Source organism: Burkholderia cepacia ATCC 25416, from assembly GCF_001411495.1.
Lineage (GTDB): Bacteria > Pseudomonadota > Gammaproteobacteria > Burkholderiales > Burkholderiaceae > Burkholderia > Burkholderia cepacia.
The window spans coordinates 1,822,548-2,736,524 of the sequence record NZ_CP012982.1 but is presented as its reverse complement, the minus strand read 5'-3'; the positions used below and the strand labels follow the sequence as shown (position 1 = coordinate 2,736,524).

Below are 913,977 nucleotides of genomic sequence, written 5' to 3'. Positions count from 1 at the left end.
AGCTCGCGCAGAACTGCGCGAAATCGGGCTGGTGCAGTTGCACGAAGCAGCGGCGGCCGCCGTAGTGCGCGTCCTGGATGTTGCGGATCACGCCGTAGCACTGGTCGTTCATCAGCACGATCATCACGTTCGCGTTTTCCTGCACGGCCGTCACGAGCTCGCCGACGTTGACCATCAGGCCGCCGTCGCCGACCAGGCAGACCGTCTTGGCCGCCGCGCCCGCGAGCGCCGCGCCGATGCCCATCTGGATGCCCTGGCCGATGCCGCCGCCGAGCGCATGCACACCCGAGCGCGGCTCGAAGATCTTCAGCAGGCGGTTGCCCCACGTGCTGTTCGAGATCGTCACGTCGCGCACCCAGTTGTAGTCGCGGCCGACCGCCCCCTGCAGCGTGTCGACCAGCTTCTTGTACGGCCCGAGGCCCTTCGACACGTCGGCCACCGCCTGCTCGCGGGCTGCCGCGAGATCGGCCGCGAACTGCGGATCGACCGACAGGCGGCCTTCGAGCCGGTCGGCCAGCTCGGCCAGCACGCGCTTCGAATCGCCATGCACGAACAGCTCGTTGCGATAGCCGCGGTTGTCGGCGAGTGCCTCGGCATCGACGCGGAACAGCGGCTGCGGCAGCGCGAGCTTGTACTTCAGCGTTTCGTTGCCGCGCAGGCGCGAACCGACGACGACGAGCGCGTCGCAAGTCTTGTAGAACGCTTCGACGGACGCGTGCACGTTGAACGCGCCGAGCGTCGCCGGGTGATCCTCCGGCAGCACGCCACGGCCCTGCACGCTCGTCACGACGCCGAAGCCGAGCTTCACGAGGCGCTCGACTTCCGCGCGTGCATGGCGCGCGCCGCCGCCGAGCCACAGCAGCGGGCGGCGCTTCGCCGCGAGGGCGTCGGCGAGCTTCGCGACGCGTGCGGAATCGTGCTCGCGCACCGTGACGTGCGCCGGTGCGAGATCTTCCGGCCATTCGATTTCAGCTGCCTGGATGTCGATCGGAATCTCGACCGACACCGGGCCCGTCGGCGCCGTCTGTGCGATGCGCACGGCTTCACGGATCGTCGGCAGCACGGTTTCGACGGTGCGCACGCGGAAGGCGGCCTTCGAGATCGAGTCCAGCATCGACAGTTGATCCGGCGCTTCGTGGATATACGCGAGATCCTGGTCGAGATACGGCGTCTCGATCTGCCCCGTGACGTGCAGCAGCGCGGTGCCTGCCGTCAGCGCCTCGACCATCGCGCCCGCCGCGTTGCCTGCCGCCGTCCCCGTGCTCGTGAACGCGACGCCGAGGCCGCCCGACACGCGGGCCAGGCCGTCTGCCATGTTCAATGCGCCGGCTTCGCCGCGTGCGCCGACGTACCGGATGTTGCCGCGCGAGTTGATCGCGTCGAGGATCGGCATGTTGTGGATCGAGATGACACCGAATGCGGTCTTCACGCCGCACTGCTCGAGAAAGGCGGCAATCAGCTCGCCAACCGTGGTTTTTTCAGACATGGCGTGCAAAGCCTCCAGAAACGTCGATATGGCTGCCCGTCGTGTAGGACGACAGATGCGTTGCGAGATAAAAAAGTGCCCAGGCTGCCTCGTCGGGCTTGCCGAAGCGGTTCAGCGGAATGTGCTTCGTGCGGGCGATCGCGCCCGTCCAGTCCTCCCAGCTTTCGCCGGCCTGCGCCTGCGCTTCGTAACGGCGGCGCCACTGGCCCGACTCGACGATGCCGATCAGGATCGAGTTCACGCGGATGCGCTGCGGCGCGAGTTCGTTCGCGAGCGACTTCACGAGGCTCAGCACGCCCGCGCGCGCCGACGACGTCGCGACCATGTGCGGCTCCGGCTGCAGTGCGAGCAGCGAGTTCACGCAGGTGATCGTCGGCGCCTGCGCATCGCGCAGCAGCGGCAGGAACGCGCGCGTCGGGCGGATGATGCTGAAATACTTCAGTTCGAGTTCGTCGCGCCACGCGTCGTCGGTCGTGTCCGCGAAGGTCGACACGCGACCCTGGCCGGCGTTGTTGACCAGCATGTCGGCGCGGCCGAAGCGCGCGGACACCGCTTGCGCGAACGCGGCGACGTCGTGCTCGTCGAGCACGTTGCAGCGGGCGGCGAGCAGTTGTGCGCCCGGGTATTGTTCGTTGAGCGTCGCCTCGGCGCGCGCCAGGCGCTCGCCGTCGCGGCCGCAAATCGCGACCGATGCGCCTGCCTGCAGGAACCGTTCGGCGGTCGCGAAGCCGATGCCGGACGAACCGCCCGTCACCACCGCCACCTGCCCGGTCAGATCGATCTGGATCATCGGAGTCCTAATGCTTTCATAAACGTGTGCTCGTCATCCGAGCGGTAATTGAGCCGCCGCGACAGTTCCGCCGCCGCGCGCTGCACCTTGTCGATCAGCCCGTCGGCGATCAGCGCCGCGTCGATCTCCGGCCGCGGCACCGTCACCGTGATGCACGCGACGATCTTCTGCGTCTCGTTGCGCACCGGCGCCGTGACCACCGAGATGCCGCGCTCGAACGACGAATTGCTGACGCCGTAGCCGCGCAGCGCATCCTCGCGGATCACTTCGTACAGTGCGTCGACCGTTTCCGGTGTCGCGTTCGTCATCCGGTTCAGCGTGCCTTCCGGATAGAGCGCATGCAGTTCCTTCAGCGACAGGTCGCCCATCAGCACGTGGCCGTGTGTCGTCGCATGCGCGGGCAAGCGCGTGCCGACGTTCACGCGGATCGAGCTGAACACCGGCGACTGGCTCTGCGCCTTCGCGACGAACACCACGTCGCGGCCGTCGCGGATCACGATGTGCGTCGTGAAGCCGGTGGCGTCGCGCAGGCTCTCGATCACGGGCAGGCCAAGATCGGTCAGCTCCAGCGAGCTCAGGTATTCGAAGCCGAGCCGCAGCACGGCGATGCCGAGCTTGTAGTTGCGATCCTTGTCCGCGCGCTCGAGGAAGCCGAGCGACTCGAGCGTCTGCAGCAGGCGGAACACCGTCGTGCGCGGAATGCCGAGCCGCTTCGACAGCTCGGGCGCGCCGAGCACGGGCTCGCGCGGCGAGAATTCGGCGAGGATCCGCAGCCCGCGTTCGAGGCCGGGCACCACGTAGCTGGCTTCGGCCTTGTCGTTTTCGGGTTCGGGTCGTTGCAGCGGTTCGTTCATGCCAGCCCCCGCTGTTGGTCGCACTGACGGCAGAACGAGTCGATCAGTGCGGAATAGACGGCCGGAGCCTCGACATAACCGGCATGCCCGGCTTGCGGAATCACCTGCAGCCCGACGTGCGCGGCCGCGGCGATCCGCTCGCACGCGGCGGGCGGCGTGATCGCGTCGTTCGCGCCGACGGCCACGGCCGTGCGACCGCGAAAGCCGGCGAGATCGGTCGCGAGATCGGCGTTCGCGAGCAGATGCGTGGCCTGCGCGTAACCGGCCGGCACGATGCGCGCCATGTTCCAGCGCACCCACGCACGTGCCTCCTCGTTCGCGAAACCGGACAGCATGTTGCCGCTGCGCTGCTCGGCGAGCCCGGCCGGGCCGAGTTCGGCGAGCATCGCGAGCCGTGCGTCGCGGCGCGATTCGCGCGTTTCGGCCGGTGCGCTGCCGTAGCCGCCCGCGGGCGACACCAGCAGCAGGCCGGCGATCCGCGCGGGCATCACGCGGGCGAGACCGCCCGCGACGATCGCGCCGAGCGAATGGCCGACCAGCACGCAGCGTTCGATGCCGAGTGCCTCGAGCCACGCGTTCAGCGAGGCCGCGTAATCGGCGGCGGCCGGCGACGCGCCGTGCACGGGCGTCGACACGCCGTAACCGGGCGCGTCCCACGCGAGCACGCGCCGCGATGCGCCGAGCGTGTCGAGCTGGCTGACCCACGATGCGGCGCCCGAGCCGATGCCGTGCAGCAGCACGACGGGCAGCGCACGGCCCGCATGCTGCGCGCCGGCCTCACGGTAACCGATCGTGCCCGCCGCGCCGGCCGCGCAACGCTGCTCGGGAAACTGCCCGAGCAGCGCGGCGAACGTCGCGGTGCGGTCGCGCTCACGTTTGTCGATGACACTCATTGCTTCACCCGTCCCGTCTCAGCGCTTGATCTTCGCGAGCGGCGAATCGGGCGGATACGTCGGCGTGACCGGCTTCGGCGAACCGAGCATCACGCACATCAGCGCATCTTCCTCGCCGATGTTGATTTCCGTGCGATACACGCCCGGCGGCACCGAGATCAGGTCGCGCTCGCCGAGGATCGCTTCCCACGTCTCGCCGTCGCGCTCGCAGATCACCTTCATCTTGCCGCGCAGCACGAAGAAGATCTCTTCCACGTCGATGTGGATGTGGCTCGGGCCGATGTTGCCGGCCGGGATGACCATCGTCGAGAACGTGAAGTTGCCGGCCGGCACCGTGTTGACGTCCTTCGCGACGCCCGTGCCGCCCGTGCCGACGTAGCGCATCTGCGCGCGGCGGTACTTCGGGTCGTAGTCGGCCTGGAACTTCAGTGCGTCCCAGTCGTAGCGCCGCGTCGCGTAGCGAGCAACGCGCCCTTCCATCCAGTCGTTGAAGCTTGCGCCTTCCGGCTGGTCCCACGACTTGCGTTCGAGATCGGCGTCCGCCATCGTCCTCTCCTTCATCAGAGTGAAAACTTCAATTCAATTCATTACGAAGCCGCCGTTCACCGGCAGCAATTGACCCGTCACGAAGCGCGCGCCGTCCGACAGCAGGAACAGCACGGGGCCCGTCACGTCGTCGGGCACCTGCGCGCGCGTCAGCGCGCGGCCCTGCATGTAGAACGCGTGGCGCTCGGCCGGCACGTAGGCCGTCGCCTCGACTTCCGTCAGCCCCGGCGCGATCGCGTTGACCGTCACGCCGTGCGCGCCGAACTCGCGCGCCTGCGCATGCGTCATCGCGATCACCGCGCCCTTGCTCGCGACGTACGCGAGCAGCTTCGGCGCGCCCCACAGCGCGGTGTCCGATGCGAGGTTCACGATCGCGCCGCGCCCCGACTGCGCGAGGTGCGGCAGCGCCGCATTGCTGACGAGCCACACGCCGCGCACGTTCACGTTCATCACCGCGTCCCAGGTCGACACGTCGAGCTCCGTCGACAATTTGCCGCCCGAGTTCGTGATTGCCGCGTTGTTGATCAGTGCGTCGATGCCGCCGAGCGCCGCCGCGCCCTGCGCGACGAACGCGTCGACGCTCGCCGGATCGGCCAGGTCGAGCGTGAAGAAAAACGCGGTGTGGCCGGCTTGCGTGAGCTGCGCGGCCAGCGCGCGGCCCTCTTCGGCGAGCACGTCGCCGAACGCGACCTGCGCACCCGCCGCAACCAGCGCCTTCACGAACGCCGCGCCCAGCCCGCGCGCGCCTCCCGTGACGAGCACGCGGCGCCCCGGCAGCGACACGACCGGAGCGAGCTCAGCCATTCGAGGGCTCCGCCGCGGCCTGCGCCGCGCGATGCGCGTCGAGCGCGGAAAGATGCTCCTGCGCACGCTGGCGCAGCATCCGGCGCACGCGCGTGATGCCGACGTCGTGCTGGTACAGGTATTCGTGATCGCGCGCGTGCGGCGCGAGGCTTTCGAGGACGTAGCGGTCCTGCTCGAGCACGTCCCAGTGCAGGCCCTCGAGGCGGTTGCGGTACATGAAGCGCCACACGTCGCGCTGCCAGCCGCTGACCTTGCGCGTGCGCCAGAAATAGACCTGGCAGTTGTCGCCGTCGACCGGCGTCGCGAAGCCGATGATCCCGAAGTTGCCGCCGGGGCCGAACTTCTGCTTGTACGGAATCGCGAGGCGCATCCACAGGCAACCGGTTTCGCCGAGCTCGACCCAGTCGAAGTTCACGTCGCGCTGGCCGATCTTCTCGAACATCAGGCCCGTTTCCGTCTTGCGCACGCGCATGTCGGCCTGCTTGTCGCCTTCGGCCATCGAGTGCGACGTCGCGTGCAGGTACGCGCCGTGCATCGGGTCCATCACGTTGTCGATCGCGTACTGGTAATTGCACTTCCAGTTCGACACGCACAGGAAGTGGCCGTATTCGTCGGCGACCAGTTCCTCGGGCAGGTTCAGCGGCGCCGGCTCGCCGTGCGCTTCGTCGCCGAACCACAGGAAGATCGCGCCGGCCTTCTCCTCGACCGGATACGACTTCACGCACTTCGTGCCTTCGAGCGGACAGTTCGACACGGCCGGCACGCGGTTGACCGTGCCGCCGCCGTCGACTTCGATGCCGTGATACCAGCACGCGATGCTGCCGCCGAGGTTCCAGCCGAGCGACAGGCGTGCGCCGCGGTGCGGGCAGCGATCTTCGAGTGCGTGAACCTTGCCCTCGTGATCGCGCCACAGCACGATCTGCTCGGACAGGCGCGTGAGGCCGACGGGTGCGTTCGACACCTGCCAGCTCGGTGCGACGGGATACCAGTAGTTCTTGATGCCGCGGTCGAGATAGTCACGGACCGGGTCGTGTTGGACTGCGTGTTGTACGGGGGACGTCATCAGTGTGCTCCGGATGCGGTTGTCGTCGGGTCGGCGGTCACGCGCTCGGCGCGGTCATTCCGCGAGCGAGGCCATTTCGGCGCGGAAGCGCTCGGCGGTCCACGCGGTGCCGTCCGGTGCGCGGAAGCCGATGCGGTTCAGGCCCGCGACGACATCGTCCAGCTCGGTCGCGCCGGCTTCGAACACGCGTTCGAGCGCATCGCCGAGGTCGTTTTCGTACTGGGTCGGGGCGGCCTTGCGGTTCTGCCAGACCTGGTTCTCGACCTGGCCGGGGATCTCGATCTGCCCCTTGCCCGCGACGTTGTTCGGCTGCGGCGCCACCCACGGCTTCAGGAAGGGATTGAAGTTGACGGTCGCTTCTTTCATCGGTTACTCCACCTTGATCTGGATTTCCTCGCCGGCAAGGCGCACCGCGTACTGCTTCAGCGCGCGCCCGCCCGGACCCTTCAGGCATTCGCCCGTCCTGATGTCGAACACGGCCTCGTGCAGCGGGCATTCGACCGTGCCTTCGTCGACGAACCCCTGCGTCAGCAGCGCGTACGCATGCGGGCACACGTTCTCGAGCGCATACACGTCGTCGCCGACGCGGTAGATCCCGATTTCGACGCCGTCGGTCCGCTTGAACTCGATCGGCGTGTCTTCCGACAGCGCGCCGGCGTGCCCGGCGCAAATCCATTGTTCAGACATCTCACACCCTTCCTTCTGATCGACTCTCGGTTTGTTCCGATTTGTTCCATACCCGGAACAGCAGTTTATGGATGGTGATTATAGGAGCGACTTTTCACGAGTAAAACAAAAAGCTGCACGCCCTAGGGAAAACACCGACCATCGGGTCGGCAGTCGCTTCCGCCTGCCTTGCCAAATGTAATTTTTTGTTGTGTAGCGGGCATTTACGGCCTTTTTTCGGGCGTCGTGCACCGCAACCGGGCAGCGGCATGGATTCCATCCGTCCCGAAAAAATTATTTTTGATACGGCGCTCGACGCCCCTATACTCCATTCCATCAGAGGCACGTTGTTCCTTGTATGGAACATAAAAAATGCCCGCTCGATGGCGAAGACGCGCAACGGCAGGCCGTTCCCGCGCAGGCCGCCACGGCACGTTTTCATCAGGTTGGAGATTCAGGAGATCAAATGGTCAAGCATGCGGTAGCAGCAACAGTGATCGGATTGGGCGCCGTGTCGGGCGCGTGGGCGCAGAGCAGCGTGGTGCTGTACGGCAGCATGGATGCGGGGGTCGCGTACGTGAACAACGTCGGCGGCCATGCGAAATGGGCGATGATCCAGGGCAATACGCAGCCCGACCGGTGGGGCCTGAAGGGCAAGGAAGACCTCGGCGACGGCCTGTCGGCGATCTTCCAGCTCGAAAACGGCTTCTATACGAACAACGGCCAGTTCGCGACCGCGAACACGATCTGGAACCGCGCGGCCTTCGTCGGCCTCAGTTCGGAACGCTACGGCACGCTGACGCTCGGCCGCCAGACGCCGCTGTCGTTCGACTATCTCGATCCGCTCAGCACGGCCTACCTCGCGATGAGCTGGTATGCGTTCCACCCCGGCAACATCGACGGGCTCGCCGCGACCGGCAACGTGCCGTACAACAACGCGGTCAAGTATCGTTCGCCGACCTTCGCGGGCTTCTCGGCCGCGGCGACGATGGCGCTCGGCAACACGACGAACTTCTCGACCGGCAAGTCGGTCGGCGTCGCGCTGAACTACGCGAACGGGCCGTTCAAGGCGTCGGCCGTGTACTCGAACGAGCACGACCGCTCGATCCTGATCGGCACGACCGGCATCACATCCTTCCAGGGGCAGAACACCGCGAACGGCTACATCGCGAACAAGGTCGAGAACATCGGCGCGGGCGCGTCCTACCAGTTCGGCGACTTCCTCGTGCATGGCCTGTACACGCGCACGAAAATGCAGTCGAACGGCTATTCGAACACGTTCCAGAGCTACGACGCGGGCGTGAACTATCGCAGCAGCGCGTTCAACACGATCGCGGGCGGCGCGGCAACCACGACGCTGGCCGGCCGCCGCTGGACGCAGGTCGAACTCGGCGACATCTATTCGCTGTCGAAGCGCACGCAACTCTATGCGAACGTGCTGTACGAGCACGGGTCGGGCGGCGCAAAGGCCGCGTTCTTCACGGCCGGCGTGTCGAGCACCGCGAACCAGGTGGTCGTGCTCACCGGGATCCACCACTCGTTCTGAACGGCGTCAGGCAGTCGGTGCCTGAAATGAAATGAGGGGCCCGCGGGCCCCTCGTTTTTTGATTGCGGTGCCGCGTGCGGCGGCCCGCCCGACAAGTCGGCGTCAGAACATCGCGACCTTGTGGCGCGCGTGCGCGAACGTCGGGTCGCTTTCGAGCGGACGATAGTTCAGGCGCTGGGACAGGTCGACCGCCGCGCCGCACACGGCTTCGACGAGCCGCTCCTTCTCGCCGGCCTCGCCGATCTCCGAGCGCGGCACCGTCGCGGTGATCGCCGCGACGATCGAGCCCGAATGATCGCGCACGGGCGCTGTGACCGCCGAAATGCCGCTCTCGAACGCCGCCTCGCTGACCGCATAACCGAGCCGCGCGTAATGGCGCACGCGCTCGTACAGTTCGTCGACGGTGCCCGGCGTGCGCTCGGTGAACTGCTCGAGCCGCTTTTCCGGATAGAGCTGGCGCAGTGCGTCGCGCGTCAGGTCGCCCATCAACACGTGGCCATGCACGGTCGCATGCGCGGGCAGGCGCGTGCCGACGTGCACCTTCACCGAACCGAACATCGACGCGTTGCTCTGCGCCTTCGCGACAAACACGACGTCGCGCTGGTCGCGGATCAGCAGATGCGTCGACAGCCCCGTCGTATCGCGCAGCCGCTCGAGCACGGGCGTGCCGAGATCGGTCAGTTCGAGCGAATTCAGGTATTCGAAGCCGAGCCGCAGCACGCCGACGCCGAGCCGGAAATAACGGTCGCCGTTCACGCGCTCGAGGAAACCGAGCGCTTCGAGCGTCTGCAGCAGGCGGAACGTAGTCGTGCGCGGAATGCCGATGCGCTTCGACAACTCGGGCGCGCCGAGCACGGGCTCGCGCGCGGAGAATTCGGCGAGGATCCGCAGCCCGCGTTCGAGCCCCGGCACCAGGTAGGACGATGCGCCGCCGGACGATTCGTCGTCGCCGGGCGCCGCGGATTCAGGCGCGTCGCTCATCGTTGTCTTGACCATGTGGACATGGACGGAAGGAAATCAATCACGAAACGGGTCATGGATCGTCGTGGACAGGCGGCCATGCGAGCCCGGCGCGCACGCGGGCTCGCACCCGCGTGAATCGCCGCGGCGCGGCATGCGCTTCCACGGCCCCACGAATAGTCATTCACGGTCGAGAGGATAGCAGCGATGGACAGCGCGGCGCCATGCGGAAATCGCCGGACGACGCGATGCCGGCCGTGGGCGCGGCGCGCGGCGGCCGATGCCGCGCCGCCTACAGGCGCGAGAGGTGAACCCGGATGTTCGCGCGGTCATACGTGAATCCGCCGGCCGCGTCCGGCTCGAGCACCCGCGCAAGGTCGACCGCGTACATCCAGCCGCTGCCCAGGCGACCCCCGTTGATCGCCCGGATCCGGCTGCCGCCGACGGCGATCGCGGCATGAAAAACGGTGCCGCCCCGCGAAAAGCCGACCGCGGTTCCGGCCGGAATGCCCGCGCGCCCGTCCCACTCGCCGCCGGTTTCGAAGTTGAAGCGGGTCCGCCAGTGCTGGCCGATCGTGTCGAGCAGCGCACCGGGCGCGATCATCGCGTCACTGCGCAGCAGATACCGGACATAGGCCGCGGCGTCATAGCAGACGCCGCCGGACACGTATTCGTTGATGTCGGCCATGCCGAACATCAGCGCCTGCGCGTGCTTCTGCCGTTCGGCGAAACCGGATTGGGCGACGTGCCCGCCTAACTGGCTCAGTTGCATGGGTGGCTCCTCGTGAAGAAGCAGGACGTCATCGTCCTGCCGACGCAATAACGTCATATGTTATTACGATATCCGGCCACGCCCGCATTCCGGCCCGGGCGTCACGGCATGCGGGCGGCCGATGCCGGCGCGGCAGCGGCCGCATCGGGATTCGGCGCGAGCCGCAGGCGCACGCGCAACGGCTGCAGCATGTCGGGCGGCGGCAGTTCCGCCAGCGGGCCGGCCGTGAGCAGTTGCCGCAGTGTCGCGTCTGCATCGGGATCGCCGAGCGACGCGAATTCGACACGCGTGACGGCGCCGTTCGGGCCGATCCACGCGCGCACGACGATCGGGGCAGCGGCGCGGCGGCGCTCGCGTTCAGCACGTGCGCCTCGAGATAGCAGTGCACCCGATCGCGCGCATCACGGCACCCAGCGCCACCGCGACGATCGCCAGCGCGATCAGCAACTCGATCAGCGTGAATCCCCGTTGCGGCGTCCGCGCCGTGCGCGATCCGCCGCGCGCATGGCGGTTGTAGTCGGTTCTGTCGTCGCACATGACCGGCATTCTTGTCGATGGATCGTCGTCCGGCGTCCGGCGTGCCGATCGCGGCACGCAGCCGCATCGCCGGCGCGACGGACGCCGTGCACGGACGTCAAGCGCCGCGTATGGCACACACGTGTCGAATGGTACGGACCATTTGGCGCGGGCAGCCCGGACGGACAGGCACCCGGGCGCGCCGCATCCGCTGTCGCGCGACGGGCACGGCACAACGCGGCCCGGCGGGCGGGCAAACGGATGGAAAACGGGAAGCGATAGAAAGAAACACCCGGCAGCGGGTGGTGAGCGGTGAAGGCGATCCTCGGGCGGGATCGCCGCGACGGCGTCAGGCCGTCACGGCGGCGTCATACTCGGCGCGGGCAAGCTGGCCGGCGGCATAAGCCTCGGCCTCGCCGCGAAAGCCTTCCCGGCTGAACGCAACGACTTTCACGCCGACGCCGGTCGCCCGCTTCACCGTCAGCGCCCATTGCCATCCGCCGTCTTGTTCAAAGACGTGCAGCGAGGGTTCGAAGGAAGGGTCGATTACGGTCACGCGTTTTACTCCTGCCCCCTTGCGCGCCGCATCGGCGCCGCTCGGGGCATGTCGAAAGGGTCGCGCCGGGATACGACGCGCTTCTGCCATTCGACAGTCTAGTCAAGGATTGTTGCGACGCACCATCAGAGGTTTCACTCATCTATCGGTACCGGGCGGTCGATCGAATCTACCTGAAACCCATATGGGATGGGGCTCAGCACCGTTTCGCGGCGCACGGCGCGACATTCGTGCGGCAACGTGCCGCACACGCGACCGCTTGCGTGTGTCGGTCGCCCGTGCCCCGCAAAGAAACGGGGCGCGAATCGCCCGGCGATCCGGCCACCTCGGCGACGAGGATCGTTACCGATCCGTACCACCCGGCATCACGCGCCGGAACGTCAGGTTCACGCGCTCGCCCTGCACGCCCGGCACCTTCGGCACGCGATGCTGCCATTCGGCCTGCGTGCGCCCGCGCATCACGAGCAGGCTGCCGTGCACGAGGCGATACGCATGCGTGACACCGGTCGCGCGATGGCGCAGGTCGAACACGCGCATCGCACCGAGGCTCACCGACGCGATCACCGGCGCATCGCCAAGCTCGGGCTCGTTGTCCGCGTGCCAGCCGAGGCTGTCCAGCCCGTTGCGGTAGCGGTTGAGCAGCACGCTGTTGAAACGCGCGCCGCACGTCGCTTCGACCGCGCGCTTCAGGTCGAACACGGCCGGCGTCCACGGCGCCGGCACGTTGCGGATCCCCGAATACACGTAGACGGCATCCGGCTCGCCCTGCCATGCGGTGAGCCGCGGCAACGGAATGCGTCCGCGCGGCGTGCGGATCGTGTCCTGACGCCACGCGACCTCGTCGATCAGCGCGGCCAGCGCGCGATCGGCATCGGGCGGCGTCAGCCAGTCCGGGTACCAGTCCACGTCGGGAGCGGGCGTGTCAGCAAAGAGATCGGGCGTCGACATGTCGGGAGGAACGGACGATGAGCGGAGCGAACGGTGCATGCCTGCATACTAGCCAACGGCATCGCACGCCGCCATGCGCTGTCATTCGCAGACGAGGCAGGCTGCCGCCCGCCCGGTTCCCGCCGACGACGGGCTTGCGCCGGCCCAGCGAATGGTTTCCCCCGGACGGGAACCGTGCGCTACCCGCCGCGCGTCAGCCGGATCAGCGTGATCTCGGACGGCACGCCGAAGCGGTTCGGCGGCCCCCAGTATCCGGTGCCGCGGCTCGTATAGAGCCACAGATCGCCGAAGCGGCTCAGCCCGCCGATCACCGGCTGCTGCAATCGCACGAACGGCGGCCACGGCAGGAACTGGCCGCCGTGCGTGTGCCCCGACAACTGCACGGTAAACCCGGCGCGGTTGGCCGCTTCTGCGCTGCGCGGCTGGTGCGCGAGCAGGATCTTCGTGGCCACCTCGCGAGGCGCACCCGCCAGCGCCTGCTCGGGATCGCTGCGATGGGCGGGATCGAAACCGCCCGCCGTGAAGTCGGTGACGCCCGCGAGCACCGCGTGCGCGCCGTCATGCTCGATCAGCACGTGCTCGTTGAGCAGCACCGTCAGCCCGATGCGCCGGAATTCGTCGATCCACGCGTGCGCGCCCGCGTAATACTCGTGGTTGCCAGTCACCAGGAAGCTGCCGTGCCGCGACTGCATGCGGCCGAGCGGCGCCGTGTGCTCGCGCAGGCGCTTGACCGAGCCGTCGACCACGTCGCCCGTCACGACGACGAGGTCGGCATCGAGCGCATTGACCGCGCGCACGATCCGTTCGACATAGGGCCGCTTGATCGTCGGCCCGACGTGGATGTCGGACAGTTGCACGATCGTCAGCCCGTCGAGCCCCGCCGGCAGCCCCTCGACCGGGATCGACACGCGCTTGACCGCCGCCGTGCGGCGCGCGCCGACGAACCCGACCACGGTAACGAACGCCGCGGCGGCCAGCACGCCGAGCGCCGTGCCGGTCGCCGCGCCAGGCCACGCGCCGGCGTGCCCGAGATGCCGCCATGCAAACACGCCGAGCAGCACGAATTCGCGGAGGAACGTCAGCAGGAGCAGCGACGAGAAGAAGCCCATCACGACCGATCCGGCCCAGCCGACCAGGGTCGCGGCCCAGCCTTCGTCGAAGCGGCGCGAGAACATGCCGACCGGAATCAGCACGACGAAGCTCGCCAGCACGAGCGCCGCGATCGTGCGCACGACCGGCGACGCGAACGCATCGGGAATGATCCGCATCCCGACGTAGAGATGGAACAGCACGCCGATTGCAATGAACCGGACAAAAAAACTTCGCATGGAACGTTCACCTTCGTTGCGATACGGCCTTGACGCTTCCGCGACGTGCGTTGCACGAGGCCGTGAGGCTCCGTTCCGCGCGCCGCGCCATGCGTACGATGGTACACAGATCGCGGCGGCGACGACCGGTCGCCGGATTTGGCGTCGATGCCGTCCGGCACGGCGTGCGACCGCGTCCTCATCGGCCCGCCAGGTCAGCCTGATTCCCGCGCGTCAGAACGACAATCGCCCGTTTCCGCACCGATTCCGCTCTCGCGACATCGCAAATTCAGCCACGCTCCGTTCGTCTGACGATCCTTTACAGTCCGTTAGCAACCCTACGCGAGCCCGCACTGGCAGAATCGCGACGACCCGGTCTGCGCTGCCCCCGGTTGCGGAAACGCGATGCCGGCCATGCGGACACGCCCCCTGAACCGCCACCGCCCCGCCATGGTGAGCAGGAAGGATGGCTGGCGATCCGCATCGCGCTGATTTATTATCGGCTCCGTATCCCGGAATCGTCGTCGCGGCGACGATCCACATTGCGCCGCGCCCGGCATCCACCCCCACCGTCGAGCTCGTCACATCATGAGAAAAACAACGCCGCGCGCGCCCTTGCGCGTCGCCGCCGTCCTTGCGCCAGCCCTGCCGCTCGCGGGCTGCGCATCGCGCGGCGCACCGTCGTACGTCCTGTTCGGCGCATATTTCCCGCTTTGGCTCGTCAGCGCGATCGTCGGCGTGATCGGTGCGATCGTCGCGCACCGCGTATTCGTCGCGACCGGCTGGGCGGCCACGGTGCCCTACCAGCTTGCCGTCTGCACCGCGATCGGGCTCGTGGTCGCCGTGATCGTGTGGCTCACCGGCACGGGGCCGTTCGCATGAAGGCCGCCGGCACCGCCCGCCCCTCCGTCAAAGGCCGCGTGATCGCACTGGCGATCGTCGCGCTCGGCATCGCCGCACTCGTATACGCGTACCACCGCACGACGGCCTACCCGTCCACCGACGACGCGTCGATCGACGCGGACGTCGTGCACGTCGCGTCGCCGGTCGGCGGCCGCATCGTGCAGCTCGCGGTGCATGAAAACCAGCGCGTCGCGAAGGGCGACCTGCTGTACGTGATCGATCCCGTGCCGTACCGGCTGACCGTTGCGCAGGCGCAGGCCGACCTCGAGCTCGCGCGCGCGTCGCTCGACACGCGCCGCCGTTCGCTGATCGGCGAGCGCTCGAACGCGGCCGTGGCCGCCGAGCAGGTCAAGCGCGCGACGCAGAACCACGATCTCGCGACGCGCGACGTGAACCGGCTCGCCCCGCTCGCCGCGCAGGGCTACGTCAGCGCGCAGCAGTTCGACCAGGCGAAGGTTCGCCAGCGCGACGCAGCCGTGTCGCTTACGCAGGCACAGGAACAGCAGCGCGCGTCCGCGCAGACGATCGGCGACGAAGCCGACGCGATCGCGACGCTGCATGCGCGCGAGGCCGCGCTGGCGCGCGCGCAGCATGCGCTCGAAGACACCGTCGTGCGCGCGCCGCACGACGGGCTCGTGACGGGCCTGACCGTTCTCGCCGGCGAAGCCCTTGCGCCGAACCAGTCGATCTTCACGCTGATCGACGCGCGCGAATGGTTCGCGGTCGGCAATTTCCGCGAGACGGCGCTGAGCCGCATCGCGGTCGGCGACTGCGCGACCGTGTATTCGATGATCGACCGCAGCCGCCCGCTGACGGGCAAGGTCGTCGGCATCGGCGCCGGCATCGCCGACAGCGCGCGCATCAACCTGCCGCGCTCGCTGCCGATCGTGCAGAACTCGGTGAACTGGGTGCACGTCGCGCAGCGCTTCCCGGTGCGCGTGAAGCTCGACGAACCCGACGGCACGCTCGTGCGCGTCGGCGCCAGCGCGATCGTCGAGGTCCGGCATGGCACTGCCTGCCGCTGAGGTTCGCTCGCCGGGCCCGCGCGAAGTCCTGCGGCTGCTCGCACCGTTTCCGGGACGCGCGTCGATTGCCGCGCGGGTCGCACTGATCTGCGCGCTGACCGCGTTCGTGACGGCCGCATACGGCACGCCCGAAGCCGCGCTGTCCGCGTACGTCGTGTTCTTCATGATCCGTGCCGACCGCGTGACGAGCGTCGTGCTCGCGGCCGCGCTGCTGCTGATCGTCACGATCGTGATCGGGCTCGTGCTTGGCATCGCGATCTTCAGCATCGACTATTCGATCCTGCGGGTCGCGTGCATGGCCGTGCTGTCGGTCGCGCTCCTGTACCTGACTTCCGCCAGCAAGCTGCGCCCGGTGGGCGCGATCCTCGCGATGATCGTCGGTTTCGGGCTCGACCAGCTCGGCCTCGCGCCGTTCGGTGAAGCCGCGACACGTGCGCTGCTGTACATCTGGCTGACGATCGCGATCCCGGCCGGTGTCGCGATCGTCGTCAACCTGCTGATCGCGCCGTCGCCGCGCAAGCTCGCGCACGCCCAGCTCGCGAAGCGCCTGCGGCTCGCCGCGCAGCGGCTGCGCGGCGACGATGCGGCGCGCGACGCATTCGATGCCAGCCTTCACGAAGGCGACAAGCAGCTGCTCACGTGGCTCAAGCTGTCGACGCTCGAAGGCTCGTCGTCCGCCGCCGACTTCGCGGCGTTGCGGCAGGCCGTGGCATCGAGCACCGCGCTGCTCGTCGGCGTCGCGCTGGCCGATCGCGAACCGGGCGCGCGCCTGCCCGACACGTACGCCACCCCGATCGCCGCGACGCTCGACGAGATGGCCGCCATCCTCGATCAGGGCGGCTACCCCGTCGACGTGACGCTCACGCTGCCGCCGGCCGACACATTGCCGCCGCTCGCGCGCGTCGCCGCCACGGATATCCATGCGGCGATCACGCGCTTCGCGGAACCGGTCGCAGCGGCCGAAGCCGCGACGGATGCACCGGCCGCCGCGGCCAACACGCCGGCGGCCGCGCCCGGAACGCCTGCCGCCGCGGAAGCCGCCGCACCGCGCGGCGGCTTCTTCCTGCCCGACGCGCGCACCAATCCCGACCACATCCGCTACGCGCTGAAAACGACCGCCGCGGCGATCTTCTGCTATCTGCTGTATTCGCAGCTCGACTGGTCGGGCATCCATACGTGCGTCGTCACCTGCTACATCGTGTCGCTCGGCTCGACGGCCGAGACGGTCGAGAAGCTCACGCTGCGGATTCTCGGCTGCATCGTCGGCGCGCTGCTCGGCACCGCCGCGCTCGTGTTCGTCGTGCCGTCGCTGTCGTCGGTCGGCCATCTGATGGCGCTGGTGTTCGCCGGTGGCTGGCTCGCCGCGTGGGTCGCATTCGGCTCGCCGCGCATCGCGTACGCGGGCTTCCAGATCGCGTTCGCGTTTTTCCTGTGCGTGATCCAGGGCGCCGGCCCCGGTTTCGACCTGACGATCGCGCGCGACCGCACGATCGGCATCCTGCTCGGCAACGTCGTCGTGTATCTCGTGTTCACGCGCATCTGGCCCGTCAGCATCGGCAAGCAGATCGACGCCGGGCTCGCCGCGCTGACGGACCAGTGGCGGCGCGTCGCGCAGGTCGCGCAGCCGGCCGAGCGGCGCGCGCTCGCGGCCGACGCGTTCGCCCGCCACGGCGCGATCGCGCAGGCGCTCGGGCTGGTTCACTACGAACCGTCGTGGGTGCGTCCGGCCGCCACGTGGCTCGCCACGCGGCGGCGCGCGCTCGCGGAACTCGGCGCGCTCGAAGGCCCGCTGTTCCTCCTCGCCGAACGCAAGCCTGGCGACGCGGCGATCGCCGCGCAGCTCGCGCGCGTGACCGACCCGCGCGACGACGAAGCCGCGCGTCATGCGGATTCGCCCGCACCGCCGGCCACCGCGCCGGGCCTTGCCCCTGCCGACCCTGCGCGCGACGCGCTGCTGAACCTGATCGACACGCGGCTCGCGCACATCGCCGACGCCGCCCGTCAAGCCACACCGAAGGAGCCTGCCCCCCATGCGCCTACCTGAACCGCCGGCCGCCTCGATCGCCGCCGCCGCCCTCGCGACCGCCGTCGCGCTGGCCGGCTGCGCGACGTCGTCGATCGATCTGGCGCCGGAGGCGTCCGACCGCCCATGGCAACCGCAAACGTCGGCTGCCGGCGACATCGTGCCGGGCCCGCCGCGCGCGTCCGCGCAAGGTTCGCACGACTACACGCTGCCCGCGTCGCCCGCGCTCGCGTCGGTCTCGCCGCCGGCTGCGCTCGATGCCGCGCACGCGTACACGCTGCCCGAACTGATCGATCTCGCCGAATCAGCGAACCCGCTGACCCGCATCGCCTGGAACGACGCGCGCAACGCGGCGCTCGCGGTCGGCCTGGCCAAGGCCGCCTACCTGCCGAGGTTGTCGGCGACGGCCATGGGCGCGTACCAGGCCAACCACGGCTCGACGTCGACAATCCTCGGCGACTCGTCGAGCGACACCACCGTTCACGGCACGATCTCGGCGCTGTCGCTGCAATGGCTGCTGTTCGATTTCGGCGGCCGCGCGGCGCGCGTCGAGGCGGCCGAGCAGGCGTCGATCGCGTCGAACGTCGCGTTCACGGCCGTGCATCAGCAGGTGATCCACGACGTGACCGTCGCGTACTACCGCTACGAAGCCGCGCGCTCGCGCGCCCTCAGCGCGCAGCAGGGTCTCGCGAACGCGGACGCGATCCTCGCGGCCTCCCGCGCGCGGCTCAAGCACGGCGTCGGCACGGTCGTCGAGCTCGCGCAGGCGACGCAGAACCGCGCGCAGGCAAACCTCGCGCTCGTGCAGGCGAACGGCGCGGAGAGCGACAGCTACCTCGCCCTCGTCTCCGCGCTCGGCATCTCGCCGCTGTCGAAGCCGACCATCGCCGCACTGCCGAAGCGGCCGCTGCCGCCCGCACTCGGCTCGTCGGTCGACGCGATCGTGTCGGACGCAATTGCGCGCCGCCCCGACCTGCAGGGCGCGTTCGCGCTTGAAAAAGCCAATCGCGCGAAGATCAAGGCCGCGGAAGCCGCGTTCATGCCGAAGATCTTCCTGTCCGCGTCGACGTCGTACGCGAGCGGGGGCACGTCCATCTCCGCGCTGCCCGCGATCGGCGACCAGTCACCGACCGTCAACCTGAACGGCAGCCGCTACGGCGGCGGCGTGTTCCTCGGCGTGACGATCCCGCTGTACGACGGCGGCATGCGCTCGGCCGTGCTGATGCAGGCGCGCAACGACGCGGAAAGCGCGTCCGCGCGACTCACGCGGACCAAGGAGGAAGCCGTCCGCCAGGTGGTCGCCGCGCAGAACGCGGTGCAGACGAGCCTTGCGTCGCACGACGCCGCGAAGGCGCTCGTCGATGCCGCGCAGACGAGCTACGACGCGGCGCTGACCGCGTACCGGAACGGCGTCGGTTCGGTCACCGATGCGACGATCGCGCAAAGCCAGTTGCTCGCCGCGCGCAACGCGGAGGTCGACAGCTATGCCGGTGCACTGTCCGCTGCCGCCGGGCTCGCGCTCGCGACGGGGACGATCGGCTCGGCGCAGTAGCACGACCGCCGCGAGGCGGTTGACGCATGCGCGCGCCGCCCACTAGAATGCCGCCCATTCTTCCTTCAGGAACCATCGTGGACAGTTGCAGCACTCCGTTGCGTGCGCCGCTTGCCGCCTGAACGCCTGTCCGACGCAGTTCTCCTGCCCGGCTCGCGTTCCGCGAGCCGCACGCCCACCGTTTCACACTGAATGACGCATTCGCGCGGTACAGTACCGCGCGATGACGGCTATCGTCGTGTCGCCTTCGGCCGTGCGCCGCAGCGACGCGGGACGGCACGCGCTCCTTGCACGGCAGGACAACCATGACTTTCGATTTCGCACTCCGCCTTTTCACCGCGTTCGCCTGCGGCGTCGCCATCGGCCTCGAGCGCCAGATGCGCCAGCGCACGGCCGGCCTGCGCACGATCACGCTCGTCGCGAGCGGCGCGTGCCTGTTCGTCACGCTCGGCGTGCTGACCGGCAACGGCGTCGCGGGCGTCACGCAGATCGCCGCATACGTCGTGTCGGGCGTCGGCTTTCTCGGCGGCGGCGTGATCATGCGCGACAAGGGCTCGATCCAGGGCATCAACACGGCCGCGACACTGTGGTGCTCGGCCGCCGTCGGCGTACTGGCCGGCTCCGGTCATTACGTGCCCGCGCTTGCTGGCACGGGCGTCGTACTCCTCACCAATACGGTGCTGCGCGGCGTCAGCCAGGCGATCAACGCAACCCCGGTGTCGAACGCCGATCTCGTGCGCGAATACCAGATCACCGTGATCTGCCTGACCGCCGACGAAGTGCACATCCGCACGCTGCTGTCGAACTCGATGTATGCGAAGCCGCTGTCGTTCCAGAGCCTCACGAGCGAGGACGTGCCCGACCAGCCGGACCGGCTGAAGGTGACCGCGACACTGAAGCTGCATCCGAAGGATCAGCAGAAGCTCGAGCAGATCGCGAGCCGGATGAGCATGGAGAAGAGCATTTCCAGCGTGAGCTGGACCGCGAAGGAAGCGGAGCCGATGATGGAGTGAGCGACGCTGGCGGCAGCGGCATGTCGCGCTGCCGCCCGCCCTCGTTCGAGGTCAGGGCGCCTCGATCAGTCCGGCCGAGATTGCCTTGACGACCGCCTGGACCTTGTTCGTCGCACCCAGCTTCTCGAGGATGTTGTTGACGTGGAAGTTGACCGTTCGCTCCGAGATGCTGAGGATCTGGCCGATTTCGCACGCGGTCTTGCCCTCGGCCGTCCAGCACAGCACCTCGCGCTCGCGCGCGGTCAGCGTGACGCCCGCCGCCGGCGACAGCTTCGGCACCATGAAGCGGCTCATCAGCGAATGCGACAGGTTCGCGAGCCAGTTCGTCTGCAGCGTCAGCATGTTGATTTCGGCCGGCGTCAGGCGGTCCGCATGGCGTGCGATGCTCAGCAGGCCGAACGCGCCGCGGGCCGCCCAGCTCGATTGCGCGACGCCCACCGACAGCCCGAAATCCCGCGCGTCCTGCCACAGCGGGCACGGTTCGATCTGGTCGACGTCCGGCCAGACGATCATGTTGGTGCTGAGCGCGCCGTCGCGAACCGTCGAATCGATCTCGATGTAGTTGTGCGCCTGATAGTGCGCCATCCAGCCGTCGGGATAGGTATCGAAGATGGCTACCGACGGCTTCGATACCGGCAGCGGCACGCGAATGCCATAACAGCAGTATTCGAATCCCAGCCGTTTGGAATAGGCGGCAATCCGCTGGAAGAGCTGCTGCTCGTCTTCCGCGGCACTGAATTGTTGATAGGCATCCTGCCAGCGCAGTTCCATTCATTCTCCGACAACGTCACGCTGTCATACTTGTCAGGTTCCAGCACCCGTTCGACGCTGATACATTCCGCGCATGACTTCACCTTTGCTGCACCCGGTCCCCGGCCCGTCCCCGGACGGCTACGTACGCCTGTCAGAAAGCGCACTGGCCGTGCTCGCGCTCGACCATGTCGCAAGCGGCCTCGACGCATCGCTGCGTGCGGAACTGCGCGACAGCGCAATCGACGCACGCCTCGCCGGTTATACCGAATGGCATCGCCCGGCCAGTGCCGGCGTCGCTTACGTGACGGTCGGCTGGGACTGGTACCTCGAACGCGCGACGGGCACGTTCGTGATCGCGGGCGGCGACGTCCACAGCAACGTGATGGCCGTCGACGCCACGGGTGCCGACATCGGCATGTTCCGCACGGCCGCCGCGCTTGCCGCGCGGCTCGCGTGCATCGACTGGCCCGCAGCGGTCGCGTCGGCCCTGCTCGGGCACAACGACGCCTATCATGCCGGTCCGACGCTCCAGTGACAACTGGCCCCGCATTCCTCTGACAATTTCCGCAGTGCTGGCGCTCTTTATAAGCAAAAGCGGCCCGGTTTTCAATCCCGTTGATCAAGAAACCGTTACCACGTCCTGATCGGCGTCATTCCACCGTCACCCTGTAAGAGTTACCAGTTACAGCCCCCTCGTGCGGCGCGATGTAATGCGCACATACAAAAGCACAAATCCGAGGACACCATGCGGACCTTCGTTCACGAGGAAGGGCGGTTGCCACACGAACTTGCAGCGGATCTCGGGCGCTATCGGCGCCGTGTGTTCGTCGAACAGCTCGGTTGGGCGCTCCCGTCGGCGAACGAAAGCTTCGAGCGCGACCAGTTCGATCGCGACGATACCGTCTACGTGTTCGCGCGAAACGCCGGCGGCGACATGTGCGGATGTGCGCGCCTGCTGCCGACGACGCGCCCGTATCTGCTGAAGTCGCTGTTCGCCGACCTGATCGCCGAAGACATGCCGCTGCCGCAATCGGCCGCAGTCTGGGAGCTGTCCCGGTTCGCGGCGACCGACGACGAAGGCGGGCCGGGCAACGCCGAATGGGCCGTGCGCCCGATGCTCGCGGCCGTCGTCGAGTGCGCGGCGCAGCTCGGCGCGCGGCAGTTGATCGGCGTGACGTTCGCGAGCATGGAGCGGTTGTTCCGCCGGATCGGCATACACGCGCACCGCGCAGGCCCGCCGAAGCAGGTAGATGGGCGTCTGGTGGTCGCGTGCTGGATCGACATCGATCCGCAAACGTTTGCCGCGCTAGGAATCGAGCCGGGGCAGGCCGCCCGGCAAGCCATCGCCGCCTGACCCGGAACGCGCGTTCCTGTCCGGGCGGCATCGTAACGAAGGAGAATCAACGTGGACCAGTCTCAGGTCTTTCGCGCGATGATGCCCGGGTTGACGAGCGCCGGCGGCGCCCGCATCGCGGTCGCCTACCCGTCGTTTCCACGGCCGCTGCCGCTCGTGCGGCTCGACCGGCGCGGCCTCGTGTTCCGTGCCGCCGGCACGGCGCCGCTGGTCTGCGGGCTGCCACGTGCGGCGACGTTGCTGGTCGCGGACGAACCGCTCTGCTCGCTGCGCCTCGTGATCCGCGACATCGCCCCGGCCGGCGAAGGCCGGCTTGACCTGACAATGCAGCCGTCCGGCGCCGCCGGTGACGAATTGCTGTGGCATGCGCTGCGCGATCGCGAGCCCTACCGCCGGCTTCAGCATCCGCTCGCCCCTGTCGACACGTCCATCGCCACCGACGGCGAATCGCACGCACCGGCCGGTGAAGCCGGGCCGCGTCCGTCGCGCAGCGCGGCCTTCCGGCTGCCGTGCCACAGCGACGCGCTGTTCTTTGCCGACTGGCTCGAATATCACTTCGACGAATTGCGCGCGCTGTCGCAACAGCACGGGCCACAACTGCAGCTCAACCAGCTCGAGCGACAGGTCGCCGACGACGAGGTCGGCGTGCGCTTCGTCTACGACATCGACGGGCATGCGACACGCCACGCGCTGACCGACTGCGCACGCGAGGCCTGTGCATGGATCGAGACGGAGATGCGGGACAAGTTCGCGTTGCCGGTCGCGCAGGAACGATTCAGCGCGTTTGCGGCGCACGCGCGGGCCGGCGGCATGTGAACGCGGCGCAACAGGAAGTTGTATCGATACAACTAGGGCTTGCCACGCCTCGGGTTTTCCCTTAAATTCACGTCTGTCTCCTCCATGTCTCCAAACATGGATTCAGCCCGCTCAATGTAGCGGGCTTTTTCTTGCCTGCTCGAATTGCGGGGCCATACCACCGCCCTCCTTCATCGATTGCCTGCCCGGGCATTCCGACGCGCCACAATCCGGATCGATTATCATCGGCGGGTCTGCCACGTTCCCCCGAGGCCATCTTGCACGCCCATCTGCGCATTGCCCGCCCGGTCAGCAACCTCGCCCGAACCGAGCGCATGTATCGCGACGCTCTCGACCTGTCCGTTCTCGCACGCTTTGAGGATCACGACGGCTTTTCCGGCGTGATGCTCGGACGCGACGGCCTCGACTATCACTTCGAATTCACGCACTGCCCCGACCATCCGATCGCGCCGTCGCCGACGCCGGAAGACCTGATCGTGTTCTACCTGCCCGATCGGCCGGAATGGGAAGCCGCCTGCGCGCGTGCCACGGCGCACGGCTTCATGCCCGTGACGTCGTTCAATCCGTACTGGGAAATATCCGGCCAGACCTTCGAGGATGCCGACGGCTACCGGATCGTGCTGCAGAACGGTACGTGGCGCTGACGAGCGAATCCGCGTGAGTCGTTACGCGCCGGCCAGGCCGGCCGCGCGCGGCATACACGACGTGCCGACGCAGCGCGTGCCCTTCCGGCAACGCAGGATGGTCGAAATCGCGCGCGGGCTGACGCTGCATGCCAAGCCGCTGCATCACGTGCTGCGATCGCAGGTTGGTGTCGGCGGTCCACGCGAGAATCTCGCCGAGCCCGATCCGCTCGAACCCGTCGGCCAACGCGGCGGCGGCCGCTTCGGCGACGTAGCCATGTCCCCATGCGTGGCGAGCCTGCCGCCACATGATCTCGACGCACGGCGCCATCGGGTGCGTTGCGCGCACCTCGTGCGACAAGCCGCACACCCCGATCAACATCCCGTCGGCGCGGCGCTCGACCGCCCACGGGCCGAAGCCGTACGCATCGAAATGCGCGTCGAAGCGCGCGATGACGTCGCTCGCCTCGTCAACGGACATCGGGCCGCGCGCGAGCCACGCGGTCACGTCCGGATCCGCATGCAGCGCCGACAGCGCGCCCGCATCCACCGGCTGCCAGCGACGCAGCGTCAGACGCGCGGTTTCGATTTTCGACGGCGTGGACATGGGGAACAGGATCGTTCAGGCGGCGTGACGCGAGTGTCGTCACCAACCCGAAGGCAGAGAGGACTAGGGGGAAATCGTGATCGTCGCGTCCGCCGGCGACGATCGCGGGAACTGATGACGAGAAACGGGCGCCGGCAGCGCCCGCGGCGATTACTCGTTCTCTTCGAAGTAATGCCCGAACTTCGTCTGCTTCGTGCGGATATAACGCTCGTTTTCCTCGCGCACGGGCACCGCAAGCGCCACGCGTTCGCAGACGGGAATGCCGTGCTTCGCGAGCGTGTCGAACTTCGCCGGGTTGTTGCTCATCAGCCGCACCGACGTCACGCCGAGGATCCGGAGGATCGCGGCGGCCGAGTCGTATTCGCGGGCGTCGTCGGGCAGGCCGAGGTCGAGGTTTGCCTCGACGGTGTCGCGCCCCTGCTCCTGCAGCGCGTACGCGCGAATCTTGTTGCTCAGGCCGATCCCGCGCCCTTCATGCCCGCGCAGATACAGCAGCACGCCGCGGTCTTCGGCCGCGATGTAGCGCAACGCGAGATCGAGTTGCTCGCCGCAGTCGCAGCGGTACGAGCCGAACACGTCGCCGGTCAGGCATTCGGAATGCAGCCGCGTCAGCACGGACTGCTCGCCGGCGACGTCACCCATCACGAGCGCGAGATGTTCGGCATCGCTGCCCGATACGCGGAAAGCGTACGACTTGAACGTACCGTAGCGTGTGGGCAGCGACGCTGTGGCGACGAGCGTCACGCACTCGTCGGCCTGGCCATTGCCCGGCGTGGGCAAACCTGAATCTGTCATAAGTAGTTGATTTCGTGGAGTTTATTCGGCCTATCGCGTAAGTTGTCGCGTAAGTACAACAAAGCAGACCTCTACCGCGAGAGTTTACCGCACTGGACCTTGGTGGGTACTTTGCCGAAGGAGGCCGCGCGCCACTTGCCTAACCTCGGACTCCACCGCGTGCGCGCTGCCTGCTTCACGACGGCGGCTGAGAGTTTGGATTTGCCCCTGTATCTCCGGACACGCGCCAGAACGAACTCATCAATGTTGCGAATCAGGTGTTCGACAGATGTCCGTAATGACGCCATCTGCGAAGACCCCGCCCTCCCACATCTGGATTTCTTTCCCGACTGCCAGAAGTGGGGCAACCAGGGCGAAGGACAGAAACTTTACCGGTACATCGTGTTCGTGACCAAGTTCGAGAGCTCGACCGTCCACCAACCAGCGGCAATCGAAGTATTGGCCGTCGATAACCAGCGGGCAACCGAAGTGCATGCCCGGATTTATGAACACCGGCCCATTTCGTCCCCCTTCGGCCGTGGTTCTGAGGCGGAGACGTAGTACCACATCAGGTTGCATCAGATTCCCTCCCGGGCCAAGGTTCGCCTGAACTCACGTGGAGAGCGATACCTCAACGCGCTATGCGGATGCTTCTCGTTGTAATGCTCGAACGCGATAGCGAGATTGCGCGCTGCGCTCGCGGGCTGGAACTCATTTCTTCCGCTTGTTCTTTGCTGCTCCCCATAGCATCAAGAAAATGACCAAGATGATCCACGCCCAAACAGGCAGGCTGTCCCACAGGTCAATGAGCGAATCCAACGGCCCACTATGTTCTCTCGGGACAAATGCCAATCGCTGGTCAGCCGCCAACGGCGAAACGGCGAAAGATAGTCCAGGTACAGCGCCCAGCAGCCCCGCAAGTAGTTTTCTCATCTTCGTAAGGTTTAGTAGTTGTCCCGTTATCTTACTTTCGTGCCGCCGGACTACGCCCCCGGCAACCTCTCGAACATCTTCCAACATCGCGTGTTCGATAGTCAGCATTCTCAGGCCCGTCAGCTTACCGTGGTGAAGTTACCAGGGTTGCATTCCACCGAGCACGCGCACGCCCACCAACTTCCAAGCCACCTCAGACGGTCCGGCACTATAATCGACAAACAACAACTTCCGGGGAGTCGTGATGGTTATTTTTCTGCTTTGGCTTGTATTTTCGGTTGCAGTCGGCATGCTTGCGGTCAAGCGAGGCCGATCCGGGTTGGGGTGGGGATTCGTTGCGTTAGTGTTTAGCCCGCTCATTGCCGTTATTTTTCTGTTGATCGCACGTGATCTATCACCACAAAACGGCATGCCCACGCCAGAAACACATGTCAAATGCCCTGACTGTCGTGAATTCGTTTTGCGTGATGCCCGTAAGTGCAAGCATTGCGGTTGCGCTCTAATTCCTCAACCGCTCGAAGACGCAGGCAACTAAATAAATCTTCGCGACTTGCAACCCTACTCAGAACTAGTACAAACCACGTTTAAATTCGTCACCACACATATACGGGGATTAAAATGAAAGGATTTTTGCTGTCAGTATTACGGATCGTTCTCGCTGTACTCGTGCTTGGCATTATCGGACTTGCAGCCATCAAATATTACTCGGACAGGAGTTCAGGAGTCACTCAACCCGAAATTGATGCAGCGCGCGGCCATGATCCTGTCGCAACTACACCAAATGCAAATCCCACTCCCGAGGACACCAAGCGCGCCGAAGAGGAATATTTGCAGCGAGCTGCGCAACAACCAGTCGTCCAAGTTAAACAAGTCGTAGCCGACTATGACGAAAATAAGCTCAACGCTGATGCAAAATACAAGGGAAAATCGATCCGTCTACAAGGTTTGATGGAAAGTGTTGATGGCTCAAACAGCATGATCCTGAAAACTTTCCCGACAAACTCGAAAAATGAAGATATCGATCCTGTAGGTGCGTTCAAAGAAGGAATGGACAATGAGTCGGCTCGCGTCAGCCTTTCGTTTCATGAAAGCGCAAGAGCAGCGCTCCCTACCCTGCGGCGCGGTCAGCGTCTCGATTTGCTGTGCACGGGCGACGGACAGGGAATTGGTTACCCTGATTTCAAGAACTGCATCTTTATCAGTATCGATAAAATTCTGACACCACAAGAGACTCAAGCAAAGAAATTCGCCGAGGATATGCGAGCAAGACAACTCGACGCAGAGGCCGCAGAGAAGGCACAGAAACAAGCTTATGCGGACAAGGTTGCAAAAGGCTTGATTGAGTGCACCGGAGAAGGTGACAGCCGAGTCTGCTACGACAAAACGGCCGCAAACTGATTCGAAGGCCGTCCCATCAGTCCTTCCGTTGTGAAAATAATCAGGCCCCGCCAGAGCAATCTGAGCGGGGTCTTTTATTTGTATGAAAAAAGCCCGCGCGAGCAGTGACGAACGCACGGGTCAACAAACCGCACAACCGAGGCTGGTATACGGGGACTACGGGGGTCCATTCTATATCACGATTCCTTTATCTCCGTCTTGACGCTCATTGCGATAAGACCAAGGAATTTGCTGTAGATCGCGGCGGACTCAGGCTTACGGGATTCCTGATTTGCGATATCGACAAGAAGCTGGCGCAGGGTAACCCGCATGTGCGCTTGTGCGTCGTAGTCGTGTTCGGCCGTCTTGAAGGGCGTAGCCAAATTGACTTGCAAGAGTGGACCCTTCTTATCGTGGAAGATTACATACGTTCCCACTTCGTCAGAATCGTTGAGGGTCACGGAATCTTGCTCAAGATTGGCGGGGTGCTCTCCATAAGGATTGATACCCCAAAACATCGGCTTAAGATGCTCGGCTTCGATTCCGACGATAGAATAAAAATCATAAATCACGGATACGCGCTCCATATAGGAAAAAGCCCGTCAAGCGTTGAGGCAGGACGGGCGAAAAGCCTATCTGATGATAAGGCAGGGAAATCGAGGCAAGAGGTACAGCGCTCTTAGTCTACAGTCGCGCCCTAATTTTCAATCGAACAAACAGGGATCGTTTTTCAGCCCTATTCGGCTTTTCACCTCTTATTCCAAAATCCGCAATAGCACTCGCCACTTATGACATTAAATTATATAAAGTCAGTGGGGTTTCCGTTCGCGATCCGCTCAATTTGATTTTGAGCCAGTAAATAGCTGGCAAGAGGAAATCTCACGATTCCTTCAATTTGATTATGCGAGCGCAAGCTCGAAGCCTGCATATGGAAATCCTCTGCGGGGCGTACTGTCCGCGTAGTAAAGCAATGGGCCGCACTTGGGGCCGCTGACAAGAAAACCGAGTAGATAAAGTGACCGTAGGCAGTAGGGCTGTAAGTATCCACGGTGGTGCAACTCCAATGGGGTGAGATTATTTCAACTCCCGTACATGCTTTATTGAGGCCGCGCGTAATGGATGGCCTATAGGGACACAGGAAGTAGTGCAACATAGCTGACAGTAAGTCGGTATCGCCTCACCGGCCTGTGTAAGAATCCATTGTCGAAAGACGGGTGAAGTCACATTCAGACAACTGTATGTGTAAAAGACAATCACCAAAGCTACTCTTATTCCAAGTCTACTCATAGAACCCGTATAGGGTCTTTGTTTTAGGATGAGGAAGGGAGTCGCTTTGGGGTGAAGTACCACACACACGACCACAGCGAGTGCAGACGCCTTTACAAGATAAGGAATACATACCCTATTACAAGACTGCCTTCTCACTTGTTCTCTATATCCTTTGGGTTTTGTTTTAACAATTGGTGTCGCGTAGCGAGCTACGGGCAAGCGTAGCGCAGGCTGTTTGCCTACATGCTCACCACGTTCAAGATTGCTTAACCCCATTGAATAACGACTTAATGCATTCCCCTCATTAACCATCCAGCCTATAGACTCCAAAATGAACAACGACCTAATCATATCCTTCGCAACCGCAGCGCGTGCAGCTTCGAAGGCGCAAACATCGGCCGAAGTCTTGAAGCATGTAGACGAATGCTATCGACTCCGTGACCATAGCCCCCTGGATGAATTCGAATATTTGTGCGATCACGTCATCGATAGTTTGATGGAACGTGCGCGAGACTTGGCAAAGAACGAAATACCTACCAACTAACCCCGCTTGGATTGATCCAGCGGGGTTTTTTGTTTTCTGAAGCACGTGATCCTTTCTAACAGGCCCAAGTAATGATCTGTAACAATAATCTTTGCCCCTCCCCCTCCTTTTCCGCTCCGAAAACGTCAATTTTAGGAGTGAGGCAGTAAATAACATACGTATGAAATTAATGTGCTGAAGCACGAAGGAAATTCCCATGACAGAAAAGAAGCCGCGTGGCCGACAAATTCACGTCGAAATGCCCGCAGATGAATATGACGCATTCAAGGCGCTCGCAAAGGAACAGGATTTGTCGCTACAGCAACTTGCCCGTCGATGCATTCGGGCATATATGGACGGTATGACCGCAGCCGCTGGAAACGTCAAGTTCGTGACGATTGACGGCGAATTGACCGCGCTCCGGTCGGAATTCAAAGCCACGGCAGACAAGGAACCGCAATGATTAAACGCCTCCACTCACACCCGGTAGGGAATTTTGTGCTGTCCGCGGCAATCGCCGCCGCCCTGTTCGCCTCGATCATTGCTTGCCTGCCGCGCTTCTAATGCAGGCTTAGATTCACAGAATCCCCAGATACTCTAGCGAGAAAATATTATGAACAACGGCCTAATGAATTTCGATCCGGCACAACCCGTCACCATGTCTAGCCGTGACATTGCGGACTTGGTTGGATCACGACACGACAACGTACGCGTAACCATCGAACGCCTAACCGAACGCGGCGTAATTGCTTTACCTGCAATGCAGGAAAAGGCTACCGGTGGCCGCCCCACTTTTGAATATATGTTTTCGGGCGAGCAAGGCAAGCGCGATAGTATCGTAGTGGTGGCACAACTATCGCCAGAATTTACCGCGCGCCTAGTGGATCGCTGGCAAGAACTGGAAACACAGGTAGCCACGCATGCTGTAAAACCTGCTTTCCTGATTCCGAAGACTTTAGGCGAAGCGCTCCGATTGGCCGCAGACCTTGAGGAACAGCGCGCGGCACTGGCGTTTGATAACGAGGCCAAAGCCAAGCTTATCGAACAGCAACAACCGCACGTCGAGCATTCACAAGCATTGCTGGCAACGGATGAGGTTTTGGACATGGCGACGATGGCCCAAAAGCTAACGCAGGCCGGTTACAACATCGGCCGGAATCGCTTGTTTGTTCTGCTGCGCGAAGACAAGATTTTGAAGGCGGACGGAACACCGTACCGCGACTATGCGCCGTGGTTCTATCTCGCTACGCGCGTGTACACGGACGAGAATGGCACAGAGCACGCCAGCCACACAGTGCGCGTAACGGCTCAGGGTGAGGCAGCACTGTTGCGCAAGTATGTGCCCAAGCGTACCGCATTCGTTGCCAAGGCGAATCCGCCAAAGCGTGGACTGTTCAAGCCGCGCGTCTCGACCGACGAGAGCCGCACCATTGCACATTGACGGCGCGCTCTATCGCTGAGCCACGCGCGGACTTACGCTTCAGCCCGCGCAAATTCAAGCGAAAAATATCCTGCACGCAACGACGCCTGCCAGAATTCGACAGGCGACGTTGAAGACGCTAATTTGGTAATGATATTTCTTGCCGCTTCGCTAGTGTGAAGTCCGAAATAGATAGCTGACAGATTCCCCGGAATCTCATGCTTCTCGCCTTTTTCTTCCGATCTCTCGGTTATACGGAGCATCCTCCATTCTTCTTCATACTTCCAATCCTCACTTTTGGTCAAGAAAACAGCATCCTTCATATCCATTAAAAGACTACCGGAATTTACATCTCCGACAGGATAACGGTTTACTCGATCAATCACCGGCTGTGATGCACTATAATTAATGGGGAAAAATCGCGTCTTGAAGGTTTCATCCGGAATATCATACTCAAGACAAACTCCCCTATGATTTTCGGCGTAATGAGCCCAAAGGAGCAGATTATCGTTACGCTTACTGAAGCAACAAACACGAAACGTCTGGATTAGTACATCCAGACTGCTATCGCTGGATTTATTGATGTACCTCCCCTCGAAAGGGTCATTCAGCTCAGAATACTTCGAGAACCACGCCCTCCTCTCCGCGATCTCGCCAAAAGTGTTCGTGTTAATTTGACGATATCTATAAAGCTTCATCACATGTCCTCGTCAGCGAACTATCGCTGAAATAACGCACGCATTTCATCGATCATCGGCTCAAACGTCAATCCGGCCATCTGACACAAATCGCTTTGTAGCCCACGCTCGTCAAAATCTTGCTTCCACTCCTGCATCAAAGCCTGACGCGTACGCGTGTCATAGAACAATCGCCCGGCAGGGGCCCAAAAGTGGCTCCCAACCTCGTCAAGTTCTCGTTCTGCATAGCCGAAAGCGAGGGCAAATTCCAACCGAGCAAAGACTTGATTGAACGCGTCACTCGTGCGCAATTCGCGTTTCGACAGTTGCTCAAGAATATCCCCCATCATTTCCGATGCCGGCACTCGCTTGTCAGCATAACGAGGCAGTTGCTTAAACACCCTATCATCGCTCAGCAGTAGTCCAATGTTCAATTCATCGCCAAGTACGGTCTTCTTTCTCCCGTTGTCCGACGTATCGCTTACCATCTGGCCCATTGTGCTAGGATTTTTCCCGACAAGAGCACCATGACAGAACGCGTACATGACTAGCGTTGCTGGAAGCGCAAGCATGTCAACCATGAAAGAGTCACCCGAGACCCCCTCTCGACGCGATGCTAACTCGCGCACGAACTCTACCCAAGGGCGCGTCTGCTGTTCATCACTCCACATACCGGCCGCATAGGCTAAAGGCAAAATCGGGTCCACGGCCGCACGCAGTTCCTCAAATCTTGCTGCAAACGCATCCGGCGAGAACGCAGGTGCGTACTTTCCGGCCTGATTCAAGCGGCCGATGATTCGGTTGAATTCGGCGGTTAGGAAGTCATGCAATCTAATCCTGTGCAGCGGATCGGGGAGATACTCTTTAAGCATCGCGACCGCGATATCCGTAGACAACGGGTGCGGCCGGTTCAGCGCCTCAATCGCCCTGACGCGTTGTTCGAGAGAATCAAAAAATTCGTCCGCCCCATTGATCGAAATGACGCGGCCGCCACGCCTTTCTATCAGCGCTTTCGCAGCCTTTCCGGGCTCCCCGCGCGTGGCCCAGTACATCGGGAAACGTCGCGAAGGCGCGCGATCTATGCCCGCTCTGAGCGCCACGTCCCAATCGGCTGACCAACCGCATGCCACCAACCCGAATTCGTCTACGATTTGATCTAAGAGGCGGTCAATCGCAGGTTCGTACTCTGACAGTTCCCCGAGCGTATTTCGGATGCGCGTATCGAGATAGTCGCCGTGAAGCTTAACGATTGTCACGTCAGCGTGTACAAGCGGCATGGCTCCCGCGACCTGATCAGCCGACGCAACGACGGTGGCGCTTACGCCTAGCTCGGACAAGGCTTGCTCAAGCAACTGATCGAAATTCGTGGTGAGCACGACTCTAACGTGTCCGCTCTGAATAAGGCGCGCAATCGCTCGATGGGCCGCAGTAGGAAGCTTCTCACCGCGCGCGCGCTCATCGCTGTTGGGCTCGATATACGGGCGGATCACTTGCTGCCTGAGCGTCGGCGTCGTAGCCAACTCATTTAGCAAGTCTGAATAGTCTGGCGCCTTTCCAAAGGTGTCCTGATACCAACTCTCAGGATTGTCGCCCGGATCGCTGCCGTGCGCTGCCGCGACCTTCCGTATCAGATCTAGCGTGATGTCCCAACCAGTCGGAATCTTTGCCGACCGCGACACACCAGAGCCAAGCAGCAGCGCAAACATACCCTTTCCGCTCTGCATCTCGAACGCAAGCGCACTAACTGAATCGAGCATATATCTCTTACCCCGTAGGTCGGTTTGGTCTTTGAATCGACGCGTGTTCAGAATGCCTTTATTCGCGTACGGTGGTCCGCGTACGCTGCACAACTATCATGCTCAAAATCTACGCCGCTGGCACTTCTTACGCCCATCATCTAGCTAATCAAGTAGCGATCGGTTTCGAAGCGTGTTCTCGTGAGCGTTACTGACCGCGCCCGTATTGATCACACGCAGGTACTCATCTTGATCTTTCAGAATTTCGTCTCTCAACAGTCCGCGCTCATGCATCGACACGTAGAGAGCAGCCGCGTACGCCTGACAATTTATCGAGCGCTCAGGGTTAAACGCAATGTCAGAGAATGCGCGATAATTCAAAACAATCTCAGCAAGTTCAGGTTGCCTGTGCAAGGCGTTGATATAAAGCCAGTCATAGAACGCAGTTCGGGGTTGGAGCGGCCAGTCCGTACCGTACCACTGAAATTTGATCAATCGACCAAACTGTGTAAGACGCGGATCGCGCTTCGCATCAATTGACTTTGCATTAAGAAGGTCTGTAAATGGACCTCCGCGCTCGAATACTTTACTAGCTTGATATGCACACTCAAGGCTGTATTGGCGACGCGGCGTCTTTATCATCAGATTGAATGCGCTCAACTTGACGCCGTAATCGTCCTTGGACTTGCTGGATATTTCTAACACTTTATCGACGTGCAGTCGTTCCTTCGCCACCTGATGAAGTGACTCGATTGACTTCTGAGCTTGGCTTTTCGCCATGCCGGGAAACCATTGGAACTCCAAAAGCTCCGTAGATACCAGCAACGGGCCACTTAGGGACGGGACGAATATTGGACGTGTAGCCATGTCTATGCTTGCTGTGCCGGCCAGTGGGAATAGTCGTGGCGGGCAGAATAGAACGTGTCGATCTTCCGCACTGCGAGGCCGGGATAGAGAGCCTCAATCTGCGCCTTCATCACAAGGTTTTGCACGGCAACGCCCATAATGTATGTCGCCGGAACGCCGTCCAGCATCAGTACCTCTGCTTGCGGATTGGTCGGAATGTAGTCTTTCAAATTCAGGGTTGCTCTGACTTTATCGTCATAGTCGTTGTACATGGCCTGAAACGCAGGTAACCCGGTTCGCTGTACGAGCGGGATAGAAGTAACCCGGCTGGACGCTGCGTTCGTGACACAGAAAGCGCACCGTAATTCCCAGAGTGCCTTGGGCTGAATGGCCACTACTACCCATTCCTCCTGCTGATGCTCACGCCTACAACGAAAGAACATTTTATAGTTAGGAAAACCTATGGACACACATACCGCATCCGTTCCATCGAGCCTGTGCTGATCGTTCACCGTACCGATAACATTCGTCCCATCCAAACTATTGCGGCATACCAGTCCGTGAGTCAGGATGGATTGAAGGTTGGATAATCTGGTGAAATGCAGCAAGTACGGGATTCCTCGTTCAGTTGCAAACTCTTGTATTGTTCGCGCTGCCATCATGGCCCCCGAGCATATTCGGTCTAAATTTTTCTCTTATAGACCTAATATACATCAGATGGGACGCGCGCTCGCTGAAGTCATCATTCGGCCGATGCGGCCACCGGCTCCGCTGTCATTTCGTCGGCCGGGTATAGCTGAAGCATGGCACGCGCGGCCTCGATGTTCGGCGTCGTTAGCCATTCCTCCCAATCGTCCGGCCGCAGGATCACCACTGACCGTTTCTCGTCGGCCGGTTTGTGCATCCGTGACATGAAGGGGTGCCCGTCCGCATTGACGGTTAGCATGGTCATGCCAATCAACGATCGTCCGTCTTGATCCTCGTAGTGCCGCCAAATGCCGGCCACGCAGTAAGGACGCCAATCAACCAGGCCGATTCAATGCCACACGTTCTTTCCAGTCTCGTAGCACGGTTCGTATATCCACTGTGCCGAGATCAAGCATCGCTGCCCCTCTCGCCATGCCTTCCCGTATAGACGTGACTCTCCCACCGATTCCGTCCGGGCGTTCATGGTGTCGAGCTTGCGCTTTTTCTTCCCCTTCTCGTCCAAACGCTCCGGCTGCATGAACTTAGGCCAGAAGCCAAACACGGCCTTGACGACGCCTAAACCGTCCCCGGACGCGTAGGCGATGGGTGCGGCGTAGTCCGGGTAGACGTGAAGCTCCCACGGATCGCGGCGATACAGGTCGCCAATACCAATCTTCAGCTCACTGATGCCGGGGTCTTCGCCCGGAGCCCTGTATTCGTGCACATGGCGCTCCCCGTTTCTTGGACCTGACCGACCCATAGTAGCGCGGAATATACTGTATATCCATACAGTCATTTGAGGTGAATCGTGGAACCGGTCTGGGAGCACCGCTGGCAGTACGTGGACTCGTACTACGGCGTAATCGACTGCAAATTCTGGATGACGGATGAGGAGGCCGAGCGGCACGCGTTCGGGAAGGAAGGGACAAGGCGTCTAGATGAGACGCGGAGGGATCGGCATTTGCAGCCAAAGTCTAGCGAGCAAGTGACCTGCCCCCGGTTTTAGTCCGAACTGCAGTTAGAGTCCGAGGTTAAAAACTGCTGCTTTGCATCGTGCGCCCGCGCGAACTGCACCGGCGTCAGATAGCCGAGTGAACTATGAGGCCGCTCGGTGTTGTACTCGATACGCCATTCCTCAATCAGCCGCTTGGCGTGGCGCATTGAGACGAACCAGTGCTCGTTCAGGCATTCGTCGCGGAACCGCCCGTTGAAGCTCTCGATATAGGCATTCTCCACCGGCTTGCCAGGCCGAATGAACGACAGCGTGACACCGGCTTCGTAGGCCCATGCATCCAGCACCTTACCAGCGAACTCCGGCCCGTTGTCGACCGTGATGGATGCGGGTAAGCCTCGCATCTCCTTGAGCCGCTCGAGCACTTGCTGCACTCGTAGGCCCGGCAGCGAAGTATCGACCTCGATGGCCAAGCACTCGCGCGTGTAGTCGTCGACCACGTTCAGGCATCGAAACCGCCGACCATAGGCCAGCCCGTCAGAAACGAAGTCCATCGACCAGCTCTGATTCGGGCCTGTTGCTAACGGCAGCGGCGTGCGCTCGACAGCCGCAATACGCTTGCGTCGCCGCTTGCGCACGCTCAGCCCCGCCTTGCTGTACAGGCGCCAGATGCGCTTGTGGTTGGCGAAGCAGCCATCCCGCTGCAACAGCACGTGAATCCGGCGATAGCCGTATCGGCGCTTCTGCGCGGCGATGGCCATCATCCGGCCAGTCAGCGCTTCGTCGTCAACTCGGCGGCGTGATTCGTAGTGGAACAGCGAGCGCGAAATCCCTACCAGCCCGCAGGCCCGGGTAACACCCATGGCACGTTCGGTCATCAATATCCGGACCGCTTCGCGCTTGGCCTGCGGGCTTGCTACTTTCGAGCCAGCAGGTCCTTCAACGCGGCGTTGTCGAGCATCGATTCGGCCAGCAGACGCTTGAGCTTGCTGTTCTCCTGCTCCAGTTCCTTCAGGCGCTGCGCTTCGGAGACCGTCATCCCGCCGAACTTCGCTTTCCAGTTGTAGTAGGTCGCTTCCGAGATGCCGTACTTGCGGCACAGCTCCGCCGGCTTCAGGCCAGCCTCGGCTTCCTTCAAGATGCCGATGATTTGCTCTTCGGTGAATCGCTTTTTCATTGCCGTCCCTCTCTGGAACGGACTCTACACCGTCACCGTACTAAACGCGGGGAGCAGGTCACAAGCACTCTCGTACGCATCGGCCCCCGCAGGAACAGACCCGTTGCCGGAGTTCGTGTCTCCGGATACGGGCACGTTGCGCGGTTGGTGGCAACACCCTGAACGGGTTGACGGTGCAGACGTACGCCGGATGGTCTTGGAAGTGAACCGTCCATTTCTTATGATGATCAGTGACGAACAGGTAAGCGTCCCTACCCCGGTCTTTCGCTTGCGCATCAAACAATTCACGAGCCCTTGTTGAAAGCGTTATCGTCCGAGATTTTGTTTTGCTCGGGCGCAGAATGAGCGTTCCCGAGTGCGGGTTGTAGTCTGAGACGCGAGCCTTAACGAGTTCTCCAGGCCGGCATCCAAGCAGCATGAGCGCGGTTGCGAATAGGCGCAAATCTTCTGGCATGCAGTTAAGTAGATGATTGCGCTGCTCGACGGTCAGGAAGCCATCGCGGCCCATATCGACCTTTTCGAAGTACTTCACGACCTTCCACTGCAAGTCACTATCAACCCACTTGTTGTCGCGTGCGAAGTTCAGCGCGGCTTTGAGGCTCTTTAGATTGCGGTTAGCAGAGTCGCGCGCCTTTCGAAGATCATCTTCACCTTCGGCACCTTTCGTTTGATTGCGGTGCCATCCTGTGACCTGTTTCGATTCCAACAGGGCAAGCATGGTCTTCCCTATCGGCTTGCCGTATACCAAGCGTTCGAATCGGTTGGACGCGTCGTAAGCGCTCCTTTTCCCCTTCCGGTTCTCCAAGTCCTCAACGTACTTCCGGCAGGCGTCCTCAACCGTAACTGGCGCTGTCGGATCGTCTGCCCGCTTTCCAGTACCTTTGACGACAGCATCGGCCCATTGCTCAACCGCCTTTCGAGCTTCGTCAAATTCGGCTTGCTCTTCGAGGGTTGTGTGGTGATATCGCTTATCGAGATACAGCCGTCCGACCCATGTTCCGGGGCCTAGCGTGGACGTTCTGTAGCCAAGGTGTAGACCGCGCCGAATGCTATGCCAATACGGTTCATTCTGATGCGCAAGCTTGGCGCGAGCAGTTCGTGACTGAATGCTTGGTTTTGGTGTTGCCACGGTTCCCCCGGATGATGAGCAATTGTCATCATCTTACCGTGTCGCGTAACTTCCGCGTAACTTTCATTTTTTTAGACCACTTACGCGAAAACCACGCACGGAGCCAAGGTCTGCAAATTTACCTTGCAAATCAAAGTCTTAAAAAGACGAAAAGCGGGATAGAAATGTTCCTATGAAACTTTCGATTTGCCCGGCGTGGGCGATTGTGGACGCGAAGACATCATGAATTCAATCGAAACGTTCAGGAATGTAGGAGTTGTGTGGATAGTGCGTGACGGGAGTTTACCGCTAATCTGGAATCGTCACGCGACTGCCGCCACCTGCGCGGCTATACTGGGCTCATCGGGTGACACGCATCACGCCCTGCCTGCCCTGCATCGACCTGCACACGGAGAAAGCGAATGAGCACGACTGTCGCGCAGATTCTCAAGGCCAAGCCGGATTCGGGCCGCACCATCTATACCGTCACGAAGACCGATCTCGTCTACGACGCCATCAAGCTGATGGCGGAAAAGGGCATCGGCGCGCTGCTGGTCGTGGACGGCGACGACATAGCGGGCATCGTCACCGAGCGCGATTACGCGCGCAAGGTCGTCCTGCAGGATCGCTCGTCGAAAGCCACCCGCGTCGAGGAAATCATGACGGCGAAGGTGCGCTACGTCGAACCGTCGCAATCCACCGACGAGTGCATGGCGCTGATGACCGAACACCGGATGCGCCACCTGCCCGTCCTCGACGGCGGCAAGCTGGTCGGCCTCATCTCGATCGGCGACCTCGTCAAGAGCGTGATTGCCGATCAGCAATTCACGATCAGCCAGCTCGAACACTATATCCACGGTACGCCTGCGGTTACGTCCGCCTGACCCGCCCCAGCAAAAAAGGCCCAAACGCGTGAGCGTCTGGGCGGAAAGCCGCCGGAATGCGGCGACGGAGGTTCTGCTCCTGCGGGCGAATGACGCGCGCAACTGGCGCGCGTCTCGTCGATTAAGCGGTGCGCTCGGGCAGACCCGGCGGTGTTCAGTTCCCGAAGTAGACCGAGTTCACGGGGTTCGGTGCTTCACGCGTCATGCGGCGGCCGGCTTGCCCGGCACCCGTTGCCACGGCACCGTAGCCGCTCGTATCGGCTTGCGCGAGCATCGGCTGGTTCGGTTGAATGCGTTGTTCGGCGGCCTGGATGTTGTCCGGATACTGCGAATCGCTCGCCAGCGGCTTGTAGCCGTTCTGTTCGAGTTGCACGAGCTCGGCCTTGACCTGGTCGCGGGTCAAACCCTGCTCGGACTGTGCAAACGATGCGATCGGGGCGGCAAGGACGGATGCGGCGATGGCTGCGTAGATGATCGACTTCATGATTTACCTCCGGAATATGTTCTCTTATGACGTCGCCTCGGCAGGACTGTCTGAAGCGATTGAATGCAGTGTAGTTCTCGCATCTCCAAGGGGAAACCCTTAGTTTGAACATACAGCGTTGCGATTTCGACAAAAATAGCCGACATTTTTCGGGCGATATCGCGACAACTTGCTTCATCAGCACAACAATCGCTGACGAACTGCCGACGGCCAGATCACATATTCCGAAGGTTGTGTTGTAGAATCGTAAGGTTTTATTCGTCAGTCGATCTTCCATCCACCATGTACGCGCTCACGCCCCTTTCGGTTTCGCCGTCCGGCCCGGCCGGCGTGCGTGCGCGCGCCGGTCATCCGGCGCATCCCCTCGCTCGACGCACGGCCCAAGCGCCGCTCGCCCCTGCCCGGCGCCTGATCTGACGGCTCGGCCTCCTCCCGGAGCCAGGTCAGACAGGCTCCGGGCGATCCTCATAGGCACGCCACGCCTGCCCCTGCCGATCATTTGGAGAACAGCCATGAAACAACGCCTTTACCAGTTGACCGAACTCGACGTTGCTCGCCTCGAGAAGCACGCCGAACACAACCCGCGCTTCCAGGCGATGCTCGATACGCTGCTCGAGCGCGCCGACATCGTCCAGCCCGATGCCATCAAGGCGAACGTCGTCACGATGAATTCGCAAATCACGCTGCTTGACGAAGCGTCCCAGGAACAGGCCACCTGGACGATTGTTTATCCGGATGCCGCCAATCTCGAACTGGGCCGCCTGAACGTCTTCTCGCCCGTCGGTATGGCACTGTTGGGCACCCAACGCGGCCAGATGGTCAAGGTGATGCAGCCGAGCGGCGCCGAAAAGCTGATGAAGGTCGCCGCGATCGTGTTCCAGCCGGAAGCCAACGGCGAATACACGCGCTGAGCCATCTGCGGCGGGTATCGCCCCGCAACGACGCACAACGCGAAAAGCGAGGCACACGCCTCGCTTTTTTGCATCCGGAGGATGCGAATCGCCGACACCTCGTTCCACAGACGAAAAAAAAGGCGCCCGAAGGCGCCTTTTTCGATACTGCGAAGCGGGTTACCCCGCCGTCACGCTTAGAAGCGGTGACGCAGACCAACCGTTGCTGCGGTTTGGTTGATCGACGAGCTCGAAGCCGTCGTGTTGTCGCCGTTGTAGATGCCCGTGCCGACGATGTTGTTGCCCTTCGCGCCACGCTGGTACACAGCTTGTGCGTAGACGTCGGTGCGCTTCGACAGAGCGTAGTCAGCTTGAACGCCGAACTGGTTCCAGTGCGAGCTGCCGTTGTTGACCTTCGCGTTCGTGTACGTGTAAGCAGCACCCAGGCCGAGAGCCGGCGTCAGGTTGTACTTTGCGTTGACTTCGTAGTTGTCAGCGCGCAGCGTGCCAACACCGTTAGCCTGGTTGTCGATACGCGATTGCGTCCATGCAGCACCGACTTGTGCCGGGCCGAATGCGTAACCAGCAGCAGCGCCGTACGTACGGACACGGCCTTGTGCGTTGATCGACGATGCGCCGCTCGTGTTCGTACCGTCACCCAGGTTCGCTTGCGAGTAAGCTGCTGCCAGCTTCAGGCCTTGGAACTGGTATGCAGCACCCGCGCTGTATGCACGGTTGTTGCCGAAGTTCGTGTTGTTCGAGAACGAGTACGTGCCGCCGAATTGCAGGCCAGCGTAGTTAGCGCTCGTGTACTTGATCGAGTTGTTCAGCGCGACGTCGCCGTTCGTGCTCAGACGATCGTTGTTGATCGGGTGCGCGAAGTACGTGCCGCCCCACGAGCCCGTTGCCGTCAGCGGCGCCAGGTAGTCTTGCGTTGCGTCGTATTGCTTACCCAGCGTAACCGTGCCGTACTGGCTCGACAGGCCAACGAAAGCCTGGCGGTTGAACATGCCGCCGTTGTTGCCCAGCTTGCCGTTACCGATGTTGAAACCGCTTTCCAACGTGAAGATTGCCTTCAGGCCGCCACCGAGGTCTTCCGAACCACGCAGACCGAAACGGCTTTGGTCAACGCCCGAGCCCATCGACCACAGCGACTTGCCGCCGACGTTGCTTTGGTAGGTGATGCCTGCGTCCAGCACGCCGTACAGCGTGACGCTGCTTTGCGCGTGAGCGACGGTTGCGAACGATGCTGCAGCTGCTGCAACGATCAGAGTCTTGTTCATTCGTGGAGCTCCCTTCTAAAAAGAGGCAGGTCTCGCGACCTTGTTCATAAACGGTCTGCAACCGCCCGGGAGCGCCATCGATCCTGCTGGCCGCGCCCGGATAGTTGCCCGTTTGGGAACCGTGAGTTTAGGGGTGTACCCTAGGGGAGCGATCCGCAAATAAAGAAATAAGCTTTTCCAGAACTAGAAATAATGAAAGTGGGGCCGAGTTATAAGTATTTGTTTTGACGTTTGTTTTTGACTTCTTGACGGGGGCTTTTTGGAGGCTTCCATCGCACCATTCTTTCATGTCATCGTCTTGACGGTTGCATAGAAACAACAAACGGATTCGGCACGGCACCCCGGAATCGGCAAATTTTACCCGATTCGATCTCGAATTTCTGGCTCCGAGCGCCTAAAACACATCCGTCAGCCGGTAAACAGGACGCGACGTTCGTGCAGCGCGGGCAACATCCATCGTCAGCCGCAGAAAAACAGCGAGACCGGCCTCCGCCCGCTGGCGGTTCGCCCGCCTGCCGTGACACACGGTAACAGCCTTGACCGTACGCGTAACCCGCCCGGCGGACTGGCAGGCTAATGTAAGGCAGCCTCGAATACTGAACAGGACACGCCATGAATCGACGCTCCGTGTTGCGCGCCATCGGATTGACCGCCGCCTTCGTCGGCACCGGCAGCTGGCTCCGTGCCGCTTCGGCCCAGCCCGTGCCGCCCCCGCCGCCCGGATATCGGCCGCCCGGCCCGAACCGCGCGCCCGGCAGGCCGCCCTATGCGGACCGCCCGGGCTTCGCGCCGCCGGCCGCGAGACACGATCGCCGCCCACCGCCGCCACGGCCGCACGGCTATATATGGACGGACGGTTACTGGCGCTGGCAGCGAGGCCGCTATATATGGGTGCCGGGCCGCTGGGTCGCACGGCGCCCCGGGCGTCGATGGGTGCCCGGCTACTGGCGCCGCCAGGGACAGGTGTGGCTCTACGTCGACGGCACGTGGCGATAGGCAGGCGCGCGGCACCCCGCATTCGGCCGATGGCAGCCCCGGAACCAGACGGCGCGACGAACCCGCGCCATTCAGCCTCGACATCATGATGCCCGGCAGGCGCCCCCGCGCGTCCTGCCCCACCTCGCCCCGACGCATGCGCCCAGGCGTCCATCGGATCAGGCACCCTCGGCCATCGATATGCCCGCCGGTCTGCGATGCGCCTTCCCGGTTCGGCCAGCCCCTGCCGCACCTCTCATGCGCTGTGCAGCGAAAGACCGCCATTGCAATCGCCCCGGCGCGTACTCCGCAAGCGGGGCACCGCCAGTGCATTCCCGCATTCGGGACGAACGGAGCACATTGAAACTTCGGCGATGCCTGCCGCCCCGTCGAGATCATTCGGATAACGAAATCACATGCGGCAATGCACATGCAATCGCGGCATGCCTCGTCGCATCGCACTCGATCCGCCGCACACCGTCCATCGACAAAACAGCGCGTACGCCCTGCTCAGCGCCCGCCGCCGTCCAGCTCCCGTGCACGGCGCCGCGCGGCGCAGATCGCGCGATGATGTTCGTCCGCCCACTGGATCATCGCCTGCATCGGCGTCAGGAACGAACGCCCGAGGTCGGTCAGCGCATATTCGACGCGCGGCGGCACTTCGGCGAACAGCGTGCGGCTGACGAAGCCGTCCTGTTCGAGCCGCTTGAGCGTGCGTGACAGCATCTGCTTCGACACATCGCCGATCGCGCGGGCGAGTTCGTTGAAACGCATCGTCCCGCCGGACAGCGCTTCGAGCACGAGCAGGCTCCACTGGTCGCCGATGCGGTCGAGCACATCGCGGATCGGGCAGGGCTGATCGAGTTCGACGGTTTCGTCGGCGGGCGGGAACGGCATGACGGGATTCTCTTTCAAGGGCAACGCATGGTCAGCGCGGTGTGACCTGTTCACACCGCGCTGACTTCTTGTGACGGGTTCGCGGCAACTGTACCATTCGAGCGGCCCGGCAGCCGCACGGATTCGGCAGTTCAACGAAGCATGACGACGACGCGCCCACTCCGTATCTCGACGATACGAACCGGGCGGCGAATCCCTCGCGTCGACAACGCCCGTGCATCCGCCACCCTGCCCCGTCGCCCGCCGATCGTCATGGCCGGCCCGACCCGCCGTCGCGCATCGCGCGCCAACCCACGCTTCGTCAGACAAGGAACCCGCTACATGTCATCGCTCCGCTCCCCCGTTCGCACCGTTGCCGCGCTCGTCCTGCTGGCCGCGTCGACGGCCGCGCTGGCCGCCGGCCCGGCCACGCGCAACCTGGCCGCCGAGGAAGCCAACCGCCAGCTCGTGCTGACGTTCTACGACCGCTTCTTCAACAAGCACGAAGCGGTCGAGGCCGCCGCCGTCGTCGCGGACGACTACAAACAGCACAACCCCCACGTACCGGACGGCAAGAAGCCGTTCGTGTCGTACTTCGTCGGCGCCTTCCAGAAGAACCCGGCGTCGCGCGCGCGCATCGTGCGCAGCGCAACCGACGGCGACCTCGTCTACCTGCACGTGCACGCGACCGAGCGCCCGGGCGACCGCGGCGAGGCCGTCGTCGACATCTTCCGCGTGAAGGACGGCAAGATCGTCGAACACTGGGACGTGATCCAGCCGGTACCCGAAACGTCCGCGAACGCGAACACGATGTTCTGACGCGCGGGGCCGCCACGCGGCGCGCAACGATGCGCGCCGCCCGTCGACGGACGATCGGCCGCCCGCCGGGCAAGCGCGAATGCCTCGCGGCGGCGAAGTCTCCTACAATCGAGCTTCGCCGCCGCGCCGGCCTCCGTCCCGCATGACCGCACCGCCGGCCGCCGCGCCGCCGGCTCGCCGTCGCACGCGAAACACGGCCGGCACGGGCGGCCGTTCGCGAAGACGGTGTCAACGATGAGCCCCGCCCATATTTCCCTCAGCAATGCCGGCGACCTGGTCGCCAGCCTCGGCAGTCCGCAGTTTCCCGCCCGGCTTTGGGCCTGGCTGCGCGAAACCGTCGATCCGCAGTCCCATTACAGCGTCGCGACGCGCTACCGGCGTGACGCGCCATCGCATTCGGTCGACAGCGTCGACGTGCTGTTCTTCGCGGGCGGCGACGATCCCGACGGCACACGCCACGCGCTCGATCTGTATACACAGGGCGACTGGCGCAACGACACGCTGCTCCCGCATATCGAGCGCACCACCGATTCGCAGCTCGTGTTCTCGTGCAACGAGGACGTCGACACGGCAACCGAATACGGCCGCCAGTTCGCGCTCGGCGAACTCGGCGAAGACTGCACGCTGCTCGGCAGCGAGCGCGACTATGTCTATGCGTTCTCGCTGTTCCGCCGGCGCGGCCAGCCGTCCTATACGCTGGCCGAACTGGCGCTGCTGCGGCAGCTTGGCGATTTCGTGCTGCCGCTGCTGATCCAGCACGCGCGGCTCGCCCGCCTGACGCCACGCTCGGACGACGGCGCGTTGCTGCAGCGCTTCGAACAGCGCCTGTCGGCCAGCGGCGCAACGCTGTCGCAGCGCGAACGGCTCGTGTGCCGCGCGGTGCTGCAAGGCCGGCCCGTCCCCCGGATCGCCGACACGCTCGCGCTCAAGCCGAGCAGCGTGCGCACCTATCTCGGGCGCGCGCTCGCGAAACTCGGCGTGGCGAACCGGGCCGGGCTGTTCGCGTGGTGCGTGACCGAGGAAGAACCACCGGCAGACCGCGGGCGCTAGACGACGCCTCCGCATCCCGGCCACACCCGCCGCCCCCGCCGGCTTTGTCGCAGGTTGTCCTAAAAACGATGACAGACAGCCGGCCGCCCCGCTCCTAGTATCTGACTCACCCGACGACGGGAACGCGTCGGATGCCACGGAGACACCGAATGCCGAATACCGGATGGACGCCGGCCCGCACGGCCGCGCGCGCGTCGCCCATCGATCTGCCGCTTCAGGCCCGGCGGCGCGATCGGCATGACGCCCCGGCCGCGGCCGGCCTTCACCGCGACGCATCGCGGCGCCTGCCGCGCAGCACCGTCACATAGACGCCTCCCAATCCCATTCAACCCGACCGGGTTCACGCGACCGGACGAGCCCCTCGGCCCGCCCGCCGGACACGTGCGCCCGTCGAACAGCCCCCATCCGGAGGAGACACATGCAATACGCCGACACCGCCTACCTGAACGGCCTGCTTTACACCGGCGACGCGCAGCGCCGCTTCGCGCAGGCGCTCGCCACCCGGGACGGCAAGATCGTCGCGGTCGGCCGCGACGACGATATCCGTCCACTCATCGGCCCCGCGACGCGCACCGTCGACCTGGCCGGCAGGCTGATGCTGCCGGGCCTCATCGACGGCCACGTGCACCCGCTCGAAGGCCACCAGATCCTCGGCGACTTCGATCTGTCCGGCATCAACGATCCCGACACGATCCTGCAGCGCATCCGCGCCTGCGCCGATGCGACGCCGAACGAGCCGTGGGTCTATCTCGGCGGCGCCAACCTGGCCGCATTCGGCGCGTATCCGACCCGCGAACTGCTCGACCGGATCGTGCCCGACCGGCCGCTGCTCGTGGTCGGCTTCGACGTGCACAGCGGCTGCCTCAACACGAAGGGCCTCGAAGCGGCCGGCATCCACGCCGACACGCCCGACCCGGCCGGCGGCGTTTACGAACGCGATGCGTCCGGCGCACCGAACGGCGTCGTGCACGAAGCGGCGTTCTATCGTGTCTGCCCGCTCATTCCGCAACTGAGCCCGGCCGGCTACCCGAAGTCGCTCGCGAAAGCGCACGCGATGGCGCACGGCTACGGCATCACCGGCTGGTTCGACGCACGCGTCGAGGAGGCCGAACTCAAGGCGTATGCCGACGCGCAGCGCGCGGGCACGCTGAAGGTGTACATGAGCGCGGGCCTCTATGCGAACCCGCGCCGCGATCCGCGCGAGCAGATCGAGCGCTTCGCCGCCTGGCGTCGCGCGTACGAATGCGACAACCTGCGCCTGCATACGGTGAAGATCTTCGTCGACGGCGTGCCCGAATCGAAAACCGCCGCGCTGCTCGAGCCGTACGCCGGCACCGACGACTGCGGCCTCGCGCTGTGGAGCCAGGACGCGCTGAACGAGATCTGCCTGCTCGCCGATTCCGCCGGCTTCGACCTGCACTTCCACACGCTCGCCGACCGCGCGGTGCGCATGACGCTCGACGCGCTCGAATATGTCCGGATCCGCAACGGCATGCGCGACCGCCGCGCGCAGCTCGCGCACCTGCAGCTCGTCGATCCGGCCGACATGAGCCGCTTCAACCGGCTCGGCGCGATCGCCAGCGTGCAGACGCTGTGGACGGCCGCGCGCGAAGAGCAGCAGCAGCTCTATCGCGACCTGCTCGGCGCCGAACGCACCGCGCGCAACTATCCGTTCCGCAGCCTGCGCAACGCCGGCGCGATGCTCGCGGCCGGCTCCGACTGGTCGGTCAGCACGATGGACCCGATGCAGATCATCCAGACAGGCGTCACGCACCTGCTGATCGACCAGCCCGACAGCCCGCCGTGGAATCCGCACGAACGCCTCGACCTGCTCACGATGCTCGAGGCCTATACGGTGAATACCGCGTATGCGCTGCGCTTCGACGACTGCACGGGTTCGCTCGAGGCGGGCAAGGACGCGAGCTTCGCGATCCTCGATCGCAATCCGTTCGCCCATCCCGTCGAGACGTTCGCGCAAACCCGCGCGATCGAGACGTGCTTCCGCGGCGAAGTCGTGTACGCCGCGCCGGGCTGGGCCGACTGAAGCACGAATCCGGCGGCCGTCAGGCGACGCCGAGCGCCAGCACCTGCTCGGTCGTCAGCACGTCGCCGAACGTGTCCGACAGCGCAGCCAGCGTCGCGCGATGGAGGTCGCGGTGCGATACCGTGCCGCCCTCCGCGATGTCGAGGTCGCGCGTCGCGCAGGCGTCGTCGACGACGATCACCGCGTAGCCGAGCGGCACCGCATCGCGTGCCGCGCCGGCCACGCAGGCGTGCGTCATCAGGCCCGTGACGATCAGCGTGTCGATACCGGCCGCCTTCAGGCGTGCATCGATGTCCGTCGTCGGGAACACGCTCACCGAGGTTTTCTTCACGACCGCGTGATGCGGCGCCGGCTGCAGGCTCGCATGAAAGCGGAAGCCGTCGCTGCCGTCCGCGAAGATCGGGCTGTCGGGCGAATCGACGTGCTGGACGTGAAACACCGGAATGCCCGCGCGATCGGCGAACGCGATCACGCGCTGCGCATTGCCCAACGCGCGCGGTCCCTCGGGAATCGGCAGCCGGCCGCTGAAGTATTCATTCTGGAAATCGATCACCAGCAGCGCGGTGCGGGCGGCGGCGATCGATGTCGGCGCGGTCGCGCCCGCCAGGGTACGGATGGTCGGATGTTGCATGGGTCGCTCTCTCGGTTGGCGTATCGAAGGAACGGCGCGCCGGGCCAGCCGGCGCCGCCGGACGCGGCCCGGACGTTCCCCGGCCGCGAGGCGCCAGTGTCGGGCCGCGCGGCCGTGCGCGACAGCCGCGCGCGGGACAACGTCCGACAGGATCGGGCCAACGTGCCTGCCGCCTACGACAGCGCGGCCGTTCGCGCACCCGGCTGCGTGCGGCCGTACGCGACCATCATCGCGAAGCTGAGCAGGAAGCCCGCGCCGCCGATCAGCAGCAGGCCGATCTCGCCGAACACCGGCAGCAGGTTCGTGAGCGCCCCCGTGACGACCCACGCGACGGCCATCACCGAGCCCGCGACGCCGAGTGCCCAGCCTTGCCGGTCCTCGCTGACCGCGTCGGAGAACGCCGTGTACATCGTCGTATAAGCGACCATGTCGAAGCAGCCGACGACCATCGCGAGCGCCCACAGCACCGGCTCGTGCGGAAACAGCGCGGACAGGACCTGGCCGACGCCCGCGACGAGGAGGCCCGTCTTCGCGATGTCGACCACACGCCATACGCGCAGCATCAGCCGCACGACGAACAGCAGGCCGAACACGAAACAAAGGCCGATCACGCCGCTGAACAGCCCGAGCCGCGCGCTCGTGTAGCCGAACTTCGCCTGCAGCAGCAGCATGATGGTCTGCAGGTAGAGCCCGTAGCCGACCTGCATCAGGAAGAACACCACCGACAGGAACGCGACGTTGCGCTGGCGTGCGGCCTCTCCGATGATGCGCAGCGGCAGCAGCGGATCGATACGCGTGTCGCCGCGCGGCACGGCCGAGTCGCGATACGACGCCCAGGTCCAGAACGCGCCGATCAGCGACAACCCGGCAACGAGCACGAACGGCGTGCCGTAGTCGAACAGCGGCGAAATCGTGCGGTCGGACGTGACGCCGCCGAGCACCGGGCCGACGATCACGCCCGCGCTGAACGCGAGCGACATGATGCTCATGTTGTACGCCTTGTTTTCCGGCGTGCTCAGGTCGGTGATCGCCGCCTGCGCGATGCCCTGGCAGCCGGCCATCAGCCCGGTGAGCCCGCGGCCGATCAACAGCAGCGCGACGCTCGCATGCCACGCACCGGCCGCCATCATCGCGTAGCCGGCCGCAAGGCCGGTCACGCACAGCAGCAGGATCTTGCGGCGGCCGTAGCGATCGGACAGTTCGCCCATCAGCGACGAGCCGAAGAACATGCACAACGGATAGATCCCGTAGCCGAGACCGAGGTAGAAATTGCGCGCGTGCGCGCCGGCGTCGGCCGGCAGGATGCCCGCGTGCGGATCGCTGAAGATCGCGGACATCATCGGATAGACGAGCCCGAATCCCATCGCGTCGAGCGCGATCGCGAGCAGACAGGGGCCGAGCAACTTGTAATCGAGCCGGGACATGGCGACCTTCCGGACAGAGTGGATGATCGCCCAAGCGTAACGACCGGACGGCGGCCGCGGTAGGCCGCCGCCCGCGATGCTGACCATCGGCAGAACCGGCACCCTGCCTGCCGCCCGCGCCGATGGGCCGCCGGCGTTGGCGCGGAGCGGCTGGCAGCGGCCGCTACCTGGCGCTTGACGCACCGGCATCGTCGCGACGACCCGCGCCCACCCGTCACGCCGGGACGAAGCGCGCCCAATCATCCGTTTGGATGGCACGCCGCGCGCGCTTTGTTGCGATCATGACCGCCATTCAATGCGCGGCACGCACACGGGCGTCCGCCACGGAGACGCCATGAACGACCCAGTCCTCGGCCCCATCGACCAGATCGGCTACGTGGTCGCCGATCTCGACCGCAGCATCGCGCGCTGGTGCGAACGCCACGACATCGCCCCGTGGACCGTATTCCGCAACGTACGCCTCGACGGCCATCATCTCGGCGAGCCGGTGTCGGTCACGATGGACGTCGGACTCGCGTATCGCGGCAATCTGCAGATCGAACTGATTCACGTGACGAACGACACGTCGTCACCGTTCCGCGATGTGCACGGGCAACCGCTCGTCGGGCTGCATCACGTCGCGTGGGTCGTCGACGATCTCGATGCGGCGATCGCACGGTTCACCGCACGCGGCTTGCGCGTCGTGTTCGAAGCGGGCAACCCGGCCACGCGCGTCGCGTATCTCGACGACCCCGACGACCCCGGCCTGCGCGTCGAATTCATCGAAGGCGCCGGCATACGCGACATGATCGCGCGCGGGATCGCCGAATCACACACCCGGGACGGCACCGATCCGGTTCGCATCATCGACGCGGCGGCCGCCTCCGCATGAGCGGCCCCGCGCATCCCCCCACACTCACGGGAGCAAGCAGCATGAAACGACTCGAAGGCAAGGTGGCGCTGATCACGGGTGCCGCCCGCGGCCAGGGCGAAGCGGAAGCGCGCCGGTTCGTCGCCGAAGGCGCACGCGTGGTGATCGCCGACGTGCTGGACGACGCCGGCCGGCGCGTCGCGGCCGAACTCGGCGACGCCGCCCGATTCCAGCATCTCGACGTGACGAGCGAGGCCGGCTGGCAGGCTGCCGTCGATGCAACGCTCGCGCATTTCGGCCGGCTCGACATCCTCGTGAACAACGCGGCCATCCTGAAGCTCGTGCCGATCGAAGCGTGTTCGCTCGACGACTATCGCAAGGTGATCGACGTGAACCAGGTCGGCTGCTGGCTCGGCATGAAATCGGCCGTGGCCGCGCTGAAGGAAGCCGGTGGCGGCTCGATCGTCAACGTGTCGTCGACGGCCGGGATGGAGGGCGTCGCGGGCGGCAGCGCGTACGTGTCCAGCAAGTTCGCGGTACGCGGAATGACGAAGGCCGCCGCACTCGAATTCGGCCGCTACGGCATTCGCGTGAACTCGGTGCACCCGGGAGGCATCGATACCGTGATGGCGCGCCCGCCCGAGTTCGCCGATTTCGATCCGTCGTCGATCTACAGCGGCCTGCCGATCGCGCGCATCGGCAAGCCCGAGGAAGTCGCCAGCCTCGTGCTGTTCCTCGCGTCCGACGAATCCGCGTACTGCACGGGGTCGGAATTCATCGTCGACGGCGGGATGCTCGCGGGCAGCACGTTTCACTGACACGCATCGAAGCTGGCGCGCGACTGCCAGCCCGGCAGGCGTTTTCGTTTGCGGCGGCGACACGTGGAAGTTGCGGCCGCCTCCTGTCGCGATCACACGCCCGGAAACGACGTGCCGCCGGCGGCTCTCCCGCGCGGCGGCATCGTCATTTGCACAGCGCTGCACCACGCGCCGCTCAATATCCCTTCGGCTGGATCGCCGGCGCACCGTTGCCGCGCGCCGCCTGCGTGCCGCCGCGCACGAAGCGGCGCCCGTGCGGGCCGTACACGCCGTCCGGTTCCGGGTACAGCGTCAGCAGAGCGAAATACATCATCCCGCCCATCACCAGCGACACCGGCACGCTCAGGTCGAGCCCGCCCGCGAGGTTGCCGAGCGGCCCGACGAACTGGCCCGGCAGGTTCACGAACGACAGCCCGACGAACGCGGCCGGCAGCCACGCACCCATCGCGCGCACGTTCCAGCCGTGCGTGAACCAGTAATGGCCGCCGCGCAGCCCGCGGTTGAACACCTGCAGGTCGTCGGCGAGATAGTGGCCGCGCCGCGTCACGTAGCCGATCACCATGATCGCCATCCACGGGCAACTGAAGGTATCGATCAGCGTCGAGAACGTCGCGACGCTTTCGACGAGGTTGAACCAGAAGCGGCCGACGAAGATGAACGCGATCGCGATCGTGCCGATCAGCAGCGTCGCACGCACGCGATTCAGGTGGCGCGGGAACATGCTCGACACGTCCAGGCCGGTACCGTACAGCGCGGTCGTGCCGGTCGACATCCCGCCGATGATCGCGATCAGGCACATCGGCAGCAGGAACCAGCGCGGCGAGATCGCGAGCAGGCCGCCGACGTAGTCGTTCGACGCAATGAATGCGGGCGCCTTCGCCGCGATGATCGTCGCGGTCGCGAGGCCGAAGAAGAACGGCACGAAGGTCGCGATCTGCGCGGCGAACACGGCGCCCATCACGCGATGCTTCGGCGTGTGCTGCGGGATGTAGCGGGCCCAGTCGCCGAGCGTCGACGCGAACGACACCGGGTTGCTCAGCGCAACCAGCACCGCGCCGACGAACGCGGCCCAGAAGCCCGCGCTGCCCTGCTGCACCGTGCCCGCGTAGTTCATGTCGAACAGGCCGGCGAACGCGAACAGGCCCGCGACGAACAGCACGCTCGCGGCCCACACGGCGATCTTGTTGACCCACAGCATGAAGCGGAAGCCGTAGATGCAGACGATCAGCACGAGCACCGCGAACACCATGTACGCCGCACCGAGCGTGAAGCCGTTGACCGGCACGCCGACCATGTTGTGCGCGCCGCCGACGAGCGCATCGCCCGAGCTCCACACCGCGAGCGAGAAGAACGCGATCGACGTGAGCAGCGCGAGGAACGAGCCGACGATCCGGCCGTGGATGCCGAAATGCGCGCCGGACGACACGGGGTCGCTCGTGCCGTTGCGCGGGCCGAACAGGCTCATCGGCGCGAGGATGCAGGTGCCGGCGAGCACGCCGAGCACGATCGCGCAGACACCCGCCTTGAACGACAGCCCGACCAGCACGGGAAAGCTGCCGAGCACCGATGTGGAAAACGTATTGCAACCGCCGAACAGCAACCTGAACAGATCGATCGGCCGTGCATAGCGCGATGCATCGGGAATGCGCTCGAAACCGAACGATTCGACCTGCGTAATCCTGCCTTCACTCATTTGTCTCCAGCTCCTCTCGTGCATCTGTACGGCCCGGGACTGCGGCGATACGACACATCGTCATCGATTCGCGGCCACTCTAAACCGGATTGCACGGCGCAAATATCACGCATTCGAGACGTTTACGACGAAGGAGAACAATGTTTCCCGGCAGGCCGGCGGCCGGCGCCCGCGCCATCCGTACGGCGCGGGCGATGCGACGTCAGTTCGCGCGTTCTGCCGCCGGTGCGCGGCATGCGATCAGGCCCCGCTGAACGGCTTGCCGCGCCTCGATACCGGCGAGCCAGCGCTCGACGTGCGGGTAGCCGGCGAGGTCGAGATCGAGCTCGGCCGCCGTGCGCAGCCACGGGAACGCGGCGATGTCGGCGATCGAGTACCGCGACGAAGCGAGATACGCCGATTCCGCCAATCGGCCGTTCACGACGCCATAGAGACGCCGCGCTTCGTTCCGGTAGCGCTCGAGCGCTTGCGCATTGACCGTCTTCGATGCATGCAGGAACCACCAGAGCTGGCCGAGCATCGGCCCGATCCCGCCGATCTGGAAGTGCAGCCATTGCTGCACCGCCGTGCGCTCGGCCAGCGTTTCCGGATGCAGAAAGCGCGTCTTCGCGGCGAGATAGCCGAGGATCGCACCGGATTCGAACACGGTCAGCCCGGTGTCGTGGTCGACGATGGCCGGGATCTTGCCGTTCGGGTTGATCGCGAGATAAGCCGGGCTGCGCTGCTCGCCGGCGGACAGGTCCACGTGCACGCGCTCGTGCGCGAGCCCGGCCTCCTCCAGGTAGATCGCGATCTTGTGCCCGTTCGGCGTGTCGGCCGTATAGAACGTGAGGGAATGCGTCGAAGTCATGTCGGTCCTTGTCTTACGGTTATCGTTGCAACTACAATCGTTGCAATTGCAATCCTATGCCGGAACCGACGCCCCGGCGACATGCCAATACCGGAAGGAGGGACATGCAGACTGCGCGATCCGGTCCGCCCATGCGGACGCCCGACACCCGCCGCGCCGCGGTGGCCTGCCTCGAAAGGCTGCTGACGCAGCGGCTCGCGCCGCGTGGCCGTGCGGTGTCGCCGCTCGGCGCGATGCGCGCGGCCGCCGATTGCCTCGAACGCGATGCGGCGACAGCGGAACACGTCTGGATCGTGCGAGCCGACACGCGTGCGCCGTTGGCAGACGCGGGGGCGCATCTCCGCATCAGCGCCTGGCCGCTGCGGTTTCTCGATGCGCGCAAGCGGTTCGAGCGGCCGCTGCTGTACCTGCTGCATGCCCGCGCGACCGACCGGCTGCGGCTGGCGTCGATCGAAACCGTCGACCGCGGGATCTTCGTGAACGATGCCGAAACGCTCGCGTCGTCCTGGCCGAAAGGCGTGACGCCCGACGTCCCGCACTGGCTGGCCGCGAACCCCGCGTGCACGCCATACGATCCGGCCTCGGGGCATGAGGCGATCGCGATCCTGCGCCACGCGCTGCGGGCGCTTTATGTCGCCGGCCAGCCGGGGTTCTGCTACCTCGCGAGCCACGACGACCCCGTGCCCGATGCGAAACCGCTGTCGGCCACCGCGGCCCGCGATGCGTTCAGCGGCATGGTGCGGGCCGGCCGGCGGGCGGCGGCCGGCGCGGCCGCCCGGATCCGGCTGTGCGGCGCGGGCAGCACGCTTGCACAGGTGCAGGAGGCGGCCGATCTGCTGCGCGACGAATGGCGCGTCGATTCGACGATCTGGAGCTGCCCGAGCTACACGCAGCTCGCCCGCGACGGTCACGCGGCCGACCGGTGGAACCTGCTGCACCCGCACGACGAGCCGCAGGTCGCGCATGTGCGCCGGTGCATCGGCGACAGCCGCACGCCGGTGCTCGCCGTGACGGGCTATGCGCGGCACGTCGCCGCGCAGATCGGCGCGTTCGTCCCGGCCCGCTTCGCGGCGCTCGGTGCGGACTCGGCGGGCCCGGACACCGGCGCACGCGCGCCGAATGCGCGCTGGATCGCCGCGGTCGCGCTTCGCCTGCTGGCCGACGACGGCCGCGTGCCTGCCGACTGGGCCGTGCAGGCGATGCGCCGCCACGCGAGCGGCTGACGCGCCGGCGGGCCGCCGCTACTTCGCGTCGGCTGCCGCCTCGCGCGCCGCGGCGGTCGCACGATCGAGCGCGGCGGCCATCGCCGCCTGCTCCTTGCCGCCGAACTGATCGAGGAAGAGTTCCGCGACCGTCGACTGGTACACCTTCCACATTTTCTTGCGCAGCGTGCGCCCCTTGTCGGTGATGCTCGCGTACGCGGCGCGGCCGTCGTCCGCCGAACGGGCGCGCGTGACGAGCCCTTCCTGCTCGAGCCGGTCGACCAGCCGCGTGAGGTTGTAACGCTCGATCGCGAGCACGTCGGCCAGCTCGTGCATCCGGCGCGTGCCGTCGGGCCCGCTCTCGAGCCCCCACAACGCGTCGTACCACGCATACGCCGGCAGGCCGGCAGCCGCGAGGCGGCGCTCGATTTCGCGAATCATCGTCCGGTGCGCGCGGACGAACGAGAACCACAGATCGGGTTCGGGTGCGCTCATGTCAGGTCGTTCCTCTCATTGAATTGCAGTTGCAATTAAATTTTACCTCGATAACAATTGCCCCATACGATTGCAATTGCAATTACCTGCCCGCCGATCGACGGGCGTCCCGTCGCGCGATGCGGCGCCACGACCGCCGCCCCGCGCAGCCTTATGCTTCTGGAGACATTGCATGACCGCACCTCTCGCGCTACCCGACATCGACCCGCAGGAAACCCGCGAATGGCTCGATGCGCTCGAATCCGTGATCGCGCTCGAGGGCCGCCCGCGCGCGCATTACCTGATCGACCGGCTTTCCGACCTCGACGCGGCGCGCCACGGCGACCTGCACGGCCGCGTGACGACCGCGTACGTGAACACGGTGCCGCGCGAACGGCAGCCGGCCTATCCGGGCGATCTCGCGCTCGAACGGCGCCTGAACGCGATGATCCGCTGGAACGCGATGGTGATGGTGCTGCGCGCCGGCCGGCATTCGAACGTCGGCGGGCACATCGCGACCTACCAGTCGGCCGCTGTGCTGTACGACGTCGGTTTCGATCACTTCTTCCGCGGCCGCACCGATACTTTCGACGGCGACATGGTCTACATCCAGGGCCATTCGGCGCCCGGCATCTATGGCCGCGCGTACCTGGAAGGCCGCATCACGGACGCGCAACTCGACAACTTCCGCCGCGAGACCGGCCGCGAAGCGGGACGCGACGGGCTGTCGTCGTATCCGCATCCGCGGCTGATGCCGGATTTCTGGCAATTCCCCACCGTGTCGATGGGGCTCGGGCCGCTCACGGCCGCGTATCAGGCGCGCTTCATGCGCTACCTCGAATATCGCGGGCTGAAAGCGCACCAGGGCCGCAAGGTCTGGGCATTTCTCGGCGACGGCGAAATGGACCAGCCCGAATCGCTCGCCGCGATCTCGCTCGCCGGGCGCGAACGGCTCGACAACCTGATCTTCGTCGTCAACTGCAACCTGCAGCGTCTCGACGGCCCGGTGCGCGGCAACGGCAAGGTCATCCAGGAACTCGAAGGCACGTTCCGCGCGGCGGGCTGGAACGTCGTGAAGGTGATCTGGGGCGGCGGCTGGGATCGCCTGCTCGAACGCGACACAACGGGCCTGCTGCGTCAGCGCATGATGGAATGCGTCGACGGCGACTACCAGACCTTCAAGTCGCAGAGCGGCGCGTACGTGCGCGAGCATTTCTTCGGCAAGTATCCCGAACTGCTCGAGCTCGTCGCCGACCTGTCCGACGACGACATCTGGAAACTCGCGCGCGGCGGCCACGATCCGGAAAAGGTGCATGCGGCCTATACGCAGGCGATGCATGCGGACGGGCGGCCGACCGTCGTCCTCGCGAAGACGGTCAAGGGCTACGGAATGGGCGAAGCCGGCGAAGGCCAGAACGTGAACCACCAGTTGAAGAAGATGAGCGCGGATGCCGTACGCGCGTTCCGCGACCGCTTCGCGCTGCCGGTCAGCGACGCGCAACTCGACGACCTGCCTTACCTGAAACCCGAACCCGGCAGCGCCGAGGCACGCTACTTCGCGGAACGCCGCGCCGCGCTCGGCGGCCACGTGCCCGCCCGCTTCAGCGACGTGGCGCCGCTGCCGGTGCCGCCGCTCGCCGCCTTCGACGCGCAGCTCAGGGACAGCGGCGAACGCGCGCTGTCCACGACGATGGCGTTCGTGCGCATCCTCGGCACGCTGCTGAAGGACCCGGCGCTCGGCAAGCTGGTCGTCCCGATCGTGCCGGACGAATCCCGCACGTTCGGGATGGAGGGGCTGTTCCGCCAGATCGGCATCCACTCGCATCTCGGCCAGCTCTACACGCCGCAGGACGCGGGCCAGCTCAGCTACTACCGGGAAGCGAAGGACGGGCAGATCCTGCAGGAAGGGATCAACGAATCGGGCGCGATCGCGTCGTGGATCGCGGCCGGTACCGCCTACAGCAACCACGGCCTGCCGGCGATCCCGTTCTACATCTTCTATTCGATGTTCGGGCTGCAGCGGGTCGGCGATCTCGCGTGGGCGGCCGGCGACGCGCGTACGCGCGGCTTCCTACTCGGCGCGACGTCGGGCCGCACGACGCTGATGGGCGAAGGGCTGCAGCACGACGACGGGCACAGCCACGTGCTGTCGTCGGTGATTCCGAACTGCGTGTCGTACGACCCGACCTACGCGTACGAACTCGCGGTGATCGTGCGCGACGGCCTGCGGCGGATGTTCGCGGAACAGGAGGACGTCTACTACTACATCACGCTGCTCAACGAGAACTACCCGCATCCGGCGCTGCCCGACGGCGCGGAGACCGGCATTCTCAAGGGCCTCTACCTGCTGCGCGAAGGCACGTCGCACGCGGCCGACGTGCCGCACGTGCAGTTGATGGGCAGCGGCGCGATCCTGCGGGAAGTGATCGCCGCGAGCGACCTGCTCGCGCAGGACTTCGGCGTGTCGAGCGACGTGTGGAGCGCGACGAGCCTGAACGAGCTGCGCCGCGACGGGCTGGCCGCCGAACGCTGGAACCTGCTGCATCCCGACGAGGCGCCGCGCGTGCCGTACGTGCAGCAATGCCTCGACGGCCGCACGGGGCCGGTGGTCGTCGCGACCGATTACATGAAGATCGTCGGCGACCAGATCCGTGCGTTCGTCGACGGCCGGCGCTTCGTGTCGCTCGGCACCGACGGCTTCGGCCGCTCGGATACGCGCGACGCGCTGCGCACGTTCTTCGAGGTCGACCGGCACTTCATCGTGGTCGCGGCGCTGAAGGCGCTCGCCGACGACGGCGCGATCCCGCGTGCGCGCGTCGGCGAAGCCATCCGGCGCTACGGCATCGACATCGACAAGATCGATCCGGCCAGCGTGTAGTCACGCGGCGCGCGGCAGGCAGGATTGCGCCGGCCTGCCGCGCCGCCTTGCCCGCGCTACTGCCCCGACTGCGCGAGCGGGCCTTGCAGCCCCTGCCCCGTTCCCGACGGCCAGCCGCCCGCAAGCGCCTTGTACAGCGCGACCGTCGACGCCGCACTGCGCATCCGCCCGTCGGCCGCCGCATCCTGCGCCTGCAGCAGCGTGCGTTGCGCGTCGAGCACTTCGTAGTAGTCGATCGCGCCCGCCGAAAAACGCGTCTGCGCCAGTTGCGCGGCACGCGCGCTGTCGGTCGCGGCCCGCACGAGATGGTCCGTCTCGTCACGCGTGCGTGCCGCACGCAGCAGCGCGTTCTCCGTTTCCTCCAGCGCCCCGAGCACGGTCTGCCGGTATTGCGCGAGCTGCCCGGCCGCTTCCGCATCGCTCGCGGCGATCCGTGCGCGCACGCGGCCGACGTCGAGGAACGACCAGTCGATGCCGAGCGCGATCAGGTTCGTATCGCTGCCCGCACGGAAGAACCCGTAGCTGCTCGTCGCGCTGCCGAGCAGGCCCGACAGCGTGAAGCGCGGAAACAGGTCGGCCGTCGCGACGCCGACGCGTGCAGTCGCCGCGTGCAGCCGCGCCTCGGCGGCCGCGACGTCGGGCCGGCGCCGCAGCAGGTCGCCCGGCGTGCCGGGATCGATGTCGGCGGCCAGCGCCGGCAGCGGCACGGGCGTGCCCGCCGACGCGGCGGCCTTCGGGAGATCGAAGCGGCCGATCAACGCATCCGGCGTCTGCCCGGTCAGCACCGCGAGCCGGTGCTCGTCGACGCCGATCGCCGCTTCGTACACGGCGATCCGCGACGTCGTCGATTCGTACTGCGCGCGCGCCCGCGCCGCATCGAGTTCGGAGCCGCGCCCCGCGCCGACGCGCGCATTGATCAGCGCGAGCGTCTGCTTCTGGTTGTCGGCGTTCTCGCGTGCGATCCGCAGCCGCTCCTGCGAGCCGCGCAAGTCGACGTACGTGCTCGCCACCTCGCCGGCGATCGCGACGCGCACCGCGCGCACGTCCGCCGCGCTGGCAGCCGTCTCCGCGCGCTGCGACTCGATCGAACGACGCACGCGGCCGAACAGGTCGAGTTCCCACGCCGCATTGATCCCGACGCTGGACGTCGGCGTATCGCGCTGGCTGCGCGGCGCCCCGAACGCCTGGTCCTTGATCATCAGCTGATGGCCGATCTTGCCGCTCGCGGTGATCGTCGGGTAGCGGTCGAACGTGGCCTGCGACAGCAGCGCATTCGATGCGTCGTAGCGCGACACGGCGACCTGGAGATCCTGGTTCGCCGCGAGCGCCGTGTCGATCAGCTGCGTCAGTTGCGGATCGCCGAAACCGCGCCAGAACGCGGCATCGGCATCGGCCGACACGTCGGGCGGCGTATCCGGCGTCTTGCCGGGCGGCAACGCGTCGCGCTGCGCCGCCGGATGCGCGTCGCGGGCAAACCGCTCGGCGGTGGCCGTATCGGGCCGCCTGAAATCGGGGCCGACCGCGCATGCGGCGAGCGTCACCGACATCGCGAGCGCGGAAAGACGGAAAGCGGCGCTCATCGGTTTTCTCCTTCGAGGGTGCCGTGGTGTTCGCTCCACACGGCCGGCGTGCCGCCCGCGAGCTTGCGGATCGCCACATAAAACACGGGCGTCAGGAACAGCCCGAACAGCGTGACGCCGAGCATCCCCGCGAACACGGTGATGCCGGTGGCGGCCCGCACTTCGCTGCCCGCGCCGCCGCCGATCAGGAGCGGCACCGAACCCGCGATGAACGCGACCGACGTCATCACGATCGGACGCAGCCGCAGCTTGCACGCTTCCAGCGCGGATTCGATCACGCCCTTGCCCTGGATTTCCAGCTCGCGCGCGAACTCGACGATCAGGATCGCGTTCTTGCACGCCAGCCCCATCAGCACGACGAGCCCGACCTGCACGAACACGTTGTTGTCGCCTCCCGACAGCCACACACCGAACAGCGCCGCACAGATGCACACGGGCACGATCAGGATCACCGCGAGCGGCAGCGTCCAGCTCTCGTACAGCGACGCGAGCACGAGGAACACGAGCATCACCGCGAGCGGGAACACGACGATCGCCGCGTTGCTCTGCGTGACCTGCTGGTAGCTGAGGTCGGTCCACTCGAGCACGATCCCCGGCGGCAGCACGTCCTTCGCGATCTGCTGCAGCTTCTCGATCGCCTGCGACGACGACATCACCTTCGGATCGGCGTCGCCGATCAGGTTGGCGGCCGGATAGCCGTTGTAGCGGACGACCGGGTCGGGCCCGTACGCGGGCGCCACCGTCACCATCGAGCCGATCGGCACCATCTCGCCCTTCGCGTTGCGCGTGCGCAGGTTCGCGATGTCGGCGGCCGTCTGCCGGTGGCCGGCGTCTGCCTGCGCCATCACGCGGTACACGCGGCCGAACAGGTTGAAGTCGTTCACGTACATCGAGCCGAGATAGACCTGCAGCGTGCTGAACAGGTCGGTCAGCGCGACGCCCTGCGCCTTCGCCTTCAGCCGGTCGACCTTCACCTCGAGCTGCGGGATGTTCGCCTGGTACGAGCTAACCGGGTAGCTCATCCCCGGCGTCTTCGCGACCGTGGCCTGGAACGCGGTGAGCGCGTTCTGCAATGCGCCGTAGCCGAGCCCGCCGCGATCCTCCAGGTACAGCGAATACCCCGAGCCGTTGCCGAGGCCCTGGATCGGCGGCGGCATCAGCGCATAGGTGATGCCGCCGCCGATGGTCGCGAAGCGTGCGTTCAGGTCCGCGTTGATCTGCGCGGCGCTGCGGTGGCGCTGGTCGAACGGCTTCAGGATCACGTACGAGTTCGTGATGTTCGGCGTGTTCACGCCCTGCAGCGCATTCAGCCCGGCAAACGCCGGCACCATCTCGACACCGTCGGTGCCGAGCGCGATCTTCGTCATCTGCTCGGTCACCTCGCTGGTCCGCGCCAGCGACGCGCCTTCCGGCAGCTTCGCGCCCGCGAACAGGTACAGCTTGTCCTGCACCGGGATGAAGCCGCCCGGCACCGCGTTGAGCAGCAGCGCGGTCGCCCCGAGCAACGCCGCATAGACCGCGAACACCACCCCGCGCCGCTTCAGCGTGCGCGAGACGACGCCGTGATAGCGATCCGAGCTGCGGTCGAAGAAGCGGTTGAACGGACGGAACAGCCAGCCGAACGCGCGGTCGAGCCCGCGCGTGAGCGCATCCTTCGGCGCGCCGTGCGGACGCAGCAGCTTCGCGGCGAGCGCGGGCGACAGCGTCAGCGAGTTGATCGCGGAGATCACCGTCGAGATCGCGATCGTCACCGCGAACTGCCGGTAGAACTGCCCCGTGACGCCCGACATGAACGCCATCGGCACGAACACCGCGCACAGCACGAGCGCGATCGCGACGATCGGCCCCGACACCTCGCGCATCGCCTGGTGCGCGGCGTCGCGCGGGCTCAAGCCCTGCGCGATGTTGCGCTCGACGTTCTCGACGACCACAATCGCATCGTCGACCACGATCCCGATCGCGAGCACGAGCCCGAACAGCGTCAGCGTGTTGATCGAATAACCGAGCAGATAGAGCCACGCGAACGTGCCGACCACCGAGACGGGCACCGCGACGAGCGGAATGATCGACGCGCGCCATGTCTGCAGGAACAGGATCACGACGAGCACGACCAGCACGACGGCCTCGATCAGCGTGTGCTGCACCGCGCGGATCGAATCGCGCACGAATACCGTCGGATCCCACACGGGACGGTACGCGACGCCGGGCGGGAAGCGCTTCGACAGTTCGTCGAACTTCGCATACACGGCCTTCGCGACTTCGAGCGCGTTCGCCCCCGGCGACAGGAAGATGCCGACCACGGCCGATTGTTTGTCGTTGAAGTACGAGCGCAGCGTGTAGTCGCCCGCGCCGAGCTCGACGCGCGCGACGTCGGACAGCTTCACGACCTGGCCGTCGTCGCCGTTGCGCAGCACGATGTCGCCGAACTCCTGCACCGTGCGCAGCCGGCCGCGCACGTTGATCGACAGGAGGAAGTCGTTTTTCTTCGGCGTCGGCTCCGCGCCGAGCTGGCCGGCCGACACCTGCACGTTCTGCTCGCGCACGGCAGCAATCACGTCGCTCGCGGTCAGCCCGCGCGACGCGAGCCGGTTCGGGTCGAGCCACAGCCGCATCGCGTAGTCGCCGGAGCCGGACAAGCCGACGTCGCCGACACCGGTCAGCCGCGACAGTTCGTCCTTCACGTGCAGCGTCAGGTAATTGCGCAGGTACAGCGAATCGCGGCTGTTGTCCGGCGAATAGAGGCTCACGTACATCAGCGGCGTCGGCGACTGCTTCTGCGTGGTCACGCCGTACTGGCGCACCTCGTCGGGCAGGCGCGACAGCGCCTGGCTCACGCGGTTCTGCACGCGCACGGCGGCCGTGTCGGGATCGACGCCCTGCAGGAACGTGACGACGACCTGCAGGCTGCCGTCCGACCCGGCGACCGACTTCATGTACATGATGCCTTCGACACCGTTGATCGCCTCTTCCAGCGGCTCGGCGACCGATTCGGCGATTTCCTTCGGGTTCGCGCCCGGGTACGTCGCACGCACGACGACGCTCGGCGGCACGACTTCCGGATATTCGCCGGCGGGCAGCATCGGAATCGAGATCAGGCCGATCGCGAAGATGACGATCGACAGCACGACCGCGAAGATCGGCCGGTCGATGAAGAATCGGGAGAAATCCATCGTATCGCTCCCGTCACTGCACGGCCGGCGCGCCGGCATCGGCGACGGCCTGCGTGCCGTTGCCCGATCCGCTGCTCGGCCCGCTGCCCGTGCCATCACCGGCACCGGCATCGGCGCGTACGGGCAGTGCCTTCGGCTTCACCTGCGCGCCCGGATAGTAGATCCGCTGCATGCCGTCGACGACCACGCGGTCGCCCGCCTGAAGCCCCTTCTCGATGATCCGCTCGCCGTCCAGCCCGCGGCCGATCGTCACGTCATGGCGCAGCGCCTTGTCGCCGGGGCCGATCACATACACATACTTGCGGTCCTGGTCGGTGAGCACGGCCTTGTCGTCGACGAGCAGCGCATCCTGGTCGCGGCCGCTGACGAGCTGCACGCGCGCATACAGGCCGGGCGTAAACGCATGGTCCGCATTCGCCAGCCGCACGCGCGCGCGGATCGTGCCCGTCTGCGGGTCGAGACGGTTGTCGAGGAAATCGACGGTGCCCGCATGCGGGAAGCCCGTCTCGTTCGCGAGGCCCACGCGAACCGGATCGGCACCGATCGCGCGATGCTTCGGGTCGGCACGCCGTGCGTTGTAGCGCAGGTAGCTCTGTTCGTCGCAGTCGAAATACACGTAGACGGGGTTCTGCGACACGACGGTCGTCAGCAGCGTGTCGTCCGCGCGCGCCAGGTTGCCGACGGTGGCGACCGCGCGGCCGACGCGGCCCGCGATCGGCGCGCGCACTTCGGTGAAGCCGAGATTGAGCTTCGCGTCGGCGACGGCCGCGTCGGCCGCCTGCAGGTCCGCCCGCGCCTGCTCGGCCGTGGCGCGCGCGTTGTCGAGTTCTTCCTGCGACGTCGCATGCGCATCGATCAGCGTCTGCACGCGCTTGAGCTGCACGTTCGCGAGGCTCGCGGCCGCGCGGGCCCGCTGCAGCTGCGCGTTCGCGCGATCGAGTGCGATCCGGTACGGGCGCGGGTCGATCTCGAACAGCAGCGCGCCCTGCGCGACCAGGTCGCCCTCCTTGTAGGCGACGCGCTGCAGATAGCCGCTCACGCGCGGCCGCAGTTCGACTGCGTCGACCGCTTCGACGCGTCCGTTGAATTCGTCCGCGAGGCGGATCGTGCGCGGCGCGATGGTGGCAACGCCGACTTCGGGAAGGGCCGGGGCCGACGATGCGCCTTTGCCGTCGTGACAGCCCGACAACGCCAGCAGCAGTGCACAGGCCGCGCCCAAAGGCGACGTCCTGCGTAGGGATAAGGAGAGCATGATGCCTCGCGACGGGTTAAACTGCCGCGTAGCATAAAAGTTGAAGTTAACTTCAAGTCAAGCTTTCCCGGAGGGGTGTCATGGGTATCCAGGAAATCCCGCAATGGCCGCTGATGTCGATCCGCGAAGTGGCCGCGCGCAGCGGCGTGCCGGCGTCGACATTGCGGTTCTACGAGACGCGCGGGCTCATCAAGTCGCACCGCAACGGCTCGAGCCATCGCCACTATTCGCGCGCGGTGCTGCGGCTGATCGCGTTCATCGTGTTCGCGCAGAAGATCGGCTATTCGCTCGACGAGATCGCCGAGCAGCTCGTCAGCCTGCCCGAGGACACCGCGCCGAGCAACAAGGATTGGCAGCGGCTGTCGCGCGGCTGGAAGCAACGCGTCGCGAGCCGGATCGAGGAGCTGCAGCGGCTCTACATCAACCTCGACGAATGCATCGGCTGCGGCTGCCTGTCGCTGAAGCGCTGCAAGCTGACGAACCCGGAAGACCGCGCGGGCCGCAACGGGCCCGGCGCGCGGCGCTGGCTCGGCGATACGCCGCCCAAGGATCTCGAATGACCGGCGGCCGGGCGTGGCGCGCGATGCCGTGCCCGGCCTCCGGTACGGATGGCGTCACCCGACGCGCCAGCCGCCGTTCACCGCGATCGTCGCGCCGGTGACGAACGACGCGCGCGGTCCGGCGAGCCACGCGACCGCGTCCGCGATGTCGTCCGGATGCCCGGCGCGGCCGGCCGGCGTCTGCTCGCGAATCGTCGCCGCGATGGCCGGCGCGACGCCGCCGTCGCCGAAGAAGCGTGTGTCGGCGATATAGCCTGGCGCGACCGTATTGACCGTCGCGCCGCGCGGCCCGAGTTCGCGCGCCAACGCAACGGTGAACCCTTCGACGCCGGCCTTCGCCGCCGCGTACGCCAGGCCGCCCGGCAGCAGGCTGCCGGCGCGCGCCGCGATCGAGCCGAGGTTGACGATCCGCGCGTCGCGCCCGGCCAGGTGCGGCAGCACGGCCAGGGTCGTCACGAACAGGCTTTTCAGGTTCGCGTCGAGCACGGCATCCCACACGATCTCGGCCTCGCCCGCCTCGGTGTCCGCGCTAACGCGGCCGGTCAGCCCCGCGTTGTTGACCAGCACGTCCACGCAAGGCCACTGCGCGACGATCGCGGCGACCGCCGCCTCAGCCTCGCGCCGCACGCTCAAATCACCGGCCTGCCCGATCGCCCCGGCGCCGAGACGCGCGACGGCCGCGTCCAGCCGCGCCGTGTCGCGCCCGACGATCGCGACGCGATACCCGTCCTCCACCAGCCGCCGTGCGATCGCGAAGCCGATCCCGCTCGACCCGCCCGTGACGATCGCCGTCCGTTGCCGTTCACTGCCCGTCATGTCCTGCCCTCCCGAATGTTGACGATTGCCGACAGTGCAAGTCTGGGCGTGGCGAGGTGATAGGTAAAATACGAATTCGATGATCCACTGATACACGAGAGGTATCGCATGGTCGATCTGCGCCAGTTCAGGCAATTCATCGCGGTTGCCGAGACGCTCAGCTTCCGGCGTGCGGCCGAGCGGCTGCACATGGCGCAGCCGCCGCTCAGCGCGGCGATCCGCAAGCTCGAGGACGAGCTGGGCGTCACGCTGCTCGAGCGCGACAACCGCGGCTCGACGCTCACGCCGGCCGGCGAGGCCTTCCTGCTCGAAGCGCGGCGCGCGCTCGAACAGGCCGAGCGCGCGGTGGCCGTGGCCCGCCGCGCGGGCGCGGGCCTCGGCGGCACGCTGCGGCTGCGCTTCGTCGACAGCACCGTCAACGCGCTGCTGCCGCTGATCCTGCGGGCGTTCCAGGAACGCCATCCAGGCGTCGATTTCCTGCTCGAGGAAGGCACGACCGCCGAGCAGGTGCTCGCGCTGCGCCACGACCGCACCGACATCGGCCTCGTCGTGCTGCCGGTGGCCGACGCGGGCGACGTGCGCGTCGAGCCGCTGCTGCGCGACCGGATGGTCGCGGCGCTGCCCGACGGTCACCGGCTCGCACGCCGCCGGCACATCGCGCTCGCCGACCTGGCGGACGACCCGTGGGTCATGTTCGCCGCGCACCACGGTCCCGGCATGCATGCGCTGATCGTGACCGCGTGCGCGCAGGCCGGCTTCGCGCCGCGCGTCGTCCAGCAGCCGCGCCAGATGCAGACGACGGCCGGGCTCGTCGCGGGCGGTATCGGCGTCGCGCTGATGCCGCGCCTGTTCGTGCCGATGCAACCGAAAGGCATTACGTTCTGCGAACTGAAGGGTGCGGGCAGCCCGCTCGCGTACGAGCTGGCGATCGCGTACCGGACGCCATCGCCGCTCGTCGATGCGCTGCGCGAGACCGCGCGAAACGCGGTGCGCGAACTGGGGCTGGTCGCCGCGACGTGAGTGTGCGCGTGGTGCGCGGCGCTCAGTCGCCGACGAGGTTGAACGCGGCGTCGGTCACGGCACGCCGGAACGCGTCCGGCTGCGTGGGCAGCGACGTGAACTCCAGCATGATGTGGCTGTACGACACCGTGTTGCCGATCGCGCTCGCGATCATGAAGAACAGCACGTTCGGATCGACCGCGCGAATCGCGCCGGCCTGCACGGCGTCCGCCAGCAGCGGGAACATCACGTCGTAATACGGACGGACGAGCCGCTCCTGCAGCCGGTCGAGCCGCCCGCCCACTTCGGTCGCCGCCGTCGAGAAGAACATGCCCATGTCGGGTTCGTCGAACTCATGGTCGACGCACAGCTCGAGTGCGCGCCGCACGCGTTCGCGATGCGACAGCGGCGACGTGCGCAACGCACGCAGCGCATCGAACATCGGCTCGGCGATCTCGACGATCTGCTCGACGACGGCCAGCCACAACGTTTCCTTCGTACCGAAATGATGGGCGATCAGCGCCGCGTCGATGCCCAGCTCGCGCGCGACCTCGCGCACGCTCGTCGCGTCGTAGCCCCGCTTCGCGAACGTACGGCGCGCGGCCCGCAATATCACGTCCGGTCCGACGGACGCCCCGGCCAGCGGCCGCCCTCGCATACGCCGCTTGCCCGGCGCGCGCTCAGTGACTTCAGCCACGTTTCCCTGCTCTCCTTGAATGATTCGAATGCGCCTGTTCCGGCCCCGCTTCAGCACCGCCGAAACCGCGTGATTTGCCCCGCTCCGTTGACACGCGAAGCCGGGAAGCGCTAGGATCATACCTTATTCATCACATGATGATTTATCCATGGCAACCCCTACACGTATCGTCATCGTCGGCGGCGGGATCGCCGGACTGCAGCTCGCCACGCGTCTGGGCGAGCGTCTCGGCCGGTCCGGGCGCGCACAGGTCACCGTCGTCGACCGCAGCCCGACCCACATCTGGAAACCGATGTTGCACACGATCGCGGCCGGTACGCGCGACGTGCAACAGCAGCAGGTGATCTTCCTCGCCCATGCCCGCGATCACGGTTACACGTACCAGCCCGGCGAACTGAAGGGGCTCGATCGCGCGCGACGCCGCGTGCAGCTCGGCGAGATCCGCTCGCAGGACGGCGAACTCGTGCTCGACGCCCGCGAACTCGAATACGACGTGCTGATCCTCGCGCTCGGCAGCCAGGCCAACGATTTCGGCACGCCGGGCGTACGCGAGCACTGCTATTTCATCGACAGCCAGCCGCAGGCCGAGACCTTCAACGAAGCGTTGCGGATGCGCGTATTTCGCAGCATCGCGCGCGACGAGCCGTTCCGCGTCGCGATCGTCGGTGCCGGCGCGACCGGCGTCGAGCTTGCCGCGGAGCTGAGCCGCCTGCTGGAAGTGGCACAAGCCTATGGCGACGAAACGGTACGCGACCGGCTGCAACTCACGCTGCTTGAAAGCGGTCCGCGCATCCTCGCCGCATTTCCGCCGAAGATTTCCGCATCGGCACAGCAACGGCTCGAACAGATCGGCTTTCACGTGCTGACGTCGACCCGCGTCACGTCGGCCGACGCGAACGGCTTTCACTACGGCGACGGTTCGTTTGCGGAAGCCGACCTGATGGTGTGGGCGGCCGGCGTGAAGGCGCCCGATTTCATGCAGGCGCTCGGCGGCCTCGACACGAATCGCGCGAACCAGATCGTCGTCGGCCCGACGCTGCAGGCGACGGGCGACGAACACGTGTTCGCGATCGGCGATTGCGCGAGCCTGTTGCCCGACGGCCAGGAACGGCCGCTGCCGCCCACCGCGCAGGTCGCGACGCAGCAGGCCGAGCATCTCGCGAAGCACCTGCCCGCGTGGCTCGACGGCAAGCCGATGCCGCCGTTCGCATTCCACGATTTCGGCGCGCTCGTGTCGATCAGCGACTACGACGCGTTCGGCACGCTCGGGCAGTTCGGGTTCTTTCGTGGCGGCTTCATCCAGGGGCGATTCGCGCAGTTCAGCCACCTGATGCTCTACCGGCGGCACCAGCAGGCGCTGCACGGCTTCTCCAAGGCGAGCCTGCTGTGGATCGCCGAACGGATCAACGGCTGCGCGCGGCCGCGCATCCGCCTGTCGTGATGCCGCGCGTTGCGGTGCCGCGTAACGTTTCGAGGAAAACTGACATGAACAACCGTATCGCCCCCTGGCTCATGACCGTCGCCGCGATCGGCAGCTTCGACATGCCGCCCGTCTCGTGGGGCACGCCGCGGCGGCGCAGCGTCACGCGCGACCGGCTGCCGTCGTGGGACGCGACGAGCAAGCCGGCCATCAGCGTACTCGAGCGGCCCACCGCCGACACCGTGATGATTTCATGGCGCGACGCATGCACCGGGCACTACGGTTATCAGAAGTGGCGGCTGTTCACCACGCGCAAGCGCGGCGTGTGCGCGCTGTCGGGACAGCCGATCGAGATCGGCGACAGCGTCTATGCGCCGCAATTGCTCGGCTCGACGCCGGGCAACGCCGCCGCGATGGTGCTGGCCGCGTGCATCGACGCGGCCCGCCCCGCCGAGGCGGCCTGAAGACCCGGGATACCGCTTCAGGCAGCGGTGACGCGATCCGCCTCGCGGGCCGCCTCGTTCATCCGTGCTTCGGCTTCCTCATCCAGCCGCGCCGCATTCGCTTCGGCTTCCGCTTCGGGCATCAACTCGCCTTCCCATTTCGCGACCACCGCGCTGGCGATCGAGTTGCCCACTGCATTCGTGGCCGAACGGCCCATGTCGAGGAACGTATCGACGCCGAGAATCAGCAGAAGCCCGGCTTCCGGGATGTTGAACTGGTGCAGCGTCGCGGCGATCACGACGAGCGACGCGCGCGGTACGCCGGCCATGCCTTTCGACGTCAGCATCAGGATCAGCAGCATCGTGACCTGCGTGCCGAGCGACAGGTGAATGCCGTACGCCTGCGCGATGAACAGCGACGCGAACGTGCAGTACATCATCGAGCCGTCGAGGTTGAACGAATACCCCATCGGCATCACGAAGCTCGAGATCTTGCGGCGCACGCCGAAACGGTCGAGCGCATCGAGGATCTTCGGATACGCGGCTTCCGAGCTCGCGGTCGCGAACGACAGCATGAACGCTTCCTTGATCAGCACCAGCAGCTTGAACACGCGGCGGCCGAGGAACAGCAGCCCGGCGATGACGAGCGTGCCCCACAGCAGGAACAGGCTCAGGTAGAAGTCGCCCATGAACACCGCGAACTTCAGCAGGATCGACAGGCCGTTGATCGCGACCGTCGACGCCATCGCCGCCAGCACCGCGAGCGGCGCGAGCTTCATCACATAGCCGGTAATCCTGAGCATCACGTGCGCGAGCTGGTCGATCGCCGCGACGAGGATCTTGCCGCGCTCGCCGAGCGACGCAAGCGCCACGCCGAAGAACATCGAGAACACGACGATCTGCAGGATCTCGTTGTTCGCCATCGCCTCGGCGATCGACTTCGGCACCATGTGGCCGACGAAATCCTTCAGCGTGAACTTGGACGTCGCCAGATGCGCGGACGCGCCGATATCCGGCAGCGGCAACCCGAGGTTCTCGCCGGGCCGCAGCAGGTTCGCCATCAACAGGCCGAGCAGCAGCGAGATCAGCGACGCGGTGACGAACCAGCCGAGCGCCTTCACGAACACGCGCCCCACCGACGACGCGTCGCCCATGTGCGCGATGCCGACGACGAGCGTCGAGAACACCAGCGGGCCGATCACCATCTTGATCAGCCGCAGGAACACGTCGGACACCAGCGAGATGTACCCGGCGATCTCCGCCGCGGACTGCTTGTCCGGCAGTTGCGTATAGATCATGTAGCCGATCAGGATGCCGGCCGCCATCGCGAGCAGGATCCAGCCTGCCGCGGACATTCGTTTGTTCATGATGGAATTCGATGCGCGGGAAGAAGTTGAAGGATGAAAGGCGCGCGTCCCGCGTCGTGCCAGGGAGCGTGCGTGGCGAGCCGGTCAGGCTCGCGGATGTCCGCGAACCGACGGACTGCCGCCGCAACGACGCTCGCGCAAGGGCGAGCGCCGGCGGCGGCGATTCAGCTCGATGCCGACGGGATCGGGTCAGTAGCCGATTGCCGATCCGGCCGGACGACGCGGGTCGTTGTAGCCGTAGATGAAGCCGACACGCACGTTGCCGGACACGGACGAATCGTTCCCGGAACTCTGGCGGTTCGCGGCTTCGGTGCCCGGCAGGCCGACCATGATCAGCTCGGCGGCGCCCCACGGCGTCTGCTCGACCATCTTGTAGCCCATGTTGCGCAGGATCGCGAGCGTGTCGGGCGACAGGCCGTAGGTCTCGTAATAGACCTCGTCAGGCAGCCACTGGTGATGGATGCGCGGCGCGGTGACGGCATCCTGCGGCGTCATCCCGTAGTCGATCACGTTCAGCACCGTCTGCAGCGTGATCGTGATGATGCGCGACCCGCCCGGCGAACCGACGACCATGAACACCTTGCCGTCCTTCTTCACGATGGTCGGTGCCATCGACGACAGCGGACGCTTGCCCGGCGCGATCGAGTTGCGCGTGCCCTGCACGAGACCGAACAGGTTCTGCGCGCCGACCTTCACGGTGAAATCGTCCATCTCGTCGTTCAGGAAGAAGCCCGTGCCCGGCGCGATGACCACGGCGCCGAAGCGGCCGTTGACCGTGTAGGTCGTCGACACCGCGTTGCCATCCTTGTCGACGATCGAATAGTGGGTCGTCTCCGGCTTCTCGTGCACGCCGACACCCGGCTGCACGTCCACCGACGGCGTCGCCGTATCGGCATGGATGCTCTTGCGGATCTGCGCCGCGTATTCCTTGCTCGTCAGCTTCGCGACCGGGTTGTCGACGAAGTTCGGATCGCCGAGCAGCGTGTTGCGATCCTCGTATGCGTGCCGCATCGCTTCGGTCATGTAGTGGACCGCCGCGGCCGAGTGGTAGCCGAGCTTGCGCAGGTCGTACCCTTCGAGGATGTTCAGCGTCTCGCACATCGTCACGCCGCCCGAGCTCGGCGGCGGCGCCGACACGAACTCGTAGCCGCGATACGTGCACGTCAGCGGCGCCATGTCCTGCGCGCGGTAGGACGCGAAATCGGCGGCCGTGATCACGCCGCCCGCGCGCCTGGCCGCGGCCTCGACGATCTTCGGGATCTCGCCGTGATAGAACGCATCGGGCCCCTGCTCCGCGATGCGCTCGAGCGTGCGGGCGAGGTCCTTCTGCACGAGGCGATCGCCCGGCTGCAGCGGCGTGCCGTCCGGGCGGAGGAAGATGCGCGCTGCTTCCGGGTCCTTCCTGAAGCGCGCGACCGTCGTGTCGAGGATGTCCGTATCGCCGCGCGTCAGCACGAAGCCGTCGCGCGCGAGCCGGATCGCCGGCTCCATCACCTGCCTGCGCGTCAGCTTGCCGTACTTGCGCTGCGCGAGATCGAGGCCCGCGACCGTGCCCGGCACGCCGACCGCGCGATAGCCGTACAGGCTGTCGTCGGGGATGACGTTGCCCTTCGCGTCGAGGTACATGTTCGCGGAAGCCGCGGCCGGTGCGGTCTCGCGGAAATTGATGAAGCGGTCGCGGCCGTCGGCCAGGTGAAGGGTCATGAAACCGCCGCCGCCGATATTGCCGCAGCACGAATTGGTCACGGCCTGCGCATAGCCGACCGCCACTGCCGCATCCACCGCGTTGCCGCCTTCCTTCAGGATGTCGACGCCGATCTGCGACGCGAAGTGCTGCGAGGACACGACCATGCCGTTCTTCGCTTCGACCGCCGGGTCCGACGCGGCGAACGCGCACACGCTCATTGCCGACAACAGGGTGAGTACTACGAGCCGCCTCATGACGGAATCCTCCAGACAAATAAACCGTGCCATGCCGGAATGCGACGCCGCATCGTCACGCATCGAAGCGTCGATTCGCGATGTAATGAACCGTACATTCCAGCGAGGCCGCGATCATAGCACTCGGTTTTTTACACCAAAACCTAGGGTTATCACTGAATGAAGAACGAATGCAGGCCGGATGTTTTCTTTATCAATGTATGTTTCATTACATTCATTGACGAGCCGGCCGACCGTGCGATGCGTCCCTCTAAATCCGGGTTACGGGCGGCCCGCCGCACGTCAATCGGCTAACATGCGTGGGTTCGCCGGCAGACGCACGTCTGCCGTTTGTCATTTGGATTGAGAGAGTCGGAGTGCCCGATGGGGACGAGCATCAGGGCGTTGCTGTTATCCCAGATGGATAGCTTCACGCCGTCGGAACAGAAGGTTGCGCAGGCGTTGCTGGATCGCTATCCCAGTCTCGGGCTGGGGCCCATCGCGCAATTCGCGAAGCAGGCCGACGTGAGCGACCCGACCGTGTTTCGCTTCGTCGTCAGGATCGGGTTTCCCAACTATTCGTCGTTCCAGCAGGCGCTGTATGGCGAAATCGACACCGCGATGAATTCGCCGCTCGCGCGGATGGACGCGTTTCACTCGGCTTCGGGGCTGCGCGACAGTCATGCGGCGATTTTCCAGCGGTTGTCGCAATCGCTGGCCACCACGATCGAAGGACTCGATGCGGCGGCGTTCGACGCCGCCGTGGCACTGCTGGCCGATCAGGACGTTCGCGTTTTCTGCGGCGGCGGGCGTTACACCGCGCCGCTCGCTTCGCTGTTTTCGTTCACGCTCGCGTATGCGCGGCCACGCGTCCAGTATGTCGAACCGAATGTGAACCTCGCGTCGGTCGCCCTGGCGGACATGGGGCCCGGCGACGTGCTCGTCATTTTCGATTTCCGCCGCTACCAGCGCGACAGCATCCGGTTCGCGCAAGCCGCACACCAGCTCGGCACGCGCGTGCTGCTGGTCACCGACGAATGGCATTCGCCGATCGGGGAATTCGCGGAGATCGTGCTGCGGATCCAGGGGCAGCCGTTCGCGATGCTGCAGACCAACGTGCCGGCGCTCGCGCTCGCCGAAGCGCTCGTGATCGGCGTGACGAACCGGTTGCCTGAGCTGGCAAGGCAGCGGATGGAAAGGATCGAATCGCTCAATACCGGCGGAATCGAGCAGCACGCCAACAGTCGCGATCTGCCCGAATGACGATCGCTCGCCATTCGGGCACGGACTTCAGCTCTCGACATCCTCGAGACTGAACACTTCCGTCTTGTCGTTATACGAAAAGACTTCGCCGTAACGCCCCCAGTCGATCACCGCGTCGAGCGTTTCCTCAGCGGCTTCATCGGACAGGAAATCCTCCAGCTCCTGCTCGAAGCGCACGCGCGGCGCGCGATGGCCCGGGCGCTCGTTCAGCACCTTCCTGATCCGTGCAGCCAGCGGCACGTGCTTCAGCAGGTGATCCGCGAACATCAGCTTGCGCTCCTGCGTGCCGAACTCCGCGAACACACGCGCCGGCGGCGTCAGGAACACGTCCCCTTCCCGCACGTCCGCGAAGCCGAGGTATTGCAGCACTTCGGCGATCGGGAACAGGTCGTCGACCTCGAGATGCAGCGTGCGCGCGATTTCCGGCATGTCCGCGCGGCCGTGGTACGGCGCCATCGCGAGCGTCTCGATCAGGCCGGCCATCAGGTTGGTCGACACGCGCGGCATCCAGCTGCCGAGCTCCAGCCCCTTCTTCGTCGCCTCGTTGGTCTGGCGCGCGGTCATCTTCGCGTAGATGTCGTCGACGAGCTTGCGGAAATCCGGGTCGAGCCGGTTGCGCGGATGCTTGAACGGCACCTTGATCTCGGCGATCACGCGGCCCGGGTTCGACGACAGCACGAGGATCCGGTCGCACATGAACACCGCTTCCTCGATGTTGTGCGTGACGATCAGCACTGACTTGATCGGCATGCGGCCTTGCGTCCACAGGTCGAGCAGGTCGGTACGCAGCGTCTCGGCGGTCAGCACGTCGAGCGCGGAGAACGGCTCGTCCATCAGCAGGATCGTCGGATCGACGACGAGTGCACGCGCAAAGCCGACGCGCTGGCGCATGCCGCCCGACAGCTCGCGCGGGTACGCGTTCTCGAAACCGTCGAGACCGATCAGGTCGATCGCGGCGAGCGCACGCTCGCGCCGCTCGCGCGCGCCGACGCCGAGCGCTTCCAGCCCGGCTTCCACGTTCTGCAGCACGGTGAGCCACGGGAACAGCGCGAAGGTCTGGAACACCATCGCGACGCCTTCGGCCGGGCCGCGCAGCGGCTTGCCGAGATAGGTCACCTCGCCGCCGGTCGGCTCGATCAGCCCGGCGATGATGCGCAGCAGCGTCGACTTGCCCGAGCCGGAACGGCCGAGCAGGCCGACGATCTCGCCTTCGCGCAGCGACAGGTTCGCATCGTCGAGCACGAGCAGCTCGCCCTGCGTCTTGTTGAAGCCGCGACAGACGTGGTCGACGCGCAGGATTTCTTCGCCGAGGCGCGGCGGCTGCAGCGGCTGGGACGTCTTGACGGGGGCGTTGATAACGTTCGAATTTTGCATCGCGCTTACTCTCAATCGAGACGGAGCCGGGATTCCGCATAGGCGTACATCGGACGCCACAGCAGACGGTTGAACAAGGTGACGAACAGGGACATCACGGCGATGCCCAGGATGATCTTCGGAAAATCGCCGGCGGCGGTAGTCTGCGCGATGTACGAGCCCAGGCCGTGCGCGACGACCTTCGTGTCGCCCCACTGCACGAACTCGGACACGATGCTCGCGTTCCACGCACCGCCCGACGCGGTGATCGCCCCCGTCACGTAGTACGGGAAGATCCCGGGCAGGATCGCCTGCCGCCACCACTGCCAGCCGCGGATGCGGAAATTCTTCGTCGCTTCCTTGTAGTCGTTCGGGTAGGACATCGCGCCGGCGATCACGTTGAAAAGGATGTACCACTGCGTGCCGAGCACGATCAGCGGCGACAGCCAGATGTCCGCATTCAGGTGGAAGCGGACAATCACGATCACGAACACCGGGAACAGCAGGTTGGCCGGGAACGCGGCGAGGAACTGCGCGAGCGGCTGGATCTTCTCGGCCAGCTTCGGGCGCAGCCCGATCAGCACGCCGAGCGGCACCCAGACCAGCGACGCGATCGCGATCAGCACCAGCACGCGCAACAGCGTGACGAGCCCGAGCCCGAGCACGTGGCCGACCTCGCCCATCGTCACGCCGGTCGCGACGAAGCTGACAACGCGCCACACGACGTACACCGTCAGCAGGATCACGAACGCGCCCCACACGATGTCGCCGATGCGCGACGAGCGGCCCGCCGATGCGCCGCGCGCACGCGTACCCTGCCGCGACGGCGCGCGCAGCGGAATCCGCGCGGCCTGCGACAGCAGCCAGCCGGCCGGCACGAGCAGCTGATGGATCAGGTGCGTGCGGCGCATCATGTCGAGCAGCCAGGATTGCGGCGCATCGCCCGACGCGGTGTTCTCCATCCGGAACTTGTCGGCCCAGGCGACGAGCGGGCGGAACAGGAACTGGTCATAAGCGAGGATCACGACCGACATCGCGACGATCACCCAGCCGACCGCACCGAGGTTCTTGTCCGAGATCGCCTGCGCGAGATACGCGCCGATGCCCGGCAGCGTGATCGTCTGGTTGCCGACGGTGATCGCCTCGGACGCGACGACGAAGAACCAGCCGCCCGACATCGACATCATCATGTTCCAGATCAGGCCCGGCATCGAGAACGGCACCTCGAGCTTCCAGAAGCGTTGCCACGGCGTCAGGTGAAAGCCGCGCGACACTTCGCTCAGGTCGCGCGGCACCGTACGCAGCGACTGATAGAAGCTGAACGTCATGTTCCAGGCCTGGCTCGTGAAGATCGCGAAGATCGCGGCCAGCTCGGCACCGAGCACGCGGCCCGGAAACAGTGCGAGGAAGAACGTGACGGTAAACGAGATGTAGCCGAGCACCGGCACCGACTGCAGGATGTCGAGGATCGGGATCAGCACCATGCCGACGCGGCGGCTCTTCGCGGCGAGCGTGCCGTAGACGAGCGTGAACGCGAGCGACGCGACCATCGCGGCGAGCATCCGCAGCGTGGTGCGCAGCGCGTATTCGGGCAGGTTCGACGGGTCGAGCGAGATCTTCTGCGTCTGCAGGGTGCCGATCGGCGCCATCGTCTGATGGAAGCCGACGATCGCCATCGCGAGCAGGCAGATGATCAGCGGAAACGCGATGGCATCCCAGCGGTTGGGGAGCACGCGCCACGCCGAAGCGTTCGCGGTGCGATTCGGATCGAAGAACCTGATATCCATCGGTAGCGTCTTGTGCTGAATTGAAAATCGACGGGACCGGCCACGCGCCGCGCAGCCGGAAGGCGCCCCCCCGGCGCGAATCAGAACAGCCCGTGCAGCGCCCGGTACGGCACGGCCGACAGCGCGATCGACGCGGGCAGCGTCAGCACCCGCGCGAGCATCAGGTTACGCACCGCATCCCGGCGCAGGCCCGGGCCGCTCGACACGAGCACGCCGAACAGGTTCCGGAGGCCCGACCGCACGACGGCGAGGTGCGGATCGAGCGGGTGCGTATGGATGGCGGTCGCGACCGCGTTCGCGGCGTCGTGGAAACCGTTGACGCACTCGAAGCCGAGCGCGACCAGCAGCGCGACAACCAGCAGCAGGAACGGGAGGATCGAGCTTTCCTTGACGGGGCCGAGATCGGCGCCCGGATGGATGCCGACGTAGACGATGCCGCAGGCAACGATCAGAAAAATCAGCGCGAGGCTGACGGCACGCGTGCGGTTGCCGACCGCACCGCTGGTTTCCGTTGCCGCGAGATTCGGCATGAAGGGGCTCCGGAGAGGTGACTCGGAGTGGCAGGCTATCGATCGGCCGTGACGCAAATGTGACGTGTCACTTACAGGACATTGACAGGTCATCTTTCCGGGACAGCGCATCGCCGCGCAAGCCGCGAACACGGGTGATCGACCGCGCAACGCGCGGGAATAAATCCGCCGCTTCGCCGGTATGGCACGCGAAGGCGCCGGTTTATTCCAGGACGATCCGGCCGTCCGGTTTCGTCACACGATTGCGAGGCTCCCATGTCTTCATCGACCCCCACCCGCCCGTCGCGCCGCAAGGCCCTGCAATGCATGGCCTTCGGCGGCCTCGGCACGCTGTTTACGCTGTCGGGCGGCATCCTGACGCCGTTCGACCTGGCGCTCGCGCAGACCGGCGACGCGCTCCCGGCCAACGCGGGCAAGCCGCTGTTCGTGCAGGTCAGCGACACGCACATCGGCTTCAACAAGGACGCGAATCCCGATGTATCGGCCACGCTCAAGCAGACGATCGACCTCGTCAACGGCATGCCCGCGATGCCCGCGCTGGCCATCCACACGGGCGACATCACGCACCTGTCCAAGGCCGAGGAGTTCGACCACGCGTCGCAGCTGCTGTCCGCGCTGCGCGTGCCGGAACTGCATACGGTGCCCGGCGAGCACGACGTCACCGACGGTTCGGGCGCCGAATATTTCAGCCGGTTCGGCAAGGCGTCCGACAACCGCGGCTATTACAGCTTCGATCACGCGGGCGTGCACTTCATCGGCCTCGTCAACGTGATGCACTTCAAGCCGAACGGGCTCGGCAGCTTCGGCGACGACCAACTCGCTTGGCTCGCGCAGGATCTCAAGGGCCGCTCGTCGAGCACGCCGATCGTCGTGTTCTCGCACATGCCGATGTGGACCATCTACGAGCCGTGGGGCTGGGGCACCGGCGACGCGCCGCAGACGATGGCGCTGCTGCGACGCTTCGGCTCGGTCACCGTGCTGAACGGACACATCCACCAGATCGTGTCGAAGGTCGAGGGCAACGTGACGTTCCACACCGCGCGCTCCACCGCGTTCCCGCAGCCGACGGCCGGCAACGGCCCGGGCCCCGTGCCGCTCACCGTGCCGCGCGACCGGCTGCCGTCGATGCTCGGCGTGACGACCGTCGAATTCGCGGGCCATCCGGTTGCGTCGTCGCTGCACGATGCGACGCTGGCCTGACGCACCGAACCGCAAGGAGACCGACATGACCCGCTTCAAGCACGCCAGCCTCGTCGCGGCGCTGATCCTGTGCGCCACCGCCCCGCTCGCCGCGTTCGCTCAGGGCCCGGGCGGCCCGCTCGTGACGATCCGCAATTTCATGTTTTCGCCGATGTCGACCACGATCAAGGCCGGCACGACGGTCACGTGGAAGAACCTCGACGGGGAGCCGCATACCGTCGTCAACGACGCCGGCATCTTTCACTCGTCGGCGCTCGACCAGGGCGACACGTACTCGTTCCGCTTCGACAAGCCGGGCGTCTACAAGGTGTTCTGCGGGATTCACCCGTACATGAAGGAGACCATCACGGTGGAATGACGCGGCGCACCACGACATGCGCGGACGAATGGCGGGCAGCGGCGCCTACAATGCCCGCATCCCATTCGCCCGCGTGGCCGACGGAGCCGCCCATGCCCAGGATCGACCTCAACGCCGTGCCCGAACGCCGCGGCAGCGGCTATCCGCGGCCGTTCGACGCGCCGTGCGCGCAGCGCATCCGCCAGCGCGTCGGCGACGCCGGCGGGTTGCGCGATTTCGGCGTCAACCTGATGCGCGTGCCGCCGGGCGGCTGGTCGGCGCAGCGCCACTGGCATTCCGACGAAGACGAATTCGTCTACGTGCTCGAAGGCGAACTCGTGATGATCGAGGACGACGGCGAAACCGTGCTGCGCGCGGGCGACTGCGCGGCGTTTCCGAAGAACTCGGGCAACGGCCATCACCTGGTCAACCGGTCGGACGCGGTTGCCGTCTATCTCGAAGTCGGCTCGCGTTCGCCGGACGACGTGATCACCTGCCCGGACATCGACATGATGAGCCCGAGCCGCGACGGCCGGTTCCTGCACAAGGACGGCACGCCTTACCCGGACGCGTGACGCGGGTCGCGGGTCGCGCGCGGATGCACCGCGAGGCACGCCGCGAGCGCGCCGGACGCCGGCTTCGCGACGCCGGCCACCGCGCCGAAGGCGCCGGAAGCGACCGGCGAAGCAGGCGCGAATCGCCATTGCGCGGCGCGCGATCTCCGCCGGCCATCGCCTACACTGAATCGAGCCATTCGGTTCCGACCCACCTTCACACGCAGCGAGGCGAGCCATGACCGCGAGCGAACCGGCACGCATGAACCTCCCCGGACAAGTCGTGCTCGTGCTCCAGGGCGGCGGCGCACTGGGCGCGTTCCAGCTCGGCGTCTTTCAGGCGATGGACGAAGCCGGGATCCGGCCCGACTGGGTGGTCGGCACGTCGATCGGTGCGATCAACGCGGCGCTGATCGCCGGGAATCCGCCGGAGCAGCGTTACGACAAGCTGTCGGCGTTCTGGCGGCGCGTGACCGAACGAACCCGTTTCGACGTCCCGCCGCTGGTGCCCGGCTGGGACCGGATGCTGGCCGAGCTGATGATCATCGGCGGCGGCATCGCGGGATTCTTCCAGCCCAATCCGGCCTCGTGGCTCGGGCCGATGGTGCGCCTCGGCGTCGATCGCGCGTCGTATTACCGGATCGCACCGCTGCGCGACACACTCGCGTCGCTGATCGACCCCGACCTGCTGAACGCGGGCCACCCGCGCCTGACCGTCAGCGCGGTCAATGCGTGCACCGGCACGATGCGCTATTTCGATTCGCGCGATACGCGGCTCGGGATCGAGCACATCATGAGCTCGGGCGCGCTGCCGCCCGCGTTTCCGGCGATACGGATCGACGGCGAGCCTTACTGGGACGGCGGCGTGTATTCGAACACGCCGGTCGAGGTCGTGCTCGACGACAATCCGCGCCGCAGCTCGATCATCTTCTCGGTACAGATGTGGAATCCGGCGGGCCCGGAGCCCGAGAGCATCTGGCAGGTGTCGGAGCGACAGAAGGACATCCAGTACGCGAGCCGCACCGACAGCCACATCGCGCGCCAGCAGCAGATTCACCGGCTGCGCCACGTGATCCGCGAACTGGCCCGCCACGTGCCGGAAGCCGAACGCGCGTCGCCGGCCGTGCGCCGGCTCGCCGCGTGGGGATGCGAAACCACGATGCACCTGGTCAAGCTCGCGGCGCCGCGCCTCGCCAGCGACAATCAGCTGAAGGACATCGATTTCACGCCGGCCGGCATCGCGGCCCGCCGGCAGGCCGGTTACGACGCCGCGCGGCGGGCGATCGCCGCACGTCCGTGGGAGCTGCCGACGGACCCGACGGAAGGGCTGACGGTATTCGACCCGGACGCGGCGCCGGGCGCCGGAACACCGGCATGACGCGCGGCGCCGCCATCGCGCGCCGGCAGCATGGCGAAATCACGCGCGATCGGCCTCCGATCGATCGTCGACGCGGCGGTTATCACACGAAGGCACGACGGCTTACGGCAATTCCGCGCGCACGGCCGGCGCGGTACCGGCGACGACCGGACACGATTGCGGCAGCGCCTGCCCGAACAGCACGGCGAGCCCGCAGGCGGACGTGAACATGCCGAGATTGTCGTGCCCGACGCCCGGCACCTCGACGACCTGCTGCGCGAGATCGTCCGGATGCCGCTTCTTCAGGTAGTCGAAATACGCGAGCCCGCGCGCGAGCCGGTACGGGCCTTGCGCCATCGCCGCGCACGAACGGTCGATGAAGTGCGTGTAAGGATTCGTGTCGGCCTGCCCGAGCAGGTATACGACATGACGCGCCGCGTAGCGCGTTTCGAGTGCGCGCACGTCCTGCGACGCGACATAGGGCGGCGCCGACTCCAGCCCGTATTTCCACTCGTTCGCGCGCGGGCAGGTACCGCCCGCGATCGCCTGGCCGTCCGGCCGTTCGTCGTCGAAATACAGGTAGCTCGACGGGTTCGCGACCACATAACGCACGGCGATGCCGGCCCGTACCAGCGCGTCGCCCTCGTGCCCGGCCACCGCATAGCGCTGCAGCAACTGCGCGCCGGCGGAATGGCCGATCACGACCACGCTCGACAACGCGGGATACAGGCTGCGGTCGGCGAAATGCGCGAGCAATGCGTCGAGCGCGGTGAACGAACTGATCGGCCCCGGCTGACGGGCCGCGTCGCCGCCCTTCCATCCTTCCTGCGTCCAGGCGAGCGTCTGCGCGGGCAACGAAAACGCCCGCGTATCGGCGCGCGTCAGGAACTGCGGTGCGACGACCATCGTGCCCTTGCCGGCCGCACCGGCCTTTTCGACGACCTCGCGCCCCGATGCGTAGTACGCGTCGGCATTGCGAAGCGTGCCGTGAATCACGACGAACACCCGCGTGACATCGGGCGCGGCCTGGTCGAGCGGACGATCGGCGTAGACGGGCAGCACCGCATTGCCCTGCGGCGTATCGACGGCCACGCGCTGGCCGGCGACGGCCTTGACCGGCGCCTCGAGGCGTTCGCGCTGCGTGAGCGTGGCGGCTTCGGCCGGACGCGCGCCGCCCGGCATGCCGACGGCGGCACAGGCTGCCGCGAGCGAAACGGCGCATGACAGCGTTCGGGCGGCCGGCAGCACGCCCGAGAACCGGAGGTTGGCGAAGGCGACGGAAATGAGTGACATGGCGACGGATCGAGTGGCGGATATGACTTTAACGGCGAGGGTCGCAAAATCCGTCGCCGGTGGCCGGGTAGTCGAACACCGGCACGCGCTGCGAATCGGGCAGCGTGCCGATATCCGCACCGGGCGCATGGTGTTGAGGATCGTAGCAGAGCGAATCGTCGACGACCCGCTCGCCGGCGCAGCGGTTGCGACCACCCTCGGCGGTGAACGTGTGCTCGACACCGCGATTCCCGCCTCCGCAACGGGCGCAACGCTACTCGCGGCGCGTCGGCGCGGGCGCCGCTCGGGGGCGCGTCAGCCCGATGCCGCGGACGAGTCGCGCCGCATCCGCTGCACGATCGCGTCCAGTTCGCCGATATGGTTGGCGACCGCCTGCTTGCCCGCACGTGCCCATCCGTCGAACGACGTCATCCCGCTCACCGCGCCGACGAACGCCACGCCGGCGCGCTCGGCCGCCTGCGCGTCCACCGCGTGGTCGCCCACGTAGATCGCCGAACGAGCCGGCAAGCCAAGCCGCGCCAACGCCAGCACGAGCCCTTCGGGATCGGGCTTGTGACGCTGCACGTCTTCCCCGCCGATCAGCACGTCGACGAGCGATTGCAACTGGTTCAGCGCAAGGATCGCCTCGATCCGGTAGCGAAACTTCGACGAAACGATCGCGACCGCGAGACCCTGCTCGCGCAGACGCGCGAGCAGGGGCGGCACCTCGGGATAGATGCGCGTGCCGCGCACCATGATCTCGTCGGCCCGCACCACGAAGTGACGCGCGAACGCGTCGGCCCGCGCCGGCTCGGTTTCGCCCGTCAGCGAGCGAAACATCTCGTGCAGCGGCAGCCCGATCACGGCCGCGATCTGCGCCGGTGTCGCGCCGGCGGCATCCAGCTGATGCAACGCGTACTCCGTGCACGCGACGATCGCGGCGGACGAATCCGCCAGCGTCAGATCGAAATCGAAGATGACGGCCCGAACAGACATGAAAGACTCCGCAAAAAATCGGCTCGTGCGCGATGGACGAACCGGCATGACGTTGCGATGCGCACGCGCGCGTCGATCGATCGGCGCGCCTGGCCGGATGGCTCGCGATCGGCCGCGTCGAACCCGTCCGGGTCGCGCCTCGCCGCGTAGCATCCCACAGGATGCGCAATGTGGTGCGTCGCCCGGGAAAATCCAGCGACGAGGCGCTGCTCGAGTTGCCGATGCTTGCGGCTACCCGCCCGCGATACGCGTGCTCGATACGCTCGCGCACGTCGATGCGACGCAGGGAAGGCACGAGATCGTCGACGTGCCCGACCGAGGGCCGGATGGCGCGTGGCGGGACGGCGGCTCCGCTCCGCGTCCTTCGCGGTCGTCTTGCTCTGTCCCCGCAATCGCCCTTCGCTATCAACCCTATTGCCGGCAATGCTTTCAAACATATCGTCAAGTTCCGATATAAGATTCGCCCATCGACGATACCTCGTTACCCGAGCGAAACGCCAAACCTGTCCATGCCGACCGAACTCGACATCGAAGCGATCCTGAAAGCGCTCTCGAACCCCGTGCGCCGGGAAATCCTCGCCTGGCTGAAAACGCCCGACGTGCATTTCCCGAACCAGACGCTGCCGTATGAACACGGCGTCTGCGCGGGCCAGATCGACGCGCGCTGCGGGCTGTCGCAATCGACCGTCTCAGCACACCTCGCGACGCTGCAGCGCGCGGGGCTCGTGACGTCGACGCGGATCGGCCAGTGGGCGTTTTTCCAGCGCAACGAGGCCGTCATCGACGCATTTCACGACGCATTGCGCCGCGAACTCTAGCCAACGGCCGAACCGGCCATGCGGGCCGCCGCCGCACATGACGCGACGGAGTTCCCGCCCTTAGTGAAGAGGTTATCTGCCATGCCAACGTTGTTCGACCCCGTTACCCTCGGCGACCTGACCCTGCCGAACCGCATCGTGATGGCGCCGCTCACCCGCGCCCGTGCGGGTACGACGCGCGTGCCGAATGCGCTGATGGCGCGCTATTACCGCGAGCGCGCATCGGCCGGCCTGATCATTACCGAAGCGACGTCGGTCACGCCGCAGGGCGTCGGTTATGCCGACACGCCCGGCATCTGGTCCGACGAACAGGTCGAAGGCTGGAAGCAGGTGACGCAGGCCGTGCACGCGGCCGGCGGGCGCATCGTGCTGCAGCTCTGGCACGTCGGCCGGATCTCCGACCCGGTGTTCCTGAACGGCGACCTGCCGGTCGCACCGAGCCCAATCGCCGCGGGTGGCCACGTGAGCCTCGTGCGTCCGCAGCGTCCGTACGTGACGCCGCGCGCACTCGAACTCGACGAGATCCCGGGCATCGTCGCCGCGTACCGCAAGGGTGCCGAGAATGCGAAGGCCGCCGGCTTCGATGGCGTCGAGATCCACGGCGCGAACGGCTACCTGCTCGACCAGTTCCTGCAGGACAGCACCAACCACCGCACCGATGCGTACGGCGGCCCGATCGAGAACCGCGCGCGCCTGCTGCTCGAAGTGGTCGACGCCGCGATCGACGTGTGGGGCGCCGGCCGCGTCGGCGTGCACCTCGCACCGCGCGGTGACGCGCACACGATGGGCGATTCCGATCCGGCGGCAACGTTCGGCTATGTCGCGCGCGAACTCGGCCGCCGCAAGATCGCGTTCATCTTCACGCGCGAATCGTATTCGGGCGACCACCTGAGCCCGCGCCTGAAGGAAGCGTTCGGCGGCCCGCTGATCGCCAACGAGCAGTTCACGCTCGACACCGCGCAAGCCGCGCTCGCCAGCGGCAACGCCGACGCAATCGCATGGGGCAAGCTGTTCATCGCGAACCCCGACCTGCCGCGCCGCCTCGAACTCGGCGCACCGCTCAACCAGCCGGTGCCGGAGACGTTCTACGCGGAAGGCGAAACGGGTTATACCGATTACCCGGCGCTGAGCGACGCGGCCTGATTGCGCGACAGCGCACGCGCGATGAACGGAGAGGCCCCGCCCGTCCGTTCGTCGCGCACGCCATCCCCAGGGCGGGCACGTCGCGTGTCCGCCCCTCCCGTTCATCGCCTGCCTTCCACGTCGGACGCTTCCGCGAACAGCGCCAGACCGGCCAGACTCGCGACGCTGCATCCCAGCACATACCACGCAGGCGCGTAAAAGCTGCCGGTCGCGCGCCACATCGCGCCGACGATCAGTTGCGCGAACCCGCCGAAAATCGTCACGCCGAGCGCATAGATCATCCCGAGCGACATCGCCCGCACCTCGGGCCGAAACGCATCGAGGATCATCACGAAGCCGGCGGGACTCGACAGCGTCATCAAGCCGATCAGCACGATCACGACCGCAACCGCGGTGCCCGCCGACGGCCACATCTTCATCGCGTAAAACGCTGGCAGCACGAGCACGGCTGAAGCGACGCACGTCACGCCCACCAGCCGCTTGCGACGACGCACGCGATCCGCGAGCCGCCCCGCGAGCGGCGAACCGAGCAGCAGCACTGCACCTGCCGCGCAGCCCGACAGCAGCGACACCGATGCCGGCATGCCGACGGTCAGCGTCAGGAACGACGGCAGGAAAAACACGATCGTATAGGTGGTCGACGTGCCGCCGATCACGAGCAGCGTGCCGGCCGCGACCTGCCGCCACGGAATGCGCGCACGCTCGCGCGGTGCGCCGGCGGCTGCGTGCGGCAGCGTATCGTCCAGATGGCGCCGCAGGTAAAAACCGACCGGGCCGATCAGCAGACCGAGCACGAACGGGACGCGCCACCCCCACGCGTGCAGCGCGTCGGGCGGCAGTGCGCGCGACAGCGTCAGCGCGACGAACGCGCCGACGAGCGTCGCACCGCCCTGGCTCGCCATCTGCCAGCTCACCCGCTCGCCGCGCCGGCCGGTGTCACCCGACTCCATCAGCAGGGTCGTCGCGGCCCCCACTTCGCCACCCGCCGAAAAGCCCTGCAGCAGACGCCCGATGACGATCAGCAGCGGCGCGGCGATGCCGATCTGCGCATAGGTCGGCGCGAAGCCGATGATCCCGGTGCCAAGCGCCATCAATGCGACCGTCAGCACGAGCGCGGGCTTGCGGCCGGCCCGGTCCGCATAGGCGCCGATCGCGACGCTGCCGAGCGGCCGTGCGACGAACCCGACACCGAACGTCGCGAGCGACAGCATCAGCGCGCCCACATCGCTCGACGCGGGAAAGAACAGCTTGCCGATCAATGCGGCGAAGAAACTGTAGACGGTGAAGTCGAAGAATTCGAGCCCGTTGCCGAGTGCGGCCGCAACGACCGTGCGGCGCGTTACGCGCGGCCCGGATTCGACCGGCGCAGCGGCCGTGCGATTCAGGGTATGCATCGAAAATTCCCGTTCAGAAGTTGTGATACATGCCGAGCGACAGTGTCACGGGTGTCGTCCCGGTGCGCGGTGTCGTTCCGCCCGGTTCGGTCGGCAGCGGATTGCCGTTCAGCAACACCGTCGAGATGCCGTAGTTGCGGATGAACCCCGCACGCGCATAAAGGCCCGTGCGTTTCGACAGCAGGTAGTCGTAGCCCAGCATCGCACCGAGTGCCGAATCCCTGGCCGGCTGGCCGGCCGCGTCGCGCACACCCGACGTATCGCGATAGACAACCGACGCGCGAATCGCATTGACGCCGAACGGCACGATCGCGCCGAGCGTGTAGACGCGCGCAATGCCGTCGCCGGCCAGCTTCGGCGCGTACTGGTTGAACGATGCGGACAGCACGATCCGCCCGGTGTCATAGACGGCGCCGAGCCCGTACAGGTCGTTGCGCACGGTGCTCGCCCCGTTGACGCCCCACACCTGGTTGTAGCTCGCGGCCAGATAGGTCGTGCCGTTGTACCACTGCAGCAGCGCGCCTTGCGCGGACGCCACGGGTGCCCGCCCGGCCACGTTGCTCGGCGCAAACATCAGCATCAGCGACGTGGTGCCCGCGACGATCGGCGTACGGTACGTGATGGCGTTGTCGACGCGCGCCGGCAATTGCGTCGCCCCCGGCCCGAGGTCCGAGTTGTAGCCGACGCCGCGGCTCGTCTGCACGGCTGCCGCGCCCAGCCACGTATAGACCGAGTTCGTGCCCACCGTGCCGAACACGTCGATGAACAGCGGCAGCGCCGTGCCGATCTGCTTGCCGAGACGCAACCGGCCGTAGCTGTCCGACGACAGGCCGACCCACGATTGCCTGTTGTACGTCGATTGCGCATCCTGCTGCGCGCCGCTGTTCGCGAGAAAACCGCTTTCGAGATTGAACTCGGCGCGCCAGCCGCCACCGAGGTTCTCGCGGCCGAAGAAGCCGAATTTGGAGGTCCACTCACCGCCGCTCTGCGTCTGCCACAGCGAACGGCCGCCGACCGTCTGGTAGTTGATCCCCATGTCGAGCGAACCATACAGCGCGACTCCCTCCGTCATCCTGCCGTTGTACTCGGGCACCGCCGCCAGCAACACGTCCTGATAGGGCACGGCGCGCGCGTTGCCGGCGCCGAACGCGAGACAGGCCGCGCCTAGTGCAAATCGCTTTTTCATTCGTCATCCTCATCGTCAAGTCAACCAAGATCCGGCCAGCGCGTCTCCTTTGCGCCTTCGTCAGTCCATCTTCAGGAAGCGTTCGGCAATCCCGGCGAAATAGGCTGCCCCCCAGCTCAGCGCGCTGTCGTTGAAGTCGTAATGCGGGTTGTGCACCGAACATCCGCCCCGGGAATCGACGCCATTGCCGACCAGCACGTAGCAACACGGTGCGCATTCGGTCATCCACGAGAAATCCTCGCTGCCCATCACGCCATCGGGCAACAGCGTGAGCGCGCCTTCGCCGGCCAGCGCCGCGATCGTCTCCACCGCGAGATCCGACGCCGCACGGTCGTTGTCCACGACACGCGAGATCGACCGGTATTCGATCTGCGCGGTTATCCCGAACGCCTGCGCCTGCGCGTCGACGATGCGGTGGATCCGCGCCTCGATTTCGTCGCGCGTAGCCGCGTCGAGCGCGCGCACGGACAACTGCAACGTCGCCGTTTCCGGGATCACGTTCGGGGCAGTGCCCGCATGGAACGTGCCGACGGTCACGACGGCCGGCTTCAGCGGATCGACGTTGCGGGAGACGATCGATTGCAGCGCGGTCACGATCTGCGCGCCCGCGACGATCGGGTCGCTCGCGAGCTGCGGCATCGCGCCATGCCCGCCTTTGCCCGTCACGGTGATCGTCACCGAATCGGACGACGCCATCATCGGCCCGTAGCGCAACGCGAAATGGCCGACCGGCACGCCCGGCGCGTTGTGCAGCGCATACACGCGTTCGCACGGGAAACGTTCGAACAGGCCGTCGTCGATCATCCGCTTTGCGCCGCCGAGCCCTTCCTCGGCCGGCTGGAAGATCACGTTGAGCGTGCCGTCGAAACGGCCCTGTTCGGCAAGATAGTGGGCGGCGGCGAGCAAGATCGCCGTGTGGCCGTCGTGACCGCATGCGTGCATCGTGCGCGCAACCGTGCTCGCATACGGCAGCCCCGTCGCCTCCTCGATCGGCAGCGCATCCATGTCGGCGCGCAGGCCGAGCGTGCGCACCGACGCGCCGCGCCGCAACTGGCCGACGACGCCGGTGCCTCCCACCCCCGTCGTCACGTCGTAGCCCCATGTGGCCAGTTGTTCGGCGACGAGCTGCGCGGTGCGGGTCTCGGCGAAACCGAGTTCGGGATGGGCGTGGATGTCGCGGCGGATCGCAACGAATCGGGACTCCGACTCGCGAATCGCCGCGAGTACGTGAGCAAGGTTCTGCGTCATGGATGGCTCCGTGGAATCGGCCGCCTCGCGACCGTCCCGGCCAAGCATAAAGACGCGTTTCGGGTCAAAAAACTCACGAATTTTGATGCGGATAACTTTTGGTAATATCTTCCGCATCATGAAAATCCATCAATTGCGCGCACTCGTCGCGGTCACGACGGCCGGCAGCATCAAGGCGGCGGCCAGGGCCCTGCACGTCACGCAGCCGGCCATCAGCAAGGCGATCCAGGAACTGGAAAACGAGTTCGGCGTGACGCTCCTCGAGCGCAAACCGTGGGGCGTGGTGCCGACGCCGGAAGGCGACGCACTGCTCGGGCGCGCCCAGGCCGTCGTGCGCGAGCTCGAACGGGCGAGCGAGGACATGGCGCACATGAAGGGGCTGCGTGACGGGCGGCTCGTGATCGGCTTCACGCCGATCGTCGCGGTGACGGGCTTTGCGGAAGCCTACGCCGCCTTCCGCCGCCACTGGCCGAACGTCGAATGCGAACTTCGGGAACTGACGTTCAACCTGCTCACGGAACAGTTGCGCAATCGCACGCTCGATCTCGCCTTCGTCGCCGTCACGGGCCCCATTGCCGAGTCGGTCGACATCAGGGCGATCCGCACGTTCGACACCGCGTTCGTCACCCGCGAGAACGGGCGCTTCGCGGGCGCGACATCGCTCGAGGCGCTGCGCGACGCGGAATGGATCCACGCCGACGCCAGCGACAACTTCCCCACCTATATCCGCGACCTGCATGAACACGCGGGCCTGCCCCCGCCGCGCTGTATCACGCGCTGCACGTCGTATGCGCTGTTCTACAGCCTGCTCATGACCAACGATGCGATTTTCTCGTGGACCCGGCTGTCGCTCGCGGAAACCGTGTTCGGCCAGAAGCTGACGCCGCTGCCATTGCCGATGTCGCCGCCACCGCTTCAGTTGTACCGGCTCACGCCGCCCGGCCTGCAACTGACGCGGCCCGCGTCCGATTTTCTGGCGCACGTGGAGGCCGCGTTCGCGTCGCTGCCGGTGACCGGAAGCCGGGCATTGCGCTGACACCCGGTCGCGCTGCCCGCACCGCAACTCGCCGCGACTGCGTCAGCCCGGGACGCGCATCCGCATGAACACGCGCTGCGTCTCGTCGAGCCCGAGCGCGACGTGGTGCGCGCGGATCGCCCGCAGCGTGTCGTCGAGCGTGGCGTCGTCGACGATGCTGAAACCCAGGCGCGCGTAATATGGCGCATTCCACGGCGCATCGCGAAACGTCGACAGCACGACATCCGCGATGCCTTCCTGCGCGGCGCGCGCGCTCACCTGTTCGATCAGGCGCGCGCCGATCCGCTGTCCGGCATGCGACGGCGCGACATCCAGTTCCTCCAGATACAACCGCTGTGCATCGAGCAGCCGGTAGAACGCGAACCCGACGCACGTGCCCTGCGCATCGACCGCGACAACCGCGCGGCCGTCGTCGATGCGCGCGAGCACGTCGGCCGCATCGGTCGGCTCGCCATCGGCGATGTCGGTCATGCCGATTTCGCGAAACCGCTGCGCGGCGGCGACTTCCACGGCGGCCATTGCGGCCGCGTCTTCCCGCGTGGCGGGGCGGATCAGAATCGATGCAGTCATGACGGCAATTCAGGCAGGCAGTCCGGAACGGCCGTCACTATAATCGAAACTTCATACGTTTCGAACGTCCCACCCACGAGGCCCGTCATGACGTTGTCCGCACTCGCCGTCGTCGCCGTCGCCCTGCTCGTCACCGCCGGCACACCGGGGCCGAGCGTCGCCGCGCTCGTCGCGCGCTCGGATTCGGCGCCTTCAACCGAAAAGTGTTCGCTTTCGTAGCGCTCGATCGGGATCCCTGGAATCTCCAGTTCGTCACCATCCGGCGAGCCAGGCACCGGATCGGTATCGACAAGCGCGGACACCGCCTTCAAAGCGGCATCGTAATCGGCCTCAGTCCGGATCTCGAATGAACGTTCATTGCGTTACGTGCCTATCCTGCGCCGCCTGACGTGCAGGACACGTTACTTCCGTGAGCGTGGGTCCTCCCCCAAGTCAAGCAAGCGCTTCCTCAAGCGTTGATTGTCGGCGAGCAATGCAACCAATGCGATGAGCGCCGCAACGGGGAAAAACCAGTTCCCCGAATAGTGAAGCAACGCCCACGCAACAGCAGCGACGACAACGGCCGCGGCGATCAATCCAATCCTGTCGGCAATCCTGCTCATGCGGCCACCCTCCCGATTGCGCGCGCACGGATCGCAAACGTCACGCTGTTTTGCGTGGGTCGAAGCACCTCCGGATACCGTTCGATCACGCGACAGACATCTTGCGGAACCGCCAGGCCACGACGGCCCGCCCAGATACGAACCCCGTCGACGGCGGCCATGTCATGCCTGCTGCACACCATCGATGCGTTCGCAGCAACGATCAAGCTGCCGATCGCTGCTCCGACGTAAAAGCTCGCGCCGAGTGCGGACGCGGCTGCCAGCAGTTCCAGTCCGGTCGTCGCTCCGATCAGTTCGCCGACGGTGGCAGTCGGGCCGAGCGTTTTGAGCGTACCGAGAATAGTTACGAGCGTGCCCGTTGCGGTTTGCTGCGCAGCGAACAAGCTTGCCGGTGCGGGTAACCCGAGGGCATCCATGTTGTCCCTGAATGCCGCGTAAAAAGTCTTGCATTGCGTCATGAGAAATCCCCGTGAAAGCGCGGTGATTCTAGCAATGACGACCCACGCTGACGCCCTCACCGGACTCATCCGGTCGCAACGCATCCTCATTCAGGCGGCTCAACGCCTCCACACCACGGCCGAGCGCAGCCCCGACGCATGTACGCTTGCATCGTCGAGTTCGTTACGAAGTGTCGCGAACGAACCCTGGACAATTTATCGTCATTCGCCTGCGCCGGTACGCAGACCGGTATCCGCTCGCCGATCGACACCGCTGTACACGACCGCCAATTTTCGTCAGGATACGGCGAGTCGCGATGGCGGCCCGCCTCGCGCACGCCCCGGGAATCTACATGCGAACCTGGCTTTCGGCTGTCCTCCTCTGCCTGGCCGCCACGCTCGCGCACGCGGCCGGCATCAAGTTCGTCCGGATTCCGGCCGACGCCGGCGGCCCCGCACTGAAGGCAGTCGTATGGACACCCTGCGCGGACGCCGCCCGGACGCTCACGATCGGGCCTTTCGAATTGAAAGGGCAACGCGACTGCCCGACCGTCGGCGACAAGCTGCCGCTCGTCGTGATCTCGCACGGTCACGCCGGCACGTACTTCGGCCATCACGACCTCGCCGAAACGCTCGCCGACGCCGGCTTCGTCGTCGCGGCGATCAATCATCCCGGCGACACGCATGCCGACATGAGCCACGCGGCCGACCTGCGGGAATTTGCCGAGCGTCCGGCGGACATCAAGCGCCTGATCGACTACATGCTGGCCAACGCGCCCGATGCCGCGCATGTCGATCCCGCGCGGATCGGCTTCTTCGGCTTCTCGCGCGGCGGTTATACGGGCCTCGTGCTGGCCGGCGCGAATCCGGATTTCGTGCATGCGCACGTGGCCTGCCCGGACCCGACCTGGCCGATCTGCAAGCAGATCCGCGACCACGACCTGCCGCGCCAACCGCTGACGCACGATCCGAGGATCAAGGCCTACGTGCTCGCCGACCCGCTCGACGAATTCCCGACCGCCGAAACGCTGAAGGACGTGCACGCGCCGATCCAGCTCTGGGCGTCCGAAGCGGGCGGCGACGGCGTGGAGCCGGATTCGGCCCCCGCGCTGGCCGGCCTGCTGCCGCGACGGCCGGAATTCCACGTCGTGCCGAATTCCGCGCACTTCGCATTTCTCGCGCCGTGCCCCGAACAACTGGCGCACGACTCGCCTGAAGTCTGCACCGATGCGAAGGGATTCGACCGCGCGGCATTCCACGCGATGCTCGATGCCAAGGCGCTCGCATTCTTCACCGCCCATCTTCGCTAACAGCGAAACGCCTTGCGCCACCCACCCGGCACCGGCGCGTGATCGTTGCACGCGATCAGCGCGCGCACCAGCGCCCAATCGTCGTCATCGCAGAAATCGAGCAGCATCGCGCCGCACGGGCCGCGCTGCTCGCGCAGCCGTGCGGCCAGCCGCGCATGAATGCCCTGCACCCTGCCGTCGCCGTGGGCAACGACCGACGGATTCGCGCCCATGCCGGTCCCGCTGCAGAAATTGATCGCCCAGCGGCCACTGTCCGGCGACGGCAGGTCCGTCAGCAGCGCGTCGATCGCACGCCACTTCCAGCCGATCGATGCCGCCACCGGCACGCGATATTCGTCCTGGATCACGAACGCGCCGTCGGGATGATCGATCGTGAACGTCGCGTTGTCGGGCCACGCGGTCAGGTCGATGCCGAGCGGCCGGCTGCTGCGAAAGCGCCGCAGCAGCACGATCGCGCCGCGCACGTCGCCGAGCGCGGGCAGCGTGCCGCCGGCATGCCAGCGCAGCCGCGGATGCCGCGCGCGATGCGCATCGAACGTCGCATCGAAACTGCGTGTGCACGCGTGCGCCGGCCATTCGTCCTTCACCGACATCACGATGCATTCGCGCGGATGTTCGTCGAGAAAACGCATGCAATCGGCCAGCACGTCGTCGAACGTCATGCCGAGCGCGATGCCGCCGTGATGAATGTCGAACGCGTCGCGCACGTGCCGGCAGCGGATGTCGAGCAGCCGCACGCCGTGCGCGAGCTGCGCATCGAGCGGCGCGCGTTGCGTGCGCACGAGCGCATCGTCGACCGTATACGCACAGGTGTCATGGCTGCCCGGTAGGGTCAGCGTATGCAGCGGCCGCGCGTCGTCGAGCGCCGACATCCAGTCGGCAGGCGGCGTGCACGTATCGTGGCTCGAAGGAATCATGAATCGATGAATGACAAGGAAAGAAAACCGTGGGTGACGGCGTCGGATGTCGCGGCGCGCGCCGGCGTATCGCGCTCCGCGGTGTCGCGTGCATTCTCGCCGACGGCGAGCATCGCACCGCAAACGCGTGAGCGCGTGATGATCGCCGCGCGCGCGCTCGGCTACCAGGTCAACCTGATCGCGCGCGACATGATCACGCAGCGCAGCAGCATGATCGGCGTCGTGACGGCCGGGTTCGAGAATCCGTTTCGCGCGCGGCTGCTGTCGGACCTGATGGCCGCCCTCGGGCAGCGCGCGCTCACGCCGCTCGTGACCAATGCGGAAGACCCGCGCCAGGTCCGGCAATCGCTCGAGCAACTGCTCAGCTACCGGATCGCGGGCCTCGTGATGACGTCCGCGTCGCCGCCGCTGTCGGTCGCGCAGCAGTATCTCGAACACCGGATCCCGGTCGTGATGATCAACCGCGACGCGAACCTGCCGGGCGCGGATATCGTCGTGAGCGACAACGCGGCGGGCGCCGCGCATGCCGCGCGAATGCTCGCGCAGGCGGGCGCGCGCCGGGTTGCGTTCGTCGGGCCGCGCAACGCGAGCTACAGTGCGAACGCGCGTGCCGCTGCGTTCGTCGAAGCGCTGCGTCGTCACGGCGATACCGATCGCGCTGCAAGCGTACGGATTCAAGACACGCCGTCCGACACATACGCATGCGGTGTCGAAGCGGCACGACATCTGCTGTCCGGCGACACCGTTCCGGACGGCGTGTTCTGCTCGTCCGACCTGCTCGCGTTGGGCTTGATCGACACCGCGCGCCAGCAGTTCGGGCTGCGCGTGCCGGAAGACTTGCGCGTCATCGGCTTCGACGACATTCCTGCCGCCGCATTCGACGGCTATGCGCTGACGACGCTCCGTCAGGATACGCAAGGCCTCGCGAACGCGGCCGTCGACATGCTCGCCGAGCGGATGCAGGCGTTCGCCGGCGCATCGCGCACGCGGGTCGTGCCGGTGACCTGCGTCGTTCGTCACAGCTGCGCCGGCCGTCCGGCGTAGCGACGTGCGGTGCGCACGCGCGCGCCAACGGGTTGCATGACAGGCGCGAGCGCGCAGCGGTGCCTGCCGCGCGGCGCACCGCCGCCCTGCATCGGCGTCACTTCAACCCGCCCGCGAACCCGCGCAGCAGGTAGCGCTGCACATAGCCGGCCACGGCCAGCGTGGGCAGCGACGCCATCAGCCCCGCGCTCATCAGGTCGCCCCAGTCGATCCCGTTCTCCGTCACGTAGCCGGCGATCGCGAGCGGCAGCGTGAAGCGGCTCGGCGTCGACACGAACAGCAGCGCGATCAGGAATTCGTTCCAAGCGGCGATGAACACGAAGATCGCGGTCGCGATCAGGCCCGGCGCGCACAGCGGCAGCACGATCTGCACCAGCCGTCGAGCCAGCCCCGCGCCGTCGATGCAGGCCGCTTCCTCGTATTCGATCGGCACGTCGCGCACGAACGCGAGCAGCATCCAGATCGCCATCGGCAGCGCATAGATCTGATACGCGAGCATCAGGCCGGGCGTCGAATCGAGCAGGTGCAGCCGTTTCGCGAGCGCGAACAGCGGCACCGCGATCGTGATCGGCGGCATCAGCTTCAACGCAAGCACGAGCATCAGGAACAGCAGGTCGAGCCGCGCCGGAAACCGCAGCCGCACGAGCGCGTACGCGGCCGGAAACGCGAGCGCCAGCGCGAAGAGCGTCGTGCCGAAGCCGACCAGCAGCGAATTGAAGAGCGGCGCGCCGATGCCGTTGGACCAAACCGATGCGAAATGCGCGAAGGTCGGCGCGGCCGGCCAGATCCGCATCGGATGATCGAGACGTTCGAGCGTCGGCATGAAGGCCGCGCCGGCCATCCACAGGCACGGCAGCAGCAACAGCGCGAGCGCGGCGATGCGCAGCGCCCAGGGCAATGCGCGGCCGAATGCGGCGCCCGTGCGCGCGCGCGAAATGCCTGCGGATTGCGCTGTCATGCGCGCCGCTTGCGAACCGTCTGCCATACATACCCCGAGACCAGCAGCGCGGACGCCGCGAGCATCAGCACCGACGCGGCGCTCGCCGGCCCGACGTTGAAGAAGCGGAAGCCCGTGTCGTAGATATAGGTCGACAGCGTCTGCGTCGCGTTGCCGGGGCCGCCGCCCGTCAGCGCATAGACCTTGTCGAACAGCTTGAACGTGTCGATCGAGCGCAGCAGCAGCGCGAGGCCGATCTGCGGCGCCGCGAGCGGCAGCGTGATGTCGCGCAGGCACTGCCACTCGCTCGCGCCGTCGGTGCGCGCGGCTTCGTACAGTTCCTGCGGGATCGACTGCAACCCGGCCAGCACGATCAGGAAGGCCATCGGCGTCCACTGCCACACGTCGACGAGCGCGAGCGACCACAACGCGAGATGCGGATCGGACAGCCAGCGCACGCCTTCGACGCCGAACGCCGCGAGGAGCGCGTTCAGGAAGCCGTCGAAGTTGAGCCAGTTGCGCCAGATCGCCGAGCACACGAGCGTGGACAGCATCATCGGCAGGATCGCGAGCGGCAGCGCGATGCGCCGCCCCGGAAACGCGCGCACGAACAGCAGCGCAAGACCGAAACCCAGCGCGACTTCGGCGAGCGACGCGACGATCGTGAAGCGCAGCGTGTTGCCGAAGCCGGCCGTGAACGCGTCGTCGCCGAGCACCGCGCGATAGTTCGCGAGCCCCGCGAATGCGCGGCGGCCGGCCGAGTAGTCGACGTGGCAGAACGAATCGATCAGCACCTGCACGACCGGATACAGCGCGAGCGCGGCGAGCACCAGCAGCGCGGGCCCGAGCAGTGCGACGAACGGCAGGCTGCGGCCAAAGGCTTTCATGCGCGGGTTCTGGACGACATCGCGAGGTGCGCCGTCACTTGCCGGCCGCGGCCGTCGCCTGCGCGATCTTCTGCTGCGCCTGGCGCAGCGCGGCGTCGGGTGCGGCCTGCCCCGTCAGCGCGAGTTGAAGCTGGTCGCCGAGAATGCTCTCGACCTGCTGCCAGTCCTTCACGCGCGGCCGCGCACGGCCGGCCTCGAGCGCCTTCAGCTGATCCGGATACCAGCGATACTGGCGCACCAGCGCCTGATCGTTGAACACGCTGCGGCGGGTCGGCGGAATGCCGATGCCGGCGAGGCGCGTCTGCGTGTCGCGGTTGGTCAGGTACGCGAGGAAGTCCTGCGCGAGCTTCGCGTGCGGCGCGTCCTTCGGAATGCCCATCTGCCAGATGCCGAGCATCGGCGCCGGGCCGGCAGTCTGCCCGGGCGGCGGCTGCAGCGCGATCTGCCCGACCACGCGCGACTGCTTCGGATCGTCGAGCGCCGGCACCCACGCCGGCCACACTTCGATCGATTGCGCGGCCGTGCCGCGCTGCAGCGCGTCGCGCACTTCCGCTGCGCCGTAGACATCGACGTCCTTCGGCGCGGACGCCTTCAGCGCGAGAAAGGTCTTCAGCGCGGCCTGCGCCTCGCGCGAATCGATCGTCACGTTGCCGGCTCGGTCGAACACGTCGCCGCCGTAGGCCCACAGGATCGGCAGGAAGCCTGTGACGACGGGATTGCCCTTGGTCCCGCGGAACACGACACCCGACACGCTCTTGTCCGCGCCGCCGACGGTCTGCGCGATCTTCAGCACGTCGTCCCAGTTGCGCGGCGGCTGCAGCTTGTATTTCGCGAGCAGGTCCTTGCGGTACGCGAACATCTCGACGTTGCCGACGATCGGCAGCGCATACAGCGCACCGGCCGCGTTGCGGCCGAGCGCGACGGCGGACGGCACGAGGTCGGCGTCCGCGAGCGATGCCGGCAGCGGCTTCAGCCAGCCGTTGCCGATGAATTCGGGCGCCCACGTGTCGTCCATCATCACGAGGTCGTACGCGCCGGTGCCTTCGCGCATCGACAGCTTGAGCTTCTGGTACAGGTTCGCGTTCGGCAGCTTGAGCAATTCGATCTCGGTGCCCGGGTGCAGCTTGTTGAAGCCGGCGACGGCGTCGGCCAGCCCCTTGCCGTAGATGTCGTCGCGGCCCGCGATGACGAGATCCGCCGCGAAGGCGTGCGAGGCGGCAAGGGACAGCGCAACGGCGGCGGACAGCGCGCGCAGGCGGCTCAGCAAGGTCATGAGGTCTCTCTCGTTCGGCGTGGTGGCGGGACGGCCAGGCGTTGCACACGTGTGCAACGCGGGCGACGCTTCTGGCCGCCTGAAGCGAACGCCATTGTTCACGCCGATCGTTAAGAATTTATGGCACGCGGCGGGAACGGCCGCCGCCGTGCCCGGCAGCCCCGCCCCGCCTGCCGCTCCGTGCCTCCGCCCCGGTCAGAAATTCACGCGGATCCCGGCCATCACCGCCAGTTGCCGGCTCGAGTTGCTGTTCGCGAGCACCGGAATCTGCGCGTAGTTCACCGCGTTGCCGTTCGCGTCGGTGCCGAGCCCCGTCCCGCTCGCGATCTGGCCGATCGCGACCGCGTACAGCGCCGTGCGCTTCGACAGGCTGTAGTTCGTGCCGACGTTCACCTGGTGGAACCGCGTCGTGCCGCGCCCGTCGGTATGCGCGGCGTTGAAGATGTACGCGATGCCGCCCTGCAGCGCCGGCGTGAACAGGTACGTGGCGTTCAGTTCGCCGATGTCGAACGTGAACGCCTGCGTGCGCGGCTGCGCGGCGGTCGAGAAGTAGCGGCTGTCGCCGAGGCGCGTATGCGTGTAGGTGAGCGCGATCGTCGCCGCACCGAACGTGACCGACCCGCCCGCACCGAACGCGCGCATCGAACCGGCATCCTGCAGCAGGCAGTACATCGCGCCCGGGTTGCTGCACGCGAAATCGCCGATATAGCCGCTCGCGCCGCCGAGCGCCGCGTCGAGCGGCTGGTGCAGGTCGAGGTAGCCGACCGAGAACGCCACCGGCGCGCGCGTGTACGTCGCGGCCACCGCATAGCCGCGCTTCGCGGAGAAATCGCCGGCCTGCCCGCCGAAGCTGAACGTGCCGCCGAACGTGAAGCCGTTGAAATCGGCGCTGGTGAACTTCACCGCGTTGTTGAAATTGAATGCGGCGTTCAGGTTGTCGACGTCGCCGAGGTGCGAGCCGTACGGTGTCGCCCAGTTGTTGCTCGACACATACGCGCCGAGCATGTCCGTGTACGAGTCGTATTGGCGGCCGAGGCCGAGCGTGCCGATCCCGTCCTGGCGCAGCCCGACCCACGCCTGCCGGCTGAACGCCGTGCCGCCCTGCAGCGCCTGCCCGTTCGCGGACAGAAACTGCTGCTCGAGCGTGAACACCGCGTCGAGCCCGCCGCCGAGCGGCTCGGCCCCCTGGAAACCGAAGCGCGACGGCACGAGGTTGCCGCCGCCCATCTGCCACGCATGGCCGCCGCCCGTGCTGCCGTCGGCGCGCGTGAACTGCTGGTTCGTCGAGTAGATGATGCCGGTGTCCACGGTGCCGTACAGCGTCACGCTGCCGGAGGTCTGCGCGTGTGCGTGCATGCACCCGAGCGTGGCCGCGGCCGCGGCCAGTCGTCTTCCGATTCTCATGTCCCGCCCCTCTGTTGTCATCGATACGCAGTGCAGATCGATGGGGTTGTCGATATGGGTGACAGGACTCTATCCAGCGAAAATTCAGGACCTCTATCGCAAATCGGCAAACCGTGGCGCGCATGGCCCGCGACGTTGCCCGGCGGCGCCGTCGCGGTGCGCGTGCGTCATTCGGGACGCATCGTCTGGGAAGGCAGCTCGCCGAACAGGTCGCGATACTCGCGCGCGAAATAACCGAGGTGCGTGAACCCCCAGCTCGCGGCGGCCTCGCCGACGCCGAGCTGCTGCACGGATGTCGTGCGCAGCATGCGGCGCACCGCGTTCAGCCGGATCGTGCGCAGATAGCCGACCGGCGTGACATCGGCCACGCGTTGAAAGCTCGTCTGCAGCGTGCGGCGGCTGCAACGCAGCGCGCGGCACAGTTCGAGCACGGTGACGGGTTCCTCGGGGCGGTCGCGCAGATGCTTCTCGCAACGGCTCACGATGTCGCTGTAGGTGGCGTGCGTGATGTCGCGGCGCTCGACGCCGATGCCCTGCTCGAGCGCGTCGAGGAACATGCCGAGCATCGCGTCGCGAAACATCTTGCGGGTGGCCGCGTATTCGAGGTGGCCGGGGTTGCGCTGCGCATCGTCGATCAACGACGACAGCCGCACACCGAGCGCGACGCCCTGCTCGTCGGACAGCCGCGTCACGTGGCGCAGCTTGCGCGCGCCGGATGCGCCGAATTCGGCTTCGCACAGCTCGTCGACCATGTCGGTCGCCGCGCTGATCCCGACGAGCCCCATCCCTTCCGGCGTGTGGAATTCGAAATCCTCGCCGGCGCGCAGCGCGAGCAGCGCATAGCCGTCGACGGGCTGGCCCTGGAACGTGCCCGCGAGCGGCACCGACAGCGGCACCGCGAGCGACGTGCGCCCGGCCGGCGCGAGCCCGGTTTGCGCGACGCGCCGGTTGGTCGTCTCGCGGAAGAAGTGGAAATCGTCGTACAGCACCTGCGTGACGGTGCCCTTGAAGCGGCCCGGCGTCATCTGGCGGTAGACCTGATGCCAGCCCGCGATCGCGAGCCCGTGATCGTGCACGTCTTCGTGTGAGCGTGACTGGAACAGCATCGGCATCTCCGGTAAAACCCCTAAACGCGGCCGCCGGGTTCCCCCGGCGCGCAACGCCACAGCTTACCCGTGCAAAATCCTGCGTAGTGCGGTTTCGAACGCAAGACAGGCCGCCGACAGCGCGGCGGCCTGCTCGCCCGTCAGGCGGACGTAGCGGCGGAACGACGGCATCCGGTTCACGACCTCGCTGCCGCCGAACGGCACGATCGCGAGCGTCCAGCGGCCGTCGCGCGCGTCGATCGCGCAGTCGGTCAGGTGCAGCGGCCGCAGCGCGTCGGCCAGCGACGGCTCGGCGACCAGCGCGGCCACCGTGTCGACGAATCCGGGGTCGCATCCCGGCTCGGCCACCGCGTCGATGCCCGTGCGGCGCAGCCAGCCGGTCTGCGTCACCCGCGCGCGGCCCTGCACGGCCGGGCCGCACGCGGTGGCCGCCACCTTCACGCTGACCGTATGCATCAGGAACTGGCGATCGACACGCTCGTCGATGCCCACGCGCACGCCGTTCGGCAACCGGGCCGTCAGACCGCCGCCCCCGTCGGCATCGCGCGCGGCGCCCAGATCGGCGAGCACGCGCGCGGCGATCGCGCCGGGCCGATGGCCGGGCGGCGGTGCACCGGGCGCCGCGCGCCAGCGGGCGAGCGCGGCCTTCACGACGCGACGTGCTCGTTGCGCAGCACTTCTTCCACCGGCACCGGCTTGAACGGATGACGGCGCTGCACGACGAGCGTCCAGAACAGCGCGTACAGCGCGGTGAGCCCGAGCATCGCGCCGAACGGCACGTAGATGTCGCGCGCGTTCATGCCCGGCGGCGTGATGTACCAGATCGCGAGCACGATGCCGACGCTCGACACGATCTGCGGCAGCGGGAACAGCGGCGAACGGTACGGGCGCGGCAGGTCCGGGCGGCGAATCCGCAGCATCACGACCGACGCGGTGACGAGCAGGTACGCGGTGCCCCACGCGCAGGTCGCCGCGAGCACGAGGTGCAGGATGCTGTCGAGATTGCCGTTGATCAGCCACGCGTGGAAGATCGGCACGATCGCCGCCGCGACGATGCCGACCACCGGCGTCTTGAAGCGCGGATGCAGGTACGCGAAGCAGCGCGGCAGCGCACCGTCGATCGCCATCCCGTACAGGATGCGCGGCAGCCCGGCCATCAGCGTGTTGATCGTCGCGGCGCCCGCGCACAGGAATGCGATGCCGAACCAGATGCGGCCGAAGGGCCCAAGCACCTGCAGCGCGAACGCGGGAATCGCGCCCGGCGTGTCGAGCAGGTGCGTGAGGCCGTCGGGGCTCACGGGCACGTTCGCGACCTGGCGGCGGATCGCCGCGCCGTACAGGAACATGCAGATCGCGACGCCGACGAGGCCGAGCGCCATCGCGCGCGGAATCGTCTTGCCCGGCGTCTTCATTTCCGGCGCGAGCGGCGTGACGAACTCGCAGCCGACGAACATGAACATCGCCATCCCGACGAGCGACAGCACGGCCGGCACCGACGTGCCGACTTCCGAGCCGCCGAACCAGCCGTCGAGATGCACGGCCGGCGCGGCCGCGAGCCCGAGGATGCCGAAGATCATCAGCGACAGCCACATGCCGGCCGTCAGCACGATCTCGAGCTTGCTGAACACCTTGATGCCGATGATGTTGGTGATCGCGAACGTGACCACGAGACCGACGCCGACGAGCCACGAGCTGTTGTGCTTCTCGAACGCGGCATTCAGCGATTCGAAATTGACGAGCGCCATGATGCCGCTCAGGATCGTTTCCGCCGTGCCGGCGAACACGTGCACGAGGAAATACGCGGAGATCGTGCCGGTGATCGCCCAGAAGCGGCCGAGCCCGCACGACAGGTAATCGTAAACCGAGCCGGCCGTCGGCAGCATCGCGGCGGCTTCCGAGAACGTGGTCGCCTGCGCCTGCATCATCACGAACGCGATGATCATCGCGACCGCGAACGCCCAGCCGCCCATCCCGAAGCCCGACGTCGCGGTGAGAATCACCGGGCTTGCCATGATGAGGCCGACGGCGCTCGCCAGCGCGGTCGGAAAGCCGACCGCACCCGCCTTCAGCGCCGTGCCGCCGCCTGCCTCGGCCGGCGTGCCGGCGGGCGCGCCGCCCGCGGCGCCGGTAATTCCTGACCATCCCGACATCTTCGTCTCCTTCCTGAACGGGCCCGAACCTGCGCTCCGGCAGCTATCGGGGCCCCATGCTTTACGGTCGGCCCGGGGCGGCGCTTCAGCGCTTCGATTCCCGGGCCCCCTGTCGATCACACCTTGATCCGATGTCGAAAAAATACGCAGGCAAAATAATCCGGTCATAGCGCAAATCGGCAAACCGGCGGCGGCCGCGCTGCCCGCCGCCGGTGTGCCGTCACGCGATCACGCCGTCACGCGAACGGCACGGCCTCGAAGCCCGCCGCGAGCGCGTCGACGATCCGGTCGAGCTGCTCGCGCTGGATCACGAGCGGCGGCGACAGGATGATCTTCGTGCCGACCGGGCGCACCAGCACGCCGTTCTCGCGCGCGACTTCCGCGACAGCATTCGCGTAGCCGGACAGCGGGTCGATCGGCTCGCGCGTGTCCTTGTTCGCGACGAGGTCGAGCGCGAGCATCAGCCCCTTGCCGCGCACCTCGCCGACCGCCGCGAAACGTTCCGCGAACGGCTGCAGCGCTTCGAGCAGATACGCGCCCTGCTTCGCCGCATTCGCCGGCAGGTCTTCCTTCACGACGATGTCGAGGCTCGCGATCGCGGCCGCGCATGCAACCGGGTGGCCCGCATACGTGTAGCCGTGCATGATCGCGCCGCCGAAATCGGCGTTCGCGGCGAACGCGTCCTCGATCCGCGCGTTCACGACCGTCGCGCCGAGCGGCACGTAGCCCGACGAGATCCCCTTCGCGAGACACATGATGTCCGGGCGCACGCCCCAGCCGCGGCTGCCGAACATGCTGCCGCTGCGGCCGAAGCCCGTCACGACTTCATCGGCGATCAGCAGGACGCCGTAACGGTCGCACACCTCGCGCACGAGCGGCCAGTAGTTGGCCGGCGGCACGATCACGCCGCCCGCGCCCTGGATCGGCTCCGCGATGAATGCGGCCACCGTGTCCGGGCTCTGGAACTGGATCTCGCGCTCCAGCATTTCCGCGCAGATCCGGCCGAGTTCTTCGGGGTCCTGCGTGAACGGGTTGCGATACAGCCACGGCGTCTCGACGTGGAAGCAGCCCGGCAGGTTCGGCTCGTAGTTGCGGCGGAACACCGTGTTGCCGTTCACCGACGCGCCGCCGAAGTGCGTGCCGTGATAACCCTGCTTCAGCGAGATGAACTTCGTGCGGTCGGCCTGGCCGCGCACCTTCCAGTACTGGCGCGCGATCTTCAGCGCGGTCTCGATCGAATCGGAGCCGCCCGAGCTGTACAGCACGCGGCGCATCCCTTCCGGTTCGAGCAGGTCGATCACCTTCTTCGACAGCTCTTCCGCGCGCGGATGCGAGATCCCGTCGAACAGCTGGAAGTATTCGAGCTCGTCGAGCTGGCGCACGATCGCGTCCTTCACTTCCTGGCGGTTGTGGCCGACGTTCACGTTCCACAGGCCCGCGACGCCGTCGACGAGCTTGCGCCCCTGTTCGTCGAACACGTAGCAGCCGTCGCCGCGCACGATGCGGATCGGCTTGCGCTGCTTCATCTCGTTCGGGTGCAGCATCGGGTGCCAGAATTTTGCTTCGTTGTAGCTCATTGCAGTCTCCACGGTCGGATCGTTTGAACCTGGGTCGTCCTGGTTCAGGGTTCGAGGTTGATGCCGCGCGTCAGTGCGCGATGCAGACGGACTTGGTTTCGGTGAAGCCTTCGATCGCGTACTGGCCGAACTCCCGGCCGATGCCCGATTGCTTGTAGCCGCCGAACGGCATCGACGGATCGAGCGGGATATGGCAGTTCACCCACACGGTGCCGGCCTCGATCTGCGGCACGAGGTTCATCACGCGCTTCAGGTCGTTGCTCCAGATGCTCGCGGCGAGGCCGTACGGCGACGCGTTCGCGAGACGCACCGCGTCGGCCGCGTCGTCGAACGGCACGACGACGATCACCGGGCCGAACACTTCGTCGCGCACGATCGCGCTGTCGGGATGCGGATCGGCGATCACGGCCGGCTTCACGTAGTAGCCGGGCAGGTCGTCGGCCGGCGTGCCGCCCGCGAGGAACGTCAGGCCCGCGCGGCGCGCGCCCTCGATGTGCTGGACGACCTTGTCGCGATGGTGCGCGGAGACCAGCGGGTTGATCTGCGCGGTCGTGTCGAGTCCCGCGCCGAGCTTCATCGACTGCGCGACGCCTGCCAGGCCGTCGGCAAGCTGCGCGAACTTGCTGCGGTGCACATAGATGCGCGACGCGGCCGCGCACACCTGCCCCTGGTTGAAGAACGCGCCGGCGGCGACGCCGTCGAGCGCCTGTGCGACGTCGACGTCGTCGAGCATCACGATCGGGTTCTTGCCGCCGAGCTCGAGCGAGAAGCGCGTCATGTTCTGCACGGCTGCCGCGCCGACCAGCTTGCCGGTCGCGGTCGAGCCCGTGAACGAGATCTTCGCGATCGACGGGTGGCTCGCGAGCGCGGCGCCGCATACGCGGCCGCCGGTGACGACGTTGAACACGCCGGGCGGCACGCCGGCTTCGCGTGCGAGCTCGGCCAGGCGCAGCGCGGTGAGCGGCGTTTCCGGCGACGGCTTCAGCACGATCGTGCAGCCGGCCGCGAGCGCGGGGATCAGCTTCCACACCGCGATCATCAGCGGGAAATTCCACGGCACGATCGCGGCGACCACGCCGACCGGCTCCTTGCGCGTATAGGCCGTATAACGCGCGCCGGGCGGAAACGGGATCGACACGTCGAGCGTCTGGCCGGTGATCTTGGTCGCCCAGCCGGCCATGTAGCGCACGTATTCGACGCTCGCGCCGACCTCGATCGCGCGCGACACGTGAATCGACTTGCCCTGGTTCAGCGTTTCGAGCTGCGCGAGCGATTCGGCGTCGGCCTCGATCAGGTCGGCGAGTTTCAGCAGGATGCGTTCGCGGTCGGCCGGACGCAGGCCGCTCCACACGCGGGTGTCGAACGCGTGCTTCGCGCTGGCGACCGCGCGGTCGACGTCGCGTTCGTCGGCGTCCGCGACCGTCGCGAGCCGCTCGCCCGTCGCGGGGTCGTACACGTCGAGTCGCGCGGCCGCGTGGGCGGGCTGCATTTCGCCGTCGATGAAGAGGCCGAAATCGCGCGCAACGAAAGTGCGCACGGTGTCGCTGACGGCGACGAAGGTCGTGGTGCTCATGGGCGTCTCGAGGATTGTCGTGGCTGGACCGCGTGCGTGTGAGGCACGCGGGCGTCGGACCACTGTATCGACGAGGGTTCCCGCCCGGTGAGCGCAAATTGGCAGCGCGTGGGGAGAAGGCGGCGGGGTCGAACCGCGCGGGAGGTCAGGCGCGGCGAGGCGAGGTGAAAAGCCGGTACGGGAACGGACTGAAAGGCTAGTTTCTGAAACCGTGCCCCATCGACGCCAGGAAATCGTATGCCTGGTAATCCAGCCAGTAAATGCCGAGTGCAAGCGGGATCAGGAAATACAGCGAGTCGTAAGTCCCGCTTCGCACGGTTCTGATGATGAAGATCGGTAGCGCAATGCTCAAGGCGATGACCACCAGCGAAGCGGCAATGATTGCGACGTCCATGTTCGCGGCCCTTTGATTGTTATCGAAGCGACGAGCGTACATGGTCAGCAGCGCTTGGCGTGGGAATTCACGAATCGGCGATCGCGAAGGTTCGAAGTCCGGGCCGCAATTATCCGATGAATTACAGGAACAGCGCCCCCACCAGTTCCGTGCGGTTCGACACGCCGAGCTTGCGGTACATGCGCATCAGGTGCGTCTTGACGGTCGGCTGGCCGAGCGCGAGATCGCGCGCGATCTCCTTGTTCGAGCGGCCGTCGCGCACGAGGCGCGCGATCTGCTCCTCGCGGTAGGTCAGCCGCTCCTCGCAGCCGATCCGGTGGATCCCGCGCCGCGCGCGCAGCAGCGGGCTCAGCGCGGCTTCGGCAACCGGCTGCAGCCGCGCGAGCGCATCGATCTCGCCGGGTGCGAACCGCCCGGCCGTGGCGTTACCGGCCGCGCTGCCGCGCGCGTCGCCGGCCCCGAAGCGCAACAGCGAGAACGCGCCGACCGTCCGGCCCGCGTCGCGCAGCCAGATCTCGACGACGTCGGCCACGTCGTGGCGCCGCAGGAAACGGGTCCAGTACGCGGACGCGTCGCGTCTTTCGTCAGGCAATTGCGACGCGAGCGTGACGACCGCGCGTTCGCCCGCCGCGCAACGCGACGGATGCAGCGGATCGAGCATCCGGTAGCGCGCGACATAGGTGCGATGCATCGATTCCGGCATCCCGAACAGCTCGAAATCGGCCGGCTCGCCGCTCTGGTCGAGCCGATAGAACACGATCGCGGACGGGCTCGCGAACGCGTCGAACGCATCCACGCACGCGCGCAGCGCGCGTGGCCAGTCGTCGGAGGCCGGATCGGCGGGAACGGTTGGGAGCGGCATGGTGGAATCGGCTGGCGGCGCGAACGTCTCGAAAATCGAAGTTCGGGCCAGCCTATCGGCGCCGAAAAGCGCCGGTGAGCACAAATCGGCAAATCGTCCCGGTTTGGCGGCGGCGGCTGGTGTGGCTGGTGCAACCGGGACGACACAGGCGCGCGACGACGCGCGCGCCGCGTGTCAGCGCGCGTTCGACGCGAACGTGTCGCAGGCGCTCAGCTCGCCCGATTCCATCCCGCGCCGCAGCCAGTACACGCGTTGGTCGCTGGTGCCGTGCGTGAAGCTCTCCGGCACGACGTAGCCCTGCCCTTGCTGCTGCAGCCGGTCGTCGCCGATCGCGGCGGCCGCCTTCAGCCCCTGCTCGAAATCGCCGGGTTCCATCAGCCGCTGGTTCGCGCGCTGCGCATTGTTCGCCCATACGCCGGCAAAGCAGTCGGCCTGCAGCTCCATCCGTACCGACAGCGCATTCGAGTGCGCCTGGCTCGCCCGCCGGCGCGCGGCGTCGACCTTGTCGGAAATGCCGAGCAGGTTCTGCACGTGATGGCCGACTTCGTGCGCGACCACGTAAGCCTGCGCGAAATCGCCACCCGCGCCGAAACGCCGGCGCAGCTCGTCGTAGAAGCCGAGATCGATATACACCTTGCGGTCGGCCGGGCAATAGAACGGCCCCATCGCCGTCTGGCCCGTGCCGCATGCTGTCGGGGTCGAGTTCGTGAACATCACGAGCGTCGGCGGCTGGTATTGCGCATGCAGCTGGGTATTGAACACGCCCGTCCACGTGCGCTCGATATTGCCGAGCACCTTGCGCGTGAACACCGCGCCCGGATCGTTCGCCGGCACGCCCTGCCGCTGCGTGGGCGCGGGCTGCGCCTGCTGCTGGCGGCCCTGCAGCGCCGATGCGCCTTCGAGCACCACGCGCGGGTCGATCCCGAAGAAATACGACGCGGCGAACGCGATCACGATCGTGCCGATGCCGATCGTCGCGCCCCGCCCACCGCCGAACCCGCCGGCACCACGGCGATCCTCGACGTTCGTGCTTTCCCTTTCGTCGTCCAGCCTCATTGCCGGCCCTCCCTGTTCCTGTCGATGGCCGGCGCGCGGGCGCGCAACCGGGCGATATGTTGTGTGGTCGCGGCACGATCGTTCGGCAGAGGCAACGCCTGCGCGCCGGGATCGCCGGCCCGCCGCTCCGCTCGCACGACGGAATCGGCCGGCCGATGCGCCGCGCGTCGATACGCGGCTCGCCCGCGCTATTCTGCCGGGCTTTCGTGACTTATCGCAAAAATGTGGAGGATAGTGCGATTCGGCGCCGGACATCGTCAGCCTTTGCAAAATGGCCCGCGCCCGCCTCCGGTCGCCCGCTCCGGAAGCCGCCCGCGTTCATCCTTTCGGCTGATACCGGCGCTCGCCGGCCCCGCCTAAAGTGACCGGAAACCACCCCTTTCCGGAGCACGACATGACACACCCGCCCCCCCGCACGATCGCGATCACAGGCGCCGGCACCGGCATCGGCGCCGCGTGCGCGCGCCGCTTCGCACGCGGCGGCGACCGCGTCGTGCTGATCGGGCGGCGCCAGGCGCCGCTCGACGCGCTGGCCGCCGAAACGGGCGGCCTCGCGCTTGCCGGCGATGCCGCGAGCGCCACCGACTGGGCCCGCTTCCTGCCGCACATCGCCGAACGCGTCGGCCGCGTCGATGCGCTCGTCGCCTGCGCAGGCGGCCACGGGCTCGGCCGCGCGGACGAAACCGACGACGCGCAGTGGCGCGACGCGATGCACGCGAACCTCGACACCGCGTTCGTGAGCGCGCGCGCGTGCCTGCCCGACCTGATCGCGCAGCGCGGCAGCATCGTGCTGGTCGCGTCGATCGCCGCGCTCGCGGCCGGGCCCGGCGTGTGCGGTTACACGGTCGGCAAGCATGCGCTGCTCGGGCTCGCGCGGTCGCTCGCGCGCGACTACGGGCCGCACGGCGTACGGGCGAACGCGGTGTGCCCCGGCTGGGTCCGCACGCCGATGGCCGATGCGGAGATGGAACCGCTGATGTCGGCGCACGGCGACACGCTCGACGGCGCGTATGCGCGCGTCAGCGCCGACGTGCCGCTGCGCCGCGCGGCCGACCCGGACGAGATCGCGGCCGTGTGCGCGTTCCTCGCGTCGCCGGACGCGTCGTTCGTGACCGGTGCGACGCTCGTCGCGGACGGCGGCGCGATGGTCGTCGACGTGCCGACGCTCGCATTCGACACGCTCTGATGCGCGCGGGCGCCCCGCCCGCGTCACCCTTCGTTGCACCGGGCGCGTCGTGCGGGCTTGCCGGCACGCCGCCGCCCGTCCGCCCCCATGATGCGCACCGCGCCGCCCGCTCGTTTCCCGGCGCCGAAAATCCGCTACCATCGACCGGTCCCGCCGCCCCGCCCGGCACCGCCTCACGTTTCGGACTTCGATGAACATCCGGTTTCTTGAAACCTTCGTCTGGCTCGCGAAGCTGGAAAATTTCCGGCTCACGGCCGAAAAACTCCACACGACGCAGGCCGCCGTGTCGAGCCGCATCGCGTCGCTCGAGGAAGCGTTCGACGTGCGCCTGTTCGACCGCAACACGCGCTCGGCCACGCTCACGCCCGCCGGGCGCCGCATGCTCGCGTACGCGGAGCGGATCGTGCGGCTCGACGGCGAAATGCGGCGCGACATCGACGCGGCGAGCGACGCGGGCCTGATCCGGATCGGCGTGATCGAATCGATCGTGCACAGCTGGTTTCCCGCGCTGATGGCGCAACTGCGCGAGCGCTATCCGCGCCTCGACGTCGAGATCACGAGCGACACGACGCTGCACCTGACCCGCCTGCTCAGCACCGACGGCGTCGACCTGATCCTGCAGACCGACCCGGTGCCGGGCCCCGACTTCACGAACCTGCCGCTGTGCGAATTCCCGGTGCGCTGGGCGGCCAGCCCGCGCCTCGGGCTCGGCGGCCAGCCGCTCGACGTCGCGCGCCTGGCCGAATTCCCGATCATCAGCTTCTCGCGCCACTCCGGGCCGCACGCGACGATCGAACGGCTGTTCGCGGCCGTCGAGCGGCCGGCCAGCATCAACTGCATCACGTCGGTCGCCGCGATGATCCGCCTCGTCGCCGACGGCTTCGGCGTGGCCGCGTTGCCGCCCGCGATCATCGGGCGCGAGCTGCACGAAGGTGCGCTGGAGCTGCTCGACGTCGAACCCGAATTCCCCGCGCTGCCGCTCGTCGCGTCGTATCGCAGCCAGGGCCTGCCGGTGGCCGCGCGTATCGCAGAACTGGCCAGCGAAGTCGCGCGCGCGATGCCGGCTGCCGCAAGCCACGCCAAGCCGGCGACGGTGACACCGACACCGACCACGGCCGATCGCGCGGACAACACACCCGCCCGCCCCGCGACGAAGTCAAAAGCCAAGACACCGGCGAAAGCGAAACGCACGACGCCATCCGCACCGCCCGCCACGTCCCCCGCCAAACGCCGCCCGCGCCGCTCATAAGAAAACCTGTTCACCGCGAATTTGTTTTCTTGTTGGACGGGCACGGCCCGTCTTCGGGACACTGCGGTTCCTGACACGCCCCCGTCACGAGGAACCCGCAATTACCCGCTTTTCCCTTCCGCACGGCCAGCTTTGCGTCTGGACGGATATCGACCCCGCGCACGAAGCCGATTTCAACGCGTGGTACGACCGCGAGCACATGCAGGAACGTGTCGCGATTCCGGGCTTCACGCATGCGCGGCGCTTTCGCGCGACCGATCGCGGCCCGCGCAAGTACCTCGCGCTGTACGTGACGGACGCGCTCGACGTGTTTCACGGCGACGCGTACCGGCGCGCGTTCACGCAGCAGACCGCATGGTCGCTCGCGAACTTCGAGCGCATGACGGGTACGCAGCGGCGCGTCGGCGAACTGACGATCGAGGCCGGCGACGGCGAAGGCGCGCATCTCGCGCTGTTCGTGCTGCCGCCGGATCGCATCGACGTGCCGCACCTGCGCGAACGCTTCGACGACGCGCTGCACGAACCGGGCATCCACGCCGCACGGCTCTTTCGCACCGCGCCCGACCTGTCCGCGCCGATCGGCGCCGATGCGGCCGCCCGCCCGGCGGCCGACGCACTCGTGCTGATCGAAGGCAGCGATGCGGCCGCGACGCGCCGCGTGGCCGCCACGCTCGCCGGGCACGACGACGTCCGCACCTTCGCGCTGCTGTGGCGTGCCGCCGCGCCGCTGCATGCGGCACGCGGCGACGTCGAAACCGACCCTGCTGCCGCCGCCGCGTTGCCGGCCTGACCGCCCGCGCCGGTCGCCCCGCATGCGCGCGGCACGCCCGCGCATCGGCCCGGCGCTCCATCCCGTTCCCCTCACGACATGCCCGACACCATGAGCACTCTCGCCCAGCCCGCCGCCCACGCGCCCCGCCGCGTCCGCAACAGCCGACTCGCGACCGCGAGCATGATCGGCACGTCACTCGAGTGGTACGACTTCACGATCTACAACACGCTCGCCGCGCTCGTCTTCAACCACCTGTTCTTCCCTTCGGTCGATCCGCTCGCCGGCACGATCCTCGCGTTCTCGACCTATGCGGTCGGCTACGTGTCGCGCCCGCTCGGCGGTTTCGTGTTCGGCAATCTCGGCGACCGCATCGGCCGCCGCGCGGTGCTGATGCTCACGCTCGTGCTGATGGGCGTGACGACCGCGCTGATGGGGGCGCTGCCGACTTATGCTCAGGCCGGCATCCTGAGCCCGATCCTGCTCGTCGCGCTGCGCTTCGTGCAGGGCGTCGCGCTCGGCGGCGAATGGGCCGGCGCGGTGCTGCTGTCGGTCGAGCACGGCGACCAGAAGCGGCGCGGGTTGTCCGCATCGTGGACGCAGATCGGCCCGTCGTTCGGCACGCTGCTCGGCACCGGCTGCATCGCGCTCGTGACGCTGTCGACCACGTCCGGGGACTTCCTGTCGTGGGGCTGGCGCGTGCCGTTCGCGGCCAGCGCGCTGCTCGTCGTGTTCGGTTTCTGGCTGCGCCGCGGCGTCGACGAAACGCCGCAGTTCGAACAGCTCGCCGAATCGCACGCGACCGCCGAGGTGCCGGTCGCGGACGTGCTGAAGTACCACTGGAAGCGCCTGCTGATCGCCGGCGGTTCGCGAATCGGTTCGGACGTGCTGTATGCGCTGATCGTCGTGTTCACGCTGACCTACGTGACGACCGTGCTGCACCTGTCGCGCCCCGTCGCCCTGACGGCCGTGATGATCGGCACGGCCTGCAACGCGCTCGCGGTGCCGTTCTTCGGCGCGCTGTCGGATCGCTTCGGCCGCCGGCCCGTCTATCTCGCCGGCGCGCTCGCCGGGATCGTGTGGGCGTTCGTGTTCTTCGCGATGCTCGATTCGGCGCGCCCGGGCGCGATCGTCGCGGCCGTCGCGATCGGCCTCGTGATCCACGCGGTGATGTACGGCCCGCAGGGCGCGTTCGTGACCGAGCAGTTCCCGACCCGCGTGCGCTATGCAGGCTCGTCGCTCGCGTACACGCTCGCCGGCATCGTCGGCGGCGGCTTCGCGCCGCTCGTGATCGCCACGCTGTTCCGGCAGACCGGCACGACGACGGCCGTGTCGCTGTACGTCGCCGCCGCGCTCGTCGTCACGTCGATCGCGCTCCTCGTCGCGCGCGAAACCGCGCACCGGCCGCTCGCGGATTGAGCATCGCCGCGAGTCGCTTCCTTCGGACTTCAAACGGAAACCCGCATGCAAACCCTGTCGTTCAACGTGATTTCCCGGCAACCCGCACCGGCCACCGTCGACGTCGAGATCGAGCGCGTCGTGATTGCCGGCTGGGCCGGCCGCGATCCGGCGGCGATCCGCGCGCATATCGACGAACTCGCGGCGCTCGGCGTTGCGCCGCCGTCGACCACGCCCTGCTTCTATCGCGTGTCGGCCGCGCTGCTCACGCAGGCGCCGTCGATCGGCGTGCTCGGCGCGCGCTCGGGCGGCGAGATCGAATGCGTGCTGGTCGACAGCCCGGCCGGCACGCTCGTGACCGTCGGCTCCGACCATACGGATCGCGAAGTCGAGGCCTACGGCGTCGCGGTGTCGAAGCAGGTGTGCGCGAAGCCGCTCGGTCGCGACGCGTGGCTTTATGCGGATGTTGCCGATCACTGGGATGCAATCGAGATGCGTGCGTGGCTGATCCCGCGCGATGGCGAGCGCACGGCCTACCAGCACGGCGCGGTCAGCGGCCTGCTCGCACCCGACGTGCTGTGGCATCGCTTCGACGACCGCCGCACGATGCCCGCGCGCTGCGCGATGTATGGCGGCACGGTCGCCGTGCATGGCGCGATCGCGGCGATGGGCGACGGCGATGCGTTCGAAATGGAACTGCACGATCCGGTGCTCGGGCGCAGCCTTCGGCACCGTTATGCGGTGGAGGTGCTGCCGGTCGTCGCGTGACGGGCCGGCGCTCCGTCGCCGCGCCCGCCCCGGCTAGTACGGCTGAAAGCAGCGATAGTCCGGGAAGTTGACCTGCGAGTTGTCGCAATACAGCACACCCACCAGGTTGGTGCACCCGCTCAACGCGAACATGATTGCCCCCGCGACCGACACTTTCCATCCGAAATGCAGCATTGCGCCCCCGGTTTCGCTTTATCGACGTTGCCGCCATGATGCTCACCGGATGCGCCCGGGTATGTGGAGAATTGTTGCCCCGCGGGTTCGTCGGTTCACCGGGACGCTTTCCCGTGCTCATACCCATGCCCGGGCAAAGCCCGCGGCCCGGGAAAGCGGACGACGTATCGCCGGCCCCGGCGCAAGCCGCGGCGCCGCCGCCGCCCGTCATGCCTTGAACGTGACCCACGGCTTCAACCGGACCGCGCTGCGAATGAGGCCGGCCTGCTCCTGCGCGTCGATCACGGGCCCGATCGGCTTGTAGGCTTCCGGCGCTTCCTCGATGCGGCGCTCGTCGCGCAGCGTCACACAGCGCCACGTGCCCGGCGCCTGCTCCGCGCGCATCCGCCGCACCGCCTGCCGGCGCACGCTGCGGCCGGCGCCGTGGCTGCACGACCACAGCCAGTCCGGATGGCCGAGCCCGGTCGCGAGAAACGACGCATCGCCCATCGATCCGGGAATCAGCGCGAGATCGCCGTCGCGGGCAGGGGTCGCCCCCTTGCGATGGATGTTCATCCCGTTTTCGCGCAGCACGACGTTGTGCGGCACGTCGACCACGAGAGCCGAGCGGGTCTCGCCGGTGAGCTCCGCCAGTTCCTTGCGAACCATCTCGGCAAGCACGACGCGGTTGAGCCACGCATAACGCGCGGCGGTGCCCATCGCGACGAGATAGTCGCGCGCCAGCTCGCCGGAAAGGCCGTACAGGCCGCTTTCCGGATGCCTGACGCCCGCCGGCCATGCCGCGCGCGCCCGGTCCATCCAGCGTCGCCCGACGTAGAAGCCGACATCGCGCGAACCGCTGTGGATCATCACGACGACGTCGTCCTTCGCGAGTCCCGCCCGGTAGGCCGCATGCCGGTCGAACACGGCGTCGACCACCTGCAGTTCGACGAAATGATTGCCCGAGCCCGGGGTGCCGAGGCAAGGGTCGCGGAATACCTCGCGCGACCCGACGTGCGCGTCGGGCGCGTATTTCGCGCTGCCGTCGAACCGGTCGAGGCCGATGCACGACGACAGTTCGTCGATGAGCCGGTCGCGGTCGACGTGCGCCCAGAGCCCCTGCGGCGCGACACGATCGACGAATGCCGCCGGGCCCGCGTCGAACAGCGCGCGGAAGGCATCGCTGCCGACCGGCACGTCGCGCCGGTCGGCGAGAATCGCGCGCGTCAGCCGCTCGACGAGCGCCGTCTCGAACGGCGCGAGCGCCGAGCGCTTGAGGCCCGTGGTAACGAGACGCATCCCGCAGTTGATATCGGTGCCGATCGCGGCGGGAATCACGAACGCGTCGTCGGTCGCGACGATCGAGCCGACGGGCGCGACCCCGCCCGGATGAAAGTCCGGCGTCGCGCAGGCCTTGCATACGCGCTGATGGCCATCCGGCGAACGGACGGCCGCGAACGCGAGCAACTGCTGGACGGCCTTCTCCTCGAGCGGGAGCGAAGCGGGCAACAGGACGGACGCCTGCGCCAGTTCATTGCGCAGGTGATAGATGCCGGCGTGATGGTCGACACGGATGCCTTGCCGTTGCAAGGCCTTTTTTAAGCGAGGAAAGGTAGACATCGCTGCTGAAAATGAAAAAGGTACGACGCGACCTCCGGCATTCCGGCGGTCGTGGGTACCTTCCTGCAGCAGCGTCGAGGAAGGGAGCGCGGATCATAGCAGAACGCGATTGCGTTCGCGCCCCCCCGTTGCTCACTTGAGACACCCGAGCCCCGCCAGCGTCGCCTCGATCGCGGTATCGAGCGGCGTGACCGGCTCGCGGCCGAGCACCGCGGTCACCCGCGTGTTGTCCAGCCGGATCGGCTCGCGCCACAGGTAGCGCATCTCGAGCAATTCGCGCAGCGTCGTGACGAACGGCGCCGCGACCCACACGAACCACCACGGGAACTTGCGCATCGTCGGACGCAGCCCGTGCCGCTGCGCGACGCGGCGCACGGCCTCCGCCATCTGCGTGCCGTCCGCGTCCCAGTGCCCGCCGAGGTGAAAGCGCGCGAACGGTTCGAGCGTGTCGCGCCGCTCGATCAGCTCGACCATCGTGCGCGCGGCATCCGGTACATACGACCACTGATGCCCGACGCCGTCCCGCCCCGGCACGCTGATGGCCGCAACCGGCTGCCCGGCCTTGACGAGCCCCGCCGCAAACCAGCTGTTGCCGGTGAGCTTCGGCCCGAAGAAATCGCCTGCGCGCACGATGATCGTGCGAACGCCATGCGCGGCCGCATCCTGCAGCCGGCGCTCCAGCTCGACGCGGATCGCGCCCTTGCGCGTCGACGGGTGCTGCGGCGCATCTTCGTGCAGCACCGGAAACGCGTCGGCGCCGTAGTTGTACACCGTGCCCGGCAGCACGACGGTGGCCTGCTCCGCCCGCGCCGCCGCGATCGTGTTGTCGATCATCGGCAGCACCTGCCCGGCCCAGTTCCGGTAGCCGGGCGGATTCACCGCATGCACGATCACGCTGCACCCGCGCGCGGCCCGGACGACCGTGTCGCGGTCCATCGCGTCGCCGCGCATCCATGCGATGCCGTCGCGCTCCACGGCCTCGGCGTCGAGCCCGCGCTTCAGCGCGCGCACCTGCCAGCCCGCATCGCGCAGCTGCCGCGCGACTTCCCCGCCAATCCCGCCGCTTGCGCCGAGCACGAGTGCCTGCCGTTGCGTCCCGCCTGCGTGGTTCGTCATTGCCGCTCTCCTTGAATGAACCGTCATGACACGCATTCTGGCGCGCCGGAGGCTATCAAGGAATTGCCGAACCCAATGGATCGGCTATACATTTATGCATGACCACCGATCTGAACTGGGAACGCTACCGCACCTTCCTGGCCGTGCTGACGGAAGGCTCGCTGTCCGGCGCGGCGCGGGCGCTCGGCATCACGCAGCCGACGGCCGGCCGCCACGTCGCGGCACTCGAAGCCGCGTTCGGCCAGACGCTGTTCACGCGCTCGCCGTCCGGCCTGCTGCCGACCGAGGCGGCGCTCGCGCTGCGCGGCCATGCGGAGGCGCTGCGCAGCGCGGCCGCCGCGTTCGAGCGGGCGGCCGCGAGCCACGGCGCCGGCGTGCGCGGCATCGTGCGGATCTCGGCCAGCGACGTGATCGCCGTCGAAGTGCTCCCGCCGGTTCTCGCGCAATTGCGGCGCAACCATCCGGGGCTCGTCATCGAGCTGGTGCCGACCGACCGCATCCAGGACGTGCTCAAGCGCGAGGCCGACATCGCGGTCCGGATGGCGCCGCCCGCGCAGGAGGCGCTCGTGGCGCGGCGCATCGGCGAAATCGATGTCGCGCTGTATGCGCGCGACGACTACCTGGCGCGCAACGGGGCGCCCGCGACGATCGACGAACTCGCGCATCACGCGCTGATCGGCTTCGACACGGTCACGCCGTTCATCCGCTCGGCGGGCCGCGGCATGCCGATGTGGAAGCGCGACGCGTTCTCGCTGCGCACCGACAGCAACCTGGCGCAGCTCGCGATGATCCGCGCCGGCTACGGGATCGGCTTCTGCCAGACCGGGCTCGCGAAACGCGACGCGCGGCTCGTGCGCGTGCTGCCGGACGGGCCCGCGATGCAGCTGGAAACCTGGGTCGTGATGCACGAGGACCTGCGCACGAGCCCGCGCTGCCGCGCGGTGTTCGATGCGCTGGCCGACGGGCTGCGTGCGTACGTGAACGGCGAACCGGCCGAATAGGCGATTGGACGGCTGGACGGCTGGGCGGCTGGACGGCTGGGCGGCTGGGCGGTTGAGCGGTTGAGCGGTTGAGCGGTTGAGCGGTTGAGCGGTTGAGCGGTTGAGCGGTTGAGCGGTTGAGCGATTCGCAGCAGCGAACGTGAAGCGAACGAATCGCCCGACCGGCGCTATTCGTAGCTTTTCCCGGCGAACAGGATATCCGCCATGCGCCGCCACGGATTGTCGGGCACGTCGTAGTAGCGCAGCCCTTCCTCCGATGCCTCGGCCCAGTCGACCATCGCATCCAGGTACTCGCCGATCGAGTGGTTCTCCCAGCCGAGCGCGGCGCGCGCATACGGTGACGCAGGCAGGTCGGCCTCGAGCTGCCGCTCCTTGTTCCAGTCGTGGCCGAGCACGCGCAGGAAGTGGATCAGCGAGCGTTCGTCGACCACGCGCTCCAGCGCATCCTGCAGCTTCGCGGCCATCTGGCGTTGCAGTTCGTCGTTCATTTTTTTCTCCTGGCGCGCCTCTCAGGTACGCGCCGCCGCGCATCGCGCGGCCCGGTTCCACGGTTCTACATCAGCAATTGCCGCGACAGCACCTCGCGCGCCTGCGTGACGGTTTCGCGTTCGCCCGGCATCGGCGGCGTCAGCGAAAACACCGCGTCGGGCAGCGGCGGCAGACGGTATTTCGCGCCGAGCCGCATCATGCCCTCGCCGATCGCCGACGCGCACAGACAGCCCACACCGAGCCCCGCCGCCAGCATCGACTGCAGCCCCGCGACCCCCGACGCGCTGTGCACGAGCCGGTACGGCGTATGCCGCTCGTCGAGCGCGCGCACCGCGACCTGATGCATCATGCAGTCGTCCGGCAGCAGCACGAGCGGCAACGGCTCGGGCAGTTGCTCGGCGAGTGCGGGCGACGCGACCCACGACAGCGGCTCGCGCCGCAGCACCCAGCGCGTATCGGCCGACGCCGGCCGGAACGGCCCGCTCGACAGGTTCATCACCACGCCGAGATCGACCTGCCCCCGCGCATGCGCCGCCTCGATGTCCGCGCTCTTCATCGCGCTGACGTGCAGGCTCAGTTGCGGGTAGCACTCCCGCAGCCTGGCGAGCAGGCCCGCGACTTCGTTCGTCCGGTAGTAATCGGTGATCGCGACGCGCAGCTCGCCCTTGATCGCCTGCCCGCGCACTTCGTCGAACGCGGCCTCGTTCAGCGCGACGATGCGCCGCGCGTGCTGCAGCAGCCGCGAGCCGGCCGGGGTCGGCTCGACGCCGCGCTTGCTGCGCACGAACAGCGGCACGCCGGCGCGCGATTCGAGCTTGCGCACCTGCTCGCTGACCGTCGACTGCGACAGGTGCAGCAGCGGCGCGGCGGCCGTCAGGCTGCCGGCATCCGCGACCGCCGCGAAAGTACGCAACTGATCCAGGTCGAAACCGCGCATCGCCCTTCTCCATCCATCGAATAACCCGATGGATGCTACCACCAATTCCCGCTTTTCCGATTCATTGCCACCACCCAGAATGGGGGTCAATCGCCCGCCCCCGGCCGAACCGGCGCCCCCGGCACCGCGTCCGGCCTGGATACGGCCCTCGTTTCTTCGGACTGGTTTCCATGACCCACGACACCCTTGCCCCCTGCGGCCCGGCCGGCACGGCCGCCGCGGCGACACCGCGCAGCCACCACGGCTGGGCGCTGGTGGTCCTGCTGGTTGGCGCGATTTTGCCGCCGCTCGACTACTTCATTGTGAATCTGGCGCTACCGGCCATCCGCGACGGCATCGGCGCACGCCCGGCCGAGCTGCAACTGGTCGTGTCGGCGTACGCGTGCGCGAACGCCGTCGTGCAGATCACCGGCGGCCGGCTCGGCGACCTGTACGGCCGCAAGCGCATGTTCATGATCGGGATGGCCGGCTTCGTCGTCGCGTCGACGCTGTGCGGGCTCGCCGGCAGCGGCGCGGTGCTGGTCGGCGGCCGCGTGCTGCAGGGCCTGTTCGCCGCGATCCTCGCGCCGCAGGTGCTCGCGACGATCCGCAGCGTGTTCAGCCCGCAGGAGCAGGTGCGCGTGATGGGCTTCTACGGTTTCGTGTTCGGCCTCGCGGCCGTGATCGGCCAGCTCGGCGGCGGTGCGCTGATCAGCCTGCATCCGTTCGGGCTCGGCTGGCGCGCGATCTTCCTCGTCAATCTGCCGATCGGCATCCTGGCGCTGATCGGCAGCTGGCGCTTCATCCCGGAAAGCCGGCCGCCGCGCGGCCGGCGCATCGACGTGCCCGGCATGGCCCTGCTGTCGCTGTTCCTGCTGATGCTCGTCTACCCGCTCACGCACGGGCGCGAGGCCGGCTGGCCGCTGTGGATGGTCGCGTGCCTCGTCGGCGCGCTGCCGATGCTCGGCGCGCTGCTGGCGGTCGAGGCGCGCCGTCTCGCGGGCGGCCACGATCCGCTGCTCGACGTGCGCCTGTTCCGGAACCCGGTCGTCGCACTCGGGCTCGTGCTGGCGTTCCTGTTCTATACGCTGAGCGCGTTCTTCCTGAGCTACGGGATCTATCTGCAGGGCTGCCTGAACTGGTCGCCGCTCGCATCGGGGCTCGCGATCCTGCCGCTCGGGCTCGGCTTCCTGTCGAGCCCGCTGCTGATGCCGCGGCTCGTCGGCCGGTTCGGCGGCTATCGCGTGCTCACGCTCGGTTTCGCGATGCTCGCGGCCGGCGTCGCGACGGCCGCCGCGCTTGCCGGTGCGGCCGCGCCGGGCCCCGGCTTCTACGTGGGGATCGCGGCGATCGGTGTCGGCCAGGGCCTCGTGCTGCCGTCGGTCGTGCGGATCGTGCTCGCGGAAGTCGATACCGCCCGCGCGGGCGTGGCATCCGGCATGGTCACCGCGATGCTGCAGATCGGCGCGGCCGTCGGCGCGGCGACGCTCGGCGGCGTGTTCTTCGCCCGGCTCGGCACGCATCCGGCCGCGCTCGATTATGTGCAGGGCTTCAGAACGTCGATGTTCGCGCTGACGGCCGTGCTGCTCGCGTGCATCGCGCTGTCGGCCATGCTCGGGCCGCTGCATCGGCGGCTGCATGCGGGCGCGTGACGCGGGATCGGCGCCCACTGCCGGCGCGGCTCGAGACGCGCGGCAAATGCGCACCGCTCGCCGGCATCGGGCTTGTCGTCATGGCTTGTGCTGCGCGTGCCGCGCTTCCCACTCCGCCAGTTCGACGCGATAGCGCGCCAGTGCTTCGTCGTACAGGTCGAAAACGCACGACGAACAACCGCTGTTGCAGCAGTCTTCCAGCTCGGGTTGTACGGGCGGGGTCGGACGCGGATCGTCGATGGACGGATCGGTGGGGGCAGGCGTGGGCACGGCGACAATCGAATGGCGGAAAAGCTCGAGTATAAGTGGATGCCGCCCGGCCTGTCGGCGGTGACACCCGGCACGCGCCGCGTCACATCCCCAGGATCGTCACCTGGTCGTGGCGAAGCCGAACGTCGCGTGTCCACGCGTCGACTTCCGCGATCACGCCGGCCAGCGCGGCGCAGCTTGCGTCGAGACGCGCGACGAAAGCCTGCCGCGATCCGCTGAAAATGAAACCGAGCCGGTCGAGCGCGTCGGTGCGCTGCGCGGCGTTGCCGAGCCTCCTGCCCGTGTCGGCCAGTTCGGCGACGATCGCAAGCCAGTCGGCCATGCCGACGGCGTTGAACGTGTAATGGTCGTAGTCGGGAATCTGCCGCGCGATTGCCGCCTCGAGCAGCCCGAACACTTCCTCGTCGAAGAACAGCGACCCGGCATTCCAGCAGGTGCGCGCATACGGCCCGCCCATGAGTTCGACGTACGCGGTGCCGTCGAGCGCCGCACGATCCTTGATGACGCGGATATCGTCCATGTGTGTCGTCGTGATCGCGAAACAACGCCCCATGCGTCGCCGCGCGTTCATCCATAATGGCGCGATTGTCGACGAAGCGCGCGGTGCTGTCGACGGCGCGCCTCCGTTGCGCGGCCGCTCGCCGCAAGCCGTGCAGCCGCCGCCTCACAGGAGCCGCGTGATGGCCGAAGCAGTGAATCCGCCGGAAGTCTGGGCGCCGTTCGGCGCGTTCTCGATGGCCGTGATCGAGGGCGACGGCCGGATCGTGCATCTGAAGGGGCAAGTGGCGCTCGACCGCGACGGCCAGGTGGTCGGCCACGGCGACATGCGCATGCAGCTACGGCAGACGCTCGACAACATTCGCGCCGTGCTCGCCGCGATGGGCGGGCAGATGCAGGACGTGATTTCGCTCGTCCACTACGCGACCGACATCGATGCCTTCATGCAGGCCGGCGACATCCGCAACACGTATTTCGCCGCGCCCTATCCGGTGACGACGACCGTCCAGGTCGAACGTCTCTACCATCCCGACCTGCTGATCGAGATCACCGCCGTCGCCGAAATTCCGCTCGCGCGTTTTCGCCGGCCCGCACCACGCGCGTGAAGCGCGGCTGTCTCGCGCCGGATGACGCGCCGGCCGTCGCATTGCCGACCGGCGCGCTCGCCACCCGCGTGCCTACTTCGCCTGCGCGCCCGGCTTCACGGCGCCCGCGGCCGCCTTGTCGACCAACGGTTGCCACGCGGCGCCGAGCGAATACCAGTCGACGCGGCGCGTGAGCGTCATGATGCCGGCGAGGATCGCGAACAGCAGCAGCGAACCGAGCATCAGCGCGTTGTCTTCCGACAGCAGCAGCCCGTAGAGCGCCGCATACAGCACCGCGAGCAGCGCCGAGAACACCGCGCCGCGCTTCACGCTGTGCAGCACGAACGACAGGTAGAAGCCGAGCAGCCCGATGCATGCGCCGCTCGCCGCGAGATACGCATACGCGAACGCGATGTGTTCGGAGAGGCTCAGCAGCAGCAGGAAGAACAACGCGAGCGACAGGCCGACCAGCGTGTACTGGATCGGGTGAATGCGCAGCCGCTTCACGAGCTCGTACATGAAGAAGCTCGCGAACGTGAGCATCACGAACAGCGCGCCGTACTTCGTTGCGCGTTCGGCCTGCAGATAGACGTTCACGGGTTCGATCATCGACACCGACGCCGTTTCGATCGCGCTGTCCCCGTTGCCGGTCGCGATCTGCTCGCGCGCCTTCGTGTTGAACGACGTCACGCGCCAGTTGCCGGTGAAGCCGCGCGCATCGACCGTGCGGTTGTTCGGCAGGAACGCGCCGTCGAAACTCGGATGCGGCCACGTCGACTTCAGCGAGAAATCGTTCTGATCGCCCACCGGCGCGAACGCGACGGACTCCGCGCCCCGCAGCGGCAGGTCGATGCTGAACGGCACGACCGCCCCCGCGCCTGCTTCGGCCAGCGCCGCGAGGTCGACGTTCGCGTGCACACCCTGGCGCAGGCTGTCCAGCCGCGTACCCTGCTCCACGTCGAAACGCGCGCCGCCGATGCGCAGGTCGGGTTGCGCGGTCAGCCCGCGAATGTCGCCGATGCCGATCGCGACATAGGCGTTGTCGACCTTGAAGCTCACGTGGCCGTCCGCCTGCGGCAGCTTCTTCAGGTCCGGCAACGCCAGCGTGCCGGTCAGCCGGCTCGTCAGTTCGTACACCAGCGCCTTGTGGATACCTCGATAGCGGACGCTGGTCGTCAGCGTGCCGTCGACGTTCAGCGTCTTCGGAAACACGAGCAGGCGCTTCGTCTCGCTTCTCAGGCTCGTCTTCGTCGCGCCGCCGGCGGGCGTCTCGTCGCGCACGCGCGTGACTTCCGTGTAAGGCACGACGAGCACCGGCCCCGACACCGTCTGCGGCCCCGCATAGCTCGACCAGATGCTCTGCAGCGCATCCATGCGATACGCGGAGCGTTCGTGCACGATGCTTTGCACCATCTGCAGCGGGATCAGGATCAGCAGCGCAAGCAACGCGGTGATCGCGAATTTGAACAACAGGACTCGATTCATGGCCGACAGGTACCGGAGTAAAAGGTACCGCCAGCATGCGCCGGCCCGGTGAAGGGCGATTGAAGCCGGTGTGAAGCGAATGTGGGCCGAATGTGGGGCGAACGTGAAGCGCGGTCAGGCCGACGACGGCAGCGTGAGCGTCGCGCACGCGCCGCCTTCGTCGCGGTTCGCGAGCGCGACCTGGCCGCGGTGCAGCATCGCGACTTCGCGGACGAAACACAGCCCGAGGCCCGTGCTGCGATCCTGCCCGTCGGGGCGCGGCAGCGAATAGAAGCGCTCGAACACGCGCGCCAGTGCGTAGTCGGGCACGCCGGGGCCGTCATCGGCGACGCGCACGATCGCGACGTGCGCCCTGCCCGCCGGCTGCCGTTCGAGCGCGATGCGGATCGTGCTGCCCCGCGGCGCGAAATCCAGCGCGTTGTCGAGCAGGTTGCCGAGCGCCTGGCGCAGCAGGAACGGATCGCCTTCGACGACCGCCGGGTCGGTCGCGTCGTTCGCGTCGATCGCCAGGTTCACGCCGCGCTGCCGCGCGCGCGGCTCGATATCGTCGACGAGCTGTTCGAGCACCGGCCGCAGCGCCACCGGTTCGCGCACCGACAGCCGCTGCTTCTGTTCGACTTCGGCGAGCGCGAGCAGCTTGCGGATCATCTGTTCGAGGCGGCCGGCCTGGCGGCGGATGTTCTCGGTGAAGCGCCGGCGGTTCGCAACCGGCATGTCTTCCTGCAGCAGTTCGGCTGCGCCGCTGATCGCCGCCAGCGGGCTTTTCATCTCGTGCGTGAGCGTGTGGATGTAGGTCTCGACGTACTGCCGGTCCTCGAGCCGCTGATGCATGCTTTCCACCGCGCGCCCGAGCTCGGCCAGCTCGCTCGCGCCCTGCAGCGGCATCTCGGCCCGCTCGCCCGCCGCAATCGCGCGCGCATAGCGCTGCAGGCGACGCAGCCCGATCACCAGCCACCAGGTGCACGCGACGCCGATCAGGATCGCGCCGCCCATCAGCAGCGCGCCGTACAGCATGATCTTGCGCTGGCTGCGCGCGATGAACGGCGCGACCGTCTGGTTCGGCTTCGCGATCGTCAGCACGCCGATGATCTCGTTGCCGCGCCGGATCGGTGCCGCCACGTGCATCACGGTGCTGCTGTCGTCGTTCGGATCGCTGCGCGTGCTGCGCGCGCCGTATTCGCCGCGCAGCGTCCGGTAGACGTCGTTCCAGCGCGAATAGTCCTGCCCGAGCGCGCGGCCGGTCGAGTCGTAGCGCACGATGCCGTGCGCGTCGGTGATGTAGAGGCGGTAGCCGATCACGTTCTTCTGCACGCCCCACACGTTCGCGCTGACCGGGCGTTCGTGAAGTTGCGCGAGCTGCCGCGCGAAAGCGCCGTCGGCGATATGGCCGCTGGCCATGTCGTCGGCGGCCAGCGTCGCGAGCACTTGCGCGGTATCGACGAGGGTGTCCTCCATCGCTTCGCGCACGCCGGGCTTCACCTCCTGCACGAACACGCGCAGCGTGATCAGCGCGGCCAGCCCGACGATCAGGAAAAAGCCGAAGAAGATACGCAGGCCGATATGCATGGGCGGTGCCGGTCGTTACGGTTGCAGCGAATAACCCATCCCGCGATGGGTGCGGATCGGGTCGCGCTCGGGGTCGATCGCGCGCAGCTTGGCGCGCAGCGTCTTGATGTGCGTGTCGACCGTGCGGTCGGCCGAATCGAAGGCCTCGTGCCACACGAGATCCATCAGCTGCTCGCGCGAATAGATGCGCCCGGGATGCCGGACCAGCAGCGCCAGCAGCCCGAATTCGTAGCGCGTGAGATCCAGTGCGTGGCCGAGCCACGACACGCGCGCGCCATCGGTATCGACCGTGAAGCCCGGCGCGGTCGTCGCGGCGGGTGCCGGCGCGGGCGCGGGTATCGATTCGGGGGCGGCCGCCCGGTGGAAACGCCGCAGGATCACGCGCACCCGGGCCGCCAGCTCGCGTGGCGAAAACGGCTTGACCACGTAATCGTCGGCACCGATCTCGAGCCCGACGATCCGGTCGATTTCGTCGTGCCGCGCCGTGAGGAAGATCACCGGCACGTCGGAGAACGTGCGCAGCCGCCGGCATACCTCGAAGCCGCTGAGGTCCGGCAGGCCGACGTCGAGCACGACGAGGTCGAAGCGCGCATCGCGCAGGCGGTCGAGCGCCGCCTGCCCGAGGGTGCAGTGGACGGTCTGCATGCCGTCGGTGCCGAGGGCGTAGACGATCGTGTCCGCGATCGCCACTTCATCTTCGACGATCAGGATATGGGGCTGATGCATGGTCTCGGGCTGGGCTCGCGTATGTCCGGTGCGCCATTGTACGCACGGCCGGCCGCCGCGCGAGCCCGAGCCCGAGCCCGTGCCCGCCGGACTACGCGACGCGGCCGGTCACCGGAATCGACGCGCCGGTGATCGCCTGCGCGTCGGCCGACAGCAGGAACCCGATCGTCGCCGCGATCTGTTCCGGCCGCACCCAGCGCGTGAAATCCGCGTCCGGCATGTCCGCGCGGTTCGGCGGCGTATCGATGATGCTCGGCAGGATCGCGTTCACCGTCACGCCACGGTCGAGCAGTTCGGCCGCCAGCGCCTCGGTGAGCCGCGCGACGCCGGCCTTCGCGGCCGCATAGGCGCCCATTCCCGCGCCGGCCTTGAACGCCGCGCCCGCGCCGATGTTGACGATGCGCCCGGCCGGGCTCGCCAGCAGGTGCGGCAGCGCGGCCTTCGATGCGTTCAGCGCGGTCTTCACGTTCAGTGCGTACATGCGGTCCCACGTCGCGGCGTCGCCGTCGGCGATCGTCTGCCACACGAACGCGCCCGCGATGTTCAGCAGCGCGTCGACCCGGCCGAATTCGCGCTGCACGGTATCGAGCGCCCGCGCGGCGGCCTGCGGATCGACCAGATCGATGCCGCCGATGCGCAGCGCGTCGGCCGGCACGCCGGGCAGTGCCTCTGCCGCCGGGGCCGCGCCGCGGCCGATCAGCGCGACGCGTGCGCCGCGCGCGCCGAGCCACGCGGCCGTCGCGATGCCCAGATGGCCGAATCCGCCGGTGATCGCGACTGCCTTGCCTTTGAAATCGTGTTCCATCGATGTTTTCTCCTGGATCGAGGGTTGCTTGATGATGCGTATTGCATGGGTCATGCCGGCCGCGGCACGCATGCGCGGCCGGCAATTCGACACAGCGTAGCGCGTTCACGCATCCGTGCGCACGGCGACGAGGCTGCGGCGGCGCAGTTCCTCCGTCGTTTCGCCCTGGTTGTCCGGGCGCCAGCCCGGCGGCAGCAGCACGAAGCGGATCGCCGTCCACACGTCGCGGGCCGTCGCGACGTCGCGGGCGAGGCTCGCCCAGTGTTCGAGTTCGACGACGAACGGATTGCGCGAACGGGTCGGCGTGACGAGGCCGAAACGGCACGGCTCGTCGGCGCGCTCGGCGACATAGGTGCCGAACAGCCGGTCGAACACGATCAGCACGCCGCCATAGTTCGCATCGAGATAGTCGAGGTTCGACGCATGGTGCACGCGGTGCGCGGCTGCGCATCGACCGCGACTACCGCCATGACCGCCGCGCCGGCGGCCCGCACGCAGGCCAGCGGTCGGCGCCGGCCTGCACGGCGTGTCCGAAGCGAAGCACGACACGGTGGCGTCCGATACGGATCGACTCGCGCGCTCGATCGCGAAACAGCTCGCCACGCAGAATGCGGCGAACGCGTGGCTGCCGACGGTGTCGGCGAGCTGACGCACCGCACGCCGCGTGCGCGGCCTGCGCGGCCCGGCGGGCGCGCACGCAGACGGCCGGGCATAATGCGCGAGGCCGCTGCTGCGGCACGCGCCGCGACCGTGCCGGGCCACCCGACGGCCGGCGCCATTTCCCACCCTGAACGAATTCCGAACCTCAACCCGTCAATGCCATGCAAGTACTCGTCGTAGGAACCGGCAAGCTGGCCAGCGAACTGCTCGGCGCGCACCGGCTCGACCCCGCAACCTGTCGCGTGATCGCGTGGTCGGACAGCACGCACAACGATGCGCAGCGTAGCGACGCCCGGCATGTCGACGCCCGCTCGATCGTCGTGCATGCCGGTTCCGGCCGCGAACTCCCTGACGTCATCGCGTTCTGCGAGGCCACCGCGTCGCCGCTCGTCGAGCTGTCCACCGGCTCCGTGCTCGAAACCGGCGCGTACGCTTTCCCGGTCGTGCTGTGTCCGAACACGAACATCCTGATGCTCAAGTTCATGAGCATGCTGGAAACCAGCGGTCACCTGTTTCACGACTGCCGGATCAGCCTGACGGAGTCGCACCAGGCCGGCAAGACGTCCGTCCCGGGCACGGCCGTCGGGATCGGCCAGTCGCTCGGCGTGCCGCCGGAAGACATCCGCTCCGTGCGCGACCCGGACGTGCAGCGCAGCGAATTCGCCGTCGCCGACGATCAGCTCGGCCGCCACGCGATTCACCGGATACGCATCGACGACGGTGCGTGCAGCCTGCAGTTCGAATCGCGCGTGGTGGGCGATACGCCCTACGCGGATGGCGTATCGCGCATCGTCGATGCCGTCCGGCAGCACGATCTCGAGCACCGCCGCTATTCGATCGTCGAGTTCATCCGCGACGGCTGGCTATAGTCGCGGCGGTACGCGGCGGGAGGCATGCGCGCGTCTCGCACGTCATTTCCACAATGCAAACAGGTTCGTCGCAAAATACCGTGGATGTCGCCGATCGCTTCGCCGGCGACATCCGGGCCACACATCCCGCCGCCCGGCAGCCGCGACGCGCAACCGTCGTTTCGCATCGGCCGGCAAGTTGTCGGCGGAGGTCCATTCGCCGAGACGGAGCGCAAACCGCTGCCGACGCCGGCGCGTGAATCGCCGCAGTCGACATCCCCCGAAAGGAGAGCACCCAATGACCCGCCCCGATTTCATCAAGCACTGGACCGAGCTCGAAGAACCGGAAGCGCATTGCTATCGCGGCGACACCGAGCCGATGGCGCTGGACGCACCGCTTTCCGCCGAACTCGGCGTCACCCGTATCGGCATTCATCACGTGAGGCTCCTGCCGGGTCGGCGGACGTCATATCCGCATGCCGAAAGCACCGAGCAGGAGTTTGTGTACGTGCTCGAGGGCAAGCCCGATGTCTGGATCGACGGCGTGCTGCACCCCGTTGCCGAGGGTGATTCCGTCGCGTTTCCGGCGGGCACCGGCATCTGTCACACCTTCATCAACAACACGAAGGACGAGGTCAGGCTGATGGTGATCGGCGAACGCCCGCGCGACGACAACCGCATCCGCTACCCGAAGAACGAGGCGTACGAGCTTACCCGCGCGGACCGCTGGGTGGACTGGCCCGCCAGGCCGCTCGGGGACCATGACGGCATGCCGGACTGACGCTCGCGAAGATGCCCCCGACGGAACATGCCGAGCCTGCTGCGTGAACGCGCGGCAGGCCGCCGGAGCCGCCCCGTTGCGCGGCGCGTTACCCGGCCAGCCGTCACTCGCCGCCCAGCACCGCCCCGCTCTCGGGCAACGTCGCACCGCCGTCGACGACGATCGTCTGCCCCGTGATGTACGCGGCATCGGCCGACGCGAGAAACAGCATCGCGTTCGCGACATCTTCCGGCTCGCCCATCCGCGCAAGCGGAATGTCGCGCGCGATCTGCGCGGCGACCGACGCATCGCCAAGATTGCCTGCCGCCGGCGTGCGGATCATTCCCGGTTCGACACCATTCACCGTCACGTTGTGGCGTGCGAGCTCCAGCGCCGCCGCGCGAATGAAGCCGTTCACACCGGCCTTCGACGCCGCGTAATGCGCGAGCCCCGGATATACGACGCGCGGCCCCGTCACCGACGACGTGACGAGCAGCCGCCCCGCCCCCGCGCGCCCGAAGGCCGGCAACGCGGCCTGTGCGAGCCAGAACAGCGCCGACAGGTTGACCGACAACGTCCGGTCGAGCGTCGGCTCGTCGATCTGCGTGAACGGCGTCAGCGGAAAATACGCGGCATTGTGGACGACGACATCGAGCCGGCCGCCATCGCGCTCGACTGCCGCGACCAGCGCGCCCAGTTCGTCGCGGCTGGCCGCGTCCACCCGATAGGCGCGCGCCTCGCCTCCCGCGCTCGCGAGCGCGTCGGCCTGCGCGGCGGCGGCCTCGCCGTTCAGGTCGGCGAGCGCGACGAACGCGTCGGATTCCGCGAAACGGCGCGCGATCGCCGCGCCGATCCCCTGCGCGGCGCCCGTGACGAGCACGACGCGCCCGCTGAAATCCGCCCGCAGGCGGCCGCTGCCCGGCACGGCATTCATCGCTGCGCCCCGCCGTCGAGCGGATGCACGGTGTCGTTCAGCACCTGCGCATGCGCGCCGATCGGGAAGTTCGACAGCGTGCCGAAATCGCCGCCCTGGTAGCCGAAGATCTTGCCGTCTGTCTTGCGCTGCGCGAGGTCGATCAGCACGACGCCGAGCGTCGGCACCACCTTTTCGCGCCACACGAACAGATACAGCTCCTCTGCAATCCTGAAGTAATGGCAGCGGTCGACATCGGCCAGCCCGCCTTCGACACCCTGCAGGCACTGCCACGCGTAGAAGTTCTCGTTCAGGTAGATGTGCTCGTAGCATTCGGTCGGGCTGTAGCGGTACATCGTCCGCTTGCCGATCAGCTCGCGCGTGGGCCCGTGCAGCGGCCCCGGCCGCGTATGGCCGGCGAGCGTGCCGTGCCGGAAACCGGCCTCGACGCCCGTCAGCGGCAGCCCGCGCGCAACCCGCGTGAATGCGTCGATACGCGTGTCGGCTTCGGTCGGCAGCGTGCCGACAACCGACGTCCATACACCGTTGTCGAGATCGATCACGAGACTGACCGACGTCGCGCGGGCGGCCGAATCGATGTAGTCGACGAAGTACAGCCCGTTGCGCAACCGCGTCACGCGGCACGGCTCGCGGCCGCCCGTGTCGGTCGCCACGTCGCGCCACTGCAGCGCGCCCGGCTCGAACATGTAGACCCGCCATGCCCCCGATGCGTCGCCGAGCGTCAGCGTATGCCCAGTGAGCGCATCGGAGGATGCGAGGATGTTCGCTTCCGGCGCGAAGCCGTCCGCGAGCGCGCCAACCTGAATGAATACCGGATCCTGTTGTTCCACCTGCCGTCTCCCGCGCAGCTTCAGGCCCGGCGGGCCGTGTACGCTGCTCATGTGCACATGGTGCGGGCTGCGCGCGATGCGCGGTATCGGCCAAAAGGATGAAGGGCGCGCGGCGCCGGAACGCGCTAAAGTGCACGAAATCCGCGCCGCGACCGGCGCGAGGAGCGCACATGCACCGCGTCACCCACTACCGACGGACCGGCGAAGGCATCGAGGCAATCAGCCTCGAATCCGACCGCGCGTTTCCGCGCCACGCGCACGACGAATTCGGGGTCGGCGTGATCGTCAGCGGCGCGCACCGGTCGTGGAGCGGCCGCGGGCAGGTCGACGCCCTGGCCGGCGACGCGATCATGGTCAACCCGGGCGAGATGCACGACGGTTCGCCGATCGAGGCCGGCACGGGCCGGCGCTGGCGGATGCTGTATCTCGCGCCCGCGCTGGTCGCGGGCATCGCGGCGGAAGAAGGCCTCGGCGGCATCGAACTGGCGCATCCGGCGGTGCGCGACGCGCGGCTCACGGCCGCCGTCGGCCGGCTGCATGCGCGCATCGTCGCGGGGGAATCCCGGCCGCTTGCCCGCGACGAGGCACTCGTGATGCTCGTCGCCGGGCTGCTCGCCCGGCACGCGAACCGCACGCTGCCGACGGCGGGCGTTGCACCGGCGATCCGCATCGCGCGGGAGCGGCTCGACGCGGCACCGGCCGCCCCCGTTTCGCTCGCCGAGCTGGCCGGCCTGAGCGGCGTGAGCCGCTTCCAGCTGCTGCGCGGGTTTGCCCGTGAACTCGGCATCACACCGCACGCCTACCTGATCCAGTCGCGTGCGCGGCTGGCACGCGCGCTGCTCGCCAGCGGCCTGCCGATCGCCGATGCCGCGGCCGAAGCCGGCTTTGCCGATCAGAGCCACCTGACGCGTGCGTTCGCACGCCAGTTCGGGATCACGCCTGGGAGGTTTACGCAGGCCGGTTGATGCCCTGCGTCCCCGCGCAACGCGATCGGTCGCAAGGCGATCGAAGGCGGGCCCCCACGTCGACGACGGCTGGCGCGGCTTGGGCTTGGGCTTGGGCTTGGGCTTGGGCTTGGGCTTCGACTTCGACTTCGACTTCGACTTCGACAGCAGTCTGCGCGAACGCACGCGCGCAACGCCCCACGCACGGCCCTCGACACTCCCGCGCCCGCTGCAATTTCGTTCAAGACGCGCGACTCCGCCATACGCGACGATGCGGCGCATGAAGACACGACTGATCGGCTATCTCTATCTCGCCGCCGCAATGGCGGGCGTCGGCAGCACCGTCATCGCGAGCCGTCTCGCGGCAGGCGGCCTGCCGCCGTTCACGGCCACCGCGCTGCGCTTCCTGATCGCGACACCGCTGCTGCTCGCGCTGATGCGCGCGCAGCGAATGCGCTGGCCACGCATTTCCACCCGCGACGCCGTGTTGCTCGTCATCCAGGCTGCGGCGGGCGGCGTCGGTTATACGGTGCTGCTGATCAGCGGCACAAAGCTGTCGTCGCCGCTCGACGCTGGCGTGATGCTCGGCACGCTGCCCGCGATGTCGACGCTGATCGCGGCCGTCGTGCTGCGCGAGCGGCAGACGCCGCGCGACTGGGCGGCCGCCGCGCTCGCCACGGCCGGCGTGCTGTTCGTCACGTTCGCCCCCGGCCACGCGCTGCCGTCGCTCCGGACGCTTGCCGGCGATGCACTGGTGCTGGCCGCCGTCGCATGCGAAGCCGTATTCATCCTGCTCAACCGGCGCCTTGCCGCGCCGCTGCCGCCGCTCGCGCTGTCCACCGCGATGTCGGGCCTCGGCTTCGTGCTCGCGCTCGTGCCGGCTGTATTCGAATGGCACGCGGTCGCAGACGGCTGGACTGTCGGCGCCGTGTCGGCAATCGCCTACTACGCGCTGGTGCCGACCGTGCTCGGCTACCTGTGCTGGTACGCGGGTTCGGCGCGCACCAGCGGAACCGAGGCCGCGCTGTTCACGGCGGTCGCGCCGGTCTCGGCCGTGCTGTTCGCGGTCGCGCTGTTCGGTGAAACGTTGAACGTCACGCGGGTCGCCGGCATCGCGCTCGTCGTCGCGGGCATGCTCGTCGGCGCGACGCGGCGGCGCGAGCGGCTCGCCGACACGCACGATGCCCGGCCAGCCAGCCCCGCGCGCGCGCCCGCTCAAACCGCCGCCGACTGACTGCGGTCATCGCGGGATTGCGGCAACGGCGGCCACTTCCTCCCGTCACATCGTCGTGGCCCGCGCCCCCGGCCACTGTAGGAATGTGTCCGCGTGCCGCAAATCGATTGCGCACCACCCCGCAAGATGCAATATTCGCGTGGCCGGCCCCTTTGACAACCATCGAACAACAATCCGACACGCAATGAACAGGAAGGAAGCCAAAACAAGAATCGCGGTGCTGCTCTCCGCGGGAACGAGGAAGGCCGACGCACTGGCCGAACTGTCCGGACAGGGGCTCAAGGATCGCGTGCTCGCGCGCCTGATCGCATCGCGCCCCGACCCCGAGCGCTGCCGCAAGAACAAGGTGCACGTCCGGATCCTGGTCGCGCTCGGTATCGCCCAGTTGGCGATCAGCCTCGTGCTCGCGTATTACTTCTTCGCAAGCGGCGCCGGCACCGGCCTCGTGGCCGTGTTCCTGACGTTGACCGTGCCGCTGTCGCTGCTGTTCATCTGGGGCTTCGCGACCCATCGCGTCGGCGCCTATCACGCGTTCATCCTGCTGTCGCTGCTGCAGTTGCCGAAGACCATCGCCGAGCTCGGACGCGATCCGTCGACCGCGCTGCCGAGTCTCGTGATCACCGCGTTGCTGGTGGGCTACGTCTGGTACGTGCGCAACCGGATGTTCCCCGACTACGGCTGGTTCACGCCGCGCAAGGTCGAAGGCCGCTACGCGTTCGTCGAACACGCGTGACGCCGCCGGCGTCGCCGACGTCGGCACGGGCCGAAAAAAAGCGCCGGGCCGCCCCGCAATCGCGGGACGGCCCGGCGCTTTCTGCATTCCGAAACCGGCCGGCTTACTTGGCCTTTTCAGCCGTATCGCTGATCGCCTGGCCACCCTTCGAAATATCCTGGCCCACACCGGCGACCGTGTTGCAACCGGCGAGCGCGGCGGTCACCACCAGCAGCATTGCAGCAATCGTACGCGTCATTCTCATTCTCCTTCGAATCAACAAGCCCGACGGGCGAATCGTATGCGGCGCGGTGCCCGGCAAGACGCCGGGCACGGGGCCTGACCTGATTATACGGAGACGGCCGCGACGCGCCACTACGAACCCGCCGCATGTCACATGGGCCACACAGCCGGTTCGCGCAGATTTTCCTTGACTTCAACGCGCCAGGAACTAATATACGCACCGCGTATATTTTCCGCCAGGAGCCGCCGATGACCGTTCCCCAGCAAGCCTTCCTCCGCGACGCGATGCGCCGCCTCAACATGACCCGCGAAGCGTTCGCCAATCGCATCGGCGTCAGCCGGCGCGCGCTGGACACCTGGCTGTTGCCCGACGATTCGCAGGAATCGCGCGGGATGCCCGAGATCGTCGAGCGCTTCGTGTCGGAAATCGTCGAGCGCTCGGCACCGGAAGGCGGCAGCTATACGCAAAGCGTAGATAACCAAGGGCTCGCCAAGCAGTTCTTTTTCGAAGGCAAGCCGCAGCTGCTGTCGGTCGACCAGTTCTCGCGGGAATCGGTCGAGGCGCTGTTTCGCGTGGCCGACGTGATGCAGCCGATCGCACGCCGCCACAAGATTTCGCGCGTCCTGGAAGGCGCCGTGCTCGGCAACCTGTTCTTCGAAGCCAGCACGCGTACGCGCGTGTCGTTCGGCGCCGCCTTCTGCCGGCTCGGCGGCTCGGTGTGCGACACGACGGGTTTCACGTTCTCGTCGATGGCCAAGGGTGAATCGATCTACGACACGAGCCGCGTGATGGCCGGCTACGTCGATGCACTCGTGATCCGCCACCCGGAGAAAGGCTCGGTGGCCGAGTTCGCGCGCGCGACCAACCTGCCCGTGATCAACGGCGGCGACGGCCCCGGCGAGCACCCGAGCCAGGCGCTGCTCGATCTCTATACGATCCAGCGCGAGTTCTCGCGGCTCGGCAAGATCGTCGACGGCGCGCACATCGCGCTGGTCGGCGACCTCAAGTACGGCCGCACCGTGCACTCGCTCGTCAAGCTGCTTGCGCTGTACCGCGGGCTGAAGTTCACGCTCGTGTCGCCGCCGACGCTCGAGATGCCGGCCTACATCGTCGACCAGATCGCGACGAACGGCCACGTGATCGAGCAGACGACCGACCTCGCGGCCGGGCTGCGCGGCGCGGACGTCGTCTACGCGACGCGAATCCAGAAGGAGCGCTTCACCGACGAGTCGTTCGAAGGCTACACGCCGGATTTCCAGATCAACCAGGCGCTCGTCGATACGGTGTGCAAGCCCGACACGCTGATCATGCACCCGCTGCCGCGCGACAGCCGGCCCGGCGCGAACGACCTGTCGGTCGACCTGAACCGCGACCCGCGCCTCGCGATCTTCCGCCAGACCGACAACGGCATTCCGGTGCGGATGGCGATCTTCGCGGTGCTGCTCGGCGTCGAGAACCTCGTCCAGCATTCGATGCGCGACGCGACGTGGCGCCCGCCGGCATACCTCGGGCCGGAGGACGCGGTGTTTCACGGCGTCGATTGAACCGCATCCGGGATCTCGCGCCCGCCTGCCGTCGTTTCAGGTCGGCGGCGCGCTCGCCTGAAGCAGAACGCGCCGCATCGCACGGCGCGTTTTTCAATTGCGGGGCAGCCTGCGCGGCCGGCAGCCGTGGGCTCGTTAGCGCGCCCACGGGTCGATTACGCGAATTCCCATTGCCTCGAACGGCGTGACATCGCGCGTGGCGACGATCAGGCCGTTCGCTTCGGCCGTGCCGGCGATAAAACCATCGGATGGTGCAATTGCGACACCTGCGGCACGAGCGCGTGCGCGAAGGCTCGCATACGCTTTGCTCGCAGCATCGTCGAATGGCAGGATTCGTCCGCGAAACAATGGCAGCACGCGCTGCTCGATGCTCTGATGCAGCCACTCTCGCCGGCGTCCTTCCGGCAATACAGCCACGCCCAATCGTATTTCCGCGAGACTGATCGCAGCCAGAAACAAGGTTTCGACATTCTGGGCATCGAGCCACTCGATCACGGCCGCGTTCGGCTCGCGTCGTAGCGGTTCGGAAATGACATTCGTATCAACAAGGATCATTCGAAGCTCATCGGATCGGCAGGCGTCTTGTCGCGCTGGGCGTCGAAATCGAATCCGCCGGCCTCCTGCCCGATTGCCGCCAGCATCGTTCCCAGCTTGAGCCGCCCGCCCGGAAGAACGGCCTGTTCGAGAATGTCGCGCACCTCGGCTTCGGTGCTGCGCCCATGTTGGGCCGCGCGAATGCGAAGTGCTCGATGCACTTCATCGGACAGATTTCGGACGGTGATCACCGGCATGGTGCGCCTCATCAAGATTGCTTTCAATGCAGTCATATTAGCATTTTGCTGTCATACCAAGTGAATCGCGCCACTGCGACTCTAACCGGCCCGACAAGCCCTTTCTATCTGGTCATTCGGCCAATCTCCCCCCTCAACGCCCCTGTCACATTCGTCAACAATTACCCAATAAACGAGAACAAGAACGCTTCTCATTCGCGATGAAATTACATAGAATGCCGCCTGAAAACAAATCGTAATAATTCCCGGCGGCGTGCACATTTCCGCAGCGCACCGCCCCGGGGCCACACCGCGAGGTCGAAGCGCACCATGAAGTCACGTCCCGACGAGCTGAAGCTCGGCAAATTCACCACCCTGTGCAGCGTGCTCGCCGCCAGCCCGGCATTCGCGGCGGACGGCACGCCGCCGCCCGCCCCGGCCGGCACCGAAGGCCATCTCGCGCCGATCGAGGTGCAGGGCAAGGCCGAGCACAGCTACAAGGCCGATTTCTCGGCTTCCGTGAAATTCACCGCGCCGCTCGTCGACACGCCGAAATCCGTCACCGTGATCCCGCAGGAGCTGATCCAGAACAGCGGCGCGTCGACGCTGACGGAAGCGCTGCGCACCGTGCCCGGCATCACGTTCGGCGCCGGCGAAGGCGGCAACCCGCTCGGCGACCGTCCGTTCATCCGCGGCTACGACACGCAGGGCAGCATGTTCGTCGACGGCATGCGCGACACGGGCGCCACGACGCGCGAGATCTTCAATACCGAGCGCATCGAGATCACCAAGGGTTCCGACGGCGCATACGGCGGCCGCGGCGGCGCGGGCGGCAGCATCAACCTGATCACGAAGGCCCCGCACCTCGGCACCACCGCCGCCGCGAGCGCGGGCCTCGGCACCGACCGCTATCGCCGCTTCACGGCCGACGGCAACTGGCAGTTCGCCGATCACGCCGCGTTCCGCCTGAACCTGATGAGCCACAACAACGACGTCGCCGGCCGCGACGCCGTCAACAACGAGCGCTGGGGCGTCGCGCCGTCGATCGCGTTCGGCCTCGGCACGCCGACGCGCGTTACCGCGAGCTACTACCACCTGTCGACCGACGACATGCCCGACGGCGGCATCCCGTATTTCTATACGGCGTCGAACAAACCGGCAAACGTCGGCACGATCTATCCGGCCCCCGTCGACCGCCACAACTTCTACGGGCTGATCGACCGCGACTTCCGCAAGACCACGTCGGACATCAGCACGATCAAGATCGAGCACGACATCACGTCGGCGCTGACGATCCGCAACACCACGCGTTACACGGAATCGACGCAGGACTACATCTGGACCCAGCCGGACGACAGCCAGGGCAACGTGGTGAACGGCAAGGTCTGGCGCCGCAACAACAACCGCGACAGCTCGATCAACAGCCTGGCGAACCTGACCGAGCTGTTCGGCGAGTTCCGCACCGGTCCGTTCAAGCACAGCTTCACGACCGGCATCGAGCTGACGCGCGAATGGGGCAAGCGCGATTCATACAAGGTCGCGACCGACACCGGCAAGGTCTGCCAGAACGGCATCGGCGCCGCATCGGGCTACAACTGCACGAGCCTATGGTCGCCGAACCCGAACGATCCGTGGGCCGGTTCGATCACGCGCAACAACGACTACGCGCATGCACGCACCACGACGAAGTCGATCTACGGCTTCGACACGATCGAGATCACGCCGCGCTGGCAGGTCAACGCCGGCGTGCGCGTCGACGACTACTCGACCCGCTTCACCGACACCAAGGCCAACGGCGGCAAAACCTATACGCGCGACGACACGCTCGTGAACTGGCAGGCCGGCCTCGTGTTCAAGCCCGCGCAGAACGGCAGCATCTACGCGTCGTACGCGACGTCGTCGACGCCGGCCGGCATGCTGCTCGGCGAAGGCAGCGAGACGCAATCGCTCACGCCGGGCCGCGGCGGCGTCGGCCCGAACGCCGACCAGATGGCGCCCGAGAAGAACCGCGGCATCGAGCTCGGCACCAAGTGGAACGTGCTGAACGACAAGCTGTCACTCACCGCCGCGCTGTTCCAGATCGATACGACGAACGCGCGCGTGACGCTGCCGAACAACCAGTACGCGATGGTCGGCAACAAGCGCGTGCAGGGCCTCGAGCTCGGCGTCGCCGGCCAGATCACGAAACAGTGGCAGGTGTTCGGCGGCTACACGTACATGAAGAGCGCGCTGCGCGACAACGGCAAGGACGCGGCGAACAACGGCAACCGCTTCCCGAACACGCCGAAGCACAGCCTCACGATGTGGTCGAACTACGACGTGACGCCGAAGTTCACGGTCGGCGGCGGCGCGTTCTACATGTCGGAAGTGTTCGGCGATCCCGCGAACCTGCGAGCGGTGCCGTCGTACTGGCGCTTCGATGCAATGGCGCAGTACCGGATCAACAAGAAGCTCGACCTGCAGCTGAACGTGAACAACCTGTTCAACCGCACCTACTTCGACCAGGCGTACCCGGCACACTACGCGTCGATCGCCCCGGGCCGCTCGGCGTTCGTCACGCTGAACGCGCGCTACTGATCGATGGAGGCCGTGTCGCTGAAGGCGCTCGCGTCGGTATCGCCGCGCGAGTTCGCCGACATCCTGGCCGGGCCGCCCGAGCGCGCCGCCGCGTGGGTCGCGGCGGCGGCCGACAACGGCATCGTCGATGCGCAGGCCGTCTACGGGCAGTATCTGCTCGACGGGCATGGCGTCGCGCGCGACCCGGCGGCCGCGTTCAACTGGTTCCGGCACGCGGCGCGGGCCGGCCACGCGATGGCGATGAACATGCTCGGCCGCTGTTACGAGTTCGGCTGGGGCACGGCCGCGTGCGCGCCGGTCGCGGTGTACTGGTACCGGCTCGCCGCTCAGGCGGGGCTCGACTGGGGCATGTACAACTACGCGACGGCGCTCGCGCTCGGCAACGGCGTCGACGAGAACCGCGCCGACGCACTCGACTGGTTCCGCCGCGCGGCCGCGCTCGGCCATGCGAAATCGATCAACCTGATCGGCGGCTTCTACGAGGACGGCTGGGTCGTACCGGCCGACCCCGACGCCGCGTTCGACCACTATCGCCGCGCCGCCGTCGCCGGCGACTTCCGCGGCCAGTTCAACTATGCGCGGCTGCTTGCCGAGCGCGGGCGCATCGACGAGGCGCTCGGCTGGCTCGCGCACGTGCCGACCACCGCTACCCCCGCGTTCGTCGCGAAGATGCGCGCGTATCTCGCGTCGTCGCCGATCGACGCATTTCGTGCGGCGGCAATGCAACTGGCGCCGCACGTCATGGAATCCGCAACATGATGCTTCATATCCCCGGCGTGTTGACCAAGGCGCAGGTCGCGCAATGCCGCGACCACCTCGACGCGGCCGAATGGGTCGACGGGAACGCGACGTCCGGCACACAGTCGGCGCTCGCGAAACGCAACCGGCAATTGCCGGAAGGCTCGCCTGCCGCGCGTGCGGTGGGCGACGCGATCCAGGACGCGCTCGCGCGCCACCCGCTGTTCTTTTCGGCAGCGCTGCCGCTCAAGGTGTTTCCGCCGCTGTTCAATCGCTACGAAGGCGGCGAGACGTTCGGCACGCACGTCGACAACGCGATCCGGCTGCTGCGCGGCACGGATTTCCGCGTGCGCAGCGACCTGTCGGCGACACTGTTTCTCGAGGAACCCGATGCGTACGACGGCGGCGAGCTGTGTGTCGAGGATACGTACGGCACCCATCGCGCGAAGCTGCCGGCAGGCGATCTCGTGCTGTATCCCGCGTCGAGCCTGCATCATGTGACGCCCGTCACGCGAGGCGAGCGCGTCGCGTCGTTCTTCTGGATCCAGAGCATGGTGCGCGACGACGGCGACCGCACGCTGCTGTTCCAGCTCGATACGCAGATTCAGGCGCTGTCCGCCGAGAAAGGCGCGAAGGACCCGATGGTCATTGCGTTGACGGGGATTTATCACAACCTGTTGAGGAAGTGGGCGGATGCGTAACGCGAACGGGTAATGCTGCCCCCCGGCGCTTGCGCTGCGTCAGACTCCATGACTAAAATGACCATCGTCAAATGACCATGCTCATATCATGATGCCGCACGCTCCCGTATCGAAATCCGAATTCAAGGCTCGCGCACTCGAGTACTTCCGGCTCGTCGAGGCGTCGGGCGAAAGCCTGATCGTCACCGATCACGGCAAGCCGACGCTCGAGATCCGGCCGTATCACGCACGCGAAGCTCAGCCGTTGGACATATTGCGCGGCTCGGTCATGCGCTATGACAATCCTCTCGATCCGATTGCGGAAGATGATTGGGAGGCGTCGCGGTGATCGTGCTGGATACACATGCATTGGTATGGTGGGTGGCGGGCGACCCGTCGCTCAGCAAGAAGGCGAGAAGCGCGATCGATCGCGCCCGCAGCGAAGGCGCGCTCGCCGCGTCCGCGATCTCCGCGTGGGAGATTGCGATGCTGGTGCGCAACGACCGCCTCGCACTGACGATGGATGTCGAAGCATGGCTCGCCACCGTCGCGCAAATCGACGGGATGCGCTTCGTGCCCGTCGACGCCGACATCGCCGCGAAATCCACCAACCTCCCCGGCACGTTCCACAAGGATCCGGCCGATCGCATGATCGTCGCGACCGCTCGACGGCTCGGCGCGCCGCTCGTCACGCGCGACGAAAAAATCCGCGCTTACGCGCACGTCAAGACGCTCTGGTGAGCGTCGCCTGCCCGCGGGCCGAACCGCCGCGCATCCTCCGCCGGACTCCGGCATATTGGCGAATCGTCTGACAAAAACGACCTCGGCCGGCCAGCCTCGGCGCCGGCTCATGGCCCGCAACCGTCATCGCGCCATTCCGTCCGCTATCGTGATATCGCTCTCCGATCCCGCTGTCCGGTCGATCGCCCTGCTGGAGTCGCACGAAGGGTTTGTCGATCTCGCCGGTTTTCATGACCGCATCGCCGTCGATCCCGGCCGCGACGACACCGCACACCCGAGCCGGCATTTCCTGAAAGTGCGCCACGGTGTGGCGCAACGGCTGATCGCCGCCGCGCATGCGCTGCCCGACGGCCTGCGCCTGTACGTCAAGGAAGGCTATCGTCCGCTGGCGCTGCAGCGCCACTATTTCACCCGGCATCTCGCGCACCTGCGCCGGACGCTGAACCCGCTGCCGGACGAAGACACATTGGTCGCGCTGACGAGCCACTACGTCGCGCCGCCGGAAGTCGCCGCCCATCCGACGGGCGCGGCCGTCGACCTGACACTGATCTCGACGGATGGCGTCGAGCTCGACATGGGCTGCGTGCTCGACGCAACCGACCAGGAATCGTCCGGCGCGTGCTATACGCACAACCCGTTCATCAGCCGGGCCGCCGCCCGCCACCGCCAGGTGCTGATCGCCGCGCTGACGGGCGCCGGCTTCACCAATTACCCGTCGGAATGGTGGCATTGGTCATTCGGCGACCGCTATTGGGCCGTCATGCACAACCAGTCGCACGCAATTTACGGTCCCGTCGAGGAAAGCATGCTCGACGAAGCCGCGCGCTGACGTTCTTTCCGACGAAACGAACCCGCCCCGGTAACATCCTCACTTGTCGATCCCTGCCCGCTCCCGCACAATCGCAGCACCTGCATCACTCTCCCCCGCGCCGATGTCCTATGCGTCACTCGCCACCGGCGTCCTCCTCGCCGGCGGCCTCGGTCAACGCTTCGACCCGAGCGGCCTGCACAGCAAGCTGCTCGCGCTGCTTCCCGACGGCACGCCGGTTGCGGTCGCGGCCGCCCGCCGTCTCGCGGCGGCCACGGCCGACGTGATCGCCGTCGTGCGTCCCGGTGCCGAAAAACTCGCGATGCTGCTGAACGAAGCCGGCTGCCATGTCGTCTACGCGCCCGACGCGGTGCGCGGCATGGGCGCGAGCCTCGCGGCCGGCGTACGCGCGACGCCCGACGCGAACGGCTGGCTCGTCGCGCTCGGCGACATGCCGTGGATCGCGGCGTCCACCTACGAAAGCGTCACACGCGCACTCGACGCCGACGACGCGTCGATCGTCGCACCCGCGCATCGCGGCGCGCGCGGCCATCCGGTCGGTTTCGCCGCGCACCACTTCGATGCGCTCGCCGCCCTCGACGGCGACACCGGCGCCCGCGCGCTGTTCGCCAGTGCACCGGTCAGGCTGCTCGACGTCGACGATCCGGGCATCGTGCGCGACGTCGATACGCCCGCGGATTTGCGCTGACGCCGATCCCGCCCCGCACGCGGAGCGGCGCATGGCCCGCTCCGGCGCAGCAGGTGTCGGCACGAAAACCGCGCCCGCGCGGATTGCCCCGACGAAAGGCGCCCCACCGCGACAATCCCGCTGCAAATGCACGGCCGATTGCCTATAACGGAGACGAGGCGCCCCCGCCGCGCCACCGCCGTCACGCACTGCGCGAGTTCTCCATGACCGATCACACGACCCCGACGCCCGAGCCACCTGCCGACCCGAACCGCGACCCGGAAGACGACCCGCTGTCGTCGCCGCCCGGCCATCACGACAACCCGCAGCAACCGGACGGACCGCCGAGCAAGGATCCGGTCTAGCCGCCCGGCGGCCGCGCCGGGCATTCGCCGTGCATTCGCCACGGGTTCCGGTCATGCGGCGCCCGAGTACGACGTTGCCTAACGCGCCGTGTAGCCGCCGTCGATCGGCAGCGACACGCCGCTGACCATCGATGCCGCATCGCTCAGCAGGAACAGGATCGGCTCGACGACCTCGTCCGGCTCCGCAAATCGCCCGAGCGGAATCGCGGCCAGCATCGGCGCACGCTTTTCCGGATCGCTCCACGCGAACTGCGCCATCGGCGTGAGGGTGACCGTCGGGTTCACACTGTTCACACGAATGCCGTGCGGCCCGAGTTCGATGCACAGCACGCGCGTGATCGCGTCCATCGCCGCCTTCGACGCGCAATAGCCCAGATGCGCGGGCAGGCCGACGAGCGCGGCCTGGCTCGATACGTTGACGATGCTGCCCCGCGCCTGCGCTGCGCCACGTCCGTCGCGCGCGATCATCTTCCGCCCGACGGCCCGTGCGACGAGCGCCGCGCCGCGCGCGTTGACCGCCATCACGCGATCGAAATGCGCGGCGCTCACGTCGAGCGCCGATTCGAGCGACGCGATCCCCGCGCAATTCACGAGGCCGTCGAACGCGTCGTGCGCGGCAAGCGCCGCGTCGATCGCGTGCTCGTCACCGCCAACGTCGACGCGCAACGTCTCGCACGCAACCTCGCCGGCCAGCGCGTCGAGCGCGGCCATGTCGCGCCCCGCCGCGACGACCTGCGCGCCCGCCCGCGCCAGCGCGACCGCGCACGCGCGCCCGATCCCGCTCGACGCGCCCGTGACGAGCACCCGCGAACCGCCGAAATCGAATCGACTTTTCATGATGGCGTGTGCAACCCGTGCATGATCGGTTCGAGCGCCGGATACAGCGCCGTATAGAGCGCAAAGCGCGCCGTATAGGCTGCCGCGCGTTCGGCATCGGGCCGCGCGCGCTCGACGAGCGTGACCCATCCGCCTTGTGCATCCTCGTGCGACACGAGCCCCACCCCGACTCCCGCGAGCAGGGCCGCCCCCATCGCGGCTTCGACGTCCTGCTCGATCGTCCACACCGGGAAGCCCGTCACGTCCGCGATGATCTGCATCCACAGCGCCGAATGCGCGGCCCCGCCCACGACGATCAGCCGGTCGTCGAGCGCGGCCGCGCCGAGTCGGCCGGCCTCGATGTTGTGCCGCAACGCGAACGCGACACCTTCGAGCACCGCGCGATACAGGTGCGCGCGCGTGTGCGCGAGACTCAGCCCGACGAATGCGCCGCTCGCCTTCGCGTCCCACACCGGGCTGCGTTCGCCCATCAGGTACGGCAGGAACAGCACGCCATCGGCGCGCGGCGGCACGCTTTCGGCCGCCTCCTCGAGCAACACGTGCGGATCGCCGTGCGGCAGCAGGCGTGCCGCATCGATCTCCGCGTGACAGAACTGGTCGCGAAACCATGCGACCGACGCGCCCGCCGTGATCGCGCCGCCGAACACGTACAGGTCGCGCTGCCCGTTGAACACGTGCGGCATGCTGACGAGCCCGTGCCGCGCATCGACATGCCGGCTCACGTAACCCCAGCACATGCTGGTGCCGATCATCGCGACATGCTGCCCCGTGCGCGTCGCGCCGGCCGCGAAGGTCGCGACGGCCGCATCGACACCGCCCGCGACGACTGGCGTGCCGGCCGGCAGCCCGAGCTGCTCCGTCCATTGCGACAGCAGGCCGCCGACGACGTCCGTCGATTCGACGAGCCGCTCGGGCATCATCGTCGCCGGGATGCCGAGCATGTCGAGCGCATCGTCGGACCATTCGCGGCGCGCGACGTCGTACACGCCGCCGATGTTGCCGGCCGAGCTGTGATCGACCGCGACCTCGCCGGTCAGCAGGTAGATCACGTAGGCGTTCGGCGGCAGGAAGTAGCGCACGTTCGCCCACACGTCCGGCCGCTGGTCGCGCAGCCACAGCATCTTCGTGAAGCCGTAATAGCTGTCGACGCCGTTGCCCGTGATCACGCGCAGCCGCTCGACGTTCACGTTCGCATTGATCCAGTCGACTTCCGCGGTCGCGCGCCGGTCCATCCAGATCAGGCACGGATGGACCGGCCGCATGTCGCTGTCGACCGGAATGCCCGAGCCGCCGTACAGGCTGCTCACGCACACCGCACGGATCGCGTCGGCCGGCACACCCTGCACGTGCGCATCGCTCACGCAGCCGGCGATGCATTCGAGCACGGCGTCGAACCACACCTGCGGCCATTGCTCGGCCCACAGCGGGCGCGGCGTATCGGGCTGGTAGCCGGCCGAGCGCCGCGCGACGATCGTGCCGTGCCGGTCGACGAGCAGCGCCTTGGTGCTCTGCGTGCCGATGTCCACGCCTATGACGTATTCCATGATGTCTCCGGTGAGGCGCTCGCCGGCCGTCAGCGGGCCGGCTTCAGCAGCACCTTGATCGATTCGGGCGATTTCGCGACGCGGATCGCGTCGTCCCACTCCTCGAGCGCGAAATCGTGCGTGACGATGCCTTTCGACGTGACGAGTCCGCGCGCGAGCAGGTCGATCGCGACCGGGTAGCAGTATGGCCCCAGGTGCGCGCCGCGCACGTCGAGCTCCTTGCGGTCGCCGATGATCGACCAGTCGACGGTCGCATCCTCGCCGAACACGCTGAATTCGACGAAGCGGCCGAGCTTGCGGATCAGGTCGAGCCCCTGGCTCACGCCGACCGGCGCGCCGGTCGTCTCGATGTAGACGTCGCAGCCGTAGCCGTCGGTGAGCGACCGGACGATCTCGCGTGCATCGTCGCGCGTCGGGTTGATCGTCACGTCGGCGCCGTACTGCCGCGCGAGTTCGAGCCGCTCGTCGATCAGGTCGATCACGACGAGTTTCTTCGGCGTCTTCAGGTGCGCGACCTGCGTCATCATCAGCCCGAGCGGGCCCGCTCCGGCGATCACGACCACATCGTCGAGCTGCAGGTCGCCGCGGTTCACCGTATGGATCGCGCACGACAGCGGCTCGATGATCGCGGCGTCTTCGAGCGACACGCCGAGCGGGATCTTGTGGACGATCGCGGTGGGAGGAATGCGCATGTATTCGGCCATCCCGCCGTCGGCCACCTCGCGCTGGAAGCCGAAGATGTTGTGCACTTCGCACATCCAGTACTGGCCCGACCGGCAATAACGGCACTTGCCGCACGGCACGATCTGCTCGGCGATCACGCGGTCGCCCACCGTCACGCCGAAGTGCTCGGCCGCGCCGTCGCCGAGCGCTTCAACGTGGCCGAAAAATTCGTGGCCGGGAATCACGGGCGCCTTGACCCACGGGTTCGGGCCGCCCCAGAACATCTTCGCGCCCGTATAGCACTTACAGTCGCTTGCGCAGATGCCGCACGCGGCGATGCGGATCACGAGTTCGTTCGTGCCGGGGCGCGGCTTCGCGACCTGTTCGACGCGGTAGTCCTCGGGGCCGTGGCAAACGACCGCGGTCATCCGCGGCGGGGCTTCGGGTGTCGTCATGAGTTGTCTCTTTCGTTGATGATTCGGATGTCTGATCGATCGCACGTTACCGCGACCGTTCGCGGCTGATGTAGATCGCGAGCAGGATGATTCCGCCCTTGATCACGTTCTGCACATACGGGTTCACGCCGATCATGTTCAGCCCGTTGTTGAGCACGCCGAGCAGCAGCGCACCGACAAGCGTGCCGAGGATCGCGCCGCGCCCGCCCGAGATCGACGTGCCGCCCATCACGACGGCCGCGATCGCGTCGAGTTCGAAGCCCACGCCCGCGTTCGGCTGCCCGCTCATCAGCCGGCCCGTCAGCACGATCGCGGCGAGCGCCGACGTGAGCCCGGCCAGCGTGTAGACGATCAGCTTCACGCGCGCCACGCGCACGCCGGTGAGCCGCGTCGCCTGCTCGTTGCCGCCGATCGCATACACGTAGCGGCCGAACGGCATGCGATCGAGCAGCAGCCACGCGATCGCGTAGACCACCAGCATGATCAGCACGGGCGCCTGGATGCCGAGCACCTTGCCGCTGCCGAAGAACGCAACCCAGTCGGGCAGCCCGTCGATCGGATAACCGCCCGTGTAGATCAGCGCGAGGCCGCGCGCGATGCCCATCGTCGCGAGCGTGACGATGATCGGCGGCATCCCCGCGAACGCGACGAACACGCCGTTCAGGAAGCCGAACCCGAAGCCGACCGCAATACCGATCGCGAGCGCGGCGACCGCGTTGACGCCCGCGACCATCAGCCCGGCCGCGAGCGTGCCCGACAGCGCCATCACCGAGCCGACCGACAGGTCGATCCCGCCCGTCAGGATCACGCAGGTCATGCCCACCGCGATGATCGCGTTGATCGACACCTGGCGCAGCACGTTTTCCAGGTTCGCGGCGGACAGGAAGCTCGGGCTCGCGATCATCATCGCGATGCACACGACGACGAGGCCGACGAGCGGATAGAACAGCGTCGAGCGCCGCAACTGCGCCCACATCGCGCGTGGCGGCGGCGCATCGCCGTTTCCGGCGTTGGCCGCGAGCGTCGTGGAAGGTGTGGAAGAAGAATCAGGCAGGTTCATGGGTCGCTCCTCGCGTGCCGGCCGTGGCATGGGTCATGACCGTGTCGGGATCGATCTCGTCGCCTTCGAGCGTCGCCTCGATGCGGCCCTGCCGGAACACGGCGACGCGATCGCACATGCCGACGATTTCCGGCAGCTCGGACGAGATCATGATGATGGCGTAGCCGCGCGCGGTGAGTTCGCGCATCAGCCCGTAGATTTCGGCTTTCGCGCCGACGTCGATGCCGCGCGTCGGCTCGTCGAAGATCAGCACCGACGTGTGATGGTTCAGCCAGCGCGCGATCACGACCTTCTGCTGGTTGCCGCCGGACAGCGTCGCGACCTCGGTATGGATCGACGGCGCCTTCACGCCGACACGCCGCATCACGTCGTGCGTCGCGCGCGCCTCGCCGCGGCGGTCGATCAGCCAGCGCATCGACCGGTACTTGCCGAGGTTGTTCAGCGAGATGTTGTCGCGAATCGAGAACGACGTGACGAGCCCTTCCGTCTTGCGGCTTTCCGGCAGGATGCCGATGCCCGCGCGCAATGCGTCGGCCGGATCGGCGAGCGTCGCCGCCGTGCCGCGCACGCGCACGTCCTTGCGATGCGCACGCGTCGCGCCGATCACCGCGAGCGCGGTTTCGGTGCGGCCCGAGCCGACCAGCCCGGCAAAGCCGAGAATCTCGCCCGCATGCAGCTCAAAGCGGTTCACGGGGCCGTCGCGCTCGATCTGCAGCGCATCGACCTCCAGTACCCGCGGCGCATCCGCGGCGCGCGCCGGCTTCGGCGGAAAACTGCTCTCGATCCGCCGCCCGACCATCATCCGCACCAGCTGCTCGACGTCGGTGCGCGCGACGTCGGTCGTCGCAACGTACTGGCCGTCGCGCAACACGGTGATGCGGTCGCACACCGCGAAGATTTCCTCGAGATGATGCGAGATGAAGATCATCGCGACGCCCTGCCGCTTCAGCTCGCGCATGATCGCGAACAGGTGCCCGGCCTCGGCCGGCGTGAGCGTGGCGGTCGGTTCGTCGAGGATCAGGATGCGCGCGTCGAGCGACAGCGCCTTGCCGATCTCGACGAACTGCTGCTGCGCGACCGACAGCGCACGGATCGGCGCATCGAGATCGATCGCGACACCGAGCCGCGCGAAGATGCCGGCCGCCGCGCGACGCATCCGCTTGCGGTCGCGTGCGCCCCAGCGATTGCGCAGCTCGCGGCCGAGGAACAGGTTGTCGACGGCATCGAGATGCGGGATCAGACTGAATTCCTGGAACACGATGCCGACACCCGCCGCGACCGCGTCGCGATAGTCCGCGAAACGACGCACCTCGCCGTCGATCTCGATCGTGCCGGTATCCGGCCGATGAATGCCGCACAGGATCTTCATCAGCGTCGACTTGCCCGCGCCGTTCTCGCCGAGCAGCGCGTGAATCTCGCCGCGTGCGATCTCGAGATGAATGCCGGACAGCGCCTTCACGCCCGGAAAGCTTTTCGCGATGTCGCTGAGCCGGAGTATCGTGTCCATCGGGTTCTCCGTACGAAAGGCGCCGGCCGTGCCGCCGCCCTTCGAGTCGCATTGCACGTCGTTCACCAGCTGAAGCCCTTCGCGTTGCCGCGGTCGACCACCTTCACGTCGACCGGGATCGCCTTCGGCACCGTCGCGCCCCACTTGCGCGCAATCGCGATGCCGAGCGCGATACGCACCTGGTCGGCCGGGAACTGCGCGGTCGTTTCGATGAACTTCGAATTCGGCTTCTGGATCGCGGCGATCGCCTCGGGCGCGCCGTCGACGCTCGTCAGCTTGATGTCCTTGCCCGAGCTCTCGATCGCGGCGAGCGCGCCCATCGCGCCGCCGTCGTTCACGCTGAAGACGCCCTTCAGCTTCGGGTGCGCGGAGATCAGGTTCTCGGTCACCGACAGCGCGGTCGCACGCTCCTGCTTGCCGTTCTGCGTGTCGACCAGCTTCACGTTCGGGTATTTCGCGAGGCCCGCCTTGCAACCGCGCACGCGTTCGAGAATCGGCACGACCGGAATGCCGTCGAGGATCGCCACCTCGCCGCTGCCGCCGATCGCTTTCGCGAGGTAGTCGCACGACATCACGCCCGCGTCGTAGTTCTTCGAGCCGACGAACGAATCGACCGGGCCGTTCGCGTTCGCATCGACGGCCACGACCACCGCGCCGGCCTTCTTCGCCTGCGTGATCGCCGACTGGATGCCGGTCGAATCGGTCGGGTTCACGAGCAGGATGTCGATCTTCTTCTGCAGCATGTCCTCGACGTCGCTCACCTGCTTGCTGACGTCGTGATGCGCGTCGGTGACGACGACCTGCGCGCCGATCGACGCGGCCGCGTCGTTCAGCGCCTTCTGCATCGTCACGAAATACGGGTTGTTGAGCTCCTGGAACGTCATGCCGATCCGCAGCGGTGCGGCCTGCACGGCGGCGGCGGGCAGCCAGGCCGCGGCGGCAAACGCGGCAACCGCCGCCAGACGGGCGGCGCGACGGGAGGATGAGGCGGGCGATGCAGGCGTCATGACGGTGTCTCCGGTTGTATAAGGCTTTTTCGTGGGTGAGCAAGCCCCTCGCGACGCGGGCGGCGCGATCGGCTGGGTGAAACGGCGTGGAAAACTCGGGCGGGCGGCGGCCCGGCGATCATCCGGGCTGCGGGGCGAGTTCGGGCGCGCCGGGCGTCACGACGCGCGGCGGCAGCGGATTGCCGGTGGGCGCCGCGTGCAGCGCCAGTTCGCGGCTGCGCGCGTTCAGGCGCTGCAGTGCGCGGAATTCGGACGGCGCCATCCCCTTCACCGCGCGGAACTGGCGGTTGAAGTTCGACACGTTGTTGAAGCCGGCCTGGAAGCAGATATCGGTGATGTTCGCGTCGTCGGCGAGCAGCAGCTGGCACGCGGATTCAATCCGCAGACGATTCACGTACTGGACGAACGGCATGCCCGTCTGGCGATGAAACGCGCGCGAAAACGCGCTGACGCTCTGCCCGGTCAGTTGCGCGAGATCGGATTCGCGCAGCTCGGACGCGAGGTTCTTGCCGATGTACGACAGCGCATGGCTGAGCCGCGTCGGCGTGACATCGGCCTGGTCGTACGCGGGGCTCGCGAGCAGCGTGCGTTCGGCCGCGCCGCACAGCCGTTCGAGGATCGTCATGAACAGCGCGATGCGGCGCATGCCGCGCGCGGCCAGCAGCTCGTCGAACAGCGGCGCGATCGCGGCGCTGGTCGCCGCGTCGAAGCCGACCCCGCGCCGCGCATCGTCGAGCAACGCCTGCGCGTCGCGGCATTCGGGAAACGCGTCCATGCAGCGGCGCACGAACGCCGGGTCGAACTGGATCACGAGATTGCGGCGTTCGACGGTTTCGCCTTCGGCCATGTCGCTGACCCAATTGTGCGGCAGGTTCGGGCCGAGCAGCACGAGATGGCCGGGGCCGAACGAACCGATGTGGTCGCCGACGAAATACTTGCCGCGCGTCGCGACGATCAGGTGCAGCTCGAATTCGGGATGGAAGTGCCAGCGGATCGTGCGATACGGATAACCGTGCGACCAGACCTTGAACGACTCGTCGCGTCGCACTTCGACCACTTCCAGATCGGGGTGCATCATGTGGGCGTCTCCATTCCCGTGTCTCGCCGGCCGGTTCGTTTTGCGCGTGCGCCGCGTATTTCACGCGGCGACGCGACCGGTCGCATGGGAAGCAATGTAGGTCGATCGAGCGCGCGGCTCCACCAACTTTACGCCTGATTTTCGATACTTTTTTGCCCATTCCGGCCGCAAATGGCGCCGGATGGCAAATTTGTGCAGTGCGGAACGGCCGGGCGGCCGCCCGCCCGGCGCTTACGCGGCCGCGTGCTCGCGCGCGGTACGCGCTTCGTACGCCTTCAGGTGGTTGTACGCGATCCGCAGCAGCGACAGCGCATCGGCCGCCTGCGGGTCGCGGCGCGCGAGCAGGTCGCCGATCACGTGATCGGCTTCGACGCGCGCATGGTTTTCGACGTCGCGCAGCATCGACGCGGTCAGCGGCGACGGCGTCAGCACCATCCGCTGCATCCGCTCGATGGCGGCCGGATCGGGCCGGTGGCCGTTGTGCTCGGCAATCGCACTGCATTCGCCGAGCATCGTCTCGAGCAGGCGGCGGCCGTCCGGCGCGGCGAGAATGTCGCCGACCGAGGCGCGGAACAGCGACGTGCTCGCGGCGAGCGTCGCGAGGAACACCCATTTTTCCCACATCCGCGCGGCCACGTCGTCACTGAGCGTCGCATCGAAACCCGCGCCGCCGAGCACCTCGGCCACCGCGCGCACACGCGGCGATTCGCCGCCCGCGAGTTCGCCGAACGTGACCCCGTGCGTGTCGTTGAGGTGCACGATGCGCTGCTCGCGATCGAGCGTCGCCGCGATCACGCACAGCCCGCCGAGCACCTGCGCGGCGCCGAACCGCTCGCGCAGCACGTCGAGATGGCGCATCCCGTTGAGCATGGGCAGGATCAGCGTCTGCGGGCCGACGAACGGCGCGAACGACTCAATCGCGTCGTCGAGGCTGTACGCCTTGCAGCTCAGCAGCACGAGGTCGAACGGCGCGACACCGGCACCCGCGTCGCCCGCGCGCACGGTCTGCACGTTCGCGAGCGTCAGGTCGCCGCGCGGGCTGCGGATCAGCAGCCCGTCGCGCGCCAGCGCGGCCGCGCGGCCGTCGCGCACCAGGAACGTCACGTCGCGCCCCGCCGCGGCCAGCCGGCCGCCGAAGTATCCGCCGACCGCGCCGGCCCCCACCACCAGAATTCGCATCGTTGCCTCCTTTCGGTTTCATTCGCCGCCGCGCCGCGCGCGGCGCGCATTCAAACGCCCCGACAGTATAGCGACGCCCGTTATGCATATGCATAGATGCCCTTGTCGGTGTCGACGGCATCGGCGCCGGCGCCGGCTCCTAGGGATAACCCGCCTACGGCAACGCACGTCGGACGCCGTCAAGATACTTATCCCGTCACGCCGCCCCGGCGAGCTTCCACGACTGACCGACCACACACCATGCGCAACCTTTCCCTGAATCAGAAACTCGCCTCGATGATCGTCATCCTCTGGCTCGGCCTGCTCGTGATCGCCGGGCTCGGGGCCTGGCAGACGCGCGCATCGATGATCGCGGACCGCCGCGACCAGCTCGCGTCGTTGGTCGCGCAGGCCGCGAGCGTGACCGATCATTACTACAAGCTGTCGCAGCAGAACGCGCTGCCGGAAGCCGACGCGAAGCAGAAGGCACTCGAGGCGATCGCCGCGATGCGTTCCGGCGCCGACGGCTACATCTCCGTCAACGACTCGAAGCCCGTGATCGTGATGCATCCGATCAAGGCCGACCTCAACGGCAAGGACGTGTCGAATTTCACCGACCCGAACGGCAAGCACCTGTTCGTCGAGATCGTGAAGGCCGGCAACCTCGAAGGCGGCAAGGGCTTCGTCGAGTATCTGTGGCCGAAGCCGGGCGCCGACAAGCCGCAGGAGAAAACCAGCGCCGTGCAGCGCTTCGCACCCTGGGACTGGTACATCGTGACCGGCATGTACATGAACGACGTGCGCACCGCCGTGCTCGAAAGCGTCGGCCGCTGGCTCGCGATGACGACCGTGCTCGGCGGGATCGCGACCGCCGTGATGGTGCTGGTGCTGAAAAGCGTGCGCGCGAACCTCGGCGGCGAGCTGGAAGTGGCACTCGACGCCGCGCAGCGCATCGCGCAGGGCGACCTGACCGCGCACGTCGCCGTGAAGCACGACGATCGCGGCAGCCTGCTGCACGCGCTGCACACGATGCAAGGCGGGCTGATCGACATGGTGTCGCGCGTGCGGATGGGTACCGAGAACATCAACGTCGGCGCAAGCGAGATCGCGTCGGGCAACACGGACCTGTCGCAGCGCACCGAGGAACAGGCGGCCGCGCTCGTGCAGACCGCGTCGAGCATGGACCAGATGACCGCGAACGTGAAGCAGAACGCGGACAGCGCCGCCCAGGCCGCGTCGCTCGCCGGCCAGGCCGCGCAGGTCGCGACGCGCGGCAGCGCGGTGGTCGACGACGTCGTGCGCACGATGAACGAGATCACCGACCGCTCGCACAAGATCGGCGACATCATCGGCGTGATCGACGGGATCGCGTTCCAGACCAACATCCTCGCGCTGAATGCGGCCGTCGAAGCCGCGCGCGCGGGCGAACAGGGCCGCGGCTTCGCGGTGGTCGCGGCCGAAGTGCGCTCGCTCGCGCAACGCTCGGCGACGGCGGCGAAGGAAATCAAGTCGCTGATCGTGTCGTCGAACGAGACCGTCGAGCAAGGCGCGGCGCTCGTCACGCACGCGGGCGAGACGATGGCCGAGATCGTGCAGTCGGTGCGGCGCGTGAACGAGATCCTCGACGAGATCAGCCATGCGTCGCGCGAACAGAGCGCCGGCATCGAGCAGGTCAATCGCGCGGTGGGCGAGATGGACCAGGTCACGCAGCAGAACGCGGCGCTCGTCGAAGAAGCGGCGGCCGCCGCGCATTCGCTGCGCGATCAGGCCGAGGCGCTGCGGGACGCCGTGACGCGGTTTGCGTTGCCGGCCTGACGGCGGCCGTCCGGCGCACGCGGGCTCACGCCGCGTCGCCGGGCCGCGGCGCGGCCGCACCGGTGCCGAGCCCCAGCCCCGCCGCCCGCCGGACCAGCTCGACGTCGTTGTTCACGCCGAGCTTCTTCATCGCGCTGATCTTCTGCGCACTGACCGTCTGCTTGCCCTTGCTCAGACGCTGCGCGATCGTCTTGATCGGCACCCCGGACAGATACAGGCGAATGACCTCGATTTCGCGCGCCGACAGCTTCACGGGCGCCTCGCCGCGCTCGCCGGCCGCATCGACCGCGCGCCTGACGAGCGGCGACAGGTAGTGCCCGCCGCTGTAGCTCGAATGAATGGCCGTGACGATATGGCCGACCTCGTCGAACTTGCTGACGACGCTCACGCCGCCGATCGCGAGGATCGACCCGACGATCAGCGGATTCTCGTTCGCGACCAGCACGACGACCCCGACGTTCGGACGCGTGCGCCGCAGCCAGTCGAGCAGCCCGAGGCCGTCCATCTGCGCGTCCCCGCGGATCGCATAGTCGACCAGCACGACATCGCAGTCGACGCCGCCGAGCGACGCGGCCAGCTCGGCCACATTCCGGCATACCGCGACGAGCTCGATCGCGCAGGCGCTGCCTGCGACCTGCTCGATGCCGGCCAGCGTCAACGGCCAGTCGTACGCGAAGACGATGCGAACGTTGAATTTCCTCATGCGTGGTTCCCGGTGGTTCATCGGCCGCGCGACGCGGAGCGCGCACGGCCGGTTTGGCGTTGATCGGACGTTCAGGCTATTTTTAGCCTGCACACCGATTCTATGAAGCCGCACGCGGACGGGATATCGGACGGTAACGGGATTGGTCGTCAGGGACGTAATACGAGTTTGATATTTGCGCCGGTTCGAGCGGCCGTCGCGGAGCGGCCGGCACCTCGGAACATCGGCCGGATGGCCGGCGTGGCGGGCCACACGGGCCATCCGGCCGGCCAGCAGGTAAAATCGACGCCTTTGCATGCCGCGCCGGGCCGCCGGCGGCGAGCGACGCGCCGATGCCGGCCGCGCGCCACCGCCCCGTGCCCGCGCCCGTACTCCGGTGGCCCCGCCCCGCTTTCCTCATGACCGAATCCGACCTGCAATCCGACGACACCTCCATCCACGAAGACGGCCTCTGGCGCGACAACGGCTGGACGGCCCGCATCATCAAGAACGAAGACGACGACGGCTGGGCCGTCGAAATGATCAAGGACGGCGAGTCCGAGCCCGCGCTCGTCGGGCCGTGGACCATGGGCCGCGACAAGAAGAACCCCAAGCCGATGGACGCGAACGCGTTCCGCACGCTCGTGAAGACCGCGAGCGAGGTGCTGATGCGCCACGAGCAGCAGCGGCGCGCGATGCTGCACAAGGAAGTGACGGTTCAGGGCGAGGACGGCCAGGATGTGTCGGTGACGCTCGACATCGTGCCGGACGAATTCGAGCCGTACGCGCAGCTCAAGGCATTCGATCCGTATGGCGAGCTGCTGGCCGAAGCCAAGGTGTCGGCCGGTTTCAAGCTCAACAAGGCCGGTGCCGAGCGCTGGGTCGCCTCGGGCTTCGAGCGGCCGGCCTCCTGATCGCGCGCGGCACGCCGCACCGCACGCTCAGGCGCCGGCGCCCTGCCGCGCGCGCTGCAGCCGGCGCGCCGCCAGCTTGCGCCGCACGAGCTGCTCGAACTGCCGCGTCGCGACCTGCGGATCGCGCGCGGCCAGCCCGAGCGCGTTGCGCGCGAGCTGGATCGGCGTCAGCACGAGGCCCCACGGCAGCCCCCACCAGCCGAACGCGGCCGACGCCAGCAACGCGACCGCCTGCTTCCTGCGGCCGCAACGCCGGCAGCACACGTGGCGCCGTGTCGCCCAGCGCGTGACGAACAGCAGCGACACGACGCGATGCGACGCATGGACATCGACCGGCCGGTCGTCGCGACGGCAGATCGGGCACGGCCCGTAACGCCAGTCGTGTACGTACTCCCAGACCTTCGCGTCGGGCACCCGCTCCGCCTCGACGACGATCGGATGCGCCCGGGCGCACGCCGGACGGCAATAGCGGCGGCCGTCGATCGACCGCCCGCCGACCAGGAACGTCCTGCCGCAGTGACTGCACTCTGCCACGGTAACCTCGGATAAGCGTGATGCGCCGCATGCCGGCCGCGCGCGCATCGCCGCGCGGCGGTCCGGACGGGCCGTTTCATGTCTTAACGGCCGACGTCGCGCGGTCTTGAGCGGCTGCGCGCCGCGGCGCGTCAGCCGTGCAGCCCGTGCGCGGTCATCAGCCGATACAGCGTCGCGCGCGAGATGCCCAGCTCGGCCGCCACATCGGCATGCTGGTGGCGGTGGCGCATCAGCGTTTCCTCGATCGCGCGCCGCTCGGCGCGCCGGCGCGTTTCGGCGAGCGTCGGCGGCTGCCGCGACGTGTACTGGTGCAGCTCGAGATCGGCGGCCGAGATCATCGGGCCGTTCGTCATCACGACCGCGAGCCGGATCCGGTTGATCAGCTCGCGCACGTTGCCCGGCCACGGATAGTTGTGGATCGCTTCGACCGCGCTCGGCATGAAGCCGCGAATCCGTTGCGCATTGTCGCCGCGATAGCGCCGCAGCACATGGTCGGCGAGCAGCATGATGTCGCGGCCGCGCACGCGCAGCGGCGGTTCGTCGATGCGCAGCACGCACAGGCGGTAGTACAGGTCGGCACGGAACCGCCCCGCCTGCATCGCGGCCTCGAGATCGACGTGGGTCGCCGACACGATCCGCACGTCCACCGGAATCGACGCGTGCCCGCCGAGGCGCTCGATCGTGCCTTCCTGCAGGAAACGCAGCAGGCTCGCCTGGCTCTCGAACGGCATGTCGCCGATTTCATCGAGAAACAGCGTACCGCCGTGCGCCGCCTCGATACGGCCGATCTTGCGCTGGTGCGCGCCCGTGAACGCGCCGCGCTCGTGGCCGAACAGTTCGGCCTGCAGCAGCGTCGACGGAATGGCCGCGCAGTTCACGGCGACGAACGGCGCGTCGGCGCGCGACGACTGCTGGTGAATCGCCGCCGCCGTCAGCTCCTTGCCGGTGCCGGACTCACCGGCGATGAAAACGGTCGCCTCCGTATTCGCGACCTTGCGGATCGTCGCGAACAGCCGGCGCATCGCGTCGCACGAGCCGATCATCGTGCCGCCGGGGGGCGCCGCATCGGCGTCCGGGCTGCCGTCCGCGAGCCTCAGCATCCCGTACGCATGGCCGACCAGATAGCCGATCGTCGTGTACGCAGTCGCGTTGCGCACGTAATCGAAACAGCAGTGGCGAATCAGGCGCGCGATCGAAATATCCCGCAGCCGCTCGTCGTCGGCGAACGCGAGCCAGCCGACGCGCGGGTCGCGCAGCAGCGCCTCGAACGACGTGACGTCGGGCGACGCGAAGCTGCCGAAATCGACGATGCCCGCATGCAGACGGTTCGCCCTGACGAGATTCAGTGCGTCCGCAACGGTTTTCGCGCGCCACACGTCCCAGCCGCGCGACGCGAGACAATCGACGAGCGCGGCGTCGTGCTGCTGCGACAGGTAGACGAGCGGCCGCGACGGCACGACATGGTTGCGCCGGACGGCAATGAACGGCGCCGTCCCCGCATCGCGTTCGAGATCCTGCGGGCCCGACACCCTGATCTGGCAGCAATGGTTCACGATGGCCTCGTCGCTTGGGTTGGTTGTCGAAACGGCCGTTGCCGGATCGCGTGGAGCGGGGCACCGTGGTCCCGCGACGCGGCGCCGGGCCGTTCTCGGATTGACGTTCGTTATCGGCAGAAAACGACGCGCTGCGTGTAGATCTGCGGCTCGACGACCGGCTTCGCGGCACCGTTGAGGTCGTCACGATAGGCCCGGTAGGTCTTGCCGTTCACCGTCACTTCCGTCGCCCGGGCCGTCTCGATCGAGCTGAGCCCGTTGCGCTGCCAGCCGCTCACCTGGTCCGCCGCCGTCACGCTCGCATCGCCTGCGATCTTCTGCGTGATCGCGCTGCCGTCGCTCCATGGCTGCGTCTGCATGTCCTCGGCATGCTGCATCGCGCCGACCGTCTTGCCGGTCGGCGTCGGCCCCCTCTGCGCCTCGAACGGCGCGCCACGGCCGTACACCGGCGATTGCCACGACGGCGCGTGACCCTCCTCCGGCATCATGTAGATCATCTGCGGATCGCCGATCATCATCATCGGCGCGCACGCCGTGTTGTCGGCGCGACCGAGCGTCGTCAGCGCCTGCGCGACGCTCGCGGCGTTTGCCGCGGTCTGCTCGCCCAGGATCACGAAGACCGCCGGGTTCTGAAATACCGCCTGTGCTGCGGCTTGTGCGCTGTACAACAACAGAGCGACCAAAAAGATCCTCATGATTGAGGCCTCCTTGCATCCTCGTCAGGCAAAAAGAGGTGTTGACCTCGGGGATGGGACCAACACCCGTCAAACAGGAAACGACCGCCGGGCATCGGGTCCGGACGGCTCCCGTGCGCCGCCATTCCGGCGCACGGGAGCCAGACCCGCGTGCTTACGACGACGTGCTCGTCGAGATGACGGCCGGAGCCGGCAAGACCGGTACAGCCGGGGCGGCCTGCTGGTCGACCGGAGCCGCCGGCAATCCTTGCGCCGGATCGGACAACGCCGGCATCTCGGCGGGCTGCGCGGCTGCCTGGTCCGGCACCTTCGCGTCGGCTGCCGGCATGTCGGCAGGCGCTGCGGCCGCGGCGGCGGCAGGCTGCGCGGGTTCCGGTGCGGGCGCTTCCGCGGCGACCGGAGCTGGTTCCGCGGCCTTCGCATCGGCTGCCGGTGCGGGCATCGCGGCCTCGGCTGCGGGCGCCGCAACGACGGCAGCGGCCGGCGTCGTATCCGCAGCCGGCGCGGCAGCGGCCTGCGCTGCGTTGTCGGTCGCGGCCGGCATCGGCTCCGGTGCCTTGTCGGCGACGGGCTGCACAGGCTCGGGGGCCTTGTCGGCGATTACCGGTGCGGGTTCGGGCGCCTTGTCGGCAACCGCCGGCGCGGGCTCCGGCGCCTTGTCGGCGACCGCCGGCGCGGGCTCCGGCGCCTTGTCGGCGACCGCCGGCGCGGGCTCCGGTGCCTTGTCGGCGACGGGCTGCACGGGTTCGGGGGCCTTCGTGTCGGCGACCGGCGCGGCAGGTACCGGCGATGCCTTGTCCGCAACGGCCGGCGCGGCGAGCACGGCGGCAGCCGGCACGGCGGCGATCGCGGCCGCCGGTACGACCGAGGCTGCGGGCGCGGCGGCGACAGCGGGTGCGGCAGCCACCGCAGGCGCTGCGGCGACGGCCGGTGCCGCGGCTGCAATGGCGGGTTTGGCAACGGCAGGGGCTGCGGCAGCAACAGCCGGCGCCGCCGTTGCCGGCGCGGCAGCAGCAACAGCCGGTGCGGCAACGGCCGGCGCGGCGACAACCGGCGCGATCGACGGCACGGGCACGGGTACCGGCACCGACACGGGCGCCGCCTGCACCGAGGTCGTCGCCACCGGGCGGGCCTGCGCCGGTGCCGGCGCGGCTGCGCCCAGCGGCGGCAAGCCCATGCGGTCACGCACGATCGGATCGCGATACTTCACGTCGTCGGCGACCGTCGCTTCCACGCTCGGCGCCACGTTCGAACGTGCGAGCGGCGTCGTCGTGCCCGGGCACAGATGCCCGGTCGCTTCCACCGCACGCCGGTTCGCGTCGCTCTGGCAGAGCAGCGCGAGCGCCACGTCTGTCAGGCCCATCGCACGGAATTCACGCGCATCGAGACGCCGCACGCAGGCCTGGTCGACCAGCGTCGTGCCGCCCGTCGCGCCGAACCCCGGAAACGACACGCCGACGCTCACCGATCCCATGCAGGTATCGGACAGCGTGGTCGTGAGGCCCGGCGCCTGGATCGCGGGGTTCGTCTTGATCGTCTGCGTGCCGGAATAATTGACGTTTTCCGACGACTGGGTGTTGTACGGGTTGGTGCCGGGCGCGCCGGACGACTGCAGCGACTGCGGCGTCACGTTCGTGCCGCCGCTCGTGCTGGACGGCATCGTCACGTTCACGTTCACGCTCGAATTGCCGCTGCTGCGAACCCCGCTGGAGCTGGTGGCGTTGCCGCCGCGCGAGCTCGTGGTGTTCGTGTTCATGCTCGAGCCGCCGCCCTGGCTGACTGCCGTCGACGACGTCGACGACTGCGCGCTCGAAGTCGAATCGGCGGTTTGCGCTTGGGCGCCGATCGTGGTCATCGCGAACATCGCAGCGCATGCCACCTTGATCCTGTTGCTGTTCATTTCACTCTCCGGACGAGGTTTTACCTCCCACCCAGGCAACCGTACTAATTCCCCTGATTCCCTTCAGCTTTGCCTGCTTCCCCGAACTGCTTCCAGCCGTTGCCCAGCTGGGACCACGAGCCGGCCGACATGCCCTGCCACTGCTGAGCGTCTGGTCCGCCGATGGCACTGCCCGAAGAAAGCGTTTGTTGTTCTGACGGTTTGGTTGTCTGGTCAGGGTTGTTTGACGTCTGCAAATTCGATTGCACGTCGTTGGCAATACGGTCAGCGCCATACGCCGTCAGAGACGCGAGCATCAGAGCGGCGGCAATCAGTTTCTGCTTCATGCCAACTCCTTACGTGACAACAATGTGGGCAAAAGAGACCAGCGTCGCTGGGAAACTGGTCCCCCCCACACCTGACTAATGACTGCTTCCGGTCGCACTTGAACTGGCGTTGCTTCCGCCCGATGCGGACGGCGAGCCGGCCGAACCGGTACTCCACACGGTCGACGAGTTGTAGTGATTCGAACCCGTGATCGCGCCTGACCCAGCACTGCCGGTCAGCCCAGCGGCACCCGCGTTGGCATTGCCCTGGTCGTTCGCGCTGCTGGCCGTGTAGTGGTTTGCGCCCAGCACGATCGTGGCACTCACCCCTCCCGACAGCGCATTCGCGTTCTCGTTCGTTTTGCTGTTTCCACCGTACGAGCCTGCGGCACCGATACCGCCGCCTGCCGCGAACGCGCCCCCGTTCGTGCCCGAACCGCTGGCCGTCGAGGTCGTGTTGTGGAAGGCGGATGCCGTGCCGGCGGAACCAGCGGGTGTCACCGTACTGCCCGCGTTCGCGCCCGCCGTCGAAGTCGAATTGCTGGTATAGCTGCCAGAGCCGACCAAAACCGAACCGGAAACACCCGCCGCAACGGACTGTGTCTGGTTGGTCGTGGAGGAACCCGCTGCCAATGCAGCCGACGATATGACGGTGAGCGCTGTCGCGAAAATGACTTTGGCTTTCATAGCAATTCCTTGCTGTGAGTAAGTTCGGCGGTGGCGGAGCCGGGTCTACCCCCATCGAGCGGAACCCGGCATCCGTACCGCCAGCCAATGACGAACGCTACGCGTCGCGGCTTAATAGTGGTGAACCGTCCAGCCGATCGAGCCGGCATTCGCGCCGCTGGTGCCACCTGCCTGTGCGCCACCGAAGCCGAAACCGCTAACCGACGACGATTGCGTGTGGTTCGTGTACGAGACCGAACCGCTGCCCGGGCCACCGGCAAGTGCGCCGGCTGCACCGAGTGCAGAGCCGGAATCGGTCGCGGTGAAATGGCCGAAGCCGGCAACGCCTGCCATCGTCGAACCGCCGCTCGACGAGCTGCTGCTCGACACCGTGCCGCTACCTGCGAACGCTGCACCCGAAACCGCCAGAACTGCTGCTGCAATCAGAAGCTTCTTCATGGTCGACTCCAAAACGGCGTGGACGGAGTGAGTCAGGAAGATCGCACGCCATCAACCTTCCTGACTTGAGCAATCCTCGAAATTAAGGATCACTATCAAATTAAGAAATCATGCTGCCTTTTCAATTTCTGTTTTTTGCGAATTTGGCCAGACGAAGCTTAGTCTCGTGTTTTTTGGTTATCCAAATTTTTTTGGTAGGTGTTTTCTATTATTTTTATGAACATTGGATTTATTAAAAAAACACAATCGGCCTGACAAGCCGGAAAGATGCAGACACATTTCCGGCCCGCGATATTCGATACCCCGCCGGTCGGCGTGCCGGCACGCGGCACTCCATTCCGGAATCGAAAATTCGCGAATACATTAACCACCGCAAAATGCAGCGACGTTGAAAATACACCTTTTATTCAGGCGACAACGGGCCTGCATTGCAGCCAGGTGGCATGTCGTCTCCCTAAGCTGTCGACGAAAGGTCTTCCGGATAATCCGGCCGACGGGCGTTCGATCTAATCCGGCCGGCGCCGGCATGGGCCAGGCGCGATCGAAGCGGCCCTGCACGGCCGAAGACGAATCGGCATCACGCTGTCCGGCACGAACAGCCTGATCCATCCCGATGAACCGAATGAAAGTGAGTGTCGCTGTCGCCCGACTGCCGTGCGGCGCGACAACCGCGCCAGCACGCGAAGCGCGCGGCGGGCAAGAAACCGGGACAGCGCAACCCGCGATGCTGGCACAGCGTCGCGAGCGTCACCCCGGCCTTTCCGACTACCCCACTGATGCGCAAAGTACGCGCCGATCAACCTACAGCTTATGGTCTTCATCGCCGTTTCCCCGACTGCTTATTGACGAGTTGGCCGCCCCACCTGTTCGTTGCTTCGTGTCGACCGCCCGCCGGTGCGTCCAGTACCGCAAGCAGCGTGCCACTCGTTATTCCACCGGAGATTGCGTACGGCAAGCGGCCGCCACGGCAGCCCGCATCGCCAGGAACGACATTTTTTGTTTCAGGAATGTATCGCAATGGCGGTTTGACGCCCTCGGCGCTTGTCGAGCGCCGCGACGCAACTGCCGGATTTGACGGACGAATCCGGCTCGCTGCCGTGCGTCTGATGGTCAGATGAACGAGTGTTTCAAACTTGAGAAGCACATGGCCGCGCAAGGCCGGCGGCGCCGGCATTTCCGCTTGCGAACCGTGGGGCGACACGCATATGGCCCCCTCGCGTGCCATCACAAACGAGAATCGATTCGCCCGATACCGGCCCCGGAGAGCCCGGCGCAGCAACCTTGTGCATGCCGTCGACACGCATTTCTCCCGATCACCGAAACGAATATGATTCATTCGTGAAAATACCGACAGGATCACACGCCGCTCAAGCGTCGAAATAACCGTAAAAATGACAAATCCCGCACCGGTGTAATAATTAAAACAAATGAAAACATGCGACCTCATCCGGACGCCGCACAAAATTTTTCACTTTCATTCCTTCACCTTTCATTTGCCGAATCTTCCGATTGGCCACACGCTCGAGAAACGTTTTCAATCCTTTATCCGCTCATTTCTCATTGATGAAACATTCCCGCCCAACACCTTCTTGACGAATCGAATCCCGCAAAAGCCTGATTTATCTCGTGTTTCGTCGTATCGAATCGCATCGATCCGGCAATCGGCCTGCGGGCTTTTCTGGCCCCACGATTCACGCATGAAACAGAAGCGCGCATATCACGCTGCAATCTCGCCGCCGCGCCCGTGCGCATCGTGTCGACATCGTTCATGGCATGCCGATTGCCTGATATCCGACTCTCACCGAGCGGCACGCCGTGGCACAAGATCACGAACGGCGGCCTGCTCGTCAATCAGCGTATCGGGGAAAAGGCGATGAAGATCACCACCGATCGATCGACGCTCGCGTCGTTCAAGCATCAACGGGGTAGTCAGCGAAACCGGAGCGCCTGTCGCGGCGCTTCGTCGACATCCGCACATGCGAACCGGCGCTTGCCGAAGCGACACCCGTGCAGCGGGATGGAACGCGTGCGCGCCGCCGTCGAACTGATCGACGTGTGGTTCCCCGAGCTGAACGACGAAGGTGAAAGCCATGAATGACAGGGTCACGCTCGAGACGCGCGCCGGGCAGCGTGTCCTCGTCACCGGCGGCGCCGGCTTTCTCGGCAGCTATGTATGCGAGCGCCTGGTCATGGAAGGCGCATCCGTCACGTGCATCGACAGCCTGCTGACGGGACGCAAGCTCAACGTCGCCGATCTGAAGGCGTCCGGCCGCTTCGAGTTCGTGAAGGGCGACGTCTCGCTCGGCCTGCCGCAACTGCAGGTGAACGAGATCTGGAATCTCGCGTGCGCGGCATCGCCGCCCACCTACCAGATCGATCCCGTCCACACGATGATGACGAACGTGCTCGGCATGCACCACTGCCTCGCGCTCGCGCGCAAGACGGGCGCGCGCGTGTTCCAGGCGTCGACCAGCGAGATTTACGGCGACCCGGCCGTGCATCCGCAGACGGAAACCTATCGCGGCAACGTGAACACGATCGGCCCGCGCGCGTGCTACGACGAAGGCAAGCGCGCGGCCGAGGCGCTGTGCTACGACTACTACCGCATGCACGGCATCGACGTGCGCGTCGCGCGCATCTTCAACACCTACGGCCCGCGGATGTCGCCGCGCGACGGCCGCGTCGTGTCGAACTTCATCGTCGGCGCGCTCAACGGCGCGCCGCTCGAAATCTACGGCGACGGCATGCAGACACGCTCGTTCTGCTTCGCGACCGATCTCGTCGACGGCTTCTTCTGCCTGATGAGTGCCGAGCGCAACATCGGCACGCCGGTCAACATCGGCAACCCCGGCGAATTCACGATGCTCGAACTCGCGGAGAAAGTGCTCGCGATGACGGGCTCGAAATCGGAGATCCTGTTCCGGCCGCTGCCGATCGACGATCCGCACCAGCGCAGGCCCGACATCTCGATCGCGGCGGCCGAGCTCGGCTGGCGGCCGGCCGTCGATCTCGACGAAGGGCTGCGCCGGACTGTCGACTATTTCAGCCGGGAACTGTGGCTCGAGCCGGTGCTGCGCATGACCGGGGCCACGGCATGAAGGTGCTCGTGACAGGCGGAGCGGGCTATATCGGCAGCCATACCTGCAAGGCGCTCGCGGCAGCGGGACACGAGCCGGTCGCCTACGACAATCTGTCGACCGGCCATCGCGACGCCGTTCGGTGGGGGCCGCTCGTCGCGGCCGACATTCTCGATCGCGACGCGCTGTCGAAGGCGTTCGCCGCGCATCGGCCCGACGTCGTGATCCATTTCGCCGCGCTCGCCTACGTCGGCGAATCGGTGCTCGCGCCCGAGCGCTATTACACGGTCAACGTCACGGGCACCTGCACGCTGCTGAGCGCGATGCGCGCGGCCGGCGTCGGACGGATCGTGATGTCGTCGTCGTGCGCGACGTACGGCATTCCGGACGTGCTGCCGATCTCGGAACGCACGCCGCAGCGGCCTATCAATCCGTACGGCTTCACCAAGTACGCGATGGAACGGATGGCCGCCGATTTCGAGCGCGCGTACGGAACCAGGTGGGTCGCGCTGCGCTACTTCAACGCGGCAGGCGCGGACCCTGACGGCATGATCGGCGAATGCCACGAACCGGAAACGCACGCGCTGCCGCTCGCGATCCGCGCGGCACTCGGCACGGGCGACGCGTTCCAGGTGATGGGCACCGACTACCCGACGCCCGACGGCTCGGCGATTCGCGACTACGTGCACGTGAGCGACCTCGCCGACGCGCACCTGCAGGCGACCGCCTATCTGTGCGGCGGCGGCCACAGCGTCGCATTGAATCTCGGCACCGGCAAAGGGACGTCGGTGCTCGACGCGCTGCGCGCCGTCGAAGCCGTGACGGGCCGCCGCGTGCCGACGGTGACGGCCGCGCGCCGCCCGGGCGACCCGCCCGAGCTGTACGCCGACGCCACGAAAGCCGCGCTCGTGCTCGGCTGGCGGCCGCGTTTCACCGCGATCGAACCGATGGTCGAACACGCCGCGGCCTGGTTTCAGAAAGCACTGCAAGTCGAATCCGGCAAGTGAGCAAGTTTCCTTGAACGCCACCCAGGGGAATCACCATGAATGTGCGGATCGCCATCGTTGGCACCGGTTACGTCGGGCTGGTGAGCGGCGCGTGCTTTGCGGATCTCGGGCATGACGTCGTCTGCATCGACAACAATCGCGGCAAGATCGACGCGCTGAACGAAGGCCGCATCCCGATCTACGAACCGGGCCTCGACGCACTCGTCGCACGCAACGTCGAACGCGGCACGCTGCGCTTCAGCAGCGACCTCGCGGCGAGCGTGCGCGATCGCGACGCGGTATTCATCGCGGTCGGCACGCCGACGCTGCCGGGCACCGACCAGGCAGACCTGCAGTACGTCGAGGCAGCCGCGCGCGAGATCGCGTCGAACCTGACCGGTTTCGCGGTCGTCGTCACGAAGTCGACGGTGCCGGTCGGCACCAACCGGGTCGTCAAGCAGATCGTCGAACGCCACGCGCCGGCAGGCGTCGACGCGGCGATCGCATCGAATCCGGAATTCCTGCGCGAAGGCTCAGCGATCGACGATTTCATGCATCCGGACCGCGTCGTGTTCGGCGCCGAGCATCCGCGCGCGATCGAGATCATGAAGGCCATCTACGCGCCCCTCGAAGCGACGGGCCACCTCGTGCTCGCGACCGAGATCGAAACGGCCGAACTCGTGAAATACGCGGCGAATGCGTTCCTCGCGGTGAAGATCAGCTACATCAACGAGATCTCGGACCTGTGCGAAGCGGTCGGCGCCGATGTCGAACTGGTCGCGAACGGAATGGGCCTCGACCGCCGCATCGGCGCATCGTTCCTGAAAGCCGGCCCCGGCTGGGGCGGCTCGTGCTTTCCGAAGGACACGCGCGCGCTGAAGGCGACGGCGTCCGAACACGCGGTACCGCTGCGCATCGTCAGCGCGGCGATCGAATCGAACGCGCTGCGCAAGGAGCAGATCCTGCGCCGCATCGAGAAGGCGTGCGGCGGCTCGATCAAGGACAAGCGCATCGCGGTGCTCGGCCTCACGTTCAAAGGTCAGACCGACGACGTGCGCGAAAGCCCGAGCATCGACGTGATCCAGCTGCTCGTCGGCGCGGGCGCGCATATCCGCGCGTACGACCCGGCGCGTCCGCACGAAGCGTCGCGGCTGCTGCCGCAGGTATTCATGGAGGGTTCCGCGATCGACGCGGTACGCAGCGCGGACGCCGTCGTCGTGATGACCGAATGGAAGGCGTTCGAGGCACTCGATCTCGCCGACCTCGCGGATCACATGGCCGACCCCGTGATGCTCGACATGCGCAACCTGTTCAGCGAACGGCTGGCCGTCGACAGCGGCTTTCGCCGCTACGAACGCGTGGGCCGCTCGTGCGGCGAGCGCACGCCGGCGGCCCCGGCACCGGAACCGGAACCGGAACAACAGCACGCCAGCGAGGACACCCGGCCGCAACGCGGCCTGCTTCAAGACTGATGATCCGACCTTGACGGGAGAGCACCATGAAGAAGCTGGTTGCGTCGCTTGCGGGCGGCTCCGTGCCGGATACCGCCGATACCGCCGAACCCGACACCGAAGCCGTTCGCACCGAATCGCAGCAGGCAGACGTCCCGCTCGTCGTCCCGTTGATGGACAGCGGGACCAGAATCGTCTTCCACATCCTCGCGCTGTGCTGGTTCGTCGCGCTGGGCATCTTCTGGCGCTGGTGGCTGCGCGACGAGCACTACGTCGACGCATTCCGCTTCGGCGTCAACTGCTTCGTGCTGTTCTGGACCACCTTCATTCCCGGCTACTTCATCTTCATCATCCGCTCGGCGGTCGTGCCGAACCCCGCGCTGCCGGTGCCGCGCGACTGGCGCGTCGCGATGGTCGTCACCAAGGCGCCGTCGGAGCCGTTCGACATCGTCCGCACGACGCTGCTCGCGATGCTCGACCAGACCTACCCGCACGATACGTGGCTCGCCGATGAAGACCCGTCGCCCGAGACGCTCGACTGGTGCCGCGAGCACGGCGTATTCGTGTCGACGCGGCGCGGCATCGCCGCGTACCACCGCGCGAGCTGGCCGCGCCGCACCAGATGCAAGGAAGGCAATCTCGCGTACTTCTACGACATGGTCGGCTACGACAACTACGATTTCGTGTCGCAGCTCGACGCCGACCACGTGCCGACCCGCACCTATCTCGAGGAGATGCTGCGGCCGTTCGTCGATCCGAAAGTGGGCTACGTGTCGGCACCGAGCATCTGCGACAGCAACGCGGCCGGGAGCTGGAGCGCGCGCGGGCGCGTGAACGTGGAGGGGCCGCTGCACGGCACGATGCAGGCCGGTTATGCGGGCGGCCTCGCGCCGCTGTGCATCGGCTCGCACTATGCGGTGCGCTGCCGTGCGCTGCGCGAGATCGGCGGGCTCGGGCCCGAGCTCGCCGAGGATCACTCGACCACGATGATCTTCAATTCGAAGGGCTGGCGCGGCATGCACGCGCTGAACGCGATCGCGAACGGCGAAGGGCCGCGCACGTTCGGCGACCTCGCCACGCAGGAGTTCCAGTGGTCCAAGAGCGTGATGATCATCATGCTGCGCTACACGCGCCATTACTTCATGGGGCTGCCGCTGAAGCTGAAGGCGCAGTTCCTGTTCTGCCAGCTGTGGTACCCGCTGTGCGCGCTCGCGATGGCCGGCGGCGTCGTGATTCCGGTCGTCGCGCTGCTCACCGGCCGCGTGTGGGCGCACGTCGACTACCTCACGTACCTCACCTACGCGCTGCCGCTGGCCGTGCTGCTCCTGTGCGTCGTGACGTGGGCCACGCATTCGACCCAGTCGTGCCGCCCGCTGAATACGAAGCTGCTGTCGTGGGAAGGGCTGTCGTTCGTGTTCGCGCGCTGGCCGTGGGTCGTGCTCGGCTGCGCGTCGGCGGTGTTCGACTTCGTGCGCGGCAAGGAATTTCCGTTCAAGGTCACGCCGAAGGGCGGCACGATCGAACAGGACGCGCCGCTGCGCGTGGTCGCGCCGTACCTGCTGATCTCGCTGTTCTGCAGCCTGCCCGTCGTCACGGTCGAGAACCCGCGCAATGCCGCGGGCTTCTATCTGTTCTCGACGCTGACGAGCATCCTGTATCTCGTGATCGCGGCCGTCGTCGCGGTGAATCACGGCAGGGAGCAAGGGCTCGAATGGTCGGCGTTCCGGCAGATGTTCTTCAGCCGCCTGCCCGTGCGCAACGCGCTGTTCGTGTTCGCGCTCGCGATGCTGCTCGCGGGCATCGGGCTGCGCGCGCCGAAAGGCTGGCAGGCGATGATGTGGCGCTCGGGCCTGCCGGCCGTGGTCGCGCCCGCGCCGGGCGAACCGGTGAAGCAGCCCGAACTCGGCGCATACGATCCCGACAACACGCTCGCGGCCGACCGGAATCTCGCGTTCGACCATGTGTTCGTGTCGTGGAATGCGCCCGACATCCGCGCGGAAATCGACGCTGCCTACCGGAACGCGCAGGCACGGAACCGCTCGCTGATGCTGACCGTCGAGCCCTGGGAGGCGGGCGACACGCGCCCAGGCGCGCTGCTCGCGGATATCGCGCTCGGGCGCTACGACACGCGGATCGCGGCCACCTGCTCGGCGCTCGCCGCGTTGAAGGGCCCCGTGTTCGTGCGCTGGGGCCACGAGATGGAGGCCGACACCGGGCGCTATCCGTGGGCCATCGGCGATGCGCCGGCCTACGTGGAGGCGTACCGGCGCGTCGTGACCACGTGCCGCACGATGACCGACCAGCTCCGCTACGTGTGGTCGCCGGCCGGCAACCGGAACCTCGACGACTATTTTCCGGGCCGCGGTTATGTGGACGCCGTCGGCCTGTCCGTGTTCGACTGCCCGCGCTGCGCGATCTGGCCGGCCGGCGGCCATGCGTCCGCCGCGAGCATCCTGCGGACCAAATACGAGCGGGTGACCGATTACGGGCTGCCGGTGATGATCACGGAGCTCGGCGTCGACGGGTCCGGTTCGCGCAAGCGCGAGGCACTCGACGAACTCCAGCGGTCGCTGTGGCGCTATCCGCTGCTGAAGGCGGTCGTGTATTTCAACGCGGTCGATACGCCGGGCGCGTGGCCGGCGCATTACGTGCCGGACTGGCGGATCGCGCCGACGTTCCTGCAGACGACGGTGGTCGCCCGATGAAATGACCGGCGACCGGCCGCGCGCCGGCTGCCGGCCGTCAGCCGAGCAGTTCCTTCTTCCGCAGCTGCACGACGTCGCGCATCGGCGGCGCGCCGAACAGCCGGCTGTATTCGCGGCTGAACTGCGACGCGCTTTCGTAGCCGACGACGGCCGCCACCGACCCGACATCGCCGCCCTGCCGCAGCAACAGCCGCCGCGCCTCGTGCAGCCGCAGCTGCTTCTGGTACTGAAGCGGGCTCAGCGTCGTCACGTGCTTGAAATGGTGGTGCAGCGACGACACGCTCATGTTGACTGCCTGCGCGAGCGACTCGACGCGCATCGGCTCCGCGAAGTGATCGCGGAGCCATTCGATCGCGCGCGCGATCCGGTGCGTCTGGCTGCCCGCGATCGCCATGTGCCGCAGCCGCGTGCCCTGCCCGCTCGTCATCAGCCGGTACAGCAGTTCCTTTTCGATCAGCGGCGCGACGACCGGAATGTCGGCCGGCGTATCGAGCAGCCGCGTCAGGCGCAGCGCGGCGTCGAGCAGCGGCGGCGTGAGCTCGGCGAGCGCGATCCCCTCGCCTTCGGGGCCCGCGTCGGGTTCGGGCAGCCGCATCTCGGCCGCGAGCTCGACGATGCGCTGCGGATCGAGCGTCAGCGACAGGCACAGGTAGGGCGCTTCCGGCGACGCGTGCGTCACGCGCGACAGGATCGGCAAGTCGATCGATGTAATCAGGCAATTCTGCGTGTCGTACTCGTAGGCCTGGCCGGCGACGATCACGCGCTTCGCGCCCTGCGCGGCGATCACGAGCGCGGCCCGCGACACGCCGCAGCCGAGATCGACCGGACGCGAGTGCCGGTGCAGCATCAGGCCCGGCACGGCCGTCGAATGCGAGCCGTCCGCCGGCGCGAAACGGCCGATCAGCGTCGCCAGCTCGCGCCGCCCGGATTCGCGCGACGTCACGATATCGGTCATGTCCATGACACTTCCTCGATAGATTTCCTCATGTCGCGGGAGCATAGCGAAACCGCCCGGAGCCTGCCGGGGATTTGCAGGATTGTTCAATAAATTTGCAGGATTGGGTAGACGCAAAAGCCGGTGCCTCGCGCACACTGCCCGCTAACCGGGCGCATGCCGGGTTTTCCCCACGGAGACAATCAAAATGCCTACCTCCTTTGTCCTGAACGGCAAGAACGTCACGCTCGACGCCGATCCGTCGATGCCCGTCCTCTGGGCGATTCGCGAACACGCGGGACTGACCGGCACGAAGTTCGGCTGCGGCATGGCGCAGTGCGGCGCGTGCACCGTGCATCTCGAAGGCCAGGCCGTCCGCTCGTGCGTGCTGCCGCTCGCCGGCATCGCGGGCAAGCACATCACGACGATCGAAGGACTGCAGAGCAAGCCCGCGCAGGCCGTGCAGGCCGCCTGGGTCAAGCTGCAGGTGCCGCAGTGCGGCTACTGCCAGTCCGGCCAGATCATGTCGGCCACCGCGCTGCTCGAACAGAACCCGAAGCCGACCGACGCGGACATCGACGCCGCGATGAACGGCAACCTGTGCCGCTGTGCGACCTACGCCCGCATCCGGGCGGCGATCCACGACGCGGCCGCGACGCTGGGAGCCTGACCATGACGATCGAACTCGACAACACTGGATCGGTGCGCCCGTCGCGCCGCACGTTCCTGAAGGCCGCGGGTGCCGCGGCCGCCGTCAGCCTGACCATCGGCTTCGAATGGGCCGGCCTCGGCCGCCGCGCGCTGGCCGCGACCGCGCCCGCCGCGGACTTCGCGCCGAATGCGTTCCTGCGCATCACGCCCGACGGCGCCGTCACGGTCATCGCGAAGCACGTCGAAATGGGCCAGGGTGCGTATACGGGCATCGCGACGATCGTCGCCGAGGAGCTCGACGCCGACTGGTCGACCGTGCGCGTCGAAAGCGCGCCGGCCGATGCGAAACGCTACGCGAACCTCGCGTTCGGCACGATGCAGGGCACGGGCGGCAGCTCGGCGATGGCGAACTCGTGGCAGCAACTGCGCGAAGCGGGCGGCAAGGCCCGCGCGATGCTGGTGTCGGCCGCGGCGGCCCGCTGGAAGGTTCCGGCCGGCGAGCTGACGACCGCCAACGGCATCGTCTCGCACGCGAAGAGCGGCAAGAAGGCCGCGTACGGCACGCTCGTCGCCGATGCGTCGAAGCTGCCGGTGCCGGACAAGGTCGCGCTGAAGCAGCCGGCCGATTTCAAGCTGATCGGCCAGAGGATTCCGCGCGTGGACGCGTCGCCGAAATCGAACGGCACCGCGCATTTCACGCTCGACACGACCTTCCCCGGCATGCGGGTCGCGCTGCTGCAGCGCCCGCCGCGCTTCGGCGCCACGGTGAAATCGTTCGACGCGACGGCCGCCAAGGCCGTGCCGGGTGTCGTGTCGGTCGTGCAGGTGCCGGGCGGCGTCGCGGTCGTCGGAACCGGCTTCTGGGCCGCGAAACAGGGTCGCGACGCGCTGAAGGTCGAATGGGACGAAGCGCACGCCGAAAAGCGCAGCTCGGACGAGATCATGCGCGAATACCGGCAGCTCGCCGACAAGCCGGGCACGTCGGCCCGCAAGGACGGCGACGCCGATGCGGCGATCGCGGGCGCCGCGCGCAAGATCGGCGCGACGTACGAATTCCCGTATCTCGCGCACGCGCCGATGGAGCCGCTCGACGCGGTCGTCAAGCTGACGGCGGACAGCTGCGAAATCTGGGCCGGCGACCAGTTCCAGACGGTCGACCAGGCCAACGCGGCCAGGACGGCCGGCCTGAAGCCCGAACAGGTGCAGATCCACACGCTGTACGCGGGCGGCAGCTTCGGCCGGCGCGCGAACGCGTGGTCCGACTACGTGGTCGAGGCCGTGTCGATCGCGAAGGCGCTCGGCGCTGACGGCAAGCCCGTCAAGCTGCAATGGACACGCGAGGACGACATCCAGGGCGGCTTCTACCGGCCGATGTACTTCCACAAGCTCGACGCGGGACTGACCGCGGACGGCAAGCTGGTCGGCTGGCGCCACCGGATCGTCGGCCAGTCGATTCTCGCCGGCACGCCGTTCGAAGCGTTCATGGTCAAGAACGGCATCGACGCCACCTCGGTCGAGGGCGCGGCGAACCTGCCGTACGCGGTGCCGAACGTGTCGGTCGAACTCACCACCACCAAGGTGGGCCTGCCCGTGCTGTGGTGGCGCGTGGTCGGCAGCTCGCACACCGCGTACGCCGTCGAGGCGTTCATCGACGAAGCCGCGCACACGGCGGGCAAGGATCCGTACGCATTCCGCCGCGACCTGCTCGCGAAGGAGCCTCGCATGCGCGCGGTGCTGGACCTGGCCGCGCAGAAGGCCGGCTGGGATCCGGCCAAGCCGCTGCCGAAGGGCCGCGGGCGCGGGATCGCCGTCGCCGAGGCGTTCAAGAGCTATGTCGCGCAGGTGGCCGAGGTGTCGGTCGACGCGGACGGCAAGGTGAAGGTCGAGCGCGTGGTGTGCGCGGTCGATTGCGGGATCGCGATCAATCCCGACATCGTCGCCGCGCAGATGGAGGGCGGCATCGGCTTCGGGCTCGGCGCGGTGATGCACAGCGCGATCACGCTGAAGGACGGCCAGGTCGAACAGCGCAACTTCGACGGCTACCACGTGCTGCGCATCGCGGAGATGCCGAAGGTCGAGGTGCATATCGTGCCGTCGGCCGAAGCGCCGACCGGGGTCGGTGAGCCGGGCGTCGCGCCGGTCGGGCCCGCGGTCGCGAACGCGATCTTCGCGGCAACGGGCAAGCGGCATTACGTGCTGCCGTTCGATTCGGCGGATAGCGCGAAGGCTTGACGGCGGGGCGACACGCCGGCCGCGGGGCGGAGACGCCCTGCGGCCGGCGTTTTTAATGCATCGCGGGAATGTCGTGCTGGTTCGAGCCGACGCCGCCCGACCTCGCGCGGCCCGTCGGCCCTCTTACTCCTGCTCGACTTCCGGCCAAAGCCTCGGAAACAGAAACCGGAGGCTGCTCAGCGGCAATCCGAACGAAAGTTCACCGCGATGCGAAGGCGAAGTCAGCAGAGCGCAGTCGCCAGCGGGGTATCGCGTACGGCAAGCAACCGCTGCGACGAATCGACAAGTTCGGCGGCCTGCTCAAGCAGCGGATCGTGTACGCGATCTTCGGGAAACAACGGCTCAAAGGTGGCGACGGTCGTCATGCTTCCGTGCAGGGTTTCATGTAGGGTTCGATGTCGGCAAGTGTGGCCACTTATGTCACTGATTTATATGGATTTCCCATCGAACCATGTAGGGTTCGATGTCGTGTTCCCATCCCCTGCTGCCGATCCGATCACGCGCATGTTGCCCCTGCGGCTCCCCCCGCGTTACGTCAGACGTAACGCCCGTAACGTCAGCCGCCGATGCTACGTAACAATCCTTCACCTTTGCTCGGACCCTTTCCCTACCCGCGGCACGCCACTCCTTGAAAATTCTTTTAAATTCAAGGCCACAGCGCCGTCCGCTCGGGTGCCGCCCCCTGTCGTGACGTGACGATCCCTTCCCTGGCCCGGAAGTTGCAGCACAGGACCCGCAAACACTCCTTTATGGACATGCGAGGGCCACCATGGATTGCAAATACCTGTACATCGACAACATAAAAATCAACTTCGTGCGCCGCACGATCGAAATCGACAACAAGATCGTCGACGTCACGCCGCGTGAATTCGACGTCGTCGAATTCCTGCTCGACAACATGAACAAGATCGTGCCGCGGCAGGCAATCCAGGAAGCCGTGTGGGGCCGTGAACTCGGCGTGTCGTCGCGCACGCTCGACACCCATATCTCGCGTATCCGCTCGAAGCTGCAACTCGATCACGACAAGAACCTGCGGATCATTCCGATCTATGCGGTCGGCTATCGCCTGGTGCTGTTCGGTGCGGCGATGACGCACGTCGAGCGCCACGAAGCCGCGCCGATCCTGCGCGCGGCACCGCAAGCCGTGATGGCCGCCGACTACGCCTGACGATTTACCCGCGCGCCGCATGCATGCGGCTCGCCTGCGAGCTCCCCCCACCGCGCTGCGCCGATCCGCAGCGCTTCGCGGCACGCCCGTCGGGCGCGGCCCGCACGCCGCCCGGCCCGCCAGCCAGTCGCGACCCGACCGCCGCCTCAGGGCGGCGGTCGCTTTTGGACGCCGGCGGCCGCACGACACCGCGCTTCGTCACGCTTCGTCGCGTCCACTCGGGCCGCCGCCGATGCCCGCGACTACGGAATCCGGCGTGACACACGACCATCGCCGTCCCTACAATCGACCAGGTAGCCGCGCGCCCTCCGCGCCGCCGGCCCCGGAACGAACGGAACGATCATGAAGATGCGCGATTCGCGAACCGCCGTCGCCCGCCTTTGCGCGTTGGCCGCGCTGGTCGCACTCGTGTGCACCGCGCCGCCCGTTGCGCACGCGGCGAACGACACCACGCTTCACGTCGCGTCGATGACGCCGGGCGATCCGAATGACGGCAGCGCCGGTCGCGACACGCGGCCCGCACGCCAGCGACGGATGGATGCCGCTGCGACCACCCCGCCCGATCGCGTGCGCCGGCAAGCTTCGCCGGCGGCCTCCGCCGATCCGCCTTCGTGCCATGCGCGGCCCGTGATGACGATGTGTCGCGGCCTGCACTCGAACGACGCGAAGCGGCGCTGCATGCGCTGCCTCGATCAGTAACGACGCGCCGCGCGCCGCCTCATGCGGCGCGTTGCGCCTCCAGCCACGCCTGGAACATCAGCACCGTCCACAGCTGGTGCTGCCAGTTCATCCGGCCGGTCACGTGCTGCCGCCACAGACGTTCGACCGCGTCCGCATCGAAATAGCCTTCCTCGCGCAACCGCGACGGCCGCAGCAGCGCCTCGGCCCAGTCGCGCAGCGCGCCGCGCAGCCAGTGATCGACGGGCGCGCAGAAGCCCTGCTTCGGCCGGTCGATCAGCGCGGACGGCACGTAGCGGTCGAGCAGCCGGCGCAGCAGCGCCTTCGATTGCCCTTCCGGCAAGCGCACGTGCGCCGGCACGCGCCACGCGAATTCGACGACGTGATGGTCGAGGAACGGCATGCGCGTTTCGAGGCTCACCGCCATCGCCGCGCGATCGACTTTCGCGAGGATGTCGGTCGGCAGGTACGTGAGCGTGTCGATCGCCATCGCCTGCTCGGCGAAGCTCAGGTGCGCGGGCCATGCGGATACGGTGTCGAGCGGCGTCGCCGGCTCCTGCCCCGACAGCGCGAGGCGCTCGGGATGATGCACCGACGACATCAGCAGCCGGTACAGCCCGATGCGGCTCTCGGCGGTCATCACATGGCCGAGCTTGTGCAGGCGATCGCCGATGCGCGCCGCCGATTCACGTGCATCCACGCCGCCCCACGCCCCCTGCGCGACGGCCGCAAGCTGATCCGCGTGATCGGGCCGCAACGCATGCAGCGCGGCGGCGATCCGCGCGCGCACGGCGCCCGGCACGCGATGCAGCTTGCGCCACAGGCGCGGCGTCAGGAAGTAGCGCGTGTAGCCGCCGAACAGCTCGTCGCCGCCGTCGCCGGACAGGCTCACCTTCACGTGCCGGCGCGTCAGCTCCGACACGAGAAAGGTCGGGATCTGCGATGCATCGGAAAACGGCTCGTCGTAGATCGACGGCAGCTTCGGCACGACGCCGAGCGCATGGTCGGCCGTGACGTAGAGCTCGGTATGGCGCGTGCCGAGATGGCGCGCGACGGCCTTCGCATAACCGGCCTCGTCGTAGCCGGCCTCATGGAAGCCGATCGTGAACGTATCGACCGGTGTCGACGATTGCGCCTGCATCAGCGCGACGATCGTCGATGAATCGATGCCGCCGGACAGGAACGCACCGAGCGGCACGTCGGCTTCCATCTGCCGCGCGACGGCCTGGCGCAGGACCACGTCGAGCTGGCCCACCGCGTCGTCGGCACTGCCCTCGAACGGCTCCGCGCGACCGTCCTCGATCACCTGTTCGAGCGTCCAGTACGCACGCAGGCGCGGCGTGTCGCGCGCATGCTCGAACTGGATATACGTGCCGGGCGGCAGCTTGTGGATGCCGCGATAGATCGTATGCGGCGCGGGCACGCTCGACTGGCGCAGGTACAGGCACAGCGCATCGCGATCGATCGCGCCGTCGAAGCCCGGATAGCCGCGCAGCGCCTTCAGTTCGGACGCGAACACGAGCGCGTCGCCGATCCGGCCGTAATAGAGCGGTTTTTCGCCGATCCGGTCACGCGCGAGCGTCAGCACCCGCGATGCCCGATTCCACAGCGCGAACGCAAACATGCCGGTCGCGCGCCGCAGCGTCGCGTCGACACCCCACGCGACGATCGCCGCGATCAGCACCTCGCTGTCGGAGTGGCCGCGCCACGCCGGTGCGCGCCCCGCGCGCTCGAGCTCCGCGCGCAGTTCGCGATGGTTGTAGATTTCGCCGTTGAAGACCATGACGTAGCGACCGCACGCGGATGCCATCGGCTGTCGGCCGTGTACCGACAGGTCGACGATCGCGAGCCGCCGGTGGCCGAGCGCGATGCCGGCCTCCGGGTCGACCCAGATCCCCTGCCCGTCCGGCCCGCGATGCGCAAGGCTCGCCGTCATGCGCGCGAGCGTGCCGCGCGCTGTCTCCTCATCGCAGGCGACGCTATTCAGAAAGCCGTCGATTCCGCACATTGATTTGTCTGCCCCTGTTGACCAGTTCCGTCACGCACGGCGCAACCTCGCGGCCCGCCATCCGGCGTGACGACCGGGCCATATTACGAAGAAATAAATCAGCAATAATTCATAGGTGAACTCGCCAATCACTCGAAAAAACCGCTGTCAAGTATCGTGTGCGCGGCGCGCCGGCGCGCGCGGCCGCAGCAGCCCGTCGGGCCGGCCACGCACGGGCCGGCCCGACGGTCATCGATCGCGGGGTAAAACGGGGACGAACGCGACGGACGCGCGGCGTCAGGACGGCAGCCGGCGGGCCGCCAGGTAGGCGAGCTGCGCGCGGTTCTGCACGTTGAAGAGTTTTTCGAGCGAGCGGATATGGTGGCCGACCTTGTGCAGCGATGTACGCAGCGCACTCGCGATCTCCTGGTCGGACAGACCGTGCACGAGGCGGTCGAGCACCTGTAGTTGCTCGTCGCCGAGCGCGAAGCCGCGCATGCGCGCGATGCGTGCCTCGAGGAACGGCAGCGCGACACGATGCACCGCGAGGCTGACCGACAGCGCGCCGCCGATCACGCGATCGTCGATCCATTCGGTGCCGTGCGTCTCCGACGTCACGTTCACCGCGACACGCAGGTCGAGGCGCGGCGCCGACAGGCCGAACAGCACGCCGCTGTTCATCGCGTGCGCACGCAGATGGCCGGCGAGCGCCAGCATCTTGCGGTCGCCGCTGCCCTGCGCGGCCGCCTCGATCTCGTCGAGCTGCCACGCGACCGGAAAACCGCTCTGCCGCACCTGCGCGAACCGCGGGTCGCTCTCGTAGAGCATGCCCTCGAAAAACGGCTGCATGAACGTCGCGGGAGCGAGGTCGCGAAGCAGGTGCGCGCACAGGATGCGCCGCCCGATCATTTCGAAAGCGCCGTAACCGAGCGTACTGAAACCGATTTGCCGCAAGCGCGCATGGCACTGCGCGAAATCGACCAAAGCCGGGTCGGTTTTACCGAATTCGATTTGCGCGCCGGTAAAAACGTAGTGCCCGATTGCCTGATATTCATTCGAATAAGCCGCGGCCGTTGCAATATCGGCCTGCGAAAACCATTCGACGCGTGGTGCGCCGTCAGCGTATGTCATGAGGAGCCCGCCCTTTCCCAATATGTGAACCTGCGCCCCGTCACGATCTGGTCTTGTCTCGATGGATTTTCTGGTCTTCGTTATTTGCGTGCGAATAGGAATCTTCCGCCGCCATTAGTATTACGGCATATTACGCGTACACAAGCGTTTTTGTACAATGCCCCCGCGCTGCGTCATGGATGACGATCCGCGCATATCACACCGATGCTCGATCGCACCGCCGCGACGGCCGTACACGATACGGCCGCCGTCAGGCGAGATGCGTCGATTCCGAGGGATGGCACATGTCCGACATTGCATTGCATGAAGAAGCGGTCGCCTCAACCTTTCCCCGCCCGTCGCACGGGCCCAGCGCGTGCCCCGACGCGCTGCGGGAGCGCCCCGTGCAGGTCGTCTGGTGCGACGACGTGAAACGCGGCGACGTCACGCAGCCGCACGCGCCGAAACTCGGCGTGGCCGATACGCTCGCGCACGCGCAGAGCACGGCCGAGCGCAGCCGGATCGTCGCAAGCCTGCTGCACCTGACGGGTTTCTCGACGTTCGCGTACTTCGCGCTCGAATTCGCGCACGAGCGGGTCGAAAGTCTCTACCTGCACGAAGCATTCACGCCGTCCACCTACCGCGGCGACTACGTGCGCCACCACCATCACGACGTCGATCCGCGCACGCTCGGCGCACGCGTGTGCAACATGCCGATCGTGTGGGACCTGCAGCAGTTGCGCCGCGAACACCGCGAGCGCGACGCCGGCCCGCGCGCGACGCCGGCCGCGCTCGACGGCTTCCTGCAGACGATGCAGGACGACGGGATGTGCAGCGGCATCATGTATTCGATGGCCGTGCCCGGCACTCGGCTGCATGCGTTCATGAGCTTCACCGCGCCGCGCCGCACGCGCGAATGGATCACGCCGGCGACGATCGAGCAGGCGCTGTCGATCGGGCTGTCGGTACACAAGTTCGCGTCGCCGCAGCTGATCTCGACATCGCGCGAGCGCGCGGTGAACGGGCTCACGCCGTTCGAGCAGGAACTGCTGCTCGGCATCGCCGAAGGCGCATCCGACAAGGAGATCGGCCGGCGCCTCGACACCAGCGCGCACAACGTCGACTATCACCTGCGCAAGCTGCGCAAGCGCTTCGGCGTCGCGAACCGGATCCAGCTCACGTACCTGACGTCGAAGCTCGAATTGATCTGACCGTCGCGCGGCGCGTGCGACGTGCCGCAAGCAAGCGCGTAAACGCACATGCCGGCCACGGAGGCCGGCATGTGCGGGCTGCGGCGCGGCGCCGCTTCCTGGCAGACGGCCTGCGTTACTTCAGCAGCGTCATCTGCACCACCTTGACGATCACGAGACCGACCGCGATCACGAGATAGCCGCGCAGCACGGCCATCCAGATTCGCGTCGCCAGCGTCATGTTCTGCGGCTCGAGCGTATCGAGCGGCGGCATGCGCCACGTGTCGCGCAACGTGCGATCGATCGCCGGTTCGATCACGCGCTTGTTGCGACGGATCAATACCGTCGCGATATAGCCCGTGATCGCGAGCACGGTGCCGCCGACCAGCACGTCGACGATCGCTTCGCCGCTGATATCCGGATACATCACCGACGCAGTGAGGATGATCGACAGCAGCACGAGCACCCAGATCACCGCACCGGTGAACACGTTGAGCTTCGTCGAGTTGACCCACGGGCCGAGCACCTGGCGGTCGTTGCACAGCACCAGCAGGAACACCGTCGCGCTCGGCAGCAGCACGCCCGCGAGCGTCTGCACCGCTTCGGTCAGCAGGCCGAGCGGGCTGCCCGGAATCAGCACCAACGTGGCCGCGGCCGCGACGATGCCGAAATACACGAGATAGAAACCCTTCGCATCGGACACGCCGCGATGCAGCGAGTGGCGGATCTTGAACACGTCGCCGATCGCATAGGCCGTCGACAGCGACACGGCCGCCGCGCCGATGATGCACGCGTCGAGCAGCGCCACCGCGAACAGCGTTGCGCTCGTGCGGCCGGCATACTTCTCGAGGCCCGCGATGATGCCGCCCGCGTCGGCGAAGTTGCCGGCTTCCGGATGCCCGTTGAACAGCGCGGCGCTGAAACCGATCATGGCGACCGCACCGATCAGCACGAACGCGATGCCGATCCACAGGTCGGCCTTTTCATACTTCATGAAGCGCGGCGTGATGCGCTTGTCGATCACGTAGCTCTGCTGGAAGAACAGCTGCCACGGCGCGACGGTCGTGCCGACGATGCCGATCACGAGCAGCATCACGTCCGACAGCTTCGCGTGCGCGGGCCAGTTCGGCACGAAGAAATCGCGCGTCATCTGCGCGACGGGCGGATGGATCGACACGAGCACCGGCACGAGCAGCAGGCTCAGCACGCACAGCCCGATCGCGAACCGCTCGAATCGCCTGAAATCCCCGGTACTCACCGCGGCCATGGTCAGCGCCGCGGCCACGCACACGCCCGCGACCTTCGGTAGCCCGAAGAAATCCAGCACGAACGTGATGCCGATGAACTCGGTGACGATGGTGAGCGCATTGAGCAGGAACAGGTCGATCACGCTGAACGCGCCCCAGAACTTGCCGAAGCGCTCGAAGATCAGCCGTGCGTGGCCGACACCCGTCACCGCGCCGAGGCGCAGCACCATTTCCTGGTTCACGTACAGCACGGGCACGAGCAGCAGCAGCGTCCACAGCAGCGTCGTGCCGTAGTTCTGGCCGGCCTGCGTGTAGGTGCCGAATGCGCCGGCGTCGTTGTCGCCCACCATCACGATGAGGCCCGGGCCGATGATCGCCAGCAGCGTGCGCAGGCGCGCCCACCACGAGCCGCGCGTGCCGGTGTCGTGATGCGCGATCGTACCGAGCGCACCGCGGATGTCGCCAAGGTGGGCCTCGTCGAGCACAGCGGCGCGTTCGACGGCGATCGGTGGAGAAACGTTGGATGGCGTGGACATGATGTGTTCCGTACGGCTAATGGTTATCTGGTGAGCGTGCGACCTTGGGATGCGCGCGGGGCGACCGCCCGATGGCGGCCGCGCGTGCGCATGCCGAGGCGCGCTCGGCGCTTCTTTCAGCGGATCAGCGATTTCAGCCGGTTCAACAGGCGGGAGAACACCCGCGGACGGGCGTCGAGCATCAGCATCGCGTCGTAGTGGTTGCGCGATTCCGTGACGTGCGGGAGATTCGACAGCAGAAGGCCGAAGTTCATGGTCTGGCTCCGTGCGGCGACGGCAAGCGTGCCGGCCGCGTGGTGGGCGCGGGGCCAGTCCGGCGCCTGAACGGCGTGTCAGGCTAGTCGGCCGGATTGTCCCTGCGACCCGGGTTCAAAAGGGTCTGTGCGTGCAACGGGCATAAGGGACAACTGTCACTGTCGTTCATGGCGGCTCCTGTGCGGTGTTCCGGAGAACACGGTTGACCGCCGTCAGACGTGCGGGCCGGCATTCGCGCGCCGGGGAAAGGCGTGCGCGAACGCGGCCGCCTGCCGGGCGGCGGTGAAACCGGGCGGCGCATGCGAAAACGCATCACGCTAACCGGCGCGAATCAGGGTGCACGTAGGAATTTGCTGCGGAATACTGCTGCGCGCACCGTTTGCCCGGGGGACAAACGGCGGCTTCGATGAGGCGCGGACGTCGGTCGCTCAGGCGGAAATTTCGTTCGAAGATCGACTACTGCAGGCGTCCAAGGCGGCGGCCCCAAGAGTGAAGATGCCGGATTCTATGGACGGCCCGAAAGTGAAGTCAACCCCGCCAAACCCCATTTCCCGAAATAAATTTCCGCCTTCTCGGCACTGAAAGAATTGCCCTTGAAACGACGTGCCGAAACCTTTCAGCGCGTCATGTCACGGTCACCATCCGATGTGTGCGAACAACGGCGCGGCACCGGGCCGTCGCCTCGTCGTGGCGGCCTCGCACCCTCGCGCTCCACGGCGATGCGTCCGCCACACACGGCGCCTTTCATGCGTTTTTTACTTGCACTGCAGCAAACGACGCGAATACAATCCGCCGCAATTCATCACAGGAGTCCCTCCGTGGACACATGCTCTAGTTGCAGTTCGACGCCGGTCCAGGCCGGCCAAGCCATCGCGAGATAGCAGCCAGACGCATGTCTTACGCCGCTAGCTCGCATTCGTCGGGTTAGCGCGCTTCCTTCCGGGCCGGCCATCGCCGGTTCGTCCGTTGCACGCTCCGTTACGTTCCACCCTCCGATCGCGGGCCGCGTCACGCGCCCGCGCTCGATCACGTCGTCCGGCCTTCGCCGGACCGGACGGAGGCAGCGTCATGTTTCTTCAATCGCTCGCGGTCAGGCTCAAGCGCATCGTGCATGTCGCATGCGACCGCTCGTTCGTTTCCGGCCTCTCGCCGCTCGCCCATGCGCTCGGCAACTGGCGCAGCTCGGCGCTCGCCCACGTGCCGGCAGCGCCCCGCCCGCTCGACTGCCTGCTGTTCGCCGTGATGGCGGCCGCGGTCGCGCTCGTCGCGCTGCTGTGCTCGGCCGCGCCGCGCCTCGGCTTCGCGCAAGTGTGGCGTATCGGCGGCTGGCTGCCGTAAATCTTCCGTCGCGCAGCCGTGCTGCGCGACAGTCCCGCCACGCTTCCCGCATCACGTTTTCGCTTCTTCAGCCTCACTAATCAAACCACCAACGGAGCCCACATGAAGAACCCTCTCGAACACGTTCCGCGCACGCTCCGCCTCGATGCGCTCGCCGCGCTGCTGCTGTCGCTCGCCGCCGCTCCCGCGTTCGCGCAATCTTCGCCGCCCGCCGCGGCCGAACCGGCGGCCGGCGCCGGCGACGCCGCCGCTCCCGCACAACAGGCCGCCGCGCCCACCGGTTTCGGGGAGCGCTCGAACCTGCTCGGCAACATGGGCGGCCTGCGCGACGTGCTGGGCGATCACGGCATCACGCTGAACCTGCAGGAGACCAGCGAGTACCTGTACAACACGTCGGGCGGCACGGGTCGCGGCGGCGCCTACCAGGGGCTCACGCAATTCGGCTTCGACGTCGACACCGGCAAGGCGGTCGGCCTGCCGGGCGGCACGTTCAACGTGTCGGCGCTGCAGATTCACGGCACCAACCTCACGCAGCGCTATCTGCAGACGCTGCAGACCGCGACCGGCATCGAGGCGAATTCGACCACGCGCCTGTGGGAGCTCTGGTACCAGCAGTCGCTGCTCGACGGCAAGGTCGACGTGAAGGTCGGCCAGCAGAGCGTCGACCAGGAATTCATGGTGAGCCAGAACGCGGCGGCCTTCATGAACGCCACGTTCGGCTGGCCCGTGCTGCCGTCGACCGATCTGCCGGCCGGCGGCCCCGCGTATCCGATGTCGTCGCTCGGCGTGCGGCTGCGCGTGAAGCCCGCCGATGCGTGGACCGCGATGGTCGGCGTGTTCGACGGCAACCCGGCCGGCCGCACCGACGGCGATGCGCAGGTGCTGAACGCGCACGGCACCAACTTCAACCTGCGCAGCGGCGCGTTCGTGATCGGCGAAGTGCAGTATGCGCTGAACGCGCCGCCCGCCGATCCGAAGGCGCCGCAGCCGGCCGGCCTGCCGGGCACGTACAAGCTCGGCTTCTGGTACCAGTCGCAGCATGCGAACGATCCGCGCTACGGCACCGACGGCCTGTCGCTCGCGAATCCGGCGAGCAACGGCATGCCGGCCACGCATCGCGGCAACTACAGTTTCTATGCGGTCGCGGACCAGATGGTGTGGCGGCCGTCGCCGGACAGCCCGCGCTCGGTGGGCGTGTTCGCGCGCGTGATGGGCGCGCCGGGCGATCGCAATACCGTCGATTTCGCCGCCAATGCAGGCGTGACGCTGAAGGCGCCGTTCAAGGGACGCGACAACGACGTCGCGGGTCTCGCGGTCGGCTACACGAAGATCGGCTCGCATGCGCGCGGCCTCGACGGCGACACCGGCGCATACACGACACCCGGCTATCCGGTACGCCGCGCGGAAACGGTCGTCGAGGCGACCTACCAGTACCAGGTCACGCCGTGGTGGCAATTGCAGGCCGACCTGCAGCACTTCTTCCGTCCGGGCGGCGGCATCCCGAACCCGAACGCGGCCGGTGCGCGCATCGGGGACGAAACGGTGGTCGGCGTGCGCACGACGATCGTGTTCTGACGCACGCCGGATGCAGACACGGGCCGGACGGCCGCTTACGCGACAGTCCGGCCCGTGCGTTCTCTCGCGGGGCAAGCGCGCGGCCCGTGCCGCGCGTCACTCGCCGTACAGCCCGAGCAGTTTCAGCGTGACGCCGTTGGTCCAGCCGAAGCCGTCCTGCAGCGGATATTCGCCGCCCCCGCCGCCGCCCGTGCCGGCGCCTTCGACCACGTATTTCTCGACGAGCTTGCCTTCGGTCGCATACACGTGCTTCACGTCGGACAGGAAACGCGTGCCGATGTCCTTCGCGAGCGCCGGTTCGCCGTAGCGCCGCAGCCCGTCGATCGCGATCCACTGCAACGGCGCCCAGCCGTTCGGCGCGTCCCACTGCTGCCCCGTGTTCTCGGTGGTCGTCGCGAGGCCGCCCGGCTGCAGCAGCGTCTTGCGCACCTCGCGCGCGGTCGCCTTCGCGCGCTCGGGCCACGCAACGCCCGCGAACAACGGATACAGCGCGGCGGCCGTCACGGCGTCGCGCGGCTTGCGCAACTGCCAGTCGTAGTCGCCGTAGTAGCCGCGACGGTTCCACAGATAGCGGTTGATCGCGGCCGCACGCCGCGCCGCGCGCCCGGAAAAATCGGTCACGCAGGCCACGTCGCGCGTGAGCGCGCAGCCCTTCACGATCGTCGTCTCGAGATGGAACATCAGGCTGTTCAGGTCGACCGGCACGATCGACGTCGTGCGGATCGTCGCGAGCGTCTTGCCGTCGCCGAACCAGCGCGAGCTGTAGTCCCAGCCGCTTTCGGCGCCCGCGCGCAGGTCGCGGTACACCTCGTTCGCCGGACGCCCCGGCGCCGACTTCGCGGTCGTCACGTCCTCGAGATACGACTCGTCGCGCGGCGTATCGCTCGCATCCCAGTAGCGGTTCAGCACCGCGCCGTCGGGCATCGCGACCACATTGCGCGCGGCCTGCCCGCGCGGCGTCGTGGTTTCGCCCTGCATCCAGTACGCGTACTCCTTGCGCAGTTCCGGCAGATATTTCTGGTAGACCTTGTCGCCTTCGGCCTGTGCGGCAAGCGTGACCATATAGGCGAAGAACGGCGGCTGCGAGCGGCTCGCGTAGTACGTGCGGTTGCCGTTCGGGATGTGCCCGATCGTGTCGATCAGATGGGCGAAGTTGTCGAGCATGTCGTCGACGAGATCCTCGCGGCCCGACACCTGCAGCCCGAGCATCGTGAAATAGGTATCCCAGTAGTAGCCTTCGCGGAAGCGGCCGCCCGGCACGACATACGGCTTCGGCAGCGGAATCAGCGAACTGTAGGGCGGCACCGTCGTGCTCGTGCGCGTGAGCTGCGGCCACAGCCAGTCGATGTGCTGGCGCAGCGTCTGGTTCGGCGGCGGCGTGACGCCGCCTTCCGGGGGCGGCGTGAAATGCTGGCCGACGAACGCCTTCAGCGAGAAGCCCGGCTGCGATTTCTGTTGCTGATACAACTGCACGATCGTCGCGGGATCGCTGTCGGGCGTCGCGTCGACGAAGGTCTTCTGGTCGGAATAGATCTGCGCGGTCTGCACCGCGACGAACAGGTCGCCGTAGAGCTGGCTCGGCGGCGGCAGCAGCGTGCCCGACGCGGGGCCGGCAACCGCGGCCGTCGCGGGCGCCGCCGACTGATCGACCGCCTGCGCGGCGGCCCGGTTCGCGTTGTCGGCCTGCGCGGCGCAGCCGGCAACGGCGAGATACGCGACGGCCAGTGCGGCGGCCCAGCGAAGACGCGGCGCGGGGCGCCCGAGCGGCGGTGAGCGATGAAGCGGAAAGCGGGTTGAGACGCGGGTTGGGATGCGCGTTGAGATGCGAGATGCAATCGATGCGGCACGACGTGACGTCATAACGTGTCCCCTCCTTTCGATGGTGAGTGGGTCGGCACGAGGTCTCGTTCGCGCGCGCGCTCGTCTCGATGGCCCTCGATCGATGCGCGTCGTTTTGTGTTGCGAGTGGGCCTGACTGTCGCACGAAACGTGCACATCAAGCAAGTTTCGATTCGCGCGGCTCGCGCAGGCATGCTCGGCGTTTGCGCAGTCGTTCTTTCCGCGCCGCCCGCTAAAAGAACGACTGTTGCACTATGCGGAACATCTGTTGTCATACGTGACTCAATGGTCACATTGTGGGCATAATGGCGTCTTTACCGCGCGCCCAGCCCATGTCGCCCGTCTTTCTAGCACCGCTCATCGTTGCCTGTGCGTTGTTCATGGAAAGCGTCGACGCGAACATCATCGTCACCGCCCTGCCCGCGATGGCGAGGGACTTCGGGCACAACCCCGTCACGTTGAACATCGCGATCACGGCCTACGTGGTCGGGCTCGGCGTGTTCATTCCGATCTGCGGCTGGCTGGCCGACCGCTTCAGCGCGCGCTCCGTGTTCCGCACCGCGATCGGCATCTTCGTCGTCGGCTCGCTGATGTGCGCGGCATCCAATTCCCTCGGCGTGCTCACGTTCGCGCGCTTCATCCAGGGCGTCGGCGGCGCGATGATGGTGCCCGTCGGCCGCATCATCATTTTCCGCGCCGTGCCGCGCTCGGATCTCGTGCGCGCGATGAACTACCTCGCGATTCCCGCGCTGTTCGGGCCCACGGTCGGGCCGCTCGTCGGCGGCTTCATCACGACCTACCTGCACTGGCGGATGATCTTCTTCATCAACGTGCCGATCGGCATCTACGGGATCTACCTCGCGAGCAAGCACATCGCGAACACGCACGAGCCCGACCCGGGCCCGCTCGACTGGTTCGGATTCCTGCTGTCGGCCAGCGGCGCCGCACTGCTGCTGATGGGCCTCACGCTGATCGACGGTGCACTCACGTCACGCTCGAACGCCCTCGCCATGTGCGTGACCGGCACCGTCCTGCTCGCGCTCTACGTGCCGTACGCGCGCCGCAAGGAACGCCCGGTGCTCGACCTCAGCTTCCTCAAGATCCCGACGTATCACGCGAGCGTCGTCGGCGGGTCGCTGTTCCGCATCGGCCTCGGCGCGGTGCCGTTCCTGCTGCCGCTCGCGCTGCAGGAAGGGCTCGGCATGAGCGCGTTCCATTCGGGGCTCATCACGTGCGCGTCCGCGTTCGGCGGCGCGATGAGCCGCTCGACGGCCACCCACACGCTGCGCCGCTTCGGCTTCCGCACGGTACTGATCTACAACGCGGCATTCGCGGGGCTCGCGATCGCCGCGTACGGCGTGTTCCATCCCGGCATGGCGACCTGGGCGATCTGGCTGATCGTGCTCGTCGGCGGCATCTTCCCCGCGCTGCAGTTCACGAGCCTGAACTCGATGATCTATGCGGACATCTCGCCGCGCGACGCGGGCCGCGCGACCAGCCTCGGCAGCGTCGTGCAGCAGATGTCGCTCGGTCTCGGCGTGACGGTGGCCGGCCTCGTGCTGCACGTTTCGCACTGGCTGCAGGGTCATCAGAAGATGGTGTGGTCGGATTTCTGGCCCGCGTTCGTCGTGGTCGGGCTGTGCTCGTTCGCATCGATTCCGATCACGCGGCGGCTGCCGCCCGGCGCCGGCGACGAAGTCGCGCGCGGCAAGCGGCAATAAGCAACCGACGGCCGACGCGGCGGAATCGTTTCCGCCGCAATCGAGCGCCCGCGTATTGCATCGCTTTTATTTTCCAATTCCACGATTTATTCAATCGTGCGAAACACACGAAAAGCGCTCGTTGAATCCGTGCGTCGAAATGGCATCGCGCCGAAAATCGACTGCCTATCGTCGCGCCCGGGATCTGCCGGCGCCGCGTAATGCCGGCGCGGTCGCTTGCATCGGCGCGCCCCGATATCGTGCATACGAATGACTTGAAAATCCGAAATTCATTGATCAATAATGATCGCTCGCATTGGCGCGAACATGATCTCCACGCCGGATTGCAGCAGTCGCCACGACGATCCCACCCGCTGTTTCACGTTTCGATCGCTTCCTCGCCTCGAAGGAGTCTCCATGACTCAAGAGCTGATTCTGCGCGCGCCGGAAACATTCGCCATCGACTCGCCCGCCGTATCGGATACGGCCCGGCCGCCATTGCCCACGCATCTCGCCGTCATTCTCGACGGCAACCGGCGCTGGGCGGACCGCCTCGGCCTGCCGGCCGCCGACGGCTATCGGGCCGGCGGGCGCAACGTGCATGCGCTGCTGTCGTGGTGCGAAGAGGCCGGGATCCCGTTCGTGACACTGTGGCCGCTGTCCACCGAAAATCTCCAGCGCGACGCCGCGGAATTGCGCGGCCTGCTCGCGGTGATCGCCGACGTCTTCGACGAGCTCGCCGCCAGCGGCCGCTGGCGGCTCCACGTGATCGGCGACCTGACGCAGTTGCCGCCCGCCACGGCCGACCGCATCGGCGCCGCGCAGCAACGCACGGCCCACGCGCACGGACTCGACGTGAACATCGCCGTCGCCTACAGCGGCCGCCTCGACCTGCTGCACGCCGTCCGCTCGCTGATCGCGGAACACGTCGCGGCCGGCACCGTCGATCAGTTGCTCGCGCAGCTCAGCCCGGAGTTGATCGCGAGCCGGCTCTACACGGCCGGCCAGCCGGAGCCGGACCTCGTGATCCGCACGTCGGGCGAGCAGCGCCTGTCGAATTTCATGCTGTGGCAAACCGCTTTCTCCGAGTTCTATTTCACGCCGACGTGCTGGCCCGATTTCGGACGCGACGATTTCGAACAGGCCATCGATGCGTACGGCAAGCGCGCGCGCCGGTTCGGCAAGTAGGCCGGACTGCCTTCACGACACCTGTTGCCACCCGCCATCCGCGAGGTACGCCATGTCCACCGTCGAAACCGTTGCCGCCGAAGCCGCCGCGCCCGCACTCGTGCTTCCGCACCTGTTCCACCCGTTCGACACGCCCGTGCATCCCGACGCCGACCGCGCCGAAGCCGACCTGCTCGCGTGGATGAACGGCCATGGCTTGCTCGACGATCCGCGCTGGGCCAACGGCATCCGTCACGGCAAGATCGGCGAATACTGCTCCCGCGTCTATGCGCACGCAACCTTCGACGGCCTGTGCACGACGACCCGCGCGTACGGCTGGATCTTCGCGATCGACGACGGCCTGTGCAGCCTGCACGGCGTCGCGCGCGCTCCGGGCGACCTCGGTGCACTCTACCTGTGGCTGTACGAAATGATCGCCGATCCGACCGGCCGCGATCCAGCGCCGCTGCGCGCCGCGCTGGCGGCGCGCCTGCCGCACATGGCCGCGTTCCTGCCCGCCCTGCAACGGGCGACGCAGGACGTGTGCGCGCGCATCGCGGCCGCGTCCACGCGCGTGCAGTACGCACGCTGGGTGGCAGGGATGATGACGTTCCTGTTCTCGACGCTGTGGGAAGCCGGCCGGTTCGCGACCGACGTCGTGCCCGGCGAGGCCGAGTATCTCTCCGGTCGCACCTACAACGGATGCGGCGAAGGCGCGTTCGCGCTGATCGACATCGCCGGGGGCTACGAAGCGCCCGCCGCGTTCTACGCCGACGAAGAAGTCGAGCGCCTGCGCAAGCTGTCCGGCCTGATCCTCTGCCTGTGCAACGACATCTTTTCGTATCCGAAGGAGGCGGGCGAATCGAGCAGCAATCTCGTCTGCGTCCTGATGCACGAACACGGGCTCGCGCCGCAAGCCGCGCTCGACGCGGCGGCGGACATCCACAACGGCTATCTCGCGCGCTATCTCGATCTGGAAAAAAAGGTGCGTACGCGCACCGACGATCGCGCGTCGCTGCGCCTGCTCGACGAGGCCCACTCGTATATTCGCGGCAACTACGACTGGCACTTCGGCTCGCCGCGTTACGGCGCGGCGAAGCACTACGACCTGTCCCGCGCGCTGCGGCCCGGAGAGACGAGCGCCGCGGCATGACCTGCGCGGCAACGGACGAAAACCGGAAAAAACAAAAAAATCAGCGGACATCCACACGGGGCCGGTGCACAGCCGCATGGATGTCCGCTCAGGGCTCCGGGTCTCCCGATGGGGGTTGAGAATCCCGGATTCGCTTCCTGCGTGCCATGGACATATGTGCGTCGGAAGCGGAATCGTTGCGCGCACATTTCGTCGCGCCATGGACTGCACTATAGGGAAACTTGCGAAACGTATCTGTCAACCATTGTCAGACACGTTGCATCGGCACGTCGCACGCGCGCGCCGCTTTCGCGCTAAAGTGGTTCCCGACCATCACTCCCGGCCGCCCCTCCGATGCTTACGCTCTCGCCCGCCGCCGCCCGCGCCCTGCATCTCGCCGCGCAGGGCCTGCTGACACCGCCCCGCCGCAAGGCGACCAAAGCCGACGTGCTCGACACGATCCGCCGGATGGCGCAGTTGCAGATCGACACCATCCACGTCGTCGCGCGCAGCCCGTATCTCGTGCTGTTCAGCCGTCTCGGCGATTTCTCGCCGCAGTGGCTCGACGAGCATCTCGCTGAGGCGCGCCTGTTCGAATACTGGTCGCACGAAGCGTGCTTCCTGCCGGTCGAGCAGTTCGGCCTGATGCGCTACAAGATGCTCGATCCGTCGGGGATGGGCTGGAAATATGCGGCCGAATGGCATGAACAGAATCGTCCCGAGATCGAGCGGCTGCTCGCGCGGATTCGCGAAGAAGGCCCGGTGAAGTCGGCGGATTTCGTCCGCGAGGATGGCGTGAAGGGCAACGGCTGGTGGGATCGCAAGCCCGAGAAGCGCCACCTGGAAGTGCTGTTCACGACGGGCGACCTGATGGTGTCGGAACGCCGCAATTTCCAGCGCGTGTACGACGTGCGCGAGCGCGTGCTGCCCGACTGGGACGACACGCGCGACCTGCCGCCGCGCGAAGCCGTGCTGCCCGCGCTGCTCGACTACACGTGCCGTGCACTCGGCGTCGTGCGCGCGGACTGGGTGGCCGACTACTACCGGCTGCCGCGCCGCTCGTACCGCGCGGAGCTCGAGCAGCTCGCCGACGCGGGCGACCTGATCCCGGTGGCGATCGACGACTGGAAGGAGCCGGCCTACGTGCATCGCTCGCTCGAAGCGTTGCTGCCGGCCGCCGAGGCCGACACGCTGCGCTCGACGGTCACGACGCTGCTGTCGCCGTTCGACCCGGTCGTATGGGACCGGCGGCGTGCATCGACGCTATTCGGTTTCGATTACACGATCGAATGCTATACGCCCGAGCACAAGCGGCGTTATGGCTATTTCTGCCTGCCGGTGCTGCATCGCGGCCGGCTGGTCGGGCGCGTCGACGCGAAGGCGCATCGCACGCTGCGCACGTTCGAACTGAAGGCCGTGCATGTCGAGCCGGGCGTGCGGTTCGGCACGGGGCTCGCCGCCGATGTCGCGAAGGCGGTGAAGAAACTCGCGGCATGGCACGGCACGCCGGAAGTCACGACCCGGCACGCACCGCCGGAACTGGTGAAGGCGCTGGCCGGCGACTGATACCCGCACATTCGGCTCGACATTCGGCTCGCGCAGCCGGCCCGCAAGGCCGGCTTACGCGGCCGGCCGAGGATCAGTCGCGCAGCTTGCGGAAACGCGGCATGCCGTCTTCGAGGTTGCCGTTGAACATCGCTTCCGGCCGCACCCACAGCCCGCGCGCATGCGGCCACAGGTGTTCGTACACGACCACCGACTCCTCGGTTTCGGAATGGCGGGCAACGCCGATGTAGCGATACAGCCCGCCCTTGTAGTGGCGATGCGTCGCGAGCTGTTCGGCTTCCTGTTCGGTCATGATGGGTTTCTCTTCGGCAAAAACGGAAAGCGCGTATTGTATGCGCTGCGCCGCGCGTCAGCGTTTCGCGTAGATGTCCGGGCGGCGGATCTCCATCACCCGCTCGGGGTTCGCGCACGGCCCGAAGCCGACCGGCCGATACAGCTCGTGCGCATCGGACGTCACGAGCATGATGCGGCGCAGGCCCTGCACCATCTCCTGCGCGAACACGTGGTCGATCAGCGCGCGGCCGTAGCCGTTGCCGCGTTCGGCCGGCAACACGAACACGTCGCACAGGTACGCGAACGTCGCGTGATCGGTCACGAGGCGCGCGAAGCCGACGAGCCGGTCGCCGATATACGCGCCGAAGCACAGGGAACCCTCGATCGCCTTCTCCACCACGTCGCGCGGAATACCCTGCGACCAGTACGCGTCGCGATGCAGGAAGTCGAAGATCGCGTCGACGTCGAGTTCGCGTTTGTCGGTGGAAAATCTCAGCGTGGCGGGGGTGGCAGCAGGCACGTCGGTCTCCGGTCGGGGTGGTGGAAAGCGAAGCGTCGACGATACCGCGCCGCGCAGCGAGGGACAAGGGACAAGGGACAGCACCGATCATCCGGACGACGCGAAGAATCTGCTCGACCCTCTCGTTTCGCCGCGGGCGCAACCAACCGTGCGGGCGACGGGCTCCGATTCGGTGACAATGTCGTCTGCCCGATAACCCGCCACGCCGCTTCATGCCCTACCGCCTCATCGCATTCGACTTCGACGGCACGCTCGCCGATTCGCTCGACAGTTTTCTCGCGGCGCTGTCGGAAGCGTCGCGCACGCACGGCTTTCGCGACGCCACGCCCGAGCTGCGCCCGGCGCTGCGCGGGATGTCGGCGCGCGACATCATTCGCGCGCTCGACGTGCCGATGTGGAAAGTGCCGCGCGTGACGATCGACATGCGTCGCCTGATGCGGCCGCGCGTCGCGCAAGTGGCGTTGTTCCCCGGCGTCAGCGAAACGTTCGACGCGCTCGCCGCGCGCGGCATCCGCATCGCGATCGCCACGTCGAACACCGAGGAGATCGTGCGCGACCGGCTCGGCCCGCACGCCAGCAGCCGCGTCGAACATTTCGCGTGCGGCATTCCGCTGTTCGGCAAGGCACGTCGCCTGCGCGCACTCGTTCACGAAGCCGGCCTGCGCAACGACGAAGTGCTGTACGTGGGCGATGAAATCCGCGACGCCGACGCGGCACGACGCGCGCGCATCGCATTCCAGGGGGTCGCGTGGGGCTACACCGCGCCGGACGCGTTGCAGGCACATTGCGCGACGCCGTTGCTGCCGCGTCTCGACGCATTGCTCGACCGCGTGTGACGCGTTCGCGCGCATCGCGAGCCGGCCAGCGTCGACGCTCGACGCGCACGTCACCGCGGCGTGACGATGACTGCCAGATGACACCCACGTGCATCCCGCACGCCGCATGCGCGCAAAAATTGCCGCCGCCACGCACGCGACAGGTACGCAATACCTGCCGACACGCATGCTCATCGATTCGTCTTACCAACCGTTACACAAACCACAGCGCGGTTGCACCTGCTACCGGATCGCCCTCCTAGAATCAGTCGGGCCGGGAAACACTTCGACCGGCGCCGCGGCAGAGCGGCGGTCGAATCCGGCCCGGGCGCGCCCGGTCTCTCGCACAGCGACGGATCACCCGATCCGTTTTTCAACCAGAGCCCCGATTGAAAGGAGGTCCCATGAACCGCTTTCCCCACGTCTCGCGCCTTGCTTTGTCTGCCGCTGGCCTGCTTCTCGTCGCCGTGACGGCGACCGCGCAAACCGCACAACCGGCACCGGCTGCACCGGCCGCACCGGCCGCCGCTGCGACGCGCATCCACGAAGCCGACCAGGCGTTCATCACCGACGGCACGAAAACGGTGTCGACGCAGCACGACGCGGCGCGCATCGCCGATTCGCGCACGTCGGACAGCCAGGTCAAGGCGTTCGCGCAACGCGTGTCGGCCGACGATGAAAAGATCATCCAGGCGATGCGCGCAGCCAGCCCGCGCGGCGTCGACGTACCCGCCAACGACCCCGACACGGCCGTGCTGAACAGCATCAAGACCCTGCGCGGCGCCGAGTTCGACAAGGCGTACATCGAGCAGGTCGCGCTCGCCGGCCAGCAGAAGGCCATCTCGGCCTTCCAGGCCGAAATCGCATCGGGCCGCGACACGAAGCTGAAGGAAGTCGCACGCCAGTCGCTGCCGATCCTGCAAAAGCATTACGCCGACGCGCAGAAGCTCGCGGAGCGCCACCACCTCGCATCGGCGCAGTAACGCGCCGCCGCGCCGCGCGTCGTGCGCGGCGCACGGCTTCTTCCCCTGCCGTCGCGTCGCCTCCCCTCCGGCGACGCGACGCACACCGGGCGTCATACGCGACAGGTTATGTCGCGAGCTTCGCCATCAACCGCGCCCTCACCTCCGGCCATTCGTCGTCGATGATGCTGAAGCGCACCGAATTGCGCTTGCGGCCATCCGGCATGATCCGTTCGTGCCGCACGATGCCTTCCTGCTTCGCACCGAGCCGCAGGATCGCCGCGCGCGATTTCTCGTTCAGCTCGTCGGTCGTGAACTGCACGCGCACGCATTGCAGCACGTCGAACGCATAACCCAGCAGCAACCATTTCGCTTCGGTGTTCGCACGCGTGCGCTGCGCCGATTCGCTCAGCCACGTATGGCCGATCTCGAGCTTGCGGTTCTTGCGATCGATCTTCCAGAAACGCGTGCTGCCGATCGCACGGCCGGACGCGCGATCGACGATCGTGAACGGCATCACCGTGCCGGCCGAACGCCCCTGCAATGCCGTGTCGATGTAAGCGTCGATCGTGTCCGGGCCCGGCACGACCGTGACCTTCAGGTTCCACAACCGGCCGTCCGCGGCAGCGTCCAGCAGCGCCTGCCGATCGGATCGTTCGAGCGGCCGCAGTTCGACGCGTTCGCCGGTGAGAATCGGTTGTTCGAGGGAAGCGGAAGCATCGGTCATGAGCGGTTCCGGAAAAGACGAAAAAACGGCGATGGCGGCGAAACGCCCATCATACGGCCGCGTCAGCCGAGGACTGCGGCCAACCGGCGGCGGATCGCCTTCGCCTCGCCGCGCAGCGCATCGGTGAACGCGTCGACGAGCAGGTTTTTCGGCCGGTGCTCGGGCACGATCACGCTGACGCGGTACGGAAACGACCGTGTGAGCGGCCGCACGTGCAGATCGCGCCCGACGAAATCGAGCGCGGTCAGCGGATTGACGATCGCGACGCCGAGCCCCTGCCGCACGAACGCACACACCGACACGGCCGACGGCGTGTCGACGACCGAGCGCGGCGCCACGCCGAGCTGCGCAAACGCCTCGTCGATCAGGATGCGATACGGATCGTTCAGCGACAGGCTCACGAACGGGCGATCGGCGAGATCCGGGAGATCGATCGCGTCCTGCGCGAGCAGCGGATGGCCGTCGGGCAGCACGCATACTTCGTCGACTTCGAGCAGCGGCGTGAGCACGGTGCCGGCCGGCGCGACGTCGTGCTCGGTCAGCCCGAGGTCGTAACGCTGCGCGGTCAGCCACTCTTCGAGCATCGGCGATTCCTGCGTTTCGACCGACAGGCTGACGCCCGCATGGGCGTCGCGAAACCGGCGCGCCGCGCCGGGGAGGATCGCGTGCGAGAACGCCGGCAGCGCGATCACCGACAGTTGACCGTCGCGAAACTCGCGCAGGCGCGCGGCCGTGGCCGCGACGCGTTCAAGCCCCACATATGCGAGCCGCACGTCGTCGAACAGCGTGAGCGCGGCCATCGTCGGCCGCAACCGGCCGTGCGCGCGCTCGAACAGCGCGAAGCCGACGACCTGCTCCATGCGCGCGAGCTCGCGGCTGATCGTCGGTTGCGACGTATAGAGCATCTCGGCCGCGCGCGTCGTGCTGCCGGTGACCATCAGCGCGCGAAAGACCTCGATATGGCGGTGCGTGAGCATGATTGTCTATATCAAATGTGAATCGAATTTCGATAAATAGGCATTTTACTGCATAGATAAACAGGCGCATCATTCACGTTATCCATTCATTCGACCCGCTTCATCCGCCATGTCCCTCGATTCCCGCCAGCTCGCGACGCTCGCGCAGCAATACGGCACCCCGCTGTGGGTGTACGACGCCGACGTCATCCGCGACCGCATCGCCCAACTGCGTCAGTTCGACGTGATCCGCTATGCGCAGAAGGCCAACTCGAACGTCCATATCCTGAAGCTGATGCGCGAGGAAGGCGCGTGCGTCGATGCCGTGTCGCTCGGCGAGATCGAGCGCAGCCTCGCGGCCGGGTTCAGCCCGGCCGGCGAGCCGGAAGGCGTCGTGTTCACGGCCGACCTGATCGACCGCCCGACGCTCGCGGCGGTGCTGAAGCACGGCGTGACCGTCAACGCCGGTTCGCTCGACATGCTCGCGCGCATCGGCGAGCATGCGCCCGGCCACCGCGTGTGGCTGCGCGTCAACCCCGGTTTCGGCCACGGCCACAGCAACAAGACCAACACCGGCGGCCCGCAGAGCAAGCACGGCATCTGGATCGACGACGTGCCGCGCGCGATCGAGATCGTGCGCCAGTACGGGCTGAAGCTGGTCGGCATCCACATGCATATCGGGTCGGGCGTCGACTACGGCCACCTGTCGCAGGTATGCGATGCGATGGTCGACCTCGTCACGTCGCTCGGCCATGACATCGACGCGATCTCGGCCGGCGGCGGCCTGTCGATCCCGTATCGCGACGGCGAGCCGCGCGTCGACGTCGGGCACTACTTCAGCCAGTGGGACGCCGCGCGCAAGCGGATCGAACGGCATCTCGGCCACCCGGTGCGCATCGAGATCGAACCGGGCCGCTTCCTCGTCGCCGAAGCCGGCACGCTCGTCACCGAAGTGCAGGCCGTCAACCGCCGGCCGAAGCACGATTTCGTGCTGATCGACGCGGGCTTCAACGACCTGATGCGCCCGTCGATGTACGGCAGCTACCACGCGGTGTCGGTGCACGCGCACGACGGCGCGCTGCCGGCCGGACGGCCGCTGGTCGACCTCGCGATCGCGGGGCCGCTGTGCGAGTCGGGCGACGTGTTCACGCAGGACGCGGGCGGCGTGGTCACGCACCGCAAGCTCGCGCAGCCGCAGATCGGCGACCTGCTGTTCCTGCACGACGCGGGCGCGTACGGCGCGTCGATGTCCTCGAACTACAACAGCCGGCCGCTCGCGCCGGAAGTGCTCGTCGATCGCGGCACGCCGCGGCTGATCCGCCGCCGGCAGACGATCGACGAATTGCTCGCCCTCGAAACGTTCGAGTAAGGCCGGCACGACGGAACGGGGTGCGCGGCCTGCGCATCTCGCCCCCTCACCTCACCGTCACGCGCACGTCGGCGCCCGCCGCACGCCACGCCTTCAGCAACGCCGCGCGCCGCCGCGGATAGCGCATGTCCAGCCGTTCGAGCGCGACGATGCGATCCGTCCGGAAATGCCGGAAATCGTTCCGGCCTTCGCACCACGCCGCCAGGATGCGCACGTCATTGAAATAGCCGAGCGCGAACGGCCACACGATCCGTTAGGGTCGACGACGACCACGAGGTGCGGCGCCTGTACGAAGCGTGGAAGGCGCTCGGCGTGACGTTCGAGCAGGCGCCGATGACGGCCGTGTTCGGCCTGACGTTCGTCGCGCTCGACCCGGACGGCCACCGCTTGCGCGTATGCACCCCGGACGATTGAGCGCGAACGGGCGCGACCTGCGGCGGGTCGCGCCCGTTCCCTCCACCACGCGCGCGCGTCAGCCCGCGCGCCGCACGGGTGCCACTTTCGAGAAGTATTTCGCGCCCGCCACGCAGCCGACCACGACGACCGTCACGACGACCATCGACGGCGGTACCGTCTCGTGCAGCAGCCCGGCCGCCAGCAGCAGGCCGAAGAACGGCTGCAGCAGCTGCAACTGGCCGACGCTCGCGATCCCGCCGAGCGCGAGCCCGCGATACCAGAACACGAAACCGATCAGCATGCTGAACAGCGACACGTACGCGAGCCCCCACAGCGCGGCGGCATCGACGCCGTCGAACGACGCGGGCGAGGTGAGCCACGTGAGCGGCAGCATCAGCGGCAGCGACAGCACGAGCGCCCACGAGATCACCTGCCACCCGCCGAGCTGGCGCGACAGGCGCGCGCCTTCCGCGTAGCCCAGCCCGCATGCGACGATCGAGGCCAGCATCAGCGCATCGCCGACCACCGACGCCTGGCCGCCGTTGCGCAACGCAAACGCAGCCACCGCACCGCTGCCGACGATCGAGAAGATCCAGAACGGCAGCCGCGGCCGCTCGCCGCCGCGCCACACGCCGAACAGCGCGGTCGCGAGCGGCAGCAGCCCGACGAACACGATCGCGTGCGCGGACGTCACATGCTTCAGCGCGAGCGCCGTCAGCAACGGAAAACCGACGACGACCCCGAGCGCGACAATGGCCAGCGACACGGCCTCGGCTCGCGTCGGCCGCCGCTGCTTCAGCACGACGAGCAGCAGCAGGCCGAGCGCGCCGGCGATCGTCGCGCGCGCGAACGTGAGGAACAACGGGTCGAGCCCCTGCACCGCGATACGCGTCGCGGGCAGCGAGCCACTGAAGATGATCACGCCCAGCAGGCCGCTGAGCCATCCGTTGGTCGTCTTTTGCACGGGAAATCCTGAACGGGGAAAGTGGATCACCGATGATCCGCCGCCCGTGAAAAGCGCGTAAGCTACAGCCCAATACAATTTCGACAAACTGTACTGGACAACCGTCCGTACAGTTCATTCTTCGCGATGAGCCATTCCGCCCCGCTTTCCGTTCCGCCCGCGCCGTCGCGCACGCGCGTGGAAACCGTGATGGACACCTTGCGCGCGCGGATCGCGAGCCGCGCGCTGATGCCCGGTGCGCGCGTACCGTCGATCCGGATGATGGCCGACGGGCTGGGCGTGTCGAAATCGACCGTCGTCGACGCATACGAGCGGCTCGCGAGCGAAGGCGTGCTCGTCGCGCGGCGCGGCTCGGGCTTCTACGTGTCGGGGCACGCGCCGCCGCTCGCGCTCGCCGATCTCGGCCCGCGTCTCGATCGCGAGCTCGATCCGCTGTGGCTGTCGCGCCAGTCGCTCGAGGCCGCGCCGACGACCGTGAAGCCCGGCTGCGGATGGCTGCCGCCGTCGTGGCTGCCGGACGAGAGCCTGCGCCGCGCGCTGCGCGCCGTGTCGCGCGACGAATCCGACGCGCTGACCGATTACGCGACGCCGCTCGGCCTGCCCGCGCTGCGCCAGCAGCTCGCCTGGCGGCTCGCGCAGCACGGCGTCCACGCGGAACCCGCACAGATCATGCTGACCGACGGCGGCACGCATGCGCTCGACCTCGTGTGCCGCCTGCTGCTGGAGCCTGGCGACACGGTCGTGCTCGACGATCCGTGCTACTTCAACTTCCAGGCGCTGCTGCGCGCGCATCGCGCGCGGATCGTCAGCGTGCCGTACACGCCGAACGGGCCCGATCTCGCGCGCTTCGAGCAGGTGCTGGCCGAGCACCGGCCGCGCCTGTACATCACCAACGCGGCACTGCACAACCCGACCGGCGCGACGCTCGCGCCGCCCGTCGCACACCGCCTGCTGACGCTCGCGGCCGAGCACGGCCTGCTGATCGTCGAGGACGACATCTTCGCGGATTTCGAGAGCACGCCCGCGCCGCGCCTCGCGGCCTTCGACGGGCTGTCGCGCGTCGTGTCGATCGGCAGCTTCTCGAAGACGCTGTCGGCCGCGGTCCGCTGCGGCTACGTCGCCGCGCGCCCGGAATGGATCGATGCGCTCGTCGACCTGAAGCTCGCGACGTCGTTCGGCCATGCGCAGATCGGCGCGAACGTCGTGCACCGGCTGCTCGTCGACGGCACGTACCGGCGCCATCTCGACAGCCTGCGCGCGCGTCTCGCGGATGCAATGGGCGAGACGATCCGGCGCCTCGCACGCGCGGGCCTCGGGATCTGGACGGAGCCGCGCGGCGGCCTGTTCGTGTGGGCGGAGTTGCCCGACGGGCTCGACGCCGCGCGTGTCGCACGCCATGCGCTCGATCACGATGTGGTGCTCGCGCCGGGCAACGTGTTCAGTGCGTCGCACGGCGCGACCTCGTTCATGCGCTTCAACGTGTCGCGCTGCAAGGGGCCGGCGGTGTTCGATGCGCTGGCGCGGGCGATGGAGGCGGTGCGGGCGGCGGAGCACACGGGTGCGCGGGACGATGCGGACGGGCGCGTGCTGACCGGCGAGCCGTGAGAACGGGCGGAAGCGCAAGCGGTAATCGAATGGTTCCGGCATCAGCGTTTTCCTTCACTTGCAGCGTCATCGTTCGCGCTCGCGGTAGATGAGTCGCAAAATCGTACTCATCCCATAGACGAGCGCGCTCCCGACAACCGATAGTTTTCCAACTTTTTTACCGGGATCTATCGAGCCAATGAACGGGATTCTGAATTCACACGATGCCGACGAAAACGAAGACGACGAATGGGTTTTCGTTGGAACCGCCTACACGAACACGACGCCAGGATCCGTTCATGTCGTCGACCTTGACCCGACACCGATCTGCGAGAACATGCCGAACAAGGCATTCCGGAAACTGATCGTGCGGTTGCGTGACGCGGCGATCTCGTTGATTCAGGATCGGATTCACGGTATTGCACATTGGGAGCAAAGAGAACAGGAACGCGTCCATACCTGGTTCGGGCGATCCGATGAGGAAATTCGACATCACCTACGGATCGGGTTGCCGAAGCTTCTGCGCGTCATGCAGGAATTAAAACCGGAAAATGTCATCCGCTGGGACGAGCAGAAACAGCGAAACATCACGTGTACCGTGTTTCCCGACAACGGAATCACCGATGCCGCCGTATGCAAACCCGATTCAGACAAGCGAATCATCGCAATCTATCCGCACTTCTGCACGCTTCCCGACGCTCGACTCTCTTCCAATTGCAAGTTGAAGGTCTTGATTCACGAGTGCACGCACTACGTCGATACCTTCGACTCGAATGACGAAATCTACGGATTCGGGACCGGCCTGAAATACTGGGCGCGGGATCATCGGGATCTGGCAATCAATAACGCCGACAGCCTCGCTTGCTATATTTCGTTCTTTGACGACAGGGTCTTGTGGTGAGGTCTCTCGCGCATCTGACGAGCATCGCGCTCGGGTTATGCCTGGCGTTTTCGCCGCCGCTCGCGGCATGTACCGTTTCCGAAGACATGCTGGACAGTGTCGCGCTCAACTCTTCCGCCATTCCGAATGAGGATCGAGTCAAGATAGCGGACATGGTTATCCGTGCCCGTCAGTGGCCTGATGCGGACATTCGCGGCATCATCTCTGCCGGCGCGTATATCGGTGAAAAGGACCCACAAGTGCTTGCGCTGCGTCGAGCGGCCAATCTGAGGGAATACCTCGTCCAGCTCGGCGTCAAGGACGAGAACATCTGGACAGACACGCACATGATCTCGAAACCGTATCCGAAAGACAGCGCCGGCTACGAGGGTTATCTTCAGATCGGACTGACCCTGGTTCCGCTGTGCACGGACGGATGTCGGCATCTTTGCGACGATCCTCGCATCACGCCGACATCCAGAGCCATTCGTTGATAACGATCTTCTTTCGACGAAGCCGCCATCGAACATCGCAGGTGGCGGGGTGACGCGAACGCCGCGCGTCACTCCTCCGCCTACCTCACACCTCCCCTGCGTGCGCCCTCGCCCGCACCTCGGCAAACGACGTATCGACGAGCAGCCGCCCCGTATCGAACACCGTCTCGAGCGCCTCTTCCCACTCGCCTTCCAGCATCCGGTCGTCCCACGCAACCGGTAGCGTCGTCGTCCGATACTCGCCGGTTCGATCATTGCGCAGCAGCGTGAGCCGCCCTTTCTTCGAGCGCTTGCCCTGATCGGTGACCGGATCCTTGCGAACGTCGTGCCACTCCCCGCCGCGCCGGATCGCCGAGCACTTCATCGCAAAGCGCTGTGTATCGCGGTTCACCTGTTGCAGCAGCGCGCCGCCCATGCCGAACACCACATTGCCGGCCGCGTAACCCGCGTCGTCGAGCGCGGAAAGGATCGCTTCGATCGACAGCTCGTCGACACCATCGCCCTGGATCACGCGCACGCGGTTCAGCACGCGCCGCCCCTTGCCGTTCACGGTCGAGCCGAACGACGCGTCCAGCGCACGCACGGTCTGCAGCACGATCTTCACGGGGTCGCCCGAATCGGGACGCACGACCAGCGTCGCGCCCGAATCGAGCACGGCCTGCCGAAGCTCGCCGCCCCACAGGTCGAGTGCGGCGAACAGATCGTAGGAGTCCGACACGACCGACACGATCGCGCCGGGAAAGCCGAAGCGCGCAATCATGTTCCGGTACGCGTCGGCCTCGCCTTCGCGCCCCCACGACGTGATCGTGCTGTGCTCCGCCGCCGGCACCGAGTACGCGGCCATCGGCTCGCGATAGAAGCGGTTCGCGGCCAGCACGCCGAGCACCGTGTCCGAGCCCATGAAGTTCACGAGGTGCGCCGCGCCGCCGATCGCGGCCGACTCCGCGCTCGACACGCCGCGCGCGCCGAAGTCGTGCAGCTTGAACGGCAGTTGCGCGAGGTCGTCGTCGGTCTTTTCGAGGAAGCGGCGGATCGTCTGCCGCAGGTGCCAGCTGCGCGTCGCGACCGTCACCGGATACCAGACGCGCAGCAGCATCGTCTCGAGATACGACGCGAGCCAGAACACCTGCGGGTCGTCGCATTCGACCGTCATCAGCACGTTGTGCACCGGCACGACCGAACCCTCCGGCACCGCCCGGATCTTCACCGGCAGATAACCGTCGTAGCGTTCGACGATATAACGCCAGCCTGCTTCGTTGAAGGGTTCGCCGTGCACCGTGAAGAAATCGCGCGCCTCGTCGATCATCGCGTGCGTGATCGGCTTGCACAGATATTCCTTCAGCAACATCTGCAGTCCGAAGAACACCGTGCGGTCGTAGCGGCCGCCACGCGATTCGACGTACGAGAACATCGCCTGCGCGTCGGGCGGATATTGCAGGAAGTGGGAAGCCTTGTACGAATCCGTGTTGAGGATCGGATTGGCAAGAACCGCGGCAAAGCCGCCGAGATCGTTTTGCATGGCTAGAGCTCCTCTAGGCCGTTGAAGTGCCGCCGCGTCTGTCGCGGCGGACCGGAATGCGGGGAATCAGCGGATCACAGCTTCCCCAGGAAGTGGTACGCGATGTCGAAGTGATCCTCGAACATCACGTTGCGCATCTGCGCGAATTCGTTCAGCGGCACCCAGCGCGCCTTGTCGGCGTCGTCGCTGCCCTTCACGCGCGGCAGCTCGCCGGTCGGGAAATTGAACAGGCACGCGTGCGTGATCGTGCGGCCGCGCAACGAGCGCGTCGGGTGATCGAACACCTGGCGATCCTTGATCGAGCCGCGCAGCACGGGCTCCGGCAGCTTCAGGCCGGTCTCCTCGCGCAGCTCGCGGATGCAGGCCGCGTCGAGCCGCTCGTCCTGGTTCACGAACCCGCCCGGCAGCGCCCACAGGCCGCGGCCGGGTTCGCTGCGGCGGCGCACCAGCAGGATATGGCCCGAGTGCACGACCACCGCGTCGACCGTCACGAACGTGACCGGATACGGGGCGGCCGCCCACGCCTTGCGATACGCGGCGATGAATTCGGCTTCCGACTTCAGCTGCGCGAATTCCGGCTGCGTGCGGAAACGCTCGAGCCAGCCGAACACGGGTTCCGGCACGGCCCACTGCACGAAGCTGTTGGTACGTTCGGCGAAATACTGGTCGCGGATCTCGGTGGCGGAAATGTCTTCCGTCGCGTCGACGTCGACGAGCTCCCATTGCGGGAACATCCGCAGGTAATACGATGTGGCGTCCTTCTCGTGACCGATCAGCCCGACCTTGCGCTGCGCGACGTCGCCGAGCGCGGACGCGACGGCGTCCTGCACCCAGCGCACCCAGTCGCCGTCGTTGTAGGTCGAATCCTGCAACGGCGCGATCGTCACGCGGTCGCGCTCGGACGCGTCGAGCAGCGAAGCCAGCATCTGGCGGCGCTCGTCGAACGAGAACGGATCCTTGATGGTGCGGGGCTTGTCGGTCGACCCGATCAGCACGCACACGCGCTCGGCCCGACTCAGTGCCGACTTCAGCACGTTCAGGTGACCACGATGCGGAGGCTGGAAACGACCAATGAAAACGAGCGCGTCGAAGCGCCGGTTCTGTTGCGTACTCATGAGGCTCCCTCAAGAGATTGAAACGCTTCGGGTCTTTCCCGAAGGGTTGGTGTGAATCCTAGGGGAAATCCCGGAGGGCGTCAATCGAGCCCTTGCTCGACTTGACGAAGTATGAAGAAATGCTCCGAATCGGCGGGTTACACTCGGTTCCATCCCAATCCGCGCCATTGCACCCGCCATCATGAGGATCTCAGTCAGCCGGACCGTCGGCGTCGATCGCAGGCGCCTCTTCACGTGGTCGCAGGATTACGCGCGGCGGCTCGTGTGGGACAGCTTCCTCACCGATGCCTATCTGCTCGACGGCATGACGGCCGACGTCGGCGTCGATGCGTTCTGCCGCAGCCAGTCGGGCGCGACGATGGTGTCGCGCTACATCTCGTACCGTCCGCCGCAGGTCGCGGCCGTCGAAATGGTCGACGGCCCGAAAGTGCTCGAACGCTTCAGCGGCAGCTGGAACTTCACCGAGCACACGCCCGGCACGACCGAGGTGAAATTCACGTACCACTTCCGCGCCCAGCCGGCCTGGCTGCGCTGGCTGCTCGAACCGCTGATCGGCGCGTTCTATCTCGTGCAGACGCGCCGGCGTCTCGATTCGTTCAAGCGCTGGGCCGAAGCGGAAGCGCTGCCGCACTGACCGGCGAGCGCGGGCCGCACGGCCCGGCGCGTCTGCCCCCCGCCTGCCGAACGCATTCGAACGCGCCGTCGCCTCACCGCCACGCGTTCGCCGCGCATTTGCCAGATTCGCCGAACCCGTGGAAACTACGGGCGGCCGTCACCCTGACGGCGCGCCCCGACCGAGAGAACGGGGCCCCCTCCCTGAAACGGCTTCGACACGAACATAATCCGATGAGCCTGATATCCCGATTCTTTGGCCGCAAGGAAGTACCCGAAAACCCCGTCGCGCTGGCCGCGGCACCCGACGTCGAGAATCCGCTGAGCGTGGCGGTCGTCTTCGACGGCCCGCTGCAGGTCGATATCGCCGCACTGACGGCCGCACTGCGCGCGTACCACCCGAGCATGAAGCAGGCGCGCGTCGAAACCGAGCCGACGCTCTCGCAGGTGTTCGGGCTCGCCGGCTGGGGCAACCACGTCGTCCGGCTCGTCGGCTTCGATGCGCCCTATCCGTCCGACGCGCTGGAAGCGTGCGTCGCGCCCGCCCACTACGGGCAGGACCTGAAACAGCAGGTGCGCGCGAGCCGCAGCCACGTGATCCTCTACTACGCGGGGCACGAAACGAATCCGCTCGACCAGTACGTCGCACTGGCGGCCGTCGCCGGCGCGCTGGCCGAACAGAACGGCCTCGCAGTGCTGAACGAGCACGCGCACACGTCGCTGCCCGCGGGCGTTTTCAACGCGAAGGAACTCGGCGACGAAAGCCTCGAAGTGCTGCGAAATATCCCGCTGAACCTGTTCTTCTGCGGCTTCGTGAAATACGAGGTCGAAGGCGTCCAGGGCGTATGGATGCGCACCTATGGCGCCGACGTGTTCGGCCTGCCGGATTTCGCCGCGCTCGCGGAAGGTCATCACGAAGGCGAGCGTTATTCGGGCATCTTCAACAGCGTGATGCATTACCTGCTGGAAAGCGGCGCCCGCATGCATGCGGGCGAAACGATGCAGGTCGGTGCGGAAACGTTCATGAAGCTGCGTGAGCCGCTCGAGCACGAGTACTACCTGCGGGGGCCCGCGCCGGTGCTGGTGGCCGAGCTGATCTCGGCGGACGAAATCAATCGCTGATTTCGCCTTGTCGTATCCCGCTGCATGGCGCACGGGTTCAACGCTTCGCGAACCGCGTGCGCCGTTGTGTCACCCGACGGCGGCATGACGGCCGCCGCTCGAACCCGTTGAGGAGTCGTCCGTGTTCGGCATCCGCCCTGGTCTCGCGCTGGCCGCCATCGGCCTCTCGTTGTCGGCCCATGCCGACGGCATCCAATGCGCACGTGCGACGACACGCACCGAGCACCTGATCTGCGCCGACAAGACGCTCGTCTCGGCCGACAGTGCGTTGTCGAACGCCTACTTCGACGCAGTCGGCATCGCCGCCGACCAGCAGGCCGTGATCCGGTCACAACGCGCGTGGCTCACGCAGCGCGATGCCTGCGCCGACGCCGCCTGCATCGCCACCGCGTACCGCGATCGCACGGCAGCGCTGAAGCAGGTGAAACACGCGGGCTGGAAGACCTACCACGACCCGGCGCTCGGCATCTCGTTCGAATACCTCGCGAACCGGCAGGTGAAAAAGCCGTGCCCGGAAGGCGGCAGCGACCATTGCATCGCGATCGTCGGCCGCAACATGACCTATAGCAGCAGGTTCATCTCGTTCGAGATCGTCGACGGCGCGCTGGAGCCGGTCGCGGAAAAGGAAGCGGGATTCGTGAAGCAGGATGACGGCAAATGGGTGACGTCGTACGGCCCCGGCATCCCGCAGGAAGTCGAGCGCATCTCCGGTCCCGGCTGGCACGGCATGAGCGCGACGATCATGTGCCGCATCAGCGATCCGAAAACCGGCTTTTACTCGGCAGCCGGCGAATGCTACTGGGCCGTGCTGAGCAACGGCAAGCGCTCGGCCGTCGCGGGGACGCAGGGCTTCGTCGGCACCGACGACGCGACGCTGCACAGTGTGTCGACGTTCCGGTTCGATCGTTAGCGGCCGGAGCGTCACGGTGTCCGGCCTCCCGCATACGACTCGCCGGGCAGCGATGCGTCATCTCGATGACGTCCCGGCGGCATGTCGCCAACGTCGGCCATGATGAAATCACCTTTTCCGCCCCGATTCGCGACGGCCGCGGCACCCGCCGCGCCGCCCGGATCATCTACGCACTAACGGGCGCCGTCGCGGCGCAACGGGAAAGTCTCCGCACCGGCGTCGCGGCGCAACGTCACCTCCATGCCGGTCAGCCATCCTGACGATTTCAGGATCGGGCGCGCCACCGCATACAACCGGTCGGCGCTGGCGCCGTACAGGTACAGATACCCGTCGTTGCCGTCGCGATGCAGCTCGGTCTCGCCCAGTTCGCCGGCCCCGGCCCGCTTCACCGCGCGATCCAGCCGTCGCTCCAGCGCACGAAGGCGCGCCGTATCCTTCTCGTCGTAATCGAAGTGCACCATCACGACCGGACTGGGCGCCTTCGGCTGCACATCGGCGGCAGCATGGCCGGCGAGCAGTGCCCAGCCGAGCAACGCGGAGAATCGGATGCTGTTTTGCATTTCGGCAACGAGAGTCGAACGACCGCTCACGTCGCCGCGCCGCCGCGCGCAACCTGCTGCCGGACTTGCGCCTGCGTGCCGAGCGCAGCGGCAATCGCATCGACCGCCTCGGCCGCACGCGCCGCACCGCACATGAACGCGTCGACGGCCGCGAAGCGATGCTCGGGCCACGTATGGATCGTGATGTGCGATTCGGCGAGCAGCACGACACCCGTCACACCGTGCTCGCCGCCGAAATGATGGAAATGCGCGCCGATCACGCGCGCGCCCGCCTGCCGCGCCGCTTCGGTGAGCAGCGTCTCGAGCCGTGCGGCGTCGCGCAGCAACGCCGCGTCGATGCCGGCCAGGTCGGCCAGCACGTGCGAACCGAACGTCTCGCGCGGCGGCGCGATCCCGTCGCGCGCGGTCATTTGTGCGACCCGTACGACGAGTAGCCGCTGCGGGCCGACGAACTGCCCCAGCCACCGCCGCCCGAACCGCTGCCGCCGATCGACGCGCAGCTGAACAGCGTGACGACGATCAGGCCGTAGACACCGTAGAGGATGTACCGGATCACGCGTTGCCCCCGTCCGACGCAAAACTCTTCCACAGCCATTCAGGCAGCCACAGCACCAGCAGGCCGACCAGCACGTAAACGGAGCGGCCGCTGAACGAGAACAGCGAGCCCATGTTCAGGATCGCGAGCAGCGCGCTGAACACGAGCGGCAGCGGCGCGAAACTGTGCGGGCCTTTCCGGCCGAACAGGCCGGTCGACGCGGTGGCACCCGTTGCCGCCGCGGCCGCGGCCGTCGCGAGCGCCGGCGTGCCGAAGCGTTCGGCGAGCGTGCTGCCCGACAGCGGCCGCGCGCGCGACCAGACGATCTCCGCATCGCTGCGCTCGCGCGTCAGCTTGTCCTTCTGCCAGCCATAGTCGATGATCGACGTGCGATCGCCGACCTGCACGCGCCAGTTGAACGCGCCGACCACATAGACGACCTCCGAGTCGTATTCCTCACGCAGGCGGTAGGTCTTGCCGCCGTCGGTCACGTCGGACTCGCTGCCGATCGTCGGCCACTGGTCGAGCACCTGCACACGCTCCCAGCGCCCTTCGCTCTGCACGAGCCACAGGAAACCGCGCTTCGGGTTCAGCAGCAGGTATTCGTCCCACGTCTCTTCGTCGCCCGGCACGCGGCAGCGCATCATCCCGATCACCGTGTACTTCACGCCGTCGAACGTGCCGATCGCGCCGAGCTCCAGCGCCCCCTTCACCGCTTCGAGCTTGCGCTGCGCCGCGAACACGGTCTGCTGCTCGGCCGTGCACTGCACGCCCGCATGGCAACTGCCGCACACGACGTAGTCGGCCACGTTCGGCGCATACGACAGCGGCGCGCCGCAGCTCGGGCACGCGAACGGCACCATCTCCGCACCGCGCTTCTCGCGCGTATCGTTGTCGGTATCGCGCAGCCCGGTGAACGCGAGCGCGTCGAACTCCAGCGCTTCGCCCGTATAGACGGCCGGACTCCCGCCGTTCGAATCGGCGTCGGAATAGTCGTATGTCGCGAATGCGTTGCCGGTCCGCAGGTCGACGACGCGCGCCTCCCAGCCGGCATCGACGCGGAACGGCAGCTCGCCGTCGCCGCCCGTGCAGCGCGCGGTACGCACGTCGGACACGAGAAACGCGCGGCCGCCGTGGTCGATCCGCATGCCCGGCTCCAGTGTGCCGAACGCGGGCCACGCGCCGCCGGACGCATCGTCGGGCTCGCGCACCGTCACCGCGTACTGGCCCGACGCATCCGACAGCCAGCCGAACGTGCCGTCGTCGAACACGACATACCATTCGCTCCACACGCCGGCGTCGTAGGTCATCTGGATGCGCCCGAGCACCGTGAACGTGCGCTTGCCGTAGCGCCCGGCCGTGCCGATCTGGATCGGCGACGCATCGTCGAGCACCGTGGCCAGTTCGCCGATCCGCTCGACGTCGGTCCCGCGCTTGAGCAGCGTGCTGCGGCAGAACGCGCAGACGGCCATCACCGCCGCCGCCGAGCGAAACTCGACCGGCGCGCCGCACTGGGGGCACGAGGTACTGAACATGCGCGACGCTTACCGGGTGAGCTTCGCGAGAATCTCGGCCTTCGCGCGCGAATATTCGTCTTCGGTCACGAGGCCCTTGTCGAACAGCGCCTTCAGCTGTTCGAGCCGCTGCACGTAGTCGGTGCCTTCCGCCGGCGCGGCCGCCACCGGCGCTGCAGTGGCCGCGGGCGGTGCGGCCGGCGCCGGTTGCGCGGCGCCCGCGATCTGTCCGGCCATCGCCTGCCCGATCGCCGCGCCCGCGGCGAGCCCCGCGCCGACGCCCGCGATGCCGCCCGGGTTCTGCGCGGCGAGCGGAATCGCCTGCGCGGTCTGGTATTGCGTGGCGCGCGCGAGATCGCCGGCCATCCGCGCGCCGATCCGCAGGTCGAGCGCCTTCTGCAGCTCGGCCGGCAGCGACACGCTCTCGACCGCGAACGCGTCGAGCGCGAGGCCGTAGCGCGTGAACACAGGCGCCAGCGCGTCGGCGACACGCTGCGACAACAGCGACTGGTTCGCGGCCATGTCGACGAACGGCACGTCGGCCGAGCCGAACGTCGTGCTCATCGCGGTCACGACGAGGTTGCGCAGTTGCTGTTCGACCTCGTCGACCGTGTACTGCGCGCGCGTGCCGCTGACCTCGCGATAGAACGCGGCCGCGTCGACGATCCGGTACGAGTAGATACCGAACGCGCGCACCTGCACGAAACCGAATTCGCGGTCGCGGATCGTCACCGGCTGCGCGGTACCCCAGCGGCGGCCGAGCTGCAGCCGCGTGCTGAAGAAATAGACGTCCGACTTGAAAGGCGACTGAAAGAGTTTGTCCCAGTTCTTCAGGTACGTGAGCACCGGCAGCGTATTCGTTTCCAGCGTGTACAGCCCCGGCTGGAACACGTCGGCCACCTTGCCTTCGTTGACGAAGATCGCGACCTGCGTTTCGCGCACGGTCAGCTTGCCGCCGTACTGGATTTCCTGGTCTTCCATCGGGTAGCGCCAGGCCAGCACGCCGTCGGTGTCTTCCGTCCATTGCAGGACGTCGATGAACTGCTTGCGGATAAACGATCCCAGACTCATGTCGGTCTCCTCGAAACGCGTGGCGCGTCAGGTCAGGCAGGCGGCATTGATGATGCCGACGACGAGCGACGCGGTGCCCATCAGGCCGCCCATCGCGACGTTGCGATCCTCGATCGCGTGATTCATGCCGGGCATCAGGCGCGTCAGCGCCGCATAGGTGATCAGCTGCACGACCATCGCGCCGACGGCCCAGATCACGACTTCGCCGAATGTGGAATTGTGCGCGATGCTGGACGCGAGCGTCAGGCAGAAGCCGATCAGCGCACCGCCGAACGACAGCGTCGCGGCCGCGTTGCCGTCGCGGATCAGCGCCAGTTCGTCGAACGGAGTGACCTTCAGGTACACTGCCGCGAACACAAGAAGCAGCACGAACGCCGACAGTAAATGAACCGCATAGAGATAGGCACTATTCATTCTTTCCCTCGGATTTTGTGCTCGGTTCGCCGCCCCGTCGCCGGCCGGCCCGCGCGGGGCCACCGGACAAAATTCCGCGCCAGTATATCCACATTGCCGAACACTGCACAACGGATGCGCCATGCTGCATAGGCGTGCGCTCGTCCTGTCGATTCTCGTGCTCGCGTCGTGCGGGCTCGGCTACGAACTGATCAGCAGCGCCTTGTCGAGCTACCTGCTCGGCGATTCGATCCTGCAGTTCTCGTCGGTGATCGGCAGCTACCTGTTCGCGATGGGGATCGGCTCGTGGCTCGCGAAGTTCGTCGAGGACGACGACGTGCTCGACCGCTTCGTCGATATCGAGTTGCTGGTCGGCCTGCTCGGCGGCGTGTCGGCCGCGCTGCTGTTCGCGGTGTTCGCCTGGCTCGCCGCGCCGTTCCGCGCGGCGCTTTACGCCCTGGTGCTCGCGCTCGGCCTGCTGATCGGGATGGAGATCCCGCTCGTGATGCGCGCGTTCCAGCAGCGTCGCCAGGCATTCCGCCATACCGTCAGCGAAGTGCTGACCTTCGACTATCTCGGCTCGCTCGCCGTGTCGCTGATCTTCCCGCTCGTGCTCGCGCCGCGCCTCGGCCTGCTGCGCACCAGCTTCCTGTTCGGGCTCCTGAACGCCTTCGTCGCGCTGTGGACGACGCACCTGTTCCGCGACGAGATCCGCAACGTGCGCGGCAAGCTGATGCGCGCGTCGCTCGTGATCGGGCTGCTCGTCGCCGGCTTCGTGCTGTCGGACCGCATCACGCACTGGGCCGAACACGGCGTGTACGGCGACGAGACGATCTATTCGGAAACGACACCGTACCAGCGCATCGTGCTCACGCAATGGCACGACGACATGCGGCTGTACCTGAACGGCAACCTGCAGTTCTCGTCGCGCGACGAGCATCGTTATCACGAGGCGCTGATCCACCCGACGATCGAGGCACTGCCGTGGGCGAAGCGCGTGCTCGTGCTCGGCGGCGGCGACGGGCTCGCGGTGCGTGAACTGCTGAAGCACCGCAACCTCGAACAGATCACGCTCGTCGATCTCGACCCCGCGATGACGAAGCTGTTCTCGACGTCCGCCCCGCTCGTCAAGCTGAACCAGGGCTCGCTGAAGGACCCGCGCGTGCACGTGATCAACGACGACGCGATACGCTGGCTCGAATCGAACGCCGACGTGTACGACGCGATCGTGGTCGACTTCCCCGACCCGACCAACTTCGGGCTCGGCCGGCTGTATTCGGTACCCGTGTTCCGGCTGCTCGCGCGCCACCTGTCGGAGAACGGCTATGCGGTGATCCAGTCGACGTCGCCGTATTTCGCGCCGCACGCGTACTGGACCATCATCGCGACGCTGCACGAAGCGGGGCTCAACACGTGGCCGTACCACTGCTACGTGCCGTCGTTCGGCGACTGGGGCTTCGTGATCGCCGGCAAGCGCCGCGATTTCACGGTCCCGACGCACTACTCGGTGCCCACCCGCTGGCTCGACGCGCAGACGGCCGCCGAGATGTTCCACTTCCCGGCCGACATGCCGTCGCTGCCGATGTCGCCGAACGAACTCAACGACCAGCCGCTCGTGCGCCGCTTCGACGACGACTGGAAGCACGTGCTGCGCTGATGGACCGCCGCACGTTCCTCGTCGCGTCGGCCGCCGCATCGCTCGCCGCCTGCGGGCGCACCGGCTGGATCGAGACGACGCCGCAGGTCGGCTACCCCGGCATGCGCGAAGGCCATGCGCTGCGCGACCATGCGACGCTGCCGCCGCCTTCCGGCACGATCGAAACCGACGTCGCGATCCTCGGCGCGGGTGCCGCCGGGCTGTCGTGCGCATGGCAGCTTGCGCGCGCAGGGCACACGCGCTTCACGGTGCTCGCGGGCCCCGAATTCGGCGGCAATGCCGCCGGCGGCCGCTTCGGCGATCTCGGTTATCCCAAGGGCGCGCACTACCTGCCGCTGCCGTCGCTCGAATCCGCGCACCTGCGCGACATGCTCGCCGATCTCGGTGTGATCGAATCCGCGCCGTTCTCCGCACGCCCTGTGTACGACGAACGCGCGCTCGTGCATGCGCCCGACGAACGGCTCTTCATCGCCGGCCAGTGGCAGGACGGCATCGTGCCGACCGCCGGCCTCGGCGCAGACGAACTCGCGCAACAGGCGAAGTTCTTCGCCTACACCGACGGGCTGCGCACCGCGCGCGGCGCCGACGGCCGCAAGGTGTTCTGCATCCCCATCGCCGAATCGTCGCGCGACCCGCGCTGGCGCGCGCTGGACCGGCGCTCGTTCCGCCAGTGGCTGCTCGACGAGGGCTACACGGCGAAGGCGTTGCACTGGTACCTGAACTACTGCTGCCGCGACGACTATGGCGCCGGGTACGAGCGCGTGTCCGCGTGGGCCGGCCTGCACTACTTCTCGTCGCGCGGCGGCCACGCGGGCGATGCGAGCGACGGCGCGGTGCTGACCTGGCCCGACGGGCTGCACACGATGGTGACGAAGCTGAGCGATTCGATCACCGCGCGCACCGGTTCCGGCGCGTGGTCGCGCGACGGCTTCGCGGTGCGCGCGACCGAACGCGCGGGCGGCGTCGACGTGCTGTGCGCGCGCGTCGGCAACGACGGTGCGCTGTCGACGTTCATGCTGAAGGCGCGGCGCGTCGTGAGCGCGATGCCGCTGTTCGTCGCGGCGCGCGTGTTTCCGCAGCTCGGCGCATACGGCTTCGACCCCGCGCGCGACCTGCCGCCGCGCGCGCCGTGGCTCGTGTCCAACTTCCTGCTCGACGGCATGCCGGCCGAGGAAGCGGGCGTGCCGCTCGCGTGGGACAACGTCGTGTACGACGGCGCGGCGCTCGGTTATGTCGTGTCGACGCACCAGCTGATCCGGATGTCGCCGCCGACGCGTTCGGTGTTCTCCGCCTATCAGGCGTTGAGTACGCAAACGCCGGACGACACGCGCCGCTGGCTTGCCCAGGCCAGGCCCGATGCGTTGCGCGAACAGGCGGCGATCGACCTGCAGGCCGTCTACGGACGCGAACTCTGGAAGCACGCGACGGCGCTCGAGATCACCGTGCGCGGTCATGCGATGGCGACGCCCGACGTCGGCTTCCTGAGCCGGCCGGGGCTGCTCGCGCTGCGCGAGGCCGACGGCCCCGTCGTGTTCGCGCATGCGGACCTGTCCGGGCTGTCGCTGTTCGAGGAAGCGTCGTACTGGGGCATGCTCGCCGCCCGGCGCGTGCTGGCCTGACCGCCGTCATCCGTCATTGCGGCGCCGCCGCCAGCCGCTATAATCGCGCGACATTCCGACTGCATTGAGCAGGCCGACGGTGCCGCGCCGTCCGACGCGCCGTATGCCCTCCTCGACAACAACAATGACGAACCGAACCATCCGACGCCTTCGCCCGTTCGTGCGCGCCGCCGCACGCGTGCTCGCCTGCACCGCGCTGCTCGGCGCGCCGCTGGCGCTGCATGCGGCCGACACCGCGGCCACCGCCGGCACCGCGCCCGCCTCCGGGCGCTACATCGTCGTCGACACCGGCCATACGCCCGCTCACCCGGGCTCCACCGGCGCAAGCGGCCGCGTCGAATACCTGTACAACCTCGACCTGTCCGCGGCGGTCGCCGAAAAACTCGCCGCGCATGGCGACCGCGTGCTGCGCACGTCGGCCGACGGCCGCGAGATCTCGCTCGACCAGCGCTCGACCCAGGCGCCCGACGCGAACCTGTTTGTGTCGATCCATCACGACTCGATGCAGCAGCAGTTCATCGACGCGGGCCGGCAGCGCGAATTCCGCGGCTTCTCGGTGTTCGTGTCGGAACGCAATCCGCACTATGCGGAAAGCCTGCGTTGCGCGAAGGTGATCGCCGAACGGCTGGTCGCGGCCGGCGAACGGCCGTCGCTGTATCACGCGCAGCCGATCCGCGGCGAGAACCGCCCGCTGATCGATCCGGCACTCGGCATTCACCGCTTCGACGATCTCGTCGTGCTGCGCACCGCGCCGATTCCGGCGGTGCTCGTCGAGGCCGGCGTGATCGTCAACCCGGACGAGGAAGCACGGCTTGCGCGTCGCGAAACGATCCAGAAGCTGTCCGCCGCGATCGCGGGCGGGATCGACGCGTGCACCGCACCTCAATAAACGATGCAATCGCCCATCGGGCCCAACGGTTTTCACCCAGTCAGGAGCATCACCATGAAAAAGAAGAATCTGCTCGCATCCTGCGCACTGCTCGCGCTTGCCGTTCCGTTCGCCGCGCACGCGGCCGGCTGCGGGAAGCCGCGCAGCGCGTTCGACCAGGTGTACTGCACCAGCACGCAGTTCTCTCAGTCCGATCGCGATCTGAACGACGAATACGGCCGCCTGCGCAAGCAACTGAGCGGCGACCAGCAGGCCGCGCTGAAGGCCGGCCAGCTCGCATGGCTGAAGCAACGCGATGCGCAGTGCAGCGAAACGCGCAACAACAGCTACCTCGTGGATATCCAGTGCGCGAACGACATGACGCAGTCGCGGCTGTCGTTCCTGCGCGAGCGTGAGCGCGAGTGCTCGAGCACGGGTTGCGTGACGTCCAGGCTCGGCGAGTAAGCTCGCCGGACGCGGTGTGCCGCCGTGCAGGTCGCGGCACGCCGCCTTCGAAAGACACGACGATGCGGCATGAATTCTCCGAAGTCCTCAACGACCTGATCGACTGTTTCCTCGTCGGCGATCTTCTGCTGCTGAAGCGCTACAAGGAAACACATCGGCTGCCGGACAACGTCGCGTCCGCGTTCACGACCGGCGACAGCGGCGACCACGCCGTGCTCGAAGGCGTCGTCATTCCGCTGGCCGGTATCGAGAACCATCCGTATACGGTCATCTTCACGCTGGACGACGACACGCCCGAACTGCTGAAGGCCGGAAGCCGCCTGCAGCATCGGCGCGGCGGATACGTGCTGCGCGTCGAACACCGTTCGGTGATGCTTTACACGTGGCGCATTCTCGAGCGCTTCAACAACGAATCGGTGAACGCGCTGCTTGCGCGTTATCGCGAACCGGGCCGGCCCGTGATCGACCTCGACAACGGCTGGTACGACGTCGAAATCCTCGGTGGCGAAGTGCCGCGCGACGGCTGGTACGAACCCGCGTTCGAGTTCGTGCTGAAGCGGACCGATACGCCCGGCGACGCGTCGCAAGTGGACCTCGGCTACCGTTTCGCGATCGACGGCAGCCTGGATCCGGCGGAATGAATCCCGCGCGCGGCAACGCGGCAAACGGCACACGATTCGACGAGGCACGCATGACACCGAACACGACGACGATCGACATCCGCACGGCCACCTCCGCCGACGCGCCGGCCATCGCCGGCATCCACGTCGCATCGTGGCAGGCGACCTACACGGACATCATGCCGGCGGCGTTCCTCGCCGGCCTGTCGGTCGAGAAGCGCACGGCCTCGTGGCGCTGTGCGTTCGACGCCGGGCGGCCGCACGTCGCACTCGCGGTGTCGGTCGCAGACAACACGCCGGCAGGCTGGATCGCCTATGGTCCGACACGCGACACCGACAAGGATCGTGCGTGGGGAGAAATCGAGGCGATCTATCTGCATCCGTCGTATTGCGGCCAGGGGATCGGCGCGGCACTGGTCGACCATGCATGCCGGTCGTTGCACGAGCTGGGCCATGCGTGGGTATCGCTGTGGGTCTTGCTCAAGAACCGTCGGGCCAGGGCGTTCTACGAACGCGAAGGCTTCGTCGCCGAAGACGACATCAAGACGTTCGAGATCGACGGGACGCCGATCGAGGAGGTGCGTTACTGGCGCGCGTTACCGAAGCGATCGTGTTGACGGTTTCGCCTCCTCCACCGCCAACCGCGCCTGCATCATCTGCAGCAACTCGCGAATCTTCGCGTTGACCGAATTCCGGCTCGCATAAGCGGCAAGCAGTTCCAGCGGCGCTGGCGCCATCTCCAGCGGCACGCGTACCAGCCGCCCCTCGGCCAGCTCGACCGCGCACGCGCGCTCGACGAGAATCGCGAAGCCGATTCCGTTCACCGCGGCCAACCCAGCCATCTCGCCGCTGTTGACGCGATACCGGCTCGCGACGGAAATCTTGTGAATCCTCCCGTCGCCGTCGGCGAACTGCCACGGCTGCCCTTTCAGCGTGCTCAACGTCGTGATGCACGGCAGTTGCCCGAGCTGTTCCGTCCGGGTCGGCAACCCGACCCGCGCGACGAGCGACGGCGCAGCCACGACGACGCTCGGCAAACTCACGAGCGGCCTGACGACGAATGCGCTGTCGTCCAGCCTCCCGCGATTGACGATGATCGACAGGTCGATATCGTCGCGCAGCGTCGACACGCCGGCGAGGCTCGTATCGCAGTCGATTTCGACGCGCGGGTGACGGCTCGCGAATTCCGCGACGATCGGCCCGAGCATGCGCGGCCCGATTTCGCCGGGCACGCAGAGCTTCAGCACGCCGCGCAGCTCCGTCTGCTGCGACGTCAGTTCGGATTCGGCCTGCGTCAGCGCGTCGAGCATCGGTCGCGCGCGCTCGTGCAGCAAACGCCCGGCCTCGGTCATGCGCAGGTGCCGCGTACTGCGCTCGAGCAGGCGCACGCCGAGCCTCGACTCCAGTTGCGCCACATGACGGCTCACGTTGGAACCCGGCATCTCGAGCACGCGCGCGGCGCCGGCGAAGCTGCCTTCGTCGACGACTGCCACGAACACACGCACCGCATTCAGATCCAGCTTGCTCCGCATCATTAGCCCATTTCAGGTATCAAAGCGTGCCGATTTTCACGGCTTATCCCGCTGGAGACCATAATTTACGATGCTCATCCCGTCAATGCGACGCCGATGCGCAACTCCGCGCCCCGGCGAGCACGCGTACGACACAAGGAAGGAGCACGATGGAAATCGCCATTCTGGGCGCCGGCGTTGCCGGCATGAGCACCGCACTCGCACTCGCCGGGCGCGGCCACCGGATCCGGTTGTACGAACGCCGGCCGTCGGAATCGACGATGGGCGCGGGCGTCGTGCTGTGGCCGAACGCCGGCTTCGTGCTCGAGCAACTCGGCCTGCTGCCGGACATCGTCGAGGTTGGCGGCCACCTGCACGCGATGCGGCGCATCGACCGGCACGGCACCGCGCTCAAGGCTACCGATATCCGCGAACTCGACCGCCGCATGGGTTTCCCGACGTATTCGATCCTGCGGCGCGACCTGCAGGCCGTGCTGGCACGGCACCTCGCCGCGCGCGGCATCGACGTCTGCTTCGGCCACGGGGCGACGGCCATCGAAACCGGAACGGACGGCCGCGCCGTCGTTCGCTTCGACAACGGAACGACGATCGCCCCCGATCTCGTGATCGGCGCCGACGGCCGCATGAACTCCGTCGCGCGACACTACGTGGTCGGTCACAACGCGCCCGTCTACCAGGGATTCGTCAACTGGATCGGTATCGCGCAAAGTGATGTGCCGCTGGTCGACGAGGTGTCGGTATTCGACTATTGGGGCGTGCGCGAGCGCTTCGGCATCGTCGCGCTGGACCGGCATCGGATGTATTGGGCGGCGGCATGGCCCGAAGCCGATCCGGGCGACGCGACGGAAAGCGATCCGGCGGCGATGCTGGAACGGCGCTTCGCTGCGTGGCCGGCACCCGTCGCGAACGCGATACGTGCGACACCGTCGGACGCGATCACGAAGATCCGCGTGCACGACCTCGATCCGGTCGACGTGTGGCATCGCGGCAACGTGCTGATGATCGGCGATGCCGCTCACGCCCCGCTACCGACGTCCGGACAAGGCGCTTGCCAGGCGCTCGAGGACGCGTGGCATCTCGCCCGTTGTCTCGACGAGCACGGAGCAGGCAACGACAGCGACCTCGATGCGGCGCTCTCGTCTTTCACGCTGCGGCGCCGCCCGAAAACAGCGGCGATCACCGGGCGTGCACGCGATTTCGCGCACCTGCTGTTCGGCGACGGCGTGGTCGAAAGCGCTCGACACCAGATCGATCCGGTCGCGGAAATCGAGGCCCTGACAAACGCGTGGGGCGCGCACCTGCCGATGGAGCAGATGCGCGGACGATAAGACGCGCGCGCGGCAGCGTCCGCTCACAAGAACCACCGATACTCCCGCGCGCCGATTTCATTGCGAAAATCCAGCTCCTCCTGCCGCTTGTTCTCGCAATACACCATCACGAACTCGCTGCCGAGCCCTTCGCGCACGGCCGGATGATCCTGCATCGCCGCGACGGCCGACAGCATCTCCTTCGGGAAATCGATCCCGCTGCCGCGATCCTCGTTGAGCGGCGCGATCGGCTCGATCCGTGCATCGAGCCCATGCTCCATCCCGGTGAGAATCGCGGCGAGCACCAGATACGGGTTCGCGTCCGCGCTCGCGAGCCGGTGCTCGATCCGCAGGTTGCGCGCATCCGACTCGGGAATCCGGATGCACGCATCGCGATCCTCGAAGCCCCAGCTCGCACGGCTCGCCGCATTCACCATCGATCCGTAGCGCCGGAACGCGTTGTGATTCGGCGCGAACACGGGCATGCAGTGCGGCAGCACCGCGAGGCATCCGGCCACCGCGTGCCGCAGCGGCCGCTGCCCGTCCGCCGCGAGCAGGTTGCGCCCTGTATCGTCGTAGAGGCTCACGTGCACGTGCATCCCGCTGCCCGGCGCATGCAGGTACGGCTTGCCCATGAAGCTCGCGCGATAGCCGTGCTTCAACGCGACGCCGCGCGTGCTGCGGCAGAACAGCGCCGACCAGTCGGCCGCGCGCAACGCATCGTCGGTGTGGCCGAAATTGATCTCGAACTGGCCGGGACCGAGTTCGGCCGTGATCACCGTCGCGTCGACACCCTGCTCGCACGCGGCCTCGACCATCTCGTGCAGCACGTCGGAGAAGCGCGACAGGCGCTCGATATGCATGTTCGGCTGATCGTCGCGATCGTCGCTCAGGCGGTCGCGCGGATATTGCGGCATCCCTTCCGCGAGCTGCGCGGCGAACAGGTAGAACTCGAGCTCGAATGCGACGACCGGCCGGATGCCGCGCGCCGCGAAACGCCGCAGCACGCGCGCGAGCACCTCGCGCGGCTCGAACTCGATCGGCGAATCAGTGCCGTCGGAGCTGATCAGCATTTGCGCGAGCGGCTGCCGCTCCCAGCGCACGGGCTTCAGCGTGCCGGGAATCAGCCGGCGCGGCGCGTCCGGGTCGCCGTCGTTGAAGCAGTAGTCGCCGATCTTGTAGAGGCCGCCCTGCGTGCCGAGCAGCACGCAATTCTGCGGCAGCTTCAGCAACGAGCCCGACGCGACCTTTTCGAGCGCGTCGATCGGGTAGCGCTTGCCGTAGAAATGCCCGGGCAGGTCGAGGCAGATCAGGTCGACATAACGGATCTCGGGGTGCGCCTGCCGGAATGCGCGGACTTCACCGACCAGCGCGGGAACGACGTCAGCCATGTCTCATCCTTTCCATGTCTTGTATGGCGGTGCCGCAGCGCGGCGAACCGGATTCACGCGCATGCATCACGTCGCATGCATCATCTCGATCAGTACTGCAAACAGGCTGCCTGGCGGGGCGGCCCGTCATGCCGCCCGCCCCGCCGACCACTCAGGTGAATACCCAGATCACGCGCGTCGGCGCGTCGGTCAGGTTGGCATAACGGAAGCGCTTGTGCGCGGGAAGCTGGAATGCGTCGTTCGGGCCGAGCGTGACAGGTGTGTCGTCGCCGTCGATCCAGATCGTCAGTTCTCCTTCGAGCACGAAACCGCCCTGCTCGTCGCTGTCGTCGACGGGCCGCTCGCCGCTGCTCGCGCCCGGCGCGAGATGGCTTTCGAGGATCGAGAAACGCGAGCGCATGTTCGGCGACACGAGGATGTCGGTAATGCCGGCCGCGTAATACACGGTGCGCCGCTCGTCGGGCCGCGTGACCCACGGCACGCTGCGCGGCTTGCTCAGGCTGTAGAAATAAGTGGTCGGCACGCCGAGCGCCTCGCCGATCGCGGTGAGATCCGCGACCGTCGGGCGCGACAGCCCGCGCTCGACCTGCGACAGAAAGCCGACCGAGCGGCCGATCCGTTCCGCGAGATCGTTGAGCGTGACCTTGCGATGCTTGCGCAGGTCGCGGATCAGGATCGCCAGGCTTTCTATCTCTTCCTGTTCGTTCATGGTGGGTTCCGGTGCAGTCAAACGGTATCGCGCAGACGGTACCAGGCCTTGCCGACCGCTTCCAGCGGCGCGGCGAGCCGGTCGCCGCCGGGGAAGCGCGGGTTGCGGATGCGCTGGTACTGCGCAAGCAGGCGTTCGTCGCCGAGCACGGCGTCGGCCACCGCGCGCGCGCCCGCGAGCGTCGGCAGCACGCCGTGCCCCGAGAAGCCCTGCAGCCAGAAACGCTGCCCGAGGCGGCCGATGTCCGGCGTGCGGCGCATGCTGATGTCGATATGGCCGCCCCACGCGTAATCGAGCGGCACGCCGGCCAGCTGCGGAAACACGCGTTCGAGGTGCGGGCGCGTGGCCGCCGCGATATCGGCCGGAATGCCGCCGAGATACGTGCAGCCGCCGCCGAACAGCAGCCGGTTGTCGGGGCTCAGCCGGAAATAGTCGGGCACGAACTGGTTGTCGATCACGCAGCTGTTCCGCGGCAGCAGCGAACGCGCGACGTCGGGCGCGAGCGGCGCGGTCGCGACCTGGTACGTGCCGACCGGCAGCAACCGGCGCGCGAGGTCGCGATCGAGCCGGTCGACATACGCGTTGCAGGCCAGCACGAGGACGTCCGCGCGTACTTCACCGCGCGCCGTGCGGACCACGTGGCCCCCGGCCGTTTCGCGGCAGTCGAGCACGCGGCTCTGCTCGAAGATGCGGCCGCCCGCGCGCTCGATCGTCCGGACGAGGCCGAGCGCGAGCTTCAGCGGGTTCAGGTGGCCGGCCTCTGGATCGTAGAGCGCCGCGAGATAGCGCGTGCCGCCGATCCATTCGGGCATGTCGGCCCGCTCGATCACGCGCAGCCGGTCGTAGCCCCAGCGCTCGGCCGCTTCGTCGCGGGCCTGCGCGAGCATCGCGACGCGACGCGGCCGCACCGCCGCCCACAGGCTGCCGGGCCGATAGTCGATGTCGAAACCATGCCGCCCGGGCAGTTCCCGCACCTCGGTCGCGGCCCAGCGCATGCTGTCCCACAGCAGGCGCGCGCCGTCGCGGCCGAGCGAATCCTCGAGCGGCTGCATGTCGCACGACCAGCCGAGCAGCGCCTGCCCGCCGTTGCGGCCCGACGCGGCCCACGCGACGCGGCTCGCTTCGAGCATGACGACCCGCTTGCCGGCGAGCGCAAGGCGCAGCGCCGTATGCAGCCCGCTGAACCCCGCGCCGACGACGAGCACGTCGGCGTCGATGCGCTCGTCCAGTTCCGGACGATGCGGGATCGGCTCCGGATACGTACCGGCGTAGTAGCTTGCGACGTGACGGTCGGACTGCACGAACATGCGGACTCCCGTGAAATTCTTGCCGAGAAATTTCATGAAAAACTAGCATGACAATTTCACGGGAGCAAGCGGGAGGGAAAATCGCCGATTGGTCTGACGAATCGAGGCCACGTTCTTTCGTGGTCGAATCCAGCGATTCGTCGGGATCGGGGCCTCGATCCGATCGATGCGCGGGTCACGTCAATCCCGGATAAACCGGTTCCCGCAGTCACAACGCCCCCAGCGCCCCCGGGCGATCAACCGCGGCACGCTTTCCCGGCAGCCGCATCGCGACCGCCGCGCGCACGCCAAATTTTTACGCTTGTAAAAATTTTGGCCAGAGAGAATGACGCGCTGAAAACAGAAACAGGAACAGAAACAGCCCGTCCGCTGCCCATGCACGGGCCTCCGCAACCGCCTTCAGCCCACAACCCGATCGCTCACGGAAGACGAGATGCCCACGAACCAGGATGCACGCCCGACAACCGGGTCGAACCACGGGGAATTCGCGCTGAGCGAAGTCCCGCTCGAGAAACGCACCGGCTTTCTATCGATCACGATGGTGCTGCTGAGCTTCACGTTCTTCACCGGGACGATGTTCGCCGGCGGCAAGATCGGCGTCGCCTTCGATGTCGTCAGCATGATCCAGATCGCCGTGATCGGTAACCTGCTGCTCGCCGTCTACGCGGCGTCGCTTGCGCTGATCGCCGCGCGCAGCGGCCTGAATGCGGTGCTGATGGGGCGCTTCTGCTTCGGCGAAGTCGGCAGCAAGCTGTCCGATTTCCTGCTCGGCTTCGCGGAACTCGGCTGGTACGCGTGGGGCACCGCGACGGTCGCCATCGTGCTGGTCAAGCTGCTGGGCTGGCCCGCGTCGGTGACCACGCCGTTGATGATCCTGTTCGGCTTCGGATTCTCGATCACGGCCATCATCGGCTATCGCGGCATGGACGTGCTGTCGCGCGTGTCCGTGCCGTTGATGTTCGTGCTGCTGATGACGTCGATGTGGATCGCCACCCGCGATATCGGCGGGTGGGCCGGCCTCAAGCACGTCGTGCCGACGCATCCGATGCAGTTCTCGGCCGCGGTGACGATGGTCATCGGCACCTTCGCGAGCGGCGCCACGCAGGCGACCAACTGGACGCGCCTCGCCCGCAGCGCGCGCAGCGCCGTGTCCGCCAGCATGATCGGGTTCTTCGCGGGCAACGGCCTGATGATCGTCGCGGGCGCGTACTGCGCGATCGTCTATCAGCAGGCCGACATCGTCGAGGTGATGATGCTGCAGGGCCTGTCGATCGCGGCGGTCGTGATGCTGTGCCTGAATCTCTGGACCATCCAGGGGCCGACGATGTACAACGTGGCCGCCGCCGGCTGCCACCTGCTGCGCACCGAACGGCGCCGCACGCTCGTCCTCGTGGGGGCGGCGATCGGCATCGTGCTCGCGGTCGGCGGGATGTACGAGCTGCTGATTCCGTTCCTCGTGCTGCTCGGCTCGATCATTCCGCCCGTCGGCGGCGTGATCATGGCGGACTACTGGTACCGCCATCGCGGCGCCTACCCGTCGCTTGCGACCGCCCGCCTGCCGCGCTTCAACCTGGTCGGCCTGGCCGCCTATGCGATCGGTGCGATACTCGCCTACACCTCGCTGTGGATCGCGCCGATCGTCGGCATCGCGGCGTCCGCCGCCGCGTACATCGTGCTGCTGCAGGTTGCCCGCGCGTTCTCGCGCGAGCCGTCCGTCCAGGGCGAATGATTCCGCTGCGCGCCCTTCCGGCCCCACTCGAACGACAGGAACCCACATGAAGATCATCAACGCCAGATTGCGCGGCCGTAGCGGCCTCTTCACGATCGACCTCGATGCGGACACGATTCGCGCGATCGACCTCCAGCCGTCGCCGCTGACGCCGCAAGGCAACGACGTCATCGATGCCGGCAGCAATCTCGTCATCCCGCCGCTGGTCGAGCCGCATATCCATCTCGATGCGACGCTGACCGCCGGCGAACCCGAATGGAACATGAGCGGCACGCTGTTCGAAGGCATCGAGCGATGGGGCCAGCGCAAGGCCACGATCACGCACGACGACACGAAAGCCCGCGCGCACACGACGATCGGGATGCTGCGCGACAACGGCATCCAGCACGTGCGCACGCACGTGGACGTCACCGATCCCACGCTCGCGGCGTTGAAGGCGATGGTCGAGGTCAGGGAGGAGGCGCGCGATCTCATCGACCTGCAGATCGTCGCGTTTCCGCAGGAAGGCATCGAGTCGTTCGACAACGGCCGCGCGTTGATGGAGCGCGCGATCGAGATGGGCGCCGACGTCGTCGGCGGCATTCCGCATTTCGAGAACACGCGCGACCAGGGCGTGAGCTCCATCAAGTTCCTGATGGATCTCGCGGAGCGCAAGGGCTGCCTCGTCGACGTCCATTGCGACGAAACCGACGATCCGCAATCGCGCTTCCTGGAAGTGCTCGCCGAGGAAGCGCGGATACGCGGGATGGGCAAGCGCGTCACCGCGAGCCACACGACCGCGATGGGCTCCTACGACAACGCTTATTGCTCGAAGCTGTTCCGGCTGCTGAAACGCTCGGAGATTCATTTCATTTCGTGTCCGACCGAAAGCATCCACCTGCAGGGGCGTTTCGACACCTACCCGAAACGGCGCGGCATCACGCGTGTGGCGGAGCTCGATCGCGCCGGCATCAACGTGTGCTTCGGACAGGATTCGATCAAGGACCCGTGGTACCCCGTCGGCAACGGCAACATCCTGCGCATTCTCGACGTGGGCCTGCACGTGTGCCACATGCTCGGATACGAAGACCTGCAGCGGTGCCTCGATTTCGTCACCGAGCACAGCGCGAACGCGATGTCCCTCGGCGACCGGTACGGCCTCGCCGTCGGGCGGCCGGCCAATCTGCTGATCCTCGACGCCGATAGCGACTACGAAGTGATTCGCAAGCAGGCCAGGGTGCGTACGTCGCTGCGCGGCGGGAAGGTCATCATGCAGCGCGCGCCGGAACACATCACCTATCCCGAAGCGAACGCGCGTTGAGCGGACGGCGGCTCCGGCCCGACATGCCGGTGGAGGATCGAGCGATGAACCCGTCCGCGCCGACCGCAGAACCGCCCGCCCGGCCACCCGGCCGGCGGGAAGCGCTGCGCGACACCCTCGAGGCGGCCATTCTCGCCGCCGCCGAGGAATCGTTTTCCACGTATGGATTCGAAGGGAGTTCCGTTGCGGCGATCGCGGCCGCCGCCGGCCTGTCGAAGCAGAACCTGATGTACTACTTCCCGACGAAGCTGGCGCTCTACAGACGCGTGCTGGACGACGTCCTGCGGGACTGGCTCGGCAGGATGCGGGAGTTCGCGGCGCCCGAGCGCGAGCCGGCGGAAGCGATGTCGGCCTATATCCGCGCCAAACTCGAATTTTCCCGGAACCGCCCGCATGGATCGCGGGTGTTCGCGCTGGAGATCATCGGCGGCGCGAAGACCTACGGAAAGGAGATCCGCAAGCAACTGATCCCGGTGCTGCGGGACGACATCCGGGTGCTCGAACGCTGGATCGACGAAGGCAAGGTCCGGCAGGTCGATGCCGAGCACCTGTTCTTCCTGATCTGGGCAGCGACGCAGTCGTATGCGGATTTCGCGTCGCAGATGCTGCTGGTGCTCGGCAAGCGCGCGCTGGGGAGCGACGATTTCGACGCGGCCTATCGCACGATCTCGGACCTGGTGCTCCGGGCGCTGATCACCGAAAACGGCAACGGCGGCCTGAGCGCCGCCGTTGCCGTTCGCGCACGGTAACCCGGCGCCATCGGAGGCCGCCGGGAACTGCCGGTCAGTCGTTGTGCTTGTGGTGCTTCTTTTTCTTGTGCTTGCCGCCGCGGTAGTAATCGTCGGAGCGCGAGTTGTTGCGCGACACGTGGCCGCCCAGCGCCGCCCCCGCGCCGCCGCCGACGGCCGCGCCCACGAGCCCGCCCGCCGTGCCGCCCATCGCGTGGCCCGCCGCGGTGCCCGCGCCGCCGCCCAGTGCGCCGCCGACGATGGCGCCCGTGCGTTCGCGCTTGTTCGACGTCACCGCGCCGCCTGCGCCGCCGCCCACGGCCCCGCCGATGATCGCGCCCGTGCTCCCGCCGACCGCGTTACCGACCGCCGCGCCCGCGACACCGCCGAGCGCGCCGCCCAGTGCGTTGTTCGTGTCACCTGCCACGGCAGGCGCCGAGACCGCCACCATCGCGCCGACCATCGCTGCCATTCCGGCCCATTTCTTCAGCATCTGTCTACCCTCGCCACTTTTCGAGATATCGATGCGCGAATTTAGCACCTTTCCGGTAAACCTATCGTAATGAAGCGTTAAATCCCGCTTTCCATGGCAGGGCAATCGCATGAAGGGGCGTTAACAATCAAGGAGTTACGCGCGGGGTTGTAAACCGAGGCGAATCAAGCGTTTACTACTATCTTTTGCGGAGGCATCGGATGGAGGAAACGCAAGCCTTGAGCATCGAAGACGCGTTCGGCGAGTTACGCGATCCGCGCAGCCGAACGCCTGCGCACGACCTGTCAGAGATGCTGGTGGTGGCGCTGTGCGCGATTCTCTCGGGAGCGGATAGCTGGGTAGCCATTCAGATCTGGGGTGAAGAGAAACTGGAGTGGCTACGCGGCTACGTGCCGCTGCGCAACGGCATCCCGTCCCACGACACGTTTGGACGGGTGTTCGCGGCCCTGAACCCACGTCAGTTCGAGGCGTGCTTCACGCGCTGGATGAGCGGTGCGTTTCCAACCTTGTCCGGCGAGGTCATCGCGATCGACGGCAAGACGGTGCGTGGCTCGCATCGCAATGGGGAGCGTGCCATCCACCTTGTTTCGGCCTTTGGAAGCGGCCTGGGCGTTGTACTGGGGCAGGTGCGCACGGCCGACAAGAGTAACGAGATCACGGCGATTCCGGAACTGCTCGATGCACTACTGCTCAAGGGTGCAATCGTAACGATCGACGCCATGGGCTGCCAGCAGGCGATTGCTCGCCAACTCGTCACGAGCGGAGCCGACTACGTGCTGGCGGTCAAGGAAAACCAGCCGACGCTGCTGGTGGAAGTTCGCACCACGCTCGAAGCCATCGACCGTCTTGCATCCGATGACCGATGGGACTGTTCGAGTGAATATCGGGAGGTCGAGAAGGACCACGGCCGGATCGAAACACGTCGTTGCCTGGTCAGTGATGTGATGAACACATGGCGCGCGGCCGCGCTCTGGCCGGGCATGCGCTCGATCGCTATGGTCGAGGCCACGCGTGAGATCGGCGAGACGGTGTCGGTCGAGCGCCGATATTACGTGAGCAGCCTGCCCGCCGATGCAACGCGCATTGCACACGCCGTACGCTCGCACTGGCGGATCGAGAACTCGATGCACTGGGTGCTCGACGTGGCGTTCGGCGAAGATCAATGCAGGGTGCGGGTCGAACATGCGGCGCAGAACTTTGCAATTCTGCGCCGCATTACGATGAACCTGCTGCGCAAGGACACGCAAACCAAGGCGGGCCTCAAGATCCGCCGGCTCAAGGCCGCCACCAGCGACAACTATCGCGCTCAACTCCTTGGCTGGTAAGCCCCTTCATGCGATTGCCCTGCTTTCCATGGCGATCTCCCACGCGAGCGGACATGCGTCGTCCGGGTGTCGCCGCCGGGATTGCAATCGGCGCGGCCGCCATCGACGGGCCGCGCAACAGCGCGTCGACACACCACGACCTGCACCGCATCGCGCAGAACGCCCGGCCTGCCTTCCTGCGTCCGCGATCCTGCATTACCATCGAGCGTCCGCCGCGCCTGCCCCGCCTCCGGCAAGCGGGCCTCCAGTCACCTCCCCGTTCGCGCACCCATGCTCGCTCTCGTCATCCTCGCCGGCCTGTGGGCCGGACTGCAGAACACCCTCGCGGGCGGCGGCTCGTTCGTCACACTGCCCGCGCTGATCGTGTCGGGCATGTCGCCGCTCTCGGCGAACATCACGTCGACGGTCGCGCTGTTTCCCGCTCAGGTCACGACCGGCTGGGCGAGCCGCAACATGGTGCGCGGCGTCGGCAAGCTGTCGTTTCGGGCGATGTTCGCGATCAGCGTGGTCGGCGGCGCGCTCGGCGGACTGCTGTTGCTGAAGACGCCTTCGTCGATCTTCTCGCGCCTCGTGCCGTGGCTCGTGCTGTTCGCGACGATCGTATTCGCGTGGGGCAGCTTCTTCCGCAAGCCGGGCGAAGGCACGGCCCACCTCGGCACCGTCCCGGCCGCGTTCTCGCAATTCATGATCGCGATCTACGGCGGCTACTTCGGCGGCGGGCTCGGCTTCCTGATGATGGCCGTGCTGACGATGGCCGGCCTGTCGCCGCGTCACGCGATGTCGACGAAGAACGCGCTCGCGGGCGTGATGAACGCATCGGCCGTCGTGCTGTTCCTGACGTCGCCGCACCTGCACTGGGGCAAGGCGCTCGCGCTCGGCGGCGGCGCGGTCGTCGGCGGGCTGCTCGGCACGTGGGCGCTGCATCGCGTGAACGAACGCGTGCTGCGGATCGGGATCGTCTGCATCGGCGCATTGCTGACCATCGGGTTGTTCGTCAAGCCGATCTGACACACGCACACGCTTGTCGCCGCCACGGCAATTGATGAGCAAACCGCAAGACGTCTTTCTCATATCTCGTTTGCGGTGACGGCGGTGTCCGCCCACAATCCGGGTTGCCGTCGTCATCGCCCTCTCGCGGGCACCGACCGGTACTTCGCGGCCGCCATTCCGACTCACCGCCGGCGGCCCGGCACATCGCGTCACACACGCTCCCCCGACATCGGCGCCCCTGCGGCGGCAGAACGTTGCCGCCGCTGCCCGATGCGTTCCCGGCCAACAATAACTAGAGGTAGGAGATGCAGGACAATTCTTTGAGGCAAAGCCTCAAGCAACGGCACATCACGATGATCGCGCTTGGCGGCGTGATCGGCGCAGGCCTGTTCGTCGGCTCCGGCGCGATCATCGCGACCGCCGGCCCCGCGGCGATCCTGTCGTACCTGATCGGCGGCGTGATCGTCACGCTCGTCATGTTCATGCTCGGCGAAATGGCGTCCCGCAATCCCGACAGCGGCTCGTTCTCCACCTACGCGAGCAGCTATCTCGGCGAATGGGCCGGCTTCGCGGTCGGCTGGCTGTACTGGTTCAAGTCGATGATGACGATCACCGTCGAGGCGATCCTGCTCGGTGCGATCCTCAATGATTTCCTGCCGTGGCTGCCCGTGTGGGCCGGCGCACTGTTCATGCTCGTGACGCTGATCGCGAGCAACGCGTACTCGGTGCGCTCGTTCGGCGAAGCGGAATACTGGCTGTCGTTCGCGAAGGTCGCGACGATCGTCGTGTTCATGGCGCTCGGCGCATCGATCCTGCTCGGCTTCCAGCCGCGCATTCCGGCGCCCGGGCTCGTGAACCTCACGGATCACGGCGGCTTCATGCCGAACGGCATTTCGCCCGTGCTTGCCGGCGTGATGGTCGTGATCTTCTCGCTCGGCGGCAGCGAAATCGCGGCCGTGGCCGCGGGCGAATCCGAGAACCCGGGCAAGAACGTGATCCGCGCGATCAAGAGCGTGATCGTGCGCGTGATGGTGTTCTACGTCGGCTCGGTGTCGATCCTGATCCTGTGCATGCCGTGGACGGACAAGGCCAACCTGAAATCGCCGTACGTGTCGCTGTTCGGCATGGCGGGCTTCACGGGCGCGGCCGTCGCGATGAAGATCGTGCTGTTCGTGTCGTTCATGTCGGTGATGAACTCGTTCCTGTTCTCGAACTCGCGCATGCTGTTCTCGCTCAGCCAGCGCGGGCACGCGCCCGCGATGTTCGGCCGTACCAACGCGAAAGGCGTGCCGATGAACGCGCTCGTGCTGTGCCTCGCGATCTGCGTGTCGATCCTCGGCGTTCACTTCGTGAGCGGCGGCGACCTGTTCCTGATGCTCGCGAAGAGCAGCGGCGCGTTCGTGATGATCGTGTGGATCTTCATCATCGTCGCGCACTTCGCGATGCGCCGGCAGACGAAGCACGAGCGACGCGACCCGGCGGCGTTCCGCGCGTGGTTCTATCCGGTGTCGAACTGGGTCGCGCTTCTGGCGCTCGTCGCCGTGCTCGGCTCGCAGGCATTCAACCCGGATTCGCGCTTCCAGTTCTGGTTCACGGTATCGACGGCGCTCGCGATCGTCGCGGCGTATTTCCTGCGCCGCAAGCCGGCGCAACTCGGCGAAACGGCCGGCGCGAAGCTGCGCTGACCGTTGCCCTCGGCGTGCGGCGCGCTGGCCGGCGCCGCTCGGCCAATCAGTTGCTCAACCGCTTGGCTTCTCGGCCGCTCAGCCGCTCAAGTGCCTGGCGGCTTAGCCGAACGGCCGCACGCCGATCAGCCAGCCGTGCAGGAACAGCGCGAAGACAGCCCAGACGACGAGCCCGGCCACGACCGCCACGACGTCGCCCGACAGCCTGCCCGCCGGATAACGAACGCCTTCGCGGCGATCGCGCGCGCGCCATACGACGAAATCGACGAGCGACCAGACGAAGAAGGCGCCGAACAGCACAACGGCGTGCAGCGTGCCGTTCGCGAGCAGGTGCGCGATCGCCCAGACCGCCACGCCGGCCACCATCGGATGGCCGACGAGCGTCTTGATTCGGTTGCCGGGCACGTAGGAGGCGGCGATCAGCACGAATGCGATCGCGGTCAGCATGCCGGTGAGGTGGCGCACACCGACCGGCGACACCCACAGCAGCGTCGCGCCCTGGCGCGCGATGCCGTAACCCCAGACGATCAGCACGAAGCCGACGATCGATGCGATCGCATAGGGGCCCTTCCAGCCTTTCTCGCCGATTCGCTCGATCGTCGCCGACCGCCAGCCGTCCGCGACGATCCGGATCGAGTGCACACCGAGGAAGATCGCTAAACCGAGAATCAGGACAAGCATCGGTTGTCTCCGTCTGGAATGATGAGTGGGGAAGCGTCCCGCGCGGCATACGATGCGCCGTTCGTTGGAGCCGGCGGCGAGGCCGGCGCGGGTCGCGCCAGTCACGGGTGCAACCCGCGCCGATCATAAACGCCGGGGCCGCCGTTGTGAAGCACGGGGGATGTGCGGTGCGGCAAGCCGCATGACTTTACGCACCTGCGCGGGCGCACCGCCTGGCACCCGTCATGCGCCGCGCGTCGCGCGAATCGCCCCGGCACGTTCGAGATCGAAAGAAAGGAAAGCGAAATTCGCGAAGATGTCGCTTCGCTCGACCGGCATCAGGTTTGCTTGCGCTTCGCCGGTGGTTTAGTTGCTGGTTTCGCCGTCGGTTTCGCTGTCGGTTTCGCTGTCGGTTTCGCTGTCGGTTTCGCTGTCGGTTTCGCTGCCGCCTTTGCCGCTGGCTTGGCCGCCGGTTTCGTTGCCCGCTTCACTGCCGGCTTTGCCGCAGACTTCTCCGCCGGCTTCGCTGCCGCTTTCGCCACCCGCTTCACCACCGGCGCCACTTCCGGCACCGGCTTCGCCGCCGCCCTCGCCTTTCGCTTCGGCGGCCCCGCCAGCAGCGCCGCGCGATACGCGCTGCGGCACCAGTCGAACAGCGCACCCGCATCCTCGAGCACGTCGGCCGGGGTTTCGTAGTAGCCCTCCAGCGCGACGGTACGCGTGGGCCTTGCATACGAGAACGGCCCCATCCCCGCCGCGACGAATGCCGGACGGTTCACGTCGTCGACACGCAGGAACAGCGACCCGCGCGACATGAAGCCGAACATCACGCCATCGAGCCGCATCGCCGCCCCGCTGAAGAACCGCGCGACCTCGACCTTGCCGAGCGGCGCGAGCTGATACGCGATCTCCTCGCCGTGCGCCTTCTCCGACTGCCAGCTCATGCACGCTCCGTGCAACGCTGCGTCCACGCGTCGAGCGCCGCGTCGTCGAAGCCGACCGCGGACGCGCTCTCGCGAATCTGCCGCCACGTCGCGCGGTCGACCGGAATGCCGCCGGCCCCGCGCGCCGCGCGGCTCGTCTCTTCCGGCTCGCCCGGCACCTGTACCGGCGCGTCACCGGCCTGCGGCGACGCCTTGGCCCATGCGACGAACGCATCGGCTTCACGCTCCGCATCGGCCGCATCGAATGCCTTCGGGTCGATCAGCACCGACAGCATCCCGTTGACGATCGCGCTCGTCTTCTGCAGCGTGTCGCCGTAGGTCGTATGCCCGCCGACGAGCGCACCGCCGAAAATCTCGCACATCGCCGCCAGCGCGTACCCCTTGTGCAGCCCGAACGGCAGCAGCGCACCGAACGGCTGCTCGTGCATCACGGCCGGATCGTCGGTCGGCTGGCCGCGATGGTCGATCAGCGACCCGGCCGGCACGCGCTTGCGCTGGTTGTGCGCGACGCGCGTCTTGCCGTACGCGATCGCGCTCGTCGCGAAATCGAGCAGCAGCGGCGGCCTGCCCACACGCGGATACGCGGCGCAGAACGGGTTCGTGCCGAAGCGCGGATCGGTGCCGTGCAGCGGCGCGACCAGCAGGTCGCCCGGCACGTTGACGAAATGGAACGACACGAGCCCCGCGCGCGCGCACTGCTCGGCCCAGTGCCCGATGCGGCCGAGATGATGCACGTCGCGCAACCCGATCGCGCAGATGCCCATGCGCCGCGCACGCTCGATCCCTTCGACCATCGCCTCGAACGCGATCACCTGGCCGAAGCCGCGCCCGCCGTCGATCGTCAGCACCGCGCCGCCGTCGCGGACGATTGACGCGTGCCCGTTCAACTGCAACTGCCCTTCCCGCCACGACGCGACGTAGTTCGGGATCATCCCGATCCCGTGCGAATCGTGGCCCGCGAGATTCGCGCCGACCAGATGATCGGCGACGAGCCGTGCCTCCCGCTCGCTGCTGCCGGCCCGTTCCCAGAGTGCCGCGACGAATGCATGCAGCGGTTCGGCGCGCATGCGCAGCGGTTCGGTATCGGGCGTCGGCAAGGCGGTCATCGGCAAGGTTCCGTCAGGTCGGGTCGGGCAGTCGTGGCGCTCAGCGCGCGGTCGCGATCACGTCCGCGACCGCCGCCGTCAGCTTCTTCGCGTACGGCACGTGCAGGAACTCGTTCGGGCCGTGCGCGTTCGACTTCGGCCCGAGCACGCCGCACACCATGAACTGGGCGGACGGGAAACCTTCCTGCAACACGTTCATCAGCGGGATCGTGCCGCCGAGGCCCATGTACGCGCAATCGGCGCCGAAGTGGCGGCGCGACGCGGCATCGAGCGACGACGCGAGCCACGGCGCGAGATCCGGAGCGCTCCAGCCCGTCGCGGCACCCGCGTCCGGCTTGAACGTGACCTTCGCGTTATACGGCGGGTCGAGTTCGAGCAGTTCCTTCAGTTGCTGCACGGCCTGCGCGGCGTCGACGAGCGGCGGCAGGCGCAGCGACAGCTTGAACGCAGTGCGCGGACGCAGCACGTTGCCCGCATCCGCGAGCGCCGGCATGCCGGCCGCGCCGGTCACCGACAGCGACGGGCGCCACGTCGAATTCAGCAGCGCCTCGCGCGGATCGGTCGTGGTCGGCAGCACCGGCTTGCCGTCCGCGCCGCAGGCCCACGGCAGCCCCTTCCACACGGCGTCGCCGAGGATGGCGGCGGCTGCGTCGGCTTCGCGCACGCGGCTGTCGGGAATCTCGCAATGGAACACGCCCGGCAGCAGGTTGCCGTTCTTCGCATCTTCCAGGCGCTCGAACAGCTGGCGCATCACGCGGAAGCTCGACGGCGCGATGCCGCCGAACACGCCCGAATGCACGCCTTCCTCGAGCACCTCGACCTGCAGGTCGCCGGACACCAGCCCGCGCAGCGACGTGGTGAGCCACATCTGGTCGTAGTTGCCGGCGCCCGAATCGAGGCACACGACGAGCGACACCTGGCCGAGCCGGTCGCGCAGCGCGTCGACGTACGGCAGCAGGTCGTAGCTGCCCGACTCCTCGCAGGTCTCGATCAGGCCGACGCAACGCGGCCGCTCGATGCCCTGCTCGTCGAGCGCGCCGAGCGCGGCGAGGCTCGCGTAGATCGCGTAACCGTCGTCCGCGCCGCCGCGGCCGTACAGCTTGCCGTTCTCGTACTTTGGCGTCCACGGGCCGAGGTCCGCGCGCCAGCCGTCAAACTCGGGCTGCTTGTCGAGGTGGCCGTACAGCAGGATCGTGTCGGTGCTGCCCGGGCGCGTGGCGGGCGATTCGAAGAAGATCACCGGCGTGCGGCCCGGCAGGCGCACGATCTCGAGCTTCAGGCCTTTCACGGGCTGTCGCTCGGCCCACTGCGCGGCATCGGTGACGACGCGCTCGAGATAACCGCGCTTCGCCCAGTCGGGATCGAATGCAGGGCTCTTCGCGGGGATCGCGATGTAGTCGGTCAGTGCGTGGAGGATTTCATCGTTCCACTTGCGCTCGATGAAGGTAACGAGCTTGTCATGGTCGAGGACGGGGGTAGTGTCGACGGAGGTCATGGTGGGGGGGTGCCTGGATCGGGCTGACGAAAACCCAGATGATACGCCGATGCTCCCGCGCCGGCGCCCCCTTCCCGGTCGCTCAGCGCGCCTGCGGAAACGCGTCGCGCAGCCCCGCCGCACATGCCAGCGCATCGCGCCACAGGCGCTGCGTCAACTCGCCTGCGTCCTCTTCACGCGCGAGCGCCGCGGCCTCGCCCGACCACAGCACCGAGAAGTCGTCGCGGCCCTGCCGCTCGAACGCGCCGCGCAGCGGATCGACCACGGCCGTCGCGAGCGGAAACGCCGGCGCGAGCGCGCTCATCGGCCCCTGTTCGCGCATGAAGCGCGTCAGCAGCCCGCGCGCGGGGCGGCCCGTGTACAGGTTGGTCAGGCGCGTGCCGTCGTCGCGCGCGGCGCGCACCGCCGCGCGATGCTGCGCCGAGCGGCCGGCCTGCGGCGTCAGCAGGTAACCGGTGCCGATCTGCACCGCGCGCGCGCCGAGCGCGAACGCGGCCGCGATGCCGCGCCCGTCGGCGATCGCGCCGGCGGCGATCACCGGCGCGCGCACCGCGTCGACGATCTGCGGCAGCAACGCGAACAGGCCCGGCTGCGCATGGATGTCGTCGGTCAGGAACATGCCGCGATGGCCGCCGGCCTCCGCGCCCTGCGCGACGATCGCGTCGACGCCGCGGGCATCCAGCCAGCGCGCTTCCTCGACGGTCGTCGCGGACGAGACGACCTGCGCGCCCGTGCGCCGCACGCGATCGAGCAGCGGATCGTCCGGGAGCCCGAAGTGAAAGCTCACGACGGCCGGCCGCAGCTCTTCGACGACCGCGCACATCGCATCGTCGAACGGCGCGCGTCCGGGGCCGCCCTTCACGTCGGCCGGATCGAGCCCGACTTCTGCGTAGTAGCCCGCGAGCGCCGCGCGCCAGCGCGCGTCGACCGCGGCATCGGGCGCCGGCGGCGTATGGCAGAAGAAGTTCACGTTGAACGGGGCGGGCGTGCGCGCCCGGATCGCCGCGATCTCGTCGCGCAATTGCTGCGGGCCCAGTGCCGCGCAGGCGAGCGAGCCGAGCCCGCCGGCTTCGCACACGGCGATCGCGAGCGGGCTCAGTGAACCGACCATCGGGGCCTGGATCAGCGGCAAACGGGAAGGCAGCGTCGTCATCGGAATCATCCTCGGGGAAGAAGCGGTGGTCGCGCGCGCCGGCGGCACGCATTTAATGCACCCGATAATAACCGACAAACTCAAACTCCGATTGCCACGCCATTTGCGTCACGAATTGATTTAACCGGTTAGTAAAAGCGATTATTCTTCGAAGCTTCCGCGGCACGATCCCACCCGTCCGGACCGGAATCGGCAAAAACGCGCTCCGGCCTTTCCACACGGGCCGCCGAACCCGAAGCCAAACACCGTTTCACCGGCTTCAATGACATTGATCAATATTCAAGTTATTAAATACAAGCGTTTACCCTTATTAATAATCGCCCCGAGCGATAACATGAACGCGTCAATTAAAACGACGAACCACACCGGAATCGTCGACCGGCGCCACACCGCGTTACCTCAACCGAAACACGCCTTCTCAAGGAGCGTCGCATGTCCGATGCCAGCTCGTCCTCCTCCCGCGCCGCCGCCACGCCGGACGCGGCTTCCGCGCCGAAAATCGGCGTCATTCCCGCCACGCTGATGGTCGCGGGCAACATGATGGGCTCCGGCGTCTTCATGCTGCCCGCGAACCTCGCCGCGACCGGCGGCATCGCGATCTTCGGCTGGCTGATCACCGTCGTCGGCGCCGTGTCGCTCGCGCTCGTGTTCGCGAAGCTCGCCGCGATCGACCCGGCCGCCGGCGGCCCGTACGCGTATGCGCGCAAGTCGTTCGGCCCGTACATGGGCTACCAGACCAACCTGATCTACTGGCTCGCGAACGTGCTCGGCAACGTCGGCCTCGCGGTCGCCGGCCTCGGCTACCTCACGCATTTCTTCCCGGTACTGAAGGACCCGCTCGTGTTCGCGCTCGCGCAGATCTTCGTGATCTGGCTGTTCACGTACGCGAACATCCTCGGGCCGAACGTCGTCGGCCGCGTGCAGTCGGTCACGACGGTCTTCGCGCTCGTGCCGATCCTCGGGATGGCCGTGTTCGGCTGGTTCTGGTTCAGCAAGGACGTGTATTTCGCCGGCTGGAACGTGTCGGGCACCAACAGCTTCAGCGCGATCGGCGCGACGCTGAACTTCACGCTGTGGGCGTTCATCGGCGTGGAAAGCGCGTCGGTGTCGGCCGGTGTCGTCGAGAACCCGTCGCGCAACGTGCCGATCGCGACCGTCGGCGGCGTGGTGCTCGCGGCCGTCTGCTACGTGCTCAGCTCGACCGTGATCATGGGGATGATCCCGAACAAGGCGCTGCTCGCATCGAGCGCGCCGTTCGCGGATGCCGCGCGCCTCGCGCTCGGCAATACGGCCGCGAACGCGGTCGCGCTGTGCGCGGCGCTCGGCTGCCTCGGCTCGCTCGCGGGCTGGACGCTGCTGGTCGGCCAGACCGCGAAGGCCGCGGCCGACGACGGCCTGTTCGCCAGCGTGTTCGCGCGCGTCAACTCGAAGAACGTGCCGTCGGCCGGCCTCGCGATCGTCGCGCTGATCATGTCGGTGCAGGTGCTCGCGACGATGTCGCCGAGCGCCAGCGAGCAGTTCGGCAAGATCGCGTCGATCGCCGTGATCATGACGCTGCTGCCGTACATCTATTCGTGCATCGCGATCAAGGTGCTCGGCTACGGCAAGATGCCGTCGCACCAGTTCACGTTCTACACGATCGTCGGCCTGATCGGCGCCGTCTACGCGCTGTGGGCGATGGTCGGCTCCGACGGCCAGCAGACGCGCTGGTCGCTGATCTTCGTCGTCGCGACGATCGTCTTCTACGAGCTGTCGATCAACCGCCAGCGCGAGATCGAGGAAACCCACGTGCATCCGGGCGGCCGCTCGCCGCGCTGGGTGCGCTATCTCGCGCTCGGTGTGACCATCGCCGCGCTCGCCGCGACCTTCTGGATTTCCGTGGGCCGTCACCAGGCCGACACCCTTCACGCGCGCTCGCCGGCCGTTGCCGCGAGCGCCCAGGCAACCCAGCAAACGGGGGAATGACACATGACCGCATCCTTGACCCAACCGGCCTTCCGCCGCCTCGGCATGAAGGCGCTGCTCGTGCAGCACGACATCGACGAACGCACGGCCACCGGGCGCGCCGCGACGGCGCTTGCCGAGGAGCTGCGCACCCGGCTCGTCGACGTCGTGATCGCGACGTCCGCCGACGATGCCTGCGCGGTCGTCGCCGCCGATCCGGCGATCCAGTGCCTGCTGCTCAACTGGGAACTCGGCAACGACGCCGGCCACGCGCCCGCGCAGGCCGTGCTCGACGCGATGCGCGCGCGCAACGCGACCGTGCCCGTGTTCCTGCTCGCGAGCCGTGCCAGCGCATCCGCGATTCCCGTCGACGCGATGCGCAAGGCCGACGACTTCATCTGGATGCTGGAGGACACCACCGCGTTCATCGGCGGGCGGATCGTCGCCGCGATCGAACGCTACCGCGAGACCGTGCTGCCGCCGATGTTCCGCGCGCTCGCGAAATTCTCGCGCGTGTACGAATACTCGTGGCACACACCCGGTCACACCGGCGGCACCGCGTTCCTGAAATCGCCGGTCGGCCGCGCGTACTTCGAATTCTTCGGCGAGGCGCTGTTCCGCTCGGACCTGTCGATCTCGGTCGGCGAACTCGGCTCGCTGCTCGACCACTCCGGCCCGATCGGCGAAAGCGAGCGCTACGCGGCACGCGTGTTCGGCGCGCACCGCACGTATCACGTGACGAACGGCTCGTCGATGTCGAACCGCGTGATCCTGATGGCGAGCGTCACGCGCAACCAGGTCGCGCTGTGCGACCGCAACTGCCACAAGTCGGCCGAGCACGCGATGACGATGTCCGGCGCGATTCCGACCTACCTGATTCCGTCGCGCAATCATTACGGGATCATCGGGCCGATCATGCCGGAACGGCTGACGGCCGCCGCCGTGCGGCTCGCGATCGACGCGAACCCGCTCGTGCGCGGCCGCGACGGCATCGACCCGACGCCCGTGCATGCGCTGATCACGAACTCGACGTACGACGGCCTCTGCTACAACGTCGCACGCGTCGAGGAACTGCTCGGGCAGAGCGTCGACCGATTGCACTTCGACGAGGCGTGGTACGGCTACGCGCGCTTCAACCCGATCTACCGCGACCGTCACGCGATGCACGGCGATCCGTCGCAGCACGACGCGAGCAAGCCGACGGTGTTCGCGACGCAATCGACGCACAAGCTGCTCGCCGCGCTGTCGCAGGCGTCGTTCATCCACGTCCGCGACGGCCGCAACCCGATCGAGCATGCGCGCTTCAACGAGGCGTACATGATGCATGCGTCGACGTCGCCGAACTACGCGATCATCGCGTCGAACGACGTGAGCGCCGCGATGATGGACGGCCCCGGCGGCGAGGCGCTGACGACCGACGCGATCCGCGAGGCCGTCGCGTTCCGCCAGATGCTTGCGCGCCTGCATGCGGAATGCGCGGAGAACAACGACTGGTTCTTCAACGGCTGGCAGCCGGACAACGTCGTCGATCGCAAGACGGGCCGCCGCGTGCGCTTCCACGAAGCGGACGAGACGCTGCTCGCCACCGACCCGTCGTGCTGGGTACTGCATCCGGGCGACACGTGGCACGGCTTCGGCGAAATCGAGGACGACTACTGCATGCTCGACCCGATCAAGGTGTCGATCGTCACGCCGGGCGTCGCATCGCACGGCGGGCTGATGCCGGTCGGCATTCCGGCATCGGTCGTCACCGCGTATCTCGACCGGCACGGGATCGTCGTCGAGAAGACGACCGACTTCACGATCCTGTTCCTGTTCTCGCTCGGCGTGACGAAGGGCAAGTGGGGCACGCTCGTCAACACGCTGCTCGATTTCAAGCGCGACTACGACGCGAACGCGCCGCTCGAACAGGTGCTGCCCGAACTCGTCGCGCGCTACCCGGAACGCTACGGCAAGCTCGGCCTGCGCGACCTGTGCGACCTGATGTTCAGCGCGATGAGCGACCTGAAGACGACCGAGATGATGTCGCGCGGCTTCTCGACGCTGCCGAAGCCCGATTACAGCCCGGCCGAGGCGTTCGAGCATCTCGTGCACAACGACATCGAGATGCTGGAGCTGTCGGAGATGGAAGGCCGCACCGTCGCGACGGGCGTCGTGCCCTATCCGCCCGGCATTCCGCTGCTGATGCCCGGCGAGAACGCGGGGCCGGCCGACGGCCCGCTGCTCGGCTACCTGAAGGCGCTCGAGCAGTACGACCTGCGCTTCCCGGGCTTCACGCACGACACGCACGGTGTCGAAGTCGAGGACGGCGTGTACCGGATCGCGTGCATCAAACAGAAGGCGCGCGACACCATTCCGCGGTGAGCCTGCACCGGCCGCGGTGGCACGCGGCCGTTCAGTACACGCGGCCGGTTGCTCCGGTCACTGGCCGCCTGCGCTGCACCGTCGTCGCCGGGTTGGAGGATGCATGCGCCGTATCGCGGCGCGATCGCGTCGGCTGCTCGCATCGGCGTCGGAATCGCCCGGCGTTCTTCCCGCGACCGACCGCAGCGTCGCGACGGTGTCAGCCCGCGTCCGGCTCGGGCACGCGTGCGGCGGCCTCGATGCGAAACAGCAGCCGGTTGTCGAGCACATCCCAGATGTCGACCTCGCCCTGCCCGCCCATCGGCAGGCCGACGAACACGGGGCGCCCGCCGATCCAGCCGGCCTGGCTCTTGAACCACTTGCGCTCGCACCAGCCGCCACGATGCAACGCGAGGCGCTTGCCGCTGTCGACGTCGAACTCGCGCAACACGAATTTCGCGTCGCGCGCCAGCACGCGCGTGCCGTCGTCCGAAAACGCGCATGGAAAGCCGTTGTCCGCACCGGGTATGTCGCAATCGGTCGCGCCATCCGTGCGCACCGTCAGCGCCGCGTCCCGCGCGAATGCACGGCGATGCCGGCTGGCGCTCACCGCGAACGGAGCGTCCTGGAAACGCTGGTCGGCCAGATCGTAATCGAGCACGTCGAGCGTGCCGTCGCCGGCGAGCGGCACGCGATAGAGCCGGTTGCGGATGCGCACCCACGCTTCGCGCGCGTCGGGCGACAGATGAACCCGTTCCGGATCGTCATAACGGCTGTCTGCCCGCCAGCACGCGTCCGCTGCACCGCTCGCGGCATCGACCCGGTAAAGTGCCGTGTTGTCCCAGTACGCGACAATCAGCGTCGACAACGACGCATCGGCCGACGCGCTCACCGGCACGTTGCGCAGTCGGTCCATGGCCGTCGCCTCCGTCTCGTCGGGCACGAACGGACGAGGCAGCGCAAACGACGCGACCACTTGCCGCTGCGCCAGATCCCAGATGTCGCAGAATCCGTCGCCGGCCACGACGAGTCGCGGTTCGCCCGCCTCGTCGCGCGACCATTCGATCACGCACGCCCGGCGGGCGGCGTCCGGCCCGGCGGGCGACGCGTGCCGGAACCCGTTCGCCGACACCGATTCGGGCGCCGGTCCGGCATCGGCCCGTGTTCCCGCTTCGGGCGCCACGTAGTCCGGCGGCACGTAGTCGGGCATCGGTGACCTGTCACGCGCGCGCCACGCAGCCAGCCATGCCTGATACACGTAGCGACGACTACCGTCCGTGCCGATATCGGGTTGCTCCAGATGAAAGGCGGCCGGATCGACGCCGGGCAGCGGCACGAGTTCGGCGCCGTTGCAATAGACGTAGGCCCGCGCACGGTCCCGTGCGAAATACTCGGACAGGAACGTGAGCGTCGCTCCGTCGACGCCGCGCCGATACGGCTGGTTGTAGTGCAGCAATCGCCCCTGCCCGTCGCGCAGAAAGCCGTGACCGACCGGTTCGGCCGTCGGGGCGTCGAACCTGGCCTTCACTTCCTTGCCGAAATAGAACAGCCGGTCCCCCTCCCGCAGATGGTCGTCGCCGACGACTTCGATTCGTGCGGGATCGATGCCGCGCTTGCGTACCAGCATGCACAGCACGCCATTGCGATCCTTCGCATAGGTATCGTTCAGGATCTCGAACGTCTTGCCGTCGACCTTCGCGGCCTCCGCATGGCCGCGCCATTGCTGCCGATAGCAATGGTCGCCGGCCTGATACCACGGCCCGCCAAGATGCCGCCACTGCGCAGGATCGCCCGGAAGCGGCCCTCCGCGAAGAAAGCCCTTGTGGTACTCCGAATACGAATAGAGCCGCGAGCGGTCCGCGATGAACGAATCGCCGAGCCACCGGACCGTCCCTGCATCCGGTTCGAGCAGCGGCAGGTCGTGCAGGTACACCTGATCGCCGACCACCCGGTATCCGCCGCCGAGTTCCCGCGTCGATACGTCCGCCACGGCCTGCCCGATCAGCGCATGCCACCAGTACCCCTGCAATTCGGGACGCGCGGCGAAGAACGGCGACCAGTTGCGTTCCCATTGCTCGCGCGGGCCGGGATCATCCGCATGGCCGTAACGGTAGGGACGCGCGCGATCGGTCGCCTGATCCTGCGCCACTTCATCCGCGCTGACAAAGCTCGCCGCATCGGCGCCTTCCAGTGCCCGCCCGCCGTACCAGACGCGCTGTGCGTCGACCAGATACGCGCCGACCCGACGCAGCGTCGCGGGATCCGCGCCGCGCATGCGCTTGCCGTAGTGATACAGGTAACGGTCGTCATGCCCCCATGATTCGCTCAGCAGCCGAAAGCGCGCAGGCGACGCGCCGGCAAGTTTCCGGTTCTGAAAATAGACATGGTTCGCGTCGACGGCATGCGACTCGTCCAGCAGGCGAAACGTCGCGGCGTCGACGTCGAGCACGGTGAAGCGCAACCACGTGAAAGTGCACGCATAGGCACGCACGCCGTCCGTCGCCAGATACCGGGACAACGGCCGGAAGCTGTCGATCGCGATGCCTTCGATGAGGTTGCCGGCGCGGTCCCGCAGCGGGCCATCGTGGCAATAGACGTGCGCGTCGTCGCGCATGAAGCCGAATCCGAGGTTCTCTCTGAGAGTCATGTTGTTGGTTTGTTGCGCTTTCGTCCGGAATGCCCCGGTCAGGCGGTGCGCCGCCGGGTACGAAAGCCACCGCGCAACAGCGCGGCGCTCAAGCGTCCTGCGATCTTACGCCACGATCCATCCCGCGCCGGTACGCGGCCGGGCTCGTCGCCGCGACGCGCCGGAAATGCCGCCGCAGCGACTCCTCTGAACCGAACCCCGCACGCGCCGCCACCTGCGCGAGCGACAGCGCGGGATGCGCTTCGAGCATGTCCTTCGCCACGTTCACGCGTTCGCGGATCAGCCATGCGAGCGGCGACATCCCCGTCGCGTCCGCGAACTGCCGCTGCAGCGTGCGCGTGCTCATCGCGGCCTGCGCGGCGAGCGACGCGAGCGTGTGCGGCTCGGCCGCGTGCGCGCGCATCCAGTCGATCAGCTTCGCGAGCCGGTCGGTACCGCCCGGCGCGACCGGGCGCGGCACGAACTGCGCCTGGCCGCCGTCGCGATGCGGCGGCAGCACGAGGCGCTGCGCGACCCGGTTCGCGATCGCGCCGCCGTGATCGCGGCGCACGAGATGCAGCAGCATGTCGAGCCCCGCCGCCGATCCGGCCGACGTGACGACCTGCCCTTCGTCGACGTAAAGCGCATCGGGATTCACGCGCAGCGCGGGATAACGCGCCTGCAGTTTCTCCGCATAGCGCCAGTGGGTCGTCACCGTGAGGCCGTCGAGCACGCCGGCCGCGGCCAGCACGAACACGCCCGAGCAGATCGAGCAAAGCCGCGCGCCACGGCGATGCGCGGCCCGCAGCTTTTTCAGCAACGGTTCCGGCGGCGGTTCGTCCGGATCGCGCCAGCCGGGAATCACGATGGTATCGGCGCGATCGAGCATCGCGAGCCGATACGGCGCGGCGACCGTGATGCCGCCCGCCGCGCGCACGGGCCCCGGCTCGCTCGCGCAGACCGCGAAGCGATACCAGTCGACCCCGAGCTCGGGGCGTTCGAGCGCGAACAGTTCGACCACGCAGCCGAATTCGAAGGTGCAGAGGCGATCGTAGGCGAGCGCGACGACGAGATGATTGTGCATGGCGCGATGTTACCGGAACTTGTCGATCGCGCCACTGCCGCGACGGTCGCCGAACCGCGATACTGCCCTTCATTCCACTGCGTTCCGCTCAACCTTCAGGAGAACTCGACCATGTCCTACGTCACCGACGTCCCCGCTGCCGACAGCCCCGCCGCCCTCGCGCATTTCGAGGCGTCGCTGCGCTTCGAGACCGATTGCTGGGACGTGCACGACGCGCTCGCATCGGGTGCGCCCGATTTCGTGCTGCTCGACGTGCGCGGCCCCGACCAGTTCGCCGCCGGCCACGTGCCCGGCGCGCGCAACCTGCCGCACCGCAAGATCATCGAGAGCAAGCTCGCCGGCTATCCGGCCGGCACGCTGTTCGTCGTCTACTGCGCGGGCCCGCACTGCAACGGCGCCGCGCGCGCGGCGATCCGGCTCGCGCACCTCGGCCGGCCGGTCAAGCTGATGATCGGCGGCGTGACGGGCTGGCGCGACGAAGGTTTCGCGCTGAGCAACGAAATGCAGCCGGCGGACACCGAAGCCGGCTGATCATCATTAAAACCGCAACAATCAATTGTCTGAGCGCGGCCTGCACGCGAACGAAAAAAGCGCGACAATCGGCTCCATTGCAGTTCGGATGGAGCAGCAACATGCAGAACGCAGTCCTGATTCAAGTGGCCGGTTCGGTGGCCGCGATCGCGATCTATTTTCTGCCGGCGGTCATTGCCGACCGGCGTGGCCGGCACGACAAGCTGACGGTCGCGATGTTCAACGCGCTGTTCGGGTGGACCGGCATCGGCTGGCTGATGACGCTGTACTGGGCCTGCCAGCCGAACCCCCGCACCGATGTCGCGCAGACGATCCTCGCCAAGCGTCGCGGCATCAGCATGCGGACCTTTTCAACCGGTCTCGTCGAACGCGTGCAGCGCCGTGTCGCCGCCCAGGAGCAATGGGCGGAAAAGCAAGGCTGCCGTTAAGTCCCTCTTTCCCGATCACCCTGCCGCGTCGAACTTCGGCATCCTGACGTTGGTCGACGCGCGGTAATGCCACGCCAGCCCGTCGTGCCGCGGCCCGCCGCCCGCACGCAGCCACGCCCCGAACGCCCCCGCTGTCACCGCCCGTGCGATCCGCTCGCCCGGGCAGCCATGCGGCCCCGTGCCGAAACCGAAATTCGGCCCGGCCGCGCGGCCGGGCATCAACCGGTGCGGATCGCGATGCACGGCCGGGTCGCGATTCGCCGCGGCGAGCACGACGAGGATCGCGTCGCCGGCTTCGACGGTCACGCCTTCGATCGTCGTGCGCGATGCGACGAAGCGGCGCGTGTTCTGCACCGGTGAATCGAAGCGCCCGACTTCGGCAACGACCGCGTCGAGCGCGGCATCGTCCGGCACGACGCGCGCGGCGCCCGCGCCCGCTTCTAAGCCCGCTTCCAAGCCCGATTCCGCGCCCCCGTTCCACGCCACCAGCGCATTGCCGAGCCAGGCGGCGGTCGCCTCGCACGTCTGCGACAGCAGCCCGACGAGGTTCGCGACCAGCGCGCCGCTTGCCTGCCAGCCCGCCGCACGGGCAGCCTGCTGCACGGCGGCGACGAGCGTGCCGTCGTGCGCACGCGTCTGCGCGACGTGCACCGTCATCCGGTCGAGCAACTGTCGCGCGGCGTCGCTCGCGCGGGCCAGCGCCTCGGCATCGGACAGCGGCGACAGCGCCGCGACGAAGTCGACCACCAGCGCCGCGATCGCGTCGAGCTGCGTCTCGTCGAAGCCCAGCAGATCCGCGACCGCGCAGACGGGCACCGTCATGCACCACGTGTTCAGCGCGCCGGCATCGCCCGGCGGCGGCAGGCGCCGCGCGGCGAGCTGCATGGCACGGTCGCGCAGCGCAGCCGCGTCGATCGACGCGAACGCCGCGCGCAGCGCCTGCTTCGGCACGTCGTGCCGCAACGCGCCGTCGTTCATGCGCACCAGCTCGCCGAACAGCGCGCCGGCCGTCGTGCCGCGCAACGCGGGCGGCACGGGCGCGTCCAGCGGGCGTACGCGGCAGGCCGGATGGCCGAGCACGGCCGTCACGGCGGCCGCGCGGCTCGCGACCCACAGGCCGAGCGTGGCGTCGAACGCGAGCGGCGGCCCGTCGACGAGCGCCGCATAGTAGGGATAGGGATCGCGGTGCGTAACCGCTGCGATGGGATCGGTCGGGTTCATGCAGACAGTATCGACGCAGTGCACCGCCGCATGTTTCGGGCCGGCGTGAAATGTCGCGGCGCGGGCGCCGCGTGCGGCCGCCTCGCGATGTCAGGTGAATGTCAGGCAGCCGACCGGTAGCGATGCGACTGCATGCGCATGCGGACACGCCCGGCCGAAATCGCGCGCGGCTCCGGCACCACGGTGTCGTGAGGGAACATTTCCTGCCGGAATTCGCCGTGTTCGTCGAACCACTGGCAGATCAGCCAGTCGCCGTCGTCGAATACGACCGGCCCGGCATAGGTCACGGTCATGCGCGGCCCGCCCGTCTTCAGCGTCACGACATCGCCGACGCGAAACCTGACGCGTTGATTTTCTCGGATCGTCATCGCTCTCTCAGCATTTTTATATATCGATATTCCCGGCAGCCCACCAACTGTTCATTCGAACGTGCCGCAGATTATCAATCAAAAAACCGGCCGGCAACTCCCCTTTTCAAAAATGTCATGATCGGGAAAATGCAACAATGCGCGCCATCGACGCGCCCGGCGGATGCCCGGCCGCCCGATCCGGCGCGGCTTGCGCGCCGGACCCGGTCGAACGGGCGAAATGCGGAGAATAGACGATGTATTTTTCGTCGTCACCGACGTTTAATTCTGACGTGAAATCGATTGATTATTATCAATCAACTTTTCGATTGGGAACGATCCCACGATTTATTTACACTCATTCACCGAACAAAACCGGTGAATTATCCGGCGACGCAAACCAGCGGTTGATATCGCGCCCGGGAACGGCCGCTTGCGTGAACGTAAACGTGCCGTCCTGCGCCATCTCCTTCGCGGCGCGCAGGAACGCGCCGAGCGCGGCCCGCGCCAGTGCGCCGCCGACACTCACGCGCTTCACGCCGAGCGCCGCCAGTGCGTCGACGCTCAGCAATCCGCCCTGCAGCCCCATCACGACGTTCACGGGTGCGCCGACCGCCCGCGTCACCGCCGCGATGTCGTCCGCATCGGTGATGCCCGGCGCATACAGCACGTCGGCGCCCGCGTCGCGATAGGCGACGAGCCGCGCGATCGTGTCGGCGAGGTCGTGGCGGCCGTGCAGGTAGTTTTCGCAGCGCGCGGTCAGCGTGAACGGAAACGGCAGCGCACGCGCCGCGTCGACGGCCGCCGCGATGCGCTCGACCGCCGCTTCGTGCGCATAGATCGGCGCGTCGGCGCGGCCCGTCGCATCCTCGATCGACCCGCCGACCGCGCCGGCCTCGGCCGCGAGCCGGATCGTCTCGGCCACCGTGTCGGGCGCATCGCCGAAGCCGTTCTCGAGGTCGGCGCTCACGGGCAGGCCACCCGCGGCGGCGATCTCGGCGATGTGATCGAGCATCTCGTCGCGGTCGATCGCATAGTCGGGCCGGCCTTTCGAAAAGGCGTAGCCGGCGCTCGTGGTCGCGAGCGCCTCGAAGCCGGCCATCGCGAGCAGGCGCGCGGTGCCGGCGTCCCACGGGTTCGGGATGATGAAGGCGCCGGCACGTGCATGCAGGGCGCGGAAGGCTTCGGCTTGGCGGACTTGAAGATCGGAACGGGTCATCGCGGGCTCCAGGAGAAAGTTGACGGCCGAGCTTACGCCGATCGTGCACGCGACGTTTCAGAGTTCACCGAAATGTCGTCGCGCGACAGGAAAAAACCGATGCGCCGACTGCGCGCCGGAAGCCGGAAGCCGGAAGCCGGAAGCCGGAAGCCGGAAGTCGGGAGTCGGGAGTCGGGAGTCGGCAATCGGCAACCCGCAACGAGCGGGCCGACACCGACGCCCATCCGTTGCCAACCGATAGCCGCTTACCTTGCCGCCGGTGGCCCGCCGTCGATGCCGAGCAACACGTCGGTGACGGCTTCGGAGAAACGCATCGCGCGACCGTCGATCAGTACGCCGTCCGGATTCGACGGGTCCGGCGCGGCTTGCGGCACACCGTGCGCGAGCAGCACCCGCGCGCAAGCCTCCCAGTCGGCGGCGCCGACATGCTCCGGTTCGTTGACGGATGCCCAGGACAATGTGCCGAGCGCGTCGCTGCCGAACCCGTGCATGTCACGCCAGCTCGCGCCGTGCTCGAGGAGGAACGCCAGCAAGCCCGCATCGCCGCGAAACACCGCATGATTCAGCGCGCTCGCGTCCCAGTCGCCGCCCCGCGCCGCGATCGGCCAGCCCAGTTCGACCATGACCTTCACCGCGTCGCCCGATCCCCACGCGGCGGCATCCGGCAGCAGCCGCAGCCGCTCGCCGGGCAGCGCGCCCGGCAGTTCGGGATGCCGTGCCTGGATGCGTCGCGCATCGTCGGCGTCGGCGCGCGCGCAGGCCGCCACGAATGCGTCCTCGGCGTCGAGCGCCTCTTCCGCGCCCGCCGCACGCAACAACGCGGCGACCTCGGACAGTCCGGTCTGCATCGCCAGCCGGTACGCACTGACGCCCGCCGGGGTCCGCGCGCGGGGATCGGCGCCGGCCGCCAGCAGTGCGGCGACGTGGCGCGCCGAGCAGCGCACGCCGATCGCCCGCAACAACGGTGCGCCCCAGGTCTGCGCCAGCCCCTCGCCGGGCGGCTCGTTCGGGTCGCCGCCATGCTCGAGCAGCAGTTCGAGCGCGTCCGCATCGCGCATGTCGAATGCGCGACGCAACGCATTGGTCCCGCCCACCCGCGCGCCGTGTTCGAGCAGCAGGCGCGTACAGGCCGGATTTTCCACCGAGTGATAGAGCGATTCGCCGTCGTTCGGGTCGGCGCCGGCTTCCAGCAGCATCGCGGTCAGAACCGGATCGCGATTGACGCCCGCGGCACCGTACAGCGCCGACAGCGGCCCCGCTTCGTCGGGCGCCGCGAGCGACGCCGGCGGTAACCGGTTGCCGATCCGCTGGTTCGGATCGGCCCCGGCATCGAGCAGATGACGCACGCAGGCACGCAGCCGGACGGCGAACCCGGGAATCTGCCCGAGCCGAGAATGCGTGACGGCAACCAGCGGCGGCAGCTTCAACACGCCGCCGGCGCGCGCGATCCATCCGGGATCGGCGGCCAGCGCCGCCTTCACGGCATCGAGGTCGCCGGCCGCGCACGCGACGGTCGGATCGCTTGCAACGAGATCGGGCCGGTCGAGCAGCAGTTGCGCGGCGACACGCGGCCGGGCCGCATCGAAACCGCCCGTCACGTCGGCGCCGTACGCCAGGTCGAGCCAGCGCCGGATCAACGCCGACCGCTGCTGCCCGGCGAGCGCATGCGTTTCGACGAACGCGCCGAGATCGGCCCATGACGCGAAACCGTACTCGCGCGCAATGCACGACTGCGCATCGTGCAGCCGGAGCCCGAGCGCGAGCGCTTCGTCGTGCGTGCGGTTGGCGGCGGCGGGGAGAAAGCGGACAAAGCGCGCGACGGCGTCGGCGTCACCCTGCCGGTACAGGCGCAACAATGCCTTGGCCTGCTTTTTCAGATGATCGGGATTGGCCCCGGGAGGCAGCTTTTTCATGCGAATCCTCGTGCAGTCATGGCCGAAGGTCCGCAATACCGCCAGCACAAAGGACAGGAGGAAGACTGGATTTGCTGCGACAGGTGGGTTCAACCCTTTCCGCGGACCCGGAAGCGACCTGCATCGCTGGCCGCTATCCTAGGCGACGGCCGGCGACCGCGTCAACCGGGCCGCTCCATGCGGCGATGCTCAGCCCGCAAGCCGCTTCGTCAGGAAAATGCGCGTGTGCCCGGCCGGATAATCCGGCAGTTCGCCGAAGCGGACATAGCCGCGTTTCTCGTAGAACGGCCGCGCCTGGAAGTCGAACGTGTCGAGCCACGCGCCGTGGCATCCGCGCGCGACAGCTTCCGCCTCGGCCAGATCCATGATGCGCGTGCCCGCACCCTGGCCGCGCGCGGCCTCGGGCACCACGAGCAGGTCGACATGCAGCCAGCCGTACGCCGTGCTGCCCCACAAGCCGCCGACCACCGTGCCTTCGGCGTCGGTCACGACCACGGCCAGCGCACGAAAGTCGTTCGGGCCCGCCTGGCTTTCGTTGAATCGGATGAGCGGCGCGACGATCTGCTTGCGAACGTTCACGTCGCCCGCGTCGGTCACCTCGTATGTGAACGTCATCGGTCGAGTCCGGTTGAATCGGAAATGAAGAAGGTTGAACCCGCACGCACCGCGTCAGACGACGTAAGCGCCCTTCGCGTGCAGCTCCGCTTCCGTGCGCTCGAGCGCGGCGATCGCATCGCTGCCTTCGAGCGCCAGCAACTGCGCGACCAGCGCTTCGGCCATCGCGTGCGCGGCCACCAGCGACGGGAAAAACGACGGGCTGTCGTGCGTGAAGATCAGTTGTGCGTCCGCGTGCAGCGCGATCGGCGACACCGCGCTGTCGGTGATCGCGACTATCCGGCTGCCCTGCGCCTTCGCGGCCTGCGCGACGCGCGTCGCTTCCGCCGAATACGGCGCGAAGCTGACGACGACGGTCACGCTCTGCTTCGCGATCGTCCGCAGCTCCATTTCGAGCGACCCGGCGACGCCGTTGAGCAGCGACACGGTCGGGCGGAACAGCCGGTAGCCGTACACGAAGCCGAATGCAACCGGGTAGCACGAGCGAAACCCCGCGACATGCACGTGCGACGCCTTGCGGATGAGTTTCGCGGCATCGGCGAGCGCGTGCTCGTTCTGCGCGGCGGTGGCCGACAGGTTGTGTTGTTGCGCGGCGAGCAGGTCGTGCGCGAGCGACGCCTTCGCATCGGGCCGCACGAGCGAGCGCGCCCGCTGCGTGAGCGGCTCGGGGCGCGTGCGCACGCGCGCGACACACAGGTCGCGCAGTTCGTTCCAGCCGGGGAAGCCGAATTGCTGCGCGAGCCGCACGAGCGACGCGGGCTGCACCTGCGCGCGCTGTGCGACCTTGCGCATCGACGACGTGGCGACTTCGTCGGGATGATCGAGCAGGAAGGCCGCGCCCGCCTGGAATTGCGGGCTCAGCTCGGAAAATTGCGCCCGGATCCGGGACGCGAGTTCGTCGAAATTGGCGGCCATCTTGGTGTGAGCGGGAACCGGTCGTCCATGGTATCACCGGCCCCGTATACACCGGTGCACCGGTCAGCGCAGCACTTCGACGTGATCGGCGTCGACCTTCACGCTGCCCGACCATTTGCGCTCGAATTCGCCGGTCACCTTCACTTCGTTCCGGTCGCTGACGGGCTGGCCGGCCGCCCACAGCTTGTGGTCGATCTCGACGCGGATCGTGCCCGTCGCATCGGCGAATTCGTAATCCTCGCCGCCGACATGCTTGACGATGCGCCCCTGCAACTGCACGTGCTGGTCGTCCTTGCCGTTCGCGAGCAGTTCCTTCACGGTCGTCGTGGTCAGCGTGGACGGCCCGGTATATTCCGCATAAACGGCGGCGGGCAGCACGGCGAGCGCAACCGCCAGGATTCTCGTCAGGTGTTTCATGATCTTGGTCCTCTTCTTCGATGTGACGCCGCGCTCCGTTGAACGCGACGGCGCCAGATTACGGACCGTAAGATTAAGCAAACCTGAAGGTCGCGCCGCGGCGGCACGGTGCCGCACCGGCCGGCGCGCGCAAGCCCGCCGCGCGCCGCCCGCGCGCCCGTGTTTAAGCTCCCGCTAAGGCCCGCGCGCTTATCATGGGAACCCCGGGCGCCATGGCGCCCCGTTGAAGAGATACGAATCCATGCGCGTACTGCTCGTCGAGGACGATCCGCTGATCGGCAGCGGGCTCGAACAGGGCCTCAAACAGGAAGGCTTCGCGGTCGACTGGGTGAAGGACGGCGACGCCGCGTCGCTCGCGTTGCGCGCGACCGGCTACGGCCTGCTGCTGCTCGATCTCGGGCTGCCGAACCGCGACGGCCTGTCGGTGCTCGCCGCGCTGCGCCGCCGCGACGAAAACCTGCCCGCGATCATCATCACCGCGCGCGACGGCGTGCCCGACCGCATCGCGGGCCTCGACAGCGGCGCGGACGACTATCTCGTCAAGCCGTTCGAACTCGACGAACTGCTCGCCCGCATCCGCGCGGTCAACCGCCGCCACGCGGGCCGCGCGCAGACGACCCTCGCGATCGGCCCGCTGCGGCTCGACCCCGTCAAGCACCTCGTCTGGCTCGGCGACGACGAAGTCACGCTGTCGCCGAAGGAGTTCGTGCTGCTGCACGAGCTGATGCGCGACCCGGGCGCGGTGATTTCGCGCGAGCAGTTCGAGGAGCGGCTGTACAGCTGGGGCGAGGAAATCGAGAGCAACGCCGTGCAGGTGCACATCCACAACCTGCGCAAGAAGCTCGGCCACGACATGATCCGCACGGTGCGCGGCGTCGGCTACCGGATCGGTGACGGCGCATGACGCGCATGCAACACGCGATCGCGCGCTGGCGCAACGCGTCGCTGCGGCGGCGCCTGCTGACGTGGCTGCTTCCGGCCGCGTGCGTGATCGGCCTCGTCGCGAGTGCCGGCACCTACTGGGGCGCGCTGCGCGAGCTCGACGACCTGCTCGACGACCAGATGCGCAGCATGTCGAAGCAGATCGTCGTCGGCCCGAACGGCGAGCTGTCGTTCAGCAACCGCGCCAACGGCAAGCACGGTTTCGAGGCGAGCGATCCCGACGCCGTGCTGCTGCAGGTCTGGCGCAACGGCAAGCTCGTGTATTCGACCGACCGCGATTCGACCCTGCCGCCGCCCGAGCAGAAAGGCATCGCGAGCGTCGACGTCGGCGGCCAGCCGTGGCGCACCTACGTGACCGAACGCGGCGGCACGACGATCCGGCTCGCGCAGGCACGCCATGCGCGCTGGGAAGCGATCGCGGGCATCGCCGTGCACCTGCTGTGGCCCGTGTTCTCGATGCTGCCGCTGCTCGCGATCGGCCTGTGGTTCGGCATCGGCGCGGGGTTGCGGCCGCTGCGCACGATCGCATCCGGCCTCAAACGCAGGAATGCGAACAATCTCGAGCCGGTCGACGTCGGCGCGATGCCGAACGAAGTCCGTCCGCTCGCCGAAGCGATCAACGACCTGCTCGCGCGCCTGGACCGCTCGTTCACGCTGCAACGGCACTTCATCGCCGATGCCGCGCACGAATTGCGCACGCCGATCATGGGGCTGTCGATCCAGTCGCAGCTGCTGCGGCGCGCGTCGACCGCCGAGGAACGCGAGCACATCCTCGCGCAGATCCATGCCGGCACGACGCGGCTCGGCCACCTCGCCGAACAGCTGCTGACGCTCGCGCGCCTCGAACCCGATGCGCAGGCGGCCGCCTCAGCGTCGGCGCCCGTCGATCTCGCCGCGCTGTGCCGGTCGGTGGTATCGGACCGCACGCGCGTCGCCGACGCGCACCGGATCGATCTCGGCGCGATCGTGTCGACGCCCGTGATGACGTCGGGCAATGCCGACACGCTGCGCGTGCTGCTGAACAACCTCGTCGACAACGCGATCCGCTATGCGGGCGACGGCGCGCGTGTCGACGTGTCCGCGCGGCTCGACGGCACGACGCCCGTGCTCGAAGTCGCCGACGACGGCCCCGGGATCCCGGAAGCCGAACGCACCGACGTGTGGGAGCGTTTCTATCGCGGCGAGGGCGCGCAGGCCGTCACGTCGTCGGGCAGCGGGCTCGGGCTGTCGATCGTCAAGCGGATCGCCGAACAGCATCGCGCGACGGTCGCACTCGGCACGACACGCGGCGGGCGCGGGCTGACCGTCACGGTGCGCTTTCCGCTGCCGGCCTGACGCCGCGCCACGTGCGACGTGCGACGTGCCACGCGCGGCTTTTCCACAGATTGTGTTGGCAAGCGTGTGGACAACCGTCCATTAACGACACCAAGCCATTGATCGGAAAGGGTTTGTCGGAGCTGCGCGGCAAATGCGCCATGCGGTCGTGTACAGGCACGTCCACGCCGCCACCGTAGCCTCGACCGCGCGTCATGCGCCGCCCCTCCTTCGTCTCATTTCTCGACGACGATCCGTTCGACTCGCAGGCCGGTCGAGATTTCGAGGATGCTTGCGCGCTTCGACCCGTAGCAATACAGAGGGGCCCTTCGGATGGGCGTCCGGCTTGGGTCGGGTTCGGCCCTCTTCGTGCACGACGACGGTACCGCCGGATGGATGAGGCGCCGACGTGTTCGCCCATGTAATGGAGCCGGCCGTACTGCGCGATCCGCGAATCGATCGCAGCGTTTCGCGCGGCCTTCACGCATCCCGGGTTCGCCGTCAGGCTGTCGGCCTGTCCGCCGTCCGCCGTCGCGAGCCCGCGCCTGTTCCAGAAAGTCGGCGTGGCCGGCATCTGCACTGCGTGAGCGCCCGCACGCATCGCGGCAACGCGTGGCATTCGCGGGTGTCCCGCGCGTCGCGCGCGCACCCGGACTTCTCCACAGAAAATGTTGGCAAGCTTGTGGATATCCTGCGCACCGCAACGCTAAACCCTTGATCCGATGGACTTTGGCACGCGTGATGCAGACGCGGCCCCGGTGACGGCCACCGCTTCGCCGCACTTCGCATCACGACGCCACGACGATGCACGTCGCAGCCGGCGCACACGTGCCGGCCATGCGCTGCGCCACTTACCCACAGATTTTGTTGGCAAGCTTGTGGATATCCTGCGCACGCGTGCGCTAACCCGTTGATCGGCTTACGGTTCGTGCGCCGCGTCACGGTTTCGGCAGCATGTGGCCCGGACATGCGTGAATGCGCACGACCCCGCGCGACAGACGCGCCGCCACCGTACACCACCCTCGCCTTGACGCTCGCGCCCGCCACGCGTCAAGATCACGCGAGCCGCACGCGGCCGTGCATCGCCGGCTTCGCGCGACGGTTCGACGGGCCGGCCGTTCCGCCCGACACTTCACTCCGAGGAAGGCCATGGAACACTTCACCGCGTGGCAGCTGGTCGTCTCACTCGTGCTCGTCGCCGTCGTCGTTTATCCGTACGTCCGCATCGTCCGGCGCACCGGGCATTCGGGCTGGTGGATCCTGACGATGTTCGTCCCGATCCTGAACTTCGTCATGTTGTGGGTGTTCGCGTTCGTGCGCTGGCCCACGGTCGACGATCGGCAGCCCTGACCGTCGCCCGCGCGGCTGCCGGGCTTGTCCACAGATTGTGTTGGCAAGCATGTGGATAGCCTGCGCATACCGCGACCAAGCGCTTGATCCGAAAGACTTTGTCCGCGCCGCCTCAAATGCGGCACGCGGCCGGCAAAGTGCCGCTCGCACGTCGTCGCGCCACGTGACGGGCCGCCTTCCGCGCAGGCGAACCGGCTTGTCCACAGATTGTGTTGGCAAGCGTGTGGATAGCCTGCGCATACCGCGACCAAGCGCTTGATCCGAAAGGCTTTGTCCGCGCCGCCTCAAATGCGGCACGGTGGCCCGCGCCACGCCGTGCGCGGCCGCGCACGGGCTTGTCCACAATTTTTGTTGGCAAGCATGTGGATATCCTGAGCATGCGTGACCTAAGTCGTTGATCGCACAACGTTTGATCGCGTGGGTCACGGCTGCGGCACGGCCCGCCTGCGCATCGCGTCACGCGCACCGCACCGCCCGCGTCAACCGAAGGCCTGAACCACGATGCGCGCGACCGACGCGATCACGTCGTCCTTCGAGCGCGCATCGGCACGCGTCTGCGTGTAGTACACGGCCACCGCGATCGGCACACGCGACGGCGACCATACGACACCCGCGTCGTTGGTCGTCCCGTAGTCGCCGGTGCCCGTCTTGTCACCGACCGTCCACCCGGCCGGCACGCCCGCGCGGAGCCGCTTGTCGCCCACCTTGTTGCCACGCATCCACGCAACGAGCTGCGCACGCTGCGCGGCCGGCAGCGCATCGCCGACCATCAGCACGCGCATGCTCGCGGCCATCGCGGCCGGTGTCGTCGTGTCGCGCAGGTCGCCCGGCAGCGCGGTATTCAGTTCGGTCTCCCATCGATCGAGCCTGAACGTGTCGTCGCCGATCGAGCGCGCGTAGGCCGTCACCGCCGACGGGCCGCCGAGCAGCTTCATCAGCAGGTTCGCGGCCGAGTTGTCGCTGTACTGGATCGCGGCCTCGCACAACGCGGCGACCGTCATGCCCTCGCCGACATGCTTCTCCGACACCGGCGAATAGTTGACGAGATCGGCCCGGGTATACGTCACGCGCTGTTGCAGCAACGCCGGCCGCCCGACGCTCTGCGCAAGCACCGCCGCACTCAGCATCGCCTTGAACGTGCTGCAGAACGGGAAGCGTTCGTCCGCGCGATGCTCGATGATCCGGCCGCTCGCCGTGTCGATTGCGCACACGCCGAGGCGGCCGCCCACGCTGCTTTCGAGCTCGGCTAGCATCTGCCCGGCGGCGGCAGGCGCCACGGCCGCCGCCGCGGCCGCGGCCGCGGCGCTTGCCTCGTCCGGCGCGGCAGCCTGCCGTGACGCGCACGCGGTGACGGTGAGAACGAGCGGCGCCGTCGCGGCGGCCAGCAACAGGGTTCGACGTTTCGATGAGTAGGTCATGTCGGTGGTCTCGTGATGGAATGGAGGCGAATCGATAGTGAAAACGGCCGGCCGCCGAGACAGCACTATCGTGACTTTACGGTTGCCTGACAAGCAACGATAATTGAGCGCTGACAAAAGAAAATCTTATGACCAAGCTCCGCCCTCATCTTCCACTCAATGCCCTGCGCGCGTTCGAATCGTCGGCGCGCCACCTGAACTTCACGCGCGCCGGCCTCGAGCTGAGCGTGACCCAGGCCGCGGTCAGCCAGCAGGTACGTTCGCTCGAGGAGCGGCTCGGCTGCACGCTGTTCACGCGGCTGCCGCGCGGCCTCGGGCTAACCGACGAGGGGCGCGCGCTGCTGCCCGTGCTGAGCGACGCGTTCAGCCGCATCGAGACGGTGCTCAAGCAGTTCGACGGCGGGCGCTTCCACGAGGTGCTGTCGCTCGGCGTCGTCGGCACCTTTGCCATAGGCTGGCTAATGCCACGGTTGAAGCAGTTCGGCGATACGCACCCGTTCGTCGAGCTGCGGCTGCGGACCAACAACAACGTCGTCGATCTCGCCGCCGAGGGTCTCGACTTCGCGATCCGCTTCGGGGAAGGCAGCTGGCCGGCGACGCGCAACGAGCACCTGCTCGACGCGCCGCTCACCGCGCTGTGCGCGCCGGACATCGCGCGACGCCTCGCGCAACCGGCCGATCTCGCGAACGAAACGCTGCTGCGCTCGTACCGCATCGACGAATGGCTCGGCTGGTTCGACGCCGCGCAGCTCGCGCCGTGGGCGGTCAACGGGCCCGTGTTCGATTCGTCGCGGCTGATGGTCGAGGCCGCGATGCAGGGCGCGGGCGTCGCGCTCGCGCCGGCATGCATGTTCGTACGCGAACTGCAGCTCGGCCTGCTCGCACGGCCGTTCGACGTCGACGTGCGCGCCGGCGGCTACTGGCTCACCTCGCTGAAGTCGAAGCCGCTCACGCCGGCAATGACGCTCTTTCGAGACTGGATCGTGGCCGAAGCAGCCGCCGCGGCGCAGGCCGAATGACACGGCCCCGCTTGTCCACAGAAAGTGTTGGCAAGGATGTGGATATCCTGGGTACCCAGGGCCTAAGCCGTTGATCGCGCACGAATTAGCGTGCGGACGCAGACATCGGGCAGCCCGTGTGCACGGGCTTCGCGAGCGGGCCCCTCGGAGGCCCGATCCTCAACTGTCGCGACGCAATCGATTGCGAGTTATCCACAGAATATGTTGGCAAGCCTGTGGATATCCCGCCGATGCGGCGCGTAACACGCTGATACAAAAGGGGATTCGATACAAGGACCTTGCGCGGTCAACCGTGTGGCACCGCACGCGCTTTCGTACGGCATGCGCCGCACCTCCGGCCCGGGGCCGGACGGTTCTCCACAGATTGTGTTGGCAAGCTTGTGGATATCCTGCGCATCGGCCACCTAACTCATTGAGCGCACGGGGTTTTGTGCTTCGTCTGCAGAATCGGGCAGCGCCGGCGCAGCCCTTTCGGCCAACGCCGGCGCCATCCTCGCATCAATGCCGGTCAAGCCCGCCGCGCAGTTCGCTCGCCTTGTCGCGCAGCGCCTCGTAACCCGAGCGCGCATGCTCGGGCAGGTCGGGATCGCCGATCAGCGCGCCGAGCGTTTCGATCAGGCTGAACAGAATGCCTTTCGCCGCGCCGACCGCGATGCTCTGCGATTCGATCGACTTGTGCAGGTGGTCGACCGCCGCTTCCAGATTCTCGAGCTTGTGCTCGCCGTCGTCGGGCCGGTTGTCGGTCGTCATCGTCTACCTCCGCCATCGTTCAAGGGTCATGTCACGATTCTATGCCGCGTCGCGCGAACGTGGCGCGACATCGCGCAACGTTCGCGCAGCACCGCGCTACAGCACCGCGACCACCTTCACGCGGCCCGGCTGCTCCGCCGACGCGACGACCTGGCCGTCGACGCGGCGGAACGTGAGCGACACGGTTTCGTCACCGACGCGCAACGCGTCGATCCGCAGCCAGTCGACGCCTTCCGGCAGCATCGGGCGCTCGACGCGCACCTCGTGACGCGACGCGTCGATGCTCACGCCGAGGCAGGCCTGCAGCATCATGAACGGCGCGCCCGCCGCCCACGCTTGCGGCAGGCAGGCCACCGGATACGCGGTCGGCGGTTCGCCGCGCCGGCGCGGAAACCCGCAGAACAGCTCGGGCAGGCGCATCTCGAAACTCACCGCCGCCTCGAACAGCGCGCGCAGCAGGTTCACCGCGGCCGTCTTGTCGCCGTAGCGCGCGAGGCCGCGCGCGATCAGCGCATTGTCGTGCGGCCACACCGAGCCGTTGTGATACGCCATCGGGTTGAAGCGCGGCTGGCCGGCGGCCAGCGTGCGGATGCCCCAGCCGGTCTGGAACAGCGCCGAGCCGAGCACGCCGGCAACCGCCGCGCCGCGCTCGGCGTCGGGCAGCCCGAACGCGAGCAGGTGGCCCGCGTTCGATGCGAACACGCGGCACAGGTCGCCATGACCGTCGAGCGCGATGCCGTAGAAATCGCCTTCCGGCATCCAGAACAGCGCGTCGACCTGCTCGCGCAGCGCCTTCGCACGCAACGCATAACGCGTGGCGTCGGCCGCGTGGCCGCGCCGGTACGAGCACATCGACATCGCATCGAGCGCCGCGCATGCATAGGCCTGCACTTCGACGAGCGCGATCGGCCCGTCCGGAAAGCGGCCGTCCGCATGGAACACCGAATCGTGGCTGTCCTTCCAGCCCTGGTTCGCGAGGCCGCGCTCCGACGTGCGCTGGTAATCGAGCAGTCCGTAAGGATTACGGTCGCACTTGTCGATCACCCATTGCGCGGCGCGCTCGAGCGCGGGCCACAGTTCGTCGATCAGCGCATCGTCGCCGGTGCGTTCGACATACGCGCCTGCGAGCACGATGAACAGCGGCGTCGTATCGACACCGCCGTAGTACAGCGCGAACGGCACCTCGCCCGTCGCGGCCATCTCGCTGCGGCGGAACTCGTGCATGATCTTGCCGGGCTCCGCATCGCGGAACGCGGAAGTCTCGCGCGCCTGGTGCTCGGCCAGGAACCGCAGCACGCCGCGCGCGAGCGACGGCTGCAGCCAGAGCATCTGCAACGACGTGATGACCGCGTCGCGGCCGAACGGCGTCGAGAACCACGGAATGCCCGCATACGGGTACGGCCCCGTGTCGAGCTGCGTCGTGAGCAGCCCGAGATCCGCGAGCGAACGGTCGAGCCACGCGTCGAACAGCGGATTGCCGGTGTTCACGCGCGCCATCGATTCGCGCCGCGCGCGCATTTCGCGGTGCACGCCGACGAGCGCGGTGCGCAGCGCGACGCGGCCGCATCCCGGCCCTTCCTCGTGCGCCGGGCCGAGCGTCGCATCGACGGTCAGGTAGATCGACACGCATGCCTGCGCGGCGATCGTCAACGTGTAGTCGGCACGATCGACCGACAGCGCGTCGGGCGCCGGCGAGAAATGCACGGTCACGTTGCGCTCGACGCTGTCGAGGCCGTCGTAGCGCAGGCGCACCGCGCCCGCGTCGACGCGCGGCGCCACCACGGTGCCGCGCTTCGGGCGCTGCGTGCCGCGCACCTCGAACATGTCCTTGAAATCGGCCGCGAACGACAGCGACAGCGGCACCTCGGCCTCGCTCGAGCCGTAGTTCGTCAGCGTCAGCGCTTCGTAAAGCACGTCGCCCGCGAGCACGCGTATCCGCTCGATGTGGATCACGCCCTCGGGCGTTTCGTGGCCGCCGAGCGGCGGCAGCGGGCGGTTCGTCAGGTGGGCGGTGAACGACGCGTTGTCGGCGCTCGTCGCGCCCGACAGCAGCGACGGCGCGCGGCCGCCGAACGTCAAGCGCCACTTCGACAGCACGCGCATGTCGTCGACGAACAGGCCGTCGTCATGACCGCCGATGTCGCCGAGCGCGTCGCTGACCACGAACGCGTTGCCGGATTTCAGCACGTACTGGTTGTTGCGCGCCAGCGCCTGCGGATCGGCTTCGGGCGCGATGAATGCGGGGCCCGACGCGGGGGTCGGGGCAGTTGGCGCAACCTGCGGCGCCTGGGTCGTCGTGGCTTCGGCGTGATTCGGCATCGATGCTCCTGTGTCGAGCGCGACGCGCGTGGCGCGCCGCGTGGTTCGCACAGGATAGGACAGAACGGGGAACGTGCGCAGCGACGCAAAGAGCGCGACGCCATGCGACGACGTTGCCGTCGCCGCCTGGCGTCGCTTACAGGCACATCAAATGCGGATCAGAATTTCCACAGTATGTTGCCGAGGATCGCGTTGTCGCGCACGCCGCTGCCGTACTGGCCGCTGTACGTGAGGCCGAGCGTCAGGCGCTTCGTGATGTTCGCGTCGATGCCGGCCTCGAGCACGGCGCTGTCGCGGGCAATCGGCACGCCCGACACCTGGAACGACGTGCCGCCGTTCGCGAACGTGAACGCCGACGACGGCCGCACGTTGCCGAACGCATGCCGCCAGCCGACCGTCCCGCGCGCGGTGAACGTGCCGCTCCCGATCGAGCCGAGCTGCGACGCCGCGCGCAAGCCGAGCGTCGAGAAGCCGACGTGGGTCGTCTCGCCGCCGGCGCGCAGTGCGGCCGCGCCCCCCGTTTCCGTATAACCGTCGGTATGCAGGTTCACATACGCGAGGCCCGCGAACGGTTCGATCGCCACGGGCCCGACCGGCAGCGCGTAGCCGACTTCGCCGAACACCTGCGCCGAATTCGCGTCGTAGCCGGCCGAATCGTGATCGGAGAAGCCCGCGAAGCCCGGATTGCGGTCGCTGTTGATCCGGTACCACGTGTACGACGCGCCGCCGCGCACGCCGAGCGCACCGTACTGCGCGCCGCCGTACAGCGACAGGTAGTAGCTGTTCACCGACGCCGACGAACTCTGGGCGTTGTCGAGCGAGCTGTGCGTAACACCTGCGGCCAGACCCGCACGCCACTTGTCGTTGAGCGCCATGTCGGCACCGGCGATGAAGCCCGTCATGCTGCGGTTGATCGTCGACGCGTTGCCGTCGCCGGTGAGCCGGCTGCGGCCGCCGAACGCCTGCCCCCAGACCACCGGTTGATAAGGCGTGCCGCCGTAGCAGCCCTCGCGCGAACCGATCCGGCGTTCCGGCGGCAGCGTCGCGTCGACCGCGCCGGCCGTGTTGTCGCCGCACAGCGCGGCGCCGCCCGACGACAGCGCGGCGAGCGGGCCCGATCCGGGCGCGAGGCCCTGGCGGACGCGATCGGTCACCGCGTCGCGCACGTAGCGGCTGTCGAGCAGCAGCATGCTCTTCAGGCTCGCCTGCAGTTCGCCGTCGAGCAGCCCGTATGCGCGGCGCGCGGTCGGCACGTCGGTCGTCAGGACTGCGTCGTACAGCGGGTTGCCGGCGCCGAGCCCGCCGAGCGCGGCCGCGACCGCGCGCTGGTTGGGCGTCGTCGCGACGTCGGGCAGCGACGTGCCGTTCTGGACCAGTCGCAGGTACACGTGATTCGGGTCGTAGCTGAGCGTCGGCATCAGGAACGCATAGTTCGCATTCACCTGGCTGAACGCGCCCTGCACGCCCGATGCCGCGGTCACGATCGTATAGGTCGTGCTCGGCTGGTAGCCGCTCTGGTTCGCGAGCACCTGCACGGTGCCGCCGTTCAGCGTCGCCGTGCCGCCTGCCGCAAGGCTGCCGCTTTGCTGCGGCGAAGCCGCGACCTGGAACGTCGAGCCCGGCTGGAACGTGACGTTGCCGCCCACGTTCAGCGCCGCGCCCGGCTGCGACGCGGCCGCCGTCGCGCCGCCCTGCACCACGAGGCCGCCGATCGTGCCGGTGCCCGTGACCGTCGCGCCGTTCTGCACGGTGACGGTCGACTGGCCGAGCGACCCGTTGACGGCGAGCGTGCCCGCGCTGACCGTGGTCGGCCCGCTCAAGGTGCTGGTGCCCGTCAACGTCAGTTGCCCGCTGCCGGCCTGCGTCAGCGAGCCCGCACCGGACAGCACGCTCGCAATCGTCACGTTGCCGGATTGATTGACGATCAGCGCGCCGTTGTCGACGACATTGCCGGCGATGCTGCCCGACGTGCCGCCGTTGCCGAGTTGCAGCGTGCCGCCGGCCGCGATCGTGGTGCCGCCCGTGTAGGTGTTCGCGCCCGTCAGCGTCTGCACACCGGTGCCGGCGATCGTCACGCCGCCCGCACCGCCGATCGTCCCGCCGAACGTGCCGTTGCCGCTGCCGTTCAACGTCAGCGCATTGGCGCCGAGATTGATCGTCGCGCCGGTCGCACCGTTCAACGTGCCGATCGTCTGCGCGCCCGTCGCGGCGCTTACGTCGAACGTCGCCCCCGTGCCCGCGAGATTCACCGCGCCCGCCGACGCGAGGCTGCCGCCCGCACCCAGCGCCAGCGTGCTGCCGCCGTTGATCGTCGTGCCGCCCGTGTAGGTGTTCGCGCCCGTCAGCGTCTGCGTGCCGCTACCGGCAACCGTCACGCCGCCCGTGCCGCCGATCGTCCCGCCGAACGTGTTGTTGCCGCTGCCGTTCAGCGTCAGCGCATTCGTGCCGAGGTTCACGTTCGTGCCGCCCGCGCCGGCCAGCGCACCGATCGTCTGTGCGCCCGTCGCGGCGCTTACGTCGAACGTCGCACCCGTGCCCGCGAGATTCACCGCGCCCGCCGACGCGAGGCTGCCGCCCGCACCCAATGCCAGCGTGCTGCCGCCGTTGATCGTCGTGCCGCCCGTGTACGTATTCGCGCCGGTCAGCGTCTGCGTGCCGGCGCCCGCAAACGTCACGTTGCCCGTGCCGCCGATCGTCCCGCCGAACGTGTTGTTGCCGCTGCCGTTCAGCGTCAGCGCATTCGCGCCGAGGTTCACGTTCGTGCCGGTACCACCGCTCAGCACGCCGAGCGTCTGCGCGCCCGTCGCGCCGCCGAGGTTGAGCGTCGCGCCCGTGCCGGCGAGGTTCACCGCGCTGCCCGACGCGAGGCTGCCGCCCGCATCCAGCGCCAGCGTGCTGCCGCCGTTGATCGTCGTGCCGCCCGTGTACGTATTCGCACCCGTCAGCGTTTGCGTGCCGGCACCCGCGAACGTCACGCTGCCCGTGCCGCCGATCGCCCCGCCGAATGTCCCGCCGCTTCCGTTCAACGTCAGTGCGTTGCCGCCGAGGTTCACGTTCGTGCCGGTACCGCCGCTCAGCGCACCAAACGTCTGTGCCCCCGATGCGCCGCTCACGTCGAACGTCGCACCCGTGCCGGCGAGATTCACCGCGCTGCCCGAAGCCAGGCTGCCGCCCGCGCCGAGCGCCAGCGTGCTGCCGCCGTTGATCGTCGTGCCGCCTGTGTAGGTGTTCACGCCGGTCAGCGTCTGCGTGCCGGCGCCCGCGAACGTCACGTTGCCCGTGCCGCCGATCGTCCCGCCGAACGTGTTGTTGCCGCTGCCGTTCAGCGTCAGGCCATTCGCACCGAGGTTCACGTTCGTGCCGGTACCGCCGCTCAGCACGCCGAGCGTCTGCGCGCCCGATGCGCCGCCGAGGTTGAGCGTCGCGCCCGTGCCGGCGAGGTTCACCGCGCTGCCCGAGGCCAGGCTGCCGTTCGCACCCAGCGCGAGTGTGCTGCCGCCGTTGATCGTCGTGCCGCCCGTGTACGTATTCGCGCCGGTCAGCGTTTGCGTGCCGGTACCCGCGTACGTCACGCTGCCCGTGCCGCCGATCACGCCGCCGAACGTGCCGCTGGCCGTCCCGCTCAGCGTCAGCCCGTTCGCGCCAAGATCGACGTTCGTATTCGCCGCGCCGTTCAATGCACCGATCGTTTGCGAGCCCGATGCGCCGCTCAGGTTGAACGTCGCGCCTGCGCCGGCAAGGTTCACGGCACCGCCCGACGCCAGGCTGCCGTTCGCGCCGAGCGCCAGCGTGCTGCCGCCGTTGATCGTCGTGCCGCCCGTGTAGGTGTTCGCGCCGGTCAGCGTTTGCGTGCCGGTACCTGCGTACGTCACGCTGCCCGTGCCGCCGATCACGCCGCCGAACGTGCCGCTGGCCGTCCCGCTCAGCGTCAGCCCGTTCGCGCCAAGATCCACGTTCGTATTCGCCGCGCCGTTCAACGCGCCGATCGTTTGCGAGCCCGATGCGCCGCTCAGGTTGAACGTCGCGCCTGCGCCGGCCAGGTTCACGGCACCGCCCGACGCCAGGCTGCCGTTCGCGCCGAGCGCGAGTGTGCTGCCGGCGTTGATCGTCGTGCCACCGGTGTAGGTGTTCGCGCCGGTCAGCGTTTGCGTGCCGGTACCCGCGTACGTCACGCCGCCCGTGCCGCCGATCACGCCGCCGAAGGTGCCGCTGGCCGTCCCGCTCAGCGTCAGCCCGTTCGCGCCAAGATCCACGTTCGTATTCGCCGCGCCGTTCAACGCGCCGATCGTTTGCGCACCCGATGCGCCGCTCAGGTTGAACGTCGCGCCTGCGCCGGCAAGGTTCACGGCACCGCCCGAGGCCAGGCTGCCGTTCGCACCCAGCGCGAGTGTGCTGCCGGCGTCGATCGTCGTGCCACCGGTGTAGGTGTTCGCGCCGGTCAGCGTTTGCGTGCCCGTGCCCGCGTACGTCACGCTGCCCGTGCCGCCGATCACGCCGCCGAACGTGCCGCTGGCCGTCCCGCTCAGCGTCAGCCCGTTCGCGCCAAGATCGACGTTCGTATTCGCCGCGCCGTTCAACGCGCCGATCGTTTGAGAGCCCGACGCGCCGCTCAGGTCGAACGTCGCGCCTGCGCCGGCCAGGTTCACGGCACCGCTCGACGCCAGGCTGCCGTTCGCGCCGAGCGCCAGCGTGCTGCCGCCGTTGATCGTCGTGCCGCCCGTGTAGGTATTCGCACCCGTCAGCGTTTGCGTGCCGGCACCCGCGAACGTCACGCTGCCCGTGCCGCCGATCGTCCCGCCGAACGCGTGGTTGCCGTTGCCGCTCAGCGTCAGCCCGTTCGCGCCGAGGTTCACGTTCGTGCTCGCCACACCGGTCAGCGCGCCGATCGTCTGCGCACCCGACGCGCCGCTCAGGTTGAACGTCGCGCCCGCACCGGCGAGGTCCACCGTACCGGTCGACGCCAGGCTGCCGTTCGCGCCGAGCGCCAGCGTGCTGCCGGCGTCGATCGTCGTGCCGCCCGTGTAGGTGTTCGTGCCGGACAGCGTTTGCGTGCCCGTGCCGGCCACGGTCAGGCCGCCGGTACCGCCAATCGTGCCGCCGAAATTGCCGCTGGCGGTCCCGCTCAGCGTCAGGCCGTTCGCGCCGAGGTTCACGGCCGAGCCGGCCACGCCGCTCAGTGCGCCGATCGTCTGCGCGCCCGTCGCACCGCTCACGTCGAACGTCGCCCCCACGCCGGCCACGTTCACCGCGCCCGTCGCCGCGAGGCTGCCGCCCGCGCCGAGCGCCAGCGTGCCGGCGTTGATCGTCGTGCCGCCCGTGTAGGTGTTCGCGGCCGTCAACGTCGTCGTCGCCGCACCGTCCTTCACGAGACCGCCCGCGCCGGCGATGCCGCCGTTCAGCGTAAGCGCGTTGCTGCCACCGAGCGTAAGCGTCGAACCGTTGCCAAGATTGACCGCGTTGTTGACCGACAGGCTCGTGGTCGTGTCGAGCGTCGCCGCGCCGCCGACGTTCAGCGCGCCGGAACCGAGCGCCCCGCCGTTGCCGAGCACGAGGCCGCCGCTGTTCAGGTTCGTGCCGCCCGTATAGACGTTCGCGCCCGTCAGCGTCTGCGTGCCGGTGCCGGCCAGCGTCAGGCTGCCCGCGCCGCCGATCACGCCGCTGAAGGTGCCGCTGGCCGTCCCGCCCAGCGTCAGCCCGTTGCCGCCCATGTTGACGTTCGTCCCGGCCACGCCCGACAGCGCGCCGATCGTCTGCGCGCTCGTCGCAGCGCTCAGGTCGAGCGCCGCGCCCGCGTTGGCCAGGTTCACCGCGCCGGTCGCCGCCAGGCTGCCGCCCGCGCCCACCGCGAGCGTGCCGGCATTGATCGTCGTGCCGCCGGTGTAGGTGTTCGTCCCCGTCAGCGTCGTGGTCGCCGCGCCGTTCTTCACGAGACCGCCCGCGCCGGCGATGCCGCCGTTCAGCGTGAGCGCGTTGCTGCCGCCGAGCGTCAGCGTCGAACCGTTGCCAAGATCGACCGCGTTGTTGACCGACAGGCTCGTGTTCGTGTCGAGCGTCGCCGCGCCTGCGACGTTCAGCGTGCCCGTGCCGAGCGCCGCATTGTTGCCGAGCACGACACTGCTGCCGCCGTTCAGGTTCGTGCCGCCCGAGTAGGTGCTCGCGCCGTTCAGCGTCTGCGTGCCGGTGCCGGCCAGCGTCAGGCTGCCCGTGCCGCCGATCGCGCCGCCGAAGGTGCCGCTGGCCGTCCCGCCCAGCGTCAGCCCGTTGCCGCCCATGTTGACGTTCGTCCCGGCCACGCCCGACAGCGCGCCGATCGACTGGGCGCCGGTCGCGCCGCTCAGGTCGAGCGCCGCGCCCGCGCCGGCCAGGTTCACCGCGCCGGTCGACGCCAGGCTGCCGCCGCCGCTGATCGCCAGCGTGCCCGCGTTGATCGTCGTGCCGCCCGTGTAGGTGTTCGCGGCCGTCAACGTCGTGGTCGCCGCGCCGTCCTTCACGAGGGCGCCCGCGCCGGAAATGCCGCCGCTCAGCGTGAGCGCATGGCTGCCGCCCAGTGTCAGCGTCGAACTGTTGGCGAGGTTGACGGCGTTGTTGACCGACAGGTTCGCGCTCGTATCGAGCGTCGCCGCGCCGCCGACGGTCAACGCGCCCGTGCCGAGTGCCGAGTTGTTGCCGAGCACCAGGCCGCCCGCATTCAGCGTCGTGCCGCCGGCGTAGTTGTTCGCGCCGGACAGCGTCACGGTCGCCGCGCCGTTCTTCACGAGACCGCCGCCGCCCGAGACCGTGCCGCTCAGGCCGACATCGGCGCTGCCGACGAGCGTGAGCGTCGTGCCGGTGGCGACGTTGACATTGTTCGCGAGCGATACGTTGGCGATCGCATCGAGCGACGACGAGCCGTTGACGTTCACCGCGCCGATGCCGAGCGCCGTATTGCTGCCGACCGCGAGGTTGCCGCCGTTCAGGTTCGTGCCGCCCGTGTACACGTTCGTGCCCGTCAGCGTTTGCGTGCCGCTGCCGGAGAGCGTGATGCCGCCCGCGCCGCCGATCGAGCCGGCGTACGTCGCATTGACGGTGCCGTTCAGCGTCAGCGAATTGCCGCCGAGGTTGACGCTGGTACCGGCCGAGCCCGCCAGCGCGCCGATCGCCTGCGTGCCCGATGCGCTGCTCACGTCGAACGTCGCGCCGGCGCCGGTCAGGTTCACCGTGCCGGTCGAGGCCAGGCTGCCGCCCGCGCCCACCGCGAGCGTGCCGCTGTTGATCGTCGTGTCGCCGGTGTAGGTGTTCGCGCCCGTCAGCGTCAGCGTCGCCGCGCCGTTCTTCACGATGCCGCCGTTGCCGTTGATGGTGCCGGCCAGCCCGAGATTGTTGCTGCCGCCGACCGTCAGCGTGGTGCCGTTGGCGAGATTGACGTTGTTGGCGAGCGTCGTGTTCGTACTCGAGTCGAGCGAGGCCGGGCCGTTGACGTTCAGCGCACCGCTGCCGAGCGCCCCGTTGTTGCCGACGACGATGCCGCCGCCGTTCAGGTTCGTGCCGCCCGTGTAGCTGTTCGCACCGGTCAACGTCAGCGTGGCGCCGTCGTTCTTCGTCAGCGCGCCGCCGCCCGTCACCGCGCCCGACAGCGTGAGCCCGGTCGCGCCCTGCACCGTCAGCCCGCCCGCGCCGAGCGTCACGGTGTTGCCGACGTTGAGCCCGGCGGTACCCGCCTGCAGCGCGCCGCCGTTGGCCGTGACGTTACCGGTGCCGAGCGACGCGTTGTTGCCGATGATCGCGACGCCGCCCGACAGCGTCGTGTCCTGCGCGGTCGACGCGCCGTTGATCGTCCAGTTGCCGGCCTGGACGTCGACGTGATTGAAGTTGACGTAGTTGTTGACCGCGATCGTGCCGTTCGCGCTGGTGCCCTGCTTCAGGTTGAGCGTGTTGTCGCCGCCCGCGCCGCCGTCGACCGTGCCCGTCGCCGCCACGTTGATCGTGTTCGGGCCGATCGTGATGTTGAACCCGCCGCCGGTGCCGCCCGCCGTATTGACCGACGAGCCCGTCACGGCATTGAACGTGTTGGTGCTGTTCGCGCCCATCGACACGCCGCCGTTGATCGTGCCCGAGTTGGTAAACGTATTGCCCTGGCCGGGCGTGCCGTTCGAGCCGAGCGACACGCGACCGTTGATCGTCCCGCTGTTCGTCATGTTGACCGTGGCGCCGCCGTACGCGGCCACCACGGGCGCGTCCGCGCCGACGAGGGTTGCGCCGACCAGCGGGTTCGAGCCGATCGTGCCGGTGTTGTTGATCGTCGACGTACCGCCCGTGCCGTTCTGGACCGACAGCGCCATGCCCGTCACGCCGCTGATCGCCACGCCGGTCGTGCCGTTCATCGTGCCGTTGTTGGTGACGCTGGTGCCGAGGCTCGCCGATGCATTGCCGATCACCGCACCGCTCGACAGCACGCCGAGCCCGGAACCGAGCGCGGACGGGTCGATCGTGCCGTTGTTGGTCAGTATGGTGTTGTTGCCGGTCAGCGACATCGCGGTGCCGCCGACGCCGAGCAGCACGCCGACGCTCGCACCGGGATTGACGGTGGCGTGGATGTTGTTCGCGCTGTTCGCATAGCTCGGCGCAAGCGGATTGGCGACCCCGGAGCAGGTTACCGTCGTGCCTGCCGTGCTGCAGGTCGCCTGGGCGGGCACGATACCGGCGCCGGACAACGCCAGGAAAACGCCCGTCGGCAACAGCAATCTCGGAAACGGTTCGCCGGCTTTTTTCGAACGCGCAAGATTCATGCTTTCCCTCGTTATTGGAATTGGTATTACCGTGAAATCGAACGGCCGCCAGCATAAAATCGCGGACAAAAGCGTCCGCCCCGGCTGTCGCGATGCGACGTCGGTTAATTCATGGACGAATCTTTAATTGGCCCGGGAAGGCAGGCGTGAAACTAGCCGAATGACATGTCGATGGCCCCTGTTTTTCTGCAGCGATTTTCTGGTTGATTTGATCACCGCCCTGCTTTTGTCAGACAAGGCTATATCAAAAAAACAGGCTTTTCCAGTCGATCTTTTCCCCATTTGATCGAGGTCCGGCGGGCGCGCATTTTTTACTTATCGGAGCGCGTCTGGCAGGTAAATCCGTATTCCTTTTGTCAATTTCCTGGATATTTATTTACAGCAGCGAAAATGACGCATCCGTGAAAACACCGATATCCACGCGATTATCGCGGCCAGATTTTTTTGCAATGCAATATCTACATGCCCGGAAAGGATCGATGCACGATAATCCACTCGCCGTCATTCATCAGACGAAACATCCGGCACTTCCAGGGTTACGTCGATGTTCGTCACGCGTCGACCGGAAGACCCGCACCGCGTGACGAAAACAGCCGTATCAGATAAAGCATCGGCCGGAACGAGACGGGCCGCGCATCGGGGTTCACCCACAACCGCACCGCATACACCGCGTAGGCCGGCACTTCGCGCCAGCTCGAATAGATGTCGCGCAACTGGAAACGGGCCGGATACGCGGCGGAGATGTTCGCCCGCGCGATGCCGACGCGCTCGAACGCGAGGCGCGCCCGCGCGAGGTGATAGAACTGGCTGACGATCAGCACGCGCGACACACGGTGCGCCTGCAGGTAAGCGAGCGTGTGCTGCGCCGTCGCGAGCGTGTTGTCGCCCTGGTCGTCCACCGCGATCCGGTCGGCCGGCACGCCGCGCGCCACCAGATAGTCGCGCATCGCGGTCGCCTCGTTCAGCCCGGGGCCGTCGATCGCGCCGCTGACCAGGAACGCCGGGCACTGCCCCGTGCGGTAGCAGCGCACGCCGACATCGAGCCTGGCCGCGAGTACGGGCTTCGGCGCGCCGGTCGCGTCGAGCGCATTGCCGAAGATCACGGCAACATCGGCCGGCTCGCTCGGCATCCGCAGCCCGTGCGCGACGAGCGCAACGGCTGCGACGATCCACAGGCAGGCAACGATGGCCAGCAGGCGGCCCGTTCGGGCGAAGAAGCCCCGTTTGGTGCGGTTTTTCAAGGTTTTCGGTCTCTCAGGTCGTCGGGCTCGTCGGGCTCGTCGGGCATTTCGGCTTGCCCGGCCCCGCGCGGGCGCGTAACGCTAGCACGGTGCGCGTTCGGGTGTCCACGCGGCGGACCGATGCAGGACGATGGCCGGCCTTCCGGCAAGTCGACCGGAGCAGCGTGCCCGGCGAGGCGGGCAGGCAATTGGAAAGAGAAAACCTGCGGAGATTTACGGAGATAGAAAGAATGTGAATGACCGTGCCGCGATGCACGGCCCGGCCCGAATCAGTCGACCGGGCACATCGCGAGCCGCCCCATCGCCTCGCCGGCGCCGCGCACCGCGCAGGTGGCCGGCTCGTCGGCGATCCGGGCGACGAGGCCCGTCTCGTCGTACAGCAGGCGCTCGAGATCCGCGAGCAGCGCGCCGCCGCCCGTCAGCACCACGCCGCGATTCGCGATATCGGTCACGAGCTCGGCCGGCGCATTCTCCAGCACCGACTTCACCGCGCCGATCACCTGCTTGAGCGGCGCGACCAGCGCGTCCGCCACGTCGTGGTTGGACAGCTCGATCGAGCGCGGCAGGCCGTCGCCGACGCTGCGCCCGACCGCGCGCGTCGACCTGCGCGGCACCGCGCTGGTGGCCGAGCCGATCGACTGCTTCACGTGCTCGGCCGTCTGCTCGCCGAGCAGCACGCCATACAGGTTGCGGACATGATTGACGATCGCCGCGTCGAACTGGTTGCCGCCGACGCGGATCGCCTCGCGGTAGACGATGCCGCCGAGCGCGATCACCGCGACTTCCGTCGTCCCGCCGCCGATGTCGACGACCATCGAGCCGACCGGCTCGGTCACCGGCAGGCCCGCGCCGAGCCCGGCCGCCAGCGATTCCTCGATCAGTTCGACCTCCGATACACCTGCCGCGAACGCGGCCTCGCGGAGCGCGCGGCGCTCGACGGCCGTCGCATCGGACGGCACGCACAGCGTGACCTCGACGCGGCGGCCGAAACGCGACCGCGTGCGCGACATGTCGATGAAGCTGCGGATCATCTGCTCGGCCGCATGCGCGTCGGCGATCACGCCGTGCCGCATCGGCCGCACGGCTTCGAGATGCCCCGGTTCGCGGCCGAGCAGCGCCTTCGCGAGCTCGCCGACGGCCTCGAGCGTCGGCCGCGCGTCGGTCGCACCGGCCTTGCGGAAGCAGACGACCGACGGCTGGTTCAGCACCACGCCGCGTTCGTGCGTATAAATCCGCGTACTTGCCGTTCCAGGGTCGATCGCAACGGGTTGCGCAAACAACTTTCCGAACAGCGGTGTCGACATATCAAACCTTTGTAATCGAACGGACGCGGGGCAGCCGCGCCGCATTTCCGTGGCGCGGCCATGCCGCTCCATCACGGACTTAGCGGCAAATCGTTCCGATACTTTAGGCAATTCCGATGATTTTTTCGCGACGCAATTGTCAAATGTGCCGTTCCGGACACATCCGGCTACGCCACAGCCTCTCGCATTGCGTCTGTAAAACACGGTAATCTCTCGGTCTTGCCTGCTCCCGGCAGGCCTCAGACGCCCGATCACGCCAGGTATTTCCACCATGACAGCGACCGTTTCCTTCCGCTGGGCGCGGGTGCGCCCGCTTTGCACGACGCTCGTCGCCTTCTGGTGCTGCACGGTCGCCGCGCAACCGCTGCCGGCCCCCGAATCCGCCGCCGCCCCGGCCACCGCCGCCAGCGCGCCGGCTGCCACGCCCGCCGCATCCGGGCACACCTGCGACGCCGACGGCGGCCCGGCCGGCCGCCCGTCGATCGGCCTCGTGCTGTCCGGCGGCGGCGCGCGCGGCTACGCACACCTCGGGGTCCTGAAGGTGCTGGAGGACAACCGCATCCCGATCGACTGCATCGCGGGCACCAGCATGGGTGCCGTGGTCGGCGGGCTGTATGCGAGCGGCATGGCCGCCGGCGAGATGCAGAAGCGGCTGTCGGAGGTCAACCTCGCTGACATCGCGTTCGACGTGACGGATCGCGCGGACCTGCCGCAAACCAGCCGGGAGGACGAACGCCTGTACATCAACGGGCTGACGCTCGGCTTCGGCAAGAAAGGCGTGAAGGCGCCGGTCGGCCTCGTGCAGGGCAACCGGCTGCAGGCGCTGCTCGCGAACTGGACGGCCGCCGTGCCGACCAACCAACCGTTCGACCGCCTGCCGATCCCGTACCGCGCGGTCGCGACCGACCTGCAGACGGGCCAGATGGTCGTGCTCGACCACGGCTCGCTGCCGCTCGCGATCCGCGCGAGCATGGCCATGCCGGGCCTGTTCGCGCCGGCCGAGATCAACGGGCGCGCGCTGGTGGACGGCGGGCTCGTCAGCAACCTGCCCGTCGACACCGCGCGGCAGATGGGCGCGAACGTCGTGATCGCGGTCGACATCGGCTCGCAACTGCGCCCGCTCGACGCGCTCGCGTCGCCCGCCGATGTGATGCAGCAGATGGTCGGCATCCTGATCCGCCAGAACGTGACCGCCCAGCGCAAGCAGCTCGACGCGCAGGACGTGCTGCTCACGCCGGATCTCGGCTCGCTCGCGTTCACCGATTTCCAGAACGCGAAGCAGGCGATCGCCGCCGGCGCGGCCGCCGCGACCGCGGCGCTGCCGAAGCTGCAGCGCTTCGCGCTCACGCCGGAACAATATGCGGCATACCGCTCCGCGCACGCGCAACCGCTGCCGCCGCCGATCCGGATCACGCGCATCGAGATCAAGACCTCCGGCGGCGTGCCGAAGCGGGTCGTCAGCAACGCGCTGCACGTGAAGCCCGGCGACACGTACGATCCGAACACCGTCAGCCAGGATCTGCTCGGCCTCACGACGGGCGGCAACTTCGAGAGCGTCACGCAGCAGATCGTGAGCCACGGTGACGAGAACGTGCTCGAGATCGACGCCCGCGAGAAATACTGGGGGCCGAATTTCCTGCTGTTCGGGCTCGGCATGTCGAGCAGCTCGACCGACGAGGGCGGCTTCCGCCTGCACGTCGGCTACCGGCGCCCGTGGCTCACCGAATCGGGACTCGAATTCCGCGCGGACACGACGATCGGCAGCGACCTGCAATCGGCGCGCGTCGAACTCCGCCAGCCGCTGTCGATGGCCTACGGCGTCTATCTGTCGCCCTACGCGGAATACCAGCGCCGCTACGCGAACCTGTACGACGACTCCGGCGACGTGAAGATCACGCAGTACCTGATGCAGACCGCGCGCGCCGGGCTCGATTTCGGCCTGCCGATCGCGCGGCTCGGCGATTTCCGGATCGGCGTCGGGTACGTGACCGGGCACGGCTCGCCGACCTACAACCTGCCGTTCGACGACGGCAGCGGTCGGACGCTGCTGTGGCCGAGCTTCACGTCGCAGGCGCTGATCGCGCGCGCGCGGCTCGTCATCGACCAGCTCGACGATCCGCTGTTCCCGCGCAAGGGCTATTTCACCGAGTTCCGCATCGAGCGCTCGCTGGTGTCGCGCAACGGGGGCTCGGCGAGCGAATTCGACGACGGCATCAACAACGCGCCCTACACCGAGATCTACGGCAAGGCGATGGTGGCGCAGCAGTTCGGCAGCCACAGCGTCAGCGCGACGATCGAAGGCGGCAAGAGCATCGGCGGCACCAACCTGATCAACGCGTTCAACTTCACGCTCGGCGGCTTCCAGCATCTGTCCGCGTATGCGGCCGACCAGCTGAACGGCAACGAGCTCGCGTATGCGCAGGTGACCTACATGAACCAGCTGATGACGTTCAACGCATCGCCGATCAAGGCGCTGTCGGTGGGCGCCAGCGCGGAAGTCGGCAACGTCTGGTCGAGCGGGCAGCAGATCGGCGGCGGCGCGCTCAAGCAGAGCTATACGTTCTTCACGAGCCTGTCGACCGCGTTCGGGCCGGTCTATCTCGGCGTGGCGCTCGCGCCCGGCGGCCGGCGCAACTTCTACCTGCAGCTCGGCCGCACGTACTGAGCGTGCGCGGGTGCCGCTTCGGCGGCATCCGCCACGCCTTCGCGCGACACGCCCGGATCAGAACGCCGCGGCCATCGCGACCGCCCGGGCCTGCGCCCGTTCGATGCTGTCGCTCGCCCGCGCCCCCCACGTGTGTTCGACGGTCAGGCTCCGGACCTCGCTCACGCCGATGAACCTCAACCAGAATTCGATGTAGTCGGCCTGATGCCGGAACCCGGGATTGTCGGCACCCGCGCCCGTCTCCCGGCTCTGTCCGCGAACATGGATGACCAGTGCGCGCGGAATGTCCAGCAGCGGGGCGTAGGCCTTGCCGTCGAACGTGAACAGCATGTTCCGCTGGCTGACGAGATCGATCAGCTGCTTGAGCTTGTACGGATAGCCGAAATTCCACATCGGCACGCCCACGACGATCCGGTCCGCTTCCTGAAAGCGCTTCACCAGCGCCTGGATGCGCCGCCAGACCGACTGTTCCGCGTCGTCCATCGGCGCGTTGGCGACGCCTTTGTACTTCGCGCCGATCGCGTCGCTGTCGAAGTCCGGCAAGTCTTCTTCCCAGACATTCAGCGTATCGACGTCGATCGACGCGCCCGTTTCCCGGAACGCATCGACAAAGGCATTGGCGACCGCGATCGACGCCGACCTCGCGCCGCGGGGAGATGACACGATATTCAAAAGCCGCATGACGTATGACCCTGACAGGAATGCATGAACAACGGAGCGGCCATCGTGGCTGCTCCGGCTTCACGGCTGCGTCGCGGGCCGCCCGCCTCCGCTGACACGGATCGGCCCGTCCACACAGTTGCAATTGCAATCGTAATGCAAAGCGCGCACGCGCGGCAAACGAATCGTCATGGGGTGGCGGTGCGGGCGGACATCGGGACGGGAAAGGAACGGCGGGACAAGCCGGCGACGCGCTCGAATCCGGCGCGCGCGGCTGTCGTGGGGTCGTGGGGTCGTGGGGTCGTGCGGGGTTGCTGTCGAGGCCCGGAGGCCCGGGACTCGTGTTGCGGATCGTCAGACCGGCCAGCTGATCTCGAAGCGTGCGCCGCCGAGTTCCACCGGGTCGACGACCGCGATCCGGCCGTTGTGCGCGTGGAGCACCTGCCGCGTGATCGACAGGCCGAGGCCATAGCCGCCGGTGCGGCGGTCGAGGCGCACGAACGCGTCGAAGATCCGCTCGCGCTCGCTCTCCGGCACGCCGGGGCCGTCGTCCTCGACGAAGATCCCGATGTTGCCGTGCACGAGCGAGATCCCGACGACGATCCGCGATTTCGCGTACTTGCTCGCGTTGCGCAGCAGGTTACGCATCGCGTACGACATCAGCCGCCGGTCCATCTTCACCCGCAGGTCCGACGCAATCGCGATGCGCGACTCGATCGCGCGTTCCGGATACAGCAGCTGCGCGTCGCTGACCTGGTGTTCGAACCACGCGACGGGAGCCGTCATCTCGAGGTTCGACTGCAGCGAACTGTATTCGAGCCGCGCGAACGTCAGGCTCATGTCGATCAGTTCCTCGAGCTCGGTCACGTCCTGCGCGATGCTCTCGAGCGCGCTCTGGTATTCGGCCGCGGAACCCGGCTCGCGCAGCATTTCGAGCGCGAAACGCACGCGTGCGAGCGGCGTGCGCAGCTCGTGCGAGATGCCGTTCGTGAGGTCGCGCTGCGCGGCGATCAGGCGTTCCATCCGCATCGCGAGCGCATTCAGCGTCCGCGCGAGCGGGCCGATGATCACGCTGTGCGATTCGCGCGCGCGCGTGTTGAAGCGCCCGCCCGTGAAGTCGATCGCGCGCTCGCGCACCATCACGAGATCCGACCACACCGGCCGCATCCACCGGTACGCCGCGAGCGCGGGTGCGGCGAACACGAACACGAGCACGATCCAGATGTCGCCGGGCAGCGAATCGAACGCATGCCACACGACCTGCGGCGACAATTCGACGCACAGCGCGAGCGCCGGCACGAGCGCGGTCAGCAGCACGAGGCCGAGCAGATGCAGGTAGGTGCGCACGTAAAGGCGCGACCAGCTCGGAATGCGGTCGGCGCGCGTATCGGTCCACGCGCGGCGGAAATGCAGCCAGCGCCATTTGACGTAGCGCAGCGTCGGCAGCGGCGGTGCATCGGGGTGCGAACGGGTTCGTCGGATCATCTCGGCTCCCGGCCGGCAGGGGGAATGCCCGCGCGGAACGTGACGGCGTCGCCCGAAGGCCGCGTCATTCCCACGCGTGCTTGCTGAATTGATAACCCTTGCTGCGGATCGTCTTGATCCGCTGCGGGTTGCTCGCGTCGTCGCGCAGCTTGCGGCGCAGCTTCGAGATGCGCCCGTCGATCGTGCGGTCGAGGCCGTCGAACTCGACGCCGCGCAACTGCAGCATCAGGTCGTCGCGGCTGACGACTTCGCCCGCATGGCACACGAGCGCCCACAGCAGGTCGAATTCGGCCGACGTCAGGTCGGGCGTGCTGCCGTCGGGCAGCACGACGGAGCGGTCGGTGCGGTCGATCGAGAACTTGCCGAACGCGTAGCGTTCGGGCTGCGGCGCGCTGCTCTCGGGCGCGCGCGCGGGCGCACGGCGCAGCTGGGCCTTGATCCGCGCGAGCAGGATGCGCGGCTCGACCGGCTTGTGCACGTAGTCGTCCGCGCCGAATTCCAGGCCGAGCAGCTCGTCGAACGGCTCGTCGCGGGCCGTCACCATGATGATCACGCCGTCGTACTGCTTGCGCGCCTCCCGGCAGATTTCGAAGCCGTCCTTGCCCGGCAGGTTCACGTCGAGAATGACGAGATCGGGACGAATGGACAGGATCGCCGGCACCGCGGCGTCACCATGCAGCACAGTATCGACTTCATAGTCGTTCTTGCGCAGGTAGCCGGCGATCAGCGTGGACAGGCGGGTGTCGTCTTCGACGAGCAGGATGCGAAAAGACATGGGCAGCGGTCGGTTCATCGGGAAAGCCGCGGCGGCGCCGGCCGGTGCCGGACGCCGGCCATTGGCCGAAACGTACCGCATGATACTGCGCCAGCCGATTGCCTGTTTAGAGGTCTTGAAAATAAGGGAGCGATATCGGCCGAGCTTGACGAATCGGCGCCGGGACGGTTCCATACGGGCTCGCCTGAATCCGGGCCATGCCCTGCCCGCCTGACTTGATGAATTACCAAACGATCCTCGAACGCATCCACACCGAACTCGCCCCCTGGATTGGCCAGGGACGGGTCGCCGATTACATTCCCGAGCTCGCGAAAGTGCCCGCCGACAAGTTCGGGATGGCCGTCGTCACACTCGACGGAAACGTTTGCACGGTCGGCGACGCGCACGAGCGCTTCTCGATCCAGAGCATCTCGAAGCTGTTTGCGTGCACGCTCGCGTTCCAGCTGCTGGGCGACGACCTGTGGGAACGGGTCGGCCGCGAGCCGTCCGGCAACGCGTTCAACTCGCTGGTCCAGCTCGAGAGCGAGCGCGGCAAGCCGCGCAACCCGTTCATCAATGCGGGGGCGCTGGTCGTCACCGACGTGCTGTGCCGCCGCTTCGTGAAGGCCGAGACGGCGCTCGTCGAATTCGTGCGGCGGTTGATCGGCGCGAACGACATCGACTACGATTCGCGCGTCGCGCAGTCGGAACTGCAGCACGCGGAGCGCAACCGCGCGATGGCGCACTTCATGGCGAGCTTCGGCAACATGCAGATGCCGCCCGACACGGTGATCGATGCGTATTGCCGACAGTGCGCGATCACGATGAACTGTGTCGAGCTGGCAAGCGCCGCGCTGTTTCTCGCGAATGGTGGGGTCGCGCCGGTGACCGGCGAGCGGATCGTGGATTCGAGTTCCGCCAAGCGGCTGTCGGCGTTGATGCTGACCTGTGGCACTTACGATGCGGCGGGGGATTTTGTGTATCGCGTCGGGTTGCCGGCGAAGAGTGGTGTCGGTGGCGGGATCGTTGCGGTGCTGCCTGGGGAGATGGCGGTTTGTGTGTGGGCGCCGGGGCTCGATGCTAATGGGAACTCGTTGGCGGGGACTTTAGCTTTGGAGTGGTTGACGACCTATTCGGGGCGGTCGATTTTTTGAGGTGTCGAAGTCAAGCGTGCCTCATGTGGCGCGACGGCGGCTGGTGAGTTCCGGCACACTCAATGGCGAATTCGTCGTTCGGCAGCGATCGACCCGGAGCGGCCCGCCCCATTCTCGGTTGCGGACAGTCACGCCGGCATTTGCGGAGAAACGTGTGGATTGAGCTCTATGAGCTCACGGGCTAACCTGGCAGTAATCACAACGCCGCAGCCCGGACAAACGCTATCGTCGGTCTGTTCACCGCAACATGGACAAAACCATCGCCCCACATAGGACCAGGATGGTTGACCGGACGTTCCGCCAGTCCTGAGTGCTTCGAGCTGCGTTCGAACGGAGCGGCTAAAAAGTGCGCCCGTCGATGCACATTGAAGCTCTCCTCCCGCAGCTATGACGAGTTCGGCAGCGCAATAGGGGCAATGCATCAGCGGTGAGGTCGAAGTCATGACTGGATTGCCCACAATCTTGGACGAGACATCAAAGGTCCGCAACTGGTCGATTGCTGACGCCTCAAAGCCCCCGGTCTGGGGTGTCTTTGAGGCGGCGGATCTCATCGTTTGGTGATTCTCGTTTTGGTTACTGGCACGATTCGTCCGCTGACCATACGGCCAGTTCATAACCATCGGGGTCAATAAAGTGGAAGCGCCGGCCGCCAGGGAACGAGAAAGCCTGACGGTTGATGGTGGCGCCCGTCGCCTCGATCCTTCGCTGAATTTCAGCCAGATCATCAGCGTAGAGGATGACTAGCGGGCCGCCTGGCCGGACAGGCTCGGAGGTATCCGGAATTTCGTGTGTGAGGCAGGTTAAAACTCAGATTCCGATACTAAAGCGCTCTGGGTAAAGCAGCGCGAACTGGGTCATCGCGCTCTTCCAATCGTGCCGGGAGCCGGTCCACTTGGCAACGACGTTGCGCAGTGCCAGCCAGATCAGCTTCAGCGCGGCCTCGTCCGACGGGAAGTGGCCGCGTGCCTTGATGATCTTGCGAAGCTGCATGTGCAGCGACTCAATGGCGTTCGTGGTGTAAATGATCTTCCGTATGTCCGGCGCGAACGCGTAGAAGGGAATCACCTGCTCCCAGGCTCGCCGCCAGAGTGCGGCAATTGGCGGGTATTTCGTGCCCCACGGTCCAGCGTCGAACGCGTCCAGCGCCACGGCGGCCGCCTCGGCCGTCGGTGCTCGGTAGATCTCCTTGAGCGCGGCGGCAGCCGACTTGCGATCTTTCCAGCTCGCAAAGTCCAGCGAGTTACGGATCAGATGCACGATGCATGTCTGAACCGTCGTTTCCGGGAACACGGTGTTGATCGCTTCCGGGAAGCCCTTCAGGCCGTCAACCACGGCGATCAGGATGTCCTGCACGCCACGCAGTTTCAGGTCGTTGACGACCCGCAGCCAGAACTTAGCGCCCTCGGTCTGCTCGATCCAGAGGCCGAGCACGTCACGTGTGCCGTCGCGGCGCACGCCGAGCGCCAAGTAGATCGCCTTGTTGCGGACCACGCCTTCGTCGCGAATCTTGACGCGCAAGGCGTCAAAGAACACGACCGGATACATCGGCTCGAGCGGCCGCTGCTGCCATTCACGCACTTCGTCGATCACCGCATCGGTCACTGTACTGATGAAGTCCGGCGATACCTCGATGCCGTACATCTCCAGCAGGAACCCCTGAATCTCCCGCACGCTCATGCCGCGCGCGTACATCGCGATGATCTTGTCGTCGAAGCCGGTAAAACGTCGCTCGCCCTTGGCAATGAGCACCGGATCGAACGTCCCTTCGCGGTCACGCGGAATCTCGACGTCGAGCAGGTCGTCGTCGGTCGTGATGCGCTTGCGACTGGTGCCGTTGCGGTGGTTCGTGCTGTCCGACGGCTTGGCCTCGCCCTTCTCGTAGCCGAGATGGTGGGTCAGTTCGCCGCCCAGCGCCCGCTCGAAGATCGCCTTCTTGAGTGCGGCAAGCTGCTCGTTGATCGTCGCCCGGTCCAGCGTTCCGGGCACCAGTTGCTTGATCAGTTCCGGGTCCAGGTTCAAGCCCTTGCCCGGTTCGATCGTCACTTCTTCCTTGCGTTTGCGTGGCATAAAAGTGGCTCCTTGGTCGCCAGTTTATGCCTCGCACACAAAGTTTCGGATAGGCTCATCTGGCGGTCTTTCCCTCGAATGCTCATCAGTACCCGTTCCCTTGGTTGTTTGCCGATAGGCAACTATATGCACCGTAGCCGCCCGTAACAACATGGAATGGTACTGGCGCTGAAATGCCCCTACGAAAATCGCATCGGCAACCACCCCGATTTTCCGGTACAAATCGGGGACGCTGAAATTCCCCGCGAGCTATCGGAGACCCTCGTTCATGACTCGGCAAAACGCACCGGAAATCGCCACAACGGCAACCCGCACGAACCCCGGCGTCACCCCGGCCGCCCCGATTCCCGCCATCGTGCCGTCAAGCACCGCGCTGCTCGTCATGCATTACCAGACCGACATCCTCGGCCTCTTCCCGTCGGTCGCGCCCGGTTTGCTCGCCAATACGCGCCGACTCTGCGACGCGGCGCGGGCAAGCGGCATCGGCGTCTGGTTCGCGAACATCCGGTTCAGCCCCGGCTATCCGGAAGTCAGCCCGCGCAACAAGAACGGCCAGGGCATCAAGCAGCTCGGCCGCTTCATCGACGACGGCCCATGCCCGGAGTTGGGTCGGCAGGCCGACGAGCCGCTGATCGTCGCGCACCGTGCCAGCGTGTTCTTCGGTACCGATCTGCAAGCGCGCCTGGTCGAGCAAGGCGTCGATTCGCTGATCATGGTCGGCATCGCGTCGACGGGCGTGATGCTGTCGTCGATCGCCCACGCGAGCGACGCGGACTTCCGCCTCTACACGGTCAAGGATTGCTGCTACGACCCGGACCCGGTGGTTCACGAGCACCTGTTCGCCACCGCCTTCGAATCGCGCACGACGGTGCTGTCGCTCGAGGACGCGTTGCGGCTGCTCGCATAAGCGCACGCACACGCGCGAGCGTGACGGGCCAACGTCATCACCCGAGTCGACCTGCAGGGTGACGGCTACCAGGCCCGGCTGCCGTGGTCGAGCGTCCCGCCGAACCCGTAACGGGCGACGGCGTGCGCGATGCCGCGCGCGCCGCCCCCTTCGTCGTTACTTCGCGATATACACACCCGACGTCGGGCACGTGCCCTGCGTATTGCCGTCGGTTACGAGCGACGCGGCGCTCGGGAACTGCGCGGTCGCATTGGTCTTCACCGCGATCCACGCTTCAGTGAAATAGCTGACGCCATTCGTCTTCGTGCACTTCAGCGACACCGCGCTGCGCGTGTTGCTGCCGAACGCGCCTTCGAATGCGGACAGCAACTGGTTGCGCGTGACCGTCTTGCCCGCGTTCGCCTGCAGGAACGCGTTGAACGACGTATTGCCGAGCCGGCTGATCATGCCGGACGCCTGATTCCAGTAGGCATCGGGCGTCGCCGAGTTCGAGCAGGTGCCGTGCTTGAACCATTCGTGCTTGTCGAGGCACGACGCGACGCCCGGCATGTAGGTCGACAGCGTGTTGCGGGTCGCGCTGCTGATCGGGTAGGCGTCCATGCTGCACCACTGGTGCGCGTTGTCGAGGTCGATGTCGTTCTGCGGCACGCCGCAGTAGAACGGCTGGTTGCCGTCATAGCGGTTCGGCCACAGGCCATGCAGCGACAGGCTCGTCGCCGCATACGAGCCGGCGAGGTTCGTGCATTCCGGCGTGTCGTGCGACGCGCAGAAGCCGGGCTCCCACGATGCGGCGAGCAACAGGTAGTCGTAGCTGGTCTGCGCGGCGGCGTGCAGCGACACGGAAGCAACGGCGAGTGCGGCAGCGGCGCGGGCGAGCGTCTTGAGCATGGCGTGTTTCCTCGGAAAAGGCATGCGGTCGCGGGATGCGCCGCACGGTTGTCGAATGTCCGACCGCGATTGTCGCCGTCGCAACATGGCACGAATGTGAAGGTGGACGAAAGAATGCGCGGGTCGCCGCCGAGCCGGTTACAACCGGTACCGGTACCAGCGGTTGCCTTCCGCCGCAAGCGACGCCGGCGTACCGTGTCGCCACCCTCATCCTGCAACGGAGCATCGCCATGGTGACCGCGACACGGCTCGGCAAGCCACATTGCGTCGAGATCGGCAACGGGCGCAGCGTCGTGCGCTCGGACACGCACAAGGACGGCCAGGGCGGCGACGCCGGCATGCGGCCGCACGAACTGCTCGAAAGCGCGCTCGCGGCCTGCGTCTGCATGTCGATCGACCTGGCCGCACGACGCGCGGGCGTGACGCTGCCCGCATGCACGGCGGACGTCACCGTCGATCGCCTCGACCATGAAACGGGCTTCGACATCGCACTGCGCTTCGCTGCGCCGCTGTCGCACGCGCAGCAGACACTCGTGCGCGACGCGGTGCGGGCTTCTCCGGTCGCGCGGACGCTCGGCAAGCCGATACGGGTCAGGCCGGCCACGATCGCGAGCGGCTGACCGTCACGGCACGCCGGACACGGCACGATCGACGCCCGCACGTCGATGGCCACGCGACAAACATCGGTGGCGAACAGGCACTCACGACCCGGTGCCGAGCTGTGTGCACGCGCGGGCGGACGCTTCGGGGCCTTCGAGCGCGAGGATCTGCCACACGCCGATGCTGACGCGCTGGCGCGCCGCCGTCGACGCATCGGCCAGCAACGCCTCGACGCGCGGTGCCGCATCCGGCGCCTGCTGCTTCAACGCCGCATGATGCCGCGCACGCGATGCCGGTTCGGATTCGTACACGTCGCACAGGCGCACCATGCCGGCGAGACCGGCGACGTCGTCGTCCTTGTCGATCGCGCGCGGCTCGACAGGCGCGAGCCCCTTGCGCTCCGCCGCCGGCAGCTTGTTGCGCGCGCCTTCGTCGATCGACGCGGCGGATGCCGGCGGCAGGCCGCCGATCGCCGCGACGATCCGGCTGCCCGCGGCGATCATGTCGCCCTGGCACACGATCTTCTCCGCGGCCGCGACGTTCGAGCAGAACGACACCGAGGTGCGGTACACGTCGTCGCTCATGCGTGGCACTTCGTTCACGCTCGCCTGCGCGAAGCCGGCGCTCGTCAGCGCCAGCGCGGCGGGAATCAGGATGCGGAATGCGCTCGTCTTGTTCATTGTTGTTCGTATCTGTGGGTTCTTGTGGCGGGCAACATCGCCGGGCCGTGCGGTGGCGGCCTCAGCGACGCCGGGCCCTCGTCCGGCGGCACGCGGTCACTTCAACGACGCGGCCTCCGATCCGCCCGGCGACAGCGCCGCATTGTCCTGCTCGCGCCACGTGCGGCGCGAAGCCATGATCGCCTTCACGGCCGAGCGCGCGACCTTCCACCACGCGAACGGCCGCGGGTCGGCAAGCATGCTGAGCGCGCGCGCATAGTCGAGCGTGAGCCCGGGCGTCCATGCCATCGTCACCGCGCGCTTGCGGATCTGCGCGGCAACCCACAGCTCGGGCGTGAGCAGCAACCGCACGAACGCGCCCCATCCGGCGCGCGCGCCCTTCAGCCGCCACACCGCGCCGTCGAGCGCGGCTTCGAGTGCGTTCGACACGGTGCTCGAGCAGTTGCGGTGCGTGAGGTTGTACGTCACGTTCTGCCGGTACGACGACCAGAACGCGTCCAGCTTCGCCGGATCGTAGTTGCGGATCCGCACGCGCACGGTCGACGGGCACCATGCCTTCGACTCGGTCGCGTAGTCGGGCTGGAACAGGCCCGGCACGTCGTTTTCGCGGGTTGCACGCAGGATGCGCGTGAATTCATCCGGAGAACGATCGATTTCGACGCCCGGATACAGGCTGATATAGATGCCCTCCGGCGATTCCAGCGCCGCGTGCCCGGTCGAGATCACGCCGTTGACGTCCACCGCCGCGATATAGCGGTCGATCACGGGGTAGCGTTGCGCTTCGGCTTTCGACGTACCGGTCGGCGTCCACACGTGCACGGTGAGCGCATGCTCGCCGTCGGCCGGCGGGCCGTCCCATTCGGATTGGGCGAAATGCGGCAGGTCGCGCGCATCGTCGAGGTCCGGCGCGAGTGCCGGCGCCGGCGAGGTCGCGAACGCCGGATTGCGCGTCAGTCGCCGCACGCGTGCGGCGAGGCTCAGCATGTGCATCCCGCCGAATATCAGCAGCAGGCCGAGGCAGTACGGCACGGTGCCCACATAGTGGGTCGGGTACGGCTGGTAGAAGAAGATCGCCAGCAGGATCTCGACGACGCCCCACGCGAAGGCGACGTTCCAGCGGCGATAGCGCACCATCCACGCGGCGGTGCACTGCAGCAGCCCGTCGACGAGGAACAGCGTGCCGAAGATCATCGACAGCAGGAAATGGCCGTGGTGATGCCCCGCGAACACGAGCCCGGCGGCCACCACGACCGCGATCCCCTTCACGTAGCGCAGGACGCGCTGCCCGCCGACGCCGCTGCCGGCCACCGCGAGCGTCGCGAGCCCCTCGATCAGGAACAGCCACGCGAAGATCTGGATCGGAAAATGCAGCGCGCCGTCGAGCGCGTCGACGAAGATCACGACACCCGCGACAACCCACACCCAGCCGAGTGCGGTCAGCCCGCGCCAGCGGGTGCGCAAGTATTCGATGCCCAACAGCAGTAAGACCAGTCGTACCATCGCGCCCTCTCGTGATTTTTTTGGGACACACGCTGGCCACGCGGGTCCTGTCGTTTCGACCGCGCATCGAGCGACGCACAGGCCGAAAAGCGGTCATTCGTGCCGGCGCGTCATGCCTCGACATGACCGTTGACGGCCGGTACGCCTCCGCACTGGCCGAATAATAAGATATGGCGGAGGCGGTTGAAAGCGCGACGAAAACGTTGGCGGCGGGTCTGGAGAGCGCAGCATGCCGCTGGACAGGGCCGGATTGCGAGCGCTGCCCAGGCAGATTTCCCGTTCGACAACGCGCGGCGGATAAGCCAGAATCCGGCTTCCGAGGGCGTCAAAATGCCGAACCGCGCAAGACGGGACAAGACAATGACCATATCGATCGCACGCCGACGGTGGCTCGCCGCCGCATTCGCCGCGGGCTGCGTCGCGCTGCCGGGCTGTCACAAGCCGCAGACGCAAGCCGAGCGGCCGCCATCCGAAGATCAGCTGTTCAAGTCGGGGCTGGTGCGGGACGAGCCGTACGACGAAGCGGTATCGGGCTTCATGACCACCGCAGACCATACGAAGCTGGTCGTGCTGGGCCGCCCCGTGCACTTCGTCCTCGATCTGCCGGACACGCTGCGGTCGGCCTTGTCGTCCCGCTACCGGACATCGCTGCGTTGGTCGTTCACCGGATTCCAGGCGATCGGCGGCCATGTCAAAGGCCATTACCGTGTCGTGCTGCCGGATGGCGCTTCGACAATCGATCGGCTGGCAGCGGTCGCGCACGGGTACGTCGCCGTGCGGGACGGTTTCGCGCTCGAAGGCAATATCGCCGGAATGCGTTATTCCACCCAGGGTTTCGACATACCGCCGAAGGTCGCCGCCCAGTTGCTCGACCGGCCGTACACGATCCCTGCCCGGCATGTGACAACGGCACTGGCGGGCCTGAATCTCACGATGCAACCCACGCCGATCACGGCCACTGCCGATGGCGATCTCGTCGTTGGCGGCGCAACGCTGGTGCCGGTCGAACTCGTCGTGCTTCAGGCACCACGGGAATGACGATTCCATCCATCGCAGCCGCAACGCGACGCACATACCGAACGGAGTACCGCCATGTCTGCCTCACCGCTACACGCACCACCACTCGGCCCGCAACTCAAGCGCTGGCGAGCGCTGCACCGCGTGAAGCAGAGCCACGCGGCGGAGCTGTTCGGCGTGGCGCAATCGACGATCTCGCGCTGGGAAGCCGGCCTGCAACAGATGTCGCCCGGCGAACGCGCGGCGGCCGAACGGCTGCTCGCCGCGCGCCTCGATTCCGCGGGCGATCACGCGCTTGCGCGGCTCGTCGCGGGCAGCGCGGGCCGCATGCATCTCGTGTGCGACCTCACGCACCGGCTACTTGCCTGTTCGCCCGCGCGTGCAGCCGAATTCTCGCAACCGCTGTCGATGCTGCTCGGCACGTCGCTGTGGCGCTATGCGACGCCGGAAATCGTCCGCATGGAAGCCGCGCTCGATACGCTCGGCTGGCATGATCGCGCGGGGCCGCCGAGCGTCGAATTCGATACCGGCGCGAATGCGTCGCGCGTCGTGCCGATCCGCGGCAGCCTGTGCCGGTGGACACGGATGACGTTGTCGGACGGGGCGGCCGCGCGGCTCGTGGAAACGCTGTAATACGACCCCGCGCATATTTCATGCGTGGACGAACCGTGCGTGGCCGCCTTACGCTTGACGGCTCATCGCACGGACACCGACCATGAACCCCGATACGATCCACGCGCGGCTCGCGTTCCTGCGCGAAGCCGAACGCCTGAAGGATGTGCTGCGCAGCGGCCACACGTCGGCCGGGCGCGCGGAAAGCACCGCCGAGCATAGCTGGCGGCTGTGCCTGATGGCGCTCGTATTCGCCGATGCGCTGCCCGGCATCGACACGCTGAAGCTGCTGAAGCTGTGTGTCGTCCACGATCTCGGTGAGGCGCTGCACGGCGACATCCCCGCGATCGAGCAGGCCGCGCACCCCGACAAGAGCGCGCACGAACGCGACGACCTGCTGACGCTGACCGCGCCGCTCGATCCGGCACGGCGCGACGAAATCGTCGCACTGTGGGATGAATACGAAGCGGCCGCGTCGCCGGAAGCGCGCGCGGCGAAAGCGTTCGACAAGCTGGAGACGATCCTGCAGCACACCCAGGGCAGCAACCCGCCCGATTTCGACTACGCGTTCAATCTCGGCTACGGCCGCCGCTATACCGACGCCGCACCGCTGTTCAGCGCGATCCGCGACATCGTCGACGCCGACACGCAACGCCGGATCGACGCGGGTGGGCAGCACGAGTAAGCTCGCGGAACCGGGCGCGCGGCACCGCGCACCCTGCCCGCACGAGGCCCTACGCATGACGCAGAACATCTACGACGACCCGGCCTTCTTCGAAGGCTACAGCCGCCTGAACCGCTCGATCCACGGACTCGACGGTGCCCCCGAATGGCCCGCGCTGCGCGCGCTGCTGCCCGACCTGCACGGTCGCCGCGTGCTCGACCTCGGCTGCGGCTACGGCTGGTTCAGCCGCTGGGCCGCCGGCCAGGGCGCGGCAAGCGTACTCGGCATCGACGTGTCCGAGCGCATGCTCGAACGTGCGGCATCGAACGCCGCGCATCCGGCAATCACGTACCGTCGCGCCGACCTCGAAACGCTCGCGCTGCCGGATGCCGCGTTCGATCTCGCGTACAGCGCGCTCGCGTTCCATTACATCGCAGACCTCGATACCTTGTTCCGCACGCTCCATCGCGCGCTCGTGCCGGGCGGGCGGCTCGTGTTCTCGATCGAGCATCCGGTCTATACGGCGCCGCGCCGGCCCGGTTTCGTCGTCGACGCGCAGGGCAACCGCTCGTGGCCGCTCGACGGCTATCAGCGCGAAGGCGAACGCGTGACCGACTGGCTCGCGCCGGGCGTCGTCAAGCAGCACCGCACGCTCGGCACGCTCGTGAACCTGCTGATAGGCAGCGGCTTCACGCTCACGCACCTGGACGAATGGGGGCCGACGCAGGAACAGGTCGATGCCCTGCCCGCGCTCGACGAGGAACGCGACCGGCCGATGATGGCCCTCGTCGCCGCACGGCGATAACGCACGCCGCAACACGCGCACGAGCTTTCGCCCGCCGCGCTGACAGATTGCAACAATGTCGCCGCCCGGCCTCCGTTCCTGCACGGCGTCCGTACAATTCAGCACAATTTCCACACGATTTGTCGTGAATTCCTCGCTTACCATGAGCGGCTGATTCGACCCGCCACGGCCGCGCGAGGTGTACGCGAAAGCCCGCGGGCAACCCGCCCGCCAGGCGACGCCGGCCGGATCGTCCCGACCGGCCGCACGCAACGCCGGCACCGCTTCATCCTCGCCGCACGCTCATGACTCAGAAGACCCATCGCCGCCGGCGCATCGTGCTGGCCACCGTTGCCATCGTCGCGATCGCCACCGGTGTCACGCTGAAGGCGTGCGCACCCGACAAGCATCCGCAATACCTGTCCGCGCCCGTCTCGCGCGGCGACCTCGAAAACGCGGTGCTGGCCACCGGTGCGCTGCAGGCATTCAGGCAGGTCGACGTCGGCGCACAAGTCTCGGGGCAGTTGAAGTCGCTGAAGGTCAAGCTCGGCGACAAAGTCACGAAGGGCCAGTGGCTCGCCGAGATCGACCCCGTGCTCTCGGAAAACGCGCTGCGGCAGGCACGCGCCAGCGAAGAAAGCCTGCGCGCGCAGCAGCAATCGACCGCCGCGCAACTCACGCAGGCGGAACTCGCGTTCCGGCGCCAGCAGGCCATGCTGCCCGACGACGCGACGTCGCGCGAGTCGTTCGAAGCCGCGCGCGCGACGCTCGACGTACAGCGCGCGACGCTCGCGTCGCTCGCCGCGCAGATCCGCTCGGCCCGCATCCAGATCGAGACCGCGCAGGCCAACCTCGGCTACACGCGCATCGTCGCGCCAATCGACGGCCAGGTCGTCGCGATCGTCACGCAGGAAGGCCAGACGGTGATCGCGCAACAGCAGGCGCCGGTGATCCTGAAGCTCGCGGATCTCGACACGATGACCGTGAAGGCGCAGGTGTCGGAAGCCGACGTGATCCGCGTGAACGCCGGCCAGACCGCGTATTTCACGATCCTGGGCGAACCGGACAGGCGCCACTACGGCAAGCTGCGCGCGATCGAGCCGGCGCCGCAGAACTACGCCGAGACGCAAAGCGCACTCGGCGGCGGCGCGGGCGGCGGCGCGAAACCGAATTCGGCAGTGTTCTACAACGCGTTGTTCGAGGTGCCGAATCCCGAGCACCGGCTGCGCATCTCGATGACCGCGCAGGTCAACATCGTGCTCGGCAACGCGCGCAACGCGCTCAGCATTCCGGCCGCCGCGCTCGGCGAGAAGCGCAAGGACGGCACCTACGCGGTGCGCGTGCTGCGCGCCGACGGCAGCACGGAAACGCGCAACGTCCGCATCGGCATCAACAACAACGTGCGCGTCGAAGTGCTGGCCGGCCTGAAGGACGGCGAACGCGTCGTGATCGGCGAGGCGTCCGCAGACGACCACGCGCCGCTGGCGGACGTGGTGTGACGATGAGCCAGCCCCTGCTGAAACTCTCCGCCGTCACACGACGCTTTCCGGCCGGCGACAAGGACGTCGTCGTGCTGAACAACGTCAACCTGTCGATCCACGCGGGCGAGATCGTCGCGATCGTCGGCGCGTCGGGCTCCGGGAAGTCGACGCTGATGAACATCCTCGGCTGCCTCGACCACCCGAGCGAAGGCACCTACACGGTCGGCGGTCGCGACACGCACATGCTCGACAGCGACGAGCTCGCCCAACTGCGCCGCGAGCACTTCGGCTTCGTGTTCCAGCGCTATCACCTGCTGCCGCACGTCGATGCCGCCGCGAACCTCGAAATGCCCGCGATCTATGCCGGCACGCCGCGCGCGGAGCGGCACGCGCGCGCACGCGAGCTGCTCGCGCGCCTCGGGCTCGCGGATCGCGCGCACCATCGCCCCGGGCAACTGTCCGGCGGCCAGCAGCAGCGCGTGAGCATCGCGCGCGCGCTGATGAACGGCGGCCAGGTGATCCTCGCCGACGAACCGACCGGCGCGCTCGACACGAAAAGCGGCCAGGACGTGATCCGCATCCTGCACGAGCTGAACGCGCTCGGCCATACGATCGTCATCGTCACGCACGACAAGGCCGTCGCGCGCCATGCGCGGCGCATCATCGAGATCAGCGACGGCGCGATCGTCGCCGACCGGCCGAACCGCCACCATGCGGAAGCCCTCGCGGAAGCAGCCGCGGGCGCGGATGCGGCGGAAGCGAGCGAAGCGGCCACCGGCACACCATCCGCCCGCGATCGTCGCGACATGCCGTCGCCGCCCGCGGCAGTCGCCCCCGATCCGCAGGCCGATGCCGCCCCCCGCGCGCGCCGCTTCGCGGCCGGCTCCGGGCGCTTCGCCGAGGCCTGCCGGATGGCGTGGATCGCACTCGTGTCGCACCGGCTGCGCACGCTGCTGACGATGCTCGGCATCATCATCGGCATCACGTCGGTCGTGTCGATCGTCGCGATCGGCGAAGGCGCGAAGCGCTACATGCTCGACGAGATCGGCAGCATCGGCACGAACACGATCAACATCTACCCGGGCACCGACTGGGGCGACAGCCGCGCCGATGCGATCCAGACGCTCGTGCCCGCCGATGTCGCCGCGCTCGCCGAGCAGCCGTACGTCGACAGCGCGACGCCCGAAACGTCGCGCACGCTGCTGCTGCGCTACCGCAATGTCGACGTGAACGCGCTCGTGAGCGGCGTCGGCGACCGCTTCTTCCAGGCGCGCGGGATGCGCTTCGCGCTCGGTGTCGCATTCGACGAGGACGCGGTGCGCCGCCAGGTGCAGGTGGCCGTGATCGACCAGAACACGCGCCGCAAGCTGTTCGGCGCGACGCGCAACCCGATCGGCGAAGTGATCCTGGTCGACAACGTGCCGTGCGTCGTGATCGGCGTGACGGCGGACAAGAAAAGCGCGTTCGGCAGCATGAAGAGCCTGAACGTGTGGGTGCCGTACACGACCGCGAGCGGGCGTCTCTTCGGGCAGCGTTATCTCGACAGCATCACCGTGCGCGTGCGCGACGGGCAGCCGAGCGCCGCCGCCGAAAAGAGCCTCGAAACGCTGATGAAGCAGCGCCACGGCCGCAAGGACTTCTTCACGTACAACATGGACAGCGTCGTGAAGACCGTCGAGAAGACCGGCCAGTCGCTGACGCTGCTGCTGTCGCTGATCGCCGTGATCTCGCTCGTCGTCGGCGGAATCGGCGTGATGAACATCATGCTGGTGTCGGTGACCGAGCGCACGCGCGAAATCGGCATCCGGATGGCGGTCGGCGCGCGCCAGTCCGACATCCTGCAGCAGTTTCTCGTCGAGGCCGTGCTGGTCTGCCTGCTCGGCGGCACGATCGGCATCGCGCTGTCGTTCGGGCTCGGCGCGCTGTTCTCGATGTTCGTCGCGCAGTGGAAGATGGTGTTCTCGGCCGGCGCAATCGTGACCGCGTTCGTCTGCTCGACGCTCACCGGTGTGATATTCGGCTTCATGCCCGCGCGCAACGCATCGCGGCTCGATCCGATCGATGCGCTCGCGCGCGACTGACGCAAGGCCCGCCATGACGCATTCCTCACCGCTTCAGCGCCTCGGCGCATTCGCATGCGCGGCCGCGCTGCTCGCCGGCTGCGCGGGCGCGCGCCATGATCCGCTGCCCGCCGTCGCGATGCCCGCGAACTGGTCGGCGCCGGTTTCCGCCGACGCACCGGCCACGACGCGCGACTGGTGGCGCAGCTTCGGCGATCCGCAACTCGACGCGCTGATCGACGACGCGCTCCGCGCCAACAACGACCTCGCGATCGCGGCGATCCGCGTGTACCGCGCGCAACTGCAGGCCGGGCTCACGAATACGAACCTGACGCCCAACGTGACGCTCGGCGCGAGCGGCGCCGTGTCGCGCACGCTCGATACGCACCAGATGCGCCGGTCGAGCAACGCGAACGCTTCGCTCAGCTATGAAATCGACCTGTGGGGCCGGCTGGCCGCGCTGCGCGACGCCGCGCGCTGGGAAGCCGACGCGACGGCCGCCGATCTCGAAGCCGCGCGGCTGTCGCTGATCGGCACGACCGCGTCGCTGTACTGGCGGATCGGCTTTCTGAACCGGCAGATCGCGCTCGGCGACGCGAACATCGCGTATGCGGTCCGCACGCTCGCGGTCGTCCGGTCACGGCACACGGCCGGCGCCGTGTCGGGGCTCGACCTTGCGCAGGCCGAACAAAGCCTCGCCACGCAACGCGCCGCGCAGACACGCCTGATCCAGCAGCGTACCGAGAACCGTCACGCCCTCGCGATCCTGTTCGACCGGCCACCGCAGCAACGTGCGGCCGAACCGCCGGCGCTGCCGGACGCGCCGCCGCCGGAAGTGGCGGCCGGCCTGCCGGCCAGCCTGCTCGGCCGGCGCCCCGACTTGCGCGCGGCGGAATTCAGGCTGCGCGAATCGCTCGCGCAGGTCGACGCGACACGTACCAGCTTCTACCCGACCTTCACGCTGACCGGCGCGGCCGGCACGTCGAGCACGAGCCTCGAGCGCGTGCTCGCGAATCCGGTCGGCACGCTCGGGCTCGGCCTGGCCCTGCCGTTCATCCAGTGGAACACGATGCAGCTGCAGATCAAGGTGTCGAAGACGCAGTACGAGGAGGCCGTCGTCGGGTTCCGGCAGAAGCTCTACACGGCACTCGCGGAAGTCGAGAACGCGCTGTCGGCGCGCGTCCAGCTCGAACGCGAGGCCGAACAGCGCGCGCTGTCGCTGGCGCAGGCGCAGCGCGCCGAGCGGCTTGCCGCCGCGCAATTCGCGGCCGGCGCGACCGCCGTGCAACCGTGGCTCGACCAGCAGCAGCGGCTGCGCGATGCGCAAAGCGCCGACGAACAGACGCGGCTGGACCGGCTCAACAACCAGATGACGCTGTACCGCGCGCTCGGCGGCGGGATGTCCTGACCGGCCCGCGCACCGGGCCGGTCGCCCCCGCCCCGCCGGCCATGCGCGGCGTCATTCGCACACGGCCGCCCCGCGCCGCGCCGGCGCGAACGCCACCGCACTCGCCGTCGCGAGCATGGCCACGCCGGCCGCGCCGTACACCATCACCCAGCCGAACCCGTGCACGAGCGCCGCATGCAACACCGCGCCGGTCGGGTCGGCCTGCGCGAGCGCCGGTGCGATCGCGTGCAGCCCGTCGGTTCGCCCGGAAGCAATCTCCTGCGCGAGCCGGCGCAGCGCCCCGTCGCCGATCGTGCCCGCGACACCGCCCTTCAGGCTCGCGACGATCCCCGCGACCAGCACGAAGCCCATGGCCGCGATATTCAGTGCGAGCGAGATCATCCGCGCGCTCATGTCGATGCCCGACGCCATCCCGGCCCGCGCGCTCGGCACCGCGCCCGTCGTCGTGTTGGTCACCGGCGTGTTCGTGAGCCCGAGCCCGATGCCGGCGATCACGCAGCCGGGCAGCATCGTCACCCAGCTCGCGTGGTCGGCCGCGCTGCCGATCCGCATCAGCGCAAAACCGGCGGCAATCGTGAACAAGCCGCCCGGGATCACGACGCCCGGCCCGTAGCGCAGCGCGAGCCGCTCGCCGAACGGCGGCGCGACCAGCGTCGGCAGCGTGTACGCGAGCAACGCGAGGCCGGCCGTCACGCTGTCGTAGCCGAGCGCGACCTGGAACCAGATCGGCAGGTAGATCATGAACGGCCAGAAGCTGAAGTTCATCCCCATCGAGCCGAAGATCGCGCCGGTGAACGCGCGGATCCGGAACACCGAGAAGTCGAACATCGGCCGCGCGCTCGCGCGTTCCGCGAGGAAGAAGCCGGCCACCGCCAGCACGGTCGCGCCGAGCACGCCGAGGCCGGCGGCGCTCGTCAGCCCGAGTTCCGCGCTTTGGGTGATGTAGAAGGCCAGGCCGAGCACCGCGAGCGACAGCGTGACGATCCCCGCCACGTCGAGGCTGCCCGCGTGCGGATCGCGCGACTCCTGCACCGCGCCGCCGATCAGCACGAGCGCGACGGCCGCGAGCGGTGCATGGACGAGGAACACCCACGGCCAGCTCGCCAGCGCGACGATCGCGCCGCCGACGATCGGCCCGAAACCGAGCCCGATGCCGAACACGATCCCCCAGATCCCGAACGCGCGGCCGCGCTCGCGACCCTCGCGGAACTGGTGCGACAGCACCGCAATCTGGCAGATCAGCATCGCGCCGCCGCTGGCGCCCTGCAGCAGCCGGCCCGCGACGAGCACCGGCACGTTCGGCGCGAGCCCGCACAGCAGCGACGTCGCGCCGAACAGCACGGTGCCGATCACGTACACGCGCTTGCGGCCGAACCGGTCGGCGAGCGTGCCGGCCGCCATCAGCACGGTCGTACACGCGATCGTGTACGCGTTCATGATCCACTGCATGCCGTTGAAATCGCCATGCAGCACGTGTTCGAGCGTCGGCAGGATCACCGGCACGCTCGAGATTTCGAGGCCGAACATCAGCGACGTGAGACAGACGGCCGCGAGCGCGACCGCATTCCTGCGGGAGTCGGATAGCGTCATGCGTATTGCGCGGCGGCCCGGCAACGGGCCGCGCGCCTCCAGATGAGAAGGATGGGTCGCGCGCGGCCGGCAACGCACGCTGAACCGGAATCGGTACTATAGTGAGAATTCCGATCCCCATTGACGCAGGCATTTCTCCAGACTGGGGAATCACAGGACTCAATCACCCCTCCCTCCGATGACCGACAGACTCGACGGCGTGACGACCTTCGTCCAGGTAGTGGAATCGGGCAGCTTCGCGCTCGCGGCGGAGCGGCTCGACATGACGCGTTCGGCCGTCGGCAAGGCGGTCGCGCGGCTCGAGAAGCGGCTCGGTGCGCGGCTGCTGCAGCGCACGACGCGCAGCCAGAGCCTGACCGACGACGGCCAGGCGTACTACGACCGCTGCGTGCGCGCGCTGGCGGAACTGGAAGCGGCGGAGGCCGACCTCGACTGCGGCCGCAACGAGCCGCGCGGCAAGCTCCGCCTGAGCGTGCCGCTCGCGTTCGGGCACCACTGCGTGACGCCCGTCGTGCTCGATCTCGCACGCACCTACCCGGATCTGCGGATCGACGTGTCGATCACCGACCGTTTCGTCGATCTCGTCGAGGAAGGCATCGACCTCGCGGTGCGGATCGGCACGCTCGCGGACAGCACGAGCCTCGCGGTGCGGCGGCTCGGCACGCAATACGGGAGCCTCGGCGCGGCGCCGTCGTATCTCGCCCGCCACGGGATGCCGAAGACGCTCGACGACCTGAAGCATCACCGGACGATCGCGTATTCACGCTCGGGCGTGGTTCAACCGTGGGACTTGCGCGCGCCGGACGGCTCGACGGTACGTATCGACATGCCGCACCAGCTCAGTTTCGACGACGTGCAGGCGATCGCGGCGGCCGGCGCATCGGGGTTCGGGATCGCCTGGCTGCCGAGCTGGCTGCTCGATCACTACGTGAAGCGCGGCGAGATGACGGTCGTGCTCGACCGCTGCTTCGTCTGCGAAGGCGACATCCACGCGATCTGGCCGAAGACGCGCTACCTGCCGCGCAAGACGCGCTGCGTGATCGACGCGTTCGCGCAGGCGATTCCGCCGATGATCGAGCGGTGAAATGACACGCGCGCCGCGCGGCAGCCTGTGCCCGCACGGCGCGCCGGCTACGCGCTCACGCCACGCCGAGATCGGCGAGCGGATGCGCGAACAGCTTCCACGGCGACGTGAGGAAATGCCGCACGCGTTCGGCGCGCAGCTCGACGAGCGACGCCGGCGCCCAGCGCGGCTTGCGATCCTTGTCGACGAGATGCGCGCGTACGCCTTCGCAGAAGTCGCCTTCCTCGATCGCGCGCGCGACGATGCCGAGCTCCATCCGGAACGATTCGGCCAGCGTCATCTGGCGGCCGCGCAGCAGCGCCTCGCGCGTCACGTACAGCATCGTCGGCGAATGGCCCGTGAGCGCATCGAGCGTCGCCTGCAGCCATTGACGGTGCTCGCGCGACAGTTCCTCGCGCGCGAGATCCTGCGTCAGCGTCGCGACGATCCGCTCGACGGTCGAGCGCTTGTCGAAGTGACGCACGATCCACGGCATCTGGCCGTCGAGCGCCGCATGCGGCACGACGTTGCACGGCGGCTCGAACACCTTGCGCAGCAGCGGCAACGCATCGCCTTCCCACTTGACGCTTTCGATGCGCGTCTCGAACGTGTCGAGCCACGCGGACGGCACGCACAGATCCGCGAGCTTCGCGGTCAGCGCGTCGGCACCGGACAGCATCGCGCCGGTCAGCCCGACGTACAGCTCGAGTTCCGCCGGCATGCGCGACAGGAAATGCGTCGCGCCGACATCGGGCACGAGGCCGATGCGCGTTTCCGGCATCGCGACCTTGCTGCGCTCGGTCGCGACGCGCAACGCGGCGCCCTGCGCCAGGCCCATGCCGCCGCCCATCGTCACGCCGTCCATCAGCGCGACCACCGGCTTCGGGAACGTATGGATCGTGTAGTCGAGCCGGTATTCGTCGACGAAGAACGGCAGCCAGGTTTCGCGCTGCGCGACCATCCTGTATAGCGCGCGCACGTCGCCGCCCGCGCAGAAGCCCTTCTCGCCCGCCCCGCGCAGCACGACCGCGACGATCTGGTCGTCGTGGCGGCAGCGTTCGAGCATCGCGGCCAGCTCGCCGATCATCGCGTACGACAGCGCGTTGAGCGCGGCCGGCCGGTTCAGCGTGATCAGCGCCACGCGATTCACCACGCGGAACAGCACCTCGGGGGCATGCTCCGCGAACGCGTCGTGATTCGTGACCGGCGTGCTCATCGTTGCCCCTCCCCGTCGGTGTGCCACTGCGGCGCGCGCTTGCCGAGGAACGCGGCCACGCCTTCGCGCGGATCGCTGGTATCGAACAGGTCGACGAAGCGTTCGCGCTCGACCGCGAGCGCCGCACCGCGCGGCACGCCGCGGCGCGCGAGGCCGATCAGCTCCTTGCTGTACGCGACCGCGTGCGGGCTCTGCCGCGCGACGTTGCGCGCCAGCGCCAGCGCCGCATCGCGCGACGCGCCCGACTCCACGACGTCCTCGACGAGGCCGATGCGCAGCGCGGTGGCCGCGTCGACACGCGCGCCGGTCAGGATGATCTTCTTCGCCCAGCCTTCACCGACGAGCCAGGGCAGCGTCTGCGTGCCGAGCCCGCACGGCAGCAGGCCGACCGACGGCTCGGGCAGCGCCATCTGCGCATGGGTCTCGGCGATCCGCAGGTCGCATGCGAGCGCGCATTCGAGGCCGCCGCCCATCGCGTAGCCGTTGATCGCCGCGATCGTCACGACACGCGCGTCGTGCAGCGCCTCGAACGCCGCGCCGAAGCGCGACGCCATCGCGCGCGCGACCGCGCGGTCGCCGTCGGCGAACGTGTTGAGGTCGGCGCCCGCGCTGAAGAACTTCGGGCCGTCGCCCGTGATCACCAGCGCGCGCACGCGCGGGTTCGCATTCAGTTCGGCGACGGTGTCCTGCAGTTGCCGCAGCCCGTCGGCGGTAAAGGCGTTCGCGGGCGGACGCTTGAGCGTCGCGCACGCGATCGCGCCGTCGTCGACGTAGTCCAGTTCGATCATGACGCGTCCTTCTTGCTGGCCGGTTGGTACAGGCGGATCACCGCCGAGAAATCGAGCTGGCCGTCGCCACGGCTGCTCATCGTCTGGTACAGCTGCTGCGCGAGCGCGCCGAGATAGACGGGCTGGCGCGCCTGCTTCGCGGCGTCGTTCGCGAGGCCGAGATCCTTCAGCATCAGGTCGGTGCCGAAGCCGCCCGAGTAACCGCGCGACGACGGCGCGGTCTCGATCACGCCCGGATACGGGTTGTAGGTGTCCGAACTCCAGCAGCGGCCCGTCGACGTGTTGACGATGCCGGCCAGCACCTTCGGGTCGATGCCGAGCGCGACGCCGAGCGACATCGCCTCCGACACCGCCGCCATCGAGATGCCGAGCACGAGGTTGTTGCAGACCTTCGCGACCTGCCCCATGCCCGTCGCACCGCAGTGAACGATGTTCTTGCCCATGCCCGCGAGGACGGGCTTCACGCGCTCGAAATCCGCGTCGCTGCCGCCGACCATGAAGGTCAGCGTGCCGGCCGCCGCGCCGCCGGTGCCGCCCGACACGGGCGCGTCGACGAACGCGCCGCCGTGCTCGCGCACGAGCGCGCCGAACGCCTGTGCGCTCGCCGGGTCGATCGTGCTCGAATCGATCACGGTCGCGCCCGCGCCGAGGCCGGCGAGCACGCCGTTCTCGCCGGACAGCACCGAGCGCACGTGCGGCGCGGCCGGCAGCATCGTGATGACGAACGTCGCGCCCGAGGCGGCATCGCGCGGCGACGCGGCCACCTGTGCGCCGGCATCCTGCAGTGCGCGCAAGGCGTCGGCGCTCAGGTCGAACGCGTGCACTTCGTGGCCGGCTTTCAGCAGGTTCAGCGCCATCGGCGCGCCCATGTGGCCGAGGCCGATAAATCCGATTTTCATGTTGTCCTCCACGGCTCAATGCAGCCGGATCGTCGTATTCACCGGGCCGGCCGTCGTGTCGTCGTCGAACCAGCGCGCGGTGACCGTCTTGGTCTGCGTGTAGAACTGCACGACCTGCTTGCCGTACGGGCCGAGATCGCCGAGCTTCGAGCCGCGCGAGCCGGTGAAGCTGAAGAACGGCACGGGCACCGGGATCGGGATGTTGATGCCGACCTGGCCGATGTCGATCTCGCTCTGGAACTTGCGCGCGGCCGCACCGCTTTGCGTGAACAGGCCCACGCCGTTGCCGAACGGGTTTGCGTTGACGAGCGCGATCGCGTCGTCGAGCGAGTCGGCTTCGAGCACGACGAGCACCGGGCCGAAGATTTCGTGCGTGTAGATCGACATGTCGGTCTTTACGCCCGAGAAGATCGTCGGGCCGATGAAGTTGCCGCTTTCGTAGCCGGCCACCTTCACGTCACGACCGTCCAGCTCGAGCTTCGCGCCTTCGTTCACGCCCGCTTCGATCAGCGACAGGATGCGCGCCTTCGCGGCTTTCGACACGACCGGGCCGACGTCGGTGCCGGCTTCCGCGCCCGCATTCACCTTCAAGAGCTTCGCCTTCGCGACGAGATCGGGCAGCCAGTCGCGCGCTTCGCCAACCAGCACCGCGACCGACGTCGCCATGCAGCGCTGCCCCGCCGCGCCGAAGCCGGCGCCGACGAGCGCATTGATCGTCTGCTCGCGGTTCGCATCGGGCAGCACGACCGCATGGTTCTTCGCGCCCATCATCGACTGCACGCGCTTGCCGTGCGCGCTGCCGAGGTTGTACACGTGCGTGCCGACGGTGGTCGAGCCGACGAACGAGATCGCCTTCACGAGCGGATGCGTGCAGATCGCGTCGACGACTTCCTTGCCGCCGTGCACGACGTTCAGTACCCCTTTCGGTACGCCAGCCTCGATCGCGAGCTCGACGAGCTCCATCGTCGACATCGGGTCCTGCTCGGACGGCTTCAGCACGAACGTGTTGCCGCAGACGATCGCCATCGGGAACATCCACAGCGGAATCATCGCGGGGAAGTTGAACGGCGTGATGCCCGCGCACACGCCGAGCGGCTGGCGCAGCGTATAGGTATCGACGCCGCCCGCCACATTCTCCGCGAATTCGCCGAGCTGCAGCGAACCGATCGAGCAGGCATGCTCGACGACTTCGAGGCCGCGGAAGATGTCGCCTTCGGCATCGGGGATCGTCTTGCCCTGCTCGGCCGTCAGCGTCTTCGCGATGCGCTGCTGGTTCGTGCGCACCAGATCCTGGAACTTCAGCATGATGCGCATGCGCGCGGCGATCGGCGTGTTCTTCCACGTCGCATACGCGGCGTGCGCGGCCTGCACGGCCGCGTCGACTTCCGCGACGGTCGCGAACGGCACGCGCGCGAGCACCTGCTGCGTCGCCGGGTTGACGATGTCGCGCCACTCTTTCGTGGCGGACTCGACGAAAGCGCCGTCGATCAGCAGCTTGACCGTCGGCACGTCTTGCCCCGTTTGGGGCGTCGGATTCGCGTTCATCGATCCCTTCTCCTTGCAGAGGGCCGCGAAGCGCGATATCGCCGCGCGGCCGGTTCAATTCGGCTGCGGGCGGCGGCCGCGACAGGCGGCGCGCGGCCCGCGGTCACGTCATTTCAGTTCGGCAGCAAAATCTTCTTCCCAGTATTCGCCGGGCATGCGCGCGGTCGCGTCGTCGCCGCGCTCGATCTCGCGCCGGCGCAGCTCGACGCGGCGGATCTTCCCCGAGATCGTCTTCGGCAGATCGGCGAACTGCAGGCGGCGGATGCGCTTGTACGGCGCGAGCTTCTCGCGCGAGAAACGGAAGATCTCCAGCGCGAGCGCGGGGCTTTCCTCGTAGCCCTGCCGCAGCGTGATGAAGGTCTTCGGCACCGACAGCCGCACGGGGTCGGGGCTCGGCACGACGGCCGCCTCGGCGATCGCCGGATGCTCGATCAGCACGCTTTCCAGCTCGAACGGGCTCAGCCGGTAGTCGGACGACTTGAACACGTCGTCCGCGCGGCCGATGTAGACGTAATAACCGTCGTCGCCGCGCATCGCGATGTCCGACGTGCGGTAGTGGCCGTCGCGCATCGCGTAGGCGGTTGCATCGGGGTTGTTCGCATAGCCTTTCATCAGGCCCACCGGGCGCGTGACGTCGGCGCCGATCGGCAGCGCGACCTCGCCTTCGGTCACGGGCGCGCCGTCCGGGTCGAGCAGCGTAATGCGATAGCCGGGCAGCGGCCGGCCCATCGAGCCCGCGACCACCGGCTGGCCCGGCGAGTTGCCGATCAGGCAGGTCGTCTCGGTCTGGCCGTAACCGTCGCGAATCGCGATGCCCCACGCCTTCTTCACGCGCTCGATGATCTCGGGATTCAGCGGCTCGCCCGCGCCGACGATCTCGCGCAGCTTCACGTCGAACGACGCGAGCGGCTGCTGCACGAGCATGCGCCACACGGTCGGCGGCGCGCACAGCGTCGTCACCTGGTATTTGACGAGCGCATCGAGCACCACCTTCGGCTCGAAGCGCGCGTAGTTGAATGCGAACACGCAGGCCTGCGCGTTCCACGGCGCGAAGAAGCAGCTCCACGCGTGTTTCGCCCAGCCCGGCGAGCTGATGTTCCAGTGGATGTCGCCCGGCTGCAGGCCGACCCAGTACATCGTCGACAGGTGCCCGACCGGATAGGTGCGGTGCGTATGCTCGACGAGTTTCGGCTTCGACGTCGTGCCCGACGTGAAGTAGAGCAGCATCGGATCGTTCGCGTGCGTGACGGCGTCCGGCTCGAATGCGGCGCTCGCCGCATAGCCGTCGTTCATCGCGAGCCAGCCCGCGCGCGGTGCGCCGGCTACGATCTTCTGCGCGAGGCCGAGGTCGGGCTGGTCGAATTTCGCTGTTTCGTTCTCGTCGACGATCGCGTATTTCGCGCCGCCGATCTGCACGCGGTCGCGCACGTCGTCGGGCGACAGTTGCGTGGTGGCGGGCAGGACGATCGCGCCCAGCTTCATCGCGGCGAGCATCGCGTCCCACAGCTCGACACGGTTCGGCAGCATCAGCAGGATGCGATCGCCGCGGACGACGCCGATCGAGCGCAGCCAGTTCGCGATCCGCGACGAACGCTCGGACATCTGCGCGAACGAATACGGATCGCCCGTTCCGGTGGCCGCGTCGACGATCCACAGCGCGGGCTGGTCGTTGCCGCGCGCCATCGGGTCGAAGTAGTCGAGCGCCCAGTTGAACGCGTCGAGCACCGGCCATTCGAAATCGCGGTACGCGGTTTCGTAGTCGGTGCGATGGCGCAGCAGAAAGTCGCGTGCGTTCAGGAATGCCTGTACCGTCATCGTTTTGTCTCCTGTCGACGAGAGTTAGCGCTTTAGCGCTTACTCTCGTCCCATGCCTCGTGCGGTCGACGAGAGTTAGCGCTTTAGCGCTTGCTCTCGTCCCATGCCTTGCGCGGTCGACGAGAGTCGACGCTTCAACACTTACCCTCGTCCCATGCCTCGCGGTAAACCGGCAACATGGCTGCAGCGCATGCCCGGTCTCCTCTGTCGCGGTGCACGGTCACGTCGTTGCGTGCCGCGTTCACCGCACTGCCCTCGTGCCCTGCGCGATGCTTCCTTTCGACGCGGAATGTCGCGGCTCAAAGCTGCCGCGCGATCACCATCCGCTGCACTTCGCTGGTGCCTTCGTAAATCTGCGTGATGCGCGCGTCACGATAGTGGCGCTCGACTTCGTAATCGACCAGGTAGCCGTAGCCGCCGTGGATCTGGATCGCGTCTGAACACACGCGCTCGGCCATCTCCGACGCGAACAGCTTCGCCTGCGACGCTTCCGACAGGCACGGCAAGCCGGCCGTGCGCAGCTTCGCCGCGTGATGCACGAGCAGGCGCGCGGCGTTGATCTGCACGGCCATGTCGGCGAGCTTCTGCTGGATCGCCTGATGCTCGGCGATCGGCTTGCCGAACTGCACGCGCTCGCCCGCATAACGACGCGCCTTGTCGAACGCGGCGCGCGCGATGCCGAGTGCCTGCGCGGCGATGCCGATGCGGCCGCCCTCGAGATTCGACAAAGCGATCTTCAACCCTTCGCCGCGATTGCCGAGCAGGTTTTCTTCCGGAATCGCGCAGTTCTCGAACGTGATCGGGCACGTATCCGATGCACGGATGCCCATCTTCTTCTCGGGCTTGCCGACGATGAAGCCCGGCGTGTCGGTCGGCACCAGGAACGCGGAAATGCCGCGCTTGCCGGCTTCCGGGTCCGTCATGGCAAAAACGATCGCCACCCCGGCGCGCTGGCCGTTGGTCACGAACTGCTTCGCGCCGTTCAGCACCCATTTGCCGTCGCGCAGTTCCGCACGCGTGCGCAGGTTGTTCGCCTCGGAGCCGGCCTGCGGCTCGGTCAGGCAGAATGCGCCGATCACGCGGCCCGCCGCCATGTCGGCCAGCCAGCGATCCTTCTGCGCGGGCGTGCCGAAACCGAGGATCGGCCCGCAGCCGACCGAGTTGTGCACGCTCATCATCGTCGCGCACGCGGCGTCGCCGGCGGCGACTTCCTCCATCGCCAGCGCGTAGGCCACGTAGTCCGTATACGAGCCGCCCAGCTCCTGCGGCACGATCATCCCGAGCAGGCCGAGTTCGCCGAGCTGCGCGACGATGGCGTCGGGCAGGTGCGCATCGTGGTCCCACTGCGCCGCGTTCGGCGCCAGCATCTCGGTGGCAAAGGCGCGTGCGGCGTCGCGGATCATCCGCTGGTCTTCGGTGTAAAGCTCGTCCATGGTGCTGCTGTCTCCCGCGGCCGCCGGGCGCGACCGTCCTTGCGTTTCGATGCAACAAGTGTAGGCAAGCACGCGCGACTGTTCGATGCTCGCGCCGCTCATTTACACTGAGCGTTTTTGCCACACCGGCGGCACGGATGAAGCAGGAAGACAAGGGAACCGTCGCGATCAGCCTCGTCGCTTACAGCGTCGCGCTCGCGGCCCGGCGCGGCGTCGCGGCCGAACCGTTGCTCGCGCAGGCCGGCATCGCCCCGGCGCTGCTCGGGCAACCGCGCGCACGCGTGTCCGCGCAGCAATACGGCGCGCTGTGGAACGCGATCGCGCGCACGCTCGACGACGAGTTTTTCGGGCAGGATCGCCACCCGATGCGCAGCGGCAGTTTCATCGCGATGAGCCAGGCGGCGCTGACCGCGCGCGACGGCCTGCACGCGATGGCGCGCGCGGTGAATTTCATGCACTGCGTGCTCGACGACCTGCACGCCGAACTCGACGCGAACCCGCAGCGCGTGCGGTTGCGCTTCGTGCACCGCAACAACGGTGCGACGCCGGCGATGTTCACGTATGCGACCTATTTCATCATCGTCTACGGGCTGACCTGCTGGCTGATCGGGCGGCGCATCCCGCTGCTGCATGCGAGCTTCCGCTGCGACACGCCGCCCGCCGACCATGAATATCCGTCGATGTTCTGCGACGACATGCGTTTCAACGAACCCGATTCGTATGTCGATTTCGATCCCGAATTCGCGACGCTGCCGGTCGTGCAGAACGCGAAGTCGCTGAAGACGTTCCTGCGCAACGCGCCGGCGAGCTTCATCGTCAAGTACCGCAACCCGAACGCGCTCGCGCAGCGCGTGCGCGCGGTGCTGCGCGGGATGCCGCCCGCCGCGTGGCCCGGTGCGGGCGGGATGGCCGCGCGGCTGCACGTGGCCGAGGCCACGCTGCGCCGCAAGCTGCACCAGGAAGGCCACGCGTACCAGTCGATCAAGGACACGCTGCGGCGCGACCTCGCGTTCGAGGCGCTGGCCGACCCCGCGCGCACGATCGCCGACGTCGCGGCTGCAACCGGTTTCGCGGAACCGAGCGCGTTCTACCGCGCATTCCGCAAATGGAGCGGACGCAGCCCGGCCGACTATCGCGACGAAGTGCTCGCGCGCGGCGGCGGCGCGAGCTGAGGCCGGCCGGCACGGCGCTCGCTTCGCGCTTTCCGCCGAAACCGCCTAATCTTTAAGCATCGGGCCCACGCCCTTTCCGCAAGCCGGATGGCGCACGGCCACGCGCCGCCCGGACGCCCCGATGCACGTTCACCGTCACGGGCCGTCGCCGGTGCCTGCCACGCCCGGCGGCCACCCTCGTCACCCGCTGTCCGCGCGGGTCGCGCGCGCCGCGCTGTTCGCGGCGCTGCTCGTCGTGTGTGACGCGGTCGCCGCGGTCGCCGCGCCGCCGTCCGCCGACACACCCGCCGCACCCGCCGCCCGCCCGGTCATCGTGATCCCGATCAACGGTGCGATCGGGCCCGCCAGCGCCGATTTCATCGTGCGCTCGCTCGACCGTGCGGCACGCCAGCACGCGCCGCTCGCGATCCTGCAGCTCGACACGCCCGGCGGCCTCGACACGTCGATGCGGCAGATCATCAAGGCCATCCTCGGCTCGCCCGTGCCGGTCGCCGCGTTCGTCGCGCCGGGCGGCGCGCGGGCCGCCAGCGCGGGCACCTACATCGTCTATGCCAGCCACTTCGCGGCGATGGCGCCCGGCACCAATCTCGGCGCGGCGTCGCCGGTGCAGTTCGGCATCGGCGGCGCCGCGCCGCCGGGTGCGAACCCCGCCGCACCGCGCCCGCCGGCCGGAACCCCGGGTGCGTCAGGGGCATCCGGTGCGTCCGAGGCCGCCACGCAGGCCGCATTGCCGACCGACACGCAATCGACCGAGATCCGCAAGGCGATGCAGGACGCGTCCGCCTACATCCGCGGCCTCGCGCAGCTGCGCGGGCGCAATGCCGAATGGGGCGAGCGCGCGGTGCGCGAAGCCGTCAGCCTGTCGGCCAGCGAGGCGCGCGCGCAGCACGTCGTCGACCTGATCGCGCAAGATCCGGCCGACCTCGCGCGCCAGCTCGACGGCCATACCGCAACGACCACCGCCGGCACGGTGAAGCTCGCGACCACGCACGCGCCGCTCGTCATCGTCGAACCCGACTGGCGCAGCCGCTTCCTCGCGATCATCGCCGATCCGAACGTCGCGCTGATCCTGCTGACGATCGGCATCTACGGCCTCTTCTTCGAGTTCGCGAACCCCGGCTTCGTGCTGCCGGGCGTCGCCGGCACGATCTGCCTGCTGGTCGGGCTGTTCGCGATGCAGTTGCTGCCGATCAGCTATGCGGGCCTCGGCCTCGTGCTGCTCGGCCTCGGCTGCCTGGTCGCCGAGGCGTTCCTGCCGACCTTCGGCGTGCTCGGTTTCGGCGGGATCGTGTCGTTCACGATCGGCGCGCTGATGCTGATCGACACCGACGTGCCCGGCTACGGGATTCCGTGGCCCGTGATCGCGAGCCTGGCGCTCGGCGGCGGGCTGCTCGTCGCGGGCGTGTCGAGCGTCGCGCTGCGCGCGCGGCGGCGCCCGGTCGTGACGGGTGCCGAGGCGATGGTCGGCAGCATCGGCGAGGTGCTCGACGACGGCCTGCGCGCCGACCAGCCGCACGGCGCAGCCGGCACCGCTCCATCGGCCGCGGGCTGGGCGCGCGTGCATGGCGAGCGCTGGCGCGTCGCGAGCAGCGTGCCGCTCGCAGCCGGCTGCCGCGTACGCGTCACCGGCCGCCAGGGGCTGATGCTCACCGTCGCGCCGCTGTACGACGTGCCGGCGCAGGAACAACAACATCAAGGTGAACCAACATGATCGGCTACACATTCGGCTTCAGCAGCGTCCTGATCGTCTTCGCCGTGGTGCTCGTTGCGTCGTCGATCCGCATCTTCCGCGAGTACGAGCGCGGCGTCGTGTTCATGCTCGGCCGGTTCTGGAAAGTGAAGGGGCCGGGGCTCGTGCTGATCATCCCGATCGTTCAGCAAGTCGTGCGGATCGACCTGCGCACCGTCGTGTTCGACGTGCCGCCGCAGGACGTGATCACGCGCGACAACGTGTCGGTGAAGGTCAATGCGGTCGTGTATTTCCGCGTCGTCGATCCGGAGAAGGCCGTGATCCAGGTCGCGCGCTTCTTCGACGCGACGAGCCAGCTCTCGCAGACGACGCTGCGTTCGGTGCTCGGCAAGCACGAGCTCGATGCGCTGCTGGCCGAGCGCGAACAGCTGAACGCCGACATCCAGAAGACGCTCGATGCGCAGACCGATGCATGGGGGATCAAGGTATCGACCGTCGAGATCAAGCACGTCGACCTGAACGAGACGATGATCCGCGCGATCGCGCGACAGGCCGAAGCCGAACGCGAGCGGCGAGCGAAGGTGATTCATGCGGAAGGCGAACTGCAGGCATCGGAGAAGCTGCTGCAGGCCGCGCAGCGGCTCGCACTGCAGCCGCAGGCGATGCAGCTGCGCTACCTGCAGACGCTGACGACGATCGCGGCGGACAAGAATTCGACGATCGTGTTTCCGCTGCCGATCGATCTGCTGGGGGCGTTGCTGGATCGGTTGGGCGGGAAGCGGGAGGAGTGAGACAGACATTCGGATCCTCGCCGGATACTCACCGGATTCGCCGGACGAGGGGCAACAGGCATCGATACCGACCGGCGCCCCCTATCAGCCGAATGGTATGGAAGATGGCCGCTCGCGGTCCGATGGCGTATACAACGAGATCCGCATGCATGGCAGTACGGATCAACGATGGGCAAGACTCGGACAAGGAAAACGGCATCGGCGACGCCAACCAGGGCCTATGGCAAGGTGGCCCTCAGCGCCGAGGAAACGCTGCATCGACTGTGGCAACGCGGACTGCGCATCGACGATCGCCCGGCGAACTTGCGAATGCTCCGGTCGATCGGCCATTTCCGGTTGCTGGTCTACATGCGGCGGTTCCAGAACCCCACGACCAAGCGATTCTGGCCTCGAACCCGATTCTCCGACATCGTTGAACTCTACGCATTCGATCGACGTCTGCGCTCGATCACGATGGACGCGGTCGAGCGCATCGAGGTTGCGCTGCGCGCCGCACTCAGCAATCCCCTCGCAATCGACTACGGCAGCCACTGGTACGTCGAGAGGGACCGTTTCGTCGACCTGCGCCACTACGCGCGCATTCTGGATCAGATCGCCCGGGAGTGCGAAACCCGGAAAGGCTCGGCATTGACTCACTACTATCGAACCTATGCCAGCCCCGACCTGCCGCCGATCTGGCTGGTCTGCGAGCGGCTGAGCCTGGGCGCGTTGTCCCGAATCTTCAGTGCGCTCTCGATGCGCGACCGCAAGGTCGCCGGACGCCATGCGTGGCCGGACATCCCTGATACCGTGCTCACCAGCTGGCTTCAATCGCTCACCGACCTGCGCAATGCGTGTGCGCACCACGCCCGGCTTTGGGGAATGAAGCTGACGGTATCGCCTCCCGCCAAGCCAGCCGGGCGAACGCTCGCACGGTATGCCCCGGAAATGACCCGGCCGGAGACGTTCTACGCCCGCGCAACGATGATGAAGGCCCTGCTCGACCCACTCGGTCATGGGACCGAATGGCGCGAAGCCTTGCGAGCGACGTTGACGGGGTGTGAGCACGTGGACGCGGCGGCCCATCTCGGCTTCACGGCCGATTGGCATTCGACGCCGGCGTGGCGGTGAGTTCAGGACGGATGCAACCGAACACGCGGCAGGATGCCCGTCACGCTCCGCTTTCGACGCGCTGCATTTTGACATTCGTTCGATACTTCGCTAGCATTGCCGATGAAAACGCTGGGGACGCCTCTCGACGATGCGCAACACTTCAGACGGCAAAAGGACGCGCAAGCGTCCTTTTTTTATTGTCCGCCTCCTCCGTTGCGAGCTCGATCCGCTTCCCTCTCCGGATTCGGTGCCACTCCCGCACCCGATCGATCGTCCGGCGCCCGGTCCGGCGCTTCTCCTTCATTTTCGTGTTTCCGCTGCCGATCGATCTGCTGGGGGCGTTGCTGGATCGGCTGGGTACGCCGCGCGAGCGCTGAGACGCGCGAGTTCCGGCCCGCGCGACGCGCCGCCGTCGATCCCGCCGGATACCGGGCCGCCACGGCCCGGCAGCAGGCACCCGTCAGGCGAGCAGCTTGCGCTCGCTCTTGCCGTACTTGATTGACTTCTCGTCGGGAATCATCAGGCCCGTGTGCTCGTCGCGGCCCTGCAGCAGGAAGCGCGCATCCGGCTGGCCGATCTGCCCGGCCGCGAGCTTGCTGTCCGCGCCGATCTCGCCCTTCTTCATCCGGTTGACGATCACGCCGGCCGCGGTGTCCTTGAAGTCGCGCAGCATCCACGCGTCGCCGTCGCTGTCGCCGAACACCAGCAGCGGGCCGTAGCCCTTCTTCGATACGAGCACGTTACGGATGCCCACCGTCTTGCCGGGCCCCCAGTTGAAATGCCAGCCGGCCGGATAGGTGCTCGTGTACTTGCCGTCCTGCATGTCGAGGCGCAGGCCGATCACGTTCTCCGGCGGCACGCCGTAGCCGTAGTTCGGATTGCCGGCGAACACGCGCACCACATCGTCGAGCGATGCGGTGCTCACGTACACGTCGATGCCGTTCGCGCGCAGCGTGTGCATCACCGCGCGGATTTCCTCATGGATGCGAATGCCGTGGAAATGCGTATCGGCCACGACGCCGGCCTTGCCCGGCAGCGTCTTCGGGCTTTCGTAGCGAACCTTGCGCAGCGCGTCGCCGATCCCGTAGTTGTCCGACGCTTCCGCCATCGCCTGCAGCTCGGCGGTCGTCATGTTCTTGTAGAAATAGATGATCCACTTGTAGCCGACTTCGAGCGGATGCGTATCGCAGATCGCGTCGTACATGAAGTACAGCTTCGCGCGGAAATCCTTGAACTGGTCGGTCTCGCGAATCTCGTCGAGGCTCTTGCTGCCGCCGAAACCCTTGTAGTTCGCGTAGAGCCAGCGGTAGTCGGATTCGACGTCGGCGGCGAGATCCTCCATCGTCACCGGCTTGCCGTCGACGGTCGTGTAGTCCTTCATGAACGCGCCCTTCGGCACGTCCTTCCACATCACGCCGACGAATTCGTCCGGTGTCAGCTTGTATTGCAGATGGTTGATCTGGTACATCAGCAACGCCTCTTCGCAGTCGTTCATGATGCACGTGTTGTCCCAGTCGAACACCGCGTACGGGCGGCGCTTTTCGTCGTAGCGCGCGCTCGCGACGCCATGCTGGTCGAGCACCGCCTGCAGGCGCGCGGCGTTGAACGGCGACCAGCGGCCCGGGTCCAGCGCGTCCGGCGCGGTGGCGCTCTTTGCGTAGGCGGTGCCGGCCTTGAGCATCAGCGACGTCGCAGCGGTCGCCGCGGCAAGGGTGTTCATGAACTGGCGGCGTTGCATGGTCTCTCCGTGGAAATGTCGAATCGGTTCCGTTCACTGCCCCGTGCGGCGCACTGGCGGGTCATCGCCACCGCGAAGCCGGGACGGCTTCGAATCGGGGGCGAATGATGTGTCGAAATTATTTCGGCAATTTGACAGCGTCACGCCGCGACACGACGGCGAGTTGATCCGGCGCGACATGCCGGGCATCACGAAACGATCGAACACGGCCGTCCGGGCCGGCGACGCACCCGCTTGCGGCATCGTCCGGAAACCTAGAGGCTCCCCTCCATTTCCCCCTGCCATTAGGACAAATCCTCACGTCCCGGCACGCGGAACCGTCTATGATCGTTACATTGTTCAATGACACATTAAATGCTGACTGAATAACCCGTGACGGCGACGTCGGCGGACGGATTCCGGATCAGCGCCCCCTTGGAGACGCATCATGGCCGACCACTCGCTGCCGGAAGTCCACCTCGACGAGCTGCCGCAATTCCGCGCGGTCCAGCAGCTTGCCTACCGCTGTGTCGAGACCGTCGGCGCGATGCTCTACCCCGGCATCACCGAAAAGGAAGCCGCGCGCCTCCTGACCGAATGGCTGCAGGACAACGGCGTTCACGACTGGCTGCACAAGCCGTTCGCGTGGTTCGGCGACCGCACCGCCTTCCAGGGCTTCTCGGGCCTCAAGCACATGGGCGGCTTCAATCTCGCGTTCTTCCCGAGCAACCGGCAGCTCGAAACCGACATGCCGGTGATCCTCGACGTCGCGCCGGTGCTCGACGGCATCGTGGCCGACGTCGGCTACGCGCACTGCCTCGGCCAGAACCCGATCCTCGAGCAGCTGCAGGACGACCTGATGGACCATCGCGACCTGATCGTGCGGCTCGTGAAGGCGCGCCGGCCGATGGCCGAGGTCGCGCAGGAAGTCGACGCACTGTGCCGCCGCCAGGGCGTCGAGCCGCGCCACAAGGCCTATCCGTTCAAGGTGCTCGCGCATCGCGTCGCGAAGATCCACAAGCTGTCGAAGCCGCGCTTCGTCGCGCGCTTCGGGCTGAACGCGACGCGCAACCTGCTGCTCGACCAGGGGCGCGCGGCGAAACAGCAAGGCTGGTCGCCGCTGTGGTCGATCGACCGCCGCTCCGAGCATGCACCCGTGCCGGGCCTGTGGGCCGTCGAGCCGCATCTCGGCTTCGCCGGCGTCGGCGCGAAATTCGAAGAGCTGCTCGTGATCACCGAAGACGACGCGTACTGGCTCGACGACGACCTGCCGCACGTGCGCCGCTGGCAGCGCCGCCTGGCCGAGCGTGCGCAGGCCGTCGCGACCGTGCCGGCCGCCGCCTGACGCGAACCCGACTTTATCCCCACTCCCTGAACGACGGACTCACGATGCAGCCTCTTTCCGACGAAGCGCCGCTGGCCCTGTTCGAATCGGTTCATGGCGAAACGGCGGTCGCCTCCGGCGACCTGACGCTCGCGGTCAGGACCTGGGGCGACCCGGCCCGCTCGCCGGTCGTGCTCGTGCACGGTTATCCCGACGACAGCAGCGTCTGGCAGCACGTCGCGCCGCTGCTTGCGCGCAAGCACTACGTGATCGCATACGACGTGCGCGGCGCGGGCCTGTCCGGCGTGCCGCAGCGCACGGCCGACTACCACCTCGCGAAGCTGACCGACGATTTCGTCGCGGTGATCGACGCGCTCTGCCCCGGTCGCGCCGTACATCTGGTCGCGCACGACTGGGGCTCGATCCAGGGCTGGGAATTCGTCACCGATCCGCGCCTTTCCGGCCGCATCGCGTCATACACGTCGTGCTCGGGGCCGTGCCTCGACCATGTCGGCTTCTGGCTGCGCGAACGCGTGCTGCACCCGACGCCCGCGTCGCTCGCCAAGCTCGGCGGCCAGCTCGTGCGCTCGTGGTACGTGTACCTGTTCCACCTGCCGTTCATCCCGGAGCTCGGCTGGCGGCTGTGGCTTGGCCGCGCGTGGCCGCGCCTGCTGCGCCGGCTCGAGAAAACGCCCGTCGCGCCGCGTCCGACGCAAGCCGACGACGGCGCGCGCGGCGTGCGCCTCTATCGCGCGAACTTCATCCGCTGCCTGTTCGCGCCGCGCGAACGCCATGCGCATGCACCGGTGCAGACGATCGTGCCGCTCGGCGACAAGTACGTGAGCCCCGCGCTGTCCGAGAACCTGTCGCGCTGGGTGCCGCAGTACTACCGCCGTGAGGTCGCGGCCGGCCACTGGCTGCCGCTCGCCGATCCGGCGCGCTTCGCGGATCTGGCCGGGCAACTGATCGACGCGGTCGAATCGGGCAACCAGCCGCCCGCGCTCGCGAACGCGCGCCGCCGTGCAACGAGCGGCCGCTTCAGCGGCAAGGTCGCGGTGGTCACCGGCGCGGGCAGCGGCATCGGCCGCTGCGCGGCGCTCGCGTTCGCGCGCGAAGGCGCGACGATCGTCGCGTGCGACATCGATCTCGCGAGCGCCGAACGCACCGCGCTGCTGATCGGGCTGACCGGCGCGCAGGCCCACGCGAAACGCGTCGACGTCGGGTCCGCCGACGAAATGGAAGCGCTGGCGACGTGGGTCGGCGACGAACTCGGCGGCGCCGACGTGGTGATCAACAACGCCGGCATCGGCATGGCCGGCGGCATCCTCGACACGAGCACGCGGCACTGGGAGCGCATCCTGCACGTGAACCTGTGGGGCGTGATCCACGGCTCGCGGCTGTTCGCGCAGCAGATGGCCGCGCGCGGCACCGGCGGGCACATCGTCAACACCGCGTCGGCCGCCGCGTTCGGGCCGTCGCGCGACCTGCCCGCGTATGCGACGACGAAGGCCGCCGTGCTGATGCTCAGCGAATGCATGCGCGCGGAGCTCGCGGAAAAGGGCATCGGCGTGACGGCCGTGTGCCCCGGCTTCGCGGAGACCGGAATCATGGCGTCGACGCAATACGCGGGCGCCAATGCACAGGACGAAGCGCGGCTGCGCAAGCGCGCGACGAAGCTGTACCAGATGCGCGGCCTGAAACCCGAAACCGTCGCGCAGGCGATGGTCGACGGCGTGCTGCGCAACCGTCCCGTCGTCGCCGTCGGCGGCGAGGCGCATGCCATGCGTTTCGTCGGCCGCTTCATGCCGTGGCTCGGCCGGATGATCGCCCGCGTCAGCATGGCATCGCATTGACGGCGCACGACGCCGCACAGGGAGACAAAGATGACCGATACCGCCGACTATCACAAGATCAAGGCCCGGCACGTGAAGTTCGACTTCAGCGACACGCCGGTCACCTGGGTGCCGAACGACCCGGGCAGCACGCACATCATCAACACGCTGAACCTGCTGTTCCCGGAAGGCGAGCTGTGGTTCTGCCGCGTGTACAACAAGGCCTTGCCGCTGATCACCGACGCGCGCCTGCGCGACGAGGCCGAAGGCTTCCTGCGGCAGGAGGCCGTGCACTCGCGTTCGCACGGCGGCGTGCTGAAGCACTACTACGACCGGCACGGGATCGACACGAAGCCGTTCACGCAGAAGCTCAACCGGCTGTTCACGCGCGTGCTCGGCGAACAGCCGCTCGGGCTGAAGATCGGCCACACGCGTTTCTGGCTGCGGCAGCAGCTCGCGGTGATCGCGTCGCTCGAGCATTTCTTCGGCTATCTCGGCAACTGGGTGCTCAACGCGCACGGGCTCGACGAGGGGAAAGCCGACCCGACGATGGTCGACCTGCTGCGCTGGCACGGCGCGGAAGAGGTCGAGCACCGCACGGTCGCATTCGACATCTACCGGCACATGGGCGGCACCTATCCGGAGCGCTGCGTGCACATGGCGTTCGTAATCCTGCTGCTGCTCTACTACATCACGACGGGCGCGAAGTTCATGTACCGGCGCGACCCGGACGCCGGCCGCTACCCGGGTTTCGTGCTCGCGTGGTGGCAAGGTTCGCGGCGCGGGCACCTGCCGTCGTTCTGGAAGGTGATCGGCGCGGCGCTGCGCTATTTCAAGCCCGGCTATACGCCGCATCACGAAGGCTCGACCGAACAGGCGCTCGCCTACCTCGCCCGCTCGCCGGCCGCACAGGCGGCTGCGCACGGCGGCAACTGGGGCACGACGAAGGGCGCCTGACCGGGTTTCTTGCCGGCTCCACGGGCGGCGCCCGCCGAAATGCGTACAATCGCGGCTTCAATTTCCCGGAGGTGCCGCGATGGCCATGAAGAAAACCGATCTCGAAAAGAACAAGGCGCTCAAGCTGACGCACGCGATGAAGCAGTCGAGCTCCGCGCGTTTCGGCAAGGGTGCCGAAGAAGCCGTCAAGCTCGACCGCCGCGCGCAGCGCAAGCTCGACCAGGAACAGGGCCTCGTGCCGTTCGCATGCAAGCTCAACGCCGAACTCGTCGAACAGCTGAAGGCGCGCGCGGCCACGCACCCGGAAGGGATGACGGGCCTGCTGTCCGAGCTGCTCGTGAACGGCCTCGCGCAACGCGACGCGTAACCGTCACGCATCTCGAAATTTCCGTTGACATTGATGCGCTGCCACGACACACTCGTTCGCATGCTTATGCTCAAGCCCGCCGCCATCGCGCATGAAAACCGAGTGAACGCCCATCCGTGGCGATCACTGGAGGCGCTTGTGCGTTAGCATCGAGATTCAGTTGCGCATGTCACAAGGCCTCGCCGGAAACGGATGGGGCCTTTTTGTTTTGGTGCGCGTCATCCCGCCCGGCTCAACGGATGGAGATGACGATGGACCAAGCAAGCCGGCTGGTTGTCTGCCCCGATCGGTGCCGCACCGATGCGATCGCGTTGCCGCGGGTCGTGATCCAGTTCACGGTCGCGCCGCGCAAGACGCTGGCGTGGCGCGCGCAAAACGATGCCGAGATTCGCGTGCACGACGCGACGCTGTGGGTCACGCGGCTGGGCAGCGTCGACGATTACTGGATACGAACCGGCGACGTGCTGCGCGTGCGGCGCGGCGATCGTATCTGGATGAGCACCGACGACACCCGTCCGGCCGAGGCATCGATCACGACCGCGTACGCGACGGGACACTGTGCATGGCTCGCGCGTGCGCTTGTACGAATGCGCAGCCTGTTGCGTGAACGATGTCGAAGTCGCTCATGACGAACGCGTCGCGACGCATGCGATCGGGGTACGCTGCCACTCGCGCGCAGCCGCCGACGCATCCCCTGCACTATCTCGAAAATTGTCGTTGACAACGCCGTTCCACGAAGACAAACTCGTTCGCATGCCTACGTACACGCTCGTCTCCACCTCGATTCATCGATCGATGAACATTCGAAAGAATGGTTCACGGGAGGCGCTTGTGCGTTAGCAATCGGGCAGTACCGCATGTCACACAAGGCCTCGCCGGAAACGGATGAGGCCTTTTTGTTCTGGTGCGCGTCATCCATCCGGCTCAATCACTGGAGAAGACGATGGACCAGGCAAGCCCGCTGTTTGACCGTCCCGATCGGCGCCACGCCGGCACGATCGCGTTACCGACTGTCGTGATCCGTTTCGCGGTCGCGCCGCGCACGACGATGACCTGGCGTGCGCCGCGGGACGCGGAGCTCCGCACGCATGGCGCGGCGCTGTGGGTCACGCGCCCGCCGAGCGTCGACGATTGCTGGGTGCAGCCCGGCGACGTGCTGCGCATCGCACGCGGCGAACGCATCTGGCTCGGCACCGTTGCCGACCGGCCGGCCGAAGCGACGCTCACGACCGCGTACGTGCGTCGCGGCGAGCGCTTCAGGCGCACGCTCGCGCAAGTGCAACGTTTGCTCTTCGGGATAGCGGGAAGGAGTGGATGAGCGACGTGCCGTCAGGCACGCGAGACGCGGAACGGCCGCGACCGAAAACAGACGCACCCGCGGCATGAGGCGCCGCGGGTGCGCATCGAATGACGCGACACGCCGGTGCGTGCCGCGCGCGATCGCGCGCCGCGATGCAGCTGGTGCATCAGGTGCTGGCGGCGAGACGCGGGCCCGTGCTGCGGGGAGTGGAATCGAGGTCGGGGCGTTGCGCTGCCTGCGAGGTCACCCACGGATCGATGCCCTGCTTCTGCACCTCCTCGAGGAATGACACACGTGTGCGCCAGTAATCCGCTTGTAATTTCGCGTCGATGACGCGCTGTTCGGCAGCGAACAGTTCCATGCGCGCCGTCACGAGCATCGACGCAGCGGTTTTTTCCGGCGTGGGGGCGTGTCGCATCGCCCAACGGCTGATCCAGTTCAACATGCTGACCTCCGTGATTACGGACGAACCCGCATCGGGCAATCGCAATCGGCCGTGCCTGCCCGAACGCGCAACGGCCTTGACCGCACTTCACCGCCCGGCCTGCACGGACTGCGACTCCCCCGCGTCGGCAATTACCGGCCGGCGTGTGCATGCGCGGTGTATCTATCCTAGAAAGACTTGCCGGTTTATGCGATGGGGTCTTGCAATCTTTTACACAGAAACCACAGTCGCCCCCGCATCACGAAATGACAGTTGCGGGCGGGACGGCTTCGGCGCACGATAGCCCGATATCGGCAACCGCCTGGACTGAAGAATGGCCGCTGCACGCCGCTGCCGGGCTTCCGCACCGGCCGCGCACGTGCTGCCTGCCCCACGTTCGTGCAGCATGCGGGCGCTCCGTTTCAGCCGGATGTCATCCCGCACCCGCCACGCGCGCCACACCGCGCGACGCTTTGTGCGTCCGCTTGCACGTCCGGTTTGCACTCGCTTCGCACGTTGTTGCGCGCGCATCGGCCGGCTCCGTTCGCTTGCCTCGCCTCCTTGCCTTGCTCCCGTTTCCGCCATTTCTTCCGGTTCGTTCCACCCGAACCGGTAAAATGCGCGCCTTCGCCGCGCGGCCGGGCTGCCAGACCGTTCGCGCGCAGGCAGCCGACCGATCTTGCGATCGTGCCCCCAACTATATCGTCCAAGCTATCCGCGCTATTACAATCCGCCGATAGCCGGGCAATAGTGGCTGGTTACATTAAGCCCGCCGTCCGCTGCCCGTACAACAATTCGGCACAACAAGCAACACGACAACCCGACCGGAGAAACGCCTTCATGGAATCCATCAAGCGGTATTTCGGCTTCGCTGAAGCCGGCACCGACTTCCGCACCGAAATACTCGCGGGCGTCACCACGTTCCTGACGATGGCCTACATCATCTTCGTCAACCCCGCGATCCTCGGCGACGCCGGCATGCCGAAGGAATCCGTGTTCGTCGCGACCTGCCTCGTCGCGGCGCTGGCATCGATCATCATGGGGCTGTACGCGAACTACCCGATCGCATGCGCGCCCGGCATGGGCCTGAACGCGTATTTCGCGTACACGGTCGTCAAGGGGATGGGCTTCACGTGGCAGGCCGCGCTGGGCGCGGTGTTCATCTCCGGCTGCCTGTTCCTGCTCGTCACGCTGTTCCGCGTGCGCGAGGCGATCGTCAACGGCATTCCGAAATCGCTGCGGATCTCGATCACCGCGGGTATCGGCCTGTTCCTCGGCATCATCTCGCTGAAGACGTCGGGCGTGATCGTCGGCAACCCGGCCACGCTCGTCACGCTCGGCGACCTGCACAAGCCCACGACGATCCTCGCGATCATCGGCTTCTTCACGATCGTCACGCTCGACCACCTGCGCGTGCGCGGCGCGATCCTGATCGGCATCATCGGCGTGACGATCCTGTCGTTCTTCTTCGGCGGCAACCAGTTCCACGGCGTGTTCTCCGCGCCGCCGTCGATCGATGCGACGCTGTTCAAGCTCGACATCGGCGCCGCGCTGTCGACCGGCATCATCAACGTGATCCTCGTGTTCTTCCTCGTCGAGCTGTTCGATGCGACCGGCACGCTGATGGGCGTCGCGAACCGCGCGGGCCTGCTCGTCGAAGGCAAGATGAACCGCCTGAACAAGGCGCTGCTCGCCGACAGCACGGCGATCGTCGCGGGCTCGGTGCTCGGCACGTCGTCGACCACCGCGTATATCGAAAGCGCATCGGGCGTGCAGGCCGGCGGCCGCACGGGCGTGACGGCCATCACCGTCGCGGTGCTGTTCCTCGCGTGCCTGTTCATCGCACCGCTCGCCGGCGTCGTGCCGGCGTATGCGACGGCACCGGCACTGCTGTACGTGTCGTGCCTGATGCTGCGCGAGATGGTCGAGGTGCCGTGGGACGATGCAACGGAAGCCGTGCCGGCCGCGCTCACCGCGCTGCTGATGCCGTTCACGTACTCGATCGCGAACGGCGTCGCGTTCGGCTTCATCGCTTACGGCGGCCTCAAGCTGCTGACGGGCCAGGCCCGCTCGGTCAAGCCGATCGTGTGGATCATCGCGGCCGTGTTCCTGTTCCGCTTCTTCTATCTCGGCAGCGAGTGACGGTCGCGCTTCGGCGCGATGCACGACGAACGAACGCCACCTTCGGGTGGCGTTTTCGTTGGGCGAGTCGCGCGGGCCCGCCCGCGCGCATCACGGCGTCGCGACGCCCTTGAGTTCCTCGTCGTACAGCCGCTGCGCCAGCGGCGGATCCAGCGTCTTGACGCGGCGGTACAACTGCATCGCGTCATCGACCCGCCCGGTACGGCGATAGGCGACCGCCAGGTTGGCGATCACGTGTGCGTCGTCGGGATACGCGCGGTTCATGCCCTCGAAGATCCCGACCGCCGCATCGGGCCGGTTGCTGCGGATCGCCGCGATGCCCGTTGCCTCGAGCGCCAGCCGGTTCGCCGGATCGAGTTTCAACGCCTGATTCGAATGATTTTCTCTGCGATCCTGACGAATCGATATGCCGGGTCGTGCCGGCACACTAGCAGCCGGCCGCGCGCGGCAGCAATCCGGTGCGGCCCGCATACGAAAATGCCGCCCGGGCCCGCCGAACGGCATCGCATGAAAGGCAACGTCTTCGCGTGCGCGGCGTGCAGCGACGCGCGCAGCAGGACGGGCGTCGTGTCGTCAGCGCCAGTTGGCCTCGTAGAAGCGGACGTAACCGCTGCGCAGCGTCACGCATTGCGCGCGCGTCTCCGACAGCAGGCGCCGTGCAGCGGCCTCGATACGGTCGCGGTGCTGGTCGAATGCACCGACCATGTCCTCGAAGCGCGGCGAAGCCGCACCGAAGTGGTCTTCCAGCGCCTCGGCGGTGATCTGACATTGAACGCGCTCGCCATTCACCAACGCCGTGAACGCAAGCATCAGGTCGCGCCCCGAATACTCGGGCTTCTCGTTCGTGAAATGGATTTGCATGGGACCCGCCTCGACCGGTAGAAAACGAATGACCGCGTCCGTCGTCCGCCACCGGCCGGACGAAATGTACGCGGGCTCGCCGGCGGGGCACGGCCCGCGGGTAATGGCGCGGGTAATGCATGCCGGTTGCTTTCCACTTTAGACGGTTTCGCGCGGGAGACAAAATTTACGGCGTGCGTCGTTCCGACGCGCATTTCATCTGATCAGCGCGGCATCCGGCACCGTTTCGGAAACCGGCGTCAGTGAGGGTCGTTTGGCCAGACGTTGAGCGCGATTGCGGCCGTCGTGGCGCCGACCGCAATCGCGGCCGCCCCGTATCGCACCGCATCGGTCAGATCGAACAGCAGCCCGTGGATCGCCACGGCAATGCCGCCCAGCATGATGAATGTGGCGATGGCCGCCAGCACGACTCTCAGTTCCGTCCGAACCATGATGCGTCTCCCGAACGGATGCATGTCACGTCGCATGCATGTTGCAATGCGGAACACGGCGCGTGCGTGCTCCGTTTCAATCATTGCAGGCGGGCATTTAAAAGCAAGTGGATTTTATACGCGGTCGCACATCGCACGCGGCGCTTGTATGATGATGTGTGCCCGGATGGCCGGCGTTCGCGCGTCGATGGTGCGCCGCACGCGCAGGCGGGAACCGGTAGAGGAATCCGGCGAGCACGTGTGTGCCGGATCGACCGGATTCGAGGAGCGTGGGGCTCGGGTGGCGCTGGAGTGGTAACCCGGGTCGACCGTGAAGCAGGGGGCTCGAGTGCTAACTTGGGTCGACTGCGAAGCATGGGGTCCGAGTAAGCGCTAAAAGGCCTACTCGGGTCGCCCGCGAAGCACGGGACCCGAGTAACCGCTAAAGCGCCAACTCGGGCCGACCGCGAAGCATGGGACCCGAGTAACCGCTAAAGCGCCAACTCGGGCCGACCGCGAAGCATGGGACCAGAGTAAACGCTAAAGCGCCAACTCGGGTCGACCGCGAAGCATGGGACCAGAGTAAGCGCTAAAGCGCTAACTCTGGTCGACAGGAGACAAGTCATGCCGCAACCTTTCGTGCTGCCCGCCACCGCGGGTCGCACCGACCTGCTCGCGCAGGCGCATGCGCGTTCGACCGCGGTCGGCCTGCGCGCGCACGAACGTCCCGATTTCTCGCCGCTGTCGCGCATTGCGCTGCGCGAACTGCTCGACACGAATCACGCGCTGTTCTCGCACGCCCGCCCGGTCATGGAGAACCTCCACGCGCAAATCGCCGACACGCAAAGCCTCGTGCTGCTGACCGACGCGGACGGCGTCATCCTGCACAGCATCGGCGACGCGGACTTCATCGAAAAAGCCAACCGCGTCGCGCTGTGCACGGGCGTTTCGTGGGCGGAAGGCGCACGCGGCACCAACGCGATCGGCACCGCACTCGCATCGGGCCAGGCCGTCGCCGTGCACGGCGACGAACACTTCCTGCGCGCCAACCACATCCTCACCTGCTCGTGCGCGCCGATCTTCGACCCGTTCGGCCGCACGCTCGGCACGCTCGACGTCAGCGGCGATCCGCGCGGATCGAGCCCGCACACGCTCGCGCTCGTGCGGATGTCCGCGCAACTGATCGAGAACCACCTGTTCGCGAACCAGTGCGCGGAAGCCCTGCGGCTGCGCTTTCATGCGCACGAGGAATGCGTCGATTCGCTGTTCGCCGGGCTCGTCGCCTTCGGCCCCGACGGCGGACTGATCGCCGCGAACCGCAGCGCACAATTCCAGCTCGGCGCGTCGTTCGACGCACTGCAACATCAGGCCAGCGACGCGCTGTTCGGCATGCGCTTCAGCCAGCTCGCGCAGCAGGCGGCACGCGCACCCGGTGCGATGTTCCGCCTCACGCTGTCGACCGGCGTACGCGTGCTGGCGCGCTGCGAATTCGCGGAAGCGCACAAGACCGCCGTTGCCGTCACGCCGCCCGCACCCGCCGCACGCGTGCGCACAGCGGACCCCGATGCGATCACGTTCGCGACGCTCGACACGGGCGACGCACGCATGGCCGCCGTGCTCGAACGCGTCGCGAAGATCCGCGGGCGCGACCTGCCGCTGTTGATCCTCGGCCAGACCGGCACCGGCAAGGAATGGCTCGCCCGCGCACTGCACCAGGCATCGCCTCGCGCGGACGGCCCGTTCGTCGCGGTCAACTGCGCGGCGCTGCCCGATTCGCTGATCGAGGCCGAGCTGTTCGGCTATGAGGACGGCGCGTTCACCGGCGCGCGCAAGCGCGGCAGCCCCGGCAAGATCGTGCAGGCCGATGGCGGCACGCTGTTTCTCGACGAAATCGGCGACATGCCGCTCGCGCAGCAGGTCCGGCTGATGCGCGTGCTGCAGGAACGCGCGGTGATGCCGCTCGGCGGCGCGCGCGCGGTGCCCGTCGACGTGCGCGTGGTCTGCGCGACCCATCGCGACCTGCGCGCGATGATCGCGGAAGGCACGTTCCGCGAAGACCTGTTCTACCGGATCAACGGGCTCGCGGTCACGTTGCCGGCGCTCGCCGCACGCACCGACCTGCCCGCGCTCGTCGAGCGGATTCTCGCGCGGCTTGCACGCAGCGAACCGATGCCGCGCCGCATCGCGGCCGACGTGCTCGACGCGTTCACGCGCCACCGCTGGCCCGGCAACCTGCGCCAGATGACCAACGTGCTGCGCACGGCCGGCATGCTGGCCGAGGACGAAGACGAAATCACGCTCACCCATTTGCCCGACGATTTCTGGCTCGACTGCGACGACGCGCCGGCGGCGCCGTCATCCGCGGCACCGGCTGCGTCGGCCGGCCCGCACGAAGGCACGACGCTGCAACACCATCAGGCCGCGGTGATCGATGCCGTGCTGGCACGGCATGGCGGCAACGTGTCGGCGGCCGCGCGCGAGCTCGGCCTCGCCCGCAATACCGTGTACCGGCACCTGCGCCGGCATTGACGCCGGCGGCCGGCCGACGCCGGCCGTCAGCCCGTTCGGGTATGCTTGGCGCGTTGCCGCCGAATCGCCGCCCGCCTTCGCCATGACCCATCCGGAACACCCTCCCCTCGTGCGCATCGAGCCGCTCGGCGCGACCTTCGATGCGCCCGATTCGCTCACGCTGCTCGAAGCCGCCGCGTTCGCGCGCGTGTCGCTGCCGCGTTCGTGCCGCAACGGCACATGCCGAAGCTGCCTTTGCCGGATCGTCAGCGGCAGCGTACGCTACACGATCGAATGGCCGGGGCTGAGCCGCGAGGAAAAGGCCGACGGCTATACGCTGCCGTGCGTGGCCGTCGCGACGTCGGACCTCGTGCTCGACGTGCCCGACGCGGTCATGCTCGACTAGACGCGGCCCGCGGTCGCGCGTGCCGTCCGGCAAAGGTTGATCCTGTGTGGAGAACGTCATGACCCAGCAAACCGATCGCATCGAAAAACAGGCCCTGCTCAACGCATCGCCCGACCGCGTGTGGGAAGCCGTCAGCAATTCCGGCGAATTCGGCCAGTGGTTCGGCGTCTCGTTCGACGGGCCGTTCGCGGCCGGGCAGCCGCTGTTCGGCCGCATCACGCCGACCCGCGTCGACGACGACGTCGCCAAGGCGCAAGAGCCCTATGCGGGCACTGTGTTCGAAATCGTCGTCGATCGCGTCGAGCCGAAGCAACTGTTCTCCTTTCGCTGGCATCCGTTCGCGATCGACCCGAATGTCGATTACACATCCGAGCCGATGACGCTCGTCACGTTCACGCTCGCGGCGCAGGCCGGCGGCACGCTGCTCACGGTCACCGAAACGGGCTTCGATCAGTTGATCGAAACGCGCCGCGCGAAGGCGCGCGAGATGAACGATCAGGGCTGGGCCGCGCAGATGACCCTGATCGCGAAATACCTGGCCAGGCACGCGTAGCGCGCTGCACCGCCGCACCGCTGTGCCGACATGCGATTCGACGTGCGTGGCATAATCCGCTCCATCGTCGCCCCTACGCCGCCGCGCATCGCATGCTGAGTCGTCGTCTCCGGAAGATCGGCAGTCTGATCGGGATGCTCGCCATCCTGATGACGGCGCTCGCACCGACGATCTCGCAGGCCCTGACGACGCAGCAGCGCGTCGATACGCTGCTGGCCGGCTACTGCACTGCCGCGCCGGCCACCGGCGAGCGCGCCGCCGATGCGTCGCGAAAGAGCCTGCAAGCCCACCTCCAGGCATGCGGCTATTGCAGCCTGCTCGCCCATACGCCCGCGCTGCCCGCGCCCGAACTGACGTTCGCGGCCAACGTGCACGTCATTCAGCATCGCGAAGCGACCCGCTTCGAAAGCCTGCGCCGCGCGCTGCCGCTCACGGCCGCGCAACCGCGCGCCCCTCCGTTCACGTCCTGATTCGTCGTCAACGCCCGTGATGCCGTAACGCATCGCGCGGCTCGCGCACGCCGCCGGCGTGCGCGACGTGTCACGTTTCGAAGGACGATCATGACTCACCGTGTTGCGCGCGGCGTCGTACCGTGCGTGCGGCCGCTTGCTGCCGGTGCGTACCGTCGCGCCGGCGTCGGCCGCCATCGGTGCTGCTGCGATGGTGCGCGTGCATCCGTCCGTCGAATCCGTGTTGCTTCATCCGATTCGCCACTCGCACACTCAACCATGAAAACCGCCACTTTCATTCGCGGCACGCTCGCCGCACTCGGCTTCGTCGCGATCCAGGCCGCCCACGCACACGCACTCCCGAAGACGCAGGAACCGGCCGCCGGCGCCACGCTCTCAACCGCGCCGCATGCGGTCTCGATCGGTTTCAGCGAGGCGCTCGAGCCCGCTTTCAGCTCGATCGCCGTGACCGACAGCCACGGGCAGTCGGTCGCCGATGGGAAATCGTCCGTCGACGCCGGCAACCGGAAACGCATGCACGTCGCGCTGGCCAGCCTGACCGCCGGCACGTACACGGTCGCGTGGATCGCGGTCGCCAGCGATGGCCATCGCACGCAAGGCCACTACGCGTTCACGCTGAAATGACGTTCGCGATGCGCATCGGCGTTTCGTGCCGAGCGCGTCGCCGCCGATACCCGCCGCATCCCCCCATCAGGAGAACCAACCATGAAACGCCCGATTCCGACCGGCCTGCTGTTCGCACTGCTCGCGCTGCAGGCTCCCGCCACGTTCGCCGCGCCGGCCGTACAGGCAGAAAACTGCTGGATCCGTGCGATGCCGGCGACCGTGCCGTCGTCCGGCTACTTCACGCTGAAGAACGACGGCGACGCGCCCGTCACGCTGACGGGCCTCGACACGCCCGCATACGGAATGGCGATGCTGCATGAAACGCAAACGAACGGCAGCACCGCGAAGATGGTTCACGTCGACGCCGTCGAAGTGCCCGCGCACGGCACGGTGACCTTCAAGCCGAAGAGCTATCACGTGATGCTGGAGCAGCCGCGCCAGACCGTCGCGCCCGGCGCGAAGGTGCCGTTCCGGCTGCGTTTCGCGGACGGCTCGACGGTATCCGTGACCTGCGACGCCAAGGCGCCGACCTACGCCGGCCAGTAACGCCGCCCGCCCCCGATCGAAGGAGACGCACATGAAACACCGCCTGCCGGTGGCCGACCTGATCGTCCGATACCGGACGCCGCTGAACGTCGCCGTGCTGATCGTCTGCGGGATATGGGCCGGATGGATCGCGTGGATGACGCGGCCCGCCGCGATCGATACGCCGCCGTCGATCCCCGCGTACTGCATGCGCGACGCACGCTGACGCGCCGCGACGGCACGGTTCCGGGCAAGCCCGGGCCATTTATTGGCGTGGCATCATCGCGTCATCCCGCCCGCCGGAACCGCCTCTCGGAGCGCCGCATGTCCTTTCAGACCTGGATGCTGTTTGCCGCAGCCTATCTCGCCACGACGCTGTCGCCGGGCCCCAACGTGCTGCTCGTCATCCGCAACACGGTGCGCTACGGCACGCATGGCACGGCCGCGACGATCGCGGGCAATCTCGTCGCGCAGGGCGTGGTCGTGGTGCTCGTCGCACTCGGCGTCGGCGCGGTGCTCGCCGCGATGCCGCCGCTGTTCGTCGCGATGAAGGTGGCCGGCGCCGCGTACCTGATGGTCCTGGGTGTCAGGCAACTGCGCGGCGAGCGCAAGGCCGGCGCGTCGACCGGCGCGACGGAGGTCGCCGCGCCCGACTGCGGGAAGCTGTTCCGCGAAGCGCTGTTCGTGTCGGGCAGCAACCCGAAGACGATGATCTTCCTGTCGGCGTTCATGCCGCAGTTCATCGTGCACGACCGCCCGCTCGCGCTGCAGTTCGTCGTGATGTACGCGACGATCGCGTGCACCGTCGTGGTCGTTCATAGCGTCTATTCGGCCGGCGTGCGCCGGCTCCATCGCGGCTTCGGCATGAGCCGCGCGGTGCTTACGCTCAAGCGCGCCAGCGGGCTGCTGTTCGTCGGGCTCGGGATCAAGCTGCTGACTGCGCGGCAGGCGTAAGCGCTCGTATTGCCGAGACCGAACTTGCCGCGCCGTCCCGTCAGCGTGTTTGCGCAGCCAGCGCGGCGGTGATCTCCACGAACGACGGCCGCGCGTCGACATCCTCGTTCAAACAGGCTGCCGCCAGTGCGTCGAGCGTGGGCCGGCCGGCCCACGCCTGCTGCCCGCATCGATCGAGCAACTCGCCGAGCAGGTAACCGAACGCGCGCACCTCGAGCCGTTCGAACCGCGCACCACGCATGCGGTCGCTCACGTCGTAGAACGACGCCGCGCCGAAATCGCCGAGCAACGCGCCACCGGCGCCGTCGTGCAGGATGTTGTGTGCATACAGGTCGCCGTGCATGATGCCGCGTTCGTGCAGATGGCCCGCGACCGACGCGATGCCGTGCGCGATCCGCAGCGCCGCGGCAGGCTCGAATCCCGTGCTGTCGGCATACACGTCGCGCGTGCAGGTCGCGAAGCTCGGCGGCCCCGCGAGATTCGTCAGCGCGGGATCGACGAGTTCCATCACGAGGCCGTGCGTGCCGTCCGGGTGCCCGCGCACCTTGCCGATCACCGGGATCATGTTCGGGTGGCGGCCGGCATGCAGGCATGCGGCCATTTCGCAATCGGGCAGGCCGTCGCTCGTCACCGCGCCCTTGAACAGCTTGACGGCGACCGCGCGCGGCGCACGGTTATCCGCCGTCCATTGCGCGCGGTAAATCACGCCCGATGCGCCTTCACCGAGCTTCTGCCCGCATGCGAGCGATGCCCAATCGACGTCCGCGACATCCGGCTCCGCCGACGCCGCGGCTTCCGGTGCCGCACCGAACGGATTGCCGGCGGCAGCAAGCCACGCGAGCCGCGGCATCCGCAGCAGCCAGTCCGGCAGTTCGTCCAGGCGATTCGCCGACAGGCGCACCAGTTCGAGCGCGCGGCAGGCGGCCAGCCCGGCCGGCAGCGTGCGCAGCCGGTTGCCGGCGAGCATCAGCTTCTGCAAGCGCGAACAATCGCCGATATCGGCGGGCAACTCGTCGATTGCGTTGTCGGTGAGGATCAGCCAGCGCAATGCGCGCGGCAGCGATCCGCGCGGCACGGTTTGAATCCGGTTCGCCTTGAAGCCGATCATGTCGAGCTGTTCGCACGCGCCGAGCACGTTGGGGAACGCGGTGAAGCGGTTGCCGGACGCGAACAGGATGCGCAGGCGATGCAGGCGCGGCAGGTCGTCCGGCAGCGCGGTGAGCGCATTGCCGGTCAGGTCGAGCACTTCGAGCGTGTCGGCAAGATCGAAAATCTCGCGCGGAAAGGCCGTCAACCCGCATGCGAGCTTGAGTTGCCGTGTGCCGGCCAGTTGCCCGGCCTGCAGTTGTTCGAGGGTATGTGTCACGCGGAGAAAACGGGTTGCGGTTGCGGCGGCCATCGGGTCGATCGCCCGAATTCTACCGGGATCGCTTTCGCGCATCCGCCCATCGTGTCACACCCTCTTCACAAACGCGAAATGTGACGCTACAATTGCGCCCCTTGCAGTGCAATGCAGTGCCGACGTGGTGAAATTGGTAGACACGCTATCTTGAGGGGGTAGTGGCGAAAGCTGTGCGAGTTCGAGTCTCGCCGTCGGCACCAGAAGCGGTTTTACCGCGCTTCGAGTTCAGCAGTCCCCGCCTTGCGTCGGTTCCGACGATCCAGCCGCCTCGCAACGAGGTTTTCGTCGTGGTTCCTTCCTCATCGCCCGCCTGGCGCGGCATGTGCCAATTGCCGGCCGACAAGACCTGTCGGAGCATGGCCCACATCGATAACCGCACGTTCCCCTTTCCAGCTTGAAGTCCATTCGATCGGACGCTGTCGGGAACGCTGTGCGTCACTCTTTACTGACGGCCCGGCCCCACTCCGTGATCCGAGAGAAGCAAACGACCGATGTCCGGTCGACTTCAATGCGGCATTCATGTCGTTCCGCTTACCGATGACGCGGCCGCCGACCCTGCAATCCGATTCCACCGGCCACGCGTCAGGACAAGTTGAAGACCTGACTGCAAGGCAGCTTTGCTCCGCTATCGATCGTCAGATTGAAGTACGGTTTGCGATCGAGATGCTTTTCGTCCGCATCGGGATCGGGGATATTTCGAAATCGCTCGAAAACGAGCGTCTTGCCGTTCCGCAACCGTATCGACATGAACTTCATCGATTGATCGAATGCCGGCGTTCCCCATGACGAATCAATCGGCTTCCCCTCGCCAGCGGAGAGATAGACCGACAGGGTATTGCCCCACTCCTGGCGGGGCACCACCTTTATCTGATCGGCATCCGCCTGAGGCACGCCCACATTGACGGAAAGTTTCTTCCCTCCCTTTGCCGTGCAAACGAACTCCTGATTACCGCCGAACCGCTGCTGAAACGCGACGAACGGATCGGCGTTGCCTTGATCGGCCAGAACTGTCGCCCCCCAGCAAGAAAGCACTGCGCCAGAAATCAAAAACCAGGCATTCCATTTCATTTGATCCAGACTCCCGTTACCTTTCTACCCTTTCCGATCAACGTGGGTTTCTCGCCCTTGCGCATCACCCTGCTATTCGGACTGATGTAATCACTCGCGAAAAGCGGTCCGGGCAGTACGACCTCGGCGTGACCATGAGTCGATTCATCGGTCGTATCGTAGACGATCACGGCCCCCTCGGGGGCATCATAGGGGCTGGCGATGTGCAAGCAGGCAACCCTCTTCTGCGTGGTGCAGCGAATGAATAGCGAATTCCTCACCGACAAGCTCCCCAACCGGTCACGACGATCATCGATTGAAAATTCCAGAATCCATCCTTCATTTTCATCTCGCGATCAACACCGACAGATTGCAGACGGCAGCGCACGACAATTAACAAAAGTACTTCTTCGTCGATATTGAAGTCATTCAAATGCGAAGGCCAACATCCCGTCGAATACAACATCATCGCTCTTCAAGCATGTTCGAAAAACGCGACGGCACATGGCTTCGCGGTTTTTGTTTCCACGGCCCTCACGCCGCCCCATCCTCTCCCGCCAGCATCAGAAAATTCCGGACCACCGCCGACGATTCATCGCATCGTGACGCAATGGCGAGCCGCGCCCGCAACGCATCCCCCGCCAACGGCCGATAGACGACTCCGGCAACCTGCACCTGCGTAATCGCCTTCGGCACGACCGACACGCCGAGCCCGGCCGCAACCAGCGTCACCGCGGACGCCATTTGCGGCGCAGGCTGCGCCATGCGCGGCTCGAACCCGGCGGCATTGCATGCGGCGACGATATGGTCGAACAGCGCGCCGCCGGCCTCCCTCGGCACCTGCACGAACGACTCGTCAGCCAGTTCCACCAGATCGATCCGCCGCCGCTGCGCCAGCCGGTGCGCAACGGGCAGCGCGACGAACATCGGTTCGTCGTCCCAGTCGAGCATCCGCAACGTCGCGGCGGCCCGGCGTGCCGGCCGCACGATCGCGACGTCGAGGTGCCCGGCCTCCAGCGCCTCCAGCAGCATCCGCGACGCGGCCTCCTGCAACGTCAGCTCGGCATCCGGAAACGCTTCCCGAAAGCGCCGGATCAGGTCCGACACTTTCGAATTGAACGCCGCCGTCCCGGTGAAACCCACGCGCAGATGCCCGGTTTCCCCGCGCGCGGCCCGCCTTGCCGCGCGCACCGCACGCTCGGCGGCGTCGAGCACGCGGCGCGCTTCCTGCGCGAAGACCTCGCCCGCCAGCGTCAGCTCGGCGCCGCGCGCGGTCCGCCTGAACAGTTCCACATCGAGCTCGCTTTCGAGCGCCTTGATCTGCTGGCTCAACGGCGGCTGCCCGATGCCGAGCGCCTCGGCAGCCTTGGTGAAATTCGACGCGGCCGCCACGGCCAGAAAATAACGGAGATGCCGGAGTTCCATTCGTACGTGCTCTCACGGTGTGCCGGGTGGGTTCACCAGCCAGTGGTTAAACATATCGCTTCGGTTACTTTCATATATTGGACATATACATGACCGTGCGCAAGAATTCAGGCGTTCCTTCGCACATCGAGCGCAGTCATGTCCTCCCCTTCGCTTTCCCGTGCCCTGCCCGGCGCGCAACAGGCCACGCCCGATGCGTTGCCCGCCGGCGTTTCCCCGCGCTCGGCCGCCTACAAGCGCATCGCGCTGGCCCTCTTCCTTGCCGGTTTTTCCACGTTCTCGCTGCTGTACTGCGTCCAGCCGCTGCTTCCCGCGTTCGCACGCGAGTTCGGGCTCGGTGCGGCCTCGAGTTCGCTCTCGCTGTCGCTGTCGACCGGGATGCTCGCGATCTCCATTCTGTGCGCCGGCGCGCTGTCCGAACGCGTCGGGCGGCGCGGGCTGATGTTCGCGTCGATGACGCTCGCTGCGCTCTTCAACGTGCTCGCCGCGCTATCGCCCGACTGGAACCTGCTGCTGGTCTGGCGCGCGCTGGAAGGTTTCGCGCTGGGCGGCGTCCCGGCTGTCGCGATGGCGTATCTCGCCGAGGAAATCGCGTCGGAAGGGCTCGGTTTCTCGATGGGGCTCTATGTCGGCGGAACCGCGTTCGGCGGCATGGTCGGACGGATCGGCATGAGCATGCTGGAAGAGCACTTCTCGTGGCGCACGGCGATGCTGACGATCGGTGTCGTCGACCTGATCGCGGCGGCCGCGTTCGTGATGCTGCTGCCGCCGTCGCGGCGCTTCGTGAAGCGCACCGACCTGACGCTGCGCCATCACGTCCGGCTGTGGGGCGAGCAACTGCGTCACGCGCGGCTCCCGTTCGTGTTCGCGATCGGCTTCCTGGTGATGGGCGCGTTCGTGACGATCTACAACTATGCGGGCTTCCGGCTCACCGCGGCCCCGTTCAACCTGAGTGCGACCGCGTGCGGGCTGATCTTCGGCGCCTACCTGTTCGGGATGGTGTCGTCATCGAGCGCCGGCGCGCTCGCCGACCGTCTCGGACGCGCACCTGTGCTCGTCAGCGGCGTGCTCGTGTTCGCGGCGGGCCTCGTGCTGACGCTGTCGCATTCGCTCGCCGCGATCGTCGTCGGCATCGTGCTCGTCACGATCGGCTTCTTCATTGCCCACTCGGTCGCGAGCGGCTGGGTGGGCTATCTCGCGGGGGCCGCGAAGGGGCACGCCGCGTCGCTGTACCTGCTTGCGTACTATCTCGGGTCGAGCGTGCTCGGGTCGATCGGCGGCACGTTCTGGCAACACGGCGCGTGGACGGGCGTCGCCGCTTACGTCGCGGTGCTGCTCGTGCTCGGGCTGCTGGCTGCGCGCCGGCTGGCACGGGCGTAGTGGGTACGTAATGGGCACATCACGGGTGCGGCGCGGGTCGCGCGCGATCCGGTCCCCCGTGGCCTGCTTCAAGTACGCCACGCATCGGGATAGTCGCGCATCGATCAGGATGCCGGCCCATTCTGCCGCTTCACCGCGTTGTTGCTCACACGCGAGCAATGCCCAAACGACGTCCGCAACACCCCGATCGGCCGGCGCTACCGCTTCCGGCACCGCGCCGAACGGCTTGCCGGCGACTGCGGCAAGCCCGGCAGGTCGTCTGGCTGCACGGTGCACGCACTGCCGGTCGGGTCGAGTACTTCGAGCGAATCGGAAAGATCGAACATGAGCCGGAGCGCGCCCCGGACGGTTCAAGGACCCTGCTCCTCTCCGAGGGGAACAGGGTTCTTCGTCACATCTCGGGAGACAGACGCAAGCGGTTCGCCAGGTCTGCTACGGCGAACCGGAATCGATACGAGTCGGGCTTCCCGGTCCTTCCGATTTTCCAGCTTCCGTCCTGCGCCACGGCCGCCTTGCATACGACAGTCTCCGGGTCGGGAATGGTCCATGCCGACAGGTCAGCCCTCCAAAGCTGCGGCGTCAATGTCCACGTTGAGCCGATCGGCGTCACATGACCGACTGCCGTGCCAAGTAACGGCACGAACCCCTTCAGAGTCATGTCACCACCCGGCTCTCCCGACGCCAGCAAGAAGCCGGTGACTTCTGTGGTGGACGTCTCCTCGCGGTAGGATACCGGGATCACGAACGATGTTTCGGTATCGCCAGTTACGCCCGGAATCACCGACACGATGCAACCATTGAGCGCGTACCATGGCTCCGACAATTTGGTCGAGAGCTTGCGGAAATCGCCGCCCAAATTCGCATCCCCGGCCGTGGCAGGTGACGCCGGTCCGATAGGACGAACTGCCACGATTTGCCCGACGCTGTCTTCAAGCGCAGCCATCGGCACTTCTTCCTGCCAGAGCTTCGGGGAATACGCGAAAGCCTGAACATCATCGCCGGTCGCGACTGGCGGCGAGATCTGGACGAGTACATCGAGCGCCGCCCGCAATGCCGCGCCGTATTCGCCGACAAAACGCCGGTAGGACGTACTGAAATCCAGGCTGTCGTATGTCTTCATGACGGCGGTGTCGTACGCAGCGCCTGCCGGCATGAAAATCGTCAATCCTTTCGCCAGCGACCGGTTGCTTCCCGCCCGCTTGACGACGACGGCCTGATTCAGCGCTTTTTCGACCTCACTGCTCGCGACAGTCGGCCTCGGCAGCGCCGCAAGCTCGAGCGCCCTTGAAAACTGCACCAGATCGACCATATCGGTGACTCTCGTCCAGTCGGTATCGAACGAACGCGCGTTGACGCGTGCACGTGCGATGTCCTCCACGCTGTTTCCGTTGGCATAGAGATCGCGGCCCAGTGCGTCAGCCACGCCGATGACACTGTCCAGCGCCCCCAGGTCGACGAGCGAAACCGTGAAATCCGGATTGTCTCCCGCGCGCAAGCCGGCATAGCTGTTGACGATCAGCGTTCCCAGGTCTCGGGCATTCATACCAGGCTGTGCGACGAGACCGCCCAATACGCTGGCGTAATCCCACCCGCCGAATTCAAGATCCTCGGATGCGACCAGATAGTCCGCATACGGGCGAAACGCGGCGGCAACCTCGACACTGGCCATCAGGCATGCGTCGAATCCGACCAGATCGAAGCGCTTTCCCGTGGCCACGGTCGCGCGCTGAAACGCCTGGGTCATGTCCCGCAACGACAAACGCGGGAGGTCCCCCGCATCGCGCTCGGCCTTCGTCGTCGTCCGATAACCAAAGCCGCCATTCGGGCCGCCCCCGTGATCGCCCAGAATGACCGCGACCCGCTTCGCCGGATACTGCCGGATACCCCATTCGAGAAAATCGCTCAGCGTGGCCGATGCCGCCATGTCCTGCCCTCCGAGGTCGGCCAGCCTGGTTCGCCGCCCCTGCGAGAGCTGCCAACGTTGAGTCCGAGTCCAGTCGACGTCCTTCTGCACCTGGTCTCCGCCGCCGGTCGTAACCAGGATATTCACGTTCGTACCGGCCGTGGCCTTGGTCATCGTGTCAAGATCGGATTGAAGGTCCGATGTCAAATCCGAACCGACAAGATAAACGAGCACCGTACGCTCGGCCGTCGCCGTTATCGAATCGTCTCCCGATCCGCAAGCGCTCATCAATCCGGCCAGCGCGAAACCCGCGAGCAGCCGTCCGATCCGCCTCCACGTCATGCACCAGCGCTTTCCCATTGTTTTCTCCTGAAATGTACTCATCCGTTGTCCTTCGCATCACGCCTCGCCCCCTCACACCTGACCGACGAGCGAAGCAACGATTCCGATCAGTTCCGCGACGAGCAACATCAACGCGCCGATCACCAGTATCGCGAGCCAACAACCGCGGCGTCCGCTGCGCGTCGTCATCTGCGCTCCGGCAAATTCGACCCGGCACTTGGCCACTCACCGTTCACCGCGCGATAAACGACGAGTGCCTCGCGCGTATCGCCGGGGCGCGCGCCATGCCAGAACGGCGCCCATGACGCCCCTGGATCCGGCACCGCACCGCGCATGCCTTGTACGACGAGCCAGCGGCACGCGCGCGCACGCGGCTCGTCCATCGGTACGTAGCGGAGTCCGGCGAAGTAATCGAGCATCGGCGCCTCGGATTCGCCGAGCCCCGGGCTCGCGATGCAATCGCCCGCGCGCCACTCGCGTGCAAGCTGGATCTTCAGGTCGTCGAACACCGACCGATAACTTTTCGCTACGTCGAGCCAGGGCAGCAACAGCGTGTAGACAAGGCCCCAGGCGAGCACCACGCCGCTGGCCCACGACAACGCACCACGCCACGGGCCCGCTCCGCGCAGCAACAGCAACGCGGCGAGCCAGCCGACGCTCAGCGCGAACGCCGCGCAGATCGCCGCGGGTTGCAGAGGAATCGTCCAGTCAAGCGGCAGCCAGCCCCCCAACCACCTGAAGATGTCGCGCGGCAGCGTGTCGTGCGTCATCGCAAGCCAGACGCACCACACCAGCACCGCACATGCACCGAACAGGCCGCGACTCGCGTAATCCCACGCGACATGCACGCGAGCCGGCATACGCTCGACGCTGCGCGCGGCGATGAGCGACAGCGGCCCGATAAACGGCAGGATGTAGAGTTGCCGCGACGTCGCGGCAAAGTGGAGCACGATCAGCCCGATCGCGGCGAATGCGACCGGCAGCGCGATCGACGGATTGCGCCAGCCGCGCAACACACCACCGGCGATCGCCACGACCGCGAGCGGACCAACCGGAAACCCGACCGTCAGCAATGCACGCCAGATGAACAGCGCGAACGCGACCGCGACCCAGTCGTACAGCGGCGGCTTCTCGAGAAACGGCGTACCGGTGTTGGCCGGCACAATCCAGTCGCCCGAATCGAGCATGTGCCGAATGATCCCGAACGTGTAGGCCTCGTCCTGTTTCCACGGGTCATGGCCAATGATGCCCGGCGCCAGATACGCGATTCCCAGCGCGACGAACAGCAGCACGCGCACTATCGGCCGCGCGATCCAATCCGCGTCGAATCCGGACGGTGTGCCGCACCCTGCATGCAGCAGGCCCGCACGGCAAAGCCGTCCGGCGTTTGCGGCGGATCTGTCGCGCATCACCGGAAGAACCTCCCGAGAAAGCGCGCGACGCCACGCCCGCCCGGCACGGCAATACGCGGCAGCAGAAACGGATCGGTACGCGCATCAGCACGTCCGCGCACGGTCGTCGTCGCGTTCTGGAAGCCGGCTTCGATGACAAGTCGCCGCACGTTCGCGTCGAGCGCACCATACGGATAACAAAACGACACGATCGGGCATCCGGCCGCATCCTCGAGTTGCGCCTTCGAATGCGCGATCTGCCGCCACGCAGCCGGTGAAGGCACGTCGGACAGCACAACATGATCGACGGTATGCGCGCCGACCTCGTGCCCGTGCGCGTGCCATTCGCGCAGCGCGCCGAGATCCATCAACGCGCCCTCGGCCGTCGCGAGCCTGCGATCCCAATCATTGCTGCCACCCAGCCTGCCCGACACGAAGTAGCAGGTCGCGGTAAAGCCGAGCGCATCGAGCACGGGCAGCGCATGCTCGGCCACGTTGCGAAATCCGTCGTCGAACGTGATGGCAAACAGCTTCTCGCGCCGCGCCTGCGGCAGCCGCCGCTGCAAGTCGGTGACCGACATGCCGCGATAGCCCAGCGCCTTCAGCACACGCATCTGGCGCCGAAACGCGCGCGGATCGACGCTCAGGCCGCGCAATACGTCCGAATGCGGCGGCAACGGGCGAATCTGGTGATACATCAGAATCGGGACGCACGCGGCGCGTTCTGCCGACGGCCGCTCCTGCGGCGTGACCGGTGGCTGCGTCGGAACACCGGTCATGCAGACACCACCGTCCCGCGGATCGACGCGCGGTAAACCGAACTCGTTTCGTCGATGAACCGCGCGAAACTGAACTCGCGTTCGCTCCTTGCGCGCGCGGCGCGCCCCATCTCGGGAACACGTTCGGGATGTTCGGCAATCTCGCGCAGGACGGCGGCGATCGCTTCGGGCGATCGCGGCGGAACGATCCAGCCGTCGATCCGGTCGTCGACGTTCTCCGGCAAGCCGCCGACATCGGTCACGATCACGGCACGGCCCATCGACATCGCTTCGCGGCACGCAAACGACAGGCTTTCGTGATATGACAGCACGAACGATGCGTCGCAGGTCGCGAGGATGTCATGCGTCCGATCCGTCGGACCGACGAATGCGACGTTCGCGGCCACGCCGCAATGCGCGACGAATTCGCGCTGCTCCTTCGACGGCCAGTCGCCTGCAAGCAGCACGCGAAACTTCGCGCGCAACGCATCCGGCAATTGCGCAAGCGCGCTGACCAAATCGCTCCACCCCTTGTGCGGCCCGGTGCCGGCGACGCTGCCGAGCACAATGGCGTCCGCACCGGCTTCGCCGAAATACCCGATTCGCCGACGCCGGATCTCGGCCTGCCCGCCCGTATGCGGCGGCAACTGCACGCCATGCTTGATTACCGTGATGTCGCCGTACGGTGACTGCCGCTCGAGCATCAGCCGGACGTAGTCACTGACGGCGATCGTCGTGTCCGTCGCGAACCGCGCCCGCAAAAAATTACCGATGCTGCCGGCCGCATAGGTGTTGTGTTTCGTAAAAACGACCGATGGTCGCGTGCGACAGCCCACGAGTGCGAGCATGACCTGCCGGTGATCGGCCGAGCCGTTGACGTGGATGATGTCGAACGCGGATTGCTGGATCAGGCGCCGCAGCCGCACCAACTCGGGGAGAAATGTGCGCCAACACGGCTTGAACTGCATGTCGACGATGCGCACGCCCGGTAGCGTATCGACCATGCGTGACAGGCGACTGCCGGCCGGCGATGCGACCGCGACGCGATACCGACGGCCCAGACCGGCCGCAAGGTGATAGATATAGGTGTCATGCCCACCACCATTTCCGCCATGAAAGTTGGTATAGAGAATTTTCATCGCTTGTATTCTTCAGACGGTGTCACGCACGTGCGCCCGCATTTATCGACAGGCATGCCCCTCTGTCACGCGGATGCAAGAACCGGTTTCACCCAGTTGCGCCGCGTAACGCCGCACGATTCGCAATCGAATAATTCAGGATTTCCCGAAGGAAACGTGTCCGATATAAACCGCATCGGTCACACGATTGTATTGACTCTGTAAGATTATTTATTCCGGAATATCGACGGAATTTCTCTAAAAAATAAGCATCCGGGTGTAAGGTGTTCAGGCCTTCATTTTTTTCATTTCTGCCCGGTCACCTTGTTTCACCACACGCAGGTTCCGTATGCATAGTCGGCGTAACCGGTCGTATACCCCGTATACAACGCGGCAGCTTATCGAGCGACCGGCTTTTCCCTACGATGTCGGCCGGAAACCGCATTGCTCCCGACATTGATTGACCCCCATTAATACTCAATCAAGAAAAAACATTCGAACTGGCCATCATGATGAGTGAATCGCCAATCCAAACGCATCGCTTTCACAGTAATGACCCGGATGAGGTTTCCGATTTTCTCGTGGCGACCTATACGGAGAACCGCTTTCGTGCATGTCACGCCAGCAATCGGGACGTCACTGTCAGTGGCCAGCAATGGAACGGGCTCGCGGTTTACGATGGCAATTTCGAAATACCGTTTCATTTTCAGTCGGGCGGCCCCCGCCCCAACTATCTCTTCTCGTCGTGCATCAACGGCGGATCGACTTACTCGAGCGGGAATTCGGTCGCGCAATGCGCCATCGGCGATGTGATGCCTGTTTCGTCCGCGAGCGACGCAACGTGCCTGTCACGACCCGAGGGGCTGCACCACATTGCCGTGATCCTCGATGTCACCGAGGTCAACGAGTTTGTCGGACACTGGCTCGGCCACCCGCTCGACGAACTCATCCAGTTCGACCTGTCGCCGCTGGCCAAAGATCTCGCCACGCAATGGAACGCGTCCGCGGATTGCCTGCGTCGAATGATGCTGATGTCGCCATCCCCTGATATCGCGATACGCTCGCTGTACGAGCACATGCTCAAGCTCGTCGTGACCGGCCACAAGAACAACTACAGCGACGTCGTCCTGAGCGATCGCCACGCGCCGGAACACCTCGCGCGTACCGCGGTTGCGACGATCGAAGCCGACCCGACACGCTGGGCAACGCTCAGTACGGTTGCCTATGCGCTGGGATGTGCCACGAACACGCTGGAAAACGGCATCCGGCGCCTGACCGGCAAACATTCGAGGGACATCATCCTCGACGCACGTCTTCGCGCCGTTCACCGCGCGCTGGCCGTCGATATCGGCACCGGTTTTGTCGGCGTGCTGCGTGCATACGGCTTTGCGCCGTCGTTGCGCTTCGTTCGCCTGTACCACCGGCGATTCGGAGAGCCACCGAGCGCAACGTACCGTCGAAATCCGAGCGCTCAGGACGTCAGTCGAAACATCCGCGAGCGTCCGGACATCCTCTATGAAACGTCCATCAATCGCTGGATCGATGCCTCGCTCGGCAAATCGATCAGCCTTGCCGACATCGCCCGATACACCGGCCTGAGCGAGCACGCGACAATCGCGGCGTTCAAGGAGCGATTCTCACGTACACCGATGCAGTACGTGATCGAACGCCGCCTGGAACGCGCACGCTGGCTGCTGTGCCATACGTCGACGAGCATCCTGTCGATCGCGCTCGATTGCGGGTTCGGCAGCCAGAGCTATCTGACGACGCAGATCAAGCGGTACTACGGCGTCACGCCGCGTCAACTTCGACTGTCGGGTCACGTACCGGCAGGCGACGACGACAGCCGATAAATCGCATCGCACCGCCGTCACGGCACCACGTCATTCGAACATCGCGAGTCGCGCGCATTTCGGCGGAATCCTTATGTTTTTTCCCAGGCGTGGCCGGAGCGCAATCCGTATGCCGCATCATTGCGCGGTGCCCGCGTCCTGCGCACGCCATGCACGTCGCTGTTGCGACAGCCGGCTTGCGGCAACCCCTGCTGCCTTCCACCACGCGAACGGACGCGGATCGGCCAGCATGCTCAGTGCACGCGCATAGTCGAGCGCGAGGCCCGGCGTCCACGCCATCGTCACCGCACGCTTGCGAATCTGCGCGGCAACCCACAGTTCGGGCGTGACGAGCACTCGCAGAAAACTGCCCCACCCCGTACTGCCGCCGTGCAGTCGGCCCACCGCACCGTCGATCGCCGCCTCGAGCGCATAGGCAACGGTGCTCGAGCAGTTACGGTGAGTGAGGTTGTACGTCGTATCGATCCGGTAACGCTCCCAGAACGCGCGCAACTTCGCCGGATCGTAATTGCGGATCCGCACGCGTATCGTGGAAGGACACCACGCGCGCGACTCCGTTGCATAGTCCGGTTGAAACGTGCCGGGCACGTCGTTTTCGCGCGTTGCGCGCAGGATACGGCCGAACTCCGATGGCGAACGGTCGATTTCGGCGGCGGGATACAGGCTGATGTAGATTCCCTCGGGCGACTCGAGCGCCGCATGCCCGGTCGAAATGTTGCCGTTGACGTCGACCGCGGCGATGTAGCGGTCGACCACCGGATGATGCTGTGCCGGCGCCTTCGACGAACCCGTCGGCGTCCACACATGCACGGTCAGCGCACGCTCGTGATCGGCCGGCGGGCCGTCCCATTCGGTTCGATCGAACGGGCTCGTGCGTGCCTCCGATGCGACGTCGGGAAACAATGCAGACCAGCGTGACACGCTGAATGCCGGATTGCGTTCGAGACGCCGCACGCGGGCCGCCAGCGCCAGCATGTTCGTGCCGCCGAAGATCAGGAACAGGCCAAGGCAGTACGGCAACGTGCCCACGTAGTGGGTCGGGTACGGTTGAAAGAAAAACACGGCGATCAGGATCTCCACTGCCCCCCAACCGAGTGCGATCCTCCAGCGACGATACCGGACGATCCACGCGGATACGCACTGCAGTGCCCCGTCGACCAGGAACAACGCGCCGAAAATCATCGACAGGATCAGGTTGCCGTGATGGTGTCCGGCAAAGATCAGCATCGACGCGGCCACGACCGCGACTCCCTTCACGTAGCGCAATGCGCGTTGCCCGCCGACGCCGGTCCATGCGACGGCCAGCGTCGCCCCCCCTTCGAGCAGGCACAACCACGCAAAGAGCGTGACCGGAAAGTGCATTGCGCCGTCGAGCGCATCGACGAACACGACGAGCCCCGCGATGACCCATACGATGCCGATCCAGACAATTCCTTTCGCGCGCTTGCGAAGATAGTCCACGCCCAGCAACAGCATGACCAGTCTCACCATGTTCCGCTCCCTCGTCGTCGCCGGCCGGTGGCCAGGCATGGGTTCATTTGTTCCGTGCGAGCGGTAGCGATGCGCGGATCGCCGCCGAGAAATCGCCATCGATCATCGCGCCGGGAGCGCGCTGAATCAGGCTTGCCGACTTCAGCGCATCGAACGGTATGGAATCGTCGAGCAGGCCGAGCTCATGTCCGTATCGGTCCGCATAACCACTCAGCAACACCTTCCAGCTGTATCCGACGTCAGGGGCAACCGATCTGACGTGGTGCAAAATATTCGTCGTGCAATTGTTGAGCAACGTGTTGTAGAACTCCGGATGGCGTTCGAGCGCATGTACGCGCCGCAGGTAATCCTCAAACAATGCACGTGCGGTCTCGGACGCGACGCGCGCACGGAACAAGTACACGCGTTCCCGGCGCACATCGGTGCGAACGCCGATCAAATCCCGCTCGTCGGCAACGACGTATACGAGGTCGTACAGCGGCAAGAAACCCTTGTACGGCGAGTAGCGCTGCCCGTGCCGCCGGCGCGTCTCGATCGAGATCGCGATATAACGGCCGCCGCTCAGGCCGAAACTCAGGAACGCGTGGGCAATCGCTTCGTTGGTCCAGCGCGACACGACAAGGTCGACCGTCATCACCGATTCGAGCGCGAACGTTGCGTCGTAGTACGCCGGCATGCAGTCGTCGCGTGTGCGATATCTGAAGTTCCGCACATCGCGTACGGTGACCTGCGCCCCACCCCATTCGATCCGGGCGGCACGCGCGTACTCCGGCGCCCACACGGCCGGCGCGCGCGCAACGCGCAGCAGCGACGACAGCGGACTCATTCCCGTTCCGTCACGGCAACCGGCCGCGGTAACCCGCCGCCGCTCCCGGAAAACGCCACATGAGTGCGCAGGCCCACTGAAAACGGCACGAATGGGCGGAAAGTCGTCGTCGAACCAGTCATGTCAATACGATCGATATACGGTCGCCCCCATCCTTCCCGATAGCCGAAACCGCGCCTCGCCTTGAACGACTCATCCGCACATCACGATGTGGCGTTCGATTCAGCCCTCAATGATCGATACCCAGGCGGCCCATTTTATGCCGTCACCCGACGAAGGAATTTCGTTAAATATTCTCGATTTTTTGAAAAATTCCGATCGATCGCGGCTGAACAATCAGGCCGTGCGCCACGAGCATGACGAAGTTTCGCCGGGGAGACTCCCGGCGTCTCCTGCAGTACGACAAGCCGTTCCCCCGTCACTCCGACGACAATTCCACTGCCCCGACAGAATCGGATCATTCATGCACAAGGCCATTCGTGGATGTCAAACGGCGCGACGCTCGGCGGAACATTGCATCGAGACCGACGAGGCCTCCGGATTTCGAGCCTCCCGCGATATCGTTGATGAGTTGGCTCACGACATCGCGTGGCTCTTCCTCAACGGCAGGTTCGACCTTGCCGTCAGCTTCGCATTTCTGAAGCGACTGGTTCGACTGGCAAACCTTGATCTATCGCTTTTTGCGTGGGACATATTTGATGCCTTTGCATGCGGCGCATATCGCACCGATGCGTATCCGTCCGACCTTGATCCTGCCGTTCATCACACGCTACCGCGACTGCGAGCAATCCTGAGTATGCGTCGCGGCACCTTTTCCGCGATTTATATCGATTCCAGTTCAAAACGCAGTGCGGTGCAAAGGGGGGAGAAACCCAGGCGAATACCCGGACCAGACGATCATCCCCAGCGAACGAATCACGTTCTCACGGATGCCGATGGAATCGGCGGCCCACACGTTGGCCTCTCGACGTGCCCCGTGCAGCCTGCCGGCTCTCGGTGACGGAGCATTCCCGGCCTGCACCGGAAACACATTCCGGCACCCGCCGCCGTCACTCCGCTACTGCACATACTGCTCGTTACCCGTCAGCCCGATCTTCGTCGCGCCTACGCGTTGCGCCGACGCCAGTACCGCGGCGTCACGCCAGCGCATCATCCCCCTTCACCGCATACGCCGACTCGCGCCGCTTCAGCCGCATCGCGATCAGCGCCGCGAGCACCGCCAGCGCGGCGCCCGTGAGAAACCCGCCCGTATAACCGACCTTCGCGGTGAGCGACAGAATCGTCGACGACGCGATCAGCTCGCCGAGGTCGCGCGTACTCTGCACGGCCGTGACGTCGGTGCCGGCCTGGTCGCTGCCGCCCGCGAAGCGCATGCCGGCCGTCATGATCGACACCGACGTGATCCCGGTCGCCAGCGAACCGAGTACCGTGCACAGCCATGCCCACGACGGCGACACCGGCAGCCACCCGCCCGCCTGCGCGAACCACAGCAGCGCGGCCGCGCCCGCACAGCTCACGCCGGCCGTGAACGCACGCCACAACCCGAGCCGCCTCACGAGCCACGCACCGCCGCCGCAACCGAGCACGACCGTCACGATGCCGCCGGCCATGCCGAGCTTGCCGATCGCGTCGAGCGTCCAGCCCGCGTCGTTGAGGAACAGCTTCGACAGGCCGAAACCCGATACGGCCGTCATCGCCGACAGCAGCGCAAGCGACAGCAGCGACCACGAGCGCGGCCGCTTCGCGAAACGGACGAGGCTCGCATCATGCTCGGGCTTCGCGCGCGCACGATCCGCATCGCGCGGCAACACCCACAGCACGCAAACCAGGCTCGCGAGCGGCACGGCCGCCAGCGCGAGAAACGCGGCCCGCTGGCCGAACAGGCCGATCAGCGTCAACGTGCCGGCGCCGCCGCCGAAGAAGCCGATCATCACGCCCGCGATCTGGATCGCGTTGATCTTCGCGAGCGTGTCGCCGCTGAAGTGCTCGGCGGCCATCCCGTCGTTCGCGATGTCCTGGGTCGCGCTCGCAAGCGACGCGACGGCCAGCAGGCCGACCGCCCATCCGGCCGTCGCGACCGTCATCCCGATCTGCGCGAGGCTGCCGAGGCAGAGCACCACGAGCGTCTGCATCGGCAGCATCCAGCTGCGCCGCCGGCCGATGCGCGGCGACCAGCGGTTGTCGACGACGGGCGCCCACAGGAACTTCACGACCCACGGCAAACCGACGAGCGGCAGGAACGCCAGTGCATGAAGCGGTGCGCCGTCGTGGCGCAGCAGGGTCGGCATCGCATCCATCGCGATGCCGATCGGGATTCCCTGTGACAGGTAAAGCAGCGTGATCGTGATGACCAGGCGGCGATGTTCGAGCAGATCGCGCATCGAAGTCTCCAGTTGCATGAAATTAAAAAGGTTCGGCGCCGGCCGGCACACGCGCGGGCCGTATCGCATCGAGGCGCGGACGGCGCGCGGCACGCAGCAGCAATGCACCGAACGCGACGAGGGCCGCGTCGATCGGCCAGTACACGGGTTCGCCCGCGCCGAGCAGCGCGATCGCGCAATGCGTCGCCCCTGCCAGCCCGTAAGCGGCGCCGGCCGCACGCATCAGCGTGCGCAGCCAGGCCGCGCGATCGGCAACGCAGGCCGCGAGCGCGAGCGCGCCACCCCACACGGCCCAGAACAGCATCGCGAGCACATGGTCGACGTGCACGCCGGCGGGCAACGCACGCCCCGCGAGCAGCAGGACGCCGCCCGCCAGCACCAGCCCGCCGCAGGCGCCGACGGCGACCGCGGCCAGCACGTTCGCCGAGCGGTCGTGCTGCGCCCGCCGCCGCTCGATCCACAGATGCAGCCCCGTCGCGCAGAGCGCGCACGCCGCGAGTCCCATCAGGAAATGCAGCACGCGCAGCACGCCGCCCATCGCACCGACCCAGCCGTATTGCGCGAAATGCAGCGGCTGCACCGCGATGAACGCGCGCAACCAGAAGCCTCGGCCGCGCGACGTGGCGTCCGCGAGCCATTGCCCGTCCACCGCGCGATACAGGTGGCGCTCGAACAGCGCCGTGCTCGGCAGGCCGGCGGTCGTCCCGGCAATCTCGACACGCGCGTTCACGTCGCCCCACCGATGCAACACGACGGCTTCGCGCCGGAAATCCGGCGTGCGCGCCGCATCGCGCCGCAGCAGCGCCTCGAGATCGGGCGCGCGTTGCCACGCGCCGCCGGCGGCAGTCGGCGGCGGCCCGCCGAGCAGCTCGGCGAACGCGCGCTGCGGCTGCCCCGGATACGCTACGCCCGCAAGCGACACCGTGCCGAGCGCGCCCAGCCCCGACAACGCGCCGGTGAACGCGAACAGCACGAGCCACGGCGAGCCCCACAGGCCGATCCACGCGTGCAGGTCGAACAGCGCGGCGCGCAACCCGCTGCCGCGCCGGATGCGCGCGGCAGCAGGCCAGCGCCGGTGATGCACGACCAGGCCCGCGACGATGAGCACGAGCAGCACGATCCCCCACAGGCTGACGAAGATCCGCCCGGGAAAGCCCGCGAACAGCGTCTTGTGCAGCGTGACGAGCAACGCCGCGCGTCCGCCGTCGGCCAGCCGCTCGCCCGTCGCCGGGTCGAGCGCCAGCGTGCAGGCCTGGCGCGCGTCGCAGAAACGGATCGCCGGATCGTCCGGTTGCGGCAGCACGATGCGCGCATCGCGCAACGGCACGCCGAGCGCCGCCGCGCGCGCGACGAGCGTATCGAGCGGCAGCGCCGGCCGCGCGACGGCGACCGGCGGCGCGCGCCACCAGCCCTGCATCGAATCGGTCGCGAGACTCCACGTGCCGCTGAACAGCACGACGAACAGCACCACGCCGAACAGCGCACCGGCGCCGCGATGCAGCGCGCGCCAGCGCGAACGCGATGAAGCGTCCATGTCAGCGCCCTCCCCAGAACATCGCGCACGGCACGAGCACCGCGAGCCACAGGCAGGCGCGCCACGCGGCCTGCCGCCGCCCGGGCGCGACGAGCACCCACAGCAGCGCGGCGACACCCGCGGCCAGCGACAGCAGCACCGCCGCGTAGAGCCGGTTCAGGCCGTCGGCCGGGTAATGACGGGCCAGCGTGACCGCCAGCGCGACCGCGCCCGGCAGCACGCCTGCGATCGCGAGCGCCGCCCGCGTCCCCCAGCCGCCCGCCATCAGAACTGCCCGCGCACGGTCAGCATCACGTTGCGCGGTTCCCCGTAGCGGTTGTTCCAGCCCGGCTGGCTCAGGCTCAGGTAGTACTTGCGGTCGAACAGGTTGTTCACGTTGACGGCCGCGCTCCAGTGCTTGTCGTAGCGATAGCCGAGCCGCACGCTGGCGAGCGCGTAGCCGCCCTGGCTCATCGTGACGCCGTTCGCCTGCGCCGAGTAATTGCTCTGCACCTGCACGCCGCCGCCGACGCTCCAGCGCCGTTCCTGCCACGGCAGGTCGTAGTTGGTCCACAGCCGGAACAGGTGGCGCGGGTTCAGCAGCGGCGCGAACGTGCCCGCGTTCGCGAGGTTGTCCGCATAGCGCATCGTGTCGTACGTATAGCTCGCCCACACGCTCCACCACGGCGTGATGCGGCCGTTCGCCTCGAACTCGAAGCCCTGGCTGCGCACGCTGCCGCCGTTCACGTAGTAGCAGTTCGGCCCGGCACATGGATGCGCGAGATCGACCTGCGGATTGTTGTCGAGATCGATGCGGAACGCCGCGAGCGACACGTTCAGCTTGCCGCCCGCCAGTTCGCCCTTCACGCCCGTCTCGTAGGTGCGCCCCTTCACCGGCGTCAAGATGCCGCCGCCCCACATCGACTTGGTTTGCGGCTGAAACACTTCCGCATAGCTCGCGTACCACGACCAGTCGCGCGCGAAATCCCAGATCAGCCCGCCGTACGGTGTGAACTGGTGGCCTGTGTTGTAGTGCGCGCCGAGGCTGTCCTGGTTCCACCAGCTCATCCGGCCGCCGAGCACGAGCGTGACGGGTTCCGCGAGCTTGATGCGGCCGAGGCCGTACACGCCCTTCTGCGACACGTCGTTCTGCTGCGACTGCTGGTACGGGCCGACGCCCGGCTCGGGCATGCTGCTCGGGTTCCAGCGGTAGACGTTCACCGGCATGCCGGCCACGTTGCCGAGCAGCTGCGCCGACATCTGCCCGCTGCTGCTGTTCGCGTAGGTCACGCCGAACAGCAGGTCGTGCGTCAGCCCGAACGCATGCACCGGGCCCTGCACGTTCGCATCGATGCTGCGGCTGTAGCTGCTGAACCGGTACGCGCCGCCCGTCAGCGCGCCGCCCGCACCGGTCGCCGGATCGATCGCGCCGTACGAGCCCGCGTATTTCAGGTCGGAGCGCACGCTCTGGTATTCGCCGCTGACCTTCGCCTTCCAGCCGGCGCCGAGCTTCTGCTCGACCGACGCGAACGCGCGCGTCGTGTCCCAGTCGAAGTGGCCCCACGCGGTGTCGAGGAACGTCGAGCGCGACAGGCCGAGGCTCGACCCGTCGCGCGCCATCGGCACGCCGGACATGTCGGGCACCGAGCGCGTCGTCTGGTACTGCGCGCCGAACGTGAGCAGCGTGTCGCGCGTCACGTCGACTTCCGTGATGCCGTAGATCGAGCGCGTGTCCTGTTTCGCGTGGTCGTAGAAGAAATGACGATCCTCGTATGCGGCGACGAGCCGGCTGCGCACGGTGCCGGCCGCATTGAGCGGGCCGCCGATGTCGGCTTCCGCGCGGTAGCGGTCCCAGCTGCCGACGCTCACGCTCGCGTTCGCGGAGAACTGGTACTGTGGCCGCTTGCGCACGAGGTTGACCGTCGCGGCCGGGTTGCCCGAGCCGTGCAGCAGGCCGTTCGCGCCGCGCAGGATCTCCACGCGTTCGTACACGGAGATGTCCTGCGGCGCGCTCGCCATGTCGCCGATCACCACCGGCACGCCGTCGAATTCGAACGAATCGACCTTGAAGCCGCGCACGAAATACGCGGTGGTGAGCAGCACGTACGGCTGCACGGTCACGCCCGCCGATTGCTGCATCACCTCGTCGAGCGAATACAGGTTCTGCTGGTCGATCCGTTCGCGCGTCGTCACGCTGACCGACTGCGGAATCTCCCGCAACGCCAGCGGCATCTTGCCGACCGTCGCCACGGCCGGATCGTCGGCCACGCCGCGCGACCCGGTCACGGAAATCGCCTTCAGCTCGCCCGCGGCAGGCTTCACGGCGGTCGTTTCCTCCTTCCGGACTTCCGCGCCGGCCGCCGGCGCCGCATCGGCGAACGCCGCCGCCGGATGCGCGGCGATCAGCAGGCCGAGATACAGCGACGGGCGCCAGCGCCCTCGCCCCGAACGGGCGACGCGCGCGCCCTTCGTCATCGATCTCCCAGGTTCCAGCACCTCGTACCGCATTCACGCCCCCGTATTTGATAATCATTCTCATTATCAAATAGAACCGGCAAGCCATTTTTCGATCGAGGGGCTTTTCCTATCGATTCCGGGCACGCCGGCCCGCATTGTTCACGTCAGTGTTCGGATTCGGCCGGCCGGGCTTCCGCGATCGTTTCGGCCGGTGCGAGGCCGTCGGGCAGCTGCCCGGCACGGGCGAAAGTCGCGTACCACGCGTCCGCCTGGACAAGCTGCGCGTGCGTGCCGGTCGCCCGTACGCGGCCCGCATCGAGCACGACGATCGTGTCGGCGGCCGCCGCGAGCGCCGGCTGGTGCGTGACGACGATGCGCGTGCGCTGCCCGCGCAGCGCGACGAGGCTGTCGCGCACGCGCCGCGCACTCGATTCGTCGAGGCTCGCGGTCGGCTCGTCGAACATCAGCACCGGCGCACGCGACAGCAGCGCGCGCGCCAGGCACGCCCGCTGGCGCTGCCCGCCCGACAGCAACTGGCCGCCCGGCCCCACGTCGGATTCGAGCCCGTCCGGCAAGCGCTCGGCGTCGTGCAGCAGGCCGACCGCGTCGAGCGCGTCGCGCAGTTCGGCATCGGTCGCATCCGGGCGGCCCATCCGCACGTTCCACGCGAGGCTGCCGCGAAACAGCCCGTTGTCCTGGAACACGAGGTTGCGCGTCGCCGCGAGCGTCGCCTCGCTCAGGTGCCGCACATCGGCGCGGCCGAGCAGCACGCGCCCGGCGCCCGGATCGTCGAGCCGCGCGAGCAGGCCGAGCAGCGTGCTCTTGCCGGCGCCCGTGGGGCCGACGATCGCGACGAAGCCGCCCGCCGGGCAATGCAGGTCGACGCCGTCCAGCAGCGTCGCGCCGGCGGGCGAACGGTAGCCGACGCGCACCGCGTCGACACTCGCGTCGTGTACCGGCGTGCCGCGGTCGGGGCTGTCGAAACGCGGCGCATGCAGCACCGCGAGCACGGTGTCGAGCGCGCGCCAGGCGCCGCGCAGCGCCTGGTCGAGCTGCGTGAGCTGCGCGAGCGGTTCGATGAAACGCACGAGCAGCACGAGCACCGCCACGGCCGTCGCGGCATCGAGCCGGCCCGCCGAGACGGCCCATGCGCCGCCGGCCAGCATCGCGACGAACACGCCCTGCACCGCGCCCGCGAAGCCGAGTTCGATCGGCAGCGAGCGGCGCATCAGCGCGCGCGTGCGGCGATGCTGCGCGTCGAACGCGTGCATCAGCGCCGCGCGCGCGTCGCCTTCCCGGCCCGCGAAGCGCAGCAGCCCCTGATGCGCGGCGAAGGTCTGAAGCTGCACGGCCATGTCGCGATCGCCGGACGCGCGCGCCTGCTCGAACGCAAGGGTGCGCGTGCCGCCGCGCTCGAGCAGTGCGAACAGCAACACGGCGGCTGCCGCGAGGCACAGCGCGATGCGCCAGTCGATCCACGCGAGCCCGGCGACGACCGCAAGCGGCGTCACGACCGCGCCGATCAGCGGCCCGAGCAGGTGCGCCGGAATCCCCATCGCCTGCATGACCGGCCCGCGCAGCAGCCCGGCCGGATGACTGTCGCGCACGGTCTGCCACGACGCGATACGCGGCAGGTGCCGCACGAGGCGTTCGACGAGACCGGCCGCGAGCGCGCCGCCCGCGCGATAGCCGCCGCGCTGCGCGACGTACAGCACGAATGCATGGCACAACGTCAGCGCACCGAGCACGATCGTCCAGTGCAACACGGCCCCCTGCGCGCCAGCGAACCACGCGCGGATCAACGGCACGAGCAGCAATCCGCAAGCGCCGTCGAGCAACGCGGCCGCCACCGCCCAGCCAACCCCGCGCCACAGCGCGCGGCGTGTGCCGGATGGCAGGCACTGCAAACGTTTGAGCGATTTCACCATCATGCGGCCTCCCCGTCCGCGGCACCGCGTTCGCGCCACAGCCGCGCATACAGCCCGCACGCGGCCAGCAGCGCCGCATGCGTGCCGCGCTCGACGATGCGGCCGCGATCCATCACGAGAATCTGGTCCGCCTGCCGGATCGCGTCGAGATCGTGGCTGACGATCACGCGCGTGCGCGCGTCGCCGCGCAGCGCATTGCGCAATGCACGCGCGGTTTGTGGATCGAGTGCCGACGCCGGTTCGTCGAGCAGCAACAGCGGCGCCGTCGACAGCAGCGCACGCGCAATCGCCAGCCGCTGCAGTTCGCCGCCGGACAGCCGCACGTCGCGCCCGCACACGCAACCGTAGCCGCCCGGCAACGCGTCGATCCGTTCGTCGAGACAGGCCGCGCGCGCGGCCGCGCGAATCGCGTCGTGATCGGCATCGGGCCGGTAAAGCGCGATGTTCGCGGCGATCGACACGTCGAGCGCGGCGGCCTGCTGGAACACCATCGCCACCTGCTCGCGCCGCGTGTCCGGCGCGAGCAGCCGCAGGTCGGCGCCGCCGAGCCGCACCGTGCCGCGGTCGGGATCCATGAAGCGCGCGAGCAGCATCAGCAGCGTGCTCTTGCCCGCACCCGACGGCCCGACGATCGCGGTGGTCGTGCCCGCCGCGACCGCCGCGTCGATGTCGCGCAGGATCGGCGTGCCGTCGATGTCGACGCTCACGCCGCGCAGCTCGATCGACGCATCGCGCGGCACCTGCGCCGCGCCATCGGCCGGCTCGGGCAGGCCCGGCTGCGCGAGCAACGCATCGAGGCGCGCAGCGGCCGCGCGCGCCTCACGCAACGCGTCGGCACCGTGGCCGAGCGCCCGCACCGGCGCGGCAACCGCCCAGATCAGCAGCGCGAACGCACACAGTTCGCCGACCGGCAGGCGGCCGGCCGTGAGCCACGTCGCGCCGAACACGACCCACGCGAGCAGGAACGGCGTGCCGAGCAGCACCTGCGTGCAGGCACCGGGCCCGCCGACGCGGCCGACCCACGCCGAAAACGCCTGGTCGAAGCGCCCGGTCGACGCGAGCACGGCCGCCTCGATGCCGGCGCCCGGATACTGCCGCACGAGCGCCGGGTTCTGCGCGAGCTGCGCGTAATCGCCCATCAGCTGTTCGAGTGCCGCGTTGCGCGCCGCGACGGCCGGTACGAACCGCGCCGAGCGCATCCAGCGGAACAGCGCGGCGCCCGCGACGAGCGGGACCAGCGCAAAGGCGAGCAGCCCGGGATTCAGGTAAAGCAGGCACGCCAGCGCCGCGCACGGCACGACGACGAGTTGCGTGACGTCGGCCGGCGCGTGCGCGACGAGCTGGTGCAGCGCGCGCACGTCCTGGTCGACGTGACGCGCGACGCGGTCGCTGCCTGCTCGCGCGAACCAGCCGAGCGGCAAGCGTTGCAGATGATCGGCGAGCCGCCTGCGCAAGCGGTCGGCGAGATCGGCGTCGACACGGTGGGTCAGGTGCAGCGCGACCGTCTGGCCGCCCAGCCAGCACACGCCGGCCACCACGGCCGCGACGAGCCAGCCGCGCGCCGTCGCGTCGAGCTGTGCCGTCGCGCGCCATGCGTCGGCGATACGGCCGAGCGCGAGCCACGGCACGAGCGACGCGACACCCGCCAGCGCCTGCAGCACGACCGCCGCCGCAAGCGGCGCCGCGAACGGCCGCAACATCGAAAGCAACGGCCCCTTCATGCGGCACGCTCCAGCAGCATGCCGAGCGTGGCCGCGCACGCGTCGCCCGGCGGCTGCTCCGGAAAACCGAGCTGCATCGTCAGTTGCTGCCAGACGCGCGTCACGTCGATGCTGCGCTGGTTGCACGCGTGCAACCCTTCGCCCGACACGAGCCGGTCGACCGCGCGCACGGCCGCCTGCGGCCAGCTGCGGGCATGAATCGCGCCCCACGTATCGCGCGCATCGTCGCAGATCTGGATGCTCGGCATGTCGTCGCCCGCCGCGTCGCCGAAAATCGGGAACAGCCCGTCGTCGTCCGTCGCCGGTTCGCGCAGCGCGGGCGCCCACCACAGCGGGCCATGCGGCGACGCGAGCGTCCACGTGCCGGCGTCCGTCGTCAGCGTGATGCTGAACAGCATGCTCATCCGGCCGTCGTCGGCCGCCGCCATCTCGTTGTGCACGCGCAGCGAGACCGGCGTTTCGGCGAGCACCATCGCGCATTCGCGCATCGACGACAGTGCCGGCCCGACCGGCTCGACCGACCACGGGCCTACACCCTGCAGCGCGGCGGCGAGCACGTCGAGCGCCGCGTAACTGGCCTGCACCGAGCACACGACATCCGCATGCACGGGCGCACTCGTTTCACGCAACCGTCGCGCGACGGCGATGAAGCGGGAGACGACCGGCAGGTTCGGATAGAAACTGTTGAGCAGGCAGCGCCGGCCATGACGCGACGCGGTGCGCAGCACGCGGTCCCATTCGTCGGGCAGCAGCGGATGCTCGATCACGACGTCGATCCCGCGCTCGAGCAGCCGGCACGCGAGCGCGGCCCCGTCGGCGCCGCGCGCCGCGCCGCCGACCGCGACGCACGCAGCGCGCACGTCGTCGGGCAACGCTTCCGGACGGTCGAACACGGGCGCACCGACGCGCGCGGCCAGCGCAGCGGTACGCGCGCTGCCTTGCCCCAGGATGCCTGCGACGCGATACGTGCCGGACGCGGCGAGGCCCGCCGCATAGAACTGGCCGAAGCGGGAGCCGGCCACGACGACCGGCAGCGGATGAGCCTTCATTGCGCCTCCTTCAGGCGGGTGTCGACGAACGCGGCGTTCAGGCAGTCGAAATGACCGCCGGGGATGTCGACGGACGTGATGCCGCCGAGCGCCTGCGCCGTCCAGTATTCGGTGAGCGCCGCGCGCTGTTGCGGAATCAGCGGGTTGCAGCGCTCCGGCACGAACAGCCGCAGCGCACCCGCGTACGGCGCGTCGCCCGCCCAGTGGCTCGCCTGCACCGAATGCATGAAGAGCCGGTACAGCCGTTCGCGCTCGTCGAGCAGCGGGTGCGCGACCTCGTCCTGCATCGACAATCCGGCGGCCGCGCGCAGCACGCGGCGGCGCAACGTGTCGAGCGGCTCGCAGCGGTCGCCGAAAATCTCCAGCTGGGCCTGCAGGCTGCCGGGCGCGAGACGCGCGGGGTCGGCCTTCAATGCGTCGGCGAGTGCGTCGGCCAGCACGTACGTTTCCGGAAACCCGAGCGCGTCGAGCGGCAGCCCGAGCGTCGCCGCGAAGTTGAACAGCACGAGCCGCTCGTCTTCGATCAGGTACGGAATCCGGTAGCTCGACACGATGTCGAGCGTGCGCACCTCGACGCCGAGCTGCACCAGCGACTTCGCCATTTCGAGCGCGACCAGCCCGCCCGAGCAGTAGCCGAGCACGTCGACCTCGCGCACGCCGGTGCGCCACAGCGCATCCGCATAACGCCGGCCGAGCGTCGCGTTCAGGTGGCGCGCCGGCAGGTCGAGATAGTCCTGCGCGTCGCGCACCGCGAAGCCGAGCACCGGGCCGAGCCGCGCGAGCGCCGGCATGACCGGACGATACGCATGCACGGTGCCGAGCCCTTCATGCACGATCACGCGCGGCACGCCGTCGCCGGGTGCGAGCGTGATCGGCCGCACGCCGGCACGCACGCGCGGCGCCGGCGCATGGACGACCGCCGAAACGTGCGCGCTGCGCGGAGCGGCCGGCGCAACCGGCGATGCGCTGCCCGACGGCCGCGCATCCGCGTCGCGCAGGCATTGCGCGAACGCGGCGGGCGTCGGTTGCGCGAGCACCCAGCGCAGCAACCGGTCGAACGGATGCGCGTGCGCGAGCGGTTCCTCGCCGCGCAGCCGCGACACGAGTTGCGCGATCAGCAGCGAATCGCCGCCCGCGGCGAAGAAGTCCTGATCGGGCGTGACGTTGCGCGTATCGAGCACGGCTTCCCACAAGCCGATCAGCCGCGCCAGCAGCGGATCGGCGGCGGCCTGCGCGTGAGCCGGCCGGGCGGCCGCCGGCTCCGGTTCGCGGATGTCGGCGATGCCGGCCAGCGTGCGGCGATCGATCTTGCCGTTCGCGGTCACGGGCAGGCGGTCGAGCACGCGCAATTGCGACGGCACCATGTAGCCCGGCACGCGCTCCGCGACGCATGCCAGCAGCGCGTCCGGCGCGATGCGCGCCGCACCGCGCTTCACGTGCGCGAGCAGGATGTCGTAGCCGAGTGCGTCGAGCGGCGTGCCGGGTGCCACGCAACCGAGCGCGCGATCGCCGCCCGCCTCTTGCAGCCATTCGAGCCACTGCGCGCGCGGCACGAACAGACGCGCCGATTCGACGCGCGCGTCGTGCGGCGTTTCCATCATCAACCCCTGGCTGATGCTGATCTCCGGATGCTCGGTCGTCAGTTCCTGGATCACCCACCACGCATCGGCCGCCGACAGCGCGCGCAATCCGGCAACCAGCGCGACCGTGTCGCGTGCATTGTTCAGCGCGCCGGAGCTGATCGTGATGTCGATCGAATGCGGCGCAATACCCTGCGCGTCGAGCGCCGCGTTCATGTCGAACCGCTCGAACCGCATCCACGGATACGCGGCGAAGCGCTCGCGTGCCGCCGCGAGGAAATAGCTCGACACGTCGCTGAACAGGTAGTCGATCCGCACGCCCGCTTCGACCAGCGGCGCGAGCGCGTCGACGATCGCCCGCGTCGCCGCGGCCGTGCCCGCGCCGATCTCGAGGATGCGCCACGGGCGCTGCGGCTCGCGCGCGACGATCGCACGCACCGCCTGTGCCATTCCGTCGTGCAGGGCCCGCGCATGTTCGCCGTCGCTGTACATCGCGTCGGCGATATGCGATGCGCCTTCCGGGAACATCAGGCCGGCGGGCGACACGGTGCCGTCCACCTGTACGTCGATGCATCCCGCGCTGTCGCGGAAGTAGTCGACGAGGACGGCCGGCCACAGATCGGGCGACGCATCCTGCGCAAACGCGTCCCAGCAGGCATGCGCATCGGCATGGCCGGCATCGGGCCGCCTGCGCCAGCCGCCTTCGGCATCCGCGTGCAGCACGCCATGCCGGTCGAGCATCGCGAGCCAGTGACGCAGCAGATGCTGTCGCGCCGCCGGCACGCGCAACCGTTCGCACAACGTCGCGAAGTCCGTCGCCTGCTCCTCGGTCAGCGCCCCTGCCGGCACGATCCACGCTGCCAGCGATGCAACGCAGGCCGCTTCGAGTCGGGCAACCGACCGCGCCACGTCCGCGTGCGCGGGCCAGCGCGCGGCATCGAACGCCGTGCGCACGTGCGCCGCGATCTCGTGCAGCGCGTCGTCCTGCTGCGGCGGCTCCGCGCCGTGCAGCGACACGAAGCTCGCGAGCCGGCGCTCCGTGCCGTCGCCGAGCACGATCGTCGCGGCCGCGCCGACGAGCGGATGCGCGGTCAGCGCCGCATCGATCTCGGCCAGCTCGATCCGGTAGCCGCGGATCTTCACCTGATCGTCCTGCCGCCCGAGGAATTCGAGCGAACCGTCGGCGCGCACGCGGCCGAGATCGCCGGTGCGGTAGAGTCGCCGCCCGTCGCCATGACGGATGAAGCGTTCCGCCGTTCGCACGGGATCGTTCGCGTAACCCGTCGCCAGCCCGACACCGCCGATATGGATCTCGCCGCGCACGCCCGGCGGGCATGACCGGCCGAGCGCGTCGAGCACCTCCATCGTCTGCCCGGTCAGCGCGCGGCCGTAAGGAATGCTGGCCAGCTGCGTGTCCGCCGGACGGATCGGATGCTCGATCGACCAGATCGATGCCTCGGTCGCGCCGCCGAGGCTGAACAGCGCGCTGTCGGGCCAGCGCCGCCACCAGCGGGTGGGCAGCGTCACCGGAATCCAGTCGCCCGACCACAGGACGCGGCGCGGGCCCGGCACATCGAGCGCCGGTTCGCCTTCGACGTAATCGATCAGCATCTGCCCTTGCGCGGGAACCGAATTCCACAGCGTCACGCGATGGCGCGCCATCAGCGCGGCCCAATGCGACGGATCGTTGCCGCGCGCCGGATCGGGCAGCACGATGCACGCGCCGCGTGCGGTCGCGCCGAAGAAGTCGTAGACGGACAGGTCGAAGCTCAACTCGGCCAGGCCGAGCACCACGTCGCCGTCGCCGACTTCATGGCGCGCGCTGATGTCGGCCAGCGTGTTGCAGACGGCCGCGTGGCTCAGCATCACGCCCTTGGGCTCGCCGGTGGAGCCCGACGTATAGATCACGTACGCGAGTGCGTCGCCGGGAATGTCGCGCGCGGCGCGCGGCGGCCATTGCGGATCGACCGGCACTGCATCGACATCGATGCGCACGCACCCGTCGTGTTCGAACTCGAGCGCCTGCACGCTGACAACCGCACGCACCCGCGCATTGCGCAGGATCGCCTGTTGCCGCAGCGCCGGCTGGCGGCTGTCGACCGGCACGTACGCGGCGCCCGCCTGGACGATCGCGAGCACGGCCACGAGCTGGTGCGCGCATTTCGGCATCAGCACCGCGACGGTATCGCCCGCGGCGACGCCGGCCTGTTCGAGCGCCGACCGCAGCGCCGCCGCGTGCTGCGCGACGTCGCGATACGTGCGCGCCCCCTGCGCATCGATCACCACCGGCGCGTCGGGCGTACGCAACGCCTGCGCGGCGAAGCCGGCCGCGATGTGCGTATCCGCATCCGGATGGATCCCGGCGGCGGGCGCAGCGGACGGCAGCACGATGTCGCCCGCGCGCGACCACCACGCCGCGTCGGCGGCGAGCCGGCCCAGCAGGGCGACGTACGCGTCGAACATCGCCGCGGGCATCCCGTCCGGAAACAGGTCGTCGCGCACGTCCCAGCCGATTTCCAGGCCGCCGAACTGATCGGTCACCTGGCAGTCGAGCCACACCTGCGGCGTCTGGCTGATCATGTAGCGCGGCGGCTCGGCGCGGGCCGCGTGCTCGCCGAGCAGCCGGCCGACACTGCCGATGCCGCTCGTGAACACCACCGGCATCAGCGCCGCATCCTTGCCGCGCCGTCGCGCGAGTTCGCGCATCACGTCGACACCGGTAAACGCACGATGGTCGAGGTCGTCGAACATCCGCGCGCCGATCGTGCGGGCGCGCTCGACAAAATCGCGCCCGTGCGTCACGTCGACCGCGAGCAGGCTCAGCGCGGTGAAATCGCCGAGCACCGCGTCGATGCGCGGATGCACGGGCGGCCGGTTCAGCACCGTCAGGTTCAGGCAGAACGCGGGCGACTGGCTCCAGCGGCCGACGACTTCGGCGAACGCGGCCAGCGCGACACTCGCCGCGCTCAAGCCGAAGCGGCTCGCGTGGCCGCTCAGCGCGGCCCATTGCGCACGATCGAGCCGCGCATGCCGGTGCGTGAAGCGCGGCCGTGCGCCGGACGGCATCGCGGGCACCACCGGCAGATCGGGGCGCGGCGGCAGATCGTCGATGCGCGCAAGCCACCACGCCTTGTCGCGCGCATGTTCCGCGCGCGTGCCGGCATGGGCTTCATTGACGACGTAGTCGCGGAACGTCGCGTCGAGCGCCTCGGGCTGCCACTGCGGGTCGTCGTAGCGGCGCCGCCATTCGGCGAGCAGCAATTGCAGGCTCGCGTAGTCGATCAGCGTGAAATCGACCGACAGGTGCAGCACCGCACCGTCCGGCCCGAGGCTCACTTCCGGCTGCAGCACCGGCCAGCGGTCGAGCGCGTGCACCGCATGGTCGAGACGCTCGCGCACGCGCTTCACGTGCGCGTCGAACGCGTTCGCGTCGGCATCGCGCAGGTCGTGCACTGTGAGCGGCTGCCACGGCACGTCGGGCAGCACGCGTTGCCATGCGTTGTCCTCGACGATCGCGCGCAGCATCGGATGCCGCGCGACGCACGCGTTCCACGCCGCCTCGAAGCGCACGCAGTCGAGATTCGCGGGCTCGCCATATTCGACGTACAGATGGCACGCATTGCCGCCGAACTCGAACGATTCGTGGCGGCCGAGCACGTACGCGGCCTGCACCGGCGTCAGTGCGAACCGCTCGTGCCGGCGCACCGGATCGCAGCGCCATGCGCCGTCCTGCAGGAAGCGGACGAACGCGTCGCGTTCGGCCTTGATGCGCGCGGCGAGGTCCGCATCGAGCGCACCGGCCGGCGCGCGATAGCGCAACTGGCCGCCGTCGTCGCACCACAGTTCGATCCGGCGTTCGCGGCAAAGATCGAGCACGTCATCGAAGCTCACAGCACGCCCTCCTCGATCGTCGCAACCGGCGTGTCGCCGTCGGCCTGCGAGGCTTGCAGGGCCGGCGCGGCCGGTGCGGCCTCGTCGAGCTGCGCGGCGAGACCCGCGAGCGTCGGCTGCCGGTAGAACGCCGCCATCCCGACCCGCACGCCGAGCCGCTCGCGCAGTTGCGCGAGCAGGCGCGTCGCGAGCAGGCTGTCGCCGCCGAGCGCGAAGAACGTCGCGTCGCGCGCGTTCGCCGGGCGGCCGAGCGCGTGCTCCCAGCATGCGAGCAGCGTCGCCTGCCGTTCGTCGGCCGGCACGAATGCATCGTGGGCGGCAGGTGCGTCGCCGAGCGCGCGCGCGAGCGCCTCGCCCACCGCCCGCCGGTCGATCTTGCCGTTCGCGTTGAGCGGCCAGCGCGCGATGCACCACAGCGCATCGGGGCGCATCGCGTCGGGCAAGCGGTCGCGCAGCCAGTCGGCCAGCGCCGCTTGCGCGGCCGGTTCGCCGGTACGGCGCGCGTCGATGCACGCGAATGCGTTCGAACGCCAGCTTCGGGAGTCGAGCGCAAAACCGCACGCATGCGCGGCGGCGGCGATCGCATCGGGCGTGAACGGCCGCGGCAACGACGCATCACCCGCCACGCTCGCGACGAGTTCACGCAACGGCGAGTCGCGCAGCACGTCGGCGAACAGCAGGCGGCCATCCTGCGCCAGCAACGCTGCCGCGATCCGGAACGTATCGCGCGGATCGTCGCGCAGATGCGCGGCCGCGAAACTGATCACGCAATCGAATTCGCCGAGATGCCGCGCGGGCAACAAGCCGTCCTGCATCGCCTGAAGCGCGGGCCTCGTAAGGGTGAAGCGTGCCTGTGCGGTGTGCAGCAGCCCCGGCGACACGTCAAACAGCGTCACATCGAAACGTGGATCGTCGAGCACACCGAGGCCCGCTTCGAACCATTGCCCGGCGCGGGCGTCGACCACCGCGACCCGCAGCAGCCCCGTGCGTGCAGCGGCCTGTGCCTCCAGCGCGCCGGCAAACTCGCGCAGCGCGCGCGCGCCGTCCGGCAAACGCGTCGCGAACGCAAGCGGTGCCACGCATGGGTCCAGCGGCACGCGCTGCGCGGCGGTATCCGGATCGGCTGCGAGCGCGCGCAGCGACGCCGTCAGATCGTCGAGATCGGTTGCATACCAGTCGAGCCGATCGAGCGCACCGTCGATGGAGATCGACGCATCGCTTTTCGCGTGCCGGTGCGCACGCAACGACGGCGGCAAGCCCGCGCCGCCATCGAGCAGCCGATCGGCGACGGCGCGCGCAACGGCCGCTTCCGCCTCAACCGTATCGGCCAGGTCGGCCTCCGCGAGCGACGACGGCGCTGCATCGGCAACGCAAGCGGCACCGCAATCGGCCGGCACGAACGCGGCGACGATGCGCGCAACTTCGCCATTCACGACGCTCGCGCACGCACCGTCGATCTGCGGATGCGCGGCCAGCGCGGCCTCGATCTCGCCCAGTTCGATCCGGTGCCCGCGCACCTTCACCTGGCGATCCTCGCGCCCCAGGAATTCGAGCGTGCCGTCGGGCCAGTAGCGGCCACGGTCGCCCGTGCGGTACCAGCGGCCCGACGCGTGCTGCACGAAGCGCTGCGCGGTCAGCTCGGGATCGTTGCGGTAGCCGCGCGCGAGACTGTCGCCGCCGATCAGCAGTTCGCCCGGCACGTAATCCGGCACATCGCGGCCGTCGGTATCGACGACGCGATAGGCCTGCCCCGGCAACGGCCGGCCATACGGAATCGAACGCCAGTGCGGCGGCACGTCGCGCACCGTCTGCACGTTCGACCAGATGCCGGCCTCGGTCGCGCCGCCGAGCGCATGGAACGCACATGCGTCGCCGCATCGTTCGCGCAGGCGCGCCGGCAGGTCGAGCGCGATCCAGTCGCCGGACAGCAGCGCCGCGCGCACGCTGCGGCATGCGTCGGCCGCGGCGGGCACCGCCAGCGCCATTTCGAGCAGCGCGGGCGCCGAATTCCACAGCGTCACGCGATGCTGCGCGATCAGGTCGATCCAGCGCGCCGCGTCGCGCGCGTCGTCCTGGGTCGGCAGCACGAGCTCGGCGCCGGCACCGAGCACGCCGAACAGGTCGTACACCGACAGGTCGAAATCGAGCGCCGATACCGCGAGCAGCCGGTCTTGCGCACGCACGCCGAGTAGTGCATCGATTGCGTCGATCGTGTTGAGCGCCGCCGCGTGCGTCATCTCGACACCCTTCGGCACGCCCGTCGAACCGGACGTGTAGATCACGTACGCGGTGGCCTGCGGCGCCACCGCGAGCGGCGCGGCCAGCGGCGCATGTTTCATCAGCGATGCAACATCGAAGCGCGGCAGCGGCGCATCCGCGTGCGCCGTATCGCCGATCGCGGCCTTCACGCCGGCCGCGCGTTCGATCAGTGCCTTGCGCGCGGCCGGCTGCGCAATGTCGAGCGGCACGTAACACGCGCCGGCGGCCAGTACGCCGAACACCGCGGCCACCTGTTCCGGCCCGCGCGGCAGACTGATCTCGACGGCATCGCCGTGACCGATGCCGGCGGCACGCAGGCCACCCGCGATCGCCAGCGCCTGCGCGGCCAGTTCGCCGCGCGTCACCACGCGCTCGGCGCACCGCAATGCGACGGCCGCCGGCTCGCGCGCGGCCGATGCAAAGAAGTCGGCATGCAGCGTGCGCGGCCGCGCGGGAGCGGGCACCGCGTTGAGCGCATCGCGCACGCGTCGCTGCGCGGACGGCAGTTCGACCGCGATCGGCAGCCGCCAGTCGCGATCGCACAGCGCCTGCACGAGCGCGACATACGCGCCGAACATCGCATCGACCATCCCGTCGGGAAACAGGCCGTCGACGCTGTCCCATGCGAGCAACGCGCCGTCCGGCACGCGATAGAGCTGGTGATCGAGCCACACCTGCGGCGTCTGCGAAATCATGTCGTGCAGATCGCCGAACACGCGCGCGAATGCGTCGGGCACGAACGGCGCGTCGCCGAGATTGCACGAGAACACGACGGGCGCCGCGCGCGGCGCGCCCTGCCTGCGTGCATCGCGCAGCACGTCGAGCGCCGGATACGCAGCCTGCGCGATCGCGCCGTGCAGCCGCTGCTGGAACGCGCGTACCGTGTCGGCCGCGCTCGCGTCGGCGCGCATGTCGCATTCGACGAGCAGCAGCGTCGTGAAATCGGCGATCACGCGGCCGAGATCGGGCGCATCGCCGTGCCGGTCGAACAGCGGCACGTTGAGCAGGAACGCCTGCCGGCCGCTCCAGCGCGCGAGCACCGCGGCGAACGCCGCACCGAACACCGACGACAGCGTGACGCCATGCTGCGCGGCCCGCGCCTGCAGGCGCGTCAGTTCGGCCGTGCTCAGCGTATGCGTGACGCGGCTGAAACGCGGCGCGCGGATCGTTTCCGGCGCACGGGCGAGCGGCAGCGCCGGCCCTTCCGGCAGTGTCGCGAGCCGCGCCTGCCATGCATCGCGCGCCGCGGCCCGCGCATCGCGCGTATCGGCCGCGCGACGCGCGAGCCAGGTCGGAAACCACGTCGACGGCGCGTCGGGCAACGCCGACGGCTCGGCATACGCGGCACCGATCTCCTGCATCAGCAGCCGCACGCTGTCCACGTCGGCCGCGAGCAGGTCCACGCTCAGCCACACGCGATCCTCGCCGCCGGGCATCTGCGCGAGGCCCATCATGAAGACCTGCGCGTGCTCGACGTCGAGACATTCGTGCGACCGGAACGCGCGCAGCGACACCCATTCGGTTTCCGCTTCGGCGGGCGTCCGGTCGCGCCAGTCCGCATGCGCGAACACCGGCGCCTCGGGTGCCGCGACGATCTGCTGGCGGCCGCCGGCAAAGCGCGCACGCAGCATCGGATGGCGTTCGCGCACGAGTCGGCACGCCGCATCGAGACGAACGGGATCGATCGCGCGGCTGCGAAACTCGAGGAATGCGTGGCAGCTCACGTTGCCGAGCACTTCACCGTCGCCGCGGCCAAGCCAGTACGCCTGCTGCACCGCGGACAAGTCGAACGGCGCATGCACGTCGACATCGACCGCCTCGGCGGCCTCGGCGGCTTCGACGTCGGGCGCCGCGGATGCGCCGCGCGGCGCATTCGCGAGCAGCTCGGCCCACGCGCCGAGCGTCGGCGTACGCGCGAGCGCGTCGAACGTCAGCGCGTAGCCGAGCCGGTTCACGCGCGTCTGCAGATACATCAGCCGGATCGAATCGAGGCCGCAGCTCAGCAGGTCCTCGTCATCGTCGAGCGACGCGATTTCGTCGACGGGCTCGTCGAGCAGCGCCGCGATCATCGCGACGAGCTGCGAGCGAAAGGCAATGGGAGAAAAACAGGAAGGATCGGAATGATCGATGGTTGAATCGACAGCGGTCTGGCTCATGGGCACGCCTTGTATGGGTCGTTCGATGGCGGATCCGCGCGGCGGCGGCCACCCGTGAATGAGAATCTATCTCATTCACGCCCATGAGCCCGGTCGATTGCTTTAGGCGGCCGGTCAGTTGTTTTAGATTGCCGCGCTCTCCAGTTCGGCATCGTCGATCGCGTTCGACGATGCGCGAATGTCGCTCGGCGAAATGCCGTAGCGCTTGCGGAACGCGATCGAGAAATGCGCGGGGCTGTAGCCGACGCGGTACGCCACGGTCGACACGTTCGCGTCCTCCGCGCACAGCATCGCGTGCGCGGTCCGCAGCCGGTATTCCTGCAGGTACGCATACACGCTCGTGCCGAACACCTTGCGGAAGCCGGCCGTCAGCTTGCGCGAATTCATCCCCACCCGGCCCGCGAGCGCATCGAGCGTCGGCGGCTGCTGGAGCTCGCGCGTGAGGATGTCGCTCGCCGCGTACACGCGCTCGACGTCCGACGACGTGACGCGCACGTCGGCCGGCGCGAACTGCCGCTGCGTCGCCAGCAGCTGCGCGCTCAGCGCGGTCAGCTCGAACGCCTTGGCCTTCAGGTAGTACTCGCGCACCGCGCCCTCGAACGGGCACGTCGCGATCTGTACCGCGAGCGCCTGCAGCGCCTTCGATGCCGGGCAACTGACGATGCGCGGATCGCCGCCCGTCGGCGCGAGCATCTTCTCCGGCAACAGGCTCAGGTTGCGGTCGAGCGCATCGAGGCCGAGCTGCACGATCGTGTAGCGCAGCGGCACGTCGCGGTCGTAGATCTGGTGCGTCGTGAATTCGCCGTCGTTGGCGATCACGCACAGGCCCGGCCCCTTGATGCACTGCTCGGGCTGGCCCGGCACGCGGCAGCGCAACTGCCCGCTCTGCACGAGGACGAGCTTCAGCCCTTTTTCGAGCGGCTCCTCGTACCAGTCGCGGCTGTCCGAGCACAGCGTGCCGCTCATGAGTTTCATGCCCGCGTCGATGTGCACCACGCCCGGATGATTGCCGGGCACGAGCACCGGCGGGTGACGTCGTGACGAAGCGAAGGAGGTCGAGCTCATCGGAGGTCCGTTGGTTAGGCGGCACGCGCGGCCCGGCACGCGCCGGCGGCAACCGGCCGATTCTCCGGCCGGGCCGGGCGGGCGCCGCGCGACAGGCGCCCGATCGAATGAAATTGCCGCGATATCGAAAGAAACGACGTTATCGCGGCACTTGTTACAAATGATAATACCTCTCATTTACATTTTTTGACAACTTGCCGGAACCCAAGGTCAGCGCATGCACTCTTCCCTTCCCTCCGTGGCGCCGGCCATCCCGGCCGACGCGCCCGACTGGCCCGACGACTTCGCGCACCGCTATCGCGACGCCGGCTACTGGCAGGACACGACGTTCTTCGAGGCGCTCGACGCGCAAGCGCAGCGCGCGCCCGACGCGCTCGCGGTCGTTGACGGCACCTGCCGGCTCGGCTATCGCGACCTGCTGGCACGCATCCGCCAGCTTGCGGGCGGCCTCGCGCGCCTGGGCCTGGCGCGCGGCGACGCGGTCGTCGTCCATCTGCCGAACGGCGCACGCTTCATCGAAACCTGCTTCGCGCTGTTCCAGCTCGGGGTGCGGCCGGTGCTCGCGCTGCCTGCCCAACGGCACTACGAGATCGGCGCGTTCTGCCGCTTCGCCGGCGCGCGCGCGTATCTGTGCGCGGCACACCTCGGCGAGTTCGACTGCCGGCCGCTCGCGGCCGCGTTGCAGGCCGACTGCCCGACGCTCGAGCACGTCGTGATGGACGGCGACGATCACGCGTTCACACCATTCGACGCGCTGTACGACGCGCCGCCGCTGCGCGAATGCGCGGCACGCGCCGACGACATCGCATGCTTCCAGCTGTCGGGCGGCACGACCGGCACGCCGAAGCTGATCCCGCGCCGCCATCGCGAATACCTGTACAACGTGCGTGCGTGCAGCGTCGCGAGCGGATTCGACGCCGGCACCGTCTATCTCGCCGCGCTGCCGATGGCGCACAACTTCACGCTGTGCTGCCCCGGCACAATCGGTGCGCTGCTCGCGGGCGGCCGCGTGGTCGCGACCGGGCGGCCCGAGCCCGAACAGAGCTTCGCGCTGATCGCGCAGGAACGCGTCACGCATACCGCGCTCGTGCCGCCGCTCGCGCTGCTGTGGCTCGACGAACAGCCGCAACGCCGGGCCGACCTGTCGAGCCTGCGCGTGCTGCAGGTCGGCGGCGCGCGGTTGATGGACCACGCGGCCGCGCGCGTGACGCCCGTGCTCGGCTGCCGGCTGCAACAGGTGTTCGGGATGGCCGAAGGGCTCATCTGCTGCACGCGGCTCGACGATTCGCCCGAACGGATCGCGCATACGCAGGGCCGACCCGTGTCGGACGGCGACGAAGTGCGCATCGTCGACGACGCCGGAGAACCGGTCGCACCCGGCGAGATCGGCGAGTTGCAGGTGCGCGGCCCGTACACGATACGCGGCTACTACCGGCTCGCCGAGCACAATGCAGCCGCGTTCACGGCCGACGGCTTCTATCGCAGCGGCGACCGCGTGCGGCGCACCGCCGACGGCGACCTCGTCGTCGAAGGCCGCGACAAGGACCAGATCAATCGCGGCGGCGAGAAGGTCTCCGCCGAGGAAGTGGAGAACCTGCTGCTCGCGCACCCACAGGTGCATGACGCGGCGGTGGTCGCGATGCCCGACCCGCTGCTCGGCGAGCGCACGTGCGCATTCGTCGTCGCACGCGCACCCGCGCCGTCCAGGCTGGTGCTGAAACGCTACCTGCGCGACTGCGGGCTCGCCGCCTTCAAGATTCCCGATCGCATCGAGTTCATGCCGCGCTTCCCGGAAACCGGCATCGGCAAGACCAGCAAGAAATCGCTGCGCGACCTGCTGCGCCGCCAGTTGCAGGCGGCGGCCGCATGAGCGCGCGACCGACCGGTTCGAACTGGATCCGCGAGCTGCGCCTGTCGCCGTGCCCGCGCGCGCAGCTCGTGTGTTTCCCGCATGCAGGCGGCACCGCGAATTTCTTTCGCAACTGGAGCCGCGCGCTGCCATGGGACGTCGACCTGCTCGCGCTGCAGTATCCGGGCCGCGAGGAACGCTTCGGCGAACCGTGCCTGACGACGATCGACGCCCTCGCCGGCCCCGCCGCCGACGCGCTGCAACGCTATGCGCACGCGCCGCTCGTGCTGTTCGGGCACAGCCTCGGCGCGGCGCTCGCGTACGAGGTGGCGGCGCGGCTCGAGGCACGCGGCGCGGCCCCGCTTTACCTGGCCGTATCCGCGTTGCCGCCGCCGCATCGTCAGCGCCTGTCCGATCTGCACCTGCAATCCGACGACGCGCTCGTGGCCGATGTCGCGCGGCTGTCCGGCGAGCACGCCGCGCTGCTCGCCGATCCGGAGATGCGCGCGATCTACCTGCCGATGATCCGCCACGACTACCGTGCGATCGAGACGTATCGCCGCGACCGGCCGCCGCGGCTCGACACGCCGCTCGGCGTGATGCTGCCGCTGGCCGATTCCGAGCTCGACGACGACGAAGCGCGCGCGTGGCAGGACGTCGCGTCGCGCCCGATCCGCATCGAGACGTTCAGCGGCGACCACTTCTACCTGCGGCACCAGTACCCGGCGCTGATCGCGCATCTGGTCGAACGGATCGACCAATCCCTTCGTTACGGAAAGGAGTACACATGAAAACACCGGACGCCTGCACGGGGCTGCCCGACATTCGCGAAGCCATCGATCGCCTGGACGCCGACATCATCGACGCGCTCGGCCGGCGCATGCAATACGTGAAGGCCGCATCGCGCTTCAAGCCCGACGAAGCGAGCATCGCCGCGCCGGAACGCGTGGCCGCGATGCTGCCCGACCGGCGCCGCTGGGCCGAACAGGCGGGCCTCGACGGCGACTACGTCGAGACGCTGTTCGCCGGCCTGATCGCGTGGTACATCGCGCAGCAGACGCAGCATTGGCGCCGGCAACGGGGGCTCGCATGAACGCCGGCCTCCCGCTGCTGCACGACACGTTCGCCCGTGCGGCCCGCCGCGCCGCCGACACCGGCACGCCGACGCTCGCGTCGGTGTCGGTGCCGGTGCGGCCGCTCGACTTCTTCGACCTGATCGCCGCGTGGGACGACGGGGCCACGCCGTGGTTCTTCCACGAAGCCGGCGATGCATCCGTCACGCTGTTCGGCTGGGACAGCGCGCTCGAACTGACCGCCACCGGCGACACGCGCTTCGCGCAGATCGATGCGCGCTGGCGCACGCTCGTTCGCGATGCCGTGACGGCCGGCCCGCAGCCGCCGCGCGCCGTCGGCGGCTTCCGGTTCGATCCGCGCGGCGCGCGCAGCGCGCACTGGGCGCCGTTTCCCGACGCCAGCATGACGGTGGCGACGCTGCTGATCGTGCGCGAAGGCGACGCGCACTGGGCCGTCTGCCAGCACGTCGTCGCCGCGCACGACGATCCTGCCGCGCTCGCGCATGCGTGTCTCGCGCGCATCGAGTCGCTCGGCACGCTCGCGGCCGCCCGCGACGACGCTGCACCGCATCTGCTGCACACGCAGGCGCTGCAGGCGAGCGAATGGCAGCACGAAGTCCGGCGCGCGGTGGACGCGATCCACGGCGGCGCGTTCGGCAAGGTCGTGCTCGCGCGCGACGTGCTCGAACAATACGCGCGGCCCATTGCCATCGCGCCGCTGCTGCGCCGGCTGCGCACGCGCGACGCGCACGCGCACCTGTTCGCGGTCCGCCGTGAAGGCGCCTGCTTCGTCGGCGCCACGCCGGAACGGCTCGCGCGTGTCGCGGCCGGCGACGTGCGCACGCATGCGCTGGCCGGGACGATCCGGCGCGGCACCACGCCCGACGACGATCGCGCACTCGGCGCGGCCCTGATGGCTTCCGCCAAGGAGCGGCTCGAACACGCGCTCGTCGTCGACGCGATCCGCGCCGCGCTCACGCCGCTGTCGCGCGCGCTCGACGTGCCCGGGGAACCGTCGCTGCACCGGCTGCCGAGGCTGCAGCACCTGAGCACGCCGATCCGCGCGACGCTGAAGGCGGACGCGACGCTCTTGCAGGTCATCGCGGCGCTGCACCCGACGCCGGCGGTGGCCGGCCATCCACGCGACGCGGCGCTCGACCACATCCGCGCGCATGAAGGATTCGATCGCGGCTGGTATGCGGCGCCCGTCGGCTGGATCGACGCGCACGGCAACGGCGACTTCATCGTCGCGCTGCGCTCCGCGCTGGTCGACGGCGGGGCCTGCCGGCTGTTCGCGGGCTGCGGCATCGTCGCCGATTCCGAGCCGGTCAACGAATATCAGGAAACCGAACTCAAGCTGTCGGGCATGCAGGCGGCGATCCGCGTGCGTGATGTGGAGGCGGGGGTGGAGGCGGCACCGGATGCGCATGACCCGGCACGGGTGTCGGCTTCGTCGACGGTCGAGTGACGCCGCGGCGCGGCGGCCGCGCGCATCACAACAGCGGCAGCGTGAGCCGGATATGTTCGGCGAACGCCGCCGTCAGATGCGACGGCCGCTTGCGATCGAACCTCAGCGTAATGCCCACGGCAGGCAACGGCGGCAGGCGCGGATCGCCGGTGACGATCGCCAGGTCGGCCGGTACCGCCGTCTGCGTCATCACCGCGAACGCCTGCCCCGAACGCACCAGCGCGATCAGCCCCGCGAGACTGCTGCTCGCGTAGGCGACGCGGTAGTGACGGCCGGCGCGCTCCAGCGCCTCGCAGGCCGCGATGTGGTCGAGCGTGTCGCGATCGGACAAAGCAAGCGGCAGCGGATCGAAATGCCCGGGTTCCAGCCCCGGATAGCCGATCCAGACCAGTTGCTCGCGGCGAATGATGTCGTCGTTCGCGCCGTCGTCCGGCAATGAAATCATCGCCAGGTCGACCGCACGTTTCTCCAGCTGTTCGACGAGCCGCGGCGTCGGCCCGCACACGACCTCGACGATCGCCTGCGGATGCTGGCTCGAAAACTGCCGCAGCAGCGACGGCAGCCACACCTCCGCGTAATCGTCCGGGCACCCGAAGCGGATCGTCCCCGACAACCCCGTGCCGCACAGGTCGGCCATCGCCTCGTCGTGCAGCCTCAGGATGCGCTGCGCATGCACGAGCAGCCGCTCACCCGGATGGGTCAGCACCACGCCGCGCCCGGTGCGCTGGAACAGCGGCTGGTCGACGGCCTCCTCGAGCCGCTTCATCTGCTGGCTGAGCGCGGACTGGGTGCGGCCGACACGCGCGGCCGCGCGGCTGAGCGCACGCACCTCCGCGATCACGACGAACGAGCGCAGCAGGTCGATTTCAAGCGAAAGCCCCAAGGTATTAGCTCCTTTTCTACCTTGCATAAGAACTATTCGTTTCCATCAAACCAGACGCACGCCTAGACTGCAAGCGCCCCCTGCCCTTTTGCCCGGAGATGCCCGATGTCCCTGAACGACGACCCGACCTTCTGGCGCAACGCCAGGCAGCACCTGGTCCGCTACGGCGGCACGTTCGAGCCGATGATCATCGAGCGCGCGAAAGGCAGCTTCGTCTACGACGCCGACGGCCGCGCGATCCTCGATTTCACGTCGGGGCAGATGAGCGCGGTGCTCGGCCACAGCCATCCGGAGATCGTCTCCGTGATCGGCGAATACGCGGGCAAGCTCGACCATCTGTTCAGCGGGATGCTGTCGCGGCCGGTCGTCGACCTCGCGACGCGCCTCGCCGACATCACGCCCGACGGGCTCGATCGCGCGCTGCTGCTCAGCACCGGCGCGGAATCGAACGAAGCGGCGATCCGGATGGCGAAGCTCGTCACCGGCAAGTACGAGATCGTCGGCTTCGCGCAGTCGTGGCACGGGATGACGGGCGCCGCCGCATCGGCCACGTACAGCGCCGGCCGCAAGGGCGTCGGCCCGGCCGCCGTCGGCTCGTTCGCGATTCCCGCACCGTTCACCTACCGGCCGCGCTTCGAGCGCAACGGCACGTACGACTATCTCGCCGAACTCGACTACGCGTTCGACCTGATCGACCGCCAGTCGAGCGGCAACCTCGCCGCGTTCATCGCGGAGCCGATCCTCAGTTCGGGCGGGATCATCGAGCTGCCGGAAGGCTATATGGCGGCGCTCCAGCGCAAGTGCGAGGAACGCGGGATGCTGCTGATCCTCGACGAAGCGCAGACGGGCGTCGGGCGCACCGGCACGATGTTCGCGTGCCAGCGCGACGGCGTGACGCCCGACATCCTGACGCTGTCGAAGACGCTCGGCGCGGGGCTGCCGCTCGCGGCGATCGTGACGTCCGCGGCGATCGAGGAACGCGCGCACGAACTCGGCTACCTGTTCTACACGACGCACGTGTCGGACCCGCTGCCGGCGGCCGTCGGCCTGCGCGTGCTGGACGTGGTGCAGCGCGACGGGCTCGTCGCTCGAGCGAACGTGATGGGCGACCGGCTCAGGCGCGGTCTGCTCGACCTGATGGAGCGTTTCGACTGCATCGGCGACGTGCGCGGACGCGGGCTGCTGCTCGGTGTCGAGATCGTCAAGGATCGCCGGACGAAGGAACCGGCGGACGGGCTCGGCGCGAAGATCACGCGCGAATGCATGAACCTCGGGCTCAGCATGAACATCGTGCAGTTGCCAGGCATGGGCGGCGTGTTCCGGATCGCGCCGCCGCTGACCGTCAGCGAGGAAGAGATCGATCTCGGCCTGGCGCTGCTGGGGCAGGCGATCGAACGGGCGTTGTGACGGTGGGGGACGGTGCCCTGCTTCGCTGATGCACGTTCCGTCGCGCCGGTTCGACGGCCTGGCGCGACGGAAACATGATCCGGATTCCGGATCGATCAACACGCCGCGGCGTCCACGCCGGTCACGCGTGACGAACAAGCCGTGACGCGTCGCTCAGGTACCCGTCGACGTGTACTTGCGCACCCCGAACCGCCACGCGACGAAGCACGCGCCCAGGAATACGAACGCAACAGCCGGCGCGAGCGGCAGGAACCAGCGCGGTGCGCCGAGCGGGTCGGGCTTGCCGAGGATCGCCAGCACCGGGAAATATGCGATGCACGCGATCGGCACGACGAAGGTCAGGAAATGGCGGAGCCAGCCCGCGTAGAGGCTGATCGGAAACTGCGCGGCCTGAACGCCGCCGTACGTGACGACATTGACGACTTCCAGGCTTTCGACGGTCCAGAACGCGAGCGTCGCCTGCAACACCATCAGCCCGAAGAACAACGCGACGCCGCCGGCGATCGTCCACACGGCCAACGCGATCGCCACGGCATTCCAGTCGAAGTCGAGCGCGCGCGTCGCGACGACCAGCACGACGATGCCCTGCAGCAACCTCCCGATCACGCGCAACCGGAAGTCATGGCCGATCAGTTGCAACGTGGCCGTGCGTGGGCGCAGCAGCAGGCGGTCGAAGTCGCCCGTCCGGATGAAGTCGCTGCCGAATACATCGAACCCGCGGCTGATGAAATCGGCAATCGCGAAGCTGACGCTGACCATCCCGAAGAACATGCAGATGTCGCCGAAGCGCCAGCCCTGCACGTCGCCGAACCGGTCGAACAGCGCCCAGATGCCGGCCAGTTCGATGATGGTCGTCAGGAACGTGCCCGCGCAGAGCATCAGGCTCGATGCCGGATACTGAAGTTGCGCACGAATCGATGTCACGAAATAGCGGAACAGCAGGCGAGCGGTATTCATCGGCTCAGCCTCCCTGCAGGTGAAGCCGCGCCATCACGCGGCCCATCGCGATACGCCCCAGCGCGACGAAGGCGGCGATCCAGAACGCCTGCAGTGCGAGCCCGGCCCAGGCTGCGTCCCCGCTCAGCGTACCGACGTAGATCCGCGACGGGATGTCGAGCATTCCGGCGAACGGCTGGGCGATCATCAGCGGTTGCAGCCAGTCCGGAAACAGGCCGAGCGGAATCAGGTTGCCCGAGAACAGGATCACGAACGCGGGCGCGAGCGTGTTGATCCCGCGATCGGTCAGTGTCGCGGCGATACACAGGTTGAGCAGCATCACGAAGGCGGCGGCGAGCCCGATCATCAGCAGCACGGACACGATGAACAGCACGGCCCGCGCGGCGTCCGCCGGCGGCTGCCATGCCCATTCGCCGAAACCGGCGAGCGGCAGTGCGATCGCCGCCGCGACGAACATCAGCACGACGCGCGGCAGCGCCCGCGCGCTCATCCACGCCATCGCCCGCACGTACCACCACGTATACGTATCGACCGGGCGCAACCGGTCATAACTGACCGCGCCGGTCCGCACCGCCGCCGCGACATCGGGGTCGCCCGCCCAGGGCAGCAGCGCGAACAGCGCCTGCGCGATCCACGTGTAGGTAATCACCTGCTCGAGCGTCATCGACGCCTGCGCGTGCGTCGCGTGACGATAGAACGCCGCGTAGATCATCACCTTGAGCGCGCCCCACCAGCATTGCGTCATGAAGCCCGCGAGGGCGGCCGCGCGATACTGGAGCAGCGTCTTGAAGCGTGCCGAGAAGGCCGCGGCGTACGGGCGCAGGACGTCCATCGGCTTACGCTTCCGTCGCGCCATGCAGGCGATAGAAGCGTGCGATGACCTCCTCGATCGCCGGCTGCTCGACGCGGATGTCATCGACCGCATGCTCGGCCGCGATGCGCGCGACAAGCGCGGGCGCACCGATGACGCCAGGATCGAACGCGAGCTCGACCGTGCGCCCCTCGCGTCGCAGCAACTGCGCACCGGCGATGTCGAGCTCTGGGGCCTCCTCCGCGAAATCGACCAGGATGCGGCGGTCGGACAGCACGCCGGCGCGCAGTGCATCGAACGGCTGGTCAGCGAGTACGCGGCCATGCCCGATGACGATCACACGCTCCGCGAGCGCCTCGATGTCGTGCATGTCGTGTGTCGTCAGCAACACAGTCACGCCACGCTCGCGGTTCAGCGTCTTGACGAATTCGCGCACCGCGAGCTTCGACGGTGCATCGAGGCCGATGGTCGGTTCGTCGAGAAACAGGATCGGCGGTTCATGCAGCAGCGCCGCGGCAATTTCGGCGCGCATCCGTTGCCCGAGCGACAACTGGCGCACCGGCTGGTGGAGCAGGCTTTCGAGGCGCAGCATCGCGACGAGCGCGTCGCGCGTACGGCGATATGCGCCGGGATCGACGCGATAGATATCGCGCAGCAGGTCGAAGCCGTCGATGACGGGCAGGTCCCACCACAGCTGACTGCGTTGCCCGAACACCGCGCCGATGCGCGCAACGTGCGCGATGCGGTCGTCGAACGGCACACGGCCGTCGATGATCACCTTGCCGGAAGTCGGCCGCAGGATGCCGGACAGGATCTTGATGGTGGTCGACTTGCCGGCCCCGTTGGGTCCGATGAAACCAAGCAGCTCACCACGCCGCAGGCTGAAGCTGACGTCCTTGAGCGCTTCGACTTCGCGCCAGCGGCGGCGCAGAAGGCCGAGCATGCCGGGCTGCCGCTCCGCGATTCGGTAGGTCTTCGCCAGGCCTTCGACGACGATCTGGGACATGCCATCCTCGCTGGTTCGTTGCCGCCCGCTGCCGTGGAGTAAACGGCGCCGGCGCGGAAAGCGCGCGATCTTATCATGGGGCGGGCCGAGGGATCGACAGCATACAGCCGCGTGGCCGACCGGCCCGACAGCTCGCAGCCCGCGACATGCGTACACTAGCGGGCGGGCAACGATGACCAGCGAGGCGAGCCATGACGACAGCGATGCAACCTGCCGACGCACCCGACCACTGGCTCGTCGCTCGGCGCGATGCAGACACCGGCATCGAAAGCCTGCATGCGCATTTCAGCGGCCATGCATACGATGCGCACGATCACGACGACATGCTGGTCGGCTTCACCGAACAGGGCGTGCAGCAATTCCAGTGCCACCGGTCGGTGCATACAAGCGTGCCGGGCCGCGCGATCCTGATCGAGCCGGGCGCGCTGCACGATGGCCACGCGCCCGAAGCGGGCGGCTTCACGTATGGAATGCTGTACCTCCCGCAGGCATGGGTCGAGCGAGCGGCACGCCGGCTGGATCTGCCGGGCCTCGGCGGCGTCGAAGCCGCGTTCGGCCACACGCTGGTCGACGATCGCGGCCTCGTCGACACGATCCGGCAGGCGTTCGTCGCGCTCCACGGCAACGAGGGCAAGCTCGCACGCGATCAGGCGCTCGACCGCCTGCTGACGCGGCTGGGCGGCGAATTGCGCGCCCCGCTCGCGAGCGGCGGCAATGCCGTCGCGCCCGCGATTGCCCGCGCGCGCGATCTGCTGCATGCGCGCATGAGCGACGATATCGGCCTCGACGCACTCGTCGATTTCACCGGAATCGACCGGTTCCGGCTGACGCGGCTGTTCCAGCGCGCGTACGGCACGTCGCCGCACGCGTACCTGGTGCGCCTGCGGCTACGCGCCGCGCGCCGCCTGCTGGCCGTCGGCCGCACGCCCGCACAGGTCGCGGCCGACGTCGGCTTCGCCGACCAGAGCCACCTCGGCCGCTGGTTCCGCCGCGCATACCGGATCACGCCGGCTGCGTACCGGCAAATGTGCACAAACGTTCCAGACTGATCCCACGCGGCATCCGATCATGTGCGCTTCAACGAGGAGCAATCATGTTCGATACCAAGGTGGCGCTGATCGTGCGCGACGATCTCGCGGCGTGGCAGAAACTCAATGTCGTCGCGTTTCTCGCGACGGGCGTCGCGGCTGAAGCGCCCGAAGCGCTCGGCGAGCCTTACGAGGATGCGGCGGGACGCCGCTACGGCCGCATGCTGGGCCAGCCGATGCTGGTGTTCGCGGCCGATTTGGACGGCCTGCAGGCCGCGCACCGGCAGGCGCTGTCGCGCGAACTCACGATCGTGCCCTACGTCCACGCGATGTTTTCGACCGGACACGACGCGGCCAACCGCGAAGTCTTTCGTGCCGGCGATGCGGAGCATCCCGACCTCGTCGGGCTGGCGTTGCGCGGGCCGAAGAAAGCGGTCGACAAGGCCGTGAAGGGGCTGGCATTGCATACGTGATGCATCGGCGTTTCGAGTTGGCGATTCGACACGGTAACGGCTACTGCGCGGCCAGCAACTCCGGCTTGTTCCCGTCGATCCACGCCTTTACGTCAATCAGGAGCGCCGTCGCACTATCGAAACACTCGCGAACCGCTGACGCCTGAACCACATCCCCGGAGTAATCGGACAGGTTGCGCTGCTTGCGCAGCGCGTCCAGTACGATCATGCGCTCGACCGGCAAACCGATTGTCTGTGGAAGCGTCTGGATCGCCGTCTGGTGGTGCCCCGGCCGGCTCGTCAACGTACGAAAACCGTTCGCGTGCAACGCCAGCATCGCGAGTTGCATGATCGCCTTGTACGCCGCATCAAAGCGGTTTTCGTTACTCAATGCCGCGATTTGCGCATCCGCCAGATTTCGTTCCGCCGCAGCCAGCAGGCGCGTCGCTTGTTCCCGGTCCGGCCGGATTGCATCAAGACTAACGCCGAGCAAGTTCTGCAAGGTCATGGTCGCTACCAATCAAGAAAATCTTGGGTTTTCCAAGCACGTCCCGTAAAAATGCGTCCTGCCCGGCGACGCCCTCACGAAACTCGTCCGCCGACAGCACCTTGGGATTGATGTCCCGCCCCAACGTAGCCTGCGCATCGTAGAACAGCCGGACCACCGTTGCAAAGCCGACCGAGCCGATCACCATCACATCGACGTCACTGTCCGCCGTCTCCTGGCCGCGCGCGACGGAACCGAACACGAACGCCACACGGATTTCCTCGGCGCAGGGCAACAGCGCTTCGGATAGCACATCAGCCATACCCGAGGTCTTTCGCATGATCGAAGCCAGTTCCTCGTAGATCGGACAACTTCGATTGGCACGATAGAGCACCTGATTGCCCTGCCGATCCCGGCTCAGGATGCCGGCTTCGGCCAGCTTGCTCAGTTCCTTGTGCAGCGTACCGGGCGTCGTGCCCGTCAAACGGGCGATTTCGCGGACGTGCAACGCCTGATCGGGCCGCAACAGGAGCAGGCCCAGCGCGCGGCGACGATAGTCACCAAACAGGGTCGAGGCAATGGATCGTAGCATGATTGACTACGATTGTAGCTCAATTGGCTACAAGGCATAGTCCGAGTTGCCGATTGTGTGCCGATCCAGGCCGATTACCGAAATGTAGCCAATTTGACTACGATCGGAGCGAAATTGGCTACATCCATCCCGCGATCAGCATGCAATCCATCACGTCAAAGTGCTACCGGACACGACGCGGCCAACCGCGAAGTCTTTCGTGCCGGCGATGCGGAACATCCCGACCTCGTCGGGCTGGCGTTGCGCGGGCCGAAAAAGGCGGTCGACAAGGCCGTGAAGGGGTTGGCTTTGCACACGTGAACCCCAGCCGCCCCCGCATCCCGTATCAACGATGCGCGAGCACGTTGACGAGCTTGCCGAACGGATCGCGCACGTAAAACCGCCGCACGCCCCAAGGCTCGTCAGCCGGGCCGTATTCGACGGGAATCCCGGCGGCATGCACGCGTGCGAGCGCTTCGTCGACGTCGTCGACCTCGATCGACAGATCGGGCGTCGGCGTACCCGCCCCGCCCTGCGATGCGAAGCTGATCTGCACGTCCATCTGCTCGGCATTGCCATAGGTTGCGATCCAGCCGTGATCCATCAGCAAGTCGAGGCCGAAGATCCGCTGGTAGAAGCGCTTTGCGTCGTCGATTGATCGTGTGTCGATATTGGCGACGATCCGTTTGACCTTCATCGGATTCCTTCACAGGTCGTGACAGTACCGCGACGCTACACCGGAATCGCGTGCAGAACCAGCGCATCAGCGCCCGGCCGCTTCCATCCCGGCACCCCGGGCCCGGGTGGCCCGCTCGTCTGGCTTGCCGGCCAGCCACACACCGATCGCGACGACCACGATGCCGAGATAGGTCGACATCGCGATGCTGTCGCCGAACATCCACGCGGCCCAGGCCAGCGTCACCGGCGGTTCGAGATAAACGAGGTGCCACGCGCGTCGCGGGCATGCGCTTGAGCAGCGCCCACAGCGACAGGTAGGCCATGAAGGTCGAGAAAACCGTCAGCCACACGACGGACACCCACACGTCCGGCTGGGTCGGCACGTGCAGATCGCCCGTGACGATCCCGCTCGCCGCGAACAGCACCAGGCTCACGCAGCCTTGCACGAACAGCGGCAGGCACAACCCGTCCCCGTTGCTGCGCGCGACCGTCAGCGCGCGGCGCCGCTGGTAGATCGTCGCGATCGACAGCCCCGACGCGGACACCAGCGGCAGCAGGTACATGACGAGCCCGACCGATCCGGCCGGCAGCGCATATTGCCCGCCGATCACGATGCCCACGCCGACGAACCCGACGACGAGGCCGGCCCACTGGCGTGCCCCGCTGCGCTCGCTGCCTTCCAGCGCCGTCATCGCCGCCGTGATGAGCGGCTGCAACGCGGCGACGATCGCGGCGATGCCAGGCGGCAGGCCGTGCTGGATCGCGACGTATACGCAGGCCAGATAGAGAAACTGCGACAGGAAGCCGATCACCGCGTGATAGCGGAGCTTCTCCCACGTCAGGCGCCCGAGCTGCCGGTTGAGAACGACCGCGAGGCACAGCGTGACGAGCAGGAACCGCCAGAACAGCAGGTTGAACGCGCCGGCCGTCTCCGCGCCGAGCTTGGCGCCGATGAAGCCGGAACTCCACGACAACACGAAAACGAGCTGAAGCAGGAATAGCTGCATGGGGCGACGGCTCTCGGAAGGTTGCCGGGGACAGGCGCGGGTTCTTGATCGACGTGAATCATTCCCCGGATACGTGCAACGCCCGACCGGCTGCCTGCCGTTGTCTGCCGGTTGGCCTGTCGGTTGACCCGAGAATAGGCAGGCCCAATAATTCCGTCAATCGACATTACCTGAATCACTGATTCGGAATTTCAAAATCATGCCCCGTACCCTGGACGTCGACCTGCTGCGTACCTTCCACGCCGTCGCGAAGCTGGGCCGCTTCAAGGATGCGGCCGCCCAAGTGAATCGCAGCCCGTCGTCGGTCACCGCGCAGATCCAGAAGCTCGAGGAAATGGTCGCGCAGCGCCTGTTCACGCGAAACAACCAGGCGGTCGAACTCACGCAGTTCGGCCACAAGCTGCTGAGCGACACCACGGAGTTTCTGCTGAGCCACGACCGGCTCGTCGAATCGCTATCGCCGCAGATGCTGACCGGCAAGTTGCGGCTCGGCATTCCCGATTCGTACGCCGCGCACTTCATGGCGGAATTCCTGCCCCGCTTCGCGGCCGATCGGCCGTTGCTCGAGCTGACGGTCGAAGCACGTTCCAGCGACGAGCTGCTCTCGCTGTTCTCCCGCGGCCAGCTGGACATCACGATCGCCGTCGTGCCGAAAGCGCCGCCGCACGGCGAGCTGCTCGGCAAGACACATCCGGTGTGGGTGGCCGCGCGGACCTTCAAGTTCAATCCCGACGCGCCGCTGCCGATCGCCGTGCAATTGCAGGGCTGCCCGTACCGCGACACCGCGCTGAGCGCGCTGAAGAAGGCGAAGATCGCGCACCGGTTGCTGCTCGAGAGCGCCAGTTCGCCGGCGGTCGAAGCCTGTATCGCCAACGGCCTCGCGGTCGGCCTCATCGAACACGAGCGCGTGTCCGGCAACCTGACGAGCCACGTCGCCGGGATCGTGCTGCCCGACCTCCCGCCGCACCTGATCGCCATCCTGACCGACGACCGCAATCGCGCCGCGCTGCATCTGCGCGACGTACTGAAAAGCACGTTCAGGATCGGACCGTGAAGACAAGGCCGGAAGCGGCCTTGCATGAGAAAGCGAAGACAAAAACGCCGCCGGCCCGTTGCAGGCCGGCGGCTTTCCGGCGTCAACCGCCGAGGTACGCCTGCTTGATCCGGTCGTTCGCGAGCAGGTTCGCACCCGTATCCGCGAGCACCACGCGCCCCGTTTCGAGCACGTAGCCGCGATCGGCCACGCCGAGCGCCTTGTTCGCGTTCTGCTCGACGAGGAACACCGTGACGCCTTCGTCGCGGATCGTCCGGATGATGTCGAAGATCTGCGCGATCACGAGCGGCGCGAGGCCGAGCGTCGGCTCGTCGAGCAGCAGCAGGCGCGGCTTGCTCATCAGCGCGCGGCCGATCGCCAGCATCTGCTGCTCGCCGCCCGACATCGTGCCGGCCCGCTGCGTCGCGCGCTCCTTCAGGCGCGGAAACAGCTTGAACACGTGCTCGATGCCGTCGTCGATCTCATGACGGCTCGCGAAGAAACCGCCCATCTTCAGGTTCTCGAGCACCGTCAGGCTCGGAAACACGCGCCGCCCTTCCGGCGAGATCGCCATCCCCTGCCGCATGATCTGGTGCGTCGACATCGCCGTGATGTCGTTGCCCTCGAACAGCACGCGGCCCGACGATGCGCGCGGCGTGCCGCACACGGTCATCATCAGCGTCGTCTTGCCGGCGCCGTTGCTGCCGATCAGCGTGACGATCTCGCCCTTGTTCACCTCGATCGACACGCCCGCGAGCGCCTCGACCGCGCCGTAGTGCGTATGGACCTGTTCCAGCTTCAGCATCACTCTTCCCCCAGATACGCCTTGATCACGCGCGGGTCGTTGCGGACCGCTTCCGGCGTGCCGATCACGATCGGCCGGCCGTGCTCCATCACGAGGATGCGGTCGGACACGCCCATCACGAGGCTCATGTCGTGTTCGATCAGCAGCACCGACACGCCGAACTCGCGGCGCAGCTTGTCGATCAGGTGCTGCAGTTCGACCTTCTCCTGCGGGTTGAGGCCGGCCGCCGGCTCGTCGAGCATCAGCAGGCGCGGCTCGGTGATCATGCAGCGCGCAATCTCCAGGCGTCGCTGGTGCCCGTACGACAGCGTGCCGGCCGGCCGGTTGGCGACCGACGTCAGCCCCATCCGGTCGAGCCACACCGCCGCGCGCTCGAGCGCTTCCTTCTCGGCACGGCGATACGCGGGCGTCGAGAACAGGCCCGGCAGCAACCCCGCCTTCACCTTGCGGTGCTGCGCGACGAGCAGGTTCTCGACGACGGTCAGCGACTTGAACAGGCGGATGTTCTGGAACGTCCGCACGAGGCCCTTCAACGCGATCTTGTGGCTCGGCAGCCCCGCGATTGCATGGCCGTCGAGCACGACATCGCCGCCGGTCGGCTTGTAGAAGCCGCCGACGCAGTTGAACACCGTGGTCTTGCCCGCGCCGTTCGGCCCGATGATCGCGAACACTTCATCGCGGCGCACGTCGAAATCGATCCCGTCCACCGCGAGCAACCCGCCGAAGCGCATCTGCAGCCCGGCGACCTTCAACAGTTCTGCATGTGCGCTCATTGCGGCAGCTCCACGTGGGGACGGCTCGCGGGCAGCAGGCCCTGCGGACGCCACATCATCATCAACACCATCACCAGACCGAAGATCAGCATCCGGTACTCGGCGAAGCCGCGCGCGACTTCCGGCAGCACGGTCAGCAGAATCGCCGCGAGAATCACGCCGAGCTGCGAGCCCATCCCGCCGAGCACGACGATCGCGAGGATCAGCGCCGATTCGATGAAGGTGAACGATTCAGGATTCACGAGGCCCTGGCGCGCCGCGAAGAACGCGCCGCCGATGCCCGCGAACGCCGCGCCGAGCGTGAACGCCGACAGCTTGATGCGCGTCGGGTTCAGGCCCAGCGAACGGCACGCGATCTCGTCGTCGCGCAGCGCTTCCCACGCACGGCCCATCGGCATGCGGATCAGGCGACTCGTGACGAACAGCGTGAAGCCGACCAGCACGAGCGCGAGCAGGTACAGGAAGATCACCACGTGGTCGCCGCTGTATTCCAGCCCGATCAGTTCGTGGAACGTCTTCGCACCCTCGACGCTCGCGCTACGCGCCATCTCGTAGCCGAACACGGTCGGCTTCGGGATGCCCGAGATGCCGTCCGGGCCGCCCGTGAGGCTCGTCAGGTTGTTCGCGAGCAGGCGGATGATTTCGCCGAAGCCGAGCGTGACGATCGCGAGATAGTCGCCGCGCAGCCGCAGCACCGGGAAGCCGAGCAGGAAGCCGAACGTCGCGGCCGCGATCGCGGCGAGCGGCAGGCACTCCCAGAACGACAGCCCGAAGTACTGGTTCAGCATCGCGTACGTGTAGCCGCCGACCGCGTAGAACCCGACGTAGCCGAGATCCAGCAGCCCCGCGAAACCGACCACGATGTTCAGCCCGAGGCCGAGGATCACGTAGATCAGCGCGAGCGTCGCGACGTCCACCGCGCCGCGCGAGCCGAAGAACGGCCACACGAGCCCGACCGCGAGCAGCACCCATACGACCGCGCGCTGCTGCCGCGCGCCCATCGCGGGCATCGCCGGCAGCTTCACCGCCGATTTCGCGCGCACGAGCCACGGCTTGAACAGCTGGAACAGGAACACGGCCGCGACCGCGATCCACACCGGCCGCCAGTGCGGCGTAAGCACCACCTGATAGCCGTCGAGCTTCAGTTGCAGCCCGAGCACCGGAATCGTGAGGATCGCCGTCAGGAACGCGGCGGCCACGGCATTTTTCAGCGCCTGGCCGATCGAAGCGTCGGCGGCCGGGCGGCGAACGGAAATGACTGTACTCATCTGCGTCTCCCTCAAACCTTTTCGATGTCCGACTTGCCGAGCAGGCCGGTCGGGCGGAAGAGCAGGATCAGCACGAGCAGGCCGAACGCAACGACGTCCTTGTACTCGGCCGGCATGTAGCCTGCGGCGAAGGTTTCAGCGAGGCCCAGCAGCACACCGCCGAGCATCGCGCCCGGGATGCTGCCGATCCCGCCGAGCACCGCGGCCGTGAACGCCTTGATACCCGCGACGAAGCCGATATACGGGTTCAGCTTGCCGATCGTCAGCCCGATCAGCACGCCGCCGACGGCCGCCAGCATCGCGCCGAGCACGAACGTGAACGAGATCACGCGGTTCGTGTCGATGCCGAGCAGGTTCGCCATCTTCATGTCCTCGGCGCATGCGCGGCACGCCCGGCCCATCCGCGAATGCGAGATGAACAGCGTGAGCGCGATCATCAGCACGACCGTCACGCAGACGATCAGCAGGCGCGCATACGGGATCGTCACGTCGAAGTCGCCGCCGAGATGGATGTCGAATGCACCGGAGATCAGCACCGGCACCGACACGTCGCGCGCGCCCTGGCCGATCTGCACGTAGTTCTGCAGGAAGATCGACATGCCGATCGCGGAGATCAGCGGCACGAGGCGCGGGCCGCCGCGCAGCGGACGATACGCGACGCGCTCGACCGCGAAACCGTACAGCCCGGTGACGATCACCGACACGATCAGTGCGGCGCCGAGCACGAGCGGCAGCGGATAACCGGCGGAGATGCCGATGGCCGTGAGGGTGACGAGGCCCACGTACGCGCCGATCATGTAGATCTCGCCGTGGGCGAAGTTGATCATGCCGATGATGCCGTAGACCATCGAATAGCCGATGGCGATCAACGCATAGATCGCACCCAGCGTCAGGCCGTTGACCAGCTGCTGGGCGAATTGCGGAAAGAAGTCAGTCATGTGCGGGAAGCTCCCGTTGGCGCTGTGTCGCGTACCGCGCCGGATCACGGCATTCGGCCGCGCGCAACGCACGGTGTCGTCTCGGGCCGCCTGCCGGCCGCGCACTGGGGACACGCGCGGCGCGAATGCACACCCGCCCCGTCCGGGTTTCGGACAGGGCGGATGCGTGGGCGGGTACTCCGTATTACTTGGCGGCGGTCTTCGTCGCGTCCTTGTGCCACGTGTACACGACGAACTTGAACGCCTTCAGGTCGCCCTGCGCGTCATACGCGACCTTGCCGATCGGCGTGTCGAACGTCGTCTTGTGCATGTACGCGGCGACCTTGGTCGGGTCGGTCGTCTTCGCGCCCGCGATCGCGTCGGCGATGATCTTCACCGCGGCGTACGACGGCATCTGGAACGGGCCGTTCGGATCGCGCTTCTTGTCCGCGAACGCCTTCACGAGCGCCGCGTTGGCCGGATCGGCCGAGAAGTCGGCCGGCAGCGTGACGAGCATGCCTTCCGAGGCCGGGCCGGCGATTGCCGTCACGTCCTTGTTGCCCACGCCTTCAGGCCCCATGAACGTGGCCTTCACGCCCTGCTCGCGCGCCTGGCGCAGCAGCAGGCCCATTTCCGGGTGGTAGCCGCCGAAGTAGACGAAATCGACGCCTTGCGACTTCAGCTTCGTGATGATCGCCGAGTAGTCCGAATCGCCGGCGTTGATGCCTTCGAACAGCACGACCGGGATCTTCGCGGCTTCGAGGTCCTTCTTCACCGACGACGCGATGCCCTGGCCGTACGACTGCTTGTCGTGCAGCACCGCGACCTTCTTCGGCTTCACGTTGTTGATGATGAAGTGCGCGGCGGCCGGGCCTTGCTGGTCGTCACGGCCGATCGTGCGGAAGATGAAGTGACGCTTCTTGCCTTCCGTCAGCTGCGGTGCGGTGGCCGACGGCGTGACCATCACGATGCCTTCGTTCTCGTAGATGTCGGAGGCCGGGATCGTCGACCCCGAGCACACGTGGCCGATCACGTACTTGATCTTCTGGCTGACGATCTTGTTGGCGACGGCGACGGCCTGCTTCGGTTCGCATGCGTCGTCCATCATCACGACTTCGAACTTGTTGCCGCCCGCACCGCCTGCTGCGTTGACCTGCTCGATCGCGGTCAGCGCGCCGGCCTTCACCATGTCGCCGTATTGGGCGACCGAGCCGCTCATCGGACCAGCGATGGCGATCTTCACGGTTTCCGCTTGCGCGGTGGCCGCGCCGGCGGCGAACAGCACGGCGGCGACGGAAATGGACGTAAGACGGGACAGCGTCATCTGGGAGCTCCTCGATGTTGTTTAGTCATACGGGCAAAGGCGGCATGACTTGCGCAATCGAACAGCACCCGGGGCGAGGACATGGGACACGCCCGAGACACATAGAAGACGGAACTCCAGCGGAATGTTGCGTAGCGGGGCCCGGCTCTTGCAGTCCCCGAAGGGGACGTCTGGTTCGGAAAGACATCGTGATGCGTCTTGCATTGCGCAAGCGTTTCGCCTGCCCCGCTTGCCAAACCGCTTGATCGGAGGGATGGTCCGACAGCCGTTGGCAAGGCAGTCGAAATTATATGGGCGTTTTTAAATCGTCTGTCAAAAATGCCGGTCTACCGAGGGAAAACACGTAGAGCGGTTGTGACAGTCGGTAGCAATGACGGCGCAACCTCGGGGCGCTGGGGCGGGGGCTGGGAGTGCAATCTGGTTGCTATTGGCGGAGGATTTTCGGCGCTGTGCCTTGTCGGGATTGGGATCGGGTGATAGGCGATTTTTCGTGGGGTGTGGTGGGGCCGTAAAGGGTCGCATCGTCGCTCTTCAATCGACTGATGATTGGTTTGGCGAGCACCATTGCAGTGCGTTGGGTGGAGGCGCTCAAGCCTTCTGTTTGCCGACGGTTTTCGTTAATTGGAAAGGTAATTGTTAATGGTGTGAAATAATACGAATTCGCCTCTGCAATCCAGCCAGCCTTCCTGCGAGACGCGTCCACCGCGCCTCGCAGTCGCTTCAGGGCCACTTCAACGCCCGCCCGTCGCCCAGCCGCCAGCCAGTGATCTGCCGTTTTTTTCATTGCACATCACCTGATTGGGATCGCTCATGAATCATCCGTTTCGCCTTTCCTCCGCCGCCGCGATCGCGTGCGCGCTCTCCGTTTCCACCGCCCATGCGTCCGGCCGCGATACGCTGACCGATCGGTCGGCCGGTGCCAATGTCTTTCGTTCCGAACGGCGCGCCGCCATTCGCGATGATGGACATACGGCACGCATGAACCGCCGCCGCTCGCAGTACGCCGCGCCAGTGGAACGTAGTCCGTTCGATACGCCGGATACGCGGCCGTTGCGTGTAACGGGCGATGCGCTTGTGGCAGCGCCGCCTTCGTCGGAACATGAACCCGAGTTGGTGTTGCCCGCGAATCGGGTCGCACTCGGGGCGGGTGGGAGCGACAGTTTTGGCCGCGCGGTGCCTGGATACGAGCAGCGTGAGCAGAACTGGAATGAATACCTGCGGGCGAATGGCTCACGGCCGGCGGGTAGTGGCGGATCGTATGCGGCGCAGCGGCCGTACGACGCGCCGCGCGGGCCGCATGGTGCGCCGAATCCGTTCGATCCATCCGTGCCGCAGCCGGAGACGCGGACGTTCTATGACAATGGAGCGGGGACGCATTGCACGGCTACCGGCGGTGCGGGGACGTCGCGGTCTTCTTGCAATATCGCTTGGTGATCCGCTCGTCGCGGGTGGCTTAGGTTGCCCTGCCCGGCGCGCTGCGCGAGTTCGCGCAGCGCGACCGCATCTTGCGGCGTTGCCTTTTACAACTGCGTGATGATCAGCCTGCCGGGCTCAATATCGATTCGCGCCTTTCGGCCCGGGACAAAACACGCATCGCCGATCAGCCACATTCCACCAATCTTCATGTACGGAAAGATCTTCTCCGGCTTGAGGTCGGTTTTCGGCGTACCCCACATTTCCTGAATCGTGACGAAACGTTCCGTCTTTGGTGGTCGTGCTTTATGATTCGGCTTAGCCATGGACAACTCCTGTTCAGTTGGCTGTGGTTAGCGGGTCGTGAGTGTTGGTAGCACTTGCGGCCCGCGCTCGTTTACTGCGTTGCTTTTGATGGTTCGGATTCCTCCTTTGTTGGTATTCGGTGAATACAGTGCCTTGATAGGGAGTCGGCGCGTGTGGCACAGCCATTCACACGCACGGCGTGCACGCAATCATCATCAGTTGGACATTGCCTATTAGACCATCACCGACGCGTATTGAGCTGCACGTTAGCCATTGGGATAGGCACGCGACTTGGTCAGTCCTCGGTTTACTGCGCGCTTCGAAGCCAATGGGGAGCAAATCAACGCAAGCGCGATCCGTCCCTGACACGACTGATCAGAACGTGACGATTTGAAACGGTTCGGCCTTGGCCACGCGCCACGTATAGCCGCTACCGGTACGGCGGTGAGCCTGCGCTTCCCCTAACGCGAACGCGCATAGCGGTTGCCGTGGTCGTTACGATGGCATCCGCATTAGACATTCGCGCAGGCGCTTAATCAACTCCGGGTTGTCAGTGCAATCGATGGGGCTGATGTTGTCGAGTGCCGGGACGTTCGAACTTATCCACTTCTGGGCCGACGTCGGGCCGGCAACCCAGTAGATCGTGTAAGCAAGATCAAGGTGCCCATTTAGAGCCTTAGCGAGATCTCGGACTTCCGGAAAATCCTTGAATTTCGCAAAGAGATCGGAGAAATTTTTCCAGACATCGTCGCCAGCATAGTACTGTTCGAGCCGAATCAACAGAGCACCCCCAAAAAGAAGCTAGATCGCCATCCTCATGATCATGCGCCAACGGCACGAGCACTACACCGTCACAATTCTGGCTGGCTCAGCCTCCCGTATGTGAGTGCATGTGTAGTTGCTCTCGATGTCTTGGACCTCGGTAGATACCAGTCGTCCACCCGTACCGTAGCGATAAGAAAGCTCCATACTCGGTGTGCCAGTCGCCGCGCGGTACGGAATCTTCTTCGGCAACAGCGCGCAATTATTGCGGTAAACAGTTGGCCGCTGTCGCGCGTGTAGTCGTCCACCGCATCCTTCGGGTGTGTGATTCGGAATCAGTCGAATCGCTTACGATCCGCGCCAATCAGGAAACGCGCTCACGGTAGCTTTCGCACCGGCTTATTCGTGGACGCTTTTTGCCAGGCGAGCAATATTCCCGCCTCTCCGCAAGCGTTGTTGACTTCGGGCAAAGCAGTCGCATCGACCGACCAAATCCACATGCCATTTGAAATGCTTTCCAACGATCCTCGAGAAGAATCAGATCCGATCCATTCTTTCAACGAAAGATCGTTGACGCGAATCTCCAGATGTTCTTCATTGAGAACATTCAGGGGATAAACCATCCTGAGTTTTGCTCCTTCGTAGCTCGCCGACCCTGGCGACCTATTAGGAAGCTCCCTGGTGAAAAGAGATGTATTTTCAAAAGGAAAAATTCCAACCAGATTAACACCAGTCGAATATTTGAACGCAATCGACGAATTTTCCGCATCGTAAGCGATCGCGTATTTAAATCTCACATTAATGGCCGCATGCTTTATAAATTTCACCATTTCTTTACTGACCTCGCCAATTGACCTCCCTATCTGGACATCGACAAATGATAGCCCCTCAAATTCCGGAGCATTGTGGCCAAATGAAATAACTGGGACGCCACCATTTTCCTCGTCGCTATATACCTGAAATTCAACGACCTCTCCAGTTGCAATCCTGCTCCTTAATTCAGCGATAGACGTTTCATGATCATCAACAAATCTCTCTCCGTTCCGGACAACGAATTCCAGAAAAACCGCCTTAGTTGCTTCTCCACCAAATTGACGAAACAGGCTTTCAGCCATTGACAGAGCGGACTCGACCTGAGTCGAATCGGTTCCATAAATTACGATTCCAGCGCTCATCTCTTCTCAGACTCCTGATATTGAGGCGAGAACAATTTCCGTTCGCGTCTTAGTTGGAAAATTCCGGCTCTTGAGGCTCCGGCGCATCTGACCCAGTAGATCCGAGGAAGAATCGAATCCGAATTAGCTGTCGCACTTCCCCGCTACGGTTTGTCTTTCACCCATCCGCAAGGATCATCTCGAAGATACATCACTTTCCGGTACACTATGCGCCAAGTTCGTTCATCTCGAATTTGTCCACCACCTGCAAGTAGACCCTTGCGCCGAAGGCATCGTCTGGAAGCGGATCAAAAATGAGGTCCTTTGTATACGCAGCCCCCTGAAGCGCCGGACACAGTCACCCACGTACAATAACGGGTATCCAAGAGTTCGCAAGCCCTTTTTACTTCGATCTCCCCGTTTTGAACTATATCGCCAAGTCTACTCCCGAAAAACAAACGTCCCGACGAAGCGCACGTGGGAGGCAGGACGCACGCTTTCCGCGCTCACATACTGAAAGTTATAAAGTAGGATCAGGCCATTATCATCAGCACTGCGCATAGCTTCGAGCTGATGAATCAACACGTCGGCAAAACTATCGATCCAAGAAAATCCCACAAGATTCTCTCGAAGGCTTAGATCCGGTTGCAGCATGTCCGCCTCGCGGAAGTCATCGTCAAACCAATCAATTCCGGTATCGTCTCGAAACTGATTGGAAGAGTCACCGTTTTCGTCGCAGGTGTTCTCGATGTAGTCCGTAAGATCATCACCGTCAGTGAACTTCCCGATCCAGACTGATACTTTGTTAGCTTTTTCCATTTCTTCTTACTCCATCGGCGGCCGAAGACCTGCGGGAAGGTTGTCGATGCCATTACTCAAAACGCTTATCCTCGAACATCTTAAGCCGGTTGTGCTCGACGTACCCGCCCGGATGATCACTCGACACCAGGTTAGCCGCCGCATCCCAGCGAAACACTTCCGACGGCAATCCCGGCCCCGCCGCCTGTTCAACGCGACCAGTCGGGTCATACCGATAGTTCGTCGTGCCATAACGCTGATCGCGCATTTGGATCACATCGCCCGCTGCATCGTAAGCAGATCATCGGCCGCATGACCACGCTGCACAGCGTGCCGCGCACGACGGCCTACCGCGTCATATCCGAAATGACTGGTCAGCTTGCCCTACGTTCGCAGCACCTCGCGATGCAGATCATCGCGTTCCATGTCGGCGACCGCAGCACCGTCAACGCGAATCTGGTGTACATGTCCCGACCCATAATGCAGCCAGTCGATCGTGCGCTCGCCGGAGATCGTGGTGCTGACGCGATTGCCGAGTTCATCATAGGTATGCGCGAGCCAGCCGTTCAGGTTGACCGGGTTCGTCAGCGACTGGTCACTGGCCGTCAGCGCATACAGTTCGCCAGACACAACCCGGATCGCCCATCCATATAGCTACTCGCAACGCTCTCAGGCATTTTCCTTTGCCCTGAGCCGCGCAATCGCATCGCCCGCGAACGTGTTCCGGAATTTCAAGAATCGCACGTGCTCTCTTTTTTCAATTACTCCGAGCACGCAAGTCATTTGGACGATTTAGCTACGAAATAGGCGAGCGCGTTGTTAGTTAGATAGTTCCCGTTGGAATCGCCTCGTCGCAAGTCGTCTTGTCCCCGACCCGCGCAGCAGGTTGATCGTTGATATAAACGCTCCCCGACCGATCGGCAATCATCTGCGACCCAGGATGGTCGGTACACGCGACGGTATCGAGATCGCCCGGCTTCGCCGCCCGCGCCGCCGGTTTGTTGTTGACGTACACGTTCCCCGATCCGCTCGCGGTCTTGCCTTTGATCACGGGCGGCACCATTGAATTCGCCAGTGACGCGGCCGGCGTAGTCCGATGGGAAAGCGATCAAACACGGAAGGCAGAATCAATACCTTGGTCCGTTTCTTCTCGCGATCCGCACCGGCCCCGTCTAGTTCCCGCTAACTGGACACCTATTCCATCCTGCAGCAATTCCGAATCTTGCCCGTCGTGCGGTTGCAGCGCGCCGGTCGTCACCCACAGGGTCACGCCGGTGCGTGTGTTTTACGGAGGCCACGGCATAGCTGGACATAGGGAACTGCCCCGCGTGCATATCAAAACTGAAGATCCACCTTTACTGCGCGAGGCGCATTCGCCGGCGGATCTTCCGGCGTTAGCCGGCTAACAAACTCCTGCAATGTGTCGGTGATTTTCGTCAAGCCCGTACCTCGTGGCGGCAAGCCCGGGCCCACCTCGCTCTCATGATCCCAGAACTCAACCGATCGAACACCTGATGGGTGAATTCTGAGGCAGACTTGATTTCCACCAGGCGCTTCTCCGATTGGAATCCAATCAGCCGGAATACGGCCCTTATACGTCTCAACCCTCTCGAGTATCGTCGATCCATATTTGCTCGACAGTCCGTAGAGAAGCTCTAAAGAATCGGTACCGTCCTGTGCTGCCCACGGTGACGGTTCATCAGAACGAAACTTGATGAGCGAATTGAATTCGATGTCACCGCCAAAATGCAACAACAGGTTTCTATTGTCGTCCGGAAGAGGGCCAACTTCGGCCTCAACGGAAGCTAAAAGTCGCATCTTCGTTTCCGACGACAACTTGTTAGGAGTTGCTCCGAGTTGCGAAAGTTTGTCTAGCATCGCGCCTTCCTCATATCTGCCGCAGATCCCGTGTGCGGGACATTTCCATGTAGATCAGATGGAATGAACTGAATTTCCGTCGTACTCAAATGATGGGGCGTAAGTCCCTTCTCTTTTAAGAGATTCTTGGCAGCATTCGCACTAATTCATTTGATACGACCAAGCTCAGTATAGACCGTTGGAAAATCAGCCCGCGTACCGTTAAGAACGTCTTTCTCGAAGGTTAACTTACCCTTCGACCACGCCGATGCCCACAAGGAATCGTGATGCCCGCACTTACCGACAATTCAATTTTTCGTTACCTTTCAACACAATCCTCTTTCAGAAACGCTATGCCCAATCCAAGCGGAGACTGCCGCTTATCTCAGAACAGCTCGAAATAACTATCTCGCTCGACATAGCACCATCTAAAAAGTCAAGTTCTAAATTCGTCATTCTCACGATAATAATTTACTTCATCAACAAACCATTCAATAGCCTCACCCCTATCATCCCTATTCTTTCTAATGTAATTCAACTGATTTACCAGCATCCAGCATCTCAAGTCATAATTTTCAACCGACTTTGGCATCTCCATATCCTCTGCATCCAAATAAATCTCATCATCATCCAGATCTTGAATGTAATCCCATGGAATATAGAAAAACCTCGTACCTTTCGGATTATCTCTCCACGAATCCAAGTTCGCATAAATCCAATTCTTCCCCGGCAAAGGCTGTACATTTTCAATCAGCTCAAGAAGAGAATTGTAAGTTTTCATGGTTACCGCACAAATTTCCGACCTCTAGCTTTGGACATCTAGCTCCGCCCGGAAAAGCCATCGCCAGGCGGCCCTTCGGCTATCCCCGAGGATCGTAGAAGTCATCTTTTTCGCGGTAGTAATTGATAGCATGAATAATATCGAGAACAGATGCCTCCGGATTTCTTCTCCGCTCGAAATCAACTATATCTCGAAATGTCTCTGTATCGAAAAGCTGCCGCACCCCTTTGTCATTTGCAATTTTCGGCAAATGAGTTCCCGGAACAACGTCTTCGAGCTCGTCATCCCCTTCGAGAAAGATAATTTCCGTATGCAACGGATCAACAGTCCAATCAGATTGGTTAATAAAAATAGCCGAGTCCCAATTGAGCCCCCCCAGCTCTCCAAGAAATTCTTGAATAGAATTATAGATTTTCATACGTATCTCCAAATTAACGACAGCCTGTTCCGCCACCCCATGTATTTCGACCACCAACACCATTCGCGTGATAGTCGAGATGACGCGAGGCATGATCCGCTCGGTCAACCAATTGCAAAAGCCCGCCCACTTGACCGTGGTGATGCCAAGTTGTACCGCTAAATGCTCTTCCTCTAAACGTACCGAGTCTCGTTGGGGCAACGTATTCAGAAATTCCGGGATACCTTGCCTCGAGTGCTGAAGCGAGCACCGGGTCATTCTTGATCGCGTAGTGAAGCTGTCTGTTCCCTTCGCTGAAGTGCTCTGCATCAGTCAAGCGATACATATCTTTCGGTAGCCGAGCTTCGAAGTGAACGTCGTACACCCCTGGGTCGTAACTTGCCAGCCCGAACGGATCAATCCACCCGACGGGGTTCGGCGCGTACTGATAGAAGTTCAATCCACCCAACAACCCAATCGGATCTGGATTAATGAAGCGACCGATGTCAGGATCATAGAATCGAAACGTGTTGTAGTGTAAGCCGGTTTCTCGATCCAAATACTGCCCTTGAAAACGCAGGTTCTGCGGCCGCGGCACATGGGCAGACGTCCGCGCCGCCCCTTGTGCAACTCCCCACGTCGGGGTCGGCCGCTGTGCTACGTGCGCAACCCACTCCTCCTGCACCGCATTGCCCCAAACCTTGTAGCGCGCCTGCCAAACCAGCTCGCCGCCTGCGTCAGTCAACTCCTCCGGCAACCCCGAAACGTCGTTGTGGAAATAGTAAACCGCATCCCTCGCATCAGCATCGTTAGCCGCCGGCTTGCCCTGATCGATTCGCGCAAGCGGCACATAGCTATTAGCCTCATACAAATACGTCAGCGCTTCCTCGCCCTGACGGTCGTGATACGTCTCCTGCACAAGCCGCATGCCATCCCACAGGAAATCCGTACTCGCGTAACTGCCGTTGAGCTTCCGAATCCGCCGACCAAACGCGTCGTATTCAAAATGCGTCGTCGAGATTCCAAGCCGGTCCTTCGGCACGACGGTCTTCAACTGGTTCCAATCGTCGTACTCAAGAATCAGTTCCTTGGCAGGCCCATGACCACTCACCTTGCGAACAAGCCGCCCATACGCGTCATACTCGAAGCGCTTGTCCTCGAACATCTTGAGCCGGTTGTGCTCGACGTACCCGCCCGGATGATCGCTCGACACCAGGTTAGCTGCCGCATCCCAGCGAAACACTTCCGACGGCAATCCCGGCCCCGCCGCCTGTTCAATGCGACCCGTCGGGTCATACCGATAGTTCGTCGTCCCATAACGCTGATCGCGCTTCTGGATCACATCGCCCGCTGCATCGTATTGCCACTGCTTCGCAAGCAGGTCATCAGCCGCATGGCCCCGCTGCGCAGCGTGCCGCGCACGACGGCCTACCGCGTCGTATCCGAAATGACTGGTCAGCTTGCCCTGCGTTCGCAGCACCTCGCGATGCAGATCATCGCGTTCCATGTCGGCGACTGCAGCACCGTCAACGCGAATCTGGTGCACATGTCCCGACCCGTAATGCAGCCAGTCGATCGTGCGCTCACCGGAGATCGTGGTGCTGACGCGATTGCCGAGTTCATCATAGGTATGCGCGAGCCAGCCGGTCGGCGTGTATTCCTCGACGACCTCACCGCGTGCGTCGTATTTCAAGCTGACCCGATTCTTCAGCGACGGGCCGCGAGCAGCCAGCGTGTACAACTCGGCGGATGTGATTCGGCTCGCCTTGTCGTACAGATATTCACACCGCTCATGCGCAGCTTGCTTCGCCGTCAGTCGACCGATCGCGTCGCGCTCGTATCGCGTCTCGATCTGTCCATCCCGGACACTCGTGCCTTGGCCGCACACGTCATATTCGTACGTACGCTTGTGACCATCGAGGCCGATCTGTGCAGAAACCAGATCGCGACGGTCATACTGGAAGCGATACGTCTCACGATTCTCGTTGGTCAAACTCGCGAGCCGGAACGCATCGTCGTACCCGAATCGCACGACACGATCAGCCGCATCCGTGCGTGCTATCAGCAATCCGCGCGGATTAAGTTCATAGCGCGTGCTGCGCTGGTTCGCATCGACAACTTCAACGAGCCGCCCGGCCGCATCGTATCGAAACATCTGGCGCGCGCCGTCAGCCGTTCCGATCCCCGTGACACGCCCCATCGCATCCGTTTCATAGACGGTGGACTGGCCCATCGCGTCGGTCACGCGCGCAAGCGTACCTCGCGCATCGTATGCAAACCGCGTGATCTTCCCGGAACAATCGGTGTACGAGGTCAACTGCGCGCGGCCGTTCCATTCGAGGAACTTGTAACCACCCCGCGCATCGCGTTATAAGAAATATCAAGCGACCAGAAATCATCAGGATCAGCGAGAGCGCGAAAAACCCAACCCCCTACGATCTCATGTCGCTTATGCGCACAGCTAACTATAATACTCCCTCAGAATAGTCTCATCAAATGACCTATTTCCAGAAATCCTCCTCCCCAGCAAGTAATCAACATCAAGCTCACTTAATTCGATACCATTTTTTTTTGCCGAAAAAATGACAGTCAGAAACGGGTAAGAATAGTAGCCCGGGTTCTCCATTACATCCCGAATCAATTCAATCTTACCTTCCACCACATTTATGACCCTCGGCAAATAAATACTTGCCACCTTTTCGCATATCCACCGACATGTCGACTCAACTTCCATCTCGTTCCGCGGCAAATCAACCGCACCACCGAGATTCGGAGAAAATGACTTTACCACCTCCATGGATGTATTCATCGCAAGCACCAACCCCGTCGGTATCTTCGGTTTGTACGGAGGATTAATTTTTTTAAAAAAATCCTGAAGATCAGGGGAATCGGCGGCGGCAGAAAGAATGTAGCCGTTTGCATTTTTCAGAAATCTAAATCCAATGCGTCCATTACCCACACCCTCTCGACCGACGAGAACCTCACCCCTTGATACCTTGACACCACTCTCACACAATTTTTCTTTGAGAGCTTCTTGCAATCTTTTTTCAAATATCTTCTTTAATTCCGCACTCATCTTGCACGCCTCAGTATTTCAGCACATGGAATGTTGCATCGTACGAAGTACCGCGCACCCCAAGCACCTCGCCTATATCTTTATTGCCAGTCGCGATCTCGAACTGCCCGGCTTTTCCCGCTGACGGAGTAATTACCCCACCACCAATACCGTCGACGGTATTCGATGGGCTCGCCATGTCAAATACACCAGATGCGCTTTGATTCTTCGTCAGACGTCCTGATCCGTGTTTGGCTTCGAAAACGTGATAGTTCCCATGACTGTCCGTCGCAACGAAGTCGGCCCGAATTCGCTTGCCATTCACCTTCATCGTCACCTCTTCGGCAACAACTTTGAAACCGTTTCGCTCCAAGTCGTACATCGATTTTTCGCGACCGCGCTTTCCGCTCCATTGGCTCAAGCAAGTCAGACCCCATGGATCAATCCAAGCCAACGGATTCGGCCCATATCGATACTGATTCAACCCGCCCGCCAACCCGATCGGATCCGGATTGATGAATCGCCCGATGTCCGGATCGTAGAACCGGAAGGTGTTGTAGTGCAACCCGGTCTCGCGGTCCAGATACTGCCCCTGGAAACGCAGGTTCTGTGGTCGCGGTACGTGTGTTGGCGTTGGCGCGACCACCGACACTTCGCCCCAGGTGGCTGTCGACCGCTGCGGCTCCCGCGCAACCCACTCCTCCTGCACCGCATTGCCCCACACCTTATAGCGCGCCTGCCAAACCAGATCTCCACCTGCGTCGGTTAACTCCTCGGGCAACCCCGAAACATCGTTGTGGAAATAGTAAACCGCATCCCTCGCATCGGCATCGTTAGCCGCCTGCTTGCCCTGATCGATCCGCGCAAGCGGCACATAGCTATTAGCCTCATACAAATACGTCAGCGCTTCCTCACCCTGGCGGTCGTGATACGTCTCCTGCACGAGCCGCATGCCATCCCACAGGAAATCCGTACTCGCGTAACTGCCATTGAGCTTCCGGACCCGCCGGCCGAACGCGTCGTACTCGAAATGCGTCGTCGAGATTCCAAGCCGGTCCTTCGTCACGACGGTCTTCAACTGGTTCCAATCGTCGTATTCAAGAACCAGTTCCTTGGCAGGCCCATGACCACTCACCTTGCGAACCAGCCGACCATAAACGTCATACTCGAAGCGCTTGTCCTCGAACATCTTGAGCCGGTTGTGCTCGACGTACCCGCCCGGATGATCACTCGACACCAGGTTAGCCGCCGCATCCCAGCGAAACACTTCCGACGGCAATCCCGGCCCCGCCGCCTGTTCAATGCGACCCGTCGGGTCATACCGATAGTTCGTCGTCCCATAACGCTGATCGCGCTTCTGGATCACATCGCCCGCTGCATCGTATTGCCACTGCTTCGCAAGCAGGTCATCAGCCGCATGGCCCCGCTGCGCAGCGTGCCGCGCACGACGGCCTACCGCGTCGTATCCGAAATGACTGGTCAGCTTGCCCTGCGTTCGCAGCACCTCGCGATGCAGATCATCGCGTTCCATGTCGGCGACTGCAGCACCGTCAACGCGAATCTGGTGCACATGTCCCGACCCGTAATGCAGCCAGTCGATCGTGCGCTCACCGGAGATCGTGGTGCTGACGCGATTGCCGAGTTCATCATAGGTATGCGCGAGCCAGCCGGTCGGCGTGTATTCCTCGACGACCTCACCGCGTGCGTCGTATTTCAAGCTGACCCGATTCTTCAGCGACGGGCCGCGAGCAGCCAGCGTGTACAACTCGGCGGATGTGATTCGGCTCGCCTTGTCGTACAGATATTCACACCGCTCATGCGCAGCTTGCTTCGCCGTCAGTCGACCGATCGCGTCGCGCTCGTATCGCGTCTCGATCTGTCCATCCCGGACACTCGTGCCTTGGCCGCACACGTCATATTCGTACGTACGCTTGTGACCATCGAGGCCGATCTGTGCAGAAACCAGATCGCGACGGTCATACTGGAAGCGATACGTCTCACGATTCTCGTTGGTCAAACTCGCGAGCCGGAACGCATCGTCGTACCCGAATCGCACGACACGATCAGCCGCATCCGTGCGTGCTATCAGCAATCCGCGCGGATTAAGTTCATAGCGCGTGCTGCGCTGGTTCGCATCGACAACTTCAACGAGCCGCCCGGCCGCATCGTATCGAAACATCTGCCGCGCACCGTCGGCCGTCCCGATCCCCGTGACCCTCCCCATTGCATCCGTTTCATAGACGGTGGACTGGCCCATCGCGTCGGTCACGCGCGCAAGCGTACCTCGCGCATCGTATGCAAACCGCGTGATCTTCCCGGAACAATCGGTGTACGAGGTCAACTGCGCGCGGCCGTTCCATTCGAGGAACTTGTAACCGCCCCGCGCATCGCGAATCGTGTGTACCAACCCGCGTTCATCCCGGTGATACTCGGTCGCGAAGCCCGCCGGATCGCGCATCATCGTCAGGTTGCCGCGATCGTCGTAGCGGTAGATCCAGCGCGAGTTGGCCGGATCGGTTTCCGCGACGGGCAGGTCGTAGTGTCCATTCCACTCGGTGCGCTCAACCTGACCGAGTGCGTCTATGCGCTGGGTCTGCCGCCCGCGCTCGTCATATTCGAAGCGGGTCGTGTTCCCTGCCGGATCGGTCGTACTGACCAACTGCCGCTTCGCGTTCCACTCCAACCGCCACACATGGCCTTCGGCATCCGTATGACTCGTCGGCTGCTGATCCTCGTTCCACGTCCACTGCGTCACGCGGCCGATCTGGTCGGTAATCGTCACCGTGCGCCCGGCGAGGTCCGCATTGAACGTATACGCTTCGCCGTCGTTGGTCCAGTGGCGCACGACACGTGCACCGCGCCCAACACCCTCCCATGCATAGAAACACTGCAAGCCGCCGCGCAACGTGTGCTGAACCATCAGTCCACGCTCGTACGCGAAACGTCGCGCGATATAGCCGCTGCGGTCGGTAACGGCAACCAGCTCGCCAGCATCGTTGTACGCGTAACGCACCAGCGTGTCGGGTTGCTCACCGTCCACGCCACGCGTCAGCTCGATCGCGGCGATGCGTCGAGGGTGCGACTTGTCGTAGGCGAACGCCACGACGCGCCCAGCGCTGTCATGCAGTCGTGCCGGCCGCACGACCTCACCGGCCGCTTCCTGCTCCACCTCGATCCAGTTACCGTTGCGATCCTCGAGACGCCACAGCTTGAGCGTCTCGTCACCCGCATCGCTCCGGGCACGACCGAAATCGCAATACACACCATCGACCGTCTCGACCACATAGTGGCCACCCGCGGTGCAGATCAGGTAAATGCCTTCCGGCACGCTGAAGTGGCTCTCACCCGGCGACACAGCCGGGAACACGATATCGCGCCCCTGCTCGTCCCAGTAAGTGATCGACTCAACCTCGCCATGCGCACGCGCGAGCCGCAGTTCGACGCTGATCGGCACGCTCCATCCCGCCCCGAACAGGCTGTCGGCACGATCATCGAGGCTGCTATAGAAACGCTGCCACACGATCGGCAACGGCCCGGGCAGTACGAAGTCTGTATCGTCCGTGCCGTCGAGAACCTTGCTGCCGGTAATGACGTTGACCGGATGCCCTGCCGACGGCCTCGCCAGGCTACCCAGCCAGGTACCGAACGCACCCGCCGCAAAATTCACCGCAAGACACGGCACCTTGCTCTTCAGGAACTGCCCCCAGCTCATCTTCCCGCGCCCGCAAACCGCGAGCGCAATACCCAGCGCCGCCCCCAGCCATCCGAGCCGGGTTGCCGACTTCACGTCCCTCACCCGCTGCGTGCCGCCGCCGATGAAAACGTTGTCCGAACCTTCGGCAATCGTCCCGTCGCAAGTGGTCTTGTCCCCGACCCGCGCGGCCGGTTGATCGTTGATGTAAACACTCCCCGACCCATCGGCAATCATCTGCGGCCCAGGATGATCGGTACACGCAACGGTATCGAGATCGCCCGGCTTCGCCGCCCGCGCCGCCTTCTTGTTGTTGACGTAAACGTTCCCCGATCCGCTCGCGATCTTGCCCTTGATCTCGGGCGGCACCATCGAATTGGCCAGCGCCTTCGCGCCGTCGTCGATGGCCTCGTTCATCCCGCTCGCTTCCATCAGCGCGCCCGAGCCAACGGCCACGCCGACGCCGATCGCGATGACGAGCGGCGTCGCCAGCCCGGCCGTGCCGATCTCGAGCGCGGCGAGGCCGGCGAATATCAGCCCCTCCATCGCCTCCGCCACCAATGCCCCGACGATGGCACCGCCGACCACCGACCCGACCGTACCGACCAGTTCACCCAGAAACGACGTGTGCTGGATCGGATCTTCGAAGCGAGCGGCCGCGAAGTTTTCCGCGCTCACGACGCGTCACCCGGCCCGAGCAGGGTCGGTCGCGCCGCGCGCGGCTGGAAACTGGCCAGCATGCGGTCGGCGATCGCCTGCTGCTCGTCGGTCAGCGGCGCCGCGCTGGTCAACGTCATCACAAGCACGCGGCCGGCGTCGTCCGACGGAAACATGGTCTGCACCTGATGCCAGAGCCGGCCGTCCCGTTCGTGCGTGGAGTCGATCTGGACGCCCGCACGACCCGCCACCGTCACGGGCCGGCGTGTTTTCTCGGTCAGCATCCTGGCATCGCGCGACGCCACTTCCCATTCGCGCGCGACGAACGCGTCGAGATTCTCCCCGTCACGCAAGCGCCCGCGAGCGATCACGAGATTGAGGCCGCCGGGGCCGGCGTTCATCATCAGGATGTTAACCGTACGGTCGAGCGCCGCGTCCGGCAGTTCGAAAGTGCCTTCGTGAATTGCGTAGTGCATGGCTGGTTTCGTTCGTTTTATTTGTTGAGATCGATGCGCTTGCCGTTGACCATCACGCCGTCGTCGGTCATCAGGATCACGGAGCCCTTGTGTTCGAGGCGAATGCCTTCCGGCGCAAGCGAGATCGAGCTGTCCATCACCTTCAGCAGGATGCCTCGCTCGGCCATGTAAACCTGCGTGCCGCCGCCCCCGTCCTTGGCCGGCGTCGTCACCTCGACGGTGGTCGCGGTCGTGCTGCGCTTCTCGGCGATCGTCTCGGTCAGGTTGCCCTGCGGAATCTGCTTCTCTTCGCTGCCGGTGGCCACCAGCACGGTACGCATCGGCCCCAGCACCTTGTGTGTCTCGTTGTTCTCGACGACGGTGTTCATGTCCTTCTGCGCGTGCATGAAGAATTCCTGCATGCCGTTCGTGTCGGTCATGCGGATCTCGTTCGACCCCTGCCCCTTGTGCGTCTGGCTCTTGATCCCCATCGTCTGGCCCGCCGCGCCGTGATACGGGTTGCCCTGCTCGCCGTTGAACACGCGGCCGACGATCACCGGGTTGTCCGGATCGCCCTGGTTGAACGCGACGAGCACCTCCTGCTTGATCCGCGGAATCGCGGCCGCACCCCAGCCGTCGCCGGCCCACGGTTGCGACACGCGCACCCACATCGAATCGGAGCCGTCCTTCTTGCCGCGCCGGTCCCACGGAAAATGCACCTTCACCGCGCTGCCGTTGGTGTAGATTTCCTCGCCCTTCGGCCCGACGACGATCGCCGACTGCGTGCCGTGAATCACCGGCTTCGGCGTGCTGCGCGGCGCGCGATACGGCACCTTCTTCGGCAGCAGCGCGAAGCTGTTGCGGTACGGCAGCTTCGCGCTGTGCTGCGTGTAATCGTTCACCGCCTCGTGACGCACGTGCAGGATCACGTATTCCTGGTTGTTCTCGAGCACCGGATGATTCGCCACGGTGACCGCGCCCGCCGTGGTCATGCGCCACGCGTAGCCGCCGCCGGTATAGCGGTGGGCCTGCGCCTCCTCGGCCTCCATCGCAAAACGGGCGTAACGGTTGCCGTCATCGCCGTGGTCGTACAGCGACTGGTGCTCGAACCGCTCGGTCGCGTCGAGCCGCGCATGCTTGAGGTTCTGCGGCCCGGCCTCCACCAGCATCAGCGGCGACGACGGGTTCTGGTGGTTGAAGTCGCGGAACGTGACCTTGCCGACGCCGAAGCGCCGGCCTTCGTGCAACTGGTCGATCCCGCTGTCCTCGCTCGCCTCGGTGGCCGCGAACGGCACCGTGGCGAGCCCGTCGATCGGGCGGAACAGCAGGTTCGAATCGCCGATCACCAGGAAGTGCTTGTCCTTCTCGTAGCGGTGCGTCCAGACGAGCCCCTCCTGCTCCATCAGCCGCGCGCAGAAGTTGTAGTAGCTCTCCTGGTACATCACGACATACTCGAGCGGCTTCTGGCTCGTCCGGATATCGAACACGAAGTCGGAAAACCCGTGCTCCTGGAAAATCTCGGTGAGGATGTCCTGCGCGGTCTTGTTCTGGAAGATCCGGCAGTCGGTCGAGCGCGTCAGGAACCAGAACCACGGCACCGCCGTCAGGTGATACTGCGTGACGTTCCCTGGGTTGCCCGCGCGGTCGAACGACGCCACGTAGCCGTCGAAGTAGCGGTCGTTATCGCCGGTACCCGATGCGACGACGCGCTCGAGCGTCGACAGGCGCGCCTGCTGGTCGAACCGGATCTTGACCTGCTGGCCGATCAGGTCTTCCGGGCGCAGGTCGTGGCGATGGGACAGCAGGTCGAGGTGGATCTCGGGCAACCGGTTCACGTGCTCGTCGACGACGGCGGCGCTGACCAGCAGCACATCCGGGCCGAGCGGCGTATCGAGCGTCACGTAGCGGTTGAGCTGGGTCAGGCGCGCGGGGTTGGCGGCGCCGTTGATCGCCTCGGCGATCGCGCCGGGCGTCTTGTCCATCAGCGAGAAGCCGGTCTGCGCGAGCTGCATCGCGCGCTGGACGGTGTCGACGTGGCCGGCCAGCCCCGCGAGCGGCCCGAGGCTGCCGGCAACACTCGACGCAACCGGGCCGGCCAGGCCGCCGAGCGCGCTCAACGAGCCCAGCCCGCCGCCGCCGCCCAAACCATTGGGAATACCCCCGTTCGGAGCGAAACTCATTCTTGTTCCTTGCGTATGATCTCAGGTTCCGTAGGCCGGCTGGCCGGCCCGAAGCCCCGATAATGTAGGACAAATTCCGACAGCGCGGAAGCCACTCGCAAACGTTTACGCTCGCGCCCCGAAAATCGGGAAACCAGGCTGGCAGTGGGATTCCGGGGCAGGATCGCCCTCGGCGCACCCATGGCGAGGAAGTATTCAAGGAGCCGGCGGGGGGCGATTTCGTCCGGGCAGGTGAAAGCCCCGGCTCGAATGCGTCGAGCAGCGCCATCCGGTCGTCGAAGACTGCTTCACCCGGTAATGCGCCACGTCAGCATGTCAGGGGCGTGACGATCGGCTGCTCGCGGGGAGCGAACACCCGGCATTCCGCGGCACGCGCCGCGTCGCCCCGCCGAAACGAAGCCTCATCGCGGCGAAACCACGATCGCTGCCCGCCGGTTCTGCGCGCGGCCCGCCGGTGTCCGGTTGTCGCCCACCGGGTCGAGCTTCCCTTTCCCGACGACCGCGATGCGCTTCGGGTCCAGCCCGAGATCGACGAGCTCGATCGCCACCACCTCGGCACGCCGACGCGACAACTCGACGTCGTAGTCGTCCACGCCCTCTTCGTCCGTATAACCGTAGACCCGCACCCCGTTGATCCCGGCCGAATGGAGCGTGCGCCCGATCCGCTCGACGATCCGCCGCACATCGGGCTTGAGGTTGTAGCGATCGAAATCGAACAGGATCGGCCCGGTCGAGCCGAATTCGAAACCCTGCTGGGTTTCCTGGAAACCGGCCGACTTCAGCGCCGTGACCTGCGTCTGCGTCAGCCCGCGATGAAGCGGCGGCGTCTTGCAGCCGCCCAGCAGCATGCACAGCAGCAGCGCGCCCCAGACGCACGTACGCCCGATGCCCACAGGAAACGAGTGGTTCATTTCGCATCCCCTTCGAGTGCGCCCGCGCCGGGCGCGCTTGTTGTCATCCGCGGCTGCGGCCTCGCCCGCAGCGCGAAGCAATCGATCAAACCGGTCCCGCGACACCTTCGGCCAGCTGCCACGAGCCTGGCCGGGCGCGCTTGGCCCGGTACATCGCTGCATCCGCCGCGCGCAGCAAACCGCTCGCGTCCGATGCGTGGTCGGGATACAGCGCTACGCCGGCACTCATCATGGTGGCCACCATGCGGCCGTCGGACAGCTCGATCGACGGCGCCATGCCGGACAATATCTCGTCGGCGATCCGGCACACGCTGCCCGCTTCGGGCACCGCCGCCAGCATCACCGCGAATTCGTCGCCGCCGAGGCGGGCGACCAGATCGGTCTCGCGCACCTGCGTGCGAAGCCGCGACGCGACGCCGATCAGCACCGCGTCGCCGACATCGTGACCGAGACAATCGTTGACCTCCTTGAAGCGGTCGCAGTCGAGATACAGGATCGCGACCCGCTGGCCCGTCGCATTCGCTTCGCCGAGCGCGCGCGTCAGGCGCGATTCGAACTGCACGCGATTGGGCAGCCCGGTGAGCGCATCGTGCGTCGCCTTGTGTTCGAGCGACGCGTTTTCGTCGCGCAGCGTGTTCTGCCAGTCTTCGAATTCGTCGAGCAGCGCATTGAAGTCGTCGCCGAGCTCGTTCAGTTCCGCGATCGCCGCCGGCTCGACGCGCCGCGCGAATGCCCGCTCGCGCCGCACCGCGTGCGCGACGCCGGCGAGCGCACGCAGCGGTGCGACGATGTTGCGCAGCAGGCGTTTCGAGCTCACATACGCGCCGAACACGCTGACGGCCAGGCAACCGAGAATGCCGCCGACGCCGCCGAGCAGGAAGCCGAAGAACTGGTGCCCGCGGCCGCGCACGACGACTTGCCCGACGACGATGCCGTCATGCACGACCGGCACCGCCACGGGCCCGGGCAGCGCGACGTCGGCCACGATGCGCTCGAGCCGCGCGATCCCGTTACCGGCTGGCAACTGCCACATCGCGAACGGCTGGCCGTTGCTGTCGGTGACGACGACCTGCGCGACGTCTTCCTCGCTCGCGATCATCCCGATCGCCTCGTTCGCCGCGACGCGATCGCCGAACACGAGCGCCGCCTCGACCGTATAACCGAGCGAGCGGGCCAGCAGGTTCAGGTTGTTGCCGGCATACGCACGCAACGCGATCACGGCGACGACAATCAACGACACGGCCGCCATCGCGACGGCGACGAACGCGAGGCGCAGGTGCGCGCGGCGCAGCACGCTTTGCAGCGTGGGGCGCGACATGCGCGAAGGGGGCAGGTGGAGCAAGGGCCGCATCATGGCGCCCCCGGCCGTCGTGCGAGATTCAGCACGTTCGGATGCACGCGCACGCCGCTGCGCGCCACCGCATCGAGATTGATGTCGAACGACACGCGATCGCCGTCGACATTGAGACAGAACATGCCGCCCGCGGTGCAGGACGGATCGTGCTCCGCGATCGTCAGGACCGGATGGCCGACCAGCGCGCTCCTGACGCGCGTTCTCTCGTCGTTGTTCAAGGTGCCGAGATACACGACGTCGCACGCGATGCCGAGCGACGGATCGTCGAAGCGGACGTGCTGCACGTCGAGCAGCGTCGAGCCGGCCTGCAGCGTATCGGTCAGGCCGCGCGCGTAGTCGGGGCGGCCGGTGACGCACAGGTGCAGACGAACGGGCATGGTCGGCCAGCGCGTGAAGCTGACGATGCCGAGCACGACCTGACGCACGGCGGAGTCGTGTGACAAAACGGCGTGATCGGGTGTCGCCGCGGAATCGGCAGGGCTTGTGGCGGCGGCGATGTGCATGGTGTCGGACGGACCGTCCGCGTCGGCGGGAACCCCCGCGAGCACGGCCGGCGCCGCCCCCAGAACGCAAACGATTGCGAGAAGTGCGTGGCGCAGTGAAGCGGTACGGCCGGGCCGGCCCGTCTTCCGCGCGGCGATCGCCGCCGCGCACGTTGGCGTCGTTGCCGTCGCAAAACCGGCAGCCGCCGCGCACACTTTCGCATCCATGATGGCAACATCCGCTGGCGTCGCTCCGGCGCTGCCTCCCGCCTCCCTCCGTGCGCGAGCAGGCACCGTATCACGCGCACGATTGCTTCATCTTAGGTAAAAATCCGCGTGATCCACCAGTGGGAAACACCCGCTGGGAAGCGGGGGCAAGCACGCTGAATGCGGCTTGCTCGCGACGCTGCGCGTGACTGCGAACATCGTCTTCGATTCAGTGTCAGCACCGAAGCATTGATCGGCGGATTGGCGCACCGGTTGCATTGTGGATTGCCTCGGTACGAACAGATCGGCCGCAACGGGATGTCTTGCGATGCGCCGTTCGCAATGGCGTAGCGAGCACGCGACGCACGCGGCCGGGCATTCCCTCGAACGCGGGCCGTCGCATCCGGTGACGGCCCGCTGCCGAGAAAGCCACTGACGTAGAATGGCCGGCACCGTCGATTCTTCCGACGAAACTGCACGTCATCTCACCTCGCTGATTCCAATGAACCTCATCGCCAGGATTTTCGGCGCGCGGCCACCGTCCACGGCGCCCTCGCACACGGTCTACTTGCAGCAAGGCCAGGCGATGCCGCTCGCCGACGCGCTGCAGAAGATCGCCGCGAGCCGCGACGTCGCGCTGCTCACGCAGGCGATCGGTCATTACTCGGGCTATGTTCGCGAAGCGGCGATCGCCCGCGCGGTCGAGCTTGGCGACAGCGCGCTGCTCGAACCGATTGCCGCACGCATCAACGACTGGGTGCCCGAAGTGCGGCGCGCCGCGACGAACGCACTCGTCACACTGCTCGCGACCGTGCCGCCCAGGTACTTCGCCGCACTGCTTCCGTCGTTGCGCCAGCTCACATCGGCCACGCGCGAAGATCACGGTCCATGGCTGCACGCATTCGAACAGCGGCTGGTGCAGACAGGCGGCGTCGATACGATCGTCGACGCGATGCACGCCCCGGACTTCCGGCTTCGACGCATCGCTTGCCTCGTGGCATTCGATCACCGGATCCTGCCGGCTGCCGAACTGGTCACGCACGGCCTGACCTCCGGCGACATCGTGCTCGCCCGACGGGCGGTGGCGATGCTCGACGACGTGCCGGCAAGCGATCGCATGCGCTGCATCGATCTCGCGGCCGACTCCCCGTTCGGCCCGGTTCGCCGCGCCGCACTCGCTTACATGATCGACCAAGGCATCGACGACGGCACCGAGGCATTCCTGTGGCGGTCAACGCTCGATTCGCAAAGCAGCTTGCGCGCCGCGGCGGCCCGGTTGCTCACCGAACTCGGCCGGAATGTCGCGGACCGCTGCGTTGCGCTGCTCGATACGGGCACGTTGTCCGGTACCCGGGTTCGCGCGGCGCTGTCGTTGCTCGCCGAACTGCGCGCGCCCGCCGCGATAGCGACGATGGAGCGGTTCTCGACGGATGCGCGCAGCCCGGTTCGTGCGCACGCACTCGTGCTGCTGGCTCGGCTGTCGCCATCGATCCGGGACGAGGTGGCCACGCGCGCGCTGCTGGACCCCGCCCGCAGGATTCGCAAAACCGCGGTGCGCCTGTGCGAGCAAGGTGCATTCGTCTCGCTCGCGCAAATCGAACAGGTGCTCGAGCGATACGGCGATCGCCATGCCGCACGTGCGATCTGCTCACGGGATCAGTGGGACAGTCTCGTGTGCATCGTGCTGATTGCCGCGCGCAATGAGCAACCGGACGATCCGGACGATGCGCTGGCGCGCGACCTGCAAACGTGGCTGCGCAATCCCGTCTCGATGTGGACGCGCCCCGGCGCGGCACAGCGCGCGATGCTCGACACGCCGCAAGCAACACGCCTGCTGGCGACGGTTGCACGCGATCATCGCGAGGAGCTGCGCACCCGGCTCCTGGAACACGGAATCGAGATCTGACGCGCGAGCGGCCGACAACTCGCAGCCCGCAACACGCCCCGCGCCGTCGCGAGTATGCTTGCAGTTCGAACGAATTCCCGTTCGGGCGAAACAACCGCCACGATCTCGCGCTCGCCCGGCTAACCGTCACTCACCACCACAGATGGACTTCGACGTCATCGTTCTCGGCGCCGGCATCGTCGGCGTCTCCGTCGCACTGCACCTGCAGGATCGCGGACGCAAGGTCGCCCTCGTCGATCGCGGCGCGCCCGGCGAAGGCACGAGCTTCGGCAACGCGGGGCTGATCGAGCGCTCGTCGGTCGAGCCGTATCCGTTCCCGCGCAGCCCGTTCACGCTGATGCGCTACGCGCTGAACCGCTCGACCGATCTCTACTGGCACAGCGCGTCGCTGCCCGCGTTCGCGCCTTGGCTCGCGCGTTTCTGGTGGGAATCGGCGCCGCTGCGCCACGCGGCGGCTTCACGCGACATGCTGCCGCTGATCGAACGCTGCATCGTCGAGCACGACGCGCTGATCGCACGGGCCGGTGCCGGCGAACTGATCCGCGCGAACGGCTGGCTGGAAGCGTTCCGCACGCCCGCCGCATTCGAACGCGGCGTGGCCGAGGCCGGCCTTACCGCGCGCCGCCACGGGCTCGGCATCACGCCGCTCGATGCCGCCGCGCTGCTCGCGCACGAACCGAGCCTCGCACCCGGTTTCTGCGGCGCGTTGCACTGGCTCGATCCGAAAAGCGTCGTCGATCCGGCCGCGCTCGTCAAAGCGTATGCGCATCTGTTCGTGCAAGGCGGCGGCACGCTGCTGACCGGCGACGCCGCGAGCCTCGACGCACTCTCGCCCGGCTGGCAAGTGAACACGCAGGACGGCACGGCCGCCGCTCCGGCTGTCGTCGTCGCGCTCGGCCCGTGGTCCGACACGGTGTTCGGCAAGTTCGGCTACAAGATCCCGCTGCGCGAGAAGCGCGGCTATCACATGCATTACGCGCCGTCCGCGCGCGGCGTGCCGTCGGCGCCGATCGTCGATCGCGAATACGGCTACGTGATTGCACCGATGAAGCGCGGGCTGCGGCTGACGACCGGCGTCGAGATCGCGCGCCGCCGCGTGCCGCCGACCGGCGTGCAGCTCGAACGGGCGGAACGCGTCGCGCGCCCCCTGTTCGGTTTCGGCGAGCGGCTCGACCCGCAACCGTGGCTCGGCTTCCGGCCGTGCACGCCCGACATGCGCCCGGTGGTCGGCCCCGCGCCCGCGCATCGCGGGCTGTGGTTCGCGTTCGGGCACAACCATCACGGGCTGACGCTCGGCCCCGTCACGGGCCGCCTGCTGGCCGAGATGATGACGGGCGAAGCGCCGTTCACCGATCCGGCGCCGTATCGCGCGGATCGCTTCTGACCGCGCAGCGCATCGACGCGCGCTCAGTCGAGCGCGCGCCCGAAGATGCGGATCACTTCGTCGAGGTGCTCGGCCATCGCGCGGCGCGCGGCGTCCGGGTCGCGCGCGCGGATCGCATCGAGGATCGCGCGGTGCTCCAGTTCCGATCGGTGCGGCATGTCGTTCGGCATGTACAGCGACTGCAGCCGCTGGAACATCAGGTCGTACTTGTGCGCGAGCAGTTGCTTGATCATCAGCGCATACGCGGCGTTGTCGCTCGCTTCCGCGATGCGGATATGAAACAGCCGGTCGCCCGGATGCGTGAGCGAACCGCTGCGGTTGTCTTCCTGATTGCGCAGGAACGCCTCGTGGATGCCTTCGATCTGCTCGTCGGAGCCATGCTTCGCGGCAAGTGACGCGGCTTCCGGCTCGATCAGCCGGCGCGCCTGCAACAGCGCGAACGGCGGGATTTCGGTATCGAGATCGAGTGCGATGCCGAGTTCGGGATCGATCTCGATGACCGTGAACGGCGCGGCCTTCGCTGCCAGGTCAGGCGCGGGTTCGGGTGCGGCGGCCGTTTCGGGGTGGCGCACCTTCACGCCGTCGCCGACGCGCACGCTGACGAGCCCGCTCACTTCGAGCGCGATCAGCGCTTCACGCACCGACGTGCGCGACACGCCGAACTGTTCGGCCAGTTCGCGCTCGGGCGGCAGGTAACTGCCCGGCGGAAAATCGCCGGACTCGATCATCGCACTGAGCTTGTCGGCGATCTGCTGGTACAGGCGGCGGTTCTGGATCGGCTGGATGGACATACGTTGATGCTGGTGATCGGTTGCATTGCAGACGGCCCGGCGAAGCGCACGGGCCGTTCGCGCCTATTTTATATGCCGCGCTTCGCGTCGCCCGGCACCGCGTAACAACGCGCCGCCGTCCCGCCCCACAGCGCGCTGCGCTCGGCCGCCGACAGCCGCGATTCGGCCCAGCGCTCGACGATCGATGCGACTTCGTCATACGACGCGGCCAGCAGGCACACCGGCCAGTCCGAACCGAACATCAGCCGCTGCGGGCCGAACGCGTCGAGCGCCGCGTCGAGGCACTGCTCGATATGCCGGACGTCCTTCCCGCGCAGGCCGCGCTTCCAGTCCGCTTCCGTCACGAGCCCCGACAGCTTGCACGCGACGTGCGGCAGCGCGCCCAGCTCGCGCAACGCGGCGCGCCAGCGCGCGAGCGCCGATTCGTCGCGCTCGAATTCGGCGAGCGCGGGCTTGCCGGCGTGATCGAGCACGAGCCAGTGCGCATCGTGCCGCGCGCAGAACGCCTGCACGTCCGGCAACTGGCGCTCGAACACGAGCACGTCGTACACGTAACCGTTCGCCTGCAGCCACGCGATGCCGCGGTTGAAACCGGGATCGGCGACGAACGCGCCGGCGTCGGCTTCGTCCTGCACCTGGTGCCGGAAGCCGCGCAGCTTCGGGCTGCGCCATTCGGCGACGCGCTCGGCAAGCTGCGGCGCGGCGAGATCCTCCCAGCCGACCACCGCCGCGATGTGCGCGTCGTCGCGGGCGAGATCGAGCAGGAACGCGGTCTCGTCGCGCCCGGCGCGCGCCTGCACCGCGATCGATGCGCCGAGCGCCTGCGCATGCATCAGCGGCCGCAACGCGTCGGGCAGGTAGTCGTGCGCGAGCACCTCCATGCCGGGGCCGATCCACGGATAGTCGGCCGCGCGATAACGCCAGAAGTGCTGATGGGAATCGATACGCACTGCGCCCATGGTGTCCTCGTGTTCTGCTCCGGCCGCCCGCGCCGCCGCACACGCTACGCGCCGCGCGCGGCGGCGCCGTGGCACGGCGTTCAGTCGTACAGCACCGCCGCGATCTTCGGATCGTCGATATTGGTCTTGTCGTACCAGTAGAAACCGGTATCGATGACCTTCGGCAGCTTCTCGCCCTTGATCGCCTTCACGGCCGCCTCGACCGTCTTGTAGCCGATCCCGATCGGGTTCTGCGTGATCGCGCCGGCCATCAGCCCGCTGCGGATCGCGTCCTTCTGCTGCTTGCCCGAATCGTAGCCGACGATCACGACCTTGCGCTTCATTTCACGCACGCCGTTGACCACGCCGATCGCCGAGCCTTCGTTGGTGCCGAACAGCCCCTTGAGCTTCGGGTACCCCTGCAGGATCGACTTCGTCACCTCGGTCGACTTCAGCTGGTCGCCTTCGCCGTACTGCACGGTCACGACCTGCACCTTCGGGTGCGCCGCTTTCATCCGCTCGAGAAAACCGTCGCGGCGGTCGATGCCGGTGCGGCTCGTCTGGTCGTGCGCGACCACCGCCACTTCGCCCTCGTCGCCGATCAGCGCGGCGAGCTTGTCGGCGGCCAGCGCGGCGGCGGCCTTGTTGTTGGTCGCGGCCGTCGTCACCGGGATGTCGCTGTCGACGCCCGAGTCGAATGCGATCACCGGAATCTTCTCGGCCTGCGCCTTCTTCAGGAGCGGCAGCGCGGCCTTGCTGTCGAGTGCCGCGAAGCCGAGCGCGGCCGGCTTCTTCGCGATCGCGGCCGACAGCATGTCGATCTGCTTGTCGACCATCGCCTCGGTTTCGGGCCCTTCGAACGTCACCTTCACCTTGTAGTCCTTCGCGGCCTGCGTCGCGCCCGATTTCACGGCCTGCCAGAACTGATGCTGGAAGCCCTTCGAGATCAGCGGGATGTAGGCTTCCTGCGCGTGCGCACCGGCCGTGACGCCGACGGCGAACGTCAGCCCGACGATCGCGTTCAACACCTTGCTCCTGATCACTTCGCGTCTCCTTTTTTCGTATCGACTGGAACGACTGGAACGCCGGCCGGAACCGGCGGTGAAGCACATGCCTGCGTACATACGTGCGTCAGCGGCGCCGCCGGCGCAGGATGTCGACGTAGACGGCCAGGATGATGATCACGCCCGTCACGACCGTCTGCCATTCCTGCGCGACCGACATGATGCGCAGGCCGTTGGTCAGCACGCTCATGATGAACGCGCCGATGATGGTGCCGACGATGCTGCCCGCGCCGCCCGACAGCGACGTGCCGCCGATCACGACGGCCGCGATCGCATCGAGCTCGTAGCCCTGCCCGAGCGCCGGCTGCGCGGAGTTCAGCCGCGACGCGATCAGCAGCCCGGCGATCCCGCACACCGCGCCGCTGAACGTGTAGACGGCGATCTTCCACGCGTCGACGTTCACGCCGGACAGCCGCAGCGCCTCCTCGTTGCTGCCGAGCGCGAACGTGTAACGGCCGAAGATCGTGCGGTTCAGCACGATCGATGCGCCGATCGCGACGAGGAACAGGATCAGCACCGCATTCGGGATCGGCAGCGCCGGAATCAGGTTGCCGATCAGCGAATCCTGCGCGATCGACGTGAAGCCCGGCGTGTCGTTGAAGTAGATCGGCCGCGTGCCCGAGATCACCAGCGACAGCCCCTTGAGCAGCATCATCATGCCAAGCGTCGCGATGAACGGCGGCACCTTCATCTTCGCGATCACGAAGCCCGATACGCAACCCGACAGCGCGCCGAAAAACAGCGCGGCCAGGATCCCGAGCGGCAGCGGCATGCCCCACTTCGTCAGCACGACGCCGGCCATCACCGCGCAGAACGTCATCAGCGTGCCGACCGACAGGTCGATGCCCGACGTGATGATCACGTAGGTGCACGCGACCGCCAGCACGCCGTTCACGGCGGTGGCCTGCAGGATCGTGACGAGGTTGTCGACTTCGAGGAAGTTCGGCGACGCGAAGCTGAAGAACACGATCAGCAGCACGAGGCTCGCGAACGCGAGCAGCTTCTGGCGCGCGGCGGGGTTGAAGAAGCGCGACTTCAGGCTCGATGCGCCGGCAGGCGTATCGGCGGACGCAAGGGGCGGAACGGGATGCGTATCGTTGGACATGATCGGATAGGCGTATGGATCGGCGTCTGAATCAGGACAACACGGTCGACTCGCGCTGCGTCGCGAGCTGCATGATCTTTTCCTGCGTGGCGTCGGCCGCGCGCAGTTCGCCGGTCACGCGCCCCTCGCACATCACGAGAATCCGGTGGCTCATGCGCAGCACTTCGGGCAGTTCCGACGAGATCATCACGATCGCCTTGCCGTCGGCGGCCAGCGCGTCGAGCAGCTTGTAGATCTCGCTCTTCGCGCCGACGTCGATGCCGCGCGTCGGCTCGTCGAAGAACAGGATGTCGCAGTCGCGCAGCAGCCACTTCGCGATCACGATCTTCTGCTGGTTGCCGCCCGACAAAAGGCGCGCGGGCTGCGCGACCGACGGCGTGCGGATCGCGAGCTGCCGCACATACGCGTGTGCGGTGTCGCGCATCGCGCGCGCGTCGAGAAACACGCCACGGCGCACGAAACGGCGCATGCTCGACATGGCGATGTTGTTCTGCACGTCCATCCCGACCGCGAGCCCGAAGTGCTTGCGATCCTCGGACAGATAGCCGATGCCGTGCTTCACCGCATCGGCCGGCGTGCGGATCGTCACGGTCTTGCCGTGCACGCGGATCTCGCCCGCGTCGATCGGGTCGGCGCCGAACACCGCGCGCGCGACCTCGGTGCGGCCCGCGCCCATCAGCCCCGCGAAGCCGAGGATCTCGCCGCGCCGCAGCGTGAAGCCGACGTCGCGGATCGCGCGGCCGCGCGACAGCCCGCGCACTTCGAGCGCGACGTCGTTCGCGGACGTATCGGGCGGCGTGCGGAATTCCGTCGCGAGCTGGCGGCCGACCATCATCGCGATGATCGCGTCCATCGACGTATCCGCCATCGGCACGGTCGCGACGTACTTGCCGTCGCGCATCACGGTCACGCGATCGGCGATCTGGCGCAGCTCGTCCATCTTGTGCGAGATATAAACGATGCCGACGCCGTTCGCACGCAGGTCGCGGATGATACGAAACAGCTCGGCGATCTCCGCGTTGTTGAGCGCGGCGGTCGGCTCGTCCATGATCAGCACGCGCGAGTCGAACGACAGCGCCTTCGCGATCTCGACCATCTGCTGCTTCGCAACCGTCAGCCGGCCGACCGGCGTGCGCGGGTCGAGATCGAGCCGCATCCGCCGGAAGATCGCGGCGGCATCGCGATTCAGCGTGTCTTCGTCGACGAACACGCCGAAGCGGCCGCGCGGCTCGCGGCCGATGAAGATGTTCTGCGCGACGCTCAGGTGGTTCATCAGGTTCAGTTCCTGATGGATGATGCCGATCCCGAGCGCCTGCGCGGCGCGCGGATCGGCGATCTCCACCGCGCGGCCGTCCATCCGGATCTCGCCGTCGTCGCGCTGGTACACGCCCGCGAGGATCTTCATCAACGTCGACTTGCCGGCGCCGTTCTCGCCCATCAGCGCATGCACTTCGCCGGCCCGCAGGTCGAAACGGCAATCGTCGAGCGCCTGCACGCCCGGGAAGCGCTTGCCGATGCCGGTCAATGCGATCAGCGGCGGCGCGGCAGTCAGGTTCGGGTCGGGTTGCATGGAGCGCTGCCCTCAGCTGATCGCGCGGTCGAGATGCGTATAACCGCCGTCGACGAACAGCCACTGGCCCGTCGTGTGCGATGCGCGTGCCGACAGCAGGAATACGGCCGTGTCGGCGATCTCGTCGGCCGTCGTGAAGCGTTTGCCGAGCGGCACCTTGCCCGCGATACCCGCCAGCTTCGCGTCGGGGTCGTCGAAACCGGCGAGCCAGTTGCGGTAAAGCGGCGTCATCACCTCGGCCGGAATCACCGCGTTCACGCGCACGCCGTCGTCGCGCAACGCGACGGCCCATTCGCGTGTCAGCGCGAGTTGCGCGCCCTTCGACGCGCAATAGCCGCTCGTGTTGCCCTGGCCGGTCACGGCCGTCTTCGACGAGAGGTTGACGATCGCGCCGCGCGTCGCCTTCAGGTGCGGCACGCAGTAGTGCGCCATCACGTAGTAATGGATCAGGTTGCGCTCGAGCGACGCGACGAACGCATCGCGACCGGCATCGAGCCCGACGCCATCGTTGACGCCCGCGTTGTTGACGAGGCCGTCGAGACGACCGAAGCGCGCGACGGTCTGCGCAACCGCGTCGCGGCACTGTGCGTCGTCCTGCAACTCGACCGACATGCACGCGGCCTGCGGCTGCTTCTGCACGAGTACGCGCCAGAACGCATCGTCCGGCGCGTGGCGCGCGAACACCACCGGAATCGCGCCTTCTTCGGCAAGCCGCATCGAGATCGCGGCACCGATGCCCGACGCGCCGCCGGTCACGATCACGACCTTGTGTTGCAGATTCAGATCCACTTCGCGTCTCCGTCGTTCATGTTGTCGGCACGCTCAACGCGTGTCAGCCCCGGAACCGGTATTGCTCCAGCGATTCGGGTTTCATCTCGATCGAAAAACCGGGTGCCGTCGGCGGCATGTAGGCCGCGCCGCGCACGATGCACGGTTCGACGAAATGCTCGTGCAGGTGATCGACGTACTCCGTTACGCGCCCTTCCTTCGTGCCGGAAATGCACACGTAGTCGATCATCGACAGATGCTGTACGTATTCGCACAACCCGACGCCGCCCGCATGCGGGCAGACGGGCAGCCCGTACTTCGCGGCCATCAGCATCACCGCGAGAATCTCGTTCACGCCGCCGAGCCGGCACGCATCGATCTGCACGACGTCGATCGCACCGCGCGCGATGAACTGCTTGAACAGGACGCGGTTCTGGCACATCTCGCCGGTCGCGACCTGCACGGGTGCGATCGCTTCGCGGATCGTGCGATGCCCTTCGACATCGTCGGGGCTCGTCGGCTCCTCGATGAACCATGGCCGCGCGAACGCCAGCTCGCGCACCCAGTCGATCGCCTCGTCCACTTCCCACACCTGGTTCGCGTCGATCATCAGCTTGCGGTCCGGGCCGATCACTTCGCGCGCGATCGTCACGCGGCGGATATCGTCCTCCAGGTTCGCGCCGACTTTCAGCTTCACGTGGTCGAACCCGGCTTCGACGGCTTCGCGGCACAGCCGCCGCAGCTTGTCGTCGCTGTAGCCGAGCCAGCCGGCCGACGTCGTGTAGCACGGGTAGCCGTCGCGCTCGAGAATCGCGATCCGTTCGGCCTTGCCCGGCGCCTGCCTGCGCAGCAGGTCGAGCGCTTCGTCCGGCTTCAGGCAGTCCGTCAGGTAGCGGAAGTCGATCGCGCGCACCAGTTCCTCGGGGCTCAGGTCGGCAACGAGCCGCCAAAGCGGCTTGCGTTCGGCTTTCGCCCACAGGTCCCACACCGCGTTGACGACGGCCCCCGTCGCCAGATGAATCGCCCCCTTGTCGGGGCCGATCCAGCGCAACTGGCTGTCCGACGTGACGTGCCGCCAGAAGCGGCCCATGTCCGCGCGAATCCAGTCGAGGTCGAGGCCGACGACGAGGTGACGCATCGCGTCGATCGCCGCGCAGCAGATCTCGTTGCCGCGCCCGATGGTGAACGTGAGGCCGTGACCTTCGAGCCCGTCGCGGTCGGTTTCGAGCACGACGTACGCGGCCGAATAATCGGGGTCCGGGTTCATCGCATCGGAGCCGTCGAGCTGGCGCGAGGTCGGGAAGCGCACGTCGAGGACGCGCATCGATCGAATGATAGGCATGACGAATCGTCCGCGAAAGGGAATCAGGCCTGCACGGTGCGCTGGCGTTGCTCGCCGAGCCCGTCGATACCGAGCGTGATCACCTGCCCGGCGCGCAGATAGACGGGCGGCTTCTGCCCGAGGCCGACACCCGGCGGCGTGCCGGTCGAGATCACGTCGCCCGGCTGCAGGCTCATGAAGCGGCTCAGGTAGCTGATCAGGTGCGGCACGCGGAACACCATCGTCGCGGTCGTGCCGTTCTGGTAGCGATGGCCGTCGACGTCGAGCCACAGCCGCAGCGCATGCGGATCGGGCACTTCGTCGGCCGTCACGAGCCACGGGCCGAGCGGCCCGAACGTGTCGTTGCCCTTGCCCTTGTCCCACGTGCCGCCGCGTTCGAGCTGGAATTCACGCTCCGACACGTCGTTCACGACGCAGTAGCCCGCCACGTGCGACAGCGCGTCGGCTTCCGCGATATAACGACCGCCCTGGCCGATCACCACGCCGAGTTCGACCTCCCAGTCGGTCTTCTCCGAGCCGCGCGGAATCTCGACGTCGTCGTTCGGCCCCGAGATCGCGCTCGTCCACTTGCCGAACACGACGGGCTCCTTCGGCACCTCCATCCCCGATTCGGCCGCGTGGTCGGAATAGTTGAGCCCGATGCAGATGAACTTGCCGACGCGGCCGACGCACGCGCCGAGCCGCGGCGTGCCTTCGACCCGTGGCAGCGACGACGGCGGAATGTCGCGCAACCGCGCGAGCGAGGCCGGCGCCAGCGCATCGCCGGCGAGATCGTCGATCACGCCCGACAGGTCGCGGATGTGGCCTTGCGCATCGAGCAGGCCCGGTTTTTCATGGTGCTTGTCGCCAAATCTCAGCAGTTTCATATCGTCTTGAACGGAAATGGAAAGTGAACGGGGAAAGGCGAGGTCAGTTCGACCAGCCGCCGTCGATCAGGTGGATCGCGCCGGTCGTGAACGACGCTTCGTCGGACGCGAGGTACAGCGCGAGCGCGGCCACTTCGTCCGCGGTGCCGATGCGGCCGATCGGCTGGCGTGCGACGAACGCCTGGCGCACCTCATCGGCCGACACGTCGCGCATGCGCGCCTGGTCGGCGATCCGCTGCTCCAGCGACGGCGATTCGATCGTGCCCGGGCAGATCGCGTTGCAGCGGATGCCGCGCTCGACGAAATCGGCGGCCACCGCCTTGGTCAGGCCGATCACGGCCGCCTTGGTCGTGCCGTAGACGAAGCGGTTCGGCACGCCCTTCACGCTCGACGCGGCCGACGCCATGTTGATGATCGACGCGCCGCCCGCTTCGAGCATCGCGGGCAGCAGCGCGCGAATCAGGCGGTACATCGACGTGACGTTCAGGTTCAGCGAGAACGCCCATGCGTCGTCGTCGCAGTCGAGGATCGAGCCGTGGTGGACATAGCCCGCGCAGTTGAACAGCACGTCGAACGCGCGCTCGTTCGCGGCAAGCGCCGCGACGTCCTGCGCATCGGTGACGTCGAGCCGCCGCGTGGCCAGCCGGCTGCCCGCGCGTTCGGCGTCGGCCTCGAGCCGCACGAGCGCGGCTTCGTTGACGTCGGTCGCCAGCACGTCGGCGCCCTCGCTCGCGAACCGCAGCGCGGTCGCGCGGCCGATACCCTGCCCGGCCGCCGTCACCAGCGCGCGTTTGCCCTGCAATCTCATGAGCGACTCTCCCGAAAAAAACCGGCCACCCGTCGGCCGATTGGCACAAAGGACCAAAGGTCCAACCAATCATAGGAGTCGACTTCGCGTTTGTCACGAAATCGGGATTCAGTATTTACCCGGGCGTGGAAATCGGGCGGTCGAGCAAGAATTCGGCATTCGATGGCCCGCAGGAGCCTGTCCCGAGATCCGCGCGCACCCAATACCGGCGGGCCGTCCAGCCGTTTATCCACACGCGCCCGGCGCGGCGCCGCGCCAAACTGGCGAAAAAGTCATGTTCGCGTCAGGGTCTCAACGGGATGCACGCGCCATCATGACGTACCGGACTGCGCTACCGGTCCATCGCCACCCCGCCCGCGTTCGATCCCTGCGGGCACCTCCGTCCCCCGGCGATGGGCTCCGTGACTGGGCGAGCAGACACGGCGCGCAGGCCGATTTCCCGCCCCGGACTTCATGTCCGGGGCGTTTTTGTCTGTGGTTTTCCCAAGAAAATAAGCGTGGATTGTTTCTAAATCGGCAAAAGGTAATTTGAGCCAGACAGGATGTTTTTTCCGGTCACAGACGCTTACATTTAGCGCACCACTCATGGAAACCGCTACGGATTCGCCATCGGGTAGTGACATCCACTGCCACGGACGAACCGCACGAGCTTTAGGAAACGGCAAAATGAAGGCCTCCAAATCCCTGCCTGTGCTCGATCCCGCCGACGTCCACGTCGAAATCCTCGAACGTTCCGATACGCTGCTCGTCGTCCGCTGGGTCGAGCCCGGCCGCTGTCACTACGGTGAACAGCGCTGGCGCCGCCGCTTCGCGCAACGCACCGGCACGTGCGCGCTGTCGCGCCAGGTCATCCAGCGCGGCGACGAAGTCTTCCGCCCGGCCGAACGCCCGGCGCCCGCGAACGCGGCGGCGATGATCTCCGCCGCCGAAGTGCTCGCGCTGGCCGGCGGCAGGTAAATCCTGCCGGCCGCGCATCGCGGCACGCGGTGCCGCACGACGATGCGCGAGCCCTAGAAGCGCCGGTCTAATTCCCCTGCTTGCCTGCCACGACCACGCGCACTATCGTTACACCACTCGATGTAACGATTACGTGCCGCGGCCACCCGGTCGCGCCGATGGAGGCAGACATGCATGCATGGAGCGCGCGCCACGTCCCGGCGCAGGGCGGCAAGGTCGCGGTCGTGACCGGTGCCAACAGCGGGCTCGGCTGGCAACTCGCGGAAACGCTGGCCGCGAAAGGCGCGACCGTCGTGATGGGTTGCCGCGACGCGGCCCGCGCCGCGCAGGCCGCCGATGCGATCCGCCGGCTCCATCCCGATGCCCGCGTCGAAGCCGACGCGCTCGACCTCGCCGATCTCGCCTCGATCGCACGCTTCGCGGCCGATGTGGCCGAACGCCATGGCCGCGTCGATATCCTCTGCAACAACGCCGGCGTGATGTTCCTGCCGCTGCGCCATACGTGCGACGGCTTCGAGATGCAGTTCGGCACCAACCACCTCGGCCATTTCGCGCTGACCGGCCATCTGCTGCCCGCGCTGCGCGCCGCGCGCCGGCCGCGGGTCGTGACGATGTCGAGCGGCCTCAACCGCGGCGGCCGGATCCGCGTCGACGACCTGCGCGCCGAGCACCGCTACAACCGTTATCTCGCCTATTGCGACAGCAAGCTCGCGAACCTCGTGTTCGCGATCGAACTTCAGCGCCGTTTCGAGCGCGCGGCGTTCGCCGGGATCAGCGTGGCCGCACACCCGGGCTACGCGGCAACCAACCTGCAGTTCGCGGGCCCGGCGATGGACAGCTCGCCCGCGCGCGCCGCGCTGATGCGGGCCGCGAACCGTTATCTCGCGCAGCCGGCCGACCAGGGGGCGCTGCCCGCGATTCATGCGGCGACCGCGCCCGATCTCGCGGGCGGCGCGTATATCGGGCCGTCCGGCTGGTTCGAGTCGCGCGGGCTGCCGGCGCCCGCGAGCGTGCCACGCGCGGCCCGCGACGCGGGATCGGCGGCGTTGCTGTGGGAGGCCTCGGAAGCCGCGACGGGCGTGCGCTTCCTCAGCTCGGGCGCGCCGGCCGGACGTTCGCCGGGCCGGCCGTTCGACACGGCGGCCGAGGCGCGCTGAAAGGCGTGTCGGCCTCCGCAACATTCTTCATACTTGTTGCACCAACCGATAAGAAAGCCCGTTGAAAGCCTGAGTCGGCGCGCCACTGTTACTGCCCAGGAAACAATCTATCGTCAAAATCAGCGTTTACCCTGAACCTTCCGATGACTAAGATTCGATCAATCGCTTAAGACATGGTGTCAAGAGCGAACTCAATAAAACACCGGAGGTCATCATGAAATCGCTCGTTTCCGCAGTCGTTGCCGCTGCCGCCCTGTCCGCTTCGTTCGGCGCATTCGCCCAAAGCACCGTGACCCGCGCGCAAGTGAAGAACGAACTGGTTCAGCTCGAAAAAGCCGGCTACAAGCCGGGCCTGTCGAGCCCGTACTACCCGAACGACATCCAGAGCGCCGAAGCGCGTGTTCATGGTGCCGACACCAGCGGCTACGGCGCGCAACCGGCTCCGGCCGTCCACTCGGGCGCCCCGGCCGCAACGTCGTCGAACGCTCGCGACTCGATCTTCTTCGGCCAGTAAGCCGATGCGCCCCGACGGGCGCCGCGCGCAGCGCGATGAAGAAACATCAGGACGAGCCCCCTTGCGGGGCTCGTCCATTTTTATGAAACGCATACCTCCGCCGCCCGGCAGCGGGTGGCTTCGCCCGGGCGCCTCGCGTCCGGGCGCTTTTTCATCCCGCGCGGCAGGTGTGCAGGCAGGATGAAGCCGCGCTTGCCCGTCAGTGCGGTGCAGCCGCGGCGGGCGCCGAACGCGACAGCACGCGCCACCGCGACAGCAATTCGTCGCGATCGACGTAGCAGCCCTGCAGATGCCGGCGGCCGGTCGACGGATCGAACTCGGTGCGCGCATGCAGCACGCGCCGGTTGTCGAACGCCCACATGTCGCCCGCCCGCAGCCGGCGCTGCACGCGAAAGCGCGGCTCGCGCGCAAGCGCGAGGAACCGCCGGTACGCGCGATAGACGGCCGCGACCGAGCCGGCCGGCGCATCGAGCGGCCCGCGCAGGAAGTTCGCGACGCGCACCTCGGTCACGTTGCCGCGTGCATCGAGCCCGATCACCGGCGCCGAGCAGCGATAGTCGCTGTTCGCACTCTTGTTCCAGAACTCGAACGGCGTCGACGCGAGTTGCTCGAAATCGGCCGGATGCTCGCGCCGCAGCGCATCCGCCAGCGCGAAGCCGTCGAGGAACACGCTGTCGCCGCCGGTCGCATCGTTCGCCAGGCAATGCAGGAACTGCACGCCCGGCTGCAGCTCGCGGGTCGGCAGATCGGTATGCGGCGGCAGGTTCAGCGACGTATACGCATTGCTGTCCGGGCGCGGCTTCGATTCGACGTCGAACAGCACACCGAAATTGCTCTCGCGGATCAGGCCGATGCGGCGCGCGATCTCGTCGACGCGGCCGCGCTCGGCCGGCACGCCTTCGACAAGCGTCAGCCCGGTGCGCTGCAACGCGGCGAGCCATGCGAGCAATGCGCCGTCGTCCTCCATCACGTCGCGCCACGCGAACACGCCGATGGCCGTCGCATCGTCGCCGGCCCACACGTGCCGCCCGTGCGCGGCCTGGCGCTCGGCGCGCGACGCGTCGTCGTACGCATGCGCGCGCAACCATCCCGGCGACCACGCGCTGCGATGTCCGTCGTTCCACTCGACATGCAGCGCGCCGTCGGCTTCGATGTGCACCGCGCGCGCGGCGAGATCCTCGCGCGCGTCGGCGATCTCGAATACCTGTTCACGCGTAACGGCATGCACGCATGCGGAGCACGCGCAGTTGTCGCGCAGCCAGTCGAAATGAAACGGCGATCGTCGCGTGTCGCTCCATTCGACGTCCACCGCTGAGTCGCCAATCGCGACCGCCGCAATGGTCGCGTCGACCGAAAACGTCCGCCAGTCCTCGATACGGTGTTGCGCTGCCTGCATCGTTGCCTCCCGGAAACGCCCGCTACGCGTGTGGTGCGAGCAGAAACCCGCCGACCGTCCGGTGCATCCGCGCCGCCTGCGGGCTCGTTCCGAGCGCGCGCCAGCAGCCGTGCACCAGCCCCTCTCCCATCCAGTAGTGCGCGGCACCGCCGGCCGCGCGAATCCGTTCGACGTACACGCGCGCATCGTCGCGCAGCGGATCGTGTTCGGCGCCGATCGCGAGGACGGGCGGCAGGCCGTCGAAACGCGCAGCCGCGAGCGGCACCGACGCGCGCAACAGCGGATTGCCGTCTCCCAGCGCATCGGACAGGCCGCCGTTCCAGTACAGCGCGCGATAGCGATGGACGTCGTCGAGCGTCAGCATCGGTGCGTGCGCTTCCGTTTCGCGCGCGGGCGGTTGCGGTTCGAACCCGAGCATCGGATAGACGAGCGCGATGCCGTCGACACCGCCTTCGCCCGCATCGCGCAACGCGGTGGCCACGGCCGCCGCGAGCATGCCGCCCGCGCTGTCGCCCGCGAGCGTCAGCGGAGGCGCGCACGGCCCGAACGGCCAGCGCGCGTCGCGTGCGGCGCGCGTGACGGCCAGGCAATCTTCGAGCGCGGCCGGCGCGCGATGCTCGGGCGCCAGCCGGTAATCGACCGCGATCACGTCGAGCCCCGTATCGGCCGCCAGTTGCGCGGTGATCAGCGCATGACTGTCGAGCGAGCCGACGACGAAGCCGCCGCCATGAAAGAACAGCACCGTGCCGCGCGGCGCACCCTGCGCGGACGTGTAGCGCCGCAGCGCGATCGCGCGGCCGTCGGGCGCCTGCCAGACGGCGTCCTGCTGCACGATGCCGGCCGGCGGCGCGGCCGGCGTCCACTCGGCCGCGAAGCGGTCGTAGAGGCGGCGCTGCTCGGCCGGCGAACGTTCGGCCGCGTCGGCCGGATACCACGCGTCGACGGCAGCGACGAACGCCGCGATTTCCGGTTCGAGCATCGTGTGCGCTCCGCGCTTGAAGGTTCGCGCCCGCTATCGGCGCGGCGGCAACGCGATCACGCGGCCCGCATACGCGGGTGCCGCGCAATCGCGCTGCAATGCATGCAGCCCGGCCACGCGTGCGGCCACGTCGTCGTCGAACGGCGCCGATTTCGCGCCGTCGCGCGTATCGACGTGCAGCAGCATCTGCTCGCTCGCCGATACCGCATCCTCATGCCCGTCCGCGAACAGCTCGAGATACAGGTGCAGCCGCTTCGCGTCATGCGCCAGCACGCGCGCATCGACACGCACCTGAGTGCCCTCCTTGATCTCGTGCAGGTAGTTCACGTGCGCTTCGAGCGTGTAGACCGAGCGGCCCCGCTCGCGACGCGCGGCGTCGTCGAGGCCGATGCGATCCAGCAGCGCATCGGTCGCGAAGCTGAAAATCAGCAGGTAGAACGCATCGCGCAGGTGGCCGTTGTAGTCGACCCATTCGGGCCGCACCACGTCGCGGTATATCGTCAGCGGGGTATCGCCGGTCATCGCCTTCAGTCCTTTAGTCCCTTAGTCCTCGAATCGCATCCCGTGCCGCGCCTTCACCGCGGCGATCGACTTCAGCACCTCGGTGATGCACTCGTCGCGATAGCGCTCGAGTTCCTTGATGCTGCGCGTGCCCTGCTGTTCGGTCGTGCCTTCGACGACGCTGTCGATCAGCGTATCGGTGAGCGTGGGCGCGACCAGCTTCGTCCACGGCAGTTCGAGCGCGGGGCCGAACTGCTGCATGAAGTGTCGCATGCCCGCATCGCCGCCGGCGAGCGTGTAGGTCAGGAAGGTGCCCATGAACGACCAGCGGATGCCCGCGCCGAAGCGGATCGCGTCGTCGATCTCGCCGGTCGTCGCGACGCCTTCGTTGACGAGGTGCAGCGCCTCGCGCCACAACGCTTCGAGCAGCCGGTCCGCGATGAAGCCCGGCACTTCCTTTCGCACGTGCAACGGCCGCATGCCGAGCTTGCGATAGATCTCCATCGCGCCTTCGACCGCTTCCGGCGACGTGCGCGCGCCGCCGAGCACCTCGACGAGCGGCAGCAGGTAGACGGGATTGAACGGGTGGCCGACCACGCAGCGCTCCGGATGCGTCGCCCGCGCGTAGAAATCCGTCGGAAGCAGCCCGGACGTCGACGACGCGATGATCGCGTCGGGTTTCGCCGCGCGGCTGATCTGCTCGTGCAGTTCGAGCTTCAGCGCCTCGCGCTCGGGCGCGCTTTCCTGGATGAAATCGGCATCGGCGACGCACGCTTCGATCGTCTCCACGAAACGCAGCCGCGCGGGATCGGCGCCGGGCGCGAGGCCGACGCGCTCGAGCGCGGGCCACGCATTCGCGACGTTCGCGCGCAGCCGTTCCTCCGCGCCCGGCGCGGGGTCCCAGACGACCACGTCGAGACCGTGCGCGAGCGCGCGGGAAATCCATCCGCTGCCGATCACGCCGGTGCCGATGGCGGCGAACGTCTTGATGTCGGTCTTCACAGCCATGTCAACGCATCCTTCAAATCAGGGGGAATCGGTGGGCGGCCGCGCTGGGCGTGCCGCCGCGTCATGTCGGTCAGTCGGCGCAACCGCTCACGCGAACTCGGCGACCGCTCGGCGTTCGAGCAGACGCTCGCCCCGTGCGGGCAAGCCGAGCTTGCGGCGGCCTTCGGCCGGCGTCAGCACCCGGCCGCCGAGCCGTTCGACGATCTCTCGCGCGCGCTCGACGAGCGTGCCGTTGGTCGCGTGCACGCCGCGATCGAGCCAGATGTTGTCTTCGAGGCCGACGCGCACGTGGCCGCCGAGCAGCATCGCCTGCGCGACCATCGGCATCTGCATGCGGCCGATCCCGAAGCCCGCCCAGTGCGCACCCGGCGGCAGGTTGTCGACCATCGCCTTCATCGTGCCCGTATCGGCCGGCGCGCCCCATGGAATGCCGAGGCACAGCTGGAACAGCGGCGGATCGTCGAGCAGCCCTTCCTTCAGCAACTGCTTCGCGAACCACAGATGGCCCGTGTCGAAGATTTCCAGCTCCGGCTTCACGCCGAGTTCCTGGATGCGCTTCGCGCCGGCGCGCAATTGCGCGGGCGTCGACACGTAGATGTAGTCGCCGTCGCCGAAATTCAGCGTGCCGCAGTCGAGCGTGCAGATTTCGGGCAGCAGCTCCTCGACATGCGCGAGGCGCGTGAGGCCGCCGACCAGGTCGGTGCCCTTGCCGAAACGCATCGGGTCCTCGCCCGGGCCGATCTCGAGATCGCCGCCCATGCCGGCCGTCAGGTTGATGATCACGTCGACGTCGGCCGAGCGGATGCGGTCGACCACTTCGCGGTACAGGTTCGGGTCGCGGCTGCCGCGCCCCGTCTGCGGATCGCGCACGTGGCAGTGCGCAACGGTCGCGCCGGCCTTCGCGGCCTCGATCGCGGCGGCCGCGATCTCCTTCGGCGTGACCGGAATCGCCGGATGCTTGCCGACCGTATCGCCCGCGCCGGTGACGGCGCAGGTGATGATGACTTCATGGTTCATGCTGGTTGCCTCGCTTGACTCGGGTTGTGTCGCATTGCGGGTGTTTCGTCAGGGCGCGCGGGCCGTCACAGGCCGAGATACGCCTTCACGGCCGGCAGCCCGTCCTTGCCGTCGAACGTCTTGACGCCCGCGAGCCACGGATCGAGCACCTGCGGGTTCTTCTTCAGGTACGCCTTCGCGGCTTCGGCCGGCTTCGTCTTGTTCATCACCGACTGCATCAGCTGGTTCTCGAGCTGCGTCGAGAAGCGCAGGTTCGTGACGAGCTTGCCCGCGTTCGGGCAGCGCGCGATGAAGTCGGGCGCTGTCAGCGTGTACACGCGCGCTTCGCCGTAGTTCGGCCCGAACGCCGCGTCGCCGCCGGACAGGTAGTTCATGTTGAGCTGGATGTTCATCGGATGCGGTTCCCAGCCGAGGAACACGACCCACTTCTTTTCGCGGATCGCGCGCTCGACCGTCACCAGCATCCCGGCCTCGCTCGATTCGACGAGCTTGAAGCCGCCGAGCCCGTACTGGTTCGTGTCGATCATCTTCTGGATCGTCGCGTTCGCGCTGCTGCCCGGCTCGATCCCGTAGATCTTGCCGTCGAGTTCCGCACGGTGCTTCGCGATGTCCTCGAAGGTCTTCAGGCCGGCCTGGTATTCATAGCTCGGCACCGCGAGCGTCGCCTTCGCGCCGGACAGGTTCGGCGGTTCGACGACGTTGATCGACTTGCTGTCGAGGAACGGCTGGAGCTGCTTCTGCTGCACGGGCCACCAGTAGCCGAGCGACACGTCGAGCTGCTTGCTCTTCAGGCCGGCGAACGAGATCGGCACCGACGCGATCGTCGTGGTCGGCTTGTAGCCGAGCGCCTCGAACACGGTCGACGCGAGCGCCGTGGTCGACGTGATGTCGGTCCAGCCGATATCCGCGAAACGCACGGTGCGGCAGGTCGCGGCATCCGTTTCGGCCCATGCCTCATGCGTGAACGCGCCGGTCGCCAGCACGGCCGCGGCAAGCGCGGCAATCTTCGTCGACTTCATGGTTCGGTTCCTCCCTGTTGGACTCGTGGCAGCCGGTGCGCGGGGTGTGCGCCGACCTGCATCGTGGGAGTAAAAGTAACGAGCCATATTGGTCGCGAGAAGACCGGCGGCGACCTGTTCTTGACTGTTTGCGACTATGAGTGGAAACCACTAGGTTTCTTGAGAAGCTTGTTGGACGGGGTTCTTGCGCGTATTGCGGGGGAATTCAGCTTGTCCACATGCGGCGCGCCGCTTGGGGCTCCGCCAGGACGAAACGGAGCACCGGTGCGGCTTCTGGCACGGCACGCGCACGCCGCACCGACGAACGGGTGTCATGGACGCATGTGAAGCTGGCCCGGCCTCCAGCAGCCGAAAGCGCGTTTCGTATTGCGGAATTCACGCCGATTTCCCGCGCCGCCGCGTTTTCGCCGCTTGAAAACTTGTTTTGCATCGCAAAAACAGCAACGTAACCCATTGAAAAACAACAAAAAATAATGTCTTATGTCTTATATAAGACATCACCAAAAGCTCAACGAGCGGCGTTACTATTTATCCCATGCAGTTCGCTGCGACAGACGTAGCGGGCACGCTCAACCAGTTACTCAAACGCGCTTTGCTCCCAGGAGATTGACATGGCCCAGTATCAAGACGACATCAAGGCAGTTGCCGGTTTGAAGGAAAACCACGGCAGCGCGTGGAATGCGATCAGCCCCGAGTACGCCGCCCGCATGCGTGCCCAGAACAAGTTCAAGACGGGCCTGGACATCGCCAAGTACACCGCGAAGATCATGCGTGCCGACATGGCCGCCTACGACGCCGACCCGTCCAAGTACACGCAGTCGCTGGGTTGCTGGCACGGCTTCATCGGCCAGCAGAAGATGATCTCCATCAAGAAGCACTTCAACAGCACCGAACGCCGCTACCTGTACCTGTCCGGCTGGATGGTCGCGGCGCTGCGCTCCGAGTTCGGCCCGCTGCCGGACCAGTCGATGCACGAAAAGACCTCGGTCAGCGCGCTGATTCGCGAGCTCTACACGTTCCTGCGCCAGGCCGACGCCCGTGAACTGGGCGGCCTGTTCCGCGAACTCGATGCCGCCAAGGACGCCGCCGCGAAGGCCGCGATCCAGGACAAGATCGACAACCACGTCACGCACGTCGTGCCGATCATCGCCGACATCGACGCCGGTTTCGGCAACGCGGAAGCCACGTACCTGCTGGCCAAGCAGTTCATCGAAGCGGGCGCATGCTGTATCCAGATCGAAAACCAGGTGTCCGACGAGAAGCAGTGCGGCCACCAGGACGGCAAGGTCACCGTGCCGCACGAGGACTTCCTGGCCAAGATCCGCGCGATCCGCTACGCGTTCCTGGAACTGGGCGTGGACGACGGCATCATCGTGGCCCGTACCGACTCGCTGGGCGCCGGCCTGACCAAGCAGATCGCCGTGACCAACACGCCGGGCGACCTGGGCGACCAGTACAACGCGTTCCTTGACTGCGAAGAACTGTCGGCCGACCAGCTGGGCAACGGTGACGTGGTCATCAAGCGCGACGGCAAGCTGCTGCGTCCGAAGCGCCTGCCGAGCAACCTGTTCCAGTTCCGCGCCGGCACGGGCGAAGCGCGCTGCGTGCTCGACTGCATCACGTCGCTGCAGAACGGCGCCGACCTGCTGTGGATCGAAACCGAAAAACCGCATATCGCGCAGATCGGCGGCATGGTCAGCGAGATCCGCAAGGTCATCCCGAACGCGAAGCTGGTGTACAACAACAGCCCGTCGTTCAACTGGACGCTGAACTTCCGTCAGCAGGCGTACGACGCGATGAAGGCGGCAGGCAAGGACGTGTCGGCATACGACCGTGCGCAGCTGATGAGCGTGGAGTACGACGAGACGGAACTGGCCACGCTGGCCGACGAGAAGATCCGCACGTTCCAGGCGGACGCATCGCGCGAAGCAGGTATCTTCCACCACCTGATCACGCTGCCGACATACCACACCGCCGCGCTGTCGACCGACAACCTGGCCAAGGAATACTTCGGCGACCAGGGCATGCTGGGCTACGTGGCCGGCGTGCAGCGCAAGGAAATCCGTCAGGGCATCGCCTGCGTGAAGCACCAGAACATGTCCGGCTCGGACATCGGCGACGACCACAAGGAATACTTCAGCGGCGAAGCAGCGCTGAAGGCGGCAGGCAAGGACAACACGATGAACCAGTTCTGATCGTCGCCATACCGGAAGCACGACGCCAGCCCGTTTCGACGGGTTGGCGTTTTTTTTATCCGGCGGGATGACGCACGGGGCGCCCGTCAGGCATCGTCCCGCGCGCTTCCCGCTGCGATCACGCGCACGAACGCGTCCGCCAGCGCCGTCGGCTCGACCGGCAGCACCAGCGCGCACGCCGATTTTGCGTCGTCATCCGAGATCGGCACGAAGACGACTCCGTCGATACCGAGGCTCGCCATCCGTTCCGGCACGATCGCCACGCCCTGCCCGGCCGCGACGAGATTCAGCATCGACGTCTTCGGCGACACGATCCGGGCGGTCGCGGGCACGAATCCCCGTTTCAGGCAAAGGTCGATCACGACGCGCGCCAGCCCGCCCCGCTCCCGATGCACGGCCGATACGAACGGCTCGCGCCGCAGCCGCGAGATCGCGGTGCGCCGGCGGCCCGCCAGCGGGTGATCGGCCGCCACCGCCACGCACAAGCGCTCGGCCGCGAGCTCGACGAAACGGACGCGCGGATCGCGGCGCAGCACCGGCACACGAACGATCCCGATATCGGCGTTGCCGTTCGCGATCTCCAGTACCTGATCCTCGGACGACGCGCGGTCGAGATCGATCCGCGCACCCGGGCACGCGCCCATGAAACGCTCGAGCACCGGCATCAGGCTGCCGACGGGAACGGTGCTCGAATGCAGGAGCCGCAATACGCCCGCTTCACCGCGCGACAACCGTGCGCCCTCCTCGGCCGCGGCAGCCAGGGTCGCCGGAATCGACGCGACGCGATCGCGATAGATCGCGCCGGCCGCCGTGAGCCGCACGCCCCTCGGCTCCCGGTCGAACAGCGGGAACCCCAGTTCGTCTTCCAGTTGACCGATCTGCCGGCTCAGCGCCGACTGCGCGACATGGAGCGCGCTCGCGGCCGGCGTGAAGCCGCCGAGATCGGCCACGGTCAGGAAGTACTGAATTTGCCTCAGGGATGACATGCCGAAACGAGATGGATAAGCGCCCGATTTGATATTTGCGTTATACCGTCGCGCTTCCCAGAATGGAAGCCTGCCGTGCCGGAACCGCCGTCGCGGCCACATCGCCGGAGCCGCCCTCTTCGTGACTACTCTCCTGTCGTATCTGCTGGCCGTCGCCGCCGGCATCAGCGTGGCGTTGCAACAGGTGCTCAACGCCAACCTCCGCGCGCAGCTCGGCTCGCCGTGGTGGGCCGGGTCGGTCAGCTACCTCGTCGGCCTGGCCGCGATGCTCGCCGTCGCGCTCCTGTCCCCGCATCCTCGCCTGAGCGGCACCGTCGCCGATGCGGGGTCGTGGTTCAGCTGGACCGGCGGATTCTTCGGCGCGGTGTTCGTCGGCATCGCGATCCTGATGGTGCCGCGACTGGGCGCCGCGACGACGCTCGCGCTGATCGTCGTCGGGCAGATGACCGGCGCGCTCGTGTTCGACCATTTCGGTGTGCTCGGCATCCAGCAGCATTCGGCCAGCCCGATCCGCCTGGCCGGCGCGGCGTGTCTCATTCTCGGCTTGGTGCTGGTTCGTGCGTGATGCGTTCGTGGCGTTCGTGGCGTTCGCGCGTGCGCTCGGATGTCGTGCTTCGACCCGGCCGGCTGGCCTTGCGCACCGCCTGGCGCCGCATCGAGCGGATGCCTCAGGTCGAGCGCGCCTGCGCCGAACGGGATCGGTGCGTGACTGCAGCCCGCCGCCGGCGCCCGGCCGCGATGCCGCGATCCGGATGGGCCCGCCTGCGGCATGCGCGCGCGGCCGACATGGCGGCAACGCACGCACCCGCCGCTACGCTCATGCGTAGTTCATCATCACCGACTTGCTTTCCGTGTACTGGTCGATCACCGCGCGACCGAGTTCGCGGCCGAAACCCGACTGCTTCATCCCGCCGAACGGCATCGCGTTGTCGAGCAGCGAGTGGCAGTTGACCCACACCGTGCCGGCGGCGATGCGCGGGATCAGCTTGTGAATCGCGGAAAGGTCGTTCGACCAGATGCTCGCGCCGAGGCCGTACGGCGTGTCGTTGGCGAGCTGCACGGCCGTGTCGACGTCGTCGAACGGCATCGCGACGAGCACCGGCCCGAAGATCTCCTCGCGCACGACGCGCATCGCCTGCGTCGTATCGACCAGCACGGTCGGCTCGACGAAGAAGCCCGGGCCCTCGATCGCTCGGCCGCCCGCCGCGGCGCGCGCGCCCTCGCCGAATCCCGAATCGATATAACCGCACACGCGCTCGCGCTGCTTCGCCGAGACGAGCGGGCCGATCTGCGTCGACGGATCCATCCCCGGGCCGATCTTCAGGCTCGCGGCGATCTTCGCGACGCGCCCGATCACGTCGTCGAACACCTTCGCGTGGATGTACGCGCGCGACCCGGCCGTGCACACCTGCCCCTGGTTGAAGAAGATCGCGTTCGCCACACCGAGTGCGGCCTTGTCCGGATCGACGTCGGGCAGCACGATCACCGGCGACTTGCCGCCGAGTTCCAGCGACATCCGCGTCATGTTGTCGAGCGCCGCGTGGCCGATCGTCTTGCCCGTCTGCGTCGAGCCCGTGAACGCGATCTTGTCGATGCGCGGATCGCGCGACAGCGCGGCGCCGGCCGTATGACCGTAACCAGTGACGATATTGACGACGCCGTCCGGGAAACCGGCCGCCTGGATCAGCTCGCCCAGGCGCAACGCACTCAGCGGCGTATCTTCCGCGGGTTTCAACACCACGGTGCAGCCCGTGGCCAGCGCGGGCGCGAGCTTCCACGCCGCCATCAGCAGCGGGAAATTCCACGGAATGATCGCGCCGACCACACCGACCGGCTCCTTGCGCGTGTAGGTGAAGATCTCGCTGTCGGGCATGTACGGCATGCCTGCGTCGATCACGCTGCCTTCGATCTTCGTCGCCCAACCAGCCATGTAGCGGAAGCACTGCGCGGCCATCGCGACATCGAGCCCCTGCGCCACCATCACGGGCTTGCCGTTGTCGAGCGACTCGATCTCGGCCAGCTCGCGCGCATTCGCTTCGATCAGGTCGGCGAGCGCCAGCAGCAGATGCTCGCGGTCGGTGGTCTTCGCGGTACGCCACGGCCCCGCATCGAATGCGCGCCGCGCGGCCGCGACGGCCCGTTGCACATCGTGCTCGTCCGCTTCGGGCACACGCGCGAGCACGGTGCCGTCGGCCGGATTCACGACGTCGAGCCGGCGGCCCGACGCAGCGTCGCTCCACTCGGCGCCGATCAGCATCTTCTTCGGCTTCGCGAGAAACGCGCGCGTGGCGTCGAGCAGCGGAAAGTTCTGGTTTGTCTCCATCTTCGTTCTTCCTCGATTTCCTGAATGGGTCGGTCAGTAGCGATCCACGACGCCGTCGACCCCGCGTGCCTGCAACGCGCGAACGAGGCCGGCGCGCACGGTCGCGACGTCGGAATAGGCAGGACGGCGGTGCGCGGCGACTTCGACGGCCGTATAGGGCTTGAAGTCGCGCGGCAGCGCGTCGCGGTTCATGGTCGTGAGTACCCAGTTGAGCACGTCGGCCAGGTCCTGGTCCGACAGTGCCGAGTTCGATGCGCCGGGCACGCGCATCACGTACTCGCGCCCGGCCGGCAGATGCGTGAAATAGCCGAGCGAGTTCGCGAGCGGCGGCACCTTGCCGGCGATACCGCCGCCCGTGGCCGTGTGGCAGCCCATGCAGTTGAGCACCCAGTGCTGCCGCGCGAGCGCCGCGTCGGCCGTGCCTTCCGCATGCGCAGGTGCCGCGATCAGGCCGACGACCGCCCCGGCAAGCATCAGCAGCGACGACAGGTGGCGCGACAGGTTGCCGAACCACGATGCCGACGCGCGCCGCGCGCGCGGCGCGACGTCGCAAACACGGGATGCACGGGCAACCTTCACAGGCCGAGCCCCTTAATGACGACTTCGCGTTGCGCATGAACGGCCGTGCCGTCCATCGCCTTCGCGCGCGCCGCGCGGATGTCGGCCGCCGTGAACGGCTTCGCATCGCCGTGCTGCGCGTTGAGATCGAACACGACGTAGTTGAGCACGTGCGCGATGTCGTCGTCGCTCGCGCTCGCAAACGACGGCATCTTGAAGTTGTAACGCTTGTCGCGCACCTTGATCTCGCCGAACATCCCGTGCAGCAGTGTCGCGACCAGCTGCGCACGCCCCGCCTCGGCCGTCGCATACTTGCCCGGATACTCGGTCAGCGGCGGCGCGAGGCCGTCCTGCCCTTTCCCGCCCGCCTGATGGCACACCGCGCACTGCGCGTCGAACAGGCTCTTGCCGGCCGGGTAATGCACGGCTTCCTGCGCGCGGGCGGCGCCTGGCAACGCGAAGGCCGCCACGGCCGTCATGCACGCGACTGCGATCTTTCCTGCTTGCGTCACTTTCATTGCTTCGCTGCCCCCAACAGAACCGAAACCGAACAGTGGTAATTCGAATTGCCGTTCGCCATGCACCAGTTGATGTCGTTGTTCAGCGACAGCTTGTACAGCGGCTTCTCGCGCTCGTTGCGGTTGCAGAAGCACTTGCCGCACGACGTCTTGCCGCAGCAATCGTTGTAAGACACGATGTAGTCCGAACCGTCGTGCGGATTGCGGCAGGTGCCGATCCACGTGATCGGCGAAGGCGTCGTGCCCGGCGGGCAACTGCTCGACGTGCCGCCGCAACAACTGCACAGCCAGCCGTCGATCGCGCAGTATTTCCAGTAGTCGCAGCTCATCGGGTCGTCGCTCGCCCCCGAGGCGGCGGCACCGGATGCGCCCGACGCCGCCTCGGCCGCATACGCGGTGCGATCGACGGGCAGCAGCGGCAGCATCGCCGATCCCACCAGCACCTTGCCGAGCTTCGCCATCGCGCTGCGCCGCGAACTGTGCTGCGCGACGCCGCGCGCCGACCGCTCGAACCATGAATCAAACAGGCCCATGTCGTTGTTCTCCCTTGACGTTGAAAGAGGGTCGGCCGGTCATGCGTGCTGCGCGTGCGCGTCGTGGCTGTGATCGCCGTGCACGAACTGCTGCAGCGATGCGACGCCGCGCTCCTTCGCTTCGAACAGGCTCTCGAGATGCTCGCGCGTATTGACGAGGCCCTTTGCACGCACCGTGCCGGATTCGTCGAGCAGCACCGCATACGGCAGCTTGCCGATCTGGTACGCGAGGCCGAGCTCCTGCGACAGCACGTACGGGAAGCGCCCGAGGTCGTGCTTGCGCGCGAAGCGCGTGTGTTCGTCGATATCGCCGTCGCTCGCGAGCACGATGTTCACCGGCGTCGATTCGCTCGCCTGCAGCGACGGCAGCAGCGGCAGCAGCTTCTTGCAGACGGGGCACGTCGGCGACAGGAAGAACAGCAGCGTCGCCTTGCCCGACGCATCGATGCCGCCGACCTTCACCTGCGAGCCACGAATGTCGGTCAGCTCGAACGCCGGCGCGATCGCGCCGACCGCCGGCCCCTTGTCGATCATCAATGCACCGGCCGGCATGATGCGTTCGTACAGGATGCCGATCTGGCGCACGAGCGCGAGACAGATCGCGCCGAGCGCGAGGACGGCCACCCACAGCAGGGCGGTGGAAACGGTGAGAGCGGTTTGCATCATGAATTCCTCAGATGGGAAAGGCGCGGTCCGTTGGCGAGCAGCACGTCGACGGTGAGCAGCGCGCAGACGATCAGCAGCACGGAGAAGAACAGCGTCAGGTAGTCGAACCACACGACCGCGCGCGCGCCCGGCTCGACGAGCGCGGTCGCGGCCAGCGCGGCGAGCAGCAGCGCGCGACCGACGTGCAGCCAGCCGATGCCGCGCGGCGCATCTGCTCGCGCGGCCGCGAAGCCGGAACAGCCGCAGTCGATGTCGGTGTGGCCGCGCAGGAGATTGATCGCGATCGCCGCCGCGAAGGCGACGAGCAGCGCGATCAGGCCGATCGCGCCGGCCATGCGCGTATCGGGAAACAGCAGTGCCGCCGCGCCGACGGCTTCCGCGAGCGGAATCGCGAACGCGACGGGCGCGGTCAGCGCGCCGGGCAGCAGCCGGTAGCCGGCGAGTGCCCGGCTGAACGCGGCGGGCCGGCGCATCTTCGCGAAGGCGCCGAGCAGCACGACGACGGCAGCGCCGGCCTGCGCGCTGGTGGCAAGTACGGGATCGAGCGTCATCGCGGCCTCACGGGTTGACGAGCAGCGACGACGTATTGCCGATCTGCTTCTCGACGTGCTGCAGCTTGCCCGTGCGCGCATCCATCACGACGAGGTCGGAGGTCGCCGTCAGCCCGTAGAACAGCGGCTTGTCGTCCTCGCTGACCTGGATCGACACGAGGGGATCGATCTTCTGCTGCGCGAGATCCCAGCGCGCGACACGCTGCTTCGACTTCAGGTCGAACACCCACACCTGCGTGCCGGGGTCCTTGTGCGAGCCGTCGGTACCCTTGTGCATCAGCACGTAGTAGCGGTTCTGCTTCGCCTGCACGGCCGTCTGCTGCATGCCGCCCGGGCGCCAGCCTTCGGCGCGCTCGGCGTCCGTCAGCAGCGGCCACGGCTTGCCGAACACGGGCTTGTCGCCGCTGAAATCCGCGCTGCGCACGTTGCCGCCGTAGGTCGTAAACAGATAGTCGCCCTTGTGGCGCGACGCGTTCACGAACGCCGGATCCTTGTCGACGTCGATGAACGCATCCGACATCGTGCGCTTCGTTTCCTTGCCGTTCGCGTCGAGCGTGACGGTCAGCGCCTTGCCGCTTTCACACAGCGCCGTGAAGCGGTCGTTGCCCGACGGATACGCGAGCACGCAGGCCGCCGTGTCGATCTCCGACAGCACCTTCTTCGAGACCGCGTCGATCACCGTCACCGATGCGGCCGGCGTGATGTTCGCGACGTACAGCCACTTGCCGTCCGCGCTGAACGCGGTGTTGTACGGCGACGGCACGTGCTGCGCATGCTTCGCCGGAATCACGATCTCGCCCGCATGATCGAGCGTCGTGTTGTCGGTGATCTCGACGACGTCGGTGCGCGTGCCGTGCGAGCCGCGCGAGAAGTACGTCGTCGCGACGAAGCTCGTCTTGCGGTCCGGCGAGATCGCGAGGCCCGGGCCGAAGCCGCCGTCGATCTGGCCGAGCAGTTTCTTCGCATCGGCGTCGTACACGTAGATGCGTCCGTCGGTCATCGACGGCATCGAGATGTCGACGATATAGACCTCGTGCGGATGCCAGAGCGGCATCTTCTGCACGACCAGTTCTTCCGGCTTTTCCGTCGCATTCGCGCCGCCGGCCCATGCCGCCGCGAACGCCAGCGTCGCCGCGAGCACCGCGGTTCGTCGCCTTGTCCTCATGTCGCCTCCAGTTGGGGAATCACGTAACGTGGGGCGACTGTAGTTCGACAATAAATCCGGTCAGCACCCGGACCGGCATCGCGTGCGTGCCGATTCGGGATATTGGAAAACCGCCTGAAAGGCACACCGGCCGAAGGCTTCCGACCCTCTGGCAGATGCGCCCGGAATAGCGCTGCCCCTTATTGCGCCGACCGCGTGGTCGGTTTAATCTTGCGCGGTCCTGATCGACGCACCCGGAGGCGCTGTGTTCGTGTTTCACGAGAGGTTCGACAACGCGGACCGGCATGCCGAGGCGCTGCGCGGCTGGAACCAGCGCTACGACCAGATCGGCTCCGGCGCGTATCGCAGCGCGGTCAAGCATGCGGTGCTGGACAGCGTGCAGCTGTTCCAGGAAGCCGCCAACGTTCGCATCATCCAGCGCGGAAGATTGCCGCACGACCAGACGGTGTTCGGCATGCCGCTCACCGGCTCGGGTGCGTTCGCATTCGGCGGTGCACGCATCGAACGCGGCACGATGGTGCTGGCGCGCGGCGGCACCCCGTTCGAGCTGCACTCGCCCGACGACATGTCGCTGATCGGTGTCGTCGCCAACGGCGAACTGATGCAGCAGATCGAGGATGCGGCCGACGTCCGCCTCGACGAAGCCACGTTGCGGCGCGGCGTCGTCGACATGCCCACCGCGGTGCTGATGCGCGCGAGCGTGCAGATCGCGACGCACCTCGAGCGTGTATTGTCGGCACCCGATACCTTCCGCGACGCACGCGCGCAGCGCGAACTGTGCGGCGCTATCGGCAACGTGCTCGTCGATCTCCTCACGTACCGGATTCCCGAGCCGTCGAACCGTCTCACGCATGCATGCCGCGCCGACATCGTGCGCCGCGTGCACGACTACGTGATCGACCATCCCGAAGCACCGGTCGACGTGCTGAGCCTGTGCACGCAATTGCGCGTGAGCCGGCGCACGATGCAGAACAGTTTCCAGTCGGTCGTGCAGACCAGCCCGTTGCATTACGTGCGATCGCTGCGCCTGTCGCAAGTGAGGCGGATGCTGCTCGACACGCGGCAGGCCGACCTGCCGATCAGCGACGCGGCCGCACGCTGGGGCTTCATCCACCTCGGGCATTTCGCGAACGCCTACAAGGCGCAGTTCGGCGAGTTGCCGTCGACCACCGCGCGCCGTTCCGCGCGCGGCGCAAAAACGCGCTGAGGCCGCGCAAAACCCGCGATAATCTCCGGCTGACCGTTCGCCGCCCCGCGCGACACGCGACGACCACCGGATTCCATTGCCTGCCCCGATGCCCGAGGATTTCCACTTCCTGCTGCTGCCTGGCTTTTCCGCGCTCGGCTTCATGTCCGCGGTCGAACCGCTGCGCGTCGCGAACCGCTTTCGCACGGAGCTCTATCGCTGGCACGTGATCAGCGCCGACGGCGCGCCCGTCGCCGCGAGCAACGGCATTCCGGTCGCCGCCGAAGCCGCGTGCGCGGAGGTCGAAACGGTCGATACGGTGTTCGTCGTCGCCGGCTTCGATCCGCTCGTGTGCTACACGCGCGCGATCGGCGACTGGCTGCGCCGCCAGCACCGTCATGGTGCAACGCTCGGCGGCATCGACACGGGCAGCTTCGTGCTCGCGGAAGCCGGGCTGTTCGACGCATCGCAGACGCTCACGCTGCACTGGGAAGCGCTGGCCGCGTTCCGGGAACGCTACCCCGGCCTGAACGCGACGCAGGAGCTGTTCGAGATCGACGACCGGCGCATCACGTGCGCGGGCGGCACCGCGTCGATCGACATGATGCTCGACCTGATCGGGCGGCGGCACGGTGCCGATCTCGCGGCGGCGATCTCCGAGCAGTTCGTGGTCAGCCGGATCCGGCAGCGCTCGGACAGCCAGCGGCTCGAGATCGCCGCGCGCTACGGCGTGCACAACCGCAAGCTGATCCAGGTGATCGGCACGATGCAGCGGCACATGGAAAACCCGCTCGGCTCCGATGCGCTCGCGCAGGAGGTGTCGATCACGCGGCGCCAGCTCGAACGGCTGTTCAGCGCGACGCTGAACGACACGCCGACGCATTTCTACCTGAACCTGCGGCTCGACCGCGCGCGTGAACTGCTGCAGCAGACCGACATGAGCATCACGTCGGTGTGCGTCGCGTGCGGGTTCGAATCGCCGTCGCATTTCTCGCGCACGTATCGCGCGCGATTCGGCCTGAGCCCGCGCAGCGACCGCCGCGCGACGCGCTGATCGTCACAGGTTTCAAGCACAATCCAGCACGGAATTGCGCGTTTCGGCAACGTTTCCCGCCGCTCGCTGAACAATGCCGGCGATTGATCGACGGACTGAAGAGGTCATCGAAAATAAACTGGAATGTCGTTGAAAATATTCTGTAACATACCAAAAAAAGTTAGATAGGCAGCCTAACGACATGTATGCCGCATCTCGGCAGGCTGCCACCGATATCGATTCGATCCGAGGGGTATGACATGACGATGCTCGATTCGCCGTCGCCGCACCTGCCTGCCGTTCGATTCTTCGCTCGCCGCTTCGCGCGCGCCTCCTCCCGCGTTTCACCCGCTGCTCCCGCCGGTTTCTTTTCGACCTGACATTTAGGTTTCCTTAGTCAGTCGACGCTCCCAACACCGCTTCGCCGCACCGGCTCCATCGAGCCGGCGCGCGGGCCGTGTCGTGCCTGCGCGCCACGAACGCGCGGGCGTGTCCAACCGTTGAGATGAGGATCACGTATGCAGACATCACGCAAAGCACTGCCGCTCGCCCTGGGTCTCGCGCTCGGTTTCGGCATCGTCGGCGGCACCGCAGCCGATACGAAAGTCTCGAATCCGCAGGCAACGAGCCTGCGCGAAAGCCTGACACGCGGCGTCGCGCCGCCGGCCGCCAGGTCGGATACGGCCGCCGGACAGTTCCGCGCGGACGGCGTCGCCGTCACGCTGTACAACCCCGCCTATCGCGCGAAGAAGGCCGCCGCGACGCCCGCCGCCACCGCGCGCGACTTCGTCGCGTCGCAGGCCGCACAACTCGGGCTCGACGCGACCGCGCTCGCGAGCCTCGTCGTCACGTCGGAGCGCAGCGACGCCGAGTTCACCGTCGTGCGCCTGCAGCAGCAGGCAGCCGGATTGCCCGTGTACGGCAGCGAAATCGCGGTGACGGTCGCGAAGGACGGCCGCATCCTGTACGTCGCGAGCAACACGATCAACGGCGTGGTCGCGAAGTCGGGCAAGGCGCAGGCCGTCGACCAGCAGCAGGCGCTCGACCGCGCACGCGCGTATCTCGGCGTGAGCGGCTTCACGAACCAGGATGCGCAGCTCGTCGCCTTCGTCGACAAGGCCGGCACGCATACCGCGTGGAAAGTGCGCGGCCGCCCGAACGACGGCCCGAAAGGCGACTGGGAACTGCTGATCGACTCGGGCAGCGGCGAAGTGCTGCGCGCCGAGGACAAGGCGTTCTACGCGACCGACGGCACGGGCTTCGTGTTCCGGCCCGACCCGCTGTCGCCGACCAAAAGCAGCTACGGCAGCACGGGCTACAAGGACAGCAACGACGTCGATTCGTCGCAACTCACCGCCGCGCGCGTGCGCGTGACGCTGAAGGATCTCGCGCAGTCGGGTGCGCGTTATTCATTGTCGGGCCCGTATGCGGCATGCGTCGATTTCGACGCGCCGCGCGACAACGCGTGCCCCGTGCAATCGACCCCCGCATTCGAATTCACGCGCGGCAACCTGTATTTCGAGGCGGTGAACGTGTACTACCACATCGACACGTTCCTGCGTTACGTGAACCAGACGCTCGGCATCAAGGCGCTGCCGTACCAGTACACGGGCGGCGTGCAGTACGACCCGCACGGCGAATCGGGCGACGACAACTCGTCGTATTCGTCGAGCAGCGGCCGGCTGACCTTCGGGCAAGGCGGCGTCGACGACGCGGAGGATGCGGACGTCGTGATCCACGAACTCGGCCACGGCATCCACGACTGGGTGACGAACGGCGGCCTGTCGCAGCAGGAAGGGTTGTCGGAAGGCACCGGCGACTATCTCGCCGCCGCGTACAGCCGCGACTTCAACCAGTGGAGCCCGTCGGATGCGCAGTACCACTGGGTCTACAACTGGGACGGCCACAACGAGTTCTGGGGCGGCCGCGTGACCAACTGGAATGTCGGGCGCACCTATGCGCAGGCACGCGGCGCGGAGATCCATACGGCCGGCCAGTACTGGGCCTCGTGCAACCTCGTCGCACGCGACGCGATCGGTGCGCAGGCGATGGACAAGGCGTTCCTGAAGGGGTTGTCGATGACCAACGGCTCGACCAACCAGAAGGCCGCCGCGCAGGCGGTGCTGACGGCCGCGTCCGCGCTCGGCTACAGCAGCGCGCAGCTGACCGCGATCGGCAATGCGTACAACCAGAGTTGCACGTACGGCGTGACCGTACCGAAGAAGTCGTAATCCCGCAGCAGGCGGGGGCGCATCGCACGACCTGTGACGCGCTCCCTTCATCGACATCGCCATCCTCACGAGATCGAACATGCCTACTCTGAAACTCACCCGCCTGAGCGCCGCGCTGGGCGCCATGCTGCTGACCGCCGCCGCGCACGCGACGCCGGTATGGATCACGCTCGGCGACGCGGCGTTCCGCCGGTTGCAACGCATCGACGCAAGCGCCACCGCGCAATACAGCACGACCCTCGACGCCGGCAAGGCGGCCGACGGCGCGGCGCGCCGCGAGACCGTACACGTCGTCGAAATCGACGATTCGCGGCTCGGCGAGCTGGCCCACGCCGTCCACCATACGCGCGGCCACGGGCCCGGCTATGTCGTGCACGACTCGTTCGACGACGCGCGCCAGGCACTGCAGCCGTTGCCGACGCCGCTCGCGAAGCAGGCCGCGGCTTCCACGTACAAGGTTTCGAACGCGCCGCAGATCGGCACGTGGATCCAGCAGCTGCAGGCCAGCAACATCGTCGGCACGATCACGTCGCTGTCCGGCTTCACGAACCGCTACTACACGACGTCGCACGGCGTCGCCGCGTCGGACTGGCTCGCGCTGCAGTGGAAGCAGCTGGCCGGTTCGCGCGCCGACATCACCGTCGAGCAGTTCGCGCATACGGGCTTTCCGCAGAAATCCGTGATCCTGACGATCCGCGGCAGCGATCCGGCCGCGGGCACCGTCGTGCTGGGCGGCCACCTCGATTCGACGGTCGGGCGCACGACGGAAAACACGCGCTCGCCCGGCGCGGACGACGATGCGTCGGGCATCGCCAGCCTCACCGAAGCGCTGCGCGTGCTGCTGGCGAACAACTACCGGCCGAAGCGGACGATCAAGTTCGTCGGGTACGCGGCCGAGGAAGCCGGCCTGCTCGGCTCGAAGGCGATCGCGAAGCAGTTTCGTGCGCAAAACGCGAACGTGGTCGGCGTGCTGCAGCTCGACATGACGAACTACAAGGGCGACCCGAAGGATATCTACCTGATCACCGACTACACGAACGCGTCGCAGAACACCTACCTGACGAATCTGGCGAAGACCTACCTGCCGGAACTCGCGATCGGCACGTCGCAGTGCGGGTATGCGTGCTCGGATCATGCGTCGTGGAATGCGCAAGGGTATCCGGCGTCGTTCCCGTTCGAGGCCGATCAGAACGACAGTCCGTATATCCATACCGTGAACGACACGCTGGAGAATTCGGATCGGCAGGCGAACCATGCATTGAAGTTCGGCAAGCTCGCGCTGGCCTACGCGGTCGATCTCGGCGGCAACGGCAGTGCGACCGTGACGCCCTGACGGCGTGCGGCCGGGCTGTTCGTCCGGAAATGACGGAAGCGTGTGCTCGCGGTTTGCATACGCTTCCGTCGCGAAGCGTTCTCCGCGGTCGCGGCGCTGACCCGTCGTCGAGCCGGGTACGCCACCTCGTCCGGATAGAATCCCCGTTCGACCACTTCGCTACACGCTTCCCGCCATGACCGATTTCTCCCGCTCCATCGACGATCTGTCGCCCGCCCGGGTCACGACCGCGTTCGACCTGCCCGGCCACACGACCGTTCGCTCGCTCGGCGTCGCCCAGGGCATCGTCGTGCGCTCGCGCTCGATCGTCGGTTCGTTCGGCGCATCGCTGCAGACGATCTTCGGCGGCAACATCACGCTCTACACGTCGCTGTGCGAAAAAGCCCGCCAGCAGGCCTTCGACAAGATGCTCGCCGACGCCCGCAAGCTCGGCGCGAACGCAATCGTCGCGATGCGCTACGACTCGACCGAGATCGGCTCGGGTGTCACGGAAGTCCTCTGCTACGGCACAGCCGTGCGCGTGACGCAGGACGCGTGACGTCCGTCACGCGTCGCGCTCGAGCGACTTCATGGTCGTGAGCTGCGGGAACAGCCGCATCCACGTGAGTGCAACGGCGATCGTCGCCGCGCCGCCGACGACGATCGCGGCCGGCGCGCCCCACCATGCGGCCGTCACACCCGATTCGAATTCGCCGAGTTGATTCGACGTGCCGATGAACAGCGAGTTGACGGCACTGACACGGCCGAGCATGTCGTCGGGCGTGCGCAGTTGCACGAGCGACAGGCGCACGACGACGCTCACCACGTCCGATGCGCCGAGCGCCGCCAGCGCGACGAGCGACAACACGAAATTCCTCGACAGCCCGAACACGATCGTCGCGATGCCGAATGCGATCACGCCGCCGAACATCGCACGGCCGGGCCGGCCCTTGAGCGGAAAGCGCGCGAGCCACAGCGTGCCCGCGAGCGCGCCGACCGCCGGCGCCGCGCGCAACGCGCCGAGCCCCCATGGCCCGACCTGCAGGATGTCGCGCGCATAGATCGGCAGCAGCGCGGTCGCGCCGCCGAACAGCACCGCGAACAGGTCGAGCGACAGCGCGCCGAGGATCGCCGGTTCGCGCCGGATGAATGCGATGCCTGAAAACACCGAACGGAGCGTCACCGGTTCGCGCGCGGGCGGCGCGCTGCGCAGCGGAATCGTGCCGCTCAAGACCGCCGCGACCGCGAACGCGACGACGCTCGTGCCGAACGCGACGGGCGCGCCGACGCCATACAGCAGCCCGCCGAACGCGGGCCCGAGAATCTGCGCGGCCTGGTTCGCCGAGGTCGACAACGCGGTCGCGCGCGGCAGATCGCTGCGCGGCACGACGGCCGGCAGCAGCGACGACACCGACGGCGACTCGAACGCGCGGGCCGTGCCGACGATCGCCGCGAGCGCATACACGGCCGGCGCGGCCAGCCACCCTTGCGCGGCACCGAGCAGGAACACGCCGGCGGCCAGTGCCTCGACGGCCTGGCAGATCGTCGCGATGCGCCGGCGGTCGTAGCGGTCGGCCACCTGCCCGACGACGAGCGTCAGCGCGAACATCGGCACGAACTGCGCGAGGCCCACGAGACCGAGTGCGAACGCGCTGTGCGTGAGCGCGTAGACGTACCACCCGATTGCAACCGACAGGATCTGGAAAGCCAGGGAAGACATCACGCGCGTGCCCCAGAAGCGCTGGAACGGTGCGTGACGGAACAGGTTGACGGGCAACGGGGATAAAGGACTGGGATCGGGCACGGAGTCGGTCATCGAGGTCTCGACGGTCGGCGCGGCACGCCGGCACCGTTCGGGAAAGCGACTGCGCACGCCGATGCATGCGCGCGACAACGGTACGGACGCGGCGAAATCGCGATGATATGCCAAGCGCGCAAAACGGGCCGGGGACGCGGCCCGCAACATCGCGCGGACTCGGGGAGCGACGCATCCGGCGGCCGCGTCGATCGCGGCCGCCGGATGGCGGCTCGGGCACGGGATCTTCCGATGCAGGCGGCCGCGGGCTTCAGCGGGGCGGAACGCCCTCGTCGGTCGCGCCGCCGGCGATGCCGAACAGGCGTTGACCTTCCGGAGTGTCCTCGACTCGCCAACCCTGCGCGCTCAACGCTTCCCGTATCCAGTCGGCCTGCACCCAGTCCTTGTCCGCTCTCGCGCGCTCGCGTTCGGCAAGCAACCCGCGAACGTGCTCCGGAATGTCAGGCGCAACCGGCCGCCATGCGCGCAGACCGAGGCCCAGCACGGCGTCGAAGCTGTCCACGGTCGCTTTCAGCGTCGCGGGTGGCAGGTTGCTCCTGACCAGATCCCAGAGCACCGCGAGCGCCCTGGGCAGATTCAGGTCCTCGTTCACTTCCGCGTCGAATCGCGCGGCGAAATCCGCATCGACGCGCCCTCCGTCCGGCCATCCGGCATACAGGTGCCGAAGCCGGTTCAGCGCGGTGTGCGCGGCGTCGAGCGACGCCCACGTGAAATGCAGCTTGCTCCGGTAATGGGCCGTCAGGCACAGGTAACGGTACGCGAGCGGGTCGATATTCCGGCTCTGCAAGGTCTGCAGACGAACGAAATCGCCGCTCGACTTCGACATCTTCGTATCGGCGTCGAGCGTCAGGAAGTGCCCGTGCATCCAGTAATTCGCGAGGTTCGTGCCGTGGGCCGCCCGCGTCTGCGCGATCTCGTTGCTGTGGTGCACGGCGATGTGATCCTCGCCGCCGCAATGGATATCGAACAACGTCCCGAGATACTTCGCCGACATCGCCGAGCATTCGATATGCCAGCCCGGAAAGCCGCGCCCCCACGGGCTGTCCCATTCCATCTGCCGCTTGACGCCGGCCGGGCTGAACTTCCACAGCGCAAAATCCGTGATGCTCCGCTTGTCGCCCAGCGCGACCCGCTTGCCCGCCTGCAACCCCGCGCGGTCTAGCCGCGCGAGATAACCGTAGTCATCCTGCCGACTGGTGTCGAAGTAGAGGCCGTCGTCCGTGCGATAGACGTAGCCGCCCCGGTCGAGCGTATCGATGAACGCGATCTGTTCGGCGATGTGATCCGTGGCGCGGCACCAGACCGTCGGCTTGAGCAGGTGGAGCGCGCGCCAGTCCCGCACGAAAGCGTCGGTGTAGCGCCGGGCGATGGCCCACGCCGATTCACCGGTCCGGCGGCTGCCCTTTTCCATCTTGTCTTCGCCTTCGTCCGCATCCGAAGTCAGGTGGCCGACGTCGGTGATGTTGACGACGTGCCGCACCTCGTATCCGTTGCGCACCAGTACGCGGCGCAGCAGATCCTCGAACACGTAGGTTCTCAGGTTGCCGATGTGGGCGTCGTCGTAGACCGTGGGGCCGCAGCAATACATGCCGACCTGCCCGGCCCGGATTGGCGTGAACGGGCGTACGGTACGCGACCAGGTGTCATACAGCGCAAGCGGCATCGAGTTTCTCCGTCCGAAGGTGTCGGCCCAAAAAACAAAAAGGCCGCCTGTCTTGCATCACAGGCGGCCGGAAGGCGATTGCTTGAATGTTCAGCGAGTTCGCTGGACGCAACTTCCCCCTGGCATGTTCTGACAACATGCGCGGAGCAGCGACGAGAGGAAATGGGCGCGATCAAGCATGGGGACGATGCTAGCGTCTATAGACGGCACCGGTCAATACCGTCGGGCAGTCGCCCGGCAGCGGGCCGTGACCGGACGGCTCTCGTGCCCGCTCACCCCAGTCGGGCAAAAAAAAAGCGCGAACCTCGGTTCGCGCCAAAGAGAGACCTCGCTGAAGACGTCACAACCTCACACCACCCCGATCAGAACGAATGCCGCATCCCGATCCGCACGTCGGCCTGCGTCTGCGTCGTCGACGGCGTGAAGCTGTAGCCGACCACCGCATCGACGCCTTGCGACGCGCGCAGGTAATCGCCGGAGATATACACGTCGGTACGCTTCGACAGCAGGTAATGCAGGCCCGCCGTGCCCTGGTTCCAGTGATGGCCTTCGAAGCGCGTGTGCTGGTAACCCGCGATCAGGCTCAGCGCCGGCGTGAACTGGTACAGGCCGCCGCCTTCATACACCTGCATGTGCGACGACTGGCCGAAACCCTTGATCGTCGTGTACGAGAAGTTGGCGTCGAGCGTCAGCTTGCCGATCGTGTAGCTCGAGCCAATGCCGAACGTGCCCTGGCTGTCGACGTTCATCGGCGTGTTCGCGAACAGGTCGGTGCGTGCGCCGGTCGCCGGATCGACGGTGACGGTCTGCTGGCCGAGGAACGTGTGCGTGCCGATCATCGCGTACGGGTCGAACGCATAGATGCCGTTCGGGTTGTTCAGGCGCGTGTACGCGGCGCCGATCGAGAAGTCGCCCTTCGTGAAGCTCGCGCCCGCGCTCCATGCGCTGTTGCGGTGGAAGTTGCCGGCGACGTTGCCGAACGAGTACATCGCGCCGAACTTGAAGCCGCTGAGGTCGTTCGACAGGAACTTCACCGAATTCGGCAGGCGGTCGCCGTTGAAGCGGTCGAAGTCGCCCTGGTGGATCGCATAACCGCTGCCCCACGCGGAGATGTTGTAGATCGACACGAGTTCGTTCGTGATGTCGAGCTGGTTGCCGAACGACAGCGTGCCCCAGTCGTTCTGCAGGCCGACATACGCCTGCCGGCCGAATTCGGCGCCGCCGAAGCCGAGCTGCCCGGTGCCGAGGCGGAAGCCGCTCTCGAGGGTGAACACGGCCTTCAGGCCGCCGCCGAGGTCTTCCGTGCCCTTCAGGCCGAAACGGTTTCCGTACGCGACGCCGTCGTCGAACTTGACCACGTGCGAGCCGCCCGTGTTGTTCACGTACGTGATGCCCGCGTCGAGAATCCCGTACAGCGTCACACTGCTCTGCGCATGCCCGATGGCAGGCACGCAGGCCGCGCATGCAAGCGCGGCGGCTACGGCAACTTTGGTGTGCTTCATTGTCGACCACCCTCCCTGAACCGTTCGATGGAAAGAATCTCGTCCCGGCGCGTACCGCGATGCGCCGGTGGATTCGAATTCGGTACGCCCGCTGGCTTCGGCATTTCGTTTTCCGCAATAACGCAGCCATTGGCGAAAAATACAAACCCATATTTCGCGTCACCCGTCTGAAGGCGACACCAAATGGTCACGATGCGACCCGCTCGGGAAAACACGTAGACGGGCGGCGCGGTCGAAACCGGCCGCCCGGAAGGAGGGAATCAGTGCCCGTCGAGGGCCGCGCGCACCGCCGGCAGGCCCGGAGCGCCGGCCGCCGTCGTCACGCCGTCCAGCCAGCCGGCAACCAGCGCCGGGTCGGATTTCAGCGCACGCTGCGCCGCGAGCGCGGGCGACGTCTTGTGGTCGAGCATGTCGGCGATCATCCGGTTCTCGACGTCGACGGAGAACGTCATCTGCCGGAACAGCCGCGCCAGGTTCGCGCACTGGCCGGCGAACCCGGCGCGCGTGACCGTATTGACCGTCGCGCCGCCGTAGTTCGGGCCGAAATACGCATCGCCGCCCGACAGGTAGGTCAGGTGGAACTTCGTGTTCATCAGATGCGGCTCCCAGGCCAGGAACACGATCCACCGCTTGTCGCGCACCGCGCGCTCGACCTGCGTGAGCATGCCCGTCTCGCTCGATTCGACGAGCGACCAGTTCGCGGACCCGAGCGCATGGTCGGACAGCAGCCGCTTGATGTTCTGGTTCGCGGGCGCGCCGGGCTCGATCCCGTAGATCTTGCCGCCGAAGCGGTCGGCGTAGCGCGCGAGATCGGCGAACGTATGCACGCCGGCGGCGGCCACGTAGTCGGGCACCGCGAGCGTGAACTTCGCGCCACTCAGGTTCGCGTGCAGCACGTCGATCGACTTCTCGTCGACGAACGGCTTCACGAGCGGCGCCTGCGCGGGCATCCAGTTGCCGAGGAACACGTCGACCTGCCCTTTCTTGAGCCCCTGGTACGTGATCGGCACCGACAGGTTCGCCACGTCCTGCCGATAGCCGAGCGCCTTCAGCACGACGCCCGCCATCGCGTTCGTCGCATCGATGTCGGTCCAGCCGGGCGCCGCCATCTTCACGTCGCCGCACGTCTGCGGGTCGGCCGCGTGCGCGGCCTGCGTCGTCATCACGCAGGCGGCCGCGGCCAGCGCCGCGCCGATCCGGATTGCTGCATTGCATTGCCGTTCCATCGTCCGCTTCCTCCGTCGTTCGTCAGTGATCGCGATGCGGGGCACTCAGCGCCCGATGCGCGGAAAGCGCGCCATCGCCTCGAGCGTGTCGAGTTCGATGTGATTGCGCATGTAGCGCTGGCTCGCGTCGGTGAACGGCTGCCAGTCCCACGCGTGAATGCGGCCCTGCGTCGTCGCCGCGTAATGGAAGCGCCGGCGCCGCTGGCTCGCGCGCACCTGCCGGTCCAGTTCGGGCAGGTTCCAGCGCTGCGCGGCTTGCGCACGGAACGCGGCCAGCACGTCCGCGGCTTCCGGCGTGCCGGCGAGGTTCGTCAGCTCGCGCGGGTCGTCGCCGAGGTGATAGAGCTGGTCGGGATCGGCCGGGCAATGCACGTACTTCCAGTCGCCGCTGCGGATCATCACGACCGGCGCGACCGCACCTTCCGCCAGGTATTCGCCGAGCGCAACTTCGTGCGCCGGCGTGCCGTTCAGGTGCGGCACGAGGCTTGCACCGTCGACGGGGTCCGGCCAGCCGCCGGCGGGGGCGGCGCCGGCCAGGTCGACGAGCGTCGGCAGCAGGTCGACGTGCGACACCGGCCCGCGCACGCGCGCGGCGCCGAAGCGGCCCGGCGCATGCACGATCAGCGGGACGCGGCAACCACCCTCGAAGAACGTCATCTTGTACCAGAGCCCGCGTTCGCCGAGCATGTCGCCGTGGTCGGACGTGACGATCACGATCGTGTCGTCGGCGAATCCGCACTGTTCGAGCGCGGCCAGCACGCTGCCGAACTGCGTGTCGACGTACGAGGTTGCGCCGTAGTACGCGCGACGTGCGGCGCGGATCTGCTCGTCGGTGGGCGGCGTGCGGTCGTTCTCGCAGACGAAGCGCAGCCGCTGCGAATGCGGGTCGCTTTCCGCCGCGTCGAGGCGCACGGCCGGCAGGTCGATCTCGTCGTCGCGATAGAGATCCCAGTATTCGCGCGTGATCGCATACGGGTCGTGCGGATGGGTCAGCGACACGACCATGCAGAACGGCCGCGCATCGTGCCCGGCCGCCCGCTCGCGCGCGACGTCGTACAACTTCTGCTTCGCGGCGAACGTGACCTCGTCGTCGAAATCGAGCTGGTTGGTACGCACGCACGGGCCCGCGTCGAGTACCGAACTCATGTTGTGATACCAGCTCGGCCGCTCCGCCGGGCTGTCCCAGTCGGGCACCCAGCCGAAATCGGCCGGATAGATGTCGGTCGTGAGCCGCTCCTCGAAGCCGTGCAGCTGGTCGGGCCCGCAGAAGTGCATCTTGCCGGACAGCATCGTCCGGTAGCCGCCCGCGCGCAGATAGTGCGCGAACGTCAGCGTTTGCGCCGGCAATTCGGCGGCGTTATCGTAGGCGCCGATCCCCGACGGCAGCTTGCCGGTCAGCAGCGAAAAACGCGACGGCGCGCACAGCGGGCTCGCGCAGTAGGCGGCGTCGAACACCACGCCTTGCGCGGCGAGACGGTCCAGCGTCGGCGTGCGCGCGACGCGATTGCCGTAGGCCGGCAGCGCGAACGGCGTGAGCTGGTCGGCCATCAGGATCAGGATGTTGGGTGTCGGGTTCGTCATCGGCAGTCGTGGGGAAAACGGTGTTCGAATGGAACGGCGCGCCGCTCGCGCAGCGAGACGTCCGGCATGACGGAAGCGGCCCGACGAAAGTGCCGCGCGGGCAGGCCGCGCTGGCTAGAATCGCGGAATGTGTTGCGTGCCACCCGTGGAGCGGAATGTGAAGCGGGCCGTGAAGCAGCCTTTGAAGCAGCCCGTGAAGCACGTGTGCCGCACCGTCCGATGCACTATCGCCCGCCCGAATTCGCGCGGGAAGGCGTCCGGCCCTTATGGGGCCATTAGAGGGACTTATGTCGAAATCCGAACCGTTACCGTCGATGCAGGCGCTGCGCGCGTTCGAATCGGCGGCCCGGCTCGCGAGCTTCACGGCCGCCGCGCGCGAGCTCGGCTCCACCCAGCCGGCCGTGAGCCAGCAGGTGTTCCAGCTCGAGGCCGAACTGGGCGTGCCGCTGTTCGAGCGCAGCCCGCGCGGCGTCACGCTGACGGCCGACGGCGAGTGCCTGTACGAAGCGGTGCGGCTGAGCCTCGACACGCTGCGCGGCGCCACCGCGACACTGCGGGCGCGCCGCGAGCACGGCGCGCTCACGATCGTCACCGACTTCGGCTTCGCCACCTACTGGTTGATGCCGCGCCTGGCCGGGCTGAAGCGCGTGATGCCGGATGTCGACGTGCGGGTCGTCACGTCGCAGGATTACGACGCGCAGCGCGACCACGGCGACATCGCGATCCTGTTCGGCGACGGCCACTGGCCCTCGTGCACGGCCGCGCGGCTCTTTCCGGAATCGGTCACGCCCGTGTGCTCGCCCGCGTTCCGCGACGCGCACCCGCACGTCGCCCGGGCCGACCACCTGCTCGCGTTGCCGCTGCTGCACGTGCAGCCGACGCGCCCCGAGCGCTGGCTGTCGTGGTCCGGCTGGTTCGACGCGCACGGCCTCGACACGGCAGCCGCCGCGCGCGGCGTGACCTTCAACAGCTATGCGCTCGTGATCCATGCGGCGCTGCTCGGCGAAGGCGTTGCGCTCGGCTGGGCGCCGCTCGTCGACGAACTCGTCGCGTCCGGGCAGCTCGTGAAGCTCCTCGACGCGCCGGTCGTCACGTCGCGCGGCTACTTCCTCGTACGGCCGCCGCAGCGGCCCGAGCCGGACGCGACCCACGTATTCCGGCGCTGGCTGCTCGACGCGTGCGCACCGGCCTGAACGGCCTTCCGGCCGACCTCCGGCTACGGGCCTGACGCGCGCCTGACGCCCGCTGGACCGGCCGCAGCCGCCCCGCCCGGCGCCTCCCCCGGCGCCTGCCTGAGGCCCAGCCGCCGCCCGGCCGCGCTGGCGTGCCGATACCAGCCACACGGCGGGTTGGTTCTATCCGCGCCCGAATCGTCCTGATTTACTTGAGCCTCCCGCTACCCGCGTAGCGTGGCGCCCCGTCGCGCCGCCGCGCGGGTTGCGTTCCATGACATCCGAGGAATCTCATGACCGCCGACTCACGCCCCGATCAATTCGTCCTGACGCTGTCGTGCCCGAGCGCGGCCGGCCAGGTCGCCGCCGTCGTCGGCTTTCTCGAGCGCCATCGCTGCTACGTCGATGCGCTGAACGTGTTCGACGACGATCTCAGCAATCACTTCTTCGTGCGCTGCGTGTTTCATCCGACCGATGAAACGCTGCAGATCGACGCGCTGCGCCAGGAATTCGGGCCGATCGCGACCGCGCTCGGCGGCGGCGAAGGCGACACGCAATGGGCGATTCACGACGTGAATGCGCGGCCGAAGGTGCTGATCATGGTGTCGAAGCTCGAGCACTGCCTCGCGGACCTGCTGTTCCGCTGGCGGATGGGCGAGCTGAAGATGGATATCGTCGGCATCGTGTCGAACCATCCCGACTTCGAGCCGCTCGCCGCGCAACACGGCCTGCCGTTCCGCCATTTCCGGATCACCGCCGATACGAAGGCGCAGCAGGAAGCGCAATGGCTCGACTTCTTCGAGTCGAGCGGCGCCGAACTCGTGATCCTCGCGCGCTACATGCAGGTGCTGTCGCAGGAGACGAGCGCGAAACTCGCGAACCGCGCGATCAACATCCATCATTCGTTCCTGCCCGGTTTCAAGGGCGCGAAGCCGTATCACCAGGCGCATGCGCGCGGCGTGAAGCTGATCGGCGCGACCGCGCACTTCGTCACCGACGATCTCGACGAAGGCCCGATCATCGAGCAGGTCGTCGAGCGCGTCGATCATGCGCTGCGTCCGGAGCAGTTGCTCGCGGTGGGGCGCGACGTCGAATGCATCACGCTCGCGCGTGCGGTGAAGGCGTTCATCGAGCGCAGGGTATTCCTGAACGGCGACCGGACGGTGGTGTTTTCGTAAGCGGGCGGGCCTCGCCGTCCGTCATGCGGAAGCCGAAGGCACGCGCGCACGCGTCGTGCCGATTCGTCGCGCCCGGTGTCGCAGATAGAGGTTGTTGAGGATCAGCGCCACACCCGTCAGCGCGGCGCCCAGGATATGCGCGCGGTTGGGCACGATGCCCGTGACCGCGGATACGATGAATGCCGTGATGGGCACGATGTCCATGAACAGCACGCCGTTCATCGGCCCCAGGTTCCGGTTGCCCGTCATCCACAGCAGGATCGCGCCAAAGCCGGCCACCGGCAATGGTGCCGGCCCTGAACGACAAAAGCCCGACCGGTTGCAAGCCGGTCGGGCTTCGTTGCATGCCGCAAGCTCGATCGCGCCACCCGTGTGCGGTTTCCGGGCGGCGCGCACTGTTACACGGCCTGACGCGTCACTTCACCCACGCAAAGTAATACGACAACCAGATCGTGAGCCCCGCCCCGACCAGCGCCGCATACGGCATCAGGTTCAGCCACATCGCGCGCTTCGGCACCTCGAGTTCCATGTCGCGCTGCATCTGCGTGGGGAACCGGCCGCGATCCTGCCAGTAATGGCGGAACAGGAATACCGGCACGATCAGCAGCATCGCGATCAGCCCGTTGCGCAGCGTGCCTTCGCCCTGCAGGTTCGCGCCCGCGCCGACATAGACGAGGTTCGCGTAGCCGCAGATCGAGCCGGCGACGAGCAGCCACGTCGGGCAGCGGAACGGTCGATCCCAGTTGCCGCGATCCATCCGGTGGATCCAGCCCGACTGAAGATTCAGGAATACGAACAGCATGTAGCAGACATTCGAGATCGACAGCACCGTCATGTAGTCCGACATCATCAGCAACACGAGGTTGAAGCCGAGATCGGTCCACATCGCGCGCGTGGGCGAGCCGTGCTCGTTCACGTGCGACAGGTACTTCGGCAGCCAGCCGTCGACCGATGCCTGGTACAGCGTGCGCGACGAGCCCATCATCGACGTCATCACGATCAGCAGGATCGACAGCATCAGCATCACGACGACCGCATTCGCGACCCACGCGCCGCCGCCGACGATCTTCGCCATCGCGGCCGCGACGCCGGTGCCGTCGCCGATCGACGGATCGAGCATCGCCTGCGTGCCGAGCGCCCCCTGGAACGCCATCGGCACGAGCGTCATCACGACGAGGCACAGCGCGCCCGACCAGAAGATCGCCTTGGCGGTATCGCGGCGCGGGTCGCGGAATTCGCGCGTGTAGCAGACGGCCGTCTCGAAGCCGTACGACGCCCAGCCGGCCATGAACATCGCGCCGAGCGCCATCGTGACGCCCTGCCCGTTCCACGAGCCGAACGTCGCGGTCGTGAGATTACCGTGTGCGTCGTGACCGAGCGGCAGCAGCGGAAGCAGGTTCGACATCGGCACGTCGCCCGTGACGAACGGCACGATGCCGACGATCAACAGCGGCGTGAGCGACGCGATGCCGAGAATGCGCTGCGTGCGCGCCGCCTTCGATGCACCGCTGTGTTGAAGCTTGAACGTGATGAGAAGCAGGATCGTCGCGATGATGAACGTCGCATTGATCCGCAGGGACAGACCCGGCTTGATGAACCCGAGATCCGCAACCTTGAGCTGCCAGTGCAGCACCGCCGCGTTGGCGGGAAAGAGACTCGTGAGCGCATAGCTCGCCGCGAGGCCGCAGCCGAGCGCGAGCATCGGCGACCATGCGAGCCAGTTGCACCACACGGAAACCGGGGCAATCAGCTTGCTGTAACGGACCCAGCCGATCGCGCCATATACGGACGCGCCGCCCGATTTATGGGGAAATAGCCCCGATATTTCCGCATAAGTCGCGCTCTGAATCAGCCCCATCGTGATCGCGGCGATCCAGATCGCCCACGCGGGCTGGCCGATCGTCGCGCATACGCCGCCGATCGTGAACAGCACGCCTGCCGGCACGCCGCTCGTTACCCAAAAAGCGTCTTTCCAAGTCAGGCCACGATGCAGCGTGTGGCCCGTCGAATCATGTGAGATGGTTGCCTCAACATCACTGGTGCTGTTCGCACGCAGTCCTGCCTGACTCATCCAATTCCTCCTGTGATGACTCCGCACAAGGGCCGTAGTGTAACAACTTACCGGCTTTTTTGCAGAACCAAAAAAATAATTCCGGGATATGATCGCATCGCAGTGCAATTATTTCGCTATCCTGCTGATCAATCCCGGACTGTCTCTTCGTCTATTTATTGCGGCGAATCGTCGCGGCTTACTGCACGCCTTCCGTCCACGAATTCACGCGATCCGCATGCGCTGCAATCCATGCATCGGCAGCCGCTTCCGGCTTCGAGCCGTTCTGGATCGCGAGCATCACGCTGTCGATCTCGCCCGGCTTCCACTGGAATTTTTTCAGGAACGCGACGACCGGCTTGGCCTTCGTTTCGAGCTGCGGGTTCACGACACTGTCGACGTGCTCCGCGCCGCCGAACACCTTCTTCGGATCCTCGAGGAAGCGCAGCTTCCACTTCGCGAACATCCAGTGCGGCGCCCAGCCGGTCACGATCACCGGCTTGTTCGCGCCGACCGAGCGCGACAGCTCGGCCGTCATCGCGCTGCCCGAGCTCGGCATCAGCGTGTAGTTCAGGCCGTAGTTCTTGATCGCTTCGTCGGTCTTGCGCATCACGCCCGCGCCCGCATCGATGCCGACGATCCGGCCGCCGAAGCTGCCTTTTTCGGCATTCAGGTCGTCGATGCTCTTCGCCTTCACGTAGTCGGGGACGATCAGGCCGATCTTCGCGTCGGGAAAGTTCGCGCCGAGGTCGACGACCTTGGTCTTGTACTCGCCCCAGTAGGAACCGTGCGTGACGGGCAGCCACGCGGACAGCGTCGCGTCGAGATCGCCGCGCGCGACGCCTTGCCACATGATCCCGGCAGCGACCGGCACGAGCTTCACCTCATAACCGAGTTTCTTCTCGATCACACGCGCCGCGACGTTCGACGTCGCAACGCTGTCGTCCCAGCCTTCGACGTAACCGATCTTCAGCGTGGGCTTCGTATCGGCGAGCGCCGATGCGCTCAGCGCCACCATCGCCGACAGTGCGCCGGTCCACATCAGTTTTCCGAACAGCTTCATGGTCGATCTCCTTGAAATGCGCACCGTGCGCGTTGTCTCTCTAGGTTCTTCAACCACAAATCCGCGGTATCGTTGTTTTCCGACGGATGCTTGTCCGGACGCGACGCGCCCGGACAGCCGATGGCGAGTTTCGACTACTTGTCGATCACGAGATCCGACAGCGGCTTGCTGCAGCACAGCAGCACCATCCCCTGGTCGATCTCGCGCTGGCGGATGCCGCCGTTGTGCTTCATTTCAACCTGCCCCGACACGAGCTTCACCTTGCAGGTGCCGCACATGCCCTGCGTGCACGACGCCGGCAGCCGCACGCCGGACTGGCGCGCCGCATCCAGCACGTGCTGCTCCGAGCCGCATGAAATCTCGCGATTGCTCTTTGCGAAGCTGACCGTGTACTGCTTCGTATCGGTGTCGGCGCCTTCGGCCGGCGGGGCGAGATCGGCGAGCAGCTCGTCGCTTGCGGTCTGCGCGAGCGTTTCGAACGAGAAGCTCTCTTCGTGATACTGCTTGCGATCGAAACCGGCTTCGTCGAGCAGGTCGCGCACGGCCTTCATGTACGGCGCGGGGCCGCACGTGAAGATCTCGCGCTCCATGAAATCCGGTGCGATCAGCTTCAGCAGCGGCAGCGTCAGGAAGCCCGTGACGCCCGGCCAGTTGGTGCGCGCGCCGACGCGCTCGACGACGAACGACGTGCGGAAATTCGTGTGGTTCGACGCGATCAGGTCGAGCTCGCGCGCGAAGATGATGTCGTCCGGCGTGCGTGCGCTGTGCACGAACAGGATGTCGCGATCCTCGGCGAGATCGTGGTGCGCGCGGCTCATCGACATCAGCGGCGTGACGCCCGAGCCCGCCGACAGGAACAGGTACTTGCGCGCCGGATGTCGTGCGCACGTGAATTCGCCGGCCGGGCCGAGCACGCGCACCGGTGCGCCCGGCTGCAGGTTGTCGTGCAGCCAGTTCGACACCTTGCCGCCCGGCACGCGCTTCACCGTGATCGACACCGTGTGCGGCCGCGCGGGCGACGACGAGATCGTGTAGCAGCGGTTGATCGTTTCGCCGTCGATATCGAGCTCGAGCGTGAGGAACTGCCCGGGCTCGAACGAGAACGAGCGGCCCTGCGGCGAACGGAAGAAGAAACTCTTCACGTCGTGCGTTTCCTGCCGCACGTGGCAACACACCAGCGTTTCCTCGACGTCGCTCGTCCAGCGCTCGGGAAGGGCGTTCCAGAACGCCGGGCGTGTGACCCGGCTGTCCACCGGCTCGAAATTGGCCGCATCTCGCATCATCTGTAACTCCGCTTCAGTGCTGGGTACTACGCGCCGGTTTTTTCGGCGAGCCGGCCGATGTACCAGGCCGAGAATTTTTCGACGAGACCTTCCGTGAACGGCGAATACGGGCCCGGCTCGTACGCGCTGCTGGTCGCGCCGCGCTGCGAGAACTCGACGAGCGTACGATCCTGGTCGTTCGTGGCGTTCCACACGGCCGTGAGGTTCTTCACGTCGTAGTCGATGCCTTCCTTCGCGTCCTTGTGCACGAGCCACTTCGTGCGCACGAGCGTCTTGCCGGCCGACAGCGGGATCACCGAGAACGTCACGATGTGATCGCTCATGAAGTGGTGCCACGAGTTCGGCTGCGTCCAGAACGACAGCCCACCGAGGTCGGCCTTGTCGAAGCCGCCGAGCAGCTTCTTCGACGCGACCTTCGCATCGAGCGTCTGCGATTCGCCGTGGCGATCGAGCGGCAGGCGCTGCGTGCGGAAACCCGTCACGTCGAGCAGCTTCTCGATCTCGGCGGACGGCAGGCCCATCTCGGCCCACTCCTTGCCGCGCCGCACGCAGGTTTCCGCAAACGCATCCATGCCTTCCGCGTTGGCGTCGGAACGCTGGTAGCCGAAACCGTATTCGTACAGCGAGATGGTGAGCTCCGGATGGTTCGCGACGCAGTGATAGCACTCGCGGTTGTTCTCCATCGTGAGCTTCCAGTTGCCTTCCTCGATGATGTCGATCTGCGCGGCGATCTTCGTGTTCGGCAGGTCGTGCGGCAGCAGGTACGGCTCCATCTCGGCGCGCAGCTGCGCGAAATCGACCGGCGGCTCTTCGGCGAGGCAGATGAAGATCAGGCCGGCGAGGTTCTCGACGTGGACCGACTTCAGGCTGTGCTTGCAGCGGTCGAACTTCTCGCCCATGTGCTCGGCGAACATCAGCTGGCCCGTCAGGTTGTAGGTCCAGCTGTGGTACGGGCACACGATGTTGCCGACCGAGCCCTTGTCCTCGTTGCACAGGCGCGCGCCGCGGTGACGGCACACGTTGTGGAACGCGCGGATCGCCATGTCGTCGTCACGCACGATCAGGATCGAATCGCTGCCCAGTTCCACGGTCACGTAGTCGCCCGGCTCGGGAATGTCCGGCTCGACCGCCACCTGGATCCAGTGCTGGCGGAAAATCGCCTCCATGTCGAGCGCGAAGATGTCCTCGCTCGTGTAGAACGGCGCTTCGAGGCTATAACCTTCCTTGCGCCGCTCGATCAATGCACGAATGTCTGCCGATACTTTCATCGTTTGCTCCGGATTCCTTGCATCCCTGGGTTCTTGCCGACAGGCATCAAAATCAGTAGTCGATGAGCTGATGCTCGCGCAAATACGCGAGGATCACTTGTGCTTTTTCGACCGAACTCCCTTCATTTACGACGTTGCCGCCACGGCTTTCGGTCGTCGTCGCGGACAGCATCCGGGCATGCCCGGAGCGCTTCTCGGCGGCGACCAGCTTTACGGGTTTACGCTCGACCGGGCCGACCGTCCACGCGGCCGCGTCGGCGTCCGCGCCGGGCGCCGCGAGCGCGGGCCGGATCGCCCCGGCGCGCAGCCGCGCATACGCATAGCGCGGCTCGGCATTTGCGAGCGGGTGGACGGCGACGACGGCCGGCAGCGCCGTGTCCACGCGGCGCCGCAGCCCTTTCGGCAAAAATTGCCGGACCGCCGCACGGCCGCCTTCGACCGTCACGTCGACGGCCGAGCCGACCAGCGGATAGCCGAGCGCCGCGGCGATGCGATACGGCAGCATGCCGGTGTCGTACGCGCCCTCGGCGCGCGTGCCGGTCAGCACGAGGTTGTAGCCGTCGATACGCGCGGCGAGCGCGTGGACGGCATCGTCGCCGTCGCGGCAGGCCAGCACCTCGACCTCCCGTGCGCCGAGCGCGAGATATTCGGCAAGCGCCGCGTTCGCGGGATCGCCAGCATGGATCACGTCGAGCTTCGCGCGATGCCGCTCCGCGAGCTGGCGGCCGGTTTCAAGCGCGGCCGCGTCGTTGCGGCTGTAGCGCGCGACACCGCTGACCGGATGACGGCCGACGGACACGAGCACCGCGATGCGTTGCAAGGGGCGGGGGGCGTTCATGCGGCGACTCCTTCCGGTTCACGGGTGCCGACCGCGGCCGGCGATTCTCCACGCGCGGCGCGCGCGGCCTGCACCTGCTCGATCAGCGCGGCGATCGTCGCCTGCGCATCGCCCACCACCGTCAGGTTCGCGCGTTTCGCGATCGGCGCGCTGCCGTCGAGGTTCACCGCGATCACGTGGCGGCAGTCCTTGATCCCCTGCAGGTGCTGCACCGCGCCCGAGATGCCGAACGCGATGTACACGCTCGCCTCGACCGTCTTGCCGGTCGCGCCGACCTGCTTGTCACGCGTGAAGTGACCGTTGTCGACCGCGACGCGGCTCGCGCCGATCGCCGCACCGAACACGCCGGCCAGCCGCTCGAACGCGCCGATGTCGGATACGCCGTTGCCGGCCGACACGATGAAATCGGCTTCCTCGAGCGCGACCTGGGCCGCGTCGATTTCATCGAGGCCGAGATCGCGATACGGCTGCGCGGCGTCATGGGCCGAGTGGATGAAGTCGGCGGCGAGACGCTCGCCCGCGCCGACGAACGGCAGCTTCGCGTCGACCGCGTTCTGCGCGAGCAGGATCACGTCGGGCAGCGCACGGGTGGCAAAGGCGCGCCCGGCCTGCGCATACGCGCCGACATGCTTCGCGTCGATCTCGACGACATGGGTCGCGACGCTCGCGCCGGCGGCCGCCGCGTAGCGCCGGCCGAGATCGCCGTCGCCCGTCGCGTTGTCGGGCACGAACACGTGTTTCGCCGCGAGCGCGGCCACACAGGCCTGCAATGCTTGCAGTTCGCTTTCGGGATCGAACGTGCGGCGATCGAAGCCGGTCAACTCGAGCAGCTTGTCGACGCCCAGTTCGGCCACGTCGTCCTTCAGTTCGCCGAACGCGAGCAGCGCGACTTCGGTCTGCGCATCGGCGAGCAATGCGGCGGCGGCGATCGCCTGCCGCGAATGATCGTCGAGCGCGCCGCGCTCACCGTGCGCCACCACCAGCATCACGTGCTTCGGGTCCTGTACCGCACGGCGCGGCTTCGCGGCCGCTGCGCCGTGACCGTGCGCCGACCAGTGCGCGGCGCTCGCATCGGCGCTGCCTTCCTCGCCGAGCGTGATGCGCTTCAGGCCCGCGGCCGTGATGATGAACGGCCGGCGCGGATCGATTCGTTTGATCGTGTTCATCGATTCACTCCAGCGAGGCGGCGACGAGTTCGGCCACGTCGAGCACGTCGGGGCGCGGGCCCACGACGCCTTCGAGCATCGCCGTGCAGTTCGGGCATGCAACCGCGACCACGTCTGCGCCGATCGTGCGCGCGTCGGCGATGCGGATGTCGGGAATGCGCTGCTTGCCGGGGATGTCGGTCAGCGGCGCACCGCCGCCACCGCCGCAGCAGCGGCCGCGCATGCCGTTGCGCTCCATCTCGACGACCTGGATGCCGATCGTCTTCAGCAGCTTGCGCGGCGCTTCCGTCTCGCCGTTGTAGCGGCCGAGGTAGCACGGGTCGTGATACGTGGTGCGCTTCTCGCTCAATGCTTCGACGGCCTTCGGCGCGATCTTGCCGCTGTCGGCCAGTTCGGCGAGATACGTCGTGTGATGCTTGACCGTCACGCGCAGCCCGAGCGCGCGGTATTCGTTGCGCAGGCTGTGCATCACGTGCGGGTCGGCCGTCACGATCTGCTTGTACGACAGCGTGCCGAGCGTGCCGATCAGGCGCTTCGCCATCTGCTGGAACGTCGCTTCGTCGCCGAGGCGGCGTGCGACGTCGCCCGTATCGGTTTCGGTCGAGCCGAGCACCGCGTAGTCGACGCCCGCCTTGTTCAGCACCTTGACGAACGCGCGCAGCGTGCGCTGGTAGCGCATGTCGAACGCGCCCTCACCCGCGACGAACAGCACGTCGACCGGCTTGCCGGGCTGCGCGACGGGCGCGCTCAGGTCGACCGACCAGTCGTAGCGCGCGGCCGTGTCGTAGCCGCCCATCGTGCCCGTCTCGCGCAGGTTCGCGAGCACTTCCTGGCCCTTGCCGGGCACCGTGCCGTGCACCAGCGTGCGGTTGCGGCGCATGTCGACGATCGCGTCGACGTGTTCGATCAGCATCGGGCATTCCTGCACGCATGCGCGGCAGGTCGTACACGACCACAGCGTCTGCTCTTCGATCAGGCCGGACACGATCGGGCCGTTCGGCTCGCCGCGATGCTGGCCGACCGCGAGGCCCGGCGAAGGACTGCCCGCGTATGCCGCATCGGTGCCGCCCGCCATCCCGACGACGAGATCCTGGATCAGCTTCTTCGGGTTCAGCGGCTGGCCCGACGCGAATGCGGGGCACGCGGCTTCGCACTTGCCGCACTGCACGCACGCGTCGAAGCTCAGCAGCTGGTTCCAGCGGAATTCGACCGGCTTCTCGACGCCGTACTCCTGATGCTCGATGTCCGGCAGCTTCAGCGCGGTCGGCGGCGTGGCCGTGCCGTTGCCCGTGAACGATTCACGGGTGGCCGCGAAGCGCTCCTGGCGCGGGTGGAAGGCAAGGTGCAGCAGGCCGGCGATCGCATGCTTCATCGGGCCGCCCTTCGCGGCGCCGACCGTCATCGTGAACGCGCCGACGCCGATCAGCAGCGCGCAGAGCACCGCGAACGCGCCCGACATCGCACCGGTCGGCACCAGCATGAACAGCACGAGGCCGAGCGCGAACGAGCCGAGCAGCCAGGGCAGCGTATTCCACGGGCCTTTCGACAACCGTGCGGGCACGTCCTTCGCCGCGCGCCGGCGCCACACGAACACCGCACCGACCAGCATCGCGAGCGCCGCAAGGAAGATCAGCTTGTCGAGCCACGGCGAGTAGATCGCGAGGCCATAGTTGATGAACACCAGCGCGAGCGCGCCGATCGCGCCGCCGGCCGTCGCGACGTGGGTCTTCGCGATGTACGGATCGCGGGCGACCACGTGGTGCAGGTCGACGAAATAACGCTTCGGGATCGCGAACAGGTTCGCGACACCGAATGCGCCGGGCGCCGTGGCGCGGCCGAGCCGCCAGTAGGACGAACGCTTCGCGACCGCGAACGCGAGCCCCGCCACCGACAGCCACAACAGGGCGGTAATGAGGAAGGACGGGTTCATCTTTTAGAAATCCTTCACGAGACGCAGCGAGTCGTAGATCGCACCGTGGACGTTGTGCATCGAGATGCAGTCGCCGACACGGAACAGCAGGAAACGGCCGTTGCCGAGTTCTTCCGACAGGCACGGCTGCGGCTCGGCCGCGAACAGCGTGTGCGGATCGATCTGGCCGCGGTTCACCGATTCCGGCTTGAGCTTCCAGTACAGCTCGTCGTTCGGCGACGAACCGTTCTCGATCACCACCTGGTCGACGGCGCGCTCTTCGAGTTCTTCCGTGTACTCGTTGCGCAGCACGGCGATCAGCTTGCCGTCCTCTTCATAGACGCGATCGAGCATCGTGTTCGGCGTCGGGATCACACCGAACGCATACAGGCGGCGATAGAAGATCGGGAACGTCGTACCGCCGCAATCGTCGGCGACCTTCACGTCCGGCGTCACGACCTCGACCTTCGAGCCGCGGCTCGCCATGAAGTCGGCCACGCCCGCGCCGGCATGCGTGCTCACGCCGTCGAACAGCAGCACGTTCTGCTTCGGCTCGACCTTGCCGGTCAGGATGTCCCACGAGCTGACGGCGAGGCCCTCGGCCACGCCCCAGCCCGGCACCTGCCACGTGAAGCTCGACCCGCCCGTCGCGAGCACGACGATGTCCGGCTTCTCGGCCATGATCATCTTCTCGTCGGCGGCCACGCCGAGGCGGCGATCGACGCCGAGGCGCTTCGTTTCCATGTCGAACCAGCGGATGATCCCCGACATCTGTTCGCGCTGCGGCGCCTTCGCGGCGATCATCACCTGGCCGCCCACTTCGGCGTTCTTCTCGAACAGCACCACGTCGTGGCCGCGCAGCTTCGCGACACGCGCCGCCTCGAGGCCCGCCGGGCCCGCGCCGACCACCACGACCTTGCGCTTCGGGCCGCGCGACTTCTCGATGATGTGCGGCATCGTCGCTTCGCGCGACGTCGCGGCGTTTTGAATACACAGCACGTCGAGGCCGTTGTACTGGCGGTCGATGCAGTAGTTCGCGCCGACGCACTGCTTGATTTCGTCTTCGCGGCCGTCGCGGATCTTGATCACCATGTGCGGATCGGCGATCTGCGCGCGCGTCATGCCGACCAGGTCGATCATGCCGGTCGCGAGCAGGCGCTCGGCCTGGCCCGCGTCGCGGATGCTCTGCGCATGCATCACCGGAATCTTCACGACCGACTTGATGCCGGCCGCGAGGTGCACGAACGGCTCCGGCGGCAGTGCCATCGGCGGCATGCAGTTGGCGATCGTGTTGTGCGTATCGCCGCCCGAGCCGACCACGCTCAGGTAGTCGATCAGGCCCGTCTCCGACATCGCCTGCGCGATTTCCTTCAGCGCTTCGTGATCGAGGCCGTCCTCGTGGAATTCGTCGCCGCACATGCGCAGGCCGACGCAGAAATCCTTGCCGACCGCCTCGCGCACGGCCGTCAGCACTTCGATGCCGAAGCGCAAGCGGTTTTCCAGGCTGCCGCCCCATTCGTCGGTGCGGTGGTTCGAACGCTTGCTCCAGAACTGGTCGATCAGGTGCTGGTGGGCGGCCGAGATTTCGATGCCGTCCATGCCGGCCGCCTTCACGCGCTTCGCGGCCGCCGCGAAATCGCCGATGATGCGGCGGATTTCCTCGATCTCGATGATCTTCGCGTTACCGCGGTGCACGGGTTCGCGCACGCCCGACGGCGACATCAGGTGCGGCCAGTGCTCGCCGTGGAACGACGAGCGGCGGCCCATGTGCGTCGCCTGGATCATGATCTTCGCGCCGTGCTTGTGCATCGTGTCGGCAAGACGCGTGAGCGGATCGATGATCTTGTCGGTCGACAGGTTCACCGATTTCCACCAGCCCTGCGGGCTGTCGATCGACACCGGGCTCGACCCGCCGCAGATCGCGAGGCCGACGCCACCCTTCGCCTTCTCTTCGTAGTAGCGGATATAGCGGTCGCCCGGCAGGCCGCCCGGCTCGGCATACACCTCCGCATGCGCGGTGCTGACGATCCGGTTGCGCAGCGTCAGCTGGTTCAGCTGCATGGGTTTGAACAGGTGGGGATAACGCATCGCTGGCGACCTCTGGCGTTCGAATGTCTCGTGTTGCGGGTGTTGTTCTGTAGCGTTGAATCAGTGCGCGATCGGCGACACTTCGAAGATGCAGTGGTCGTGATGCTCGGCCGCGCACTGCACTTCCTTCGATTGCGCACGCGGTGCGCCCTTGCCTTCCGGCGTCGTGTCGTTGACCCAGTCCATCGCGCCGGCGAACCAGCCCGCGAACATGTAGCAGAGCTTGCCTTCCTTGCCCGGCTGCTGGAGCACGAACGACGAGTGGCGCAGCTCGATCTTCGCGCGCGCGCCGGCCGGATCGGCCTCGATGATCGAGAACAGGCCCCAGCCGCGCTGCGACAGGCGCTTCAGGTAGTGCTCGAACACGGCCATGCCGGTCAGGCCGTGCAGCTTCGCTTCCTTGTCGCACCAGTGGTAAGCGGACTTGTAGCCGGCCTTGTAGAGGATCTCGGCATACGCTTCGACGCCGAGCGCTTCCTCGACCGCGACGTGGTTGTTCGTGAAGAAGTGACGCGGCACGTACAGCATCGGCAGCGCGTCGGTGGTCCAGACGCCGGTATCGGGATCGACGTTGATCGGCAGTTGCGGTTGCATCGTGGTGACTCCGTGAGGAAATGGGTCGCGCGGCTCAATGCGCGGGCGCGACATCGTCCGCGTGCCCGCGCGGCTTGCGCGGGCACGTCCCGATTTTTGTTGTTGAATCGCTGCGGGTGAGGCGGTCCGGCGTTCGCGGCGCTTACGCGCCCCACACGTCCTTGAACACGCGCACCCAGTTCTCGCCCATGATCTTGCGGATGCGCGACTCCTTCCAGCCGTGGCGTTCCATCGCGGCAGTCAGGTTCGGGAATTCGCCGATCGTGCGGATGCCGTCGGGGTTGATCACCTTGCCGAAGTTCGTCAGCTGGCGATAACGGCCCTTGTCATGCGTCAGCATGTCGAAGAATTCCTTCGCGTAGTCCTGCGTGAAATCCGTGCCGATGCCGACCGCGTCCTCGCCGATCAGGTTCACGACGTAGTCGATCGCCTCGATGTAGTCGTCGATGTTCGCCTCGATCCCGCGCTTCAGGAACGGCGCGAACATCGTCACGCCGACGAAGCCGCCCGCGTCGGCGATCTCCTTCAGCTGTTCGTCGCTCTTGTTGCGCGGATGCTCCTTCAGGCCCGACGGCAGGCAGTGCGAATAGCACACCGGCTTCTTCGAGAAGGCGATCGCTTCCGACGACGTGTTGCCGCCCACATGCGACAGGTCGACCATGATGCCGACGCGGTTCATCTCGGTGATCACTTCGCGGCCGAAGTCCGACAGGCCGCCGTCACGCTCGTAGCAGCCGGTGCCGACCAGGTTCTGCGTGTTGTAGCAGAGCTGCACGACGCGCACGCCCATGTCGGCGAACGCCTCGATGTAGCCGATGTTGTCCTCGAACGCATGCGCGTTCTGGAAGCCGAGGATCACGCCGGTCTTGTCTTCCTTCTTCGCGCGGAAGATGTCTTCCGTCGTGCGCACCAGCGTCAGCAGCTCGCTGTTGTCGCGGATCTTCTTCTTCATCACGCCGATGTTGTCGACGGTCTTCGTGAAGTTCTCCCAGACCGACACCGTGCAGTTCGCGGCCGTGATGCCGCCGCGGCGCATGTCTTCGAACACCGGCTTCTCGAACTTCGAGATGTTCAGACCGTCGATGATGATGCTGTCTTGATGCAGCGTGCCCATGAGTGGCTCCAGTATTGTCGGGTCGGTCGGATCAGTAGATCGGGAAGCGTTCGCACAACGCGAAGATCTCGCGGCGCACGCGCTGTTCGGTGGCGTGGTCGCCTTCCGGGTTCGCGCGCAGCGCGTCGAACACTTCCAGGATCAGGCGGCCCACCTCGCGGAACTCCGCGACGCCGAAGCCGCGCGTCGTGCCGGCCGGCGTGCCGAGGCGGATGCCCGACGTGACGGTCGGCTTCTCGGTGTCGAACGGAATGCCGTTCTTGTTGCAGGTGATGCCCGCGCGCTCCAGCGCCTGTTCGACCGGCGCACCCTTCAGGCCCTTCGGGCGCAGGTCGACCAGCAGCAGGTGGTTGTCGGTGCCGCCGGTGACGAGATCGACGCCGCCCGCCTTCAGCACTTCGCCGAGCGCCTGGGCGTTCGCGAGCACGTTGTCGATGTAGGTCTTGAAGTCCGCATGCAGCACTTCGCCGAACGCCACCGCCTTGCCGGCGATCACGTGCATCAGCGGGCCGCCCTGCAGGCCGGGGAACACGGCCGAGTTGATCTTCTTCGCGATGTCCTCGTCGTTGGTCAGCACGAAGCCGCCGCGCGGGCCGCGCAGCGTCTTGTGGGTGGTCGACGTGACGACGTGCGCATGCTCGACCGGGTTCGCGTGGCGGCCCGCGGCGATCACGCCGGCGATGTGCGCCATGTCGACCATCAGCTTCGCGCCGACGCTGTCGGCGATCGCGCGGAAGCGCGCGAAGTCGAGCGCGCGCGGGTATGCCGAGAAGCCGGCGATGATCAGGTTCGGCTTGTGTTCGTGTGCGAGCGCTTCGACCTGGTCGTAGTCGATCAGCATCGTGTCGCGGTTCACGCCGTACTGGACCGCGTTGAACCACTTGCCCGACAGCGCCGGCTTCGCGCCGTGCGTCAGGTGGCCGCCGGCATCCAGCGACATGCCGAGCACCGTGTCACCCGGCTTGGCCAGCGCGAGCATGACCGAACCGTTCGCCTGCGCGCCCGAGTGCGGCTGCACGTTCGCATAACCGGCATTGAAGATCTTCTTGACGCGCTCGATCGCCAGCGCCTCGACTTCGTCCGCGAACTCGCAGCCACCGTAGTAGCGCTTGCCGGGATAGCCTTCCGCGTACTTGTTGGTCAGCACCGAGCCCTGCGCCTCGAGCACGGCACGCGACACGATGTTTTCCGACGCGATCAGCTCGACCTGCGACTGCTGACGCTCGAGTTCCTTCAGGATGGCGCTGCGCACCGGCGCGTCGCGCTCGGCAAGGGACTGCGAGAAGAAAGGCTGGGTGTTCGACATAGTGCGTCCGTGACGAAGAATAAGGGGCTGAAACCGAAGCTCAAGGCCCGCCCTGCCTGGGTTTCCCGCTCGTCCCGTACAAGGCTGCCGACGGCTCTATTCTTGTCGTTCGGATTTTCGGCGGATTGATGAATTTAGACGCGTTCTTTGCCTTTTCCGCCATCCGCGTCCGTTTTATACAAGTGACCGGTCGTGCTTTTTCGGATGACCAAGCAAATCGCCGTCGGCGGTTCACCTGTGAACAGGCACGCCGGCGGTGCGATTGCCGCCCGGTCGGGGTGCACTGCCTCACGAATACGGTGCAGTGCAGCATGCGGCTTTCAGCCATACAACGTATGGAGCTAGGGTTTAGCCGTATGGCACGCTTGTTGCGCTGGCTCACACAATACCGCAGCCCGATCCGTGCCCCGGGCCTATAGCTATTAGAGATTTCAGGAAGCTCCCCATGTCCCCCGACCGCACAGCGTCGCTGTCCCACTTCGCGTTCATGCCGTTACCGAATTTCACGATGATCGCGTTCACCAATGCGATCGAGGTGCTTCGGATGGCGAACTACCTGAGCGGCCAGCCGCTCTACCGCTGGTCGGTCATCAGCCCGGAAGGCGGCCCGGTCACCGCGAGCAACGGCCTGACGGTCGATACGGGACCGGCCGAATGCGTGGGGCAGCCCGACATCGTGTTCGTGTGCGGCGGCGTCGACGTGCAACGCGCGACCACGCCCGCTCATCTGTCGACGCTGCGCCGCTTCGCACGCGCGGGCATCCCGCTCGGCAGCCTGTGCACGGGCACCTATGCGCTCGCGAAGTCGGGGCTGCTCGCGGGCTACGCATGCGCGATCCACTGGGAGAACATGTCGGCGCTGAAGGAGGAGTTTCCGGATACGCGCTTCCTGAAGGAACTGTTCGTGATCGACCGCGACCGCATCACGTGCACGGGCGGCGTCGCGCCGCTCGACATGATGCTGAACCTGATCGCCGCGCGCGTGGGCACCGCGCGCGTCACGCAGATCGCCGAGCAGTTCATCGTCGAACACGTGCGCGACACGAGCGCGCAGCAACGCATGCCGCTCGTCGCGCGCCTCGGCTCGGCGAACAAGTCGCTGTTCGAAGTGATCTCGCTGATGGAGAACAACATCGAGGAGCCGCTGTCGCGCGAGGAGCTCGCGCGGCTCGCGAACATGTCGCAGCGGCAACTGCAGCGCCTGTTCCGCGAACACCTCGGCATGACGCCGACGCACTACTACCTGACGCTGCGGCTGCGCCGCGCGCGCGAACTGCTGCTGCAGACCGACATGTCGATCATGCACATCACGATGGCGTGCGGGTTCCAGTCGGCGTGCCATTTCAGCAAGAGCTATCGCGACGCGTTCGGCGTCGCGCCGACAAGGGAGCGCCGCAAGCAGGTCGCGCCGCTCGCGCAAGGCGCGGCGAGCGCCGGCCCCGCCTTCCCGGCGCATGTGCTGCATGCGTGAGCGTCGCTATGATCGACGCATGAAAAAAACGGCCTCGAAGGCCGTTTTTTCTTTTGCGCTTACGATCCCCACACCTGCATTTCGTAGAGCGAGTATCCCCACTGCGTCGCGCGCTTCGTGCCGAGCATCCGCACGTAACGACCGCTGCCGTTGAGATTCGGCAGCGTGACGTGGGTATATGAACCGCCGTTGCTCGTCGAATAGATCGTCGTCCAGTTGGCGTTGTCGTTCGACGTCTGGATCTGATAAGCGAGCGCGCCCGCATCCCAGTACAGATCGACGTGATCGATGCGCTTCACCGCGCCGAGATCCACGGAGATCCATTGCGAACCGACACCGGCGCCTTCCGGCGAATCCCAGCGCGTGCCCGTGGTGTTGCCGTCGAACGCCTTGTCCGGCGTGAGCGACGCGTTGTAGCTCGCCGACGCAGCGGCCGGATGCCCCTGCGACAGCAGCACCGGCTGCGCGGCGGCCGGGCCGCCGTAATAGCTCGCCCCGAGCTTGGCCTTCGTCGTGTCGGCATTCACGCCGAATGGCGACAGGCTCCAGCGCTGGCCGGTCGTCACGTCACCGACGTAGAGCTGATAACCGCCCGCCGTCGTCGACGAGAAGAACACGTAGTTCGTGCCGTTCACCGGTGCCGGATCCGAGTTGTTGCTCACGCAGTCGTTGATCGGCAACGCGTTCGGCGTCGACGCCGGGTCCGCGGTCTTCGTATAGATCTGGTCGGCCTGGCCGCTGTCTTTCCAGCGCGCGTAGAACACCATGCCGTCCGCACGCACGATCGGGTAGTACGTCTGCAGCCCGGCCGGATTGTCGAACGTCGCGGTCGCGCCGGTCGCGAGCGTGCGCTTCATCAGCCCCATGTTCGCGCCGGTGCCCGTCGCGTAGTACACGGCGCTCGAATCGGGCGCGAGATACGGCATCGAATACTCGGCGCCGGCCGGCGCGTTCGTCAGGCTCACGACCGACGTAAACACCGGGCCCGCGCTCGTGTACGACAGCGTCGCCTGCTTGACGTCGCCGTTCTGCTTGAACACGAGCGTCTTGCCGTCGGCGCTGAACTTCGGATCCTCGTTGCGCGTGGCGCCCGTGCTGTTCGTCAGGTTGACGGGCGGCGTACCGGCGCCGAGTTGCAGCATGAACACGTTCCATGCGCCGTTGCTGATGCCCATGAACGCGAGCCACTTGCCGTCGGGGCTGAACACGCCGTTCATCGGATCGGTGATACCCCACGTGCTCTTGCTCAGTTGCGTCAGCGTATGGGCCGAGAAGTCGTAGAGGAACAGCTGGCTCGTGCCGTCGCCGTACTTCACGTAGCTGTGGTAGACGAGCTTGCCGGTCAGTGCGGCGGGGAACGTCGCGTTCGGCTGGGCGGCGGGATTGCTGATGCAGGCGGCCGTTGCGATGCCGCTCGACAGGTTGAGGGCGATGCCGGCCACGAGGCCGGCGACGAGAGTCTTCAATTTCACGCTGAATGATTCCGGGCAAGGTTGTGACGCCGCAGAAAAGGTCCCGCGCAGGATGTGCGCGGGCCTGGAATCCGCCGTCGGGCAGCGTCGATTCCGGTCGGTCGGACATCGGGAACGCAGATTGCTCGAGAGCATGCCGGCTTGTCAGACGAAAGAAAAGAATCAGAGCCCGGCAAAAACATGCGGATCAGCAATTGGGGGCGCGCTTGCACGCGACGGGTGCCGTGCTACTCTTTTTTCGGCAAGGCCCCGATCGGGCGGAGGGCTGGCATGAAGCGATACGCTGTGCTCGCACGAACGATCGCCGACGCAATCCACCGCGGCGACCTGCCGCCCGGTGCGCGCATCCCCACCGTGCGCATGGCCTGCCGCGTGTATGGCGTGAGCCCGTCCACCGTGTTTCGCGCGTACTACGCGCTCGAAGGCGAGGGTCTGATCGTCGCGCGGGCCCGATCCGGTTATTTCGTTGCGAACCTCGAAGACAAGCGCGTGCGGTTCGCCCACGATCCGCCGCGCAAGCCGGCCGCCGAACCAACCGGCGACGACGATGTGCTGTTCCGCCTGCTCGACTCGCTCAAACGCGACGAGATCGTTCCGCTCGGCTCGGCCTTCGCCAGTTATTCCCTGTTTCCGATGAGCAGCCTGTGGCGCGCGATGGCGTCGGCGGCCCGCAACATGGATCGCACGGCGCTACTGTCCGGCTTGCCGCCCGGCTACGACACGCTGCGCCGCCAGATCGCGCTGCGCTACCTGAACGCAGGCGCGGCGTTGCCGATGGACGAGATCGTCATCACGACCGGCGCGCTCGACGCGCTGACGCTCAGCCTGCAGGCACTGACCCGCCCGGGCGATATCGTCGCGATCGAGCGACCGGCATTCCACGCGGCCCTCGAGGCCGTGCAGCGCCTGCACCTGAAGGCCGTCGAGATTCCGGTCGATCCGCGCACCGGCCTCGATCTCGATGCGCTCGAAACGGCGCTCGATACGCATCCGGTGCGGGCATGCTGGTTCATGACGTCGTTCCACAACCCGACCGGCGCGACGCTGACCGACGAGCGCAAGCGCGAGCTGATCGACCTGCTCACCGCGCGCGGCGTGCCGCTGATCGAGGATGACGTCTATGGCGAGCTGCATTTCGGAACGGCACCCACGCGCCCGGCCAAACTGTATGACGACAGCGGGCTCGTCCTGCATTGCGGTTCGTTCTCGAAATGCCTCGCGCCCGGGTTCCGGATCGGCTGGGTCGCGGCCGGACGCTACGTGCGGCAGATCCGTCAGGCAAGAGGCGCGAGCGCGCCGGCGGCCGACGTGCCCGCGCAGATGGCGATTTCGAACTACCTGCGCGACGGTGCGTACGACCGCTTCCTGCGCAAGCTGCGCCGCAATCTCGCCGCGCACCAGGCGCAGATGCTGGCGGCCGTGCAGACGTATTTCCCGGACGGCACCGAAGTGTTCGCGCCGCACGGCGGGTATTTCCTGTGGATCGAACTGCCGCCGCGCGTCGATGCGATGCACCTGTTCGACGATGCGATGGAAAACGGCGTCAGCATCGCGCCGGGGCCGATCTTTTCCGCAACCGGCGGATTCCGCCGCTATCTTCGGCTCAATTACGGCCGGCCGTGGACACCGGCCGTCGAGCACGCGATGGAGACCATCGGGACGCTCGCGGCCCGGCAGCGGCAGGACGGTTAGCACGAAACGTGCACGTCGCGATGCTCCTTTTTGCGCATTGCGTTTCACACGCAGGCGACCAAGAATGAAGCGGAAGGTAACCGCGGAAGAACGTGCTCCGCTCACCCGACGTCACGGAGAATCCCATGAGCACCGCATGTGCACGACCGTCGACGATGCACGCGCCGCCGGATTCCGGCACGGGCCGATCGGTTGCCTTGCAGGAAAGCATCATGTCGACCGGCGAACGTTCGCCTCGTTGACGGCGCCTGCCCGCTTCCGGCGATGCGAGTCCTGCCCAATCGGACGTTCCGCGCACGCGACGACTGGCGCGCGATCCTGAACGCGCGAGCCGACGCGCGGCGCACTGCCGGCTGCCGCTGCAGGGAATGCGGCTTCGTGGCCTTCCGCGCGCTCGAGCACTGCCCCGTTTGCGGCCAGTGGAACTGGCCGTTCGATCCGGTTCGCCGCACGCCGGACGACGCGCACACCATGCACGCGGTGCAGCGCTTCGATACGTGGTCGTCGCGCGTCGCGCGGACGCTTCGCAACGCGGCGTTCCGGCGGCCGCGCGCATCGAGCGCGCCGATCCTGAGCATCCTGACGCTCGTGCTGCTGGTCGGCGGCTACGTGATGGTCGACCGGACGTGCAATGCCGATCCGGTCTGTCGCGGCTCGAACATATCGGGCGCGACGGCGAGCGATGCGGGTGCGTACGTGCCGAACGATCCCGTGCTGCCGGTCCTGCCGGCGCCCGCCTATCCGTTTCATTCGACTGATGGAACCCAGGCGGCGGCCGCGCGACAGCGCAGCCCGAATGTCGGCGAAGCCGCCGGACAGACCACAGTCGCGCGCGCCGCGCCGGCCATCCGTGCACCCGATCGGCCGCGTGCCGCCACCACGGTTCGGGTCGCCGACCTGAAAGCCGGTCGCAATGCCGCGCATCGCGCCCGCACATTCCACCGAGTGAGCGCGCATACCGCACACACCGCGCGGGCGCGACGCACCACCACCGCCAGCAATACGCAACTCGCCCAGCTCTATCGCGGCCACTGAGCGCGCACGCGCCGTCCGTGCGCGCGCTTGCGTCGATTCATTTTTCTAAACCGCCCCTCGCAAAACCTCGTTTGCGCCGCGACGCATGCGTGACGTTCAATGGGTCATTCGCCCGCGCCGGCGCGTATCGCGTTCCGGCTACTCACCCGATCCACCGAACGGAGTCGTCGATGAATGCACTACAGCTCGTGACCCTTGCTGCCATCTGGGGCGCGTCCTTCCTGTTCATGCGCATGGGTGCACCGGAATTCGGCGTGGTCCCGCTGATCGCGCTGCGCGTCGCGATCGCGGCCGTGCTGTTGTCGCCGGTGCTGCGCAACGCGCAGGCGCGACAGGAATTCCGCTCGCACGTCGTGCCGCTGTTCGTCGTCGGCATCACGAACTCGGCGCTGCCGTTCTGCCTGCTGACCTACGCGGCGCTGTTCGTGACGGCCGGCACCGATTCGATCCTGAATGCGACGACACCGTTGTGGACCGCGATCGTCGCATTCGCATGGCTGCGTATACCGCTGACGAAACCCCAGGCGATCGGCCTCGCGCTGGGCTTTGCCGGTGTCGTCGTGCTCGCCGGCTCCGCGGTCGGCGCCGGCACGCCCGGCGCACCGCGCGCGATCGCCGCCGCGATGCTCGCGACGCTGTCGTACGGGTTCGCCGCGCATTACTCGAAGCGCAAGCTGGCGAATGTCAGGCCGTTCGTGTCGGCGTTCGGCAGCCAGTTGTTCGCGGCGGTCGCGCTCGTGCCGCTCGCGCTGCCGATGTGGCCGCACGGCCCCGTTCACGCGTCCGCGTGGATCGCGGTGGTGCTGCTCGGCGCGATCTGCACGGCCGTCGCCTACCTGCTGTATTTCGGGCTGATCCGCAATGCGGGCGCGCAATATGCGGCGTCGGTCACGTTCCTGATCCCGATCTTCGGTGTCGTATGGGGCGCGATCTTCCTGCACGAGACGATCACCGTGCAGACGGTCGCCGGGTGCGCGATCATCCTGCTCGGCACCGCGCTCGCGACCGGCAAGCTCAAGGGGTTCGCGGCCGCCGCCGTGCGCGGGTCACGCCAGTAGATCGCGCGTGCCGTCGTCGCCACCGCCGATCTCGCTCGTGAGCCAGTCGCGGAACGCGGCGATCTTCCACTCGTGCCGGCGCGCTTCGCTGCACACGACGTAATAGGACAGTTCGGTCGGCCAGGGCCGCGCGAGCACGCGCACCAGCCGGCCGGCCGCGACTTCGTCCCGCGCGTAGATGTCGCGCACCAGCGCCATGCCCTGCCCGGCGACCGCCGCCTTGATCAGCAGCGCATCCTCGCTGAAGCTCGCGCCGCGCGGCGCACGGGCATCCTCGATTCCCTGCGCGCGCAGCCACAGCGCCCAGTCGGCGCGGTCCGCGTCCTGCAGCAGCGGATACGACAGGCAGTCGGCCGGCGTGGCGATCGGGCGCGCGGGATCGAGCAGTCGCGGGCTGCAGACGGGCCACAGCTCAGGTGTCCAGATGCGGAACGATGCATGCCCGGGATAATGGCCCAACCCGTGCCGGATCGCGACGTCGACATAGTCGCGACGCAGGTCGACCAGTTGCGCGCGTGTTTCGACGGTGATTTCGATTTCGGGGTATGCGGCATTGAACGCGCCGAGGCGCTGCACGAGCCACGTGTTCGCGAAGGAGGCGGTGGTCGTCACGGCGAGGCGGACGATGCGCCGATTGGCACCGTGCACGTTCGCCCACGCGGCCTCGATCTCGTTGAAGCCGCCGGCGAGCTGATCGAACAGCGCGCGACCCGTGCCGGTCAGCTCGAGCTCGCGGCCGGTGCGCTCGAACAGGCGCACGGCAAGGCGATCCTCGAGATTGCGGACGTGCTGGCTGACGGCGCCCGGCGAAATGCAGAGCTGGTCGGCCGCCTGCTTCATGCTGGCGCAGCGCGCCACTTCGACGAACGTGTGCAACGCGGCGAGGGGAAGTGACTTGGCCATTCGTGGATTCGGCGCCGGGCGGCCGCGATGGAGTCGGGAACGGGCGACGATTATCGCAGCAATTCCGTGCGGCCGGGATCGGCGGTGCGCAGGCGTTCCGGCCCGCGCGATACCTGCGCGCGGCCTGCTCTTCCCCGTGCTTCCTCGGCAAAAACGGGCGACCCGTTTCCGGTGCCGCCCGTTTCGCGTGACGCGCTGCGCGCGTCGAACGCTAGCGCATCACGCCGCCAGCAACCCGTGCGGGTCGATGACGAATTTGCGCGGCGCGCCGCCGTCGAACTTCTTGTAGCCTTCCGGCGCCTGGTCGAGCGAAATCACTTCGACGTTGACGATCTTCGCGATCGGCAGACGGTCGAACAGGATCGCCTGCATCAGGTTGCGGTTGTACTTCAGCACCGGCGTCTGGCCCGTGAAGAACGAGTGCGACTTCGCCCAGCCGAGGCCGAAGCGGATGCTCAGGCTGCCGTGCTGCGCGGCCTTGTCCTTCGCGCCCGGATCGTCCGTCACGTACAGGCCCGGGATGCCGATCGCACCGGCCGGCCGCGTGATTTCCATCAGCGAGTTCAGCACCGTGGCCGGTGCCTCTTCCGCGTGGCCCGACGAGCCGTGGCCGTGCGCCTCGAAGCCGACGCAGTCGACCGCGCAGTCGATCTCGGGGACACCGAGAATCTGCTCGATCTGCTCGCCGAGCGACGCGTCCTTCGACAGGTCGACCGTCTCGAAACCCATCGCCTTCGCGTGCGCGAGGCGTTCCGCGTTCATGTCGCCGACGATCGTCACGGCCGCGCCGAGCAGGCGTGCCGATGCGGCCGCCGCCATCCCGACCGGGCCCGCGCCCGCGATATAGACCGTCGAGCCCGGCTTCACGCCCGCGCTCACAGCGCCGTGATAGCCGGTCGGCAGAATGTCGGACAGGCAGGTCAGGTCGCGGATCTTCGCCATCGCCTGGTCGCGGTCGGGGAATTTCAACAGGTTGAAATCGGCATACGGCACGAGCACGTACTCGGCCTGGCCGCCGATCCAGCCGCCCATGTCGACGTAGCCATAGGCGCCGCCGGCACGCGACGGATTCACGTTCAGGCACACGCCCGTATGCGTGTCCTTGCACATCGCGCAGCGGCCGCAAGCGACGTTGAACGGCACCGACACGAGATCGCCGAGCTTCAGTGTCTCGACGTCGCGGCCGATCTCGACCACCTCGCCCGTGATTTCGTGACCGAGCACGAGGCCGACCGGCGCGGTCGTGCGGCCGCGCACCATGTGCTGGTCGGAACCGCAGATGTTCGTGCTGACCACTTTCAGGATCACACCGTGGCCGATCGCGCGGCCGCTCGGATCGACCATCTTCGGATAATCGATTTTCTGGACTTCGACCTGGCCCGGTCCAAGATAGACGACACCTCGATTGCTGCTCATCGTATTGTCTCCATGTCTCGTTGGTGGCGCCGCGGCGCGCCGGCGCCATCCGGCGCACGCGCAACGTGCTGTTCGAGAGTAGTCCCGGAGGCAGGGGCGCCGATGTCTCAAACGCGACACGCGTTTGAACGGCGCCGACATCGATGGCGGAAATGCGAAAGTCGGGCGGGAAACGATGGAAAGGTTTCGCGGACGGCGTGACGCGCGGGGGCGGGCCGGTCGTCGCGATCGGCCGCCCCTCTCCCGGGCAGGCGCTACCCGCCCTGATTCTCGCGAATGATCGCGGCCGCCGCCGCTTCCGCGTCGCTCGCCACCCCGTCGTGCACGCGCGTGCTGACGGCCGGCGTCGGCGGCTCGCTGTCGAGCGCGTGGCCGTTGCGGTCGTGCGTGTCGACCGTTGCGCGCATCGACAGCCCGACGCGCAGCGGATGCGCGGCGAGATCGCGCGGCTCGAGCGCAATGACGACCGGCACGCGCTGCACGACCTTGATCCAGTTGCCGGCCGCGTTCTGCGACGGCAGCATCGAGAACGCGCTGCCCGTCCCCGCCGAGAAGCCCTGCACACGGCCGCGATAGGTCACGCGCGAGCCGTAGAGATCCGACACGACCTCGACCGGCTGCCCGATGCGCATGTGGCGGATCTGCCCTTCCTTGAAATTCGCCTCGATCCACAGCCGGTTGAGCTGCACGATCGACATCAGCGGCACGCCGGGCCCGACCTGCTGGCCGACCTGCACCGAACGCTGCCCGATCGTGCCGTCGACGGGCGCGACGATCGTCGTGCGCTTCAGGTTCCGGTACGCGAGCTTGAACTGCGCGGCCGCCTGCACGACGGCCGGGTTTTCGTCGACGGGCAGCCTGGTGCCGAGCGCGCGCGCCGCGTCGAGCTGCGCCTGCGCGGCCGCGAGATTCGCCTGCGCACCGGCGACCGCCGCCCGTGCACGCGCGAGTTCCTCGGGTGCGACGATCTCGACCGATGCGCCGGAGCGCGCGGCAAACGCGCGCTGCGCGAGCGACAGGTCGGCGCGCCGTGCGTTTACGGCCTCGACGTACATCGTGTTCGAGATCTTCGCGTTCGCGACCTGCCGCACGGCCTGTGCGAGCTGCGCCTTCGCCTGCGCGAACGCGACGGACGCCTCGGTGTCGTCGAGCTTCACGAGCGTCTGGCCGGCGCGCACGGCCTGCGTATCGGCGACCACGACGTCGGTCACCGATCCCGGGATCTGCGCGGCGACCTGGACGATGCTGCCGGCCACGTACGCGTCGTCGGTGTCTTCGTAATAGCGATCGCTCAGCAACCAGTATGCGATCCATGCAAGCGCGGCCACCAGCACGATCGCGAAGAACACGATGAAGCGCTTGCGGCGCGCGTCGAGTGCAGGATCGTTCAGTGCGGCCGGCGGCGCGGCGGTATGTAGGTTGTCGTGGTGCATCAGTCGCTTTGCGTGACGATCAGACGATCGTGCTGGAACAGGGGGATCGGCGGCATGACCGACAGGCTCGGCGCCGGAGTCGCGGCCGCCGTGCGCGCGGGAACGGGGGTGCCGCGAGGCGTCGCGCCGACGGCCGGCGTGCGTGCCGCGTCGTCGCGTCGTGCGGCCCCGGTATCCGATGCAGCGACGACCTGCGGGACGGACACGCTCCGCGCACGCGCATCGGCGGACGGCCCCGCCACCGATGTGCTCGCGTTCGCGGCGGATGCGGTCGTGGCGGTCGCAGCCGCCATCGCGGGCGCGGCGGGTGCGACGGTCGACGCACCTCGCTTCGCCGCCCCGCTACGCGCCCGATGCGCGGCCGGCGCCTGCGCGACCGTCGCGCCCGCATCGAATCCGCCGCCCAACGCACCGACCAGCCCGACACGCAGCGTGCGCTGCCGGCCGAGCAGCGCGATCAACTGCGCGCGCTCGTCGATCAGCGTGAGATCCGCGACATCCACGTCCTTCTGCATCAGCACGCCGCGCCGGTGGCGGTCGGTCGCGATCTGCACGATCTTTTGCGCGGCCGCGACCGCATCCTGCTGCTGCGCGACGAGCGTCTGCGATGTCTGCAGCGACGTGACGAGCTGCGCGACCTGCCCGAGCGCGTCGTCGACGGTCTTGTTGTACAGCCCGATCGCCACGTCGGCCTGCGCGACGTCCGCACCGAGCTTCGCCTTCAGCCGGCCGCGATCGAAGACCGGCAGCGAGATCGCCGGGCCGACGGAACCGGCGAGCGCGTCGCGCGAGAACAGCGACGCGGGCGTCAGCGCGAACACGCCGCCGAGCGCGACGAGGTTCACGTCCGGATAGAACTGCGCACGCGTCGAATCGGCATTCGCGAACGCGGCTTCGACGCGCAACCGCGCGGCGACGATGTCGGGCCGGCGGCCGAGGAGACCGGCCGGCAGCCGCGCGGGCAGCGCGCCGCCGGCAAATGCGCCGACGCGCGGCCGCTGCAGCGCGAGCCCGCGCTCCGGGCCGCGGCCCGACAGCACGCCGAGCTGCAGTTGCGCGAGCTTGATCTGCTCGTCGTTCTGCGCGATCTGCGCGAGCAGCTTGCTGCGCTTGATCGCGGCATCGCTCGCGTCGTATGCGTTGTCGAGCCCGCGCGCGGTGCGCTCGCGCAGCACGGTCGTCACGCGCTGGCTCACCTTCAGCTTCTGCTGCAGCAGTTCCTGCATCGCATAGGCCTGGTCGAGCTGGCAGTACACGGTGACGATCGCGACCGCCAGCGTGAGCCGCACCTGCTCGGCCTCGACCCGCGCCGCTTCACGCAGCGACATCAGGCTCTTCGTCGCCGCGCGGTTCTTGCCCCACAGGTCGAGCTGGTAGTTGAGCCCGACGAACACCGACGACGGCGATACGTTCGGGTCGCCGAAGATCTCGACCGGCACGCGATAGCCGCCGACCGACACGTTGGCGACGTCGTCGCCCGGCTTCGGCATCCGCGCGCGGCTGACCGTTGCGCCGGCCGTGCCCGTCAGCCCCGTCAACGAATCGAACTGCTGAAGCTGCGCCTGCGCGATCCGCAGCCGCGCCTGCGCAACCTGCAGGTCGGGGTTGTTCTGCGATGCCTCGGCGACCAGCGCGTCGAGCTGCGGATCCTGCAACTGCTTCACCCAGTCGGGCGCGGGCCACGCGCCGTTCACGCCGGGGCCGGCCGTCTGCGCGAGCGCATCGTCGGCCGGCGCGTGCAACGACAGCGACGGCAGGAAGCCCGTCGGCACGCATCCGCCCAGTGCCAGCGACATCGCCGCGGCAACGATCACCGTGCCGCCCTTCATGCGATGCGCCCAACCCGCTGCTTGTTTCACACGCCGCATCTCGCTCCTCATCCCTGCTGAATGCGCCGCTCGACGCGCCGCGCCCGCTCGGCCAGCCGCGGCCGCGTGCGCTCGAGCGGGCCGAGCCGGCCGAACAGGCCGTCCGCGATGCCGAACAGGATGCCGGCGAGCTTCGCGCGCTTGTCGCGTTCGACGAGCGCGATCTGCGCGACCTGCCACACGGTCAGCAGGTTCGGCACGATCGCCACCGGAAAGCGCAGCCCGTACTGCATCCCGAGCTGCACCGCATTGCGTGCGCTGTAGTAGCGCCGTTGCCACGAGTGATTCATCGACGTCATTTCGAACGGGCCGATCGCGTGACGCTGCTTCGCGCCGATCCGGTGCGGCAGCACCAGCGACGGCACGACATAGAGCGGCACGTTGCGCGCCAGTGCGCGAAAGCTGTACTCGGTGTCGACATGATCGATGAACAGCGTCTCGTCGAAGCGGCCGAGCACGTCGAACGCATCGCGCGACACGACGCAGCCCGACGAGATCAGGAACGCGCAACGCTGCAGCGGCGCGCCCGGCTCGATGCGCAAGCGGCGCAGCCCGATCCCGTTGGTCGAGAGTTCGGGCAGGAAACTGCGCGCGTTCTCGTCGAAAATGCGCGGGCCGGCCAGGAACGCGCGCCCCGCGAGCCCGGCGCAGACGTCGCGCATCGCGGGGAAATACGCGGCGGGCACGGACGAATCCTGGTCGAACAGCGCGACGGCATCGACGCGGTCGCGAAACAGCGTCGCGAGGCCCGCGTTGTACGCGCCGGCAATGCCGCCGCGATTGCCGTGATGCAGCAGCGCGATGCCCTCGCGCGCGCACAGCTCGCGGGCCCGCGCATCGGGCTGCGGCGTGTTGTCGACGACGAGCAGCGCATCGCACGCGTGCCGCCAGGTGCCGAGCGCGTCGAGCTGCGCGTCGCTCGGGTGATACAGGATCACGAGTGCGCCGAGTGTCGTCATGTTCCTCTCCTCAATGCCCGAACGACGCGGCCGCGCCACGCTTCGGCCGCGTCAGCCACATCATCGCCGCGAGTGCGAGACACGTCATGCTCGCCATCCAGAACATGTCGTTGGTCGCCATCATGTAGGCCTGCTGCATCACGACCTGGTGCAGCGTCGTCAGCTCGCGTACGCCGTCCACGCCCATCGCGTTCAGCGTGTGCACGAAGCGCTGCGTGTTCGCCGATGCGTGCGTGACGGATTGCGACACGACGTCGTAGTGATAGGTCGCGCGGTTGTCCCACAGCGTCACGCTCATCGCGGTGCCGAACGCGGCCGACAGCGTGCGCAGGAAGTTCGACAGGCTCGACGCGGCGGCGAGCCTGTCGTCCGGAATGCGCGACAGCGTCGCGGCCGTCAGCGGAATGAAGAAGCACGGCAGCCCGATCCCCTGGATCAGCCCCGGCGCGGCGATCTGCGCGAACGTCATCTTCAGCGTGAAATGCGCATCCCACGCGAGCACGGCCGCGAACACGAGGAAGCCGAAGGTCGCGAGCACGCGCGCGTCGAAGCGGTGCGCGTGGATCCCGACGAGAATCGAGAACACCAGCGCGAGCACGCCGAGCGACGCCGTCGCGAGCCCCGCGTGAAACGCGTTGTAGCCCATCACGGCCTGCATCCACAGCGGAAACACGACGCCGACCACCGAGAAGCTCATCATCCCGAGCGAGATGATCAGCACGCAGAACGAGAACGTGCGATCGCGGAACAGGCTCAGGTCGACGACGGGATGCGCCTCGCCCGCCTCCCAGATCAGCAGCGACACGATCGCGAGCCCCGCGACCACCGCCAGCGTGACGATCAGCGGCGAACCGAACCAGCCGCGATCATGGCCGAGATCGAGCATCGCCTGCAGCGAGCCGACGCCGATCACGAGCAGCACGATGCCCGGCACGTCGATCGGGCCGGCCGTGCCGCGTTGCGCGTCGGGGCGCAGCATCGCGGTGCAGACCGCGAACGAGAACAGCCCGATCGGCAGGTTGATCAGGAAGATCCACGGCCACGAGAAGTTGTCGACAATCCAGCCGCCGACCACCGGCCCGAAGATCGGCGCGAGCAGCACCGTCATCGCCCACAGTGCGAGCGCGATCGTGCGCTTGTCCGGCGGGAACGTGCGCAGCAGGATCGTCTGCGACAGCGGCACCATCGGCCCCGAGCACAGCCCCTGCAGCGCGCGGCAGATCACGAGCACGTGCAGGTCGCGCGCGAGCCCGCACAGCAGCGACGTCAGCGTGAACAGCAGCACCGCGCCGACGAACAACCGCAATTCGCCGACGCGGCGCGCGAGCCAGCCCGTCAGCGGCACCGCGATCGCGGCCGCGACCGAATACGAACTGATCACCCACGTGCCCTGGCTGTTCGATACGCCGAGACTGCCGGAGATCGCCGGCACCGCGACGTTCGTCACGGTCGAGTCGAGCACCTCGATGAAGGTCGCGAGCGACAGCGCGAACGTCAGCAGCGCGAGCCGGATGCCGCGCACCGGTTGCGCGGCCGGTTCCGACGCCGGGGCCGGCGCATCGAACGCAGACGCCGCGACGGGCCCGTCGTGAAGCGGCGACGCGGTGCTCATGCGCCGGCCACCGCGGCTTCGGGCCGTGCGGCTGGCCGCCCGCGCGGCGGCGCGAACCGTTCGATGAAATCGGCGGCGGCGTCGCAGCCGTCCCGCTCGGCCGCCAGCCGTGCGCGTGTACGCGCCGCGTGCGCCGCAAACGCGGGCTCGCCGAGCACGCGCGCGAGCGCCGCGCCGAGCCGCGCACCGTCGATCGGGCCGTCGGCCCGCACGCCGCAGCCGCTCGCGGCAACCCGTTGCGCGTTGTCGAACTGGTCGTGCGCGAACGGCGTGACGACCTGCGCGATCCCGGCTTCGAACGCGAGCGCCGCCGTGCCGATCCCGCCGTGATGCACGAGCGCGCGGCAGCGCGGCAGCAGCGTGCGCATCGGCACGAAGCGGCGCACGAGCAAACAGTCGCCGTCCGGCGCCGCATCGTGCGGCGTCAGCAGGATCCCGCGCGCGCCGGTCGCGCGCAGCGCGTCCGCCACCGCGCGCGCGTAGGCCGCGTGATCGACGCGTGTCGAACCGGCCGTGAACACGACCGGGGGTTCGCCGGCCGCGAGAAACGCATCGAGTGCCACATCGTCGTCGGGAGTCGCAATATCGTTGAACAACGGAAAACCGCTTTGCAGATGATTCGACGGCCAGTCCGGCTGCGGCGGCGCGAACCAGCCGGGAAACAGGCACAGCACGCCGTCGGTGGAATGCAGCCAGCGGCCCAGCACGCGCCGCGCGGGCGCGAGCCCGAGATCGCGGCGCACCGCGTTGAGCGCGGGGCCGCATGTGCGATCGAGCACCTGGCGCTCGATCAGCGTCATCAGCGCCGCCTTCACGGGCAGCGGCCAACGCGCGGGAATCGTCAGGCGCGGGTGGGTCGGCGGCGCATGCGCGGACAGCAGCGTCGACGGCGACACCTGCACCGACACGTACGGCGTGCCGTGCAGCTCCTGCATGAAGCGCGCGGAGAACGCCCACAGCGTGCCGACGAGCACCGTGTCGCCGTCGGCCAGCGCACGCAGCGCGTCGTAGTGCGGGCGCAGCGTCGGTGCGATCACCTGCCACAGCGTGCGAAACGACGTGCGCGAATCCCACAGCGCGGGGTTCGCCATCGCGGCCTCGTATTCGGCCGCGGTGCCGATCGGCACGAATTCGAACCCGCAATGGCGCACGGCCGCCTCGAACGGCGCGTGCGTGCAGAACACGACGTCGTGGCCGCGCGCCGCGAGCGTGCGCGCGACGCCGAGCAGCGGATGCACGTCGCCCGCCGAGCCGATCGCGGTCACGATCATCTTCGCCATCGCGCGCCTCGCGGGGATCAGTAGAAGCCGGGAATCAGCGCCGCGACCTCGCGGCGGTACTGCGTGTATGCCGGCCCGAAATACCCGGTCAGCCAGCTTTCCTCGACGCGCACCTTGTACGCGAGCGACGCGAACACGAGCAGCACGCCGATCGCGCCGCGCCATTCGCCGCCGATCAGCGCGGCGCCGACGAGCGCGATCAGGCAGCCCGTATAGATCGGGTGACGCACGAGCGCGTATGGCCCGGTGCGCACGAGTTCATGGTCTTCCTTCAGCGTGACCGACACGCTCCAGTTCGTGCCGAGATGCAGCCGCGCCCACACCGAGAACAGCAGGCCCGCGACCAGCACCGCGAGCCCGCACTGCGCCTGCAGTCCGAAACGCTGCCAGTCGGGCACGAGCGCCTGCCACGACGGATCGGGCAGGATGATCAGCGCGCCGCCGACGATCAGCGGAATCGACTGCAGCGTGCGCGAGCGCGACGCTTCCTTGCGCACGGTCGCCTTCACGCCTTGCGAAGTGGCGATCCAGTAGGCGAGCCACGCGGCCCACGGAACGACGATGGCGATGGTCTGAACGATATTCACGGCTGGCCTGCCTCGTTGGGATGGGAATTCGGATGCGCGCTGCGTACCGGACGCACGGCGCGCGGCGTCACGACGACAACGCGTGCATCGGCGCGGGCACGCACGCCTGCGCGGCGGCGAGCGCGATGCCGGCGGCGAGCGACGACTCGCCGCAGAAAAAGTCGAGCAGCGCCGCACGCGTGTATTCGCGCTGCGCGCGGCCTTCGATGTCGAGGAAGTGGCCGGCGTCCGGCACCGTCGCGAACCGCGCGCGCGGCACGTGCGCGCCGAGCTGGCGCACGTCGGCGGGCGTCGTGTATTCGTCACGCTCGCCGTTCAGGAACAGGAGCTCGCAGCCGATGTTCGAGAACTCGCTGAGGTAGCGCTCGGGCTGCAGCGACAGGATCTGGTCGACGTGGAACGCGACCTGGTCCTGCTCGTCGCGCGGCAGGCGCGTGAGATAGCGGTAGTTGTACAGCTTCATGATGCGCGGCAGGTAGCGGCCGACGGTGTCGTTCAGCAACTGCGCGGCCTTCAGGTTCTCGCCGGCCGCGATGTGGTCGCGGGCGCGCGTCACGTAGTCGACCATCGCGTCGTTCAGGAACGGCGAGAACGAGCAGATCGCCGCGCGCCGCACGCTCGGGCAGCCGCGTGCGAGCGCGAACAGCGACGCCACGCCGCCCCACGACACCGACACGAGGTAGGCCGGCGCGAAACGCTCGACCAGGTACTGCAGGATCGCGGCTTCGTCGTCTTTCGTCAGGATGAAGCAGCCCGGGTTGTGCTGGCGCGACTGCCCCGCGTACGGCAGGTCGAAGCAGATCGTGTTCATCCGCTCGCCGAGATACTGGACGGTCTGCCCGAACGACGCGGTCGTCGCGAGCGCGCCGTTGACGAGCATCGCCGTGTCGAACGCCGGGTCGAACACGTTCCGTTCGACGTAGACCTTCAGACCATTCGGTAGCGGGACCACGTGTTTTTCGGTCAGCATCGTCGTTCTCCGGTGGATGCGGCGTCTCGACGTCGCGGCATGCTGCAGGTGCGCAATGGCTGCGCCGGTTTTCGCGCTCAATCCGAATCGCGCGATTGGCCAATGCACCGCGGCAATACCGGCTGCATCGATTCATTCCTCGTAGTGCGGCGCCATACTAATACGGACAATATTACTGACTCAAGTCATTCCAACGATACCCTCTACTCTGTCAGGAAATACCGCCGCTTCAAATTATTCCGCCATTTTTTATGGTAAGCGGAATCCTTTCGAGGGTGATCGCAATCGTTTGCGGAGCGCCGTTCGAATCCCTCATTATCATGCGATATTCATTTAAATTCAATAGCTTGAACCGTTTTATTCGCCTATTTAAAACGAATTTTCATGAATGAAACGTGACGTCGTTTCTTCGACCGCCTTCCATATTTCACCGAATATCACATAGCTCAATATTCTTTCATTCCGTAATCGCTTCGACACCCGTAACGATTAACCGGATTGATCGCCGACTTCAGAAAGCGTTTTAAACAAACTTCTGTTTTCTTAACCATCTTTCGATTATTTTTCCGCACCTGCACAACGCACGGCCGACTGCCCTTTCGTCTGCCCGGCACCCGCCGTCACCGTCAGACCCCGATTTTTTGTTGATTGAACGATCAATAAAAAACCGCTAAGCTCTCGACTTCCATGGACGGCCCGTCCGGGCGAAGGGAGTCGCGATGCCGAAAGTCGGAATGCGGGAGATTCGCCGCGCACAGTTGATCGACGCCACGCTGCGTTCGATCGACGAAGCGGGCCTGCCCGGCACGACGCTCGCGTCCGTCGCGCAGCGCGCGAACATCTCGACGGGCATCGTCAGCCACTACTTCGGCGACAAGGACGGCCTGCTCGAAGCGACGATGCGGCACGTGCTGCGCGACCTGTGGTCGGCCACCACGCGCCGCCGCGTGGCGGCACGCAAGGACCCGCGCTCGCGGCTGCGCGCGATCGTCGCCGCGAACTTCGACGACACACAGGTGAGCGCGCCCGTCATGAAGACGTGGCTCGCGTTCTGGTCGCAGAGCATGCACGACCCGATGCTCAAGCGCCTGCAGCACGTCAACACGCGGCGCCTCCATTCGAACCTGTGCGCGGAATTCGCGAAGGCGTTGCCCCGCACGCAGGCGCGCGAGGCCGCCGGCGGCCTCGCCGCGCTGATCGACGGCCTGTGGCTGCGCGGCGCACTCGCCGGCGGCCCGATCGACACCCGGGCTGCATTGAAGCTCGCCCACGATTACATCGACCTGCTGCTCGCGTCCGACTGACGCGCGACGCAGTCGCCCTCAAGGAGATCCTCATGTCCGTATTCGGTTTGCAGCGCCTCTACATCGGTGGCGGTTACGTCGACGCCACGAGCGGCAAGACTTTCGACACCTTCGATCCCGCCACCGGCGAACTGCTCGCGCAGGTGCAGCAGGCCAGCGCGGCCGACGTCGATCGCGCGGTTGCATCCGCGCAGGAAGGCCAGCGTGAATGGGCCGCGATGACCGCGATGCAGCGCTCGCGCATCCTGCGCCGCGCGGTCGACCTGCTGCGCGAGCGCAACGACGAACTCGCGGCGCTGGAAACGCGCGACACGGGCAAGCCGATCGCCGAGACGCTCGCGGTCGACATCGTCACCGGCGCGGACGTGATCGAGTACTACGCGGGCCTCGCCACCGCGATCGAAGGGCTGCAGGTGCCGCTGCGCGCCGAATCGTTCGTCTACACGCGGCGCGAGCCGCTCGGCGTGTGCGCGGGCATCGGCGCATGGAACTACCCGATCCAGATCGCGTGCTGGAAGACGGCGCCCGCGCTCGCGGCCGGCAACGCGATGGTGTTCAAGCCGAGCGAAGTCACGCCGCTCACCGCGCTGAAGCTTGCGGAAATCTACACGGAAGCCGGCGTGCCGGCCGGCGTGTTCAACGTCGTGCAGGGCGACGGCTCGGTCGGCGCGCTGCTGACGGGCCATCCGGACATCGCGAAGGTGTCGTTCACCGGCGGCGTCGAGACGGGCAAGAAGGTGATGTCGCTCGCCGGCGCATCGTCGCTGAAGGAAGTGACGATGGAACTCGGCGGCAAGTCACCGCTGATCGTGTTCGACGATGCGGATCTCGACCGCGCGGCCGACATCGCGGTCACCGCCAACTTCTTCAGCTCGGGCCAGGTCTGCACGAACGGCACGCGCGTGTTCGTGCACCGTTCGGTCAAGGACGCGTTCACGCAGAAGGTGCTCGAACGCGTGAAGCGCATCCGCGTGGGCAAGCCGACCGACGCCGACACCAACTTCGGCCCGCTCGTATCGGCCGCGCAGCTCGACAAGGTGCTCGGCTTCATCGAAAGCGGCAAGGCCGAAGGCGCGAAGCTGCTCGCGGGCGGCACGCGCCTGACAGACGGCCACTTCGGCGGCGGCCAGTACGTCGCGCCGACCGTGTTCGGCGATTGCCGCGACGACATGAAGATCGTCCGCGAGGAAATCTTCGGGCCGGTGATGAGCATCCTCGATTTCGAATCGGAAGACGAAGTGATCGCCCGCGCGAACGATACGCACTACGGGCTCGCAGCCGGCGTGGTGACGGAGAACCTGTCGCGCGCGCACCGCACGATCCATCGCCTCGAAGCCGGCATCTGCTGGATCAACACGTGGGGCGAATCGCCGGCCGAGATGCCGGTTGGCGGATACAAGCAATCCGGTGTCGGACGCGAGAACGGCATCACGACGCTCGAGCACTACACTCGAATCAAGTCGGTGCAGGTCGAGCTCGGCCGCTACAACCCGGTGTTTTAAGGATCACGAAAGGAGATTGACCGTCATGACGACACGCGAATACGACTACATCATCTGCGGCGCGGGTTCCGCGGGCAACGTGCTCGCAACGCGCCTGACGGAAGATCCGGACGTGACGGTGCTGCTGCTCGAAGCGGGCGGCCCCGACTACCGCTTCGACTTCCGCACGCAGATGCCGGCGGCACTCGCCTATCCGCTGCAGGGCCGCCGCTACAACTGGGCGTACGAAACCGACCCCGAGCCGCACATGGACAACCGCCGGATGGAATGCGGGCGCGGCAAGGGGCTCGGCGGCTCGTCGCTGATCAACGGGATGTGCTACATCCGCGGCAACGCGCTCGACTACGACAACTGGTCGACGCACAAGGGTCTCGAGAACTGGACGTATCTCGACTGCCTGCCGTACTTCAAGAAAGCCGAGACGCGCGACGTCGGCCCGAACGACTATCACGGCGGCAGCGGCCCCGTGTCGGTCACGACCAGCAAGCCGGGCGTGAACCCGCTGTTCGAGGCGATGGTCGACGCGGGTGTGCAGGCCGGCTATCCGCGCACCGACGACCTGAACGGCTATCAGCAGGAAGGCTTCGGCCCGATGGACCGCACCGTCACGCCAAAGGGCCGCCGGGCGAGCACCGCGCGCGGTTACCTCGACCAGGCGCGTGCACGGCCGAACCTCGAGATCGTCACGCATGCGCTCGCCGATCGCATCCTGTTCGACGGCAAGCGCGCATCGGGCGTCACGTACCTGCGCGGCAACGAACGTGCGACCGCGCACGCGCGCCGCGAAGTGCTCGTGTGCAGCGGCGCGATCGCGTCCCCGCAACTGCTGCAGCGCTCGGGCGTCGGCCCCGGCGCGTGGCTGAAGGAGCTCGACATTCCCGTCGTGCTCGACCTGCCCGGCGTCGGCCAGAACCTGCAGGATCACCTGGAGATGTACATCCAGTACGAGTGCAAGGAACCCGTCTCCCTGTACCCGGCGCTGAAGTGGTGGAACCAGCCGAAGATCGGCCTTGAATGGATGCTGAACGGTACGGGCCTCGGCGCGAGCAACCACTTCGAGGCGGGCGGCTTCATCCGCACGCGCGACGACGACCTGTGGCCGAACATCCAGTACCACTTCCTGCCGGTGGCGATCAACTACAACGGCTCGAACGCGATCGAGATGCACGGCTTCCAGGCGCACGTGGGCTCGATGCGCTCGCCGAGCCGCGGCCGCGTGAAGCTGCGCTCGCGCGATCCGAACCAGCATCCGAGCATCCTGTTCAACTACATGGCCGAAGCGCTCGACTGGCGCGAGTTCCGCGATGCGATCCGCGCGACGCGTGAAATCATGCGGCAGCCCGCGCTCGACCGCTATCGCGGCCGCGAGCTGAACCCGGGCGCCGATTGCAAGACCGACAAGGAACTCGACGCGTTCGTGCGGGCCCGCGCGGAAACCGCGTTCCATCCGTCGTGCTCGTGCAAGATGGGTTACGACGATATGGCGGTGGTCGATGAAGAAGGCCGCGTGCACGGGCTGGAAGGGCTGCGTGTGGTCGATGCGTCGATCATGCCGATCATCACGACCGGTAACCTCAATGCGCCGACGATCATGATCGCGGAGAAAATCGCGGACAAGATTCGTGGCAAGCAACCGCTCGCGCGTGTGGACGTGCCCTACTTCGTCGCGAATGGGGCGATGGCGCGGAATGTCGCGAAGGCCGTGCGGCAGCCGGAGACGGTTTGACGGGGCACGACGCCGATACAAGGCATGACCGGGATTCGCATGACGTCTGCTCTATCCCGGTCTGCATTCTCTGTGACGCGCATGTTCACGGTTAACGGTGATTGCGGATGCCTCATGCGGGGTAGGCATCCGATTCAGCACTCGGTCCTCGGAATGCTTCCCGCTTCTCGCTCCGAGCAATGAAATCCGTTGTGTTGGACGCCGAATTGCGGTGGCCCCTATCGCGACACGACTGACACCGAGATCGGACGCCCTTTGGCATCGACCAGTTCGTAGCCGCGATCACCGGCATAGCGGTAGAACACGTCCGTGCGCGATTTGACAGGCGTCGTGTCGAAGCCGCTCAAATCCGCATCCGGGGCACACAAGCGCTCCACCTCCTCGGGCCACCTGTAGGCGGCCTTCTTGCGTGTCACCCACCAGTCGATCAGCGGTCCGGTCGCACACCAGTAGAGCAAGCGTACAAAGGGGCGACTGACATACAGGTCCCACCAATCCGGGTTGGGCGTGCTCACCGGAAAGCCGCTCGGTTTGTGTACGCCGCCGAGTCTTCGCAGATGATCATCGGGTTGAATCGCCTCAAGGCCGTGCTCCATGTAGCGACGGATGAACTCGAGGCGATCCAGATTGGCCCAAAAGGTCGTGCCATCACCCGAAGCAAAGTCACCACCCAAACCAAACGGCTCGCTGTAGCACTTTCGAATAAAATTTTCGGATACCTTGCCGAATTCCAGACGCGGCTGCGGGAAATAAAGCTGAAGGCGAAAGCGGCCGTTCAATGTCTGGCCGATTTTAGTGATCGGTCGAACATCGCGCCATCGAAGATGCAGTATCTGGTGACCCGACGGTACGTGTACAAGTTGCGCTTGGCGATTAAATCGAGGCGATGGCGATATCGCACCCATCGCCGCAAGCCGGAAGATAAATCCATAGAAAAATAGAAAAATCAGGTATGTTCCGCTTACTTGAAATAAATCAACCAGATTATTTCTTTGAGGATCGCCCCATGAAGACGACAAAGAATATAGAAATGCAGAAAGCGTAAGATTGTGAGCCAATGCAAAAAAATACATAATCAGCAAGCACTGTCCGCGCAAAAAATCTGGCTCGATATAGCGCTCGTTGAACATGTGTGGATCTGACACGTCGTCACTGAAACACACTCTGGGCGGCCACATCGCGATCGTGATACTCGGCAAACCGATATGGTCGCTTTTGGTACGGAGCGCCTCGATTTGTTTTTCGAAACTCGCTGCATCCGGCGGCTGCAGGCTGGGATCGTCCTGAGTTGTAGTCATAGGTAGTTACTTTCACGCAGCACGTAATTTGGTTCGGTGAAGCCGTTCGGCCAGTACTCGACCTCCGTCTTGCCGATCAATACGTCGTTCGACAACGTGATGACGCCAACACCGTCTTGCTCAACCACCAGCTCCGGATCCACGTAGATAGCAACATGACCCTCCGCGCCGTGAGCCTGCGTCAGCTTGTATTTGCTGATCTGTGGTTTCCACCCCGGGAGATTGATTGTAATGCGGCGCAGCTCCCCTAATCCCGGGATAGTCAACGTACCGATGGTGTTGAGCACCTGGATATCCGTCGTGATGGTTGGCTTGAGGAATAACGTATAAAACGCCTGTAGTTCCTCGGCATCGCTCTTATACGGTACAAGTGGCGTACGGTCGAAATAACCGTTGTTACGTCGATTGCCCCAGGTACTGCGGGCGATCCAATCTGTCACCACCTGTTCGGCGGCAACGCGATCATGAGCAGCGCGAGCAATTGAGTAGAGACCATCCAGTCCGAGCAATATCCAGCCTAACGTCCCGGCTCCCATCCTCGCGACACCATATGGAACTCGCGCAACAAGGACGTCTTTGCGCGCGAGTCCGACCAGCCATTCGGGATTTAAACTACTAAGAACATATAACCCCCCCAGACCGGCTGCTGTCCCGGCAATCGCACCGCTGACCGCGTTCCAGCCGGCCGCTGCGCCACGCTCAGCGTACGTACCGAAGCCCCCATCCTTCACTGCGAGCACAAGTGCCGCAATTGCAGCCGTTCCAATAGCCCAGAGCTCCAACTTACTGGCCGATGCCTTCAACGTCCCCGCCTTCGCTTCCTGGCCGGCTTCGCTGGCAAGGTTTGACAGCCGATTTCGATACACCTGCGCCATGAACAAACCGCTGGAACCGACACCCAGCACCTTACCGCCGACGTCTAATGCATTCGCCAAGGTCAATCCATCCTCTTTACCCAATGCGTTGAAAGTCATGGTCGCGTTATAGGTGGACACCATAACAGCGAGGCCACCGAGGCCCACGCGCGTATTGTGGGCACGCCGAAGCTTGGCGGGCGCTTCTGCCATGTCATTCAGCACTTGCTGCACGTCGTACATCTTGTACAGCGTGAGCATCTCATTGGCCTTTTGAGCGACGGTCCTGGGCCGGAAGCCGTTTCCGCCCTCGATCCCCAATTGGTCCCGCACCCAAGTACCCGCGTCCTTCAGCTTGACCGGTACCGCCCCTGCCAATTGACCTTCCAGCGCTTCGAACGCGGGGCGATACACGCTCGTCCAGAACTGCGCCGGGCTGCGCAGTTTGCTCCTGGCAACCAACGCGCCGATCATGACGCTCAACTGCTGTGACGCGGTATCCGCCGGAATCGACTTCAACAGGGTCTGCGCACGCTCGATGACCGTGTCGTTGATGAGGCCGCCAGCCACGGCACCACTGTTGCTCCAGTCCACCCAATCGCCGATTTGCGGATGGCCAAGGACGAGGTCGTGCAGCAAACCCGTCAAGCCGTCCGTCGTCACGCATTCCTTTAGGTACGCTTCGCCCTTCGGATGGTGGACCAGACCTGTCAATGTGCAGGCACCGACCAGGCGCCTGTCGATAAAGTTCTCGATGTCCTTGTTCTCGTAAAGCGTCAGCAGCGTGGTATAGGCGGGCTTGACTGACTGAAATGCCTCCCACAAATCCAACGCAGCCACATCCACCGCTTTCTGAAGAATGGCCAACCGTTTCGGATGCTCCTTGATGAACGCGTCGTAGGCCTGATGGTCGGCGAAGCGCATACGACTGGCATAGCCGGCCTTGCCGCGCTGATAAGGATAATCGGCGTGCGTCCTGACGCCCCCTATCGTCACGCTCGTCACGGCCTCCTGGATAGCACGCTGTCGAGCCGCGTCGGCCAGCGACTCGATCATTCCCCAGACACGGAGCTTGCGTGCAGCCTCCGTCACGTAAGGTTCTTGATCCTGAAGCGCAGCGCCCACCAACTGATTGAGATCCATCAACATGCCGACTGGATCAGGCAGTGCCACCGCGAACAGGTCTATGTCCTTCTGAGGAAGCGCGGCAACCCGCATGGCATCCGCGACAGCTTGCCCCGTCGCCTTCTTCGGCAAGCTTGCGCTCCAGGGATAGACCTGCCCGGAAAGCTCCGGTAGCGCCTGCGGAAGGTGATCAACTGCGAAGCAGTGGGCTTGCTTGCCGCCTAGCGGGTTGATCTTGCGCATCAGCAAATCCCGACGCGCTGAATCACGCTCCATTTCGCACAACGCGCGATGACTGAGCACGCTGTCGCTCACCATCAGCCACACCGGGCCGCTTGCCTGCTCCTTGGGAATGAGCACATAGGGTCGGTCGGCGCCGCCATCGATTCGCGCATGGCGCCCCGGGAATTCGTTCCGATAGTCCTTCTCTGTCCACCACAGGGCGGTGAAGCGTCCGTTTTCAGTCACGCTGTATTGCCGCGTCCACATACGCCCGTGCTTGAGGTAACGAACATAGAGGTAGCATCCCGGCCGCAACATGCGAAGCCCCTGCTGCTTTCCTGCCGAAAGTACCGGGTATGGACTGCTCAACCCGGTGCTCGCATGACACGGGGCGTCCGCCACGCCATATCGCAACGGATAGACAGGGATACCGTGCTCGCACGGCGGCGGCGAGATGGCTTTGCCGACTTGCTTTTCGCTGGGGTGATTCGGGCCTAACGCCTTGTCGTACCTCGTTGCCATCATCATTTCCTTACGCCGTCGGAGCGAGTGTCTTGAGCCGCGCTTCGGCTGCGAACAGCCGCTGCTTCCCATCCACCTGCCGCTGGATCAAGATGTCACGCAACGCGGCATCCTTGGCAAACAGTTCATGCGAATACCGGAAGCGCAGTTCCATGTAATGGCGCACGTCGCGCTCCGTGGTGAGCGCCAGTTGGTCGGTCGCTTCGTTGGCAAAGTGGACCAGATGCCGCCATAGCACCGGTTCATTGTCCGGATGGTCATAGGCAGGAAAGCATTGACGGAACGCGCGGGCGCAGTCGCGCATGAACCACGCAAGGCTGGCCTGATCGAGGGCGATCTCGTCGTACAACGTCAACGTGACGGGCCCTTCGGGCACTGATGTCGGGCGATCGGTAGCCGGTACATCGGCAAACAGCCACTCACCCGTCCGCTCGTCGCCCGCATACCAGATGAAGCTTTTGATGGGGTCGAACAGCTCGGACAGGCGATGCGCCGGCAACCCTTCGCAAAGTTCTTCGAGGGGTCGCCCGGCATGCAGGCCGATGCTGATCGGAAAGCCGTCGGATGTCTCCAGCAAACGCAATCGCTGGAGGTGGAAAACCAAGGCGTCTTCTTCGTCGGGACCCAGCAAGATAAATCCGGCCTGCTGGCGTAGCCAGCATTCGACGGCCTGTGCATGGAGCGGTTCGTCAAGGGGAACCAGCAGCGGCCCCTGTCGGTAGCCCGGAACACCATACTCCCAGGCGGTATCGCGCCAGACCCAGCGATACTGGAACCGCCGAGTCACGGCCTGGACTTCCTCTTCGAGCAAATCGCTGTGAGTACCGCTCAGGCAAAGCCACGGACGTGGCCCCTGCGTCAGCGACGTCCAGTTTGTATGTGGCAGTGCTTCCACCACCCGGCGAGACCAATGCTGTAGTTCAAGCTTTGTGATCATCAGGTTTCCCCCTTGCCTGTCCCGCTATAGCGAATAGCGTTGGCACCTGTTGGGCGGGGATCAAAAGTACCGGGCAATCGCCTTAACGTCTATCGGACGAATCTGAAATTCATCGAGCGATTTTCACAAGCACTGCATACCATTGAACAAGCCTGCAGCAAGGTATTTACATCGGGAAATAAGCCAGGATGAAGTGAATCGATGCGCGAATCGACGATCGATATCTTTGACAAGGTTTGCAACCACTCGCGCGCGCGCGAACGTGCCTCACTTCGTCGCGAATGGGGCGATGGCGCGGAATGTCGCGAAGGCCGTGCGGCAACCGGAGACGGTTTGACGACGGCGGCGGTGTTGCCCGGCCGCCCAAAAAGAAACGCCGCCGACGGTTCCCGTCGGCGGCGTTTTTCCTTTCCGGCTCAGCCGCTATTGACCTCCTGCCGCAACCGCTCGACATCCACGCGCTTCAGGTAGTTCGTGATGTTCTGCCAGATCGGATGGAACCCGTAGCCGCCATGCTGCAGTTCGTCGAGCGCCTGCTCGCGCGTCCAGCCCTGGTACACCATCCGGTACAACGCCGACACGAGGCCGGTACGATCGGCGCCGTGCTGGCAGTGGATCAGCACCGGGCCGTCCTGGTCGGCCGTACGCAGCGCCTTCAGCGCCGCGACCATGTCTTCGTCGCGGATGTCCCAGGTGTTGATCCGGATGCGCTGCATCTTGATCTGCGTGCCGGCCAGGATGCTGTCGTCCGCGTGAAACGAACGGAAGCTGATGACCTTGCGAATGCCGAGCTTCTGCAGTTCCGGCACATCCGCGCGCGACAGCTGCGCACTGCGGTACAGCGTCGGCGTGATCCGATGCAGGTTGTTCACATGCGCATCGGTCACACCCTGCGCCCATTTGATCGGCCTCGGCCGGGCGGACACCTCGGAGGCCGGGTCCGCATGGGCCAGCTGCACGAGCCCGGCGAGCGTGACGGAAAGCACGGCAATGAAGGCGAGTTTCATGTCGGGTCGGGGATCAGTAGAACGCGCGCTTGCGCTCGCGGGAAAGAATGAACAGCACGATCGCGGCGGCGCTCATCGTCCAGTAGTCGGTCGGTGCCACGCCGAACCAATGGATATGCCACGGCACGTTGGCCGGATTGAAGCGGGTGAGACCGTAGGCCGGATTCAGCACGAACCACAGGAAATCCTCGGTCAGCCAGAACACCATGATGCACGCGACGATCCGCGCTTCGATGCGCCACGACCACCGTCCGTTGAACACGGCCGGCCAGTGAAAGAACAGCGCGACGAACGGGAACACCCACGCGTGGTAGCCGGTCATCGGCCGCCCGCCCCAGAAGATGTCGAGCAGCCAGTGATGCTCGATGCGCCACGTCGGCAGGTTGGCCGCCCAGCCCGCGCTGCCTTCGATCTGGATCTCCACGTTCGCGAAGAAATACGCGAGCAACACGACCCATGCAACGACAAACAGCGTATGGCGCGTCGGCACGAAGCGCACGACGCTCATGCGGCGGGCTCCAGGCCCAGCACGCGATCGAGCACGAAGCGGCCGGCGAGCGGCCGGCCGAGCGGCGTGAGGCGGCGGCGCATGTCGGCGAGACGCTCCGGCGCCTGCAGCAGCGCGCGGATCCGGTAGACGAGCGCGTCATCGTCGATCGCCTTCAGCGCGACACCCTGTTCGAGCAGGAAATCCGCATTGCGCTCTTCCTGGCCCGGAATCGGCGAGTTGACGATCATCGGCAACTGCATCGCGAGACATTCGGACGTCGTCAGGCCGCCCGGCTTCGTGATGACGAGGTCGGCGCAGGCCATCAGGCGCTCGACCTGCTGCGTGAAGCCCTGCGGAAACAACCGGCCCGGATGTTGCGCGGCCAGTTCCTGCAACGATGCCAGCATCGCCTGGTTCTTGCCGGCCAGCGCGATCAGCTGGAAGTCGGCATCCATCCCGAGCAGGCGCGCCGCCAGCACGTCGAGCCCGCCGAGGCCCGCGCCGCCGGACATCATCAGGAAGGTCGGGCGCGCGGGATCGAGGCCGTACTCGGCCGCGCAGGCCGCGCGATCGAGCGGCTGGCCGAACGCCGGCATGATCGGGATGCCGCTGACGTGCACCGTTTCAGGCGCCATGCCGCGGGCATGCATGCGCCACGCGATCTCGTCGTTGGCCGCGAAATAACCGCGCATGTTCGGCACGACCCACATGCTGTGCAGGTCGAAATCGGTGACCTGCACCCACACCGGCGTGTCGACGCGCTCCTTGCGGATCTCGCGCGACAGCAGCTCGGCCGGCAGGAAGTGCGTGCAGATGATCGCGTCCGGGCGCTGGCGTTCGATCTCCGCGAGCAGCGGCCGGCAATTGAGCCGCTCGATCGCACGCCGGATCTTCTGCGACGGGGCGGCGGGATCGACTTCGTCCGTCTTCTGGTACAGGTAGCCCCACAGCGCCGGCTGGCTGCTGACGAGCTTGATGTAGAGATCGGTGTACAGCTTGCGGAAGCCGGTGGACACGAAATCCATCACGTCCAGGTGGGTGGCTTCGATGCCGGCGGGATGGTGGTCGGCGAATGCGCGGATCGCTTCGGCCGCTCGGGTATGGCCGGCGCCGGCGCTGACGCTCAGGAGGAGGATTTTCTTGTTTTGCTTTGACATCTGACTGACCGTTTCGATGAAGGTGGTCGGAACGCGGGTTCGCGGCAGCGCTCTCACACTGCGGCTGTTTGCGTCCGGCTTACAGCAAGCTTGGCAGATCTTCGGCGACGCGGGCGGGCAGTGACGTCGAAGCGGTCGCCGGCATCGTTTGCGGAATCATACTGCGTTCGGGCGATGGCGCCGGAATCGGGGCGCGCAGGCGGGATGGATGGCGTGGTGTGCGGTGTGCGGTGTGCGGTGTGCGGTGTGCGGTGTGCGGTGTGCGGTGTGCGGTGTGCGGTGTGCGGTGTGCGGCCAGTGTGGACTGGTGACGGCATGACGGCTCGGCGCGCTGCCGCCCGATGCCCGTTCGCGTGAGCGAACGGGGTCCGGCATGGCGCGCGAATCAGGATGCGCGTACGCGAATCGTTTGGCATCCTTGCGGATTACTTCGAAAGAGGCTTCGGAAAAGCTGGCGCGTCAGCCGGCCTTGCCCCCTTGCTCGTGGAATCAGGGCGCTACACCGGCACGCTTGCGCATCCGCTTCCCGCGGACGATCGGATTCCATCGAGATGTCAGGCTCATTGCGCCACGCAGGTGATCGAACGCGACGTCCTCCTTCGGCCCGAAGCGGCTGACCGCCGGCCACGCGAGCACGTGATCGAGGCACGCCTGCCACTCGTCGCCATGAAAACGGCGACCGATTTCCCGCACGGCGTCAGGCGCTGCGATCGCGATACCCGCCAGCAGGTAATAAGCCCAAAAGCTGCCCGCGCCGACGAGTCGATCCAGCCTGCACACGGACAACGCCGCGAGCACCCCGTCCACCGACGCCAGATCAGCGCGATGCGTGCGGATCGCCCGCGCAACGAGGTTGTGCTGACCGCCATACGCGGCGATGGAGGTCCCGTTGCCGGCAGCGAGCACGGCCGAGAACGTCACGAGCGCAGCCATCTCGTCGATGCGCGATGCATCGTCGCGTGGCCCGCATACACGCAGCACGATCGCGTCGATGACGGCGCCCGGCAGGGTCGACGTTTCTCCGCTCGCCGCCGCGATGACGGCGAGCCTGTCTCTCAGATTCTTCGCAGGCAGCGTGTCGCCCTGCGCGCCCGTCTCATGTGCGGTGCATGCGCCGGCATCCCCCCCGCTGCATTCGAGACCGCCGGCAATCCGCCCGAGTGCGGCCCAGCCGACATCGGGATCGTCGAATGCGCATGCATCGATCACGCCGTGTGCGGTGTCGAACGCGGCACGCGACCCGGGGCAGCAGCGTTCGGCTTCGGCGAGTTGCCGTATCGAAGGCACATGCGAGCATGCGCCGCGCGGGTCGGTCAGGTCGCATTCGCAGGCGCCGCCGTCCGATGCGATCCACGGCGCGAGCCCGTGAAGCACGGCCGTTGCGCCACGCGACAGATTCGCGCCTGTTCGCATCCGTATCGCCTGCGACGCGGCGACGGTCTTGTCGCCACCATCAGCCGCCATCGCTACGCAAGCGGCAGCGTCGAGATATTCGATCAGGTACTGCAGCCACGCGGCCGTGCGCAGCCGGTCAGGCGTGGCGCCGCGGGCATCGCCATACTTTGCTGGATCGGTAAGCATGGGTCTTCCGGGATAGTTCTGGCTAATTTGGAATAGTGGTAATTCAGTCGAATCGGATGGCGCGGTACGCCGTACCGACCCTGCAACGCCACACGCATCGGATCGCGATACGTGCGGCCAGCCTGTCGTCACGCTGATACGGAAGACGGCTCGAGCGCATCGACGAAGCGGCAACCCGCGCACATCCCGCACGGCCTTCGTGCAAGGCGAGTTCCCCGCATCAATGCCCGACGCTTACTGCACGTGGAACTTCGGCGACGTCGCGAGCCAGCCGTTCACCGTGCAATCCGGCGTCAGCACGGCGTTGTTGAGCGTCACGCGCGAGTCCGGATCACTCCACGCCGTCGTGACCTTGCTCGGTCCACAAGTACCGAGTACCCGCATGTCCAGCTTCACGTTGTTGATCGACACTTGCGTCGTGCTGTCCACGTTTCCCGTCCATGGCGCCGCACTGCTCGCGCTACCGGTGAACAACACGCACAATGTGCCGCCGGTGAACTGGGTCGACGTGATGTTGACGATGCCGGTCGGCGTGACGGTGCCGTTGACCGTCGTCGTACAGTTGATCGGACTGAACGCGCCCTTCTGGAGCGATGTGAGCCCCGACGCGGAAAACGGTTCGCCGTTCGGATTCATCGGCTGGCCGTCCACGCGTGAAACGGTCACTGCAAAAGCAGGCGCGGCCGAACCCGCGGTGAATGCCACTGCAGCAACAAGCGACGCAATTTGACGAATGTTCATCTGTACGGCCTCTCTCTTGATATATGGCGGCCTTACACGAGAAACGCGGCCGCTCTGTCGAATGAATCCGGCCGTCGCGCCGATGCGCACGACGGCACGAACCCTTCGAATTCGCAAATACCCGCCGCACCTGTCGCACGACCCTCGCGCGCGGCGGGTACCCGCTTCGATCCGCGACGCTTACTGCACGTGGAACTTCGGCGACGTCAGCACCGTGCCGCCCACCGTGCAATCCGGCGTCAGCGTGGCGTTATTGAACGTCAGCGAAGAGTTCGTATCGCTCCACGTCGTGACAACCTTGCTCGGCCCGCAGGTGCCGAGCAGCGTGACGTTCACCTTCACGTTGTTGATCGACAATTGCGTCGTGCTGTCGGCCTGCCCCGTCCACGGCGACGTGCTGCTCGCGCTGCCGTTGATCAGCGAGCATGTCGCGCCGCCCGAGAACGTCGTCGACGTGATGTTGACGATGCCGGTCGACGTGATCGTGCCGTTGAACGTCGCGGTACAGCCTGCGCTGATCGCGCCCTTGCTGAGGTTCGTGAGCCCGGTCGCCGAGAACGGCTCTCCATTCGGGTTCATCGGCTGACCATCAGCCCGCGAAACGGTGACTGCGAAAGCAGGCGCGGCGGAAACCGCGGTGAAAGCCACTGCAGCAACAAGCGATACGATTTTGCGAATGCTCATTTGAACTGCCCCCTCTCTTCACAAATGGCGGCACGCCGCCAGGAACGCGACCGCCCGGCCGAATCGTTCCGGCCCGACGGTCGCAGGAAGCCGCCGGTGCGCGTCATGCGCGCCGGACGGCTCAGAACTTGTAGGAAATCCCGACGAACGTGATCAGCGGATCCGCCTTCAACCGTGTGCGCGTGGTCGCGAGCGTCGAACCGTCCGCCGCCTTGATCACGAGCGACGAGTAGGTCTTCAGCGGCATGTACGTCAGCGTCGCCGTCAGCCCCCAGTGCTTGTCGATCGCGTAGCTCGCGCCCACGTTGTAGACCGGCGTGAACGACGACGACGCCTTGCCCTCGACCGACGTCGGCCCTGGCTTGCCGGCGCCCGCCGCGAGCACGCTGCCGAGGTTTTCGTTGATGTCCTTCGCGAAGTTGCCGTTCAGTTCGATGTTGCTGAACCAGCTGTAGGCCACGCCGATCCCGACAAACGGGCGGAACTTCGCCGTCGGCGAATTGAAGTAGTACTGCAGAATGATCGTCGGGCTCCACTGCCTTGCGTTCTTCACGGCCGGCTGGTTGGCCGGGTTGTCCATGTTGACGCTGCCCAGCGCGCCGGACGGGCCCGGCGGCTTGATCGTGCCGTGCCCGGTCAGCGTGAACTCCGGCGGCACGCCGAGCACCGACGTCACCGCGATGTGGTCGGTGAAGAAGTGCGTGAGCGTCAGGCCGACCGTATCGGCGTTGTTGACAGTCAGGCTCGTGCCGGGCGACGTGAACGACCCGGGCAGGCGCAGCGGCCCGTTGATCGGCATGCCGGCGAGATTCGTCGTGAGCCCGTTGGTCGAATCCTGCGGCATGATGTGCAACCAGCCCAGCGTCGCGACGTTGTCGCCCGCCTGCTGGGCCGATGCGAGCGTCGATATGCCTGCGACGACACCCGCGACAATCAGCTTCTTCATGAAGTCTCCTTCTCATTCTGTCCGGGCGCCGCGCGCTTTCGCGCGGCGCCGCCGTGTCTCCATCCGGGCTTGCGTCACTGCACGAAGGCGCCGACCGTGAAGTACGGATTGCTCGTATCGTTCATGTCGAGGAACCCGAACACGCCGCCGGTGAACACGAACTTGCCGGTCGCCGGCCCCGATGCCGCATCCGCATGCACGGTCGTGACGACACCCGGCACCTTCTGCGTGAAATCGAGGTTCAGTGCACGCGTGAGCGCGGCCTGCGACGCGTTGAACGGATCGAGCAGCGTGGCCTGCGCGCCGACGAGCGCGGTCGCGCGGTAGTTGAACGCGCTGTCGACACCCGTGTACTCGCCGTTCTGCGAGCCTTGCGTGATCGCCGTCTGCGGGCTCAGGAACGAGATGCCCGATTCGTCGTCCGCGCTCGGCGAGCCCTGCGTCAGGTCCGCATTCGCCGCGCCGGTGCGGATGAAGATCGGCACGAGCTGGTTGCGCAGCTTGCCGACGATCAGGATTCCCTTGCCGGCCTTCGCGGGATCGACCGCCGCGAGCGTCGGCGGAATCTGCGGCAGGTAGTTGAGCGACTGGAACGCCGGCGCATCCGGACGCAGCGTGAACGGCTGGTTCACGGTCGCGCTCGACGCGAGCGGCTGCCCGCCGTTCTTCTTGCCGAAGTTGTCGGTCTCGACGTAGCTGCCGTCCGCGTTGATCGTCACCTGCTGGTCGAGCGCCACCGGCTGGAAGCTTTGCGACGGCACCTGGTGGTAGCCGAGCTGGTTGTACTTGCCGGCGATCTTCGTCAGGTCGGTTTCCAGCGACGAGAAGCTGATGAACGGGTAGTACGGGAACGTCGTCTTCGGGATCTTGCCGACGCCGATCACGCCGTCGAACTGGATCGTCGCGCCGGGGATCGCGCCGCCCAGCACGCCTTCGCCGAGGAACAGCCGCGCGGGGCGGCTCGGGTCGAGGCTCGCGTTCTGCATCCGGAACGTGCACTGGTTCAGCTTGACCGTCGGCAGGCCCGTCTCGTCGGCCAGCGTGCCGTCGACCACGTTCGCCGGTGCCGTGTCGCGCGTCGGCTGCACGGTGCCCGTGGTGGCCGGCACCGGCGACGCGAGATAGGTCATCCGGTACGTCATCTTCGTCGTGTCGAGCTGCACCTTCACGAGCTCGCCCGACCCCGACCCACCGATGAACACGGTGTTGTAGTCGATCGTCTGCGGGCACAGCCGGACCACCGGCGCGGGCGGCGGGTCGCCGTCTCCGCCGCACGCGGCCAGCACGGGCGCGAGCGACGCCGCGGCCATCCATTGCTTCAAGTTCATAGGAATCCTCTTGAAATTCGATTCGCCGGCGGCGACGCATGCGCCGCCGGTGTTACGTGTTCAATACAGGGTTACTGGACGAACGCGCCGACCGTGAAGAACGGGTTGACCTGGCTGTTGTTGACGACCATCGCGTAGACATTGCCGGCCGTCACGAGCCAGCCCGTGTCGCCCTTCTTGAAGATCGCCACGTTGCCGCTCGCGCCCTTCGCGTTGAAGTCCTGCGTGGCCGTGACCTTGATCTTGCCGGGCGTCGCCTGCGTGTAGTCGAGCCCGAACTGCGAGGTCACCCCCGACGTCTGCGGATCGATGAACGCCGCGGTACTGCCCTGGAACAGCGTGGACGTATAGTTCGCGGCCATCGTCGAGACGGCCGTGCCGTCATCGCAACTGCCTGCTACCGAATAGAAGGTGTTATTGGTGAAGACGCCGGGCAGGTCTGGGTGCGGCATGTTCGGGTTGAAGCTCGGCCCCGGCGACGTCACCTTGTTCGCCTGACCGCTGGATGTCACAACGCCGCATGCGGATGCGCTGGTCGCACCGATATATCCCCCCTTCAGGGAGTTCGCGGCAATCGCTTTCGTCGACGCCAGCATCGAGATGCCGACTTCGGCATCGGCGACCGATGCGAACAGATTGACCGTATCGACGTGCGTATAGCCGACACGAATCACGATCGGCACAAGTACGCCGTTCAGCCTGCCGACGATCATGATGCCTTTCGCCTGACTCGGTGCAATGATCAGCGTCGAGCCCTGCCCCGCGATCGGATACCCCTGCCCCACCGGATTGCTCACGAATACATTGTCTGCCGATCCGTCCGCGTTCTTGCGCTGCGCCCACGGCGTCCCGGTCGTCTGACACGAGTAGTCGCTGCCCTGCGTGATAGAACACGAACCGTCCGCATTGAACGTCTGATTCCAGTTGACGACGTCGGGCTCCCAGCCGACCGGCCCGGTCGGGCTCTGACCATCACCGCCGATCGGCGACAGATGGATGCCGACCTCGTTGTAGTTGCCCGCCACTTTCGTGAAGTCGGTTTCGGTGTCGGTGAAGCCGATGAACGGATAGAAATCGAAGGTGCGCGACGGTACGACGCCGAGCGTGATGCCCGGGAGCAGCGGGATACCGGCGAACGCAATCGTCGCCCCCGGAATCCCGCCGCCCACCACGCCATTGCCGACGAACAGCATCGGCGGATCAGCACGGTTGATCGTCACCGAATACGCGCCGTCGCTCGTCGCGCCGCTGTCGAGCACGAACGCACAGCGGTTCTGCTCGGCGGTCGGGAGCGTGGTCGGATGATGGAACGCGCCGCTGATCGTCAGGCCTGCGCGCGTATTGTTGACCTGCCCCGCCGACGTCGGCACCGACGATTCGATGAACTGCATCTGGTAGGTCATCTTCGTCGTGTCGAACTTCACCTTCACGTACTCGCCGCTGCCTGCGCCACCCGTGTACGTCGTCGTGTAGTCGAGCGCGTCCGGGCACAGCTTCGCGACGACGGGCGGCGTCGTGACGGAACCGCTCGGCCCGCACGCGCTCCCCGAGCACTGCGGCACGTTGATCGGCCCCGGATCGTCACCGCCGCCGCAACCGGCGACGAACGGCAAAGCGATGACCGCGCACGACAGGATCGCTTTCCGCCATTCAGGAATGCAAATCATCAACCCCTCCTTTTCAGGTACGACAAGTCTCGTCCGGACAGGCTGCATGGCCCGCCGGTTGGTATCGCGCCGCCGCACGAACGCGCGGCGCATGACGGTGTGCGCAAGGCTGCCGCGATGCCGGTCAGGCAAATGCGGCACGCGGCGCGGCGGCAGACAAGCGCTCTCCCGCGGCGCCGTCATGCGGCACGGCGCCGTGAGAACAATCGAAACGGGATGTGGTTCGCCGCTACACGGCGATATGACAACGCAGGTACGCGACCTGCATCGCGCCTGCGTTCAGCGAAAAAACGGGAAACGGCAGTCCGACTGGCCCCGCGGATAGGCGTCTCATCAATTGGTCTCCATCCGTACGCTTGATTCGTTATCGTGATGCGTCGTTTGACGAGACTATGATCGGACGATTCCTACAAGTAAATGGATGCAGAGTTCCAAACGGCCGAAACCGCGCAATCGCAGTGCATGCCGGGGATTTGACAGATTTTCAAACAGCCTTCAATTTATTTGCTCAGACAAATACATGACCCGTATAACACGCGTTTGAATAACCGCGGCCGATCCGCGCTCTGCCTTGCCTGCCGGCCCTCGACGATCCGCCTGCATGCTGCAGCGCAACCTCACACATCGACGATCGCGAGCGTGCCGTGGCTGCCCGGCAGCACCGCGTGAGACGTGCCGGCAAGCGCCAGGTACATTTGCCCGGCCTCGACGACGACCGTCTCGCCCCCGACCTCGAGCATCATCCGGCCGTCGAGCACCAGCAGCCCCTCGTTGTAGTCGTGCACTTCCGCTTCGTAAGCCTGCGCATCCATGCGCAGCACCTTGATCCTGGCCGGCCCGACCTCGCCGACGATCGTGGATTTCCACGCGACGGCCTGCGCGGCCGCCACGGATTTGAAATCGATCAAAGACATGCGCTCCGCTCCGTAAACGATGAAAGGAACGCATTATCGCGAGCGCGGCGCGCGCCGTCCCGGTACGGCGCGTCGGCCTTCGGGCGGCACAGTCGGCCGGACGGCCGCGCCGCCGCCGGACGGACACGCGATCGCATCCCCGTTCGCATAAAACGGCACGCATTGTTCAAACACCGCAAATAAAACACCGCGTTATTGGGCGATGCGCCGTCAATTCACGCCAATCCAGCACCGGCAACGCTCGCCCTTTCCACGAGAATGCATTTCCATCTGTCGATTGCTAATATGGCGATCCCGCGATCCTGCGATCCCGCACCACAACGCCGTTCGACATGACGCCCGTTCGCCATGCCGTCCCCGGTCCCGGCCGCTTCGCAGCGGCGGCGGCGCCGGGCACGCGCGGCGCACACCGTTGCGCCGGCCGGCCGTGCCATCCGTGAGCATGCAACCGATCCTTTCCGTCTCCGACCTCTCCAAGACTTACGCGTCCGGCTTCCAGGCGCTGAAGCACGTGACCCTCGACATCCGCCCCGGCGAGATCTTCGCGTTGCTCGGGCCGAACGGCGCCGGCAAGACGACGCTGATCGGCTCGATCTGCGGCATCGTCACGCCGACCTCAGGCCGCGTGACGGTCGGCGGCCACGACATCCGCGATCACTACCGCGCGGCCCGCGAAATGATCGGCCTCGTGCCGCAGGAGCTGACGACCGACGCGTTCGAAACCGTCTGGGCGACCGTGTCGTTCAGCCGCGGCCTGTTCGGCAAGGCGCCCGATCCCGCACATATCGAGAAGACGCTGAGGGCGCTGTCGCTGTGGGACAAGCGCGACAACAAGCTGATGACGCTGTCGGGCGGCATGAAGCGCCGCGTGATGATCGCGAAGGCGCTGTCGCACGAGCCGCGCATCCTGTTCCTCGACGAGCCGACGGCCGGCGTCGACGTCGAGCTGCGCCGCGACATGTGGAAGCTCGTCGATTCGCTGCGCGAAAGCGGCGTGACGATCCTGCTGACCACGCACTACATCGAGGAAGCCGAGGAAATGGCCGACCGGATCGGCATCATCCTGGGCGGCGAGCTCGTGCTCGTCGAGGAGAAGCGCGAGCTGATGCGCAAGCTCGGCAAGAAGCAGCTCACCGTGCAGCTCGAGCACCCGCTCGCGGACGTGCCGCCCGCGCTCGCGCCGTTCGGCCTCGAACGCGCGGACGACGGCGCAGCGCTCGTCTACACGTACGACTCGCAGCGCGACGATGCGAGCATCGCGACGCTGATCAACGCGCTCGGTTCGGCCGGCATCGGCTTTCGCGACCTGCATACGACGCAGAGCTCGCTCGAGGACATTTTCGTCAGCCTGATCGACAACCGCCGCAACGGCGTGCAGCAAGGAGCCTGACGCATGAACCTGCATGGAATCCGCGCGATCTACCGCGCCGAAATGGCCCGCACGCGCCGCACGCTGATGCAGAGCATCATCGCGCCGGTGATCTCGACGTCGCTGTATTTCGTCGTGTTCGGCTCCGCGATCGGCTCGCGCATCAGCGACGTGAACGGCATCGGCTACGGCTCGTTCATCGTGCCGGGGCTCGTGATGCTGTCGCTGCTGTCGCAGAGCATCTCGAACGCGTCGTTCGGCATCTACTTCCCGCGCTTCACGGGCACGATCTACGAGATCCTCTCCGCGCCCGTGTCGTACTGGGAGATCGTGATCGCGTATGTGGGCGCGGCCGCGTCGAAGTCGATCCTGCTCGGCGTGATCATCCTCGCCACGGCCGGCCTGTTCGTGCCGCTGCACATCCTGCATCCGTTCTGGATGGTGCTGTTCCTCGTGCTGACGGCGGTCACGTTCAGCCTGTTCGGCTTCGTGATCGGCATCTGGGCCGACAGCTTCGAGAAGCTGCAGCTCGTGCCGCTCCTGATCATCACGCCGCTCACGTTCCTCGGCGGCAGCTTCTACTCGGTCGACATGCTGCCGCCCGCGTGGCGCGTCATCACGCTGTTCAACCCGATCGTCTACCTGGTCAGCGGCTTCCGCTGGTCGTTCTACGGACTCGCCGACGTGCACGTGTGGATCAGCCTCGCCGCGACCGGGCTGTTCCTCGTGATCCTGCTGGCGATCGTCGCGTGGATGTTCCGCACCGGCTACAAGCTGAAGAACTGATACGGCATGTGCCGCCGCCGATGACGCATTTGGGCAAGCAGGCGGCGCTTTTCCTCTGATGCGGCATTTTGTGGTCGCGTCTACTGAAGACGAAGCATCGGGGCCGCGAAGCACGCGCTTCGCGGCCCCTTTTCATTTCAGAGGACGCCATGCCCGCCGCCACCGCTCCCGCCTCCGCCGCCGCCCGGCTCGAACGCCTGCCGTTCTCCGGCTATCACAAGCGGATCTTCTTCATCATCGCGATCGCGTTCTTCTTCGACTCGGTCGACCTCGGCACGATGACGTTCGTGCTCGGCTCGATCCGCAAGGAATTCGGCCTGTCGACGGCGGCCGCCGGCCTCGTCGCGAGCGCGAGCTTCTTCGGGATGGTGCTCGGCGCGGCCGTCGCCGGCCTGCTCGCCGACCGCTTCGGCCGCCGGCCGGTATTCCAGTGGAGCATGGTCCTGTGGGGCGCGGCCTCCTACCTGTGCTCGACCGCGCAGAGCGTCGACGCGCTGATCGTCTACCGCGTGCTGCTCGGGATCGGGATGGGGATGGAATTCCCGGTCGCGCAAACATTGCTGTCCGAATTCGTGCCGACCGAGAAGCGCGGCCGCCTGATCGCGCTGATGGACGGCTTCTGGCCGCTCGGCTTCATCACGGCCGGCATCGTCGCGTATTTCGTGCTGCCGCAGTTCGGCTGGCGCACGGTGTTCGCGCTGCTCGCGATTCCCGCCGTGTTCGTGCTCGTCGTGCGCCGGATCGTGCCCGAATCGCCGCGCTGGCTCGAGCATGCGGGCCGGCACGCGGAAGCCGACACGGTGATGCACACGATCGAGGCGAAGGTGATGCGCTCGGCCGGCGTCACGACGCTGCCGCCGCCGTCGCGGCTTGCGGAACCGGTCGTGGCACGCGGCCACGGCGCGCTGCGCGAGATCTGGAGCGGCGTGTATCGTCGCCGCACGGTGATGGTGTGGCTGCTGTGGTTCTTCGCGCTGCTCGGCTTCTACGGCCTCACGTCGTGGCTCGGCGCGCTGCTGCAGCAGGCCGGCTTCGAGGTCACGAAATCGGTGTTCTACACGGTGCTGATCTCGCTCGGCGGCGTGCCGGGCTTCCTGTGCGCCGCGTGGCTCGTCGAACGCTGGGGGCGCAAGCCGACCTGCATCGCGTCGCTGATCGGCGGCGGTGCGATGGCATACGCATACGGCCAGAGCGCGCTGTACGGCGGCAGCACGACGCTGCTGATCGTCACCGGCCTCGCAATGCAGTTCTTCCTGTTCGGGATGTGGGCCGCGCTGTACACGTACACGCCCGAACTGTACGGCACCGGTGCGCGCGCCACGGGGTCGGGCTTCGCATCGGCGATCGGGCGCGTCGGCTCGCTGATCGGGCCTTATGTGGTCGGCGTCGTGCTGCCGGTGTTCGGCCAGGGCGGCGTGTTCACGCTCGGCGCGCTGTCGTTCGTCGCGGCGGCCATTGCAGTGTGGACGCTCGGCATCGAGACGAAGGGGCTCGCGCTGGAACAGCTCGCGGCAGGCGACGAAGCGGGCGGCGGCGGCCAGTATGCGGCAGCGGCCGACAAGATGTCCTGAGCGCCGCATCGACGACCCGGGCGTGCTTTCCGGCCGGCATGGCGTTCAGCGCCGTGCCGGCTGCTGCGTGAACTGACAGGATTCGCGCCTGGAGCGGCGCTGCTAGACTGCGTCGAGGCACCGTGTCGCGCGCCCCTGGTGCATCGCGGCGCGCGCGATCGGGGTGCCCCGCCCCGTTACTATCTTCCCGTCCCAATAATGGGGCTTTGGCCAGCCAGGCCCGGTATGATTCCCGCCCCCAGTCGCAGTCATGATCCGGGGGGTGTTGTCGCCGGGTCTGGTGGGTGGCTGGTGATCGCTGATAGGGGTTTGGCCGGAATATTCCGACGCCGTCCGTAACGTGGATGCCGAGACTTGCCACCGTTGTTGCAGGCCAATCCGTTCACTTTGCACAAACTGCGATGCAAGACACTCAACAGCATGACGCCGTCGATGTTTTCGTCGGCGTTGACGTCGGTAAGGGCCAGCATCACGCTGTTGCACTCGATCGAAATGGCAAGCGTCTGTACAACAAAGCGCTGCCCAACGATGAGGCCAAGCTGCGCGCCCTCATCGCCGAACTCAAGACTCATGGTCGACTCCTGTTCGTCGTCGATCAGCCTTCCACCATCGGAGCGCTGCCAGTGGCCGTCGCTCGCGCTGAAGGCGTGCTCGTCGCCTATCTGCCGGGACTGGCCATGCGCCGCATCGCCGATCTGCACGCAGGTGAAGCCAAGACCGATGCCCGCGATGCCGCGATCATTGCCGAAGCCGCCCGCTCGATGCCGCATACGCTGCGCTCGCTTCGATTGGCTGACGAGCAACTCGCCGAGCTCACCATGCTGTGCGGCTTCGACGATGATCTCGCCGCTCAGGTCACTCAAACCAGCAACCGCATTCGCGGCCTGCTTACCCAGATCCATCCAGCGCTCGAGCGCGTTCTCGGACCGCGCCTCGACCATCCGGCGGTGCTCGATCTGCTTGAGCGCTACCCGTCGCCCGCCGCGCTTGCCTCAACCAGCGAGAAGACGCTCGCCAACCGCCTGACTAAGCTCGCGCCGCGCATGGGCAAGAGCTTGGCGGCCGAGATCGTTCAGGCTCTGAGCGAACAAGCCGTGACCGTGCCCGGCACGCAAGCTGCCACCATCGTCATGCCTCGTTTGGCCCAGCAGCTTGCGGCCTTGCGTAAGCAGCGCGACGAGGTCGCTGCCGAAGTGGAACAGCTGGTGCTTGCTCACCCTCTTTGGCCGGTCCTGACCAGCATGCCGGGAGTCGGCGTCAGGACCGCTGCCAGACTCCTGACCGAAGTCGCCCATAAAGCCTTCGCCTCCGCCGCGCATCTGGCGGCCTACGCAGGCCTCGCGCCGGTCACCCGGCGCTCAGGATCGTCGATCCGTGGCGAGCACCCATCTAGACGGGGCAACAAGGTGCTCAAGCGCGCCTTGTTCCTATCCGCCTTCGCGGCCTTACGAGACCCAGTCTCACGGGCCTATTACTCCCGCAAGATCCAGCAGGGCAAGCGCCACAACCAAGCGCTCATCGCGCTGGCGCGGCGACGCTGCGACGTCCTGTTCGCCATGCTGCGTGACGGAACCATTTACCAACCCAAGTCAGCCCCTAACGCTTGACGAACAACATAGGGGCACCCTCCCCTTCACGACACCCCCGTGCAAACGCACTAGCCGATCAGGTGAATTTGCGCGATGCCCGTGCACGTTCGACCCGGTACGCTGGTTCTGCATCGGCGCTCATGCGCTGCCATCCGAACCGCAGAGGAGAAGCACGATGAAGCTGCATCAGACACCCGATCCGACGCGGCCCGAACCGCCTCCGGACAACCCGCCCGAACCGCCGCCCGGTACCGATCCGCCGGTTCCGCTGCCGCCCGACGTGCCGCGCCCGGACATGCCGCCGCGCGAGCCCGGCTACGACACGCCGATCGCCGGGTAATGGAGTAACGCGGGAGTAACGCGCGGCACGATCCGTGCTCGACGATCGGTCCACTCACCCTATCAATCGAAGGAGAACATCAATGAACAAAATCTCGCACCTTTCGACACTGCTCGCCGTCAGCGCGGCTTTCCTGCTCGGCGCCGCGCCGCTCACGAACGCGGTTGCGCAGGACGCATCCACCGACAACGGCATGAAGACCGAATCGAACCAGCCCGTCACCGACACATGGATCACGACCAAGGTGAAGGGCGAGCTGGCCGCCACCGACGGCCTGAAGAGCGTCGACATCAGCGTGAAGACCGTCGACGGCGTCGTCACGCTGACCGGCGTGCTGCCGACGAAGATCGCCGTGAAGAAAGCGATCGCCGTGTCGCGCGCGGTCAAGGGCGTGAAGCACGTCGACGCATCCGGCCTGAAGGCGAAGGCCTGACCTCCCGGCGCGGCACGCCGCCGCGCTTTTTATCCCTGCACGACAAGGAGCACACGATGAACGAGGACAAGATCAAGGGCCAGTGGAAGCAGCTCACCGGCAAGCTGAAGGCCAAGTGGGGCAAGCTGACCGACGACGATCTGGCCGTCGCGGACGGCAATCGCGAGTATCTCGCCGGGAAGATCCAGGAACGGTACGGGATCGCCCGCGACGCGGCCGAGAAGCAGTTGAAGGAATTCGACCGCGAGCTGTGACGCGACAGCACATTCATGCAACCGCCGCGGCGCCGACGGCGTCGCGGCCACCAGGACCTACGACATGGGCAAATACCTGATCGCCTGGCTGCTCGGCGTGCCGGTCGGGCTGCTGGTGCTGTTCTTTCTGATCACGCACGTATTCTGACGGCACGGGGCGCGGCATGGGCCGGCCGCTTTGCCGCTTTCCACTTTCCACTTTCCCCAACCACATCGATGACCGTGGCACCGCGTTCCGGCATTCGCCCGATCGCGCGTATTGCGTTGCATCGCGGGCCGCCGCCCAACGCAAATCGGGCAGGACGCCCTTGCGCCCTGCCCGATCGGCTCACTTCATCCGAAAGCGGCGTACCCCGCTTTCGCTTCCTTACTTCGCCGCGTTCGCCGTCATCTTGAAGATGCCCTGCGCGTTGCCCGCATCGAAACGCAGGTCGGTCACCCAGCGGCGCGCCGCCTGGTCGAACGTGCGCTTGCGCGTGATGAACTCGTAGAACGAGCCCGGCACGTTGCGCTTCACCGTGCCGCCGTCGCGCGTGCGGAACTCGCGCTCGACGGTGTCGGCACGATACGCGGTCTGGAACACGCGGCCCGAGCGCGAGCGCTCGACTTCCGGCTTCATCGGCCGGCCCTTCGCCTTCTCGTCGTCGGACAGCTTGAACACGTCGGCCACGCGATCGGTCGCATGGTTGAACGCATTGCCTTCGGTCGCGATCCACGCCATTTCCGCCGATTCCATCAGCAGCGTTTCGTAGTCGAGTTCGTTCGGCACATCGTGCTGGCGCGCGAACGCACCGACGATCTCCGGCAGCAGCGCGTGCGCGGCGTCGAGCGACAGCCAGCCTTCGCGCTCGACTTCCCACAGCAGCGCGACGGCCGCCGGCGACAGCGGATCGCGCGACGAGCTGACGACGTTCGTCACGGCCTGCTGGAATTCCTTCGAGAAACGTTCCGGATGCAGTTCGCTGACGAAGAACTGCGCGATTTCGTCCGGCGCGTCTTCATGCGCATACGCGCGGCCCGTCATGCCGAGCTTGTCGAGCGGGTAACGGCCGTTCAGGCGGAAGCCGAGCGGACGCAGGATGCGCGTGAACGCGGCCTCGCCCGGCGGCAGCGCGCCCGTGTGCGGCCAGCGCACCGTGCGCAGCGCACCGTGGTCGAAATAGACCGAGCCGCCGCTTTCGATCGCGTCGGCCGTGTACGCGCGGCCGTTCGCCGAACGCTCGAGCAGCCCTTCGAACAGCGCCATGTTCATCGCCTGCGCGATTTCCGCGCGCGTCACGACGCCGTCCTCCCATTCTTCGAGGATGGCCGGCATGTTCAGGGTCGAGAACAGGGCGTCGGTCTTCGCCTGTCCCAGCAGCTTCGTCAGCAAGCTCTCGATATTCGGATTGCGCATCAGGATTCTCGTCTCGGGGGACCGCCGGCAAACGTGCCGGCAACTCGTCGGCCGGCTGCCCAGCGGGCGCCTGACCTTGCGTGGGGAGCATTATTCAAAGGGTTGCAGCCGGGCGTAAAGCGAGATTAAATTGATACGTGATGAGTTTTTGGAATTATCAGCCGTTCCTCGGCCCCGCCTTCCGCCCGACGCCGCGCGGGCCTGACCGTCAGACGAATCGAACATCATGCGCAAATTCAAGATCCCCAACATGGGCGCGCTCGTGGCTTTCGAAGCCGCCGCCCGCCACGAGAGCTTCACGCACGCGGCCAAGGAGTTGTTCCTGACCGAAAGCGCGGTGTCTCGGCAGATCGCGACGCTGGAAGCCAGCCTCGGCGTGCGGCTGTTCGCACGCGTGAAGCAGCGCGTCGTGCTGACGCGCGCCGGCAAGCTCTACGGCACGCAGGTGCGCCGCGCGCTGGAGGCGCTCGACCGCGACACGCTGTCGATCATCGCGCACGGCAGCGGCGGCGGCTACCTGGAGCTGGCGGTGCTGCCGACCTTCGCGTCGCACTGGCTGATCCCGCGCATCAAGAGCTTCTACGACCGCACGCCCGACGTGCGCGTGAACATGGGCAGCCGCACCGACCTGTTCTCGTTCGAGGACACGCACTTCGAGGCCGCGATCCACTACGGCAAGCCGACCTGGCCCGGTACGTCGTCCGACTACCTGTTCGGCGAGGAAGTCGTGCCGATCTGCTCGCCCGCGCTGCTCGACCGGCCCGTCGAGCGCGTCGAGGATCTGCTCGCCTACCCGCTGCTGCACTCGACGACACGCCCCGGCGCGTGGGCGCAGTGGTTCGAGACACACGGCGTCGAGGACATCCGCACGATGCAGGGCGTGCGCTACGAGCTGCACACGATGCTGATCAGCGCGGCCGCGGCCGGGCTCGGCGTCGCGCTCGTGCCGAAATTCTTCGTCGAGGAACAGTTGCAGCAGCTCGGCCTGGTCGTGCCGTGCGACGCGGCGACGGTCGGCGATTCGGCGTACTACCTCGTGTATCCGACCGAGTTCAGCCACAGCAAGCCGCTGGAGCTGTTTCGCGGCTGGCTGCTCGAGCAGGCGAGCGCGTATGCGGCGCCGGAGCGCGTGGAGGAGGATGCCGATCTGGAGGATGACGAGGACGTCGAGTAACGCCGCGGTGGCGTCAGCGTGCGGCGGCGTTGCAGGCATGCCGCGCCGGCACGCTGGCCTTGACGACTTTCACCAGCCGCGCGCTATCGGGCGTTTCCAGCCCCGGGCACGCGGTATACAGATCGCGGATCACGAGCGTCGCGCGCCCGTCGAGCAGGCAAACGCCATGCGGCTGCGCGGCGGGCAGCCGCAGCCCGCGCCGCGCAACGTCCTGGTTCGTGAAAACGATCATGCCCGCACGTTGCGAGCGGTCGGGCAAGCGCATCGCCGACGCATCGTCGTCCTCGAACCACACGTCCGGCCCGATCGCTTCATCGTCGTAATCGACCGCGTAACGCCCCGACAGCGTGATCGTCCGGTCGACATGCACGGCATGGCATTCCGGCTCGGCATCGGCCAGGATCGGCTGCTCGCCCGCCGCGGCCGGGCCGCACGCCAGCAACAATACGGCGCACAACGTGCGGGCGCGGCCGGTCAGGTTCGATAAGTCAAGCGCTTGGCGGATCATGGGGAGCGAAAGGCGGGCCATCGTGACGACGACCCGCATTGTCGCGCAACGCCCGCGTGATGCGCGTGACGAGCGTCACATATGCCACTTCACCGTCGCGGTGAGCGTGCGCGGGTCGCCGGGCATGTTGTACAGGTCCGCATTGCCGTGCGCGGCAATGAAGTAGCGACGATCGAACAGGTTGTCGAGCGTGAGCGTCACGTCGACCTTCTTGCTGCGATAGCCGGCGCCGAGATTGAACGTGGTGAACGACGGCAGCGTGACGAGATCGCTCGCCGACGTATAACGCGCCGACTGGAACTGCATGCCGGCCGCCGCATAGAAGCCGTACGACAGCTCGCGCTTGATCCACAGGTTCGCGCTGTGGCGCGGCATCAGCCCGGGCGTGTTGCTCGCCACCGTGACGCCCGCTGCCGTCGATTGCGCCGAGCCGTCGACCGTCCCGTTCAGGTACGCGTAACCCGCATATACCGACCACTTCGGCGCGATCTCGCCGGTGAAGCCCAGCTCCATCCCGTGCACGTGCTGCGTGCCGATCGGCAGCGCGTAGCCGGGATTGTTCGGGTCGCCGATCTGCTGGTTGGTCTGGCGCATGTCGAACAGCGCGACGCTCGCCGTCGCCTTGCCGCCGAGGTCGAAGCGCGAGCCGACTTCATACGCGGTGGTCTTCTGCGGCGCGAGCGCGGCGCCGTTCGCGAACGCGCCGGCACTGATCAGCGTATCGGCGAGCGGCGAGAACGACTGGCTGAACGACCCGTACAGCGTCAGCCAGTCGAGCGGTTCGTAGATCAGGCCGACGCGCGGGCTCCACGCGTGATCGGTACGGTCGAGGTTGACGTTCGACGACGTGTAGTCGTGGCGGATCTGGTTCAGGTAGTCGAAACGCAGCCCCGCGAGCACCTTCCAGTGCTCGGTCAGCGAGATCAGGTCCTGCGCATAGACGCCCGCGAGCCCGATGACGGTCGACGCGTTCGTCTTCGCCCGCGCGCCGGTCGGCACGCCGGGCAGGATCACCTGCTGCGGATTGAACAGATCGTAGGTCGCGACCTTCGACACGCTGTAGATCGTGTCGAACTTCTGCTGCTGCGACAGCTCGAGCCCGTACAGCAGCTCGTGGCGCATGCCGAACAGCGAGGTCTTCTGCGTGAGCTCGAACAGGCCGTCGATGCCGTGGTCGGTGCGCTGGCGCGTCGACTGGTCGAGCGTCACGACCGGGTGCGCGGCAATCTTGATCGGCTCGTACGTCACGTAGTTCTTGCGTTCGAGCGAGAAGTCGTACGCGCGGATCGCGCCGTGAAACGACAGCGAATCGCTGAAGCGGTGATCGAGCGACACCGTCGCGCTCTTCGCGGAGATGTCGTTGTACGAGCTGTTCGCCGCGTCCGCCGAGCCGTAATACGTGTTGATCGGCACGTCGACCGGCCGGCCGCGATACGCGGGCAGGCCCTGGTCGGACGTGCGGCGGTCGTGCAGGTAGTCGAATTCGACGTTCAGCACCGTGTCGCGTTCGAGCTTGAACTGCGCGGACGGCGCGATCGCCTGGCGGTTGAGCTGGAACTGGTCGCGGAAACTGTTCGAGTTCTCGGCCGCGCCGGTCATGCGAAAACGCGCCGCATCGTTCGCGTTCCAGCCGAGGTCGAATTCGCCGCGCCGCTCGCCGCGCGTGCCGAGCGTCACGCCCACGTCGCGCACCGGGTTCGCTTCCGGCCGCTTCAGCACGCGATTCACGATGCCGCCCGCCGAGCCGCGCCCGTACAGCACGGCCGCCGGCCCCTTCAGCACCTCGACGCGATCGACGTTCGACAGGTCGCGGTAGTACAGCGCATCGTCGCGGATGCCGTCGACGTACTGGTCCGTGATGCTGTTGAAGCCGCGGATCGTGATCTGGTCGCGCTGCCCGTCGCCGACCGAAAAACCGATGCCCGGCACGTTGCGCAGCGCATCCTGCATCGACGTCGCGTTCTGGTCCTCGATCACTGCGTGCGGAACGACGTTCACCGTCTGCGGCACGTCCATCAGCGACATGTCGGTCTTGGTCGCCGCGCGCGAGTGGCCGCCGTCGTACGACGCATGCTCGGCAGCCGCATTGACGGAGATCGCGGGCAGCGTCGCCGCGGTGTCGCTCGCCTGCGCGAACGAGGTGCGTGCGCCGGCCAGCGACGTGGCGATCAGAAGCGCATGGCAGGCGCTCTTGTTGAGTTTCATCGTGAACGTAGGGGCTGAAGGAAAAACGGCGAACGAAAACGCATCCGGCCGACGCGCGCATCACGCGGCGAATCGACCGACGAAGCGTTCCGTGAAGGAGACGATGCGCGGGGGATCTCCCCGTCGCATCCGCCGGCCGACGCACAGCCGGCGCGGGTGGCTGCCGGCCGGCGGAACCGGCTCGAAACGAGCCGCGACGTTCTGTCGCGACTTGTAACGGAGCGAAATATTAAACGAGAATGATTCGTGTTTTTAGTAATTTTTCGACGTGTCGCCTGCCCGCAACGTGCATGCGCCCGGCGCTCCGTATTCCTGACGAATACCTTTCCGTTTCGAGCTTTTGTGCGGCCCGAGCGTAATTGAAACGAAAGAATTTCATCTCCCCCATCGGGCGATGAAGGGCCGGTGGCCAGGCGGGATTCGGGATTTGACGACGAAGAGACTGGAGAGGATCACGAAGCATCCGTCGAAGCAGACGGCATGCATTCGAAGTCCGGTGCGCGCCGGACCGGGCAACCCCGACCCGGCGCTCCGGGCAGCCGACCTCGCATCGGCAGTGCGGCGGATTTTCTTCTGTTCTTCACTCCGTGTGCTCTCAGGTTCACTTCATTTTTTTCTTCGCCGCGCCGAGCCATTATCCGCGCAATCCGGCCACAGGGAAACGTTTGCGGGTGCCTGTGGCGTCTTATACCAAGCATTCGGCAACAGTCTTTCCGGATGCTTTCAAGGCATGCGGCACGATTCGGCAAATCTTGCATTCATGCCGGCGTTCCTTTTTAATGGAACTGGTTCCATTCGCTGATTCGGCCATGTTTCCCCGTGACGCTTCGTCGTGCGCGCGTCATCATGCCGATTCAGGATCGAGGATCGCTCAGCTCAGGATTCGCATCGCCCGTCCTTCCCGGACACCCCGTCAAACGAGACCGTCATGCCCGATTCCGCTTCCCTGCAACAGCTGTTTCCCGCCTTTCAGGACATCCCCGCCGAGTACCGGCTCGCTTCGCCGATCCACCAGCGCGTGTCGCTCGTCGACGGCGAATTGCGCCCGTGGGACGGCGCGACCAAGACCGTGCTGTCGCCCGTGTGCGTGCGACAGGCGGACGGCAGCGTCGAGCAGGTCGAGATCGGCAGCTATCCCGTGATGGGCGAGCCGGAAAGCGACGCGGCGCTCGACGCCGCGGTGCGCGCGTACGACTCGGGCCGCGGCGAGTGGCCGACGATGAAGGTCGAGCAGCGCATCGCGTGCATGCAGGACTTCATCAAGCGGATGGTCGCGCAGCGCGAACTGGTGGTGAACCTGATCATGTGGGAGATCGGCAAGAGCCTCGCCGATTCGCAGAAGGAGTTCGACCGCACCGTCACGTACATGACGCAGACGATCGACGCGCTGAAGGAGCTCGACAACGCGAACTCGCGCTTCGTGATCGCGGAAGGCACGATCGGCCAGATCCGCCGCACGCCGCTCGGCGTCGTGCTGTGCATGGGCCCGTACAACTATCCGCTGAACGAGACGTTCGCGACGCTGATCCCCGCGCTGCTGATGGGCAACACCGTGGTGTTCAAGCCGCCGCAATACGGCACGCTGCTGTTCGAGCCGCTGCTCGAGGCGTTCCGCGACGCGTTCCCGAAGGGCGTGATCAACACGATCTACGCGCCGGGCGCGGTGGTCGTGCCGCACATGCTCGCGTCGGGCAAGATCAACGTGCTCGCGCTGATCGGCTCGAGCAAGGTGGCCGACCACCTGAAGAAGCAGCACCCGAAGTCGCACCGCCTGCGCGCGATCCTCGGCCTCGACGCGAAGAACGCGGCGATCGTGCTGCCCGACGCCGATCTCGACCTCACCGTGAAGGAGTGCCTGCTCGGCGCGCTGTCGTTCAACGGCCAGCGCTGCACCGCGCTGAAGATGCTGCTCGTGCACCGCTCGATCGTCGACGAATTCCTGAAGCGCTTCACCGCCGCGCTCGAGCAGCTGAAGATCGGCATGCCGTGGGAGAAGGGTGTCAGCATCACGCCGCTGCCCGGCATGCATCGCACGGCCTACATGACGGACGCGATCGACGACGCGAAGGCGAAGGGCGCACAGGTCGTCAACCATTCGGGCGGCGAGTTCAGCAAGACGCTGTTCTATCCGGCCGTCGTGTACCCGGTGTCGGAAGGGATGAAACTGTACCGCGAGGAACAGTTCGGGCCGATCATTCCGGTCGCGCCGTTCGACGACGTCGAGACCGCGCTCGACTACGTGACGACGTCGGATCACGGCCAGCAGGTCAGCATCTTCGGCTCCGATCCGGTGCAGATCGGCGCGCTCGTCGATCCGCTCGTGAACCAGGTGTGCCGCGTGAACCTCAACTGCCAGTGCCAGCGCGGGCCCGACGTGTTCCCGTTCGCGGGCCGCAAGGATTCGGCGGAAGGCACGCTGTCGGTGAGCGACGCGCTGCGCGCGTTCTCGATCCGCTCGATGGTCGCGGCAAAGCAGACCGACAGCAGCAAGCAGTTGCTCGATTCGATCGTGTCGGATCACACGTCGAAGTTCATCAACACGGGCTTCATTTTCTGAGTACGGCGGCCGCGCGGCACGGCTCGCTCACTCGCGAGCCGCTTGCGCCGGCCGTGCGCCCGCATGGCCGCCGCATGCACTACACGTTCGACACCAGCAGCCGAATCCCCGCCACGCCGAACACGACGGCGAGACACGCTTCCATCGCGCGCCGGCCGCGCACGTACAGCCGGCGCGCGCCGTTCATCGAGAACACGAGCGCATAACCGCCGAATACCAGGCACCCGATCACGAGGCAGCCCGGCACGACGGCGCCGTGCGACGCGCCCGCACCATTCGACGACAGCGCGACGATCGACACCCACACGAGGATCGCCTTCGGATTGGTCAGGTGCAGCATTGCGCCGCGTACGTAGAAACGCGACAGCCGTTGCTCGCCCGCTGCGTTCAGCGACGTCGCCGCGTTGCCCGACCATGCCGTGCGCCCCGACTTGAATGCCAGCCACATCAGGTACAACCCGCCGAAGATCTTGATCTCGACCAGCAGCTTCGACCACGCCAGCAGCGCGGCCGACACGCCGAGTGCCGCCACCGTCGCCCAGACCATCGACCCTGAAATCACGCCGAGCGCAAACGCGAGCGCCGCCTTGCGGCCCTGGTTCGCGGCGACCGACATGATCGCGAGATTGCTCGGCCCGGGGCTGGCCGTCCCGATGAAATAGGCCGTGTAGGCCAACAGCAGGTTGGCCGAGAAAAAAGCGTGGACGCTCATGTCGAACCTCGCAGGGATGATCAGCGCATTGTTGGCAAACGCGCGCCGTCTGCCCATGGACAATTGGCCGGCAATTCGCTGGGCCAGTTGGACAGGTCGTGCAGCCGGCTCGCCGTGGGCGAATCCGTCTCGGTTTTGAAACACCCGTCACATTCGCCGCCGGTTTTCGCCGGCCGCGGCGGCCATCCCGCAGCGCCGCCTCCGGCCGGCCGAACGCCTGACAGGCGCAGGCGGCAGGCGCGCGGCGGCCCGTTTCGTCGGCCCGCCATGGAACGCGCGACGCAATTTATCCCCGCGTTACGTTACATCCGTGAAGCATTTCGCTTCGCCGGACCGCCCCGCGCACCCGACATGCATCGCGCCGCGCAGGTAGATGGCCTCCTCGATCGCCGCCACGATCCAGTACCGGCGGGACTCGCCGCCCTGCATCGCACCGTCGCTCGACATTGCTCCACAATCGCCCCGCCGAGCTGGTACGGAACCTGCGTTCCATTCGGGCGAGACAGCCGCGCCGGTCATCGCGCGGACACAAACCCACCCTCGGGCGCGTCCAGCGGATACGCCCGAACGATTCGCGCAAGCAACGAGGCCCTTCATGGATGCGCTGCCCAATTCGTCCGACACGTCGTTCCAGCTCTTTCTCGCGAAACTGCTCGAACAGCCGTTGCCCGACTGGACCGAAAAACAGCAGATGGAACTCGAGATGGCGCGCTCGCTGTCGACCGAAATGGTCCACCTCGCCGAGGACATGCGCGGCCGCACGCCCGATCTCGCGCGCTGCCTCGTGCTGCTCCGCTACGCGAAGGTGCTCGACTTCATGCTGACGTCGCTCGCCGCGCATCGCGACATTCATCCGCAGACGCTGCGCACGCTGTTCCGCCTCGCGAACCTGAAAGTCGACGATGCGTATCCGGCCTGAGCCGGCACGACGCAGCGGCTGCCGCCGGCGGCAAGCACGGCCACGGCGGCCATTCCCGATCCGCGCGCATGCCCGATAATCTCGCCGCATGAGCATCAGGAACCGGACATCCCGGCTGGCCGGCGCGCTCGGCGTGTTCGTGAAACGCTACGGGCGCAAGGCTCAAAAGCATCTCGCCCCGAACGATCGCCGCTACGATCGCCGCTACGATCGCGACGTCGAGCGGGCGATGCGGCGCATGTCGCCCGCCGACCTGTCCGATCTGCTCGCCGGCGATGACGACACCGCGAACGACACCCGGGCCGGTTTCGCCGACGCGAGACGCACGCCGTGAACGCCGCCGACTTCGACCGGATCTGGCCGGCCATCTGCGACACCCCGGCCTGGTCCGTGACGAAAGGCCAGGGCAGCTTTCTCACGTTCGAATTCGGGCAGCCCGCGCTGCATGTCAGGGAGCCGCTCGCCGGCTCGCCCGGCCTGTCCGCGGCATCCCGGGACAGGCTCGCGTCGCGGCACGTGACGGTCGCCGGCAGCGGGCATCTGTGGATCTGCTACTGCCACTGGTCGATCGCGCTCGACGGCCTCGAACTCGCGCACAGCGAATCCCGCTCCGGCGACATCGCCGCCGCCGCGCAACGTCTCGACGGACAGATCCTGCAATCGGTCGCGCCGCACGCCCAGCCGGGTTCGTGGGCGTTCGACTTCGACCTCGGCGGCAAGCTGACGACCTGGCCATACGGCGACGACCCGGCCGACGAACAGTGGCATCTCTACGACCGGCGCTCGGGCAACGTGCTCACCGCCCGCGCGGACGGTACCTGGTCGTATGGCCCGGCGAACGCGCCGCCGGAAAGCGGATCGCCCGGTTCCGGATAGCCACCGCGCGCGCCGCCTCCTCTTCCGGCAGCACGCCGGGCTGATGCCGTGCATCAGCGTGACGAGCGGCCCCGCACCGCAAACGGAGGTACAATCGCGCGCCATGAACGCACTTCGCCGCTTCCTGCTCCGGCCAGGCGTCGCGCGACAGCTTCTGTGGGGGTTCCTCCTCGTGACGCTGCTGTCCCGCGCGCTGATGTCGGGCGCCGTGATGCTCGATCCGGACGGTCCGGATGCGGGCTCGGTGGTGCTGTGTTCGGGCCGCGGCCCGCTGATCGTCGACGTGGCCGCGCTGGCTGCCCGTTTCGATGCCGGCGCGCCGATCACGCCGGCCAACGATGCGCTCGCGCTCGCCGATGCGCTCAAGCATGACGCGCACGCCGACAACCCGGCTTCTGCCGGAGGCGGCGACAGCCTGTGCGCATTCGGCGCCGCGCTGTTCACGGCGCTCGCGTCGTTCGTGCTGCTGGTGCTGCTGTTTCCGGCCGCCGTACCGCGGCGCTTCCGGATTCACGTCGCCTCTCTTCCGTTCGTGCGATCGATCTTCGACGATCGCCCGCCTTCCCGCGCGCCTCCCCTGTTCTGCTGACGGTTCCGCCTCGCGGCCCGCGCACATCGATATGCACGGGCCTGCACGCCGTTCGTCTCATACGACCTGATTCAAGCGTTCATCCGCCTGCCCGCACCGCGCGGGCGACGCCGTCATGCGCACCGTCCGCGCATGGCGCCGCGCCGCCCGCTCCGTCGCTGCGTGCCGGCGGGCGCTACGCACGTTGACGTCCGCCGGCACGCGCCGGCGTGGCCGCTCAACGAACACGAGGAGCTGACACCATGTCGACCACCGTCGAGCGGGCCCTCTCGCCCGCCCATTCCGCCCACGCGGGTTACCGGACGCTCTGGCGCTGGCACTTCTATGCCGGCCTGTTCGTCATGCCTTTCCTGGTGATCCTCGCGATCACGGGCACGCTGTATTGCTTCCAGCCGCAGATCGAGCCGCTGCTGTATCCGCACCGGCTCGTCGTCGAGCCGCGTGCCACGCCGCGCCTCGATCCCGACGCGCTGCTCGCGCGCGCGCGCACCGCGATGCCGGCCGGCGCGACGCCGGTTTCCGTCCAGGTCTCGACCGCGCCGGACCGCAGCGCGGAATACGTGTTCCGGCTGCGCGACGGCAGCCGCGAGAGCGTGTACGTGAACCCGTACGACGGTAGCGTGCTCGGCACGCTGAGCGTCGAGAACCGCTTCATGCAGATCGACCGGATGCTGCATCGCAAGCTGCTGCTCGGCAAGACGGGCGAACTGCTGATGGAGCTCGCCGCGTGCTGGACCTTCGTGATGATCGGCACCGGTATCGCGCTGTGGTGGCCGCGCGGCACGGCGCGCGTCGGGCGCGCATTGCGGCCCGACCTGTTGCTGCGCGGCCGGCCGCTGTGGAAAAACCTCCACGCGACGGCCGGCATCTGGCTCGCGGCCGGCACGGTGGCGTTCATCCTGACGGGGCTACCGTGGTCGGGTTCGTGGGGCAAGAACTTCAAGGCGCTGGCCGCGACCGTGAACCTCGGCGCGCCGGACGGCGCATGGGGCGGCGCGTCGGTGCGCTCGACGCGCCCGGGTGCCGCTGCGGCGCTCGAGCGTGCGCCTGCGCAGGCCGCCGCGCCGTCCGGCCATCACCACGAATCCGGCGAGTCGATGCCGGGGATGGTGATGGACGACCTGCCCTTGCCGCAAACGCCCTGGGCGGTCGGCAACGTGCCCGTCCCGCATTCGCCGTCGGCGCCAACCCCGGCCCCGCTGCCGCTGGCCCGCGCGATCGCGATCGTCACGGGCCTCGGCCTGACGAGCGGCTACACGCTCGCGCTGCCGTCCGGCGCGGACGGCGTGTTCACCGCGTCGTACTTCCCCGACGACCCGCAGGCCGAGCGGACGATCTACCTCGACCAGTACAGCGGCGCCGTGTTGAAAGACATCCGCTACGACGACTACGGCGCGGTATCGCGCGCCGTGTCGTATGGCACGTCGCTGCACATGGGCCGCTACTTCGGGCTCGCGAACCAGATCGTCTGCGCTGTGTTGTCGCTCGGGCTGGCCGCGATGGCCGTCACGGGCACCGTGATGTGGTGGAAACGGCGCCCGGCCGGCAAGCTGGGCGCGCCGTCGCGCGAACGCGGCACGCCGCCGATGCGCGGCTGGATCGCGGGGCTCGTGCTGCTCGGCGTCGTCTTTCCGCTGATGGGGGCGACAATCGTCGCGGTCTGGTTGATCGATCGTCTGCTGTTCGGCCGTGCGGCACGCGCGGCAGCCTGATTCGTCGCGCGCCGGCGCACGCTGCGCGCCGACGCGGCAAGCCCGGGCCACGGCGTGGCTCGGGCTGTTCGCGCTCGTGCTCGCGCTCGTCGCGCCGCTGATCTCGCAACTGCGCGCAAGCGCATCCGAATCCGTTGGCGGCTTGCCGGCCGCGCCGATCTGCTCGGCAACCGGCAATACGCTCGTGACGCACGCGGAACCGCATGCACCCGCCGATGCGCACTTCGACCGCTGCGGTTATTGCGGCCTGCTCGCCGGCCATCTGCCGTTGCAGTACGCGGTGTTCCTGTCCGCCGCCCTGGCCGTGCGGCATGCGCCACCCGCGCCGCCGATCCCCGCCGGCCGCGCCCCGTCGAAGCGCTACGCGCTCGCCGCCCGCGGGCCGCCCTCCTCCCGCGCCTGACGCACCTCGCGACCGCGTCGCCGCACATCGCGCGGCGCCGTCCGCTTCGCCTGCCCGCCCTGCCGGTGTCCGATGCCGAGCCCGCGCGCGTGACCACGCGCGGCGGCCGGCGCCGCGCATGGCGCGCATCGTGTCCGTTCCATCATCGTCACCCAAACCATACGTACAACGACATGTTTCCCTTGACCCGTATTGCCGTCGCGCTGTCCGGCGCGATCTCCGTGCTCTCCGCGTCAGCCGCATGCGCACAAGGCGCCGCGCCGACCGACGCGCCGACCGCATCGACGCTGCCCGCGATCAACGTCAACGCGACTCGCGCGGCGGACTCGCTGACGTCGAAACCAACCGTCGACCTGAAGCGCACGCTCGACCAGACGGTCGGCTCGGTGGGCTTCGTCGATGCCGACAGCTACCAGAACACCTACGCCTTCACGCTGCGCGACGTGCTGAAGGATGTGCCCGGCGTGTTCGTCGAGAACCGCTACGGCCAGGAGTTGCGCCTGTCGATCCGCGGCTCGGGGATTGCCCGCTCGTATCACACGCGCGGCCTCGAGATCCTGCAGGACGGCATCCCGACCAACCTCGCGGACGGCAGCGGTGACTACTACCAGATCGATCCGCTCGCGCTGCAGGCGGTGCAGGTCTACAAGGGCGGCAACGGCCTCGCGTACGGCGCGTCGACCCTCGGCGGCGCGATCGACTTCGTCACGCCGACCGCCCACACCGCCGACGCGCCGAACATCGTGCGCGTGGAAGGCGGCAGCTACGGCACGGTGCGCACGAGCGCGCAGATCTCGCGCGTGATCGGCCCGCTCGACTTCCTCGCGAACTTCAGCGTCAATCATTCGGACGGTTATCGCGACCACTCGAAGGGGCAATACGAGCAGTTCAATGCGAACGTCGGCTACCGGTTCAGCCCGGCCGTCGAAACGCGCTTCTACGTCGGCGTGTACGTCGTCGACCAGCTGCTGCCGGGCACGCTGTCGCTGTCCGACGCGCTGAACAATCCGACCAGGGCAGCGCCGAACGCGATATCGGGTGATCAGGCGCGCAACACGCGCACCGAGCGGATCGCCAACCGCACGACGGTGAAGCTCGATTCGGGCGAACTGCAATTCGACACGTGGGCGATTCACAAGAGCCTCTATCACCCGATCTTCCAGGCGCTCGACCAGGACGGCTGGACCTACGGTTTCGCGCCGCGCTACACCGGCCGCCTGACGCTCGGCGGGATGCGCAACGACCTGATCGTCGGCGCGCGCTTCTTCGGCGGCCGCACGCAGGCGAACCAGTACGTGAACGTCAACGGCAACAAGGGCGCGCAGACGCTCGACTCGACGCAGACGGCGTTCAACTATGAAGCGTACGTCGAGAACCGGCTGTTCTTCATGCCGACCGTCGCGCTGATGACCGGCGTGAAGGCGCTGCATTCGGTGCGCGAGTACATCGACAACGGCGGGCTGCCGCGCGACCCGAACTACCGGTCGACGAACGCGAGCTACAGCGGTGTCAATCCGAAGCTCGGGCTGCTGTGGCAGCCGGACGCGAACACCCAGGCCTACGTCGACATCACGCGCAGCCAGGACGTGCCCGACTTCACCGACCTCACGCAGACCTTCTCGAACACGACGCGCTTCACGCCGCTCGCGGCGCAGCACGCATGGACGATCGAGTTCGGCACGCGCGGCTCGCGCGAGCGCGTGAGCTGGGACGTGACCGCCTATCGCTCGCTCGTGCGCGACCAGTTGCTGCAGTACACGACGAACCCGGACGTGCCGGCGGCGACGTTCAATGCGAACAGGACGGTGCTGCAGGGGATCGAGGCCGGTGCGTCGGTCGAACTGTTGCGCAACGTCACCGGCCGCGGCGCGGGCGACAAGGTCACGCTGTCCGGCATCTGGAACCTGAACGACTTCCGCTTCAAGAACGACCCGCAGTACGGCAACAACCGGATCGCGGGCGTGCCGCTGAACGTGCTGCGCGCGACGCTGGGGTACGCGCGCCCGAGCGGCTTCCACATCGCGGCCACGCTCGACTGGGTGCCGTCGGGCGCGTGGGCCGACGATGCGAACACGTTGCGCGTGCCGAGCTACGCGCTGCTCGGGCTGCAGGCCGGCTACGACTTCCGCAACGGACTGTCGCTGTTCGTCGACGCGCGCAACCTGACCAACAAGCGCTACGTCAGCGACATCAGCACCGTCGCGGATGCGCGCACCGCGAACACCGCGATTTTCTATCCGGGCGAAGGACGCAGCGTGTTCGCCGGCATGCGGTACGCGTTCTGATGCGCCGCCTGCGGCATGGCTCGTTACACAGATTCAAAGGAAACCGAAACATGAAGTTCAGTTCGATGCTGCCCGCCGCCTTGCTCGCGGCCTTCGCGCCGGCCGGGCAGGCCCAGGAAAGCAACGCCGCGAACGCCGGCGCCACGCTTGCGCCGATTCGCGTCAACGCACAGAAGGCAACGCCGCTCACGCAACCGCTCGATACCGGCAGCCGTCTCGGCCTGTCGTCGCTCGAAACGCCCGCGAGCGTCGAACAGATCGATCGCAAGACGCTCGACACGCGCGGCGACAGTTCGATCATCGACGCCGTGAGCCGCGCCGCCGGCATCAGCGCATCGCCGCATCCCGGCAACGGCGGCTCGGAGCTCGGCGCGCGCGGCTTCGTCGGCGCGTCGTCGGTCACGCAGCTCTATGACGGCGTGCGCCCGTACGGCGCGATCGGCGTCACCTTTCCGTTCGATACGTGGTCGGTCGACCATATCGACGTGCTGCGCGGCCCGGCTTCGGTGATCTACGGCGAAGGGGCGATCGGCGGTGTCGTCAACATCGTCCCGAAGAAGCCGACGCGCGGCCCGATCCGCAACGAGCTGCAGGCGGGCGGCGGCACCGAGGGCACGGCGCGGGTCGCGTTCGGCAGCGGCGGCGCGATCAACGAGAAGCTGTCGTACCGCTTCGACATCAGCGGCAACCGTTCGTCGAACTGGGTGGACCGCGGCAACTCCCGCAACCTGTCGATCTCCGGTGCGCTGCGCTACGACGTGACGTCCGACCTGTACGTGACGGCGTCATATGCGCAGGGCTTCCAGCATCCGATGCAGTATTTCGGCGTGCCGCTCGTCAACGGCGCGCGCGATCGCGCGCTCGACAAGAAGAACTACAACGTCGGCGACAGCGACATCGCGTTCCGTGACAGCTGGGCGACGGTATCGGCGAACTGGCAGCCGAGCGACAGCCTGAACGTGACGACCACGCTGTACCGGATGAAGAGCAACCGTCACTGGAAGGATGCGGAGTACTACACGTACCTGCCGTCGACCGCGCAGGTCCGGCGCAGCAGCTACACGGAAATCTTCCACGACCAGGAGCAGTACGGGAACGTGACGGCGGCCACCGTGACCACCGCGCTGCTCGGCATGCGCAACACGTTCTCGACGGGTGTCGAGTTCAATCACACGACGTTCCAGCACGACAACAACGCGCCCTATTCGGGCACGTCGACGGTCGACCCGTTCAGCTTCGATCCGGGCAGCTTCATCAACACGGCCGGCACCTATCCGAAGTACCGCAGCCAGGCGAACCAGTACGCGCTGTTCGCCGAGAACCGGCTGGCAATCACGCCGCGCTGGTCGGTGATCGGCGGGCTGCGCTACGACCACGCGAGCGTGAATCGCGACGATCTCGTGAACGGCGGCGCGTTCACGAAGGTGTTCGCGAACACGGGCTGGCGCATCGGCACCGTGTACGACGTGCAGCCCGGCCTCGCCGTGTACGGCCAGTATTCGGTCGCGGCCGACCCGATCAGCTCGCTGCTGTCGCTGAATGCGTCGAAGGCGAACTTCACGCTCGCGACCGGCCGGCAGATCGAAATCGGCGTGAAGCAGTCGTTCCTGGACGGCAAGGCGGAATGGACGCTCGCGGCATACCGGATCGTCAAGAGCAATCTGCTGACGGCCGATCCGCTGAACCCAAACCAGTCGATCCAGGTCGGCCGGCAGTCGTCGCGCGGGCTCGAGGCGACGGTCGGCGCGGAGATCGCGAAGGACTGGCGCGTCGACGCGAACGTGTCGATCCTGCGCGCGAAATACGACGACTTCCAGCAAACGTCCGGCGGCGCGACGGTCTCGCGCGCGGGCAACGTGCCGGTGTCGGTGCCGCAGCGGCTCGCGAACCTGTGGGTGAGCTGGCGCTTCGCGCCGGACTGGACGGGCATCGCGGGCGTCAAGTACGTCGGAAAGCGCTTCGCCGATACCGCGAACCAGCTCGTGATGCCGTCGTACACCACGGTCGACCTCGGCCTCGCGTGGAAGCCGCGCAAGGACACGACGATCACGGCGCGCGCGTACAACGTGTTCAATCGCCGCTTCGTGCAGTCCGCGTACTACAACGAGACGCAGTACCTGCTCGGCAACGACCGGCGGCTCGAAGTGCTGGCGAACTACCGGTTCTGACGCGGCGCGCGTGCCGCCGGCACAGGCACGGCGGCGCACATCACCGCGTGCCTGCCGCGCGCCCCGCCATCCACTTGCGGTAGCGCCGCGTCTGGCACTGCGCGGCCAGTTGCTGCCTGACCAGCGCGCGCAGCGGCGACACCTGCGGATGCGTGCGCCGGCCTTCGCTGAGCCGCGTCAGCTGGAACTTGACGACGGCCATGTTGGCCAGCGCACCCAGTGCCTTGTTCTTCCACCGGATCGGCTGCAGCACCGGCGCGCTGTCCTTGCCGGCCCGCCAGTCGCGCGGCAGGTTCGGGTCGATCGACAGCGCGGTCGCGATGCCGACCATCGCCACGCCGCTGTCCACCACCTGCTCGGCCACCGCGCGGCGCCGGATGCCGCCCGTGACCATCAGCGGCATCTGCGCGACCGCCGTGATGTCGCGCGCGAATTCGAGGAAATACGCTTCGCGGGCCAGCGTGCGCCCGTCGCGCGCCTCGCCCTGCATCGCCGGCACTTCATAGCTGCCGCCCGACAGTTCGACGAGATCGACGCCCAGCGGATTCAGCAGTTCGACCACGCGCTTCGCATCGTCGGCGCTGAAGCCGCCGCGCTAGAAATCGGCCGAGTTCAGCTTGACCGCGACCGCAAATTCCGGCGACACCGTCGCACGCACGTCCCGCACGATATCGAGCAGCAGGCGTGCGCGATTCTCGATGCTGCCGCCCCACCGGTCCTGCCGGCGATTCGTCAGCGGCGACAGGAACTGGCTCAGCAGATAGCCGTGCGCCGCGTGAATCTCCACGCCGGTGAAGCCGCTCTGCTGCGCAAGCTGCGCGGCGCGCACGAAGCGCCGCTGCACATCGTCGATATCGGCTTGCGTCATCTCCTTCGGCACCGGGAACTGCTTCGACAGCGCACCGAGCTCGAGCGGTATGGCCGACGGCGCGAGCGTCGTCTGGCCGAGCGCCGCCTGCATCTGGCGCCCCGGGTGATTGATCTGCATCCATACGTGCGCGCCGCCCGAGCGCGCCACCTCCGCCCAGCGACGGAAGCGGCCGAGATGCGCGTCGCTCTCGAGCACGACCCCGTTCGGCCCCGTCATCGCGCGGCCGTCCACCATCACGTTGCCGGTCAGGATCAGGCCGACCCCGCCGTCGGCCCACGCCTGGTACAGGCGCAGCAATGCGTCGGATGGCGCGTGGTTCGCATCGGCCATGTTCTCTTCCATCGCGGCCTTGGCCAGACGGTTCGGAATCACCGCCCCGTTGGGCAGTGTCAGCGGCGTAAACAGGTTCATGGAGGGCACCCTCGATTGACGATGCCCAACGATAACTTTAAAGTCAACTTCAAGGTCAAGCCCCCTCGGAGCACCGCATGAAAATCGGCGAACTGGCACGCGCCAGCGGCATCGCGGCGTCGCGCATCCGCTTCTACGAAGCGAGCGGCCTGCTCGAACCGGCCCGACGCCAGGCAAACGGTTATCGGGAATACGGGTCGGAAGCGTTGACGCGGCTCGCGATCATCGACCGCGCGCAGCGCGCGGGTTTTGCGCTCGACGAAATCCGCGCGCTGCTGCCGCCCGATCTCGGCGCGTGGCCGCGCGACGAACTGCTCGTCGCGCTGCGCCACAAGGTCGACGAAATCGTGCTGCTCGAACAGCGTCTCGCGCAGAACCGGCAACATCTAGAGACACTGATCGACGAGATCGAGAACAAGCCGGCGGGCGAGGATTGCGCGGGCACCGCGCAACGGATGCTCGATCGGCTGTGCGCGCAGGCCGACGCACCGCCGGCGCCCGCGCCCGCGCCGGTCCCGAGGCCGACGCGCAAGCGCGCATGACCGGTTACACTGCGCCCCCCGACGAACAATCAACCCGCGCTGCGGCGAGACGAGTCGGCGCGTGTGCGCCGGCTTTCGCGGCGCGACCTCCAGACCCGATCCGCATGACGATCTCCCGCATCACAGGATTCCTCGTCGCCGCGCTGCTGACGTTCGGCATCGGCGGCACCTACGCCGCGACGTGCGGCGACACGCCTTCTTCGATCCGTTGCCCGGATACACCCGACCTTCCGGACGACATCGTCGCGCAGCTTCCCGCCGGCTACGAAGCGCTGGATGCCGCGTCGGGCCGCCTGACCGACAGCCCCCGCATCGGCTATGTGGTCGTCGCGCACCAGCCCGACGATTCGATGCGCAACGCATCGCTGCGTCCGCTGATGATCTTCCTGCCGGGCACGGACGGGCACTACCGGCTCGCGGCGCGCAACGACACCGTGATCATGAAAGCCAACGAAGGCGGGATGGGCGACCCGTATCTCGATGGCGTCGCCGAGAACGCGCTCACGATCGAACCCCGCACCTTCACGGTCGAACAGGGCGTATTCGCGGGGCCGAGCCACTGGCGCGACCGCGTGACGTTTCGCTACGACGCCGCGCACCGCACGTGGGTGTTCCATCGCGAAGTCATGCGGAACTGGCGGCTCAACGACGACCCGAACGGCGATGCGCTGAAAGCCGACCCGGTGCGCGTCACGCGCGCCAATGCGGCGAAAGCCGTCACGTTCGAAGCGTGGCGGCCGGGTTACTGGTGCGATTCGGCCGAGCGGCGCGGAACCGATCCGGCTTGCAGCAAGCAGCATTGACGAATGCGTAGCTGTACGAATGACGCTGCGTGCGTGCTTGCTTGCGGGCAAGCGATATACGTAGATGCTGCCGCACCCCACGGGCGGCGTGTCTACCGGCACGCGCCATCGTGAGCGGCCGTGCGGATTTCCTTACGTCGCAGGTAATCGACGCGCGCCGCCCGCGCCGCGATCATGGCTCCATCGACTCACCTCACGCCACGGAGCCCGCCATGACCGCCTACGCCATCGCCCACCTGCACGACGTCGAGATGTGCGACGACATCGTCGAGTACCTCGAACGCATCGACGGCACGCTCGCGCCGTATGACGGCCATTTCGTGATTCACGGCGCGCGGCCGGAGATACGCGAAGGCGTGTGGCGCGGCGACCTGGTCGCGATCGCGTTCCCCGATCTCGCCACCGCGCGTGCATGGTACGAATCGGATGCGTACCGGCAGATCCAGCCGCTGCGCGCACGTCACGCGAGCGGCCCGTTGATCCTGATCGACGGCGTCGACGCGCGGCACCGTGCGACCGACATCCTGCGCTGAGCCGCGGCAGCAGCGACGCCGGCGGCGCTTACGCCGCGTTGCGCTCCATCGGCTCGCCGACGACGAACCCGCCGCCCTGGAACCGCTGCGCGGGATCGTCGTAGTCGGCGGTCGGCGCCGCCACCGGGAACAACCCGGCGAACTGCTCCGAACTGTCGCGCGGGCGGAAGCCGAGGAAGCCGGCCTTCGTGTTGTCCCACCACTTCACCGGGTTGTCCGACGCGCCGTACACGATCGCATGCCCGACGCGGTTCGTCAGCAGCGAGCAGCGCACGAGCTCGATGAAGTCGCGATAGCTGAGGAACGTCACCAGCATGCGCGGATTCTTCGGTACTTCGAACGACGAGCCGATCCGCAGGCATACCGTCTCGATCCCGAAGCGGTCGAAGTAATAGCGCGACAGCGATTCGCCGAAGCACTTCGTCACGCCATACAGGCTGTCGGGGCGCAGCGGCGAATCGGCATCGAGCACTTCCGTGACCGGATGGAAACCGATCGCATGGTTCGAGCTCGCGAACACGACGCGCTTCACGCCATGCTTGCGCGCGGCTTCGTACAGGTTGTACGTGCCGGTGATGTTCGCACCGACGAGATCGTCGAACGGTGCATCGACCGAAATGCCGCCGAGATGGACGATCGCGTCCACGCCGTCGACGAGCTGCATCACGGCCGGGCGATCGGCCAGATCGACGACGCGGGTTTCTTCATGCGCGGCCGCGTCGCCGAGCGTCGCGATGTCGCTGACGCGCACGACGTCGGCCCAGTCGGCGAGCGCGCCGCGCAACTGGCGGCCGAGGTTGCCGGCCGCGCCCGTCAGCAGCAGGCGCCCGAACGGTTTGCGCGCGCCGGTGGATGAGGCGTTCATCGAATCTCCTTGAATCTGACCTGAAATCTGACTGGATCGGAAAACGTTTTCCAACTATACGCGGGAGCGCAGCAGAACGTCAATGGCCGAACCCGCTCGCAGCCATCCGCACTTTCCCGATATCGGCGCGTGGCCGCACGGCCCCGTTTTCTGCCACAATCCGGCGTTATCGAACGAAAACGTTACCCTCCGCATGAAAAAAGTTTCCCCGACGATCCGCGACGTGGCGGCGGAAGCCGGCGTGTCGGTCGCGACGGTATCGAAGTACGTGAACGGCACGCAGCGCTTTTCGCCGACCGTCGAAGCCCGGCTCAAGGAGGCGATCGACCGGCTCGGCTACCGTTCGAACCCGCTCGCGCGCTCGATGATCACCGGCCGCACGCGCACCATCGGCCTCGTGATCCTCGACATCAGCAACCCGCACTTCACGAACGTGGTGAAGGGGGCCAACCGCGTCGCGCTGCAGCACGACTACACGCTGCTGCTCGTCGATACCGAGGAGAGCCAGGCACGCGAACGCTCGCTGATCGAGGCGCTCGCGCAGCGCGTCGACGGGCTGATCGTCAGCACGCGGATGCCCGACGACGAAGCCGGCTGGATGCTCGACCTCAACAAGCCGCTCGTGCTGCTGCGCCGCAGCCCCGGCCTGCCGATTCCGAGCGTCGGCATCGACAACCGGCTGTCGACCTACATGCTCGCGCGCCATCTGCTCAATCTCGGCCACACGCGCATCGCGTATCTCGGCTTCGGCACCGCGCGCGTGAACGACGAGCGGATCCAGGGCGCGCGCGACTGCCTCGCCGAAGCCGGGCTCACGCTCGACGTGCACGATGCGCATGCGCCGACCGCCGAGGCCGGCGAGCGTGCGTGTTCGCGCGTGATGCTCGGGCCGCAGCGTCCGCAAGCCGTGATCTGCTACAACGACCTGATCGCGCTCGGCTTCATGAAGGAAGCCGCGTCGCTCGGCTTCCGGCTGCCGCAGGACGTGTCGGTCGCGGGCATCGACAACGTGCCGTACGGCGAATACGCGGCGCCCGCGCTGACGACCGTCGACATCCAGAGCGAGAACATGGGCGAGCTCGCGATGCAGAAGCTGATCGACGCGCTCGCGGGGCGCACCGACGCGAGTTATTCGACGTTCGAGCCGCGGCTGATCATGCGCGCGTCGACGGCCGCGGCCGGTTGAGTGCCCTGCCCAGCGCCTCCAAAGGAAAACGCGCCGCCCAAGGGCGGCGCGTTCGTTTGCGGACATGCGATGACGTGACTACGCGATCACCCCGTCACGCGTCGAGTTGCGCCGGCTTCATCTTCGGCGTGAGCATGTGCATCACGGCCAGCGCGAGCAGGTAGGCCGACGCACCGATCGCGAACAGCACCCAGTAGTGGCCCGTGCGCTGCAGCACCTGGCCGATCACTTCCGAGAACAGCACACCGCCGATCGAACCGGCCATCCCGCCGATCCCGACCACCGATGCAACCGCGCGGCGCGGAAACAGGTCGGACGCCGTCGTGAACAGGTTCGCCGACCAGCCCTGGTGCGCGGCGGCGGCGAGGCCGACGATCAGCACCGCGACCCACAGGCTCTGCACCTGCGACACGAACGCGATCGGCAGCACGCAGCACGCGCAGATCAGCATCGCCGTCTTGCGCGCGCGGTTCACGCTCCAGCCCGCGCGCAGCAGCATCGACGACAGCCAGCCGCCGCCGATGCTGCCGACCGTCGTCAACGCATAGATGCAGACGAGCGGCAGGCCGATGTGCTGCATGTCCATCCCGCGCGATTCGTTGAGCCACTTCGGCAGCCAGAACAGGTAGAACCACCACACCGGGTCGGTCAGGAACTTGCCGATCAGGAACGCCCACGTTTCGCGCTTGCGGATCAGTTCGCCCCAGCGCGGCGCGCCGGCGTTCGCGTTCGCCGCGTCGAGCGCTTCCGCTTCGTCGCGCGGCTCGTCGTATTCCGCGGCGAGCGCGCGCGTATCGGCCTGGCGATAGAGCACGAGCCACAACGCGAGCCACACGATGCCGATCGCGCCGATGATCACGAACGCCGCACGCCAGCCGTAGGCCACCGCGATGGCCGGGATGATCGCCGGCGCGAACACCGCGCCGATGTTCGCGCCCGAGTTGAAGATGCCGGTGGCGAGCGCACGTTCGCGGCGCGGAAACCATTCGGCCGTCGTCTTGATCGCGGCCGGAAAGTTGCCGCCCTCGCCGATCCCGAGCAGCGCACGCACGAACGCGAAGCCCATGACCGAGCCGACCGCCGCGTGCAGCATTGCGGCGATGCTCCACACCAGCATCGCGACCGCGTACGAGACGCGCGTGCCGAGCCAGTCGACGATCCGCCCGAAGCCGAGCAGGCCGAGGGCATAGAACGCGGAAAACGCCATCACGATGCGGCCGTACTGCACCTGGGTCCAGCCGATGTCGTGCTGGAGCATCGGTGCGAGCAGGCCGAGGATCTGCCGGTCCATGTAGTTGATCACGGTCGCGAAAAACAGCAGCGCACAGACGGTCCAGCGGTAGCGGCTGGCGGCCGCGCGCACGGCGCCGACGACGGCAGATTGCATGAATGTCTCCGATGCGCGGCCGCGCCCGTCGCGCCGCACGGTATTCGTTGACCGGCGACCGGCGCCGGGGCGGACGGCGGCGCGCTGTCGCGCACGGCCGAATCCGCCGATCAATATGGAAAACGTTTTTCAAAGGATAGGTCGTCAGCCGGCGCCCTGTCAGTCGGGGATTTCGATGAGTCATCTCAAATTGGTCGCGGCAAAAGAGACGACTGTTTTGCAATGTGGCATTAACCGTTTTCCGGGATTTTCCCGCGATCGGGGTGAGCGCACGGTCACGGATGCACATGTCCGAATCCGGCCAGGATCGGGGCCGGGATGGTTTACAGTCGCCCCATGCGCGTCGATTCCCCTCGCCTGCCGCGACGCCGCGCAGCACAACCCCAACCGTGAGCCACATGAAACGCCCTGCCATCGCTTTTGCTCTCGTCGCCGGATGCCTGGCGGGCTGCGCCACGCACGATCTCGCCCCCGCGTCGGGCGAAGCAAGTGCCGAACCGCCGCGCCGCATGCGGCGCGCCGGGCGCCGTGGCGCGCGTATGCCGCACGTGCCCCTTCACGGAGAGATGTTGCGATGACTCCCGCTCACCTGATTCCGAGCCCGCTGGGCGACATCGCGGTACGTATCGAGGACGATGCGCTGACGGGCCTCTACTTCGTCGGCCAGAAATACTTCCCGTCGGTTGCGATCGTGACCGGAGCGGACGCGCTCGCGACGCCACCGATCGCGCGCAAGGTCGCGGAAGAAATCGCCGAGTATTTCACCGGCACGCGCGAAACGTTCTCGGTGCCGATTCAACTGCGCGGCACCGCGTTTCAGCGACGTGTATGGAAGGAACTGCTCGCGATTCCGTTCGGCGAACTCGTGACGTATGGCGACATCACCGAGCGCGTCGGGTTGCCGATGAGCGGCGCGCGCGCCGTAGGCGGCGCGGTCGGGCGGAACCCGGTGTCGATCATGGTGCCGTGCCATCGCGTGGTCGGCGCATCGGGCAGCCTGACCGGTTATGCGGGCGGGATCGACCGCAAGCGTGCGCTGCTGTCGCTCGAAGGCGCGGGGTTCGAGCGCGGCGCCCGCCATCCGGCGCAGCAGGCGCTCGCGTTCTGAGTAAGGGCGGCCAGCCGCGTCACGCGCTCAGCACGGGCCGGCGCGCTTCACGCTTCGCATACGCGCCGGGCGTCACGCGGAATTTCGCCTGGAACAGCGCGATGAACGACGACGTCGAGTCGTAGCCCAGTTGCGCGGCCACCGCGCCGATCGGCTCGCCCGCCTCGAGCAGCGGCAGCGACGCCAGCAGCCGCACCGCCTGCCGCCATTCGGTGAACGACAGCCCCGTGTCCTGCCGGAACAGCCGCGACAGCGTCCGTCGCGTCGCGCCGACCTGATGCCCCCATTCGTCGAGATTGCGCGTATCGCCCGGATACGCATGCAACGCACGCGCGATTTTCAGCAGACGCGGATCGCGCGGCAGCGGCACCGTCAGCGGCGCCGCCCGCATCCGTGCGATCCGGTCGGCGATCAGGCAGACGAGCGCGCCGTCCGGCCCCGTCTCGTCGTAGTTCACCGGCAATTCGGCCGTGGCGATCACCAGCTCGCGCAGCAGCGGCGTCATGCAGAGGATCGCGCCATCGTCGTGCACGTCGTCGCGCGCGATCGCCGCATCGAGATACAGGCTGTGGAACGCGACACAATCGCGCGTCGACACCGCATGCGGCACGTGCGGCGGTATCCACATCGCATAGTGCGGCGGCAACAGCTGCCGGCCCGACGGCGTCGACACCTCGAGCACGCCGCTCGTCGCATACATCAGCTGCGCCCACGGATGACTGTGCGCGTCGACGCTCGCGTTGCCGGGAATCTCGAACGCACGCACATACAGCGGCCTCGGCAGGCGTGCCATCGGCGGCACCGCGTAAGGGTCACCCGATTGTCCCGCCAGCAACATAAGACGTCCTCCGAAGGTCATTGCACGAACGAGCGCGATGCTACCGTGGCGACTCTTCTTTCACACGGCTTCAGCCCATGAGCGCTCATACCCGCACCACCCGCAAGACCGTCACCGCGATCCGTTCGACCAAGGGCGTCGGCAACCTCGTCTCGCTGACCGCCTACTCCGCGCCGATGGCGAAACTCGTCGACGAAGTGGCCGACGTGATCATCGTCGGCGACTCCGTCGGCATGGTGCTGTACGGGATGCCCGATACGCTGCGCGTCACGCTCGACATGATGATTGCACATGGCGCGGCCGTCGTACGCGGCGCCGCGCAGGCGTGCGTCGTCGTCGACCTGCCGTTCTCGACTTATCAGGAATCGCCGGCGCAAGCGTATCGCTCCGCCGCGCGCCTGCTCGCCGAAACCGGTGCGCAGGCCGTGAAGCTCGAGGGCGGCAGCGAGATGGCCGACACGATCCGCTTCCTGACCGAGCGCGGCATCCCGGTGATGGCGCACGTCGGCCTCATGCCGCAGCAGGCCAACGCAACGGGCGGCTTCCGCGCGCAGGGGATGGACCCGCGCTCGGCCGCGCAGGTGTTCGACGCCGCGTGCTCGGCCGAACGGGCCGGCGCGTTCGGCGTCGTCATCGAAGGCACCGCCGAAGCGCTCGCACGCCACCTGACCGAAACGCTGACGATCCCGACGATCGGCATCGGCGCATCGCCGGCGTGCGACGGGCAGGTGCTCGTGACCGAGGACATGATCGGCGCTTTCGATGCGTACACGCCGCGCTTCGTGAAGCGTTACGCCGATGCGAACGCCGTGATGCGCGACGCGATCCGCCAGTACGCGCACGACGTGCGGCAGCACGTGTTTCCGGAGCCCGCGCATTGCTTCGGGTATGGCAAGCCGCTGCAACTGATCGAAACGGCCGGCGCGGCCGCGTAATCGCATCGCCGGCGCATCGCGAACCGTGCGATCGCTTCACGCGCGCTTGCGCATCGCATGTGTGACCCGCGCGTTCGCCTCGAATTTCGCGCGATGCGTCGAGAAGAACGTCCGCACGTTGCGGACGTTCGATGCGCCGGTGAACAGCCGGCGCGCGAATTCGTCGTATTCGGCGACGTCGGCCAGATCGGCCACCACGACGAAATCGGGCCCCGGCGACACGCGGTAGCACTGCGTGACGGCCGGCTCCGCGCATACGTACGCTTCGAACGCGTCGTAGTCTTCCGCCGTCTGCCGGTCGAGACTGATCTCGATCAGCGCGGTGACGGCCGTGCCGATCGCCACCGGGTCGAGCACCGCGACCTGCCGGCGGATCACGCCCGCCTCCGTCAGCCGCCGCACGCGGCGCATGCAGGTGGGCGGCGACGACAGCGCGCGCTCGGCGAGTTGCAGGTTCGACACCGACGCGTCGTCCTGCAGGATCGCGAGAATGCGCAGGTCGAGATCGTCGAGGGTGATGCCGGCCATCGGCGGCTCCTTCCCGTCTGGGTGTGAAATTTAATTTCAACATGATAGATGATCAACCATCCATTTCATTTGTTCTTGCATTTTGAAATTTAATTCCACCAGACGCCCTCTACCATCGCTCTCACTGATCCAGACAGGACATTTACGGAGCGCGATATGTGTGGAATTGTCGGGGCGGTCGCCCAGCGGGACATCCTGCCGAACCTGGTCGACGGCCTGAAGCGGCTCGAATACCGCGGTTACGATTCATGCGGCGTGGTGGTCTACCGCGACCGGGCGCTGGCGCGCGCCCGCAGCGTCGACCGCGTCGCGAACCTGCAGCGCGAGATCGCCGGGCAAGCGCTGTCGGGCTACACCGGCATCGCGCACACGCGCTGGGCCACGCATGGCGCGCCCGTCACGCTCAACGCGCATCCTCACTTTTCGCCGAGCGACGCGAACGCGCGCATCGCGCTGTCGCATAACGGGATCATCGAGAACTGCGATCAACTGCGCGCCGAACTGCAGGCGCAAGGCTACGTGTTCGCGAGCCAGACCGACAGCGAGGCGATCGCGCACCTGGTCGACCACCTGTATGACGGCGATCTGTTCGATGCGGTACGGCGCGCGGTCGCGCGACTGCGCGGCAGCTATGCGATCGCGGTGATGTGCCGCGACGAGCCGCACCGGATCGTCGGCGCACGCGACGGGATGCCGCTCGTCGTCGGCGTCGGTGAGGGCGAGAATTTTCTGGCGTCCGACGCGATTGCGCTGTCGGGGATCACCGATCGGATCGCGTACCTCGAGAACGGCGACGTTGCCGATATCCAGCTGCATCGCTACTGGATCGTCGATGCCGCCGGCCAGCGCGTCGAGCGCGCGGTGCAGCGGGTCGCCGCGCATAGCGGCGCGGCCGATCTCGGGTCGTATCGCTACTACATGCAGAAGGAGATCTTCGAGCAGCCGCAGGCGGTGGCCGATACGCTGCTCGATGTGTCTTCGATCATGCCGGAGCTGTTCGGCGATGGTGCGTGGCGGGTTTTCAACGACGTCGATTCGGTGTTGTTGCTCGCATGTGGCGGGAGTTATCACGCGGCGCTCACGGCGAAGTACTGGATCGAGAGCATCGCGAAGCTGCCGGCCAGCGTGGAAATTGCGAGCGAGTTTCGCTATCGCGACAATGTGCCGAACCCGCGCACGCTCGTCGTCGCGGTGTCGCAAAGCGGCGAGACGGCCGACGTGCTCGGCGCCGTGCATGTCGCGAAGCAAAGCGGAATGATGCATACGCTCGCGATCTGCAACGTTGCGACGAGCGCGTTGATGCGGGAATGCGCGCTGCAGTTCGTCACGCGCGCGGGGGTCGAGATCGGGGTGGCTTCGACGAAGGCTTTTACGACGCAGCTCGTCGCGCTGTTTCTGCTCACGCTATCGCTTGCGCAAATGCGTGGGCGGTTGAGCGACGACGCGGAGAAGGAACATCTGCGGGCGCTGCGGCATCTGCCCGATGCAATGTCGAAAGTGCTCGCGCTGGAACCGCAGATCATGGCGTGGTCGGAACTGCTCGCAAGGCGTGACAACATGCTGTTTCTCGGGCGCGGGATGCATTATCCGATCGCGCTCGAGGGCGCGCTGAAGATGAAGGAGATTTCTTATATTCATGCGGAGGCTTATCCGGCCGGGGAGCTGAAGCATGGGCCGCTGGCGCTCGTCAGCAACGAGATGCCGGTGATTGCGGTGGCGCCGAACGACATGCTGCTCGAGAAACTCAGGTCGAACATGCATGAGGTCAGTGCGCGAAACGGCCGGCTTTTTGTGTTCGCGGATGTGGACTGCGGGTTGGTGCCGGGCGACGGGATCGAGGTCATTCGGCTCAACGAATACTACGGGCCGCTTTCGCCGATTCTGCATACGGTGCCGATGCAACTGCTGGCGTATCACGCGGCGTTGGCGCGGGGGACGGATATCGATAAGCCGAGGAATCTGGCTAAGTCGGTGACGGTGGAGTGAGGTGGGCCGGGTGTGCTGAGGTGCTGTTCGCAGAAAATGAAACTGTTCCGTGGGGTCTCATAGAAGCGTTCCGTGGACGGGGGGCGAGCTGCCCCGAAGCATTGCCAGACCTGTCCGGAACGCTTTTGATGCGGTACACGACGGTCGATTCCACGATGGCGCAGCACCATACGCGATTGAAGCACCACCGGCCCTTGCAAGCAGTTTCTCATCCGGTTCTCCCGCACCTCGGGAGGCGCGCCGGTTTGAACGACACCGAACCGGAACAGCAGGTCGGGTAGCGCTCGCTACAGCACTGACCGCTGCCACTTGTCCTTAAAATTGACGAATTCCTTTTTTCTCACCCTCCACTCGCCCGCGTCGTTCTTCATGGTGATTCGGAATATCGCCAACATCCCGACGGTTTGACGAATGATGAAAACCACCTCTCCGTCGGCGGATTCCACGCCATCTTCAACGTCAGTTTCAGGGTCGTATGTCGGCGGATCCGAGCAACCCAAGTCAATCAGACGACCTTGGTTTGTCTTATCCCGCAATGTCCATCTCTCGAAAATACCCGAAAGCGCCTTCCGAGCACAATCATCGACTTCCGATACGTCGAGCCCACTCTCCAGGGCACTGCGCTTCTGCTTATAAAAACCCTTTTCCCAATGATTCATTTCCAACATGAATGATCTCAATGCCGTTCGCGCCCGCACAAAATCATCATCCATCATCTTCAATCTCTCATGATTGAGAATATCGCCCACAATCAGCCAAGGAGTCGGCAGCAGGCCCGTCGATATCTTACCGTCCTGGGTCAGCGTGCCTTTGAGTCGGTCGCATGCATGTGGAGTGGCACGCGCGCAACGAGCAACAGGCGGCTCGACTTCGCTCCGCACAAGTCTCTCGGAAATGTTCAATGAATTGGCACTGGCCGCGCGGCGATCAAAGGGCGGCCGTGGGAAAAAATACCGGTGGCGTCCAATGTGCACGCGACGCAGAGCGCTTTCATTTGGCACCAACATCAGCCGAGCGGCGACAACGATCATGCATCGCCTGACGGCCACCCTCCGGTCAATTCCCGGAGGCGGCCGAACCGGCACGAACGAAATGATGTTCCATCCTCGTGCGCAGCACGCCATCGAGCGCGGCAAGTCGATCGCGCAGCCGAACCGCTTGCCCTTCCGTCATTTCCCCGAGAACGATCTTCTGCTCGAGAACGTCGCCACAGCGGGCGATGGCCCACCGGTCGACCGTGGCGGTTTCGCCTTCGAGTACGGCAGCCGCTGTCGACACGATGCCCGGATTCAATCCCGAAACGAGATGAACCGTATGCGTGAGCGTGAAACCGGGAAGGAGGTGCGACCAGTCTTCACAGACGGTCTGGCGGGAAGCAGCGGTATCCTGGCGCATGATTGCTCCGGTTGAGTGGTTATCGAACCGGTGCCAGCCATGCTGCTCCCGTTTCGTTGCCGTAAATCGGCCGCATCGCCTCAAGGGCGTCCACCTTGCCCGGGAGGGCAGGTTGGCGTCGGATAATCCGACTCTGGATGCTTGGTTTCTCTCGTTCGACATTCCGAACGATGGTTCATTATACCGAAAAGCGGGTGTCGGGCAAGAAGTGTCGGAGAACCGCACTACAGCCTGACGGCATCATTGATCCGGCCCTTGTACTGGGACTTTCAAGCTCGCAGATCGCCAGCCGATGCAGGAGAATCCGTCTCTTCACGGCGGTGGAACTGAAGCACGGCCGCTGACGCTAGTGAGATACGAGATCCCGGTCATTGCAGTCGCGCCGAATGACCTGCTACTCGAAAAGCTCCAATCGAACCGGAACCAAAGAAAGCAATGCGCGTTGAAAACGCGAAGCAGTCAAATCACACACCTTGCAGCGCCGAGCAAAGCATTCGATATCTGCGCAGCACCTCGGAGACAAGGTTACTTTCTTTGACCGCATCTTTCTCCACCCTGCGAACATGAGCGTTCTGTCGGCCGCCCGACAACTCGGGAAATTTCTCGCGAATCGCCACCCGTGCCCGCTCTGCGGTATCCGGCTTGAGATACGATTCCCAATAGACGACCATCACGCGGTAAAGATTCTCGTCGGCGCTCAGCTCCTTCTCATCGTCCATCATCAATTCAGGCGGAATGTAACGCACGCGAATGAAAAATGGCCACCAGCGGACATCATTCTCATCGGCATGTGTGTATGGATACCACGCTTTGTCGAATATCTGAATCCATGCGTCACCCTCTTCGTACTCAAACTTTACCGACGGCAGTTCCTCGGCCAGGTCAGACCGGAGGAACGCGAGGTTCTTAAGATGCGTCAAGCGAGCTACCAACTCCGGGTAATGCTGGGTGAATAGCCAGATGTCACTTGAAGGATCACCAGGTGTCACCCCTTGGGTCTTGCTCAGCTTCGTCATCCGGGCTTCGGCGAGCGGTGTCAGCAACGACCGGTAGTGTCGGGTCAATCGCGCAAGAATGGTGTCAACATCCTTCTCGGCTTGCGACTCGTAGTCTGACTGTCGCTGGCAGTAAGAAATCAGCAGGTTCGCGGTTTGATTGCCACGACGCATCTGCGACTCAGCGCGGCTCGCGCCGGCCTCTAGCCAGGTGTAATCGAGGTATACCCAGTATTTTTTCATCTCGCTCAGCTTCAGTTGCCTCGAACGCCCCCGGTCTAGTGCGATGAGCGCGACGTGGAAGTTTTTGAAACCCGGATGACTGGCGACGAGTTGCTGCACCGACCGACGATATCGCTTGAGTTGCTCGTTCCCATGCTGAGCCTTGTACTTGTTCTCGACGACGATGACAAATCGGTTCACTGGATCAACAATGAAGAAATCGAGATGATTTCCGTTTGTGATGCGATATTCGCGCAACAGCAGAATCGAATGGAAACCCGTTATATTGATGCGCGCGGGTGCCCAGTGCGAAAAGAAGTCGGTATTAGGCCCGTCCTCCGCATAACAGTTGGTCCATGCTGCCGTCAGGAAGTCCTTGAACAAGGCGTCGCCTTGCCCGTGCCCCTCACGTGGGTTGAGCAACCACTGCAGTATCTGCGAATGCTGAGTTTCTTGCGGCTCGATAATGTCGAAGATATCGTTGGCCCGCTTGAGCGCTTCGATTGCGAGACCGAGATCCGGGTCACTAACGAATTGCTGAAAAAGGTCGACATCGTAGGCCGCAACTTGCGCCGGTCTTCTTCTGGTCACCATAACGCCCCGTACTGTTTCATCGATTTTGTCTGGAGCCGCCATTTCGACCTGGATCAGCAACATCGAAGCGATGACAGGAATCCTGTTCTCTTACCACGCATCGTGCCGCGAACCCGGCCTCGCCTCCAGAGTTGATTAGAAATGCGACGCTGGCACACACCGTCGCCTCATTCTCCACTGCAAACCACCAATCTGACGCCGCCGGCACGTGCCAGCGCCGCGAGCAGTCGCGACGTCAAAGCATCGATACGCGCGACGACATCCGATATCGCCTCAGTCTCGCCGCTTCGGGGGGACAGGCAGCAATGTCACATGTAAAACGGCCATGCCTTGGGGCGGATCCGCTTCGTCGAATCGCCGATCGGAATCATCCGGCGGGCCATCCCAAGCGCCACCGATTCTGCGGCCGGAATAATACGGAGGCAGCTTCCAAACATGGTCCACGAGAAAACGTGCCCGCTGGTTGATATTGAGGAAGTCCACATTGAAATATCCAATCTGCCGACAATACTCATGCAGCCGCTCCTCGACCGCCTCAACACACCGCACATATCCCGACTGCATCATCGAACAGATTTCCCGTCGCGCGCCCTGGGTCATCACCGCCCCCGCCTGCCCCTGCTTCTCGTTCGCGACTGCAGCCAGGTTGCTTGGCATTCCAATTTTGCTCGTATCGACGTTACCTATTTTCCGCTTCTCGGCATACGAAACGAGTACTGAGATCATCTCGTCCCACCCCAGCTTCTGCGGATTGGCACCTGCCTTCGATGGATCGATGCAACGCTTCCTCTGCATCCACCCCGGCGGCAGCCGATAACTAAATGCCCTGCCTACATCGGCGTGCTGCAAGACAAATTCTGCAATTGCCGATGCGAACGAGCCTGCGCATGCACTGCCTACATCAGGCTCAAACCATTTCCACAGGTCGTCGTGACGGTCTCCTTGAGACGCCTCCGTCTTGACGAGCAGATACTTTCCATGACGCTTTTTCGAATGGTGGTCGTTTGGCGGAATGATGTCGTACTCGCCCATCGCCTTACCGCCGGAAGATGTCGTTGCCCCCTTCTTCTTTCCAGGCTTTCCAGACATCTTGAAAGGCGGCCAATCTTGATAAAGTTTCAGCTGCGCCGGCTCGTTGTCGGGTACCGAAGCGGTCTGACCAAAGCGCTTCGCCTGAAAGAGAATTGCTCGCTTCGTCGTGGGCGCGGCACCTGCAATTGCAAGAACCAGCAACAGGTCGCCCAGTTCCGCCGCATCACCATTGAAGTTCGCTTGCGGATAGTGATCGATCCATCCGCCCATCGCGAACGCACTCCACCCATCCATCTCGTCCGAAATCGCGTTTTCGAGACCGGAGACGAACGTATCGGTTATCAACGTCTTTACCCGCCGAGGTTCCGACTCCCCGCCGGGAAAGACTTTGTGATGCTGTTCCAGCAGCACGCCGATACTCGCTTCAAGATTGGATTTGACGGTATTCGCGTTTTTCCACATGGGTACGATTCCAGAACGGAAAGCACGAAGACTTGCCGCTCGACTTGAGCCTTGTCACAAGGTATTGCTGTTGTACGTGTCTATTGCGTCTCGACGTCCGGCACCGACCAATAAGGTCCGGATTGGTGACAAGTCCAGGATGGAGCCTGCTGCGCCAAGCGGTTCGCGCTCCCCCTCGTCGTCCAGTTTCTGCATCGCTCCATCCTTGTCGATGACACGGCGGCTACATACTGTCGCGAGAAGAAAAAGCGACAAAGAACGCCGCACGCCCTTTGTCGTCAGAAGCAGGCTTGACATCGCTCTATCGAGACAGCGACTTCGCCTTTCTAGTCTTGAAATGCGTTGGATGGCCGGGAACCGCGCAGGTCCTCGATCTTGGCCTCCAGCTCGTCTCGCCGGTAGTCGCCTTCCGGGAGTTTTTGCAGTTCCGTTTCCAGCTCGGCAACCCTATAGTCGACGTCACGAATCTTCTCGTGACGCTCTCGCACCTGCCGGGCATTGGCAGTGAACGTTTCGGTACGCTCGATCTGCTCCGACGACATGGTGTCGCGATTCTTTTCGAGGTGTTCTTCTGCCCGCTTCCCGACTGCGGAAACCATGCCGGGAGCAACCTCGGTGACCGCGAATTTGCCAACGTTGAACAGCCCCTTCCCGAGCAGCTTAAGACCTGCAGCTGCACGATCCCCGCCGCTTCGATAGCTGCCAGTCAGATCCTTCCAGTCGTCGCCCAAACCAAAATACTTGCCCACATCCGTCTCCCGTTAGCGAACTTCGATCAGGTTGAATTCGTAACCACTGGAAAATTTGCTCGGGTTCTGGCTGCGGGCTTTGCCTTCCGCCTGCTTCACGGCCATGAAATCCGACTCCGCTTTGACCGATGCGGTGTGTCGGCTGTAGTTCGATCCTTTGCGCAATTCGTAAGATACGGTGTAGTTTTTCATTACAGCTTCCTTTAATCGAGTGACCTGACAAGATGCTGCGATACATAAAAGACTATCGGCAAATGGCGCGTCGACTTTAGCGAAGAGCCGGCAAATTCAGAATTTCGCCCAGGCAATGAAATCATCCAATGCCACGAAGCCATCGCGAATCGTAGTTTTCCAGCCGCGAACTGCCGGTAAGCCATCGCGGCAAGCCGCGCCCCAGTCGTGCGCCCTCGGAATAGAGCACGGCAACAGACGAACGGATCGCAATGCAACACCGGGCAGTCGAGCAACGTTAATGCGCCATCGAGACAAGTAATGTCCCGATCGAACGTAAAATTTGATTCTTCTTTAGCATTGGCGACATCGCATATGGTCGCATTGCCGACACGCGAAAAAATGATCCAAAGCCACAACCGAGGGACCAGTGACAACATCGCTTGACGAAGCCATTCTGCGTATCCTGCCGACTCACAGGGACGCAACGGACTGGATTTCCACGTCCGAGGTTCGACGACAACTCGAAGAACGAGGACATCGCACGAAGTATCCGAAGAAAGTCTTGCGGGAACTGATGAGGCTCGAGAAAAACAAAATGGTGCTCTCGATCTCCAGCGGGCGTGAACTGCTTTGGCAGCGAAAGCCCTGGCTGCAAGGCACGCGTGACAGCCCCAGTCTCATGAGCGCGGCCGAGGCTGTCGCCTTCCACATCCTTCAGCGGTTCGCCGGAACCAAGCTCCCCGCCGCGGTGACCAGGGATCTCGAACCGCTCTTCGCCGCCGCCGACGTGCGACTCTCACAGGAGAAGGTCGACAACCGCTTATACCAGGCGTGGCCCGACAAGGTCGACTCGGTTGACGGCAACTTCACGCTCATTCGTCCCAATCTACGCGAAGACATCTTTCAGGTCATCGCAACCGCAACGTTCTTCGAGCGCGAAGTGGTCGTCAGATATCGTCCGGCCGGAAAGGCCGATACGGACGACTTGAAGCCGAAAATCCTGTGGCCGCTTGCGCTGGTCGAGTCTGCGGGTGCGATGTACATGGTGGCGCAGGATCCTGCATTCGAACCGCGCAAGGACAAGCCGCGAATCCAGTGGCTTCGAAGCCTTTTCCGGCTCGATCGGATCATTTCGGCAGGCGAATCCGGAAAAACGTTCAACTATCCTGATGATTTCCATCTCCGGACCTACATCGATGGCGAGCAGGCGTTCAATTTCATGACCGAGCCGCCCATTCATCTCAGTATCGCCTTCGATGGCAACGCCGGAAACCACCTCAAGGAAACACCGATGGCAAGGGACCAGGAACTGGAAATCCTCCCGGACGGAAGGTTGAAAGCGACGGGCACCGTCGTTCCAAGCCTGAAACTGCGTTGGTGGCTGCGTTCCTTCGGTGCGAATGCCGAAATTCTCTCGCCCGCATCGCTGCGCAACGAGTTTGCGGACGAATACACCAGACTTGCAGCCCGATACGGCGCAGCCGGAAAGACACCGGTACCCCCTGCGATGGATTCGTGACCTCGGCAGACATACTGCAATCGAATGGAGGGTCGGCAAAACCGCCCCTCCATCGTTGAATCCACCTTCGTACGACCAGCTGGATTCGACGTCAGTACGTTTTGATGCGCTTGACCTTCGGAAGCGAGGGTATCACATGCGACCCGATCTCCGGGATGGGCGGCATCGACGGCATCGTTTCCGACGCAGCCGACGACCCGACGACGTCGAGTGTTCCGCCGTTCCTGATGGTGTAACGCGCCTTTTCCCGAATGTAAGCCACCTGAACGACACAAGGGACGAACACGCGATACGCCGGTGCCGCCAGGGCCATCGCGCTGTAAACCAGCGAGAACGGAACAACGACAGTCGCGGCGGCTGCCAGGGCGCCGGACGCCAGCATGGCCGCCCCCACGCCGGCCCCGCCCGCGACCGCAAGCCCTCTGCCGAGAACAGACGATGCCGTCGACTCGGCGACAAAGGCCGCCACCCTCATCCGGATCTCGCCATGGGCGGGCGCTTCACGCAGCGCAGCGGCAATCTCTGCCCGCCCCGATTCGGTCAACCCGCTCAAGCCGATATGCGACAAGGTCGCCTGGCGCTTGTCGTCGGGCATGGCATCGAGCGCATTCAGGAACAACTTTCGAAGAATCTGGGTCTCCACGGATGGCGCAGACTCCCAGCCCTCCACGTCGACCTTCAAGTGTTTCGCCGCATCAATAACCAGCCCCTGATACGCAGCACCTTCTCCTCCACGCAACGCGTTGGCAAAACTGTTGCCCCCGAACAACCGGATCTCCCTTGCGATATCGTTGCGATCACTGTGTCCAAATACACCCGACGTGCTACATGCCGTCAATTGCTTGAGCCTCGTATCCGATAAGGAACTCCGCCCTTTCCCCTTGTCGGTCAGGTGCTCGACCAGAATGACGAGATCGTCGTCATCCGCGACTTGAAGAAGTGCACTCAGACTCCACCACTTCTCTTCGAACTCGTAGTCCAAATTTTTTCTCCGTTTATGTTGCCGCTACTACCACGAACAGTCTCGTTGACCGGATCCAGAATGCCGATCGCATCAAGGTCCTTCAAGCGTATTCGACACTCGCGGCATACGTGTGACACATCAGAATGCCAGGCCCTCATCCTTGAACATTTCGACTATCGCCGCGACCAGTGCCGCAATCAGAAAGCAAACGAAGGTTGCCGCCAGCGCCGTGCCAAGCAGGGTTCCCAGAATCTCGAGGCATCCATTGAGCACTGACATCAGCGCCAGCCAGAAAATCGCCATGTTGAACGTTCCTTGGTTGTGTTCGACAGTGCCTATCGCCCTGTCATGAAAGCATCGAGATCGGCGTCACTTTTGATGAGAAGCGAATCGCTCACGCCATGCGCCCGCGCAAGCGCCAGACTCGACTCACGCAGATGCGTGTTAGTCGCAAGATCGAACGCTACCACCGTCAGATCTCCCAGCCGGTCGAACGCTTCATCGAGGAAGGCAAGAACCTTTCGTACCTCGGCATCGAGCGCAGAGACGATACGCTTCATACGCTCGGCGAGCCGGTCGGTCACTTCGCGCGCCTTTTTCCCGACGAAGTTCGATATGAACTTGCCCGCGATGGAACCCACGACGGCACCAAGAACCGGCACCGGAATCAATGCCTGACCGGCCGCCGTGCACAACCCGACGATGGCCGCATCGCTGCATACGAACATTCCGTTGTCGATCAGCGCGTCAAGTGAAATTCTTCCTGCGTGATAGTCGGCGACCAGTGACGCCATGCCCTTGGCGGCGCTGACAAAAGCACCGGCAAACGGCGCGGACATCTCGGCACAGTTCGTGAGCGCGTATATCGCCCCGCCGGCAATGGCACCGCCCGCGGCGCCCTTTGCCGTGGACAGTCCGACTTCCGTCCAGTCTTCGGCAGTGAAATCCCCGGCAAAGATGTTCTTTCCGTCCCGGTACTTCTGCCACAGCTTCGTGGTCAATGTCACTGCCGCCCCAACAGCCGCCGCACCACCCGCAGCCTTCAAGCCCTCGGCAACCGAAGGCTCGTGTTCGATGCGAATCTGGTCCTTGAGTGCCTCGTTCTGTTGCTTGAGATCCTGTTCGTGCCCGTTCACCGTCTCGTCGACCTTGCCGAGCTGGACTTCGCCGTATGTCGATACCGACGGCTGTACGGCCTCCGAAAACGGCTTGCCGCTCACAAGTTCGATCTGTGCGACCTTCTCGTGAATCGCCCGGATCGTCTTGTCGCTCAGATCGCCGGTGTTGCCGTTCAGAACCTCGAGAATCTGGGCATGCTGGTCCTTCGGGATGTGATAAACGCCGTCGGTCGCGAAGCTCTTGTATTTGTCCATGTGTTCGAGCACATGCGTCAACCCCTTGCTCGAGCCGTTGATGAACTTCGACTGAAAGTCGACGCCGTCGATCCGGTAGTCCATCGGTGCGGTCCGCCCCACGCCGTCGAAGGTCGCACCGGGCGTGACCTGAGCCAGGAAGTCTCGTGCCCTGCGAACAGCGACTTCGACTTGCTCGGCGACTTCCCCGTGCTTCGTATCCATACGGCCCAGGATCTTCCCGGGTTCCCCGATGAACTCGCGCAACGTATTCATGGCCCCCATCGCGCTGTCAAACGCCCGATCCTGCGCCGCTTGTAGCGCGGCTTCCGCAGCCAAACGCGCACTGTTGACGGCATCGACCACGACGCCCGCAGCCTGGTCGGTCAGGCTCGATGTCCGAAAGGAAGTTGAGGACCCGAGCAAAGCATCGCTTCCACCGAGGTCAGCAGATGATTTGATTGTCATTTTCGGCTCACGGCGCCTTCGCCAGGATCGTTTTATTCAGCAACGCAGACAGCGCACGCACGTGATTGATGAGGGCACCGAGAGCGTCCTTGTTTGCTGCCGAAAACTGTGCATAGTCGGTCGGCGCGGTTTGCCTCAACTGGGCGAGCAAGGAATTCATGCCGGCCGAGTGGTTCTGCGTCAGCGTCTTGAGGCCGTCGATCTCGCTCGCGGCCAGGCGAAGCGATGCGATACCCTTTTCGATCGGAATTCGTCGCTGGTGTGCCTCTTCCGCGACCTTCGCATTGGCGCGCCACATGAAGACGCCACCGCCGACGACCGCGGCACCGGCAAGCGTCCATCCGACCGGACCGGCCAACGCCAGCAACGCCCCGCCGGCGGACATCCCGCCGCCGCCCGCCGCCAGCGCGCCACCGCCCAGCCACGCCAGTGCGGCGTTGGTCGCAGCAGCACCGGAGAGCGATGCGATTGCGGTACCCGTCGAGGCGGTACCGAACGTGGTCGCAATGGCCATCGCCGCAGTAGGCGCGAGCAAGGCGGTCGATGCGCCGGCAGCCACGCCGACGCCGGTCGCCGCGCCGCCGGTCACGTTGATGTCGTGCATTTGGCGGTCGACCTCGGTCACCACACCTTCGAACGTCCGGTACTCGACCTTGTATTCGGCGAACGCGCGGTCGAACTCTTTCGGCGTCGACGCGAGGCCGTTGACGTACGCTTCGACCTCACCGATCAGCAATTCGCTGCTCTCGCGCCGCAAGTTGTAGAGATCCGTTGCGAGCGTCTGCACGACACCCTGACGCTTGTCATATTCCTTGGCTGCTGCCTCGAGTTGGCTCCGTGCGGTTGAGGCCGCCTCTCTGTTAAGCATGAAACGCTCCAGTTTGTCTTGTTGTTTCAACACCGAACCAGCAGGTCCGGATTCGCGCCGGACCGCTGTCGCGGTACAGGTCATCCACATCTCGCGCTTCGAGCCGAGAAATACCCCATCGACTTAACGACGCGATAGCCGCCCGACTTTAGGGGCACGGCCGGCTATTTGATTCATGCATCTGGCTCGATGGTGGTACGCGTTCGGGACAGTTCATGTCCCGAACCGGCATTTCCGAGCATGCTGTACGTCAAGCGAACGTCGAGCAGGTGTACCGAGGACGAGCAGGACAAGAACAGTCACGCCGATTGGCGATATATGGGCTGGTCAAAAGATGGGCGACGCAATCACAGACGCTTTCGAACATGCGGATACCTTCAGCAAAGCCTAAGGGACAGGATTTGTCCCAAGCGTCCTTCACCATTGCACGCAATCACTGGAGACCCCATGAATTCAGATATAAAAATCACGGTCGTCGTTTCCTCTGGTGCACTGTTCGATTTCGGATCAGAGAACCTCGTGTTTCGTGAAGAAGGCCTGTCGGCCTACCGAGCGCTGCAGGCCGCAAAACTCGATGTTCCGGCCGCCCCCGGCGCCGTGCTTCCGTTGATACGAAAGCTCCTCTCGTTCAATCGCAACAGCAGCCGCGTCGTCGAGGTCGCCATCCTGTCGCGCAACGATCCCGTCACCGGCCTGCGGGTGTTCACGTCCGTCCGCCACCATGGGCTGGACATTCACCGTGCCATCTTCACCGGCGGGGCACCGCCCCACCGATATCTCGCGCCGCTCAACGCAAGCCTGTTCCTGTCGACGCATGCCCGGGATGTCAAAGACGCGATGGCTGTGGGGATCCCTTCCGCTTTTGTCTATCCAGCGCCGGGCACTTCCGGATACATGAACGACGATGAGTTGCGCATCGCCTTCGATGGCGATGCCATCCTTTTCAGCGACGAAGCAGAGCGTGTGTTCAGGCAGCATTGGTTGCAGGCATTCAACGACCACGAAACGCGTCACGCGCGCACGCCCCTTCCCCCTGGTCCGCTCAAGCCGTTCCTCGCTGGGCTACGAGCGCTTCACGATTCGCACTTGTCCGCAATCAAGGTACGTACGGCTTTGGTGACGGCACGTAGCGCCCCGGCACATGAACGCGCAATCCGCACGTTGATGGCGTGGGGTATCACTGTCGACGAAGCCCTGTTCCTGGGAGGCAGGAGCAAATCCGGCTTCCTCGCCGAATTCGAGCCGGACATGTTCTTTGACGACCACGTATGCAATTGCGAATCAGCTGCGCACCTGGTTGCGACCGGGCACGTGCCGTACGGCATCAACAACGAATCCGGCTGGACTATTCATTGAGTACGCGAACTTCCAGATGAACCAAGAACTCGAGAGCCGTTTGACGGCAACCTATCCGACCATCTATCAGGCGCTGGTGCCCCGGTACTCCGGCAGTTGTCGATTCGAGTGTGATGACGGCTGGTATTCCATCCTCGACCAACTCTCGTGCAGGCTTGAAGCGGAGGCGCGCAAATCGCTGTTGCTTGTGCTTGACGTAAGGGAAAGGCTTGGCAGCTTGCGATTTCGTGTTCGAGGAAATGTGTCTGGCGAGGTGGACAGCTGGCTGGCTTCCGCCGCGCGGATGAGCCAGCAAACGTGCGAACGTTGCGGTCATCCGGCAGCACTACGCGGGCACACGGACGGCCGGGTCCGCACGCTTTGCCCAAAGTGTGCGGCGTCGATGAACTATCCGCTTGTGTAATGCGGCACGTCGTTCAGCTCAGCATGTGCCGGTTCGTCGCCGGCACGTGCCTTAAATGATGCGGCGTGAGTTTAATGAAGGCGCGTGATATTTATTTCACTACTGCTCATCTTATTGGAATTCGGCCGTTAAAGTTAGATAATCCATCGACTGCTCCTTCAGCTAACAGGTAACCATATGGCGTTGTTTGAAATCGCAGGCGACGGCCTGCATCCTATCCCTCTCGGCACTTTCGGAAACCTCGGACTTCGGGAAAGAAGCGATATCCAAAGAGCGGTGCGCGCGCATATTGAAGCCATCACTCCCGGCGTGCGGACGAAAGTTATCGCAGAAGAGTTCGGTGATTGGGCCGGCGCGAATCGCCGCATTGACTTGCTGTGCGTGGACGAGGATGCAAATTTGGTTGTCGTTGAGTTGAAACGCGACGACGGTGCCCATATGGATCTTCAAGCGTTGCGATACGCCGCAATGATTTCGACGATGCGATTCGAGCAGGCAGTCGCTGCTCATCGGAAGTACCTGGCTGACAACGGTTCGAGTGAAGACCCAGAGCAAGCGCTTCGAGAATTTCTGGAGGTTGATGAAGGTCCAATCGTCTTCACCGATACCGTGCGCATTGTGCTGGCATCGGCCAATTTTTCTTCCGAGCTGACGACGGCTGTCCTCTGGTTGAACAAGCAGGGCAACCTGGACATCCGATGCGTCCAGATGCGCCCGCACGCCGTCGATGCTCGCATTTTGCTGGACATCCAGCAGGTCATCCCCCTTCCGCAGACTGCTCAATATACCGTCGCGCTACGCGAAAAATCTATCGAGCAAGACAGCGTACGGACCACGACTCGGGACACGACTCGATACGATGTGACGATCGGCGATACGCTCTATCCCAATCTGCCTAAGCGCCGACTGATGCTTGCACTCGTACGCGAGGCCATACGGCAAGGGCACTCGCCTGACGAGATTCGTGAAGCAATCACCTGGCGAAAGCGTGACCTCTTCCTGTCAGCGCCGGGTCAGGCAGATGAAGCGACGTTCCAAGCATTATTTCCAGGAAAGAAGCTCCGATATTTCTTTGGCCCCGATGAAATGTTCTCCCTCAATGGGATGACCTATGTGCTTTCTCGAGCTTGGGCGGACCGCACACTTGAAGCTGCCGAGAAGGTCAGGCAGCTTCTGCGAAATCAGGAAGAAGTTTCTTGGGAACCTGCGTCTTCAGCGGCAGAAGAAGAGGAGGAAACCTACGATGGATACGTTATCAGACGGTTAGCGAGCGGCGTCATTCAACTCGAACGGGATGGCCAGATTGTGTCTCCGGCAAGCCCAGTTCTACGCAAGCTCGCTCAACAGCTGGATATCTCAACGCAATATGACAGCGGGACCGAGGCGAACACTCAACAACTCGGAAAGCGAATCATCGCCGTCCTTCAGTCAACGTGATTTTCCAATCGCGCGCCAGCAAGTTGCGCTGCCGGCGAGGTCTTGATCCGCAAGCGCATGTTCACCTGGCTAGCTAAGCAGTTCACGCTGAAGCAAGCAAATGTCTTCGTACGGAGATGGACATCTGCCGCTTCTGCGCGTGAACCTGCCAGGCCGCCGCTCACTCAATACGAAGCGAGCTGCTGGGCAGTCTTGACCACGTCCCTTCGTCGGGAGAGCTCCGCGTAGGGCGCGCCATCCATATACAGGTGATTACTGAAATCCTTAACTGAATCAGGATCGACAGTGAGCACTACACGAGTAGTTTTCGCATTCTGGATGGCCAGCGTTTTCCATGCCGTGTCTCCGGATACAAAGCCGATCACGAATTTTCGATCGGCGGTTGCACCGGGGTTCAGACCATGTTCATAGATATCGACCGGATCACTCTCCGCTACCGGGTCTTTTCCGTCGTCTACGTAAAGTTCGGCGTGCCACCTCAGTGAACTGACCGGCAAGTTGCCGCCATTGTGGACAGTCGCTGTAATCGTCGGTTGCAAGCCAAAGAAGTCCTTGCCAAGGGAAAAGGCTGCACCCGTGACCTTGATGGCCTTGATTTGAGCAAGTGCGGCATCGTAACGGGGCAACTCAACCTCGAGTTGCTTGATTCGAGCTGGATACGTTTCATTGACTTCCTTTGCTTCGGCTCGAATGATTTCACGAGGCGTGCTGTCCGGATACCGTTGGCGAACGGCATCGACCGTGAGGTCCTGCACCGCCCAATCGAAGGCCTGCTTGTCCTTGTCGGACATGTCTTTCGCCGCGACGTCAAGCGAGGCGCGATAAGTATCCGCATTCGTGGTATCCAGTTTTTTGTCAATGCCACTCCCACATGCCGCGAGCATGAGCGTAAGAGGGAGTACAAGTGCCGCACGTGGTCCAAGTGTTTTCAGCATTTTTTTATCTCGTTCTACTACGTCGTTGTACCCCTGGCCTGAACGCGCGTCACGTATGCGGCCGGGGCGCTCTCTACCCCGTCACTCACGCGATATACCTGTTCTTGATCCGGATATCCCGCCCCTTGAACGGCCCCGTATCGTGCTCATGCAGATGCACGACCACCTGCTTCGGATCGAACAGCCTCGACACCTCGCGGAAATCCTGATTCACGCGCTTCATGCCTTCGACCATCTCGCCATGCAGCGCCGCATCGTCGAGCGGCATCGGCGCACTGCCCAACGCCCGTTCGAGATGGAGGTGCAGGAAACTCGTCAACTGCGCATCCTCGGTCGTCGCGAGCTGGAACGTGCTGATCGCGTCATGAAGCACCGGCGAAGCGGACAGAACCTGCTCGATGTCGGACGGGAACACTTTCGCGCCATAGAACGGCACGCTCGAATCGTTGCGGCCGTACACGAACAGGAACGGGAAATGGCTGGTCCGCGCGGCAAAATCCTGCAGGCGCATGCCATGCGCCGACAGACGCCTGTTCAGCTCGCGGAATCGATACGTCCCACCCGAATCGCGAATGTTGTACCGGATCTTCGGCGCCGCGCCCGACTGCCGCCCGATGGTCACCAGCAGTTCGCCATCGTCATTCGTTTCGATCACGTAATCGAGCGCGTTGTACTGGAAGATCATCGGCGGCGTATCGCGGCCGAACAGCTCGCGGCACAGCTCGGGCCGCGTGAGCAACGCACGCCGCAGGCCGATCGTCGTCGGCGTCTCGACGCCGATGTTGATCTCGAGGTCCGACGCGCCATACGACGAGATCACCGTGCTCGCCTTGCGCAGCAGATGGTCGCGCAACGCTTCCGACAACCCTTCCCCGCCGACGATGAAATCGATGTGGTACGCGCTCAGGTCGAGATCGCATTCGTCGACCACCGAGCGGATGAACGGCGGGTAGCCGAATATCAGGTACTGGTATTTCGGTCCGAACAGCTTCAGCGTGTTGATCAGCTTGGCCTTGTCGGGGCCGATCGACTTCATGATGCCGACGTCGACCAGCGACATCGACACGTTCATGCCGGTCGCCCACGGCCCGAGCGCAAAGCAGTTCAGCAGCATCTTGCCGGAGTCGCGGAACACCAGCTGATAGTTCAGTTGCAGGATGCGCTTGACGTCGCTGCGTTCGGCCGCGCTGCGCACCCAGTTGTTCGGCTGCCCCGTCGACCCCGACGATTCGTCGATGACGACACCCGACTTCGGAATGGCGCCACCGTAGCAGCGCTGCTCGATCGAATAGCGCTTGATGTAATTCTCCTTGGTCATGGCGGGCAGGTCCGCCAGCCGCCATTTGCCGCCGGCCTTGTAGCCTTCGGCCTTCAGGAACTCGATGTAGGCCGGGCACGACGTGCTCGCCTTGAGGAACGCGACGCGGGCGCGCATGCGGCCGACATAAGCCAGATAGGGCTGAAAAATCGGCGCGTTGAGGAACACATAGAGACGTCCGTCGACGCTGATCACGCGGCGAAGGAACCAGAGCGTCCAGAGAACGGCTTCGAGAAAGAGGCGAATGAGCGTGTTCATGCGGATTGCGGCGAATGGGATGGAACCGGCGCATCGACGAGGATGTCGGCAAGCGCCCTGCGCTGGCTTTGCGGCGGCGTACGCGAGTAGCCGACCTTGAACACGAGCCATGCGCGGTCGACCCCGGCATGCGTGCTGAACCACGCGGCAGCGTCGGGGTTCGTGACCAGGTTGCCGTACGGATGCAGGTACAGACCGAGGCTCGTCAGCGCCAGCCAGAAGCGCAGCAAGAAGCGGCCCGACTCGATCGCCTTCTCCGGATTGAAGAAATCGCCGCTCAACACGCCGATCGCCGGCACATGGCCAAGCTGCGACCGGTACCGGCGCTTGAAATAGAAGCGCGTCGGCTTGAACATCAGGATCTTCGACAGACGCGCGGACATCCAGAACTCGGCGCGCGACAGGTTCATGCAGCGCCAGTCGAGACCGTCGCGATGTCGGGCAGTCGAACGTTCCGTGAACCGAAACCAGGCCGTGATTTCATCGTGGTAATCCGCGACGTTCATGTCATGGAACACGGCGTCGATGTTCGCCGCGATGATCGGCTCGATCAGTTCCGCACCCGACAGGTGCGTATATCGATGCCCCCATTCGTCGGCCAGCGCAGCCAGTTGCGTGACGGCGGCATCCGGCACCGGTGTCGGATCCATCGAAATGCGCGACGTGCGGCGCGCCAGCATCAGCGCGGACGGATCGTCGCGCGGCGCATCCGCGTTGGTGTTGGCGACGAGCCGCAGCGCAGCGAACGGAATCAGCCCCGGCGGCGTCGGCCGGGACAGGATGGCCGCGAATTCCTGCACCGGGCGATGCAGTTGCCATTCGACGCACAAGCCATGCGGTGCCGCGAGCAGATCGATCGCGTCGATGAACATGCCCATCGCGGACAACAGGAACGCGCCGGTCGTGTCTTCTTTCGGCAGCGTGCGCGTGCCGTCGATGAACAGCTCGGCGCAATCGTCCGAGATCAGTTGCACCCGCCACGGCTGAACGTTGTGCGGCGACGGTGCGTGTCGGGCCACGGACAGGATCGTGTGCCAGACAGTAAAGGTTTCAGCGGGAATCCCCGGCATTTCTCGTGGCTTCCTTGTTGTTGTGCGGCTGATTGCCGTTGTGGCGCGAGAACCGGCCCCTCTCAAGACCGGGTGAAGCTGTGCGCATCTTACATGAGGGCCGAGGCAGCCTCACGGATGCCCGGACGGCAGATCGACTGCGACGCAACCGTCCGCGCCCCGAAGCATCGTCCGCCGTCACATGCGGAGCTTCGTGGCCGGTCGAAGCCCCGTTCGAGAACCCCGCTACTTCGACAAGTGCAGCTTCTTCGACACGACGATGCCGCTCGACTCACTCACCAGCGAGATGTCATGGATATCCATGTGCAGCGTGGAGATCCTCGTCGTGATGTCGGTCGGCTCGTCGATACTCGGATCGACATGCTCGGTTTGTTCCGTCAGGTAAGGCCGAACCAGCCGCCCGGAGAAAACGAGTGCGAATTCGCCGCTCGCTCGTGCGTGCTCGGCGGGCGATAGCCGCATGCGGCTACGAATCGCGGTCTTTTTGCCTTGGCCGGAATCGAGTTCGATGATGTCGACGTGCTGGATGTACCCTTTCGCCTTCGCTTCGGGTGCAATCACGAGCCCGCGCCCTCGCGGCCCCGTCGTGACTTTTCTGAGCAGGATGCCCGTCCGGTCGTTGCGCTCTGCGTCGAACAGGTCGACGTCCAGCGTCAACAGGTGCCGGCGTGACGAGTACCTCAGCCCGTACCGCACCGGTACCACGAACGTCACGTCACGATCCAGATCGACGGACGCCAGGTCGGGATTCGGGCCACGCCGGTCGACCGCGCTGGAGACCAGGCCGCGAACCCGGTCGCGCAACGAAGGGGAGAGGGTAGTGATGTGCAGCTTCTTCAGTGCATCCCGGATTGCAACCGGGTCGTCGCCGGCAATCGGTCGTGCCGGCGACGTGTCGGGATGGACAGCCGACGCGATGCGCGCCGTGCCGTCCGCGGCCTCCGCCGCTGCATGCGCCGCGACCGGCGCCAGCATCATCGCCAGGGCGACGATGCACGCGTAGTTCGAGCGACCCAATGTGAATTTCCGGTAAAACACGACGAACTCCTGATTTTCAACGACGAGCACTATAGGGTGGAATGATCGGCAACGCACCCGCCGTTTGATATTCACGGACGGCCGGCGCGCCCATCATAGGTTCGTCGTCGGCACGGCGGCAGGTCAACGGACACACTACCGTGTTGCCCGGGCGACAACAACCGGCGGGAAACGCGCAGCGCCCCCGTCAGGAATCCGCACACTCATCCCCGCCCGTCCTCGCGCCGATACTCCGCCGGCGCCTTCCCCACCAGCTTCCGGAAGTCGCGCGTGAAGTGCGCCTGATCGAAATACCCCAACGCCTGGGCCAGCTCCGCGAGATCGACCGCCTCGCCGCCCGCGAGCTTGTCCGCGGCTTCGTGCAGGCGATAACGACAGATCACCCATTTGGGCGTCACCCCGACATGGCTGGAAAAGAGCTGCTGCAACGTGCGTTCGCTCAACCCCCCACGCTCGGCCAGGTCGCGCACCTGGGTGAGCCCGATGTCCTGCTGCAGCATCTGCAAGATGGCATGAATACGCTCGACCTGCGGATCGGGCGGCGGCAGCACCCGCAACAGCAGCGCCTCGGCCGCCGCCACCATCCCGGCATCGTCCCCAGCGCCGAGCACGGCCGCTTCGGCTTCCGCATCGCCGCAGCCGAACAGCGTCGACACCGGCAGCACCTTGTCGGTCGTCAGATGCACCGGTTTGCCGAAAAACGCCCGGAACGCGCCCGGCCGGAACCGCAAGCCGATCACCCTGCCGGCGCCCGCGAGCGTCGTCTCGAACGCCCCCGACACCACACCGAAGATCCCCGTCTGCCGCCGGTCGAACACCACATTCACGCACGGATACGGCAGTGTGCGCTGCACGTAAGGCGGCTGGCCGCGCAGATCCCATTCGACGATCCAGTGGTGATCCAGCACGCCGGCCAGTTCGGCTCGCGGGTGATAACGATTGAGACGGAAGCGCTGATTGATCGCCTTCGGGCCGACCACGCCCTTGGGCGTGTCGGTCACGTTACGCAGGTCGGCCATGGTCGGGAACCGGTGAGGTGAAGGCGCAATGATGCACCGCCGCAGCGGGTTTTTCCAAGACGAGGGTGCGCAACCGTCCTACATTCGAATCCCTGCCGACGAACGCACCCACCGGAGCCCGCCATGCCGCAAGACCGTCACCTGACCCTGTTCCACTCTCCGCGCAGCCGCTCGGCCGGCGTGCGGATGCTGCTCGAGGAACTGAGCGCCGACCATGAACTGCACGCGTTCGATCTCTCCACCGGAAAACACCGCGACGCCGAATACCTGCGCATCAATCCGCTGGGCAAGGTTCCCGCGCTGCGTCACGGCGACGTGATCGTCACCGAGCAGGCGGCCGTCTACCTGTATGCGGCGGAACTGTATCCGGAAGCCGGCCTGTCGCCGGCGCCGGGCGATTCGCTGCGCGGCCCCTATCTGCGCTGGATGACGTTCTATGGTTCGTGTTTCGAGCCGGCCCTCGTCGACCGATCGATGAATCGCCCGCCCGCGGCCTACTCGACGTCGCCCTATGGCGACTTCGATACCGTCGTCGACACGATCGATGCGCAACTGGCGAAGGGACCTTACCTGCTGGGCGAGCGCTTTACCGCGGTCGACGTGCTGTGGGGCTCGGCGCTGAACTGGACCACGATGTTCAAGCTGGTGCCCGAGACGCCGCGCATTCGCGCCTACATCGACCGCGTGCTTGCGCGCCCGGCCATCCAGCGCGCGCAGGCGGCAGATGCCGCGCTGGCGGCGGAACAGGACAAGGCCAAAGAGGCGGCCGCAGCGGCAGGGTAATCCGTTGGCGGGCCGACCTTGGCCCCGGATCCGCCCGCCGCCCCGTCAAAACACCGTATGCAGCCCCACCCGCGCCACTGTCTGGTTCGCCGAACCTGAAGCCCCGTTCGGATCCAGCACGCCATTGACCTGCGCATTCGCGCCGCTGTTCGCGCGTTGGTAGTCGGCCGACACATAAACCATCGTCCGCTTCGAAAACAGGTACTGAAGCGCCACACTGACCTGATGCGCGTGGTTGTCGTTCACCGCTTCGTTGCCCTTCATGTACATGTACTTCGCGCCCAGCACGACATCCGGCCTGATGTGCCACAGCCCGCCGGTCTCCGCCATCCACACGCCGGCATCGTTGAACGCGTTGTGCACGGTCGTCACCAGCGCACTCGCGGTCACGGCACCGAAGTCGTAATGCATCCCGACACCCCAGTTGCGCACGCTGGTGGACGGCACGCCGGGCGCGGGACCGTACTTCTCGTTCGTGTAGGCCGCACCGACCCCGAACGCCCCCACCTCGTAGTTCACCCCGGCGCTGACCGCATTGTCCGCGCCGACCGAGCCGGCCACCCCGCCGAACGCGTACATCACGCCGCCGGAAAAACCCGCGACCGTCGGCGAACTGTACTTGACGGAATTCGCGATTGGCTTGCTGCCTGCCGTGCGATCCCAATCGAACGCACCGGTCGGATTGCCCGGCAGCGCGAGACGCTGGAACGGGCCGTTGCGAAAGCCGTACAGCCCCGAGATGTCCCGCGCGATCGCATTGCCCTTCGAAAAGAGCGAATCCACCATGAAGTCGTACTGGTTGCCCAGCGTGATGCGGCCGAACCGGTTGCTTTCGAGGCCCATATACGCGTTGCGGCCGAAAATCCCCGTCCCGACGATGCTGCCGTTCGCCATCGAGAACTGGTTCACGAGCGCGAACGTCGCGCGATACCCGCCACCGAGGTCTTCAGTCCCGCGAAAGCCGAAGAGATTGGGCGCGAATATGCCGTCGTCGAACTTGACGTTCTTCCCGCCGCCCTCGTTGCTGACATAAGAAATGCCTGCATCGATCAGACCGAACATCGTCACGCTGCTCTGTGCCCATACGCCGTGCGCCACGGCAAGCATCACCACTGCTCCAAACCTGAGTTTCATGTCGTCTCCGTCTTTTTTATGAAAATGCGAGGCCGCCACCCGCTACGTGGCAGGTGCTCGCTCGGTGCTTCAAAGGAAATTGCGTTCATTCAGGCGGAATCGAACAACGCCTGAACCATGATTAGCTCGACTGATTGATCAATTCGATGACCGCCGCATCGACCCGCCCCGCTCGTACTCGTCGAAGCGCCCGAATCAAGCGCCCAGATGGACGATCCACGCGGTGGAATCCACCTCGACCGTCACGGCCTCCAGCGCCGAACCCGAGCAAGGCCCGTCGATACACACGCCATCGTCGAACCGGAACAGCGCGCTGTGATGGGCGCACATCAACACCTGCGACCGGTAACAGGAAACGCTGCCCGGGACGAAATCGAGCGGCACCGAGAAGTGCGGGCAGCGATTCACGTACGCCCACACCTGCCCGCCGCGTCTCACGACGATCACGGGACGTCCGATGCAGGCCTCGTCGACGACCCGCGCGCCGCCGTCGGGCACATCGGAAAAACGGCAGAGTTGTCGGGCTTCCATGTCTCACACCCTCTGCTCGGGATTGCCGAGGCTCCAGTCCCACGGCCGCACTTCGACGTGCGAAAACAGCCCTTCCTTCACGTACGGATCGTTGCCGACGAACTGCATCACCGCGTGAATGTCGTCCGCCTCCACGACGAGCAGCGTGCCGTTCATCGCGTCGCCGTGCGGGTCCAGCGTCGGCCCGCCGAGCCGCACGACCACGCCGTGCTGGTCGGCCGAGCGCAGGTAGGTTCGATGAATCGGCCGCATGCGGTCGCGCACGTCGCGCATGCCCGGCTGGTCCGTCGCAAACACCGCAAAAAATCGCGCCATGTCGATCAACTCCGGTCGAGGACGAACGCGCGAAGAGGCCGTACGAGGCACCGCACGCGCAGGCGCGCGCCTGGCGTGCCGTCGAAGCCTGCGGCAACCTGCCCGGTCACCCCGGCATCGCCGTCATGGTGGTCATCGCTCATGTCTGTCTCCGTTGACGCACGAGCCGCTCACCGCGGCGCGCGTCCTTCCCATGCGTGCTGAAGCAGCGCGCGAATCGCCGCGCGTTCGATCGGCCGCGGGTTCGCATACGGATTGCGACAGGCGAGGTCGGCCGCTTCGTCGAGACCGCTCTCCGGCATCCCGAGGTCGACGAGCGCCGGTGCGATGCCGAGCCGCGCATTCAGCGCGAACAGCAGCGGGCCGGCTTCGGCTGCATCGTTCCCGCCCAATGCGCGCGCCACGCGGCGCAGCGCATCGGGCGCGGCGGCATGGTTGTAGTGCGCGGTATGCGGCAGCATCGCCGCGTGCGTCTGCGCGTGCGGCAGGTTGAAGGTGCCGCCGAGCGTGTGGCACAGCTTGTGGTGCAGCGCCATGCCGACGGCGCCCAGGCAGGTTCCGGCGAGCCACGCGCCGTACAACGCGCGGCTGCGCATCGCGCGATGTTCCGGATCGCGCACGATCACGGGCAACGCGTCACCGAGCGCGCGGATCGACTCTTCCGCCATCAGGCTGATCACCGGGTTCGCGTCTTCCGCATAGAGCGCCTCGACGGCGTGCGCCATCGCATTGATGCCCGACGCCGCGGAAATGTCCGGCGGCAGCGACACCGTCAGCGACGGGTCGTAGAGCACCGTACGCGGCAGCACGCGCGCGTCGCGCCCGGTGCGCTTCAGCCGGCCTTCCGTGAGCCCGAAGATCGGCGTCATTTCCGAACCGGCGTACGTCGTCGGCACGGCCAGGATCGGCAACACCGACTCGAGCGCAATGGCCTTGCCGAGCCCGATCGTCGAGCCGCCGCCGATCGCGACGCAGCAGTCCGCGTCCAGCTCGCCGGCCATCTCGCGGGCGGCATGCGCGACCTCGACCGGCACGTGCATGACCGCCTGCGCACAGATGCCGGCCGCACGCTCGCCCAGGATCGCCTCCACGCGCTCGGCGAGCGGCCGCTGCTCGGGCGTGGACAAGACAAGCGCGCGGCGGGCACCGAGCGTCGACAGCTCGTCCGGCAGCCTCGCGAGTGCACCCCATTCGAACACCACGCGGGAAGGCGTGCCCTGATAGACGAAGCGATCCATGGAAAACCTCAGCGCTTGAAGTGCGGCGGCACGTTGCCGTCGACGTTGACCCACACCGATCGCGCTTCCGTGTAGTCGTGCATGGCCTCGAAGCCCATCTCGCGGCCATAACCCGACTTGCCGACGCCGCCGAACGGGCTGCCCGGGTTGACGCGCTTGTAGCAGTTGATCCAGCACATGCCTGCGTTGATCCGCGATGCCATCCGGTGCGCGCGCGAGAGGTCCTTCGTCCAGAGGCCGCTGCCCAGCCCGTATTCCGTCGCGTTGGCGATGGCCAGCGCTTCGTCGTCGCTGCCGAAGCGCAGCACCGTGACGAACGGGCCGAACACTTCCTCCTGCGCGACGCGATCGGCCGCGCTCCTCGCTTCGATGACCGTCGGGCGCACGTAGTAGCCGCCGGCGAGCGCCGGGTCCTGCGGCGCGCTGCCGCCGGTGAGCACGCGACCGCCCTGCTCGCGCGCGACGTCGACGTACGACAGCACGCGATCGAGGTGCTGCTTCGAGGTCAGCGGCCCCATCTCGGTATCGGCGTCGAGCGGGTTGCCGATGCGGATCGACGACGCGAGCGCGACGAATCGCTCGAGGAATTCATCCGCGATGCGTTCGTGCAGCACGAGACGCGAACCGGCGATGCACGCCTGCCCCTGGTTGTGGAAAATCGCCCATGCGGCGCCGTTGATGGCCGCGTCGAGGTCGGCATCGTCGAAGACGAGGTTGGCGCCCTTGCCGCCCAGTTCGAGCTGCACGCGCTTCAGGTTGCCCTGCGACGCTTCGACGATCCGGCGGCCGGTGGCCGTCGACCCCGTGAACGCGATCTTGCCGACCCCCGGATGTTCGGCGAGCCGCTGGCCGGCCGTATGCCCGTAGCCGGGGACGATATTGACGACACCGGCGGGGAACCCGACCTCGGCCATCAGCTCGACGATGCGCAACGTCGACAGCGGCGTGATTTCCGACGGCTTGAGCACGACGGTGTTGCCGGCGGCGAGAGCCGGGCCCATCTTCCAGCTCGTGAACATCAGCGGAAAATTCCACGGCACGATCTGGCCGACCACGCCGATCGGCGCGCGCTGCACGTAGTTCAGGAAGCCGGTTTCGACCGGAATCACCGAGCCTTGCAGCTTGTCGGCCATGCCGCCGAAGTAGCGGAAGCAGGCCGCCGTGCGCGGCACGTCGAGCGCACGCGAATCGCGGATCGGGTGGCCGGTGTCCAGCGATTCGAGCCGCGCCAGTTCGTCGGCGTTGGCCTCGATTGCGTCGGCGAGGCGCAGCAGCAACCGGCCGCGTTCGGCGGCCGGCAGGGCCGACCATTTGGGAAACGCGCGCGCGGCGGCTTCGACGGCGAGATCGACATCCGCCGCGTCGGCTGCCGCGATCTTCGTGATGACGGAGCCGTCGTGCGGGTTCAGCACGTCGATCGTGCCGCGGTCGACGGCGTCAACGAAACGCCCGTCGATGAAGAGTTGGGTTTGCATGAATCGTCCTCGGTACAGGGCTGAAGCGGAAGCGGCTGCGTTGCTCAGAACGCGATCGGATACGGCGCGAGCTCGCCGCTCTCGTAGCGTTGCGGCAGGTCCGGCGTCGCGTTTTCCCAGACGAGCAGCATCGACCGCTTCGTCGAATAGCCTTGATGCCGGATGTCGGCGGGCATCGCGCAGATGTCGCCGGCGCGCATCGTGACGCGTGCGCGCGGTGCGCCGGTGTTTTTGTCGCCGATGTCCCACACGATTTCGTCGGACAGTTGCAGGAACCATTCGACGCGGTCGTTGCCATGGAACACCGGCAGGATGAATTCCTCGGTGGTCGGGCAGAACAGGCTGCGCCCGCAGACCGACGTGACCGACGGATTCCACGTGACGTCCGAGCGCGACAGGTACTTGAACAGGTTGAACGCGTGCAGTTCGCCTTCGAAGCCCGGCTCGACATGCACTTCCGGTTCGTCCTGCGCGACGTCGAGGAACGCGCGGTTGACCGGCAGGTCGTCGCGCAGCGGCGAGTCGCCCTCGAGGCCCGGCATGCGGCGCGTCGCGATGCGCGTGCGCTCGATCGCCGCGCCGTTGTCGCCGTGCTTGCGCCCGAACGCCGTGCCCGTTTCCTCGGGCGCCGCGAACGGATCGAAGCCTTCGTTCGTCCAGTCGTGCAGCATCGCCTTGAAGGTCGCCATGATCGTGGGCGTTTCGAAGGTCTCGGTGTAGTCGACGCCGGCATCCTTCAGGATGCCGTTGAACGTGCCCGCATACACGTCCACCTTGCCGTAGTGATTGCGCGTGCCGAACACGTGGTCGAAATTCACCCAGCCGTAGAAGAAGCCCCACGCCACGTCGCGCATCATCGCGCGCAGGAACGCGTCCGCCGGCAGCGCATGCGTGCGGGTCCGGCCTTTCGCGGGCCAGCTGATCTTCACGAAGTATTCGTCGCGCTGGAACGCGAATTCGCCGAGCTGGAAGCGGCGGTAGCCGGTGACGGCATCGGCTTCGGTCGATCGCACCAGATCGGCGGCAAAGCCCGTGGAAAGGTCGAGGGTGTCGAGGGTGGCCATAACGTGTCTCCTGGGAATGTCGAATGAGGTCGGACGAATCAGTGCAGGCAGATTTCGGCCCACTTCTCCACGGACAGCTCGCCAAGGACGGTCTGCACCAGCGCGACGCCCGGCCGGCTCGCGGTGAAGCGGTATGCACAACCGGCCGGCAGCAGCGCCTGATGGCCCTTGCGCAGCACGACATACCCCATCTTGCGGCCGGCCGGCTGGGCGCCGGCGCTCACGGTGCCGCGTCCCGACTTCGGCGGCGAATCGAGCTTGATGAAGTCGATCCGGACTTCGCCGTCCATCTGGATCACGAACTCGTCGTGCGGGCACGCGAACCACGGCGACTGGCCGTCGGTCCGCAGCACTTCGATCACGTATTCGAGGTTCTTGCCGGCGACGACCTTTTCATACGGCGCCGATTTCGATGCGACCTCGAACACGTTCGAGAACGCGTAGTGCCGGGCGCTGCCGCTGGTGATTTCGATCTCGCCCTTCCGGTAATGGTCGAGCGAGCCAAAGACGGTGTGGAATGCCGTGTCGGTCATTGCTGTCTCCTGAGTTGAACTGCTTGTTGGATTCAACTCTAGGGGCAACGCACAGCAGCAACAAGGCAACGGACGGCGATTACGGCATTTGCGTTTCGCGAATAATCCGCGCGGTTCAACGCACCCAGCCGCGCTCCAGGAGGGGACGATCCCACGGGGATTCGTCGCCGATATGGTCCGCGAGGAATTCGACCAGCGCCTTCACCTTCAGCGCCTGTCGCTGCGTCGCGGGATAAACGGCGGCAAAGCTCAGCGGCGCGAGCTGATAGTCGGTCAGGATCGGTACCAGGCGGCCCGCGACGAGCGCATCGCTCGCCACGAGCGTGGGCAGGCAGACGACGCCGCCGCCGGTCAGCGCGTACTCGCGCAGCAGGTGCACGGAGTTCGAGCGGATCATGCCCGGCAGCTCCATTTCGACGACCTCGTCGCCGCGCGTCATCGTCCAGCGGTTGCGCGACGGGTAGCCGGAATACAGCGCGGTCGTGTGCTGCAGCAGGTCGCGCGGATGTTGTGGCGCACCATGCGCGGCGAGGTAGGCGGGCGACGCGCAAAAGAGGCGCCTGACGGTGAACAGCCGCCGTTCGATCAGCGACTCGGAGATCGGCGGAAAGATCTGGAACGCGATGTCGAACCCTTCTTCGACGGGGTCGACCACACGGTCGTTGACGATGACGTCGATCTGGATGCCCGGGTAGCGCCGGTTGAATTCCATCAGCGGCGCGCCGAAATGATCGAGGGCGAAACCGGGCAGCATCTGGATGCGCAGCCGCCCGGTGGGCGTGGCGCGCAGCTCGCGCATCTGGTCCGTCAGTTCGTTGACGCGCCCCACGACCTCCGCGCACTCGCGATAAAACGCCTCGCCCACTTCCGACAGGCGCACGTGGCGGGTGCTGCGATGGAACAGCGGCGCGTTGACGAACTTCTCGAGCTGCTGGATGCGGTTCGTCACGACCGAGCTGGTCACGCCGAGCTGCCGCGCCGCCTCGGCGAAGCTGCTCGCCTCCGCCACCCTGACGAATGCCTCGATGCTCAGAAACCGGTCCATGCCGCGCCCTTTTTCGACAGCGAAACCGGCAGTCTACCCGTGCGGATATCGGGCTGTGTCATGCGGGAGGCGTCACTGTGTCACCCAATCGATGTCAATCGCCGGCGGCGCCGCCCGCCGCATGCACCGCCCTGCCTTGCCCTGCCCGCGCGGGCCTTACCGCGATTGCTCGCCGGCCGCCAGTTCCGGCTGCACGGCTACGCGGCGCTGCAGCACGGCCGGCGCGGTTTCCTTCAGCAGCAGGCTGACCAGGATGCCCAGCACGACCGCACACATCGGCAGCCACAGAATGTTCTGGATGCCAAAGTGTGCGGCGACATAGCCGCCCAGCGCCGGCGCGATGCCGCCGCCGAAGATCTCGCCGACGCCCACCACCACGCCGATCGACGTCGACACGAGCCCGACGGGCGCGGCCTCCGTCGCCACCGGCCCGGACAGCAGCGACACCAGGCCGAGCGTGAAGAACGACGCGACGAACAGCACTCCGAACAACGCGAACGGCTGCGGGCCGAGGCCGCGGAACAGATAGAGCATCACGGCCGTCCCCGCGAAACCGACGATGCTCGCGAGACGGCGGCCGACCAGGTCGGACAGGCCCGGCAACCCGAACTGCCCGAGAAAGCCGCCGAAGCCGATCGCCGACACGACGAGGCCCATCTTCTGCGTGCCGAGTGCCAGGTAGTCGGTCAGGTACAGCGGCAGCAGCGCACCGAGCACGAATACGCCCGTCATCGCGCAGCACAGCGCGGCCATCGCCACGAGAATGTTGCGGCTCCTGAGCACATGGCCGAGCGATGCCGGTGCATGCTCCGACGCGACGGCCGGCGTGACCTTCGGCTCGCGGATGACGAAGAACATGATCGCGCCGAGGATCAGGCCGGGAATGGCGACGAGCGCAAACACCCAGCGCCACGACACGAAACCGAGCAGCTGCGTCGCGATGATCGGCGACAGCGCGAGCCCGAACAGCGCGAAGCCGCTTTGCTGCAGGCCGAGGTTCAGCCCGCGCCGCCGCGGATGCGATGCGTCGGCAGTCGCGGCAAAGCTCGTCGGGCAGAACGAGCCCTCCGCGACACCCATCAGGCCGCGAATCGCCATCAGCCCGAGCAGCCCGCCCGCGAGCCCCGAGAAGCCCGACAGCAGCGAGAACGCGATGATGGCCGGAATCAGCACCTTCCTGCGGCCGACCTTGTCGGAGATGCCGCCCATCAGCGCCGCGAAGATGCCCCACGACAGGCCGAGCACGCCGATGCAGTTGCCGACGTCCTGCGCGTTCAGGTTGAGGTCCTTCATGATCGAAGGGAACAGCGGCGCGATCAGCCAGCGGTCGAGGCCGACCAGCCCGAAGCCGAGCGCCAGCAGCGTGACCGCCTTCCACTCATAGGAGGTATCCCACTCGTTTGCTTTCATTTCCGTCTCCGTGGACACAGGTTCGCCTGCGCGCGACGGAGCGCCTGCGCATCAGCCAGGTCCGATGGTTTTTGTGTGCGATGTGAATCGCCGGGAAGCGCCGGCTGCCGTTCCGGTTCGACATATCGAATCCGGCCAGCCGACGGCACAACGATAGGTGCAACGCCGGGGATCGGGTATCGAACGCGCGGCGAACGCGACATTCGCGATATGCAAATAATCGGCGGCGGTGGGCGGAAGTGACGGTGGGAAGGCGGGGAGAGATCGGTCGTGGGGGTGAAGTGACGCGCGATTGTGCGTCTCGGGGGAAATCCCTCATGGACATCCGGGCGACCGGGGACTGGCCCGTTCACGCCCGGCATGCACCCGATCCGGCGAGGCCGGGCGATACGTGCGGACAACGTATTTCGTATGACAAAAGATGCGTTTTCGATCTTCGATCGTGGTGGACTTTGACTCGCGCTCCGAAATCTTCGCGCTTATGCAGTTGGCCATGGCGAGCCGTGACGGAAACGGCCTTCCACACTATCAAACTGAAAACGGCAAAACTGCTGTCAAGCAGGCACGCATACCGAGTGCACGAGCGCGATCGCACGCACATCGATTTTTATATTTCAAATCCGCCTTATCTATATTCGAATTAGGACAAGTCGAATTTCGAATTGCCAACATCCAATCCGGCTCGGCATAGTTGCCTGCAACCTCCGCGTCCGAACCGTCCAGAAAGGGATAGCGACAAATACCACCCCTGACGAACTGATATAAGACTTTTCCAACCAAAACAAAATACCCAACCGAATCAGAAAAATGTCGAACACCGTTTCAGAGCTAATTGATTTCCATCTCAAAATACCAATAAACCTTTAAAACCCCCATTGTTTGATATTCTGCGCACCGAAATCACGATCACCACTGCTTTACCGCACTGAAAGTCAGACTCAAAGAATACGAAGCCAGAAAAGCAACGAGATTGCCGTTATGTCGATAGCAACAGCATTACGAAACTTTGCGTCCGGTCTGGTCGACTGGAACAACCGGCCCGTCGCCCTGCATTTCGGGCAGGCGCAACACGCGGTCGGCCATCTGCTGGCGCTTCATCGCGCCGATATTCGCGAAGGATTGATGTCGGGAATCGACGGGCAACTGACCTGCATATCCACCCACGCCCATCTGGCGCCCACGCTGTTTCTCGGCCTGCCGGTGTCGGTCCGGCTGACGACCGACCGGGGCGACGTGCGGGCGATCAATGCGATCGTGCACGACGTGCAGGCCGGTCAATCCGACGGCGAGTTGACCGTGTATCAGCTGCGCATCTGCGATGCGCTGTCGTTGATGGACCGCCGCATCAATTCCCGGGTATTCCGGTCGCGAAACATCATCGACATCCTCGGCACGCTGCTGAACGAATGGCGGCAACGCAGCCCCGCACTCGCGCGCGCGTTCGATTTCGACCTGTCGGGATTGCGAGCCGAACGTTATCCGGCACGCGAACTGACGCGGCAGGTCAACGAGTCGGACGCCCGTTTCGTGCGCCGGCTGTTGCGACGCGAAGGCATCACCGTCTTTGCAAAGGCGTGGGCGGTCGGCAATGCGCGCGGCACGGCCGACGAGCGGCCGATCCACACGCTCGTGTTCTGCGACGACCCGCTGCGATTGCCGGAATCGCCTGCCGGCACCGTGCGCCTTCATCCGCGCGATTCGGGAACCGCGCAACGCGATACGGTGACGTTGTTTGCGCATCATCAGCGCCTGTCCCCCGGCAAAGCCGGCCGTCTGTCGTGGGACTACAAGAAGGCGCGCATGGACGATTCCGCGATCGCGACGAGCATCGATCAGGGCGACGCCGGCAACGACCTGGCCCGGCTGCTGACCGATGTCGCGATCGACATTCCGCACGTCGGCGACTCGTGGAACGATCACGACCGCATCACGCATGACCGGATACTCGCCCACCAGTTCGCGGCGGAGCGCTACGACGGTATCGGCCACGTTCGCGACATGCCGGTCGGCTGCTGGTTCACGCTGACCGGCGACCCCGAACTCGACATGAAGCCGGCCGAGCAGCGGCAGTTCGTCGTGACGTCGGTACGGCACGACATCCGGAACAATCTTCCCAAAGACCTGGCCGGCCGCGTGATCGCGCTGTACGCAGCCAGCCGGAACCTCGCGCAAGCCGCCCCACCCTCGCCGGCCGAAACGTCGGAACAGGCAGATACGCGCTACGAGAACCATTTCACGTGCGTGCGTCGCGGCGTGCCGCTCACGCCGTCCTACGATCCGACAATCGACCTCCCGCCGGCTCACCTGCTGACCGGCACGATCGTCGGCACGCAGGGCGAGGAAGTATTCTGCGACGCGGCCGGCCGCGTGCGCGTACGGATTCATGGCTTCGATCCCGCCGATCACGAACACGCACAAGGCGCCGGAACGAACGGGGCGGCCGGCGACAGCGCACCGATACGCGTCGGCGCGAGTCTGGCGGGCGGAAACTTCGGCACGCTCTTTCTGCCCCGCGTCGGGATGGAAGTCTTGCTGGGCTGCCTGTCGGGCGATCCGGACCGCCTGGTCATCATCGGCGTGCTGAGCAACGGCGCGAACCCGCCTGCGACGTTCACGCATACCGGTGCGCTGCCCGGCAACCGTTACGTGTCCGGGATCAAGACGAAGGAAATCAAGGGCGCTCGGTACAACCAGCTTCGCCTGGACGATACGCCGTCGCAGATATCCGCGCAGTTGGCGAGCGAGCATGCGCATACCCAGTTGAACCTGGGTTATCTGACGCAGCCCCGCAAGGATGGACACGGTGCCGATCGGGGCGAAGGCGCGGAGTTGCGCACCGATGCCGCGGCGGCCTTGCGCGCGGCCCAGGGCATCCTGTTCTCGACCTATGCGCGCACATGCGCGACCGGTGGTCAGCTCGATCGTGACGAACTGATTCAGTTGCTCGACCAGTGCATGATGCTGTTCAACTCGCTCGGCGACTATGCCGGCCAGCACGGCGGACGAGCCGCGGATACCGCCGGGCAGGAGAAGATCGTCGATGCGTTCCGTCACTGGAAGCCCGACCTTGCGGATGCCGGTTCCGCCGGCGACACGTCCGCCTTGATGGCGTTCGGCGCACAGGCAGGATCGCTGCACGTCACGCCCAGAACGCATGTCATGTATGCGGGCGAGAACATCGACCAGATTGCCCAGCGGCACGTGCAGGTCGCGAGCGGTGAGCGCATCAACCTGCATGGCGGCCATGGCGTCGCGATGTTCGCGCACAGCGGCGGCGTGTCGGCCATCGCGAATCGCGGGAAGGTGACGATCCAGTCGCAGGACGACGACACGCAGGTGGATTCCGCGAAGAACATCCAGTTGACCGCGGCCGGCGGCAAGCTCGCCGGCATGGCGAACGATCAGGTCGTGTTCGTCACGTCGGGCGGTGCGTACCTGAAGCTGAACGGCGGCGACATCGAACTCGGGTGCCCCGGCACGTTCACCGTGAAGTCGGCCGGCCATGCGTGGGGCGGCCCGGCCAGCATGAGCACCGACATGCCGACGTTCGACCACGCCCCGCTCGGCCGTGTGCCGAAACTCGTTCGCGCGACCGACGGCGATGCGGTGGCGGGGTTCGACGGGCACATGCAGCGGGCATCCGAAGCGCTGTCGAACCTGACCACCGACGCGGCCGGCGAGCTGCCCGCAGTGCATGGCCACCAGTTCGAAACGCTGTCGGTGCAGTTCATCAAGAAGAACGGCTAAGACCATGACCGATTCGATTCTCGACCATCGGCCAGTAGCGGGCGCGCGCGCCGACGCGCCCGACACGACGACCGACGCACCCGCCACCGCTGCATCGCACTCCGAATTGCCCCCTGTCGTCGTCGGCAGAGCCGAGGGGCCGATGCTGTTCGACAACGACAAGCGGCTCATCTGCGTCAAGCAACTGCCGTTGCCCGGCGTCGTCATCTTCGTCCACGGCGTCAACTCCGAGGGCGAATGGTACAAGGCGTCCGAAGAGGGATTGTGCAAGGGCCTGAATCGTCGGCTGGGACGCCTGGACGACCAGATGACGTATCACGGAGTCGACGCCGGGCAGTTGACGCCTGCGAAGTACACCGAGAGCGTGACGCCGGAGGGGTTTCTGAATCCGGACTTGCTGCCGGACAATTACGTCATCCCCGATCCGTCGTTCTCACCCGTCATCCATTTTCGGTGGGGCTACCGCGCGACACTGGAAGAACTGAAGGAATACGGCGACAAGATCTTTCTCAACGAGAAGGATTATTGGGGAGGCGGCCCGTTCACCAATGGCTGTTCGAGCTTGCCCGATCTCTGGCACGACGGCCTCGACGACCGAGCCGTGGGGTGGATAACCGTGCAGGGCATCAACCCGACCAACCGGCCGCTGTATCGCGCGCCGCCGCGTGCCTATGGCGTGCTTGCCGCGTTGCGGCTTGCCAAACTGATCGAGTCGATCCGGAAGATGCGCGCCGACGTGCCGATCACCGTCGTGTGTCACAGCCAGGGGAATATCGTCGGCCTCACGGGCGCGTTCTTCGGTGACGCGTTTCCGGAAGTGGAAGATCCGTGGGGCCGCAAGGGACGCTGCGTCGCGGATGCCTACGTGCTGGCGAATGCCCCGTACAGCCTGGCGAACAGCGAAGGCCCGCACAAATCCGACACGTTCATGGATACCTGGTCGCAACGTGCGACGAAGGATGCCGAGGGCAAGCGCGGCCGGCAGACCTACGCAGCGCGCACTCAGACGCTCCGCACTTTCTTGTCGATGATTGGCGATCGCGCTGCCCATGAACCGTCGCCAGACACGGTCGACGCCGACATGGCGAACAACCGGGTATCGCCGACGAGCAACAAGTCGTATACCGCACTGGCCGACCGTGCGCGCCACGGCCTGAACGGATCGACATATGGGCGCGTCACCGCGTATTGCTGTCCGCACGATCAGGTGATTTCGGCGATCACCGTGCAGGGTATCGGCTGGCGCGGCATCGACAGGCACGAACTGACGGATATCGGCGTACACGGCGTCCTGACACAGCGCGTGTTTGCGTCCGGCTTCGATGTCGGTGTGCAGAAGCGCTATCGCTATTGGGAAGACGACTGGCGGTACGGCAAGAAAGGCACGAAGAGGGGCTTCTGGTATCCGCCCTCGCCGCCGGCGAAATTCAATCTGATCGGTGCGCTCAAGGGGAATGAGTCGGTGTGGGGAATGGCGGCAACGCTGTTCTCGGCGCCGATCATGTTCCTTGCGACCACGGTCAGTTCGGCAATGAACATGTTTCGCGTGAACGCCGATCCGCCGAAGGGCTGGGAGGTATTGGCGGACGCACCGGCCCTGGACGAGACGTTTCCGCCGCAGGCGTTGAGGTTCGACAAGCCGATTCTGACCGAGGACGGCGAAGCAACGAGCGCCTTCAACGAAGACAACGATCCGCCATCCGCATGGCGCGATGCCGGCAAGATCGATGCGGCCAAACGGGCCGACGATCCTTACGACCAGTACAAGGCGAAGAACAAGGACGGTGACGCGCACGGTACGGCCGCGAGTGAAGCCGGGCAACGTTACGAAGACCGCGCCCTGATGCGGATGGAAGCGCGCCGCACGTTGAACACGGAGTGGCTCGACAGCGACGGTCACGTCATCGGTGAAGATGGCAAAAGCGCTCTACCGGATGGCTACAAAGAGTGGCGAGACAAGCAGATCGTGGACTGGCTCGATCGCGGTACGACGAACAGCCCGACGAACCACTCGACGACGATGACCAACCCGGAGCATGCGGAAAAAGCGCTTGCGTATGACGTCGCGATTGGTCCGTGTTACCTGACGCCAAAACAGATGAGAGCTCTGCGCATTGAGGCAGATTGGCGGATGGGGAATGGTATTCCACTCGACAATCTGAACAAAAAATACTTCGACTATTTTGAGTCCGGGCAACTCGACCGAATGACAATGCATGAGTGGGTGCATGCCAATGATTGCGAAGGCAATATGCCCGGCAAAATCGTAGACGAGCGCGAGGGCCAGCTCTATCTGAAGGTTGGAGGGCCGCTATGAAAGCTTTGATCGCCACTCGATCCCGACGCATCACCATCGCCTTTATGGTCTGGTTAATCGCGATCCCGCTGATGGCCACGCTAATGGCACATGTAGAACAACCGGACCCGGCACACTTGAAAATGGGAGATTGGATGAAACGATTCGTAGCTGTGCCCGGCTTGCTGGCGCTCATGATGTTTCTATTCACCACGGCCATGGCACGGCCGGCCCAAGCCGAGACGCACCCCATTCCCCCCACTCTGGAAGCCGCCCGTACAGACGATCCGGCCAGGAACCCCGTTGCGCAAGTCGTCGGCATGATTTGGTTGAATCCATTGCAACGGATGGACTATCCGACAGAGTGGCAACTGTTGTGGGCGCAAGGGCTTGTTACGCCCAACAAGAACGACGATATGGTGCGGACCAAGCCTGAAAAATTCTCTTCGCTTCGGTCAATTGGCGCACTGGTCTACGGCAACGAAGGGGAAGAGACGTTCAAAGGCTTCTATGCCAAGTACATTGATAAATCCATACTGCTGCTTCGAACGCGCTATGGGATGAATTCAAAGTACTTCTACACAGTGGGCCCCAAGAATCAGAAGGACTGGCGCGAACTCGCCGGCATACGCGTTGAAATTGCCATTCCTACTCGTCTCGACGCAACGTTCGCTCGGTCGCGCCTGGTCGATCGAATGATGACATTCTATGAAATCGGCCCGCCTTCCCCCAAAACTCTGTGGAGCCGCGACACGCCCCCTGACGTGCAGATCACGCAAGGCGGTGCAAACGCCGGCTTCACATCACTGAACAACGCGCTGGACTATCTGCAAGCGAACCCCGACAAGAGCGTGTGGGTAATGAATTGGGACGCGCCTAATTTCCCACCCACCGACGCCCAGATCAACGAAAACCTCGTCGTGCTGTTCCTCGCCGGTCCAACCTTCAACACCGAGCGCGAACCACTCGCGTGGATCGGCAAGGCAGCGACCGGCAACACCGCCGAGTTTTCGCAGAAGGCCGGCACGACACGAACGGTGCAAGCGTGGAAGGCAACCATCGATCAGGCAGCACGCAACGCCGGGATTGCCGTTCCGGATATCAAGTACATCGTTCACGACGCCGGCGCAGGTAGCGACGCCGCATCGGCGCGACTTGTCGGCCTATCGCAGACACTCACCGAAATCCTGCCCGAATACGATCACAAGAATCAGGCGTTCAACACCGTGGCCTTGCTCGGCGACATGGGAACCGGCAGCGCCTTGACCGACGTTGCGCTGGCGATCGGCCGGATCAATCACTACGGCGGCAACGCGCTCGTCGCAGGCACGACCGACCCGAAACACCCCGCGGCCGTCGTGGTCATTCCGCCGGCCAATCTCACGCCGATCGATCCGAACGAGGACTGGTTCCGTGCGCGTGGCGGGAACAACGCTTACCTGCCGTGGTGGGGGCGCCGTCACGACACCAACTACGGGATGCAGGGCTATTCATGGTGATGCATGCCGACGCGCGGCGCGTTGAGCACGAACGCGCCCGCCACACCAAATCACACTGGGAATGGGTTATATGCGAGGAATCATTCGAGTAGGCGACCTGCACACTCACGGCGGCCGGGTCGAATCCGGGGCGGCGACGAGCAAGGTGATGGGACGCGCGGTCGCCCGCGTCGGCGATGCATGTTCGTGCCCGCTTCACGGCGCCTGCGTGATTGCGGAAGGAGACATGGCATTCGATGTCGAAGGCCGCCCCGCCGCATTCCACAATCACAAGACGTCCTGCGGCGCGGCATTGATTTCTACCCTGCAAACTTCCGGGCGCATCTGAATGGCACAGATTCGACGCATGACAGCCGAACAGTTTCAGTTGTTGAGGCTGCACGATACCCGGATCAAGCCGGTGAACCGGTGGGCCTTGTTTGAAATCTTCGTCAGGGGCCGGTCGCAGCGCAAGCTCGCCGCCGAACTCGGCATCACCAATTCCGCCATGTCGCAGCTGGTCCGGAGAGCGTGGCAGCGATATCTGGCATTGCCGGGCAACGACACGCGCCTGACCACACTGACGATCACGATCCCTGCCAGGTACGAAAGCGCCTTGCATGCATGGGTGCGCGACACTCACCGACGGGCCACGCCACTCGATCCGCTGTGACCACCCGGTCGAGCCGGGGGAAACGCCGCGCCCCCTTCCACGTTTCGCAGACGTCGCGGGACATCGTTTCCCCCGCAACCCAGAGACGGGGCCATCTCGCGCGGCGCCATTGATCAAGAAACAAATTCCCCCAATCGCCACAAAAACAAAACCACATTCCACGTTAGCCCCAAACACCGACCCATTTTGGATCCTTTTTCCCTTCTGTCCCCCGTATCATTTCTCCCATTCTGAAAGAACAGAGCAAGAGACGGACATGAGCGAACCCACCACGCTGCACTACCTCGACTACGCAGCCACGACGCCCGCCGATCCCCGCGTGATCGAAGCGATGACGGCCTGCCTCGGCTTCGACGGCATCTTCGGCAATCCCGCATCGAGCTCGCACGCCGCCGGCCGGCTGGCGAAAGACAAGGTCGAGCAGGCCCGCGCGCAAGTCGCCGCGTTGATCGGCGCGGATGCCGACGAGATCGTCTGGACGTCGGGCGCCACCGAATCGAACAACCTCGCGCTGAAGGGTTACGCGGAAAACGCGACCGACAAGCGCCACCTGATCACGAGCCGCATCGAGCACAAGGCCATCCTCGACACGATGGCGAACCTGTCGAAGCACGGCATGTCGGTCACGTTCGTCGCGCCCACGCGCGACGGCGAGATCACCGCCGACGCGGTCGCTGCCGCCATCGGCCCCGATACGGGCCTCGTGTCGCTGATGCTGGTGAACAACGAGCTCGGCACGCTGACCGATATCGCCGCCATCTCCCGCATCGTGCACGCCGCCGGCGCGCTGCTCCACGTCGACGCCGCACAGGCGCTCGGCAAGACGCCGATCGACGTGCGCACGCTCGGCATCGACATGCTGTCGATGTCCGCGCACAAGGTGTACGGCCCGAAGGGTATCGGCGCGCTGTTCGTGCGCTGCGACATCGCCAACCGGATCGCCCCGCAAATCCACGGCGGCGGCCACGAGCGCGGCCTGCGCTCAGGGACGCTCGCGACGCATCAGATCGTAGGCATGGGCGTTGCATGTGAACTGGCCGCGGAAAAGCTCGACGGCGAAGCCGCGCGGATCGCGGCGCTCGGCGCGCGCCTGACGAACGCGCTGGCCGCGCTCGGCGACGTCACGCAGAACGCGGCCACGGCACGCCGCATCCCGCACACGCTGAGCCTGACGGTGAATGCGCCCGGCTTCTTCCCGTTCATGCTCGACGAAGCGCTCGCCGTGTCGTCGACCTCCGCGTGCAACTCGGCCAGCGGCGCACCGTCGCACGTGCTGACCGCGATCGGCCTCGACGCGGAGACGGCGGGCCGCACCGTGCGCGTGAGCTTCGGCCGTTTTACGACGGAGCAGGACGTCGATTTCGCGATCGCCTGTTTCCGCCGCGCGATCGAGCAGTGTCGTGCGACGGCCGCGAACGGGTTTTCCGCTTCGCGGCAGATCACGCCGGCCGACCTGAAGGCGATCCGCAACGCCGGCTTCCGCTCGGTGATCTGCAACCGTCCCGACGGCGAAGGCGTCGACCAGCCGGCATTCGACGAGATCGCCGCGGCGGCTCGCGAACTGGGCCTCGACGCGCGCTACCTGCCGGTCGAGCGCGACCGCATCGGCGAGGCGGACATCGACGCATTCGGCGCGCTGGTCGATACGCTGCCGAAACCGGTGCTCGCATACTGCGGAAGCGGCAACCGGGCCGGCATGCTGTGGAATCGCCTGTCGGCACGACGCACGGCCTGAGGCGGCACACTACCGTCGTTACACCGCAACGTCCGCGTTCACGCACGAAGCCGACGCTTCGCTGCCTGAACGCGCGGTGACGCCGGCCTACTCGGCCTCACGTCCCTTCATCGCCGTCCATCGGCGTATAGATCGCCAGCTTCAGCGCGGGATCGTCGTTCGCCTGGAACGTCGCGTACTCGTAGCGCTGCGCGCCGCGTTGCGCGTGGACGAGCACCTTCTCGCCCGACACGCCGCTGCGCACGTCGTGCTCATCCCACCATTGCGCGAACTCGACGCTGCCGGCGCGCAAGCGTTCCACCAGTGCGACGAATGCCGGCTCGCTCGCGTAGAGATCGTGGTTCGCGCGAAACAGTGCGATCATCCGGCGCGCCTCGTCGGCCCAGCTCGCGGCGAAGAGCGCACGCGCGTGCGGCTCGACGAACATGTAGACAAGGATGTTGCGATCGGCTTCCGCCAGCCGGTCGAAGCCGAGCAGTTCGGCCGCGGCGGCATTCCACGCGAGGATGTCCCAGCGCCGCCCGGTCACGTATGCAGGCTGCTGAAGATAGGCAACGAGCCGCGCGATCGCGGGCGGCACACGCTCCGGCACGAACGCACGCGCCTCGTCGCGCCGTGCGAGCGTGCGCAGATGGGCAGCCTCGGCCTTGTCCAGCCGCAATGCGCGTGCCAGCGCGTCGAGCGTCGCATCCGACGGGCTGACGTCGCGCCCCTGCTCGAGCCGCACGTACCAGTCGACGCCGATGCCGGCCAGTTCCGCCACTTCCTCGCGCCGCAGGCCGGGCGTGCGCCGGCGCGGGCCGCCGTGCAGGCCGACGGCATCCGGCCGCAGCTTCTTGCGCCGCGAGCGCAGGAAATCGCCGAACGGGGTTCGCGTGGTGACGGTCATCGGGTTCGCTCCGTGCAGGGTGGTATTGGCCGATCCTGGGCTCGCGCCGGGCCTTGTTGCGGATTCTAAGCCTGCCAGAATCGGCGCGTCCCCCACCCTCGGGAACCCTCATGAAAGCTGCGATCCTGAAGTCACTCGGCCTGCCGCTCGCCGTCGAGACGATGCCCGACCCCGTGCTCGGCACCGGCGAGGTCATCGTGGATGTCGTCGCGACACCGGTTCTGCCCTACGCGCGGGAAGTGTTCAGCGGCGAGCGCCGCTATCCGATCGCGCTGCCGATCGTCCCCGGCTGCGGCGCGATCGGCCGGGTCCGGCAAACCGGCCCCGATGCGACGCAGTTGCAACCGGGCGACTGGGTGTTCTGCGATCCGACCGTGCGCTCGCGCGACGATGCGCGGATGCCCGACATCGTTTTGCAGGGCTGGAGCGCGCGCGGCGAAGGCGGCAAGCAGTTGCAGCGCTACTTTCACGACGGCCCGTTCGCCGAGCGGCTGCGCGTGCCGACCGAGAACGCGGTGCGCATCGGCGATATCGCATCGGCCGATGCCGCGCGCTGGTGCGCGCTCAATACGCTGCTCGTGCCGTACGGCGGGCTGCTCGCGTCCGACCTGCGCGCGGGCGAGATCCTGCTCGTCAGCGGCGCGACCGGCCACTTCGGCAGCGCAAGCATCGCGGTGGCGCTGGCCATGGGCGCGCGGTGCGTGGTCGCGCCCGGCCGCAATGCGCGCGTACTGGCCGACCTCGAGCGCCGCTTCGGCGATCGCGTGCGCACGGTCGAGCTGACCGGCGACGAAGCCGCGGATCGCGCCCGCATGCAGCAGGCGGCACCGGGGCCGATCGACTGCGTGATCGACCTGATGCCGCCTGCGGTGCCGGCGACGACGGTGCGTGCCGCCGTGATGGCCGTGCGCCCCTACGGGCGCGTGGTGCTGATGGGCGGCGTCGGCATGCTCGGCGGGGCGGGGCTCGAGCTGCCGTATCCGTGGATCATGCGCAACGACATCACGCTGCGCGGCAAGTGGATGTACCCGACAGAAGCGGTGACGCTGATGGCGGGGCTCGTCCACGGCGGGCTGCTCGACCTCGGGCATTTCGACGTGACGACGTTCGCGCTCGACGACGCGAACGATGCGGTCGCACATGCTGCCGCGAACGGCGGGCCGTTCAGGGTGACGGTGATCGCGCCCTAGCCTCCGCATCGCGATCGTGGCGGCGCGCGATGCGATGCGACGCGATGAAAGGCGGGCGCGAAGCACTGCGCGAGTCTCCGCTGGCAAAGGCCGGGCGCCGGCGAATTCCGGCACAATGCCCGTCGTGTCCGTCACCCGAAACCCGCATGCCCTGCCCGTCAAACTCCCGCGCGCGGAAGCGCGCCGACGCCCCTTCCTCCAACAGCCCCTGCAACCGGCAGCATGCCGGCCGGGCCGCCGCGCTGCTGCTTGCCGTGAGCCTCACCGCGTGCGACGCGACGCCCGTCCCTGACCGGCTCTCGGACCTCGACGCGACCTACGCGATGCAGGAGCGGTTCGGCCTCGGCGACGTCATGGTGTTTCTCGGGTCCTGCATCGGCGCCAAAAACCCGACTTATCCGGGCCAGGCCGCCTGCACCGCTGTCATCTACTCGAACGGCCACGGGTCGGAAACGCAGGCCGATTTCCACTGGAACGGGAAGAAATGGGTGGCCGAGCCCACCAAGTCGCAGGATCTCCTGCCTTACCCCGATCCCAAGCTCGCAGAGTGGGTGAAGTAAGCGCGCGCGACGCGCCGCTACTTCGGATACTCCAGTTGCAGTGCGACCCAGCCCGATGTCGCGTCACCGTAGCGTGCCGCGATGTCTGCGAGCACACCCGGAAGCACCGATTCGCCACGCCGTCCGGCCGGCATCGCCACGCGCGCGTGCCCGGCAGTCGCCGGCTGCGCCAGCAACCGCAGCCCGTGCCTCGACTCGATCACGCGCGCGCCCGCCGTCGCGACGACGTCGCTGCGCCAGGTCCGCGCCCACGCATCGGCCGTCAGCGCAACCGGAAGCTCGTCGAACCCGTCTTCGACCGGAAGATCGAACGTCTCGTGCCGCCAGAACGCGAGGCGGTTCGTCAATGCGACCGCCACCGCCGGCGCGGTCAACACGAACCGGCTGCCGTCATGAACGTCGCTCCATGCCTGCGCGCCGACGCGCCGCGCGGTCTCGCGCGCCGCGGCCGGCCCCGCCAGCGCACTCACCAATGCCAGCGAAGCGGGAATCGACGCCGACACGCCGGTCGTCGTCATGACGTCGCCGTCCATCACATAGCGGCGATCGTCGACCCAGGTCGTCCCGGTAAAGCGGCGACGCAGGCGGTCGCGCGAATACCAGTGCGACGTCGCCGTGCGATGCTGGAGCAGGCCCGCGTTCGCGAGGACTTCCGCGCCATCGCAGATCGCCACCATCGTCGCGCCGCCGACGGCCTGCTTGCGCAACCACGCCAGCACCGCCGGCCGGTCGGCACCGTGCAGCGCGGGGACGATCACGACATCCGCCCCGGCTGGAACGGTCGCGTCGAACCGGTCGAATGTGGTGTCGGCCAGCATGCGCAACGCGGGCATCAGTTCGACCTCGCCTTCGTCGGCCGATACGGCGACGACATCGGCCGCACCGGACGTCTTCAGAATCGCGTACGGAACGATGAAATCGGTCGTCTCCGTTCCTGCATTGTCCGCGACGATCGCCACGAGCGGCCGCACGCGGCCCGCCTTCGGCGCGCCGACCGTGAGCGCTCGCGCGACCGGCGGTGCGTCCTCCGCCCTCACCGGTGCCGGCCACCCCGCCGCACACGCGCCCAGCACCGCGCACACGAGCAGCACTGCCCCGCCTGTCTTCCCTGACCGCATCGTCCACCCGTATCCGTCGATTGCACGTCCGGAAAATTACAAGGATCATGCTCGCGGTCACAAGGACAACTCCACCGCACTTTCCGCCATGTCCCAGTCAACCTGTTCGGCACGCGACATCGTTGTCGTCGGCTTCGAAGGCGTCCAGTCGCTCGACATCACGGGCCCGATGGAAGTGTTCGCGGTCGCGAACCGTCATCTTCCCGACCATGCGCTGCCGTACCGGCTCACGCTCGCGTCGCAATACGGCGACGACATCGTCACGCACGCGGGCCTGCGCCTCGCCGGCACGGCCCCGCTGGCGGCACTGCCGGGACAGATCGACACGATCGTCGTCGCCGGCGGCAATGAAGCGGCACTGCGACACGCCGCGTCGGAAGCCGGCGTGCTGCCGTGGCTGCGCACGCGAATCGCGGACACGCGGCGAATCGCGAGCATCTGCACGGGTGCGTTCGTGCTCGCCGCGGGCGGATGGCTGGACGGCAAGCGCGCGACCACGCACTGGAACCAGTGTGCGACGCTGCAGGCGCTGTGCCCCGACGCGCGAATCGAACCGGACGCGATCTACGTGAGCGATCCGCCGTTTCATACGTCGGCCGGCGTGACGGCCGGCATCGATCTGTGTCTTGCACTCGTCGAGGCGGACTGCGGCGCGCCGACCGCGCTCGCGGTCGCGCGCGAACTCGTGCTGTTCGTGCACCGTCCCGGCGGGCAGGCGCAGTTCAGCGTCGGGCTCGATATCCAGGCCAACGCGACGCCGCGCATGCGGACGCTGCTCACCGGGATCGCCGACGATCCGACCGGCGATCTCGGCGTCGCCGCGCTGGCCGCACGGATGCACATGAGCGAACGCTCGTTTGCGCGCAACTTCCTCAAGGAAACCGGACGATCGCCCGCGCAGTTCGTCCTTGCGGCACGCGTCGAGCGCGCGAAGGCGTTGCTGGAGCGGGCCGACTGGCCGCTCGAGCGGATCGCCGAGCGGTCGGGATTCGGCAGCGTCGACGCGTTGCAGCGCGCATTCGCGAAGCAGGTCGGCGTCTCGCCGCGCGACTATCGCGCACGCTTCGGCGTGAAGCGCGACCGGCAGCGGATCGCGTAGGCCGGCGCACCGCGCAATACGCGTTCCAGGATACGTTGAACCTGAACCCCATCGCGTCCCTGCGGGCCGTGCGCCTGAATCACGCACGCCGCGAGCTTCGGCTCGGCGATTCCGTGACGTCCGCGGCCACCAAATGGGGCTCCCGGCACCTGAGCAGTTTCGCGCAGGACTATCGCGCGATGTCCGGCGAGTTGCCGTCGGCCACCGCGAAGCGCTACGCGCGCCACGCAACCTGAACGCTTGTCACCTTCCGGCGGCCGGTGCGAACGATTCCGCACCGGCCGCCGCCCTGCCGGCTACGTCACTCGTCCTGCTGATCCTGCTGCGCCTGCACCTGCCGCTGCCGGATGAACTGCCGCACATCGCTCATCGTCACGCGGCCGGTGTGCTTCGCATCGATCTCGTCGAAGTGCTTCGACACGAAGCCCAGGCCGCTGCTCTGCGCCTGCGCCTTCGTCACGGCCGCGCCGTTGCTCAGCACCGTATTGGCGCCGAGCCGCGCATCGACACGCTGCTGCGCCTGCTGCTGCAACGTCGCGCCGGTCGACGGCAGCACCGGCGCCGCCCGCGTGGCAGGAAAGAACGGACCGTCGACACCGTGCCCGCCGTGCGGCAGCTTCACCGGCGCCACCGACTGCGGCGGCAACGCGTGGGCACTGCTCATCACGGCACCGAGGACGATCAACGGGGACATACGCCGCATCAAATTGATTAGGGACATGATCACTCGCATTCAATGGATGAATAGAGGGTTCCTTTGACAAGGAGTCCGTCGCTCAAGGGGCCGCCGCCAGCGTCGTCGCGGCCGTCGCGCCCGGGACGCTGCCGGTCGGCACGCCCGGCGGGTTTTCATCCGGCCACGGCGGCGGCAGCGTGTGCAGCGTCAGTGCCGTCGGAATCCGCGCGCCCTTGTAGAACGTCTTCAGGTCCCGCTTCATCTGCGGACGGGCGACGTCGTCCAGGTAGATCATGTGGCCGCCCTGGAAGAAGTTCACCTGCAGCTTCGGATTCAGGCCCTTCACCGTCTGCAGCCGCGCGAGCTGCTTCTCGGTGTTGAAGAACGGCGTCGCGAGATCGTGGAAACCGTTCTCCGCGAGCACGCGCAGCTTCGGGTTGAGCTGCAGCGCACCGAGCAGATCGGGGATCGTGTCGGGCATCGGCTGGCCGTCGTGCGAGAAGTCCCAGACGCCGATGATGTTGTCGTTCAGCGGCAGGTACGTCGCGTTCGGCGCGGTATAGCCGAGGTAATCCGGCATCTGCGTCGCAAGCGCGTTCGTGAACGGCTGCGAAATCAGGATGTCGGACGGGTCGCCGTCGTTCTGCAGCCGCGGATCGGAGTTCGGCAACGACACGCGTCCGTCATACCGGCCGATCGTCGTCCCGGGCAGCAGGCTCGTGCCGAACGGATTCGCGTTGAAGTAGCCGCGCAGCGCCTGTTGCGTGAGGCTCGACGGAATCGACCACAGCTTGAGCGTCGCGTCGCTCGGGAACACCGGCGTGCCGAGCGCATCCGGAATGCCGAGCTGGCTCAACACCCACGACTGCGAATACTTCTGCAGCTGGTTGTAGATCAGCGTCGTGAACAGTTCCGTCTGCAGTGCGTACAGATCCTGGTTCACCGGTGCCGGCGAAACCTGGTTGAAGTACGCCGCGACCGCCGCATAACCGGGCAGGTAACCGGCCACGGTATCGGTTTCGAGCAGCAGCCCCTCCGTCGACTGCGTGATCGCCACGGCTTCCACCGCATCCGCGAAGTAGTTCAGGATCGCCGACTGCAGCACGATACCCGTCAGGTGCACGCCGGCCGATTCGAGCGCCAGCGCGAGCATGTCGGTACGCGGCGTGCCGTACGATTCGCCGTACAGGTAGATCGGCGACGTGCTGCGGCCGTTGACGTTCAGGTAGCGCTGGATGAAGTCGCGCATGATGTTCACGTCCGCGTCGGAACTCCAGTATTTCTGGTTGGTGTTCGGCAACACGGCTTCCGACAGCCCGGTGCCGGGCGGGTCGATGAACACGAGGTCGGTGGTGTCGATCAGGCTGTCGGCGTTGTCGACGAGCGGATAGTTCGGCCAGTTGCTGCCGAACCCCGGATCGGGCGTGGCCACGCGGGTCGGCGCGAACGAGCCGAGACGCAGCCAGATCGACGACGAGCCGGGGCCGCCGTTATAGACGAACGTGACAGGGCGCGGCTTGCCGTTCGTGCTCGGCGCGGTGTACGCGACATACGACATCGACGCTTCCGCATTGCCGTTCGCGTCCTGCGCGGTCAGGTGGCCGGTGGTCGTCGTGTAGTTGACGGTCGTGCCGCCGTTTTTCCACTGGTAATGCATGACGGCCGCTTTCTCGGACACCTGGGCGGGCGCGAGGCCATCGCCCGCGTTCAACGAATAGGCGACCTGGTCGACGTAAGGCTGGTTGGCCGCCGGTGTCTGGCTGCTGGCCGCTTGCGCGCTGGCCTGCTGACTGGCCGTTGTCTGCGCGAGACTCGATGCGCCGACGGACGACGAGTCGTCGCCGCCGCACGCCGAGAGCGCGAGTGTCATCGCGGTCAATGCGCCTAGCCCGGCCATCCGGCCGCGACGGGCACGGCGGCTGCCGGTACTGCTCCTGTCTGGTTTCATCTCGTTCCTTGTGGCTGGTTCGGATACCGCTTCACAAAGGCCGCCCTCACTGGCGAGACGCGCAGCAACACCCGCCACTCGCGCAAAGGCGGTTGGGATCGGACTGCTTCAAGAGACTGAACGTGATACAGACACAGCAAACTGCTGGCGAGAATCGTGCTTGAACCGCCCCCTGCAGTTTGGACTTCTTTTCTGATTACCGAAATTTACGACATCGACAAAATAGGCGGTGCTGCGCCGCGTTGTCAAAGATCATTCCGATATTAAAAATCCCGCAATGATGCGAAGGGCCGCCAGTGTCTGGCATTTGAAAGAAAACGGGATTATTCGTGCAAGGTGCGTCTTGTCGGCAATGCCGCGCCGAATATTTTACTTTTTCGCGAACAACGACGAAGCCTTTACTGCATTGATGCAGCACGCTCAATACCTTCAGATCGACAGGATTTTTCTTTCATTTTTATTATCGCCAATCGATTAATTCATTGCGGCGAAATGCAGGCTTGATTCGAAGATTCGATTCACTTCAATCATTCTTCAATCCGGGGCTTATGCCTCCCTGCCATCCATAAAATACCGATTTCGCGGCATTGCATCGGTTCCAGTGGAATTATTTACCCGATATCCGGCCGGGTTTGTCGATGCGCGAGCGGCGTGCGATTCATCCGCCGCCGCCCGCGCGACGACGTGCGCACGTGCCGCACGTCGTCCATCGCGAAGCCGGTTCAACCCGCGCTCAATGCCCGCCGCCCGGCAGCGCGATATCGATCAGCACCGGGTCGTGATCCGACGAACGATACGCATCCGGCGCGTAGAACGTCTTCTGCTGCTCCGCCGATTTGTAGGCGAGCGTGTACTGCAGCGCGAGCGGTTCGTCCGCGTTGATGTGCCATTCGTGCACGGCCTTCACGTGCGACGCGAGCGGCAGTGTCGCGAGCGCGTGATCGAGATAACCGGCTTCGCCGTTGTACACGTAGCTGTACGCATTCGCGCCGATCCAGCGCGCGACGAGATTGCGGTAGCCGCGCGATTCGAGCGTGCGGATCGGGTCTTCATACGTGTAGCTGTTGAAATCGCCGATCAGCAGCACGCCCTGGCCCGCGACGCCCGTCGGGTTGCCGGCGAGCCAGTCGGCCACCTTCGCCGCCGCGCGCGTGCGCGTCGGGTTCCAGCAACCCTGGCCGTCACCCTGGTCGAGATCGTCGTTCGTGGCGTCCGGGCAGTTCTTCGACTTCAGGTGGTTGACCGCGACCGTCAGCGACTGCTTGTTGCCGCCGACCAGCCGGAACGACTGCGCGAGCGGCTGGCGGTTCTTGTCGTCGATCGCGAGCGTGGCCGCGCGGCCGACCGGCTCGACCTTGCGGCTGTCGTAGATCAGCGCGACCGCGATCGCATCGCCGCCGAGGCGCGACACGCCCGGATCGACCACGCGCCAGTGGTTGCCGAGCTTCGCCGCGAGCTGGCGCACCGCGCTCAGTTCGCCGTAGCCGTTGTTCTGGATTTCCATCAGGCCGATCACGTCGGCGTCGATCGCCTTCAGCGCGCTGACGATCTTCGCTTCCTGGCGCTGGAATTCCTGGAAGTTCTTCGCGCCGCGGTTGTTCGGATCGTCGAAGCCGCCGCCGAGACCGTTGCCGTTGAAGTAGTTGAGGACGTTGAACGACGCGACGCGCAGGTTCAATTTCGGATCGCGCGCGGGTGCGTTGGTGCGCGGGTTCGTGCGCGCGTCGAATGCCGGCACGGCCGCGCCGGGCAGCGGCTGCACGCGCCATGCGCCGTAACGCACTTCGAGCACGCCTTCGACGTCGCGCACCGTGTAGCCCGCACGCAGCGTGTTCGCGGCCGACAGGCCCGGCGCCGGATACGGCACGGTCGCGGGGTTCTGCTTGTTCGAGCCGTCGTCGAGGACGAGACGGTTGCGTGCGTTCGCATCGATCTGCGTCTGTGCCTGCGCGGGCGGCACGACGCTCGTCGGCGTGCGCAGGCGACCGTTGCTGAGCATCACGCTGCCGTAACGGCCGAGTTCGTAGTTGTCGGTGACATTCAGTGTCTGCGGCAGGCGCACCAGCATCCCTTCATACGCGGCGAACGCGTTCGGGCTGTCGACCGGCAGCGTGAGCGTCGCGGGCGTGACGGCCTGGCCGTTCGCGCACACCGCGATCGCACCCGACTGCGTGAGCTGCGTCTGCCCGTACTTCTCCTCGACCTTGCCCGTCACGTGCACGAGGTCGCCGGCCTTCGCGCGCACTTTCGGCGCATAGACGAACAGGCCCTCGGACACGCCCGGCTGGTTGCGGCGCTGCGCGTCGGCCTGCTGGACGAAGAAGCCGCCGAAGCCGTCCGTGCCGCCGAAATCGGCGGTGACGACGGCTTCGATCGACACGTTCTGGCCGGCGAGCGGCGACGGTGCGCCCGGCCCCTGGATCTCGGCGATCGGCGTCGTGCTGCCGCCGCAGTTCGGGCTGACGGGCGCGGCGGTGGCGGCGAAAACCGGCGCGGCGAGCGTCGGGAGCAGCAATAGCGGGGTGAAGAGGCGGATTGTCGAGCGCATGACGAGGAATCCCGGTTGTGAGGGTGGCGAAAGCTTAGCGGCGCTCAATGACGGTTTTTGGTAATCGAAAGACAGGCTGATGTAATTGTCGTCATCACGCTGCGATCGCCACCGATCGCACGTTCGGGCCTGAAAACGCGGGGAAATCGTCCGGCAATAAATTCGTCGCGCTCGCGACGATTCCCCCGCGTGCCTTCGCGCATGGTCCGCCGCGCTAAACCGTCCCCGGCAACGCGCTCGACACGAGCACGGCCGCCACCATCAGCACGCCGCCGAGCACGACCGCCTCGATCCGCAGCACCGCACCGAATTGCCGCAGCGAAACAGCCGGCATCGCGGCGGCCGGGTCGTTCAGCGCGGCCAACAGCTTCGGCATCCCGAAGAAGCGGTTGTGTCCGCCGAGCGCCGCGGCGATCAGCACCAGCGCGAGCTTCAGCAGCAGGATCTGCCCGTACGTCGACGCGAGCAGGTTGGCGGGCGTATCGACGCCGCGCCAGCCGTTGTACGCGCCGGTCGCGAACAGCACGATCAGCGCATATGTCGACGCATCGGACAGCGACTGCACGAACGATGCGCCCGTCGTGCGTTCGCTCGCGGGCAGGCCGATGAGCCACGGCATCACGCCGAATGCCGTCACGAGCACGAGCCCGACCCACGCGCTGATCGCCAGCAGATGCAGCCAGTCGATCCACACCGGCACGCTGAACAGCCCCGCGTCGACCGGATGCCCGCCGTTGCTGCGCGCGAGCGCGACACAGGCGAGCGCGGCCCAGATCGCGAACGGAAAGCGCGAATCGTGCGCTCGCCTGACGAACGACAGCAGCACGACGACGAGCATGAATATGGCGCCGGCCAGCCACGCATGACCGAACCCCGTGCCCGCGAGCATCGCGCGGACGGCCGGTCCGGCGTCGAGCATCGACACGTCGCTCATCAGCGCGCAGTGCGCCCAGAACGCGGTGATGCTGGCAAGCAGCGACACGACGGACGCGATGCGCAGCGTCGCGACGAGCCGCCGCCCGATGCCGTGCTGCCACGTCGACGCGCCGCGCGCGAGCCAGTGGCTGCCGAGCAGCGCGCCGACGACGACGGCGAACCCGGCATTCTGGATCGCCACCGACACGAGCCGCAGGAGACCGACGAAGCCGTCGTTCACCCTTTCACCTTGAACGTATAGGCGCCCTTGGTGCGATGCGCATCGGCCGTCATCGCGACCCACTGCACCGTGTACGCGCCCGGCGCGAGCTTCGGCATCGCAATGGTCATCACGCGCGGGTTCGACGCATCGACCTTCGCCTTTTCCTGCGTGACGGCGTTGCCGTTCGCGTCCGACACCTTCACCGAACTGAACGTCGGTTCGAGGTCTTCGTTGAAGGTGAGCCGCAACGTGTCGGGCGCCGTGTCGACCGTGCTGCCCGTCGCCGGTGCGGCGCTTTCCAGCTTGCCGTGCGCCGATGCGGCGACCGGCGCGGCCGCGACGATCGTGCCGGCCACGGCGAAGGCGGCCAGCCGCCTGAGAGTCGTGATCTTCATGTTCATGCCTCGCGTCACGGCTTCTTCAGCTCGACGACGGTCAGCGCGCCGCCCACGTCCTCGGCGACGAAGTCGATCTTGTCGCCCACCTTCACCTGCGACAGCATCGCCGGGTCCTTCACCTTGAACACCATCGTCATCGCGTCCATCCCGAGGTTCTCGAGCGGGCCGTGCTTGATCGTCAGCTTGGCCGCAGCCGTGTCGACCTTGCGGATTTCGCCGTGCGACATGCTCCGCTTTGCCGCGGCTTCCTGCTTCGCGCCACCGCTCATGTCCATGCCGGCCATGTCGCCCGCCGCGTACGACGCGGCGGAAAACGCCAGCGCCCAACCCGTTGCCATCAAAACCAGTCCCTGCTTCATCGTGTCGACTCCCGTGTGAGTGAATGGAAACCGGCGGCCGCATCGGTACGGCCGCCGCATGCTGCTGCTCAACCGTCCGGCAGTTCGCCGGTGTACTCGTACGCGACGGTGCCCTTCGGATGCCTGAACCAGCCCGGATCGCGATAGTCGTTGCGGCCGAGGCCCTGCCGCACCTTGCAGACCGTGAACATGCCGCCCATCTCCAGCGGCCCGAACGGGCCCGTGCCCGTCATCATCGGCAGCGTGTTGTCGGGCAGCGGCATCTCCATGCCGCCCATCGCGCCGCCCGTGCTGCCCATCGCCATGTAGTCGGGCACGAGCTTGCCGATGCGCTGCGCGAGATCCTTTTGCGGCACGCCGATCAAATTCGGCACCTGGTGGCCCATCGCATTCATCGTGTGATGCGACTTGTGGCAGTGGAATGCCCAGTCGCCCGGGCGATCGGCGGTGAACTCGATCGCGCGCATCTGGCCCACCGCGACATCGGCCGTCACTTCCGGCCAGCGCGCCGCCGGCGGAATCCAGCCGCCGTCGGTGCCCGCGACTTCGAAGCTGTAGCCGTGCAGGTGGATCGGATGGTTCGTCATCGTCAGGTTGCCGAAACGAATCCGCACGCGGTCGCCCGCACGCACCGGCAGCGGATCGATGCCCGGGAACACGCGCGAATTGAACGTCCACATGTTGAAGTCCGTCATCTCGTTCACGCGCGGCGTGTAGCTGCCCGGATCGATGTCGTACGCGGCGAGCAGGAACACGAAGTCGCGATCGACCGGCATCGTGCCGCGATCCTTCGGGTGCACGATGAACATGCCCATCATCCCCATCGCCATCTGCACCATCTCGTCGGCGTGCGGGTGATACATGAACGTGCCGTGCGCCTCGAGCTGGAACTCGTAGACGAAGGTCTTGCCGGGCGGGATATGCGGCTGCGTGAGGCCGCCGACGCCGTCCATCCCGTTCGGCAGCCGCAGCCCGTGCCAGTGGATCGTCGTGTGCTCGGGCAGCCGGTTGGTCACGAAGATGCGCACCTTGTCGCCTTCGACGGCCTCGATCGTCGGCCCGGGCGACTGGCCGTTGTAGCCCCACAGGTTCGCGTTCATGCCGGGCGCCATCTCGCGCACGACGGGCTCGGCCGTCAGGTGGAACTCCTTCCAGCCGTTCTTCATCCGCCACGGCAGCGTCCAGCCGTTCAGCGTCGCGACGGGCGTGTACGGCCGGCCGTTCGGCGGCACGAGCGGCGGCTGCGTGCCGGTTTTCGCCATCGTGGGCGCTTCCGGCAACGACGCGGCGCCGGCCTTGCTGACCATCGCCGAACCGAGCAGCGCGGCGCCCGAGTGGCTGAGAAATTGTCGACGGGACACCATGTCAATGACCTTCAGGATGCGTTTGCGTCGCGGGCGCCGATTGCGCCGCGGAGGTGGAAGCCGGCTGCGGCGCAGCGTCGGCGATTGAAGCGGATTCCGGCCGGGCAGATGGCGTCGCATGCGGCACGTCGCCCGGCGTCGGCAGCCGCCCCCCGACGGCCATCTGCAGATCGGTTTCGGCGAGCCAGTAGTCCTTCAGCGCATCGATGTAGCCGTTCACCGCGCCGACCTGTTCGCGTGCATCGGCCAGCAACTCGAACACGCTCGCGAGCATCCCGTTGTAGCGCAGCAGCAGCTCGTCCGAGATCGTCTTGCGCAGCGGCACGACTTCGTCGCGATAGTGGGTGGCGACGTCATAGCTCGTCATGTAGGCCGCATACGACTCGCGCACTTCGGAACGCGCGTCGATGGCCGTTTTCGCGAGCCGGTTCGCCGACTGCATGTAGACGGCCTCCGCCCGCGCGACCTTCGCGCCGCCCCAGTCGAACAGCGGAATCTCGACGCTGATCTCGAAGCCGTGCTCGTGCCCCTTGCCGGTCTCGTAGTCGTTCACGTAGCCGAGATCCACCGCATTGACGAAGCGCGTGGCCTTGCTCAGTCCGAGCGACGACGCGACACCCTGCGTCTGCAGCTTCGCGGCCTGGATGTCGAGGCGGTTGCGCATCGCGAAGCGTTCGAGATCGGGCAGGTTCGGCCGCGCTTTCGGCAGGTCGGGCAAGCGCTCGGGCAGCGCGTATTGCGTGCGTTCGCCCCACAGCCCCATCGCGCGCGTGAGCTTCTCGCGCGCGGCCACGGCCTGCTGGCGCGCCTTCGCGTGCTGCGCGACCGCATCGGCGTGGAACGCCTGCTCCCGCGCGTAATCGAGCCGGCTGAAGTTGCCGGCCTGCCGCATGCGCTGCGCCAGTTCGGCGGCCGCACTCGCGGCATCGCGCACCTGCCCTGCATAGTTCGCGGCCTGTTCGGCCGCGACGGCCTCGACATACGCGCGGCGCGCGTCGGCGGCCACCTTCAGCATCGCGTCGGCGGTTTCGAGCTTGGTCTGCTCGAAGCGGCGGCGTTCGATGTTCGTCGCAAGCGGCAGGGTCAGCAGCGCGAACACGTTCGCCGAGAACGTGCGGCCGAGGGTCAGCTCGCCGTCGCCCGCGCGTGTGCGGCTGAACGCGAAACGCGGGTTCGGCAGCCGGCCGGCCTGGACGAGATCGGCCTCCGACAGCCCCAGTTCCGCGTACGACGCCTGCAGGCCGCGGTTGTTCAGCAGCGCGACCTGCACCGCATCGTCGATCGACAGCGGCTTGGCGAGCAGTTCCTTCGTGCGCGTGTCGACGGCTTCACGGTCGGCGTCGGTCCTGACCACGACCGCGTCCTTGCCGATGCGCTCCGACGCGACGGACGACACCGCGTCGAAACCGCCGTCCTTCGAAAATGTCGTGCAGCCTGCGAGGAAGGCCAGCACGGCCGCGGCCGCGCCGATCCTCGGCGAGATCGACAGCCTCGTCATCGCGCGGCCTCCTCGTGCATCGAACGGGGAGCGCCGCCAGCCGCACGACCGGTCGTGCGCCCCTTCGCGGGCCGTTCCGTCACGTCGCGGTTCAGCTGTTTCCAGCCCGGGCCTTCGTCGTCCCGATACGGCCGGTAGCCGTCGAATGCGGACGTCACGGTGACGTCCGGCACCGCTACGGCGGCGTCCGCCGGATCGGGCAGCGGGGTTTGCGCAGGCGCGAGCGACGGCACGATGGCCGCCGCACCAAGCAGCGCCGCAGTAATCAATCGCATGAATGGGTCTCGTCGTGAGTCGTCCGGCGGACGGGATGCCGTCGCCGGAGCGGATTGCGGAGCACGGCCGGTCGGGGCCGCGGGCGGGGTCTAGACGAGAAGCCGACGCGGCGGCCTCTCGATGCCGCCGGTCAGGAACGACACGACCCCGGCCGCGGGCGGTGGCGAGACGATCGCCACGCGAACGCCGGCCGCGGCGGGGACGGCGGGCGCGCCCGACATGCCGGCGCCGACGCAGCAGGACACGCACGCGGAACACGCCGGCGCATGCCGGGCGTGGCTGTCGGCGTCGTGATGACCGTCCTGCGCGGCCGGCATTGTGTGCGACGCCGCTTCCATCGGCGCGACGGCAGCGCGTTCGCACTGCATCGAAACAGTCGCGAACGACTGAATCGGCAGGCTCAGCGCCAGCAGCACGACAAGGAGGAATTTGCGCCAGTACGACATGGATGCGGAATCAGGCAGGCAACGACCGGATGGGCCGGCGCGGCGCCGTGACAGCGCGTGCCGGGGGACAAGACGGCCGCAGCTTATCGCCGTCGCGGTGACGACGACATGGCCGAAACATGACCGGATTTTCATGAAACGCGGGCGACGCGCCGCAAGCGCTTCATGACAATTCCGTCATCCGGCGGTCATTCTCCGCGCACGCTCGGCGCCCTATGCTCACGCGTTACACTGACCGGCTGGAATCATGGACAGCCTGCCTCACCATGCGGATACTGATAGTCGAAGACGAACCCAAGATGGCGTCGTACCTCCGGAAAGGGCTGATGGAGGCGAGTTACACGGTCGACATCGCGGAAACCGGCAAGGACGGGCTGTTCCTTGCGCTGCACGAGGATTTCGATCTCGTCGTGCTCGACGTGATGCTGCCGGAAATGGATGGCTTCGAGGTGCTCCGGCGCCTGCGCGCGCAGAAGCAGACGCCCGTGCTGCTGCTCACGGCGCGCGAGGCGATCGAGGACAAGGTCGCCGGGCTCGAGCTGGGTGCCGACGACTACCTGCTCAAGCCGTTCGCGTATGCCGAGTTTCTCGCGCGCATCCGCTCGCTGCTGCGACGCGCGCCGCGCAACGTGCGCGACATCCTGCATGTCGCCGATCTCGAAGTCGACCTGATCCGCCGCCGCGTGCGGCGCGCCGACACCCGCATCGACCTGACCGCGCAGGAATTCGCGCTGCTGCAGCTGCTCGCCGAACGCGAAGGCGAAGTGCTGACGCGCACCTTCATCACGTCGCAGATCTGGGACATGAATTTCGACAGCGACACGAACGTCGTCGATGCCGCGATCAAGCGCCTGCGCGCGAAGATCGACAACGCCCATGAGAAGAAGCTGATCCACACGATCCGCGGGATGGGCTACGTGCTCGAGGATCGTTCGTGACGCGCAGCAGCCCGGCCTCGTATTCGCTGCTGCGGCGCCTGACGCTGGCGTTCGCCGTCGTCGCCGCGCTCGTGTTCGCGCTGACCGGCGCGTACCTGTATCGCTCGCTGTCCGCCGAGCTGACGCGGCGCGACGACATCGAGATTTCCGGCAAGCTCAACCAGTTCCTGCAGCTTGCGCACGCGAGCGGCTCGGCTGCCGCGCTGCGCGCCGATCCGGCCGTGTTTCATGAAGTGCTGCTGTCGCATCCGGGCGTCTATCTCGGCATCTACGACGCGCGGAACCGCGCGCTCGTCGAGCATTCCGACGAAGCCGGCCACACGCTGGCGTCGGTGATCGCCGCGCCTCATCCGGCCAGCGCAGCGGGCACCCCGTTCACGTGCGCGCCGCCCGGCATCGGCACGTCGCGCTGCGTGTATGCGCGCGCCACGCTGCCGTCCGGCGATGCGATCCAGGTTGCGCTTGCACGCACGGCGACCGATCGCCAGTCGTTGCTCGAAAGCTATCGCGTCGACATCTGGCTCGCGGCGGCCGCGGGCGCGCTGCTGGTCGGCGCGCTCGGTTACGCGGTCGCGTCGCGCGGCCTGCGCCCGGTCGAGAGCCTCGGCCGGCAGACGTCACGTATCGAGGCGCACAACCTGAACGCGCGGCTCGACGCGCGGGGCGGCCCGGTCGAGCTGCGTGAGCTCGCGACGTCGGTCAACCGGATGCTCGACCGCCTCGAACGCGCGTTCGTGCGGCTCTCCCAGTTCTCGTCCGATCTCGCGCACGACATGCGCACGCCGCTCGCCAACGTGATCAGTTCGTCGCAGGTCACGCTGTCGCGCGCGCGCACGACCGAGGAATACGAAGCGCTGATCGATTCGAACATCGAGGAATGCGAACGGCTGCAGCGGATGATCGAGAACATGCTGTTTCTCGCGCGCACCGACAATGCGCGCCAGCATCTGAAGACCGCCGAACTTGACGCGGGCGGCGAGTTGCGCCGGCTCGCGTCGTATTTCCAGGCGCTTGCCGATGAAGCCGGCGTAAGCATCGACGTGCAAGGCGAAGCGACCGTCGCCGCCGATGCGACGCTGTTCCGGCGCGCTGTCAGCAATCTCGCGTCGAACGCGCTCGAACACGCGCAAGCCGGGTCGACGATCGAGCTGGCGGTGTCCACGCAAGGCGGGTATGCGGTCGTCGAAGTCACCAATCGCGGCGCCGCGATTCCGCCCGAACAGGTCGAACGGATCTTCGAGCGCTTCTACCGCATCGATTCGTCGCGGCACGGCGCGGCGCGCAACGCGGGCCTCGGGCTCGCGATCGTGAAATCGATCATGGAGCTGCATCGCGGCAAGGTCGAGGTCGCAAGCCGTGACGGGCGCACGACGTTTGCGCTGCATTTTCCGCGCGGCGTCGAGGGGTAAGGCGTTTCCCGCGCGTGTCGCGTCGGCATGACGGCCGGCGCGACACCAGGCGAAGCACGACGACGACGCCCCTTCACTCTCCCGGTTCGCGCCGGATTTTCGCCTGGCGGCGATTGCGATCGTTCAGTATCTGGTGCCGGCGATGGTCGGTCAGCTTCTTCCAGCCACGCGCCTCGTCGCGCGTGCGCAGGCAGCCGACACAAAAGCCCGTCCGGCCGTCGAACGCGCACAGCTCGATACACGGTGATTTCACGGCCACGGTCAGGCTGCCTTCGCAGGCGTCATCACTTCGACGGTCACGTGCGACACGCCGTCGAAACCCTCGATCAGCGCATGGTAGAAACGCGCGTCGCGCACCGTCTCGACGGTCTCGACCGACACGATCGCACTCATGTGGCCCGGGCCGACACGCCACACGTGAAGATCGTTGACCTTGTCGCCCAGCGCCTCGATCGCATCACGTATGCGCGCCGCCAGTTTGCGATCCACGTTGACGTCGAGCAGGATGCCGCCGGTATCGCGCATCAGCCCGTACGACCAGTTCGTGATCACGAGCGCGCCGACAATGCCCGCGACGGGGTCCATCCAGACCCAGCCGAATGCACGTGCGAGCAGCAGGCCGACGATGGCCAGCACCGACACGGCCGCGTCGGCGATCACGTGAACGTAGGCCGACCGGATGTTGTGGTCGCGATGGGCTGCCGTGTGCGAACCGTGACCGTGATGCGCATGATGGTCATCGTCGTGATCATGGTCGTGGTCGTGCCCATGATGATGACCGTGCCCATGACCATGCCCGTGGTGATGGCCGCCGCTCAGCAGCCACACGCTGGCGAGGTTCACCGCGAGCCCCAGCACGGCAATCGGAATCGCTTCGCCGAAATGAATGGGTACGGGCGCCAGCAGACGCGCAACGGCCTCGTAGCCGATCAGGATCGCGATCATCGCGAGCACGATCGCGCTCGTGAAGCCGGCCAGATCGCCCAGCTTGCCGGTGCCGAACACGAAGCGCGGATCGTCGGCATGCTTGCGCGCATAGGTATAGGCCAGCGCGGCGATCAGCATCGCGCCCGCGTGCGTCGACATGTGCAACCCGTCGGCGACGAGCGCGAGCGACCCGAACAGCGTGCCGCCGACGATCTCGGCCACCATCATTGCCGAGCACAGGCCGATGACCATCCACGTCCTGCGTTCGTTCTGCTCGTGCGCCGCACCGAGGAAGATATGGTCGTGCCCCGCGCCGAACGCGTCATCCCGAAAAGCGTTCATGTCCTGCCTCGATTACTTGAAATAGCTGTGCACCACGTCGATCAACTGCTCGGTCGCGCTGCCTTCGTGTGCGTCAGGTTCGTGCGCATCGACCAGATGCTCGCGAATGTGGTCTTCCAGCACGACGGCCAGCAGCCCGTTCATCGCGCCGCGACAACTCGTGATCAATTGCAGGACCTCGTTGCAGCCGCGCTCCTCCCCGAGCGCGCGCTCGATGGCCTCGACCTGGCCCTTGATCCGGCGCACGCGGTTCAGCAGCTTCTGTTTTTCACGAACGGTATGGCTCATCGACGACGGGCTCCTGAATAGGGAGGGGGAGTATATATCCGGAAGGGTTCCCGTATAGGGGAGAGGGGTATATTTTTTCGGGATGAAGGCTTGTCGAAAGGTATCCGCTCGGCTAGATGCGAAGCGTCAAGGCTGTTTCTCGGCGCGGGAAGTCTGGTCGTCGGCGCATCGACGCCGATGGCACCATGAGCACGATGATTGCCGGCACGTGCCGCCGTTCAGTATCTTGTGCCGGCGACGATCGGTCCGCCTCTTCCAGTCACGCACCTCGTCGCGCGTCCGCAGCCAGCCCACGCAGAATCCGATACGGCCGGCGAACACACACGGCTCGACGCACGGCGATTTCACGGCCACGATCAGGCCGCCTTCGCAGGCGCAATCACTTCGGCGATCACATGGGAAACATCGTCGAATCGCACGTCACGCGCTGCATCGGCAGTCTCGACCGACACGAGCGGGCATACGTGGCTCGGGCCGTCGCGTGGACTGCGACGGGTTTCAGCACCCGGATCAGCGCAGCGAAATCGGAATTCTCGCCGCGACCCAATCTATCGTGGTCGGCGGCATCGAGATCGTCCGCGTGCTGTCGTACGCATCCGATGCGTCGAAGTAGATCAGCTTGCCGTCGTGGATCTCGATTGGATCGTTTCCAGGCCGGCCGCCCCAGAAGACGAAAAACAGCCGGGTAGCAAGTGTCGATCCGTGCTCATCGGCCACGACGATTTTGATCTGTTCGTTTTGGTCAGCAAAGAGGACGTCGCCGCGGTGGCCACTTCCGCAGATGTTGACGATATAGGTTGTGCCATCGACCTGCTTGATGCCGCCGTTCAGTTTCGCGTTGTAGTTGTATCGCTGGCAGTCGGTTTCGTCGGTCGTGATCCCGCGAACGCTGACGAGATAGAAGATTGCCAGGAAGCCCAGCGTGACGATCGCCAGTCCTGCGCGCATCGTTCTGCTGAAATGGCCGATATTTCTGACAAGCCGGTAGAAGTAGAGCACGAAGATGATCGACGTGATGGCGAAGATCGTGCTCTTCGCATGCTTGAGCGAGAAAAGCACGATCGCATTCCTGACGTCCACTGGCAAAAACATCCATGCAATGGCGACAACCAGGCATGTGACGACAACGGTCGAAACCGCTTTGAGAATGACGGCGGTCGCCTTCATTGCTCGGCCGGGACGGTTCTGCATACGGTGTCGAATTTCAGAATGATCGGTTTGTCCAGCTTGATGAGTTTAGGGCGACTGTAGACCATGAAGTCGCCACCACGATTATGCGCCGACCTCCAGTCGCGGTACGTCTTGTTATGAACTGGCCAGTAGACATCCTTCGCCAGGAACTTCCGAAAAAGACTGGTGCGTTTGTCGATCGGCTTGTTGACCTCCTCGCCCGCGGGGAGATACCGCCATTCTTCAATAGTCGAGTTCCCGACGTTCAAGTTGCTGCTTTTGAAAAAAACGTTGACCGCCGCGGCATAGGACAGAACCATCCTGTTCCTGTTCCTGTTCCAGTGGCCGAGGTATTGGCTCTTGGAAAGCGAATCGTCGTTGAACGAATAGCTGTCTTTGATGTAGACATAGACGTGGGTAATCCGCGCGACAGGCTCGAGACAGAAGACCCTGTTCTCGCCTTCGTATTGATAAAAGCGTTCGCCGGTAACGGCCGCCTTCCCTACGGCAGCGTAGAAATTGAAGTTCGCCAGGGCGCCGGTCAAATCCGTCATCGCGGTACCGTCGAGCGTGTCGAGGGATGATACTGGCTGGTACTGAAATCCCCAGGCGATATGAAACTGGAGCGGAGCAGTCAGAAACGGGGAGGTGTCGATAACAATACCTGCCGCGCTCACTTGTCCGGCCGAAAAACTCCGCTCGACCACGGGCGCCAGGACTTTCGTTACTGCGCGTGCGGCATTCGGCGTGTAAATCGCTTGCCGGACAAGCTGATTGAATCGTTCCGTTGCACCGCGAAATTTCAGAGCCCAATCCAGGGAAACCGTCGTGTCATCGAGCGGCTGTACAGAGTTGAGGTCGTTGTTATAGACATGTCTTGGGCTCGCAAACCATTTCCGCGCCAGCTTGGCCGAAATTGGCCAGCCCATCTTGTCCATCGCTTTGGGGATGTCCTGCAGATCGAACTCGGGCAATTTGTCGGCCTGCTCCGCGTCCCGAGGCTTGTCGTTCGGCTGCGGTTTGGCAGGCGGTTCGGTGGGCGCTGGCGCAGGGGTGGACGTGTGATGCGGCTTGACCGGTGCAGGTGCCTTGGGCGGCGATGGCGGCTCGTTCGGCGCACGCCTGTCGAACGAGATTTTTTGCTGCGTGTCGATGGGAATGCATCCGACCACTCCAGCGTGACATTTCCAACGTTTGCCGGAATAGAAGACTCCGGATTCCAGCTGGTAATACGGGACTTTTTTGACGTCGGGCATAGCGCTTGAATGATGATTCGCGAGAGAACCGGTCTCAGCGTAATCAAAACCCCGGCATTTCCAACGTCGATAACGAAGACAACTTGTCAGATCCAGCCGAACCTACGTAGGACATAGCGGTACGGGCAGTCTTCCGGCGGCACGACTGTTACAGAAGGTTTCGTCGCCACACGGCTCAACATCTCGTCCTCGAGTTCCGCAGCCCCCTCGTCTGCCAATAAGGCGACCGTGTCAGCCTCCACGGGGGGCCGGACGCGTGGAGTGAAGAGATTCGCGTCGACGGGCCGCAGTGGTATGTGTCCCGCATCCCGCCACGAACGTCCTCGACGAAATCGCACCCCGATCACACGAAGATGGTCACCAACCGCCCATCGATACCGCCGCAGATGTCGGTCCATGCCAGTCGCTCCGGCATGGTTAGTCTGCCGGCCCTCAAAGGGCATTTGCAGCACGTCACCGACGAGATGCGCGTGTACTGCAGCGACGGGTTCTGCCGGACGGTCAACCTCGTCTTTGACAACGAGCACTTTCGCCTCTTTTGTGACCACTTCCGTCGGCCCCACGATCGACACATCACATCGGCCAGATCATTGCGTGCCCAGTCATTCAGCGTCTCCCCATACCCACCGACCCGACAATGCCGTACGAAATGAAGGCTTGTCGAAAGCAACCCGCTCGGCTAGACTGCCCTTCGTCTTTGGGGAGTAGCCTGCTTTCCGTCTCCGGAAAGCGAACGCGTCAACACACTCGGCCTGCGGCCGTGGCGCGTTCAGCCTGATCGGCCTGGCGAGACCATCGGCACATCGCGTCGTTCCTGGTCGGACGTCGGCGGATGTGCCATGGTTCGTCAACGTCCGACCACGGAGTCCCCATGTTCCCCGCCGCCCTCTCCCCGCGTTTCGCCGCCGTCCCCGTCCGCACGCATGCCTGCGGAGGTGCCGCATGACGTTCATGTTCGTCGAACTGGCGGTCATGCTGATCGTCATCCTCGTCGCCGCCGAGGTCTTCACCAATGCGCTCGAACATCTCGGCGAACGCCTGAAGATTTCCGAAGGCGTCACCGGGTCGCTGTTCGCCGCCGTCGGCACCGCGCTGCCCGAAACGATGGTGCCGCTGCTCGCGCTCGCCGGCGGCACGGCGAACCCGGCCGTGAACGAGGAGATCGGTGTCGGCGCGATTCTCGGCGCGCCGCTGATGCTCGCCACGCTCACCACGTTCCTGATGACGCTCGCGGTGATCCGCTCGCGCGGGCCGCGCGGCACGATCGCGCCCGAACGGACGGGTTTCGTGCGCGACCTGAACTACTTTCTCGCCGCGTTCTCGCTGGCCACCGCCGCGATGTTCGTCCCGCATCACAACAGCGCCGTGCGCGCGCTGCTCGCCGCGATGCTGGTCGGGATCTACGTGATGTATGTCGTGATGACGTTCCGTGCGTCGAACCAGCTCGTCGATGCCGGGCATGGCACCGAGGCGCCGCACAAGATGTTCCTGTCGCGCCTGGGCGTGCCGACCAATCTTGCGACCATCGCGCTGCAGCTGCTCATCGGCGTCGCGCTGCTGGTCGGCGGGGCGAAGGGTTTCATTCACGGCGTGGAAGGCGTGTCGCACGTGCTCGGCGTATCGGCCCTGCTGCTGTCGCTGATCATCGTGCCGATCGCGACGGAGCTGCCCGAGAAGGTCAACAGCGTGCTGTGGATCCGCCGCGGGAAGGACACGCTCGCGTTCGGCAACATCACCGGCGCGATGGTGTTCCAGGGCACGCTGCTGCCGGCGATCGGCATCATGCTGACGCCGTGGGAGCCGCGCCTCGAAGTGCTGACCGGTGTGATCGTCACGCTCGCGGCGGCCGCATGGCTGCGCGTCAATGCGCGCACGCGCGGGCTCGCGATCTGGGCGTTGCTGGCGAACGGCGCGGGTTACGCAGCCTATCTGTTCCTGACACTGGCCCGGTAACCCGGCTCACCCGGCACGGGCACGCTGCCCCGGTGCGAACGATGCACCGGGGCAGCGTGCCCGCGAGCGGTTCAGATGCGCGTCTGGTTCACACGCTGCGACAGCTGTTCGGCGCTTTCCTTGCGCTCGCTGTACCGGTCCGTCAGGTACGCGCCGACGTCGCGCGTGAGCAGCGTGAACTTGACCAGTTCCTCCATGACGTCGACGACCCGGTCGAAATACGCGGACGGCTTCATCCTGTCGTCGTCGCCGAACTCCATGAACGCCTTCGCGACGGACGACTGGTTCGGAATGGTCAGCATGCGCATCCAGCGCCCGAGCACCCGCATCTGGTTGACCGCGTTGAACGATTGCGATCCGCCGCTGACCTGCATGACCGCCAGCGTCTTGCCCTGCGTCGGCCGTACCGCGCCGACCGACAGCGGAATCCAGTCGATCTGCGCTTTCATCACGCCGGTCATCGCGCCGTGCCGCTCGGGGGAGCACCACACCATGCCCTCCGACCATTGCACGAGCTCGCGCAACTCCGCCACCTTCGGGTGATGCTCGGGTGCATCGTCGGGCAACGGCAAGCCGGACGGATTGAAGATCCTGGCATCGGCGCCCATGGCCGTCAGCAGCCGCGCCGCCTCCTCGACCAGCAGCCGGCTGAACGAACGCGCACGCAACGAACCGTAGAGCAGCACGATGCGTGGCGGATGCGTCGACGGGCGCGCGGGTTGCAGCTGGCTCGCATCCGGCACGCGAAACAGCGCGGCGTCGAGTTGCGGCAGATCGTTCAGGCGGTCAGACACGCTTGCCCTCCGCATCGATCACGATTTCGCCGTCTTCCTTCGCAAACGGCCCGTTCTGCGGATCGGGCAGGATGTCGAGCACCCGTTCGGACGGGCGGCACAGCCGCGTGCCGAGCGGGGTGACGACGATCGGGCGATTGATCAGGAGCGGATGCGCGACCATGAAGCCGATCAGATCGTCGTCGCTCCATTTCGGATTGTCGAGATCGAGCGCGTCATACGGTGTGCCCTTGCGACGCAGCACGTCGCGGACGGGGATACCCATTGCCGCAATCAGCGCGCGCAACTCTTCTTGCCCCGGCGGCGTGTCGAGGTACAGCACGACACGCGGTTCGACGCCGCTGTTGCGTATCATCGCCAGCGTATTGCGCGACGTGCCGCAATCGGGGTTGTGATAGATCGTGATGTCGGTCATTTCCGGAATCCTGAATGGTTTCACGCGCGCTCGTACCAGCCCTTCGAACGGTTGACGACGCGCACGACGAGCAGCATGACCGGCACCTCGATGAGCACGCCGACGACGGTCGCGAGCGCCGCGCCCGAGTGGAAGCCGAACAGGCTGATGGCAGCCGCCACGGCCAGCTCGAAAAAGTTGGACGCGCCGATCAGCGCCGACGGGCACGCGATGCTGTGTTTCTCGCCGACGACGCGATTGAGCCCATAGGCGAGCGCTGCGTTGAAGAACACCTGGATCAGGATCGGCACCGCGAGCAGCGCGATCACCAGCGGCTGCTTCAGGATCGCCTCGCCCTGGAACGCGAACAGCAGCACCAGCGTGGCCAGCAGCGCGGCCATGGACCAGGGGCCGATCTTCGCCATCGCGCGGTCGAACGCCGCCTGCCCCCTGGCGAGCAACAGCCTGCGCCACGCTTGCGCGAGGATCACCGGGATGACGATATAGAGCACGACCGACGTGAGCAGCGTCGCCCATGGCACCGTGATGGCGGACATCCCCAGCAGCAGGCCGACGAGCGGCGCGAAAGCGATCACCATGATGCTGTCGTTCAGCGCGACCTGCGACAGCGTGAACAACGGATCGCCGCCGGTCAGCCGGCTCCACACGAACACCATCGCCGTGCACGGCGCGGCGGCCAGCAGGATCAGGCCGGCGATATAACTGTCGATCTGGTCGGCCGGCAGCATCGGCGCGAACAGTTGCCGGATGAACAGCCAGCCGAGCAAGGCCATCGAAAACGGCTTGACGAGCCAGTTCACGACGAGCGTGACGCCGATCCCCCGCACGTGCTGGCGAACCTCATGCAACGCGCCGAAGTCGACCTTGACGAGCATCGGCACGATCATCACCCAGATCAACAACCCGACGGGCAGGTTGACCTGAGCGTATTCCAGGCGGCCGATGCGCTGAAAGAGCCCCGGCAGTGCCAGGCCCAGCGCGATGCCGAGCACGATGCACAGCGCCACCCAGACGGTCAGGTAGCGCTCGAATGATCCGATGGCGGGCCTGGCCGCCGCGGCTTGCGACGGGGCCGCGTTCGAGCCGCTCACGTGCGATCCCCGCAGCAGGCCGGCGCCGCCGTCACGCCGCACGCAGCGCCGGCGCAGCAGTTTTCGGTCAGGAACCCGATGAGGCCGCTCATCGATTCGAAGTTCGCCGCGTAATAGATGAACCGGCCGTCCTGACGCGCGGTGACCAGCTCCGCATGCGACAAATCCTTCAGATGAAACGACAGGCTCGATGGCGACAGCCCGATCTGCTGGGCGATCGCACCGGCCGGCAGCCCTTGCGGCCCGGCGACGACCAGCGCGCGAAAGATGGCCAGGCGCGCTTCATGAGCAAGCGCGCCCAGGGCGCGCACGACGAGATTGGAGTCCATGGCGCGAAGGATAGCGTCTTCATTTCCATATTTCAAGAATTGTTGAAATAAAGATGCCGAGCCCCTGCCGAACGGCATAACCGGGCTGCACCCGACCCGCCGCGCATCGCCGAACGCCGCCGCGCGAGCCGCATCCGGCCCGACATGCGCGGCGCCGGTGCGGCCGCCGCCCCGGTTCACGGGCGGGCGAGGCACCGGCGCGCCGTCAGGTCAGGACGCCTTCACGAGCTTGACGATCGTCAGCGTGCCGTCGACCTTCTCGATCCGCACCTTGACCTTGTCGCCCGCATGCGCGTGCTCGAGCATCGCCGCGTCCTTCGCCTTGAACGCCATCGTCATCGGGGGCATCCCGACGTTGTCGAGCGCGCCGTGCTTCAGCGTGATCCGGCCGCTCGCGGCATCGACCTTCTTCACTTCGGCATCGGTCAGCGCGGCGTTCGACTCGGCCGCGCTGCCCGACGACATCTTCATGCCCGGCATGTCCATGCCGGCCATGTCGCCGGCGGCGAAGGCCGGCGCGGTGAAAGCGCCGGTCGCGAGAACGGCTGCGGTGGTGGTGACAGTGATCCACTTCTTCATCGTGATTCTCCGGTTGGGATGGATGGCACGTTCGTGCCGTGAGGTACTGCATCGGAATGCCGCACGCGGCCCGTGCTTCGCGCATGACGGCGCTGAAGCAGGAGCCAGGCGGCGGGAATGACGAACATCGACAGCAGCGGCGCCGTGACCATGCCGCCGACCATCGGCGCGGCGATGCGCTGCATCACTTCGGAACCGGCGCCGTGGCCGACCATGATCGGCACGAGGCCGGCGAGCACGACGGCGACCGTCATCGCCTTCGGCCGCACGCGCAGCACCGCGCCTTCGCGGATCGCGTCGAGCAGCAGCGCGTCGGTCAGCGGTTCGCCGGCATCGAGCCGGCGCTGCAGCGCGCCCTTCAGGTACAGCAGCATCACGACGCCGAATTCGGCGGCCACGCCTGCGAGCGCGATGAAACCCACCGACGTCGCGACGGACACCGCATGGCCGAGCGCCCACACGAGCCAGAAGCCGCCGACCAGCGCGAACGGCACCGTCGACATCAGCAGCAGCGCATCGGCCGCCGAGCCGAACGTGAGAAACAGCAGCACGAAGATCACCACGAGCGTGACCGGCACGACGGTGCGCAGCCTGGCCGCCGCGCGTTCGAGATACTCGAACTGCCCCGACCACGCGATCGAATAGCCGGGCGGCAACGCGACCTGTTGCGCGACGGCCTGCTGCATCGCGCGCACGGCGCTCTGCAGATCGGTGCCGCGGATGTCGACGTACACGTAGCCGGACAGTCGCGCGTTCTCGCTGCGGATCATCGGCGGCCCGTCGGCGATCGCGATGCGCGCGACGTCGCCGAGGCGGATCTGCGCGCCGCGCGCGGTAACGACCGGCAGTTGTCGCAGGTTCTCGACCGAATCGCGGATCTCGCGCGGGTAGCGGAGGTTGATCGGAAAGCGCTCGCGCCCCGCGATCACTTCGCCGACGTCGTCGCCGCCGACTGCCGACGACACGACCGACTGGATGTCGGCCACCGACAATCCGTAGCGCGCGGCGGCAAGCCGGTCGATATCGACGTCGATGTAACGGCCGCCGTTCAGCCGTTCCGCAAGCGCGGACGTCACGCCCGGCACGCGCTTCACCGCGGCCTCGACCTGCTTCGCGATCGCGTCGATCCCGGCCAGGTCCGGCCCGGAAATCTTCACGCCGACCGGCGTCTTGATGCCGGTGGACAGCATGTCGAGCCGGTTGCGGATCGGCGGCACCCACACGTTCGACAGGCCCGGCACCTTCACCACGCGGTCGAGTTCGTCGACGAGCTTCTCCGGCGTCATGCCGGGCCGCCATGCGCTGCGCGGCTTGAAGCGGATCGTCGTTTCGAACATCTCGAGCGGCGCGGGATCGGTCGCGGTATCGGCGCGGCCCGACTTGCCGAACACCGTGTCGACCTCGGGCACGGTCTTGATCAGCCGGTCGGTCTGCTGCAGCAGCTCGCTCGCCTTGTCGGCGGAGAGGCCCGGCAGCGCGGTCGGCATGTACAGCAGGTCGCCTTCGTCGAGCGGCGGCATGAATTCGCCGCCGAGCCGCGACAACGGTACGGCCGTCAGTCCGAGCGCGACGACCGCGACGCCGATCGCGACCCACGGCCGCCGGAGCGTCGCTTCGAGCAGCGGCCGGTACACGCGGATCAGCACGCGGTTGATCGGGTTCGCGTGCTCGTGCGGAATGCGGCCGCGCACGAGATAACCCATCAGCACCGGCACCAGCGTCACCGACAGCCCGGCAGCGGCGGCGATCGTGTAGGTCTTCGTGAACGCCAGCGGCGCGAACAGCTTGCCTTCCTGCCCTTCCAGCGAAAACACCGGGATGAACGACAACGTGATGATCAGCAGCGAGAAGAACAGCGCGGGCCCGACCTCGGCGGCCGACGTTGCGACGAGCTCCCATCGTCGCGCGGCCGTGACCGGTTCGCCGGGATGCGCGTGGTCGTACGCCTCGAGATGCTTGTGCGCGTTCTCGATCATCACGATCGCCGCGTCGATCATCGCGCCGATCGCGATCGCGATCCCGCCGAGCGACATCAGGTTCGCGTTGACGCCCTGGTAGCGCATCACGATGAACGCGGCCAGCACGCCGAGCGGCAGCGACAGGATCGCGACGAACGCGCTGCGAAGATGGAACAGGAACACCGCGCAGACGATGCAGACGATGACGAATTCCTCGATCAGCTTGTCCTTCAGGTTGCCCACCGCGCGCTCGATCAGTTGCGAGCGATCGTAGGTCGTGACGATCTCGACGCCGGGCGGCAGCGAGCGCTTCAGGTCGGCCAGCTTCGCCTTCACCGCGTCGATCGTCGTGAGCGCGTTCTTGCCCGAGCGCATCACGACGACGCCGCCCGTCACCTCGCCCTGCCCGTTCAGCTCGGCGATCCCGCGCCGCATCGCGGGGCCGACCTGGATGCGCCCGACGTCGCCGAGCAGCACGGGCGTGCCGGCGTCGTTCGTGCGCAGCACCACGTGCCGGAAATCGTCGAGCGTGCGCAGGTAGCCGGTCGAGCGCACCATGTACTCCGACTCGGCCAGCTCGACGACCGAGCCGCCGGACGCCTGATTCGCGTTGCCGAGCGCGTTCGCGATTTCCGCCTGCGTGATGCCGTACGCGCGCAGCCTGTCCGGATCGAGCACGACCTGGTACTGCTGCACCATGCCGCCGATGCTCGCGACTTCCGAGACGTCCGGCACGGCCTTCAGCTCGAACTTCAGGAACCAGTCGTTGAGCGCGCGCAGTTGCCCGGGATCGTGACGGCCGGTGCGATCGACGAGCGCGTACTCGTACACCCAGCCGACGCCGGTCGCATCCGGCCCGAGCGACACGGTCGCGCCGGCCGGCAGCCGGCTCTGCACCTGGCTCAGGTATTCGAGCACGCGCGAGCGCGCCCAGTACGGATCGGTGCGGTCGTCGAACAGCACGTAGACGAACGCGTCGCCGAACGACGAGTACGCGCGGACGGTTTTCGCACCGGGCACGCCGAGCAGCGTGGTCGTCAACGGATAGGTCACCTGGTCCTCGACGATCTGCGGCGCCTTGCCCGGATACGACGCCTTCACGATCACCTGCGTGTCCGACAGATCGGGCAACGCGTCGAGCGGCGTCTGCCCGACGGAGTGGACGCCCCATGCGGCGATCAGCACGGTGGCGAGCAGCACGAGGAAGCGGTTGTGGACCGACCAGCGAATGATGCGCGCGATCATCGTTCGCCTCCCTGCGGTTCGACCTTCGTCAGGCGATAACCGTCGTCGGTCTGCATGAACGCGAAACGCACCGTCTGGCCCGGCTTCACGCCAGGGAACGCGGCGGCCGACGGCTTGCCGAACGTCATCGTCATCGCGCCCCAGCCGAGCGCGGGCACGGGCTGATGCGAGAACGTGATGTCGTCGGCCGTGACCTGTTCGACCTTGCCGGTGGTTTCGTAGATCGGGGCCGCTGCATTCGGCGCCGGCTCGGAAGTCGTCGCCGCCCCGCTTGCGCCGGTGTCGCTTCGCAGCCGCGGCAGCACGCTCTTCAGGCTCGCCTCCGAATCGATCAGGAACTGCCCCGACGCAACGACCGTATCGCCTTCGTTCAACCCGTCGAGCACTTCCGTGTCGCCGCCGATGTCGTTGCCGGTCGTCACCTGCACCGGCTGGAGCCGGCCGTCGCCGTTCTTCACGATGACGATCGTGCGCTTGCCGGTCGCGATCACCGCTTCGGACGGCACGAGCAGGCGCGACACGCTCGCCTTCCCGGCAACCCGCACGCGCATCAGCATGCCGGGCGTGAGCTTCAGCGCGGCGTTGTCGATCTCCACGCGCGCCTGCAGCGTGCGGCTGCTCGTGCTGATGCCGGGCAGCACTTCGCGGATGCGGCCGGTGAAACGCTGCGCCGGGTCGCCCGCGAACGTCGCATCGACCGGCATCCCCGGCTGCACGTTCAGCGCGAGCGCTTCCGGCACCTCGACGATGAGCCACAGCGTCGACAGCCCCGCAATCTTCGCCAGCGTCTGTCCGGGCGCGACCATCGCGCCGTCCCGCACGTTCAGCTCGCTGACGACGCCGGTTTCCGGCGCGGTCAGCACGACGTGCGTCTGCGCGCGGCCGGTGCGATCGAGGCTCGCGATCATGCCGTCGGGAATCGACAGCGCCCGCATCCGCGCGCGCGATGCATCGAGCAGGCTGCCGTCCATCCCGCCGCGCTTGAGTGCGAGGTATTCCTCCTGCGGCGCGAGCCAGTCGGGCACGAACAGCGACGCCACCGGCGCGCCCTTCGCGATGCGCTGCATCGGTGCACGCGCATAGAGGCGATCGATGTAGCCGGTGACGCGCGACTGGACGACCTCCGCGCGCGATTCGTCGAACTGCGTGGTGCCCACCGCATCGAATCCGGCCGCCGTCTGCTGGCGTCGGACCGTCGCATAACGGATGCCGAGATTCTGCTGCAGGCCCGGATCGATCCGGATACCGGACGCGCCGCCGCCCTCGTCCGCATAGACGGGCTGCAACTGCATGTCCATGAATGGCGACTTGCCCGGTTTGTCGAAGTGCTGGTTCGGCACCATCGGGTCGTGCCAGTACAGCACCTTGCGGCCCGTATTCGGGTCGGTCTTGCCGGCAGGTGCGGCGCCGGGCGCTACGGACGATGCGGCCGATGCGCCGCCCGCCGCATGGCGCATGCCTGCGACGTAACCGGCACCGAGCAGCGCCGCGGCGGCAAACGTCAACAGCACCGCGCGCGCCAGGGATGGCTTCTTCATGAGGTTCTCCTTCACTGCGCGGCGGCCATCGTCGACGGCACGACCTGATATTCGAGCTGCGCCCAGGTCTGCGACACGTCGCGCCTGAGATCGAGCATCTGCAACTGCGCGTCGAGTTGCGCGCGCCGCGCGGCGAACGTGTCGGCGAGTGAACCCGTGCCCGCCCGGTAGGCGGCATCGGCCAGCTGCACGCGCTGATCGGCGGCGGGCAACAGCGACGTACTCAGGTTCGCGATGCGTTCGCGGCCGCTCGCGAGCGTTTCGGACTGCGTGCGGATATCGGCCTGCACCTGGCGCAACGTGTCCTCGTACATCAGGCGCGCTTTCGTCGCCAGTTCGGCCTTCTCGGCGACATCACGGTTCTGGCGGTTCCTGCGATTGAGCGGCAACGGAATCGTGACGCCGACGGACACCATGTTCGAATACGCGCCGCCGCGCTGCTGGTACGCAACCTCCCACGTCCAGTTCGGGCGGCGTTCGCTGTTCGCGACGGCGGTATCGGCTTCGGCGACGGCGATATCGTCGGCGGCCGTGATCAGCGCCGGCTGCGATACGCGCAGTTCGTCCGGCGGCAACGACGACACGAACGATTCCGGCGCGGGCGGCGTGCCCGTGACGTCCGACGCCGGCACGGCGGTCCAGCGCGACAACGCGATGAGCGCGGTCTGGTAGACCTGCCGCGCTTTCAGCCATTGATCCTGCGTCTGCGCGAGCATGGCCCGCGCCTGGACGACATCGGCCGCACTCGCCTTCGCGCCGCGATACGACGCCTTCGTCGCGTCGAGTTCATGGTTCATGTGATCGAGCAATGCCTGCTGCAGCGCGAGCGCCTGCTTCGCGTAGACGGCGTTCAGCCACGCCGTTGCGGTTTGCTGGCGTACGCTCGCGAGCTGCGCGAGATAGCCGGCGCGCTCGCGTCCGACCTGCTCGTTGGCCAGTGCCGAGCGCAGGCGCCGCTTGTCGCCGGACACCCACTCCTGCTCGATGCCGATGCGGCGCATCGTCATGAAGTCCTGGCCGACGGTGAAGCGCTGGCCGCCATTGACCGGCAGGTTGTCGATGCCGGCCTTGAGCATCGGGTCGGGCAGCTGGCCGGCCTTCACGGCCGCCTCCGAGCTGGCGCGCACCGAAGCCTGGGCGGCCTGCATCGACGCGGAATGATCGGTGGCGGACTGCAGCGCGGCGTCCAGCGTAAAAGGCGGTTGCTGCGCGTGAGCCGCGCCCGCAACCAGCAGCGCCGCCCAAAGCATGGGCGCGCGCCGGCGCGCACGCCGCGCAAGCGGCGTGCCGGGATGGAATGACATGGTTTAACCCCAACGGCGGAACCCCATGGGGATTCCACGTCCTGCGCACAGGACGAACCTCACCGCGAATGCGGCGAACCTATCGGATCGGGATCAGCTGATGCGTGGAGGGCGCCACAACCCGTTCGGATCGCGGACCGGGAGAATTTGCGCGTAGTGGAAGGCAACGATGCTGGCGAACGCAGCGGGACGACTGACTTCGGCGCGAGCGGCCGGATGATAGAGACTGCCGAACTGGCATTGCGCCGTCAGCTTGCAGGACAGGCCCTTCGCTTTCGCGTGGGCCTTGCCGGTGGACGACGACTGCATCGAATCGCAACCCGGCATGTCGGCGGACATGCCGGCGTCCATGTCCGTCGACATCGACATGCCCTGCTGCATCATCGGGCATTCCCCGGCCAGGCCGCTGGCTGCCAGCCCGCTGATGGGCAGCACCGCGCAGAGCAGCAGCAGGATGACGGTCCGGAGGAATTTCATGCGGGCGATTATAGCGCGGGGTTTTGCTGTGTGGCGGCGCATCGATACGGCGGAACGACGCGCCGCAGCCGCACCCATCGCGCCCACCGCACGCTACCGCGCCAACGCGTCGGCCTCCAGCACGGCGCGCACCGCCGGCCGCGCACGCACCCGCTCGTACCACGCACGCAGATGCGCATACCGGGTCAGGTCGATATCCGCGTTGTACACCGACCGCATCCAGTCGGCCTTGCCCCAGCCGGTCAGCGCGAACAGGTAGGCATCGGCAACGGTGAACGTGTCGCCGGTCAGGAATGCCTTGCCGTCGAGCTGGCGGTCGATCCATGCAAAGCGGCTGTCGAGCTTCGTTCTCGCCGGATCGACGTATTTCCCCGCCTGCACCGCGTACAGCAGCGGAATGAACCCCTTGTGGATCTCGGTGCCGAGAAAATTGAGCCATTCCATCAGCCGGTAGCGCGCGAGCGTGCCGTACGCAGGCGCGAGCGCGGCTTCCGGGCGCAGATCCGCGAGATACTGCGCGATCACCGGGCCTTCGCGCAGCAGCGTGCCGTCGTCGAGTTCGAGCAGCGGCACGTAACCGAGTTCGGTCACATCGTAGTAATTGCGCCCGTCTTCAATGACGTGCTTGCGTGCGTCGACCTTGATGACCTCCGCGTCGATGCCGCCTTCGCGCAGCACGATGCAGATGGCCTGCGAACAGCTTCCGGGAGCGTGATAGAGCTTCATGCGTTTCCTTCGTGGGTTGTCCATGTATCGATTCGCCGCGACGCGGGCGCTAATATCTCGCATCGGCGCATCGCCGGGAAGACGGCAGTCGTTTGTGCCGTAGTCACAAAAAATTTACCGACCAGGATTCAGCACGATGAAAACGAGTGCGACCGGATGTTCCGTTGAAGAAGCGATGCGCCTGCTCGGCGGCCGCTGGCGGCTGCTGCTGGTGTCGTATCTGCTCGACGGGCCGCGACGCTTCAGCGACCTGCGCCGCGACATGCCCGGCATCTCGCAGCGCATGCTGACGCTCGACTTGCGCGCACTCGAAGACGCCGGGCTCGTGCGGCGCACCGTCTATCCGGAAGTGCCGGTGCGGGTCGAGTACGACCTGACCGCCGACGGCGATCGGCTGCGGCCCGTCGTCGAGGTCATGCGCGAATTCGGGCTGTGGCTGAAGGCGCGCGATGCCGCTGCGTCGTGCGACACCGGCGCGACGCCCGGCGCGGCGGCAGCGATCGGAACGGCCCTTCATTCGAACCGATAACCCCTACCACCCTTACGCAGGAACCCGTTCATGGAACTTCACGCCACCGTCGGCGCGGCGACGTCCGATCTCGACGACGACGAAAGCTTCGCCAACATCTACTGTCACGACGCCGAGCAGGACTATTGCTTCGCGCTGTCGCGCTTTCCGGACGACACGCTGATCGAAGTGATGGTGCGCGACCAGATCACCTCGCGCGTCAAGGATCTGTCGGTGAGGCTGACGGGCGACACGATCGACATCGAGATCGAACCCGGCATCGCCGCGCGACTCGACGGCCAGACGCGCTACGTGATCCATCTCGCGCCCGGCCAGTACGATCCGGTCACGCTGCGCGCCGCGCTGAAGGAGATCTTCGCGGGGAAGAGCGGGTTTCAGGACGACAGCACGCGCGGTTAACGGCTTAACCGCACCGTCATCGTCGCCTTCGCGAGGACCTGGTAGTGAGCGGTATAGCCGACGACCGCAGGCGTCGCGTCACGCTCGACCGGCAGCTTCGCCACCTTGAGCGCGGTCAGCGTAATGACGTAGCGATGGGTGTCGCCCTGCGGCGGGCACGGGCCCAGATAGCCGACATGGCCGGTGTCGTTCTTCATCGGGACGGCACCCGCCGGCAGTCCGGCAACGTCATTGCCCGAACCGGGCGCGATGCCATGCGCCGACGCCGGTATGTCGGCAACGACCCAGTGCCAGAAGCCGGAGCCCGTCGGGGCGTCGGCATCGAACATCGTCAGCAGGTAGCTTTGCGTGCCTTCCGGAGCACCGCTCCACCGTATGGATGGCGAAATGTTCTGACCGTGACAGCCGAAGCTGTCCGATACCTGCGCGCGACCAAACGCGCCGCCGGCAAGCTCCGCGCTTTCGATCGAGAAATCGCCCGCCCGTGCCGTACCGGCAGCGAGCATCGCAACGCAAAGGGCGAAACCGGGCTTGAATATCGTCATCGTCACCTCACCAGCAAGCAGGAATGGAACGGACATTCTTGCAATCGCGCCGGCCCCGAACAAGGCAAGCAAACGTACCGGTATCGCGACTACCCGGCAACGTCCTGCCATGCCGGCCCCACTCGCGGAAAGCGCCGGATGCCGGTACATTGGCGGCAAACGGAAGTCCGGGCTGACCGCTTCCATCCTCATTCACGCCCTTCACGCCTGATCCGACCATGACGCGCCCTTCACGACTCCGTTCGCTGCTCCACGGCTCCATGCTGTTCGTTGCCTGCGCATCGATCGCGCCCGCCGCGCAGGCGGCCAAACCGCTGCTCACGTTCAAGGTCGACGACACCGTCACGGCCCGCGTCGAACGGGCGGACAGCGAGCACATTACCGTGCGCTTCCTGCCGAGCGGCAAGACGCAGACGCTCGACGTGACCGCCGCCGACGAGGAAGGCCGCTATCACCTCGCATCGGACGACTACAACTTCGACGGCCACCGCGATCTCGCGATGCACGCGACGCTCGGCATGGTGAACGATGGCTACGGCATCTACCTGTACGACGCCGCGCGCCAGCAGTTCGAGCCATTGCGGATGCCCGCGAGCGACATGCCGCACGGCAATTGCGACGGGCTGGTCAACGTCCAGGCGAAGCCGAAGGAGCGCACGCTGTACAGCTCGTGCCGCGGCGGCCCGATCTGGTACACCGATGCGTATCGCTTCGACGGCAGCGGCAGGATGTACCTGTACCAGTCGAGCGAAGCGATACCGGACGAGCTGCGCGACCTGCTCGACACCGACAACGGCCCGTCGTCGATGCTGTTGACCTACGACGCGCAAGGCAAGCGCGTCGCGCGCCGCCCCGACGCCTATGGCGGCGGCGCCGTCACGTTCAAGGTGCGCCCGGCTCGCCTGTCGCTGCACGATGCGATGACCGATGCGCCCACGCGTCGCTATGTCGTCGCGGGCGACACGGTGGAGGTGACCGACGCGAGCGCCGATTTCCAGTGGCTGAAGGTGCGGTATCGCAACCCGCATGCGGGGGCGGTGCAGGGCTGGGTCAGTGCGAAGGAGGCGATGGGCAACTGATGCAAGCGGCGGCCTATTCGCCACGCTTTCCCATATATTGAACGCAGAACATCCCATTAATAGGGATACCTGCCCAAATGTTGACGCGCTTCCCGCCGCGGCTCTAACGTTCGCCCCAACGCCATTCGATTCGGTCGCCCCGCTCGCGGGCGACGGCCGGGCACCGAACACAGGAGACAACCGTGGCCCAATCCGCGTCACGCACCCACTCGAACCCGCCGGATCAATTGCCCGCCCACGCCGGCATCGCATCCGGTTCAACCGTCCGCGCGGCCGCCGCGCAGGCAGCGCCGCCCAGCCGCAAGCGCCTGCTGATCCTCGCGCTGCTGTTCGTCACGGTCGTGATCAACTATCTCGACCGCAGCAACCTGTCGATCGCCGCGCCCGCGCTGTTCAAGGAACTGAACATCGATCCCGTGCGCGCGGGCCTCGTGTTTTCCGCGTTCGGCTGGACCTATGCGCTGATGCAAGTGCCGGGCGGCTGGCTCGTCGACAAGGTGTCGCCGCGCGTACTGTATGCCGGCGCGCTCGCGCTGTGGTCGGCCGCGACGTTGCTGCTCGGCTTCGCCGGTTCGTTCGTCGGGCTGGTCGTGCTGCGTCTCGCGGTAGGCGCGCTCGAAGCGCCGGCCTACCCGATCAACAACCGCGTGGTGACGACGTGGTTCCCGACCCGCGAGCGCGCGAGCGCGATCGGCGGCTACACGTCGGGCCAGTTCGTCGGCCTCGCGTTCCTCACGCCGGTGCTCGCGTGGCTGCAGGTGCATCTGGGCTGGCACATGGTGTTCGTCGCGACCGGCCTCGCCGGCATCGCATGGGCCGCGATCTGGTATGCGGTGTATCGCGAGCCGCGCGCGTTTCGCGGCGTCAACGCGGCCGAGATCGCGCTGATCCGCGACGGCGGCGGCCTCGTCGATCTCGAAGACCGCATCGCGGCGCGCACCGAGCGCGCACCGTCGACGTGGCGCGACCTCGGCGTCGTGCTCGGCCGGCGCAAGCTGTGGGGCATCTATCTCGGCCAGTTCGCACTGAACTCGACGCTGTGGTTCTTCCTCACGTGGTTCCCGACCTACCTCGTCAAGTATCGCGGAATGGACTTCATCAAGTCGGGCTTTCTCGCGTCGCTGCCGTTCCTCGCCGCGTTCGTCGGCGTGCTGTGCTCCGGCGTGCTGTCGGACTGGCTGATGCGTCGCGGCGCGTCACAGGGTTTCGCGCGCAAGCTGCCGATCATCTCGGGGCTGCTGATCTCGACCTGCATCATCGGCGCGAACTACGTCGCGTCGACCGGCTGGGTGATCGCGTTCATGACGATCGCGTTCTTCGGCAACGGCTTCGCGTCGATCACGTGGTCGCTCGTGTCGGGGCTCGCGCCCGCGCGGCTGATCGGCCTCACGGGCGGCGTGTTCAACCTGATCGGCAACCTGTCCGCGATCGCGACACCGATCGTGATCGGGCTGCTCGTGAACGGCGCGGACTTCTCGCGCGCGATCACCTACATCGCCGCGATGGCACTCGCGGGCAGCCTGTCATACGGTTTGCTCGTCGGCAAGGTCGAACGCATCGACGCATGAGCTTCGCGAGGGCGGCACACGCGTGCCGCCCTGCCTCGCCGCCGCCCGCGTGCCGCGTCAGAACCGCTGAAACCCGTCGCGCGCGAGATCGTGCGGATTGCCCGCCGCGTAGTCGAGTGCGCACGCGTCGGTATCGATGCCGACGGTCAGCAGCGTCTCCCAGCGCTCGGTGTCGGGCATCGACGGATCGGCGTGGAAGCACACGACGGCCTGATCGCCGGCCGCACCGCACATTGCCGCCGCGCGCTCGCGCACATCGGCGCTCGTCATCCCGTTCACGACTTCGTTCAGGTGCGCGAAGCGTTCGCGCGTGGTCGAGCTGTCGGGCATGCACTCGCCGCCGCTCAGCGCGCGATCGAGGAAGTGGTTCGTATGCAGCAGCCATCCGTCCGGACGCGGCACCACCACGCCGATTCCCGACGGGCTCAGCTCGATGCTCGCCGCGCGCGGGTTCGCGTCATGCCGCGTGAACACGGTCAGCACCGTGGACGCGCTCACGCGCGCGGACCGGGCGAGCTCGATCGCCTCCTGCACCGTCGTCGCATCCTCGAGCAGGCGCCGCGCGATCGCGTGCACGGGCACACCGGCGCTGTCGTTGTCGCTCGCGTGATGCAGGATGTTGAAGTGCAGCCCGAGCCCCGCGCTGTTCACGCCGAGCTTCGCGAGCATCCCGAACTCGGAGAACAGCTTGACGGTGCGGCCATGCGGCGTCGCGAACCGCATCAGCAGCCCCTGCGGCGCGAGGCTGTCGTGCCAGTCCCACGTCTGCAGCGTGCGCGGCGCGTGCGGGCCGGCCGGCGCGTAGACGGTCGTCGAGCACTCGCCTTCGGCCGACGCGGGCGCGGTCGCGAGAATCTCGGTGCGCGCGTTCAGGCACGCGAGCTGCCAGCGCGGCAGGTCGACGCCGTCGGCGATCGCCTCGACTTCGGCGGCCAGGCGCGGGCACCACGCACCGAGCGCGGCCAGGCTCGCTTCGCCGATCTCCCGCGCGCGCTGCGGCTCGATGCCGAGCTTCGGGAAGAACGCGAGGTAAAGCGCGACTGTCTCGCGAATCTCGGCGGCGAAACGCGCGCCGATCAGGCGGCCGCGCTCGTGCGGATCGGTGAGGTCGGTCACGAAGGTGTGCAGCTTCAAGGTCAAATCTCCTGGGTTGAATGCGTTCCGGGCAAGCGCGGCCCGGAACGTGATGCATGGCGCAGCCGGTCGGCCGGCATTTGCACCGGCCGGAACGGCGAGACCAGTCGGAACGGTCAGAACGAATAGATGAACTGCATCCCGGCCAGGTCGTTGCTGCGCGCGTACGTGCCGTTGCTCTTCAGGAACACCGGATGGTTCGCCGCGTCGTGGCGATACTCGAGCTTCACGGTGATCTGCTGCGTCGGATAGAACAGCAGGTCGGCCGTGATCGCGTAACGCTGCGCGCCCTTGCACTCGGTGCCGTTCGTCGACGAACCCTGGAAGCACGCCGGATCGATGCCGAAGCCGCTCGACCCGTTCACCGACGGATTGCCGCCCGCGAGCCCGTACTGGATGTTCGTGCCGCCGCCGCCGTTCGACGTGTTGTTCAGGTAGTCGAAGCGCAGCGTCGCGCCCATGCGGCCGACCCATGCCTGCGTCCACTTCGTATGGCCGAGCAGCGACATCCCGTACCAGCGTGCGGTGCCGCCGTTCCACGCACCCTTCTGCAGCTCGCCGTAATCGACCTGCGCGTTGACCTGCGTCTTGTCGTGCGTATAGGTCACGTCGGCTTCCACGTACTTGTAGAGGCCGGTCGGCGAGGAGCCGTTGCACTGGTAGCCGTAACCGCCCGCCGTCGCGCACGGCGAGAACAGCGACTGCCGGCCCAGCATCCCGGAAATGCCGAAGTCGAAGGCGGTCGACGTCGCGTTGTCGAAGCGCGCGGTGATCGTCGGCGTCCAGTTGGTCTTGGTCGTGTTGTTCGCCGCGTTCGCGATCGCGCCGGCGGTGCGCAACACCTCGTTGCCGATCACGACCTGCCAGAAGCGCGTCATCGCCGCGTTGGAGCCCTTCAGGCCGACGCCGATCAGGTTGCCCGGTTCGCTGAAGTCGTACAGCAGCCCGTGCGTGAGCGTCAGCATCTGGGTCGACGGCTGCACCTCGTAGCCGGCGAGGCTCGGCATCATCCCGATCTCGAAAGTGCGCGTCGTGCTGAGCGGCACGGTCACCACGGCCTGCGTGACGATGTTGTTGCCGACGCCGCCGTGCGAATTGCTGAACACGTTGCCGAAGCCGCGGTTCGGCTGGATCACGACCTCCGCCGACGGCGCCATCGGGCCGACGCCGAAGGTCTTCTTGATGTCGAGGTAGACGTCGCCGATCGTGCTGTTGAAGTAGTCGTACGCGCCCGGATCGTGGTTCAGGAACTGGAACCCGGACGTGCGCTGCGCGCGGTTGAACAGGTACACGGGATCGACGTAGCCGGTGATGCTCAGGCCCGCGAGCGGGCCGGTCGTCGCGGCTTCCTGCAGCGAGTCGACCTTCAGCGACGCGTTCGCGATCTGCTCGCGCATCTGCTGCAGGTCGTCGTTCGTGAACGCCGGTGCGGAATCGGCGGCCGGCGCGGCGGCGGCGGCCGTGTTGATCGAACCGATCCTTGCGCCGCTCGATGTTGCGGTGGCTGCGGTGGCTGCGGTGGCGGCCGTCGCAGCGCCGGGCGCCTGCGCGGCCAGCATGCTTGCGCGCAGCGCGTTCACCTGCTGCTGCAGCGCGGTGACCTGCGCCTGCAGCGCCTTCATCCTGCTCGCATCGGTCGCCTGCGGCGTGTGCGCGAATGCCGTGGCCGCGTCGAACGCGAGCAGGCACAGCGCCGTCATGTGTTTGAGTTTCATGTTCTGGGTGGTCGTCGGGACGAGCGCGCCCCCGCCCTCCGCGATCAGCGGCGGGGCGCGCGAAAGGTGTGCGGGAATCGGAGAAGCGGCGGCCGGCTTACTCGGTCTTCAGCTTCGTCCAGAGACGGTTCTGCAGACGCATCAGCTCAGGCGGAACCGGCTTGCTGAGGCTCAGCTTGCGGATCACGTCGGCGGGCGGGAACACGGCCGGATCGCTGGTCACTTCGGCGCGCACGAGGCGCTTCGACGACGGCACGGCCGACGGGTACGACGTGTCGTTGGTCAGGTTCGCGCTCTCCTTCTCCGACAGCACGAAGTTGACGAACTTCAGCGCGGCGTCCGGGTGCGGTGCATCCTTCGGCACGGCCATCATGTCGAACCACATCGCGCTGCCCTCGGTCGGGATCACGTACTTGATGTGATACGGCTTCTTCGCGGCAGCGGCCGCGATCCGCGCGGAGTTCACGTCGCCCGACCAGCCGAGCGCGAGGCAGATGTCGCCGCCCGCGAGATCGTTGATGTAGCTGCTCGAATTGAACTGCGTGATGTACGGGCGCACCGACTTCAGCAGCTCGTACGCGGCCTGGTAGTCGGCCGGGTTCGTCGTGTTCGGGTCCTTCTTCAGGTAGACGAACGCCATCCCGAACGCATCGACCGGCGAATCGAGCACCGACACGCCGCAGTGCTTCAGCTTCTGCGCATACTTCGGATCGAACAGCAGCGCCCAGCTGTCGAGCGGCGCGTCGTTGCCGAGCGCGGCCTTCACCTTCTCGACGTTCATCCCGAGCCCGTCGGTGCCCCAGGTCCACGGAATGCCGTACTGGTTGCCCGGATCGTCCTTCGCGAGCGCCTTCAGGATTTCCGGATCGAGCAGCCCGTAGTTCGGCACCTGGCTCTTGTCGATCTTGCGGAAGATGCCGGCCTGCAGCTGCCGCGCCCAGAAGATGTCGGACGGCACGACGACGTCGTAACCCGACGTGCCCGACAGCAGCTTCGCCTGCAACGTCTCGTTCGAATCGAACTCCTGGTAGACGACCTTGATGCCGGTCGCCTTCTCGAAGTTCGCGATCGTCGCCTTGCCGATCGAGTTGCCCCAGTTGTACACGTTGACGACGTCCGCCGCGCGCGCAACCGGCGCGCCGGCCCACAGCACGCCGCCCAGCGCGAGCGCCGCGCATGCCGTTCCCAGATGCCTGCTCCAATCCCCTGCCATGGTTTCCTCCGTCGATATCATGATCCGCTCGCAATGAACGGTGTGTGCTTCGGTCCGGAAAATTGTAGCCAGAGGAAATTGGCCGGTCTGCCCTGCCAATAGGGGGACACGCCGCACAATCGGCGCATCCGCTTCCGGCCGGATGCGCCGAGCCGCGAAAACGAAAGCATCCCGAAAGATTCCGTCGCCGCTTCGTCAGCCGGGATGCTCGTTCAGGACGCCTGCACACCCGTGCGTGCGCCGAAATCGTCGTCCACGTGCGTGATGCGGCCGCCCATCATCGTCAGCCCGACGTCGATGCGGCCGATGTCGTACTGGCCGACCTCGAACAGGTCGTTCTCGAGCACGACGAGATCCGCGCGCTTGCCGGGCGTCAGCGAGCCGACCTCGTGCTCCATCCCGAGCTGGTACGCGCCGTGGATCGTGTACGCGGCGATCAGTTGCGGAATGCTCAGGCGCTCGGCGATGTCCGGAAACACCGGCGCATCGGGCTCGCCCGCGAGCTGGCGCGTATGGCCCGACTCGATGTGTTCGAGCGGCTTGTGCTGGCAGCGACACTGGCAAGCGAGGCCGTCCATGCCGATCGACACCGTCACGCCTTCGTCGAGGAACGTGCGGAACTTGTACATGCTGCTCCAGCGCTCGTGGCCGTAGTGGTCGCGCAGCTGCTCGGTGTACGCGTCGACCACGCCCCATTGCAGCTGCGTGTTCGCCATCACGCCCGCGCGGCGAAAGCGCGGGATGTCGTCCGGATGCGTGAGGAACGCGTGCGTGATCACGTGGCGGCGATCGCGCGGCGGGTTCGTGCGGTTCACCGCGTCGAAACCGTCGAGCGCCATCCGCACGGCCGCATCGCCGACGCAATGGACCATCACGTTCGCATTCGCGCGATCGGCCTCGACCAGATAGCGGTTGAACGTGTCGGCCGGCATCGTCGGCGCGCCGCAGGTGTCCGGGCGGTCCGCGTACGGTTCGAGCAGGTACGCGGTGTGGTTCGCCTCGGTGCCGTCGAGAAACAGCTTCAATGCGCGCGCCTTCACGAGCGGCGAATCGTACTGCTCGCGATACCGGACGAGCGTGCCGACCGGGTCGTCGATCTCGCCGATCACCGCGACGCTGCCGACCACCCGCAGCTTCAGGTCGCCCGCGCGCTCCATCGTCTGCAGCGTCTCGTACAGCAGCGACTGGTCGCCGCTCGCGTCGAAGAAGCCCGCGTCGAACACGGTCGTCACGCCGGCCGCGCACAGCTTCTTCTGCCACGGCGGGATCGATTTCAGGTACAGGTCGATGCCGGTCGGCAGCAGGCCGGCCGCGCTGATCCGCTGCATCAGCAACGAATACGCGGCGCCGTCGACGATCAGGCCGGTCGGCTCGCCGGTCGCCGCGTCCTTCTCGAACCAGCTCGCGCCTTCCTGCACGGGCGGCGTCGACGCGTCGATGCCGGCGATCTCCAGCGCCTTCGAGTTCACCCACATCGTATGGAAATCGGTCGACAGCAGGCACACGGGGCGATCCGCGCAGATCGCGTCGAGCGTCTCCTTGCGCAGCAGCGCCGGCGGAATCGTCACCTGCACCCAGCCCATCCCGGTGATCGCCGGCTCGTCCGGATGCGATTCGACGTACGCGCGCAGCGCGCCGAGCACCTTCTGCGGATCCTCGTCGTTCACGAACGCCTGGAACGCGAACGCGGTCGTCTCGAAGTGCCAGTGCGATTCGACGAAGCCCGGCAGCACGAGCCGGCCGGCCGCGTCGACGACCTTCGTCCGCGCGCCGACGTACGCCTGCACGGCCGCCGTGTCGCCGACATGGACGATCCGGCCGTCGCGCACGGCGACGGCCTGCGCCCAGGGCTTGTGCGGATCGACGGTATAGACCTTCGCGTTGGTCAGAACGAAATCCGCCGGCGTCGTGGCGGCGTGCGTCGGTTGCATCTGCATGGCCTGTCCTTTCTGGTCATCAGGTTTTCGAAGTGCTTTCACTATAGGCAGACGATTCGCGCCGGTATGCCCCCCCGCCGCCGGGGCTTGGACGAATTCCGGCCGCCGCACGTTCGGTCTTGTCGTCGTTTTGGGGACAACGCACGAAATCCGTGGGGGTGATCCGGTGAATTCCCGGCTGACGCGTGCACGGCGTTCGCGTAACGTCGCGCTGTCTCCCGACCGCCTTCGTCCGACCATGCGACTTCTCCAGCCCGACCCTGCCGCCCGCGGCCACTATCTGATCGGCGTGCGTCCCGACTCACTCGGCGCGACGCTGCGCGCGGTCGGCACGCCGGATTTCGTCGGCGCGGTCACGGAGTTCGTCAACGACAGCATCGACGCCGACGCCGTGCACCTCGAGCGCTGGCGCGCCGACACGGGCAGCACGTCGGGTTTCGTCGTCGAATGGCTCGGCAGCGGCAGCCTGCGCTTCGCGGCCGATACGCTGCGCGTGATGGACATCTACTACCAGGACTACTGCCAGGCCGATCCGCTGGTCGCGCCGCTGCGCGGCAAACCCGGCACGCTGCTCGTGCAGCGCCATGTCGACGGCATCGCGCAGGGCGAGTTCCGCCGCCGGATCTTCGACGAGCCCGGCATCGGGCAGGAATGCCTGCTCGTGCACGGCAACGCGCACCTGCAATACGCGCTCGGGCTCGCGCGCACGGTCGGGCGCGCCGCGTTCACCACGGACGAGCTGTTTCACTTCCGGCAGATGGTCGACCTGCTGTTCCCGATGTTCGAGCTGCATGCGCACACCTGTGCGGCGCGGCGCGTGGCGGCGGTGTCGGTGAATGCCGCGTCGCAGGCGAGTTTCGACGCGCGCCTCGAACGGCAGGATGTGCAGCTGTCGCGCCGCGAGCACGAGATCTGCCGGCTGATGCTGTGCGGGCGCTCGGTGCCCGAGGCCGCGCAGCAGCTCGACGTGAAGCTGTCGACGGCCGAGTCGTACGTGAAGCGCGCGTTCGCGAAGCTCGGCGTGCGCACGCGCCGCGAGCTGTTCGACTGGGTACTCGTCGACTGCTGAACGCGCGGCCTGGATTTACGCGGCCAGCGCGGCCGCCTTGATGTTGAAGGCGCGCAGCAGGTCCTCGCAGAACGCGTCGACGATCGGCTTGTCGCTCGTGCTGCGCTTCATCGCGAGATGCAGCGGCACGTCGAAGCTGAACGTCGCGCGGCCGACGGCCTTCACGAGCCCGCGCTGCTCGAACGGCTCCGCGTAGTGCGCGGGCAGGTAGCCGAGATGGCCGCCCGACAGGATCAGGATCGTCGCGGCCTCGATGCTGTCCGCGCTCGCGGTCACGCGCCGCTCGGGCAGCGGATACTGCTCCTCCGGCACCGGATAGGTGCGCCACACCCAGTCGTGCAGTTGCAGGTCGTCCGCCGTCACGGGCCGCGACGCATGGAACAGCGGATGCCCGCGCCCGCAGTAGATCACCTGCTGCTCGGTGAACAGCGGCGTGTAGAGCAGCCCGGGCACGCGATGCCAGAAATACCCGATCGCGAGATCGAGCTGGTTGTTGACGAGGCTTTCCTCGAGTTCCTGCGGCGACGCGACCTTCATCGCGAACGTGACGGCCTGGTCACGCTTGCGGAATGCGCCGATCGCATCGGCCAGGCGCGCGTTCTCGACGAGCGGCGCCTGGCCGATCAGGCCGATCGACAACGTGCCGACCAGCTTGCGGTCGATGTCGCGCACACGCGCGACGAATTCGGAGGTCGCCGCGACGAGCGTGCGTGCGGTGGCCGCGAAGCGTTCGCCCTTCGACGTCAGGCGAAAGCCGCCGCGCCCGCGATCGCAGAGCTTGAAGCCGACGCGCGCTTCGAGCGCCGACAGTTGCGTGCTGATGGTCGACTGCCGCACGCCGAGCGACGCCTCGGCGGCCGTGATGCCGCGTGCGTCGACGACGGCCAGAAAGACCCGGATGAGCCGGAGATCGAGATCGGAAGTATTCGAGAACATGCCTGAAGCCGCTGCGCGTGTGCGCGTTGCCCGGCCGGCACGACGCGCATCGCGCGCCACGCCCGCCGCCTTCGCCGATGAACCGGACCGGACGCGCGCCGCCATCGGCAGCGGCGCGCGTCGAAACCGTCATTCAGGTGCCACCGCGAGCGCGCGTTCCATGCCGAACACGGCCGGCCGCAGCCGCCGGTAGCACAGGAACGCCACCGCGCACAGCACGATCGCCGCGATCAGCGCCGACTGCGTGCCTGCGCGCTCGATCAGCGAGCCGCCCGCGACCGAGCCGATGCCGTAGCCGAGCGCGACGCAGCCCGGCGACAGCGCGGCCGACTTGCCGACCAGGTCGTACTGCGGAATCGTCGCGTAGATCAGCAGCGCGCCGCCGGTCCAGCAGCCGATGAACACGACCGCGCCGAGCGTGAACGTCATGGCCGATGCCGGCATCGCGAGCAGCACGGCCGCGACCGCGCAGCCGCCGAGGTTGACGAGCGCCCAGCGGCGCAGGCCCGCGCCCGCGCCGAGCTTCGGCATCGCCGCGCAGATCACGAGGCTCGCGATGTTCGCGATGCCGAGCACGAGCGACACCGACCTGCCGCTCAGGCCCGCCGCGGTGCCGATCTTCTCGAGGAAGGTCCACACGACGCCGACGCCGCCGTACAGCGCGAGCTGCGCGCACAGCACGAGCATCGCGCCCCGGCGGTCGATGCGGCCGGCGACGCCGGCCGGTGCCGGGGCGGCCAGCGTCTCGCCCCGGCGAAACAGCGGCGTCGCGAGCACGAATACGCCGAGCACGCATGCGACGAAACCGAACACGCCGTGCGCGCCCCATGCGTCGCTCAGCATCGGGAAGATGTAGGCCAGCAGCACCATGCTCCACGTCACCTGCCCCATCAGCATGATCCCGAGATTGCGTTCCGGCGCGCGCGAGTACGACAGGTAGCGCAGCGCGATGCCGTTCAGGCCGCCCGAGCCGACGCCCGCGATGAACTGCAACGCGGAATACGCGACGAGCCCGTGCGTCGCGAGCGTGCCGAGGTTCGCGCCGGCCGCGAGCGTCACCGCGCCCGCGAGCACCCACCGCACCGGCTGGCGGCCGAGCACGAACGCGACGAGCAGCGTGCCCGTCGATTCGCCGAGCACCTCGATGAAGCTCGACAGCCCGAGCGCCGCTTCGCCGAAGCCCCAATGGCGTTCGACCTGCCCGACGATCGCGGGCAGGCCGAGGAAGACCGTCGGCCCGAGGATGCCGAGCAGCAGCATCACGACGACGAACGGCGCGCTTTCCTGTCGCGCTTCGTCCTGCAGGTTCACTACGTTCATTCGGTGTCTCTCTCCGTGTCCGCGGCGCGGACCGTCTCCTCGAGGGAGTCGGGTATGGCGGCGGCCCGGCCCGGGCCGCCGTGTCGCTTACATCGGGAAGCCCATCGCCTTGATGCCGCTGATCCACGCGCGCTTCCAGCCGCCTTCCGCATCCGCGCCGTCGAACGCATGGAACGTGATCTTCGCGGCGACCCAGCGCATCGGCTCGGGCGGGATGTAGCTCGGGCTCTGGTTCGCGATGTCGAGCTTGCGCTCGGGGCTGTCGCGATCGAACAGGATGTTCAGCCCCATGAACGCGCCGAACCGGCTCGCCGCGACGCCGAAACCCGTATAGCCGGCGACGAACACGGCCTTGTCGCCGAGATAGCGCTTCGCGAACACCGAGCCGCGCGAGCAATAGTCGATCGGGCCGCCCCACGCATGCGAGAAGCGCACGTCGCTCAATTGCGGGAAGGTGCGGTAGAACGCTTCCGCGAGCCGGTAATACGTCTCGCGCCGGCCGTCCTGATGCGGTTCCGGATCGCCGTCGAAGTGATAGCTCACCAGGCCGCCGAAGATGATGTTGTTGTTCTTCGTCAGGCGGAAATAGTTGAGCTGCGTGCGCGTGTCGTACACGCCCTGGCGATTCTTCCAGCCGATCCGCGCGAGCTGCTCGTCGGTGAGCGGCTCGGTGGCGAGCACGTGGTCGCGCACCTGCATCACGCGGCGGTTGATGTCGGGAATCCCGACCTTCGCGGTGCCGCTGCCGAACACGACGCGCGGCGCGCGCACGCTGCCCTTCGGCGTCTTCACGAACACGGTGCTGCCTTCGTCGGTCACGGTCACGAGCGGCGTGTGCTCGTACAGCTTCACGCCGAGCGACAGCGCCGCGCGCTTCAGCCCCCACGCGAGCTTCGCCGGATGCACGATGCCGCTGCGGTTACGCGACCACAGCGCGCCCGCGAACAGCGGTGAATTCAGTTGTTCGAGCGTTTCGTCGCGGTTCAGCAGCACGACGTTGTGGCCGTACTCGCGATGCAGGTCGTAATCGCCCTTCAGGTGCGCGATGTGCTCGGGATCGACCGCGACCGTCATCTCGCCGTTCCACTCGATGTCGGCGTCGATGTCGTAACGCTTCAGCGTTTCCTCGAAGCCGTCGAGGTTGTGATGGCCGAACGCCTCGAGCTGCGCGATGTCGTTCGGGAACACGCGCACCGCATTCGGCAGCCCGTGCATCACCGACGTCGAGATGATCCCGCCCGCGCGGCCCGATGCGCCGTGCGCGACCTTGCCGGCCTCGATCAGCACCACGTTCAGGTGCGGCATCTGTTCCTTCGCCTGCACGGCCGACCACAGCCCCGTGAAGCCGCCGCCGACGATCAGCAGGTCGGCGCTCACGTCGCCGACGAGTTCCGGCTCGGTGGCCGGCGCGGCCGGGTTGTCGAGCCAGTACGGGAACAGCTTCGTATTCGCGAGCGCCGCCTCGACGCCCAATGCGACCGGCGCGCCACGCAATGCGTGCGCCTGCGCCGGTGCAGTCTCTCTTGCCTTGACTTCCATTTCCATGATCCCTGCCATCACACGCGGAAACGAAACCGCCGCCGGGCGCGCGTCACACGGACGACGACACCACGGCGGCGGCTTCGGCCATCACGACTTCTCGAGCAGCACGTAGAACTTCTTCGCGTCCTCGATCGTCTCCCAGCGGCCCGCGAAGCCGGCCGGCAGCAGGTAGCCCTGGCCCGGCGTGAATTCCTTGCGGTTGCCTTCGACGTCGGTCAGCGCGATCCGGCCCTCGACGAGCCACACCGCTTCGTCGGCCGCGGTTTCCGGAAACTCCACCGAGCCGACCTTGCCTTCCCACCAGCCGATGAGGTAGTTGCCGCTCTTGCCTTCCGCCGCGCGCCAGTCGCTTTCGTCCATCCCGAAGTCGAGCTTCGTGAATTCGCCGATGCCTGCGCCGAGCGGCAGGATGTCCTTGATCAGTTTGGTCATCAGAATCTTTCGTCTCTTGATTGAAAAAAACAGAGACAAAGTTACTCATTTACACTGCCCCGGTATGCCCCCCTCCGGGGGGGACAAGCGGTGTTTTCCGGGGCCGGTCAGGTCGCAAGGACACCTGCCGGGATTTCCCCCTAATGACGTTTTGCGTGGCCGACGCTACAATCCGCCGGCTTTTCACCGGGGAACCGCATGCTGCTCAACGTGAACCCCTTCCACCGCGACAACGACCGCTTCAACGTGTCGTTCAAGGCGCTGGGCGAGCTGATCGAGACGGTCGGCACGCCGCACTTCGTGCCGCGCCTCACGCAATTGCTCAATGAAGTGGTGCCGCTCGACGTCGCGCACGTCGAACGCTCGCGCGTCGACGGCTCGATGCCCACCGGCTACCGATGCGAATGGATCGGCAGCAGCGGCATCGGCGCGGCGAGCGCCGACGTCTCCGACGTGATGACGCTCTACTACGAGCGTTTTCTCGACAGCGACCCGCTGTTCGCGGGGCTGCGCGGCAAGACGGGCACGATGCTCGTCGTGCGCGACATCGCGGCGATCCCGCCCGGCGAATTCCGCCAGCGGCTGTTCGACGACGTGCAGATCGGCCACGAATGCGTGCTCGCACGCGGCACGCGTTATTCGCAGCATTCGATCGCGCTGGAGCGCGGCCGCGACCGGCCGCCGTTCACGCTCGCCGAGATGAACCGCTTTCGCAGCATCAGCGACGTGCTGTTCCCGCTGCTCGAACTTCATGCGTCGACCACGGCCGCGCGGCGCATTGCGCACCCGACGCCCGAAGTCCACCCGCTCGCGCAGTTCGACGCGCGCCTCGCGGCCGACGGCGTGAAGCTGTCGAAGCGCGAATACGAAACCTGCAAGCACCTGCTTTCCGGCAAGACCGTGCCGGAAACGGCGGAGATCCTCGGCGTGCGCGTTGCGTCGGCCGAGTCGTACGTGAAGCGCGCGTTCGCGAAGCTCGGCGTGCGCACGAAGCGCGAACTCGCCGCATGGGGCTCGGCGACCACCGCGTTCCCTTCCTCCGGCCCGCACGACGGCGCCGCGCCGCCGGCCCTCTCGCGCCGGCCTGATCCGGCCTGACCTGGCCGCGCGGCCGCGTTCGGTTGCGCCGCGTCGATGCGGCGGCGCCACTTGCATCGAGCCCCGTCGATGTAAACGTTGCGACTTCAAAATCTTCGCGCGGGCGTTCTCCTCTACCATCGGCCGATCGCTTTACCTCAGATAAAGGAGACGGCCCCATGCCCCGCGAACTCAATCAACCGATGGGCGGCAACGAGATGCCGCGCTTCGGCGGCATCGCCACGATGATGCGCCTGCCGCAAGCCGAGACGACCGACGGCCTCGACGTGTGCTTCGTCGGCGTGCCGCTCGACCTCGGCACGTCGAACCGCTCGGGCTCGCGCTTCGGCCCGCGCCAGATCCGCACCGAATCCGTGCTGCTGCGCCCGTACAACATGGCCACCCGCGCCGCACCGTTCGATTCGCTGCAGGTGGCCGACATCGGCGACGTCGCGACCAACCCGTACGACCTGAAGGACTCGGTGCGCCGCATCGAAGAGGCATACGACGAGATCGTCGCGAACGGCTGCCGGCCGATCACGCTCGGCGGCGACCACACGATCGCGTGGCCGATCCTGCGCGCGCTGCACAAGAAGTACGGCAAGGTCGCCGTCGTCCACGTCGACGCGCACGCGGACGTGAACGACACGATGTTCGGCGAGAAGATCGCGCACGGCACGCCGTTCCGCCGCGCGGTGGAGGACGGGCTGCTGCAATGCGACAAGGTCACGCAGATCGGCCTGCGCGGCACCGGCTACCACGCGGACGATTTCGACTGGTGCCGCCAGCAGGGCTTCACCGTCGTGCAGGCGGAGGAATGCTGGAACCAGTCGCTCGCGCCGCTGATGGCGCAGGTGCGCGAACGCGTCGGCGACACGCCGGTGTATCTCAGCTTCGACATCGACGGCCTCGACCCGTCGTTCGCGCCCGGCACCGGCACGCCGGAAATCGGCGGCCTCACCGTGCAGCAGGGCCTGGAAATCATCCGCGGGATGAAGGGCCTGAACATCGTCGGCGCGGATCTCGTCGAAGTCGCGCCGCCGTACGATCCGACCGGCACCACCGCGCTCACCGGCGCGAACCTCGCGTTCGAGATGCTCTGCGTGATGCCGGGCGTCGCCTACCGCTAACCCGACCGACCTCGACAGGATGAACCTCATGTCTACCGCCGAGCTTTCCCCTTCCGCCGCGACGTTCGTGCTGCCCGCCGCGCGCATCGCCGGGCAGTCCGTCCACACGCATTCCGACAAGGCGGGCGCACCGATCTTCAACGCGTCGACCGGCGACGCGATCGGCTGGCAGGAATTCGCGACGGCCGCGCACGTCGACGCCGCGGTGCGTGCCGCGCGCGACGCATTCGCCGGCTGGCGCGACACGCCGCCGGCCGAACGCGGCCGGATGCTCGCGACGATCGCCGAGCGCGTCGAGGCATCGCGCGACCGCCTGGCGGCGCTGCAGATGCAGGTGAGCGGCAAGCCGCCGTTCGAGGCCGAGGCCGATGTCGGCGACGTCGCCGCCACGTTCGCGTACTACGCGAAGCTGTGCGAAGACCCGGCACTGTTCGCGGCCGAACCGGTCGCGCTGCCGAGCGACGCCGTCACGGCCGAACGCTTTTACGACGCGGTCGGCGTCGCGGCGCTCGTCATGCCGTGGAACTTCCCGATGGTCACGACCGCGTGGAAGCTCGCGCCCGCGCTCGCGGCCGGCTGCGCGGTCGTGCTGAAGCCGTCCGAACTCACGTCGCCGACCGAGCACGCGCTGCTCGAGATCGTCGAGCAAGCGGGGCTGCCGGCCGGCGTCGTCAACGTCGTGAACGGCGGCGCCGAGGTCGGCGCGGCGCTGACCGCGCATCCGCTGATCGACAAGATTTCGTTTACCGGCAGCACGGCGGCCGGCCGCAAGGTCATGCAGGCCGCGGCCGTCGACATGAAGCGCGTGACGCTCGAACTCGGCGGCAAGTCGTCGCTGATCGTGCGCGACGACGCCGATCTCGACGTCGCGGTGTCGCTCGCGGTTGCGGGCGCGTTCACGAACGCGGGCCAGATGTGCTCGGCCACCGCGCGCATCCTCGTGCACGACAGCGTGTACCGCAGCTTCATGGCCGCGTTCGAGACGGCCGTGCGTGCGCTCGTCGTCGCGCCGCCCGCCGCGGAACAGGTCGCGATGGGGCCGCTGATCTCGGCCGCGCAACGCACGCGCGTCGAAGCGATGCTCCAGCACGGTATCGAGGCGGGCGCACGCGTCGCCTTCAGCGGCCGGGTGACGGATGCCGGCGGTGCGGGCTTCTTCATGGCGCCCGTCGTGATCGCCGAGCCCGCCGCCGACAACCCGCTGTGGACCGACGAAGTATTCGGCCCCGTCGCGTGCGTGAAATCGTTCCGCACCGACGACGAAGCGATTGCGCTCGCGAACGACACGCGCTACGGGCTCGTCGCGACCGTCGTGACGCGCGATGCCGGCATCGCGAAGCAGTTCCAGCAGCGCGTGCGCGCGGGGCTCGTGTGGATCAACGCACCGCAGCTGATCTATCCGCACGTGTGCTGGGGCGGGTTCGGGCTCAGCGGAATCGGCCGCGAACTCGGCGTCGCGGGGCTGCGCAGCTATCAGGAACTGCGCCACGCGATGCGCGCGATCGACTGACCAGTGCGGCCGTTCAGGCCGTTGGCGGCACCGTGTCTCGTGCACGGTGCCGCTTTTTTTTGGTTCTTCGGGGATTTTCGGGGAGAGCGCCGGGGTGTTCGGCGTGCGCCGCTCACGGGATTTCACGGCGCGTGAGCAACCCTCAGTGCGACAGCTCGGCGGCATGGTCGTGCTCGCGAAGCTGGCCGGGAATCGCGCACTGCGCGAGCCCGCCCGCGTCGATCCACGCACGCGTGCGTTCCGCGGCCTTGTCGATCAGCTGCGCACACTGCGAGTAATCGTATGACGACACGTCGAGCGGACAGAGCGGCGGCACGACATGGATTTGCGCGCGTGCCCCGTACAACTCCAGATCGCGCACCAGTTGCCGCGCGATCACGAGCGTCAGCGCGTGCGTCGCATGCGCGATCGCGCTGCGCGGCGGTACGCGCAACGCGCACGCGAACCCGGCCGGCAGCACGACGATCCGCTTGACGCCGAGCGCGACCGCGACGGAGATCGGCGTATTGTTCGCAACGCCGCCGTCGACGAGTTCCACGCCGCCGATGCTGACCGACGGAAACACGCCGGGAATCGCCGCGCTGGCCTGCACGGCATCCACGACCGGGCCGGCGGACAGCACGACTTCCTGGCCGTTCAGCACGTCGGTCGCGACGATGTGGAGCGGCAACGCGGCCTGCTCGATCCGCCGGTACGGCAGGTTCCTTTCCAGCAGCAGGCGCAGCGCATCGGCCTCGACCAGATGCGGCCGGTTGCGCAGCAGCATCGCGACGAGGCTGCGCATCGAGAACGGCATGATGTCCTGGCGGCGGATCCGGCACCACAGCGCGGCGAGCATCGCGACGCCGTCCGCATCGGGCCGGCCGGCGAAATAGGCGGCGTTGATCGCGCCCGCCGACGCGCCGACGACGCAATCGGGCCGTTCGCCGCTCGCGACCAGCTCGCGGAGCATGCCGACCTCGATCGCGCCGAGACTGCCGCCGCCGGCGAACACGAAGGCGGTCGAGGAAGTGGGATCGGACGTCACGGTGCGCCCTCCTGCGGTTGGCTGCGACGGTGCTTTCTCCATGATGGATCGTGCGGCGCCCCGGATGTCCTGATGAAAACCCTGCCGGCGCGCGAACCCGCGCCGGCAGGCGATGCACCGTGCGCCGCGTTCCCCGGACTTCCGCGCGGCGCCTTCCGTCGCGACGGGTGTGTCATTCGCCGCCGTGTTCCGGGCCGCATCCAGACGGAAATTCACGCGAAGGCGCGCAATTTTTGACTTCGATCAAGCAAATCGCGCCTACCGCCGCCCGCAAACGTATGCCACGCGTGAATCGTGCGCGCTACGTGGAATCACGGGTTCAGTCGCCCCGGCGACCGCCGTTATTGCATCAACACCCGCCGACCGGCATCGCGTTGCGATACATCGGGACGGCCGCCGGAATCGCATTCGACACGCAACGATCCGGCGCCGTCGCGGGCATGGAGCGGGATGGCCGGACGTCCCCCCCGCTTTTCGACAACAGATGCGGCAGCGCGAGTCGCGCAAGAGGTAATCATGTTTGTAGCCATCGGGTGGATCGTCGTGATCGGATCGGTGATCGGCAGTTTTGTCGGCGTGGGCGGCCATTTGCCGGCCTTGCTGCAACCGTTCGAACTGCTGTGCATTTTGGGCGCCGCGCTGGGTGCGTTCGTCGTCAGCAATCCGGTCGCGACGCTGAAGAAGACGATCAAGAGCCTGCCGACCTGTTTCAAGGGCGGCGGCTATACGAAACAGCAATATGTCGAACTGATCGCGCTGCTGTACGAGCTGCTGCAGAAGGCGCGCAAGGACGGCATGATGGCGCTCGAGGCCGACGTCGACGCACCCGAACAAAGCCCGCTGTTCCAGAAGTATTCGCACGTGCTCGAAGACCATCACCTGCTCGACTTCATCGTCGATTATCTGCGGATGATGTCGGGCGGCAACGTGAACGCGCTGGAGATGCAGGACCTGATGGACGAAGAACTGCATACGCACCATGCGGAAGCGTCCGTCGCGGCCAACGCGATCCAGAAGATGGCGGACGGCCTGCCGGCGTTCGGCATCGTCGCGGCGGTGATGGGTGTCGTGCATACGATGGGCTCGGTCGGCGCGCCGCCCGCCGTGCTCGGCAAGATGATCGCCGGCGCGCTCGTCGGCACCTTCCTCGGCATCCTGCTCGCGTACGGCTTCGTCGGCCCGCTCGCGGATCTGCTCAATGCGAAGGGCCGCGCCGCGGCCAAGCCGTTCCAGTGCGTGAAGGCCGTGCTGCTCGCGTCGATGAGCGGCTACGCGCCGGCGGTGGCGGTGGAGTTCGGCCGCAAGGTGCTGTTCACGGCCGATCGCCCGAGCTTCAAGGAGCTCGACGAGGCCGTCCGCGCGACGAAGTCGCCCAGGCCCGCATAACGGAGGCGCCATGGCCGACCATCGCTCCAACCCGTCGAAACAGTCCGCATCGGCACCGCTCGTCGTCGTGCGCCGCAAGAAGGGCGAGGACCACGACGCCCACCACGGCGGCGCCTGGAAAATCGCCTACGCCGATTTCGTCACGGCGATGATGGCGTTCTTCCTGCTGATGTGGCTGCTCGGCTCGGTGTCCAAGTACGACAAGCAGGGGATCGAGGATTATTTCAACACGCCGCTGTCGACGCTCCTGTCCGGCGGGAAAGACGCACAGGCGCCGCGCCCGAGCATCGTGCAGGGTGGCGGCCGCGACCTGTCGGACCCGGCGCCGGCCATCGACGCGAAAGCGCAACCGGTGCCGGCCAGCTCGCCCGCGGCCGCTGCCGACATCGTCGATACGCAAAAGCTCGAGCGCCTGAAGGCGAAGCTGACCGCGGCGATTGCACAAAGCCCGTCATTGCGCGCGTACCAGGACCAGATCCGGATCGCGATCACTCACGAGGGCTTGCGCATCGAGATCGTCGATTCGCTCAAGCGCCCGATGTTCGCGTCGGGCAGTTCGCAACCCGAAGGGTATGCCACCGCGATCCTCACCCAGATCGGCACGGCACTCGACGATGTCGACAACCGCGTGTCGATTGCCGGCCATACCGATTCGACGCCGTATCGCGACGGCCCCACGGGTTATTCGAACTGGGAGCTCTCCAGCGATCGCGCGAACGCCGCGCGGCGCGCGCTGGTCGCGGGCGGATTGCGGGAGGAAAAGCTGCTCCAGGTGCGCGGGCTCGCGGATGTCCTGCCGCTCGACCGGAACGTCGCGGACGAGCCGACCAATCGCCGCATCAGCATCCTCGTGATGAACAATGCCGCCGAGCAGGCGTTCTTTCGGGACGGCGGCAGGACGACCGTGGACGAATCGGCCGGCGCCCGGGCCGCCGTGCTGCCGGCGGCGCTCACGCGGCCGCATTAGGCGCGGGCGTATTCACGAACGCGGGGCGGATGTGCCCGATGGGGGCCGGGCGCTGCGCGCAGCCCTTGTGCGACAGCGTGGTTCTCGGCGTCGCGGTCGCGTTCGGAACGGTCGGGCGCGACATCGACTGACTCGGGCGGTTGTTCGGGCGGTTGTTCGGGCGGTTGTTCGGGCGGTTGTTGCGGCCGTTGCTCGGGCTGTTGCTCGGGCTGTTGCGAAGGCCGTTGCGAAGGCCGTTGCGAAGGCCGTTGCGAAGGCCATTGCGAGGGCCGTTACCAAGGCCGCTGACGGCACCATGTCTCGTGCACGGTGCCGTTTTTTTCGCGCATTCGATATGTTCCGTAGAATATATCGAAACCAGCACTTCCGGAGATTCGCCATGCCCCGCACGCCGACGGATCGCGCCCCGCAGCGCACCGCACGGGAACAGCCGCTCGCGCACAAGATCAGCGCGCTCAGGCCGCTGTCGAGCGACGCACGTGCGCAGCAGGTCACGGATGTCGTCGACGCGTTCCGGCGCCTGCGCGGCAGCGTCGTGCGCTTCATCCGGATGTTCTCGGCTGCGCACGCTGAAAACGCGCAGGACGATGCGCTGTCCGCGATGGGCTTTCGTGAACTGCTGTCCACGCTCGAAGACGACGCACGCACTGCCCGCTTCACGCGCCTGCCCGAACTCGAACGGGCGATCGGCCAGGCGCGCCGCCTCGAACGCACACGCGACGACGTGTTCTCGGATTCGTTCAGCAACGACCCGGCAGCGATGCGCGACGCGGTCGCCGCGCTGGAGCGCGTCGACGTGCTGTTCGTCGGGCTGTGCGTCGAGTACGTGATGGAGCGGCACGCGCCGGCATCGCGCCTCGTTTCACCGTCCGCCCCGGCATCGCCCTCCGCCGCCCTGCTGCTCACCGACCGACCGCGCGCACTCTGCTGACCGCACCACGCCGCATTACCCGGTGATTTCCCCCGAATTTCGTTCGTTATATCCCGTGGTATATTTCGCGAATCTTTCGCGCATCCGTCTCCGGCCCGACCATGCCGGACAGAGGTCAACATGCACGTTCCGCCCTTTCGCCTTGCCCGCACGGCCGATCTCTCGTCGCCCGGCGGTAATCTGCCCGCGGCAACCGGCACGCGGGTCGACGCATGCTGCGCGCCGTCGCGCGCGCAACTGACCGAGCTGAAGCGCCGCACGCGCCTGTCGGAGCTCGACGCGAACCTGCACTGCTCGATCATCGGCACCTGCCTGACCACGCACGAGCTGCGCAGGCTCGTGCCGAAATACACCGACCTCGACCGCCAGCACGCGACCGACCTCGACATCCATCACGCCGCCGTCGAGCTCGCGATCGACGGCACGGCCGGCGCCAAGGCATTGCACAAGGCGCTCGACGAGCGTTACGCCGGCGCGATCCGCGCATTCGACAGCGCACAGGATGCGGATGACCTCCTTGCGCGCTGGAAGGATGCGCTGAAGAGCGGCGACATCCCGCCCGCCTACTGGGCGCTGATGACGCATCCACGCACGACGATGGCCGTGCGCCAGGCCGCGTTCGGCGACCTGCACATGCTGTCGCACCTGGTCGGCGCGGCCAATCGCGCCGATATCCGGCGGCTGGTCGCGCTGGAGGAGGAGAATGCGGCGCTGCACGCGAAGATCGACCGGCAGCAGGCGCGCCTGCAAGAAATGAGCGCGCAGCGCGACGCGGCGGTGCAGGAGCGGGATGCCCTCGTTGCGCGCCGGAACGCACAGCCGCCGGCGGCTGAAAGCGCATCGCGCGACGAAGTCCACGAACTGCGCGAGGCACTGGCCGCGCGCGATGAACGACTCGCGCTGCATACGAGCCGCCGCGAGGCGGCCGAGCAGCGGATCGCCGCGGAACAGGCGAGCGCACGCGCGATGCGCGCACGACTCGACGACCTGATGGCGATGGTGAAAACGCTGCGCGCCGAAGCGAGCGCGATCGAACAGGCGGTGCAGGCGTCGGCGGACGATCCCGCCGAACACGCGGCCGATCCGCTGTCGATCCTGCGGGGCACACGTCTGGTCTATGTCGGCGGGCGCCCGGGCTCGAACCGTGCGATCAGGCGGATCGTCGAAACGGCAGGCGGTGACGTGACGCTGCATGACGGCGGTATCGAGGATCGCAAGGGCCTGCTGGCCGCCGCGCTACCGGGCGCGCACATGGTCGTGTTCCCGGTCGACTGCATCGACCACGATTCGATGAACCTGCTCAAGCGCATCTGCGAACGCCACCACGTCGCGTACTACCCGCTGCGGACGGCCAGCGTCGCCAGCTTCGTCGAACTGATCGGGCGGCTCGATGCACAGGCACGCGACGTCATGGCGCCGGATGCCGCCGCCGGCGGCACGCCGCGCTTCTGCCTGCGGCACGGCTAGACCTGATTCGCTTCGACGCGCTCCTTCTGCCCTTCAGCGGGTCGGTGCAAGCGCGTCGTCGGCGTCAACGGGCCCCGCGCTTCAGCGCCGCACCATTTTCGTGAGCGCGGCGATTTCGTCGGCACACGCCGCGTAGGCGCGCGCCTCGATCCCGCGATAGAGGCGGATGATCTCCTCGCCGACCGGCGTGAGCACGCTGCCGCCACCGCTCTGCCCGCCATGCTCGGACACCGTCGCCGGCGATTTCAGCGAGCGGTTCAGCTCGTCCATCAGCAGCCACGCACGCCGGTACGACATCTTCAGGCTGCGCGCCGCCGCCGAAATCGAACCGTGTTCGTGCACGGCTTCGAGCAGCGCGACCTTGCCCGGGCCGAGCGCGATCGTGTCGGCCTGCTGGATACGCATCCTGAATCGCACTTCAGGCTTGGGGTGTGCCGGTGTCTTCATGTTGTGCTGCCCTTTGAACGATGCGGGCAAGCATACACGATGGCCGATGCGACGCATGCCGGCCGCCCGCGCCGGTTCAGACCTCGAGCACGCGGGCGACGATGCCGGCCAGCCGCTTCACGTGGCGCGGCGCAGGCAGGAGGTCGGCGCCCGAGAACAGCAGCGGCGCGCCGTCGTCGATCGACAGCAGCGCGTCGCCGCATTCGAACGCGACGATCACGTGTTCGCCGACCGGCGTGTTGAACAGTTCGTGCCAGGAAAACGTGACCGCGTAGCCGTCGTGCGCATGCGCGATGAACACCATGCGCTTGAAGTCGCCCGGCGTGTCGTTGCGCAGCCCGGCCGCGTCGAGCAGGTCCTTCAGCCGTGCGCCGCGATACGGCGCGACCGAGCGGATGAAGCGATTCGTCGTGAAGCAGCGCAGGTCGAACGGCTCGGCCGTCGCGCTCGCGTGCCGGCGCAGATCGTCGAGCGTCACCGTCATCGGCCGCACGAATGCGCCCGTCAGCGCGATCGAGCCTGCCGCCGCCGGCTGCACGTGTTGCGCCTGTTGCACCTGCTGCGCCGAAAGCGCCGCCGTCCCTGCCCTCTCCATCGCCCGCCTCCATGACGGCCTGCCGGTGGGCAGGCCTGCGTCGTATCGGCGGATATATTACGCCGGGAAAAAACCGGCCGGCGGAATGCGCGCCGCATGGGCGGCATAACGCCGGCCGATCGTGCCCGGCGCTACGACAGCACGATGTTCTTGATGACCTTCTTCAGGCTCTTGAAGCTGTCGACCGATTCCGCCTTCGCGTCCGTCACCAGTGCGCCGATCCGCGCCGGCTCGCAGAAGCTGATCCGGCTGTTCGTGCCGAGCTTGCTGAAATCGGCCAGGATCGCGACGTCCGCCGCGTTGCTCACCATCGCGCGCGCCACTTCGGTTTCCATCCGGTCGTAATTGGTCGCGCCGCGCACGGCATCGACCCCGACCGGCGACAGCAGCGCGAGGTCGGCGCGATAGCGGAAGATCTCGGCGACCGTGCCGTCGCCGACGGTCGCGGCCGCACGGGTGCCGATCATCCCGCCGAGCAGGATCGTCTCGTTCCTCGCCTGCCCCGGGTCGCTCGACCGCATTTTCAGCGCGACGTCGATCGAGTTCGTGACGATCGTGAGGCCCGACAGCTTCGCCAGTTCCTCGGCCAGCAGTGTCGTGGTCGTGCCCGCGTCGATGAACAGCGTCTGCGAGCCCGTGACCAGCCTGGCCGCCGCGCGCGCGATCGCCAGCTTCGCCTTCACGTGGGTCTGCGCGCGTTCGGCGATCGGCGCTTCGTCGCCCACCTGCACCGCGCCGCCGTGCACGCGCTTCAGCTCACCGAGCGCTTCGAGATCGACGAGATCGCGACGCACGGTTTCCCGCGACACGTTCAGGTCGGCCATGATCCGGTCGGTGGAAACCCGCTGCATCTTCGATAACAGAAGCCGGATCCTCTGGTATCGCTCTTCTTGCCACATGGAATGTCCTCGGAATGAACGTCAATGTTATTCGAACGGCGAACTACGCAGCGCTCTCCTCCAGTTTTTTGATGCCGACGAGGGTCTGCAGGGATTGACGCACCGCCTGGCACTCGCTGCTCGTCATCTTTGAAAACACCACGTGGATGCGGTCGTCGTCCGGCGCGGCGTCGTCCTGTTCGATGATGAACCGGACGATGCGCGCCTGATCGATGCCGGGCATCGCCTGCAGCGACGTCAGTTTCACGGCGCCGCGGCTCGCGAGGATACGCACGCCCCAGCGCTGCCGCGTCGCGAACAAGCGCTTCTCGATCGGCTTCAGGCCGGCCAGGATCGCGAGCACGATCGCCGTCGCGGCAATCGCTGCCACATACATGCCGCCGCCCACGGCCAGCCCGACCGCCGCCACGACCCACAGGCTCGCCGCGGTCGTCAGGCCGCGGATGATCTCGCCGCGCAGCATGATCGAACCGGCGCCGAGGAAGCCGATGCCCGATACCACCTGCGCGGCGACGCGCGACGGGTCCAGCGACACGTTCTTCGCGTTCTGGACATCCGCGAAGCCGAACGCCGACACGACCATCACGAGCGCGGCGCCCACCGCCACCAGCATATGGGTGCGCAATCCGGCCGCCCACGACAGGCGCTCGCGCTCGATGCCGACGAGGCTGCCGAGCAATGCCGCCAGCAACAGGCGGGACACGATTTCCAGCTGACTGATCATTCGAAGTCTCCTTGCTTTGCCTGGTCCATCCGATGAGGCGCGGCCCGCATGGGGCCGCCGTCCGGTTCTTCCTGCCTGCCCCGCCCGTTGCCGCACCCGGCACCCGGCGAGTTGTATTTTTGTGCGATCTTGCGATTTTGTGCGTTCTAATATACGGTACGAAAAACTGCAAAGCCAGACCCAAGTTCGTTTGTTTCATCCGATCGGCACGATCAATCGTCAGACCATTCAGGCAACACGATCCGGAACACTTGCTTAGGAGACCAACATGATGAAGAAGGCATGGATGCTGGCCGCAACCCTGCTGGCGGCGCTGGCGACGGCCCCCGCTCACGCATCGGAAGGCGACGTCTGCAAAAAGGTGACGCTCGGCGACGTCGGCTGGAGCGACATCGCGGCCACCACCGGCGTCGCGATGATGCTGCTCGACGGGCTCGGTTACGAGGCGACCAAGACGATCGCGTCGCCGCCGATCGTGCTGGCCGGCGTGAAGAAGGCGCAGATCGACGCGTTCCTCGGGTACTGGGATCCGAGCATGACGCCGACGGTGAAGCCGTTCGTGGACGCCGGCGCCGTCCACCAGTTGCCGGAGCCCAACCTGGTCGGCGCGCGCTATACGCTGGCCGTGCCGCAATACACATCCGACAAGGGGCTCAAGCGCTTCGCCGATATCGCCAGGTTCCGCGACCAGCTCGACGGCAAGATCTACGGGATCGGCGCCGGCAACAACGGCAACGCGCTGATCCAGCGAATGATCGACAAGAACGAGTTCGGGCTCGGCGGCTTCAAGCTGGTCGAATCGAGCGAGGCCGGCATGCTCGTGCAAGTGACGCGCGCCGTGCAGGAGCACCGGATGATCGTGTTCCTCGCGTGGGAGCCGCATCCGATGAACATCGACTACCGGATCACCTATCTCGACGGCGGCGACACCGTGTTCGGCCCGAACTACGGCTCGGCGAAGGTCTACACGCTCGTCACGCCCGGCTATCTCGAACGCTGCCCGAACGTCGGCCGGCTGCTGACCAACCTGAAGTTCACGACCGACGAAGAAAACCAGCTGATGGTGCCGATCATGAATCACGCGGACCCGGTCGCGGTGGCCAGGGAATGGGCGAAGAAGCATCCGGGCGTGCTGTCGAAGTGGCTCGACGGCGTGACGACCATCGACGGAAAGAATGCGAAGGATGCGATCGAGAAGCTGATCGGCGCATGAGCCTGCAAGACAAGGAACCCGGCATGTACAAGAATCTCGCGCTGTTCGATCTCGACCACACGCTGCTGCCGCTCGACAGCGACCAGGCCTGGGCCCGCTTCATCTCGCGGGTCGGCTGGCGCGAGGACGACGCGCACGCCGCGCTGATCGACGAGCACTACGGTCATTACGCGGCCGGCACGCTCGACATGAACGCGTATCTCGCCGTGACGCTCGCGCCGCTCACCCGCTATCCGCGCAAGGTGCTCGAGCGCTGGCATGCGCGGTTCATGGACGAAGTGATCCGTCCGTCGATCACGCCGCAGGCGCGCGAGCTGGTCGGGCGGCATCGCGAAAACGGCGATCTCTGCTGCATCGTGACGGCGACCAACGTCTTCGTCACGCGGCCGATCGCGGCCGAATTCGGCATCGAGCACCTGCTCGGCATCGAACTCGATACCGACGACGGCACGCCGGACGGCGCGTTTACCGGGCGCAGCACCGGCGTGCCGAGCTTCCGCGAAGGAAAGATCGTGCGCACGACCGCGTGGCTGGAATCGCTCGGCTACGCGCCGTCGGATTTCGAGCGCACCTACTTCTACAGCGACTCGATCAACGACGTGCCGCTGCTGGATTACGTCACGCATCCGGTCGCCACCAATCCCGATTCGAGGCTTTTGCAGGTGGCAGGCACGCGCGGGTGGCCTGTCATGAAGTTGTTCTGATTCGGGCGATATTCTCTGCTGTCCATTTTCATGTCGGGAGGGGTAATGAAATACGGAACACGCAGCAACGGCCTCGATCATTCAGGAATCCGATTCGAGTCGAGTCGAAAGCATGTCGTCAGGTCGCGTCGATCGGAAAGCCGCTTTCCGCACTGGCGCGGCGTTTTCATGATCGCGCTGCTGTGCACGCTGGCCGCTTGCGGCGATGGCGACTCGGGCACCGCGGCCAACGTGGCGGCCGCGCGCGCGGCCGCACCGGGTTCGGCATCCACGCCCGTCCTGCACTGCGCGAGCGCGTGCCACTGACCGACGCTGGCCCCGGGGCCAGCCATCCACGACAGAGAGCGATCATGCAAAACAAACCCACGACACGACGTCAGTTCCTCGCCGATGCGTTGAAGCTCGCCGGCGCGACCGCGATCACGGGCATGCTGCCCGAAAGCATCGCGCGCGCCCAGGCCATTCCGGCAGCCACCGTCACCGGCACGATCCAGGACGTGAAGCACGTCGTGATCCTGATGCAGGAAAACCGTTCGTTCGACCACTACCTCGGCACGCTGGGCGGTGCGCGCGGCTTCGGCGATCCTCGGCCGGTCGTGATTTCGAGCGGGTATCCGGTGTGGCGCCAGCCCTGGCTGACGTCCTACGTGTTTCCGTTCAACCCGTCCCCGCCCTCCGGCACGGCCAACGGCGACACCTACTACGGCGACCTGGACCACAGCTGGAGCGGCACGCACAGTGCCTGGAACAACGGCCGCTACGACAACTGGGCCGACGCGAAGACCAGCGGCACGATGTACTACTTCACGCAGAAGGACATTCCGTTCTACTACGCGCTGGCGAGCGCGTTCACGGTGTGCGACGCGTACCACTGCTCGATGCTCGGCCCGACGGACCCGAACCGCCTGTATCTGTGGACCGGATGCTGCGGCAACGTCGCCGGTTACTCGCCGTACACGACGAACACGATGACAGGCACCGGCTGGACCACGATGCCGGAGCGCCTGAACACGGCTGGCGTGACGTGGAAGTTCTACCAGGACAAGGGCAACGGCCTGGATGCCGCACATGGCTACGGCGAATACAACGGCTCCAAAAGCGATCTCTGGTGGAACGGCAATTACGGCGACAACGTCATCCTGAACTTCAAGCAATACCAGAACCTCGGTGCAGGCGATCCGCTCGCGCCGGCGCTCAACGGCACGCAGATCGACCCGTCAGGCGGCGGCAAGGAATACGATACGAACCTCTTCAGTCAGCTGCGGGCCGACGTCGCCAACGGCACGCTGCCGCAGGTATCGTGGATCGCCGCGCCCTACGCATACTGCGAGCACCCGTCGTGGGCCGCGAGCGGCGGCGAATGGTACGTCAGCAGCGTCCTCGATGCGCTGACGTCGAATCCGGCGGTGTGGGCCAGCACGGTGCTGCTCGTCATGTACGACGAGAACGACGGGCTGTTCGATCACATGCCGCCGGCCGTCCCGGCCAGTTCCGCCGCCGGCACCGGCCGCTCCACGGTCTCGACGTCCGCCGAATTCGTCTCCGGCAGCGGCGCCGCATCGGACGGCTCGGCGAGCGGCGACGTGCCGATCGGGCTCGGCCCGCGCGTGCCGATGTTCGTGATCTCGCCATGGTCGAAGGGCGGCAAGGTCAATTCGCAGGTCTTCGATCACACATCGGTGATCCGCTTTCTGGAAGCGCGCTTCGGGCTACAGGAAACCAACATCACGCCGTGGCGACGCACGGTCTGCGGCGACCTGACGTCGGCCTTCGATTTCTCGAACGCCGACCGGACGATTCCCGCGATCCAGCCGCCGGCAAGCAACATGAACCCGAACGGCCCGGCCGTCCCGATCCCCTACCCGACCACCACCGCGGTGCCGGCGCAGACGGCCGGCCGCAGCACCGCCTGCCGCCTGCCCTACGAGTTCTTCGTGCAAGGCAAGGTCAATCGCGCCGGCAATGCGCTGTCGCTGACGATGACCAACACCGGCACCGCCGGCGTCCACCTGCAGGCGTGGGTCGACGGCACGAACACGATCCCCCGGCACTACACGATCGCGGCCGGCGCGGGCCAGTGCGCGAACCTGTCGGATTCGCTCGCGCTGAATGCCGGTGGCAGCTACGACTATTCCGTCTACGGACCGAACGGCTTCCTGCAGACGTTCCGCGGCAGCATCGGTTCGTCCGGCAACACGGGATCGACCGCCGAAGTCAGCCTGTGCTACGACGTGGCCAACGGCAACGTGCAGATCACGCTCGACAACTCCGCCGGCTCGGCCGCGACGACGTTCCAGCTCACCGACAACGCGTACGGCATGAACACGCGGCAGTCGGTCACCGTCGCCGCCGGCGCGACGCAAGCCGTCACGTGGTACGGCGACGGCGGCTGGTACGACGCCAGCATCCGCGACGCGAACGATCCGAATTTCCTGCGCCGGGTAGCCGGCTGCGTGCAGATACAATCCGGCACCCTGCTCACGGATTCGGCGATCGGCAATACCGGCAAGAAATTCGTCGCGTCGCTCGCGTCGCAGGGCTCGACGTTCGGCACGCTGCGGTTCGACTACGTTGCGCCGCCGTGGAGCCACAGCCCGAAGAACTGGGTGGGCATCTTCGCGCATGGCGCGCAGCCGACCAAGGGCAGCTACAAGTCGTGGGCGTACCTGCCGAAGAGCACCGGCTCGCTGCTGTTCTCGTCCACGGCCAACAGCACGCTGGCGTCGGGGCAGTACGACGCGTGGTATCTGTTCGACGACGGCTACACGCCGCTCGCGGGGCCCGTCACGATCAACATCTGACGGTGGCCTGACCGTGCCGTGCCGGCCCCCTGCACGGGGCCGCCACGCATTCGGGCGCGACGAGCCGCGTTGCACCCGAATGCGTTTCCCGTCGCCCTGCCCGCGCGACGGGCACTACACGAGCAGATTCTCGTAGAACGCGCCGAACGGCCGCGTCGGGTGCGCGATCCGGATTTCGAGGATCCACAGCCCGGCCGCCGGCGCCGCAGCGAAATCTCCGAGATTGCCGGCCTGGCAGATCAACCGGTGCAGGGTCGCGCTTCGTCGCGCCCGACAGCAAAAACGGGCGCTCCGATGGAGCGCCCGCTCGCGGGTGAGGTCGATCAGAACTTGTGACGCAGGCCGATCCGCGTGACGAACTGCGTGTTCGCGCCCGCGTTGCCGATGAACGAACCCGACGAGCCGATCTCCGCCTGCACCGGCACCGCGCGGCCATTGATCGTATTGCTGCCCGACGCCTTCTGGTAGGCCGCGCTGACGTACACGTCCGTGCGCTTCGACAGCGCATAGTCGACCGCGGCGTTGACCTGATGCCACTTGCCGTCGAAGCGGCCGTCGAGCTTCGAGAACGTATAGCCGAGGCCGCCGCTCAGGGCCGGCGTGAACGCATAGCGGCCGCCGATTTCGTAGTTGTTCAGCGTCGGCGATTCGCCCGACAGCGGCACGAACTTCGTATGCGTCCAGTTCGCCCACACGAGGGCCGCCGCGATCGCATAACGCGCGCCGACGCCGACCGTCTCGAGATCGCGCAGCCCCTGCGTGTTGACGTTCGCGATGCTGACGCCGAACGCGGGCGTCGCGCCGTTCGGGAAGCGGATGTTCGTGTACGCGGCGCCGATGCCGAACGGCCCCTGCGCATAGTTCGCGCCGAAGCTGTATGCGCTCGACGAACCCTGCGAACCGTTCGTGCCGGCCGTGGTCGGCGTGCCCGCGAACCGCGTCGAGTTCGAGAAGCCGTACATCGCGCCGAACGTGAGGCCCGCAAAGTTCGCGCTCTGGAACTTCACGGCGTTGTTGATGCGGCTCGACGTCAGCTGGTCGAGATCGTTGATGTGATACGCGTAGTTGCCGGCCGGCGTCTGGCTGCCCATCGCGTAGTTCGCGCCGATGTAGTCGGTCGAGAACGAATACTGGCGGCCGAACGTCAGCGAGCCGATCCCGTTCTTCGACAGCCCGACGAACGCCTGCCGGCCGAACAGCGCACCGCCCTGGCCGATCGAGCCGTCACCGCTGCTGAAGCCGTTTTCCAGCACGAACAGCGCCTTCAGCCCGCCGCCGAGATCCTCGGTCCCGCGAATGCCCCAGCGGCTGCCCGACGCGACGCCGTCACCATACTTGACGAGCTTGCCGTGGCCGCCCGACGTCGCGACCTTGTTCGAATACGTGATACCCGCATCGATCAGCCCGTAGAGCGTGACGCTGCTTTGCGCGTGCGCGGCGGTGCCGAACATCCCGAGTGCGGCTGCGGCCGCGATGGTCTTATTCATGTTCACTTCCTGTTGTTGTCGACGCGCGCCTGCGTCGCAGCGTGACGCGCGGCGTGTTGACGAATCACCGACTGATTGACGAACGCGAGCCACCGGATCGCCGCGCGCACATACACCTCATGCACATGCACGATGCTTCGTTTCGGTACCGGTATGGGCTTGCTGATGTGGCATGCCGCGGGGCGGCCGCCTGTGTTGCAGCGCCTGCGCGCGTGCGCACCGAGTGCGCATGCCGCGACGACGCGTTGCTCCGGCGATGCAGGTCAGAATCTCTTCCGGCTTTCGTGGAGCGGGTGGACGACGTGGCGCCTGACGACGCCACGACCTTCGATATATTTTTCTGAATATATCGAGTTGTCACGAAACGGTAAACAATTATTCGGGTTCCTGTCGTCTTTCCTCCACAGGCGACCGACGGTCACCCGGATCGAAGTCGCGACGCACGACGGCCCGCATCGCGTCGATGCCGGCGACGGCCTCATGCCGAAATCCAGCATAATCAGGCGGTTGAAAGAGCGCCCTCGCCGGTGCGCGTACCCCGCACACGTTTGCGTCGCCATCCGGTTCACGGTTTGCCCGCGTTTCGCCGTCACGGGAGGAGCCAGTCTGTGCCGGTCTCGCGCACGGCGAACTGTGCGGGCGCAAAAATCCGCGGCACGCACACACTCGATGCGGCGCACCTCACGATGCCGGCGATCGCATCACCGACGACACCACGCCATCCCGCAGAAGACAGGACACCGACACATGGACCGAGCCGAACACATCAGCATCGAACAGACGAGCGCGCTTCCCGCCGACGAACTGGATCGATGCGACTTCTCGTTCGACATCGCGTGGGAATTGAACGCGCCGTATCAGGACTTGCTCGATCTGCGCGCGCTGCCGGCGCGCCGCAAGCACTACGGCTTCGATCCGGCCGGCTGGGCAGACGAGGCGACCGGCAAAACGGCGCTCTTTCGCGCGACGGCCGGCGGCCGGCTCGCCGGGTTCGTGGCGATCAGCCAGAGCTGGAACGGGATGGCCGAGATCGCGGAGCTGGCCGTCGACCGCCGCAGCCGACGGCAAGGCATCGGACAGTTGCTGCTCGCGGCCGCCGAATCCTGGGCGCGCAGCCACGGGTTCGGCTTCATGCGGCTGGAAACGCAGTCGAACAACATCGCCGCGTGCAGTACCTATTCCCGCTCGGGCTTCGTGCTGGGCGGCCACGATCGCCTGCTGTACGCGGACGACGAGAACGACGGTGAAGTCGCGCTGTTCTGGTACAAGGACCTGCGCGACGGGCAGACCGCACGGATCCGCACGGTCGACCCGGAATCGATGCGGCCGGCGCGCTGACGCACCGCCGAACGCGCGTCATCGCCGCATCTCACGCGCATCACATCCGGATCATGCCCGCGTCGCCACGATGAACAGACGCGGGAACGGCAGCAGCACGGTGCCGTCGGCAAGCGCCGGATAGCCGCCCGGGCCCGCGATCGCGTCGCGATACCGCGCGAGAAACGCCGCGCGCTCGCCGTCGTCGAGCGCCGCGAGGAACGGCCGCAGCGCGCTGCCCTTGAACCATTCGACGACCGCATCGGCACCGCCGCGCAGCGGGTGGTAGTAGGTCGTGCGCCACACGTCCACGCGCGAGCACAGCGGCGACAGCAGCGCGTGGTAATAACGCGCATCGAACCGCTCGGTGCGCGCCGCGCCTTTCAGCTTGTCCGCCCACGGCCCGGCCGCGGCGACCTCGCGCATCAGCCGATGCGCGGGTTCGTCGAGGTTGTCGGGCATCTGCACCGCCAGATGGCCGCCCGGCGCGAGCCGGCCGACGAGTGCGGGAAACAGCGTGTCGTGCGCGGGCACCCATTGCAGCACCGCATTCGCGAGAATCAGGTCGTAGCCGCCGGGATCGGCCCACGTGGAAATATCCACGACGTCGAAACGCAGGTCCGGCAGGCGCTTGCGCGCGGCGTCGATCATGTCCGCCGACGCATCGATTCCGTGGACCGTTGCGTCCGGCGCACGCGCGATCAGCGCCTCCGTCGAATTGCCGGGCCCGCAGCCGATGTCGATCGCGGTATGGATCGGCGTGTTCGGCACAGCGGCGAGCAGATCGCGGATCGGCCGCGTGCGTTCGTCCTCGAATTGCACGTACTGGGCCGCGTATCGATCGAGTGGGGTCGTCATGTCGTTCTCCTCGTGGTCGGCGTGGACGGCCGTGCCGCTGCCGGCGTGCGCGGTGCGGGGGGCCGTCGATGCGAAGCATTCTGCGGTCGTCGTGAAGTTCAGTAAAATGAATTTAATATCGTGATTGATTCAAAATTCTGATGAAGATCGATACGCTCGGTGTTCAGGCTTTCGTCGCGATCGCCGACGGCGGCAGCTTCCGGCAGGCGGCCGATACGCTGCACGTCACGCAGACGGCCATCACGCAGCGGCTGCGCAAGCTCGAAACCTTTCTCGGCGTCGCGCTCGTCGAGCGCACCACGCGCCGCACCACCCTCACCGAAATCGGCCGGCGCTTCCTGCCGCAAGCGCGCCGGCTGCTGAACGAGCTGTCCGACGCGCTCACCGAAATTCGCGAAACCGGCCTGAGCCAGCGCGGCGACGTCACGATCGCGTGCGTGCCGACGGTCGGCGTGCAATACCTGCCTCGCATCCTGCGCGCATTCTCCGCGCACCGCCCGCACGATCGCGTGAAGATCCTCGATCACGCGTCGGCGTCGGTCCTGCAGGCCGTGCTGCATCGCGAGGCCGAGTTCGGCATCGGCATCGCCGGCGACCAGCATCCCGAACTGGTCAACGTCCCGCTGACGAGCGACCCGTATGTACTCGTGTGCCGCGACGATCATCCGCTCGCGAAGCGGCGGCGCATTCGCTGGGCCGCCCTGCAACCGCATCCGCTGATCTTCGCCGGCGAAGTGAGCGGCAATCGCGGGCTGCTCGACGGCGCGCTGAAGACGAGCGGCGTGTCGCTGCATTCGTTCTACGAAGTACAGCGCAGCTCGACGGCGCTCGGGCTCGTCGCGGAAGGGCTCGGCGCGGCGGTGGTGCCGAAGCTCGCGATCCAGAAGAATGCGTACCCGATGATCCGCACGATCGAACTCGTCGAGCCCGTGGTGTCGCGCACGCTCGTGCTCGTCACGCGCCGGAGCGCGCAACTGTCGCCGGCCGCCCGTGCGTTGTACGACATGATCGTCGAACAGGCGACACCCTCTCGATAGTGACAGTCGCGCGTCACGAAGGCCATGCCTTCGGGTAGTATCGCGTCACGCGGTCGCGACGAACGGTGCCTACCCGGCGCCGCACGCGTCATGCCGCCGCTGCAACGGCCGTTCCTCACCACCCCTGCACGGAGCACCGCATGGCCTATCGCAACTACCACAAGCGCAAGATTGCAGACCGGGAACTCCATCCCGAAACCCAGATGATGTCGTACGGCTACGATCCGTTCCTGTCGGAAGGATCGGTGAAGCCGCCCGTGTTCCTCACGTCGACGTTCGCGTTCCGCACGGCCGAGGACGGCGCCGAATTCTTCGACGTCGTGGCCGGGCGCAAGCCTTCGCCCGAAGGCGAAGGCGCGGGCCTCGTCTACAGCCGTTTCAATCACCCGAACCTGGAGATCGTCGAGGATCGCCTCGCGCTGCTCGACGATTCCGAAGCCGCCGTCGTGACGTCGAGCGGCATGTCGGCAATCGCCGCGATCCTGCTGACGTTCCTGCGGCCGGGCGACTGCGTCGTCCAGTCCGTGCCGCTGTACGGCGGCACCGAAACGCTGATCTCGAAGTTCCTGCCCGAGTGGGGCATCCGCTCCGAAGTGATCGCCGACGGGCTGTCCACCAGCGCGATCCGCGCCGCGCTCGAAGCGGCCGCGCAAAAGGGCAACGTGCGGATGTGCTACATCGAGACGCCCGCCAACCCGACCAACGCGCTGTTCGACCTCGACGGGCTGCGCAGCGAAATCGATGCGTTCGAAGCGCGGCACGGCTACCGCCCGCTGTCGGTCTGCGACAACACGCTGCTCGGGCCGCTGTATCAGAAGCCGTCGCGGCAAGGCATAGACCTGAGCGTGTACTCGCTGACGAAATACATCGGCGGGCATAGCGACCTCGTCGCCGGCGGCGTGACCGGCACCCGCGACCTGATCACGAAGATCCGCTCGGTCCGCAGCACGCTCGGCTCGCAGCTCGACCCGCATTCGTCATGGATGATCACGCGCTCGATGGAAACGCTCGTACTGCGCATGCAGCAGGCCGCACGCAGCGGCAGCGCCGTCGCCCGCTGGCTCGCCGGCAATCCGCATCGGCCGGTGCGCGTGCTGCATCCCGAGCTCATCGACGATCCGGCCTACCAGGCCGTCTACCGGCGCCAGTGCAGCGGGCCCGGCTCGACGTTCGCGTTCATCCTCGACGGCGGCCGCGAGCAGGCGTTCAGGTTCATCAACCACCTGACGCTCTTCAAGTCCGCGGTCAGTCTCGGCGGCACGGAATCGCTGATCTGCCATCCGGCATCGACGACACATTCGGGCGTGCCGGCCGAAGCGCGCGCAGCGGCCGGTGTGTCGGAAGGGCTGATTCGCGTGTCGGTCGGGCTCGAACATCCGGACGACCTGATCGCCGACCTGTCGTACGCGCTGGAGCATTGCTGACGCGGATGGCGTGTGCTCCGTGCCGCCGGCACGGGGCACGCTGCCGACGCCCGGATGCCGACGTTCGAGCTCCGTCGTCGTGCTTGCTCGAGGATCAACACGATGAACACCACGCGGCATTCGTACCGGATCGCCGATCTGCAAGGCGTGCCGATCGCGACCATGACGATCGTGCAGGAAATCGACAAACTGGACGCGTTGCCCGATCGCTGCTGCACGGGCCGCGTGTCCGTCGAATTCGAATACCGGGAGTCGCCATTCGGATCGTCCACCCGGGTCAGGAAATTCCCGTTCAGCGAACGGTGGCTTCCGCTCGACGACTCGTCGTTCAAGATGCACATCGGCGACTTCATGCTTCCGCCGGAATTGTGCTGCCGGGGCATCGGCACGCTGTGCTGGTCGGAGATCCATCGAACGCTTCCCCTTCCGCCGGGCTTCTCGCTCCTGCTCGCCGGCAGTCTCAGCGACAAGGACGCAACGATGACCGGCCACATTCTCGGGAAGACGCAAACGATCGACAACATCGAACGCCGGAACGCATTCTGGCGCCGCATGCTGGATCCGGCCCATCAGACGTTCGTATCCGACGCGAACGGCGACGGATATTTCAGAGGCCGGTTCGTCGATCCGGCCACTCACGCCAGCTATACGCCCAAGGCGATCGCCACGAGAATCTGAGCGCGCGACGCACGACGGACGAACCGGTTCAAAGCACCTTCACCATGAACACGCGCGACGTGCCTTCCGGTTCGCACGGCACTTCGCCGAATGCTTCGTAACCCTGCTTCCGGTAGAAATCCGGCGCCTGGAACGAGATCGTGTAGAGCACCGCCCGCGCGCATCCGCGTCGTTTCGCTTCCGCTTCGGCCTCGCGCAGCAGCCGGCTGCCGAACCCGCCGCCGCGCAGCGATTCGGGCAGGTAGAACAGATCGATGAAGAAGAGACCGAGCGACGTGCGCCCCGTCAGGCCGCCCACGATCTCGCCCGTCGCGGGATCGGTCACGTACACGTCGAGCGTGGCCGCGTCGGCGCGCCCCGTCATCGCGTGATTGAATTCGCCGAGCTTGCGGCTGATGAAATCGTGTGCGGCCGGCTGCTCGATGTCGGTCAGTCGCAGGGTAACGTCGGGAAGGGCTGTCATCGGGAGAACGCGTGCGTGAAAGGGCCGCCGGGTGTATCGCACCGTCAGCGGGCGTCGCACGACTATAGCGCGTCGCCCGCTGCGTGGCGACCGCGCCGCTCGCGCGCGATATCGCGTGCGATGTGGCATTCCCACGCGTCGTTCGGCCACATCGGGAACCCGAAACCCGGCGCCGAAGGCACCGTTGCGAATCGCGGCGGCTGCGCCGCCTTGGACGTGGCATCGCCACAGTCACCGTAACCGACCCGCTCGGTCATGAGCGTGCACACCGCGCACGATCGCCCCGTTTCCCTCCCCGCGAGCAAGCGACCCACGCAAACGGCGGGCCCGTCATGCGCCCGCCGTCGCTTTCGTCATGCCGTCACACCATCATGCCCGCGCTCACGCCACCGCGAACGCCGCCTTCATGTCGGCCACGCGGCGCCGTTCGCGCGCGATCATCATCCGGTTCACGACGATCACGCCGATCGTCACCGCCGTGATGAACAGCGTCGCCAGCGCGTTCATCTCCGGGTTCAGCCCCAGCCGCACGCGCGAGAACACCACCAGCGGCAACGTCGTCGACCCCGGCCCCGACAGGAACGCCGACAGCACCAGGTCGTCGATCGACAGCGTGAACGACAGCAGCCACCCCGACAGCAGCGCCTGCGAGATCAGCGGCAGCGTCACCACGAAGAACACCTTCAGCGGCGTTGCGCCCAGATCGAGCGCCGCCTCCTCCAGCGACTTGTTCATCTCCTTCACGCGCGACTGCACGATGATCGCCACGTACGACACGCACAGCATCACGTGGCCGATCCAGATCGTCACCATCCCGCGCCCCTTCGGCCAGCCGAACATCTGCTCCAGCGCAACGAACAGCAACAACAGCGAGATGCCCTGGATCACTTCCGGAATCACCAGCGGCGCGTTGATCATCCCCGTGTACAGCGTGAAGCCCTTGAAGCGGCCGAAGCGCGCGAGCACGAAACCCGCCCACGTGCCGATCACGACCGACGCGGTGGCCGTCAAGAGGCCGATCTTCAGCGACAGCCACGCGGCGGTCAGCAGCTCGTCGTCGTCCAGCAGCGCGCTGTACCACTTCAGCGAGAAGCCCGACCACACGGTCACCAGCTTCGACTCGTTGAACGAGTACACCACCAGGCTGATGATCGGGATGTACAGGAACAGGAAGCCGAAGGCGAGGACGCCTGTCGACAGCGGTTTGCTCGGCTTGATCATTTCGCGTCCTCCAGTTCCTTGACCTGGTAGTACTGGAACAGCGCCATCGGCACCAGCAGCAGCATCACCATCGCGACCGTCACCGCGGACGCCATCGGCCAGTCCATGTTGTTGAAGAATTCATCCCACATCACGCGCCCGATCATCAGCGTGTCGGCGCCGCCCAGCAGTTCCGGAATCACGTACTCGCCCACCGCCGGGATGAACACCAGCAGGCTGCCGGCGATGATCCCGTTCTTCGACAGCGGCAGCGTGATGCGCGTGAACGCGACCCACGGCTTCGCACCGAGGTCGTATGCGGCCTCGAGCAGCGTGAGGTCCATCTTCACGAGGTGCGCGTACAGCGGCATCACCATGAACGGCAGGTACGAATAGACCATCCCGATGTAGACGCCCGCGTCGCTGTGATAGAGGCGCAGCGGCGTGTGGATGATGCCCAGCGCGATCAGCGTGTGGTTCAGGAGGCCGTCGTCCTTCAGGATCCCGATCCACGCGTACACGCGGATCAGGAACGACGTCCAGAACGGCAGCATCACGGCCATCATCAGCACGTTGCGGCGGTTCGGTTCCGAGCGCGCGATGTAGTACGCCATCGGATAGCCGATCAGCAGGCACAGCACGGTCGACACGGCGGCCATCTTCAGCGAGCTGAGGTAGGTCGCGATGTACAGGTCGTCCTGCAGCAGGAACGCGTAGTGCGACAGCTGCAGCGCGAAGTGCACGACGCCATCCTTGATCTCGACGAGCGACGTGTACGGCGGGATGCCCATCACCTGGTCGGCGAAGCTGATCTTCAGCACCAGCACGAACGGCAGCGCGAAGAAGATCGCGAGCCACACGAACGGCACGCCGATCGCGACGCTGCGGCCCGACGGCAGGAAGCGCGACAGCATCGAGAAACGGCCCGGGCGCGATCTGCCGGCGCCGGTGCTCGCGGCGCCGGCAGACACCGGCGCGGACGGAGTGGAAGCGGAGGTTCTCATCGTGGCGTCCTCACTGCGTCAGCACGACGCCGCTGGCCGGCGACCACGACACGAACACGTCGTCGTTCCACGCCGGCGCGTTGTCGTTCATCAGGTGCGAGCTCGACAGGTTCGACACCACCGTCTTGCCGCTCGGCAGGCGCACGTGGTACAGCGAGTAGCTGCCCATGTACGCGATGTCGGTCACGACGCCGCGCGCCCAGTTGTGTTTCGAGCCCGGTTTCTCGCGCGACACGTGCACGCGCTCCGGACGCACCGAGATGCCGACCGGCATGCCGAGCGGGCCCGTCACGCCGTGGCTCACGTACATGCGCGCTTCGAGGTCGTCGCTTTCGACGAAGATGTGGTCGGGTTCGTCCTCGACCACGCGTCCTTCGAAGAGGTTGGTCGAGCCGATGAATTCGGCCGAGAAACGGCTGTTCGGGTATTCGTAGACTTCGCCGGGCGAGCCGATCTGCACGATCTTGCCTTCGCTCATCACCGCGAGGCGGCTCGCCATCGTCATCGCTTCTTCCTGGTCGTGCGTGACCATCACGCAGGTCACGTCGACCTTCTCGATGATGTTCACGAGTTCGAGCTGGGTCTTCTGGCGGATCTTCTTGTCGAGCGCCGACATCGGCTCGTCGAGCAGCAGCAGCTTCGGGCGCTTGACCAGCGAGCGGGCCAGCGCGACGCGCTGCTGCTGGCCGCCGGAGAGCTGATGCGGCTTGCGCTTCGCGTACTTGCTCATCTGCACGAGCGCGAGTGCATCGGCCACGCGCTCCCGGATCTCGTTCTTCGGTGTGCCTTCCTGCTTCAGGCCGAACGCGACGTTCGATTCGACCGTCATGTGCGGGAACAGCGCGTACGACTGGAACATCATGTTGACCGGGCGGCGGTACGGCGGCAGCGACGCGAGGTCCTCGCCGTCGACGAAGATCTTGCCGGAGGTGGCCGTCTCGAGCCCGGCGAGCATGCGCAGCAGCGTCGACTTGCCGCAGCCCGAGCTGCCGAGCAACGCGAACAGCTCGTTCTTCGCGATCGTCAGGTTCACGTTGTCGACGGCCGTGCTGTCGCCGAATTTCTTCACGACGTTTTCGATGCGCACGAACGTGTCGTTCGGCTTGAGCATGTTCGTCGTCGGTCGATGCATCGCATCAGGTGTACTGAATGAATCCCGTTTCATGATGGTCCGTTTCAAGCAGGTAAGCGAATCTCAGGCGTCACGCGCGACCGGCGGCAGTCGGGCGGTGCTGGCGGAGAGGGATCGAGCGATTCCTCGTCCGGAACGAATGGCGCAACGAAACAGGCAGGGAAAACGCACGGCGATCGATGGCGATCAGTCGCGAACGACCGCGGCCACCGCGCTGGCTGTCATGAAGATTTCATCGGTTTTCATCGGGCTTTCCGCACGTTTTCGTCGTCTCCAGTGCGAATTTTTAAACCCGTCAAAAACCTTTTGGATCGCGGATTTCCGTTCCGGACATTGAACGGGATCGATGTTTGGGAAGGTGGGAAAACGGGGGCACGACCCGCCTCGCGCGGCAGCGCGGGCGCCCCGGCGGCACGGACGCCGCCGGATGACACGGAAGACGAAACGGAGGGTGGGGAAAACGAGCAGCCGGGCGGCTGCAACGCGCGGCCTGGGCGCCGCGCAGGTCACGTCACTTCGCGTTCAGTTCCTTCCAGCGCCGGTACACGTCGATCGCGCCGCCGTGCTTCTGCTGCACCATCGGCAGCCGGCGCGCCTCGATCGGCTTCGCATATTCGGCATAGAACGTGTCGAGCTCGAAATACTTGCGGTCGTCGCGGTAGAACGGCGCGTAGTCCTCGCGCGTCGTGATGTAGATCACGCGTTTCGGGCTGCAGTAGTACAGCGCGCCGAGGCACATCGGGCACGGGCTCGCGAGAATGTAGATCTCGCAGTCGGTCAGGTGCTCGGTGCCGAGCTTGCGGCAAGCGTCGCGCACCGCGAGGATCTCGGCGTGCGCGGTCGGGTCGCTGGTTTGCGCGACGAGGTTCGGGCTCTCCGCGACGATCTCGCCGTCGCGGACGATCACCGTCGCGAACGGACGGCCGCCCTCTTCCACGTTCTTCATCGCAAGATCGATCGTGCGTTTCACAAAATCCATGGCTGCGTCCTGGTTGAAACGGCATGGCGGGAACGTGCGCCGGCCGGTGGCCGATGCACGTCGGGCGAGAGCCTGCACGGCACCGCTGCCGCGGCGCCGCGCCGGCGTCAGAACGGCTTGGTCGGCAGGTACTTGCCGTCGAGCGTGATCACCGCACGCGAACCGCCCTCGGGATCGTCGACCTTTTTCACGTCGAGCCGGAAATTGATCGCGCTGATGATGCCGTCGCCGAACTTCTCGTGTACGAGTGCCTTCAGCGTCGTGCCGTACACCTGCAGCATTTCGTAGAAGCGGTAAATCGTCGGGTCGGTCGGCACGCGATCGTCGATGCTGCCGCGCAGCGGGATCGTCTGCAGCAGCAGCACCGCGTCGTCGTCGAGGCCGAGCTTGTCGGCGACATTGCGCGCCGCATCGGCCGGCAGCGCATGCTGGCCGAGCAGCGCGGCCGTCACGAACGCTTCGCTCAGGCCCGTGCCTTCGGTGAGCTGCGCGAACGACAGGTTCTTGCGCGCCTTCGCGAGAACGACGGTCTCCGCGAGCGCGTGGCGGGCGGTCTGGCTGTGCTGGGACTGGATCATGGCAATTCCTCGTGGGTAGGTTGGAGCGATTCACGCCGCGACGGGAAGCGTCGCGGGCGTGGCGCGGACCTCGGGATGGTCCGCCAGGGAGACGAACCGGCCGGTCGCGCCGTCATGGGCGTCGATGCAGCCCGATTCGATGTCGTAGACCCAGCCGTGCAGCGCGAGCCGCCCTTCTTCGAGCGCGAGCCGCACGGCGGGGTGCGTCTTCAGGTTCGCCAGTTGCGCGACGACGTTCTCGCGCACCATCGAGTCGATCCGCTCGCGTTCGCTGCGATGCGTGCGCGCCTCGTTCACGACGCGCGCCGAATCGGCATAACGCAGCCAGTGGCCGACGGCCGGCATGTGGTCCATGCACTGGCAGGTGGCAATCGCGGTCATCGCGCCGCAATCGGAATGGCCGCAGATCACGACGTCGGTCACGCGCAGCGCGGCCACCGCGTATTCGACGGACGCCGACACGCCGCCCGGCTCGGGGCCGTACGACGGCACGATGTTGCCGGCATTGCGGATCACGAACAGGTCGCCCGGTTCGCGCTGCGTGACGAGTTCGGGCACGAGCCGGCTGTCCGAGCACGAGATGAACAGCGCGCGCGGATGCTGGCTGCGCGCGAGATCGCGGAACAGCGTGGCGCGCGCCGGATACGCGTCGCGCTGGAACTTCAGGAAGCCTTCGATGATGTCCTTCATCGCGTGTTCTCCGGTGCGGATGGAATCGATGAAGGGTAGGTTACGCCGGACTTCCAATAAGGTAAAAGACTGATTTATGATCTACCGGATAAGCAGGACTTATAGGAACCACCATGCTGCTGCGCCATATCCATTACTTCCTCGCCGTCGCCGAGCATCGCAGCTTCACGCGCGCGGCCGCCGCGCTGCATGTGTCGCAGCCCGCGCTGTCCCAGCAGATCCGCCAGCTCGAGGAAACGCTCGGCGCGCAGCTGTTCGACCGCACCGGGCGCGTGACGCGGCTGACCGACGCCGGCGACGTGTATTTCCGCTATGCGCGGCAGGCGCTGCACGATCTCGCGGAAGGCCGGCGCGCCATTCACGACGTGCAGGATCTCAGCCGCGGCTCACTGCGGATCGCGGTCACGCCGACCTTCACGAGCTATCTCGTCGGGCCGCTGGTCGAGGCGTTTCACGGCCGCTATCCGGATGTGTCGCTGTCGGTGCGCGAGATGTCGCAGGAACGCATCGAGGCGCTGCTCGTCGACGACGAGCTCGATGTCGGCATCGCGTTCGACGAAGTGCAGACGGCGGATCTCGAAGCGCAACCGCTGCTGGTCGAAACGCTCGCGCTCGTCGTGAGCCGCCGCCATGCGCTCGCCGGAAAACGCAAGGCCGGCCTGCGCGCGCTGCACGACGCGTCGCTCGTGCTGCTCACGGCCGAATTCGCGACACGCGTGCAGATCGACCGCTATTTCCGCGAGCACGACGTGCGGCCGCGCGTGTCGATGGAAGCGAATTCGCTGGGGGCCGTGATCGAGATCGTGCGCCGCACGAACCTCGCGACGCTGCTGCCCGCGACGATCGCGAGCGGCCACGACGATCTCGCCGCCGTCGCGCTCGAACCGGCCGTCCTGCGGCGTACGGCCGTGCTGCTGCAACGCAAGGGGGCATACCGGAGCGCGGCCGCGCGCGCGTTCGTCGAACTGGCGCTGGCGCATGGGGCGGGGCCTGTCGGGCGCGCGCGATGACCTCGGCCGCCGGGGTGCACGGCACGCGCCCTGGCGCTATCGGCAACGGATCGTGCCGCCGAACCGACTCACAGGAACACCGGCATGCCGAACCTGCTACGCCGCCTGACACTCAACCCGGTCGCCATCGCGGCATTGCTGGCGGGCGCGGCCTGGTGGATCCACGCACAGACGCGCGCCGACGGCCCGTATCGCGTCGTGGGGTTCAACTACACCGATCGTGGTGTCTACAGTTTCGTGGTGGATGGCTTCGGCGCGGGCAGCGTGCACGCGCGCCAGTTCGGCGGCGGGGGCGGCACGATGTGCTGCATGAGCGTGCCGCGCGGCAAGAAGACCTGGCACGTCAGGATCACGTACGATCTGACGCCTGAAGAAGACGCCCGGAACCAGGCGCCCGACATCGTCGAAACCGACGTCGCCGTGCCGGCTTTGCCGAACCGGCGCGACGGTTATATCGAGTTTCATTTTCTACCCGGCCGCAAGATCGACGCCCGATGGGTGGCGTACCCGACGATGCCGCGCATGCGCGCCGCCGGGTGATCGGGAAGGGACTGCGCAGCCCACCCGCCCGGCGCTGCGTCAGTTGTAACCGAGAATCGCCACCGCCGCGACGTCCGGCCGATCGATCGTATTCCCGACGAGCGACGTCATCGGCTCCTGCAGCACGGCCTGATACGACGTCACGCGCGCGGCCTCCGGCACGCCCGCGTCATCCGGTGCCGGTTCGTCGAACGCGGCATCGAAGCCGCTGTAAAACCCCGGTTGCTTCTGCGAAAAAGTCATCTCCACTCCTTTACCTGATCAAGTTTTCGATGTTCTAGCCGACCTGCTTCAACGCCGCCGCATGCCCCGCCGCGCCGTCATGCGCACTGTCATGCGCCGCCTCCGATCGCGCCAGCTGCGCGCGCGTGCGCCGCGTGATGTGAATCACCGCGAACACGACCGGCGCGATCAGCAGGCCTTCCGCCAGTTCGGGGTCGACCGGCAGGTTCATCACGTGCAGCGCTTTGAACGCCGCCGTTGCGAGCGACAGCACGTAGTACGAAATGGCGGCCACCGACAGCCCCTCGACCGCGTGCTGCAGATGCAGCTGGTTGCGCGCGGTGCGCTCCATGCCCGCCAGCAGGCGCGTCACGTCCTTTTCCTGCGCGAGGTTCACGCGCGTGCGCAGCAGGTCGACCGCTCGCGCGATCCGCGCGGCGATCTGCTCGTGGCGCGCCCATACGCTGCGACAGGTTTCCATCGCCGGCGCGAAACGCCGCTCCATGAATTCGGCGATCGTCGGCATCCCTTCGATGCGTTCCTCGCGCAACTCGTGGATGCGCGCCAGCACGAGCTTCTCGTACGCCCGCGACGCGCTGAAGCGCGCGCCCGATCCCGACAGCGACTCGACCCGTACCGCCAGATGCGTGAGCTTGACGAGCAGCGCGGTATCGTCGCCGTCGGCGCCGCTCGCGTCCATCCGCTGCATCAGTGCATGGAGCGCCGCGTGGATCTCGTCGAGCTCGCGGCTCATCCGGCGCGCGACGGGCAGCGCCAGCAGGGCCATCATCCGGTACGTCTCGATTTCATGCAGGCGCTGCAGCAGGCGGCCGCCCTGCTCCTCGCGGAAATCCTCGTCGACGACGAGAAAGCGCATGAAACCGTCGTCGCGCACATGCCAGTCGCAGAACACCTTGCCGCCGCCGAGCACGTTACTGCCGACGAGCGCGGGCCCGTCGATCCAGCGGCGCAGGTCGCCGCAGACGAGCCGCGCGGCGTCGCCCGTGAGCAGCTCCATGCGCACCGCGACGAAGCGGATGCCGGCAAGCCGCGCGAACCACGCGGCCGGAATGCCCTCGATCGCGAGATCGTCGAAATAACCGGTGTCGCGGCGCGGCGCGACGAACGTGAAGGTCGAGAATTCGGTGTGGCGCTCCCACTTCAGGTGCCAGCCGCTCGGCGACTGCACCGCGTAGTGCGTCGCGCCTTCGTGCGGCGCGGCGATGCCGGTATCGCGGCACAGCGCGTGCAGCAGCGTTTCGTGGATGTCGGGCTGGCCGTCCGCGTAGATCGCGTAATGCGTGAGCGACACGGCTTCGGCGAGCCGCAGGAACGGCCGGGCATGCAATTCCGCGGCCAGCGCCGCGCGCAACGGATGGTCCATCATCGATACACCACGCTTCCCTGTTCAGTCCCGCACACCGGATCGTCCGGCCCGAACGCCGCGCCGCCCCCGGGCGAAACGTCAGCGTGATCGCACTATGGCAGACACACAGCAACAATAAAAACGCATAATGCTGATCGTTACGTTCAGTTTTCCTGATACCCATGAAGATGCTCGATCACGACGTGCTGGCCACCGTCGTCGCCGTCGCGGAGACCGGCAACATGACCCGCGCGGCCGAGGCCGTGAACCGTTCGCAGTCGGCCGTGAGCATGCAGATCAAGAGCCTGGAAGACGCGATCGGGCGGCCGCTGTTCGTGCGCAAGCCGCGCAGCATCGTGCTGACGCGCGAAGGCGAGGTGCTGCTGGGATTCGCCAGACGAATGCTGGCGCTGCGCGACGAGGCCTGGGCGGCCGTGGTGCGGCCGGAAGTGACCGGCAAGGTCGTGATCGGCGTGCCGGACGACTATGCGTCGTCGCTGCTGCCGTCGGTGCTGAAGAAGTTCTCGGCGACCTACCCGAAGGTCGAGATCCAGGTGATGGGGCTGCCGAGCAGCGCGCTCGCGCCGCTGATCAAGGAAGGCACCGTCGATCTCGTCTGCGGCACGCGCATCAAGGGGCTGTCCGGCGACTTCATCCGCCACGAGCCGATGGCGTGGGCCGCGATGACGAACGGGCCGCGCGTATGGGAAGAGCGGCCGCTGCCGATCGCGGTGTTCATGCCGGGCAGCGTCGCGCGCGAGAACGCGATCCGCAGCCTCGAACGCGCGAAGGTGCCGTACCGCACCTCGTATGAAAGCCCGAGCCTGCTCGGGCTGCTCAGCATGGTCGAGGCCGGCCTCGCGGTCGCGCCGCTCGCGCGCTGCGCGATTCCCGCGCAACTGTCGATGCTCGGCCGCGCGCACGGGCTGCCCGACCTGCCGCCGCTCGAACTGATTCTCGCGCGCAGCACGAAATCGAAGCGGCCGCCGTGCGACTTTCTCGCGGAACAGTTGATGGAAGACCTGCAGCGTCAGACCGGGCAGACCGGCGACGCGTGATCAGCGCATCGCGCCGAACCCGGCCGCGCCCAGTGCCGCGTTGACGTTCGCGGCCACCTGATCGACGAGCGCTTCCAGCGTATCGCCGCATACCTGCGTGTGTTCCGGTGCGACATGCTCCGCGCGTTGCCAGCCCCACTGCGCGCCCGACGCGACCGACAGCGTCGCGCCGAAGCGGTTGCCGTGGCGGCGGCCGAAGGTGCTCACGCGCCGCCCGGCCATGTAGTCCTGTTCGGGCAGACAGAGCCGGATCTCGACCGCGACCTGGTCGCGATCGTTGACGCGCGCGGCCGGGCTGACCGTCGCGGCGAACACCTTGCCGATCCGCCAGGTCACGTCGCGCTCCCACGCCGCGAGCGGACCGCCGGCCGCGTCGACCCGCTCGGTGTCCACCGACCACTGATGCCGGTCGGGCACGACGATCGCCTGATGCAACAGCATTTCGGCCACGCGCACCGTCGTCACGAGCTGACGCGCGAGTTGCTGGCCCGACGGCAACGACGCCGTCCGTACCCGGCCGTTTGCCGGCTGCACGACAGGTACTGCTTCCAATAGATCCATGACTCCTCCGCATGCATGATCGGCGCCGTGCACGCAGCATCGCGCGCCTGTCCGCCGCCTGAGGGCGGACAGCACGGCGACCGGGCGGCGGATCGGACAAGCCATCAAGGAACGAACCACAATCCACGAGCAACAGCCGTTCCCAACTTCACCGTGCCTTCGGCCCGACGCGCAACCGGCGCGCGACCGGCCCGATCACCGCATCGGCCTGCTGCGCGATCAGCATGTGCAGCGTGAAATCCAGGTCTTCCGGCGCGATGTCGAAGCGCACGTGCACCACGTCGCGCACGGCGCGCGCGCTGACGACGTACACGCCGAGCGGGGAATGCAGCAGCGCCGCGAGCCGCGCATGCGCGTGTTCTCCGGAGTCGGCCGTCAGCGTGACGGGCAACTGCAGGCGCGGGCGCGGCGGCGGGAACGGAATGACGTTGTCGGGTGCGCCGGCGCGCAACTGGCGGCCGGCGACATCGAAGGCGGGAACGGGATGAATGAAGGTCATGGAGCGGACGGAGGCCGTCTCGGCTGTTCGACACGTCCCCAGCTTAGAAGAGACCGCATAAACGTCGTGCAAAAAAACGGGCCGCCCGTGCAAAAAACGGCACGGGGGACACAACACGTCAACGACCAGCAGCATGGCGGCCGGCCGTGCGGTCGCGATGCGCGCGACGCGACCGCCCGCCACCCGCCGCGGTTCGCGCCAATCACGCCGTGCGCCGGCCGCCGCGCTACGCGAACGCTTCGAGCGACGCGCGCCGCCGCTCGTCGACCATCGATTCGATCAGCGACACCAGATCGTCGGTGAGCGGATCGCAGATGCCCGGCGAGCGATGCAGTTCGAGATCGGCCGCCGGCAGCAGCGGCAGCCCGTCCGTCTCGTCGAGCACGCGCCAGTTCTCGGGCAGCGTGCAGCGGTCGATCATCGTCACGGCCGCGCCGTGGTTCACCGCGATCTTGATGCCGGTCGGGCTCTGGCTCGTATAGACGACGTGATACGGCCGCCCGGCCGTCGCGAGCGCCTGCAGCCCGCGCTGCCGGTAGCAGCACGTCTCCGGAAACAGCGCGAGCGGCACCGACGCCTGCGGGCCGAGCACGAAATCGCGGTGCGCGGCCCACACGACATCGTGCCGGCCGAGCAGCCGCCCGCCCGCGTTCGGCCCGTGCCGCACGACGAGCGCGACGTCGAGCTCGCCGGCCTGCAGCCGTTCGAGCAGTTCGAGCGACGTGCGGCAATGCACGTGAAAGCGCGCACCCGGCCGCATCGCATAGAACGACTTCAGCAGGTCGGGCAGCCACAGCTCCGCGTAGTCCTCCGGCAGCCCGAAGCGCACGACGCCGCGATCGCTGCTCGCCTGCTTCAGCGCGAGGATCGCGTCGTTCTGCACCTGGATGATGCGGCGCGCATGGATCAGGAAATTCTCGCCGTCGCGTGACAGTTCGAGCCGTCGGCTGTTGCGCATGAACAGGTGCGTATCGAGCCGCTCCTCGAGCGTGCGGATGCGCAGGCTGATCGTCGACTGCGTGCGATGCAGTTGCCGGGCCGCCGCGGTGAAGCCGCCGCTCTCGACCACGGCGACGAATGCCCGGATCAGTTCCGGATCGAGCGAACTGAGCTTCGACCAATCGGGCCTTTGAATGGCAGCCATCGGAATTACTCGCTTTCGAAAAAAGAAGGGAAGACGAAAGATAGGGCTCGGAGTACGCCGATTGTTGTCCGGATGCGCCCGGCCCTCCAACCCCTGCCCGGGTATGACAAACCCGGAGCCGGTTCACGAACGAGCACCCGCCAGTTCCGCCCCGCCCGCCGTCACGACACCGGCCGAGGCCCGCCCGGCGGGCGTCCGCGTGACGGGCCCAGGGCTTTCCCGGAGACGACGAAAACTCATAGCCCGATCAGAAAACATCGATTCACCGGCCGTGCCGCGGCCCACCACAATCGCCTCACACCCAACCTCATCGACGAGACATCGCAATGACCGCATCCCAACCCAGGCAGCTTTACATCGGCGAAGGCTTCGAAGGCCCCGGCGTCAACCTCGCGCACATCAACGTGCTGGTCGGCCCGCGCAACGGCCCCGCGGGCCAGGCGTTCGCCACGGCCCTCGCGACGCCGTCGGCCGGCCATGCGCCGTTCGTCGTGATCGCGCAGCCGGGCGTGCCGACCAAGCCGCTCACGCTGTACGTCAACAAGGCGCAGATCGCCGGCGATTTCCACGGCAACGCCACGTGGGGCGCGTCGCAGGCCGGCATCGCGAAGGCCGTCGCCGAAGCGCTCGAGAACGGCACGCTGCCGCCCGAAGCGGAGAACGACTGGGTCGTCGTGTCGGCGAACTGGGTGAACCCGCAGACCGACGATCTCGATGCCGTGTTCGAGAACAACTATCGCGCGTGCCGCACCGCGATCGTCGCCGCGATGGAAGGGCTACCGCATCGCGACGCGGTATTCGCCGCCGCGCGCGACGTGTCGAACCCGTTCTACACCCCGAAGAAAAACTGAAGACGACAAGCGGCCGACACAAGGCCGCACCTGGAGGAAGCATGGAATACGTCCGCCTCGGCCAGTCCGGCCTGACGGTGTCCCGCCTGTGTCTCGGCACGATGAACATGGGCACCCCCGACTGGAAACCCTGGATCTTCGACGAAGCGCAGAGCGAGCCGATCGTGCGCCGCGCGCTCGACGCCGGCGTGAACTTCATCGATCTCGCCGATTTCTATTCGACGGGCGTCGGCGAGGAAGTGGTCGGCCGCATCCTGAAGCGCAACGCGCGCCGCGAGGAGCTCGTCGTGACGACCAAGGTCGGCTACGACATGGGCAGCTACCCGAACGCGGGCGGCCATTCGCGCAAGCACGTGCTCGACGGCATCGACGCTTCGCTGAAGCGGCTCGGGATGGATTACGTCGACATCTTCATGCTGCACTTCTTCGACGTGAACACGCCCGTCGAGGAAACGATGAGCGCGCTGCACGACATCGTGCGCGCGGGCAAGGCGCGTTATATCGGCGTATCGACGATGTACACGTGGCAGTTCGCGAAAATCATGCAGGCCTGCGAACGAAACGGCTGGGACAAGCCGGTCAACATGCAGCTGCAGCTGAACCTCGCGTATCGCGAGGAGGAGCGCGAGATGGTGCCGTACTGCATCGACCAGGGCGTCGGCGTGTCGGTGTTCAGCCCGCTCGCGCGCGGCCTGCTGACCTGCGAGCCGCAATCGACGCGCAACCAGACCGACTTCTTCACCGCGCAGATGTACGGCGATGCCGCATCGCTCGCGATCGCGGAATCGGTCGCGAAGGTCGCGAAGCGACGCGGCGTGCCGCCCGCGCAGATTGCGCAGGCGTGGGTGCTGAGCCGCCCCGGCGTCGCGAGCATGCTGGTCGGCGCGGATTCCGTCGCACAGTTCGACAGCGCACTCGGCGCGCTCGAGACACAGCTCACCGAAGAGGAATTGCACGAACTGGAGCGCAACTACACGCCGTGCGACCTGATCAACGACTACACGGCCGGCAAGCGCATCGCGCGCGCGTCGCGTCCGGCGCAGGGCAGTTTCGCGACGGACTGAGGCACTGAAGGAACGACACACGATGAACGAATTTCTGAGGACCGGCCATTACATCGGCGGCGAATGGCACGAACCGCATGGCGCGAGCGATGCGACCTATCCGGTGCTGAACCCCGCGACCGGCGAAACGATCGCGAAAGTCGCGAAAGGCGGCGCCGACGACACGCAGCGCGCCATCGACGCAGCCGCGCACGCGTTCCCCGCGTGGCGCGCACTGACCGCGAAGGAGCGCGGCGCACGCGTGAAGCGCTGGGGCGAGCTGATGCTCGAACATCGCGATGCGCTCGCCGGGCTGCTGACGCGCGAGCAAGGCAAGCCGCTCGCGGAAGCGCGCGGCGAAGTCGCGTACGCGGCGAGCTTTCTCGAATGGTTCGCGGAAGAAGCGAAGCGCATGTACGGCGACGTGATCCCGAGCCCGAAGCCGGATGCGCAGATCGTCGTCACGCGCGAGCCGGTCGGCGTCGTCGCGGCGATCACGCCGTGGAATTTCCCGCTCGCGATGATCACGCGCAAGGCCGGCCCCGCGCTCGCGGCCGGCTGCACGATGGTGCTGAAGCCGTCGGAGGAAACGCCGCTGTCGGCGTTCGCGCTCGCGGTGCTCGCCGAGCGCGCGGGCGTGCCGGCCGGCGTGTTCAACGTCGTGTCGGGCGACGCGGTCGCGATCGGCGAAACGCTGACGAGTTCGCCCGTCGTGCGCAAGCTGTCGTTCACGGGCTCGACGCGGGTCGGCAAGCTGCTCGCGAAGCAGTCGGCCGACACGCTGAAGAAGCTGTCGCTCGAACTCGGCGGCAACGCGCCGTTCATCGTGTTCGACGATGCCGATCTCGATGCGGCGGTCGCGGGCGCGATCGCGTCGAAGTTCCGCAACACGGGCCAGACCTGCGTGTGCGTGAACCGCTTTCTCGTGCAGGACGGCGTGTACGACGCATTCACGCGCAAGCTCGCGGACGCCGTGCGCACGCTGCGCGTCGGCAACGCGCTCGCGGGTGAGGTCGACCAGGGGCCGCTGATCAACGAGGCGGCGCTCGGCAAGGTCGAGCGGCACGTGGCCGATGCGGTCGCGAAGGGCGCGCACACGCTCACCGGCGGCAAGCGTCATGAGCTCGGCGGCACGTTCTACGAGCCGACCGTGCTGGCCGGCATGACGGCCGACATGCTGATCGCCGAAGAGGAAACCTTCGGCCCCGTCGCCGGCTGCTTCCGCTTCGCGACCGAGGAAGAGGCCGTCGCCGCGGCCAACGATACGCCGTTCGGGCTGTCCGCGTACTTCTATACGCGCGATCTCGGCCGCGCGTGGCGCGTGTCGGGTGCGCTGGAAAGCGGAATGGTCGGCGTCAACGACGGGATCATCTCGACCGAAGTCGCGCCGTTCGGCGGCGTCAAGCAATCGGGGCTCGGCCGCGAGGGCTCGAAGTACGGCCTCGACGAATACGTGGAACTCAAGTACACGCTGATGGCCGGCCTCGGCCGCTGACCGCTCCCCGCGGTCGACCCGCGCCGCGCGCCGCCCGGCCGCGCGGCGCCTTGCACGGCGCTCGCGGCGCAGCGCCGCCTGCGCGCGCCGCCGCGCGCCAGATAACGATCCAGGAGGCAGCTTGACCCAAGCCAACGTTCAATCCGGCACCGCGCGCGCGTTGCCGCTGTCGCGTGGCGCCGATGCGCCGCACCGCCCCGTCACGCTCGACGACGTGCCGCTCAACCGTTTCCACGTGAAGATCGCCGGCCTGACGTTCGGCGCACATTTCACCGAAGGCTACACGCTCGGCACGATCGGCTACGCACTCGCCGCGCTCGGCAGGCAGATGCCGATCGACGCGTTCTGGATGGGGATGATCGGCAGCTCGGCGCTGATCGGCATCTTCCTCGGCAGCCTCGTGTTCGGCTGGCTGTCCGACCGGATGGGCCGCCAGAAGATTTTCCTGACGAGCTTCGTGATCATCACGGCGGCCGCGTTCGCGCAGTTCTTCGTCACGTCGCCGCTCGAACTGTGCGTACTGCGCGTGCTGATCGGCTTCGGGATGGGCGGCGATTTCACCGTCGGCCACGCGATCCTCGCCGAATTCTCGCCGCGCAAGCATCGCGGCACGCTGCTCGGCTCGTTCAGCGTGATCTGGACGATCGGCTATGTCGCCGCGAACGTGCTCGGCCTCGCATACGGCGACGCCACGCCCGACGCATGGCGCTGGCTGCTCGCATCGGCTGCTTTGCCTGCGCTGATCGTGCTGGTCCTGCGGATCGGTACACCCGAATCGCCGCGCTGGCTGCTCGGCAAGGGCCGCGTGCAGGAAGCACGCGCGATCGTCGCGAAACATTTCGGGCCGCACGTGATGCTCGACGGTTCGGCCGAACCGCAGGCGAATGCCGGCTTCGCGCGGCTGTTCCAGCGTGACCTGATCCGCCGCACGATTTTCAACTGTGCGTTCTTCGTGTGCCTCGTGATTCCGTATTTCGCGATCTACACGTTCCTGCCGACGATCCTGAAGACGATCGGCCTCGCCGAAGGCTTCGGTGCGGACCTGCTGCTGAACGCGTTCCTCGTGCTGGGCGCGCTGATCGGCATAGGGCTGACGATCCGGCTGTCGCGACGCGGCTTCCTGATCGGCTCGTTCGCGGTGACGTGTGCGTCGCTCGTCGCGCTCGCGGTGCTGCCGTCGGCGGCGGCCGCCGCGATGATCGTCGCGTTCGCGATCTTCACGCTGACGATGTCGGCGTTCAGCAATCTCGTCGGCGTGTTCCCGCCCGAGTGCTTCCCGACCGAAGTCCGCGCGAGCGGCGTGGGCCTCGCGATCGCGTGCAGCCGGCTCGGTTCGGCGATCGGCACGTTCCTGCTGCCTGCCGGCATCGCGACGCTCGGCTTTCACGCGACGATGTTCGCGCTCGCGGGCGTGCTGCTGGTGGGGATGATCGTGTCGATCGCGTGGGCGCCGGAGACGAAGCATCTGACGCTGGAGGAGGCGTCGGGGCATTGACGACGGAGGCGGGTGGCGTGCCCGCCTGCTTCGTCACGCTCGGTGCTTTCGCTTCGACTCGCCGCCGATACGTACCGGCGGTGCCGATCGCGATTCGAACGAACCCGGCCGTGGCCGGGTTCGCGCATTCCGGACGCGATGCGGTGCGCGCGTTCGTTCAGAACAGAATCGACGCGTAGTCCCGCGCGCCGTGCAAGATGTGAAGAATGTCGATCCGCGCCGGCGGATCACCGACGACCCGATAGAAGATCTGGTAGTTGCCGTACACGCGGTGCCGCACGCCGTGACGCTCGAAGCGCGGCACCAGCGGAAACGCCAGCGGCATCGCGGCCAGACTCATGCACTTGTCGCGAATCTCCCGCACGAACGTCACGGCGCGTTGCGGGTTGTCGCGTGCGATGTCATCGGCGACCGCTTCGAGTTCGTCAATCGCAAAATCGGACAGGCGCACGATCAGGCCTGCCGATCCGCCCGCGCCCGATACTTCGCCTCGAGACGGTCGAAGACTTCCGCCGCCTCGGCGCCGCGTCCTGCTTCCGCATCGGCCAGGCTGCGCGCGATCACCGCGTCCAGCGCATTCAGTTGCGCCTCGCGATCCTGGATCAGGCGCACGCCTTCGCGCAGCACTTCGCTCTTGGATCCGTAGCGCCCCGATTCGACCAGCTTCGCGACGTAAGCCTCCAGTTGCTGGCCCAGTTCCGCACTGATCATGTCGACCTCCCGACCGGATTGAATTCGATCCGCCGAGCGTACCTTGGTTATCAACTATTATCAATAAGACACGCTCCGGACGGAACGGCGCGAACACTTTCACGGCCGATCGGGTGAATGGACGAAACGGGATTCAGGCAGGCCGCGGCGGTGCCGGCATTCACCCGGGTTTCGCCTTCACTCGTGTAGCCTTGCCGAACGCCCACCATGCGAACACCGATCATGATTGAAGACATCGTCACGCCACAACCCGGCCTGAAGGTCTACCCGTCGGACACCGACGTCTTTGCCGAGGCCGATGCCGCACTCGCGCGCCATCTGCATCCGCTCGTGTCGATCGACCTGTCGACGGTCGATCCGTCGTGGCAGGGCTGGATCCACCTGCTCAGCCCGGTCGAACCTTATGACGGGCTCGTCGGGCAGGACACGGCCGCGTACCACAACGACTATCTTCGCGCGAACTGGATCGGGTTCCGGCTCGACGACGACAACCGCTACACGCTGCTCGGCGACCGGCGCTACTTCTATCTGGAAAACCCGCCCGACCCGCGTGACGCAGGCTATCGCAAGGAACTGGAGGCGCATTACGCCGAACAACAGGCCAGCATCGAAACCGCACGCAAGCGGTTCGCCGAATACGGCGTGCTCTACTCGTCGAACCAGTACGCGCCGGCCGAGCGCGATTTCAGCCAGGAAAAGCCGTGCAATCTCGTCGACCAGCTTGGCGGATCGGTCGGCTGGGGCAACTGGTCGGGCACCTCGGATTTCCCGGTCGACGACAGCGATCCGGACGACATCCGGCCGATCGGCCCCGACGGGGCGCGCTTTCGCTTCGTTGCCGGCGTGACTGGATGGGAATATCGCGCGGCGGGCGCCGACTGGATTCTCCTGTTTTACGAACCGGTCAGCCGCGTGGCGCTGCTGACGTTCGACTGGTCGTAAGGCGGGCGGGACGGCAGGCGTTCCGCCTCGTGGTTGGCCGTTCGGCGGACTCGGCGCGGCGGATTCGCGGCGATAGGCTGGGGGTTTCCGATTTTCGACCGCAACCATGCACGCCCGCCTTGTCGACCTCAGTCATGTCCTGCCGTACGAGACGACGTACTTCGACGACCGGCTCGCGGTCGAACGAAACGGCCTCGATATTTCCGCGTTGCTGGGTGTGGACGGTCACGTTCCCGACGCGTTGCTGGTTTCGTTGTGCGGCGCGCCCACCGGATCGGAGATTCAAGCCTATCTCGACAGCAGAGGCTGGTTGACGCTCTCGGTCACGAACACCACCTGGATCCGATCCGAAAACCGCGTATCGGTGCGTCGAGAATCGGACACATCCCTACTTGAACTCAAGACGATCGATCTCGTCGACAACGCAATCGCGGGACTCGGCGCGGCGATGCTGTGGCGCATCGTCAGGGCATCTGATACGTTGGGCATCAGCCGAATCATTGCATTCGCAGCGGGGGGCCGGAAGGCCGCGCCCAAACCGGGCGGGCGCCGGCTACTCGGATACTACGCATGGCCACGGTTCGGTTTCGACGCGCCCATTCCCGACAAGTGCAGCGATGAAGCAGCGTTGTTCCAGTATTTCCAGGGGCGCCCGGCCGGTCTTGCCGACGGATCGCTCCGGTCGCTGCGTGCGCTCTATGCCACACGATTCGGGCGAGATTTCTGGCGTGTGGCGGGATCACATCGCTGGATGTCATTCGACGTCGCACCGCACGGCACATCGGCGCAGGCGCTGCAAAGATACCTGATCGAAAAGGGGATTTACGAATGAACGCAAAGCACACGCCCATTGCCGGATTCCGGATCGCGCGCGCCATGGCAAAGCGGGGCCGGCCGGCGAACCGGCATCGCCTTGCTCTCGTCTCCGAAGCCAGGCAACTCCTCGATACGCTCGTCGCAAACGAACTCCATCGAAGCCTGGCGCGCGTCATGCGCCAGTCCGTCACCGGGCATGACATACGACCGGCCGACATGCCGGCATCCCCGCCTCGACGCGCCGTCTTCAACGTCGGGCGTATCGATCTCTCCAAGTGCCAGTTGCCAGTCGAATCGATCGCCGAAATCGAAGCCAGCGGCCGCCGAGAGACACTCATGCACTTCGGACACGACCCCGACGCGTAGCCGGCAACGACGGGAAGAAGCCGTCTGGCTCGGCTCGACATCGAGCGTACAGGTCTCCCGTTGGTAACGATCTTTAACGGACACCAAAGTTGGAAGCGGTGTGCGACCGGCGCGGACCGATCCGATTTTTCCCACATTCCGATCAGCCGCGTCCCACAGTCGCCCCCTACCCCTTCCGCCCCACCTGCTCCCTCACCCACGCGGCAAACGCAAGCACGTGCTCGACCGCGACACTCTCCGGCTCGACATCGAGCCAATAGCCGAACGGCCCGATCGGCTGCACCGGCGACAGCCGCACGAGGCTGCCTTCGGCGATCTCCTCCTCGATCATGTTCAGGTCGACCACCGCGAGCCCCGCCCCCTTGCGCGCTGCGCGGATCGCCTGTTCGAGCGTGGAAAACTCGATGCCGTCGCCGATCCGCGCCACCGGCACGCCCGCCTGCTCGCACCAGTCGGCCCACAGCGTCAGGCGCTTGCCTTCGTGCAGCACATGCAGCGACGGCAACCGGCCGAGCAGCACGTCGAGCGCATCGCCGCGATAACGCGGCGCACCGACGAGCGCATGCCGCTCCATCATCAGCAGCTCCGACTGCATCCCCGTGCGCGCCGCGCGCCCGAAGCGGATGTGGCAATGGCAATCGTCGGCCGGCTCGGTGCGGATCGACAGCTCGACGTCGGGCAGCGTCTCCGCGAGCGTGCCGAGCCGCGGCGAAAACCACTGCGTCGCGAACGTCGGCGGCAGCGACACCGTCAGGCGCCGCTTCGCACCCGGCCGCGTGGCGACGACTTCGTCGACGCCGCGCTCGATCGTGTCGAACGCCTGCCCGATGAACGGCAGCAAGCGCTCGCCGGCCTCGGTCAGGCGCACGCCCTTGTGATCGCGCTCGAACAGCCGCGCGCCGAGCGCTTCCTCGAGCAGCCGGATCTGCCGGCTCACCGCCCCCTGGGTCACGCACAGCGAAACCGCCGCACGGTTGAAGCTCAGGTGACGCGCGGTCTCCTCGAAAAATCGCAGCGCGATCAACGATGGCAGGCGTCGCATGATGTGTGTCCCTTTCGTTCGTATCGTTCGTATCGTTCACGTCGTTCGTGCTGTTGCCGGCCGTCACCGCCGTCCATCCTGCGGGCCGCCTGATCGCAACCCTGCGCGCCAGCCGCCGCGCCGTAAAAACCCCGAGGACCCGCACTCTCCTTCGCCTCCATTCATCGTCCCCGCGCCCGCGCCGCCCGCCTACAATAAGCATCCCGCACCAAACACGACACCGCCCCGTGAGACGCAAGATGCCGGCGCTGAACGCGCTGAAAGCCTTCGAGATGGCCGGCCGCACCGGCAGCTTCACGCGCGCGGCCGAACTGCTCAACGTAACGCAGAGCGCGGTGAGCCGCCAGGTTCGCCAGCTCGAAGGCCAGCTCGGCGAAACCCTGCTCGAGCGGCGCCATCACCAGCTCGAACTGACGGCGGCCGGCCGCGTGCTGCTGCGCGCGCTGCAGCAATCGTTCGACAAGATCGAGCTGACCGTACGCAGCCTGCAGGAAAAAACCCATCTGAACCGCCTGCGCGCGAACGTGCCGCCCACCTTCGCCGCGCGCTGGCTGATGCCGCGGCTCGGCCGGCTGCGCGACGCGCATCCCGAATTCGAGCTGAGCCTCACGACCCGCATTCACGACAGTCTCGGCGAATCGCGCGTGCTCGACTGCGCGATCCGGTTCGGCGACGGCGAATGGGACGGCTTCGACAACGCACCGCTGATGCAGGAGCAGCATATCGCCGTCTGCGCACCGGCGCTGTATGCGCGGCTGCGACAGGACGGCGCGCCGATCGACCTGAACCGCTTCACGCTGCTGCACGTGCTCGCCACCGACGACCAGCGCTACCTGACCTGGCAGCACTGGCTGAAGGCCGCCGGCATCGCCGACGTCGACACGCGCGGCGGCTACGAATTCGACCTGCTCGACCACGCGATCCGCGCGGCGATCGACGGCCTCGGGATCACGATCGCCGATCGCCACATGGTCGCGCGCGAGCTGGCGACCGGGCAACTGATGCAGGTGCTCAACGTGCACGTCGACGGCCATCAGTCGTACTGGTTCGTCACGCGGCCCGAACAGACGAACCTGCCGCACATCGTCCAGTTCCGCGACTGGCTGCAGCAGGAAGTGTGGCTCGCGAAGCGCCACCTCGAACCGTCGTCGCCGCTTCCGCAAGTGCCGCTGGCCTAGCAGCCCCCCCGCCCCGACCGACCGCGAGCGCCGTCGACCGGCACGCGCGGGCGACACCTTACCGGTTTCCACGCCCGTCCGCACTCTGCCCCGTCTGAAAATGCGGCCCGGCCACCGCCCGCCCCGCGTCCGTTCCCCCGGCTCGCGCCACGGCAGCCTTGCCGGACGGGCGATTCCGGCCGACAGTCCGAGTAACGTGCGTTTTTCTCATGCCCGGCACGAAAATAAGTCGTTTGTCGTGCGCTAAACGCATGAAGAGAATGGCCTCTGTCCCGTGCCGCGCGTGTCGCCACCCGAAGCGATCCGCCTGCATTCATCGGAGGAGTCACTTCATGCGCACCGAACGCAATTACGTGAACGGCCGTTTCGTCGCCCCGGAAAGCGACGCGTTCATCGTCGTCCACAATCCCGCCACCGAAGCGCCGTTCGCGCGCGTGCCGGCCACGACGCCGGCCGACGCACTCGCCGCCGTCGACGCCGCGGCCGCCGCGCAGAAGGCGTGGCGCAAGCTGCCGAGCGCAGAGCGCGCCGCGTACCTGCACCGCTTCGCCGACGCGCTGACCGCGCGTGCGCCCGAGATCGGCGCGGCGCTCGCGCAGGAATCCGGCAAGAGCGTCGAGGACGCGTCGAACGAAGCCGTCTACGCGGGCCAGATCACGCGCTATCACGCCGAGTGGGCACGCCGGATCGAGGGCGAGATCATCCCGAGCGACACGCCCGACGAGAACCTGTTCCTGCAGCGCGAGCCGATCGGCGTCGTCGCGTGCCTGATCCCGTTCAACTATCCCGTCTACACGCTGCTGCGCAAGGTCGCGCCCGCGCTGATCGCCGGCAACACCGTGGTCGTGCGGCCGAGCAACCACACGCCGGTATCCGCGTTCGAGATCGCGAAGGCGGCCGACGATGCGGGCTTCCCGCCGGGCGTCGTCAACATTCTGACGATGGATCACGCGACGGCCGAAGCGCTGTGCACGCACCCGGCAGTCGGGATGATCACGCTGACCGGCAGCGTGAACGCGGGCCGCAAGGTGCTCGATTACTGCAAGGCGAACATCGCGAAGCCGTCGCTCGAACTCGGCGGCAAGACGCCCGCGATCATCGAGCCCGACGCCGATCTCGAACGCGCGGCCGCCGCGCTCGTCGCGTCGAAGACGACCCATTGCGGCCAGCTCTGCACGGCGATCGAGCGCGTGTATGTACACGACAGCGTGCACGACCGTTTCGTCGCACTGCTGAAGGAGAAGATGGCGGCCGTGCGCATCGGCGACCGGGCGGAAGACGCCACCCGTATGGGCCCGCTCGTCAGCGGATCGGCACGCGCGCACATCCACGGGATGGTCGAACGTGCGATCGCGGCAGGCGCGACGCTCGAAACCGGCGGCGCGATCCCCGACGGCCCCGGCTTCTTCTACCCGGCCACGCTGCTCACCGGCGTGCGGCAGGACATGGAGATCGTGCAGGAGGAGACCTTCGGCCCGATCATGCCGGTGCTGCGCTACGCGACGATCGACGAAGCGATCGCGCAGGCGAACGACCACCAGTTCGGCCTGTCGTCGGTGCTCTACACCGAGCGCTACCGCACCGCGATGACCGTCGCGAACGCGATCGAAGCCGGCGAGCTGTACGTGAACCGCACGCCGGCCGATCCGTACCAGGGCTTCCATGCCGGCTGGAAACGTTCGGGCCTCGGCGGCGACGACGGCAAGCACGGGATGCTCGAATTCACGCAGACGCGCCTCGTCGTCATGAAGTACTGACACCGCGATACCCACGCACCGTTTCCGGCGCGCGCACCAACGCACCACGCCGCGCGCCGCCCCTGCCCCGACCAGACCATAAAAAAACTGCAGGCGTCCGCCTCGAGGACGCCTGATGGAGGAAGACATCATGCCGACCCAACCGTCGACGCCCGCCGCGTCGCTCGCGTTGCACGACGACGCTCACGCGTCGCAGCACTCCCGCGCGCAACGTTACCTGCAACTGCTGCTGCTCGTGATTGCCGCGGGCGCGATCTATCCGATGCTGTATCTGCGGCAGGTGTACCAGCCGACGATGCTGCAGTTCTTCCATATCGACGACGTGCAGCTCGGCTACCTGTACTCGTCGCTCGGCACGATCTTCCTCGTCAGCTACCTGCCGAGCGGCTGGCTCGCCGACCGCCTGTCGCCGCGCTGGCTGATCTGCTTCTCGCTGCTCGCGACGGGCGCGCTCGGGCTCGCCTACGCGACCGGGCCGTCGTTCGACACGCTCGTGCTGATCTTCGGCGGCTGGGGGCTGACCACCGGCCTCACGTTCTGGGCCGCCGTGATCAAGCGCGTGAACATGATCGCGGGCCCCGACGAACAGGGCCGCTTCTTCGGGCTGCTCGACGGCGGCCGCGGGCTCGTCGAGGCGCTGCTCGCGACGATCGCGATCACGCTGTTCGCCTACGTGACGCAGGCGCACGGCGGCACCGACGCGGCCGGCTTCGGGCTCGTCGTGCACCTGTACGCATTCTTCTGCATCGCGCTCGGCGTGCTGCTCGCGCTGGTGAAGGATCCGGCGGGCACGAGCGACCGTGCGGCCGCCGCGCAGCGCCGCACCGGCAGCGACCGCCGGGGCAACGTGCTGACCGACCTGAAGACGCTCGCGGCGATCCCCGAGCTGTGGCTCGTCGCCGCGATCGTGTTCTGCGGCTACCAGGTGTTCTGGGCGACCTACAGCTTCTCGGCCTATCTGCACGAAGGCAATTTCGGGCTCAGCGCGACGGCGGCCGGCTTCATCACGACGCTCAAGCTGTGGATGCGCCCGATCGGCGGCATCGGCGGCGGCTTCCTCGGCGACCGCGTATCGAAGGTGTCGGTGCTGTTCTGGGCGCTGGTGCTCGCCGCGCTGTCGCTCGTCGGCCTGATCGCCGCGCCCGCGCACAGCCCGCAGGCGATGCTGGTCGTGCTCGTGCTGTTCATCGGCATCCTCACCTACGCGATCCGCGGCCTGTACTGGTCGCTGCTCGACGACTGCAAGGTGCCGACGCATTGCGCCGGCCTCGCGATCGGCCTGATCTCGGTGCTCGGCTATTCGCCCGACGTGTTCGTGCCGCTGATCAACGGCTACGTGACGCAGACCTTCCCGGGCGCGCACGGCTACCAGCTCTATTTCGGCTATATCGCGGCCATCGCGCTCTGCGGCGCGGGCGCGGCCGCCTTCCTCAAATACCGTCTCACCCGCATTCACCGAATCCAGGAGTCCGCATGAAGATCGTTTCGCTCGAAACCCATATCGTCGCCGTGCCGCCGCCGCATGTCGGCGGGATGTACTGGATCTTCGTGAAGCTGAAGACCGACGACGGTATCGAAGGCGTCGGCGAGATCTATTCGGCGACGTTCGGCCCGAAGGCGATGGCCCCGATCATCGACGACGTGTTCGAACGCCACCTGCTGAACCGCGACCCGCATCACGTCGAACGGCTGTTCCGCCAGGCCTATTCGAGCGGCTTCACGCAGCGACCGGACCTCACGATGATGGGCGTCGTCAGCGGCCTCGAAATGGCGTGCTGGGACATCGTCGGCAAGGCCGCCGGCAAGCCCGTGTACGAACTGCTCGGCGGGCAGATCCACGAGCGGCTGCGCTCGTACACGTACCTGTACCCGAAGAACGCGAAGGGCGAATACGACTACGACGATCCCGATCTCGCGGCCGAATGCGCGGCCGAGAACGTGAAGCTCGGCTTCACCGCCGTGAAGTTCGACCCGGCCGGCCCGTACACGGCCTACTCGGGCCACCAGCTGTCGCTGGACGTGCTCGACCGCTGCGAGACGTTCTGCCGCAAGGTGCGCGAAGCCGTCGGCAGCAAGGCCGACCTGCTGTTCGGCACGCACGGGCAGATGGTGCCGTCGTCGGCGATCCGGCTCGCGAAGCGGCTCGAGAAGTACGACCCGCTGTGGTTCGAGGAGCCGGTTCCCCCCGGCCAGGAAGAAGCGATCGCGCAGGTCGCGAAGCACACGTCGATCCCGATCGCGACCGGCGAGCGCCTGACCACCAAGTACGAGTTCCACAAGCTGCTGCAGGCGGGCGGCGCGTCGATCCTGCAGCTGAACGTCGCGCGCGTGGGCGGCCTGCTCGAAGCGAAGAAGATCGCGACGCTCGCCGAAGTGCACTACGCGCAGGTCGCACCGCACCTGTACAACGGGCCGGTGGGCGCCGCCGCGAGCATCCAGCTCGCGACCTGCACGCCGAACTTCCTGATCCAGGAAAGCATCATGACGTGGGGCGGTTTCCATGCCGAAGTCGTGAAGACGCCGATCCGCTGGGAGGACGGCTACATCATCCCGTCCAACGAGCCGGGCCTCGGCATCGAGCTCGACATGGACGTCGTGCGGCGCCACACGCCCTACACGGGCGAACGGCTGCACCTGCAGATGGGCGAACACCCCGTCGACGTGAAGGATCTCGCCCCCGCGAAGGGCTGAGCGCAAAGGACAGACATGAGCTACGACTACATCATCGTCGGCGCGGGCTCGGCCGGCTGCATCCTCGCGAACCGCCTGAGCGAATCGGGCCGGCACTCGGTGCTGCTGCTCGAGGCGGGCGAACGCGACGCGTCGTTCTGGTTCAAGGTGCCGGTCGGCTTCACGAAGACCTACTACAACCGCCGCTACAACTGGATGTACTACAGCGAGCCCGAGGCGCAGCTCGCCGATCGCAAGCTGTACTGCCCGCGCGGCAAGGTGGTCGGCGGGTCGGGCTCGATCAACGCGATGGTCTACGTGCGCGGCCAGCGCAGCGACTACGACGACTGGGCGGCCGCCGGCAATCCGGGCTGGGCGTACGACGACGTGCTGCCGTACTTCCGCAAGCTCGAAACCCACGCGGCCGGCACGACCGATCCGCAGCATCACGGCGCGACGGGGCCGATTCACATCACGTCGATGAAGGCCGACGTGCATCCGATCGTCCACGAATTCCTGAAGGGCTGCGGCGAACTGAACCTGCCGCGCACCGACGACTTCAACGGCGCGCAGTTCGAAGGCGCGGGCATCTACGACCTGAACACGAAGAACGGCGAACGCTGCTCCAGCAGCTTCGCGTACCTGCGTCCCGCGCTGGGCCGCGCGAACCTCACGCTGCGCGCTGGCGTGCTCGTGCGGCGCGTGACCTTCGACGGCACGCGCGCCACCGGTGTGGTCGTCTCAGGCGCGCACGGCGACGAAACGCTCGTCGCCGCGCGCGAGGTGATCCTCGCGGCCGGCGCGGTCGATACGCCGAAGCTGCTGCAGCTGTCGGGCGTCGGCGATCCGGCGCTGCTCGCGCGCCGGCGCGTGCCGCTCGTGCATGCGCTGCCGGCCGTCGGCCGCAACCTGCAGGACCACCTGTGCGTGAGCTTCTACTTCAAGGCGAACCGGCCGACGCTGAACGACGAGATGGGCACGCTGCTCGGCAAGATGAAGATCGGGCTGCGTTACCTGCTGACGAAGCGCGGGCCGCTCGCGATGAGCGTGAACCAGGCCGGCGGCTTCTTCCGCGGCACGGACGATGCGCAGGAACCGAACCTCCAGCTCTACTTCAACCCGCTGTCGTACCGGATTCCGAAGAGCGACCGCGCGAGCATCAAGCCCGAGCCTTATTCGGGCTTCCTGATCGCGTTCAACCCGTGCCGGCCGACGAGCCGCGGCACGATCGAGATCGCGTCGAACCGCGCGGAAGATGCCGCGAAGATCCACGTCAACGCGCTCACCACGCGGAAGGATCTCGACGAAGCCGTGCAGGGCAGCAAGGTGATCCGTGCGCTGATGCGCGCGCCGGCGCTGAAGTCGATGACCGTCGAGGAAATCTCGCCGGGGCCGCAGGTCGATTCCGACGAAGCGATGCTGCGGTATTTCCGCGAGCAGTCGGGTTCGATCTACCACCTGTGCGGCTCGTGCGCGATGGGGCCGGACGCGGCGACGTCGGTGGTCGATGCGTCGCTGCGCGTGCACGGGCTGCAGGCGCTGCGGATCGTCGATGCGTCGGTGTTCCCGAACATCACGTCGGGCAACATCAACGCGCCGACGATGATGGTCGCGGAAAAGGGCGCGGATCTGATCCTGGCGGATGCGGGACACGGCGAAGCGTCTGCCGTGAGCGCAAGCGAACGGGAAACGGTCACGCATTGAGGCGGCTGCGTTTTCGCCGATTGCCGTTCCGGCAATCGGCTTCACGACGCAACTCGATGCAACGCGATGCAACGTCAGCGCCGCGACTATGCGCAATAGGACAACACGATCAACGGGTCCCCCCCTTCCTTCGTTGCTCGCCAATTGATGAACGCGCTGCACTCGACGAGTGCGGCGAAAATCTCCGGATTGCGCTCCTTCAACGCTCCCGCATCGTCGATCCGCAGCGACACGATGCCGTGCTCGTAGCAATAGTCGCTCATGCAATCATTCCATGCATTCATGTTCCGGCCGTAGTAACCCGGAAATCCGAATTCGCTCGCGAAGTAGTCGTGAAACTTCGCCCAATCGCCAAGCGCTTTTCCGTCCACACTGAATCGATTCATCGAGTCCTCTCGTTCACCGTAAAACCACTGCCGCCGTTCGTTATTCACGCCCCCAAGGCCGGCTCGCCAGCATCGAACAGGTCACACCCGCCCGGGCCGATCCCGCAGATCGCCGACACATCGCAGCGTGCCGCATCCCGTCCTTCGATTCACATTCAATCCCCCGCATCGCCCGACATCGCCACCTCGTCGAACACCCGCACGATGTGATCGATCATCGCGCTCATCCGCGCGGTATGCCGCAGATCCTTGTGCGTGACCATCCAGACTTCATAGGGCCGCGCCGACGTGCGCGCCGGCCACACGCGCACCAGCCCGTCGCGCTCCGCGATCGGCACCGGGAGTTCGGCGAGCCCGAGCCCGGCGCGCGCGGCCGCGCGCAGCATGAGATTCGAATTCAGCCCCGACACGATCCGCCCCGCGCGCACCGGCTCGCCGACCACCGTCAGCGGGTTGCGCGCATTCAGGTGCGGCAGGAAGCACACGAGGTCGTGCCCTTCGAAGCCGGTGCCGGGCGTCGGCTCGCCATGCCGCGCGAGATAGTCCTCTGACGCGTACAACGCCGTCGGCCATGCCGCGAGCCGGCGCATGAGCAGATCGGGATTGTCGGGCTTGATCGTGCGGATCGCGATGTCCGCCTCGCGCTTGGCCAGGTTCTCCACCTGCGTCGACGTGTTGAGCAGCACGCGCACGTCCGGATGCTCGTCGTGCAGGTTGCGCATCGCGCGCATCACGAATTCGAGCCCGATCGTATCGGTCGTCGTCACGCGCACGTCACCCGCGAGGCGCCGGTCGACGCCCTGGGTCTGCCGCACCAGATCGATCGCCGACTGTTCCATCTTCTCCACGTTGCGCAGCGCCACCTCGCCCACCGCGGTCGGCACGTACCCGGCCGACGTGCGCAGGAACAGCGTCGCCCCGAGCGCGCGCTCGAGCGCCGCGAGCCGCCTGCCGACCGTCGCCTGGTCGAGCCCGACCGCCCGCGCGGCGCCGCGCAGGCTGCGTTCGCGGTGGATCGCGAGAAAAATCCGTGCGTCGTCCCAGTTCAAGCGCCTTCTCCCGGTGTGATGCAAATTTGCATCTGTGGTCGTGAAAATCGCTGCGCGAATTCATCAAGGCCCAAGCCTATACTTTTTTCACCGATCACTCACCTGTCTTTCCGAGGCAAACATGTCCGAAACGCTCTCCCCCGTTCCCGCCGACATGGCGGCAGTCGAAATCACCCGCCCCGGCGGCCCCGATGTCCTCGCTACCGCACGTCGCCCCGTGCCGCGGCCGAAAGCCGACGAAGTGCTGATCCGGGTTCACGCCGCCGGCGTGAACGGCCCGGACGTGCTGCAACGCAAGGGGCTCTACAACCCGCCGCCTGGCGCATCCGACATCCCGGGCCTGGAAATCGCGGGCGAAGTCGTCGCGACCGGCGAAGCCGTGCGCGACTTCGCGCCGGGCGACCGGGTCAGCGCGCTGGTGACGGGCGGCGGTTATGCGGAATACGCGGTCGCCCATCACCTCACGACGATGAAGCTGCCGCCCGGCCTCGACATGATCGAAGCCGCGGCGATGCCGGAAACGTTCCTGACGGTCTGGCTGAACCTGGTCCAGCGCGGGCGGCTGCAGGCGGGCGAATCGGTGCTGATCCACGGCGGCGCGTCGGGCATCGGCACCACAGCGACGATGATCGCCAAGGCGATGGGCGCGTCGACCGTCATCACGACGGTCGGCTCGGAAGCGCATCGCGCCGCGAGCCTGCGGCTCGGCGCGGATCACGCGGTGCACTACCAGGAACAAGATTTCGTGGCCGAAGTCGACAGGATCACCGCCGGCAAGGGCGTGGACGTGATCCTCGACATCATCGCGGGCGACTACGTCGCGCGCAATTACCGGGCCGCAGCGATGAACGGGCGGATCCTGCAGGTCAGCGCGCTCGCCGGGCCGGCGAAGGAACTCGACGTGTGGCCGATGATGACCAAGCGCCTCACGCACATCGGCTCGACGCTGCGCTCGCGCACACCGGAGGAGAAAGGCGCACTCATCGCCGAACTCGAACGGCAACTGTGGCCGCACGTCGCGGCGGGCACGGTCAAGCCGCAGGTGTTCCGCACCTTCACGCTCGACGACGCGCGCGGCGCACACGTGCTGATCGACTCGGGCGAGCACGTCGGCAAGATCGTGCTGACGACGGCCGCGCACCGCGCGGCCTGACCGGGCAAGACGCGTCAGTTCACGCTCGTGCGCTTCTCGACGAACCGCTTCACGTAATCGTCCGCCGGACGCGACAGGATGTCGTCCGGCGTGCCGACCTGCACGAGCGCGCCGTCACGCAGGATCGCGATCCGGTCGCCGATGCGCAGCGCCTCGTCGAGATCGTGCGTGATGAACACGATCGTCTTCGCAAGCGTCGCCTGCAGTTCGAGCAGCTGATCCTGCATCTCGGTGCGGATCAGCGGATCGAGCGCGGAGAACGCCTCGTCCATCAGCAGCACGTCGGTATCGGCCGCCAGCGCGCGCGCCAGCCCGACACGCTGCCGCATCCCGCCCGACAGCTCGTCCGGGTAATGATCGCCGTAACCGTCGAGCCCGACCTTCGTCAGCCAGTTGCGCGCGGCGTCAGCCGCGTCGTGCCGCTTCTCGCCGCGCGTGCGCAGCGCATACGCGGCGTTGTCGAGCACGGTCTGGTGCGGCAGCAGCCCGAAGTTCTGGAACACCATGCTGACCTTGTAGCGGCGCAACTCGCGCAGCCCGTGCGCGTCGAGCTTGATCACGTCGCTGCCGTCGATCACGATCTCGCCGGCCGTCGGCTCGATCAGCCGGTTGAAGTGCCGCACGAGCGTCGACTTCCCGGAGCCCGACAGCCCCATGATCACGAAGATCTCGCCCGACTCGATGCCGAGGCTCACGTCGTTGAGCCCGACGTTGCAGCCCGTTTCGGCCAGCACGTCGGCCTTGCGCCTGCCCGAGCGCAGCAGGTCGAGCACGCGCGCATGCGCGGCCTGCGGCCCGAACAGCTTGTACACGTGTTTGACGTCGATGGTCGCCATGTCTGCCTCCGTTTCTATGCCCGCGACGATTGCGTCGCCTGATTCGAATCGACGCCCGCCGGCTGCGCCTTGCGCGGCAGCCGGTACGGCACGCGCGACGCGCCCTTCTGCCGGCGCTGCTGCGCGAGCCGGCGGCGTGCACGCCGCTCCTGGCCGAAGCCCTGGCTGATCCGGTCGATCACGATCGCGAGGATCACGATCGCGAGGCCGGCCTGCGTGCCCTTGCCGACGTCGAGCGTCTGGATGCCCGCGAGCACGTCCTCGCCGAGCCCGCGCGAGCCGATCATCGACGCGATCACGACCATCGACAGCGCCATCATCGTCGTCTGGTTGATGCCGGCCATGATGCTCGGCCGCGCGAGCGGCAACTGCACGTTGACGAGCAACTGCCAGCGCGTCGTGCCGAACGCACGCGCGGCCTCCGTCACGTCCGGATCGACCTGGCGGATGCCGAGATCGGTCAGGCGGATCAGCGGCGGCAGCGCATAGATGATCGTCGCGAGAATCGCGGGCACCTTGCCGAGCCCGAACAGCATCAGCACCGGGATCAGGTACACGAAGCTCGGCAGCGTCTGCATCACGTCGAGCACGGGCAGCAGCATCCGCCGCAGCCACGCGCTGCGCGATGCGAGGATGCCGGCCGGCACGCCGATCGCGACCGACAGCACCGTCGCGACGAGCATCAGCGCGAGCGTCTGCATCAGCTTGTCCCACAGGCCGAAGCAGCCGATCGCGTAGAGCAGCAGCATGAAGAGCGCGCCGAGGCCGATGCGGCGCGTCGCATTCCACGCGATCGCGCCGACGACCAGCAGCACGAGCCACGGCGGCGCCACGCGCAGCGCGCCTTCGAGCGGCACGAGCAGGTAGCGCAGCACGAGCACGCTGAAGTGATGGAAGCTGTCGCCGTATTGCGCGACGAAAGTCTCGAGCGCGCCGTTCACCCAGTCGGCGATCGACAGGTGCAGAAAGAAGCCGTTCATGTTGATTCTCCGTCGCGCCGCGAAGGCGCGTGACGGCGGCGGCGGGCGCGGGCCCGCCGCCGCGCGCAGGTTACGCGCCCTTCAGGCTGCCGGCGATCTTCTGCGCGACGTCGGCCGGCACCCATTGCTTCCACATGTCCTGGCGAGTCTTCAGGAACTGCGTGGCCATCGCCGCGCCGTCGATCTTCTTCGTGGTCATCTCGAGGATCGTCTGGTTCAGGAAGTCCATCGGGAAACGCACCTTGCCGAATACGCCGACGAGATCGGGATTCGCGTCGGCGAACGGCTTCGACACGCCGACCGTCAGCCGCGACACCATGTACGACGACGCGCACTGGTGCGTGCTGCTCTCGTCGCGCAGCGTCTTCCAGCATGCCTCGTTATAGGCCGGCATCTTCAGCGCGGTGAATTTGTACTTCGCCATCAGCGCGGCCGGGCCCCAGTAATAGAACACGATCGGCGCGCCGCGCTGGTACGCGGACGCGATCGCCGCGTCGAGCGCCGCGCCGGTGCCCGGATGGAAGTTCGTGTACGACTGGTCGAGCTTCAGCACCTTCAGCAGACGCGTGTTCACACGCTCGCAGTCCCAGCCCGTCGGGCAGTTCAGGAAGCGGCCCTTGTCCGGCTCCTCCTCGTCGGCGAACACCTGCCTGAACTTCGGCAGATCGTCGACCGACACGAGCCCGGGCGCGACCGGCTTGATGTTGCGCGCCGGATCGCCCTTCACCACGTAGTCGGGCACGAACCAGCCTTCGGTCGTGCCGCCCGGCAGCGTGTCGCCGATCAGCTTCACGGCGCCCGACGAGACAGCCTTCGCGGTGATCTCGCTGCGGCCCGTCCACTGCTCGGCCCAGATCTGCAGGTCGTTGCGCGCGAGCGCCGTTTCGGTGGCGGCCGTGCTGCCCGGCACGACGTCCGTCTTGCAGCCGTAGCCCTTCTCCATGATCTGCCGCAGCACTTCGGTCGCGAACGACCCGCTCTCCCACGTGATGCCCGCGAAATGGACCGTCTTGCCGTCGGCGCACGCGCCGCCGGCCGCGTGGGCCGCGGGCGCGGACAGGATCGCCGCGGCGGCGAGAAGGACCGTTTTCAGTCGTCGAATCTGCATGGTGGGTCGTCTCCAAATCGAATCTGTTGTTTGTGCGTCGCGGCATGCGCGGCGACCGGCGAATCGTGCATCCGGCCACGTCCGGTCAGCCTGCATGTTTCAGCCGCCAATATGTTTAGGGAAACGAGTAATTCCGATCATGGCTATCGGCAGCGCCAATCGATCTTCGGGCGCCCCGCCAGGCCCGCCCGGCGGGCCTCCCGGCCGATCTCCCGCACCTGCGCACGGCCCCGGCCAGGCTGCGTCGCGCCCCCGTCCGGCGAGGGCGCGACCGGCGTTGGCGCGCGCCGCCGCGCACACGGTTTCGACTATCGAAACGGCCGGCCGCGACCCCATCGGCGAACCCGATCCCATCCATCGAAATTACTCGCTTCCGGTTCCTCTTCGGCTTGGGAAGAATGCGCGGTGTCATCGGAGGAGACACGACCCGGCACAGCCGGTCGCCGGCGCCGCCGCGCATCGCGCGTTTCCGGCGCCGCGCGCGCTGCGCCGGAAACGCCCCGGATGACGGGGCGCACCTCGCCGGTCGCGCCCACGACAACCGATACAAGAAGCTGGATATCCCGGAGATCTCTCAATGAAAAAGACCCTGACGGCGCTCGCCGTAACGGCAACCTTCGCCGCCCCCGTGTTCGCGCAAAGCAGCGTCACGCTGTACGGCGTGATCGACGAAGGCCTGAACTACACGAACAACGTCGGCACCGGCCACGTCTACGAGATGGCAAGCGGCTACGCGCAGGGCAGCCGCTGGGGCCTGAAGGGCAGCGAGGACCTGGGCGGCGGCATGAAGGCGATCTTCCAGCTCGAAAACGGCTTCGACGTGAACTCCGGCCGGCTCAACCAGGGCGGCCGCATGTTCGGCCGCCAGGCGTATGTCGGCCTGAGCCAGACGCAGTACGGCACGCTGACGTTCGGCCGCCAGTACGACTCCGTCGTCGACTATCTCGCGCCGACCACGGCCAACGGCAACTGGGGCGGCTACCTGCTCGCGCACCCGTTCGACAACGACAACACCGACAACTCGTTCCGCCTCGACAACACGGTGAAGTACGCGAGCCCGAACTTCGGCGGCTTCCAGTTCGGCGGCGCATACAGCTTCAGCAACAGCACGAACTTCTCGGACAACCGCGCGTACAGCTTCGGCGCGCAATACCAGAACAACGGCCTGCTGATCGGCGCCGCCTACCTGCAGGCGAACCACCCGGGCAACGGCTCGGCCGGCGCGATCACCGCGAACGACGCGAGCTACATCGCGGAGCGCATGCGCGTGTTCGGCGCGGGCATCAACTACACGTTCGGGCCCGCGACGCTCGGCTTCGCGTACACGAACTCGAACTACAAGAACCCGACCGGCAACGGCTACCTCGGCACGCCGGGCGCGATCATCGCACCGGGCGCGACGGTCAGCGCGATCAAGTACCAGAACTTCGAGGTCAACGGTTCGTACCAGATCACGCCGGCGTTCATGGTCGGCGCGCAGTACGTGCTGTCGCTCGAGAAGTACGACGCGTCGACCGGCGACGCGAAACCGAAGATCCACTCGGTCGGGCTGATGGCCGACTACAACCTGTCGAAGCGCACCGACGTGTACGTGCAGGCCGCGTACCAGCACATCGCCGGCGACAAGACGAACTCGATCCTCGACAACGCGTTCATCCCCGGCACCGACGCGCCGTCGTCGACGTCGAACCAGGTGGCCGTGCGTCTCGCGCTGCGCCACAAGTTCTGACGCAACCCGGTTCTCCGTTCTTCACCCGACACCCGCGCCGGTCGGCCCGAGGTGTCTTCGCCCGCCCGCACGCGCCAGCCTGCCGGCGGGTTTTTTCATTGTTCCTCGCCGATTTGCGGCGCGCGTGCGACAGCGGCCATCGCGTCGGACCGGACCCGCGCGTTCGACGGCCTCACGAAAATCCACGAAAATCGCTTCCGGCCTTTCATGTCCGCTGGTGCCCGTCTCGGTCCTGCGCACGCGCCGATACGTTCGCAGGGGTCGCGGTATCCGTCCGGCAGCGCACGTTTCGCCACGTTCGGGTCGATCACCGATAAGCCCCGCGCGGGATGAAGGGCGTTCGCGGTGGCGCATTGCTCACAATAGTTTGCAATTCCGCGTCAAGCCGGTCGATATGATCTGCCTGTCACCGTCGGGGCAGCATCGGCATCAACCATCCCGCGGCCGCGAGCCGCAACGAGCCCGAACGGCTCGACGACCACAACGCATCGGGGGCGACGACAATGGAGCGCAATGAAAACCAACAATCGCACGGCGCCGCAGGCTTCTGGCGACGAACCGCCGCCTTTTCGATCGATTCATTCATTCTCGGACTGATCGGGCTGGCAATCGCGATCCTGTTCTTCGATGCCCTTTCGACGATCGGCGATTGGGGAAGGCTGATCGGCTTCCTGATCGGTTCCATTTACTTTGGCCTGCTCGAAGGCGGAAATCGGCACCAGTCGTTCGGCAAGCGGCTAATGAAGATCCGTGTTGCCGATAGCGCCGCGCCTGGCGCATCCGGTCCCGGGTACTGTCGCGCCTGGGCACGGTACGCGCTGATCGCCGTTCCGCTGATACTCGGCGGCATCGGCTTTATCGACCTGCCCGCGCTTCACGATCCGGGCATGCAATGGCTCGCCACCGCAAACAGCGCAATCATGTTCTTCTGGGGCATGGCATTGCTGTATCTGCTCGTTTTCAACAGGCCGAGCCGCCAATCCATACAAGATCTGCTCACCGCCAGCAGGGTCGTGCGTGTCGCGGTGCCCGTCGAGGATACCGCTCCGGTTGGCCGGAGGCACTGGGCAATCCTGGCCGGCGTTGCCGTGCTTCTGTTCGTCGGCAGTCGTTTTGCGGTAACGCGGCTGATCGATGACGATCGCATGGACGACGTCCGTCAGATCCAGCGTGCGACATCCACCGTTCCGGGCGTGATCCAGAGCGGCGTCTGGATCGGCAACATGCGTGCGGTCGGCCCGGCTGGCCAGACGTCGAAAGCGGTCGCCACCATCACCGTGCTCTCGAGCACGCCGACGCTGCTGAACAGGGCCGGGGCGACCGCGGTTGCACACGCAGCGCTTTCCGCATCGACCTGGCTGCGGCAGCAGGATCTCGTCAACGTGGTGAGCGTCCGCGCGGTCAATCTTGGCATAGCGACGTGGCGAAACCAGTTTTTCATGGGTCGCTCGCCGGCCGACTGGGCCGCAACCGCCAGCAACGGGGTGACGTGATGAAGCCGGCGTTACCGCATCCAGCTCGATTGCGCCATGCCCGTCCGCAGGACGAAAGCAGGCGGGCGCGAAGCGGGAGCGACGGTGCCAACGCCAGCGCACGCGGCCAGTGATTGCGGCGATCGCAGCCCATGCGGGGCAATCGTCGGGAGCCGACAAGCCGTATCATGGCGCCAGTTGAACATGATTGAACGCACATCCACACACAACGGAACATCCTGAATGAGTGACATCGGCATCGACCTGCCGATCTGGGTCATCCCGGTCCTTTACGGCGCCATCTACTGGCCGGCGACGCTCTTTTTCGGATCCCTCTGCCTGTATGTCGGCGTGACTCGCCTGCGCGGCATCGGTCGTATTGCCTTCATCGTCATCGCGCTCCCGCTCATCGCCGTTGCGTGCCTCGGGATCTATTACGCCCTTGCCGGATATTGAGCAACGGCGCATTGCCCCGCGACTGCTCGATATCCGCGGATATCCGGGTTCGATCGTGTCATCCCGTGTCATGAAGCGCCTGCCGCCCGTCAATCGTGACAGGTCGACAGCCGGCGATCCGTCGATACACTGTGTGCCGCCCCATCCGAAGGAGTGTCACTTGAAGCACTGTCGCCGCGCGCTGTTCACCCTCGCCGCCGGCCTTCTGGCCAGCGCGACTTCCCATGCCCGCCCGGTCTGCACCGTCGTCGCCGACGCCGCCACCGGCCAGGTGCTCGTGCAGCAAGGCGACTGCGCGACCCGCGTCACGCCCGCGTCGACGTTCAAGATCGCCATCAGCCTGATGGGCTTCGATGCGGGCGTCCTGAAGGACGCGCACACACCGACGCTCGATTTCCACACCGGCTACCCCGACTGGGGCGGCGCGCCGTGGCGCGAGCCGACCGATCCGGCGCGCTGGATGAAGCTGTCGGTGTTCTGGTACTCGCAGCAGGTCACCCAGGCGCTCGGGCAGGCGCGCTTCCAGCAGTACACGACCGCGTTCGGCTACGGCAACGCGGACGCCACCAGTCAGGTGGGTGAACTGAACGGCGTGATGGGCGCATGGGTCAACGCGTCGCTGCGCATCTCGCCGCTCGAACAGGTCGGCTTCATGCGCAAGATCGCGAACCGGACGCTGCCCGTCAGCGCGCACGCGTACGACATGACCGAGCGCATCACGCTGATCGACACGCAGCCCGGCGGCTGGATCGTGCACGGCAAGACGGGCACCGGGTCGCCGGGGCGCAAGTACGACGCGTCGCATGCGTACGGCTGGTTCGTCGGCTGGGCGGCCAAAGGGCCGCGCACGCTCGCGTTCGCGTACCTGATACAGGACGACGAGCGGCAGACGCCGAACGCCGGCCTGCGCGCACGCGACACGTTCCTGGCGACGCTGCCCGCCCTCGCCGAACCGGGCAGGCCGCAATGAGCGCCGGCCCGCGCAACGCGCGCATCGACCTGCTGCGCGGCGTGTCGATCGTGCTCGTCCTGCTGCATCACTTCAACATCCCCTACTCGCTGCGTGAAACATCGCTCGCGCGCGTATTCGGCTGGGAAACGGTGCATGCGGTGGTGCGCAACGGCAACTACGGCGTGACGATGTTCTTCGCGATCTCGGGCTACCTGATCACGTCGAATGCGCGGCGCCGCTGGGGCAACCTCGGCGCGGTCGACGTGCGCGCGTTCTACGTGTCGCGCATCGCGCGCATCGTCCCGTGCCTGCTCCTGCTGCTCGCGCTCGTCAACGGCCTCGCGGCGGCCGGCGTGCCGATCTTCCGGAACCACGCGCCGGAGGGCGTCGCCGTGTCGTTCTGGCTCGTGAATCTCGCGTCGCTGACGTTCTGGATGAACGTGCTGATCGGCGCATACGGGTGGGTCAACTACGCGCTCGGCGTGCTGTGGTCGCTGTCGGTCGAAGAGGTGTTCTACCTGTCGTTTCCGCTGCTGTGCATCGCGCTGCGCCGCGATGCGCGGCTGGTCGCGTTCTGGGTGGCCGTCGCCGCGATCGGGCCCGTGTACCGCTTCACGCACGCCGGCGACGAAGGCGGGTTCCTCTATGCGTACTTCGCGTCGTTCGACGGGATCGCGATCGGCTGCTGCACCGCGTTGCTGGCCGAGCGCAAAAGCTGGCAGCGACTCGCCGCGCCGCTCGTGCAGGGGCTCGTCGCGGCGGCGATGGCCGCGCTGTATCTGGCCTGGCCGATCGCGGAAAGCCACGTCGCCGGCGTCACCGCGATGGCGCTCGGCACGGCCGTGCTGCTGATCGGCGCGCACGTCAACGGCACGCGCGCGCAGGGCCGCCTGCTCGCGCCGTTGCGCCGGGCCGGCACCCTGAGCTACGAGCTGTACCTGTTTCACCTGATCGTGCTCGGCGGGCTGCGCACGTTCTGGCCGCCGTCGGCCACGCATGGCGACACCCGGCTGCTGTTGCTGATCGCGTATCTGGCGTTGTCGGCGGTGCTGAGCGCGGCGATCGCGCGCGGCTATGCGACACCGCTCGACCGCTTCATCAAGCGGGTCGCGTCGCGGCCGTCAACGCGCGTGCCGGACGGCGCGCGGTTCTAGCGGATCGTCGGCCGCCCCTGCCGGGTGACACGACTTCGGAAAGAGAAGAAAGCGGCCAGCACCCGGCCGTATCGCGATGGCGATACCGCCCGGCCTGACCGCAAACCCCGCGTACGCATCGCACGATCGACCGAAGCCGTCGGGTAATCGGTAGCGTGTCGCCGCCCGCCGGTCAATCCAGATAGTCGGCGTATTCCTTGCGCGCGTAGCGGGCGAGCGTCGTCCACGGCGGCGCCTCGCGCCGCGCGGCCGGCGCCGGTGTCAACGTCAGCTTGCGCACGACGCGGCCGTCGGCACTCCGGTATTCGACCGACAGCGGCGCCTGCAGCGTCTCGCTCCACAGGATCCGGTTCACGCCGCGCGCGCCGGGCGTATCGACCGCCTGCTCGTACCAGAGGGTGCCGGGCGCGTCGCCGCGCTTCGCGACCGCGAGCCGCTTCAGCTGCGACGGCGGCGTGACGTAGTACGCGTTGTCCCACGAGCCGTCGAAGCCCGTGGTTTCGTACTCGGCCGGCGGCACGCTGACGACCGTCCGGTTCGCCGCATCGACATACTCGATGCGGGCCGTCTTGCCGTCGTAAGTCACATGCCGTGCAGCCGCCTGGAAGTTGAAATGCCTGTGGCCCGCGTGGGCGGCCGCCGGCTGCACGCCGGCGCGGCGGCCCGGGCCTGCATCGTGGTCATGATCGTGATCGTCGCCCTGACCGCCGCCGGCCGCCGCGGCGGGCAGCACGCGTTCGACCCACACGTGCCCGTCGCGCCGCACCATCCGTTCGCGATACAGCGTCGTGCGCGTCACGCCGTCGGCCGTCACCGTGCGGCTCTCGTGCAGCAGCACGGCGTCGAGATCGGGCGCGGCACACGCCGGCAGTGCAATCATCCCGCAGGCGAGCGCACAGAGGATCCGGCGTTTCATCGTGCGTTCCTGTTCATCGTGCCATCACCCGCCTCAGAAACCGAACGCCGAGCGCACGAGACCGAACACCTTCGTGTTGTCGATCGTGCCCTTGAACGCCTTCGCATCGGCGCCGTCCGCGAACAGCATCACGTCGCCGCCGCCGTGCGTTTCCGAACCCGCGCTGCCCATCCGCACGCCGACTTCCTGCAGATACGCATCGTTCGTCGCGGTGGCCGAATCGACCGACGCGCGCACGTTCGGCCGGTTCGCGCCGTTGCCGAACACCAGCGTCGTGTAGGTATTGCCGTCGGCGTCCTTGCTCGGCTGGCCGTCGCGATAGTTGCGGCTGATGTCGAGAATCGGGTTGCCGCGCTTCGAATAGCCGTTGATCGTCATCGTGTGGTCGTGGTCGGCCGTCACGACGATCAGCGTGTTCGACAGGTCGACCTTCGACAGCGCGACGCGGATCGCTTCGTCGAATGCCGCCGTATCCTCGAGCGCGCGCTTCGCGTTGGTGCCGTGCAGCGCGTGATCGATCCGGCCGCCTTCGACCATCAGGAAATAGCCGTTCGAATGCTTCGACAGCACGTCGATCGCCTTCGACGTCATCTCGGCAAGGCTCGGCTGCGACGGCCCTTCGCCCTTGCCCGCGACGCGGTCCAGTTCGTACTCGAGATGGCTCGTCGAACTGAACAAGCCGACCAGCTTGCCGTTGCCGGCCTGCGCGAGCTGATCCTTCGTCGCGACGACCGTGTAGCCCTTCGCCTTCATCTCGTTGAGCAAGTTGCGCCCGTCCGCGCGGCCGCGCCTGTTGGCCACCGGATCGAACGGCGTCCAGTGGTTGCGGCCGCCGCCCATCAGCACGTCGACGCCGTCACCGAGCGCCGCGTTGTAGCCCGCGCCGCCCGGCGCCGCCTGCGCGGCGATATCGTATTGCGCGTCGCGATGGCAGATGTGCGAATAGGTCGCGGCAGGCGTCGCGTGCGTGAGCTCGGTCGTCGTGATCGCGCCGACCGCCTTGCCGCGCGCCTTCGCCAGCTCCAGCAGCGTCGCGACCGGCTGGCCGTTGCCCGGCGCGCAGTTGTTGACCGTCTTGTTGCCGTTCGCGTCGTTGCCCGGTGCAACCGCGCGCGTGTCGGACGACATCGACAGCACTTCGTTGTTCATCTTCACGCCGGTCATGTACGCGGCCATCGACGGCGCGCTGTCGGTCGTCTGCGCGTCGTTCGAGAAGGTCTTGATGCGCGCGGTGCGCGCCAGCTTCTCCATCGTCAGTTGTCCCGACTCACCGACCTTGTAGATCCGGCTCGCCGTCACGGTCGTCGGCCCCATGCCGTCGCCGAGAAAGAAAATCACGTTCTTCGCCTGGCCGGCGGCCTGCGCCGCGCCGCATGCGAAACCCGCGACGGCCAGCGCCGCCGCGATGCACTTGATGGTCGACATCCTGTATTCCCCTGTACCCGTATGGTCGGCGCTCACAGCTGCACCGCGTTGCGCACCAGCTCGAAGACCTTGTTGTTCTCGATCACGCCGTGGAACGCATCCGCGCCGCGGCCGATCGCACCGAGGAACACATCGGTGCCGCCGTGCGTCTCGTTGCCCTTGTCCATTCGCACGACCGCCTCCTGGCGATAGTCGTCGGCGCCCGTCACCGCGTCGGTGAGCGCGGTGCCCGCGCGGCTGCCCTGCACGCGGTTCTCGCCGTTGCCGAAGCCGATGATCGTGTACGGCGCGCCGTCCGCGTCCTTCGCGACCGCGCCCGTCTGGTAGTTGCGCAGCACGCCCAGCACGCCGGCCTTGCCCGCCTCGGTCTTGCCGGTGCGCGCCGCATAACCGTTCAGCACCAGCGTGTGGTCGTGGTCGGCCGTGACGACGATCAGCGTGTTCTTCAGGTCGGGATCGGTCTTGCGCACCTTGTCGAGCGTGGCCTTGATCGCGTTGTCGAACGCGACCGTGTCCTGCAGCGCGCGCTTCGCATTGGTGTCGTGCAGCGCGTGGTCGATCCGGCCGCCTTCGACCATCAGGAAATAACCGTTCGGATTCTTCTGCAGCACGTCGAGCGCGCGCGTCGCCATGTCGGTGAGGCTCGGCTCCTTCGTCGCGCCGCGATCGAGGTCGTAGCTCATGTGGCTCGACGAGAACAGGCCGACCAGCTTGCCGCTCTTCGTCGCATCGGCGGCCAGCAGGTCGTCGCGGTTCTGCGCGAACGCATAGCCCTTCGCCTTCAGCTCGTTGACGAGGTTGCGGCCGTCGGTGCGCTTGCCGCCGCCGTCCTTCGGCACGAAGAATTGCGTGCCGCCGCCGAGCACGACGTCGACGCCGTCGCCCAGCGCGCCGTTGTAGCCCGCGCCGCCCGGCACGAGCTGCGCCGCGATGTCGTTCTCGGCGTCGCGATGGCACACGTGCGCATACGTCGCAGCGGGCGTGGCGTGCGTGACGCGCGTGGTCGTCACGACGCCGGTGGCCAGCCCCTTCGCCTTCGCGATCTCCAGCAGCGTCGTCGCCGATTTGCCGTTGTTCGCGCCGCAATTGCCGGTCAGGCTCGCGCTCGGCTCGATCGCCTTCGTGTCGGGCGACATCGAGATCACTTCGTTGTTGGTCTTCACGCCGGTCATGTACGCCGACATCGACGGCGCGCTGTCCGTCACCTGCGCATCGTTCGAATAGGTCTTCACGAACGCGGTTTCCGGCAGCGTATCGATCGTGAGCGCGCCGTCTTCACCGACGCCGTAGATGCGAGCAGCCGTCAGCGTCGTCATCCCCATGCCGTCGCCGAGGAAGAAGATCACGTTGCGCGCGGCCGTCTGAACGGGCGGCTGGGTGGGCGACGTGCTGGTCGGGCCGTCGTCGCTGCCGCATCCGGCGAGCGCAAAGGCGCCCGCGCACAGCAGCGCCGCCGTTTTGATTCGATTCATGGTGCCGGTTCTCCCCGCCGTTGATGCTTTCGAAATGAAAGGCGATGGTAGGAACCGGATGTGACGTCAATGTGAATGGAAACTGGAAGGTAGCGAATGAATGATGAAAGGAAGCAGCGAGGCGCCACCGCCGGGCGCCGCGCGTGCTGCGGCGTCATTCCGCGTGTTCGGCGGCAATGTTGCGCACGGTCACGATGCGCGCAGGCGGAATGTTCGCCCAGACGATCCGGCTGCCGCGGGCGACAAATGCCGGATCGCCCAGCGGATGCCGCCCGGGCGGCCGCAGGTCGTACGTGAACTGGATCATCACGCCGTCGGCCGACAGCACGCGATGGCACTGGCCGACGATCGCCGTCACGTCCTGGCGCGGCAGCGTGCGCAGCGGCAGGCACGACACGATCGCGTCGACGCGCGCGTCGGGCGGCAGCAGGCGTTCGAGCTGCCGCGCGTCGCCCGACACGATCGAGATGCCCGGAAAACGTCGCCGCAGATGCTGGACGAACGCCGGCGAACGCTCGACCACGACGAGCCGCCGCGGCGCGACGCCGCGTTCGAGCAAGGCCGCGGTGATCGCGCCGGTGCCGCCGCCGAGCTCGACGACCAGCCCGTCACCGTCCGGCACCGCGTCGGCCATCTCGCGCGCCAGCTGCCGCGAACTCGGGCACAACGCGCCCACCGCGGCCGGACGGCCGACCCACTCGCGCACGAACAGTGCCGAGACACGCCACGCGTTCGGCCAGATCATCGGCAGCCCTTGAACGATTGCGCCGTCGGCAACGACGCGCCGAAGACTTCATGAAACAGGGCTACGGCGACACGGGGCTTCGGCATGCGCATCCTCCTGGACGAATCGATCCGTCGCGGGAAGCGCGACGATCAAATCGATTCTAGGAAACGCAAACTTAAGGCGACGTGAAGATTGACCCTGATTCCCCTGATCAATTCGTACCGGATCAACCGCCGACGCCCGCCCCGTGCGCGGCGCGTCTCACCGCAGGTTGGTTCTCGCCAGCTCGACGATCTCGTCGCCGCGCCCGCTGAGGATCGCGCGCAGCATGAACAGGCTGAAGCCCTTCGCATGCGCGAGTTCGATCTTCGGCGGCATCGCGAGCTCGTACTTCGACGTGACGACGTCGACGACGGCCGGCCCGTCATGCGCGAACGCCGTGCGCAGCGCTTCCTCGACGTTCTCCGAGTGCTCGACCCGCACGCTGAAGATGCCCGCACCCTTCGCGATCGCCGCGAAATCGGTCGGGCTCAGGTCGACGTTCGTATCCAGATAGCCGGCCGCCTTCAGCTCCATCGACACGAAGCCGAGCAGGCTGTTGTTGTACACGACGATCTTGACCGGCAGCTTGAGCTGGCGTGCGGTGAGCAGGTCGCCGAGCAGCATCGACAGCCCGCCGTCGCCGGACAGCGACACCACCTGCCGCCCCGGATGCGCGCCCTGCGCACCGAGCGCCTGCGGCATCGCATTCGCCATCGAGCCGTGATTGAACGAACCATGCAGTTGCCGCTTGCCGTTCATCGTCAGGTAGCGCGCGGCCCACAACGTCGGCGTGCCGACGTCGGCCGTGAAGATCGCGTCCTCCGCTGCGACTTCGTCGACGATCTTCGTCAGGTATTGCGGATGAATCGCGCGGCCTGGCGGCTCGGCCACCGCGAGATCGTCGAGCCCCTTGCGCGCGGTCGCGTAGTGCTTCAGCGCATTCTCGAGGAAACGCCGCTGCGTCTTGCGCGTCAGGCGCGGCAGCAGCGCCGCGATCGTTTCCTTCACGGTGCCGACGAGACCCAGCGCGAGCGGTGCGCGATGGCCGAGCTGCGAGCCTTTCCAGTCGATCTGCACGACCTTCGCGTTCGACGGATAGAACGGCCGGTACGGGAAATCCGTGCCGAGCATCAGCAGCGTGTCGCACGATTCCATCGCGTGATAGCCCGAGCTGAAGCCGATCAGCCCCGTCATCCCGACGTCGAACGGGTTGTCCCATTCGACGAACTGCTTGCCGCGCAGCGCATGCACGACCGGCGCGCCGAGCGTGTCGGCCAGCGCGACCACCTCGTCGTGCGCGCCCTGCGTGCCGCTGCCGCACAGCAGCGTGACCGCGTCGGACGCGTTGAGCAGCGCCGCGAGCCGATCGAGATCGGCGTCGGCCGGCAGGATCGACGGCGGCGCCGATTCGCTCCAGGCCGGCGCTTCGTCCGGGCCGTCGCCCAGCGCGATGTCGCCCGGCAGCACGATCACCGCGACGCCGCGCTCGTCGATCGCGGTGCGCATCGCGCGCGCGAGCACGCGCGGGAACTGCGATGCGTTCGTCACGAGTTCCGCGAAGTGGCTGCACTCGCGGAACAGCTCCTGCGGATGCGTTTCCTGGAAGTAGCCGAGGCCGATCTCGGTCGACGGGATGTGCGCGGCGATCGCGAGTACCGGCTGATGATTGCGGTGGCAGTCGTAGAGGCCGTTGATCAGGTGCAGGTTGCCGGGGCCGCAACTGCCCGCGCACACCGCGAGCCGCCCGGTCGACGCGGCATCCGCGCCGGCCGCGAACGCGGCGCTTTCCTCGTGCCGCGTATGCATCCAGCGGATCGAGCCGATCTGGCTCAAGCTGAACGACAGGCCGTTCAGGCTGTCGCCCGTCACGCCCCAGATACGCTCGACGCCCGCTGCCGCCAGCGTCTTCGCCAGGTATTCCGCCATCGTCTGTCTAGCCATCATGCCCTCGCTCGTTGATCGGTCGTCACACGATTGATCCGACAACGGCAGCCGCCGTTGCCGCTGACGGGACGAGCATACGCGATCGTGCCGCGCGGCGTCGTGACGATGCAAGCGCCCTGCACGCCGCTGCGGCAGCGATCCGTCGCGCCGCACGCGGCGCCTTTCGACGGTGTCGGGCAATCGTCGGCGCTTTGTCATGGTTCCGATTGCAGTCGGAAACCGCGCAGGGGCGCCTGCGGCTCCCCGCTCAGCTCCAGTCGGATGCCGCCTCGTCCGGATCGACGAGCGTCAGTCCGGACGCCGGCAACGGCAGCGCGGTCTTGTAGCGCACCTGCTTCAGCGCGAAGCTCGACCGGATGTTCGATACGCCGGGGATCGTCGTCAGGCGCTCGATGATGAAACGCTCGAGCGTGCGCATGTCGGGCATCACGACGCGCAGCAGGTAGTCGGCGTCGCCCGACATCAGGTAGCACTCCATCACCTCGGGCCGCTGCGAGATCGCTTCCTCGAAGCGCTGCAGCGCGTCCTCGACCTGCTTCTCGAGGCTGACCTGGATGAACACGTTGATCCGCAGCCCGAGCGGCTCGGGGTCGAGCAGCGTGACCTGCTGCCGGAACAGCCCGAGCTTCTCCAGCGCGCGCACGCGGTTGAAGCACGGCGTGGCCGACAGGTTCACCGCACGCGCGAGTTCCGCGTTCGTGATCCGCGCGTTCTGCTGCAGCTGGTTCAGGATGCCGATGTCGATGCGGTCGAGCCGCCGCGGGTTTGAACTCATGGTCGAAATATTCCGGAAGAGTGGCCACAACCGGAATATTTACACTATCGGCGAGCGAAATCCCAATGAAATCAGACGCATATTTTGCGGATCGGCGGGTAGCATGATCCGACCGATTGCCACTGATGCGCGCCGCTCCGAACCGGCGCGCGGGAGACCTGCGATGACGGACCTGTCGAACGGTATCGATGCCACGCGGCGCGCGGGCGCCGCTCACGCCGACGCCGACCCTGAAGAAACCGCCGAATGGCTGGAGGCGCTCGACGCCGTCGTCGCGCACGTCGGCAAGGAGCGCGCCCAATACCTGCTCGGCCGGCTCGCCGCGCATGCGCACACCCGCGGGCTCGCGGCGCCGCGCGGCCCGGTCACGCCGTACGTGAACACGATCGCCGCGCACGAGCAGCCGCCCTATCCGGGCGACGCCGATCTCGAGGAACGGCTGTCCGCGGCACTGCGCTGGAACGCGCTCGCGATGGTCGTGCGCGCGAACCGGGCGTACGGCGAGCTCGGCGGCCACATCGCGAGCTACGCGTCGGCATCCGACCTGTTCGAAGTCGGCTTCAACCACTTCTTCCGCGCGGCACCGGCCGGCGCGGGCCATGAAAGCGGCCCCGGCGGCGATCTCGTGTACTTCCAGCCGCATTCGTCGCCGGGCGTCTATGCACGTGCGTATCTCGAAGGCTTTCTCGGCGAAGACCATCTCACGCACTATCGCCGTGAAATCGCCGGGCCCGGGCTGTGTTCGTATCCGCACCCGTGGCTGATGCCCGACTTCTGGCAGTTCCCGACCGGCTCGATGGGCATCGGCCCGATCAACGCGATCTACCAGGCGCGCTTCATGCGCTACCTGCAGCATCGCGGGCTCGCGAACACCGCCGGCCGCACCGTGTGGGGCTTCTTCGGCGACGGCGAGATGGACGAGCCCGAATCGCTCGGCGCGCTGTCGCTCGCCGCCCGCGAGGGGCTCGACAACCTCGTGTTCGTGATCAACTGCAACCTGCAGCGGCTCGACGGCCCGGTGCGCGGCAACGGCCGCGTGATCGACGAACTCGAGGCGCTGTTCGCCGGCGCCGGCTGGAACACGATCAAGGTGCTGTGGGGTTCCGACTGGGATCCGCTGTTCGCACGCGATCACGCGGGCGCACTCGCGCGCGCGTTCGCCGATACCGTCGACGGCCAGTTCCAGACCTTCTCCGCGAACGACGGCGCGTACAACCGCGCGCGCTTCTTCAGCCGCGACCCGGCGCTCGAGGCGCTTGCCGCGCAGCTCACCGACGCCGAAATCGACCGCCTGCGCCGCGGCGGCCACGATGCACGCAAGCTGCACGCCGCATATGCGCGCGCGCTCGCCCATCGCGGCCAGCCGACCGTGATCCTCGCGAAGACGATGAAGGGTTACGGGATGGGTGCGGCCGGCCAGGGCCGGATGACGACCCACCAGCAGAAGAAACTCGACGTCGACGACCTGAAGGCGTTCCGCGACCGCTTCCGGTTGCCGCTGTCGGACGGCGACGTCGAGCAGTTGAAGTTTTACAAACCAGCGGAAGACAGCCCGGAAATGCGTTACCTGCATGCCCGCCGGGCTGCCCTGGGAGGCTATCTGCCCAGAAGGCGGATGGCGGCATCGAAGGGGCTGACCGTCCCTTCGATGCCGGCCTGGGGGGCGTTCGCGCTGGAAGCGGCCGGCCGCGAGATGTCGACGACGATGGCACTCGTGCGCATGCTTGCCGCGTTGATCAAGGATCGCGAGCTCGGCCCGCGCATCGTGCCGATCGTGGCCGACGAAGCACGCACGTTCGGCATGGCGAGCCTGTTCCGGCAGGTCGGCATCTACTCGCCGCTCGGCCAGCGCTACGAACCCGAGGATCTCGGCTCGATGCTCTACTACCGCGAGGACACGCGCGGGCAGATTCTCGAGGAAGGGATTTCGGAAGCCGGCGCGGTGTCGTCGTGGATCGCCGCGGCGACGTCGTACAGCGTGCACGACCTGCCGATGCTGCCGTTCTACATCTACTACTCGATGTTCGGTTTCCAGCGCATCGGCGACCTGATCTGGGCGGCTGCCGACCAGCGCTCGCGCGGCTTCCTCGTCGGCGCGACGTCGGGCCGCACGACGCTCGGCGGCGAGGGCCTGCAGCACCAGGACGGCAGCAGCCATCTCGCGGCGTCGACGATTCCGAACTGCCGCGCGTACGACCCGGCGTTCGCGTACGAAGTCGCGACGATCGTCGATGCCGGCATGCGCGAGATGGTCGAGCAGCAGCGCGACGTGTTCTATTACGTGACCGTCATGAACGAGAACTACGCGCAGCCGTCGATGCCCGGCGACGATCCGGCCGCGCGTCGCGAAGGCATCCTGAAGGGCATGCACCGGCTGCCGGCCGAGTCGAACGCGACCGCGCGCGTGCAGTTGCTCGGCGCGGGTGCGATTCTCGGCGAAGTGCTCGCCGCGCAGCGGATGCTGAAGGACGACTGGGGGATCGATGCGGCCGTCTGGAGCGTCACGAGCTTCAGCGAATTGCAGCGCGACGGGATGGAAGCCGAACGGCTGTCACGGCTCGGCGACGGCCCGGCATCGTCGTATGTCACGCGGATGCTCGAAGGCACGCACGGCCCGGTGGTCGCCGCGACCGACTACGTGCGCGCGGTGCCCGAGCTGATCCGCGCCTACGTGCCGCGCCGCTACGTGACGCTCGGCACCGACGGGTTCGGGCGCAGCGACACGCGCGATGCGCTGCGCGCGTTCTTCGAGGTCGATCGCGCGAGCATCGTGCTCGCCGCGCTGAAGGCGCTGGCCGATGACGGGGAACTCGATGCGGCGGTCGTGCGAGACGCACGCGAGCGTCTCGGCAAGACCTCGCCTCCAGGCGTCGCGCCGTGGCAGCGCTGACCGAGTGACGCGACCGGGCTGCAGCCGACGACGATTCGTCAACCAAAGCAATTCTTTGGTCAACCAAACGGGCGGGGATCCAGCACGAACGCTTCTTTGCCGATCACTTTCACACTTGAAGCAAAATCCGCATGCAGCGGGTTCAGCAGCAAGTTGAAATCGGTCGGGCAAACGTGTGGTTGCTGCCATGGCGACTCCCAAATGGGTTGATTCACATTCCCATTTGATACTCCCAATCGGGAGTTTTCAATCGACCAAACGGCATATCCGTCACCAACGAGAATCGACGGCGCTCCGCGCTACACCGGCAACGCGTGCGTCGACAGAATCTCCTTGAGCACCATGAACGAGCGCACCTGCCGCACGCCGGGCAGGTACAGCAACTGCTCGGCATGCAACCGGTTGAAGCTCTCGTTGTCGCGCGTGCGGACCAGCATGAAGTAGTCGAATTCGCCCGTCACGACGTGGCACTCGACACACCCCGACACTTTCTGCGCGGCCTTCTCGAATTCGGCGAACGCCTCCGGTGTCGAGCGATCCAGCACGAAGCCGATCACGACCAGCATCCCGGCACCCAGCGGCTTCGGGTCGAGCAACGCGACGATGCCGCGAATCAATCCCATCTCCTTCAACCGCTCGACGCGCCGCAGACATGCCGGCGCGCTCAGCTTCACCTTCGCGGCAAGGCTCACGTTCGAAATCGACGCATCCTGCTGCAACTGCCGCAGGATCGCCCGGTCGATGCGATCGAGCGCCGGCGCGGCGTCGGCCGGGGATGTGCTACCGCGATCTAATTTCATTGCGCCTCCCATCCGTTTTGAGAATCAAAATTGTCTCTACCATCAATATCTCATCGATAACGTAGGTCGTCACCATTTATTTCGCAAGCTCATTTCGCACCGTCCTGCCTATCATTTTTCCATCGGGACACGGCGTGCGAGCAGCACCCGACCGATCCGGTTTCCTGCCCACCTTCCCTCGGAGCTTGTCGATGAACCTGCAACGTTTCCCCCGTTATCCGCTCACGTTCGGCCCGACCCCGATCCAGCCGCTCAAGCGCCTGAGCGCGCATCTCGGCGGCAAGGTCGAGCTGTATGCGAAGCGCGAGGACTGCAACAGCGGCCTCGCATTCGGCGGCAACAAGACGCGCAAGCTCGAATACCTCGTGCCCGACGCGCTCGCGCAAGGTGCCGACACGCTCGTGTCGATCGGCGGCGTGCAGTCGAACCAGACGCGCCAGGTCGCGGCCGTCGCCGCGCATCTCGGGATGAAGTGCGTGCTCGTGCAGGAGCACTGGGTCAACTATGAAGACCCCGTGTACGACCGCGTCGGCAACATCCAGCTGTCGCGGATGATGGGTGCCGACGTGCGGCTCGTCGCCGACGGTTTCGACATCGGCATTCGCCGCAGCTGGGAAGAAGCGATGGAGAGCGTGCGGCAGTCGGGCGGCAAGCCGTATCCGATACCGGCCGGGTGTTCCGAGCATCCGCTCGGCGGGCTCGGGTTCGTGGGCTTCGCGGAAGAAGTGCGGGAACAGGAAGCGCAGCTCGGCTTCAAGTTCGATTACATCGTGGTCTGCTCGGTCACGGGCAGCACGCAGGCGGGGATGGTCGTCGGCTTCGCGGCCGACGGACGCGCGGATCGCGTGATCGGCATCGACGCGTCGGCGACGCCCGAGCGCACACACGAGCAGATCACGCGGATCGCACGGCACACGGCCGAGCTGGTCGGGCTGGGGCGCGATATCGAAACGAAGGACGTGGTGCTCGACACGCGCTATGCCGGGCCGGAATACGGACTCCCGAACGATGGCACGCTGGAGGCGATTCGTCTGTGTGCGCGGCTGGAAGGCATGCTGACCGATCCCGTCTATGAAGGGAAATCGATGCACGGGATGATCGACAAGGTGCAGCGCGGGGAATTCGAGCCGGGGTCGAAGGTGCTGTATGCGCACCTTGGCGGAGTGCCGGCGTTGAGTGCTTATGCGGAGATCTTCCGCAACGGCTGATGGGTATCCGAAGTCGATCCCGCGCGCGATGGGCCAATTCCACGCAATGATGCAGCCGCCTCCGGCATCCGCCGGCGGCGCACTCATGCCGGATAACCGGTTGTCGAGCGCCGTGCCGTTCTGCGCGGCGGCGTGCGGTGCCCGCGTGTCGCCTCGCTTGCGGCACGGCGGCGTGTCGGCGCGGCGGCCTGGGACCATCGCCGCGCCCATCATGGCGTTCGCGCGTCAGTCCATGAATACGATCGCCCGGCGAGCGCGTACCTCTCGACGATCCAGTGCGCACGACTGCGCAGCGTTCGCGGTCGTCGGCCGTCCACGTCGCAAGCCTCTCCCGCCGTCGCGCCGGCAAGCACGGCGTCGTTCCGTTCAGTCGCCGGGCAATCTCGACAGCGCAGCCTCCACCTCCTCGCGCATCGCCGGCCATTCCGGCTTGAGCGCATCGACACCGCCCGCGGCCAGCGCACGCTCGCCTCTCGCGCACGCATCGCTCGCGTCTGCGTCGCCGGCCAGCGCGAAGCCGCCTCGCATCGAATGCAGCTCGCCCTTGAGGCAATCGTCGTCGCCGCGCAGCAATGCGGCGTCGATCGTCGCCAGCGAGCGCAGCGTCGCGGCACGCAATTGTTCGCACATCTCTTCCGTCATCAACGACACCTGCCGGTCGTCGCGATCGACCGCGTGCAACGCCGTCGCGCCGCGCCCCCCGTGGCGCCGCAACACCGCATCGAGCGCATCGATCGACAGCGGCTTGAGCACGACCTCCGCGACGCCAACCTGTGCGCACCGCCGACGGTCCTCTTCGGTCGCGTGCGCGGTCATCGCGATCACGGGTACCGTCGCCCCCTGCTCGCGCAGGAAGTTCGCCAGCGCGAAGCCGTCGAGTTCGGGCATGCCTAGATCGGTCAGCACGACATCGAACGACTGCGAAAAGTACGCACGCATCGCCTCGACGCCGTTCGTGACGATCGTCGCATCGTAGCTCAGCGCATCGAGCTGATCCCGCAACAACACGCGGCTCGCCGGGTGATCTTCCGCGACGAGCACGCGCAGCGGCACACCGCCGTCCGGGCGCGTCGGCCACGCTGGCGTCGTGGCGGGTTCGTCGTCGAACGCAACGCGCCATCCGGACGGCGCCCTCGCCAACAGCAGCGATGCGGTGAAGGTCGTCCCCGCACCCGGTTGGCTGTCGACCGTCAGCGCACCGCTCATCAGGCGCGCGAGACGTCCGCAAAGCGGCAGCCCCAGCCCCGTGCCGCCGAAGCGCCGGTAAATCGACGGATCGGTCTGCACGTACACATCGAACAGCGCCGGTAGCGCTTCCGCAGGAATGCCGATGCCCGTGTCGCGCACCGAGATTTCGACGCCGTGCTGCCGGCCGGAAGCGACGGCCGGCAGCGCGTCGATCGTCACGCTGCCATGCTCGGTGAACTTGATCGCATTACTGACAAGGTTCGACACGATCTGGCGCAGGCGGGTCGGATCGCCGACGTAACCGTCGGCCAGCCCCGGCGCGACACGGCATTCGAGTACGAGCCGTTTCGCTTCGGCGAGCGGACGAAAGATCGCCGCGACGTCGAGCAGCACGGCTCGAAGGTCGAACGGCACGGCTTCCAGCACCATCTGGTTGGATTCGGCCTTCGACAGGTCGAGCACGTCGTTGATCACGCGCAGCAGTGCGTCGGACGACGACATGACCGTCTGCAGCCGACGCTGTTCGGTCGATGGCAATGCCGCACGCGCCATCAATTCGAGATTGCCGACGATCGCGTTCAGCGGCGTGCGAATCTCGTGGCTCATCGTCGCCAGGAAGGTCGACTTCGCCTTGTTCGCGTCGTCCGCGGCTTCGCGTGCCTCGCGCAGCTTGTCCTCGGCCTGCTTGCGCGCGGTGATGTCGGTCAGCGTACAGAGCAGTACATCGACGCCGCGATAGCGGGTACGGACGATGTGCGCCGCAAGGTAGGCCGCCCCGCCATCGGCGCGGTCGACCGACAACTCGTGCGTGACGACGCGCGGCTTCCGACCGCCCGCGATACTGTCGCGGTATGCCTGCCAGATGCGCTTGCCGAGCGACGGCGCCATGCCGGTGCCGCCATAAGCCTGTGCGGCCTCGTTGCGCGCCATCGTGTCGCCGTTGGCCAGCGCCAGCAGCATGATGCCGGCCGGCGCCGTGCGAATCAGCGTGCGGTTCAGCGCCTCGCTTTCGATCAGCCGGATCGCGCGGCGGTTGGCAGGGCGCAGCGCGCGCCGGTCGAACATGACGATCGCGAACCACACCGTCCCGATCGCGAGCAACGCGAGACCGGTTGCGATACCCAGGCGGACGGCCACGTCGTCGAACAGGCCGCGCCACGAATACGTCGCGGTCAGCACCTCGCGGAACCCCGGCATGCGGTCGCCGATGACGATACTCGTGCCGACACGGTGTGCGGCGGCCCGCTCGCCACCGATCGCGCGCGCATAATCGAGCGCGCGGGCGGTCAGCGCGGGGGCAGCCTGCCGGCCGGTCAGGACATTCGTGTTCGAATCGACCAGTGCATAGTCATGGCCGGAGGACGAGGCGCGCAGGATGTCGTCGATCTCCGGCCGCGCGACAACGACAAACCATGCGACCGGCTTGCCCTGGCTGTCCCGCACCGCCTGCGCGAACCGCAGCACGGACCGCCCGAGCAGCGGATCCTGCCGCCGGTCCAGAAAAATCTGCCGATTGCCGGGCGCGGCAGCCGCCGATACATACTCGGCCGGCGGCTGCAACTGCCGGATCAACGCCTTCACGTCGAAACCGGCCGGCAGCGCGAGCGTCGCCTTCACCAGCGGATACCCGGCCACGATGACGAAGCCGCCGTCCGGATCGATCAGATATCCGCCCATGCCCGGGCCGCCGGGCTGCCTCGGCGGCATGACACCCGTCTTCTCGACCGGCTCGAGAAACGCCGCAAGAAACGGCGCGTAGGCCCCCCTGGCCGGGGCGACGGATCGGCCGCGAACGCGGCCACCGCCACGCGTCCCGTGTGTCCGAGAACGGCCAGCCTGCCGCGATCGTCGGCAAACCGCTTGAGTGCATCGGACGGCGCGGTCGGCAAGTGCCGGGCCATCAACTCGAGGTTTTCGACATAGCGATTCTGGAGCGCCCTGACCACCTCCATCTCCGCGAGCAGGTCGGCCTTGCGTAGCAGGAACTCGGAACGGTCACGCGCAACCGACTCCTGCAGGTCGAGCTGCGCGACCAGTGCCGCGCAGACCAGCACGAACACCGTGATCGCCACACCGCTTCCGTACAGCAACCATTGCTGCTGGCGTCGCACGCGCCCCGGTTCGAACGGCTTGCGGCCCGCGGCCGCGGCATGCGCGATCAGCGTTTTCAGTTTGGTGGGCATAGGTGTCGTCGAAGTCGTCTCGGCACCGGCACCGCGTCATGCGTTGTCCGGGTCACTCGGTACTGTCCGCCGGGCGCCGTTCATGCACCGGCCTCGGGCAAGTCGGGCAGATGGCCCTCGCTCGCATAGCGAATCAGATCGGCATCGCGAACGATACCGAGCTTCTTCATCGCGCTCGATTTCCGCGAACTGATCGTCTGCTTGCTGCGATGAAGCTGGACGGCGATCTCGCCGACCGTCAGGCCGGCCCCGTAAAGCCGCACGACTTCGATCTCGCGGGCGGTCAGCGTGCGGACACCCGCCGACGGCTGGCAATCCTCCAGCAGCTTCTTGACGAACGGAGACAGATAATTGGCACCGACGAAAGCCGCATGCACCGCGCCGACCAGATGCGAAATCGCATCGGACTTGCTCAGGATGCACCCGACACCCTGCTTCTGGATCGCGAGCAGCACGCTCGGGTTGTCGATCATCGTGATCGTCACGAGGCGAAGTGCCGGGTAGCGACGCTGGAGGAAGGACAGCAGTGAAAGACCGTCGCCATACTTGCCGCCGGGCATGACGTAGTCGACGACGAGCACGTCGCTTTGCTGCTCGTCGAGCATCGCCACGAGATCGGTCGAATTCGAGACAGTGCCGAGCAGCTTGATCGTGCTGCTGCCCGCGAGCGCCTGCGACATTCCGAGTGCGGACGAAGGATGATCGTCCGCCACCATCACTCGCACAAAAAATTCATCCATTTATCTTCTTCTCCCGATACACGCGGCCTGACGTGCCATGTTGTGCGACGCGCCGGGACTTGAATCGATCCCGCAACACGGTCGCGTCACGGCGTTCGGCGAACCCGGCGGTGTGCAGCGAAATTTTAAGATAATAGACGGGTTCCGCGGCGGCTCTGCGCTCCGGCGTGGCGGCCTGTACCCGCCACGATCCGACGCACATGCCATCACGCACGCAGACGCGCCCGGCGTGACGTTACGGGCCGAACCGTCGAGAGTCCGCCGCCCATGCACGTCCGATCGGCGGCGCCCCCACGCCGTCGATCCATCCCGTCCCGCAAGGCGGCCGAAGCCGCGCCCTAATGCTTGACCGCGGTTTTGTCCTGCTCACCAGACCTGTCATCCGCGACGTGCTGCCACTCGGTGATGGCCCGCCGCTTCTGCGACGGCGACATCATCATGAATTCGTTCAGCTTCGTCAGGAAATCCCGTCGGGATTTCTCCGGCAACGTCGCGAATCCAAGCAGCAGCCCGAACACCTTTCCCATATAGCGCACTGCCTTACCCTTCCTTCTTCAGTCGAATTCACGCGGCATCGAAGCAATGCGGCGTATCTGCCTTCCCTGTTCTGACGCAGGCGATCTACGTCGCCGATGCGCCGCCATTTCTAGCGTCCCGGCCAGTGTGCCGCCGCAGCGGCCATTACGCCCGAAGCAAGCCGCCCGTCCGCCGCGCCCGCGGGCAACACGATCCCGCGCCGCCGCGCGATGCGTACGAGGCCGCGGCGCAGGTCGGCCAGCGTTACCGGCTTGGTCAACACGCACGCGACGTTCGATGCCGCGTAGCGCCGGGCATCGTCGGGCACCAGATGCGATGCCACGACGATCATGTCGCACGGCAAGGCGCGCGCATGAACGGCTTCCGCCAGTTCCCGGGCCGACATGTCGGGCAGGTCGGCGCCGAGCAGCAGCACGTCCCACGTGCCGTTCGCGAGCGTGTCGAGCGCCGCGCCGCCGGACGACACGCACCGGACCGTGCAACCGAGCACATCCAGCTGCTCGCGGAAAATCGACCCGTTGACCGCCGCATCGTCGGCCACCAGCACACGCGGCACACGCGCACTGGAGGCCGGCAACAACGGCTGCCAGAAATCGGTCGCGCGCCCCGGCCCGCGCGGCGACTCGGCGGTAGCGACTCGCGCCTGCGCGATTGCCATGCACAGCCCGTTCAGCGAATAACTCGACACGCGGATCGTCCGGCCCGCGACATCCGGCTGCAGCGGGCCGTCCGGCGTAGCCAGCACGACCGGCGTCTCCCCACCAAGACTGTCGAGCTCTTCGCGCCGCCATTGGTCGGAATCGCCGAAGAGCACGATCGCGTGTGCACGCGCGAGGCACCCGGCGGCAATCCCGATCGGACTCGGATGCATCGCGACGTCGAAACCCCATGCCCGCAGATGGGGAAATGCAAACGCACGCCACGCGTCCTCCGGCGACACGACGATCAGCGTCTGGCCGGCGCCCGTGCCGGCCGGGGATTTCGGCGCAATGCCCGCGCGCAGCGGCAAGCGCACGGTAAACAGGCTGCCGACACGCGGCGCGCTGTCGACCGAAATCGTGCCGCCCATCGCCGCGACCAGCCGATCGCACAGCGCGAGCCCGAGCCCCGTGCCGCCGTAGCGCCGCGTGATCGATGCGTCGACCTGCGAGAACGGCTTGAACAGCCTGTTCTGCTGCGCGAAGTCGATCCCGATGCCGGTATCCTCGATGCCGATCGCGATCTCGGGCGCACCACGCGCACTCCGCCCGACCGCCACGCGCGCGACGATACGCCCGTCGCTCGTGAACTTGATCGCGTTGCTCAACAGGTTGCCGACCACCTGTGCGAGCCGCGTCGGATCACCACGCATCCGCTGCGCGCCGCTCGCATCGATATCGGCGAACAGCGGCAACCCTTTTGCCTTTGCGACCGGTGCGAAGGCCGCGAGCTCGCGTTCGATCACCGCGATCACGTCGAACTCGATCGACTCGACCGACATCGCGCCAGCTTCGATCTTCGAGAAATCGAGCACGTCGCTGACGATCGCGAGCAGCCCTTCGGCCGACGCGCGCAACGTCCGCACGCGGCTCTGCTGCGATGCGTCGAGCGCCGTGCGCTCGAGCAGCTCGAGGTTGCCGAGGATCACGTTGAGCGGCGTGCGGATCTCATGGCTCGTCGCGGCGAGAAACGACGACTTGGCCGCATTCGCCGAATCGGCCGCGCGCACGGCTTCCTCGAGCTGACGAACGAGGCGGCGCTGCGCGCTCGTGTCGGCGAACGTCGCAATCAGCACGTCCTCGCCCTGATAACGTGCGCTGTGCGCGATGACCTCCAGGTGCAGCGGCGCATCGCCGCGTGCATCGAGCATGAGTTCGGTCGTCATCGTCCGGCCTGCCCCGCCGTTCGCGACGAACGCGTCGTACTTCTCGAGTACCTGCGCGGACAGCGCATGGTGATCGCCTTCATGCGGCAGCAGCATCTGCGTGAGTGCGTCGCTCGCGAGCATCACGCGCCGGTCGGACAGCGACACGAGGCCGATGCCGACCGGCGCCATCGCGATCACGCTGCGGCACAGCGCCTCGCTGTCGAACACGCGGGCCGAGCGTGCATACACAGGCACAAGCACGCGCCGGTGAAAGCGCACGAGCAGCAACCACATCACGACGATCGCAACGAGGGTCGACGCCGCGAGCGCGCCGGCCTGCACGCCGATGCCGGCCACCACGTCGCCCCACGACAGCGCATAGGCGATCGTCCAGCCGGTTGCCGCGAGCTTGCTGCTGAACACGATCGCGCCGTCGCGAAAGAGCGGCTCGGCGGACACGGCGCCACGATGCGCGACATCGAGGTTCAACAAGCGCTCGGTGAGTGCGTTCGTGCGTTCGACGTCGGGATCGATCGCGATCAGCCGGTTGTCCGCCGACGTGACGAAGAACGTGCCGGCCAGGGCCCGCCCGGGCAGCCATGACAGCAGGTATTCGGGTGCGTATTCGGTGACCAGCACCGCGAACGGCTGGCCGGCGGCGCGCGCCTCGGCGGCAACGCGGATGCGCACCTGCCCGGTGACGGGGTTGACGTAGGGCGGCAGCCAGCGGACATTCGGCCGACCGTCGTTCGGGGCCGGCGGCGAGCCGTCGAAATCGACGCGCAACGCATCGAGCACGTGCGCCGGCCGACGCCAGCGCGGGATTGTCGCGCGTCAGGTGCGGCACGAGGCCGAAGACGCCCGTGCGCGTGCTGTAGTGGTAACCCTCGAGCGTGCGCCCGCGATTGAGCGAACTCGCCGCGCAGATGCGCGACAGCAGGAACGACAACGCGAGATAGCGCGCGACCTCGTCGCGCTGCGCCGTTTGCCCCGGCACGCCGACCACGAGCGACGGATACGGCTTGATCGCGAGCTGCTGGCCGTCGGCGAAGAACGTGTGCACGACGTCGGCCGGCGCCGCGCCGATCTCTCGCCAGATGAGTTGCGTATTCGTGACGCCGTTGCGGAACGACGTCTCGGCCACCTGTATCTCGTCCGAGGCTTCCTCGACACCGTTCAGGAAATTGCGCCGCTCGCCGTCCAGATAGCCGTAGACGATCGACGTGATCCCGAGCCCGCAGGCGATCAGGATCAGGATCGTGACGACGATGCCGCCCCCGAACATCGAAATGCTCTGGTAGCGGCGAATGGACTGAAGCGTGCTGTATGGCATGACTCGGCGTGACGGAGCCCTGAGCGCGGACCTGTGGCAGATCCCCTGCGGATGGACGTCACGATGGAAACAATCGGGATAGCGATGTCCCGATCATGCCAAACGACACTGCGAAAATCAGGCGTGCATTATCCTTTTAGTAAACGTCCTATTTTTTTGAATGATTGTTTTGAACTTGAACGAAACTCGACGGCAGAATCGCGTGTCGCGCACCTGTCCGTCCGGATAGGTTGCTTCATCGAATCGCCGCAGGCACGCCCGAAATGAAATACCGCCGGCAAGCCGGCGGCAAAAGATGCGTCAACGAATCTCGCGACGCACCGAGGCACCCGATTCGACCCGCGCGGAACGACCCGGCAGGATCGCCCGCGCACCGCCGTTGTGCCGGCAGCGCCCGCTCAGTTCTGCGTGAGCGGATTGAGCGTCGTGCACAGGAAGCCCGTGCAGTTCGTCGGCTTGAAATAGAACGATGCCGTCACGATCGGCGGCGTGGTGCCGAGCGCGATATCGCTCAGGTAAGCGGAGCCTTGCGCACCGAAACCGTTCGCCTGCTGCACGAAGCTCGCGCCGGTCGACTGGATCGCGGCCGACTGGTAGGTGAAGGTCGGCGATTGCGTCTGGTCTTTCACGTAGACCCACGAGATCGTGCTGCCGAACAGCATCCCGCCCTTCGCGCGATAACCCTTCGCGCCTTCGCTGTTGGCCTGCGCGATGAAGTCGCTGACGTTCGTCGTCGGCGTGAGGGCGTCGTACGTGTAGGTCGCGCCCGACGCATTGTTCTTCATGTACACGTTCGCCTGTACCGAGCCGATCACCATCGGACCCAGGAACCAGTAGCCCGACTGGCCCTGGCCGTTCGCCTGCGTGAGGAACGCGTTCGGGTCGGCAGGCAGGCCGGTCGTCGTGTACGTGTAGGTGGCCGACGAACCGCCATCCTTGCGATACAGGTAGCCGTACATGAGCGGCCCTTCGTAGCGATAGCCGTTCGTGCCCTGCGTGTTGGCCTGGTTGAGGAACGTCGTCCAGTCGCCCGGCGTGGATTGCAACTGGTACGTGTAGGTCTGCGCGGTGCCGTCGTTCACGAAGATCGAGCGCGAACCGCCGCTGGATGCGTTGTAGTAATAGTCGCCCAGATAGCGGTAGCCCTTTGCGCCTTCACTGTTGAGGAGCGTCAGGAAACTCGCCTGATCCGCCGCGGTCGGCTGCGCGTCGTAGCGCCACGTCATCGTGCCGCCGCCCGAACCGCCCGAGCCACCGCTGCCGCCGTTGCCGCCGCTTCCACTACCGCCTGTGCCACCAGTGCCACCAGTGCCGCCGTTGTTGCTCGTCCCCGATCCGCCGGACGCGGCGGGCGAGGAATTGTCGTCGCCGCCGCAAGCGGTCAGCGCCAGACAGGTCAATGCGATCAATGCAGCGGCTTTCATCGGGGTCACCTCGAAGCAAAAAAGATGAGCGAAGCCGGTACGCGCGGAATCACACCACGCGTACGGACAGTCTCGAATCGGAAATCGGCCCGCGGCGCGCCGCGGGCCGGTCAACGTCAGTTGACCTGCAGCTGGCCGCCGCGGCCGAGGCCGCCCTTGACGTCCTGCGCCTTGTAGCTGCGCAGTGCGACGACCATCTTGTTGTACGCGTCGATGAACGCGACGACCGTCGCCTTGCCTTCCGGCGTCGACGAGAAGCCCGCGAGCGCACCGCCCACGCCGCCGCCGAAGCCGCCCAGCGCGGCACCGTAGTTGGTCGCCGTCGAGCTGCCTTCCGATGCCGCGATCTGCACGGCCGAGCGCACGTCGAACAGCGTCAGCGTGACGACCGATGCCTTCGTCTGCAGGTGGCCGGCCACAGCCGCCACCGCGCTGTTGCCGATCAGCCCGCCGATCATGCTGCCGATGCCGCCGATCGGCGAATCGTTGATGACGATCTGCGGTTCCATGTAGTAGTCGGCCGCGACACGCTGGCCCTTCTGCTGCTTCGAGCCCGCGCGGTATTCGCCCGAGTTGCGCTGCAACTGCGTGATGCGCGACAGGCGCGCGTCGCTCTTCTGGTTGCCGATCGACGTGATCACGAAGCAGTTCGACTGCTGGACGGCCAGGCGCAGCAGCGGGTCGATCGTCGTCATCTTGGTCGCGCTGCCGAACGGGCCCCACCAGTCGGCATTGCGGCCGTCGTCGACCGCGATCGTGCCGAGCGGCGACGCGCAGCGCTGCAGCCCCGTATCGGCGCCGGCGCTCGTGCCGCCCGCGGCGGCACCGGTCACGCCCGCGTTCTGACCGCCGGGCGTCACCATGCCGCCGCAGCCCGCCACGGACGCGCAAAGCGCTGCGACCAGCGCACCTTGAGTGAGACGTTGGGAAAGGTTGGTCTTCATGTCGTTGTCGATCGATTAGAGTCGTTGTTCGGCTTATGTGTTCGTGCGAACTTCGATAAGCCCCCCGGCTGGCGCGCGATGGTGGTCTCCCCGCTGCTGCCCCCGTTGCTTCAGGCCCGGTCAGTAGTACCAGTACGTCTGCTGCCAGACGCCGTAGTACGGATAGCCCGAGTACCAGTAGCCGTAATAGACGTCACGCCACTGCGTGCGCCATTTCCAGTCTTCTTCGTCTTCCTTCTTGGCCTTGCGTGCAAGGTCGAGCAGCTTCTTCGACTCCTTGTCGCCGCGGCCGGCCGCGATCGACAGCCACTTCTCCGCTTCGCGCGCGTCGGAGCCCATTTCCTCGAGGCCGAACAGGTAGAAACTGCCGAGCGCCTTCTGCGCCTGCAGGTCACCGCGCTCGGCGGCCTCGCGCATCCACTTGAGGGCCTGGTAGCTGTCCTGGCGCACGCCGTCGCCGCGGAAGTAGCGCAGGCCGAGGTCGTACGCGGCCTTCGGCTGGGTCTTCGCGGTTTGCTTCAGCGCGGCGATGCGCGGATCTTCCCGGTCTTCCGAATCGTCCTTTTTCTGATAGGAGACCTGATCTTTCGGGCGGTAAGAACAACCCGTGTCGTCGCAGATCCGCACCGTGTTGCCGGTGACGGACGGATCCTGCGCGCACGCGGCCAACAGCAACAGCAGCCCCGGTGCGAGTAGACGGCGGAACATTGGTACTTTCCTCAAGTTTTATTGGCGCCGCAATTCTTCGAGCCTTTCACCCCCGTGAGCTCGCACCCGGCGGCGCGCGGCGCAACGGATACAATCCGTCGACGCCGACACGCACCCCAAGGCTCTCTCAGGTTCTCTCTTCGAATCGTTCAGTCACCGCTTCATCGTTGTCGCTTTTCGTTGTACCGGCTCCCGCCGGCTGCGATCTCCAAACATGACGCGACAAACAAAGGTGACGTGGTGAGCAATAATAATGGAGAAAAACAGCATGTCAAGGTGATTCGCTTTTTCAAAGTTTGCGTGTCACGTCAGTTTTGATATGCTCTCCCTCGCCAAAACCCCTGGAGACCCCATCGAGATGTCCAACAGCGAGCAGGCCAACGTCGATCTGATCACCGCCAACAAGGTGCGCGACCTACTGAACCGGAACGGCATTCCGCCGCGAAGTCACAACACGACGATCGCGAACGTGCTCGGCCTCAGCTTCTCTGTCGTCACCCGCAAGATGAAGGGCCTGATCCCGTGGAACCTGTCGCAGTTGCAGGACATCGCGACGCATTTCGGCGTGCCGCCCGCGATCCTGCTCGACGACAAGGGCACGCAGCCGGCCGCCGCCGAGATGATCGACGCGACGCTCGTGATCGAGTCACGGCGCTTTCGCTGCCGCGCCGCGATCTCGACCAAGGCCAGCAGCCAGATCGAGACGGACTTCGTCGCGCTGCAATGGCAGGGCGAGTGGCTCATCACCGAGCGTCAGCACGCGCGCGAGGGCCGCACGTATCCGGTCGACGTGATCGAGCTGCGCTCGTCCCAGCCGAACGTGTATGCGGCGCGGATCGCCGTGGTCGACGATTCGCAGGACGTCGCCGAAACCGTATGTGAATATTTCATCGAAAAAGGCGTGAACGCGATTCCGTACTTCGACGGCGCATCGTTCCGCAAGGCACTCGAGGTAGAGGATTTCGACGGTTACATCCTCGACTGGATGCTCGGCGACCAGACCGCCGCCGAGCTCGTGCGCGGCATCCGCTCGAGCGAGAACAGCGGCGCGCCGATCTTCCTGCTGACCGGCAAGATCTCGACCGGTGAAGCCAGCGAAGACGAAATCGCGCACATCGTGTCGCACTACAACGCGCGCTGCGAGGAAAAGCCGGTGCGCCTGCCGATCCTGTTCGCCGAAGTGGCGCGCGAACTGAAGATCACGCTGCCGGCCGCAGCCGCCGCGAACTGAGACCGGAAACACAAGCCACGACACCACGCGACAAGACCGAGGGAATGACATGCGAATTCCGACCATCTGGACCAAGAGCCTGCTGACGGCCTGCCTGCTCGGCATGGCCGCCGCGGCGTGGGCCGCCTCGTCGTTCACGTTCACCGTCGACGGCAAGATCGACAGGCACAACCAGCCGGGCAAGACGGCCTACGTCTTCTCCGAGCAGGCGCTGATGGCGCTGCCCCAGCACACGATCGTCACGTCGACGAGCTGGACGCCGAAGGCGACCTTCACCGGCCCGCGCCTGTCCGACATCCTGAAGACCGTCGGCGCGCACGGCACGCAGATCGAGTTCCGCTGCATCGACGAGTACACGTTCACGATTCCCGTGTCCGACGCCGACCGCTACGGCGTGATCCTCGCGCGGACGATGAACGGCAAGGTGCTCGACAACGACAACTATGGCCCGCTGTGGATCATGTACCCGCGCGACCAGTATCCCGACGAACTGAAGACGCCGCTCGGCGAAGCCAAGTTCGCGTGGCAGATCATCGGCCTGACGGTGAAATGAAACGCGGGCGATGGAAAAATAGAAAAATCATCCTGGTCCTCGGCTCGCTGTGGATCATGGGGTTCGCCGCGTGGGCGTTCCTGCTGTGGGACCTCCTCGCCACCTCGGTCAACGAGGGCGTACTCGAAGGGCCGCGCGAAGGCGTGTTCTGGACCGCCGCGCAATACCGGAACGTCTATACGCGGTTCGACCGGCAACTGATCCTCTACGCGACGCACGAGGACGACGACTTCAATCACGTCCAGATGCAGCTCGACAGCCTGTCGGTGTCGTTCGGCTTTCTGCAGCGGCCGTCGGAAGTGTCCCAATACTGGCTGCGCATCCCGCGCGCGCGCAACGAGATCGACGCGCTCGGCGAATTCATGACGCGCCTGAAGCGCGACATACCGCCGTTGCGCGATTCGCCGAAGCGCGCACGGCAGGTGATCGACGACGTGAACGCGTACTGGCCGAAGGTCAACGGCCTCGCGAACTATTTCCGCGCGATCGAGATGGCGCAGCGCGACTTCACGTTCCATCAGCTGAAGGAAAAGCAGCGCGCGATTCTGATCCTCGGCATCGTGCTCGGCGTGATCCTCTGCGCGCTGTTCCTGCTGCTGTTCTATACGATGCGCACGCGTGACGACCTGCTCGAACGGCAGGACGCGGCGCTCGACGCGGAACGCAAGGCGTCCGATCGCGCGTTCGAAATGATCGAGGCGAAGAACGCCTTCCTCGGGATGGTCAGCCACGAGTTGCGCACGCCGCTGCAGGCGATCTGCGGATCGGTCGAGATCCTCCTCGCGCGCCCGCAGTCGGACGCGAACCTGAAGACGATCCGGCGGCTGCAGAATTCCGCGCTGTCCCTCGAAGCGCTCGTCAAGGACCTGACCGACTACATCAAGCTGCGCTCGACGAAGCGCCTCGCCGAGCGGGAAACCGTCGGCATCGCGTCGCTGCTCGCCGAGGTGCTCGACCCGCTGCGCGAGAAGATCGCGGCCAGGCGGATCACGGTCGCGCAGCGAGTCGAGCCGCACGAGCTTGCGATCCGTTCCGATCGCAAGCTGCTGCGTCAGGTGCTGTCGAACCTGATCGAGAACTCGGTCAAGTACACGCTCGGCGGCTCGATCGACGTGTCGATCACGCTCGCCGACGCGCCGGCCGGCCAGCAATTGAAGATCGTCGTGCGCGACACGGGCGCCGGCATCGCGAAACAGCACCTGTCGAAGATCTTCGAGCCGTTCTATCGCGCGAACGACGCGGTCGGGCTGCATGTGGACGGAATCGGCATGGGGCTCGCCGTCGTGCGCGAAATCGTGACGACGCTGCGCGGGCATGTGGACGTGCGCAGCACGGTGGGCGAAGGCAGCGAGTTCGTCGTGACGCTGCCGGCCGAAGTGCCCGGCATCGACACCGCCGGCAATGCGGCCGGCGACGCGCCCGCGCTGCCGCACGCGGCCGCGTACCGCGACCGGCGCGCGCTGGTGGTCGACGACGACGACAACGCACGCGAAACGCTCGGCGCGATGCTGTCGGCGCTCGGCATCGACGTCGATCTGTGCAGCACCGGGCAGGAAGGCGTCGCGCGCTTCGGTGCGAGCCGCTACGACATCGTCGTGCTCGATCTCGAGCTTCCGGACCTGAGCGGTTTCGACGTCGCACGGCGCATGCGCGCGGTAGCGCAACCCGACGACGACGGCCGGCATCCGGCGATCCTCGGCGTCAGTGCATATGAATCGGCTGCGCTGGGCGAAAACAAGCGGGTATTCGACGCATTCCTGCCGAAGCCCGTCCACCTGCGCGAACTCGGCGCGCTCGTCGACAAACTGCTCGCGTAAGCCCGCGATGCCGTGTGCGCACCGGCACCGCATTGCGAGCCGCGCGCAACGTCACCCGTCGAGACTCATTCGCCGATCAGATGCAGCACGATGTCGCGCCGGTGCGCGGCGCGGCGATGCTCGAACAGGTAGATGCCCTGCCACGTGCCGAGCACCATGCGCCCGTGCTCGACCGGGATCGACAGCTGTACCTGCGTGAGCGCCGTGCGCAGATGCGCGGGCATGTCGTCGGGCCCTTCGGTGTCGTGCTCGTAGCGCGTGGCGTCCTCCGGTGCGAGCGTCGCGAAGTAGCGTTCGAGATCGCGCTGCACCGATGGATCCGCATTCTCCTGGATCAGCAGCGACGCCGACGTATGGCGGCAGAACACCGTGAGCAGGCCGGTGCGGATCGCCTGCTGGTCGACGAATGCGCGCACCTGCGGCGTGAATTCGACGAGGCCGCTGCCGCGCGTGTCGACGCCGATGTGCGTGAGGGCCTGTTGCATCTCGGCGACCTCAGGCGAGCGCGGCGAAGCCGTCGGCTTCGATCTGCTTCGCGTCGGCCGGGCGCACGACGCGCGCGACCTCGACACCGTCGCGCAGGAAGACGAGTGTCGGCCACAGCTTCACGCCGAACGAGCGGCCGAGCGGGCGGCCCGGGCCATCCTCGATCTTCAGGTGCCGCACCGCAGGATGCGCGGAGAACGACGCAGTGATCGCGGGCTGCGCGCCTGCGCAGATCCCGCACCAGTTCGCGCCGAATTCGATGACGGTTGCGCCGCCCAGTGCGTCGACTTCCGCGCGCGTCGGTGCATTGGCGGTGTAGCGTTGCTCGGTATCCATCAGGCCCTCGTGTGCGTTGGCGGAACGTGGCCGCGCCCGCGTGCGTGGTGCGGCGGTCGCGGCCTGCGATTTCCTACTCTAGCGGAAAAGCGCGCGTGATGCCGGCCTGCCCATTGCGGCGCCCACGCCGCCTGCGCCCCCTCCGGAATGACACGACAAGATTCGGAGCGCCGCGCCGCCGCGACAGAATCAGCATGCGGACTGATTCGTCACCGAGGGCACCCGCCATGAATGCGCCGCATTGCGTCACCGAACCGAACATCCTCTATTTCGGCACGCCCGTCGTGCTGGTCAGCACGCTGAACGAAAACGGCACGCCCAATCTCGCGCCGATCTCGTCCGCGTTCTGGCTCGGCTGGCGCGGCGTGATCGGCATCGCCGCCAGCTCGCAGACCACCCGCAACCTGCTGCGCACCGGCGAATGCGTGCTGAACCTGCCGTCGTCGGCGCAGGCGGACGCGGTCGACCGGATCGCGCGCATGACGGGCACGCATCCGGTGCCCGACGGCAAGCGCGCGAGAGGCTACGTATTCGAACCCGACAAGTTCGGCACGGCCGGGCTCATCGCAACCGCGTCGCAAACCGTCGCGCCGCCGCGCGCGCTCGAATGCCCGGTGCACATGGAAGCGGTCGTCGCGGCCGCGCACGGGATCGGCGACGAGGCGCCGGACCTGCGCGGCCACATCCGCGTGTTCGAGTTGCGCATCCAGCGCGTGCACGTGCATCCAGACCTGCTGATGGAAGGCCACGCGGACCGCATCGATCCGGACAAATGGTCGCCGCTGATCATGAGCTTCCAGAAGTTCTACGGGCTGGAGCCGCGGCAGGTGCATGCGTCGCGGCTCGCGGAGATTCCCGAGCGCGCGTATCGCAGCCCCGATATCGAGCGTTCGCGTGAAGCGGGCATGTTGACCGGCGCCGGAAGGTAACGAAGCGCCCGGCACAATGGCAGTAAACCCGGCGCGTCATCGTGTCTCCACCGGCGGTATCGATGCGGCTGCGCCGACCCCGCACCGCCTCGTACTGCCGGCCCTGTGCATCGCCGTGCCGATCGCGCGGATCGACGCCGCGAGCCTATCCCGCCTCGCGGCCCGCCATGCGTTCCATCCATTGCTCGAACGCGGACACCGCGGCATCGTCGGCACGATCGGCGTTCGTCACCAGCATGTAGTCGTCAGCACGCCATACGGGCGACGCGATCGGACACACGAGGCGCCCCTCGGCGAGATCGCGCCCAATCAGCGGCAGTGATGCCAGGGCCACGCCGAGCCCCTCGATGGCCGCGCCGAGCTGAAGATTCACATGATCGAATTCGACATGACGCGCGGCGCGCAGATCGGAAGCCCCCGCTTCCTGCAACCAGTGCGACCAGGCGGAGCGCGTCGTGGCCGAATGCAGCAGGGTGTGATGGCGCAGGTCGGCCACGCTCTGTATCGGATGCCGGCGCAGCAATGCGGGATTGCAGGCCGGCACGCGCAGGTCGGGCATCAACGGGCGCGATACGACGCCCGCGCCCTGCTCGGGACCGGAACGAACACCGATATCGAAAGCGTCGGCGACATAGCGCAACTTGCGCGATGTCGTCGACACCCTCACGTCGATGTCGGGATAGCGCGAATGGAAATCGGCGAGCCGCGGCAGCAGCCAGCACAGCGCAAAGCTCATCGGCACATTCACCCGCACGACGCCCGATATCCGGTGCTTGAACGTGTCGTGGCGCAGCCGCCCCACCGCGGTACCGAGGCGCTCGAACACGTGACTGACGTCGTTCAGCAACGCGGCCCCTTCGTCGGTCAGCACGACACCGCGCGGACGACGGTCGAACAACGGCAGGCCGAACCAGTCCTCCAGCAGCCGGATCTGCTTGCCTACGGCCCAGTGGGTGACATGCAGTTCCACCGCCGCCCCCGCGAAGCTGCCGTGCCGCGCGACCGCATCGAAAGCGCGCAGCGCATTGAGCGGAGGCAACTCGCCCCGATGCTTCGCCGTGTCCTGGTTGTCGTTCATGACGTGACTTTTTCTCTCCGTTGACGCGATTTTAGTTCAATTGAAATGGCCGCTGCGTCACCCATAAAATTGACACATCGAGCGTGAAAACGATGCCACGAGCGGCTTCCACCGACCGCTCGCACGGAGCAAATGACGATGCGCCTGCCGGTTTTTTCCCCTCCCGCGACGCGGGAGACTGCGCCACCCCGACGGCGCGTGCTGTGGCTGTCCTGCATTGCGCACGCAATGCACGATGGCTATACGGACATGATCTACGCGTTGCTACCCGTGTGGCAGTCGGAATTCGGGCTCGACTTTGCGGCCCTGGCGATCCTGCGCGGCATCTATGCCGGCACGATGGCGACGCTGCAGTTGTCTGCGGGGCGCCTCGCGCAACACCTGGGCAGCGGCACGACCCTCGCATTCGGCACACTGCTCGCCGCGCTCGGTTATGCGCTCGCGGGCCTGTCGGGTGGCCTGCTCGGTCTGGGCGTGGCGCTGGCGATTTCGGGCGGCGGATCCAGCACGCAGCATCCGATCGCATCGGGCGCCGTCTCCCGCCTCTACGGACGCGACGCGAGAGGCCCGCTGAGCATCTACAACTTTGCCGGCGATCTGGGGAAATCCGCACTGCCGGCCGCCATTTCGCTGCTCGTGACCATGATGCCGTGGCGTCACGCGCTATGGATCGTCGCCGGATTGGGCTGCGTCGTGGCCGCCGTCATCGCGCTCTGGTTTCCCGCCGTGCCGCGTGGCGCCGGCAAGACGGCGGCCAAAGAACAAGCGTCCGCTCAACGCAGCGGCACCGGGGGAAGCGGATTCCCCACGCTGTTTTCCATCGGCGTGCTCGATACGGCGGTACGCATGGGACTGCTGACATTTCTGCCTTTCCTGCTCAAGGCAAAAGGTGTCTCGCCGCAACTGCTGGGAACGGCGCTTGCACTCGTTTTCACAGGCGGTGCGGCCGGCAAATTCATGTGTGGCTGGCTGGGCGCGCGTCTGGGTATGGTCAGGACGGTGCTGCTCACGGAGGGTGGTACAGCCGTGTGCATCGTCGCGGTGATGTATCTCCCTTTGGCACTTGCCATGGTGCTGCTGCCGATTCTGGGTATGATGCTCAACGGCACTTCGTCGGTGCTGTACGGAACCGTTCCGGAGATGTCCGCACCCGAGCGCACCGAGCGCGCATTCGCGATTTTCTACACAGGGACGATCGCATCCGGCGCGATATCGCCCGTTCTCTACGGTTTCCTGGGCGACAGGATCGGTGTGCATGGCGCCACGTATGCGACCGCGCTGACCGCCCTCGCGATCTTTCCGCTCGCCCTCGCACTACGCCCGCATCTGGCGGATGACTGAACAGGATGAACACCATGACGAACGCTGACTCCCCGACCGTCGCACTCGTCGGTCCGGGCGCAATCGGAACGACCGTCGCCGCGGCCCTTCACGAAGCCGGCCGCACACCGGTGATCTGCGGCCGCTCGGCCCACGCGCAGCTGAAGCTGCGCTTTGACGGCGGCGAGATCGTCGTGCCCGGGCCCGTCCTGACCGATCCGCACGCGGTCAAGGAGCGGTTCGATCTCGTGTTCGTTGCGGTGAAGTCGACGCAGATAGCGAGCGCGGCACCCTGGGTCTCCGCGCTATGCGATGCGAATACCGTCGTCTGCGTGCTGCAAAACGGCGTCGAGCAAAAAGCCGCGTTCGCGCCGTACGCGGCCGGCGCCACGGTCGTGCCGTCGGTCGTCTGGTTTCCGGCGCAGCGCGAATCGGGCGCATCGGTGTGGCTGCGGGGCAAGCCTCGGCTCACGCTGCCCGATACGCCGGCGAGCAACGTGGTGGTCGCCGCGTTGCACGGCACGCGCTGCTCGCCGGAGGTCGCGGAGGATTTCATCTCGCTCGCGTGGCGCAAGCTTTTGCAGAACGCAGTAGCGGGACTGATGGTGCTGACCGGTCGCCGCGCCGGCATGTACGCGCGCAGCGACATCACCGAACTGTCGCTCGCCTACCTGCGGGAATGTCTCGAGGTCGCGCGGGCCGAAGGTGCGAAGCTGGGTGATGAAGTGCCGCAGGAAATCGTCGATGGACTGCATGGCTATCCGCCCGACTTGGGTACGTCCATCCTGGCCGACCGGCAGGGCAACCATCCGCTCGAATGGGACTGCCGGAACGGCGTCGTGCAGCGATACGGACGAGCGCACGGCATTCCGACGCCGATCAGCGATCTGGTCGTGCCGCTTCTCGCTGCCGCCAGCGATGGTCCGGGCTAGTCGCAAGGAAACCCAAGCGCATCCGATCGACGCGAGACTCCCCACCTGACCGGCCATGACATTCGGCCGCAGGTCACTGGCTCGCGCCGCACTGTTTCTCGTCAGCAGCGAAGGGCGCTTCGTCAACGGCACGAACCGAAATGCCGACGGCGGGATGCGCTGCGATGACCTCCCGCCACGACGCTCACTCCGCCGCTCGGTGATACATCGCAACGTAGCGAGCCCGTGCAATCACTTTTCCGTGCATCTGATATGCAACGAGGGCCGGGCTCGACGTGGCGTTCACGTCGATACCTGGAACCGAGAGCGCCGACGCCGTGACGACGTATCGGTGCGACTCTCCCTGAGGCGGGCAAGGCCCGCCGTATTTCGCCGCGCCGAAGTCGGTCAGCGTTTCGATGGCCCCCGCAGGCATCCGCTTCGGATCGCCGGAGGCGCCCTTTTCGATCGACGTGTCGGATGTCGGAATATTGACGACGCCCCAATGCATCCAGCCCAGTCCGCCCGTCGGGGCGTCGGGGTCGTGAATGGTCACGACGACGCTCTTCGTTCCGTGAGGAAGATGGGACCACGAAATGCGTGGCGAGACGTTTCCGCCGTGGCAGCCAAATCCGCCGTAGACCTGTTCGTTCTCGAACCGGCCATGGTTCAGGTCATCGACTTTGACGGAGAACGTTCCCGCGACGGCGATTGTCGGCACGATCGACAAGAGCATCGCGGAGCAGAGGGTCGATCGCGAAAGGAAATTGAATGTCATGGCGTGCTCCGTTGAAAAGGAGGGCGTTTCCGCGGCAGGCAAAAACGAGCCAGCCGAACGAAGCGCGCGGGTTGCCGGCTTCCTTGCGGCAGATACGCCGGGTTGAAACAAGAAACAAGCGTTGTACAACCGGCGTTGACGCAAATTGTAGATTTGGATTCCCAACGTCGGTAGCGTCGCCCACGCGTTCACCATGTTGTCTTGATAGCAACAATTGACGACGGGCATGTCTTGAGATTGCGATCGCGACCGTCACGCTGAAGTGGCGGCGGCACGAGAAGCAGGCATCGCAAACCGGCCGACTGCGTCTCGCGGAGCATTCGCGCGTGCCCGCAATCGGCCGCCGTGCGCGTCTACGGCCGGATGATCCGACTCCGTGCGAATCGCCCGGTTGCGTCGAAGAATGCAGCCCGGCGAATCAGATAACATACGGGCCGCCACCTTTCCACGATCAAACCGACGGAGCGTTTTCAGTGATTCAACCGACCCCTGTATTCAAGGACAACCTCGCGCAACTGCCGGCCATCGACGGTATCGCGCGCATCGATCTCGCCGGCGCGAACGGCGACGTGGTCGCCAGCATCGAGAATCAGCCCGGCAAGCAAGGTTCGCTCGCGGTGTACAACTACCTGAAGCAGGCCTTCGGTGTGCTCGACGCAAACGCAGCCGAGCACGGCCTCGCGGTGTTCGCGGAACACACCGCCGACGCACGCAACCGCCCCGGCGCGCACCCGAACGTCGATCGCCTGCTCGCGATCGTCGCCGGCGGCGAAGCGCTGCGCATCGACGTCGCCGCGAAGGGTTAAACGACAGGCGGGACAACGATGCCGACCATGAGTGCATGGCACGCTCATGCTTCTCTTCGATGGGCGCCAATGCATGGCGCATCATCGTCCCGCCCGCAAGACCGCAACAACCCGGTCATGCCTGATCGAGCGCAGGCAAGCGTCAGCCAAGACGCATCGCTTTCGTCGAGCACGCGCGGTCGCCAGCCTTCGTGCCGGCCCGACCTGATGAAGCGCATGCCCCTGCCCATGCCGTCACGCAAGCAACCGCATTCATGCGATCAATGACAGCGTCGCACGCAAGTCATCATTTTTTCGCTTCGTTGTCCTGATTTCAATACGACCTCGCACCGGTCGCCCACGCCGTCGCCAGCGAATCCCTTCGTCCATTAAGCGCCGGCGCCGAATTTTTGCGACGCATCGCAAATCGCCCTACCCGAAACCGCATGCCGCCCCGGCATCGCCGGCTACCGTCCCGCCCCTTGCCCATGCCGGCGCGCTTCTCCGCGCCCTGCTCCGACGACTGGATCAATCGAGGCCTGTTCGTTCGCGGCACACGCATCTCAAAAACCCGGTCTCATCGAATTCGTACGTGTACCAGTTGCGTACAAGGTCATTTAATACGCGTCCCATTTAAATCCCTTCCCCGGTTGACGAAAATTGATTCCGGTCGAGTTGATTCAGACGCGTCGCATTGATCAGGCCTCGTTCACGAATGCCTCAATGCGCTGCACGCGACCACCCGATAAGGCAGGCGGCGCTCCCTCCCCGCATCTCCCCTTCCCGTGAAACGGAAGCACTGACACCGCTCGGCACTCCCCTGCCGCGACGCATTGTGTCGTGCGAAGGGTGACGCACGCTCCATCAGACAAATACGGTAGTGAAGGATATATGCATACGGCACTCGAAGAGCGGCGCCCCGCAGCGCCGCAGGCAGTCGATGGGCTGCTCGCACGCATCGTCGACGTCACGCTGATTGCGGTCGGTGCTGCTGCGGCGGCCCGTTTTTTCCCCGGCGACGATGTCGATCCGTCCAGCTGCGTGGCGATCGTCGCCAGCACTGCGGCGTTCGCGACGGTCTTGTTCCCGGCGTTCGGCATGGCGCGCACACCGCACTGTCGCGCGAAATATCGCGTCGCCATCCTGACCTTTACGGCATGGCTAATCGCACTCGCGGGGTCGGCGATCGTCATGTTCGCGATGCACGGCGCGTTGCCCGTGCCGCTGAACGGGTTCCTGTTCTGGGCGGCGGTAAGCGGCATCGCACTCGTCGCGTTTCGGCTCATCGCATGCGCGACGCTCGAACGGATCGTCCACCAGGGCGAACGCGTCAGGCAAGTCGCGATCGTCGGCGGCGGCGCGCATTGCGCCGCAGTGCTCGAACGGATCGCGCAATCGCCGTCGGCGAGCTATCGCCCGGCAGCCGTGCTCGATCCGGATTGTTCGGCGCAAGGCAGCGCAATCGGCATCGATGTTTTTCAGACGCTGGATGCATTCGCCGCGCACGTGCGGGCGCAGGCGATCCCGGAAGTCTGGATCGCACTGCCGATCACCGAAACCGGTGCCGTCGTTCGCGTGCTCGATGCATTCCGGCACGACCTCGTGAACGTCCGCCTCGTGCCCGACGTCAGCCAGCTTGCGATGTTCGACGGCGAAATGGTCGACCTGGTCGGCGCGCCGGCGATCAACCTCGTCGCGTCTCCGCTGTCGCCTCGCGCGCTGGTTCAGAAAGCGATCTTCGATCGGCTGTTCGCGGCGGCAGTGCTGGTCGGTACGGCACCGCTGCTGCTCGCGATCGCGGCAGCCGTCCGGTTGTCTTCGCCTGGCCCCGTGCTGTTCCGTCAGCAACGCAAGGGCGCGGACGGCAAGGCGTTCTCGATCTACAAGTTCCGCACGATGCGGATTCATGCAGACGCGGACGGCGGCGTGCGGCAAGCGACGCCCAACGATCCGCGCGTGACCCGCATCGGTGCATTCCTGCGCCGCACGAGCCTCGACGAGATGCCGCAGTTCATCAACGTGCTGCGCGGCGAGATGTCCGTCGTCGGCCCGCGTCCGCATGCGCTCGAACACGACGACCTGTACCAGACGATCGTCGACGGCTACATCCATCGCTACCGCGTCAAGCCCGGCATTACCGGCTGGGCGCAGATCAACGGCCTGCGCGGCGAAACGGATCGCGTCGAGAAGATGCAGCGCCGCGTCGAAGCCGATCTTCATTACCTGCGCAACTGGTCGTTCGCACTCGATATGCGGATTGTCGTCGCGACGATCGCGTGCGGCTGGACACATCACAACGCGTACTGATCACGCATAGGGTGCCGCCGCGCGGCGCCCATTCCTGGAGAAAGCCATGCCTATGGAATCCGCCGCACGCGCGCGGACCGGAGCCGCGCGCCCGCGCGGCGCCCGCCTGTTGCCGATACTGTCGATCGCGACGCTCAGCGTCGCGCTGTCCGCCTGCGCGCTCGCCCCCGGCATGCGGATGGTCGAGCCGCTCCCGCCATCCGCGACGGATGCCCGGCCCGGCGGTGAAGCGCCGCATTACGAGATCCGGAAAATCGGCCCCGACCTGATTCGCCAACTGAAGGCGCAGGCGGCGCAGCAACTGGCCGCGCAAGTCGACCTGCTGACGACATCGCCGGGCGCGTACCGGATCGGCCCGGGCGACGTGCTGCAGATCACCGTATGGGATCACCCCGAGCTGGCGGCCGCGCAAGGCGCGGCGACGCCGAACGCGCCGCACGCCGCCGATCCCGTCACCGGCTTCGTCGTCGATCAGAACGGCGACCTGACGTTCCCGTTCGCCGGCCGGGTTCGCGTCGCGGGCCTCACCGCCGACGCCGCGCGAACGCGTGTCACCGATGCGCTCACGCGCGCCTACCGCAATCCGCAAGTCACGCTGCGCGTCGCGTCGTTCCGTTCGAAGCAGGTCTACATCGACGGCGAAGTGCGCGCGCCGGGCAACCAGCCCGTCAACGACGTGCCGATGACACTCTACGAAGCGCTCGGTCGCGCAGGCGGCCTGAATCCGGCCGCCGACCAGAGCCGGATGACACTCGTGCGCGATGGCGTGTCGCATCCGCTCGACCTGACGCAGTTGCTGCGCCAGGGCCGCAATCCGGCCGACATCGTGCTCGCCGCCGGCGATCTGCTGCATGTGCCGAGCCGCAGCGACTACGGCGTCTACGTAATGGGCGAGGTCAACAAGCCGTCGCTCGCGCTACCGCTGCGCGACGGCGGGCTCACGTTGTCCGACGCGCTGTCGCAGGCCGGCAGCGTGAATCCGAACACGGCCGACGCCGCGCAACTGTTCGTGATCCGCGGCTCGCAGACCGACAGCCCGCAGGTGTTCCACCTCGACGCGCGCTCGCCGGTGTCGATGGTCCTCGCGAACGAGTTCGAGCTGCAGCCGAAAGACATCGTCTATGTCGACGGCAACAGCCTCGTGCGCTTCAGCCGCGTGCTGAGCCTGCTGCTGCCCGGTGTCAACTCCAGCGCCATGGCCGCGGCGCTCGCCATCAAATGAGCGCGCTCGCCACCTTGCTCGTCGTGTGCGTCGGCAACATCTGCCGCAGCCCGATGGCGCAGGCGCTGTTCCGCGCGCGCCTGCCGGGTGTCGACGTGCAGTCGGCCGGCCTCGGCGCGCTCGTCGGGCATCCGGCCGAGCCTTTCGCCGTTGCGCTGATGCGCGAACGCGGCCTCGACATCGCCGCACATCGCGCGCGCCTGCTCACGCCGCCGCTCTGCGCGCAAGCCGACCTGATCGTGACGATGGAGCGCGACCAGAAGCGCGCGCTCGAGCGCCGCCATCCGTCGCTGCTGGGCCGCGTGTTCACGCTCGGCGAATTCTGCCCGGCACCGGGCCACGCACGTCCGGGCTTCGACGTGCCCGACCCGTATTGCGGCACGCGCCCGTTGTTCGAGCAGAGCCTTCAGCTCATCGAGCAAGGCGTCGACGACTGGTGCGCGCGCCTCGCGTCGGCCACGCAGCCCATCGCCTCGGCGGACGCCGCCTCCCCGCCGCCTGCCGCTTCCTCCCGATTTCCGGACTGAACCGATGATGCCAACCTCTCCCCCTCCGCGCATGCCCGAGCATGCCGACGAGATCACGCTGGCCGGCGTGATCGACACGTTCGTCTCCCATCGCTGGCTGATCGCGTGCGTCACCGCTGCATGCGTCGGCGCCGGCACGCTGTATGCATTCCTCACTCATCCGCAATACCAGGCCGACATCCTGCTGCAGATCGAGGACAGCGGCGACGCATCCGCCGCGAAGAGCCTGCTCGGCGACGTGTCGTCGCTGTTCGACGTCAAGTCGACGGCCGCGGCCGAAGCGCAGATCCTCGCGTCGCGGCTCGTCGTCACGCGCGCCGTCGACGATCTGCGCAGCTATATCGACGTGCGGCCGAAGCGCTTTCCGGTCGTCGGCGATTTCATCTCGCGTTTCAACCCGGACGTCGCGCGCCCCGGCGTGCTGGGCATCGGCGGTTATGCGTGGGGCAATGAGCACGCCGATCTCCCCCGCTTCGACGTGCCGAAACCGCTCGAAGGCGACCGTTTCGAACTGACGGTGCTCGACGGCGGACGCTACCGGCTCTCGGGGCCCGGCCTGTCCGCGCCGGTCGTCGGGCAGCACGGCCGGACGGAAACGTTCCGGACGGCAAACGGCCCGCTCGTCGTCGAGCTCGCCCGCGTCGACGCGCAACCCGGCACGCGTTTCACGGTCGTGCGCCAGTCGCGCGCGGAGACCATCGACACGCTGCGCCGCACGCTCGACGTTCAGGAGAAGGTCAAGCAGTCGGGCGTGATCGTCGCGACGCTGCGCGGCCCCGATCCGCAGCGCGTTCAGGCCACGCTGCAGGCCATCGCGAGCCACTACGTCCGACAACACATCGAGCGCCGGTCCGCCGATGCCGCGCAGTCGCTGGCGTTCCTCAACACTCAACCGCCGATCCTCAAGAAGCAGCTTCAGCAAGCCGAGCAGCGCTATACGGACATGCGCAACGCGCACGGCGCAGTCGACCTGACCGAGGAAGCGAAGCTGGTGCTGCAGCAGACTGCCGATGCAAAAACGCGCCTGCTGGAACTGCAGCAGAAGCGCGACGAGATGGCCACGCGTTTCGCACCCGGGCATCCCGACATGATCGCGATCGACGCGCAGATCGGCACGCTGCGACGCCAGCAGCAGGACGTCGAGCAGCACGTGAAGCGCCTGCCCGATCTCCAGCAGAACGCGTTGCGACTGATGCTCGACGTCAAGGTCGACACGGATCTGTATACCGCGCTGCTCGGCAACGCTCAGCAGCTCGAACTGGTGAAAGCGGGCCGGACCGGCAGCGTGCGGCTCGTCGACGCGCCGACCGTGCCCGACGAGCCCGTCCGCCCGAAGCGGACCATCGTGATCGGCGCGGCCGCGCTGTTCGGTCTCGTGCTGGGCGTCGGGCTCGCATTCGCGCGCGATTTCCTGTTCGGCGGCGTCGACAGCGCCGATGAAATCGAGCGCCACCTCGGCATCAACGTCTACGCGACGATTCCCGATTCGACGGAGCAGCGGCATGTCGCACGCCGGATGGCCGCCCACGCGCCGGGCCCGCATCTGCTGAGCGTGCGCGATCCGCACGACGCGGCGATCGAAAGCCTGCGCAGCCTGCGCACCGCGCTGCGCTACGCGATGCAGGGCGCACGCAACAACGTGCTGCTGCTGAGCGGCCCGGCACCGGGCGCGGGCAAGTCGTTCGTGTCCGCGAATTTCGCGGCCCTGCTCGCCGCGAACGGGGCACGCGTACTGCTCGTCGACGGCGATCTGCGCAAGGGGTATCTGCACGACTATTTCGGCGTCGCGCGCGAGCGCGGCTTCGCCGAGATCGTGTCGGGCGACCTCGCGCCGCACGACGCGATTCACGCGAACGTGGTGCCGAACCTCGATTTCGTCGCGACCGGCGCATTGCAGCCGAACCCCGATGCGTTGCTCGCCGACGAGCGGATCGCCGCGCTGCTCGGCGATTGGTCGGCGCGCTACGACGCGGTGGTCATCGATTCCGCACCGATTCTCGCGGTCGCGGATGCAGTCGTGCTCGGCCGGCATGCCGGCGCCGTGCTGCTGGTCGCCCGCGCCGGCGCAACGCGTCTCGCCGAACTGGGCGAAGCCGCGCGACAGCTCGCGCACAACGGCATCGCAACAGCCGGCGTGCTGCTCAACGGCGTTATCCCGCGCGCAGGCCGTTACGGCGGCCGCTACGGCGCCTACCGCTATACGCGATACGGCGACGCGCCGCGTCGCGACACCCATTCATCGCCGGCACGCCGCGCACTGCGCGCGCTGGCGGCACGGCTTCGCCAAGGAGGCTCGCGATGAGCGACACGATCGATCTCGGGCGCAACGCGCGCCCCGCCACGGACGCATCCCGAGAGCCCGCCCTCACCATGCCGCCCGGCCCCGCCGCGCGCACGGCCCACGGCCCGCATCCGCGCCTTCGCATCGCGCTGGTCGTCGAAGCAGCGGGCGGCGGCGTCGCCGTTCATCTCGCCGACCTGATCCGCGGCCTGAGCGCGCACGACGGCATCGAACTGCATCTGATCATTCCGCAAGGCCCGCGTTTCGACGCATCGATTCTCGACGCGAGCGTACTCGCACATTGCCGATCCGTTCACGCGGTGCCGATGCGGCGCGCGGTCGGCTGGCGCGACGCGATCGCCGTCGCCCGACTCTACCGGCATCTGCTGCGCATCGGCCCCGACATCGTGCACAGCCACAGTTCGAAGGCCGGCGCGATCGCGCGCCTGTGCATCGGCCCCTGGCGGCAGGTGTATACGCCGCACGCGGTGTATACGCTGAACCCGTCGCTGCGCGGCTGGCGCCGCCGCTTCTACGGCACGATCGAGCGCGTGCTCGGCTGCCTGCGCTCGAGCCGGATCGTCGCGGTCTCGCGCGACGAGGCGGCGCATCTGCACGACACGCTCGGTATTCCGGACCACCGCATCGACACGATCGTCAACGGCGTGACGCCGCCGCGGCTGATGCCGCGCGACGACGCGAGGCGCGCGCTCGGCCTGCCGAGCGATGCAGTGGTGGTCGGTTTCGTCGGCCGCCTCGAGCACCAGAAGGGCGTCGACCGGCTCGTGCGCATCGCGCGCGGCGTCCATCGACGGTGCGGCAACGCGGTGCAGTTCGTCGTGATCGGCCCCGGCGATTTCGATGCGGCAGCCGGCCCCGATGCCGACGACGTGCCGCCGAACCTGCGCGTCGTCGGCGCGGTGGAAGGCGCGAATCGCTACTTCTCCGCGTTCGACCTCTTTGCGCTGCCGAGCCGCTACGAAGGCTTTCCGTACGTCTGCCTCGAGGCACTGGCCGCGCGCGTGCCGACCGTCGCATCGAACGTGGCCGGTGCCGCCGAACTGATCCGCTCGCACGACATCGGCCTCGTGGTACCGAACGACGACGACACGACCGACTTCATGCACGCCGTCGTCACGCTCGCTGACGACACGGCGTTGCGGCGCGGCATGCGCGCGAATTGCGCGCACGCACTCGAACACTATTCCGCCGCCGCGATGGTCCAGCGCACGCTCGCGCTCTACCGCAACGTCGCTCACCAGGAACCGAAATGACCCCGACCACCCACATAGCACTGTTGCATGCGTATAGCGCGCGTAATTCCGGGGACGGCCTGCTGGTCGATCTGTCCGTCGGGTTGCTGCGCGAGGCATTCGGGGATGCAATCCGGATCTCGATCGTCGCGGCCGATCCGGCTTCGTTTCCCGCCTACGACGACGTCGCCGCGGCACCCGTGCTTGCCGACCACGGCACGAGGCGGGTGACGGGCGCGGCCCGCTTCGTGCTGCCGGTCCACGCGAACAGGAGGCTGCACGACTTGCAAGGCCTGCTCGATCGCGTCGATTTGATCGTCGGCGTCGGCGGCGGCTATCTGCGCGCGCTCAATTGCCTCGAGGCACTGAAGCTGGAAGCTGGCCATCTGCTGCAGATGCGCGCGGCGAAGGCCTCGGGCAAACCGGTCGTGTACCTGCCGCAAAGCATCGGCCCCGTGCGGCCGACGTGGCCCGTGGGCACGCACCTGCGCCACCTGCTCGCGTCGTTCGACACGGTATTCGTGCGGGACGACCGCTCGTCCGCGTTCCTTGCCGCCAATGCGAACACGCGCCGCGCGCCCGATCTCGCCGTGCTGGATTTCGAGCGCCGCAGCGACACGATCCTGCAGCGGGCCGCCCGCTCCGGCGACGGCGTGCGTCACGTCGCATTCGTGTTGCGGCGCCCGCCGGCATGGAGCCGCTCGCAGTGCGCGCGTTACGCCACGTCGATTGCACGGCTGATCGAGCGTGTCCGCCCGCACTGCCGCATCTCGTTCGCGGTGCAGAGCGCCTGCCGCGGCAACGACGACGCCGCGTACTACCGCGACATGGGCATCCAGGACGCGCTCGTGCCACTCAAAGCGCTGCTCGCGCACGATGCGCCCGACTGGGTCGTCTCGGTGCGCCTGCACGGCGCGCTGGAATCCGTGCTGCAAGGCGTGCCGGCGTTCCACGTCAGCTACGAGCGCAAGGGCTTCGGCGCGTATGCGGATCTGCATCTCGACGACTGGGTCGTCAACGGCGCGGCGTTCGACCCGGACGCCGTCGCCGACAAGATTCTCGCCACCGGCTCGGCAACCGCGTTCTGGCATTCGGCCCGCACAGGGCTCGACCGGATTCGCACAGCGCGCGAACACGTGGTCGACGCGTTGCGCGCGGCTCGATACGCGTGACGACCTGAAGGCTGCCAATGCTCATTCGACTCACCCTCAGATTCGCCGCACTCGGCCTCAAGTTCGGCCTGACGATCATCATCGCGCGCGCGCTCGGCTTCGATGCGTTCGCCGTCTACGGGCTCGCGGTCGCCGCATCCGTCGTCGCGTCGAAACTGCTCGGGCTCGGCTTCAGCACGGAACTCAACCGCCGGCTGAGCGCGAGCGACCCGCTGCCCGCGATCGGCGAGGCACACAGACTGGGCACCGCGTTCGCCGGGCTGTATCTGCTGATCTGCACGTCGCTCGCGATCGCATCGCTCGCCGGTTTTTCAGCCGGCGAATTCGGCGTGTCGACGCGCGTGCTGGGGTGCGTCCTGCTCGTTGCGCTCGCCGAGCACGCGGCATTCGAAACGAATACATGGATGTTTTCACTGCACCGCCCGCGCGTGGGCTCGTTGCTGCAGTTCGTCCGCACCGGCGGATGGGCCGCCATCGCGTGCGCCGGCCTGCTCGTCGGTGCGATACGCTCGATCGAAGCCGTATTCGCGCTGTGGTTCGCGTGCAATGCGTGCGTCGTGGCCGTATCGTGGCATCGCATCGGCGTGCTTGCGCGCCGGGCCGGCCACGCGGGGCGAATCGCACGCATGCCCGCGGCCCGCGACATGATCGAGGTCTGGCTGCGCGGCCTGCCGTTCTACGCGGCAGGCGGGCTGCTGTCGATCCTGCAGTACGTCGAGCGCTTCATCGCCAATGGCCACGCAAGTGCCGATGCGCTCGGCCGCTATGTTTTCGCGTGGTCGGTCGCCAACGCCGTGCAGGCGATTGCCTTGGCGACGGTCGTCGCCACGGCCGCGCCAGATTTCGTGCGTGTGCTCACGGACGACCCCGCCGACTTCCGTCGTCGGCTGCGCCGTGCGGTGGCGGCCAGCGCGGGGCTGGCGACATTGCTTTCCGTCGCGATCCTCGCCGTGCACGACGACCTGTTCCGGCTCGCGAACGAACGGGCCGGTGCGCACGAGGTCGTGTTGCTGGCGGTACTGCTCGCGTCGTTCGTGCTGCGCGCGGCTGCCGACGTGCTGTGGGCGGCCGCGATCGCGTTGCGGACCGGCGTCGCCGTCACGCTGTCGATGGCAGGCATCGCGCTGGTTTGCGTGCCGGCCGCGTGGTACCTGATCGCGCGTTTCGGCACGACCGGTGCGGCGCTCGCGCATCTGACGGCCAGCATCGCGATCGTCGCCGCGCTGGCGCCGATCGTCCTGCGCAGCGTGCGAATCCACGCGGCCGGCGCGATCCGGAGGAGCGTATCCGATGCTGCATAAGCTGATTGGCGCAGGGCCAACCCTCAGTCGCGGATTGACCCGCGCGATCGCGGCGCTGGCCGTGTTGCTTTACTGGATCGTCTATGCGAAGGCCGGCACGTTCCTCCCTGAATACGTGTTCCGCGACGCGGAGAAGATCCAGAGCCAGATCGGCGGATCGGGCAACTACGACGGGACCTCATTCGATGCCGTCGCGAAGTTCTACGCGATGCTGGGCGTCGGCGGCACCCACGCGTTCACCGCCACGGTCGGCGCGCTGTTCATCTGCCTGATGATCGCGCAGGGGCGCCGCGTCGGTTCGCTCGCGACGAGCCTCGTGCTGCTCGTGCCCTGCGTGTTCTTCAACCTGTTCGTCGCGAGCAAGGACACGCTCGTCGTGCTGATCGCGATCGTGCTGGCCAGGGTCGCGCAACGCCGCCCGGCGCTCGCCGCGATCGCGGCGGCCGTCGTGCTGTACAGCGCCTACGCGGCAATCGTGCGCAGCTATTTCGTGCTGATCCTCGGGGCCGCATTCGCCGTGCTGCTGTTCCGGCGAGGCTCATGGCGCCGCAGGACGCTGCTGGTGCTCGCCGCGCCGCTCGTGTTCGTGCTGCTGCCGTACGATGCGTATTACCTGCTGCTGCATCCGCGCGACATGGCCGCGGACTACCTCGCATACGGTTCGCCGTATGGCGCGCGCACCAGCTTCCACAACCCGGTCGCCCCGACTTCGTTTTTCGCGTTCTGCGTCGATTACCTGTATGCGACGCTGCGGCTGAATCTGCCGGTGCTGTTCTCACCCGGGCCGAAGGAAATCGCCATGCAGGGGTTTGTCTGGATCGCGCTGGCCGCCGTGTGGCGGCGCACGCCCGGCGACGGCCAGCTGGCCCGCGACGTGCTCGCGTCGCTCGTCGTCGGCCATGTCGCCGTGTCGATGCTGTTCGAGCCCGATCTCGGCAGTTACACACGCCATTTGTCGAGCGTGTCGCTGCTGTGTGCGATGCAGTTCGCCGGTTTCGCGCGCCAGGTACGCCGGCCGGATCGGTCGGCGTCCATGCCGGGCGCCGATGCCGGTGCCGGCGCCGCAAGCGGTGTCGAAGCGCACGTGCCTCCGTCCGCAATCTCGCCTTCGCGGCACGCAATCCGGGGGGACATGTGAGCGCGAACACACAGCGCCAGCCCATCTACCTGAACATCCAGTCCGCGCGGGCGCTCGCCGCGCTCGCGGTGGTCGCCTATCACTTGAACGTGCTGCCGTCCGGGCAAGCCGGTGTCGACGTCTTCTTCGTGATCAGCGGATTCATCATGTCGTGCGTCGCACCGTACGAGGGACGCGATTTCCTCGTCAAGCGCCTGATCCGGATCGTGCCGCTCTACTGGGTGACGACGCTCGGCATCCATGCGATCGCACTGCTGCGTCCTCACTGGCTGAACACGACGACGGCGGCGCCCGACTATCTCGTCAAGTCGCTGTTGTTCATCCCGTACGTAAAGGAAAACGGTCATTGGGGGCCGCTGAATCTCAACGGCTGGACGCTCGAGTACGAGATGCTGTTCTATCTCGTTGTCGCGGCCGCGCTCGGCTGCGTGCGCGCGCGTCATGCGACCGCATTTGCCGCGCTGACGCTTGCGTTGCTGTGCGCATGCGTGGCCGTTTTCGACCCACGCGGGGCGACCGTCGTCGGCCATCTCGGTCAACCGTTCGTGCTGGAATTCGGTCTGGGTGTCGTGGCGCACGGCGTGCTGCAAACCGGCATCGCGAAGCGGATCGCCGCGCCCGTATGGGCTGCCGTCGCCGTTGCCGCCATCGCGGCGATCCCGGTGCTGCAGATGCGCTACGGCACACCGGAAGGGTTTGCGCGAGTCGTGCTGTGGGGCGGCCCCGCGTTCGTGCTGATCGTCGCGCTGGTCGCGCTGGACAGGCGGAGTTGGACCAACCGGAACCGGATCATGGCCGCGCTCGGCGCCGCCAGCTATTCGATCTATCTGATCCATCCGTACGTGATCGGCATGGCCGGCAAGCTTGCCGGACTACGCGCCGATCCGCGCACGGCGGCAGGCCTTGGTGCCACGTGCGCGATCCTCGGCGTGGCTTGCGTCTGCGGTTACGTCTGTCACGTATGGATCGAACGACCGATGTTGAAGGCGCTGAACCGGAGATTCCGGCACGCACGCGGCGCGGCGGAATCGTCGACGTGATCGCAAGCGGGATTCGACAATGCCCGTCGCGGCGAGCCGCGCACCGAACACATCGCAGCTCGCCGACAGCGTCGCCGTCTCGCCGGCCGGCAGTTGCCGGACCAGCGCGCTGAAGCCGAGGTCGGCGACGATGCTGTCGGCCATCGCCTGCCGCTTCTCGCTCGATGCGTTGATCGCGGGCCTGACGTCAAGCCTGTACACGGTTTCGGTATCGACCGCATGCATCGACTTGACCGCGATCGTCTTCGCTTGCCCCTGCGCGAGACTCATGCGGAATGGATACGCATCGCGGCTTCCCGCGAATCCGTCCCCATGCCTGATTTCCATGTGTCGGAAATCGGCAGCAATTGAAGGTGCCGATTGCTGCAGCAGCACGGCCGGCCCGGTAAACGCAAGCGGTAGATCGGTGGAATACAACCGACCTGCCGCTAACGAATACCGTTCGATCAAAGACCGTCGGAGCCGGTCGTCTTCGTATCCGATGACGCGGAACTGCTGCGACAGGTCGGCTGCCCCGGGATCTCGACGATATGCCCTTGCAGCGGTCGCGGGACACCCGGGTAGACATTGAATTTTTCCACGGCGTGGCCGTCCACCTTGGCGTCTTTCACCGCATAACGCACGTTCCCGGTGGCCGTCAGGCGCGCACCGTATGCGTCGCACGTCACGGACAATTCCTCGCGTTCGTTTGCAGGCAACTGGCGGACAAGCGCGCTGAATCCCAGGCTGACGACAATGCTGCCGGAAGCTTTCTGCCGTTCTTCGGCCAACACCCGAATCACCGGCTTGACGTCCAAGCGGTACACCGTTTCCGTTTCAACTGGCTGCGTCGGCTTCAGTTTGATGGTCTTGGTCTGCCTTGGCGCGAGGGTCAACTTGAACGGGTACGCGTACAGCGACGGCTTTACCGCGGTTCCAACCTGCTCGAGTTCTTCTTCCTTCAATGGAACCCCGGGGTTGAGCAGGCGAGCCAGCGAAATCGTCACGTACTCCGGACGGTCGCCATTGTTGACGATCTGCACGGAAGTCGTGCCCTTGTCGACCTCGATCTCCTTCGGCATCACGTCGATCGCCGCGAAGGCCGAACCCGAGATGAACCCGGCGATCATGGCCGTAATCGGAAAACTGAATACTTGCAATTTCATAGGCATGTCTCGATGGATCGACAAGTTTCAGGAAGATGCCGCGTCTATCGTCTTGCGCCGCTTGTCTTTCGCGTACACGGCCCTTGTTAATGATGCGCGCAGCCAATCAGGGACGGAAAATGCACCGCCCGCACAATGGCGGGCGGCAATATGTTCCATCATCTCAGATGACGGGCATGGTCGTCTTCGTTATTTCGTCACGATCGGCTCGAAGATCAAAGACAACGTGCCTGTATAGGTGCCGGTCGTGCTCTTGAAATCGCCAGCCGGCGGATAGGCGGAGACTGCGAGATTGTAGTACCCCTCCGAATCGATATTGGGCGACGGCGGCGCCGGGTTCTCGAATTCGATACCCTGCCCAACGGTAAGCGGCTTGAGGTCGGCGCCTTCGACACCCATGTTGACCTTCGGCGTCTGGAATGCCTGGGTCGGCTTCGCCTGGTTCCTGATTTCCAGCGGCTGGTCCATGCGGACCCGGAATTTTCCGGCGGTCGAAATGACACGCAGTCGTGCCTGCACCTCGTAAGCCGTTTCCCAACCACCCAGTTGCTGCATCGTCAAGCCTTGTCCGAACCATCCGCCCTGGTCGTCCGTGATGATCAGATTATCCGCGCGAGTCACTTGGGCCGTAACTTTGCTCTGGCTCTTGCCATTGACCAAAATGATTTGCGCCGCAGCGAGTGCCGGCATGAAGGCCACCGCAACAAGCAGCCAACCGAAAATGCGTTTCTTCATCTCGCCCCCTAGGACTTGGTCACGATGGTGAATGACAGTACGTCGCTGTAGTCGCCCGTATCGGCGGTCGTGTCTACCGACGTCTTGAACGTCGGGACGAAACACGTGCGATTGCCATTGTTCAGCCTCACCGGGCTATTACTGCTGTTCGGCAACGGAAAGGTGGCGCTTCCGCTATCCAGCGTCACGCTGTAGGGAACCGCCTGTTTCGGCTTGCTGATGTTCTTGAGCAGGTAGCGATTGCCTGAAACACCATTCGCATTCGTTGCATTGATGACGAAATTTCGGGAACTGTCGACGCCGGTGTACGTGAAGCACAGTTGCTGTGCGGGCGTGGCGAGCGTTTTCACACCTTCACCCCGCGGCAGTTCGCCCAGATTCCAATCCGGCGCGGCCATATCGATGGTGATAGCGGGCGGCGGCGGTGGCGGCGGGACCGTCGGGTTCACCACCTTGCACGAACCCGTGCTCCCCATACCATTGAGATAAGCGGCACCGGTGATTTCGCCGATGTCATCGCCGTACGTATAATTACCGGCTCTAATAGCGACCCCAGGCCAATCCTTGATTGCCGAATTGTTGATATTAACCTCGACGTCGGCCGTGAACGCTTGTTTTGTGCCCCAATTCACTAACGTATTATCTCTGCCATTATGATACATCACATAACCCATGCCCTCGTATGATTTGCTACTTCTTACGCCATTGAGTGCCACGTACCTGGCCGCCGCACTGCTTGGATTCAATTTCCCGTTTCTATCGTATGTGTATATCAATATCCCCCGCGAATTGAATACCGTGTCGGGTGCGAGTGCACCCGAAGAAGTTTTCCCCAAATTCCCCGTGATCGTTCGATAGTTGATGGTCACGTTGATCGTGCTGGTTCCATCCCCATTGTTTCTCCACGAACATGCCCCATAGCTATTGGCAACGTTGGCAAGCTGAAGCTTGAAGATTTGCGCGGATGCGTCGAAGGGCAGCGCAGTAAAGCACAATGCGAACACATAACGTCGCCACTTTCTCAACATTCCGATATTGCTGATCAATTTTTTCATTTCGATAAATTGAAAGTTTAATTTCATCATCGCAACAGTCGGCTTGGGTGCCAGACACACCGTTCTTGACCATGTGACGATATATCTCCGTCGTCATGCAATGGACGCGGTAATGCCTGCATCGGCGCTCGTGTTCGAAGCAAGGGCGTATTCCGCCTTAACACGAGCGAGCTATTTCTCCTGTGCTGCGCGCTGGTAAATCACCACGCCATACCCGACATTGATGAACAACGGCGCCGGTGCGCCTTCGCTTTCCCCGGCATCGACAAGCACCCGCTCCTTCGGCCGAAACGTGATTCGCCATACCTGCGTGCGTGACGGCGTGCTCAGTTCCTTCAATCCCATTCGATACTTCTGCCCTGGCGCCAGTGTCAACCGACCGGGAAGCACGAACAGGCTCGGCTGCTTCACTTCGGCAACCGGGACTAGATGCTCCGGGGTGTCACCCGGATTGGTCAGCAAGTGCTGTTCGACATTCAGGTAAAGCGGTGTATCGCCGGTGTTCTCTACGTACAACTCGCTTGCCGGTATTCCCGGCTCCAGCGTCAGTTCAGTGCGGGACAATTTCAGAATTCCCGCCGCCATGCTGCTGGTGCAGCACAGCGCCGCAAGCATGCCCAGCGCCCAGCGCCGCTTGTGCGTCATCACGGGCATTCCAGCGTCATCGGCTTTTCGTCGATGCGCAACGACATCCGCTTGGTCGCAAAATGCTGCGGCGTACCGGGGAACAGTGCGATGGTCTGCGGGGCAGCCGATTGATCGACCTTCACATCGTTGAAAATCTGGCGAATATTGCCCGTGCTCTCGAGCGTCATCCCGCCACTCTCGCAGCGATGTGTCCAGCCCGACTGCTGCTTGCCCGGCGGCGGCATGTGCCGCACGAGCACGCCGTAACCGATCGCGACCGACATCGGCGCCGTAATCTTCTCTTTCGGCGCGTCATCAACCTTGAGTGACCGTACCGGCAGGATGTACAAGCGGTACAGCGCTTCCTGCTCCGGCTCCGCGAGCGACTTCAGGACGATTGCGCGCGTCTGGCCCGGGCCGAGCGTCAACTTGTCCGGGCTGGCCAGTACGCCGGGGTGCTCGAGATCGCCCAGCGCGACCTTGTTTTCCGGTGTCTTGCCCGGGTTCGTGACCTTCTGCACCGACACGTTCAGATAGAGCGGCGCATCGCCCATGTTTTTCACCGTCACCTTCTGCTCGTGCGCGTTGAACACCTTGGTCGTCGCGGGCATCACCATCAGCTCGCCTTCGGCATGGGCCGGTTGGATCGTCGCCAGCAGCAGCCCGCACAGCGCGGGAAGCATGGTTCGCAAATTCATGTTCATTTCGTTTCCTCTCCTGCATTCGTATCGGTCGTGAGCTCGCAGCTGTAATTGCTGCCCTTCGCTTCCTTCAGGTCGCAGCTATAACGGCGATCGTCGCGCTGCACGGTAACCATGCTCAGCATCTTCTTGCTGACGATCGAGAACAGTCCGTTCCGGTGGACCGTATCGCCGGTTTCCACCACTTTCCCGTCGATGGGCTTGCCGTCGGCGTCCGTCAGGAAGCCGCTGTAGATCATGTTGATGTCGACCCGCGCCTTCGCCGAATACACCTGCCCCGGATGCGCGCGGACGATGTTCGCCGGCACTTCGATGTTCATGTCGAGATCCTGGCTGTTGCTCAGCACGCGGGCGAACGCGACATCGTTGTATGCGTTCAGCGGCACCGCATAGGTGCTGTCGCCGGCAACCGGGGCGCCCTCGACGTTGAAGCCGTACTTCATGCCGTCGATCTTCGGCGTCTTCAGCAGCATCGCGCTGCCGCTCGGACTGTAGCGCCCGAACGCGACGCCGTCCTTGTTCGCCGCCACCATGCCGCGGTAGTTGAAGTCCACGTTGCTGCCCGCGCTGCTGTGGCCGAGGTTCAGCGACGCGTCGCCGCGCGTGCCGGACCGGCTGCCGTAGACATTGACGCCGTAGTCGTTGCCGACGCGGTTCGCATTCAATCCGATCGACGACGTGCCGAAGCTGTCCTGGAAATCCTTGCGGACATCGCCGCTCAACTGCGTCTGCCCGCCGGAATGCGCGGCGCTGAAGCTCGCCTGCACCTTGTCCAGCATCATGGTCATGTTGAAGTACACGCCATAACCGCCGTTGCCGCGCTGGAAGCCACCCTTCTGCACACCCAGCGCAAAGGTGCCCCACAACCCGTTCGGGCGATAGTTCCAGCGCACTTCCGCCTGATGGGCCGCACCGGAATTCGACTGCTGATAGTTGTAGCCGACGGTCGCCTTGCGGATGGTGCGGCTGTAAGACACGGCCGTGCTCGGCTGCCCCCGATAGAAGCGCGACACGTCGGTGTTCTGGTAACGGCTCACCATCAGGCTGCCGAGCGCTTCACTCGCCAGCGAAATGTTCGCGTAACCGCCGACGCCCCTCTCCCCGCTCAGCACGCCGAGCGTGGGCGCGACGTCGATGCCGGCGATTTGCGTCGGGCGCGTCACGTTCACTTCCGCGGCCCATTTCCCGTCGTGCCCCGCAAGCATCGACGCGTTCACATAGAACTGCTTCAGGTTTCGGCTCAGGCCGGCCTCGACCAGAAACCCGCCTTCGTCCATGTCCTTGCCGGCCGTCACATGCCACGAATTGCCGCCGCCCGTTGCCCCGAAGTTGAGGTTGTTGATTTCGCGGGTTTCGCGGGCAACCACGTTGCCGTTGCGGTCGACAAGGCGCACCTCCACCGAGTAGTAGCCGCCCGGAAGATCGGCGAAGCTGATCTCGTTGCGGCCGATCGCCGCCGGCCGCTTCATGATCAGGCGGCCGCTGCGGTAAAACTCGTAATTCCCTTCCGCGGTCGCATAGAGAATCAGCGACCCGGCATTGTTGTTGACCTGCAGGTGTGTCTGGCTGCCGACCGTCACGAACTGGTCGAAGCTCGGCGAAAGCAGCGTACTGACCGAACCCGACGCATAGTCGATGTTGTTCTGCTTGCCTGCCCGCACATACGTGTTGGCAAAGTTCTTCTGCAGGTAATACGACGACACGCCGCGCGTGCCGCCACTGCCGTAACGCGACGACGTCTGGTTCGCGTACCAGCTCACGTAGCCGAAGCTCTGCGACGGCAGGCCGACCCAGGTGTTGCCGTTGAAGTTCGCGGCCCGGTAGCCATCTGACGCGGCGCGCAAGTCCAGTGACTGATTGTTGACGATGCCCAGGCTCGTCTGCGGCGCGACATAATCTTCGCGCTTGCCGCGAATCGAAATCGACCGCTTCATCTTGTCGACGGTGACGTAGTAACCGTCGACCTCGACGTCGCAGCCCTTGCTGCAACGCTTGTAATCCAGTTTCGAAACGACGTTCGTTAAGGTGCGGATGTCCTCCGCAGGAACGCCGTTTTCCTCATATTTGCCCGCATCGAACGTGAGGGCGCCATCCGCTTGCGAATAGCCGATGAACCCCGGCAGCGTCCGTCCTTTGAACGTCGCTACATAATTCGCGCTGTCATCCATCTCGGCCGCGCTGAACCCTTCAGGTACTCCGTACGAGACCTTAAGCTCTGCAAATGAATGCGACGAAACAAAAAGGAACGCACCCAGCCACAGCTTGTTGAATTTGAAGGGAACTTGATCGGCGAACACGTTGTCTCTTATGGCGGATTTGAAAGGATGGACACGCGATTTATTCTTGAAACGGCGTAAAAAAAGAAGCCCCTGATGGGGCCTCTCATCAGCCCGCTTACCTGGCTTACGGAGCCGCAGACGAGACCGGCTCGAACACCATGACGAGATCGCCGCTGTAGCTGCCGTTGGTGGTCACGGTGCCGACTTGCGTGGGCGCATCGACGTTGATCTGCAGGTTGTGGATTTCGTCGAAGCCGCCGTTGCCCGCGGTCGTTTGCGTGATCTTCTGCTGCGCGCCGAACTTGACTTCGGCGTCGCCCGCCTGGCTGGTCAGTTGAACCTTGGCGTTCTTCATTTCGTAGTAGCCGCTCGACAGCTTCAGCGGCTGCGCCAGCGAAATGTTGAACTCGGGGTTCTTCGTCCACACGCGGACCGGCAGCGTCTTCGAGAACTTCGACTGCGTGTAGTCGCTGGCTTCGAGTTCTTCCGTGCTGTACCAGGTCGAACCATCCGGCTTCGACACGAAGATGCCGTCGTTGATCTGCGCGGTCAGCGTGATTTTCTTCGACACGGGTTCGGCTTGCGCCGTATGCGCCATGCCGAACAGTGCGCCGGTTACGCCCAGTGCCAGAACGAGTTTGCTGAGTTTCATCGAATGATCTCTATTTAAAAATTGCGTTTCAGGAATCGAATTGCGATGAATTAATCGAAATTCGATGTGTGGAAGATCAATTCCACTGACGCTATTTTCGATGACTCGTGGCGAGTGGGAAATGGGACGAATTCCAATCATCCGGCCAATCACCCTAGTACTCGTACGAAAACACGAAATCCATCTTTTTAAATCGTTGATTGTTAGATGAATTTGACAATTCGTGTCCGAGGTCACGCACAAAAGCCTGTGCTTCTGGCATTCACTGGGCCGCCTGTGGAGGCTTCGGGCCAATCACCTTGCGCCCGGACTGCCAAGTCCTTTTCAAACGACCCGCGTCTTGCCTGCATTCGTATGCCCGCCCCACACGCTCGAAATACGGCGGCACACATGCAACTGAAGTCGGATGCTGTCGGATAGCACCGCGGACTCCGCGTGGCCGTAGCGACGTACAACCTGTTCAAAGCAGATTCGACTATGAAGGCCGGCAATTCGAGCAGAAAATGTCAGCAATGCTCATTCAGCAGGCGTTGTCGACGCCGGCGCCGCCACACCGTGATGTCGGGTGATCGGTATCAATGCCCGACCCGACACCGCGCATCAAATATCGGAAGCCGGTTTGATTTGACCCACCCCGGCAGCGGAATACAGACAATTCACATTTCACATCTATTCGAATAAGACAAGACGACATTGCCTTGTTGTTCGTACGGAGGGGGCACTCATGTCCGCTCGCGGCCTGCGCCAGTGGCTCCCATCCGGCACACGCCCGGAATTTAACAATTCACCCAGATTTCCTGAACATCCTTGCCACCCCTTCGGGTTTAGTACTTGTCCCATTAGTAAGGATGGTGATTTAGTCGTTGTCCAATTTCCCGCCATGTCGAGCATCAGCAAAATACACATCGAAGCGCAACCATTGAGACTCATCTCAAGTTCACCCCAAGACGAATCTCATACGCGCTTTCATCAACACACTTAATCTCCGCCAGGAACTCAATCAATGAAAGTCTCGAAAATCTCCTACGCTCTTTCGATGCTCATGGCCGTGGCCGGTCTCGCCGCAGCTTCGGCAGCGCATGCATCGGACGGCACGATCAACTTCACGGGCTCCGTGGTCGCGTCGACCTGCAAGATCAACGAAGGTGTCAACGATCTGTCCGTCACGCTGCCGAAGGCATCGACCAACCAGCTCGCGGCCGAAGGCGCGACCGCGGGCCGTACACCGTTCAAGCTCACGCTGACCGGCTGCACGACTGACAAGGAAGAAGGCGGTACGACGATTCCGGCGCCGGTGAACAAGGTGTCGGTGGCGTTCGAACCTGGCCCGAACGTGAACCTCTCGACCGGCCGTCTGACGTTGACTGGTGCGGATGCGGCGAAAAACGTCGAAATCGGCATCCTGAACGACAAGTATCAGCCGATCAAGGTCGGTGCAGAAAGCTCGGCGCAGAACTCGCAAATCGTCGATATCGACACGACGGCCGGCACCGCGACGCTGCAGTATTCGGCTCAATACGTCGCAACCGGCGAAGCAACCGGCGGTTCGGCGAACTCGTTCGTCACCTACTCGCTGATCTATCCCTGAGCGCTCGGTTGATTGAGTGAGAGCCGGCCTCCGGATGAGGCTGGCTCGTCGGAGCAAATCTCCCGATTTCCTCCGACATTTATTCGGACTACACAATGTAAGGAGGATGACGATGAAACTTGCGGCCCCCTATCGCATGCTGGCCCTACTGATGACCGCCCTGTCCTGTATGAGCGCGCAGGCGAGCGTGACGCTTTCCGGCACACGTGTCGTATTTCCGGGCGCCGACAAGGAAGTCACGGTTCAACTGTCCAATGACGGCAAGGCGCCGGCCCTCGTTCAGGCGTGGATCGACACGGGTAACGAGCATGCCGCACCGGACCAGATCGACGTGCCGTTCGTGATGACGCCGACGATCTTCCGGCTCGAGGCCGGCAAAGGTCAAACCATCCGGATCATTCACTCGGGCGAAGCGCTGCCGGCCAACAAGGAGTCTCTGTTCTGGTTGAACGTGCTCGACGTCCCGCCGAAAGCGTCGGCCGACGACGACAGAAATCGCCTGATGATCGCGTTTCGCACACGCGTGAAGCTGATGTACCGGCCGGACGGGCTGCCGGGAAATGCGGCCGACGCACCACGTCAGCTCACATGGAAGATCGCAGCCGATCCCGATAACCGGTTGGTTCTGAAGGCAACCAATCCGACGCCATACGTCGTCAACCTCGGCGGCATCGCACTGCATACGAACGGCAAGACGCTGGACGCCGGCGTGGGCTACGTGCGTCCGGGCGAAACCGCTTCGTTCCCGGTCAAGGGTTCGACGAACTCGGACGCAACCGGCGGCACGGTCGTGTACAGCAGCTTCGACGACTGGGGCGGCAACCGATCCAACGAGGCCGCCGTGTCCCGATGAGGTAACGCGCGCGCTGCCGATTCAGCCACACCACTCGATCCGAGGCGAACACTCGAATAAACACTGACGGGAAAGATTAAATGATAGAGAAGCGGCAACCAAGCATGCAGGCGGATACAGAACCGAAGCTTAAGCCGGTCTGCGCGCTGCTTCTCACGATCATCGCGGGTTGGCAGACGCACGCATACGCGGCGCAAACCGATTCCGGGGAGTTGCAGATCGCACGGACGGAGTTCGCGCAGGTCGAGTTCGAGGGTGGTTTCCTGAACAACGGCAGCGGCGCGATCGACGTGTCGCGCTACGAGCGCCGCAACGTCGTGCGGGCCGGCATGTACAAACCCGACGTCTATGTCGACGGCGACTGGGTCGGCCGCATCGAATTGCAATTCAAGAACGTGCCGAACACGGTCGACGCGCAGCCGTGCTTCGACAAAGCGCAGTTCGAACTGATCGGCGTCGATTTGTCGAAGCTGCCCCAGGACGTGCGCGCGACACTTGACGAGGACGGCGCATGCCTGCGTATCGGTCAGGCCATTCAGGAAGCGTCGGTCAGCTACGACTTCAACGAGCAGCGGCTCGATCTGAGCATCCCGCAGATCTCGATGCGTCGGCAGGCACGCGGCTACGTGAGCCCCGACCAGTGGAGCGAGGGTATCCCGGTCGGCATGCTCGACTACAACGCGAGCGTATATCACGCGCGTACCGGCGGCCAAGGCGAAAGCACGCAGGGCTACGTCGGCGTCAACGGCGGCGTCAACGTCGGACGCTGGCACTTCCGTCATAACGGTTCGTTCAGCTGGGACGATCGCGGCCGCAGGAAGTATGAGAACTCGGCGACTTACCTGCAGCGTGACCTGACCGCGTGGTCGTCGCAGTTGATCGTCGGCGACGCGTACACGTCCGGCGATCTGTTCGACTCGACGTCGTTCCGCGGCGTGCGCCTGTATACCGACGACCGCATGCTGCCTGAGTCGCAGCGCGGCTATGCGCCGGTCGTGCGCGGCGTCGCAAACACCCACGCGAAGGTCACGGTCACGCAGAACGGCGCGACGCTGTACGAGACGACCGTCGCGCCGGGTGCGTTCGTGATCGACGACCTGTATCCGACGGGGTACGGCGGCGACCTGAAGGTCAACGTGACGGAAGCCGACGGCTCCGTGCATTCGTTTACCGTGCCGTACGCGGCGGTGCCGCTGTCGCTGCGCCCGGGCCAGAATCGCTACAGCTTCACGACGGGCGTCGTGCGCAACCTGCCGAACACCACGCCGTACTTCGCGCAGGCGACCTGGCAGCGCGGCGTCACGAACCTGCTGACGGGCTACGGCGGCGTGACGTTCGCGCAAGGCTACCTGTCCGCGATGGCCGGCGCGGTGCTGAACACGTCGTTGGGCGCGGTCGGCGTGGACGTCACGCATGCGACGACGTCGATTCCGGGGGAGCGCCGCTATTCGGGGCAAAGCTTCCGGATCAGCTACGCAAAGGCCGTCGCCGCGACCGGCACGAACGTCGCGATCGCCGCGTATCGCTATTCGACGAACGGCTTCTTCGCATTGAACGACGCGATGCAGGCGCGCGACCAGGCGCAGCTCGGCGCCGGGGCGGCGAGCGTGTCGCGGCAGCGCAACCGCGCGTCGCTGACGGTGAGCCAGTCGCTCGGCGCCCGCGGCGGCAGCCTGAACGCCACCGCATCGGCGTCGACCTACTGGAACCGCAGCGGGTCGGACGTCAACTTCACGGTCGGCTACAGCAACACGTTCCGCGACGTCGCGTACAGCGTGTCGGCGACGCGCCAGCGCGACGCATGGGGCAAGTCGAGCACGATGTACTACGCCAACCTGTCGATTCCGCTCGGCAAGACGCGGCCGATGACGCTCGCGACCAGCCTCAGCCGCGACACGCGCGGCTCGACGCAGGCGCAAACGAGCCTGTCGGGCGCGCTCGGCGTCGACAACAACGTGTCGTACGGCCTGAACGTGAACCACGGCAATTCGTCGGGCACGTCGCAGACCAACGGCGGCGCGAGCATCCAGTACCGCGGCCCGATCGCCGAATTGAGCGGCAGCGTCAGCGCAGGCGCCGACTATCAGCAGTTCTCCGCCGGCGCGCGCGGCGCGATCGTCGCTCATCGCGGCGGCGTCACGCTGTCGCAGCCGCTATCGGAAACCTTCGCGATCATCGAGGCGCCGAATGCCGAGGGTGCGCGCGTGACCAACACGTCGGGCGTGCGAATCGACCGGCGCGGCTATGCGGTCGTGCCATACCTGACGCCGTTTGCGATGAACGACATCGGTATCGATCCGAAAGGGCTGTCGACCGATGTCGAACTGAAGGAAACGAGCCAGCGCATCGCGCCGCTGGCGGGAGCGGTGCCGATGCTGACGTTCAAGACGGCTTACGGACGCTCAGCGGTCATCCGCGCGCGGCAGGCCGACGGTTCGCCGGTGCCGTTCGGCGCGACCGTGACCGATGCGGGCGGCAAGGACGTCGGCACGGTCGGCCAGGGCGGCAAGCTGCTCGCACGCGGGCTCGTGGATCAAGGTGAACTGAAGGTGCAGTGGGAAGCGGATCGCGGCAAGTCGGTGTGCGCGCTGTCGTACTCACTGCCGGTGCGCAAGCGCGCCGCGACCTACCAGTCGCTTCAGAGCCTTGAACTGCCGTGCGTGGCGAGCGAGGTCACCAGCTACGCGCCGGCCATGTCGAATCGTGTTGCGTCGGCGGGTCGGTGACGTTACGCAATATTCACTACGAAAACGGTCGAACGTCACGTGCGGCAAAGCCTGCGAAAGTTTCGAGATCGTTTGCGATTTAATGGGGCAGATTTATGAAAAGGATGAATACCGCGAGAAATGCGAACCTGCGTGCAGGCACGCTGCGCGCGTCGAATCGTTCCGCAATACGAAGAACGATGCAATGCCTGGCGCTGTGCACGATTGCATTTTCCGAATTCGCGTTTTCTGCTTGTGAATTGAGTGGTGCTGCCTATGGGCCTAGCCCCAGGCTCCCCGGGACGGTCAATGTGACCCAGGACGAAATTCCTTCGGGTCGCCAATTTCCGAATTCGACCAGCGATAGCGCCTGGGCTGCAAATATCGCCGGTTACACGTGGAGTTGTAAGTATGACGAATATGTCTTGACGCCGGCCACACCGGTCATTCCGAATGTGACGTACAAAACGAGCGAAGGAAAGGTCGCTGCCGTTTTCGAAACCGGCATACCCGGGATCGGCTTCGTAGTTGAAGTACAGGATTACAACGGCGGTGCTCCCCCCATGGCACCACTTGTAGATGGCGAACTCTCCGTACCACTTCCTTATGCGCGGGAAAAAGGCGCGATCATAGCAAAGGTGACATTCGTCTCGGCCGGTCCGCTCGCGACGGGAACCCACACATCCAAGTCGACAACGCTTTTCAACTACAGGCTGAAGTATCAAGGGGCGTTTCTTCCGGGAAGCAGCTCATCGTCACGGTTGTTCTCGACGAGCACTCAGGTGACGGCAAGGGCATGCAAAGTCATATCCGGCGCAACCAATTCGGTCACGTTGCCAACCCTGGTCGCGGCAAGCCTCAAGGCGACGGGTGACGTGGCATCTGCCCGATCGGCACCGTTCTCGGTCGGCCTGAACTGCGACGCGAACGTCAGTGTTCACGCGACATTGACCGATGCGACGAATCCCGCGAATACAGGCAGCACCCTCAGCCTCGATCGCAATTCGACGGCAGCGGGCGTAGGGATTCAAATACTCAAAAAGGGTGAAAGCACCCCGTTGAGCTTCGGACCGGATTCGTCCGCCAAGGGAAATACGAATCAATGGACGGTTGGCAAGTCGTCTGCGGCCAACACCAAAATTTCGGTGCCGCTCGAGGCCAGATACGTCAAGGTCGCGGAAACGATCAAGCCAGGCTCCGTGAGTGCACTCAGCACGATTACGTTTTCGTACCAGTAGCGATGAGTGGACGGCGCAGCACGCGCCGACCGCGAAGCGGCGGCGCATGAACCGATCACGATCGGGCAGCCGCCTCTCTGTTTGTGCGGTGGCCGCAGCAATGTCGAAGCAGCCATGCTCGGCACGATTACCATCGGTCACCAGCCAACGGCAAATACCCCAGACTATTTTCCCGGCTCGTCCGAACCCTGCCTGTCATCCGTCGACAGCCGTTCAAGCGCCAGCCGGACGGTATCCTCGGTCGAATCCCACACGCGTTTCAATGCTTCCTGACCGCCGTCCTGCATCTCGTGCTCGGCGCTAGCGAACGCACACATCGCCATGCCGTCGCACACCCCGCAGGAAATCCCCCGGGGACAGCGCATCCTCGACCCTTCGTCTGACGAACTACCAAACTACTCTGCACTCCCGATTTTCCGACTCATGAGTGGCCGGCCGCCCCGTGAACTTCCTTCTACGACCGCCCCGGCTACATCATCGATACCCGCCGAACCTCATGAATCAATTTTTCGCTGACGTTGTTTAACGAAAATTTCGTACGTGAACGACATTTTTTAGACCGTCATTAGGACTTATCCAATTCTTTCGAGCGCCTTACTCGGAAACAATGTCACCTGTTTCCTGCCGCTGCTATCGACGTGCGTCAGCAACGGCAACGACGACAGCAGTGCAACGGAAACGTCGGTGCGTCGTCTCTCGACGCAAGACCATTAATCACAGGTAATCACATGTCCAAAAAAGCACTTTCCATCCTGATGGCGACAGCGGGTCTCATCGCCGTTGCGTCGTCGGCCCACGCGGCGGACGGCACGATCACGATCACCGGCGAGATCACTGCCCAGACTTGCAACATCTCGGGCGACGGCGGCGGCAAGGATTTCACCGTCACGCTGCCCACCGTGTCGACGTCGTCGCTGTCCACGCCGGGCTCGACGGCCGGTCGCAAGCCGTTCCGCATCGCCCTGTCCAACTGCTCGCCGAACTCGGGCAATGCTTCGGTGTACTTCGAACCGGGCACGACGGTCAACGCGCAGACGGGCCAGCTGTTCAACTCCACGGGTGACGCGAAGAACGTCGAAGTCGGCCTGCTGAACAAGGACGGTTCGAACATCAAGCTCGGGGCAGCCCAGGCACTGCAGAACTCTCAGGTCGTGCCGATCTCCGGTGGCGCGGCAACTCTCGACTACTACGCGCAATACGTCGCAACCGGTGGCTCCGCCACGGCCGGTTCGGTAGGCACGTCGGTCATGTACTCGGTCTCGTATCAGTAATCCGGTCTCGCGACTGGCGGCCCGGGCTCGCGAAGCAACGCGGCGCACGGGCCGCGTCCGACCGACGGTATGTGATCTGTTTATCTACAAGGAGAAATCGGCGATGGAAATGCCAATGAACTGGCGCTCGAGCGTGGGCGCCGCGGCGCTGGTCGCGTCGCTGTCCGGTATTGGCGCAGCGGACGCGAGCGTGGTAATCAGCGGGACGCGCGTGATCTATCCGGAAAAGGAGCGCGAGGTCACGGTCAAGCTGACCAACGAGGGCGACAGGCCGTCACTCGTGCAGGCCTGGGTGGACGACGGCAACGCGAACGCGCTGCCCGACGAGTCGAAAGTGCCGTTCATGTTGACGCCGCCGTTGTTCCGCCTCGATCCGAAGAAAGGCCAGAGCCTGCGGCTGATCTACACAAAGGAGCCGCTCGCGCAGGACAAGGAAACGCTGTACTGGCTCAACGTGCTCGACGTTCCGCCGCAGGCGACCGACGAACCGGACGCCCCCAACTTGCTGCAGCTCGCCTTCCGTTCGCGCATCAAGCTGTTCTTCCGTCCTGTCGCGCTGCAAGGCGTGGCCGACGAGTCCGCGGAGAAGGTGACCTGGAACTTCGCGCCGAAGGCCGACGGTGGCTACGCGTTGCAAGCGAAGAACCCGACGCCCTACCACGTGACGTTCACGAAGCTGACCGTCAAGTCCGGCGGCGCAACGTGGACCAACGACAAGGGCGGCATGGTCAAGCCCGGCGCCACCGAGCAGTTCAACGTCGGCAACGTGCCGTCGCTACCTGCGGGGCCAATCGAGGTCGACTACACGTTCCTCAACGACTACGGCGCGGGCATCGAAGGCAAGTACGCGCCGAAGAAGGCGCACTGACGCCACCCGGCAGTCCCTGAATCAACCCAGTAGCTGACCGACGCGGCAATCGCATCGGCGCAGGCAATCCGTCGTTCGCATCATGCAGATGCGGCATTAACACATCGAATTCATGCGAACAGATCATCACAATCGAACACTGGAGGCTCCGGCGCGTTTCGCGCTCAAGCCGGGCTATCTGCTCGTCATGGCGACGCTCGGCAGCTGGGCTGCCGGCGCGCTGGCCGCACCGGCGGACCGGTTCGATGTCGCGCAGGTTCAGTTCAACGACACGCTGATGATGAAGCCTCGCGGGCAGCGGCTCGATCTCGACCGCTTCGCGAAAGGCAACCCGGTCCCGGCGGGCGACTATCTGGTCGACCTCTACGTCAACGGCGCATGGAGCGGCCGCTCGACGGTACGCTTCAGCGCGGAAGCGGGAGCGGCCGACGCGAAGCCGTGCTTCGATCGCACGCTCGTGGCGCGGCTCGGCCTCGACGACCAGGCGCTGACCGACACCGGGCGCGCCGAGCTGGTGCGCGTGCAAGCGGGCGAGTGCACCGACGTCGGCAAGCTGGTCGCCGACGCGGCGTATGAATTCGACATGTCCGAACTGCGCCTCAACGTGAGCCTTCCGCAAGCGGCGCTGCTGCGCAATCCGCGCGGCTACGTCAGTCCGGAACTGTGGGACGACGGCGTACCGAGCGCGACGCTCAAGTACAACGCGAACGCGTACCGCAACGCGTCGTCGGGTTACTCGAGCACGCAGGCCTACGCGGGGCTGAATGCGGGCGTCAACATCGGGAACTGGCATTTCCGGCACAACGGAACCTATACCGCGCAATCGCAGGGCGACAGCCGCTATCAAAGCCTCAATACGTATGTGCAGCGCGACCTGCCGGCCTGGCGCAGCCAGCTGAAGATCGGCGAGACGTACACCGACGGCACGCTGTTCAACAGCGTGGGCATGCGCGGCGTCGCGCTCGAGACCGATGACCGGATGCTGCCCGATTCGATGCGCGGCTATGCACCCGTGATTCGCGGCGTCGCAACGAGCAACGCACACGTCTCGGTAACGCAGAACGGCGCCGTGCTGTACGAAACGAACGTCGCGCCGGGGCCGTTCGAAATCAACGATCTGTACGCCACGGGCTACGGCGGCAACCTGCTCGTCACCGTCACCGAGGCCGACGGCAAAAAGCGCAGCTTCACGGTGCCGTATTCGGCGGTCGTGCAATCGCTGCGCCCCGGCGTCTCGCGTTTCGGCGTCGCGCTCGGCCAGTTGCGCGAGCCGCAACTCGATCGTCATCCGAATTTTGCGCAGGCCACGTATCAGCGCGGCATCAGCAACCTGATGACGGGTTACGTCGGCGCGATCGTCGCGGAAAACTATCTGGCCGGGTTGGTCGGCGCGGCCTTCAACACGCCGGTCGGCGCGCTCGCCGTCGACGTCACGCACGCCAGTGCACGCATCCCGGGCGTGTCGGCGACGAACGGCCAGAGTGTGCGCGTGAGCTACAGCAAATCCGTCGAGGCAACCGGCACGAACATCGCGGTCGCCGCCTATCGCTATTCGTCTCGCGGCTACTGGGAGCTGCGCGACGCGATGTACGCCCGTGAGCAGGCCGCGGCCGGAGCAGATCCGAACAACGCATACCGGCAACGCAACCAGGTTCAGTTGACGCTGAACCAGACGCTCGGCGAAGGACGCGGCAGCCTGTTCGCGGTGGGCTCGACGTCCAGCTACTGGAACCGCCAGGGCACGACGACGCAGTTCCAGATCGGCTACAACAACAGCCTGCGGATCGGCGGCGTCAACCTGAGCTACAACCTGTCCGTTTCGCGGCAGCGCGACGGCTACACGGGCCGCCTGAACAACCAGGTGTACGCCAACGTGACGGTTCCGCTCGGCCGGCGATCGTACGCGCCGACGCTGACCACGAGCGTCGCGCACGACAGCCGCGGAGGCGCAACCGGACAGATGTCGCTGACCGGCACCGTCGGGAAATCCAACGCGTTCTCGTATGGCATGAACGTCAACACCGGCGAAGGCGCAACGTCCGGCGGCGGCAACGCGCAGTATCGCAGCCCGTTCGCGACGCTCTCCGGCAGCGCGAGCGGCGGCAGCGGCTACTCGAGCGTGTCCGTCGGCGTGTCGGGTGCGGTCGTCGGCCATGCGGGCGGCGTCACGCTCGCCAACGACCTCGGCGAAACGGCCGCGATCATCGAGGCGAAGGATGCCATCGGCGCGCGCATCACGAACGGCACGGACGTCCGGATCGACGGGCGCGGCTATGCGGTGCTGCCGTACCTGACGCCGTACAAGATGAACACCGTCGAGCTCGACCCGAAGGGCATTCCGACCGATGTCGAAATGCTGTCGACCAGTCAGCAGATCGCACCGCGGGCGAATTCGGTGGTCAAGCTCAAGTTCGAGACGGTTACCGGTCGCCCCGTGCTGCTGACGATGCGCCAGCCGGATGGTGCACCGGTGCCGTTCGGGAGCACGGTGGTCGATGCGGAGGGCAAGACCGTCGGATTGTCCGGCCAGGGCGGCATGTTGTTCGCCCGCGGCCTCGGCGAAACCGGCGTGCTGACGGCGAAATGGGGCAATCGAGCAACCGAAGTCTGCTCGCTCAGCTACCGCTTGCCGACCAAACACGACAAGGCCGAAGTGTACGCGCGCGTCGACGCGATATGCGCGCGCACCGTGCCGGGGAATACGCGCCCGCAAGACGCCGTCGCAACGGAGGCGCGCGAGCATTTCACCGATTCAGATCAAACCGGCGCCGCGACGGTCCGCTCGAGCGATGACTCGCACCTGAGTGCCGCTTTTCACTGAGTCGAATTCAATCGAAATCACGATAAATGGAACATGAAAACATGAGATTCAAATATCTTTTTATTTCCATGATTTTCTTTGCAAGCTGGATTCATTCTAATCCCAGCCTCGCGCAAACCAATCTTTGCCGTTTCGGCAACGGAAATGTGAACGATTACCAGCGATTTTTCAGCTTCGGCAATGTGCTTGTCTCCCATGACACACCGAACGGTGCCGTTCTGGCGACCACGACGGTGGAACCGGTAATGGATTATGTCTGCGGAGCCAACCCGGGCCCGCCGGGAGGATACCAAACCTATTTCAACGGTGGCGGGTACAGCTCGAACATTCCCGGAGTGTTTTACCTTAAGATGAATATAGCAGGTCCCAACGCCGATAGCTCGCTGGGATTGCGCTTCAGCAATCTTGATACCGGAGAGATCATGATGGTGCCTTACGGCACCGCTCAGGATTGGGCCCCCGCGAATCCGACGACCAAGCCGATTGAAGGCCGATTTCGCGTCAAAGTCGAATTAATCAAGCTCAGCGACCATATATATAATGCGAAGCTACCGTGGGTAACCGTGGGCGCCTGGAACACAGGCATAGTAAGCCGTGGAAATCCACACTCCAGAGCCCAATATCAGTTTTACTGGCTGAACAACAACGGAAAACTGATCGTCATGCCGAACACCTGCACGGTCACCACGCCGTCGGTCAATGTGCCATTGCAGCCCGTCGCGGCAAGCAAACTCAATGCTGTTGGCGTGACAGCGGGGGATAAGGAATTCAATATCGGTTTGAACTGTAAATCCGGGTCGAAGGTTTACGTGACACTGACCGATTTGACCGATCAGAGCAATACCGGCAATCAATTGACCCTCACGCCCGATTCGTCGGCGAAAGGCGTGAAGCTTCGCATCCTGAGAAACGGGCAGCCCGTCAGTTACGGTCCGGATTCCATCGCCATTGGCAATACCAACCAATGGCTTGTCGGGCCGTCCGCGACAACGACCAGCATTCCGCTGTCCGCGCAATACATCGCGACCGGCCAGGTGTCCGGCGGAACGGTCAAGGGTGTCGCGACGTTCACGATGAGCTATCAGTAAATGATTCGGTAGCGCAGCGGTCGCAAGGCAATCGCGAACGACCGGTGTGCAACGGCGGTCATCGCTCGAACGATGGCCGAAACAGGCTTCTGTTTCGCAGTCCTGCAGGATTGCATCGGAAGATCATTGACGGACGAAGTCGGGTGTCGCCCGTACGGCCGGTCACGGCATGCGGACGGCTCGACGGCGGAGTCCGTTTTTACATCTCCTAGTACTAGAGGAATTGACATGAAACTCGCATTCTCCAGCATCGCCGCTCTCACCATCGCTGCCGCGGCAGCACTGCCGGCCGTATCGCACGCGGCAGACGGCACGATCACCATCAACGGCAAGATCGGCACGCAGACCTGCACGATCGACGGCAACGGCACCGGCAACAAGGACTTCACCGTCGCGCTGCCGAAGGTGTCGACGTCGGCGCTCGCATCGGGCGGGATGACGGCCGGCCGCACGCCGTTCAAGATCGGCCTGAAGAACTGCTCGCCGGCGACGGGTAATGTTTACACGCACTTCGAGCCGGGTACCACGGTCAACTCGACGACCGGTCAACTGATCAACGCAGCGGGGACGGCAAAGAACGTCGAAATCGGTCTGCTCAACGGCGACACGACCAACATCGGGGTCGGCAAGGCCGATGAAAACTCGAAGATCGTCGCACTGTCGAACGGCGCCGCGGAACTCCCTTACTACGCGCAGTACGTCGCGACGGGTGGTGCCGCAGGTCAGGGTACGGTGAACACGTCGGTGATGTACTCGATCATGTATCAGTAATCGACGTCCCCGGCGCGCCCCTCGCGCGCCGGGGTATCGCCGATGCGCGGGTTCGTCGTAGCCCGCGCGCTCGAAGTCGAACACACGCCAGAATAATTTTTTCGATTGCCCTTTTATCCGGGTGGAACGATGTGTGTTTCCACTATGTCCCGATGATCAATCAGGACGACAAGCCTTCACGCCGACCACTGCCACGCACCTCGACATTCCGTGTGGCTATCGCGAGGATTGGGCCATACCTGCACCGGTAGGAACGCATCTGCGTCTGCGCAGCGGCTATCGGGATGTTCATTTAGCGATGCGCAGCACGACGGCCGCCAGCCCAGAACCGGCGATCAATACTTCGGCCTATTTTCCCGACACACGCGAGCCCGCCTCGTCGTCCGTCGACAGCCGTTCGAGTGCCAACCGAACCGCCTCCACGGTCGAATCCCACACGCGCTTCAATGCTTCCGGACCACCGTCCCGCATCGCGTGTTCGGCGCGCGCGCATGCATCGCGCGCATCGACGTCGCCCGCCAGCGCAAAGCCACCGCGCATCGAATGCAGTTCGATCCGCAGCGTATCGGCGTCGCCGCTCGCGAGGGCGTCGTCGATCGCCGCGAGCGAATGCAGCGTCGCATCACGCAGCGTGCGCCGCACCTCGTCGGTCATCGTGGGCGCGACGGGCGCTTGCCCGCGGGCCGGCGCGGGCGATGCCGTATCGCGTCCCGCGTGCCTCCGCAACGCCGCATCGAGCGTCTCGATCGACAGCGGCTTGAGCACGACTTCCACCGCGCCAGCCTGTGCACAGCGCCGGCGATCCTCATCGGTCGCATGCGCAGTCATCGCGATCACGGGCACGCGCGCGCCCTGCTCGCGCAGGAAGTTCGCGAGCGCGAAGCCGTCGAGTTCCGGCATGCCGAGATCGGTCAGCACGACGTCGTACGGACGCTCGAAGAACGCGCGCATCGCCTCGATGCCGTTGGAAACGATCGTCGCGTCGTAGCCCAACGCGTCGAGCTGGTCGCGCAGCAACGCCCGGCTTGCCGGATGATCCTCGGCGACGAGTACTTTCAGCGGTTCTTCATCGTCGGCCACCGCGTCCGTTTCGGCCTCTTCGCCACCTTCGAATTCGGCCTCCGCTTCGTACCCGCGCGCAGTTTCCGCGAACGTCCCGGGTTCCGGCGCATCGTCTCGCCAGCCGGACGGCGCTTCGGGCAGCGGCAACGCCGCCACGAAAACCGTGCCTTCGCCAAGACGACTGTCGACGCTCAACTCGCCGCCCATCAGCGTCACGATGCGCCGGCACAGCGGCAGCCCTAGCCCCGTACCGCCAAAGCGCCGGTAGATCGACGCATCGGTCTGGATATAGACATCGAACAGGGTCGGCATGCTGTCTTCAGGAATGCCGATGCCCGTATCGCTGACGGCGATTTCGACGCCACGACCGGCCGGGCCCGACTGTGCAAGCCGCACGTCGATCGTCACGCCGCCGCGCTTCGTAAACTTGATCGCATTGCTGACGAGGTTCGAGACCAGTTGCCGCAGCCGTGTCGAGTCGCCCACGTAACCATCGGCGAGATCCGGGGCAATACGGCACGTCAGCGCCAGGTTTTTCGCATCCGCGAGCGGACGGAAGATCGCGGCCACGTCGTTCACGACACGATGCAGGTCGAACGGGATACTTTCGAGCGCCATCTGGTTCGACTCGGCCTTCGACAGGTCGAGCACGTCGTTGATCACGCGCAGCAGCGCATCGGACGACGACATGATCGTCCCCAGCCGGCGCCGAAGCGGCGCCGTCATCTGCGCGCGCTCCATCAGCTCCAGGTTGCCGATTATCGCGTTGAGCGGCGTGCGGATCTCGTGGCTCATCGTCGCGAGGAACGTCGACTTCGCCTTGTTCGCGAACTCGGCGGCTTCACGCGCCTCGCGCAGCTTCTCCTCCGCCTGCTTGCGGGCCGTGATGTCGAGCAGCGTGCACAGCAGCACGTCGATGCCGCGGTACTTGGTGCGCACGATGTGCGCGTCGAGATAGACGGTGCCGTGTCCCGCGCGCTCGACGGCCAGTTCCCGCGTCACGCGCGCACGCGCGTTGCCGGCGGGCGCACCGTCTCGGTACGCGCGCCACAGCCGCTTGCCGAGCGGCTCGCCCGACACGTCCCGCTCGTACGCGATCAGCGCGTCGTTGCGCACGATGGCTTCGCCGTCGACGAACGACAGCAGCACGAGCCCGGCCGGCGCCGTGCGGATCAGCGTCCGGTTGAGCGCCTCGCTTTCGATCAGGCGAATCGCTCGCCGATTCGCCGGACGCAGCGCCCGCCGGTCGAACATCACGATTGCGATCCACAGCAGCACGATCGCGAAGAGCGCGGGTGCGACCGTCAAGCTCGCGCGCAAGGCTATGTCGCTCAGAACGGCACGCCATGAGATGGTCGCCATCACCACCTCGTCCGATCTCGGTATCCGGTCACTGACGACGAAGTTCATACCGACGCGATGTGCGACCGCTCGCTCGCCGGCCTCGTGGCGCGCATGCTCGAGCGCACGGGCCACCATCGTACTGTCGGGTTGCCCGCCGAGCAGAAGGTTTCCGCCGGAATCGACGAGCGCGTATTCCCTGCCGGCGCCCGGCGAGCGCAGTATCCCCTCTATCAGCGGCAGGCTGTTGATGACGAACCAGACGACCGGCTTGCCGTTCGCGCCGCGCACCCATTGCACCATCCGCAGCACGGAGCGCCCGAGCACCGGATCGAATCGCCGGTCCAGCGCAATCGCGTTTCGACGAACGGCGGGCGCGGTCGATACAGCCGCATCCGCCGTCGATACGGCCGTATCGTTCCTCGTCGGCAGCAGTTGCTCGGCCAGTGCCCTCACATCGAAACCGGCTGGCAGTGCAAGCGCCCGCTTCACGAGCGGATGCCCTGCCGCCACGATGAAATCTCCGTTCGGATCGATCAGATAAGCGGAACCGCCCGGATCGGCCGGTTGCGGCGGCGGCAGGACGCCCGTCACCGCTACCCCCTCGAGATAGCGGACGAGGTAAGGCAAGTGACTGTTCGCCGATGCGGCCGGCGGGATATCGGCGAATGCGGCGATCGCAATTCGCCCTTTGCGCCCGACGAACGTCTGCTTGCCGTGCTTGCCGGCGAGCAACCCGGGCAGGCCCGGCGAATTTTCAGCGACGTTGGCCCACTGCAGCTCGATGTCCTCGACATAGCGATTCCGCAGCGCCCGCATGATCTCCACCTCGGCAACGAGTTCGGCCCTGCGCCCCGTGAACTCGACGCGGAAGCGCTCGAGCGACTCCTGCACGTCGAGCAGCAAAACCAGCGTCGCGCACACCAGAATGAACGCCGAGATCGCCGCGCCGCTGCCATACAGCAGAAACTGCTGCTGCCGCCGGACGCGCCCCGGCTCGAATGGCTTGCGAACAGCCACCGCGCCGTGCGAGAAAAGTCTTTTCAGCTTTGCGGGCATGTCGTGTCGATCTCGTTGCTCGTGGCCGGGCGTACCGAATCATTCACCGATGCGGGCGCATCGGCTCCCTGGAAAACAGGGTAGTCGTGTCGCGCGGCGTGCCTCCGCCCGCACGCAATGCGTCACTTCGGCGGCGTGCGCCCCGAAGCCGACCGGAGCGGCAGCCGGCCCTCGCACGTCACGTCGACGCGGAATCGTCGTCGGACGCGCCGGCGAGTTTTTGCTCATCGTTGTAACGGATCAGATCCGCGTCGCGAACGATCCCGAGTTTCTTCATTGCGCTCGACTTCTGCGAACTGATGGTTTGCTTGCTGCGATGGAGCTGCGCGGCGATCTCTCCCACCGTGTAGCCCGCGCCGAACAACCGGACAACCTCGATCTCGCGCGACGTCAGTGCGCGGGCAGTGGGCTCGGATTCGATGTCCTGCAGGAGCTGCTTGATGTACGGCGACATGTAGTTCGCACCGACATACGCGGCATGCACGGCGCCGATCAGGTGCGAGATCGCGTCCGACTTGCTGAGGATGCAGCTCACGCCCTGGCTGTGAATCGCGCGCAGCACGCTCGGATTGTCGATCATCGTGATCGTCACGATATGCAGCGCCGGATAGCGGCGCTGCAGGAACGACAGCAGCACGAGCCCGTCGCCGTACTTGCCGCCCGGCATCACGTAGTCGAGCACGAGCACGTCGCTCTGCTGCGCGTCGAGCGCCGCGACCAGGTCCGTCGAGTTCGAAACGGTGCCCACAAGCTTGATCGTGCTGTTGCCTTGCAGCGACTGCGACATGCCGAGCGCGGACGCCGGATGATCGTCGGCCACCATCACGCGCACAAAGAATTCGTCCATGTTCCTGTTTCCCCGAGGCTTTCAGTCACGCTTCCGGTCCCCGCCGCGACGGGGAGCATGCTCGCGCCATCGTGTCGATAGCTGGCCGTATACGGCGCACCGGACTAATAGTGACTCAATTTTAAGATAAATCCCGGTTCGCCCTGCAATATCTGTGCGGCCCACGCGGCGGACGATATGCGCCGACGCCCGTGATGCGCACGACGAGTCCGCACGGCCGCGCCATGCAGATTTGCCGAAGTTCAAGACGGCTCGGCGCCGTTACGGGATGCCGGCCGCGCTCTCTCGCAGCGCGGCCGTGCCGCTACACGGCGCGCTATCGCTGGCTCGAATCGCCGGGCAGGTCATGCGAGTTGCCATCCACCCTATTTTTCCACTCGGTCAGCACACGTCGCCGCTGAACCGGCGACATCAGCAGAAACTCGTTCATCATCGTCAGGAACTCCCGACGAGACTTCTCAGAGAGTGCGGCAAAATCGAGCAACAGTGCGAATATCTTCCCTACATGGCGCACAGCGTTCCCCTCCAGTATTGATTTGAAATCTGCCGCGCGACGTGCGTCGGCACCCTGCCTCTGTTGTTATCTCGAATACTCGTTGATGCGTTCGCTGCTGTTGGTTACTTGTCATGCAACACCGTTTCATGATTGGTTGAGCCCAATGGGCACGCGGCCGCGCATGGCTCCTGCGCCGGAGTCGCGGCACGCCGCTGCCGCGCATGCGCAAGCGCGCCGCGCAGGTGCCTGAGCGTCACGGGTTTCGTCAATACGCGTCGCACACCCGCTGTCGTGCAGCGGTGCATGCTTTCGGGCGTCAGATGAGACGTCACGACCAGTACGTCGCACGCGGGATCGACGCCGCGCGCCGCTTCCGCCAGTTGGTGCGCGCGCATGTCGGGCAGATCGTCGCCGATCAACAGCACGTCCCAGTCGTCGCCAGCCAGCAATTCGAGCGCCGCATGCCCCGATCCGACCTCGGTTGCCGTGCAGCCGAGCGCGCACAACTGTTCGCTGAAAATCGAGCCGTTGATGGTTTCGTCGTCGGCGACGAGCACGCGCAATGCACGACTGCCGCGCGCGGCCGCGTCGCACGACATTTCGGCCGTCGCCGAATCGCGTGCGGGCGAATCGTCACGCCGCGGGGCATCGCCCGATACGGCACCAATCCCGCTTTCGTCTCGCATCGGGCCGCCGAGCGCCAGCGCAGCGCGCAAGCCGCCGAGCGAATAACTCGATACGCGTACCGTGCCACCCGCGCGATACGGTTCGAGCGGGCCGTCGGGTATCGCGAGTATCAGCGGTGCGCAATCGCTCAGGCTGGCCAGATCCGCGTGCGACCATGTGTCGGAATCGCCGAACAGCACGACCGCGCCGCGTCGTGCGGTGCCGGCCGGCAGACTCGACGGGCTGTTGTACACGCTGACGTCGAATCCCCATGCGCGCAGATGCGGCAACGCAAAATCGCGCCACCCGGGATGTGCGGCGATCAGTGTCAGCCGGTGTGCGCGAGCCGTGCGCGGCCGGTCGAGTGCGACGACGTCCAGGCCGAGCGGCAGAAGCACCGTGAAACGGCTGCCGGCGCCCGGTCCGCTCGCCACTTCGATGCGGCCGCCCATCGCCGCGACGAGCCGGTCGCACAGCGCAAGCCCAAGCCCCGTGCCCCCGTAACGCCGTGTGATCGATGTGTCGACCTGCGAAAACGCGTTGAACAGCTTGCGTCGATGTTCAGCGGCGATGCCGATGCCGGTGTCCTCGACCTCGACCGACAGCTCCGGCGTGTCGTGCCTTTCGGCAACGACCGCGACGCGTACGGTCACGCGGCCGACATCGGTAAACTTGAGCGCGTTGCTCAGCAGGTTGCGGAGCACTTGCGCGAACCGGGTCGGATCGCCGCGCATCTGTTGCGTACTGCTCGCATGGATCTCGCAGAATAGCTGTACCCCCTTCGCCTTCGCGATCGTCGCGAACGCATTCAACTCGCGCTCGACCGTCGCGATCACGTCGAACTCGATCGATTCGACCGACATCGCACCGGCCTCGATCTTCGAGAAATCGAGAATGTCGCTGACGAGCGCGAGCAGGCTCGTCGCCGACGTGCGCAACGTGTGCACGCGATCATGCTGGGTCGCGTCGAGCGCCGAGCGCTCGAGCAGTTCAAGGTTGCCGAGAATCACGTTCAGCGGCGTACGGATCTCGTGGCTCATCGCCGCGAGGAACGACGATTTCGCGGCGTTGGCCGAATCGGCCGCGCGCACGGCCTCTTCCAGTTGCTGCACAAGCTGCCGCTTGGCGGTCATGTCGGCGACCGCGGCGATCAGCACGTCCGTTCCCTGATAGCGTGCGCCGCACGCAATGAATTCGAGGTGCAGATGCGCGGCTTCCACGCCCCCCACCAGGAGGTCGTCGTGCAGCACGCCGCCTGCGTCGCCGCGCGCCTGCCATGCGTCGGCCACCTGGCTCGACAGCGCATGATAGTCGCCGCCGATCCGCCCAACCATGTCCGTGAGCGCAGGGCTCGCGAGCATGAAACGCCCGTCGTCGCGCGCGATCAGCCCGAGCCCGATCGGCGCCATCTCGATCACGCTGCGGCACAGCGCTTCGCTGTCGAACACGCGCTGCGAACGCGTGTAAAGCGGCACGAACTCTCGCCGATGAAAGCGCAGCAGCAGCCCCCACATGACCATGAGCGCGAGCAATGTCGCGGCACCGAGCATACCGGCAGAATGCGCGACGCCGGCCGCGATGTCGGTCCACGACAGCGCATACGCAAGCGTCCAGCCCGTCGATTCGAGCTTGCCGTGAAACAACAGGAAGCCGTCGCGGAACACGGGTGCGCCCGACGACGACGCACCGTCCCGCCACGGGTTCAGCTTCAGCAGGCTTTCCACGCGATCGGCATCGTGCGCCGACGGATCCATCGTGACGAGCCGGCCATCGGCCGTCGTGATGTAGAACGCGCCTTCCGGGCGATAGTCGGCAAGCCAGGACAGCAGGTAATCGGGTGGATATTCGGTGACGAGCACCGCAAACGGTTTACCGTTGTCGCGCGCCTCGGCCGCAATCCGGATACGCGACTGCCCCGACACGGGATCGATGAACGGCGCCAGCCAGCGCACATGCGGGCGCGTATCGGCGATGCCAGGATACGGGCGCTCGAAATCGACGCGCAACGCGTCCAGCACGCGCGTACGGCTTTCCAGTGAAACCAGTGCCGGATCGTCGCGGTCCCGATGGGGAATCAGCGCGAGCAATCCCGTACGCGTGCTGTAGTGGTAGCCCTCCAGCGTACGCCCGCGATTGATCGAACTGGCCGCGCAGATGCGCGACAGCAGCACCGACAGCGACAGATAGCGCGCGACTTCGGCCCGGTTGCCGGTTTGCGCCGGCACACCGACGATGAGCGACGGATACGGCCGGGTCGCGATGCGTTGGTCGTTGGCGAAGAATTCGTCGACGACGGCCGCCGGCGCGTCGCTGGCCTCCTGCCAGATCAGTTGCGCGTTCGCGACGCCGTTGCGGAACGAGGTTTCGCTCACGTGGATTTCGTTGAGCGTCTGTTCCAGGCCGTTCAGGTAGTTGCGCCGCGCCCCCTCGACGTAACCCGAGACGATCGACGCCATCCCGAGACCGCAAGCGATCAGGACAAGGACGGTGACGACGATTCCGCCGCCGAACACCGAAATGCTCTGGTAGCGACGAAGGGATTGAAGCGGGCTCTGCGACATGGCGCGCGGCGACGATCGCGAACGCAACCGGAACGACGTCGTTCCGGCACCCGTGATCGTCTCGGAATACACCTGAAAAAAGAGGGATTTCCGATCATGCCAAAGGCCCGCGCGGGCGTCCTCATCGAATGAACCATTTCGTACACGTCACACAGAATGTCGAAATACTTTCGGACTTGACCGAACCTTGATGCCGCAAATATGAGTCGCTTGTTCCGCATTGCGTTGAATGCGTGTTCGGCGGATCAACCTCTCGGGCAACGCAATGTGTCGAAGTTTTTTAGAGATAACTCCGATCGCGCTGCCGCCATGACGCGTACTGCCGACGCGAATACCGACCGTTCCGACGATTCTGCGGGCGTGTCAGGCTCGCCGCCAAAAAGAAAAGGTTCTTCACGAAGCGACGTGAAGAACCTTTGAAAGACATCGTTTCGACGACGACCGGTCGGCTATGGCATGCATACCACCATCGCCGACCGGCCAACCCGCCCGGCACCTACGCCGAACGGGCGTCGAGTCGAAGCCGCGACAGCACGACGTGCCCGGGAGGCGAGCGGCACTGCAACGAACGCCGCCTCCCGGAACGGGACCGATCAGTTCCCGATTTAGCGGAGATTGAGGCCCACGAGCTGCACCGTCGCCGCGCTTCCGCTCACGCTATTGCCGCTCATCCAGCCGAAGTTGACACCGAACAGCCCACCGTAGAACTGGTCGTACCCGGCCGTGTAGGCAATACGGCTGCTCGAGCTCGAACGATCGACGTTGCCGAAGTTTTCGCCGGCCACGCCGCCCAGCCGTGCATAGCGCCCGCCGGACACTGAACCCGACGCCGACGACGACGCGATCTTGCCGTCGTTTGCGCCGACGAGACCGCCGACCGAACTGCCATCGCCGCCCTTCACCGAACCGGAAGCGTCGGATGCATCGATCGATGCGCCCATGAAGTTATGGCCGACCAGACCGCCGACGGCGCTATCGGCGCCCACGACGACGTCGCCCGACGCGCTGGACGACGACACGCGGCCCATGTTGAATCCGACCAGGCCGCCTGCCTTGCCCGTACCGGCTACGTTCACGGCCCCTCTTGCTTTAGAGCCCGCCACCGTGCCGGCATTCATGCCGACGAGACCGCCCGCGATGCCGCTATCGCCGACAGATACGTTGCCGTCGGCCGAGGAAGCGGCCACGGTGCCGAAGTTTTCGCCGACGAGACCACCCGCCTGGCCCCGCGCGCCGACCTTGACCGCTCCGTTGGCCGACGAACCGTCCACGTTGCCGAGGTTCGAGCCGACAAGGCCGCCGGCCTTCACGTCGTCGCTCCCGTTCACGTTGCCGTGTGCGCTCGATGCGATCACCTTGCCGAGGAAGTCGTTGCGGCCGACGAGGCCACCCAGATCGCTGTCGGCACCCGTCGAGACGTCGCCGTTCGCGGTGGATGCGCTGACGGTGCCCGCGTTATACCCCACGAGCCCGCCCGCCACCGCGGCGTTGCCGGCCTGAACGCTACCGTTCGCCGTCGACGCCAGGATCGTCGCGCGGTTGACGCCGACGAGCCCGCCGACGATGGCCGACTTGCCGGCAACGACATTGCCGCCCGCCGTCGACGCTGCGATCTTGCCGAGATTTTCCCCGACGAGGCCACCCGCCTTGGCGTTGTCGCCCACGGTCACGCTGCCCGTCGCGTCGGAGGCCTCGATCGATGCGGTGTTGTAGCCGACGAGGCCGCCCGCCGTCGCGTCATGGCCGGCCCGCACGCTCGCGGACGACGAAGAAGCGTTGATGCGCCCGGCCTTGTTCGCGCCGTCGTTGACACCGACGAGACCGCCGACACGCGCGCCGCGGGCCATGGCCGTAACGCTGCCTGCTGCCGTCGACGCCTTGATAACGCCACGGTTGAGACCGACCAGACCGCCCGTGTTGCCGGCCGACTGGCTGCCGATCTGTACGTTGGCGCTGCTGTTGCTGATGATCGCGTCGCCGCGATTCGGCCACAGGACGGTGATGTTTTCTCCGACCAGTCCGCCAACGGAGATCGCATCCTTGTCGCCTTCGACACGGCCGGAAACGGATGCGCGATCGATCGTGCCGCTCAGGTTGCTGCCGACCAGGCCACCGACCATCGTACGGCCGCTGCCGCTTACCAGGACGTCCTTCGCCTTCACGTTCGAGATCTCGCCCATGTTGTAGCCGGCCAATGCGCCGACGCTGACGGGCGAGCCGCTGGCCGGCGCAAATGCCCGTGCCGTGATTTTTTCAAGCGTGAGGTTGGCGATACGGCCGGTATTGGACGCGAACAGCCCGACGACCGCCACGCCGGGATTCGTGACCGACAGGTTGCGCACGGTATTGCCCAGACCGTCGAACGCGCCGCCGAAGCTCGCGCTGTTGCCGCCGAGGCTGCGGAATTGCGCGCCGTTGCCGTCGATCGCATTACCCAGCACGTAACGACCGTTCATGTTGCCGTCGACACCGCGCAGCCCAGCGAGATCGTGAATCACCCGATACGCTTCGCCGTTCGCCGAGAACGACGCATTGCGACCCGACAGCGTGACCACCGCATCGTCGTTCGTCAGCGTATGCCCGCTGCCCGAGTTCAGTGCGAGGCTCGCGTTTTCGCCCGTCAACGTCACCTTGTTGCCGAGCCGGATTTGTTTTGCCGCGTTCATCGTCACGCCCGCGTTCGCGCCGCTCGCCGTCAGCGACTGCTTCAGGTCGACGTTGCCCTTTTTCGACGTCAGCGCCAGCGCGTTGTCGCTCGCCCAGTTCACCGCGTCGCCCACCGTCAGGTCGCCCGACGTGTTGGTCAGCGCCACGTTCGTCGTGCCCAGGTTGCGCGACAACGTCTCACCGTCGATCACGACGTCGGCGTTGCCGCCTACCCCGGCGTTGGCCGCCTCGATCGTCCACAGTCCCGCCTTGCCCGACACCGCACGCGTATCCACCTGCACGTCGCGCGACACCACCACCCGCTCGCCGCGCGTCGTCACCGTGCCGCCCGTCGTCGATGCGTCCTGCGCGCTCGCGTCCAGCTTGCCCGCGACATGCACCTGGCCACCGTCCAGCGTGATCTTCCCGGCGCGGCTGCTCAGCCCCTTCGCCTCGATCGTGCCGCTGTTCTTCACCACCGAGCCCAGCAGGTCGCCTGCCGCGCGCGCCGTCATCAGCACTTCCCCGCCGTCCGCCTTCAGCAGCCCGCCGTTGTTCGCCTGCGCGTCCACCGCACCGCCTTCGACCTGCAGGTTCAGCAGCCCGCTGCCGTCGAAGTTCACGTTGAACGCATTGCCCGCGCCCAGCGCCACGCGGCCCATCTGCGCGCGGATCACGCCCGTGTTCGATACCCGTGCGCCCAGCAGCGCCACGCTGCCGCCTTCCGTCGCCGCGATCGTCCCCGCGTTCTCCACCGCTTGACCCGACGTGCCCGCGAACCGGTAGCGGCCCGCCATGAAATCAGCGTCCGACAGGTTCTGCGTCGACGCCACCAGGCCACCCACGTTCACCTGTGCGCCCGAGCCGAACATCACCCCGTTCGGGTTCACCAGGAACACGCGACCGTTCGCGTCGATCTGACCGTGAATCTGGCTGCCGTTCGCCCCGATCACCCGGTTCAGCGCGATCGACTGGTTCGTCGGCTGCTTGAACGACACCCGCTCGCCGCCGCCCACGCTGAAGTCCTGCCAGTTCGTGATCAGCTTGTCCGTGTGCTGGTTGATCGACATCGTCTTGTTGTCCGCCGACGTCGCGATGTCCGCTTGCCCCCCCGCGATCACGCCGCCCGTCGGCAGTGCGTACGCACCCGACGCTGCCGCCAGCCCCAGCAGCGACACGCCCGCCGCGAGCAGGCGCTTGCCGCCGCCCGACTTGCCGCGACGGCGCGCCGTTTCCCCGACTGCGCACCAGCCGCCCTGCACTTCATTCCACACCAATGAATAGGCCTTGTTCATTTTGGTATCCTCTTCAATTTATATTTACAACCCCGCCTTGCCAGACGGAACGATCACGCGTGCTCAGAAATACTGAGCGGCCTGAACCCATACGCTCGGCGCGCGGGTCGGCGAGCCGGTCGCCGCGCCGAGCGGCCACGCGGCCGTCAGCGTCACCTGGCGCTTCGCGCCATACCAGCTCGCGCCGACACCGCCGGCCTGCATGTGCTGCATGTTTCGTTCTCGCGTCCACGGGTGCTTGTCGCCCTGCACGCGCCCGGCATCGACGAACGTGCTGACCTGCCATCCCGGCGCGACGAGATAACGCAGCTCCGCGCTGGCCTGCCAGCCCTGGTCGCCGCTGCCGGCACCGAGCGCATACGCGCGCACGCCGTACGGGCCGCCGAGACTGAACTTCTCCGATTCGTCGAGATTGCGCGACGCGAGCTGCGCGCTGAACTGCGTGTACAACTCGAGCCTCCGCCCCAGCGCCTGCACGCGCAGCGCACTCACATTCAGCTTCGCAAAACTGCCGATCGACTTCTTCAGCGCATCCGCTTCGAACGGATCGTTGCTGCGCAGCCGCCCGACGCCGAACATCACCGAGAACCCGTTGCGGCCGCCGCCCAGCAAGCCGTCCTGACTGTTGCCGCTGACGCCGAAGGTCCACAGGCCGACGTTCTTGTCGCGCCGGATGTCGAATACGCCGTAGTCGTCGCGCAGGTTCTTGTTTTCGTACTGGATCTGCGCGGTGACGCTCAGGGTGCGCGCGCGCACGAGCGGCTGCGTGACGTACGCGGTCTGCACGCTCGCACGGCCTTGGGAATCGAGATCGGAAAACGCGCCGCCGAGCCGGTAGCGCAGCGACGAATACGCGACGCCGACCCGCGTCGACGCGGGCCCGACCGGTACCTGGTAGGCGGCACGGTAGTAGCGCTGCAGTTCGTTGCTGACGAGCCCGCGCAGGCTCAGGCGATCGCCGAGCCGCAGCGGTGAATTGACGTCGATACTGCCGCCGAGACGGTAGCGCCCGAGCGCCACGTCGCCGAAGTTGTCGAATTCGAGCGATCCGGACGCGAGCGGCCCTTTGTCGGCGTCGACGACGAGATCGGTGGTGCCGGGCGTTTCGCCCGGACGCAACGTGCCGCGCGCACCGACGCCAGCGAGATCGTCGAGCAGCAAAAGGCTGCGCTCGAGATCGGTCCCGCGTACGACATCGCCCGGATGCAGCGCCGAGAGCGGCTGGCGCAGCGCGGCACCGAGCACGCGCGAATGGTTCTGGATCGTGATGGCGCCGTAGCGCCCTTCGGTGATTTCGATACGCACGACGCCGTCATCGATGTCCTGGCGAGGCAGGTAGGCGCGTGCAAGCACGTAGCCATGGCGGCGATAGAAGGCTGTGATACGCCCGGCGGCGCGTTGCAGGTCGGCGAAACTCAACGTGCCGCCGGCCAGATCGGCGACGAGCGGCAGCAGTTTGTCGCTGCCGAACACGGTATTGCCGTCGAGCGCGAATGCGCGAACGAACACGAGCGGCCCCGACTCCGGCGCGCTCTCGGCGGCCTCTTCCGACGGCGGAACCGTAAGCTCTGGCGCGGATTCCGGCGGCAGATCCGGACGCGGCGTCTCGATGTCGCGCATCGCTCGCCCCGCGTCCGGCACTTGCGCAAGCGCCGGTTCGAACAGGCCCGCGGCACCGCCGCAGATCAGCGCCGCGCACAATGCGTGGCGGGCCCGCCGCGTCACGCTTGCGTCGCGCGGCACCGCATACGAACCGCCATCGAGCGATCGTGTCGCTTCGACGTTACCGATATCGACCCGACGGTGGTCGACGACTTGCATATGATCTACCCACATGGAACAGGTTCGGACCTTGCCGGCAAGGCACTTGCCAGCACTGACTCAAGGGCCGAATGCTACAGACAGACATTTCGCATGTATTTAGATCACGTACGAAAATTCGTGACTAAATTGTTAATTGCTGATGCAGTCGCACGAAGCGAGCGAATGGTCAAGACGGCTTCCGTTTTATCGAAAGGATGGAAGCCTGTCGGCCGTCGGCCAAATCATGGCGCGAGCACGGTTGACCGCCTGCAGCGGCACTCCTAAACTGGCATTCCTTTTTACGCCGCTCACGCAAAAGGGATTCCCATGATCGACCTCTCCACGCTCGCGCTGTTCTCCGGCGCGTGTCTCGCGCTGACCGCCACGCCGGGGCCCGACATGCTGCTGATCGCGTCCCGCAGCGTGAGCCAGGGCCGGCGTGCTGGCTTTGCGACGCTCGCCGGCATTCAGGCCGGCACTTACTGTCATGCACTCGCCGCCGCGCTCGGGCTGTCGCAGCTCTTTCTCGCGGTGCCGATCGCGTACGACATCGTGCGTTTCGCCGGCGCCGCGTATCTGCTCTATCTCGCGTGGAAGACGTTCCGTTCCGACGCAACCTCGCTGTCGCCTGTCGCGTCGCAGCGTCGCCACTCGACCACTACGATCTTCCGTCAGGGCCTGACGACGAACCTGCTGAATCCGAAGATGGCGCTGTTCGTGCTCGCGCTATTCCCGCAGTTCGTGCGGCCCGAGCATGGCTCGATCGCCGTGCAGATTCTCGTGCTCGCGACGGTGCTCAACCTGATCGGGCTCGTCGTGAACGGCGCGGTGATTCTCTCCGCGAGCCGGCTGAGCCGGCGGATCGGCGCGCGCCGCCGCGCGTCGAAGCTGCCGCAATACCTGCTCGGTACGGTGTTCGTGGGGCTCGCGGCAAGGCTCGCGGTGGCGGGGCGGAACTGATCTCGCTTCCTGCAGAAGCGCACGGGCAGGCCTGATATCCATTCGGACAACTAGCCGAATTCAGGCCACAGCCAAACAATCTGGCTCGCACATCAGCAACGAAGCACCGGAGAAACGCCTGAACGTTTCTCCGGTGCTTCCGTGCATTCGACGAGCCGCCCTCATGACAGACACGACGGCGCTCCTTCCTGCAAGGAAATAACAAATTTGTTACTATGCGAACCGTCGCGGATGAAATCCATTTCTTCAGCGAGCAAGTCGAGGCTGGCGTATTTGCGTTGCCGAAAACGCTGATCGCCAGATTCTTCGCACTCGCTGACCGCATGGAGCAGTACGGCCCGAATCCGGGCGAACCTCACACCAGGCCGATGGGCGACGGGTTGTACGAAATGCGGTTGAAGGGCCTGGAAGATATCGCACGTGTGTTTTACTGCGCGGTCGTCAACCGGCGGATCGTCATGCTTCACTGCTACGTGAAGAAGACGCAGAAAACGCCGCAGAAGGACCTGGAAACCGCGCGCCGCCGATTGAAGGAGATTCGAGATGGCAACCTATAAGGCACTGCGCGAGCGCGCGTTGGCCGATCCGACGGTATGCGCCGAGTACGACCGGCTGAACCGCGAGGAATTCGCGCTGCTCGACGCAATGCTGGCCGCCCGGCGAGCCGCCGGTCTTTCGCAAGCCGATGTGGCAGAGCGCATGGGCACGAAGGCGCCTGCCGTCACGCGGCTCGAACGTGCGCTCGCGACAGGCCAGCACTCGCCGTCGATTGATACGCTGCGCAAGTATGCGGCCGCATGCGGCAAGAAACTCGTGATCTCTTTCGCCTGAGTCGCACCAACGCACGGACGTGCATGAATCGGCCGTCGGTTCCTCGCGCGACTGATCGCCCAAGTGCCTTGCATCCCGCCTAATCCCCGCCCGCGCAAGCATCGTCGGTACGATCGCGCGTATCCACTACCACGCGCAGTTCCCGGCTGTCCATCAAGCTCGCCGGCGTCACCGTGCGGCGCTGCCACGGAATCCGCCCGAAGTACCAGACCTTCCAGAAACCGAGCGGATGATCGGGATTCCGGCGCAGCAGCGTGTCGAAGGTTTCGACATCGCCGAGCGTGATCCGCGTCGCGTCACGCACAACCTCCCGAACAAAACGCGAACAGAACTGCCGGCGCGACGCGAGATTGAAACCCGTGTCGTAGACCACGCCGACCCGGCGCATCGCCGCGTCGACGAGCCGGCGCCGCTGCGCGGCATCGAACGGCTGCTTCAGCCGCGCGATCACGCATGCGCCGCGATGGGAACGCGCAAGAAACCGCGACATCGTCGTGACGCGCGACAGCGGAAACGTGCTCTCGGCGACGAGCGGCTCGCCACCGCGCCGGCCGACGACGATCCCGACGTGATTCGTCCACGACCGTGTCGCGCTAGCGACCTCGAGAAACGGCCGCACCGTCACGCGGATGAACACGATGTCGCCGATCTCCGGCTCGACCGGCAACGGCATGTCATGAGGTTCGGGAGAACCGGTGGAGAAAAGACGCCGCCGGCCCGCACCGGGCGAGCGGATCATGAGCGGCTGGCAGCCGGTGTCGACAATCATATGGACCTCGCGAGAGTGAACATGGCGCGAGGATGTCAGCAGCTACCGCGCTCCGCATCCGCTTCTTGTGCGAGGGCGTGAATCCGTGCCGCCGGGTGGCGGATTTCGATACCGGCGTGAGGTGCGCGGCGTAAGGCGCGAAGCGTAAGGCGCGAAGCGTGAGGTGCGAGGCCGAGCCGTCAGCGCGTCGCGCCCAGTGCCACGCGCAGCCGTTCCATCAACTGCGTGTAATGCCGCAGCACGTCGTCCTTCGGCACGACATTCGCGGTCGCGAAACGCTCGGACCACGCCGGCTTCCATTCATACGCCCCGTGTACGCTCCGGTCGCCGTCCGGCGACTGGATCAGCGAGCGGATTCGCGCGTCGCGGCCCGGGCCCGTGTGCATGTCGAACAGCGCGTGGATATACGTGTGATACGCGTCGTACACATCCTCGTCGAACAGGTAGCGGTAGATATGAAACGTGCGGTCGAGCTCGCGCTTCGCGCGGATCACGTCGTCCGGCGAGATGTCCTTCCAGTAGCCGATCCACGTATAGAAGCACAGCAGCGCATTGAGCTGTGGCGCGACCGCGTCGTACAGCGCGAGGCGCTTCTCGATCAGCCGCTGGTTGGTCCACTGTACGAGTTCGAGTCGCTTCAGCCGACGCGCGACGAGCCAGCCGAGGCAGGCCACCGACAACGGCGTCAGCACGCCGAGCACGAGCTTGACGATTTCCAGCGAATTCCACGGATTGTTGAATGGCTGCATGAATGGCCCGACAAGAAGAAACGCATCCGCGCCGGCGCATGACCCGGCGCGCAGCGCCGCCTGCCCGATCGCATCGACATTGACCGTTAGTTGCTTGCGCATCGAACATCGCACGGCGGTGCGTGCGATACGTTCGAAGCGGCGTGACTCGCCAGATTACCCGGCGATTGTCACCGAGACCTGACCGTTCGTCGAGTCATCGCCTCGCACCCGTTCGGCGCTAGGTCGGCAGCGCCGACGTCAGCTTGACCTTCTGCATCGGAATGTCGGTCTTCACGCTCAGCACGCCGGGAATGCGCGTGAGGGTTTCCATCTGGAAGCGCCGATAGTCGTCGATGTCGGCCGCGACGACGCGCAGCAGGAAATCGCAGTCGCCCGCCATCAGGTGACATTCGACGACTTCCGGCATCTGCTGGACGGCATCGGCGAAACGGTTCACGGATTCCGCGTCCTGCCCCTTCAGCCACACGCGCGTGAAGATCGTCAGCCCCTTGCCGACCTTCGCGGGATTCAGCACGGCCACGTATTTCTCGATCACGCCCGCTTCCTCGAGAAGCCGCACGCGCCGCAGGCACGGCGACGGCGACAGCCCGACCTCGTGCGCGAGCTCCACGTTCTGCATGCGGCCGTCGCGCTGCAGCGCGCTCAGGATCCGCCGGTCGATGGCATCCAGTTTCATTTGGCATCCGATTCCAAAAAATTCGCAAATCACGCGTTCAATGCCAAATTCTCTGAAAGTTATGGCCACAACGCAACCCGATTCGAGTCAAAAAAGCAGACAATCCCTCCCCCCGAAGGAGGAGTAATGAGCAGTAGCGTTTCAACGTCGTCCGGGCTTCGCGACAAGCCCGCCTATGTCGCCGAGATGGGCCGCGGTTTGCGCGCGGCGCTGCCCGTCATGCTGGGTTTCGTGCCGTTCGCGCTGGTGCTCGGCGCGCAGGCCGCGCAGAAAGGGCTCAGCCTGTTCGAGGTGCCGATGATGACGGGCCTGAATTTCGGCGGCGGTTCCGAATTCGCGGCGATCCATCTGTGGACCTCGCCGCCGCATATCGCGCTGATCGTCGCGATGTCGTTCCTCGTGAATTCGCGCCACATCCTGATGGGCGCGGCGTTCGAGCCGTACATCCGGCGCCTGCCGCGCCGCCGCGCGTTCGTCGCGCTGTTCTTCATGTGCGACGAGAGCTGGGCGATGTCGCTCGCCGACGCGCGCTCGCGCTCGGCCACGCACATCAGCGTGCCCTATTACGCGGGCATCTGTATCGGGCTCTACCTGACGTGGATCTCGATGACCACGCTCGGCGCGGCGGTCGGCCCGACGATCGGCAACGTCGAGCAGTACGGCTTCGACATGGCGTTCACGGCCGTATTCCTGGTGCTGCTGCGCGGGATGTGGAAGGGAATGCGCGCGAGCCGTCCGTGGTTCGTGAGCCTCGTCGTCGCGGCGGCCACGCACCTGGCTGTGCCCGGCGCATGGTACGTCGCGGCCGGCGCATGCGCGGGGCTCGTCGCCGCGTTGCTGTGGGAGCCGCGCGATGCCTGAGCTTCCGGATTTCAGCACCGTCGCGACGATCGTGCTGATGGCGTCGACGACCTACCTGTCGCGCATCCTCGGCTACGTGCTGCTGCGCAACCGCACGCTCAGCCCGCGGATGGCATCGGTGATGGAGAACGTGCCCGGCTGCGTGCTGATCTCGGTGATCGCGCCAGCCTTCGTGTCGACGCGGCCGGCCGACCTGCTCGCGCTCGCGATCACGCTGCTCGCGGCGACGCGCCTGTCGATCCTGCCGACCGTCATCGTCGGCGTCGCGTCGGCGGGGCTGCTGCGGCATCTGATCGGATAGGGCCTGTTCCCGCTGATAGCGGGCTTGTGAACGTGCGTTGCCAGCCGTCCCCCAAGGGGACGAGCGACGACCGATCTCGCGCTCCGGCCGGCAACGCACATTCTCCTGTTTTGGAAATAATCATTCGCGGGGCTAGCCGCCGGAAGGGCCGATCGCCGCTTACGTGGCATCTCAACCGACGAACGGGCGCACAATGCGCCCGTTTTCATGTCCGCGCCGACGACGCAACACGACGATTCTCGCGCCGGGATGCTAGCCTTGTGGCTTGCGCCACGCCGCCCTTCCCTCTCATCGCCCATCTCCGTGAGGATCGTCCCAATGCAAGAAACCCGCCCGCTTTTCGACCGTGTCCTGCTGACCAACGACGACGGATTCGACGCCCCCGGCCTTGAAGTACTCGAACAGGTCGCCATGCAACTGGCGCGCGAAGTGTGGATCGTCGCGCCGGCGGAGGACCAGAGCGGCACGTCGCATTCGCTGAGCCTGCACGAACCGCTGCGCGTGCATCGCAAGGGCGAACGCCGCTTCGCGGTGCGCGGCACGCCCGGCGATTGCGTCGCGATCGCGGTCAGCCACCTGATGAAGGACGCGCGGCCCGACGTCGTGCTGTCCGGCGTGAACCGCGGTGCGAATCTCGGCACCGAAACGGTGTTTTCCGGCACGGTCGGCGCCGCGATGACGAGCATGCTGGTCGGCGTACCGGCCATCGCGCTGAGCCAGGCCTTCACCGATCGCAACGCGGTGCCATGGAACACCGCGCTCGCGCATGCGCCGGACGTCATTCGCCGGCTCGTCGCCGCCGGCTGGGACAGCGACGCGTGCCTCAACGTGAATTTCCCGGCACGGCCGGCCGACGACGTGCGCGGCCTGAAGTTGACGAACCAGGGGGCCGGTACGCTGCAGGGCGTCGAGATCGTGTCGGGCCGCGATCCGCGCGAGATCGACTATCACTGGCTGAAGCTGGCCCGCGCGCCGCGCGAAGACGACCCGGATTCGGAAACGGTCGCACTCGGCGAAGGGTATGTCGCCGTCACGCCGCTGAAGTTCGAGCGCACGCACGACCAGGCGCTCGCGCAACTGCGGTCGCGGCTCGGCTGATCCGCGTACGCGGGCAGGAAAGCGGTCGCGGCAATCGCGTGCATGATTCTTGCGCGCGGCTGTCCGGCCGCGACATTGCATCACGACATCACCGCATCACCGCATCACCGCATCACCGCATCGCCGCATCGCCGCATCACCGCATCACCGCATCACGTCAGGTTCATCCCCCCGTCGAGCATCACGATCTCGCCCGTCACGTAATCGGACGCGACGAGCATCGCGACCGTCTGCGCGATGTCATCCGGCGCCGCCGCCCGCCGCATCGGCGCGCGCTCGCGCCAGAGCTGCTGCGCCTCCGTCCAGTCGGCCGTGAGCGGCGTATCGACGAGCCCCGGCGCGACCGCATTGACGCGAATCGCCGGCGCGAGCGTGCGCGCGAGCAGCCGCGTCGTGTGATTGAGCGCCGCCTTCGCCGCCGCATAGGGAATCGACGCGCCCTTCGGCCGCACGCCCGCATGCGAACTGACGTTCACGACGCACCCGGCCCGCCCGTGCGACGCCGCCTCGCGCAGCGCAGCCTCCGCTTCGGCGACGAGCCGGAATGGCGCGATCACGTTGATCTCGTGCATCTCGCGCCACACGTCGGGCGTCGCCGCGGCAAGGTCGTCATGCGGAATCACGCGGCTGACGCCCGCATTGTTGACGAGGACGTCGAGCCGCCCGTGCACGGCCAGTGCGTCGCGGATCAGCCGCACGCGTTCGGCATCGTCGGCGAGATCGGCCTGCACGTAGGCCGCGCCGAGTTCGCGCGCCATTGCGCGCCCCACGTCCGCCGAACTGCGCGAATGCAGGATCACCGCATAACCGTCCGCCGCCAGGCGGCGCGCGATCGCCGCGCCGATTCCCGACGTCGATCCGGTGACGAGCGCGACCGGCCGATGCAGCCGCGACGCGCGCGGCTCGGCGACGGTTTCGGTTTCAGGTTCCGTTTCGGGAATCGGGGCAGAAATCGGCGGAAGCGGCGCGTCCATGTCGGGGAACCCTGTCAGTGGCGTTCCCGCATCATAAGCGCGACGGCGTCTCCCAGACGCGAAAGTCACCGCGGCCACCACGAGGATCGCTCCGGCGAAGCCGAATCGGCCGGCCATCCAGGCTGCCGGCAACGCGCCGATCGCACAGCCGAGATCGCATCAGGACCGATACACGCTCGGCGAGCGAGCGCGCCAGCCAGCCGGGCCTGGACGCATCGGACGCATCGGACGCATCGGCCGCATCGGACACGGCGGCAATCAGGCCCGGACAGACCATCGCCGTGCCGAGACCGGGCAACACGCTCGCCACGAGCCGCCAGCGCAACCGCCCCGTCAGCGCGGCCGGCGCACGCCTTGCCGCCCGCACCCGCATCCCGGCGACGATCAGCCCCTTGCTGCCCCAGCAGTCGCTCAGCGGCCCGGTGACGATCCGGCAACTGCCCCACACGGCCGGATAAGACGGCCGCAAAGATGCCGATCCGCTCGAAACCGGCGCCGCCGGATGAAGCCAATCGGCCCGCGTCGATGCGGGCCGCTTGCTGTTGCCTGCCGCTACTTCCCTGCCAACGTCAGCGAAGGTGCGAGCGCGCTGTTCGGATCCTGACCGTTCCACTGGCTGACCCAACCATCGTTCGGCGTCGCCCCCATCACGAAATCGAGCGTGCCGCCGGCCTTCATCTCGTCGTACGTGATGTACGGCCGATGCAGCGGCACGCCGTTCAGGCTCACCGACTGCACATAGCGATTGACCGACGACGGCGCGCCGCCGCCGGCCGTGTGCGCCGTCACGGTGAAGCGCCGCGACTTGCCGAACTTCAGCGCACCGCCGTCTCCGCCGCCCGATGCAACCGGGATGTCGATCGTCGCTTCCGCGAACAGCGGCGTGCCAAGGTAGAACACGCCGCCCACCGGATTCAGCGAATAGATGCCGAGCGCGGACAGCACGTACCACGCGGACAGCTGCCCGCAGTCGTCGTTGCCGGGAATGGCCGAATCGCGCACGCGGCGCGGGTCGGCCAGCGCGGCCTTCAGGCTGTCGCCGCTGAGCAGCGCGCGATCGCCGGCCGTCAACGTCAGCGAATACATGTCGTCCATCACCGTGCGCACGCGGTCCTGTGTCTTCGACGGCATGCCCGCGACGTCGTACAGGTACGGCAGATGGTTCGCCGGCTCGTTCCCGGCGAAGAACTGGCCGCTGCGGCCGGTCAGGTCCGGAAAGCCCTGGTTGCCGAGGAAGGTCAGCGGGTTCGCCGGATCGAACGTGCGATCGAGCTGCGCGATGAACTGGCTTTTCCCGCCGAGCAACGCAACGAGCCCCGGGAAGTCGTGGAAGATGTTCCACGTATCGATCCACGCATTCGATTCGGAGAAGTCCGTCTTCTCCGCCGCCGTCGGGTCGAAGCCCGCCACCCAGTTGCCCTGCGCATCCTTCGGCTGCGAGAACTTCCAGCCGTTGTTCAGCGTCGGGTTGAACACGTTCCGGTAATTCTGGCTGCGCTGCAGGTAGGGCCGGTAGTCGGCCGTGCTCTTGCCCGCCGCCTTGCCGACCGCGGCCGTCGCCCAGTCGTCGAACGCATAGTCCTGCGTCGTCGACACCGATGCGTTGTCGCCCGCGACCACGTAGCCGCGCTGGCGGTACTGGTCGAAACCGTGCGCGCTCGCGCCCTGCGTGGTCGTCAACGCGATCCAGATGTCGTCGATGCCCGCGCTCGTCAGGTGCTTCAGGTACGCATCGGCGATCAGCGGGATCGACGGGTGGCCGGCCATCGTGAAGGTTTCCGTTTGCGCGAGCGGCCACACCGGCAGCTCGCCCTTGCCGTTCTGCCTGAACTGCGTGAGCAGCGACTTGACCCAGCCGTCGACGCGCTCGGGCTGCACCAGCGTCATCAACGGCGACTCGGCACGGAAGGTGTCCCACAGCGAGAACGTCGACGAATAGTCGAAGCCCGGATTCGCGTGCTTGCTCGTCGTCGGCGGCGACGTCGTGCCGTCGTTGGTCGAATCGGTGCCGACGTAGCTGCCGTCCGCGTTGTTGTAGACGGTCGGCGCGAGCATCGTGCGATACAGCGACGTATAGAACATCGTCCGCTGGTCGGCGCTGCCGCCCTTGATCCTGATCCGTCCGAGCGCGTCGGCCCACACGCGTTCGGCCGCGCCGCGCACCTGATCGAACGACTTCGCGCCGACTTCCGCGGCGAGATTGGCCTGTGCATCCGCGATGCTCGACGGCGAGATGCCGACCTTCACCGTAACCGCGCCGCTGTCGTTACCGTCGGCGAACGTCAGGTAGGCCTTGAAGCCGTCGGCGCTGAACGCGACGTGTTTCGTATCGAACGGCTTCGAGAAACGCGCGACGAAATACGTCGGCTTGTTGTTCGCCCAGTTGTTCGTGATCTCCCAGCCGGCGATCGTCTGCGCGTCGATGACCCGGATCTTGCCGCTCGCGGTCGAGCCGCCGATCGGGTTATCGATGCTGACGATCATGCTGCGCTTCTGCGCAGCCGCGCTCGGGAAATACGTGTAGCGATGCACGCCCGCGTGCGCGGTAGCCGCCATCTCCGCGAGAATCTTCGCGCTCTTCACGTTCCACGGCGTGTTGCCGCTGCCGACCGGCGCCATCTTCACGCGGTAGTAGCCGGGGCTCGCGGTTTCGTCGTCGTGGCTGAACGACGCGTTGTAGGTGATCGACGCATCGGCGGCCACCTTGGCCAGCGTCGCGGTGTCGACCGGCGCCAGCGTCGGCAGGAACCGCACTTCGCCGCCCGAGCCGATGCCGGTGCCCGACAGGTGCGTGTGCGTGAAGCCGGTGATGAGCGGATCGTCGTACTGATAGCCGGACGTGCGATCCCAGTTCCACGGCAGCGTGTGCGCGCCGCCGGTCGTGTCCGGCCCGAGCTGCACCATGCCGAACGGCACGGTCGCGCCCGGGTACACGTGGCCGTGGCCGCGCACGCCGCTGCTCCAGTCCGCGTTGATGTCGAGGTTCGCGGTGCCGATCATCGGATCGACGCTGCGCAGCAGCGATCGCTTGCCCGCGCCGCCGTTCTCGCCCTGGTCGTTCTGATCGCCCTGGTCGTTCCGGTTGCCCTGCGCGTTCGACATCTGCGCGAGCACGCTCGCATCCGTCGAAGTCTGATCGCCCCCGCACCCCGACAACACGGCAAGGCACCCGATACCCACCACATGACGTAGCTTCATCCGTTCGTCCCTCCCTCTCTCTGCGTCGATCCTGTCGGCAAGAACCGCTCGTTGATCCTCTCGACCGTTACGGCGCGCCGGCCGCCTGCGGGAACGACGGCATCGCGGATGCGTCGGTGCCCCACGTCGCCGCGCTCGCGTCGGCCGTCATCGAATACGACAGCTTTCCGCCCTTCGCGATGTGCTCGAACGGCAGCCACGCGGTCGGGTAAGGTGCGCCGTTCAGCTTCAGCGACTTCACGTAGAACGACGCGACATCGCCCGAACCCGCGCCCGGCGCGACGATGTGCAGCAGGCGGTAGCTGCCGTCCTGCTGCCCGACGCGCACGACGATCTTCTCGAACTGCGGGCTCGACAGCGCGACGCCGCTCACGCCCGGCACGACCGGGTAGAGACCGAGCGCGGCCCACACGTACCAGCCCGAGATCGCGCCGAGATCGTCGTTGCCCGGCAGCCCGGCCGCACCGGTGCCGAACTCGTTCGCGAGCGACGCGTGCAGCACGCGCTGCGTATGCGACGGCGCGCCCGCCCATGCATAGACCCACGGCACGGCCATCGTCACTTCGTTGCCGACGTAGAAATACGGCTGCACGGTGCCGATGTTCAGGTGCGTGAAGAACGTGTCGAGCCGCTTGACGACCGGTGCGGCGCCGCCGGCCTGCGCGATCACGCCGCCGAGATCGTGCGGCACGTACCACGTGTATTGCTCCGAGTTGCCTTCCATGAAGCCGGTGCCGTCGGTGACCCACGCGCCCGCCGACGTCTTCGGCTCGATCGCGTTCCTGTCGAACAGGTTCTGCCAGTTGCCGCTCGACTTCAGCAGCGTGCCGGCCGTCGCCGTATCGCCGAGCGCTGTCGCGAAGCGCGACACCGCGAAGTCGCGCACTGCATATTCGAGCGTGTTCGACGCGGTCTGGTTGTCGCCCGGGCCCGACGACGGCACGTAGCCGAGCCGGTCGTAATCCGCGCGGCTGCCCATCACCGGCGTGCCGGCGCATGCGGCGCCCGGCGTCGTGCTGCGCTTCATGATCGACAGCGCGGCCTGCGTGTCGAAGTTCGTCGCGCCGAACGCATGCGCGTTCGCGACGATGATCGAGCCCGCATCGCCGGGCATCACGGCCGTCTCGGTATTGAAGTACGCCCAGCGCGGGAACGCGCCGCACGCTTTTGCATCGAGCACGAGCGACTGCACGATGTCGCTGGTCCGCACCGGATCGAGCAATGCCTGAAGCTGCATGAACGAGCGGTCGATGTCCCAGCCGGAGAAGTTCGCGTACATCGTGCGGCCTTGCTCGACCTGACGCGTCGGCGCGGCCGATGCGCCGTTCGACGCGTAGAAGTCCGGATACTGGCCGTTCACGTCGTTGAACACGTTCGGGTGCAGCGACGCGTGATACAGCGCGGTGTAGAACTTCGTCTTGTCGGCGTCGCTGCCGCCCGTGACCTGGATCGCGTTCAGGCGCGCGTTCCACGCGGCGCTCGCCGCGCCGCGTACCTTGTCGAAACGCCAGTTCCGGTTGCCCTGCGCGTCGGTGCCCGGATTCTCGGCGAGCAGGTTCGCCTTCGCATTCGCTTCGCTGACGAACGAAATGCCGAGCTTCATCATCACGTCCGGGTGCTTGCGGTCGACATTGAACGTCAACGCCGCGGGGCTGTCGTTCGACAGCGCCGGCTTCACCGCGAACGGCTGGCTGAATTCCGCGTAGTAATAGACGGGCACCGCATGCCCGGCCCAGCAGAATCCGCCGCCCGCGATCGTGCCGGACAACGCGCGGTCGCCGACCTGGCTGATCGTGTCGCCCGTCGAGCCTTGCGCGCGGTTGTTCAGCACGGTCGGATCGATCGCGATCGTCGCCTGCTGGCCCTGCGCGAGTGCCGGATACGTGAAGCGCGCGAAGCCGGTGCGCAGCGTCGTCGTCAGTTCGGCCTTGATGCCGTTGCCGAGCGTGACGCCGTAATAGCCGGCCTGCGCGGTCTCGTTCGCGTGGCTGAAGCTGGCGGGGGTGCCGGCGTCGCCGGGCGCGAGCTGCGGCATCACGTTCAGGTAGCCGCCGTTCGCCCAGCAGCCGGTGCCGCTCAGGTGCAGGATGCTGAATGCGTTGATCGACGTGTCGCCGTACCAGTAGCCGCCGGAGAAGCCGGAGCCGTCGCCTTTGCGGCTGTCGTACTGGGCGGTGGGCGTCATCGGGCTCCACTGCATCATCCCGAACGGGACCGTCGGCCCCGGGAACGTGCCGCCGCCCAGACCCGAGCCGACCGGGTCGGCCGGCTGGTCGGTCGCGTAGTCGGTGCCGATCAGCGGATTGACGTACTGAACGACGCGAATGTCGGCGTTCTTCTTCGATGCTGCGTTGTCGTTGTCGTTTCCATTGCCGTTGCCGCTGTTGCCGCCGTTGCCGTCTTCGTTGCCTTGCGACTGTGCCGCGGCCGACAGATTCGAAGCGGCTGCCGACGGCGAATCGCCATCGCCCCCGCACGAAGCCAAGCCAACACAGAGCGCCAGCAGCGCCGCTCTCAACCCCCAGTTCCTCGACATCGCCTGTCTCCGTTTCGTTCTTGAATCAAGCCGCTGATTCGAACTACTGAGCTTTAAATCAGGAATCTTTTCGTGACTTGTCGCGTACGCGGTCAATCGGTCGAAACTGCCGGACGCGTGTATTTATTTCCGTACCCGGATGCCCGAAAAAGACACGCCGGCAGGTCGAAATGCCGGCACCCGGGAACGGACAATGCGCACAAGCGTGCCCAAATAAACGTGGTTTCTCTACCCCGTATTTTTACGAATTTTTATTTTGTTTATCTAAACAAGAGGTAATTGATTCGGTTTTTTATACGGAATTCGACATTGCGAATGCGATCGGCAATCAGGGCTGTTTCGGCAGCTCGACGTAGTCTTCAAGCTCGCCGGCGATATAAAGCCGCTTGCCGATACGCGGGTATTCGCAGACATCGTGTTCGAGCCGCTGCCCGCCGACGAGCAGCTCCAGCGGTGCATCGCCGGTGTTCTGCACCGTGTGCGCTTCACCGCCGCGCGGAAAGCCGATGAAGTCGCCGGGCCCGATTTCACTCACGCGTTCGCCGATCGTGACCGAGCCCGTGCCGGACAGCACGTAGACGAATTCTTCTTCGTACAGGTGACGGTGATACTCGGCCGATTCGTGACCGGGCATCAGCGTGAGCAGGTGGATACCGAATTGCGTCAGGCCGGTCAGGTCGCTGAGTTGTCGTTTGAGCCGGACGGCATTGGGATTCAGCGAGTGCACCGCGCGCGTCGGTTCCATCTTCGCGATATCGGCGGCCTTCAGCAGTTCCCGGGGAAAGGGAGTCGACATGGGGATCTCGCAAGCGTGAATGCATCGGTTGAACGCTGCGCCGGCGCGGCGCGCGCAGCGGCTATTGTCCGACATTTTCACGCTGGCAGCCGTGGCATCCGCACCGCCGTCGCACGCGGCTCACACGCCCCCGTTCGTCGCGCGAGCGCGTCGATGCGAATGGTGCGTGCCGCGCTGCACGTCATCGAATGCACGAAGCTTGCGCCCGCCGACGTGACGGGCGCGGACGCCGCGCGACGCTCAGCGCACGTGCACGCCGCGCAACGCCGTCAGCAACGCGACGAGCCGATCGATGTGCGCATCTTCCGTGCGCCACGACGACACGCTGATCCGGAACGCCGGCCGCCCCTGCCACACGGTCGCGCCGAACCACACGTCGCCCGATGCCTGTGCGGCTTCGAGGATCGCCGCGGTTTCGTCATCGGTGCCGGCGCGCACGAGCACCTGGTTCAGCACGACGCGGTTCAGCACCTCGTAGCCGGCCGCACGCAGGCCGTCCGCAACCCGCGCCGCCTGCGCGCAATGCCGCTCGACCATCGTCGCCACGCCGGCGCGGCCGAGCGCACGCAACGCAGCCCACACGGGAATGCCGCGCGCGCGCCGCGAGAATTCGAGGTTCAGGTTCTTCTGCGCATCCTGCGCGCCGCTCAGGTAGACGGCATCGCTGTTCATCGCGGTGGCGAGCGCCGCCGCGTCGCGGCAGATCACCATCGCGCCGTCGTACGGCGTGTTGAGCCACTTGTGGCCGTCGGTCGTCCAGCTGTCCGCGCCGTCGATGCCGTCCGTCAGCGCGCGCTTCGACGACGCGCGTGCCCACAGGCCGAACGCGCCGTCCACGTGCACCCATGCGCCGGCCGCCTTCGCGGGCGGAATCAGCGCCGCGAACGGATCGAATTCGCCGGTGTTCACTTCGCCGGCCTGCACGCAGAGGATCGTCATGTCGTCGAGCGGCGGCAACTGGGCGGGGTCGATGCGGCCGTGCGCATCGACCGGCGCGACGACGATGCGCTTCATCCCGAAGCCGAGCACGCGCAGCGCCTTCTTCACCGTGATGTGCGCGAGCGCGGAAATCACGACCTTCACTTCGGGCGCACCGATCAGCCCGTCCTCGTCGATATCCCAGCCCTTGCGCGCGAGCAGCGCGCGCCGCGCGGCCACCAGCGCGACGAGCGTGCAGGCTGTCGCGCTCGTACCGAACCCAACCGCGCTGCCTTCGGGCAACGCGAGCGCATCGACGACCCAGCGCGCGGCCTGGCGTTCGATCGTCGCCGCGACCGGCGAATTCGCGTACGACGACGCGCACTGGTCCCACGCGAGCATCAGTCGCTCGGCCGCGGCAGCAGCCGGGAGCGCCGCGCCGATCACGAAGCCGAAGTAGTTCGGGCCGTTCGACGCGACCGTCGCGGGCGTGCCGTGCTCGTCGAGCAGGCGCAGCACGTCGTCGGCCGGGCGGCCCGCGTCGGGCAGCGGCTCGTCGAAGGCGGCGAGGCCGGCCAGCGCGGCCGCGTCGGGAAACGCGCGTCGCTCGCCGGTTGCGGCCAGATACGCGTGCGCGCGCCGGTCGGCGTCGGCCAGCAGTGCAAGTTCGTCCATGTCGGTTGCCTCGGGGGAAATGGAATCAGAGTTGCGAAAGATCTTGGCCGAGCTGCTGCAGCGCGCCGTCGATCCGCTTGTAGTACGTGAACTTGCCGACGCGGGTCGCCCGCACGAGCCCGGCATCCGCGAGGATGCGCATGTGGCGCGTGGTCGTGGCCGGCGCGATGCCAAGCTTCTCGGTGATGTACGTGCAGCACACGCCGAGCTCGTCGAAGTCGCCGTGCGGCTGCGGCGGGAAATGCTTGCGCGGCTGCTTGAGCCAGCGCATCACGGCCAGACGGCTTTCGTTGGCCAGGGCGCTGATGCGGGTAACGTCGTCCATGGGGTGCGGTTTCGTTTGACGTTTCGAATATTAGCTAAATGACGAAGTGTGGGCAATCGGTTTGAAGGACGATTGCTGCTGGCGATGTGGTGTGCACGGGCGTTGCATCGACACGCGACGCAAAAGCAGCGGGATCGCTGCTTCAACGTTTCGCGACAGCCCGTGTAATCTGCGTCACGCCGCCGTCAGTGCCTGCGCCAGCCGGTCGATCAGCGCACGCACGCGCGTCGGCTGCGCGGCACGGCCCGGATACACGATCTGCAAGTCGACGTCGCCCGGCGAGAAGTCGCGAAGGATCTCGACGAGCGCGCCGGACGCCAGATCCTGCTCGACGTCGACCAGCGACTTCAGCGCGACGCCATGCCCCGCGATGCACCACGCCCGCACGAGCGCGCCGTCGTTGGCCACGCGCCGGCCGCGTACCATCACGCGCTTCGGTTCGCCATCGATGCTGAACGGCCATTCGGCATACAGGTCCGGCCCGAAACGCATCACGAGGCAGTCGTGAGAAACGAGATCGTCCGGATGCGTTGGCGTGCCGTGCGCGGCGAGATACGCAGGCGACGCACATACCACGCGCCGCGCGCGGCCGAGCGAGCGGCTGCGCAGCGAACTGTCCGCGAGCGTGCCGCGGCGAATCGCGAAGTCGAGCCCCTGCCCGACGAGATCGACGTAACCGTCGCCGAGATGCAGGTCGACCGTCACACCTGGATGCTCGGCCAGGAACGCATCGACGACGGGCACCACACGCTCGCGCCCGAGATCGGCCGGTGCGCTCAGCCGCACGGGCCCCGACAGCGTCTGCACGCCCAGCCGCACGCGGCTTTCGAGTTCGTCGGCTTCGGCCAGCAGGCGCCGCGCGCCGTCGACGAGCGTGCGGCCCTCGTCGGTCAGGCTGATCGCGCGCGTCGTGCGCGTGAGCAGCGCCGCGCCGTAGTGACGCTCGAGCGCCGTCAGTCGCTCGGACACCGTGGCCGGCGACAGCCCGACCTCGCGGCCCGCCGCAGCCAGCCCGCCCTTCTCCACGATGCGCAGGAACAGCGCGAGATTGTCGAGCAGCATTGTTCGCTCCTTCCGAAGGATATTTTCGAAGCCTGCCCGATTATCCGAAATGTCCGCAAGCGATACAGTGCGGCAACGCTCGATGTCACCGCCGTCCGCCCCAGCGCTTCGATCATCCACAGGAAACCCGCCATGGAATACCGCACCCTCGGCCGCTCCGGCCTCAAGGTTCCCGTCCTGAGCTTCGGCGCCGGCACATTCGGCGGCACCGGCCCGCTGTTCAGCGCATGGGGCAACACCGGCGTCGACGAAGCGCGCCGCCTGATCGACATCTGCCTCGAAGCCGGGGTGAACCTGTTCGACACGGCCGACGTGTATTCGGATGGTGAATCCGAGCGCGTGCTCGGCGCCGCGATCAAGGGACGTCGCGACCAGGTGCTGATCTCGACGAAGACGGGCCTGCCGACCGGCGACGGCCCGAACGACGCGGGCACGTCGCGCGCGCGACTGATCCGCGCGGTCGACCACGCGCTGCGCCGCCTCGACACCGACTACATCGACCTGCTGCAACTTCATGCGTTCGACGCGGGCACGCCGGTCGAGGAAGTGATGTCGACGCTCGACGATCTCGTGCGCGCGGGCAAGCTGCGCTACATCGGCGTGTCGAACTTCGCGGGGTGGCAGATCATGAAGTCGCTGGCGGTGGCGGATCGGCACGGCTGGTCGCGTTACGTCGCGAACCAGGTCTACTACTCGCTCGTCGGCCGCGACTACGAGTGGGACCTGATGCCGCTCGGCGCCGACCAGGGCCTCGGCGCACTCGTGTGGAGCCCGCTCGGCTGGGGCCGGCTCACCGGCAAGATCCGGCGCAACGCGCCGCTGCCCGAAGGCAGCCGCCTGCATGAAACGGCGAGCTACGGGCCGCCGGTCGACGAAGCGCGACTGTACGACGTGGTCGATGTGCTCGACGCGATCGCGGAGGAAACCGGCAAGACGGTGCCGCAGATCGCGCTGAACTGGCTGCTGCAACGGCCGACCGTGTCGTCGGTGATCATCGGCGCGCGCAACGAGGAACAGTTGCGCCAGAACCTCGGCGCGGCAGGCTGGGCGCTGACCGATGCGCAGGTCGCGAAGCTCGATGCGGCGAGTGCCGTCGAAGCGCCTTATCCGTACTTCCCGTATCGCCGGCAGGCGGCGTTCGCGCGGTTGAACCCGCCGATGCGCGGGTAAGGGACGGTAGCGGCGACGCGGTTGCGTGCCTGTGTCAGGCCGGCACGCCTGCCCGGCCGAGCCGCACGACCTTGTCGGCCGCGCCGATGACCGAGCGCCGGTGGGTGATCGCGATCACCGTGACATCGCGCGCGAGCAGTCGCACGTGTTCCATGATGTCGCGCTCCGTCGCTTCATCCAGCGCGGAACTCGCCTCGTCGAGAAACAGTACGGTCGGGTTGCCGTACAGCGCCCGGGCGATCGCGATGCGCTGGCGCTCGCCGCCGGACAGCTTCAGCCCGCGCTCGCCCACCGTCGTGCGGAAGCCGTCCGGCAGGCCGTCGATGAACGTCAGGATCGCGGCCCTCGCAGCGGCTTCCCGCAAACGCCGAGCATCGTGCGGCCGGCCGAGCAGAATGTTGTCCTCCAGGCTTTCGTTCAGCAGCACTACGTCCTGCGGCACGACGGCGACCGCACCGTACCAGTCGGCGCGGTCGATGTCCGCGAGATCGACGCCGTCGACGAGAATGCGCCCGCCGGTCGGTTCGATCGACTTCAGCGCCAGCTTGAAGATCGTCGATTTCCCCGCCCCCGTTTCGCCGACGATGAACGTGACGGCCCCGCGCTCGGCGACGAAATCGACATCGGTCACGCCGCGCCCGTTGCCGTACGCGTAGCCGACATGATCGAACACCACGCGCCCTTCGCGCGGCACGAACGCCGATGCGTGCGACACCTGCCGCTCCTCGGGTGCCGTCCAGAGCGCCGCGAACGGCACGAGGGCCGCGCGGGAGCGCGCACTCTCGTCGATCGAGCGCGCGAGCATTTCGAACGGCAGGTTCAGTTGCAACAGCAACGTGTTGAACAGCACGATGTCGCCGATCGACAGCGCACCGGCTTCATGGCGCGGCAGCAGCAACCAGAACGTCACCGAGAACTGGACCGCGAGGCAGAGACCCAGCAGCGCGAGATAGCCGACGTGCTGCAGCACGTATGCGCGCCAGCTGTCGCGCTCGACGCGCGCTTTCTCGGAGAAACGTTCGCTCATCCACCGATGGCTGCCGAAATGCCGAAGCGTCTCCATCGCATTGATCGCGCCGCCGACGAAACGCGCATTCTCCTGCCCGGCCTCGATGGCGCGGTCGAGAAACGCGCGCGAGCGCCGCGCGGCAACGATCGCGATCGTCACTGCGACCGCGCCGTAGGCGGCCGTGATGGCCACGACCTCGAAATTGATCAGCGCGCCGAGCGTGGCGAGCGTCAGCACGATCTGCAGCGTGCCGGGGATCAGCTCCATCAGCGCGAGTTGCACGAGCACAGACAGCGCGCGGCTGCCGCGTTCGTTCGCACTCTGGATTTCAGCCGGATTGTGTTCGACGAAGAAGGCCGTGGTCTTCTTCAGGATGCGTTCGAAGAAGCGCGTGCCGGTGATGAATCCGAGATTCTCGGAACTCATGAAGGACAGGTACTGCACCACGCGTTGCAGCGCGCTGGACAGGCCCAGCAACACCGCATAGAGCACAAAGCCCGGGATCAGCGCATGGAGCACGCCGCGATGCGACAGCGCGTCGATCAGGCGCGAGAACAGATAGGGCGCGGCGACGGCGCTCGCACTCGACAGCACGACGACCGCCGCGACCGTCAGCAGCGTCCAGCGATCGGCCTTCCAGTAGGCTCGCAGCACCTCGACAATCGGATTCGGCGCGTGGTGTTCGTTCATGACGCGAAAAACCGGGGGCGACCCGGATGGCGACAGACGGCCGCGTTCGGGTGGCATGGCGGCAGCAACGCGGGGCCTTCGAAGACCGGTTAGCCCTGGACACTACCAAACGGCGGATGCCCCTCACATTGACATATCGGTAAATCTCGATATACTCCGCGCCATGGAATTGCTCGACATTTTCAAGGCCCTCTCGAACCGGACTCGTCTCGAGATCCTGCAAGGCTTGAAGGATCCCGTGAAAAACTTCCCTCCGCAGGACGAAGGGGACGTGCTCACGGTGGGCGTTTGCGTCAGCAGCATTCAGGAGGGTGTCGGGCTGTCGCAGTCGACGGTGTCCGATTATCTTGCCACGCTGCAACGCGCCGGCCTGGTCAAGGTCAGGCGCATCGGCCAGTGGACCTACTACAAGCGCAACGAAGCAGCCATCAGTGCGCTTGCCAAGGCCATTGGCAAGGAGCTGTAATTTTTTACCGCATCATATCGATAATTCCCGATATCTCTTTTTGTCGAAACAAGGAGTTCCAATGAAAGCGCTCATGCTCAAATCATTTGGCGGCCCGGAATCGTTCGAACTGCGTGACGTACCCAAGCCCGTGCCGCACACGGGACAAGTTCTGGTCCGCGTCCATGCGACGTCCATCAACCCGCTGGACTATCAGGTCCGGCGTGGCGACTATCCCGACCTGGTGCCGCTGCCGGCCATTACCGGGCATGACGTCTCCGGCGTGGTCGAAGCAGTCGGGCCGGGTGTGACGGCCTTCTCTCCGGGAGACGAAGTCTGGTACACCCCGCAAATCTTCGACGGGCCGGGCAGTTATGCCGAGTACCACGTTGCCGCGGAAAACATCGTCGGGAAGAAGCCGCCGTCACTGAGCCATCTCGAAGCGGCAAGCCTGACCCTGGTCGGCGGGACGGCATGGGAAGCACTGGTCGTGCGTGCGGCGCTGCGCGTGGGGGAAAGCATTCTGGTACACGGTGGCGCGGGAGGCGTCGGCCATGTGGCGATCCAGCTCGCCAAAGCCATCGGCGCGAGGGTGTTCACGACCGTGCGCGCAGCCAACGTCGAATTCGCCCGAAGTCTGGGGGCCGATGAGGTCATCGACTACGAAAAGGACGATTACGTCGACGCCGTCATGCGAACCACGGGCGGCCGCGGAGTCGACGTCGTGTTCGACACCATCGGCGGCAACACCTTGTCGCGCAGCCCCGACGCGCTCGCACAGCTTGGCCGCGTCGTCACGATCGTGGACATCGCACAGCCGCAAAACGTCATTCAGGCCTGGGGCAAGAACGCGAGCTATCACTTCGTTTTCACGAGGCAAAACCGCGGCAAGCTGGATGAGTTGAGCGCGTTGGTTGCGCGCGGACAGCTGCGGCCACACGTCGGCGCCGTCTATTCCCTTGCCGATATTCCGCTCGCCCATGCCCGGCTCGAAAGTCCCCGCCACGGTGTTCGAGGAAAGATCGCGATCGCGGTCGAGCCGTCGACTCATCTCGACCGTGTTGCCGCGTCTTCATGAGCCTGTTGCGCGGATGCTCGACCGCTGGCCGTGGCACCATGAAATGTAGTCGTCATGGGCCTACCGATGGTGCCGCGAACGTCCTATCGTAGAGACCTGCGACGCGCCGGCCGGATCGGAGGCGCGCGCCCTTCTCATCGAAAGGTCCGCCAACATGAACGCCAACGAAACAGGACTGACCGTACGCGCGGTCGCTGAAAACGACTACGACCAGTGGCTGCCGCTGTGGGACGGCTATAACCGCTTCTACGGCCGCTTCAACGATACGGCCCTGCCGATGCGCATCACGCAGCTCACGTGGTCGCGCTTCTTCGACGGCTACGAGCCCGTCCATGCTTTCGTCGCGGAACGCGACGGCAAGCTCGTCGGGCTCGTGCATTTCCTGTATCACCGCAGCACGACGCACGCCGGGCCGGTCTGCTACCTGCAGGATCTGTTCACGCTCGACAGCGAGCGCGGCAAGGGCGTCGGCCGCGCGCTCATCGAAGCCGTGTACGACACCGCGCGTGCGCATCGCGCCGAACGCGTGTCCTGGCAAACACACGAATCGAACCACACGGCGATGCGGCTCTACGACACCGTCGCGGAAAAACCCGGGGCCGTGCTCTACCGGAAGGAGCTGTTGCGCTGAAACGGACGAAAATGGGTGTCGGAATGCTGGCCGTCTCACGTCGACAGGCCACAGTCGCCCAGGGGACACAAGATCCGTCATTCCATCGGATGCTGTATCCCCACGGCTACCAATTCAACGCGTCAATTTGTGTTCTCTTCCGTACAGGCGAACCCATCGTCGTCGCCCGACATTGACCACCCGCGCTCACCCCACCGGCCGCGCCTTGATCCACAGAAACAGCGGCACGCGCGCCCACTGCTTCAGTTGATCCGTATCGGCGTGGTCGGGCGGCGGCTCGCGCAGCGACACGATAGCGAACCCGGCCGCTTCCAGTGCGTCCATATACGCCTGCAGCGGCAGCGACCAGCCGGCGAAATGCATCGACAGCCCGTCGCGCGTTTCCACGCCGTCGAAGTGCTCGCGCCCGAAATAGCTGCCCTTCAGCACGAACGGCGCATCGGGTTGCGGCCCCGCGAAGCCGCCGCGATCGCGGAACGGATGCACGAGCGAGATGAACAGCAGCCCGCCCGGCTTCAGCACGCGGCGCGCCTCGCTCAGGGCGCGCTGCATGTCGTCGAGATCCATCAGCACGTTGTATGCCATCACGAGATCGAAGCTGGCCGCGTCGAACGGCAGCGACGCCGCGTCGGCCAGCTCGTAGCGATGCGCGGAATCCGCATGACGGGCGGCGTCGAGCATCGCGGGCACCACGTCGGTCGCGGTCACGTCGTAGCCGAGCGCCTTCAGTTCGCGGCTCACGCGGCCTTCGCCGCAGCCGATCTCCAGCGCGCGGCCGGTGTCGCGGCCGATATAGGCCGCGAGCCCCGCGCGGTATTTCCAGAACGCATCGTGCCCGGGCTTGCCGGCCCAGCCGATCCATTGGTCGGCGACCTGTGTCCAGTGTTCGGTGATGGCTTTCGTGTCGGTCATGCGCGCTCCCGCCCGGTGTGCGTCGTTGGCTCAGGATGCGCATGGTAAGCCGATGCGGCGGAACGCGCGACCAGGCTGTGCCGCGCGGCCGGTTTCCGTTTCCGGCGGCGACGTTCTACAGTGACATAAAACAATCCGCGCCGCCGCGCGTCGCCCCCGCCCGGCGATACGCACCCGATTCCGAGGACATCCCATGCCGAGCATCCTGGCCGCGCCCGCCAATCTCCCCCCGAGCCCCGTCGCGGCGGAAACGCGCATGGTGCACGACGTCGCGACGCTGAAGCCGTCCGACTACCGTTCGGCGGACGGCGTGTCGTGGGTCATCGCCACCATCACGCCGGCCGCGGACAGCGGATCGAACGTGACCGGCACGACGTACTTCGACACCGCGAAAGGCCGGACCGTCCCGGTGCCCGACGCGCGGCGTCGCTACGCGAATCGCGGCACGTGGCAGGTCGTCGCGAGCTCGAGCCCTGCCGTGCCCGCCACCGGCCGCTACGACTGGCTGACGCTCGCCTGGCTGCCGATCAACCGGCGGCCGCTGCCGCAAACGCCCGAACACCTGTATTCGCCGTTCATTCGCGGCGGCACGATCGTGTATCGATGGAATCCGGCGGCGGAAGGCGGCGAGCAGTTCGGCAACGTGCGGATGATCTTTCCGGAATGGACGCAGCAGGTGGCCGATGCGTTGCGGTCTGCGCCGACAGCGTCGCCGGACGGCGCCAGCACGTCGGCCGCACCGTCGGCGCTCGATCGCCTGACAGCGGACACGAACCCGATGACCGCCGTGCTCGACTTCGGCGACGCACTGCGCGACGAGCCGGTCGAGCGAATCGTCGCGCGGCTGCCGGCGCTGCTGCGCGTGAAGGACCTGCACGAACTGTCGGCGATCGTGTTCCTGTGCCTGTCCGGATCGCGCGCCGAAGACCGGCCGCGCCTCGCCGAAGCGATCAACGAATCGATCGCGTCGACCGACGACAGCGCACGCCTGCTCGCGATTGCATATGGCGCGTTCGCGGCCGGCCGGGCACGGCCTCATCCGTTCAACGATGCGGGGCAGGCCGCGCGTATCAACGACGTGTTCGGCGCGTTGAAGCGGCGGACCGCGGCGCTCGACGTGCCGGTCGCGGAAGGGTCGCCGTGGTACGAGTTCTTCACGGCATATCGGCTCGGCGGGGCGGCGCCGGGTAACAACCCGTGACGACAGGCACATAGCCGGTGCTGCCACGGCGGAAGCCGGCCTCCCGCTTGCGCGTGGAACCGGTCGCTCCGGCGAGCCGTGCGCCGTCATCGGCCGTCACGTGAGCGGCGCAAGTCTGCATCGGCGCCGAAGGCCGCGACGAATCCGGATCAAATGGCATGTTCGATCTATTCGACCATTTGAACCGGATCGCCCTGTGCTAGATTCGCGCCCGGCCATAGAGCCATCTCAAATAACCCGAACTAAAAAGACCAAATCATGAAATCTGTATTCCGTCATGCCGCTCTGGCATTGGTGACGATCGGCTTCCTGTCGGGCTGCGCCAGCAGCGTGACACGCGACGCCAGCGATCCGGCGGGGGCCGCCGTGACCGCATCGACGATGAAATTCGGCACGAAACCCGTGGTCGTGAAGGTCACGCTCGACAATACCGCGCAGGAAGCGTTGAAAGACAACCTGAAGTTCGACGCGAAGAAACTGCAGGAAAAAATCGAAAGCGCACTGGACGCACGCAAGCTGCTGGCAAAAGCGGATTCGACCGATGCAATGCACCTGAACGTCGAAGTCAACGGCATTCGCGTGCGCTCGAGCTTCTCGGCCGTCATGTTCGGCTTCATGGCGGGCAACGATCACGTCGATGGCACCGTGACGCTCGTCGACGCCGACAATCATCAGATCGACCGCTTCAAGGTATCGGCTTCGTACGCGCTCGGCGGCATCGCCGGCGGCATGGACGATACGCGCATGAACTGGTTGTACGAGAAGTTCACCGAGCAGACGCTGACGACGCTCGAACCGGCGGCCGGCGCGCAACAGGCGAACGCCACGCAGACGAAGACGCAGTAATGCCCGACGCCCGGCCGGCCGCGAATACGCGGCCCGCCGGGCGGCAGCGGTCGCGCTCATCCGCCGGCGACGATGCGGATGTCGCACGCAACGATCGTCGCCGACCGGGGCCTTGCAGCCTGCCCGCCAGTCACCGGCCATGCCCCGCCGCTCACGGCGCGCGGCATGACAGCATCTCCGAATTCCTGAATACGGTCGCAAGCCACGCTTGCACAAATGCTCAGCCATCAGTCGGCCGATCAGCAACGACGGTTCATATGTGTTGCCTTCATCGGAACCCTGTGCCTGCCACCAACCTGGCGCCACGCGGTGCGCGAGTGACTGCCCGGTGCCCGTATCCGGCGACGATCCCGTTCCGTCGAATCAGCCGGCATGAATCGGATCGCGGCCGAGCCCACCCACCGCCACAACGCATTCACGATTGCATGTGAAACGACGGGAATGCAGCCGCTCGGGGGAACCGACCGTCAGGCAGAGATCCCTTTCGAGACACCGGCGGACACCACGCCGGACCGGTGACCGCATTGTCGACGAGCGATTCGCAACCGATCATCAAACCAGCCTGAACGACCGCGCACTGACCGAACAATGACGGCATCCCGAATATGCGCACGCCGCGCCGGGAACCCGCACACATCGGGCCATGTCGAATCGCATCACGACCGTTGACCGCATCGCGTTCATCGGCCGATCATCGTCCTCCTGCCCCCCGCTCGATCAAGTCGCCCCTTTCCTGCTCATGTTAAGCATCGGTCCCTTTTCGATCCGCGTCGTCGCGGTGGCCGTCGCCGCGCTGCTCGCGTGGCTCGTCGCCCGTTTCGTCCAGCGCCGCCCGCCGGACGGCCAGCACAAGACCGCATCGAGCCTGATCCTCGATACCTTGCTGCTCGGGCTGATCGCCGCGCGCATCGGCTACGTCGCGCAGTGGTGGCACGAGTACGCCGCCGCACCGCGCTCGATCGTCGCGCTCGGCGACGGCGGCTTCGACTGGCGCATCGGCCTCGCGGCCGGAATCGTGTTCGCGGGCTGGCGCCTGCGCCGCCTGCCCGCGCTGCGTCGCCCGGTGATGGCCGGCATGCTCGCGGGCCTCGCCGCGTGGGGCATCGCGCAGGGCACGCTCGCAACGTTGCAGCACGGCGCGCCGCCGCTTGCCGCGTTGCGGCTCGAAGCGCTCGACGCCACGCCGGTGCCTGCGCAACGCTTCGCAGGCAAGCCGGTTGTCGTGAACCTGTGGGCCACGTGGTGCCCGCCGTGCCAGCGCGAAATGCCGATCCTCGCGCAAGCGCAGCAGGATCATCCGGGGATGACGGTGCTGATGGTCAACCAGGGCGAAGACGTGCAAGCGGTGCGCGCGTTCCTCGAACAAAAAGGGCTGCGGTTCGATCACGTGCTGCTCGATCGCACGCTGCACGCGATGCAGGCCTATGGTTCGCGCGGGTTGCCGACGACGCTCTTCTTCGATGCGAAAGGCAATCTCGTCGAATCGCACATGGGCGAGATCACTGCCGCACGGCTGAAGGACGCCGTGGCGGACCGCTTCGGCCAGTAACGCGCGTCGGCCGAAAGGCCGCGGCATCGCTGCGTCACATCCGCGCCTCGACCACGGCGAGCCGGGCCGGGAGATGGACACGCTGCACGCATGATTCGCTGCCGCCGTGACGGAAAGCACGGCGGCTTCCCGCGCAAGTTCGGGCGGCCCTGCACGACGCCCATGACATCCTCGTGCGACGTGTGGCGGGCGAATCGGAGCATTCGACCGACACGCTTTCTGACATATCGTCAATAAAGTGACGACACGGCCCGCCGGCGCAATCGCCGGGGAATCGTTTCGCAGCAAGCCTGCAAGACATCGGTGTGTCCGTCAGTGCAGACGAAGACGCTCCGGACCGACACCTGATGCCGGCCGATCTCGGCTAGAGTGATTGCACGTTTTCGCCTGGAATGCCATTTCATTTCGCCATGCCAACCATGTGACGGGATGCCGATCGAAATCCACTGCGTAAACGAGCGCGGCCCGCGCGTGCACTACCACGCGCGGGCCGCTGACCACAACCCACTCAGTACAGGAGTCAGTCATGGCTGACGGGAATCATAACGCACCGGTTCGCTTTCACGATTGTTCCATGCCCGCTCGCACGTCTTTTCAGACTCGCCGCATCGTTCCACATCTCAGGCTCGCCGACACGGCACCGCCGGCCCTCCATCTGTGGATGAAGCTGTCCGGCCGCTGGATCGACGCAGCGGGTTTCGAACCCGGGCAGCGCCTGCGGATCGAGGTGATGCACAAGCGGCTGGTGGTCACGCCGATCGAAGAAGCGCCCGGCGACGATATCGGCCAGGATGCCGATCGCTCGACAGGCCAGCCGCGGCCGACGTTCTCGGTGATCACGGGAGGCGCGCAATGAATCGCAACGACTCGCGACAACGTGCCGGCACCTTGCCGGCCGACTTCGGCCTCGATGACGCGGGCGCACTGTCGGCCAAATCCGCGCTCGTCCTGAAGATCAACGCACTGACCGTCTCGCGCGGCCTGAGCGAAGACGAGGCTGCGGCGCTCGCGGAGATGGCCCGGCCGGTCGTCACGCCCGAGCAACGCGAAAGACTCCGGAACGTCTCGCTGGAACTGCTGATGCAGACGCTGGCGTCGCTGGGCCAGCAGGTGGAAATCGTGGTGCGGCCTGCGGGCCCACCGCATTCGGCAGGCATCACGGTTTCAGTCTGACAGTCGGCAAAAGGAACGAAGGGGGCGTAGCGGCCGCGCCCCGGCCGCTACGCGTTCCGACGATGCGCCGGACCTGACGGTCAGGGGCGCGACAACACCATCACACGACCCGACACGCGCTGCAGCTTCAGCCAGCCCGTGTCGGCCGTAAATTGAAGCTGCTGCAGCGGAAAATCGAACTCCGCGCGCTGCGCGGCGCTGATCACCGCATCGGCGATCCAGCGGATCAGTTCCTTGCCTTCGTCGGTCGTCTGGTGGCCGTTCTGGACACCATAGAAATAGCGGTTCCCGGCGTTGACCTCGTTCTGAACCTGCATCCAGTGCCCCGGCAGGCCCCGCTGCGTCCTGAACAGGTCGGCCACCCGCTGCGTCGTCAGTCCGCGCGCCCACAATGCGCCGTTCACGGCGGGGCGCGCCAGGTTGTGGCGATCGGCTTCCTGGGCTTGCTCCTTGATGTCGCCTTTCAGGGAATCGGGTTTCGTCATGACGCTTTCCTCGCGATGGGCCCGACAAAGGGCCGGTTGAATGGACAAGGACCACGGAGAGGAGGGGCCTGAAGCGCGGATCTGCGCGACCCTGGCGTCCGTGGCCACCACGAACGACAGGCCGGCGACATGCGCCGGCCTGGCTCACGATATCGGCCGCAGGCCGGTCGTCCCGCCTGCGCCGGGTGAACGATACGCCCATTGCAGGAATTCTTCGCCTGTCAGGTATGTCAGGCTTCGATATCGGGCGTCCGTCCCCATCACGCTGTCCTTTTCCCCTTCAACAGGAACGCCGCCGCCGTACATCCGACCATCGCAACACCCGCGATCAGGAACGTATCGCTGTACGCCATCAACAGCGCCTCACGCATCACGCGCTGGTTCACGAGCGCGAGCGCCAGCTCGTTCACGCCGCCGGTCGCCGAACCCGGCAACGCATCGGCACGCGGCACATGCACGCGCGACAGCAGCCGCACCAGCATCGCCATCCGCTCCTGAAACGCTTCCGAGAACGGCGTCACGGCCTCGCCGATCCGCATCGCATGCAGCTTCTGCCGCTCGACGACGATCTGGCTCGCCACCGCGATGCCGATCGCACCGCCGACGTTGCGCACCATGTTGAACACGCCGGACGCCGAACCGAGCTGCGCCTTCTCGATCCCGTCGACGGCCATCACCGACAGCGCGATCACGACGAGCGACTGCCCGATCCCGCGCACGACGAGCGACGGCACGATCACGTTCGACGCAGCGTCGGCGGTCAGGTGGATGTTCATCAGGCAGCCGGCCGCGACGAGCACGAAACCAAGCACGATCGTCGCGCGCGGGCTCGTGCGGCGCATCAGCGGCGGCGTCAGGAACGACATCACGAACTGCACGAGCCCGTACGGGATCATCGCGAGGCCGATGTCGCGCGCGCTGTAGCCGTGCAGCTCCGCGAAGTAGTTCGGCACGAGGAACACGACGCCGAACACCACCGCGCCGAACAGGAACTGCATCAGGCTCGCGATCCCGAAGTTGTAGCGGCCGAGCAGCCGCAGGTTGATGAACGGCGCCTCGCGCCGCAGCTCGATCGCGACGAACGCGACGAGCCCCGCCACCGCGACGATCGACAGCTCGACGATCAGGTCGGACGCAAACCAGTCCTTGCGCCCGCCCTCCTCCAGCACGATCTGCAGCGCGCTCAAGCCGATCGCCATCGTCGCGATCCCGAACCAGTCGGCCTGCCGCAGCTTCGCCAACTGCACGGGCACCGGGCGGATCGCCCACGCGATCGCCGCGATCAGCGCGATCGCGGGCGGAATCTGCAGATAGAAGATCCAGCGCCACGAATACATGTCGGTGAGCCAGCCGCCGAGCGACGGGCCGGCCGCCTGCGCGACATTGTTCGCGACCGCGAACAGCGCCATCCCGAGCGGATGCTTCGACGGTGGCAGCTCGGTGACGATCAGCTGGAACGACAGCGGAATCAGCACGCCGCCGAACGCGCCCTGCAGCGCGCGCGCGACGATCATCGTCGAAATGGTCGGCGCGACCGAGCACGCGATCGAGAACGCGAGGAACCCCGTTGCGCCGACGAGCAGCACGCGGCGCGCGGAGAACACCTGCACGAGCCAGCCGGTGAGCGGAATCACGACGATCTCGGCAACGAGGTACGCGGTCGAGATCCACGAGCCTTCCTCGAAGCTCGCGCCCAGCGACCCGCGGATGTCGGGCAGCGACGCGTTCGTCACGTGCACGTTCATCCCCGCCATGAAGCAGCCGAACACGCCGCCGAGCACCGCGACCCACGCGCGCAGCGAGACGGTTTCGTCGTGCGCGGCCTGCGCGCCCCGCGATGCCGCGGCCGTCACGATCCGGCTCCCGGCGTGCCGCGCGTATCGACGCGCGCGATCACCGACATGCCGGGCCTCAGGACGAGGCCCGGCGGCGGCGCATCGAGGCGGATCTTCACGGGTACGCGCTGCACGATTTTCGTGAAGTTGCCGGTCGCATTGTCGGGCGGCAGCAGCGCGAATTCGGCGCCCGAGCCCGGGGCGAGCCCGAGCACGCGGCCGTGCAGCGTGCGGCCCGAGTAGGTATCGACGTCGATCTCGACCGGCTGCCCGTCGCGCATCGCGCCGAGCTGCGTCTCCTTGAAGTTCGCGACGACGTACACGTCGCGCAGCGGCACGACCGCGAGCAACGGCATCCCGACCTCGACGTACTGGCCCGCACGCACCGCCCGCTGGCCGATCGTGCCGTCGCGGGTCGCGCGGATCACCGTGTGCTCGAGATCGAGTTGCGCCAGCGCGAGCTTCGCGCGGGACGCCGCGAGCCGCGCACGCGCCTGCTCGATCGCGGCCGTGCCTTGGGCACGGCGCCGGCGCAACACCGTCTGCTGGTCGTCCTGCGCGCGCACGGCCGCACCGGCGCGCGCCAGTTCCGCGCGCGCCTTCAGCGCATCGGCGTGCGCCTGTTCCCAGCGCTGCCCGCTGGCGGCCGATTCGGCGAGCAACTGCTTGTAGCGCGCCGCATCCGCGTCGCGCCGGGTCGCCTCGGCACGCGCGGCGGCCGCGTCGGCCTGCGCCTGCTCGATCACGCTGCGCTGCTGGCCGACCTGCGCGTCGAGCGTCGCGGCCGCGGCTTCCTCGGCCTGCAACGTCGCATCGGCGGCGGCAACGGCCGCCTGCGCGTCGTCGAGCTTCGCGCGATAGTCGCGATCGTCGAGCATGACGAGCACGTCGCCGCGCTTCACGGGCTGGTTGTCGTCGACGGCCACGCGTGCGACATAACCGGCCACCCGCGGGCTGACGGTCACGATGTCGGCGCGCACGTAGGCATCGTCGGTATGCTCGATGAAGCGGCCGACCGTCCACCAGCGCCAGCCGAACCCGGCCAGCACGATGACGGTGATGAAGGCGCCGGCGGCGATCCAGTGGCGCCGCGCGAAACGGGCGGATTTCTCGGGTACGGCTGTGGTGCTCATGATCGGAATCGGAATGGTCGAGTGCGTGCGGATTCACGAACGGCCTGTCAGGGCCCGTTCACGTCAATAACGGGCTTGCGCTGGCCCTGACGCTGCCAGCCGCCCCCCAGTGCCTTGAAGACGGCAACCTGATCGAGCGCGACCTGCTGCGTCGACGCGGCCAGCGCCGCATCGACCGCGACGAGGCTGCGCTGCGCGTCGAGCACGCCGAGAAAATCCAGCGCGCCCGCGTCGTAGTTCAGTTCCGCGAGCCGGAAAGCGCGCGCGTGCTCGGCGCGCGCGGTTTCGAGCGCGGCCTTGTGGCGCCACTCGGCACCGTATCGCGCGAGCGCCTGTTCGGTTTCCTTCAGCGCGCGCAGCACCTGCGCGTCGAACGACGCGCGAGCGGCGGCATCGTCCGCGCGTGCCTGTGCGAGCTGCGCGCGGCTCGCCGCGAGATTCGGAAAGCGCCAGGTAATCAGCGGCCCGACGCCCCACGCGATCGCGTACTTGTCGCCGAGCGACGACGGATCGCCGGTCGTCGACAGCCAGTTCACCGACCCGCCGAGCACGATCGACGGATACAGCTCGGCCGTGGCGGCACCGATCCGCGCGTTCGACGCGGCGAGCCGGCGCTCGCTTTCGCGCAGGTCGGGCCGGCGCCGGAGCAGCGCGGCGCCATCGCCGACCGGAAACGGCCGCGCCAGTGCCGGCGTCGCATGGCAGCGCGCGGCCGCGTCGGGGATCGCGCCGGGCGCGTGCCCGGTCAGCACCGCCAGCTCATACAACGCGGCGCGGCGCGCGCCAGTCAGCGCCGGCAGTTCGGCACGCGTATCGTCGGCAAACGCGCGCGATCGCGCGACTTCCAGATCGGACACGAGACCGTGCGTGCGCTGCCGTGCGGTCAGCGCGGCGAGGCGGTCGGCGATCGCGACCGAACGCTCGGCCACGTCGATCCGCTCGCCGTACGCGCACGCCTGCGCGTAGGCGGCTGTCGTCTCGGCGGCCACCGTGACGCGCATCGCATCCGATGCCGCCTGCACGGCCTCCGAATCGGCGCGCGCGGCATCGACGAGATGGCCGACACGCCCCCACAGATCGACTTCCCACGACAACGCGAACGACGGCGCGAATCCCCGGCGCGTACGTGCATCGGTGCCCTTCGCGCTCGCGACGATCTGGTCGGGCGCATGCTTGCCGTAGTCGACGCCGAAGCCGGCCGTCGTATCGGGCAATCGCGCGGCGCCCGCTTCGTCGAGCACGGCGCGCGCCCGCTCGACGCGCGCCGCGGCCACCGCGAGATCGCGGTTTTGCGCGAGCGCTTCGCGCACGAGTGCGTCCAGCGCCGGATCGTCGAACAGTTGCCACCAGCGATCGGGCAACGCGCCGCCCGGCGCGACGGGCGCATCCGCCGCGGCATCGAACGGCGCGCGATGTGCCGCATCGATCGACGGCGGGCGATACGGCTCGCCGACGGAGCATGCGCCCAGCATCGCCGCGCTCAGCAGCGTGGCGGCGATGCGCGGCGCGCAAGACGAGGCGGCAACGGGTAAATCGAAGGAAAGCGAAGCAAGGAAGGAGGCGCGCATCGTGCGGTGGCAGTCGAACAAACGATGGGCCTATGGTAATTTCGGCACATTCAGTCGATCTCGCGCGCAAAGCGCATTCGTCGTCGAGAAAAGGACAAGTGGATCCATTTTTCAGCGCGCTCGAGCGCAAGGACAAGCACAAGCAGATCGCGGTCGCCGTGTCCGACGCGGCGTCCGGCGTCTTGTATCCGCCGCATTCGCACCGGCACGGCCAGCTGATTCACGCGATCTCCGGCGTGATGCTCGTGCATGCGGATGCCGGCAGCTGGGTCGTGCCGACCGGGCGCGCGGTGTGGGTGCCGGCCGGCACGCAGCACGAGATCCGGATGGCCGGCGACGTGCAGATGCGCTCGGTGTTCGTCGCGCGCGAAGTGCGGCCGAGCCTGCCGGGCGAGTGCCGCGTGATCGAGGTCGGCACGTTGCTGCGCGAACTGATCGTGACCGCGTGCGAACTGCCGGCCGACTACGACCTTTCGCATCGCGCGGGACGCGTGCTCGCGCTGATCCTCGACGAAATCGAAATCGCGCCGCTGCTGTCGCTGCATGTGCCGATGCCGCGCCATCCGGCACTCGCCGCGCTGTGCACGCAGCTGGTCAACGACCCGTCGTTGGCCGTCACGCTGCAGTCGTGGGCGCGCGATGCGCACATGAACGAGCGCACGCTCGCACGCACGTTCAAGCGCGAGACGGGCATGACGCACGGCGCATGGTGCCGCCATGCGCGATTGCTGCTGAGCCTGCCGCGCCTCGCGGCCGGCACGCCGATCCTCGAACTCGCGCTCGAGCACGGCTACGACAGCCCGAGCGCGTTCGCGGCGATGTTCCGCAAGGCGCTCGGCGTGCCGCCGAGCGAATACTTCCGACGGCGATAAACAGCGCTGTCCGTTTCGCGACGATCGAGCGCTGCCGCGCGTGCGCGGCGCAACGTGTGGCCCGCTACAGTGGCGGCATCGCACGACACTCGCGCTCCGCCGATGGATCTGATTCAACGCATGCAGGTTTTCGTCACGCTCGCCGACGCGGGAACCTTCACCGAAACCGGCAAGCGGCTCAACCTCACGACCGCGTATGTCAGCCGCGCGATCGCGTCGCTCGAAACGCATCTCGGCATCCGGCTGCTGAACCGCACGACGCGCTCGATGTGCCTGACCGAAGCCGGTGAACGCTATCTGGCCCGCGCACGCGACATCACGCTCGCAGTGGACGCGAGCGAACGCGAAGCGCGCGGCGCGCGGCTGCATCCGTACGGACGACTGCGCGCGCACTGCAGCGCCAGCATCGCGAACCGTTTCGTGATTCCGCTGGTCGCGCGCTTCCAGGCGCGTTATCCGGAAGTCAGCGTCGATTTGACGCTCGCACCGCACGTGCCCGACCTGATCCGCGGCAGCTACGACGTCGCCATCATCGCAATGCCGAACCTGCCGAACTCCGATCAGGTCGCGATCGATGTCGGGCGAATCGGCAGCGTGCTGTGCGCGGCACCCGCGTATGTCGCGCATCACGGCATGCCGGATACGCCGCGCGCGCTCGTGCGGCATCGCTGCCTGCAGCTGGTCGCACCGGCCTACCCGGCGGGTGAATGGGCACTGACGCGCGGTGCGGATGCGGAAACGGTCGCGTTCGAGCCGGCGATGACGGCCGACGTCGCGGCATCGCTCGCGATCGCGGTGCGGGAAGGGGCGGGAATCGGCCTGCTGCCGGAATTCGTCGCGGCGGACGATCTGCGTTCAGGCGCGCTGGTGCGCGTGCTGCCCGATTACCGGGCGGACGACGTGGGCGTGTTTCTGGTGTATCCGTCACGCCGGCACATCGACGCGAAGACGCGCGCGTGGGTGGATTTCATGAAGGTGGAACTGCGCGATGCGCTTGCCGGGCCGCGCAGCGGCCACCGGGACGGCCACCAAGGCGGCGGCGACGCGACCGCGCCGGACACCGCCGGCGCAGCCGCCACGACGCCGCTTACGCGACAGCCTTCACCGCGGAATGCGCGCCAAAAAACGTCGCCTGCACCGCTTCGTCCGCACGCGCATACGCGCGGTTGACACCGCTGATCACCGCGCGGATCGACGCGGTCGTCAGGTTCGCGTCGATGCCGACGCCGAACGCGCTGCCGCGCACGCCCGACCCGGCCAGCTCCGCGATCGCGATCGCCTTCGCATCGGCGCCTTGCGACAGCGCGCGCTCCTCGTAGTGCTGGATGCGCAGCGGCGTACGCAGCGCATGCATCAGCGCGTCGAGCGGGCCGTTGCCTTCACCGCGCAGCACGCGGCGCTCGCCGTGCACGTCGGCGGTCAGCACGATCGTCTCGCGGCCGTCGCGTTCGCTCAGCTCATGGCCGACATAACGCAGCGGCGCATCGCCTTCCACGTATTCCTGCTGAAACAGCGACCAGATCTGCGCGCTCGTCACCTCGAGCCCGCTGTCGTCGGTCAGGCGCTGCACGGCCGCGCTGAAGTCGACCTGCAGGCGGCGCGGCAGCGCGACGCCATAGCTCTGCTCGAGCAGGTACGCGATACCGCCCTTGCCCGACTGGCTGTTCACGCGAATGATCGAGTCGTACGTGCGGCCGACATCGCTCGGATCGATCGGCAGATACGGCATTTCCCATACGGCGTCGGGTTTCTGTACCGCGAAGCCCTTCTTGATCGCGTCCTGATGCGAGCCGGAGAACGCGGTGAACACGAGGTCGCCGACATACGGATGGCGCGGATGGATCGGCAACTGCGTGCATTCCTCGGACGTGCGCGCGACTTCGTTGATCTGCGAGAAATCGAGGCCCGGATCGACGCCCTGCGAGTAGAGGTTCAGCGCGAGCGTGACGAGATCGACGTTACCGGTGCGCTCGCCGTTGCCGAACAGGCAGCCCTCGATCCGGTCCGCACCGGCCATCACCGCGAGCTCGGCCGCCGCGACCGCGGTGCCTCGGTCGTTGTGCGGATGCACGGACACGATCAGCGCGTCGCGGCGCGCGAGGTTGCGGTGCATCCATTCGATCTGGTCCGCGTAGAAGTTCGGCGTGCCGACTTCGACCGTGGCGGGCAGGTTCACGATCGCCTTGTGCTCCGGCGTCGGCTGCCAGACGTCGAACACGGCATCACAGACTTCCTTCGCGAAATCCAGCTCGGTCGCCGTGAAGGTTTCCGGGCTGTATTGCAGCGTGAAATGCGTGTCGGTCGCGGCGTCGGCGAAGCGCTTGATCGTGCGCGCCGCGTTCACCGCGAGTGCCTTCACGCCGTCGCGGTCGAGGCCGAACACGATCTTGCGGAATTCCGGCGCGGTCGCGTTGTACAGGTGAACGATCGCGCGCTTCGCGCCGCGCAGCGAGTCGAAGGTACGCTCGATCAGGTCGTCGCGGGCCTGCGTGAGCACCTCGATCGTCACGTCGTCGGGAATGTGGCCGCCTTCGATCAGTTCGCGCACGAAGTTGAAGTCGGTCTCCGACGCCGACGGAAACGCGACCTCGATCTCCTTGAAGCCGATCGCGACCAGCATCTTGAACATCCGCATCTTGCGCGCCGCGTCCATCGGCTCGAACAGCGACTGGTTGCCGTCGCGCAGGTCGGTGCTCATCCAGATCGGCGCTTGCGTGATCGTGCGCGTCGGCCACATGCGGTTCGGCAGGTTGACGGGCGTGAACGGTCGGTACTTCGTCGCGGGGTTCTTCAGCATCATGATGTTCGGTCCTCGGTCGGTGGGTCGGGAAACCGCTGCGCGATGGCCATCAGTCGTGGTGGCAGGCTGCGCGCACAGCGGTGAAAACGGTGGAAAGCGGCACAACGGCAAAGCGGTACGGCGAACGACGGCCTTGGCGGTTGAGCGACCGGGACGGAGCGGAACGATTCGGAAGAAAGACGAACTCAGGCGCCGGTCGACAACCGGGGCCAGGTCGATGATGCGGGGGAAATCTGGCGCTTCAGGAAAGAAGCAGATGGAAAGCGCGCAGCCGCAGACCCAGCCCGGAGAAACGGGCTAGTAGTCGTAGCGAGAAGAGGGGCTGGGCGGCTTGCATGGCCGGAATCAAATCACAGGGTGACGGGGGCTGTCAACGGGCCGGGCGCAAATGACGCCGAATTTGATCGCTCAGAATCAGTCCTGTCCGATAGGCGTCGCGCAGCCCCGTCGATATGCTTCTTGGGTGCGGCGCCGGTGGAGCCCTGTTCACGTTCGGAGTGAGTGGGTCAATCCACTTCGCCGGTTGCCGCACCCCATTTCCATCGCGATCGGGTTTCGGCGCGGGCGTTCGGTGGTGGCCGGTGGGCGCGGCCATGACCGAGATGCTGATGTTGAAACGAACGCTGCCATATGCGAACGCCGAACGTCCGCGCCCAAGCCCGATTGCTGTCGCCTCCCCTGCCTCCCCGCCGGCGTTATCGCGCATCGTTCAGAAAAGCGATATGGGCGCCGATATAGTTTCTCGAATATCTGCAAATAGCGCCAATTAAACACGCTTCATTAAATCGATTAACCTTGGTTTTCGATTTACTGAACAATAGCCATTCCTCGGCGAATATTTTCTGATTTATTTTTCGGCATGCTCGATGCGTCGCATTTCAAACGGCAAACGTTTGCGCGACACAGCTCCAAGCCTTACCCATCATTCCTCAGGAGGAGAGCATGGCCGATTCTCAAACGTCTTCCAATCGCGCCGGCGAGTTTTCGATTCCGCCGAATACCGATTTCCGCGCGATTTTCTTCGCGAATGCCGCCGAGCAGCAGCACATCAAGCTGTTCATCGGCGACAGCAAGGAACCCGCCGCGTATCACAAGCTGACGACGCGCGACGGCCCGCGTGAAGCGACGCTGAATTCCGGCAACGGCAAGATCCGCTTCGAAGTGTCGGTGAACGGCAAGCCGTCAGCCACCGACGCGCGCCTCGCGCCGATCAACGGCAAGAAATCGGACGGCTCGCCGTACACGGTCAACTTCGGGATCGTCGTGTCGGAAGACGGCCACGACAGCGACTACAACGACGGCATCGTCGTGCTCCAGTGGCCGATCGGCTGACCTGACGCACGGCCGACGACCGACCACCGCCGGCCGCCTCCGGGCCGGCCGGCGGTTGGGCACCGCATTCAGCGGCGCCTCGCGCCGCACTCCACAGAAACCCGTCCTACCAACGGAGACATCCATGCCCCTCCTTTCGGCTTCGATCATCAGTGCACCCGTGGCGACCTCGGAGACCTACGTCGACATCCCGGGCCTGTACATCGACATCGCCAAGGCAGAGATTCGAAACGGGAAACTGCAGGTCATCCTCAACGTGCCGACGCCGTACGCGACCGGCAACAACTTCCCCGGCATCTATTTCGCGATCGCGACCGACAAGGGCGTCGTCGCGGACGGCTGCTTCACCTATTCGTCGAAGGTGCCCGAAAGCACCGGGCGCATGCCGTTCACGCTCGTCGCGACGATCGACGTCGGCACCGGCGTCACGTTCGTGAAGGGCCAGTGGAAAAGCGTGCGCGGCAGCGCGATGCATATCGACTCGTACGCGAGCCTGTCCGCGATCGGGGAAACGGCGGCGGCGTCGCCGTCGCCCGCCGGCGGCGGCAACGAAACCGGTGCGGAGGGCGGCAGCGGTGCCGGCAGCATCGGCGGCGGCGAGCGCGACGGCACGTTCAACCTGCCGCCGAACATCAAGTTCGGCGTCACCGCGCTCACCAACGCGGCGAACGACCAGACGATCGACATCTACGTCGACGACAACCCGAAACCGGCCGCCACGTTCAAGGGTGCCGGCGCGCAGGACCAGAACCTCGGCACCAAGGTGCTCGATTCCGGCAAGGGACGCGTGCGCGTGATCGTGATGGCGAACGGCAAGCCGTCGCGGCTCGGCTCGCGGCAGGTCGATATCTTCAAGAAGTCGTATTTCGGGATCGTCGGCTCGGAAGACGGCGCCGACGACGACTACAACGACGGCATCGTGTTCCTGAACTGGCCGCTGGGCTGAGTCACACCGCCCTGCCCGCCGTCGCCACGCCGCCCGGCGTGGCGATCTGTTCGAGTGCGTCAGCCGGCGCACGCCCCGCCCGCGCCGCAAGAACGATCAAATGCCCCCGGCGCCGATACCATATAGTCCGCCCGACACACTCATTGGCACGCCATGAATCCGGTAGGACAAGCACTCTGGTTTATCGAAACCAAACTGGACACGGAACTGACGCTCGACAGGATCTCCGCCAGTTGCGACATGTCTCGCTTCGGCTTCTCGCGCCTGTTCTCGATGAATACCGGCTGGCCGGTCATGCGCTACGTGCGGTCGCGGCGGCTCACGCGCGCGGCACGCGCACTCGCGCAAGGCGCGCCGGACATCCTGCACGTGGCGCTCGATGCCGGCTATGGCTCCCATGAGGCGTTCACGCGCGCCTTCCGCGATCTCTTCGGCGTCACGCCCGAGGACGTGCGGGCACGGCGCACCCTCGACGGATTGTCTCTTGTGGAGCCGCTGCGCATGAAAGAACTGAAGATCATCGACGTGAGGCCGTCGCGCTTCGAAACCGCCGGCAAGCGGTTGATCGCGGGCATGAGCGACCGCTATACGTTTGACACCAACGAAGGGATTCCGGCGCTCTGGCAAGCGTTCATCCCATACATTGGTACCCTTCCCGGCCAGGTCGGCGACGTGACGTACGGCGTGTGCTGCAACCCCGATGCGGACGGCAGCTTCGAATACATCGCGGGCGTGGAAGTCACGAGCCGCGACCGAGTGCCCGCGCCGTTTCGCTGGGTCGAACTGGCGCCACAGCGGTACGCGGTGTTCGAACACGCCGGGCATGTCTCGACATTGCACCAGACCTTCTACAGCATCTGGAACGGCTGGCTGCCGACGTCGGGATTCAAGGCGGTGGACGCACCCGAGTTCGAGCGCTACAGCGGCGACTACGATCCGGTGACGGGCGCCGGCGTGCTGGAAATCTGGTTGCCGGTCGAACCTGTGGCGTTAACGTGAACGAACGTGACAAACAATCGAACCACGCTGATTCTGCAGCCAATGTGTTCGACTACGAAGTGCCCACACGATGAACCGGACGGGCTGCAGTTTCTCGAGGTGCGGGATTCACAGTCAGGATCGTGGCCGCGTATGCGGTCTCCCGACGAAGTTCGTTTGCGAAATCAGCGCCTGACGCCAGCGTGTTCATGCGAACGAAATGACGAGCTTCTTGCCGCACGCTGCGGCGTACTTGCGCAGCGTCGCAAACGACGGCGAGTGCTTCTCGCTCGAAAACGAAGCTTCGAGCCTCGATACGGCCGACGTCGTGGTGCCCATTCGTTCGGCGACCTGAGCCTGAGTCAGGCCCGCATCCTTGCGCGCGTCGAGCAACGCACGAAGCGCGGTGAACTCCTCTTCCAGTGCATCGTATTCCGCCTTGATGGCCGGATCGGTGAGCAGACGTGCGGTGTCTTCGGCAGTGTGTCGGACCGGTGCATACCGCTCCTCGCTTGTATGTGCGGGGCGAGCCTTAGCCATTGTTACGTACCTCCTTCATTCGCCTGCGGGCGATTTGCAACTCGTCGTTGGGTGTTTCCTGCGTCTTCTTGACGAAGGAATGCAGGACGACGAGTTCATATCCCACCCGGATGCAATAGAACACACGCCCGATGCCTTCACGGCCTCGCGGGCGCAATTCAAACAATCCTTCCCCCATCGCGCGCGAATACGGCATCCGCAGATCCGCACCGTGTTCTTCCATCGCCTCGATCAGTCGGAGGTAGCCAGCCAGAATGCCCTTGGGCAAAGCGAACACATCACGCTTTACCCGTTCGTCGTAGTACAGGATCGTCCACTTCTTCATCGCGATATTAGCAAATTTGCTAACTCCCGTCAAACCTGTCGAGTCCTTCCGGTCGGCGCGCTCCGGGCACGTGACCATCCGCATGTATTGCGACTCCTGCGACAAAGCGACATGCCCGCTGCCGGCCACGCGCCCCGATCAGGTACCTCTCGTCAGGCCAGGTGAACCGGGTATCCGGCTTCCGTTTGTCAATTCGTCTTCTACACGCTTCCTTCAGACTCTAAGGCGACGTCTTTGCGATTCGTCAGTTAACCAAACGATCTAATTCCCACATTGCAAGTCCGCGGGGTCAACCATCGTGCGACGGGGAAAGCGTCGACATCGCGACCGACCGCAGCCAGTCGGCAGACGCGAGCTGCGTGCGCGCACCGAGCGCCACCTGATTGAACGCCACGCGCCGCTCGCCCTTCAGCTTCGCCGCGTCGCCCGCCTGTACCAGCGCGACCGGGTCGACGAGACGGTCATGCCTGCGCACCTCGAAATGCAGATGCGGCCCCGTGGCCGTCCCCGTGCTGCCGACCGCGCCGACACGCTGGCCGCGCGCGACCCGCATGCCGGTTCGCAGCGTCGGCTCGAACGCCGACAGGTGCGCGTAGTACGACGCATAGCCGCCTTCATGGCGAATCACCACGTACTTGCCATAGCCGCTCGGCTCGGTGCCGATGAACGTCACGACCCCACGTTCCGACGCATGAACCGCGCGCCCGGCCGGTGCCGCGAGATCGACGCCGGAATGCACATGACGCGCGCCGGTCACCGGATGCACGCGCGCCCCGAAATGCGAGCTGATCCGCGTTGCGTTGACCGGCATCGCAAACCGCGAACCGGCGAGCGGCACGCCGTCGAAGTCGTAATAGCCACCCGACGCACCGTCAGCGGGCGCAAACCACACGCCCGCGACGTACTGGCCGCGAAAGCGAAGCTCGAGCGCCGTCACGCGCGTGCCGCCCGGCTGCATCGCGCTGTCGTCGGGTTCGTATGCGACGCGGAAGGTGTCGCCGAGTGCGCCATGCTGTTTCAGGTCGATGCGCCCGGCGAGCATGCGGACGACCTGCTCGGCAACGCCGGCCGGCAGATCGGCGCGCGCCAGCGACGCCCGCAGGCTGCCGACGATCGCGCCGCCACGCGCGCCGCGCTCGGCCTCTTCGAGCACGAACGGTTCAGCGGCGGCGAGATCGACGGGACGCCGTTCGTACGCGGCCCGTTCACCCATCGCGGGCAACGCCGATGCAAGACCGTAATCGAACCTCGACGCGTACGCGCGTTCGACCGCACCGCGCGCCGCATCGCACAGCACGCGGTAGGCCACACATGCACCGAAGCGCGCAACGGCGCCATCGCGTTCATGCACGCTCGGCACGGTCGACGCAGGCGACGCGTAGGCAACGTCGAGCGGTGCTGCCGACGATGCATGCAAGCCGCCCCACGTCGTTCGCGCGGCATCGAAAAAGGGCACGTCGACAAGGTCGGCCGTCACGGGCGAAAACGGCGCGGTGTCGTGGGACACATGCGCCGACGCACCCGGTGAACCCGCCACACAGGCGGCCGCGACGACACCGCGCAGCAGCGCGCGGCGCATCGGGAAACCGCAAGCACCGCGGAGCGCGGATAGACCTTGTTCGCGTGCGAGACGGAAACGCAGGTCTAACCGCATGACGTCGTCACTCGCTATCTGTCAATGAAAAATCGGGAAAGAACCGGGTATCGCGGAGGAACGATCGTCGCGACCCGGCAACGTGAAGACGAGTGTATCGGCGCGATCGAAGCAGCTGAATAGGACAAGTCTCAGTTACTGGAAAAGTCGCTTCGTACTAGATCGAAATCGCGATGTCGTGCACCGACGGCACGGCTGTGCGGCATTCGACCCCACCCATGCGTGCGAACCATCGTGCCGCAGGTACAGTCGAACGCTTCCGGCGCGTGAGCGCGAGCGTGCCCGACCACGGCACGTTCGCGTCGCATCGCGCACGGCTTCCTCAACCCGGAATCCCTTCATGTTTCTCGACCAACTACACCCGGAACGCTGGACGTTCCTGTGGAACGCACTGTCCACCCTCTCCATCAAGCTATGTGCCGGCCTGGCGCTGCTCGTCGTCGGCTGGTGGCTGTCGAAACGCATCGGCAACTGGCTGAACCGCCTGCTCTCGAACAAGGAGCGCGTCGACGACACGCTGCGGCCGATCCTCTGCGACGTGGCCGTGTGGGGCATCCGCATCGTCGCGATCGTCGGCGCGCTGTCGCAGCTCGGCATCGAAACCGCGAGCATCGTCGCGGTGCTCGGCGCCGCAGGCCTCGCGATCGGGCTCGCGCTTCAAGGCACGATGCAGAACATCGCGGCCGGCATCATGCTCCTGCTGCTGCGGCCGTTCAAGGTCGGCGACTATATCGACGGCGGCACGGGCGTCGCGGGCACCGTCGACGAGGTCGGTCTCTTCATGACGCGGCTGACGAAACCGGACGGCATCTGCGAGTACGTGCCGAACAGCGCGCTGTGGGGCAGCTCGATTCGCAACTACACGCGCAATCCGACGCGCCGTCTCGATCTCGAAGTGGAAGTATCGGTACACGACGACATCGACCGTGCGCTCGATGCGCTGCGCAAGCTGGCGCTCGCCGATCCCGACGTGCTCCGCGAGCCGGAACCGGACGTGATGGTGATGCGCTTCGACGACAGCACGGCGGTCGCGAACATGCGCGTGTGGACGCACACCGACAAGTTCTGGGCAATGCGCTGGCGCCTCGCGCGCCAGGTGCGCAAGGCGCTTGCCGATGCGGATTGCGTGCTGCCGATCCGCGCACGCGAGCTGCACATCGTGCACGACGCGGAGCGCCGCGCCGACAGTACGCGAGTGCGCGCGCTGTAAACGGCGAAGGCCGCGAAGCCTGTCCCGCTTCGCGGCCCCCGCGACATCAGACGCAACACCAACGCAACATCACCGCCGCGTCACATCTTCACGATATCGAGCAGCGCCTTCTTGCCGCTCTTGTACGTGAACACCGAGATCGCGCCGTGCTTCAGGTCGCCCTGCGGCGTGAAGCTCGTTTCGCCGATCACGCCGCGATAGTCGGTGGCCGGCATCGCGGCCAGCACCTTCGCCGGATCGGTCGAGTTCGCGCGTTTCATCGCGTCGACGATGATGTGGACGGCGTCGTACGAGAACGGCGCATACACCTGCATCGGCTGGTGGTAACGCGCTTCGTAGCGCTTCGCGAACGCCGCGCCGCCCGGCATCTTCTCGAGCGCGATGCCGGCTTCGGAGCACACGACGTTGTCGGAGGCCGGGCCCGCGAGCTTCGGCAGGTCGGTCGAGCACACGCCGTCGCCGGCGAGGATCTTCGCCCGCATGCCGAGCTGGCGCGCCTGCTTCGCGAGCGGGCCGCCCGTCGCGTCCATGCCGCCGTACATGATCGCGTCCGGGTTCGCGCCCTTGATCTTCGTGAGGATCGCGCGGAAGTCGATCGCCTTGTCGTTGGTCGCGTCGCGCGACACGACCTTCATGCCGGCCGCCTTCGCGGCTTTCTCGAACTCGGTCGCGAGGCCCTGCCCGTACGCGGTCGAATCGTCGACCACGGCCACCGTCCTGATGCCCATGTTCTTCGCCGCATACATCGCGAGCGCGGGCCCCTGCTGCGCGTCGGTCGCGACGACGCGATAGGTCGTCTTGAAGCCCTGCTGCGTGTAGGTCGGGTTGGTCGCGGCCTGCGAGATCTGCACGACGCCGCCGTCGCGATAGACGCGCGACGCCGGAATCGACGTGCCCGAGTTGTGATGGCCGACGACCCCGATCACCTTGTCGTCGACGAGCCGCTGCGCGACCTGCGTCGCGGTACGCGGATCGCCCGCGTCGTCCTGCGCGTCGAGCTGCAGCGTGACCTTCTTGCCGCCGATCACGAGCCCCTTCGCATTGATTTCCTCGACCGCGAGCCGCGCGCCGTTCTCGCTGTCCTTGCCGAGATGCGCGATCGCGCCGGTCAGCGGCGCGACGTGGCCGATGCGCACGATCTCGTCCGCGTGCGCGGGCCATGCGGCCAGCGCGCACGTCAATGCGGCCGCGGTGGCGAGTGCCGTCTTGTGATGCCGGTTCATGCCTGTCTCCTCCTTTGTCGCACTTCGTTCGTGTTCGGATTCGTCGTTCGTCGAAGGCCGCGCATGCGCTCACGCGCGCCCTTCGAATCCCAGCAGTACGTTCACCGCGTTGATGCCGATCTCGTCGACCATGTAGCCGCCTTCCATCACGAACAGCGTCGGCAGGTTCAGGCGCGCGAGCGCCGCGCCGATGCGCAGGTAGTCGGGCGAGCGCAGCCGGAAATGGCTGATCGGGTCGTGCTCGAAGGTATCGACGCCGAGCGAGACGACGAGCGCGTCGGGCGCATGCGCGGCGATCACGGTTGCCGCCTGGTCGAGCGCCGCCGAATAGGTGTCCCACAGCGTGCCCTTCGGCAGCGGCAGGTTCAGGTTGTAGCCTTCGCCCGCGCCGATGCCGCGCTCCTCCGCGTAGCCGGAGAAGTACGGGTACGACACCGGCGCCTCGCCGTGGATCGATGCGAACAGCACGTCCGCACGGTCGTAGAAGATGTCCTGCGTGCCGTTGCCGTGGTGGAAATCGACGTCGAGCACCGCGACGCGCGCGGCGCCCTGCGCGATGCAGTGCTGCGCGGCGATCGCCGCGTTGTTCAGGTAGCAATAGCCGCCCATGTACTCGCGGCCCGCGTGATGGCCGGGCGGGCGGCACAGCGCGAACGCCGCGCGCGCCGCGCCGCTCGACAGCAGGTCGGCGCCGGTGAGCGCCGAGTTCGCGCTCGCGCTCACGGCGTCCCACGTGCCGGCGTTGATCGGCGCGCCGGCGTCCATCGCGTAGAAGCCGAGCTTGCCGTCGATGAACGCGGGCGGCGTCGCGGCGGCCGGCATCGCGCGCACCGGCCACACGAGCGGCAGCGCCTGGCAGGTGCGGCCCGTCGCGGCCCACTCGTCCCACGCGCCGGCGAGGAAATCGACGTAGCGCGCGCTGTGCGCGGCCGCGTAGTGCGCGCGGTCGAACGGTTTCGGCGCGATGACGTCGCCAAGTCCTGCGGCACGCACCTGCGCGAGCACCGTCTCGGCGCGAAGGGGGTTTTCGAACGAATCGGTGATCGCGCCGTCCTTCAGTTCGACGCCGCGATGCAATTGGTGATCGCTGCTGTAGACCGTGAGCATGGTTGACTGTTGCGGTGAGGGTGGCAACAGTTTATTGACCGCAGGCGGCAATAACTTTGCTTTCGACGCGCGCCTTTCGTACAATTTTGCGAAAACCGCCTACGGAATCCCGAAAATGAGCAAAATTCGCGCTTCGGTCGAACTGGATGGCGTGGACCGCGCCATGCTGCGCCTGCTGCAGGACGACGGCGCGCTGTCGAACGCGACGCTCGGCGAGAAGCTGTCGCTGAGCGTCACGCCCTGCTGGCGCCGCCGCAAGCGGCTCGAGGACGAAGGCGTCATCACCGGCTACCAGGCGAATCTCGACCGGCGCGCGCTCGGCATGAACGTGTTCGCGTTCGTGCAGGTGACGTTCAACATGCATTCCGACGAGGATTCCGATCACTTCGAGGAGGTGATGCGACGGCACGACGAAGTGACGTCGTGCCACAAGATCACCGGCGCGGCCGACTACATCCTGCAGGTCGTCGCGGCCGATCTCGATGCGTACGCCGAATTCGTCGAGCGCGTGCTGCGCAAGCAGGCCGGGGTCTCGTCGATCCAGTCGAGCCTCGCGTTGCGCGAAGTGAAGTTCTCGTCGCGCGTGCCGGTACCGGGCGCCTGAACGACGCGGCGAACGCAGGGGCCGTCAGCCGATTCTCCGAATACTCATCCCATGGAGCACCACCCATGAAGCGTTTCGTCCCTTCCCTGTCGCTGGCCGCCACGCTGGCCTGCGCGTTCGCATTGAGCGCCTGTGCCGCACCATCCACGACGCCGGCCCAATCGTCGGCGCCGCCCGCCCCGCCGATGGTCGGCAGCGATCGCGACGCGCATGGCTGCATCGGTTCAGCCGGTTATTCGTGGTGCGAAACGACCCAACGATGCGAGCGCCCGTGGGAACTCGCGAAGCAGAAGGGCTTCGCGAATTCGGCGCAAGCGTACGACCAGTTCTGCCGGAACGGTGCCGCCAAGTAAAGTGACGTGACGTCGCGCGATCGTGTCGCGGCACGCTGCCGCGACACGACGAGACACGAGCAAGACGCTCCCGAAAACCCCTCGCGATCCCGCGCAGTTATCCACACGTTTCCCGGTTCCGCCGACCGTCATTCCGGAAACCCGGACACGCAAAAAACCCCACGAAAACAACGGTATTTTTCGTTTGTGACACAGCAAACGAGTTCGGTTACATTACGCGCCCCTTGCCACCCCGCCCCCCGCAAAACGCGTCGCGCGCGGCCTCTTTCCACGCAGCCTGAAGCGCCTTCCGCCAAGGCTTGCCGCAAGGGCCCGGGCGCGTCGTGCGCCACTGTGACGCAGGCGCTTGCCTGCCCGCGAAAAGCCGATCCGAAGGTGTCCTTCCCGACGGTTTCGCGTGCGCAAATGCAACGCGGCGCGGCGTCGATCCGGAATTCCGGATTCGCGATCCGGATCTCCGGATCCGCGTTTCACCGCGGTCGACACGCGCGCCGGGCGGCTTGGCAAACCGATGCATCCAAGTTGAAAAAGGGATCTGCTGTGATCAAAACGTTACGGGTAATACTGTCGGCGCTCGCGCTGTGCGTCGCCGCGTCGTCCGCGCACGCCGCCGATACGAAGAAGGTCGACGTCCTGCTGGTGGGCGGCGGCATCATGAGCTCGACGCTCGGCGTCTGGCTGCACGAGCTCCAGCCTGACTGGTCGATGACGATGGTCGAGCGCCTCGACGGCGTTGCGCTGGAAAGCTCGAACGGCTGGAACAACGCCGGCACCGGCCACTCGGCGCTCGCCGAACTCAACTACACGCCGGAGAAGGCGGACGGCAAGGTCGACATCTCGAAGGCCATCGAGATCAACGAGTCGTTCCAGATCTCGCGCCAGTTCTGGGCGTGGCAGGTCAAGCAGGGCGTGCTGAAGAACCCGCACTCGTTCATCAACTCGACGCCGCACATGAGCTTCGTGTGGGGCGACGACAACGTGCGCTTCCTGAAGAAGCGCTACGAGGCGCTGCAGGCCAGCCCGCTGTTCCGCGGCATGCAGTATTCGGAGGACTACGACCAGATCAAGCAGTGGGTGCCGCTGATGATGGAAGGCCGCGACCGCAACCAGAAGGTCGCGGCGACGTGGACGCCGATCGGCACCGACGTGAACTTCGGCGAGATCACGCGCCAGTTCGTCGGCTACCTGAAGACGCAGCCGAACTTCACGCTGTCGCTGTCGAGCGAAGTGCGCGAGATCACGCGCAATGCCGACGGCACGTGGCACGTGACGTGGGTCAAGCTGCACTCGGATGAACCGGCGCAGTCGGTCGACGCGAAGTTCGTGTTCATCGGCGCGGGCGGCGGTGCGCTGCACCTGCTGCAGGCGTCGGGCATCCCCGAGGCGAAGGACTACGGCGCGTTCCCGGTCGGCGGCTCGTTCCTCGTGACCGACAACCCCGAGGTCGTGAAGCAGCATCTCGCGAAGGCGTACGGCAAGGCGTCGGTCGGCTCGCCGCCGATGTCGGTGCCGCACCTCGACACGCGGATCATCGACGGCAAGAAGATCATCCTGTTCGGGCCGTTCGCGACGTTCTCGACCAAGTTCCTGAAGAACGGTTCGTACTTCGACCTGCTCAAGAGCACCAACACGCACAACGTCGCGCCGATGATGCGCGTGGGCGTCGACGAATTCCCGCTGGTCCAGTACCTCGCCGGCCAGCTGATGCTGTCGGACGACGACCGCTTCAACGCGCTGAAGGAATATTTCCCGAACGCGAAGAAGGAAGACTGGCGCCTGTGGCAGGCCGGCCAGCGCGTGCAGATCATCAAGCGCGACCCGGTGAAGGGTGGCGTGCTGAAGCTCGGCACCGAGATCGTCAGCTCGCAGGACGGCAGCATCGCTGGCCTGCTCGGCGCGTCGCCGGGCGCGTCGACGGCCGCGCCGATCATGCTGAACCTGATGAAGAAGGTGTTCAAGGACAAGGTCGCGACGCCCGAGTGGCAGCAGAAGATCCGCCAGATCGTGCCGAGCTACGGCACGAAGCTGAACGACAGCCCGGCGAAGGTCGTCGAGGAATGGACCTACACGAGCGACGTGCTGCAACTGGCGCCGCCGCCGAAGATCGACATGGCGACGCCGTCGCAGGCAACGGGCACGGCCCCGGCACGCCCCGCGAAGGCGTCGGCCGACATGGCGCTCTGATGCGCTGAGCGGCAACGCGCGATTTGAACGGCTATCCGCGAGGATGGCCGTTTTTACGTGCGCGGGCCGCGCCTCCTGCATGGCGGTCCTTGCCGCAGGACTCAAGGACGTTGACGAACGTGACCGACTCAGGCTCGATCAGTGCGAGGAAGGCTTCGCACTGCGGCGGCCCCCGCCAGCCGTCGCAGATGTCCCAAACAGACTGCTGGCTGGTAGCGAACAGAAGGTCGAGATAGGTGCCGTCTGGCAGCGTCACCAGATGACGCGACAGGAATCCCGGTTGATGCCGCAAGTTGCAGGTATCCGAATACGCCAATTTCCACGAAATGCATGGTATGCGAGATCGTGTCGTGGATCTGCACGGCTTCTTGGCGTATAACCTGGCGCAGGTCATCGATTTGCACACGGCGGATCGCCGGGACATTCCCACTCATGTTGCCTGACTCCGAGACGAGTACCTGCCCGCCATCGGGACCTTCGAACAGATAACTTCCGACTGATTTCAACAGCCGCTGTCACTCCACCTGCCATCCTGCTTCGCCCTCGACCAGAGTGCCGCCATGGCTCGTGGTGTCGCCTTCGCGCGCCACCGGCTGGCCTTCGATCTCCGCGCCGGACGAGCCGGTTTGAATCACCGCGCCACAACTGATGCGGTCGCCCACGCGCGCTACGGCTCGACCGTTGATGGCGGCGGACTCGGCGCCGCCGATGACGACACCTTCACCGTGGATAGGACAGCTGTGTCGGTGGCCGACGAGTACGATAGGTCGCATATCAAGCTCCTTATGGTTTGGACTACTTTTGAATATCCTGACGCTTACTAGCTAACAGGCGAAGACCACCGAAGATGCCGATCGCCAAGGCCGGTAACGAGGCCATGGCGAGCTTCATGGTCACGACGGTAATGGTGAGACCGACGCAACTGACCACGATCAGCGCGCCGAGCACCTTTGCTAGCCACGTGCCCTGGAAATGGCTCTGCTTGATCGGCACCGTCGGGTGGTGCGACCGCCACGTCGCCATGGCTGGCCCAAGCGCCGCCCGGAAGTCCTTGTAGCCGGGTGTCTTGCGGTTCCCGAGCAACGCGAGCGTTGGCTGTTCCCGGCGCGTGAGTCGGATCAGTCCGTCCAAGGTATACGCGGTGATCGGTGAGCGACTTCGTGTTGGTGACGCCGTAGCGTGCGCTTAGCAGACCCAAGGCCTTCTCTGCATTGGCTTCGGCAGCGGCGGCGAGCACCTGCTGACGCAGGTTGCGGCTGGCGTCCCAGCGGGTCTTGCCCTGCAGGCGCTTGAGCGTCACGGTGGTCACCGCTTCGGCGGTGAGATCGGTGATGCCAGCGGCGGCCGGGAAGCGCCCGGCCAGACCCTCGATGACGCCATCGGCAGCGCCCAGCAGCACGCCCACCGCATCGGCCTTCTGCTTGAACGGGTTGTATGGGGCGAGCGCGAGATAGAGCGGACTGTCGTGCTGGTCCAGCCAGGCGCTCAACCGTTGGAAGCGCGCATCCTCGTCGTCCGTACCCGGCAGGGCCTGGCTCATGGGATGGAGCATCAAGGCCAGGGTCATTTCGAGGCCCCGGGCGGACGACTGCTCATCGCGGTCATAGGTGGCCAGGGCGGCAGCCAGACTGGTGGGCTCGTTGCGATGGCGGGATTCGGCGGTGGCCAGCCATTGGTCGTGGTCGGTGCAAGCCAGGAGCGCGGTGCGCAGGTGGGTGCGTAGTTGCGCTTCGCGTTGATCGCGTTCGGCCAGGAACTGGTGGTATTTGGCGGTATCGATGCGATCACCCAGGCGGTTGCCGATGGGCGACACCCCCTTGTCGGTGAGTACCTGGTAACGCAGCTCGGAGGGCGTCGCCCGGCGCTTGCCCCCCACTTGCTTGGTTCGATGCTCCTCGCGCAGCTTGACCAAGACTTCCGTCTTGGGCTGGTTGGCGGGGTACATGCTTTGCAACGTTTGCTCCAGCACCGCGGCAACGAGGTTCTTGTGGTGGTAGTCCTTGCTCTGGGCGCTGAGTTTTTCCACATCCATGCGGAAGCAAGCGGGCACGCTGGGCGCTTGGGGCTGGTCCTTGCCTTGGCCCGCGGCAGCCTGACCCTGCTGCGTCGGCAGAATGTCGCGCAGTTGATGCTGATAGGCGGCAACCGACAGGCCGAGATCCAGGCTGATGCCTTCGGCGTCGTTGAGCACGACCACCACGGGCACGCGCGGCTGGGTGAAGCGATAGTGCTGGCCCTGGGCCAGGAAGGTGCTGACGGGCAAGTCGTCCTTGCTGGCGTGGCTGCTCCAGTTCAGGGCGATGCGCTGGCTCTTGGGCTTGCAGTCTTCAACCCACTTGCTCAGGGCACTGGCGGGCAGCACGTGCGGCTGGCTGGACGGGGCCTTTTCACCGGAGGTCAGCTCGGCCATGTCGAGCCGGCGCATATGGCGCTGGCGCATGGCCGGGTCGGACGTGATCCTGGTGGTCATGGCGTTGGTCCACAGGTGCGGGCTGTAGCCGATCCAGACCTCTTTGGCCTTGTCCTGGCAGGTGTCGGCCCACACCCAACCCATGCTGTTTCCGGTTTTGTAACGATCCTTGCGGTGGTACTGCTCGAGGCTGCCGTACTTGAGTTCCTTGTAGCGCCCTTCACCGTCGTATTCGTGGATGACCAGCTGTTCGCCCTTCGTTCCTTTCATGAACACGTAGACGTAGCCCGGCCGCAGGGCGCGCAGGGTGTAGGCCGAGCGCTTGAGCGGCTTGAAGCCCTTTTCCAATTTGAAGCCGGCGTCGGCATATCGGTAGAACGGTGCCTTGTCGTCGCGCGGCACGATGGCATAGCGAATCGGCAGGATGGGCACGCGCGAACTGCACGAAGGAGCCGAGGACGAACCGCCGGCCGTGGGCTTAGTCATGGGAGGACTCCTTGGTGTTCGCCAAGGCGGCGAGCTGGCGCACCCGCGCCTGCGGAGATTCAGTGAGGTCGTTGAGGATGGCGACAGCTTCCCTGTCTTCGAGCAACCAGGGATGACGAGCCACCAAGTCGACGTAGCGTCTCGCCTCGTCGTCGTCGCTGATGTAGAGCTGGGCAGCGACCTGCAACAGTTGGGCGACCCACTGCCGGATGTCATCGAGGGAGCGACGCGCGTGCTGCGGCAGTGCCTGGACTTCGTAGCTGCGGCTGAGCAGGAAGTGCTCGCTGGTGTTGGCGTCGAAGCGGGTCCATTCGTGTGGCCGCAAGGTGAACGGCGCGGCGTTGTCGTCACGGCTGGGCGTGGCTGTGCGATCCAGGCGCATCCACGCCTTTACCGGCCCCCAGTGGGTACGCCAAAGCAGGCTGGTCATGGGACCGAGCCATACGTTGCGCTGATCCTCGTCGAGGGCATCGAGCCATGCGGCGAGGTGGTGAGGCTGGATGTCGAGATGCGCCTGGCTCTCGTCCGGCAAGGCAATCTGCACGAGGCTGCTGAGATGGGTGGCGAGCGTGTCCAGGTCAGCGTCGGCGCCGATGACGACGGCACCTCCGATGGGCACCCATTCCGCCAGCGCGTGCTGCATCAGGGCATGCTGCGCGGTGGCGTCCACCAACAGGGGGCCTTGGTCGTAGATATCGTCGAGCGGGCCGTGCTGCCAGAGCCAGGCGCGATGCGGAAACGGGTCCCACTCCTGGACCAGATCCAGTACCCCGGGCGCGTAGGCGGGCTGCCACTCCCCTTGCTGCGGGGGTGGGCGGTAGACCCAGTTCTGCAAGGGCACGGTCATCAGCAGAAGATGGCGGAAGGGGCTGTCGGGTAGCGCGTCTACAGGAAGGTCCAGGCGCTGCCATGTGAGCAGCGGCGACGCCGGTGTATTGATCATTTCGCTCGCCCCCCCAGGCAGGTGCAATCAGCGAGCGGACATGTGCCATCCGGACGGCGGCCGCACCGCCGATCGAGCGGCTTGCCGGAGGCCGGTGCGCCCGTGATGGCGAAGGGATTGCTCGTTCCCCCGCTCTGCTGGGTCATCGGCCCCTTCGTACGAATCGCCACGCCTTCCAGCGTGATGCCGCCGCCATCGATGCGCACAGTGCCGCCCGGGCCTTTGACTTCTAGGACTTCAGCAGCATGGATTTCATAGACCTTGGTGCGATGCCGAATGGCCTGTCCCGCCTCCAGCTCGGCACGCCCCTGCACGCGCTGCGTCAGATGTCCGCCGATATCTGCCGTGTGGTTAGCCGCCGTCTTGTCGCGACGATGGTTGCCGACTTCCTCGGTACGGTCCTTGCCCGTGTGGATCGTGTGGTTGCGGCCGATGGTCAAGAAGTCGTCCTGGCCGATATCGTGGCGACGGTCCTGGCCGATGGTGACCTGCTCGTCGCGCCCAACGGTCTCTTTGCGATCGTTACCGATGGCGATGGTTTCGTCGTGCTCGACCTGTTCGTTGCGGTCGTTGCCGACGAAGGTGGTTTCGTCGTGATTGACGTGGATGTTCTGGTCCTTCTGCGCGTGGACGTAGATTTCCTCTTGATCCTTCTCGTCCTCGAAGCGCAGTTCGTTGTAGCCCTCGCCCTTGTGCGTCTGGCTCTTGATCGTCATCCGCGTCTTGTGCCGCGGCAGCTCGTACGGCGGCAACTGCAGCCGGTTGTACGCCCGCCCGATGATGAGAGGCTGGTCCGGATCGCCATCCAGGTTGACCACGATCACTTCCTGCCCGATACGCGGGATCGCCATGTGGCCCCAGGTCGCGCCGGCCCAGTTCTGCGCGACCTGGATCCAGCACGAGCTGTGCTCGTCGTGCTTGCCTTCGCGATCCCACGGGAACTGCACCTTTACCCGGCCGTACTCGTCCGTGTAAATCTCTTCGCCTTCGGGGCCGACCACGGTCGCCGGCTGCGGGCCGTCGATGCGCGGGCGCGGCAGCGGCTCGGCGCGCCACTCGGCATCGTCGGGCACCAGCACCGCGTCGTAGCGGTAGTGCGTGCCCTGCTGCGCGTCAGCGCCCTCCTCCGCCTGGCTGGTGGTCTGCACGCCGTGATGCACGATGCTCACCGGGCGCCAGCCGCGGTTCATGTCCTCGCGCGGGTGGCCGGTGAGGTCGAACGCGATGCCGGGTTGCAGGCGCGCATCATCGCCGGTAACCCGCGCGACTCGCGCATCGCGACGGTGACCACGCAGGCGGTCCTGCGTGAAGGCCTTGCCGCTGGCTTCATGCTTGTAGCGGCCCGGGTAGTCGTAGCGCGCGTAGCCGCGACCCTGGTGATCGAGGTCGGTGCCTTCGCGCGGGTACTCGTGCGGATAGCGTGGACTCTTGAACGTGTAGTCGCGCTGCACCTGACGCGCGGTACGCACGTTCTCCGTATAGGCGAAGGTGCGCAGGCATGGCTGCGGCTGGTCGCCGCCGGGCGTGGGGTTGTAGATCACCGGCTCGCCCTGCTGACGACCGAAGATAAACAGCCGATCGCAGTGGATCAACCGATGACCGTCGGCGCGGTGCTGAAAGGCGTAGAAGAAGCCATCCTCGCGCAAGATACGTTCGATGAAATCGTAGTCGGTGTCGCCTGCCTGCACGCAATACTCGCGCGCCAGATGCTCGTTGGTGACACGCTGCTCGTAGTCCAGCGTTTGATGGTGTGCCTTGAGCACGGCCGTGGCGATCTCGGGCACGCTCAAAGTCTGGAAGATGCGCCAGTCGGAGGACAGCTTCAGACGCGCCAAACGCGGCTCGACCACCGCGGAATAGCGAGTACGTCGAAAGCCCGTGTCACGCTGAACAAACGACGAGATGGCGCCATGCACGTAACGCACCGGCTGCCCGCCCTGCCAAATCGTGAGCAACCCGTTGCGATCGAGCACCTCGCCAAAGTCGATGGCGGGATTCGCGCTCGCCAGTTCCACCTGCAACAGGAAGGTTTCGGATAAACCTTCGTGCAGCGTGAATTCAACGACTTCGAACAATTCGTCGCCGGCGGTGAAGGTGAAGCGCAGGGCGGATTGGGTGAAGCGCAGGTCGGATTGCATGGGTATCGTGAGCTCTCTGCCACAACAAACCTATCGCGTCTTGCGTCGCCCGATAGGCGGTGGCGAATGAATGGCAAACGTACAAGCCCGCGCGGAACTTTCGCCGAACCGGCCGTCGCAGACGGACATCCATGAACTTCCTACCTTGACAGGCTGTACAACTGCCCTGGTCAGCGGCATTGGAAGACAGAAGCGCGATCCTCCAGCCGGTGACTCGCATCAGTGATGCAACGTAGTCTCTCAGGAGAGTCGATGGTGTATGACAGCGCATGCTGGACGTCCGGCAGCGATAGTTATCTATTGCCACACTCCCGTCTATGGGACAAATCCGAAAACAGTTGCATTCGAAACTAAACCACGGCCGGTCGAATGAAAGGTCACAGACAAAGAACGGTGCCGAGACAAGTATCTGAACGGATTCGAGCAGAAGCGCCGCAAGATCGCCAATTTCGTACCGCTGGTCAATGCGAATCCAGCATCGGTCTCCGCCGAAAACCAATGCCGGTACCCAGTGCATGCTGTTCTCGATGCGCCAACGCGCTCGCCGGCCTACGCAACTCGCGCTGCGCCGGAACGCAGGTTCGACACGTAGTAACGCCGCACCCCGTCGCGAAACTGCCTGCGCCACCACGTATCCGCTAGAATTGCGCCACGCGCGTTCCTGTCCTGTGATCGCGCCCCGATCCATCATCCACCCCGACGAACCATCACGCGAACGGCTGCACCGCGCCCCGCCCTTTCGCGCGGACGCCGCGCGCCACGACCGCGCAATACCGGCGCCCTTACCCGACATGCCGGGGCGCCCAACCGAATTCAGCTGGAGAAAAATCCGTGTTTACCTGCCGAAACCAGAGCTGCGGCACGCAGTGGGAACAGTCCGACGTCGTCATCAAGGACGAAGGCCAGGGGCTGCTGTTCCGCTGCCCGCTGTGCGGCGCCCGCAACTACCTCGAGCGCTTCGAGGACGATGAAGGCAACGTCGTCTACGAACAGATGGAAGGCAAGCCTTACCTCGGAGACCTCCAATGACCCAGCCGACCGCCACGCCCTTCAGCGCGCTGCCGCTGACGCCGGCCACGCTCGCCAACCTCGCCCAGCTCGGTTATGTCGACATGACGCCGATCCAGGCCGCGAGCCTGCCGGTCGCGCTGGCCGGCCAGGACCTGATCGCGCAGGCGAAGACGGGCAGCGGCAAGACCGCCGCGTTCTCGCTTGCGCTGCTGGCCCGCCTCGACGCGCGCCGCTTCGACGTGCAGGCGATGATCCTGTGCCCGACGCGCGAACTCGCCGACCAGGTCGCGCAGGAAGTGCGCCGCCTCGCGCGCGCCGAGGAGAACGTGAAGGTGCTGACGCTCTGCGGCGGCACGCCGATGCGCCCGCAGGCGCAGAGCCTCGAGCACGGCGCGCACATCGTCGTCGGCACGCCGGGCCGCATCATGGATCACCTCGATCGCGGCAACCTGAAGCTCGACGCGCTGAACACGCTGGTGCTCGACGAAGCCGACCGGATGCTCGACATGGGCTTCTTCGACGACATCGCGAAGGTCGCGCGGATGTGCCCGACCACGCGCCAGACGCTGCTGTTCTCCGCGACCTATCCGGACGGCATCGTCAAGCTGAGCCAGCAGTTCCTGCGCAATCCGAAGGAAGTGAAGCTCGAGGAGCGTCACGACAACAGCAAGATCCGCCAGCGTTTCTATGAAGTGACGGAGAACGAGCGTCTGCATGCGGTCGGCCAGTTGCTGAACCATTACCGGCCGGTGAGCACGATCGCGTTCTGCAACACGAAGCAGCAGTGCCGCGACCTGCTCGACGTGCTGCACGCACAGGGCTTCCACGCGCTCGCGCTGCACGGCGAGCTCGACCAGCGCGAGCGCGACCAGGTGCTGATCCAGTTCGCGAACCGCAGCTGCTCGGTGCTGGTGGCGACCGACGTCGCGGCGCGCGGGCTCGACATCGCGCAGCTCGAAGCCGTGATCAACGTCGACGTGACGCCCGATCCCGAAGTGCACGTGCACCGCATCGGCCGGACGGGTCGCGCGGATCAGGACGGTTGGGCGCTGAGCCTCGCGAGCATGGACGAGATGGGCCGCGTCGGTGCGATCGAGCAGGCGCAGAAGCGTGACGTCGAATGGCATCCGCTCGCGGAACTGAAGCCGGCCGACGACGGCGTGCTGACGCCGCCGATGGAAACGCTGCAGATCCTCGGCGGACGCAAGGACAAGATCCGCCCGGGCGATGTGCTCGGCGCGCTGACCGGCGACGCCGGGTTCGACGGCAAGCAGATCGGCAAGATCAACGTCACCGAGTTCTCGACCTATGTCGCAATCGAGCGCGGCGTCGCGCGCGACGCGCTCCGCAAGCTCAATGCGGGGAAGATCAAGGGCAAGCGGGTCAAGGTCCGGTTGATGGACGAGGAGTGACGGGAAGCGGCGCGGACGGTTCCGCCGTTGCGCGCCGCCCTGCGGTGCACCGCACCGCCGCGCATCATCCCAGTTCCGGATACCCGTGCGCGGCGGCGTCCCGAGCAAACACGGCAATCGTGTCGTAGTCTTCCGGCGAAAGCCGCTCGAATCCCTTCAGCCGCAGCACGCGCGCGCGTTCCGCATCGGCCGCGACCGCGACGTCGAGCGCATCCTGCAATGCGGCGACCCGCGTATCTTCCAGCGCCCGTGATGCGATGAACGGCAATCCCGGCGCGGCGGCGCTCATGCCGATGACCCGGATGTCCTTCAGCAACCCGGGCAGCGCGTCGCGCACATACGCGAACGTTACGCAGTCGATCGCCGCGCAACCTACCTCTTCCGCAGCCAGCGCACGCAGCACGTTCAGGTGCGAGCCGAGCGCGGTAACCGAGCCGAAGAAGCGTCCGTCGAGCGCATGCGGCGCAACCGCATGCCGGAGCGCGTTCATCCCGCTGTGAGAGTCGTCGCCGTTGAACGCGGCCCGCAGTCCCCGGCAGGCGGCGAGCGTCGTCGCGCCGCCCGCATGGGCGCGTGCCGACACGACCAGCATGCTGCGGTATCGCGCGCCGTCGCAGCCGTCCGCATCGAAACGCGGTGTCGCGATCAATCGCACGTCGTCGCGCAAGCCCAGCATCCGGTACGGAAAGCCGCAAGTCTGCGACAGCAGCAGATCACCGCGCCGCCACAGCGCGTGCAGGTCGCCGAACGGTTCGTCGGGCAGCGCGACGTCGGCGGGCCCGCCCGCGTTCGCGAACGCGGCGAGCGCGTCGCGCAGCAGCGCGCGCCACAGCACGGCATGGCGCGGCGTCACGTTGTACATCGGCAGGGCGGCGATCCATTGGCTCATGCGGGCATTCTACGCAGCGACGGCGGCACAGCGAAACCCGGTTCATCACGCCGGAACGGGGGCACGACCGTCATGCCGCGCGCCCGAAGCTTATCGGCCGCGCGGCGATAAGCAAATGCGAATCGATTGGTTGGCCGTGCCGGGCGATCCCGGTACCGTCGTGATGCCTGCCCGAGCATCGCCATCGTCGCGATACCGGACAGACCGACCGTGATCCGCGAGACACCTGCGCACCGGGCCGAGCGCACCGGTTCAACCGCTCGTTCCCCGCACTGCCCGTTCAATCCTGCCTCAACGCCATGGCCGAATACTTCGACGTCGACCACGCGCGTGCGATCGCCGCGCTCCACGCCCGCTTCACCGCCCGTACCGAATGGCCGACCTGGCTGCTGGTCGCCGCGATTTACGGCGGCTGGCTCGCCGTGCTGGTGCTCGTGCGCGAACGCTACCTGTCGCTCGCGGCCGCGACGCCGCCGCTGATCCTGCTCGGCGCATGGCACATGTCGCTGCAGCACGAACTGCTGCACGGCCATCCGACGCGTTCCGCGTTCGTGAACAAGCTGCTCGGCTATCCGCCGCTGACGGTCTGGTATCCGTACACGCTGTATCGCGACACGCACCTCGACCATCACCGCGACGAAGACCTGACCGTGCCGGGCGTCGATCCCGAAACGAACTACGTAACGCGCGAACGCTGGGCGCGGCTGCCGCGCTGGCGTCGCGCGCTGACGGTCGCGCGCAAGACTTTCATCGGACGAATCGTCGTGGGGCCGCCGCTCGCCGTCGCCGCGACGGTCGCCGATGCGGTCGCCAGGTTCCGGCGCGGCGACTTCCGCCATCTGCCGATGTGGATCATGCACGTAGCCTGCGTGGTCGTGCTGCTCGCATGGCTGCAACGCGAGATCGGCGTGCCGTGGTGGTACTACCTGCTGGCCGTCACGTGGCCCGCGCTGTCGCTCGCGATGATCCGCTCGCTGTACGAGCACCGCGCCGCGCGGCACCCGAAGGCGCGCATCACGATCAACGAGGCCGGCTTCGCGATGCGGCTGCTGTACCTGAACAACAACTACCACCTCGTTCATCACGACCTGCCGAAGCTGCCGTGGTACGACCTGCCGCGCGCGTACCGGATGCGGCGCGACGCGTATGCGAAGAAATGCGGCGGCTTCGTGATCCGCGGCGGGTATCGCGAGCTGCTCGCGCGCCATGCGTGGACGCCGACCGATACGCCCGTGCATCCGTTCGACCAGGGCACGGCGTCGCTGTCGACGGGGAGCGGGGTAAAGGTGGCGGTGGTCGACAAGGTGCTGCAGGTCAGTACGTGACGTGCGGCGGAGCCGCACTTCTTCGTGAAGCAGCCCGATTCAGCGACGCGGGCGTCAGGCCGTACGGCCGGCGATTCGTCCGCCGCGCCGCATTTTTCTTACGAAATGCCGACGACACCGCTCGTGCCCGCGCATTGCCAATTGCGCCGCCAATGTCCAGAATGGCGGCTCGTCCGGGGCTTCCAACAATCATTCGCCCCGGCTCTGCCCCCGGCCACGCGCCGCACGCCCCCACGACGATGCAATCGAACACCCCGCCCGGCGCAATCCGCGCGATCGGCAACGACTGGTCCGTTTCCGCGATCACCGCGGGCTTTCTCGCGGTACTGATTTCCTACGCGGGCCCGCTCGCGATCTTCTTCCAGGCGTCGCAGGCCGCGCACGTGTCCAATGAAATAGTGTCGTCGTGGGTCTGGGCGATCTCGATCGGCGCGGGCATCTCGGGCCTGTTCGCGAGCTGGAAGCTGAAGGTGCCGGTCGTCACCGCGTGGTCGGCACCCGGCACCGCGCTACTCGTCGGCCTGTTTCCGCAACTGACGCTCAACCAGGCCGTCGGCGCCTACATCACGGCCGCGCTGATCATCCTGCTGATCGGCGTAACCGGCTATTTCGACCGGCTCGTACGTCACATTCCGCGCGGCATCGCATGCGGGATGATGGCCGGCATCCTGCTGCCGTTCGGCACGCACGCGTTCGCCGCCGCATCGGAGCAGCCCGCGCTCGCATTCGGGATGATCGCGGCCTACGTGATCTTCAAGCGCCTGCTGCCGCGCTACAGCATCGTGCTCGTGCTGCTGACGGGCGCCGCGCTCGCGACGGCGCTCGGGATGACGCATCTCGGCAACGTGTCGCCGAGCATCGCGCACCCGATCTTCATCGCGCCCGAATGGACGCTCGGCACGACGCTCAGCCTCGCGCTGCCGCTCGTCGTCGTCAGCCTCACCGGCCAGTTCCTGCCGGGCATGACGATCCTGCGCGTGTCCGGCTATCACACGCCCGCGCGCCCGATCATCACGGCGACCAGCGTGATGTCGCTCGTGGTCGCGTGCTTCGGCGGGATCACGATCGTCGTCGCCGCGATCACCGCGGCGCTGTGCACCGGCAAGGACGCGCACGAGGATGCGGGCCGGCGCTACGTCGCCGGGCTCGCGAACGGTGCGTTCTACCTGGTCGGCGGGCTCTTCGCGGGCACGATCGTCACGGTGTTCTTCGCGCTGCCGAAGGCGTTCGTCGCGATCCTCGCGGGGCTCGCGCTGATCGGCGCGATCGGCGCGAACGTGCACGGGATCTTCGAGGACGAGAATCACCGCGAGGCGTCGGTGATCACGTTCCTCGCGACCGCGTCGGGCATGACGTGGCTCGGGCTCGGTTCCGCGTTCTGGGGGATCGTGATCGGGTCGCTTTCGTATGCGGTACTGAACAAGGTGCGGCGACAGGCGTGATGCGCAACACGCGCAACGCTCGCCGCCGCGTCGATCAGCGCGCGTGCTGGCGCAACAGCTGCGCAAGTGCATCGGCCGGCGCCGTCGTGCCGTAAAGCCGCTCCGACACGCCCTCCTCGACGTCGATCTGTCCGGCGTTGTGCACGTCGTAGAGATCGACGATCAACTGTGCATGGCGTTCGCTGAGGCCCGCGCGCAGCAGCGTCGCGGCCCAGGTGTCGCGCGGCAGTTCATGCGCGACGATGGACCGGCCCGCCGCCGCGCCGAGCGTATCGGCGATCGCCGCCACGCTCACCCGCTGCGGCCCTTCGACGCTGACGATGCGCGGCCCGTTGCCGCCCTCGGGCGCATCGAGCAGCAACCGCGCCGCGACGACGCCCACATCGGGCGCCCAGACCGTCGGGAACACCTTGCCGACCGGATGGTGGAAGCTCGGCAGCACGCCGGTGCCGAGCGCGACCGGCAGCACGCGCGCCCAGTTCTGCATATGCTCGGCCGAACGTAGCAGCGTCAATTGCGTCGGGATCGTTCTCAGCCGCTCCTCGAGGTAATGGAATAGACGCGTGATGCCCGTGTTGCCTTCGCGCTCCGCGCCGTAATCCGACAGGGCGAGTAGCGCAGGCGGCGGGTTTGCGGCGAGTGCGGCGGTGGCGACGTCGATCGTCCGCGCCATCGTCGCGGCCGGATCGGGGTCGGCGACGGGTACCGGGCACAGTATCTGTACGGCCTGTGCGCCGTCGATCGCGGATGCGACCGCGTTCACGTCCGTCAGCTCGGCGATCACGACATCGCAGCCAAGCTGCGCGAAGCGTTCACGATGGCGTACGTCGCGCAACACCGCGCGCACGGGATGGCCGGCGTTGCGCAAGGTCGTCACGGTCGACTGGCCGACGTTGCCTGATGCTCCGAAGATCACGAACACGGTTCGCTCCTGGGGGGATGAAGGTGGGGTGATTGTCGAGTCGGAGAGCCAGGGTGTCGGACACAAACGGATGAATCGGACAGAAATGGACGAACGATTCAATGTTTGACGGTTTTTCGCGGAACCGGATAAACCCCAGTAGCACGCGTTCGACACCTCACGGTCTTTGTAATCAAGGGGACGGAAGCGAAGCAACGGGAATACAAGAGCCACCCGGAGACGGTATTTACTTGCGTCTGATCGCCTTGACAGTTGGCCGCCTTGGTGAAGCGGCTGATGCTGAGTGGGATAAGCTCGACGACGAGAATGTGCCACGCTGATCACCCGAGACTCATGTCTAAAGAACTGAGTCTCAGATGATCGCGATTTCGTTGGCGCTGCCGAAACACCACTTCCGACTCAGGCGTTGGGCACCATGTCGAAACGACGCACCGAACTTTTGCGAGTTATTGAGCGCGAATAAATTTGACAGTTGCTCACGTTCTAACCTGCGGCTAACAACCAACCGCACAAATCGCAGTTGCTCAACAAGGCCAGATCACTCCCCGCGCGGGGAGTCCCCACTGATCGCCCTGCTCGCCCATGGACGAGACGTACAGACCAGATTCCCATTACGGGATTCCGAGCAATCTCAATAAAAATCAGATTCATCTCTATATTTTTAAGGATGCATCTCATGTACTTTCTTGCTCGCATCGGGTTCACTTCTTCTTATTCCAAACCTCCTTTTGTTAGAAGATGGCTATATAGCCAATTAACTTGCTTTCAACAATGAAGCACGCCATCCCAATCGAAGCAATATTTTAAATCCGCAATAATATGGAGCGGTCAATGAGAGCCAGTCTGATAGGTCGAGCGCAGTGTGTCGTGGGGGATATGACTTCTCACGGAGGGGTTGTCATATCCGGAAATCAATTTCACACATGGAACGACATTCCAATTGCTCGCCAAGGCGATCTTGTGACCTGCCCAAAATGCCCGCCCCATATTTTCAAAATCGCAGAAGGCCTCGAAACGTCGATAAGTGACGATCGGCCCATGGCCGTCGAAGGGCATAGAACGACCTGCGGAGCGGTGCTTATAGCACGGACGGCCCCAGCGAACATGGTCTCCGCTCACACCGCATTCGCGAACGGCTGTGGTTACGACGAGCAATTCATCTTGCGTGATCTGGACGGGCATTCGATTCCAGGGATGCCTTACAAAATCACGGCAGCAGACGGCACGGTATATCGCGGAACCACCGACATGCATGGACGTACTGAGCGCGTAATTTGCGTAGAAACACAGAGCCTAACCATCGAACCAGATATGGATTGGCTGCTTACACGTTAAATCCAGGACTGATCGATGACAAATCTCGCATGGTCGGCCAACGCCGCGACCAATACTACACCGCATAGCTTCCAAGTAGTTCAAACTGACGTGATACGTTACGTCAATAAAGTCGACATCGACAGTGGCTGGTTACTTGTCGGGAGAGACGATCTTCCACGTCCAGAGTGGAAATCACTTTTCAAGTATTGCAAAGTCACGCTTATTGGCAGCAAAAATGGCCGCACTTACTTCAAGGTAATGGAAGGGGAATCTCGGGGAACAATCGCCTTTCTGTCAGATTCGAACGCCAGCCAATACCTTGGCAAGACAGCGCCCACACAAAAATCTGTCGAACTCGTCATGACCTATGGCGCTTATGATGAGAGTTGGGAATCAATCACTCGAAAGAGAATGTTGCCACAGCAATTAGCCAGCGGGACACTCGGCGAAATCAGGTTTGAAGCGACAATGAACACAAGCTGGGGCGGCGAATTTCATCCTATCCCACCCGGAACCTATACAATTTTGCTACCCGACTTCCCTCACAAAAAAGAATATACCGAGCAGTATAAACGCGAATATCCAAATCTATCCCATCATCAAGTCTGGTTTCCTATCGCCCATGGCAACAACAGCAGATATGTTCACGTGGGAAACGTATCGGAAGGATGCGTTACCGTTGTGCACCTGAAGAAGTGGTCCGAGATTCACGAAACGCTTGTTCGCCACCGCGGTCCAGACGGAAACAGCGTAGGCACCCTCATTGTCAAAGGTCAACCTCGGAGAACAAGATAGTGCGTAGCTGCTCCCTTTACACCGCTTGCTTTCTCGTTGCGATCATCGGGTTCTCCGATTGGTCATTCGCATCACCTGATTTGAACAGCAGCCCCGCAACCGAGTGGACCATGTTCAGAAGAACAGTCGAAGGATATCGAGAAAATATAAACAAAAATGAGAGCATTAAAAATGCAAGGGAAGCCGAAGAGAGAGGTCGAGAGGCATTCATAAATGGAGATCTTCAAAAGGCTTACCTCCACGGCTACGGTGACGCAATAGCATGGCTCCCGAGGCCCGAGTATTTTTTTATAGTCGGAGATATCAATCTTCGCCACAAATTATCACTTCACAGCGACTCCCCTTACGCAACATCAGAATACAAGAAATGTTGGGATAAATATCTATTCGCCATCGATGTACAGAGAACTATTAATTACGATTTTCAAAGAGGATTTGGGCTGACTGAGGAATTGAATTTATCGACCACCAAGAACTCAAAAATCTACAAGCAAGCCATCGCCAACGCATCCTGCTTCGCACGATTGACAAGTAAATATTCTGAAGGAGTAGGTCCACAGTGCGTGCCAGTCAATGAAGTAAAAGCATGCCTTGGGAATCCACTCTTGTTTCTATATCACTAGGCCATAAAACCGCCATCACCGCTGTTTAGGTTAGGGGTGGCATCCACTCGCGCTACCTTTCACCAACCCCATTACTGCCCCAGACACACCGCCGCATCTGTGTACATTCATGCCCGGATTCCCAACCGATTGCCTGCAATCACAGTGGTCGTGTCGAAACAGCTACCGAAACCGACACAGTCACCGGACTTGTAGCTATGCGTCAGCCCTTCCCCTCGCCCTCATACGCCAGCCTCAACCCACCCCGCCCCCCCGATCGCGCAATCTCCGTCGGCGTCGCACCCACCACGCGATTCATCCAGTTCGCCATGTGACTCTGGTGCGCAAACCCGGCTTCGAGCGCGATCTGGCTGATACTCAGCCGGCCTTCGAGCAGCAACGCCTTCGCCCGCTCGACCCGGCGCCGCACGACGTACTGATGCACGGGCATCCCGAGCGTTTCGCGGAACAGCACCTTGAAATGCGGGACGCTGATCGACACGAGCGCCGCGAGTTCGGCAAGCGTCATGCGCCGCTCGAGATTCGCTTCGACATAGTCGATCACGCGCGCGGCCGCCTTCGGCGCGAGCGTGCGGCGGCGCTCGCGAAACGCCGGCTGGCCGTCGACGAGCCGCGCGACGAGCGCCGTGCACAGGCTTTCCGCATAGAGCGGATCCGACGCGTCGTCCGCTTCGAGTTCGGCCGCCATCGCCCACGCGATGTGCTGAAGGCGCGGGTCACGCACCTGCAGCCTGCGGCGGATCTGCCCCTCCGACGGCTTCAGTTCGAGCTGCTCGACGGTGCGCCGCACGAACGTGTCGCTGAGCATGATGTGCAGGATCCGGCAGTCGGCGCTGTCGGTCCACTGGCCGGGCAAACCGGCCGGAATCACGTCGACGTCGCCATGCGCCTGGATACGCGATACGCGCTCGCCGTCGCACACGCAATCCGCGCGAACGGGCCCGCCGATATGCACGCCGATCCGGTGATGCTCGGCCGCCGGAATCCGGTAGGTGCCCGCGCGGATTTCCAGCAGCGACGCGCCGAAGCCCTGCCAGCCGAGCCCGAGGCTGGAGCGCAGGCTGACCGGGACGCCGTTGTCCGTCGGCGCCGCGAGAATCGCATCGCTCATGGCCTTCCTCCGGTTGATGGGGATGTCGAACGCGCATTGTGACGCGTTTTCGGCCCGCCTGCCGGGCCTGTCGGCGGCTCACCCCGGCTGAGCAGAAAAAGATCATCCGTTTCTGCTCGGGGCCATCCTTGCGTGTGCGCCGGCGGGCGCCGTGCCGCTTACGATGGCCCCATCCGACACCTACGGAGACCGTCATGCCTCACTGCCTTGCGCAACGCGCCGCGCTCACCGCGCCGTCGCCCGCCGCCACCCGCCCCTCGTCCGGCCCCCGCTCCCGCAACGACCGCACCACGATCGCCGTCCGGTGCCTGCGCATCGTGGGCTGGTACCGGCTCGAACGGCTGCTCGCGTCGATCCCCGACAGCAACGACGATTTCGGGCTCGTCTGACCGGCCGCACGGCCGGTGTCGGACGCTCATTTGCGCCGCTTATTTGCGCCGCCGCTCGTGCGATGCCACCGTCGCGCCGTCGATCACCGGCGCGCCCTGCTTGATCAGGAAATCGCGGAACAGCCCCGTGACCTGCGAAATGCGCCGGTCGGCGAGCGTGACCACATACCATTCGCGTTCGATCGGGTTGCCGGGGAACGGCAGTTGCCCGAGCAGCCCGGTGCGCAATTCGAGTGCACACGCGTGCAACGACAGGAACGCGACACCGAGCCCGGCTTCGGCCATCTGCTTGATCGCCTCGTTGCTCGACAGTTCGGAGCCCACATGGAAGCGGTGGCCGGCCGTCTTGAAGAGGTTCTCGACGGTCGAGCGCGTGCCCGCGCCGCGTTCGCGCACGAGCAGGTGCGCGGATTCGAGATCCTTCAGCGAGATGCGCTTGCGCTGCATCAGCGGATGACCAGGCGCCGCGACGAACACCATCGGATGCTTCGCGAACTCCACCGCATGCGTACGCAACTCCTTCGGCGCGCTGCCCATCACCGCGAGATCGATTTCATGCGTGGCGAGCATGCGGATGATGTCGTCGCGATTTCCAACCTTGAAATAAGTCTTCACATGCGGACGCGTCGCGGTGAATTTCACGAGCAGCGGCGGAATCAGGTACTCGGCCGTCGTGATCGCACCGATCCGCAACGTGCCGCCGAGATCGCCGGTCAGCGCGGCCACTTCGTCGCCGGCCTCGCTCCACAGATGCAGGATCTCGCGCGCATAGCGCGACACGATCTCACCGGCCGCGGTCAGCTGTACCCCGCGCCCCACCCGCTGCAGCAAGGCGGCGCCCACCGCCTCCTCGAGCAGGCGAACCTGCAGCGACACGGCCGGCTGCGTCAGGTTCAGCTCCTCGGCCGCCCGCGACACGCTGCCGAGCCGCGCAATCATGTCCAGCGCCTTCAGCTGCCGGAACGTCGCGGTCTTTCCTATAAGTGAATACATATGAGTCGCTTATAAACATTAAATTGTTCGAGTGGGTTCGAAACTATATCGTCGGTTCTTGAGCAATGTCATCCGAATCGTCATTCAGCGGGAGCCCCACATGGACAACACCACGCCCAACCTTGCAACGGACCGCGCACCGCGCCTGCCGCGCATCGTGATCGTCGGCGGCGGCGCCGGCGGCCTGCACCTCGCCACGCGTCTCGGCGATACGGTCGGACGCCGCGGCCAAGCCGAAGTCGTGCTCGTCGACCGCTACCCGACGCACTTCTGGAAGCCGCTGCTGCACGAAGCCGCTTCGGGCCATCGCGACCCGGCATCGCACACGATCGAGTACGCGGCGCAAGCAAAGCGCCACGGTTTCCGTTTCGTGCAGGGCGCGCTGCAGCGGGTCGACCGCGCGGCACGCACCGCAACGATCGCGGCCGTACAGGACGCGGACGGCACGGAAATCCTGCCGCAGCGCGAGCTCGACTATGACGACCTCGTGCTCGCCGTCGGCAGCGTGACGAACTTCTTCAACGTGCCGGGTGCCGCGCGCCATGCGCTGCCGCTCGAAAACCTCGACCAGGCCGAGGATTTCCGCCGGAAGTTCCTCGCGGCCTGCACGAAGGCGAATCACCTGGCCGAGCAGCAACCCGCGCGGCGGGCGGCGCCGATCTGCATCAACGTGATCGGCGCGGGTGCGACGGGCGTCGAGCTGGCCGCGGCATTGCGGCATGCGATCCAGCAACTGACGACGTACCGCTTCAAGGCGCTGGTATCCGCACGCGACGTGCACATCCGGTTGATCGAAGGCGGCCCGCGCATCCTGCCGGCACTCGACGCGCGGCTGTCCGGCAAGATGCACGCGCAGCTTCGCGCGCTGAACGTGGACGTGCTGACCGATACCCGCGTGGCGGAAGTCGGCGCGGATGCGGTGACGACCGCGACGGGCGAACGGCTCGCGAGCGACATCACGATCTGGGCGGCCGGCGTGGCGGGCCCCGCGATGCTGCGCGAAATCGGCGACATCGCGCTCAATCGTGCGAACCAGGTGATCGTGACCGATACGCTGCAGACACCCGACGATCCGCACGTGTATGCGTTCGGCGACTGCGCCGCGTGCCCGACGGCCGGTGCGAGCGGCTTCCTGCCGCCGCGCGCGCAGGTTGCGTACCAGCAGGCCGTGTATCTGGTCAACGCGATTGCGCGCCGCGTCGCCGGCAAGCCGGTGGCCGGCTTCACGTTCCGTGATGCAGGCACCGTCGTGTCGCTCGGGCATGCGGGCGCCGTGTACCAGGCCGACCTCGGCGTGCGTTCGCGCTCGCTGATCGTCGACGGGCTCGCCGCGATCGGCCTGTACAAGTTCCTGTATCGCAAGCACCTGTTCAGCGTGGTCGGCGTGAAGCGTGCGCTGTTCCAGTCGCTGAGCCACTGGCTGCAAAGCCGCAACCAGCCGTCGATCAAGCTGCACTGAGCGACGACTCGCACGCGAGCATCGCACAACGGCATTTCGGGCGGCCATCGCTCGATATGCCGTTTTTTTATATGCATATAACGGTTGCATCCACAACGTGCGCGACTTTGGTGCATCACATCGAAAACCATCGATGCGAGGCATGTCGCTCGAAAAATGTCGCGCGACACGCATCCCGCGCCGGTTCTGGCTCACACCCCGATTCATTAGTCGAACCGTATAGGTTGGATAAAAATATTAATTGGTCGCGTTTTCAGGATCGACGCTAAGGTGTGTGGCATTCCCGTCGGCGAACGGATCATCACGTTTCTGAAGAGGAATCACCGTGGTTATCGAAGCCATCGTCACCCGTCTCGACGCTGCATTCGCGCAAATCGAAGCAACACCGGATTCGCATGAATCGCGCCATCAACGCGACGCGATCATCCAGTGGCTCGACCGGGCATCGGAAGAAGGATATCGACTCGGTCTCGTCACGACGCTGCCGGCCGCACGGCTCAGCGACATGTTCGAAGGCCAGTTCGGCCGCGCGAACCTCGACCGCTTCTCGGTCGTCGTCACGGACGCCAATCAGCAGGACTCCGGATCAAACCAGCATCCTTTCGACGTCGCACTGCAGGCACTCGGCGTACCGCCCGAACGCGCGGTGGGGATCGCGAGCAGCGAACCGGAGCGCCGGGAAGCCGAGCATTTCGGCCTGTCGCGCTGCGTGAACATCACCGACACCGTGCGCTCGATCGCATCGGCCGGCCTGCACTGACCGCCCACACACCGGCTGGCGACGGCCGGCCACCCTCGATTCTGCGGCCATCCGACGATTGCCCGACCGAATCCTGACATTCTGCTGTCAAAGTCGCTTGCAACACTTCCGGGCTTGACCCATCCCTCCCGGAAACGGGACGACGCGAAACCGCATCGTCCCGCCCGTTGCACACCACGATGACACGCCCGACCCGCACCGCCGCCGCCCTCGCCGTTACCTGCCTGCTGCTCGCCGCTTGCGGCGGGGACGATTCGACGCCGCCCGCGGCCTCGGCCGACAACAGCGGCTCGACGCCCGCACCGCAACCGCAACCCCAGCCCACGCCGGCACCCGCGACCTATTACCAGACGAAGACGCCATACCGTCCGCAGCAGGACGCCGCGACGTACGAAGCACCGCCCGCCGGCTACGCGCCCGTCTACACCGAACTCGTCGCGCGCCACGGCTCGCGCGGGCTGTCGGGTTTCAAGTACGACGGCGCGATCTACGCGATGCTGGTCAAGGCCGAAGCCGACGGCGCCCTGACCGCGCTCGGCGCACAGCTCAAGGCCGATACGTACGCGATGATGAAAGCCAATGCGCTGCTCGGCTATGGCGTGGCGGGCATCTCCACGCCCGGGTACGGCAACCTCACGCAAACCGGCATCCGTGAACACCGGCAACTCGCCGCGCGCCTCGCGCAGCGGCTGCCCGCGCTGTTCTCGGCCGGGAACCGGCAGATCGTCGTCGTCAACTCGGGCCAGGATCGCGCGGTCGACAGTTCGACCTTTTTCTCCTCGTCGCTCGTGGCCGCGCAACCGGCACTGGCTCCGGCGATCACGCTGCCGGCCGCGCCGGCTGGTTATCCCGCGAGCGCGCCGGTCGTGCAGCCGGCCGGCACCAACCGTTTCCTGCTGTACTTCCACTCGCTGAAGCCGGCCACCGACCTCGTGACCGATACGGGCAATCCGTACTACGCGACCTACCAGGCGAGCCAGGCCTACCAGGCTTATGCGAGCGACGCGACGGTGGCCGCGAAGCTCAACGCGATCAAGGCCGCGCCGCAGGCGGCCGACGTCGCGCAAACGGTACTGTCCGCGCTCGTGTCGCAGGCATTCATCGCGAAGCTCGGCACCAGCGGCTACACGTTCGCGAACACGGGCACCTATGCGTTCACGTCGGCGGACGGCAAGTTCACCAACACGCTGAAGGGCGACGGCAAGACGAAGATCGCGACGGCTGTCGATGCGGTGAACGTGCTGTACAACCTGTTGCAGGTCGCGCCCGCGATGACGGCGGAAACGGGCGGCGTCACGATGGAGAAGTACATCGGCGCGGAGCAGGCGCAGTATCTCGCGTATCTGCAGGATGCCGAGGACTACTACCAGAAGGGGCCCGGTGTCCAGGAAGCGAACCCCGTCACGTACCGGATGGCGAAGGTGCTGCAGGACGATTTCTTCGGCGAAGTCGATGCGATCGCGCGCGGCGACCTGACCCGTGCCGCGAAGCTGCGCTTCACGCATGCGGAGATCATGATTCCGTTCGCGTCGATCATGCACCTGAAGAACGTGTTCGTGCCGACGCCGCAAGCGCAGACGTACACGTACGCGAACAACCCGTGGCGCGGCGATCAGGTGTCGCCGATGGCCGCGAACATGCAGTGGGATGTCTATCGCAACGGATCGCGGCTCATCGTGAAGATGCTGTACAACGAGCGCGAAACGGATTTCCAGGCTGCGTGCGATGGCGCGAAGCTCGCGCCGGGCAGTCACTTCTATGACTACGCAGGGTTGAAGCAGTGTTACGGGTATCAGTGACGTGATGCGGGGAACGCCGCGCGCGACAAGCCCGTTTCGACACCCGGACGATGCACCTCGTCCGGGTTTCAGCATGCGCGTGCCTGCCTGCTAGATCTTGCGGACGCCGTTCTGAAGCAGCGTCCGGTGCAGGAGGTCCACCTGCGACGCCGCGAGCACCCGCTTCGGGATGAGGCGGAACATCACCGCCGACTGACAAAGCAGGATCACATAACGATCCTCGCTCCAGTGAACGAGATCCGCAAAACGAAATTCCTCGTGCGAGGTCGGGGATTCGACCACGAAATGGTCGCTGCGCCAGATGACCGTGTGCGGCTGCTGGAGGGTCTTTTGCTGGCTGTAGATCTTGCGAGCGGCACGACGCAACAGCAGATGGTTGAGCAGCGGCACGCCGATCGTGACCACCGCCGCGATTCCCGCCATCCACCAGACATTGCGCCAATCCGGAAACGCGCCGCTTGCCACCCGGAAACCACCGAACAAAAGGACGACGTACGCTATCGACGTGATCGCGAATGCCTTGAGCAGATATTTCCAGTTATATCTGCGCCAAAGATTCAGGCGGTAAGCGTGGACCAGATCGTCCACCGTCGGTTGAAACACGATATCGGTATCGCTCATGTGCGGGCTCGGAATGTTCGCTGTTTTTTTATACTTGCGCTGGATTGTTCACCGCGAGCGCCGCGATCCGGACAGTCGGCGATGCGTGCGCAGGGTGACCTGCAAACGAGGCCGCGCGAAATCGCCGGCCATTCGATGCATGGATCGCCAATATACATGCGCAGAACGCGTACTCAGGCGAATCGCGTATCGGAGGCGGCGCTCAACCTGTCGGGCATGCACTTCCGACGCTCACGCAACCCGCCCGTCCGCCATCCCGGGCTCGACCAGCATCACCTCGATCCGCTCCTTGCCCTTCCCGGTGTTCTTGCGCTTGAGCGTCAGCATCCCGATCTCGCCGGTCGACGCCGGATGCGTGCCGCCGCAGGCCATCGTCGCGAAGCCGTCGACCGTCCAGAAGCGGCGTTGCGCGTCGACGTCGCTGAAGTCGGTCACGATGCGCAGGTCGCGCATCGACAGATCGGCAGCAGCCGATTCGATCTCCGGAAACAACGGCGACAGGCTCGTGTCGCTCGCGAAGTCAACGCGTGCCTTGTTCGGCCCGATATGCGCGCCAATGCGCTCGATACCGGGCCGGAGCCGGTAGACCAGTTGCAGCACCATTTCCGCCGCGAAGTGCAGACGCATCAGCCGGTACCGCCGCACCCAGTCGATACGCCAGGTCACGCGATCCCCGACGTTCAGCGAATGATCGTGCGGCAGCGTGTAGACGATGTCGAGACCCTGCTTTTCAGCGTGGATGACCTGATAGCCGCCGAGCGAACCTGAGTCGCTTTCCTGCCCGCCCGAAAACGCGAAGAAGATGGTCGCGTCCACCCGCACGCGTTCGCCGTTGACGTGCGTGACGACGGTATCCAGCGTGGTCCGGTACGGATCGTCCCAGAATACTTTCTTCGTCATCGCCGCCGCGCCTTTCGCCGAGGAAAGCACGCAGGTTAGCCGGATCGCGTCGGGGTGGCTTGTACGATCTTGCGCCCGGATGCCGGTGCGTCGTCGCCTGGCGTGACGAGCGGCCCCGGCCCGGCCTCCCCCTCACCCTTGCGCTCGACGCTCCACGTATGGATCGGCCGATGCCCCGGCCGCTCCCATTCGGGCGGCATCCACAGATGCTTCAGCCGCTGCAGGATCGGCCCCGGTGCGAATACGTCACGCCACATGTCGACGAATTCGTGCAGGTTCAGCACCAGGAAGTTGTACGAACGAATCTGCTGCGTGATCCCGTAGTCGACCGGCTCCGTTTCCTCGACATAGGTGCCGAACAGGCGATCGAAGACGATCAGCACGCCGCCGTAGTTCCTGTCGATATAGCGCGGATTGCGGCCGTGATGCGCGCGATGGTTCGACGGCGTGTCGAACACGTACTCGAACCAGCGCGGCAGCCGCCCGATCGCTTCGGTATGCACGAAGTACTGGTACACGAGATCGACCGCGAGCAGGAACAGCACGACCGCGGGCGGGATACCGAGCCAGACTGGCGGCAGGTAGAACAGGAACACGCCGACGAACGCGTTCAGCAACGACTGCCGCATCGCCGTCGTGAAGTTCATCACTTCACCGCTGTGATGCGGCACATGCGCGGCCCAGAACCAGCGCACGCGGTGCGACGTGCGATGAAACCAGTAGTAGCAGCATTCCACGACGACGAAGATCGGCACGATCGTGAGGCCGTTCACCGGCACGTCGAACAGCCGGTGCCGGTAGACCCACGCGAAGATCGCACCGGTGAACAGGAGCCCCATCACGGTCTCGGCCACCTGATAGCCGGCGCCGAGCGACAGGTTCGCGACGATCTCCTTCCAGCGAAACGGCTCACGGCGCCCGCGCCCGGTCATCACCGCGTATTCGATCACGAACGCGATCAGGAAGACCGGCGTCATGCCGATCAGCAACACCTGCTTCCAGTCCACGTCGTTACCCAGGAACGCATGGAGCCACGTCATCAACTCGGTCGGCATGTTCGCAGCCTCGATCAGGAACTGGCCGGCAGTATGGTCGCGCGCGGGTCGCTGCGCGTTGACACTTGCCGACGATTACTTGACACTTTCCGCCATGCCCGCCGCCTCCCCGCTTTCGACGCAGCGCGTCTACTACTCGAGCACCTACGTGCGGCTGCTGTTCGACTACCTGTCCGAGCAGGGCAAGGATGCCGCGCGCGTGCTGGGCGAGGCGCGGCCGCCCGAGGACGACCGCGGGCTCACGCTGTACGCGAGCGCGCACTGGCGGCGCCTGCTCGAATGCGCGGTGCGCGTGCTCGACGATCCGCTGCTCGGCCTGCACGTCGGCCAGCGGATCACGCCCGCCCATCTCGGCGCGCTCGGCTACGCGCTGCATGCGTGCCGCGATGCCGGCGCCGCACTCGCGCGCTGGCAGCAATACGAGCACCTGATCGCGAACGTCGCGCGCATGGAAGTGCGCGTCGAGGCAGCGTCGGTCGCGATCGAATGGCACGATGCGCCCGAGCCGCTCGGCCCGCTCGTCGACGAAGTTGCGCTCACGGCCATCGTCCAGTTCGCACGCAACATCACCGGCACGCGTGACGGGCCCGACGAAGTCTGCTTCGTGCACCCGTCGCCCGGCGACGATCGGCCCTACGTCGATTATTTCGGCTGCCCGGTGCGGTTCGGCCAGCCGGTGAACCGCCTCGCGTTCCCGCTGCACCTGCTCACACAGCCGCTGCGCCAACCGGACGACGCGCTGCTGCGGATGATGGAACGCCAGGCAAGCGCGCTGCTGGCCGAGCTGCGGCAGACGGACGATCTCGAACAGTCGGTGCGCGAAGCCGTCGCGCGCCTGCTGACGCAAGGCGAAGCGAGCATCGAACAGATCGCGTCGGACCTGCATGTGTCGTCGCGCACGCTGCATCGGCGGCTTGCCGAACTCGGGCTCAACTTCCGGACACTGCGCGAGGACACGCGGCGGCGGCTCGCGATCGACCACCTGAACGATCCGCGGCTGACCCTCGCGGAAGTCGCGTGGCTGCTCGGGTATTCGGAACACAGCGCATTTACGCGCGCCTTTCGGCGCTGGACCGGCGAATCGCCGCAGCAGTGGCGCAGCCGGCAGCCCGCGCGGACGGCGAGCGTCGCGCGCGGCTGAGCGCGGTGCGCAACCGTGCCGCCGACGAACTCGCGTCCACCCGCGCGGTCGAACGAGCATCGCCGGAGAATCCCATGAAACGCGTTGCCGCTGTCGCTGTCCTGACCCTGCTTGCCGCCGTCAGCTTGCCGGTAGCCGCCGGTGCAACATCCGGCAGCGCCGGGCCGGCACCCGTTCAAGCGCACGCGAACAACTGCGTGCCGTCCCGCAACGCCACGCCCGACGCGCGCTCGCCGTCGAAGGCGCCGCCGATCCGCGTATGCGTCAGCGATTCCAATACGCAACTGAACCTGCCGTGGTTCCTGACCGACGTCCTCACCGCCGTGGACACGCATCAGTCGGGCGGTGACCTGCTACGCAAGATGCGCGACGATTTCTGAACGCGGCCCGCGCGACGCGCGGGCACCGCATCGTTCACTCATCTTCGGACGCCTGCAGCACCTGCGTGAACGTACCGACCATGTCGGCCCACATCGCGGGGTCGGCAATGCTGCGCAGCAGCGCAAGCACTTCCTTTCGTTCGCCTTTCGAAAGCGGACCCTGTGCGCCGCTGATGGTGTTGTAGCGCGGCGTGCCGCGCGAAGCGAGCGCGCGATCGAGCACGTAATTGCGGGCCTGCCCGTTTACGTCGATCCGGATCCACAGCGAACCGCCGTCGGCTGCGGCTGCACCATCGATCACGATGACCGTGGGCACGGTATTTTCTTCCATCCCGAAGCTCCGGCGAGACGTGCGACCGTATCGCGCGGCGACCGAACGTGGGCCGCGGGCAGGTCGGCAAAGACAACATCCCGAAAGAATGTTTCCTGTCGAGACACAATGACAAAATTACACCAATTGTTGAATAACAATATTTCGTAATCTCTCGTCACATCTTATACTTGCCGCGCACCATCCTCGTGCCAAGAGACGGTGTTTTTTCGTCCCGGCCGCAAGACCATGCGGCCGGGGATTTTTTCGGTACGTTCCGCCAATTCATATGCGCCGGATGCGCATGTTCATGGAGGCAAGCCTCGGAATGAACGGCCAATTGCGACGAGGCTGTCACGGATGTCCGTCGCGACCGTAGAATCGATCGCATCGAGATGGCGGCGCGCATGACGCAGGCGTGCCGTCGATGTATCGACCGGTTCGACTTGCCTCTCCCAACACACAACACCAAAGGCGACCGCGGGAATGTCGGCGTTCACGCCAGGCTCGAAACCAGTTTTCCAGCGCAGCGGCGCCTGGCCGCGGGTCGTCTTGTTCGTCGCCGTTATCGTTTGCGTACTCATGCCGGTATTCGCGATCGCGCTTGCCGACCGCTATGCGCGCGATACCGTCATCGAACATGAACGCGTCGTGGCGAACGACATCGTGGCATCGGTCGACCGCATCCTGGACGGCGCGCGCCTGCGACACGTGGATGAACTCACCGCACTCGTCGGGCGGCCATGCGCGACGGTATTCCGGACGCTCGCCGAGATAGGCACGCGCCTGCGCTACCTGCGCGCCGTCGCGCTGGTGTACGACGGCCGTGTCATGTGCTCGTCGGCGCTGGGAGCAATCGACTTGCCGCTGGGTGCGTACACGCACGAGCCGGAACCGGGTTCGACGCTCGTCACGCTGCTGCGCCAGACGCCGTTCCAGCAGGGCATCCCGGTGCTGCCCGTGTTTTACGCCACCGCGCCCGGCGCGGGCGTGCTCTACCTGGTCGAAGGCGACTACGTGGCCGACGCGCTCGCGCACGGTGCCCGCTACGGGACGGAAACCGCGACGCTGTCGATCGCGGGTTCGGGCCATCTCGATCAGCACGGGAAGTTTGCGCCGGAATCGGCCGCGGAACCCGCAGGCGGCAGCACGATCGTGTCGCCCCGCTGGCCGTTCACGGTGTCGGTTGCGGCATCCCCTCACTACGCGTCGCAGGTTCGGCATCACTATCGGCTGATCGGCATCACGATCGTGCTGCTGGCGGATGGCCTCGTGATGGCGGCCTACCTGCTGGCGATGGCGCCGCGCCGGCTGCTGCTGAAGGCCGTGCGCAACGCGCTCAGGCGCGACGAACTCCATGTCGTGTACCAGCCGATCGTCGAGGTCGGGACGCGCAGGACCGTCGGCGTCGAGGCGCTGCTGCGCTGGCAGCATCCGAAGTGGGGGGCCATCAGCCCGGCGGTGTTCATCCCGCAGGTCGAATCGAGCGCGGTGCTGCCGAAAGTGACCGAATTCGTGCTGCGGACCGCCGTGTCGGAACTCTCCGCGCTGACGCCGTCAATGCCGCTGCGCATCGCCGTCAACATCGCGCCGAAGGATCTCGAGCGCACGCGGTTCGTGTCCATCGTCGAGAATGCGATTCGCGCACTGCCGCCCGGCTTTACGCTGGTGCTCGAAGTCACCGAGCGCATCCTGCTCGAGAAGAACGCGCGGACCACCGCGATCTTCCATGCGCTGAGAGCGAAAGGCGCGAAATTCGCGATCGACGATTTCGGCACGCATCACAGCAATCTCGACATGCTGTCGCGTTTTCCGTTCGACTACGTGAAGATCGATCGCCAGTTCGTCTCGCAACTGAACGGCGGCAGCGCGGGATTGATCGAGGGAATCGCGTCCGTTGCGCATCACTACGACCTGAAGATCATCGCGGAGGGCGTGGAAACGGAAGCGCAGCATCGCGCGCTGCAGACGGTCGGGATTCAGTATGCGCAGGGGTATCTGTATCAGCGGCCGCAACGGGCAGAGCACTTGAAGCAGGATGTCGCGTGGGTGTAGGGCGCCGGTGCGTGCGCCGATGCGCACGCTGCCGAATCGCCGCGGGTCGTCTCGTCGTGCACGCGGATCACGCCATATCCGCTTGCGGGTTTCACGCCGACGGCATGCCTTGCGACGGTCCAGCGGTCTCGCGACGCGCAGCGGCATAGAACACGCGGAACCACACCCAGTAGGCCGCGCCGGTTGCGGCGAGAACGACGACCGGCATGATGCCGGACATCAGGCTGGCTATTCCGAGCACGTCGCCCACGAGGCGCAGCACCGCATAAGCCAGCAGCAGGACCGATGCCATCGACGCAAGCGACGCCCCCAGCAGACGCCGGACGTGCAGTCGACCGAGATCGCGAGGCAGGCCGAGCATCGCGCCTGCGAAGACGATCGCGGCGGGAACGACGATCCCCCCGACGTAGTTCAGCATCACTAGCTTGAGATCGTCGTCGAAATAGTCGAGCAGGATCATCACGGCCTGCGTCATGAAGAGCAGCAATACGCTGGCAAACAACCAGGCCGCGAGACCCGCAATGCGCCGCCGCGCATTGCCGCGCGGCGCCCCGGGCAACGCGTCGTTGCGAAACAGGTGGGTGACGAACCACCACGCAAGCCAGGCGACGAGCGCATAGAGGACGGCGTTCACCGGCGCGATGAGCGTCACGATGTGCGTCAGGCTGAGGGAACCGCCGCGCAACATGCCCACGAGCGCCTGGAATACCAGTACCTGCGCGGCCTGCCAGACCAGCAGGCACAACGCAAAGGCCGTCAGCGGCAACGCGGGGCGACGGAATGCAAGCTGGTCCCGATACTCTCCGTGCCAGCGGACGATCAGGAACACCAGGCCGCTTCGAAACACCAGGCTCCCGATGAAAGTGGACAGTTGCACGGCCAGCATATTCACGGACGGCGAAGACTTCGTCGACCACACGTAGAGGCCGATCAGAAATTGCGCCGTGGTAATGACCGCCGCGATGAGCGCGGCGATACCGGGTAAAGAAATTTGCCGGGAGGAAGCGTTCATGGGGAGTCCGGGGTAATTGAGTTCATCGGCAATGCGTGCGGCGCCGCACCTCCAGGCAAACCGAACAGCCGCGCCATCCCCGCAGCAACAGGACGGCCGGGCATCCGCCGGGAAAATGCGCGTGTGCGTTTCGTGCGGTGCTTCCGGGCAACGACCCACGGCACCAATCGGGGCGACACACCGGTTGCGACCGTTTCCGCCGAACCGGCTGTCCGGTCAAGACCCTCGAGCGTGTCGCGCAGAAGGGCCCGCCCCGGCAGCCCGAGGACGAGCGACAGCGAGTCGAATGCAAGCGGGATCAGTGGATGCGTGCGGTTCTGCGGTCGATTGCCTTCGCTCAGGTCGAGCGACAGGCCGGTCGACTGCGGCATGGAGGCTTTCACCAGCGGCGACTGGAAACGAGGCAGGCGAAGTCAGGTCGGCATGCGTCATGCGCTCCCACGCAGCTTGCGCGATGTGTCGGCACGTCATCGCGACCGATGCAGGGCTGCCCGGCCCTGCGGTGGGGAATCGGAGCACGATTGCCAAGCCGGGAATGGAACGCGACAAGCAATGCTTGCCGAGCCGGCCGTTCCGCAATTGCTTCCATCATGCGGTGCGCATTCATGGCGCCTCTCTCAGAATGATGTTGTTCTTGACCGGCGATTCTACGAATGATGATTCCGTGACGTCAATCGGGCCGGATTCGTCAGCATGCCGGCGGATGATCGGGATCGGACAGGCATGTGTCCCGATAGGCGTCGTCGACGGCGCGCAGAAACGCCTTCCGTCCGTTCTCCAATGCCGTGGCCGTGTGCGCGTCCGGCGAGACAGGCATCACGCGGCCATCAGGCGACATCGAATATCCGAGATCGACGAACGCATCGTCCGGCGCGCGCTTCGTTCCGATCCAGTAGCCGATCGAAACCGAGCTGGCAACGCCGGTCGCGCCGTTGTAACCCACTTCGAATCGTCCGGCCTTGAAGATGCGCGGCCGCATTTTTTCCGCATAGGCCAGCACTTCGGCAACCGTTGCGCCATCTTTTGTCCGATGCTGCCTGACCGCCTGTATCCAGTTGGCTTCCGTGGTCGCCGGCAATGCCTTCACTTGCGGGGAAGCGCATATCGCACGCCCGCTTCCACACAGGCAGGCCGCAACGACGACGCAGCCGGCAACACGTGCGACGCGATCAATCGCGAGTTTCATTCAATGATCCTTGACGGGTTCAATCGAGCCCGAATCTTACGATCATCGGCCCGGATGCCGGAACGGTATCGCGCACCCCGTCCCGGCACAGCCCCGCCCAAGCGCTGAAATCGGCCGCCCGGGCATCCACGACGAGCGGGTGTCTCGACAGCGTTCGAGCAGGTTCCCATTACGGATTCCCCCCGTCGATCCCGCGACACCGCATTTCGTCGGCGCAAAAAACCCCGGGAACCCGACGCGCATCTGCCGCGCGGCGCTTCAGTCGAACGTACGCACCACGGCGGACGCCTTGGTCGCGATCAACCAGCTGCCATCCACCTTGTGCATGACGAAGTGATCGTTGAACAACCGGTTGCCGATCCGCACCCGCACCGTCGCCGTTGAAAGGCCGTCCGACACATGCGCCATCGAGAGGATCGCCTCGTCCCTGGGCGCGCCGGTCGATCGCGGACTCGGCCTCCCGTTGATGAGCGCCGCATACTCGTGCGACGCCAGCGTGCGAAACCGGCCTTCGTCGAGCCACTGAATCATGCAGCTCGGGTGAAAAACCTTGTCGAAGTCGCGGCTCTTCGGCTCATAAGCCAAATTGAAGTAGTCGTCGATCAACGCGACTACGGCCTGGGTCTGGGTCATGGCTGGCTTTCCTCGATAGTGAACCGCTCGTATAGTGAGCGATCGCCCCCGCCCTCGGCTACGGCGACCCGGTTATCGCTGCCATTACAGGAACACATGGATCATGGAAGACCTCGACGGAGGACTGGTAAGCGGCTTGCTTGTCCTTGCGGCCCTGGCCGAATCCGGGAGCTTCGGTCGAGCGGCCTCCCGCCTCGGCAAGACTCAGCCTGCGGTCAGTCGCGCGATCCAGCGGCTGGAGGATCGCCTGCGCGCGAAGCTCGTGCATCGCACCAGCCGGCACGTCGAAGTGACGGACGCGGGCCACGACCTGTTGTCGAAGGTGCTGCCGTTACTGCAGGGGATCGAGGAAGCGACCGCCGGCACGTCCGGCCAGACCTCGGTCGCCAGCGGCACGCTCCGCGTGGCGTGCGATGCCGCGTTCGCCCGCCTCGTGCTCGCGCCGGAGCTGGCCCGGTTCATGAAGGAACACCCCGCTCTGCACCTGAAGCTGGAGACCCGGAACGACCTCTCGGACCTCGTCAGCGACGGTTTCGATCTCGCCATCCGCTTTGGCCCCCCATCCGTTTCCACCTTGGTCTGTCGAAGGCTGTACAGCCCGCGGGTGCTGACGGTGGCCGCGCCGTCCTACCTGGAGCGGCGCGGCCGGCCGAGGTCGCCGCAGGATCTGGTCGACGACGGCCACGAATGCATCCTGGCCATCGACCCGGCTACCGGCCGCCCCTTCGACTGGGAGTTCTGGCGTGACGGCGAAAAAGTGAAAGTGGCCGTAACCGGCAGCCTGACCGTCACGGATGCGGGCACCAAGATCGGCGCCTGCGTTGCAGGCTTCGGGATCGCCCAGGTGATCGACCTCGGAATCGACACGCACCTGCGTGCCGGCACACTGGAGCCGGTGCTGACCGACTGGTGCGACGAGACGTTCCCGCTTTATGTCTACTACCCCAGCCGGAACCACGTTCCGGCCAAGGTGAGAACGTTCATCGACTTCGTCGTCGGCATGATGCCCAGGCTGCAGTCCAATGGCTACGGCGCGTGCCGGCGACCGCCATCCGCCGTGCTCGAAACGCTGCGGCGCGAGTAGTCGCCTTCTTTCCGTCGCGCGCCGGACGCCAATCGCCTCGAAAAACCGAACGCCAGCCGGCACGCGGAAGATCGCGCATCGCCCGCCGGCTTCCTGCCACCTGTTGCCACGCGCGCCCCCGTCGGCACGGCCGCCATTCAAGCGCTAAAATCCGCCGCCTGGGCATTCACGACGAGCAAGCGTTTTGACGGCGTTCGAGCAGGGTTTCATCCTCACCCGCCACTGGCGGGACACCGCATCCGGCATCGAGATCGAGTTCTGGCTGGCAACCGAACACGGTCCGCGCCGCGTGCGCCTGCGCCCGCAGGAAGCCGTCGCGTTTATCCCCGCCGAACAGCAGGCGCTCGCCGAACGCACGCTGGCCGGCGAGCACGACGCCGAGTTGCGCCCGCTCGCGCTGCGCGATTTCCGGCAGCGCCCCGTCGTCGGCCTCTATTGCAAGCGCTATCGCCATCTGTCCGGGCTGCAAAAGCGCCTCGCCGCAGCGGGCGTGGACGTCTACGAAGCCGACGTGCAACCGCCCGACCGCTACGCGATGGAACGCTTCATCACGGCATGCGTGCAGTTTCGCGGCCGGCCCGGCCGCGACGGCACGCTGACCGGCACCGAGCTGAAAGCCGCGACCGGCTACCGCCCGGCCCTGCGCTGCGTGTCGCTCGACATCGAAACCAGCGTCCACGGCGAGCTGTATTCGATCGCGCTCGAAGGCTGCGGGCAGCGGCAGGTCTACATGCTCGGCCCGCCGAACGGCGATGCAAGCAGCGAAGCAGGCAGCGACGCGGGCACGCGGGACTTCGACCTCGACTATTGCGACAGTCGCGCCGCGATACTCACGCGGCTCAACGACTGGTTCGAAACACACGATCCCGATGCCGTGATCGGCTGGAACCTCGTGCAGTTCGACCTGCGCATCCTGCATGCGCATTCGGAGCAATACGGCATCCCGCTGAAGCTCGGGCGCGGCGGCAGCGTGCTCGACTGGCGCGCGCACGGCCAGCAGCCGGACCACTTCTTCGCGGGCGCGGCCGGCCGGCTGATCCTCGACGGCATCGACATGCTGAAATCCGCGACGTGGACGTTCCCGTCGTTCAGCCTCGAATACGTGTCGCAGGCACTGCTCGGCGAAGGCAAGTCGATCGACAATCCGTACCAGCGGATGGACGAGATCCAGCGCCGCTTCGATCACGACAAGCCGGCGCTCGCGCGCTACAACCTGAAGGACTGCGAGCTCGTCACGCGCATCTTCGACAAGGCGGACCTGCTGTCCTTCGCGCTCGAACGCGCGAGCGTGACGGGCCTCGCGGCCGATCGCACCGGCGGGTCGGTCGCGGCCTTCACGCACCTGTACCTGCCCCGCATGCACCGGCTCGGCTACGTCGCGCCGAACCTCGGCGACGTGACGGGACAAAACAGCCCCGGCGGCTTCGTGATGGATTCGCGCCCCGGGCTGTACGACTCGGTGCTCGTGTTCGACTACAAGAGCCTCTACCCGTCGATCATCCGCACGTTCCTGATCGATCCGGTCGGGTTGATCGAAGGGCTCGCGAATCCCGGCGACGACGCATCGGTGCCCGGCTTTCTCGGCGCGCGCTTCTCGCGTACCGCACACTGCCTGCCCGATATCGTGCGCCGCGTGTGGGAAGGCCGCGACGATGCGAAGCGGCAGCGCAACGCGCCGCTGTCGCAGGCGCTGAAGATCATCATGAATTCGTTCTACGGCGTGCTCGGCTCGACCGGCTGCCGCTTCTTCGACCCGCGCCTCGCGTCGTCGATCACGATGCGCGGGCACGAGATCATGCACCGCACGCGCGAGCTGATCGAAGCGCAGGGCTACGAAGTGATCTATGGCGATACCGATTCGACGTTCGTGTGGCTCGGCCGCGCGCACGACGACGACGAAGCCGGCGCCAAGGGCCGCGCGCTCGTCGAACACGTGAACCGCTGGTGGCACGCGCACCTGCGCGACCAGTTCGGGCTCGAGAGCGCGCTGGAGCTGCAGTACGAGCGGCACTACCGCCGCTTCCTGATGCCGACCGTGCGCGGTGCGGAAGAAGGCAGCAAGAAGCGTTACGCGGGCCTCGCGGCGGCGGCCGACGGCGGCGAGGATCTCGTGTTCAAGGGGCTCGAAACGGTGCGCACCGACTGGACGCCGCTCGCGCAGCAGTTCCAGCGCGAGCTGTATCGACGCGTGTTCAGCCGCGAGCCCTACCAGGACTTCATTCGCGACTACGTGCAGCGCACGCTGGCCGGCGAATTCGACGACCAGCTCGTCTACCGCAAGCGCGTGCGCCGGCCGCTGCGCGAATACGAGCGCAACGTGCCGCCGCACGTGCGCGCGGCGCGGATCGCCGACGAGTTCAACCACGCGCAGGGCCGGCCGTTGCAATATCAGCGCGGCGGCTGGATCAGCTACGTGATGACGACGGCCGGCCCCGAGCCGCTCGAGACGATGCGCTCGCCGATCGACTACGCGTTCTACCTGAGCCGCCAGTTGCAGCCCGTCGCCGACGCGATCCTGCCGTTCCTGCGCGACGATTTCGAACGCGTGATCTCCGGGCAGGGGCAGTTGTTCGGCGATTGACGACGTGGCGGCACGGCGGCACGGCACGCCCGTCGCCCACTGTGGCGCATTCCGGAAACACAGTTCACCCGGATTCGGCATTTATCCGGCCGGCATGGATTCCTAAACTTGCTTCGTCGGTTCGCTGAACCGCCACGCAACCGTCTGAGGAAATCATGAAATCGATCATCGCCACCGTCGTCGTCGCCACCGCTGCCGCGACTGCCCTGCTCGCCGCGCCTGCCGTGTCGTACGCGCAGTCGTCGCACTCGACGCTCACGCGTGCGCAGGTACGCCAGGAACTGTTCGACCTCGAAGCCGTCGGCTACGACCCGGTCGCCAGCAACGGGGACAACTATCCGGGCGACATCGTCGCCGCGCAGGAGCGCCTGACCGCCAAGCGTCTCGCGGCACGCAACAACGCCGCTGCCGCCTATGGGCCGGGCGGCACGCCGGGCACGGATGCGGGCGCACCGGCAGTCGCGGCGCCGCGGCCGTAACGCGCGGCCGGAAGCGCCGGCGAAGCAGGCCGTTGCGCGCCGCCGGCCGCACATCCGGCTAGAATACCGGCCTGCTGCGCGTCCTGCCGCGGCCGGAGGACATTCATCATGACCGCACGACGCGGTGCCGCGGTCGTCATCGCGCCCGGCCACGAGACAGCCAGCCTGTCGAAAGCCCAGAAGACGTTCAATACGCTCGTCCAGCAGATCGAAACGCGACGCGAACGTCTCGGCGCATGGGACGCCGTGACACCGGCCTTCCAGAAGAAATTCGTCGACGGGCTGCTGCCGCTCGAGCAGGCGGCGACGGCGTTGCGGATCAGCCTGCTCAACCGGCTCGACGACGCGTTCCTGCAAAAGGGCTTGAGCAAGGCCGAGCAGCGCACGCTGTCCGACGTGATCGTGAACATGGCGCGCGACCTGCTCGACGTCAGCGACGACGCGCAGTTGAAGATCATCTACAACCGGCACCGCGCATCCGGCGACGACGACCGTACGGCAGCCGATCGCGCACGGCCGAAGCAGGCACCGGAGCCTGCGCCCGCCCCCGCACCGGAAGACGATCTCGACACGCTGTCGCCCGACGAACTCGCCGAGCGCATGCAAGCCGAGCTGGACGAACAGTTCAGGCGCGACATGGCCGAGCACGAGGCCCGCGAGGCGCAGCGCGCGAAACGCAAGAAAGCGCCCCGGCAATCGGCGGCGCAAGCGAGACGCGAAGCCGAGCAGGCCGAATCGAGCAAGTCGATCCGCGACGTCTATCGCAAGCTCGCGAGCGTGCTGCATCCCGATCGCGAAACCGATCCGAAGGAACAGGAACGCAAGACCGTGCTGATGCAGCGGGTCAACCACGCGTATGCGAAAGGCAACCTGCTGCAACTGCTGGAACTGCAGCTCGAGATCGAGCAGATCGACCGGCGCGCGATCGACGGCCTCGGCGAAGACCGGCTGATGCGCTACAACGGCATCCTGGAGGAACAGGTGCGCGAGCTGGACCAGGAGATCCGGCACGTCGAAACCCACTTCCGCCGAACCTACGGCATCGCATCGTCCGTCAAGATCGCGCCCGATACGGTCATGCGGATACTGACGCGCGACATTGCCGGCATGCAGCGCAGCAACCAGGACCTGACCATCGTGGTGCGCGAATTCGACGACCCGGACAACGTCAGGGAATGGCTGAAGGAGATGAAGCGCCGGCCGGCATCGTCCCGCTTCGACGACGATTCGTACTGAACGCGCACGCCCGGCGCAACGTCGGCGCGGCGCGGCGCAGTGCAGCGCACCGCGCCTCCGTCACCCGTTCACGCCCGGTGCCCCGAGATCGGCCCCGCTTCGCCGGTCAGGTTGAACACGCTGTCGATCCACGCGAGAAACGTCGAGAACGTGAAATCCGACCACTGCTGCGTGCGGAACGCCTTCATCACCGGCGTCTCGGCCGGGTCCTGCTGGTTCAGCAGGTTGTCGACGAAGGTGCCGATATCCGCGTCGGTGCCGTTCTCGTGGATCCCCGACCCGGTGAAGCTGACCGCCGTCACCTGATGGTTGGCGATGAAGTCGTTGCGCGCCCACGGCATGAAATAGCCGAAGTTCGGCAGTGGGTTCAGCGTCTGCTTCAGCCCGTCCAGCTCCTTCCCGAACATCGCGAGCGACAGCGCATCCTTCGTCGCGTCGTCCGGCGCCGCGATCACGGCCGGCACGAACGCGCGATAGTGATACGCGGCGATGATCTTGTCGCGCTGGTAGCTGGAAAAACCGAAGCGATCATGCGGAAAGGTCGCCGACAGCGCCGCGTACGCGCTCCCCATGTTGCCGGGGTCGAACCGGCTGGTCAGGCGGCTGTTCACGGTGATCATCCCGTCGGGGCCCGTCATCCCCCACTCGGTGCGCACGCGGTCGTACAGGCCGACCGACGGATGCGTGGCCGCGTCCGCATCGAACGGCGTGTTGAACACCGTGCCGGCGTCGTCGAGCAGCGAACTGTGCGCCTGCGGCTGCAGCGTGTTGCGCAGCGTCGCGTAGTTCGCGAGCGTGCCGTAGCCGCCCGCGCTCATCCCGTACACGAGCAGCCGGTTCGGCTTGCCGAAGCCGTGCGACGTCAGCCACTGCGCGACGGCCTGGATGTTCTTCAGCCCGCTGTAGTGCTGCAGGCGCCAGTCGCCGGACGGCGACGTGTAGTTGCGCACCGCGCTGCCCATGTGGATATCTCCGGTGCAATAGGGCACGAAAACCTGTGTCCATTGCTGCGTTTCGACCTTCGGCTCGCCGACGAGAATGTGCGCGAGATCCATGCGCGTCAGCAGCGGCGACAGGAACGACGACAGCAGGCTCTCGTTCGCGGTGCCGTTCATGTAGTTGTGCGGGATGCCGTCCGGGTTGAAGCCGCCGAGGCCGGCCTCGGCACCGGTCGACGTCTGCGTGCAGGTGCCGTAGTCCCAGCACGCGCCGCCCGGCTCCATCATGTACAGCAGGTTGTCCGACTGTGCGCGATTGATGTAGAAACGCATCGGCGTGCCGTTGCCGCACGATGCACCGGTGCTCTCCGGCAACGTCACTTCGTACCACGAATAATAAGGAACCGACGGATCCGGCATCGTCGTATCGGCCGCGTGACCGTTCAGTGCCGCGCAACCGAGCAGCGCGGCAACGGCCGCGCGCAGCAGGCATCGTGCTGTTGACATCTCCCCTCCTTGTCGATGGACATGACGCGGCCGCCGGGCGCCGCCCCGGCCGCGCGGATTCGGCGCTCAGTGCACGCCGGACGGTGAAGCGCCGTCGAACAGCTGGACGCGCAGCGCCTGCAGGCGTTGCGCGATGACGGCTTGCTGCTGGTCGGGATCGGGAATGCTCGCCTGAACCTGCCGGACGACGTCGCGGCTCTGCTGTTCGTACGAGAGATAGCGCGGGTCCTGCGCCGGCGACGGGCCGACCGTCCGCTGCGCATAGGTGTCCCATTGCGCGCGCATCGACCGGATCGCCGCGCCGCGCGTCGCGGGGTCGGCTTCGGTGTCGGTCAGCAGCGCCGCGCTCAGCGCTTCGGCCTGCACGGGCACGATCTCGTTGCGCGCGACGTGGTCGGGAAGTTCGTCGAGAATCCGGCGCGCGAGCGCGTCGCGCTCGGTTGGCGGCAGGCTGTTGCGGCGATCGCCGTAAGCGGCGACCTCGTCGCGGAAGCGCGCGAATGCGACGACGCGCTTCACTTCCGCGTCCGCATCGGGGCGCCCGGCAAGGCTGCGGCGCAGCGCGTCGACGTCGAGCCGTCGCTCCTCGGGGCCCGGTGTCGCGGCGCCGACACCGGTACCGAACGTATCGGCCGCGCCGGACGGTGTGCCCGCCGTCGCGACCGGCGTGCCGGACGACGCGGCCTGCGCCGGTGTCGCCGCTTCGTATCGCCAGATCGCGACGGCGGCCACGCCGATCGCCGCGATCGCGCCCGTGCGCCGCCAGAGTGCCCTGTTCTTCTTCACGTCGCCTCCTCGTCACGTCATGCCGTTCTTCGCCGGTGCATCCGCGAGTAGGTTCTAGGTCGAATCCGGCATGCAGTCAAAAGCGGCACTAGAACGCGGGCACTAAACCCGCGCACAGCGGCGATGGCCGGCAAGACGTTTGAAACGCATTTCGTTGTCGCATCGGCACGCGCGTGATGTCGAGCGTCGTGCCCGTCCGGTGGTGGTTCGCGCCGGCACACGCCATGTGCGCCGCGACACCAAGCAAGCAACGATCCACCTTCACGGGGCGCGACGCTCACGCTTGCGCGTGGCCGATACGGATGGCCGGATAAGACCCGTCGAACGACCCGCTGAGCGCTTGGTCGTCATTTTGGCCGGCCCTATGCTGGTTTCCGACACGCGCCGAACGGTCGGCGCGGCACACACCCCACCCAGCCGAGCCCGTTCCATGAGCCGTGCAGACCTTCCGCATCGCGCACCCGCCGCCGTCCACGACTATCCGACCTACCGCGACGCGCTCGCGGGCCGCCGCCTTCCCGCCGCATTCGTCGATCTCGACTGCCTCGACGCGAACCTCGCCGACCTGAAGCGCCGCGCGCGCGGCCTGCCGATCCGGCTCGCGACGAAATCGGTACGCTCGCGCGAACTGATCGGCGCGGTGCTCGCCGCCGGCCCGTTCATGCAGGGGCTGCTGTGCTATTCGGCCGCGGAAGCCGCGTGGCTTGCGGACGGCGGGTTCGACGACATCGTCGTCGCCTATCCGACCGTCGAAGCCGACGATCTTCGCGCGGTGGCCGCGCAGCTCGGGCGGGGCCGCTCGATCACGCTGATGGTCGACGATGCCGCCCAGGTCGACGCGATCGACCGCCTCGCACGCGCGGAAAGCGTGACGATCCCGCTCGCGATCGATCTCGACATGTCGTCCGCGTATCCGGGCCTGTATTTCGGCATGTACCGCTCGCCGGTGCGCGACGTGGCCGCCGCACTCGCCCTCGCGAACCGCATCGGCGAGCGGCAGCACGTGCGGCTCGACGGGCTGATGGGTTACGAAGGACAGATCGCCGGCGTGGCCGACACGGAGCCGGGCAGCGGCGCGCGCAACGCGCTGGTGCGCCACCTGAAGCGCCGCTCGGCGCGCGAGATCAACGCGCGCCGCCACGCGGCCGTACAGGCGCTCGCGGCGGCGGGCCATACGTTGCGCTTCGTGAACGGCGGCGGCACCGGCAGCTTCGAAAGCACGCTGGGCGACGCGTCGGTCACCGAGCTCGCCGCCGGTTCCGGCCTCTACGCGCCGGCGCTGTTCGATCACTATGCGGTGTTTCATGCGCAACCCGCCGCCGGCTTCGCGCTGCCGGTCGTGCGGATTCCGCAGCCGGGCATCGTGACCTGCTCGGGCGGCGGCTATATCGCATCGGGCCCGGCCGGCAAGAGCCGGCTGCCCCGCCCGTGGCTGCCGGCCGGCTGCACGCTGATCGACAACGAAGGCGCGGGCGAGGTGCAGACGCCCGTGCGCGTGCCGCGCGGCGTCGCACCGGCGATCGGCGACCCGATCCTGTTCCGCCACGCGAAGGCCGGCGAACTGTGCGAACGCTTCAACACGCTGCTGCTGATCCGCGGCGGCCGCGTGGTCGGCGAGGCGCCCACCTATCGCGGCGAAGGCAAGAGCTTTTTCTAGCGGGCCGCGCGGCCCGTCGTTCAAACCGTTCACCTCATTCGATCGACAACCACGGAGACAATGCCATGTGGCGTAACTGGTCGGGATATGTCTGCAGTCCTGATGCAACCGTGTCGACGCCCGCGTCGCACGCCGCGCTCGCGGCGGCGCTGCGCGACGCGGCGGCAGCCGGCGCCACCGTGCGCGCGGCCGGCGCCGGGCACTCGTTCTCGCCGCTCGTGCAGACCGACGACGTGATCCTGTCGCTCGACGCGATGCAGGGCGTGATCGACGTCGACCGCGACCGGCGCGTCGCGCGCGTGCATGCCGGCACGCGGCTGTGGGCGCTGGGCCCGGCGCTCGCCGCGCACGGCCTCGCGATGGAGAACCTCGGCGACATCAACGTGCAGTCGATCGCCGGCGCGACCAGCACCGGCACGCACGGCACCGGCATCACGCTCGGCAACCTGGCGACGCAGATCGACAGCCTGACCATCATGTGCGCGGACGGCAGCGAGATTCGCGCGAGCGCCGACACGCATCCCGAGCTGTTCGCCGGCGGCCGGATCGGGCTCGGCGCGCTCGGCGTGCTGACCGAGATCGGCCTGCGCCTCGTGCCCGCGTTCAAGCTGCGCCTCGAGCGCGGCGGCATGCGGCTCGACGATTGCCTCGCTCAGGCGGACGCGCTGATCGCCAGGCATCGCTCGTTCGAGTTCTACTGGTTCCCGCACACCGACACCGTGCTGACCAAGGCGTGGGACATGACCGACGAGCCGGCCGACGCAGTGCACTGGGCGAGCCGCGCGTCCGAGTCGTTCCTCGAGAACACGGTGTTCGGCGCGCTGTGCGGGCTCGGCCGGCGCGTGCCGGCGCTGTGCCCGGCGCTGAGCCGGCTGTGCGCATCGACCGTGTCGGCGGGCCGGCACGTGGATGCGAGCTACGCGATGCTGTCGACGGTGCGCCGCGTGCGCTTCAACGAAATGGAGTGGTCGGTGCCGGCCGACCGCGGCGCCGACGCGCTGCGCGAAATCCGCGCATTCATCGCGCGCCGCAGCTTTCCGTTGATGTTCCCGCTCGAATACCGCTGGGTGCGCGGCGACGACATCTGGCTGAGCCCCGACTACGGGCGCGACAGCGTACGCATCTCGGCGCACCAGTATCGCGGGATGCCGTTCGACGCGTATTTCTCGGGCGTGCAGGCCATCTGCCGCAATCACGGCGGGCGGCCGCACTGGGGCAAGGTGCATGCGATGAAGGCCGCCGAGCTGGCGGCGTGCTACCCGCACTGGGACGATTTCCTCGCGCTGCGCGAGCGGATGGACCCGCACGGCCGCTTCCTGACGCCGTACCTGCGTACGCTGTTCGGCCTGCCGCAAAGCGCAGGCGCAAACGCAAGCGCCACCGCTCGCGCCACGCCGGCCCGCCGGGGGGCACACCCGATGTACGAAACGGCCGGCGTCGCGCAAGACCGGCCACGATCCGGCCAGGAGGCCTCATGAGCACAGCCACGCTGCACGCGGCCGCGCCGTCGCGTCCCGATCCGTCGACCGGCGCCGTCGTCCGCCTTGCGCTCGCGTTCGCGGCCGCCACCAACGGCCTGATCCTGTCGCCGTTCCTCGTCGCGGCGGTGATGACGCGCTTCCGGCTCGACGAGGGCACCGCGACCGCGCTCGTCAGCGCCGAGATCCTCGGCATCGCGATCAGTTGCGCGCTGCTGTCGCACCGGATCGCGCGCGCCGCGCGGCCGTTCACGCTGGCCGGCCTGATCGGCACGATCGCCGGCCAGGCCCTCGGCGCGGTCGCGCCCGGCATCGTGTCGGCGGCGCTCGCACGCGGGATGACTGGGCTGTTCGAGGGGATGCTGTTCGTCGTCGTCGCGTCCGGCGTGTCGCAGCGCGCATCGACCGACCGCCTGTGGGGGCAAATCAACCTGCTCGCGGGCGTCGTCAACGGCGGCATCCTCGTGCTGATCTCCGCGCTGCCGGCCGCGTGGCTCGGACGCTGGGTGTTCGCGCTGCTGGCCGCCGTCGTCGCCGTGCTGGCGCCCGCGATCCGCGGCATCGACGCGTTCGCGAGCGCGCCCGCGCAGGCCCGCTTGCGCGCCGGCACGCTGCCGTGGCGGCCGGTGATCGCGATCTGGGTCGTGACGGCGCTCGTCTATGGCGTGCAGGCGTCGCAATGGGCGATCGCCGGTTTCGTCGGCGAGCGTGCCGGGCTGTCGCCCACGACGATCGGCGTTCTGCTGTCGGTGTCGTCCCTGCTCGGCTTCGTCGGCGCGGCGATTCCGTCGCATCCGGCCAGCCACCGGCACCGCCTCGCGCTGATCTGGGCCGCGCAGCTCGCGATGATCGCGTCGATCGAATGGTTCTTCGGCGCGCGCGGCGGCAGCGCGTACTTCCTGAGCCAGTTCGTGCTGAACAGTGCGTTCTTCGTGATCGTGCCGTTCCTCACCGGCATGCTGTCCGACGTCGACCCGGACGGCTCGCTGGTCGCGCGCACGCTCGTCATCACGTTCTTCGCGGCCGGCATCGGCACCGCGCTGTCGGGCGCGCTGCTCGGCCGCTTCGGCGGCACGCGCGTCGCCCACGTGCTGTGCGTGGCCGTGCTGGCCGCCGCCCCGTTCGTGCGGCTGGCGCTGCGGCGCGCGGCACCCGCTGCCGTGGCCGGCGCGGCGCCCTGACCGCAGTGCGCCATGCCGTGGCCGCGACGCACCACGAGAATGGCCGCCGCGGCCTTGGCCCGCGCAAATTTGGCTTTCTACAGTCGTTCCCGACGGCACGAGCCGTCCGTCCCCAGTTCGATGCGGAGTCCAGAAGAATGAATCGTCACGATAGCGTTCGCGCCGCGTGCTGCGCGATGATGGTCCTGGCCGGTACCGGTGCGCACGCGCAAGGCAACGTGACGCTGTACGGCGTGATCGATGCGGGCATCCGCTACGAAACGCACGGCGTGTCGTACGGCGCCGACGGCACGCCGGTGTCGACGGGCCGCAAGATCTCGATGGCCGACGGGGGCGGCCTGACGGAAAGCTACTGGGGGCTCAAGGGCAACGAGGATCTGGGCGGCGGGTTGTCCGCGCAGTTCAACGTCGAAAGCCACTTCGGCCCCAACAGCGGCGCCATCGTGCCGGCCGGCTCGCCGAATTTCTTCCAGGTCGCGTACGTGGGGCTGACGTCCACTACGCTTGGCCAGCTCTCGCTCGGGCGCCAGTACAACGTGCCGTTCGAGATGGCGTCGCTGACCTTCGGCTCGAACCTGTGGGCCGGCCCGCAGGACCCGTACTTCAACCTGTTCAAGCCGGAGCAGACGATGCTCGCGGGCGCGCGCACCAGCAACATGATCCAGTACGGCGCGCAGCTCGGCAGCTTCTACCTGCTCGCGCAATACGCGCCGGGCGGCCACGCGGGCGGCGGCGTGCGCGGCGGCCAGCTCGGCGCGGCCGCCGCGTATGCGCCGGACAAGGGGCCGTTCACGGTCGGCGCATCGTTCATGCGCAGCTGGGACGACGTCACGCACGGGAAATTCGACATCTACACGGGCGGCGGCTCGGTGACGATCGGCAACGCGACCGTCAATGCCGGCTACATCGAGAACGCACGCGACAACGACTTCACGTCGTTCGAGAACGGCCCGTTCAGCCCGACCGATCTGGCGGGGCTCGGGATCATCTCGCCCGCGCAGGTCGTCGACCCGACCGTGCCCGGCGGGTTCCGCCGCCGCAAGATGGCGCTCGCGGGGCTGACCTACCGCTTCACGTCGGCGTTCACGGCGGCCGTCAACGCGTGGTGGACGCAGCAGTCCGGTTATACGGCGGATTTCGACGGCCGTGCGCGCCAGTTCCAGGTGATTGCCGGCTACAGCCTGTCGAAGCGCAGCATGCTCTATGCGGAAGTCGACTACGCGATCTACCGCGGCGGGCTGGTCGGCGCGCAATTGGTCGGCGTGAACGGCCAGGCACCGAGCACCAGCATCACGCAGCTCGGTGCGACGGTCGGCCTGCGTCACTACTTCTGAAGCGGGGCCGCGCGGGATGTGGGCGATCGCGGCCGGGGCGGCACCGGGTCTCCGGCCGGGCGGGACGAGTACAATCCATGGAAAAAAATACGGAGCATCCATGGACGATACCGACCGTTATACGACGGCGAATCTGCCGGTCCATCTGTTGCGGTGCCTCGCGGAGACAAGCAAGGAACTGGGCATCGACCCCACGCGGCTGTGCCTCGGGCTCGGCTTCGACGTCGCCGACCTGTCGAATCCGTCGTGCCGGATTTCATTGCGCCAGGCGAGCACGATGATCCGCCGCGCGCTCGAGATGGCGCCGGGGCGGGCGCTCGGCCTCGAACTCGGCACGAGCGAGACGATCGCGTCGATCGGGCTGGTCGGCTATGCGATGCTGACGAGCCCGACGCTGAAGGACGCGATCGTGACCGGTATCGGGCTGCAGCGCCACACGGGGCCGCTGATGCGCTTCGACGTGATGTCGGATGCGCGCACGCTGTCGGTTCGCGCCACCAACGTCTTCCTCGAGCCCGACATCGAGGCGTTCCTCGTCGAGGAGGCGTTCGGCAGCTTCATGAAGATCGGGCGCTCGCTCGTCGGCCCCGCGTTCCAGCCGAAGGTCGTCGATCTCAGCTACCCGCCGCCGGCCTATGCGGAGCAATACGCCCGCGTGTTCCCGTGCCCGGTGCGGTTCGAACAGGAGCAGAACCTGTTTTCGTGCGACGCCGCGCTCGGCAACCGCCCGATCGCGACCCACGATCCGCTCGCGCATCGCCAGGTGCTCGAATTCCTGCAGGACGCGCTGCCGCCCGAACCCGAAGGCACCGAATTTCTCGAATCGATCGAACGGATCATGCGGCGCGACCTGCGGCATGCGCCGTCGCTCGCCGAGATCGCCGCGCAGCTGTGCATGAGCGAGCGCACGCTGCGACGGCGGCTCGCCGACCAGGGCGTGTCGTACCAGACGGTGATCGACACGATCCGCCGCAAACGCGCGTTCACGCTGCTGAGCAATCCGCGGCTGTCGATCGAGGATGTTGCACACGAAGTCGGGTTCAGCGACGCGCACAACTTCAGGCGCGCGTTCAAGCGGTGGACGGGGCACGGGCCGAGAGAGGGGCAGCGGGCGGCGATGTAGCGGCGCGGCCTGCCCGCACGACGCGATGACCGTTCGCGTGCGACGTACGACTACGCGTCCACAGCCCCCTGCTGCAACAACACCGCGTCGCGCTTCTCCAGCAGATGCCGCCGCAGGATCGCCGCGAGCGCCTTGCCGTCGCGCGCCTCCAGCGCCTTGATCATCTCCTCGTGATCGTGCACCGCGCGATCCCATTTCTCGACGTGCTGGTTCGAGCGGAACCGCATCGACATGATCCGGCGATTGATCGACTGGTACGTGGCGCGCAGCGCCGAGTTGCGCGCGGCCTCGTTGATGCGGTCATGGATTTCCTGGTTGCGGCTGTAGTAGCCGGGCAGGTCGTTTTGCAGCCGGCACGCGAGCATCGAGTAATGCAGCGCCTTGATCTCCGCGAGCTCCGCTTGCGTGATGCGCTCGCAGGCCAGCTCGCCTGAAAACGCCTCCAGCCCCGACATCAGCTCGAACGTCTCGCGGATCTCCGATTCGCTCATCCGGTACACGCTCGCGCCGCGATTCGGCGACAGCACCAGCAACCCCTCGGCCGCCAGCACCTTGAATGCCTCGCGCAGCGGCGTGCGCGAGATGCCGAGCGTCTCGCACAGCTCGCGCTCGTTCAGCCGCATGCCCGGCGCGAGCACGCCTTCGACGATGAATTTGCGCAGGTGCTCGACGACCGTGTCGTGCAGCCGCTGCCGCTCCAGTTTCGGCAGTGCCGGCGCGCCGCCGGCCTGCTCCAGATCATTCAAATCTTGCATGCAAAATCCTTCCTTCTTGCTTCACGCGATTCTACTTCAACTCGCCCGACCCGAATATCTCCCCGCCAACGCCGGGTAAACACCGGCATTTTCGGCGAAATCAGTCCTTGGGTTTGCCGCGATCGCTCTGCTAAAGTATTTTGCATGCAAAATTCAAAATTCAACCAAGGAGACAGAACAACCATGCCGCAACTCGACTTTCATCCGTCCGGCCGCCATTTCCTGCAGATTCCGGGGCCGAGCCCGGTGCCCGACCGCATCCTGCGGGCGATGAGCTATCCGACCATCGACCACCGTGGCCCCGAATTCGGCGCGCTCGGCCTCAAGGTGCTCGCCGGCATCAGGAAGATCTTCAAGACCACGCAGCCGGTGATCATCTATCCGGCGTCGGGTACCGGTGCATGGGAGGCCGCGCTGACCAACACGCTGAGCGCCGGCGACACCGTGCTGATGTACGAGACCGGCCACTTCGCGACGCTGTGGAAGAAGATGGCCGACGCGCTCGGCCTGAAGCCCGAATTCCTCGGGCTGCCGGGCATCGAAGGCTGGCGCCGCGGCGTGCAGCCCGACATGATCGAGGCGCGCCTGCGCGCCGATACCACGCACGCCATCAAGGCGGTGTGCGTGGTGCACAACGAAACCTCCACCGGCGTCACCTCCGACATCGCGGCCGTGCGCCGCGCGATCGACGCGGCCGGCCACCCGGCGCTGCTGATGGTCGACACGATCTCGGGGCTCGCGTCCGCCGACTACCGCCATGACGAATGGGGCGTCGACGTGACGGTGTCGGGTTCGCAGAAAGGGCTGATGCTGCCGCCCGGCATCAGCTTCAACGCGGTGTCGCCGAAGGCGCTCGCGGCGAGCGGGCACGCGACGCTGCCGCGCGCGTTCTGGGGCTGGCACGAGATCATCGAGGCGAACAGGAACGGCTACTGGCCGTACACGCCGAACACCAACCTGCTGTACGGGCTCGCCGAAGCGCTCGACATGATCCTCGGCGAAGGGCTCGACGCGGTGTTCGCGCGCCACCAGCGGCTCGCGGAAGCCACGCGCCGCGCGGTGCGCGCGTGGGGCCTCGAGATCCAGTGCGCGGACCCGGCCGTCTACAGCCCCGTGCTGACCGGCGTGATGATGCCCGACGGCGTCGACGCGGACGCCGTGCGCAAGCTGATCTACGAACGCTTCGACATGTCGCTCGGGCAGGCGCTCGGCAAGATGCGCGGCAAGATGTTCCGCATCGGCCATCTCGGCGACTGCAACGACCTCACGCTGATGGCCACGCTCGCCGGCTGCGAGATGGGGCTGAAGCTCGCCGGCGTGCCGGTTGCCGCGAGCGGCGTCGTCGCGGCGATGGACACCCTCGCATCGAACACGCACGCCCCCGCGCTGCGCGCGGCGGCCTGAGCGCCGGCGGGCGGCGCGCACGTTTCCCGCACGCCGCCTGACGCGCCCTTTCCGCTTCACGGGCGGCCGCGCGGTCGTCGCGACACGCAACGGCCGCTGCCGGCGCCCGCCCCGCTTCATCGGCACGACCCATCTCGATGCCGGCCTCGACGCCGGCACGGGCAGCAAGCCAGACAACATCCAGGAGACGAAACATGAAGCTGTTCCGAGCGACCGGCATCGTGCTGGTGATGCTGTGCGTGATGTACTTCATCACGTACCTCGATCGCGTGAACGTGAGCACGGCCGCTGCCGGGTTCGGCAAGGAATTCGGGCTGAACAGGACGGAGATCGGCCTCGTGTTCTCCGCGTTCGCGTATCCGTATCTCGTATTCCAGATCATCGGCGGCTGGGTCAGCGACCGCTTCGGCGCGCGCCGCACGCTGCTCGCCTGCGGGCTGCTGTGGGCCGTCGCGACGCTGCTCACCGGGATGGCCGGCGGCCTCGCGTCGCTGCTCGCCGCGCGCCTGCTGCTCGGGCTCGGCGAAGGCGCGACGTTCCCGGCGGCCACGTCGGCGATGTCGCGCTGGGTGCCGCGCGAGAAACGCGGCTTCGCGCAGGGCATCACGCATGCGTTCTCGCGCGTCGGCAACGCGGTCGCGCCGGCTGCCGTCGTCGCGGTGATGGCCGTGTACGGGTGGCGCGAATCGTTCTATATCTGCGGCGTGATCAGCATCGTGTGGGTCGCGGTGTGGGCGCTCGTCTATACCGAACACCCGAAGGACCACCCGCGCATCACGCAGGCCGAACTCGACGCGCTGCCGCAACCGAAGCCGAAACCCGCCGCCGTGCCCTGGGGCCCGTTGTTCCGCCGGATGATGCCCGTCACGATCGTGTACTTCTGCTACGGCTGGACGCTGTGGCTGTTCCTGAGCTGGATTCCGCAGTACTTCCTGCACAGCTACGACCTCGACCTGAAGAAATCGGCGGTGTTCGCGTCGGCGGTGTTCTTCGCGGGCGTGATCGGCGACACGCTCGGCGGGATCGTCACCGACCGCATCCTCGCGCGCACCGGCAGCCTCAAGCGCGCGCGCAGCTGGATGGTGTCGATCTGCATGCTGCTCACGCTGCTGTCGCTGTTGCCGCTGCTGTTCACGCATCACCTGTACGTGTCGATGGCGTGCCTCGCGGCCGGCTTCTTCTTCGCCGAAATGACGATCGGCCCGATGTGGGCCGTGCCGATGGACATCGCGCCGGAATACTCGGGCACCGCGAGCGGGATGATGAATTCCGGCTCCGCGCTCGCGGCGATCCTGTCGCCCGTGATCTCCGGCTTCGTGATCGACCGCTTCGGCAGCTGGGAGCTGCCGTTCATCGGCAGCATGGTGCTGATGGGCGTGGGCGTGCTGCTCGCGTTCCGCATGCAGCCGGAAAGCCGCTTCGCCGACGCACCCGCCGAACAACCGGCCGCCAATCGCTCGCCGGCCTGATGCCAACGGGGCGCTGCCGCCCGCGGCGCCCGCCTTTTCCCCGACTGCAACGATGACCCAGGCTACCCACGACCTCGCCGTCCGGCTCGCCGCCGGCTGGCAACACGGCATCGCGTTCGCCGCGCTGCCTTCAGCCCTCGTCCCCGCCGATGCCGACGCTGCCTATGCGGTGCAGGCGCAACTGCTCGCCGAGCGCCGCGCCGCGATCGGCGCGTGGAAGGTCGGTGCGAAACAGCCCGACGGGCCGATCCAGGGCGCGTCGCTGCCGGACGACTGCCGCCATGCGAGCGGCGTCACGCTGCCGCGCGGCGCGTTCCGGCCGCTCGGCCTCGAACTGGAGATCGCGTTTCGCTTCGGCCGCGACTTCGCGCCGCATGCGCCCGCCTATGCCGACGATGAAGTGTTCGACGGTATCGCGCAGATGGGCGCCGCGATCGAGATCGTCGCGAGCCGCTTCCGCGAATGGCCGGACGTCGCGCCTGCCGCCCAGCTCGCCGACCTGCAGAACCACGGTGCGCTCGTGCTGGGCGAGATGACCGGCTATCGCGCCGATTTCCCGTTCGCCGCGCCGGCCCCGGCGTTCACGTTCGACGGGCACGACATCGCCGGCACCGCACCTGGCACCAACCCGGCCGGCGACCCGCGCCGTCTGCTGCCGTGGCTCGTGAATCACGCATCGCGGCGCGGCATCGCGCTGCCGGCCGGCACCGTCGTCACGACCGGCTCGTACACGGGCATGCATTTTCCGCGGGCCGCGGGCACGGCCGTCGGCCGCATCGCGGGGCTGCCGCCCGTCAGCGTCACGCTCGCCTGATCCCTCATCCGATCCTCGCCCGATCCGTTCCCACCCGATACCGACCGCCGCCATGACATCCGCCGTCTCGCCTTCGCTGGTTCGCCCTGTCCATCTCGTGCCGTCGCAAGGCGCCGCGCTGTCGCCGCTGTTCGAGCGGCTGCGGCGCGAAATGCGCGGCGACGTCCACGCCGATCGCGCGAGCCGCGGTCGTTATGCGACCGACGCGTCGATCTACCAGATCATGCCGCTCGGCGTGGTCGTGCCGCGCGACCAGGACGACCTGCGGATCGCGCTCGACATCGCACGCGACCGCAAGATTCCCGTGCTCGCACGCGGCGCCGGCACCAGCCAGTGCGGGCAGACGGTCGGCGAGGCGCTCGTCGTCGACAACAGCAAATGGCTGAACCGGATCGTCGCATTCGATGCGCAGGCGCGCACCGTCACCGTCGAGCCCGGCATCGTGCTCGACCACCTGAACGCATGGCTGAAACCGCACGGGCTGTGGTTTCCGGTCGACGTGTCGACGGCCGCGCAATGCACGATCGGCGGGATGGCCGGCAACAACTCGTGCGGGTCGCGCTCGATCGAGTACGGCAACATGGTGCACAACGTGCTCGCGATCGACGCGATCCTCGCCGACGGCAGCGAATGCCGGTTCGGGTCGCTCGCGCAGCCCGTCACCGATCGCCGCACGCTCGAGCTGCTGCACGGTGTCGAACGCATCGCGAAGCGCGAGCGCGACGAGATCGTCGAGCGCGTGCCGAAGGTGCTGCGCCGCGTGGCCGGCTACAACCTCGACCTGTTCGACTGCCAGAACCCGCGCGCTTACACCGACGACGGCCATGCGAATCTCGCGCACCTGCTCGTCGGCTCGGAAGGCACGCTCGCCCATAGCCGGCAGATCACGCTGAAGCTCGCGCCGCTGCCCGCGCACAAGACGCTCGGTGTCGTGAACTTCCCGACCTTCTACCAGGCGATGGACACCGCGCAGCACATCGTGAAACTGAAGCCGGTGGCCGTCGAGCTGGTCGATCGCACGATGATCGACCTGTCGATGGAGAACCCGGCGTTCCGGCCCGTGATCGAACAGGCGCTGGTCGGCCAGCCGCAGGCGATCCTGCTCGTCGAGTTCGCGGGCGAATCGCGCGACGCGCAACACGCGCAGCTCGACCGGCTCGCCGAACTGATGGCCGATCTCGGCCTGCCCGGCAGCGTCGTGAAGATGACCGACGCCGGCGCGCAGAAGGCGCTGTGGGAGGTACGCAAGGCCGGGCTGAACATCATGATGAGCATGAAGGGCGACGGCAAGCCGGTGTCGTTCATCGAGGATTGCGCGGTGCCGCTCGAACACCTCGCGGAATACACGCGCCGCCTGACCGACGTGTTCCACAGGCATGAGACCGAAGGCACGTGGTACGCGCATGCGAGCGTCGGCACGCTGCACGTGCGGCCGATCCTCGACATGCGGCGCGACGGCGCGACGCGCATGCGCGAGATCGCCGAAGAAGCGGCGGCACTCGTGCGCGAGTACAAGGGCGCGTATTCGGGTGAACACGGCGACGGGCTGTGCCGCGGCGAATGGGTCGCGTGGCAGTACGGCCCGCGCCTGAATGCGGCGTTCGCGGAGATCAAGACGCTGTTCGATCCCGACAACCGCTTCAACCCGGACAAGATCGTCAATCCGCCGAAGATGGATGCGCGCGAGCATTTCCGTTTCGCGCCCGGCTATGCGGCGCTGCCGCTGCGGCCCGCGCTCGACTGGTCGGCCTGGAACGTCGCGCGCAATCCGCTGACCGGCGAAGAAACCGCCCCCGGCTCGGGCACCGACATCACGCACGGGCTCGCGTCGGCCGTCGAGATGTGCAACAACAACGGCCACTGCCGCAAGTTCGACGCGGGCACGATGTGCCCGAGCTACCGCGTGACGCGCGACGAACAGCACGTGACGCGCGGCCGTGCGAACACGCTGCGGCTCGCGGTGACGGGCCAGCTCGGCGCCGACGGCCTCGCCGGCGACGACGTGAAGGCCGCGCTCGACCTGTGCGTGTCGTGCAAGGGCTGCAAACGCGACTGTCCGACGGGCGTCGACATGGCGCGCTTCAAGATCGAGGCGCGGCATGCGTGGAACCGCAAGCACGGCACGACACTGCGTGAACGGCTCGTCGCGTATCTGCCGCGTTATGCGCCGTGGGCCGCGCGCATGCGCGGCGCGATCGCGTTCGTCAATGGCGTGCCGGTCGTCGCGTCGTCGATCAAGCGATGGATCGGCCTCGCGCCGCAGCGTGCGCTGCCCGGGTTCGCGCGACCGTTTCTGGCGGATGTGGGTGCGGATACGGGGACATCAACGCCCTCGCAAACCGGCTCGGTCACCCGCGAAGTGCTGCTGTTCGTCGATACGTTCAGCAACTACCAGGAACCGGACAACGCGCGCGCCGCGCAGGCCGTGCTCGAAGCGGCCGGCTACACCGTGCATTTCAACGTGCGCGCAGGCGCGCGGCCACTGTGCTGCGGCCGCACGTTCCTCGCGGCCGGGCTCGTCGACGAAGCGAAGTTCGAGGCCAGGCGCACGCTCGATGCGCTGCAGCCGTACCTCGAACGCGGTGTCGCGATCGTCGGGCTGGAGCCTTCGTGCCTGCTGTCGATGCGCGACGAGTTTCTTGCCTACGGTTACGGCGACGAAGCCACACGGCTCGCGAGCCACGCGTTCCTGTTCGAAGAGTTTCTCGTCCGCGAACACGAGGCCGGCCGGTTGTCGCTGCCGCTGCACGCGATCGATGCGAACGAAGCGCTCGTGCACGGCCACTGCCATCAGAAGGCGTTCGGCGCGTTCACGCCGGTGCAGACGGTGCTGCGCTGGATTCCGGGGCTCAAGGTAACGCCGGTCGAATCGTCGTGCTGCGGGATGGCCGGCAGCTTCGGCTATGAAGCCGAGCATTACGCCGCGTCGCAGGCCATGGCCGAGCTGTCGCTGCTGCCGGCCGTGCGTGCGCGGGCCGAAGGCGCGATCGTCGTCGCGGACGGCACGAGTTGCCGGCATCAGATTCAGGACGGCGCGCAAGCGCAGGCGATGCATGTGGCGAAAGTGCTGGCGCGGGCATTGCGAAGCTGACCGCCGCCGCGTGCGCCTCACCGCGGCTCGCCGATCCCGCCCATCAGCGTCACCAGTTGCTCGCGCAGCCACCGGCTGCCCTGATCCTGATCCGCGCTGCGATGCCAGTAGCAGAAGTATTCGAGCGCCGGCATCTCGAACGGCAGTTCGAGAATCCGCGCCGGATACCGCTGCAGCAGCCGCAGCGGCGCCGTCAGCGCCAGGTCGCCGCGCATCGCGATCAGCGGCGCGACCATGTAGTGCTGCACGCGCATCTGGATGGTGCGGCGCAACCCGAGGCGCGTCAGCTCCGCGTCGACGTGCCCGCTGCCCTTGCGGCGGCTCGACACGTGGATGTGCCCCATCGACAGGTAGTCGTCCATGGTGAGCGTGTCGCCCTTGAACGGGTGATCGTCGCGGATCATGCACGCATAGCGGTCGCGCACGAGCAGCGCCTGATGAAGGTGCGGATCGCCGATCAGCGGCGCGTCGATCGCGATGTCGACGGAGCCGTTCGCGAGCGCGGTCGCGACTTCACGGCGATCCATCGTGTAGCTGCGCACGTGCATGCCGGGCGCATGCTTCTGCAGCAGTTCGCCGAGCGCGGGCAGCAGCAGCGCTTCGGTCAGGTCGCTCATGCTCATCCGGAACACGCGCGTCGACGACGCCGGATCGAACACGTCGCCTTCGTGCGCGCTCGAATCGAGCAGCTGCATCGCCTCGCGCACACGGCCGACGATGTTCTCGGCCAGCGGCGTCGGCATCATCCCGGCCGGCGTGCTGACGAACAGCGGATCGTTCAGGGTCTTGCGCAGCCGCGCCAGCGCGTTGCTGACGGCCGGCTGCGTGAGATTCAGCACCTCGGCCGCGCGCGTCAGGTTGCGCTTGGTGTAGATCGCGTCGAATACGACGAACAGGTTCAGGTCAATCTTCGAAAGGCGCATCGCCGGATCTCCTTGCCGGCATCTTACGGCGTGCGCCACCCGCTCGTCCACGGCCCTGCGCATCCCGGCGCGACGCTCAGGCGCGCAGCGGCGGCGTCAGGTACGGCGCCGTCGAACCCGGCACGCCGTCCTTGATTTCCATCCGCGCGATCGCCTGCAGGTGCACCTCGTCCGGGCCGTCGGCGAAGCGCAGCGCGCGGCCCCAGGTCCAGAGGTCGGCGAGCGGCGTATCGGGGCTCAACCCCGCCGCGCCGAACACCTGCATCGCGCGGTCGCAGACGTTCGCGTACACGGTCGGCACCAGTGCCTTGATCATCGCGATTTCCTTGCGCGCGGCCTTCGCGCCGACCTTGTCGATCATCCACGCGGCCTTCAGCACGAGCAGGCGCGCCTGCTCGATCTCGATGCGCGAGCGCGCGATCCATTCGCCGACCGTGCCGTGCCGGTTCAGCGGCTTGCCGAACGCGACGCGCGACTGCGCGCGGTCGACCATCAGCTCCAGCGCGAGCTCGGCGGCGCCGATCGACCGCATGCAGTGGTGGATGCGGCCCGGCCCGAGGCGGGCCTGCGCGAGCGCGAAGCCGCTGCCTTCCTCACCGAGCAGGTTGCTCGCCGGCACGCGCACGTTGTCGAATGTGATCTCGCAGTGCCCTTCCGGCGCGTAGTGATTGACCACCGTGATGTTGCGCAAGACCGTCACGCCCGGCGTGTCGCGCGGCACGAGAATCATGCTCTGCTGCCGGTGCGACTCGGCCTCGGGGTCGGTCTTGCCCATCACGATGAAGATCTTGCAGTTCGGATGCGCGGCGTTGGTGATGAACCACTTGCGGCCGTTGATCACGTACTCGTCGCCCACGCGCTCGATGCGCGTCGTGATGTTCGTCGCATCCGACGATGCGACATCGGGCTCCGTCATCGCGAACGCCGAACGGATCTCGCCGCGCAGCAGCGGCTTCAGCCACTGCTCGCGCTGCCCGGGCGTCGCGAACATGTGCAGCAGCTCCATGTTGCCGGTGTCCGGCGCGTTGCAGTTGAACACTTCCGACGCCCAGCCCACGCGCCCCATGATCTCGGCGAGCGGTGCGTATTCGAGGTTCGTCAGGCCCGTGCCGGGCTCGTCGTCCTTCAGGTGCGGCAGGAACAGGTTCCACAGCCCTTCCGCCTTCGCGCGCTCCTTCAGTTCCTCCATGAACGACACGGGATACTGGCCCGCGTGCACTTCCTCGTTCCACTGGCGGATGCGCGGCACGATGTGCGCATCCATGAATGCGCGCACGCGGCTGCGCAGTTCTTCCACTTTCGGGGTGTAGCCAAAGTCCATGATCGACTCCTCGATTCCGTTCGTTCGGTTCCGTCAGAAGGCCGAGACACCGCCGTCGACGGCGACGGCCTGCCCGGTCAGATAAGTGTTTTCCTTCGCGCACAGCGTCAGCATCGTCGCGACGATTTCCTCGGGCCGGCCGAGCCGCTTCATCGGCGAGCCCTGCGCGAGAAAATCCTGGCGGTCGCCGATATCGCTGTCGGTGACCATCGGCGTCGTGCTGTAGAACGGGCACACCGCATTCACGCGAATGCCGTGGCGCGCGTATTCGATGGCCGCCGTCTTCGTGAGCCCGACCACCGCATGCTTCGACGCCGCGTAGGCGGCCAGCTTCGGCGCGCCGCCGAGCCCGGCCATCGACGCGACGTTCAGGATCACGCCTTCGCGCTGCGCGAGCATCTGGCGGATCTGGTGCTTCATCCCGAAGAACACGCCCTTCGTGTTCACCGCGAAGCTCAGGTCGAGATCGGCTTCGTCGGTGTCGATCAGCGCCTTCATCGGCGGCGCGATGCCCGCATTGTTGATGCCCACGTCGAGCCGGCCGAAACGCTCGGCCGCCGCGTGCACCAGCGCGGCGACGTCCGCTTCGGCACGCACGTCGCAGCGCCGCGCGATCACGTCGGCGCCGGCCGCGCGCAGCGGCGCGGCCACGCGTTCGAGCGCCTCGCCGTTCAGGTCGCCGAGCGCCAGCCGCGCGCCCATCGCGGCGAGCTCGCTCGCGAGCAACGCGCCGAAGCCGCTCGCGGCACCGGTGATCATCACGGCCTGGCCGGCGTAGCTGTCGATCTTCATCGCGCGCTCAGATCGTCAGGCCGCCGTCGACGACGATGCATTCGCCGTTCGTGTAGCTCGCCGCGTCCGACACGAGGTACAGCACGGTGCCGGCCATTTCGCGCGGTTCCGCGTGGCGGCGCAGCGGGATCTTCGCCTTCCACGTCTCGTAGATGTCCTTGTCGGCGAACAGCGCGCCCGCGAACTTCGTCTTCGTGAGCCCCGGCAGCAGCGCGTTCACGCGGATGCCGAACGGCCCGCATTCCTTCGCGAACGCCTTCGTCATGTTGACGACGGCCGCCTTCGTGATCGAGTAGATGCCCTGCCGGTCGCCCGGCTGCAGCGCATTCACCGACGCCGTGTTGACGATCGCGCCGCCGCCGTGTTCCTTCATCAGCTTGCCGGCCTCGACCGACATGAAGAAGTAGCCGCGGATGTTCACGTCGACCGTCTTGTCGTAAGCGGCGAGATCGGTATCGAGGATGTGCCCGAAATACGGGTTCGCGGCCGCGTTGTTCACGAGGATGTCGAGCCGCCCGTGCTTGCCGCGGATATGCTCGAACGTCGCGGCGATGTCTTCCAGGCGCCCGACGTGGCAGGCCAGCGCCTCGGCGCGGCCGCCCGCCGCGACGATCGCGTCGGCCACGGCCTGGCAGTCGTCGAGCTTGCGGCTCGACACGATCACGTGCGCGCCCTGCTCCGCGAGCAGTTTCGCGATTTCCTCGCCGATGCCGCGGCTCGCGCCCGTCACCAGTGCGATCTTGCCCGTCAGGTCGAACAGATTCGTTGCCATGTTGCTGTGCTCCTCCATTGATGTGGTGTCGTACCCGGCGCGGTCAGCGATGCGCGTCGATCACGCCGACGGCCATCTCGGCGAGACGCCCGGCCATCGCGCCGACGCGCAGCGCCTGCTCGCTCGATGCGTTGCCCTGCAGCGCGCGCGCCTTCACGCCCTGCGCGATCGCCGCGAGCCGGAAGAAACTGAATGCGAGGTAGAAATGCCAGTCGCGGATCGGCTCGATGCCGCGCAGCTCGCAATAACGCGCAACGATCGCCGCTTCGTCGGGAATGCCGAGTTCCGCGCGATCCTGGCCCGCGAGCCCGCGCACCTGCCCGCCCGACGGCAATCGCAGGCACATGCAGAAGTACGCGAGATCGGCGAGCGGGTTGCCGAGGGTCGACAGTTCCCAGTCGAGCACGGCCTGCACGCGATAGCTGTCGCGCGCGAACATCAGGTTGTCGATCCGGAAATCGCCATGCACCAGCGTCGGCCGGCCCGTGTCGGCCGGGCACGCCTTCGGCAGCCAGTCGATCAGCGTCTCCATCGCGTCGAGGCGCTCCGTTTCCGCCGCGCGGTACTGCTTCGTCCAGACGCCGATCTGGCGTTCGAAGTAGTTGCCGGGGCGGCCGTAGTCGGCGAGGCCCACCGCGTCGACATCGACGTCGTGCAACGCGGCCATCGTCTGCAGCAAGGCGTCGTAGCACACCGCGCGATCGGCCTTCGGCAGCTCCGGCAGCGCGGGATCCCAGAAGATCCGGCCGTCCTCGAAGCTCATCACGTAGAACAGGCTGCCGATCACGTCGCGGTCTTCGCAGAGGTGATACGGATGCGCGACCGGCACCGCGGTGCCCGACAGCGCGCTCAGCACGCGGAATTCGCGGTCGACCGCGTGCGCGGATTTCAGCAGTTCGCCCGGCGGCTGGCGGCGCAGCACGTAGCGGCCGCTCTTCGCATGCAGCAGGAAAGTCGGATTCGACTGGCCGCCGGCAAACTTCTCCGTGTCGACCGGGCCTTCGAAACCCGGCACGTGCGCTTCCAGATAGCGCGTGAGGCGGGCTACGTCGAGTTGCTGGGTAGGGTTCGTCATCGTCGCGATCGTTCGTGGGTCAGCCGTAGGTTCGCAGCGCGTGTCGTTCGGGATCCTCCAGATGCGGGATGCCGTTGAACGACGCGAGGTGGAATGCATCGGCGTTGAAGAAAAACTGCGAAAGGCTGCTGTTGCGGATCTGCAGGTTCAGCGCGATCGCGCTCGACGGCGGGGCGGCCAGCACCTGCTGCACGGTGACCGCGATCGGGCCGCCGGAGCTCACCGTCAGCACGCGCTGGCCGCCGCCGTGGCGGATGGCCGCGCGGGCATCGGCCACGCGCTGCTGGAAGTGCGCCCAGGTCTCGGGGGCCGAATCGCCGAGCTTGTCTTCCGACCAGAGCTGCAGCACCTGCCGCAGCGCGCGGAAATGCGCCTTCATCGAGCCGGCCGCGAGGCGGGCGATGTCCGGGTAGTCGTGCGCGGCGGCGGCGAACAGACCGTGGAAGTCGTATTCGTTCAGGCCGGGATGGCGGTCGATCGCCGCGCCCTCGCAGCCCATCCCGCGCAGGATCGCGTCGACCGTCTGCGCGTGGCGGTTCATCGTGCCGCAGATCACGCGGTCGAACGCTAGGCCTTGCTGTGCAAAGTATTCGCCGAGCCAGACGCCCTGCTGCTCGCCCGCCGCGGAAAGCCGGTCGTAGTCGTCCGTGCCGAAGGAAGCCTGCCCGTGCCGTACCAGAAAAAGTTCAGCCATCGCATGCCCGCCAGATCAGAAGGATTCAGCATAGGGGGCGGGGATGCATTTTCAAACTTTATTTTCTGAATCGGCCGGTATTCATCGGGTGAATTTCAGGCATTCCAACCGTGCGCTTGCGCCGGCTTTCGCCCGCCCCCGCCGCGGCACGCGAATTGCGGCGGGAGGCACCGTCCATTCACGACGTCAGGAGGGGTGCGATGCTCGGTACGATCCTCATCATCATTCTGATTCTGCTGCTCATCGGGGCATTTCCGGCGTGGCCGCACAGCCGAAGCTGGGGCTACTGGCCGTCGGGCTCGGTCGGGTTGATCGTCGTCATCGTCGTGATACTCGTGCTGCTGGGTCACATCTGAGTCCGACGCCGTAGCTTCTTTACAAACGCAGGCAAGGGCGGGACATCCGTCGGCCAGGCGCGAATCGCGTCGCGCCGCGCTGTCCCCCCGCCTCCGTTCGATTGCGCCGGCCGTGCGGTAGTATGGCGACCTGACGGAACCCCCTGATGGATCTGAACGAGTGGCCATGCCCGAATTTTCTTCATCGCCCGGCGCCGGCCAGAACGCCCAGGCGCTCGTCCTCATCGCCGAGGACGAACCCGAGATCGCCGAGATCCTGACCGCCTATCTCGCGCGCGGCGGCCTGCGCACCGTGCACGCCGCCGACGGCCGCCGCGCACTGGAACTGCACCTGCAGCTCAAGCCCGACCTCGTGCTGCTCGATGTGCAGATGCCGCACGTCGACGGCTGGAAGGTGCTCGCCGAAATCCGTCATCGCGGCGACACGCCCGTCATCATGCTGACCGCGCTCGACCAGGACATCGACAAGCTCACCGGCCTGCGCATCGGCGCCGACGACTACGTGGTGAAGCCGTTCAATCCCGCCGAAGTCGTGGCGCGCGCGCAGGCGGTGCTGCGCCGCTCGATGGCCGGCGCGCGCCAGGAAGAACAGCGCGTGCTGCGGGTCGCGCCGTTCGAGATCGATCTCGAACACCACGAAGCCACGCTCGAAGTGGGCAGCGAACGGCACACGCTCGTCCTGACGCTCACCGAATTCAAGCTGCTCGCGCAACTCGCGCGCGCGCCGCGGCGCGTGTTCAGCCGCGCCGAGCTGATGGCCACCTGCCTGCCGGAAGGCGACGCGCTGGAACGCACGGTGGACAGCCACGTCAGCAAGCTGCGCAAGAAGCTGGACGACCTCGGCGTGCAGGGCGTGCCGGTCAGCGTGCGCGGCGTCGGCTACAAGCTCTGGAGCTGAGCATGAAGCTCGACGGCCTGAGCCGGCAGATCGCGCTGACCATGGCAGGCATGGTGTTCGGCGTGACCGTGCTGATAGTGCTCACCGCCACCGTCTTCTACTACATCGCGTTCAATTACTGGTCCGCGCATTTCAACACGAAGAACCTGCTGCCGACCGGGCCGGAATGGGCCTGGCTGATCGCGACCACGGCGGTCGGCCTCGCGCTGTCGGTCGCGGTCGCGGTCAATCTCGCGCGACGCATCCTCGTGCCGCTCAATTCGGTCACCGAAAGCATTCGCCGCGTCGCGCGCGGCGATCTCGACGCACGCGCCGTCGCGGGCGACCGTTCGCTGCACGAAGCCGCGCTGCTCGCCGACAACTTCAACGCGCTCGCCAGCGAACTGCAGCGCGTGACCAACGAGCAGGCGCTCTGGAACGCGGCGATCGCGCACGAGCTGCGCACGCCCGTCACGGTGCTGCGCGGGCGCCTGCAGGGGCTCGCCGAAGGCGTGTTCACCCCCGACGAAGCGCAGTTCCGCAGCCTGCTCGGGCAGGTCGAAGGGCTGACGCGGCTGATCGAGGATCTGCGCGTGGTCAGCCTCGCGGACAGCGGCCACCTGAGCATCGAGATCCGCGACACCGATCTCGCGGCGGATGCGCGTGCGGTGGTCGACATGTTCGAGCCGGCGCTGCGGGCCGCCGGCCAGCATCCGGTGCTCGATCTCGACACGCGGCGCATGCGTTGCGACCCGGTGCGCATCCGCCAGGCGCTGCTGGCGCTGCTGGAAAACGCGCGCCGCCATGCGGTGCCCGGCGCGATCCGCATCCAGACGCGCATCGAACAAGGGATGTGCCGGTTGCGCGTCGGGGACGACGGCCCCGGCATCCCGGCCGATTTCGCGCCGCACGTGTTCAAGGCCTTCCGGCGCGCCGACGACACGCAGCCGGGCGGCAGCGGCCTCGGGCTCGCCGTCGTCGCGGCGATCGCCCATGCGCATCATGGCGAAGCTGTCTGCATGCCGAGCCGCACGGGCGGCACGCTGTTCGAAGTGCAGTGGCCCGACAACCTCACGCCGGCGCCGGAACACGAGCGCTTTCCGGCCTGAGGCATCGCCTTTACGGCCGACCTGGCGCCCGCCTTTACCGCGCCACGTGCGGTTCGCGCCCGACCTGTTCGAGCGGCGGGTTGAACCCGAGCACCGTGTACTCCAGCACGGACACCGTCCCTTTCCCGGCCGCGCCCTGCACGACGACCGCGCGCACCGCGCCGGCCCGGTCGAATTTCAGGCGGGTGCCGACGGTCGCGTTGCGCAGCGCCTCCAGTTCCTCGATCCGAGCGATCGCCAGCTTGCGCACCGCGCCGGACACGTACACCGGCAGGAACACCAGCGCGATGAAGATCGACACGGCGTCCTTCGATACGCTGTCCAGCACCGGCTGACCCGACATCACGAGCGACAGCGACGTCGCGGCGACGAAGATCGCGAGCACGGTCGCGCCCACGCCGAGCGACGAGAACCGCTCGGCCGCCTTCTTCATGCGTGCCTTCACGAGCGCGCGTGTGGTCGCGGACGGCACCAGCCATTCGCGCTGCGCGCCATGGTATCCGGCGAAGCCGAGGAACAGCGTCGCGACCGCGCTGATGCCGATGCTGGTGTATAGCGCATCGAAGATCATGCAGATGAATTCGAGCACGAACACGATCACCGGCGGCCACAGCAGCAGCCGGAACGAATAGCCGTCGCGGCCATGCCCGCGAATCCACCATTTCACCGGCGCAAGCTGCCAGAAGCGGCGCTCCTGGTGGAGCGAAAGTTCTTCGTTGTCGGTCAATTTCCCACCTGTCGGATCCTGCGCCGTGTCGGCGCCGGCCGTGAATCGGCACGGCCGCAGCCGCATTCTCCCAGATGCGCGGCGCGGCGAGAAAGGAGCCGCCGCCGCGCCGACACATTGTGTGTATCGCACATGCCCGCTCGCTTGACCCGGCCCTTGGGATCGCCTTTATGCTGGGCGCAACGAATCGACAGCAAGGAGAGGTGACGGATGAGCACGTCCACGCCCCGTTTGAACGCGTCGGCCGCCGCCGCGCGGCTCGGCGTCTCGATCAAGGCGTTGCGGCTGTACGAGCGGCACGGCCTCGTCACGCCGGAACGCACGCCGGCCGGGTACCGTGCGTACGGCCCGGACGATCTCGCCCGCGCGGCCGACATCGTCGCGCTGCGCGCGCTCGGCCTCAGTCTCGCGCAGGTGGCAAGCGTGCTCGACGGCGACGCGCGCAGCCTCGACGACGCACTGGCCGCTCACGAAGCGGCGCTGGACCACGGCATTCAGGATCTCGTGCGCAAGGTCGATCGCGTACGCGCAATCCGCGCCGGCCTCGCGCGCGGCCGGATGCCGGCCGACGGCGAACTGACCCGGCTCGTCGACGACAGCCGCGCCGGCGTGGCATTCAGCCTGCCGTGGCCGTGGGGCGGCGAGTGGTTCGAGTGTCGCGACATCCGGCCGCTGAACTACATCATCGGCCCGCTCGGCAGCGGCAAGACGCGGCTGGCGCTCCGGCTCGCCGACGCGCTGCCCGGCGCCGCGTTCGTCGGCCTCGACCGGCTAGAGAACGACGGTGCGGCGGCACGCGACATGCTGCGCACCGATCCTGCATTGAAGTCGCGCGTCGACCGTGCATCGGCAGCGCTCGCCGCCCGAGGCGCGACGCCGTCGGCGGCGCTGACCGCGCTGCTCGTCGCCCTCGAAGCCGAAGGCCCGCGCACACGGGTCGTCGACATGATCGAACAGGATCTCGATCGCCCCACGCAACAGGCACTGATTGCCCGTCTGCGCGAACAGGCCGCCGCCGGGATGCGGCCGCTGTTCCTGCTGACGCGTTCGTCGGCGATCCTCGACCTGTCGGCGGTCGGCCCGCATGAAGCGATCATCCTGTGCCCGGCCAATCACAGTCCGCCTTCGCGCGTGGCGCCTTACCCCGGCTCACCCGGCTACGAAGCGGTTGCCACGTGTCTTGCGTCGCCCGAGATCCGGGCGCGGATCGCGCATCCTCCGGAAGCGGCGTAAGCCCTCGTCACGGCGCCATCCGCCCCATCCTGCGCGCCATCGCCGGGCTGACCGCATGCACCGGATCGAACCCGAAGAATTCGAGCACGTGGCGCGCGACGTCGTCGCGATCGTTGTCCGCGCAGATCATGTGGTAGCTGTTCTCCAGCACGATCCCGCGCGCGTCGGGCATCTTCGCGAGCAGGAAATCCGCCGAGCGCAGGCTCGTCAGCTCGTCCTCGCGCGCATGCAGCACGAGCGTCGCGCACGGCGTGCCGGCTGCCGCCTCGAGCGCCCAGTCGCGCATCCGGTCGACCTGGCGCACGCACGCGAGCGGCACCCACGCATAGTGGAAACTGTCCTCGCGCTCGAACTTCTTCTTCACGATCGCGCGGATCGTCGCGTTCTTGATGCCGAACGGATCGCCTTCCTCGACGCGCATCCGCTCCGCGACACCCGGCACGCGATACAGCACATGCCGCAACGCCCGGTACCACGGCGTCGACCAACCGTCGATGAACATCGGCGTGGCCAGCAGCGCGAGCCGGCCGCGCGCATGCTGCACGCGATGGCACAGCAGCAGCGCGACCAGCGCGCCCATGCACATGCCCGCGACATGCACGGTGTCGTACTCGTTCTCCAGCGCGCGATACTGCTCGGTCACCGCGTCGAGCCATGCCTCCGCGCGCACGCCGACCAGATCCTCGGGGCGCGTGCCGTGCCCCGGCAGCGTGATCATGTGCGTATCGCCGCCCGCGCGCCGCACCGCCTTGTGCAGCGAACCGAGATCGTATTGCGTGCCGCCGAGCCCGTGGATCAGCAGGACGCCCGTGCGCCCCGTCATGACGCGTCCCCGCTCATTCGTCCGCCGGCCACACGCGCTCGAGCTGCCAGACGCCGGCCACCACCGTCACGTCGACATTCGAGTCGAGCAACGGTGCGCCGTGATCGGTGATTGTCTGCGTGCCGCCGTCGCGCTGCACGATACGCAGCGACAGCGACGCACGATCCTCGCCGGCGATCTCCGCGTTCCAGTAGTCGCTCAACGCATCGCGGTCGCCCGGCTGCACACGTTCGAGCACGAGCGACACGCTCGCGATCTGCGCCGCGTCGACGCCGACACCGAACACGCGCTCGACGTCGCCGCTCCACTCGATCCGCCCCGATTCCGGATCGAGCACATACGCGATCTGGCCGGCGCTCGCGAGCGCGAGCTCCATGTTGTTCTGCAGGACCGCCGCATGCTCGTGCACGCGCTCGCGCGTCGTCTTCAGCGTGCTCACCGTCAGCACCAGCAGCGACGCGACCGCCAGGTAAAGCTGCGCCTCGAGCAGCGAACTGCCGTAGTGCTCATGGAACGACGCGAACGGGCCGTCGCCCTGCGCGGTCTGCTCGATCACGATCAGCGCGAGCACCAGCACCGACGACGAACCCGCGCGGCCGCCGAGCAGCAGCGTCACCGCGACGGTCAGGAACAGCGGGATATACGTCAGCGCAAAGCCGGCGCCCGTGCCGAATTTCTTCGACGTGTCGCCGTCGAAGATCACGAGTGCGCCGATCACGAGCAGCGCGAACGCGACGATGCCGAGTACCAGGTCGAAGCGCTCGTGGTCGCCCGAGCGGTGCGCGCGAAAGCGCGACCATGACGCGAGCACCGGCGTGACCAGCAGCACGCCGACGAAATCGGACGCGGCCCACACCGACCACACGTCGAGGAACGGCGCGCCCTTGACCGCCGTGTACCACGCCGCGCCGCCGATCGCGCCGATCACGCCCGCGATCAGGCCGGCGAGGATCACCGAGCGCAGGAAATACAGCCCTTCGAGCGAGAACCGCACGCGCTGGACGAGCCACACCGCGAGCGCGGCGGCGCCGACCTCGTCGACCGTGAACAGCACCGCGTTGACCAGACTGCCGTGTTCGATGCCGGTCAGCGCGAGTTGCCCGGCCAGGAACGCGCCGGCCAGCGTCAGCCATTCGCGCATCGGCCGCAGCATGAACGCGCCGACCGTCACGCCGGCCGGCAGCCAGATATAGCCCGTCAGCCGGACGGGGCCGTTGAACTCGTGCGAGATATAGCCGGTCGCGAGATACAGCGCCGCCCAGAGCAGCGCGGCGACGAGGCCCGGCCGCGATCGTTTGGTGTCCATCGAGAATCCCTGTGTGCTGCGCCGTGCAGGCAGACGCACCGCCGCGTCGGAAGCGGCGGCGCCTGCGGCCGGCAGGTGCGCGATGTGCGAATGATATGCGGACAGGGCTGACGGAGGAATACCGGTGGGGGAGGCACGAGAAGCCGCGGCCTCTGATCCGGCTCGCCGGGCCGGTCGCTGCGGCTTGCGCGGGCCGGCGGAAACGGCGTGTGGCGCCGGCTACGCGGCGCGTGCCGGAACGGCCGCGATCACGGCCTCACGGCCGCATGCGTCACGTATCGAACGGCCTCCCGGTTCAATCCTTTCGCCGCCACACCGAGATCGGAATGTCGCCGTTGGCACGCGGCGGAACGCGGTAGCTCAGCTCGCCGTCCTTCAATTGATAGGTTCGCGTCTGCGTTTGCCCGGCCCAGTTCGGGTACGACGCATTGCTGATGTGAAACGCCAGCGTGTGGTTCGCGGGATCGACGCTCAGCGTGCCGTAGTGGGTACTCGAACCGAGCACGGCGTCACGGAATTCCTCCGGCGTGCCGGTCGCCTTGTCGTTCGACGCGAAGCGCGGGCGTTCCGACTTGAAGATCTGCAGCGAGTAGTTCCCGTGCGCGTCGATCAGCAGCAGGCCCGTCGGATCGGCACCGTAGTCGCGGCCGATCGTGCCGTCGGGATGTTGTACGTCCGCCGCGACCAGCGTCCACGTCCCCGCGAGCGACGGCGCGGCCGATGCGTCACCGGGAATCATCGACGCGGCCAGCAGCATGCCGGGAAAGCCTTGGCGGAATATCGAGCCGATTTTCATTCAATGTCCTTGTCGGAAAGAAGGGAAGCAACCTCACGGACATCCGCAGCCGCGTATCGCGCGCATCCCCGTGAACCGAAACGACCGGTTCACTCGATGGTAGCGACGGGAATCTGCAATAAATACGATAATTCGAAATCGACCTATAAGAAAAACCGAATCATGACGCTTCCGAATCTCGACATGGATGCGCTGCGCACGCTGATTGCCGCGGATCGGCTCGGCAGCCTCAACCGCGCCGCCGACCGGATCGGCCGCTCGCAGTCGGCGGTCAGCCAGCAGATGCGCAAGCTCGAAACGCAGATCGGCCAGCCGCTGTTTCGCCGCCAGGGGCGCGGCCTCGTGCCGACCGAAGCCGGCGAGCTGATGCTGTCCTATGCGCGCCGCATCCTCGAACTGAACGACGAGGCGGTCGGCGCGATCCGCGGCGCGGCGATCGACGGGGCCGTGCGATTCGGGCTGCCCGGCGATTTCGCCGAAGCGTGGCTGCCCGTCGCGCTCGGCCGGTTCAAGCGCACGCATCCGGGCGTGCGCGTCGACATCGTCGTCGACGGCAACGGCGCGTTGCTCGACCGGCTCGATGGCGGCGAACTCGACATCGTGCTCGCGATGGGGCGCGGGCATCGCGCCGACGCCGAACACCTGGTCACGCTGCCGATGGCGTGGATCGGGCCGCAAGGCATCGACGTGCGTCCGCGTGCCGGCGCACCGCTCGATCTTGCGCTGTACAAGCCGCCGTGCCTGTTCCGCAAGGCGGGTACCGACGCGCTCGACAAGGCCGGCATCCCGTGGCGGCTCGCCTACACGACCGGCAGCCTGCAAAGCCTGTGGGCCGGCGTCGCCGGCGGCCTGGGCATTACATCGAGAACGATGGCGGGTGTGCCGCCGGCGCTGCGGCAGCTCGGCGAGCGCGACGGCCTGCCGCCGCTGCCGTCCGTCGACGTGTGCCTCCATGCGGGCGGAGGCGATGCGCCTTCGGCGCTCGTGAGCCTGAAGCGCGTCGTGATCGACACGCTGATCGCCAATCTCGCCGATGTGCACCCGCACTCGGGCCGGCGCGCAGGATGATCGGCCACGCATGCGCGCCGGGCTCGGCGTTGCGCCCTTTGACCGGCTTCCCGCCATCGCGGATGATGCGCTGCGGGGTTCGACCTTTCCGTCGGCGCTCCCGTCCCGAACGAACGTACGAGTCCGCACGATGACACACGCAATCCGCCTGCGCCCGGCATGCGCCGCCGACCTGCCGTTCCTGCTGACCCTGCGTCGGCTCACGATGACCGTGCACCTGCAGCGCGTCGGCGCGCCAACCGACGACGAAGCGCACGACCGGCGCATTCGCGCGAACTTCGACGATGCGATGATCGTCTGCGACGCCGACGACGCAATCGGCTTGCTGAAGGTGACACGCGCCGCCGACGAGTGGCACGTTCACCAGATCCAGATCCTCCCCGATCACCAGGGCCGGGGCATCGGCGAAGCCGTGCTGAACGCATTGCTGGCCGACGCGGCGCGCGCGCACGTGCCGGTATCGCTCAGCGTGCTGCACGGCAACCCGGCGCGGCGGCTCTACGAACGGCTCGGCTTTCGCGTCGCGTCGGCAACCGACACGAGCGCGAGCATGATCTGGCGCGCGTGACGCCCGGCGTTTCGACGTCGCCGCGTTACTGCGTGATCTTCGCGTCCTTCAGCAGGTTGCCGATCATCTGCGCGCTCGCCTTCTCCACGGCGGCCGCCTGCAATTGCTGCTGCAGCGCCGGCTTCGCGGTCGCGAAACCCGGCACCTGCGTCGGCCGCTTCGCATCCAGCTTCACGATCGCCCGCACGCCGTCGACCGGGATCGAATCCTTCGTCGCGGCGCCGACCGTCAGTTTCTCGAGCGCCTGCGCGACCGGCAGCGGCAAGCCGGACGTCTTGCCTTCCGCCGCCGGCGTGTGGAAGCTCACCCACGGCAACTCGCCGCCGCTGTCGCGGCTCGGCGCGATGCTGTACTGGCGCGCCAGCCCGTCGAAAGACTTGCCCGCCTTCAGCTCGCTCAGCACCGTCGCGGCCGTCACCGGATCCTGGACGATGATCAGGCGCGGCTTGTACTCGTTCTTGCCGAGCGAGGCCACGAGCTCGTCGTAGCGCGCCTTGACCTGCTCGTCGGTCACCGGCTCGGGCTTCACGTTGTCGCGCAGGTAAAGCTGCACTTCAGCATTCGCCTTCGCCTGCTGCACCGCCGCCTTGACCTCGGGCTTGTCGGCGTAGTTCGCCTTCTCGGCGGCCTGCTGGACCAGCACGCGCGTAATCAGCTGATTCTTGATCGCCTGGCGGACCTGCGGCGAGTCGGGTTGCCCGGACGCGCGCAGCAACGTGTCGACGTCGGCCTGCGTGATCGGCGTGCCGTTGACCGTCGCAACGGTCGCGGCGGCCGCCGGCGTCTCTGCGTGGACTGGGCCGCTCATCGCGCCGGCCAGTGCGGCGATCAGAAACAGGCGGTTCGGTGTCGTTTTCATCTTCATTGTTTCGTCACTTCGGCATAAAAAACGCGGCATGGGGCATGCCGCGCGAGTTCACCGGCGCTGCAATGCGCCGGCGCAACCCGTCAGTCGATCCGGTTCATCGTCGTGGGCACGCGCAGTGCCTGCCGGTGCCGCTGTCATTGTGCCCGGAACCGCTTTTCCGCGTCGTGAGGTTTGGAACGGCCGCCCGGCGGGCGGTGAGGCGCGCGTTGCGCACGCCGCTCATTACGAACGCGTGATGTGGAAATTGCGTGGATACGCGGTGGAAATCCGGCGAAATCGCGACGAATACGATGAGGCGTTCGCGAGCCCGGCCGCCGGTCGAGGCGGCCCCGCGTTGATCAAGGCGTCCACCGGTACACGGTGATGCTGTTGCCTTTCACGTTGTTCTTCATCACCACGTACTCGCCGTTCGAGCGGCGGTATGCGCGAATGCTGTACATCGCATCGATCGCGCTGCTGGTATCCACGGTCGCGGGGCTCGCGTTGACCAGCGTCGTGTCGAGATTGCCGGTCGTCAGGTTGAACGCGTCGACGTTCGGCCACAGCGGCCCGCTGCTGCTGAACCAGTAGCCGACGAACAGATGGTTGCCCACCGCGTCGATCGATTTCGCGCCGCTGTGCGGCAGCGTGATCACCGGGTCCGGCTTCGTCGTATTGCCCGCGCTCCAGCCGTGATACACCTCGATGCGCGTGCCGATCGACGTCCAGTCGTTGGTCCCGATCGCGCCTTGCGCGAGCACCATCGTGTCGCTGTCCGCGAGATAGACGATGCGCGTGAGCGGCTGGATGCTGTCGGGCACGCGGGTCGCGACACCCGGCCCCCACGACGGCTTGCCGCTCGCGTCGAAGCCGGTCAGCGGATAGTGGGTAATCGCGCCGGTCTTGTCGAGACCAGCCCACACGCCGCCCTTGCTGTCGACGCTGAAGCCGCCCGTCACGCGCCGCGTCGTGTTGAACGCGGGGCCCGGGATCGAGCCGTCCGGAATCGCGACATAGCCGTTCGCCGCGTTGAAGTGGAAGAAGTAGAAGACCGGCGGGTTCTGGCCGGCCGCGACGAGAATCCGGTTCGCGCCCACCGACGTGAGCAGACCGAAATGCTCGTCGCGCTGCGTGTCGTTCATGTCAATGCGCGGATCGGCCGGGTACGTGAACGGATCGACCGTGTTCGCGATGAACCTGCCGCCCGCGCTGCCGCCGTACACGTGCGTGCCGCCGTAGAACAGCGCACCGTCCGTGACCGGGTCCGGCGCGGCGATGCCTTCGAAGTTCAGCGACTGCAGCGTCCACCGCAGGTTGCCGGTGCTGCTGTAAGCATGAATGTCGGTTGCGCCGTTGCGGCCGAGATCCCAGCTGCCGCCCCAGGGATTGTTGAGCACGTAGAGATTGCCGCCGGTGTCCTTGCCGATCCCGACGATGCGCGTGAAGCGCTGCGCACCGACCTGCCCCTTGATGCCCGTCGTCGTGTCGAGATAGCCCCCGCGCACGCCGAAGGTGCCGGCCAGCGCGGGCCGGCCCGACACCGTATAGCGCTTGATGTTCTGGTCCGGGCCTTCGTCGCCCACCAGCAGCTGCCCGGCCGCCGCATCGAAATACAGCGCCGACGGCTGCGACCCGGACGGCATCCGGATCGTGTTCAGCAGCGCACCGGCCGGGCTGAAGCCGACGATCGAGCCTGCGCGCTTCTGCGCCACCCACACGTTGCCCGCTGCGTCCAGCGCGAGCGCGCCCGGCTCCGATACGCCGATATCCCGCTGCCACACGCCGTCGGTGGTGAACACGCGCACGCGATTGCCGTAGAAGTCGCTCGCATAAAGCAGCGAGCCGGCCGTCGCGAGCCCGGTGACGACGTCGATGCGCGGCTGGTTGGTGGCCGCGCTGACCTGGATTACGCGGTCGCGATACTTCGTCGCGCGGTTGTAGCGCCCCACCGCGCCGCTGCCGTATGTCTTGCCGGGCTGCAGCGCGACGAACAGCGACGTCGCGTTGCCCGTGATCGCGCTGCCCTGGAACTCCGAATGCGTGCCGATCGAGCCGACGCTCTTGCCGTTCTGGTAAATCGCGACACCGCCTTCGTCCTCGTCCCACATCGACGCCGTATAGATCACGCCTTCAGGCGCGACCCACATCGCACGCGCGACGTTGCCGACGTGGGCCGCGAGCGTGCCGTACGTGTTCGCCAGCCAGTCGGTGGTGTTGCGTGCGTGAACGGGCGGGGTAATCGCGGCGATCGCCGCGGCGAGCAGCGCGGCCTGAAACCGTTGTCTGGCGACCATGACGGATGCACTCCTGAATGGTGCGAACACTCATATGAAGGGCCGGCCGGATGGCTTGAAAGCCGCAATACGTCAATTCTTCCGCTGAAGCATCCGGCGCAGTCGGTATTACGTACGGCATGCGTTCGATCATGCGCAGCGCGAGAATAGCGTTATATAAATCGAAAAAAATTGCGGATCGCGCGCGTCATTGCGCTTTTCGCGGGAACGGCTTCGACGGCATCGCCCGTGGCGCCCCCGCGCGCCGACGGCAAGCGTGACTGCGCGACAGTGAATGGTCACTTGCGCGTCGAATCGGGGATCGGGAAATTCAGGCTCGTGCCTGCGGGAATATCGCCGCCGGTTCAGCGACGATCGATTGAAACGGCGAGTGCCTGTTTCGGAGAATCGGGAAAAAAGCCACGGCATTCAATGCGGATTCATTGCACCCGACAAATCGCCGGCCTGAATCCATTGCGAATCCAGGCCGGCGATCGTCCGTTGCCGCGGGGCAGGCAACGCGCCACTAACGCCGCACTGCTGCACTGCCGCACTGCCACGCATCAAGCCGATGCCGAGGTCTCCGGCACCTTCACCTTCATGACGCGTCCGTTGTCCGGATCGTTGTCGTCGCGCGGGGCGTCGAGCTGCCCCTCCCACTTCGCGACCACGGCAGCCGCGATCGAGTTGCCGACGGCGTTGGTGGCCGAGCGCCCCATGTCGAGGAACATGTCGACGCCCATGATCAGCAGCAACCCGGCTTCGGGCATGTTGAACTGGTTGAGCGTCGCCGCGATCACGACCAGCGACGCGCGCGGCACGCCCGCCATCCCCTTCGACGTGACCATCAGCATCAGCAGCATCGTGATCTGCGTGCCCAGCGGCAGATGGATGCCGTACACCTGCGCGATGAACAGCACCGCGAACGTGCAGTACATCATCGAGCCGTCGAGGTTGAACGAATAGCCGATCGGCAGCACGAAGCTCGAGATCTTGCGGTTCACGCCGAAGCGGTCGAGCGCATCCAGCAGCTTCGGATAGGCGGCCTCGGAACTCGCCGTCGCGAACGACAGCAGGAACGGCTCGCGGATCAGCCGGATCAGCGTGAACGCGCGCTTGCCGAGGAACGTCACGCCGGCGAGCGTCAGCACGCCCCACAGCAGCGCCAGTGCCAGGTAGAAGCTCGCCATGAACTTCGCGAACGTGAGCAGGATGCCGAGCCCCTGGGTGGTGATCGTCGACGCCAGCGCCGCGAACACCGCGACCGGCGCGAACCACATCACGGCGCCCGTGACCTTCAGCATCACCTGCGCGAGATCGTCGATCACGCCGGTCAGGCGCTTGCCCGATTCGCCGAGCGCCGACAGCGCGGTGCCGAAGAAGATCGAGAAGATGACGATCTGCAGGATTTCGTTGTTCGCCATCGCTTCCGCGATCGACTTCGGCACCAGGTGGACCACGAAATCCTTCAGCGTGAAGGCGCCCGTCTTCAGGTTGAGGGCTGCATCGGATGCCGGCAGCGGCAGGCTCAGGTGGCTGCCCGGTTGCAGGATCGTTGCGGTCAGCAGGCCGAGCAGCAACGACGTAAACGAAGCGATGAAGAACCAGCCGAACGCCTTGACGCCGACGCGGCCTACCGCGCTGCCGTCGCCCATCTGCGCGATGCCGACGGTCAGCGTCGCAAATACCAGCGGCGCGATGATCATCTTGATCAGGCGCAGGAACACGTCGGACAGCAACGACACGTACCCGGCGACTTCCTTCGCCATGGCCGGGTCGGGAAATGCGCTATGGCAGGCGTAACCCACGGCGATACCAAGAATCATCGCGACAACGATGTACTTGGTGATGTTGTGCTTCTTCTTCATTAGCAATCCAAATCACAAAGCGTATGTTGCTAACGGCTGGCTAACTTTCGCGCCCGGCTACGAATCGAAACCCACGTCTCTCTGGGTGCGACGAGTCCGCCTTTGGCGGTCGCCATGGCGGACAGGGGGGGCATTCTAACGCAAATGGCCCCCTGGCTTTCAAATCTGAAAGTCTGCCGGCTTGATTTGCGTCCGGATGTCGTCGAAAAATCGGGTTTTGTCGCGATCCTGCCTGCTTCCTGATTGCTTCCCGCTCGCTTCGGGCCTGTTTTTCCGACCCGGTCGGCGAGGGTAATCGGGCCACGCCACCGTTCGCGCCGGAATTCCCCCTCCCCCACCGCGGCATCGCACGATGTGACGACACTGCAATCGATCGCGACACATCCTCACAAAGATGCGCAGACCTCGACACTACGGCACGTAATGCGTCTGTAATATTTCGAAACGTTTCGCGGCGCCCGTCCGGGCATCGGTGCGCAATCACGCATCGGCAATGCGGAACCGGGTTCGAGTCATTGCTTTCAACACGTTGAGGCATTCATTTTCTCAGCAGTCCTGCCAAATGAATGATCGAGGAAAGGCAGCATCGTGATGAACATTCTGTATACCAACTTCCACGGCGACTACGGCGGCGGCCAGGACACCTACGTCCGCGACCTCGCCGCCGCGATGAGCCGGCACCATCGCGTGACCGTCGCGTCGCCGGAAGGCAGCCGCTTGTCGCGACTGCTGAAGGACAGTCCCGACGTGGCCATCTTCGACATGGAATTCAAGCCGCGCTGGAACCGGCTGTGCCAGGAAATCGTCCGGCTGCGCCAGCGGATCCGCGCCGAGCGCTTCGACATCATCCACGTCAACGGGTCCGCCGATCACCGGCAGGTGATGCTCGCGCTGCTCGGCTGCCGGTACCGGCCCGCGGTCGTGCTCACCAAGCACAACACCTATCGCGCCGACAGCTTCGGCAACGTGCTGCGCGCCCGGCTGGCAACCGACCACACCATCGCGGTCAGCGACTACGTGGCGAGCATGCTCGCGCTCCGGTCGCCGTACGGCAACGTCACGGTCGTCAAGCACGGCGTGCGCCGGCAGGCCGCGGAACAGCTGGCCGCCGACGAAATCCGCCGCCGCAAGATCGCGCTGTTCGGGCCGTCCGGCGCGGATGCGATCGTGCTGGGCAGCAGCGCCGGCACCGCGCCCGAGAAAGGCTGGATGGACCTGATCGCGGCGCTGGGCCGCCTGCCCGAACACGAGCGCGAGCGGTTTCGCGTGCTGCTGGTCGGCGCGGAACCGTCCGGCGAGCAACGCGAGCAGATCGAGCGGCACCACATGGCGTCGCGCACCGCTTTCACCGGGCGTCTCGACGATGTGCGCGCGCCGTTCTCGATCATCGACGTGTCGTTCGTGCTGTCGTACCACGAGAGCCTGTCGTATGCGTGCCGCGAGGCGATGTCGCTCGGCTGCCCCGCGATCGTGACGCGCGTGGGCGGGCTGCCCGAGAACGTCGAGCCGGGCGTGGACGGCTGGGTCGTCCCGCCGCGCGAGCCCGAGGCGATCGAGGCCATCCTGCGCGCAATCGTGCGCGAGCCCGCGTGCGTGCGGGCGATGGGACGCAGCGCGCGGCTGAAGGGCAAGCGCGAGTTCTCGTTCGACCGGTTCGTCGATGCGACGTTGTCCGTCTATCAGAAATCGATTCGGCACAACCCCTATCGTTGGGTGACATCCATGAGGTCCGTTTAATGGCAATGAACATCTGGAAGAAGTACTGGGACCTGCGCACGCAGGAGTGCCCGTGCGACGTGCACTTCGTCGAATGGCTGGAATCCGCTCGTCTCAACGGCATCCGCATCTATCACTTCGGCACCGGCGGCCACCACCACGTCGGCGTGGAATGCGCCCGGCCGCACCTGAACAACACCGTCTTCGGCGTGACGGCGTCGCCGAAGGAATACAAGTCGTACGTCGATCTCGTCACGCGGCAACCGGAGGTGAGCAAGACCTACCTGGCCTATTTCGGCGACATATACACGAGCAATACGGACCTGCTGCCGGCGTTCGACGTCGTCACGCTGTTCCATCTGTGCGAATTCCGCGACGAAACGAACAGCCGCTACGGCGCGAAGACCGACGCCGAAGTGCTCGACCTGTTCGCACGCCATACCGCGCGCGACGGCCACCTGCTGTTCTACAAGGGCTCGTCGGCATACCGGAAGGCCGAGCCGATCATCGAGCAATGGGCGGCGAATGCCGATTTCACCGAAGTCGGCGACTTCAAGACCTTGCGGATTTTCCGCAAGGCCGCGTAATTCCCCGTTCCCGCGACCCGCTCATGCTGCTGTCCGCCACGCGCTACCCGATCCTGATGTATCACCAGATCCGCACGCTGCCGCCGCCGTCCGACCGGCTGCGCAGCCTGAGCGTCGCCCCCGACGCGTTCCGCCGCCAGATGACGCTGTTCAGGCGGCTCGGCTACCGCGGCCTGAGCGTGCGCGAACTGCAGCCGTACCTGCGCGGCGAGCGCAGCGGGAAGGTCTTCGGCATTTCGTTCGACGACGGCTTTCTCAACGTGCTCACGCATGCGATGCCCGTGCTGGACGAGCTCGGCTTCACCGCGACCTGCTACTTCGTCGCCGGCCGGTTCGGCGGCGAGAACGACTGGGATGCGGGTGCCGATACGGCGCGCTCGCCACTCATGACGAGCGCGGACATGCTCGCTTGGCGCGATCGCGGCCACGAAATCGGCTCGCACACGCTCGATCACGTCGCGCTGTCGCACGTGCCGGCCCACGTGTCGGAAGTCCAGATCATCGAATCGAAGCGGCGGCTCGAAGCGTTGAGCGGCCAGCCTGTCGAATCGTTCTGCTACCCGTACGGCGATCTCGACCCGCGCGTGCGCGACCAGGTCGCCGCCGCCGGCTACCGCAACGCGACGACGACCCGGCGCGGTTGCGCCGGGGCGTCCGACGATGCGTTCCTGTTGCCGCGAGTTCCGGTGGCGGGCGGGGTCGGTGCGATGCGGCTTTGGTTCAAGTGTGTGAAGGCGCGGGTTCGGAGGCGCAGGTAGCTCGCGCTGGTCGACTGCATTGATGGCTATTGTGGCCACCGGCTGCGGAAAGCGAGCAGGCCGGTCAGTGCGATCACCATGAACATGCCCCATCCCGGCGCGAGCACCGTCCAGCGTGCGGCTGCGCTGCCGATGAAGTTGCCCGGCACGCTGGCGACGCTGCTCGCGTCCAGATGGCGCTCCATGAACGGAGCATGAAAAAAGCCCCGTCCGTTTCCGGCGGGGCTTGGGGTGGGTTCGACACACCGGCCTACGACGCGCAACCTCCTCCCGGCCCGCCATTGGCGGTCGTGGTGGTGGTCGTAGTCGTGACGAAAAGCGCGTTCATGCGAAGAATCTGGTCAACCTGCTGTCGGCCCTCAATACGGGAGCCGTGTGACCGATCAAACAGGCAATCCGTCGAAACCACGGAAATCGCTCGGCTATTCCCGATATCGCACGGCCGCCGAACCCTACAACCCTCCACGCAGCTCGCGCCGCCCCCTTCGGCATACGCTCACCGCTGGAAAGCCCTGCGCATCTGCGCGCCGGCCACGTCGAACACCTGGCGGGCTGCCGACGTCACGCCGGCCATATGGATGCACGCATGGATCATCCCCGGCAGCACGACGAAATCGGCCGCCACGCCGGCCTCCCGCAATCGCTCCGCATACGCGTGCGCGTCGTCGCGCACCGGATCGTACTCGCAGGCCAGCAACGTGGCCGGTGGCAAACCCTCGAGCGAAGCCGCCTGCAGCGGCGACACGCAGGGTGACCCGCCGTCGGCCGGATCGGTCAGGTACATGTCGAAGCAATACCGCATGACATCTTGCGTCAGGTAGTAGCCCTGCCCGCAAGTCCGATAGGACGTCGTGCTCATCGACGCATCCAGCGGCGGATACAGCAACAGCTGATGCGCGATCGACGGGCCGCCCCACCCACGTGCGACCAGACAGGCAGCCGCCGCAAGGTTTCCTCCCGCACTGTCACCGCCGACGGCGATGCGCGCCGGGTCCAGCCCCAGGCCGGCCGCCTCGCGCGCCACCCAGTCCAGCGCATCGCAGAAATCCTCCAGCGGCACCGGAAACCGGTGCTCCGGCGCAAGCCGGTAATCGACAGACAGCACGACGCATTGCGTCGCGTTGGCCAGCGCGCGGCATGGATTGTCGTATAGCTCGAGCGTGCCGAGGCACCACCCGCCGCCGTGTGCATAAACGAGCGCCGGCCGGCGTGCCACGCTTTCCGAAGCGACCGATGGCCAATAAGCCCGCACGCGAATCGGCTGCCCGTCGCGCGTGGGCACCGCGAAGGTTTCCGTATGGTCGACCGCTTCCAGCGGTCCATGCCAGCCCCGCAGTGTCGTATCGGTCGCCCGTCGCAACGCGTCCAGCGACGCGGGCGCCTCGGTCACGGCCAGTCGCTCCAGCAGCGATGCGATGTCGGTGTCGATCGGCATGTTCAGCGGCTCCGCTCCAGGAAAGGCAGCAGATGGCCGATGAATGCGTCGGGGGCCTCTTCCATGATGAAGTGGCCGCAAGCCTGGACCACCGCGCCCTGCAGATCGGTCGCGTTGCCGCGCATCGTAACCAGCGGCGCATCGCCGGTGGCATGTTCGGCACCGATGGCGAGCACCGGCATCGTCAGCTTGCGCTGCGCCCGCGCCTGGTTCTGCCGGATCGTCTCCGGAATCGCACGGTAATAGGAGAAGCCGCCGCGCAAGCCGCCCGGTGCCGCATAGGCATCGATATACACATCGACGGCCACACGATCGCGCCGGAACGACCAGCGGTTGAACATGAACTCCAGATACGCCCGCTCACGGCCCGCAATCAGCGTCTCGGGCAGGTCGGCCAGCTGGTTGAACATGAAATGCCACAGGAAGATGTTTTCTTCCGGCGGGGCGAAGATCGACGGCGCGGGCGCCAGCCCGGGGATCACCGCCTCCGTGAGCGCCAGCGACTTCACGGCGTCGGGCCGGTCGCTCGCCAGCGCATAGGCCACCCACATGCCGACATCGTGGCCGGCCACCTGGTAAACATCGAAGCCGAGCTGCGCCATCACGCGATGCAACGTCGCCGCCGTGTGCCCCGTGTCGTAACCCGCATGCGGCCGATCGGAATAGCCGGTACCTGGCGGATCGACCGCGACGGCCATGAAGCCGCGCGCGGCGAGCGCCTGCATCACGTGACGCCACGCGTACCAGGTTTGCGGCCATCCCGGAATCAGCAGGACCGGGGTACCGGCGCCGGCCGTGACGCAATGGATACGCTGGCCGTCGATGCGTACGTATTGGTGAGCAAAGCCTTGAGCGTCGGCAGACGACGACTGAAGTTGAGCGGACATATCGATGATTCCTGGCAGTGGGGGGGGGAAACGGCTCAAGCGATGCCGAGCATGTCGTGGATTTGCCGTTGATCGACCGCGGCACCGGCGAAATCGTCGAAGATGCGCTCCGTCACCCGGATGATGTGGTCATTGATGAACGCGACGCCTTCGCGCGCGCCGTCCTCCTGATTCTTCAGGCAGCACTCCCATTCGAGGGTGGCCCATCCTGTGTAGTCGTACTGAGCAAATTTCGAAAAAATCGCCTTGAAGTCGACCTGACCGTCGCCAAGCGAACGGAAACGGCCGGCGCGCTCCAGCCACGAACTGTAGCCGCCGTAGATGCCCTGGCGTCCCGAAGGCAGGAACTCCGCGTCCTTCACATGGAACATGCGGATGTGGTCGCGGTAGATGTCGATGTACGCCAGATAGTCCAGTTGCTGCAGCACGAAATGGCTGGGATCGAACAGCATCTTGCAGCGCGCGTGCTGGCCGACCAGCGCATGGAAGCGCTCGAAACTGACGCCGTCGTGCAGGTCTTCGCTGGGGTGAATCTCATAGCAGAGGTTGACGCCGTTTTCGTCGCAGGCGTCGAGAATCGGCCGCCAGCGACGCGCCAGTTCGTCGAAGGCCGTCTCGATCAGGCCGGCGGGCCGTTGCGGGAACGGAAACAGGTAAGGCCACGCGAACGAGCCCGAAAAGGTGCCCATGTCGGTCAGCCCCAGGCGGCGTGAAGCCCGTGCCGCCAGCTCGAGCCGATCCAGCGCCCACGCGGTGCGCGCGGCCGGGTTGCCGCGCACGGCCTCGGGCGCGAAGTTGTCGCACATGGCGTCGTACGCCGGATGCACGGCAACCAGCTGCCCGAAGATATGCGTGGTCAGTTCGCTGATCTCCAGCCCATGTTCGGCCAGCATGCCCTTCATGTCATCGCAATAGGCCTGACTGTCCGCGGCGGTCTCCACGTCGAACAGCCGACCGTCCCACGCGGGAATCTGCAGCGCCTTGAAGCCGACGCCGGCCGCCCACTGCGCGATATTCGGCAGGCTGTCGAACGGCGCCGCATCGTCGGCGAACTGCGCGAGATGAAGACTGGGGCCCTTGAGAGTACGCATGATCGATTCCAATTGTTTGTCGATTGACAAAGAATAGAGTGCGGGAACGGCGCGTGTCAACACGGCGCGCGATAAAATCCGTGCACGATGTGACGACGGGCGAAAGGGATATGGCGGGACGACCGAGAGAATTTGATCGCGACATGGCGCTGAAACGCGCGATGCTTGCGTTCTGGCGGCGCGGCTACGAAGGCACGTCGATGTCCGACCTGGTCGAAGCGATGGGCATCGCGTCAGCGCGCATCTATGCCGCGTTCGGCAGCAAGGAAGCCCTGTTCCACGAGGCCGTGGCACTCTACGAGCAAGGCGAAGGCGGCTTCGCCGATCGTGCGCTCGGCGAGGAAACCGATGTCCGCGCGGCCGTCGAACGGATGCTGCGCGATGCCGTCGCCGCTTATACCAGGCGCGGCCAGCCGCACGGCTGCATGGTGGTGTCCGCCGCGACCAACTACTCGGCCGAAAACGAAGGTGTCATGGAATGGCTGGCCGCCCACCGGCGCGCACGCACGCAATCGATCGCCGAACGCTTGCAGCTCGCGGCCGAGCAGGGGCAGCTCGCGCGAGGCACCGACATCAAGGCGCTGGCCGATTTCTATGCGACGCAGTTGCACGGCATTTCCGTTCAATCCCGCGACGGGGTATCGAAAGAGCGCCTGCTCGCGTCCATCGGGCCGGCGATGATGCCGCTCGTGACGGCTGTGCGTGACGGCGCGTAACCCGGCCCGGTCAACCGACAGGACGGCCGTTTCAAGCTCGGGCAGATCGGCAGGAAAGGCAACTCGGCGGACGACGCGATGCCCGTCGACAATCCGGTGCATGACCGCAACGAACCACGAGTTCGTCGTCTTCAGGACAGATCTCCCCCGACGATGCGCTCCCTGTCGGCAAAGGACAGGTGATGGAGCACCCCCTGAAAACAATCGGGGAAGCGGAAGATATCGCGCCCGGCAAGCGCAAGCGCATGTCATTCAAGCTCACGCCGGGGCCACGACGCGCTGATCTGCAACAAGCCGGGCCGCTATGAAGCGGGGATGCATACGGCACTTGTCGTGACGCCGTAGATCGTTCCGCCGGACCGAAATCCGGCCCGAAGCACCCGGGCGTCGTCCACCTCGTTCCCCATTACGCGATCACCCATCCCACGCTCACCCGAGCGAGGCGCAGCGCTTTCCTGGCGCGCCTCGTGCGAGCGGCTACCTGTCACACCCTGTCTACCTGCCGGGAGGGCATGCGGGACTACACGCGATCGTTCAAATAAATTTTGTAGAAACAGCAACTGAGACGTAGACTTCGCTACATGAAATCCATTTCTACATGGTCGCTGCTTGTTCTGACCCTTCCGACGGAAAACGCGACGGCCCGCATGCGGTTCTGGCGCGCGCTCAAGGCGAAAGGCTGTGCGGTGCTGCGCGACGGCGTTTACCTGCTGCCCCACACCGAAGCGCATGAAGAGACGCTGCGCGAACTCGCGGGCGCGATTGCCGAGAGCGGCGGCGCAGCTCACCTGTTGCGCGCACCGAGCCTCGACCGGTCCCAGGAACAGGAATTCCGGGCGCTGTTCGACCGGGCCGACGATTACGCGACCTTCACACGCGCGCTCGCCGACGTGCGCAAGACGCTTGACGGGCAATCAGCCGCCGAACTCACTCGCCTGTTGCGTCGCGCGCGCAAGGATCTCGACGCCATCCGGGCGATCGACTATTTCCCGGGCGATTCGGCCACCCGCGCCGAAGTCGCCCTGCAGGATTTCGGTGCGCTGGTCGACACGGTGCTGTCGCCGGGCGAGCCGCATGCCGCGGACCGCGTCATTCGTCCGCTCGCGATCGGCGAGTACCAGGGCCGCGCCTGGGCGACTCGACAGCGGATGTGGGTCGATCGCGTCGCCAGTGCGTGGCTGATCCGCCGGTTCATCGACGCGCAAGCGCGCTTCATCTGGCTCGCGTCGCCGGCGGATTGCCCGGCTGACGCGCTGGGCTTCGATTTCGACGGCGCGACTTTTACGCACGTGGGCGAGCGCGTGACATTCGAAGTTCTGCTGGCCAGCTTCGGACTCGACAAGGACCCGGCCCTGATGCGTCTCGGCGAGATCGTGCATGCGCTCGACGTGGGCGGTTCCGCCGCGCCTGAAGCAGTGGGCTTCGAGGCCGTGATGGCCGGCACGCGCCAACGGACGGAGAACGACGATCAGTTGCTCGAGCAGATGGGCGCCGTACTCGACTCCCTGTATGCGCACTTCACATCGGACGGCAAGAGCGAAACCCCGGCCAAATCATGACGACGACCATCGCCACGACCGAACCGACCTACTCGCTTGGCGAGCTGGTCGCCTACATGTTGCGTCTCGGTACGTTCGGTTTCGGCGGACCGGTCGCGCTCGCAGGCTATATGCGTCGCGACCTGGTCGAGCGACGCGGCTGGATAACCGAGGCCGACTACAAGGAAGGGCTCACGCTGGCCCAGCTCGCACCGGGGCCGATGGCGGCCCAGCTCGCGATCTATCTCGGGTTCGTCCACTACCGCCTTCTCGGGGCGACACTCGTCGGTATCGCGTTCGTGCTGCCGTCGTTCCTGATGGTGCTCGCGCTCGGGTTCGCGTACGCGCATTTTGGCGGGCTGTCGTGGATGCAGGCCGTCTTCTACGGCGTCGGTGCCGCGGTGGTCGGCATCATCGCGATGAGCGCTTACAAGCTCACGACCAAGACCGTCGGCAACGACAAGCTCCTCTGGGCGATCTTCCTGACGCTGGCTGCCGTGACCTTCATCACGGAATCGGAAATCGCATGGCTTTTCGTTGCAGCAGGCCTGATCGGCTGGCTGTGGCGCGCGCCGCCCAAGTGGCTGCAGCGGGGCGGGCTGAATGCGGTTGCCGCCGCCAACTTGCCGGCAGCCAGCGGGCTATTGAGTGGCATCGACCTGCCGCAGCTGGTCCAGATCGGTGCCTTCTTCATGAAGGCCGGCGCGTTCGTGTTCGGCTCCGGACTCGCGATCGTGCCGTTCCTCTATGGCGGCGTCGTTACCGAACATCACTGGCTGAACGACAAGCAGTTCGTGGATGCCGTCGCGGTCGCGATGATCACGCCCGGCCCGGTCGTGATCACCGTCGGCTTCATCGGGTACCTCGTAGCGGGCCTGCCTGGCGCATGCGTCGCCGCACTCGGCACATTCCTGCCGTGTTACCTGTTCACGGTCATTCCCGCGCCCTACGTGAAGAAGTATGGGCACCGTCCAGGCGTCAAGGCATTCGTCGATGGCATTACGGCTGCGGCAGTCGGCGCGATCACGGGCTCCGTCCTCGTCATCGCGAAGCGATCGATCGTCGACGTCCCGACCGCACTGCTCGCCGTCACGACCGTGCTGCTGCTGTGGCGCTTCAAGAAGCTCCAGGAACCGGTGATCGTGACGGCGGCCGCCGTCATCGGACTCGTGGTTTTCCCGCTTCTCCGCCACTGACTCGCGTCACCGGGAAACGAACATGACGTATCAGGCCAGGACGTTGCCATGCGATCGTCGTTCTCATGTTCGAGAGGACGACGCGAGCGACCGGGCAAGGAGCAAGCGATGCGAATGTGTTGCGTGATTGCGCTGGCGATCGCGCTGTCCGTCGCGCTGCCCGGTTGCGACAAGACTGCGCCCGATCAGGGGGCCGGCGAGATCGTGACGCTCGAGCACGCGCCGGAGGCGGTGAGAGCAATGATCGAGCGTCAACGGCAAGGCGGCAATGTCGGCGTGATTCAACGGCGTGTGAAGAACGGCAAGGCACGTTATGTCGTCACCATCGTGCAGGGTGGCCAAGAGCAACGTCTGAGCCTGACCGAGGACGGCCGGCTCATCAGCAGCCGCCCCGCTGGCGACGACGAAGAGGACGACGACTGACCTCGACGCGGCCAAGCACCGTACCTTGTTCGCGCATCATGCCCACGATGCTGCGGCTGCCGGCCGGCTTCGGCCTTCAATGAACCACGCGTGCACGCGACCGCGTAGTGCCATCCGCTCACGGTCGACATGCGGTGCATTTCATCGGCGACCTGCTCACCTTGCGTCGAAGTGAGCGTGCGGGTCAGCGGAAATGGCCTTGTCCGATTCCTCCAACGCCAGTTCGGCCGCAACGGCATTCGCCCCGGCCTTGATGAACACGTCGAGATCGGCCGTGGGCAGGAAGCGCTTCATGATCGCCTCCAGTTCGTCCTTTCCGGCATCGTCCAGGCTGCGATTGCCGTTGGCGAGGCGGGCCACCGCCGCGCGATAGCACCCGATATAAGCACGCTGTGCGGCAATCATGTCGAGCGGCTTGCCCGCCTGACCGTGGCCCGTATAGAACAGTGCGATGTCGCCGGACCGACGTTCGAGCGCATCGAGGCTGCGCAGCCAGTCCGCCGTATGGCCGTCGTTCATGAAGGAATGGACGCCGTTGAATACCATGTCACCGACGAAGGCGACACGCTGGTGGTTTCCCACGGCCCAGACCAGATCCCAGTTCGATTCGCCAGGGCCGAACTCTCTTGCCTCGAACGGCACGCCATCGAAATGCAGCACGTCGCCGTCATGCACGAGGCGATTCGGGAAGGTGCGCCGCGCAGGCCAATCGTCGCCGAACACCGACTGCCACTGGACTGCCTTGGCATCGTCGACACGGCGCATCGCCTCGTCGACGCCCCGCGTCGTGATGACCGGCACATCATCAAGATCGCGGATCAGCTCGCCGATGCCGTTGTAGTGATCGGGATGCCCGTGCGTGATCAGCACCGCGAGCAAGGGTTTGCGCAGGGCATCCAGCCGGTGACGCACCTCGCGCGCATCCGATACGGTCATCATGGCGTCGATGGCCACGACACCGTTCGGCAATTCGACCAGAAAGGCGTTGGTGAGAAAGGTGCGTGCACCGGACGTGCACGTCACCACATTGATTTCAGGCCCGTTGAAATCGATCATTTGAAAGTGCTCTCGTCAAGAAACTGTTGCTTTGTATTGGTCGGACGCTCCGGCCCATACCGCGTATGCGGTTCCCAAAGGCAGGATCTTCAATGTGACGCTCATTCGCCACACGCTCGGCACGGCCGCCGCGATGGATATCGCGCCAGACAGTATCTTTGTGTCGCGCCCGGAACACAACTCCCGGTAATCCGGAAGCAAGAGCGATCGATCACGCCGCAAGCGGACTGGAAATGGCAAACATGCGCGTTGCCTTCATTGGAAGCAGGCTGCAACGCTTACGCTTCGGTCGATTCGTGAGGATTGGAGCGCATATTCCAGGGTAGTAGCCTGGTGTAACCGTCGACCGTCTGCGCGAGCGGGGGACATTGAAGCAACCGGATCAGATGGTTGCACGGGCCGATCCCGTTCGCCTTGCAGGTCTCGACGAGCGAGCAGAGGTTGGCGCTGATGTGCGCGCCGGCGATTTTGACGGTCAGGCCTCACCGCGGCTCGTACGTCAACAGGATTTCCGCCTCGACACCTGACGCATGGCGACAGATATCTCGGATTCGACCGAGCATGTGCCCCTATCACCCGGGCGACCTGAGAGCAGCGATCCGTTCTGGATGTCGGCCGCGTCGAAGCGATCGGATGGCGCCTGTTGGCCCGGCGGCTGATCAAACGTAGCCTGTCGCAAGACGCCTGAGCGCGCGTTTGCCGAAATCCTGGTGCCGAGATAGCAGAGGTTCGCTTTCCGGCGCGACCATTTTCCAGTGTACGACCTGCTTAATCGCTTGCGCCCCAGATCCTTGGATATGGGGCAAGACCGATCAGGTGAAGGCCGAGCGTACCTCCCCCAGGGATCGTGCATGTGCAGCCGGTTCGTCCGCGCGGCGTGGCGCAAAACTTGTGAATCCTTCCCCCAAGACGCCTAGAATTCAATCATGGCTGCATTCCACATCCACAAGGAGGCTGTCATGACTCAGTCGATGATTGGTTGGGTGGTTGGTCTTGCGGTGGTCGCGGTGGTTGCAGTCGCGTTGGCGCGCCGTTACCAGAGCGAACATTCAAGTAAGGAAGTCGTTCAGTGGCTGGACTCCCATCACTTGGGGTGGATGCACCGCAAACATTGACCTCTCGGCGCTGGCGGCGATAAGCCCCGCCTTGCCGAAGTTTACCGGGAGCCGAACACACGGATGCAGGCAGGCGGGTGAAGTCTGCCATGTCGTTGTCTCGCCAGGGGTCCTGGCAAGGAAGGCATCATGGATGATGAAGTGTGTACGACCCACACGCACGTGGCACGCCTTCGCGTAATGCAGACCACGTCTGGGCGCTACCGCGGAATCGTCCACTTGCACCGCATCGGAGAGGATCCCGGCACCTCTGAGCAACACGATACCGAAGGGGATTTTGCATCGGATGTGGAGGCGCGTGACGCCGCACGAACGCTCGCACGCAGATTGCTCGAAGAGCGAATCCAGGGGTACGAAAAGGCGCGAGGCATCGATCGAATCTGCGTCGGGGGCCTGGTCGTTACGCAACGTTAATCGGCAACGCCACGTCCATTAGCGCGTAGCGCGCCAGCCGCACGATGCGGCCGCTCGCCCGGTGATCTGCCTTGAGAACACGGGACAGAAAGGAATGTCGGTGTTACGACGCGAGTTTCCCTTTGACCGGCAGCATGGCGTCGGCTCGCGCAATTTCAGATCGGGACGCGTGTCTCCGATTGATGCGCGCTCCGATGCATTGCTGTTCAACAGCGAGCCGTGTCAAAGAACTGCGCCGAACATCCCATGTTCGCCTCGGTTCTGATCGATGATGTCTTCTGCGTAACGTTGCGAAGCCCGGCGTGCGTCACCGGCACTGGCAAACGGCGAACCGTCGACAAGCTTGAAGGTCTGGCTCCGGGTCAGCGTGGCGTCAGTGCCGCGCAGGCAGACCTTGACCGCCGCGTCGAAACCGGCTTCGTAGTTGTGAGCACGGCCAGAGCCTGTGTGAAAGTGAGGATAAATCAGCGGATATATTTCGAATCCGCGATAGGTACGCATGCTCATGATGAACTCCTGGTGATTGACGGCGACGAATTGCGTAGACGAGCGCAATCAATCTTCTATCGGCGCTACGTGGTTAGCGTCGAACAAATCGGTTTCGAGGCACACCGGGCGAAGCCCGTTCGTCTTTGTGCCGGAAATTGATACGCCCTTTGGTGAGGTCATAGACCGACAATTCCAGCTTGACCCGGTCGCCAGCGAGAATACGGATGCGGTGTTTGCGCATGCGGCCCGATGCGTACGCCGCAACGACCGCGCCGTTTTCCAGGGTGACGCGAAACCTGCTGTCCGGGAGCACCTCATCCACGACGCCGTCCAATTCCAGCAATTCTTCCTTTGCCAAATCATTTTCTCCAATCAATGTGACGCGCCGCAATCGCAGCGGCGTGCGGATATCCGGTCCCCGACAGGGAGCGGTTTCCGTGCAAATATCGAAAACGCTCATGCGTGGGGCGCGTACCAACGCGACATGCGGGCCGCACCTCGTCCGGGCGTTAACGTGTCTCGGTGGAACGCTTCTTGCCGCTCGATTTGATGGGCGCAGAGGGTGCATTCGGTGGCACCCGGTTCAGCGCCGTGCCGAGCACCGGCAAATCCTTGGCGCGCCGTGGTCTCGCGAGTGATCTTTTGTTGCGCGATTGACTCTTGGTCAAAGTTGCCTCTGTATGCGTCGATCGCGATCTCACGATGAATGAGCCGTCCGATCGTTCGCCACCGGATGCGCGGCATCCCCCACTTTCTTCCTTGGGGTGTACGTCTCGAGGCGAAACGGTAGCCGCAGCAGAGCTGTGGGCGCCTGCAGCGGATGCGAAAGTCTCCGACGATGATTGCGTGGCCGATCCTGCACGCAGGACCGACTAATGATGTGGATTACTGAGGAACGATGTTCGAGGCCTGCAGCCCCTTGGGCCCGTTCTTCGTCTCGTAGCTGACCTTTTGACCTTCGGCCAGCGTCTTGAAGCCATCGCCGCGAATCTCCGAGAAGTGCGCGAACAGATCATCGCCGCCGCTGTCAGGCGTGATGAAGCCAAAACCCTTGTTGTCGTTGAACCACTTGACGGTACCGGTATCCATGGAACTTCTCCTGATATTGGACAAATGTATGCGCCCCGATAGGGGAGCACGAAAAAGGATCAAGGAGGGAGAGGACAACGAATACCGCGTTCCGCGGTCAGTGATGAGCAGCAATCGCGCTTCTTGAAGGCTTCGAACACCCACCCTACGCGGGGCCCAACTCCGTGTCAAGCTGTTTCGGTCGGCGCATTTCGGGTGGCAGCGCAAGAACACGCCGCGACCGGCGAGGCTCGCCCCGGTTGTATACCCTTGGCGCCGTGGCTTCGATTTGCTTCGAATGTCTAATTGAAATTTCGACGATACCGTCGTGGCCCCATCTCCCCGCATATCGGCGATTGTTCACGCGCGGCTGAGCCGGTTCGTCCCGCGCCCGATCGGGGCGGCATGCCATGCGGCGGCTCGTGCAGAACTTTCCCTGTACAAGTTCGCCAATGGGCGTAGGATGGGGTCGTTGACTGACTCACTACCGATTCCCGCGCCACTCAAGGCGCCCCCTCCGAACGTGATTGGGCCTCTCATCTAAACCGCGCAATGCGGACGAGCGCGCCGCGTATCGGCTGCGTGTGCGAAGCGCCTGATCGATGCCTGTCTACAGGACACGAGCGTGTTGGATAACGCGTCCTGATCCCTTCCTCGGTCCATCCTGTTTCTGCGTCCGCGGCGCTGCCACAGACTCAAACACGCCTGGCGCATGGCGCGCCGGCAACGTCGAGAGGCTGGATATGAACAGGAATGACCTGCTGAAGTGGATTCAGCGCAATGGTTCCGGTGTCATCGAACAGTTCCTGCCGTATGACGCTCGCGCCGAGATGGATGGCGTCATTCTCGATCGTCGCCATGAAATCGATGAGGATGCCTTTCCGATGTTTTTCTCGATCTGCGCGCTGTTGCGTAAAGGCGGAACGGCGAGCTGCGAATCGGACTAGGAAGCAGGCCGGATCATGGCACGCCTCAAGCTTTGACTGTTCTGGTCGCGACGATACGCTTCGCGGTGGCCACGGGCCCCGCGGCAACTGAAGGAGGAAGGAAAATGCAACTCGACTCAACCCGATTCCATATCGACCCGACACCGCGCAGGGCCGACGGGGAATACATGGCACACGCGCGGATCAGCATCGATCGTGCAGACGGCAGTACGTGCGACGTTCAACTGAGCGGAGACCTGGCTGGCTTCGACGTGCGCGAGGATGCGATTGCCTTTGCGAAAAACTGGGCGCACGAATGGCTCGACGCGCATTTGGCCGACGATCTCCCCGCGTTGACGAATTGAAATTCGGGTGGCACGCCAGCCGCCCGAGCAATCAGGGCGTCGCCGGGATCGAAGCCGACGGCAATACATGCTGCTGCCAAGGCAGGTTGACGCGGTGTCGAAGGTCGGTCGAGAGGATGGCCATCCCTGGAGGGCCGCAGACCAAGGCAGCAAGCACGCCCTCCAACGGATTCATCACCGCCAGATCGGGCCGCATGCGTTCCGCATCCTCGAAGTCCGCGACTCTCGTGAGCCGAACTTCCTCCCAAGTGCGGCACGTCGCGTCGGGATATCATTCCAGCCCGTCGAAGGCACCCGCTTCGAGATCTTTCCTGAAATGCTGTAGCCAGTCGCTTTCGTCGCCGATCACGTATTCCTTCGTAATCTGCGTCGAGAGCCTGGTGATGGTGACATAGCCCTGCAGACCGAGGTTCTCATCACCCTTCGGGTCGGTCGTATCCGTCTCCTGAAGATCGAAATCGCCCTCTGCCAAGCCACGGCTCTCCAAGGTCGCCAGAAAGTCTCTGTGTTCATCCGGTTCGATCAGCCGCATATCCGGCCCCCTCGTGTTCAGCGGAGATGTCGCGAGGCCGACGGCACGCGTTCGAGCGTTGAAATCATGCATACCGAACTCATGCGGAATACCTCACGATCCCCCACATACGGCGCTACCGGAAAGCAAGCGTCATCGCCTGCAGTTTTATCGTCTGGGTCCTTTCATGCTTTCCGACTCCATGGCCGCGTTCCACTCCTCGCTCGCCTCGATAGGGTCCATCGCTTCGTCGACCGAAGCCGTTGCGCGCTCGGCGGCCGCTTTGGTTTCGTCCTCCGCGGAGTCGACATCGCTGTTGCCGTCACCCGGGGGTAGCAGCATGTCCTTGAGCATCGCCCTCAGCTCCGGCGTGTCCCATGGCAGGCCACGCCGGGTTCGGACCTTTATGTAGTGTTTCACTTCCGCGTCCTGCTCCGCGGTTAGCGGCAGGCCCCGGAAGGTGCTTTGGGGGTCGGAGTCTGTCATCGCTGTCTCCTCCTGCTATGGCGTCTTCAGTGTAGTCCCATTGCGACCATGAGAGTCGTGATCGAAGCGCTCATTCGTCGAATCAAATGCCGTGCGTCGCCGCGGCAGGCAACAGCCGGCTATCGACTGTCGTTGGCTGCCTACGTCACCATGACATTCGACCGGTTGAATCCACCTCAGTCAAAGGACATTCCGCCCGTCCATGACCGACTTATCATGCAGGAATACGAATTGATATGACCATGCACTCGGAAGAATTTGAAGCGAAGCTGACCAGCGACGGCCCATGGCTGCAACTGACCGACGCGGTTCACAGGATGCATCGGCGATGCGGGCGATGACATGGCGCACGTAGGCCTTAACCGATCCATATGTGCGCAGCATGTTGACGTCAACGGAACAGGACACCAGGTCGAACCGCTACCGGCCGGCTTCGGCTCGTTGCTGCGGGCACGCCAGAGAGCGAACATCGAGCGTGCGAAGGAGTAGGGGCAGACGCCACCGATCGCCTATGCTGGAAGCTCACGAGGAGCCGACTATGACGCCACATGACGTGATGATGATTTTCGAGCGGAGGAACGCAGAGGGAAAGGCGGCCGCCGATCTGGATCATGCTTGTGCCGGATTCGCCGGCTGGTTGGCGGAGGCATGGAGTCGATTGAGTGAGGAGGAGATCGCAGTTCTGACGTCGATCGGCGCCTCGCTGTATCGCGAGGGGTATGCGAGGCGGTACTAGGCAGGCTCGGGGACCAGCGCGAATATATTGGGCGGAGCGGACCGAAAGGGCGTATAAAGTTCGAATGACTATCCCCTCCGTTACCGCCGAGTCGGTCCTGGGCCTGTTCCGGCTCATTGCCGGGAGGGAGGAGCGCCGGACTTCCGGCGAATCGGCAAGGATGGCGGCGCTCCAGGCTCTTGCCGAGCAACTTGCACGCAACCATCAGGCAATGACGGAAGACAGTTGGGATGCAGCCGTCCGTGTTGGCGGTCTGCTGTTGCGAGCGGAAATGATCAACAACGACGCTGACACGGTGGCGCTTGACCTGCTAAGCCGGCTGCGGCGGCGGAAATGAAAAGCTCGTTCGAGCGTATAGCAAGTCGCCCCCTGCGGAGTGGCCATCATGTCGACACACCTGCTTCTTCTCTACAAGGGGTACGAACTTCATCCCCTCGTCTTCGCCCGTACATTCAGTCGCTTTGACGGGCATTCCCGTTACGCCGAAGGGTATGACATCGCGGTACGGATATGCCGCCCGGGCGCGATAGCAACCTCCGCCGCGAGCCGTATTTTCAGGCTGGGCCAACCGCATACATACTCCGACTTTGGTATGGCAAGGCGTGCCGCCCGGCAGCAGGGAAAGGACATCATCGACGGAAAGGTGAGTGGAGCTTCGGTCATCGACATGTAGTTCGGTCAAACGCAGCGGTCGGCCACGACGGCACGAGAAGCTGAACGCACGCATTCTTCCTCACCGGTATCGCCACCATGCAAAGTGATCGCAATGCGATTCCGTACTACCTCGTCTTACGGACTGACTGCCCACCGTATGTTCTGAACGCTGACCGCCTCGTGCTGCGCCGCGCGGCAAGCCCTCTCCTGCGAGCGTTCGCGAGAGCCCGCGGCGCGCCGACCTCGATCGCGGACGACGCATGGAGCGACTTTTCCGGCTCGGAATCCATTCCGCTCCTTGAGCGCACGGAGATGCGGGCCTACGCACTGGTTCGCGGGGCCGAAAGCGAACATCAACTCCGGATACTGGCTACTCTCTGACTGCACCAACGTGCGCATTCCTTGCAGACGGCGCGCTCAGCAGCCTATTCGAAACGAGGTCTGTTTGCGAAGGCATCCAGTCCGAAAAATCGTCGATGGCGGTGACATCGCTTTGCTCCGCGTAGCGGCACCAATTTTGCATCTGGAGGTTCATTGATATCGCCCGGCCGACGTCTTCGGTGCTGGTCTTGCCATGCCTCCCCAAGCAGCTCGTCGAAAAGATCGATGCAGTGGCGAAATCGCGCCATATGAGCCGCGAAGCGTTGGTGGCCGAGTGTACGGAAGGAATTGGCCACCCAGCGTTGCGGTCCTCCTGCCACGAACTTGTGTTGGCGCAGCTGCCGAACGCGACTCGGCGAATTCATCTGCCCGGGTTGCGTCGCTTCACCGATGCGGGAAAGTGATGCATGCGCCGTTTGTCGTCACGAGCGACACGCCAAAGTAAAAAGCCGGCGTTTGGCCGGCTTCGAGTTCCGCCTTGCTGGGGCGGCTCCACGTTCTGTTTGAGAGCGAGGAGTTTTGCTACACATACGCTATAGGTTCGGCAGAAAACCCATGCCCAGACGTTTCCTTGCATCGGAAATACGCTGCCTGGGTGTAACGGCTTTCCACGAATGGGCACGGCTTCTCTGCCGCTCCGGGTGAACCACGGGCATGCCATCGTCGGTCGCGCGTGCCTCCGCCTGTTCTTGCTGCTCGTCCTTCGCGTTTTTTTCCCATTTCGGGCAATCGTTCATCAACATGCTCCCTCCACAACCCCGGTTTCGTCATTGATTGGCTCGCGCCGCCCGAGTCGAGATAAAACTGCGCAAGCGATACGGATCGCGACGGCCCACTTCGATCACGGCGTTTACATCTCGATGAAGTCTGCGGCCGATCTGCAGTCCGTGCGTCATGTGTCAGCTTGCGCGTGCGAGCGTCTGAAGTCGGTACGCTGCCGTACGGGCGGGATGGCATGGATGCGGGATAGCATCAGCGCCGTTTCTCAAGGCGCTTCAAATCAGGGAGCAGGCGGTCGAATTCTCGCCTGACCACGCCGTAGCATTCGCACACGCGCTTCTCGAGCCCGGAGCGATCCAATACCTCGATGTGCCCATAGTTGTACCGGATCAACCCGGCATCCTGAAGTTTCAGTGCAGCTTCCGTCACGCCCGACCGGCGGACACCGAGCATGTTGGCGATCAGTTCCTGCGTCATTTTCAGTTCGCTCGATGGCAGGCGATCAAGGCTGAGCAGGAGCCACCGACAGAGCTGCTGATCGATCGAGTGATGGCGATTGCATACGGCTGTTTGCGCCATCTGTGTGATGAGCGCCTGGGTGTAGCGTAGCAACAGCCGCTGCATCGAACCGCCTCGACGGAACTCGTCTTTCAGGATGCGCGCATCGAGTCGGTAAGCGTGTCCCGCGCTTTGGACGATCGCGCGGCTCGGGGTTGTTTCGCCCCCCATGAATAGCGCGATGCCGATCAACCCGTCGTTGCCGACGATGGCAATTTCGGCTGACGAACCGTCTTCCATCACGTACAACAGCGACACGATGGACGTCGTCGGAAAATAGACGTGACTGAGCGCACCGCCCGACTCGTACAGCACCTTTCCCAACGGCATGTCGACCAGCACGAGCTGCGGCGAAATATGCGCCAGATCTTCTACCGGTAATGCTGCCAGCAGATGATTTTCGATCATGGATGGCTGACCCGACATATGTCACTCCTCCAGTGGCTGCAGCCTCTACCCAAGACGCCCCAACGACACGAAGCGTCATCGGCTTGAGACTCGAACGCGCGAAGCAGACGTTACGCGAGAAGCCGGGCAGAGCCGGATATAGAAGATAGGCTTCGGTCGGATGCAGATTTCCGCTCGAAGGGTTGCAGCGCAGTGCCCACCGCTGGGCGCCATCTGATTTCCACGCCGACAGGCAGAGTGAGCGTTCGAACAGGATTGCCGGATGGGACAGATCGAATCCCTGCGTGGGCGGCAAGGTGCCGCAGCGTAACGCGTTGTAGCGCGTGGCCAGAGTGTCCGCGGCTAACGGCAGAGCAACACGCGGTGCGCCGTGAAATACCCGAAACGGATGATCCGGCTGGGTTGTCGAGTCGAGCCCCCCAGGGCCAGGAGTGCAGAAGTCGAGACGGTGCTTGCTGCGTTCGTGACAATCAAGCAGCGCATCCTTCGACCGATCCATGCCCCCTCAGCTCCGGAATACTCGCACACGCGGCGAGTGCAGGTCAGAAAGAAGACGCACGTAGGGTACGCGTGCAAACGGGGGCCGACCTCACGAGATCGTGTACCGGTTCTGAGGTCCCCCCTTGTAAAGGTCTCGGGCGAGTCCCAGAATCCGGTCGCGATTGCGGTCGAAGGCCGCAAGCAAGGCGGGCTCGCCAGAATCCATGTCGAAGTTCAGTTTCGCCAGCATCGCATCGTCGACCAGAAAGGTAATCTCGCGAGAATTGTCGTAGCCCCAGAAACACACACAGTGTCTGGAAGCGTCGTAGGAGCGACTGGGATTCGGAAAGTTGAGCGTCACGGTGTTATTCGCCATCTAACTCTCCTGACAGATGTAACGCCACTTGCTCGCATTGACATCGATGCGGGCGTCATTTTCACGCCGCTTCTCGGCACGCTCGCTGTCCGCGCGCTTCAGTGCCAAGGCACGCGCCTTTTTCACGTCAACGTAATCGCTGTGGCTGGCGGGCGTGGCTGGCTTCAGTGCGGTTTGCTTAGGCATGCCGGTTCCCAAAAGAGAATTTCAAATTTCAGGACCGTCGCGGTGACTGAATTTCATCGTCGGCCGCCCTATACGAGGACCGGACGACGACCCGCAGGCTTGCCGCCGACGGCATCTCTCGCGCACGGAACTGGCGGATCAAACCTCGGAGGGAGGCTCGGTTGACGCGCGAAGTTCGCAGCTTCGACGTTCGCGCGCAGGATCGTCGTGGTGAGCCTTCTGCTTAGCTGTGCGGACAGGGGGAAGCGTAAGGAGTCAGAGCAAAACCATCTGTCACGCACATCGAACGTCATGAGAATGCGCGCTATACCACGGCCATGCAAGCGCTATCTCGCATCAGCGCACGAGCGATCAAACCCCGTACCGGCAATCGTCAATCAAACTGTACCGGTACTGTACAGAAAACCGTCGCTAAACTGACCTCCATCCCAGTCCAGAACAGAATGGAGAATCCGCGATGGAATTCCTCACCCTGAGCGCGCTGCCCGCCGGCATGCTGTTTGCGCTCGTCACGTCGATCACGCCCGGCCCGAACAACACGATGCTGCTCGCATCCGGCGTCAACTTCGGTTTCCGCCGCACCATGCCGCACCTGTTCGGCATCAGCACCGGCGTCGCGATCCTGATGCTCTGTGTCGGCTTCGGCCTCGGCGAAGCATTCAAGCGCCTGCCGCTGCTCTATACGATCCTCGAAGTCGCGAGCGTCGCGTACCTGCTGTACCTCGCGTGGCGCATCGGCACGTCGGGCGAAGTGAAGGCACACGGCGGCAAGCCGCGGCCGATGACGTTCATCGAAGCCGCCGCTTTCCAGTGGATCAATCCGAAGGCATGGATGATGGTGCTGACCGCCGCGACGACGGTCCGCCTGTCCGGCGACTACGGGATGAACGCCGCGTGGATGGCCGTCGTATTCATTCTGATCGGCTTTCCGTGCATCAGCCTGTGGGCCGCGTTCGGGCTCGGCCTGCGCCGCTTCCTGTCGAATCCCCGCGCGTTGCGCCTCTTCAACGTGACGATGGCCGTGCTGCTGATCCTGTCGCTGTACCCCCTGATCGCGCACCTGCTGCCGCAGTGAGCGCTCACGGCGCGCCCGTTGAGATTCGTGCCATGCAGGCGTACCCTTTTGGTACGAGCGCGCGCAACCGCTTCGCCGGTTGCGCCGCTGCTGCCGGGAGAGTGCCGATGAAGCCACTGCTGAGGGCGGGTGAACACATCGAGGGGATGCACTGGATCGCCGAGTATCGCCCGCTCACGCACGAGATTCGTGTGTTGCGCGAAGACATCGAGATCGGCATCTATTGCGCGCCGCCGACGATGTTCGGCGAAGAGGAAGACATGGGCGCCGCGAACCTCTCCGATCATCGCAGCCGGGAGGCCGCGCTGCGCGCGTATCTGCGCAACTTCGTGAAGGAACACGACGCGGAAGAATAACCGGCGGCCCGACGGCCGCCGTATCGGCGGGCCGGCGCATCGCACCGGCCCGCGCTTCGCTCAATGCCCGAGCGATTCGATCTTGCCTGCCGGCTGCGTCACGCCGTGCGGCCGCGCCATCTGCTTGATCAGCAGCGCGACACACGCGAGCAAGCCCGCGACGGCGATCGTCGCAAACACGCCCGCGAACGAGACATGCCGGCGCGTCAGC

General features: G+C 66.4%; 837 protein-coding genes, 1 tRNA gene, 17 pseudogenes and 2 riboswitches (2 of these 857 running past the window's edge). Of the genes and pseudogenes, 365 read left to right on the top strand and 490 right to left on the bottom strand.

Annotated features, from left to right (window positions below):
* The 9 genes in view from APZ15_RS29500 to APZ15_RS29460 are tightly spaced (at most 54 nt apart) and all read right to left on the bottom strand, a layout consistent with a single transcriptional unit that may run on beyond the window.
* Positions 1 to 1,486 carry the 5' portion of a thiamine pyrophosphate-binding protein gene (locus APZ15_RS29500; RefSeq protein ID WP_027789377.1) on the bottom strand. Its footprint begins 182 nt before the window's first position, so 1,486 of the gene's 1,668 nt are visible here — the first part of the coding sequence; it begins with the start codon at positions 1,484 to 1,486; the stop codon falls past the left edge of the window.
* Positions 1,479 to 2,276: an SDR family oxidoreductase gene (locus tag APZ15_RS29495; RefSeq protein WP_027789378.1), complete on the bottom strand. Its 798-nt coding sequence runs from the start codon at positions 2,274 to 2,276 to the stop codon at positions 1,479 to 1,481. The genes APZ15_RS29500 and APZ15_RS29495 overlap by 8 nt, the downstream gene beginning before the upstream one ends.
* Entirely contained in the window at positions 2,273 to 3,130 is an 858-nt protein-coding gene (locus tag APZ15_RS29490) for an IclR family transcriptional regulator (RefSeq protein ID WP_027789379.1), read from the bottom strand. Before APZ15_RS29490 ends, APZ15_RS29495 begins: the two co-directional genes overlap by 4 nt.
* Entirely contained in the window at positions 3,127 to 4,023 is an 897-nt protein-coding gene (locus APZ15_RS29485; RefSeq protein ID WP_027789380.1) for an alpha/beta fold hydrolase, read from the bottom strand. Before APZ15_RS29485 ends, APZ15_RS29490 begins: the two co-directional genes overlap by 4 nt.
* Before the next feature lie 18 nt (positions 4,024 to 4,041).
* Positions 4,042 to 4,569 (bottom strand): cupin domain-containing protein, encoded by a 528-nt coding sequence (locus APZ15_RS29480; RefSeq protein WP_021161513.1) that lies wholly within the window; start codon positions 4,567 to 4,569, stop codon positions 4,042 to 4,044.
* Positions 4,570 to 4,602: 33 nt separating this feature from the next.
* Positions 4,603 to 5,373: an SDR family oxidoreductase gene (locus APZ15_RS29475; protein WP_027789381.1), complete on the bottom strand. Its 771-nt coding sequence runs from the start codon at positions 5,371 to 5,373 to the stop codon at positions 4,603 to 4,605.
* Positions 5,366 to 6,436, bottom strand: coding sequence for an aromatic ring-hydroxylating dioxygenase subunit alpha (locus APZ15_RS29470; RefSeq protein WP_027789382.1), 1,071 nt, complete (start codon positions 6,434 to 6,436; stop codon positions 5,366 to 5,368). The genes APZ15_RS29475 and APZ15_RS29470 overlap by 8 nt, the downstream gene beginning before the upstream one ends.
* Before the next feature lie 54 nt (positions 6,437 to 6,490).
* Positions 6,491 to 6,802: a recombinase-like helix-turn-helix domain-containing protein gene (locus APZ15_RS29465; RefSeq protein ID WP_027789383.1), complete on the bottom strand. Its 312-nt coding sequence runs from the start codon at positions 6,800 to 6,802 to the stop codon at positions 6,491 to 6,493.
* Positions 6,803 to 6,805: 3 nt separating this feature from the next.
* Positions 6,806 to 7,123, bottom strand: a complete 318-nt coding sequence (locus tag APZ15_RS29460; RefSeq protein WP_027789384.1) for a non-heme iron oxygenase ferredoxin subunit — start codon at positions 7,121 to 7,123, stop codon at positions 6,806 to 6,808.
* 445 nt (positions 7,124 to 7,568) lie between these two features.
* On the opposite strand from APZ15_RS29460, the gene APZ15_RS29455 reads away from it, so the two are divergent.
* On the top strand, positions 7,569 to 8,648 hold the full coding sequence (locus tag APZ15_RS29455; protein WP_027789386.1) for a porin: 1,080 nt from the start codon (positions 7,569 to 7,571) through the stop codon (positions 8,646 to 8,648).
* Positions 8,649 to 8,750: 102 nt separating this feature from the next.
* On the opposite strand, the gene APZ15_RS29450 is transcribed toward APZ15_RS29455, so the two are convergent.
* The 7 genes and pseudogenes from APZ15_RS29450 to APZ15_RS29420 form a co-directional block, all read right to left on the bottom strand.
* The gene (locus APZ15_RS29450; RefSeq protein WP_027789387.1) at positions 8,751 to 9,644 is read right to left on the bottom strand and encodes an IclR family transcriptional regulator; all 894 of its coding nucleotides are present in this window, start codon (positions 9,642 to 9,644) and stop codon (positions 8,751 to 8,753) included.
* 256 nt (positions 9,645 to 9,900) lie between these two features.
* A complete protein-coding gene (tecA, locus tag APZ15_RS29445; protein WP_027789388.1) occupies positions 9,901 to 10,380 on the bottom strand; it encodes a type 6 secretion system effector deamidase TecA in 480 nt (159 codons plus the stop codon).
* 101 nt (positions 10,381 to 10,481) lie between these two features.
* A complete protein-coding gene (locus tag APZ15_RS29440) occupies positions 10,482 to 10,703 on the bottom strand; it encodes a hypothetical protein (protein WP_226153250.1) in 222 nt (73 codons plus the stop codon).
* Positions 10,704 to 10,758: 55 nt separating this feature from the next.
* Positions 10,759 to 10,917: pseudogene (locus tag APZ15_RS29435) on the bottom strand (type II secretion system protein); the annotation flags it as partial.
* A gap of 328 nt (positions 10,918 to 11,245) precedes the next feature.
* Positions 11,246 to 11,452 carry a hypothetical protein gene (locus tag APZ15_RS29430; RefSeq protein WP_027789389.1) on the bottom strand — a complete coding sequence of 69 codons (207 nt, stop codon included), beginning with the start codon at positions 11,450 to 11,452 and terminating at the stop codon, positions 11,246 to 11,248.
* A gap of 342 nt (positions 11,453 to 11,794) precedes the next feature.
* Positions 11,795 to 12,400, bottom strand: a complete 606-nt coding sequence (locus APZ15_RS29425; protein ID WP_027789390.1) for an alpha-ketoglutarate-dependent dioxygenase AlkB family protein — start codon at positions 12,398 to 12,400, stop codon at positions 11,795 to 11,797.
* Between the two features lie 179 nt (positions 12,401 to 12,579).
* Entirely contained in the window at positions 12,580 to 13,728 is a 1,149-nt protein-coding gene (locus APZ15_RS29420) for a metallophosphoesterase (RefSeq protein ID WP_027789391.1), read from the bottom strand.
* Between the two features lie 567 nt (positions 13,729 to 14,295).
* On the opposite strand from APZ15_RS29420, the gene APZ15_RS29415 reads away from it, so the two are divergent.
* From APZ15_RS29415 to APZ15_RS29395, 5 genes are all read left to right on the top strand, one after another.
* Complete coding sequence (locus APZ15_RS29415) at positions 14,296 to 14,589, top strand: hypothetical protein (RefSeq protein ID WP_011354664.1); 294 nt, start codon at positions 14,296 to 14,298, stop codon at positions 14,587 to 14,589.
* Positions 14,586 to 15,635, top strand: a complete 1,050-nt coding sequence (gene mdtN / locus APZ15_RS29410) for a multidrug transporter subunit MdtN (protein ID WP_027789392.1) — start codon at positions 14,586 to 14,588, stop codon at positions 15,633 to 15,635. Before APZ15_RS29415 ends, mdtN begins: the two co-directional genes overlap by 4 nt.
* On the top strand, positions 15,616 to 17,679 hold the full coding sequence (locus tag APZ15_RS29405; protein WP_027789393.1) for an FUSC family protein: 2,064 nt from the start codon (positions 15,616 to 15,618) through the stop codon (positions 17,677 to 17,679). The genes mdtN and APZ15_RS29405 overlap by 20 nt, the downstream gene beginning before the upstream one ends.
* Positions 17,666 to 19,210 carry a TolC family protein gene (locus APZ15_RS29400; protein WP_027789394.1) on the top strand — a complete coding sequence of 515 codons (1,545 nt, stop codon included), beginning with the start codon at positions 17,666 to 17,668 and terminating at the stop codon, positions 19,208 to 19,210. Before APZ15_RS29405 ends, APZ15_RS29400 begins: the two co-directional genes overlap by 14 nt.
* 305 nt (positions 19,211 to 19,515) lie before the next feature.
* Positions 19,516 to 20,223 (top strand): MgtC/SapB family protein, encoded by a 708-nt coding sequence (locus tag APZ15_RS29395; RefSeq protein ID WP_021162348.1) that lies wholly within the window; start codon positions 19,516 to 19,518, stop codon positions 20,221 to 20,223.
* A gap of 51 nt (positions 20,224 to 20,274) precedes the next feature.
* On the opposite strand, the gene APZ15_RS29390 is transcribed toward APZ15_RS29395, so the two are convergent.
* Positions 20,275 to 20,994: an autoinducer binding domain-containing protein gene (locus tag APZ15_RS29390; protein ID WP_027789395.1), complete on the bottom strand. Its 720-nt coding sequence runs from the start codon at positions 20,992 to 20,994 to the stop codon at positions 20,275 to 20,277.
* 73 nt (positions 20,995 to 21,067) lie between these two features.
* Between APZ15_RS29390 and APZ15_RS29385 the strand changes: the two genes are divergently transcribed.
* The 4 genes from APZ15_RS29385 to APZ15_RS29370 all read left to right on the top strand — a co-directional run bounded on the left by APZ15_RS29385 (position 21,068) and on the right by APZ15_RS29370 (position 23,790).
* A complete protein-coding gene (locus APZ15_RS29385) occupies positions 21,068 to 21,511 on the top strand; it encodes a DUF4902 domain-containing protein (protein WP_027789396.1) in 444 nt (147 codons plus the stop codon).
* Positions 21,512 to 21,721: 210 nt separating this feature from the next.
* The gene (locus APZ15_RS29380; RefSeq protein ID WP_027789397.1) at positions 21,722 to 22,330 is read left to right on the top strand and encodes an acyl-homoserine-lactone synthase; all 609 of its coding nucleotides are present in this window, start codon (positions 21,722 to 21,724) and stop codon (positions 22,328 to 22,330) included.
* Between the two features lie 51 nt (positions 22,331 to 22,381).
* The gene (locus APZ15_RS29375) at positions 22,382 to 23,146 is read left to right on the top strand and encodes a hypothetical protein (RefSeq protein WP_027789398.1); all 765 of its coding nucleotides are present in this window, start codon (positions 22,382 to 22,384) and stop codon (positions 23,144 to 23,146) included.
* A gap of 257 nt (positions 23,147 to 23,403) precedes the next feature.
* Complete coding sequence (locus APZ15_RS29370) at positions 23,404 to 23,790, top strand: VOC family protein (protein ID WP_021162343.1); 387 nt, start codon at positions 23,404 to 23,406, stop codon at positions 23,788 to 23,790.
* On the opposite strand, the gene APZ15_RS29365 is transcribed toward APZ15_RS29370, so the two are convergent.
* The 4 genes and pseudogenes from APZ15_RS29365 to APZ15_RS41320 all read right to left on the bottom strand — a co-directional run bounded on the left by APZ15_RS29365 (position 23,705) and on the right by APZ15_RS41320 (position 26,191).
* Positions 23,705 to 24,376, bottom strand: coding sequence for a GNAT family N-acetyltransferase (locus APZ15_RS29365; RefSeq protein WP_049116784.1), 672 nt, complete (start codon positions 24,374 to 24,376; stop codon positions 23,705 to 23,707). The genes APZ15_RS29370 and APZ15_RS29365 overlap by 86 nt on opposite strands.
* 150 nt (positions 24,377 to 24,526) lie before the next feature.
* Positions 24,527 to 25,171 (bottom strand): GTP cyclohydrolase II, encoded by a 645-nt coding sequence (gene ribA, locus APZ15_RS29360; RefSeq protein ID WP_027789400.1) that lies wholly within the window; start codon positions 25,169 to 25,171, stop codon positions 24,527 to 24,529.
* A gap of 557 nt (positions 25,172 to 25,728) precedes the next feature.
* Positions 25,729 to 25,851, bottom strand: a pseudogene (locus tag APZ15_RS41325) (integrase core domain-containing protein); the annotation flags it as partial.
* Between the two features lie 10 nt (positions 25,852 to 25,861).
* The gene (locus tag APZ15_RS41320; RefSeq protein ID WP_138143367.1) at positions 25,862 to 26,191 is read right to left on the bottom strand and encodes a hypothetical protein; all 330 of its coding nucleotides are present in this window, start codon (positions 26,189 to 26,191) and stop codon (positions 25,862 to 25,864) included.
* 510 nt (positions 26,192 to 26,701) lie between these two features.
* Between APZ15_RS41320 and APZ15_RS40035 the strand changes: the two genes are divergently transcribed.
* Entirely contained in the window at positions 26,702 to 27,481 is a 780-nt protein-coding gene (locus APZ15_RS40035; RefSeq protein WP_080982054.1) for an OB-fold protein, read from the top strand.
* A 176-nt stretch (positions 27,482 to 27,657) separates the two neighbouring features.
* Here APZ15_RS40035 and APZ15_RS29350 read toward each other — a convergent pair whose 3' ends face one another.
* Entirely contained in the window at positions 27,658 to 28,032 is a 375-nt protein-coding gene (locus APZ15_RS29350) for a hypothetical protein (RefSeq protein ID WP_138143366.1), read from the bottom strand.
* 1,437 nt (positions 28,033 to 29,469) lie between these two features.
* On the opposite strand from APZ15_RS29350, the gene APZ15_RS42335 reads away from it, so the two are divergent.
* Both APZ15_RS42335 and APZ15_RS40025 read left to right on the top strand, forming a co-directional pair.
* The gene (locus APZ15_RS42335; RefSeq protein WP_226153251.1) at positions 29,470 to 29,715 is read left to right on the top strand and encodes a hypothetical protein; all 246 of its coding nucleotides are present in this window, start codon (positions 29,470 to 29,472) and stop codon (positions 29,713 to 29,715) included.
* 150 nt (positions 29,716 to 29,865) lie between these two features.
* Positions 29,866 to 30,693, top strand: coding sequence for a phage antirepressor KilAC domain-containing protein (locus APZ15_RS40025; RefSeq protein WP_201800290.1), 828 nt, complete (start codon positions 29,866 to 29,868; stop codon positions 30,691 to 30,693).
* A gap of 32 nt (positions 30,694 to 30,725) precedes the next feature.
* Here APZ15_RS40025 and APZ15_RS40020 read toward each other — a convergent pair whose 3' ends face one another.
* The 7 genes and pseudogenes from APZ15_RS40020 to APZ15_RS41315 all read right to left on the bottom strand — a co-directional run bounded on the left by APZ15_RS40020 (position 30,726) and on the right by APZ15_RS41315 (position 37,465).
* Positions 30,726 to 31,370: a DUF2971 domain-containing protein gene (locus APZ15_RS40020; RefSeq protein ID WP_080982055.1), complete on the bottom strand. Its 645-nt coding sequence runs from the start codon at positions 31,368 to 31,370 to the stop codon at positions 30,726 to 30,728.
* Between the two features lie 20 nt (positions 31,371 to 31,390).
* Complete coding sequence (locus tag APZ15_RS29335; RefSeq protein ID WP_158605828.1) at positions 31,391 to 33,055, bottom strand: SIR2 family protein; 1,665 nt, start codon at positions 33,053 to 33,055, stop codon at positions 31,391 to 31,393.
* 195 nt (positions 33,056 to 33,250) lie between these two features.
* Positions 33,251 to 33,952, bottom strand: a complete 702-nt coding sequence (locus APZ15_RS40015; protein ID WP_080982056.1) for a DarT1-associated NADAR antitoxin family protein — start codon at positions 33,950 to 33,952, stop codon at positions 33,251 to 33,253.
* Between the two features lie 2 nt (positions 33,953 to 33,954).
* Positions 33,955 to 34,539, bottom strand: coding sequence for a DarT ssDNA thymidine ADP-ribosyltransferase family protein (locus tag APZ15_RS29330; protein WP_226153252.1), 585 nt, complete (start codon positions 34,537 to 34,539; stop codon positions 33,955 to 33,957).
* A gap of 134 nt (positions 34,540 to 34,673) precedes the next feature.
* A pseudogene (locus tag APZ15_RS38495) lies at positions 34,674 to 35,344 on the bottom strand (SOS response-associated peptidase family protein).
* 276 nt (positions 35,345 to 35,620) lie between these two features.
* Positions 35,621 to 36,747, bottom strand: a protein-coding gene (locus APZ15_RS29310; RefSeq protein ID WP_088611397.1) for an IS3 family transposase whose coding sequence is annotated in 2 segments (ribosomal slippage) — positions 35,621 to 36,507 and positions 36,507 to 36,747 — 1,128 coding nt in all. Because the reading frame shifts where the segments join, the coding sequence is not laid out codon by codon here.
* A gap of 58 nt (positions 36,748 to 36,805) precedes the next feature.
* Positions 36,806 to 37,465, bottom strand: coding sequence for a tyrosine-type recombinase/integrase (locus APZ15_RS41315; RefSeq protein ID WP_106852288.1), 660 nt, complete (start codon positions 37,463 to 37,465; stop codon positions 36,806 to 36,808).
* Between the two features lie 812 nt (positions 37,466 to 38,277).
* Here APZ15_RS41315 and APZ15_RS29300 point away from each other — a divergent pair.
* On the top strand, positions 38,278 to 38,739 hold the full coding sequence (locus APZ15_RS29300; RefSeq protein ID WP_021162297.1) for a CBS domain-containing protein: 462 nt from the start codon (positions 38,278 to 38,280) through the stop codon (positions 38,737 to 38,739).
* 154 nt (positions 38,740 to 38,893) lie between these two features.
* Here APZ15_RS29300 and APZ15_RS29295 read toward each other — a convergent pair whose 3' ends face one another.
* Positions 38,894 to 39,223 (bottom strand): DUF4148 domain-containing protein, encoded by a 330-nt coding sequence (locus APZ15_RS29295; protein WP_027789405.1) that lies wholly within the window; start codon positions 39,221 to 39,223, stop codon positions 38,894 to 38,896.
* A gap of 512 nt (positions 39,224 to 39,735) precedes the next feature.
* Here APZ15_RS29295 and APZ15_RS29290 point away from each other — a divergent pair.
* Positions 39,736 to 40,134 carry a GreA/GreB family elongation factor gene (locus APZ15_RS29290; RefSeq protein WP_027789406.1) on the top strand — a complete coding sequence of 133 codons (399 nt, stop codon included), beginning with the start codon at positions 39,736 to 39,738 and terminating at the stop codon, positions 40,132 to 40,134.
* 176 nt (positions 40,135 to 40,310) lie between these two features.
* On the opposite strand, the gene APZ15_RS29285 is transcribed toward APZ15_RS29290, so the two are convergent.
* Positions 40,311 to 41,396, bottom strand: coding sequence for a porin (locus tag APZ15_RS29285; RefSeq protein WP_027789407.1), 1,086 nt, complete (start codon positions 41,394 to 41,396; stop codon positions 40,311 to 40,313).
* A 612-nt stretch (positions 41,397 to 42,008) separates the two neighbouring features.
* On the opposite strand from APZ15_RS29285, the gene APZ15_RS40005 reads away from it, so the two are divergent.
* Positions 42,009 to 42,392, top strand: a complete 384-nt coding sequence (locus tag APZ15_RS40005) for a YXWGXW repeat-containing protein (protein ID WP_080982057.1) — start codon at positions 42,009 to 42,011, stop codon at positions 42,390 to 42,392.
* Positions 42,393 to 42,881: 489 nt separating this feature from the next.
* Here the strand turns inward: APZ15_RS40005 and APZ15_RS29280 are convergent, their stop codons facing one another.
* Positions 42,882 to 43,268, bottom strand: coding sequence for a winged helix-turn-helix transcriptional regulator (locus APZ15_RS29280; protein WP_027789408.1), 387 nt, complete (start codon positions 43,266 to 43,268; stop codon positions 42,882 to 42,884).
* 321 nt (positions 43,269 to 43,589) lie between these two features.
* Between APZ15_RS29280 and APZ15_RS29275 the strand changes: the two genes are divergently transcribed.
* The 3 genes from APZ15_RS29275 to APZ15_RS29265 all read left to right on the top strand — a co-directional run bounded on the left by APZ15_RS29275 (position 43,590) and on the right by APZ15_RS29265 (position 47,160).
* Positions 43,590 to 44,066 carry a nuclear transport factor 2 family protein gene (locus tag APZ15_RS29275; RefSeq protein WP_027789409.1) on the top strand — a complete coding sequence of 159 codons (477 nt, stop codon included), beginning with the start codon at positions 43,590 to 43,592 and terminating at the stop codon, positions 44,064 to 44,066.
* A 234-nt stretch (positions 44,067 to 44,300) separates the two neighbouring features.
* Positions 44,301 to 45,116 (top strand): helix-turn-helix transcriptional regulator, encoded by an 816-nt coding sequence (locus APZ15_RS29270; protein WP_027789410.1) that lies wholly within the window; start codon positions 44,301 to 44,303, stop codon positions 45,114 to 45,116.
* 418 nt (positions 45,117 to 45,534) lie between these two features.
* On the top strand, positions 45,535 to 47,160 hold the full coding sequence (locus APZ15_RS29265) for an amidohydrolase (RefSeq protein WP_027789411.1): 1,626 nt from the start codon (positions 45,535 to 45,537) through the stop codon (positions 47,158 to 47,160).
* A 19-nt stretch (positions 47,161 to 47,179) separates the two neighbouring features.
* On the opposite strand, the gene APZ15_RS29260 is transcribed toward APZ15_RS29265, so the two are convergent.
* Together APZ15_RS29260 and APZ15_RS29255 are read right to left on the bottom strand one after the other, a co-directional pair.
* The gene (locus APZ15_RS29260) at positions 47,180 to 47,791 is read right to left on the bottom strand and encodes a cysteine hydrolase family protein (RefSeq protein WP_027789412.1); all 612 of its coding nucleotides are present in this window, start codon (positions 47,789 to 47,791) and stop codon (positions 47,180 to 47,182) included.
* 173 nt (positions 47,792 to 47,964) lie between these two features.
* Positions 47,965 to 49,215, bottom strand: a complete 1,251-nt coding sequence (locus tag APZ15_RS29255) for an MFS transporter (protein WP_027789413.1) — start codon at positions 49,213 to 49,215, stop codon at positions 47,965 to 47,967.
* 334 nt (positions 49,216 to 49,549) lie between these two features.
* Here APZ15_RS29255 and APZ15_RS29250 point away from each other — a divergent pair, with 334 nt between their 5' ends.
* Both APZ15_RS29250 and APZ15_RS29245 read left to right on the top strand, forming a co-directional pair.
* Complete coding sequence (locus tag APZ15_RS29250; RefSeq protein WP_027789414.1) at positions 49,550 to 50,086, top strand: VOC family protein; 537 nt, start codon at positions 49,550 to 49,552, stop codon at positions 50,084 to 50,086.
* A 41-nt stretch (positions 50,087 to 50,127) separates the two neighbouring features.
* Positions 50,128 to 50,883, top strand: a complete 756-nt coding sequence (locus APZ15_RS29245; protein ID WP_027789415.1) for a glucose 1-dehydrogenase — start codon at positions 50,128 to 50,130, stop codon at positions 50,881 to 50,883.
* Positions 50,884 to 51,058: 175 nt separating this feature from the next.
* On the opposite strand, the gene APZ15_RS29240 is transcribed toward APZ15_RS29245, so the two are convergent.
* Positions 51,059 to 52,576: a purine-cytosine permease family protein gene (locus APZ15_RS29240; RefSeq protein ID WP_027789416.1), complete on the bottom strand. Its 1,518-nt coding sequence runs from the start codon at positions 52,574 to 52,576 to the stop codon at positions 51,059 to 51,061.
* 202 nt (positions 52,577 to 52,778) lie between these two features.
* On the bottom strand, positions 52,779 to 53,426 hold the full coding sequence (locus tag APZ15_RS29235; RefSeq protein ID WP_027789417.1) for a glutathione S-transferase family protein: 648 nt from the start codon (positions 53,424 to 53,426) through the stop codon (positions 52,779 to 52,781).
* Positions 53,427 to 53,557: 131 nt separating this feature from the next.
* On the opposite strand from APZ15_RS29235, the gene APZ15_RS29230 reads away from it, so the two are divergent.
* Positions 53,558 to 54,649, top strand: coding sequence for a transketolase-like TK C-terminal-containing protein (locus APZ15_RS29230; protein WP_034195961.1), 1,092 nt, complete (start codon positions 53,558 to 53,560; stop codon positions 54,647 to 54,649).
* An 18-nt stretch (positions 54,650 to 54,667) separates the two neighbouring features.
* Here APZ15_RS29230 and APZ15_RS29225 read toward each other — a convergent pair whose 3' ends face one another.
* Positions 54,668 to 55,123 carry a MarR family winged helix-turn-helix transcriptional regulator gene (locus APZ15_RS29225; protein ID WP_027789419.1) on the bottom strand — a complete coding sequence of 152 codons (456 nt, stop codon included), beginning with the start codon at positions 55,121 to 55,123 and terminating at the stop codon, positions 54,668 to 54,670.
* Between the two features lie 172 nt (positions 55,124 to 55,295).
* Between APZ15_RS29225 and aceE the strand changes: the two genes are divergently transcribed.
* Positions 55,296 to 57,980 (top strand): pyruvate dehydrogenase (acetyl-transferring), homodimeric type, encoded by a 2,685-nt coding sequence (aceE, locus tag APZ15_RS29220; RefSeq protein WP_027789420.1) that lies wholly within the window; start codon positions 55,296 to 55,298, stop codon positions 57,978 to 57,980.
* Positions 57,981 to 58,036: 56 nt separating this feature from the next.
* Here aceE and APZ15_RS29215 read toward each other — a convergent pair whose 3' ends face one another.
* The 3 genes from APZ15_RS29215 to APZ15_RS29205 are packed head-to-tail and all read right to left on the bottom strand — an operon-like array spanning position 58,037 to position 63,982.
* Entirely contained in the window at positions 58,037 to 59,560 is a 1,524-nt protein-coding gene (locus APZ15_RS29215) for an efflux transporter outer membrane subunit (protein ID WP_027789421.1), read from the bottom strand.
* On the bottom strand, positions 59,557 to 62,730 hold the full coding sequence (locus tag APZ15_RS29210; RefSeq protein WP_027789422.1) for an efflux RND transporter permease subunit: 3,174 nt from the start codon (positions 62,728 to 62,730) through the stop codon (positions 59,557 to 59,559). The genes APZ15_RS29215 and APZ15_RS29210 overlap by 4 nt, the downstream gene beginning before the upstream one ends.
* 13 nt (positions 62,731 to 62,743) lie before the next feature.
* Positions 62,744 to 63,982, bottom strand: coding sequence for an efflux RND transporter periplasmic adaptor subunit (locus tag APZ15_RS29205; RefSeq protein ID WP_027789423.1), 1,239 nt, complete (start codon positions 63,980 to 63,982; stop codon positions 62,744 to 62,746).
* 80 nt (positions 63,983 to 64,062) lie between these two features.
* On the opposite strand from APZ15_RS29205, the gene soxR reads away from it, so the two are divergent.
* Positions 64,063 to 64,542 (top strand): redox-sensitive transcriptional activator SoxR, encoded by a 480-nt coding sequence (gene soxR, locus APZ15_RS29200; RefSeq protein ID WP_027789424.1) that lies wholly within the window; start codon positions 64,063 to 64,065, stop codon positions 64,540 to 64,542.
* 54 nt (positions 64,543 to 64,596) lie between these two features.
* On the opposite strand, the gene APZ15_RS29195 is transcribed toward soxR, so the two are convergent.
* The gene (locus tag APZ15_RS29195) at positions 64,597 to 65,358 is read right to left on the bottom strand and encodes an SDR family NAD(P)-dependent oxidoreductase (protein ID WP_027789425.1); all 762 of its coding nucleotides are present in this window, start codon (positions 65,356 to 65,358) and stop codon (positions 64,597 to 64,599) included.
* 108 nt (positions 65,359 to 65,466) lie between these two features.
* On the opposite strand from APZ15_RS29195, the gene APZ15_RS29190 reads away from it, so the two are divergent.
* Positions 65,467 to 66,378 carry a LysR family transcriptional regulator gene (locus APZ15_RS29190; RefSeq protein ID WP_027789426.1) on the top strand — a complete coding sequence of 304 codons (912 nt, stop codon included), beginning with the start codon at positions 65,467 to 65,469 and terminating at the stop codon, positions 66,376 to 66,378.
* 22 nt (positions 66,379 to 66,400) lie between these two features.
* Here the strand turns inward: APZ15_RS29190 and APZ15_RS29185 are convergent, their stop codons facing one another.
* Complete coding sequence (locus APZ15_RS29185; RefSeq protein WP_027789427.1) at positions 66,401 to 67,054, bottom strand: TetR/AcrR family transcriptional regulator; 654 nt, start codon at positions 67,052 to 67,054, stop codon at positions 66,401 to 66,403.
* Positions 67,055 to 67,202: 148 nt separating this feature from the next.
* On the opposite strand from APZ15_RS29185, the gene APZ15_RS29180 reads away from it, so the two are divergent.
* Complete coding sequence (locus APZ15_RS29180; protein WP_027789428.1) at positions 67,203 to 68,495, top strand: NAD(P)/FAD-dependent oxidoreductase; 1,293 nt, start codon at positions 67,203 to 67,205, stop codon at positions 68,493 to 68,495.
* 44 nt (positions 68,496 to 68,539) lie between these two features.
* Positions 68,540 to 68,938, top strand: coding sequence for a DUF3331 domain-containing protein (locus APZ15_RS29175; protein WP_027789429.1), 399 nt, complete (start codon positions 68,540 to 68,542; stop codon positions 68,936 to 68,938).
* Positions 68,939 to 68,955: 17 nt separating this feature from the next.
* Here the strand turns inward: APZ15_RS29175 and APZ15_RS29170 are convergent, their stop codons facing one another.
* Complete coding sequence (locus APZ15_RS29170) at positions 68,956 to 70,284, bottom strand: dicarboxylate/amino acid:cation symporter (protein ID WP_027789430.1); 1,329 nt, start codon at positions 70,282 to 70,284, stop codon at positions 68,956 to 68,958.
* Positions 70,285 to 70,473: 189 nt separating this feature from the next.
* Positions 70,474 to 72,225 carry a gamma-glutamyltransferase gene (ggt, locus tag APZ15_RS29165; RefSeq protein ID WP_027789431.1) on the bottom strand — a complete coding sequence of 584 codons (1,752 nt, stop codon included), beginning with the start codon at positions 72,223 to 72,225 and terminating at the stop codon, positions 70,474 to 70,476.
* 363 nt (positions 72,226 to 72,588) lie between these two features.
* On the opposite strand from ggt, the gene APZ15_RS29160 reads away from it, so the two are divergent.
* Positions 72,589 to 73,467 (top strand): MurR/RpiR family transcriptional regulator, encoded by an 879-nt coding sequence (locus tag APZ15_RS29160; protein WP_027789432.1) that lies wholly within the window; start codon positions 72,589 to 72,591, stop codon positions 73,465 to 73,467.
* A 27-nt stretch (positions 73,468 to 73,494) separates the two neighbouring features.
* Here the strand turns inward: APZ15_RS29160 and APZ15_RS29155 are convergent, their stop codons facing one another.
* The 3 genes and pseudogenes from APZ15_RS29155 to APZ15_RS29145 form a co-directional block, all read right to left on the bottom strand.
* Positions 73,495 to 74,841 (bottom strand): ABC transporter ATP-binding protein, encoded by a 1,347-nt coding sequence (locus tag APZ15_RS29155; protein WP_027789433.1) that lies wholly within the window; start codon positions 74,839 to 74,841, stop codon positions 73,495 to 73,497.
* Between the two features lie 11 nt (positions 74,842 to 74,852).
* The gene (locus APZ15_RS29150; protein WP_027789434.1) at positions 74,853 to 76,607 is read right to left on the bottom strand and encodes an ABC transporter permease; all 1,755 of its coding nucleotides are present in this window, start codon (positions 76,605 to 76,607) and stop codon (positions 74,853 to 74,855) included.
* A gap of 194 nt (positions 76,608 to 76,801) precedes the next feature.
* Positions 76,802 to 77,137: pseudogene (locus APZ15_RS29145) on the bottom strand (inorganic phosphate transporter); the annotation flags it as partial.
* Positions 77,138 to 77,392: 255 nt separating this feature from the next.
* Between APZ15_RS29145 and APZ15_RS29140 the strand changes: the two are divergent.
* The 4 genes from APZ15_RS29140 (at position 77,393) to APZ15_RS29125 (ending at position 80,606) form a co-directional block, all read left to right on the top strand.
* Entirely contained in the window at positions 77,393 to 78,337 is a 945-nt protein-coding gene (locus APZ15_RS29140; RefSeq protein ID WP_027789436.1) for a metallophosphoesterase family protein, read from the top strand.
* A 25-nt stretch (positions 78,338 to 78,362) separates the two neighbouring features.
* The gene (locus APZ15_RS29135; RefSeq protein ID WP_027789437.1) at positions 78,363 to 78,695 is read left to right on the top strand and encodes a cupredoxin domain-containing protein; all 333 of its coding nucleotides are present in this window, start codon (positions 78,363 to 78,365) and stop codon (positions 78,693 to 78,695) included.
* A gap of 92 nt (positions 78,696 to 78,787) precedes the next feature.
* Entirely contained in the window at positions 78,788 to 79,249 is a 462-nt protein-coding gene (locus APZ15_RS29130; protein WP_027789438.1) for a cupin domain-containing protein, read from the top strand.
* Between the two features lie 217 nt (positions 79,250 to 79,466).
* The gene (locus tag APZ15_RS29125; RefSeq protein ID WP_027789439.1) at positions 79,467 to 80,606 is read left to right on the top strand and encodes a patatin-like phospholipase family protein; all 1,140 of its coding nucleotides are present in this window, start codon (positions 79,467 to 79,469) and stop codon (positions 80,604 to 80,606) included.
* A 102-nt stretch (positions 80,607 to 80,708) separates the two neighbouring features.
* On the opposite strand, the gene APZ15_RS29120 is transcribed toward APZ15_RS29125, so the two are convergent.
* Positions 80,709 to 81,878, bottom strand: coding sequence for an alpha/beta fold hydrolase (locus tag APZ15_RS29120; RefSeq protein WP_027789440.1), 1,170 nt, complete (start codon positions 81,876 to 81,878; stop codon positions 80,709 to 80,711).
* A 294-nt stretch (positions 81,879 to 82,172) separates the two neighbouring features.
* The gene (locus APZ15_RS29115; protein ID WP_027789441.1) at positions 82,173 to 82,853 is read right to left on the bottom strand and encodes an HAD family hydrolase; all 681 of its coding nucleotides are present in this window, start codon (positions 82,851 to 82,853) and stop codon (positions 82,173 to 82,175) included.
* Positions 82,854 to 83,362: 509 nt separating this feature from the next.
* Between APZ15_RS29115 and APZ15_RS29110 the strand changes: the two genes are divergently transcribed.
* Positions 83,363 to 83,671: an ArsR/SmtB family transcription factor gene (locus APZ15_RS29110; RefSeq protein WP_027789442.1), complete on the top strand. Its 309-nt coding sequence runs from the start codon at positions 83,363 to 83,365 to the stop codon at positions 83,669 to 83,671.
* A gap of 81 nt (positions 83,672 to 83,752) precedes the next feature.
* Positions 83,753 to 84,814 (top strand): alkene reductase, encoded by a 1,062-nt coding sequence (locus APZ15_RS29105; RefSeq protein ID WP_027789443.1) that lies wholly within the window; start codon positions 83,753 to 83,755, stop codon positions 84,812 to 84,814.
* A 101-nt stretch (positions 84,815 to 84,915) separates the two neighbouring features.
* Here APZ15_RS29105 and APZ15_RS29100 read toward each other — a convergent pair whose 3' ends face one another.
* From APZ15_RS29100 to APZ15_RS29090, 3 genes are read right to left on the bottom strand one after another with little or no spacing between them, the layout of a single operon-like run.
* Positions 84,916 to 86,208 carry an MFS transporter gene (locus APZ15_RS29100; RefSeq protein WP_027789444.1) on the bottom strand — a complete coding sequence of 431 codons (1,293 nt, stop codon included), beginning with the start codon at positions 86,206 to 86,208 and terminating at the stop codon, positions 84,916 to 84,918.
* Between the two features lie 13 nt (positions 86,209 to 86,221).
* On the bottom strand, positions 86,222 to 87,394 hold the full coding sequence (locus tag APZ15_RS29095) for a porin (protein ID WP_027789445.1): 1,173 nt from the start codon (positions 87,392 to 87,394) through the stop codon (positions 86,222 to 86,224).
* Positions 87,395 to 87,454: 60 nt separating this feature from the next.
* Entirely contained in the window at positions 87,455 to 88,642 is a 1,188-nt protein-coding gene (locus APZ15_RS29090) for a M20 aminoacylase family protein (protein ID WP_027789446.1), read from the bottom strand.
* On the opposite strand from APZ15_RS29090, the gene APZ15_RS29085 reads away from it, so the two are divergent.
* Positions 88,641 to 89,678 carry a LysR family transcriptional regulator gene (locus tag APZ15_RS29085; protein WP_226112754.1) on the top strand — a complete coding sequence of 346 codons (1,038 nt, stop codon included), beginning with the start codon at positions 88,641 to 88,643 and terminating at the stop codon, positions 89,676 to 89,678. The genes APZ15_RS29090 and APZ15_RS29085 overlap by 2 nt on opposite strands.
* Before the next feature lie 42 nt (positions 89,679 to 89,720).
* Here APZ15_RS29085 and APZ15_RS29080 read toward each other — a convergent pair whose 3' ends face one another.
* The 4 genes from APZ15_RS29080 to APZ15_RS29065 form a co-directional block, all read right to left on the bottom strand.
* The gene (locus tag APZ15_RS29080; RefSeq protein WP_027789448.1) at positions 89,721 to 90,248 is read right to left on the bottom strand and encodes a GNAT family N-acetyltransferase; all 528 of its coding nucleotides are present in this window, start codon (positions 90,246 to 90,248) and stop codon (positions 89,721 to 89,723) included.
* The gene (locus APZ15_RS42330; RefSeq protein WP_370448694.1) at positions 90,245 to 90,550 is read right to left on the bottom strand and encodes a hypothetical protein; all 306 of its coding nucleotides are present in this window, start codon (positions 90,548 to 90,550) and stop codon (positions 90,245 to 90,247) included. Before APZ15_RS42330 ends, APZ15_RS29080 begins: the two co-directional genes overlap by 4 nt.
* Before the next feature lie 99 nt (positions 90,551 to 90,649).
* On the bottom strand, positions 90,650 to 90,850 hold the full coding sequence (locus APZ15_RS29070) for a hypothetical protein (protein WP_027789450.1): 201 nt from the start codon (positions 90,848 to 90,850) through the stop codon (positions 90,650 to 90,652).
* Positions 90,847 to 91,308, bottom strand: a complete 462-nt coding sequence (locus APZ15_RS29065) for a hypothetical protein (protein ID WP_027789451.1) — start codon at positions 91,306 to 91,308, stop codon at positions 90,847 to 90,849. Before APZ15_RS29065 ends, APZ15_RS29070 begins: the two co-directional genes overlap by 4 nt.
* 332 nt (positions 91,309 to 91,640) lie before the next feature.
* On the opposite strand from APZ15_RS29065, the gene APZ15_RS29060 reads away from it, so the two are divergent.
* A complete protein-coding gene (locus APZ15_RS29060) occupies positions 91,641 to 92,597 on the top strand; it encodes an alpha/beta hydrolase family protein (RefSeq protein ID WP_027789452.1) in 957 nt (318 codons plus the stop codon).
* Here the strand turns inward: APZ15_RS29060 and APZ15_RS29055 are convergent.
* Complete coding sequence (locus APZ15_RS29055; protein ID WP_152754305.1) at positions 92,594 to 93,514, bottom strand: phosphatidylinositol-specific phospholipase C; 921 nt, start codon at positions 93,512 to 93,514, stop codon at positions 92,594 to 92,596. The genes APZ15_RS29060 and APZ15_RS29055 overlap by 4 nt on opposite strands.
* Positions 93,515 to 93,520: 6 nt before the next feature.
* Here APZ15_RS29055 and APZ15_RS29050 point away from each other — a divergent pair, with 6 nt between their 5' ends.
* The gene (locus APZ15_RS29050) at positions 93,521 to 94,558 is read left to right on the top strand and encodes a LacI family DNA-binding transcriptional regulator (RefSeq protein WP_027789454.1); all 1,038 of its coding nucleotides are present in this window, start codon (positions 93,521 to 93,523) and stop codon (positions 94,556 to 94,558) included.
* A 97-nt stretch (positions 94,559 to 94,655) separates the two neighbouring features.
* Here the strand turns inward: APZ15_RS29050 and APZ15_RS29045 are convergent, their stop codons facing one another.
* The 12 genes from APZ15_RS29045 to ypfJ form a co-directional block, all read right to left on the bottom strand.
* Positions 94,656 to 95,516, bottom strand: a complete 861-nt coding sequence (locus tag APZ15_RS29045; protein WP_027789455.1) for a carbohydrate ABC transporter permease — start codon at positions 95,514 to 95,516, stop codon at positions 94,656 to 94,658.
* The gene (locus APZ15_RS29040) at positions 95,513 to 96,382 is read right to left on the bottom strand and encodes a carbohydrate ABC transporter permease (RefSeq protein ID WP_027789456.1); all 870 of its coding nucleotides are present in this window, start codon (positions 96,380 to 96,382) and stop codon (positions 95,513 to 95,515) included. The genes APZ15_RS29045 and APZ15_RS29040 overlap by 4 nt, the downstream gene beginning before the upstream one ends.
* Before the next feature lie 34 nt (positions 96,383 to 96,416).
* Positions 96,417 to 97,655 carry an ABC transporter substrate-binding protein gene (locus APZ15_RS29035; protein WP_027789457.1) on the bottom strand — a complete coding sequence of 413 codons (1,239 nt, stop codon included), beginning with the start codon at positions 97,653 to 97,655 and terminating at the stop codon, positions 96,417 to 96,419.
* A gap of 195 nt (positions 97,656 to 97,850) precedes the next feature.
* Complete coding sequence (locus APZ15_RS29030; RefSeq protein ID WP_027789458.1) at positions 97,851 to 99,059, bottom strand: porin; 1,209 nt, start codon at positions 99,057 to 99,059, stop codon at positions 97,851 to 97,853.
* 167 nt (positions 99,060 to 99,226) lie between these two features.
* Positions 99,227 to 100,165 carry a helix-turn-helix domain-containing protein gene (locus APZ15_RS29025; protein ID WP_027789459.1) on the bottom strand — a complete coding sequence of 313 codons (939 nt, stop codon included), beginning with the start codon at positions 100,163 to 100,165 and terminating at the stop codon, positions 99,227 to 99,229.
* Between the two features lie 63 nt (positions 100,166 to 100,228).
* Positions 100,229 to 100,816 carry a DUF3156 family protein gene (locus APZ15_RS29020; protein ID WP_027789460.1) on the bottom strand — a complete coding sequence of 196 codons (588 nt, stop codon included), beginning with the start codon at positions 100,814 to 100,816 and terminating at the stop codon, positions 100,229 to 100,231.
* Positions 100,813 to 102,315: an APC family permease gene (locus APZ15_RS29015; RefSeq protein ID WP_027789461.1), complete on the bottom strand. Its 1,503-nt coding sequence runs from the start codon at positions 102,313 to 102,315 to the stop codon at positions 100,813 to 100,815. The genes APZ15_RS29020 and APZ15_RS29015 overlap by 4 nt, the downstream gene beginning before the upstream one ends.
* A gap of 236 nt (positions 102,316 to 102,551) precedes the next feature.
* Positions 102,552 to 103,892 carry an aspartate aminotransferase family protein gene (locus APZ15_RS29010; RefSeq protein WP_027789462.1) on the bottom strand — a complete coding sequence of 447 codons (1,341 nt, stop codon included), beginning with the start codon at positions 103,890 to 103,892 and terminating at the stop codon, positions 102,552 to 102,554.
* Between the two features lie 70 nt (positions 103,893 to 103,962).
* Positions 103,963 to 105,465: an aldehyde dehydrogenase family protein gene (locus APZ15_RS29005; protein WP_027789463.1), complete on the bottom strand. Its 1,503-nt coding sequence runs from the start codon at positions 105,463 to 105,465 to the stop codon at positions 103,963 to 103,965.
* A 196-nt stretch (positions 105,466 to 105,661) separates the two neighbouring features.
* Positions 105,662 to 105,859, bottom strand: a complete 198-nt coding sequence (locus APZ15_RS29000) for a hypothetical protein (protein ID WP_027789464.1) — start codon at positions 105,857 to 105,859, stop codon at positions 105,662 to 105,664.
* Between the two features lie 121 nt (positions 105,860 to 105,980).
* Complete coding sequence (locus APZ15_RS28995) at positions 105,981 to 106,721, bottom strand: helix-turn-helix transcriptional regulator (protein WP_027789465.1); 741 nt, start codon at positions 106,719 to 106,721, stop codon at positions 105,981 to 105,983.
* 174 nt (positions 106,722 to 106,895) lie between these two features.
* Positions 106,896 to 107,777, bottom strand: a complete 882-nt coding sequence (ypfJ, locus tag APZ15_RS28990; protein ID WP_027789466.1) for a KPN_02809 family neutral zinc metallopeptidase — start codon at positions 107,775 to 107,777, stop codon at positions 106,896 to 106,898.
* Positions 107,778 to 108,171: 394 nt separating this feature from the next.
* Between ypfJ and APZ15_RS28985 the strand changes: the two genes are divergently transcribed.
* From APZ15_RS28985 to APZ15_RS28965, 5 genes are all read left to right on the top strand, one after another.
* On the top strand, positions 108,172 to 108,963 hold the full coding sequence (locus tag APZ15_RS28985) for an SDR family NAD(P)-dependent oxidoreductase (RefSeq protein WP_027789467.1): 792 nt from the start codon (positions 108,172 to 108,174) through the stop codon (positions 108,961 to 108,963).
* Positions 108,964 to 109,153: 190 nt separating this feature from the next.
* Positions 109,154 to 110,212, top strand: coding sequence for a LysR family transcriptional regulator (locus APZ15_RS28980; RefSeq protein WP_027789468.1), 1,059 nt, complete (start codon positions 109,154 to 109,156; stop codon positions 110,210 to 110,212).
* Between the two features lie 100 nt (positions 110,213 to 110,312).
* The gene (locus APZ15_RS28975) at positions 110,313 to 111,002 is read left to right on the top strand and encodes a DUF4286 family protein (protein ID WP_027789469.1); all 690 of its coding nucleotides are present in this window, start codon (positions 110,313 to 110,315) and stop codon (positions 111,000 to 111,002) included.
* A 78-nt stretch (positions 111,003 to 111,080) separates the two neighbouring features.
* Positions 111,081 to 112,400 (top strand): MFS transporter, encoded by a 1,320-nt coding sequence (locus tag APZ15_RS28970; protein ID WP_027789470.1) that lies wholly within the window; start codon positions 111,081 to 111,083, stop codon positions 112,398 to 112,400.
* A gap of 45 nt (positions 112,401 to 112,445) precedes the next feature.
* The gene (locus tag APZ15_RS28965) at positions 112,446 to 113,147 is read left to right on the top strand and encodes a DUF2848 domain-containing protein (RefSeq protein ID WP_027789471.1); all 702 of its coding nucleotides are present in this window, start codon (positions 112,446 to 112,448) and stop codon (positions 113,145 to 113,147) included.
* A 33-nt stretch (positions 113,148 to 113,180) separates the two neighbouring features.
* Here APZ15_RS28965 and APZ15_RS41895 read toward each other — a convergent pair whose 3' ends face one another.
* The 3 genes from APZ15_RS41895 to APZ15_RS28955 form a co-directional block, all read right to left on the bottom strand.
* A complete protein-coding gene (locus tag APZ15_RS41895) occupies positions 113,181 to 113,321 on the bottom strand; it encodes a hypothetical protein (RefSeq protein ID WP_167562618.1) in 141 nt (46 codons plus the stop codon).
* A gap of 207 nt (positions 113,322 to 113,528) precedes the next feature.
* The gene (locus APZ15_RS28960; RefSeq protein WP_027789472.1) at positions 113,529 to 114,920 is read right to left on the bottom strand and encodes an RtcB family protein; all 1,392 of its coding nucleotides are present in this window, start codon (positions 114,918 to 114,920) and stop codon (positions 113,529 to 113,531) included.
* A gap of 132 nt (positions 114,921 to 115,052) precedes the next feature.
* On the bottom strand, positions 115,053 to 116,036 hold the full coding sequence (locus APZ15_RS28955) for an NAD-dependent epimerase/dehydratase family protein (protein WP_027789473.1): 984 nt from the start codon (positions 116,034 to 116,036) through the stop codon (positions 115,053 to 115,055).
* Between the two features lie 98 nt (positions 116,037 to 116,134).
* Between APZ15_RS28955 and APZ15_RS28950 the strand changes: the two genes are divergently transcribed.
* Entirely contained in the window at positions 116,135 to 117,037 is a 903-nt protein-coding gene (locus tag APZ15_RS28950) for a LysR family transcriptional regulator (protein WP_027789474.1), read from the top strand.
* A gap of 167 nt (positions 117,038 to 117,204) precedes the next feature.
* Here the strand turns inward: APZ15_RS28950 and APZ15_RS28945 are convergent, their stop codons facing one another.
* Both APZ15_RS28945 and APZ15_RS28940 read right to left on the bottom strand, forming a co-directional pair.
* The gene (locus APZ15_RS28945; protein WP_034195962.1) at positions 117,205 to 117,525 is read right to left on the bottom strand and encodes a DUF7660 family protein; all 321 of its coding nucleotides are present in this window, start codon (positions 117,523 to 117,525) and stop codon (positions 117,205 to 117,207) included.
* Between the two features lie 65 nt (positions 117,526 to 117,590).
* Entirely contained in the window at positions 117,591 to 118,463 is an 873-nt protein-coding gene (locus APZ15_RS28940; RefSeq protein ID WP_027789476.1) for a LysR family transcriptional regulator, read from the bottom strand.
* Between the two features lie 170 nt (positions 118,464 to 118,633).
* On the opposite strand from APZ15_RS28940, the gene APZ15_RS28935 reads away from it, so the two are divergent.
* Positions 118,634 to 120,094 carry an MFS transporter gene (locus APZ15_RS28935; RefSeq protein ID WP_027789477.1) on the top strand — a complete coding sequence of 487 codons (1,461 nt, stop codon included), beginning with the start codon at positions 118,634 to 118,636 and terminating at the stop codon, positions 120,092 to 120,094.
* Positions 120,095 to 120,172: 78 nt separating this feature from the next.
* Here APZ15_RS28935 and APZ15_RS28930 read toward each other — a convergent pair whose 3' ends face one another.
* Together APZ15_RS28930 and APZ15_RS28925 are read right to left on the bottom strand one after the other, a co-directional pair.
* Positions 120,173 to 120,364, bottom strand: coding sequence for an oxidoreductase-like domain-containing protein (locus APZ15_RS28930; protein ID WP_034195963.1), 192 nt, complete (start codon positions 120,362 to 120,364; stop codon positions 120,173 to 120,175).
* A gap of 82 nt (positions 120,365 to 120,446) precedes the next feature.
* Complete coding sequence (locus tag APZ15_RS28925; RefSeq protein ID WP_027789478.1) at positions 120,447 to 120,884, bottom strand: hypothetical protein; 438 nt, start codon at positions 120,882 to 120,884, stop codon at positions 120,447 to 120,449.
* 160 nt (positions 120,885 to 121,044) lie between these two features.
* On the opposite strand from APZ15_RS28925, the gene APZ15_RS28920 reads away from it, so the two are divergent.
* Positions 121,045 to 121,467, top strand: a complete 423-nt coding sequence (locus APZ15_RS28920) for a RidA family protein (protein ID WP_027789479.1) — start codon at positions 121,045 to 121,047, stop codon at positions 121,465 to 121,467.
* 72 nt (positions 121,468 to 121,539) lie between these two features.
* On the opposite strand, the gene creD is transcribed toward APZ15_RS28920, so the two are convergent.
* The 5 genes and pseudogenes from creD to APZ15_RS28895 all read right to left on the bottom strand — a co-directional run.
* Positions 121,540 to 122,931: a cell envelope integrity protein CreD gene (creD, locus tag APZ15_RS28915; RefSeq protein ID WP_027789480.1), complete on the bottom strand. Its 1,392-nt coding sequence runs from the start codon at positions 122,929 to 122,931 to the stop codon at positions 121,540 to 121,542.
* A 114-nt stretch (positions 122,932 to 123,045) separates the two neighbouring features.
* Complete coding sequence (gene creC, locus APZ15_RS28910; RefSeq protein ID WP_027789481.1) at positions 123,046 to 124,497, bottom strand: two-component system sensor histidine kinase CreC; 1,452 nt, start codon at positions 124,495 to 124,497, stop codon at positions 123,046 to 123,048.
* Between the two features lie 15 nt (positions 124,498 to 124,512).
* Positions 124,513 to 125,223, bottom strand: a complete 711-nt coding sequence (gene creB, locus APZ15_RS28905; RefSeq protein ID WP_027789482.1) for a two-component system response regulator CreB — start codon at positions 125,221 to 125,223, stop codon at positions 124,513 to 124,515.
* Positions 125,224 to 125,314: 91 nt separating this feature from the next.
* The gene (locus APZ15_RS28900) at positions 125,315 to 126,028 is read right to left on the bottom strand and encodes an SDR family NAD(P)-dependent oxidoreductase (protein WP_027789483.1); all 714 of its coding nucleotides are present in this window, start codon (positions 126,026 to 126,028) and stop codon (positions 125,315 to 125,317) included.
* A gap of 105 nt (positions 126,029 to 126,133) precedes the next feature.
* Positions 126,134 to 126,472: pseudogene (locus APZ15_RS28895) on the bottom strand (sterol desaturase family protein); the annotation flags it as partial.
* Between the two features lie 82 nt (positions 126,473 to 126,554).
* Between APZ15_RS28895 and APZ15_RS42545 the strand changes: the two are divergent.
* From APZ15_RS42545 to APZ15_RS28885, 3 genes are all read left to right on the top strand, one after another.
* Positions 126,555 to 126,677: a hypothetical protein gene (locus tag APZ15_RS42545; protein WP_255221843.1), complete on the top strand. Its 123-nt coding sequence runs from the start codon at positions 126,555 to 126,557 to the stop codon at positions 126,675 to 126,677.
* A gap of 172 nt (positions 126,678 to 126,849) precedes the next feature.
* The gene (locus tag APZ15_RS28890; protein ID WP_027789485.1) at positions 126,850 to 127,557 is read left to right on the top strand and encodes a hypothetical protein; all 708 of its coding nucleotides are present in this window, start codon (positions 126,850 to 126,852) and stop codon (positions 127,555 to 127,557) included.
* 277 nt (positions 127,558 to 127,834) lie between these two features.
* Positions 127,835 to 128,317: a cupin domain-containing protein gene (locus APZ15_RS28885; protein ID WP_027789486.1), complete on the top strand. Its 483-nt coding sequence runs from the start codon at positions 127,835 to 127,837 to the stop codon at positions 128,315 to 128,317.
* A 103-nt stretch (positions 128,318 to 128,420) separates the two neighbouring features.
* On the opposite strand, the gene APZ15_RS28880 is transcribed toward APZ15_RS28885, so the two are convergent.
* Positions 128,421 to 129,230 carry an SDR family oxidoreductase gene (locus APZ15_RS28880; RefSeq protein ID WP_027789487.1) on the bottom strand — a complete coding sequence of 270 codons (810 nt, stop codon included), beginning with the start codon at positions 129,228 to 129,230 and terminating at the stop codon, positions 128,421 to 128,423.
* Complete coding sequence (locus APZ15_RS28875) at positions 129,227 to 130,060, bottom strand: molybdenum cofactor biosynthesis F family protein (protein ID WP_027789488.1); 834 nt, start codon at positions 130,058 to 130,060, stop codon at positions 129,227 to 129,229. Before APZ15_RS28875 ends, APZ15_RS28880 begins: the two co-directional genes overlap by 4 nt.
* Positions 130,061 to 130,230: 170 nt before the next feature.
* On the opposite strand from APZ15_RS28875, the gene APZ15_RS28870 reads away from it, so the two are divergent.
* The 3 genes from APZ15_RS28870 to APZ15_RS28860 all read left to right on the top strand — a co-directional run bounded on the left by APZ15_RS28870 (position 130,231) and on the right by APZ15_RS28860 (position 132,971).
* Positions 130,231 to 131,025, top strand: a complete 795-nt coding sequence (locus APZ15_RS28870) for an AraC family transcriptional regulator (RefSeq protein ID WP_027789489.1) — start codon at positions 130,231 to 130,233, stop codon at positions 131,023 to 131,025.
* A gap of 259 nt (positions 131,026 to 131,284) precedes the next feature.
* Positions 131,285 to 132,238: a DMT family transporter gene (locus APZ15_RS28865; RefSeq protein WP_027789490.1), complete on the top strand. Its 954-nt coding sequence runs from the start codon at positions 131,285 to 131,287 to the stop codon at positions 132,236 to 132,238.
* A 184-nt stretch (positions 132,239 to 132,422) separates the two neighbouring features.
* Positions 132,423 to 132,971 carry a hypothetical protein gene (locus APZ15_RS28860; RefSeq protein WP_027789491.1) on the top strand — a complete coding sequence of 183 codons (549 nt, stop codon included), beginning with the start codon at positions 132,423 to 132,425 and terminating at the stop codon, positions 132,969 to 132,971.
* Between the two features lie 103 nt (positions 132,972 to 133,074).
* On the opposite strand, the gene APZ15_RS28855 is transcribed toward APZ15_RS28860, so the two are convergent.
* Positions 133,075 to 133,209, bottom strand: a complete 135-nt coding sequence (locus tag APZ15_RS28855; protein WP_021158165.1) for an entericidin A/B family lipoprotein — start codon at positions 133,207 to 133,209, stop codon at positions 133,075 to 133,077.
* A 233-nt stretch (positions 133,210 to 133,442) separates the two neighbouring features.
* Here APZ15_RS28855 and APZ15_RS28850 point away from each other — a divergent pair, with 233 nt between their 5' ends.
* Positions 133,443 to 134,738: an aspartate carbamoyltransferase gene (locus APZ15_RS28850; protein ID WP_027789492.1), complete on the top strand. Its 1,296-nt coding sequence runs from the start codon at positions 133,443 to 133,445 to the stop codon at positions 134,736 to 134,738.
* Positions 134,739 to 134,873: 135 nt separating this feature from the next.
* On the opposite strand, the gene APZ15_RS40000 is transcribed toward APZ15_RS28850, so the two are convergent.
* Both APZ15_RS40000 and APZ15_RS28840 read right to left on the bottom strand, forming a co-directional pair.
* Positions 134,874 to 135,293, bottom strand: a complete 420-nt coding sequence (locus APZ15_RS40000) for a type II toxin-antitoxin system VapC family toxin (RefSeq protein WP_021158162.1) — start codon at positions 135,291 to 135,293, stop codon at positions 134,874 to 134,876.
* Positions 135,290 to 135,529 (bottom strand): FitA-like ribbon-helix-helix domain-containing protein, encoded by a 240-nt coding sequence (locus APZ15_RS28840; protein ID WP_021158161.1) that lies wholly within the window; start codon positions 135,527 to 135,529, stop codon positions 135,290 to 135,292. Before APZ15_RS28840 ends, APZ15_RS40000 begins: the two co-directional genes overlap by 4 nt.
* A 309-nt stretch (positions 135,530 to 135,838) precedes the next feature.
* Here APZ15_RS28840 and APZ15_RS28835 point away from each other — a divergent pair, with 309 nt between their 5' ends.
* The 8 genes from APZ15_RS28835 (at position 135,839) to APZ15_RS41890 (ending at position 142,105) form a co-directional block, all read left to right on the top strand.
* Entirely contained in the window at positions 135,839 to 138,085 is a 2,247-nt protein-coding gene (locus APZ15_RS28835; protein WP_027789494.1) for a TonB-dependent receptor, read from the top strand.
* Between the two features lie 3 nt (positions 138,086 to 138,088).
* Positions 138,089 to 138,844: a tetratricopeptide repeat protein gene (locus APZ15_RS28830; RefSeq protein ID WP_027789495.1), complete on the top strand. Its 756-nt coding sequence runs from the start codon at positions 138,089 to 138,091 to the stop codon at positions 138,842 to 138,844.
* A complete protein-coding gene (locus tag APZ15_RS28825; RefSeq protein ID WP_027789496.1) occupies positions 138,841 to 139,524 on the top strand; it encodes a Fe2+-dependent dioxygenase in 684 nt (227 codons plus the stop codon). The genes APZ15_RS28830 and APZ15_RS28825 overlap by 4 nt, the downstream gene beginning before the upstream one ends.
* 88 nt (positions 139,525 to 139,612) lie before the next feature.
* A complete protein-coding gene (locus APZ15_RS28820; protein WP_011659184.1) occupies positions 139,613 to 139,852 on the top strand; it encodes a type II toxin-antitoxin system Phd/YefM family antitoxin in 240 nt (79 codons plus the stop codon).
* Complete coding sequence (locus APZ15_RS28815; RefSeq protein ID WP_027789497.1) at positions 139,849 to 140,244, top strand: type II toxin-antitoxin system VapC family toxin; 396 nt, start codon at positions 139,849 to 139,851, stop codon at positions 140,242 to 140,244. Before APZ15_RS28820 ends, APZ15_RS28815 begins: the two co-directional genes overlap by 4 nt.
* Before the next feature lie 109 nt (positions 140,245 to 140,353).
* The gene (locus APZ15_RS28810; RefSeq protein ID WP_034195964.1) at positions 140,354 to 141,073 is read left to right on the top strand and encodes a M15 family metallopeptidase; all 720 of its coding nucleotides are present in this window, start codon (positions 140,354 to 140,356) and stop codon (positions 141,071 to 141,073) included.
* 103 nt (positions 141,074 to 141,176) lie between these two features.
* Positions 141,177 to 141,761, top strand: a complete 585-nt coding sequence (locus tag APZ15_RS28805) for a nucleotidyltransferase family protein (RefSeq protein WP_021158154.1) — start codon at positions 141,177 to 141,179, stop codon at positions 141,759 to 141,761.
* Between the two features lie 203 nt (positions 141,762 to 141,964).
* Positions 141,965 to 142,105 carry a hypothetical protein gene (locus APZ15_RS41890; RefSeq protein WP_021158153.1) on the top strand — a complete coding sequence of 47 codons (141 nt, stop codon included), beginning with the start codon at positions 141,965 to 141,967 and terminating at the stop codon, positions 142,103 to 142,105.
* Positions 142,106 to 142,183: 78 nt separating this feature from the next.
* Here the strand turns inward: APZ15_RS41890 and APZ15_RS28800 are convergent, their stop codons facing one another.
* From APZ15_RS28800 to panE, 8 genes are all read right to left on the bottom strand, one after another.
* A complete protein-coding gene (locus tag APZ15_RS28800; protein WP_027789499.1) occupies positions 142,184 to 142,942 on the bottom strand; it encodes an SDR family oxidoreductase in 759 nt (252 codons plus the stop codon).
* The gene (locus APZ15_RS28795; RefSeq protein ID WP_027789500.1) at positions 142,939 to 144,486 is read right to left on the bottom strand and encodes an FGGY-family carbohydrate kinase; all 1,548 of its coding nucleotides are present in this window, start codon (positions 144,484 to 144,486) and stop codon (positions 142,939 to 142,941) included. Before APZ15_RS28795 ends, APZ15_RS28800 begins: the two co-directional genes overlap by 4 nt.
* Positions 144,487 to 144,515: 29 nt before the next feature.
* Complete coding sequence (locus APZ15_RS28790) at positions 144,516 to 145,604, bottom strand: alcohol dehydrogenase catalytic domain-containing protein (protein WP_027789501.1); 1,089 nt, start codon at positions 145,602 to 145,604, stop codon at positions 144,516 to 144,518.
* 46 nt (positions 145,605 to 145,650) lie between these two features.
* Positions 145,651 to 146,664: an ABC transporter permease gene (locus tag APZ15_RS28785; protein ID WP_027789502.1), complete on the bottom strand. Its 1,014-nt coding sequence runs from the start codon at positions 146,662 to 146,664 to the stop codon at positions 145,651 to 145,653.
* A complete protein-coding gene (locus tag APZ15_RS28780; protein WP_027789503.1) occupies positions 146,651 to 148,171 on the bottom strand; it encodes a sugar ABC transporter ATP-binding protein in 1,521 nt (506 codons plus the stop codon). Before APZ15_RS28780 ends, APZ15_RS28785 begins: the two co-directional genes overlap by 14 nt.
* A gap of 62 nt (positions 148,172 to 148,233) precedes the next feature.
* Complete coding sequence (locus tag APZ15_RS28775; protein ID WP_027789504.1) at positions 148,234 to 149,178, bottom strand: substrate-binding domain-containing protein; 945 nt, start codon at positions 149,176 to 149,178, stop codon at positions 148,234 to 148,236.
* 118 nt (positions 149,179 to 149,296) lie between these two features.
* Complete coding sequence (locus APZ15_RS28770) at positions 149,297 to 150,256, bottom strand: AraC family transcriptional regulator (protein WP_027789505.1); 960 nt, start codon at positions 150,254 to 150,256, stop codon at positions 149,297 to 149,299.
* Between the two features lie 231 nt (positions 150,257 to 150,487).
* Positions 150,488 to 151,435 carry a 2-dehydropantoate 2-reductase gene (gene panE, locus APZ15_RS28765; protein ID WP_027789506.1) on the bottom strand — a complete coding sequence of 316 codons (948 nt, stop codon included), beginning with the start codon at positions 151,433 to 151,435 and terminating at the stop codon, positions 150,488 to 150,490.
* 240 nt (positions 151,436 to 151,675) lie between these two features.
* On the opposite strand from panE, the gene APZ15_RS28760 reads away from it, so the two are divergent.
* Entirely contained in the window at positions 151,676 to 153,229 is a 1,554-nt protein-coding gene (locus APZ15_RS28760; protein ID WP_027789507.1) for a methyl-accepting chemotaxis protein, read from the top strand.
* Positions 153,230 to 153,254: 25 nt separating this feature from the next.
* Here the strand turns inward: APZ15_RS28760 and APZ15_RS28755 are convergent, their stop codons facing one another.
* Positions 153,255 to 153,932 carry a LuxR C-terminal-related transcriptional regulator gene (locus APZ15_RS28755; RefSeq protein WP_027789508.1) on the bottom strand — a complete coding sequence of 226 codons (678 nt, stop codon included), beginning with the start codon at positions 153,930 to 153,932 and terminating at the stop codon, positions 153,255 to 153,257.
* Between the two features lie 398 nt (positions 153,933 to 154,330).
* On the opposite strand from APZ15_RS28755, the gene APZ15_RS28750 reads away from it, so the two are divergent.
* On the top strand, positions 154,331 to 154,825 hold the full coding sequence (locus APZ15_RS28750) for a hypothetical protein (protein WP_027789509.1): 495 nt from the start codon (positions 154,331 to 154,333) through the stop codon (positions 154,823 to 154,825).
* Positions 154,826 to 154,852: 27 nt separating this feature from the next.
* On the opposite strand, the gene APZ15_RS28745 is transcribed toward APZ15_RS28750, so the two are convergent.
* The 7 genes from APZ15_RS28745 to APZ15_RS28715 form a co-directional block, all read right to left on the bottom strand.
* Positions 154,853 to 155,359: a hypothetical protein gene (locus tag APZ15_RS28745; protein WP_027789510.1), complete on the bottom strand. Its 507-nt coding sequence runs from the start codon at positions 155,357 to 155,359 to the stop codon at positions 154,853 to 154,855.
* Positions 155,360 to 155,490: 131 nt separating this feature from the next.
* Entirely contained in the window at positions 155,491 to 156,912 is a 1,422-nt protein-coding gene (locus APZ15_RS28740; RefSeq protein WP_027789511.1) for a sigma-54 dependent transcriptional regulator, read from the bottom strand.
* Positions 156,913 to 157,022: 110 nt separating this feature from the next.
* Complete coding sequence (locus APZ15_RS28735) at positions 157,023 to 157,607, bottom strand: hypothetical protein (protein WP_027789512.1); 585 nt, start codon at positions 157,605 to 157,607, stop codon at positions 157,023 to 157,025.
* A 154-nt stretch (positions 157,608 to 157,761) separates the two neighbouring features.
* A complete protein-coding gene (locus APZ15_RS28730) occupies positions 157,762 to 159,507 on the bottom strand; it encodes a hypothetical protein (protein WP_027789513.1) in 1,746 nt (581 codons plus the stop codon).
* A gap of 44 nt (positions 159,508 to 159,551) precedes the next feature.
* Positions 159,552 to 159,833: a hypothetical protein gene (locus APZ15_RS28725; RefSeq protein WP_011354481.1), complete on the bottom strand. Its 282-nt coding sequence runs from the start codon at positions 159,831 to 159,833 to the stop codon at positions 159,552 to 159,554.
* Positions 159,834 to 159,908: 75 nt separating this feature from the next.
* Positions 159,909 to 160,499, bottom strand: coding sequence for a hypothetical protein (locus APZ15_RS39990; RefSeq protein WP_034195965.1), 591 nt, complete (start codon positions 160,497 to 160,499; stop codon positions 159,909 to 159,911).
* A 111-nt stretch (positions 160,500 to 160,610) separates the two neighbouring features.
* A complete protein-coding gene (locus APZ15_RS28715) occupies positions 160,611 to 160,937 on the bottom strand; it encodes a hypothetical protein (RefSeq protein WP_027789515.1) in 327 nt (108 codons plus the stop codon).
* Between the two features lie 1,744 nt (positions 160,938 to 162,681).
* Between APZ15_RS28715 and APZ15_RS28710 the strand changes: the two genes are divergently transcribed.
* Genes APZ15_RS28710 through APZ15_RS28690 form a run of 5 tightly spaced genes read left to right on the top strand, consistent with a single transcriptional unit; the run spans position 162,682 to position 169,156 of the window.
* Positions 162,682 to 163,035 (top strand): hypothetical protein, encoded by a 354-nt coding sequence (locus tag APZ15_RS28710; protein WP_027789516.1) that lies wholly within the window; start codon positions 162,682 to 162,684, stop codon positions 163,033 to 163,035.
* The gene (locus APZ15_RS28705; protein ID WP_027789517.1) at positions 163,028 to 164,035 is read left to right on the top strand and encodes a UDP-glucuronic acid decarboxylase family protein; all 1,008 of its coding nucleotides are present in this window, start codon (positions 163,028 to 163,030) and stop codon (positions 164,033 to 164,035) included. The genes APZ15_RS28710 and APZ15_RS28705 overlap by 8 nt, the downstream gene beginning before the upstream one ends.
* Entirely contained in the window at positions 164,032 to 165,021 is a 990-nt protein-coding gene (galE, locus tag APZ15_RS28700) for a UDP-glucose 4-epimerase GalE (protein WP_027789518.1), read from the top strand. Before APZ15_RS28705 ends, galE begins: the two co-directional genes overlap by 4 nt.
* Before the next feature lie 35 nt (positions 165,022 to 165,056).
* Positions 165,057 to 166,472 carry a UDP-glucose dehydrogenase family protein gene (locus APZ15_RS28695; protein ID WP_027789519.1) on the top strand — a complete coding sequence of 472 codons (1,416 nt, stop codon included), beginning with the start codon at positions 165,057 to 165,059 and terminating at the stop codon, positions 166,470 to 166,472.
* A 26-nt stretch (positions 166,473 to 166,498) separates the two neighbouring features.
* Positions 166,499 to 169,156, top strand: a complete 2,658-nt coding sequence (locus APZ15_RS28690) for a glycosyltransferase (protein ID WP_027789520.1) — start codon at positions 166,499 to 166,501, stop codon at positions 169,154 to 169,156.
* A 37-nt stretch (positions 169,157 to 169,193) separates the two neighbouring features.
* Here APZ15_RS28690 and APZ15_RS28685 read toward each other — a convergent pair whose 3' ends face one another.
* On the bottom strand, positions 169,194 to 170,117 hold the full coding sequence (locus tag APZ15_RS28685; RefSeq protein ID WP_027789521.1) for an AraC family transcriptional regulator: 924 nt from the start codon (positions 170,115 to 170,117) through the stop codon (positions 169,194 to 169,196).
* Between the two features lie 181 nt (positions 170,118 to 170,298).
* On the opposite strand from APZ15_RS28685, the gene APZ15_RS28680 reads away from it, so the two are divergent.
* Positions 170,299 to 170,760: a (2Fe-2S)-binding protein gene (locus tag APZ15_RS28680; RefSeq protein WP_021162969.1), complete on the top strand. Its 462-nt coding sequence runs from the start codon at positions 170,299 to 170,301 to the stop codon at positions 170,758 to 170,760.
* A gap of 2 nt (positions 170,761 to 170,762) precedes the next feature.
* On the top strand, positions 170,763 to 172,973 hold the full coding sequence (locus tag APZ15_RS28675) for a xanthine dehydrogenase family protein molybdopterin-binding subunit (RefSeq protein ID WP_027789522.1): 2,211 nt from the start codon (positions 170,763 to 170,765) through the stop codon (positions 172,971 to 172,973).
* Positions 172,974 to 173,194: 221 nt separating this feature from the next.
* Here APZ15_RS28675 and APZ15_RS41305 read toward each other — a convergent pair whose 3' ends face one another.
* Positions 173,195 to 173,338: a hypothetical protein gene (locus tag APZ15_RS41305; protein WP_226112757.1), complete on the bottom strand. Its 144-nt coding sequence runs from the start codon at positions 173,336 to 173,338 to the stop codon at positions 173,195 to 173,197.
* Positions 173,339 to 173,742: 404 nt separating this feature from the next.
* On the opposite strand from APZ15_RS41305, the gene APZ15_RS28670 reads away from it, so the two are divergent.
* Both APZ15_RS28670 and APZ15_RS39975 read left to right on the top strand, forming a co-directional pair.
* Positions 173,743 to 174,141: a winged helix-turn-helix domain-containing protein gene (locus APZ15_RS28670; protein ID WP_027789523.1), complete on the top strand. Its 399-nt coding sequence runs from the start codon at positions 173,743 to 173,745 to the stop codon at positions 174,139 to 174,141.
* 516 nt (positions 174,142 to 174,657) lie between these two features.
* Positions 174,658 to 174,840 (top strand): annotated as a pseudogene (locus APZ15_RS39975) (lytic transglycosylase); the annotation flags it as partial.
* 19 nt (positions 174,841 to 174,859) lie between these two features.
* Here APZ15_RS39975 and asnB read toward each other — a convergent pair.
* Together asnB and APZ15_RS28655 are read right to left on the bottom strand one after the other, a co-directional pair.
* Entirely contained in the window at positions 174,860 to 176,827 is a 1,968-nt protein-coding gene (asnB, locus tag APZ15_RS28660) for an asparagine synthase (glutamine-hydrolyzing) (protein ID WP_027789525.1), read from the bottom strand.
* Positions 176,828 to 177,103: 276 nt separating this feature from the next.
* Positions 177,104 to 177,937, bottom strand: a complete 834-nt coding sequence (locus APZ15_RS28655; protein ID WP_027789526.1) for a helix-turn-helix transcriptional regulator — start codon at positions 177,935 to 177,937, stop codon at positions 177,104 to 177,106.
* A 284-nt stretch (positions 177,938 to 178,221) separates the two neighbouring features.
* Between APZ15_RS28655 and APZ15_RS28650 the strand changes: the two genes are divergently transcribed.
* On the top strand, positions 178,222 to 179,127 hold the full coding sequence (locus APZ15_RS28650; protein ID WP_027789527.1) for a helix-turn-helix transcriptional regulator: 906 nt from the start codon (positions 178,222 to 178,224) through the stop codon (positions 179,125 to 179,127).
* 115 nt (positions 179,128 to 179,242) lie between these two features.
* Here the strand turns inward: APZ15_RS28650 and APZ15_RS28645 are convergent, their stop codons facing one another.
* Together APZ15_RS28645 and APZ15_RS41885 are read right to left on the bottom strand one after the other, a co-directional pair.
* Positions 179,243 to 180,889, bottom strand: a complete 1,647-nt coding sequence (locus APZ15_RS28645; protein ID WP_027789528.1) for an NRAMP family divalent metal transporter — start codon at positions 180,887 to 180,889, stop codon at positions 179,243 to 179,245.
* Positions 180,890 to 181,005: 116 nt separating this feature from the next.
* Complete coding sequence (locus tag APZ15_RS41885) at positions 181,006 to 181,143, bottom strand: hypothetical protein (RefSeq protein ID WP_162923104.1); 138 nt, start codon at positions 181,141 to 181,143, stop codon at positions 181,006 to 181,008.
* A gap of 1,069 nt (positions 181,144 to 182,212) precedes the next feature.
* Between APZ15_RS41885 and APZ15_RS28640 the strand changes: the two genes are divergently transcribed.
* A complete protein-coding gene (locus APZ15_RS28640) occupies positions 182,213 to 182,482 on the top strand; it encodes a hypothetical protein (RefSeq protein WP_027789529.1) in 270 nt (89 codons plus the stop codon).
* 102 nt (positions 182,483 to 182,584) lie between these two features.
* Entirely contained in the window at positions 182,585 to 184,057 is a 1,473-nt protein-coding gene (locus APZ15_RS28635; protein ID WP_027789530.1) for a carbohydrate porin, read from the top strand.
* 96 nt (positions 184,058 to 184,153) lie between these two features.
* Here the strand turns inward: APZ15_RS28635 and treA are convergent, their stop codons facing one another.
* Positions 184,154 to 185,917, bottom strand: a complete 1,764-nt coding sequence (gene treA / locus APZ15_RS28630; RefSeq protein WP_027789531.1) for an alpha,alpha-trehalase TreA — start codon at positions 185,915 to 185,917, stop codon at positions 184,154 to 184,156.
* Positions 185,918 to 186,228: 311 nt separating this feature from the next.
* Here treA and APZ15_RS28625 point away from each other — a divergent pair, with 311 nt between their 5' ends.
* The 4 genes from APZ15_RS28625 (at position 186,229) to APZ15_RS28610 (ending at position 191,461) form a co-directional block, all read left to right on the top strand.
* Positions 186,229 to 187,617: an MFS transporter gene (locus tag APZ15_RS28625; protein WP_027789532.1), complete on the top strand. Its 1,389-nt coding sequence runs from the start codon at positions 186,229 to 186,231 to the stop codon at positions 187,615 to 187,617.
* A 396-nt stretch (positions 187,618 to 188,013) separates the two neighbouring features.
* Positions 188,014 to 188,784: a polyprenyl diphosphate synthase gene (gene uppS / locus APZ15_RS28620; protein WP_027789533.1), complete on the top strand. Its 771-nt coding sequence runs from the start codon at positions 188,014 to 188,016 to the stop codon at positions 188,782 to 188,784.
* A 52-nt stretch (positions 188,785 to 188,836) separates the two neighbouring features.
* The gene (locus APZ15_RS28615; RefSeq protein ID WP_027789534.1) at positions 188,837 to 189,916 is read left to right on the top strand and encodes a terpene synthase family protein; all 1,080 of its coding nucleotides are present in this window, start codon (positions 188,837 to 188,839) and stop codon (positions 189,914 to 189,916) included.
* Between the two features lie 333 nt (positions 189,917 to 190,249).
* Positions 190,250 to 191,461 carry a winged helix-turn-helix domain-containing protein gene (locus tag APZ15_RS28610; protein ID WP_027789535.1) on the top strand — a complete coding sequence of 404 codons (1,212 nt, stop codon included), beginning with the start codon at positions 190,250 to 190,252 and terminating at the stop codon, positions 191,459 to 191,461.
* A gap of 73 nt (positions 191,462 to 191,534) precedes the next feature.
* On the opposite strand, the gene APZ15_RS28605 is transcribed toward APZ15_RS28610, so the two are convergent.
* Together APZ15_RS28605 and APZ15_RS28600 are read right to left on the bottom strand one after the other, a co-directional pair.
* Positions 191,535 to 191,753: a DUF1653 domain-containing protein gene (locus APZ15_RS28605; RefSeq protein ID WP_027789536.1), complete on the bottom strand. Its 219-nt coding sequence runs from the start codon at positions 191,751 to 191,753 to the stop codon at positions 191,535 to 191,537.
* Between the two features lie 57 nt (positions 191,754 to 191,810).
* Positions 191,811 to 192,254 (bottom strand): GNAT family N-acetyltransferase, encoded by a 444-nt coding sequence (locus tag APZ15_RS28600; RefSeq protein ID WP_027789537.1) that lies wholly within the window; start codon positions 192,252 to 192,254, stop codon positions 191,811 to 191,813.
* A gap of 212 nt (positions 192,255 to 192,466) precedes the next feature.
* Here APZ15_RS28600 and APZ15_RS28595 point away from each other — a divergent pair, with 212 nt between their 5' ends.
* Together APZ15_RS28595 and APZ15_RS28590 are read left to right on the top strand one after the other, a co-directional pair.
* The gene (locus tag APZ15_RS28595; protein WP_027789538.1) at positions 192,467 to 193,090 is read left to right on the top strand and encodes an HAD hydrolase-like protein; all 624 of its coding nucleotides are present in this window, start codon (positions 192,467 to 192,469) and stop codon (positions 193,088 to 193,090) included.
* A 383-nt stretch (positions 193,091 to 193,473) separates the two neighbouring features.
* Positions 193,474 to 194,052 carry a DUF4142 domain-containing protein gene (locus APZ15_RS28590; protein ID WP_027789539.1) on the top strand — a complete coding sequence of 193 codons (579 nt, stop codon included), beginning with the start codon at positions 193,474 to 193,476 and terminating at the stop codon, positions 194,050 to 194,052.
* A gap of 106 nt (positions 194,053 to 194,158) precedes the next feature.
* On the opposite strand, the gene APZ15_RS28585 is transcribed toward APZ15_RS28590, so the two are convergent.
* Together APZ15_RS28585 and APZ15_RS28580 are read right to left on the bottom strand one after the other, a co-directional pair.
* Complete coding sequence (locus APZ15_RS28585; RefSeq protein ID WP_027789540.1) at positions 194,159 to 194,758, bottom strand: GNAT family N-acetyltransferase; 600 nt, start codon at positions 194,756 to 194,758, stop codon at positions 194,159 to 194,161.
* A gap of 62 nt (positions 194,759 to 194,820) precedes the next feature.
* Complete coding sequence (locus APZ15_RS28580; protein WP_027789541.1) at positions 194,821 to 195,735, bottom strand: LysR family transcriptional regulator; 915 nt, start codon at positions 195,733 to 195,735, stop codon at positions 194,821 to 194,823.
* A 109-nt stretch (positions 195,736 to 195,844) separates the two neighbouring features.
* On the opposite strand from APZ15_RS28580, the gene lysA reads away from it, so the two are divergent.
* Complete coding sequence (lysA, locus tag APZ15_RS28575) at positions 195,845 to 197,083, top strand: diaminopimelate decarboxylase (protein ID WP_027789542.1); 1,239 nt, start codon at positions 195,845 to 195,847, stop codon at positions 197,081 to 197,083.
* Between the two features lie 46 nt (positions 197,084 to 197,129).
* Here lysA and APZ15_RS28570 read toward each other — a convergent pair whose 3' ends face one another.
* The gene (locus APZ15_RS28570) at positions 197,130 to 197,330 is read right to left on the bottom strand and encodes a WYL domain-containing protein (protein WP_027789543.1); all 201 of its coding nucleotides are present in this window, start codon (positions 197,328 to 197,330) and stop codon (positions 197,130 to 197,132) included.
* Positions 197,331 to 197,359: 29 nt separating this feature from the next.
* Between APZ15_RS28570 and APZ15_RS28565 the strand changes: the two genes are divergently transcribed.
* Complete coding sequence (locus APZ15_RS28565; protein ID WP_226128018.1) at positions 197,360 to 197,497, top strand: VOC family protein; 138 nt, start codon at positions 197,360 to 197,362, stop codon at positions 197,495 to 197,497.
* 58 nt (positions 197,498 to 197,555) lie between these two features.
* On the opposite strand, the gene APZ15_RS28560 is transcribed toward APZ15_RS28565, so the two are convergent.
* Complete coding sequence (locus APZ15_RS28560; RefSeq protein ID WP_027789544.1) at positions 197,556 to 198,443, bottom strand: DMT family transporter; 888 nt, start codon at positions 198,441 to 198,443, stop codon at positions 197,556 to 197,558.
* A 126-nt stretch (positions 198,444 to 198,569) separates the two neighbouring features.
* On the opposite strand from APZ15_RS28560, the gene APZ15_RS28555 reads away from it, so the two are divergent.
* The 3 genes from APZ15_RS28555 to APZ15_RS28545 all read left to right on the top strand — a co-directional run bounded on the left by APZ15_RS28555 (position 198,570) and on the right by APZ15_RS28545 (position 201,401).
* Positions 198,570 to 200,048: an aminotransferase-like domain-containing protein gene (locus tag APZ15_RS28555; RefSeq protein ID WP_027789545.1), complete on the top strand. Its 1,479-nt coding sequence runs from the start codon at positions 198,570 to 198,572 to the stop codon at positions 200,046 to 200,048.
* Between the two features lie 178 nt (positions 200,049 to 200,226).
* The gene (locus APZ15_RS28550) at positions 200,227 to 200,928 is read left to right on the top strand and encodes a M35 family metalloendopeptidase (protein WP_049097291.1); all 702 of its coding nucleotides are present in this window, start codon (positions 200,227 to 200,229) and stop codon (positions 200,926 to 200,928) included.
* Complete coding sequence (locus tag APZ15_RS28545; protein WP_049097292.1) at positions 200,922 to 201,401, top strand: OmpA family protein; 480 nt, start codon at positions 200,922 to 200,924, stop codon at positions 201,399 to 201,401. Before APZ15_RS28550 ends, APZ15_RS28545 begins: the two co-directional genes overlap by 7 nt.
* 85 nt (positions 201,402 to 201,486) lie before the next feature.
* Here APZ15_RS28545 and APZ15_RS28540 read toward each other — a convergent pair whose 3' ends face one another.
* Positions 201,487 to 202,920: a nicotinate phosphoribosyltransferase gene (locus tag APZ15_RS28540; RefSeq protein ID WP_027789548.1), complete on the bottom strand. Its 1,434-nt coding sequence runs from the start codon at positions 202,918 to 202,920 to the stop codon at positions 201,487 to 201,489.
* A 74-nt stretch (positions 202,921 to 202,994) separates the two neighbouring features.
* Positions 202,995 to 204,035: a bifunctional nicotinamide-nucleotide adenylyltransferase/Nudix hydroxylase gene (locus APZ15_RS28535; protein WP_027789549.1), complete on the bottom strand. Its 1,041-nt coding sequence runs from the start codon at positions 204,033 to 204,035 to the stop codon at positions 202,995 to 202,997.
* 181 nt (positions 204,036 to 204,216) lie between these two features.
* Between APZ15_RS28535 and APZ15_RS28530 the strand changes: the two genes are divergently transcribed.
* The 3 genes from APZ15_RS28530 to APZ15_RS28520 all read left to right on the top strand — a co-directional run bounded on the left by APZ15_RS28530 (position 204,217) and on the right by APZ15_RS28520 (position 206,679).
* Positions 204,217 to 204,669, top strand: a complete 453-nt coding sequence (locus APZ15_RS28530; protein ID WP_027789550.1) for a type II toxin-antitoxin system RatA family toxin — start codon at positions 204,217 to 204,219, stop codon at positions 204,667 to 204,669.
* Positions 204,670 to 204,881: 212 nt separating this feature from the next.
* Positions 204,882 to 205,769 (top strand): DUF4261 domain-containing protein, encoded by an 888-nt coding sequence (locus APZ15_RS28525; RefSeq protein ID WP_027789551.1) that lies wholly within the window; start codon positions 204,882 to 204,884, stop codon positions 205,767 to 205,769.
* A gap of 121 nt (positions 205,770 to 205,890) precedes the next feature.
* Entirely contained in the window at positions 205,891 to 206,679 is a 789-nt protein-coding gene (locus APZ15_RS28520; RefSeq protein WP_027789552.1) for a lysozyme inhibitor LprI family protein, read from the top strand.
* A 173-nt stretch (positions 206,680 to 206,852) separates the two neighbouring features.
* Here APZ15_RS28520 and APZ15_RS28515 read toward each other — a convergent pair whose 3' ends face one another.
* Genes APZ15_RS28515 through APZ15_RS28495 form a run of 6 tightly spaced genes read right to left on the bottom strand, consistent with a single transcriptional unit; the run spans position 206,853 to position 210,773 of the window.
* On the bottom strand, positions 206,853 to 207,239 hold the full coding sequence (locus tag APZ15_RS28515; RefSeq protein ID WP_027789553.1) for a hypothetical protein: 387 nt from the start codon (positions 207,237 to 207,239) through the stop codon (positions 206,853 to 206,855).
* Positions 207,240 to 207,265: 26 nt separating this feature from the next.
* Positions 207,266 to 207,649, bottom strand: coding sequence for an adenosylmethionine decarboxylase (gene speD / locus APZ15_RS28510; protein ID WP_027789554.1), 384 nt, complete (start codon positions 207,647 to 207,649; stop codon positions 207,266 to 207,268).
* Positions 207,646 to 207,795 carry a hypothetical protein gene (locus APZ15_RS41300; RefSeq protein ID WP_153489189.1) on the bottom strand — a complete coding sequence of 50 codons (150 nt, stop codon included), beginning with the start codon at positions 207,793 to 207,795 and terminating at the stop codon, positions 207,646 to 207,648. The genes speD and APZ15_RS41300 overlap by 4 nt, the downstream gene beginning before the upstream one ends.
* Complete coding sequence (locus APZ15_RS28505) at positions 207,792 to 209,309, bottom strand: DUF4178 domain-containing protein (protein ID WP_027789555.1); 1,518 nt, start codon at positions 209,307 to 209,309, stop codon at positions 207,792 to 207,794. The genes APZ15_RS41300 and APZ15_RS28505 overlap by 4 nt, the downstream gene beginning before the upstream one ends.
* A 9-nt stretch (positions 209,310 to 209,318) precedes the next feature.
* Positions 209,319 to 210,359, bottom strand: coding sequence for an SPFH domain-containing protein (locus tag APZ15_RS28500; RefSeq protein ID WP_027789556.1), 1,041 nt, complete (start codon positions 210,357 to 210,359; stop codon positions 209,319 to 209,321).
* A gap of 27 nt (positions 210,360 to 210,386) precedes the next feature.
* Positions 210,387 to 210,773, bottom strand: a complete 387-nt coding sequence (locus tag APZ15_RS28495; protein ID WP_027789557.1) for a DUF350 domain-containing protein — start codon at positions 210,771 to 210,773, stop codon at positions 210,387 to 210,389.
* Positions 210,774 to 210,894: 121 nt separating this feature from the next.
* Between APZ15_RS28495 and APZ15_RS28490 the strand changes: the two genes are divergently transcribed.
* From APZ15_RS28490 to APZ15_RS28465, 6 genes are all read left to right on the top strand, one after another.
* The gene (locus APZ15_RS28490) at positions 210,895 to 212,409 is read left to right on the top strand and encodes a polyamine aminopropyltransferase (protein ID WP_027789558.1); all 1,515 of its coding nucleotides are present in this window, start codon (positions 210,895 to 210,897) and stop codon (positions 212,407 to 212,409) included.
* Positions 212,409 to 214,028 (top strand): NAD(P)-binding protein, encoded by a 1,620-nt coding sequence (locus tag APZ15_RS28485; protein WP_027789559.1) that lies wholly within the window; start codon positions 212,409 to 212,411, stop codon positions 214,026 to 214,028. The genes APZ15_RS28490 and APZ15_RS28485 overlap by 1 nt, the downstream gene beginning before the upstream one ends.
* 124 nt (positions 214,029 to 214,152) lie before the next feature.
* Positions 214,153 to 214,917: an N-acetylmuramoyl-L-alanine amidase family protein gene (locus APZ15_RS28480; protein WP_027789560.1), complete on the top strand. Its 765-nt coding sequence runs from the start codon at positions 214,153 to 214,155 to the stop codon at positions 214,915 to 214,917.
* Positions 214,918 to 214,971: 54 nt separating this feature from the next.
* The gene (locus tag APZ15_RS28475; RefSeq protein ID WP_021163471.1) at positions 214,972 to 215,361 is read left to right on the top strand and encodes a lysozyme inhibitor LprI family protein; all 390 of its coding nucleotides are present in this window, start codon (positions 214,972 to 214,974) and stop codon (positions 215,359 to 215,361) included.
* A gap of 62 nt (positions 215,362 to 215,423) precedes the next feature.
* On the top strand, positions 215,424 to 216,002 hold the full coding sequence (locus tag APZ15_RS28470; RefSeq protein WP_027789561.1) for a hypothetical protein: 579 nt from the start codon (positions 215,424 to 215,426) through the stop codon (positions 216,000 to 216,002).
* A 50-nt stretch (positions 216,003 to 216,052) separates the two neighbouring features.
* The gene (locus APZ15_RS28465; RefSeq protein WP_027789562.1) at positions 216,053 to 216,598 is read left to right on the top strand and encodes a GNAT family N-acetyltransferase; all 546 of its coding nucleotides are present in this window, start codon (positions 216,053 to 216,055) and stop codon (positions 216,596 to 216,598) included.
* Here APZ15_RS28465 and APZ15_RS28460 read toward each other — a convergent pair.
* A complete protein-coding gene (locus APZ15_RS28460) occupies positions 216,578 to 217,513 on the bottom strand; it encodes a LysR family transcriptional regulator (protein WP_027789563.1) in 936 nt (311 codons plus the stop codon). The two genes, APZ15_RS28465 and APZ15_RS28460, sit on opposite strands and share 21 nt — an antisense overlap.
* A 149-nt stretch (positions 217,514 to 217,662) precedes the next feature.
* Here APZ15_RS28460 and APZ15_RS28455 point away from each other — a divergent pair, with 149 nt between their 5' ends.
* Entirely contained in the window at positions 217,663 to 218,841 is a 1,179-nt protein-coding gene (locus APZ15_RS28455; protein WP_027789564.1) for an FAD-dependent oxidoreductase, read from the top strand.
* A 23-nt stretch (positions 218,842 to 218,864) separates the two neighbouring features.
* Here APZ15_RS28455 and APZ15_RS28450 read toward each other — a convergent pair whose 3' ends face one another.
* From APZ15_RS28450 to APZ15_RS28440, 3 genes are all read right to left on the bottom strand, one after another.
* A complete protein-coding gene (locus APZ15_RS28450; RefSeq protein WP_027789565.1) occupies positions 218,865 to 220,211 on the bottom strand; it encodes a glutamine synthetase family protein in 1,347 nt (448 codons plus the stop codon).
* A gap of 151 nt (positions 220,212 to 220,362) precedes the next feature.
* Positions 220,363 to 220,920, bottom strand: coding sequence for a helix-turn-helix domain-containing protein (locus APZ15_RS28445; RefSeq protein WP_021163465.1), 558 nt, complete (start codon positions 220,918 to 220,920; stop codon positions 220,363 to 220,365).
* 17 nt (positions 220,921 to 220,937) lie between these two features.
* A complete protein-coding gene (locus APZ15_RS28440; protein WP_027789566.1) occupies positions 220,938 to 222,227 on the bottom strand; it encodes an NAD(P)/FAD-dependent oxidoreductase in 1,290 nt (429 codons plus the stop codon).
* A 433-nt stretch (positions 222,228 to 222,660) separates the two neighbouring features.
* On the opposite strand from APZ15_RS28440, the gene codB reads away from it, so the two are divergent.
* The 3 genes from codB to APZ15_RS28425 are packed head-to-tail and all read left to right on the top strand — an operon-like array spanning position 222,661 to position 226,005.
* Positions 222,661 to 223,956, top strand: a complete 1,296-nt coding sequence (gene codB / locus APZ15_RS28435) for a cytosine permease (protein WP_049097297.1) — start codon at positions 222,661 to 222,663, stop codon at positions 223,954 to 223,956.
* 46 nt (positions 223,957 to 224,002) lie between these two features.
* Positions 224,003 to 225,256, top strand: a complete 1,254-nt coding sequence (codA, locus tag APZ15_RS28430) for a cytosine deaminase (protein WP_027789568.1) — start codon at positions 224,003 to 224,005, stop codon at positions 225,254 to 225,256.
* A 44-nt stretch (positions 225,257 to 225,300) separates the two neighbouring features.
* Positions 225,301 to 226,005 carry a TetR family transcriptional regulator C-terminal domain-containing protein gene (locus tag APZ15_RS28425; protein ID WP_034195967.1) on the top strand — a complete coding sequence of 235 codons (705 nt, stop codon included), beginning with the start codon at positions 225,301 to 225,303 and terminating at the stop codon, positions 226,003 to 226,005.
* Between the two features lie 34 nt (positions 226,006 to 226,039).
* On the opposite strand, the gene APZ15_RS28420 is transcribed toward APZ15_RS28425, so the two are convergent.
* Positions 226,040 to 226,477 carry a hypothetical protein gene (locus APZ15_RS28420; protein ID WP_049097299.1) on the bottom strand — a complete coding sequence of 146 codons (438 nt, stop codon included), beginning with the start codon at positions 226,475 to 226,477 and terminating at the stop codon, positions 226,040 to 226,042.
* A gap of 200 nt (positions 226,478 to 226,677) precedes the next feature.
* Between APZ15_RS28420 and APZ15_RS28415 the strand changes: the two genes are divergently transcribed.
* From APZ15_RS28415 to APZ15_RS28405, 3 genes are all read left to right on the top strand, one after another.
* Positions 226,678 to 227,802: an ISAs1 family transposase gene (locus APZ15_RS28415; protein WP_049098614.1), complete on the top strand. Its 1,125-nt coding sequence runs from the start codon at positions 226,678 to 226,680 to the stop codon at positions 227,800 to 227,802.
* Positions 227,803 to 228,072: 270 nt separating this feature from the next.
* Positions 228,073 to 228,810, top strand: a complete 738-nt coding sequence (locus tag APZ15_RS28410; RefSeq protein ID WP_027789570.1) for a sulfite exporter TauE/SafE family protein — start codon at positions 228,073 to 228,075, stop codon at positions 228,808 to 228,810.
* Between the two features lie 287 nt (positions 228,811 to 229,097).
* Positions 229,098 to 230,477 (top strand): amino acid permease, encoded by a 1,380-nt coding sequence (locus APZ15_RS28405; RefSeq protein ID WP_027789571.1) that lies wholly within the window; start codon positions 229,098 to 229,100, stop codon positions 230,475 to 230,477.
* Positions 230,478 to 230,579: 102 nt separating this feature from the next.
* Here APZ15_RS28405 and APZ15_RS28400 read toward each other — a convergent pair whose 3' ends face one another.
* From APZ15_RS28400 to APZ15_RS28380, 5 genes are all read right to left on the bottom strand, one after another.
* Positions 230,580 to 231,158, bottom strand: a complete 579-nt coding sequence (locus APZ15_RS28400) for an NnrU family protein (RefSeq protein ID WP_027789572.1) — start codon at positions 231,156 to 231,158, stop codon at positions 230,580 to 230,582.
* Positions 231,159 to 231,475: 317 nt separating this feature from the next.
* Positions 231,476 to 232,081, bottom strand: a complete 606-nt coding sequence (locus APZ15_RS28395; protein ID WP_027789573.1) for a TfoX/Sxy family protein — start codon at positions 232,079 to 232,081, stop codon at positions 231,476 to 231,478.
* Complete coding sequence (locus APZ15_RS28390) at positions 232,078 to 233,187, bottom strand: malate/lactate/ureidoglycolate dehydrogenase (RefSeq protein WP_027789574.1); 1,110 nt, start codon at positions 233,185 to 233,187, stop codon at positions 232,078 to 232,080. The genes APZ15_RS28395 and APZ15_RS28390 overlap by 4 nt, the downstream gene beginning before the upstream one ends.
* Before the next feature lie 40 nt (positions 233,188 to 233,227).
* Positions 233,228 to 234,682: a M20 family metallopeptidase gene (locus tag APZ15_RS28385; protein WP_027789575.1), complete on the bottom strand. Its 1,455-nt coding sequence runs from the start codon at positions 234,680 to 234,682 to the stop codon at positions 233,228 to 233,230.
* Between the two features lie 82 nt (positions 234,683 to 234,764).
* On the bottom strand, positions 234,765 to 235,835 hold the full coding sequence (locus tag APZ15_RS28380; protein ID WP_027789576.1) for an NAD(P)H-dependent flavin oxidoreductase: 1,071 nt from the start codon (positions 235,833 to 235,835) through the stop codon (positions 234,765 to 234,767).
* A 432-nt stretch (positions 235,836 to 236,267) separates the two neighbouring features.
* Between APZ15_RS28380 and adiC the strand changes: the two genes are divergently transcribed.
* Positions 236,268 to 237,800: an arginine/agmatine antiporter gene (gene adiC, locus APZ15_RS28375; RefSeq protein ID WP_034195968.1), complete on the top strand. Its 1,533-nt coding sequence runs from the start codon at positions 236,268 to 236,270 to the stop codon at positions 237,798 to 237,800.
* 3 nt (positions 237,801 to 237,803) lie between these two features.
* The gene (locus tag APZ15_RS28370) at positions 237,804 to 240,143 is read left to right on the top strand and encodes an Orn/Lys/Arg family decarboxylase (RefSeq protein ID WP_027789577.1); all 2,340 of its coding nucleotides are present in this window, start codon (positions 237,804 to 237,806) and stop codon (positions 240,141 to 240,143) included.
* 199 nt (positions 240,144 to 240,342) lie between these two features.
* Here the strand turns inward: APZ15_RS28370 and APZ15_RS41295 are convergent, their stop codons facing one another.
* Together APZ15_RS41295 and ftrA are read right to left on the bottom strand one after the other, a co-directional pair.
* Complete coding sequence (locus APZ15_RS41295; RefSeq protein ID WP_088611398.1) at positions 240,343 to 242,769, bottom strand: DKNYY domain-containing protein; 2,427 nt, start codon at positions 242,767 to 242,769, stop codon at positions 240,343 to 240,345.
* Positions 242,770 to 242,857: 88 nt separating this feature from the next.
* Complete coding sequence (ftrA, locus tag APZ15_RS28360) at positions 242,858 to 243,832, bottom strand: transcriptional regulator FtrA (protein WP_027789579.1); 975 nt, start codon at positions 243,830 to 243,832, stop codon at positions 242,858 to 242,860.
* Positions 243,833 to 243,943: 111 nt separating this feature from the next.
* Here ftrA and APZ15_RS28355 point away from each other — a divergent pair, with 111 nt between their 5' ends.
* Together APZ15_RS28355 and APZ15_RS28350 are read left to right on the top strand one after the other, a co-directional pair.
* A complete protein-coding gene (locus APZ15_RS28355) occupies positions 243,944 to 244,363 on the top strand; it encodes a rhodanese-like domain-containing protein (protein ID WP_027789580.1) in 420 nt (139 codons plus the stop codon).
* A 101-nt stretch (positions 244,364 to 244,464) separates the two neighbouring features.
* Positions 244,465 to 244,791, top strand: coding sequence for a superinfection immunity protein (locus tag APZ15_RS28350; protein WP_011354384.1), 327 nt, complete (start codon positions 244,465 to 244,467; stop codon positions 244,789 to 244,791).
* Between the two features lie 15 nt (positions 244,792 to 244,806).
* On the opposite strand, the gene APZ15_RS28345 is transcribed toward APZ15_RS28350, so the two are convergent.
* The 7 genes from APZ15_RS28345 to APZ15_RS28315 form a co-directional block, all read right to left on the bottom strand.
* Positions 244,807 to 246,012 carry a cytochrome P450 gene (locus APZ15_RS28345; RefSeq protein ID WP_027789581.1) on the bottom strand — a complete coding sequence of 402 codons (1,206 nt, stop codon included), beginning with the start codon at positions 246,010 to 246,012 and terminating at the stop codon, positions 244,807 to 244,809.
* A 101-nt stretch (positions 246,013 to 246,113) separates the two neighbouring features.
* Positions 246,114 to 246,380 (bottom strand): YodC family protein, encoded by a 267-nt coding sequence (locus APZ15_RS28340; RefSeq protein WP_027789582.1) that lies wholly within the window; start codon positions 246,378 to 246,380, stop codon positions 246,114 to 246,116.
* 337 nt (positions 246,381 to 246,717) lie between these two features.
* Complete coding sequence (locus APZ15_RS28335) at positions 246,718 to 247,578, bottom strand: isocitrate lyase/PEP mutase family protein (RefSeq protein WP_027789583.1); 861 nt, start codon at positions 247,576 to 247,578, stop codon at positions 246,718 to 246,720.
* A gap of 245 nt (positions 247,579 to 247,823) precedes the next feature.
* Positions 247,824 to 249,491, bottom strand: coding sequence for an ankyrin repeat domain-containing protein (locus APZ15_RS28330; protein ID WP_027789584.1), 1,668 nt, complete (start codon positions 249,489 to 249,491; stop codon positions 247,824 to 247,826).
* A gap of 189 nt (positions 249,492 to 249,680) precedes the next feature.
* A complete protein-coding gene (locus APZ15_RS28325) occupies positions 249,681 to 250,106 on the bottom strand; it encodes a GNAT family N-acetyltransferase (RefSeq protein ID WP_027789585.1) in 426 nt (141 codons plus the stop codon).
* A gap of 54 nt (positions 250,107 to 250,160) precedes the next feature.
* The gene (locus APZ15_RS28320) at positions 250,161 to 251,021 is read right to left on the bottom strand and encodes a MurR/RpiR family transcriptional regulator (protein ID WP_011354378.1); all 861 of its coding nucleotides are present in this window, start codon (positions 251,019 to 251,021) and stop codon (positions 250,161 to 250,163) included.
* A 63-nt stretch (positions 251,022 to 251,084) separates the two neighbouring features.
* Positions 251,085 to 251,438 carry a YgiW/YdeI family stress tolerance OB fold protein gene (locus APZ15_RS28315; RefSeq protein ID WP_021159886.1) on the bottom strand — a complete coding sequence of 118 codons (354 nt, stop codon included), beginning with the start codon at positions 251,436 to 251,438 and terminating at the stop codon, positions 251,085 to 251,087.
* A gap of 241 nt (positions 251,439 to 251,679) precedes the next feature.
* Here APZ15_RS28315 and APZ15_RS28310 point away from each other — a divergent pair, with 241 nt between their 5' ends.
* From APZ15_RS28310 to APZ15_RS28300, 4 genes and pseudogenes are all read left to right on the top strand, one after another.
* Positions 251,680 to 252,342, top strand: coding sequence for a response regulator (locus APZ15_RS28310; protein ID WP_021159887.1), 663 nt, complete (start codon positions 251,680 to 251,682; stop codon positions 252,340 to 252,342).
* Positions 252,339 to 253,715 (top strand): ATP-binding protein, encoded by a 1,377-nt coding sequence (locus APZ15_RS28305; RefSeq protein ID WP_027789586.1) that lies wholly within the window; start codon positions 252,339 to 252,341, stop codon positions 253,713 to 253,715. Before APZ15_RS28310 ends, APZ15_RS28305 begins: the two co-directional genes overlap by 4 nt.
* Before the next feature lie 422 nt (positions 253,716 to 254,137).
* Positions 254,138 to 254,281 (top strand): annotated as a pseudogene (locus APZ15_RS42325) (antibiotic biosynthesis monooxygenase); the annotation flags it as partial.
* Between the two features lie 562 nt (positions 254,282 to 254,843).
* Positions 254,844 to 255,044: a DUF805 domain-containing protein gene (locus APZ15_RS28300; RefSeq protein ID WP_027789587.1), complete on the top strand. Its 201-nt coding sequence runs from the start codon at positions 254,844 to 254,846 to the stop codon at positions 255,042 to 255,044.
* A 479-nt stretch (positions 255,045 to 255,523) separates the two neighbouring features.
* On the opposite strand, the gene blaPEN-bcc is transcribed toward APZ15_RS28300, so the two are convergent.
* Positions 255,524 to 256,462, bottom strand: coding sequence for a PEN family class A beta-lactamase, Bcc-type (blaPEN-bcc, locus tag APZ15_RS28295; protein ID WP_027789588.1), 939 nt, complete (start codon positions 256,460 to 256,462; stop codon positions 255,524 to 255,526).
* 128 nt (positions 256,463 to 256,590) lie between these two features.
* Between blaPEN-bcc and penR the strand changes: the two genes are divergently transcribed.
* Positions 256,591 to 257,481, top strand: coding sequence for a beta-lactamase transcriptional regulator PenR (gene penR / locus APZ15_RS28290; RefSeq protein ID WP_027789589.1), 891 nt, complete (start codon positions 256,591 to 256,593; stop codon positions 257,479 to 257,481).
* 498 nt (positions 257,482 to 257,979) lie between these two features.
* Here the strand turns inward: penR and APZ15_RS28285 are convergent, their stop codons facing one another.
* From APZ15_RS28285 to mreB, 5 genes are all read right to left on the bottom strand, one after another.
* Positions 257,980 to 258,231 (bottom strand): hypothetical protein, encoded by a 252-nt coding sequence (locus APZ15_RS28285; protein ID WP_006482135.1) that lies wholly within the window; start codon positions 258,229 to 258,231, stop codon positions 257,980 to 257,982.
* Between the two features lie 96 nt (positions 258,232 to 258,327).
* On the bottom strand, positions 258,328 to 260,550 hold the full coding sequence (locus APZ15_RS28280; RefSeq protein ID WP_027789590.1) for an amylo-alpha-1,6-glucosidase: 2,223 nt from the start codon (positions 260,548 to 260,550) through the stop codon (positions 258,328 to 258,330).
* A gap of 158 nt (positions 260,551 to 260,708) precedes the next feature.
* Positions 260,709 to 269,315: an autotransporter-associated beta strand repeat-containing protein gene (locus tag APZ15_RS28275; protein ID WP_081040835.1), complete on the bottom strand. Its 8,607-nt coding sequence runs from the start codon at positions 269,313 to 269,315 to the stop codon at positions 260,709 to 260,711.
* 551 nt (positions 269,316 to 269,866) lie between these two features.
* Positions 269,867 to 270,556: a YdcF family protein gene (locus APZ15_RS28270; protein ID WP_027789591.1), complete on the bottom strand. Its 690-nt coding sequence runs from the start codon at positions 270,554 to 270,556 to the stop codon at positions 269,867 to 269,869.
* A 269-nt stretch (positions 270,557 to 270,825) separates the two neighbouring features.
* Complete coding sequence (gene mreB, locus APZ15_RS28265; protein WP_027789592.1) at positions 270,826 to 271,860, bottom strand: rod shape-determining protein; 1,035 nt, start codon at positions 271,858 to 271,860, stop codon at positions 270,826 to 270,828.
* A 271-nt stretch (positions 271,861 to 272,131) separates the two neighbouring features.
* Here mreB and APZ15_RS28260 point away from each other — a divergent pair, with 271 nt between their 5' ends.
* On the top strand, positions 272,132 to 274,525 hold the full coding sequence (locus APZ15_RS28260; protein ID WP_027789593.1) for a patatin-like phospholipase family protein: 2,394 nt from the start codon (positions 272,132 to 272,134) through the stop codon (positions 274,523 to 274,525).
* A 57-nt stretch (positions 274,526 to 274,582) separates the two neighbouring features.
* On the opposite strand, the gene APZ15_RS28255 is transcribed toward APZ15_RS28260, so the two are convergent.
* From APZ15_RS28255 to APZ15_RS28245, 3 genes are all read right to left on the bottom strand, one after another.
* The gene (locus APZ15_RS28255) at positions 274,583 to 275,206 is read right to left on the bottom strand and encodes an FMN-dependent NADH-azoreductase (protein WP_027789594.1); all 624 of its coding nucleotides are present in this window, start codon (positions 275,204 to 275,206) and stop codon (positions 274,583 to 274,585) included.
* Between the two features lie 333 nt (positions 275,207 to 275,539).
* Positions 275,540 to 276,670 (bottom strand): ATP-binding protein, encoded by a 1,131-nt coding sequence (locus tag APZ15_RS28250; RefSeq protein WP_027789595.1) that lies wholly within the window; start codon positions 276,668 to 276,670, stop codon positions 275,540 to 275,542.
* A gap of 64 nt (positions 276,671 to 276,734) precedes the next feature.
* Positions 276,735 to 277,445, bottom strand: coding sequence for a response regulator (locus APZ15_RS28245; RefSeq protein WP_027789596.1), 711 nt, complete (start codon positions 277,443 to 277,445; stop codon positions 276,735 to 276,737).
* 218 nt (positions 277,446 to 277,663) lie between these two features.
* Here APZ15_RS28245 and APZ15_RS28240 point away from each other — a divergent pair, with 218 nt between their 5' ends.
* A complete protein-coding gene (locus tag APZ15_RS28240) occupies positions 277,664 to 278,578 on the top strand; it encodes a glutaminase (RefSeq protein ID WP_027789597.1) in 915 nt (304 codons plus the stop codon).
* A 573-nt stretch (positions 278,579 to 279,151) separates the two neighbouring features.
* Here the strand turns inward: APZ15_RS28240 and APZ15_RS42320 are convergent.
* A pseudogene (locus APZ15_RS42320) lies at positions 279,152 to 279,352 on the bottom strand (VOC family protein); the annotation flags it as partial.
* 33 nt (positions 279,353 to 279,385) lie between these two features.
* Positions 279,386 to 280,645: an IS256 family transposase gene (locus APZ15_RS28235; RefSeq protein ID WP_027787261.1), complete on the bottom strand. Its 1,260-nt coding sequence runs from the start codon at positions 280,643 to 280,645 to the stop codon at positions 279,386 to 279,388.
* Positions 280,646 to 280,913: 268 nt separating this feature from the next.
* Here APZ15_RS28235 and APZ15_RS28230 point away from each other — a divergent pair, with 268 nt between their 5' ends.
* On the top strand, positions 280,914 to 281,552 hold the full coding sequence (locus tag APZ15_RS28230) for a cysteine hydrolase family protein (protein WP_027789598.1): 639 nt from the start codon (positions 280,914 to 280,916) through the stop codon (positions 281,550 to 281,552).
* A gap of 156 nt (positions 281,553 to 281,708) precedes the next feature.
* Here the strand turns inward: APZ15_RS28230 and APZ15_RS28225 are convergent, their stop codons facing one another.
* A complete protein-coding gene (locus APZ15_RS28225) occupies positions 281,709 to 282,440 on the bottom strand; it encodes a ribonuclease T2 (RefSeq protein WP_027789599.1) in 732 nt (243 codons plus the stop codon).
* Between the two features lie 230 nt (positions 282,441 to 282,670).
* On the opposite strand from APZ15_RS28225, the gene APZ15_RS28220 reads away from it, so the two are divergent.
* Positions 282,671 to 283,060, top strand: a complete 390-nt coding sequence (locus APZ15_RS28220; protein WP_027789600.1) for an OsmC family protein — start codon at positions 282,671 to 282,673, stop codon at positions 283,058 to 283,060.
* Positions 283,061 to 283,141: 81 nt separating this feature from the next.
* Here the strand turns inward: APZ15_RS28220 and APZ15_RS28215 are convergent, their stop codons facing one another.
* Positions 283,142 to 283,720: a hypothetical protein gene (locus APZ15_RS28215; RefSeq protein WP_027789601.1), complete on the bottom strand. Its 579-nt coding sequence runs from the start codon at positions 283,718 to 283,720 to the stop codon at positions 283,142 to 283,144.
* A 96-nt stretch (positions 283,721 to 283,816) separates the two neighbouring features.
* On the bottom strand, positions 283,817 to 285,220 hold the full coding sequence (locus tag APZ15_RS28210; protein WP_027789602.1) for an HdeD family acid-resistance protein: 1,404 nt from the start codon (positions 285,218 to 285,220) through the stop codon (positions 283,817 to 283,819).
* A 360-nt stretch (positions 285,221 to 285,580) separates the two neighbouring features.
* Between APZ15_RS28210 and APZ15_RS28205 the strand changes: the two genes are divergently transcribed.
* The 7 genes from APZ15_RS28205 (at position 285,581) to APZ15_RS28175 (ending at position 293,246) form a co-directional block, all read left to right on the top strand.
* On the top strand, positions 285,581 to 286,258 hold the full coding sequence (locus APZ15_RS28205; protein ID WP_027789603.1) for a hypothetical protein: 678 nt from the start codon (positions 285,581 to 285,583) through the stop codon (positions 286,256 to 286,258).
* A 54-nt stretch (positions 286,259 to 286,312) separates the two neighbouring features.
* Entirely contained in the window at positions 286,313 to 286,870 is a 558-nt protein-coding gene (locus APZ15_RS28200; RefSeq protein WP_027789604.1) for a helix-turn-helix domain-containing protein, read from the top strand.
* 82 nt (positions 286,871 to 286,952) lie between these two features.
* Entirely contained in the window at positions 286,953 to 287,534 is a 582-nt protein-coding gene (locus tag APZ15_RS28195) for an HD domain-containing protein (protein WP_027789605.1), read from the top strand.
* A gap of 55 nt (positions 287,535 to 287,589) precedes the next feature.
* Positions 287,590 to 288,318 carry a class I SAM-dependent methyltransferase gene (locus APZ15_RS28190; RefSeq protein WP_027789606.1) on the top strand — a complete coding sequence of 243 codons (729 nt, stop codon included), beginning with the start codon at positions 287,590 to 287,592 and terminating at the stop codon, positions 288,316 to 288,318.
* A gap of 284 nt (positions 288,319 to 288,602) precedes the next feature.
* Positions 288,603 to 289,796, top strand: coding sequence for a macrolide transporter subunit MacA (gene macA / locus APZ15_RS28185; RefSeq protein ID WP_027789607.1), 1,194 nt, complete (start codon positions 288,603 to 288,605; stop codon positions 289,794 to 289,796).
* A 2-nt stretch (positions 289,797 to 289,798) separates the two neighbouring features.
* The gene (locus tag APZ15_RS28180) at positions 289,799 to 291,859 is read left to right on the top strand and encodes a MacB family efflux pump subunit (RefSeq protein ID WP_027789608.1); all 2,061 of its coding nucleotides are present in this window, start codon (positions 289,799 to 289,801) and stop codon (positions 291,857 to 291,859) included.
* Between the two features lie 13 nt (positions 291,860 to 291,872).
* A complete protein-coding gene (locus APZ15_RS28175) occupies positions 291,873 to 293,246 on the top strand; it encodes an efflux transporter outer membrane subunit (RefSeq protein ID WP_027789609.1) in 1,374 nt (457 codons plus the stop codon).
* A gap of 51 nt (positions 293,247 to 293,297) precedes the next feature.
* Here the strand turns inward: APZ15_RS28175 and APZ15_RS28170 are convergent, their stop codons facing one another.
* A complete protein-coding gene (locus APZ15_RS28170) occupies positions 293,298 to 294,836 on the bottom strand; it encodes an MFS transporter (protein WP_027789610.1) in 1,539 nt (512 codons plus the stop codon).
* A gap of 178 nt (positions 294,837 to 295,014) precedes the next feature.
* On the opposite strand from APZ15_RS28170, the gene APZ15_RS28165 reads away from it, so the two are divergent.
* Positions 295,015 to 295,920, top strand: coding sequence for a LysR family transcriptional regulator (locus APZ15_RS28165; protein ID WP_027789611.1), 906 nt, complete (start codon positions 295,015 to 295,017; stop codon positions 295,918 to 295,920).
* A 55-nt stretch (positions 295,921 to 295,975) separates the two neighbouring features.
* Here APZ15_RS28165 and APZ15_RS28160 read toward each other — a convergent pair whose 3' ends face one another.
* From APZ15_RS28160 to APZ15_RS28135, 6 genes are all read right to left on the bottom strand, one after another.
* Positions 295,976 to 297,115, bottom strand: a complete 1,140-nt coding sequence (locus APZ15_RS28160) for an enoyl-CoA hydratase/isomerase family protein (protein WP_027789612.1) — start codon at positions 297,113 to 297,115, stop codon at positions 295,976 to 295,978.
* Positions 297,112 to 297,903: an enoyl-CoA hydratase gene (locus APZ15_RS28155; RefSeq protein ID WP_027789613.1), complete on the bottom strand. Its 792-nt coding sequence runs from the start codon at positions 297,901 to 297,903 to the stop codon at positions 297,112 to 297,114. The genes APZ15_RS28160 and APZ15_RS28155 overlap by 4 nt, the downstream gene beginning before the upstream one ends.
* The gene (gene mmsB, locus APZ15_RS28150) at positions 297,900 to 298,802 is read right to left on the bottom strand and encodes a 3-hydroxyisobutyrate dehydrogenase (RefSeq protein WP_027789614.1); all 903 of its coding nucleotides are present in this window, start codon (positions 298,800 to 298,802) and stop codon (positions 297,900 to 297,902) included. The genes APZ15_RS28155 and mmsB overlap by 4 nt, the downstream gene beginning before the upstream one ends.
* Before the next feature lie 15 nt (positions 298,803 to 298,817).
* On the bottom strand, positions 298,818 to 300,347 hold the full coding sequence (locus APZ15_RS28145) for a CoA-acylating methylmalonate-semialdehyde dehydrogenase (protein WP_027789615.1): 1,530 nt from the start codon (positions 300,345 to 300,347) through the stop codon (positions 298,818 to 298,820).
* 108 nt (positions 300,348 to 300,455) lie between these two features.
* On the bottom strand, positions 300,456 to 302,162 hold the full coding sequence (locus APZ15_RS28140; protein WP_027789616.1) for an AMP-binding protein: 1,707 nt from the start codon (positions 302,160 to 302,162) through the stop codon (positions 300,456 to 300,458).
* Between the two features lie 299 nt (positions 302,163 to 302,461).
* A complete protein-coding gene (locus tag APZ15_RS28135) occupies positions 302,462 to 303,595 on the bottom strand; it encodes an acyl-CoA dehydrogenase family protein (RefSeq protein ID WP_027789617.1) in 1,134 nt (377 codons plus the stop codon).
* Between the two features lie 137 nt (positions 303,596 to 303,732).
* Here APZ15_RS28135 and APZ15_RS28130 point away from each other — a divergent pair, with 137 nt between their 5' ends.
* From APZ15_RS28130 to APZ15_RS28115, 4 genes are all read left to right on the top strand, one after another.
* Complete coding sequence (locus tag APZ15_RS28130) at positions 303,733 to 304,767, top strand: AraC family transcriptional regulator (protein ID WP_027789618.1); 1,035 nt, start codon at positions 303,733 to 303,735, stop codon at positions 304,765 to 304,767.
* Positions 304,768 to 304,888: 121 nt separating this feature from the next.
* Entirely contained in the window at positions 304,889 to 306,478 is a 1,590-nt protein-coding gene (locus tag APZ15_RS28125) for an NfeD family protein (protein ID WP_027789619.1), read from the top strand.
* A complete protein-coding gene (locus APZ15_RS28120) occupies positions 306,475 to 307,248 on the top strand; it encodes a slipin family protein (RefSeq protein WP_027789620.1) in 774 nt (257 codons plus the stop codon). The genes APZ15_RS28125 and APZ15_RS28120 overlap by 4 nt, the downstream gene beginning before the upstream one ends.
* 168 nt (positions 307,249 to 307,416) lie before the next feature.
* Positions 307,417 to 308,358, top strand: a complete 942-nt coding sequence (locus APZ15_RS28115) for an Abi family protein (RefSeq protein WP_049096259.1) — start codon at positions 307,417 to 307,419, stop codon at positions 308,356 to 308,358.
* Positions 308,359 to 308,800: 442 nt separating this feature from the next.
* On the opposite strand, the gene APZ15_RS28110 is transcribed toward APZ15_RS28115, so the two are convergent.
* Entirely contained in the window at positions 308,801 to 310,078 is a 1,278-nt protein-coding gene (locus APZ15_RS28110; RefSeq protein WP_027789621.1) for an HAD family hydrolase, read from the bottom strand.
* Between the two features lie 427 nt (positions 310,079 to 310,505).
* Here APZ15_RS28110 and APZ15_RS28105 point away from each other — a divergent pair, with 427 nt between their 5' ends.
* The 6 genes from APZ15_RS28105 to APZ15_RS28080 all read left to right on the top strand — a co-directional run bounded on the left by APZ15_RS28105 (position 310,506) and on the right by APZ15_RS28080 (position 315,855).
* On the top strand, positions 310,506 to 311,402 hold the full coding sequence (locus APZ15_RS28105) for a M24 family metallopeptidase (RefSeq protein ID WP_027789622.1): 897 nt from the start codon (positions 310,506 to 310,508) through the stop codon (positions 311,400 to 311,402).
* Between the two features lie 44 nt (positions 311,403 to 311,446).
* Positions 311,447 to 313,234, top strand: a complete 1,788-nt coding sequence (locus APZ15_RS28100) for an SDR family oxidoreductase (RefSeq protein WP_027789623.1) — start codon at positions 311,447 to 311,449, stop codon at positions 313,232 to 313,234.
* Positions 313,235 to 313,264: 30 nt separating this feature from the next.
* Complete coding sequence (locus tag APZ15_RS28095) at positions 313,265 to 314,170, top strand: metal-dependent hydrolase (RefSeq protein ID WP_027789624.1); 906 nt, start codon at positions 313,265 to 313,267, stop codon at positions 314,168 to 314,170.
* 79 nt (positions 314,171 to 314,249) lie between these two features.
* The gene (locus APZ15_RS28090) at positions 314,250 to 314,537 is read left to right on the top strand and encodes a hypothetical protein (RefSeq protein ID WP_027789625.1); all 288 of its coding nucleotides are present in this window, start codon (positions 314,250 to 314,252) and stop codon (positions 314,535 to 314,537) included.
* Between the two features lie 251 nt (positions 314,538 to 314,788).
* On the top strand, positions 314,789 to 315,166 hold the full coding sequence (locus tag APZ15_RS28085) for a DUF2917 domain-containing protein (protein ID WP_027789626.1): 378 nt from the start codon (positions 314,789 to 314,791) through the stop codon (positions 315,164 to 315,166).
* A 314-nt stretch (positions 315,167 to 315,480) separates the two neighbouring features.
* Complete coding sequence (locus APZ15_RS28080; protein ID WP_027789627.1) at positions 315,481 to 315,855, top strand: DUF2917 domain-containing protein; 375 nt, start codon at positions 315,481 to 315,483, stop codon at positions 315,853 to 315,855.
* 148 nt (positions 315,856 to 316,003) lie between these two features.
* On the opposite strand, the gene APZ15_RS28075 is transcribed toward APZ15_RS28080, so the two are convergent.
* Positions 316,004 to 316,282, bottom strand: coding sequence for a hypothetical protein (locus APZ15_RS28075; protein ID WP_006480752.1), 279 nt, complete (start codon positions 316,280 to 316,282; stop codon positions 316,004 to 316,006).
* A gap of 819 nt (positions 316,283 to 317,101) precedes the next feature.
* Between APZ15_RS28075 and APZ15_RS28070 the strand changes: the two genes are divergently transcribed.
* A complete protein-coding gene (locus APZ15_RS28070; RefSeq protein WP_021163282.1) occupies positions 317,102 to 318,403 on the top strand; it encodes an NCS2 family permease in 1,302 nt (433 codons plus the stop codon).
* Between the two features lie 90 nt (positions 318,404 to 318,493).
* On the opposite strand, the gene APZ15_RS28065 is transcribed toward APZ15_RS28070, so the two are convergent.
* The 3 genes from APZ15_RS28065 to APZ15_RS28055 all read right to left on the bottom strand — a co-directional run bounded on the left by APZ15_RS28065 (position 318,494) and on the right by APZ15_RS28055 (position 319,695).
* Positions 318,494 to 318,766: a tetratricopeptide repeat protein gene (locus APZ15_RS28065; protein WP_034195969.1), complete on the bottom strand. Its 273-nt coding sequence runs from the start codon at positions 318,764 to 318,766 to the stop codon at positions 318,494 to 318,496.
* A gap of 210 nt (positions 318,767 to 318,976) precedes the next feature.
* Positions 318,977 to 319,264 (bottom strand): DUF1488 family protein, encoded by a 288-nt coding sequence (locus APZ15_RS28060; RefSeq protein WP_011354308.1) that lies wholly within the window; start codon positions 319,262 to 319,264, stop codon positions 318,977 to 318,979.
* A 239-nt stretch (positions 319,265 to 319,503) separates the two neighbouring features.
* Positions 319,504 to 319,695, bottom strand: coding sequence for a DUF2964 family protein (locus APZ15_RS28055; protein WP_011354307.1), 192 nt, complete (start codon positions 319,693 to 319,695; stop codon positions 319,504 to 319,506).
* A gap of 603 nt (positions 319,696 to 320,298) precedes the next feature.
* Here APZ15_RS28055 and APZ15_RS28050 point away from each other — a divergent pair.
* From APZ15_RS28050 to APZ15_RS28020, 8 genes are all read left to right on the top strand, one after another.
* Complete coding sequence (locus APZ15_RS28050; protein ID WP_027789628.1) at positions 320,299 to 322,203, top strand: sigma-54-dependent Fis family transcriptional regulator; 1,905 nt, start codon at positions 320,299 to 320,301, stop codon at positions 322,201 to 322,203.
* Between the two features lie 82 nt (positions 322,204 to 322,285).
* Entirely contained in the window at positions 322,286 to 322,588 is a 303-nt protein-coding gene (locus APZ15_RS28045; protein ID WP_027789629.1) for a 2Fe-2S iron-sulfur cluster-binding protein, read from the top strand.
* A gap of 58 nt (positions 322,589 to 322,646) precedes the next feature.
* Positions 322,647 to 323,141: an SRPBCC family protein gene (locus APZ15_RS28040; protein ID WP_027789630.1), complete on the top strand. Its 495-nt coding sequence runs from the start codon at positions 322,647 to 322,649 to the stop codon at positions 323,139 to 323,141.
* 92 nt (positions 323,142 to 323,233) lie between these two features.
* Positions 323,234 to 323,611: a DUF2946 domain-containing protein gene (locus tag APZ15_RS28035; RefSeq protein WP_027789631.1), complete on the top strand. Its 378-nt coding sequence runs from the start codon at positions 323,234 to 323,236 to the stop codon at positions 323,609 to 323,611.
* 258 nt (positions 323,612 to 323,869) lie between these two features.
* A complete protein-coding gene (locus tag APZ15_RS28030; protein ID WP_027789632.1) occupies positions 323,870 to 324,235 on the top strand; it encodes a copper resistance CopC family protein in 366 nt (121 codons plus the stop codon).
* A gap of 81 nt (positions 324,236 to 324,316) precedes the next feature.
* Positions 324,317 to 324,763 carry a copper chaperone PCu(A)C gene (locus APZ15_RS28025; protein ID WP_027789633.1) on the top strand — a complete coding sequence of 149 codons (447 nt, stop codon included), beginning with the start codon at positions 324,317 to 324,319 and terminating at the stop codon, positions 324,761 to 324,763.
* Between the two features lie 31 nt (positions 324,764 to 324,794).
* Positions 324,795 to 324,968 (top strand): hypothetical protein, encoded by a 174-nt coding sequence (locus APZ15_RS41880; RefSeq protein ID WP_167562617.1) that lies wholly within the window; start codon positions 324,795 to 324,797, stop codon positions 324,966 to 324,968.
* A gap of 98 nt (positions 324,969 to 325,066) precedes the next feature.
* Positions 325,067 to 325,696 carry a LysE family translocator gene (locus APZ15_RS28020; protein WP_027789634.1) on the top strand — a complete coding sequence of 210 codons (630 nt, stop codon included), beginning with the start codon at positions 325,067 to 325,069 and terminating at the stop codon, positions 325,694 to 325,696.
* 40 nt (positions 325,697 to 325,736) lie between these two features.
* Here APZ15_RS28020 and APZ15_RS28015 read toward each other — a convergent pair whose 3' ends face one another.
* Positions 325,737 to 327,062, bottom strand: coding sequence for a leucine-rich repeat-containing protein kinase family protein (locus APZ15_RS28015; protein WP_027789635.1), 1,326 nt, complete (start codon positions 327,060 to 327,062; stop codon positions 325,737 to 325,739).
* Between the two features lie 151 nt (positions 327,063 to 327,213).
* Here APZ15_RS28015 and APZ15_RS28010 point away from each other — a divergent pair.
* Positions 327,214 to 327,298: transfer RNA gene (locus APZ15_RS28010), tRNA-Leu, on the top strand.
* A gap of 382 nt (positions 327,299 to 327,680) precedes the next feature.
* On the opposite strand, the gene APZ15_RS28005 is transcribed toward APZ15_RS28010, so the two are convergent.
* The 3 genes from APZ15_RS28005 to APZ15_RS27995 all read right to left on the bottom strand — a co-directional run bounded on the left by APZ15_RS28005 (position 327,681) and on the right by APZ15_RS27995 (position 329,570).
* Positions 327,681 to 328,166 (bottom strand): hypothetical protein, encoded by a 486-nt coding sequence (locus APZ15_RS28005; RefSeq protein ID WP_027789636.1) that lies wholly within the window; start codon positions 328,164 to 328,166, stop codon positions 327,681 to 327,683.
* 256 nt (positions 328,167 to 328,422) lie between these two features.
* Positions 328,423 to 328,611 carry a hypothetical protein gene (locus APZ15_RS41875; protein WP_138143365.1) on the bottom strand — a complete coding sequence of 63 codons (189 nt, stop codon included), beginning with the start codon at positions 328,609 to 328,611 and terminating at the stop codon, positions 328,423 to 328,425.
* Positions 328,612 to 328,679: 68 nt separating this feature from the next.
* Positions 328,680 to 329,570 (bottom strand): LysR family transcriptional regulator, encoded by an 891-nt coding sequence (locus tag APZ15_RS27995; RefSeq protein ID WP_027789638.1) that lies wholly within the window; start codon positions 329,568 to 329,570, stop codon positions 328,680 to 328,682.
* Between the two features lie 138 nt (positions 329,571 to 329,708).
* Between APZ15_RS27995 and APZ15_RS27990 the strand changes: the two genes are divergently transcribed.
* Positions 329,709 to 330,950: an MFS transporter gene (locus APZ15_RS27990; RefSeq protein WP_027789639.1), complete on the top strand. Its 1,242-nt coding sequence runs from the start codon at positions 329,709 to 329,711 to the stop codon at positions 330,948 to 330,950.
* A gap of 391 nt (positions 330,951 to 331,341) precedes the next feature.
* On the opposite strand, the gene APZ15_RS27985 is transcribed toward APZ15_RS27990, so the two are convergent.
* The 4 genes from APZ15_RS27985 to APZ15_RS27970 all read right to left on the bottom strand — a co-directional run bounded on the left by APZ15_RS27985 (position 331,342) and on the right by APZ15_RS27970 (position 336,483).
* Positions 331,342 to 333,213 carry a clostripain-related cysteine peptidase gene (locus APZ15_RS27985; protein ID WP_158605816.1) on the bottom strand — a complete coding sequence of 624 codons (1,872 nt, stop codon included), beginning with the start codon at positions 333,211 to 333,213 and terminating at the stop codon, positions 331,342 to 331,344.
* Between the two features lie 167 nt (positions 333,214 to 333,380).
* A complete protein-coding gene (locus APZ15_RS27980) occupies positions 333,381 to 334,607 on the bottom strand; it encodes an ArnT family glycosyltransferase (protein WP_370448691.1) in 1,227 nt (408 codons plus the stop codon).
* Complete coding sequence (locus APZ15_RS27975) at positions 334,604 to 335,365, bottom strand: polysaccharide deacetylase family protein (RefSeq protein WP_027789642.1); 762 nt, start codon at positions 335,363 to 335,365, stop codon at positions 334,604 to 334,606. Before APZ15_RS27975 ends, APZ15_RS27980 begins: the two co-directional genes overlap by 4 nt.
* The gene (locus tag APZ15_RS27970) at positions 335,362 to 336,483 is read right to left on the bottom strand and encodes a glycosyltransferase family 4 protein (protein ID WP_027789643.1); all 1,122 of its coding nucleotides are present in this window, start codon (positions 336,481 to 336,483) and stop codon (positions 335,362 to 335,364) included. Before APZ15_RS27970 ends, APZ15_RS27975 begins: the two co-directional genes overlap by 4 nt.
* 488 nt (positions 336,484 to 336,971) lie before the next feature.
* Here APZ15_RS27970 and APZ15_RS27965 point away from each other — a divergent pair, with 488 nt between their 5' ends.
* The gene (locus APZ15_RS27965; protein WP_027789644.1) at positions 336,972 to 338,315 is read left to right on the top strand and encodes a helix-turn-helix transcriptional regulator; all 1,344 of its coding nucleotides are present in this window, start codon (positions 336,972 to 336,974) and stop codon (positions 338,313 to 338,315) included.
* A gap of 117 nt (positions 338,316 to 338,432) precedes the next feature.
* Here the strand turns inward: APZ15_RS27965 and APZ15_RS27960 are convergent, their stop codons facing one another.
* Positions 338,433 to 339,806 (bottom strand): HdeD family acid-resistance protein, encoded by a 1,374-nt coding sequence (locus APZ15_RS27960; RefSeq protein ID WP_027789645.1) that lies wholly within the window; start codon positions 339,804 to 339,806, stop codon positions 338,433 to 338,435.
* Positions 339,807 to 339,849: 43 nt separating this feature from the next.
* Positions 339,850 to 340,482, bottom strand: coding sequence for an Lnb N-terminal periplasmic domain-containing protein (locus APZ15_RS27955; protein ID WP_226153346.1), 633 nt, complete (start codon positions 340,480 to 340,482; stop codon positions 339,850 to 339,852).
* Positions 340,483 to 340,864: 382 nt separating this feature from the next.
* Here APZ15_RS27955 and APZ15_RS41290 point away from each other — a divergent pair, with 382 nt between their 5' ends.
* On the top strand, positions 340,865 to 341,632 hold the full coding sequence (locus APZ15_RS41290; RefSeq protein WP_138143364.1) for a hypothetical protein: 768 nt from the start codon (positions 340,865 to 340,867) through the stop codon (positions 341,630 to 341,632).
* Between the two features lie 57 nt (positions 341,633 to 341,689).
* Here the strand turns inward: APZ15_RS41290 and APZ15_RS42315 are convergent.
* The 11 genes and pseudogenes from APZ15_RS42315 to APZ15_RS27905 all read right to left on the bottom strand — a co-directional run.
* Positions 341,690 to 341,767 (bottom strand): annotated as a pseudogene (locus APZ15_RS42315) (biopolymer transporter ExbD); the annotation flags it as partial.
* Position 341,768: 1 nt separating this feature from the next.
* A complete protein-coding gene (locus tag APZ15_RS27950) occupies positions 341,769 to 343,013 on the bottom strand; it encodes an MFS transporter (RefSeq protein WP_027789646.1) in 1,245 nt (414 codons plus the stop codon).
* Positions 343,014 to 343,035: 22 nt separating this feature from the next.
* Positions 343,036 to 344,547: a PepSY-associated TM helix domain-containing protein gene (locus tag APZ15_RS27945; RefSeq protein ID WP_027789647.1), complete on the bottom strand. Its 1,512-nt coding sequence runs from the start codon at positions 344,545 to 344,547 to the stop codon at positions 343,036 to 343,038.
* Position 344,548: 1 nt separating this feature from the next.
* On the bottom strand, positions 344,549 to 344,812 hold the full coding sequence (locus APZ15_RS27940) for a hypothetical protein (protein ID WP_027789648.1): 264 nt from the start codon (positions 344,810 to 344,812) through the stop codon (positions 344,549 to 344,551).
* Positions 344,812 to 347,034, bottom strand: a complete 2,223-nt coding sequence (locus APZ15_RS27935; RefSeq protein ID WP_034195971.1) for a TonB-dependent siderophore receptor — start codon at positions 347,032 to 347,034, stop codon at positions 344,812 to 344,814. Before APZ15_RS27935 ends, APZ15_RS27940 begins: the two co-directional genes overlap by 1 nt.
* Positions 347,035 to 347,147: 113 nt before the next feature.
* Entirely contained in the window at positions 347,148 to 348,911 is a 1,764-nt protein-coding gene (locus tag APZ15_RS27930) for an ABC transporter ATP-binding protein (protein WP_027789650.1), read from the bottom strand.
* The gene (locus APZ15_RS27925; protein WP_027789651.1) at positions 348,911 to 350,632 is read right to left on the bottom strand and encodes an ABC transporter ATP-binding protein; all 1,722 of its coding nucleotides are present in this window, start codon (positions 350,630 to 350,632) and stop codon (positions 348,911 to 348,913) included. Before APZ15_RS27925 ends, APZ15_RS27930 begins: the two co-directional genes overlap by 1 nt.
* Positions 350,629 to 351,681, bottom strand: coding sequence for a Gfo/Idh/MocA family oxidoreductase (locus APZ15_RS27920; RefSeq protein ID WP_027789652.1), 1,053 nt, complete (start codon positions 351,679 to 351,681; stop codon positions 350,629 to 350,631). Before APZ15_RS27920 ends, APZ15_RS27925 begins: the two co-directional genes overlap by 4 nt.
* Positions 351,678 to 357,152: a non-ribosomal peptide synthetase gene (locus tag APZ15_RS27915; protein ID WP_027789653.1), complete on the bottom strand. Its 5,475-nt coding sequence runs from the start codon at positions 357,150 to 357,152 to the stop codon at positions 351,678 to 351,680. The genes APZ15_RS27920 and APZ15_RS27915 overlap by 4 nt, the downstream gene beginning before the upstream one ends.
* The gene (locus APZ15_RS27910) at positions 357,149 to 361,567 is read right to left on the bottom strand and encodes a non-ribosomal peptide synthetase (RefSeq protein ID WP_027789654.1); all 4,419 of its coding nucleotides are present in this window, start codon (positions 361,565 to 361,567) and stop codon (positions 357,149 to 357,151) included. The genes APZ15_RS27915 and APZ15_RS27910 overlap by 4 nt, the downstream gene beginning before the upstream one ends.
* A gap of 123 nt (positions 361,568 to 361,690) precedes the next feature.
* Positions 361,691 to 362,632, bottom strand: a complete 942-nt coding sequence (locus APZ15_RS27905) for a helix-turn-helix transcriptional regulator (protein WP_021163802.1) — start codon at positions 362,630 to 362,632, stop codon at positions 361,691 to 361,693.
* Between the two features lie 217 nt (positions 362,633 to 362,849).
* On the opposite strand from APZ15_RS27905, the gene APZ15_RS27900 reads away from it, so the two are divergent.
* The 4 genes from APZ15_RS27900 to APZ15_RS27885 are packed head-to-tail and all read left to right on the top strand — an operon-like array spanning position 362,850 to position 367,022.
* Positions 362,850 to 364,502: a (2,3-dihydroxybenzoyl)adenylate synthase gene (locus APZ15_RS27900; protein ID WP_027789656.1), complete on the top strand. Its 1,653-nt coding sequence runs from the start codon at positions 362,850 to 362,852 to the stop codon at positions 364,500 to 364,502.
* The gene (locus APZ15_RS27895; RefSeq protein ID WP_027789657.1) at positions 364,499 to 365,272 is read left to right on the top strand and encodes a thioesterase II family protein; all 774 of its coding nucleotides are present in this window, start codon (positions 364,499 to 364,501) and stop codon (positions 365,270 to 365,272) included. Before APZ15_RS27900 ends, APZ15_RS27895 begins: the two co-directional genes overlap by 4 nt.
* Complete coding sequence (locus tag APZ15_RS27890) at positions 365,269 to 365,574, top strand: isochorismate lyase (RefSeq protein ID WP_021163799.1); 306 nt, start codon at positions 365,269 to 365,271, stop codon at positions 365,572 to 365,574. Before APZ15_RS27895 ends, APZ15_RS27890 begins: the two co-directional genes overlap by 4 nt.
* Positions 365,571 to 367,022 (top strand): isochorismate synthase, encoded by a 1,452-nt coding sequence (locus tag APZ15_RS27885; protein WP_027789658.1) that lies wholly within the window; start codon positions 365,571 to 365,573, stop codon positions 367,020 to 367,022. Before APZ15_RS27890 ends, APZ15_RS27885 begins: the two co-directional genes overlap by 4 nt.
* Before the next feature lie 25 nt (positions 367,023 to 367,047).
* Here APZ15_RS27885 and APZ15_RS27880 read toward each other — a convergent pair whose 3' ends face one another.
* On the bottom strand, positions 367,048 to 367,932 hold the full coding sequence (locus APZ15_RS27880; protein WP_080981877.1) for a LysR family transcriptional regulator: 885 nt from the start codon (positions 367,930 to 367,932) through the stop codon (positions 367,048 to 367,050).
* 78 nt (positions 367,933 to 368,010) lie between these two features.
* Here APZ15_RS27880 and APZ15_RS27875 point away from each other — a divergent pair, with 78 nt between their 5' ends.
* Complete coding sequence (locus tag APZ15_RS27875; RefSeq protein ID WP_027789660.1) at positions 368,011 to 369,312, top strand: aspartate aminotransferase family protein; 1,302 nt, start codon at positions 368,011 to 368,013, stop codon at positions 369,310 to 369,312.
* A 153-nt stretch (positions 369,313 to 369,465) separates the two neighbouring features.
* Here the strand turns inward: APZ15_RS27875 and APZ15_RS27870 are convergent, their stop codons facing one another.
* From APZ15_RS27870 to APZ15_RS27860, 3 genes are read right to left on the bottom strand one after another with little or no spacing between them, the layout of a single operon-like run.
* Positions 369,466 to 370,269, bottom strand: a complete 804-nt coding sequence (locus APZ15_RS27870) for an ABC transporter permease (protein WP_027789661.1) — start codon at positions 370,267 to 370,269, stop codon at positions 369,466 to 369,468.
* A gap of 4 nt (positions 370,270 to 370,273) precedes the next feature.
* Positions 370,274 to 371,101, bottom strand: a complete 828-nt coding sequence (locus APZ15_RS27865; RefSeq protein WP_034195972.1) for an ABC transporter permease — start codon at positions 371,099 to 371,101, stop codon at positions 370,274 to 370,276.
* Between the two features lie 4 nt (positions 371,102 to 371,105).
* Complete coding sequence (locus APZ15_RS27860) at positions 371,106 to 372,086, bottom strand: ABC transporter ATP-binding protein (protein WP_027789663.1); 981 nt, start codon at positions 372,084 to 372,086, stop codon at positions 371,106 to 371,108.
* A gap of 191 nt (positions 372,087 to 372,277) precedes the next feature.
* Here APZ15_RS27860 and APZ15_RS27855 point away from each other — a divergent pair, with 191 nt between their 5' ends.
* Entirely contained in the window at positions 372,278 to 373,135 is an 858-nt protein-coding gene (locus APZ15_RS27855; RefSeq protein WP_027789664.1) for an AraC family transcriptional regulator, read from the top strand.
* Positions 373,136 to 373,179: 44 nt separating this feature from the next.
* Positions 373,180 to 373,587 carry a DUF2000 domain-containing protein gene (locus tag APZ15_RS27850; protein WP_027789665.1) on the top strand — a complete coding sequence of 136 codons (408 nt, stop codon included), beginning with the start codon at positions 373,180 to 373,182 and terminating at the stop codon, positions 373,585 to 373,587.
* A 40-nt stretch (positions 373,588 to 373,627) separates the two neighbouring features.
* Here APZ15_RS27850 and APZ15_RS27845 read toward each other — a convergent pair whose 3' ends face one another.
* Together APZ15_RS27845 and APZ15_RS27840 are read right to left on the bottom strand one after the other, a co-directional pair.
* Positions 373,628 to 374,074: a hypothetical protein gene (locus APZ15_RS27845; protein ID WP_027789666.1), complete on the bottom strand. Its 447-nt coding sequence runs from the start codon at positions 374,072 to 374,074 to the stop codon at positions 373,628 to 373,630.
* Complete coding sequence (locus APZ15_RS27840) at positions 374,046 to 374,645, bottom strand: nucleotidyltransferase domain-containing protein (RefSeq protein WP_027789667.1); 600 nt, start codon at positions 374,643 to 374,645, stop codon at positions 374,046 to 374,048. The genes APZ15_RS27845 and APZ15_RS27840 overlap by 29 nt, the downstream gene beginning before the upstream one ends.
* Before the next feature lie 162 nt (positions 374,646 to 374,807).
* On the opposite strand from APZ15_RS27840, the pseudogene APZ15_RS41280 reads away from it, so the two are divergent.
* Positions 374,808 to 374,945 (top strand): annotated as a pseudogene (locus APZ15_RS41280) (DUF2000 family protein); the annotation flags it as partial.
* A 25-nt stretch (positions 374,946 to 374,970) separates the two neighbouring features.
* On the opposite strand, the gene APZ15_RS27835 reads toward APZ15_RS41280, so the two are convergent.
* Both APZ15_RS27835 and APZ15_RS42310 read right to left on the bottom strand, forming a co-directional pair.
* Positions 374,971 to 375,321, bottom strand: coding sequence for a VOC family protein (locus tag APZ15_RS27835; RefSeq protein ID WP_027789668.1), 351 nt, complete (start codon positions 375,319 to 375,321; stop codon positions 374,971 to 374,973).
* A gap of 66 nt (positions 375,322 to 375,387) precedes the next feature.
* Positions 375,388 to 375,546, bottom strand: a complete 159-nt coding sequence (locus tag APZ15_RS42310; RefSeq protein WP_226153347.1) for a hypothetical protein — start codon at positions 375,544 to 375,546, stop codon at positions 375,388 to 375,390.
* A gap of 77 nt (positions 375,547 to 375,623) precedes the next feature.
* Between APZ15_RS42310 and APZ15_RS42305 the strand changes: the two genes are divergently transcribed.
* Positions 375,624 to 375,815 (top strand): hypothetical protein, encoded by a 192-nt coding sequence (locus APZ15_RS42305; RefSeq protein WP_027789669.1) that lies wholly within the window; start codon positions 375,624 to 375,626, stop codon positions 375,813 to 375,815.
* Positions 375,816 to 375,967: 152 nt separating this feature from the next.
* On the opposite strand, the pseudogene APZ15_RS42300 reads toward APZ15_RS42305, so the two are convergent.
* Positions 375,968 to 376,309: pseudogene (locus tag APZ15_RS42300) on the bottom strand (EamA family transporter); the annotation flags it as partial.
* Positions 376,310 to 376,508: 199 nt separating this feature from the next.
* On the opposite strand from APZ15_RS42300, the gene APZ15_RS27825 reads away from it, so the two are divergent.
* Positions 376,509 to 377,363: a LysR substrate-binding domain-containing protein gene (locus APZ15_RS27825; protein ID WP_027789671.1), complete on the top strand. Its 855-nt coding sequence runs from the start codon at positions 376,509 to 376,511 to the stop codon at positions 377,361 to 377,363.
* 82 nt (positions 377,364 to 377,445) lie between these two features.
* Here APZ15_RS27825 and APZ15_RS27820 read toward each other — a convergent pair whose 3' ends face one another.
* The 6 genes from APZ15_RS27820 to APZ15_RS41275 all read right to left on the bottom strand — a co-directional run bounded on the left by APZ15_RS27820 (position 377,446) and on the right by APZ15_RS41275 (position 383,213).
* On the bottom strand, positions 377,446 to 378,147 hold the full coding sequence (locus tag APZ15_RS27820) for an ABC transporter ATP-binding protein (RefSeq protein WP_011694813.1): 702 nt from the start codon (positions 378,145 to 378,147) through the stop codon (positions 377,446 to 377,448).
* The gene (gene livG, locus APZ15_RS27815) at positions 378,147 to 378,920 is read right to left on the bottom strand and encodes a high-affinity branched-chain amino acid ABC transporter ATP-binding protein LivG (protein WP_027789672.1); all 774 of its coding nucleotides are present in this window, start codon (positions 378,918 to 378,920) and stop codon (positions 378,147 to 378,149) included. The genes APZ15_RS27820 and livG overlap by 1 nt, the downstream gene beginning before the upstream one ends.
* Entirely contained in the window at positions 378,917 to 380,188 is a 1,272-nt protein-coding gene (locus tag APZ15_RS27810; RefSeq protein WP_027789673.1) for a high-affinity branched-chain amino acid ABC transporter permease LivM, read from the bottom strand. The genes livG and APZ15_RS27810 overlap by 4 nt, the downstream gene beginning before the upstream one ends.
* 11 nt (positions 380,189 to 380,199) lie before the next feature.
* Positions 380,200 to 381,126 (bottom strand): high-affinity branched-chain amino acid ABC transporter permease LivH, encoded by a 927-nt coding sequence (gene livH / locus APZ15_RS27805; RefSeq protein ID WP_027789674.1) that lies wholly within the window; start codon positions 381,124 to 381,126, stop codon positions 380,200 to 380,202.
* Positions 381,127 to 381,310: 184 nt separating this feature from the next.
* Positions 381,311 to 382,429, bottom strand: coding sequence for a branched-chain amino acid ABC transporter substrate-binding protein (locus tag APZ15_RS27800; protein ID WP_027789675.1), 1,119 nt, complete (start codon positions 382,427 to 382,429; stop codon positions 381,311 to 381,313).
* 424 nt (positions 382,430 to 382,853) lie between these two features.
* Positions 382,854 to 383,213 (bottom strand): hypothetical protein, encoded by a 360-nt coding sequence (locus APZ15_RS41275; RefSeq protein WP_138143363.1) that lies wholly within the window; start codon positions 383,211 to 383,213, stop codon positions 382,854 to 382,856.
* Between the two features lie 26 nt (positions 383,214 to 383,239).
* Here APZ15_RS41275 and APZ15_RS39940 point away from each other — a divergent pair, with 26 nt between their 5' ends.
* On the top strand, positions 383,240 to 383,863 hold the full coding sequence (locus APZ15_RS39940; protein ID WP_080981946.1) for a hypothetical protein: 624 nt from the start codon (positions 383,240 to 383,242) through the stop codon (positions 383,861 to 383,863).
* An 86-nt stretch (positions 383,864 to 383,949) separates the two neighbouring features.
* Here APZ15_RS39940 and APZ15_RS27795 read toward each other — a convergent pair whose 3' ends face one another.
* From APZ15_RS27795 to yfiR, 18 genes and pseudogenes are all read right to left on the bottom strand, one after another.
* On the bottom strand, positions 383,950 to 384,168 hold the full coding sequence (locus tag APZ15_RS27795; protein WP_034195973.1) for a SymE family type I addiction module toxin: 219 nt from the start codon (positions 384,166 to 384,168) through the stop codon (positions 383,950 to 383,952).
* Positions 384,169 to 385,287: 1,119 nt separating this feature from the next.
* Complete coding sequence (locus APZ15_RS41270) at positions 385,288 to 386,085, bottom strand: hypothetical protein (RefSeq protein ID WP_138143362.1); 798 nt, start codon at positions 386,083 to 386,085, stop codon at positions 385,288 to 385,290.
* A 420-nt stretch (positions 386,086 to 386,505) separates the two neighbouring features.
* Entirely contained in the window at positions 386,506 to 386,883 is a 378-nt protein-coding gene (locus APZ15_RS27785) for an immunity 22 family protein (protein WP_049096674.1), read from the bottom strand.
* 52 nt (positions 386,884 to 386,935) lie between these two features.
* Positions 386,936 to 387,130 carry a hypothetical protein gene (locus tag APZ15_RS42295; RefSeq protein WP_048028261.1) on the bottom strand — a complete coding sequence of 65 codons (195 nt, stop codon included), beginning with the start codon at positions 387,128 to 387,130 and terminating at the stop codon, positions 386,936 to 386,938.
* 116 nt (positions 387,131 to 387,246) lie between these two features.
* Positions 387,247 to 387,492: a hypothetical protein gene (locus APZ15_RS42290; protein ID WP_027789677.1), complete on the bottom strand. Its 246-nt coding sequence runs from the start codon at positions 387,490 to 387,492 to the stop codon at positions 387,247 to 387,249.
* A 193-nt stretch (positions 387,493 to 387,685) separates the two neighbouring features.
* Positions 387,686 to 387,925: a PAAR domain-containing protein gene (locus APZ15_RS27775; protein WP_027789678.1), complete on the bottom strand. Its 240-nt coding sequence runs from the start codon at positions 387,923 to 387,925 to the stop codon at positions 387,686 to 387,688.
* 272 nt (positions 387,926 to 388,197) lie between these two features.
* Positions 388,198 to 388,740, bottom strand: coding sequence for an SMI1/KNR4 family protein (locus tag APZ15_RS39930; RefSeq protein ID WP_080982043.1), 543 nt, complete (start codon positions 388,738 to 388,740; stop codon positions 388,198 to 388,200).
* Positions 388,734 to 388,886, bottom strand: coding sequence for an HNH endonuclease (locus APZ15_RS42740; RefSeq protein ID WP_080982044.1), 153 nt, complete (start codon positions 388,884 to 388,886; stop codon positions 388,734 to 388,736). The genes APZ15_RS39930 and APZ15_RS42740 overlap by 7 nt, the downstream gene beginning before the upstream one ends.
* Positions 388,887 to 389,155: 269 nt before the next feature.
* Positions 389,156 to 389,500: a hypothetical protein gene (locus APZ15_RS41265; protein ID WP_124546538.1), complete on the bottom strand. Its 345-nt coding sequence runs from the start codon at positions 389,498 to 389,500 to the stop codon at positions 389,156 to 389,158.
* 79 nt (positions 389,501 to 389,579) lie between these two features.
* Positions 389,580 to 389,918, bottom strand: coding sequence for a DUF7716 domain-containing protein (locus tag APZ15_RS41260; RefSeq protein ID WP_124546537.1), 339 nt, complete (start codon positions 389,916 to 389,918; stop codon positions 389,580 to 389,582).
* A 379-nt stretch (positions 389,919 to 390,297) separates the two neighbouring features.
* Positions 390,298 to 392,265, bottom strand: a pseudogene (locus APZ15_RS42830) (RHS repeat-associated core domain-containing protein); the annotation flags it as partial.
* A gap of 93 nt (positions 392,266 to 392,358) precedes the next feature.
* Positions 392,359 to 392,973, bottom strand: a complete 615-nt coding sequence (locus APZ15_RS41255; protein WP_138143427.1) for a hypothetical protein — start codon at positions 392,971 to 392,973, stop codon at positions 392,359 to 392,361.
* Positions 392,974 to 392,983: 10 nt separating this feature from the next.
* On the bottom strand, positions 392,984 to 397,321 hold the full coding sequence (locus APZ15_RS27765; RefSeq protein ID WP_027789679.1) for an RHS repeat-associated core domain-containing protein: 4,338 nt from the start codon (positions 397,319 to 397,321) through the stop codon (positions 392,984 to 392,986).
* Positions 397,318 to 397,776 carry a DcrB-related protein gene (locus tag APZ15_RS27760; RefSeq protein WP_027789680.1) on the bottom strand — a complete coding sequence of 153 codons (459 nt, stop codon included), beginning with the start codon at positions 397,774 to 397,776 and terminating at the stop codon, positions 397,318 to 397,320. The genes APZ15_RS27765 and APZ15_RS27760 overlap by 4 nt, the downstream gene beginning before the upstream one ends.
* Before the next feature lie 17 nt (positions 397,777 to 397,793).
* Complete coding sequence (locus APZ15_RS27755; RefSeq protein WP_027789681.1) at positions 397,794 to 399,935, bottom strand: type VI secretion system Vgr family protein; 2,142 nt, start codon at positions 399,933 to 399,935, stop codon at positions 397,794 to 397,796.
* Positions 399,936 to 400,336: 401 nt separating this feature from the next.
* A complete protein-coding gene (gene yfiB / locus APZ15_RS27750) occupies positions 400,337 to 400,846 on the bottom strand; it encodes an outer membrane lipoprotein YfiB (RefSeq protein WP_027789682.1) in 510 nt (169 codons plus the stop codon).
* 85 nt (positions 400,847 to 400,931) lie between these two features.
* On the bottom strand, positions 400,932 to 402,200 hold the full coding sequence (gene dgcN / locus APZ15_RS27745; RefSeq protein WP_027789683.1) for a diguanylate cyclase DgcN/YfiN: 1,269 nt from the start codon (positions 402,198 to 402,200) through the stop codon (positions 400,932 to 400,934).
* Entirely contained in the window at positions 402,197 to 402,910 is a 714-nt protein-coding gene (yfiR, locus tag APZ15_RS27740; protein ID WP_027789684.1) for a regulatory sequestration protein YfiR, read from the bottom strand. Before yfiR ends, dgcN begins: the two co-directional genes overlap by 4 nt.
* A gap of 481 nt (positions 402,911 to 403,391) precedes the next feature.
* Here yfiR and APZ15_RS27735 point away from each other — a divergent pair, with 481 nt between their 5' ends.
* Positions 403,392 to 404,795: a hypothetical protein gene (locus APZ15_RS27735; RefSeq protein ID WP_027789685.1), complete on the top strand. Its 1,404-nt coding sequence runs from the start codon at positions 403,392 to 403,394 to the stop codon at positions 404,793 to 404,795.
* Between the two features lie 142 nt (positions 404,796 to 404,937).
* Positions 404,938 to 406,179 carry an NAD(P)/FAD-dependent oxidoreductase gene (locus tag APZ15_RS27730; RefSeq protein WP_027789686.1) on the top strand — a complete coding sequence of 414 codons (1,242 nt, stop codon included), beginning with the start codon at positions 404,938 to 404,940 and terminating at the stop codon, positions 406,177 to 406,179.
* A gap of 23 nt (positions 406,180 to 406,202) precedes the next feature.
* Here APZ15_RS27730 and APZ15_RS27725 read toward each other — a convergent pair whose 3' ends face one another.
* The 9 genes from APZ15_RS27725 to APZ15_RS27685 form a co-directional block, all read right to left on the bottom strand.
* The gene (locus APZ15_RS27725) at positions 406,203 to 406,970 is read right to left on the bottom strand and encodes a FadR/GntR family transcriptional regulator (protein WP_027789687.1); all 768 of its coding nucleotides are present in this window, start codon (positions 406,968 to 406,970) and stop codon (positions 406,203 to 406,205) included.
* Between the two features lie 68 nt (positions 406,971 to 407,038).
* Complete coding sequence (locus APZ15_RS27720) at positions 407,039 to 407,929, bottom strand: L-fucono-1,5-lactonase (RefSeq protein ID WP_027789688.1); 891 nt, start codon at positions 407,927 to 407,929, stop codon at positions 407,039 to 407,041.
* A gap of 80 nt (positions 407,930 to 408,009) precedes the next feature.
* Positions 408,010 to 408,951: an ABC transporter substrate-binding protein gene (locus tag APZ15_RS27715; RefSeq protein WP_021161439.1), complete on the bottom strand. Its 942-nt coding sequence runs from the start codon at positions 408,949 to 408,951 to the stop codon at positions 408,010 to 408,012.
* An 88-nt stretch (positions 408,952 to 409,039) separates the two neighbouring features.
* Positions 409,040 to 410,077: an ABC transporter permease gene (locus tag APZ15_RS27710; RefSeq protein ID WP_027789689.1), complete on the bottom strand. Its 1,038-nt coding sequence runs from the start codon at positions 410,075 to 410,077 to the stop codon at positions 409,040 to 409,042.
* 31 nt (positions 410,078 to 410,108) lie between these two features.
* A complete protein-coding gene (locus tag APZ15_RS27705; RefSeq protein ID WP_027789690.1) occupies positions 410,109 to 411,647 on the bottom strand; it encodes a sugar ABC transporter ATP-binding protein in 1,539 nt (512 codons plus the stop codon).
* A 12-nt stretch (positions 411,648 to 411,659) separates the two neighbouring features.
* Positions 411,660 to 412,436, bottom strand: coding sequence for an SDR family oxidoreductase (locus APZ15_RS27700; RefSeq protein WP_027789691.1), 777 nt, complete (start codon positions 412,434 to 412,436; stop codon positions 411,660 to 411,662).
* A 43-nt stretch (positions 412,437 to 412,479) separates the two neighbouring features.
* The gene (locus tag APZ15_RS27695) at positions 412,480 to 413,757 is read right to left on the bottom strand and encodes an L-fuconate dehydratase (RefSeq protein WP_027789692.1); all 1,278 of its coding nucleotides are present in this window, start codon (positions 413,755 to 413,757) and stop codon (positions 412,480 to 412,482) included.
* Positions 413,758 to 413,780: 23 nt separating this feature from the next.
* On the bottom strand, positions 413,781 to 414,623 hold the full coding sequence (locus APZ15_RS27690; protein WP_027789693.1) for an ureidoglycolate lyase: 843 nt from the start codon (positions 414,621 to 414,623) through the stop codon (positions 413,781 to 413,783).
* Positions 414,624 to 414,666: 43 nt separating this feature from the next.
* The gene (locus APZ15_RS27685) at positions 414,667 to 415,431 is read right to left on the bottom strand and encodes an SDR family oxidoreductase (protein ID WP_027789694.1); all 765 of its coding nucleotides are present in this window, start codon (positions 415,429 to 415,431) and stop codon (positions 414,667 to 414,669) included.
* 666 nt (positions 415,432 to 416,097) lie between these two features.
* Between APZ15_RS27685 and APZ15_RS27680 the strand changes: the two genes are divergently transcribed.
* The 3 genes from APZ15_RS27680 (at position 416,098) to APZ15_RS27670 (ending at position 418,059) form a co-directional block, all read left to right on the top strand.
* Positions 416,098 to 416,388 (top strand): DUF3331 domain-containing protein, encoded by a 291-nt coding sequence (locus APZ15_RS27680; RefSeq protein WP_021161446.1) that lies wholly within the window; start codon positions 416,098 to 416,100, stop codon positions 416,386 to 416,388.
* Between the two features lie 170 nt (positions 416,389 to 416,558).
* On the top strand, positions 416,559 to 417,545 hold the full coding sequence (locus APZ15_RS27675) for an oxidoreductase (RefSeq protein ID WP_027789695.1): 987 nt from the start codon (positions 416,559 to 416,561) through the stop codon (positions 417,543 to 417,545).
* A 214-nt stretch (positions 417,546 to 417,759) separates the two neighbouring features.
* Positions 417,760 to 418,059, top strand: a complete 300-nt coding sequence (locus APZ15_RS27670; RefSeq protein WP_027789696.1) for a DUF4148 domain-containing protein — start codon at positions 417,760 to 417,762, stop codon at positions 418,057 to 418,059.
* Between the two features lie 199 nt (positions 418,060 to 418,258).
* On the opposite strand, the gene APZ15_RS27665 is transcribed toward APZ15_RS27670, so the two are convergent.
* The 6 genes from APZ15_RS27665 to APZ15_RS27640 form a co-directional block, all read right to left on the bottom strand.
* Complete coding sequence (locus APZ15_RS27665; protein ID WP_027789697.1) at positions 418,259 to 419,455, bottom strand: TauD/TfdA family dioxygenase; 1,197 nt, start codon at positions 419,453 to 419,455, stop codon at positions 418,259 to 418,261.
* A gap of 22 nt (positions 419,456 to 419,477) precedes the next feature.
* On the bottom strand, positions 419,478 to 420,434 hold the full coding sequence (locus tag APZ15_RS27660) for an alpha/beta hydrolase (RefSeq protein WP_027789698.1): 957 nt from the start codon (positions 420,432 to 420,434) through the stop codon (positions 419,478 to 419,480).
* Positions 420,435 to 420,467: 33 nt separating this feature from the next.
* Positions 420,468 to 420,956, bottom strand: coding sequence for a thioesterase family protein (locus APZ15_RS27655; protein ID WP_027789699.1), 489 nt, complete (start codon positions 420,954 to 420,956; stop codon positions 420,468 to 420,470).
* 21 nt (positions 420,957 to 420,977) lie between these two features.
* Positions 420,978 to 421,943 (bottom strand): L-carnitine dehydrogenase, encoded by a 966-nt coding sequence (locus tag APZ15_RS27650; protein WP_027789700.1) that lies wholly within the window; start codon positions 421,941 to 421,943, stop codon positions 420,978 to 420,980.
* A gap of 87 nt (positions 421,944 to 422,030) precedes the next feature.
* Complete coding sequence (gene cdhC, locus APZ15_RS27645) at positions 422,031 to 422,960, bottom strand: 3-dehydrocarnitine:acetyl-CoA trimethylamine transferase CdhC (protein WP_006484708.1); 930 nt, start codon at positions 422,958 to 422,960, stop codon at positions 422,031 to 422,033.
* Positions 422,961 to 423,025: 65 nt separating this feature from the next.
* A complete protein-coding gene (locus tag APZ15_RS27640) occupies positions 423,026 to 423,979 on the bottom strand; it encodes a choline ABC transporter substrate-binding protein (RefSeq protein ID WP_027789701.1) in 954 nt (317 codons plus the stop codon).
* 611 nt (positions 423,980 to 424,590) lie between these two features.
* Here APZ15_RS27640 and APZ15_RS27635 point away from each other — a divergent pair.
* Positions 424,591 to 426,174 carry an isocitrate lyase gene (locus APZ15_RS27635; protein ID WP_021161457.1) on the top strand — a complete coding sequence of 528 codons (1,584 nt, stop codon included), beginning with the start codon at positions 424,591 to 424,593 and terminating at the stop codon, positions 426,172 to 426,174.
* Positions 426,175 to 426,260: 86 nt separating this feature from the next.
* Here APZ15_RS27635 and APZ15_RS27630 read toward each other — a convergent pair whose 3' ends face one another.
* On the bottom strand, positions 426,261 to 427,160 hold the full coding sequence (locus APZ15_RS27630) for a LysR family transcriptional regulator (protein WP_027789702.1): 900 nt from the start codon (positions 427,158 to 427,160) through the stop codon (positions 426,261 to 426,263).
* 121 nt (positions 427,161 to 427,281) lie between these two features.
* Between APZ15_RS27630 and APZ15_RS27625 the strand changes: the two genes are divergently transcribed.
* The gene (locus APZ15_RS27625) at positions 427,282 to 427,725 is read left to right on the top strand and encodes a DMT family transporter (protein WP_027789703.1); all 444 of its coding nucleotides are present in this window, start codon (positions 427,282 to 427,284) and stop codon (positions 427,723 to 427,725) included.
* A 252-nt stretch (positions 427,726 to 427,977) separates the two neighbouring features.
* Here the strand turns inward: APZ15_RS27625 and APZ15_RS27620 are convergent, their stop codons facing one another.
* The 7 genes from APZ15_RS27620 to APZ15_RS27590 all read right to left on the bottom strand — a co-directional run bounded on the left by APZ15_RS27620 (position 427,978) and on the right by APZ15_RS27590 (position 433,474).
* A complete protein-coding gene (locus APZ15_RS27620) occupies positions 427,978 to 429,483 on the bottom strand; it encodes an aldehyde dehydrogenase family protein (RefSeq protein WP_027789704.1) in 1,506 nt (501 codons plus the stop codon).
* A 33-nt stretch (positions 429,484 to 429,516) separates the two neighbouring features.
* Complete coding sequence (locus tag APZ15_RS27615; RefSeq protein WP_226153344.1) at positions 429,517 to 429,957, bottom strand: c-type cytochrome; 441 nt, start codon at positions 429,955 to 429,957, stop codon at positions 429,517 to 429,519.
* 101 nt (positions 429,958 to 430,058) lie between these two features.
* Positions 430,059 to 430,559, bottom strand: coding sequence for a c-type cytochrome (locus tag APZ15_RS27610; RefSeq protein WP_027789706.1), 501 nt, complete (start codon positions 430,557 to 430,559; stop codon positions 430,059 to 430,061).
* Entirely contained in the window at positions 430,556 to 431,092 is a 537-nt protein-coding gene (locus APZ15_RS27605) for a methylamine dehydrogenase light chain (RefSeq protein WP_027789707.1), read from the bottom strand. Before APZ15_RS27605 ends, APZ15_RS27610 begins: the two co-directional genes overlap by 4 nt.
* A 39-nt stretch (positions 431,093 to 431,131) precedes the next feature.
* A complete protein-coding gene (gene mauD, locus APZ15_RS27600; protein ID WP_027789708.1) occupies positions 431,132 to 431,758 on the bottom strand; it encodes a methylamine dehydrogenase accessory protein MauD in 627 nt (208 codons plus the stop codon).
* Entirely contained in the window at positions 431,755 to 432,309 is a 555-nt protein-coding gene (locus APZ15_RS27595; RefSeq protein ID WP_027789709.1) for a MauE/DoxX family redox-associated membrane protein, read from the bottom strand. Before APZ15_RS27595 ends, mauD begins: the two co-directional genes overlap by 4 nt.
* A 7-nt stretch (positions 432,310 to 432,316) precedes the next feature.
* Entirely contained in the window at positions 432,317 to 433,474 is a 1,158-nt protein-coding gene (locus APZ15_RS27590) for an amine dehydrogenase large subunit (protein ID WP_027789710.1), read from the bottom strand.
* A 244-nt stretch (positions 433,475 to 433,718) separates the two neighbouring features.
* On the opposite strand from APZ15_RS27590, the gene APZ15_RS27585 reads away from it, so the two are divergent.
* The 5 genes from APZ15_RS27585 (at position 433,719) to APZ15_RS27565 (ending at position 439,795) form a co-directional block, all read left to right on the top strand.
* Positions 433,719 to 434,681: a helix-turn-helix domain-containing protein gene (locus APZ15_RS27585; RefSeq protein ID WP_027789711.1), complete on the top strand. Its 963-nt coding sequence runs from the start codon at positions 433,719 to 433,721 to the stop codon at positions 434,679 to 434,681.
* Between the two features lie 88 nt (positions 434,682 to 434,769).
* Complete coding sequence (locus tag APZ15_RS27580; protein ID WP_027789712.1) at positions 434,770 to 435,714, top strand: GlxA family transcriptional regulator; 945 nt, start codon at positions 434,770 to 434,772, stop codon at positions 435,712 to 435,714.
* 497 nt (positions 435,715 to 436,211) lie between these two features.
* Positions 436,212 to 437,924, top strand: coding sequence for a M36 family metallopeptidase (locus tag APZ15_RS27575; RefSeq protein WP_027789713.1), 1,713 nt, complete (start codon positions 436,212 to 436,214; stop codon positions 437,922 to 437,924).
* Between the two features lie 79 nt (positions 437,925 to 438,003).
* Complete coding sequence (locus tag APZ15_RS27570; RefSeq protein ID WP_027789714.1) at positions 438,004 to 439,257, top strand: M20/M25/M40 family metallo-hydrolase; 1,254 nt, start codon at positions 438,004 to 438,006, stop codon at positions 439,255 to 439,257.
* 175 nt (positions 439,258 to 439,432) lie between these two features.
* Complete coding sequence (locus tag APZ15_RS27565) at positions 439,433 to 439,795, top strand: YbjQ family protein (protein ID WP_027789715.1); 363 nt, start codon at positions 439,433 to 439,435, stop codon at positions 439,793 to 439,795.
* 6 nt (positions 439,796 to 439,801) lie between these two features.
* On the opposite strand, the gene APZ15_RS27560 is transcribed toward APZ15_RS27565, so the two are convergent.
* The 5 genes from APZ15_RS27560 to betC all read right to left on the bottom strand — a co-directional run bounded on the left by APZ15_RS27560 (position 439,802) and on the right by betC (position 447,024).
* The gene (locus tag APZ15_RS27560; protein ID WP_027789716.1) at positions 439,802 to 441,052 is read right to left on the bottom strand and encodes an MFS transporter; all 1,251 of its coding nucleotides are present in this window, start codon (positions 441,050 to 441,052) and stop codon (positions 439,802 to 439,804) included.
* 250 nt (positions 441,053 to 441,302) lie between these two features.
* Entirely contained in the window at positions 441,303 to 442,715 is a 1,413-nt protein-coding gene (cysS, locus tag APZ15_RS27555; RefSeq protein WP_027789717.1) for a cysteine--tRNA ligase, read from the bottom strand.
* A gap of 362 nt (positions 442,716 to 443,077) precedes the next feature.
* Positions 443,078 to 444,217, bottom strand: coding sequence for a porin (locus APZ15_RS27550; protein WP_027789718.1), 1,140 nt, complete (start codon positions 444,215 to 444,217; stop codon positions 443,078 to 443,080).
* A gap of 260 nt (positions 444,218 to 444,477) precedes the next feature.
* Positions 444,478 to 445,443 (bottom strand): choline ABC transporter substrate-binding protein, encoded by a 966-nt coding sequence (gene choX, locus APZ15_RS27545; RefSeq protein ID WP_027789719.1) that lies wholly within the window; start codon positions 445,441 to 445,443, stop codon positions 444,478 to 444,480.
* A gap of 45 nt (positions 445,444 to 445,488) precedes the next feature.
* A complete protein-coding gene (gene betC, locus APZ15_RS27540; RefSeq protein WP_027789720.1) occupies positions 445,489 to 447,024 on the bottom strand; it encodes a choline-sulfatase in 1,536 nt (511 codons plus the stop codon).
* 287 nt (positions 447,025 to 447,311) lie between these two features.
* On the opposite strand from betC, the gene APZ15_RS27535 reads away from it, so the two are divergent.
* Together APZ15_RS27535 and purU are read left to right on the top strand one after the other, a co-directional pair.
* On the top strand, positions 447,312 to 448,217 hold the full coding sequence (locus tag APZ15_RS27535; protein WP_027789721.1) for a choline sulfate utilization transcriptional regulator: 906 nt from the start codon (positions 447,312 to 447,314) through the stop codon (positions 448,215 to 448,217).
* A 272-nt stretch (positions 448,218 to 448,489) separates the two neighbouring features.
* Positions 448,490 to 449,374, top strand: coding sequence for a formyltetrahydrofolate deformylase (gene purU / locus APZ15_RS27530; protein WP_027789722.1), 885 nt, complete (start codon positions 448,490 to 448,492; stop codon positions 449,372 to 449,374).
* Between the two features lie 21 nt (positions 449,375 to 449,395).
* Here the strand turns inward: purU and APZ15_RS27525 are convergent, their stop codons facing one another.
* From APZ15_RS27525 to APZ15_RS27470, 12 genes are all read right to left on the bottom strand, one after another.
* On the bottom strand, positions 449,396 to 449,653 hold the full coding sequence (locus tag APZ15_RS27525; protein ID WP_027789723.1) for a hypothetical protein: 258 nt from the start codon (positions 449,651 to 449,653) through the stop codon (positions 449,396 to 449,398).
* Positions 449,654 to 449,789: 136 nt separating this feature from the next.
* Entirely contained in the window at positions 449,790 to 451,445 is a 1,656-nt protein-coding gene (locus APZ15_RS27520; protein WP_027789724.1) for an APC family permease, read from the bottom strand.
* A gap of 178 nt (positions 451,446 to 451,623) precedes the next feature.
* Complete coding sequence (locus APZ15_RS27515; RefSeq protein ID WP_027789725.1) at positions 451,624 to 452,487, bottom strand: glycine betaine ABC transporter substrate-binding protein; 864 nt, start codon at positions 452,485 to 452,487, stop codon at positions 451,624 to 451,626.
* Positions 452,488 to 452,621: 134 nt separating this feature from the next.
* The gene (locus APZ15_RS27510; protein ID WP_021160638.1) at positions 452,622 to 453,770 is read right to left on the bottom strand and encodes an FAD-binding oxidoreductase; all 1,149 of its coding nucleotides are present in this window, start codon (positions 453,768 to 453,770) and stop codon (positions 452,622 to 452,624) included.
* A 26-nt stretch (positions 453,771 to 453,796) separates the two neighbouring features.
* Positions 453,797 to 455,038, bottom strand: coding sequence for an aromatic ring-hydroxylating oxygenase subunit alpha (locus APZ15_RS27505; RefSeq protein WP_027789726.1), 1,242 nt, complete (start codon positions 455,036 to 455,038; stop codon positions 453,797 to 453,799).
* A 52-nt stretch (positions 455,039 to 455,090) separates the two neighbouring features.
* A complete protein-coding gene (locus APZ15_RS27500) occupies positions 455,091 to 455,876 on the bottom strand; it encodes an electron transfer flavoprotein subunit beta/FixA family protein (protein ID WP_027789727.1) in 786 nt (261 codons plus the stop codon).
* Positions 455,873 to 457,042, bottom strand: coding sequence for an electron transfer flavoprotein subunit alpha/FixB family protein (locus APZ15_RS27495; RefSeq protein ID WP_027789728.1), 1,170 nt, complete (start codon positions 457,040 to 457,042; stop codon positions 455,873 to 455,875). The genes APZ15_RS27500 and APZ15_RS27495 overlap by 4 nt, the downstream gene beginning before the upstream one ends.
* A 4-nt stretch (positions 457,043 to 457,046) precedes the next feature.
* The gene (locus tag APZ15_RS27490) at positions 457,047 to 458,972 is read right to left on the bottom strand and encodes a (Fe-S)-binding protein (RefSeq protein WP_027789729.1); all 1,926 of its coding nucleotides are present in this window, start codon (positions 458,970 to 458,972) and stop codon (positions 457,047 to 457,049) included.
* 3 nt (positions 458,973 to 458,975) lie between these two features.
* On the bottom strand, positions 458,976 to 461,039 hold the full coding sequence (locus tag APZ15_RS27485; protein WP_021160633.1) for an NADH:flavin oxidoreductase: 2,064 nt from the start codon (positions 461,037 to 461,039) through the stop codon (positions 458,976 to 458,978).
* A 60-nt stretch (positions 461,040 to 461,099) separates the two neighbouring features.
* A complete protein-coding gene (locus APZ15_RS27480) occupies positions 461,100 to 461,633 on the bottom strand; it encodes a DUF5943 domain-containing protein (RefSeq protein WP_027789730.1) in 534 nt (177 codons plus the stop codon).
* Between the two features lie 142 nt (positions 461,634 to 461,775).
* Positions 461,776 to 462,747, bottom strand: a complete 972-nt coding sequence (locus APZ15_RS27475; protein WP_027789731.1) for a dipeptidase — start codon at positions 462,745 to 462,747, stop codon at positions 461,776 to 461,778.
* 31 nt (positions 462,748 to 462,778) lie between these two features.
* Positions 462,779 to 464,053 (bottom strand): serine hydroxymethyltransferase, encoded by a 1,275-nt coding sequence (locus tag APZ15_RS27470; RefSeq protein WP_027789732.1) that lies wholly within the window; start codon positions 464,051 to 464,053, stop codon positions 462,779 to 462,781.
* Positions 464,054 to 464,498: 445 nt separating this feature from the next.
* Here APZ15_RS27470 and APZ15_RS27465 point away from each other — a divergent pair, with 445 nt between their 5' ends.
* The gene (locus APZ15_RS27465) at positions 464,499 to 465,524 is read left to right on the top strand and encodes a GlxA family transcriptional regulator (protein WP_027789733.1); all 1,026 of its coding nucleotides are present in this window, start codon (positions 464,499 to 464,501) and stop codon (positions 465,522 to 465,524) included.
* Positions 465,525 to 465,583: 59 nt separating this feature from the next.
* Here the strand turns inward: APZ15_RS27465 and APZ15_RS27460 are convergent, their stop codons facing one another.
* Positions 465,584 to 466,996, bottom strand: a complete 1,413-nt coding sequence (locus APZ15_RS27460; RefSeq protein WP_027789734.1) for a discoidin domain-containing protein — start codon at positions 466,994 to 466,996, stop codon at positions 465,584 to 465,586.
* A gap of 270 nt (positions 466,997 to 467,266) precedes the next feature.
* On the opposite strand from APZ15_RS27460, the gene APZ15_RS27455 reads away from it, so the two are divergent.
* The 3 genes from APZ15_RS27455 (at position 467,267) to APZ15_RS27445 (ending at position 470,781) form a co-directional block, all read left to right on the top strand.
* Positions 467,267 to 468,688 (top strand): aminotransferase-like domain-containing protein, encoded by a 1,422-nt coding sequence (locus APZ15_RS27455; RefSeq protein WP_027789735.1) that lies wholly within the window; start codon positions 467,267 to 467,269, stop codon positions 468,686 to 468,688.
* A gap of 264 nt (positions 468,689 to 468,952) precedes the next feature.
* Positions 468,953 to 469,723 (top strand): hypothetical protein, encoded by a 771-nt coding sequence (locus APZ15_RS27450; RefSeq protein ID WP_027789736.1) that lies wholly within the window; start codon positions 468,953 to 468,955, stop codon positions 469,721 to 469,723.
* A gap of 170 nt (positions 469,724 to 469,893) precedes the next feature.
* Positions 469,894 to 470,781 (top strand): DMT family transporter, encoded by an 888-nt coding sequence (locus tag APZ15_RS27445; RefSeq protein ID WP_027789737.1) that lies wholly within the window; start codon positions 469,894 to 469,896, stop codon positions 470,779 to 470,781.
* On the opposite strand, the gene APZ15_RS27440 is transcribed toward APZ15_RS27445, so the two are convergent.
* From APZ15_RS27440 to APZ15_RS27400, 9 genes are all read right to left on the bottom strand, one after another.
* A complete protein-coding gene (locus APZ15_RS27440; protein ID WP_027789738.1) occupies positions 470,770 to 471,684 on the bottom strand; it encodes a LysR substrate-binding domain-containing protein in 915 nt (304 codons plus the stop codon). The genes APZ15_RS27445 and APZ15_RS27440 overlap by 12 nt on opposite strands.
* Before the next feature lie 219 nt (positions 471,685 to 471,903).
* Complete coding sequence (gene fdhA, locus APZ15_RS27435) at positions 471,904 to 473,100, bottom strand: formaldehyde dehydrogenase, glutathione-independent (RefSeq protein ID WP_027789739.1); 1,197 nt, start codon at positions 473,098 to 473,100, stop codon at positions 471,904 to 471,906.
* A 254-nt stretch (positions 473,101 to 473,354) separates the two neighbouring features.
* Positions 473,355 to 474,533 carry an HlyD/EmrA/EmrK family protein gene (locus APZ15_RS27430; protein ID WP_027789740.1) on the bottom strand — a complete coding sequence of 393 codons (1,179 nt, stop codon included), beginning with the start codon at positions 474,531 to 474,533 and terminating at the stop codon, positions 473,355 to 473,357.
* Complete coding sequence (locus APZ15_RS27425) at positions 474,533 to 476,401, bottom strand: efflux transporter outer membrane subunit (RefSeq protein ID WP_027789741.1); 1,869 nt, start codon at positions 476,399 to 476,401, stop codon at positions 474,533 to 474,535. The genes APZ15_RS27430 and APZ15_RS27425 overlap by 1 nt, the downstream gene beginning before the upstream one ends.
* 8 nt (positions 476,402 to 476,409) lie before the next feature.
* Positions 476,410 to 477,360, bottom strand: a complete 951-nt coding sequence (locus tag APZ15_RS27420; RefSeq protein ID WP_027789742.1) for a glycosyltransferase family 2 protein — start codon at positions 477,358 to 477,360, stop codon at positions 476,410 to 476,412.
* A 10-nt stretch (positions 477,361 to 477,370) separates the two neighbouring features.
* Positions 477,371 to 478,972 (bottom strand): DHA2 family efflux MFS transporter permease subunit, encoded by a 1,602-nt coding sequence (locus APZ15_RS27415; RefSeq protein ID WP_027789743.1) that lies wholly within the window; start codon positions 478,970 to 478,972, stop codon positions 477,371 to 477,373.
* Positions 478,969 to 480,252 carry a glycosyltransferase gene (locus APZ15_RS27410; RefSeq protein WP_027789744.1) on the bottom strand — a complete coding sequence of 428 codons (1,284 nt, stop codon included), beginning with the start codon at positions 480,250 to 480,252 and terminating at the stop codon, positions 478,969 to 478,971. The genes APZ15_RS27415 and APZ15_RS27410 overlap by 4 nt, the downstream gene beginning before the upstream one ends.
* A 17-nt stretch (positions 480,253 to 480,269) precedes the next feature.
* The gene (locus APZ15_RS27405; protein WP_027789745.1) at positions 480,270 to 480,839 is read right to left on the bottom strand and encodes a methyltransferase family protein; all 570 of its coding nucleotides are present in this window, start codon (positions 480,837 to 480,839) and stop codon (positions 480,270 to 480,272) included.
* Positions 480,840 to 480,906: 67 nt separating this feature from the next.
* Positions 480,907 to 481,809 (bottom strand): alpha/beta fold hydrolase, encoded by a 903-nt coding sequence (locus APZ15_RS27400; RefSeq protein ID WP_027789746.1) that lies wholly within the window; start codon positions 481,807 to 481,809, stop codon positions 480,907 to 480,909.
* A 719-nt stretch (positions 481,810 to 482,528) separates the two neighbouring features.
* Here APZ15_RS27400 and betI point away from each other — a divergent pair.
* Genes betI through betA form a run of 3 tightly spaced genes read left to right on the top strand, consistent with a single transcriptional unit; the run spans position 482,529 to position 486,341 of the window.
* Complete coding sequence (gene betI / locus APZ15_RS27395; RefSeq protein WP_027789747.1) at positions 482,529 to 483,113, top strand: transcriptional regulator BetI; 585 nt, start codon at positions 482,529 to 482,531, stop codon at positions 483,111 to 483,113.
* Positions 483,114 to 483,145: 32 nt separating this feature from the next.
* Positions 483,146 to 484,615 (top strand): betaine-aldehyde dehydrogenase, encoded by a 1,470-nt coding sequence (gene betB / locus APZ15_RS27390; protein ID WP_027789748.1) that lies wholly within the window; start codon positions 483,146 to 483,148, stop codon positions 484,613 to 484,615.
* A 25-nt stretch (positions 484,616 to 484,640) separates the two neighbouring features.
* Complete coding sequence (betA, locus tag APZ15_RS27385) at positions 484,641 to 486,341, top strand: choline dehydrogenase (RefSeq protein ID WP_027789749.1); 1,701 nt, start codon at positions 484,641 to 484,643, stop codon at positions 486,339 to 486,341.
* Between the two features lie 218 nt (positions 486,342 to 486,559).
* Here betA and APZ15_RS41250 read toward each other — a convergent pair whose 3' ends face one another.
* The 13 genes from APZ15_RS41250 to APZ15_RS27315 all read right to left on the bottom strand — a co-directional run bounded on the left by APZ15_RS41250 (position 486,560) and on the right by APZ15_RS27315 (position 501,814).
* Complete coding sequence (locus tag APZ15_RS41250) at positions 486,560 to 487,639, bottom strand: hypothetical protein (RefSeq protein WP_138143424.1); 1,080 nt, start codon at positions 487,637 to 487,639, stop codon at positions 486,560 to 486,562.
* Complete coding sequence (locus tag APZ15_RS27370) at positions 487,636 to 490,362, bottom strand: toxin VasX (protein ID WP_138143422.1); 2,727 nt, start codon at positions 490,360 to 490,362, stop codon at positions 487,636 to 487,638. The genes APZ15_RS41250 and APZ15_RS27370 overlap by 4 nt, the downstream gene beginning before the upstream one ends.
* Before the next feature lie 10 nt (positions 490,363 to 490,372).
* Positions 490,373 to 491,299, bottom strand: coding sequence for a DUF4123 domain-containing protein (locus APZ15_RS27365; RefSeq protein ID WP_138143421.1), 927 nt, complete (start codon positions 491,297 to 491,299; stop codon positions 490,373 to 490,375).
* 416 nt (positions 491,300 to 491,715) lie between these two features.
* Positions 491,716 to 492,306 carry a dual specificity protein phosphatase family protein gene (locus tag APZ15_RS27360; protein WP_027789754.1) on the bottom strand — a complete coding sequence of 197 codons (591 nt, stop codon included), beginning with the start codon at positions 492,304 to 492,306 and terminating at the stop codon, positions 491,716 to 491,718.
* A 13-nt stretch (positions 492,307 to 492,319) separates the two neighbouring features.
* Positions 492,320 to 492,814 carry a hypothetical protein gene (locus APZ15_RS27355; protein ID WP_027789755.1) on the bottom strand — a complete coding sequence of 165 codons (495 nt, stop codon included), beginning with the start codon at positions 492,812 to 492,814 and terminating at the stop codon, positions 492,320 to 492,322.
* Positions 492,811 to 493,953 (bottom strand): MGDG synthase family glycosyltransferase, encoded by a 1,143-nt coding sequence (locus tag APZ15_RS27350; protein ID WP_027789756.1) that lies wholly within the window; start codon positions 493,951 to 493,953, stop codon positions 492,811 to 492,813. The genes APZ15_RS27355 and APZ15_RS27350 overlap by 4 nt, the downstream gene beginning before the upstream one ends.
* A gap of 489 nt (positions 493,954 to 494,442) precedes the next feature.
* On the bottom strand, positions 494,443 to 495,534 hold the full coding sequence (locus APZ15_RS27345) for a hypothetical protein (protein ID WP_027789757.1): 1,092 nt from the start codon (positions 495,532 to 495,534) through the stop codon (positions 494,443 to 494,445).
* Positions 495,535 to 495,768: 234 nt separating this feature from the next.
* The gene (locus APZ15_RS41855) at positions 495,769 to 496,275 is read right to left on the bottom strand and encodes a hypothetical protein (RefSeq protein ID WP_027789758.1); all 507 of its coding nucleotides are present in this window, start codon (positions 496,273 to 496,275) and stop codon (positions 495,769 to 495,771) included.
* A 180-nt stretch (positions 496,276 to 496,455) separates the two neighbouring features.
* A complete protein-coding gene (locus APZ15_RS27335; protein WP_021160324.1) occupies positions 496,456 to 496,959 on the bottom strand; it encodes a hypothetical protein in 504 nt (167 codons plus the stop codon).
* 121 nt (positions 496,960 to 497,080) lie between these two features.
* Complete coding sequence (locus APZ15_RS27330; RefSeq protein ID WP_027789759.1) at positions 497,081 to 497,905, bottom strand: OmpW/AlkL family protein; 825 nt, start codon at positions 497,903 to 497,905, stop codon at positions 497,081 to 497,083.
* A gap of 74 nt (positions 497,906 to 497,979) precedes the next feature.
* On the bottom strand, positions 497,980 to 499,233 hold the full coding sequence (locus APZ15_RS27325) for a DUF2957 domain-containing protein (protein ID WP_027789760.1): 1,254 nt from the start codon (positions 499,231 to 499,233) through the stop codon (positions 497,980 to 497,982).
* Positions 499,234 to 499,304: 71 nt separating this feature from the next.
* Positions 499,305 to 500,900, bottom strand: a complete 1,596-nt coding sequence (locus APZ15_RS27320; protein WP_027789761.1) for a DUF2957 domain-containing protein — start codon at positions 500,898 to 500,900, stop codon at positions 499,305 to 499,307.
* A 617-nt stretch (positions 500,901 to 501,517) separates the two neighbouring features.
* A complete protein-coding gene (locus APZ15_RS27315; protein ID WP_027789762.1) occupies positions 501,518 to 501,814 on the bottom strand; it encodes a cupin domain-containing protein in 297 nt (98 codons plus the stop codon).
* Positions 501,815 to 502,256: 442 nt separating this feature from the next.
* Here APZ15_RS27315 and APZ15_RS27310 point away from each other — a divergent pair, with 442 nt between their 5' ends.
* From APZ15_RS27310 to APZ15_RS27285, 7 genes are all read left to right on the top strand, one after another.
* Positions 502,257 to 503,204 carry an ABC transporter ATP-binding protein gene (locus tag APZ15_RS27310; protein ID WP_027789763.1) on the top strand — a complete coding sequence of 316 codons (948 nt, stop codon included), beginning with the start codon at positions 502,257 to 502,259 and terminating at the stop codon, positions 503,202 to 503,204.
* A gap of 3 nt (positions 503,205 to 503,207) precedes the next feature.
* The gene (locus APZ15_RS27305) at positions 503,208 to 503,969 is read left to right on the top strand and encodes an ABC transporter permease (RefSeq protein WP_021160316.1); all 762 of its coding nucleotides are present in this window, start codon (positions 503,208 to 503,210) and stop codon (positions 503,967 to 503,969) included.
* Between the two features lie 149 nt (positions 503,970 to 504,118).
* Positions 504,119 to 505,540 carry an MFS transporter gene (locus APZ15_RS27300; protein ID WP_027789764.1) on the top strand — a complete coding sequence of 474 codons (1,422 nt, stop codon included), beginning with the start codon at positions 504,119 to 504,121 and terminating at the stop codon, positions 505,538 to 505,540.
* Between the two features lie 401 nt (positions 505,541 to 505,941).
* Positions 505,942 to 507,147: an IS110-like element ISBma3 family transposase gene (locus APZ15_RS27295; protein ID WP_027788961.1), complete on the top strand. Its 1,206-nt coding sequence runs from the start codon at positions 505,942 to 505,944 to the stop codon at positions 507,145 to 507,147.
* A gap of 157 nt (positions 507,148 to 507,304) precedes the next feature.
* Positions 507,305 to 507,469 carry a hypothetical protein gene (locus APZ15_RS41850; RefSeq protein ID WP_021162615.1) on the top strand — a complete coding sequence of 55 codons (165 nt, stop codon included), beginning with the start codon at positions 507,305 to 507,307 and terminating at the stop codon, positions 507,467 to 507,469.
* A gap of 82 nt (positions 507,470 to 507,551) precedes the next feature.
* Positions 507,552 to 507,902, top strand: coding sequence for a BON domain-containing protein (locus APZ15_RS27290; RefSeq protein ID WP_027789765.1), 351 nt, complete (start codon positions 507,552 to 507,554; stop codon positions 507,900 to 507,902).
* Between the two features lie 56 nt (positions 507,903 to 507,958).
* Positions 507,959 to 508,156 carry a CsbD family protein gene (locus tag APZ15_RS27285; protein WP_021162617.1) on the top strand — a complete coding sequence of 66 codons (198 nt, stop codon included), beginning with the start codon at positions 507,959 to 507,961 and terminating at the stop codon, positions 508,154 to 508,156.
* A 367-nt stretch (positions 508,157 to 508,523) separates the two neighbouring features.
* Here APZ15_RS27285 and APZ15_RS27280 read toward each other — a convergent pair whose 3' ends face one another.
* Entirely contained in the window at positions 508,524 to 509,552 is a 1,029-nt protein-coding gene (locus APZ15_RS27280) for a DUF1338 domain-containing protein (protein WP_027789766.1), read from the bottom strand.
* Between the two features lie 226 nt (positions 509,553 to 509,778).
* Between APZ15_RS27280 and APZ15_RS27275 the strand changes: the two genes are divergently transcribed.
* Positions 509,779 to 510,726, top strand: a complete 948-nt coding sequence (locus APZ15_RS27275) for a LysR family transcriptional regulator (RefSeq protein WP_027789767.1) — start codon at positions 509,779 to 509,781, stop codon at positions 510,724 to 510,726.
* A gap of 13 nt (positions 510,727 to 510,739) precedes the next feature.
* Here APZ15_RS27275 and APZ15_RS27270 read toward each other — a convergent pair whose 3' ends face one another.
* Positions 510,740 to 511,273: a hypothetical protein gene (locus tag APZ15_RS27270; protein WP_226153321.1), complete on the bottom strand. Its 534-nt coding sequence runs from the start codon at positions 511,271 to 511,273 to the stop codon at positions 510,740 to 510,742.
* Positions 511,274 to 511,309: 36 nt separating this feature from the next.
* Positions 511,310 to 513,439: a TonB-dependent receptor gene (locus APZ15_RS27265; protein WP_027789769.1), complete on the bottom strand. Its 2,130-nt coding sequence runs from the start codon at positions 513,437 to 513,439 to the stop codon at positions 511,310 to 511,312.
* A gap of 928 nt (positions 513,440 to 514,367) precedes the next feature.
* Here APZ15_RS27265 and APZ15_RS27260 point away from each other — a divergent pair.
* The gene (locus APZ15_RS27260) at positions 514,368 to 515,996 is read left to right on the top strand and encodes an NADP-dependent glyceraldehyde-3-phosphate dehydrogenase (RefSeq protein WP_027789770.1); all 1,629 of its coding nucleotides are present in this window, start codon (positions 514,368 to 514,370) and stop codon (positions 515,994 to 515,996) included.
* A 79-nt stretch (positions 515,997 to 516,075) separates the two neighbouring features.
* On the opposite strand, the gene APZ15_RS27255 is transcribed toward APZ15_RS27260, so the two are convergent.
* Together APZ15_RS27255 and APZ15_RS41845 are read right to left on the bottom strand one after the other, a co-directional pair.
* On the bottom strand, positions 516,076 to 516,708 hold the full coding sequence (locus APZ15_RS27255; protein ID WP_027789771.1) for a LysE family translocator: 633 nt from the start codon (positions 516,706 to 516,708) through the stop codon (positions 516,076 to 516,078).
* Positions 516,709 to 517,005: 297 nt separating this feature from the next.
* Positions 517,006 to 517,155, bottom strand: a complete 150-nt coding sequence (locus APZ15_RS41845; RefSeq protein WP_166741951.1) for a hypothetical protein — start codon at positions 517,153 to 517,155, stop codon at positions 517,006 to 517,008.
* A gap of 148 nt (positions 517,156 to 517,303) precedes the next feature.
* On the opposite strand from APZ15_RS41845, the gene APZ15_RS27250 reads away from it, so the two are divergent.
* From APZ15_RS27250 to APZ15_RS27215, 8 genes are all read left to right on the top strand, one after another.
* The gene (locus APZ15_RS27250) at positions 517,304 to 517,627 is read left to right on the top strand and encodes a hypothetical protein (RefSeq protein WP_021162626.1); all 324 of its coding nucleotides are present in this window, start codon (positions 517,304 to 517,306) and stop codon (positions 517,625 to 517,627) included.
* An 88-nt stretch (positions 517,628 to 517,715) separates the two neighbouring features.
* Positions 517,716 to 517,961: a hypothetical protein gene (locus APZ15_RS27245; protein WP_027789772.1), complete on the top strand. Its 246-nt coding sequence runs from the start codon at positions 517,716 to 517,718 to the stop codon at positions 517,959 to 517,961.
* Positions 517,958 to 518,503 (top strand): hypothetical protein, encoded by a 546-nt coding sequence (locus APZ15_RS27240; RefSeq protein WP_027789773.1) that lies wholly within the window; start codon positions 517,958 to 517,960, stop codon positions 518,501 to 518,503. Before APZ15_RS27245 ends, APZ15_RS27240 begins: the two co-directional genes overlap by 4 nt.
* A gap of 103 nt (positions 518,504 to 518,606) precedes the next feature.
* Positions 518,607 to 519,092 (top strand): hypothetical protein, encoded by a 486-nt coding sequence (locus tag APZ15_RS27235; RefSeq protein ID WP_027789774.1) that lies wholly within the window; start codon positions 518,607 to 518,609, stop codon positions 519,090 to 519,092.
* Positions 519,093 to 519,334: 242 nt separating this feature from the next.
* Positions 519,335 to 520,804: a PepSY-associated TM helix domain-containing protein gene (locus APZ15_RS27230; protein WP_027789775.1), complete on the top strand. Its 1,470-nt coding sequence runs from the start codon at positions 519,335 to 519,337 to the stop codon at positions 520,802 to 520,804.
* Positions 520,782 to 521,207 carry a DUF2946 family protein gene (locus APZ15_RS27225; protein ID WP_049097080.1) on the top strand — a complete coding sequence of 142 codons (426 nt, stop codon included), beginning with the start codon at positions 520,782 to 520,784 and terminating at the stop codon, positions 521,205 to 521,207. Before APZ15_RS27230 ends, APZ15_RS27225 begins: the two co-directional genes overlap by 23 nt.
* 173 nt (positions 521,208 to 521,380) lie before the next feature.
* Positions 521,381 to 523,492 (top strand): TonB-dependent receptor family protein, encoded by a 2,112-nt coding sequence (locus APZ15_RS27220; protein WP_027789776.1) that lies wholly within the window; start codon positions 521,381 to 521,383, stop codon positions 523,490 to 523,492.
* Between the two features lie 50 nt (positions 523,493 to 523,542).
* A complete protein-coding gene (locus tag APZ15_RS27215) occupies positions 523,543 to 525,660 on the top strand; it encodes a TonB-dependent receptor (protein ID WP_027789777.1) in 2,118 nt (705 codons plus the stop codon).
* A 40-nt stretch (positions 525,661 to 525,700) separates the two neighbouring features.
* Here APZ15_RS27215 and APZ15_RS27210 read toward each other — a convergent pair.
* Positions 525,701 to 526,942, bottom strand: a pseudogene (locus tag APZ15_RS27210) (NADH:flavin oxidoreductase/NADH oxidase family protein).
* 77 nt (positions 526,943 to 527,019) lie between these two features.
* Between APZ15_RS27210 and APZ15_RS27205 the strand changes: the two are divergent.
* From APZ15_RS27205 to APZ15_RS27195, 3 genes are all read left to right on the top strand, one after another.
* The gene (locus tag APZ15_RS27205; protein ID WP_027789778.1) at positions 527,020 to 527,484 is read left to right on the top strand and encodes a MerR family transcriptional regulator; all 465 of its coding nucleotides are present in this window, start codon (positions 527,020 to 527,022) and stop codon (positions 527,482 to 527,484) included.
* A gap of 104 nt (positions 527,485 to 527,588) precedes the next feature.
* Positions 527,589 to 528,287: a hypothetical protein gene (locus APZ15_RS27200; RefSeq protein ID WP_027789779.1), complete on the top strand. Its 699-nt coding sequence runs from the start codon at positions 527,589 to 527,591 to the stop codon at positions 528,285 to 528,287.
* Between the two features lie 212 nt (positions 528,288 to 528,499).
* Positions 528,500 to 528,820 (top strand): DUF1330 domain-containing protein, encoded by a 321-nt coding sequence (locus APZ15_RS27195; protein ID WP_027789780.1) that lies wholly within the window; start codon positions 528,500 to 528,502, stop codon positions 528,818 to 528,820.
* A 28-nt stretch (positions 528,821 to 528,848) separates the two neighbouring features.
* Here APZ15_RS27195 and APZ15_RS27190 read toward each other — a convergent pair whose 3' ends face one another.
* Positions 528,849 to 529,685: an NAD-dependent epimerase/dehydratase family protein gene (locus APZ15_RS27190; RefSeq protein WP_027789781.1), complete on the bottom strand. Its 837-nt coding sequence runs from the start codon at positions 529,683 to 529,685 to the stop codon at positions 528,849 to 528,851.
* Between the two features lie 82 nt (positions 529,686 to 529,767).
* On the opposite strand from APZ15_RS27190, the gene APZ15_RS27185 reads away from it, so the two are divergent.
* Positions 529,768 to 530,871 carry a LacI family DNA-binding transcriptional regulator gene (locus APZ15_RS27185; RefSeq protein WP_027789782.1) on the top strand — a complete coding sequence of 368 codons (1,104 nt, stop codon included), beginning with the start codon at positions 529,768 to 529,770 and terminating at the stop codon, positions 530,869 to 530,871.
* Between the two features lie 94 nt (positions 530,872 to 530,965).
* Here the strand turns inward: APZ15_RS27185 and APZ15_RS27180 are convergent, their stop codons facing one another.
* Entirely contained in the window at positions 530,966 to 532,258 is a 1,293-nt protein-coding gene (locus APZ15_RS27180; RefSeq protein WP_027789783.1) for an MFS transporter, read from the bottom strand.
* Between the two features lie 574 nt (positions 532,259 to 532,832).
* On the opposite strand from APZ15_RS27180, the gene APZ15_RS27175 reads away from it, so the two are divergent.
* A complete protein-coding gene (locus tag APZ15_RS27175) occupies positions 532,833 to 533,366 on the top strand; it encodes a methylated-DNA--[protein]-cysteine S-methyltransferase (RefSeq protein WP_027789784.1) in 534 nt (177 codons plus the stop codon).
* 19 nt (positions 533,367 to 533,385) lie between these two features.
* Here the strand turns inward: APZ15_RS27175 and APZ15_RS27170 are convergent, their stop codons facing one another.
* Complete coding sequence (locus APZ15_RS27170) at positions 533,386 to 534,204, bottom strand: AraC family transcriptional regulator (RefSeq protein ID WP_027789785.1); 819 nt, start codon at positions 534,202 to 534,204, stop codon at positions 533,386 to 533,388.
* 77 nt (positions 534,205 to 534,281) lie between these two features.
* On the opposite strand from APZ15_RS27170, the gene panB reads away from it, so the two are divergent.
* Positions 534,282 to 535,139, top strand: coding sequence for a 3-methyl-2-oxobutanoate hydroxymethyltransferase (gene panB, locus APZ15_RS27165; protein ID WP_027789786.1), 858 nt, complete (start codon positions 534,282 to 534,284; stop codon positions 535,137 to 535,139).
* A 36-nt stretch (positions 535,140 to 535,175) separates the two neighbouring features.
* Here panB and APZ15_RS27160 read toward each other — a convergent pair whose 3' ends face one another.
* A complete protein-coding gene (locus APZ15_RS27160; protein ID WP_021160045.1) occupies positions 535,176 to 535,667 on the bottom strand; it encodes an Lrp/AsnC family transcriptional regulator in 492 nt (163 codons plus the stop codon).
* A gap of 156 nt (positions 535,668 to 535,823) precedes the next feature.
* Here APZ15_RS27160 and glmS point away from each other — a divergent pair, with 156 nt between their 5' ends.
* Positions 535,824 to 537,653 (top strand): glutamine--fructose-6-phosphate transaminase (isomerizing), encoded by a 1,830-nt coding sequence (gene glmS, locus APZ15_RS27155; RefSeq protein WP_027789787.1) that lies wholly within the window; start codon positions 535,824 to 535,826, stop codon positions 537,651 to 537,653.
* 287 nt (positions 537,654 to 537,940) lie between these two features.
* Here the strand turns inward: glmS and APZ15_RS41240 are convergent, their stop codons facing one another.
* From APZ15_RS41240 to APZ15_RS27125, 7 genes are all read right to left on the bottom strand, one after another.
* Positions 537,941 to 538,684 carry an NTF2 fold immunity protein gene (locus APZ15_RS41240; RefSeq protein ID WP_158605818.1) on the bottom strand — a complete coding sequence of 248 codons (744 nt, stop codon included), beginning with the start codon at positions 538,682 to 538,684 and terminating at the stop codon, positions 537,941 to 537,943.
* Between the two features lie 25 nt (positions 538,685 to 538,709).
* Entirely contained in the window at positions 538,710 to 539,048 is a 339-nt protein-coding gene (locus tag APZ15_RS41235; RefSeq protein WP_148668956.1) for a hypothetical protein, read from the bottom strand.
* A 42-nt stretch (positions 539,049 to 539,090) separates the two neighbouring features.
* Positions 539,091 to 539,194: riboswitch (SAM-I-IV-variant riboswitch) on the bottom strand.
* A 318-nt stretch (positions 539,195 to 539,512) separates the two neighbouring features.
* Complete coding sequence (locus APZ15_RS27140; protein ID WP_226153322.1) at positions 539,513 to 540,922, bottom strand: PDDEXK-like family protein; 1,410 nt, start codon at positions 540,920 to 540,922, stop codon at positions 539,513 to 539,515.
* A 210-nt stretch (positions 540,923 to 541,132) separates the two neighbouring features.
* Positions 541,133 to 542,353 carry a hypothetical protein gene (locus tag APZ15_RS27135; RefSeq protein ID WP_027789789.1) on the bottom strand — a complete coding sequence of 407 codons (1,221 nt, stop codon included), beginning with the start codon at positions 542,351 to 542,353 and terminating at the stop codon, positions 541,133 to 541,135.
* 54 nt (positions 542,354 to 542,407) lie between these two features.
* Positions 542,408 to 542,650 carry a hypothetical protein gene (locus APZ15_RS41230; protein ID WP_138143418.1) on the bottom strand — a complete coding sequence of 81 codons (243 nt, stop codon included), beginning with the start codon at positions 542,648 to 542,650 and terminating at the stop codon, positions 542,408 to 542,410.
* 29 nt (positions 542,651 to 542,679) lie between these two features.
* Entirely contained in the window at positions 542,680 to 543,102 is a 423-nt protein-coding gene (locus tag APZ15_RS27130) for a hypothetical protein (protein ID WP_027789790.1), read from the bottom strand.
* Between the two features lie 12 nt (positions 543,103 to 543,114).
* Entirely contained in the window at positions 543,115 to 543,294 is a 180-nt protein-coding gene (locus tag APZ15_RS27125) for a hypothetical protein (RefSeq protein WP_027789791.1), read from the bottom strand.
* A gap of 409 nt (positions 543,295 to 543,703) precedes the next feature.
* Here APZ15_RS27125 and APZ15_RS27120 point away from each other — a divergent pair, with 409 nt between their 5' ends.
* Positions 543,704 to 544,795: a helix-turn-helix transcriptional regulator gene (locus APZ15_RS27120; protein WP_049098422.1), complete on the top strand. Its 1,092-nt coding sequence runs from the start codon at positions 543,704 to 543,706 to the stop codon at positions 544,793 to 544,795.
* Between the two features lie 91 nt (positions 544,796 to 544,886).
* Here APZ15_RS27120 and APZ15_RS27115 read toward each other — a convergent pair whose 3' ends face one another.
* The 4 genes from APZ15_RS27115 to APZ15_RS27105 form a co-directional block, all read right to left on the bottom strand.
* On the bottom strand, positions 544,887 to 545,777 hold the full coding sequence (locus tag APZ15_RS27115; RefSeq protein WP_049098423.1) for a hypothetical protein: 891 nt from the start codon (positions 545,775 to 545,777) through the stop codon (positions 544,887 to 544,889).
* Between the two features lie 120 nt (positions 545,778 to 545,897).
* Entirely contained in the window at positions 545,898 to 546,062 is a 165-nt protein-coding gene (locus APZ15_RS41225) for a hypothetical protein (RefSeq protein ID WP_155253137.1), read from the bottom strand.
* Between the two features lie 32 nt (positions 546,063 to 546,094).
* On the bottom strand, positions 546,095 to 547,579 hold the full coding sequence (locus APZ15_RS27110) for a hypothetical protein (RefSeq protein WP_201800291.1): 1,485 nt from the start codon (positions 547,577 to 547,579) through the stop codon (positions 546,095 to 546,097).
* Between the two features lie 7 nt (positions 547,580 to 547,586).
* Positions 547,587 to 548,531 (bottom strand): hypothetical protein, encoded by a 945-nt coding sequence (locus APZ15_RS27105; RefSeq protein ID WP_138143417.1) that lies wholly within the window; start codon positions 548,529 to 548,531, stop codon positions 547,587 to 547,589.
* 363 nt (positions 548,532 to 548,894) lie between these two features.
* On the opposite strand from APZ15_RS27105, the gene APZ15_RS27100 reads away from it, so the two are divergent.
* The 3 genes from APZ15_RS27100 (at position 548,895) to APZ15_RS27095 (ending at position 551,643) form a co-directional block, all read left to right on the top strand.
* Positions 548,895 to 549,803, top strand: coding sequence for a 5'-nucleotidase (locus APZ15_RS27100; protein ID WP_027789794.1), 909 nt, complete (start codon positions 548,895 to 548,897; stop codon positions 549,801 to 549,803).
* Positions 549,804 to 549,819: 16 nt separating this feature from the next.
* Positions 549,820 to 550,206, top strand: coding sequence for a hypothetical protein (locus APZ15_RS41220; RefSeq protein ID WP_138143415.1), 387 nt, complete (start codon positions 549,820 to 549,822; stop codon positions 550,204 to 550,206).
* Between the two features lie 177 nt (positions 550,207 to 550,383).
* On the top strand, positions 550,384 to 551,643 hold the full coding sequence (locus APZ15_RS27095; protein ID WP_027789795.1) for a PDDEXK family nuclease: 1,260 nt from the start codon (positions 550,384 to 550,386) through the stop codon (positions 551,641 to 551,643).
* A 164-nt stretch (positions 551,644 to 551,807) separates the two neighbouring features.
* Here APZ15_RS27095 and APZ15_RS27090 read toward each other — a convergent pair whose 3' ends face one another.
* The 5 genes from APZ15_RS27090 to APZ15_RS27070 form a co-directional block, all read right to left on the bottom strand.
* Positions 551,808 to 552,578 carry a hypothetical protein gene (locus APZ15_RS27090; protein WP_138143414.1) on the bottom strand — a complete coding sequence of 257 codons (771 nt, stop codon included), beginning with the start codon at positions 552,576 to 552,578 and terminating at the stop codon, positions 551,808 to 551,810.
* A gap of 85 nt (positions 552,579 to 552,663) precedes the next feature.
* Positions 552,664 to 554,154, bottom strand: a complete 1,491-nt coding sequence (locus tag APZ15_RS42285; RefSeq protein WP_049098425.1) for a phenylacetate--CoA ligase family protein — start codon at positions 554,152 to 554,154, stop codon at positions 552,664 to 552,666.
* Positions 554,151 to 555,173, bottom strand: coding sequence for a nitroreductase family protein (locus tag APZ15_RS27080; RefSeq protein ID WP_049098426.1), 1,023 nt, complete (start codon positions 555,171 to 555,173; stop codon positions 554,151 to 554,153). The genes APZ15_RS42285 and APZ15_RS27080 overlap by 4 nt, the downstream gene beginning before the upstream one ends.
* A gap of 276 nt (positions 555,174 to 555,449) precedes the next feature.
* A complete protein-coding gene (locus tag APZ15_RS27075; RefSeq protein WP_027789798.1) occupies positions 555,450 to 556,262 on the bottom strand; it encodes a hypothetical protein in 813 nt (270 codons plus the stop codon).
* A gap of 203 nt (positions 556,263 to 556,465) precedes the next feature.
* The gene (locus APZ15_RS27070) at positions 556,466 to 557,281 is read right to left on the bottom strand and encodes a helix-turn-helix domain-containing protein (protein WP_027789799.1); all 816 of its coding nucleotides are present in this window, start codon (positions 557,279 to 557,281) and stop codon (positions 556,466 to 556,468) included.
* 123 nt (positions 557,282 to 557,404) lie between these two features.
* Here APZ15_RS27070 and APZ15_RS27065 point away from each other — a divergent pair, with 123 nt between their 5' ends.
* A complete protein-coding gene (locus APZ15_RS27065; RefSeq protein ID WP_027789800.1) occupies positions 557,405 to 558,064 on the top strand; it encodes a glutathione S-transferase family protein in 660 nt (219 codons plus the stop codon).
* A gap of 45 nt (positions 558,065 to 558,109) precedes the next feature.
* Here the strand turns inward: APZ15_RS27065 and APZ15_RS27060 are convergent, their stop codons facing one another.
* The 10 genes from APZ15_RS27060 to APZ15_RS27020 all read right to left on the bottom strand — a co-directional run bounded on the left by APZ15_RS27060 (position 558,110) and on the right by APZ15_RS27020 (position 566,809).
* On the bottom strand, positions 558,110 to 559,198 hold the full coding sequence (locus APZ15_RS27060) for a porin (protein WP_027789801.1): 1,089 nt from the start codon (positions 559,196 to 559,198) through the stop codon (positions 558,110 to 558,112).
* 195 nt (positions 559,199 to 559,393) lie between these two features.
* Complete coding sequence (locus APZ15_RS27055) at positions 559,394 to 559,729, bottom strand: Rieske (2Fe-2S) protein (protein WP_027789802.1); 336 nt, start codon at positions 559,727 to 559,729, stop codon at positions 559,394 to 559,396.
* 3 nt (positions 559,730 to 559,732) lie between these two features.
* On the bottom strand, positions 559,733 to 560,044 hold the full coding sequence (locus tag APZ15_RS27050) for a YciI family protein (RefSeq protein ID WP_021160030.1): 312 nt from the start codon (positions 560,042 to 560,044) through the stop codon (positions 559,733 to 559,735).
* Positions 560,045 to 560,049: 5 nt separating this feature from the next.
* Entirely contained in the window at positions 560,050 to 560,187 is a 138-nt protein-coding gene (locus APZ15_RS41215) for a hypothetical protein (RefSeq protein ID WP_155253138.1), read from the bottom strand.
* 27 nt (positions 560,188 to 560,214) lie between these two features.
* Positions 560,215 to 561,282, bottom strand: a complete 1,068-nt coding sequence (locus APZ15_RS27045) for a maleylacetate reductase (protein WP_027789803.1) — start codon at positions 561,280 to 561,282, stop codon at positions 560,215 to 560,217.
* A gap of 8 nt (positions 561,283 to 561,290) precedes the next feature.
* Complete coding sequence (locus tag APZ15_RS27040; protein ID WP_027789804.1) at positions 561,291 to 562,757, bottom strand: aldehyde dehydrogenase family protein; 1,467 nt, start codon at positions 562,755 to 562,757, stop codon at positions 561,291 to 561,293.
* Between the two features lie 44 nt (positions 562,758 to 562,801).
* Positions 562,802 to 563,821 (bottom strand): hydroxyquinol 1,2-dioxygenase, encoded by a 1,020-nt coding sequence (locus APZ15_RS27035; RefSeq protein WP_027789805.1) that lies wholly within the window; start codon positions 563,819 to 563,821, stop codon positions 562,802 to 562,804.
* Between the two features lie 38 nt (positions 563,822 to 563,859).
* The gene (locus APZ15_RS27030) at positions 563,860 to 564,354 is read right to left on the bottom strand and encodes a cupin domain-containing protein (protein ID WP_027789806.1); all 495 of its coding nucleotides are present in this window, start codon (positions 564,352 to 564,354) and stop codon (positions 563,860 to 563,862) included.
* A gap of 115 nt (positions 564,355 to 564,469) precedes the next feature.
* Positions 564,470 to 565,399 carry a LysR family transcriptional regulator gene (locus APZ15_RS27025; protein WP_027789807.1) on the bottom strand — a complete coding sequence of 310 codons (930 nt, stop codon included), beginning with the start codon at positions 565,397 to 565,399 and terminating at the stop codon, positions 564,470 to 564,472.
* A 156-nt stretch (positions 565,400 to 565,555) separates the two neighbouring features.
* Complete coding sequence (locus APZ15_RS27020) at positions 565,556 to 566,809, bottom strand: MFS transporter (protein WP_027789808.1); 1,254 nt, start codon at positions 566,807 to 566,809, stop codon at positions 565,556 to 565,558.
* Between the two features lie 978 nt (positions 566,810 to 567,787).
* Here APZ15_RS27020 and APZ15_RS27015 point away from each other — a divergent pair.
* From APZ15_RS27015 to APZ15_RS26995, 6 genes are all read left to right on the top strand, one after another.
* Entirely contained in the window at positions 567,788 to 570,556 is a 2,769-nt protein-coding gene (locus APZ15_RS27015) for a type VI secretion system Vgr family protein (protein WP_027789809.1), read from the top strand.
* A gap of 142 nt (positions 570,557 to 570,698) precedes the next feature.
* A complete protein-coding gene (locus APZ15_RS27010; protein WP_049098430.1) occupies positions 570,699 to 572,873 on the top strand; it encodes a T6SS effector phospholipase Tle3 domain-containing protein in 2,175 nt (724 codons plus the stop codon).
* Positions 572,870 to 574,351: a virulence factor gene (locus APZ15_RS27005; RefSeq protein WP_172535132.1), complete on the top strand. Its 1,482-nt coding sequence runs from the start codon at positions 572,870 to 572,872 to the stop codon at positions 574,349 to 574,351. The genes APZ15_RS27010 and APZ15_RS27005 overlap by 4 nt, the downstream gene beginning before the upstream one ends.
* A 70-nt stretch (positions 574,352 to 574,421) precedes the next feature.
* A complete protein-coding gene (locus APZ15_RS39900; RefSeq protein ID WP_080982159.1) occupies positions 574,422 to 574,679 on the top strand; it encodes a PAAR domain-containing protein in 258 nt (85 codons plus the stop codon).
* An 18-nt stretch (positions 574,680 to 574,697) separates the two neighbouring features.
* The gene (locus tag APZ15_RS27000; RefSeq protein WP_027789812.1) at positions 574,698 to 575,003 is read left to right on the top strand and encodes a TrfB-related DNA-binding protein; all 306 of its coding nucleotides are present in this window, start codon (positions 574,698 to 574,700) and stop codon (positions 575,001 to 575,003) included.
* A gap of 256 nt (positions 575,004 to 575,259) precedes the next feature.
* Entirely contained in the window at positions 575,260 to 576,738 is a 1,479-nt protein-coding gene (locus APZ15_RS26995; RefSeq protein WP_027789813.1) for an aminotransferase class V-fold PLP-dependent enzyme, read from the top strand.
* Between the two features lie 97 nt (positions 576,739 to 576,835).
* Here the strand turns inward: APZ15_RS26995 and APZ15_RS26990 are convergent, their stop codons facing one another.
* Positions 576,836 to 577,627: a helix-turn-helix transcriptional regulator gene (locus APZ15_RS26990; RefSeq protein WP_027789814.1), complete on the bottom strand. Its 792-nt coding sequence runs from the start codon at positions 577,625 to 577,627 to the stop codon at positions 576,836 to 576,838.
* A gap of 110 nt (positions 577,628 to 577,737) precedes the next feature.
* Between APZ15_RS26990 and APZ15_RS26985 the strand changes: the two genes are divergently transcribed.
* Positions 577,738 to 578,817: an alcohol dehydrogenase catalytic domain-containing protein gene (locus APZ15_RS26985; RefSeq protein ID WP_027789815.1), complete on the top strand. Its 1,080-nt coding sequence runs from the start codon at positions 577,738 to 577,740 to the stop codon at positions 578,815 to 578,817.
* 146 nt (positions 578,818 to 578,963) lie between these two features.
* Positions 578,964 to 579,377 (top strand): hypothetical protein, encoded by a 414-nt coding sequence (locus APZ15_RS26980; RefSeq protein WP_027789816.1) that lies wholly within the window; start codon positions 578,964 to 578,966, stop codon positions 579,375 to 579,377.
* Positions 579,378 to 579,394: 17 nt separating this feature from the next.
* On the opposite strand, the gene APZ15_RS26975 is transcribed toward APZ15_RS26980, so the two are convergent.
* The gene (locus tag APZ15_RS26975) at positions 579,395 to 580,495 is read right to left on the bottom strand and encodes a DJ-1/PfpI family protein (RefSeq protein WP_027789817.1); all 1,101 of its coding nucleotides are present in this window, start codon (positions 580,493 to 580,495) and stop codon (positions 579,395 to 579,397) included.
* Positions 580,496 to 580,583: 88 nt separating this feature from the next.
* Here APZ15_RS26975 and APZ15_RS26970 point away from each other — a divergent pair, with 88 nt between their 5' ends.
* Positions 580,584 to 581,594: a GlxA family transcriptional regulator gene (locus APZ15_RS26970; RefSeq protein WP_027789818.1), complete on the top strand. Its 1,011-nt coding sequence runs from the start codon at positions 580,584 to 580,586 to the stop codon at positions 581,592 to 581,594.
* 35 nt (positions 581,595 to 581,629) lie between these two features.
* A complete protein-coding gene (locus APZ15_RS26965) occupies positions 581,630 to 581,830 on the top strand; it encodes a helix-turn-helix domain-containing protein (RefSeq protein WP_027789819.1) in 201 nt (66 codons plus the stop codon).
* A gap of 65 nt (positions 581,831 to 581,895) precedes the next feature.
* Here the strand turns inward: APZ15_RS26965 and APZ15_RS26960 are convergent, their stop codons facing one another.
* The 10 genes from APZ15_RS26960 to APZ15_RS26915 all read right to left on the bottom strand — a co-directional run bounded on the left by APZ15_RS26960 (position 581,896) and on the right by APZ15_RS26915 (position 592,245).
* Positions 581,896 to 582,327 (bottom strand): hypothetical protein, encoded by a 432-nt coding sequence (locus APZ15_RS26960; protein ID WP_049098427.1) that lies wholly within the window; start codon positions 582,325 to 582,327, stop codon positions 581,896 to 581,898.
* 43 nt (positions 582,328 to 582,370) lie between these two features.
* Positions 582,371 to 584,218, bottom strand: a complete 1,848-nt coding sequence (locus tag APZ15_RS26955) for a S10 family serine carboxypeptidase-like protein (protein WP_027789821.1) — start codon at positions 584,216 to 584,218, stop codon at positions 582,371 to 582,373.
* Positions 584,219 to 584,951: 733 nt separating this feature from the next.
* Entirely contained in the window at positions 584,952 to 586,766 is a 1,815-nt protein-coding gene (locus tag APZ15_RS26950; protein WP_027789822.1) for an ExeM/NucH family extracellular endonuclease, read from the bottom strand.
* 214 nt (positions 586,767 to 586,980) lie between these two features.
* Positions 586,981 to 587,922, bottom strand: coding sequence for a CopD family protein (locus APZ15_RS26945; RefSeq protein WP_027789823.1), 942 nt, complete (start codon positions 587,920 to 587,922; stop codon positions 586,981 to 586,983).
* Positions 587,919 to 588,299: a copper homeostasis periplasmic binding protein CopC gene (gene copC, locus APZ15_RS26940; protein WP_027789824.1), complete on the bottom strand. Its 381-nt coding sequence runs from the start codon at positions 588,297 to 588,299 to the stop codon at positions 587,919 to 587,921. Before copC ends, APZ15_RS26945 begins: the two co-directional genes overlap by 4 nt.
* Before the next feature lie 14 nt (positions 588,300 to 588,313).
* A complete protein-coding gene (locus tag APZ15_RS26935; RefSeq protein ID WP_027789825.1) occupies positions 588,314 to 588,661 on the bottom strand; it encodes a copper-binding protein in 348 nt (115 codons plus the stop codon).
* A 68-nt stretch (positions 588,662 to 588,729) separates the two neighbouring features.
* A complete protein-coding gene (locus tag APZ15_RS26930) occupies positions 588,730 to 590,025 on the bottom strand; it encodes a multicopper oxidase family protein (RefSeq protein WP_027789826.1) in 1,296 nt (431 codons plus the stop codon).
* A gap of 1 nt (position 590,026) precedes the next feature.
* On the bottom strand, positions 590,027 to 591,523 hold the full coding sequence (locus APZ15_RS26925) for a TolC family protein (protein ID WP_027789827.1): 1,497 nt from the start codon (positions 591,521 to 591,523) through the stop codon (positions 590,027 to 590,029).
* Positions 591,520 to 591,798: a hypothetical protein gene (locus APZ15_RS26920; RefSeq protein WP_027789828.1), complete on the bottom strand. Its 279-nt coding sequence runs from the start codon at positions 591,796 to 591,798 to the stop codon at positions 591,520 to 591,522. Before APZ15_RS26920 ends, APZ15_RS26925 begins: the two co-directional genes overlap by 4 nt.
* Positions 591,799 to 591,888: 90 nt before the next feature.
* A complete protein-coding gene (locus APZ15_RS26915) occupies positions 591,889 to 592,245 on the bottom strand; it encodes a hypothetical protein (RefSeq protein ID WP_027789829.1) in 357 nt (118 codons plus the stop codon).
* A gap of 266 nt (positions 592,246 to 592,511) precedes the next feature.
* On the opposite strand from APZ15_RS26915, the gene APZ15_RS26910 reads away from it, so the two are divergent.
* Together APZ15_RS26910 and APZ15_RS26905 are read left to right on the top strand one after the other, a co-directional pair.
* Entirely contained in the window at positions 592,512 to 593,183 is a 672-nt protein-coding gene (locus tag APZ15_RS26910; RefSeq protein WP_027789830.1) for a heavy metal response regulator transcription factor, read from the top strand.
* The gene (locus APZ15_RS26905; protein WP_027789831.1) at positions 593,180 to 594,592 is read left to right on the top strand and encodes a heavy metal sensor histidine kinase; all 1,413 of its coding nucleotides are present in this window, start codon (positions 593,180 to 593,182) and stop codon (positions 594,590 to 594,592) included. Before APZ15_RS26910 ends, APZ15_RS26905 begins: the two co-directional genes overlap by 4 nt.
* 73 nt (positions 594,593 to 594,665) lie before the next feature.
* Here the strand turns inward: APZ15_RS26905 and APZ15_RS26900 are convergent, their stop codons facing one another.
* The 6 genes from APZ15_RS26900 to APZ15_RS26880 all read right to left on the bottom strand — a co-directional run bounded on the left by APZ15_RS26900 (position 594,666) and on the right by APZ15_RS26880 (position 598,575).
* Positions 594,666 to 594,851: a DUF1289 domain-containing protein gene (locus tag APZ15_RS26900; protein WP_027789832.1), complete on the bottom strand. Its 186-nt coding sequence runs from the start codon at positions 594,849 to 594,851 to the stop codon at positions 594,666 to 594,668.
* Positions 594,852 to 594,853: 2 nt separating this feature from the next.
* Positions 594,854 to 595,861: a CDF family Co(II)/Ni(II) efflux transporter DmeF gene (dmeF, locus tag APZ15_RS26895; RefSeq protein WP_027789833.1), complete on the bottom strand. Its 1,008-nt coding sequence runs from the start codon at positions 595,859 to 595,861 to the stop codon at positions 594,854 to 594,856.
* 12 nt (positions 595,862 to 595,873) lie between these two features.
* Positions 595,874 to 596,149 carry a metal/formaldehyde-sensitive transcriptional repressor gene (locus APZ15_RS26890; protein ID WP_021159994.1) on the bottom strand — a complete coding sequence of 92 codons (276 nt, stop codon included), beginning with the start codon at positions 596,147 to 596,149 and terminating at the stop codon, positions 595,874 to 595,876.
* A 126-nt stretch (positions 596,150 to 596,275) separates the two neighbouring features.
* The gene (locus APZ15_RS39885; RefSeq protein ID WP_080982157.1) at positions 596,276 to 596,503 is read right to left on the bottom strand and encodes a DUF1289 domain-containing protein; all 228 of its coding nucleotides are present in this window, start codon (positions 596,501 to 596,503) and stop codon (positions 596,276 to 596,278) included.
* A gap of 156 nt (positions 596,504 to 596,659) precedes the next feature.
* The gene (locus APZ15_RS26885) at positions 596,660 to 597,340 is read right to left on the bottom strand and encodes a hypothetical protein (RefSeq protein WP_027789834.1); all 681 of its coding nucleotides are present in this window, start codon (positions 597,338 to 597,340) and stop codon (positions 596,660 to 596,662) included.
* Positions 597,313 to 598,575, bottom strand: coding sequence for a DUF6402 family protein (locus tag APZ15_RS26880; RefSeq protein WP_027789835.1), 1,263 nt, complete (start codon positions 598,573 to 598,575; stop codon positions 597,313 to 597,315). Before APZ15_RS26880 ends, APZ15_RS26885 begins: the two co-directional genes overlap by 28 nt.
* A 687-nt stretch (positions 598,576 to 599,262) precedes the next feature.
* A riboswitch (yybP-ykoY riboswitch) is annotated at positions 599,263 to 599,437 on the top strand.
* 80 nt (positions 599,438 to 599,517) lie between these two features.
* Here APZ15_RS26880 and APZ15_RS26875 point away from each other — a divergent pair.
* Positions 599,518 to 600,528, top strand: a complete 1,011-nt coding sequence (locus APZ15_RS26875) for a sodium:calcium antiporter (protein ID WP_027789836.1) — start codon at positions 599,518 to 599,520, stop codon at positions 600,526 to 600,528.
* Between the two features lie 71 nt (positions 600,529 to 600,599).
* Here APZ15_RS26875 and arsH read toward each other — a convergent pair whose 3' ends face one another.
* From arsH to APZ15_RS26825, 10 genes are all read right to left on the bottom strand, one after another.
* Positions 600,600 to 601,337, bottom strand: a complete 738-nt coding sequence (gene arsH / locus APZ15_RS26870) for an arsenical resistance protein ArsH (RefSeq protein WP_080981935.1) — start codon at positions 601,335 to 601,337, stop codon at positions 600,600 to 600,602.
* On the bottom strand, positions 601,315 to 601,737 hold the full coding sequence (gene arsC, locus APZ15_RS26865) for an arsenate reductase (glutaredoxin) (protein ID WP_027789838.1): 423 nt from the start codon (positions 601,735 to 601,737) through the stop codon (positions 601,315 to 601,317). The genes arsH and arsC overlap by 23 nt, the downstream gene beginning before the upstream one ends.
* 20 nt (positions 601,738 to 601,757) lie before the next feature.
* On the bottom strand, positions 601,758 to 602,828 hold the full coding sequence (arsB, locus tag APZ15_RS26860; RefSeq protein ID WP_027789839.1) for an ACR3 family arsenite efflux transporter: 1,071 nt from the start codon (positions 602,826 to 602,828) through the stop codon (positions 601,758 to 601,760).
* Positions 602,825 to 603,157 carry an ArsR/SmtB family transcription factor gene (locus APZ15_RS26855; protein ID WP_027789840.1) on the bottom strand — a complete coding sequence of 111 codons (333 nt, stop codon included), beginning with the start codon at positions 603,155 to 603,157 and terminating at the stop codon, positions 602,825 to 602,827. The genes arsB and APZ15_RS26855 overlap by 4 nt, the downstream gene beginning before the upstream one ends.
* A gap of 210 nt (positions 603,158 to 603,367) precedes the next feature.
* Positions 603,368 to 603,736, bottom strand: a complete 369-nt coding sequence (locus APZ15_RS26850; protein WP_027789841.1) for a copper-binding protein — start codon at positions 603,734 to 603,736, stop codon at positions 603,368 to 603,370.
* On the bottom strand, positions 603,733 to 606,939 hold the full coding sequence (locus APZ15_RS26845; RefSeq protein WP_027789842.1) for an efflux RND transporter permease subunit: 3,207 nt from the start codon (positions 606,937 to 606,939) through the stop codon (positions 603,733 to 603,735). Before APZ15_RS26845 ends, APZ15_RS26850 begins: the two co-directional genes overlap by 4 nt.
* Complete coding sequence (locus APZ15_RS26840; protein WP_027789843.1) at positions 606,936 to 608,477, bottom strand: efflux RND transporter periplasmic adaptor subunit; 1,542 nt, start codon at positions 608,475 to 608,477, stop codon at positions 606,936 to 606,938. Before APZ15_RS26840 ends, APZ15_RS26845 begins: the two co-directional genes overlap by 4 nt.
* Positions 608,478 to 608,488: 11 nt before the next feature.
* Positions 608,489 to 609,781, bottom strand: a complete 1,293-nt coding sequence (locus APZ15_RS26835; protein WP_027789844.1) for a TolC family protein — start codon at positions 609,779 to 609,781, stop codon at positions 608,489 to 608,491.
* A gap of 93 nt (positions 609,782 to 609,874) precedes the next feature.
* A complete protein-coding gene (locus APZ15_RS26830; RefSeq protein WP_027789845.1) occupies positions 609,875 to 610,258 on the bottom strand; it encodes a hypothetical protein in 384 nt (127 codons plus the stop codon).
* A 93-nt stretch (positions 610,259 to 610,351) separates the two neighbouring features.
* Positions 610,352 to 610,984 (bottom strand): glutathione binding-like protein, encoded by a 633-nt coding sequence (locus APZ15_RS26825; protein WP_027789846.1) that lies wholly within the window; start codon positions 610,982 to 610,984, stop codon positions 610,352 to 610,354.
* A 136-nt stretch (positions 610,985 to 611,120) separates the two neighbouring features.
* Here APZ15_RS26825 and APZ15_RS26820 point away from each other — a divergent pair, with 136 nt between their 5' ends.
* Both APZ15_RS26820 and APZ15_RS26815 read left to right on the top strand, forming a co-directional pair.
* Positions 611,121 to 611,513: a winged helix-turn-helix transcriptional regulator gene (locus APZ15_RS26820; RefSeq protein ID WP_027789847.1), complete on the top strand. Its 393-nt coding sequence runs from the start codon at positions 611,121 to 611,123 to the stop codon at positions 611,511 to 611,513.
* A gap of 30 nt (positions 611,514 to 611,543) precedes the next feature.
* On the top strand, positions 611,544 to 611,912 hold the full coding sequence (locus APZ15_RS26815) for a hypothetical protein (RefSeq protein ID WP_027789848.1): 369 nt from the start codon (positions 611,544 to 611,546) through the stop codon (positions 611,910 to 611,912).
* Here the strand turns inward: APZ15_RS26815 and APZ15_RS26810 are convergent.
* Positions 611,909 to 612,643, bottom strand: coding sequence for a YbhB/YbcL family Raf kinase inhibitor-like protein (locus APZ15_RS26810; protein ID WP_226153325.1), 735 nt, complete (start codon positions 612,641 to 612,643; stop codon positions 611,909 to 611,911). The two genes, APZ15_RS26815 and APZ15_RS26810, sit on opposite strands and share 4 nt — an antisense overlap.
* A gap of 32 nt (positions 612,644 to 612,675) precedes the next feature.
* On the opposite strand from APZ15_RS26810, the gene APZ15_RS26805 reads away from it, so the two are divergent.
* Positions 612,676 to 613,536 (top strand): XAC2610-related protein, encoded by an 861-nt coding sequence (locus APZ15_RS26805; RefSeq protein WP_027789850.1) that lies wholly within the window; start codon positions 612,676 to 612,678, stop codon positions 613,534 to 613,536.
* 182 nt (positions 613,537 to 613,718) lie between these two features.
* The gene (locus tag APZ15_RS26800) at positions 613,719 to 615,104 is read left to right on the top strand and encodes an MFS transporter (RefSeq protein ID WP_027789851.1); all 1,386 of its coding nucleotides are present in this window, start codon (positions 613,719 to 613,721) and stop codon (positions 615,102 to 615,104) included.
* A 57-nt stretch (positions 615,105 to 615,161) separates the two neighbouring features.
* On the opposite strand, the gene APZ15_RS26795 is transcribed toward APZ15_RS26800, so the two are convergent.
* The 4 genes from APZ15_RS26795 to APZ15_RS26780 form a co-directional block, all read right to left on the bottom strand.
* The gene (locus APZ15_RS26795) at positions 615,162 to 616,238 is read right to left on the bottom strand and encodes a C45 family autoproteolytic acyltransferase/hydolase (protein WP_027789852.1); all 1,077 of its coding nucleotides are present in this window, start codon (positions 616,236 to 616,238) and stop codon (positions 615,162 to 615,164) included.
* Positions 616,239 to 616,354: 116 nt separating this feature from the next.
* On the bottom strand, positions 616,355 to 617,953 hold the full coding sequence (locus tag APZ15_RS26790; protein ID WP_027789853.1) for a DUF3138 family protein: 1,599 nt from the start codon (positions 617,951 to 617,953) through the stop codon (positions 616,355 to 616,357).
* Between the two features lie 97 nt (positions 617,954 to 618,050).
* A complete protein-coding gene (locus APZ15_RS26785) occupies positions 618,051 to 619,166 on the bottom strand; it encodes a polyamine ABC transporter substrate-binding protein (RefSeq protein ID WP_027789854.1) in 1,116 nt (371 codons plus the stop codon).
* A 212-nt stretch (positions 619,167 to 619,378) separates the two neighbouring features.
* Positions 619,379 to 621,103 carry an amidohydrolase gene (locus APZ15_RS26780; RefSeq protein ID WP_027789855.1) on the bottom strand — a complete coding sequence of 575 codons (1,725 nt, stop codon included), beginning with the start codon at positions 621,101 to 621,103 and terminating at the stop codon, positions 619,379 to 619,381.
* 238 nt (positions 621,104 to 621,341) lie between these two features.
* On the opposite strand from APZ15_RS26780, the gene APZ15_RS26775 reads away from it, so the two are divergent.
* Entirely contained in the window at positions 621,342 to 622,172 is an 831-nt protein-coding gene (locus APZ15_RS26775; RefSeq protein ID WP_027789856.1) for a helix-turn-helix transcriptional regulator, read from the top strand.
* A 15-nt stretch (positions 622,173 to 622,187) separates the two neighbouring features.
* On the opposite strand, the gene APZ15_RS26770 is transcribed toward APZ15_RS26775, so the two are convergent.
* The 4 genes from APZ15_RS26770 to APZ15_RS26755 all read right to left on the bottom strand — a co-directional run bounded on the left by APZ15_RS26770 (position 622,188) and on the right by APZ15_RS26755 (position 626,402).
* The gene (locus APZ15_RS26770; RefSeq protein ID WP_027789857.1) at positions 622,188 to 623,108 is read right to left on the bottom strand and encodes a LysR family transcriptional regulator; all 921 of its coding nucleotides are present in this window, start codon (positions 623,106 to 623,108) and stop codon (positions 622,188 to 622,190) included.
* A gap of 129 nt (positions 623,109 to 623,237) precedes the next feature.
* Positions 623,238 to 624,428: an MFS transporter gene (locus APZ15_RS26765; protein ID WP_027789858.1), complete on the bottom strand. Its 1,191-nt coding sequence runs from the start codon at positions 624,426 to 624,428 to the stop codon at positions 623,238 to 623,240.
* Positions 624,429 to 624,515: 87 nt separating this feature from the next.
* Complete coding sequence (locus APZ15_RS26760; protein WP_027789859.1) at positions 624,516 to 625,973, bottom strand: NAD(P)/FAD-dependent oxidoreductase; 1,458 nt, start codon at positions 625,971 to 625,973, stop codon at positions 624,516 to 624,518.
* A gap of 84 nt (positions 625,974 to 626,057) precedes the next feature.
* Complete coding sequence (locus APZ15_RS26755; RefSeq protein WP_027789860.1) at positions 626,058 to 626,402, bottom strand: cupin domain-containing protein; 345 nt, start codon at positions 626,400 to 626,402, stop codon at positions 626,058 to 626,060.
* A 198-nt stretch (positions 626,403 to 626,600) separates the two neighbouring features.
* On the opposite strand from APZ15_RS26755, the gene APZ15_RS26750 reads away from it, so the two are divergent.
* From APZ15_RS26750 to APZ15_RS26740, 3 genes are all read left to right on the top strand, one after another.
* Entirely contained in the window at positions 626,601 to 627,500 is a 900-nt protein-coding gene (locus APZ15_RS26750) for a helix-turn-helix transcriptional regulator (protein WP_027789861.1), read from the top strand.
* Positions 627,501 to 627,658: 158 nt separating this feature from the next.
* The gene (gene speB / locus APZ15_RS26745) at positions 627,659 to 628,609 is read left to right on the top strand and encodes an agmatinase (protein WP_027789862.1); all 951 of its coding nucleotides are present in this window, start codon (positions 627,659 to 627,661) and stop codon (positions 628,607 to 628,609) included.
* Between the two features lie 28 nt (positions 628,610 to 628,637).
* Positions 628,638 to 630,119: an aldehyde dehydrogenase family protein gene (locus APZ15_RS26740; RefSeq protein ID WP_027789863.1), complete on the top strand. Its 1,482-nt coding sequence runs from the start codon at positions 628,638 to 628,640 to the stop codon at positions 630,117 to 630,119.
* A gap of 142 nt (positions 630,120 to 630,261) precedes the next feature.
* On the opposite strand, the gene APZ15_RS26735 is transcribed toward APZ15_RS26740, so the two are convergent.
* Positions 630,262 to 631,146: a patatin-like phospholipase family protein gene (locus APZ15_RS26735; protein ID WP_027789864.1), complete on the bottom strand. Its 885-nt coding sequence runs from the start codon at positions 631,144 to 631,146 to the stop codon at positions 630,262 to 630,264.
* A 72-nt stretch (positions 631,147 to 631,218) separates the two neighbouring features.
* Between APZ15_RS26735 and APZ15_RS41210 the strand changes: the two genes are divergently transcribed.
* The 5 genes from APZ15_RS41210 (at position 631,219) to APZ15_RS26715 (ending at position 635,897) form a co-directional block, all read left to right on the top strand.
* Positions 631,219 to 631,383 (top strand): hypothetical protein, encoded by a 165-nt coding sequence (locus APZ15_RS41210; RefSeq protein ID WP_155253139.1) that lies wholly within the window; start codon positions 631,219 to 631,221, stop codon positions 631,381 to 631,383.
* Between the two features lie 279 nt (positions 631,384 to 631,662).
* Positions 631,663 to 632,532, top strand: coding sequence for a flagellar motor stator protein MotA (motA, locus tag APZ15_RS26730; protein WP_027789865.1), 870 nt, complete (start codon positions 631,663 to 631,665; stop codon positions 632,530 to 632,532).
* Positions 632,533 to 632,542: 10 nt separating this feature from the next.
* On the top strand, positions 632,543 to 633,499 hold the full coding sequence (motB, locus tag APZ15_RS26725; RefSeq protein ID WP_027789866.1) for a flagellar motor protein MotB: 957 nt from the start codon (positions 632,543 to 632,545) through the stop codon (positions 633,497 to 633,499).
* A gap of 379 nt (positions 633,500 to 633,878) precedes the next feature.
* Complete coding sequence (locus tag APZ15_RS26720) at positions 633,879 to 634,430, top strand: hypothetical protein (protein ID WP_049097382.1); 552 nt, start codon at positions 633,879 to 633,881, stop codon at positions 634,428 to 634,430.
* Positions 634,431 to 634,550: 120 nt separating this feature from the next.
* Positions 634,551 to 635,897, top strand: coding sequence for a DUF2325 domain-containing protein (locus APZ15_RS26715; RefSeq protein WP_027789867.1), 1,347 nt, complete (start codon positions 634,551 to 634,553; stop codon positions 635,895 to 635,897).
* Positions 635,898 to 635,978: 81 nt separating this feature from the next.
* Here the strand turns inward: APZ15_RS26715 and APZ15_RS26710 are convergent, their stop codons facing one another.
* The 4 genes from APZ15_RS26710 to APZ15_RS26695 all read right to left on the bottom strand — a co-directional run bounded on the left by APZ15_RS26710 (position 635,979) and on the right by APZ15_RS26695 (position 638,562).
* Positions 635,979 to 636,302 (bottom strand): winged helix-turn-helix domain-containing protein, encoded by a 324-nt coding sequence (locus APZ15_RS26710; protein ID WP_021159959.1) that lies wholly within the window; start codon positions 636,300 to 636,302, stop codon positions 635,979 to 635,981.
* Between the two features lie 118 nt (positions 636,303 to 636,420).
* Positions 636,421 to 636,939, bottom strand: coding sequence for a molybdopterin-dependent oxidoreductase (locus APZ15_RS26705; protein ID WP_027789868.1), 519 nt, complete (start codon positions 636,937 to 636,939; stop codon positions 636,421 to 636,423).
* A gap of 131 nt (positions 636,940 to 637,070) precedes the next feature.
* Positions 637,071 to 637,838, bottom strand: a complete 768-nt coding sequence (locus tag APZ15_RS26700; RefSeq protein ID WP_027789869.1) for a DeoR/GlpR family DNA-binding transcription regulator — start codon at positions 637,836 to 637,838, stop codon at positions 637,071 to 637,073.
* Positions 637,839 to 637,881: 43 nt separating this feature from the next.
* Positions 637,882 to 638,562, bottom strand: coding sequence for an MgtC/SapB family protein (locus APZ15_RS26695; protein ID WP_027789870.1), 681 nt, complete (start codon positions 638,560 to 638,562; stop codon positions 637,882 to 637,884).
* Positions 638,563 to 638,830: 268 nt separating this feature from the next.
* Here APZ15_RS26695 and APZ15_RS26690 point away from each other — a divergent pair, with 268 nt between their 5' ends.
* The 5 genes from APZ15_RS26690 to APZ15_RS42030 all read left to right on the top strand — a co-directional run bounded on the left by APZ15_RS26690 (position 638,831) and on the right by APZ15_RS42030 (position 643,616).
* Positions 638,831 to 639,775: a choline ABC transporter substrate-binding protein gene (locus APZ15_RS26690; RefSeq protein ID WP_027789871.1), complete on the top strand. Its 945-nt coding sequence runs from the start codon at positions 638,831 to 638,833 to the stop codon at positions 639,773 to 639,775.
* Between the two features lie 23 nt (positions 639,776 to 639,798).
* Positions 639,799 to 640,479, top strand: a complete 681-nt coding sequence (locus tag APZ15_RS26685; RefSeq protein ID WP_027789872.1) for an HAD family hydrolase — start codon at positions 639,799 to 639,801, stop codon at positions 640,477 to 640,479.
* A 168-nt stretch (positions 640,480 to 640,647) separates the two neighbouring features.
* A complete protein-coding gene (locus APZ15_RS42280; protein ID WP_226127085.1) occupies positions 640,648 to 640,785 on the top strand; it encodes a hypothetical protein in 138 nt (45 codons plus the stop codon).
* 44 nt (positions 640,786 to 640,829) lie between these two features.
* A complete protein-coding gene (locus APZ15_RS26675; RefSeq protein ID WP_027789874.1) occupies positions 640,830 to 643,280 on the top strand; it encodes a phosphocholine-specific phospholipase C in 2,451 nt (816 codons plus the stop codon).
* A gap of 69 nt (positions 643,281 to 643,349) precedes the next feature.
* The gene (locus APZ15_RS42030) at positions 643,350 to 643,616 is read left to right on the top strand and encodes a hypothetical protein (protein ID WP_172535131.1); all 267 of its coding nucleotides are present in this window, start codon (positions 643,350 to 643,352) and stop codon (positions 643,614 to 643,616) included.
* Here the strand turns inward: APZ15_RS42030 and APZ15_RS26670 are convergent.
* Positions 643,604 to 644,767: a porin gene (locus APZ15_RS26670; RefSeq protein WP_027789875.1), complete on the bottom strand. Its 1,164-nt coding sequence runs from the start codon at positions 644,765 to 644,767 to the stop codon at positions 643,604 to 643,606. The two genes, APZ15_RS42030 and APZ15_RS26670, sit on opposite strands and share 13 nt — an antisense overlap.
* Positions 644,768 to 645,514: 747 nt before the next feature.
* Here APZ15_RS26670 and APZ15_RS26665 point away from each other — a divergent pair.
* Positions 645,515 to 646,105, top strand: a complete 591-nt coding sequence (locus tag APZ15_RS26665; RefSeq protein WP_027789876.1) for a GNAT family N-acetyltransferase — start codon at positions 645,515 to 645,517, stop codon at positions 646,103 to 646,105.
* Between the two features lie 51 nt (positions 646,106 to 646,156).
* Here APZ15_RS26665 and tam read toward each other — a convergent pair whose 3' ends face one another.
* Positions 646,157 to 646,942, bottom strand: coding sequence for a trans-aconitate 2-methyltransferase (gene tam / locus APZ15_RS26660; RefSeq protein ID WP_027789877.1), 786 nt, complete (start codon positions 646,940 to 646,942; stop codon positions 646,157 to 646,159).
* 140 nt (positions 646,943 to 647,082) lie between these two features.
* Here tam and APZ15_RS26655 point away from each other — a divergent pair, with 140 nt between their 5' ends.
* The 3 genes from APZ15_RS26655 (at position 647,083) to APZ15_RS26645 (ending at position 650,081) form a co-directional block, all read left to right on the top strand.
* Positions 647,083 to 647,979, top strand: a complete 897-nt coding sequence (locus APZ15_RS26655; RefSeq protein WP_027789878.1) for a LysR family transcriptional regulator — start codon at positions 647,083 to 647,085, stop codon at positions 647,977 to 647,979.
* 140 nt (positions 647,980 to 648,119) lie between these two features.
* Positions 648,120 to 649,403 (top strand): cystathionine gamma-synthase family protein, encoded by a 1,284-nt coding sequence (locus APZ15_RS26650; RefSeq protein ID WP_027789879.1) that lies wholly within the window; start codon positions 648,120 to 648,122, stop codon positions 649,401 to 649,403.
* Between the two features lie 102 nt (positions 649,404 to 649,505).
* Positions 649,506 to 650,081, top strand: a complete 576-nt coding sequence (locus APZ15_RS26645) for a hypothetical protein (protein WP_027789880.1) — start codon at positions 649,506 to 649,508, stop codon at positions 650,079 to 650,081.
* A 28-nt stretch (positions 650,082 to 650,109) separates the two neighbouring features.
* Here the strand turns inward: APZ15_RS26645 and APZ15_RS26640 are convergent, their stop codons facing one another.
* The 4 genes from APZ15_RS26640 to APZ15_RS26620 all read right to left on the bottom strand — a co-directional run bounded on the left by APZ15_RS26640 (position 650,110) and on the right by APZ15_RS26620 (position 653,880).
* Entirely contained in the window at positions 650,110 to 650,544 is a 435-nt protein-coding gene (locus APZ15_RS26640; protein WP_027789881.1) for a GNAT family N-acetyltransferase, read from the bottom strand.
* A gap of 381 nt (positions 650,545 to 650,925) precedes the next feature.
* The gene (locus tag APZ15_RS26630) at positions 650,926 to 651,765 is read right to left on the bottom strand and encodes an ABC transporter permease subunit (protein ID WP_027788939.1); all 840 of its coding nucleotides are present in this window, start codon (positions 651,763 to 651,765) and stop codon (positions 650,926 to 650,928) included.
* Positions 651,762 to 652,748, bottom strand: coding sequence for an ABC transporter permease subunit (locus APZ15_RS26625; protein ID WP_027788940.1), 987 nt, complete (start codon positions 652,746 to 652,748; stop codon positions 651,762 to 651,764). The genes APZ15_RS26630 and APZ15_RS26625 overlap by 4 nt, the downstream gene beginning before the upstream one ends.
* A 10-nt stretch (positions 652,749 to 652,758) precedes the next feature.
* A complete protein-coding gene (locus APZ15_RS26620) occupies positions 652,759 to 653,880 on the bottom strand; it encodes an ABC transporter ATP-binding protein (protein ID WP_027789883.1) in 1,122 nt (373 codons plus the stop codon).
* Here APZ15_RS26620 and APZ15_RS41200 point away from each other — a divergent pair.
* Complete coding sequence (locus APZ15_RS41200; RefSeq protein ID WP_160313244.1) at positions 653,828 to 654,217, top strand: hypothetical protein; 390 nt, start codon at positions 653,828 to 653,830, stop codon at positions 654,215 to 654,217. The two genes, APZ15_RS26620 and APZ15_RS41200, sit on opposite strands and share 53 nt — an antisense overlap.
* 174 nt (positions 654,218 to 654,391) lie before the next feature.
* On the opposite strand, the gene APZ15_RS26615 is transcribed toward APZ15_RS41200, so the two are convergent.
* The 3 genes from APZ15_RS26615 to APZ15_RS26605 form a co-directional block, all read right to left on the bottom strand.
* Positions 654,392 to 654,859 carry a nucleoside deaminase gene (locus tag APZ15_RS26615; protein ID WP_027789884.1) on the bottom strand — a complete coding sequence of 156 codons (468 nt, stop codon included), beginning with the start codon at positions 654,857 to 654,859 and terminating at the stop codon, positions 654,392 to 654,394.
* A gap of 107 nt (positions 654,860 to 654,966) precedes the next feature.
* On the bottom strand, positions 654,967 to 655,437 hold the full coding sequence (cynS, locus tag APZ15_RS26610; protein ID WP_021160503.1) for a cyanase: 471 nt from the start codon (positions 655,435 to 655,437) through the stop codon (positions 654,967 to 654,969).
* 30 nt (positions 655,438 to 655,467) lie between these two features.
* Complete coding sequence (locus tag APZ15_RS26605; protein ID WP_027789886.1) at positions 655,468 to 656,127, bottom strand: carbonic anhydrase; 660 nt, start codon at positions 656,125 to 656,127, stop codon at positions 655,468 to 655,470.
* A 113-nt stretch (positions 656,128 to 656,240) separates the two neighbouring features.
* Between APZ15_RS26605 and cynR the strand changes: the two genes are divergently transcribed.
* Entirely contained in the window at positions 656,241 to 657,137 is an 897-nt protein-coding gene (cynR, locus tag APZ15_RS26600; RefSeq protein WP_027789887.1) for a transcriptional regulator CynR, read from the top strand.
* Positions 657,138 to 657,221: 84 nt separating this feature from the next.
* Entirely contained in the window at positions 657,222 to 657,677 is a 456-nt protein-coding gene (locus APZ15_RS26595; protein ID WP_027789888.1) for a DUF3304 domain-containing protein, read from the top strand.
* A gap of 39 nt (positions 657,678 to 657,716) precedes the next feature.
* Here APZ15_RS26595 and APZ15_RS26590 read toward each other — a convergent pair whose 3' ends face one another.
* Both APZ15_RS26590 and APZ15_RS26585 read right to left on the bottom strand, forming a co-directional pair.
* A complete protein-coding gene (locus APZ15_RS26590; RefSeq protein WP_027789889.1) occupies positions 657,717 to 657,920 on the bottom strand; it encodes a hypothetical protein in 204 nt (67 codons plus the stop codon).
* A 34-nt stretch (positions 657,921 to 657,954) separates the two neighbouring features.
* On the bottom strand, positions 657,955 to 659,286 hold the full coding sequence (locus APZ15_RS26585) for a DUF3422 family protein (RefSeq protein WP_027789890.1): 1,332 nt from the start codon (positions 659,284 to 659,286) through the stop codon (positions 657,955 to 657,957).
* Positions 659,287 to 659,447: 161 nt separating this feature from the next.
* Between APZ15_RS26585 and APZ15_RS26580 the strand changes: the two genes are divergently transcribed.
* Positions 659,448 to 660,323: a LysR family transcriptional regulator gene (locus APZ15_RS26580; protein WP_021160509.1), complete on the top strand. Its 876-nt coding sequence runs from the start codon at positions 659,448 to 659,450 to the stop codon at positions 660,321 to 660,323.
* On the opposite strand, the gene APZ15_RS26575 is transcribed toward APZ15_RS26580, so the two are convergent.
* The 3 genes from APZ15_RS26575 to APZ15_RS26565 form a co-directional block, all read right to left on the bottom strand.
* Positions 660,324 to 660,884: a hypothetical protein gene (locus APZ15_RS26575; protein WP_027789891.1), complete on the bottom strand. Its 561-nt coding sequence runs from the start codon at positions 660,882 to 660,884 to the stop codon at positions 660,324 to 660,326.
* A gap of 148 nt (positions 660,885 to 661,032) precedes the next feature.
* Positions 661,033 to 661,383, bottom strand: coding sequence for a hypothetical protein (locus APZ15_RS26570; protein WP_027789892.1), 351 nt, complete (start codon positions 661,381 to 661,383; stop codon positions 661,033 to 661,035).
* A 226-nt stretch (positions 661,384 to 661,609) separates the two neighbouring features.
* Positions 661,610 to 662,527, bottom strand: a complete 918-nt coding sequence (locus tag APZ15_RS26565; protein WP_027789893.1) for a LysR family transcriptional regulator — start codon at positions 662,525 to 662,527, stop codon at positions 661,610 to 661,612.
* Positions 662,528 to 662,853: 326 nt separating this feature from the next.
* Here APZ15_RS26565 and fae point away from each other — a divergent pair, with 326 nt between their 5' ends.
* The 4 genes from fae (at position 662,854) to APZ15_RS26545 (ending at position 667,411) form a co-directional block, all read left to right on the top strand.
* The gene (gene fae / locus APZ15_RS26560; RefSeq protein WP_027789894.1) at positions 662,854 to 663,378 is read left to right on the top strand and encodes a formaldehyde-activating enzyme; all 525 of its coding nucleotides are present in this window, start codon (positions 662,854 to 662,856) and stop codon (positions 663,376 to 663,378) included.
* A 41-nt stretch (positions 663,379 to 663,419) separates the two neighbouring features.
* Positions 663,420 to 664,442 (top strand): aldo/keto reductase, encoded by a 1,023-nt coding sequence (locus APZ15_RS26555; RefSeq protein ID WP_027789895.1) that lies wholly within the window; start codon positions 663,420 to 663,422, stop codon positions 664,440 to 664,442.
* A gap of 22 nt (positions 664,443 to 664,464) precedes the next feature.
* Complete coding sequence (locus APZ15_RS26550; RefSeq protein ID WP_027789896.1) at positions 664,465 to 665,916, top strand: NAD-dependent succinate-semialdehyde dehydrogenase; 1,452 nt, start codon at positions 664,465 to 664,467, stop codon at positions 665,914 to 665,916.
* Between the two features lie 160 nt (positions 665,917 to 666,076).
* Positions 666,077 to 667,411 (top strand): MFS transporter, encoded by a 1,335-nt coding sequence (locus APZ15_RS26545; protein WP_226153311.1) that lies wholly within the window; start codon positions 666,077 to 666,079, stop codon positions 667,409 to 667,411.
* Positions 667,412 to 667,568: 157 nt separating this feature from the next.
* Here APZ15_RS26545 and APZ15_RS26535 read toward each other — a convergent pair whose 3' ends face one another.
* Together APZ15_RS26535 and APZ15_RS26530 are read right to left on the bottom strand one after the other, a co-directional pair.
* Positions 667,569 to 667,868: a type II toxin-antitoxin system RelE/ParE family toxin gene (locus tag APZ15_RS26535; protein WP_027791928.1), complete on the bottom strand. Its 300-nt coding sequence runs from the start codon at positions 667,866 to 667,868 to the stop codon at positions 667,569 to 667,571.
* On the bottom strand, positions 667,865 to 668,122 hold the full coding sequence (locus tag APZ15_RS26530) for a type II toxin-antitoxin system ParD family antitoxin (RefSeq protein WP_027789898.1): 258 nt from the start codon (positions 668,120 to 668,122) through the stop codon (positions 667,865 to 667,867). Before APZ15_RS26530 ends, APZ15_RS26535 begins: the two co-directional genes overlap by 4 nt.
* 207 nt (positions 668,123 to 668,329) lie before the next feature.
* Here APZ15_RS26530 and APZ15_RS26525 point away from each other — a divergent pair, with 207 nt between their 5' ends.
* The 3 genes from APZ15_RS26525 (at position 668,330) to APZ15_RS26515 (ending at position 670,246) form a co-directional block, all read left to right on the top strand.
* Entirely contained in the window at positions 668,330 to 669,064 is a 735-nt protein-coding gene (locus APZ15_RS26525) for a hypothetical protein (protein ID WP_049096432.1), read from the top strand.
* Between the two features lie 106 nt (positions 669,065 to 669,170).
* Positions 669,171 to 669,896: a hypothetical protein gene (locus APZ15_RS26520; protein ID WP_027789900.1), complete on the top strand. Its 726-nt coding sequence runs from the start codon at positions 669,171 to 669,173 to the stop codon at positions 669,894 to 669,896.
* The gene (locus tag APZ15_RS26515) at positions 669,893 to 670,246 is read left to right on the top strand and encodes a hypothetical protein (RefSeq protein ID WP_027789901.1); all 354 of its coding nucleotides are present in this window, start codon (positions 669,893 to 669,895) and stop codon (positions 670,244 to 670,246) included. The genes APZ15_RS26520 and APZ15_RS26515 overlap by 4 nt, the downstream gene beginning before the upstream one ends.
* 166 nt (positions 670,247 to 670,412) lie before the next feature.
* Here the strand turns inward: APZ15_RS26515 and APZ15_RS26510 are convergent, their stop codons facing one another.
* Positions 670,413 to 671,288: a LysR substrate-binding domain-containing protein gene (locus tag APZ15_RS26510; RefSeq protein WP_027789902.1), complete on the bottom strand. Its 876-nt coding sequence runs from the start codon at positions 671,286 to 671,288 to the stop codon at positions 670,413 to 670,415.
* Between the two features lie 239 nt (positions 671,289 to 671,527).
* Here APZ15_RS26510 and APZ15_RS26505 point away from each other — a divergent pair, with 239 nt between their 5' ends.
* The 5 genes from APZ15_RS26505 (at position 671,528) to APZ15_RS26485 (ending at position 678,597) form a co-directional block, all read left to right on the top strand.
* Positions 671,528 to 672,466, top strand: coding sequence for a LysR substrate-binding domain-containing protein (locus tag APZ15_RS26505; RefSeq protein WP_027789903.1), 939 nt, complete (start codon positions 671,528 to 671,530; stop codon positions 672,464 to 672,466).
* Positions 672,467 to 672,798: 332 nt separating this feature from the next.
* Complete coding sequence (gene aldA, locus APZ15_RS26500; protein ID WP_027789904.1) at positions 672,799 to 674,223, top strand: aldehyde dehydrogenase; 1,425 nt, start codon at positions 672,799 to 672,801, stop codon at positions 674,221 to 674,223.
* A 130-nt stretch (positions 674,224 to 674,353) separates the two neighbouring features.
* The gene (locus tag APZ15_RS26495; protein ID WP_034196096.1) at positions 674,354 to 675,700 is read left to right on the top strand and encodes an MFS transporter; all 1,347 of its coding nucleotides are present in this window, start codon (positions 674,354 to 674,356) and stop codon (positions 675,698 to 675,700) included.
* Positions 675,697 to 676,914 carry a mandelate racemase/muconate lactonizing enzyme family protein gene (locus APZ15_RS26490; RefSeq protein ID WP_027789906.1) on the top strand — a complete coding sequence of 406 codons (1,218 nt, stop codon included), beginning with the start codon at positions 675,697 to 675,699 and terminating at the stop codon, positions 676,912 to 676,914. Before APZ15_RS26495 ends, APZ15_RS26490 begins: the two co-directional genes overlap by 4 nt.
* Positions 676,915 to 676,929: 15 nt before the next feature.
* On the top strand, positions 676,930 to 678,597 hold the full coding sequence (locus APZ15_RS26485) for a GMC family oxidoreductase (protein WP_027789907.1): 1,668 nt from the start codon (positions 676,930 to 676,932) through the stop codon (positions 678,595 to 678,597).
* Between the two features lie 86 nt (positions 678,598 to 678,683).
* Here APZ15_RS26485 and APZ15_RS26480 read toward each other — a convergent pair whose 3' ends face one another.
* The gene (locus APZ15_RS26480; RefSeq protein ID WP_027789908.1) at positions 678,684 to 678,983 is read right to left on the bottom strand and encodes a barstar family protein; all 300 of its coding nucleotides are present in this window, start codon (positions 678,981 to 678,983) and stop codon (positions 678,684 to 678,686) included.
* Between the two features lie 155 nt (positions 678,984 to 679,138).
* Positions 679,139 to 680,032 carry a LysR family transcriptional regulator gene (locus APZ15_RS26475; protein ID WP_027789909.1) on the bottom strand — a complete coding sequence of 298 codons (894 nt, stop codon included), beginning with the start codon at positions 680,030 to 680,032 and terminating at the stop codon, positions 679,139 to 679,141.
* A 121-nt stretch (positions 680,033 to 680,153) separates the two neighbouring features.
* Between APZ15_RS26475 and APZ15_RS26470 the strand changes: the two genes are divergently transcribed.
* Positions 680,154 to 681,185 (top strand): NAD(P)H-quinone oxidoreductase, encoded by a 1,032-nt coding sequence (locus APZ15_RS26470; protein ID WP_049096431.1) that lies wholly within the window; start codon positions 680,154 to 680,156, stop codon positions 681,183 to 681,185.
* A gap of 14 nt (positions 681,186 to 681,199) precedes the next feature.
* Here the strand turns inward: APZ15_RS26470 and APZ15_RS26465 are convergent, their stop codons facing one another.
* The 3 genes from APZ15_RS26465 to APZ15_RS26455 form a co-directional block, all read right to left on the bottom strand.
* Entirely contained in the window at positions 681,200 to 682,021 is an 822-nt protein-coding gene (locus APZ15_RS26465) for a quaternary amine ABC transporter ATP-binding protein (protein WP_051363309.1), read from the bottom strand.
* A gap of 14 nt (positions 682,022 to 682,035) precedes the next feature.
* The gene (locus APZ15_RS26460; protein WP_027789911.1) at positions 682,036 to 683,001 is read right to left on the bottom strand and encodes an ABC transporter permease; all 966 of its coding nucleotides are present in this window, start codon (positions 682,999 to 683,001) and stop codon (positions 682,036 to 682,038) included.
* A 70-nt stretch (positions 683,002 to 683,071) separates the two neighbouring features.
* On the bottom strand, positions 683,072 to 684,109 hold the full coding sequence (locus APZ15_RS26455; protein WP_027789912.1) for an ABC transporter substrate-binding protein: 1,038 nt from the start codon (positions 684,107 to 684,109) through the stop codon (positions 683,072 to 683,074).
* Positions 684,110 to 684,686: 577 nt separating this feature from the next.
* On the opposite strand from APZ15_RS26455, the gene APZ15_RS26450 reads away from it, so the two are divergent.
* The 5 genes from APZ15_RS26450 (at position 684,687) to APZ15_RS26430 (ending at position 689,872) form a co-directional block, all read left to right on the top strand.
* Positions 684,687 to 685,838, top strand: coding sequence for a porin (locus APZ15_RS26450; protein WP_027789913.1), 1,152 nt, complete (start codon positions 684,687 to 684,689; stop codon positions 685,836 to 685,838).
* A 503-nt stretch (positions 685,839 to 686,341) separates the two neighbouring features.
* The gene (locus tag APZ15_RS26445) at positions 686,342 to 687,331 is read left to right on the top strand and encodes an RDD family protein (protein WP_027789914.1); all 990 of its coding nucleotides are present in this window, start codon (positions 686,342 to 686,344) and stop codon (positions 687,329 to 687,331) included.
* A 222-nt stretch (positions 687,332 to 687,553) separates the two neighbouring features.
* The gene (locus APZ15_RS26440) at positions 687,554 to 687,766 is read left to right on the top strand and encodes a hypothetical protein (RefSeq protein WP_034195981.1); all 213 of its coding nucleotides are present in this window, start codon (positions 687,554 to 687,556) and stop codon (positions 687,764 to 687,766) included.
* Positions 687,767 to 687,926: 160 nt separating this feature from the next.
* Positions 687,927 to 688,736, top strand: a complete 810-nt coding sequence (gene blaOXA / locus APZ15_RS26435) for an OXA-1043 family class D beta-lactamase (protein WP_027789916.1) — start codon at positions 687,927 to 687,929, stop codon at positions 688,734 to 688,736.
* Positions 688,733 to 689,872: an acyltransferase family protein gene (locus tag APZ15_RS26430; protein ID WP_027789917.1), complete on the top strand. Its 1,140-nt coding sequence runs from the start codon at positions 688,733 to 688,735 to the stop codon at positions 689,870 to 689,872. Before blaOXA ends, APZ15_RS26430 begins: the two co-directional genes overlap by 4 nt.
* A 172-nt stretch (positions 689,873 to 690,044) precedes the next feature.
* On the opposite strand, the gene APZ15_RS26425 is transcribed toward APZ15_RS26430, so the two are convergent.
* From APZ15_RS26425 to APZ15_RS26400, 6 genes are all read right to left on the bottom strand, one after another.
* Positions 690,045 to 690,788 carry a hypothetical protein gene (locus tag APZ15_RS26425; protein ID WP_027789918.1) on the bottom strand — a complete coding sequence of 248 codons (744 nt, stop codon included), beginning with the start codon at positions 690,786 to 690,788 and terminating at the stop codon, positions 690,045 to 690,047.
* A gap of 33 nt (positions 690,789 to 690,821) precedes the next feature.
* The gene (locus APZ15_RS26420; protein WP_027789919.1) at positions 690,822 to 692,213 is read right to left on the bottom strand and encodes an alkaline phosphatase; all 1,392 of its coding nucleotides are present in this window, start codon (positions 692,211 to 692,213) and stop codon (positions 690,822 to 690,824) included.
* Between the two features lie 32 nt (positions 692,214 to 692,245).
* A complete protein-coding gene (locus APZ15_RS26415; RefSeq protein ID WP_027789920.1) occupies positions 692,246 to 693,685 on the bottom strand; it encodes an alkaline phosphatase in 1,440 nt (479 codons plus the stop codon).
* A gap of 154 nt (positions 693,686 to 693,839) precedes the next feature.
* Entirely contained in the window at positions 693,840 to 694,430 is a 591-nt protein-coding gene (locus APZ15_RS26410) for a class I SAM-dependent methyltransferase (protein WP_027789921.1), read from the bottom strand.
* Positions 694,431 to 694,673: 243 nt separating this feature from the next.
* Positions 694,674 to 696,395 (bottom strand): ubiquinone-dependent pyruvate dehydrogenase, encoded by a 1,722-nt coding sequence (gene poxB, locus APZ15_RS26405; protein WP_027789922.1) that lies wholly within the window; start codon positions 696,393 to 696,395, stop codon positions 694,674 to 694,676.
* Positions 696,396 to 696,645: 250 nt separating this feature from the next.
* Positions 696,646 to 697,173: an Lrp/AsnC family transcriptional regulator gene (locus APZ15_RS26400; protein ID WP_027789923.1), complete on the bottom strand. Its 528-nt coding sequence runs from the start codon at positions 697,171 to 697,173 to the stop codon at positions 696,646 to 696,648.
* A 163-nt stretch (positions 697,174 to 697,336) separates the two neighbouring features.
* On the opposite strand from APZ15_RS26400, the gene mdeB reads away from it, so the two are divergent.
* The gene (gene mdeB / locus APZ15_RS26395) at positions 697,337 to 700,063 is read left to right on the top strand and encodes an alpha-ketoglutarate dehydrogenase (RefSeq protein WP_027789924.1); all 2,727 of its coding nucleotides are present in this window, start codon (positions 697,337 to 697,339) and stop codon (positions 700,061 to 700,063) included.
* A 299-nt stretch (positions 700,064 to 700,362) separates the two neighbouring features.
* Here mdeB and APZ15_RS26390 read toward each other — a convergent pair whose 3' ends face one another.
* Positions 700,363 to 700,863 carry an Lrp/AsnC family transcriptional regulator gene (locus APZ15_RS26390; protein ID WP_027789925.1) on the bottom strand — a complete coding sequence of 167 codons (501 nt, stop codon included), beginning with the start codon at positions 700,861 to 700,863 and terminating at the stop codon, positions 700,363 to 700,365.
* A gap of 191 nt (positions 700,864 to 701,054) precedes the next feature.
* On the opposite strand from APZ15_RS26390, the gene APZ15_RS26385 reads away from it, so the two are divergent.
* Entirely contained in the window at positions 701,055 to 702,071 is a 1,017-nt protein-coding gene (locus tag APZ15_RS26385) for a 1-aminocyclopropane-1-carboxylate deaminase (RefSeq protein WP_027789926.1), read from the top strand.
* Positions 702,072 to 702,437: 366 nt separating this feature from the next.
* Here APZ15_RS26385 and APZ15_RS26380 read toward each other — a convergent pair.
* From APZ15_RS26380 to APZ15_RS26350, 7 genes and pseudogenes are all read right to left on the bottom strand, one after another.
* Positions 702,438 to 705,442 (bottom strand): annotated as a pseudogene (locus tag APZ15_RS26380) (ATP-binding protein).
* Between the two features lie 80 nt (positions 705,443 to 705,522).
* Positions 705,523 to 706,182, bottom strand: coding sequence for a response regulator (locus tag APZ15_RS26375; protein ID WP_027789927.1), 660 nt, complete (start codon positions 706,180 to 706,182; stop codon positions 705,523 to 705,525).
* 338 nt (positions 706,183 to 706,520) lie between these two features.
* On the bottom strand, positions 706,521 to 706,709 hold the full coding sequence (locus APZ15_RS26370; RefSeq protein ID WP_027789928.1) for a hypothetical protein: 189 nt from the start codon (positions 706,707 to 706,709) through the stop codon (positions 706,521 to 706,523).
* A 119-nt stretch (positions 706,710 to 706,828) separates the two neighbouring features.
* Positions 706,829 to 709,898, bottom strand: a pseudogene (locus tag APZ15_RS26365) (ATP-binding protein).
* A gap of 398 nt (positions 709,899 to 710,296) precedes the next feature.
* Positions 710,297 to 711,322: a hypothetical protein gene (locus tag APZ15_RS26360; protein ID WP_027789929.1), complete on the bottom strand. Its 1,026-nt coding sequence runs from the start codon at positions 711,320 to 711,322 to the stop codon at positions 710,297 to 710,299.
* Positions 711,323 to 711,438: 116 nt separating this feature from the next.
* Positions 711,439 to 712,266: a hypothetical protein gene (locus tag APZ15_RS26355; RefSeq protein ID WP_027789930.1), complete on the bottom strand. Its 828-nt coding sequence runs from the start codon at positions 712,264 to 712,266 to the stop codon at positions 711,439 to 711,441.
* Between the two features lie 120 nt (positions 712,267 to 712,386).
* Positions 712,387 to 712,974, bottom strand: a complete 588-nt coding sequence (locus tag APZ15_RS26350) for a tetratricopeptide repeat protein (protein ID WP_027789931.1) — start codon at positions 712,972 to 712,974, stop codon at positions 712,387 to 712,389.
* A 358-nt stretch (positions 712,975 to 713,332) separates the two neighbouring features.
* On the opposite strand from APZ15_RS26350, the gene APZ15_RS26345 reads away from it, so the two are divergent.
* Genes APZ15_RS26345 through atsR form a run of 3 tightly spaced genes read left to right on the top strand, consistent with a single transcriptional unit; the run spans position 713,333 to position 716,575 of the window.
* Positions 713,333 to 714,205 (top strand): response regulator, encoded by an 873-nt coding sequence (locus APZ15_RS26345; protein ID WP_027789932.1) that lies wholly within the window; start codon positions 713,333 to 713,335, stop codon positions 714,203 to 714,205.
* A 49-nt stretch (positions 714,206 to 714,254) separates the two neighbouring features.
* A complete protein-coding gene (locus APZ15_RS26340; protein ID WP_027789933.1) occupies positions 714,255 to 714,758 on the top strand; it encodes a putative pterin-binding protein in 504 nt (167 codons plus the stop codon).
* A complete protein-coding gene (gene atsR / locus APZ15_RS26335) occupies positions 714,755 to 716,575 on the top strand; it encodes a hybrid sensor histidine kinase/response regulator AtsR (RefSeq protein WP_027789934.1) in 1,821 nt (606 codons plus the stop codon). The genes APZ15_RS26340 and atsR overlap by 4 nt, the downstream gene beginning before the upstream one ends.
* A 65-nt stretch (positions 716,576 to 716,640) precedes the next feature.
* Here atsR and APZ15_RS26330 read toward each other — a convergent pair whose 3' ends face one another.
* Together APZ15_RS26330 and APZ15_RS26325 are read right to left on the bottom strand one after the other, a co-directional pair.
* Entirely contained in the window at positions 716,641 to 717,060 is a 420-nt protein-coding gene (locus APZ15_RS26330; RefSeq protein ID WP_027789935.1) for a secondary thiamine-phosphate synthase enzyme YjbQ, read from the bottom strand.
* Positions 717,061 to 717,070: 10 nt separating this feature from the next.
* Positions 717,071 to 717,397 carry a thioredoxin family protein gene (locus APZ15_RS26325; RefSeq protein WP_006485487.1) on the bottom strand — a complete coding sequence of 109 codons (327 nt, stop codon included), beginning with the start codon at positions 717,395 to 717,397 and terminating at the stop codon, positions 717,071 to 717,073.
* A 227-nt stretch (positions 717,398 to 717,624) separates the two neighbouring features.
* Between APZ15_RS26325 and APZ15_RS26320 the strand changes: the two genes are divergently transcribed.
* Complete coding sequence (locus APZ15_RS26320) at positions 717,625 to 718,326, top strand: flavin reductase family protein (protein WP_027789936.1); 702 nt, start codon at positions 717,625 to 717,627, stop codon at positions 718,324 to 718,326.
* Positions 718,327 to 718,471: 145 nt separating this feature from the next.
* Here APZ15_RS26320 and gcvA read toward each other — a convergent pair whose 3' ends face one another.
* Positions 718,472 to 719,404, bottom strand: coding sequence for a transcriptional regulator GcvA (gene gcvA, locus APZ15_RS26315; RefSeq protein ID WP_027789937.1), 933 nt, complete (start codon positions 719,402 to 719,404; stop codon positions 718,472 to 718,474).
* Between the two features lie 138 nt (positions 719,405 to 719,542).
* Between gcvA and APZ15_RS26310 the strand changes: the two genes are divergently transcribed.
* Positions 719,543 to 720,745, top strand: a complete 1,203-nt coding sequence (locus tag APZ15_RS26310; protein WP_027789938.1) for an MFS transporter — start codon at positions 719,543 to 719,545, stop codon at positions 720,743 to 720,745.
* 14 nt (positions 720,746 to 720,759) lie between these two features.
* On the top strand, positions 720,760 to 721,656 hold the full coding sequence (locus APZ15_RS26305; protein WP_027789939.1) for an oxidoreductase: 897 nt from the start codon (positions 720,760 to 720,762) through the stop codon (positions 721,654 to 721,656).
* Positions 721,657 to 721,840: 184 nt separating this feature from the next.
* Here the strand turns inward: APZ15_RS26305 and APZ15_RS26300 are convergent, their stop codons facing one another.
* Entirely contained in the window at positions 721,841 to 722,413 is a 573-nt protein-coding gene (locus APZ15_RS26300) for a YbhB/YbcL family Raf kinase inhibitor-like protein (RefSeq protein ID WP_027789940.1), read from the bottom strand.
* Positions 722,414 to 722,886: 473 nt separating this feature from the next.
* On the opposite strand from APZ15_RS26300, the gene APZ15_RS26295 reads away from it, so the two are divergent.
* From APZ15_RS26295 to APZ15_RS26250, 10 genes are all read left to right on the top strand, one after another.
* Positions 722,887 to 723,219, top strand: coding sequence for a DUF2322 family protein (locus APZ15_RS26295; RefSeq protein WP_027789941.1), 333 nt, complete (start codon positions 722,887 to 722,889; stop codon positions 723,217 to 723,219).
* An 870-nt stretch (positions 723,220 to 724,089) separates the two neighbouring features.
* Positions 724,090 to 725,505, top strand: a complete 1,416-nt coding sequence (locus APZ15_RS26290) for an undecaprenyl-phosphate glucose phosphotransferase (protein ID WP_027789942.1) — start codon at positions 724,090 to 724,092, stop codon at positions 725,503 to 725,505.
* 46 nt (positions 725,506 to 725,551) lie between these two features.
* Complete coding sequence (locus tag APZ15_RS26285) at positions 725,552 to 726,727, top strand: polysaccharide biosynthesis/export family protein (RefSeq protein ID WP_080982098.1); 1,176 nt, start codon at positions 725,552 to 725,554, stop codon at positions 726,725 to 726,727.
* Positions 726,724 to 727,254 (top strand): low molecular weight protein-tyrosine-phosphatase, encoded by a 531-nt coding sequence (locus APZ15_RS26280; protein ID WP_027789944.1) that lies wholly within the window; start codon positions 726,724 to 726,726, stop codon positions 727,252 to 727,254. Before APZ15_RS26285 ends, APZ15_RS26280 begins: the two co-directional genes overlap by 4 nt.
* Before the next feature lie 4 nt (positions 727,255 to 727,258).
* Complete coding sequence (locus APZ15_RS26275) at positions 727,259 to 729,556, top strand: polysaccharide biosynthesis tyrosine autokinase (protein WP_080982097.1); 2,298 nt, start codon at positions 727,259 to 727,261, stop codon at positions 729,554 to 729,556.
* Positions 729,553 to 730,809, top strand: coding sequence for a glycosyltransferase family 4 protein (locus APZ15_RS26270; RefSeq protein ID WP_027789946.1), 1,257 nt, complete (start codon positions 729,553 to 729,555; stop codon positions 730,807 to 730,809). The genes APZ15_RS26275 and APZ15_RS26270 overlap by 4 nt, the downstream gene beginning before the upstream one ends.
* Positions 730,806 to 731,960, top strand: coding sequence for a polysaccharide pyruvyl transferase family protein (locus tag APZ15_RS26265; RefSeq protein WP_027789947.1), 1,155 nt, complete (start codon positions 730,806 to 730,808; stop codon positions 731,958 to 731,960). The genes APZ15_RS26270 and APZ15_RS26265 overlap by 4 nt, the downstream gene beginning before the upstream one ends.
* A 17-nt stretch (positions 731,961 to 731,977) precedes the next feature.
* Complete coding sequence (locus APZ15_RS26260; protein WP_027789948.1) at positions 731,978 to 733,261, top strand: polysaccharide biosynthesis protein; 1,284 nt, start codon at positions 731,978 to 731,980, stop codon at positions 733,259 to 733,261.
* Positions 733,251 to 734,399 (top strand): hypothetical protein, encoded by a 1,149-nt coding sequence (locus tag APZ15_RS26255; RefSeq protein WP_027789949.1) that lies wholly within the window; start codon positions 733,251 to 733,253, stop codon positions 734,397 to 734,399. Before APZ15_RS26260 ends, APZ15_RS26255 begins: the two co-directional genes overlap by 11 nt.
* Positions 734,396 to 735,439, top strand: a complete 1,044-nt coding sequence (locus APZ15_RS26250) for an acyltransferase family protein (RefSeq protein ID WP_027789950.1) — start codon at positions 734,396 to 734,398, stop codon at positions 735,437 to 735,439. Before APZ15_RS26255 ends, APZ15_RS26250 begins: the two co-directional genes overlap by 4 nt.
* A 446-nt stretch (positions 735,440 to 735,885) precedes the next feature.
* Here APZ15_RS26250 and APZ15_RS26245 read toward each other — a convergent pair whose 3' ends face one another.
* The 7 genes from APZ15_RS26245 to APZ15_RS26215 form a co-directional block, all read right to left on the bottom strand.
* Positions 735,886 to 736,584, bottom strand: coding sequence for a hypothetical protein (locus APZ15_RS26245; protein WP_027789951.1), 699 nt, complete (start codon positions 736,582 to 736,584; stop codon positions 735,886 to 735,888).
* Positions 736,585 to 736,773: 189 nt separating this feature from the next.
* Positions 736,774 to 737,319, bottom strand: a complete 546-nt coding sequence (locus APZ15_RS26240; RefSeq protein WP_027789952.1) for a hypothetical protein — start codon at positions 737,317 to 737,319, stop codon at positions 736,774 to 736,776.
* Positions 737,320 to 737,327: 8 nt separating this feature from the next.
* Complete coding sequence (locus tag APZ15_RS41185) at positions 737,328 to 738,404, bottom strand: hypothetical protein (RefSeq protein ID WP_138143412.1); 1,077 nt, start codon at positions 738,402 to 738,404, stop codon at positions 737,328 to 737,330.
* A 141-nt stretch (positions 738,405 to 738,545) separates the two neighbouring features.
* Complete coding sequence (locus APZ15_RS26230) at positions 738,546 to 739,028, bottom strand: fimbrial biogenesis chaperone (protein ID WP_027789954.1); 483 nt, start codon at positions 739,026 to 739,028, stop codon at positions 738,546 to 738,548.
* Positions 739,019 to 739,699, bottom strand: coding sequence for a pilus assembly protein (locus APZ15_RS26225; RefSeq protein WP_027789955.1), 681 nt, complete (start codon positions 739,697 to 739,699; stop codon positions 739,019 to 739,021). Before APZ15_RS26225 ends, APZ15_RS26230 begins: the two co-directional genes overlap by 10 nt.
* 2 nt (positions 739,700 to 739,701) lie before the next feature.
* Positions 739,702 to 741,870 carry a TcfC E-set like domain-containing protein gene (locus APZ15_RS26220; protein WP_027789956.1) on the bottom strand — a complete coding sequence of 723 codons (2,169 nt, stop codon included), beginning with the start codon at positions 741,868 to 741,870 and terminating at the stop codon, positions 739,702 to 739,704.
* Positions 741,871 to 742,105: 235 nt separating this feature from the next.
* Positions 742,106 to 742,633 carry a CS1 type fimbrial major subunit gene (locus APZ15_RS26215; protein WP_027789957.1) on the bottom strand — a complete coding sequence of 176 codons (528 nt, stop codon included), beginning with the start codon at positions 742,631 to 742,633 and terminating at the stop codon, positions 742,106 to 742,108.
* A 1,003-nt stretch (positions 742,634 to 743,636) separates the two neighbouring features.
* Here APZ15_RS26215 and APZ15_RS26210 point away from each other — a divergent pair.
* The 10 genes from APZ15_RS26210 (at position 743,637) to APZ15_RS26175 (ending at position 755,836) form a co-directional block, all read left to right on the top strand.
* The gene (locus tag APZ15_RS26210; protein WP_027789958.1) at positions 743,637 to 744,221 is read left to right on the top strand and encodes a fimbrial protein; all 585 of its coding nucleotides are present in this window, start codon (positions 743,637 to 743,639) and stop codon (positions 744,219 to 744,221) included.
* Positions 744,222 to 744,333: 112 nt separating this feature from the next.
* Complete coding sequence (locus tag APZ15_RS26205) at positions 744,334 to 745,074, top strand: fimbrial biogenesis chaperone (RefSeq protein WP_027789959.1); 741 nt, start codon at positions 744,334 to 744,336, stop codon at positions 745,072 to 745,074.
* An 80-nt stretch (positions 745,075 to 745,154) separates the two neighbouring features.
* A complete protein-coding gene (locus tag APZ15_RS26200) occupies positions 745,155 to 747,800 on the top strand; it encodes a fimbria/pilus outer membrane usher protein (RefSeq protein ID WP_051363310.1) in 2,646 nt (881 codons plus the stop codon).
* Positions 747,801 to 747,904: 104 nt separating this feature from the next.
* Entirely contained in the window at positions 747,905 to 749,017 is a 1,113-nt protein-coding gene (locus APZ15_RS39865; protein WP_158605819.1) for a fimbrial protein, read from the top strand.
* Positions 749,018 to 749,023: 6 nt separating this feature from the next.
* Complete coding sequence (locus APZ15_RS41180; RefSeq protein WP_138143410.1) at positions 749,024 to 749,290, top strand: hypothetical protein; 267 nt, start codon at positions 749,024 to 749,026, stop codon at positions 749,288 to 749,290.
* A 455-nt stretch (positions 749,291 to 749,745) separates the two neighbouring features.
* Positions 749,746 to 750,288, top strand: coding sequence for a fimbrial protein (locus tag APZ15_RS26195; protein ID WP_027789961.1), 543 nt, complete (start codon positions 749,746 to 749,748; stop codon positions 750,286 to 750,288).
* Between the two features lie 103 nt (positions 750,289 to 750,391).
* Positions 750,392 to 751,156, top strand: coding sequence for a fimbrial biogenesis chaperone (locus APZ15_RS26190; RefSeq protein WP_049098157.1), 765 nt, complete (start codon positions 750,392 to 750,394; stop codon positions 751,154 to 751,156).
* Positions 751,157 to 751,268: 112 nt separating this feature from the next.
* Positions 751,269 to 753,977 carry a fimbria/pilus outer membrane usher protein gene (locus APZ15_RS26185; protein WP_027789963.1) on the top strand — a complete coding sequence of 903 codons (2,709 nt, stop codon included), beginning with the start codon at positions 751,269 to 751,271 and terminating at the stop codon, positions 753,975 to 753,977.
* 26 nt (positions 753,978 to 754,003) lie between these two features.
* Positions 754,004 to 755,065, top strand: a complete 1,062-nt coding sequence (locus APZ15_RS38485) for a fimbrial protein (protein WP_034195983.1) — start codon at positions 754,004 to 754,006, stop codon at positions 755,063 to 755,065.
* 228 nt (positions 755,066 to 755,293) lie between these two features.
* Complete coding sequence (locus APZ15_RS26175) at positions 755,294 to 755,836, top strand: fimbrial protein (protein WP_027789965.1); 543 nt, start codon at positions 755,294 to 755,296, stop codon at positions 755,834 to 755,836.
* A 348-nt stretch (positions 755,837 to 756,184) separates the two neighbouring features.
* Here APZ15_RS26175 and APZ15_RS26170 read toward each other — a convergent pair whose 3' ends face one another.
* The 5 genes from APZ15_RS26170 to APZ15_RS26145 form a co-directional block, all read right to left on the bottom strand.
* The gene (locus tag APZ15_RS26170; RefSeq protein ID WP_027789966.1) at positions 756,185 to 759,298 is read right to left on the bottom strand and encodes a hybrid sensor histidine kinase/response regulator; all 3,114 of its coding nucleotides are present in this window, start codon (positions 759,296 to 759,298) and stop codon (positions 756,185 to 756,187) included.
* 178 nt (positions 759,299 to 759,476) lie between these two features.
* Complete coding sequence (locus APZ15_RS26165) at positions 759,477 to 760,145, bottom strand: response regulator (RefSeq protein WP_027789967.1); 669 nt, start codon at positions 760,143 to 760,145, stop codon at positions 759,477 to 759,479.
* 618 nt (positions 760,146 to 760,763) lie between these two features.
* Entirely contained in the window at positions 760,764 to 763,868 is a 3,105-nt protein-coding gene (locus APZ15_RS26155) for an ATP-binding protein (RefSeq protein ID WP_027789969.1), read from the bottom strand.
* Positions 763,869 to 764,473: 605 nt separating this feature from the next.
* Positions 764,474 to 767,809, bottom strand: a complete 3,336-nt coding sequence (locus APZ15_RS26150) for a two-partner secretion domain-containing protein (protein WP_027789970.1) — start codon at positions 767,807 to 767,809, stop codon at positions 764,474 to 764,476.
* Positions 767,810 to 767,872: 63 nt separating this feature from the next.
* Complete coding sequence (locus APZ15_RS26145) at positions 767,873 to 769,645, bottom strand: ShlB/FhaC/HecB family hemolysin secretion/activation protein (protein WP_226153310.1); 1,773 nt, start codon at positions 769,643 to 769,645, stop codon at positions 767,873 to 767,875.
* Between the two features lie 294 nt (positions 769,646 to 769,939).
* On the opposite strand from APZ15_RS26145, the gene APZ15_RS26140 reads away from it, so the two are divergent.
* The 3 genes from APZ15_RS26140 (at position 769,940) to APZ15_RS26130 (ending at position 771,403) form a co-directional block, all read left to right on the top strand.
* A complete protein-coding gene (locus APZ15_RS26140) occupies positions 769,940 to 770,572 on the top strand; it encodes a LysE family translocator (protein WP_027789972.1) in 633 nt (210 codons plus the stop codon).
* A 215-nt stretch (positions 770,573 to 770,787) separates the two neighbouring features.
* Positions 770,788 to 771,129: a type II toxin-antitoxin system RelE/ParE family toxin gene (locus tag APZ15_RS26135; RefSeq protein ID WP_027789973.1), complete on the top strand. Its 342-nt coding sequence runs from the start codon at positions 770,788 to 770,790 to the stop codon at positions 771,127 to 771,129.
* Positions 771,116 to 771,403, top strand: coding sequence for a helix-turn-helix domain-containing protein (locus APZ15_RS26130; RefSeq protein ID WP_027789974.1), 288 nt, complete (start codon positions 771,116 to 771,118; stop codon positions 771,401 to 771,403). The genes APZ15_RS26135 and APZ15_RS26130 overlap by 14 nt, the downstream gene beginning before the upstream one ends.
* A 79-nt stretch (positions 771,404 to 771,482) precedes the next feature.
* Here APZ15_RS26130 and APZ15_RS26125 read toward each other — a convergent pair whose 3' ends face one another.
* The 3 genes from APZ15_RS26125 to APZ15_RS26115 all read right to left on the bottom strand — a co-directional run bounded on the left by APZ15_RS26125 (position 771,483) and on the right by APZ15_RS26115 (position 773,600).
* Positions 771,483 to 772,172: a YebB family permuted papain-like enzyme gene (locus APZ15_RS26125; protein ID WP_027789975.1), complete on the bottom strand. Its 690-nt coding sequence runs from the start codon at positions 772,170 to 772,172 to the stop codon at positions 771,483 to 771,485.
* Positions 772,173 to 772,351: 179 nt separating this feature from the next.
* Positions 772,352 to 772,921: a hypothetical protein gene (locus APZ15_RS26120; protein WP_027789976.1), complete on the bottom strand. Its 570-nt coding sequence runs from the start codon at positions 772,919 to 772,921 to the stop codon at positions 772,352 to 772,354.
* Positions 772,922 to 773,141: 220 nt separating this feature from the next.
* Positions 773,142 to 773,600 carry an Lrp/AsnC family transcriptional regulator gene (locus APZ15_RS26115; protein WP_006749370.1) on the bottom strand — a complete coding sequence of 153 codons (459 nt, stop codon included), beginning with the start codon at positions 773,598 to 773,600 and terminating at the stop codon, positions 773,142 to 773,144.
* A 126-nt stretch (positions 773,601 to 773,726) separates the two neighbouring features.
* Here APZ15_RS26115 and APZ15_RS26110 point away from each other — a divergent pair, with 126 nt between their 5' ends.
* The 3 genes from APZ15_RS26110 (at position 773,727) to surE (ending at position 775,860) form a co-directional block, all read left to right on the top strand.
* A complete protein-coding gene (locus APZ15_RS26110; RefSeq protein ID WP_027789977.1) occupies positions 773,727 to 774,461 on the top strand; it encodes an AzlC family ABC transporter permease in 735 nt (244 codons plus the stop codon).
* Positions 774,454 to 774,762, top strand: a complete 309-nt coding sequence (locus APZ15_RS26105) for an AzlD family protein (RefSeq protein WP_027789978.1) — start codon at positions 774,454 to 774,456, stop codon at positions 774,760 to 774,762. Before APZ15_RS26110 ends, APZ15_RS26105 begins: the two co-directional genes overlap by 8 nt.
* 318 nt (positions 774,763 to 775,080) lie before the next feature.
* On the top strand, positions 775,081 to 775,860 hold the full coding sequence (surE, locus tag APZ15_RS26100; RefSeq protein ID WP_027789979.1) for a 5'/3'-nucleotidase SurE: 780 nt from the start codon (positions 775,081 to 775,083) through the stop codon (positions 775,858 to 775,860).
* Between the two features lie 152 nt (positions 775,861 to 776,012).
* On the opposite strand, the gene APZ15_RS26095 is transcribed toward surE, so the two are convergent.
* The 8 genes and pseudogenes from APZ15_RS26095 to APZ15_RS26060 all read right to left on the bottom strand — a co-directional run bounded on the left by APZ15_RS26095 (position 776,013) and on the right by APZ15_RS26060 (position 786,344).
* Positions 776,013 to 776,834: an SDR family NAD(P)-dependent oxidoreductase gene (locus APZ15_RS26095; RefSeq protein WP_027789980.1), complete on the bottom strand. Its 822-nt coding sequence runs from the start codon at positions 776,832 to 776,834 to the stop codon at positions 776,013 to 776,015.
* Between the two features lie 14 nt (positions 776,835 to 776,848).
* Positions 776,849 to 777,331: pseudogene (locus APZ15_RS26090) on the bottom strand (MFS transporter); the annotation flags it as partial.
* A gap of 55 nt (positions 777,332 to 777,386) precedes the next feature.
* A complete protein-coding gene (locus tag APZ15_RS26085) occupies positions 777,387 to 780,032 on the bottom strand; it encodes a GH92 family glycosyl hydrolase (protein ID WP_027789982.1) in 2,646 nt (881 codons plus the stop codon).
* 67 nt (positions 780,033 to 780,099) lie between these two features.
* Positions 780,100 to 782,568 (bottom strand): GH92 family glycosyl hydrolase, encoded by a 2,469-nt coding sequence (locus tag APZ15_RS26080; protein ID WP_027789983.1) that lies wholly within the window; start codon positions 782,566 to 782,568, stop codon positions 780,100 to 780,102.
* Positions 782,569 to 782,896: 328 nt separating this feature from the next.
* Entirely contained in the window at positions 782,897 to 783,364 is a 468-nt protein-coding gene (locus APZ15_RS26075) for a cupin domain-containing protein (RefSeq protein ID WP_027789984.1), read from the bottom strand.
* 240 nt (positions 783,365 to 783,604) lie between these two features.
* Positions 783,605 to 784,957: a pyridoxal phosphate-dependent decarboxylase family protein gene (locus APZ15_RS26070; protein WP_027789985.1), complete on the bottom strand. Its 1,353-nt coding sequence runs from the start codon at positions 784,955 to 784,957 to the stop codon at positions 783,605 to 783,607.
* A 25-nt stretch (positions 784,958 to 784,982) separates the two neighbouring features.
* Positions 784,983 to 785,282 carry an ArsR/SmtB family transcription factor gene (locus APZ15_RS26065; protein WP_021160594.1) on the bottom strand — a complete coding sequence of 100 codons (300 nt, stop codon included), beginning with the start codon at positions 785,280 to 785,282 and terminating at the stop codon, positions 784,983 to 784,985.
* A gap of 174 nt (positions 785,283 to 785,456) precedes the next feature.
* Positions 785,457 to 786,344, bottom strand: coding sequence for a LysR family transcriptional regulator (locus tag APZ15_RS26060; protein WP_027789986.1), 888 nt, complete (start codon positions 786,342 to 786,344; stop codon positions 785,457 to 785,459).
* A 132-nt stretch (positions 786,345 to 786,476) separates the two neighbouring features.
* Between APZ15_RS26060 and APZ15_RS26055 the strand changes: the two genes are divergently transcribed.
* Entirely contained in the window at positions 786,477 to 787,514 is a 1,038-nt protein-coding gene (locus tag APZ15_RS26055) for an aldo/keto reductase (RefSeq protein WP_027789987.1), read from the top strand.
* Between the two features lie 34 nt (positions 787,515 to 787,548).
* Here APZ15_RS26055 and APZ15_RS26050 read toward each other — a convergent pair whose 3' ends face one another.
* Entirely contained in the window at positions 787,549 to 789,213 is a 1,665-nt protein-coding gene (locus APZ15_RS26050) for an ABC transporter ATP-binding protein (protein ID WP_027789988.1), read from the bottom strand.
* Between the two features lie 163 nt (positions 789,214 to 789,376).
* Here APZ15_RS26050 and APZ15_RS26045 point away from each other — a divergent pair, with 163 nt between their 5' ends.
* The 3 genes from APZ15_RS26045 to APZ15_RS26035 all read left to right on the top strand — a co-directional run bounded on the left by APZ15_RS26045 (position 789,377) and on the right by APZ15_RS26035 (position 791,367).
* Positions 789,377 to 789,679: an ArsR/SmtB family transcription factor gene (locus APZ15_RS26045; protein ID WP_027789989.1), complete on the top strand. Its 303-nt coding sequence runs from the start codon at positions 789,377 to 789,379 to the stop codon at positions 789,677 to 789,679.
* A gap of 61 nt (positions 789,680 to 789,740) precedes the next feature.
* On the top strand, positions 789,741 to 790,736 hold the full coding sequence (locus tag APZ15_RS26040) for a zinc-dependent alcohol dehydrogenase family protein (RefSeq protein WP_027789990.1): 996 nt from the start codon (positions 789,741 to 789,743) through the stop codon (positions 790,734 to 790,736).
* 154 nt (positions 790,737 to 790,890) lie between these two features.
* Entirely contained in the window at positions 790,891 to 791,367 is a 477-nt protein-coding gene (locus APZ15_RS26035; protein WP_027789991.1) for a GNAT family N-acetyltransferase, read from the top strand.
* Positions 791,368 to 791,553: 186 nt separating this feature from the next.
* Here the strand turns inward: APZ15_RS26035 and APZ15_RS26030 are convergent, their stop codons facing one another.
* A complete protein-coding gene (locus APZ15_RS26030; RefSeq protein ID WP_027789992.1) occupies positions 791,554 to 792,279 on the bottom strand; it encodes a class I SAM-dependent methyltransferase in 726 nt (241 codons plus the stop codon).
* A gap of 193 nt (positions 792,280 to 792,472) precedes the next feature.
* On the opposite strand from APZ15_RS26030, the gene APZ15_RS26025 reads away from it, so the two are divergent.
* The 5 genes from APZ15_RS26025 to APZ15_RS26005 all read left to right on the top strand — a co-directional run bounded on the left by APZ15_RS26025 (position 792,473) and on the right by APZ15_RS26005 (position 797,048).
* Positions 792,473 to 793,480 carry a hypothetical protein gene (locus APZ15_RS26025; protein WP_027789993.1) on the top strand — a complete coding sequence of 336 codons (1,008 nt, stop codon included), beginning with the start codon at positions 792,473 to 792,475 and terminating at the stop codon, positions 793,478 to 793,480.
* A gap of 258 nt (positions 793,481 to 793,738) precedes the next feature.
* Positions 793,739 to 794,326 (top strand): DUF4410 domain-containing protein, encoded by a 588-nt coding sequence (locus tag APZ15_RS26020; protein ID WP_027789994.1) that lies wholly within the window; start codon positions 793,739 to 793,741, stop codon positions 794,324 to 794,326.
* A gap of 739 nt (positions 794,327 to 795,065) precedes the next feature.
* Positions 795,066 to 795,875, top strand: a complete 810-nt coding sequence (locus APZ15_RS26015) for a TlpA family protein disulfide reductase (RefSeq protein ID WP_027789995.1) — start codon at positions 795,066 to 795,068, stop codon at positions 795,873 to 795,875.
* Between the two features lie 574 nt (positions 795,876 to 796,449).
* Positions 796,450 to 796,731, top strand: a complete 282-nt coding sequence (locus tag APZ15_RS26010; protein WP_226153309.1) for a SymE family type I addiction module toxin — start codon at positions 796,450 to 796,452, stop codon at positions 796,729 to 796,731.
* Positions 796,728 to 797,048, top strand: coding sequence for a helix-turn-helix domain-containing protein (locus APZ15_RS26005; RefSeq protein ID WP_027789997.1), 321 nt, complete (start codon positions 796,728 to 796,730; stop codon positions 797,046 to 797,048). Before APZ15_RS26010 ends, APZ15_RS26005 begins: the two co-directional genes overlap by 4 nt.
* A gap of 80 nt (positions 797,049 to 797,128) precedes the next feature.
* Here the strand turns inward: APZ15_RS26005 and APZ15_RS26000 are convergent, their stop codons facing one another.
* From APZ15_RS26000 to APZ15_RS25985, 4 genes are all read right to left on the bottom strand, one after another.
* Positions 797,129 to 797,533 (bottom strand): hypothetical protein, encoded by a 405-nt coding sequence (locus APZ15_RS26000; protein WP_021160608.1) that lies wholly within the window; start codon positions 797,531 to 797,533, stop codon positions 797,129 to 797,131.
* Between the two features lie 260 nt (positions 797,534 to 797,793).
* Entirely contained in the window at positions 797,794 to 799,386 is a 1,593-nt protein-coding gene (locus APZ15_RS25995; protein WP_027789998.1) for a DHA2 family efflux MFS transporter permease subunit, read from the bottom strand.
* On the bottom strand, positions 799,383 to 800,501 hold the full coding sequence (locus tag APZ15_RS25990) for an HlyD family secretion protein (protein WP_027789999.1): 1,119 nt from the start codon (positions 800,499 to 800,501) through the stop codon (positions 799,383 to 799,385). The genes APZ15_RS25995 and APZ15_RS25990 overlap by 4 nt, the downstream gene beginning before the upstream one ends.
* A gap of 47 nt (positions 800,502 to 800,548) precedes the next feature.
* Positions 800,549 to 802,069, bottom strand: coding sequence for an efflux transporter outer membrane subunit (locus APZ15_RS25985; RefSeq protein ID WP_049097637.1), 1,521 nt, complete (start codon positions 802,067 to 802,069; stop codon positions 800,549 to 800,551).
* A 98-nt stretch (positions 802,070 to 802,167) separates the two neighbouring features.
* On the opposite strand from APZ15_RS25985, the gene APZ15_RS25980 reads away from it, so the two are divergent.
* Complete coding sequence (locus APZ15_RS25980) at positions 802,168 to 802,941, top strand: AraC family transcriptional regulator (protein WP_027790000.1); 774 nt, start codon at positions 802,168 to 802,170, stop codon at positions 802,939 to 802,941.
* A 102-nt stretch (positions 802,942 to 803,043) separates the two neighbouring features.
* Positions 803,044 to 804,111 carry a LysR family transcriptional regulator gene (locus APZ15_RS25975; RefSeq protein WP_027790001.1) on the top strand — a complete coding sequence of 356 codons (1,068 nt, stop codon included), beginning with the start codon at positions 803,044 to 803,046 and terminating at the stop codon, positions 804,109 to 804,111.
* Here the strand turns inward: APZ15_RS25975 and leuA are convergent.
* The gene (gene leuA, locus APZ15_RS25970; protein WP_034196100.1) at positions 804,029 to 805,738 is read right to left on the bottom strand and encodes a 2-isopropylmalate synthase; all 1,710 of its coding nucleotides are present in this window, start codon (positions 805,736 to 805,738) and stop codon (positions 804,029 to 804,031) included. The two genes, APZ15_RS25975 and leuA, sit on opposite strands and share 83 nt — an antisense overlap.
* A gap of 945 nt (positions 805,739 to 806,683) precedes the next feature.
* Between leuA and APZ15_RS25965 the strand changes: the two genes are divergently transcribed.
* From APZ15_RS25965 to APZ15_RS25955, 3 genes are all read left to right on the top strand, one after another.
* The gene (locus tag APZ15_RS25965) at positions 806,684 to 807,073 is read left to right on the top strand and encodes a fucose-binding lectin II (RefSeq protein ID WP_027790003.1); all 390 of its coding nucleotides are present in this window, start codon (positions 806,684 to 806,686) and stop codon (positions 807,071 to 807,073) included.
* Positions 807,074 to 807,197: 124 nt separating this feature from the next.
* The gene (locus APZ15_RS25960) at positions 807,198 to 808,019 is read left to right on the top strand and encodes a fucose-binding lectin II (protein WP_027790004.1); all 822 of its coding nucleotides are present in this window, start codon (positions 807,198 to 807,200) and stop codon (positions 808,017 to 808,019) included.
* A 153-nt stretch (positions 808,020 to 808,172) separates the two neighbouring features.
* Positions 808,173 to 809,018, top strand: a complete 846-nt coding sequence (locus APZ15_RS25955) for an AraC family transcriptional regulator (protein ID WP_027790005.1) — start codon at positions 808,173 to 808,175, stop codon at positions 809,016 to 809,018.
* Positions 809,019 to 809,204: 186 nt separating this feature from the next.
* Here the strand turns inward: APZ15_RS25955 and APZ15_RS25950 are convergent, their stop codons facing one another.
* From APZ15_RS25950 to APZ15_RS25940, 3 genes are all read right to left on the bottom strand, one after another.
* Complete coding sequence (locus APZ15_RS25950; protein ID WP_027790006.1) at positions 809,205 to 809,537, bottom strand: helix-turn-helix domain-containing protein; 333 nt, start codon at positions 809,535 to 809,537, stop codon at positions 809,205 to 809,207.
* Entirely contained in the window at positions 809,530 to 809,862 is a 333-nt protein-coding gene (locus tag APZ15_RS25945; protein ID WP_027790007.1) for a type II toxin-antitoxin system RelE/ParE family toxin, read from the bottom strand. Before APZ15_RS25945 ends, APZ15_RS25950 begins: the two co-directional genes overlap by 8 nt.
* A 289-nt stretch (positions 809,863 to 810,151) precedes the next feature.
* Positions 810,152 to 811,516, bottom strand: a complete 1,365-nt coding sequence (locus APZ15_RS25940) for a M23 family metallopeptidase (protein WP_027790008.1) — start codon at positions 811,514 to 811,516, stop codon at positions 810,152 to 810,154.
* Positions 811,517 to 811,856: 340 nt separating this feature from the next.
* Between APZ15_RS25940 and APZ15_RS25935 the strand changes: the two genes are divergently transcribed.
* Positions 811,857 to 812,726, top strand: coding sequence for a mechanosensitive ion channel family protein (locus tag APZ15_RS25935; protein ID WP_027790009.1), 870 nt, complete (start codon positions 811,857 to 811,859; stop codon positions 812,724 to 812,726).
* Between the two features lie 80 nt (positions 812,727 to 812,806).
* Here the strand turns inward: APZ15_RS25935 and APZ15_RS25930 are convergent, their stop codons facing one another.
* Both APZ15_RS25930 and APZ15_RS25925 read right to left on the bottom strand, forming a co-directional pair.
* The gene (locus APZ15_RS25930) at positions 812,807 to 813,949 is read right to left on the bottom strand and encodes a branched-chain amino acid ABC transporter substrate-binding protein (protein WP_027790010.1); all 1,143 of its coding nucleotides are present in this window, start codon (positions 813,947 to 813,949) and stop codon (positions 812,807 to 812,809) included.
* A gap of 69 nt (positions 813,950 to 814,018) precedes the next feature.
* Complete coding sequence (locus APZ15_RS25925; protein WP_027790011.1) at positions 814,019 to 815,056, bottom strand: histone deacetylase family protein; 1,038 nt, start codon at positions 815,054 to 815,056, stop codon at positions 814,019 to 814,021.
* Between the two features lie 115 nt (positions 815,057 to 815,171).
* Here APZ15_RS25925 and APZ15_RS25920 point away from each other — a divergent pair, with 115 nt between their 5' ends.
* From APZ15_RS25920 to mqo, 3 genes are all read left to right on the top strand, one after another.
* A complete protein-coding gene (locus APZ15_RS25920) occupies positions 815,172 to 815,660 on the top strand; it encodes an Lrp/AsnC family transcriptional regulator (protein ID WP_027790012.1) in 489 nt (162 codons plus the stop codon).
* Positions 815,661 to 815,725: 65 nt separating this feature from the next.
* The gene (locus APZ15_RS25915) at positions 815,726 to 816,013 is read left to right on the top strand and encodes a hypothetical protein (protein WP_027790013.1); all 288 of its coding nucleotides are present in this window, start codon (positions 815,726 to 815,728) and stop codon (positions 816,011 to 816,013) included.
* Between the two features lie 522 nt (positions 816,014 to 816,535).
* Entirely contained in the window at positions 816,536 to 818,197 is a 1,662-nt protein-coding gene (gene mqo, locus APZ15_RS25910) for a malate dehydrogenase (quinone) (protein WP_172535130.1), read from the top strand.
* A gap of 31 nt (positions 818,198 to 818,228) precedes the next feature.
* Here the strand turns inward: mqo and APZ15_RS41175 are convergent, their stop codons facing one another.
* The 5 genes from APZ15_RS41175 to APZ15_RS25890 form a co-directional block, all read right to left on the bottom strand.
* The gene (locus APZ15_RS41175) at positions 818,229 to 818,489 is read right to left on the bottom strand and encodes a hypothetical protein (RefSeq protein WP_138143408.1); all 261 of its coding nucleotides are present in this window, start codon (positions 818,487 to 818,489) and stop codon (positions 818,229 to 818,231) included.
* A gap of 223 nt (positions 818,490 to 818,712) precedes the next feature.
* Positions 818,713 to 818,970 carry a PAAR domain-containing protein gene (locus tag APZ15_RS39860; protein ID WP_059696203.1) on the bottom strand — a complete coding sequence of 86 codons (258 nt, stop codon included), beginning with the start codon at positions 818,968 to 818,970 and terminating at the stop codon, positions 818,713 to 818,715.
* A 47-nt stretch (positions 818,971 to 819,017) separates the two neighbouring features.
* On the bottom strand, positions 819,018 to 821,093 hold the full coding sequence (locus APZ15_RS25900; RefSeq protein WP_226153308.1) for a T6SS effector BTH_I2691 family protein: 2,076 nt from the start codon (positions 821,091 to 821,093) through the stop codon (positions 819,018 to 819,020).
* Positions 821,086 to 822,036 (bottom strand): DUF4123 domain-containing protein, encoded by a 951-nt coding sequence (locus APZ15_RS25895; protein ID WP_049096497.1) that lies wholly within the window; start codon positions 822,034 to 822,036, stop codon positions 821,086 to 821,088. The genes APZ15_RS25900 and APZ15_RS25895 overlap by 8 nt, the downstream gene beginning before the upstream one ends.
* Positions 822,033 to 824,174 (bottom strand): type VI secretion system Vgr family protein, encoded by a 2,142-nt coding sequence (locus tag APZ15_RS25890; protein ID WP_081040831.1) that lies wholly within the window; start codon positions 824,172 to 824,174, stop codon positions 822,033 to 822,035. The genes APZ15_RS25895 and APZ15_RS25890 overlap by 4 nt, the downstream gene beginning before the upstream one ends.
* An 831-nt stretch (positions 824,175 to 825,005) precedes the next feature.
* Between APZ15_RS25890 and APZ15_RS25885 the strand changes: the two genes are divergently transcribed.
* Both APZ15_RS25885 and dbpA read left to right on the top strand, forming a co-directional pair.
* Entirely contained in the window at positions 825,006 to 825,203 is a 198-nt protein-coding gene (locus tag APZ15_RS25885) for a hypothetical protein (RefSeq protein WP_027790018.1), read from the top strand.
* Positions 825,200 to 826,597: an ATP-dependent RNA helicase DbpA gene (dbpA, locus tag APZ15_RS25880; RefSeq protein ID WP_027790019.1), complete on the top strand. Its 1,398-nt coding sequence runs from the start codon at positions 825,200 to 825,202 to the stop codon at positions 826,595 to 826,597. The genes APZ15_RS25885 and dbpA overlap by 4 nt, the downstream gene beginning before the upstream one ends.
* Before the next feature lie 64 nt (positions 826,598 to 826,661).
* Here the strand turns inward: dbpA and APZ15_RS25875 are convergent, their stop codons facing one another.
* On the bottom strand, positions 826,662 to 827,486 hold the full coding sequence (locus tag APZ15_RS25875; RefSeq protein ID WP_027790020.1) for a phosphate/phosphite/phosphonate ABC transporter substrate-binding protein: 825 nt from the start codon (positions 827,484 to 827,486) through the stop codon (positions 826,662 to 826,664).
* 299 nt (positions 827,487 to 827,785) lie between these two features.
* On the opposite strand from APZ15_RS25875, the gene APZ15_RS25870 reads away from it, so the two are divergent.
* Together APZ15_RS25870 and APZ15_RS25865 are read left to right on the top strand one after the other, a co-directional pair.
* Entirely contained in the window at positions 827,786 to 828,811 is a 1,026-nt protein-coding gene (locus tag APZ15_RS25870; RefSeq protein WP_027790021.1) for a fatty acid desaturase, read from the top strand.
* A gap of 239 nt (positions 828,812 to 829,050) precedes the next feature.
* Positions 829,051 to 830,253, top strand: a complete 1,203-nt coding sequence (locus APZ15_RS25865) for a benzoate/H(+) symporter BenE family transporter (RefSeq protein ID WP_027790022.1) — start codon at positions 829,051 to 829,053, stop codon at positions 830,251 to 830,253.
* A gap of 34 nt (positions 830,254 to 830,287) precedes the next feature.
* Here APZ15_RS25865 and APZ15_RS25860 read toward each other — a convergent pair whose 3' ends face one another.
* A complete protein-coding gene (locus APZ15_RS25860) occupies positions 830,288 to 831,175 on the bottom strand; it encodes an NmrA family NAD(P)-binding protein (protein WP_027790023.1) in 888 nt (295 codons plus the stop codon).
* Between the two features lie 819 nt (positions 831,176 to 831,994).
* Between APZ15_RS25860 and APZ15_RS39850 the strand changes: the two genes are divergently transcribed.
* From APZ15_RS39850 to APZ15_RS41165, 3 genes are all read left to right on the top strand, one after another.
* Positions 831,995 to 832,510, top strand: coding sequence for a PAAR domain-containing protein (locus APZ15_RS39850; protein ID WP_080982181.1), 516 nt, complete (start codon positions 831,995 to 831,997; stop codon positions 832,508 to 832,510).
* Positions 832,511 to 832,525: 15 nt separating this feature from the next.
* Positions 832,526 to 833,287 (top strand): hypothetical protein, encoded by a 762-nt coding sequence (locus APZ15_RS41170; protein WP_138143407.1) that lies wholly within the window; start codon positions 832,526 to 832,528, stop codon positions 833,285 to 833,287.
* A gap of 110 nt (positions 833,288 to 833,397) precedes the next feature.
* Positions 833,398 to 833,910 carry a hypothetical protein gene (locus tag APZ15_RS41165; RefSeq protein WP_138143405.1) on the top strand — a complete coding sequence of 171 codons (513 nt, stop codon included), beginning with the start codon at positions 833,398 to 833,400 and terminating at the stop codon, positions 833,908 to 833,910.
* Between the two features lie 202 nt (positions 833,911 to 834,112).
* Here APZ15_RS41165 and APZ15_RS25855 read toward each other — a convergent pair whose 3' ends face one another.
* On the bottom strand, positions 834,113 to 835,021 hold the full coding sequence (locus APZ15_RS25855) for an AraC family transcriptional regulator (RefSeq protein WP_027790024.1): 909 nt from the start codon (positions 835,019 to 835,021) through the stop codon (positions 834,113 to 834,115).
* Between the two features lie 194 nt (positions 835,022 to 835,215).
* Between APZ15_RS25855 and APZ15_RS25850 the strand changes: the two genes are divergently transcribed.
* Positions 835,216 to 835,410, top strand: coding sequence for a hypothetical protein (locus APZ15_RS25850; RefSeq protein ID WP_027790025.1), 195 nt, complete (start codon positions 835,216 to 835,218; stop codon positions 835,408 to 835,410).
* A gap of 39 nt (positions 835,411 to 835,449) precedes the next feature.
* On the opposite strand, the gene APZ15_RS25845 is transcribed toward APZ15_RS25850, so the two are convergent.
* Positions 835,450 to 836,403, bottom strand: coding sequence for a LysR family transcriptional regulator (locus APZ15_RS25845; protein WP_027790026.1), 954 nt, complete (start codon positions 836,401 to 836,403; stop codon positions 835,450 to 835,452).
* 100 nt (positions 836,404 to 836,503) lie between these two features.
* Here APZ15_RS25845 and APZ15_RS25840 point away from each other — a divergent pair, with 100 nt between their 5' ends.
* From APZ15_RS25840 to APZ15_RS25830, 3 genes are all read left to right on the top strand, one after another.
* Complete coding sequence (locus APZ15_RS25840; protein ID WP_027790027.1) at positions 836,504 to 837,862, top strand: NAD(P)/FAD-dependent oxidoreductase; 1,359 nt, start codon at positions 836,504 to 836,506, stop codon at positions 837,860 to 837,862.
* Positions 837,863 to 838,187: 325 nt separating this feature from the next.
* Positions 838,188 to 838,622, top strand: coding sequence for an HAD family hydrolase (locus tag APZ15_RS25835; protein WP_021158004.1), 435 nt, complete (start codon positions 838,188 to 838,190; stop codon positions 838,620 to 838,622).
* Positions 838,623 to 838,801: 179 nt separating this feature from the next.
* On the top strand, positions 838,802 to 840,421 hold the full coding sequence (locus APZ15_RS25830; protein ID WP_027790028.1) for a histidine-type phosphatase: 1,620 nt from the start codon (positions 838,802 to 838,804) through the stop codon (positions 840,419 to 840,421).
* A 90-nt stretch (positions 840,422 to 840,511) separates the two neighbouring features.
* Here the strand turns inward: APZ15_RS25830 and APZ15_RS25825 are convergent, their stop codons facing one another.
* The 3 genes from APZ15_RS25825 to APZ15_RS25815 all read right to left on the bottom strand — a co-directional run bounded on the left by APZ15_RS25825 (position 840,512) and on the right by APZ15_RS25815 (position 842,997).
* Positions 840,512 to 841,042 (bottom strand): YcxB family protein, encoded by a 531-nt coding sequence (locus APZ15_RS25825; RefSeq protein WP_027790029.1) that lies wholly within the window; start codon positions 841,040 to 841,042, stop codon positions 840,512 to 840,514.
* A gap of 231 nt (positions 841,043 to 841,273) precedes the next feature.
* The gene (locus APZ15_RS25820; protein ID WP_027790030.1) at positions 841,274 to 841,942 is read right to left on the bottom strand and encodes an alanyl-tRNA editing protein; all 669 of its coding nucleotides are present in this window, start codon (positions 841,940 to 841,942) and stop codon (positions 841,274 to 841,276) included.
* A 35-nt stretch (positions 841,943 to 841,977) separates the two neighbouring features.
* A complete protein-coding gene (locus APZ15_RS25815) occupies positions 841,978 to 842,997 on the bottom strand; it encodes a sterol desaturase family protein (RefSeq protein WP_027790031.1) in 1,020 nt (339 codons plus the stop codon).
* Between the two features lie 94 nt (positions 842,998 to 843,091).
* Here APZ15_RS25815 and APZ15_RS25810 point away from each other — a divergent pair, with 94 nt between their 5' ends.
* Complete coding sequence (locus tag APZ15_RS25810) at positions 843,092 to 844,138, top strand: AraC family transcriptional regulator (RefSeq protein WP_027790032.1); 1,047 nt, start codon at positions 843,092 to 843,094, stop codon at positions 844,136 to 844,138.
* A 74-nt stretch (positions 844,139 to 844,212) separates the two neighbouring features.
* Positions 844,213 to 844,518 (top strand): hypothetical protein, encoded by a 306-nt coding sequence (locus APZ15_RS25805; RefSeq protein WP_027790033.1) that lies wholly within the window; start codon positions 844,213 to 844,215, stop codon positions 844,516 to 844,518.
* Positions 844,519 to 844,552: 34 nt separating this feature from the next.
* Here APZ15_RS25805 and APZ15_RS25800 read toward each other — a convergent pair whose 3' ends face one another.
* Both APZ15_RS25800 and APZ15_RS41840 read right to left on the bottom strand, forming a co-directional pair.
* Positions 844,553 to 844,849, bottom strand: a complete 297-nt coding sequence (locus tag APZ15_RS25800) for a hypothetical protein (RefSeq protein ID WP_027790034.1) — start codon at positions 844,847 to 844,849, stop codon at positions 844,553 to 844,555.
* 287 nt (positions 844,850 to 845,136) lie between these two features.
* Positions 845,137 to 845,412 (bottom strand): hypothetical protein, encoded by a 276-nt coding sequence (locus tag APZ15_RS41840; RefSeq protein WP_162269108.1) that lies wholly within the window; start codon positions 845,410 to 845,412, stop codon positions 845,137 to 845,139.
* Between APZ15_RS41840 and APZ15_RS25795 the strand changes: the two genes are divergently transcribed.
* Complete coding sequence (locus APZ15_RS25795) at positions 845,315 to 846,883, top strand: EAL domain-containing protein (protein WP_027790035.1); 1,569 nt, start codon at positions 845,315 to 845,317, stop codon at positions 846,881 to 846,883. The genes APZ15_RS41840 and APZ15_RS25795 overlap by 98 nt on opposite strands.
* 91 nt (positions 846,884 to 846,974) lie before the next feature.
* On the opposite strand, the gene APZ15_RS25790 is transcribed toward APZ15_RS25795, so the two are convergent.
* The 4 genes from APZ15_RS25790 to APZ15_RS25780 all read right to left on the bottom strand — a co-directional run bounded on the left by APZ15_RS25790 (position 846,975) and on the right by APZ15_RS25780 (position 849,714).
* Positions 846,975 to 847,895: a hypothetical protein gene (locus APZ15_RS25790; RefSeq protein WP_027790036.1), complete on the bottom strand. Its 921-nt coding sequence runs from the start codon at positions 847,893 to 847,895 to the stop codon at positions 846,975 to 846,977.
* Positions 847,892 to 848,266: a hypothetical protein gene (locus tag APZ15_RS41160; protein ID WP_138143403.1), complete on the bottom strand. Its 375-nt coding sequence runs from the start codon at positions 848,264 to 848,266 to the stop codon at positions 847,892 to 847,894. The genes APZ15_RS25790 and APZ15_RS41160 overlap by 4 nt, the downstream gene beginning before the upstream one ends.
* Positions 848,267 to 848,583: 317 nt before the next feature.
* Positions 848,584 to 849,081 carry a hypothetical protein gene (locus APZ15_RS41155; RefSeq protein WP_138143402.1) on the bottom strand — a complete coding sequence of 166 codons (498 nt, stop codon included), beginning with the start codon at positions 849,079 to 849,081 and terminating at the stop codon, positions 848,584 to 848,586.
* A 258-nt stretch (positions 849,082 to 849,339) separates the two neighbouring features.
* A complete protein-coding gene (locus APZ15_RS25780; protein ID WP_027790038.1) occupies positions 849,340 to 849,714 on the bottom strand; it encodes a nuclear transport factor 2 family protein in 375 nt (124 codons plus the stop codon).
* A 103-nt stretch (positions 849,715 to 849,817) separates the two neighbouring features.
* Here APZ15_RS25780 and APZ15_RS25775 point away from each other — a divergent pair, with 103 nt between their 5' ends.
* The 4 genes from APZ15_RS25775 to APZ15_RS25760 all read left to right on the top strand — a co-directional run bounded on the left by APZ15_RS25775 (position 849,818) and on the right by APZ15_RS25760 (position 855,094).
* Complete coding sequence (locus tag APZ15_RS25775) at positions 849,818 to 850,798, top strand: LysR family transcriptional regulator (RefSeq protein WP_027790039.1); 981 nt, start codon at positions 849,818 to 849,820, stop codon at positions 850,796 to 850,798.
* Between the two features lie 184 nt (positions 850,799 to 850,982).
* Complete coding sequence (locus APZ15_RS25770; protein WP_027790040.1) at positions 850,983 to 853,379, top strand: DNA polymerase II; 2,397 nt, start codon at positions 850,983 to 850,985, stop codon at positions 853,377 to 853,379.
* A gap of 155 nt (positions 853,380 to 853,534) precedes the next feature.
* Entirely contained in the window at positions 853,535 to 853,858 is a 324-nt protein-coding gene (locus APZ15_RS25765; protein WP_027790041.1) for a DUF4148 domain-containing protein, read from the top strand.
* A 108-nt stretch (positions 853,859 to 853,966) separates the two neighbouring features.
* Positions 853,967 to 855,094 carry a J domain-containing protein gene (locus tag APZ15_RS25760; protein WP_027790042.1) on the top strand — a complete coding sequence of 376 codons (1,128 nt, stop codon included), beginning with the start codon at positions 853,967 to 853,969 and terminating at the stop codon, positions 855,092 to 855,094.
* A gap of 68 nt (positions 855,095 to 855,162) precedes the next feature.
* On the opposite strand, the gene APZ15_RS25755 is transcribed toward APZ15_RS25760, so the two are convergent.
* Together APZ15_RS25755 and plcR are read right to left on the bottom strand one after the other, a co-directional pair.
* Positions 855,163 to 856,539: a pectin acetylesterase-family hydrolase gene (locus tag APZ15_RS25755; RefSeq protein ID WP_027790043.1), complete on the bottom strand. Its 1,377-nt coding sequence runs from the start codon at positions 856,537 to 856,539 to the stop codon at positions 855,163 to 855,165.
* Positions 856,540 to 856,605: 66 nt separating this feature from the next.
* Positions 856,606 to 857,325, bottom strand: coding sequence for a phospholipase C accessory protein PlcR (plcR, locus tag APZ15_RS25750; RefSeq protein WP_027790044.1), 720 nt, complete (start codon positions 857,323 to 857,325; stop codon positions 856,606 to 856,608).
* 430 nt (positions 857,326 to 857,755) lie between these two features.
* On the opposite strand from plcR, the gene APZ15_RS25745 reads away from it, so the two are divergent.
* From APZ15_RS25745 to APZ15_RS25725, 5 genes are all read left to right on the top strand, one after another.
* Positions 857,756 to 858,982, top strand: coding sequence for an amino acid deaminase/aldolase (locus tag APZ15_RS25745; RefSeq protein WP_027790045.1), 1,227 nt, complete (start codon positions 857,756 to 857,758; stop codon positions 858,980 to 858,982).
* Positions 858,983 to 859,047: 65 nt separating this feature from the next.
* The gene (locus tag APZ15_RS25740) at positions 859,048 to 860,460 is read left to right on the top strand and encodes a D-arabinono-1,4-lactone oxidase (RefSeq protein WP_034195987.1); all 1,413 of its coding nucleotides are present in this window, start codon (positions 859,048 to 859,050) and stop codon (positions 860,458 to 860,460) included.
* A complete protein-coding gene (locus APZ15_RS25735; RefSeq protein WP_027790046.1) occupies positions 860,457 to 861,641 on the top strand; it encodes an MFS transporter in 1,185 nt (394 codons plus the stop codon). The genes APZ15_RS25740 and APZ15_RS25735 overlap by 4 nt, the downstream gene beginning before the upstream one ends.
* Positions 861,642 to 861,778: 137 nt before the next feature.
* Positions 861,779 to 862,975: a porin gene (locus tag APZ15_RS25730; protein WP_027790047.1), complete on the top strand. Its 1,197-nt coding sequence runs from the start codon at positions 861,779 to 861,781 to the stop codon at positions 862,973 to 862,975.
* Positions 862,976 to 863,075: 100 nt separating this feature from the next.
* A complete protein-coding gene (locus tag APZ15_RS25725; RefSeq protein ID WP_027790048.1) occupies positions 863,076 to 864,098 on the top strand; it encodes an AraC family transcriptional regulator in 1,023 nt (340 codons plus the stop codon).
* A 50-nt stretch (positions 864,099 to 864,148) separates the two neighbouring features.
* On the opposite strand, the gene APZ15_RS25720 is transcribed toward APZ15_RS25725, so the two are convergent.
* Positions 864,149 to 864,853 (bottom strand): GntR family transcriptional regulator, encoded by a 705-nt coding sequence (locus APZ15_RS25720; RefSeq protein ID WP_049098499.1) that lies wholly within the window; start codon positions 864,851 to 864,853, stop codon positions 864,149 to 864,151.
* A 183-nt stretch (positions 864,854 to 865,036) separates the two neighbouring features.
* On the opposite strand from APZ15_RS25720, the gene APZ15_RS25715 reads away from it, so the two are divergent.
* The 4 genes from APZ15_RS25715 (at position 865,037) to APZ15_RS25700 (ending at position 871,631) form a co-directional block, all read left to right on the top strand.
* Complete coding sequence (locus APZ15_RS25715) at positions 865,037 to 866,257, top strand: pyridoxal-phosphate-dependent aminotransferase family protein (protein ID WP_027790050.1); 1,221 nt, start codon at positions 865,037 to 865,039, stop codon at positions 866,255 to 866,257.
* Positions 866,258 to 866,451: 194 nt separating this feature from the next.
* Positions 866,452 to 867,726, top strand: coding sequence for an MFS transporter (locus tag APZ15_RS25710; protein WP_027790051.1), 1,275 nt, complete (start codon positions 866,452 to 866,454; stop codon positions 867,724 to 867,726).
* A gap of 52 nt (positions 867,727 to 867,778) precedes the next feature.
* Positions 867,779 to 868,540 carry a 2-keto-4-pentenoate hydratase gene (locus tag APZ15_RS25705; RefSeq protein ID WP_027790052.1) on the top strand — a complete coding sequence of 254 codons (762 nt, stop codon included), beginning with the start codon at positions 867,779 to 867,781 and terminating at the stop codon, positions 868,538 to 868,540.
* A 52-nt stretch (positions 868,541 to 868,592) separates the two neighbouring features.
* Positions 868,593 to 871,631: an FAD-binding and (Fe-S)-binding domain-containing protein gene (locus APZ15_RS25700; protein ID WP_027790053.1), complete on the top strand. Its 3,039-nt coding sequence runs from the start codon at positions 868,593 to 868,595 to the stop codon at positions 871,629 to 871,631.
* 17 nt (positions 871,632 to 871,648) lie between these two features.
* On the opposite strand, the gene APZ15_RS25695 is transcribed toward APZ15_RS25700, so the two are convergent.
* From APZ15_RS25695 to APZ15_RS25670, 6 genes are all read right to left on the bottom strand, one after another.
* Positions 871,649 to 872,554, bottom strand: coding sequence for a LysR family transcriptional regulator (locus tag APZ15_RS25695; RefSeq protein WP_027790054.1), 906 nt, complete (start codon positions 872,552 to 872,554; stop codon positions 871,649 to 871,651).
* A 76-nt stretch (positions 872,555 to 872,630) separates the two neighbouring features.
* Entirely contained in the window at positions 872,631 to 873,875 is a 1,245-nt protein-coding gene (locus APZ15_RS25690) for an acyl-CoA dehydrogenase family protein (protein WP_027790055.1), read from the bottom strand.
* A 33-nt stretch (positions 873,876 to 873,908) separates the two neighbouring features.
* Positions 873,909 to 874,667 carry an SDR family NAD(P)-dependent oxidoreductase gene (locus APZ15_RS25685; RefSeq protein ID WP_027790056.1) on the bottom strand — a complete coding sequence of 253 codons (759 nt, stop codon included), beginning with the start codon at positions 874,665 to 874,667 and terminating at the stop codon, positions 873,909 to 873,911.
* A gap of 7 nt (positions 874,668 to 874,674) precedes the next feature.
* Positions 874,675 to 875,439 (bottom strand): SDR family oxidoreductase, encoded by a 765-nt coding sequence (locus APZ15_RS25680; RefSeq protein WP_027790057.1) that lies wholly within the window; start codon positions 875,437 to 875,439, stop codon positions 874,675 to 874,677.
* A 43-nt stretch (positions 875,440 to 875,482) separates the two neighbouring features.
* A complete protein-coding gene (locus APZ15_RS25675; RefSeq protein ID WP_027790058.1) occupies positions 875,483 to 876,514 on the bottom strand; it encodes a phosphotransferase in 1,032 nt (343 codons plus the stop codon).
* Positions 876,515 to 876,533: 19 nt separating this feature from the next.
* Positions 876,534 to 877,208: a histidine phosphatase family protein gene (locus APZ15_RS25670; RefSeq protein ID WP_027790059.1), complete on the bottom strand. Its 675-nt coding sequence runs from the start codon at positions 877,206 to 877,208 to the stop codon at positions 876,534 to 876,536.
* A 200-nt stretch (positions 877,209 to 877,408) separates the two neighbouring features.
* On the opposite strand from APZ15_RS25670, the gene APZ15_RS39845 reads away from it, so the two are divergent.
* From APZ15_RS39845 to APZ15_RS25660, 3 genes are all read left to right on the top strand, one after another.
* The gene (locus APZ15_RS39845; RefSeq protein ID WP_021158044.1) at positions 877,409 to 877,564 is read left to right on the top strand and encodes a DUF3309 family protein; all 156 of its coding nucleotides are present in this window, start codon (positions 877,409 to 877,411) and stop codon (positions 877,562 to 877,564) included.
* 166 nt (positions 877,565 to 877,730) lie between these two features.
* Positions 877,731 to 878,462 (top strand): response regulator, encoded by a 732-nt coding sequence (locus APZ15_RS25665; RefSeq protein WP_027790060.1) that lies wholly within the window; start codon positions 877,731 to 877,733, stop codon positions 878,460 to 878,462.
* Between the two features lie 2 nt (positions 878,463 to 878,464).
* Positions 878,465 to 879,550 (top strand): ATP-binding protein, encoded by a 1,086-nt coding sequence (locus tag APZ15_RS25660; RefSeq protein WP_027790061.1) that lies wholly within the window; start codon positions 878,465 to 878,467, stop codon positions 879,548 to 879,550.
* A 34-nt stretch (positions 879,551 to 879,584) separates the two neighbouring features.
* Here APZ15_RS25660 and APZ15_RS25655 read toward each other — a convergent pair whose 3' ends face one another.
* Entirely contained in the window at positions 879,585 to 880,277 is a 693-nt protein-coding gene (locus APZ15_RS25655; RefSeq protein WP_027790062.1) for a hypothetical protein, read from the bottom strand.
* Positions 880,278 to 880,487: 210 nt separating this feature from the next.
* On the opposite strand from APZ15_RS25655, the gene APZ15_RS25650 reads away from it, so the two are divergent.
* Positions 880,488 to 881,510, top strand: coding sequence for a MerR family transcriptional regulator (locus tag APZ15_RS25650; RefSeq protein ID WP_027790063.1), 1,023 nt, complete (start codon positions 880,488 to 880,490; stop codon positions 881,508 to 881,510).
* A gap of 7 nt (positions 881,511 to 881,517) precedes the next feature.
* On the opposite strand, the gene APZ15_RS25645 is transcribed toward APZ15_RS25650, so the two are convergent.
* The 3 genes from APZ15_RS25645 to APZ15_RS25635 all read right to left on the bottom strand — a co-directional run bounded on the left by APZ15_RS25645 (position 881,518) and on the right by APZ15_RS25635 (position 884,435).
* Positions 881,518 to 882,333, bottom strand: a complete 816-nt coding sequence (locus tag APZ15_RS25645; protein WP_027790064.1) for an alpha/beta hydrolase — start codon at positions 882,331 to 882,333, stop codon at positions 881,518 to 881,520.
* Positions 882,334 to 882,346: 13 nt separating this feature from the next.
* The gene (locus tag APZ15_RS25640; RefSeq protein ID WP_027790065.1) at positions 882,347 to 883,639 is read right to left on the bottom strand and encodes an MASE1 domain-containing protein; all 1,293 of its coding nucleotides are present in this window, start codon (positions 883,637 to 883,639) and stop codon (positions 882,347 to 882,349) included.
* Positions 883,640 to 883,934: 295 nt separating this feature from the next.
* Positions 883,935 to 884,435 carry a lipocalin-like domain-containing protein gene (locus tag APZ15_RS25635; RefSeq protein WP_027790066.1) on the bottom strand — a complete coding sequence of 167 codons (501 nt, stop codon included), beginning with the start codon at positions 884,433 to 884,435 and terminating at the stop codon, positions 883,935 to 883,937.
* Between the two features lie 162 nt (positions 884,436 to 884,597).
* Here APZ15_RS25635 and APZ15_RS25630 point away from each other — a divergent pair, with 162 nt between their 5' ends.
* A complete protein-coding gene (locus APZ15_RS25630; protein WP_034195988.1) occupies positions 884,598 to 885,503 on the top strand; it encodes a LysR substrate-binding domain-containing protein in 906 nt (301 codons plus the stop codon).
* A 130-nt stretch (positions 885,504 to 885,633) separates the two neighbouring features.
* The gene (locus APZ15_RS25625) at positions 885,634 to 886,071 is read left to right on the top strand and encodes a GNAT family N-acetyltransferase (protein ID WP_027790067.1); all 438 of its coding nucleotides are present in this window, start codon (positions 885,634 to 885,636) and stop codon (positions 886,069 to 886,071) included.
* Between the two features lie 25 nt (positions 886,072 to 886,096).
* Here APZ15_RS25625 and APZ15_RS25620 read toward each other — a convergent pair whose 3' ends face one another.
* The 3 genes from APZ15_RS25620 to APZ15_RS25610 form a co-directional block, all read right to left on the bottom strand.
* Positions 886,097 to 886,936 carry a peptidylprolyl isomerase gene (locus APZ15_RS25620; protein ID WP_027790068.1) on the bottom strand — a complete coding sequence of 280 codons (840 nt, stop codon included), beginning with the start codon at positions 886,934 to 886,936 and terminating at the stop codon, positions 886,097 to 886,099.
* A gap of 341 nt (positions 886,937 to 887,277) precedes the next feature.
* Positions 887,278 to 889,212, bottom strand: a complete 1,935-nt coding sequence (locus tag APZ15_RS25615; RefSeq protein ID WP_027790069.1) for an SMP-30/gluconolactonase/LRE family protein — start codon at positions 889,210 to 889,212, stop codon at positions 887,278 to 887,280.
* Positions 889,213 to 889,754: 542 nt separating this feature from the next.
* Positions 889,755 to 891,059: a dicarboxylate/amino acid:cation symporter gene (locus APZ15_RS25610; protein ID WP_027790070.1), complete on the bottom strand. Its 1,305-nt coding sequence runs from the start codon at positions 891,057 to 891,059 to the stop codon at positions 889,755 to 889,757.
* 591 nt (positions 891,060 to 891,650) lie between these two features.
* Here APZ15_RS25610 and APZ15_RS25605 point away from each other — a divergent pair.
* Genes APZ15_RS25605 through APZ15_RS25595 form a run of 3 tightly spaced genes read left to right on the top strand, consistent with a single transcriptional unit; the run spans position 891,651 to position 894,120 of the window.
* Positions 891,651 to 892,796: a glycosyltransferase gene (locus tag APZ15_RS25605; RefSeq protein ID WP_027790071.1), complete on the top strand. Its 1,146-nt coding sequence runs from the start codon at positions 891,651 to 891,653 to the stop codon at positions 892,794 to 892,796.
* Positions 892,796 to 893,362, top strand: a complete 567-nt coding sequence (locus APZ15_RS25600; RefSeq protein ID WP_226113248.1) for a hypothetical protein — start codon at positions 892,796 to 892,798, stop codon at positions 893,360 to 893,362. Before APZ15_RS25605 ends, APZ15_RS25600 begins: the two co-directional genes overlap by 1 nt.
* Before the next feature lie 23 nt (positions 893,363 to 893,385).
* Positions 893,386 to 894,120: a polysaccharide deacetylase family protein gene (locus APZ15_RS25595; protein ID WP_027790073.1), complete on the top strand. Its 735-nt coding sequence runs from the start codon at positions 893,386 to 893,388 to the stop codon at positions 894,118 to 894,120.
* 26 nt (positions 894,121 to 894,146) lie between these two features.
* Here APZ15_RS25595 and APZ15_RS41150 read toward each other — a convergent pair whose 3' ends face one another.
* The 4 genes from APZ15_RS41150 to APZ15_RS25580 all read right to left on the bottom strand — a co-directional run bounded on the left by APZ15_RS41150 (position 894,147) and on the right by APZ15_RS25580 (position 897,533).
* Positions 894,147 to 894,305 (bottom strand): hypothetical protein, encoded by a 159-nt coding sequence (locus APZ15_RS41150; RefSeq protein ID WP_155253140.1) that lies wholly within the window; start codon positions 894,303 to 894,305, stop codon positions 894,147 to 894,149.
* A 311-nt stretch (positions 894,306 to 894,616) separates the two neighbouring features.
* Positions 894,617 to 895,555, bottom strand: coding sequence for an alpha/beta hydrolase (locus tag APZ15_RS25590; RefSeq protein ID WP_027790074.1), 939 nt, complete (start codon positions 895,553 to 895,555; stop codon positions 894,617 to 894,619).
* A 2-nt stretch (positions 895,556 to 895,557) separates the two neighbouring features.
* Positions 895,558 to 896,442, bottom strand: coding sequence for an alpha/beta fold hydrolase (locus APZ15_RS25585; protein WP_027790075.1), 885 nt, complete (start codon positions 896,440 to 896,442; stop codon positions 895,558 to 895,560).
* Between the two features lie 35 nt (positions 896,443 to 896,477).
* Positions 896,478 to 897,533 (bottom strand): sugar phosphate isomerase/epimerase family protein, encoded by a 1,056-nt coding sequence (locus APZ15_RS25580; RefSeq protein WP_027790076.1) that lies wholly within the window; start codon positions 897,531 to 897,533, stop codon positions 896,478 to 896,480.
* Positions 897,534 to 897,643: 110 nt separating this feature from the next.
* Between APZ15_RS25580 and APZ15_RS25575 the strand changes: the two genes are divergently transcribed.
* From APZ15_RS25575 to APZ15_RS25560, 5 genes and pseudogenes are all read left to right on the top strand, one after another.
* Positions 897,644 to 898,249 carry a TetR/AcrR family transcriptional regulator gene (locus APZ15_RS25575; protein WP_027790077.1) on the top strand — a complete coding sequence of 202 codons (606 nt, stop codon included), beginning with the start codon at positions 897,644 to 897,646 and terminating at the stop codon, positions 898,247 to 898,249.
* A gap of 115 nt (positions 898,250 to 898,364) precedes the next feature.
* Positions 898,365 to 898,594 (top strand): annotated as a pseudogene (locus APZ15_RS39840) (hypothetical protein); the annotation flags it as partial.
* Positions 898,595 to 898,830: 236 nt separating this feature from the next.
* A complete protein-coding gene (locus tag APZ15_RS25570; RefSeq protein WP_027790078.1) occupies positions 898,831 to 899,808 on the top strand; it encodes a chromate resistance protein ChrB domain-containing protein in 978 nt (325 codons plus the stop codon).
* The gene (locus tag APZ15_RS25565) at positions 899,805 to 900,983 is read left to right on the top strand and encodes a chromate transporter (protein ID WP_027790079.1); all 1,179 of its coding nucleotides are present in this window, start codon (positions 899,805 to 899,807) and stop codon (positions 900,981 to 900,983) included. The genes APZ15_RS25570 and APZ15_RS25565 overlap by 4 nt, the downstream gene beginning before the upstream one ends.
* 123 nt (positions 900,984 to 901,106) lie before the next feature.
* Complete coding sequence (locus APZ15_RS25560) at positions 901,107 to 901,406, top strand: hypothetical protein (protein ID WP_049098627.1); 300 nt, start codon at positions 901,107 to 901,109, stop codon at positions 901,404 to 901,406.
* A gap of 156 nt (positions 901,407 to 901,562) precedes the next feature.
* Here the strand turns inward: APZ15_RS25560 and APZ15_RS25555 are convergent, their stop codons facing one another.
* The 3 genes from APZ15_RS25555 to APZ15_RS42540 form a co-directional block, all read right to left on the bottom strand.
* Positions 901,563 to 902,462 carry an MBL fold metallo-hydrolase gene (locus APZ15_RS25555; protein WP_027790081.1) on the bottom strand — a complete coding sequence of 300 codons (900 nt, stop codon included), beginning with the start codon at positions 902,460 to 902,462 and terminating at the stop codon, positions 901,563 to 901,565.
* Between the two features lie 15 nt (positions 902,463 to 902,477).
* The gene (locus tag APZ15_RS42270) at positions 902,478 to 902,576 is read right to left on the bottom strand and encodes a DMT family transporter (RefSeq protein ID WP_226153292.1); all 99 of its coding nucleotides are present in this window, start codon (positions 902,574 to 902,576) and stop codon (positions 902,478 to 902,480) included.
* A 164-nt stretch (positions 902,577 to 902,740) separates the two neighbouring features.
* Positions 902,741 to 902,914 carry a transposase domain-containing protein gene (locus tag APZ15_RS42540; protein ID WP_226153291.1) on the bottom strand — a complete coding sequence of 58 codons (174 nt, stop codon included), beginning with the start codon at positions 902,912 to 902,914 and terminating at the stop codon, positions 902,741 to 902,743.
* A 474-nt stretch (positions 902,915 to 903,388) separates the two neighbouring features.
* Here APZ15_RS42540 and APZ15_RS25550 point away from each other — a divergent pair, with 474 nt between their 5' ends.
* Positions 903,389 to 903,577: a hypothetical protein gene (locus tag APZ15_RS25550; RefSeq protein WP_034195989.1), complete on the top strand. Its 189-nt coding sequence runs from the start codon at positions 903,389 to 903,391 to the stop codon at positions 903,575 to 903,577.
* Between the two features lie 636 nt (positions 903,578 to 904,213).
* Here APZ15_RS25550 and APZ15_RS25540 read toward each other — a convergent pair.
* From APZ15_RS25540 to APZ15_RS25530, 3 genes are all read right to left on the bottom strand, one after another.
* Positions 904,214 to 904,498, bottom strand: a complete 285-nt coding sequence (locus tag APZ15_RS25540; RefSeq protein ID WP_027790082.1) for a hypothetical protein — start codon at positions 904,496 to 904,498, stop codon at positions 904,214 to 904,216.
* A 73-nt stretch (positions 904,499 to 904,571) separates the two neighbouring features.
* A complete protein-coding gene (infA, locus tag APZ15_RS25535; RefSeq protein ID WP_027790083.1) occupies positions 904,572 to 904,838 on the bottom strand; it encodes a translation initiation factor IF-1 in 267 nt (88 codons plus the stop codon).
* 527 nt (positions 904,839 to 905,365) lie between these two features.
* Positions 905,366 to 905,569, bottom strand: coding sequence for a cold-shock protein (locus tag APZ15_RS25530; protein ID WP_011548695.1), 204 nt, complete (start codon positions 905,567 to 905,569; stop codon positions 905,366 to 905,368).
* A gap of 722 nt (positions 905,570 to 906,291) precedes the next feature.
* On the opposite strand from APZ15_RS25530, the gene APZ15_RS25525 reads away from it, so the two are divergent.
* Both APZ15_RS25525 and APZ15_RS25520 read left to right on the top strand, forming a co-directional pair.
* Positions 906,292 to 906,495, top strand: a complete 204-nt coding sequence (locus tag APZ15_RS25525) for a hypothetical protein (protein WP_049098633.1) — start codon at positions 906,292 to 906,294, stop codon at positions 906,493 to 906,495.
* Between the two features lie 104 nt (positions 906,496 to 906,599).
* The gene (locus tag APZ15_RS25520) at positions 906,600 to 906,839 is read left to right on the top strand and encodes a hypothetical protein (RefSeq protein ID WP_027790084.1); all 240 of its coding nucleotides are present in this window, start codon (positions 906,600 to 906,602) and stop codon (positions 906,837 to 906,839) included.
* A gap of 31 nt (positions 906,840 to 906,870) precedes the next feature.
* Here APZ15_RS25520 and APZ15_RS41835 read toward each other — a convergent pair whose 3' ends face one another.
* The 3 genes from APZ15_RS41835 to APZ15_RS25510 all read right to left on the bottom strand — a co-directional run bounded on the left by APZ15_RS41835 (position 906,871) and on the right by APZ15_RS25510 (position 907,836).
* The gene (locus APZ15_RS41835; RefSeq protein ID WP_155253141.1) at positions 906,871 to 907,035 is read right to left on the bottom strand and encodes a hypothetical protein; all 165 of its coding nucleotides are present in this window, start codon (positions 907,033 to 907,035) and stop codon (positions 906,871 to 906,873) included.
* Positions 907,036 to 907,110: 75 nt separating this feature from the next.
* Positions 907,111 to 907,371 (bottom strand): hypothetical protein, encoded by a 261-nt coding sequence (locus APZ15_RS25515; protein WP_027790085.1) that lies wholly within the window; start codon positions 907,369 to 907,371, stop codon positions 907,111 to 907,113.
* A gap of 147 nt (positions 907,372 to 907,518) precedes the next feature.
* Positions 907,519 to 907,836, bottom strand: a complete 318-nt coding sequence (locus APZ15_RS25510) for a hypothetical protein (protein WP_027790086.1) — start codon at positions 907,834 to 907,836, stop codon at positions 907,519 to 907,521.
* A 538-nt stretch (positions 907,837 to 908,374) separates the two neighbouring features.
* On the opposite strand from APZ15_RS25510, the gene APZ15_RS25505 reads away from it, so the two are divergent.
* The 4 genes from APZ15_RS25505 (at position 908,375) to APZ15_RS42625 (ending at position 909,607) form a co-directional block, all read left to right on the top strand.
* Positions 908,375 to 908,572, top strand: a complete 198-nt coding sequence (locus tag APZ15_RS25505) for a hypothetical protein (protein WP_027790087.1) — start codon at positions 908,375 to 908,377, stop codon at positions 908,570 to 908,572.
* 64 nt (positions 908,573 to 908,636) lie between these two features.
* Entirely contained in the window at positions 908,637 to 908,909 is a 273-nt protein-coding gene (locus APZ15_RS25500) for a hypothetical protein (RefSeq protein WP_027790088.1), read from the top strand.
* A 48-nt stretch (positions 908,910 to 908,957) separates the two neighbouring features.
* Positions 908,958 to 909,245 (top strand): hypothetical protein, encoded by a 288-nt coding sequence (locus APZ15_RS25495; protein WP_027790089.1) that lies wholly within the window; start codon positions 908,958 to 908,960, stop codon positions 909,243 to 909,245.
* 77 nt (positions 909,246 to 909,322) lie between these two features.
* Positions 909,323 to 909,607: a hypothetical protein gene (locus tag APZ15_RS42625; RefSeq protein ID WP_027790090.1), complete on the top strand. Its 285-nt coding sequence runs from the start codon at positions 909,323 to 909,325 to the stop codon at positions 909,605 to 909,607.
* A gap of 533 nt (positions 909,608 to 910,140) precedes the next feature.
* Here APZ15_RS42625 and APZ15_RS39810 read toward each other — a convergent pair.
* The 4 genes from APZ15_RS39810 to APZ15_RS25475 form a co-directional block, all read right to left on the bottom strand.
* Entirely contained in the window at positions 910,141 to 910,350 is a 210-nt protein-coding gene (locus tag APZ15_RS39810; protein ID WP_226150733.1) for a hypothetical protein, read from the bottom strand.
* A 229-nt stretch (positions 910,351 to 910,579) separates the two neighbouring features.
* The gene (locus tag APZ15_RS25485; protein ID WP_006480091.1) at positions 910,580 to 911,311 is read right to left on the bottom strand and encodes a Crp/Fnr family transcriptional regulator; all 732 of its coding nucleotides are present in this window, start codon (positions 911,309 to 911,311) and stop codon (positions 910,580 to 910,582) included.
* Positions 911,312 to 911,882: 571 nt separating this feature from the next.
* Positions 911,883 to 912,149 (bottom strand): DUF1488 family protein, encoded by a 267-nt coding sequence (locus tag APZ15_RS25480; protein WP_034195990.1) that lies wholly within the window; start codon positions 912,147 to 912,149, stop codon positions 911,883 to 911,885.
* Complete coding sequence (locus APZ15_RS25475) at positions 912,150 to 912,335, bottom strand: hypothetical protein (RefSeq protein WP_027790092.1); 186 nt, start codon at positions 912,333 to 912,335, stop codon at positions 912,150 to 912,152.
* A 457-nt stretch (positions 912,336 to 912,792) separates the two neighbouring features.
* Between APZ15_RS25475 and APZ15_RS25470 the strand changes: the two genes are divergently transcribed.
* Together APZ15_RS25470 and APZ15_RS25465 are read left to right on the top strand one after the other, a co-directional pair.
* Positions 912,793 to 913,410, top strand: coding sequence for a LysE family translocator (locus APZ15_RS25470; protein WP_021157593.1), 618 nt, complete (start codon positions 912,793 to 912,795; stop codon positions 913,408 to 913,410).
* Positions 913,411 to 913,517: 107 nt separating this feature from the next.
* Entirely contained in the window at positions 913,518 to 913,766 is a 249-nt protein-coding gene (locus tag APZ15_RS25465; protein WP_027790093.1) for a hypothetical protein, read from the top strand.
* A gap of 60 nt (positions 913,767 to 913,826) precedes the next feature.
* On the opposite strand, the gene APZ15_RS25460 is transcribed toward APZ15_RS25465, so the two are convergent.
* Positions 913,827 to 913,977, bottom strand: partial view of an MFS transporter gene (locus tag APZ15_RS25460; RefSeq protein ID WP_027790094.1) — the 3' end only. Its footprint extends 1,208 nt past the window's final position; the window shows 151 of its 1,359 coding nt (coding positions 1,209-1,359); its start codon lies beyond the right edge, outside the window; the stop codon is at positions 913,827 to 913,829.

Coding starts and splice junctions, on each gene's coding strand:
- APZ15_RS29495 (WP_027789378.1), bottom strand. CDS start 2,276: ATGATCCAGATCGATCTGACCGGGCAGGTGGCGGTGGTGACGGGCGGT.
- APZ15_RS29490 (WP_027789379.1), bottom strand. CDS start 3,130: ATGAACGAACCGCTGCAACGACCCGAACCCGAAAACGACAAGGCCGAA.
- APZ15_RS29485 (WP_027789380.1), bottom strand. CDS start 4,023: ATGAGTGTCATCGACAAACGTGAGCGCGACCGCACCGCGACGTTCGCC.
- APZ15_RS29480 (WP_021161513.1), bottom strand. CDS start 4,569: ATGGCGGACGCCGATCTCGAACGCAAGTCGTGGGACCAGCCGGAAGGC.
- APZ15_RS29475 (WP_027789381.1), bottom strand. CDS start 5,373: ATGGCTGAGCTCGCTCCGGTCGTGTCGCTGCCGGGGCGCCGCGTGCTC.
- APZ15_RS29470 (WP_027789382.1), bottom strand. CDS start 6,436: ATGACGTCCCCCGTACAACACGCAGTCCAACACGACCCGGTCCGTGAC.
- APZ15_RS29465 (WP_027789383.1), bottom strand. CDS start 6,802: ATGAAAGAAGCGACCGTCAACTTCAATCCCTTCCTGAAGCCGTGGGTG.
- APZ15_RS29460 (WP_027789384.1), bottom strand. CDS start 7,123: ATGTCTGAACAATGGATTTGCGCCGGGCACGCCGGCGCGCTGTCGGAA.
- APZ15_RS29455 (WP_027789386.1), top strand. CDS start 7,569: ATGGTCAAGCATGCGGTAGCAGCAACAGTGATCGGATTGGGCGCCGTG.
- APZ15_RS29450 (WP_027789387.1), bottom strand. CDS start 9,644: ATGGTCAAGACAACGATGAGCGACGCGCCTGAATCCGCGGCGCCCGGC.
- tecA (WP_027789388.1), bottom strand. CDS start 10,380: ATGCAACTGAGCCAGTTAGGCGGGCACGTCGCCCAATCCGGTTTCGCC.
- APZ15_RS29425 (WP_027789390.1), bottom strand. CDS start 12,400: ATGTCGACGCCCGATCTCTTTGCTGACACGCCCGCTCCCGACGTGGAC.
- APZ15_RS29420 (WP_027789391.1), bottom strand. CDS start 13,728: ATGCGAAGTTTTTTTGTCCGGTTCATTGCAATCGGCGTGCTGTTCCAT.
- APZ15_RS29415 (WP_011354664.1), top strand. CDS start 14,296: ATGAGAAAAACAACGCCGCGCGCGCCCTTGCGCGTCGCCGCCGTCCTT.
- mdtN (WP_027789392.1), top strand. CDS start 14,586: ATGAAGGCCGCCGGCACCGCCCGCCCCTCCGTCAAAGGCCGCGTGATC.
- APZ15_RS29405 (WP_027789393.1), top strand. CDS start 15,616: ATGGCACTGCCTGCCGCTGAGGTTCGCTCGCCGGGCCCGCGCGAAGTC.
- APZ15_RS29400 (WP_027789394.1), top strand. CDS start 17,666: ATGCGCCTACCTGAACCGCCGGCCGCCTCGATCGCCGCCGCCGCCCTC.
- APZ15_RS29395 (WP_021162348.1), top strand. CDS start 19,516: ATGACTTTCGATTTCGCACTCCGCCTTTTCACCGCGTTCGCCTGCGGC.
- APZ15_RS29390 (WP_027789395.1), bottom strand. CDS start 20,994: ATGGAACTGCGCTGGCAGGATGCCTATCAACAATTCAGTGCCGCGGAA.
- APZ15_RS29385 (WP_027789396.1), top strand. CDS start 21,068: ATGACTTCACCTTTGCTGCACCCGGTCCCCGGCCCGTCCCCGGACGGC.
- APZ15_RS29380 (WP_027789397.1), top strand. CDS start 21,722: ATGCGGACCTTCGTTCACGAGGAAGGGCGGTTGCCACACGAACTTGCA.
- APZ15_RS29365 (WP_049116784.1), bottom strand. CDS start 24,376: ATGTCCACGCCGTCGAAAATCGAAACCGCGCGTCTGACGCTGCGTCGC.
- ribA (WP_027789400.1), bottom strand. CDS start 25,171: ATGACAGATTCAGGTTTGCCCACGCCGGGCAATGGCCAGGCCGACGAG.
- APZ15_RS41320 (WP_138143367.1), bottom strand. CDS start 26,191: ATGCTGACTATCGAACACGCGATGTTGGAAGATGTTCGAGAGGTTGCC.
- APZ15_RS40035 (WP_080982054.1), top strand. CDS start 26,702: ATGAAAGGATTTTTGCTGTCAGTATTACGGATCGTTCTCGCTGTACTC.
- APZ15_RS42335 (WP_226153251.1), top strand. CDS start 29,470: ATGACAGAAAAGAAGCCGCGTGGCCGACAAATTCACGTCGAAATGCCC.
- APZ15_RS40025 (WP_201800290.1), top strand. CDS start 29,866: ATGAACAACGGCCTAATGAATTTCGATCCGGCACAACCCGTCACCATG.
- APZ15_RS40020 (WP_080982055.1), bottom strand. CDS start 31,370: ATGAAGCTTTATAGATATCGTCAAATTAACACGAACACTTTTGGCGAG.
- APZ15_RS29335 (WP_158605828.1), bottom strand. CDS start 33,055: ATGTTTGCGCTGCTGCTTGGCTCTGGTGTGTCGCGGTCGGCAAAGATT.
- APZ15_RS40015 (WP_080982056.1), bottom strand. CDS start 33,952: ATGGCTACACGTCCAATATTCGTCCCGTCCCTAAGTGGCCCGTTGCTG.
- APZ15_RS41315 (WP_106852288.1), bottom strand. CDS start 37,465: ATGCTTGCCCTGTTGGAATCGAAACAGGTCACAGGATGGCACCGCAAT.
- APZ15_RS29300 (WP_021162297.1), top strand. CDS start 38,278: ATGAGCACGACTGTCGCGCAGATTCTCAAGGCCAAGCCGGATTCGGGC.
- APZ15_RS29295 (WP_027789405.1), bottom strand. CDS start 39,223: ATGAAGTCGATCATCTACGCAGCCATCGCCGCATCCGTCCTTGCCGCC.
- APZ15_RS29290 (WP_027789406.1), top strand. CDS start 39,736: ATGAAACAACGCCTTTACCAGTTGACCGAACTCGACGTTGCTCGCCTC.
- APZ15_RS29285 (WP_027789407.1), bottom strand. CDS start 41,396: ATGAACAAGACTCTGATCGTTGCAGCAGCTGCAGCATCGTTCGCAACC.
- APZ15_RS40005 (WP_080982057.1), top strand. CDS start 42,009: ATGAATCGACGCTCCGTGTTGCGCGCCATCGGATTGACCGCCGCCTTC.
- APZ15_RS29280 (WP_027789408.1), bottom strand. CDS start 43,268: ATGCCGTTCCCGCCCGCCGACGAAACCGTCGAACTCGATCAGCCCTGC.
- APZ15_RS29275 (WP_027789409.1), top strand. CDS start 43,590: ATGTCATCGCTCCGCTCCCCCGTTCGCACCGTTGCCGCGCTCGTCCTG.
- APZ15_RS29270 (WP_027789410.1), top strand. CDS start 44,301: ATGAGCCCCGCCCATATTTCCCTCAGCAATGCCGGCGACCTGGTCGCC.
- APZ15_RS29265 (WP_027789411.1), top strand. CDS start 45,535: ATGCAATACGCCGACACCGCCTACCTGAACGGCCTGCTTTACACCGGC.
- APZ15_RS29260 (WP_027789412.1), bottom strand. CDS start 47,791: ATGCAACATCCGACCATCCGTACCCTGGCGGGCGCGACCGCGCCGACA.
- APZ15_RS29255 (WP_027789413.1), bottom strand. CDS start 49,215: ATGTCCCGGCTCGATTACAAGTTGCTCGGCCCCTGTCTGCTCGCGATC.
- APZ15_RS29250 (WP_027789414.1), top strand. CDS start 49,550: ATGAACGACCCAGTCCTCGGCCCCATCGACCAGATCGGCTACGTGGTC.
- APZ15_RS29245 (WP_027789415.1), top strand. CDS start 50,128: ATGAAACGACTCGAAGGCAAGGTGGCGCTGATCACGGGTGCCGCCCGC.
- APZ15_RS29240 (WP_027789416.1), bottom strand. CDS start 52,576: ATGAGTGAAGGCAGGATTACGCAGGTCGAATCGTTCGGTTTCGAGCGC.
- APZ15_RS29235 (WP_027789417.1), bottom strand. CDS start 53,426: ATGACTTCGACGCATTCCCTCACGTTCTATACGGCCGACACGCCGAAC.
- APZ15_RS29230 (WP_034195961.1), top strand. CDS start 53,558: ATGCGGACGCCCGACACCCGCCGCGCCGCGGTGGCCTGCCTCGAAAGG.
- APZ15_RS29225 (WP_027789419.1), bottom strand. CDS start 55,123: ATGAGCGCACCCGAACCCGATCTGTGGTTCTCGTTCGTCCGCGCGCAC.
- aceE (WP_027789420.1), top strand. CDS start 55,296: ATGACCGCACCTCTCGCGCTACCCGACATCGACCCGCAGGAAACCCGC.
- APZ15_RS29215 (WP_027789421.1), bottom strand. CDS start 59,560: ATGAGCGCCGCTTTCCGTCTTTCCGCGCTCGCGATGTCGGTGACGCTC.
- APZ15_RS29210 (WP_027789422.1), bottom strand. CDS start 62,730: ATGGATTTCTCCCGATTCTTCATCGACCGGCCGATCTTCGCGGTCGTG.
- APZ15_RS29205 (WP_027789423.1), bottom strand. CDS start 63,982: ATGCTCTCCTTATCCCTACGCAGGACGTCGCCTTTGGGCGCGGCCTGT.
- soxR (WP_027789424.1), top strand. CDS start 64,063: ATGGGTATCCAGGAAATCCCGCAATGGCCGCTGATGTCGATCCGCGAA.
- APZ15_RS29195 (WP_027789425.1), bottom strand. CDS start 65,358: ATGACGGGCAGTGAACGGCAACGGACGGCGATCGTCACGGGCGGGTCG.
- APZ15_RS29190 (WP_027789426.1), top strand. CDS start 65,467: ATGGTCGATCTGCGCCAGTTCAGGCAATTCATCGCGGTTGCCGAGACG.
- APZ15_RS29180 (WP_027789428.1), top strand. CDS start 67,203: ATGGCAACCCCTACACGTATCGTCATCGTCGGCGGCGGGATCGCCGGA.
- APZ15_RS29175 (WP_027789429.1), top strand. CDS start 68,540: ATGAACAACCGTATCGCCCCCTGGCTCATGACCGTCGCCGCGATCGGC.
- APZ15_RS29170 (WP_027789430.1), bottom strand. CDS start 70,284: ATGAACAAACGAATGTCCGCGGCAGGCTGGATCCTGCTCGCGATGGCG.
- ggt (WP_027789431.1), bottom strand. CDS start 72,225: ATGAGGCGGCTCGTAGTACTCACCCTGTTGTCGGCAATGAGCGTGTGC.
- APZ15_RS29160 (WP_027789432.1), top strand. CDS start 72,589: ATGGGGACGAGCATCAGGGCGTTGCTGTTATCCCAGATGGATAGCTTC.
- APZ15_RS29155 (WP_027789433.1), bottom strand. CDS start 74,841: ATGCAAAATTCGAACGTTATCAACGCCCCCGTCAAGACGTCCCAGCCG.
- APZ15_RS29150 (WP_027789434.1), bottom strand. CDS start 76,607: ATGGATATCAGGTTCTTCGATCCGAATCGCACCGCGAACGCTTCGGCG.
- APZ15_RS29140 (WP_027789436.1), top strand. CDS start 77,393: ATGTCTTCATCGACCCCCACCCGCCCGTCGCGCCGCAAGGCCCTGCAA.
- APZ15_RS29135 (WP_027789437.1), top strand. CDS start 78,363: ATGACCCGCTTCAAGCACGCCAGCCTCGTCGCGGCGCTGATCCTGTGC.
- APZ15_RS29130 (WP_027789438.1), top strand. CDS start 78,788: ATGCCCAGGATCGACCTCAACGCCGTGCCCGAACGCCGCGGCAGCGGC.
- APZ15_RS29125 (WP_027789439.1), top strand. CDS start 79,467: ATGACCGCGAGCGAACCGGCACGCATGAACCTCCCCGGACAAGTCGTG.
- APZ15_RS29120 (WP_027789440.1), bottom strand. CDS start 81,878: ATGTCACTCATTTCCGTCGCCTTCGCCAACCTCCGGTTCTCGGGCGTG.
- APZ15_RS29115 (WP_027789441.1), bottom strand. CDS start 82,853: ATGTCTGTTCGGGCCGTCATCTTCGATTTCGATCTGACGCTGGCGGAT.
- APZ15_RS29110 (WP_027789442.1), top strand. CDS start 83,363: ATGCCGACCGAACTCGACATCGAAGCGATCCTGAAAGCGCTCTCGAAC.
- APZ15_RS29105 (WP_027789443.1), top strand. CDS start 83,753: ATGCCAACGTTGTTCGACCCCGTTACCCTCGGCGACCTGACCCTGCCG.
- APZ15_RS29100 (WP_027789444.1), bottom strand. CDS start 86,208: ATGCATACCCTGAATCGCACGGCCGCTGCGCCGGTCGAATCCGGGCCG.
- APZ15_RS29095 (WP_027789445.1), bottom strand. CDS start 87,394: ATGAAAAAGCGATTTGCACTAGGCGCGGCCTGTCTCGCGTTCGGCGCC.
- APZ15_RS29085 (WP_226112754.1), top strand. CDS start 88,641: ATGGATGGCTCCGTGGAATCGGCCGCCTCGCGACCGTCCCGGCCAAGC.
- APZ15_RS29090 (WP_027789446.1), bottom strand. CDS start 88,642: ATGACGCAGAACCTTGCTCACGTACTCGCGGCGATTCGCGAGTCGGAG.
- APZ15_RS29080 (WP_027789448.1), bottom strand. CDS start 90,248: ATGACTGCATCGATTCTGATCCGCCCCGCCACGCGGGAAGACGCGGCC.
- APZ15_RS29070 (WP_027789450.1), bottom strand. CDS start 90,850: ATGAGCAGGATTGCCGACAGGATTGGATTGATCGCCGCGGCCGTTGTC.
- APZ15_RS29065 (WP_027789451.1), bottom strand. CDS start 91,308: ATGACGCAATGCAAGACTTTTTACGCGGCATTCAGGGACAACATGGAT.
- APZ15_RS29060 (WP_027789452.1), top strand. CDS start 91,641: ATGCGAACCTGGCTTTCGGCTGTCCTCCTCTGCCTGGCCGCCACGCTC.
- APZ15_RS29055 (WP_152754305.1), bottom strand. CDS start 93,514: ATGATTCCTTCGAGCCACGATACGTGCACGCCGCCTGCCGACTGGATG.
- APZ15_RS29050 (WP_027789454.1), top strand. CDS start 93,521: ATGAATGACAAGGAAAGAAAACCGTGGGTGACGGCGTCGGATGTCGCG.
- APZ15_RS29045 (WP_027789455.1), bottom strand. CDS start 95,516: ATGACAGCGCAATCCGCAGGCATTTCGCGCGCGCGCACGGGCGCCGCA.
- APZ15_RS29040 (WP_027789456.1), bottom strand. CDS start 96,382: ATGAAAGCCTTTGGCCGCAGCCTGCCGTTCGTCGCACTGCTCGGGCCC.
- APZ15_RS29035 (WP_027789457.1), bottom strand. CDS start 97,655: ATGACCTTGCTGAGCCGCCTGCGCGCGCTGTCCGCCGCCGTTGCGCTG.
- APZ15_RS29030 (WP_027789458.1), bottom strand. CDS start 99,059: ATGAGAATCGGAAGACGACTGGCCGCGGCCGCGGCCACGCTCGGGTGC.
- APZ15_RS29025 (WP_027789459.1), bottom strand. CDS start 100,165: ATGCTGTTCCAGTCACGCTCACACGAAGACGTGCACGATCACGGGCTC.
- APZ15_RS29015 (WP_027789461.1), bottom strand. CDS start 102,315: ATGTCGGGATGGTCAGGAATTACCGGCGCCGCGGGCGGCGCGCCCGCC.
- APZ15_RS29010 (WP_027789462.1), bottom strand. CDS start 103,892: ATGAGCTACAACGAAGCAAAATTCTGGCACCCGATGCTGCACCCGAAC.
- APZ15_RS29005 (WP_027789463.1), bottom strand. CDS start 105,465: ATGAGCACCACGACCTTCGTCGCCGTCAGCGACACCGTGCGCACTTTC.
- APZ15_RS29000 (WP_027789464.1), bottom strand. CDS start 105,859: ATGGACGTCGCAATCATTGCCGCTTCGCTGGTGGTCATCGCCTTGAGC.
- APZ15_RS28995 (WP_027789465.1), bottom strand. CDS start 106,721: ATGCCGCTCCCAACCGTTCCCGCCGATCCGGCCTCCGACGACTGGCCA.
- ypfJ (WP_027789466.1), bottom strand. CDS start 107,777: ATGAGGCTGGACGACGAAAGGGAAAGCACGAACGTCGAGGATCGCCGT.
- APZ15_RS28985 (WP_027789467.1), top strand. CDS start 108,172: ATGACACACCCGCCCCCCCGCACGATCGCGATCACAGGCGCCGGCACC.
- APZ15_RS28980 (WP_027789468.1), top strand. CDS start 109,154: ATGAACATCCGGTTTCTTGAAACCTTCGTCTGGCTCGCGAAGCTGGAA.
- APZ15_RS28970 (WP_027789470.1), top strand. CDS start 111,081: ATGCCCGACACCATGAGCACTCTCGCCCAGCCCGCCGCCCACGCGCCC.
- APZ15_RS28965 (WP_027789471.1), top strand. CDS start 112,446: ATGCAAACCCTGTCGTTCAACGTGATTTCCCGGCAACCCGCACCGGCC.
- APZ15_RS41895 (WP_167562618.1), bottom strand. CDS start 113,321: ATGCTGCATTTCGGATGGAAAGTGTCGGTCGCGGGGGCAATCATGTTC.
- APZ15_RS28960 (WP_027789472.1), bottom strand. CDS start 114,920: ATGTCTACCTTTCCTCGCTTAAAAAAGGCCTTGCAACGGCAAGGCATC.
- APZ15_RS28955 (WP_027789473.1), bottom strand. CDS start 116,036: ATGACGAACCACGCAGGCGGGACGCAACGGCAGGCACTCGTGCTCGGC.
- APZ15_RS28950 (WP_027789474.1), top strand. CDS start 116,135: ATGACCACCGATCTGAACTGGGAACGCTACCGCACCTTCCTGGCCGTG.
- APZ15_RS28945 (WP_034195962.1), bottom strand. CDS start 117,525: ATGAACGACGAACTGCAACGCCAGATGGCCGCGAAGCTGCAGGATGCG.
- APZ15_RS28940 (WP_027789476.1), bottom strand. CDS start 118,463: ATGCGCGGTTTCGACCTGGATCAGTTGCGTACTTTCGCGGCGGTCGCG.
- APZ15_RS28935 (WP_027789477.1), top strand. CDS start 118,634: ATGACCCACGACACCCTTGCCCCCTGCGGCCCGGCCGGCACGGCCGCC.
- APZ15_RS28925 (WP_027789478.1), bottom strand. CDS start 120,884: ATGGACGATATCCGCGTCATCAAGGATCGTGCGGCGCTCGACGGCACC.
- APZ15_RS28920 (WP_027789479.1), top strand. CDS start 121,045: ATGGCCGAAGCAGTGAATCCGCCGGAAGTCTGGGCGCCGTTCGGCGCG.
- creD (WP_027789480.1), bottom strand. CDS start 122,931: ATGAATCGAGTCCTGTTGTTCAAATTCGCGATCACCGCGTTGCTTGCG.
- creC (WP_027789481.1), bottom strand. CDS start 124,497: ATGCATATCGGCCTGCGTATCTTCTTCGGCTTTTTCCTGATCGTCGGG.
- creB (WP_027789482.1), bottom strand. CDS start 125,223: ATGCATCAGCCCCATATCCTGATCGTCGAAGATGAAGTGGCGATCGCG.
- APZ15_RS28900 (WP_027789483.1), bottom strand. CDS start 126,028: ATGGAACACGATTTCAAAGGCAAGGCAGTCGCGATCACCGGCGGATTC.
- APZ15_RS28890 (WP_027789485.1), top strand. CDS start 126,850: ATGCAAGTACTCGTCGTAGGAACCGGCAAGCTGGCCAGCGAACTGCTC.
- APZ15_RS28885 (WP_027789486.1), top strand. CDS start 127,835: ATGACCCGCCCCGATTTCATCAAGCACTGGACCGAGCTCGAAGAACCG.
- APZ15_RS28880 (WP_027789487.1), bottom strand. CDS start 129,230: ATGAATGCCGTGCCGGGCAGCGGCCGCCTGCGGGCGGATTTCAGCGGG.
- APZ15_RS28870 (WP_027789489.1), top strand. CDS start 130,231: ATGCACCGCGTCACCCACTACCGACGGACCGGCGAAGGCATCGAGGCA.
- APZ15_RS28865 (WP_027789490.1), top strand. CDS start 131,285: ATGAAGACACGACTGATCGGCTATCTCTATCTCGCCGCCGCAATGGCG.
- APZ15_RS28860 (WP_027789491.1), top strand. CDS start 132,423: ATGAACAGGAAGGAAGCCAAAACAAGAATCGCGGTGCTGCTCTCCGCG.
- APZ15_RS28855 (WP_021158165.1), bottom strand. CDS start 133,209: ATGACGCGTACGATTGCTGCAATGCTGCTGGTGGTGACCGCCGCGCTC.
- APZ15_RS28850 (WP_027789492.1), top strand. CDS start 133,443: ATGACCGTTCCCCAGCAAGCCTTCCTCCGCGACGCGATGCGCCGCCTC.
- APZ15_RS40000 (WP_021158162.1), bottom strand. CDS start 135,293: ATGATCCTTGTTGATACGAATGTCATTTCCGAACCGCTACGACGCGAG.
- APZ15_RS28840 (WP_021158161.1), bottom strand. CDS start 135,529: ATGCCGGTGATCACCGTCCGAAATCTGTCCGATGAAGTGCATCGAGCA.
- APZ15_RS28835 (WP_027789494.1), top strand. CDS start 135,839: ATGAAGTCACGTCCCGACGAGCTGAAGCTCGGCAAATTCACCACCCTG.
- APZ15_RS28830 (WP_027789495.1), top strand. CDS start 138,089: ATGGAGGCCGTGTCGCTGAAGGCGCTCGCGTCGGTATCGCCGCGCGAG.
- APZ15_RS28825 (WP_027789496.1), top strand. CDS start 138,841: ATGATGCTTCATATCCCCGGCGTGTTGACCAAGGCGCAGGTCGCGCAA.
- APZ15_RS28820 (WP_011659184.1), top strand. CDS start 139,613: ATGATGCCGCACGCTCCCGTATCGAAATCCGAATTCAAGGCTCGCGCA.
- APZ15_RS28810 (WP_034195964.1), top strand. CDS start 140,354: ATGGCCCGCAACCGTCATCGCGCCATTCCGTCCGCTATCGTGATATCG.
- APZ15_RS28805 (WP_021158154.1), top strand. CDS start 141,177: ATGTCCTATGCGTCACTCGCCACCGGCGTCCTCCTCGCCGGCGGCCTC.
- APZ15_RS41890 (WP_021158153.1), top strand. CDS start 141,965: ATGACCGATCACACGACCCCGACGCCCGAGCCACCTGCCGACCCGAAC.
- APZ15_RS28800 (WP_027789499.1), bottom strand. CDS start 142,942: ATGAAAAGTCGATTCGATTTCGGCGGTTCGCGGGTGCTCGTCACGGGC.
- APZ15_RS28795 (WP_027789500.1), bottom strand. CDS start 144,486: ATGGAATACGTCATAGGCGTGGACATCGGCACGCAGAGCACCAAGGCG.
- APZ15_RS28790 (WP_027789501.1), bottom strand. CDS start 145,604: ATGACGACACCCGAAGCCCCGCCGCGGATGACCGCGGTCGTTTGCCAC.
- APZ15_RS28785 (WP_027789502.1), bottom strand. CDS start 146,664: ATGAACCTGCCTGATTCTTCTTCCACACCTTCCACGACGCTCGCGGCC.
- APZ15_RS28780 (WP_027789503.1), bottom strand. CDS start 148,171: ATGGACACGATACTCCGGCTCAGCGACATCGCGAAAAGCTTTCCGGGC.
- APZ15_RS28775 (WP_027789504.1), bottom strand. CDS start 149,178: ATGACGCCTGCATCGCCCGCCTCATCCTCCCGTCGCGCCGCCCGTCTG.
- APZ15_RS28770 (WP_027789505.1), bottom strand. CDS start 150,256: ATGATGCACCCCGATCTGGAAGTGGTCGAAGTGCGACGCGACGAGTCG.
- panE (WP_027789506.1), bottom strand. CDS start 151,435: ATGCGAATTCTGGTGGTGGGGGCCGGCGCGGTCGGCGGATACTTCGGC.
- APZ15_RS28760 (WP_027789507.1), top strand. CDS start 151,676: ATGCGCAACCTTTCCCTGAATCAGAAACTCGCCTCGATGATCGTCATC.
- APZ15_RS28755 (WP_027789508.1), bottom strand. CDS start 153,932: ATGAGGAAATTCAACGTTCGCATCGTCTTCGCGTACGACTGGCCGTTG.
- APZ15_RS28750 (WP_027789509.1), top strand. CDS start 154,331: ATGACCGAATCCGACCTGCAATCCGACGACACCTCCATCCACGAAGAC.
- APZ15_RS28735 (WP_027789512.1), bottom strand. CDS start 157,607: ATGAGGATCTTTTTGGTCGCTCTGTTGTTGTACAGCGCACAAGCCGCA.
- APZ15_RS28730 (WP_027789513.1), bottom strand. CDS start 159,507: ATGAACAGCAACAGGATCAAGGTGGCATGCGCTGCGATGTTCGCGATG.
- APZ15_RS28725 (WP_011354481.1), bottom strand. CDS start 159,833: ATGAAGCAGAAACTGATTGCCGCCGCTCTGATGCTCGCGTCTCTGACG.
- APZ15_RS39990 (WP_034195965.1), bottom strand. CDS start 160,499: ATGAAAGCCAAAGTCATTTTCGCGACAGCGCTCACCGTCATATCGTCG.
- APZ15_RS28715 (WP_027789515.1), bottom strand. CDS start 160,937: ATGAAGAAGCTTCTGATTGCAGCAGCAGTTCTGGCGGTTTCGGGTGCA.
- APZ15_RS28705 (WP_027789517.1), top strand. CDS start 163,028: ATGAATGACAGGGTCACGCTCGAGACGCGCGCCGGGCAGCGTGTCCTC.
- galE (WP_027789518.1), top strand. CDS start 164,032: ATGAAGGTGCTCGTGACAGGCGGAGCGGGCTATATCGGCAGCCATACC.
- APZ15_RS28695 (WP_027789519.1), top strand. CDS start 165,057: ATGAATGTGCGGATCGCCATCGTTGGCACCGGTTACGTCGGGCTGGTG.
- APZ15_RS28690 (WP_027789520.1), top strand. CDS start 166,499: ATGAAGAAGCTGGTTGCGTCGCTTGCGGGCGGCTCCGTGCCGGATACC.
- APZ15_RS28685 (WP_027789521.1), bottom strand. CDS start 170,117: ATGGACATGACCGATATCGTGACGTCGCGCGAATCCGGGCGGCGCGAG.
- APZ15_RS28680 (WP_021162969.1), top strand. CDS start 170,299: ATGCCTACCTCCTTTGTCCTGAACGGCAAGAACGTCACGCTCGACGCC.
- APZ15_RS28675 (WP_027789522.1), top strand. CDS start 170,763: ATGACGATCGAACTCGACAACACTGGATCGGTGCGCCCGTCGCGCCGC.
- APZ15_RS41305 (WP_226112757.1), bottom strand. CDS start 173,338: ATGACGACCGTCGCCACCTTTGAGCCGTTGTTTCCCGAAGATCGCGTA.
- APZ15_RS28670 (WP_027789523.1), top strand. CDS start 173,743: ATGGATTGCAAATACCTGTACATCGACAACATAAAAATCAACTTCGTG.
- asnB (WP_027789525.1), bottom strand. CDS start 176,827: ATGTGCGGAATCGACGGCTTTCTGAATAGCGTCGCCTGCGATGAGGAG.
- APZ15_RS28655 (WP_027789526.1), bottom strand. CDS start 177,937: ATGACATACGCTGACGGCGCACCACGCGTCGAATGGTTTTCGCAGGCC.
- APZ15_RS28650 (WP_027789527.1), top strand. CDS start 178,222: ATGTCCGACATTGCATTGCATGAAGAAGCGGTCGCCTCAACCTTTCCC.
- APZ15_RS28645 (WP_027789528.1), bottom strand. CDS start 180,889: ATGTCCACGCCATCCAACGTTTCTCCACCGATCGCCGTCGAACGCGCC.
- APZ15_RS41885 (WP_162923104.1), bottom strand. CDS start 181,143: ATGAACTTCGGCCTTCTGCTGTCGAATCTCCCGCACGTCACGGAATCG.
- APZ15_RS28640 (WP_027789529.1), top strand. CDS start 182,213: ATGTTTCTTCAATCGCTCGCGGTCAGGCTCAAGCGCATCGTGCATGTC.
- APZ15_RS28635 (WP_027789530.1), top strand. CDS start 182,585: ATGAAGAACCCTCTCGAACACGTTCCGCGCACGCTCCGCCTCGATGCG.
- treA (WP_027789531.1), bottom strand. CDS start 185,917: ATGACGTCACGTCGTGCCGCATCGATTGCATCTCGCATCTCAACGCGC.
- APZ15_RS28625 (WP_027789532.1), top strand. CDS start 186,229: ATGTCGCCCGTCTTTCTAGCACCGCTCATCGTTGCCTGTGCGTTGTTC.
- uppS (WP_027789533.1), top strand. CDS start 188,014: ATGACTCAAGAGCTGATTCTGCGCGCGCCGGAAACATTCGCCATCGAC.
- APZ15_RS28615 (WP_027789534.1), top strand. CDS start 188,837: ATGTCCACCGTCGAAACCGTTGCCGCCGAAGCCGCCGCGCCCGCACTC.
- APZ15_RS28610 (WP_027789535.1), top strand. CDS start 190,250: ATGCTTACGCTCTCGCCCGCCGCCGCCCGCGCCCTGCATCTCGCCGCG.
- APZ15_RS28605 (WP_027789536.1), bottom strand. CDS start 191,753: ATGACCGAACAGGAAGCCGAACAGCTCGCGACGCATCGCCACTACAAG.
- APZ15_RS28595 (WP_027789538.1), top strand. CDS start 192,467: ATGCCCTACCGCCTCATCGCATTCGACTTCGACGGCACGCTCGCCGAT.
- APZ15_RS28590 (WP_027789539.1), top strand. CDS start 193,474: ATGAACCGCTTTCCCCACGTCTCGCGCCTTGCTTTGTCTGCCGCTGGC.
- APZ15_RS28585 (WP_027789540.1), bottom strand. CDS start 194,758: ATGACCGATGCTTCCGCTTCCCTCGAACAACCGATTCTCACCGGCGAA.
- APZ15_RS28580 (WP_027789541.1), bottom strand. CDS start 195,735: ATGCTCACGCACCGCCATATCGAGGTCTTTCGCGCGCTGATGGTCACC.
- lysA (WP_027789542.1), top strand. CDS start 195,845: ATGTCCCTCGATTCCCGCCAGCTCGCGACGCTCGCGCAGCAATACGGC.
- APZ15_RS28555 (WP_027789545.1), top strand. CDS start 198,570: ATGAGCCATTCCGCCCCGCTTTCCGTTCCGCCCGCGCCGTCGCGCACG.
- APZ15_RS28550 (WP_049097291.1), top strand. CDS start 200,227: ATGAACGGGATTCTGAATTCACACGATGCCGACGAAAACGAAGACGAC.
- APZ15_RS28540 (WP_027789548.1), bottom strand. CDS start 202,920: ATGCAAAACGATCTCGGCGGCTTTGCCGCGGTTCTTGCCAATCCGATC.
- APZ15_RS28535 (WP_027789549.1), bottom strand. CDS start 204,035: ATGAGTACGCAACAGAACCGGCGCTTCGACGCGCTCGTTTTCATTGGT.
- APZ15_RS28530 (WP_027789550.1), top strand. CDS start 204,217: ATGAGGATCTCAGTCAGCCGGACCGTCGGCGTCGATCGCAGGCGCCTC.
- APZ15_RS28525 (WP_027789551.1), top strand. CDS start 204,882: ATGAGCCTGATATCCCGATTCTTTGGCCGCAAGGAAGTACCCGAAAAC.
- APZ15_RS28515 (WP_027789553.1), bottom strand. CDS start 207,239: ATGCAAAACAGCATCCGATTCTCCGCGTTGCTCGGCTGGGCACTGCTC.
- speD (WP_027789554.1), bottom strand. CDS start 207,649: ATGACCGCGCGCGACGGGATCGCGCCGCCGCGCGAGACGTTCGGTTCG.
- APZ15_RS28505 (WP_027789555.1), bottom strand. CDS start 209,309: ATGTTCAGTACCTCGTGCCCCCAGTGCGGCGCGCCGGTCGAGTTTCGC.
- APZ15_RS28500 (WP_027789556.1), bottom strand. CDS start 210,359: ATGAGTCTGGGATCGTTTATCCGCAAGCAGTTCATCGACGTCCTGCAA.
- APZ15_RS28495 (WP_027789557.1), bottom strand. CDS start 210,773: ATGAATAGTGCCTATCTCTATGCGGTTCATTTACTGTCGGCGTTCGTG.
- APZ15_RS28490 (WP_027789558.1), top strand. CDS start 210,895: ATGCTGCATAGGCGTGCGCTCGTCCTGTCGATTCTCGTGCTCGCGTCG.
- APZ15_RS28485 (WP_027789559.1), top strand. CDS start 212,409: ATGGACCGCCGCACGTTCCTCGTCGCGTCGGCCGCCGCATCGCTCGCC.
- APZ15_RS28480 (WP_027789560.1), top strand. CDS start 214,153: ATGACGAACCGAACCATCCGACGCCTTCGCCCGTTCGTGCGCGCCGCC.
- APZ15_RS28475 (WP_021163471.1), top strand. CDS start 214,972: ATGAAAAAGAAGAATCTGCTCGCATCCTGCGCACTGCTCGCGCTTGCC.
- APZ15_RS28470 (WP_027789561.1), top strand. CDS start 215,424: ATGCGGCATGAATTCTCCGAAGTCCTCAACGACCTGATCGACTGTTTC.
- APZ15_RS28465 (WP_027789562.1), top strand. CDS start 216,053: ATGACACCGAACACGACGACGATCGACATCCGCACGGCCACCTCCGCC.
- APZ15_RS28460 (WP_027789563.1), bottom strand. CDS start 217,513: ATGCGGAGCAAGCTGGATCTGAATGCGGTGCGTGTGTTCGTGGCAGTC.
- APZ15_RS28455 (WP_027789564.1), top strand. CDS start 217,663: ATGGAAATCGCCATTCTGGGCGCCGGCGTTGCCGGCATGAGCACCGCA.
- APZ15_RS28450 (WP_027789565.1), bottom strand. CDS start 220,211: ATGGCTGACGTCGTTCCCGCGCTGGTCGGTGAAGTCCGCGCATTCCGG.
- APZ15_RS28445 (WP_021163465.1), bottom strand. CDS start 220,920: ATGAACGAACAGGAAGAGATAGAAAGCCTGGCGATCCTGATCCGCGAC.
- APZ15_RS28440 (WP_027789566.1), bottom strand. CDS start 222,227: ATGTTCGTGCAGTCCGACCGTCACGTCGCAAGCTACTACGCCGGTACG.
- codB (WP_049097297.1), top strand. CDS start 222,661: ATGCCCACGAACCAGGATGCACGCCCGACAACCGGGTCGAACCACGGG.
- codA (WP_027789568.1), top strand. CDS start 224,003: ATGAAGATCATCAACGCCAGATTGCGCGGCCGTAGCGGCCTCTTCACG.
- APZ15_RS28425 (WP_034195967.1), top strand. CDS start 225,301: ATGAACCCGTCCGCGCCGACCGCAGAACCGCCCGCCCGGCCACCCGGC.
- APZ15_RS28420 (WP_049097299.1), bottom strand. CDS start 226,477: ATGCTGAAGAAATGGGCCGGAATGGCAGCGATGGTCGGCGCGATGGTG.
- APZ15_RS28415 (WP_049098614.1), top strand. CDS start 226,678: ATGGAGGAAACGCAAGCCTTGAGCATCGAAGACGCGTTCGGCGAGTTA.
- APZ15_RS28410 (WP_027789570.1), top strand. CDS start 228,073: ATGCTCGCTCTCGTCATCCTCGCCGGCCTGTGGGCCGGACTGCAGAAC.
- APZ15_RS28405 (WP_027789571.1), top strand. CDS start 229,098: ATGCAGGACAATTCTTTGAGGCAAAGCCTCAAGCAACGGCACATCACG.
- APZ15_RS28400 (WP_027789572.1), bottom strand. CDS start 231,158: ATGCTTGTCCTGATTCTCGGTTTAGCGATCTTCCTCGGTGTGCACTCG.
- APZ15_RS28395 (WP_027789573.1), bottom strand. CDS start 232,081: ATGAGCTGGCAGTCGGAGAAGGCGCACGGCGAGGAGATCGCGTATCAG.
- APZ15_RS28390 (WP_027789574.1), bottom strand. CDS start 233,187: ATGACCGCCTTGCCGACGCCCGATACCGAACCGCTGCGCATGCGCGCC.
- APZ15_RS28385 (WP_027789575.1), bottom strand. CDS start 234,682: ATGACCTCCGTCGACACTACCCCCGTCCTCGACCATGACAAGCTCGTT.
- APZ15_RS28380 (WP_027789576.1), bottom strand. CDS start 235,835: ATGACGACGCTGCCTTCCCGTTTGCCGCTGATCCAGGCCCCGATGGTC.
- adiC (WP_034195968.1), top strand. CDS start 236,268: ATGTCCGATGCCAGCTCGTCCTCCTCCCGCGCCGCCGCCACGCCGGAC.
- APZ15_RS28370 (WP_027789577.1), top strand. CDS start 237,804: ATGACCGCATCCTTGACCCAACCGGCCTTCCGCCGCCTCGGCATGAAG.
- APZ15_RS41295 (WP_088611398.1), bottom strand. CDS start 242,769: ATGACTCTCAGAGAGAACCTCGGATTCGGCTTCATGCGCGACGACGCG.
- ftrA (WP_027789579.1), bottom strand. CDS start 243,832: ATGCACAATCATCTCGTCGTCGCGCTCGCCTACGATCGCCTCTGCACC.
- APZ15_RS28355 (WP_027789580.1), top strand. CDS start 243,944: ATGTCCTACGTCACCGACGTCCCCGCTGCCGACAGCCCCGCCGCCCTC.
- APZ15_RS28350 (WP_011354384.1), top strand. CDS start 244,465: ATGCAGAACGCAGTCCTGATTCAAGTGGCCGGTTCGGTGGCCGCGATC.
- APZ15_RS28345 (WP_027789581.1), bottom strand. CDS start 246,012: ATGAACCCGACCGATCCCATCGCAGCGGTTACGCACCGCGATCCCTAT.
- APZ15_RS28340 (WP_027789582.1), bottom strand. CDS start 246,380: ATGACGATCCGAGAAAATCAACGCGTCAGGTTTCGCGTCGGCGATGTC.
- APZ15_RS28335 (WP_027789583.1), bottom strand. CDS start 247,578: ATGACCCGTTCCGATCTTCAAGTCCGCCAAGCCGAAGCCTTCCGCGCC.
- APZ15_RS28330 (WP_027789584.1), bottom strand. CDS start 249,491: ATGAAAAAGCTGCCTCCCGGGGCCAATCCCGATCATCTGAAAAAGCAG.
- APZ15_RS28325 (WP_027789585.1), bottom strand. CDS start 250,106: ATGACGTTCACATACGAGGTGACCGACGCGGGCGACGTGAACGTTCGC.
- APZ15_RS28320 (WP_011354378.1), bottom strand. CDS start 251,021: ATGGCCGCCAATTTCGACGAACTCGCGTCCCGGATCCGGGCGCAATTT.
- APZ15_RS28315 (WP_021159886.1), bottom strand. CDS start 251,438: ATGAAACACCTGACGAGAATCCTGGCGGTTGCGCTCGCCGTGCTGCCC.
- APZ15_RS28310 (WP_021159887.1), top strand. CDS start 251,680: ATGCGCGTACTGCTCGTCGAGGACGATCCGCTGATCGGCAGCGGGCTC.
- APZ15_RS28305 (WP_027789586.1), top strand. CDS start 252,339: ATGACGCGCATGCAACACGCGATCGCGCGCTGGCGCAACGCGTCGCTG.
- APZ15_RS28300 (WP_027789587.1), top strand. CDS start 254,844: ATGGAACACTTCACCGCGTGGCAGCTGGTCGTCTCACTCGTGCTCGTC.
- blaPEN-bcc (WP_027789588.1), bottom strand. CDS start 256,462: ATGACCTACTCATCGAAACGTCGAACCCTGTTGCTGGCCGCCGCGACG.
- penR (WP_027789589.1), top strand. CDS start 256,591: ATGACCAAGCTCCGCCCTCATCTTCCACTCAATGCCCTGCGCGCGTTC.
- APZ15_RS28285 (WP_006482135.1), bottom strand. CDS start 258,231: ATGACGACCGACAACCGGCCCGACGACGGCGAGCACAAGCTCGAGAAT.
- APZ15_RS28280 (WP_027789590.1), bottom strand. CDS start 260,550: ATGCCGAATCACGCCGAAGCCACGACGACCCAGGCGCCGCAGGTTGCG.
- APZ15_RS28275 (WP_081040835.1), bottom strand. CDS start 269,315: ATGAATCTTGCGCGTTCGAAAAAAGCCGGCGAACCGTTTCCGAGATTG.
- mreB (WP_027789592.1), bottom strand. CDS start 271,860: ATGTCGACACCGCTGTTCGGAAAGTTGTTTGCGCAACCCGTTGCGATC.
- APZ15_RS28260 (WP_027789593.1), top strand. CDS start 272,132: ATGACAGCGACCGTTTCCTTCCGCTGGGCGCGGGTGCGCCCGCTTTGC.
- APZ15_RS28255 (WP_027789594.1), bottom strand. CDS start 275,206: ATGCGGCTTTTGAATATCGTGTCATCTCCCCGCGGCGCGAGGTCGGCG.
- APZ15_RS28250 (WP_027789595.1), bottom strand. CDS start 276,670: ATGATCCGACGAACCCGTTCGCACCCCGATGCACCGCCGCTGCCGACG.
- APZ15_RS28245 (WP_027789596.1), bottom strand. CDS start 277,445: ATGTCTTTTCGCATCCTGCTCGTCGAAGACGACACCCGCCTGTCCACG.
- APZ15_RS28240 (WP_027789597.1), top strand. CDS start 277,664: ATGAATTACCAAACGATCCTCGAACGCATCCACACCGAACTCGCCCCC.
- APZ15_RS28235 (WP_027787261.1), bottom strand. CDS start 280,645: ATGCCACGCAAACGCAAGGAAGAAGTGACGATCGAACCGGGCAAGGGC.
- APZ15_RS28230 (WP_027789598.1), top strand. CDS start 280,914: ATGACTCGGCAAAACGCACCGGAAATCGCCACAACGGCAACCCGCACG.
- APZ15_RS28225 (WP_027789599.1), bottom strand. CDS start 282,440: ATGCTCAAGACGCTCGCCCGCGCCGCTGCCGCACTCGCCGTTGCTTCC.
- APZ15_RS28220 (WP_027789600.1), top strand. CDS start 282,671: ATGGTGACCGCGACACGGCTCGGCAAGCCACATTGCGTCGAGATCGGC.
- APZ15_RS28215 (WP_027789601.1), bottom strand. CDS start 283,720: ATGAACAAGACGAGCGCATTCCGCATCCTGATTCCCGCCGCGCTGGCG.
- APZ15_RS28210 (WP_027789602.1), bottom strand. CDS start 285,220: ATGGTACGACTGGTCTTACTGCTGTTGGGCATCGAATACTTGCGCACC.
- APZ15_RS28205 (WP_027789603.1), top strand. CDS start 285,581: ATGACCATATCGATCGCACGCCGACGGTGGCTCGCCGCCGCATTCGCC.
- APZ15_RS28200 (WP_027789604.1), top strand. CDS start 286,313: ATGTCTGCCTCACCGCTACACGCACCACCACTCGGCCCGCAACTCAAG.
- APZ15_RS28195 (WP_027789605.1), top strand. CDS start 286,953: ATGAACCCCGATACGATCCACGCGCGGCTCGCGTTCCTGCGCGAAGCC.
- APZ15_RS28190 (WP_027789606.1), top strand. CDS start 287,590: ATGACGCAGAACATCTACGACGACCCGGCCTTCTTCGAAGGCTACAGC.
- macA (WP_027789607.1), top strand. CDS start 288,603: ATGACTCAGAAGACCCATCGCCGCCGGCGCATCGTGCTGGCCACCGTT.
- APZ15_RS28180 (WP_027789608.1), top strand. CDS start 289,799: ATGAGCCAGCCCCTGCTGAAACTCTCCGCCGTCACACGACGCTTTCCG.
- APZ15_RS28175 (WP_027789609.1), top strand. CDS start 291,873: ATGACGCATTCCTCACCGCTTCAGCGCCTCGGCGCATTCGCATGCGCG.
- APZ15_RS28170 (WP_027789610.1), bottom strand. CDS start 294,836: ATGACGCTATCCGACTCCCGCAGGAATGCGGTCGCGCTCGCGGCCGTC.
- APZ15_RS28165 (WP_027789611.1), top strand. CDS start 295,015: ATGACCGACAGACTCGACGGCGTGACGACCTTCGTCCAGGTAGTGGAA.
- APZ15_RS28160 (WP_027789612.1), bottom strand. CDS start 297,115: ATGAGCACGCCGGTCACGAATCACGACGCGTTCGCGGAGCATGCCCCC.
- APZ15_RS28155 (WP_027789613.1), bottom strand. CDS start 297,903: ATGATCGAACTGGACTACGTCGACGACGGCGCGATCGCGTGCGCGACG.
- mmsB (WP_027789614.1), bottom strand. CDS start 298,802: ATGAAAATCGGATTTATCGGCCTCGGCCACATGGGCGCGCCGATGGCG.
- APZ15_RS28145 (WP_027789615.1), bottom strand. CDS start 300,347: ATGAACGCGAATCCGACGCCCCAAACGGGGCAAGACGTGCCGACGGTC.
- APZ15_RS28140 (WP_027789616.1), bottom strand. CDS start 302,162: ATGACGGTACAGGCATTCCTGAACGCACGCGACTTTCTGCTGCGCCAT.
- APZ15_RS28135 (WP_027789617.1), bottom strand. CDS start 303,595: ATGGACGAGCTTTACACCGAAGACCAGCGGATGATCCGCGACGCCGCA.
- APZ15_RS28130 (WP_027789618.1), top strand. CDS start 303,733: ATGAAGCAGGAAGACAAGGGAACCGTCGCGATCAGCCTCGTCGCTTAC.
- APZ15_RS28125 (WP_027789619.1), top strand. CDS start 304,889: ATGCACGTTCACCGTCACGGGCCGTCGCCGGTGCCTGCCACGCCCGGC.
- APZ15_RS28120 (WP_027789620.1), top strand. CDS start 306,475: ATGATCGGCTACACATTCGGCTTCAGCAGCGTCCTGATCGTCTTCGCC.
- APZ15_RS28115 (WP_049096259.1), top strand. CDS start 307,417: ATGGGCAAGACTCGGACAAGGAAAACGGCATCGGCGACGCCAACCAGG.
- APZ15_RS28110 (WP_027789621.1), bottom strand. CDS start 310,078: ATGCAACGCCGCCAGTTCATGAACACCCTTGCCGCGGCGACCGCTGCG.
- APZ15_RS28105 (WP_027789622.1), top strand. CDS start 310,506: ATGGCCGACCACTCGCTGCCGGAAGTCCACCTCGACGAGCTGCCGCAA.
- APZ15_RS28100 (WP_027789623.1), top strand. CDS start 311,447: ATGCAGCCTCTTTCCGACGAAGCGCCGCTGGCCCTGTTCGAATCGGTT.
- APZ15_RS28095 (WP_027789624.1), top strand. CDS start 313,265: ATGACCGATACCGCCGACTATCACAAGATCAAGGCCCGGCACGTGAAG.
- APZ15_RS28090 (WP_027789625.1), top strand. CDS start 314,250: ATGGCCATGAAGAAAACCGATCTCGAAAAGAACAAGGCGCTCAAGCTG.
- APZ15_RS28085 (WP_027789626.1), top strand. CDS start 314,789: ATGGACCAAGCAAGCCGGCTGGTTGTCTGCCCCGATCGGTGCCGCACC.
- APZ15_RS28080 (WP_027789627.1), top strand. CDS start 315,481: ATGGACCAGGCAAGCCCGCTGTTTGACCGTCCCGATCGGCGCCACGCC.
- APZ15_RS28075 (WP_006480752.1), bottom strand. CDS start 316,282: ATGTTGAACTGGATCAGCCGTTGGGCGATGCGACACGCCCCCACGCCG.
- APZ15_RS28070 (WP_021163282.1), top strand. CDS start 317,102: ATGGAATCCATCAAGCGGTATTTCGGCTTCGCTGAAGCCGGCACCGAC.
- APZ15_RS28060 (WP_011354308.1), bottom strand. CDS start 319,264: ATGCAAATCCATTTCACGAACGAGAAGCCCGAGTATTCGGGGCGCGAC.
- APZ15_RS28055 (WP_011354307.1), bottom strand. CDS start 319,695: ATGGTTCGGACGGAACTGAGAGTCGTGCTGGCGGCCATCGCCACATTC.
- APZ15_RS28050 (WP_027789628.1), top strand. CDS start 320,299: ATGCCGCAACCTTTCGTGCTGCCCGCCACCGCGGGTCGCACCGACCTG.
- APZ15_RS28045 (WP_027789629.1), top strand. CDS start 322,286: ATGACCCATCCGGAACACCCTCCCCTCGTGCGCATCGAGCCGCTCGGC.
- APZ15_RS28040 (WP_027789630.1), top strand. CDS start 322,647: ATGACCCAGCAAACCGATCGCATCGAAAAACAGGCCCTGCTCAACGCA.
- APZ15_RS28035 (WP_027789631.1), top strand. CDS start 323,234: ATGCTGAGTCGTCGTCTCCGGAAGATCGGCAGTCTGATCGGGATGCTC.
- APZ15_RS28030 (WP_027789632.1), top strand. CDS start 323,870: ATGAAAACCGCCACTTTCATTCGCGGCACGCTCGCCGCACTCGGCTTC.
- APZ15_RS28025 (WP_027789633.1), top strand. CDS start 324,317: ATGAAACGCCCGATTCCGACCGGCCTGCTGTTCGCACTGCTCGCGCTG.
- APZ15_RS41880 (WP_167562617.1), top strand. CDS start 324,795: ATGAAACACCGCCTGCCGGTGGCCGACCTGATCGTCCGATACCGGACG.
- APZ15_RS28020 (WP_027789634.1), top strand. CDS start 325,067: ATGTCCTTTCAGACCTGGATGCTGTTTGCCGCAGCCTATCTCGCCACG.
- APZ15_RS28005 (WP_027789636.1), bottom strand. CDS start 328,166: ATGAAATGGAATGCCTGGTTTTTGATTTCTGGCGCAGTGCTTTCTTGC.
- APZ15_RS41875 (WP_138143365.1), bottom strand. CDS start 328,611: ATGTTGTATTCGACGGGATGTTGGCCTTCGCATTTGAATGACTTCAAT.
- APZ15_RS27995 (WP_027789638.1), bottom strand. CDS start 329,570: ATGGAACTCCGGCATCTCCGTTATTTTCTGGCCGTGGCGGCCGCGTCG.
- APZ15_RS27990 (WP_027789639.1), top strand. CDS start 329,709: ATGTCCTCCCCTTCGCTTTCCCGTGCCCTGCCCGGCGCGCAACAGGCC.
- APZ15_RS27985 (WP_158605816.1), bottom strand. CDS start 333,213: ATGGGAAAGCGCTGGTGCATGACGTGGAGGCGGATCGGACGGCTGCTC.
- APZ15_RS27975 (WP_027789642.1), bottom strand. CDS start 335,365: ATGACCGGTGTTCCGACGCAGCCACCGGTCACGCCGCAGGAGCGGCCG.
- APZ15_RS27970 (WP_027789643.1), bottom strand. CDS start 336,483: ATGAAAATTCTCTATACCAACTTTCATGGCGGAAATGGTGGTGGGCAT.
- APZ15_RS27965 (WP_027789644.1), top strand. CDS start 336,972: ATGATGAGTGAATCGCCAATCCAAACGCATCGCTTTCACAGTAATGAC.
- APZ15_RS27960 (WP_027789645.1), bottom strand. CDS start 339,806: ATGGTGAGACTGGTCATGCTGTTGCTGGGCGTGGACTATCTTCGCAAG.
- APZ15_RS27955 (WP_226153346.1), bottom strand. CDS start 340,482: ATGCCGGCGTACTACGACGCAACGTTCGCGCTCGAATCGGTGATGACG.
- APZ15_RS41290 (WP_138143364.1), top strand. CDS start 340,865: ATGATCGATACCCAGGCGGCCCATTTTATGCCGTCACCCGACGAAGGA.
- APZ15_RS27950 (WP_027789646.1), bottom strand. CDS start 343,013: ATGCGCGATCTGCTCGAACATCGCCGCCTGGTCATCACGATCACGCTG.
- APZ15_RS27945 (WP_027789647.1), bottom strand. CDS start 344,547: ATGGACGCTTCATCGCGTTCGCGCTGGCGCGCGCTGCATCGCGGCGCC.
- APZ15_RS27940 (WP_027789648.1), bottom strand. CDS start 344,812: ATGGCGGGCGGCTGGGGGACGCGGGCGGCGCTCGCGATCGCAGGCGTG.
- APZ15_RS27935 (WP_034195971.1), bottom strand. CDS start 347,034: ATGCGGTACGAGGTGCTGGAACCTGGGAGATCGATGACGAAGGGCGCG.
- APZ15_RS27930 (WP_027789650.1), bottom strand. CDS start 348,911: ATGGTGAAATCGCTCAAACGTTTGCAGTGCCTGCCATCCGGCACACGC.
- APZ15_RS27925 (WP_027789651.1), bottom strand. CDS start 350,632: ATGAAGGGGCCGTTGCTTTCGATGTTGCGGCCGTTCGCGGCGCCGCTT.
- APZ15_RS27920 (WP_027789652.1), bottom strand. CDS start 351,681: ATGAAGGCTCATCCGCTGCCGGTCGTCGTGGCCGGCTCCCGCTTCGGC.
- APZ15_RS27910 (WP_027789654.1), bottom strand. CDS start 361,567: ATGAGCCAGACCGCTGTCGATTCAACCATCGATCATTCCGATCCTTCC.
- APZ15_RS27905 (WP_021163802.1), bottom strand. CDS start 362,632: ATGAGCTCGACCTCCTTCGCTTCGTCACGACGTCACCCGCCGGTGCTC.
- APZ15_RS27900 (WP_027789656.1), top strand. CDS start 362,850: ATGCACTCTTCCCTTCCCTCCGTGGCGCCGGCCATCCCGGCCGACGCG.
- APZ15_RS27895 (WP_027789657.1), top strand. CDS start 364,499: ATGAGCGCGCGACCGACCGGTTCGAACTGGATCCGCGAGCTGCGCCTG.
- APZ15_RS27890 (WP_021163799.1), top strand. CDS start 365,269: ATGAAAACACCGGACGCCTGCACGGGGCTGCCCGACATTCGCGAAGCC.
- APZ15_RS27885 (WP_027789658.1), top strand. CDS start 365,571: ATGAACGCCGGCCTCCCGCTGCTGCACGACACGTTCGCCCGTGCGGCC.
- APZ15_RS27880 (WP_080981877.1), bottom strand. CDS start 367,932: ATGCAAGGTAGAAAAGGAGCTAATACCTTGGGGCTTTCGCTTGAAATC.
- APZ15_RS27875 (WP_027789660.1), top strand. CDS start 368,011: ATGTCCCTGAACGACGACCCGACCTTCTGGCGCAACGCCAGGCAGCAC.
- APZ15_RS27870 (WP_027789661.1), bottom strand. CDS start 370,269: ATGAATACCGCTCGCCTGCTGTTCCGCTATTTCGTGACATCGATTCGT.
- APZ15_RS27865 (WP_034195972.1), bottom strand. CDS start 371,101: ATGGACGTCCTGCGCCCGTACGCCGCGGCCTTCTCGGCACGCTTCAAG.
- APZ15_RS27860 (WP_027789663.1), bottom strand. CDS start 372,086: ATGTCCCAGATCGTCGTCGAAGGCCTGGCGAAGACCTACCGAATCGCG.
- APZ15_RS27855 (WP_027789664.1), top strand. CDS start 372,278: ATGACGACAGCGATGCAACCTGCCGACGCACCCGACCACTGGCTCGTC.
- APZ15_RS27850 (WP_027789665.1), top strand. CDS start 373,180: ATGTTCGATACCAAGGTGGCGCTGATCGTGCGCGACGATCTCGCGGCG.
- APZ15_RS27845 (WP_027789666.1), bottom strand. CDS start 374,074: ATGACCTTGCAGAACTTGCTCGGCGTTAGTCTTGATGCAATCCGGCCG.
- APZ15_RS27840 (WP_027789667.1), bottom strand. CDS start 374,645: ATGCTACGATCCATTGCCTCGACCCTGTTTGGTGACTATCGTCGCCGC.
- APZ15_RS27835 (WP_027789668.1), bottom strand. CDS start 375,321: ATGAAGGTCAAACGGATCGTCGCCAATATCGACACACGATCAATCGAC.
- APZ15_RS42305 (WP_027789669.1), top strand. CDS start 375,624: ATGAAGGTCGAGAAAACCGTCAGCCACACGACGGACACCCACACGTCC.
- APZ15_RS27825 (WP_027789671.1), top strand. CDS start 376,509: ATGCCCCGTACCCTGGACGTCGACCTGCTGCGTACCTTCCACGCCGTC.
- APZ15_RS27820 (WP_011694813.1), bottom strand. CDS start 378,147: ATGCTGAAGCTGGAACAGGTCCATACGCACTACGGCGCGGTCGAGGCG.
- livG (WP_027789672.1), bottom strand. CDS start 378,920: ATGAGCGCACATGCAGAACTGTTGAAGGTCGCCGGGCTGCAGATGCGC.
- APZ15_RS27810 (WP_027789673.1), bottom strand. CDS start 380,188: ATGAGTACAGTCATTTCCGTTCGCCGCCCGGCCGCCGACGCTTCGATC.
- livH (WP_027789674.1), bottom strand. CDS start 381,126: ATGACTGACTTCTTTCCGCAATTCGCCCAGCAGCTGGTCAACGGCCTG.
- APZ15_RS27800 (WP_027789675.1), bottom strand. CDS start 382,429: ATGACGCTGTCCCGTCTTACGTCCATTTCCGTCGCCGCCGTGCTGTTC.
- APZ15_RS41275 (WP_138143363.1), bottom strand. CDS start 383,213: ATGAAAAAAACGGCAGATCACTGGCTGGCGGCTGGGCGACGGGCGGGC.
- APZ15_RS39940 (WP_080981946.1), top strand. CDS start 383,240: ATGAATCATCCGTTTCGCCTTTCCTCCGCCGCCGCGATCGCGTGCGCG.
- APZ15_RS27795 (WP_034195973.1), bottom strand. CDS start 384,168: ATGGCTAAGCCGAATCATAAAGCACGACCACCAAAGACGGAACGTTTC.
- APZ15_RS41270 (WP_138143362.1), bottom strand. CDS start 386,085: ATGAGCGCTGGAATCGTAATTTATGGAACCGATTCGACTCAGGTCGAG.
- APZ15_RS27785 (WP_049096674.1), bottom strand. CDS start 386,883: ATGGAAAAAGCTAACAAAGTATCAGTCTGGATCGGGAAGTTCACTGAC.
- APZ15_RS42295 (WP_048028261.1), bottom strand. CDS start 387,130: ATGCGCGATCAGCGTTATGGCACGACGAACTATCGGTATGACCCGACT.
- APZ15_RS27775 (WP_027789678.1), bottom strand. CDS start 387,925: ATGGTGCCGCCCGTGATCAAAGGCAAGACCGCGAGCGGATCGGGGAAC.
- APZ15_RS39930 (WP_080982043.1), bottom strand. CDS start 388,740: ATGCTAGACAAACTTTCGCAACTCGGAGCAACTCCTAACAAGTTGTCG.
- APZ15_RS41265 (WP_124546538.1), bottom strand. CDS start 389,500: ATGAAAACTTACAATTCTCTTCTTGAGCTGATTGAAAATGTACAGCCT.
- APZ15_RS41260 (WP_124546537.1), bottom strand. CDS start 389,918: ATGAAAATCTATAATTCTATTCAAGAATTTCTTGGAGAGCTGGGGGGG.
- APZ15_RS41255 (WP_138143427.1), bottom strand. CDS start 392,973: ATGAGTGCGGAATTAAAGAAGATATTTGAAAAAAGATTGCAAGAAGCT.
- APZ15_RS27760 (WP_027789680.1), bottom strand. CDS start 397,776: ATGCACTACGCAATTCACGAAGGCACTTTCGAACTGCCGGACGCGGCG.
- APZ15_RS27755 (WP_027789681.1), bottom strand. CDS start 399,935: ATGAGTTTCGCTCCGAACGGGGGTATTCCCAATGGTTTGGGCGGCGGC.
- yfiB (WP_027789682.1), bottom strand. CDS start 400,846: ATGAACCACTCGTTTCCTGTGGGCATCGGGCGTACGTGCGTCTGGGGC.
- dgcN (WP_027789683.1), bottom strand. CDS start 402,200: ATGATGCGGCCCTTGCTCCACCTGCCCCCTTCGCGCATGTCGCGCCCC.
- yfiR (WP_027789684.1), bottom strand. CDS start 402,910: ATGGATGCGAAAGTGTGCGCGGCGGCTGCCGGTTTTGCGACGGCAACG.
- APZ15_RS27735 (WP_027789685.1), top strand. CDS start 403,392: ATGAACCTCATCGCCAGGATTTTCGGCGCGCGGCCACCGTCCACGGCG.
- APZ15_RS27730 (WP_027789686.1), top strand. CDS start 404,938: ATGGACTTCGACGTCATCGTTCTCGGCGCCGGCATCGTCGGCGTCTCC.
- APZ15_RS27725 (WP_027789687.1), bottom strand. CDS start 406,970: ATGTCCATCCAGCCGATCCAGAACCGCCGCCTGTACCAGCAGATCGCC.
- APZ15_RS27720 (WP_027789688.1), bottom strand. CDS start 407,929: ATGGGCGCAGTGCGTATCGATTCCCATCAGCACTTCTGGCGTTATCGC.
- APZ15_RS27710 (WP_027789689.1), bottom strand. CDS start 410,077: ATGTCCAACGATACGCATCCCGTTCCGCCCCTTGCGTCCGCCGATACG.
- APZ15_RS27705 (WP_027789690.1), bottom strand. CDS start 411,647: ATGCAACCCGACCCGAACCTGACTGCCGCGCCGCCGCTGATCGCATTG.
- APZ15_RS27695 (WP_027789692.1), bottom strand. CDS start 413,757: ATGCCTATCATTCGATCGATGCGCGTCCTCGACGTGCGCTTCCCGACC.
- APZ15_RS27690 (WP_027789693.1), bottom strand. CDS start 414,623: ATGAAACTGCTGAGATTTGGCGACAAGCACCATGAAAAACCGGGCCTG.
- APZ15_RS27685 (WP_027789694.1), bottom strand. CDS start 415,431: ATGAGATTGCAGGGCAAACGCGCGCTGGTGACGGCGGCCGGGCAGGGT.
- APZ15_RS27680 (WP_021161446.1), top strand. CDS start 416,098: ATGAAGGCCTCCAAATCCCTGCCTGTGCTCGATCCCGCCGACGTCCAC.
- APZ15_RS27675 (WP_027789695.1), top strand. CDS start 416,559: ATGCATGCATGGAGCGCGCGCCACGTCCCGGCGCAGGGCGGCAAGGTC.
- APZ15_RS27670 (WP_027789696.1), top strand. CDS start 417,760: ATGAAATCGCTCGTTTCCGCAGTCGTTGCCGCTGCCGCCCTGTCCGCT.
- APZ15_RS27665 (WP_027789697.1), bottom strand. CDS start 419,455: ATGCAGGCAGCGCAACACCGTATCGAGGACTGGCGGACGTTTTCGGTC.
- APZ15_RS27660 (WP_027789698.1), bottom strand. CDS start 420,434: ATGCTCGAACCGGAAATCGCGGCGTTCGTCGCTGCCGTCGACGCGTGG.
- APZ15_RS27655 (WP_027789699.1), bottom strand. CDS start 420,956: ATGACCGGCGATACCCCGCTGACGATATACCGCGACGTGGTGCGGCCC.
- APZ15_RS27650 (WP_027789700.1), bottom strand. CDS start 421,943: ATGGCTGTGAAGACCGACATCAAGACGTTCGCCGCCATCGGCACCGGC.
- cdhC (WP_006484708.1), bottom strand. CDS start 422,960: ATGAACCATGAAGTCATCATCACCTGCGCCGTCACCGGCGCGGGCGAT.
- APZ15_RS27640 (WP_027789701.1), bottom strand. CDS start 423,979: ATGAAGTCGACGAAGATTGCCGCGCTTGCCGCGGCCGTGCTGGCGACC.
- APZ15_RS27635 (WP_021161457.1), top strand. CDS start 424,591: ATGGCCCAGTATCAAGACGACATCAAGGCAGTTGCCGGTTTGAAGGAA.
- APZ15_RS27630 (WP_027789702.1), bottom strand. CDS start 427,160: ATGTCATCCCTGAGGCAAATTCAGTACTTCCTGACCGTGGCCGATCTC.
- APZ15_RS27620 (WP_027789704.1), bottom strand. CDS start 429,483: ATGGAGACAAACCAGAACTTTCCGCTGCTCGACGCCACGCGCGCGTTT.
- APZ15_RS27615 (WP_226153344.1), bottom strand. CDS start 429,957: ATGCTTGCCGGGGCGGTCGTCGGCCTGATCGCGGCACCTGCGCATGCG.
- APZ15_RS27610 (WP_027789706.1), bottom strand. CDS start 430,559: ATGAAAGTGACGCAAGCAGGAAAGATCGCAGTCGCGTGCATGACGGCC.
- APZ15_RS27605 (WP_027789707.1), bottom strand. CDS start 431,092: ATGGGCCTGTTTGATTCATGGTTCGAGCGGTCGGCGCGCGGCGTCGCG.
- mauD (WP_027789708.1), bottom strand. CDS start 431,758: ATGATGCAAACCGCTCTCACCGTTTCCACCGCCCTGCTGTGGGTGGCC.
- APZ15_RS27595 (WP_027789709.1), bottom strand. CDS start 432,309: ATGACGCTCGATCCCGTACTTGCCACCAGCGCGCAGGCCGGCGCTGCC.
- APZ15_RS27590 (WP_027789710.1), bottom strand. CDS start 433,474: ATGAGGACAAGGCGACGAACCGCGGTGCTCGCGGCGACGCTGGCGTTC.
- APZ15_RS27580 (WP_027789712.1), top strand. CDS start 434,770: ATGCCCGAGGATTTCCACTTCCTGCTGCTGCCTGGCTTTTCCGCGCTC.
- APZ15_RS27575 (WP_027789713.1), top strand. CDS start 436,212: ATGCAGACATCACGCAAAGCACTGCCGCTCGCCCTGGGTCTCGCGCTC.
- APZ15_RS27570 (WP_027789714.1), top strand. CDS start 438,004: ATGCCTACTCTGAAACTCACCCGCCTGAGCGCCGCGCTGGGCGCCATG.
- APZ15_RS27565 (WP_027789715.1), top strand. CDS start 439,433: ATGACCGATTTCTCCCGCTCCATCGACGATCTGTCGCCCGCCCGGGTC.
- APZ15_RS27560 (WP_027789716.1), bottom strand. CDS start 441,052: ATGACCGACTCCGTGCCCGATCCCAGTCCTTTATCCCCGTTGCCCGTC.
- cysS (WP_027789717.1), bottom strand. CDS start 442,715: ATGCCGCTTGCGCTGTATGACACCTGGTCGCGTACCGTACGCCCGTTC.
- APZ15_RS27550 (WP_027789718.1), bottom strand. CDS start 444,217: ATGAAGCACACCAAAGTTGCCGTAGCCGCCGCGCTTGCATGCGCGGCC.
- choX (WP_027789719.1), bottom strand. CDS start 445,443: ATGGAACGGCAATGCAATGCAGCAATCCGGATCGGCGCGGCGCTGGCC.
- betC (WP_027789720.1), bottom strand. CDS start 447,024: ATGACGAACCCGACACCCAACATCCTGATCCTGATGGCCGACCAGCTC.
- APZ15_RS27535 (WP_027789721.1), top strand. CDS start 447,312: ATGTCGAAATCCGAACCGTTACCGTCGATGCAGGCGCTGCGCGCGTTC.
- purU (WP_027789722.1), top strand. CDS start 448,490: ATGACCGCCGACTCACGCCCCGATCAATTCGTCCTGACGCTGTCGTGC.
- APZ15_RS27520 (WP_027789724.1), bottom strand. CDS start 451,445: ATGAGTCAGGCAGGACTGCGTGCGAACAGCACCAGTGATGTTGAGGCA.
- APZ15_RS27515 (WP_027789725.1), bottom strand. CDS start 452,487: ATGAAGCTGTTCGGAAAACTGATGTGGACCGGCGCACTGTCGGCGATG.
- APZ15_RS27510 (WP_021160638.1), bottom strand. CDS start 453,770: ATGATGCGAGATGCGGCCAATTTCGAGCCGGTGGACAGCCGGGTCACA.
- APZ15_RS27505 (WP_027789726.1), bottom strand. CDS start 455,038: ATGAAAGTATCGGCAGACATTCGTGCATTGATCGAGCGGCGCAAGGAA.
- APZ15_RS27500 (WP_027789727.1), bottom strand. CDS start 455,876: ATGAACGCCCCCCGCCCCTTGCAACGCATCGCGGTGCTCGTGTCCGTC.
- APZ15_RS27495 (WP_027789728.1), bottom strand. CDS start 457,042: ATGAACACGATCAAACGAATCGATCCGCGCCGGCCGTTCATCATCACG.
- APZ15_RS27490 (WP_027789729.1), bottom strand. CDS start 458,972: ATGAACCCGTCCTTCCTCATTACCGCCCTGTTGTGGCTGTCGGTGGCG.
- APZ15_RS27485 (WP_021160633.1), bottom strand. CDS start 461,039: ATGCGTTATCCCCACCTGTTCAAACCCATGCAGCTGAACCAGCTGACG.
- APZ15_RS27480 (WP_027789730.1), bottom strand. CDS start 461,633: ATGCAACCGCAACTGCCGATCAACGTCGATCCCGATACCGGCGTCTGG.
- APZ15_RS27475 (WP_027789731.1), bottom strand. CDS start 462,747: ATGGGCACGCTGCATCAAGACAGCATCATCATCGACGGTCTGAACATC.
- APZ15_RS27470 (WP_027789732.1), bottom strand. CDS start 464,053: ATGTCGAACACCCAGCCTTTCTTCTCGCAGTCCCTTGCCGAGCGCGAC.
- APZ15_RS27465 (WP_027789733.1), top strand. CDS start 464,499: ATGTCCCCCGACCGCACAGCGTCGCTGTCCCACTTCGCGTTCATGCCG.
- APZ15_RS27455 (WP_027789735.1), top strand. CDS start 467,267: ATGAAGCGATACGCTGTGCTCGCACGAACGATCGCCGACGCAATCCAC.
- APZ15_RS27450 (WP_027789736.1), top strand. CDS start 468,953: ATGCGAGTCCTGCCCAATCGGACGTTCCGCGCACGCGACGACTGGCGC.
- APZ15_RS27445 (WP_027789737.1), top strand. CDS start 469,894: ATGAATGCACTACAGCTCGTGACCCTTGCTGCCATCTGGGGCGCGTCC.
- APZ15_RS27440 (WP_027789738.1), bottom strand. CDS start 471,684: ATGGCCAAGTCACTTCCCCTCGCCGCGTTGCACACGTTCGTCGAAGTG.
- fdhA (WP_027789739.1), bottom strand. CDS start 473,100: ATGAGCAGCAATCGAGGTGTCGTCTATCTTGGACCGGGCCAGGTCGAA.
- APZ15_RS27430 (WP_027789740.1), bottom strand. CDS start 474,533: ATGCACCACGACAACCTACATACCGCCGCGCCGCCGGCCGCACTGAAC.
- APZ15_RS27425 (WP_027789741.1), bottom strand. CDS start 476,401: ATGCGGCGTGTGAAACAAGCAGCGGGTTGGGCGCATCGCATGAAGGGC.
- APZ15_RS27420 (WP_027789742.1), bottom strand. CDS start 477,360: ATGACGACACTCGGCGCACTCGTGATCCTGTATCACCCGAGCGACGCG.
- APZ15_RS27415 (WP_027789743.1), bottom strand. CDS start 478,972: ATGAGCACCGCGTCGCCGCTTCACGACGGGCCCGTCGCGGCGTCTGCG.
- APZ15_RS27410 (WP_027789744.1), bottom strand. CDS start 480,252: ATGGCGAAGATGATCGTGACCGCGATCGGCTCGGCGGGCGACGTGCAT.
- APZ15_RS27400 (WP_027789746.1), bottom strand. CDS start 481,809: ATGCTGACCGAAAAACACGTGGTCCCGCTACCGAATGGTCTGAAGGTC.
- betI (WP_027789747.1), top strand. CDS start 482,529: ATGCCGAAAGTCGGAATGCGGGAGATTCGCCGCGCACAGTTGATCGAC.
- betB (WP_027789748.1), top strand. CDS start 483,146: ATGTCCGTATTCGGTTTGCAGCGCCTCTACATCGGTGGCGGTTACGTC.
- betA (WP_027789749.1), top strand. CDS start 484,641: ATGACGACACGCGAATACGACTACATCATCTGCGGCGCGGGTTCCGCG.
- APZ15_RS41250 (WP_138143424.1), bottom strand. CDS start 487,639: ATGACTACAACTCAGGACGATCCCAGCCTGCAGCCGCCGGATGCAGCG.
- APZ15_RS27370 (WP_138143422.1), bottom strand. CDS start 490,362: ATGGCAACGAGGTACGACAAGGCGTTAGGCCCGAATCACCCCAGCGAA.
- APZ15_RS27365 (WP_138143421.1), bottom strand. CDS start 491,299: ATGATCACAAAGCTTGAACTACAGCATTGGTCTCGCCGGGTGGTGGAA.
- APZ15_RS27360 (WP_027789754.1), bottom strand. CDS start 492,306: ATGAAACTCGCCTTCATTGCCGTGCTTTCCGTCACGCTCGCCGGGCTC.
- APZ15_RS27355 (WP_027789755.1), bottom strand. CDS start 492,814: ATGAGCGTCGTGCGCTTCGTGCCGACGCGCCATACGCTGTTTGTCGTT.
- APZ15_RS27350 (WP_027789756.1), bottom strand. CDS start 493,953: ATGTCAAAGCAAAACAAGAAAATCCTCCTCCTGAGCGTCAGCGCCGGC.
- APZ15_RS27345 (WP_027789757.1), bottom strand. CDS start 495,534: ATGCTTACCGATCCAGCAAAGTATGGCGATGCCCGCGGCGCCACGCCT.
- APZ15_RS41855 (WP_027789758.1), bottom strand. CDS start 496,275: ATGAACATTCGTCAAATTGCGTCGCTTGTTGCTGCAGTGGCATTCACC.
- APZ15_RS27335 (WP_021160324.1), bottom strand. CDS start 496,959: ATGAGCATTCGCAAAATCGTATCGCTTGTTGCTGCAGTGGCTTTCACC.
- APZ15_RS27330 (WP_027789759.1), bottom strand. CDS start 497,905: ATGAAGAAGCTGATTGTCGCGGGTGTCGTCGCAGGCATATCGACGCTC.
- APZ15_RS27325 (WP_027789760.1), bottom strand. CDS start 499,233: ATGAACTTGAAGCAATGGATGGCCGCGGCGTCGCTCGCGCCCGTGCTG.
- APZ15_RS27320 (WP_027789761.1), bottom strand. CDS start 500,900: ATGATTTGCATTCCTGAATGGCGGAAAGCGATCCTGTCGTGCGCGGTC.
- APZ15_RS27315 (WP_027789762.1), bottom strand. CDS start 501,814: ATGTCTTTGATCGATTTCAAATCCGTGGCGGCCGCGCAGGCCGTCGCG.
- APZ15_RS27310 (WP_027789763.1), top strand. CDS start 502,257: ATGCAACCGATCCTTTCCGTCTCCGACCTCTCCAAGACTTACGCGTCC.
- APZ15_RS27305 (WP_021160316.1), top strand. CDS start 503,208: ATGAACCTGCATGGAATCCGCGCGATCTACCGCGCCGAAATGGCCCGC.
- APZ15_RS27300 (WP_027789764.1), top strand. CDS start 504,119: ATGCCCGCCGCCACCGCTCCCGCCTCCGCCGCCGCCCGGCTCGAACGC.
- APZ15_RS27295 (WP_027788961.1), top strand. CDS start 505,942: ATGCAAGACACTCAACAGCATGACGCCGTCGATGTTTTCGTCGGCGTT.
- APZ15_RS41850 (WP_021162615.1), top strand. CDS start 507,305: ATGAAGCTGCATCAGACACCCGATCCGACGCGGCCCGAACCGCCTCCG.
- APZ15_RS27290 (WP_027789765.1), top strand. CDS start 507,552: ATGAACAAAATCTCGCACCTTTCGACACTGCTCGCCGTCAGCGCGGCT.
- APZ15_RS27285 (WP_021162617.1), top strand. CDS start 507,959: ATGAACGAGGACAAGATCAAGGGCCAGTGGAAGCAGCTCACCGGCAAG.
- APZ15_RS27280 (WP_027789766.1), bottom strand. CDS start 509,552: ATGCGCAATCCGAATATCGAGAGCTTGCTGACGAAGCTGCTGGGACAG.
- APZ15_RS27275 (WP_027789767.1), top strand. CDS start 509,779: ATGCGCAAATTCAAGATCCCCAACATGGGCGCGCTCGTGGCTTTCGAA.
- APZ15_RS27270 (WP_226153321.1), bottom strand. CDS start 511,273: ATGCGGGTCGTCGTCACGATGGCCCGCCTTTCGCTCCCCATGATCCGC.
- APZ15_RS27265 (WP_027789769.1), bottom strand. CDS start 513,439: ATGAAACTCAACAAGAGCGCCTGCCATGCGCTTCTGATCGCCACGTCG.
- APZ15_RS27260 (WP_027789770.1), top strand. CDS start 514,368: ATGCCCGATTCCGCTTCCCTGCAACAGCTGTTTCCCGCCTTTCAGGAC.
- APZ15_RS27255 (WP_027789771.1), bottom strand. CDS start 516,708: ATGAGCGTCCACGCTTTTTTCTCGGCCAACCTGCTGTTGGCCTACACG.
- APZ15_RS41845 (WP_166741951.1), bottom strand. CDS start 517,155: ATGTCGAGCGACGGTGCGATGCAGGGCGGCGAGTCCCGCCGGTACTGG.
- APZ15_RS27250 (WP_021162626.1), top strand. CDS start 517,304: ATGGATGCGCTGCCCAATTCGTCCGACACGTCGTTCCAGCTCTTTCTC.
- APZ15_RS27245 (WP_027789772.1), top strand. CDS start 517,716: ATGAGCATCAGGAACCGGACATCCCGGCTGGCCGGCGCGCTCGGCGTG.
- APZ15_RS27235 (WP_027789774.1), top strand. CDS start 518,607: ATGAACGCACTTCGCCGCTTCCTGCTCCGGCCAGGCGTCGCGCGACAG.
- APZ15_RS27230 (WP_027789775.1), top strand. CDS start 519,335: ATGTCGACCACCGTCGAGCGGGCCCTCTCGCCCGCCCATTCCGCCCAC.
- APZ15_RS27220 (WP_027789776.1), top strand. CDS start 521,381: ATGTTTCCCTTGACCCGTATTGCCGTCGCGCTGTCCGGCGCGATCTCC.
- APZ15_RS27215 (WP_027789777.1), top strand. CDS start 523,543: ATGAAGTTCAGTTCGATGCTGCCCGCCGCCTTGCTCGCGGCCTTCGCG.
- APZ15_RS27205 (WP_027789778.1), top strand. CDS start 527,020: ATGAAAATCGGCGAACTGGCACGCGCCAGCGGCATCGCGGCGTCGCGC.
- APZ15_RS27200 (WP_027789779.1), top strand. CDS start 527,589: ATGACGATCTCCCGCATCACAGGATTCCTCGTCGCCGCGCTGCTGACG.
- APZ15_RS27195 (WP_027789780.1), top strand. CDS start 528,500: ATGACCGCCTACGCCATCGCCCACCTGCACGACGTCGAGATGTGCGAC.
- APZ15_RS27190 (WP_027789781.1), bottom strand. CDS start 529,685: ATGAACGCCTCATCCACCGGCGCGCGCAAACCGTTCGGGCGCCTGCTG.
- APZ15_RS27185 (WP_027789782.1), top strand. CDS start 529,768: ATGGCCGAACCCGCTCGCAGCCATCCGCACTTTCCCGATATCGGCGCG.
- APZ15_RS27180 (WP_027789783.1), bottom strand. CDS start 532,258: ATGCAATCTGCCGTCGTCGGCGCCGTGCGCGCGGCCGCCAGCCGCTAC.
- APZ15_RS27175 (WP_027789784.1), top strand. CDS start 532,833: ATGACTCCCGCTCACCTGATTCCGAGCCCGCTGGGCGACATCGCGGTA.
- APZ15_RS27170 (WP_027789785.1), bottom strand. CDS start 534,204: ATGTTGCTGGCGGGACAATCGGGTGACCCTTACGCGGTGCCGCCGATG.
- panB (WP_027789786.1), top strand. CDS start 534,282: ATGAGCGCTCATACCCGCACCACCCGCAAGACCGTCACCGCGATCCGT.
- APZ15_RS27160 (WP_021160045.1), bottom strand. CDS start 535,667: ATGGCCGGCATCACCCTCGACGATCTCGACCTGCGCATTCTCGCGATC.
- glmS (WP_027789787.1), top strand. CDS start 535,824: ATGTGTGGAATTGTCGGGGCGGTCGCCCAGCGGGACATCCTGCCGAAC.
- APZ15_RS41240 (WP_158605818.1), bottom strand. CDS start 538,684: ATGATCGTTGTCGCCGCTCGGCTGATGTTGGTGCCAAATGAAAGCGCT.
- APZ15_RS41235 (WP_148668956.1), bottom strand. CDS start 539,048: ATGCGCCAGGATACCGCTGCTTCCCGCCAGACCGTCTGTGAAGACTGG.
- APZ15_RS27140 (WP_226153322.1), bottom strand. CDS start 540,922: ATGTTGCTGATCCAGGTCGAAATGGCGGCTCCAGACAAAATCGATGAA.
- APZ15_RS27135 (WP_027789789.1), bottom strand. CDS start 542,353: ATGTGGAAAAACGCGAATACCGTCAAATCCAATCTTGAAGCGAGTATC.
- APZ15_RS41230 (WP_138143418.1), bottom strand. CDS start 542,650: ATGTCAAGCCTGCTTCTGACGACAAAGGGCGTGCGGCGTTCTTTGTCG.
- APZ15_RS27125 (WP_027789791.1), bottom strand. CDS start 543,294: ATGAAAAACTACACCGTATCTTACGAATTGCGCAAAGGATCGAACTAC.
- APZ15_RS41225 (WP_155253137.1), bottom strand. CDS start 546,062: ATGGCGATTTTCTGGCTGGCGCTGATGTCAGTGCTCAATGGATGCCTC.
- APZ15_RS27110 (WP_201800291.1), bottom strand. CDS start 547,579: ATGACAATCAAATCATCTGCTGACCTCGGTGGAAGCGATGCTTTGCTC.
- APZ15_RS27105 (WP_138143417.1), bottom strand. CDS start 548,531: ATGACCTGTACCGCGACAGCGGTCCGGCGCGAATCCGGACCTGCTGGT.
- APZ15_RS27100 (WP_027789794.1), top strand. CDS start 548,895: ATGAATTCAGATATAAAAATCACGGTCGTCGTTTCCTCTGGTGCACTG.
- APZ15_RS41220 (WP_138143415.1), top strand. CDS start 549,820: ATGAACCAAGAACTCGAGAGCCGTTTGACGGCAACCTATCCGACCATC.
- APZ15_RS27095 (WP_027789795.1), top strand. CDS start 550,384: ATGGCGTTGTTTGAAATCGCAGGCGACGGCCTGCATCCTATCCCTCTC.
- APZ15_RS27090 (WP_138143414.1), bottom strand. CDS start 552,578: ATGCTGAAAACACTTGGACCACGTGCGGCACTTGTACTCCCTCTTACG.
- APZ15_RS42285 (WP_049098425.1), bottom strand. CDS start 554,154: ATGAACACGCTCATTCGCCTCTTTCTCGAAGCCGTTCTCTGGACGCTC.
- APZ15_RS27070 (WP_027789799.1), bottom strand. CDS start 557,281: ATGGCCGACCTGCGTAACGTGACCGACACGCCCAAGGGCGTGGTCGGC.
- APZ15_RS27065 (WP_027789800.1), top strand. CDS start 557,405: ATGCCGCAAGACCGTCACCTGACCCTGTTCCACTCTCCGCGCAGCCGC.
- APZ15_RS27060 (WP_027789801.1), bottom strand. CDS start 559,198: ATGAAACTCAGGTTTGGAGCAGTGGTGATGCTTGCCGTGGCGCACGGC.
- APZ15_RS27055 (WP_027789802.1), bottom strand. CDS start 559,729: ATGGAAGCCCGACAACTCTGCCGTTTTTCCGATGTGCCCGACGGCGGC.
- APZ15_RS27050 (WP_021160030.1), bottom strand. CDS start 560,044: ATGGCGCGATTTTTTGCGGTGTTTGCGACGGACCAGCCGGGCATGCGC.
- APZ15_RS41215 (WP_155253138.1), bottom strand. CDS start 560,187: ATGAGCGATGACCACCATGACGGCGATGCCGGGGTGACCGGGCAGGTT.
- APZ15_RS27045 (WP_027789803.1), bottom strand. CDS start 561,282: ATGGATCGCTTCGTCTATCAGGGCACGCCTTCCCGCGTGGTGTTCGAA.
- APZ15_RS27040 (WP_027789804.1), bottom strand. CDS start 562,757: ATGCAAACCCAACTCTTCATCGACGGGCGTTTCGTTGACGCCGTCGAC.
- APZ15_RS27035 (WP_027789805.1), bottom strand. CDS start 563,821: ATGGCCACCCTCGACACCCTCGACCTTTCCACGGGCTTTGCCGCCGAT.
- APZ15_RS27030 (WP_027789806.1), bottom strand. CDS start 564,354: ATGACCGACACGGCATTCCACACCGTCTTTGGCTCGCTCGACCATTAC.
- APZ15_RS27025 (WP_027789807.1), bottom strand. CDS start 565,399: ATGGACCGGTTTCTGAGCATCGAGGCATTCGTCAGGGTGGCGGAGGCG.
- APZ15_RS27020 (WP_027789808.1), bottom strand. CDS start 566,809: ATGAAAGCAAACGAGTGGGATACCTCCTATGAGTGGAAGGCGGTCACG.
- APZ15_RS27015 (WP_027789809.1), top strand. CDS start 567,788: ATGTCGATAGCAACAGCATTACGAAACTTTGCGTCCGGTCTGGTCGAC.
- APZ15_RS27010 (WP_049098430.1), top strand. CDS start 570,699: ATGCTGTTCGACAACGACAAGCGGCTCATCTGCGTCAAGCAACTGCCG.
- APZ15_RS27005 (WP_172535132.1), top strand. CDS start 572,870: ATGAAAGCTTTGATCGCCACTCGATCCCGACGCATCACCATCGCCTTT.
- APZ15_RS39900 (WP_080982159.1), top strand. CDS start 574,422: ATGCGAGGAATCATTCGAGTAGGCGACCTGCACACTCACGGCGGCCGG.
- APZ15_RS27000 (WP_027789812.1), top strand. CDS start 574,698: ATGACAGCCGAACAGTTTCAGTTGTTGAGGCTGCACGATACCCGGATC.
- APZ15_RS26995 (WP_027789813.1), top strand. CDS start 575,260: ATGAGCGAACCCACCACGCTGCACTACCTCGACTACGCAGCCACGACG.
- APZ15_RS26990 (WP_027789814.1), bottom strand. CDS start 577,627: ATGACCGTCACCACGCGAACCCCGTTCGGCGATTTCCTGCGCTCGCGG.
- APZ15_RS26985 (WP_027789815.1), top strand. CDS start 577,738: ATGAAAGCTGCGATCCTGAAGTCACTCGGCCTGCCGCTCGCCGTCGAG.
- APZ15_RS26980 (WP_027789816.1), top strand. CDS start 578,964: ATGCCCTGCCCGTCAAACTCCCGCGCGCGGAAGCGCGCCGACGCCCCT.
- APZ15_RS26975 (WP_027789817.1), bottom strand. CDS start 580,495: ATGCGGTCAGGGAAGACAGGCGGGGCAGTGCTGCTCGTGTGCGCGGTG.
- APZ15_RS26970 (WP_027789818.1), top strand. CDS start 580,584: ATGTCCCAGTCAACCTGTTCGGCACGCGACATCGTTGTCGTCGGCTTC.
- APZ15_RS26960 (WP_049098427.1), bottom strand. CDS start 582,327: ATGCGAGTGATCATGTCCCTAATCAATTTGATGCGGCGTATGTCCCCG.
- APZ15_RS26955 (WP_027789821.1), bottom strand. CDS start 584,218: ATGAAACCAGACAGGAGCAGTACCGGCAGCCGCCGTGCCCGTCGCGGC.
- APZ15_RS26950 (WP_027789822.1), bottom strand. CDS start 586,766: ATGCGCTCGACAATCCGCCTCTTCACCCCGCTATTGCTGCTCCCGACG.
- copC (WP_027789824.1), bottom strand. CDS start 588,299: ATGAAGATCACGACTCTCAGGCGGCTGGCCGCCTTCGCCGTGGCCGGC.
- APZ15_RS26935 (WP_027789825.1), bottom strand. CDS start 588,661: ATGAAGCAGGGACTGGTTTTGATGGCAACGGGTTGGGCGCTGGCGTTT.
- APZ15_RS26930 (WP_027789826.1), bottom strand. CDS start 590,025: ATGGTGTCCCGTCGACAATTTCTCAGCCACTCGGGCGCCGCGCTGCTC.
- APZ15_RS26925 (WP_027789827.1), bottom strand. CDS start 591,523: ATGACGAGGCTGTCGATCTCGCCGAGGATCGGCGCGGCCGCGGCCGTG.
- APZ15_RS26920 (WP_027789828.1), bottom strand. CDS start 591,798: ATGCGATTGATTACTGCGGCGCTGCTTGGTGCGGCGGCCATCGTGCCG.
- APZ15_RS26915 (WP_027789829.1), bottom strand. CDS start 592,245: ATGTCGTACTGGCGCAAATTCCTCCTTGTCGTGCTGCTGGCGCTGAGC.
- APZ15_RS26910 (WP_027789830.1), top strand. CDS start 592,512: ATGCGGATACTGATAGTCGAAGACGAACCCAAGATGGCGTCGTACCTC.
- dmeF (WP_027789833.1), bottom strand. CDS start 595,861: ATGAACGCTTTTCGGGATGACGCGTTCGGCGCGGGGCACGACCATATC.
- APZ15_RS26890 (WP_021159994.1), bottom strand. CDS start 596,149: ATGAGCCATACCGTTCGTGAAAAACAGAAGCTGCTGAACCGCGTGCGC.
- APZ15_RS26885 (WP_027789834.1), bottom strand. CDS start 597,340: ATGCAGAACCGTCCCGGCCGAGCAATGAAGGCGACCGCCGTCATTCTC.
- APZ15_RS26880 (WP_027789835.1), bottom strand. CDS start 598,575: ATGCCCGACGTCAAAAAAGTCCCGTATTACCAGCTGGAATCCGGAGTC.
- APZ15_RS26875 (WP_027789836.1), top strand. CDS start 599,518: ATGACGTTCATGTTCGTCGAACTGGCGGTCATGCTGATCGTCATCCTC.
- arsH (WP_080981935.1), bottom strand. CDS start 601,337: ATGCGGAGGGCAAGCGTGTCTGACCGCCTGAACGATCTGCCGCAACTC.
- arsC (WP_027789838.1), bottom strand. CDS start 601,737: ATGACCGACATCACGATCTATCACAACCCCGATTGCGGCACGTCGCGC.
- APZ15_RS26855 (WP_027789840.1), bottom strand. CDS start 603,157: ATGGACTCCAATCTCGTCGTGCGCGCCCTGGGCGCGCTTGCTCATGAA.
- APZ15_RS26850 (WP_027789841.1), bottom strand. CDS start 603,736: ATGAAGAAGTGGATCACTGTCACCACCACCGCAGCCGTTCTCGCGACC.
- APZ15_RS26845 (WP_027789842.1), bottom strand. CDS start 606,939: ATGATCGCGCGCATCATTCGCTGGTCGGTCCACAACCGCTTCCTCGTG.
- APZ15_RS26840 (WP_027789843.1), bottom strand. CDS start 608,477: ATGAAGAAGCCATCCCTGGCGCGCGCGGTGCTGTTGACGTTTGCCGCC.
- APZ15_RS26835 (WP_027789844.1), bottom strand. CDS start 609,781: ATGTCATTCCATCCCGGCACGCCGCTTGCGCGGCGTGCGCGCCGGCGC.
- APZ15_RS26830 (WP_027789845.1), bottom strand. CDS start 610,258: ATGAAATTCCTCCGGACCGTCATCCTGCTGCTGCTCTGCGCGGTGCTG.
- APZ15_RS26825 (WP_027789846.1), bottom strand. CDS start 610,984: ATGAAGCTCTATCACGCTCCCGGAAGCTGTTCGCAGGCCATCTGCATC.
- APZ15_RS26820 (WP_027789847.1), top strand. CDS start 611,121: ATGAAAACGAGTGCGACCGGATGTTCCGTTGAAGAAGCGATGCGCCTG.
- APZ15_RS26815 (WP_027789848.1), top strand. CDS start 611,544: ATGGAACTTCACGCCACCGTCGGCGCGGCGACGTCCGATCTCGACGAC.
- APZ15_RS26810 (WP_226153325.1), bottom strand. CDS start 612,643: ATGGAAGCGGTCAGCCCGGACTTCCGTTTGCCGCCAATGTACCGGCAT.
- APZ15_RS26805 (WP_027789850.1), top strand. CDS start 612,676: ATGACGCGCCCTTCACGACTCCGTTCGCTGCTCCACGGCTCCATGCTG.
- APZ15_RS26790 (WP_027789853.1), bottom strand. CDS start 617,953: ATGAAACTCAAACACATGACGGCGCTGTGCCTGCTCGCGTTCGACGCG.
- APZ15_RS26785 (WP_027789854.1), bottom strand. CDS start 619,166: ATGGCAGGGGATTGGAGCAGGCATCTGGGAACGGCATGCGCGGCGCTC.
- APZ15_RS26780 (WP_027789855.1), bottom strand. CDS start 621,103: ATGCAGATGCAACCGACGCACGCCGCCACGACGCCGGCGGATTTCGTT.
- APZ15_RS26775 (WP_027789856.1), top strand. CDS start 621,342: ATGCGACTTCTCCAGCCCGACCCTGCCGCCCGCGGCCACTATCTGATC.
- APZ15_RS26770 (WP_027789857.1), bottom strand. CDS start 623,108: ATGTTCTCGAATACTTCCGATCTCGATCTCCGGCTCATCCGGGTCTTT.
- APZ15_RS26765 (WP_027789858.1), bottom strand. CDS start 624,428: ATGAACGTAGTGAACCTGCAGGACGAAGCGCGACAGGAAAGCGCGCCG.
- APZ15_RS26760 (WP_027789859.1), bottom strand. CDS start 625,973: ATGGAAATGGAAGTCAAGGCAAGAGAGACTGCACCGGCGCAGGCGCAC.
- APZ15_RS26755 (WP_027789860.1), bottom strand. CDS start 626,402: ATGACCAAACTGATCAAGGACATCCTGCCGCTCGGCGCAGGCATCGGC.
- APZ15_RS26750 (WP_027789861.1), top strand. CDS start 626,601: ATGCTGCTCAACGTGAACCCCTTCCACCGCGACAACGACCGCTTCAAC.
- speB (WP_027789862.1), top strand. CDS start 627,659: ATGCCCCGCGAACTCAATCAACCGATGGGCGGCAACGAGATGCCGCGC.
- APZ15_RS26740 (WP_027789863.1), top strand. CDS start 628,638: ATGTCTACCGCCGAGCTTTCCCCTTCCGCCGCGACGTTCGTGCTGCCC.
- APZ15_RS41210 (WP_155253139.1), top strand. CDS start 631,219: ATGAAAACCCTGCCGGCGCGCGAACCCGCGCCGGCAGGCGATGCACCG.
- motA (WP_027789865.1), top strand. CDS start 631,663: ATGTTTGTAGCCATCGGGTGGATCGTCGTGATCGGATCGGTGATCGGC.
- motB (WP_027789866.1), top strand. CDS start 632,543: ATGGCCGACCATCGCTCCAACCCGTCGAAACAGTCCGCATCGGCACCG.
- APZ15_RS26720 (WP_049097382.1), top strand. CDS start 633,879: ATGCCCCGCACGCCGACGGATCGCGCCCCGCAGCGCACCGCACGGGAA.
- APZ15_RS26715 (WP_027789867.1), top strand. CDS start 634,551: ATGCACGTTCCGCCCTTTCGCCTTGCCCGCACGGCCGATCTCTCGTCG.
- APZ15_RS26710 (WP_021159959.1), bottom strand. CDS start 636,302: ATGCGTATCCAGCAGGCCGACACGATCGCGCTCGGCCCGGGCAAGGTC.
- APZ15_RS26705 (WP_027789868.1), bottom strand. CDS start 636,939: ATGGAGAGGGCAGGGACGGCGGCGCTTTCGGCGCAGCAGGTGCAACAG.
- APZ15_RS26700 (WP_027789869.1), bottom strand. CDS start 637,838: ATGTGGCAAGAAGAGCGATACCAGAGGATCCGGCTTCTGTTATCGAAG.
- APZ15_RS26695 (WP_027789870.1), bottom strand. CDS start 638,562: ATGATCAGTCAGCTGGAAATCGTGTCCCGCCTGTTGCTGGCGGCATTG.
- APZ15_RS26690 (WP_027789871.1), top strand. CDS start 638,831: ATGATGAAGAAGGCATGGATGCTGGCCGCAACCCTGCTGGCGGCGCTG.
- APZ15_RS26685 (WP_027789872.1), top strand. CDS start 639,799: ATGTACAAGAATCTCGCGCTGTTCGATCTCGACCACACGCTGCTGCCG.
- APZ15_RS42280 (WP_226127085.1), top strand. CDS start 640,648: ATGATCGCGCTGCTGTGCACGCTGGCCGCTTGCGGCGATGGCGACTCG.
- APZ15_RS26675 (WP_027789874.1), top strand. CDS start 640,830: ATGCAAAACAAACCCACGACACGACGTCAGTTCCTCGCCGATGCGTTG.
- APZ15_RS26670 (WP_027789875.1), bottom strand. CDS start 644,767: ATGAATAAGACCATCGCGGCCGCAGCCGCACTCGGGATGTTCGGCACC.
- APZ15_RS26665 (WP_027789876.1), top strand. CDS start 645,515: ATGGACCGAGCCGAACACATCAGCATCGAACAGACGAGCGCGCTTCCC.
- tam (WP_027789877.1), bottom strand. CDS start 646,942: ATGACGACCCCACTCGATCGATACGCGGCCCAGTACGTGCAATTCGAG.
- APZ15_RS26655 (WP_027789878.1), top strand. CDS start 647,083: ATGAAGATCGATACGCTCGGTGTTCAGGCTTTCGTCGCGATCGCCGAC.
- APZ15_RS26650 (WP_027789879.1), top strand. CDS start 648,120: ATGGCCTATCGCAACTACCACAAGCGCAAGATTGCAGACCGGGAACTC.
- APZ15_RS26645 (WP_027789880.1), top strand. CDS start 649,506: ATGAACACCACGCGGCATTCGTACCGGATCGCCGATCTGCAAGGCGTG.
- APZ15_RS26640 (WP_027789881.1), bottom strand. CDS start 650,544: ATGACAGCCCTTCCCGACGTTACCCTGCGACTGACCGACATCGAGCAG.
- APZ15_RS26630 (WP_027788939.1), bottom strand. CDS start 651,765: ATGATCAAGCCGAGCAAACCGCTGTCGACAGGCGTCCTCGCCTTCGGC.
- APZ15_RS26625 (WP_027788940.1), bottom strand. CDS start 652,748: ATGAGAACCTCCGCTTCCACTCCGTCCGCGCCGGTGTCTGCCGGCGCC.
- APZ15_RS41200 (WP_160313244.1), top strand. CDS start 653,828: ATGCGCACGAACGTGTCGTTCGGCTTGAGCATGTTCGTCGTCGGTCGA.
- APZ15_RS26620 (WP_027789883.1), bottom strand. CDS start 653,880: ATGCATCGACCGACGACGAACATGCTCAAGCCGAACGACACGTTCGTG.
- APZ15_RS26615 (WP_027789884.1), bottom strand. CDS start 654,859: ATGGATTTTGTGAAACGCACGATCGATCTTGCGATGAAGAACGTGGAA.
- cynS (WP_021160503.1), bottom strand. CDS start 655,437: ATGATCCAGTCCCAGCACAGCCAGACCGCCCGCCACGCGCTCGCGGAG.
- APZ15_RS26605 (WP_027789886.1), bottom strand. CDS start 656,127: ATGAAGGACATCATCGAAGGCTTCCTGAAGTTCCAGCGCGACGCGTAT.
- cynR (WP_027789887.1), top strand. CDS start 656,241: ATGCTGCTGCGCCATATCCATTACTTCCTCGCCGTCGCCGAGCATCGC.
- APZ15_RS26595 (WP_027789888.1), top strand. CDS start 657,222: ATGCCGAACCTGCTACGCCGCCTGACACTCAACCCGGTCGCCATCGCG.
- APZ15_RS26590 (WP_027789889.1), bottom strand. CDS start 657,920: ATGACTTTTTCGCAGAAGCAACCGGGGTTTTACAGCGGCTTCGATGCC.
- APZ15_RS26585 (WP_027789890.1), bottom strand. CDS start 659,286: ATGATGGACCATCCGTTGCGCGCGGCGCTGGCCGCGGAATTGCATGCC.
- APZ15_RS26580 (WP_021160509.1), top strand. CDS start 659,448: ATGAAGATGCTCGATCACGACGTGCTGGCCACCGTCGTCGCCGTCGCG.
- APZ15_RS26575 (WP_027789891.1), bottom strand. CDS start 660,884: ATGGATCTATTGGAAGCAGTACCTGTCGTGCAGCCGGCAAACGGCCGG.
- APZ15_RS26570 (WP_027789892.1), bottom strand. CDS start 661,383: ATGACCTTCATTCATCCCGTTCCCGCCTTCGATGTCGCCGGCCGCCAG.
- APZ15_RS26565 (WP_027789893.1), bottom strand. CDS start 662,527: ATGGCTGCCATTCAAAGGCCCGATTGGTCGAAGCTCAGTTCGCTCGAT.
- fae (WP_027789894.1), top strand. CDS start 662,854: ATGACCGCATCCCAACCCAGGCAGCTTTACATCGGCGAAGGCTTCGAA.
- APZ15_RS26555 (WP_027789895.1), top strand. CDS start 663,420: ATGGAATACGTCCGCCTCGGCCAGTCCGGCCTGACGGTGTCCCGCCTG.
- APZ15_RS26550 (WP_027789896.1), top strand. CDS start 664,465: ATGAACGAATTTCTGAGGACCGGCCATTACATCGGCGGCGAATGGCAC.
- APZ15_RS26530 (WP_027789898.1), bottom strand. CDS start 668,122: ATGATCAGTGCGGAACTGGGCCAGCAACTGGAGGCTTACGTCGCGAAG.
- APZ15_RS26525 (WP_049096432.1), top strand. CDS start 668,330: ATGCGAACACCGATCATGATTGAAGACATCGTCACGCCACAACCCGGC.
- APZ15_RS26520 (WP_027789900.1), top strand. CDS start 669,171: ATGCACGCCCGCCTTGTCGACCTCAGTCATGTCCTGCCGTACGAGACG.
- APZ15_RS26515 (WP_027789901.1), top strand. CDS start 669,893: ATGAACGCAAAGCACACGCCCATTGCCGGATTCCGGATCGCGCGCGCC.
- APZ15_RS26510 (WP_027789902.1), bottom strand. CDS start 671,288: ATGCGACGCCTGCCATCGTTGATCGCGCTGCGATTTTTCGAGGAGACC.
- APZ15_RS26505 (WP_027789903.1), top strand. CDS start 671,528: ATGCCGGCGCTGAACGCGCTGAAAGCCTTCGAGATGGCCGGCCGCACC.
- aldA (WP_027789904.1), top strand. CDS start 672,799: ATGCGCACCGAACGCAATTACGTGAACGGCCGTTTCGTCGCCCCGGAA.
- APZ15_RS26495 (WP_034196096.1), top strand. CDS start 674,354: ATGCCGACCCAACCGTCGACGCCCGCCGCGTCGCTCGCGTTGCACGAC.
- APZ15_RS26490 (WP_027789906.1), top strand. CDS start 675,697: ATGAAGATCGTTTCGCTCGAAACCCATATCGTCGCCGTGCCGCCGCCG.
- APZ15_RS26485 (WP_027789907.1), top strand. CDS start 676,930: ATGAGCTACGACTACATCATCGTCGGCGCGGGCTCGGCCGGCTGCATC.
- APZ15_RS26480 (WP_027789908.1), bottom strand. CDS start 678,983: ATGAATCGATTCAGTGTGGACGGAAAAGCGCTTGGCGATTGGGCGAAG.
- APZ15_RS26470 (WP_049096431.1), top strand. CDS start 680,154: ATGTCCGAAACGCTCTCCCCCGTTCCCGCCGACATGGCGGCAGTCGAA.
- APZ15_RS26465 (WP_051363309.1), bottom strand. CDS start 682,021: ATGGCGACCATCGACGTCAAACACGTGTACAAGCTGTTCGGGCCGCAG.
- APZ15_RS26460 (WP_027789911.1), bottom strand. CDS start 683,001: ATGAACGGCTTCTTTCTGCACCTGTCGATCGCCGACTGGGTGAACGGC.
- APZ15_RS26455 (WP_027789912.1), bottom strand. CDS start 684,109: ATGCAGATTCGACGACTGAAAACGGTCCTTCTCGCCGCCGCGGCGATC.
- APZ15_RS26450 (WP_027789913.1), top strand. CDS start 684,687: ATGAAAAAGACCCTGACGGCGCTCGCCGTAACGGCAACCTTCGCCGCC.
- APZ15_RS26445 (WP_027789914.1), top strand. CDS start 686,342: ATGGAGCGCAATGAAAACCAACAATCGCACGGCGCCGCAGGCTTCTGG.
- APZ15_RS26440 (WP_034195981.1), top strand. CDS start 687,554: ATGAGTGACATCGGCATCGACCTGCCGATCTGGGTCATCCCGGTCCTT.
- APZ15_RS26430 (WP_027789917.1), top strand. CDS start 688,733: ATGAGCGCCGGCCCGCGCAACGCGCGCATCGACCTGCTGCGCGGCGTG.
- APZ15_RS26425 (WP_027789918.1), bottom strand. CDS start 690,788: ATGAAACGCCGGATCCTCTGTGCGCTCGCCTGCGGGATGATTGCACTG.
- APZ15_RS26420 (WP_027789919.1), bottom strand. CDS start 692,213: ATGTCGACCATCAAGTGCATCGCGGCGGCGCTGGCCGTCGCGGGTTTC.
- APZ15_RS26415 (WP_027789920.1), bottom strand. CDS start 693,685: ATGAATCGAATCAAAACGGCGGCGCTGCTGTGCGCGGGCGCCTTTGCG.
- APZ15_RS26410 (WP_027789921.1), bottom strand. CDS start 694,430: ATGATCTGGCCGAACGCGTGGCGTGTCTCGGCACTGTTCGTGCGCGAG.
- poxB (WP_027789922.1), bottom strand. CDS start 696,395: ATGGCTAGACAGACGATGGCGGAATACCTGGCGAAGACGCTGGCGGCA.
- APZ15_RS26400 (WP_027789923.1), bottom strand. CDS start 697,173: ATGAGTTCAAACCCGCGGCGGCTCGACCGCATCGACATCGGCATCCTG.
- mdeB (WP_027789924.1), top strand. CDS start 697,337: ATGACGGACCTGTCGAACGGTATCGATGCCACGCGGCGCGCGGGCGCC.
- APZ15_RS26390 (WP_027789925.1), bottom strand. CDS start 700,863: ATGAAATTAGATCGCGGTAGCACATCCCCGGCCGACGCCGCGCCGGCG.
- APZ15_RS26385 (WP_027789926.1), top strand. CDS start 701,055: ATGAACCTGCAACGTTTCCCCCGTTATCCGCTCACGTTCGGCCCGACC.
- APZ15_RS26375 (WP_027789927.1), bottom strand. CDS start 706,182: ATGGATGAATTTTTTGTGCGAGTGATGGTGGCGGACGATCATCCTTCG.
- APZ15_RS26370 (WP_027789928.1), bottom strand. CDS start 706,709: ATGGGAAAGGTGTTCGGGCTGCTGCTTGGATTCGCGACGTTGCCGGAG.
- APZ15_RS26360 (WP_027789929.1), bottom strand. CDS start 711,322: ATGAAAGCCGCTGCATTGATCGCATTGACCTGTCTGGCGCTGACCGCT.
- APZ15_RS26355 (WP_027789930.1), bottom strand. CDS start 712,266: ATGAAGACCAACCTTTCCCAACGTCTCACTCAAGGTGCGCTGGTCGCA.
- APZ15_RS26350 (WP_027789931.1), bottom strand. CDS start 712,974: ATGTTCCGCCGTCTACTCGCACCGGGGCTGCTGTTGCTGTTGGCCGCG.
- APZ15_RS26345 (WP_027789932.1), top strand. CDS start 713,333: ATGTCCAACAGCGAGCAGGCCAACGTCGATCTGATCACCGCCAACAAG.
- APZ15_RS26340 (WP_027789933.1), top strand. CDS start 714,255: ATGCGAATTCCGACCATCTGGACCAAGAGCCTGCTGACGGCCTGCCTG.
- atsR (WP_027789934.1), top strand. CDS start 714,755: ATGAAACGCGGGCGATGGAAAAATAGAAAAATCATCCTGGTCCTCGGC.
- APZ15_RS26330 (WP_027789935.1), bottom strand. CDS start 717,060: ATGCAACAGGCCCTCACGCACATCGGCGTCGACACGCGCGGCAGCGGC.
- APZ15_RS26325 (WP_006485487.1), bottom strand. CDS start 717,397: ATGGATACCGAGCAACGCTACACCGCCAATGCACCGACGCGCGCGGAA.
- APZ15_RS26320 (WP_027789936.1), top strand. CDS start 717,625: ATGAATGCGCCGCATTGCGTCACCGAACCGAACATCCTCTATTTCGGC.
- gcvA (WP_027789937.1), bottom strand. CDS start 719,404: ATGAACGACAACCAGGACACGGCGAAGCATCGGGGCGAGTTGCCTCCG.
- APZ15_RS26310 (WP_027789938.1), top strand. CDS start 719,543: ATGCGCCTGCCGGTTTTTTCCCCTCCCGCGACGCGGGAGACTGCGCCA.
- APZ15_RS26305 (WP_027789939.1), top strand. CDS start 720,760: ATGACGAACGCTGACTCCCCGACCGTCGCACTCGTCGGTCCGGGCGCA.
- APZ15_RS26300 (WP_027789940.1), bottom strand. CDS start 722,413: ATGACATTCAATTTCCTTTCGCGATCGACCCTCTGCTCCGCGATGCTC.
- APZ15_RS26290 (WP_027789942.1), top strand. CDS start 724,090: ATGCATACGGCACTCGAAGAGCGGCGCCCCGCAGCGCCGCAGGCAGTC.
- APZ15_RS26285 (WP_080982098.1), top strand. CDS start 725,552: ATGCCTATGGAATCCGCCGCACGCGCGCGGACCGGAGCCGCGCGCCCG.
- APZ15_RS26280 (WP_027789944.1), top strand. CDS start 726,724: ATGAGCGCGCTCGCCACCTTGCTCGTCGTGTGCGTCGGCAACATCTGC.
- APZ15_RS26275 (WP_080982097.1), top strand. CDS start 727,259: ATGATGCCAACCTCTCCCCCTCCGCGCATGCCCGAGCATGCCGACGAG.
- APZ15_RS26270 (WP_027789946.1), top strand. CDS start 729,553: ATGAGCGACACGATCGATCTCGGGCGCAACGCGCGCCCCGCCACGGAC.
- APZ15_RS26265 (WP_027789947.1), top strand. CDS start 730,806: ATGACCCCGACCACCCACATAGCACTGTTGCATGCGTATAGCGCGCGT.
- APZ15_RS26260 (WP_027789948.1), top strand. CDS start 731,978: ATGCTCATTCGACTCACCCTCAGATTCGCCGCACTCGGCCTCAAGTTC.
- APZ15_RS26255 (WP_027789949.1), top strand. CDS start 733,251: ATGCTGCATAAGCTGATTGGCGCAGGGCCAACCCTCAGTCGCGGATTG.
- APZ15_RS26245 (WP_027789951.1), bottom strand. CDS start 736,584: ATGAAATTGCAAGTATTCAGTTTTCCGATTACGGCCATGATCGCCGGG.
- APZ15_RS26240 (WP_027789952.1), bottom strand. CDS start 737,319: ATGAAGAAACGCATTTTCGGTTGGCTGCTTGTTGCGGTGGCCTTCATG.
- APZ15_RS41185 (WP_138143412.1), bottom strand. CDS start 738,404: ATGATGAAATTAAACTTTCAATTTATCGAAATGAAAAAATTGATCAGC.
- APZ15_RS26230 (WP_027789954.1), bottom strand. CDS start 739,028: ATGCCCGTGATGACGCACAAGCGGCGCTGGGCGCTGGGCATGCTTGCG.
- APZ15_RS26225 (WP_027789955.1), bottom strand. CDS start 739,699: ATGAATTTGCGAACCATGCTTCCCGCGCTGTGCGGGCTGCTGCTGGCG.
- APZ15_RS26220 (WP_027789956.1), bottom strand. CDS start 741,870: ATGGATGACAGCGCGAATTATGTAGCGACGTTCAAAGGACGGACGCTG.
- APZ15_RS26215 (WP_027789957.1), bottom strand. CDS start 742,633: ATGAAACTCAGCAAACTCGTTCTGGCACTGGGCGTAACCGGCGCACTG.
- APZ15_RS26210 (WP_027789958.1), top strand. CDS start 743,637: ATGAAAGTCTCGAAAATCTCCTACGCTCTTTCGATGCTCATGGCCGTG.
- APZ15_RS26205 (WP_027789959.1), top strand. CDS start 744,334: ATGAAACTTGCGGCCCCCTATCGCATGCTGGCCCTACTGATGACCGCC.
- APZ15_RS26200 (WP_051363310.1), top strand. CDS start 745,155: ATGATAGAGAAGCGGCAACCAAGCATGCAGGCGGATACAGAACCGAAG.
- APZ15_RS39865 (WP_158605819.1), top strand. CDS start 747,905: ATGAATACCGCGAGAAATGCGAACCTGCGTGCAGGCACGCTGCGCGCG.
- APZ15_RS26195 (WP_027789961.1), top strand. CDS start 749,746: ATGTCCAAAAAAGCACTTTCCATCCTGATGGCGACAGCGGGTCTCATC.
- APZ15_RS26190 (WP_049098157.1), top strand. CDS start 750,392: ATGGAAATGCCAATGAACTGGCGCTCGAGCGTGGGCGCCGCGGCGCTG.
- APZ15_RS26185 (WP_027789963.1), top strand. CDS start 751,269: ATGCGAACAGATCATCACAATCGAACACTGGAGGCTCCGGCGCGTTTC.
- APZ15_RS38485 (WP_034195983.1), top strand. CDS start 754,004: ATGGAACATGAAAACATGAGATTCAAATATCTTTTTATTTCCATGATT.
- APZ15_RS26175 (WP_027789965.1), top strand. CDS start 755,294: ATGAAACTCGCATTCTCCAGCATCGCCGCTCTCACCATCGCTGCCGCG.
- APZ15_RS26170 (WP_027789966.1), bottom strand. CDS start 759,298: ATGCCCGCAAAGCTGAAAAGACTTTTCTCGCACGGCGCGGTGGCTGTT.
- APZ15_RS26165 (WP_027789967.1), bottom strand. CDS start 760,145: ATGGACGAATTCTTTGTGCGCGTGATGGTGGCCGACGATCATCCGGCG.
- APZ15_RS26155 (WP_027789969.1), bottom strand. CDS start 763,868: ATGTCGCAGAGCCCGCTTCAATCCCTTCGTCGCTACCAGAGCATTTCG.
- APZ15_RS26150 (WP_027789970.1), bottom strand. CDS start 767,809: ATGAACAAGGCCTATTCATTGGTGTGGAATGAAGTGCAGGGCGGCTGG.
- APZ15_RS26145 (WP_226153310.1), bottom strand. CDS start 769,645: ATGTGGGTAGATCATATGCAAGTCGTCGACCACCGTCGGGTCGATATC.
- APZ15_RS26140 (WP_027789972.1), top strand. CDS start 769,940: ATGATCGACCTCTCCACGCTCGCGCTGTTCTCCGGCGCGTGTCTCGCG.
- APZ15_RS26135 (WP_027789973.1), top strand. CDS start 770,788: ATGCGAACCGTCGCGGATGAAATCCATTTCTTCAGCGAGCAAGTCGAG.
- APZ15_RS26130 (WP_027789974.1), top strand. CDS start 771,116: ATGGCAACCTATAAGGCACTGCGCGAGCGCGCGTTGGCCGATCCGACG.
- APZ15_RS26125 (WP_027789975.1), bottom strand. CDS start 772,172: ATGATTGTCGACACCGGCTGCCAGCCGCTCATGATCCGCTCGCCCGGT.
- APZ15_RS26120 (WP_027789976.1), bottom strand. CDS start 772,921: ATGCAGCCATTCAACAATCCGTGGAATTCGCTGGAAATCGTCAAGCTC.
- APZ15_RS26115 (WP_006749370.1), bottom strand. CDS start 773,600: ATGAAACTGGATGCCATCGACCGGCGGATCCTGAGCGCGCTGCAGCGC.
- APZ15_RS26110 (WP_027789977.1), top strand. CDS start 773,727: ATGAGCAGTAGCGTTTCAACGTCGTCCGGGCTTCGCGACAAGCCCGCC.
- APZ15_RS26105 (WP_027789978.1), top strand. CDS start 774,454: ATGCCTGAGCTTCCGGATTTCAGCACCGTCGCGACGATCGTGCTGATG.
- surE (WP_027789979.1), top strand. CDS start 775,081: ATGCAAGAAACCCGCCCGCTTTTCGACCGTGTCCTGCTGACCAACGAC.
- APZ15_RS26095 (WP_027789980.1), bottom strand. CDS start 776,834: ATGGACGCGCCGCTTCCGCCGATTTCTGCCCCGATTCCCGAAACGGAA.
- APZ15_RS26085 (WP_027789982.1), bottom strand. CDS start 780,032: ATGAAGCTACGTCATGTGGTGGGTATCGGGTGCCTTGCCGTGTTGTCG.
- APZ15_RS26080 (WP_027789983.1), bottom strand. CDS start 782,568: ATGTCGAGGAACTGGGGGTTGAGAGCGGCGCTGCTGGCGCTCTGTGTT.
- APZ15_RS26075 (WP_027789984.1), bottom strand. CDS start 783,364: ATGTCGACTCCCTTTCCCCGGGAACTGCTGAAGGCCGCCGATATCGCG.
- APZ15_RS26070 (WP_027789985.1), bottom strand. CDS start 784,957: ATGGACGAACTTGCACTGCTGGCCGACGCCGACCGGCGCGCGCACGCG.
- APZ15_RS26065 (WP_021160594.1), bottom strand. CDS start 785,282: ATGGACGACGTTACCCGCATCAGCGCCCTGGCCAACGAAAGCCGTCTG.
- APZ15_RS26060 (WP_027789986.1), bottom strand. CDS start 786,344: ATGCTGCTCGACAATCTCGCGCTGTTCCTGCGCATCGTGGAGAAGGGC.
- APZ15_RS26055 (WP_027789987.1), top strand. CDS start 786,477: ATGGAATACCGCACCCTCGGCCGCTCCGGCCTCAAGGTTCCCGTCCTG.
- APZ15_RS26050 (WP_027789988.1), bottom strand. CDS start 789,213: ATGAACGAACACCACGCGCCGAATCCGATTGTCGAGGTGCTGCGAGCC.
- APZ15_RS26045 (WP_027789989.1), top strand. CDS start 789,377: ATGGAATTGCTCGACATTTTCAAGGCCCTCTCGAACCGGACTCGTCTC.
- APZ15_RS26040 (WP_027789990.1), top strand. CDS start 789,741: ATGAAAGCGCTCATGCTCAAATCATTTGGCGGCCCGGAATCGTTCGAA.
- APZ15_RS26035 (WP_027789991.1), top strand. CDS start 790,891: ATGAACGCCAACGAAACAGGACTGACCGTACGCGCGGTCGCTGAAAAC.
- APZ15_RS26030 (WP_027789992.1), bottom strand. CDS start 792,279: ATGACCGACACGAAAGCCATCACCGAACACTGGACACAGGTCGCCGAC.
- APZ15_RS26025 (WP_027789993.1), top strand. CDS start 792,473: ATGCCGAGCATCCTGGCCGCGCCCGCCAATCTCCCCCCGAGCCCCGTC.
- APZ15_RS26020 (WP_027789994.1), top strand. CDS start 793,739: ATGAAATCTGTATTCCGTCATGCCGCTCTGGCATTGGTGACGATCGGC.
- APZ15_RS26015 (WP_027789995.1), top strand. CDS start 795,066: ATGTTAAGCATCGGTCCCTTTTCGATCCGCGTCGTCGCGGTGGCCGTC.
- APZ15_RS26010 (WP_226153309.1), top strand. CDS start 796,450: ATGCCCGCTCGCACGTCTTTTCAGACTCGCCGCATCGTTCCACATCTC.
- APZ15_RS26005 (WP_027789997.1), top strand. CDS start 796,728: ATGAATCGCAACGACTCGCGACAACGTGCCGGCACCTTGCCGGCCGAC.
- APZ15_RS26000 (WP_021160608.1), bottom strand. CDS start 797,533: ATGACGAAACCCGATTCCCTGAAAGGCGACATCAAGGAGCAAGCCCAG.
- APZ15_RS25990 (WP_027789999.1), bottom strand. CDS start 800,501: ATGAGCACCACAGCCGTACCCGAGAAATCCGCCCGTTTCGCGCGGCGC.
- APZ15_RS25985 (WP_049097637.1), bottom strand. CDS start 802,069: ATGCGCGCCTCCTTCCTTGCTTCGCTTTCCTTCGATTTACCCGTTGCC.
- APZ15_RS25975 (WP_027790001.1), top strand. CDS start 803,044: ATGGATCTGATTCAACGCATGCAGGTTTTCGTCACGCTCGCCGACGCG.
- leuA (WP_034196100.1), bottom strand. CDS start 805,738: ATGCTGAAGAACCCCGCGACGAAGTACCGACCGTTCACGCCCGTCAAC.
- APZ15_RS25965 (WP_027790003.1), top strand. CDS start 806,684: ATGGCCGATTCTCAAACGTCTTCCAATCGCGCCGGCGAGTTTTCGATT.
- APZ15_RS25960 (WP_027790004.1), top strand. CDS start 807,198: ATGCCCCTCCTTTCGGCTTCGATCATCAGTGCACCCGTGGCGACCTCG.
- APZ15_RS25955 (WP_027790005.1), top strand. CDS start 808,173: ATGAATCCGGTAGGACAAGCACTCTGGTTTATCGAAACCAAACTGGAC.
- APZ15_RS25950 (WP_027790006.1), bottom strand. CDS start 809,537: ATGGCTAAGGCTCGCCCCGCACATACAAGCGAGGAGCGGTATGCACCG.
- APZ15_RS25945 (WP_027790007.1), bottom strand. CDS start 809,862: ATGAAGAAGTGGACGATCCTGTACTACGACGAACGGGTAAAGCGTGAT.
- APZ15_RS25940 (WP_027790008.1), bottom strand. CDS start 811,516: ATGCGGTTAGACCTGCGTTTCCGTCTCGCACGCGAACAAGGTCTATCC.
- APZ15_RS25935 (WP_027790009.1), top strand. CDS start 811,857: ATGTTTCTCGACCAACTACACCCGGAACGCTGGACGTTCCTGTGGAAC.
- APZ15_RS25930 (WP_027790010.1), bottom strand. CDS start 813,949: ATGAACCGGCATCACAAGACGGCACTCGCCACCGCGGCCGCATTGACG.
- APZ15_RS25925 (WP_027790011.1), bottom strand. CDS start 815,056: ATGCTCACGGTCTACAGCAGCGATCACCAATTGCATCGCGGCGTCGAA.
- APZ15_RS25920 (WP_027790012.1), top strand. CDS start 815,172: ATGAGCAAAATTCGCGCTTCGGTCGAACTGGATGGCGTGGACCGCGCC.
- APZ15_RS25915 (WP_027790013.1), top strand. CDS start 815,726: ATGAAGCGTTTCGTCCCTTCCCTGTCGCTGGCCGCCACGCTGGCCTGC.
- APZ15_RS39860 (WP_059696203.1), bottom strand. CDS start 818,970: ATGCGACCTATCGTACTCGTCGGCCACCGACACAGCTGTCCTATCCAC.
- APZ15_RS25900 (WP_226153308.1), bottom strand. CDS start 821,093: ATGACTAAGCCCACGGCCGGCGGTTCGTCCTCGGCTCCTTCGTGCAGT.
- APZ15_RS25895 (WP_049096497.1), bottom strand. CDS start 822,036: ATGATCAATACACCGGCGTCGCCGCTGCTCACATGGCAGCGCCTGGAC.
- APZ15_RS25890 (WP_081040831.1), bottom strand. CDS start 824,174: ATGCAATCCGACCTGCGCTTCACCCAATCCGCCCTGCGCTTCACCTTC.
- dbpA (WP_027790019.1), top strand. CDS start 825,200: ATGACCCAGCCGACCGCCACGCCCTTCAGCGCGCTGCCGCTGACGCCG.
- APZ15_RS25875 (WP_027790020.1), bottom strand. CDS start 827,486: ATGAGCCAATGGATCGCCGCCCTGCCGATGTACAACGTGACGCCGCGC.
- APZ15_RS25870 (WP_027790021.1), top strand. CDS start 827,786: ATGGCCGAATACTTCGACGTCGACCACGCGCGTGCGATCGCCGCGCTC.
- APZ15_RS25865 (WP_027790022.1), top strand. CDS start 829,051: ATGCAATCGAACACCCCGCCCGGCGCAATCCGCGCGATCGGCAACGAC.
- APZ15_RS39850 (WP_080982181.1), top strand. CDS start 831,995: ATGGAGCGGTCAATGAGAGCCAGTCTGATAGGTCGAGCGCAGTGTGTC.
- APZ15_RS41170 (WP_138143407.1), top strand. CDS start 832,526: ATGACAAATCTCGCATGGTCGGCCAACGCCGCGACCAATACTACACCG.
- APZ15_RS41165 (WP_138143405.1), top strand. CDS start 833,398: ATGTTCAGAAGAACAGTCGAAGGATATCGAGAAAATATAAACAAAAAT.
- APZ15_RS25855 (WP_027790024.1), bottom strand. CDS start 835,021: ATGAGCGATGCGATTCTCGCGGCGCCGACGGACAACGGCGTCCCGGTC.
- APZ15_RS25850 (WP_027790025.1), top strand. CDS start 835,216: ATGCCTCACTGCCTTGCGCAACGCGCCGCGCTCACCGCGCCGTCGCCC.
- APZ15_RS25845 (WP_027790026.1), bottom strand. CDS start 836,403: ATGTATTCACTTATAGGAAAGACCGCGACGTTCCGGCAGCTGAAGGCG.
- APZ15_RS25840 (WP_027790027.1), top strand. CDS start 836,504: ATGGACAACACCACGCCCAACCTTGCAACGGACCGCGCACCGCGCCTG.
- APZ15_RS25830 (WP_027790028.1), top strand. CDS start 838,802: ATGACACGCCCGACCCGCACCGCCGCCGCCCTCGCCGTTACCTGCCTG.
- APZ15_RS25825 (WP_027790029.1), bottom strand. CDS start 841,042: ATGAGCGATACCGATATCGTGTTTCAACCGACGGTGGACGATCTGGTC.
- APZ15_RS25820 (WP_027790030.1), bottom strand. CDS start 841,942: ATGACGAAGAAAGTATTCTGGGACGATCCGTACCGGACCACGCTGGAT.
- APZ15_RS25815 (WP_027790031.1), bottom strand. CDS start 842,997: ATGCCGACCGAGTTGATGACGTGGCTCCATGCGTTCCTGGGTAACGAC.
- APZ15_RS25810 (WP_027790032.1), top strand. CDS start 843,092: ATGCCCGCCGCCTCCCCGCTTTCGACGCAGCGCGTCTACTACTCGAGC.
- APZ15_RS25805 (WP_027790033.1), top strand. CDS start 844,213: ATGAAACGCGTTGCCGCTGTCGCTGTCCTGACCCTGCTTGCCGCCGTC.
- APZ15_RS25800 (WP_027790034.1), bottom strand. CDS start 844,849: ATGGAAGAAAATACCGTGCCCACGGTCATCGTGATCGATGGTGCAGCC.
- APZ15_RS25795 (WP_027790035.1), top strand. CDS start 845,315: ATGTCGGCGTTCACGCCAGGCTCGAAACCAGTTTTCCAGCGCAGCGGC.
- APZ15_RS41840 (WP_162269108.1), bottom strand. CDS start 845,412: ATGAGTACGCAAACGATAACGGCGACGAACAAGACGACCCGCGGCCAG.
- APZ15_RS25790 (WP_027790036.1), bottom strand. CDS start 847,895: ATGAACGCTTCCTCCCGGCAAATTTCTTTACCCGGTATCGCCGCGCTC.
- APZ15_RS41160 (WP_138143403.1), bottom strand. CDS start 848,266: ATGCCGCAGTCGACCGGCCTGTCGCTCGACCTGAGCGAAGGCAATCGA.
- APZ15_RS41155 (WP_138143402.1), bottom strand. CDS start 849,081: ATGAAACTCGCGATTGATCGCGTCGCACGTGTTGCCGGCTGCGTCGTC.
- APZ15_RS25780 (WP_027790038.1), bottom strand. CDS start 849,714: ATGACCCAGACCCAGGCCGTAGTCGCGTTGATCGACGACTACTTCAAT.
- APZ15_RS25775 (WP_027790039.1), top strand. CDS start 849,818: ATGGAAGACCTCGACGGAGGACTGGTAAGCGGCTTGCTTGTCCTTGCG.
- APZ15_RS25765 (WP_027790041.1), top strand. CDS start 853,535: ATGAAATCGATCATCGCCACCGTCGTCGTCGCCACCGCTGCCGCGACT.
- APZ15_RS25760 (WP_027790042.1), top strand. CDS start 853,967: ATGACCGCACGACGCGGTGCCGCGGTCGTCATCGCGCCCGGCCACGAG.
- APZ15_RS25755 (WP_027790043.1), bottom strand. CDS start 856,539: ATGTCAACAGCACGATGCCTGCTGCGCGCGGCCGTTGCCGCGCTGCTC.
- APZ15_RS25745 (WP_027790045.1), top strand. CDS start 857,756: ATGAGCCGTGCAGACCTTCCGCATCGCGCACCCGCCGCCGTCCACGAC.
- APZ15_RS25740 (WP_034195987.1), top strand. CDS start 859,048: ATGTGGCGTAACTGGTCGGGATATGTCTGCAGTCCTGATGCAACCGTG.
- APZ15_RS25735 (WP_027790046.1), top strand. CDS start 860,457: ATGAGCACAGCCACGCTGCACGCGGCCGCGCCGTCGCGTCCCGATCCG.
- APZ15_RS25730 (WP_027790047.1), top strand. CDS start 861,779: ATGAATCGTCACGATAGCGTTCGCGCCGCGTGCTGCGCGATGATGGTC.
- APZ15_RS25725 (WP_027790048.1), top strand. CDS start 863,076: ATGGACGATACCGACCGTTATACGACGGCGAATCTGCCGGTCCATCTG.
- APZ15_RS25720 (WP_049098499.1), bottom strand. CDS start 864,853: ATGCAAGATTTGAATGATCTGGAGCAGGCCGGCGGCGCGCCGGCACTG.
- APZ15_RS25715 (WP_027790050.1), top strand. CDS start 865,037: ATGCCGCAACTCGACTTTCATCCGTCCGGCCGCCATTTCCTGCAGATT.
- APZ15_RS25710 (WP_027790051.1), top strand. CDS start 866,452: ATGAAGCTGTTCCGAGCGACCGGCATCGTGCTGGTGATGCTGTGCGTG.
- APZ15_RS25705 (WP_027790052.1), top strand. CDS start 867,779: ATGACCCAGGCTACCCACGACCTCGCCGTCCGGCTCGCCGCCGGCTGG.
- APZ15_RS25700 (WP_027790053.1), top strand. CDS start 868,593: ATGACATCCGCCGTCTCGCCTTCGCTGGTTCGCCCTGTCCATCTCGTG.
- APZ15_RS25695 (WP_027790054.1), bottom strand. CDS start 872,554: ATGCGCCTTTCGAAGATTGACCTGAACCTGTTCGTCGTATTCGACGCG.
- APZ15_RS25690 (WP_027790055.1), bottom strand. CDS start 873,875: ATGGACTTTGGCTACACCCCGAAAGTGGAAGAACTGCGCAGCCGCGTG.
- APZ15_RS25685 (WP_027790056.1), bottom strand. CDS start 874,667: ATGAAGATCGACAGCTACGCCGGCCAGGCCGTGATGATCACCGGTGCC.
- APZ15_RS25680 (WP_027790057.1), bottom strand. CDS start 875,439: ATGGCAACGAATCTGTTCGACCTGACGGGCAAGATCGCACTGGTGACG.
- APZ15_RS25675 (WP_027790058.1), bottom strand. CDS start 876,514: ATGACGAACCCTACCCAGCAACTCGACGTAGCCCGCCTCACGCGCTAT.
- APZ15_RS25670 (WP_027790059.1), bottom strand. CDS start 877,208: ATGGCTGAACTTTTTCTGGTACGGCACGGGCAGGCTTCCTTCGGCACG.
- APZ15_RS39845 (WP_021158044.1), top strand. CDS start 877,409: ATGCTCGGTACGATCCTCATCATCATTCTGATTCTGCTGCTCATCGGG.
- APZ15_RS25665 (WP_027790060.1), top strand. CDS start 877,731: ATGCCCGAATTTTCTTCATCGCCCGGCGCCGGCCAGAACGCCCAGGCG.
- APZ15_RS25660 (WP_027790061.1), top strand. CDS start 878,465: ATGAAGCTCGACGGCCTGAGCCGGCAGATCGCGCTGACCATGGCAGGC.
- APZ15_RS25650 (WP_027790063.1), top strand. CDS start 880,488: ATGAGCACGTCCACGCCCCGTTTGAACGCGTCGGCCGCCGCCGCGCGG.
- APZ15_RS25645 (WP_027790064.1), bottom strand. CDS start 882,333: ATGACGGGGCGCACGGGCGTCCTGCTGATCCACGGGCTCGGCGGCACG.
- APZ15_RS25640 (WP_027790065.1), bottom strand. CDS start 883,639: ATGGACACCAAACGATCGCGGCCGGGCCTCGTCGCCGCGCTGCTCTGG.
- APZ15_RS25635 (WP_027790066.1), bottom strand. CDS start 884,435: ATGAAAATCGGCTCGATATTCCGCCAAGGCTTTCCCGGCATGCTGCTG.
- APZ15_RS25630 (WP_034195988.1), top strand. CDS start 884,598: ATGACGCTTCCGAATCTCGACATGGATGCGCTGCGCACGCTGATTGCC.
- APZ15_RS25625 (WP_027790067.1), top strand. CDS start 885,634: ATGACACACGCAATCCGCCTGCGCCCGGCATGCGCCGCCGACCTGCCG.
- APZ15_RS25620 (WP_027790068.1), bottom strand. CDS start 886,936: ATGAAGATGAAAACGACACCGAACCGCCTGTTTCTGATCGCCGCACTG.
- APZ15_RS25615 (WP_027790069.1), bottom strand. CDS start 889,212: ATGGTCGCCAGACAACGGTTTCAGGCCGCGCTGCTCGCCGCGGCGATC.
- APZ15_RS25610 (WP_027790070.1), bottom strand. CDS start 891,059: ATGAAGAAGAAGCACAACATCACCAAGTACATCGTTGTCGCGATGATT.
- APZ15_RS25605 (WP_027790071.1), top strand. CDS start 891,651: ATGAACATTCTGTATACCAACTTCCACGGCGACTACGGCGGCGGCCAG.
- APZ15_RS25600 (WP_226113248.1), top strand. CDS start 892,796: ATGGCAATGAACATCTGGAAGAAGTACTGGGACCTGCGCACGCAGGAG.
- APZ15_RS25595 (WP_027790073.1), top strand. CDS start 893,386: ATGCTGCTGTCCGCCACGCGCTACCCGATCCTGATGTATCACCAGATC.
- APZ15_RS41150 (WP_155253140.1), bottom strand. CDS start 894,305: ATGGAGCGCCATCTGGACGCGAGCAGCGTCGCCAGCGTGCCGGGCAAC.
- APZ15_RS25590 (WP_027790074.1), bottom strand. CDS start 895,555: ATGCCGATCGACACCGACATCGCATCGCTGCTGGAGCGACTGGCCGTG.
- APZ15_RS25585 (WP_027790075.1), bottom strand. CDS start 896,442: ATGTCCGCTCAACTTCAGTCGTCGTCTGCCGACGCTCAAGGCTTTGCT.
- APZ15_RS25580 (WP_027790076.1), bottom strand. CDS start 897,533: ATGCGTACTCTCAAGGGCCCCAGTCTTCATCTCGCGCAGTTCGCCGAC.
- APZ15_RS25575 (WP_027790077.1), top strand. CDS start 897,644: ATGGCGGGACGACCGAGAGAATTTGATCGCGACATGGCGCTGAAACGC.
- APZ15_RS25570 (WP_027790078.1), top strand. CDS start 898,831: ATGAAATCCATTTCTACATGGTCGCTGCTTGTTCTGACCCTTCCGACG.
- APZ15_RS25565 (WP_027790079.1), top strand. CDS start 899,805: ATGACGACGACCATCGCCACGACCGAACCGACCTACTCGCTTGGCGAG.
- APZ15_RS25555 (WP_027790081.1), bottom strand. CDS start 902,462: ATGATCGATTTCAACGGGCCTGAAATCAATGTGGTGACGTGCACGTCC.
- APZ15_RS25550 (WP_034195989.1), top strand. CDS start 903,389: ATGGCTGCATTCCACATCCACAAGGAGGCTGTCATGACTCAGTCGATG.
- APZ15_RS25540 (WP_027790082.1), bottom strand. CDS start 904,498: ATGAGCATGCGTACCTATCGCGGATTCGAAATATATCCGCTGATTTAT.
- APZ15_RS25530 (WP_011548695.1), bottom strand. CDS start 905,569: ATGGATACCGGTACCGTCAAGTGGTTCAACGACAACAAGGGTTTTGGC.
- APZ15_RS25525 (WP_049098633.1), top strand. CDS start 906,292: ATGAACAGGAATGACCTGCTGAAGTGGATTCAGCGCAATGGTTCCGGT.
- APZ15_RS25520 (WP_027790084.1), top strand. CDS start 906,600: ATGCAACTCGACTCAACCCGATTCCATATCGACCCGACACCGCGCAGG.
- APZ15_RS41835 (WP_155253141.1), bottom strand. CDS start 907,035: ATGCGGCCCGATCTGGCGGTGATGAATCCGTTGGAGGGCGTGCTTGCT.
- APZ15_RS25515 (WP_027790085.1), bottom strand. CDS start 907,371: ATGCGGCTGATCGAACCGGATGAACACAGAGACTTTCTGGCGACCTTG.
- APZ15_RS25510 (WP_027790086.1), bottom strand. CDS start 907,836: ATGACAGACTCCGACCCCCAAAGCACCTTCCGGGGCCTGCCGCTAACC.
- APZ15_RS25505 (WP_027790087.1), top strand. CDS start 908,375: ATGACGCCACATGACGTGATGATGATTTTCGAGCGGAGGAACGCAGAG.
- APZ15_RS25500 (WP_027790088.1), top strand. CDS start 908,637: ATGACTATCCCCTCCGTTACCGCCGAGTCGGTCCTGGGCCTGTTCCGG.
- APZ15_RS25495 (WP_027790089.1), top strand. CDS start 908,958: ATGTCGACACACCTGCTTCTTCTCTACAAGGGGTACGAACTTCATCCC.
- APZ15_RS42625 (WP_027790090.1), top strand. CDS start 909,323: ATGCAAAGTGATCGCAATGCGATTCCGTACTACCTCGTCTTACGGACT.
- APZ15_RS39810 (WP_226150733.1), bottom strand. CDS start 910,350: ATGTTGATGAACGATTGCCCGAAATGGGAAAAAAACGCGAAGGACGAG.
- APZ15_RS25485 (WP_006480091.1), bottom strand. CDS start 911,311: ATGTCGGGTCAGCCATCCATGATCGAAAATCATCTGCTGGCAGCATTA.
- APZ15_RS25480 (WP_034195990.1), bottom strand. CDS start 912,149: ATGGCGAATAACACCGTGACGCTCAACTTTCCGAATCCCAGTCGCTCC.
- APZ15_RS25475 (WP_027790092.1), bottom strand. CDS start 912,335: ATGCCTAAGCAAACCGCACTGAAGCCAGCCACGCCCGCCAGCCACAGC.
- APZ15_RS25470 (WP_021157593.1), top strand. CDS start 912,793: ATGGAATTCCTCACCCTGAGCGCGCTGCCCGCCGGCATGCTGTTTGCG.
- APZ15_RS25465 (WP_027790093.1), top strand. CDS start 913,518: ATGAAGCCACTGCTGAGGGCGGGTGAACACATCGAGGGGATGCACTGG.